Source organism: Yersinia enterocolitica subsp. enterocolitica (assembly GCF_901472495.1).
Taxonomy (GTDB): domain Bacteria; phylum Pseudomonadota; class Gammaproteobacteria; order Enterobacterales; family Enterobacteriaceae; genus Yersinia; species Yersinia enterocolitica.
On record NZ_LR590469.1, the window covers coordinates 3225033 to 4147778 of the forward strand.

The following is a 922746-nucleotide window of genomic DNA, read 5'->3' on the forward strand; positions in this document are numbered from 1 at the left end:
GGTTATTTCACTTTTCGGGGGAATTTCCCGCACATTAAAATAGAATAAAGTTTCACGGTCAGCGGCTAATTGCTCGATATCTGGCAGTGAAATAATTCTCACCAGGCTTTTCTGCCCCACATCAATTCGCTGTATGGCGGGTAAAGCAGACAAGGGGCTATCTACTTTCTGCCCAGCGGCATTTTCCAACCAGGATTGCGCCAGATAAGGCAATACCTCGCTTTTATTTTGCAAAATGACACTGGCTGACGTATCGACACTATTGAAAATAATCCGCGTTCTATCCAGAGATATTGACGCCTCACTCATCATCGTGACAAACAACAAAGCTGTTCCTACCAGAGTATTATTCCGCTGTCGGTTTGCCCGTATCAGGATAACGTTATTAAGGTTTGCCATGACTTATTCCATTCCCATTGATTGTCATACCGTGAATAACGGTTTGCCTTACTCACTATTTTCGGCCAATAAACTGTTTTAATGAGCCTATTTGGCCATTAACTCTTTAACTTACTGAACGGGCGGTGGTAAAAAATCTGGTCCCTTTTGCTCCCTATGATGGCCGGATTTGGCATTCCACTTAGCTCAAAACCCGCAGATGATGGAACTCTACCGAAACGGCGGAGGGCCGGATATGACTAATAGCGCATTACTGATAATTGATGTCCAACAATCATTCGAACATAAATCTTTTTGGCAACAACAGGAGCTCCCTGCCTTCTCTGCGGCGCTGAACCAACTCATTGCGGGCTGTAAACAGCGCGGAGTAGCACTGGTAGATGTATTCCACGTCGCGCCGGAAGGCCCGTTTTCGCTGGCTTCTGGCTATGTGAAGCCCATGTCATTGGTTTCCCATCACGCCGATGTGACAGTGCAAAAGCGAGTGCATAATGCACTAACTGATTCAGGGCTGGATCAATGGCTGAAAGAGCGTCAAATAAGCCATCTGATTATTGCCGGTATACGCACCGAACAATGCTGTGAAACCACCGCACGCGTGGCGTCAGATCTGGGTTATCAAGTCACTTTTGTCACGGAAGCCACACTAACCTTTCCAATGACCCAGCCCAACGGCATTGTTCTGAGCAGTGAGGAATTGAAATTACGCACGGAAACGGTGCTCGTCGACCGGTTTGCGACTATCCATACCGTCGCGCAAGTACTGGCAGCACTGGATTCACCACCATCAGTAGCGGCTACCCAAAAAGTCGTCAATTGGCAGCCACAGCCTTATTTTCCTCGGGCTATCACACCTGCGGGTATCAAAAATCTTAACCGCTGGCAGTTGAAGCGCTATGTAATTCGTTATGCGCAGGCGCAAGGTACCGCGCCCGATTATGTCCCTGCTTATCAACTCGTCAGCCAGTGGTTACCCCTTGCTGCTGAAACAGTGGATCGCCCCGGTGTTGGTTTTGTGATTGAACATCAGGGGAAAACATTGAATTACCTGATTGTTGGCTGGTGGGATAACGAAAACGAATTGCGGGTGAAAGTCTGGGTGCAGGAACAGGGAATTTGGCGCGCGGCGCGTGATGAATCTTTCTGTGTTTGGGATTTACAGGTAATGGCCTTTGAGCGCGATGCTTTTGTTGATACTTTGCTACAGCACACTCCGGATATTCCGGCTTATATGAATCGTTATCTGACGATAACTGTGGATTAACCATGCAACGAAATGTCTATTTTCTCTTGCTGCCCGGCGTACTGTCGCTGGATTTAACCGGCCCTGCCGAAACGTTACGGCTGGCGGGGTCATTTAACCTTTGTTATATCAGCCCATTACCCGAGGTAATGTCCTCCACCGACATGATGTTAGGCCAATTGCAGCCGCTACCTGACAGCTTACCGGAAGGTAGCTTGCTGGTAGTTCCGGGGGTGAGCGATTCACGTCACTATTTTGCGACAGAAACAGCCGCAATAGCCCGCCGATGGTTACAGCAACAGAAAGCCGCCATTACGCAGCAAAAAACGATATTGGTTTGTGTCTGTTCTGGAGCATTGCTGGCAGCGCAAGCCGGGCTATTGGATGGCTATCAATGCACAACTCATCACCATGTGCTTGAACGGTTACGCCAGCAAGCGCCGGCGGCCCAAACCAAAGAAAACCGTATTTTTGTTGAAGATTGTGGAGTGTATACCAGTGCCGGGATTACCGCCGGTATTGATCTCTCTTTACATCTGATCAGCCGTTATTGTAGCCCGCAAACTGCACTGGAGGTGGCGCGCGAAATGGTGGTGTATTTTCGCCGCTCAGGTGATGACCCGCAACTTTCACCCTGGCTACGTTACCGTAACCACCTCCACCCGGCGGTACATCGGGCACAGGACGTGATGTCAGCAGAGCCACAAGCGGAGTGGTCACTACTTCAAGTGGCGCACAAAGCACATGTCAGCAGCCGTCATTTAACCCGATTATTCCGTGAACATGTCGGGATCAGTGTGCGTGAGTATCATGAACAATTGCGGGTCGCGGTAGCTGAAGTCCGCCTGCAAGAAGGATTTAATCTGGAGAAAGCCGCACTGGCAGCCGGATTTTCCTCCGGCCGTCAGCTTCGGCGCGCACAACAGCGTGGGCACCCAGTCACTAACTGACTAATCGCCGCCGATCAAGGCGTTGCAGCCCCATCGACAATAAAGTGCTTAACGCCAGTGCTAAGGCAAAGACATAAAAGATATCCAGCACTGGATAGTCAGTAAAATCATAATGATGGGTGCGGATGAAATGAATAATCAGTGCATGGAAACCATAAATAGCCAGTGAATGTCCAGCCAGCCAACTCAAGCAGGCAATGGGCTGATTCAGGCAGTTTTTAAACCACACCAGCAGTGATACCGCCGCAACAAAGACCAAGGGGCCGCAGTACATATAGAAGGTATCGGCAAAGCTGCCATTAATTCGTGTCTGTTTCTCCGTTGAGATGGCAATAAATACCACGCTCATGATAAACAATAATGCCGCGCCCCAACTGATAGCTCGCCCTCGCGTCTCAAGCATGCCAATAGCTCGCCCCAGCAGCGCATACAACAAGTAATAGAAAGTATCGCCGTAGATATAGAGATTTATCGGCAGTAACTGAAAACCACCGATTGAATATTTACTGGTCTGCGGGTTGGCAACCACCGCCAACAGCAAAATAACGACCGCCAGATAGCGGCCTGATACCGGTTTGACGTTAATCAGTGGTGAGACCAGATAAACCACAATAATGGCGTAGAAAAACCACAAATGATAAAACACGGGTTTTTGCAGGATGTTTTTCAACGACGCCCAACCATTGATTGGGGTCAGAGTAGAAATATAGATAAGTGCTATCACGCTGTAAAACAACAGGCATAGCCCGATGCGGGTAAAATGCTTTTGCTGTGCGCTTTTTTCACCAAAAAACAGATAACCGGAGATCATAAAGAATAGGGGCACACAGGCCCGAGAAGCCGAATTCAGCAAATTGGCGATGTCCCAGTTAGCTTCCCCAACTTGCGCCCCGCTGGTGACGTAATAGGTGGTGGCATGGATCATGACCACCATAATGCAGGCAACGGCCCGCAGATTATCAATCCAGCCAATCTTATTGGTCATGCATACTCTCTATCACCGTCTTGTCTTTCGCGTACATAAAAACGCTTATCTATTTATGTCACCAATAATCAGGCTGCAAACAATAACGTAAATTTGACTGAGACCCAAAGTAAATGAACCCCATCAGGACGAAGGGTAATTGTTGCCATAAAGTTATATTGACGGCAAAATAGCCGTCCTAATGCGCTCTGACTGTAGATCCTGCCTGAGTGCTTCCAGTTTTTTATGTTTACTATTAATACTTAACCTATGCAAACTTCATTCTCACCCGCGACGCGTTTAGGTCGACGGGCGCTTTTATTTCCCTTGTGCCTGGTATTATTCGAATTTGCCGCATATATCGCCAACGATATGATTCAGCCCGGCATGCTGGCGGTTGTCGCCGATTTTAATGCCAGTATTGAGTGGGTTCCGACATCAATGACGGCCTATCTGGCTGGCGGAATGTTCCTGCAATGGTTGCTTGGGCCGTTATCAGATCGTCGTGGCCGTCGCCCAGTGATGCTGGTTGGTGTCGCATTCTTCGTGGTGACCTGTCTTGCCATATTATTGGTCACGTCGATTGAACAGTTTATCGCCATGCGCTTCCTGCAAGGGATTGGTTTGTGCTTTATCGGCGCAGTCGGTTACGCCACTATTCAGGAATCCTTTGAAGAAGCGGTCTGTATCAAAATTACCGCACTGATGGCTAATGTGGCACTAATTGCCCCGTTACTCGGGCCATTGGCGGGTGCCGCCTTGATCCATGTCGCCCCGTGGCAGTTCATGTTTGTGATATTTGCGGCGCTCGGCGCAATTTCATTTGTGGGGTTGTGGCGCGCGATGCCAGAAACCGCCTCACGCCAAGGGGAAAAGCTGTCGGTAGGAGCGATGTGGCACGATTATAAACAAGTGCTGACCAATCGCCGTTTCCTGTGCGGCTCCCTCGCATTGGGCTTCGCCAGCTTGCCTCTATTGACTTGGATTGCCCAGTCCCCAGTGATTCTGATCAGCGGTGAGCAACTCTCAACCGTGGAATATGGCATTTTGCAGGTACCCATTTTCGGCGCACTGATTATCGGCAACCTGACATTAGCGAAATTGAGCGGTAAAACCAGCGTTCCGCAACTTATCCGCTATGGTGCCGGCCCGATGATTATGGGTCTAATAATTGCCGCTGGCTCGACCCTCTATTCATCCCATGCTTATTTGTGGATGACTGCCGGGTTAAGTCTCTATGCCTTTGGTATTGGCCTGGCGAACGCCGGTTTAGTACGACTGACGCTGTTCTCCAGCGATATCAGTAAAGGGACAGTGTCAGCTGCCATGGGGATGATCAGTATGATGGTCTTCACCTTGGGGATTGAATTTGCCAAAGTGGCTTATCTGTGGGGAAACAGCGGTATTTTCAATCTGTTCAATCTCATCAGCGGCTTGCTGTGGCTGGGCTTGGTGATAATTTTTATTCGCCGCCAGCCGGAAACCCTGGCTACTGAGTAATGTTCTTTGCACTGGGGAAAACTCTCCAGTGCATTTATAACCGGAAATCAGCGTGTAACTGCGACCAATGCATGCAAAGCATCATCTTATGATCTTCATTCATCGGTAATTTCGTCAACATCTCTGGCCAGTCGCGACGAGCAATTTCAATAGCCTCTTCCAGATGTGCTTTTATAGCAGGGTAAGATACACCGATACGCTCACTCCATATTTTGAATGTTGCAAAACTCATTGAATACCAATTTTTTTCTCTCGCCATCTTCAATGCTAACTCAGACTCATTCGGTATATAGGCTTTGGTAAAAACAATATCATAAGCTGGTGAAAGTTTTGCGTGGCAACCATCAGGGTAGATGACGGTCCAATTCTTAAGATGGGCATCACCATTAGCTAACATGATATTAGCCAACAAACGGCGGGCCATCTGTTGAATGTCAGCCAATCCACCAGCATTATCATGCAAAATACTGGCAATTTGTTCGTAATTATTACCTTGGTATTTTTTGTCCGGATACCGATTAAATATTTGTGCAAAGTCCTCAGTGTGTACTCGCCCATTCCCTTTACGATCAAAACGTCGGATCAAATAAATATGCTCACCTGGAGGTAATTGAATGTCAGGCAAATGATCAATTTGCTCTCTGGGTGCCAATATAATATCAGGTATATTCACGCCAATAGCTTGTGCCAGACGCATCGCAGAATATTCATTCTCGGGTACATTTTTATGTATTGTCGATGGGACTTTTACTATCCAGCTATCGTCGCCCACATCAGTAGTTATGATGAAACGGCCATTCCTATAGTTGGATGAAAATTTAAGTTGCACACCAGCCAATGAAAATTTATCTGCAATATTTTTTGCATTTATTTGTACTGCTTCTATTTTCTCATGAGCTGAAAGCGCCCATTGCGGGATATCGCCTTTGGTCAGTGGGTGAGCTATCAACGCACCAGCCAGGTTATCACCAGCACGAGCCAACAACGGAAACTCATTATCTTCATGAATTTTTAGTTGTCCCACCATCATCTGCCGTAGCGCCCCTTCGGGTAGCAAATTAGATAATACCGGTGGTAATTTTTGTTTATTAATCTGCGTCCTACTCAGATAACCCGAATCAATTTGTTGGGTTAAGGTGAAAGTTGGTCGGTGTTTATCTGGCATAGCGATATAGTCAGGATCGAACGAGAGAGCATTCCGACCACCGGTATAATGCACCAACACACCAATGCGAACCTCTCCCAGAAATAGTGCCAGCCCTTCGACTCTTTCAACCTGTTGGGGCATTAATCAATCCTCCAAGTGTCTATATTTCTGCTGCCATGGGCTGCTATGCTCGCTGTTATCTTCAGTCTCTACCATGTTTGCCGAGTTCAATCTCTGACGCAATTCCCGAGCCTGATCGCGCGTCACAAATACCATTTCCAAATTAAAGCCATCCAGAATACGCAGCAGGGTTGAAAGATTGATATCTCCTCCTTTTTCGAACTTGGAAACCTGCTGTTGCGTCATCCCATTAACCAGACGCATATCAGATTGTTTAAGTTTCTGCTGCTGGCGGATACTTTTTATTTCTTCTGCAACATCTGTCAGTGTTCTCATGTCATCCCAATTACATTCTTTATGATGTATTTTAAGCATAACACATAATAATCGATGTATTTTATGATAAATACATGTTAACAGATGTATGTCGCGCAAAATACATCATTAAAAGTGTATTTAAGGGAAATACATCTATAGCGATGTAAAATAGACAACCGATTAATTCACAGAAGAAAACAGCCCGCTGTCGCGCAATAAATGGTCATTACCCCGACGGCGAGTGAAGCCGCTGCGGTCAAAGAATTCAAGGATTTGAATCGCCAGCTTACGGCCAATACCTAACCGGTCACGAAAATCTGCTGCGCTGGCGCTGCCTTGACTGGCATCCAATTCACGAATCAAATCAGCAAACTGCTCAATACGTTGGCTCAGATAGTAGCGGTCGGGAACAATTGCCGTGATGTAGCCCAGTTGTGCCGCTTTACGTAGCAAGCTGCGCATTTCACTTTCATCCATTGCCAATTGTGCCGCTAAATCACGAACCCACCACGGATCGTCAGAGAAATAGGGGGCAACCTGTTGCCATCGTGCTTGTTCTTGCTCGGTAAATCCCAATCCATGATCAGGCAGATGCAACCAGCCACGGGTATTTTTTAGCGCGCCTTGTGCCAGCAGATTATCAATTAAACGAAACACCAATGCTTCATCCAATGTCGGCAATGCCATGCGCCGCAACCGCGCCCGCCCTAATCCTAACTGATCACTATGCTGTTGATGGTAGAGACATAAAACATGCAATAAGGTTTGTTGAGCTTGCTGAGCATGAGGGCTAGACAGAGCAATATCACCGGCTACCACACAATCAGTACCTGCCAGCAATGCTGCCATATCATGGTTGTTAAGCTGACGCGCCCAACTGAATTTATGCAGAGAAATTGGCCCTTGTGCCAAATGCAACTCCAGCACCTCAGGATCGCTCTTCGCTTGCGCTAACGCGGTTAACCACGCCAAAAATGCCGGTTGCCGTTTCCCCCGTTTTGGCACTGCCAGATGAATAACACGCGCCCCACCCAATGTCTTTTTCGCGGCAATATCTCGCAGAATCAAACGATCATTCTCAGCCAACCACAGGGGATTATCCAGCAGTAGCTCGGCCAGTATCAATTGGGATTGATCGCCCTCCGGTTGAGGGGGGTTAAGCAATGAAAAGCGCCCGGTAATATGGCTGGCGGCATGATGCAAATGCAGCGGTTGCCAGTGCTGTATCGGTTCATCTGCATCGACGACGACCAACACTCTATCCACGGGTTCCGCTGGCTGTTGGGCCAATAGCCAGTCACCACGATTGATCTGTTGTTTGCTAATATCGCCGGAAATATTCAGGGCAATGCGCTGGCCCGCCTGCGCATGTTGGGTATCCTGGTTTTGAGCGTGTATACCTCGCACCCGTACTGGGCAATCACTGCCCGTGAGCCATAAGGTATCACCCACCGCTACTTTGCCCGCTAGCGCCGTCCCTGTGACCACTAAACCTGCGCCTTTCACACTGAAGGCGCGGTCAATAGCCAGACGAAACCGCCGCGATAGCCGGTGACTATTTTCATCTTGCTGCTGGCATTGCGCCAGATGCTCGCGCAATTCACTAATACCCAGGTCGGCCGTAGCCGCAGTGACAAACAGCGTGACTTGCTCGATTTCCCAGCCTTGGGCTAACAGCTCAGCCATCACTTGCTGGCGTACTTGCGCAATACGCTCGTCATCCACTCTATCGGATTTAGTCAGCGCCACCGTCAATGTCGGGCGGCCCGTCAGCCGCAGGATGGCCAGATGCTCGCGGGTTTGCGCCATCACGCCATCATCACAGGCCACCACCAGCAAAGCATGAGCAATACCGCCGACGCCAGCCAGCATATTGGCAAGAAATTTCTCATGTCCGGGGACATCAATAAACCCGATAATGCTGCCATCAGGTTGTGGCCAGTAGGCATAACCCAAGTCAATGGTCATGCCGCGTTGTTTTTCTTCCGGCAAGCGGTCTGCATTAACCCCGGTAATGGCTTGTAAAAGCGTGGTTTTACCGTGGTCAACATGACCCGCAGTTGCAATAATCATGGTGCCAACTCCCTGAGCAACGCCGCTTCATCCTCCAGACAGCGCAAATCCAACCATAAACGCTCATCTGCCACGCGGCCAATGATCGGTTTAGCCAAACCACGCCAGCGCGCAGTGAGTGCTTCCAGCGCACTTCCGCTGCCCTCTTTAGGGGTAAATGTTACCGCCCAACTGGGTAACCGGTCTACCGGTAATGAACCACTGCCAATCTGCGACCAGCATGACTCAACCGCCAGCGTAAACTCAGCGCCATAGCTGCTATTTAAGGCGGCCAGCACCCGCTGCGCACTCTCGGCAATATCTTGCGCCGGACGAGTTAGCAGCCGCATTGTCGGTAACAATTCGGTCAAACGATCGGGTTGCTGATAAAGGCGCAAGGTCGCATCCAGTGCAGCCAGTGTCATTTTATCGGCCCGAAGCACCCGCTTGAGCGGATGCTGCTGCAATTGATCAATCCACTGCTTTTTGCCGAGAATGATCCCTGCCTGAGGGCCACCGAGCAGCTTATCCCCTGAAAAAGTCACCAAATCGACGCCCGCTGCAATTAACTGCTGCGGCATCGGTTCCGCCGGTAAGCCGTAGCGGGTCATATCCACCAGCGAACCACTGCCCAGATCTGTTGCGGTCGGAATCGCAAATTCATGCCCTAACGCAGCCAGTTGCTGCTCCGCCACCGAGGCCGTAAAGCCCTCAATACTGTAATTGCTGGTATGCACTTTCATCAGCAAACCAGTATGTTCGCTAATGGCCTGACGGTAATCTTTTAGATGAGTGCGGTTGGTGGTACCCACCTCAACCAGCTCACAACCAGCCTGACGCATCACATCCGGGATACGAAAAGCGCCGCCAATTTCCACCAATTCACCCCGAGAAACCACCACCTGCTTCCCGGCAGCCATGACAGTCAGCATCAAAAATACCGCAGCAGCATTATTATTAACGATGCAGGCATCTTCCGCTCCAGTCAGTTCGCAGAGTAAATCGGCTACCGCGCGATCACGATGGCCACGACCTGCACCACTCAGGGAATATTCGAGGGTAACCGCGCCGCGCATGGCATCAGTTACCGCAGCAATAGCGGATTCCGCTAAAGGTGCTCGCCCTAGATTGGTGTGTAAAACGGTGCCGGAGAGGTTAAAGACGGGTTTTAATGCGGGTTGACGTTGGTTCAGTCGATGACGTAAAGCCGCAGGCCAGTCCGCACACCAATCAGCCAACGTATGGAATTGACGGATATATTCACGGGCTTCAGCCTGCATCAAACGCAGGTTTTCAGTTAACAAGGCTGCGCCATATTCATCCAGCAAAGGGGCCATTTCTGGCGCTCGCAGCAAGCTGTCTATGGCGGGTAACTGACTGTAAAGGTGATGGGGTTCTGCGCTCATAGCCACTCAAATCAGGGGTAATAAGGAAAAGTTATTCCCCGGGAAACAAAAAGGGATTAATACTGCTACGGGCAAACCCTTCGCCTTCCATCTTGGCATCAAGAATCAACGAGGCCAAATCATCTGCCACCGCTTCTACCATCGGGTCTTTTTCCTGATATAAGATTTTCAGGTAAGTGCCACAATCACCACAACTTTCCGCTTTCACGGCGGCTAATTCGGTGTCTAGCGACCAGTAGTTCAAATCACGGGTCTGCTCACAATTACTGCATTTAATCCGCACCACATGCCACTCGCTTTCACACAAGTTGCAGTGCAAATAACGTAAACCGTTTTGCGTACCGATATGTACCACACTGGAAACCGGAATACTGCCGCACACTGGGCAGAATTGGCGATGTTCACCATATTCAGCCCGCGCTTTGCCAGGAATTTGGCTCGCCATCTGCGCCCAATACAAGGATAGCGCAGCCCAGATAAATGGCGCTTTTTCGCTGCCAATCTGTGCAAACTCGCGGTTTAACAGTGCATCTGCGTACAATTCCAACTCATGTACTGATGCCTTATCCAGATTATCCAGCACCGCCACGATATGGTCGGGGGCATCATGGCGTAACTCGGCAATCAATGCTGATAACAGCTTGCGCCAGTGATCCGTGCGCGGAAAAACACTCAAATCTAGCGGCGGTTTACCACTGGCCGCAGATTGTGCCAACTCAGCCTGCATATCCAATACCAGCGGATGGTCATGCAGCGCTTTTTGCTGCGCTTGGGTAATTTTGGCAGCAAAATCCAGATAGTCAGCCAGTGGATTATCCAGCGCTAACTGCTGTAAACGTTCGGTGCGCCGGGTATACAGGCTTTTTAAATTCGCGAAAAGTAACGGCGGGATATTCCCCGCCGTTGTACCTTTTTCGCTCTGTTTACCTAATTGATCTTTAGGGACAATGCGAATACTCATCAGGGTTTCTCTTCCTGTTTGTTCTGAAGCTGCCTTTTGGCATTGACCTCGCGATACCAACGCGGATGGTGCTTTTTAGCCCATGCTGCGGGTACCCAGCCTTCTACCATCGCGGTAATGGTGCCTTTCACCCACAGGGCGGCATAAATATGCACCATAATCACGATAATCAATCCTACCGCGGCCAACGAATGCACCAACAGCGCCAGACGAATCAGTGGGATCGGGAAAGAGGGCGCAAAATAAGGCCGCCAAATTACCACGCCACTGGCCAGCAATAACACCAAGCTGATAATAGCAGCCCAGAATACGCATTTCTGACCAAAATTATAGCGCCCCGTGTCACCCACTTCCTCATTCATGGCAATTTTATGGATATTTTTAGCCCACTCCAGGTCTTCCTTGTTGATCAAGTTATGTTTCCAGTAACGGAAAAACATGATGAGGAAGGCAGCGAACATAATCACCCCAGCGAAGGGGTGAAGGATGCGCGCCAACTGCGGCGTACCAAAAATATTCATCAACCAGTTAAATGATGGGAAGAAGAACCCCAGACCACTGATGGCAGCTAATATAAAACAAAAAGCCACTATCCAGTGATTGATTCGCTCCGGCGCACTGTAGCGCTGGATACGCTTTTCTTTTCTCATTTCCGCGTCTCCCCGTCGTCTGAGTGTTCAGCGGTGGTAGGCTCAGGAGCCTTGGATGCAGTATCGGAAGGCGCGGAATCCGGTTTATCGTCTTCGTTCTCTTCTTCTTCAACCCGGTTCGGGCCGACACCCACGTAGTGGAAGATACTGGCGGCAAAGGTCGCGGCAAAGCCAATCGCGGCCAGTGGTTTCCAGATGCCTTTCCAGAAAGTGACCGTCGGGCTGATGGTCGGGTTCTCCGGCAAACCATGATAAAGCTGTGGTTTATCCGCATGATGCAGCACATACATCACGTGGGTGCCCCCAACACCCGCTGGGTCATATAACCCGGCGTTATCAAAGCCGCGCGTTTTCAGTTCGCTAACCCGGCCGGCGGCCACTTCTTTCATCGCTTCTTTGGTACCAAAGTGAATCGCTCCAGTCGGGCAGGTTTTCACACAGGCAGGTTCCTGACCTACACCGACGCGATCGACGCACAGAGTACATTTGTACACCCGATTGTCGTCTTTGTTCATGCGCGGGACATCAAACGGGCAACCAGCGATGCAGTAACCACAACCGATACAGTGCTCTGACTGGAAGTCGACAATACCATTCGCATACTGAATGATAGCGCCTTCTGACGGACAGGCTTTCAAACAGCCCGGATCAGCGCAATGCATGCAGCCATCCTTACGGATCAGCCACTCCAGCTTGCCGCTCTCTTCGTCTTCAACTTCAGAAAAACGCATTACTGTCCATGACTTGGCGGTTAAATCGGCAGGGTTATCGTACACCCCGACGTTATGGCCCACTTCATCACGAATGTCGTTCCACTCCGAACAGGCCACCTGACAGGCTTTACAGCCGATACAGGTGGTGACGTCGATAAGCTTGGCCACCTCTTGCTGGTGGTTACGATCCTGTGGCGGCGGCGTAAGGGAATTGGTGCCAGAGCGCCGGATAATGTCTTGAGTTTGCAGTGACATAGGTTCTCTCCGTTACACCTTTTCCACGTTGACCAGGAACGCCTTAAACTCTGGCGTTTGCGTATTAGCATCACCGACAAACGGTGTCAGGGTATTGGCAATAAAGCCTTTTTTCGCCACCCCTTCGTAACCCCAGTGGATCGGGATACCAATAGTGTCAACTTCCTGCCCATGAACATTCAGCGTACGAATACGTTTGGTCACCACTGCCTTGGCTTTGATGTAGCCGCGGTTGGAGCTGACTTTCACGGTATCGCCCTGCTTAATGCCCTTTTTCGCCGCCAGTTTTTCGCCAATTTCCACAAACTGTTCTGGCTGAGCGATAGCATTGAGCAGCGCATGCTTAGTCCAGTAGTGGAAATGCTCGGTCAGACGATAAGTGGTGCCGACATACGGGAACTGCTCATGAGAACCCATTGCAGCCAGGTCATCTTTAAAGACGCGCGCAGCTGGGTTGGATATCACATTCGGATGCAGTGGGTTAGTGCCCAGCGGCGTTTCGAATGGCTCATAGTGTTCCGGGAATGGCCCTTCTGCCATTTTGTCGATGGCAAACAGACGCCCCATACCTTCAGGCTGCATAATGAACGGCCCGACATCACTACCCGGCGCGGCAGCGCTGTAATCTGGAATATCGACGCCGCCCCATTTGGCACCATCCCACTCCAGTAACTGGCGTTTCGGATCCCAAGGTTTACCCTGAGGGTCAGCGGACGCACGGTTGTACAGAATGCGACGGTTAAGCGGCCATGCCCATGCCCAGCCCAGCGTATTGCCAAGACCTGATGGATCAGCATTATCGCGCCGTGCCATCTGGTTACCGGCTGGTGTCCAGCTACCGGCAAAGATCCAACAGCCACTGGCGGTAGTGCCGTCATCGCGCAGGTGAGCAAAGGTGCTGAGCTGCTCGCCCTTTTTGACCAGAACTTTGCCATCGGCATCGGTAATATCGGCCAGCGCTTTACCATTGCTTTCTTGTGCCACTTCTTCTGGCTCTGGATTGTCTGGCGTCAGATAATCCCAGGTCATATTGAGCACCTGCTCTGGCACTGCACCACCTTCGCGGCGGTACATATCACGCAGACGACTAAAGATACCGGCCAAAATAGCGCCATCGTTCAATGCTTCGCCCGGCGCATCAGCACCTTTCCAGTGCCATTGCAGCCAGCGGCTGGAGTTAACAATAGAACCGTTTTCTTCAGCAAAACAGGTGGATGGTAAACGAAATACCTCCGTTTGAATTTTCGATGGATCGACCTCGTTAAATTCACCGTGGTTTTGCCAGAAATTCGCGGTTTCAGTATTGAGCGGGTCAATAGTCACCAAGAATTTCAGTTTCGACAGTGATGCCACTACTTTGTTTTTGTTCGGGAACGATGCGACCGGGTTAAAGCCCTGGCAAATATAGCCATTCACTTTGCCCTGCGACATCATTTCGAAATACTGCAAGACGTCGTAGCCTTTATCCCACTTAGGTAACCAGTCGTAGCCCCAGCCGTTCTCTTTCTGGGCTTTATCACCGTAGAAACTTTTCATCAGGCTGATGAAGAATTTCGGGTAATTACTCCAGTAGTTAACCTGGCCCGGTAACAAGGTTTTCGGGGTGTTAGCCTTCAGGTATGTATCAATATCCGGCTGCTTTTCTGACGGCAAATTCAGGTAGCCCGGTAAGCTTTGTGACAGCAAGCCCAGGTCAGTTAAGCCCTGAATATTAGAGTGACCGCGCAAGGCGTTAATACCGCCCCCTGCCATCCCCATATTGCCCAGCAGCAACTGGATCATCGCCATAGTGCGGATGTTCTGCGCACCAACCGAGTGCTGTGTCCAGCCCAGCGCATACAGGAACGTGGCAGTTTTATTGGACGCACTGGTTTCGGCGAGATATTCGCAAACCTGCAAGAAATCTTCTTTTGGCGTACCGCAGATGTTGGAAACCACCTCTGGCGTGTAACGGCTGACGTGTTCTTTCAGCAAGTTCCACACACAGCGCGGGTCTTGTAATGTGACATCGCGTTTGGCAAAGCCGTTTTCATCCAACTGGTAATTCCAGGTGGTTTTATCGTATTTGCGGTTTTCGGCGTCATAACCACTGAATAAACCCTCATCAAAGGTATAGTCTTCCCGCACCAGCAAGCTGGCGTTGGTATAAGCTTCGACGTATTCGCGATTAATTTTGTTGTTGGTCATCAGATACAACAACACGCCGGACAGGAACGCAATATCGCTACCGGAACGGATGGGCGTGTAGAAGTCAGCCACCGATGCAGTACGGGTAAAGCGTGGGTCTATCACCAGCAACTTGGCATTGTTGTGGATTTTGGCTTCCATCGCCCAGCGGAACCCCACCGGATGCGCTTCTGCCGCATTACCGCCCATGACGATAATTAAGTCTGCGTTCTTGATGTCAACCCAGTGGTTGGTCATCGCACCGCGACCAAATGTTGGAGCAAGACTTGCTACCGTTGGTCCGTGTCAGACACGTGCTTGGTTGTCTACGGCAAGCATGCCGAGAGCGCGACTAAATTTCTGGGTCAGATAACCCGTCTCATTACTGGATGCAGAAGCACACAGCATACCGGTACTCAGCCAACGGTTGACGGTCACGCCCGCATCGTTGGTCTTAATGAAATTAGCGTCCCGGTCTTCTTTCATCAGCTTGGCAATGCGGTCAAATGCATCATTCCAAGTGATTCGCTGCCATTTGTCTGAACCTGGCGCGCGATATTCTGGGTATTTCAAGCGGCTTTCGCTGTGAATAAAATCCACCAGCCCCGCACCTTTAGGGCACAGCGCACCACGGTTGACCGGATGATCCGGGTCCCCTTCAATGTGGAAAATACTCTCTTTGGCGTTTTTAGCACCATCGCCGAGGCTATACATCAAAAGCCCGCAACCGACGGAGCAATATGTGCAGGTATTCCGCGTTTCACGGGCGCGCAGCAACTTATAATTGCGCGTTTCCGCCAGCGCCACCGACGGCGTAAAGCCAAGTGCCGCGACCGTGGTTCCTGCCATACCGCCAGCGCAGATCTTAAAGAACTGCCTTCTGCTGACCTGCATGGGTCTCTCCTTCATTCATTGTCACATTGTATGAATTTAAAATTCAGTTCGCGCTTCCCTCAACAAAACCAGAAGCGCTAAAATCGCTGACGCAATATCACCTTTATCGGTGTGGGATACATTTCTATATAAATGGAATTATACCCATACCATTCTTAATGTGAATGTTACCACATTGTGATTATGGGTTATAACTTTCAGGGCCGCATAGTGAGCCAGATCAAACCTTCAGATATTGACCTCTCCACCGAAATTTGCGGTGCCAGGCAACTTAACGTGCTACAGCGCCATCACATGGCAGAACCGCAATTGGATTGGCTGGCAGAAGAAGTGCCGGTAGCGCTGGTATACAACGGCATTTCTCATGTGGTGATGATGGCGACCCCTAAGGATTTAGAGGCTTTCGCGCTGGGGTTTTCGTTGTCAGAAGGCATTATTACCGCGCCACAAGAAATCTATGCCATTGATGTCACACCCAGCTGTAATGGCATAGAAGTTAACATTGAACTCTCCAGCCGCCGTTTTGCAGGTTTAAAAGAACGCCGCCGAGCTATGGCTGGCCGCACTGGGTGTGGAGTTTGTGGTATCGAACAACTGGACGATATTTTCCGCCCCATCGCCCCCCTGCCTTTCACTCAGACCTTTAATTTGAATCAACTCGATAATGCGCTGGCACAGCTCAAACAAGTGCAAACAGTGGGTCAACTAACCGGCTGTACCCATGCTGCCGCCTGGATTAATCCTCAAGGCGAATTATTAGGTGGCTGTGAAGATGTGGGTCGTCATGTGGCGCTGGATAAGCTGCTGGGGGTTCGAGCTAAACAGCCGTGGCAGCAAGGCGCGGTGCTGGTTTCCAGCCGCGCCAGTTATGAGATGGTGCAGAAAACGGCTATGTGTGGAGCCGAGATTTTATTTGCTGTTTCAGCTGCAACAACCTTAGCAGTTGAGGTAGCCGAGCGGTGTAATCTCACCTTGGTTGGCTTCAGTAAACCCGGCCGGGCAACGGTGTATACCCACCCAAATCGGATTCAGGAATAGAAAGACCACACAATAAGTACGGCATTGATAATCATTTTCAATATCATTTAATTAACTATAATGATCCGAATGCTTACGCGGTGCTTACTTTTTTTGTGCCGCCCTACACCTACGGAGACGATGATTATGAGTTACTCACTGCCATCCCTGCCTTATGCTTATGACGCCCTGGAACCACACTTCGATAAGCAGACGATGGAAATCCATCACACCAAACACCACCAAACCTATGTTAACAATGCAAACACGGTGTTGGAAAGCTTCCCTGAGCTGGCTAAATTCAGTGTTGAAGATCTGATCAAAGATCTGGACAAAGTCCCGGCTGAAAAACGTACCTTTATGCGTAATAACGCCGGTGGCCATGCTAACCACAGCTTGTTCTGGAAAGGCCTGAAACTGGGCACCACCTTAGCCGGTGACCTGAAAGCGGCTATTGAGCGCGACTTCGGCAGCGTTGACAGCTTCAAAGAGAAATTTGAAGCTGCTGCGGCAACACGTTTCGGTTCAGGCTGGGCCTGGCTGGTACTGAAAGACGACGGCAAACTGGCTGTTGTTTCGACTGCTAACCAAGACAGCCCGCTGATGGGTGAAGCTGTTTCTGGCGCATCAGGTTTCCCAATTGTGGGCCTGGATGTGTGGGAACACGCTTACTATCTGAAATTCCAAAACCGCCGCCCAGACTACATCAAAGCATTCTGGAACGTGGTTAACTGGGACGAAGCAGCCGCGCGCTTCGCTCAAGCTAAGTAACGAAAGCAGCTACACCCTATAGCTTCAAGTTCGAAAGATATATGCCAGCAAGGCCCTCTTGCTGGCATTTTTTATTGCTAAAGTTTAGTCAATTCTTGCCGATAGAATGTACAAGAAGGTCACTGGTACTCATGGATATTAAGTCCATGAACTATAACCCTAAATAATTCGAGTTACAGGAAGGCGGTCAACGCACATGCAACTTGAAGTATGACGGGTATTGCGTTTGGGAAAAGCACTCTTGCCAAGGCTGCCCCACATACCGCCAGTTCCCCGAAATCCTCTAATAATTAGACCTCCCCAAACTCACCTACGCTGATTGATTTGCAGCAAAAACACCGTACAACGGAGAAGAACATGGCAGCATTTAGCAAAGTTTTTGGTCACTTTGAAAACGTGAAAGTCGGTAAAAAGCTGGGGTTAAGCTTTTTCCTGATGTTGTTATTGGTTGGGATCATCGCTGGTACCACCGCATATCATTTCTCCGTCATTGAAGAACATGCTTATAAAGTCGATTTGAGCTACAAAATTAATGATGAGGCTAATCAGGCGAAATATAACCGTGCGTTATATGAACGTACCTATGACCTGCAATATATTAAAGAAAACTCTCAACATATCAATAATATAAAAAATCTATTAACTCAAAGCGAAAGCCTTGGCTGGTCGGAAAACAACCGCAAGACAATCAGTAGCATTGCCGATGTGGTAGACGAATATCTGCAACAACAGAGCAATTTTGTTAATGCGGTGGCTCATAAGGACGATGTACGCAAAAGTTGGAATATTTCTGAAACCCAGAAGAACCTCAATGAGTTACAGCAAAGTTTGCTTAATGAGGGTGCTGATACCAACACCCAGATTCTGCTGGCGGAAATGAACCAAAAGTTAATGACCGTGCGCTATAACGCGCGAGGTTTATTACTGGATCGCAACCAGGATGCAGAGTCTTCATTGATTACCTCAATCAATATTGCCAACAGCGCGGCGAATGCTTTCATGCCGGTGCTATCAGCCGATCAGCAAAAACTATTAGCTCCAGTCATTTCCAGTCTCAGTATCTATAAAGACAACGTATTAGCCTATTTACCGGCATATCAGCAAGAGCTGGAAGTGGGTAAAGTGATGGAAGAGAATGCCAATGAATTAAATAAGTTGGCGACGCATTTGTTCACTCAAGAACTGCAAGGTACTCATGATGAAATCAATAATGCGCAATTGCAGCTAGCTATAGCAGCTATTGCGGCCCTGATATTGGGTTTACTGATTTCATGGCGCATGACCCGCCAGATTACTGTGCCACTGCGCACCACATTGGCGATGGCCGAGCGCATTGCCACTGGTGATTTAACCGCAGCAACCACCTCCAATCGTACGGATGAACTGGGCCTGCTGATGAATGCCGTCGCCCGAATGAATGAAAACCTGCGTGCCATGATTGACGAAATTCGCATTGGCGTCAGCCAGGTGTCTCATGCCTCCGGCGAGATTGCCGCTGGCAATACTGATTTATCATCCCGAACAGAGCAACAAGCAGCTGCGGTAGAAGAAACTGCCGCCAGTATGGAGCAGTTGAATGCTACGGTTAAACAGAATGCTGATAATGCCCACCATGCTAATCAGCTAGCGACGGAAGCATCACAAACCGCGCAGCAAGGCGGCAAGCTGGTTAACGATGTGGTACGCACCATGAACGATATTTCCGGCAGTTCTAAACGCATTTCTGAAATCACCTCAGTGATTAACAGTATTGCTTTCCAGACTAATATTCTGGCGCTGAATGCCGCAGTTGAAGCGGCGCGCGCCGGTGAACAAGGCCGCGGTTTTGCTGTGGTCGCGAGCGAAGTACGTAATTTGGCACAACGCAGTGCACAGGCAGCAAAAGAAATTGAAGGGTTGATTGGAGAGTCGGTGTCTCAAGTCAATGCCGGTACATCGTTGGTACAAAATGCGGGTCAAACTATGGAAGATATTGTCCGCTCAGTGACCCATGTACGCGATATCATGGCTGAAATTGCCTCTGCCTCAGATGAACAAAGCCGGGGTATCACCCAGGTGAGTCAGGCTATCTCGGAAATGGACAGCACCACTCAACAGAACGCCGCATTGGTGGAAGAGTCTGCCGCTGCCGCTGATTCACTGGCAGAACAAGCTATCTTACTGGCACAAGCGGTTGCCGTGTTCCGCCTGTCCGAAGCAGAAACTGAATCTGTTCAAAGCGAAACAACCACGCCACGGGCAACCACTCCACGCCCAGCGCCAGAGACGAACCGTAGCCAACAGCAGGATAACTGGGAAACCTTCTGATTCTGCGTTAAACCATGGAGCCCTGCCGTCAGGCAGGGTATTCTGAGTCTCCCTTCTGAACGCAGACAAGGAGAGCAGATGAAATATCCACAGGTTTATATCGGTAAAATCGAGCCTTACAGCGGCAGTTCCCCAAGTGCCATTGGCAAACGTCAGGTGCAGGGCAGCATTATGCTCACATCTCTGGGTCTGGAAGGGGATGAACAAGCCGAAACTCGCTTTCACGGCGGCCCGGATCGGGCGTTATGCCACTACCCACGCGAGCATTACGCTCACTGGAGACAACAATTTCCTGAACAGGCTGAGTTTTTTTCCGCTCCGGCTTACGGCGAGAACATATCGACCCTCGGCATGACTGAACAAAATGTCTATATGGGGGATATTTACCGCTGGGGTGAAACACTCATTCAGGTGACACAACCGCGCTCACCTTGCTACAAACTCAACTTCCATTTTGCTATCGAAGATATGTCGGTGTTGATGCAGCAAACCAGCTACTGCGGTTGGTTGTATCGTGTGATTTCACCCGGCAAAGTCAGTGACGGTCATCCACTGGAGCTATTAGCGCGCACCAGTGATATCAGTGTATCGGAGGCCATTGCTATTGCCTGGCATATGCCGTTTGACGAAGAACAGTATCGCCGCTTGTTGTCAGTATCTGGATTATCCGCCAGTTGGAGCAAAACCATGCTGACCCGTATTTCGCAGGGAAAGATAGAAGATTTTAATCGGCGGTTACTGGGGACTATCTAGGGGTTGGGACTCTGAGGCTAGTCGTCATAGAGTCCGGTCTTCTATTCTCAACTTTTTGACTCTTTCAAATTCTCCAATATTATTAGTGACTAATATTGCGCCAACAGAAATAGCATGCCCTGCTATGGCGGCATCATTTCCACCAATTGATGTCCCCTGCTTTGCCAGCTCAACCTTAATATTAGTCGTGGCATTAACAGCTGCGGTATCCCACGGTAAAATAGCATCTAACCTTTTTACAGATTCATCAACTAAATAATTATGATTTGGAGATGCTTTCTTACCTATAGCGCCAAACCGCATTTCTGAGTATGTAATTGCTGAGACAACTATTTTATTCTGATGCTCAATACACTGTTGTAGTTTTATAATTAATTCTGCTGGTCGTTCCCGCATAATAAAAGAACAAATATTCGTATCAAGCATATATAATTTTTTGATCATAACTCGAAGCGCCCTTCTTCGATAACATCCTGTCTTTCGGCAAGAAAATCATCATCTGCCTTATCTTCATCCATGAATGATACCCATGTCGGGCGTATGGGTCGTAAAATAATACTATCACCGTCTCTGAGTATTTCCAGCTCGGTCAAGCCATCAAAATCCATATCTTTTGGCAAACGAATTGCTCGATTCTGCCCATTTTTGAAAATAGATACCGTTCTCATATTTTTACTCCTGATGCTCGTGTCATTAAAAACACCAGCATATGCTAAGCATATGTCAGGAGTGGCGTCAGAGCTAAAAAACAAACCGGATGGCGGCCATGCCACACACCCGGTTATTTCGAAAGTCGCAATCACAGACTGCTGACAACCCCCAACGACTCGATCTTGCAAGGTGAGGACAGGTAGAAGAGTAAAGCGTCCGCGCCACGGATGGCGCGGCTCGAGCCCCCAGGAAAGGGTTTACGGCGTCTTTACGATCTGCCTATTTTCACCGTTACGGGCACTTTGTCATTAACCGCAATCAGAACGCTTTTTTGGCGTAACCAGTCACTTCTTTCAGGCCCATCTCGCGGCCTAATGCTGTCATTGGGTGAACCACCACAATACCGCGCACTGCTTTCTTCAAAGTGCCCATATCAGCCTGTTCTTTTTTGGTGATGGCACGACTGAAGGGCAGTTTAGCCAGCTTCTGGGCTTCAGCACTCAGGTTTTTAACCCTGACTTCTTTCAAGCGCTGGATTTCGGCCGCCAGTTTCTCTTTTTCTTTCATATGCTGTGCGATTAAATCCACATTACCCTGCTGAATAACAGTTGGATCTTTGTGATTCAGCGCATCCAGCATATCGCTTAGACGTTTGATTTCTGCATGTTCTTTCATAGTATTGGCCCGTACATGCCGCTAATGGGCACGATATTTCGCTAAAGTTGGAGATAGGATAGCACTGATTGTGCATCAAGATGGATAGTGTATCAGGATGCATCTCTTTCGGCAGCAGCCTCCTGAACCGGCCGCCACTGCATTCCGGCCGGTAAACCACTCATTTCACATGCGACCGCCCCTAATCGCTCCAACGCCCCAGTATAACGGCTATTAAATGGATAACAGCAGGATAGGCGAAATGCATGACGATAGCGGCCACTAGGTGAATAAAGTGTCCCCGGCGTCAGGCAAATCTGCTCTTGCAGCAATTGATGGAACAGCGCCACGGTATCGACGCTATCAGGGAATTCAACCCAAAAAACAAATCCGCCAGCCGGCTGTGTCACTGTAGTTCCACGTGGGAAGTTGCGGGTTATCAGTTGTTGGGCTTGCTGTACTTGCTGCGCATAACGACGGCGCAAGCTACGCAGATGGTGATCATAGCCACCAGACTCAAGGAACAGTGCCAGAGTCTCCGACAACAGCATCGGCTCCGCCATCGACGATACTGCTTTTAGTTTGTGCAGTGCTTCAGCGAAACGCCCACCATCAATCCAGCCGATACGGAAATCCGGTGCCAGCGTTTTGGTAAAACTGGAGCAAAACAGCACCCAGCCGTCACGATCAAAGGCTTTAACTGCCGGAGATAACGTCGAGCCAAATTGAATTTCAGCATACAAACCATCTTCAATTAATGGCACTTGGTGATCGTTCATCAGCTGTGCCAATCGTTTTTTGGCGGCGAGCGGCATGGTATAACCCAAAGGATTCTGCACCGTCGGCATAGCAATCAGTGCATTCAGTCGCCCTTCTTCAAGCAACAACTCCAGTACATCCAATGAGATACCTTGCTGTGGATCGGTTGGAATCTCCACCGCTTTCAACCCGAGGCTTGCCAGCAATGGCATCAGATAGAAATAGGTCGGTGATTCCAGCCCGACACAATCCCCGGGTTTGGTGGCCACCCGTAGCGCCAGTTGCAGCGCCTCCATACACCCATGGGTAATGGTGATATCTGCCGGATCTGCCAACATGCCCAACGTCATGGCGCGGCGGGCAATTTGCTGGCGTAGGCGCTGGTTGCCGGGTGGCAGCGCATATTGACTGATCAACTGCGGCTGACGGCGTAACAAGGAGGCCATGATGCGGCCCAGCTTGGCGCTGGGATAGAAATCGCCAGTCTGCGGGCAAGCCAACGAGATATTGGTAAAGCGCGGATTTTGTTGTGCAGCAAACACGGTATCAATCAAATCCAGCACTTCGTCTACCGGTTTGCCCACTGTGGCCGTTGGCACCACGGCGGTTGACGGGCTACAGACATAAAAACCCGACTGCGGGCGCGCTTCAATCAGGCCACGGTCTTCCAGGGTGCGATACGCCGCCACCACGGTATTGATACTGACCTGATGGCTCTGCGCGTAACCCCGCACCGAGGGCAAGCGGCTCCCCGCCAGGAGACTGCCATTCTTAATGGCTTGCGCCAGATTGTCAGCCACTTGTAAGTAGCGAATTTCGTTCATAACAAGGGACATGGTGACAGTTCTCCACAGGATCAATGGGTACAGTTTAGTGTCATGCAAACTGTACCCATAACAATAGATAACTTCTGCTTCTGACGCCATCACGGATTGATCTTTATGCTGAATCTCTTGATAACATTAATAGGATCTCCCCCCATGTTGGACAGTGCTTTCATCAGTTACGTCACCGTGATGTCGATAACCCCAGGTCCGAATAACCTGTTGTTAGCCGCTTCTGGCGTTAATTTTGGCTTACGCCGAACTTTCCCGATGATGTTGGGGATTACCTTTGGTTGTGCACTGCAATGCGCATTAATGACCACGCTATTGGCATTTATCCTCAGTTGGGTGGGAGTTGTCCGTCTGCCTTTGGTGACATTAGGCGGTGGCTATTTACTGTGGCTCTCATGGAAGATTTTTAATTCCGGCACCCCCAATGCCAAGGATAGTAAGCAACCTATGGGCTTTATTCAGGGGGCATTATTTCAGGCCATAAATCCAAAAGCCTGGTTGATGGCAATGAATGTCGCCATCTTATTCACCCCTCGCGAAGGGGCGACGCTCAACCATACCCTGCTGATTATGACCGGCTTTGCATTGTTAAATCTGCCCTGCGTCGCTGTTTGGGCAGTGATGGGGGATCAATTGCGCCATGCGCTGCGCGTCAATTGGAAGCTGCGGTTATTTAATGGCGTGATGGGTGGCTTGATGGCAATAACAGCATTATGGCTGTTGGTCGAAGAATGGCTCAGTGTCTTTAATCATTAAACATGGCCAAGCGGCGAGAGTTTTGAAACTTGTTTTTGACTGATGCGGGAGAGTAATTCAGTAATCGATAGCACCATAGTGGAACGCACCATCTGCTGATAACGCTGGCGTTGCATGGCAATCAGCGAAGCATCGGCTTCATCTGGGCGTAAGAATGTTGGTACTGGTGGCAGCTCAGCAACACAATGCAATTCACCAAATGGCCCGAGGATTTCGTCATCGGTAAAGCGATACTCGGTGCCATCATGGTTTAGCTCTTCACGCAGCGCCATTAATAACTCAGCATCTTCATACTCATGCCGGGTGATGACGCCCAAAGCATAAACCAACTTCAATCGTACGGATAACTCACCTAACGGCCCATCCCCGACCAGTAATGGCTCTACGGCATATTTCACCGCATAGTCATCTTTACGAAAAACCTGCACCACGAGAATGTTTAACGCTTCTGCCAATAATTCGACAGCAGCCATCAAGAAACTCCGAACGGTCTTCCCCGCGTTCAGATGTTCCAGTACCCGATTCTCAAATGCCTGTGTTTTCTCAATCATCGTTTGTCACTGGGGTGGTTTCAGATTATCGGGCTAACAAAGGATAAATACCGCGTAATCCGACACGGTATTTATCCCCTAACGCAAACGCGTTTTGTTCATAACGAAACAGAATCAGTGCGCCAGCTTGTCCTGCATGGCGTTATACACACTCACCGCCTGTTCCACAACCTCGCTATCAGCTGGCAGTCCGGAAATTTGAGCAAGAGTGGCTTTCGGCCCTAACTTAGCCAGTAATTCAACCAGCTCCTGTGCTTGCGGGTCTTGCTCACTGCGGTAGCTCATCGCAGCCGCAATGCCGGTCACCAGGTTATTATGTGGCAACTGATACTCCAAAGTCCCCAATAGCGGTTTGATCAATCGATCACCGGCACTCAGTTTACGCAGTGGCTGACGACCAACACGCTCAACATCATCGTGCAGATAAGGGTTTTCAAAACGGGAGAGAATTTTTTCGATATAAGCGGCGTGTTTCTGTGGATCAAACGCATAGCGCTTAATCAGCACCGCACCACTCTCTTCCATCGCACCTTTCACTGTCTGGCGTACCGCAGGATCAAGGATGGCATCACGAATGGTTTGGTGACCGGCAAGCTGGCCCAAATAAGCGGTAATAGCGTGCCCGGTGTTCAAAGTGAAGAGTTTACGCTCCACAAAGGCCATCAGATTGTCAGTCAATTCCATACCCGCGATTTGCGGTGGCTGCCCTTTAAACTGGGTGCCATCAACAATCCACTCGCTGAATGTTTCTACTGTCACAGCCAGAATATCGGTACTGCCTGCTTCTGATGGCGGCACAATGCGGTCTACCGCAGAATCAACAAACCCAACATGTTGCTCAACCCATGCCTGCTCACTTTCTGGCAAGGCAGCAAAAACCTGCTGCTTCAACTGGCTGGTGCCACGCACCATATTCTCACAAGCAATAATATTCAGTGGGCGGGTATTACCTTGTTGATGACGGGTAACCAAACCTTGTGCCACTGTGCCTGCGATGCGGGCCAGAATTTGTGGGCCAACCGCGGTGGTGACCATATCCGCTTGTGCAATCAGTTCCACCACTTCCGGGCTACCACTGTTGACGGCGCTAACATTCTTCACTTCTTCAACACGGGCTTGCTCACCCACCACATTGACCTGATAACTCTTACGCTTATTCAGCTCATCCAATAGCGGCTGATTAACATCTGCGAAGGTCAGTTGTGCACCGGCATCAGCAAGAAGTTTACCAATGAAGCCCCGGCCAATGTTACCTGCGCCAAAATGTAATGCTTTCATATTCGTTACCTTTAACTGTGTGGCTGTGAAAGGGCCGCGTACTCCCCACGGCCCTATACTCGTCATACTTCAAGCTGCATGTGCGTTGGCTGCTCTCTCCATCCCGAATCATTGACTCAAGTCAACTCATCGGGATTTATTCGCTTGCCGCCTTCCTGCAACTCGAATTATTTAGAGTATGTTCAGTTATGACTGGGTGACTTTTTCCACTCAGTGACTTTTTACCGTCAAGCTATTTTTTTCCGCCCAATAAATCCAACACTTCTTGTACGCTGGTCGTTTTGCTTAAGCGCTCAATGACAGAGTCATCGTCCAGCGCGTTGGTCAGGCTAGTAATGACATGAATGTGCTCATTGTTACGGGCAGCAATACCAATCACCAAGCGAGCCACTTCGTCTTCTTCATCGCCAAAGCGCACACCTTCAGGGTATTGGCAGAACACCACCCCGGTCTTCAGTACACGATCTTTAGCTTCAATGGTGCCATGTGGCACGGCGATAGATTCGCCCAGATAAGTGGAAGTCAGTTTCTCACGTTCCAGCATCGCTTCAACATATTCAGGCTCAACATAGCCGCCTTTCACCAACTGCTCACCGGCAAAGCGGATAGCCTGTTCTTTGGTTGTCGCATGTTGGTTCAGGAAAACGTTCTCCGCACCCAGTTTGAATAGATTGGCCTCTGATGGCTCAAAGCTATCATCCAGTTTCTCAATCACTTTCTGGACAGTTTCTGCACTGCTGCTGGCTTCAACCAGACGAGCCGTCAGGTTGGTATACAACTGACTGTCGAGGAAGTTGGTCAACGAAATATGCTGTGCCTGCGGCGCATGACGCATGGCGCGCTCGGTCAAATCACGGTGAGTGATCACCAAATCTACATCTTCCGGCAAGTTGTTAATGGCGCAGTTGGTCACAGAGATGTGCTTCAAACCGGCATCCAATACTTTCTTACGCAATACACCGGCACCCATCGCACTGGAACCCATACCGGCATCACAAGCGACGATAATTTTACGCACTGTGCTCAAGTCGCCCGCAGCAGCGGCTGCATTGGCTGCTTGTGCGCCTTTAGATTGCGCTTTCATGTCTTGCATACGACGAGTGGCATCTTCCAGGCTGTCTTCTTCGTCGTCTTTGACTTTAGAGGTTTTCAGCAGGATGGCGGAGACCACGAAGGACACGGCAAATGCAGCAGCAACCGCGGCAATGTTGGCAAAGTAAGCACCTTTAGGTGTCATTGCCAATACCGCCAGGATAGAACCAGGAGAAGCCGGTGATACCAGACCGCCGTTCAACACAGTCAGAGTGAACACACCTGTCATGCCGCCCAGAATTACCGCCAGCAATAAGCGTGGGTTCATCAGAACGTATGGGAAATAGATTTCGTGGATACCACCGAAGAAGTGGATGATAGCCGCGCCGCCAGCAGATTGCTTGGCGTTACCTCTGCCGAAGAACATGTACGCCATCAACACCCCCATACCTGGGCCTGGGTTAGCTTCGATCAGGAAGAAGATAGACTTACCGGTTTCAGTCGCCTGTTGGATACCCAAAGGAGAGAAGATACCGTGGTTAATCGCATTATTCAGGAACAGGATTTTGGCCGGTTCGACGAAGATAGACGTTAGTGGCAGCAGGTTAAGCTGCACCATGATATGCACGCCTTTCGCCAACACTTGGGATAACACTTCTACCAATGGGCCAATTGCCATGAAGGCCAAGATAGCCAACAGCATACCGATGATACCGGCTGAGAAGTTGTTAACCAGCATCTCAAAGCCGCTTTTGATTTTACCTTCAACCCAGCGGTCAAAGTGTTTGATTGCCCAGCCACCCAGTGGGCCGACAATCATTGCACCGAGGAACATTGGCATATCCGCACCAACGATAACCCCCATAGTAGTGATGGCGCCAACCACGCCGCCGCGATCTCCACCCACCAAACGGCCACCGGTAAAACCGATCAGCAATGGCAGCAGGTAGGTGATCATCGGGCCAACCAGTTTGGCTAGTGTCTCATTCGGCAGCCAACCCGTTGGAATAAACAGTGCGGTGATAATACCCCAGGCGATAAATGCGCCGATGTTGGGCATAACCATATTACTGAGGAATCGGCCAAAATTTTGAATTCTGACCTTTGCGTCTGGTGAAAACATAAAACACCCCTATTGGTACGCGCTAACAATAAGAGCGCGATATAATTGTTTTGTTGAGGCAGTTCTGCAAAACCCGCCGGTGTTATCGAATACAAACACGCTGTATGCAAAACAAACTCTAGCATGCTCTTTTACTCACGCGTAGCTCACCTATTTTATGTGACACAAATCACACAAAAGCACCCACTACAGGGGGCAATTTAGTGATTAAGATCACACTATTTGGGTGTAATAAAGCCACGGGGGATAATTTTTAAGCTAAAAATGACCATTATAGTGATTTAAATCACATTTTTATAATGGTCATTTGTTTTGAAAATGTGATGTTAATCACAAGTTATTTTTGTTCGCGGAAGCAGGATGAGACATTCATCCACCCAATACATCGATATTGAACCACCGCCAGATAAATGTGTAATAAAACAACAGGAGGAGGGAGGCACACGATTGGAGCGGGTTTCGGTTGATATTCGATTTGTTTTCATTGCTGGCTTTGCCGCCTCAACCGAGCAGGAGGGCAAGCCGGCCCTCCTGCACCTGCGGCTTGCGCGAAATATTGCCCTACGGGTAAACCGTCTACGTCTTTCGGGCTGACGAGCCAGCGCGATTCGCTCCTGCTCAAGCGCGCTTTTCGCGGCCGTCCATGGCCGCTCACTCGGCCCTCCATCCTTGTCGGCAATATTTCTGATTGCGCTCAAGGTCAAAAGAGAAAATCAAAACCATAGTCTTTAGGTTTTGAAGTTTAAAAGCACATTTGAGCCGCCGAGTGAAGAATGTAGCAAGGGGAATCCGGCATGGACGCCGGATTTAGGCGTCACGCGGAAGGACCCGCGTAAAGCCGTCCCGCCAGCGTAATGATGAATCGAGGGCACCCACGCAGTGGGCAGGTGATTCGTGCGCAAGCGCGGGGTTCCAAGGGGGTCACGCGCTTGTGACCCCTTTGGCGGTTGAGGCTACGGAGACAAGTTAATCACTGAACTCATGTCAACCGAACCGATCACCAAATCAGCCAAAACCATCACTGCATGACACTCATTACACTCTTCTGTGCTGCCATCATCGCCGGATACTTGGCGACCAGATTAGCCATCATCGCGTTATATTGTGCCGCTTGTTGTGCAGTTTGGAATTGAACCCCACCATTATTGAAAGTGACTTGAGTCCCCTGCTGTTGCAAGAAATCCCCAACCTGGGCCAGATCCTGCACAAAGGCAGAAACCACTGGAACCGCCGGAATCAACACATTGGTCGGCTGAGTGACCACATTATCAAAGACTTTATTAAACACCACTTTCAAGTCGTCTGGCTGCTTCAATGCTGCCACAGCACTATCCGCCTGTGTTTTGGCTGTGCGAATTTGCTGCACTAACAGATTTAAAGCACCCGCTGACTGCTGCAATGCATCACGTTTATTGAGGTAATCCTGAGCGACACGAATCTCATTGATTTGTGCGATAGCGGGCGTCAGGCTGGCATCCACAGACTTACTGAGTTGCTGGGAAAAAGTGACTAAAATCGCATAATCGCTGACATAAGGGCCAAACTTCTGCTTTTGATCTTCACTCAGCGTTGGCAGTTTCATCCCACTGCGCATCACCGTGTTTTGCAAATAATCAATAAAAGCCTTACGTTGTTCTGGTTCTTTATCCCCACAGGCAGTTAATTGGAACACTACCAATAACGCCAGCAATGGCGCTAACCAACGTGAATATCGGGCCGTATTCAGTGCAAAAGTCATGTGAAACTACTCCTATGATAAGTACTTATTTTCACAACATCCTATTCTTATCACCCAACTCCAGTATTAAGAATAGCTAAGGGGAGCGATATACCCTTCTTACTTGAGGTTGCAGGGGTGTTCGCCGCTCTCACTTACCCGAATCACTTACTTGAGTAAGCTCATCGGGATTCGCTCGTTTGCAGCCTACCTGCAACACCAAATTCTTTGGGTAACTACGCTCCCCTATTGCCAAGCAAGAACAGGATTACTGCAACAGAGAAATATCAGCAACCTGCAAGAACAACTCACGCAGTTTACTCAACAATGTCAGTCGGTTAACCCGCACGGCATCATCTTCATCCATCACCATTACGCTTTCAAAGAACTCATCAACCGTTTCCCGCAGCGCCGCCAGTTCAACCAGTGCTTCCTGGTATTGACCTGCCGCAAACACCGGTTCGAGCTTATCGCGCAACACCACCAGATGTGTTGCCAGCTTCAACTCTGCCGGTTCTTTTAACACAGAAGCACGAACGTGGTCATTCAGCTTATCAGTGGATTTCGCCAAAATATTCGACACACGTTTGTTCGCTGCAGCCAGTGCCGCAGCCGCGTCCAATGTGCGGAAATAAGTTACCGCTTTTACCCGAGCATCAAAATCAGCTGGACGGGTTGGGCGGCGGGCCAATACCGCCTGAATGGTATCAACGCTATGACCTTCATCCTGATACCAGGCACGGAAGCGGCCCAGCATAAACTCAATCACTTCATCGACCACTTTGGTGTTGGTCAGCTTGCTACCATACAGGCGCACGGCCTCTTCGGTCAGCGTTTGCAGATCCAGCGGCAAATTCTTCTCAACGATAATACGCAATACACCTAGTGCAGCGCGGCGCAGAGCAAATGGGTCTTTATCGCCTTTCGGATGTTGACCGATACCGAAAATACCCGCCAAGGTGTCCATTTTATCGGCAATAGCCAATGCGCAAGCCACCGGATTTGACGGCAAATCATCACCGGCAAAACGTGGCTGATATTGCTCATTCAGCGCGACCGCAACATCTTCAGCTTCACCGTCGTGACGAGCATAGTGCATCCCCATCACACCTTGGGTATCAGTGAATTCGAATACCATATTGGTCATCAGATCGCACTTGGACAGCAAACCGGCACGAGTGGCATGATTAACATCGGCACCAATCTGGGCGGCAACCCACCCGGCCAGCGCCTGAATACGATCAGTCTTATCGCGCAGGGTGCCCAATTGCTGTTGGAACAGCACGGTTTCCAGGCGTGGCAAATTGTCTTCCAGGCGTTTTTTACGGTCAGTTTTAAAGAAGAACTCCGCATCCGCCAGACGTGGGCGCACCACTTTCTCGTTACCCGAGATAATCTGTTGAGGATCTTTCGATTCGATGTTGGCAACAAAAATGAAGTTGGGCAGCAAGTTACCCGCAGTGTCGTAAACTGGGAAATACTTCTGGTCACCCTTCATGGTGTACACCAGTGCTTCCGCTGGAACTGCCAGGAATTTCTCTTCAAATTTGGCGGTCAACACCACCGGCCATTCAACCAGCGACGCCACTTCTTCCAGCAAACTTTCACTCAGATCAGCAACACCGCCAATCTTCTGTGCGGCTAATTCTGCATCACGCTTAATGATAGCTTTGCGTAATTCATAATCAGCGATAACTTTACCGCGTTCCTGCAAGACTTGCGGGTATTGATCGGCATTATCGAGCGTAAACTCAGGTTCCCCCATAAAGCGGTGACCGCGAATAATACGATCTGAATCGATACCTAATACCGTGCCAGGAATGACTTCGGAACCTAACAGCATAGTCACGGTATGAACCGGGCGAACGAATTGGGTGTCTTTATCACCCCATCGCATCAGCTTAGGAATAGGCAGTTTGCTCAGTGCGGTATTGACCATCCCCGCCAGCAACAACTGCGCTGATTGACCTTTGACATGCGCGCGATACAGCAGCCATTCGCCTTTATCGGTAACCAAACGCTCTGCCTGATCAACAGTAATACCACAGCCGCGCGCCCAACCCTCAGCCGCTTTGCTTGGTTTACCTTCAGCATCAAATGCTTGCGCGATTGCCGGGCCACGTTTTTCGACTTCACGATCAGCCTGAGTCGCACTTAAATTAGTGACTTTTAACGCCAAACGGCGCGGTGCGGCATACCAAATAACCTCACCGTAAAGCAAGTTGGCGTTATTGAGCTCAGCCGTAAAATTGGCAGCAAAAGATTCGGCCAGAGAACGAAGAGCCTTCGGCGGCAACTCTTCCGTGCCGATTTCCACCAGGAAAGTCTGTTGAGTCATGACAGCCTCTTAGTTCTGATTCTTTTTGCACATAGGGAAGCCCAATGCCTCGCGGGAAGCATAATAAGCCTCGGCGACAGCTTTGGTCAGCGTACGAATGCGCAGAATATAACGCTGACGCTCAGTCACCGAGATGGCTTTACGGGCGTCTAGCAGGTTAAAGGTGTGGCCCGCTTTCAGAATACGTTCGTAAGCCGGCAGCGGCAGTGGGACTTCCAACGCCAGCAGTGACTGGGCCTCTTTCTCATATTGCTCGAAGCAGGAGAACAGGAAGTCCACATCGGCGTATTCAAAGTTATAGGTGGATTGCTCCACTTCATTTTGATGATAAATATCGCCGTAGGTGGTTGTACCCAGTGGGCCGTCACACCAAATCAGGTCATAAACGCTATCTACGCCCTGGATGTACATTGCCAAACGTTCCAGACCATAAGTTATTTCGCCGGTGACCGGTTTACATTCCAAACCGCCCACTTGCTGGAAGTAAGTGAACTGCGTCACTTCCATGCCGTTTAGCCACACTTCCCAGCCCAGACCCCAGGCACCCAGCGTTGGGTTCTCCCAGTTATCTTCGACAAAGCGAATGTCGTGAATCAGCGGGTCCAGACCCAGCTCTTTCAATGAACCTAAATAGAGTTCCTGAATGTTGTCTGGTGAAGGTTTGATAATGACCTGGAACTGATAATAGTGTTGCAGGCGATTGGGGTTCTCACCGTAGCGACCATCGGTCGGGCGGCGTGAAGGTTGTACATAAGCGGCAGCGATTGGCTCTGGGCCAAGTGCACGCAGGCAGGTCATTGGGTGGGAGGTACCCGCGCCGACTTCCATGTCCAGTGGTTGAACAATGGTGCAGCCTTGGCGCGCCCAATAGTCCTGTAACGTCAGGATCAGGCCCTGAAAGGTCTTGGTATCAAACTTTTGCATGTTGGATTCGCACGCGATACAAGTGGATTAAAATGGAATGGGTCAGTATACCCGTTGACCGTAAGATATACAGCCAGAATCCGGTAAGATGCAACAATCAAAGCAGATTTGTCGATAAAATGAGCCTTTAATTGGATTCCAACGAATAATTTTGCACAATTCCCCCCAAGGTAAAGAATCTGTCGATAGGTTGCTAATCAGTCAATGAACAGCGATCATTCCCCACTAAAATCGGCAATACAAAGGAAGACGAATAATGAGCCTACAACGCTGCGGTTGGGTAACAACGGATCCGCTCTATCTGGCTTATCACGATACTGAATGGGGAATTCCACGTACCGACAGCCAGGCATTATTCGAAATGCTGTGCCTCGAAGGTCAACAAGCTGGGCTTTCATGGATAACCGTGCTGAAAAAACGCGAACACTATCGCAAATGCTTTCATAACTTTGATCCGGTGCGTGTGGCGAAAATGGGGCCAGAAGAGGTTGAAAAGCTGGTGCTGGATAGCGGCATCATCCGCCATCGCGGAAAGATTCAGGCGATTATCACCAATGCGCAGGCCTATCTGGCAATGGAAGCCAACGGCGAAGACTTTTCGCATTTTATCTGGGGTTTCGTCGATGGCGAGCCAAAAGTTAACCATTGGTGGTGTTTGGCGGAATGCCCAGCAACAACCCCCATCTCAGATGCGATGTCTAAGGCACTCAAAAAAAGAGGTTTTAAGTTTATCGGTTCCACTATTTGCTATGCATTTATGCAAGCCAGTGGCCTGGTGAACGATCATCTGGCGAGCTGTTTCTGCCATCCGGATAATGCAGCGAAATGATTAGAGCGTATCAACCCGACGATCTTGATGCCGTGATGCAATTGTGGCTCACCAGCACCATTGCCGCACATCCTTTTATTGCCGAGCAGTATTGGCACGAAAGCGCCCCGTTGGTACGAAACACTTACCTGCCAGCAGCCCGCACTTGGGTCTATTTACACTCAAAAACCATCCGTGATGAGAGTCCAATTGCAGGATTTATCAGTATTCTGGCAGAACAACTGGTGGGGGCATTGTTTGTCGCCCAACCTTTTCACGGGCAGGGTATCGGTAAGGCATTGATGGAACATGTTCAGCAGCATTACCGCGCCCTGACGCTGGAGGTCTATCAGCAAAACCAGCGCGCCTGCCACTTCTACCGTAAACAGGGTTTTACCCAGATAGGGAAAGCGTATAACGCCGAGACCAAAAGCACTATTTTAACTCTGCACTGGCAACACCCATTCAACTAGTCCCTTATTTTATTCCCCCCACCATCTGACAAATTTTAATAACCGTATCGGGCGCTCAACCGCATTACTCTATTCCTGAGCCTATTTTTCTGCGGGAATAAGTGAGGGGTTTAATATGAAAGGCACATTACTAAATATCCAATTAACCTTAGTTTTATTAATAACATTCTCTCCATTAACCATTGCCGATAATATTAACAGCAGAAAAATTTATTTATATCCCGAAGATAAATATCAAATTGAAACCGGTGTAACGGATAATACTAAATATAACGGGCGCAATAGAAAAGAGCGGAGTGTCGCTGGAACGCTAGGCTGTACATTTATTCCCGCATTAGCGATTTATAATTATGTTACACATAGTCATTGCGATCAGGCAGATAAATTATGGCGTCATATATCACATTGGTTTTCCGATGATAATCAAGATAAAGTGGTTTTAATTACCAACAACGCTCCTTTGCTTAAGCCGCAATTCGTCGGTCACGAAAATAACAATAACCCAGTCAGCCCGCTCGCATTGGTATTAACCAAAATTAATATGCAATTACATCATCAGGCGTTGACATTACCGGCTACTGCGCGATTTTGTAAAACTTCGATAGAGAATATCCTCGCCGCCCGTTATCCCCGCAGTCCTGGGGAAAATTGCCCCCAGTGGGTATCTCGTATATTAGCTGATTTTACTCTGTTATTCGGTCATTCGGTGCAAAGCTGGACACCAGAGCAATTAGAACGTGTCGTCACACAAATTAATACACAATACTCTACTGGCTATGCAGGCAGTGATCTGGCCACGGAGAAGAGTCTGGTTGATGGCACCCGTGCAATTATCCAACAATTGGGATTGGCTGAAACCATCCGCCAAATCACCCGCGCATTTCAATATGCCCAATTAAATTATGCCAATTATATCGAACATAACCCCAGCGCCACTGAATCGCCCACCACAGCTCAAAGTTTACCATTAGGAGAATATTCACTTTCTCTGCAATCTTATCACTCTCCCGCCGAGCCACCCGTAGTTCGTATTCGTCAGAGTAATGAATGGGTGACCAGACCCGACTTACATTTTGAGGTGGAGATCATTGATGCCAGCACCACAGACAGATCGGGTATTATTCTCGCTCACACCGTTATGGATCAATGGTTTACGTCATATCTTTTTGCTCCGTTAGAAACGGATCAACAAGACAACCCCCTCACAGATCTTGACCGCACCACCAGTGCAGCACGTACCACCAGTACCTCACTGTTACTCGAATTGGAAAACACCACCAGTGACTATCTGTTCGTGGTGGTACGGCTTGAGGGCGAGATTGTTAGCATACTAGGCGCGACCACGGGAGTCGCTGACAATGAGTTCTATATTGATGTTTCGGTGAGCGCTCCCTGTAACGTTCTGACCCCCAATGCTGAAGGAAATATTCGCGGAGCTGGCACTGCCGCCGTGCATGAACTGGCTCGCTATCTAAAAGATAAAGGAGGAAAAACATTACGTTCGAACGTTATTTCACAGCCTTCCGCCCGAGTAAAAATGAAGATCGGTTTCAAGCATGATGAACTCTGATATTTAGCCCTTATAGTTTTATGATAAATAAGGAATTTATTATGGAAATAAAATTCAAATATAAAAAAATGATATTGATTTACTCAATGATATTATGTTCGACTGCCATTTCCAGAGAAATAGATAGTAATTGTACCAAGACATCGCAAAATTACATTGCAACCCAGCATCATGATAATTCTGAAGAAAATAAGGTTTGTTTATTTACAGAGGATAAACTCCAGGGGGAATCAATGTGTTTTTCTGCCGGAGAAAGTATTGACTTTGAAATTCAAGATGATGAGGTGGTTGAAAATGATACTATCTCATCAATCTATAATCCCAGTGGAAAGTTAGTGACTATATATAAGCATGATAATTACAATCCACCTTACTTTAATTTAATTGAGTCAATAGGTGAGAGTGATTTAGCCAGTTTTTATATGGACAATGCCATTAGCAGCGTCAAAGTCGCTGCTACCTCTGACCAGGGCTGTTATCAGCGCTGTGTTATTCGCCAAAAAATGGAATTATCTTTACCCGATATTTTCGCATCATTCTGGGATAATATAGATTACCCCAACAACCAGGTTTTATTAAGTTTCGATATTAATGGTAAAAGTGATTTTATGGCCGGGTTACCACTAGGTCCAATAATATGGGTATCTAAGAAAGAGATTTCTATTTTCGGACAGTACGGCGATCAACCCATCGTATTCTATCTCCATCCGGATACCGATCGCCTCTCGCTACTGTTTCATCTTAATGATAACAATATTGCCATAAGCTATATGGAAAGTCGCGGTACCGAACAGATTGCCTTATCGCCTTCCATTGGGCTAGGTCATTCTTCATTTAATAAACAACGGCTAGATTCACGATTGACCATTAATAACAATGCCAGCCAACCCCTGATTATTGACCAAATAGTGATAGCTGCCAGTGCTGAAGATATTCAGTCTGTACACCACAGGAGTGAACGTGATACTGCCGGAACATTAGGCTGTACCTTTATTCCTGCATTGGCGATTTATAATTATGTTACACATAGTCATTGCAATCAGGGAGATATATTATGGCATAAAATATCCCATTGGTTTTCCCCAGATAATAAAGATAAAACGGTATTGGCGGCTGGCGACTCATCGTTACTTAAACCACATTCTCACTCCTTAGAGTATAGTAGCGCTGCACTAACATTAGCCAAAATCGAAACTCAATTACATAATCAGGCACTCACACTACCGGCCACCGCGCAATTTTGTAAAACCTCGATGGATAATATTCTCGCCACCCGCTATCCCCGTGATGTGGGTGTACACTGTCAGCAATGGGTCTCCAGAGTATTAGCCAACTTTACTGAGTTATTCGGTGATTCATTGCGCGACTGGACGCTGGATGTTCTGCGCAAGGTATTAATACAAATTTATGAGAATGATACGACTGGTTTTGCAACTAGCGATCCGGCAGCAGAAAGCCGCCTGGTGAATGAGGTTCAGTCAGTTATTCGTCAACTAGGTATAGATGAAACTATCAGCCAAATATCTCAGGCTTTTGATTATGCCAGATTAAATTACGCGCGTTATTTGGCGCACAATCCTGCCCCCACGCAATCCCCTCTGGGCGCTCAACGTTTGCCATTAGGCACATATTCACTCTCTTTGGCCTCTTATCATTATCCCACAGATAGGCCTGCCGCACGCGTGCTGCAAGATGGGGAATGGGTCACCCGACCCGATTTGTATTTTGATATCGATATTCTTGATACCACCATCCCGACCCGGCCAGATATCGATGCCGCCTTTATGGATGATGCCTTAGCGGCGGCGGGCGCATGGTTAGACATTTACAACGCTTCCCCAGTCAATTATCACATCACTAACGAACCCTGGTCAGAACATGACCGCACTATCGAGGCGGGTCGGGTAAACAGTTACTTCCTATATAGCGAATTACTTGATGCCGAGAATGACTATGTGTACGCAGCGGTTCGGCTAGAAGGAGATATTGTCAGTATTCTGGCAGCCAGAAGAGATGAGTCGTTTGAAAATAGTCACGATAATTACTATATCGAATTTTTTGTGACTGACCCAAACCATGTGCTTCTCCCAGAAGGTGAAGGCAGTATTCGCGGCGCAGGAAGTGCCGCACTACACGGACTGGCGCATTATCTACAACAGCATGGGGTGAGCGTTTTACGTCTTCGCGCGCCCAGTCAACCCGCGGCACGCGTCACCACCAAACTCGGCTTCCAGCATGATGAGTTTTGATAGTTGAGTAGCTGTAAGTGCTTTTTCTGTCGGAAAACGCAGCACTCACTATCACAAAGCAACACTATGAGAGTTTTCTCAATGGTATTCCCCCCTCTTTTACCGGATAACGTTGGCAGCTAAATACCCGCAACAATATAAATGCCGGTAAATGATTTTTTAATCCGCTATTGGGCGACATTATCTATTTTTCGCCGAAATAGAGTGCCATTTAAGGGAAATTCAATGAAAAAACGCATTCTGGCTACGGTAGCCGCCGTGTCTGTCGCGCTAACACTTTCCGCTTGTACCACCAATCCCTATACCGGCGAATCACAAGCCGGAAAATCCGGTTACGGTGCAGGAATTGGGGCCGCATTAGGGGCAGGGATCGGCATGTTGTCCTCCTCCAAACATGACCGTGGTAAAGGTGCATTGATTGGTGCCGCAGCCGGTGCAGCCTTAGGTGGTGGTGCAGGTTATTACATGGATGTGCAGGAAGCCAAACTGCGTGAGAAAATGAGCGGCACAGGTGTTAGCGTGACCCGCCAGGGTGACAACATCGTATTGAATATGCCCAATAACGTGACATTCGATACTGACAGCAGCAACCTGAAACCGGCCGGAGCCAATACCTTAACCGGCGTGGCTATGGTATTGAAGGAGTATGATAAAACCGCCGTCAATGTGACCGGTTATACCGATAGCACTGGGGCCAGAGCACATAACATGACGCTTTCGCAGCAGCGCGCCGACAGTGTAGGCAGTGCGCTGATCGTGCAGGGTGTGGCGGCAAACCGTATCCGCACCAGCGGTGCAGGGCCGGATAATCCGGTGGCAAGCAACAGCACCGCCGCCGGTAAGGCGCAGAACCGCCGGGTTGAAATCACCTTAAGCCCACTGTAATTGTTACTATTTCCCTGCGGATGATGCCTCGCGCTTTATCCGCACTTTTCTTATGGTCGCGATCCGGTCATCATAATTATTCCAGCCTGATACGATAAGTGCAGCGGCGGGAGCCGGATAAAATATGTTCAATCCGCTCAACCGGCACTCCCAGAGCTTGCTGAAATACTGATAATTCTGCCCGACAAAATCCCTGACAGCTGGTGGCGGCAGCACAAATCGGGCAATGATTTTCAATCAGTAATATTGAGCCATCGGCCTGAGTCTGGCATTCCGCCATATACCCTTCCTGAGAGCGAATAGCCACCAGCCGCTTCACCCGTTCATCAATACTCTGAGCGCCTTCCATCGCCTGACAATACAGCTCGCGCGTTTCCTGCTCACGAGTATCTATCAGTAAATTAAGCGCTTCTTCGCCTAATTTTGTGCGCACCATATGCAATAATTGAACCGTTAGCTCGCTGTGAGCATCAGGGAAACGGGCATTCCCAGCTTCAGTAAGTTGCCAAAGCTGGATTGGCCGCCCGACGCCTTTTGCCTGCGCCACCGCCACTACCAGCCCATCATTAGCCAATTTTACAAATTGTTGGCGCGCTGCTTCCCCAGTGGTGCCAAGAATATTACCCGCATCCGTGGCCTGCATGGGGCCGCGTGTCTTGAGCAGCAACAGTAGACGTTCAGCAACAGACTGCGGTTGACTGGTCGAATAATCAATATTCATCTCTTTTCCAGTATCATTGATGCATTTTTTATTTTGATAGTTGCCAGCATAACATTTTACAAGCATATGCTTGACTTATTATGAGTAACAAGATTACTTTATTCCAAGAATTTACTTGTTTAACTTTAACGTAACAACTCGCCCAACTCAATAACCAGATTTCTGGCAGGATGAATAACGTGATAATAAATGATGCAAGCCGATGGAGTGATTTGTTCTCCGGCAAAAATGCGGCTTTTGCTATAGCTCTGTCGGGTGGTGTGGTACTACATGCCATCAATATCTATATCGCCACCACTATTTTACCGTCGGTGGTGCTGGAGATTAATGGCCTGAATTTATACGCCTGGAATACCACTCTGTTTGTCACCGCGTCGATCCTCGGTTCCGCATTATCTGCCCGTTTACTCAGTGGTTATGGTGCACGCAGCGCCTATTTGTTGGCCTCACTGACCTTTATGCTGGGCAGTGCTTTATGCGCCATGGCACCGAATATGCCGCTGATGCTGGTTGGCAGAACCGTGCAGGGTTTGGGGGGCGGTTTTCTGTTTGCACTCTCTTATGCCATGATTAATCTGGTTTTTCCGCAATCATTATGGCCAAGGGCCATGGCGCTAATTTCAGGAATGTGGGGCGTGGCAACACTGATTGGCCCAGCAATTGGCGGGATATTTGCAGAAATGAACGCCTGGCGCTTTGCCTTCTGGACGTTACTGCCGGTGACACTGATTTATGCTATTTTTACCTGGCGCATTCTGCCAAAAGGAAAATCCAGCAGCGCAGTCAGCTCGGCATTACCGGTCACCCAACTGGTGCTATTAACCGCAATTGTTTTGACCATTTCCGCCAGCAGTATTGCCAGCAATGGCCTGACGAATCTGGTGGGTATCGTGTTAGCTGTATTGCTGCTGGTGCTGCTATTGCACATAGAATCCCGAGCCACCTCGCGTTTACTGCCCAAAGGAGCGCTGCGCCTTAACTCACCCCTGGCCGCACTCTATATCACCATCTCTTTACTGGCGATCGGCATTACTTGTGAGATTTTTGTCCCTTACTTCCTACAAACCATACACGGACAGTCGCCACTGATTTCTGGCTATATCGCCGCCACTATGGCTGCGGGCTGGACAATTTCTGAGGTCATGAGCGCTGGCTGGAAAAAGTCAGGTATTCGTTGGGCGATTATTAGCGGCCCAATTATTGTGCTGATGGGAATCATTGCGCTCGCCATCCTGATGCCAGTAAGTTCACTGGGCAGTTGGCAGCAGATGGCCCCCATCGCCATTGCGCTTACATTAGTGGGTTTCGGTATCGGCTTTGGCTGGCCACACTTGCTGACCCGCATTCTGCAAGTGGCAGCGGAAGAAGATAAAGATATCGCCGGTGCCTCGATTACCACGGTACAAATGTTTGCCACCGCGGTCGGGGCGGCAATAGCCGGAATGGTAGCTAACCTTTCTGGCCTTAATTCCCCCGGCGGGATCGCGGGCGCTGAAAACACCGCTCACTGGCTATTTACTCTGTATACTATTGCCCCAGCACTGGCGATCATTACTGCACTACGTTGCGCAGCCATTCGCTCCCAGCCCCAGCCGGTTAACAGCGTTACCAGCCACGAAATTTTATAAAATCAGATGTGCCAGCCTGCTCAGACGGGTTGGCCTTTTCATTAGTCGTAACATTATGAGCCTGATTAGCGCTTGATCCCGCACCGGTAGTTGCTGTTATTCTGGCTTTAATTCTTAATTCTATTTACCCAAAGTCATTGAGATTGTAGGTAGGCGGCAAGTGAGCAAATCCCGATGAGCTGACACAAGTCAGTGATTCGGGTGAGTGAGTGAAGCCAACACCCCTGCGGCCTCAAGTACGAAGGGTAAATGATTGGAGGTTGTGATGAAGCCATCTATCGTGCTGTACAAAAGTATTCCTGCCGATCTGCATCAGCGTTTAGAGCAACACTTTACCGTAAACAGTTTTGAGGGTTTATCTTCGGATAATCAGCCCGAGCTATTATCTGCGCTGCAACAAGCTGAAGGGCTTATCGGTTCTGGCGGTAAAATTGATCAGGTGTTCTTGGAACGCGCACCGAAGCTGCGAGCGGCTTCAACCATTTCTGTTGGTTATGACAATTTTGATGTCGATGCGCTGAGCCAGCGTGGAATAGCCTTAATGCACACCCCTACCGTTCTGACCGAAACCGTGGCAGATACTATGATGGCATTGGTGCTATCCAGTGCGCGGCGGGTGGTAGAACTGGCTGAGCGCGTGAAAGCCGGAGAATGGCAAGACAGCATCGGTGATGATTGGTTTGGTGTCGATGTTCACCATAAAACCATCGGCATTCTCGGCATGGGCCGAATTGGTATGGCACTGGCTCAACGAGCACACTTTGGTTTCAGCATGCCGGTGCTATACACCAGCCGCCGCCCACATGAAGCAGCGGAAAAGCGCTTTGGTGCCCGCCGCTGCTCACTCGATACCTTGCTGGCTGAGGTTGATTTCCTCTGCATCACTTTGCCGATGACCGAACAGACTTACCATATGATTGGCCGTGAGCAACTGGCTAAAATGAAATCCAGCGCCATTCTGATCAATGCGGGTCGTGGGCCGGTGGTGGATGAGCAGGCACTGATTGCTGCGCTGCAAGATGGCACTATTCATGCTGCTGGGCTGGATGTTTTTGCACAAGAGCCACTACCAGTGGAGTCGCCACTACTCAAATTACCGAATGTGGTTGCTGTGCCACATATTGGTTCCGCCACCCATGAAACCCGCTACAACATGGCGGCCTGCGCGGTAGATAACCTGATTGCGGCACTGACAGGCACCGTCACAGAAAACTGCGTCAACCCGCAGGTATTGCAGCAAGCATAATTTATTCCACTGGCCTGTTAGCAGGCCAAATCCCCCTCATCCGCTGCCCTCCTCCCTATAAAAACTGCTCAGGGATGAGGCTATTTCTTCGCCGTCTGGCACTCTGATATTCATAAAACTTTATACGTTTACCCAAGGAAGACGCGTTATGAAACACCTCACGCTCCCTTTGCTACTGGTTTTGTCGCCAGCAGCCATGGCGAACTGGTCACTTCAGCATTTCCCGGCGTTTACTGAACAAGATAGCGGCGTCTTCCTGAGCAGTGGTGCGCTCACCAAAGGTGAGTATCTCCTTAAATTTTATCAAGATAAGCAATGCTGGCAGCCAGCCGGGCCGGTAAAGCTGAATCAGACTTTTTCGCTGCAACCCTGCCAGAATCAGGCTGATATCCAGTGGAAGCTATTCCGCGATGGCCAGTATCAGGTGCGTATTGATACCCGTAGCGGCACGCCAACACTCACCTTGAGTATCAAAGAACCGGTGGCGGAAACCGTCAAAGTCGTGACTCACAGTTGTCAGCGCTGGGATGGAAAGCCGGTGACGATTGATGTCAGTAAGACCTTCGCTGAAGGCGAAATGGTGCGGGATTTCTATTCTGGCCAAACGACGAAAGTTTCCCTCGGTAAAATCACTCTGCAACCCACTCCCGAGAGCGGGGGTTTACTGTTATTAGAATCAGCCCAAACCCAGCAAGCTGCGCCTTTTAGTTGGCAAAATGCCACGGTTTATTTTGCTCTGACAGATCGTTTTAAAAACGGCAACCCAGACAATGACCACAGCTATGGCCGCCACAGCGATGGCATGCAGGAAATCGGTACTTTCCACGGTGGTGACCTGGCTGGCCTAACCGAAAAACTTGATTATCTGCAACAACTTGGGGTCAATGCGTTATGGATAACTTCTCCACTGGAGCAAATTCACGGCTGGGTCGGGGGCGGTACCAAAGGTGACTTCCCGCATTACGCCTATCATGGTTATTACGGCCTGGATTGGTCTCGTCTGGATGCCAACATGGGCACCGAACAGGATTTGCATCAACTGGTTGAGCAAGCCCATAAGCGCGGTATCCGCATTCTATTTGATGTAGTCATGAATCATGTGGGATATGCCACTCTGGCAGATATGCAGAGCTACCAGTTCGGCGCGCTGTATTTGCAAGGCGATCAGCTGGAAAAAACACTGGGTAAAAACTGGACAGACTGGACGCCGGGTAAGGGGCAAACCTGGCATAGTTTTAATGATTACATCAACTTTAGTGATAAAGCCGCATGGGATAATTGGTGGGGTAAGAAATGGATCCGCACCGATATTGGTGATTATGATTCCCCCGGCTATGACGATCTGACCATGTCGCTGGCTTTCCTGCCGGACATCAAAACCGAATCTACCCAACCCAGCGGTTTGCCGGTGTTTTATCGCCATAAACCCGATACCGCAGCACGAGAAATTGCCGGAGCCACACCGCGTGATTACCTTACTTATTGGCTGAGCCAATGGGTTCGCGATTATGGTATTGACGGCTTTCGTGTTGATACCGCCAAGCATGTCGAGAAGCCCGCCTGGCAACAACTTAAGCAGCAAAGCGCAGCTGCTTTGGCCGAGTGGAAAGCGGCTCACCCCGATCAAGCACTGGACGACTTGCCATTCTGGATGACCGGAGAAGCTTGGGGCCACGGGGTGATGAAAAGTGATTATTACCAAAACGGCTTCGATGCCATGATTAACTTTGATTTTCAGGATCAAGCCAAACAAGCACTGGCCTGTTTCTCGTCCATTGACGGCACTTATCAGCAAATGGCGGATAAACTGCAAGGTTTCAATGTGTTGAGCTACATTTCATCCCATGATACACGGCTGTTTTTTAAAAATGACGCACAACAATCCTTGGTGAAACAGCAACGTGCGGGTGATCTACTGCTGCTGGCTCCGGGGGCAGTGCAAATCTTCTATGGCGATGAAAGTGGACGAGAGTTCGGCCCTACCGGGTCAGATCCATTACAAGGAACCCGCTCGGATATGAACTGGAATGAACTGAGCGGAGAAAAAGGCGCGCTGTTGGCGCACTGGCAAAAAGTCAGTCAGTTCCGCGCCCGTCACCAAGCGATTGGTGCAGGCGTGCAGCAGTCGCAACAAACCGCTGATTACTATGCTTTTAGTCGCCAACACCAGGGCGATAAAGTATTGGTCGTTTGGGTTGGAGACAAAAAAGAGTAAACCAGTTTATTATTTTGTAATAACACATCCTGCCGATATTTTCGCGCGGCAGGAAGAATTCTTTCCGCATTGCGTCCGCTTTTATCTGCGAGTATGGTAGCTGTTCACTTACGGATAACAATAAATTTTCATTTATGAAGTTTTCACTTTTCGGCGACAAATTCACCCGCTACGCGGGTATCACCAGACTGATGGACGACCTCAATGACGGCCTGAGAACTCCGGGTTCTATCATGCTTGGCGGGGGTAATCCGGCTCATATTCCCGAGATGGATGCTTATTTCCAACAACTTTGTCAGGAAATGCTGGAGCGCGGGCAATTGACCGAGGCGTTGTGCAATTATGACGGGCCACAAGGGAAAGACCTGCTGCTAAAAGCACTGGCAAAAATGCTGCGCGATGAGTTGGGTTGGCAAATTGAGCCACAGAACATTGCACTAACAAATGGCAGTCAAAGCGCGTTTTTCTACTTATTTAATTTATTCGCTGGCCGCTATGCCGATGGCAACCGTCGGCGGGTACTATTCCCGCTGGCACCGGAGTATCTCGGTTATGCCGATGCGGGCCTCGACGAAGATTTGTTTGTCTCTGCCAAACCCAATATTGAGCTATTGCCAGCAGGGCAATTCAAATATCACGTCGATTTTGAACACCTCAATATTACCGATGATATAGGCCTGATTTGCGTCTCACGGCCCACCAACCCGACTGGCAATGTGATTACTGACGAAGAGTTGATTCGCCTCGATGCTATTGCCCAGCAACGTGGTATTCCGTTATTGATTGATAATGCTTATGGCGTGCCCTTCCCTGGCATTATCTTTACTGACGCCACACCGCTGTGGAACCCGAATATCATTCTGTGCATGAGCTTGTCGAAACTAGGCTTACCCGGTTCACGCTGTGGGATAGTGATTGCAGATGAGAAAGTCATTTCAGCCATCACTAACATGAATGGCATTATCAGTTTGTCACCGGGGAGTTTGGGGCCAGCAATTGCCGCCGAAATGATTGAGCGTGGTGATCTGTTACGTTTATCCAACGAGGTCATCCGGCCATTCTATTTTGAACGGGTGCAGCAAACTATTGCTATCCTGCGCAAATACTTACCGCCTGAACGCTGCCTGATCCACAAGCCGGAAGGGGCAATATTCCTCTGGCTGTGGTTCAAAGATTTGCCGATCAGCACCGAGCTATTGTATCAACGCCTGAAAAAACGCGGTGTATTGATGGTACCTGGCCATTACTTCTTCCCCGGTCTGGAATATGACTGGCCACATACTCATCAGTGCATGCGGATGAATTATGTTCCGGCACCGGAAGATATCGAAAAGGGTGTGGCGATTCTGGCCGAAGAAATTGAGCTGGCGTATCAGGAAGCGCAGTAATTTACTAACGAAATAAAAGCATATCCAAAGTCATTGGAGTTGCAGGTAAGCAGCCAGCAAACACATCCCGATGAGCTTACTCAAGTAAGTGATTCGGGTGAGTGCGTGCAGCTAACACCCCTGCAACTTCAAGGACGAAGGGTAACTATAGTGTCCAGAACAGCACGGCAAGTATCTGCGGCGACATAATGCGTAAGAACATCGCCAACGGGTAAACCGTTGCATAAGACAGTGCCGCCGCACCGCTGGTGGGGTGCAAACCATTGGCGAAGGCCAATGCCGGTGGATCAGTCATTGAACCGGCTAACATGCCGCACAGCGTCAGATAGTTCATCTTAGCCAGCATGCGCGCCAGAATGCCCACGGTCAGTAGCGGTATCCCGGTGATCATCGCCCCATAGCCAATCCACGCCAGCCCATCACCATTAACCAGCGTATTGATGAAATCACCGCCAGACTTTAGCCCAACCACCGACAAGAACAACACGATCCCCAGTTCACGCAAGGCCAGGTTGGCACTCGGCGGCATAAACCAATATAGCTTGCCGATGCTGCCAATACGCCCAAGGATAAGTGCGACCACTAGCGGGCCACCCGCCAACCCCAAACGCAGCGCTGCCGGAAACCCCGGAATAAACAGTGGGATTGACCCTAACAACACCCCCAGACCGACGCCAATAAAGACAGGAAGCATTTGAACTTGCTGTAGTTTTTGTTGCGCGTTACCCACAACAGCAGAAACGGCCTCAATAGATTCCGGACGCCCTACCAGATTAAGAATGTCACCAAATTGCAGGCTGGCATTGTTACTGGCGACTAACTCAATCCCGGCACGGTTTAATCGAGTGATTGCTACGTCATATTTCTGTTTCAGGTTTAAGTCGCGAATTTTCTTACCCAAAACAGCCTCATTGGTCACCACTACACGAGCGGTTTGCAACACCGTACTGGCCGTAGACAAGGTGACATCAACCTCTTCCCCGACCACCAGTCGCACTTTCTCCAAAGCCTCGCGCTGCCCGACCAAATGCAGATAGTCACCTAACTCAATGACGGTGCCTGACAACGGAACCATCAACAAATCACCGCGCTTCAAGCGGGAACAGACCACCTCATCGCTGTTCAGTAATGGCACATCCTGCATTGATAGACCATGCAGATTGGGATTTCGTACCGCGACGTTCATGGTTTGCAGCAATTCACGGTTCTGCCCATGGCTGCTATCAAACTCTTTAGCTTCACGATCAACGTTGATTTTAAAGAATAAACGGATCAGCCACATCACCAACAAAATACCGCAAATACCGAATGGATAGGCCATGGCATAACCCATCCCCATTTGGCTGACCAATTGGGGTGGCGAGCCTAAATCAGTGAGGATTTGTTGTGCTGCCCCAAGAGCCGGGGTGTTAGTAACCGCACCTGAAAATACGCCCAGAATAATGGGCAGTGGCACCGCAAACAATTTATGGATAATAGCGGTCACTAGCCCGCCGACAATCACCATCAGAATGGCAAAGCAGTTAAGCCGCAACCCCGAGACCCGCAGTGAGGAGAAGAACCCCGGCCCTACCTGAATACCAATGGTATAAACAAACAGAATCAGGCCAAATTCCTGAATGAAATGCAGCATGTCTCCATTGAGAACCAGTTCGTAAGTTTGTGCAAAATGGCCCACGATAATGCCGCCAAATAGCACCCCGCCGATACCTAACCCCACACCATAGACTTTCCAATTACCGATCCATAACCCCAATACGGCGACCAGCGCCAACATACTGACGGTAAGGGCGATAGCACTCATAAATCACTTCCTTGCCTAAGTTTAAAAACCGGTCGGCCATTCGAATTATCATGAATGTCATACATGGCCTTAAATTCTTATAGTTAGTAGGGATTCTGTCAGAAGGGGGAATGATTGACTGTGGGATGCACCACAAAATGCACCGGAGAGTAGGGAATCTCTCCGGTGCAAAAACAAACATGGAAAAGTTTAATACTAAAAGGACAAAACAAGGAGAGGGGTATTCGTTACCGGCACCTCAGGCAGAGGTGCCGGTCATCATAATTACTGCTGTTCTGATTGCTCGGTTGCAACCGGATTATCTAATACCTGATGCTCTTGAGGAGCGGCACTGCCAATGCTAATTCGCTGTGGTTGCAGTGCTTCTGGTACCTGGCGCAACAGATCAATGTGCAGCAGGCCATTTTCAAATTGAGCATTATCAACATTCAGATGCTCTGCCAAAGTAAAGGTCAATGAGAACTCTTTACGCACCAAGCCTTGATGCAGGTATTCAACCTGTTTTTCAGCCGGTGTTGGCTTACCGCGCACAGTCAAACGCGGGCCTTCTACTTCAATATCCAGTTCGCTCTGTTTAAAACCGGCCAATGCCAGTGAGATGCGATAGTGGTTATCGTCAGTTTTCTCAATATTATATGGAGGGAACCCCTGAGAATCCTGACCACCCTGCATTGAACTGGCTAATTTATCAAAACCAATCCACTGACGAAGTAAAGGTGACAAATCATAATTACGCATATATATAACTCCTTCTTTGAAGCGAGATAATAGAAAGCCGATCAGTCCCCGATTACGGCAGACTTGGCTCAGTTATGAATAATGTGAATTAGTCACATTATTGAAAAACTATTTACTAAATCTATTATTTAATTTCAATACGACGTGGTTTTAAACTTTCTGGTACTAAACGCTCCAGATCGATATACAACAAACCATTGACTAAATTGGCACCTTTAATTTTAATGTGCTCAGCCAACTGGAATTTACGTTCAAAGTTGCGCTCAGCGATACCTTGATATAAATAAGTTCGTTGTGCTGGCTCACTGGCATGAGAACCACGAACAATCAACAGGTTATCCTGAGTGACAATTTCCAGTTCCTGTTCTGCAAAGCCTGCTACCGCGATCGCGATGCGATAGTTATTTTCATCGACCAATTCGACGTTATAAGGAGGATAGCCACCATTACTTTGATTCTGACCGGACTCTAATAGATTAAATAACCGGTCGAAACCGATAGCTGAACGATACAGTGGTGCAAGCTCGGAATTACGCATAAAAACTGCCTCCTAAATATATTAGCAAGGATGTTGTCATATTTTGTATTAAGCCTTCCACTCTGGACAGACTGTTGGTCTGAATACCCTGTCGGCGTATTCTCTCTGACCTGATAATAAAATGAGGTCGGCAATCTTCTTTTCAAGAGCAAAATCAAAAAAAATTTCACAAGAAAAATCTTAATAAGAAGTTTATTAATTTCATTATTCGATAAATACGCTGCTATAACTTACACTTAGATAAATGTACGTCACAAGACTGAATCTTTCACCATAGGAACTGTCTGTAAGGTGGTGTAAAAATCATGTCAAAACTTAGTATGGATAGCGGGTTGAAGGTTGTCACCTGTAACTCCCCGGTATAATGAGAGCTGAAAAGAACAATGAAAAATACAGTTATCCCTTTTGTTACCGGCTGTTCGCTGCTTTTGTCCGGCGGCTGTTCCAGTATTATGACGCACACTAGCAGCAGTCAGGGTTATTACTCCGGCACTGAAGCTAATGTGGCGATGCTCAAAGATGATAATACCGGTTGGGCGTTGCGCCCCTTGCTCGCGGTGGATTTGCCACTCTCAGCGGTGATGGACACTTTACTGTTGCCGTATGATTACTTACGTTCCGACAGCGAAGATAAAATGGCCAGCTCCCCTCGCGAGCGCATCCGCCAGTCAGAAGCGCAGAACCAGTCAGCAGCCCACCCCGCAGACACACCAGTACCATGAGTTAGTCTACTTTGACGGTAAAGATTTGTGCTAAGCCGTCGATTTCCCGCATAAAGGCCACTTTAGTGCCATCGGGCGAAAACACCACTGCATCCGCCATTGGTGCAATAGCACTCCGCGCGGTCAATCGCCGCAATTGACCGGTTGTACTATTACACTGCATCACACTGTTATCACATACAAATACCAGGCTGTGTCCTTGTGGGTGCCAACTGAATGCCGACTGAATCCCCCCCTCCGTGAATGTCAGTTGCCGTGGTTCACCACCATTGGGTGAAACCAACCACAACTGCACCACACCCTCATCATCTTTCATTAAACAAGCAATGGCACTGCCGTCGGGTGAGGTTCGCAGCCAATGCCGCGGGCTGGTCGCCAGTCCTGGGAAACGCCGCTCAGCCGTAAAGGTTAACCGCCGTTGCCTGACGCCTGCAGGTGGGGCTGGCATGGTGGTTTGAGTTCCCTCTAATGGCTCTTCGCCAGCACGAGCATAATCCCGCTCATGCTCTGGTAAATCAGCAATAAAGATTTCCGGAATTTTTTCGCCCTGCGCCGAAAGCGTATCGCCAATAAATGCCAATGCCCAGCGCTGGCGAGTACCGTCCATTTTCAGATAACCCTGCGAGCCAATCCAACCCTCTTCATAAGCGCGGCTTATTTGGTCACTACCCGCCAAGGGCGTAGGGGTAGTTCGAGTCACTAACACACAGAAATGGCTACCATCATATTCACGCGGATGTTGCTTGGGCGGATTAACACCATGCAAAGGCAAGGCCACTGCCACGTTACGGCAATCCAGAGCGGGGTCTTGTTCGTGCAGCACATGGTCGTTATAGGTAAAACTCAGGCGACTGCCGTCAGGGCTAAAAACATGCACATGGCTGCCTCCGCGCAACGCGCCGGGAGTAAAGGGCGGCGTAATATCCATGGCATCCAATGTGACCGCCAGTTCTCTGTCCGGCTCAGTGACAATCACCCCTCGCCGGTGATGGAAATCATAATGCCAGTGACTATCTGGGTGTTCCGGGCCATGAATAAACACATAGCGCGCGGGCATATCAGGGCTAACGGTCACCACGCCAACATGAGCACCATGTTGAGAACGATAAATGACCTCGATATCACCAGTGATGCAATTAACCCGCTCAATGGTTAACCCACTAAACGTACTGCCATTAGGCCGCACATCATATGCCAGCCATTGGCTATCGGGCGTCCAAACATTGATGTTGGTGAGCTGATGACCTCTGGGTTCAAAGGTGAGTTGCTGTTCCTGCAAGGCCATATAGACTCCGGTCGTGCTGATGCTAACAATAATTCATTACACTGAATTATATCACCCTCACTTCCTATTACTGTAAAGCCGCCGTGAACATTATCGCTTGTTCTAAAAACAGCTAACGTAAAATAAATTTATCAAACTGATAGATTCAGATTTCATGCAAAAATGATAACTCTGAATAGTACGGCCTTTGCTGAGTGTGTTATAGATACTAAATTGCTGTACTCATTTACTGTAACTTACTAATTAGTCTTAAAAGACTCACTAAGGGGAATAGTTGTGTCTGCTTTTCATAACTGGTTATCTGAAAAATCATCGGGCGACTGGTATATCTACATTAAACGCCTTTCCGGTAATGATACGGGGGCAACAGGTGGACATCAGGCCGGCGTCTATATCCCGACGGAAGTGATTGAGAAGCAGTTCTCTCCTATTCTACGAACTGATGTGAGAAACCCTGACATTCTTTTGCCTGCCAGAATAAGTTCTCATGGAAATCTTGAGAGTGTAGTCCGGGCTATTTATTACAATAACCGTCATTTTGATGGTACACGTAATGAAAAGCGTATTACTCGTTGGGGTAAAGGTAGTCCGCTGTTAAATAAAGAAAATACTGGCGCACTAACTGTTTTCGCTTTTCATAGTCAACCCGATAGCATCTGCGATTTTATTGATGTATGGCTATGCAATTCCCTGGCAGAGGAAGAACTGCTGGAATCCATGACGGGTGAGATCATCCCTGGCTTCTCAGTTTGTGGCCCATCTAATCAGGTTCTTGGCGGTTTTGCTGTAACAGGTGGTGATTGGAAGTCTGGCAATTATCCTATTCCAGAAGAATGGTCTGTTTCATTCCCATCAGGTGTTGAGATTATTAGTTATCTCCCTGAAGTATTTCAGTTTAAAAGCCAAACTCCTGATGAACTATTACTCGAAAAACGTAATGCAGAATATTCTCTATTTCGTCGCATAGAGGAATTACATGTTTTGGATCGGGTGAAAGCAGGATTTTCTTCAGTAGATGATTTTATAAACTTAGCTAATTCAGTAAGTAATCGGCGTAAATCGCGAGCAGGAAGATCTCTGGAACTACATCTGGAGCATACGTTCGTCGAAAATAATCTTACTAATTTTGCTACTCAGTGTATTACTGAAGGCAATAAAAAACCTGACTTTTTATTTCCCTCTTCTGAGGCTTACAATGATATGGAATATCCTTCAGATAAATTGAGAATGCTTGCAGTAAAAACCACCTGTAAAGATCGCTGGCGCCAGGCTCTGAGTGAAGCTAACCGAATTGACAAAATTCATCTTTTTACTCTTCAGGAAGGTGTATCTGTTAATCAGTTCCAAGAAATGAAAGATGCTGGCGTTAAATTAGTGGTTCCTAAGCCTCTTCACAAAAAATATCCAGAACCTATTCGTGATGAGTTAATTTCTCTTGATGGCTTCATTCGGGAAATCAAGGGGATATATAATAATTAATTAAATTATATGACCGAATTTTTGTTGTTTACAACCTGTATTCGGTCAGCCAAATATCATTTGGCTAATGCCTTGTGTATCAATTTGAGCATTTCCTTCACTGCTACAAATCCACTCTTCCACTCTCGCTGAAATATCATTATCCGTTAGCTTGTATTTACCCTGTAATGCACACTCCCAGGTTACTAAAATTTTCCAGCCATCTCCGGAGAGATGTTTTATAACGTCATTATCTCTTTTTACATTCCCTTGTATTTTTTTAAGCCAAAAGTCAGTGCGTGTAGCTGGAGTCTTAAATAAATGACAGTTATGTTTATGCCAAAAACAGCCATGAACAAAAATTATCGCCCGATAATCATCGATAACAAAATCGGGCTTCCCTGGGAGTTCACTGACCTGAACTCTGTAAGAAAGCCCTAACAGGTCAAGTACTTTGGCTAATTTAACCTCTATGGCCGTGTCTTTTGTTCGGATCGCCCTCATATTTTTACTGCGGGTTTCCGAAGAATGAACATCAGCCATAATGATTAAGCTGCCTTATCTTTTTGTACTTTTACTGCTTTTGCTATAAATGGCTCGAGTAACTGAGCGACGGCAGCAAAAACAGGAACGACTACGGAGTTACCAAATTGCCGGTAAGCTTGTGTATCCGATACAGGAATACGGAATGATTCCTTACCCGGAGTTTCAAACCCCATCAGGCGAGCACACTCTTTTGGAGTAAGTCGACGAGGGCGATTTTCCTGATTATTTTTATCATCAAAATCCGTTTCTCCTAAAGCTTTATCCCAACCTCGATCAATTAAAATCTCAGAGCCATCTTTGTGATAACGGGCTGATAATGTTCTGGCCACGCTCTCACTGTTTGTTGGGTCAACCAGCCCAAACCCAAAACCGTTACCTTTCGCCTGATGCTTTTTGGCGTAATTATATAAATATTTCCACAAGTGCGGAGTCAGTATGTATTTATCATCAACCACAGGCTCAAGTAATTCGCCAAAAGTCAGACGTTTTTCAGGGAAATACTTATGGATATCTTTTAATGTAAAACCTTTATCGATATTAAGATCTCTACGAAAACCAACTAAAACAATACGTTCTCTATGTTGGGGCAGGAAATTTTTTCCATCTACAATCTTAGGATCTTGTGATCCGACTGCATTTGCATCAGCGATGGAATAACCCAGTTCATCGAGCGTATTCATAATAACGCGAAAGGTTTTCCCTTTATCGTGGCTTTTTAGATTCTTAACATTTTCAAGCAAAAAAATAGCTGGTTTCTTTGAGGCAATAATTCGGGCGACATCAAAAAATAATGTTCCCTGGGCTTCACACTCAAAACCATGAGCACGGCCCAAAGAATTTTTCTTTGAAACTCCAGCTAATGAAAATGGCTGGCAAGGAAAACCAGCAAGCAAAACATCATGATCAGGAATCTGCTTATCTATATTCTTATAAGCTTCTTCATCTGATATTTCCGTATTTTCACTTAATGTTATTTCACGTATATCAGAATTGAATCGATGCTCTACTGGGTCGCAATACCAATTGGCTTTATATGTCCGTACCGCATAGGGGTTCCATTCGCTGGTAAAAACACACTGCCCGCCAATGGCCTCAAAACCTTTTCGAATGCCGCCAATCCCCGCAAAGAGATCAATAAAACGAAATTGATAGTTAGGGTGGTTTTTCGGCGGGGAAGGTAACATTTCCTGTAGCATGTTAATTTCGGCCTCAGTTAGAGGCTTTTGTATGGATTTTCCGTTATACCAGCGATTAAGGGCTTCACGAGTCCATTCACACTTACTGACTTTTCTCAGAATTTCAGCAACAGCTTTTTGATCGTAAATTTCCAGCACACGTCGAACAAGTTCTTTGTCTTGTTGTAATCGTTGTTGTTCTTTATGTTGTGTTTGTTCAGCAATTTGATTCGCGATTATATCTAGCGCTTCCATCTTAGAATTACTCACTCTGGGAATTTTCAATGTAAGAATATCACTCATTTTACCCAGACGAAAGGATTGCTGTATAAAAAAACAGTATTTATACTATAAATATATCTTACTAACACCCCCAAAAAACTATTTTTTTAGAAAAAAAAGTCTAATATGGATTTTTTATTCCAAACAAAAGTTTCCTATGCTTAGCCGATATCAGCCCATTGCCGCTGCGATAGCCACACTTTTTTCTCCCTATGCGGAAGTGGCTCTCCACGATTTAGCTAACCAAAAGCTAGTTTATATTGCGAATAACTATTCACAGCGGGAATTAGGGGAAGACTCCAACCTCAGTGATCTGCAATTTGATCAGCACTCGCAGGTGATTGGCCCTTACCAAAAGCGCAACTGGGATGGTCGCCAACTGCGATCCATCAGCACCGTGCTACGAGATGACAATGGCCAAGCTGTCGGGCTGCTGTGTATCAATCTGGACATTACTGTTTTTGAAACTGCCAAAGCGGCACTGGATATCTTCCTCTCTGGTCATCAATTGCAACCGCAACCTGCTGTATTATTTCAGGATGACTGGCAGGAGCGCATTAATACCTACATCCACCACTGGCTGCAACAACAGCAACTCACCCTGGCGACACTGAACAGTATTAATCGCCGACAGTTAATTGAAGCGCTTTATCAGCAGGGAGCATTCAGCGGCAAAAATGCGGCCGGTTATGTGGCTAAAATACTTAATATTGGACGTGCCACTGTTTACAACCATCTGAAAAATATAAAAAACTGATAAATTTCACAGGAACCGATATGAACACCTTATTCAATGCTATCAAAGAGGCCCACCAGGCATTACGCCCACAGGTAAGGGTGACACCACTGGAATATAGCCCATTGCTGTCCCAACACAGTGGCTGCGAAATCTATCTCAAATGTGAGCATCTACAGCACACCGGTTCCTTTAAATTTCGCGGAGCCAGTAACAAACTGCGTTTATTAACTGACGAGCAATGCCAACGTGGCGTTATCACCGCATCTACCGGCAATCACGGACAAGCCATGGCGCTGGCGGGGAAATTGGCAGGAGTAAAGGCCACCATTTATGCGCCAGAACAAGCCGCGGCCATCAAATTAGAAGCCATTCGCGCGCTGGGCGGAGAAGTTGAGCTGATACCAGGGGATGCATTAAATGCAGAACTGGCCGCGGATAGTGCCGCACAGCAGCAGAGTAAAATCTATATCTCCCCTTATAACGATAGGCAGATTATTGCCGGGCAAGGAACTTGTGGTATGGAGATGGTTGAACAACAGCCAGATCTGGATGCGGTATTTGTGGCGGTTGGTGGCGGTGGATTGATTTCTGGTATTGCCACTGTGCTGAAAAAACTCTCTGATAAAACTCAGATTATTGGGTGTTGGCCAGCCAACGCCACCAGTATGTATACCAGCCTCGAAAACGGAAAAATTCAAGAGGTAGCGGAGCAAGAGACTCTGTCTGATGGCACCGCTGGAGGCGTAGAACCAGGAGCAATAACCTTTGCACTTTGCCAGCAATTAATTGACCAGAAAGTGCTGGTGAGTGAACAGGAAATCAAAGATGCCATGCGTTTGATTGCCCATACTGACCGCTGGATGATTGAAGGTGCCGCCGGTGTAGCTCTGGCGGCAGCACTAAAACAGGCACCACTTTGGCAAGGTAGGAAAGTGGCCGTAGTGCTGTGCGGAAAGAATATTGTGCTGAAAAAATACCTGGGAGCAGTCAGCGAATGATTATTCTGAATAAGCAGCAGATTCTCGACAAGTTCGATGCTGATGCCGTCACCTTGCTACTCAAAGCAGGGTTTATTGCGTTTAGCCAACAACAAGTACAAATGCCACCGGTACAGCATTTACTGTTTGAACAAGCTGAGGGCGACTGTTGTATTAAAAGTGGCTATTTGCAGGGCGATAGCCAATTTGTAGTGAAGGTCTCAAGCGGTTTTTATCATAACCCGGCGCAAGGACTGGCCAGTAATCAGGGACTAATGATGGCGTTTTCTGCCCAGACCGGTGAGCCTCAGGCGCTATTGCTTGATGAGGGCTGGTTAACTGCGCTGCGCACCGCATTGGCCGGGCGTATTGTGGCCGAGCTGTGTGCACCACAGCATATCCGCGCTATCGGTATCGTCGGTACGGGAATGCAAGCACGGTTGCACCTGATGTACCTGAAAAGTGTCATTTCGTGTCGTCAGCTATGGGTTTGGGGCCGCAGTGAAACTGCATTAGAAGAATACCGCCAATATGCTGAAGAGGAGGGTTTTGAGGTTAATACCACCTTGGATGCTGCGGAGTTAGGCCGTCACTGCCAGTTTATTGTCACCACAACCCCTGGCAGGGAGGCTATTTTGCATGCTGTTGATATCCAGCCCGGTACACACATTACCGCCGTCGGAGCTGATGGTGCAGGTAAACACGAACTGACACCGGAGCTGGTGGCAAAAGCTGATAAAATTTTGGTAGATTCATGGGCGCAATGTACTGAATTTGGTGAAATTTCATCCGCATTTCAACAGCGGTTATTAGCGCATCACACCTTAACCGAGATGGGTACAGTTTTAGCTCAGGGTGTACCTTTCAGAGACAATGATCAGCAGATTACCTTAGCGGATTTAACCGGATTAGGGATTCAGGATGTGCAGATTGTGAAGGGAATTTTGATGGGGTAAATAGGGCTTTTTTGAATTGGCTGTTGACGTCAAAAACACATTTGAGCAGCCGAGTGAAGAATGGAGCCAGGGGGGTTACGCGCTTGTAACCCCTTTAGCGGTTGAGGCATCGGAAGTAAGCTGAGTGTCGCTCTCATATAAACCGAATCAATCAAAACTCAGAGCACATACTTCTCAATAGCCATTGCCACACCGTCTTCACTATTGGTGCCCGTTACAAACTGCGCTATCTCTTTCAGTTCAGGGATGGCATTGCCCATCGCAACACCGACACCGGCGTAATTAACCATCGCGATATCATTACCCTGATCGCCCAGAGCCATAATATTTTCCTGTGGGATATCTAAATGGTCAGCCAGCATTTTCACCCCAGTCCCCTTATCAACCCGTTTACTCAAAATTTCCAGGTAAAACGGGGCGCTTTTCATGATGGTAAAGCGCTCAAAAGCTTCCGCTGGTATCATCGCTAAGGCGCGATCCAGTTTTTCTGGCTCATCAATCATCATCACTTTCGGGAAGCGCAAGGTGGGATCCATCTCTTCTACCGCACGGTATTTCAATGGAATACCGGTCAGCATCACTTCATGCAGAGTGTATTTGCTGATGTCTTTATTAGCGGTATATAAAGTATCAAAATCAAAAGCCTGGAAACTGACCCCCATTTCTCGCGATAAAGCTTCGAAATAAAGATAATCCTCGAAACTGAGGGTTTCTTGCAAAATACACTCCCCCGTAGCCGCTTTTTGTACTAATGCGCCGTTATTACTGATGCAATAGTCGCCACTGTTTTCCATGTTCAGTTCGCGTAAATAACGCTGGACCCCGATATAAGGCCGCCCCGTGGCCAATACCACGCAGACCCCTTTCGCCCGGGCAGCATCAATAGCCTGCTTTACTCGTGGGGTAATTTCATGCTGCGTATTCAGCAACGTGCCGTCCATATCGATAGCGATTAATTCAATAGCCATAGGTCCTCACATTTATATATCGAATGGCTAATGCTAACGCGATTCAGCGCTCAAATGCTAGTAAGTCCGTGTACTGCACAAATGCCATCAGCCATGATGAGACAAAAAAAGCCCAGCAACAGTTTCCTGCTCTGGGCTTTTCTATCTGTTCAATAAGTTATCTGATCAATTAGATATCAATGTTAGCTGCACGCAACGCATTCTCTTCGATAAAGGCGCGGCGAGGTTCAACCGCGTCCCCCATCAGAGTGGTAAACAACTGATCTGCCGCAATCGCATCTTTCACCATCACCCGCAACATACGGCGGCTGGTTGGATCCATAGTGGTTTCCCACAGTTGCTCTGGGTTCATTTCACCCAGACCTTTATAGCGCTGGATTGCCAGACCACGACGCGACTCTTTAACCAACCAGTCAAGTGCATCTTCGAAGCTTGAAACCGGCACACGGCGCTCGCCACGTTCAACAAAAGCACCTTCTTCGATTAAGCCGCGTAACTTGTCGCCCAACAGACAGATCTTGCGATATTCACCACCGTGGATGAAATCGAAGTCCAGATCATAATCGGTATCAACCCCGTGGGTACGAATACGCAATACCGGCTCAAACAGCTGACGCTCACGGTTTTCGCGCACCACTGAACTGTAGCTGCTGCCATGCTGTTCTTTCTCATTTAGCATGACCACCAGCGAATCAATCCATTGCGTTACCGCCTCTTTATCGCTCAAATCCTCTTCTTGCAAGGTTGGTTGATAAATCAGGTTATTCAGTAAAGCACGCGGATAACGACGTTCCATACGAGCGATAGTCTTCTGGACGCTATAGTGCTCGGCAACCAGTTTCTCCAGATGTTCGCCTACCAGTGGTGGTGCATCAGCATTGATATGCAGAGCCGCGCCATCCAGTGCCAGAGTCATCTGATACTGCTCCATCGCGTCATCATCTTTGATGTATTGCTCTTGTTTACCTTTTTTCACTTTATACAGTGGCGGCTGAGCGATAAACACATGACCACGTTCAATAATTTCCGGCATCTGGCGGTAGAAGAAGGTCAACAATAACGTACGGATGTGAGAACCATCCACGTCGGCATCGGTCATGATAATGATATTGTGATAACGCAATTTGTCCGGGTTATATTCATCCCGTCCAATACCACAACCCAACGCGGTGATCAGTGTTGCCACTTCCTGCGAAGAAAGCATTTTGTCAAAACGCGCTTTCTCGACGTTCAGAATTTTACCTTTCAGCGGCAAAATAGCCTGATTTTTACGGTTACGGCCTTGTTTCGCAGAGCCGCCCGCTGAGTCCCCTTCCACTAAGTAGAGTTCGGACAATGCTGGGTCACGTTCCTGACAGTCAGCCAGTTTGCCTGGTAAGCCAGCCAAATCCAGTGCACCTTTACGGCGTGTCATTTCACGAGCTTTACGCGCAGCTTCACGAGCACGGGCCGCGTCAATAATTTTGCCAACCACGATTTTGGCGTCGGTTGGGTTTTCCAGCAAATACTCAACCAGCTTCTCGTTCATCAGCGTTTCGACCGCAGTTTTTACCTCAGAAGAAACCAGTTTATCTTTGGTCTGTGAGGAGAATTTAGGGTCTGGCACTTTCACGGAAACCACAGCAATCAAGCCTTCACGGGCATCATCACCGGTTGCACTGATTTTCGCTTTTTTACTGTAACCTTCTTTATCCATGTAGCTATTCAGGGTACGAGTCATCGCCGTACGGAACCCGACTAAGTGAGTCCCCCCATCGCGCTGTGGAATGTTGTTGGTGAAACAGTAAATATTTTCCTGGAAACCATCGTTCCACTGCAATGCCACTTCCACACCGATATCATCTTTCATGGTGGAGAAATAGAACACTTTCGGGTGGATCGGGTTTTTGTTTTTGTTCAGATACTCAACAAACGCTTTGATACCGCCTTCGTAATGGAAGTGGTCTTCTTTGTCGTTACGTTTGTCTTTCAGCTTGATTGAAACCCCAGAGTTCAGGAACGACAGCTCACGCAGACGTTTTGCCAGGATTTCATATTGGAATTCGGTATTATTGGTGAACGTCTGGAAGCTCGGCCAGAAACGCACGGTTGTCCCGGTTTGATCGGTTTCGCCCACCACTTTCAATGGTGCCTGCGGCACACCCATCTTGTAAGTCTGCTCGTGAACTTTACCTTCACGGCGAATCACCAGCTCCAGTTTTTCAGACAGGGCGTTAACAACGGATACACCTACGCCGTGCAAACCACCGGAAACTTTGTACGAGTTATCGTCAAACTTACCGCCAGCATGCAACACGGTCATGATGACCTCAGCTGCCGATACCCCTTCCTCGTCATGCATACCGGTTGGGATACCACGGCCATCATCCTGTACAGAAACAGAGTTATCCGAGTGGATGGTGACGATAATTTCTTTACAGTGGCCAGCGAGGGCTTCGTCGATAGCGTTGTCCACAACCTCGAATACCATGTGGTGCAGACCGGTACCGTCATCAGTATCACCGATATACATGCCCGGACGCTTACGAACCGCATCCAGCCCTTTTAATACCTTGATACTTGAGGAGTCATAAGTATTCGACATCAACGTTTCTCGCTCATTTTTAATCCTGTGGTTGAACCTCTATTTTGCCATGTTCCACGCGGAACATCTTGCCCTTTTCACCTACCATGTCAGCCACTTGTTCAGCACTTACTGCACTGACAAAAACCTGTGCCTGGGTAGCTTTTAAACACTCGGCCAATAAACGACGACGGCCGGTGTCTAATTCGGAAGCAAAATCGTCAAGCAGATACAGGCAACGCCGCCCGCTCTGTCGGGTGAGAAACTCACCCTGCGCTAACCGCAGTGCGCACATCAGCAATTTTAGCTGACCACGCGATAGCAAATCTTCTACCGGCGTACCATCGGCCCGAATGAGAAAATCCGCTTTATGTGGCCCGACGGCGGTATAAGTTAGCGCTCTGTCACGCTCAAACTGGCGTTCCAGCAACTCACCATAGTCACTCTCTTTATCCCAACCGCGCTGGAAAGAGAAACTCAGGGCGAACTCTGGCAGGAACAGGGCGCATGTGGCTGAAATATCTGCCGCAATTGCGTCACTGTATGCCGCCCGCCACTCACTAATGCGCTCAGCCAGCGGGATAATTTCCTGATCCCAGGCCCGGATTTGCGTATAGCGACTCACCTGGCGCAGCGCGGCGTTGCGCTGCTTAAGTAATCTTTTCAGATTGCTCCAGGCCATAAAAAAACCGGGTTCATTATGAAAGCAACCCCAGTCTAAAAAGGCACGCCGAAATTTTGGCCCGCCATTCAATAAGGTAAACCCTTCAGGGGTAATCAGTTGCATCGGCAGAAGTTGTGCCAATTCAGCCACTTTATGACCATCAGTGCCATCAATGCGCACTTTGGTATCACCTTGCCGGCTTTTACTCAGCCCTACGGATGATTCACGCTCATTCGCATCAACCCGACCATGCAACACAAATTCGGCACATTCGTGACGAATCACGCGGCCTGCCTGTAAACTGCGAAACGCGCGGCCATGACCCAAGGTATAAATCGCCTCCAACACACTGGTTTTACCGCTGCCGTTGGGGCCAACTAAAAAATTAAACCCCGACGCCAGTGCCAAGTCTGCCGATTCGATATTGCGAAAATCTTTAATTAACAACCGTGTCAGAGCCATGCTGCAAATGTCTTCATTATTGAACATCAAACCATCAAGGGCGTAATTGTCGCAGACAGATTGGGTGCGGACAGCGCACAACCACCGGAGCGTACTTAATGTACGTGAGGATGGTGAGCACTGCCCAATCCCAAGCTGGCAAGTAAGATAGCCCGCTATAGTTCAAAGACGCATTGGCATGACAACATAGGCCGCAGCCTGACTAGCACCGTCTTCAATTTGCACGCTGGAGACCGAGTCGGTAAGTAATAGGCTCACATCTTCACACTTGAGCGCATTCAGCACATCAAGCACATAGCTGACGTTGAAACCGATCTCCATTTCCGCCCCATCGTAGCTAACATCGAGGATCTCTTCCGCTTCTTCCTGTTCCGGATTGTTAGCGGTGATCTTAAGCTGATTTTGACTCACATAGAGCCGAACGCCACGAAACTTCTCGTTGGACAAAATAGCTGCACGAGCAAAGGCTTGTTTCAGCAAATCACAGCTTGCTTTCAGTGTCTTATCCGGATTTTTTGGCAATACGCGACGATAGTCTGGGAAGCGCCCATCAACCAGCTTAGAGGTAAAAATAAAATCACCCACATGCGCACGGATATTGTTGCTACCAATTTGCAGGCGCAACGGCGTATCACCACCATCCAGTAATCTGACCAACTCCATCACGCCTTTACGCGGTACGATCACCGAATGTGACGGTAATGTCTGGCCAATTGGCATAGCGCAAACAGCCAGACGGTGACCATCAGTTGCGACGGTGCGCAGCTCTTCGCCTTCAGTCTCAAACAGCATACCGTTCAAGTAATAGCGCACGTCCTGATGAGCCATTGAGAACTGAGTAGACTCAATCAGACGCTTCAATGTGGCTTGCGGTAAGGTGAATTCGACTTCACTTTGCCAATCATCCAAATTTGGGAAGTCTGCCGCTGGCAAGGTAGATAGCGAGAAACGACTGCGGCCAGAACGCACCAACAGGCGGTCACCATCTAGTGCGACGGTAATTTCTGCGCCTTCCGGCAAACCACGCCAGATATCAAAAAACTTCCGAGCTGGTACAGTGGTCGCACCCTGCTCATGGGGATGAGACAGCGCCACGCGCGCAACCATCTCCATTTCCAGATCGGTACCGGTCAGCAGCAACGAGCCTTCCGTGACTTGTAGCAACAAGTTACCCAATATTGGCAACGTAGGACGTCCACCCAGCGGGCTACTGACCTGTTGCAGCGGTTTTAGCAGATGCTCACGTTCAATGATAAATTTCATAGCGCTAGGAGGATAATGTTCTGATTAAGTTAGAGAAATCTTCTTTGATGTCGTGACTCTCTTCACGCAATTGTTCAATCTTGCGGCAAGCATGCAACACCGTGGTATGGTCGCGGCCACCAAACGCATCGCCGATTTCAGGCAGGCTGTGGTTGGTTAGCTCTTTAGCCAATGCCATCGCCATTTGGCGTGGGCGTGCTACCGAACGGGAACGCCGTTTGGAGAGCAGGTCTGCGACCTTAATTTTATAATATTCTGCGACAGTCTTTTGAATATTATCGATAGTAACCAGCTTTTCCTGCAATGCCAGTAAGTCACGCAGAGCTTCACGAACAAAATCAATGGTGATGGCCCGCCCGGTAAAATTGGCATTGGCGATCACACGATTCAATGCCCCTTCCAGCTCACGCACGTTGGAACGCAGACGCTTGGCAATAAAGAACGCGACCTCACCCGGCAAGCGGATATCATTTTCATCCGCTTTCTTCATCAAAATCGCCACGCGGGTTTCCAGTTCTGGCGGCTCAATCGCCACCGTCAGGCCCCAGCCAAACCGCGATTTCAAACGATCTTCGACCCCATTGATCTCTTTTGGATAGCGATCTGAGGTCAGAATGATTTGCTGATTACCTTCCAGCAAAGCATTAAAGGTGTGGAAAAACTCTTCCTGGGAACGCTCTTTATTGGCAAAGAACTGGATATCATCGATTAATAATGCATCAACCGAGCGATAATAGCGTTTAAACTCTTCTATCGCGTTGTTCTGCAAAGCTTTAACCATATCTTGCACAAAACGTTCAGAATGCATGTAAACCACTTTGGCATTGGCTTTACGGGCCATGATGCCATTTCCCACAGCATGTAACAGGTGAGTTTTACCTAAACCTGTACCGCCATAAAGGAATAACGGGTTATACGCACCACCCGGATTATCCGCAACCTGACGTGCAGCCGCACGAGCCAATTGGTTCGATTTACCTTCAACGAAGTTATCAAATGTGTGCTTAGGGTTCACATTCGAACGGTAAGACAGTTCAGGTTGAGCAGGCGAGCTATCCCAGCTCGGGCGCACAGGTGCACTACGGGTAACCGGAGCAACAGGCGCACTAACGCTGGCTGTAACTGGATGACTGTGTGCTCTTACCGCAGGTTTACTCCCCACTTCAAAACGCAGTAAGGGAACCTCACTGCCACAGAAATCATTAAGTAAGCCATTGATATTGTTTAAGTACTTATCACGGACCCAGTCCAGTACAAAACGATTAGGTGCGTAAAGCGCCAGAGTATTGTCACTCAGTTCCGCCTGTAAGGGGCGTATCCACATACTAAATTCTGTGGCAGGTAACTCATCCTGCAATCGGGCAAGACACTGCTGCCAAAGCGAAAGTGACACGGCGGACTCCACTCGAACAAGATCAATAAAAGAAAGAAATCAGGATTTTTTGTAACTCATCGTTTTTGACACACGCCAATATGGCCTGTAGCAAGCCAAAGTGACATGCGAACCGTTTTTCGGTTGTTTTTACGACTAACATCCCCCCACGATCTCGGAGTAGTGATCCCAGAGTAGTGGATGTGATCGGAATGGCGGATCATAGCGCAAAAGGAGCAATAGATCCTCCCCTTCCTCACAGATTAGATCCTTTTTATCCACAGGCCATAACTTCTGCTGGGAGTGTAACCTGGCGCACAGCTTTTCGTGCCCCTCAACAGCCACGATCCGCAAGGATTTCGGAATATAATGGTATCACCTTCCCCATTTCCAATCACAGATCCTCATTAATATGCAAAGGATCTCACGGCGATCCTTGCGATTTATCAGGGAGTCCGTATAATCCTCAGCCCTACGTGTGATGCCTGTTCTCTTGATGACCTTGGTCAAAAAGAAACCAGCGGTGAACACGGACAGGCTCTTGGTAAACTCCCGATACAGAAAACTTCTGTGCGGGCGGGCGCAATGTCAATTGACTCAGGACTGTACAATTATTACAATCCCGCTTCTTTATATGTTGCGATTGAGGCGTCGGTGTCTTCACTCCGAGCAGCCAAACGCGTTTACTGAATCAGTAATTATTTTAAGTTTAGGTAGAAATCGCTATGAAACGCACTTTCCAACCGTCCGTATTGAAGCGCAACCGTAGCCACGGTTTCCGTGCTCGTATGGCCACCAAAAATGGTCGTCAAGTTCTGGCTCGCCGTCGTGCGAAAAGCCGTTCTCGTCTGACTGTTTCTAAGTAATAAAAGCTAACCATCTAAGTGGTTAAGCTAGCATTTCCTAGGGAGTTACGTTTGTTAACTCCCAGTCATTTCACTTTCGTCTTCCAGCAGCCACAACGGGCTGGCACGCCGCAAATCACCATCCTCGGCCGCCTGAACGAGCTGGGGCATCCCCGCATCGGTCTTACCGTCGCCAAAAAACATGTCAAACGTGCTCATGAACGTAATCGGATCAAGCGATTAGCTCGCGAAAGCTTCCGATTACATCAGCATACGTTACCGTCTATGGATTTTGTCGTTTTGGTGAAAAAGGGTGTGGCTGACCTCGATAACCGTGCGTTGACGGAAGCTTTGGAAAAATTATGGCGTCGCCACTGTCGCCAGGCTCCCGCATCCTGATCGGGCTAATCAGGGGCTATCAGCTCGTGATTAGTCCGCTGTTGGGGCCGCGTTGTCGTTTCCATCCGACATGTTCTCATTACGGAATTGAGGCATTGAGCCGGTTTGGTATGATAAAAGGCAGTTGGTTAACACTGAAACGCGTATTAAAATGCCACCCTTTGAACCCAGGTGGCGATGATCCCGTGCCGCCGAAACCCGACGATAACAGAGAACACTAACGATGGATTCGCAACGCAATCTTCTACTCATCGCTCTGCTGTTCGTGTCTTTCATGATCTGGCAAGCCTGGCAAGTGGACAACAATCCACAACCAGCCGCTCAGACCACGCAACAGACTGCGAATACTGCTACCGGTGATAAAGCAAGCCAGGCCGTGCCAGGCAGTGGTCAGGGTCAACTGATTACTGTAAAAACTGATGTGCTGTCTCTGACCATTAATACCCGTGGCGGTGACATCGAGCAGGCTAACCTGCTGGCTTACCCGGATGCTCTGGGTTCAGATAAAACTTTCGAATTACTGGAAACCACCCCTGCGTTCATTTATCAGGCGCAAAGTGGCCTGACAGGTAAAAGCGGTCCGGATAATCCAGCTAACGGCGAGCGCCCACTGTTTGAAGTTCCTCAAACCAGCTTTGTATTAGCTGATGGCCAGGACGAACTGCGTATTCCATTGACCTTCACCGGCAAAGATGGCTCCGTTTTCACCAAGACATTTGTGCTGAAACGTAATGACTACGCCATCGGTGTGGATTATCACGTTAAAAATGCCTCTGCTGCCCCGCTGGAGCTGACGCTGTTTGGTCAGTTAAAGCAAAGCATCAACTTGCCTAAACACCGTGATACCGGCAGCAATAACTTTGCGCTGCATACTTATCGTGGTGCGGCTTACTCTTCTGATGAAACTAAATATAAAAAATATAGCTTTAGTGATATCGAAGATAAGAGCCTGGACATCACCACCAAAGGCGGCTGGGTTGCGATGTTGCAGCAATATTTTGCAACCGCGTGGATCCCAGCAGCTAACGAAACCAACACCTTCTATTCCGCTGACTTGGGTAACGGTTTGGCTGCCATCGGCTTTAAAGGTGCACCGGTCGTTATTCAGCCAGGTGAGCAGAAACAACTGGGTGCCACCTTGTGGGTTGGCCCAGAAATTCAGGACAAAATGGCCGCTATCGCGCCACATCTTGACCTGACTGTTGACTATGGTTGGTTATGGTTTATCTCTCAGCCACTGTTCAAACTGTTGAAATTCATTCACAGCTTTGTCGGTAACTGGGGCTTCTCCATCATCGTTATTACCTTTATCGTGCGTGGTATCATGTATCCGCTGACTAAAGCGCAATACACCTCGATGGCGAAAATGCGTTTGCTACAGCCTAAACTGGCTGCCATGCGTGAGCGTATCGGCGACGATAAGCAGCGTATGAGTCAGGAAATGATGGCGTTGTACAAAGCTGAGAAGGTTAACCCGCTGGGTGGCTGCTTACCGCTGGTCATTCAGATGCCAATCTTCCTGGCGTTGTACTACATGTTGATGAGTTCCGTTGAATTGCGTCATGCGCCATTCATCTTGTGGATTCATGACTTGTCAGCGCAAGACCCGTACTACATTCTGCCAATTCTGATGGGTATCACCATGTACTTCATTCAGAAGATGTCACCGACCACCGTGACTGACCCGATGCAGCAGAAAATCATGACCTTCATGCCTGTTATCTTCACAGTGTTCTTCCTGTGGTTCCCGGCCGGTCTGGTTCTGTACTATATCGTCAGTAACCTGGTGACCATCCTGCAACAGCAGTTGATCTATCGTGGTCTGGAAAAACGTGGTTTACACAGCCGCGATAAGAAAAAACAGTCTTAACATGATAGATACCCCAAGTCATTGGAGTAACAGCTAGATACCCAAGCCACTGGCATACGTCAGTGACTTGGGAGAGCAGCTAACAACGCTGTAACTTCAAATACGAAGGGTATATGAGGCGGTCATAATTATATGACCGCCTTATTCTTTTAAAGAGAGGCATAACCATGAGCACCACTGATACTATCGTGGCACAAGCAACACCTCCAGGCCGTGGTGGCGTTGGTATTTTACGTGTTTCAGGTCGTGCTGCCGCCACGGTTGCGCAAGCAGTTTTGGGGAAATTACCCAAGCCACGCTATGCCGATTACCTACCGTTTAAAGATGTCGATGGCAGCACCTTGGACCAAGGTATCGCACTCTACTTTCCTGGCCCAAATTCCTTCACTGGCGAAGATGTACTGGAACTGCAAGGTCATGGTGGCCCCGTTATACTGGATTTGCTGTTAAAACGCATTCTGGCCCTGCCAGGGCTGCGCATTGCCCGTCCGGGTGAATTCTCTGAACGCGCATTCTTAAACGACAAGCTGGATCTGGCACAAGCAGAAGCTATTGCTGATCTCATTGACGCCAGCTCAGAGCAAGCAGCACGCTCGGCAGTGAATTCATTACAGGGCGCATTTTCAGTCCGTATCCATCAATTGGTGGAAGCACTTACTCACTTGCGAATCTACGTCGAAGCTGCGATTGACTTCCCAGATGAAGAAATTGATTTCCTGTCTGATGGCAAGATTGAAGGTCAATTGAATGGGGTGATGGCAGATTTGGAACAAGTGCGCACTGAAGCCCGACAAGGCAGTTTGCTGCGCGAAGGGATGAAAGTGGTCATTGCCGGCCGACCGAATGCTGGAAAATCAAGTTTACTCAATGCGTTAGCGGGCCGTGAAGCCGCAATTGTCACCGATATTGCCGGCACCACTCGTGATGTATTGCGAGAACATATTCATATCGATGGGATGCCATTGCATATAATTGATACAGCAGGCCTACGGGAAGCCAGTGACGAAGTTGAGCGCATTGGTATCGAACGTGCGTGGCATGAGATTGAACAAGCTGATCGGGTGCTATTTATGGTTGATGGCACCACCACCGACGCCACTGAACCGGCAGCTATCTGGCCAGAGTTTATGGCGCGCTTGCCTGCTACACTGCCGATCACCGTGGTACGTAATAAAGCTGACATTACAGGTGAAACCTTAGGTTTGACCGAAGTAAATGGTCACTCACTAATTCGCTTGTCGGCCCGAACCGGTGAAGGCATTGACCTGCTGCGTAACCATCTCAAACAGAGTATGGGCTTTACCAGCAATACCGAAGGCGGTTTCCTGGCCCGCCGCCGTCATTTGCAAGCGCTGGAAACAGCCGCACAACATCTGGCACAAGGTCACGAACAGTTAGTAAGCGCTTACGCTGGTGAGTTGCTGGCGGAAGAATTACGTTTAGCACAACAGTCATTGAGCGAAATTACCGGTGAATTTAGCTCTGATGACTTACTGGGGCGGATTTTCTCCAGTTTCTGTATTGGAAAATGAGTGTGATGCCATAGAGGCATTTTGATAAGCTTGCTCTATGAGTCTGAACCGTCCATCAATCTGAACACGGCTCAAACACTTAACTATATCTATAAACCTGAGGTTTCCATGATTATAAAACCACGTGTACGCGGCTTTATCTGTGTGACTGCTCATCCGGCGGGCTGCGAAGCTAACGTCAAAAAGCAAATCGACTATGTCACCGCAGAAGGCCCAATCGCTAACGGCCCAAAAAGAGTATTAGTGATTGGTGCGTCAACTGGGTACGGGCTGGCTGCCCGCATTACAGCAGCATTTGGTTGTGGTGCCGATACACTGGGTGTGTTCTTTGAGCGTCCGGGTGAAGAAGGCAAACCAGGCACCTCTGGTTGGTACAACAGCGCCGCATTCCATAAATTTGCCGAGCAAAAAGGCCTGTACGCGAAAAGTATCAATGGCGATGCTTTCTCCGATGAAATTAAACGTCTGACGATTGAAGCTATCAAGCAAGATTTGGGTCAGGTTGATCAAGTCATCTACAGCCTGGCTTCACCGCGCCGTACTCACCCGAAAACTGGCGAAGTGTTTAACTCCACACTGAAGCCAATTGGGCATGAAGTTAAGTTCCGTGGCCTTGATACCGATAAAGAAGTTATCAAAGAAGCGGTGCTGCAACCAGCGACTCAAGAAGAGATCGACAATACTGTCGCAGTAATGGGTGGCGAAGATTGGCAGATGTGGATTGATGCACTGCTGGAAGCTGGCGTGTTGGCCGAAGGCGCACAAACCACTGCGTTCACCTATCTGGGCGAAAAAATCACCCATGATATCTATTGGAATGGCTCTATTGGCGCGGCCAAGAAGGACTTGGATCAAAAAGTTCTGGCGATCCGCGATAGCTTGTCTGCTCATGGCGGCGGCGATGCGCGTGTTTCAGTATTGAAAGCGGTGGTCACTCAAGCCAGCTCTGCAATTCCAATGATGCCACTGTATCTGTCACTGTTATTCAAAGTGATGAAAGAGAAAGGCACTCACGAGGGTTGTATCGAGCAGGTTTATTCACTGTATAAAGATAGCCTGTGTGGCAGCGCGCCACATATGGACCAGGAAGGTCGTCTGCGTGCAGATTACAAAGAACTGGATCCTGAAGTTCAAAACCAGGTACAGCAGTTGTGGGATCAGGTGACCAACGACAATATTTACCAATTGACCGATTTCACCGGCTATAAAACCGAGTTCTTAAATCTGTTCGGTTTCGCCATCGACGGTGTGGATTATGAAGCCGATGTTAACCCTGCGGTGAAGATCCCTAATTTGATTCAGGGCTAAACTCAGGTTTATATCGCAACAACCCACTGTGTATGATGCAGTGGGTTGTTAATCTACTGATCGCCCCCCTCTCGTTATTCCATCTGGATATACCATCTCCATATCCTATATATAGATAATGGATAAGCTAAGTCTATATTCTTCGTTTACGGAGAACCCAATAGCCTGCAACCTTGTGAATAAATTCCTCTTTAGAGTCTGAATTAATATTTATTCCACAGGGAAATGAAAATGAAAATGCGTTCGCTGGCAATAGTCTTATCTGGTTTAATTATCTTAACCTCACTGAATGCCCATAGTGAGGAGAGTAAAGTGATTAAATTAGGATTTAACCCAGGCCCCTATAAAGAGCAATTCGAGAAAGGCGTAGCACCTTATCTCATAAAGAAAGGCTACAGCGTAGAATATAAAGACTTCAATGATGGGATTCAGGTCAATAACGCCGTCAGTACCGGTGAAATTGATGGCAACATCATGCAGCACCCCATTTATCTGCAAGCGATAAATAACCGGTTACGAATTGATAATACAGGTATTGTACAAGTCCCCACGCCCCCGATGGGCCTCTATTCTAATAAGAATAATAAAGAAGATAAACCCAAAGATGGTGCATGGATTTCAGTCCCAAATCAGCCCTCAAACGAATACCGGGCAGCGCTGTTACTGCAATCTATTGGCTGGATAAAACTGAAAGAAAAAATTGATCCGGCCACCTTCTCGCAAAAAGATATTGCAGAAAACCCTTATCATTTAGTCATCAAAGAAATGGATAACGCTCAACAAGTCAGAGCATTACCTGATGTCGATTACGGTGCTATCCAAGGCAATTTTGCGGTTTCTAATGGAATAAAACTGACTTCTGCCCTGCAACTTGAAAAACCTACCACTCAGTTTGTTAATGTGGTGACCGTTGCCGGTAAAAATAAAGATGCCGAGTTTGCCAAAGATATTATTGCGGGATATCACTCCCCTGAATTCAAGAAATATATTTTGGAAAACGAGAAGTACACAGGTTATATGCTGCCTGATTATCTAAACTAATGGAATAACAGATGATTGAGCTTCAGCATATTTCCAAGACCTTTGAACGTAAGGGTATAAAACTACAAGCACTTAATGATGTTAATTTAACCGTCGAGAATGGCGATATATTTGGCATCATCGGCTACAGCGGTGCAGGGAAAAGTACCTTATTACGCATGGTCAATTCACTGGAAAGCCCAACGGCCGGCAATGTGATTATTGATGGTAAAAACCTGCATGATTTCAGCCAAAAGCAACTCCGGTTATTGAAAAAAAATATTGGCATGATATTCCAGAACTTTAATTTACTGGAATCAAAGACTGTTTTTAAAAATGTCGCGATGCCACTTATTTTATTAGGGAAAAACAAAAAATTCATTCAAGAACGTGTTGCGGAACTGCTGGACTTCGTCGGGTTGGGGGATAAAAGTCACAGTTTTCCGAATGAGTTATCCGGTGGGCAGAAGCAGCGGGTCGGTATTGCCCGTGCTCTGGCCACGAATCCCTCAATATTGCTGTGTGATGAAGCGACATCGTCACTCGACCCGCAAACCACTGCTCAGATTTTGTTGTTACTGAAGAAAATTAATCAGCAGTACAATATTACGGTTTTACTGATTACTCATGAAATGTCGGTTATTCAAAAGATCTGTAATAAAGTGGCGGTCATGGAAAACGGTCAAATTATTGAACAAGGTTCAGTATTGACGGTGTTTGGTCATCCAACTCATCCTACAACCATTAACTTTGTTCGTACCGTCATCAAAGATAGCTTACCAGAAAGCGTGAAAAAGCTATTGAATAATAGCCATACCGGTCGTCAATTCCGTTTGGCATTTGTCGGAGCGATAGCCACCCAACCGGTAATCAACCAGCTAATTAGAAAATACGATATTGGCGTCAATATTCTGTTTGCCAATATGTCAGAAATACAAGACACCACATTGGGCCATATGGTGCTGTTATTAACTGGCGAGAATCACACCATTGATAGCGCTGTTAATTATCTGGCAGGAACAGGAATTGATATACAGGAAATAAATTGATGATCGAAACCGCAATTACGTTAGACCAATTCGTCCAGGCGCTACACGACACCTTGGTTATGGTTAGTATTTCATTGGTGATCGGTTCCCTTATTGGTATTCCTTTAGGCATTTTGCTGGTAGTGACCCGGCCGGGCGGATTAATTAAGAATCGCATTTTTTATAATATTCTTAATCCCATTATCAATATCATCCGATCACTGCCTTTTATTATTTTGATGGTGGCGATTATCCCGCTCACCCGTCTTATTGTGAATACCACCATAGGAACACCGGGGGCGATTGTACCGCTGATTATTTTTATCGCGCCCTATATTGGCCGCTTGGTAGAAAACTCACTGCTGGATGTCAATCCCGGTATTTTGGAAGCGGCGAAATCGATGGGAGCCACCCCATTACAAGCCATTTGGTATTTTTTACTGCCCGAAGCACTCTCATCTTTAATATTGGCGCTGACTACGGCCACTATTGGTTTGATTGGTGCGACTGCGATGGCAGGTACCGTAGGCGGTGGTGGAATTGGTGATTTAGCCATTACTTATGGTTATCAGCGCTTTGATACTTTCGTCACTGTGACCACAGCCATTGTATTGATTATCACCGTGCAGTTAATCCAATCACTGGGAAATTTATTTGCCAGTAAAATTCGCCGTGAGTCATAGATAAAAAAACTGAGGTTAATGATAAACCGTGTGTGAAGGAGCGACTGCTCCCAGGGGCGCTCCGGTCGCTTACGCGACTACGACCCCAACGGAACATTTCCCCTTCAATCGACTTAGCCAGCAGCCTTAACCCCTTCTGATATTCAAAAGGGATTAAGTTTTTTGGCATAACAGCAATATATACCCTAAATAATTCGAGTTGCAGGAAGGCGGCAAGCGAGATAATCCCGATGAGCTTACATAAGTAAGTGATTCGGGTTATTGAGCGTAGCCAACACACATGCAGCTTGAAGCATGACGGGTATAGAATTAAACCTTAAAGCCGCTAATCACACTTTCCAACTGCAAGGTTTGATCCTGCATAGCTTGAGCTGCCGCCGCCACTTGTTCCACCAACGCCGCATTTTGCTGCGTTGAGTTATCTAACTGATTAATCGCCAGATTAACCTGCTCGATACCCAAACTTTGCTCCTGGCTTGATGACATAATTTCATTCATTAATGCCGCCACATTGGAAACCCCACTCATCAGGTCATCCATCGTGGTACCTGCATCTGCCACCAAACCCGTGCCTATCGCAATATCAGCCACTGAGTCTTCAATCAGCTTTTTAATTTCGCGAGCAGAAGTCGCTGAGCGCTGTGCTAAATTACGCACTTCAGAAGCAACGACCGCAAAACCACGCCCTTGCTCACCCGCTCTTGCTGCTTCTACCGCCGCATTCAATGCCAGGATATTGGTTTGGAAGGCGATGCTATCAATCACACTGATAATATCGACGATTTTCTTCGACGAATGATTGATTGACCCCATAGTATCCACCACTTTCTTCACTACCGTGCTACCTTTCACCGCCACAGTGGAAGCATCCATCGCCAACTGGTTAGCATGGCTGGCATTATCCGCATTCTGTTTAACGGTACTGGTCAGTTCATCCATTGAAGCAGCGGTTTCTTCAATCGAACTGGCTTGATCTTCAGTGCGAGCGGATAAATCCAGATTGCCGCTGGCAATTTGGCGCGATGCCGACGCGATAGCTAAGCTACTTTCACCGACCTGACGCATCATTTGCTGCAAATAGTCGATAAAATCGTTGAAACTCTGGTTAATAGCGTTGAATTCCGGGCTACTGCTTTGTGGCAAGCGCTGGGTTAAATCAGCCCCTCCCGCAGATAATGCGGTAATATTCTCTTTCAAAGCCGCCAGACGTTTCATAAAGACGCGAATAGAGAACACCAGGAACAACAGTAATATCAACATAATGGGGATCTGCACTAACCCCAAATGCAGCAAGATACTGTGGCTCTGTTTGACCAATAAGCTAGTTGGCAGGTCAGTGACCAAATACCACGGGCTATTGGCGATCGGGCGGATAAACAGGGTATGAGAGGTTCCATCGACATCAAATTCACTTTCCAGTGATTTCTGGTCTTTCATCTGTGCCAACAGCCGCTGTGTTTCTGCCGCCATTGGTGAGCTGGCAGCAAAGTCGGACAGATTTTTTAATTCTGCTTTGCCATCGGCCAAGGCGCTGCTGCCCACAATTTTGCCATCAGCTTCAACAATCAGAATGGTGCCATTGACCTTCTGTTCCATCTCCTTAACCAAGCGGTTAAAGAAACCTAAAGTGACATCAATGGTAGAAACACCATAAGCCTCGTCGCCTTTATAAATCGCCATGGCGCAGTTGGTTCTCGGCTGCGGGCTGGCATCATCTTGATAAGCTTTAGCCCAGGCACAGAAGCCTTTCGGGGCATTTAAGCCATCTTTGTACCACGGTTGTTCAAAATAATTTTGTGACTCTGGCGAATTCCAGTGGGTATTCACCGTTAATTTATTTTCCCCATTACGGGCAAAGAAAGTGCTGAATTTAATCACCCCTTGCTCGCGTTTATTGGGTAATGGCCAAATCCCACCACCAAAGACATTGCTGTCACCATATTGATCTACTAACCCCGGTAATAATGAGTCAATGGTATTACTGTCCATTATGGCAACAGCCTGGGTAATACTGCGGGCTTGTGCTTCCACTTTGTTCATTTGTGCGGTGATTGCAGTCGCGATTTGGTCAACGCTATTACTAACAATGGTACTTTCAGATTGTTTGAGTTGTGGTGTCACAAAAAGCTGAATAACCACCACGGTGATTATCAGCAAGAAAATGAAAAACGCACTAACGAGTAAGGTGAATCGGGCTTGAGTGGTTTTTAGCATTATCGTGTCGCTCAATGTAAGAGAGCTGGATAGCTCCAGATCTATTAACGGCATTCCACTCATAGACTTGATAACAGTAAGAAACGATTTTTCCGTTTTTATCCTGCGATCACAATTTCAGTGCAATAAATCCACAACTGGGACTCATTTAAGTGAAATTTAAAGAGATAACAGGATAGATAGTCATTGTTTTATCGCATAAGTTTGCCCTACTCTGGGGATAGAACAGCACCATTTATTCACTTATCGGGAGCATGCCATGTCACAACAATCCCTTAAAATCGTTACCCTATTGGGTAGCTTGCGTAGTGGTTCCTACAATGCCATGGTGGCGCGTGCGCTGCCTAAATTAGCGCCAACTGGTGTGATTATTGAAGCTCTGCCATCTATTCGTGATATCCCGCTTTATGATGCTGATATCCAGCAGGAAGAGGGGTTCCCGTCGACGATTGAGGCCATTGCTGAGCAGATTCGTCAGGCCGATGGGGTCATTATCGTGACACCGGAATATAACTATTCGGTCCCCGGCGGGTTGAAGAATGCCATCGACTGGTTATCCCGTTTACCCAATCAGCCACTCGCCAACAAACCGGTGACCATTCAGACCAGCTCTATGGGGCCGATTGGTGGAGCGCGTTGCCAGTATCACCTGCGTCAGATTTTGGTTTTCCTTGAAGCGATGGTGATGAATAAACCTGAATTTATGGGCGGCGTGATTCAAAGCAAAATAGATGAACAAACTAAAGAACTGACGGATCAAGGAACGCTGGATTTTCTGGCCAAACAGCTTGCAGCCTTTGCCACTTACATTGAGCGCGTTCGGGTGAAATAACTCTCGAAGGTTACAAAACCCCCATGACATGCGGTATTGGGGGTTTCCTCTGTATCGCGCCCCATGTTATCAATAGCCACCTTCTCTTTTGTGGATGCGACCCACTCATGGCCTTTAAAATCACTGTCTGGTTTATCCTGACCCTGATGTCCACTCTCTGGCTGGGCTGGTACGGGCTAAATACACAGCAAGCTGAGCGCGAGGCTGATTTTCGTACTATTCATCGCGAATTGAGCCAACAGTTGGCGCAGCAGCAGGCAATTTTATTTTTGGCGTTGGAACCGAGCCAACTGGTGCAATTACAGCGCCATTTCCCACAACTGGTAGCGATAAACCAAACACCAGCAGATCAATCGAAACCCGGTCAACTCACCTTGCACCTTCAGGATGGAGATTATCGTTTAGCCAACTCCTACAGCGGCAGTGGTTTGCAGGTTAATGCCCAGAAGTTGCTGCAAGTGGTAGGTTTACCGCCTCATTTTGACAGTCTGGTATTGCGCTATCAGCAGCATCAACTCGCGATTTTGGGCCATTCAGCGCCTGAAAGTTTCTGGCAGTGGCAAAAACCGGTGGGTGAAGGGGCGCAATCTTTTACTTTAATCGGTCATGCCACCCCGGTTTGGCGTGATTTACCCTGGTTCACCGCCCTACTGCTTTCGCTGATAATAGCCGCCGCCTTGTACAGTTGGCACCGCTGGCAACTATTGGCTCAACACCGTTTACATGCCGAGCAGCGCGCCAAGTTTGCCGATCAAGCCAGACTCAATGCCATGGGGGAAATTGCAACCGGCATCGCCCATGAATTAAACCAGCCGCTCACCGCAACATTGACCTATAACCAGACCGCGCTACGGCTGTTACCGCCGCAGGATGAACAAGTTGCCCCACTGCTGGTGGCCTCTGTTGAGCAAATCAAACGCATTGCCGCTTTATTAGATCGGCTGCGAACCTTACTCAGTCGTGGGCAGATAAATTTACAACCGGTTGTCGTGGCTGATATCTGGCGGCGAGTGAATGTGTTGTTGAGTCAGGAAATAACCGCAGCGAATGTCAAAATCATAAATATTATTCCGGCAAATCTATCTACACTGCAAAGTGACCCTTTATGGCTGGAGCAGGTTTTTCATAATTTGCTCAGTAATGCCCTTCAAGCATTACAACACACATCAAACCCAGCCATCACTTTCACCATAAATATTAAGTTTAAACAATGGGTTATTCAGATTGAAGATAATGGACCAGGGCTTAATCATCAGCAATTAGATAACTTATTCAGCCCCTTCTATACTACCCGAGAGAGCGGGTTGGGCTTAGGGCTGACTCTTTGTGAAACCTTGGTACAACGAATGGGAGGCGACATAAAAGCGGGAAATAATGAACATAGGGGCGCTTGCTTTACCCTCACTTTTCCTCTAATTGCTGGGAGTACGCATGACAAAACACATTTATCTGATTGATGACGATGAGGGTGTTCGCGCGGCGTTGAGCGCATTACTCACCACTATGGGCTGGGAGGTTAAAGCATTCCGTAACGGTCAGATATTCCTCGATACCTTTGCCATTACTCAGCCAAGTTGTGTACTGCTCGATATTCGTATGCCGGGTAAAAGTGGCATGACGATATTAGAAGCTATCCAAGAGCGTAATAGCGCCCTGCCGGTCATCATTATGACGGGGCATGGTAATGTTGAATTATGCCGCCGGGCCTTTAAAGGTGGTGCACTGGAGTTTTTGACCAAACCTATTGATGCCGATGTCCTGATCGAAACCGTCAGTATGGCGCTGGAGCAGCATGAACAATCGCTGACAGCCCATAAGCAGCGGGAGAGCTATCAACAGCTATTCAACCAACTCTCTGCTCGCGAGCGGGAAGTTGCTGCCCTGATTATTCAAGGGGAAACCAGCAAACAGATTGCCCATACATTGTCACTGTCTCCACGAACGGTTGAGGCTCACCGCGCGAATATCTTTGCCAAGCTAGAGGTCAACTCGCTGGCCTCACTGATTCATCACTATCACTTATCCGCCCAATAATCCCCAAAGCAATTGGCGTTGCAGGTAGGCAGCCAGTGAACTCATCCCGATGAGCTTACATAAGTAAGTGATTCGGATGCGCGAACGCAGCTAACACCCCTGCGGCGTCAAGTGCGCCAATAATCCCCAAAGCAATTGGCGTTGCAGATAGGCAGCCAGTAAGCTCATCCCGATGAGCTTACATAAGTAAGTGATTCGGGTGCGCGAACGCAGCTAACACCCCTGCGGCGTCAAGTGCGCAGGGGATAGGTAGAAGTACCTAGTAAAACGGGTAGTTAGCCGAATGTTTTTTCACCACTTTTCGCCGTAGCATAGCGTTACTGTGAGGAATTCACTTCGCTAACAATAAGGATTTTATATGATCAAGCCTCTTGCCCTGACCTCCGCCTTATTCATCGGCCTGATAACTCAAGCTTCTGCTGCGGGTCTGAATACTGAACGCAATATCTCTTTGGCTCTGGCTACCGATGTGGCAAGCCGTACCCTTGCCGTTTGCCAGGCTGATGGCTATAACGTTGCGGTCACCGTGGTGGATCGCGCTGGCATCATCAAAACTGTGCTGCGTGCTGATAATGCTGGCCCACATACCGTAAAAGCCAGTGAGCAAAAAGCCTTTACTGCGCTGTCGACCAAAACCCCAAGTGGCACAGTTATGGAAAACAGTCAGAAAACGCCCGCGGCCAATAACCTGAAAGATATTCCCGGCTTCTTACTCTTAGGTGGCGGTGTGCCGGTGAAAGCAGGAGATGAAGTGGTCGGTGCGATAGGTGTTGCTGGCGCGCCCGGCGGGCATCTGGATGCACAATGTGCCACAAAAGCACTGGAGCAAATCAGCGCTCAGTTGAAGTAATACGATATTCAATAAAACGGCCCACTTTCAATACTGAGAGCGGGCCGTTTCGCTATTTGCTATTAATGATCAACAGAATTTGCGATTAGTGATCAACAAACGCAATTTTCAGCACAAACAGTAGCGCAACCACCACCACGCATGGGCTGATCTCACGCCAGCGACCAGTACCGAGTTTCATCAGGCAGTAAGAGATAAAGCCCAGCGCGATCCCTTCAGTAATCGAGAAACTGAACGGCATCATCACTGCGGTAACAAACGCCGGAACAGCTTCGGTCAGGTCATCCCATTTCACACGGGATAGGCTGGAGGTCATCAGCACGCCAACATAAATCAACGCACCCGCGGCGGCATAGGCTGGCACCATTCCCGCCAGTGGAGAAACAAACATCACCAGCAGGAATAAAATCCCCACTACCACCGCAGTTAAGCCGGTACGGCCACCGACAGAAACACCAGAAGAGCTTTCGATATAAGCCGTCACTGATGACGTACCAATAAACGCGCCGGCAACAGAGCTAATGCTGTCCACATACAGCGCTTGTTTCATGCGCGGGAACTTGCCTTTATGATCGGTTAAACCGGCTTTATCCGTCACACCAATCAATGTACCGGATGAATCGAACAGGTTAACCAGCATGAAGGAGAAAATGATTCCGGCCATACTAATATTCAGCGCACCGGCTAAATCGACCTGCCCAACCACTGAGGTCACACTTGGCGGCATGGAGAAGATGCCAGAGTAATGGACATCACCCAGCGCCCAGCCGATTAATGTCGTCACAACAATCGATACCAGGACTGCGGCATGGATATTGCGAGATGCCAGAACTGCGATAATAAAGAAGCCCAGCGCCCCCAACAACACACTGTGAGAGGTTAGATTTCCCACCGCGACTAACGTGTCTGGATTTGCCACCACGATGCCCGCATTTTTCAGCCCCATCATCGCAATAAACAGGCCGATACCGCTGGTGATCCCCACCCGCAGGCTTAGCGGAATGTTAGCAATCATCCAATATCGGATACGGAAAATGGTCAGCAAAAGGAAACCGATTGCGCCCCAGAAAATAGCTCCCATGCCGACTTGCCATGAAATACCCATCGCGCCAACCACCACAAAAGCGAAGAAAGCATTAAGCCCCATCGCCGGTGCCAGAGCGACCGGTAAGTTAGCCAATAGGCCCATAAAGATGCTACCAAAGGCGGCAATCAGGCAGGTCGTCACGAATACGGCCTGCACATCCATACCCGCAACCCCTAAAATCTGTGGGTTAACGAACACGATATAGACCATAGTCAGGAAGGTCGTGATACCCGCAATTAACTCAGTACGTGCGGTAGTCCCATGTTGCTTCAGTTTAAAAACACGTTCGAGCAGCCCCTGCTCAGTATCAAGGTTTGGTTTACTCATTCGAGGAGTTCCACAGAAAGGGAGTGATAGTTAGGGATATCCTATAACAAAAAAACTGTTGTTTAGAGCGAGATCACACTCTATTTGGCTATTTTTTATCAGCCTTGTTGCGCAACAGATGATTAAACATTAGCCATTTCTCATTCAACTTATTGAATTTTATTCATTTGATATGAGTAATATCGATGCCGGAGTAATTAACTATCGCATTCTGGGGCAGGATAGTTAAAGTAGGATAAAGAGGGTTGGTATGATTAAAGGGAGAAATAAGTGAGTAATATTGAATGCGTTATGTTCGATTGCGACGGAACGTTGGTCGACAGTGAAGTCCTGTGTTGTCGGGCCTATGTCGTGATGTTTGCCCATTATGATATTCACCTGTCACTGGAAGAAGTGATTAAGCGTTTTAAAGGCGTAAAACTCAATGAGATTGTCGCGCGTGTGAGTCAAGAAAACGGCCTGGATGAACCCATAGAAAAGCTGGAAAAACTCTACCGTGCCGAAGTTGCCCGCTTATTTGATGCCGAGTTACAACCCATCGCTGGTGCAAAAGCCCTGTTAGAGCAAATCACGTTGCCGGTTTGCGTGGTGTCCAATGGGCCGGTGAGTAAAATGCAGCACTCTCTTGGGCTGACCGGATTACTGCCGTTTTTTGAAGACAAACTTTATAGCGGCTATGACATCCAGCGTTGGAAGCCCGATCCGACACTGATTTATCATGCAGCAGAAAAGATGCATGTCGCGGCTGAGCGCTGCATATTAGTTGAAGACTCAGCAGCCGGTACCCACGCCGGAATAGCCGCAGGGATACCGGTGTATTATTACTGCGCCGACCCGCATAACCAGCCGATTCACCACCCATTAGTCACTATGTTTGATGATATGCAGCAACTGCCTGATTTATGGCGTGAAAGAGGCTGGCAGATTACCAGCCATTAACTTGCTGGCAATACCGGCTTATTTTGCCACCAGCGCCATGACCGTTTAATGGCGCTTTGCTTGTTAATAGCATGTTGTGGGCTAAAACAGCGGTTAAGTGCATTTGCCAGCAAATCTAAGGTCAAACATAAAACGAAATAGACCAATGCCACGAACAGGAACACTTCCATCGGGTAAACCATGCTGCGGTTATTAACCTGAGTGGCCAAAAATGTCAGTTCATTTACCCCGACGATATAAGCTAGCGAGGTGTCCTTAATCAACGAAATCCATTGATTAATAAAGGATGGCACCATCATACGCAAAGCTTGTGGCAAGATCACAAACCACAAAACCTGCCAGCGATTAAAACCTAACGATAACCCTGCCTGCCACTGCCCAGCCCCAATTGCCACGATCCCGGCTTTCACCGCATGAGCCAGATAAGCCGATGCAATCAATGCCAGCGCGCACACCACCGTGGTAATTTCCGGTATATCCACACCAAACACCATTGGCAGCAGAAAATACGTCCAAAAAATCAACATAATCACCGGAATTGCGCGGAAAAACCCTAGAACTGCGGCCAATACTGCGGCCCAAACACCGCGGGACATCGCCAACGCCACGCCCAGCGCCGTGCCTAAAACTGCCGAAGCCACTCCAGCTAGCAGGCTGATCAACAAGGTTAGTGCAGCTCCGCCTAGTGGGCCATCAGGAAAAGTGCCCCACAACAGATAAGTCCAGTTATCAGCAATAATGGTAAAATCCATCTCAGTGCCCCTTAGCGAGGGTTCGCTGCTGACGCCACATACCCCAGGCCTCAATCAACGCAATAATCGCGATATACAACACCGTCGCAATACCGAAAGCCTGGAATGTTCGCAATGTTTCTGTTTCAACCTGGCGAGAGGCATAAGAAAGCTCAGCCACCCCAATAGCCATTGCTAACGACGAGTTTTTAATAATATTCATATATTGGCCAAGTAACGGTGGCATCGCTATCTTCAACGCCTGCGGCAACACCACATGGCGCATGGCCTGCCATCCTGTCAACCCCAGTGCATGGGCAGCATACTTTTGCCCCTTCGCAACCCCGCTTATCCCCGAGCGCAACTCTTCAGCAATAAATGCCGTGGAATAGCAGGTCAACCCGATAAAACCAGCCAAAAATTCGAAAGAAGGCCAGCCGAGGGTTAACCCGAAAAACGTGATTTCATGAGGTGTATTAAGCCAAGGTATCCAGGATGCGGGTAGAAACTGACTGGCAGCGAAGTACCAAAAGAACAACTGGATCAACAGTGGTGTGTTGCGAAATAGGGTGCTGTAACCAATGGAAAACCATTGCAGCCCTTTGAGTTCACTGTCTCTGGCGGCGGCCAGCAAAAAGCCCAACAACGTCGAAGCTACCACCGTGCAGGCTGAAATCCACAACGTCAGCAGAAAACCGTGCCACAACCAGCCAAGATATTGCGGAGCCAGTAACCAATCAGTGAGGTGATGTAGATTCATAGGACTTTAGACCTATTTCTGTTTGACGCCTCAATAGAGTATTTTTTGAGGTACACAATAAAATCCATTTTTTACTCTTACATACCTGTGAGTCATAACTTTATAGCCAAAGTCATTGGCGTTGCAGGTAGGCTGCCAGCAAACAAATCCCGATGAGCTGACTCCAGACAGTGATTAGGGTGAGTACGCGCAGCTAACCCCCCTGCAACTTCAAGGACGAAGATATATTAGGCTTTAGGCTGTTGATCCAATGGTGCAAATTTGAAATCGCCACGAGGTTGAGCGGCTTTGATTTCTGGCCCGAACCAGCGATCATAAATTTTTGCTGCTTCGCCATCTTTTTCCAGTTTAACCAGAGTCTCGTTCACTTCAGCGGTTAAACGATCTTCGCCTTTAGGAATACCAATACCTTGATATTCTTTGGTAATACTGAATGGTGAGATTTCAAAATCTGCTTTTTGTGCTTCAGGAAGGTTACCCAGTAGCCCGACTAATTTGGCATCATCCTGAGTGATAGCTTGAACATTACCATTGCGCAAAGCAGTAAATGCCACAGGAGTATCATCGTAGGAAATGACTTTCGCGGTTGGATAACGGTCACGTAAGGTTATTTCCTGTACCGTGCCTTTATCCGCACCGATACGTAATTTGCCGATATCTTCTGGTGTTTTCAGCACACCTTTATGAGCAATAAATTTCTGGCCAGTGGCAAAATACGGCAAGCTGAAGTTCACTTCCTTGGCACGGTCATCAGTAATGGTGAAGTTGGCAGCAATCAAATCCACTTTCTTAGATGTTAGTAATGGAATGCGGTTTGCCGGGTTGGTTGCCCGCAATTCAACTTTTACCCCTAAATCTTTCGCAATAGCATTTGCCACATCCACATCATATCCCACCAGTTTTTTGGTCTGCGGATCGATATAACCGAATGGTGGGTTACTATCAAAAACAGCAATCCGTACCACGCCAGCTTGCTTGATATCATCCAGTTTATCTGCATGAGCCGCACCAGAAAGTGTGGTCAGGCTCGCTAACAACGTTAGTGCCAGAACGCTTTTTTTTGTGGATAGAGATTGCTGCATTGAAAGCTCCTAAGATGATTAAGATGTTGCGCTGTGTGTAAGCTATCAATTCGGCGTTAGGTCAGGAAATAATATAAAACGATATATTTATAACCAAACAATCTCAGTGAATAAGTTTGCTTATATTGATAAAAATAGTGAAATCTTTGGGAGAAAAAAACAAGGCAGCCCCCAAGACGTCAAAATTGTCTTTATCTAATTAAAAATTATGAAGATTAATTCAGTAAAATCCCGAGAATGTAGGCTAATGACGCGCATTTTCCTGCCTATTTTGGTCAATTTGCGTCATCATCATATGTTGCTTAATTGTAATCATTCAGAATTATTTACTATTCCATTGAGTGATAGGCGTTAACGCTTCTGCTTTGATCTCTTCGGTTTTTGGCTTTTCTTGACTCACAATTTCAGCGGGCTTAACTTTTCTGGCAAGGCCAACCGACTCTTCCGTAATAATAAAGATGCCATAACAGGGGTCTGACGCTCAGTGGAACGAAAACTCACCTAAGGGGCTGTTCGCTGGGCCTAAATATGCAGCAGTAATCCATGATGAAATGGTCCTCTAACTGACGGAATTTAACTACAATCGTTTTCTGATATACATAAAAATATCGGTATGTTCTCATATATCTTATGATATAGGGGCATATAAAATTAATATCTTTAGCCTTTTCTATTCTACACCAGTTGCAAAGTTTTCTTCTTATATCAGTTAAAAAATCAACCATTCTGCGAAAGAATTCGTTAGTCTTATATTATTTTAAACAGGATTAGTTAAAATGAATTTTATAAAAAGCGGTTTTTCATCACTCAGCAATATTTTGGGTATGAGTTGTAGATCATACGCGGTTTCAAAGGGGCATGCAGCGAGTAAATTTGCTGGAAATATATTATCGACTAAAAGTTCGCCTATAGAATTACTTACTTACAGATGTGCTGATTTATCAAAAGAGCATTTTATTACACAGAATATTTTGTCAATCTTCGATATTAGTGAAAATTTTGTTGCTATAAGAGTTCAGGGAGATAAATTTACAGATTTAAAAAACAAAACAATACAGGGTCATAAGAATACTGTGGCAAAAGTAAGAGATTGGTATAATCCATATCAAAATAATTTCGGTATTTCTATGGGAAAACTTAAACCATCATCCGATATAGCAAAAAAAGAGTGTAGAAATGCCATAAATGTAATGCTGATGGAAAAGAATGACTTTAAAAATAAAATACTAAATCACGATAATTTACAGAGCCAATATGGAGGTGATGGAAACAAAAGCTTGGTAGTTGCATCATTAAAAGATTTTCTTGATATAGGTGCTAAGGTTTATCCAGATGAATCAAGTGCATTAAGATTAGGTCAGCCGTTTATCATAACTTTTCCGGAAACGACAAAAATCAATGTTGATATTTATCCAGTGAGCAACAAATAGATGAGAAATATAAGCGAGAAGATAACAAAATTAAATTAATCTATTAGGATAATAAATTGAAGGCCAATGTAAAGGAGGGAGGACTGATTAAAATAGCCCCCAACCAAGTACAAGACTTAACTTGGTTGAGGAAAGTCGTTATTTTTCAGTCTTACTGGAAAGCAGTTTTTCTAAATCGTCGCCGCCCAAGTGACGGAAATCCTGGCCTTTAACAAAGTAGAAGATAAATTCGCAAATATTCTGGCAGCGGTCGCCAATACGTTCAATCGAACGGGCGCAAAATAATGCTGTTAGCACACTTGGGATAGTTCGCGGATCTTCCATCATATAAGTCATCAGTTGGCGCACAATGCCTTCATATTCCTGATCGACTTTCTTATCTTCGCGATAGATTCGGATAGCTTCATCCAAATCCATACGGGCAAAGGCATCCAAGACATCATGCAGCATCTGCACAGTATGCCGGCCTAAAGACTCCAAACTGACTAACAAAGGCTGGTGCTGATGCGAGAATTTTTCCAGCGCAGTGCGGCAGATTTTATCCGCCACATCACCGATGCGTTCCAGCTCAGAAATAGTCTTGATAATAGCCATCACCAAGCGTAAATCACTCGCCGTCGGTTGACGTTTGGCAATGATGCGCACACAGGCTTCATCAATAGCCACTTCCATCATATTGACCTTTTTATCACCCTCGATGACGCGCTGCGCCAACTCACCGTCCTGATTGTGCATGGCGGTGATCGCGTCAGATAATTGTTGCTCCACCAGCCCGCCCATGGTCAAAACCTGGGTGCGGATATGTTCAAGTTCTGCATTGAACTGGCCGGAAATATGTTTATTAAGATTCAAGTTATCCATAATACTTCCCGTACATGTAAGTAGGCGAAATTGATGTATACCCTAAATAATTCGAGTTGCAGAAAGGCGGCAATTGGGCAAATCCCCAGGAGCTTACTCAAGTAAGTGACTGGGGTGAACGAAAGCAGCCAACGCACATGCAGCTTGAAGTATGACGGGGATAGGCCGATCAGCCATAGCGACCAGTAATATAATCTTCCGTCTGTTTCTGCTGTGGTGCGGTAAACAGGGTATCGGTATCACTGAATTCAATTAACTCACCCAGATACATAAATGCTGTGTGATCTGAACAGCGAGCGGCCTGCTGCATGTTGTGCGTCACAATCACCACGGTATAGTCCGACTTCAACTCACTAATCAGCTCTTCAATTCGACCGGTAGAAATAGGGTCAAGTGCTGAACAAGGCTCATCAAGCAACAACACATCTGGACGAATGGCGATACCTCGGGCAATACATAAACGCTGCTGCTGCCCACCCGACAAGCTATAACCGCTCTGGTGTAGCTTATCCTTGGTTTCATTCCACAAAGCCGCTTTGGTCAATGCCCATTGCACGCGTTCATCCATATCAGCGCGAGACAAGTTCTCAAACAGTTTCACACCAAAGGCAATGTTATCGTAAATCGACATGGGGAATGGCGTTGGCTTTTGGAAAACCATACCCACTTTGGCCCGCAACAACGCGATATCTTGTTTATCGGTCAGGATATTTTGCCCATCCAGCAAAATATCACCTTCAGCACGCTGATCCGGATACAACTGATACATTTTATTGAATGTACGCAGCAGAGTAGACTTACCACAGCCTGATGGGCCAATGAATGCTGTGACCTGGTTTTTGGCAATATCCAGCGAAATATTCTTCAGCGCATGGAATTTACCGTAGTAGAAGTTCAGATCGCGAACCTGAATTTTGCTGTTGTTGATGTCAGTAGCCATACTCATCAAGACTTCTCTCTTTTAGCCAATGCCGCCGTAGCCGCATTTTGGAATTTATTGGCAATATCGTTATTTTCTTTGCTAATTAATGGCATTTTCTCAGCCGATTAATATTTTTTCTTAGCAAAAATAACGCGAGCCAGAATATTCAGTAACAGTACACATAGCGTGATTAACAGCACCCCAGCCCATGCCAGCTGCTGCCATTCGGCAAACGGGCTCATGGCAAACTTAAAGATAGTGACCGGCAAGTTCGCAATAGGCCGCGTCAGATCGGTGCTCCAGAATTGGTTGGAGAGCGACGTGAACAGCAAAGGTGCCGTTTCACCGGCAATACGTGCGACTGCCAGCAAGATCCCAGTCAAAATACCTGATATTGAGGCTTTCAACGTAATGGCCGATATCATGCGCCATTTTGGCGTTCCTAATGCGTAGGCCGCTTCGCGCAGGCTATCAGGCACCAGTTTCAACATATTTTCAGTGGTACGGATAACAATAGGTATCTGTAACAGCGCCAGTGCAATCACCCCAGCCCAGCCCGAGAAATGCTCCATCTTGGCAACCACAATGGTGTAAACAAACAAGCCGACCACGATAGAAGGAGCGGATAGCAAAATGTCATTAATAAAGCGGGTAATTTCTGCCAGCCAGGATTTACGGCCATATTCCGCCAGATAAATTCCCGCCATGATGCCCAATGGGGTGCCGATGACGGTCGCCCACAGAATTAATAATCCACTCCCGGCAATGGCGTTAGCCAAACCACCGCCAGCGGTATTAGGTGGTGGTGTCATCTCGGTAAACAGCGCCAAAGACATGCCGTCGATACCTTTGGTGACGGTAGAAAATAAAATCCACACTAACCAGAACAAGCCAAACGCCATAGTTGCCATTGAAAGTATCAAGGCAATCCGATTCTTTTGACGACGCCAGGCCTGCTTTTTACGGCGGGTTTCCATCAGCGTCGCATCACTTTGCATATTCATCGTCGTCATCTTAGCGCCCCTCTTTCTTAGCCAGACGCAAAATCATTAGCTTAGATAAAGCCAGTACGATAAAGGTAATAACGAATAAGATTAGACCCAGTTCCATCAACGCCGCGGTATGTAAACCAGATTCAGCTTCAGCAAATTCATTTGCCAACGCAGAGGTAATGCTGTTGCCCGGCATAAACAGCGAGAAGCTGTCGAGCTGATAGGTATTACCGATAATAAAGGTCACGGCCATGGTTTCACCCAACGCACGACCCAGGCCCAACATCACACCGCCGATAACGCCATTTTTAGTATAAGGCAGCACAATGCGCCAAATTACTTCCCATGTTGTACAGCCAATGCCATAGGCCGACTCTTTCATCATCACCGGGGTTTGTTCGAACACATCGCGCATAACCGCGGCAATGTAAGGAATAATCATGATAGCCAGGATGACACCGGCGGCCAGAATACCAATACCGAATGCTGGGCCAGAAAACAATACGCCAACAATGGGGATGCCGGACATCACGTTGCCGACGGGCTCTTGGAAGTAGCGGGCAAACAGCGGAGCGAAAACGAAAAGACCCCACATGCCGTAAACAATACTTGGAATAGCAGCCAGCAATTCAATCGCCACACCCAGCGGGCGTTTTAGCCAGTTCGGCGCGAGTTCAGTGAGAAACAGGGCAATACCGAAACTAACCGGAACCGCAATGAGCAAAGCGATAACCGAGGTAACAACCGTACCGTAAATTGGCACTAATGCACCAAACTGTTCAGCTGGAGCATCCCACTCTTTAGTCCACAGGAAAGCCCAACCAAATTTCTCAATACTTGGCCAGGAAGCAATAATCAGTGAAACGATAATGCCGCCCAACAGAAATAGCGTAATCAGCGCAGCCAGTTTAACCAGCGCACTGAAAATGATGTCACCATATTGGCTCGGTGCTTTGATTGTCGGCTTATTCGCAGCCATAGACTCTCTTCTCATCCTACCCCTAATACTTCAAGCTGCAGGGGTATTGGCTGCTTTCGCTCACCCCAGTCACTTACTTAAGTAAGCTCCTGGGGATTATCTCTATTGCCGCCTACCTGCAACTCGAATTATTTAGGATATATATTGTGAATCAATATTTCATAAACCGCTTGTTGCCAGTAAATCAGAAGATTGGCTTACCGCTGCTGTCTTTAATCTGAGTTTTCCAGGCAGCACGGACTTGCTCGACAACTTCAGCTGGCAATGTTGCATAATCCAGCTCGTTGGCTTGTTTAGCACCGTGGGTGTAACCCCAGTCAAAGAACTTCAATACTTCAGCGCCGTTAGCGGCATTTTTTTGCTCTTTATGTACCAAGATGAAAGTTGTTGATGTAATTGGCCATACATCATCACCTTTTTGATTGGTTAAATCTTGAGCGAATGTTTTGCTCCAGTCTACACCTTTTGCCGCAGAGCTAAAGCTGTGCTCAGTCGGACTAACCGGTTTGCCATCAGCAGAAACCAGTTTGGTGTAAGCCAGGTTATTCTGTTTGGCGTAAGCATATTCTACATAGCCAATGGAGCCAGGTAAGCGCTGTACAAAGGCGGCGATACCGTCATTACCTTTGCCACCCAAACCGGTCGGCCAGTTAACAGTCGAACCAGCACCTACTTTTTCTTTCCATTCCGCATTCACTTTAGCCAGGTAGCTGGTGAATACAAATGAGGTACCGGAACCGTCAGCGCGGCGCACCACAGCGATATTTTGATCTGGCAATTTAACGCCTGGGTTCAACTTAGTGATAGCCGGGTCATTCCACTTTTTCACATTACCCAGATAGATATCACCCAGTGTTTTACCGTCTAATGTCAGTTCACCGGATTTAATGCCAGGGATATTCACGGCCAACACCACACCGCCAATCACTGTCGGGAATTGGAACAAACCTTCAGCAGCCAGTTTGTCGTCTGCTAATGGCGCATCAGAAGCACCGAAATCTACAGTATTAGCAATGATTTGTTTCACGCCGCCTGAAGAACCGATCCCCTGATAGTTAACTTTGTTACCTGTTTCTTTCTGATAAGAATCTGCCCACTTGGCATACACCGGCGCGGGGAATGTCGCACCTGCACCTGTCAGGCTAGCAGCAGCGAACGCGGACACAGTGGTCATAGATAAAGTCGCTGCCACAATGCTGGCTACGGTGGTACGCATCAGTTTCATAATCCCTCCTAATGGGATATTAGAATTTAACTCTAAAAGTTTTCATCAGATTAAGTATGGTGCAGGAGAGAAAATAGGACAGTTTAATGACAGAAAAATGTACGAAATATGACAGTTATATGACAATCAAAAAAAGCAGAGGCATTCTGAGTCGAGAAAGATAGGACGAGACACTCTCTGTCGAATCACAACTTCCGGTATGGCTCACTCAGAGGCGATTCATCGTAAAGCTTAAAAATATTGGCAGCAGAAATACTGTTTATGAAAGAAATTTGCAGATACTTGAAATATCTTTAGAGAGACTACGCAGATCTATACTTAAACATGGAATGAAATTTAATATGAAAATATCTGAAGTTTTAATAAAATACACCGTCCCAAAAATAGTTCAATCTGTAAAAGAACAAGGGAAGTTCACCAAGAAAAGTGCTACCGAGTTAAGTGCAGTTCTTAAATCACTGGGCAGTTCAACTCTAAAATTTTCGTGCAATGATGATAAGAAGTATTTACAAAAAGAATTGATCAGTATAAAAAAAACACTATGGTTACAGGATTCGAACTCTTACATATCAAAACAAGTGCCACTAGATGACTTACATTACAAAATATTAAATTCATTATTAATAGAAATTTAAAACAAACAGAGTAATTAATAAAAATAATTATAAAAATCATTAAATAAATAGCCTGCCATTATTAATGGTAGGCTATTTATTATATATCAATACAGATTAAATCTGATTAGCATCAAAATCAGCTATTCAACTGTGACCGATTTTGCCAAGTTACGTGGCTGATCCACATCGGTACCTTTGATAAGCGCGACATGGTAAGACAGCAACTGTAGCGGCACGGTGTAGAAGATAGGGGCAATAATCTCTTCCACATGCGGTAACTGAATGATTTTCATGCCTTCGCTATCAGTGAAACCTGCATCTTGATCAGCGAATACATACAGTAAACCGCCGCGCGCGCGCACTTCTTCAATGTTAGATTTCAATTTTTCCAACAATTCGTTATTTGGCGCGACCACGATGACCGGCATGTCAGCATCAATCAATGCCAATGGGCCGTGCTTCAATTCACCCGCAGCATAAGCTTCAGCATGAATATAAGAGATCTCTTTCAGTTTCAGCGCACCTTCCATCGCAATCGGGTATTGATCACCACGACCAAGGAACAATGCATTGTGCTTATCAGAGAAACCTTCAGCCAGCGCTTCAATGGTTTTATCCAGAGACAGCATCTGCTCGATGCGGGCAGGCAGCGCCTGTAACGCATGAACAATATCGTGCTCCAGACTGGCATCAGCACCTTTTAACTTGCCGATACGCCCCACCAGCATTAATAACACGGTCAGCTGAGTGGTAAAGGCTTTGGTTGAGGCCACGCCAATCTCGGTTCCAGCTTTGGTCATCAAGGCCAAATCTGATTCACGAACCAGCGAGGAACCGGCGACGTTACAAATTGCCAGCGAACCTAAGTATCCTAACTCTTTGGATAAACGCAGAGCAGCCAGCGTATCCGCAGTTTCACCCGATTGTGACAAGGTGATCAGCAAGCTATTAGGGCGCACAGCAGATTTGCGGTAGCGGAATTCAGAGGCGATTTCTACGTCACAAGGCACACCGGCTAATGACTCAAACCAATAGCGTGAAACCATACCTGAGTTGTAAGAAGTACCACAGGCTATGATTTGGATATGTTGCACATCCGCCAGTAGAGCATCGGCTTTCGGGCCAAGCTCTGATAAATCAATCGCCCCGTGATTTAAACGGCCTTCCAGCGTATTTTTAATCGCCATCGGCTGTTCATAAATCTCTTTTTGCATGTAATGGCGGTAAACACCTTTATCACCGGCATCATATTGCACCTGAGATTCGATTTCAGGGCGCTCAATAGCGTTACCCTGCTTATCAAAAATGGCGATGCTACGGCGAGTCACTTCAACCACATCCCCTTCTTCCAGGAAGATAAAGCGACGGGTTACCGGCAACAGGGCCAGCTGGTCGGAGGCGATAAAGTTTTCACCTACACCACAGCCAATCACCAGCGGGCTACCAGAACGGGCGGCGACCAAGCGACTTGGGTCACGGCTATCCATCACCACAGTGCCGTACGCACCACGCAATTGCGGGATCACACGTTTGACCACTTCCAGCAAAGAACCGCCCTGCTGTAGCTCCCAGTGCACCAGGTGAGCAATAACTTCAGTGTCAGTTTCAGAACTGAAACGGTAGCCACGGCTAATCAGCAATTCACGTAACGGTTCGTGATTTTCGATAATACCGTTGTGAACCACGGAGATATAGTCAGAAACATGAGGGTGCGCATTGGCCTCTGATGGCTCACCATGAGTAGCCCAACGGGTATGTGCAATCCCGGTTCCACCATGTAAAGCCTGATTTTCGGCCGCATCAGACAGTGCCTGAACTTTACCCACACGACGTAAACGAGTCAGATTACCTGCAGCATCCACTACAGCTAAACCTGCTGAGTCATAGCCACGGTATTCAAGACGACGTAAACCTTCGATCAGAATCTCAGCGATATCACGTTGCGCTACTGCGCCAACAATTCCACACATCTGTTTTATTCCTATGTAAGGTTCTTTTAGAACCTTGTCGATGTCAGTGACCTGAATTTCCGGATTTTCCGGGTTCCCCGAGCCTATAGAGTTGGGGATTATTATGTTTTGTTCTGTACTCTCAGCAAAAATATACATGCCAAAAACACAGGGCAAAACATCCCTTCAATGCAGAATAACGAACGCTGAAGGGGCTGTTTTATATATTATTTTTTCTTAATTGGGCGTTGCCAACCCTGCACATGGACTTGCTTAACACGGCTAAGCACTAACTCGTTTTCGGCGATATCACGGGTGACCGTTGTCCCTGCGGCAATCGTCGCGCCGTTTGCAACAGTGACGGGAGCCACCAGTTGAGTATCGGATCCGACAAAGACATCATCGCCAATAATAGTTTTAAACTTATTAGCTCCATCATAGTTGCAAGTTATAGTTCCTGCGCCAACATTTACGCCAGAGCCAATTTCAGCATCGCCTAAATAGGAGAGATGACCAGCTTTAGAGCCTTTACCCAAGCGGGCTTTCTTGATCTCAACAAAGTTACCGACATGTGCGCCTTCAGCTAATTCCGCACCAGGCCGCAGGCGGGCGAATGGCCCAACAGTACAACCAGCATCCAAACGAGAATCTTCTAATACACTGTATGGGCTGATTTCGGAATCATCACCAATCACACAGTTTTTGAGAACACACCCAGTTCCAATACGAACTCGATCACCTAAAGTCACATGGCCTTCGATGATGACATTGGTATCAATAGTGATGTCACGGCCATGTGTTAATTCTCCGCGCAAATCAAAGCGCGCTGGGTCTAGCAACATCACCCCAGCCAGTAAAAGCTTCTCAGCTTGCTCTGACTGATAAACGCGTTCAAGAGCGGCTAATTGCAGCCGGTTGTTGACACCTTCAACCTCACTCAGACGAGCGGGATGCACCGTAGCTATCTTCTTACCATCAGCATGGGCCAGCGCAATAATATCGGTGATATAAAACTCACCTTGAGCATTATTGTTATTCAGTAGTGATAACCAACGCTTTAAATCACGACCATTGGCAACCAAAATCCCGGTATTTATTTCATTAATCTCACGCTGCGTGTCGCTGGCATCTTTATGCTCAACAATCCCGACTACATCGCCATTCTCACGCACAATACGGCCATAACCACTAGGGTTATCCAGCTTCACCGTTAACAAGCCAATACCACCTTGTGGCTTCGCCGCTAACAAGCGCTGGAGAGTATCAACTGAGATTAACGGCACATCGCCGTACAGCATCAGGACATCTTCATCATCAGCAAAATGTGGTGCAGCTTGTTGCATCGCATGACCGGTACCCAACTGCTCAGCTTGCAACACCCAGTTCAATGCCGGGTCAGTGAGTGTTTTTTGCAGCAACTCGCCGCCATGCCCATAAACCAGATGAACCTGCTGAGCACCCAACTTCATGGCAGCATCAATAACATGCTGAACCATCGGCTTGCCTGCCAGTGGGTGTAACACCTTAGGAAGGTCGGAATACATACGTGTCCCCTTACCTGCGGCAAGGATGACTACACTCATTGAGCTGTTAGACATAAGCAACCTGATAACTCCAAATTAATAGACGGAAGTAAACCTGTTTAGCGAAATAATTACTACATATTTCTCAGCGAAAAACGTACTCAACCCGCATGGTTAAAGGGTTGTAGCGATAGAGCGGGTAATAAAAAAATGCAGATAAAAGTGTCTGCGATCGACGACGTTTTATGACCTTTTTTTATTAAAACAGCCCCATCAGCGCAGGTCATTAGCTACTTATTTTACGACAAGAAACAAGAGTTTTCAGAAAGAAACGCTTTTAGTTTAGCTGAGGCTTAATTAAATAGCAGAAAGTCGGAAGAAGGTGATTAACGAATGCATATTATTGCGTATGAAGGTAAAAAAAATGCCAATCAGCTTTACTGACTGGCATTCTATCGTTCTTTATATTCTTCGTATTTGAAGTTGCGGCGGTTTTAGCAACCTTCGCTGGCAACCGACATCCTCAATTACTTTAAATATATAATAATTTTACAAATTAGTGGGTTACTAAAAACCCACCACTGTAAAATTACATCGCTTTCCTGGTCAGCTCGATTACACGTAGTTTTGCAATCGCCTTCGCCAATTCAGCGGATGCCTGTGCATAGTCGACATCGCCGTGGGAGTTATTGATATGTTCTTCTGCTTTGCGTTTAGACTCCAACGCCTTAGCTTCATCCAGATCAGTTCCACGAATAGCAGTGTCAGCCAATACGATCACCACACTCGGTTGCACCTCAAGGATGCCGCCAGAAAGATAAATAAACTCTTCCTCACCGAACTGCTTAACGATACGTATCATGCCAGGCTTAATGGCAGTGAGCAGTGGGGCGTGACCAGGGAAAATCCCTAACTCACCTTCACTACCCGTCACCTGAATTTTTTGTACCACGCCAGAGAACATTTTCTTCTCAGCGCTCACAACATCCAGATGGTAAGTCATTGCAGCCATGTCACCCTCCAGTCAACAGCGTTACAGTTTCTTGGCTTTTTCCACTGCTTCTTCAATGGTGCCAACCATGTAGAACGCCTGCTCCGGCAGGTGGTCATAGTCGCCGTTCATGATGCCTTTGAAACCACGAATGGTATCTTTCAGCGATACGAACTTGCCCGGTGAACCGGTAAAGACTTCTGCCACGAAGAACGGTTGAGACAGGAAGCGTTGGATTTTACGCGCACGGGATACCACCAGTTTGTCATCTTCTGACAACTCGTCCATACCCAAGATTGCGATAATATCTTTCAGTTCCTGGTAACGTTGCAGAATTGACTGCACGCCACGCGCTACATCGTAATGCTCCTGACCAACAACCAACGGATCAAGCTGACGGCTGGTGGAGTCAAGCGGGTCAACCGCTGGGTAAATACCCAGAGAGGCGATTTGGCGGCTCAGAACGACGGTTGCATCCAAGTGAGCAAAGGTGGTTGCTGGAGATGGGTCAGTCAAGTCATCCGCTGGCACGTAAACGGCCTGAACAGAGGTGATTGAACCCGTCTTGGTGGAAGTAATACGTTCCTGCAACACACCCATCTCTTCTGCCAGCGTTGGCTGGTAACCTACGGCAGATGGCATACGACCCAGCAGTGCGGAAACTTCCGTACCGGCTAAGGTATAGCGATAGATGTTATCGATGAACAGCAATACGTCACGACCTTCATCACGGAATTTCTCCGCCATGGTCAAGCCGGTCAGTGCAACGCGCAGACGGTTACCTGGTGGCTCATTCATTTGGCCATAAACCAAGGATACTTTGTCCAGAACGTTGGAGTCAGTCATCTCGTGGTAGAAGTCGTTACCCTCACGAGTACGCTCACCCACGCCAGCAAATACGGAATAACCTGAGTGCTCAATCGCAATGTTACGAATAAGCTCCATCATGTTTACCGTTTTACCTACACCCGCACCACCGAACAGACCGACTTTACCGCCCTTAGCGAACGGACAAATCAAGTCCATTACCTTGATACCGGTTTCTAACAAGTCTTGCGAGCTGGCAAGATCTTCGTAAGAAGGCGCTTCACGATGGATTGCCCAACGCTCTTCTTCGCCGATAGGACCTTTCATGTCGATTGGGTCACCCAATACGTTCATGATACGGCCCAGAGTTGACTTGCCCACAGGCACTTCAATTGGGTGTTCCAGGTTGATGACTTTCAACCCACGGCTCAGACCATCGGAAGAGCCCATTGCGATACAACGAACAACACCACCGCCCAGCTGTTGCTGAACTTCCAGCACCAGCTTCTCAGCTGCGCCTTCAACCTCAAGGGCGTTGTACACTTTTGGTACAGCGTCTTGGGGGAATTCGACGTCCACTACGGCGCCGATTACCTGGATAATCTTTCCAGTAGCCATCTTGAATCCTCTACGTAATACGTTTACCCGTCATATTCCAAATTGCTGGGGCGTTGGCTGCCTTCTCTCACCCGAATTGCTTACTTGAGTAAGCGCCTGGGGATTTGCTCAGTTGCCGCCTTCCCGCAATCTGAACTATTTAGGGTAATAACCTGGTTAAACCGCGGAGGCTCCCCCGACGATCTCGGTGAGTTCCTGAGTGATGCTGGCCTGACGAGCCTTGTTGTAAACCAACTGCAGCTCTTTGATCAGACTACCGCCGTTATCGGTGGCGGCTTTCATCGCTACCATTCGCGCGGCCTGTTCGCTGGCCAGGTTTTCAACGACGCCCTGATAAACTTGCGATTCCACATAGCGACGCAGGAGGGTATCCAGCAGTGCTTTAGGATCAGGTTCATACAGGTAATCCCAGGATTTCTTCTTCAGCTCACCGTCTTCCGCTGGCGGAAGTGGTAACAGCTGCATAATCCGTGGTTCCTGAGACATCGTATTGATAAACTTGTTATTAACGATATACAGTTTATCCAAACGACCTTCATCATAGGCCTGCAGCATGACTTTCACTGGCCCGATAAGTTCTGACAGAGAAGGGTTATCTCCCATGCCAGTCACTTGAGCAACAATTTTGCCGCCCACGGAGCCAAAGAAAGACGCTGCTTTTGATCCGATCAGCGCTAAATCGCATTCAACGCCTTTTTCAGACCAACCTTTCATCTCAGCCAACAGTTTTTTGAACAAGTTAATGTTCAAACCACCACACAAGCCACGGTCTGTAGAAACCACCAGATACCCAACGCGCTTAACATCACGCTCTTCCAGGTATGGATGTTTGTATTCCAGATTACCTAGCGCAAGGTGACCAATCACACTACGCATTGTTTCTGCATAAGGACGGCTGGCCGCCATGCGTTCCTGCGATTTACGCATTTTGGAGGCGGCGACCATCTCCATGGCTTTGGTGATCTTTTGCGTGTTTTGCACGCTGGCGATCTTGGAACGTATCTCTTTTGCGCCGGCCATTTCTGCTTCTCCTCATTGCCAGACGGCCTGCTTTCCTAATGAAAAGCAGGGCCGTATAGCGTTACCAGGACTGGGTTGCCTTAAATGTATCAAGGATGCCTTTCAGCTTGGCCTCGATCTCATCGTTATACGCGCCAGTTTGGTTGATTTGTTGCAGAAGCTCGGCATGCTCACGGTCAGCAAACGCCAACAGCGCAGCTTCAAAGCTACCTACCTTCGCCAACTCGATATCACCCAGATAACCACGTTCAGCTGCGAACAGAACCAGAGACTGCTGCGCAACTGACATCGGTGCGTATTGTTTCTGTTTCAGAAGCTCGGTCACTTTCTGACCGTGGCTCAGCTGTTTACGTGTTGCATCATCCAAATCGGATGCGAACTGGGAGAACGCGGCAAGTTCACGATACTGTGCCAGAGCGGTACGGATACCACCGGACAGTTTTTTCATGATCTTGGTCTGCGCTGCACCACCCACACGGGATACGGAGATACCTGGGTTAACCGCAGGACGAATACCGGCGTTAAACAGGCTGGATTCCAGGAAGATCTGACCATCAGTAATAGAAATTACGTTGGTCGGAACGAACGCGGAAACGTCCCCTGCTTGGGTTTCAATGATTGGCAATGCGGTCAAAGAACCGGTTTTACCTTTCACTTCACCCTTGGTAAAGGCTTCAACGTAATCGGCGTTAACACGCGCAGCACGCTCCAGCAAACGGGAGTGGAGGTAGAATACATCGCCAGGATAAGCTTCACGACCTGGTGGACGACGGAGCAGCAAGGAGATTTGACGATATGCAACAGCCTGTTTAGACAGGTCATCATAAATAATCAGCGCATCTTCACCGCGGTCGCGGAAATATTCACCCATGGCACAACCGGAGTAAGGTGCCAGGTATTGCAATGCTGCTGATTCTGATGCGGTAGCCACCACCACAATGGTGTTAGCCAACGCGCCATGCTCTTCCAGTTTACGCACTACGTTTGCAACAGTAGAGGCTTTCTGGCCGATAGCAACATACACACATTTAATGCCTGAATCGCGCTGGTTGATGATCGCATCAATCGCCAGAGCAGTTTTACCTGTCTGACGGTCACCGATTATCAATTCACGCTGACCACGACCGATTGGAATCATGGCATCGACTGACTTATAGCCAGTCTGAACAGGTTCATCAACGGATTGACGTTCGATAACGCCAGGTGCGATAGCTTCAACAGCTGAGAAGCCGTCGTTTTCTACCGGACCTTTACCATCAACAGGTTCACCCAGAGTGTTGACGACACGACCTAATAGGCCACGACCGACAGGAACTTCCAGGATACGGCCAGTACATTTAACCTTCATGCCTTCAGCAAGATCGGCGTACGGACCCATAACTACAGCACCTACGGAGTCGCGCTCCAGGTTCAGTGCGATTGCGTAACGGTTGCCAGGCAGTGCGATCATCTCGCCTTGCATAACATCGGCCAGACCGTGTACACGAATGATCCCGTCACTAACGGAAACAATAGTACCTTCATTGTGAGCTTCGCTCACCACATTGAACTGAGCAATGCGCTGCTTGATCAGTTCGCTGATTTCGGTGGAATTCAGTTGCATATGCTCCAGTCCCCTTAAGACTGCAAGACGTCCGCCAGGCGTTCTAGACGACCGCGAACGCTGCCATCTATCACCATATCGCCTGCACGTATTACTACGCCGGCCATTACGGACTTATCGATTTTGCAATTCAGCTTAACTTTGCGTGATAGACGTTTTTCCATCGCAGCGGCAATTTTAGCCAGCTGTTCGTCGTTCAATGGGCTCGCAGAGCTCACTTCAACGTCGACGGTCGACTCCAGCGAGGCACGCAGTTGAATAAACTGCAGTAATACCTCAGGAAGAACCAGTAAACGGCCATTCTCCGCCATAACTCGAATGAAGTTCTGTGCGGGTTCATCGAGCTGATCACCACAGACTGCAATAAACGTCTTAGACATTGTTTCTGGCGCTACAGCACCGGAAAGCAATTCAGCGATCTGTTCATTGCGCGTCACTTGGGCAGTAAACGCCAGCATATCTTGCCAACGATCAACCGCCTGGTGCTCAACAGCAAAGTCAAAAGCTGCTTTGGCGTAGGGGCGAGCTACAGTTACAAATTCAGACATCAGCCCCTCCCTCCTTACAGTTCAGCGACCAGTTTATCAACGATGTCGCTGTTAGCAGCTTCATCCACGGAACGTTCGATGATCTTCTCGGCGCCAGCTATAGCCAACATCGCGACTTGCTTACGCAACTCTTCACGAGCACGCTTACGTTCGGCGTCGATCTCTGCCTGCGCTTGCGCCACGATTTTGTTACGTTCCTGTTCAGCTTCTGCTTTAGCTTCATCAAGGATCTGAGCTTTGCGTTTACTTGCCTGCTCAATAATCACCTGTGCTTCTGCTTTGGCCTTCTTCAGTTGGTCGGTCGCATTGGCTTGCGCTAAGTCCAAATCTTTTTTGGCACGCTCTGCAGAAGAGAGACCGTCAGCAATTTCTTTTTGACGCTTCTCGATGGCAGCCATAATCGGCGGCCATATATACTTCATGCAAAACAGGACAAACAGGACAAACGCGATGGCCTGGCCGAGGATTGTTGCGTTAAGATTCACAGCACAATGCCTCTTTAAAAGTTAATAGTTTGGTGTAGTTCACAGTAGAGAAAACTCTACTTACGCGACAGCAAACATCACGTACAGACCCAGACCAACAGCGATCATAGGGATGGCGTCAACCAGGCCCATGACGATAAAGAACTGTGTACGCAGCAGAGGAATCAGGTCAGGCTGACGTGCAGCGCCTTCCAAAAATTTACCACCCAGGATGCCGATACCGATCGCAGCACCGATTGCCGCTAACCCCATCATTATAGCGGCAGCCATGTACAGCAGATCCATATTCAGGTTTTCCATGACAGTCTCCAATTATTTCAGTTAAACGCAGTAGTGTTATACACTTCATACTTCAAGCTACATGTGCGTTGGCTTCCTTCGTTCACCCCAGTCACTTAACTTATGTAAGCTCCTCGGGATTCGCTCAGTTGCCGCCTTCCTGCAACTCGAATTATTTAGGGTATATTAAGAAAATCAGTGCTCTTCGGACGCCATCGACAGATAGACAATCGTCAGAACCATGAAGATAAAGGCTTGTAACGTGATAATCAGTATGTGGAAAATAGCCCAAGGTAAACTGAGCATCCACTGTGACCACCACGGCAACAGGCCAGCAATCAGGATGAAGATCAACTCACCCGCATACATGTTGCCGAACAGTCGCAGACCAAGTGAAACCGGTTTGGACAGCAGGCTGACACCTTCCAGAATTAAGTTAACTGGAATGAATATCGGGTGATTGAACGGCTGCATCGTTAATTCTTTTACGAAGCCGCCTACACCTTTCATTTTAATGCTATAGAACAGGATCAGGATGAAGACACCCAATGCCATGGACAAGGTAATACTCACGTCTGCGGTAGGTACCACACGCAGCGCAGGTAACCCAAAGACATGTTCACCAATGTAAGGCAGTAAATCGATTGGTAGTAAGTCCATCATGTTCATCAATAAAACCCAAACAAACACCGTCAGGGCTAATGGTGCGATGACTTTACTTTTGCCGTGGTACATATCCCGTACGCTGTTATCGACAAAACCGATAATTAACTCAACAGCCGTCTGCAATTTGCCAGGCACACCACTGGTGGCACCTGCCGCAACTTTGCGGAAAACAAACAGAAAAGCTAACCCCAGCACGACAGAGAAGAACAAAGAGTCAATGTTCAACGTCCAGAACGTCGCAGGGCCAGGTGAGTGGGGATTGACCAACTCAAAGGTACGCAGGTCCAACTGAAGGTTATTCAGATGGTGACCTATGTAGTCCCTTGGAGTAGAGATTTCTCCTGATGCAGACATGATGCCTCTTACCCTTTTTGTAGTTAAATACGGTGACCGTTAAATACGATAACTGTTAAGTACGGTAGCCGCTTATCACGGCCGGTGCCAATATCTGCACAATCAGCACCGCTAAATAGGTTAAACCGAGTGGCGTAAACGCTGCTTTAAACAGCCCTAATGCCACAATCAGCAAAATTATCGTCATGATAACTTTTAACCCTTCGCCAATGGCAAATGACCACGCAACACGACCCGGAGCAGCTGTTTTTGCCTGATGGCGGCAAGCAAACAACATAAATATGGCACTGGGTAACCAGGCTGCCAACCCTCCTGCCAAAGCAGAAGCACTCCATTCCAGGCTTCTAAAACCAAAAACAGCACTGAGAACAACAAAAGTCATTAACTGCAACAACAGTAACTTTCGTGCAATTTTCCCACTATAAAGGGATACAGACATGACGTTTGTTCTCTCCGAACCACACTAAAGGCATATTAAGTGAGGTATAGAACTGCCTTTTACCCCATTGAGTCAAGCAGCAAAAAACGAGCAAATTATACGGGCCACTCAAACGAATTCAATCGATAAGTAACGAAAAGGTGAACAATTATTCAATTTTTTTACTTTCTGGCTCTTTTCAGCAGATTGCTCTCGGAATATAGGCCAAATTCAATTGTCTGACGATTCCAATTATTATCAATAAAGCGTGCAACTGATCACAAAACTTAAAACAAAACGATTTATAGCCCATAACAGCCTGCTTTGTCTTTAACGAAAAGAGCCATTAAAAACTTTTATAAATCATAATGTTAAATTTAAACCATTATCAAACAACTTATCTACTTAGATAAAACTTACCGTTGACATTTCAGATAATAATCCAGCAACACTTCGGACACATAAGAAGAATGATATCTTCGATAAAATAATGACCAGGGTGACTATTTGATCATCTTCAATATGATTATGTCGTTCATTACTGCTGATATTGTAAACAAGGCGTGAAATATAATCTTTCCGAACTATAGTCAGCGGATAAATAATAGCCAATATTAAAAGTGCTACCGCAGACAATTCACCTTACTTACTCTAAGGATTTATTACATTTTTTTGATAAATAACAAAGTTAGTTTGACTTAAGAATAACCAAATGACGTTCACCGTCCAACTCTGGTACCCGCAGTCGAACAACCGACTCAACAACTATCCCTTCAGGCAATGTTGCTAATTCATCATCCGGCCTTACCCCTTTAAGCGCATAAAAGCGCCCTTCAGGCTTAGCGGGCAAATGATGACACCAGGACAGCATATCTTGTAAGGATGCAAATGCACGGCTTATTACACCATCAAATGGCGGTTTTGCGGCAAAGTCCTCAACACGGCTTTGTACCGGTTCGATATTGCTTAACCCTAACTCATGCTGTACCTGACGTAAAAAGCGAACACGCTTACCCAAGCTATCAAGCAAAACGAAGTGTGCATCGGGCCGCACGATGGCTAACGGTATCCCTGGAAGCCCAGGCCCAGTGCCGACATCAATAAAACGGCTGCCTTGCAAGTGTGGGTTAACGACAATGCTATCCAGTATATGCCGCACCAGCATTTGCATTGGGTCACGCACTGAAGTCAGATTATAAGCTTTGTTCCACTTATCAAGCAGTTCCACATAGCCTATCAATTGGTGTTTTTGCTGATCGGGTAACTCAATACCTGCTGCACTCAGCAGGGAATCTAATTTTTTTAACACAACAGTATCCTCTGACTGAAAAAACTCTGTCAGCGTGTAATAAGCCAATATGTGGAATGATAATCTAGCTTAGCAGTGGTTTGAATAGTGAGTTGTGGCCTGAATTACCGGGCTGCTTATTCTTGCAACCCGGCAAATGTTTGATGGTTACGCGCTACGGCGCAACAAACCTTGTTTTTTCAGCCAAACCAACAAGATGGAAATTGCCGCAGGTGTAATGCCTGAAATACGTGAAGCTTGCCCGATCGAGTTAGGTTTATGACCATTCAATTTAGCAATAACTTCATTCGACAAACCAGACACTTGGCGATAATCGAGATCAGCGGGCAATAAGGTATTCTCATTCCGTAACTGTTTTTCGATCTCTTCCTGCTGACGGGCAATATACCCTTCATATTTAACCTGAATCTCAACCTGATCTGCTGCTTGGGGATCAGTTAATGCCGGGCCAAATGAAGGCAACGTTGTTAACAAACGATAGTCGATTTCAGGGCGACGCAGTAATTCTTCCCCATTGGCTTCTTTTGACAATGGAGCTTTCAGCACCGCATTGATTTCAGCTACGTTCTCAGAATGAGGATGAACCCAGATATCACGCAGGCGTTGGCGTTCTTTTTCAATTTGCTCAATTTTTTGGCTAAAGTGAGCCCAGCGAGCATCATCGACCAACCCTAACTTACGGCCCATTTCAGTCAAACGCAGATCCGCGTTGTCTTCACGCAGCATCAAACGATATTCCGCTCGTGACGTAAACATACGGTACGGCTCTTTGGTGCCGAGGGTGCTTAAATCGTCCACCAGCACGCCAAGGTAAGCTTCATCGCGGCGAGGTGACCATCCATCTTCATCGTTGGCGAAACGGCCAGCATTGAGGCCTGCAAGCAGCCCTTGAGCCGCAGCTTCTTCATAGCCAGTAGTGCCATTGATTTGCCCGGCAAAGAACAAACCCTGGATATATTTACTTTCCAGAGTCGGTTTCAAATCACGAGGATCAAAGAAATCATATTCAATGGCATAACCAGGACGAACGATGCGTGCATTTTCCAGCCCTTTCATCGAGCGGACTATCTGCATCTGAACATCAAAAGGCAAGCTGGTAGAAATACCGTTTGGGTAGATCTCATTACTGGTCAGACCTTCAGGTTCAAGGAAGATCTGATGTGAATTACGATCAGCAAAGCGCATGACTTTGTCTTCGATCGACGGGCAATAGCGTGGCCCGATCCCCTCAATGATCCCCGCATACATCGGGCTGCGATCCAGGTTATTACGGATCACTTCGTGGGTTTTTTCATTGGTGTAGGTGATATGACACGCCATTTGTTCTGGATGCTGGCTAGCATTCCCCAGGAATGAGAATACCGGAATGGGGGTATCGCCCAGTTGTGGGGCCAATTGGCTAAAATCGATAGTGCGTGCATCAATACGCGGTGGCGTACCGGTTTTAAGGCGATTAACCCGTAGCGGTAATTCACGCAGGCGTTGTGACAACGAGATGGATGGCGGATCACCTGCACGGCCGCCGCTGTAGTTCTCAAGGCCAATATGAATTTTGCCATCGAGGAAAGTGCCGACGGTTAAAACCACAGCCTTAGCGCGGAATTTTAACCCCATTTTGGTCACAGCACCGACCACACGATCGTTTTCAACAATCAGATCTTCTACCGGCTGTTGGAAAATCATCAAGTTAGGTTGGTTTTCCAATGCGGTACGAACAGCCTGGCGATACAGAACACGGTCGGCTTGGGCTCGAGTTGCTCTTACCGCTGGCCCTTTGCTGGCGTTTAGTATCCTAAACTGAATACCGGCCTGGTCAGTTGCCATTGCCATTAACCCGCCCAGAGCATCGATCTCTTTTACCAAATGCCCCTTACCAATACCGCCAATCGCTGGGTTACAAGACATTTGTCCCAACGTGTCGATATTGTGCGTCAGCAATAAGGTCTGACGTCCCATGCGTGCCGCTGCCATTGCAGCTTCCGTGCCGGCATGACCACCACCAATGATGATGACGTCAAATTGATCTGGATAAAACATGGTACTGCACCTCGCCGTTATGCGAATTTCTGTGTTTGCCCTGGGGTGGGGGATTCTACTCAAGTTTAGACGATCGACCAAGCAGCTTAGGATCGCTCTTAATTAAAAGAAGATCTTTTTATTTAAAGATCTCTTTATTAGATCTCTTATTAGGATCATGACCTTCTGTGGATAAGTGATTATTCACATTTAAGATCATGTGATTAAGGAGGATCGTTTGCTGTGAATGATCGGTGATCCTATTGCGTATAAGCTGGGATCTAAATGGCATGTTATGCACAGGCACTTTAAGTCACTAAGGTTGTTATGTGGATATGTACTGCTTATACCCTGCTTTCAAGCTTACTTATCCACATTCGTTCGCGTGATCTTTAAGCAAATTAGAGTAAATTAATCCAGTTTTTAACCCAAATCTCTGCCGGATCCTCAGGAATTTCATGTTTGATGACGTCAATTTCTAAAATATCACCCACACGAATGGCTCCCTGGATGATCAGTTGCTGATCCAATTTTCTGACCGCACCACAGAAAGTGTCATATTCTGAACTGCCCAAACCAACAGCACCAAAGCGAACCTGTGAGAGATCCGGTTTCTGCTGCTCGATTTGTTCTAATAAGGGTTGAAGATTGTCTGGCAGATCACCTGCACCATGAGTGGAAGTGATAATTAGCCACATACCATCCAGGGTCAGCTCGTCTAATTCCGGACCATGCAGAGTTTCTGTCGTGAAACCCGCCTCTTCTAATTTCTCAGCTAAATGTTCAGCAACGTATTCAGCACTGCCAAGCGTACTGCCACTGATCAAGGTAATGTCAGCCATAAAGAACCCAACCGAAGTAATGAACCAGTATTGTACGCTGTGAATCAGCTGGGATCTACCTGTGGATAATGTGGGTATAGTTATTTAGTGCTCAGGGCACGATGGTACGCATGATGGGGTTTTGCAGGGAAATAAGAGTCTCGGTTGACTGGATCTCATCAATAGTTTGGATCTTGTTGATAAGTACCTGTTGCAGTGCATCTATCGATTTACACATGACCTTAATAAAGATGCTGTAATGGCCAGTGGTGTAATAGGCCTCGACAACTTCTTCTAAACTTTCCAGTTTTTTTAATGCAGAAGGGTAATCTTTGGCACTTTTCAAAATGATGCCGATGAAGCAACACACGTCATAACCCAGCTGTTTTGGATTAACGTGAACACAAGCTGCGGTGATAATCCCTGCCTGACGCATTTTTTCAACTCGGACATGAATTGTTCCTGGGCTAACACCAAAATTTTTAGCTAATTCTGCATAAGGCGTGCGCGCATTTTCCATTAATGCGTTCAGGATGCCACGATCGAGATTATCGATTTGATAAATTTCACTCATATTAACCCCCTTTTTTTATCGATTATTTAATTATAGATACATAAAAATGAATGATTAAAAGTGAAAAGGCAATATTGTTTGCTGGATATTGAATTTAACCCTCATTATGTTGCTTAATCGATGACAAGCCAAACGGCACAACAGACAATTTGCATAATCGACAGCAACGAATTGAGAAAACGACAATGAAAAAGCAATTTATCCAAAAACAACAACAGATCAGTTTTGTAAAATCCTTCTTTTCCCGTCAATTAGAGCAGCAATTGGGCCTAATTGAGGTGCAGGCACCTATCCTGAGCCGTGTGGGTGACGGTACCCAAGATAACCTGTCTGGTTCAGAGAAAGCCGTTCAGGTAAAAGTAAAAAGCTTGCCAGACGCAACTTTTGAAGTTGTTCATTCATTAGCTAAATGGAAGCGTAAAACCTTAGGTCGCTTTGATTTTGGTGCTGACCAAGGAATTTATACCCATATGAAAGCATTGCGTCCTGATGAAGATCGCTTGAGCGCCATTCATTCCGTGTATGTCGATCAGTGGGATTGGGAGCGCGTCATGGGTGATGGCGAGCGCAACCTGGCTTACCTGAAATCTACTGTTAACAAAATCTACGCGGCTATTAAAGAAACTGAAGCAGCGATCAGTGCAGAATTTGATATAAAACCTTTCTTGCCAGAACAGATTCATTTTATCCACAGTGAAAGCCTGCGCGCTAAATTCCCTGATCTGGATGCGAAAGGTCGCGAACGCGCCATTGCTAAAGAGCTGGGTGCTGTTTTCTTGATTGGGATTGGCGGTAAATTGGCTGACGGTAAATCTCATGATGTTCGTGCCCCGGATTATGATGACTGGACCTCTCCGAGTGCAGAAGGTTTTGCTGGGCTAAACGGTGACATTATTGTCTGGAACCCCGTGCTGGAAGATGCTTTTGAAATTTCATCCATGGGCATTCGCGTCGATGCTGAAGCACTGAAACGCCAATTAGCTCTAACATCAGATGAAGATCGTCTGAAACTGGAATGGCATCAATCGCTGCTGAAAGGTGAAATGCCGCAGACTATTGGTGGCGGTATCGGTCAGTCTCGTTTAGTGATGTTATTGTTGCAACAACAACATATTGGTCAGGTCCAATGTGGGGTGTGGGGGCCAGAAATCAGCGAGAAAGTTGAAGGTCTATTGTAATAACATCCGCCAGAATTTCTCTTTATTATTTCAACCCGCTATGGCTCATGCAGCGATAGCGGGTTTTAACGTCATAAACGTAAGTGGGTTCTTTAATCTATGCTGTAGGTGGCATAATAATAGAATATTCACCTTATAAGGTTAGCTGACGTTATGGCCCGGTTTCATCCACTTAGACATTACTCACATGCTCGTCCAAGATTATTATTATCCGTTGGTGCGGGAATAATCGCTTACTTTCTGTTGCCATCACATTTCACTGTATTACTGCGTGTGATGGTGAGTTGGAATATTTTCGCGTGGCTCTATTTGTTGTTTTTATGGCTGCAATTATTGCGCAATGATCCGAAAAAAATCAGATTAATAGCTCGTGTGCAGGATGAAAGTGCCAGTATGGTGCTAAGTATTGTTAGTATGGCGTGTTTGGCGAGTATTCTGGTTATTCTGTTTGAGTTAAGCACGGCGAATCAGTTATCGGGTTCGGCCAAAGCATTCCATTTAGTCCTCACTGGAATGACATTATTGGTCTCGTGGTTACTATTGCCAACCGCTTTTACTATGCATTATGCCCATTTATTTTATTTATCCCGCGATGAGTCAGACGCTGTTCTCCCGTTAATTTTCCCTAAAGAGGTTACTGAGCCTACTTATTGGGATTTTCTTTATTTTTCATTCACTATTGGTGTCGCTTCCCAAACCGCTGATGTCTCGACTGGCACGTCAGATATCCGTCGTGTGGTGCTATTGCAGTCAGTATTATCCTTTATTTTCAATATGACGATCTTGGGATTATCAATTAACGTCGGGGCAGGGTTACTGAACTAGAATAGTTTCTTAGCGCTTCCAGCGGCGCATTAAACGGCTTTTTAACCCGGTATCAAAGCGCCAGATATGATCGAAAATCCGCATGATACCGGGCTTGCCATAGGCCGACATTGCCACGGCATGGAACCGGTGTTGATGGGCTTGCTGCTGGATTTTAATTTTTCTGATCAGCTCTTCAGGTAAGCGCTGGGCAATGAAATCTGAAATAATCACTGCATCGGCATCATACCAATCTCGCTCTTCCATTTTGCTCAGAGTGCTGGATAAGCAGGCCGCCAGATCGGTGCCGCCACGAAAATGTTGGCTGAGAAAGCGTATCGCCTGCTCAATACCACTGGCTGATGATAGCTCGTAGTGAATGATTTCAGTGGCGAACAGCATGATGTAACAGCGGCGATTATCCTCCAGCGCAATACGTAGCAGGGCTAGACAGAAAGCTTTGGCACACTGCTCGTTGAAGCCACCCATCGAACCCGATGTATCGACACAGACAATAAAGGGGCCGCGGGGTTGTTCGTCATGACTTTTAAGGCTGATAGGGCGCTGTAAGGTTTTTTCCTGCCAATTATCACCTTGTAAGCGATAGGTGAGTAAACGTCGCTCCAGTAAGCGGCGATAAAACTCAAACTCTAACTCACTCATTCCTAACATGACCAACTCGGTCGGCAATAATCGTAGAATATCATTGCTCTGGTGAATGCCACTGACCTCTTCTGGCACGGTATCAGGTTGGCGAACCATCACGGTATAAGGCTCAAAGCGGGCATCAGGGGTAGGTTGCGCTTTGGCGGATCGACTGCGCCCCAATTGCTCTGCAAGTTGCTGTAATTCCGGCTGCTGTTGCAGAAAATCGCCATATTGCAGCAATAACTGATAATCACCACGCTGTAAATGCCCTTGGCTCATATCCCAAAGCCGCCCTGCCGCCCCATCATTGGTTGCAAGAATAGGTTCCAAAGCACCACTGAGCGCAAGCCGCTGTTGTAACTCAGCTAAAAGTTGCTCTCGCTCTTGTTCCAGTAGTTGATGATGGATGGTGATGGTTTGTAAGGTTAGGCTGACACGCCAGCGCTGTAAAAAGAGAGTTTGAAAGCTATCACCGGTTTGGGGATTTCTCTCTAAATCAGCGGTATGCAGCAATGTTTTAGCTTGTGTGGCGAAAGGGGAATGCCATTGTTGCAGTTGCACCATAATCTGCGGGAGATGGGCATAAAATAGCGGGCTATCTTCCAATTGACTCTGTTGGTATAAAGCAAACTCGTTTGCCAGACCAGCGGGAACTTTTGCCTCCCGAATTCGCTGTTGTAAGTTTTGCTTCCAGCCGGGGATATCCTTCATTAATGCCCGTTTAATGCGCGGAAATTTTTCAAAGAATATGGCTAACTGCGGTGAGGCCAGTAGCCCCACCACCATCTCTTCGATAAGCTCACTTTCACTTATCGATAGCAGCAAATCCAGTGTCGCCAGGCTGAGCATAGATCAATGACCGCGTAGTTTTTGTTGTAGCTGTTTCACTTGCTCAGCCACATTCAATAAGCTGGCTTCTATTTTTGCTAACCAAGAGGACGGCGTAAACAAGCAAGGTTGATGTTGACTGAATAGCCGCCGTTGCTCTGCCAGGCTATTTTCCAATTCCGCCAACTCCACCAGCAGCTCGGGGGGCACACTGGCAGTGGAAGCTCCGGGTTGCGACAATATTGATGATTGGCGACTGACATCCAGCACCGTGATATGCAGTTGATCATCAACTTCAGCATCAATAGATTGGGCATAACCGACACCATTTAATTTGGCACGTAAAACCCCACCTTTATTTAACCATTGAACCAGCATATCTTTCTCTATTTGCAGATGATTGACCTGAATGTCATGCAAGCTGAGTGGTTTTTGCAAAAATAGTGTCAGGGTGCTATCAGTAAGATGGTCTGGCAGAGAATATTGCGGTTTACGGCTGAACATACCGCTTTGTTTGGTCACCGTCAGTGCTTGATGGTCACTTTGCTGCTGTTGGTGCTTCAACCATTGAGCATGTATATGCTGGAGCTTCATTAATAGGCTTTGTTGCTGATACCCCTGTTCAGTTAGCAACTGTTCAAGCTGTTGCTGTAGCAATTTAAGTGAACTTAAATCATGCCATAAGCAATCTTTCAGCAAAATTAAGTCTATTGGCGTTATTTCATCTCGCCCGCTGAAGAAGGCGCTAGCTTGCAGTAAACGCAGAGCCTTTTTCCATCGCCGGTCAGAGACATACGGCGCTTGCTCTTGTGCGCTGAGCTGCTGACGTAGCTGAAAAATAAGCTCAAAACAGTTATCCGGTAGGGCTATTTTGTCTATTAAGGGCTGCCACTGATAAAACTCTTCATCGCTGATACTGAGATTTTCAGCTACCGGATTATGATTTTCATTTTGTCGGCTGAGAAGCAATGAGCGGAAATTCTGCTTTTCTTGCACGCGATCCAGCCATAGGCGGATCAGCATTCGGTCATAAAGCGCTTCCAGGCTGCTATCTGCATCGGGTAATTCGTTAGAGGCCGTCACTAACAAGCGCATCGGGATACTGTCTTCTCTATCACCATTACGAAAGCGTCGTTCATTAATAGCGGTCAGCAAAGTATTTAGAATGGCTGGGCCTGCTTTCCAAATTTCATCCAGAAATACGATTTCAGCTTCGGGTAAATAACCTCCAGTCATGCGCTGATAGCGCCCCTCTTCTTTCAGAGCTTGAATAGATAGTGGGCCAAATACTTCTTCCGGTGTCGAAAAACGGGTCATCAGATATTCAAATGCCCGGGCATTTCTAAAAGCAAATTTTAGGCGTCGAGCAATCAGACTTTTAGCAATCCCCGGTGGGCCGAGCAGGAATACGCTTTCGCCACTTAGTGCGGCCAGTAAACACAAGCGGATAGCTTCCTGTCTTTCATACAGACCACTTTCAAGGGCACTGCTCAAACGGGAGATTCTTTCTGCTAATTGTGATGATTGCGCCATAATTGCTCTATATGTTCCGTTAGTTGATTAATTTTTACCTGATCAGGGGGAATAGATCCTCTTTTTCTTAGCGGTATAGCATTTTTTTCTTAATAGGATAGCTCATTGATTAGTAATATTTTTATATCATCACCTATTTGTAGTCGATCTATTTTCGTACTTTTTGTTGTTTGATTTAAGAGTAGGCAATCTATTGAAATGGTGCATACTGTGCGCCTTTTGGCAGGCGTATAAGAATACATAACAGGCAGTAGCGATGACTAAGTGCACGCATCGGCTTATGGATGTTCTAGCAAAAAGAAATCAATTATGAGCACAGAACATAAAAAACAATCTTTATCGGCGGTAACCCTGGCTGCAATAGGGGTCGTTTATGGTGATATTGGTACCAGCCCACTCTATACCCTGAGAGAGTGTTTTTCTGGTCATTATGGTTTTGATGTCCGTCCTGATGTGGTATTTGGTTTTTTATCACTGATCTTCTGGATGTTAATTCTGATTGTCTCGGTTAAATATCTGACCTATGTCATGCGCGCGGATAACGCCGGTGAAGGGGGGATTTTAACGTTAATGTCTTTGGCTGGGCGTAATACCTCTTCCAGAGCCACTTCAATTTTGGTTATTCTCGGCTTAATTGGCGGTAGCTTCTTTTATGGCGAGGTGGTTATCACGCCAGCCATATCCGTTATGTCGGCTATCGAAGGGCTGGAAATTGCCGCACCTGCACTTGATCCTTATATTGTCCCCTGCTCGATTGCTGTTTTAACCCTGCTGTTTGTTATTCAAAAACACGGTACCGGTAGCGTGGGTAAATTATTTGCCCCGGTGATGCTGGTTTGGTTCCTGACACTGGCGCTGCTGGGGTTGCGCAGCATTATCGCGAACCCAGAAGTATTGGCTGCACTGAATCCTAAATGGGCAATCAGCTTCTTTACTGAATATAAGTCTGTTTCTTTCTTTGCCCTTGGTGCGGTGGTATTGGCAATTACCGGGGTGGAGGCTTTATATGCGGACATGGGGCACTTTGGTAAATTTCCTATTCGATTGGCGTGGTTTACTGTGGTCTTACCGTCATTGGTGCTGAATTATTTTGGCCAGGGCGCGTTATTATTGAAAAACCCAGAAGCTATCAAAAACCCCTTCTTCCTACTCGCCCCTGACTGGGCATTGATTCCACTGTTAATACTGGCAACGTTGGCGACGGTAATTGCCTCACAGGCTGTCATCTCCGGTGTATTCTCCCTGACCCGGCAAGCCGTCCGTTTAGGCTATTTGCCGCCGATGCGTATTATTCATACCTCGGAAATGGAGTCAGGCCAGATATATATCCCGGTGATTAACTGGACACTGTATCTGGCGGTGGTATTGGTGATTGTCGGCTTCGAACGTTCCAGTAATTTGGCAGCGGCTTATGGTATCGCGGTGACGGGCACGATGGTTATTACCAGTGTTCTGTTCTGCACCGTGGCACTGAAAAACTGGCACTGGAATCGCTTCTTTGTCTACTTCTTGCTGGTGGCATTATTGGTTATTGATGTGCCGATGTTCTCTGCTAACGCATTGAAATTGTTCTCCGGTGGTTGGTTACCACTGTCATTGGGCCTGGTGATGTTTATCATTATGACCACTTGGAAGAGTGAGCGTTTCAGCTTGCTGCGCCGTATGCACGAACACGGTAACTCACTGGAGGCGATGATTGCCTCATTGGAGAAATCGCCTCCGGTACGTGTTCCTGGCACGGCGGTGTATATGTCTCGGGCGATGAATGTCATCCCGTTTGCATTACTGCATAACCTTAAACATAACAAAGTGTTACATGATCGGGTTGTTCTACTGACACTGCGAACTGAAGATGCGCCTTATGTCCATAATGTTAATCGAGTGACTATCGAGCAGCTCTCTCCGACATTCTGGCGGGTTGTGGCGAGTTACGGTTGGCGCGAAACTCCGAATGTGGAAGAGATTTTCCATCGCTGCGGTTTGGAGGGGTTACCTTGCCAGATGATGGAGACCTCATTCTTTATGTCCCACGAGTCACTTATCTTGACCAAACGGCCGTGGTATCTGTTTTTGCGCGGCAAACTGTTTATTGCCCTTAGTCGTAATGCGCTGCGTGCCGCCGATCAGTTTGAAATCCCACCGAATAGGGTGATTGAGCTGGGGACGCAGGTAGAGATTTAACTTAGAAGGCCGTTAGACATAACGGCCTTTTTCACATTCATCATTCCCATTTTTCATTTGTTCGGCGAAACGTTTCGATGGCGATCACAATTTCACCCAATTGGGTTTGCCTTCTGCTGCCATTTTTCTAAACTCAGTATCAGCGAAACGTTTCGCTGTTGGGGTAGAAAATGAAAAAAGGTGCATTACTAAATTCTGATATTTCCGCTGTTATCTCTCGCTTGGGCCATACCGATCAGATTGTGATAGGTGATGCGGGGCTGCCAATACCGGCAACCACCACGCGTATCGATTTGGCACTGACTCAAGGCGTCCCTGGATTCCTTCAGGTTTTTGAGGTGGTAACACAAGAAATGCAGGTTGAGAGTGCTTACCTTGCGCAGGAGATTGTTAAAAATAACCCGCAACTCCATGAAACGTTACTCGCACAACTATCACAACTTGAGCAACACCAGGGAAACCAAATTGCTTTGCACTATATCAGCCATGAGGCTTTTAAAGAGCAGACCAAACAAAGCCGGGCAGTGATTCGTAGCGGGGAATGTTCCCCCTTTGCTAACATTATTCTCTGCTCCGGCGTAACTTTCTGAGGCGTTTATGCAACCTTTGCTGCAACTGAAAGGGATTGATAAAGCCTTTCCCGGCGTCAAAGCACTCTCAGGTGCTGCGCTAAGTGTCTATCCTGGTCGGGTGATGGCACTGGTAGGCGAAAATGGGGCCGGAAAATCGACCATGATGAAAGTGCTGACCGGCATCTACAATAAGGATGCCGGCAGCCAGCATTTTTTGGGTAAAGAAGTGGTGTTTAATGGCCCGAAAGAGTCGCAGGAAGCGGGTATCGGCATTATTCATCAGGAACTTAACCTGATTCCACAGTTAACCATCGTAGAAAATATCTTTTTAGGGCGCGAGTTTGTTAATCATTTTGGCGGCATTGATTGGAAAAAAATGTATGCCGAAGCTGATTTACTGTTGGCGCGCCTTAATATCAGCTACAGCAGCCATCGGCTGGTGGGCGAGCTTTCTATTGGTGATCAGCAAATGGTGGAAATCGCCAAAGTGCTGAGCTTTGAATCCAAAGTCATCATTATGGATGAGCCTACCGATGCCCTGACTGACACCGAAACAGCCTCTTTATTTAATGTCATTAAAGAGCTGAAAGCGGAAGGTCGCGGCATTGTTTATATTTCCCACCGCCTTAAAGAAATCTTTGAGATTTGCGATGACGTCACGGTATTCCGTGATGGGCAGTTTATCGCCGAAAAACCGGTTAATACACTAACTGAAAACGCTCTGATTGAAATGATGGTTGGCCGTAAATTGGAAGAGCAATACCCGCGTCTGAATTTACCGCGCGGCGAAAAACGTTTACAGGTCAAACAGCTATGCGGCCCTGGGGTCGAGAATGTCAATTTTACTCTCTACAGTGGCGAGATCTTGGGAGTGGCTGGCCTGATGGGCGCTGGCCGCACTGAGCTGATGAAAATCATCTATGGTGCGCTGCCGCGTAAATCGGGCTTTGTGATGTTGGATGGCCGTGAAGTCGTGACTCATTCACCGCAGGACGGTTTAGCCAATGGCATTGTTTATATTTCTGAAGACCGTAAACGGGATGGTTTAGTACTCGGAATGTCAGTTAAAGAGAATATGTCTTTGACTGCATTGCGTTATTTCAGCCGTTCAGGCGGTTCGCTCAAACATGCTGATGAACAGCAGGCGGTAGCGGATTTCATTCGTCTATTTAATATCAAAACGCCTTCCATGGAACAGCCGATTGGTTTGCTGTCCGGTGGGAATCAGCAAAAAGTGGCTATCGCCCGCGGTCTAATGACTCGGCCGAAAGTTTTGATCCTTGATGAACCGACTCGCGGTGTCGACGTCGGGGCCAAAAAAGAGATCTACCAGTTAATCAATCAATTCAAACAAGAAGGGCTGAGCATCATATTGGTCTCCTCGGAAATGCCGGAAGTGTTGGGCATGAGTGACCGCATCATTGTGATGCATGAAGGTCAGCTAAGCGGCGAGTTCTCTATTGAACAGGCTACCCAGGAAGTGTTGATGGCTGCTGCCGTCGGCAAGCGCGATTTATTGGAAAAATAATTTATTTAGACTCTCAATAATTCGAGTTGCAGGAAGCCAACGCACATGCAGCTTGCAATATGATGAGTAGAGCAGGAGTCATCAGATATGAGTTCCCAGACTATCAATACAAAGCGCTGGTTCAGTAAAGAATGGTTATTAGAACAAAAATCACTGATTGCGCTGCTGGTGCTGATTGCTGTGGTTTCGTCACTAAGCCCGAACTTCTTTACCCTGAATAACATGTTTAACATTCTCCAGCAGACTTCCGTCAACGCCATTATGGCCGTCGGGATGACACTGGTTATCCTAACTTCAGGGATTGACCTGTCAGTGGGGTCATTACTGGCGCTGACTGGCGCTGTTGCGGCCTCCATTGTCGGGTTGGAAGTTAATGCGCTGGTTGCCGTGGGTGCCGCGCTGGCGCTGGGGGCGTTTGTCGGCGGTATCACTGGGGTGATTGTGGCTAAAGGCAAAGTGCAGGCCTTTATTGCTACCCTGGTCATGATGCTGTTACTGCGTGGTGTCACCATGGTTTACACCAATGGTAGCCCGATAAACACCGGTTTTACTGATGTGGCAGATACCTTTGGCTGGTTCGGTATTGGTCGCCCATTGGGGATCCCAACGCCTATCTGGCTGATGGCAATTGTTTTTATTGCGGCATGGTACATGCTGCATCACACGCGTCTGGGTCGTTATATTTATGCGCTGGGGGGGCAATGAGTCCGCAACACGCCTCTCTGGTATCAGCGTTGATAAAGTTAAAATTATTGTTTATTCACTCTGTGGGTTGTTAGCGGCATTGGCAGGGATTATCGAAGTTGCCCGCTTATCATCAGCACAACCTACTGCCGGTACCGGTTATGAACTGGATGCAATCGCAGCCGTAGTTCTGGGGGGTACCAGTCTTGCTGGGGGTAAAGGGCGGATCGTTGGCACCCTGATCGGCGCATTAATCCTCGGATTTTTAAATAACGGTTTGAATTTATTGGGTGTCTCCTCTTACTACCAAATGATCGTCAAAGCAGTGGTTATCCTGCTGGCGGTATTGGTAGACAATAAAAGCAGCAAATAACCTCTCTCCCTACAGGAATTGCGACCATGAAAATGAAGAAACTGGCTACTTTGATCTCTGTTGTTGCATTGAGCGCTACCGTCAGTGCTAACGCGCTGGCAAAAGACACCATTGCGTTGGTTGTTTCCACGCTGAATAACCCGTTCTTTGTTTCAATGAAAGACGGCGCACAAAAAGAAGCGGATAAACTGGGCTACAACCTGGTGATTTTGGATTCCCAAAACAACCCAGCTAAAGAATTAGCCAACGTGCAGGATTTAACTGTGCGTGGCACTAAATTGCTATTGATCAACCCAACTGATTCCGATGCCGTGGGCAACGCGGTTAAAATGGCCAATCAGGCCAACATTCCGGTCATTACTCTCGACCGTCTGGCTAATGCAGGCACGGTGGTGAGCCACGTAGCCTCTGACAACCGTTTCGGTGGCAAAATGGCCGGTGATTACATTGCTAAGAAAGTCGGTAGTGATGCCAAAGTCATTCAGTTGGAAGGGATTGCTGGTGCGTCTGCTGCTCGTGAGCGCGGCGAAGGCTTCAAACAATCAATGGAAAAAAACAAATTTCAGTTGTTGGCTAGTCAACCAGCAGATTTTGATCGGACTAAAGGTTTGAACGTTATGCAGAACTTGCTGACAGCTCATCCAGATGTTCAAGCTGTGTTTGCTCAGAATGACGAAATGGCACTGGGTGCTTTACGCGCCTTGCAGACTGCGGGCAAAACTGATGTGTTAGTGGTTGGTTTTGATGGTACTGACGATGGTATTAAAGCTGTCGAAAGTGGCAAAATGGGCGCAACTATTGCTCAACGCCCAGACCAGATTGGTGTCATTGGTGTACAAACTGCGGATAAGGTATTGAAAGGCGAGAAAGTCCAGGCCGTTATCCCAGTAGATCTGAAGTTAGTGACTAAATAATATCCTCATTCAATCAGTAGTTGTCATTCAATAAACCCAAGGTAATTGGAGTTGCAGGTAGGCAGCAAGTGAATGAATCACGATGAGCTGATTCAAATCAGTGATTCGGGTGAGTGAACGTAGCTAACACCCCTGCAACTTCAATGACAAAGGAATAAATACGATGGAAACAGGTAAACTGGTGGTCTTGGGCAGCATCAATGCCGACCATATTCTGAATATTGAGCAGTTTCCGCGTCCAGGTGAAACGGTGATCGGGAAGCAGTATAAAGTTGCTTTCGGTGGCAAAGGTGCTAATCAGGCCGTTGCTGCTGGCCGTAGTGGGGCGAATATCGCGTTTATTGCCTGTGTGGGTGAAGATGATATTGGTGACCGGGTACGTCTGCAATTAGCCAGTGACAATATTGATACCGCACCTATTGAGGCGGTAGCAGGCACCACCACAGGGGTAGCGCTGATTTTTGTTAATGGTGAAGGCGAGAACGTCATTGGTATTCATGCTGGGGCAAACTCGGCTGTAACACCGGAGTATCTTGGCCGTTATCAACAGCAAGTTATTGATGCCGATGCATTATTGATGCAACTGGAATCTCCACTTGAGACGGTTATCGCCGCCGCTAAATTGGCAAAACAGCATCAAACTCAGGTTATCCTGAATCCGGCCCCTGCACGCGAACTACCAGATGAGCTGTTATCGCTGGTGGATATGATTACTCCAAATGAAACAGAAGCTGAGCGCTTAACGGGCATTCATATTGAGCAGGATGATGACGCAGCGAAAGCCGCGCAAATTTTGCATGATAAAGGTATCGCCACTGTGATTATTACGTTGGGCAGCCGTGGAGTGTGGCTTAGCGAGCAAGGTCAGGGCAAATTAGTCGCTGGCTTTAAAGTTAATGCAGTAGATACCATTGCCGCCGGTGATACATTCAATGGCGCATTATTGACTGCATTACTGGAAGGGCAGGCAATGGGTTCAGCCGTCCGTTTTGCTCATGCTGCGGCTGCGATTGCAGTGACTCGCCCTGGCGCACAACCTTCCATTCCTTGGCGGGCCGAGATCGATAGTTTCTTACAAGATCGGGTATAACTTTGGCCACCATGAAAGATGTCGCTCGCTTAGCGGGCGTATCAACCTCTACTGTCTCACATGTTATTAATAAAAATCGTTTTGTTAGCGATCCTATTCGCGACAAAGTGCTGGCTGCCATCAAGCAACTTAACTATGCCCCATCTGCGTTAGCGCGTAGTTTAAAACTCAATGAAACCCGGACTATCGGCATGTTAGTCACTGCCAGTAGCAACCCGTTTTACGCTGAAGTGGTTCGTGGTGTGGAGCGTAGTTGCTATGAGCGCGGCTACAGTTTGATTTTGTGTAATACCGAGGGTGATATCGATCGCATGAGTCGTAGTATTGAAACTCTAATGCAAAAGCGCGTCGATGGTTTGCTACTGATGTGTACCGAAAGTCATCGCCCGTCGCAGGATATTCTGCGCTGCTACCCTTCTCTACCGATCATTATGATGGATTGGGCACCCTTTGAAGGAGTGAATGATGTCATTCAGGATAACTCTTTATTAGGTGGGGAAATGGCAACTTCGTACCTGATTGCCAGAGGATATACTCGTATCGCCTGTATTGCAGGCCCACAAGATAAAACACCGGCTAAAGAACGTTTGCAAGGATTCCGCCAAGCAATGGATCGCGCGGGTCTACCGGTGCTCCCTGATTATGAAGTGGCCAGTGATTTTGAATTTGGGGGCGGCTTGGTTGCCATGAAGCAGCTACTGGCATTGCCGCAACCCCCTGAAGCGGTCTTTACCAGTAATGATGCGATGGCGGTTGGGGTTTATCAGGCCTTACATCAGGCTGGGTTATCGATTCCGCAGGACATGGCGGTCATTGGTTATGATGATATCGAAATTGCACAATATATGACGCCACCGTTGACGACCATTCATCAGCCCAAAGATTCCCTCGGTGAGTTGGCTATTGATACTCTTATTCATCGGCTAAATAGCCCGGAAGCGGAACCACAAGTTCTGATTCTCACTCCCGAGCTAATCGAGCGCGGATCGGTCGCTACTCGTTAAACTTCACTCTCTGCGGGCTGCGTAACCTTTTTCACATTACGGCCCTGAATCAAGTTATCGCCATCTCTAGGTTTGAGTAATAAGAACACCATCGATGACAGCAATGTCACGGCACCCATCGTAATAAAGGTGTAGTGGAAGTGGTCAATATTATTTCCAAACGACAACCCATCGTAAAACCGCAAAACTACGGCACTGATGGCAACGCCAAAGCTAATCGCCAGTTGCTGGGTCACTGCTAAAACACTGTTACCTGAGCTGGCATTGTTATCGGTTAAATCAGCCAGAGTAATGGTGTTCATTGCCGTAAATTGTGTCGACATCGCCATACCCAATATAAACAGTGGCAATATCATCAACCAAGGTGACATGCCCGGCGATTGAAAAGCAAACAAGGCAATCAGTACACCGATAATAGCCGTAATGCCCACCAACACCGTGCGGTAACCCAGTGAACGTAAAACTTGAGTTACCGCTGATTTTGCCATCATCGAACCAATGGCGGTGGGGGCCATCATACAACCGGCAATAATAGCGGAATAACCAAACCCGACTTGCAACATGAGTGGCATCAGGAAAGGAACGCAGCCAGTGCCTAAACGTGAAGCTACATTACCCGCAATGCCGACGGAAAAGGTTCGGGTTTTAAACAGCGGCAAACCAATTAGCGGATTAGGATGGCCTTTGGCGTGGAATATATAGAAGAGCAGCATTAATAAACCGCCCAACAGCACAGCGGCTGGCAAGTAGCTGGCAATATCTGGGCGACCCATTATTTCCAGGCTCACGGATATCATAACCAAGCTGCTACCGAATAACAGAAAACCGATAATATCAAAGGCGCGTTTCGGCATAGTGAAGTCGGGCATATATTTACGGGCATAAAAGATACCCAGTAAGCCGATGGGAATATTAAGGATAAAAATCCAGTGCCATGTGGCGTAGGTGACCAATAACCCCCCTAATAATGGTCCCATGACAGGGCCGATTAATCCGGGGATGGTGACGAAATTTAATACTGGCAATAACTCACTGCGCGGATAAGCCCGGATAAGTGCTAGCCTGGCGACGGGCATCATCATGGCACCACCCACCCCTTGAATAACTCGGGATGCCACCAAAAATGGTAGAGAACCGGAAAGCGCGCACAGTAATGACCCCAGCGTAAATAATGAAACAGCCAAAATGAAAATGCGCCGAGTGCCGAAACGATCGGCCAACCAACCACTCACCGGAATCAACATTGCCACCGTGAGGGTATAGCTGATAATAGCTGACTGCATAGTTAGAGGTGAGCGATTAAGGCTTTCAGCAATTGAAGGGAGTGCCGTATTCAGTATGGTGGCATCCAAAGCCTGCATAAAGAAAGCCATGGCGGCTATCCAAGGGAGACCCGCCATGCTGCGCGCAGATTTTATCATTGTCCGTCCTGATTATATTGGGTGGGCGTGAGTACCCTCTCTGTCTATATATAGATATAAAGAACATCTGACCGTTAGTCTTTCTCTTTTAATAACACCTGACAAGCTACCAATGCACCTTGGCTATCGCCAGCCAGAATAGTATCGACAATATTTTGATGGTGTTGCAGCTTAATCACCTCATCGCCGGTAATAGAACGAAAGTAACTGTGATAAACCGAACTGAACAAATTAGCGAAAGACGTTAAAAATGGATTACCACTGGCTTCATAGATCAATTGATGAAATTGGGCATCCACTTGAATCCATCGTTCGCGATTAAAATGGGCATGCAGCTCGCACATTTCTGTCATTAACGATGTTAACAGGGCTTTTTGTTTTCCGCTGACATTGATAGCCGCCAGAGAACAGGCTTGAGGCTCGAGTGACCTCCTTAATATAAGGAAGTGTTGCATCACTTGATCGAAGTTCTCTCTGGTCATCCACCAGGTCAGCAACTCTTGGTCAAGGAAGTTCCAATTGGTTTGTGGCATCACTCGGGTGCCGATACGCGGACGCGGTAATAACATGCCTTTTGCGGCGAGCATCTTTACCGCTTCACGTACTGCGGTACGGCTGACACCAAATTGCTCCCCCAACTCTATCTCGCCAGGCAATATACTGCCGGCTTCATATTCCCCCGCAAGAATGCGCTGGCCAATTTTTTCGGCCAACAGATACGAAAGATTGCGCTGGGCGGCCTGCTGTTGGGTATTTAGTTGCATGGTGTTTTGTCCTATCTATCTTCTTATACTTCTATTTTACTCTACTGTTTAACTTGGGTAGTTAATGTTTAGCTTAATAATTGTTTAAATTCTGGCCTTTTACCCCATTTTTGCTGAAAAAAAACACGGTTGAAAATTTTTTTGAAATTAGGGGTTGCAGGCTGTCAGGAACTCCCTATAATGCGCCTCCACTGACTGGGAACAACGAAACAGACTTCGCCGGGTCAGGAAGAGAAATGATTGAGTTTGACTTCGAAAGAAACCAAATAAACTCTTGACTCTTCAGCGGGAAAGCGTATTATCTGCCTCCCGCGTTACCGTAAGATTCGCCGCAAGGCAAACGGGTAACGAACGCTCTTTAACAATTTATCAGACAATCTGTGTGGGCACTCGCAAGACGATATCGAAGCCTGTTTCGACAGGCAGAAGCAATATCAAAGTCTTGAAGAGTGACCAAAGCAGTACACATTTGAACTTCGGTTCGAATGCATATTTGCAGAAAGTAATCTTTGAGCATCGCTATGTTAATTCATAGCAAATCAAACAAATCTTAAATTGAAGAGTTTGATCATGGCTCAGATTGAACGCTGGCGGCAGGCCTAACACATGCAAGTCGAGCGGCAGCGGGAAGTAGTTTACTACTTTGCCGGCGAGCGGCGGACGGGTGAGTAATGTCTGGGAAACTGCCTGATGGAGGGGGATAACTACTGGAAACGGTAGCTAATACCGCATAACGTCTTCGGACCAAAGTGGGGGACCTTAGGGCCTCACGCCATCGGATGTGCCCAGATGGGATTAGCTAGTAGGTGGGGTAATGGCTCACCTAGGCGACGATCCCTAGCTGGTCTGAGAGGATGACCAGCCACACTGGAACTGAGACACGGTCCAGACTCCTACGGGAGGCAGCAGTGGGGAATATTGCACAATGGGCGCAAGCCTGATGCAGCCATGCCGCGTGTGTGAAGAAGGCCTTCGGGTTGTAAAGCACTTTCAGCGAGGAGGAAGGCCAATAACTTAATACGTTGTTGGATTGACGTTACTCGCAGAAGAAGCACCGGCTAACTCCGTGCCAGCAGCCGCGGTAATACGGAGGGTGCAAGCGTTAATCGGAATTACTGGGCGTAAAGCGCACGCAGGCGGTTTGTTAAGTCAGATGTGAAATCCCCGCGCTTAACGTGGGAACTGCATTTGAAACTGGCAAGCTAGAGTCTTGTAGAGGGGGGTAGAATTCCAGGTGTAGCGGTGAAATGCGTAGAGATCTGGAGGAATACCGGTGGCGAAGGCGGCCCCCTGGACAAAGACTGACGCTCAGGTGCGAAAGCGTGGGGAGCAAACAGGATTAGATACCCTGGTAGTCCACGCTGTAAACGATGTCGACTTGGAGGTTGTGCCCTTGAGGCGTGGCTTCCGGAGCTAACGCGTTAAGTCGACCGCCTGGGGAGTACGGCCGCAAGGTTAAAACTCAAATGAATTGACGGGGGCCCGCACAAGCGGTGGAGCATGTGGTTTAATTCGATGCAACGCGAAGAACCTTACCTACTCTTGACATCCACAGAACTTAGCAGAGATGCTTCGGTGCCTTCGGGAACTGTGAGACAGGTGCTGCATGGCTGTCGTCAGCTCGTGTTGTGAAATGTTGGGTTAAGTCCCGCAACGAGCGCAACCCTTATCCTTTGTTGCCAGCACGTAATGGTGGGAACTCAAAGGAGACTGCCGGTGATAAACCGGAGGAAGGTGGGGATGACGTCAAGTCATCATGGCCCTTACGAGTAGGGCTACACACGTGCTACAATGGCAGATACAAAGTGAAGCGAACTCGCGAGAGCAAGCGGACCACATAAAGTCTGTCGTAGTCCGGATTGGAGTCTGCAACTCGACTCCATGAAGTCGGAATCGCTAGTAATCGTAGATCAGAATGCTACGGTGAATACGTTCCCGGGCCTTGTACACACCGCCCGTCACACCATGGGAGTGGGTTGCAAAAGAAGTAGGTAGCTTAACCTTCGGGAGGGCGCTTACCACTTTGTGATTCATGACTGGGGTGAAGTCGTAACAAGGTAACCGTAGGGGAACCTGCGGTTGGATCACCTCCTTACCTCAGATACGCATTGCGTAGTGTCCACACAGATTGTCTGATGAATGTAAACGAGCAAGAGCACCTGTTGATGAGGGTGATGATTGTGTTGTAAGGCCTCGGTATCGAGTTTTTACTGCATCAGTCGTTCGAATGTGTCACCACATTCTCACCTTTACACAAAAATACTGAATCCATGATTCAGTAGAAATTTTTGTGTCCCCATCGTCTAGAGGCCTAGGACACTGCCCTTTCACGGCTGTAACAGGGGTTCGAATCCCCTTGGGGACGCCACTCCGATAATGAGTGAAAGACATTATCAACCGGTTCTTTATGAACTCAAAAGTATCTTAAAGATGACTTTAACAAGTCGTGTTTAAGATATTGCTCTTTAACAATCTGGAACAAGCTGAAAATTGAAACAATACAGCTGAAACTTATCTCTCCGTAGAAGTACTGAGATAAGGATTAACCTGTATTAGAGTCTCTCAAATAATTGCAATGCCAATGTGTTTATCATTGTTGCAGTGTGAGCGAGAAGATACTCAGCAAGGCGTACAGCGCACAGCAACCGGAGTGAACGCTACGTTCATGAGGATTGCGCGCACTGCACAACGACGCAGAGTGTGTTCGCAGCCACACCAATAAAGAAGAAACATCTTTGGGTTGTGAGGTTAAGCGACTAAGCGTACACGGTGGATGCCTAGGCAGTCAGAGGCGATGAAGGGCGTGCTAATCTGCGAAAAGCGTCGGTAAGGTGATATGAACCGTTATAACCGACGATACCCGAATGGGGAAACCCAGTGCAATTCGTTGCACTATTGCATGGTGAATACATAGCCATGCAAGGCGAACCGGGGGAACTGAAACATCTAAGTACCCCGAGGAAAAGAAATCAACCGAGATTCCCCCAGTAGCGGCGAGCGAACGGGGAGGAGCCCAGAACCTGAATCAGCATATGTGTTAGTGGAAGCGTCTGGAAAGTCGCACGGTACAGGGTGATAGTCCCGTACACAAAAATGCATACGTTGTGAGTTCGATGAGTAGGGCGGGACACGTGACATCCTGTCTGAATATGGGGGGACCATCCTCCAAGGCTAAATACTCCTGACTGACCGATAGTGAACCAGTACCGTGAGGGAAAGGCGAAAAGAACCCCGGCGAGGGGAGTGAAATAGAACCTGAAACCGTGTACGTACAAGCAGTGGGAGCACCTTCGTGGTGTGACTGCGTACCTTTTGTATAATGGGTCAGCGACTTATATTTTGTAGCAAGGTTAACCGAATAGGGGAGCCGTAGGGAAACCGAGTCTTAACTGGGCGAATAGTTGCAAGGTATAGACCCGAAACCCGGTGATCTAGCCATGGGCAGGTTGAAGGTTGGGTAACACTAACTGGAGGACCGAACCGACTAATGTTGAAAAATTAGCGGATGACTTGTGGCTGGGGGTGAAAGGCCAATCAAACCGGGAGATAGCTGGTTCTCCCCGAAAGCTATTTAGGTAGCGCCTCGTGAACTCATCTTCGGGGGTAGAGCACTGTTTCGGCTAGGGGGTCATCCCGACTTACCAAACCGATGCAAACTCCGAATACCGAAGAATGTTATCACGGGAGACACACGGCGGGTGCTAACGTCCGTCGTGAAGAGGGAAACAACCCAGACCGCCAGCTAAGGTCCCAAAGTCATGGTTAAGTGGGAAACGATGTGGGAAGGCACAGACAGCCAGGATGTTGGCTTAGAAGCAGCCATCATTTAAAGAAAGCGTAATAGCTCACTGGTCGAGTCGGCCTGCGCGGAAGATGTAACGGGGCTAAACCATGCACCGAAGCTGCGGCAGCGAACGTATCACCCAAGACAATTCACGGCAGTGGATAATGATTGACGGAGCGCAGCGACGTCAATGCGTCCAATAAAGTCGAGTTGGCTTAGGGATACGTTCGTTGGGTAGGGGAGCGTTCTGTAAGCCGTTGAAGGTGACCTGTGAGGGTTGCTGGAGGTATCAGAAGTGCGAATGCTGACATAAGTAACGATAATGCGGGTGAAAAACCCGCACGCCGGAAGACCAAGGGTTCCTGTCCAACGTTAATCGGGGCAGGGTGAGTCGACCCCTAAGGCGAGGCTGAAAAGCGTAGTCGATGGGAAACAGGTTAATATTCCTGTACTTGGTGTTACTGCGAAGGGGGGACGGAGAAGGCTAGGCTAGCCGGGCGACGGTTGTCCCGGTTTAAGCATGTAGGCGGAGTGACTTGGTAAATCCGGTTGCTTATCAACGCTGAGGTGTGATGACGAGCCACTACGGTGGTGAAGTAGTTGATGCCAAGCTTCCAGGAAAAGCCTCTAAGCATCAGGTAACATTAAATCGTACCCCAAACCGACACAGGTGGTCAGGTAGAGAATACTCAGGCGCTTGAGAGAACTCGGGTGAAGGAACTAGGCAAAATGGTGCCGTAACTTCGGGAGAAGGCACGCTGGCATTAGGTAAAGGGACTTGCTCCCGGCGCCGAAGCCAGTCGCAGATACCAGCTGGCTGCAACTGTTTAATAAAAACACAGCACTGTGCAAACACGAAAGTGGACGTATACGGTGTGACGCCTGCCCGGTGCTGGAAGGTTAATTGATGGGGTCAGCCGCAAGGCGAAGCTCTTGATCGAAGCCCCAGTAAACGGCGGCCGTAACTATAACGGTCCTAAGGTAGCGAAATTCCTTGTCGGGTAAGTTCCGACCTGCACGAATGGCGTAATGATGGCCAGGCTGTCTCCACCCGAGACTCAGTGAAATTGAACTCGCTGTGAAGATGCAGTGTACCCGCGGCAAGACGGAAAGACCCCGTGAACCTTTACTATAGCTTGACACTGAACATTGAGCCTTGATGTGTAGGATAGGTGGGAGGCATTGAAGTGTGGACGCCAGTCTGCATGGAGCCAACCTTGAAATACCACCCTTTAATGTTTGATGTTCTAACTCGGCCCCATAATCTGGGGTGAGGACAGTGTCTGGTGGGTAGTTTGACTGGGGCGGTCTCCTCCCAAAGAGTAACGGAGGAGCACGAAGGTTAGCTAATCACGGTCGGACATCGTGAGGTTAGTGCAAAGGCATAAGCTAGCTTGACTGCGAGAGTGACGGCTCGAGCAGGTACGAAAGTAGGTCTTAGTGATCCGGTGGTTCTGAATGGAAGGGCCATCGCTCAACGGATAAAAGGTACTCCGGGGATAACAGGCTGATACCGCCCAAGAGTTCATATCGACGGCGGTGTTTGGCACCTCGATGTCGGCTCATCACATCCTGGGGCTGAAGTAGGTCCCAAGGGTATGGCTGTTCGCCATTTAAAGTGGTACGCGAGCTGGGTTTAGAACGTCGTGAGACAGTTCGGTCCCTATCTGCCGTGGGCGTTGGAAGATTGAGAGGGGCTGCTCCTAGTACGAGAGGACCGGAGTGGACGAATCACTGGTGTTCGGGTTGTCATGCCAATGGCATTGCCCGGTAGCTAAATTCGGAAGAGATAACCGCTGAAAGCATCTAAGCGGGAAACTTGCCTCGAGATGAGTCTTCCCTGGGGCTTTAAGCCCCCTGAAGGAACGTTAAAGACTATGACGTTGATAGGCTGGGTGTGTAAGTGCAGCGATGCATTGAGCTAACCAGTACTAATGATCCGTGAGGCTTAACCTTACAACACCAAAGGTGTTTTGAATTTGAGAGATAGATATTTTCAGCGAAGTTCCGAGATTGGATTGGCTGGCTGCGTGATTAATACATGTAGCGGGTTAATTGAAACAGAATTTGCCTGGCGGCCATAGCGCGGTGGACCCACCTGAACCCATGCCGAACTCAGAAGTGAAACGCCGTAGCGCCGATGGTAGTGTGGGGTCTCCCCATGCGAGAGTAGGACACTGCCAGGCATCAAATCAAGCCGAGACCCCATGCCAAAAGCGTGGGGTTTTTGCTATGTGGGAAATAAAAAAACCAAAGAAAGAGCCTTCTGCTGAGCAGAGGGCTGAGGTTAATGACAAAGTGCCCGTAACGGTGAAAACAGGCAGATCGTAAAGACGCCGTAAAATCGTCCCTGATGGCTCGACCCGCGGCATCCTTGGCGCGGACGCTTTACTCTTCTACCTGCCTTCACCTTGCAAGATTGGGTTGTCGAGGTTTGTTAGCAGTCTGAGGCTAACCTGGCGGGCGGCCTTTTTTGTTTTATGGCTGTGATGGGTTGATTTGAAGCCAGCTACAAATGAAATCTGCAATTTGTTCAGGTTGATTAATATCTAATTGCTCCACAGCGGTCTCTATCAGTTCATCACTTGCCAAAGCAATAACATATTCATCAATCAAATCTGTGTAAGGCTTTCCTACCGCTTCTCGATAGAGGGCAATTTTATTGATTGGCTCATGTTTAAAACCTTCAACTAATATTAGATCGATAGTTGCAGCATCCAACCTGCTGGCAAGATAGTGTAGATCCAATGGTTTTTGTTCTGGTGTTTCTGTCATTAATGCCCAACGGCAATCACTAGCAACCAAGGTCTGATACGCACCGGCCTTACGCAGCTCATAACTATCCTTACCTGGCGTATCAATTTCCATATTGTGATGTGTATGTTTAATCAGACCTACCCGGATTTGCCGCTGTTGTAATAAAGGAATTAGGCTTTTGAGTAATGTTGTTTTACCTGTACCACTGTATGCAGCAATCCCTAACAGTGGTGGTGTTTTGCGACTCATAATTCTCCTCTTTTACTTTGTTCCCATAAGTCACAGTCAGCGGGAGTATTTAGGTTGCTGAATTGATCCTTTTGTCCACGGAATATTATGGGCTGAGCATTAACACTATCCATAAATATCATTAGCTTGCGATCACTTTTTGCTAAATATTCTGCAAGCAGTGATTTCAAGCTAACATGCATTAGCGCTAATGTTGGGTGTGCTCGCTCGCCATCGTGAACATAAGCTGCCAGTGCTTGCTGCTTTCCTTGCCAAAGTTGAGATACTAAATTACTTGGAAGCGCTGGAACGTCGCAAGGGGCAAACACAACCCATTCAGTAGGTGAATAGCTCAACCCTGCATGCATACCCGCCAATGGCCCGACAAAGCCAGTAATGATATCGCTAACGACGGGTACTCCACTAGCTTGATACAACTCTTGATTACGATTAGCATTAATAAGGAGATCGTTAACCTGAGGTTTTAATCTATCTATGACATATTGAAACAATGGTTTATCGTGAAGAAGAGTCAGTCCTTTATCATTACCTCCCATTCGGGAAGAACGGCCTCCCGCAAGAATAACGCCTGTAATATTGGGCTGCATTTCTATCACTCCGTTGCATTCAATTGACAGACGAATTGTATCTTTAAATAGCAGGATTGGTCAGGATTTACTTTTATTGACAATAGGCTCTCTTTCCCTGTGTGAATATCCCTGCTACTTTGTCAGCATATTTTTAAATAGGACAAATTTGCTATGAAATGCCATCGTGTTAATGAACTGATAGAGCTTTTACATCCAGCCTGGCAGCAAGAACCCGATTTAAATTTGGTGCAGTTTTTACAAAAGCTGTCAGAAGAAGCTGGTTTTGAAGGTGAATTTGCGGAGCTTACGGACGATATTCTTATTTATCATCTGAAAATGCGTGGTTCAGCATCAACAGAAGTGATTCCTGGCCTGAAAAAAGATTATGAAGAAGACTTTAAAACTGCCATATTGCGTGCCCGTGGCATCATTAAAGATTAGCTATACTCCTGTCTGCGTAGATAGGGGGCTTTGATGATACTATCTCTTATTCTCAGCGAGCCGCTGTCACTTACATAGACTGAATGTTGTTATGAACAGCTCTGCTTTTAATTTTCAGACATTGTCTCCTGACCTGATTATGGATGCTCTCGAAGGTGTGGGGTTGCGGGTAGATTCAGGATTAACTGCGCTCAATAGTTATGAAAACCGTGTTTATCAGTTTATGGACGAAGATCGTAAGCGATACGTGGTGAAATTCTACCGCCCTGAGCGCTGGAGCAGCGAGCAAATCCTGGAAGAACATCAGTTCTCGCTTGATTTGGCAGAGTCTGAAATCCCGGTGATAGCCCCATTGCAGCTCGATGGACGTACCTTGCATACTCATGGTGGCTTTTTCTTTACTGTTTTTCCGAGCGTTGGTGGGCGTCAGTATGAAATCGATAATCTTGATCAATTAGAGTGGGTTGGGCGCTATCTAGGCCGAATTCACCAGGTGGGCAGTGATGCTTTGTTTGTCGCTCGCTCAACGATAGGGATTGAGGAGTATCTGACAGAACCACGCCAATTGCTGGCCAGCAGCGAATTGGTACCAGCAAAACAGCGAGACAAATTTCTGGCAGCAACTGATCTGTTGATTAGCACCATCAAGCAGTATTGGCATACAGATTGGCAACCATTGCGGTTACATGGTGACTGCCACCCAGGCAATATTTTGTGGCGCGATGGGCCGATGTTTGTCGATTTGGATGATGCTCGAAATGGCCCGGCGGTTCAGGATCTTTGGATGTTGTTACATGGCGAGCGCCGTGAGCAACTGATCCAGTTAGATATCTTGTTAGAAGCTTATGGCGAGTTTGCTGATTTTGATCAGCGAGAACTTGCACTCATTGAACCGTTACGCGCGATGCGGATGGTTTATTACCTTGCATGGGTCGCCAGACGTTGGCAGGACCCGGCATTTCCTAAAAGTTTTCCGTGGATGGCGGAGTCTGATTTTTGGTTACAGCAGACTGCATCATTTACAGAACAGGTTAAGCTGTTGCAGGCACCCCCTTTGCAGCTGATGCCAATGTACTGAAATTAAATTAACGTACTAAAGCTAAGATAATGGAGATTCTTATAGTATGAAAAATGTATGGTTAGCACTCGTTGGCATGGTGATGGCATTCAGTGCATCGGCTGCACAATTTACTGATGGTACCCAGTACCAAACGTTAAACAAACCGGTAACCGGTGAGCCCCAAGTTTTAGAGTTTTTCTCTTTCTATTGCCCGCACTGCTACCAGTTTGAAGAGGTTTACCATGTTCCTCAAGCGGTAAAGAAAGCACTGCCGGAAGGGACTAAAATGACTCGCTACCATGTTGAGTTCCTTGGCCCATTGGGCAAGCAACTAACTCAAGCATGGGCTGTTGCTATGGCATTGGGCGTTGAAGAGAAAATCACTCCATTGATGTTTGAAGGTGTACAGAAAACACAAACGGTACAAACCCCTGATGATATCCGTAATGTATTTATCAAAGCAGGAGTGAGTGGTGAAGAATTTGATGCAGCATTAAACAGTTTTGTCGTTAAATCTCTGGTTGTTCAGCAGCAAAAAGCAGCTGAAGACTTAGAACTACGTGGTGTACCAGCCATGTTTGTTAATGGCAAATATATGATTAAAAACGATGGCATGGATACCAGCTCAATGGATACCTATGTTAAACAGTATGCAGATGTCGTTAAGTTCCTGCTGACTCAGAAATAATAGTATAAAAAGAGGGGCTGGATTTTATTAGCCCCTCTTTCAGTTATCTAATATCTACACACGTCAAATCTGTTTCTATCCCACTATAAAAACATCATGTTATCTAATGTGATAACCACCCTACTGAGTGCCGATATTTATTAATCTTAATGTTGTTTTTGATTGGTTTATCTATTCCGGTGATAGGTTATCGCCAATATTTAAGGTACAAAAAGATAAAAATAAGTTTGCGTGAAGGAATAAAAAGTCTGTGCCAATAAATTTACGATAAGTAAAATTAACGGACCTTGTGATGGTAACTGAATAAGTAATATCCACAATTCAGATAACGAAATAATGACAATAGAATAAGAAAGTAAGAACTATAACTATATGATTATTAAGACATAAAATATTACTCTATAAAAAAAGAGCCAGAAGATATAATCTGCTCATGTTTTTACTCACAAAGTTATCCACAAGCTGGATCTTTAAGATCACAATGTAAAAATGCTCTCTTCCGCACAACAATGGACGCTAAAATTCGTCTCTTGACGCCAGCTATGGCATTCTTAGCGTCAGACCTTGATGAATAAAGATGAAGAAACTCTATGGCCCAGATTGCAGAAAACCCATTAATCCTCGTAGACGGTTCCTCTTACCTCTATCGTGCTTACCATGCTTTTCCGCCGCTAACCAACAGCAAGGGCGAGCCAACGGGCGCGATGTATGGCGTGTTGAACATGTTGCGCAGTCTGTTGCTGCAATACCGACCAAGCCATGTCGCCGTAGTTTTTGATGCCAAAGGTAAAACATTTCGTGACGAGCTTTTCGCGGAATATAAGTCTCACCGCCCACCCATGCCCGATGATTTGCGGGCTCAAATTGAGCCTCTTCACCAAATGGTTAAGGCTATGGGGCTACCTTTATTGGTTGTTTCCGGTGTTGAGGCTGACGATGTTATTGGTACTTTGGCACAAGAGGCTGAAAAAGCAGGTCATGCCGTATTAATTAGTACCGGTGATAAAGATATGGCGCAATTAGTTACGCCAAATATCACTCTTATTAATACAATGAATAACGCTATTTTAGGGCCACAGGAAGTGTGCGAAAAATATGGCGTTCCCCCTGAACTGATTATTGATTTTCTCGCTCTGATGGGTGACTCATCCGATAATATTCCGGGAGTTCCAGGTGTTGGTGAGAAAACGGCACAGGCTTTATTGCAAGGTCTGGGTGGGCTGGACTCACTATTTAATCATTTGGATAAGATACCCACACTGACATTCCGTGGTGCAAAAACGATGTCTGCCAAGTTAGAGCAGAATAAAGATGTTGCTTATCTCTCTTATAAATTAGCCACGATTAAAACGGATGTTGAACTGGATATAACGTGTGATGAGTTGAATGTCTCAGCGCCGGATGATGAGCAATTACATCAATTATTCAGTCGTTATGAGTTTAAGCGCTGGCTTGCGGATGTAGAGGCTGGCAAATGGCTGGATGGTAAAAAAGATAGGCCAACAGCGCAGGCAAGCAATAAAGCTTTTGTAGCACCAGAGTCTGCACCTGTGGCTGAAGTGACCGCCGTGCTCTCACAAGAAAATTATCAGACTATCTTGGATGAAAAATCTTTAAGCGACTGGATTGAGCGGCTTAAAAAGGCAGAGGTTTTTGCTTTTGATACTGAAACTGACGGCCTTGATACCCTCAGCAGTAATTTAATTGGCCTCTCTTTTGCAGTGGCGCCGGGTGAAGCAGCTTACCTGCCATTAGCACATGATTATTTGGATGCTCCTGCTCAGCTTGATAGGGATTGGGTTCTGGCCCAGCTTAAACCCTTGCTGGAAGATGATAAGGCACTGAAAGTTGGTCAGAATCTTAAGTTTGACCAAAGCATGCTGGCACGTTATGGCATTGATCTGCGTGGTATTGCTTTTGATACCATGTTGGAATCTTATGTTTTAGACAGTGTTGCCGGCAGACATGATATGGATAGCCTGGCGGAGCGCTATCTCAACCATAAGACCATTACTTTCGAAGAGATCGCCGGTAAAGGTAAAAATCAACTTACCTTCAACCAAATTGCGTTAGAGCAAGCCGGGCCTTATGCGGCAGAAGATGCAGACGTTACCCTACAGTTACACTTGGTGTTGTGGCCGAAGTTACAGCAAAGTGAGGGACTCAAACGGGTATTCCAAGAAATTGAGATGCCGTTACTGCCAATTTTGTCCCGTATCGAGCGGACTGGTGTATTGATTGACCAGAATATATTGGCGGCGCACTCCAAAGAACTGACTATTCGTCTTGATGAGCTGGAAAAACAAGCGCACGAATTGGCTGAAGAGCCTTTTAATCTCGCCTCGCCAAAGCAGTTACAGGTTATTTTGTATGAAAAACAAAAACTGCCTATTTTGAAGAAAACCCCTGGCGGCGCGGCTTCAACTAACGAAGAGGTGCTGGCCGAGTTGGCGCTGGATTACCCTCTGCCGAAGGTTATTCTTGAGTATCGGGGCTTAGCGAAGCTGAAAAGTACCTATACCGATAAACTGCCGTTGATGATTAACCCGGTTTCTGGGCGAGTTCATACCTCTTATCATCAGGCTGTAACTGCCACTGGGCGTTTATCTTCCCGTGATCCTAACTTGCAAAACATTCCGGTGCGAAATGAAGAGGGGCGTCGTATACGTCAGGCCTTTATTGCGCCAGAAGGCTACCGCATCATGGCGGCTGACTACTCCCAGATTGAGCTGCGTATCATGGCTCATTTGTCGCAGGATAAAGGGTTATTGGCAGCATTTGCTGCTGGCAAGGATATCCACCGCGCGACTGCGGCTGAAGTCTTTGGCTTATCACTGGAAAAAGTCACAAACGAGCAACGCCGCAGTGCGAAAGCCATCAACTTTGGTTTGATTTATGGCATGAGTGCATTTGGTTTGGCGCGGCAGCTGAATATTCCTCGTGGGGAAGCTCAGCGCTATATGGATCTCTATTTTGAGCGCTATCCTGGTGTGTTGGAATATATGGAGCGCACCCGCAAACAAGCCGCCGAACAAGGTTATGTCACGACTCTGGATGGCCGTCGCCTCTATTTACCTGATATTCACTCACGTAATGCTACTCGTCGCAAAGCCGCAGAACGTGAAGCTATCAATGCGCCGATGCAAGGGACTGCTGCTGATATTATTAAGCGTGCAATGATTGCAGTGGATGCCTGGTTACAGCAACAACCTGAGCCTTTGGTGCGGGTCATCATGCAAGTACACGATGAATTAGTATTTGAAGTGCATGAAAGTGTACTGGAAAGCGCCGAACAGAAGATCCGCGAACTGATGGAACAAAGCATGCAACTGGCTGTGCCATTAAAAGTTGATGTCGGTGTGGGTTATAACTGGGATCAAGCTCATTAGTTGTATGGGTAAGTGGTGATAAATAAAGCACTTTATGTAATTAAGCTACATTTTGGTGCGATAATGCGGGGATGATGTGCGCTGAATCGTGACAATTTGTGTAACTATACAACAAAAAATTCTTTTGCCCTGCGAAAAAATGATGTAGAGTTACAGACGTAGGGTACAGAGGTAAGATGTTCTATCTTTCAGACCTTTTACTTCACGTAATCGGATTTGGCTGTATATTAGCCGCCCCAGTCATTTATTGACTGGGGCGTTTTTTATTGGGCCTTTGTCAGAAAATAGGCCAGAAAATGGGCGAAATATTGACTGATAGAAAAGCGTCGTTGGGGGGATTTATCACAAAAAACTGGAGCGAAGGTTTTCGTGCCGAGCGATATGACGGCCACTTCTGAAGTAACAGCCCTTGCGGGCTGCACATGGCAACAGGTTATTTGCCTTCTTCGTCGTCATACTCGTCAATCATGACTTCCGGCGGGATTTCGCTGAACCAGGTATCCAGCTTTTCACGCAACTTATCGACACCAATCTTTTTCAATGATGAGAAAGCTTCAACCTGAATATCACCCATAAATGGAATGATAGCTTCTCGTACCATGTTTAGTTGGGCTTTGCGAGCGCCAGATGCCAGCTTATCTGCTTTGGTCAGTAGTAGCATAACCGGGGTACCAACGGCGACTGCCCAGGTAATCATCTGCTGGTCCAAATCTTTCAGTGGATGACGAATATCCATCAACACAACCAACCCTTTCAGGCAGTTACGTTTCTGTAAATACTCTCCTAATGCGCGTTGCCACTTGAGTTTCATCTCTTCCGGAACTTCGGCATAGCCATAGCCTGGCAAGTCAACCAGACGCACACCCTCAACCACTTCAAATAAGTTAATTAGCTGAGTACGGCCCGGTGTTTTACTGGTTCTGGCCAAACTTTTCTGACCCGTTAATGTATTGAGAGCACTCGATTTACCTGCATTTGAGCGGCCAGCAAATGCCACTTCAATACCTTCATCACGTGGCAGATGGCGAATATCCGGAGCACTGATGACGAAGTGAGTCATGTGATAGTTAAAATTTCTGATAGTCAAAATTTGTTGTCTCCGTGAGAGATAGCTTACATGCAGCGATTATAACTGCATCGGGCCGAAAAAAGGGGGTTTATCTTTTGTCCTCTTTCTACCTGAAGTTGTAGAGGGGGCGCGGCGCACTCTCTATCTGTTTTTTTTCGTGAAATTGCAATTTTTGTGAGTTGGCGGTCATTGTCGGAAAAACTAATCGCTTATCATTGAATGATTGTTAAGAAAAACTTTATTAATAATAGGCTACACTTATCAGCGGTTAATTTGTTTTTATGATTATTTTTTTGAATAAAAACAAATGACTATTTTTGTGATTCATGGTTTTTTAACAGTGCGGGATGTACTGGCAAGGAGCGTAATCACTTAGGAAGAGTGGGGTATGCTTAAGGAATGTAATGGATATACTGTGAGCCAGGGATGATACAGGGAGCTTATATAAAAGGATGTTTATGGACACAGGCCGGAGTGCTGGGTGAGTCACCTTCAGGGTTGGGGGGATGGCAAGGATGGCGAATTGCAGTAGGGAGAAACCGGGACGTTATATCAGTGTAGGGAATGCACAGTAAGGATATCCTTCCGCAGAAGGTGCGAAAAAAGGCGACAGGTTAATCTGCCGCCTTTTTTCTTTCTCTTCTTTCTGCTAGATTCCGGCCCAATCCTATACTCAATAAATTTCAAGATGCAGGAAAGCGGCAAGTAAGAGCATCTGCAACTTGGAAGATGACGGGTATATACTCAATCCGATCCCATACTCATTTAAGAGCACAGGTTATGAAGCAACCAAATAAAGCACCACGCGCTGACCGTGCGGCCCCGAAAGGCACCGCAACGCCAAAGCGTCATAAAAAAACCCGTGTAGAGCTTGATATTGAAGCCCGCGAGCGCAAACGTCAGAAGAGACACAGTGGCAATCGCTCAGGGGCGAGAACCAATGTTGAGGGTAGCAATAAAACGGGGTCAACTCAGGCTCAAGAGAAAGATCCGCGTATTGGCAGCAAAGTGCCTGTACCTCTGGTGGTCGAGAGCAAGGCAAAAGCGAAGCCAACCACTAAGCCAGTGGCCAAAGTTGAAGCTAAGCCACGCCTGACGCCGGAAGAAGAGCTAACCAAGCTGGAAAACGATGAGCGTCTGGATGCATTGCTGGACAGACTCGATAACGATGAAGTATTGAGTAAAGAAGACCAGGCTTACGTTGATCTGACGTTAGACCGTATCGATGCACTAATGGAGCAATTAGGCATTGAGCTGGGTGACGACGAAGATGACGAAGAGCGCGAAGAAAAGCCGGAAGATATCTTAAAATTACTGAAGAGTGGTAATCCAAAAGATACATTTTAAGGCATGAAGTGGGTGATCCCGATAATAGCCCTACTACTTACATGTTATCTATTGTGGTTATTGGGTAAACTATGGCGGCTGTCGCAACGAAGAAAGCAGTTGCGCAGCGCTTCTGTGGCCAGACAACGAAAACATCTACCCCCTAACCGGCCCGGTAAGCGAAAATATCGGAAGGAATGAACATGTCTGAAAACGCTGTAGTTTGGGATCTGTCCCTGATTCAAAAATATAATTATTCAGGGCCGCGCTATACTTCTTACCCCACAGCCCTTGAGTTTAGTGAAGAGTACGATGAATCTGCTTTTCAGCAAGCAGTGAAACGTTATCCACAGCGGCCTTTATCGCTGTATGTGCATATCCCGTTTTGTCATAAGCTTTGCTACTTCTGTGGCTGTAATAAGCTGGTGACACGCCAACAGCATAAAGCTGATGAATACCTGGCGGTTTTGGAAAAAGAGATCCGCCAGCGGGCTGCGTTATTTGCCGGTCGCCAGGTCAGCCAGATGCATTGGGGCGGCGGCACGCCAACTTATCTAAATAAAACACAAATTACTCATTTGATGAATCTGTTGCGTGAAAACTTTGATTTTCTACCCGGCGCAGAGCAGTCAATTGAAGTTGATCCGCGTGAAATTGAGCTGGATGTGCTCGATCATCTGCGTGCTGAAGGGTTTAATCGCCTGAGCATGGGGGTGCAGGATTTCAATAAAGAGGTTCAACGGCTGGTTAACCGTGAGCAAGATGAAGATTTTATCTTTGCACTGATTGCCCGCGCTAAGGCGCTGGGATTTAACTCAACCAATATTGATTTGATTTATGGTTTGCCAAAACAGACGCCAGAAAGTTTTGCTTTTACCCTCAAGCGGGTAGCAGAACTCAATCCTGATCGCTTGAGCGTATTTAATTACGCCCATTTGCCGAGTCTGTTTGCCGCACAGCGTAAAATTAAATATGCGGATTTGCCAACTGCCGAGCAGCGACTGGATATTTTGCAACATACCATCAGTTTCTTAACGGAATCTGGCTATCAGTTCATTGGTATGGATCATTTTGCCCGACCAGACGATGAGCTAGCGATTGCCCAGCGTGAAGGTAAATTACATCGTAATTTCCAGGGCTATACCACCCAAGGTGAGAGCGATTTACTTGGTTTGGGGGTTTCTGCCATCAGCATGTTAGGTGACAGTTACGCGCAAAATGAAAAAGATTTGAAGACTTACTATGCCGTTGTCGAACAGCGTGGCAATGCCTTATGGCGTGGCCTGACCATGACTGAAGATGATTGTTTGCGCCGCGACGTGATTAAGACACTGATTTGTAACTTCCAAATCAGTTATCAGCCGATTGAACAGCATTATGGTATTCGTTTCGCTGATTATTTTGCTGAAGATTTTGAGTTGCTCACCCCCTTTGAACACGATGGGCTGGTGGAGCGAGATGATAAGAGTATCCGTGTAACTCCGCGCGGGCGTTTACTCATTCGTAATATTTGTATGTGTTTCGATATCTATTTACGTAAACAGGCGCGCAAGCAGCAGTTCTCCCGCGTGATCTGATAAAGAGGTTGCTCATAAACCTATTTTGTCACACTGAGACTTGCGGGGTGACTGCACCGATGGGCGCTCCGGTCGCTTACGCGACTACGACCCATTCGGCACATTTCCCCGCTTATCAACTTTGTCAGCGGTCTCTTTCAAACAAAATTTATTCCATTCCCAATTCTTTCAACTTACGCGTTAACGTATTTCGGCCCCAGCCTAACAGGCGTGCCGCTTCCTGTTTGTGTCCTTGGGTGTGACGTAATGCGGTGGTTAACAGCGTGCGCTCCATTTCTGGTTGCGCTTCTGACAGTAAGTCCTGATGACCAGACCGTAATGCCCGATCTGCCCATTGCGCCAGTAATGTTGACCAATTATCCGGCATCCGTTGGCCGGAAGCATCTGGTGTGTTGGTTTCAAACAGCTCAGAAGGTAAGTCCTGAACCAGTACTTCTTGCCCGGCAGCCATCACCGTCAACCAACGGCAGGTATTTTCCAGTTGGCGTACGTTTCCTGGCCAAGGCAGGCGAGTCAGTGCAACTTCTGTTTCAGGGTGCAGGTTTTTGGCTTCGACACCCAACTCTTTCGCGGCTACTTGCAAGAAGTAGCGAGCCAGACGCGGAATATCTTCACGGCGCTCACGCAGCGGCGGTAAATGTACGCGAATTACATTCAGACGATGGAATAAATCCTCACGGAATTTCCCCTCCTGAACCCGAAGCTCTAGATTTTGGTGGGTCGCGGCAATGATGCGCACATCCACCTTGACTGGCGCATAACCGCCAACCCGATAGAACTGGCCATCAGCCAAAACACGCAATAGGCGAGTTTGCACATCCAGCGGCATATCACCGATTTCATCTAAAAATAGTGTGCCGCCATCGGCTTGTTCAAAACGGCCCTGGCGCACTTGATTAGCACCGGTAAAGGCCCCTTTTTCGTGACCGAACAGCTCGGACTCAATTAAGTCTTTCGGAATCGCCGCCATATTCAGCGCGATGAACGGCGCTTTAGCCCGCGGGCTATGGCGATGCAATGCATGGGCTACCAACTCTTTACCCGTACCCGATTCGCCGTTAATCAGCACACTAATCGAGGAGCGAGACAAGCGCCCAATGATGCGAAAAACATCCTGCATCGCAGGTGCTTCGCCGATGATATCAGCCGTCGGGCCACTGGCCGGTTGGGTGCGAGCGGGTTGTTGTTGCTCTTGATAATGGCTGATAGCCCGCTCAACCAGCGCGACCGCTTCATCAATATCAAAGGGTTTGGGCAGATAATCAAATGCCCCTTGTTGGTAAGCGCTAACTGCTGCGTCTAAATCAGAATGTGCCGTCATTATGATGACCGGAAGCATCGGGTGGCGCTGCTTAATTTGTTTTAGCAGTGCTAATCCATCCATACCGGGCATACGAATATCGGATAACAACACATCCGGGGTTTGCGTGGCAAGAGCATCCAACACCTGGTTACCGGTATCGAAGGTTGCACAGTTCAGGCCCGCTCCAGTCAGTGCACGTTCAAGCACCCAGCGGATGGAGCTATCGTCATCGACGATCCAGACTATCCCTCGTTGCATAGAAACCTCACTGGCGAATAGGCAGGTAAACCGAGAATTCGGTATGTCCCGGCCAACTGTTAAATTCAATTTTACCCGAATGCTGATCGATAAGACTGCGGGCAATCGACAAGCCAAGGCCTGTCCCTCCCTCACGGCCACTGACCATCGGATAGAACAGGGTATCTTGTAATTGCGTTGGTACACCTGGCCCATCATCTTCAATATCAATTCGCGCGGCCAAGCGGTAGCGCACACCATGCAGCGTTATCTGAAATGCGGTACGGGTACGAAGTGTTATCGTGCCGCCAGCTTCACCTAAAGCTTGTAATGCATTGCGGGTGATATTGAGCAGCACTTGTTCAATTTGGTCGGGGTCGTGCGCCAGCTCAGGCAAACTGGGGTCATAATCACGGATTAACGTCACGTTATCCGGTTTTTCCAGTGATACGAGTTGGCAAACCCGTTCAGCAACCTGATGGATGCTTTGTGTTACATGTTGACCAGGCCGCTGTGGGCCTAATAGGCGGTCAACCAAATTACGTAAGCGGTCAGCTTGTTCAATGATGACTTTGGTATATTCCAGCAATGCCGGATCGGGCAGTGCTTTTGACAGTAATTGTGCTGCACCCCGTAAGCCGCCCAATGGGTTCTTAATCTCATGAGCCAACCCACGCACCAAATCTCGAGCGGCGATTTGTTGAGCATGCTGTAGTTGTTCTTGGCTTAGCCGACGTTGGTTATCCATCGGTGCCATTTCCAGCAATATGAAACCTTCCGCCAATGATTGTGCGGTGAGCGATAAAATATGCGCCCGGCCATCAACGACCAGTGTGACTTCGTTATCGGTAAAACTTTGTCCAGACGCCAGACTTTCCCTCATTAGCTCCATATTCAGAGAAAAATAGCCTAATAATTCGGGGAGTGGTGTACCAAAAAGTTTACGAGAGCTTTGCGCCAGAAGTTGCTGGGCCGCGGGATTGGCATAATGAATAGCCAGAGAATCATCTAATAGCAGAATGCTATTAATGAGAGAATTGAGGATCTGCCCAGCATCGGGCAGCGTGCCTGTTGCCATTACGCAGACTCCTGCACATTTTTGGTGCATTAATCCTAGCGGTTCAGTCGCAACTGAGCCAGAGGAATGATGACGAAAACGAAAAGTGGAGAAAAAAGCCCATTATGAAATGGGCTAAAAGTTTCCACGGCAACAAAAAAACTAAAACTTAAACGCTGTAATACAATTCGAACTCAACTGGGTGCGGAGTCATACGAACGCGGTCCATCTCTTCTTTACGCAGTTCGATATAAGCATCGATAGCGTCGTCAGTGAATACGCCACCACGGGTCAGGAACTCGCGGTCTTCGTTCAGTGCAGCCATTGCTTCGTCCAGTGAACCTGCAACTTTTGGAATTTCAGCTTCTTCTTCCGGTGGCAAGTCATACAGGTTTTTGTCCATCGCATCACCAGGGTGAATCTTATTGATGATGCCATCAAGGCCAGCCATCAGCAGAGCTGCGAAGCACAGGTATGGGTTAGCTGCTGGGTCTGGGAAGCGTGCTTCAATACGACGTGCTTTCGGGCTGGCAACCACAGGGATACGGATAGAAGCTGAACGGTTACGGGCAGAATATGCCAACATTACCGGTGCTTCGTAGCCTGGAACCAAACGCTTATAGGAGTTAGTCGTTGGGTTAGCTAAGGCGTTAATGGCTTTTGCGTGCTTGATGATACCGCCGATATAGAACAGCGCCATTTCAGACAGGCCAGCGTATTTGTCACCAGCGAACAAGTTAGTACCGTTCTTGGACAAAGACATATGGCAGTGCATACCTGAACCGTTATCACCGAACATAGGTTTTGGCATGAAAGTCGCAGTTTTACCGAATGCGTGTGCCACGTTGTGCACCACATATTTGTAAATCTGAATTTCGTCAGCTTTTTTGGTCATGGTATTGAAGCGAGTTGCCACTTCGTTCTGACCCGCTGTTGCAACTTCATGGTGGTGCGCTTCAACTACCAGGCCCATTTCTTCCATGGTCAAACACATGGTAGAACGCAGGTCCTGTGAAGAATCGACCGGAGGAACCGGGAAGTAACCCCCTTTGACTGCTGGGCGATGGCCTTTGTTGCCGCCTTCGTATTTGGTGCTGGAGTTCCATGCGCCTTCGATATCATCGATAGCAACGTGGGAACCGCGGATGGAGCTACCAAAACGAACGTCGTCGAACAGGAAGAATTCTGGCTCTGGCCCAAACAATACGGTATCAGCGATGCCAGAAGATTTTAGGAATTCTTCTGCGCGTTTAGAGATAGAGCGCGGATCGCGGTCATAACCTTGCAAGGTACCTGGCTCAAGGATGTCACAACGGATAATCAGTGTGGAGTCTTCGAAGAACGGATCCATAACAGCGGTGCTGGCGTCTGGCATCAGTACCATGTCGGATTCGTTAATGCCTTTCCAGCCACCAATCGAGGAGCCATCAAACATTTTGCCTTCTTCGAAGAAGTCAGCGTTGACCTGATGAGCAGGAATAGTGATGTGCTGTTCTTTCCCTTTAGTATCGGTGAAGCGCAAATCAACAAATTTCACTTCGTGCTCATTCAGCATCGTCAAAACATGTTCAGCGGACATACTTATATCTCCTGGATTTGTCATAGTCGTCGTGGAACGATTACCGTTTTATCCCCTTCGAACTTGAAGTTGCAGGGTTGTTAGCTGCGTTCACTCACCCAAATCACTTACCTAAGTAAGCTCATTGGGATTCATTCATTTGCTGCCTACCTGCAACACCAATTTCTTTGGGTATATATAGTGTTCAGTTATTCATGCTAAACTGCGTCATAAAATCTATTGCGAAATCTATGCCAACTTTCCAAACCCCCCATTTATGCCATATCATAGGGGTCTGCTGATAGTCAGTATGCACCAGGATAGTTATATTGCACTATTTTGGTGCTTCATTTGCGCTATTGGGCACTGTATTGGTGCAATAAGAGGCCGAGAGGCTATTTTTGCACCGTGAAAGGGATCACAAACACACCGCCGTTAGGTTGTTTATAAGAGAATTTTGTGATCTTGTTTAGTCCCTCGCCTAATACGTGTACAATAGCGCGCTATTTCTAAATGCCTGAGGCAAAAAAGCTGTGATCGAGAATCTGCGTAACATCGCCATTATTGCGCACGTTGACCATGGGAAAACCACCCTGGTTGATAAGTTGCTACAACAATCTGGTACGTTCGGTGAACGTGCTGAAGCAACTGAACGTGTAATGGACTCCAACGATTTGGAGAAAGAGCGTGGGATAACCATCCTCGCTAAAAACACTGCCATTAAGTGGAAAGACTACCGCATCAACATCGTGGATACCCCAGGACACGCCGATTTCGGCGGTGAAGTTGAGCGTGTAATGTCTATGGTTGACTCTGTGCTGCTGGTTGTCGACGCAATGGATGGCCCGATGCCGCAGACCCGTTTCGTGACCAAAAAAGCTTTCGCTAACGGTCTGAAACCAATCGTGGTAATCAATAAAGTTGACCGTCCTGGCGCGCGTCCTGACTGGGTTGTGGATCAGGTGTTCGACCTGTTTGTCAACCTGGATGCCACCGACGAGCAACTGGACTTCCCTATCATTTATGCATCTGCATTGATGGGTATCGCGGGTAATGACCACAATGATATGGCGGCAGACATGACACCGCTGTATCAAGCTATTGTTGACCATGTGTCTCCGCCACAAGTTGAGCCTGATGCACCGTTCCAGATGCAGATTTCTCAGCTGGATTACAACAACTATGTTGGTGTTATCGGCATCGGTCGTATCAAACGCGGTAAAGTTAAGCCTAACCAGCAAGTTACTATCGTTGATAGCGAAGGCAAAACCCGTAACGGTAAAGTCGGTAAAGTTCTGACTCACATGGGTCTGGAACGTATCGAAGCTACCGAGGCTGAAGCTGGCGATATCGTTGCTATCACCGGTCTGGGCGAGTTGAACATCTCTGATACCATTTGTGATGTTAATGCTGTTGAAGCTTTGCCAGCACTGTCAGTTGATGAGCCAACCGTAAGCATGTATTTCTGCGTTAACACCTCTCCGTTCTGTGGTAAAGAAGGCAAGTACGTGACTTCACGTCAGATCCTTGAGCGCCTGAACAAAGAGCTGATTCATAACGTGGCACTGCGTGTTGAAGAAACCGAAGATGCTGATGCATTCCGCGTATCTGGCCGTGGCGAACTGCACCTGTCTGTTCTGATCGAAAACATGCGTCGTGAAGGTTTCGAGCTGGCGGTTTCCCGTCCTAAAGTTATCGTCCGTGAAATTGATGGCCGCAAGCAAGAGCCATTTGAAAACGTGACCTTGGACATCGAAGAACAGCACCAGGGTTCAGTCATGCAAGCCATGGGTGAGCGTAAAGCTGACCTGAAAAACATGGATCCAGACGGTAAAGGCCGTGTGCGTCTCGACTACTTGATCCCTGCTCGTGGTCTGATCGGTTTCCGTACTGAGTTCATGACCATGACTTCTGGTACAGGCCTGCTGTACTCCACATTCAGTCACTATGATGATGTGCGTCCAGGCGAGATCGGCCAGCGTCAAAACGGTGTACTGATCTCTAATGGTCAGGGTAAAGCTGTTGCGTTCGCATTGTTCAAACTGCAAGACCGCGGCAAGCTGTTCATCGGTCATGGTACAGAAGTGTATGAAGGCCAAATCATCGGTATTCACTCACGTTCTAATGACCTGACGGTAAACTGCCTGACCGGTAAGCAACTGACCAACATGCGTGCATCGGGTACTGACGAAGCAACCACTCTGGTTCCTTTCCTGAAGAAAACTCTGGAACAGGCTCTGGAATTCATCGATGACGATGAATTGGTTGAAGTGACCCCGCAATCGATCCGTATCCGTAAGCGTCACTTGACGGAAAACGATCGTAAGCGTGCAGGTCGTGGTCCTAAAGAAGATTAATTCTTCTTGGTTCTGCTGATACTTAGGGCGCGAAAAGCGCCCTGAGTTCTATCCTCCGCACCCTTGAAGCTGCAACTGTGTTAGCTTCGCTCACTAACCCGAATCACTTACCGTCGTGCGCTCATCGGGATAAGTTCACTTGCTGCCTTGTTGCAACTCCAAGGTTTTTCTATTTTTTTGCCATTGTTATAAAAATATTATTTTTCCTGACTGACCCCTCCTTTTTCTCCCTCACTCTGTTCAGTTTTCTTTTTTCCCGTTACAGTAAAACTCACCATCTAATTGGGAGAGCGCCATGCTGTATATCTTTGATCTAGGGAATGTGATTGTTGATATCGACTTCAAACGCGTATTGGGTGTCTGGAGTAAATTAAGCAGTGTTCCGTTGGCGACACTGAGTGAGCGCTTTACGATGGGCGAGGTCTTCCAGCAGCATGAGCGCGGTGAAATCAGCGATGAGGATTTTGCCCGTCAGCTGAGTGACGAAATGGGGCTATCGTTGAGTTTCGAACAGTTTGCCGAAGGTTGGCAGGCGGTATTTGTGGCTTTACGCCCTGAAGTCATCTCGATCATGCAAAAGTTGCGGGCCGAAGGGCACCGAGTGGTGGTGCTATCTAATACTAACCGCCTACATTGCAATTATTGGCCACAGCATTATCCCGAAGTTGCTGCTGCTGCCGATCATATGTATCTGTCGCAAGATTTGGGAATGCGCAAACCTGAAGCCAGAATCTATCAGCATGTGCTGAGTGCAGAGAACATTCCGGCAGAACAAGCTGTGTTCTTTGATGATGTTGAGGCGAATATTGTTGCTGCCAGAATCGAGGGCATTACTGGTATCCACGTCACCGACCGAAAGGTTATTCCAGCTTATTTTTCCTGATAAGTTCTTGCTCCAGGCGTTAATGGGTTAGCCTTAAACATCACGCTAGCCCATAACCTAGCCTAAGCATCGGTATTGATTGAGAGATAAACATGGCGAGTTTTCTGCGTTTTCGCTTATCTGCATCTTTAAAACCCTACATTACGTTCGGGCGAATGCTTTACACCCGAATAGATAAAGACGGTTTAACCATGCTGGCTGGGCATCTGGCGTATGTGTCATTACTTTCTCTCGTGCCATTGGTCACGGTGATTTTTGCTCTGTTCGCTGCTTTTCCGATGTTTGCTGACATCAGTATAAAATTAAAAGCCTTCATATTTACCAATTTTATGCCTGCAACTGGCGATATCATCCAAAACTATCTTGAGCAATTTGTTGCCAACTCAAACCGTATGACCGTGGTGGGCACCTGCGGTTTGATTGTGACAGCGCTGTTGCTAATTTATTCCGTCGACAGTGTGCTCAACATTATCTGGCGCAGCAAGGTTCACCGGTCACTGGTGTTTTCATTTGCCGTTTATTGGATGGTACTGACATTAGGGCCAATTCTCGTCGGGGCCAGTATGGTGATCAGCTCGTATCTACTGTCATTGCAATGGCTGGCAAATGCCCGGGTAGACAGCATGATCGATGAAACATTGCGGCTATTTCCATTGCTGATTTCCTGGGTTTCATTTTGGTTATTGTACAGTGTGGTGCCAACCGTGAGGGTGCCCGCTCGGGATGCGCTTATCGGCGCACTGGTTGCTGCATTATTTTTCGAGCTTGGTAAGAAAGGATTCACGATGTACATCACACTGTTTCCATCTTATCAGCTGATTTACGGGGTACTGGCCGTTATCCCCATTTTATTTCTTTGGGTTTATTGGAGTTGGTGCATTGTGTTGTTGGGAGCAGAGATTACGGTCACCTTGGGTGAGTATCGCGCACAACGCCATCAGGCCATTACAGAGAAGAGCCCGAGTCAAAGTCAGGAGATTTAAGGCATTATGATTGCGTTGATTCAACGGGCGCTTAGCGCCAATGTGGTGGTTGATGGGGAAGTGGTGGGCGAGATAGGGCCTGGGTTACTGATATTACTCGGTGTTGAACAGCAGGATACCGAGCAAAAAGCACAGCGCTTATGTGAAAAGGTGCTGGGTTACCGGATTTTTGGTGATGAGAACGACAAAATGAACCTGAATGTTAAGCAGGCTGGGGGTAGTGTGCTGGTGGTTTCACAATTTACACTGGTTGCCGATACCCAAAAGGGCATGAGACCTAGTTTTTCTCGTGGAGCATCCCCAGCAGAAGCTGACAGGCTTTATCAGTATTTTGTTGCCCAGTGTCGTGAGCATGGTGTAAAAACGGAAACGGGATTATTTGCAGCGGATATGAAAGTTAGCCTGGTAAACGACGGCCCAGTGACGTTCTGGTTACAAATTTAGATACGGGATTTCACCCAAGATTGAGGGTTATATACCCGCCATACTTCAAGCTGCATCTGCGTTGGCTGCTCTCATTCACCCCCTGAATAAGCTTATCGGGATTAATGAGCTTCGTCCCTGAGGCTCACCCTGCGGGCTAGCATAAGTGCTGTTCAAATCGGTTCCCGACTGATTTGTTACTCAACTGCCGCCGTCTCGCAACTCGAATTATTTAAGGTATAGATTTTATTGATAATTTTAACGAGAGAATGCTCCTATGTATCACTTGCGTGTACCCACAACAGAACAAGAACTTAAAGATTATTATCAATTTCGTTGGGAAATGTTACGCAAGCCGCTACATCAACCGATAGGTTCTGAAAAAGATGCTTATGATGCAATGGCCCATCACCAAATGGTGGTGGATGAGCAGGGTAAACCTGTCGCTATTGGCCGCTTATATATTAATGCCGATAACGAGGCCGCGATTCGCTTTCTGGCGGTAGACCCATCAGTGAGATCAAAGGGGTTAGGGACGTTAGTTGCAATGACATTAGAGTCAGTCGCGCGTCAGGAAGGGGTAAAGAGGGTAGTGTGTAGCGCCCGTGAAGATGCGGTTGATTTCTTTTCTAAGCTGGGTTTTGTCAGTCAGGGGGAAATAACCGCGCCGCAAACTACGCCTGTTCGTCATTTCTTAATGATTAAGCCGGTCGTGACCATGGATGATATTTTGCATCGTCCGGATTGGTGCGGTCAGTTGCAGCAAGCCTGGTATGACCATATCCCCCTTAGCGAAAAAATGGGGGTGCGCATCAGCCAATATACTGGCCAGCGTTTTGTCACGACCATGCCGGAAGCCGGTAATCAGAATCCTCATCACACCTTATTTGCTGGCAGTCTTTTCTCATTGGCGACCCTGACGGGCTGGGGCTTGATTTGGCTATTACTGCGCGAACGCCATTTAGGCGGCACTATTATTCTTGCTGATGCCCATATTCGCTATAGTGCACCTGTTACTGGGCGGCCAAGAGCAGTTGCAGAGTTAAGTTCGCTCAGTGGCGATTTGGATAGATTGGCTCGTGGTCGTCGTGCCAGAGTACAACTGGATGTAAATTTATTCGGTAATGAAGAGGCTGGTGCTGTATTTTCAGGAACCTATATGGTTTTACCCGTCGATGCTGAGGGTGATGGGGTTAACTAATTTTTATTATGCCCGTTCATTAATAACTAATGAGCGGGTAGTTTGGTGAGTCATATATTCCTTTCTTTAGTTAATATAAAGACGATGATATATGTATTCTATATTCCCTAAGATTTCAGGTTTATTTCTTAAATTCTTTCCCAATATATTCTGTAGTAGATCGAGTAAATAATACACTAGACTACATGAGGGAATAGTTATTTAATCACTCACCACCACTGTTAACATTTAGAATGTTAACAAGTAATGTATTGTCTCATATTAATATTGGTATTTAATTTTCAGATTATACAATTGAATGATATTTGTAACCTTATAAATTAAGGAGAATTTAAATGAATAAAGATTGGCATAGACAAGAAATATTAGCTGCTATACGTAAAAGGAAAGGCTCACTTTCAGCATTATCAAGAGACAGTGGTCTATCCTCAGGAACACTGGCTAATGCATTAACTCGGCCATGGCCAAAAGGTGAAATGATTATCGCCGAAGCGATCGGTATTACACCACAAGAAATATGGCCAAGTAGGTTTATTGATTATCGAGGATGTAGCATTATTAGAAGAATAAGGAAAAATTAAATAGGAGGTATAATGGAAGCGTCACTATTCAATTCACTTAAAATGCTAATAAAATTCTGGGAATGCAGTTCCGAACCTTGGGGAGTAAAAGACAACCAATCAAGATATGTTTATGCAAATAATAGGTTACATAAGTTATTTACTTTACCTGATAAATTTAGTATGGAAGGACGAACAGATGGTGAGCTTCCTACTCCTATATCAGAATTCGAACTTGAATTTCAGGAGCATGACTGTAAAGTTAAACTACTACAAGACCGTGTAACTTCGGTTGAAATACATGCGTGGAATGGGCATTCATATTACCAACCTTATTTTTTTGATAAATATCCACTTATAGATGAGCATGGAGTATCTCAAGGTATCATTTCTCATAGTAGACCAGTAGAAGATGTAGTATTAACACATCTAAATAAGATAAAAGTACCAATATCACTTATTTTGACCCCGCCATCTGACTTGTTTTCAAAAAGAGAGTGGGAGGTGTTATTTTATATTTTACACTCATTCTCAAGCATGGAAATTGCGACAAAACTTCATCTGTCATCAATAACGGTCGATAACATCATACAGAAAATATATAAGAAGATAGGTATTTCCGGCAGACAACAGTTGGTGGATTATTGCTATGAAAATAAAATTAATAATTATGTTCCGCAGAGCTTTTTTGAATACTCAGGTTCTTTTCCGTTGGTATAAGGATAAATTAAATGTAACAGGAGAATGTCATGGATAAACCCCTAAAGAACCAATTGGAAATATTGATAAGGTTTTGGGAGCGTAGTTCAGAGCCTTGGGGGGCAAGAGATAATCAATCAAGATTTATTTATTCAAATGATCGACATCATAAATTATTGGGGTTATCAGATAAATACAATTTGGAAGGGCGATTAGATAGTGAATTACCTTCACCAACAGCCGCGTTTCAAATGGAGTTTCAGGCTCATGACCGTAAGGTAGAGTTATCGCAGGAGCGGATAACTTCAGTTGAAATACATGAGTGGGATGGACTTTCATATTTAAAGCCGAATTTCTGTGATAAATATCCGTTAATAGATGAAAGTGGGGTGTCTCAGGGCATTATTTTCCATGTAAGACCGGTGGAGGATATCATTCTGTCTCGCTTAACTAAAATAAAAGCACCTACGTCATTGACATTCACTCCGCCATCAAAATTATTCACAAAAAGAGAGTGGGAAGTCTTGTTTTATATTTCACACTCATATTCAAGTAAAGATATTGCCAAAAAACTTCACTTATCACCCAGGACAGTCAGCAATATTACTCAGTGTGTCTACAGAAAAGCAGGCGTCTCTAACAAGCGGCAGATAGTCGATTATTGCTATGAAAATAAAATTAATAACTATGTTCCGCAAAGCTTCTTTGAGTACTCAGGATCTTTCCCGTTAATATAAGGATAATTTAATGTAATAGGAGAATGTCATGGATAAACCCCTAAAGAACCAACTGGAAATACTAATAAGGTTTTGGGAGCACAGTTCAGAACCTTGGCAAATAAAGGATAGTCAATCAAGGTATATTTATGCAAACCCTAGATCTCATAAATTATTATCCTTACCGGCTAAGTATAATATGGAAGGGCGATTAGATGGCGAGCTTCCTTCACCAATATCTGAATTTCAAGCGGAATTTCAGCGACAGGACAGGCAGGTAGAATTATTACAAGACCGTATTACTTCGGCTGAAATACATATAGTTGATGGGAAATCCTATTTAACACCTTTTTTCTGTGATAAATACCCACTAATAGATGAAAACGGTATATCTCAGGGAGTTATTTGTCATGCCAGGCCAGTTCATAATTTAATGTTAACTCGTTTAAATAAAATAAAAGCACCTACGTCATTGACATTCACTCCGCCATCAAAATTATTCACAAAAAGAGAGTGGGAAGTTTTGTTTTATATTTTACACTCATATTCAAGTAAAGATATTGCCAAAAAACTTCACTTATCATCCAGGACAGTCAGCAATATTATTCAGAGTGTCTACAGAAAAGTCGGTGTTTCAAACAAGCGACAGATAGTGGATTATTGCTATGAAAATAAAATTAATAATTATGTTCCACAGAGCTTCTTTGAGTACTCAGGATCTTTCCCGTTAATATAAGGATAATTTAATGTAATAGGAGAATGTCATGGATAAACCCCTAAAGAACCAACTAGAAATATTGATAAGGTTTTGGGAACGTAGTTCAGAGCCTTGGGCGATAAAAGATAATCAATCAAAATTTATTTATGCAAACAGGAGAGTTTATAAATTATTTAATTTACCTAATAAATATACCCTTGAAGGGCGGTTGGATGGTGAAATCCCAACACCATCTGCGGATTTTCAGGATGAGTTTCAGCAGCAGGATCGTCAGGTGGAATTATCTCAGGATCGAGTGACATCCGTTGATATACAGCTATATGATGGGTTCTCATATTTCACTCCTTATTTTAGCGATAAATATCCATTAATAGATGAAAATGGCGTATCTCAGGGTGTTATTTGTCATGCCAGGCCAGTGCAAGATATAATGTTAACTCATTTAAATAAGATAAAAGTACCAACGTCACTCATTTTCACCCCACCATCAAAATTATTTACAAAAAGAGAGTGGGAAGTTCTATTTTATATTTTACACTCATATTCAAGTAAAGATCTTGCCGAAAAACTTCACTTATCACCCAGGACAGTCAGCAATATTACTCAGAGTGTCTACAGAAAAGCCGGCGTCTCTAACAAGCGGCAGATAGTGGATTATTGCTATGAAAATAAAATTAATAATTATGTTCCTCAGAGCTTCTTCGAATACTCAGGTTCTTTTCCATTAATGTAAGGATAATTCAAAATCGACAGGAGGATATCATGGACGAAACTCTAAAGAACCAACTGGAAATACTAATAAGGTTTTGGGAGCGCAGTTCAGAACCTTGGGGGGCAAGAGATAATCAGTCAAGATTTATTTATGCAAATCCCAGTTATCATAAATTACTTGCCTTACCTGATAAATACAGCCTTGAAGGGAGATTTGATGGAGAAGTTCCTTCACCAACCTCGGAGTTTCAAGATGCTTGGCAAGAGCATGACCGCAAAGTAGAGTTGTTACAGGATCGTATTACCAATATTGAAATACATGCGTGGAGTGGACGTAATTATTTCCAACCCTATTTCAGTGAGAAATATCCATTAATAGATAATAATGGTGTCTCTCAAGGTGTTATTTTTCATGGTAAACCAGTGAATGAAATAATGTTAACGCATTTAAATAAGATAAAAGTACCAACGTCACTCATTTTCACCCCACCATCAAAATTATTTACAAAAAGAGAGTGGGAAGTCTTGTTTTATATTTTACACTCATATTCAAGTAAAGATATTGCCAAAAAGCTTCACTTATCACCCAGGACAGTCAGTAATATTATTCAGAGTGTCTACAGAAAAGCCGGCGTCTCCAGTAAGCGACAGATAGTGGATTATTGCTATGAAAATAAAATTAATAATTATGTTCCTCAGAGCTTCTTCGAATACTCGAAATCTTTCCCCCTTATGTAGAAGTCTCTTTACGCCGATTACGTTATATTTCACGTGATCGGCGGTTTGTGTTCAGAGTCATTGCTGACAAAGCTTGGCAGCACTGTTTATGTTCGCTTACTGCCCCGCTACGCCATGCACCTCGCCGTTTTGCATCGTTTGATTAACTTGCTGCCCGTGGCTGTCAGTGGCTTGTAGAGAGCCATTAATGGTGGGTTTCAATGGCTTATCTGCTGTTAGGTTACCTGATATCCGTAATTTCAGATTACCAAGCCCTTGTAACGGTAAAGCTGGCCAGCCCCAGTTTTGTAAGATATTAAGATCGACAGATCGGCCAGTCAGCGCAAGGGATAACGCTCTGCCTGGTGTTTGATCAATAGTAGCGGTGGCTTCCAGTAACCCCTCTTTGGTGAACGTACTCAAATCACTCACCGTAATCTGCTGTTCATTGGCGCTCAGAGCCAATGATGGGCGACGGACATCATTTTTATTAAAAGTCGCATTCCCAGCATTTAGCATCAATGAGCCGGACCACACTCCCCATTGGTGATTTTTAGCCAGCAGCAAATTAGTCCCCGCAGCATCCAGCGACGTAATTTGGAACGGGAAGTCCGGGCTGATATCAATCAATAAGTTACGGTTAGCATTCAACTTACTGACATAGACCTCAGACAACCAATTTGGCAGCGTTTGTTGCCATTGCTGCTTCCAGTCTGTGGGTAGGGTATAAACCAGTGCCACCAGTGTTAGCTCATCGAGTTGTAGGCGGTGGTTATCACGCAGCCAGTTACCTTGAGCTCTTAACAGACCATCCTGCCAACGAGTGGAGAACTGATTGATTGCCACCCCAGCCGGTGACAATGTAAATGTCGCGATTGGGTCAATCAGATGAATATTACCTTTAATAATGTCTCCAGCATTAAGGGATAATTCGCCTTCGTCACTTTGCCAGTCGCCTTGCTTAAACGTGATATTTTTCAGCGTGAGATCTAAATCATTAAATGCCCAGTTTTTCCCTTCAACACGGGCATCAATTAAATCAAATCGTTTTAGCGTGATAGGAGGGAGCTGTAAAAATGTATTCCAGACATCTTCTAATGTCGCGGGAGTTTGTAGACGGATATTACTCAAGCGCAGGCGGTCGACCAGCCAACTTCCGTCAGCCGATTGACTGGCATTTCCAGTCAGTTCCCCTTGCGCAATATCAGCCCCAAAATTACTCAAAGTCAGGGCGTTTTTCTGTATAGAGCCTTGTAGATAAAGTTTTTCGGCTGTGATGCCATTAATAGTCAAAGAGCCGGCACTAAACTGAAATTGAGCATTTTCACCCAGGCTATTACCGGGCAGTGGCTGCCAAGGGATCAATCCACCAGTGACTTGCTGACCTGTCACTTTCCACTGACCTGCCTTATTTTGCGGTTCAATAGTGGTATTCAGCGCCATATTGGTCAGCCTCAAAGTATCAGCCTGCAACGGTAGCGGTGAGGTGCTGTTATTGAGTGTTAAGCTTCCATTTTGCAAATTAAGGCTGCGAAAATGACGAGGCTCAGTCAGTTGCCGCCAACTCAGACCCAATACGGCCTGCTGGGCAATAAGAAACGCGGGTTGCTTGGCCCGGCCTAGCGTGACATCAGTAAAGCTGACTTGCCCAGGTTGGGACCATGAGTGATCTATTTTCCCCAGAGAGAGGCGATATTCGCTGTTATCACTCACCCAGCGGCTTAGCCAACCGGCAGCCCAGCTGGTCTGAAGCAGCACATAGCACAGCACTATCGACAGCACTAGTAGCAGTAATAACGTTAGCAGCACTTTCCCGAGAAATTTCATTCGGTATTTCCACGCCTGTCTGTATACGGAACTCTGTTTATGCCGCAAATTGTCCATTAGCTCAATAGACAATCAGTTATCGAAGCATAAAAAAATGGCCGGTGTCATTTACGGCCGGCCATTTCAACGACGTGTTAACGCAAAGATTATTTTTCTTGTGGGAAGATGAGGTTAAGTACGATGGCAGTAATACCACCGGCAGCAATCCCGGAAGAAAGCAGGGTTTTGATCCAATCTGGTGCAAATTGCAGAATCAGTGGTTGCTGCGCCACGCCCATCCCAACCGCTAGTGACAATGCCATAATCATAATCGCGCGACGATTAAGGGTTTCGCGTGACACGATACGCACACCGGAAGCGGCAATTGTTCCGAACATCACGAGAGTGGCACCCCCCAGCACCGGCTCTGGGATATGTTGTACGAACCCAGCGACGGCTGGGAACAAGCCCAGTACAATCAGCATCAGTGCGACAACAAAACCGACATAGCGGCTGGCAACACCGGTTAATTGGATAACCCCATTATTTTGGCCGAAGCAGGAGTTAGGGAAGGTATTGAACACGGCTGATAGCATGGAGTTCAAACCATTCGCCAAAACACCACCTTTTAAGCGCTTCATATACAGCGGGCCATGAACGGGTTGCTCTGATACATCCGAGGTCGCCGTGATATCCCCGATAGTCTCAAGTGAGGTCACCATGAAGATAAGCATTAATGGCACCAGCAGGTTCCAGTCAAAAGATAAGCCATAGTATAGCGGCGTCGGGATGGTGATCAGTGCGGTGTCAACGACAGGGCGGCTTTCGGGCAGCATACCCAGCGTCCACGCTAACAGATAGCCCACAGCCATGGCGATAACCAGTGAGGCGACACGCAGATACGGGTTGCGCTGGCGGTTTAATAAGATAATGACCACGAGTACTGCGCCCGCCAACATGAGGTTTTTAGGTGAACCAAATGTATGGTCGCTCATCGCACCATAACCGCCACCAATAGATGTCAGCCCAACCTGAATCAATGACAGGCCGATAATCATCACCACAATACCGGATACCAGTGGAGTGATAATGCGCCGCGCCAGATGCAGGAAACGGGATAATATAATTTCAGTACAAGATGCGACCATCAAGGTACCGAACAGGGCTGCCATCATGGTCGGGATATCCGCTCCGCCATTTTTCAGTGCCAAACCGCCCATAATCAGTGGAGAAACAAAGTTAAAACTGGTGCCCTGAATGGATAACAGGCCAGAACCAACCGGCCCCCAGGTTTTAATTTGTAGCAGTGATGCCAGACCAGAGGCAAACAGTGACATGCTGATAATTCGTTGAGTATCTTCCGCTGGTAGCCCTAGCGCCTGACAAATCAGTAAGCCAGGAGTTATCACTGCAACAAACATAGCCAATAAATGTTGGCATGCAGCAAACAGAGTTTGAGCGAGTGGGGGGCGGTCTTCTAAACGATAAATTAATTCGCTAGGGCGAGTGGTTGCCTGCTGTGGTGTATTAAGTTCGGCGGATTGCGTAGACATGGAGTGGCATTCCCGGATCGGCAAAGAGGGCATTTTAATGATCCGCTTCACAAAAGCAATCGGTTGCGCTGCATTTTTTTAAATATTTATGCCCATGCTTGTTCATGTTTTTCTATTACTAAACTTGTAATTAGTGGCATTTTTTTTTCTAATCCACCCTCTTACTGCTTTGGCGTTTATTAAGGAACTGTCTAACGTCATATTTTTATTCGATATTTCAATCGCATGGAGTACCAAGATGTTTCATCTCGATACCTATGGCACGCTAGTCGCGGCCTGTTTGGTTTTATTGTTAGGCCGAAAACTTGTACAAACTGTCCCTTTTCTAAAAAAATATACCATTCCTGAACCGGTTGCAGGTGGTCTGCTGGTGGCTTTTATGATGCTGCTGATGCAAAAGACCCTCGGTTGGGAAATCAGTTTTGATATGTCGTTGAAAGATCCTTTGATGCTGGCATTCTTTGCAACAATCGGCTTGAATGCCAACCTGGCCAGTTTACGTGCTGGCGGCAAGGCCTTGAGTGTGTTTGTCTTTGTGGTCGTCGGCCTGCTACTGATGCAGAACGCGATTGGTATTGCTCTCGCGAAACTGATGGGGTTAGACCCGCTAATGGGTTTATTAGCCGGTTCAATTACATTATCAGGTGGGCACGGCACGGGGGCGGCGTGGAGTAAAGTGTTTGTTGAGCGCTATGGCTTTGAAAATGCAACCGAAGTGGCTATGGCCTGCGCAACATTTGGTCTGGTACTGGGTGGGTTGATTGGCGGCCCGGTAGCTCGCTATTTGGTAAAACACTCTTCCACACCGGATGGCACCCCAGAGGATAGCGAAATCCCTTCTGCTTTTGAAAAGCCCTCTGCTGGCCGTATGATCACCTCATTGGTATTGACCGAAACTATCGCCATGATCGCGATTTGCCTCATGGTTGGCCAAGTGATCTCTGCCGGGTTGCAGGGCACGATGTTTGAATTACCGACTTTTGTTTGTGTGTTATTCGTTGGGGTTATTCTCAGTAACACGCTGTCGGCAATCGGCTTCTATAAAGTGTTTGATCGCGCAGTCTCGGTGCTGGGTAATGTCAGTTTGTCTCTATTCCTGGCAATGGCTTTGATGAGTCTAAAGTTGTGGGAGCTGGCGTCATTGGCATTGCCGATGTTGGTGATTCTGTCGGTACAGGCATTGGCGATGGCACTGTACGCTATCTTCGTTACTTACCGGTTGATGGGCAAAAACTATGATGCGGCAGTGTTAGCTGCGGGGCATTGTGGTTTTGGTTTAGGCGCGACACCGACGGCTATTGCCAATATGCAGGCCATCACTGACCGTTTCGGCCCATCGCATTTAGCCTTCCTGGTGGTGCCAATGGTTGGTGCGTTCTTTATTGATATCGTCAATGTGATCGTGATTAAGCTATATCTGTTGCTGCCAATCTTCCCAGCAGTTGTGGGATAATTCTGTTGTAAGATCATTCTGTTGTAAGATAATAGTTTTAAGGGGCGGTTTTATCCGCCCCTTATTCATCAAGCATTTGTATAACGCGTGCGCTCTGGTAGCCAGCGTTCTATCAATGCCTGCGCATGTTCGGGATATTGTTGATGTAGGTGGCGAGCTACCCGTTGCACTTCTGGGATCATTGCTTGGTCACGCAGTAAATCAGCCACTTTAAACTCGGCACTGCCGGTCTGACGTGTGCCTAAGAGCTCGCCGGGGCCACGTATTTCCAAATCCCGCTGAGCAATAACAAAACCGTCATTACTGTCGCGCAACACTTGCAAACGCATCTGAGCCGTTTTACTCAGCGGCGTTTTATACAGCAGAACACAGTGTGAAGCGACAGCACCACGGCCAACACGGCCACGTAACTGATGTAATTGCGCTAATCCTAATCGCTCTGGGTTATCGATAATCATCAAACTGGCATTTGGAACATCAACCCCAACTTCAATGACTGTGGTGGCAACCAGTAACTGCAATTCACCTTGCTTAAAGGCTAACATAACAGCCTGTTTTTCTGGCCCTTTCATCCGTCCATGAACCAAACCGACTTTAATCTCCGGCAAGGCGATTTTCAGCTCTTCGCAGGTGACTTCAGCAGCCTGAGCTTCTAACAGTTCAGATTCTTCAATTAAGGTACAAACCCAATAAGCTTGCCGCCCCTCTTCTAAACAGGCATTTTTGACCCGTTGAATAACATCACTGCGGCGGGTATCCGGAATTGCCACTGTCGTGACCGGAGTTCTACCCGGTGGCAGTTCATCGATTACTGAGGTATCAAGATCAGCATAGGCAGTCATGGCCAATGTTCGGGGAATGGGTGTTGCGGTCATAATCAACTGGTGCGGATGGAAGCCTTGCTCCTCGCCCTTTTCCCATAATGCGAGCCGCTGATGAACACCAAAACGATGCTGCTCATCAATAATAACGAGAGCTAATCCAGAGAATTGTACTTGTTCCTGAAACATGGCGTGAGTCCCCACGACCATAGAGACTTGGCCACTAGCGACCGCTTCTTGTTGTGCCAGGCGCGCCTTGCCTTTTTGTTTCCCAGCCAACCAGCCAACTTCCAAGCCTAAAGGCTCCAGCCACTGGCGGAAAGTATTCGCATGCTGTTCAGCCAGTAATTCAGTCGGCGCCATCAATGCAACCTGCTTACCGTGCGCAATAGCGCGCAGTGCAGCCAGTGCGGCAACCAGTGTTTTGCCAGAACCCACATCCCCTTGAATCAGCCGCATCATGGGGTAGCTATGCGTCATATCTTGTTCGATTTCCGCCACGACCCGCTGCTGGGCATGGGTTGGCGTGAAGGGCAATGCCGCAAGAAAACGTCGTTTAAGTTGTTCTTCGGGTAACAGTGGTAGCGCCCGATAGCTCTGCGCTCCCGCTCTGACTGCCAGCATACTGAGGTTATGGGCTAGCAATTCTTCCATTATTAGGCGCCGCTGTGCGGGATGTTTGCCCTGCTCTAAATCAGCTAGTTGAATATCTGCTGGTGGACGATGCAAAATATGAATAGCTTCTGGCAAGCTGATCAGTGAGCGGCTTAATTCAATCGGTAGCAATTCGGCAATAACACTGGAGTCCAGCATCGCCAGTGCTTGATCAATCAGTTTACGCAATGTTGCCTGACGAATACCTTCCGTGGTGGGGTAAACGGGGGTCAATGACTCCTGCAATTCAACACCAATATTTTCGCCATGCACCCGATATTCTGGATGAATGATTTCTGGGCCGGTATTACCCCGTTTAGCTTCACCATAGGCAATCACATGCTTGCCTGGAGATAAGCTATTTTTCATCGCGGCATTGAAGTTGAAAAAGCGCAGGGTAAGCACACCGCTACCATCGCTGATTTGGCAGGTCATCATACGGCGGCGGCCAAAACTGATATCTGAACGGAGAACTTCACCTTCAACAGTGACCGACAGTCCGGGCAACAGATCGCCAATTCGGTATAACCTGGTGCGATCCTCATAACGTAACGGAAGGTGAAGCAACAGATCTTGAATGGTTTCCAGCCCCATCTTCGCCAGCTTTCCAGCCTGACTGGCACCAACACCGGAAAGTGTACTCAGGGGTACGGCATCCAGTAGGCGACCTTTCATCTAAGACTCCGTGGATTGCATGGCAGACCACCATTGCGCATCGGCAATAACCTGACCCTGCTCATCAATATAAGGCTGAGGAAGCCCTTTACGTTTAGCCACTTGTGCCAGCACTGGGTAGCCACCTTCAAATAATAGCCGCTGTTGCTCATCTTCTGACAAAACACTCTGAGTTCGCTGATACATACCGGCATTCTGTCGTTGGCGCTGCGCTTCATATAAAATTAGCGCTGAAGCGACTGATACATTCAGTGATTGCACCATCCCGATCATCGGAATAATGATGTCTTTATCTGCCATGGCCAAGGCTTCTTTAGATATACCGGTTTTTTCCTGCCCCATTAAAATACAGGTTGGGCGGGTATAATCAATTTCACGGAAATCTACTGCTTTATCAGACAGATGAGTCGCGAGTATTTGCATGCCCTGCGACTTCAGATGAGTAATGGCATCGGTAATATGAGAGTGTGTTTTTACCTGAACCCAACTGTTGCTACCGGCAGCCGAAGAGAGCCGAGTGTACATTGCAGGGGTAGGCCAAATCGCATGAATCTGATGAATACCGACGGCATCAGCAGTGCGAATAATCGCGGATACATTATGAGGTTTATGTACTTCTTCCAGGCAAACCGTTAAGTCCGGCTGCCTGGTCGCAAGCATTTCACAAATCCGCGCATAGCGTTGAGGATTCATAGGCGTTAATTACGGTTACGGCTGACTTTGACCACATCTGGCATGATACGAATTTTACGCATAATGTTAGCCAGATGGACTCGGTCACGAGTAGTCAGGCGAATAAAGGCGCTGTATACCCGGCCATCTTTCTCTTCAGTATTCAGGCTTTGAATATTAGATTCCGCCGCATTAATCGCTGCGGTCAGATTTGCCAGGGCACCTTGCTGGTTGAACATATCGACTTTTATTTCAGCAATAAACTCTTGCTCAGTCTCTTGGTCCCATTCAACCGCCATAAACTTCTCAGGCTCTTTCTGGTAGCCACGGATATTACGGCAGGATTCATGATGGATAACCAAGCCTTTACCCGGACTGATATGGGCGATAATGGGGTCACCAGGAATCGGACGGCAGCACTTGGCAAAAGTAATAAGGACACCATCGGCACCTTTAATTGCCAGATTACGTGTGCCAGAAGTTGCCAGTGTGGATGGGTCACCCAGCAGGTTTTTAGCCACCACCACACTCATTGCATTACCCAAGCCAATTTCCGCCAGCAAATCATCCAGCGTCGCCAGCTTCATGCGATCTAGCTCATGTTTGATATTTTCTTCAGGAATATCAGACAGTTTTCGACCATTCCCTAAAGCATGATTCAGTAATCGGCGGCCAAGACTTACCGACTCATCACGTTTCAGGTTTTTCAGCAATTGACGAATTTTGGCGCGTGCTTTAGAGCTGACAACAAAATTCAGCCAAGCGGCATTAGGTCTTGCACCTGGAGCGGTAATTATCTCAACAGTCTGACCACTGCTCAGTGGCTGAGAAAGTGGATAGGGCTGGCGGTCAACACGCGCGCCGACACAGGCATGACCAATATCGGTATGCACGGCATAAGCAAAATCAACAGGCGTTGCACCGGCAGGGAGTTCAACAATGCGCCCTTCCGGAGTGAAAACGTAAATCTCATCGGGGAACAAATCAGATTTTACACTTTCAATAAATTCAAATGAGCTGCCCGCGCTTTGCTGTAACTCCAGCAAACTTTGCATCCAGCGCTGAGCGCGGATCTGTGCGGTGGTGCCAGACTCACCTTGCTCTTTATAAGCCCAGTGTGCAGCAACCCCCATTTCGGCCATTTGATCCATATCTTCAGTACGGATCTGTACCTCAACCGGAACCCCATGAGGGCCGATTAATGAGGTATGTAACGATTGATAGCCGTTAGCCTTAGGGATAGCGATATAGTCTTTCACTCTACCGGGCCGTGGTTTGTACAGGCTATGAGCCTGACCTAACACGCGGTAGCAAGTATCAACTTCTTTGACGATAACCCGAAAAGCATAGATATCCATGATGGAGTGAAAGCGCTGCTCTTTCAGATTCATCTTGCAATAGATGGAATAGAGATGCTTTTCTCGACCACTGACACGGCAAGGTATCCCCGCCTCCGTCAGACGCCCTTCAATCTCCGCCAGAATTTTTTGAATCATCTCTTTGCGGTTACCACGAGCAGCTTTCACCACTTCTTTAATCACGCGGTAGCGATTGGGGTAGAGCGCTTCAAAACCCAGCTCTTCCAGCTCGGTTTTTAAATGATGAATACCCAGCCGGTGGGCCAACGGGCTATATATTTCAAGGGTTTCGCGGGCAATACGACGACGCTTATCCGGGCGTAAGGAGCCCAGAGTTCGCATATTATGGGTGCGGTCAGCCAGCTTGATCAAAATGACGCGGATATCCTGCACCATCGCCATGATCATTTTGCGGAAGTTTTCCGCCTGGGCTTCTTTCTTGTCACGGAAGTTCAGTTTATCAAGTTTAGAGACACCCTCGACCAGCTCGGCTACGCTTTTCCCAAACAACTGCTCCATATCTTGATATGTGGCAGGAGTATCTTCAATGACGTCATGTAACAGCGCCGCCATTAAGGTTTCGTAATCGAGCCGCATCTCCGCGAGAATACAGGCCACAGCAACCGGGTGAGTGATATAAGGCTCACCACTGGAGCGTGTCTGACCCTCGTGAGCATCACGCGCGACAAGATATGCCTGTTTGAGGCGCTTAATCTGCTCCTCTGGCAGGTAACGTTGAATCAGCAGATTCAGGCTTTCAAACAGGTACAAGGCAGACTCGCTGTCTAATTAACGACGACCTTCAGCAATAGCGGTTACCGCTTGGATCTCTGCGGCTTCCTGCTCTTGCTGTTCTTGGCGTTCACGCACATCGAGAATCTGATTAGTAATCAGGCCTTCTTCGATTTCACGCAACGCAATCACAGTAACTTTATCGTTTTCTTCTGGAACCAGTGCGTCTTTACCGCCGGACTGGATTTGACGTGCCCGACGAGCAGCGACCAACACCAGGTCAAAACGGTTACCAATTTTCTCTACAGCGTCTTGAACAGTTACGCGTGCCATAATTCTGCTACTCCACAGGTGACGAAATGACTGGGCATGATACTGAAACTCTGTTCAGTCTGCCAATAATTTGGTGATTAAAGCGTCATGCCGCTGTTTCTGGCGGCCTAAGCGCAGTCGTTCAGCGCGAATAATGGTTTTCAGATCAGACAATGCCAGATTGAAGTCATCATTCACGATTAAATAATCATATTCTGCATAATGGGTCATTTCCGCGACAGCTTGCGCCATTCGCTTTGCAATAACCTCTTCACTATCCTGCCCACGGCCGCGTAAACGGCGATCCAATTCTTCTTTGGATGGGGGCAAAATAAAGATACTGCGCGCGGTCGGCATTTTTGCGCGAATTTGCTGCGCGCCTTGCCAGTCGATATCTAAAAACACATCAACACCGGTTGCGAGAACCTGCTCAATTGCCAGACGTGAGGTGCCATAGTAATTCTCAAATACTTTGGCATGCTCAAGAAAAGCATCGTCATCAATCATCTGGCAAAACTCTTCTTTGGAAACAAAGAAGTAATGCTCGCCGTGATTCTCCCCAGGACGTTTAGCACGCGTGGTATGAGAAATAGAAACCTGCGTGTCGTACAAAGGTTGTGTTTTTAACAAAGCCTGAATCAGGCTTGATTTCCCTGCCCCACTGGGTGCGGAAACTATGTATAGCGTACCTTGAACCATGATGACGTTTCAGTTGATTAGGTTGATATGTAGAAAGCAGAAGTGTGAATCTCCGCACAGTATACACGGCTGCTACGCGTCATGCAGCGTTACAACGCATTTCACCTGAATGTTTCGCTCATAAACAGCACGTTTTTATGATTTTGCGGGAAGCATTGCGTAATTTCGGCTTGTTTCAGCAAGTGAAAAAGTATTCTTCGATCACTCCCGCATCTGAGTTTTTTCGCCTTCGACGGATGCGCCATTTTAGGTTTTACTGCCACTCATCAAAGGGAGGTACTGATGAATGTGCACAAAATGAAAATACTAAGCCTACTGATGGTTAGTTTTATAAGTTGGCAAGCCAGAGCAGAATCTGTCTGCCCTGAATGGTCAGAAGAAAGAATGTCGGGAGAGATGCATCTCCTGGAGAAGCAGCTAGATCAGTGGAATATAGCTTATCACCAGCAGGGTATTAGCCCGATTGCAGATGATATTTACGATCAGTTGCAGGATAAATTGCATAGGTGGCGTTTATGTCTTGGGTTACCTGATAAAACGGATAACAGACCCATACCGGGTAATGGAAAGATGCTTCATCCTGTTGCCCACACCGGCTTAAAAAAACTTAAAAATGAAGCTGCACTCATTAGTTGGATGAGAGGGCGAAAAAACCTTTGGGTGCAACCCAAAATAGATGGAGTTGCAGTCACATTGGTATATCAGGCGGGGAAATTAACCCAAGTTTTGAGCCGAGGAAATGGTTTGAAAGGCCAAAATTGGGCGGATAAAGCACCATTTATCTCTGCTATTCCTCAATATATTGCCAGCGCTCCCCCCTTATTAACTCTGCAAGGGGAAGTATTTCTGCAAATGGAGGGCCATCAACAAGCGCAATCAGGAGGCGCTAATGCCAGAGCATCTGTTGCAGGGGCTCTGATGCGTAAGTCTGTATCCCCATTATTAGCTAAACTGGGTATTTTTATCTGGGCATGGCCGGATGGGCCAAAAAGTATGGTGGAAAAGAGCCGATTGTTACAAGAAATGGGCTTTCCTCTAACCGCACACTACAGCGAACCCGTCATCTCCAGTAGTGATGTTGCCCAGTGGCGGGATCGCTGGTTTAAAATGCCGCTACCTTTTGTGACTGATGGGGTAGTTATCCGTCAAGAAAATGTGCCCGCGGGGCGCTATTGGCAGGCAACACCAGGAAATTGGTCTGTGGCGTGGAAATATCCGCCTCCCCAGCAAATAACTGAAATCAAAGATATCCATTTTACAGTGGGGCGCACTGGCAAAATCACAGCTATTTTACAGGTTGTACCGGTAAAAATTGATGATAAATGGATTCGTCGAGTGAATATTGGATCGATTGCCCGTTGGAAGCAGTGGGATATCGTACCTGGAGATCAAGTTACTATCTCATTAGCTGGGCAGGGTATTCCACGTTTGGATAAGGTTATCTGGCGCGTGAGTCAGCGGCAGGAGATCGTGCCGCCAGACGCAGATAAATTCCATCAGTTAACTTGCTTTCGCCGTTTACCTTTTGAGTGCGAGCCTCAGTTCTTATCTCGCTTAGCATGGCTTAGTGGTACAAACGGGTTAGATATGCAGAGTGTGGGAAATGGGCTTTGGCGCGAACTTATCCATCATGGGTTTATCAATGGCCTACTCGATTGGTTATCACTGTCTGTAGAGCAAATTGCGGCGGTTCCAGGTATTGGGCAAGGCAGGGCAGAAAAGATTTATCAGCAATTTCAACGTGCCAGACAACAGCCGTTTTCTCAATGGTTACAGGCTTTGGGATTCCCACAAGGAATACCTCTTGATACTTCATGGCACTCTTTACGGCAACGGAGTATTGCCGAATGGCGTTTAATGCCGGGCATTGGGCAGGTTAGAGCAAAACAGATTAATCATTTTTTGCATCACCCAGAGGTACAGATGATGGCTGACTTCTTATCACAGCAGGGAATTGCGGGATTCAGCCCCGAAGAATAGTTATCTTCGGGGTTGGGTTAATGTTCAGAATGCTCATACTTGAATACTGGTAAGCCAAGCCGAAATCTCAGTGCCAGCAATCGAGCACTCAAGCCAGTGACTAACGTAATAACAACAACCCAGTTATGAGATAGTGGCGTGTATTGTAGGGCGATATAGATCCACGCGGCAGCAAATGAGATACCGGCATAAATTTCTTTCTGAAATACCAGAGGGATACAATTACAGAACATATCGCGCAGGACACCGCCAAAGACACCGGTAATTACAGCAGCTATGGCTGCAATGATAGTACTGTGCCCCATATCGAGAGCAATTTGTGCGCCAATAATAGAAAAAACGATCAGCCCGATAGCATCAAGTACTAAAAATAGATGACGCAAGTGCTTCATTAATGGTGCCATCCATGTTGTGACAATAGCAGCAACAGCGACAATCACGATATATTCAGGATGCTTAACCCATCCAAGCGGATAGTGACCCAGTAGCATATCTCTGACTGAACCGCCACCAATAGCAGTTGCCGATGCAATGATGATGACGCCAAACATATCCATCTGACGGCGACCAGCAGCCAGTGCACCGGTCATGGCTTCAGCGGTGATACCGATAATATAAAGAACACTGAGTAGCATATTGAATGTAATTTCTTAAGGGCGACAAAGGCGGCAGAGTAGCCATTAATCAAAGTTATCACGACTGAGATTTTCTAAACCATAAATTTCGGATTATTTAATCTAATCAAAATATTTATCACCCACTTAAAATACCTCAATAAAAAAACAATAATAGGATTACAAACCATTAATAAATCTAGGGTAAAAATCAATTATTGAGATGAGGTTAGCAAGTATTTGATGATAATCCTACCTGATTGCAGAGTGACTCATCCAATGGTAGCTTTTATCTCTATTTCATCTTTTATTTCAGTGGGATTCTTCATGAGTCAGTGTATTCAATCGTTCCAATATCGTGCGGTGCTCTTGGCTGGCATCGCAGCGGTTGGAGTATTACTCAGCGGTTGCGTTGATAGAACGGGTCAGGCAAACACAGCAACGATTAAAGCTTCCCCTTCCACCTGTATTAAAGGTGAGCCGATGACACAAACGACGCTCTATTTTGGTTTGAACCGGCCTCATGGCCCGGTTATTTCAGCCACTGAATGGCAGTCTTTTGTTGATAATGATGTGACCAGCCGTTTTAAAGATGGCCTGACAGTTATTGATGCTAAAGGGCAATGGTTAGGCAATGATGGCACTGTAGCTAAAGAAAACAGTAAGGCATTGGTACTTATCCATAAAGCTGACAAAGAAACTGCTATTGAAACCTTACGCGCCCGCTATAAACAACAGTTTGCGCAAGAATCGGTTATGCGGGTTGATGCTGCTGTTTGTGTTGATTTCTAGCGGCGAGTATTGGATTAGAATTTTTGGCCTTTTATCTCCTGATTAGAGGTAAAAGGCCGGTGATATTATTGATTTTATTCAGTCAGAGTGAGCTTTTACAAAACAAGCCCGGCAATGGTTGCAGAAAGTAAACTAACTAAAGTTGAACCATACACTAGCTTTAATCCAAATCGTGAAACCACATTACCCTGCTGTTCATTCAGACCTTTAATAGCTCCCGCGACAATCCCAATAGAAGCAAAGTTAGCAAAAGAGACTAAAAATACAGAAAGAATACCCAAACCTCGTGGAGATATTTCGGCAGCCACTTTTTTCAGCTCAATCATGGCAACGAACTCATTTGCTACCAGTTTGGTCGCCATAATACTTCCTGCATGCAACGCATCTTGAGTTGGTATGCCAATTAATAGCGCCAGTGGATAAAATAGATATCCCAGCACTCCTTGGAAACTGATATGGAATAAGGTGCTAAATAAAGCATTAATCGCTGAAATAATGGCAATAAACCCGATTAACATTGCGGCTATTATCATCGCGATTTTAAATCCCGCCAGAATATATTCCCCAAGCATTTCAAAAAAGCTTTGGTCTTCATGCAGGTTATTTAGTTTTAACTCAGGTTCCTCTGTTACGGGGTAAGGATTAATAATTGAAAGTACAATAAAAGTACTAAACATATTCAGTATGAGTGCTGTTACAACAAATTTTGGTTCTAGCATGGTCATATAAGCACTAACAATTGACATAGAGACTGTCGACATTGCTGTGGCTGCCATGGTGTACATTCTGCGTGGCGATATATCGGCGATAATGCCTTTATAGGCAATGAAATTCTCTGATTGCCCCAGAATCAACGTACTCACAGCATTGAATGACTCTAGTTTACCCATGCCATTTACTTTGGATAGCAGGGTGCCTATCACCCGTATGATGAGGGGTAATATACGAAAATGCTGCAAAATACCAATCAATGCTGATACGAAAATAATTGGGCAAAGAACGTTGAGGAATATAAATGCCAGGCCTTGCTCATTCATCCCGCCAAAAACAAAACTGGTGCCGATTGAAGCAAATTTCATCAAAGATTCGAATAATCCAGCAAAATACTTTATTGCACCTAACCCACTTTCCGAGTGTAAAAAGAAATAAGCCAGAGCAATCTCTATAATCAGTAGCTGAAAAATATAACGAAGTTTGATGTTTTTCCGATCATGGCTAGCCAGTAAAGCCAAAACTGCTATAGCAATCAATGCCAAAAGAAAATGCAGAATCTGCAACATAAGAAATCCGTCAGGGATGAAATTCAGTCAGCATTTTATCCATATCAGAAGATTTTTTTCATCTGAAATTCAATCCTCTTAAGAATATATATTCTACCGATTCTTTAATCGTGCGCTAAAGATGCCAGTTGTTTAAATTTTCACTGTTTTACTCATCATTTATCCATTGGGTGACTCACTATTTATCTGCCAGCTTAATTGCCGTCATTAAGGAAAATTTAGCGCTTCCTCAAGGAGGATTAGGCGATAGGGCTACTTGTGTTTAACTCACTCATTGGATGGAATATGAATATGATTAATCTGCCTAGCTGCCGTTCATTTACCGAAGCCGGCCATTTATCTCAAATATCTGCTTATTACGAAGAAGGTCGCAATACTTTATGGATGTTACTTCGTGCCCATCCACGGCCTTGTTTTAACCTGGAGTTAATTGAAAATATTATGACATTGGCTCAGGCTGCTAAGGAGTCAAAATTACCGATAGATTTTTGGGTAACAGGCTCAGTCGTACCCAATATGTTTAATGTGGGGGGCGATCTAAACTTTTTCGCCCAAATGATTAAGAATCGTAAGCGCGAAGCGCTAATGGCATATGCTCGTGCTTGTGTCGATTGTGTTCACGCCGCTTCTCGCGGATTTGATACCGGTGCTATCTCTATTGCGATGATTGAAGGCAGCGCATTAGGTGGGGGATTTGAGGCGGCATTGGCTCATCATTTTGTGTTGGCACAGACAACCGCTAGGATGGGTTTTCCGGAGATTGCATTTAATTTATTTCCTGGCATGGGGGGGTATTCACTAGTCGCCAGAAAGGCAGGTATGAGGGTGGCAGAACAACTGATTTGGACCGGGGAATCTCACGCGGCTGAGTGGTATGAGAGCCGAGGGTTAGTTGATAAGCTATTTCAGCCTGGGGATGCTTATATTGCGACACGCACATTTATAGACACTATCAGGCCTAAGCTAAATGGTATGAGGGCGATGGTTCGAGTCCGGCAGCGCGTTTTACAATTAACACGATCTGAATTAATGGACATTACAGAAGACTGGGTTGACTCTGCATTTTCTATTGAGCCGAAAGATATCGCCTATATTGAAAGGCTGGTTATGCTGCAAGATAGGCATACTTCGGGGATGCCAAAAGCGATATAGTTTTATATCTAATTAGTTTTTACATCTAATCCAGTAAAAGGTGAGGGTGTTGTGTTACCAGCCAATGCTCCAATTTATCTGCGGGCATTGGTTTGGCGTAAAGGAATCCCTGTTTCTCATCAACGCCAATAGAATCCAGGAATTCCTCTTCCTCTTTCGTTTCCACTCCTTCGGCAATGACTTGCATTTTTAGTGCCTCGGCGACAACAATAATGGCTCTTACCAAAGATTGTGAAATAGGATTAGTGTCTATATGGCGAACAAAACTTTGATCCAGTTTAATGGCATCTATAGGGATGCGCGCTAACTGGGAGAGTGAAGAATAACCAGTACCAAAATCATCTAAGTGAACTTGAGCACCTAAGTGGCGTAGCTGCTTCATTATATTGATAGCGGCATCTTCATTATCAATTAAGCAACTTTCAGTTAATTCAACATCGACCAAGCTAAACTCCAACTCACAGGCTTCAAGAGACTCAATAAAACTGGTGACGATAGCTTCATCAATTAATTGTCGGGCAGAAACATTGACTGCAATTCGTAGGTTAATTCCACGTTTTTTCCAATCCACAGCCTGTTGCATAGACGTTTGTAGTACCCATTTACCCAAGGGCCTGATAAGCCCAGACTCTTCCGCATATGAGATAAACTCCTGAGGAGCAATTAAACCTCGTTCAGGCGATAGCCATCTGACGAGAGCTTCGACACCGAGCACTTTTCCCGTTTTGGTGGATATTTTGGGTTGGTAAAAGATTTGTAATTGATGTTGTTCTATAGCTTTGCGTAAATTGGTATCGAGCCAAACATACTCGGATACTTTTTTATTCATTTGTTGCGAGAAGATGGAATAGGTTTGTTTCCCATGTTCCTTCGCGGTATACATGGCTGTATCCGCACTGCGGATAATATTTTCTAGCGTATCACCATGCTCTGGGCATAGTGCAATGCCAATTGAACAGCCGGTATATACCTCTATCAATCCAATTCGGAATGGCAATTTCATGCGATTGAGAATTCGCTGTGTGGTTGTTTCCAGCAAATCCAAGGTGGCGTTTTCGACCAGAACAATAAACTCATCCCCCCCTAATCGGGCAAGCATTTCGTTGTCACCCAAGCAACTTAAAATTGCCAGCGAGACATCTTTCAGTAATCGATCACCAAACATATGACCATAGTGGTCATTTACTTTTTTGAAGTTATCGAGATCGAGATAAATAATACCCACTGAGCTGTCACCGCGGGTTTGGATTGCGCTGTTAATGCGCTCATGAATGGCATGACGGTTAGGCAAACCGGTAATCATATCGGTATTAGCCAAAATCCTAAGGCGCTCTTGGGCGCGTCGTTCTTTGGTAATGTCAGTACCGGAACAGATAAGATAGCGTTCGTTTTTTCCGCTACCACTGTGAACAAATTTATTGCGGAATAAGAAGAGACGCTTCCCTTTGACGGTATTAACCCAACGTTCCGCTTCATAAGATGCACCGCGCTGAAAAAACCCCTCAATATTCTTCCGTGATGAGGCTCCTTCCTTGGCGGTCATAAATAAGTCGTAAACATTTTTGCCAATAACATCCTGCTCTTTCTTACCGGTATATTCCTCGCTAAGGTGGTTAAATCGCTGCACGCAGCCATCTTTATCGAGAATCACAATCACTGAGTTGGCTTCAGAAACAACCTGTTCTGCAAAAGAAAGGCCCATAACCAAATCACGAGCGACAGATTCAGTATCGGCATAGGCTGAGGCTGTCCCCCCCCCACTCTTTGTCATTAATTTTTCGGCCAACAAGATGTAAATGAAGGGGGTGACCATAAATCTCAATTTCAATATCTAAACTGGCGGTAATACCGGTTAAGCTCCGGATTTTCATTGTTTGAACAGAATTAAGAGGTATCGCAATATTTGCTATCTCTTTAATTGCCGACAGCTCTAAAGCCTGGCTATCAAAGGCAAGCCGCCAAAATGGGCGATGAGTACCAAAGTAGGTATTGAGGATCGACGTGTCTTGGTCTTGGAACATATGCGATCCTCTAAAAGTGTATATGTGTCTTTTACTTACCTTAGTCAGAAATTAAGAAGGCGCTATTTCTGGACTTCCCAGTAATGATAATCATCCTGACCTGTAGAGCATGACTCTACCCAGAGTGCCCACCTAATAAAGTATATGTGTAATTTATTCATACCAGATCGTAGATAGTAGCGATAATCATAGTAAATGCTCTTCCTACTTTCAGGTTGTGATGAAAGTTAAGCATGAAAAAAATAAAAGACACGATTTTTTATATTGTTATGCTCATTTAGGCTAAATCCTAAAATGAGAAAGGAAAGATGTGAAACACTTTACTGAGGTGTTTAATGAGGGATAAGTATATTTTTAAGCAAGTTGATGATGAGCATACGCCAGTGGCAGCAATCTGCATGTTTCATTTGAACTATGGTCACTATCAGCTCAAACCAATTCGGGAATTTATGCCGCCACCAATAATGACGGCAATCCTGGGGGAGTTCCTTGTTTTTTATCTTACTTAAACCGGACTGTTATTTAAAAATTAAGTACCATTCCAACCCCCACCTCTTCTATATCAACCGCACCGGCTAGTGCTATTTTGGCTTTTAAGTCAGTACAGTGGCAGGGATAGAGTGCTTGTGCATTAAGTTGCTTAAAATAGTCGGATGTTCTGGTGAGGGTAGATGTTTCTGCATTTAATAGATGAAACCCGCCAATAACAGCCCGAATGCGTTTATCGCCAGTGACTTTAATTGCATAATCAATAATATTGCAGATTCCAGAGTGAGAGCAGCCGGTAATAATCACGATCCCCTCAGGGCTGGTATAAACTATTGCACTGTCATCTATGACAAAATCGTCAACTTCATGACCGCAACAATTGATAGTTTTTCCAATAGGATGCAGCCCTTCAAAATCATTACTGCGTACTATCTCACCTAAAAAGAGCAAATTATCAGTAAGATAATAAACACCAGTCTGATTAATCCGTTCGAAAAATGAAGGGTAACTATCGGCCGGTAAGTTAGCACCTATTGATTTATCTTCATGGTATTTTGGTACAAAAGCATTGGGGTGAGCCACTAGCTTTATTTTCTTCACGCTAGGGTAGTTGGTCCGGTCAAGATATTGAGCGAGGTGGATTAAACCCCAGCTATGATCATTATGACCATGAGAGATAATTACACTATCGATATCGCTGATATCAATACCCAGAATTGCCGCATTACGTAGAAAAACGTCAGAGTAACCTGTATCAAAAAGGTATGTTTTCCCATCAATTTTAAGGTGATAACAGACACCTGGCTCGGCTGTCAGATATTTATCTATTAGAGTATTGTTATCAACCAGCACAGTTAACTGCATGTGTTTTCCCTTTTTTTCTCATATTATTCCGATCTCCCATGGCTGATACTGTGTGAAGTGGCAAGCAGCATATCGAGGTCTGATGTTGGCACCAGCGCCTTGGGTATTGCGCTGATAATATTGCCTCTGAAATTGTTGAAAGTAATCGGCAATTGATTCTATTTGCTCAACATACTTCAGATGACGAGGAAAAAACAACGAATGCCCCATATTGTTTAAAATCAGGCGCGGGCTTGCTTAACTTTTCAATTAGCCTTTTACCTGAAATGTGGCTTTGTAAAAACCGGCCACACAGAACTGGATGGCGAAGGGAGGGCTTTTCCGCTGCTTCACTTAGCGCAGGCAGAATAATAAAAACCCGAACTTCTCCGGGTTTTAGCAAAACGGGTAAATATAAGCAGTTACTCGATATTCTGAATCTGCTTTTAAAAATTAGTGTAATCTATTGATTTTTATTTTTTTGTTTGTTTAATCTTCTTGATTGGTACACATTTTGGTACGTAAAATTTTTATAAAAAAAACAGAGAGTTTTTAGACCCTCTGTTTTTTATAAGTTTAGTAAGGCGAATCAAGCTAGTTGCTGCTTCACACTTTTAGCAGCCTTATGCTCATGTACTGGGGGAGATGTGACAGCTTGCCCAGTAGTGGTATCACTTAACCCAGATTTTTTCCAAGTTGGCCATGTATTGACCTGTTCGCTTGCCTCTTTGAGGTAAGCAAGAAATTCTTCTTTATTGGTCATTTTGTAATTTCTCCGCCAGTTTAGCTACGATGTCTGCCGACACGGACTCTCGCTCAATATAAGATGATGGTAGCATTTGCATTCTAAGTTTGCCAGATCTCCTATCCCATTCTACGACTTTTCCATCATTATCTTTTCTTTTAATTTTATAACCAATTCCTAAACTTATTGAGAATAAATTGAAGAAACAGCGCGGGCCTACACCAACAAATGGCTCAAAAATCACACGTTCACTAATATGATTTTTATCTGGTGTTGATATTGAGTCTGGATGGAAATCAAAAGCTTTACTTTTAGGGTAAGGTTCGATATAGACTACTCTTTTTATACCACTTGCTACGATATGTTTGGCACAGTTATGACATGGGAATGTAGTGCAATATAAAATACCATCATATGTACTTATATTACTTCGCGCACATGCGAGAATTGCTTCCATTTCAGCATGTACTACTCTACCATATTCCGTAATATATTTTATTTTACTTTCAGATAAGTGTTTTTTTAATTCATCCCTGTATTCAGATTCGACATTTTTTAAAATATCTTCTATTATAATGTTTTTTTCTTTTACATTTGAATCAACTCCGACTTTATAATCTCTACCATCTTCACTATCTGTTATTTCACCATCTATATATTCTGGCCAGTATAGTCCTCCCCCAAATTTTGGGACGTCATTAGCACCCGTAGAAATAATATTTTTATCTTTAGTTAATACTGCCCCAACTTGTCTTGATAAGTCTCCTGATCTTAATGATGCTGAAAATGCCATAAACATAGAATATTCGTCGAAAGTTGGGGTAACGTATGGATTACCAAATATTAGATCAAGAATCCTCCATAAGTCATTGTTAATTCTATCTATGCTTCCAGTATGATTTATAAAAAAATCCGATAACTCATATGTATCTCTAGTATGTTGTCCCCAAGGATCTTCTTCTTCTGAGTCTCGTTCAATTAGAGTTTTTGCATTTTCTTCATTGATAAATTTATTTTTTTGTAAAAAGTCTAAACGTCTCTTTTCATCTGCGTAAACACCGATGAGATAAAAGCCATTAGTGTAAATTCTCCGTAATGTATTGACTTCATCTGGGTGTTTTAATGAGTTAATTATATATGCTTTTTTCGGTGATGGAATTGGACTACCATCTGCTTTTTCTCGCTTTTGATTTATTCTTGCAGCAGCAGCAAGAGATAAAATTGAATTGTCCTCACTAATTCTTCTTAAATTATTTCCTTCTGTCATGAACTTACTTATTTTTTCATAGTTATCCTGAATAGCAGGAATATCTCTAAACATAGAAATTATATCTGTAGATATTCTTATTTCTTCTGTTTTATAACCAAATGCGGTTAATCTTTCCTTAATGGAATTTTTAATTATTTCTAAATCAGTCCCAACTGCTCCAACTAATCCAATAACTAATTCCGAATCTGAATCACTAGGATGTTCATTGTTTTTTATTTTTGTTAATGTATTTATTTTCATGCTGATAATTCCCGCCAGAATAAAAATTGAATTTTAATTGTTATTGATAACCTGATTTAATTTCTTATAAAGCTCACCGCTTAAATCTTTAAATCCTTGATCGTTAGCTAAATATACTAATGCTCGATGATGACCAAGATCTGATGGTATGTCACTTATTGACTGAGTGATGGGAACAACAATTTTACCCAAAGTATGAGCAATACCAGTTTCATACATTACGTTTGGATTTCTACCTGTGTAATCTACAATGATTACCTTTGAACAATATATTAAGTCAAATATATCTTGTATGAATGTTGAGTTATCCCATATGTCATCTGCACGATAACACTCTATTTTCATATAGTCTGTTACTTTTTTTATCGCGGCATAAGTACCCGAGAACGATGAATTAAATGGCATCATCACGGACACTAATCGTGGATTTAACAGTTTGTTAGGAATTTTAAAAACAGAGGGCTTAAATGTAACTAATCTTTCAGTAGGAATTTCCTGATGATCAGTAGAAATAAACTCGCCATGTATTTGACATACACGTACTAAACCAGTAGGTAATTCAGCTATAGATAACCCATAACTATTTAAACATTTCTTTACTGATTCAACAGCTTGAGGTTTATCAATATTACCATTAGACAAAAAATGATCTGGATGGAGTAAATACTCTATTACTTTTATAATCTCTTTCGAGGGTAGTCCGTCAGAAATTGGTTTTTTCTGATTTAACTCTTTAAGAACATCATTTACCCAATGTCTACGAGTGGAGCCATTATGAACATATTCTAAGTCAATATCGATAAAGAATTTTGTTAAGTATGAGGAGCTACGATATGGGAAAAAAGAAAAAGGATCATCACCACAAATCATTTCTGATAGCTTAGTTAATCCTGCTGTACCAATCATGACGACTCCTAACATTAATAAAGAGTAACATTTTGCAATTCATCCTAACGATTCCTGCGGTGTTCCTGCAAGTACTGTATAGATTAATGATAGTTTTTGTGATTAAACGTACTCAATTATTATCTAATGCTTCTCCACCCTCTGCGCGCAATGCTATCCCCGCCACGCCTGCGCGCTTTACAGGTCGCTTTTCATGCAGTTGCATGCAGACCCTCAAACCGCGCCAGTACTGGGGCTGCAGAGGGGTTTAAGGGAGACATTTTGCATGCAGATCCATGCACTCTAGGCATGCACACCCCTTTTTAGTCTCGCCAGCCAGAAATAAAGCTTCAAACGGTGAACACCATCACTAAATTGCAGACAAAAAAAGCCCCGCACGAGGGCGGGGAAAGGTTGCCATGATTCTGTTATCCGTGTCTGAATGCATCGCCATATCGTCCTAGGGTATGGCGTTTTACCGTTGGGGGGATCACTACCGGGGCGGGGATTTCCTGCGCCGGTGGCCGGGTAATAATTTTGTCGAGGCTTTCAACTGTCTTAAAGGTGCAGGAACAATCAAGGTTCTGGCACTGGTAATAAACTTCTTTGGTCTGTTCCGACAAATAGCGGCTGGAACGAGTATGAGAAGCGTGTCTGCATACCGGGCAACGCATCATAATTATTGCTCCCCGGCTGGGTTCAGTTTTTCGCGTTTTTCTTTTACTTTATTGAATAATCGCGCACGTTTTATCGGACTATTGTTTAAGTCAGAGTCCACGTAACCCGGTTGTGGTTGTTGTAGTGTGAGTTCGGCTAATATCGATTCTTTCTCCATATCAAACGAATAAAGCCCCGCTAATGAAAGAAGAGTCGCTGTCAGTGTACCCAGTGCCTTCGCCGGTGATGAGTCCGTGTAGAGTTCGTTCGCAGTTACCACTATTTTCGCTGCCCGGATGAGTTCGGGTGACAGGGTTTTCATCGCAGCAGACATTTCCAGCCTCGCATACTCCATCAACGCTACTTTATGTGTGTCTTTATAGGGTCTTGCAGAAGCACATAATTGTAGTGACGTGTAATCTTTATCCAACTCCAGCTCTTCAATCAGATGCCCGAACTCTTGTGCCAGCTCCCGCTGTGAAATCCGGCGGATATGTTCGGTTTGAAGCTCATCCGTCATTTCACCGCGCAGACTGCGAAACAATTTGCGCCAACTGCCGTCAGCCTGTTGGCTCTGGTTTTCGGCGTCGCGCTGCTTTTGCTGACTGCGGGCAATGGACGCAATAATGTCTTCGTAGGTTGCTTCATTCTTCAGGTGTTCGGCTTTTGCTGCTTTATAGCTGTTCAGTGCCGGGGTAATCGGATGTTCTGCTGTCTGGCTCATGGTTGTGCTCCGTTCTCATCGGGATGTCGCCATTGTGCAAATCCACACACAACAGCTCAACCGATGCCCGTTGTCCCAGCGCTGACACAACAACACGCCGTTGTGCCATTCATCGATTACGACACAATAGCGACTCTGATTAACAGGAGAACACCATGATTAATGTGACCGTTGGAGAGAAGTTTTTCACACTGGAACGCCATGAAGCACAATTCCTTTCGGACGCGCTACTGTCAGCCCTGAGTAACCCCACTGATAAGGCAATACAGGGATTCAGTCAGCGGGCCGGAACCTTGCAGGTGACCACTTCACCAGAAGAAGCAAACTTTACGGGAAATAAGCAACATTTCAGCCAACAGGCTCCGGCCATACGCACCCACACCTTGACGGATTGCTAACTGACCGGCCAGCCAGAAAGAAGCGCTGAACTGACCTGAATGAAAAAACGTTGTATCCCTTTTGGGGTGTAACAGGTGTAACGGGTGTTACAGTATTGATATGTCTGAATTTTTCTAAAGTCATCAGGTGTAACACCCGGTGTAACGTGGTGTAACACCGCTGTTATCGTGCCGGTTTGTTACACCTGTTACACCGACAAAAGAAAAAGGTGTAACAGGCTTTTCTCAATGAAATCAGCGTTGTTACACCTGTTACCCTTGTTACACCTTAAAGATAAGACTCACGTAAAGGATTAGCCCACCACCTCGCTGTTAAAGACGTATATCCGTTTGGGATTCATCTCTGGCAGGCGGACGGTGGTTTGTGTCTTCCCGTCTTTCGATACCAGCAGATACCCCGCCGTGACACACAGTTGCGCGACTTTCTTGGCATCAAACCCCTTGCACACCTCTTTCCAGCCCGACGGCAACACATAGAACGTAGTGACGGCCTCACGGGTGTTATTGCCCTTGTCTACCTTACGAAAACCCACCATGTTCGAGGGCCGGTTGCGCTCGTCATGCCAGTCCGCAAAGCGGCTGTACTGATTGGCGGTGAAGAAACTGCGTATTTGCTCGAGGGCGGCGGCGTCTTCCTGATTGGCACTGTGACCGCGTTCCCCTATCCATGCCTGCAAACACACACGGGTGGCCCGCAAGGCTTCCCCCTCCGGCCAGCCGGTCAGGCCGCAACGAGTCGCCATCTCGCCCGCCATCGCAATCAGGGCGAAACGGTTAATGGCCCGGCCCACCTGATTCCCGGCCTCTACAGGCATCAGCTCACGGGTGTAGGTTTTCAGCAGGGCTTTCGCCTGAGTGGTCATGCCGTTCAGGTCTTCGGTCAGCGCCTTGAGCCATGCTCGGAACGGCGTACCGTAGAAACTGGCTGTTGCCCCCTCAAAATGTTCGGCCAGCTCTTTACCACTGCCAAAGCCGTGTAACGCCTCAAAGACGCCAAACTTGCCTGAGTCACTGGGGATTTGGATCATCCGTACTTCCATCCCGGCAAAGGTGCGCTCACCGGCGCGGGCAGCATGTTCGGTCAGTGACAGTTCGCCGGTGGAGAAGAACAACATACGCCACTGTTTGCGGGCGCGCAGTTCGCCGTCAGTCCCGGCCCGGCCTTTGCCCTGTCCGTTTGCCAGCATATAAGCAATATTGCCCGCTTCACGGCCATCCACCTCGCGTATTTCATCGAGCATCATGGCGGCATCGTTGCGACGGCTGGCGGTACCCTCCAGTGCGTTACCTGTTGAGCGCCATGTGTGCCAGTAATCCGGCCCGCCACACACGGAAGTGGCCGCTTTCATGGTGGTGGTCTTGCCGTCTGTGGATTCGCCTTTCAGGTGATAACCGCCGCCGTCCATTCCCACCAGACGCAACAGCGGAGCCGCAAACGCCAGACTGACCGCAAAGGCCACGCGGGAATTACCGATACAGTAGCGCCCGATATGCTCGCGCCACTCATCAAGGCTGCCCGCTACCCGAAAATCCCGCCCCTGTACGCTGGCCGTCTGCAATATTACCCCGTCGGCCCCCTCACCAATCACCTCGTCCTGCAACACATACACCCCGCCATGCCAGCCGGTTTTGTTCACACAGGTGACTTTGCGCTCTGGCTTACACAGAGAAATATATTCCATCAGCCGGGCGCGGGCCTCGCCGGTGGTGCTGATATACGACAGACCGTTGACCAGCAGCACCCGCCGCAGCTCTTCGCCGCTGCCACTTAACATTTCCATCGGCATCGCCCATTTACGGCAAATCCCATAAGTGTCTTCCCATTCCAGCAGGCGGCCAAAGTTACCGCCGTCCGCATCGCAGGTAATGGCCGACACCTTGAGCGGGTTACAGATTTTGATATTGCGGATTTCCGTATCGCCGTCTGATTTCTGCACCTGCTTATCGAACCACAAATATTCCTGTGTTAGCCGAAAGCCTTGTGGCAATTTGGCCTTGTCTTTCCCCAGTTGCACCAGCTCTTCCCGGAACGCTTCTCTGGCCCGTTCGGTGCCGTTATCCCGCTGATAGTCATTCCAGTCGGCTTTAAAGCGGGTCGGGGGAAGCGTCACCCAGCCGTCCACGGCTTTCGCTGCTTTCTCCGCCCACACTTTGCCGGTGTTGACCTTGCCATCATCAAAATCATTGTCTCCGGCCAGAATAATGCGCGCTTCTGGCCACTTCGCCCGGATAACCAACGCCACGTTCAGCAGGTTACTGGCCGCAATACCCGCCATCACCACGCCGTCAGTGAGTTGCGCTACGGTCAGGGCGGTGGCATAGCCCTCGGTGATAATGACCTGTGGCGGGCTATCCAGCTCGGATTCAAGGGCAATAAATGCCCCTTTGAGCACTGTACCCGGCAACAGGCGCTTGTCCCCCAAGGGGGAAACCAGTTGCGCGCCGGTCACGGTGCCACTGATATCGGTCAGGGGCAGCACCAGTGAGCCGGGCGGGAAATCAATCCCGCCGCTTTTCTTCAATTGCGTTGTCAGGCGGTGAGGATGTTCTAACAACCCTTTACCGGTCAGATAGTCACTGTCACCCCGCACACAGCCTGCCAGTAGGGCCGCGACAGTCTCGGCTACCGGTTGTGTGGGTTTGGCCGCTTCTTTTCTGGCGGGCAGCTGTTGGCTTTGGGGTAATTGCAGCGCCTGTGCCACCTCATGGGCCGCTTTACCGGCCGTCAACCCGTTGACCAGCTTGACCAAATCCAGCCCGTCACCGGCCCCGCACTGGTTACAAATCCATGTCCCACGCCCGTCCCGATCATCAAAACGAAAACGGTCTGAACCGCCACAGTGCGGACAAGCGCCGTGTTGACCATGGGCCGGAACAGTAATACCCAGCAAGGGCAGGACAACCGGCCAGCGCGTATGGGCGGCGGCGGTAATATCCGATACAAAATTCTGTGCCATCATGTCCCCCTCAGTGCAGTGTGACCGGCATGTTCGCCGTTTTGATGTACGCCCGGCACAGCTCATCCATCATGGTTTCCCCCAACAGCGTCAGGCGGGGGGCCACATTCAGAATGTCCGGTAACACCATGTCTTCCAGCATGCAGCAGGCGGCTTCCATCCCGCTCTCAGGGCCGTGGCGTGTCATAAAATAGACTTCCACGTTTTCGGCTATCACCATTTGCAGCTCATCAATATTCATAGTGAGCGCGACGCCGTAAGACACACAGGCATCCAGATAGGCTTGCGCCACGGCGCGACGATACAGAGCGGTACGTACTTCGAGGGGAATACAGGAGGTATTATTCAGGTTCATGATTGCACCCCAGCAGACAGTAATGCACAGCTTTGAGTGACGGCTATCAGGTCTTCACACAGATAATCGACCATAGCGGAGACTTCTTTCACCGGTAACATGCCGGGAAAGGCGGACGAGTCAAAATGGTTCGCCAGTAAGGCGGCTAATAATGCGCTGGCATTTTTGGCGCGGGTTAATTTAAAGAAATCATCTTCCGGTATTCCGTAGGCCAGATGATTATTCAAAACCTGATTTTCAGATAAAGGGCAGCCCTGAGCAGCGTTATGCTCATATTGTTGCATTGTCATAATAGAGTCCGTTTTAGAAAGTGAGAATTCGTTACCGCTATTTATGCCGGTTAGAGAAAGTGTGAATAATGTTCCTCGCTCTTTTCCGCTGGACGGCGTTCTGAATACAGTCTTTTCGGGTAAATATATTTAACGGACTTATGCAGCAATAATCCTTTACTGATATTGAGTGTTGTTATCGGGTCACGTTCTGGCGCATCAGCTATTTTGCTGTACACCTTGGCGAACCACGTTAACGGCATGGAAGAATATCGTGTAGTGAGGTCATAATTAAAAATGACTTCATAACGGAATTCAGGGTTTTGGCGCTGGGTCTGCTCGGAGGCCAGTTTCAGGTTCACGATACGCACCGTCCAGCCCTCTTTGTGGCGATAACGTTCGCCGTACTCAGGGAGTTCAGACATGGGAGCCTGCTCTTACCGGCAAACGGCCAGCAAACAGTAAGATATAGTCACCGGCTAACTGGCGGCGGGCGGTAGTCTCATTACAGGCGGTGATCCGCAGCATGAGCGGGCGTATTTTCCGTTGTGTGCGGTTGATTGCCGCAAAGATGTAGGTACACTTTGATGTAGCCATGGCGTTGCTCTCTGTTTCGTTAATGGTTAAGCCTCAATTGGTACTGCGAATACTGATTGAGGCTGCTTTTTTTTTAGGGGACATCATGGTAAGGTGGCCACCTAACGAGTTAACAGTAATCCAATAGGTGGCCACTTGTCAACAGTTACAACGAGAGATAGAAGCCCTAAAGGGGGCGGTCAATCTCCACAGTTCAAAATGCGAATTACGCCTGAGCTTAAAGAACAATTAGAAGCTGAGGCAGGTAAAGATAATGTTAGTCTCGCCAATTGGATAAAAGATCTCGCAAGGCAAGAATTAAAGCGGCGAGGCATCGAACCAAAAGGCTAAATATTATTATTTAGATTTTATTTGTATATTATATTGGCGATCTACTTGGTCGCCTTTATTACATTATTAATGATGTTGTTGTGATTCAATCCATTCCCAAATTTCATCTACTTTCCATGCCGTAATTCTAGTTGATATCTTTACTGGTTTAGGGAATGTACCTGCTGATACCCGTCTCCATAATGTTGCAGGGGAAAACGGTAAGCAGGGCATCAATGCCTTTTGCCGGACAAACCCTGCTGCGGGTAAAGAGCCATGTGTTGTATTTTCATGTCTCATCAGTCTTGTAACTCCTTGATGGGTAAGCGATGAGATGAGATTACCTGACACAATCTTAGTTTTCCATCAAGAATGGAATTCCATTAAATTGATACATTTTCCATTGAAATGTTCACAATTCCATTAAAAAAGCAAAAGTGGGTTGTTTTTTAATTTATTGAAATATATGAATTAATTATTTTTAGTACGAATTAGTGAGGTGGGATACAAGTGAATATTAGTGAATGGCAACTGATGGCAACTGATGGCAACTGATGGCAATTAAAGGCAACTTTATGATGGATTTTTATGTATCAGCCAAACCTTACTAGATGTTTAGCTGATACATAACTAGTTATATATGGCATTTAAGGCCGATTTAAGTTTTGCTCGAAGAGAGGATGCTCGTAGGCCATTGGTTGAGATATCATTTTCTTGAATATACAGATCAATCATTTCTTTGATATGTTCAACGCAAATAACATCTCCTTTCTTAATCCATTTTGCATTGTTTTGCTCATATTTTTCTTTGGCTAATAAAGTTAATGTTATCCCAAGTAATTTATTTACATTAAATAGCTCCTCATCTTTTTTATATGCACCTCTGTTATTTTTTATTATTTGGAGGCCGAGTTTTTCCGCTTCACCACCAATAAAAGAAAGTAACTTATTGTTTTTATTTGTTATTGCAATATTTTGCACAGCCATACTGCATCTTTCAATTATAGCCTCAGGGGTTTCATCGGCATCAAGACAATTATATCCAATTGAGAAAATAAGATCTGATGAAATCTTTTCACTGTCATCTACGGGGTGCGGAGAAGCTATATAATCAGTATATTTTGTTATTCTCTCGATATTATTAGCTTTGAATACTTCCTCTAAGGTTCTTTTAAGTCTCATTTTTATATGAGAAATAACTTCTAGTTTTTCTGTATCTATATCTCTTTTTAATAAGGTCGGAGATAGCCCAACCAAGCACTTAGCTATTTCATCGATAGTGATTGAGGGGAGAGTTGCAACCCTTTCAAACTCATTCATTTTTTGGAAGCTTTTCATTTGCTATCTCGTTCCTTCGATTCTAATTTCACTAGTTTATCTGCCCATAAAGTTAAGGCTTTTCTACGTTCGTCCAAATACTGATGTCTATTATAAATCCCTTCCACCCCTTTAATTCTATGATTTAAACATCTTTCTGCAACGATAGGATCAACGCCTAAAGATGCCAGATGAGTCCGGGCTGTTCGTCGGAAGTCATGAACAGTAAAATTCTCTACACCCTGCATCTGTGTTTTTACTTTGGCTAAGGCTACAGGCAACGTGCTCTCTGCTATGTGGGGAATCATGCGGTTTTGCATTTTTCGGGCAGGCAGAACCCACTCACTACTAAATGACATGTCTTTAAGCTGTTGGAACCATGTTATGGCCACTGGAGGGAGTGGAATATCGATAGCGTCGCCGTTCTTGGTGCCAGTTAGGTGCCATATGGCATTTTCTAAATCAATATCTTCCCACCTAGCTGCACATAGCTCCATCTTCCGGCAGCAGAGTAATAAGAGTAATTTCATTGTTAGCTCATTTTGGATACTGAAACCCTTTGCTAGCCTCATTGCAGCAAATAGCTGCTCTAGCTCACCAGTATCTAAATAGCGCTCTCTGGCCTTTTCCTGCCCGCCAGCATCGGATATATCAAAGGCAGTTGTGGGGTTCACTTCAAGGATGTGGCGCTTAATACCATAGTTAAATATTCGTCGCGTCCAGCGTAGTACATCGTTGGCCACTGTTGGTGCACCTCTGGCGAGGATGTTTTGCAGCATATCGTCAATATGGCGGGGTTTTACTTCATCGGCTTTTAAGTGGCCAATGTTCGGATTAATGTCTTTATCAATCCGACGGCGGAGGATATCAGGGTGTTTCCATCGGCCTAATATCTGGCGTTCAAAGTATTCCGTAGCTAAATGAGAAACCAATAACGCATTCTTATCAGATTCGATCTTTGCTAGTGCGTCAGCCTTACGCTCTTTCTTTTCTCCGGCCACGTCGTAACCTAAAGAAACACGAGCCGACAGTAACTTAATTGTTTCACGCACTTTGGCCAGTGATAGCTCGGCATAAGAACCGACCCACATAGCTCGTGCTTTACCTGCGAAACGGTAGCGGAAGCGCCATTTAGGTGAGGCGAAACTCTCTCGGTAGCAAAGATATAATCCATTGCCGTCTGAACGGCCCTCAAAGCGTTCTCCTGCCTTTAACCATGCTTTGATTTGTAAATCTGTTAACTTTCCCATGTATCCACACTGAGCCTTTCCTGTGTACCAAATACAGATGTACCAAAGAGTGAAATGGTACATGTCTTGGTACATGGATTTAGTGAAATTTCATGGAATGATATGTGATGTGCTGAGATAAAGAAAGCCCGTAAGTTACGGGCTTTAAAGGCATTTTGCGACGTGCTGAAATGCGGTGAGAAGTTACTCGATATTCTGAATCTGTTCGCGCATTTGCTCAATAAGCACTTTCAGCTCAATGGCTGAGTTGGTCACTTCGGCGTTGATCGATTTTGATGCCAGCGTATTCGATTCGCGGTTAAATTCCTGCATCATAAAATCAAGGCGACGACCGACGGCTTCTTTCTTCTTCAGAATATTGTGCGTTTCTTTGACGTGTGCTTCCAGACGGTCCAGTTCTTCAGCCACGTCTACACGCTGCGCCATTAGCACTAACTCCTGCTCCAGGCGGGTATTTTCCAACTGAACTTGCGCTTCTTCCAGCTTGTTCAGCAGGCGCTCACGCTGCCACTGCAAGATGTTTGGCATATGCGCACGAACTTTAACAATTTCTGCACTAACACCATCAAGACGCTGTTCGATCAGTGCCTTCAGTGCCGCACCTTCGGTTTCGCGAGAAATGATAAAATCATCTAGCACAATATCAAGTGCCTGCATTAGCTCGGTGCTGATGGCATCCAAGTCTTGTTCTTCGGCGGCCATAACTCCCGGCCAGCGCAAAATATCTACTGGATTGATTTCACCTTCATCACTTTGCATTTTGACCCAGTTACCGGCTTCTACTAATTGTTTTGCCAGTTTTTCATTAAGGATCAAAGAGCTCTGTGCGTTGGCATCCAGCTCAAAACGCAGGTTGCACTCAATTTTGCCGCGAGTTAAGCGGCCACGGATGCGTTCACGAATAACCGGTTCCAGACTGCGGAACTGTTCTGGCAAACGAATGTAAGTTTCTAAGTAGCGTTGGTTAACGGAACGCAGCTCCCAGGCTGCGCTGCCCCATTCGCCTTTAATATCACGCCGGGCGTAGGCGGTCATGCTGCGGATCATTGTTGCGTACCCGTTTTAAAGAAAAGATGCGGGGATTATAGCCTCCAGGGCGCAGGCAGGATAGGCATTACATCACTAAGGCCGTATAATGCGCGACCAATATCGATTTAAAGCCGGAGAAAGCCCATGCGTCCAGCAGACCGAGCAGCACAACAAGTCCGCCCATTGACCCTGACCCGTAATTACACGAAACACGCTGAAGGTTCAGTGTTGGTTGAGTTTGGCGATACCAAAGTATTGTGCACCGCCACGGTTGAAGAGGGTGTTCCGCGCTTTCTGAAAGGCCAAGGCCAGGGCTGGATAACCGCTGAATATGGTATGTTACCGCGCTCGACCCACAGCCGTAATGCGCGCGAAGCCGCAAAAGGCAAACAAGGCGGCCGTACTTTAGAAATTCAACGTCTGATTGCTCGCTCTTTGCGTGCGGCAGTAGATTTGAAGAAGTTAGGTGAATTCACCATCACTTTAGACTGCGATGTCTTGCAGGCGGATGGCGGCACTCGTACTGCCTCAATCAGTGGTGCTTGTGTAGCTTTAGCCGACGCGCTGAATAAGCTGGTGGCCAGTGGTAAATTGAAAGCAAACCCAATGAAAGGGCTGGTTGCGGCAGTTTCTGTTGGTATCGTTAAAGGCGAAGCCCTGTGCGATTTGGAATACGTAGAGGATTCTGCGGCAGAAACAGATATGAACGTGGTGATGATGGAAGATGGCCGAATGATTGAGGTGCAAGGCACCGCAGAAGGTGAACCGTTTAGCCATGAAGAGTTATTGACGTTGTTGGCTCTGGCTCGGGGAGGGATAGAAACTATCTTCCAAGCGCAGAAAGCGGCGTTGGAACAATAATTGATTTAGGCGACTCGGTAGTCGCCTTTTTTTTACCCGCTAACCAAGAAGTTATGCACAGATAGAAGTAGTGCATCAGGTTTGCGGTGTACCAAATTAATAAACACAGTGATTAACGAAAGCGGTCACAATCTGGAGAGGAGAAGTACCAATGAAAGCCTATCAGCGCGAGTTTATCGAGTTTGCGCTTAACAAGCAGGTGTTGAAGTTTGGCGAATTTACCCTGAAGTCTGGGCGGATTAGCCCCTATTTCTTTAATGCAGGATTGTTTAATACCGGGCTTGATCTGGCAAAACTCGGGCGTTTTTATGCTGCGGCATTAATGGATTGTGGCGTAGAGTTCGATCTCTTATTTGGGCCAGCATATAAAGGCATTCCTATTGCGACGACCACTGCTGTAGCGCTGGCTGAGCACCATAATCGTGATCTGCCTTATTGCTTCAACCGCAAAGAAGCAAAAGATCACGGTGAAGGCGGCAGCCTGGTAGGAAGCCCGTTAGAAGGCCGAGTTATGCTGGTGGATGATGTGATAACCGCTGGTACTGCCATTCGTGAATCAATGGAGATTATCAATGCGCAGGGCGCGACTCTGGCTGGTGTGATGATTTCATTAGACCGTCAGGAACGTGGCCGTGGTGAGATTTCAGCGATTCAGGAAGTTGAACGTGATTATCACTGCAAAGTGATTGCGATTGTTACGTTGAGTGATGTGATCAGTTATCTGGAAGAGAAACCAGAAATGGCCGATCATTTGGCAGCAGTACGCCACTACCGCGAACAGTACGGCGTTTAAGATTTCCTAAATCAAGAATACCCAAAAGGGCCATTTGGCCCTTTTTATATAATTCAAAAACTCAACTTAAATTGAGTTTATTGGAGCTGAGTCACAATTAGAGGCCAGCGAGCATCAAATTCTTGCGTCGGCCGGTAGCGAAATTCCGAACGAACAAAACGTGAGAGCATCCCTTCACAAAACGCCAGTAGCTGTGTTGCCAGCAGGGCTTCATCATGGATAAAACCTTGCCCATCGCGCAGTTTTTTCTCACGCAATACTTGGCGTAGCTGTACTTCAATTCGCTCAAACAACTGGTTAATACGCCCTTGCAAGCGGTCTTGCTCGAACATCAATGCATGCCCGGTCATAATGCGAGTCAGCCCTGGATTACGTTCTGCAAACCCCAATACCAGTAGCAGGATCAGCCGGAGGCGATTAAACGTCTCTTTTTCATCTTGCAGAATCAAATTGATGCGGGACATCAGACTGTCTTCAATAAACTCGATCAGGCTATCAAACATCCGCGTTTTACTGGGGAAATGACGATAAAGCGCTGCTTCCGAAACCCCCACATTCGCGGCGAGTTTAGCAGTAGTAATGCGTTGGCTACCGTCGCTGGATTCCAGCATTTGCGCTAAAGCCTGCAAAATTTCCTCGCGCCTGTTCCTTTTCGTATTTTCTTTTTCTGCCATGTCCGAGTAGACCCTTGCTAAAAATGACTTAATAACAAAAACCTAAATACCGGCCGCACTAAGGCTAGGCCCCGGCGGCTTATGTGATAGCTTTTTTACGGTATTGAGGTCTAGGGTAGGTTATTGGCGTCCAGAATGACCAAAACCACCGGTACCACGTTCACTAAGATCAAAATCTTCAACCAGATTGAATTCTGCTTGTATAACAGGAACAAATACCATTTGTGCGATGCGCTCGCCGGGTTCGATAGTGAAAGGCTGTTGACCACGGTTCCAGACAGACACCATCAACTGACCTTGATAATCAGAATCAATCAGCCCGACCAGATTACCTAATACCACACCGTGTTTATGCCCTAGCCCTGAACGCGGCAAAATAACAGCAGCCAGTGAGCTATCGCCGATATGTATTGCCAAGCCTGTCGGTAACAATGTTGTTTGCCCTGGAAGTAAATCCACGGCTTCACTTAGACAGGCACGTAAATCCAGGCCGGCTGAGCCTTCTGTTGCATAAGTTGGTAAGGGAAATTCATTGCCAACACGTGGGTCCAGAATTTTAATGTCGATTTTTTTCATCATAACGGCTGACAATCTCGTCTATTAAATGCTGACTGAGGAGGTGCTTATCGCTGAGCGGTAAACGTTTCTCGCCAGTCGGCCAAAAAAGGTGCAAGGCATTAGTATCACTGTTAAAACCATGCTCTGCGAGCGATACATCATTAGCGCAAATAAGGTCCAGATTCTTCCGCGCTAGCTTTTGTCGCGCGTATTCTTCCACATTCTGGGTTTCGGCAGCAAATCCAACAACAAATGGACGTTTTTTAGTCATCGAAGCGACTCCAGCGACAATGTCTGGATTTTTCACCAACTTAAGGGTGATTTCATCGCCCTGTTTTTTTATTTTCTCGTCAGAAACCTGCTCAGCGCGGTAATCCGCTACCGCAGCACAAGAAATAAAAATATTCTGCTGGGCTGCTAAGTTCTGAACTGTTTGCTGCATTTCTAGCGCACTGACAACATCAATACGATTCACTCCCGCTGGAGTAGGGAGCATCACTGGCCCGGCAACCAGAGTAACTTTTGCCCCTCTGGCAGCGGCTGCTTGAGCGATGGCGAAGCCCATCTTGCCCGAACTTTGATTGCTGATAAAGCGCACTGGATCAAGAGCCTCACGCGTCGGCCCTGCGGTAATCATGACACTTAAATGTTGCAAGTCTTGTTTTACTGAAAAATGATCATGCGCCAGCGCGACAATATCCAGTGGGTCTAGCATTCTACCTGGGCCAACATCACCACAAGCCTGACTGCCGCTGTCTGGCCCCCATAACAGCATGCCACGACTGGCGAGCGTCTGTAGGTTTGCTTGAGTCGCTGCTGCACGATACATCTGCTGATTCATGGCGGGCACGGCTGCAATAGGAGCCGCAGTTGCCAGGCAAACGGTGGTCAGCAAATCATTTGCCATACCAGTGGCTACTCTGGCCAGTAAATCAGCGGTAGCCGGAGCCATGATGACTAAATCAGCCCATTTACCTAGTTCAATATGACCCATTGCCGCTTCTGCCGCAGGGTCGAGTAAATCATCAGAGACGGGGTAGCCCGAGACTGCTTGCAGCGTGAGCGGCGTAATGAACGCTTTTGCCGCGTGAGTCATCACCACGCGTACCTCTGCGCCTCTGTCGCGCAAGCGGCGTACCAGCTCAGGAGATTTATACGCGGCGATACCCCCGCTAATCCCGAGCACAATCTTTTTACCAGAAAGATGTTTGCCGGAGAGTCCCGTCATCATGATTGTCCGAATGAAAGCCGTAAGAGGCGATATTTTAGCATAACCATTGAGTAGATTAGCTATCAGGACGTTCTCTGATGCCATCAATCGTCAATTTTGCGAGACGTTACGCATGTGGCTCACGGCGACTTAGTCGAGTGAAAAGTCTTATGGCATGCTGCCCACGCGGTTTAGGGATAACGGGGGCAAGGAATGGAAGAGTGGTATGGGCAGGTTGCCCCAAGGGAAAAATTACTTAAATATGGTGCTGCAGTACTGACGGATGCCGAGTTGCTCGCTATTTTTCTGCGTACAGGGATTCCGGGAATGCATGTCATGCAGATGGCTGAGTATTTGATTGAAGAGTTTGGTTCACTTTATGGGCTGATATCTGCGGATTATCAGGCGTTATGTGCCCAAAAAGGGATTGGTGTTTCGAAATATAGCCAGATTCAGGCCATTGCAGAACTGGCTGGCCGCTGTTTTTCATCCCACTTGATGCAGGAAAGTGTCCTGCAAAATCCCGAGATAACCCAAAAATTTCTACAAAATATTCTTTCCCATCGCGAGCGAGAGATTTTTTTAGTGATGTTTTTGGATAACCAGCATCGTGTTATTCGCCATGAGGAGATGTTTACTGGTACCATCAGTAGCGTTGAGATTCATCCGAGGGAAATTGTGCGTGAAGCGCTTAAGGTTAATGCCGCCGCGCTGATTCTAGCGCATAATCACCCTTCGGGTAAGGCTGAACCGAGCCAAGCCGACCGTTTGATGACTACGCAGGTGATAAAAGCCTGTTCATTATTAGATATTCGTGTGCTCGATCATTTAGTGGTTGGCCGGGGTGAATGTGTCTCATTTGCTGAACGGGGATGGCTTTAGAGCAATAATAATTGATCCTTTCTGGATCTTTAGCTGTTCGGGACTTGAGCACTTACGCTTCAGAGCGTATACTACGCCACCTTTGAGAATCTTGGGTTTGGCGTGAAGAGCCTATCTCAGCAGGTTTATAGCCTGGTGACAGGGGTTTCTGACCTGATGACAGTGAGTCTTCTCAGTGAATTTGCTGAGATGGGCTCTAAAGCCTGACGAGGCGGCCAAATCCTATACGAAGCTCGAGCTGATTTGATTTTTGGAGAATAGACATGTCCCGAGTCTGCCAAGTTACTGGCAAGCGCCCGGTGAGCGGTAACAACCGTTCCCACGCAATGAACGCGACCAAACGCCGTTTTCTGCCGAACCTTCACTCTCACCGTTTTTGGGTTGAGGGCGAGAAGCGCTTTGTAACTCTGCGTGTATCTGCTAAAGGTATGCGTGTTATTGATAAGAAGGGTATCGAAACGGTCTTGGCCGAAATTCGCGCCCGCGGTGAGAAGTATTAAGGAACTGAATCATGGCTAAAGGTGTTCGCGAGAAGATCAAGCTAGTTTCTTCTGCTGGTACTGGTCACTTCTATACCACTACGAAGAACAAGCGTACTAAGCCGGAAAAATTGGAACTGAAGAAATTCGATCCAGTTGTCCGTCAACACGTGATCTATAAAGAAGCCAAAATTAAATAATTTTAATTTTGGTGGATTAAGAAAACCCGGCCTCGGCCGGGTTTTTTATTATATAAAGTCCAGTGAGATACGTTTAGGGAGGTTACATGCCTGAATTACCAGAAGTTGAAACCAGCCGACGCGGGATCGAGCCTTATCTTGTCGGCCAAACCATCCTTTACGCCGTGGTTAGAAATGCCCGTTTACGCTGGCCGGTTTCTGATGAAATCCTCGCACTGAGTGATCAGCCGGTGTTAAGTGTTCAACGTAGAGCGAAATATTTGCTGATAGAACTGAAGACTGGCTGGATTATCGTGCATCTGGGGATGTCTGGTAGCCTGCGCATTTTGCCAGAAGAAACCGAAGCAGAAAAACACGATCACGTCGATTTGGTTATCAGTAATGGCAAAATACTGCGTTATACCGATCCGCGCCGCTTTGGTGCCTGGTTATGGGCAAAAGACCTTGAAACCAGCAATGTATTAGCCCATTTAGGGCCAGAACCCTTGAGTGATGAATTTACCGCTGAATATCTGTTTGAAAAATCACGCAATAAACGCACTGTGGTCAAGCAGTGGCTAATGGATAACAAAGTAGTGGTCGGGGTTGGCAACATCTATGCCAGTGAATCGCTATTCACGGCGGGTATTCTGCCGGAACGTGCCGCCGGGTCATTAACCGAAACCGAGATAACGCAGTTGGTGGCAACAATCAAAGCCGTGTTATTGCACTCTATTGAGCAGGGTGGCACCACATTGCGCGATTTTTTACAGTCAGATGGCAAACCGGGTTATTTCGCGCAAGAATTACAGGTATACGGGCGGGCAGGAGAGTTATGTCGACGTTGCGGCAATGTGATTGAAATTGCAAAGCATGGGCAGCGCAGCACCTTTTTTTGCCGCCACTGCCAGCATTAATTATACCCTTCGTACTTGAAGCCGCAGGGTTGTGGGCTACGTTCGCTTACCGCTAGCCTGTAACTCCAATGGCTTCGGCGATATAGGGTATTGCGTAAATAGGGAATCAGGCCAGTTTTGTCATCAGTGCTTTGGTGACCGGTGCAGGAAGGAACGGTGTGATATCGCCACCATGGCGTGCCACTTCCTTCACCAACGAGGAAGAGATAAACGACCATTTCTCTGATGGCATCAGGAAGACACTTTCCAGTTTTGGCATCAGGTGACGGTTCATATTTGCCAGTTGCCATTCATACTCGAAATCAGAGACCGAGCGCAAACCGCGTACTAAAATATTCGCATTATGTTTTTTGGCAAACTCAGCCATCAGCTCACTAAATCCCAGAACTTCCACATTCTTCAGTGGTGCCGTGACTTGCTTTGCCAATATGACCCGCTCGGCCAGAGTAAACATCGGTTTCTTGCTGGAGCTATCTGCAATTGCCAGAATCACATGGCTAAACATTTCTGAGGCGCGGGTGACCAAGTCCAAATGCCCATTGGTAATAGGATCAAATGTTCCCGGATAGATGGCTTTAGTGATCATGAATTCTCACTTTTCTGATATTGATGGCTCAGTGCCCACAGAGCCGCATATTTATTAAAGGTATATTGCGCGTTGACTACCGCTAGCAATAGCCCTTGTTTACCATCGAGGAAGCCGGCACGTAATAGCCATGTCTTACAGAATGCCCCGAGAGTATGGCTGATAATCGCAAAATAACGGCAACTTTTACCTTGTTGATGACGCTGATTCGCCCAAGCCTGAGCATAGTTGAGTTGTTTTCGTTGAAAGGCAAAAAAGTCACGACAGGTCAGATGCAGCAAATCACCCGCGAGTAGGATAACTTTTGCAGAACCGCTATCAAGTGATTCATGGACTAAATCATCGTTGTAACGGTATTGCTCACGTGGATATAGCCGAGTGACTCTATCGGGATACCAGCCGCTATGGCGCATAAAACGGCCTAAAAACAGGTTCCGCCTGGCGCAGCTATAAACTGCACCTTCTTCTGGTGCCAATAACACGGTTTCGATCGCACTTTTAAGCTCTGGCGTTACGCGTTCATCAGCATCCAGCATCAAAATATAATCGCCAGTGGCATATTGCTGGGCTAATTGCCGCTGCTTACCGTAACCGGGCCATTCTGTGTTGCTGTAAACTTTCGCGCCATATTGTTCGGCCAGTGCGACGGTTTCATCTTCACTTCCTGAATCCAATACCACTATTTCATCAGCCCAGGTGACTGACGCCAAACAATCCGCCAGCAGTGAGGCTTCATTTTTAACAATCATCACCACCGACAGGCGTTTTTTGGCACTCATTTAGTGGCTCCGTTGCGGTAGATAAGGCTCCAGCAAGTGCAATAATCGTTGCAGCGCACCCTGGTTTTCATGCAATACATCAACCGCATGGCGACCATAGTAGAGGCGACAATCTTCATCTGTGAGTAGCTGGGTGATTTCTTTCACCAGCGACAGGGTATCGGTTACCGTAATCAACCCTTCAGCTTGTTCCAGCTTGGCACAGATATCTTTAAAGTTAAACGTATGTGGCCCCATCAATACCGGGATAGCATGTGCTGCCGCTTCCAGTGGATTATGTCCACCGCGCTCAACCAGGCTGCCGCCAACAAAAGCTAAATCAGCAATGCCGTATAGCAGCATCAGCTCGCCCATAGTATCGCCGATCACCACTTGTGTGCTGCTTGAAGGCACTTCGCCTTTGCTGCGTAATGTATAACTCAGCCCTGCTTTTTGTGTTAATTCAATCGCTTTCGGGAAGCGTTCTGGGTGGCGTGGCACTAGAATAAGCAGTAATGTCGGGAACTGCTGTAATAATTGGCGATGGGCTTCCAGCAAGATAGTTTCTTCGCCGTCGTGGGTACTGGTCGCTATCCAAACCGGCCGATGTGGTGCCCACTGGCGGCGTAATGTGACGGCTCTGGCGGCTAATTCAGGTGTTACAGAAATATCGAACTTCAGGCTACCGGTCACCGTCAGTTGTGAACGCCTTAGACCCAACTCAATGAAACGGTCGCCATCTTCTTGATTCTGTGCAGCAATCAGCGTGATCCGTTGCAGCATATTACGGATAAAACTACCGATTTTTTTATAGCCAGCAGCGGAGCGGGCAGAAAGGCGCGCATTGGCAATCACTAAAGGTATTTTGCGACGGTGCAGGGCATTAATAAGATTTGGCCACAACTCAGTTTCCATGATGATGACCAGCTTGGGATTCACCTGATCAAGAAAGCGGTTCACGGAGCCAGGAAGGTCGTAGGGCAGATAAACGTGGTGAACATCTTTGCCAAAAGCGGACTGAACACGCTCAGAACCGGTGGGCGTCATGGTGGTCACGGTAATGGGCAATGATGGATAGCGATGGCGTAATGCTCTGACTAATGGGATAGCAGCCAGTGTTTCACCAACTGAAACTGAATGCAGCATGATACCGCCAGCAACAACTTTACCGGCACAAAAACCATAACGTTCCCCCCAGCGCTTGCGATAAGCGGGGGCTTTACGGCTACGTAACAGCAATCGCAGCCAAATTAGAGGTTGAATAAGGTAGAGTAGTACCTGATATAAACGCAGCAACATTCTATCAATTTCATTTATATGGATTATTAAGAATAATACCATATTTGAACAAGAAAGGCTCTTTTCCACTGGGGCTGGCCGATAATCAGAGCAGGCTCAGGATATTCATAAAAAAGAATATAAAATTTCAACAAATGGCGGGAATAAAATTGATTTTTCTTGTTTAAAGGTGAGAATAATTTTCATTATCCATATAAGCCAATAATTATGCAGCTGTAGATATCTTCAGCTTATTCAATGGTGATATTTTTAGCTGGTAATCATTTGTTATTTAGCGGTTTATCTCGTACTCATGAAATTTAAGTTTTATCGGAATTGTATTGAGTAATTAATTAAACATGTAGAGAAAGCCATGAGGTGTTATTAGTAAAAAGTGAGTTAATAGACTCGTTTAATAACTAACATAACAGATTAGCAATACTTAACTATTTGAATGTCGAGACCAATCGGCTTCGATAATTATCGAAGCCGATTGTTATTACACAGTAAATGTTTACTAACGGATCTTTTGGGCAGTCATAGCCCGGCTAGAAATAATAATTGCTTATGAAATCAACGTTTCCAATCGCGCCATTATGGTTTCAGTGGTAATGGTATCCATGCTTTTTTGCTCGGAAATCACCGCAATCTGATTTTTCCCATAGCCGCCAATCAAACCAGGGTCCGTTGGGCCGAACAGGGTAATGTTGGGGCGATCCAGTGCAGCGGTTAGATGGCTAAGACCGGTATCAACGGAAACCACCGCTTTTGCACCTGCCAGAACCTCTGCCACCTGCTGGAGACTGAGCTTAGGCAATACCTCGACATGAGGGAAATGCTCCGCCAGCCGCAAAGCGCGCTGATACTCATGCTCCGCACCCCAAGGTAATTTAATTTTTAAACCCGTCGGCGCAACCAGCTCAATCAGTTTCCGCCAATGGCTCTCAGGCCAATGTTTACTGTCACGAGTGGTGGCATGCAGGAAGACCAGATACTGGCCAGCATCGTTGGGCAACTCGTTTAAAAAGCGCTGCGCAATAGCATAATCGCCGACACTTTCTGGTTTGTCATAGCCAAGGCTTTTAGCAAACAGTTGGCGTATGCGCTCAACGGCATGTTGTTTAGTATCAATCTCATGGCGGCAGTTATAAAACCAACTGGCAAAGGGTTCGCGGGCACTTTTGCAATCTGGGCCATGTCGAACCCCTTTGGCGATGCGGGTGATCAGTGCGGCACTCTTAATCAACCCCTGAGCATCAATCACCACATCATAACTGCGCTGCTGTACAACACGTTTAAAATCACAGCGCTCTTGCCGGGTATCACTACCAAACCAATTTTTACGCCAACGGCGGATAGCCACCGGAATCACTTTATCTACCGCAGGATGCCAACCGGGGATTTGGCTGAAACCCTCTTCTACCACCCAATCAAAGCGAATGCCGGGAATGGCATTCATGGCATCAGTCAGCGCGGGTAATGTATGTAAAACATCGCCCATTGATGAGGTTTTAACGATCAATACATGCATTAATCGCCCTCTTTCACAGAGCTAGTTTGTGCTGAGAGTTGCTTCTCAAGGGCAGCCATTACCTGTTCTGGTTGGATATCAATCAAACTCTGATGATAACCCTGTGCGCTGTCGCCTTTACGCACTTTGTGATAGCCGGTAATCAGGCGAATAACCGTGGCTTTGTCAGACAGCGGTGGCGTGAAGTCCGGGCTGCTTGGGCCATATAAAGCCACTAATGGCTTATTTAACGCCGCTGCCACATGCATCAAACCTGAGTCATTACTGACCACTGCGTTACAGGCAGCAATCATTACCACGGCTTGATCCAATGATGTTTGGCCTGCGAAGTTGAGGCAATACTCGCGAGCGCTTTCATCCAGCGCCTGACGGATTTCTTCACCGGCTTCATTATCTTTGGCTGAGCCTAACAAGATGACTTGGTAGCCAGTATCAATCAGTTTCTGGGCCAACGCAGCATAGTGATAATGTGGCCAGCGTTTTGCCGGGCCGAACTCTGCTCCAGGGCAGAAACCAATAATTGGGCGGTTATTTGTCAGGTTGAATGACGCAGTAATTTCTGCAATTTCTTCATCCTGAACCTGCAATTGTGGCCATAGCAAAGGCTGAGGTAAATCGTCGGCTGAGTGAATGCGTTCTTTATCATAGGCCAATGCGACATAGCGCTGAACCATCATCGGAAACGCTTGTTTATCCAGAATGCGCATGTCATTGAGCAAGAAGTAGCGCATCTCGCCACGCCAGCCAGTGCGCTGTTTAATCCCTGAAAAATAAGGTATCAAGGCAGATTTAAACGAGTTTGGTAACACGTAAGCGCGATCATAGCCTGTTTCACGCAAGGCCAACCCTAAGCGGCGACGCTCCTCAAAAGCAAAAACCCCATGACCTAACGGCATCGGGACGGCATGGCGAACTTCCGGCATTCTGGCCAAAAGCGGACGGCACCACGCGGGTGCCATCACATCAATATCTGCTGCCGGATATTCGGCCTTCAGGGTGCGGTAAAGACTTTGCGACATCATCATATCGCCAACCCAAGAAGGGCCGATTACCAGTATTTTCATACCGTTTATCAATTCCTTGCAGCAAGTTATTTAGACTGAGCGATTGAGCCAGGTCAGGTATTCTTTGACGCCTTCGGCGACGGTTTTGAACGGCTTGTCGTAACCGGCAGCACGCAAATTAGTGAGATCAGCTTGCGTGTATGCCTGATAACGGCCTTTCAGTTTTTCAGGGAATTCAATGTATTCCACTGGCCCGCTTTGGTGGAAATCCACCACTGCATCAGCAACCGCCTGGAAGGATTCCGCACGACCTGTACCACAGTTGAAAATACCGGATACACCGTTTTGCCAGAACCACAGATTCACGTCAGCAACATCGCCAACATAAATGAAGTCGCGTTTGAAGTTTTCACTGCCGGAGAACAATTTGGGGCTTTCGCCTGCATTGATCTGGTTGTTCAGATGGAAAGCCACGCTCGCCATGCTGCCTTTATGGCCTTCGCGTGGGCCATAAACGTTGAAATAACGGAACCCACAAATCTGTGAATCAGCTTGTGGCAGAATTTCGCGCACATATTGATCGAACAGGAATTTGGAGTAGCCATAAACATTAAGGGGTTGCTCGTACTGACGGTCTTCAATGAAATTATCAGTACGCCCGCCGTAGGTGGCGGCGGAGGAGGCATATAGGAATGGGATTCCGCGATCGAGACAGAAATGCAGGATATCTTTAGAATACTGATAGTTGTTATCCATCATGTACTTGCCATCCCACTCGGTGGTGGAAGAACAGGCACCTTCGTGGAAAATCGCGTCGATATCACCCATATCATCACCAGCAACAATGCTGGCAACAAAATCTTCTTTATCCATGTAATCAGCGATATCCAGATCAACCAGATTGACGAATTTGGTGCCGTCTTTCAGGTTATCCACAACCAGAATATCTTTATAGCCGATATTATTCAGTGCCTTAACGATGTTGCTGCCAATGAAACCGGCGCCGCCAGTGACGATAATCATCAGGTTCACCCTTGCTAATCTTCTTGGTCGGGCACAATGCCCCACACTCTATTTGCCGTTATCATAACATTTCATAGGATAGCGCACAGCCGGAAGGGGCTAATCTCTCTGTTTCTATGCGGCTTTCGGAATGTTCACCGTGATATGTGCTGCATTTTTTATAATATAAGACAAGGTTTCTCGTCAGTTCACCCTTCAGGCAGTAAAATGTACGGTGAAACTGCCCATTCTGGAGATAACCGCATGTCCCTGCCTTTTGATAGAAACGCCTTTTATCAGCAATTAGAACAACAACTCAAAACGACCCGTGCTGAAGGGCTGTATAAAAATGAGCGGATCATCACTTCCGCTCAGCAAGCAGACATTGCTGTGGCGGATGGTCGCCATGTCATTAATTTCTGTGCCAACAACTATTTAGGTTTGGCAAACCACCCTCGTCTGATCGCGGCGGCCAAAAAAGGCATGGATACTCATGGCTTTGGTATGGCCTCGGTGCGGTTTATTTGTGGTACTCAAGATACCCATAAAGAGCTGGAACAGAAGCTGGCCAGTTTCTTGGGAATGGAAGACGCCATCCTTTATTCATCTTGTTTTGATGCTAACGGCGGTTTGTTTGAAACCCTGCTGGGGCCAGAGGATGCCATTATTTCTGATGCGCTGAATCATGCTTCAATCATTGATGGAGTGCGGCTATGTAAAGCCAAGCGTTATCGCTATGCTAATAATGATATGAGCGAATTGAAAGCACAGCTGGAACAAGCCAAAGCAGACGGCGCGCGCCATATTATGATTGCTACTGACGGCGTGTTTTCTATGGATGGTGTGATTGCCAACCTGAAAGGTGTTTGTGACCTGGCTGATGAGTATCAGGCATTAGTGATGGTCGATGACTCCCATGCCGTTGGTTTTGTTGGTGCCAATGGCCGTGGTACTCATGAATACTGCGAAGTGATGGATCGCGTTGATATTATTACTGGTACCTTGGGTAAAGCGCTGGGTGGGGCATCAGGTGGTTATACTGCCGGCCGCAAAGAAGTGGTTGAGTGGTTGCGCCAGCGTTCACGACCGTATTTGTTCTCAAACTCATTAGCACCAGCAATAGTAGCGGCTTCTATTGAAGTGTTATCACTATTGGAAGACGGTGCTGAACTGCGCGATCGCTTATGGTCAAATGCGCGCTTATTCCGCGAGAAAATGAGTGCCGCCGGTTTCACCTTAGCCGGTGCCGATCACGCCATTATTCCCGTCATGCTCGGTGATGCGACACTGGCGCAAGAATTTGCCAATGCATTGCTGAAAGAAGGCATTTACGTTACAGGCTTCTTCTATCCGGTGGTGCCGAAAGGTCAGGCGCGGATCCGTACCCAGATGTCGGCAGACCATACGCCAGAGCAGGTTGAGCGGGCTGTTGAAGCCTTCATCCGTATTGGCAAACAGCTTAACGTTATTGCGTAAGGAATACTCATGAAAGCATCATCTATGAAAGCGCTGGCCAAACTGAAGGCAGAAGAAGGTATTTGGATGACTAACGTGCCGCAGCCGGAGCTGGGCCACAACGACATCATGATCAAAATTCGCAAAACTGCTATTTGTGGCACTGATGTGCATATTTATAACTGGGATGAATGGTCACAAAAAACTATTCCTGTTCCGATGGTCGTCGGCCACGAATATGTCGGTGAAGTTGTGGCTATTGGTCAGGAAGTTAAAGGTTTTAATATTGGTGACCGGGTGTCTGGCGAAGGTCATATTACCTGTGGGCATTGCCGTAACTGTCGCGGTGGTCGTACCCATCTCTGCCGCAATACCGTGGGTGTCGGTGTGAATCGTCCGGGTTCTTTTGCAGAATATCTGGTGATCCCGGCCTTTAATGCCTTCAAAATTCCTGACAATATTTCTGATGAACTCGCTGCCATTTTTGATCCCTTCGGTAATGCGGTTCACACCGCGTTATCCTTTGATTCAGTTGGGGAAGACGTGCTTGTTTCCGGCGCAGGCCCGATTGGTATCATGGCTGCAGCGGTGTGTAAGCATGTCGGCGCTCGCCATGTTGTTATCACTGATGTGAATGAGTACCGTCTGGATCTGGCGCGGAAAATGGGTGTGACTCGCGCGGTTAACGTCAACAAAGAAAATCTGAATGATGTGATGGCAGAACTGGGGATGACTGAAGGGTTTGATGTCGGTTTGGAAATGTCCGGTGCGCCGCCAGCATTCCGTGCATTGCTTAATTCAATGAATCACGGTGGCCGTATTGCGATGTTGGGGATACCGCCATCTGATATGTCTATCGACTGGAATCAGGTGATTTTCAAGGGGCTGTTTATCAAAGGGATTTATGGCCGCGAGATGTTTGAAACCTGGTACAAAATGGCAGCATTGATTCAATCTGGTTTGGATTTAACCCCGATTATCACCCATCGTTTCTCCATCGATGAATTCCAGCAAGGCTTTGATGCCATGCGTTCGGGTAAGTCAGGTAAGGTCATATTAAACTGGGATTAAAATACCCTTCGGCCTTGAAGTTGCTGGGGTGTTGGCTGCACACACTCACCCGAATCACTTACTTGTGTAAGCTCATCGGGATGAGTTTGCTGGCCGCCTACCTGCAACTCCAATGACTTTGGGTATTGCGTTTTCGGCCTTGAAGTTGCTGGGGTGTTGGCTGCACACACTCACCCGAATCACTTACTTGTGTAAGCTCATCGGGATGAGTTTGCTGGCCGCCTACCTGCAACTCCAATGACTTTGGGTATTGCCTTTTCTCCCTTGAAGTTGCAAGGATGAAAGCGAGGCAGTCAGGTGATGACTGCCTCATTTTTACGGATTTTCAGCTTTAGGTTTCTCGATTGTCGATTTCTCAACCGGAGTCACGGGTACCGCTGGCGGGAAATATTGCTGCCAATGTTTTTGCACAAATGTCACTGCCGGGCTTTGCATCAAGCTCTCACCTAAAATAATAAACATCTTATCGGCGTAGATTTTCTCTGGAGCATAGCTAGCTTTCGCGTTGCATTGTTTGATAGCTTTCAGGCGCTGGCCTTTGGCCGGGTCACGTGGTTTTGATTTGCCCGGAGAAACAGTGCCGCTGCCACTATTATTATGTTCAGTAATATTGTGTACCGGTTCATTCAGCAGAGCACTTGCTTTGACCAATACAATATCCGCAGGTAATTGGGGCAACATTTGTTGCAGCACTTTAATGGTGGCCGGATGCGGGTGTCCAATCGCAATAGCCGAGCCATTACGGCGCGCCAGTTCTACTGCACGGTTAAATTGTTGGCGGATCGCGGCTTCATTTTGTGAGTCATCCAAAAAGACTTTGCGCTTAATCACTTTGACGCCAGTGCCTTCTGCAGCACGGCTGGCTTGGCTATTGCCTATGGTCACACTGTCGAGGAAATAGAGTTGATAGTGCTCCAGTACCTGCATGACTTTCTGCATACCCGGTAAGCTGGAGGTCATGGCGCTGCCCATGTGGTTATTCATGCCGGTAGCGTAAGGGACGTTATTAACCGCCTGGCGAATGATGCGCTGGATCTCTTCGCTACTCATTGATGGCTGTAATGTATCGCGCTCCAGCTGTTGCTTGCTCAGCGGTGCCATCGGCAGGTGGATCAGGATTTCTCGCCCTTGATTATGGGCTTTGATAGCCATCTCTTTGGCGTAGGGGGCGTTAGGTAATATAGCCACCGAAATAGGCAGTGGCATCTGTAACACCTTGTTTTCGTTCTGCGGACGATAACCAAAGTCATCAATAACAATGGACAGTTTACCCGCCAGAGAGGTGTTAGCGATGAGTAGGGTGCTTACGATGATTAACCGGTGTGTATTGAAATAGCGCAATAGGTGTTCCCTAATGTTGTTCTCTATCTTCCTAACCAAGGTTGGGGGTTAACAGCTTGCCCCTGACGGCGAATTTCGAAATAGAGTGATGGCTCACCCTGACCGCCACTGGTGCCAACCAGTGCTATCGGCTGGCCTGCTTTCACCTGAGCGCCAACATTGACCAGCGCGCTTTGGTTATAGCCATATAAACTCATATCACCTTTGCCGTGCTCAACCACCACGATCAGGCCATAACCCTGCAACCAGTCTGCCAGTAGCACCCGGCCATCCGCAATCGCTTTGACTTCGCTTCCTTCCGGCGCGGAAATAACCATACCTTTCCAGCGGAGTTCACCTTGCAAGGCTTCGCCGAAGCGATGGGTTACGTTACCCCGAACAGGCCAGATGGCTTGACCGCCTGGACGCCCCAAGCCACCCGTTCGCGCCATTAATGAGCGCTCACTTTCACTAGGTTTGTAGCTGGAACCGGTTTTCTTGGCTTGTTGTTCTTTGGCTTTAACTTGTTCGCGCACACGGGCCGCTTCTTTCGCTTCCCGCTCTGCACGGGCTTTGGCTTCACGTTCGGCTTTGGCGATTTGATCGCGCAAACGTGATTCGTTCAGTTTTAGCTCCGCCAGACCTTGTTGATCTTTTTCCAGCGAGACTTCCAACGAAGTGAGGGTTTTCTTGCGTGCAGTTCGAGCTTCTTCCAGCTTTTGTTGCTGAGCTTTCTGCTCATCCAATAAAACTTTTTGCTGGTTTTTCTTTTGCTCCAGCGTTTTTTTCTCAGCAGATAAATCGGTGCGGGTTTGTTTCAACTCCTCAATGGATTTTTGTCGAGCTTCATTGAGATAACTGAAATAGGCCAAAATACGCTCACTGCGCTGGCTCTCTTCACCACTTAAAATGAGTTGTAAACCGCTGTGCTGGCCTTGCTTAAAGGCTGCATCAAGTTGTTTTGACAGCAAGTTTTGCTGCTGGGATTGCTGCGTTTGTAGTTTACCAATTGAGGCGGTTAGGCTGGAAATATCTTTGTCTAGTTCAGTCAGGGTACCTTGGGTTTCACGCAAGCTACGACTGGCTTGAGCAATGGTATTTTCCTGTTGTTTCAACTGATCGAGCAAGGCACTGCGTTGCTGTTTTTGTTGCTGGACACTTTTTTCTTTCTCAGCAATATCTTGCTGAAGTGTTTTCAATTGAGTTTTGTTATCTGTCGTCTTTGCAACTGGAGCATCAGCAGCATGGCTGGATAATGGCAACAACAATACGCCAGCGCAAAAAACGCTGGCGTACAGTGCTGACCACGGACGACGCATCAACTTATTCGGTAATGCAGACAAGTGCCCTGTATTGCCGGTGATGGTGTCTTCCGTAACCATTGATATTGCAAATGACGCCTTTTCCTTCATAACGAAGGATTATTCCACGATGAACAGCGGCTTACCAGTCATCTCTTGCGGGATTTCCATTTCCATCAGTGACAGCATGGTGGGTGCGATATCAGAAAGTTTGCCACCTTCGACTGCTTTCACTTCTTTATTGCCGACATAAATCAGCGGAACAGGTAGGCTGGTATGGGCGGTGTGAGCCTGGCCGGTCGCCGGGTCACGCATCTGCTCAGCGTTGCCGTGGTCGGCGGTGATCAGCAATTGACCATCCACTGCTTGCACGGCAGCAACCACTTGTTCAATGCAATTATCCAGAGTTTCTACTGCTTTTACTGCGGCATCATAATCACCGGTATGGCCGACCATATCACCATTCGGGTAGTTACAAATGATCACATCATATTTACCGCTGGCGATGGCCCCGACCAATTTCTCAGTCAGTTCTGCTGAACTCATTTCTGGTTGCAGGTCATAGGTTGCCACTTTCGGTGAGTTAATCAGAATGCGATCTTCACCTTTAAATGGCTCTTCAACGCCGCCATTATAGAAGAAAGTGACGTGAGCATATTTTTCGGTTTCAGAAATGCGCAACTGTGTTTTGTCATGCTTCATCAGCCACTCACCAAAGGTATTCTCCAGTGAAGCTGGTGGATAGGCACAGGCAACTTTAATATCAGCTGCATACTCGGTCAGCATGATAAAATCGCCGAAGTTAACCACTTTATCGCGTTTGAAGCCGTCAAAGTCGGCATTCACAAAGGTACGGGTGATTTGGCGGGCACGGTCAGCACGGAAGTTCATGAATATCAACGCATCACCATCGTTCATGGCCGCGTCGGGTTCGCCTGCGGCCTGAATAACGGTTGGTTTGACGAATTCATCATTTTCATTACGTGCATAAGCGGCTTGCAGGCCGACAACCGCGTTATCTGCGGTGAACTCGCCTTTTGCCTGAGTCAGCAAGTCGTAGGCCAGCTGCACACGATCCCAGCGGTTATCGCGATCCATGGCATAGTAGCGGCCAATGATAGAGGCAATGCGGCCTTTACCCAGCGCAGCAAATTTTTCAGTGAATCGTTTCAGTGAAGGCTCAGCACTACGCGGCGGGGTGTCACGTCCATCGAGGAATGCATGTAGGTAAATTGCTGTCGCACCACGTTTGGCCGCCAGTTCAACCATCGCCAAAATGTGGTCTTCATGACTATGTACACCACCGGCAGATAATAGGCCCATGATATGGACAGCTTTGCCTGCTTTAACTGCTTTATCAACGGCGGCAGTCAGGGTTGGATTAGTGAAAAAATCACCATCTTTGATTTCTTTGTCGAGGCGGGTCAAATCCTGGTAAACAATACGACCCGCGCCCAGATTGACGTGACCCACTTCAGAGTTACCCATTTGCCCATCCGGTAAACCAACATCCAGACCTGAAGCGGCAATCAAGGTATGAGGCTGTTGCTGCCATAAACGGTCCATAACTGGAGTTTTAGCATTCAGAATGGCATTATCCTGCTGTTCTTCGCGGTGGCCATAGCCGTCCAGAATCGTCAGAACCAGCGGTTTTTTAGTGCTCGACATTGCATAACCTCTTTCTTATTAGAAAGGCGGTAATTTACTACAAAACAGGTTAAAAATAGCCCAAAGAGATCAACATTGGTGTGGGGTTTTGCGTAAAAATCATCAAAGGGACAACAAAACTTCCCGAGATTGCTCGCAGTTTCTGCAATAGCACTTGCATATTGGCTGTATTTGCCGCAACGCGCAGGTATACTCTGTGACCTTGAATATTATCCCCTAACTAACGGGAGTTTTTACCCCCATGTTGCAAGAAATTATGCAATTCATTAGCCAGCATCCGGTGTTGAGCTTGGCTTGGGTGGCGTTGTTCGTCGCCGTCATTTTCACCAGCTTTAAAACGACGCTGTCAAAAGTCAAAGAGATTACTCGTGGTGAAGCGACGCGCCTGATTAATAAAGAAGATGCGGTGGTGGTTGATATCCGCACTCGTGATGATTACCGCAAGGGTCATATCGCCAGCTCAATTAATTTGCTGCCAAGTGATATTAAAAACGGCAATCTGGCTGAGTTGGAAAAGCACAAAGCGCAGCCTGTCATTGTAGTTTGCGCCACAGGGGCAACCTCCCGTGCTTCTGCTGAGTTGCTGAACAAAGCTGGTTTTGAGCGGGTGTTTACCTTGAAAGAAGGTATCTCCGGCTGGAGTGGCGAGAATCTGCCACTGGCGCGCGGCAAGTAATATTTGTATTCGCTATATCAATAGATTGTAACTTTAACTGAGGTGTACCATGGCGAAAATTGAGATTTATACCAAAGCAACTTGCCCATTCTGTCATCGTGCTAAGGCGCTACTGAACAGTAAAGGTGCCGCTTTTCATGAAATCGCAATTGATAACGACCCAGCCAAACGTGAAGAGATGATTGCTCGTAGCGGGCGGACGACGGTACCTCAGGTATTTATTGATAGGCAGCATATCGGCGGCTGTGATGATTTACACGCCCTGGATGCGCGCGGCGGGCTTGACCCGCTGCTTTAACTCGTCAGTGGGTCCCATTAATTTAATGGAAAGAGCTCACGGCGAAAGTGCTGTTTAATTAAGGACGTCTAACTTTAGGGTATCTATACACATGTCAGAACAAAACAACACCGAGATGGCTTTCCAGATCCAACGTATCTACACCAAAGATATCTCCTTCGAAGCACCAAATGCTCCGCAGGTTTTCCAGCAGGATTGGCAGCCAGAAGTTAAACTTGATCTTGATACTGCTTCCAGTCAGCTGGCTGAAGATGTGTATGAAGTGGTACTGCGTGTGACTGTAACGGCCTCTTTGGGCGAAGAAACGGCATTCCTGTGTGAAGTGCAGCAGGGCGGCATCTTCTCCATCGCAGGTATCGACGGTACCCAACTGGCTCATTGCTTAGGTGCATACTGCCCGAACATTTTGTTCCCGTATGCGCGCGAATGCATCACCAGCCTGGTTTCTCGCGGTACTTTCCCACAGCTGAATCTGGCACCGGTTAACTTTGATGCCCTGTTCATGAACTATCTGCAACAGCAGGCTGAAGGCGAAGGTGCTGAACAACGTCAGGATGCCTGATGAACACCACCCATGCTTCAATGACTGTCATCGGTGCCGGATCTTACGGCACCGCACTAGCCATTACGCTGGCGCGTAATGGCCATCAAGTTGTGTTATGGGGTCACGACCCTAAACATATTCAAACCCTGCAACAAGACCGTTGTAACCAGGCGTTCCTGCCCGATGTCCCTTTCCCCGACACCTTGTTATTGGAAACTGACTTAGCTCGTGCGCTGGCAGCCAGTCGCGATGTGCTGGTGGTAGTACCCAGCCATGTCTTTGGGGCGGTATTGAACCAGCTCAAACCACACTTACGCCCAGATGCGCGTATTGTTTGGGCAACCAAAGGGCTTGAGGCAGAAACCGGCCGTTTGCTAGCGGATGTCGCGCGGGAAGTGCTGGGAGAGAGCATCCCGCTGGCTGTGGTTTCTGGGCCGACCTTTGCCAAAGAGCTGGCCGCCGGTTTACCTACTGCAATTGCACTGGCATCGACTGATGTGCAGTTTAGTGAAGACCTGCAACAGCGGTTGCACTGTGGCAAAAGTTTCCGCGTTTACAGCAATCCTGACTTTATCGGGGTGCAACTTGGTGGCGCGGTTAAAAACGTGATTGCGATTGGTGCCGGGATGTCCGATGGTATTGGTTTTGGCGCAAATGCGCGAACCGCATTGATAACCCGTGGTTTGGCAGAAATGACGCGTCTTGGTTCTGCATTAGGTGCTGACCCCTCCACCTTTATGGGCATGGCAGGGCTAGGTGATTTGGTGCTAACCTGCACAGATAACCAATCCCGTAACCGTCGGTTTGGCATCATGCTTGGTCAGGGGTTAGGTGTACAAGAGGCGCAGGATAAAATTGGTCAAGTGGTTGAAGGTTACCGCAATACCAAGGAAGTTCTGGCGCTGGCTCAGCGTAATGGCGTAGAGATGCCAATCACTGAACAAATTTATCAGGTGCTGTACAGCCACAAAAATGCGCGTGAAGCGGCACTGACCTTATTGGGTCGGACCAAAAAAGATGAGAAAAGCGGCATTTAGTTGTTCAGCTGAAATAAAATAATAAAGATATAGCCACAATCCTTGGCGTTGCCGCTTCAAGGTACAAGGGCGTTAGTCGCTTCGGTCGTTCCCCGAAGTGGCTTGTTTATGGGCAGGAGTATGCAATGTCGTCAGAAGAGTTAGAGCTGGTTTGGAGTAGCATTAAATCAGAAGCGAGAGCACTGGCCGAGTGTGAACCCATGCTGGCAAGTTTTTTTCATGCGACATTATTGAAGCATGAGAATTTAGGCAGCGCATTGAGTTATATTCTGGCGAATAAACTAGCAAACCCTATCATGCCTGCTATTGCCATCCGAGAAGTGGTTGAAGATGCCTATCGTGCTGATGCGCAAATGATTGTGTCTGCTGCCCGCGATATTTTGGCGGTGCGGTTGCGCGACCCGGCGGTTGATAAATATTCCACGCCATTGCTATATCTGAAAGGTTTCCATGCTTTACAGGCCTACCGTATCGGCCATTGGTTGTGGGCGCAGGATCGTAAAGCACTGGCAATTTACCTACAAAATCAAGTTTCTGTCGCTTTTGGTGTGGATATCCACCCTGCGGCAACCATTGGTTGCGGCATCATGCTGGATCACGCGACTGGCATTGTGATTGGTGAGACCGCCGTGGTCGAGAATGATGTTTCTATTCTGCAATCCGTCACTTTGGGTGGTACCGGTAAAACCAGTGGTGACCGTCATCCGAAGATCCGTGAAGGTGTGATGATTGGCGCGGGTGCAAAAATTTTGGGAAATATCGAAGTCGGACGTGGTGCCAAAATTGGTGCGGGGTCAGTGGTATTGCAGGCTGTACCTCCCCATACGACAGCCGCCGGTGTGCCCGCTCGCATTGTCGGTAAACCAGAGAGTGATAAACCCTCGTTGGATATGGATCAGCACTTCAATGGGATGAGCCATGGATTTGAGTACGGCGACGGCGCATCTAATCATATCCTTCGTCCTTGACGGCGCAGCGGTGTTAGCCGCGCTCACAAACCCGAGTCACTGACTTGAGTCAGCTCATCGGGATTTGCTCGCTTGCTGCCTTACTGCGACGCCAATGACTTTGGATATATCCTTCGTCCTTGAAGCTGTAGCGGTGTTAGCCGCGCTCACAAACCCGAATCACTGACTTATAATTGACCTTGCATTAATAAGCTCATCGGGATGAGTTCGCTTGCCGTCTTGCTGCGACGCCAATGACTTTGGGGATACACCTTTTTATTGAGTTGCCAGCCGACCGTCGACATATTTTGGTCAAAAAAACTATTCTTTCAGTAACGCCCCCGGATAACCTAATTGCCGCCAGGCTTCGTACACCACAACAGATACGGCATTTGACAAGTTCATGCTGCGGCTGGCGGCAAGCATTGGAATTCTGATTTTTTGTTGGGCGGGTAATGCATCCAGAACATTGGAGGGTAAGCCGCGGGTTTCTGGGCCAAACAGCAGATAATCATTCACCTGATAATTCACCGCGCTGTGGGCCGGTGTTCCTTTGGTCGTCAGGGCAAATAAGCGAGCCGGATTTGTGCCAGCAGATTGTGCGCCGTCGAGGTTTTCACTGTCTAAAAAGGCTTGATAGTCATGGTGGTGCTTAATATTAGCAAACTCATGATAATCAAGACCCGCGCGGCGTAAGCGTTTGTCATCCCAGGTGAAACCTAAAGGTTTAATCAGATGGAGCTGGCAGCCAGTATTCGCACATAACCGGATAATATTGCCGGTATTCGGCGGGATTTCGGGTTCAAATAAAACGATATTAAGCATATGTCCCCCAATAATGAGGGGCGTAGGGTACCAGAAACCCCCTCCCTGTGCAGCGGTTGCCTATTCTTGATGGAAGCCGTAAAACAAAAATTTGAAAGCAAGGAGCGGAGTGTGCCAGCCGTGGTGTTTTTATAAGCTGATCACCATAGTCAGTATCAATGGGGTATTTATCATGACATCAGTTAGGGGAATTATAGACAATGCACCAGACCCTCGTTGGGTTGCCATTGTTAACCGTGATAAAACCGCCGATGGTCGGTTTGTTTATGCGGTGAAAACCACCGGTGTATATTGTCGGCCTTCATGCTCGTCCCGTCAGGCTAAAGTAGAAAATATTGAATTCTATGCTGATAATGATGCGGCAGAGCTTGCCGGTTATCGGCCATGTAAACGTTGCCGACCTACTCAGTTATCCCAAGCGCAGCAGCACGCAGAGAAAATCAGCCAGGCATGTCGATTAATTGAGCAAGCCGAAACCCCCTTTACACTTGATGCATTGGCGGCTGAATTGAATCTCAGTACTTTTCATTTCCACCGGTTATTTAAATCCATTACCGGGCTAACTCCCAAAGCGTATGCCTCCGCGACCCGCAGTGCGCGTATTCGTCAACAATTGGTGGAAAAGGGTTCGGTGACGGAGGCAATTTTTGAAGCTGGGTATAACTCTAATGGTCGTTTTTACGAGCAATCTAATCAGTTATTGGGTATGACGCCGACCCGCTACCGCCAGGGTGGCCGCGATACTGCGCTGCGTTTTGCTGTTGGGGAAAGCTCTATCGGCGCAATCCTGATGGCACAAAGTGAACTGGGGATATGCGCTATTTTGTTAGGTGACGACCCGGCCCTGTTGGTGAAGCAATTGCAGGATAAGTTTCCTCAGGCGGAGTTGATCGGTGGGGATGCTGAGTTTGAGCAATGGTTCGCGCAGGTGGTGGGGTTGGTCGAGGCTCCGCAGCTTGGGCTGGATTTGCCACTGGATATTCGTGGCACGGCATTCCAACAGCGGGTTTGGCAAGCGTTGCGAGAAATACCGGCCGGAGATACTGCCAGCTATGCTGATATCGCCGCTAAAATTGGCGCACCGAAAGCGGTACGAGCGGTGGCGGGTGCTTGTGCTGCTAACATGTTAGCTGTTGCTATTCCTTGTCACCGAGTCATTCGTCAGGATGGGGCGTTGTCCGGTTATCGCTGGGGGATTGAGCGCAAGAAGCGGTTACTGGAAAAAGAGCAGCAGGAAGTGGGAACCAGGGATCAGCCCGATCCGGCATGATCGGCTTGTCGAGATGATACCTTGCGCACTTGGCATTGCAGCTAACAAGCCAGGTGCGCAAGAAGCGTATTAAACTTTAAGTGGATGCAGCGGTAGCCAGATTATCAGACGTAGCCCACCTAATGGGCTGTCTTCGGCTCGCACCCAACCGCGATGCTGATTAACCGCTGTTTCCACAATAGCCAATCCCAAACCTGTCCCGCCAGACTCACGATCTCGCGCTTCATCAGTGCGGTAGAATGGTCGGAATATCTGTTCACGGTCTTCTGGGCTGACACCAGGCCCATCATCATCGACAGTGATGGTTATCCCTTGGTTATCCGAACTGAACGCCACGGCAATGTGATGGTGGGAGTAACGCAGCGCATTACGCACGATATTCTCTAGCGCGCTGTCAAGGGCCGCAGGATTGCCAAATAAGGTCCAAGGCCCCGGTGGGGCAGTCACTTCCAGTGTTTTGCCCATTTGGTCAGCTTCAAACTGCGCGTTTTCCAGCACCTCAGACCAAAGTTCATTGGCCTTAATCGGTTCGCGATGTAACTCGTTTTTATGCTGACTACGGGATAACACCAGTAAATCATTGATCATGCTATCTAGCCGTTGCGCTTCCATTTCGATGCGCTCCAGTTCCTTACCTTCACCATGACGGCGGCGCATCAGCGCAGTCGCCAATTGCAGGCGGGTTAGTGGAGTACGCAATTCATGGGAGATATCAGAAATCAGCCGTTGCTGGGCCACAACCATCCTGTCGAGTGCACTGATCATCTGGTTAAAACTGGCACCGGTGGCCAAAAACTCTTGTGGCCCGGACTCCAGCTCTGGGTGCTGTTTCAGGTTACCTCGTGCTACATCATCAGCGGCATTTTTCAACTTACGCGCCGGTTTTGCCAGACTCCATGCTAGCCATAATAGCAGCGGTGCACTGATGAGCATGGTGGCAATCAATAACAACAGCGGCCGATCAAACATCAAATTAATAAAATCTGATTGTGGGCTGCTGGCAGGACGCAGCAGATAGAGTTGATAGTTATCCTCTCCATCGCGAATAGAGAATGGCCCGACCATCTCAACGCGACCATATTTTTTCTTTTTCGGCTGATCTGAGTTATCTGACTGCCCGATAAAGTTACGCACCATTTGCATTTCGTGACGCTGAGCCCCGATGACACGGCCCTCGGTGGTCACTAATACTAAATGTTGACCCGGTGGCGCCCACTTTTCGATGGCGCGATAAAGCCTGCGCCACCACATGAGATCGTTGGCCGGGTCGCTGGCCAGTTCGGCCTCAATGTGTTGCTCCAGCATCGTTCCCTGACGCTGTTCGCTATCGAGCAAGGTGGTCATTTGACGCGAATCGAGCTTTGGTACCATCAACACCAGCATTAATACCAGCGCTAAGGTAAACCAGAAAATCGCAAAAATTCGCGCTGTTAAACTATTAATCATGTTTCAGAGACCATCAGATACCCGCGCCCGCGCAGGGTTTTAAACCAAGGTAGCCCGTCTTTACGATCCGGTAACTTACGGCGCAGGTTTGAAATATGCATATCAATAGCACGGTCAAAAGGTGTCAATCGTTTACCCAGCACTTCCTGGCTGAGATGTTCGCGTGAGACCACTTGGCCGAGGTGCTGAGCCAACAGGTAGAGTAAGGTAAATTCAGTCCCGGTCAGTTCCAAAGACTGCCCTTCAAAGCTGGCTTCTTGACGGCCCGGATTCAATTGCAGGCAATCAACTTCCAGGGTTGGCGCGCCTTGGTCGACATTTTGCTGCTGCTCACTCCAGTTAGAGCGGCGCAAGATAGCCCGAATGCGTGCCACCAGTTCACGGTCATTAAACGGTTTTGCGAGATAATCATCCGCCCCCAGTTCCAGACCCAGAACCCGATCCAAATCACTGCCACGAGCCGTCAGCATAATCACTGGTGTTTGGTGGTGTTGACGTAACTCTTTCAAGGTTTCGATACCGTTTTTGCGTGGCATCATAATATCAAGTAATAACAAGTCGATAGAACTGTCCAGCAGGTTTAATGCTTGTTCACCATCGTGAGCAACAACAACATTGAAACCTTCCATTTCCAATAATTCTTTCAACAGCGACGTCAGTTCACGATCATCATCAACTAATAGGATTTTATGCATGATTGTTTCTCCTCTTGACGCAAAATACGTTATCAATTGCCGGTATTCCATGACTTTACTTAGCTTTACATGCCCTGACTCCAGTTTTACATGCACTGACGCTAGTTTGCAGCCGGGCCGGTAGACTGCTCCTCATTGAATCGCAGAGCAGTAAATCGCTTAGCAGATAAAACCCAGGAGTTAAATGATGCGCAAAGTAACTAAAGTAGCAACGTTAATCATGGCGTCAATGCTAGTTATCGGCTCTCAAGCCGCCTTCGCCGCTGATAAGACCGGGGCCACTGATGGCTGGTGCCACGGTGACGGTGCGATGATGAACAAGAAAGATGGTCGTGGTCACCATAACATGTTTGATGGCCTCAATCTGACCGAACAGCAGCGCCAGCAAATGCGCGACCTAATGCGCCAGTCTCGCCAAGACCAACCTCGAGTTGATCTCGCCGACCGTGAAGCAATGCACAAGCTGATTACCGCAGACAAATTCGACGAAGCTGCTGTAAGAGCGCAGGCCGAGAAAATGTCTAAAGACCAGATAGACCGTCAGGTCGAAATGGCCAAGGTGCGTAACCAAATGTTTAACTTGCTCACACCAGAGCAAAAAGCTGCTCTGAACCAAAAGCACCAGCAGCGCATTGAGAAAATGCAGCAGGTGCCAGCAGCACAACCCTCTTCTGCCCAGAAGTAAGTAGTACCCAGTAATACCCTGTTTTCCTTGCCATAGACACCATCCCTGTCTTTCGCCCTCCATGATGGAGGGCTTTTTTTTGTCTCAATTCCGTTATACTAATAACCCTTGGATATTATTCGGAATGAGTTATGGATCCGCAATATGCGCGCCTGGTTAAAGCTGCTGCGCTCAGTGCCACTGTGCTGGCATCAATCTTACTGATAATTAAAATTTTTGCTTGGTGGCATACCGGATCAGTGAGTTTGTTGGCCGCGTTAGTTGACTCTCTGGTGGATCTGGCCGCTTCTTTGACCAACCTTTTTGTGGTGCGCTACTCGCTGCAACCTGCTGATGAAGAACACACTTTTGGTCATGGTAAGGCCGAATCATTGGCCGCGCTGGCGCAAAGTATGTTTATTTCCGGTTCGGCATTATTCCTGTTCCTGACTGGTTTTCAGCATCTGGCCTCACCGGAGCCATTGCAAGATCCGGGTCTTGGTATCTGGGTCACATTAATTGCATTATTCAGTACATTGATATTAGTTACTTTTCAGCGCTGGGTGGTACGAAAAACGCAAAGCCAGGCCATTCGAGCTGATATGTTGCACTATCAATCTGACGTCATGATGAATGGTGCTATTCTTATTGCATTGGCATTGAGTTGGTATGGGTTTCATCGGGCGGATGCGTTGTTTGCATTGGGGATTGGGGTTTATATTCTCTATAGCGCATTGCGTATGGGTTATGAGGCGGTGCAAGCCTTGCTGGATCGCGCATTACCCGATGATGAACGGCAGGAAATTATCAATATTGTGACGTCATGGCCGGGTGTGATTGGTGCTCATGACCTGCGTACTCGTCAGTCGGGGCCGACACGTTTTATCCAGCTCCATCTCGAAATGGAAGATATGTTGCCGTTGATGGAAGCACATATTCTGGCAGATCAAGTGGAACGGGCATTATTACATCGGTTCCCAGGAGCCGATATCCTTATCCATCAAGATCCCACTGCTGTGGTGCCAAAAGAACGTCATGCGCATTGGGAGTTATAATTTATTCATCAGTTATTACTACATTAACTATTGCTACATTAACTACAGGTAAACTGTGGTTACATAATGGTTCAGTCATGAAGAAAATACCGCCAAATGGCATGACTTGAATCAATTCAGCTTGGTGTTTTTGCTATAATATTCGATATTAAGCTCATCAAGCTGATTTTCTGTACTGTTCACCTGTGCAAGACATAATCGGCAAATAAAGAATTTTAAAAAATCGCATCTACAAGTTCAGAGGTAGTCATGGTCAAGAAAATCGGTGTACTAACAAGCGGCGGTGATGCGCCAGGTATGAACGCAGCCATTCGTGGGGTTGTTCGTGCAGCTTTGTCAGCAGGATTGGAAGTTTACGGTATTGAAGATGGCTATCTTGGCTTGTTTGAGAATCGCATGAGGAAGCTGGACCGCTATAGCGTGTCTGACATGATTAACCGCGGTGGTACCTTCCTCGGTTCAGCGCGTTTCCCAGAGTTCCGTGATCCGGAAAAACGTAAAGTCGCCCTACAGAATATGAAAGAGCGTGGCATTGATGGCTTGGTGGTTATCGGTGGTGACGGCTCTTATGCTGGTGCCGATTTGCTGACCAAAGAAGGTGGTATTCACTGTGTCGGCTTGCCGGGCACCATTGATAACGATGTGGCAGGTACTGACTACACCATCGGTTTCTTCACCGCACTGGAAACAGTGGTAGAAGCTATTGACCGCCTACGTGATACCTCTTCTTCGCATCAGCGTATTTCTATCGTTGAAGTGATGGGCCGTTATTGTGGCGATTTGACACTGGCGGCGGCGATTGCTGGGGGCTGCGAGTTTATCGCGATCCCTGAAGTTGAATTCAAACGTGAAGATTTGGTTAAAGAGATCAAAGCGGGCATCGCCAAAGGTAAAAAGCACGCGATTGTCGCCATCACTGAAAAACTGGACAATATTGACGAGCTGGCTAAATACATCGAGGATGAAACCCGCCGTGAAACGCGTGGTACTGTATTAGGCCACATTCAACGCGGCGGTGCGCCAGTCGCTTATGATCGTATTTTGGCTTCTCGTATGGGTGCCTATGCCGTCGATTTGCTAGTGAATAAAATAAGTCCGCCTCTTAACTTCTCATCGGGTGGCTTCTGTGTCGGTATCCAAAATGAGAAGATGGTGCATGAATTAATCTCCGTTTGTATCGCGCCAGAAAATAAGAAAAGTAAATTTAAAGAAGATTGGTACGACACGGCGAAAAAACTGTTCTAAAACAGTTAATAGCCCGAAAACAAAGCCTCCGCTCGCGGGGGCTTTTTGCATTTAACCGCTGGTATATTTCATATTGATATAATCAAAACTTTTTTATTCTTTAATTGACCGGAAAGTTTCTGGCACGCTCAGTATTAGGCCAACCAATTTGGTTGATAACAATATTTCTGGGAGCGGGTCAATGCGTAAATGGGGTGTAGGTCTTTCATTATTGCTGCTGGCATCAGGTGCTATGGCAAAAGATATTCAATTGCTGAATGTGTCATATGATCCGACACGTGAGTTTTATCAAGAATATAACCAGGCATTTAGTAAACATTGGCAAGAGCAAACTGGTGACAAAGTGACTGTGCGCCAATCACATGGCGGTTCCGGTAAGCAGGCGACCTCGGTGATTAATGGTATTGAAGCAGATGTTGTGACTTTGGCGTTGGCTTATGACGTCGATGCTATTGCTGAGCGTGGTCGTATTGATAAAAACTGGATTAAGCGCTTGCCAGATAACTCTGCACCTTACACTTCAACTATCGTCTTCTTGGTACGGAAAGGGAATCCAAAACAGATTCATGATTGGTCAGATTTAGTAAAACCGGGTACCTCGGTCATTACGCCAAATCCGAAAACCTCTGGCGGTGCACGCTGGAACTATCTGGCAGCATGGGCTTATGCGTTAGAGCACAACAATAACGATCAGGCCAAGGCGCAAGAGTTTGTCAAACAGCTGTATAAGAATGTGGAAGTGTTGGATTCTGGTGCGCGTGGCGCAACCAATACCTTTGTCGAGCGTGGCATTGGTGATGTATTAATTGCCTGGGAAAATGAAGCCCTGCTGGCGGTGAATGAAGTAGGTAAAGACCAGTTTGATATCATCACACCAAGTATCTCTATTTTGGCTGAACCGACGGTTTCGGTGGTGGATAAAGTAGTTGATAAACGCGGCACCCGCGAAGTGGCAGATGCTTATTTAAAATACCTGTATTCACCGGAAGGTCAGACTATCGCCGCGAAGAATTACTATCGCCCACGAGATCCAGCTGTAGCGGCTAAGTTTGCCAAGGAATTCCCACAACTGAAGCTGATTACCATCGATGATGTGTTCGGTGGTTGGACCAAAGCCCAGCAGGTGCATTTCGCGACCGGCGGCGTGTTTGATGAAATCAGTAAGCGATAAAATAAGTAAACAATGAAATAAGAAAAAATAACATAATGATTTGATAGCAGTAGTAGACTCAGCGCCCGTAAGTTAATGCTTACGGGCGCTTTGTTTTATTAACCATACTAAGATTCTGATTATTTTTATAAATATCTTCTTTCTTACACATCAAAACTTTCCGATTCGCCACGCAGTGAAAAATGCGTTATTGAATTATTTGGTCTAATAAATGTGGCAAATTATGCCGAGAAAATTATTGACATTCATGGCGTTTCAAGTGCGAACTTGATAGATAATCCAGGTTTGGACTCACCAAGTCCGTCATTGAGCGGATTAGCGAGGAGTGGCAGTATTGAATCACTGCACAGTAACTCGTCTATATGTGAACCTATATGGCATTGCCATATCAAAGGGGGATGTTAAAGGAAATATGGACAGGCTTATTTATGAAAATAAATCGGTTACTGAGTTGATGACTAAGCTACAAGGCTATCTAGTCAGATACGCCAGAAAGCTCAGATAAGTAAATTCTTTGGTTCGGTAGGAACAGATGGAATTGATGTATATGAGAAAAATTTTAAACATGCAGATAATAAAAAAGCCGGAGCATCATCTGCGCCAGCTTAATCAGTAGCTTAAAACCTAAATTAGGCTTTTTTAGCTGCTGCGGCTGCTTTCACGATAACCGCGAAAGCATCCGCTTTCAGTGATGCACCACCCACCAGCGCGCCATCGATATCAGGCTGGGTGAACAGTTCTGCTGCGTTCTTATCGTTAACAGACCCGCCGTACTGGATGATAACTTGTGCGGCAATGGCGGCGTCTTGTTTGGCGATATGGTCACGGATAAATTTGTGAACCGCTTGAGCCTGCGCAGGAGTTGCTGATTTGCCAGTACCGATAGCCCAGATTGGTTCATAAGCGATAACCGCGCCTTCGAATGCTTTAGCACCCAAGGTGTTCAGCACTGCGTCTAATTGCTTAGCGCAAACAGCTTCAGTTTGGCCGGCTTCGTTTTCTGCTTCGGTTTCACCGATGCACAATACCGGCGTCAGGCCGACTTCTTTCAGTACGCCGAATTTCTTCGCGATAAATTCATCACTTTCTTTGTGATAAGTGCGGCGTTCAGAGTGACCGATGATGATGTATTGAGCACCGATATCTTTCAGCATTTCAGCAGAGGTTTCACCGGTAAATGCACCAGACAGATTCACATCAACGTTCTGTGCGCCCAGCGCGATACGGCTGCCCGATAATTCATGCTTAGCTTGATTCAGATAGATAGCTGGTGGGGCAATAGCCACGCCACAACCTTCAACAGTGCTCAGTTCTTTACGCAGGTTAGCGATAAGCTCGTTAACCATGTGAGTGCTACCGTTCAGTTTCCAGTTACCCATAACTAATGGATGACGCATGTTTCTTCCTCCAACAAGGGGACACGAGGGTCAATAATAATGACTGCCCGACAGGCAGTTTACCTGTCCAACAGTATAGAGATGATTAGCGGCAATGGCTTTGCTTTTCGTCATTAATTGCGGCGAGATTATGCTTCAGATAGTGACAGCTTAATCGGTTCAACAGCGAAGGTAAGCCCTTTTTCGCCATTATCTGCCACCACATAGCGAATTGCGCCGACAGGATGGGCGAAGAAAGGTGATCCTTTGCCCTGGGTCAGCAGTTGTTGCACATTACTGATACTTTGTTCGAGTGTGAGCGTGGGTTCAAACTGACGCATCAGTGCTGCCATATAATTTACCGCGACCAGCCGGGCGGCTTTTTCTTCACTGCCTTTGATCGGCAAATAAGTAATTTGTATGGTTTTTATCTTACCTGTACCTCTCTCCAGCGCTGTGGAAGCATAGAGGTTTTCATTAATCTTGCTGGCTGCCCGGGTCAGCGGGGGCGCATCATCTTTTACCGTGATGGCGTGAAACTCACTGATTGGCAGGGTTGGGTTGGCGTGATTATACCGCTCACGGAATTTCACCAGAGTTAAATCAAAGGTTGGTGCGCCAGAAAGTAGGTAAGGTGCCGTTGGTTGAGTCTCTTCAGCCTGCTGATAACTGCCAGCATCGGGGTCGGCATGAGCGCGGCTAACCGTTGCTATTAGCAGCAGTATTGTCAGCATTGCGGTTATTTCTTTTCTCATGGCTACGCCGTTGTTAAGAGTGTGTGGAGGGAATTAAAACGGTAATTGGTGGTGATTGTCAAAATTCACTGCAAAGATTATAGGTTAGTTGCGGCGTTGAGTTACTCTATTGTGCATATCAACTTTAGGTTATACCCGTCATACTTCAAGCTGCATGTGCGTTGGCTACGCTCAATAACCCGAAGCACTTACTTATGTAAGCTCATCGGGATTATCTCCTTTACTGCCTTCCTGCAACTCGAATTATTTTGGTTATATATCAGTTAAATGGATCAGGTTATTGATGACAATTCAGCAGTGGTGTTTCTCGTTGAAAGGCCGTATCGGGCGGCGTGATTTTTGGATCTGGATTGGGCTGTGGCTATTGGCAATGCTGATTATTTTCACATTGGCAGGGCAGAATTGGCTGTCAACTCAAACCGCCGCTTTTGCTATCGTATTTTTACTGTGGCCCACGGCGGCAGTAGTGGTTAAGCGACTACATGACCGTAATAAAGCTGGTTGGTGGGCATTATTGGTGGTACTCGCATGGATGCTGATGGCCGGCAACTGGCAGATGCTTGCGCCGATCTGGCAATGGGGGGTCGGGCGATTTATTCCCACACTTATTATGGTCATGATGCTTATCGACTGTGGCGCATTTCTTGGAACTGAGGGGGAAAACCGCTTTGGCCCAGAGGCAGTACCGGTGAAGTTTTTGGCTGAAAAATCACAGTAGTGAATCAGATTTAATAAAGTCTGAGGGCGCGATGCGCCCTGTGGTTAATGACAAAGTGCCCGTAACGGTGAAAACAGGCAGATCGTAAAGACGCCATAAACCCCTCCCTGGGGGCTCGACCCGCGCCGTCCATGGCGCGGACGCTTTACTCTTCTACCTGTCTTCACCTTGCAAGATTGAGTCGTCGAGGTTTGTCAGCAGTCTGAGGGCGCGATGCGCCCTTGAATATAAGGTACTGAGTCTTACCAGTATTGTTCGCTGGTCATATGCCCCGGTTTACGGCGTAAATGTTTACGCATCCCGCGTTGCTCTTTCAGCATTTGCTGAGTATCACGTACCATTTGCGGGTTACCGCACAGCATGACGTGGCTATCTTCCGCATCAATTTTCAAGCCGACCGCCGCTTCCAGTGAGCCATTTTCAATCAGTGCGGGGACTCTACCGGTCAATGACCCTGGGGATTGTTCACGGCTGACAACCGTCTGGATACGCAGTTTGCCGTTATAGCGCTGCTCGAGCTGTTGCATTAGCGGCAGATAACTGAGGTCACGGGCAAAGCGAGCTGCATGAACCAGCACCAGATTTTTAAAGCGCTCCAAATCGCGCCCTTCCTGCAAGATAGACAGATATGGGCCAATGGCCGTGCCGGTTGCCAGCATCCATAACGTGTCGCAATCCGGAATTTCTTCCAACACAAAGAAGCCCGCAGCTTGCTTGGTCACCATTACTTCGCCACCCACCGCCAGTTGGTCAAGTCGTGGGCTGAGTTTCCCCTCTGGCACGGTGACCAGATAGAACTCCAGATTATTGTCACTTGGTGCATTGACATAGGAATAGGCCCGCTGTACCCGCTCACCGTCAATATCTAAAGCCAGCTTGGCAAATTGACCGGCAGTAAAGGGATCAATTGGCGCATTGACCCGAATACTGAACAACGTGTCCGTCCAGTGTTCAATGTGAGTAATTTTGCCGCTAACCCATTCAGCCATAATTCTGATTCCCTTTATTCAAATACTTATCGAAAGTAGTACCTAAAGCGCAGGCGATATTTTAGGTCATTTGGTTGAAAAGTATTATCGATTACGTGTGACACCCTTCGCTCTTGCTGTAGTCACGAAATATGGACAGTTAACTTTACGGCCATGGTGTTTTTATCTGCCAGTTGGCTATTTGGCAATATGTCGTTCTGGCTCGCTAAAAAATCTGAATTTGTTAGCTTATGCGCCAATAGTGAGGTGTGTCGCAAAATATGGCTTTCGCTGCCAGGTATAAGTGACACGAAGTCCGGCTAACAATTAGTTAAGATTATGAGAAAAATAGAAAATTTCCACCTGCTGGTAATGTTGATTCTGTTAGTTGCAGTCGGTCAAATGGCACAAACCATTTACGTTCCTGTTGTCGCGGATATCGCCCGCGATCTCTCGGTGCGCCCCGGCACTGTGCAGCGCGTGATGGCGGCCTATTTATTAACCTATGGCTTCTCGCAACTGATTTACGGCCCACTATCTGACCGGGTTGGGCGTCGGCCGGTCATATTGGCGGGCATGATGATATTTATGCTGGGCGCATTAGGTGCCTGGCTGGCAAATAGTCTGTCCTTGTTGGTCGCAGCCAGTGCTTTGCAAGGCATGGGGACAGGGGTTGCAGGCGTGATGGCACGAACCATGCCGCGAGATTTATATGCTGGCACCGCACTGCGTTACGCGAACAGTATGCTGAACATGGGTATTTTAGTTAGCCCGCTCATGGCTCCGGTCATCGGTGGGGTGCTGGCAAGCCTGTTTGGCTGGCGTGCATGCTATGCTTTCCTGCTTTTCTTATGTGGTGGCGTGGCATTTTGCATGTTCCGTTGGTTGCCAGAAACTCGCCCGCAGCAGACGGAGAAGCGGCGCATGCTGGCCAGCTTCCGCTTATTGTTATCAGACCGCGCCTTTAGCTGTTATTTGGTAATGCTGATTGGAGCATTGGCGGGAATTGCAGTGTTTGAGGCCAGCGCCGGTGTGTTGATGGGCGGTGTGCTGGGGTTGAGTGGGGTGACGGTCAGTATCTTATTTATCCTGCCCATTCCTGCCGCGTTCTTTGGTGCATGGTATGCCGGTCGTGATGGTAAAACCTTCCATAACCTGATGTGGCATTCAGTGATCAGTTGTCTGCTGGCGGGCTTGATGATGTGGATACCTGGCTGGTTTGGCGTTATGAATATTTGGACGCTGGTGATCCCGGCGGCGCTGTTCTTCTTTGGTGCTGGGATGTTATTCCCGCTTGCCACGACAGGGGCGATGGAGCCATTCCCTTATCTGGCCGGTGCGGCGGGGGCTTTGGTCGGCGGGTTACAGAATGTCGGGTCAGGTCTGGTGACTTGGTTGTCAGCCATGCTGCCACAAACCGGGCAATTTAGCTTGGGGTTGCTGATGTTTGCTATGGCAGTGTTGATTTTGCTGTGCTGGTGGCCGTTATCTCACCGGATGCAACCGCAAGAACATCGGGTTTAACCGACTGAAGATATAGAACTAAAGCGGGTGCGATTTAAATATTGCACCCGTTTTTACGTATTGCTAATAATATTCGTGAGCCAAATTACAGCAAGAATTCATGCAGTGCCGGGTCTTTGCGATCAAGGAAATGGGTGGAACGGATACGGCGGATAGTGCGGGATTTACCGCGAATCAGCAGTGTCTCGGTGGTTGCCATGTTCCCTTTGCGATAAATGCCTTCCAGCAGGTCACCTTTGGTAATGCCGGTGGCAGAGAAAATCACATTATCATTACGGGCCATATCACCCAGTAACAGCACTTTACCTGCCTCAATACCCATTGATTTGCAGCGCACCAGTTCTTCTTCACCAATGCGACGGTTGTCTTCGTTATCACCTTTTACTTGATGACGAGGTAGCAAGCGGCCTTGCATATCACCGTCCAGGGCGCGGATGACCGCAGCAGAAATCACGCCTTCTGGTGCCCCGCCGATGCAGTACATCACATCCACTTCACTTTCTGGCATGCAGGTTAGAATCGAAGCCGCAACATCGCCATCGGGGATAGCGAACACTTTGACACCCAGTTGCTGCATTTCGGCGATGATGCCGTCATGGCGCGGTTTAGCGAGCGTAATAACCGTTAAATCAATCAGTGGTTTATTCAGCTTGATAGCCACATTGCGTAAGTTGAGTTCCAGTGGCAGATTAAGGTCGATAGCGCCTTTCGCTCCGGGGCCAACCACCAGCTTTTCCATATACATATCCGGCGCATGTAAAAATGTGCCTTTATCTCCCACCGCCAGCACCGCCAGTGCATTAGCCTGACCCATTGCAGTCATACGGGTGCCTTCAATGGGGTCTACCGCGATATCAACTGCATCGCCTTGGCCTGTACCGACATTTTCGCCGATATACAGCATTGGAGCTTCATCGATTTCACCTTCGCCGATAACAATCTGCCCATCAATATTGACCTGATTGAGCATAATACGCATGGCTTTTACAGCAGCACCGTCGGCAGCATTTTTATCGCCCCGACCCAGCCATTTATAACCTGCCAGCGCGGCAGCTTCGGTGACACGGGAAAACTCGATGGCTAATTCACGTTTCATCATTAACCTGTTAATTGAGGTGGTATAGAAGAATGGAAGCCGGAATTCTACCACCTTTGTGACGTGAAGCCGCAAGCGTGACTTTTGATGTGGTGTTTTTTTTCACCATAAAAACGCCCCATCGGGGGAGTGATGGGGCGTCGATTGCATAAAACATTTTTAGCTTAAAGCCGGCGGACCGTTACTCTTCGTGCTCTTCCCATGCTTGGGCGCGGGCCACCGCTTTCTTCCAGCCTTTGTAACGGAAATCACGCTCAGTGGTTTCTATTCCTGGGCGGAACTCACGCTCAATGGTGGCTTTACTTTTCACTTCGTCCAAATCATTCCAGAAGCCGGTTGCCAAACCTGCCAGGAATGCGGCACCCAGTGCTGTGCTCTCACGTACCTCTGGGCGCTCAACGCGGGTGCCCAGAATGTCGGCCTGGAACTGCATCAGGAAGTTGTTGGCAACTGCACCACCATCAACACGTAGCGATTTCAGGCGTTCACCAGAATCTGCTTGCATGGCATCCAGTACATCACGAGTCTGATAAGCAATAGATTCGAGTGTTGCACGGATAATATGGTTGCTGTTAACACCACGGGTCAGGCCAAAGATTGCACCACGCGCATACGGGTCCCAATAAGGAGCACCGAGGCCAGTGAAGGCCGGCACCACATACACGCCGTTGCTGTCTTTCACTTTGGTGGCGAAGTATTCAGAGTCATCGGCATCACTGATAAGCTTCAGCTCATCACGCAACCATTGGATGGATGCACCGCCAATAAACACCGCACCTTCCAGTGCATAGTTAACTTCACCGCGAGGGCCGCAGGCGATGGTGGTCAGCAGGCCATGATTGGATTGCACTGCTTCTGTGCCAGTGTTCATTAGCAGGAAGCAGCCGGTACCGTAGGTGTTTTTTGCCATTCCCGGTTGGACACAAAGCTGGCCGAACAGCGCGGCTTGCTGGTCACCGGCAATCCCGGCGATAGGAATACGAGTCCCGCCTTTACCACCAATGTTGGTCTGGCCGTAAACTTCTGAGGATGGGCGAACTTCAGGTAGCATTGAGCGCGGGATATTCAGCGCTTTCAGCATACGTTCATCCCACTCTTTGGTGCGGATATTAAACATCATGGTACGTGATGCGTTGGTGTAATCCGTTACGTGTACGCGGCCTTGCGTCATATTCCACACTAGCCAGGTGTCAACAGTACCAAACAGCAACTCGCCGCGCTCAGCACGGTCACGCGCGCCTTCTACGTTATCAAGGATCCATTTCACCTTGGTGCCAGAGAAGTAAGGGTCGACGACCAGCCCGGTGTTGTGGCGGATGTACTCTTCCAGCCCTTCTTTTTTCAGTTTTTCGCAGATATCGGCAGTACGGCGGCATTGCCACACGATGGCGTTATACACCGGCTTACCTGTTGTTTTGTCCCAAACAATGGTGGTTTCACGTTGGTTGGTGATACCGATGCCAGCAATTTCATCAGAACTGATACCGGCTTTGGCTAGCACTTCAACCAATGTTGAGCTTTGGGTAGCCCAGATTTCCATTGGGTCATGCTCAACCCATCCTGCTTTTGGGTAGATTTGCTCAAATTCGCGCTGAGAGATACTCACGATATTGGCATCGTGATCCAACACCACTGCTCTGGAACTGGTGGTTCCTTGGTCAAGCGCGACAATGTATTTCTTTTGAGTAGTATTTTCAGTTGTCATAATTAGCCTACTTTTAAGTTGCCGTTTATACCCACAATTTCAATTACGGTGGGTATATTCTTCCAGTATCTATTATTTACGCTTTGCGTTCTGTGGTCGTAACCGTGGTTTCTTCATCGTCAGCGACACAGACATCGCATGGCAAATGGCGACCAATCAGGGCGCGATAGCCAAATGCACCTACCAATGCGCCAACAATAGGCCCAAAGATGGGTACCAGGAAGTAAGGAATGTCACGCCCGCCAGTGAAGGCAACCTCGCCCCAGCCAGCAAAATAAGCAAATAGCTTTGGACCAAAGTCACGTGCTGGGTTTAAGGCGAACCCAGTCAATGGCCCCATTGAGCCGCCGATAACGGCAATCAAAATGCCAATCAGCAGGGGCGCCAATGGGCCGCGCGGAATACCGTTGCCATCATCAGTCAGCGCCAGGATCAGACACATCAAAATTGCGGTAATAACAGTTTCAACCAGGAATGCCTGGAAAACAGAAATGTGCGGATTGGGATAAGTAGAAAAAATACCGGCCAGATTCAGACTCTCAACACTGCCGCGTGCTATCTGATGAGTCTGTTCAAAATCGATAAACAGGTTGTAGTAAAGGCCGAACACTAAGGCTGCGGCACAAAATGCACCGGCAACTTGTGCCACAATGTAAGGGAGAACTTTACGGCGATCGAAGCAGGCAAATAACCACAATGCAATGGTGACTGCCGGATTAAGATGAGCGCCTGAAATGGCTGCGGTTAAATAGATGGCCATGGCAACACCCAGGCCCCAAATGATACTAATTTCCCACTGCCCAAAACTGGCCCCAGCCAACTTTAATGCAGCGACACAGCCCACACCAAAAAAGATGAGTAGAGCAGTACCGAGAAACTCCGCGATACATTGGCCCTTCAAGGTCGAACTAGCGGTTTGGCTCATAGTAGATGTCCTAGAGACAGAGATTTATAGGGTATTTCTTATTTTTACCCTTCGAATAATAAAAGGGGTGATGTAAATTTATCGTTAACGAGCACAAACGAGAAATAGCGAAATCAAAATGTGTGTGGTGCGTCATAAAAATGAGCGATTTCGCGTTATTCACGGCTATTAAGGGACTTTGAAAGTGTGATCAGACCAGTACTTTTCTCATCAGTTGTTAAGGGCATGTATCACTTTACAGGATTGGTCATAGAGGTTTTTCAGTTTTTACTGATGGTTCTTGACATGAAATTGCAACAGAGTGTGGTTTGTACCGGCATGGCGCTAGACAGGGGGGGGATTGGCTACATACAATCGCTTTATAAGGGAGGCGCTTTACAAGACCATCGTTTTTATCAAGTGGCGTCACCTGGGCGATGGGACGTCTAAAATAGAGTGCTTGTTGCACTCGTTTGATGGATATATAGCGCGATAAATAAGTATTCACAGCAGTTTCATTTGTCGATGGTTGCTTCAGTTTATGCGGCAACTGAAGTTAAAAATGGCGACTGCGATCAAGATATGTACGCCTTGCGACTCATAAGGGGACCGAAGAATGTCATTTGAAGTATTTGAGAAATTGGAAGTTAAAGTTCAGCAGGCGATTGATACCATCACTTTGTTACAGATGGAAATTGAAGAGCTGAAAGAGAAAAATAACACCCTGTCCCAAGAAGTTCAGGAAGCGGCTGGTGGCCGTGAAGCGTTAGTGCGCGAAAATGAGCAACTGAAACAAGAACAGCATGTGTGGCAGGATCGTCTGCGGGCACTGTTGGGAAAGATGGAAGAAGTCTAAGTGCCAGTTGGCTTAAAGCATCACCAACGCGTTGTTGAAAGCCGCTAGCCACAGAGCCACTTTGAGTTTGAAGTGCAAATAGGGCGATATCAACATCGCCCTATTTAATAATTATCATATGTAAATCAGCTAGATACTATTCAATATCCAAAGGTTCTTCTGACAAGATGATCCCGGTGTTGTCTGCATACAAGTGGTCACCGGAGAAGAATGTCACCCCACCAAAATTAACGCGGATATCGCTTTCACCAATACCCTCATCTGCAGCACCGACTGGAATTGCGGCCATCGCCTGGATACCAATATCCAATTCGGCCAGTTCATCAACCTGACGAACAGCGCCGTAAACAACAATTCCTTCCCACTCGTTTTTCAATGCTAAATCAGCAAGTTCAGCATTGATTAATGCACGGCGCACTGAGCCACCGCCATCGACAACTAACACACGGCCAAGACCATTTTCTTCGAGTAGGTCAAACAACAAGCCGTTATCTTCGAAACATTTTACAGTGGTTATCTTGCCACCAAATGAAGTACGTCCGCCAAAATTGGAGAACAGTGGTTCTACCACATTTACCTCTTCATGATAGATATCACAGAGATCGGAAGTATCATATTTCATAGGATTAACGTCTGGTTGCGGCTGGGATGCTAAGTATATCCCTTTCTGACAGCTGTTGGCAAAATCATCAATTGTTAAATTTCTCCGGGCTGATTTTATCGACCACAACCCAGAGAAAAAAGAGGCGGGGTTAACTTAGCACCAGACCAATAGCAAACAGGATATTGGTCAGTAGCGCGGCTTTGACCATATGTTCGAGCATTGGGCGCATGCCAGCGGCGGTTGGCTCACGCAGTACAAACAGCGCGTGTCTGGCTAGCAAGGGAATGGCCAGCACAAAGATCCAACCCGCCCAGCTATGCAGATAAAGAATGTTGAATAATGTCAGGCAGAAAATAGCCGCTAAAATCAGCAGGGCATGGTAATAACGTGCAACAACCGGGCCTAAACGCACTGCCAATGTGTTTTTGCCATTTGCTTTGTCATTTTCGATATCGCGCAAATTATTAATATTCAAAACGGCTGTTGCCAATAAACCACAGGCGGTAGCCGGTAGCATGACGATACTGTCAAAGTGGCCAGCCTGAAGATAGTAAGTTCCGGCGACACTCAGCCAGCCGAAGAATACTAATACCGAGATATCACCTAACCCCATATAGCCATAGGGTTTGCTACCCACGGTGTAGGTAATTGCAGCCACAATCGCCATCAGCCCGAGCAGTAAAAAGCCTAAAACGTCGCTGGGTTTTTCACAAGCCACGGCAATGAGTGCGATACCTGAGATAACGGTCAGACTCACAGTGATGATTAGCGCGACTTTCATCTGGTGGCGTGTAATTATCCCTTTTTGCATACCGCGCAATGGCCCGATACGTTCTTCGGTATCACTGCCCTTGATGGCATCGCCATAATCATTGGCGAGATTGGACAAAATTTGCAGCAGGCCGGCGGTTAATAGGGCGAGTAATGCGACTGCTGGCTTGAAACTATCGAGCCAGACAGCCAGCGCTGAACCGGTAACGATAGAGGCAAAGGCCAGTGGCAATGTTCTTGGCCGCAGGCTTTCCAGCCAAGCCTGGGTCTGGCTGGTGCTGGTTAAGCGGGTATTAGTTGATTGGCTCATGTTCTGCTTCATTGTATAGGAGTCTGGTCCGCCCATATCGGCGAGTTAAAAACTTCAAAACGATCATACGATAAAAATAAGAGTGGGAGGCAGCGCCTCCCACTCTTAATTGGCAAACCATTTTATCCAGCAAAGGCTTATAAAGCGAATTATAGGATAAAACGACTCAGATCTTCATCTGCAACCAACTCATCCAGGTGCTTACCGACATATGCCGCATCAATAGTTATGGATTGACCATTGCTCTCGCTGGCGTCATAAGAGATATCCTCCATTAGACGTTCCAGCACAGTATGCAAACGGCGTGCACCGATGTTCTCGGTACGCTCGTTAACCTGCCATGCCGCTTCAGCGATTTTGCGGATACCTTCACGGGTAAACTCGACAGTCACCCCTTCAGTTGCCATCAGCGCTTTATACTGCTCAGTTAGCGAAGCACTCGGTTCGGTCAGAATGCGCTCAAAATCATCTGTTGTCAGGGCCTGCAATTCTACCCGAATTGGCAAACGACCTTGCAATTCAGGGATAAGGTCTGACGGACTGGAGACCTGGAATGCGCCGGAGGCAATAAACAGGATATGGTCAGTTTTCACCATGCCGTGTTTGGTTGATACGGTGCAACCTTCTACCAATGGCAGCAAGTCACGCTGTACCCCTTCGCGAGACACATCTGGGCCTGACGTCTGGCCGCGTTTACAGATTTTATCGATTTCGTCGATAAATACGATCCCGTGCTGCTCGACCGCATCAATCGCCTGCTGTTTCAGCTCCTCTGGATTAACCAGTTTCGCCGCTTCTTCTTCAATTAGCAGTTTAAATGCTTCTTTGATTTTGATTTTGCGCGGCTTTTGTTTCTGCCCCGCAATATTCTGGAACATGGATTGTAACTGGTTAGTCATCTCTTCCATGCCAGGAGGAGCCATGATTTCGACACCGACCGGTGCAGCCGCGAGATCGATTTCAATCTCTTTGTCATCCAACTGACCTTCACGCAGTTTCTTGCGAAAAGCTTGACGCGTCGGGGATGGCTCTTGGGTTTCTTCCGGCTGGCCCCAGTTATTCTTGGCTGGCGGGATTAACACATCCAGAATACGTTCTTCGGCCAGCTCTTCTGCCCGGTAACGCATTTTTTCAATGGATTGATGACGAACCATTTTTACTGCTGCATCGGTCAGATCGCGGATAATAGAATCCACTTCTTTACCAACATAGCCAACTTCGGTGAATTTGGTCGCTTCTACTTTGATGAACGGTGCATTGGCCAGTTTTGCCAGACGGCGGGCAATTTCAGTTTTACCCACACCGGTTGGGCCGATCATCAGAATGTTTTTAGGGGTAACTTCGTGGCGCAGCTCTTCGTTAAGCTGCATCCGACGCCAGCGGTTACGCAGGGCAATAGCTACTGCACGTTTAGCTTTATCCTGGCCGATAATGTAGCTATCAAGTTCGCTGACGATTTCGCGTGGGGTCATTTCAGACATGTCACTCTATCCTTACGCTCTGTATGTTAATAACGCCTGGTATGTTAATAATACTTAGTACGTTAATTCTTCAATGGTTTGGAAGCGGTTGGTATAGATACAAATATCCCCCGCAATGCTCAGAGATTTCTCAACGATATCTCGTGCACCCAATTCGGTATTTTCTAGCAGCGCGCGCGCAGCAGACTGGGCATAAGGCCCGCCTGAGCCGATAGCAATCAGGTCATCTTCTGGCTGAACCACATCGCCGTTACCGGTGATGATGAGTGATGCAGTTTCGTCCGCGACAGCCAACAATGCCTCAAGTTTGCGTAACATGCGATCGGTGCGCCAATCTTTGGCTAACTCAACGGCAGCTTTAGTCAGGTGGCCTTGGTGCATCTCAAGTTTGCGCTCAAATAGCTCAAACAGGGTAAAGGCATCAGCGGTACCGCCAGCAAAACCAGCAATGACTTTATTGTTATACAGGCGGCGTACTTTTTTAGCGTTGCCCTTCATTACGGTATTGCCCAGAGTGACCTGGCCATCACCACCGATAACGACATGACCATTACGGCGTACACTTACAATTGTTGTCACGAGCGGACCCTCGTTGCAGACTGAATGAGTCCCCATACTGAATTCAGAAAAACAGTATGGGGTATATTGAGATTATAAATGGGGGAGGATTATGACTTTTCAACCCCCAACAGCGAGGGGAATGCATCCTGATTGACCTGCGCCTTTCAAACGCTGTAAGGCTTTATCGGCAGCAGCCTTGGTGCTGTAAGGGCCGAGTACCACGCGATTCCAGCCACCGCCTGCGGTAATGCGGCTTTCGATCCCTTCGAATGCCAATTGCGCGCGAATAGATTCAGCCTGATCAACGGCTTTGAATGAGCCACATTGCACCATCCAGCGTTGTGCTTTTTCTTTCTCTTTTTCCGGTTTCGGCGGTGTTGCTGCCTGTGTTACCGGCGCAGTAGGTTGCTGCGTACGCGGCGGTGTCGTGACCTGCGGCTGCACTTGTACCTGTGGAGCCGGTATTGGCTGCGTCGTCGTCTGACGTGGCTGCGTTAAGGGCTGCTGCTGCATATTGGTGACCGGTGGTTTGATGGTCACTGCTGAGCGTGGCACCGGCATCCCTTGATTATACGGCACTTCTGAAAGCTGCGTCGGTTGCTGGCGCATATCTGCCTGCATCTGCTCAAGCAATTGGCGCTGCTCATTGGTCAGCTGTGTCTGGGAATTAACTTCACCACCAGCAGACGGTTCTGTTGGTGTTGGCACGCCAATCTGGCGATTTTCCAACTCCTTAATATAACGCCAACGCTCTTCCGGTTTCGGCGGCAAGCCATTGCCGGTACGCGGGTCATGACTAGGTAGTAACGGAAGCTCACCCGGTTTGTTGTGGGTGATAAAATAAAGTCCACCAACAAATACCACTAATAGCGCGACGGCCAGTGCCATCACGGTTTTGGATACTGCTGGAGCACTGCGTTTTTTTCGGCTGGTGCTTTTGCGCCGCGCTCCTGAGCGCCCTCGGCTTACATAATCTCTTTGTGCCACTATCGTTTCGCTGCGTCGTGATGATGGAATAAGTCCGTCATGTTACTGAACCCCTGAATATTTGCCTAGCGTTTAGGCGCAGCAGTACTTTCCCTGACGATCAATTCGGTGTCTAACAGGCGGGAGCCACTTTGTACTGAATGCCCTTGTAACTGCTCAAGTAATAGTAACATGGCTTGCTGACCAATTTGATAACGCGGTTGTGCCACGGTGGTCAAGGGGGGGAAGCAATACTGTGACAGTTTCAGGTCGTCGAAGCCGACCACCGAGATATCCTGCGGGACGTGCAGCCCCATTCTCTTGGCCTGCCACATCGCCCCTATCGCCATGACATCATTGTGACAAAATATTGCTGTAGGGGGGTGAGGTAGCCCCATTAGAGTGGCAAAGGTTTCGGCCCCAGCTTCATAACTAAAATCACCGCGAATAATATAGTCACTGTCGACCGCAATACCATTACGGCGGAGCGCCTGGATATAACCCTGTAGCCGGTATTGGCATAAGGGGAAATGCTCCGGCCCGGCAACACAGGCAATGCGCTTGTGGCCTAATTCATGCAGATAATTAACGGCTTCATAGGCGGCGGTCAGGTTATCGATATGTACGGTGGGTAGTTCCAGTTCTGGCGCAAACTCATTTGCCATCACCATCGGCGGTAAATTGCGTTGTTCTTCCTTGCTGGCATCAAACGGCAGGTTGGAGCCTAGCAGCAACATACCATCAATTTGTTTGGTGATGATCAGGTTAACGAAAGTCCGCTCTTGCTGGGTTTGTTGTGCACAATCACCAATTAAGATCAGATAGCCTTGTTGGGCTGCGGCATGTTCAATGCCCTGGATGATGTCAGCAAAAAAGGGGTCGCTGATATCTGGCACGATAACCAGAATAGTGCGCGACTCGTTACGTTTAATATTGCGGGATAAAGCGTGAGGAGAGTAACCGACAGCCAGAACAGCTTGCTCCACTTTTTGCCGAGTCACGGTTGAAACCTTTTCAGGGTTCATCAATGCGCGCGATACCGTCGCAGTTGAAACACCTGCCATTTCGGCAACGTCTTTCATGGTGGCCATGGTGAATTCTTTCTTATGTTCCAACGCCTTTCTCCTTACTCTGGCTCCGAGCCAGCACTCATGCTTAATGCAGGCTTTCCGTCATTCTATACAGATAGTGAGGGCAATTTGTTACCTAATTTGCATTAAAAGTGTGACGGAAGTGGGGTTTTTCGCACTGGCTCGCATAAAGCGGGGTAAACGATTGCTTTATGATGTTACCTGTATCGCCAAAATCATGGGCGAGACAGGTAACATCATGGTGACAGCAACGAAAAAGAGAGCGTTAGCTGTCTATGGGATCAACGTCTAATGTCCACTTAACTTTCCGCGCTTGCGGCAAAGTATTGATCAGCGGCTGAGATGTTTTAATCAGTCGTTGCAGTAATTGCCGCGAGGGGTGCTGTAACAATAATTGCCAGCGAAAGCGCCCACCTCGTTTCGCCTGTAATGCCGGAACCGGCCCCATAATCCATAATGCATCATCTTTCAGCGGGCTGGCTTCCAGTAAATTACGTAATTGTTGCAAAAACAGTGCCGATTGCTGGTTATCGTGGTCTTCGCTGCGCACGATGATATGGCTGGTATAAGGCGGTAAAAATACACTTTTGCGCTCGGCCAGTGCTTGTTTGGCAAAGGCATCGTAGCCCTGTTGCAGTAGGATTTGCAGCAATGGATGCTCAGGGTGATGGGTTTGTAAGATGACCTCGCCTTGTTTACCCGCACGGCCAGCACGGCCTGATACTTGGGTGTAGAGCTGCGCAAAGCGCTCCGCCGAACGGAAATCTGCCGAGAATAATGCACCGTCGACATCCAGCAATGCCACCAGAGTCACATCGGGGAAGTGATGGCCTTTCGCCAGCATTTGGGTGCCAATCAATATCCGCGCCCCTCCTTGATGCACATCAGCCAGATGTTGTTCCAGCGAGCCTTTGCGGCTGGTGGTATCACGGTCAATTCGGGTGATCGGCGTGTCTGGGAACAGAGGAGCCAGCTCATTTTCCAACTGTTCGGTACCGACGCCGACTGACACCAAATGAGTTGAACCACATTTAGGGCATTGCTGTGGCACTGGGCGCTGGCTGTCGCAGTGGTGGCAGCGCAATTGGCGGTAATTCTGATGCAGGGTGTAGTAGTGGTCACAGCGCTGACATTCCGCTATCCAGCCACACTCATGGCACAGCAGTGCTGGTGCATAACCCCGGCGGTTGAGGAACAGAATCACCTGATTATCGGCCTGCAAATGGGCCTTCATACGTTTTAGCAGCGGTTGAGACAGGCCGACTTTGAGCGGCAATCCTTTGAGATCTAACAAGTGCTGCACTGCCGGTTTGGCATTACCTGCTCGTTTCGATAGCGTTAACTGGCGATATTTACCCATTTGCACATTATGTAAGGTTTCCAACGCGGGGGTTGCCGTCCCCATCACGATGGGAATACCTTCTTCGCGCGCACGGAATACCGCTAAATCGCGGGCATGGTAACGCCAGCCTTCTTGCTGTTTATAGGAGCTATCATGCTCTTCATCAATAATGATGACGCCGAGACGGGAGAATGGCGTGAACAGCGCGGAGCGAGTCCCTATTACAATGGCGGCTTCGCCGTTACGCGCTCGTAGCCAGACGGATAAGCGCTCGCTGTCGTTTAAACCGGAATGGAGCACTTCAACTGGCGCATTGAAGCGCTCGCGAAAACGGGAGATAGTTTGCGGTGTTAGGCCAATTTCAGGCACCAAAACCAGCGCCTGACGGCCCTGCGCCAGAATATTTTCCAGCACACTGAGATAAACTTCGGTTTTACCCGAGCCGGTCACCCCGGCCAGCAACCAGGCGGCAAACTGAGTATCTTCACTGCGAATCGCCCCGACGGCGGTGGCTTGCTCGGTATTGAGCCGCAAACGTTCGCCCAACACGGAAAAACCGTCGCGCCAGTCAGTGGTCGCCACTTCTTGTGCTCGCAGGTCAATCAACCCTTTGCTACGCAATGCTTGCAGCGCACTTTCTGTTAATGCCATTTCATTAACTTGATGGCGATAAATCGGCTTTTGTAATAACGCCGCAAGGGCTTGTTGTTGCTTCGGTGCGCGTTTTAAGCTTTCTGGCGGCGTGGCGCGGCCCTGTTCGGTGGCAAACCATTGCCACAAGGGGGCGGATTGCGCAGGCTTCCCCTGGCGCAATAAAATGGGCAACGCGTGGAACAGTACTTCGCCTATCGGGTAATGATAGTACTCGGTTGCCCAACAAAGAATGCGCCACAGGCTGGGTGGGAATAAGCTGTCACCGTCCAACACCGCATCAATAGCTTTGAGTTGTTCAAGGGGAAATGTACTGGTCTCGCTGATACCCACTACAATTCCAATGGCATTACGTTTACCAAATGGCACACTGACGCGAGCACCCACTACCGGGCAGGCCGTGGCACTGTCAAGGCGGTAGTCAAAGGTACGGGCCAGCGGAACGGGTAACGCCACTTGAACAACGGACATGTGTTTTCATCCTGATAACTAAAATTGGTCTAAATAAGTACAATTGGCCTATACCCTAAATAATTCGAGTTGCAGGAAGGCGGCAAGCGAGAAAAGCCCGATGAGCTTACATGAGTAAGTGATTCGGGTTATTGAGCACAGCCAACGCACATGCAACTTGAAGTATGACGGGTATAAATAAAGATTGAACAGTTTACACCGCATGCTACACAATGTGCGGATTCGATTGCGCGGCTTGGTCAAATTCTGTATTATTCGCCGCCTTTGATATAATTTGATATCAAATTCTGTTAACAACCGTTGTTTGTTTTATCAGCGCTTGTTATTTTCTAATCGTGTGGTGTCTGGCGGAACAGGGCTGGATAGCGACACGGCCTAATATAGAGGTTTCCATGAAACAAGGTATCCACCCTAAATACGACTTAGTTACTGCTTCTTGCTCTTGCGGTAACGTTATCAAGATCAACTCTACTGTTGGTCATGACCTGAATCTGGACGTGTGCGGCGAATGCCACCCGTTCTACACTGGCAAGCAGCGTGATGTTGCGACCGGTGGCCGTGTTGACCGCTTTAACAAGCGTTTCAGCGTGCCGGGTACTACCAAAGCGTAATTGCCCGTCAGACGAAAAAAAGGCCTCCAGGGGCCTTTTTTCATTTCTACTCTCAGGTTCAGATTGAACCGGATGGTAGTAGCAGGAAATCAATATTCCCAGGTATCGGGATCAACACCCAATTCACGCATTAAAATCTTCGCGGCTTCCGGGATTTCATCACTGCGTTCTTTGCGCAGATCTTCGTCATTCGGTAGCGGCTGACCGGTAAATGCATGCAAAAAAGCCTCACACAACAACTCACTGTTGGTGGCATGGCGCAGGTTGTTCACCTGACGGCGAGTCCGTTCATCGGTGAGGATTTTTAACACCTTCAGCGGAATGGATACCGTAATTTTTTTGACCTGCTCGCTTTTCTTACCGTGTTCAGCGTAAGGGCTGACATACTCGCCGTTCCACTCAGCCATGGGACACCTTAAATTTGTCGGAAAAATACAAAGTTCTGAAAACCGGCCAATTATGCCCGATCTTCGCTGTTCTCACTAAATAAATGTCGATTTTACTAGACTAATGTCACTGAAATAACCTTTTTTGCTATTTATTGATAGCTATTACCTTTCTATGCCATCTTTGTGGTTAAACAAATTCATGGTTAAACAAGGCACCACTGAAACCTGACTGACATCATAAGGATATCTAAAACCTCTATAATTTTAGCGGTTATTATCCCATTGCTCAATCTATACGCAAAGAAGTTTAGATGTCCAGATGTATTGACGTCCGTAATTTGTGCGTCTACTCTGGCGTAACATTTTCTCGATATCCGGTTGGTGGAAATCCATATGACGCGTAAACAGGCAACCATAGCAGTGCGTAGCGGGTTGAACGATGACGAGCAATACGGCTGCGTTGTCCCCCCGATTCACCTCTCCAGTACCTATAATTTTATCGATTTTAATCAGCCACGCGCCCATGACTATTCTCGTCGCGGTAACCCGACGCGTGATGTGGTGCAGCGGGCATTGGCTGAGCTGGAAGGGGGCGCAGGTGCGGTAATGACCAGCAGTGGGATGTCGGCGATTCATTTGGTCTGCACCACCTTCCTTAAACCCGGCGATCTGCTGGTTGCTCCGCATGACTGTTACGGCGGGAGTTATCGTCTGTTCGATAGCTTAAGCAAACGCGGTGCCTATCGGGTTCTGTTTGTTGACCAGGGCGATGACGTGGCATTGAGTCAGGCATTGGCTGAAAAACCCAAGCTGGTTTTGATTGAAACCCCGAGTAACCCGCTGTTGCGAGTGGTGGATATTGCCGCTATCTGCAAAGCCGCTCATGCCGTCGGCGCATTAACGGTTTGTGATAACACCTTCCTTAGCCCGGCGCTACAGCAGCCGCTTGCTTTGGGGGCGGATCTGGTGGTGCATTCCTGTACCAAATATCTGAACGGTCATTCTGATGTGGTGGCGGGTGCGGTCATTGCTAAAGATCCTGAGTTGGCTGTCGAGCTGGCATGGTGGGCAAATAATATCGGCGTGACCGGTGCGGCATTTGACAGCTACTTGTTATTACGTGGGTTACGCACGCTGTCACCGCGTATGGCTCAACAGCAGCGAAACGCAGATGAAATTGTCCGCTATTTAGAGCAACAGCCTTTAGTGAAAAAGCTGTATCATCCTTCTCTGCCACAACATCCCGGCCACGAAATTGCTCGCCGTCAGCAGTCAGGTTTTGGTGCGATGCTCAGTTTTGAGCTTGATGGTGATGAGCAGGTATTGCGTCGTTTCCTCTCTGCCCTTGAATTATTTACCCTGGCAGAGTCTTTGGGGGGCGTTGAAAGCCTGATTTCCCATGCTGCGACCATGACCCATGCCGGTATGGCGCCAGAAGCGCGCACTGCCGCCGGTATTACTGATAGTTTATTGCGAATTTCCGTGGGTATCGAAGACAGCGAAGATTTGATTGCCGATTTGGACAATGCTTTCCAGTTGGCGAGACCGAGGTAAGTATGAATGCAACAGCGGTAGCAGCGGCGGTGACCGGCCGTCAACTGCATAAATTTGGTGGTAGTAGTCTTGCGGATGTGAAGTGTTACCTGCGGGTGGCCAATATTATGGCTAACTACAGTCATCCCGGCGACCTTATGGTGGTGTCTGCGGCGGGTAGCACCACAAATCAGCTGATTAGCTGGTTGAAACTTAGTCAAACTGATCGTCTTTCTGCCCATCAGGTGCAGCAAAACCTGCGCCGTTACCAACATGACCTGATTAGCGGTTTATTGTCGCCAGAAATGGCTGAACCGCTGATTAGTGAGTTTATTCATGATTTGGAACGCCTGGCTGGTCTGTTGGATAACAAAGTCGACGATGCTACCTATGCCGAAGTGGTTGGTCATGGTGAGATTTGGTCGGCCCGCTTGATGTCTGCGGTATTGAACAAACTCGATATGGCTGCCGACTGGCTTGATGCTCGCAGTTTCCTGCGTGCTGAACGTGCGGCACAGCCACAAATCGACGAAGGCCGTTCATATCCGTTGTTGCAGCAATTAATGGCACAACACCCACATCAACGTCTGGTGGTGACGGGGTTTATTTCGCGCAATAACGCCGGTGAAACAGTGTTATTGGGGCGTAACGGCAGTGACTACTCAGCCACTCAGGTTGGGGCGCTGGCAGGGGTCGAACGTGTCACCATCTGGAGTGATGTGGCGGGGGTATACAGTGCTGACCCGCGCAAAGTGAAAGATGCCTGTTTGTTACCTTTGCTGCGGCTGGATGAAGCCAGTGAACTGGCTCGGTTGGCAGCTCCGGTGCTGCACACCCGCACATTGCAGCCGGTTTCGGGCAGTGATATCGATTTACAACTGCGCTGTAGCTATCAGCCAGAACAAGGCTCAACCCGCATTGAGCGGGTGCTGGCTTCCGGATCGGGTGCCAAAATTGTCACTAGCCACGATGATGTCTGTTTGATCGAATTACAGATTGCCGGCCACCATGATTTCTCACTGGCACAGAAAGAGATCGATTTACTGCTCAAACGCGCGCAAATCAAGCCGCTGGCGACCGGTATTCACCCTGATCGCAATCTATTGCAACTTTGCTATACCTCAGAAGTGGTCAACAGCGCATTAAGAGTGCTGGAAGATGCTACGTTGCCGGGGAAATTATCGCTGCGCGAGGGGTTGGCTCTGGTCGCTTTGGTCGGAGCTGGGGTCAGCAAGAACCCATTGCACAGCCACCGTTTCTACCAACAACTGAAAGATCAACCGGTTGAGTTTATTTGGCAGGCGGAAGACGGCATCAGTATGGTTGCGGTGCTGCGTCTCGGGCCGACTGAGCACTTGATTCAGGGCTTACACCAATCACTGTTCCGTGCCGAGAAGCGCATCGGTTTGATGCTGTTTGGTAAAGGCAATATTGGTGCTCGCTGGTTGGAGCTATTTGCCCGTGAGCAGAAGAATATCTCAGCTCGCAGTGGTTTTGAGTTCGTGCTAGCCGGTGTGGTAGATAGCCGCCGTAGTTTGTTGAGTTATGATGGGCTGGACGCTAGCCGGACGCTGGCATTTTACGATGATGAAGCTAAAGAGCAGGATGAAGAATCCTTGTTCTTGTGGATGCGCGCGCACCCATTTGATGATTTGGTGGTGTTGGATGTGACCGCCAGTGAGTCACTTGCCGAGCAGTATCTGGATTTCGCCAGCTATGGTTTCCACGTTATCAGCGCCAATAAATTAGCCGGAGCCTCCAGCAGCAATAATTACCGCCAAATCCGTGATGCTTTTGCCAAAACTGGCCGCCACTGGTTGTATAACGCCACGGTGGGCGCGGGGTTACCGGTCAACCATACCGTGCGTGATTTGCGCGATAGCGGCGACAGTATTCTGGCGATCAGCGGTATTTTCTCTGGCACTCTGTCCTGGCTATTCCTGCAATTTGATGGCACCGTGCCCTTTACCGAGCTGGTGGATCAAGCCTGGCAACAGGGCTTGACCGAACCCGATCCGCGTGTCGATCTCTCCGGGCAAGACGTGATGCGCAAGCTGGTGATTCTGGCGCGTGAAGCCGGTTACGATATTGAACCAAATCAGGTACGGGTAGAATCGCTAGTGCCTGCGGGTGCCGATGTTGGTTCCGTAGATCAATTTTTTGAGAATGGCGAAGCATTGAATCAGCAAATGATTCAGCGCTTAGAAGCCGCCAATGAAATGGGTCTGGTGCTCCGTTACGTCGCGCGTTTTGATGCCAATGGTAAGGCGCGAGTCGGGGTTGAAGCGGTACGTGCTGACCATCCACTGGCCTCTTTGCTGCCATGCGATAACGTTTTTGCCATCGAGAGCCGTTGGTATCGCGATAATCCACTGGTCATCCGTGGCCCTGGAGCCGGGCGTGATGTCACTGCGGGAGCCATTCAGTCTGATTTAAACCGCTTAGCCCAGTTATTGTAACGTTAGCAACTGTAACGTGATATTAATTTGAGATAAACAGATGCCCGAGGTGATTAATCGGGCATCTGCTGTACTTATTACTTGAACAATAACATATCTGCCAGATGGGTTTTAGGTGCTGTATCCGCATATCTGGCTGGGTCGGTTAGTAATAGTTTTACGGATTCATGGTGCTTTAATTCTATATTCTTCTTCAGCCACGGGGTAAAGTATTTTTTGTTACTTTTATTCATTATACCTGTGTTGTTATATTCTTTTTGGGTTTCAATTAATTTATCTGTAAGTTTATTTTTTTCCTGTCTGTCGCTGCATTGGTCTATTTTATTCTTTATTCTATTAATAATTCTAACTCCCATGATATCAACTTTTGCATTCTCGATAGAAGACTTAAGCGCGTTATCTTTAGTTGTTGCAGTGATCATTGTCATAAGAAAAGCATATTCATCAGCAATTTGAAGGTCGTAAGTTATATCTTTTTGTTTTAAGGTTTTTTTCCCCGGATTTCCAGGGTTACTCTCATAAATATGGTTAACTAAACCCTGAGTTATATATTTAGGTGTATATATAACCTCCTTGCCATATATCTTAAATACTGGATCGGATATTTTTGTTATTTTTGTTATTTTATGTGCTTTAATTCTATCATCAACATCAATAAAGTTAACTTGTTTACCATCATAAGCCATATTCGCCGGTTTTATATCTCTTAGATAACCTTGTCTTTTATGCAGTTCCTTTAAGTCATTTACTGCAATTTCAAAAACGCTCTGTGGGAGAGGGGCGTTATTATTTAGATGATCAATTAAACAGATCCCTGCATTGTGTGAAATCATTAGATCCGGGGCGACAACTAGTCCGGTTTTAATGCTATTTAGACCTTCCAGGTCATGGAAATTATTTTTCGTGCTAAATTTTTCTTTTCCAGTAGATAATAAAGCGACGAAATTATCATCTTTACTAACAACATACTTTGAGGTTCCCTGTTCATTTTTATGATGAGCATAGGGGATATTGGGATTATAAACTGGGGGGAAGTTCTTACTGATATAATAATCTCTCCCAATAGTATCCTTTTTGTCTTTAGGATAAACTATTTTTGTAAAGATATTGTCTTGCAAAATTATTGCTTTTTCTTTAAGTATTTTCTGTAATTCTTTTGCTACAGTTTCACTGTTATCTATTTCAACCGTTTTTAGCCGCAGCATTTTTTTATTAATAACTGATGTTAGTTTCCCCTGAATGCGGCCATTTGATTGTATGAATAGCTTCTCTCCATTTTTATGGTCATGTGTAAAGTCGTATAAGTCACTCAGTCTTTTCCCTTTATTCATACAGATATACTGTATTTTCTTTAAAAACCCCATCTGGAGTGCTGTTTTCTTATCCGAAGCATTATTGATTTTGTCTATTCTGGAGTGAGATAAACGCAATGAAGTATTATTGAATTTAACGACTACTGTATTATTCAAAATAATTTCCTTTAATTTAAATGGTATGGTTTTTTTGCCAGAAAACAGTAACATATCAGATAAGTAGACCTTATCTTTTAATTCGGCATGTCTATCAGGGGCGGATAATAATAAATCTACCTTGGATTTGTGCTCAGGTTTGACATGTTTGTTAATCCATGTTGTGAGTTCATCTCTATTTTCCCCGCGCTGCTACTGCCATCAGTACTAATATCGCTATCGACAGAGTTTATAATATTATCTCTGAGTACTTTTGATGTGGTTGTTGTGGCTATGATTGTTAGCAATAATGCATATTCATCAGCAGACTTTAGATAGTTCACAATATTCTCGTTATTTGAAAGTCTAAAACCATTATTATAGATTTTATCTTTTAAATTATTAGTGATATATGCTGATGTGAATGTTTTTGGCGCACCATGAAGTGTGAATTTTACTTTAGGATCTTTCCCGCGAGCATTGTCTGATACTCTGTCATCAACATCAATGAAATTAATGTTTTTGTCATCATAAGCCGTATTTTCTGCTGCATTTCTGTTTGTATCTTCACTATTATTATTCAGTATAATCGGTTTGATATTATATTTTCCACAAATTTTAATTATTCCTTCAGATAAACGGAATCGAGTGTCTGGCACTTTATTTTTTTGATAGATTACCGGTGAGGAGGTTGCAAGACTATTATAGAAATTAATACGCTCTTTAATATTCATGATTACTCCCTTTAAATATATCCAATAATTTATAGTGGTATTCCAGCATTACATATAGGCAGTATTCGTGAATATAAAAAAACGAGTATAGAGTGAGCAATTAGCCTCAATAAAGGAGCTGTTCAAGCACCGCAGTGAAATGATTATGGTTGTAACATTATGATAAATAAGGAACTGTTTTAAAAAGAGCGATACATGAATTTTCCGCACATTGAGTGTGAAGATTAATCATCGCTCTAAACTTATTTAAAAGTTGACTCTTTAGTCAACTTCGGTCATTTTCTATTTAGACGTCTAAACGTATAGACGCTTATAAAATGACAGATAACATAAGTCGTCAAAATGATGACAATAGGCAATGGGGTAACAGGGTATGAGTTTTTTCCACGCAAACCAGCGGGAAGCGCTGAATCAAAGTTTGGCTGAGCTGCAAGGCCAGATTAATGTTTCTTTTGAGTTTTTCCCGCCACGTACCAGCGAGATGGAAGATACCCTGTGGAGCTCGATTGACCGCCTGAGCACTCTGAAACCAAAATTTGTCTCAGTGACTTATGGTGCTAACTCCGGTGAGCGCGATCGTACTCACAGCATCATCAAAGGGATTAAAGAGCGCACCGGCCTGGAAGCGGCTCCACATCTGACCTGTGTTGATGCTTCTCCTACTCAGTTACGTGAAATAGCCACTGATTACTGGAATAGCGGTATTCGCCATATCGTGGCGCTGCGCGGTGATTTACCACCCGATAGCGGCAAGCCAGAAATGTATGCTTCTGATTTGGTTGGTCTATTGAAAGATATCGGTGATTTTGATATCTCGGTGGCCGCTTATCCAGAAGTGCATCCAGAAGCCAAAAGCGCGCAAGCTGACCTGATTAACCTGAAACGCAAGATTGATGCCGGTGCTAATCGCGCTATCACGCAATTTTTCTTTGATGTGGAAAGTTACCTGCGTTTTCGTGACCGCTGTGTCGCCACCGGTATTGATGTTGAAATAGTGCCCGGTATCTTGCCGGTATCTAACTTTAAGCAACTCCAGCGCTTTGCCACCATGACCAATGTGCGAGTACCTAATTGGATGACCACTATATTTGAAGGGCTGGATAACGACCCTGAGACGCGCAAAATGGTCGGTGCATCAGTAGCGATGGATATGGTGAAGATTCTTAGCCGCGAAGGGGTAAAAGACTTCCATTTCTATACCCTGAATCGCGCAGAATTAAGTTATGCGATTTGCCATACCCTGGGGGTCAGGCCGTAATTAAAATTATTAACGTAGTTAGCAGTTTTATAAATCTTGCCGTTAGCCTTTAACTTAATGATTAGACTCTGTTTTACCTCCCCTTGAAGGCCCGTAACAGACGGGCCGCTATCTACAAAGTAATGATGAAGATAGTGGCTTGTGCCTGGCTTTTCTATACAAAGACTTCCTCTCTGTCGTTATTAAAAAATCTTAAATTCATAGAGTGAGTTAATCGCTTTATTAAAGTTTTGTTTGAATCTGCCTCTTATAATCGCGGTAACTAGAAAATTATTTATAGCTGCCCACTTATTGCTGGCAGCTCTTAACAGGAACTTTATCGATGAGTAGGATAAGTCAAAGCAGTAGCCCGGTCGCTACAGCTAAGCCGGCAGGAAAAAACACGTTACATCAAGAGAAAAATATGTTAAGCGCTAACATACAGGAAGTCAAAAATGTGTTAACTGATGTCAAGATGAAAATTAAGGCGGATACTAACGATTTAAATAAAAATAAAGCCTTATTGACAAGCCTAAAGGGTATTGCAAGCAAACATGGTAATGATGCTAACATCCGCTTGAAAAACGATCATTTTAAGCTTGGGCAGGGAAGCAATTTTCTGAAAAACTTGATAAATGGTGGCCGTTATAAACTTGAGCAACAAGCAGCAGCTAGCAAATTGGCCGTAAAGGGAAGCGAGGTTTCTGCTCGCACTGGTATTTCAACACTTACGCAACAAATCCAGACTATTCAGGATAGTCTGGATTTCTCGAAGAAGGAGCTAAAAAATAATCAAACTGAATATGCTGGTTTGAATTCTGAGCTGAAAGGTGTCGATCAACAAATAGAAACTTTTAATAAAGCAAAAATTGCGGCGGACAAAGCGGATAACAACAATAAAGCGCTCCGTAATAATTTTTCTATGATTTATCAAAGTAATGCAGGTTGCAAAGCCATTAATGCCGAAGCTCGCCATCAGTTTGGTAACGCGAACCAGTCTGCAAAACTCAACGGTAACCAAGTAATAGCAGAGTATGTAAAAACACACGGTGATAATGTCTTCAGTGGGGGCAATGCACCGGTCAAATCGGCCATACAGTCCCATTGCTCTGACTTATCCACGCTGGTCAAGGACGTTGCTAAGGCTTGGTATAGCCCAACTGACACCACGACTACATCGCACCGTGGGCAGGGGATGACTCAAGATGGGATTAATAAGTTAATCACTCAATTCAATAATGATAGGGCTGGATCTGTATATAAATTGGGACAGTTCTTCTCCACTTCAAAAGAGGTGAATGTTGCTAAGGCTTTCGCTGACCGAACCGGGGATAGCGTCAAGATCATGTTCGAAGTTAAAGGTAACAGTGGTAGGGGAATTGTAGTATCAGGCGGATTGAAGTTTGAAAATAACGAACGCGAAGTACTGTATTCTCCATTAGCCAAATTTGCTGTCACTGATATTAAGGGGAGCAACGCCAAAGGCTATACCATTAAGCTCAACGAAGTTGAGCAAGATACTAAGGCTAAGTTGTTGCCGTACTGATTTCTTATCACATGTTTTTATTATAAAAAAACGGGCGCCTGGCCCGTTTTGTCTTTTATTCACGATAATTCTACTGGCAACTAACCGGTATTACGCATCCCTGCCGCCACCCCAGCAATAGTCACCATCAACGCCTGCTCAACACGGGCATCGGCGGCATTTTCTTGCTGGCGCGAGCGGTGTAACAGCTCGGCTTGCAACACGTTTAGTGGGTCGGTATAGACGTTACGCAGTGCAATCGACTCGGCAATCCACGGCAAATCAGCCATCAAGTGGTCGTCGTTGGCAATAGCCAGCACCACTTTAATATCGGCTTCCAGTTGGTCGCGTAATTGCTGGCCCAATGGCCACAATGATTTATCCACCAGACGCTGGTCATAATATTCGGCTAGCCACAAATCGGCTTTGGCAAACACCATTTCCAGCATACCAATGCGGGTTGAGAAGAACGGCCAGTCACGACACATGGTGGCTAATACTTCTTTCTTACCGGCATCGATGGCTTTCTGTAATCCGGCACCGGCACCCAGCCAGGCCGGTAACATCAGGCGGTTTTGTGTCCAGGCAAAGATCCACGGAATAGCACGCAGGCTTTCCACCCCGCCATTCGGGCGGCGTTTGGCTGGGCGCGAACCCAATGGCAGCTTGCCCAATTCCAGTTCCGGGGTGGCGGCGCGGAAGTAAGGAACGAACTGTGGATTTTCACGAACATAGCCGCGATACATCTCACAAGAGGCATCAGACAGAATATCCATCACCTCATTCCACTCTTTCTTCGGTTCCGGCGGCGGTAACAAATTGGCTTCCAGCACCGCACTGGCATACAGGGCCAGACTGCTGATGGTGACTTCTGGCAGACCAAACTTAAAGCGAATCATCTCGCCTTGTTCAGTCACGCGTAAGCCACCTTTCAGGCTGCCCGGAGGCTGAGAAAGCAACGCCGCATGGGCAGGCGCGCCACCACGACCAATAGAACCGCCACGGCCATGGAACAGTGTCAGAGAGATACCGGCTTTCTCGCAGGTTTTAATTAGCGCATCTTGCGCCCGATATTGCGCCCAGGACGCGGCCATTACACCGGCATCTTTCGCTGAGTCAGAATAGCCAATCATCACCATCTGCTTGCCTTGGATCAGGCCACGATACCAGTCGATATTCAGTAACTGGGTCATCACGTCGTCCGCATTGTTCAGGTCATCGAGTGTTTCGAACAATGGCGCGACGGGCAGAGTGAATGGGCAGCCGGCTTCTTTCAGCAGTAAATGCACCGCCAGCACATCCGATGGCACTTTCGCCATGGAAATCACATAAGCGGCGATAGAACCTTGCGGCGCTTCGGCAATCACCCGGCAGGTTTCTAACACTTCCTGGGTGTCGGCACTGGGTTCCCATTTCAGCGGAACAAGTGGGCGCTTGGAGTTCAGTTCGCGGATCAGAAAGGCTTGTTTGTCCGCTTCAGACCAGCTTTCATAATCACCGAGGCCCAGATAGCGGGTCAGTTCAGCAATAGCGTCGGTATGACGGGTGCTTTCCTGACGCACATCGATACGCACCAATGGCACACCAAAACAGCGCACGCGGCGTAAGGTATCGAGTAACTGGCCGTTGGCGATGATTTCCATGCCACAAGCTTTCAGGGATTGATAACAAGCGTATAGCGGATCCCATAGTTGGTCATTGCTGACCAGCAAATCTGTTGGTGGCAATACGCGCTCGCCCTTCAGACGTGCTTCCAGATAAGCCTGAGTATTGGTCAACTGGGTACGCACGCGTTTCATCAGTTCACGATAAGGTTCGAGCACCTCTTCGCCGCCCGCCAATTCACGCAGTTCCGGCGTACATTCCGACATGGAAAGCTCTGACACCAATACTTGAATGTCGCGCAGGAATAAATCAGTGGCTTTCCAGCGGCTTAGTAATAGCACATGGCGGGTAATTTCAGCGGTGACATTCGGATTACCGTCACGGTCGCCCCCCATCCATGAAGTGAAGCGAATCGGCACCGCTTCTACCGGCAAGCGATAATCGAGGGAGTTTTGCAACTGCTCGTTAAATTCACGCAGGAAAGCGGGCACACCTTCCCATAAGCTGTTTTCAACCACAGCAAAGCCCCATTTGGCTTCATCAACAGGGGAAGGGCGGATTTTACGAATTTCGTCGGTATGCCATGATTGTGCGACTAATTGCCGCAAACGACGCATGATCTTGTTGCGTTCGTAATCGGCTAAATCATTGTGATCCAACTGGCTCAGGCAGGTATTCACTTCAACCAGTTTATGAATCAAGGTGCGGCGGGTAATTTCCGTTGGGTGAGCCGTTAGCACCAGCTCAATGGATAGCTCATCAACCGCGCTGCGCATGTCTTGCTCACTCAGCTTTTTGTCTTTTAAGCGGGTGAACAGTTGGGCCAGTGCTTCGGGGTTACTCGCGGCTTCACCATGCGGCGAAATGCTGTGATATTGCTCTGCCGTATTCGTCAGATTGAGGAATTGGCTAAAAGCACGGGCAACCGGCAGCAGTTCGTCGTTGGATAAATTTTGCAGTGTCGTCAGTAGCTCCTGACGGCTCGCTTCATTACCGGCACGCGAAGATTTAGATAATTTACGGATGGTTTCTACTTTTTCAAGGATGTGTTCACCAAGTGCTTCCTTGATGGTGTCCCCGAGTAGCGTACCGAGCATACTGACGTTACTTCGCATTGCGGAATATTGTTCGTTCATATGACCCCTGACCCATATCCCCTTCGCCCTTGACGCCGCAGGGTTGTTAGCGACGCTCACTCACTCGAATCACTGACCAGTGTCAGCTCATCGAGATTTGTTCACTTGCTGCCTACCTGCAACGCCAATGACTTTGGGTATAAACTTTTATGGTTTCTTTTTGTAAATTAGTTTCATCCAAAAGGCTAAGATGGACAAATCCACTCGCCACGTTCAATTCCATACCCCAATTGACACTATTTTTAGCAAAAAAACATCATTTTTAGGGATATTGCTGAAATTTAATTACCAAGGCCAGATTATCAGTCTGGCTTATCGGCAATATTGATCCGCCTACCCCATAGTGGTTATTTCTGCTGGCAGAAATTATCGACTAATTGACCAATTAGCTCACGTGTGGGTTCGATAAAGGCCATGTCGATAAATTCATCCGGCTGATGGGCTTGATTGATGGAGCCTGGCCCCAGCACCAATGTCGGGCAAATTTGCTGAATAAACGGGGCTTCGGTGCAGTAGTTCACCACTGCGGTGCGCTCACCCAATAATTCCTCGATAACCCCGACCATATGATGATCTGTCGGACATTCATAGCCCGGAATCGGTGGATGCAGTTGGTCAATACTCAAGCGGCCCGGCCAGCGGGCACTGACGGGGGCCAGCGCTTCAGTCATCAATTCATCCAGATCACTTAATGTCAGCCCCGGTAACGGGCGGATATCCATATGTAATTCACAGCAAGCACAGATACGGTTCGCTGCATCACCGCCATTAATATGGCCGAAATTCATTGTTGGATAAGGGATGGCAAATGCCGGGTTGTTATAACGCTCTTGCAAAGTGGTACGCAGCTTCATTAGCTCGGTGATAGATTCATGCATCAAATCAATAGCATTAACACCACGCGCCGGATCACTGGAATGGCCGGACTGACCGGTAATACGAATCGCATTGGAAATATGGCCTTTGTGCGCGCGCACCGGTTGCAGTGATGTTGGCTCACCGATAATGGCAAAGTCAGGGCGTAATTGGGTGGAAGCGGCAAAATAGCGTGCGCCCGCCATGGTGGTCTCTTCATCGGCGGTTGCGAGGATATACAGTGGTTTACTTAATGTGCTGGCATCGATATCACGCACCGCATCAAGAATAAAGGCAAAGAAGCCTTTCATGTCGGCAGTACCCAGACCATACAATTTATTGTCATGCTCGGTCAGAGTGAAAGGGTCGCGCGTCCAGCGGCCTTCATCGTAAGGTACGGTATCGGTATGACCTGCCAAGAGTAGCCCGCCGCTGCCCTCTCCGCTGCTTTTTTTGCCAACAGAGTTTTCACCAATAGAGGCAAGCAGATTAAATTTGTGGCGTGTATCCGGTACCGGCTGGATTTCGACGCGAAAACCCAGATCAGCAAACCATCCGGCCAACAAGTTGATTAACGCCTCATTGCTTTGATCGAGAGCGCTATCGGTTGCGCTGATTGATGGCGTGGCGATTAACGCCCGATACAGCTCAATAAATGGAGGTAATTTCATCTTCACTGTTGACAGCCTTTGGTTAGGATAGTATCAATATTCATGCATTAATTATGAATAAAAATACATTAAGCTTGAGTGTAAGGGAACTGAAAAAACCCTTAAATTGACGAAAATGTCAATGCTCAATCACGTGGGGAAACAGTAAAACCTTGCTGAGAACCCAAATGTCAGTTTTGACTACTTATGTTGTTATACCCACTAAATTTATATCCAATGTCATTGGAGTTGTAAGTAGGCAGCAAGCGGGCGCATCCCGATGAGCTGACACAGGTCAGTGATTCGAGTGAGTGAGCGTCGCTAACAACCCTACAGCTTCAAGTACAAAGGGTAAGGTAAACTGAACCCATGTTGAATACACTAATTGTTGGTGCCAGTGGTTATGCCGGAGCAGAACTTACGGCTTACCTGAATCGTCACCCACATATGAACATAACCGCTTTAGCGGTTTCAGCGCAAAGTGCAGATGCAGGAAAATTGCTTTCTGATCTGCATCCGCAACTAAAAGGCATTATTGATCTTCCGCTGCAACCCTTGCTGGATGTAGCTCAGGCGGCAAAAGGGGTGGATGTTGTTTTCCTCGCCACTGCCCATGAAGTCAGCCATGATTTAGCGCCACAATTCCTGGCGGCGGGTTGTGTAGTCTTTGATCTTTCCGGTGCATACCGGGTTCAGAATGCCGAGTTTTACCGCCAATATTACGGTTTTGAGCATCAACATGCCGATTGGCTGGATAAAGCGGTCTATGGGTTAGCTGAATGGCAGGCGGAAAAAATTAAGCAGGCCCAATTGATCGCGGTGCCTGGCTGTTATCCCACCGCATCCCAACTGGCGCTTAAGCCGTTGGTCGATGGCGGCTTACTCAATGAGGCGCAGTGGCCCGTGATTAACGCCGTCAGCGGTGTTAGTGGCGCGGGGCGCAAAGCCAGTATTGGCAACAGTTTCTGTGAAGTGAGTTTGCAACCCTATGGTTTGTTTAATCATCGTCATCAGCCGGAAATTGTCGCCCACCTTGGTACTCCAGTGATTTTTACCCCGCACTTGGGGAATTTCGCCCGCGGTATTTTGGCAACCATTACCTGCCGCCTGAAAGTGGGGGTGACGGCGCAAGATATCGCTGAGGCATACCATAATGCTTATCAATATAAGCCGCTGATTCGGCTCTATAAGCAAGGCGTACCGGCGCTAAAAGCGGTAGTGGGTCTACCTTTCTGTGATATCGGTTTCTCGGTGCAGGGTGAACATTTAATTATTGTCGCGACAGAAGATAACCTGCTGAAAGGCGCGGCGGCCCAGGCGGTGCAATGCATGAATATACGTTTTGGCTTTGCGGAAACCCAAGCTCTGTTGTGAGCAATAAAACGCTAAGCAGCAGAGGTTGTAACCGAGTCGGAACTGACATTTTTTCTAATTATATTGAGGCGAAACATGATAAATCCGTTGGTCATTAAATTAGGTGGCGTATTGCTCGACAGCGAAGAAGCGCTGGAACGCCTGTTTACGGCATTGGTGACCTATCGTGAGAAGCATGAGCGCCCGCTGGTGATCATGCACGGTGGTGGTTGTCTGGTTGATGATCTGATGAAAAAACTCGCGTTGCCGGTGGTGAAGAAAAACGGCCTGCGTGTGACGCCAGCCGATCAAATTGACATTATTACCGGGGCATTAGCGGGTACCGCCAACAAAACATTGCTGGCCTGGGCGGTTAAACATGACATTAATGCGGTTGGCTTATGCTTGGGTGATGGTAATACCGTGTCGGTCACCCCGCTGGATGCGGCACTTGGTCATGTGGGCAAAGCCGAAGCTGGCTCACCGGCTTTAGTACAAACCTTACTGGCCGCAAATTACATGCCTATCATCAGCTCTATTGGTATTACTAAAGATGGCAGTCTGATGAACGTAAATGCCGATCAGGCAGCGACGGCTTTGGCCGCGACATTGGGAGCCGATTTAATTTTGCTGTCGGATGTCAGTGGGATTTTAGATGGCAAAGGCCAGCGCATTGCTGAAATGACGGCACAAAAAGCCGAACAACTGATTGCGCAGGGCATCATCACTGACGGCATGGTGGTTAAAGTGAATGCGGCGCTGGATGCGGCCCGTTCATTGGGCCGTCCGGTGGATATCGCCAGTTGGCGTCATGCAGACCAGTTACCGGCGCTGTTTAACGGTGTGCCAATTGGCACGCGTATTCTGGCCTAAATATCCTTCTTATTTGCAGTTGCAGTGGTGTTAGCGGCTCTTACTCACCCGAATCACTGACTTGAGTCAGCTCAACGGGATTAATGAGCCTCATCCTTGAGGCTCACCCTGCGGGCTAGCATAAATGCTGTTCAAATCGGTTCTCGACCAATTTGTCACGCGTTTGCTGCCTTGCTGCCACTCCAACTACTTTGGGTATATTATGAGTTTTTATTCTGAAACTAGGGAAGAAAGATTATGGCATTGTGGGGCGGACGGTTCAGTCAGGCGGCAGATCAGCGTTTTAAGCAATTTAACGATTCCCTGCGGTTTGATTACCGACTGGCAGAGCAGGATATTATAGGTTCTGTTGCCTGGTCGAAAGCACTGGTCACGGTCGGCGTTTTAACGACGGCCGAACAGCAACAACTTGAGCAGGCGCTCTCTGTTTTATTAGAGGAAGTGCAGGCCGATCCACAAGCTATTTTAGCCAGTGATGCAGAAGATATTCACAGCTGGGTTGAAACCAAACTGATTGATAAAGTCGGTGATTTAGGCAAAAAACTGCATACCGGGCGCAGCCGTAACGATCAGGTGGCAACTGACCTAAAGTTGTGGTGCAAATTTCAGATAACCGAACTAAAAACCGCCGTACAGCAATTGCAACAAGCGCTGGTTATCACCGCCGAGGCCAATCAGGATGCCGTGATGCCGGGTTATACCCATTTGCAGCGTGCTCAACCAGTGACCTTTGCACACTGGTGTCTGGCCTATGCTGAAATGCTGGCTCGTGATGAAAGCCGCCTGCAAGATACCTTGAAACGCCTGGATGTCAGCCCGTTAGGCAGTGGCGCTTTAGCTGGAACTGCCTACGCTATTGATCGCGAACAACTGGCGGGTTGGTTAGGTTTTGCTTCGGCTACTCGTAATAGTCTGGACAGTGTTTCTGACCGTGACCATGTGTTGGAATTACTGTCTGATGCCAGTATTGGTATGGTGCATTTGTCCCGTTTTGCTGAAGATCTGATTTTTTTCAACAGTGGCGAAGCTGCTTTCGTTGATTTATCGGATCGTGTTACGTCTGGCTCTTCCTTGATGCCGCAAAAGAAAAATCCAGATGCGCTGGAATTAATCCGTGGGAAATGTGGCCGGGTACAGGGCGCATTGACTGGAATGATGATGACGCTCAAAGGCCTGCCTCTGGCTTATAACAAAGACATGCAAGAAGACAAAGAAGGCCTGTTTGATGCGCTCGATACCTGGCTTGACTGCTTGCATATGGCGGCGCTGGTATTGGATGGTATTCAGGTGAAACGCCCCCGTTGCAAAGAAGCGGCTGAGCAAGGTTATGCCAATGCGACTGAGTTAGCTGATTATCTGGTCGCCAAAGGTGTGCCATTCCGTGAGGCACACCATATTGTTGGTGAAGCGGTGGTTGAGGCTATTCGTCAGGGGAAAGCATTAGAGGCTTTATCACTAAGTGACTTGCAAAAATTCAGTGCAGTCATTGGCGATGATGTTTATCCGATTCTGGCATTGCAATCTTGTTTAGATAAGCGTGTTGCTAAAGGCGGTGTTTCACCCCAGCAAGTCGCATCGGCCATTGCCGAGGCTAAAGTGCGTTTATTTTAATTCGCAGAGTATTGGTTAATGTTGCGGCGGGCCACAATTAATGTGGCCCGTTTTGCGTTATAAATACTTAAATATATTTTATTCGTTACTGGTTTTATTTATAAAACTTTAATCCGCGTAACAGCTATCGCTATTTATCCATTATTTATTTCTTCTATTAAATCAATGCCATCAGTAACCTGTTATTTTATTCTTAATAGACTGTTGAGTTTATAACCACAAATGATTATGATAATCATTATCAAATAATGGCGATATAGTAAAACCTCTACTAGCATTAAAAAAATAAATGAATATTACTTAGGTGAAATAACACTAGATCTTACTGAATAATATTATTGAATCCTCTAATAAAGTAACTGCTTTATTTTTAAATTTAATGCCCCATTTATTTGATGACGTAACTTATTTACTTCATGGAAAATAACATAATTTCTATTACCGGATACTTTAGATTATTTGGCGGTAATCCTATGGCAACGTTTTATTGTGAAAGCCATTAAGGTGAACGGCTAATAATTAATAGATTTATTATTTTTATACTAATAAGGATGAAATCTCATAAATGGATAATATAGTTAGAGTTCGCAGAACAACAATAAATAAAATCACATTTGGTCTATTTCTGGCATTAACAACACAAGGTTATTCGCAGAGAGTAAATGCTGAAACCGCCGTCGAATCTTCTCATGAACATGATCTGGTATTAGATGAGCTCAAAGTGGAGGGAACCAGTAACGCCCATGAGGGGGACTGGGTTTATGATGAACTCCATTCTGTTAGTGAAATATCCCGCGAACAGCTCGATAGTCGACCAGCCCGCCATGCAGCGGATATATTGGAACAAACCTCCGGTGTCTATTCCAGCGTTAGCCAACAAGACCCTGCACTTTCAGTGAATATCCGTGGCATGCAGGATTATGGCCGCGTCAATATGAATATTGACGGTATGCGGCAAAACTTTATGAAAAGCGGCCATGGGCAACGCAATGGCGTGATGTATATCGATCCGGAAATACTGAATAATGTGGTGATTGAAAAGGGAGTCACCAGCGGTATTGGCGGAGCGGGGGTAATAGGCGGTATTGCAACGTTCAATACAATTAATGCCAGCAACTTTCTTGAACCGGGGAAAGAAATTGGTGGCCAAATCCGCGTTCTCACCGGTGATAATGGCACAAATTTTATTGGCAGTGCCGCGCTGGCACTGGGTAATGAATATGGCGATATATTAATCGCCGCCAGCGAGCGCAATTTAAGCGATTATTGGCCGGGCAATAAAGGGAATATGGGGGACATTCGATTCGGCACCGCCGCAGAGAGATTTAATTATGATCTTAAGAATAATAAAGTTGAATATACCCGATATAAAATGCGTTCCCAACTGACCAAATTGGGTTGGAATTTACCTGCCAATCAGCGCCTGATGCTAAGTTATTTACAAACACAAATTAATAGCCCTAATGCCAGCATGTTAACTCAGATTGTCGATAAGGCAGATCCCTACCGTATAATAAAGATGGGATGGAAAAATAGCAGTGTCAGCGATGTGCTGAATCGCAATATTGGGCTGGATTATAGTCTCAAGCCCGAGCATATCGCCTGGCTAGATGTCGCGGTAAAGGTTTATTACGTTGATACTGATGATGAAACTAATACTCTCTGTTCTGATGCTATTTATTGTAAGAAGTTTTGGACGCAAACCCGCCTGACCACCCGTGGTTTACAACTGCAAAATACCAGCTTCTTTACCTACGCCGATTATCATCAATTCCATATTAACTATGGCCTGGAATGGTTTAGTGACCGCTCCAGAGGTAACTCAACGCACGAAACGATACTTGGTCTCACCCCGCCAGGCAAGCGCACTATTACCAGCACTTTTGCTCAGTTGAATTACGATTATGATAATTGGCTGCGGCTGGAAGGGGGGGTGCGTTATGATCAATTTCGCTTACAGGGCAATACTTGGATGCACAGCAAAAATTTCCGCGGAAACTATACCCGTGAGAATCCCTGCAATCAAAAGACACATGAGCAATATATTATTAATGAAGGAAGACGGTGCTCATTCAACTGGCCGTCGAAAATGACTTGGGAGGTCGATCGCCGTGAACAACAACTGTCACCCACATTAGCCATCGGCATCAAGCCCGGTGTGCAGTGGCTGGAATTTTTTGGCAATTACGGTAAATCCTGGCGGCCACCGGCGATTACTGAGGTGCTGGCCACCGGCAGCGCCCATGGCCATAGTTGGACTTTGCCCAACCCTATTTTGGCGGCAGAGCACTCCAAGGCTTGGGAAGCTGGCATGAATATCCAGCACAGCAATCTGTTTATTGCAGAAGACCGCCTGGTCGCCAAGCTGGCCTACTTTGATACCCGTGTCACTGATTATATCAATCTTGAACTGTCCAAGACTAAACCGCTGCATGGCAGCGGGGATTTTACCAATGCTACTTATATTAATAATTTACTGGCCACCCATTTTCGTGGCCTGGAATATCAATTAAGTTATGATGCAGGGGTATTTTATACCAACTTAAATTATACCAGAATGATTGGAGTTAATACTATTTGCTCGAAAAGAGCCTGGTTAGGTGGTGTAAATGGAATAGCAAGTAATAAAAACTATGAAATATATTCTATTGATAGAGATGATATAAATAATATAGTTGATTGCTTTGCGGCAAATAATTTATTTAGCTCCTCTGCCTATTTACCGGGTGATCGCGGCAGCTTAACTTTAGGTGGAAGGATTTTTGATAAAAAGCTGGATCTCGGCACTGTTATTCGTTATAACAAAGGACGCCAAGATAAATCAGTTCTTAATAATAAAGGCCACGTCAATACTGCGTATGTTGCGGATTGGCCCAAATATACCATATTTGATCTTTATGCTAGTTATAAGATGACTAATAATTTAACTTTGCGCAGCTCAATAGAAAATATAACTAATCGCGCTTATCTTATTAGTTATGGTGATTCACTTTCTTTCGCGCCAAATCGTGGTAGAACTATTCAGGGTGGTTTTGAATATAAATTCTAATAATTAGATTTAAATATCTTAATAGAATAAAGTAAGTTTTAAATATTCAGGTGAAATTATAGCTTCATCTGTAGTCGCGTGACTCAATGATGAGTCATATTATTGTTGTTAACAATAAGGAAATTTATTATGACAGTAACGATAAAATATCAAGGTCAATTCAGTAATGACACTCTAACCTCTTATACTAAACAGTGGGCTACAACCCATGGTGATATAAAAGATACTGAGGCAGAAGGATATTCCAAGGATTTTGGTCAATTTGCTGGCGGTGGGTGGTTTGATGGAACCCAATACTCCATTGGCAGTTCTCACAGTGGTTCTAGTACAGGGATGATAATTGAGGGGGATTTGACCTACAATTTTGCTCAGCATACTTTACACGGTAAAGTTGACAGTCTGGAATTGGGTAAGAACTTGAGTATTAATTCCAATGGCATTGGTAAACAGCTTGACCAACTGCAATTGAAAATGTCCGATTTAGATATTACTGGTGAGTTTGATCCTGGCAAAACAATGGCAGAGAACCACCAAGGGGATATGCATAAATCCATATATGGCCTTATGAGAGGTAATGCCGATCCGCTGTTGGAAGTCCTCACCGCTAAAGGCATTGATGTGAATACCCCACTGAAAGATATGGCTATCGCCAGCCAATTCGAAGCTATGGTATCAGATATGCCAATGATTGATACCGTTGGTGTCGTTGAAAGTAGTGATATGTTATTAGCTGCTTAAGTAAAACTTCCGGAAAAGGATTTTCTGGTCGGATCTAGCTGTTGTGCAATAAATGTTAGTGTACTTGTAATAAGTGTAAGTGCGCCACCGCCGTACTTTGCTATATTTGGCGCGGCGGTGGTTCATATTTTAGAAAAGGATATTAATATGACAATAACAATTAAGTACCATGAAAAAATAGCCAATGAAACTATCACGTCATACAGCCAACAGTGGGCCACTAATTTTGGTAATATGCTATGGACGATGGGGGTTGATTATACTCTTAACGCTTCTGGTTACCCAATTCCACCTGCTGATAGCATAAAATATGTTGCTGCAAGCACCCATCACAATCAGTCAGAGAGTAATGCCGCGATAGTGATCGCACTTAAAAAAGTTGCAGGGATAGAGAATGACCAATCCATAACGGATCTCCGCGTCAGTTTGGAATTCGGCGAAGCTTTGGTTCCCATTGCTAATGACGGTACTAGTAAACATCCACACCAGCTTCTTTTGCAGCAAGTACAATTAGATATTAGTGGGTTAGATATTCGGGCCGATGTTGAAAGTTCAATGCCTACCTTGGATTACGCCTTATGGCAGGATATTTACTATCAAGGAGGTCAAAACCTTGGAATATACAATTTATTGAAAGGCAACGCGAACCCACTACTAGATATTCTGAAAGCTCAGGGCATTGACGTAAATACACCTGTCAAAGATATGACAATTGCCAGTCAGTTTGAAGTTCCTACTGACGAACTACTAATTGAAACTGTGGGCATAACCGATGGAGGCAATACATTATTAGCTGCTTAACCTCTTCCCTGACCAAATGCTAAGCTAAATATTCGTCATAAATTAAAAGGATATTATTATGACAATCACTATTAAATATCACAGTCAATTTGCCGAGTACTCCGTTTCTTCTTATATTCACCAATGGACTACAGCTTATGGTGATTTAATTCAAACACCAACTTCTTTTAAAACTTACGGTACCTTATCCAATCGTATTGACGCTAATAATAATGAAAGCGTTCAGGCTGAGTTTCAAAGTTTTTACGAGAGCAATGTAGCCATGATTGTTGGGGGGAGTAGACTTGAGCAAGAACAAGGAAGTACCTCTTTCATTATGAAAAAACAGATACAAACATTAGAGTTTGGTGAGTCACTCATATCTAATGCAGATAATACGGGTAAACAACTTCAGCAACTACAACTGAAACTAGATGGTTTAAATATTGAAGATGACTTTTATCCTTCACTGTGTTCAATATCCCAGGCATTGGATGCTGAACTCGGTAAGCCTTACCAGGGTGGAATAGATCACGGTACGTATAATTTGTTGAGAGGTAAAGCTGCCCCTATGCTGGAAATCCTCAAAGCTCAAGGTATTAACGTAGACTCCCCACTTAAAGATATAGCTATCGCCAGCCAGTTTGGCGTTGTTGGTGATACGCCCATTATTGATACAGTGGGGGCCGCTGATAACAGTGGAATATTGTTAGCAGCTTAAATGACTCGCTAACCCAATACGTCGCTATATAATATTAGTCATAGTTAAAAGGATATTATTATGACGGTAACTATCATATTTAATGGAAATATAAAAGATGAAACTATTTACTCATATACCCATAAATGGATAGCTGACTTTAATATACCAACTGTAGATGGTTATAATTTCACCGAATTTCATAGTATTAAAGATACTATCAGCCGGCAGTACGAACAGTTCTCGGTAACGAATACTTCTGGGGATAAAGCGACTATAATCATGAGCGGAGAGATAAGTTTTAAAATGTGTCACAGGACTATCCACGGAAAGGTAGAAAGTCTGGAATTAGGAAAAGAGGGTGTTATTCAGAATGAGAAGAATAATATTATACTTGAAAAACATCTGGTAGAACCGCAACTGATATTTAATGGGTTAAGTATCATTGGTGACTATGATAATTTAAAGATAACCGGAGAAAACCAGAGAAATGATGTGCATCAGATGGGGTTTAATTTAAAAGCAGGCAATGCAGATGTACTCTTGGAGATCCTAATATCCCAAGGTATTGACGTAAACACACCACTTAAAGATATGCCTATTGCCAGCCAGTTTGAAGTTGTTGCCAATATGCCAATTATTGAAGTAGTAGGTGAAGCTAATGGGAGTGGCATATTATTAGCCGCTTAATAAAGGCAGGGGAACAATGATTTTCTGTCTGAGTATATAATACTACCATCTATATTTTATCATGTTATTTATGATGTGTTTGTTGATGGTAGTTCATGTTGCTATTATTCTGAAAATAAATTCTTCATGAAATCAATTACAGGGTTTTTACGACAAATCGTATTTTCAGTATGGAAATGGATGTCATGGAATCAAGTCAAAATGCCAGCGCTTCATTAGTATCACCAACCCTTATTTCAACTTTGGGCCGTCATAAAAAGATCCTTTGGGGCATAGGCTTATTCACCGCAGTAATTAATTTACTGATGTTGGCTCCAGCAATTTATATGCTGCAAGTTTATGATCGTGTTCTGGCTTCAGCAAATACCATGACGTTATTAATGCTAACGGTTCTCGTGCTAGCCATATTTGCATTTATTGGTTTATTAGAATGGGTTCGCAGTGCGATTGTTATCCGCTTGGGGACACGTATTGATATGCAATTGAATCAGCAGGTTTTTAATGCGGCGTTTGCTTCAAACCTTAATGGTCAAAAAGTGCAAGCTGCACAGGCGTTAAACGATCTGACAACTTTGCGCCAGTTTGCCACTGGTAATGCTCTATTTGCCTTTTTTGATGCGCCGTGGTTCCCGTTCTATTTGCTGGTTATTTTTATCCTTCATCCTTGGCTCGGGGCATTGGCAGCTCTGGGGGCGGTTTTTCTGATTTTCCTTGCCTGGCTCAATCATTGGATATGCCGAAAACCATTGAAAGAGGCCTCACACATCACCTCACAAGCCACTCAGCAGGCGAATGCGAATTTGCGTAATGCAGATGCCATTCAAGCCATGGGAATGCTAAAAGCTTTGCGTGATCGTTGGCTGAAACAGCACTCGCATTTTCTCTATCAGCAAAATATTGCCAGCGATAAAAGCAGCCGCGTGACGGCGTTATCTAAATCCAGCCGTCAGGCATTGCAATCAATGATGTTGGGGCTGGGCGCATTGTTGGTTATAGATGGTGCTATTACTGCGGGTGTGATGATTGCTGGATCTATCTTGGTTGGTCGGGTATTAGGGCCAATAGATCAATTGATCGCGGTTTGGAAACAGTGGAGTCACACGCGCCTGGCTTACCAACGCCTCTCTTCTCTGTTAGCTCAGCACTCTCAGCCCACTACCGGCATGGTTTTACCGCCACCTAAAGGCAAATTGAGTGTGACACAACTGACCGTTTGCAAACCGGGAACACATATTCCGGTATTGCAATCCATTAACTTTGAACTGCAACCTGGAGATGTTCTGGGAGTGTTGGGGCCGTCAGGCAGTGGTAAATCTACGCTGGCGAAGCTGCTGGTTGCGAGTCAGCCCGCATTCAGTGGTTCGGTTCGCCTCGACAGCGCAGACCTTGCTCGGTGGGATAAAAGCCATTTAGGGGAATTTATCGGTTATCTTCCGCAAGATATTCAGCTATTTCGCGGTTCGATTGCTGAAAATATTGCGCGTTTTGGCTTAATTGATCATGCAAAAGTTATCGCAGCGGCACAACTGGCCGATGTGCATGACCTCATTCTACATCTGCCACAAGGCTATGACACATCATTGGGGGATGAGGGGGAGGGGCTATCTGGTGGTCAGCGCCAGCGAATTGCATTGGCGCGAGCTATGTATGGTGTGCCACGGCTTATCGTGCTTGATGAACCTAATGCCAGTTTGGATAAAGTTGGCGAGCAAGCCTTATTAGCCAGTATCAGTCAGTTAAAACAGCAAGGTTGCACCATTGTGATGGTCACCCATAAACCCGAACTATTATCGGGCAGCGATTATTTGTTGTTCTTGCAGAATGGGCAAATAGAGCTGTTTGACCGCACTCAAACCATATTACAAGACGGTCAGGGTAAAAATAAGGCGACAACTGGGCGTAATAGTTGGGGAAGCGGTATGTCATATGGTGTTGCCCCTATTCGCACTGCATCACAAAAATCATAAAGACCACGGACGGAGATAAATCATGTCATCGGATTCAAATTGTTCGCCACCCCAGCAGCAAAATCAAACATCGCAAAAACCACCACCACTACAAACCAATAGCGGGAGATATCTTGGCCTTGGCGCATTATTGGTTTGCGGTGGTTTTATCGGTTCTTTGTTGTGGGCGGGGCTGGCTCCTTTGGATAAAGGTATTGCGGTGATGGGGCATATTGTTGTGGCAGAAAATCGTAAGTTGGTTCAACCGCTGCAAGGGGGACGTATCCAACAATTGCATGTTGCTGAGGGCGATGACGTCACGCAAGGGCAATTACTTATCACTCTGGACGATACTGCGCTACTTAGCCATCGCGATAATTTACAAAATCAGTATTTGAGTGCACTCGCTCAGGAGTCTCGTCTCACGGCAGAGCAACATGAATTACCGACAATTACCTTTCCTCCCGCATTGCTTCAGCATCCCGCACAAGCTTTAGTTGAGCGTAATACTGTGTTGCAGCAGCAGCTATTTCTCCATCGTCGTCAGGCACAACTGAGCGACATTGCCCGGCTATCAGCACAAATTACCCGTCACGAGAGCCGGCTAGATGGATTACAAGTGGCCCGCGGCCATAACCAGCGCCAATTTGACTTATTCCAGCGGCAATTGCAGGGAGTACAGTTATTGGCAAAAAATGGTCACGTTGCTCAAAGTCAGTTGTTAGAGATGGAGCGTCAGGCGATTTCATTGCGCGCAAATATAGAAAAGAATACCAGTGAGATTTTGGAGCTTCATAAGCAAATTGGCGAAACAGAGCAACATATCTTACAACGGCGCGAGCAGTATAAAAGTGAGAATCGTGAGCAACTGGCTAAAGCGCAACAAAGTACTCAAGAGTTGGAGCAGCGCTTGGGGATTGCAGAATATGAATTAGATAATACGCGAATTTACGCACCAGTCAGTGGCACGGTTATCGCCCTTACTCAACACACGGTTGGTGGTGTGGTCAGTACCGGGCAAACATTGATGGAACTGGTTCCTAATGGGCAGCCACTCTTAGCTGAGGCTCAGCTTCCGGTGTCATTAATTGATAAGGTAATGGTTGGGCTACCAGTAGACCTGAACTTCTCTGCTTTTAATCAAAGCAGCACCCCGCGGTTACAAGGTTCGGTATTACACGTTGGTGCCGATCGTATACAAAACTCACATACTTTAGAGCCTTACTATCCTTTAACTGTTGCCATTGATATCACACAAACCGAGCTGGAAATTCGGCCCGGTATGTCAGTCGACATTTTTATCCGAACAGGGGAAAGGTCGCTACTTAATTATCTGTTTAAACCGCTAACTGATCGCCTGCATGTTGCCTTTGCTGAAGAATAATTAATTGTAAGTAACCCATTAAAAATAAAGGAATATAGTGATTTAATTTATGAGGATACGGCAGAGTAGCGGTAGTGTGATTTTCTTTTGGGTAAGTGCCTTATTAACCAGCGGTGTTCATATTTATCTGATCTGGCTATTGAGCAATACCCCTATCCCCCCGGCATACACAGAGGTCTCTCCTGTGGCAATTATGCTCGCGGTGTCGACGGAGCCGGAGTTTACCCAACATATGGAGCAAGATTCGGTAGTTGGTATCACTCAAAATATCAACGAACCGGTGACGGAGCTGTCGGAACATCAGCCAGAAGAAGTGAGTCATATCCTGACCGCACCTGAGCATTCAAATGCTGCGTTGATTGTCGAAAGAGAAGTAAATGAGCCGCCAAAAGAGCTAAACAAAGCAAAACGACCACAACAGAAAGTGATGACACCACGTCAGCCCATTAATGAACGAACACCGGAAAACCACAGCAACCCCTCAACTCCAGCAGTAGTAACCAGTACCCCTTTATCGGGGGAGAGTCATCGGGTCGCGGCTGCGGCGAACAGTCATTCGTTGCATAATCAACAAAGTAAAATGAATTGGAAAAGCCGATTACAAGGGCATCTGGCAGGGTTTAAACGTTATCCACCCCATGCCCGAAAACAGCGCCAGCAAGGAACTGTGATTATCCGTTTTGTGGTTAATAAAGAGGGGGATGTGTTATCTACTAAACTTGTTAAGAGCAGTGGAGTTATTGCATTAGATCAAGAAGCATTGGCAGTGGTTAAACGTGCTCAACCATTGCCCCAGCCACCCGTCGGGTTATTATCGAATGAGCAGGTTTCATTGACTATGCCAGTTGATTTTGATCTAAAAAATATAAGACGGTGAATTGCGGGGGGTTATTTGACATCGCTTCGCGAAATAAAGGATAAAAAACCGGGCATAACGCCCTGAGGGATCCCCACAAAATCACCATTAATAAACTAGCACCATATTTCGGTAGACTCTGGCAAGGTGATTAAGTGCACTATTCAGTGCTATTCGTCGCAATATTAGCGGAGAGTGTCTTAAGACATTCTCTGCTAACGTCAGATAAGATATGACCCGCCTCGACTTCACACTGTTAGCCTGATACCTCACATGTAATCCTTTATTTTCAAAATGATACCCCATTAACCACATCACAATTGTACTTAACGTTACTAACAGGCTCAGGACCTGCATTCGCTCCGTTGTTCTGCTGCGGCTTGCACGCAAACCAAATCCAAAGCGCTCACTTTTTTCATCACGGAAATTTTGCTCTATTTGCATTCTTCTGCTGTATATTTTCATGACTTCACGGGGCCTGAAGTCGTCGCTACTGGTAAACAGTAGCCAGGGTGTTTTGGCTGATGAGCGGCCGTCACGCTCTTGTTTGTAGCGTTTTATCCTGCCACAGGAACGTCTGTTTTTTCTACCTTTAGGGGCTTTCTTATAAAGATAAAAATGGCCTTCGCAGCGGGCATATTGAGTACGTGACAACGTACCCGGCCCCAAATATTCGGGCTGGCTTCTGGCCTGAAGTTCCTGTGGTTTGTACCAGATATCACCCTCCCGATGCAGTCGAAGTCGTGTATATCCCCTTATTCTTCCGACAAAATCCCAGCCTAATGATTTTATATGTTTGAACCAGGCATTTTGGAAACCTGCATCGGTAACAATAATAACTCTGGCATCGGGATTAACGGCTCGGGCAAGTGCATTTAAAAATGTTTTATGAATTTGTTCGCTCTGCTGTTCAGCCGACGGAACAATCTGACTTAACAAAGGAATGGAGCGGCCATCACAAATTAAACTGGCCCGGAGAATGTGGTATTCATGCGAGTGATATCCACTCCAGTCAACAGCAACCACGCACAGAGATAATTTCCGGGTCAGCATAGCTATAATATTATTGAAAATCAGTGGAATATCACGATGAAGAGACTCATTTCCCAGCAAACGGTCCACGCGTTTAATTTTGTTTTTAACCTGAGCCTGACCCGGTAAGAAACGGCCGATACTGGTTAGAGTGAGTGAAGCTCCATTGATTAAAGCAACAGTGGCATCCATCAGGGCGCTTTGCCGGTATTTATGAAATGGTGCTAAGGCATTCTGGAAAAAATTTTGGCATACTTTACGAACAAGCATAGCGGTGATCTCATTGAATTGGTGGAGCAATCAGTAGATCACATCACGCTATGCCTGTCTTGTTTTCTGGGGATTCTTCAGGGCATAACGCCCGGTTTAAACAGTTGGAAAAGGTTATTCACCTGGGCAGCGCAGGCAACGTTCGGCCTCGTCAGTACCCAGTTTCAATTTAGACTGCAAATCACGCAATGCTGTACGCAAACCTTCTTCAATCACGGGGTGATAGAACGGCATATCCAGCATCTGGTTGATGGTCATTTGCTGTTGATGTGCCCAAGCCAATAGATGGGCAATATGCTCGGCACTTGGCCCCATCATCTCGGCACCCAGGAAACGACCTGTTCCCTGTTCGCCATAAACCCGCAAGATACCTTTGTTTTTCAGCATGACCCGTGAGCGGCCTTGATTCTCAAAAGAGACTTCGCCGATTTCAAAGCAACCGCATGCACTGAATTTTTGCGATAATTCGCGGAACGTAGAACCTACCATCGCGATTTGTGGGTCAGAGAACACCACGGAGATTGGGCTACGGCGCAAACCCGGAATCACTTCAGGGAACCCACCGGCGTTTACTCCCGCGATACGAGCCTGATCACTGGCTTCATGCAGTAAGGGTAATTGGTTGCTGGCATCACCGGCAATAAAGATATGCGGCACGCTAGTCTGCATTGTCAGCCGGTCAGCTGGCGGAACACCACGATCGTCAAGCACCAGTGAGGTATTTTCCAAACTGAGTTTATCGACATTCGGCCGGCGACCTGTGGCAGCTAAAACATAATCCACCATGATTTCTTGTGGTAAACCGGCGTCATCCAGATAGCGGATAAAGACTTTATCCCCTTCGCGCTGCATCACTTCAACTTTCACATCTGGGTTGAGATAGAACTCTTCACCCAAGGTTTTTGCTGCGTAATTGCGCACAATACTGTCTGTCAGCGGGCCGACACCACCACCCACGCCGAACATTTTGACTTGAACACCAAGTCGATGCAGTGCCTGGCCAAGTTCCAGCCCAATAACGCCGGGGCCGAAAACAGCGACTGATTCGGGTAAATCGTCCCAGTTGAATACGTCGTCGTTGACGATAAGCCGATCACCCAGCTCATTCCAGGCGGCAGGCCAGCTTGGGCGAGAACCAGTGGCAATGACAATGCGCTGCGCAACAATACGAGTGTGATCATCAACTTGTAGTGTATTGTCATCAATAAAACGGGCATAGCCCTGAATTTTGTCATTAGCCGGAATGTTATCGACACCTTCCAGTACAAAACCCACAAAGCGGTCGCGCTCGCGTTTTACGCGATCCATAACTTCGCGGCCATTAATCAGAATGTCACCTTGTGGGTGAATACCAAAACCGGGAGCTTTTTCAATCTGATGCACAGCTTCAGCCGCCGCAATCAGCAGTTTGGATGGCATGCAACCGACGCGGGCACAGGTGGTACCGTATTTGCCACCTTCAATCATTACTACATTGGGGGTCGCCAGTTTGGCTGCGCGATAAGCGCCAAGCCCGGCAGTGCCGCCGCCAATCACGGCGACATCAACGTTTAAGGTTTTCATGTCTGCTCCATAACAGGAAAAAAGGGTAGGCCGAAGCCTACCAAGCATACCCTTCGTATTTGAAGTCGCAGGGTTGTTAGCTACGTTTCCGCATCCGAATCACTTACTTGAGTAAGCTCATCGGGATGAGTTCACTTGCTGCCTACCTGCAACTCCAATGACTTTGGGTATTAACTATATCTTCATTCTATTAATATTATTAAGCAGATAAGTAATTTTCTAAATCATCACTACCACCAATGTGGCGGCCACCGATAAACACTTGTGGCACTGTCCCACGGCCAGTAACAGCGCGCAGACTGACGGTGGTGGCATCTTTACCCAGTACGATTTCTTCATACTGAATACCGCGATCTTGCAGCATCTGTTTGGCTTTGGCGCAGAATGGGCAGCCCGGTTTGGTAAAGACAGAAACCGATTCTTGCACTTTAAAATCAGGGGCCAGATACTTCAGCATGGTGTCAGCGTCAGACACTTCAAACGGGTCGCCTGGTTTGTTTGGCTCGACAAACATTTTCTCAACCACGCCGTTACGTACCAGCATGGAATAACGCCATGAACGCGGCCCGAAGCCCAGATCCGCTTTCTCAACCAGCATATTCATACCTTTGGTGAATTCGCCGTTACCATCAGGAATGAAAGTGATATTTTCTGCATGTTGATCGGCTTTCCAGGCATTCATCACGAAAGTATCATTGACCGACACACACAGAATGCTATCAACACCGTGCTGTTTAAACACACCAGCCAGTTCGTTATAACGCGGCAGATGGCTGGAAGAACAAGTCGGGGTAAAGGCACCCGGTAGTGAAAATACGATGACGGTTTTATTGTTAAATAACTCATCGGTAGTTACATCAACCCACTGGTCGCCCTGACGGGTATGGAAAGTGACTTGTGGGACTTTTTTACCTTCTTGGCTAGTAAACATCTGTAACTCCTTAATTAGAAAATAAAATATTTAAATTTTTCTAGGTATCTCTTCGTTGGGACACATTATTCATTTTATCACTTGATAGTTCTAATCACTGGTTGCTATCTTATCTATCGTTAATGGCTATCATAAAGCGGAGCACCGATGAATATTCGTGATTTAGAATACCTAGTGGCGCTGGCTGAGTTCAGGCATTTCCGGCGCGCAGCCGACTCTTGTCATGTCAGTCAACCCACATTAAGTGGCCAGATTCGTAAACTGGAAGATGAACTGGGCGTGATGTTGTTAGAGCGCACCAGTCGTAAGGTGCTGTTTACACAGGCAGGGTTATTGCTGGTGGAACAAGCCAGAACAGTATTGCGAGAAGTGAAAGTGCTCAAAGAGATGGCCAGTTTGCAGGGTGAGAGTATGTCTGGCCCACTGCATATTGGGCTTATTCCTACTGTTGGGCCGTATCTGTTGCCGCAAATCATTCCAATGTTGCATCAAACATTCCCAAAACTGGAAATGTATCTGCACGAAGCGCAAACCCAAAACCTTCTGGCGCAGTTGGATAGCGGTAAACTCGATTGTGCCATTCTGGCTCTGGTTAAAGAGACCGAAGCTTTTATTGAAGTTCCGCTCTTTGATGAGCCGATGCAATTGGCGATTTATGCTGATCACCCGTGGGCGGATCGTGACAAAGTGCAGATGCATGAGCTGGCGGGTGAGAAATTACTGATGCTGGAAGATGGTCACTGTTTGCGTGATCAGGCGATGGGTTTTTGCTTCCAGGCGGGCGCTGATGAAGACACACATTTCCGCGCTACCAGCTTGGAAACTCTGCGTAATATGGTTGCAGCAGGTAGTGGAATTACACTATTGCCATCACTGGCGGTACCGAATGAAAGAAAGCGTGATGGTGTTTGTTATCTGGAATGCTACAAGCCAGTACCAAAGCGCACCATTGCGTTAGTGTATCGCCCCGGCTCCCCATTGCGTGGCCGCTATGAGCAACTTGCCGAGGCAATACGTGAACACATGCAACCGCGCATGAATTCAGATGTTATCAACCAAAAACTAGAACAGGCGGTTTAATCCATTGAGTGCTGCCACTCGGTAGGCTTCTGCCATAGTTGGATAGTTGAAGGTAGTATTAACGAAGTATTCGATAGTATTGCCTTCTCCTTTTTGCTCCATGATGGCCTGCCCGATGTGGATAATTTCAGCCGCACGTTCACCAAAGCAATGAATACCGAGGATCTGCTTGGTTTCCCGATGGAACAGAATTTTTAAACTGCCGGTATCCATGCCAACGATTTGCGCCCGTGCGAGATGTTTAAATTGCGCGCGACCCACCTCGTAAGGGACTTTCATCGCCGTCAAATCTTGTTCTGTTTTACCCACCGAACTGATTTCCGGAATAGTATAAATTCCGGTTGGAATATCTTCGATCAGGTGAGTATTCGCTTCGCCTTTGATCATCGCTTGTGCTGCAATTCGCCCTTGGTCATAAGCCGCAGAGGCCAGACTTGGGTAGCCAATCACATCCCCAACCGCATACACATGGGAAAGCGCGGTCTGATACATGCTGTTGACCTTCAACAAGCCACGGCTATCCGCTTCCAGCCCAATCTTTTCCAGGCCTAAGCCACTGGTATTACCGGTGCGTCCATTGGCATACAGCAAACAATCCGCTTTGACCTTTTTGCCTGATTTCAGATGGACAATAACTCCGTCAACGGTGCCCTCAATCTGCTCAAATTCTTCGTTATGGCGGATAACCACGCCGTTATTCCAGAAGTGATAAGAGAGGGCATCTGACATTTCCTGATCGAGGAATGCTAGCAGACGGTCGCGGGTATTGATTAAATCAACTTTGACACTCAAGCCACGGAAAATTGAAGCGTATTCACAGCCAATAACCCCGGCGCCATAGATAATGACGTGTTGGGGCTCATGGCTGAGTTGTAAAATGGTATCGCTGTCGTAAATGCGTTCGTGGGTAAAATCAACATTTGCTGGGCGATAGGGGCGTGAACCAGTCGCAATCACGATGTTATCGGCTCGCAGTGTATCGTTAGTACCATCGGCATAACGCACGTTTATGGTATTGGCATCAATAAAACTGGCATCACCGGAGAACATTTGGCAGTGATTGCGATCATAAAAGCCTTGGCGCATGCGGGTCTGCTGGTTAATAACACGGTCAGCATGGTTTAAAATATCAGAGAAAGAGGAACTGATGGTTCGGGCATTGTCGCTGTAAAGTGGGTTTTGGTTGAACTCGATAATACGGCTAACGGCGTGGCGCAAAGCTTTGGAAGGGATGGTGCCCCAATGGGTGCAACCCCCGCCCACATTATTATACCGCTCAATCACGGCAACGCGGGCACCTTGCTTGACCAACCCCATAGCGGCACCTTCACCGCCAGGACCCGAGCCAATAACAATGGCATCAAAATGGAAGTGCTGTTGCATGTAGGAGAGACCTATTATTATACAAAATTACAACGCTACATTAACATCATCCTAAGTATAACCCAATAAACAATGGGTAAATCACCGTGATGTGTGCTGTAAAGCGGCAATTCCGTATGGTGATGATACGTTTGTATAACGGTTGTTACTATAAAGTTTGGTATATTGCTGACTATATGTCTTAGATTGAGAAATTGGATATCCCTTGGGTACGATTATGGGCGTCAGAGCACAACAAAAAGAGCGGACTCGTCGTTCCCTTATCGAAGCGGCGTTCAGCCAACTGAGTGCTGAGCGGAGTTTTGCCAGCCTGAGTTTGCGGGAGGTCTCCCGTGAGGCGGGCATTGCACCGACTTCTTTTTATCGGCATTTCCGTGATGTAGATGAACTTGGGCTGACAATGGTCGACGAAAGCGGCCTGATGTTGCGCCAACTTATGCGGCAAGCTCGTCAACGGATTGCCAAGGGCGGCAGTGTTATCCGCACCTCAGTATCTACATTTATGGAATTTATCGGTAATAACCCTAATGCATTCCGCTTATTGTTGCGGGAGCGGTCTGGGACGTCCGCGGCCTTCCGTGCGGCGGTTGCGCGTGAAATTCAGCATTTTATTGCCGAGCTGGCCGATTATCTTGAGCTGGAAAATCATATGCCGCGCAGTTTCACCGAAGCACAAGCTGAGGCCATGGTCACAATTGTCTTCAGTGCGGGTGCAGAAGTCCTGGACGTAGATGCTGAACAGCGGCGACAGTTAGAAGAACGACTGGTTTTACAACTGCGGATGATCTCCAAGGGTGCTTATTATTGGTATCGGCGCGAGCAGGAAAAGCTCGCTGTGTCCCGCGCTTAATAAGGTAAGGAAAACAATGGAACAATCTTGCTCTAAAAAACAATCTTCCTCGGAAAAACAATCTTGCTCTCAACAACAAGTTTATTCTGAAAAACAACCTCACCGTGAAACCGGCACCCTGCTGCTGGCTTTGATTACGGGTTTGGCAATAAACGGTTCATTTAACGCGTTATTCAGCAGATTTGTTCCTTTTTCAGTCTTTCCTCTGCTGACATTAATCCTGGCGGTTTATTGTTTGCATCAGCGCTATCTCAATTTTGCCATGCCACAAGGCCTGCCAGTACTGGCTGGTGCGTGTTTCTTACTTGGCATTTTATTGTATAGCGCGATTGTGCGGGTTGAGCATCCGGCGATTGGTTCTAACTTTGTTCCTTCGATTTTGAGTGTGGTGTTGGTGTTCTGGATCTTATTCAAACTGAAAGCACGTAAATCAGCGCAGACAGACATCAATGCTGATACCGACACAGATATAGATAACCAGCAGCCGCAATAGCTTTTCTGTTCATTTATTGCACCAATAGAAAGGGCAACACCGCGTTGCCCTTTTTTTGTCTCGATTCCTGCTGTTTGTCAGTCTCGTTTTTCCAGTAAAACTCCACATTCCATATGATGGGTGTAAGGGAACTGATCAAATAGCGCTAATCGGCTGATTTTATGTGTGTATTGCAATTGCTCAAGGTTGGCACACAGGGTTTCTGGATTACAGGAGATATAAAGGATGCGTGGGTAGGCCTGTACCAATTTGACGGTTTCATCATCCAACCCACTGCGCGGTGGATCGACAAAAATGGTCTCGCAGTTGTAACTAGTTAAATCAATACCCTTCAGGCGGTTAAACTCACGTACACCTTGCATGGCCTGGGTAAACTCCTCCGCTGACATCCGGATAATTTGGACATTATCGATATGATTGGCCGCGATGTTGTATTGCGCCGCCGCGACTGACGGTTTGGCAATTTCAGTTGCCAATACCCGATCAAAATTACGCGCCAACGCCAGTGAGAAATTACCGTTGCCGCAGTACAGCTCTAATAAATCGCCGCTGGCATGTTGGGTGACATCAATCGCCCATTCCAACATATGAATATTCACCGCCGCATTAGGTTGGGTGAAACTATTCTCAACCTGACGATAGATCATGTCGCGCCCGGCGACTGGCAACACTTCGTCGATATAGTCGTGATCCAGCATGATTTTGGTTTTTGACGCTCGACCAATCAGTTGCAGGTCAAAGCCTTGCTCGCGCAATTGATCTCGCAGTTCCCGCGCTTTTTGCTGCCACTCTTCATCTAATGGACGGTGATACAACAAAGTGGCGAGCAGCTTGCCACTTAGGGTAGATAAGTAATCAATCTGGAACAGCTTGCGCCGCAAAATCGGCTCGGCTCTGATGGCCGTCATCAGTGCGCTCATCAAACGATTAATTAACAGACTGGCCACAGGGAATTGCTCAACCCGAATTCGCAGCTTGGTCTGTTGGTCAAACATGATGTGGTACAGGTCATCTTCATCATGCCAAACGCGGAACTCGGCTCTCATGCGGTAATGTTCTGCTGGAGAACGGAATATTTCCGCAGCGGGCGCCTGAAACGGCGACATCATCGCCTGAAGACGGGCAGATTTTTCCGCCAATTGGTGCTCGTAGCCGTCAGTCGGCAGGATGTCAGGAGTCATGTTTCTTCTCGTCTGGACATAATAAAAGAGGAGTATTGCTGCGGATTGTAGGGAAAGTGGCTCTGATGTCCAGTTTTGTTGTATTTATTCCTTGTAACAATAATGGAAGTCTAGACATCTATTTTACTTGATCGTAGCATTGCGGTCCGGCCTCAAGTTGTTACTTAAACACCTAAGAGTTAAAAGGGAATCCGGTGTAAATCCGGAGCTGACGCGCAGCGGTAAGGGGAAGTCACGGCGATAGGTTTCAACCAGACACTGTCCGTAAGGATGGGAAGTCATCGCCCGCTCTGTTTTATTCATAGTCAGATAACAGAGATCCCAAGCCCGAAAACCTGCCGGTATACGTCGCAATATTCGTGGTCGTCGCGTACTACCGGCCATGGCTCTGCGGCATCCGCTATTTGAGTTTGGATGCTTTCTTAATGACCACTAAAAATACAATCACAATAAAAAAATATACGCTGCTCACGGCTCTCTCTGTGACAGCATTCTCTGGATGGGCGCAAGGCAACATCGCAACCGGTAATAAAGATGAAATGGTAGTTACCGCCAGCCGTTTCAAACAACCCGTTTCGACCGTATTGGCTCCTGCCGATGTGGTCACGCGCGATGATATCGACCGCTGGCAGGCGAAAAGTCTTAATGAAGTGATGCGCCGCTTTCCCGGGGTTGATATTGCACAATTCGGCGGAGTAGGTCAGGGCTCTTCTATGTATATCCGTGGCACCGAAGCCCGCCATGTCCTGATATTGATTGATGGCATTCCCCTCGCACGTACCGGTATTGTTAACAGCGTTAACCTCGATCAAATCCCTATTTCCTTAGTGCAGCGGGTTGAATATATCCGTGGGCCGCGCTCTGCTGTTTATGGTTCTGGTGCGATTGGTGGCGTCATTAACGTGATTACGCAGACAGACCAGGAAGGCGCGCAAATTAATGCTGGGATCGGCTCTAAAGGCTATCAGCAATATGATGGCAGTGTTCGCCAGCGCTTTGGCGATACCTTGGCCACGTTAGCGGGCGGCTATCAAACCAGCAACGGATATAACATCAAACCTGACTCACCGAACCCAATCGATAACGACCGCGATGGTTTCCGCAATAAAAACTTCTGGGCAGGGTTGGAGCATCAATTCAGCCAAGAGATATCTGGTTTTATCAGAGGTTATGGTTATACCAACAATTCTGATTACGATATTGGCAGTTTGTCGTCCCCGGCTTATAGCGGCGATGAAGAGCGGCTCTATAACCACACTTATGATGCGGGGCTACGTTATGCTTCGGGTGCCTACTCTTCACAATTAATCGGCAGCTATCAGAAATATAAAGACTACAACTTTAGTAGCCAATATGGCCGCTATGGTGTGGCTACCACGCTGGATAATATGGATCAGCGCAATGTGCAATGGGGCAATACTTATAGCTTTGAAAGTGGAACATTGAGCGCGGGCCTTGACTGGCAGCAACAGCGTTTGACCTCATCTAGTCAGACCATCTCTGATACTTATAAGCGGGATAACACCGGTTTATACCTTAGCGGACAGCAGAAAATCGGCAATGTGACATTAGAAGCTTCTGGCCGTGGCGATAAGGATGAGCAATTTGGCTGGCATGAAACATGGCAAACCGCGGCGGGCTGGGAGTTCGTTCCTGACTATCGCGTGACCCTCTCTTATGGCACTGGCTTCCTGGCCCCGTCTCTGGGGCAGCAATATGGTTCGCAGCGCTTTGACATCATATCCAACAGTGACCTTAAACCGGAAGAATCCCGCCAATGGGAAGCCGGTTTAGAAGGGGTGACCGGGCCACTTGACTGGCGTTTGTCTGCTTATCACAACAAAATTGAAAACCTGATTGATTACTCTTTTGATAATTCAATATTCAAAGGGCATTACTACAATGTCAATTCCGCGACCATAAAAGGTGTGGAATGGACGGGTAATCTCACTACCGGCATATTTACACACGGAGTCACGCTGCAATACATTGACCCGCGTAATGATCTGAATAATGAGGTATTAGCTCGCCGTTCTAAACAACAGGCGAAGTATCAGTTAGATTGGACGATGTTTAACCTTGATATTGATATCTCTTATCAGTATTACGGTAAACGTTATGACAATAGCACCTCAGCTTATAGCTCGACTCAGCGTGAATTGTCGAGTTACAGCACAGTAGACGTTTCAGCGGGCTATCCGGTTACTTCTCATCTAACAGTTCGTGGTAGAATTGCCAACCTGTTTGATAAAGAATACGAAACGGCTTATGGCTATAAAACCGCTGGACGAGAGTATTACCTCACGGGAAGCTATAACTTCTAAGGCTGATACTGCTCCTCGCCCGACAGCGCTGATTTTTGACTCAGGTGTTGGCGGGCTGTCTGTCTATCAGGAGATTCGGCAATTGCTGCCGGATCTCCACTATATATATGCTTTCGACAACGTCGCGTTCCCTTATGGGGAGAAGTCCGGCGAATTTATTGTTGAGCGCGTATTGGAAATTGTCACCGCAGTACAACAGCGCCACCCGCTAGCTATCGTGGTTATCGCCTGTAACACGGCCAGTACGGTCTCCCTTCCTGCTTTACGTGAACGTTTTACCTTCCCGGTTGTGGGGGTGGTTCCGGCCATCAAACCTGCGGTACGGCTCACACGTAATGGTGTTGTCGGCCTGTTGGCCACTCGTGGCACAGTTCATGCTTCTTATACCCAGGATTTGATCGAGCGCTTTGCGACAGACTGCAAAATTGAGTTACTGGGATCATCTGAGCTGGTGGAGTTGGCGGAAACCAAGTTACATGGTGGTGTTGTTCCGAAGGAAGCATTAAAGAAAATCCTTCATCCGTGGCTCGCCATGCGTGAACCGCCAGATACCATCGTTTTAGGTTGCACCCATTTTCCTCTATTAACTGAAGAGTTAGCGCAAGTGTTGCCAGAAGGCACCCGCATGGTCGATTCCGGCGCTGCAATTGCTCGCCGTACTGCCTGGCTTATCTCTTCTCAAGAAAATGTGATTTCTTCCGATGAAGAAAACATCGCGTATTGCATGGCACTGAATGCGGATACTGACGCTTTATTGCCCGTTTTGCAGGGTTATGGCTTTCCATCGCTGGAAAAACTGCCAATTTAACGGCGTTTTGACTAAAGAATCAGCGGTTGAGATTTTTTTTGAAATTAGGGGTTGCAGGCTGTCAGGAACTCCCTATAATGCGCCTCCACTGACCGGGAACAACGAAACAGACTTCGCCGGGTCAGGAAGAGAAATGATTGAGTTTGACTTCGAAAGAAACCAAATAAACTCTTGACTCTTCAGCGGGAAAGCGTATTATCTGCCTCCCGCGTTACCGTAAGATTCGCCGCAAGGCAAACGGGTAACGAACGCTCTTTAACAATTTATCAGACAATCTGTGTGGGCACTCGCAAGACGATATCGAAGCCTGTTTCGGCAGGCAGAAGCAATATCAAAGTCTTGAAGAGTGACCAAAGCAGTACACATTTGAACTTCGGTTCGAATGCATATTTGCAGAAAGTAATCTTTGAGCATCGCTATGTTAACTCATAGCAAATCAAACAAATCTTAAATTGAAGAGTTTGATCATGGCTCAGATTGAACGCTGGCGGCAGGCCTAACACATGCAAGTCGAGCGGCAGCGGGAAGTAGTTTACTACTTTGCCGGCGAGCGGCGGACGGGTGAGTAATGTCTGGGAAACTGCCTGATGGAGGGGGATAACTACTGGAAACGGTAGCTAATACCGCATAACGTCTTCGGACCAAAGTGGGGGACCTTAGGGCCTCACGCCATCGGATGTGCCCAGATGGGATTAGCTAGTAGGTGGGGTAATGGCTCACCTAGGCGACGATCCCTAGCTGGTCTGAGAGGATGACCAGCCACACTGGAACTGAGACACGGTCCAGACTCCTACGGGAGGCAGCAGTGGGGAATATTGCACAATGGGCGCAAGCCTGATGCAGCCATGCCGCGTGTGTGAAGAAGGCCTTCGGGTTGTAAAGCACTTTCAGCGAGGAGGAAGGCCAATAACTTAATACGTTGTTGGATTGACGTTACTCGCAGAAGAAGCACCGGCTAACTCCGTGCCAGCAGCCGCGGTAATACGGAGGGTGCAAGCGTTAATCGGAATTACTGGGCGTAAAGCGCACGCAGGCGGTTTGTTAAGTCAGATGTGAAATCCCCGCGCTTAACGTGGGAACTGCATTTGAAACTGGCAAGCTAGAGTCTTGTAGAGGGGGGTAGAATTCCAGGTGTAGCGGTGAAATGCGTAGAGATCTGGAGGAATACCGGTGGCGAAGGCGGCCCCCTGGACAAAGACTGACGCTCAGGTGCGAAAGCGTGGGGAGCAAACAGGATTAGATACCCTGGTAGTCCACGCTGTAAACGATGTCGACTTGGAGGTTGTGCCCTTGAGGCGTGGCTTCCGGAGCTAACGCGTTAAGTCGACCGCCTGGGGAGTACGGCCGCAAGGTTAAAACTCAAATGAATTGACGGGGGCCCGCACAAGCGGTGGAGCATGTGGTTTAATTCGATGCAACGCGAAGAACCTTACCTACTCTTGACATCCACGGAATTTAGCAGAGATGCTTTAGTGCCTTCGGGAACCGTGAGACAGGTGCTGCATGGCTGTCGTCAGCTCGTGTTGTGAAATGTTGGGTTAAGTCCCGCAACGAGCGCAACCCTTATCCTTTGTTGCCAGCACGTAATGGTGGGAACTCAAAGGAGACTGCCGGTGATAAACCGGAGGAAGGTGGGGATGACGTCAAGTCATCATGGCCCTTACGAGTAGGGCTACACACGTGCTACAATGGCAGATACAAAGTGAAGCGAACTCGCGAGAGCAAGCGGACCACATAAAGTCTGTCGTAGTCCGGATTGGAGTCTGCAACTCGACTCCATGAAGTCGGAATCGCTAGTAATCGTAGATCAGAATGCTACGGTGAATACGTTCCCGGGCCTTGTACACACCGCCCGTCACACCATGGGAGTGGGTTGCAAAAGAAGTAGGTAGCTTAACCTTCGGGAGGGCGCTTACCACTTTGTGATTCATGACTGGGGTGAAGTCGTAACAAGGTAACCGTAGGGGAACCTGCGGTTGGATCACCTCCTTACCTCAGATACGCATTGCGTAGTGTCCACACAGATTGTCTGATAGAAAGTAACGAGCAAATAAGGCCGGGCTGAGAGATTAGTCGGGCTTTAGTACCTTGTTGGGTCTGTAGCTCAGGTGGTTAGAGCGCACCCCTGATAAGGGTGAGGTCGGTGGTTCAAGTCCACTCAGACCCACCAACTCATCCTCATACTGTGTGACAGACACACTCGTTTATACCCATAAACGTCGCGTGACTGCGCCTGGTCTGAGAATGAGTTATGCCGATAAGGTATTTTGCTTTTTATATGGGGCTATAGCTCAGCTGGGAGAGCGCCTGCCTTGCACGCAGGAGGTCAGCGGTTCGATCCCGCTTAGCTCCACCATATAAAGAAACTATTTCAAAATGTACTGCGGTCGCAAGACACAGTGTGTTGTGAAATATTGCTCTTTAACAATCTGGAACAAGCTGAAAATTGAAACAATACAGCTGAAACTTATCTCTCCGTAGAAGTACTGAGATAAGGATTAACCTGTATTAGAGTCTCTCAAATAATTGCAATGCCAATGTGTTTGTCATTGTTGCAGTGTGAGCGAGAAGATACTCAGCAAGGCGTACAGCGCACAGCAACCGGAGTGAACGCTACGTTCATGAGGATTGCGCGCACTGCACAACGACGCAGAGTGTGTTCGTAGCCACACCAATAAAGAAGAAACATCTTTGGGTTGTGAGGTTAAGCGACTAAGCGTACACGGTGGATGCCTAGGCAGTCAGAGGCGATGAAGGGCGTGCTAATCTGCGAAAAGCGTCGGTAAGGTGATATGAACCGTTATAACCGACGATACCCGAATGGGGAAACCCAGTGCAATTCGTTGCACTATTGCATGGTGAATACATAGCCATGCAAGGCGAACCGGGGGAACTGAAACATCTAAGTACCCCGAGGAAAAGAAATCAACCGAGATTCCCCCAGTAGCGGCGAGCGAACGGGGAGGAGCCCAGAACCTGAATCAGCATATGTGTTAGTGGAAGCGTCTGGAAAGTCGCACGGTACAGGGTGATAGTCCCGTACACAAAAATGCATACGTTGTGAGTTCGATGAGTAGGGCGGGACACGTGACATCCTGTCTGAATATGGGGGGACCATCCTCCAAGGCTAAATACTCCTGACTGACCGATAGTGAACCAGTACCGTGAGGGAAAGGCGAAAAGAACCCCGGCGAGGGGAGTGAAATAGAACCTGAAACCGTGTACGTACAAGCAGTGGGAGCACCTTCGTGGTGTGACTGCGTACCTTTTGTATAATGGGTCAGCGACTTATATTTTGTAGCAAGGTTAACCGAATAGGGGAGCCGTAGGGAAACCGAGTCTTAACTGGGCGAATAGTTGCAAGGTATAGACCCGAAACCCGGTGATCTAGCCATGGGCAGGTTGAAGGTTGGGTAACACTAACTGGAGGACCGAACCGACTAATGTTGAAAAATTAGCGGATGACTTGTGGCTGGGGGTGAAAGGCCAATCAAACCGGGAGATAGCTGGTTCTCCCCGAAAGCTATTTAGGTAGCGCCTCGTGAACTCATCTTCGGGGGTAGAGCACTGTTTCGGCTAGGGGGTCATCCCGACTTACCAAACCGATGCAAACTCCGAATACCGAAGAATGTTATCACGGGAGACACACGGCGGGTGCTAACGTCCGTCGTGAAGAGGGAAACAACCCAGACCGCCAGCTAAGGTCCCAAAGTCATGGTTAAGTGGGAAACGATGTGGGAAGGCACAGACAGCCAGGATGTTGGCTTAGAAGCAGCCATCATTTAAAGAAAGCGTAATAGCTCACTGGTCGAGTCGGCCTGCGCGGAAGATGTAACGGGGCTAAACCATGCACCGAAGCTGCGGCAGCGAACGTATCACCCAAGACAATTCACGGCAGTGGATAATGATTGACGGAGCGCAGCGACGTCAATGCGTCCAATAAAGTCGAGTTGGCTTAGGGATACGTTCGTTGGGTAGGGGAGCGTTCTGTAAGCCGTTGAAGGTGACCTGTGAGGGTTGCTGGAGGTATCAGAAGTGCGAATGCTGACATAAGTAACGATAATGCGGGTGAAAAACCCGCACGCCGGAAGACCAAGGGTTCCTGTCCAACGTTAATCGGGGCAGGGTGAGTCGACCCCTAAGGCGAGGCTGAAAAGCGTAGTCGATGGGAAACAGGTTAATATTCCTGTACTTGGTGTTACTGCGAAGGGGGGACGGAGAAGGCTAGGCTAGCCGGGCGACGGTTGTCCCGGTTTAAGCATGTAGGCGGAGTGACTTGGTAAATCCGGTTGCTTATCAACGCTGAGGTGTGATGACGAGCCACTACGGTGGTGAAGTAGTTGATGCCAAGCTTCCAGGAAAAGCCTCTAAGCATCAGGTAACATTAAATCGTACCCCAAACCGACACAGGTGGTCAGGTAGAGAATACTCAGGCGCTTGAGAGAACTCGGGTGAAGGAACTAGGCAAAATGGTGCCGTAACTTCGGGAGAAGGCACGCTGGCATTAGGTAAAGGGACTTGCTCCCGGCGCCGAAGCCAGTCGCAGATACCAGCTGGCTGCAACTGTTTAATAAAAACACAGCACTGTGCAAACACGAAAGTGGACGTATACGGTGTGACGCCTGCCCGGTGCTGGAAGGTTAATTGATGGGGTCAGCCGCAAGGCGAAGCTCTTGATCGAAGCCCCAGTAAACGGCGGCCGTAACTATAACGGTCCTAAGGTAGCGAAATTCCTTGTCGGGTAAGTTCCGACCTGCACGAATGGCGTAATGATGGCCAGGCTGTCTCCACCCGAGACTCAGTGAAATTGAACTCGCTGTGAAGATGCAGTGTACCCGCGGCAAGACGGAAAGACCCCGTGAACCTTTACTATAGCTTGACACTGAACATTGAGCCTTGATGTGTAGGATAGGTGGGAGGCATCGAAGTGTGGACGCCAGTCTGCATGGAGCCAACCTTGAAATACCACCCTTTAATGTTTGATGTTCTAACTCGGCCCCATAATCTGGGGTGAGGACAGTGTCTGGTGGGTAGTTTGACTGGGGCGGTCTCCTCCCAAAGAGTAACGGAGGAGCACGAAGGTTAGCTAATCACGGTCGGACATCGTGAGGTTAGTGCAAAGGCATAAGCTAGCTTGACTGCGAGAGTGACGGCTCGAGCAGGTACGAAAGTAGGTCTTAGTGATCCGGTGGTTCTGAATGGAAGGGCCATCGCTCAACGGATAAAAGGTACTCCGGGGATAACAGGCTGATACCGCCCAAGAGTTCATATCGACGGCGGTGTTTGGCACCTCGATGTCGGCTCATCACATCCTGGGGCTGAAGTAGGTCCCAAGGGTATGGCTGTTCGCCATTTAAAGTGGTACGCGAGCTGGGTTTAGAACGTCGTGAGACAGTTCGGTCCCTATCTGCCGTGGGCGTTGGAAGATTGAGAGGGGCTGCTCCTAGTACGAGAGGACCGGAGTGGACGAATCACTGGTGTTCGGGTTGTCATGCCAATGGCATTGCCCGGTAGCTAAATTCGGAAGAGATAACCGCTGAAAGCATCTAAGCGGGAAACTTGCCTCGAGATGAGTCTTCCCTGGGGCTTTAAGCCCCCTGAAGGAACGTTAAAGACTATGACGTTGATAGGCTGGGTGTGTAAGTGCAGCGATGCATTGAGCTAACCAGTACTAATGATCCGTGAGGCTTAACCTTACAACACCAAAGGTGTTTTGTATTTGAGAGATAGATATTGATTTTCAGCGAATGTTCCGAGATTGGGCTGGCTGGCTGTGTGAAAGATTGCATAGCGGGTTAGTTTAGACAGAATTTGCCTGGCGGCCATAGCGCGGTGGACCCACCTGAATCCATGCCGAACTCAGAAGTGAAACGCCGTAGCGCCGATGGTAGTGTGGGGTCTCCCCATGCGAGAGTAGGACACTGCCAGGCATCAAACACGAGTTATCAGAATGACATCTGGTAACTGACAAAATCGCGATGAGCGGTTTTGCACAGCGAGGAGCGCTGGTCCTGTAAAGGATGGGTATCAGGAAGATACACGTAAAAGAATCGGTGGAGCGGTAGTTCAGTTGGTTAGAATACCTGCCTGTCACGCAGGGGGTCGCGGGTTCGAGCCCCGTCCGTTCCGCCACTTATTTAAATTATGCCTGCTTATTTTAGCAGGCATAATGTTAAGCGTTATTTAGGGGCGTAGCTCAGTTGGTAGAGCACCGGTCTCCAAAACCGGGTGTCGCGAGTTCGAGTCTCTCCGCCCCTGCCATATAAATAACCCTTCGCGAAAGCGAGGGGTTTTTTTATGTCGAAATAATCGTTTAGTTCGATTTTCATACATATTATCTAACTCTTTTTGCGTATTATCCCCCGTTTTAGCTAACATCTATTTGAATTTCACATCAGAAATCTCCATTTATCCTGCCAACTCACAAATCCCCATTACTTCACTAACCACTCTTATTAGTCATTTTTTTCATTAAAATCCTGCTGCCCTATAGAAAGGTAACGTTCCCAATCCATGCCTATTCAGCTGAATTTATGTACAAAATGATTGTTATTCTATGGTGTGACGCTGCTCATTATTACTTTCACAAAATGTACTAAAACTAATTAACATTTTATCTATCAGGAAGCTCACCTTAGAAAACATCATGTATCTTGAGAACAACATTATCTGCAAATTGGCCGAAATTCAGCGCAATCAATGTTCTGAATGATTATATGAACTGTTCTTTAGAATAGTAATGAGTCAGCGGCTCGACGATGGCAAGTGAGGAGATAAATATGTACAGGCGTTTACTGTTAGCAGCTGCTGTGACAGCAGCAATGTGTAGTGCAGTCCAGGCAGCTCCGTTAGTCGTGGGGTTTTCTCAAATAGGTTCCGAGTCCGGTTGGCGTTCTGCGGAGACTAAGGTTTCTAAACAAGAAGCGGAGAAACGCGGAATAACATTAAAAATCGCGGATGCCCAGCAAAAACAAGAAAACCAAATCAAAGCGGTCAGATCATTTATTGCTCAGGGTGTTGATGCCATTTTTATTGCTCCTGTGGTGGCAACCGGTTGGACGCCAGTGTTACAGGAAGCAAAAGAAGCCAAAATCCCCGTATTCCTGCTTGATCGTATGATTGAGGTGAATGACCCCTCTTTATATACAGCGGCAGTGGCTTCGGACAGTGTATATGAAGGTAAGGTTGCAGGTGAATGGTTGTTGAAAGATGTGGCAGGCAAACCCTGTAATGTGGTTGAACTCCAAGGCACTGTCGGTTCCAGTGTGGCCATTAACCGCAAAAAAGGTTTTGCTGATGGAATTGCTTCTGCACCGAATGTGAAAATAATTCGATCTCAATCAGGGGATTTCACACGCAGTAAAGGCAAAGAGGTTATGGAAAGCTTTATCAAAGCAGAGCAAAACGGCAAAAATATCTGCGCCGTTTATGCACATAACGATGATATGGCAATTGGTGCCATTCAAGCTATTAAAGAAGCGGGCTTGAAGCCTGGCTCCGAAATCAAAATTGTTTCTATCGATGGTGTTCCAGATATCTTCAAAGCAATGAGCAGTGGTGAAGCGAATGCCACCGTTGAATTAACACCGAATATGGCCGGCCCAGCTTTTGATGCATTAATTGCATTGAAGAAAGATGGCACTCAACCACCTAAGTTTATACAGACCGAATCACGTTTATTACAGCCCGATACGGCTAAACAGGAATATGAATCCAAGAAGAGCCTGGGTTATTGATTTAAAAGGCGGGATTTGTCCCGCCTGCTTTCGTCACCTGTATTTGGGCAATATCTGAGTCGTTTTTGAACATGGGTACATCTGATGGAAACACTGCTAGAAGTCCGTGGCTTGTCAGTTGAATTTCCTGGTGTTAAGGCATTGGATTCTGTTGATTTCTCTTTGCAGCGTGGTGAAGTTGTGGCTTTGCTGGGCGAGAATGGCGCAGGAAAATCGACGTTAATTAAAGCATTAACCGGGGTCTATAAACGGGCCGCCGGCGAAGTCTATTTAGATAGTGTAGCCATTTGTCCTATTGATACAGCAGATGCCCAAAAAATGGGTATTGGTACAGTTTATCAAGAGGTCAATTTACTCCCCAATATCTCTATTGCAGCAAATCTATTTATTGGCCGTGAACCATTGCGTTGGGGATTAATTGATCATCGCGCGATGAATCAGCAAGCAACAAAATTACTGAAAGGCTATGGTCTGGAGCTGGATGTTCAGCGGCCTTTGGCTGATTTCTCTATTGCAATACAACAGATTGTTGCGATTGCTCGGGCAGTTGATCTATCCGCTAAGGTATTGATTCTGGATGAGCCGACGGCAAGTTTGGATGCTAAAGAAGTCAGTATGTTATTGGATATTTTGCGACAGTTGCGTGATCAGGGTATTGGTATGGTTTTCGTGACTCACTTCCTCGATCAAGTTTATCGGATCAGTGACCGTATTACTGTTTTGCGTAATGGCAAGCTCGTCGGCACAAAAAACACTACAGAACTTCCTCGCATTGAATTGGTTCAGATGATGTTAGGCCATAGCTTTGATGAACAATTATTAAAACGTGGTGAACATAATATTGCGGTAAGCAACCCATTAGTTGAATTCAAAAACTATAGTCGGCGAGGTGTCGTGGAGAACTTCGATTTATCTGTTTCTCCGGGGGAAATTGTCGGTCTGGCCGGGCTATTAGGCTCGGGTCGCACGGAAACTGCACAGTTAATTTTCGGTGTCACCACACCTGATACTGGCGAAGCCAAAATTCAGGGCAAGCCGGTTAAGATTAGAACGCCACGAAAAGCGTCGAGATATGGTTTTGGTTATTGCCCAGAAGATCGTAAAACTGACGGCATTGTGGGGGCCGCGACGGTACGAGAAAACATTATTTTGGCCCTACAGGCCCAGCGCGGGTGGTTGAGGCCAATTTCCATACGTGAACAAACCCAAATTGCAGAGGATTTTATCCAGCAATTAGGTATCCGCACTCCAGGCCCTGAGCAGCAAATTCAATATCTCTCTGGTGGAAACCAGCAAAAAGTATTATTAGCCCGCTGGTTGGCCACAAAACCTCGCTTTTTGATTTTAGATGAACCGACCCGAGGCATTGATGTGGGAGCGCATGCAGAGATTATTCGCTTAATTGAAAAGCTGTGCAATGAGGGGCTGGCGCTATTAATTATCTCTTCCGAATTAGAGGAATTGGCTGGTTACGCCGATCGCGTCATTGTTTTGCGAGATCGTCGTCATATTGCACAACTTGGTCACGATGAGATTTCTGTTCCTGCCATCATGCAGGCGATCGCGGTGCAATAAGGAGTTACCTCATGGGAAACAGGAGCCTATCTATGCCGCAAAGGCCGCGCAAAGTTAAATGGGTCTTGCCAAAAGGTGCCACGCAGTTTGGTGCTCTGATAGTCATTTTATTGATTGATAGTTTGGTAGCTCCACACTTTTTCTCAATTCATATCCAGGATGGACGGCTGTTTGGCAGTGTGATTGATATCTTAAACCGAGGTGCGCCCGTTGCGTTATTGGCACTGGGAATGACGTTAGTGATCGCAACCGGAGGCATCGATTTATCAGTTGGAGCGGTGATGGCCATTGCCGGTGCTACCGCAGCGACACTTACCAGTGCTGGTCACCCTTTCTTCACTGTGTTGGTTGCCGCACTCGCCGTCGGGGCGTTGTGTGGATTATGGAATGGGTTTTTAGTCGCGGTGTTGCAGATTCAACCGATTGTTGCCACCTTGATGTTAATGGTTGCAGGGCGAGGTATAGCTCAATTAATCACCGAAGGCCAGATTGTCACATTTGATAGCGGTGGGTTGGCAGAGTTAGGCAGCAGCACCTTGATGTATATGCCAATGTCTGTGGTTATCGCATTTAGTATGCTGATTATTGTGTGGCTATTGACGCGCAAAACGGCACTGGGGTTGTTTATTGAGTCTGTTGGTATCAACCTGCGTTCAGCACGTAATGCAGGGGTAAGTACCCGTTTGGTGCTGATTTCGGTATATGTCATTTGTGGTGTCTGTGCGGCAGTTGCAGGCATTATCGTGACCGCCGATATCCGTGGCGCAGATGCCAATAATGCCGGTTTATGGTTGGAGTTGGATGCTATTTTGGCGGTGGTCATTGGCGGTGCATCCTTGATGGGCGGGCGTTTTAACCTTTTGCTTTCTGTGATTGGCGCTTTGATTATTCAGGGTATGAATACTGGAATTTTGCTTTCTGGCTACCAACCGGAATTCAATCTGGTTCTTAAAGCCATTGTGGTGTTAGCCGTATTGGTGGTGCAGTCACCGATGATCTCATTGAGCCATATCTTCCGGAGGCGAAAATAATGTTAAAGCGTAATATTCCTTTGCTGATTACTATCGCCGTTTTTATTCTGGGATATGCCTTTTGTCTCAGTCAATTTCCCAGTTTTTCTTCCACCCGAGTTTGGTGTGACTTACTGACTGATAATGCTTTTTTAGGCATTGTTGCTGTGGGCATGACCTTTGTTATTTTATCCGGCGGCATTGATTTATCTGTCGGTTCAGTTATTGCATTTACTGGTGTGCTATTGGCAAAACTAATCGGCACTTATGGCATTCACCCAATGTATGCTTTCGCCATTGTTTTAGTGATGGGGGCGATGTTTGGAGCGTTCATGGGTTGGATTATTGATTCCCTGAAACTCCCCGCATTTATCATCACTCTTGCTGGGATGTTTTTTGTCCGAGGCATGAGCTTTATTGTGTCTGAAGAGTCAATTCCCATTGATCACCCGATCTATAGCACGTTGGCAAATTATGCCTGGAAAGTTCCCGGTGGTGGACGATTTACACTGCTTGCCTTGATTATGCTATTGGTTGTGGCGTTTGGTATTTTGCTGGCCCATCGTACCCGCTTTGGTCATAACGTTTACGCCATTGGGGGTAACAGTGTTTCAGCGGCTCTGATGGGGGTTCCGGTCAGACAAACGACGATAAAAATATACATGCTATCGAGCACTCTGGCTGCTCTGTCAGGGATTGTGTTCTCCCTCTACACCTCCGCAGGTTATGCATTGGCGGCCAGTGGTGTTGAGTTGGATGCGATTGCTGCTGTCGTGATTGGTGGCACACTGCTCACCGGCGGCATTGGTACGGTTTTCGGCACTTTGTTCGGTGTCCTGATTCAAGGTCTGATACAGAGTTACATCACTTTTGATGGTACGCTCAGTTCATGGTGGACCAAGATTGTCATCGGAATTCTGTTATTTAGCTTTATTGCCATTCAGAAGGCGATGAGTGCTTTTTATTTGAATCGTCGTGCTCGCCCTCAGTCGCCCCCGCTTAATCCCGTATAGCGCTTTGGGCTGCGTTATTCATAGGTGTTTTTAATAACTGTCGAATTAATGTTTGCTGGTCACTGTTTTGCAACCAAACGGCATACAGTGGCCGCACGATAGGCGGTATATCGGCATTGACGACCAATTCGGGATATTCCTTTTGCCAATGTTCTGGCAGGAAAGCACAACCACCGGTGGTGTCCAACAGCTGCCGGGTTAAATGGGCTGACGTCGTGGTCAGCACCGGCATCTGCTCGCTATTGAGTAAACGGCTTTCTTGCTGATGAAAATCCGCCCCCCATTCAAGTTTGATATAGGGTGCTTCATTTGCATTTTTATGCTCAGTTCCATCGTCAGTTTTTTCCGGTAATTCAAAGGGAATTGAGGAGAACAAACGCAATGAAAAATGCCCTAACAGTAGGCTGGCCAACTCATCCATTTTAGGGGGTTCGGTCGTTATCAATAAATCCAGTTGCCGTTCGTGCAACTGTTTTACCAATGATTGGCGCAGTGCAATACGTGCTTCAAGGCGTAATGTTTCCCGTTGCTTATAGAGTTGTTGCAACCACGGGGTGAGGTAAGCCTCCCAAAGTGACGCGGTTGCACCAATAGATAATTCAGTGTGTTGCAGCGAGTGTGCCACCTCTTTTTTGGCCAATTGCCAGGTACTCATCAGTGTTTCGGCATAAGGTAGTAGCCGCTCGCCTGCCGGGGTCAGACGAATATTATTGCGATGGCGAGTGAATAAATTTGCACCTAATTGATTTTCCAACTGGCGGATACGAAAACTCACCGCCGACTGCGTTAAGTACAAAGATTCAGCTGCGCGACCAAAGTGACGAGTTCTACTGACCTCCAAAAAGGTTTTCAGTAATTCGGTATCCACACCCATCTCCAATTTTTTTTGTCGTTAAGATTTAAATGTTTTGTTTTACACGATGTCAAGCCTATCTAATACTCCGCGCCATAAACAGCACGACCATGAGAGAATTAGGAGCGTGTCAGATGGCGGATAGCTTCATCACGACCAATCGTTTTTTTGATAATAAACATTATCCTCGCGGGTTCTCGCGTCACGGCGATTTCACCATTAAAGAGGCGCAATTACTAGAGCGCCACGGTTATGCTTTTAACGAACTTGATCTCGGGAAACGCGAGCCTGTAACGGAAGAAGAACAGCTGTTTGTTGCTGTTTGCCGCGGCGAGCGTGAGCCGGTCAGCGTCGAAGAAAAAGTCTGGTCCAAATATGTGACCCGGACTCGTCGTCCTAAACGTTTCCATACGCTGTCTGGCGGTAAGCCACAGATGGACGCAGTGGAAGATTACACCGATAGCGACGACTAGTACCCTGTTCTTCGAGCCGCAGAGAGCTGGAATCACTGGCTTGCGGCTTCAATGATATTGGGTATAAGCATCGTGGTAAAAAAGGGGACTTTGGTTCTCTTTTTTACATTAGGCTTTTGTGCAACTGCGAAAGCAACCGGTCCATACAACGATAGCTCAGCGCTTCTGAAAGATGATTTTTTTGAATATTATCTTCCAGTGCCAGATCTGCAATGGTCCGTGCCACTTTCAAAATATGGTGCCAGGTGCGCACTGATAGCCCGAGTTTCAGTAGAACTTGTTCGAGAAAAACCGCATCCTCTGGTACTAAATAGCAATATTCAGCTATCTCTTGGCTATTAAGCTGCTTGTTTGTCTTCCCCGCCCTATCTAATTGTTTTTTCCTGGCTTGTAACACCCGTTGCCTGACAGTTTTGCTATTTTCTCCCTGATGTTTTTGTGTTCCCAGCATACCTGCGGGGAGTAATGGCACTTCTATCGATAAGTCAAAACGGTCCAAAAACGGGCCAGACAACTTTGCCAGATAGCGCAAAACTTGCTGTGGTGGTGCCCGGTTATGGATGCCTTGATAATGGCCGCTGGGGCTAGGATTCATCGCGGCAATCAACTGCACTTTGGCAGGGAAACAGACTTTGGCGGCCGCTCGGGAAATGATAATTTCCCCCGATTCCAATGGTTCACGCAATGAATCCAGTACCCGACGCTCAAACTCCGGCAGTTCATCCAGAAAAAGAACACCATTGTGTGCCAGTGATATTTCACCGGGGCGAGGAATGGAACCTCCGCCAATGAGAGCGGCCATTGATGCACTGTGATGTGGTGCGCGAAAAGCCCGACAGCGCCATTGGGCAGGTAATTCATTACTGTGTGACAAGCCATTAATGGCGGCAGCCTCAAGTGCTTCTTGATCGGTCAATGGTGGTAGTAAGCCGGTTAACCGATTTGCCAGCATGGTTTTCCCCGTACCCGGCGGCCCAAGTAGTAGCAGGTTATGTCCACCGGCCGCGGCTATCTCTAAAGCCCGTTTGGCTTGTGATTGGCCGATGATATCTTGTAGGTCGAGGCTGTTGTCCCAATCTTGAGTTGCTTCAAGGCGTTGGCCTTGCGCGAGCGTATTTTCGCCTTGTAAAAAACTGCATACTGCTAACAAATGATCGGCAACCCTGCTGTTGCCTTGTGCAATTAACCCAATCTCAAGACTGTTCTCTGACGGTAAGATTAACTGTCGCTGGGCCTGACTGCTGGCGAGTGCGGCCGGAATTGCGCCGCTAATGCGCCTTAGCGCCCCTGACAAGGCGAGTTCACCCAAGAACTCATAGTGCGCTAATTTATCCGCAGGAATCTGTTCTGACGCAGCCAATATCGCCAAAGCGATAGGGAGATCGTAGCGACCCCCTTCTTTGGGTAAATCAGCCGGAGCCAGGCTGACGGTGATCCGTTTGGCTGGAAAGGTGAAGCCGCTGTTGATTAATGCGCTGCGGACTCTGTCTCGGGCCTCTTTTACTGTGGTTTCCGGTAATCCAACCAAAACTAATCCTGGTAACCCATTGCTGATATGAACTTCAACCGTGACTGAAGGGGCCTGAATACCTAATGTGGCGCGGGTATAAATCGTTGCCAATGACATAGTGCTTTCCTTCGCCGTAATGTGTGCCTGGTGTTGGGGTCGCGATAGAGTGCCCGAGGATTTTTTTCAATGCCGAAGAAAAGTATTGATTTGCGAAAGTGCACGCGAGGTTTCATTGCAACGGAAGTATCAAAACCAAAAATTGCGGTACAGTGCGCAGAAAAAAGACCAAAGTGTCGATGTGGGTTTTACTGATTGATAAATAATATATTTATTGTGTTTTGTATTCGCGATCACAAAATAATAATTTAAATAAATATTGTCAGGCAACCAATAACTGTGATAACTCTGTAGGCATTCGTTCGACACTAGACAGATGAACAACCTAATTATGAAAGCGATTTTCCAAGTGATTAACCTAGTCCTAATTAGCGTGGTGGTGATTATTATCCCACCGTGCGGGGCTGCACTTGGACGAAGAAAGGCATAAAAATCAAGCCTTAATCTCAAGAGAACCCCCGCACCGAAAGGTCCGGGGGTTTTTTATTGGTCGGTTAAAAGACGCGAGGAACATAAAATGCACAACAGAATAAAATCCTGTGCCTTCCGCAAATGGTCGGGGAAATAACTATGAATGGTGCTCAGTGGGTGGTTCAAGCGTTGCGTGCGCAGGGTGTTGATACGGTATTCGGCTATCCGGGTGGGGCGATTATGCCCGTCTATGATGCTTTGTATGATGGTGGTGTCGAGCATCTGCTCTGCCGCCATGAGCAGGGCGCTGCCATTGCCGCAATTGGTTATGCGCGTGCAACCGGTAAAGTCGGGGTGTGTATCGCCACTTCCGGCCCCGGAGCCACTAATCTGATCACCGGTTTGGCTGATGCTTTGCTTGACTCAGTACCGGTTATCGCCATCACCGGTCAGGTTGGGTACGCGTTAATCGGCACCGATGCTTTTCAGGAAATTGATGTCTTGGGCCTCTCTTTGGCCTGTACCAAACACAGTTTTCTGGTCGAATCATTAGATGCGCTGCCGGCCATCATGGCTGAAGCCTTTGCTATCGCTACCAGCGGTCGCCCAGGGCCGGTGTTAATCGATATTCCAAAAGATATTCAGTTGGCTGTCGGGGAATTGACCCCGCATTTGATGCCAGTCGAAGAACACCTGATTGATTCCGCCGCTGAATTACAACAAGCTTTAGACATGCTGGCGACGGCTAAAAAACCAATGCTGTATGTCGGCGGTGGAGTGGGTATGGCACAGGCAGTTCCGGCTTTACGCGAATTTATCGACGTGACCGGTATTCCTGCGGTGGCTACCCTGAAAGGTTTGGGCGCACCGGATACTAATCACCCGTGTTATCTGGGAATGTTGGGAATGCACGGCACTAAAGCGGCAAACTTTGCGGTGCAGGATTGTGATTTATTGATAGCGGTTGGCGCGCGGTTTGATGACCGTGTCACCGGCAAGCTGAATACATTCGCCGCAAAAGCAAAAGTTATCCATATGGATATCGACCCGGCTGAATTGGGTAAATTGCGTCAGGCACATGTCGCGTTGCAAGGGGATTTGAAAGTGTTGCTGCCTGCCTTGCAGCAACCGCTGAATATTCAGCCGTGGCGTGATGAGGTTATAGCCTTAAAACAACAGCATAGCTGGCGTTATGACCACCCCGGTCAGGCGATTTATGCCCCATTATTGCTTAAGCAGATCTCTGATCGCAAAGCGCCACAGACGGTAGTCACCACCGACGTGGGGCAGCACCAGATGTGGACGGCGCAGCATATGAACTTTACCCGCCCGGAGAATTTCATCACCTCGAGTGGTTTGGGCACCATGGGCTTTGGCGTACCCGCTGCTGTTGGCGCACAAATGGCCCGCCCAGATGATATGGTTATCTGTGTCTCTGGTGACGGCTCGTTTATGATGAATGTTCAGGAGTTGGGCACGATAAAACGAAAACAGTTGCCGCTGAAAATCGTGCTGTTGGATAACCAGCGATTGGGTATGGTTCGACAGTGGCAGCAACTGTTTTTTGATGGGCGTTATAGTGAAACCAATCTTTCTGATAACCCCGATTTCATCACACTGGCCAGTGCTTTCAATATCCCCGGCCAACGTATCACCCGTAAAGACCAAGTCGACGCCGCTCTGGATGCGTTATTTAACAGCGAAGGCCCTTATCTGCTCCAGGTTTCCATCGACGAACTCGAAAACGTTTGGCCGTTAGTGCCGCCAGGCGCAGGTAATGAAACCATGCTGGAGAAAGTCTCATGATACAACATCAAATCTCTATCCAAGCCCGCTTCCGCCCTGAGATGTTAGAGCGTGTATTGCGGGTTGTGCGGCACCGCGGCTTTCAGGTTTGTGCTATGAATATGTCACCAATGATTAATGCTGAGAATATTAATATTGAATTGACCGTTGCCAGCGGGCGACCTGTCGATTTACTATCTTCACAGCTGAGTAAGCTTATGGATGTCGCCTGCGTCGAGATCCTACAACCTAATACATTACAGATACGCGCCTGATGCGCCACAAGGAAAGAAAAGAATGACGAAGAAAGCTGATTTTATTTGGTTTAACGGTGAAATGGTTCCGTGGGCAGAGGCGAAAGTTCATGTGATGTCTCACGCGTTACACTACGGCACGTCAGTCTTCGAAGGTGTCCGTTGCTACAACTCCCATAAAGGGCCGGTTGTTTTCCGTCACCGCGAACACATGCAGCGCCTGCATGACTCAGCCAAAATTTACCGCATGCCAGTTTCTCAGTCTGTTGACGAGCTGATGGAAGCATGCCGCGCAACGCTGCGCAAAAACAATCTGACCAGTGCCTATATTCGCCCGCTAGTGTTTATCGGTGATGTCGGCATGGGTGTGAACCCGCCAGATGGCTATAAAACTGACGTGATTATTGCTGCTTTCCCTTGGGGTGCTTATCTGGGTGCCGAAGCGCTGGAGCAGGGTATTGATGCGATGGTTTCTTCATGGAACCGTGTGGCACCAAACACTATTCCAACTGCGGCTAAAGCCGGTGGTAATTACCTCTCTTCCTTGCTGGTGGGCAGTGAAGCGCGTCGTCACGGTTATCAGGAAGGGATTGCACTGGATATCCATGGTTTCCTGTCTGAAGGGGCGGGTGAGAACCTGTTCGAAGTGAAAGATGGCATTCTGTTTACGCCACCGTTTACCTCTTCTGCTTTGCCGGGCATTACCCGTGATGCAATTATCAAACTGGCGAAAGATATGGGGTTAGAAGTGCGTGAGCAAGTGCTGTCGCGTGAATCTCTCTATCTGGCGGATGAAGTGTTTATGTCCGGTACTGCGGCAGAAATTACCCCAGTGCGCAGCGTGGATGGTATTCAGGTGGGTATTGGTAAACGTGGGCCAATTACTGGCAAAATTCAACAAGCGTTCTTTGGCCTGTTCACCGGCGAAACCGAGGACAAATGGGGCTGGTTGGACCCAATCAATCAATAATAAATAAAAACTGACAGACAGGATCAGCAGGTGGTTCGTTCGCCACCTGCAACAGGTTATATCTGCAACAATAAATTGATTTGCAATACAAAAATCTGGAGTGAAGAGACAATGCCTAAGTACCGTTCCCATACCACCACTCATGGCCGCAATATGGCTGGCGCCCGCGCATTGTGGCGCGCAACCGGTATGACCGATGATGACTTCGGCAAACCGATTATTGCAGTAGTTAACTCATTTACCCAGTTTGTACCGGGCCACGTTCATTTGCGCGACTTAGGAAAGCTGGTAGCGGAGCAAATTGAAGCGTCTGGCGGTGTGGCTAAAGAGTTCAACACTATTGCGGTGGATGATGGGATCGCGATGGGCCACGGCGGCATGCTCTATTCACTGCCTTCACGTGAATTGATTGCCGACTCCGTTGAATACATGGTTAACGCCCACTGTGCGGATGCCATGGTATGTATCTCTAACTGCGACAAAATTACCCCAGGGATGCTGATGGCGTCTCTGCGCCTGAATATTCCGGTAATCTTTGTTTCCGGCGGCCCGATGGAAGCCGGTAAAACCAAATTATCCGATAAAATTATCAAGCTGGATCTGGTCGATGCCATGATTCAGGGGGCAAACCCGAATGTCAGCGATGCCGACAGCGAGCAGATTGAGCGCTCCGCTTGCCCAACCTGCGGTTCCTGTTCCGGGATGTTTACCGCCAACTCGATGAACTGCCTGAATGAGGCTCTGGGACTGGCGTTGCCGGGTAATGGTTCATTGCTGGCAACCCATGCTGATCGTAAGCAACTGTTCCTCGATGCGGGCAAGCACATTGTTGAACTGACTAAACGCTATTACGAACAAGATGATATCAGCGCCTTGCCGCGTAGCATTGCCAACAAAGCGGCATTTGAAAATGCCATGACGCTGGATATCGCCATGGGCGGTTCCACCAATACCGTGTTGCATTTACTGGCGGCAGCGCAGGAAGGGGATATTGATTTCGATATCAGCGATATCGACCGCCTGTCCCGTAAAGTGCCGCATTTGTGCAAAGTGGCTCCGAGTACGCAGAAATACCATATGGAAGATGTGCACCGTGCCGGTGGTGTGGTGGGGATTTTGGGTGAGTTGGATCGCGCTGGCTTGCTGAATCGCGAAGTGAAAAACGTGTTGGGTCTGAACTTGCCACAAACGCTGGAAGCCTATGATGTGATGCTGACCAAAGACGAAGGGGTCAAGCAGATGTACTCCGCAGGCCCGGCTGGCATCCGTACCACGAAAGCCTTCTCACAGGATTGCCGCTTCCCCTCATTGGATACCGACCGCCAAGAAGGTTGTATTCGTACTCGCGAACATGCTTATAGCCAAGACGGTGGTTTGGCGGTGTTGTATGGCAATCTTTCAGAGAATGGTTCAATCGTCAAAACCGCAGGTGTGGATAAAGACAGCTTAACCTTCCGTGGCCCAGCCAAAGTCTATGAGAGTCAGGATGATGCTGTTGCCGCTATTTTGGGGGGCAAAGTGGTTGCGGGTGATGTGGTGGTTATCCGTTACGAAGGGCCGAAAGGTGGGCCAGGGATGCAGGAAATGCTGTATCCAACCACTTACCTGAAATCGATGGGATTAGGCAAAAGCTGTGCGTTGTTAACCGATGGCCGTTTCTCGGGCGGGACTTCAGGTTTATCCATCGGTCATGCTTCGCCGGAAGCCGCCAGCGGTGGGTTGATTGCTTTGGTGCAAGACGGCGACATCATTGATATTGATATTCCCAACCGCGCTATGAAGCTGGACGTCAGTGATGCTGAACTGGCTGCACGCCGTGAAGCAGAATTAGCGCGCGGTGATGCGGCATGGACACCGAAAGCACGCGAACGTCAGGTTTCTTATGCGCTACGTGCTTATGCCTTACTGGCAACCAGTGCTGATAAAGGTGCTGTGCGCGACAAAAGTAAGCTGGGAGGCTAATACTCATGGCGGTATCACAACCCTTATCAACTGCCCCCGATGGGGCAGAATATCTGCGGGCGATATTGCGCGCACCGGTGTATGAGGTGGCGCAAGTCACCCCGTTACAAGTGATGGAAAAAATCTCTTCACGCTTGGATAACACCATTTTGGTTAAGCGCGAAGACCGGCAGCCGGTGCACAGCTTTAAACTGCGCGGCGCTTACGCGATGTTGGCTGGCCTGACTGCAGAACAGAAAGCCTGTGGTGTGATAACCGCTTCTGCCGGTAACCATGCGCAGGGGGTAGCGCTTTCGGCTAACAAGCTCGGTATTAAAGCGCTGATTGTCATGCCGGTCGCCACTGCTGACATCAAAGTGGATGCGGTGCGTGGTTTTGGCGGAGAGGTGCTGTTGTTTGGTGCTAATTTCGATGAAGCCAAAGGCAAGGCGATTGAACTGTCGCAGTTGCAGGGTTACACCTTTGTGCCGCCGTTTGACCATCCGGCAGTGATTGCCGGGCAAGGGACGCTGGCGATGGAACTTCTTCAGCAAGACGCACATCTTGACCGGGTGTTTGTTCCGGTTGGTGGCGGTGGGCTGGTGGCCGGTGTTGCCGTGCTTATCAAGCAACTGATGCCGCAGATTAAAGTGATTGGCGTTGAAGCAGAAGACTCAGCCTGTTTGCGTGCCGCGCTGGATGCAGGCAAGCCGGTCGATCTGGCTCGTGTCGGGCTGTTTGCTGAAGGTGTCGCGGTTAAGCGTATTGGTGATGAGCCATTCCGCCTGTGCCAGGAGTATCTGGACGAAGTGATCTCCGTCGACAGTGATGCTATTTGTGCGGCAGTAAAAGATTTATTTGAAGATGTGCGCGCCATTGCTGAGCCATCTGGTGCTTTGGCGCTGGCGGGGCTGAAAAAGTACGTACAGCAACATAATATTCAAGGCGAACGTCTGGCCCATGTGCTTTCGGGCGCTAACGTCAACTTCCATGGTTTGCGTTATGTATCAGAGCGCTGTGAACTTGGCGAGCAGCGCGAAGCCTTGCTGGCGGTGACCATCCCAGAGCAAAAAGGCAGTTTCCTGCGTTTTTGTGAGTTGCTGGGGGGGCGTTCCGTCACTGAATTTAACTACCGATATGCTGATGCCGATAACGCCTGTATTTTCGTCGGGGTGCGACTGACCCGTGGTTATGCTGAGCGGGCTGAGATCCTGGCTGAATTGCAGGGTAAAGGTTATCAGGTGGTGGATTTATCTGATGATGAAATGGCCAAGCTGCATGTGCGTTATATGGTCGGCGGGCGTCCTTCCAAGCCACTGCGCGAGCGGCTGTTCAGTTTTGAATTCCCAGAATCACCGGGTGCATTACTGAAATTCCTGCATACCTTAGGCACGCACTGGAATATCTCTCTGTTCCACTATCGTAGCCACGGCACTGATTTTGGTCGGGTGCTGGCGGGGTTTGAGTTATCGGACTCTGAACCCCAATTTGAACAGCATCTAACGGCGCTGGGCTATGATTGTCATGATGAAACCAATAACCCGGCATTTAAGTTCTTTCTGGCGGGCTGAATCTTAGCCAGTAACTACTTATTCTTATTCGTACTAATAAAAAAACCAGAGCCAATAATCTCTGGGTTTTTTATTGGCATTTACTGTCTTTTATCTCCTTATCTATCTTTGCTAATAAGTATTAGAAATGAAACTCGGTGTTATTGCGGCGTAATATAATTATCGACATTGATTAATTAGAGTTAATGATGTCATTACTGATATTAAGCTATTGGATAACTTTATTTCTTGAGTTATCTAATTTGATAATAACATATTGGAGTTTATATATGAGTGAATTAATAACATTAAATTTTAAATCGACATCAACTTATCTTGATTGGAATGCTACATCGATAGGGGCACGTTATCAATATCATGCTGATGGTACGCGATTTAATGGGGGGGTAAGTTATTCAGTTCAGAAGATAAATCAGGCAATAGAAGGAGATTCAAACTATTATAGACGATTTGACCAAATGCAAGCAACAATTGACCAGGGTTCGGTTTCTAAAGAGGGAGGTGCGGGTAATGAAATTTATTTCATTGAAAATAAAGCAAATAACAGTGCAGCAGTGAGTTATTTTAAATATGGTCTAGACAATAAACTAAACGAAAGTCAGAGTTTTAATTATCAAAGTAATATATTAACTTCCCGAACCAAAATAATGCCCAATTCCATTGGGCAAATAACTAAATCTCAAAAATTTAACATTCATGATAAATTAGTCGAGAGTAATGTTTTTAGTTATAAAAAAGATAGAATAGGTAATGATTTAATTATTATTCAAAAGGAAAAGTATAGTGGTAATGAAGTCGTAAGCACAACGCATAAAGAGCTTTATGATTCTTCTGGTAAAATAATAAAAATTGATGTGTACGACAAAAATGATAAACAGCTTGAGAGAAATGAGTTCAGCTATTTCAATAATGGTAATAAGTGTCGGACTGTAAAATCTACTTTCAATATTAGCGGGAATTTAAATCATCAAGAGAAAATTATTTATAATAAAAATGGTGATTTGCGTGCGATGGTTCAGTCAAATTACGATAATGGTCAGTCTTTAAAGGATAGTAAATCAACCTATTATATCAATGGAGAGGTTGATCGAGTCGTAGAAGTTGAGTATTCAGCCGACGGCAAAGTTATTGTTGGGCGTATTGAAAAAGCATACAATATAACTAATGCTATATTAATTAAAGAAACAGAGTCGTCTTACTCGATGGATGGAAAAATAATTATCGGTAGGATTAATAAAGAATACAGTGCACTTGATGGGCGATTAGAGAAAATAACCAGATCAAATCGTTCAGATAGTGGGCAGTTAAAGCGCGAAGTTGAGAGTTATTTAGATATTAATGGACAAGAGAGCAAACGCATTAGCCAGTATTATTCAAATGGTGTAACTAAATGTTTTGAAAGAAGTTTCTCTGCTGGCAAGATGACGGGTAAGGTTTACATGGAATTTGATAATAATGGCAATGCTATCAATATAAAAAGGCTTAATCCTGAAGGGAAAATGGTTGATGTGCCTATCAATGCATCCCTTGACACCTTCTTTAAGGGCGTCACTCAACTGGCAGATGCGATAAATAGTTTCCCAACCCGAGAACAAGCTCCTGCTGCTGTGGATACGATTATTGGTAGTCACGCGAATCTGAGGAATCTTGTTCCTGTGATGAATTATGCTTCCCGACAGTAAACTATAGCAGCCCCCAAAATGCTTCAATCAACGGCTCATTGAGCCGTTTTTTCTGCACGCAAACCCCTAATTCAAATGGCTCGACCAGTGAAACATCATCCAATAGAGAAATACGGTTGCGTACCGGTTCCGGGCTGTTATCTACCACCACCGATGGAATAAGTGCCACACCACAGCCTAGAGCCACCATCGACACAATGGCTTCATGGCCGGAAACCGTAGCATAAATCAATGGGTTAGTGATGCGTTGGCGGCGGAACCACAAATCAATACGTTTTCGCGACGGGCCGTGTTCCGGCAAAATAAACGGAATTGTGGCCCAATCCGGCTGATCAACCGATACCTGCGACCGCACGGCACATGGCAGCGCTGGGGCAATTAACACCAACGGGATTTCACCAATTTGGGTAAAAGCCACGCTGGTTGGCAACACTTCAGGGCGACCGGCAATCCCCAGATCTGCTTCATTTGATTGCACTTTATCTACTGCATCGGCGGCATCCCCGGTGGTGAGTTTAATTTCAACCAGTGGGTGGCGTGCACGAAAGCGGTCGAGAATTGGCGGCAAATGGCTGTAGGCGGCGGTCACCGAACAAAATAGCCGTAGCTCACCACTCAGAGATGGCCCGTGCTGGCCTAATGCATGGCGTAATTGTTGATATTGCAGCAATGTTTGCTGAGCGAAGGCTTTCAATTGAGTGCCGGCATCCGTCAACTGTACTGTGCGATTATCGCGTAAAAACAGCGGTTGGCCGATGGTCTCTTCCAGACGCTGGATTTGGCGCGATAGGGTGGATGGGCTGACATGCATCGCTTTGGCGCTGCGCCCAAAATGGCGGCTTTCAGCTAAATGCAGAAATAATTTCAGGTCGCGTAAATCCATCACAGATAGCCTCTGGGGTGAGAAGATGCAGTGTATTGTTCGAAAAGTAGCCCACATTGCAGAATCTGCAATGTCACATTGTTAATATATCAATTTCAGCAATGAGTTTCCTGTCATATAGTGAGTTCAAGACAATCCCCGACACAGACAGGGGATGTGAAAAAACAGTATCAGCACACAAACACCACATTCGTTTGCAGTCACTAAAAAAATAGCTGCACCCACAAAACAGAACCCGAACGGAGCAATAACATGGCTAACTATTTCAACACGTTGAACCTGCGTCAGCAGTTGGCGCAATTAGGTAAGTGTCGCTTTATGGCACGAGATGAATTCGCCGATGAAGCAGGCTACCTGAAAGGTAAAAAAGTGGTGATTGTCGGCTGTGGCGCACAAGGCCTGAACCAGGGTTTGAACATGCGCGATTCCGGTCTGGATGTTGCTTACGCCCTGCGTAAAGAAGCGATTGCAGAAAAGCGTGCTTCATGGCGTAAAGCGACCGAAAATGGTTTCAAAGTAGGCACTTACGAAGAACTGATCCCACAGGCAGATTTGGTGGTTAACCTGACGCCAGACAAGCAGCACTCCGCAGTGGTTCAGGCGGTTCAGCCACTGATGAAAGATGGCGCGGCACTGGGTTATTCCCACGGTTTCAATATCGTAGAAGTGGGTGAACAAGTGCGTAAAGACATCACCGTGGTGATGGTTGCGCCAAAATGCCCCGGTACAGAAGTCCGTGAAGAGTACAAACGTGGTTTTGGTGTGCCGACATTGATTGCAGTTCACCCGGAAAACGACCCTAAAGGCGAAGGCATGGCGATTGCTAAGGCTTGGGCGGCGGCCACCGGCGGTCACCGTGCTGGTGTGTTGGAATCCTCATTTGTTGCTGAAGTTAAATCAGACCTGATGGGCGAACAAACTATCCTGTGCGGTATGTTGCAGGCCGGTTCACTGTTGTGCTTCGACAAACTGGTTTCTGAAGGCACTGACGCAGCTTATGCTGAAAAACTGATTCAATTCGGTTGGGAAACTATCACCGAAGCGCTGAAACAAGGCGGGATTACGCTGATGATGGACCGTTTGTCCAATCCGGCTAAACTGCGTGCTTATGCACTGTCTGAGCAACTGAAAGAGATCATGGCCCCACTGTTCCAGAAACATATGGATGATATTATCTCTGGTGAATTCTCCAGCGGGATGATGGCTGATTGGGCCAATGACGATAAGAAATTGCTGAACTGGCGTGAAGAGACCGGCAAAACTGCATTTGAGAACGCGCCACAGTTTGAAGGCAAAATCTCTGAGCAAGAATATTTCGACCACGGCGTGTTGATGATTGCCATGGTGAAAGCCGGTGTTGAGTTGGCATTCGAAACTATGGTTGATTCTGGCATTATCGAAGAGTCGGCTTATTACGAATCTCTGCATGAATTGCCACTGATTGCCAACACCATCGCACGTAAACGTTTATATGAAATGAACGTGGTTATCTCTGATACCGCAGAATATGGTAACTATCTATTCGCCAATGCAGCAGTGCCATTGCTGAAAGGTAAGTTTATGGATTCTCTGCAAGCGGGCGATTTAGGCAAAAGTGTTGCCGGAACTGCGGTAGACAATGCCCAGCTGCGCGATGTAAACGAAGCTATTCGTAATCATCCAATCGAAGCTGTAGGCCATAAGCTGCGTGGCTATATGACCGATATGAAACGTATCGCAGTTGCCGGTTAATAACCGACGGTAGTGTGTTATTTGATATTAAGCCTCCCAGTGACGGGGTAATGCCGATCAGTTAAGGATCGGTTGACCGATCCAGTGGTTGTGTAAGAATCCGGAAATGTTCTTCGTTTCCGGATTTTTTTATGCACATCGGACAGGCTCTTGATCTCGTTTCCCGCTACGACTCACTGCGTAACCCACTGACCACACTGGGAGATTACCTCGACCCCCAGCTCATCTCCCGTTGTCTTGCCGAATCCGGCACGGTGACTCTGCGCAAGCGCCGCCTGCCGCTGGAAATGATGGTCTGGTGCATTGTCGGGATGGCGCTCGAGCGTAAAGAACCTCTTCATCAAATCGTTAACCGGCTGGATATCATGCTGCCGGGCGACCGCCCCTTCGTGGCCCCCAGCGCCGTTATCCAGGCACGGCAAAGGCTGGGAAGCGAGGCTGTTCGCCGGGTATTCTCACAAACGGCGCAGCTGTGGCATGGCTCCGTCACCCATCCTCACTGGTGCGGTCTGACGTTGCTGGCCGTGGATGGCGTGGTCTGGCGAACAGACAATGCAACTGAGCAGGCTGACGCTGCGGAGTAAAAAGCCGGAGCTTGTTGAGCAGGAGCTATGGGGAGTACTGCTGGGCTATAATCTGGTTCGTTATCAGATGATTAAGATGACGGGAGCGCTGAAAGGATACTGGCCGAATCAGCTGAGCTTCTCAGAATCGTGCGGGATGGTGATACGGATGCTGATGACGCTGCAGGGAGCTTCACCAAGTCGTATCCCGGAACTGATGCGGGATATGGAGAGCATGGCGCAGATGGTGAAGTTACCGATAAGAAGAGAAAGAGCCTTCCCGAGGGTGGTGAAGGAAAGGCCGTATAAATATGGAAAAGCCAGGAACAAAAATGCCAGTCAGTTGCTTAACTGACTGGCATTACCCAGTAAGGGGGGCTTTTTTATTTCAGATTAACTGCATTTCTGTCAGGGGAGTATTTCGTAAATTAATACTATCACGGCCCGATAAAACTCTTGTAAGGTGTTAATCGTGGTTAAACACCTCACCAACAATGTCTGCTTTTTGATTTTCTAAATCACAAAATTATTTCGTTGATAATAAATAGGCCTCGCTAGTTAGTGAGGCCTTTTTGTTTTATGAAATTACTCTGGCTGATGTTAATTACATCATGAGAAGGATTTTAAATATAAAAAGGAGAAAAGCGATGAGTGATATTCAAACTATTCTGGCCCGATGGGGTGTTTGGGCTAGAGAGCATTCCCTTCTTGATTATCCGCATATTGCCAATGGATTTAAAGGCTTGATGGCAGGAGGTAAGGTAGCAGCTTCCTGTTGTGATAATGACGGGTTAGCGCTTGATAATATTATTGGTAATTTACAACGAGCTTCAAGAGAGAAAGAGCTGGAGCTTATTGTGCGCCATTATGTTTATGGTCAGTCAAAGTCTTCAATTGCCCGGTTAAAAAAATATAACGAGCGTGAAATTAGGCGTCAATTACAAATTGCTGAGAGTTTTCTTGAAGGATGCATAACGCAATCTGATATTTCATTGGAAATGTGTAAAGAGTGATTGTGATAACAGATAAATATCTGGAGGTATAAGCGGTCAATATATTCGTCAAAAATACGTATTCATTATGGAAATTAAAAACAAATAAATAAGGAAATAAGATATGGGAGAAGGACACAGTAATACCACCGGCCACGGTGCTCGTGGTCCAACCGGTGGAGTTAAAGGGGGGCCGGCAGGGCCCGGTGGACCAAGCTCTAGCCGTGGTCAAGGATGGGGGACGTCACAAACGTCCTATGGTGCTATCCATCACTACAGCCCAAGTCAATTCGGCCATGGCAGTCAACGAGGTGGGAGGCGTGGTGGCGATCGTAGTAGTAAGGCAACTCCTGCGAATCTGGCGCAAAACCCGGAACTACAAACCTATATGGTTGTGGGAGGGATGCCAGCCGTTATCACCTTAATTGATGGGAATTGGGGGGTGACTTTAAGCCGTCTTCCAGCAGTGGCGGCGTTTATCGAAGGTCATTTAGCCCGAGTGGGATCGTGGGTCATGCGCACCAGCCCGGTTGGTGTAGCAGTTATGGGCATGATACCGTCAAGAATAGCGTCTGACCCGCCTATAGGGCAGTTCTTTACCACTTCGACACTTCCCGCCAACAGAGTTACGGATACACCGAAAGAAACATTAAAAGCAGTGGCCGATGCTGCGGTCAATATTCGGATCGGTGATGTGACGGAAGAGGGAGTGCAGAAAGCGGTGCTGATTAAAGCACCAATAGCCATACAACGAGTACCTGTCATTAAGGCGGTTACGACGACAAGGCCAGATGTCGTAACCGCGGCCATTCCGGGTATCACACCGATACATATCAGTGTAGTTGATACGATGCCTATTAATATCCCTGCGCCAATACAGCCAGCAGCAAGACCCGTAGTGACGCCGATTGAGAATGCGGCTCCCAAAGAATTTAGCCTTCCTGTTGGCCGTCATAGTCGCGATGCCATTATCGTTTTCCCCGACAGCACGGGTATTGAACCGCTGTATCTCTCTGTCATTCGAATAACTAATGCTGATGAGCTGATGCAGGAAGCGCGCAATACCTATGAAATAGCGCGTAATGAACGGGAAGCGGCTGAAAGGGCGATGACACAGTCGTTTAGCTCTGCGCTAGATGAGTTAAAGCTGAAAAAAACACTGAAGGATAAGCAAGTTACAGAAATAGCCGCACATATCATACTGCTTGAAAGCCATATTCCTTTATTGAAACAGGAAGAGGCTAATATATGGCAACAATATAACGCTTTTGGAGGGCGTGATAATAAATGGGCATTTAAATACCGCTATGAACGGCGTGACTTAAGGGCACTGGCTCTTGTGAAACAAGAGGAGGTCAATGCGATAAATTATCGGCTCGTAGAGCTAAGAGCCAAATATGAAACACTGTTAGTACTGCAACAATCTGTTAATGCTGAACTTGGAATAGCAAGAATTGCAGAACAGCAACGTATTGAGAATACACGGTTGGCCGCAGAAGCCGCAGAACGGCAACAGCGGGTTGAAAACGCACCGCGGGCAATAGAGGCCGCCTTTGCGGCAGAGCGACAGCGCATTGAAGAAAGATGGTTGGCAGTAGAAGCAGAAGCGGCTATTCGTAACAATACCTTTTCCTTATCTGTCTATCCGCCCGGGAGCGTACATTCTCCCAGTTTTGCTGTAGGCGGTGCGGGTGCTATCACATTAAGTCCTCAAGTTGTTAATCATTTAGGAGCCTCATTACGGCGAGTATCGGAGCGATTTCACGGCATAGACACCAGCTCGCTAGCTGATCCAATGGCGGTCATTATTGGTGCAGGCTTCTATCCAGATAATGATAGGGAAAGTACAAATAAGCCGCCATTAGCCGGCAGTTTCTCTCTCAGTGATATAGGATTAGTCCCTTCAACCCCATTGCCGCGACAAGGTGAAATAGAGTTGCCGGTCAGAATTCTGATGGAGGAAAAGAATGATTGGACCAGTATTTATGCGGTAAAAACCCACGCTGCAAACGTTGCTGCTAAGGTGAAGGTCGGGCAAGCATAGTTTGATCGGTCAAATGGTATTTATACCTTTACTACCGATAGCCAGCCGCCACGCACCTTTACCTTTACTCCGGCGTATCCACCCGGCATGGATATCAGTTCTGTGTCGCCACAACCGGGCAGTGCGCCGGTTTTCCCGCAGCATACCGGAACCGACATTAGGTTCCTGGCGACGAAGCGAACACTGACTTTCCTTGCGCATGAGGAGGTGAGCTTCCACGATTACATCATCTGGTTCCCGGCAGAGTCGGGGCTGGAGCCGGTGTATGTTTATTTTAATAAACCAAGGAAAGGTGTGGTAGATGCAGGGCATGATTATCACCCAGCACCTAAAATCGAGGATATTACAGGTTTTCTAAATTTGAATAAGAGTAAGCGAAAGACTCCTAAACAAGGTGGTTCTGGAAAAAGAGAACGCTGGATTGATCAGAAAGGCCGTAAAATATATGAGTGGGATTCGCAGCATGGTGAGTTGGAGGGTTATAGAGCTAGCGATGGCCAGCACTTAGGTGCTTTCAATTATAAAACAGGCGTCCAGCTAAAACCTGCGGACCCTAATCGTGATATCAAAAAATATTTATGAGGTGCATTATGGGGCTAAAACTGCATTTAGACTGGTTTGATAAAAAAACTGAGTTATGTAAGGGCGAAGAGTATTCAGCAGATCTTCAATCTGATGGTTCAGTTATTGAACAATTAGGTTTGCAGATTGAAAATAATATTAATAATGGAGGGTTTGATATTGAAGAATATTGGATACCTATACTTCAGAAGTATTTCTCTCATCAAATTAATACTTCAGAATATGACTATCAAATTTCATTTGATTATCGAGATGAATGGTAATCTCAGGATAAAATAGTTCATTACATTATCAGCAATAACATAAGCCGCCTTTCTGGTGGCTTATGTTCATTTATTGATTAAATATTAATAACCTCGCAATTATCTCATTTGGTTTTCATATATGGATTTTGTTGCGAGGTTGCTAAAGCATCTTAAAATTTCTGAGTAATTTAAGCTCATAAATCAAGATATACTGAAAATGGAGAAGTATAAATGGAAAATAAAAACCTATCTGATTATACAGAACAGGAATTCTTAATTTTTTTGAAAGATATTTATTATGATACATATCCATCCGAGGCTGAACATGATGAGGCTATTCTTAGATTTGAAGAGTTGGCAGAGCATCCAGATGGTTCTGATTTGATTTATTACCCTAATGATGATCGGGAAGATAGCCCTGAGGGTATTTTAGCTGAGATAAAAAGATGGCGAGCCGAAAATGGTAAGCCGGGGTTTAAGAAATAAATTATATCGCGAGTAATCATATAGACCGTCTCTCTGGGCGGTCTATACCCCGTCATACTTCAAGTTGCATGTGCGTTGGCTGCACTTGTTACTCGGCCCGTCCATGGGCCTCGCCTCTGCGAGGCCGCTGCAAGCAGCGTTCAAATCGGTTCCTGACCGATTTGTCACCCGAATCACTTACTCATGTAAGCTCATCGGGATTATGAGCCTCATCAGAGGCTCACCCTGCGGGCCAGCGCTTGCCGCCTTCCTGTAACTCGAATTATTTAGTGTATATATTGATAAGTTTTTTATTTCAGCTCACGACTAAAAGGTTTACGGTTACCTAAATCATCAATTAAGACAAAATTGACCGTTTTACTGTCTGCTGTTGGGGCTCGATTGAGGGGAAAGTCGAGCTTGGAAAAAGGGGCGACCATATCTGGTAATCCTTCGGCCAATCCCAATGTTAAAGAAGCGAGTGATGCATAATAAGGGGTTGGATTATCAACCCTAACCGAGGCGGTATTACCGTTACGTTCTAAGACAAAAGTTAATGCCTTGCTGACGGTATCCGCCGGTGCGGGCAAGTTTTTTGGGCGATAAAAGACTTTGTATTGCATGCGCAAAGCCAGTGTAACGGAAGACTCATCATCAACTTTAGTTGTGGCTTTAGGCGGGATTTCGTAAACATTGAGCCAAAATGCAGATTCTCTATCCAGCGGCAATTTACTGGCACCAGATAAAATCAAACGCAAGCTGCGTTGAGCTTGTGGTTGTAATCGAAACAATGGTGGCAACACTAATACTGGGGAAATTGCTTTCTCCGGTGTTGCCATTAAATCGCCATCATCCACCCACACCTGCACTGCCACCGGGTAGTCATTACTATTGACCAGTTGCAGTGACTCTTCCGTGCTACCTTCACTGAAGATAATCCGCGTTTTTTCTGCCACGACACTTGCCATCGCCGGTACACTACAGGCCATGAGAAGTGATAACAGCAAGCCATTGAAACTGCGTTTGAAACGCATATTATTGGACACGGATAACCACTTGCGCATGTGCATTCACTGCTCCTGCCGTCACAGTTTGTCCGCTGATTTTGCTTAACTCAGCCCGAAAATTCTCAGTGTAACTATTACCGCCACTCACCGTGCCGGTTATTGTTTGCGCGCCCTGGAAGATGCCATACCAGCCACCGTTATTACCGGTTTGAGTCACATTTTTTGAGAGTAGGTACATCGGATTATTATTACGGTAGATACGGATCCCCACACCATTCGCCATTCCGGCGGCACCATAATTATCTGATACCAAATGGCTAATGCCGCCGCTACCATTCATTAAACCCAAAGCCTGCGCTTTAGCGGCGTTTGCCGCTGGCACTAAAAAGCCCATCGCCACCGCACCGGCATTGACGCCGGAGGTAATACCGGTCTGGCACTGGAAATCCACACTGAACTCAGCCGAGCTGCTACTGCCACTGTTCAGTTCTGCCACAGAAATTCTGGGTAATATCACCGTTGGGGTAAAATTAGTTACCGCGCAAATGGTGGTGCGGCGGAAAGTTACGTAATTGTATAGCCCGATAGAAGCAGGCCAGGTCGAATACCAACCGGGCCAGTTTGATACCGAGTCGGTTCCTTCAACAGGGCCGCTAATGCCCGGCCCTTTAAAGGCGATATAAGCATTGGGCTGAGTATAGGCATAGGTATAAGATGCTGCGTTGTTAGTACCCGCGCGGACATAATCAATACGAAATAGCTCGGTATACAGATTACTGAAATTCTTAGCTTTGACCAAAATACGGCCAGTGCTGTCAGTATCCAATCCGGTTAAACGGCGTCCTTTCCATAAGCGTGAGTAATACTCGCCGGTGGATAGATTTGTAAGTCTGATAACCACATTGCGGACATAAGTCGCAAAGCCGGAGGGAACATTGCCAGCAATCGCGCCATCTTCATTTTTACCACCATAGTCATTATCCCCGTTAGTGGCATACATCTCAAAGAGTTGGTCAACATCAGCTGCGGCACAGCGGAATAGCACCCGCTCAGGATCATAGCCGGTATTCAGGGCAAAAGTGGTGAAGTCAGATGTCGCTGCGGCTAATAATGTTCCGTCAGGTTGGAAGTTAGCTGCGGTGCTGAGATCGATAACACCCGGTAAGCCGAGTGATCCATTATTATTATCCAGCGAGCCAGACCACGCGCTGGCCGTACCATCACCAGCACCCAGCTGACTTTGCGCGGTAATTCGGGTACAAGCTGACCATGCTGAGGTACTAAATAACCCTATCAGCAGCATAGTTCCCGCCACAATATATGGGCGACGGCAATGAACAGGCATTGTTGGCCGTGAGACTTCACAAGATATTAACTGCTCTGTTGGTCTTAACATTATTTTTCTCATAATGGTTAACGGCGGCAACTGCCTGTTAAATGGATAATATCTTGCTCAGTATCTTGGCTAGCAAAATCATAAGGTAATTCACATTGCTCGTTGCTGTTTTCACCCCAGCGTACATAAAGCGAACCTTTATTCTCTTTTACTCGAGCATAGATCTGATTCCCCTGACCCACCATACCGACCAGTTCATCTTTATTGTTATAGACATCTGAACCCAGTGGTAATCCTTCGCCGTCAGCGGTTTGGGTTTGAATTAATACCGCATAGCCAGTCAATGTTTCGAATTTCACTCTCACGGCGGCCCCAGCATAAGGGACAACGCGGCCCTGATTTTCTTTCAACTCGGTATTACGATTAATGCCTTTGGTGTCTAAACCGACTGTATTGTAATTATAAGGTGTTAATGAAGGCACCAGCGCAAAGCCATTCTTATCAATCCTGGCACCTTGTGCATTTCGTACTGTCGCACCCTGAGCGCCATCGGCTTCAATTAAACCGAAAGTGTCGCCTAAATAAGGCCCCAGTGTGACACCTTTACTGTGTATTACAGCGGCTCCGCGCGCACCAGCCCCATATTGGGTATAGTTATTACCACGAGAATAACTGCCATTGACGGTCGCATTAGGGAATTGCTTTTGCACATTCGCGCCCCAATTATTCGAACTACCGCTGACATTACTGTCGTCATAACCCGCATTGACTGAATAATTTAAAGTATTACGTTCACCGGCGGTGCCGGATAATGACGTTTGATAGTTGTTACCACTTTTCGGATTACGATTGGCAGACATAGATAAATATTGGTTTCCACTCCCAATATTAAGTGGAATAGATACAGTTAATGACGCGATATTTTCGGTATTACCGTAGCGCGTTGTTGTCATCGTTTCGTCCGTATCATCGGCATCCCAACCAAACTGGGTTGAGGTATAAATTGTGCGCTGGCGGCTCAGTGCCACGTTATAGCTAATATCTTTATAACTATTTGAATAGTTTAGCTGTAACTGTGTATCTCGCTGTGTATCATTATAATAATCACTGGTCGATGCTGAGGCTGAAAGTTGCCCATAGCCAGCCAGAGTTTGGTTTATTGTGGTGGTAAATTGGCTACGCTGTTTATACGTAGATGAATCCCAGGTTCCGCCATTCTTTTGCACTGAACGCACACCAAATACATCATTTAAATCACGATACCCTTTGGTTGAATAGCGATATCCAGCCAGTGAGAATGAGGTGCCGGTTTCATTAAATGTTTGGCTATAGGTCGCCTGCATCCGCCAACCATCTTGAGTTTGATTATCTTCAACTTTGGCATGGGAATAGGTGGTATTAAGGCCAAATGCGCCGACCGACGTCCCTATTACTCCCCCCACAAGTAATGCCGTATAGTCTTGCGCTAAACGAATACCACTGTTGGCAGTTAACTGATTGGTAAGACCGCGCTCATAGGTAAAATCAGTGAAATAGCTGTCAATATTGGTGAAATCACGTGATTCCCCAACCACCGCATTATAACGGCTCACACCTGGACGCATTGAATCCGGTACGGCACTGAAAGGCACAGTAAAAGTCGAACGGCTACCATTAGCTTCTATAACTTCAACATTAAGATCGCCCTGACTGGTGGTGCTGTATAAATCGTTAATAACAAATGGGCCGGGGGCGACGTTAGTTTCATAGATTTCACGCCCGTTCTGGCTAATAATCACTCGCGCGTTGCTGGTGGCAACACCACGCACTTCAGGCGCAAAACCACGCATTGATTCTGGCCACATACGTTGGTCTGTCGCCATTTTTACACCGCGAAATGACATGGTGCCGAATAAGGTACTGTCGGTGAAGGTTTCACCCAGCGTTAATTCACTGTCTAATTGTGAAATAGGACGCTGCACATAAGTGCGGATATTATTCCATTGTGTATCGCTGCTATTATTGTTGCTGGAATAACTCAGGTTTGATTGCTGGCGTAATTGCCATAATCCTAAGTTAAGACCACTTTTTAGGCCAACGAAACCGTAATCAGAAGTGCTGTTTTGCTGAGTTTGTGTATCACTACGATAAAAGTTTGCACTGTAGTTAACGAAGGCGAGCTTTTCACCTTCTTCCCATTCGCTGCGTTCAATATAACCGCGAGGGCGTTGTTGCAATAATGCCTGGGGAATAGAAAGCTCCAGGCGCAGTTTGGCCTGATCAAAATGAAAAGACGCGCCTTTTACTCGCTCCGCCAACGGGATACATTTCTCGGTGGCTGAGGGAGTGGTCGCCGCAGGTTCTGAAGGTATTGACTCTCCCTCAGCAGCATTAGGCTCTTTAGGTGTGGTATCACTTTTATTGGCCAGTTCAATGCCAGCCGCAGTTAAGAACTCATCACTCAGGCAGGGGAAAACCTCCGGTGAATCGGCATTCTTAATAAATTGAATTGTGGTGCGTTTGTATAATTTGTTATTAATCAGAACATCTACAGCGTCAAAATTTCCCGGTGTAACAGAATCCTCTTTATTGAGTTGATTCAAGCCGGACGCAAATTTTGTGCCTAAAAAGAGTGATTCATCAAATTCCAGATTTTGTGATTCTTCCTGAGCTAAAACAGTATCGACAGGTAAAACTAAAGTCATACACAGTGTTAAAGCTTTCTTACGGCCAGAGAACTTTTTTTTCAGAACGACTTGTGAAAGCCCCATAAATATTCCTTAGCCGGAAAGCTACTACTGAATTTTATAGCTACCGGTATCTTGCCCGCCGAAATCATTAACTAACAGGAAATTAACAATAGCATTTGAAGGTACAGATGAATTTGGGATAACCCACTGAGCTTGAGACATTGGTGGGATCATCTCAGATTTCATTTTGAGTTTTTTACCTCCCCCAACGACTTCACCACTGGCAATGGTGGCATAGAACCCTGTTGGGTTTTTGCCCGTAACAACAACATCCTTACCTTGTTGGCGTACATTAAATGTCAGAGCGCTGGAGACTTGATCAACTCGGCCAGCAATATTTTCAGGCCGATAAAACACTTTAATCCGGTTACGCATCAACACTAACATTTTATTATTCTTTTCTGCCTTATTAACGGGGGGAACCTGTAAAAAATTAAGGTAGAACACAGATTCTCTATCCGTTGGCAAACCACTACCGGTATATTTCAGCCTTAATGTTTGGCCCGCATTCGCTTCAATACGGAAGAAAGGGGGAGTGACAATAAAGGGTGCTTTACCTGTCTCCGGTGTTGATTGGGTATCGCCACTATCTAACCAGACCTGGACAGCATTAGGAAAATTATCATTATTTGTTAATTGGATACTATGCTCTTTTTCACCTGCCGAATATATAATACGGCTGCCGCTCATCACTACGCTGGCATTGGCAAAAGATATACCCATAAGAATTAATAAAGTAACAAGCAGGAAACGGTAGCTATTTATATTAAGCATAATGGGGATATCCTCTGAAGGAAACTGGTTGAATAGTTAAACTTCTGGTACTTGAAGTTGTAGGAGGTGCTATATATTCGCTACCTGCCCACAACTCCAATTACTTAGAGTATATCCTATCCTACGATACTGATATTACAGGTAGGAAACTGCATATTGTACAGAGGCGATCACAGAACCAGGGCCCGCTTGACCAGTTGCGAAATACTGAACCGCAAAATCATGCTCTGCTGATGTATCGCCAGCTTTTAAAACGATGCCATCTTGTCCCACACTACTATTCAGATCGATACCTGTTGTTGTGGTTGCATCTTTCAGTAATTGCAGATCAACATTTGATGCTGTGCCGGTATTCTTTAAGTTGCCAGCAGTTGTTACCTGGTTGCCCACGAAAACAGTTTTTATATCAATGTCAGCAGCACCGGTTGCGCAACCTGATACACCCAGAGTAAAGGTTGTTTTACCGGCGGTTTTACCTGAAGCATCTAAATCGCCACTTGATACGGTTGGCAATAATACCATTGGGTTAGCGTCAAGGCCGTTGACGGTAACAGAACAAGTTTGAGCTGTGACTTCGCCTTGGAAGGTAATTGTATTATTGCTTGCTGCCATTGCTACAGTTGTAGATGCTGCGAATAACGCCATAGCCAAAGTAATCTTATTCATTTGAAACTCCAATATAGTAATTAGAAATAGCTGAAGTGCTCGTTGCATTCAAATGCGAATGAGTATTCAACTTATTAAGTAAGATGTGGGTTAATGACTATATGTACGAGTGTTATTCGGTTATACTCGCCAGCTATCCACATGTTATTTCATTAAAGTAATTGAGTAGTCATTATTTCGGCTACGTCCGTTACTTGATGATGAGATAATATAGAAAGCAGGTTTAGCTGCACATAGGACAAACAAACCAATGTTTGTGGGAAAAATCCTACTAACTCTCTATTTTAAGTAAATACAGCATAACCAACTGTATTTAAATGTTTTTTATTTTATATAAAAACAAGTTAATGAGATCTTTCTTGTTGTTTTTATTGAAAAGTCAATTTTCAATCCTGTTGGGGTACATTTTAATAGGACTGGTTAATAGAGTGTGATGTGTTATTTGTAAAGTTAAGTAGGTATATTGTATAGATATAATTGATGGCAGGCTGAGTGCTAATAATATTCATGTTGTTCTTCCAATAATAATTATTTTTAAGACACTTTATATTAATGATAAATAGAAGAAAGGCGGAAGAGGCTACTTGCGCCGCCGGTGAGGTGGCGCATGACGAACTTAATTGCGATATAACACTTTAATAATGTGGTAACCGAATTGAGTTTTTACCGGACCATAAGGTTGCAGTAATTCGCAGCTGAATACGGCTTTATCGAATGCCGGAACCATATCCCCTTTATTGAACTCACCCAGATCGCCGCCATTACGTTTTGACGGGCAGTTAGAGAATTTTTTCGCTAACTCTTGGAAATTTGCGCCGTTATTCAACTGCGCCAGAATATCGTTTGCCTGCTTTTCATCATCAACCAGAATGTGCAGTGCAGAAGCTTTGTTTGCCATAGTAACAATCACCACCAATTTATTGGGTAGGGTTATTTGAACGAAGATTATCTTCAAGGGAGCCTTGAAGCGCGCCAGTGTAACGTATTTTAGTCGTGATGGGGCCACGCTGGTCAGCTTTTACAAATCAAAAGATGCCAGCTGGTTTTTTGTCATCAGCCGCTTTCTGCTACAATCCGGTTCCCCCGTCTACCTACTGAGCTTTCGAGTGTTATGCGATTAAATCCCAGCCAACAACAAGCCGTCGAATTTGTCACCGGACCCTGCCTGGTGTTGGCCGGTGCGGGATCGGGCAAAACCCGAGTCATCACGAATAAGATTGCGCATCTGATCCGCCAATGTGGCTATCAGCCAAAACATATTGCTGCGGTAACCTTTACCAATAAAGCTGCGCGTGAAATGAAAGAACGTGTGGCCCAGACGTTGGGGCGCAAAGAAGCTCGGGGTTTGATGATCGCGACGTTCCATACTCTGGGGCTGGAAATCATCAAAAAAGAGTACAAAGCGCTAGGAATGAAATCCAATTTCTCCCTGTTTGATGCGCAAGACCAACTGGGTCTGTTGAAAGACCTGACCCATAAGTGGTTGGAAGACGATAAAACTTTACTGCAACAGTTGATATCCCAGATCTCAAACTGGAAAAATGATCTTCTCGATCCTGCCGCCGCCGCGGCGTTGGCTCGATCCGAACGCGATAAGTTGTTCGTCCATTGCTATGGCTTATATGACGCACATTTAAAAGCGTGCAATGTATTGGATTTCGATGATCTCATTTCATTGCCCACCTTATTGCTGCAAAAGGATCTGGAAGTGCGCGAACGTTGGCAAAACCGGCTGCGTTACCTATTAGTGGATGAATACCAGGACACCAATACCAGTCAGTACCAAATGGTTAAATTGCTGGTGGGCAGCCGGGCGCGTTTTACCGTGGTGGGCGATGACGATCAATCCATCTATTCATGGCGTGGTGCGCGACCACAGAATTTAGTCTTGTTGAATGAAGATTTCCCACAGTTGCAAGTGATCAAGCTGGAACAAAACTACCGCTCCTCGGGCCGTATTTTGAAAGCGGCCAATATCTTGATTGCCAATAATCCGCATGTTTTTGAAAAAAAACTCTTTTCTGAGTTGGAGTATGGCGATGAGCTAAAAGTGATTACCGCCAATAATGAAGATCATGAAGCTGAAAGGGTGGTCGGTGAGCTTATCGCCCACCATTTTGTGAAAAAAACGCAATACAGCGACTATGCCATTCTGTATCGCGGCAATCACCAGTCACGGCTGTTTGAAAAGCTGTTGATGCAAAACCGTATTCCTTATCGTATCTCCGGCGGGGATTCGTTTTTCTCACGTCCGGAGATCAAAGACTTACTGGCTTATTTGCGAGTATTGACCAATCAGGATGATGACAGCGCATTCTTACGTATCGTGAATACCCCAAAGCGCGAGATAGGTTCTGCGACGATTCAAAAATTGGGTGAATGGGCTAATGTGCGTAATAAAAGTCTGTTTCGTGCCAGTTTTGATTTAGGGCTGGGCGAGCATCTGAAGGGGCGCGGTCTGGAGTCATTACAGCGTTTCACTCATTGGATGGAAGGCATTATTCGCTTAGTGGAACGTGAGCCGATAGCAGCAGTGCGGGATTTGATTCACGGCATCGATTATGAAAGCTGGCTGTTCGAAACCTCTCCCAGCCCGAAAGCGGCTGAAATGCGGATGAAGAACGTCAATTTATTATTTAGCTGGATGACCGAAATGTTGGAAGGGTCAGAGCTGAATGAGCCGATGACACTGACTCAGGTTGTCACACGTTTTACCCTGCGCGATATGATGGAGCGCGGGGAAAGTGATGAAGAGCTGGATCAGGTACAACTGATGACACTACATGCTTCAAAGGGGTTGGAATTCCCGTATGTGTTTTTGGTTGGTATGGAAGAAGGTTTGTTGCCACACCAAAGCAGTATTGATGAAGACAATGTAGATGAAGAGCGGCGACTGGCCTATGTGGGCATCACCCGCGCTCAACGCGAACTGTTTTTCACCTTATGCAAAGAGCGGCGGCAGTATGGTGAGCTGATTCGGCCAGAACCCAGCCGTTTCCTGATGGAACTCCCGCAGGATGATTTGAAATGGGAAAATGAGCGCAAAGCCGTTAGCCCGGAAGAGCGGATGCAAAAAGGCCAGAGTCATCTCGCCAATATTCGAGCGCAATTAGCGAATGCTAAAAAGCCGCAGTGAATACTCAAAACTAATAGTGGGCAGGTGATAACAGAACCTGCCCATCTGTTATTGATTAAGGCGCGACAGGTTTACCATCAACCTTGACATTTTTCACCTCGCTGAAGTGCCATGGCGTATCGCCCCGCAATTCAGTGAAAGTGACTTTATTAAATTCACTGTCACGTAGGTCACTGATTGCTGTCGGCGTGACATTATTAAGTTGCACATTGTTCACGTGAACCAGACGGTGCCAGGCCTTGTTCGCTGTATCCCCTTTGATTTCAATAGACGGATTTTTGCCAGTGGAATTATCTACCGTCACATTTTTTAATGTGAAATCATAGAATTGGGCAGGGATCTTGGCTGGAGGGTAATCAATGTTGGCATTGCTATCAGCATAATCCAATGTCATCACCATCACTTGCTTCGCCAGATCACGCATTGCATTATTGCGGAAAGTGACATTACGCGCGCCACCACCGATGGTGCTGGTGCTCTTAGCTCGCAGACCGATATCAGTCAGGTACATCACATTATTTTCGGCCAGGATATCTTCAATCCACGCCCCTGTGTGGCTACCAGTGACTATCGCGCCGTGCCCCATTCGGAAATAGTTATTAAATAACCATGCACCTTTCATGGGCTCTTGTTCCTGGGCCTTTTCTCCTGTACCTGCCGCAAAGTTGATGCAGTCATCGCCGGTATCAAAGAAGTTATTAAACACCATGACATTCTGGCTGTTACCGAACTCGATACCATCGCCGTTATTCGCATCATATGTTTGGTGAATCAATCCGTTGGCAACCACATTGTGGTTTTCCAGATTCATAATGCCGTGGAAGGCAGGGTTACGTACCGTAAAGCCCGCCAGATACACATTTTCTACCCCGCGTAATGTCATAAGGCTGGAGCGGCGCTGGCCATAGGCATTTTTCAAATCCATACCATCGGAAACAGCCTTTTCAACCTGATTTTTAGCCAGAATGCCGTCTTCATGCACTTTGCTATTCTTGCTCGCAACATATTGCGGCAGTGATCGGCCTAATTCATCAGTAATTTCAGCAGTTTTTGCGCGCAGCCAACCATTGCCATCAATTACTCCGGAGCCGGTAATACGAATATTGCGGAATGTGCCCGGCTTGCTGTTATTAGGATCGATGGCATTGATCAGCGATGCTGGGCGCTCAATGGTGGAATAAGGATACAAACGGTAGCCCGCAGGGTAATCATCTGGATTTTCTGAACCCAATAATATGGCACCGGCCTGTAGGTTAAGGGTCATGTCACTTTTCAGCCAAAGCGCACCGCTTTTGTAAGTGCCCGCAGGGATTTCGACACGGCAGCCGGGCTTACAGCTATCAATTGCTTGCTGTATGGCTTTGGTATTCAATGTTTTTCCGTCATCGATGGCACCAAAGTCACGCACATTCACAATCTGCGGCTTGGCGCTGGTTTTGGCTGTAATGGGCTTGCTGGCTACAGATAAAGAACCATCGGCGTATTGTGCTTTCACCGTAAATTGATAGCTGGTTTCGGGTTTTAGGCCTATCACCGTAAAGTTTTGCATCACAATTTTATGTTGGAAATTATCTTTATCATTGGCATAGAAATGATCGATATAAGGCTTGGCCGGTGAGAATTTATCATTATTATCGCTGGCCTTACCTAACAATTTCCCCGCTGAGAAAATCTGATAATCAACTATTTTTCGGGTATCTTCCGGCGCTTTCCATACCAGAACAATACTGCTCTCATCATAGGCGAGAGTGGGAACTTGTAGCTGCTGAGGAGCATCGAGACTACTTGATTTTGCTGCCATTGCCATCGGAGTACCCACCATCAGACTGGCCATGATCACCAGCATGCCTGTAGTTCGTGGGCGTTGAAGCTGTGCTTGCATTGTTATCCCTTTCCAATAAAGAAACAGTGTTTTATAAAAATACATACAATGTTTCTTTTTTAAACTGAGGGTGATCACAATCTGATAGTTTTATGGGGATTTACAGCAAGAATATAAGCGAGGGGAAGGCGACCGAGGCCGCCAACAACAAAGAATTTAGTCAAATTCTTCAGACTGCTGACAAACCTCGACGACTCAATCTTGCAAGGTGAAGACAGGTAGAAGAGTAAAGCGTCCGCGCCACGGACGGCGCGGCTCGAGCCCCCAGGGAGGGGTTTACGGCGTCTTTACGATCTGCCTGTTTTCACCACTACAGGCACTTTGTCATTAACCTCAAGAAGTTAGTTAAATTCTTCTAATAGTAGTGGCCACTGAACATAACTCTGCCAATGACTTTCTTGCTCTAATGCCTCTGCGCGGTAAGGATGTTGCTGCAACCAGCCATGAGGCAATAGCACATAAAGTGTTTCACCATTGGCCCGTAGACGGACGGCTGGCAGAGTGTCATCGCGGCGACGGCTGGAGAATATAATGGCCAGACGCAATAAACGGCATAGGTGCTGAGCCATATCTACTGGCAATGCATTCTGTTGATTCAACAGCGAGAGATCGAGAGTATCACTCTGATTTTGCAATAAAGCTGCAAGTAAGAGCTTTTGAGCGGGGGTAAAACCGGGAAGATCCAGATTGCGTATCAGGTAAGCGGCATGTTGCGGAGCACGTTTAAAATCGATGCTTAGGCCAATTTCGTGAATCAAGCAGGCATTTTGCAATAACTCGCGACATCGGCTGTCGAGACGCCACTCTTTTTCTACCTGAAGCAAAAAGTTATCAGCCAATTTACTGACGCGCTTGGCTTGCTCAGTATCCAGTAAGTAGCGGCGCTGTATATTTCGTACCGTTCGGCTACGAATATCCTGTTCAACCGGCAAATGAAGCATGCCATAGACCAGCCCTTCACGTAGCGCACCGCCTGCCAGCGTCATACTTTCAATCGCCAGCTCCTGGAATATGGCAATCAGGATAGACAGGCCGCTAGGGAAGACCAGTGCTCGTTCCAGTGTTAAACCGGGGATTTCCAGCTCTTCCAACTTGCCGCATTGAATCGCTCGCTGTTTGAGCTGCTGCAATTTTGCCAGCGTGATCAGTTCGTCCATACCCTGAGCGACCATAATCTCTTGCAGCGCCTGAACTGTACCCGAGGCACCGACACAGATTTGCCAGCCATGTTCACGAAAACGTTGCGCGACAGGTTTTAGCATTTCACGGGCAGCCGATTCCGCGCGATCAAAATTGTCTTTTGCCAGATTGCGGTCACTAAAGTAACGCTCCAGCCAGGTGACACAACCCATTGGTAAACTAACCAGAATATTTGCCTGAGCGCCATTGCCAGTCACCAGCTCTGTGCTGCCACCACCAATATCGACGACTAAACGCTGCTCTGGCCCACCGGTAGTATGTGCAACGCCGTGATAAATCAGACGTGCTTCTTCTTCACCACTGATGACCTGAATCGGGCAACCGAGGATTTCGGTCGCAGTTTGCAGGAATTCTTCAGCATTTGAAGCCAGACGCAGGGTTGCAGTTGCCACCACGCGGATCTGATCCAAAGGAATGTCCTGCAAACGCTCAGAAAAAAGCTTTAGACATTGCCAACCGCGTTCCATCGCTTCTTGCGATAGGTGGTTTTGGGTATCCAGACCCGCAGCCAGGCGGACTTTCCGCTTGATCCGGGCCAGCGTTTGGATACTGCCAGCCACCTCACGTACTACCAACATATGAAAACTGTTGGAGCCAAGATCGATGGCAGCATAAAGTGAGGTGGAACTTAGCATCATTTATCAGCTCGGTCGCTTACGGTTATTCCGTGGTGCACCACTGCGACGTGGGGCAGAGTTACGACGTGGGCCATTCCCGGTGCGGGTACGGGCCAGACGTTTTGGCGCCGGCAAATCAGTTAATAGTGCATCGCTATTATATTTACTCACCGGAATGCTATGACCGGTATAGGTCTCGATAGCCGGTAAGTTTAATGCGTATTCTTCACAGGCCAGGCTGATGGAATGACCACTTTCGCCAGCACGACCGGTACGGCCAATGCGGTGAACATAGTCTTCACAATCATCAGGCAGGTCATAGTTAAAGACGTGGGTTACCAGTGGAATATGCAAACCACGAGCAGCAACATCAGTTGCAACCAGGATATCCAAATCACCTTTGGTGAAATCTTCTAAAATCCGCAGGCGTTTTTTCTGTGCGACATCACCGGTCAATAGACCGACACGATGACCATCGGCAGCCAGGTGGCCCCAGATTTCTTCACAACGATGTTTGGTATTGGCAAAAATAATGCAGCGATCTGGCCACTCTTCTTCAATCAACGTCTGAAGCAGACGCATTTTTTCTTCATTTGAAGGGTAGAACAGCTCTTCCTGAATGCGGTGGCCGGTTTTTTGTAACGGTTCCACTTCAACATATTCGGCGTTGTTCATTTGTTCGAAAGCCAATTCACGTACGCGGTACGAAAGTGTGGCAGAGAACAGCATGTTTAAACGCTTATCAACGGAAGGCATACGGCGGAACAGCCAGCGGATATCTTTAATAAAGCCTAAATCGTACATCCGATCAGCTTCATCCAATACCACAACCTGAATCGCACCGAGATTAATATAATTTTGTTTTGCGTAATCGATTAAACGGCCAGTAGTCCCGATAAGAATATCTACGCCACTTTCCAGCACTTTAAGCTGTTTGTCGTAGCCGTCACCACCATAAGCCAAACCTAATTTCAGGCCGGTTACCTGGGAAAGTGACTCTGCATCGGAGTGAATTTGCACAGCTAATTCACGCGTTGGTGCCATAATCAATGCGCGCGGTTGATTAGTCTGACGACCCTCTTCTGCGGGGTGAGAAAGCAAATAATGGAAAGTAGACGCTAAGAATGCCAGCGTCTTGCCGGTTCCTGTTTGCGCCTGACCCGCTACATCACGCCCAGAGAGGGTGAGTGGCAATGCTAACGCCTGGATCGGCGTGCAATACTGAAACCCTTTGTTTTCAAGGGCTTCAATAACTAGCGGGTGCAGGGCGAAGTCGGAAAACTTCTGTTCGGTCAAGTGTGTTTTGCTCATAGTGTGGTAGAATATCAGCTAACTATTGCTTTACGAAAGCGTATCCGGTGAAATAAAGTCATCCTATTGTTGGTTAATGCTACACCAACGAGGTAGACACAATCCTTTGGAGTAGAACATGAGCGATAAAATTATTCACCTGAGTGACGACAGCTTCGACACTGACGTGCTGAAAGCCAGCGGCCTGGTTCTGGTCGATTTCTGGGCTGAATGGTGTGGTCCGTGCAAGATGATTGCTCCGATTTTGGATGAAATTGCTGAAGAGTATGAAGGCAGACTTACCATCACTAAATTGAATATTGATGACAACCAGGGCACGGCACCCAAATATGGTATCCGTGGCATCCCTACGCTGTTGTTATTCCGTGATGGTGAAGTTGTGGCAACCAAGGTTGGTGCCTTGTCTAAGGGTCAGCTTAAAGAATTCTTGGATGCGAATCTGTAAGCGGCGCGTTTGCCGTCACAATACCCAACGTCATTGAAGTTGCAGCAAGGCAGCAAACGCGTGACAAATTGGTCGGGAACCGATTTGAACAGCATTTATGCTAGCCCGCAGGGTGAGCCTCAAGGATGAGGCTCATTAATCCCGGTGAGCTGACTCAGGTCAGTGATTCGGGTGAGTAAGAGTCGCTAACACCGCTGTGGCTTCAAGGCCGTAGGGTATGTTTAGCGGCAGTTGTGATTTCTCACACTGACCGCTAGACGCCTGCAAAGAAGCGTGTTAAGTTTACTCCACTGCATATAGAACATTCCTGTGTATTGAGACCGGGTTTGTAGCATCTAGCTTAATTCTTTAGTACCTAATAAATAGTCTGTAGCATCTAAATAGTTTGAATCTAAAGCTTTACTCTATGTCGAAATAATTTGTGTTGAGAATATGTATGAACTCAATCGGTTTTTGACAGTCTAGTGTTTTACTAAATCAGTCTAAGGCACCTTCAATCTTTACACCGTTGTGTCGCGCAACCTCGCGTAAGTCATTGCTTGCGTAGTTTGGCCAAGGCCGGTGATTGAATGTCCCATTAAACAGGCACGGATGACGCTGCCATACCATTCACGACCATAGTTCGAGACATACCCCGAGTTTAAGAACCCACCATTATGAATCTTACCGAATTAAAGAACACGCCGGTTTCTGATCTGATAACACTTGGCGAAAATATGGGGCTGGAAAACCTGGCCCGGATGCGTAAACAAGATATTATTTTCTCTATCCTTAAGCAGCACGCGAAAAGTGGAGAAGATATCTTCGGTGACGGTGTGTTGGAGATATTGCAGGATGGATTTGGTTTCCTCCGTTCTGCAGACAGCTCCTACCTCGCCGGTCCCGACGACATCTACGTATCCCCAAGCCAAATTCGCCGTTTCAACCTCCGTACTGGTGACACCGTCGCCGGTAAGATTCGTCCACCTAAAGAAGGTGAGCGTTACTTTGCCTTGTTGAAAGTTAACGAAGTTAACTATGACAAACCGGAAAATGCCCGTAACAAAATCCTGTTCGAAAACTTAACCCCATTACATGCCAACTCTCGTCTGCGCATGGAACGTGGTAACGGTTCGACTGAAGATTTAACTGCTCGCGTCCTTGATTTGGCATCGCCAATCGGTCGTGGTCAGCGTGGGCTGATTGTTGCTCCGCCAAAAGCGGGTAAAACCATGCTGTTGCAGAATATTGCGACCAGCATTGCTTACAATCACCCTGATTGCGTATTGATGGTACTGCTGATTGACGAGCGCCCGGAAGAAGTGACCGAGATGCAACGTCTGGTTAAAGGTGAAGTTATTGCTTCCACTTTCGACGAGCCAGCATCTCGCCACGTTCAAGTTGCTGAAATGGTTATCGAGAAAGCTAAGCGTCTGGTTGAGCATAAAAAAGACGTTATCATCTTACTGGATTCCATTACCCGTTTGGCCCGCGCATACAACACCGTGGTACCTGCTTCAGGTAAAGTGCTGACCGGTGGTGTGGATGCTAACGCCTTGCATCGTCCAAAACGCTTCTTTGGTGCCGCACGTAATGTTGAAGAGGGCGGTAGCCTGACTATCATTGCCACCGCGTTGGTTGATACCGGTTCTAAAATGGATGAAGTTATCTATGAAGAATTTAAAGGTACCGGCAACATGGAACTGCACTTGTCGCGCAAAATTGCAGAGAAGCGTGTGTTCCCAGCCATTGATTTCAACCGCTCTGGTACACGTAAAGAAGAGCTGCTGACAACCACAGAAGAGTTGCAAAAAATGTGGATCTTACGTCGTATCCTTCATCCAATGGGTGAAATCGATGCAATGGAGTTCCTCATCAGCAAATTGGCAACAGCGAAAACTAACGATCAGTTCTTCGATAACATGAGACGTTCGTAGTTTTAGCAAGATCAATCAAAACGCCACGCTCAGTCGTGGCGTTTTTTGCTTTTGGAATATACGATAGTCGGGTTTGTTATCCATTAAGTTGATATAAATCTCTAACCTATGCCTTTTTGGGTATATATTCTCATTACCAATAAGAAAATAGCGAAAATAGAGTTGGGAATAACGAACAAGACTGTCATCATATTCAGAAATAACTGAAAGCGTGGGGAAGGTATAGTTTATGCCATGTCACATGCTAAGCTGTTGTATCTTTTTGCAGAGAGCGGTTAAACGTGAATTTACTCACCATGAGTACCGAAATATTCGTTATATTCATGTTTTCTTTGGCATTTTTATTTGTTGCTCGCAAAGTTGCCAAGAAAATTGGATTAGTTGATAAACCTAATTATCGCAAACGTCATCAAGGGTTGATCCCATTAGTGGGCGGAATATCCGTGTTTGCGGGTATTTGTTTTACCTTTCTGATTACCAACCAGCATATTCCCCATTTTCGTTTATACCTCGGTTGCGCTGGTTTATTGGTGTTCGTTGGTGCTTTAGATGATCGTTTCGATATCAGTGTGAAAATCCGAGCCTTTGTACAAGCATTAGTCGGTATTGCCATGATGGCGGTCGCCGGGCTTTATTTGCGCAGCTTGGGGCACGCTTTTGGCCCGTGGGAAATGATATTAGGGCCGTTTGGTTATGTCGTCACATTATTCGCAGTATGGGCGGCGATAAATGCTTTCAATATGGTGGATGGCATTGATGGCTTACTGGGGGGGTTATCTTGTGTCTCTTTCGGTGCCATGGGGATTTTGCTCTACCAAAGTGGACAAATGGCATTAGCACTGTGGTGTTTTGCGATGATTGCCGCCATCTTGCCTTATATCTTGCTAAACCTCGGGTTATTAGGCCGCCGCTATAAAGTTTTTATGGGTGACGCGGGCAGTACGCTAATCGGTTTCACCGCAATTTGGATACTGCTACAAACCACCCAAGGCAACGCTCATCCGATTAACCCGGTTACCGCGTTGTGGATTATTGCCATTCCTTTGATGGATATGATCGCCATCATGTACCGGCGTTTACGTAAAGGGATGAGCCCTTTCTCACCTGACCGCCAGCACATCCATCATTTGATCATGCGTGCCGGTTTTACATCACGCCAAGCTTTTGTTCTGATCACTCTGGCTGCGGCTTTGTTAGCTGCAGTGGGTGTTATCGGCGAACGACTGACATTTGTACCCGAATGGGTTATGTTGGCACTATTCTTGCTTGCATTTATATTGTATGGCTATTGCATTAAACGAGCATGGCGAGTGGCACGTTTTATCAAGCGTACCAAGCGTCGGATGCGCCGTGCATCGCAAAATAAGCATGAATCTTAACCAGAGGCTTTTAGGCAGTGATGAAACCAGAATCTATGTCGACTGATAAAACAGGGTCTACCCATAATGAGCCTTCTGTGGATAACGAGTTAGATATCCGCAGCCTGTGCCGTACTCTTTGGCGCGGTAAAGTGTGGATTATCGGTATGGCAATTCTTTTTGCTGCTATTGCGCTGGGTGTTTCCTATCTGGTGAAGCAACAGTGGAGTGCTACAGCTATTACAGACCGGCCAACCGTCAATAACTTGGGTGGCTATTATTCCCAGCAGCAATTCTTGCGTAACCTGGATAATCGAATCAATAGCGCTGCAAGCAGTGAGCAGCCCAGTATTTCCGACGAAGCTTATGGTGAGTTCATCACTCAATTAGCTGCTTACGATACCCGTCGTGATTTTTGGCTACAAACCGATTACTACAAACAGCGGGTAGAAGGTGATGCTAAGGCTGATGCCGCATTACTCGACGAGCTGGTGAATAATATTGTTTTCACGCCGCGTGATGATAAAAAAATGCTGAATGACAGCATCAAATTGACGGCAGAAACGGCCTCTGATTCAAATAAATTACTGCGCAGTTACATTGATTTTGCTAGTCAACGTGCGGCTAGTCATTTGAATGATGAGATTGAAGGTGCCTGGGCTGCCAGAACTCAATCAATGAAAGCGCAGGTCAAGCGGCAGGAAGCGGTAGCTAAAGCCGTATTCGACCGTGAAGTTACAGCCGTGACTCAAGCATTGAAAGTGGCTAGCCAGCAGGGGATTAACCGTAATCAAACGGACACTCCAGCTGAGCAATTGCCTGACTCAAAAATGTTTATGTTGGGTAAGCCGATGCTTGAAGCCCGTTTAGAAACATTACAGGCTACCGGCCCAAGTTTTGATATTGATTACGATCAGAACCGCGCCATGCTGGCAACTTTGAACGTCGGCCCGACACTAGATAAAACATTCCAAACTTACCGCTACTTACGTACGCCAGAAGACCCCGTTACCCGTGATAGCCCACGTCGTGTATTCCTGCTGATTATGTGGGGTGCTATTGGAGCATTGGTGGGTGCCGGTGTGGTGTTGGTTCGTCGCACCAGTCGCACTGAGTAGTAGACTTAAAGTAATGGGCGCATTGTGCGTCCAACTTGCAGGCATTGTCTGCGGCTAACTGACCTTAAAGAGATTCACTGTGAAAGTGTTAACTGTTTTTGGCACCCGGCCTGAAGCCATTAAAATGGCTCCTCTGGTGCATGCCTTGGCTCAGGATGAAGCCTTTGAATCAAGAGTCTGCGTCACTGCCCAACATCGTGAGATGTTGGATCAGGTATTGCGTTTATTTGAGATTCAACCGGATTATGATTTGAATATCATGAAGCCGGGACAGGGATTAACGGAAATAACCTGTCGTATTCTGGAAGGGCTAAAGCCTGTGCTGGCTGAGTTTAAGCCGGACGTTATCCTGGTACATGGTGATACCACCACGACGTTATCGACCAGTCTTGCTGCATTCTATCATCGCATCCCTGTCGGCCATGTCGAGGCGGGTTTGCGCACTGGGAACCTCTATTCTCCGTGGCCAGAAGAAGCCAACCGTCAACTGACTGGGCATCTGGCCATGTATCACTTTGCACCTACGGAAAATTCGCGACAAAATCTGTTACGTGAAATGGTGCCGGACAACCGCATCTTTGTGACCGGTAATACCGTGATTGATGCGCTGTTCTGGGTGCGGGATCGGGTGATGAATAATCCGCAGTTACGTGCCAGTCTGGCGGAGCGCTATCCCTTCATCGATACCAATAAGAAGATGATTCTGGTCACCGGCCATCGCCGTGAGAGTTTTGGTGGTGGTTTTGAGCGGATTTGCAGCGCATTAGCTGAAATTGCACTTAAACATCCTGAGGTGCAAGTGGTTTATCCGGTGCATCTCAACCCGAATGTCAGCGAGCCGGTCAACCGTATTTTGAAAGGGATTGATAATATCATCCTGATCGATCCGCAAGATTATCTGCCGTTTGTTTATCTCATGAACCATGCTTATCTGATCCTGACGGACTCCGGCGGTATTCAGGAGGAAGCGCCTTCATTAGGTAAACCGGTACTGGTGATGCGTGATACCACCGAGCGCCCGGAAGCCGTCGATTCCGGTACGGTTTTGTTGGTTGGCACTAATATTAATAAAATTGTCGATGCAGTGACCCGTTTGCTGACTGATGAAACTGCCTATCATCAAATGACACGGGCGCATAATCCTTACGGTGACGGGCATGCCTGTCAACGCATCCTTGAAGCTTTAAAGAATCATCAGGTGACGCTATGAGTTTTGAAACTATTTCTGTTATCGGTCTTGGGTATATTGGCCTGCCAACTGCTGCTGCTTTTGCGTCGCGCAAGAAGAAAGTGATTGGTGTGGACGTCAACGCCCATGCAGTTGAAACCATTAATCGCGGTGCTATCCATATCGTGGAGCCGGATTTAGATAAAGTGGTGAAGATTGCTGTCGAAGGCGGTTACCTGCGAGCCGTAACCAAACCACTGGCAGCTGATGCGTTTCTTATTGCCGTACCGACACCGTTTAAAGGCGATCATGAACCGGATATGGTTTATGTCGAATCAGCCGCTAAATCTATCGCTCCGGTGCTGAAAAAAGGTGACTTAGTTATTCTTGAATCCACCTCTCCGGTCGGCGCGACTGAGCAAATGGCACAATGGCTGGCTGAAGCTCGCCCTGATTTAAGCTTCCCACAGAATGTCGGTGAAGAGGCTGATATTAACATTGCTTATTGCCCTGAGCGCGTATTGCCAGGTCAGGTGATGGTAGAACTGATTCAAAATGACCGCGTTATTGGCGGTATGACACCGAAGTGTTCTGCCCGCGCTAGTGAATTGTACAAAATCTTCCTGGAAGGCGAATGTGTGGTGACTAATTCCCGCACCGCAGAAATGTGCAAGCTGACCGAGAATAGCTTCCGTGACGTTAACATTGCCTTTGCCAACGAGCTGTCGCTGATTTGTGATGAGCAGGGAATCAATGTATGGGAGCTGATTCGCCTGGCTAACCGTCATCCACGCGTTAATATCTTGCAGCCTGGCCCTGGTGTCGGCGGCCACTGTATCGCAGTTGACCCTTGGTTTATCGTTTCGCAAAATCCACAACTGGCCCGCCTGATTCACACCGCTCGTTTGGTGAATGATGGTAAACCGCTGTGGGTTGTTGATCGTGTTAAAGCGGCAGTTGCTGATTGTTTGGCAGCCACTGATAAACGTGCTTCTGAAGTGAAAATTGCCTGTTTCGGCCTGGCATTTAAGCCCAATATCGATGACCTGCGTGAAAGCCCGGCGGTTGAAATCGCCCATCTGATCGCACAATGGCACACCGGTGAAACGCTGGTAGTTGAGCCGAATGTTGAGCAATTACCGAAATCGCTGGTGGGCCACGTAACCTTGAAAGACACCGCAACTGCCTTGCAGCAAGCGGATGTGCTGGTGATGCTGGTAGACCACAGCCAATTCAAAGCAATCAAACCTGAAGATGTGAAGCAATCCTGGATTGTTGACACTAAAGGAGTATGGCGTTGAGACGTATTCTGGTCACCGGCGGAGCCGGTTTTATCGGCTCCGCAGTGGTAAGACATATTATCGATGGCACCTCAGATAGCGTGGTGGTGGTGGATAAACTCACCTATGCTGGCAATTTGGAGTCATTGGCGGTTGTCGCTCACAGTGAGCGCTACGCTTTTGAACAGGTTGATATCTGCGATCGTGCTGAGTTGGATCGTGTTTTTGCGCAATATCAGCCAGATGTAGTAATGCATCTGGCAGCAGAAAGTCATGTTGACCGCTCTATAGATGGCCCAGCGGCTTTTATCGAGACCAATGTCTTAGGCACTTACCAGATGTTAGAGGCGGCGCGTCATTACTGGCAACCGCTGGATGCTGAGAAAAAATTGGCGTTTCGCTTCCATCATATCTCAACTGATGAAGTGTATGGCGACCTGCACGGAACCGATGATTTATTCACCGAAACAACACCTTATGCGCCAAGTAGCCCATATTCAGCATCCAAGGCATCCAGCGACCATTTAGTTCGTGCCTGGTTGCGGACCTACGGTTTACCGACTTTGGTGACCAATTGTTCTAATAACTACGGCCCGTATCATTTCCCTGAGAAATTGATCCCGCTGGTTATTTTGAATGCGCTGGCGGGCAAACCGCTGCCAGTCTATGGCAATGGTGCGCAGGTTCGCGATTGGCTATTTGTTGAAGATCACGCCCGCGCCTTGTACCAAGTGGTTACCGAAGGTGTGGTGGGCGAAACCTACAATATTGGCGGCCATAACGAGCGCAAGAATATTGAAGTGGTGGAAACCATCTGCGCGTTATTGGATGAATTAGTTCCGGAAAAACCGGCAGGCATTGCTCACTACCGTGACTTGATTACCTTTGTCAAAGACCGGCCAGGCCATGATATGCGTTATGCCATTGATGCCAGCAAAATTGAGCGAGAGCTGGGCTGGCGGCCACAGGAAACCTTCGAAAGTGGCATCCGCAAGACTGTATTATGGTATTTGAATAATAAATCTTGGTGGCAGCGTGTTCAGGATGGTTCTTACGCCGGTGAGCGTTTGGGCTCGGGTGATTGACGATAGGTTCGAAGTTTATTAATCATTGGGATGGCATCATTCAATATTTTGCATGATGTTTTCAAGACATTGTATGTCTTAGGAGATCGAATGAAAGGCATAATTCTGGCAGGTGGCTCCGGTACGAGGCTGCACCCCATCACCCGTGGCGTCTCTAAGCAACTGCTTCCCGTGTATGATAAACCGATGATTTACTATCCGCTGTCAGTGCTGATGCTGGCCGGAATCCGTGACATTCTGATTATCTCTACTCCTGAAGATTTGCCGTCTTTCCAGCGCTTGCTGGGCAATGGTGATGAGTTTGGTATCAATCTGAGCTATGCCGCACAACCAAGCCCAGATGGGCTGGCACAAGCATTTATTATCGGTGAAGAATTTATCGGCAATGAACCTTGCTGCTTGGTGTTGGGCGATAATATCTACTTTGGTCAAGGCTTTAGCCCAAAATTGAAAACCGTCGCAGCGCGTGAGCATGGTGCGACTGTCTTCGGCTATCAAGTCATGGACCCTGAGCGTTTTGGCGTAGTGGAGTTTGATGACGATTTCCGTGCGCTATCTATCGAAGAAAAACCGACTCAGCCAAAGTCTAATTGGGCAGTCACAGGTCTTTATTTTTATGATAACCAAGTGGTTGATTTTGCTAAAAAAGTAAAACCATCTTCCCGTGGTGAGCTGGAAATAACCAGCATCAATCAGATGTATTTGGATCGCGGTGAACTGACGGTTGAATTATTGGGCCGCGGTTTTGCCTGGCTGGATACCGGCACCCATGACAGCTTGATTGAAGCCAGTACTTTTGTGCAAACCGTTGAAAAACGGCAAGGTTTCAAAATTGCCTGCTTGGAGGAAATCTCCTGGCGCAATGGCTGGTTAGACGACGACGGTGTAAGACGCGCGGCCACGGCTTTAGCGAAAACCGGTTATGGCAAATATCTGTTGGACTTGCTCCATGCCCGTCCACGCCAGTATTGAGTCGCTGGACTGGGAAAGTGAATTTTTCCAGCGCCAAAGTGCAAAACTTAACTTCTCCGACTCAGCCCCGCAACTTAACCCGGCTGAGTTGGATGCTTTTACCCTGACCCAAGCCAAAGTACCTACCCATCGCCTTGACCTCATTGACTCCCTCGGCCAGCTTGGTTTCAAGTTAGTTGAAGGTGAAGTTGATCTGGTGCTGTTAGTTGAGGAAAAAGATAGGGTTGGCACGGAAAATGCTTCATCTGCGATAGATACTGGAACTTATCAACAGCGGCTGGCAACAACCGCCGATATCCCGCTATTGCGCAGTGTTGCAGCCCAAGCTTTTGCATTGAGCCGTTTTCGCGCTCCTTGGTATGACCCACAGGATAGCGGGCGATTTTATGCATTATGGGCTGAAAAGGCCGTACTTGGCACTTTTGACCATCAATGTTTGTTGGTGATGGATACATTTGGTCAGCCTGCGGGTTTTGTGACATTACGCGATTTGCAAGATGGCAGTGCGCGTATTGGCCTGTTAGCGGTATTTCCAGATGCGCAGGGTAAAGGTATAGGTTCATTATTAATGTCGGCGGCAAAGCAGTGGTGCCAGAGCCATGGGTTACACCGGTTACGGGTAGCCACACAAATGAGTAATGTTGCTGCTTTACGTCTTTATATTCGCAGTGGTGCCTCGATTGAGAGCACCGCGTATTGGTTATGCAGGGGATGAAATGATTCCATTTAACGCTCCACCGGTAGTCGGCACTGAACTGGGCTATATGCAGGCAGCAATCACCAGCGGCAAATTATGTGGTGATGGTGGCTTTACCCGTCGCTGCCAGCAGTGGATGGAGAAACGCTTTGATTGCCCGAAAGTCTTGCTAACGCCTTCTTGTACCGCCTCACTGGAAATGGCTGCGTTGCTGCTGGATATCAAACCCGGCGATGAAGTTATCATGCCAAGTTTCACTTTCGTGTCTACCGCCAATGCCTTTGTGCTGCGCGGCGCGAAGATGGTGTTTGTCGATATTCGTCCAGATACCATGAATATCGATGAAACTAAGATTGAAGCCGCCATCACCGACAAAACCAAGGTTATCGTGCCGGTTCATTATGCAGGCGTAGCTTGTGAGATGGACACCATCATGGCACTGGCAAAAAAACATAATTTATTTGTGGTAGAAGATGCCGCACAGGGCGTGATGTCGACTTACAAAGGCAAAGCTCTGGGCACAATCGGCCATATTGGTTGCTTTAGCTTCCATGAAACCAAAAACTACACCGCGGGTGGTGAAGGTGGTGCGACGCTTATCAATGACCCGTCACTGATTGATCGTGCAGAAATTATCCGCGAGAAAGGCACTAACCGCAGCCAGTTCTTCCGTGGTCAGGTCGACAAATATACCTGGCGTGATATTGGTTCCAGCTATTTGATGTCTGACTTACAAGCCGCCTATCTATGGGGTCAGTTGGAAGCAGCAGATCAAATCAACCAACGTCGTCTGGCACTGTGGCACACTTACTATGATGCTTTCAAACCATTAGCTGATGCCGGGCGCATTGATTTGCCGGTTATTCCTGGCAATCTGGCACAAAATGCGCACATGTTTTATATCAAACTGCGTGATATCGAAGATCGCTCTAAATTTATCAGCTTCCTAAAAGAAGCTGAGATCATGGCGGTCTTCCACTACATTCCATTGCATGCCTGCCCGGCAGGTGAAGAGTTTGGTCGTATGGACGGTGAAGACCGCTTCACCACCAAAGAAAGTGAACGCCTGGTGCGCTTGCCTATCTTCTATAACCTGACTGATGTGAATCAGAGCACGGTCATTAATACTGTTCTGAGTTTCTTCGCCTGATATGTCTCTGGCAAAAGCATCGATTTGGACTGCTGGCTCTACGCTGATTAAGATCGGCGTAGGGTTGTTAGTGGTTAAACTGCTGGCGGTGACCTTTGGCCCTAGCGGTGTTGGGCAGGCGGGTAACTTCCGCCAGCTAATTACGGTATTAGGCGTGTTGTCTGGCGCGGGTATCTTTAACGGCATTACTAAATATGTTGCTGAATACCATCAGCAACCTGAACGTTTGCGAGCCGTGCTGGGGACTTCATCGGCGATTGTGCTGGGTTTCTCAACCCTGCTGGCACTGATCTTCCTGCTGGCGGCCAAGCCGGTCAGCATCGCATTATTTGGCCATGCTGATTATCAGAATGTGGTGCGGGCGGTGGCGTTTATCCAAATGGGGATTGCTTACGCCAATCTGTTCCTGGCTATTCTCAAAGGTTATCGCGATGCGATGGGGAATGCGCTGGCGGTGATTGGTGGCAGCCTGATTGGTGTGGTTGCGTACTATATTTGTTTCCGCATAGGGGGTTATCCCGGCGCGCTGGTGGGTCTGGCATTAGTTCCTGCGCTGGTGGTTATCCCTGCGGCAGCGATGTTAATTCGGCGCAAAACTATTCCGTTAAGCTATCTTAAACTAAGCTGGGACAAAGCATTAGCGAGCCATTTGGGTAAATTTACCATCATGGCGTTGATTACCTCAGTGACCTTACCGGTTGCATATGTGATGATGCGTAACTTGCTGGCTGACCGCTATGGTTGGGATGCTGTCGGGATTTGGCAAGGGGTAAGCAGTATTTCAGATGCTTATCTACAATTTATCACAGCGTCATTTACGGTTTATTTACTGCCGACACTCTCAAGGCTCAAAGCCAAAGCAGATATTTCGCGTGAAATTCTGCGTTCCCTGAAGTTTGTGTTACCGGCAGTCGCGACCGCCAGTTTGATAGTCTGGTTATTACGGGATTTTGCTATCTGGCTGCTCTTTTCTCACCAATTTACGGCAATGCGCGACTTGTTCGCCTGGCAGTTGGTCGGTGATGTATTGAAGGTCGGTTCTTACGTATTTGGCTACCTGGTGATTGCCAAAGCTTCTTTACGCTTTTACATTTTGACGGAAGTCAGCCAGTTCTTACTGTTGACCGGGTTTGCCCATTGGTTAATCCCAATGAATGGCTCTTTGGGCGCGGCACAGGCTTATATGGCGACTTATATCGTCTATTTTGCGCTCTGTAGCTGCGTGTTCCTTATGTATCGTAGACATTCATCACCGTAAACACTCTTTACAGTAGAAAAAAATGACAACCCTGATTCATGTACTGGGATCTGACATCCCGCACCATAATCTGACTGTATTGCGCTTCTTTAATGATGTGCTGACCACTCGTGTGCCCGCCGAGCAGGCTCGGCATTTTATGGTGGCGGCAAAAGAGACGGCCCCTTTCTCATCATTCCCGCAATTGGATATTGAGACGCACAGCAACAAGAAAACTCTGGCTGAGGCGGTGATTGCCCGCGCGCAAGCTTCCCGCGATACGCGCTTTTTCTGGCATGGGCAGTTTAATGCCACTTTGTGGCTGGCATTGCTGAGTGGAAAAATCAAACCGCGCCAGGTTTATTGGCATATTTGGGGCGCGGATCTGTATGAAGATGCCAAAAGCTTGAAATTCCGTCTATTTTACCTGTTGCGCCGCATTGCACAGGGGCGGGTAGGGCATGTTTTTGCGACGCGCGGTGATTTAATTTATTTCCAACAGCGTCACCCGCGTGTGCCAGCGTCACTGCTCTATTTCCCGACCCGCATGGACCCGGCGTTAACCGGTATTAACATTGATAAACCCCTGGCGGGGCCAATGACCATTCTGGTGGGGAATTCGGGTGATAGCACTAACCGCCATATTGAGGCGCTGAAGGCCATTCATCAGCAATTTGGCCCTGATGCCCGGGTTATTCTGCCAATGGGGTATCCGGCTAATAATGAGCTGTATATTGAGCAGGTTAGGCAGGCGGGTCTGGCACTGTTTGCGGCGGATAATCTGCGCATTTTGACCGAGCAGATCCCATTTGATGATTATCTGAATATCCTGCGTGAATGTGATTTAGGCTATTTTATTTTTAATCGCCAGCAAGGTATTGGCACTCTGTGTTTGCTAACCCAGTTTGGCGTGCCTTTTGTGTTGAGCCGCAAAAATCCATTCTGGCAAGATTTGGCTGAGCAGCACATACCGGTGCTTTTCTATGGCGATTCATTGGATGAGCCGCTGATTCGCGAGGCGCAGCGCCAGTTAGCGGGGCTGGATAAGCACGCGATCGCCTTCTTTAATCCTAATTATATTGAAGGTTGGCAACAGGCGCTGGCGCTTGCCGCAGGAGAACATCCATGACGCTGGGGCAATTTGGCGGTCTTTTCAGCGTCTATCTGCTAGCCGTTATTTTTATCCTGACATTGACGTATCAGGAGTTTCGGCGGGTGCGCTTTAACTTCAACGTCCTGTTTTCAATGCTCTATTTGCTGACATTCTATTTTGGCTTCCCGCTGACGTGTATGTTGGTATTCCAGTTTGGTGTGGCGGTAGTGCCAGTTGAGTATTTATTGTATGCCATGCTGTCCGCTACGGCATTTTATGGCATTTACTATGTGAGCTATAAAACACGCCTGCACAAGCCGCGCAGCCAGCCACGGGCACCGATATTCACCATGAATCGGGTAGAAACCAACCTCACCTGGATACTGCTGGCACTGGTGGCGATTGGCACGGTCGGCATCTTCTTTATGCAGAATGGTTTCCTGCTATTTAAGCTAGATTCTTACAGTAAAATCTTCTCCAGCGATGTCTCCGGTGTGGCATTGAAGCGCTTTTTCTACTTCTTTATCCCGGCGATGTTGGTGGTTTATTTCCTCAAGCAGGATATGCGCGCCTGGTTTTTCTTCCTGGTAAGCACCGTGGCATTTGGCATCCTGACCTATGTGATTGTCGGCGGCACCCGCGCGAATATCATTATTGCATTCTCATTATTCCTGTTTATCGGTATTGTTCGCGGCTGGATAACGCTGTGGATGCTGGCAGCGGCTGGCGTCTTTGGCATTGTCGGCATGTTCTGGTTGGCCCTGAAGCGCTACGGTTTAGATGTGAACGGCGCAGAGGCGTTTTATACTTTCCTTTATCTGACGCGCGATACTTTCTCGCCGTGGGAAAATCTTGGGTTGTTACTCCAGAATTACGACAAAATAGATTTTCAAGGATTGGCACCGATTATCCGTGATTTTTATGTGTTTATTCCGAGTTCCCTGTGGCCAGCGCGCCCTGATTTGGTGTTGAATACCGCCAATTACTTTACCTGGGATGTGCTCGATAACCACTCAGGGCTGGCAATCTCCCCAACGTTGATAGGCTCCTTGGTGGTGATGGGGGGGGTGCTGTTTATCCCGCTGGGTGCCATTGTGGTGGGATTAATCATTAAATGGTTCGACTGGTTGTATGAACAAGGTAAGGCCGAGAAGAATCGCTACAAAGCCGCCATTCTGCAAAGCTTCTGTTTTGGCGCGGTGTTTAACATCATCGTGTTAGCGCGGGAAGGGTTAGATTCCTTTGTCTCACGAGTGGTATTTTTCTGTGTGATTTTTGGTGCCTGTTTGATACTGGCGAAATTGTTGTATTGGTTGTTCGATACGGCGGGTTTAATCAAGCAACGGGTGCAGCACCATATTGGTAAGCCGAAGCCGTTATCCGTACCGCACGAGAGCAGCCAACTGTAAGGATTATGATGGAACAGAATACTGAGATTCCAAAATCTATTGATATTCCCAAATATAGTGTCCGTGGCTTCGACATCTGGGGTTTTCGAGACATGGAGCAGACGCTGGATCATTTGCTGAGCAGTGGCCCGGTGAAAACGGGCACGTTGGTAGCAATGAATGCAGAGAAACTGCTAAAAGCGGAAGATGATGCGGCATTACGTCAGTTGATCACTGAGGCTGAGTATCTTTACGCTGATGGTATCAGTATGGTGCGCGCTATCCGCCGTAAATATCCACAGGCGAAATTGTCACGAGTGGCAGGGGCTGACTTGTGGGAAGCACTGATGCAGCGCGCGGGTCAGCAAGGGATACCGGTGTTTTTAGTCGGTGGCAAACCTGACGTGTTGGCAGAAACTGAAGCTAAATTACGGGCGCAATGGAATGTGAATCTGGTCGGGAGTCAGGACGGCTATTTCACACCAGAACAACGCGAAGCGCTGTTTGCACGGATTGCTGCCAGTGGCGCGGCAATTGTCACTGTTGCCATGGGGTCGCCTAAACAGGAAATGTTTATGCGTGATTGTCGTAAAGTCTACCCTGACGCGCTCTATATGGGGGTTGGCGGGACTTACGACGTCTTTACCGGCCATGTTAAACGTGCGCCTAAGATATGGCAGAACATGGGGTTGGAGTGGCTCTATCGCCTTCTGGCTCAACCCAGCCGTATTCGCCGCCAATTCAAATTGCTGAAATTTGTTGGTTATTATTATAGCGGTCGCTTGTAATAACCTTCCTAGGATCGGGGTCGATAAGGCCCTGATGCTATGAAACCTTTCCTATCCATTCCCCTGATTAATATCCCCCTCTCTTAATTCCATTTTGGAATCAATTTAATAATATTTATTCCATAAAGTTTTAGTTTCTTGTTTGCTTATCTGACTCAGATACGGAACGATACCGGCCGGTTACGGTTCTGTGGTGAGCGCCGCGTTTTTCTATGGGCCGTTTTCCTATTCTTTAATCTGTATTAATAATTAAGCTAAATATTTCATTTGGTCGTTAATCTTATATTGAATAACAACAACCGGGACATCCGGAGCAGACACACCAGTCGGTTTATAGAGGATATATGGCAGACAACGAAGAGAAAAAAGGATTACACCGTGGGCTGGAAGCCCGGCATATCGAACTGATAGCGTTGGGTGGTACCATTGGTGTTGGGTTATTTATGGGCTCCGCCAGTACATTAAAATGGGCGGGGCCGTCGGTATTACTGGCTTATATCATTGCTGGTTTGTTTGTATTTTTCATTATGCGATCCATGGGTGAAATGCTCTATCTGGAGCCAGTTGCAGGCTCTTTTGCCGTTTATGCACATAAGTATCTTAGCCCCTATTTTGGCTACCTGACGGCTTGGGGTTATTGGTTTATGTGGATAGCGGTGGGGATATCTGAAATTACCGCGATTGGTGTATATGTCCAGTTTTGGTTCCCGGAAATCCCCCAATGGTTACCGGCTATTGCTGGGGTGGCGATAGTCGCACTCGCTAATCTCGCGGCGGTCAGGTTGTATGGCGAGCTGGAGTTTTGGTTTGCGATGATCAAAGTGACCACCATCATTGTGATGATTTTGGTGGGGTTAGGCGTTATTTTCTTCGGTTTTGGTAATCATGGCCAACCTATCGGATTTGATAACCTGACGGCCCACGGCGGTTTCTTTGCCGGGGGGTGGAAAGGCTTCATGTTTGCGTTGTGTATTGTGGTGGCGTCTTATCAGGGGGTCGAATTAGTCGGAATCACGGCTGGCGAAGCCAGAAATCCTCAGGTCACACTAAAACGTGCCATCAATAACATCCTCTGGCGCATCCTGATTTTCTATGTCGGGGCGATTTTCGTGATAGTTACTATTTTCCCGTGGGACGGTATTGGTACTGGAGGCAGCCCGTTTGTACTCACCTTTGCCAAGATAGGAATAGTTTCAGCCGCAGGGATTATCAACTTTGTGGTGCTCACGGCGGCACTGTCGGGGTGTAATAGTGGCATGTATAGCGGCGGGCGTATGCTATATGCCTTGGCGAAGAATCGCCAGTTACCTGCTTGCCTGACCAAACTGTCTGCCAGCGGTGTCCCGGTCTATTGTATTGCGGTCACTATTTTATGTCTGATGGTGGGTTCTAGCCTCAATTACATTATTCCCAATCCACAGCAGGTGTTTGTGTATGTTTACAGCGCCAGCGTGCTACCGGGTATGGTGCCATGGTTCGTGGTGTTAGTGAGCCAACTGCGTTTTCGTCAGGTACACCAAGAGGCATTGAAGCAACATCCGTTTAAGTCCATCATGTTCCCCTATGTGAACTATCTCACTATCGCCTTTCTGATTTGTGTATTGGTCGGTATGGGGATTAACCCAGATACCCAGCTATCTTTGCTGGTCGGAGTGATTTTCCTCGGATTGGTGACGCTATGCTATTTTGCTTTGGGAATGCATAAAAAGGCGTCAGTCGACCCATCTCTTGTGGTTTCAGGTCCAGAGGGGCTAAAGCGGCCATAAAACCAGCGAATAAGGCGGAGTGAGGGCTATCAATGGCTGACTTTTGCGGCAGAGTGTGCAAAGCGTAAGCAAACACACCATTTCTTCTAAAAAAGCACTAGACAGCCAAGTATTAAAACCGTAGTATCCTCACCCGCAACGGCGCTAAGCGCCCGTAGCTCAGCTGGATAGAGCGCTGCCCTCCGGAGGCAGAGGTCTCAGGTTCGAATCCTGTCGGGCGCACCATTAATTTTGTGTGCAAGAGCTGCGGTGGTAAGATTGCCGCGTACGACGAAGTCGAAGTAAGCTGTAAGTAGTAGGAAGTTATGGTGGCTATAGCTCAGTTGGTAGAGCCCTGGATTGTGATTCCAGTTGTCGTGGGTTCGAGCCCCATTAGCCACCCCAAATTTTGTGGAACATGCGATGGTGGCGGAATTGGTAGACGCGCTAGCTTCAGGTGTTAGTGTCCTTACGGACGTGAGGGTTCAAGTCCCTCCCTTCGCACCACACAAAACATGTAGATTTTATTAAGATTTACATGGACATAGGTCGAAAGGCCATGTAGAGTGAGCAGTACGAAATCGGCGAGTAGCGCAGCTTGGTAGCGCAACTGGTTTGGGACCAGTGGGTCGGAGGTTCGAATCCTCTCTCGCCGACCAATTTCAGAAGAAACCCCGCAATGCGGGGTTTTTTTTCGTCTGTACTTTGTCTCCGACTTGCTCGTATCAAATCGATTTCCATATTATTCCTCCTCCTGTTTTTCATTCTGCTATCCATCGTTGTATCCGTTCTACTTGCATAAAAAACCGCTGTTGGCGCTCTTTGATCAAATTTGCCTGATGGTAGGAGCCGATCTTCTTTTTATTAGATGAAGTGCAGGGTGTTGGTTTTTTGCGACAAAAGTCGAATGCTTTGTCTCTAAATGGAGACGTATAAAAGCATGATAAATATAAAGAAAAAAATTGATAGCTTATACCGTCGTTTTGTAGCGACAGATCACGTTGGTAGGATTAAACCCAGGATAGTGGAAGTGAGATTTTGTACTATGAGTTAGCAAGAAAATAAAATTATTAATTATCAGTTAATTATAAGTTTATTTAAGGATGGGTGAGTAAATAATTGGCCTGTTGTAAAACTTGGCATGCTAACTGCATTATCTCCTGTGTAGATGCTCATCCCACTTATTATGATAGCCTGGTTTTTATAGCCAATTTAGCTTCATAAACCCAGGGATGACGCAGAGCCGATTTTAGGGTGCCTATTGTCCATGTAAACGATGTTGAATATCTTCATCACATACCGGGCATAACGTTGAGTGAGGCACCGACATTGTTGTCTGTAGACCTGAAAATTTCAGACGCTTGCCCTTATCGGCAAGCGTTTTTTTTTTGCATACCCTTCGTACTTGAGGCTACAGGGGTGTTAGCTGTACGCACTTATCCGAATCAGGGGTAAAGAAAAGGCTCCCAAAGGAGCCTTTAGATGACGAATAAAGCTGAACCAAGGGGAAACGTGCCGTAGGGGCCACTTTTAGTTTCAAACACAAGTACGTAAGTCGCCGGAGCGCCCCTGGGTGCGGTCGGCCCTTGGCTCACAGATTGATTTGCGTACCATCAAAGTGACTCGCCATTCTGCCGCAGTGTGAGCAATAACCCCTCGCGGCGAGCCTGAGCGGCATCCTCAGGGCGGTGTAACTTATCCAGAGCATCAGCCAGCCATGCATAATCATAGCCGTCTGGGCGCTGTGCAAGTGCGGCTTTAAAGGCCTCACTGGCTTTCTCCCATTCGCCGTGTTTCAGCATCAACTGACCCAAAGTGCTATTGAGCAACGGTGTGGCTCCGTGCTGTTTGATGTGCTGGCGTAATGATTTCTCTATTGGCTCTGGGTTGCCCGACTTCAAGCGCGGGATCAACAACACCAGCCGTTCATCATACTGACGTTTCAGACCATCCAAAATGATCTGCTGGGCCACATCACTATCATCACATTCAATCAGATGCTCCGCCAAGGCTACTTGCAGTGGGATCTCATTGCGTACTTTGCGGCTTTGATCTTTCCACCAACGTTTCAGGCCATCACTTCCTTCTTCGGCCATACACTGATTCATCATGCCAATATAAGCTTGCTGTTCCAGCGCGGCGATTTCCTCGGCGATATGTACCTGCACTTTGCTCATTGCGGGTAAAATTTCCAGTAATGAACTGTAAGCACCGGAACGGAGGTAAGCCTGCTCAGCCAGACGCAGCACCTCCGGATGGCGTGGTGCTTGATCCAGGAGCCGATCAACACCATGACGTGCGGCATGAACATGCCCTTGTGCGAGTTGAATCCGTACCCGGGTAATATCGACCGGTAATTGGTCGGTGTCAGCCACTTCAGCCGCCCGTTCCAGATACTGATTGGTACGGAATTCATCACCGCGTTGTTGAGCGGCTTCTGCTGCCAGTAGGTAGTTCACCATTGGTTGTTCGGCGTGATCGGCATTGCGAGTCAATAACTTCTCAACTTGCTTGAAATCACCTTCTGCCAATTTGATAAGTGCCGCTTTGGTTTGCTTACGGGCGCGGGTGCGTTTACGGCCGAGGAACCAGCCACGGGTACGTGCACCAGTGCGGAAAATACGGCGCAATATCCATTCCACTATCAGGAACGCCACCAACACTAAGACCAACATAATGACTAAACCGGTCACACTGGTTTCGACGTTATAGTTGTCAGTTTGGATCAATACATAACCCTGATGACCGGCCAGCATGGGGCCAAGGACGATCCCGGCGGTCAGAATGAGGAATAACAGTAACACTCGCAGCATACTTATTCCCCCTGAGCGGCAACTGGCGCTTGTGCCAGTAAGTTACGAACCCGGGTTTGCATCAATTTTTCCAGCATCGGCTGGCTCTTCAATTGATCAGGCACGTCCATTGAAATTGACTGCTGACTCAGGCTCTCCAATTCATCCAGAAACGCCTTGGTATTCGGGTCATTCACATCAAAATAGGCGCGAACCCAGGTAGAAATCGTCTCTAGCGACTGTTTATACACTTCATCCTGATGGCGAGGCACGGCCTGAGCGGCGACCAGCAAGCGGGAACGGATATTTTCACGTAAATAAACGTCCTGATTGGGTGCTAACAGTGGCTCAGCGCTGCTATCGCGGCGGCGAATAGTAATAAAGTCAGACATAAAGCTATGCCAGCTTTTGGTCAGATTCTGACGCCACTCGGCTAATGAACTGGACAGCTCATCGCTATTGGCATCCATCGGGGAATCATCAATATTGTTATCGGCGAGACGCAGGTTATCGACCTGATTCGACAATTGATTCAATTTGAGAATAATACCGTCGAAATCGACTTGCGTGACTGCCGAAAGGGTACTGATATCTTCGGTTAAGGCCCGACGCACGTCGATAAGGCTTGGGTCATTCATATCGGCCAGACTGGCATCGGCACTTTTCAGTAATGTGGCGGCAGTGGTGACATCCTGATCACTCCAGAGTTTACGCCCTGCCATTTTCACCAGAAAATCAGCTTGTGCCAGTAACCAGGTTTTGGCATCACTTCCTGAAATAGTCGCGACTTTTTCTTGTAACTCGTTTAGTTGGCGCGTCAGCGAGGTTTGTTGGCGGTCAGCCGCCTCCAGCGCTTTGCCTTGTTGTTGCAACAATGACTCAAGCTGCTGTTTTTCCTGCAACTGACTCTGCTTTAATTCGGCTAACTGTTCTTGCAGCGCAATATTTGCCGCTTCTTGTAACTGAGCCTGCTGGTGTCCGTGATAATAAAGCCCGGCACCTAGCGCGATGGCCAGTGCAATAGCAATGGCGCCCAGAATTGGCCCGGATTTTTTCTCCCGGCGGATTTCTGGTTCTGGCTGTTGGTGCCTCTCAGCCGCGGTGGTTGTCTCTTCCACTGGTGCGGATGGGGTATTTTGTTCCGTCATATTGGGCATCCCATAGTCAGGTTTCAGGTTTATTAAAAATCTTGTAGTGCGCGGATCAGCGCATCATTATCAGCATTCTCTGCGACCCGGATATTGCTCCAGCCCATTTGGGCTGCTAAGGCCGCCAAACGATCGCTCACGACCACTAGCCGGCAGTGGAGCAACCAGGAAGAACGATAATAATCAGGAACTAAAGTATAGATCTGTTGTAGCATTTCGCCGCTGGTAACGACCAGAATATCGACTCCGGAACGCTGCCAGTGCGCACCTTGTTCACTGCCATCATAAAAAATAGGACTGCGTTGATAACACTCGCAAAAAGTCACCGTTGCACCCCGCTCCCTCAGGCTTTCACCAAGCAGCTCTCGCCCGCCATTACCGCGCAATAACAGTGCCTTCTTACCTGTCAGTTGTTGCAGGTCGGGCAATGATAATAGCATCTCGCTGGTTTCTCCCGTTGGGGGGAAGGTGATGTGCAAGCGGCTGGCAGTATGTAATGCTAATGCAGTGTTACGACCAATAGCATAATAAGATAACTGTGCAGGCCATGACAGGTTATTTCTTTTTAACAGAGAGTTAGCGTAGCGAACTGCGTTTTGTGATAAAGCAAAAACCAAATCACCCGCCTGCATATCTTGCAGTAATGCAGGCAGTTTGGGCAGGTCATCGCCGGGTGAGAAATCAATCAAGGGTGCATGCCAGGCAACCCGGCCCAGCGCACGCAGGCGGCTGACTAACTGCTCCCCGGCAGGGGATGGACGGGTGACCAGAATCGTCATAGCGGTGGATTATCCTGATAAACCTCAGCCAGTATCTCTCTGGCACCCCGTGATAGCAGCTCATCGGCCAGTTCAACACCCATTTGCTCTGCATTTTCAGCCGGCCCTCGGCGTTCACCGCGAATAATTTCACTGCCATCAGGGGCACCGACCAATGCGCGAAGCCACAGTGTATCACCGTCCAATTCGGCATAACTGCCGATAGGCACCTGGCAACCTCCTTCAAGGCGGGTATTCATGGCGCGTTCAGCGCACACGCGCAATTCAGTCTCGCGATGATTCAATGGTGCTAGTAATTGACGGGTAAAATTATCATCGAGACGGCATTCAATACCGACAGCACCTTGACCGACCGCAGGCAATGACTCCTCAGCAGGCATGGCATAACGAATTCGCGTTTCCAGCCCGAGGCGCTTGAGGCCAGCAACGGCTAAAATAATGGCGTGGTATTCACCTTTATCTAACTTGGCAAGACGCGTGCCGACGTTACCGCGCAGGTCACGGATAATCAGATCAGGGCGGCGCTCACGCAATTGACACTGACGGCGCAAGCTTGATGTGCCCACAATGCTGCCAGCGGGCAACTCATCCAAATGAGCATAATTTATTGATACGAAAGCATCGCGAGGGTCATCACGCTCACAAATGGTGACCAGACCCAATCCTTCAGGGAAGGCAATCGGGACATCTTTCATTGAATGAACGGCAATATCTGCTCGTCCTTCCAATAGCGCTAGCTCTAATTCTTTAACAAACAAACCTTTACCACCAACCTTTGCCAGTGGCGTGTCCAGAATGATGTCCCCACGGGTCACCATTGGCACCAATTCGACTTGCAGGCCTGGGTGATTGGCTTGCAGTAAATGTTGAACATAATGTGCTTGCCATAAGGCGAGCGGGCTTTGTCGCGTGGCAATTCGAATAATTTTGTCTAACATTGCTTGTTACCGTTTTTATATTTTACGGCCCATCCTACCATTGACCGATGAAGGCTGTCAGTGTGGTCGCTACGGCCTTAACGGTTTTTTGCCTGATACTGGACTATTACTGACCATGACTTTGGCAAGAGATAGGCATTATAATTGTAGGGATAGCTTTACTTTCTTTACGGTCAATCGGCAAGGTGTTAGATTGATCACGTTTCCAGCAATAATTCGTTAACTGTTATTCAAACAATATGTCTTCAAACAAAATGTTTTTTGGTCAGTTCAACAAAAACCATATTTTCGCTGAAAGTCAAAAAAAGCCATAAGCGAATCTGGAACACGGTTTTTTTTCTAAGCACCGGAACAATTCTAAGCACCGGAGCAATTTTAAACACCGGAACAATCAGGCGAGACGTCTTGTACCTCTACATCGAGACACTAAAACAGCGACTGGATGCGATCAACCAATTACGAGTCGATCGCGCCTTGGCGGCCATGGGGCCAGCCCTCCAAAAGGTCTACAGTCTGCTACCGACCCTATTACATTGTCATCATCCACTGATGCCGGGCTACCTTGATGGTAACGTTCCCCATGGCATCTGTCTTTTCACGCCCAATGAAACGCAACAGGATTATCTCTCTGAGGTTGAAGCCAAATGGGGCCAACCTTTGCAGCAGAGTGTGGGCGGTGAACTGCCGATTACCGGCGTCTACTCAATGGGAAGTACTTCATCTATTGGTCAGTGCCATACGTCCGATCTGGATATCTGGGTGTGTCACCAAGCCTGGCTTGATGCTGAAGAGCGCAACCGCCTGCAAAAGAAATGTAGTCTGCTGGAAAAATGGGCTGCATCAATGGGTGTTGAAGTCAGTTTCTTCCTGATAGATGAAAACCGTTTCCGCCATAACGCCAGTGGTAGTCTGGGGGGCGAGGATTGCGGCTCTACCCAACATATTTTATTGCTGGATGAATTTTACCGCAGTGCGGTTCGTCTGGCTGGGAAACGTATTCTGTGGAATATGGTCCCGGTTGAAGAAGAAAATAATTATGATGATTACGTGCTGTCGCTGTATGCGCAGGGCGTATTAACTCCGAATGAATGGCTGGATCTGGGCGGTTTGAGCACCCTGTCAGCGGAAGAGTATTTCGGGGCCAGTTTGTGGCAATTGTACAAGAGTATCGATTCGCCTTATAAAGCGGTGCTGAAAACGGTTCTGCTTGAAGCCTATTCTTGGGAATACCCTAATTCCCAACTGTTGGCGATGGAAATCAAGCAGCGTCTGCATGCCGGTGAAATTGTGGCATTTGGCCTTGATGCTTACTGCATGATGCTTGATCGCGTCACCCGCTACCTGACCCAAATTAATGACACCACCCGTTTGAACCTGGTGCGTCGTTGTTTCTATCTGAAAGTGTGTGAGAAATTATCCCGAACCCCTGCAAGTGTGGGCTGGCGTCGTGAAATTCTCAGCCAATTGGTCAGTGAATGGGGCTGGAGTGACGAGAGTCTGGCGGTGTTGGATAACCGCGCGAACTGGAAGATTGAACGGGTGCGTGAAGCACATAACGAGCTGTTAGATGCCATGATGCAAAGCTATCGTAATTTGATTCGCTTTGCGCGGCGCAACAACTTGAGTGTTAGCGCCAGCCCGCAGGATATCGGCGTTCTGACCCGCAAACTGTATGCGGCATTTGAAGCCCTACCGGGTAAAGTGACTCTGGTCAACCCACAAATTTCACCGGATCTTTCCGAAGAACACCTGACCTTTATTCATGTGCCAGCGGGCCGTGCTAACCGTCCGGGCTGGTATCTGTATAACCAAGCGCCGTCGATGGAGACGATTGTCAGCCATCAGCCGCTGGAATATAACCGTTATCTGAATAAATTGGTGTCATGGGCCTATTTCAACGGCTTATTAACCAGCAAAACGCACCTGCATATTAAAAGTGCCAATCTGTGCGATACCGTCAAACTGCAAGAGTTGGTGACAGATATCTCTCACCACTTCCCATTGCGTCTGCCAGCGCCGACACCTAAAGCGCTGTATAGCCCGTGCGAGATTCGCCATTTAGCGATTATCGTCAATCTGGAACATGACCCAACTGCGGCTTTCCGTAATCAAGTGGTGCATTTTGATTTCCGCAAACTGGATGTTTTCAGTTTTGGCGAGCAGCAGCAGTGCCTGGTTGGTAGTATCGATTTGTTGTATCGCAATTCATGGAATGAAGTGCGGACGCTGCATTTCAGCGGTGAACAGGCGGTATTGGAAGCGTTGAAAACAATTTTAGGCAAAATGCATCAGGATGCGGCTCCGCCAGAATCCGTGGATGTGTTCTGCTATAGCCAACACTTACGTGGCTTGATTCGTACCCGTATCCAGCAATTGGTTTCTGAATGTATTGAACTGCGCTTGTCCAGTACTCGCCAGGAACCGGGCCGTTTCAAAGCGGTGCGAGTTGCCGGTCAAACATGGGGCTTGTTCTTTGAGCGCCTGAGTGTCTCGGTGCAGAAATTGGAAAATGCCGTCGAATTCTATGGTGCGATATCCAATAACAAGTTGCATGGGTTATCGATTCAGGTCGAAACCGATCAAATTCATCTGCCGCCAGTTGTGGACGGTTTTGCCAGCGAAGGGATTATTCAGTTCTTCTTCGAAGGCACCGCAGATGAGAAAGGATTTAATATTTATATCCTGGATGAGACCAACCGCGTTGAGGTTTATCATCATTGCGAAGGCAGCAAAGAGGAGTTAGTGCGGGATGTTAGCCGTTTCTATTCATCTTCCCACGACCGCTTTACTTACGGCTCCAGCTTTATCAACTTCAACTTGCCGCAGTTCTACCAAATTGTGCAGTTAGATGGTCGAACTCAGGTGATTCCTTTCCGTAGCAATGCGTTGTCTCATCTGCATATTGCGGATAAAGAAACCTCCGCGCCGGCGCAGCAGTTTCAGCTACATTGATTTCCCCTGTGTCCTTGACGCCGCAGGGGTGTTAGCTGCGCGCGCTTACCCGAATCACTGACTTGAGTCAGCTCATCGGGATGCGTTTACTGGCTGCCTACCTGCAACTCCAATGACTTTGGGTAAACTAAATCTCGAGGCCTTGACGCCGCAGGAGTTAGCTTGAGCGACTAGCTAAAACTCACGACTTCGCCAGCTTGCGCGGTCGCTGCTTCGGATAGCTTGGTAAAGAACTCTTCGCCGTTGCGCGAGCAATACCAGTGCCCTTCGCGGTAATCAAAATGATAACCGCCCGCTTTAGTTGCCAACCATACCTGATGTAATGGCTCCTGGCGGTTGATAACAATCTTGCTGCCATTCTCAAAAGTCAGGGTCATCACCCCGCCATTGGTTTCATAATCGATATCGCTATCGCCACTAAAACCATCCAGTGTTTCTTCAATGCAAAGCATCAATTGATCGGCTAACTGATGAAACTCGCTGTCGTTCATATTCAATTCCTATTGCTTTTCATGATCCACCTGCGATTATAGAGGCCTTGGACGCGTGAATCACAGGCAATAACACATTTACCGGCGTCAAAACAATTTACAGGCGTTAAAAAATGAAAAAGAAACTATGTTGGTCACTGACTGCGATGATGGTGTTCGCGTTGAGCGGTTGTGGTCTGAAAGGCCCGTTATATTTCCCACCGTCAGATAAACCCAAGGTCGAAACGACCAAACAAGACAGCGGTCAGGTCGATAAAAATCAGCAGGGTTTACCGGGCGATTCAAAACCGACCCAAAGTATCGCTGGGCCACAGTGACAATCCTTTACGCCGCCAGATTGAGTCAGTACCGAATGTAGCCAGTACCGAAAATTTAGCCGGTCAATAAAAGTCAGCGGAGTATGAAATGCAGTTCTCCAAAATGCACGGTCTTGGCAACGACTTTATGGTTGTCGATGCAGTTACCCAAAATGTTTACTTTTCGCCGGAGTTGATCCGCCGATTAGCAGACCGGCACACTGGCGTGGGCTTTGATCAAATGTTGGTGGTTGAGCCACCTTATGATCCTGAGCTGGATTTTCACTACCGTATTTTTAATGCCGATGGCAGCGAAGTCTCTCAGTGTGGCAATGGCGCGCGCTGTTTTGCCCGTTTTGTCCGACTGAAAGGGCTGACCAATAAACGCGATATCAGTGTCAGCACTCAAACCGGTCGTATGATATTGAGTGTGACTGAAGACGAACTGGTGTGCGTCAATATGGGCGAACCCAATTTCGAACCGCAGAGTGTTCCTTTCCGTGCGGCTAAAGCTGAAAAAACCTACATTTTACGTGCCGCCGAGCACACCGTGTTATGTGGTGTCGTTTCGATGGGCAATCCTCATTGTGTGATGCAGGTTGATGATGTTTCGGTTGCCAATGTTGCCTTGCTAGGCCCAGTATTAGAAAGCCATGAGCGCTTTCCCGAACGGGCTAATATCGGCTTTATGCAGGTTGTGAGCCGTGAACATATCCGCTTGCGGGTGTATGAGCGTGGAGCCGGTGAAACTCAGGCTTGTGGTAGCGGGGCTTGTGCGGCCGTGGCGGTTGGTATTCAGCAAGAATTGTTGGGTGAAGAGGTGCATGTTGAATTGCCGGGTGGCAGTTTGCATATCAGTTGGAAAGGGCCGGGTCACCCGCTGTATATGACCGGGCCAGCCACCCATGTGTATGACGGATTTATTCATTTATAGTATACCCGTCATACTTCAAGCTGCATGTGTGTTGGCCGCCTTCGTTCACCCCAGTCACTTACTTATGTAAGCTCCTGGGGACTCGCTCAGTTGCCGCCTTCATGCAACTCGAATTATTTAGGGTATAAATGTTCATTACGATGGGTGTTAAATGAAAAGTTCTGAGGAGCAGGCGCTAGCGGGTATCGAGTTAGACGACGATGCCGTTATGCAGTATTTATTGCAAAATCCCGACTTCTTTATCCGCAATGCTCGTTTGGTTGAACAGATGCATATTCCCCATCCGGTTAGAGGCACAGTCTCGCTGGTGGAGTGGCAACTGGGGCGTCAGCGTAACCAGATAGGTCAGTTGGAAGAAGAGATTACGTTACTGATGGAGCAGGCGGGTCTGAATGAAGTGTTATTCAACCGGTTACTGCAACTGCAAGGTAATCTTGCCGCCGCCAGTAGCTTGCAAGATATGCTCAATCGTTTGCAGCGCTGGGCCAGAGATTTTGGGCTGGCTGGTGCAAATGTCAGATTGTTTACTGACCGTTGGCAAATCGGTGCGCCATCTGACTTCACCCATTTGGGTCTGTCTCGCCATGCTTTTGAGCCAATGCGCATTCAGCGGCTGGGGAATGCTCGCCATTATCTTGGCAGCCTGAATGGGCCGGAGCTGCTGCTATTATTGCCGCAAGCTAAGCAAGTCGGGTCTGTGGCATTGTCGTTGCTGGGCAAAGAGGGTGATCTGGGGGTTATCGTTTTCAGCAGTCGTGATATCCAGCATTATCAGCAAGGCATGGGCACTGTGATGCTGAATCAATTATCCATGTTATTGCCGAGCCTGCTGGAGCGCTGGATAGAGCCAGTATGACTGATTTCAGTACTTCACTTGCCCCGCAGGTAGAGGCTTTTCTGCGTTACCTCAAAGTTGAGCGCCAACTTAGCCCGCTAACTATCACCAGCTATCGACGTCAGTTGCAAGCGCTGATGGAAATGGGCGAACAGATGGGGTTGGCACACTGGCAAACACTGGATGCCGCGCAAGTGCGCTCGTTGGTTTCGCGTAGTAAACGCGCCGGTTTGCACTCATCCAGCCTGGCTTTGCGACTCTCGGCTTTGCGCAGTTTCCTCAACTGGCTGGTCAGTCAGGGCGTACTGCAAGCCAACCCGGCTAAAGGGGTCAGTACCCCGCGTTCTGGCCGTCATCTGCCGAAAAATATTGATGTCGATGAGGTCGATAAACTGCTGGATATCGACCTGAATGACCCACTGGCAGTGCGTGACCGGGCGATGCTGGAAGTCATGTATGGCGCGGGCTTGCGCTTATCTGAACTGGTCGGAATGAACTGCAAACATGTCGATCTGGCGAGTGGTGAAGTGTGGGTGATGGGTAAGGGTAGCAAAGAGCGCAAAGTCCCTATCGGCAAGACGGCAGTTAAGTGGCTGGAGCATTGGCTGGAACTGCGTGAATTGTTTGAACCGCAGGATGACGCCATCTTTTTAGCCAATACCGGGAAGCGGATTTCAGCGCGAAATGTGCAAAAACGCTTTGCCGAATGGGGGGTCAAGCAAGGGGTCAGTAGCCATATTCACCCGCATAAACTACGCCACTCTTTCGCCACCCACATGCTGGAATCCAGTGGCGACCTGCGTGCCGTGCAGGAGTTACTCGGCCACGCCAATCTGACCACCACACAAATTTATACTCATCTAGACTTTCAACATCTGGCAACAGTGTATGATGCTGCTCATCCACGGGCCAAACGAGGCAAATCCTGATGCATTTTTATCGTCCACTTGAACGTATTTCCGCCATTACCTTCGATTTGGATGACACCTTGTATGACAATCGGCCGGTGATATCCCGTACAGAACAAGAGTCTGTGGCATTTTTACAGCAGTACCACCCCAATTTGGCGCAGTTACAAGCCGCAGATTTACACCGCTTTCGCCGTGAATTACTGGAGCAAGACCCGGACATTTACCACGATGTCACTCAGTGGCGCTGGCATGCTATTGAGCTGGGGTTGATGCGTCATGGTTTGAGTAAGTCAGAAGCGCAATGTGGGGCTGATGCTGCTATGGAAAACTTTGCCCTATGGCGTAGCCGTATTTATGTGCCGCCGGCGACACACGATACCTTAAGCGCGCTGGCTGAGCATTATCCGCTGGTGGCTATCACCAATGGCAATGCGGACCCTAAAGCCTGTGGTCTGGATAATTATTTTCAGTTTGTCTTGCGCTCCGGCCCGCATGGCCGCGCCAAACCCTTCCGCGATATGTACCATAAAGCGGCTAATCATCTGGATATTCCGCTGAAAAACATCTTACATGTCGGTGATGACCTGACCACCGATGTGGCTGGCTCACTGCGTTGTGGTATGCAAGCATGCTGGATTAACGACCGCCAACAGAGCCTGATGACGGCCAGTGACAGCCGGTTATTGCCACATATTGAGATATCGCAGTTGGCTTCCCTGACAGCATTGCTATAATCCTCTGCAATAACTCTGTATAAATTCACAGTGAAATGATGTTAAAATCGCCGGATAACTGGCGATTTGGCTATTTTCCCTTACCCGATAAACGGTGCCTATGGACGTTTCTGATCTGTTCGACAGCCTGAATGAAAAACAACGTGAAGCCGTGGCCGCGCCACGCTGCAACCTGTTGGTACTGGCCGGTGCGGGCAGTGGCAAAACACGGGTGCTGGTTCATCGTATTGCCTGGCTGTTGTCGGTAGAAAATGCTTCCCCGTATTCGATTATCGCGGTGACCTTTACCAATAAAGCGGCAGCCGAAATGCGCCACCGTATTGAGCATTTGATTGGCACCAGTCAGGGCGGCATGTGGATTGGTACTTTCCACGGGTTGGCGCACCGGTTGTTGCGTGCTCACCATATGGATGCCAATCTGCCGCAAGATTTCCAAATCCTCGACAGTGACGACCAACTACGGTTATTGAAACGCTTGGTTAAAGCCTTGAATTTAGATGAAAAACAATGGCCTCCACGTCAGGCAATGTGGTACATCAACGGCAAAAAAGACGAAGGTCTACGTCCGCAGCATATTGAGAGCTACGGTAACCCGGTTGAAGCCACTTGGTTGCGTATTTATCAGGCCTATCAGGAAGCCTGTGACCGCGCGGGCCTGGTGGATTTTGCCGAGCTATTATTGCGTGCGCATGAGCTGTGGCTAAATAAGCCGCACATTCTGAATCACTATCGCGAGCGCTTTACCAACATTCTGGTGGATGAGTTCCAGGATACCAACAACATTCAATATGCCTGGATTCGCCTGCTGGCGGGGGATCGCTCCAATGTGATGATTGTCGGTGACGATGACCAGTCAATTTATGGTTGGCGCGGGGCGCAGGTGGAGAATATCCAGCGCTTCCTGAAAGATTTTCCCGGCGCTGAAACCATCCGATTGGAGCAGAATTATCGTTCGACCAGCAATATTCTGACGGCGGCAAACACCCTGATTGCTAATAATGATGGCCGCATGGGTAAGAACTTGTGGACTGATGGGGGGCAAGGCGAGCCTATCTCGCTCTATTGTGCCTTTAACGAGTTGGATGAAGCCCGGTTTGTGGTGAATCGCATTAAAGCCTGGCAAGACAACGGCGGTGCGCTGAATGATTGCGCCATCTTGTATCGTAGTAATGCCCAATCGCGTGTTTTGGAAGAGGCCTTGTTACAAACGGCGATGCCGTACCGTATTTATGGTGGTCAGCGCTTCTTCGAACGTCAGGAAATCAAAGACGCACTGGCTTATCTACGTCTGATTTCCAATCGTAACGATGATGCTGCTTTTGAGCGGGTGGTGAATACGCCGACTCGTGGGATTGGTGATCGCACATTAGATGTGATTCGCCAAACCGCGCGTGACCGTCAGTTAACCTTGTGGCAGTCAACCCGTGCCATGTTGCAGGAAAAAGTGCTGGCAGGCCGTGCGGCTTCTGCGCTGCAACGTTTTGTCGAACTGGTGGATTCACTGGCGCATGAAACAGCGGATATGCCGCTGCATGTCCAAACTGATCGAGTCATTCGCGATTCTGGCTTGTGGTCGATGTATGAGCAGGAAAAGGGCGAAAAAGGTCAGGCGCGTGTTGAAAACCTTGAAGAACTGGTCAATGCGACCCGCCAATACAGCTATCAGGATGAAGATCAGGATCTGATGCCACTACAGGCATTTCTTTCTCATGCGGCGCTGGAAGCCGGTGAGGGGCAAGCAGATGCCTATCAGGATGCAGTGCAACTGATGACTATCCATTCAGCAAAAGGGTTGGAGTTCCCGCAGGTATTTATCGTGGGTATGGAAGAGGGCATGTTCCCCAGTCAGATGTCACTGGATGAAGGTGGGCGTCTGGAAGAAGAACGGCGGCTGGCCTATGTTGGGGTCACGCGCGCGATGCAGAAACTGACACTCTGTTATGCCGAGAGCCGCCGTTTGTACGGCAAAGAAGTGAATCATCGGCCATCACGTTTTATCGGCGAATTGCCGCAAGAGTGCGTCGAAGAAGTGCGGCTACGCGCGACGGTCTCTCGCCCAGTAAGCCACCGTAGAATGGGGACGCCAATGAACGAAAATGACAGCGGTTTCTCACTGGGCCAGCGGGTGCGACATCCTAAGTTTGGTGAAGGCACTATCGTCAATTTGGAAGGCAGCGGTGAGCACAGTCGCTTGCAAGTAGCCTTCCCCGGTGAAGGGATTAAGTGGTTGGTGGCGGCTTATGCCAGACTAGAAGCCGTCTAAATTTACCCTGCGGCCTTGACGCCGCAGCGGCGTTAGCGGCACTCACTTACCCGAATCACTGACTAATGTCAGCTCATCGGGACGCGTTCATTTGCTGCCTTGCTGCAACGCCAATGACTTTGGGTAAATTCTGCGGCCTTGACGCCGCAGCGGCGTTAGCGGCACTCACTTACCCGAATCACTGACTAATGTCAGCTCATCGGGACGCGTTCATTTGCTGCCTTGCTGCAACGCCAATGACTTTGGGTAAATTCTGCGGCCTTGACGCCGCAGCGGCGTTAGCGGCATTCACTTACCCGAATCACTTATTCATGCGGCTCTCATCCTGAGCCGCCTGCTTTGCATCGGTTTCCGCTTGTAGCAGAATGGCTTTGCCCATCCACTGAGTAACATCCTGAATTCCGGCGTCATCCAAATGCCAAATATCTTTCAGCACCATAAACACTTCTGACCCATAAATTAACGAGAAAGCATGGATCACTCGTTGCAGTGCTTCTGGCGTTAACTTTCCTTCCAATGGCTCGACTGCCAGTTTTAACAACCGTTTACGGTTACCACGAATCAACTTTTCTTAATTATTTGGATTACTACGGTTGTCGGCCCATTGTTGTAACGATAAATGCAACGCAGCTCGCAGCACACCTTCGTGTTGCAACATCCGCGGATAAGCAAAAGACAATAATTCAGCAATTCGCTGACCGGCATCAGGTTGAGTCGGTTGCCACGCCAATATCGGCCCGAGGCTCTCATCAACCATGGCAGAAACCAAGGCACTTTGTGTTGGGAAATAGCGGTAAGCCGTGGCACGGGAAAGCTGGGCAGCGTTCGCCACTTCGGTTATTGATGGAAACGCGCCTTGTTCATACATCGACATCGCTGTATCGATAAGTAACCGCCGGGTTCTGGCCCTGATGGTGGTTAGTGATGGAGAGGCCTGTTCTGGTTTATCTTGATGGCTCACGGTCACTCCATAGTCTTGAGATCGTATTTGCGCCCACTATAACAAACCGCTCGCACAAATCGCCATGAATGCCCTTCACATTCAGATTGTTTTTGAGACGACAGTCTCACATTTAACCAATGCCCTTTGCGATAATGATACGGCAGTCTCAATATGATTCTATCTTAACCAACGCGCTTCATTTTTTGTGACATTCCGCATTCACAGAAGGATGTTCAGATGCCCCGTCATATTTTCATCGCGACTACGACAGATACCAAAGGCGACGAGCTGGCCTATGTCAGTGAATTGATTAAAGCAACCGGCCTGAAGACAGTCACGGTTGATTTGTCGACCAAAGAGGCTCGGCGCGCAGGTGGCGCTGATATCACGGCTGAAACGGTGGCAAGCCACCATCCCGATGGGCGTCAGGCGGTGTTCTGTGGTGATAGGGGGCGGGCGATAAGTGCGATGGCGGTAGCTTTTGAACGTTTTATTGCCAGCCGTGATGATGTGGCTGCACTGTTAGGTTTGGGAGGCTCCGGTGGTACGGCGCTGATAACACCCGCTATGCAAAGCTTACCTATCGGTATTCCTAAACTGATGGTGTCAACTATGGCTTCTGGTGATGTTTCCGGTTACATCGGTGCCAGTGATATTGCCATGATGTATTCAGTGACGGATATTGCCGGGCTTAATCGTATTTCCCGCCGGGTACTGAGTAATGCGGCTCATCAAATTGCTGGTGCGGTTTATTTTGCCAAAGAAGTATTTGCCCAAGCAGAGTTAGCCACCGATGACAAACCTGCGCTGGGTTTGACCATGTTTGGTGTGACGACCCCGTGTATTCAGGCTGTCAGTGCGGCGTTATCGGCAGAATATGATTGCCTGGTGTTCCACGCGACCGGCAGTGGCGGCAAAGCTATGGAAAAATTAGCGGAAAGTGGCTTGCTGGCAGGGGCGCTGGATCTGACCACTACCGAAGTCTGCGATCTATTATTTGATGGTGTCTTAGCCTGCGGGCCAGAGAGGTTCGATGCCATTGCTCACAGCCAAATCCCTTATGTTGGCTCTTGTGGTGCATTAGATATGGTCAATTTCGGTAGCCCTGCCACCATTCCGGTGAAATACGCTGACCGCTTATTCTATGAGCACAACGCGCAAGTCACGCTGATGCGTACCACCAAGCAAGAGAACATTGAGATGGCGCGCTGGATTGGCGAGAAGCTCAATCGCTGTGAAGGGGAAGTGCGTTTCTTGATTCCACAGGGCGGTTTCTCTGCGCTGGATGCTCCAGGCCAGCCCTTCTGGGACGAAAAAGCATTGCAAGCCTTTATCCATACGCTGCAAGAAACCGTGATTCAAACTGACAAACGCCGTCTGGTGCATTATCCGTTCAATATTAATGATCCACAGTTTGCCCAGGCAGCGGTCGAAAACTTTAAAGAAATAGCAAAAACCCCATCCCATTAGGGGCATAAAAATATCTGGAGAAGCATATGCCAAAATTTCAACGCCAGGCCATATTAGCTAAATTTCGGGAAATGATTGCCCGCCGTGAGCCGATTATCGGTGGCGGTTCGGGTACGGGTCTATCGGCCAAATGTGAAGAGGCGGGCGGTATCGATCTCATCGTTATCTATAACTCGGGCCGCTATCGCATGGCCGGTCGTGGTTCGCTGGCCGGTCTGTTGGCCTACGGCAATGCCAATGAAATTGTGGTTGATATGGCAAAAGAAGTGCTGCCAGTGGTCAAACATACACCGGTGCTGGCGGGGGTGAATGGCACAGATCCATTCTGTCAGTTTGACCAGTTCCTGGATCAACTGAAAGCATTGGGCTTTTCTGGCGTGCAGAACTTCCCAACAGTTGGGTTAATCGACGGGAACTTCCGCGCCAACCTTGAAGAAACCGGCATGGGTTATGGTTTGGAAGTAGACATGATCCGTCTTGCTCATGAGAAAGATTTACTCACCACACCTTATGTTTTCAGTGCCGAAGATGCTGTCGCCATGACTCAAGCGGGGGCTGATATTATTGTCCCTCATATGGGGCTGACCACCGGCGGTAATATTGGCGCTGACACTGCATTGAAGCTGGCGGATTGCGTTCCTCTGATTAATAAATGGGCCGCTGCCGCAAAAGCAGTACGCGAAGATGTGATTGTGTTGTGTCACGGTGGGCCGATTTCTACCCCACAAGATGCACAATACATCATGGATAATTGCCCGCAATGCGATGGTTTCTACGGTGCCAGCTCAATGGAAAGGCTGCCGACAGAAATTGCGCTAACGGACACGACTAAGCAGTTTAAAAATATAAAGCGTTGATTATTCTTGCCAATACCAAGGGAAAGCCTGTTTGTAAATTTTGCTGAGTCATCGGCTTAATCAGCATTCAGGATACACAAAACCGAAGTCGAAGCTGGCTTCGGTTTTTTACTTTTTACCGCTATTAACTCCGAGTGTTCTTGCCCGGTTTTGCTATTGGTGAGTTTATCGCCAGAAACTGAAATTTGTGCTCACCAATTAACATCTTTTAACCGGTTGACAGACTTTTTCTTCTCGGCGTAACATGCGCGCACTATTCTTGATGAGGACATTCGCCTTGGACACACCCAGTAGATACTGGCTCAATAACCTGTTCATATGGTGCAACTTCTAAGGCTATCCTCTTATTTGCTGATAGCCTTCGTGGTTGTCAGCGGCCCCGCTAAACCGTCGCTGTGAGTCAGATCTCCTAACGGTCTGAAACAAACGGTATTTCAATACTCACCTGTTTCTGTGCTTCAATGCGTTTTCCCTATCCATCACCGCAAGGGAGTTTTGGCACATGCTGAGCGCATTTAAATTAAGTAACAATCGCTTATCCCGTTTGGAGCTGGATGAATCAGATGACCTGACAACCTCACTTTGGGTCGATTTAGTCGAGCCAGAAGAGGGGGAGCGGGAACGCGTCCAGAATGAGTTAGGGCAAAGCCTGGCGACCCGGCCAGAATTGGACGACATCGAGGCTTCCGCACGATTCTTTGAAGATGAGGATGGCCTGCATATCCACTCCTTCTTCTATTATGAAGATGCTGAAGACCACGCAGGTAACTCAACGGTGGCATTCACTATTCGGGATGGTCGCCTGTATACCCTGCGCGAACGTGAATTACCGGCATTTCGTTTATATCGCATGCGCGCACGTAATCAGACACTGGTTGATGGTAATGCCTATGAGTTGCTGCTGGACTTGTTTGAAACCAAAATCGAACAGCTGGCAGATGAAATTGAGAATATTTACAGCGACTTAGAAGCCTTGAGCCGCGTTATCATGGAAGGCCAGCAGGGCGATGAATATGATGCTGCGCTCTCCACATTGGCGGAGCAGGAAGATATCGGCTGGAAAGTACGGTTATGTCTGATGGATACCCAGCGGGCGCTGAATTTCCTGGTGCGTAAAGCGCGTTTGCCAAGTGGCCAACTGGAACAAGCTCGTGAGGTGCTGCGCGATATCGAATCCCTACTACCGCACAATGAATCCTTGTTCCAGAAAGTTAACTTCCTGATGCAAGCAGCGATGGGTTTTATCAACATCGAACAGAACCGTATCATCAAGATCTTCTCGGTGGTCTCGGTTGTCTTCCTACCGCCTACGTTGGTCGCATCCAGCTACGGGATGAACTTTGAGTTTATGCCGGAGCTACGTTGGTCATTTGGTTATCCGGCGGCGATTGGTTTAATGATTATTGCCGGGTTAGCGCCATATCTTTATTTCAAACGCAAGAACTGGCTCTAACCTTCATACCCGTCATACTTCAAGCTGCATGTGCGTTGGCTGCTTTCGCGCACCCCAGTCACTTACTTGAGTAAGCTCCTGGGGATTTACTCAATTGCCGCCTTCCTGCAACTCGAATTATTTAGGGTATGGGTGAATAAAAAAGCCCGGTAACTCATGTTATCGAGCTTTTTTAGCATTTGAACTGTTAGCCGCGCAACTTGCGTTGGGTATAGAGCGCATCCAGTGTGAACAACAACAGTGCTGCCCAGATAAAGACGAAAGTGACCATCTTATCGTTGCCGATAGTCTCACCATAGAAAGTGACCGCCAGAATAAACATCAGCGTTGGCCCCAGATACTGGAAGAAGCCCAGCGTCGACAGCCGTAAACGTGTGGCAGCAGCGGTGAAGAACAGCAGTGGGATAGTAGTAATCACCCCTGCGGCGGCTAATAGAACATTCAGCGACCAGGCATTGGCACCCATGTGGCTGGTTGGGCTATCGGCAATAAAGAACAGATAAACTGCCGCGATCGGTAATAGCCACATTGTTTCAACCAACATGCCGGTTTGGGCATCAATCCCCAGCTTTTTGCGGATCAATCCGTATAACGCAAAGGTAATCGCTAGCCCCAAGCCAATCACCGGCAGTGAACCGAACTGCCACAGCTGAATTAATACCCCGCCGAACGCCAGTGCCACCGCCACCCATTGCATGCGGCGAAAACGTTCGCCGAGAAATAGCATGCCAAATAACACGTTAACCAACGGGTTAATAAAGTAGCCCAGACTGGCTTCCAGCATGTGGTTGTGGTTGACTGCCCAAATAAATAATAACCAGTTACTGGCAATTAACACCGCAGTTACCGCCAGTAATAGCAGGCGCTTGCGGTTTTTAATGGCGCTGCGGACCTGTGGCCAATTACGGCTAACAGTCAGCAAGATCAGCATAAAGAAAAATGACCAGATAATCCGATGAGTCAAAATTTCATCAGCCGGCACCTGTTGGATGAGCTTGAAATAAGCAGGGGCGATACCCCAAATAAAATAGGCAGCCAGAGCAAAGAAAATGCCCTGACGGGTTCGTTGTTTATCCATGGTGTGGCTCAGAACAAGAAAGGAGATGCGGTGAGTGTACTTAACTTCACGTTATTATTCATCACCGCAATAGGCCGCATCAGCCAACCAGATAGGTCGCAGTCGCGCTGGCGATATGCATTTGGTTTTCATTATGCAACTCAACTCTGGCAACAGATACCTTGTTACCACTGCGTAAAATGCAGCTGCTGGCAATAAAATGCTCGCCGCGGCCAGGGCGCAAATAGTCGACACGCAGGTCGATGGTTCCCATTTTGGCCAGCTTCATTTGCAGTTGTTCCTGAATCAGCGGTTCATGGCGAACCAAGCTGTTCCCAACACACACCAGACCCGCCGCAACATCCAGCACCGCAGCAATAACACCACCGTGTAAAATCCGCTGCGCAATATTACCGACCAGTTTGTCATTATTATCAAAAGTAATTTCGGCGAAATCTTGCTCGAAGCGAGTTAATTTTAATCCTAATTCGCGGTTAAATGGCATGTGGTAGACAAAGATTTCACCGATGAGGTTGCGGGCACTCTCCAGAGTTAAAGGTGTTACAGGCATTGGTTTTCTCTTAAAAGATAATTTTTCATGTTATTAGTTTGTTTATTTTATGCTCCTATTTTGTTGTTTTCCAGTCGTTAAATCATAAATATAAACAACACTAATCTCAGATAACATTTGTGTGTAGAATGAGCTGTTTTCATTACAAATAGAAATAATTCGTAAGGTGATGGGGGAATGATGGGTAGATTTTGGCAGATTTTAATCGCTTTATTACTGGTGCCGACTTTGGTGCATGCAGAAGAAGCAACGGTTGAGAAGATTCATGACGCACCGACAGTGCGTGGCAGTATTATTGCGGCAATGTTGCAAGATCACGATAATCCGTTCTTGCTTTATCCGTATGAAACCAACTACTTACTCTATACTTATACCAGCGATATCAATAAAGATGCGATAAGCTCTTATGATTGGGCGCAGAATGCCAATAAGGATGAAGTTAAATTCCAATTGAGCTTGGGCTTCCCTATCTGGCGCGGTATTGCCGGTGATAACTCGCTGCTGGGTGCTTCATATACTCAACGCTCCTGGTGGCAAGCATCGAACAAAGATGAATCCTCACCCTTCCGTGAAACCAACTACGAACCACAACTGTTCCTGGCCTGGGCTACCGATTATGAGCTGGCTGGCTGGACATTCCGCGAAGTAGAATTTGGTTATAATCACCAGTCTAACGGTAAAGCTGATCCTACCTCACGTAGCTGGGATCGCGTTTATACCCGCCTGATGGCGCAACGCGGCAACTTGGAAATCGACCTAAAGCCTTGGTATCGTCTCCCTGAAAGCGACAGCAAAGATGACAACCCGGATATCAATAAATACATGGGCTATTATCGGTTGAAAGTGGGCTATGCCTTGGGTGAAAGTGTGTTCAGTCTGGATGGCCGTTATAACTGGAATACCGGTTATGGTGGTGCTGAAATGGGCTGGAGCTACCCAATCACCAAGCATGTTCGTTTCTATACCCAAGTGTTCAGTGGTTATGGTGAGTCAATGATTGACTATAACTTTAGGCAAACACGGGTGGGTGTGGGTATCATGTTGAATGATGTCCTTTAACGTCATCCGGCGTTAGAAAAGTTTCAGACACAGGCCGGTTAACCGGCCTGTGCAGATCTCATAGTTGGGGAATAGTGTGTCAACCGCAGCAGTGATAAATAGGGAGTTACTGGCAGAGCAGGTATTGCGAGATACTTTCGGCTACCAGCAATTCCGGCCCGGACAACAAGAAATTATCAACGCCACTCTATCAGGGCAAGATTGTCTGGTAGTGATGCCAACGGGCGGCGGTAAATCCTTGTGTTATCAGATCCCGGCACTGGTGACGGATGGCTTAACGCTGGTGGTCTCCCCCTTAATTTCTTTGATGAAAGATCAGGTTGACCAACTGCTGGCCTATGGCGTGGGCGCGGGGTGCCTAAATTCATCACAAACACGCGAGCAGCAATTGGCGGTGATGGACGGCTGCCGCAGCGGTCAGATTAAGCTGCTATACATCGCGCCTGAACGGCTGGTGATGGAGAGCTTTCTTGATCAACTGCACCAGTGGCGTCCTGCGCTGTTGGCGGTGGATGAAGCACATTGTATCTCTCAATGGGGTCATGATTTTCGCCCGGAATACCGTGCCCTTGGTCAGTTAAAGCAGCGTTTCCCTAATTTACCGGTGATAGCACTGACCGCGACGGCTGATGAAGCCACGCGCGGCGATATCGTGCGGTTACTCAATCTGGATCAGCCATTAATTCAGGTCAGCAGCTTTGATCGCCCGAATATTCGTTACACCCTGGTTGAGAAGTTCAAACCGCTTGATCAACTGTGGCGTTTTGTTCAAGACCAGCGTGGCAAAAGTGGCATTATTTACTGCAATAGCCGGGCTAAGGTAGAAGACACCACCGCGCGCCTACAAAGCCGTGGCTTAAGTGTGGCGGCTTACCATGCCGGGCTGGACAATGAGCGCCGCGCACAGGTGCAGGAAGCTTTTCAGCGCGATGATTTGCAAGTGGTGGTCGCCACCGTGGCTTTCGGTATGGGGATTAACAAACCTAACGTTCGTTTTGTGGTGCATTTTGATATCCCGCGTACTATCGAATCTTACTATCAGGAAACTGGCCGTGCCGGCCGTGATGGTTTGCCCGCCGAGGCGATGTTGCTGTATGACCCAGCTGATATGGCGTGGTTGCGCCGTTGTCTGGAAGAGAAACCGGCTGGTGCGCAACAAGATATTGAGCGGCATAAACTTAATGCGATGGGGGCTTTTGCTGAAGCGCAAACCTGTCGCCGATTAGTCTTGCTGAACTATTTTGGTGAAGGCAAACAGCAGTCATGCGGTAACTGTGATATCTGCCTCGATCCACCCAAACGCTACGATGGGCTGGCCGATGCGCAAAAAGCGCTGTCATGTGTGTATCGCGTCGGGCAGCGGTTTGGTTTGGGGTATATCGTCGAGGTGCTGCGCGGGGCCAATAACCAGCGTATTCGTGAATTTGGCCATGACAAACTGTCAGTTTACGGCATTGGTCGTGAACAGAGTCATGAGCATTGGGTCAGTGTTCTACGCCAACTGATTCATCTCGGATTATTGAGTCAGAATATTGCCATGTTCTCCGCCTTGCAGTTGACCGAGGCTGCACGCCCGGTATTACGAGCTGAATTGCCACTACAACTGGCCGTACCGCGAATCCAGAGTTTGAAAGTGCGTAGCAGCGCGAATCAAAAATCCTATGGCGGCAATTACGATCGCAAATTGTTCGCCAAATTGCGTAAATTACGCAAATCTATCGCCGACGAAGGTAATATTCCGCCTTATGTGGTGTTTAACGATGCCACCTTGCTGGAGATGGCGGAGCAGATGCCAATTACTGCCAGTGAACTGTTGAGTGTCAATGGCGTCGGGCAACGTAAGCTGGAGCGCTTTGGCGCGCCGTTTATGGCGATGATCCGCGACCATGTTGATAACATTCATGTTGATAACAACGTTGATGATTAATACGCCGCTTATTTGTTAAAGACTTATTTATTAAAGACTTATTTATTAAAGAGAAATGCCTCATGCTAATGCTATTTTTGACTGTCGCGCTGGTGCACTTGGTTGCTTTGATGAGCCCAGGGCCTGATTTCTTTTTTGTGTCGCAAACAGCGGCCAGCCGCTCACGCCGCGAAGCGATGATGGGAGTGACCGGTATTTCTTTGGGGATCGTTGTCTGGGCTGGCGTCGCTCTGATGGGGCTAAATCTTATCTTGCATAAAATGGCGTGGTTGCATCAGATTATTATGGTCGGTGGTGGGTTATACCTGTGCTGGATGGGTTGGCAATTGCTGAAATCAGCCCGTTCCAAACGAGACACTTCAGAAGCTGAAGTGCAAGTTGCACTTCCTGCGCGTGGCCGGACTTTCTTGCGTGGCTTTCTAACTAATTTATCGAACCCCAAAGCGGTTATCTATTTCGGCAGCGTATTTTCATTGTTTGTTGGTGATAATGTGACTGCTGGCGCGCGCTGGGGGTTATTTGTGCTGATTGTGGCGGAAACTTTTGTCTGGTTTAGCATTGTGGCCTGTGTCTTTGCTTTGCCGGTGATGCGCCGTGGTTATCAACGATTATCCAAATGGATTGATGGGCTGGCTGGGGTACTCTTCGCTGGTTTTGGTATCCATCTGATATTGTCTCGCTAGCGAGTTCCCCAACCGGTGAGTTGCCCGGTCGGGGGTATACCAGTGTGTTTTATACTTTGCGCGCGGTGGCCAATAATGCGCCTACCAGCATGAATAAGCCGCCAAATATCCGATTCAATAATTTCATTTGCTGTGGTGATTTAATCCAGCCAGCAATTCGTGTGGCAAGAGTCGCGTAACCCATCATCACGATAATATCGACTATCACACTGGTGCTGCCGAGAATCAGATATTGCGCCACCTGCGGTTGATGCGGCAGAACAAATTGTGGGAACAATGCGGCCAGGAAAACAATGCTTTTCGGGTTGGTCAGATTAACAAACACCGCGCGTTTAAACAGTTTTCGCCGTGGCATACTGTTGGCCAATGCGTGCAGATCCAGCGCACCGGCCGCGCGCCATTGTTGAATACCAAGCCAGATTAAATAAGCGGCCCCGAGCCATTTTAATAGTTCAAATGCCAGTAGCGATTGTGAAATCAGTGCACCCAGGCCGACACCGACCAGTACAATGTGCACGGCCAGCCCTAATTGTAATCCGCAAATGGAGGCAATCACTCCGCGCGTACCGTGGCTGATGGCGGTGCTCATAGTATTAATAGCACCCGAACCGGGGGACAAACTGAGGATAAGTGTGGTCAGCAGATAAGTTAACCACCAGTCTAAGGTCATCGGCAAAGTTCCCTGAATGTGTAAATTTATGCCACAATACTCCATTGCTAATAGTTGTGCTATGGCTCACAGAATACCGAGTAATTCAGGCCAGAAGCTGCAATCAGCTCCGTTTTATAACACCATGATTTACAACGTCATGATTTACAACGTCATGATTTATAAGCTCATGATTTACAACTCACGTTATATCGAGCCACGCGATGCCGTTAGATAATCATATGAATAACTGGTTGACCCGCGAAGAGCAGTTTGCTGCTTTTGTTAACGGCCCATTGTTAGATTTCTGGCAGCAGCGGGATGAAGATGAGTTTATGGGGGTCGATAATATCCCCATTCGCTATGTTCGTTTTTGTTCACCGCAACATACCCGCGTGGTGGTGGTAGTGCCAGGCCGCATTGAAAGTTACGTTAAATATCCCGAAGTGGCTTATGATCTATTCCAGCAAGGCTATGATGTTATTGTGTTGGATCATCGTGGGCAGGGCCGATCCGGGCGAATACTTGATGATCGTAACCGCGGGCATGTGATCAAATTTGATGATTACATTGAAGATTTTGCGCAGCTGGTGCAGCGTGAGATAACCGGAAGCCATTATCAGCAGCGTTTTGCATTGGCCCACTCTATGGGGGGGGCGATACTGACCCGTTATCTGGCGCGAGAACCGACAGTGTTTAATGCTGTAGCGCTCTGCGCACCCATGTTTGGCATCCATTTGCCGATGCCGGGCTGGCTGGCTCATCGGATTGTCGATTGGACTGAGAAACATCAAAAGCTGCGGGATTACTATGCAATAGGCACCGGGCAGTGGCGGCCATTGCCCTATGTGGTCAATATGCTGACTCACAGCCGCGAGCGCTATCGCCGCTACTTGCGCCAATATGCTGACAGCCCAGAAATCCGCGTCGGCGGGCCAACCTATCATTGGGTTCGTGAAAGCCTGCTGGTGGGGGAGCAAATTATTGCTCAAGCAGACAAAATTACCACACCGGTTCTGTTACTACAGGCCAGTGAGGATCGGGTAGTACATAACCCGGCCCATAATGCATTTACTCAGGCAATGACTCTGGCGGGGCACCCTTGCGAAGGGGAGCAGCCGAAGTTAATTAAAGGCGCACGCCATGAGATCCTGTTCGAACGGGACACCCTGCGTGCCGAGGCGCTAAGCGCCATATTGCGCTTTTTTGCGCAACATCACTCTTCTTTACAACATAAAAAACCAGTCGGCCCTCAAGACTCCGACACCACCAGAGGTTAGAACATACCGCTATGTATCATGTTGTTGCTTCCGATTTAGATGGCACCCTGCTGTCACCTGACCACATACTGACGCCTTATACCAAAGAGACACTTAAGTTGCTGACGCAGCGTGATGTGCACTTTGTGTTTGCGACCGGCCGCCACCATATTGATGTGGCGCAAATCCGCGACAATCTGGAGATCAGTGCCTTTATGATAACCTCCAATGGCGCGCGCGTGCACAACACGGCTGGAGAGCTGATTTTCAGCCATAACCTCGATGCGGATATCGCCCGTGACTTGTACAATATCGAACACCACAATCCAGATATTCTGACCAACGTTTATTTGAATGACGAATGGTACATGAACCGCGAAAGCCCGGCGCAGGAAGAGTTCTTCCGCGAGTCGGTGTTCAAATATCAAGTGTTCGAACCGGCTTTACTGCCGACCGACGGGGTATGTAAGGTCTACTTTACCTGCGACGATCACGATAAGTTATTGATTTTGGAAGAGGCCATCAACGCGCGTTGGGGCGATCGGGTAAATGTCAGCTTCTCTTTCCCAACCTGTCTGGAAGTCATGGGCGGTGGTGTTTCCAAAGGCCACGCACTTGAGCAAGTCGCTAAAATCATTGGTTATTCATTGAAAGAATGTATCGCATTTGGCGATGGCATGAATGATTTGGAAATGCTCTCTATGTCGGGCAAGGGCTGCATTATGCGCGATGCTCATCAGCGCCTAAAAGATATGTTGCCGAATCTGGAAGTGATTGGTTCTAATGCTGATGACGCTGTGCCGCATTATTTGCGCAAGATGTTCTTAGGCTCTGATAAATAACGGGAAGTTATTGGCAAAGGGCTGATAGCTCAGTGAGTGAAGGGGTTACCGCACCCAGGGGCACTCCGGTGGCTTACACCACTACGACCCCAACGGCACGATTCCCCTTCATTTAACTTTGTAATCAGTCTGAGGGGGGACGATAACCCTTACCGTCCCCCCTTTTTGATTTCAGTTTTTAACTTCTGATTTTTAACTTCTGATTTTTAACTGACTGTAGCTAACTTACTGGTGCTGCCCCTGTTTTTGCAGGAATTGCACACCTTTATCTGGGAAATCGGTAAATACCCCGTCAACCCCAGCCTGATTGTAGATAATATCAAACAGCTGGTTCACGTCAGTGGCGTATTTAGGCAACTTGTCAGCACGGATGGTGAAAGGGTGAACCATCATATTGTTGGCATGTGCTTCTTTCACCATATTGGTCAGCTTGATGTTATTTGGCGTAGAAGTTTCAACCACCAGCATATGATAGTCAGGGCCGATACCGTCGGCATATTGCGCGACTTGCTTCATTGCTCCCGGCTTGAACATCCAGTCATAACTGTAATTAACCCACTTGCCATCAGGTTTCTGTTCGTAGGTCTCATTCCAGTCAGTATAAGCCACCAGTTGAACCAGTTTCAGGTTCATGCCCATCTTCGGTTCCAGCTCATTCTTGATACGTTTTAATTCATTGGCATCAAAGCATTGCAGATAGACTTTATCGGCTTTGGTGGTGTAACCATACTGTTTCAACACTTCCAACACCTTGGTGGAAATGTCTTTCCCTTCCTGTTTATGGAACCACGGCGCTTTGATTTCAGGATAGATGCCGATGTTCTTGCCGGTCGAATGATTCAGCCCCTGAACAAATTCAATCTCTTCCTGGAAGGTGTGCACACGGAAGTCAGCTTTGCCCATCGGGAAGCGGCCCGGATAGCTCTGTACTTTTTTACCCTCTTTATCAATATCAAAGCCTTCGGTAAATTTTAGTGACTTGATTTCCGGTAAAGTGAAGTCAATAGCGTAATAGCGGCCATCTTTACGTGCCCGATCAGGGAAGCGCTCAGCAACATCGGTCACGCGATCCAGATAATGGTCATGCAGAACCACCAACTCATTATCTTTAGTCATCACCAAGTCTTGTTCAAGATAATCAGCGCCTTGTGCATACGCCATGGCTTTGGCTGGCAGTGAGTGCTCAGGCAAATAGCCACTGGCTCCACGATGCGCGATAACCACTTTATCGGCTGATTTATCTTTGGCTACGGGGTCTGCCGCATGTGCCATGCTGGCGACTGAAGATGCCAGAATCATACTTGCTACCAGGGTTTTGATATGGGTTTTCATTGATATTGCTCCATTTATCAATTTCAGGGTATGAAAAAGGCTGTGTCGCTATTAATCCATAGATAACGGCACAGCCTGTAAGCTACTTAATCATTAGGATACAAATTTATTGATCCTATTTTTTATCCATCTCGGCCTGTCTTGCCAGTTCTTCGTGATGTTTTTTCTCGCTGAACATCACCACAATCAATAACAGAACCGCCAGGATACTACCGCCAATCATGACCATAAAGCCGCCGTCCCAACCGAAGTAGTCAACGGTGTAACCGACGATGGCACTGGCCGCGACCGAACCGCCCAGATAGCCGAACAAACCGGTGAAGCCTGCTGCGGTACCCGCTGCTTTTTTCGGTGCTAATTCAAGGGCATGTAAGCCAATTAACATCACCGGGCCGTAAATCAGGAAGCCGATGGTGATCATACAGGCCATATCGATGCCAGGATTACCCACTGGGTTTAGCCAGTAAACGATGGTTGCAATAGTCACCAGAGTCATAAAGAACACGCCGGTAGCACCACGGTTACCTTTAAACACTTTGTCAGACATCCAACCACACAGCAGCGTCCCTGGAATACCAGCGTATTCATACAGGAAATAAGCCCATGAGGATTTATCCAGCGCGAAGTGTTTTACTTCTTTCAGGTAGGTTGGTGACCAATCGAGGATGCCGTAACGCAGCAAATAAACAAAAACGTTAGCAATCGCGATATACCATAACAGCTTGTTTGGCAAAATGTATTGCATGAAGATTTGCTTCGCCGTCAGTTCTTCTTCTGCTTTATCGCTGTAGTCGTCCGGATAATCGTTTTTGTATTCTTCAATCGGAGGTAAGCCCACAGATTGTGGGGTGTCACGCATTAAACCAAAGACAATCAATGCCACCAAAATGGCACCGAACGCTGGCATATAGAGCGCGGCTTTCCAGTCGTTAAACCATGCCATACCTAGCAAGAACAGCAATGGCGGCAAGCCACCACCCACGTTATGGGCGCAGTTCCAGACAGAAACGATACTGCCGCGTTCTTTCTTCGACCACCAGTGCACCATGGTACGGCCACATGGCGGCCACCCCATACCCTGGAACCAGCCGCATAAGAACAACAGCACGAACATGACGGCGATACTGGATGTTGCCCAAGGCACAAAGCCCATAAACAGCATCACGGCTGCGGCGAGAATCAAACCGGCAGAGAGGAACACCCGTGGGTTAGACCGGTCAGAAACCGAACCCATGATGAATTTTGAGAAGCCGTAAGCAATAGAAATACCGGATAGCGCGAAGCCCAGATCCCCACGAGAGAACCCTTGTTCGATCAAATACGGCATGGCCAGAGTAAAGTTTTTACGCACCAAGTAGTAGGCTGCGTAACCGAAAAATATGCCCATGAAGATTTGCCAGCGTAAGCGGCGGTAAGTGGGGTCAACCTGGTCTGCGGGAAGCCGTGCCACATGTGGCGCGGGCTTAAAAATACTCAACATAAGTGCCTCCAATGGCTTTTTTGTAGTTTTTGACTCCGGTGTAGCCTGGTATCTACCCGTTTGTTAAGGGCTGCCGGTAGTTAAACGACTTACGTACTATCGTTTATACCCGTCATACTTCAAGCTGCATATGTGTTGGCTGCCTTCGTTCACCCCAGTCACTTACTTATGTAAGCTCCTCGAGACTCGCTCAGTTGCCGCCTTCATGTAGCTCGAATTATTTAGTGTATATGTTCCATAACGAGCGCCATGCTAGATAAATTCGCCAAACTTATCTGTGAGTAATGGCGCATTTGTTACAGTTATATGAAAGCGGTGGTAATTTTGAGCGATTGGTTAACATTTTGAAACTGGTAATGACAAATTACCTGTGACTTTGATCACAATCATGGTTTTTAAACACCATCTTGCTTTCGTTTTTCGTTCGTTTTTGTTCCTTATCAAACAATACCCATAAAGACTGTGGCTCAATAGACTCATAATTAGCCGCCAGGCGGCTGTCTGATAATGTGGGGTCTTTCATGACGAACAGTTCTCCTTACACAGAAACGGATGTCATCATCATTGGTGGTGGTGCGACCGGTGCCGGGATTGCCCGAGACTGCGCCCGACGGGGTTTGGCTTGTACGCTCTTGGAGCGGCACGATATTGCCACCGGCGCTACCGGCCGCAATCATGGCTTATTACACAGTGGCGCGCGTTATGCTGTGACTGATGGTGAGTCCGCGCGTGAATGTATTGAAGAAAACCGGATTCTCAAACGCATTGCCCGCCATTGTATTGAGCAAACCGATGGCCTGTTTATCACCTTGCCGGAAGACTCGCTGGAATATCAGCAGCAATTTATCGCGCGCTGTCAGGAAGCGGGGATCGAGGCTGAAGCCATTGATCCCAAACAAGCATTACGGCTCGAACCTGCCGCTAACCCCACGCTGATTGCGGCCGTGCGGGTACCTGATGGCACTGTTGACCCCTTCCGCTTAACTGCCGCCAATATGTTGGATGCCCGTGAGCACGGGGCTAATGTACTGACTTATCACGAAGTTATCGGCTTACTGCGCCACGGTGACCGGGTCAGTGGCGTGCGCGTTTTCGATCATAAAAATCAGCGACAATATGATATTCATGCGCAAATCGTCGTGAATGCGGCGGGGATCTGGGGGCAGCACATTGCCGAATACGCCGATCTTCGTATTCGCATGTTCCCCGCCAAAGGCGCACTGTTGATCCTGGGTCATCGGATCAACAACATGGTGATCAACCGCTGCCGTAAACCCGCAGATGCCGACATTCTGGTGCCGGGCGATACCATTTCACTGATTGGCACCACCTCCACTCATATTGAATACGATCAGATAGACAATATGGTTGTAACGGCACAAGAGGTGGATACCTTAATTCGCGAAGGCTCCAAGCTGTCGCCGCAACTGGCGCAAACGCGCATTTTGCGTGCTTATGCCGGGGTTCGACCGCTGGTTGCCAGTGATGATGATCCTTCAGGGCGTAATGTGAGTCGCGGCATTGTATTGCTCGATCACGCCAGCCGCGATGGGCTGGAAGGCTTTATCACCATCACCGGTGGCAAGTTGATGACCTACCGGCTGATGGCAGAATGGGCGACAGATAAAGTGTGTGAAAAGTTGGGCGTGACAGCGGCTTGCACCACGGCTCAAGAGCCACTGCCTGGTTCACAGCAATCAGCGGAGCAAACGCTCAGCAAAGTGATTTCTTTACCTGCCAGTATCCGTGGCTCGGCGGTTTATCGTCATGGTGACCGTGCGACACAGTTATTGGCAGGAAACCGTCTGGACAACAGTTTGGTGTGTGAATGTGAAGCGGTGACTGCTGGCGAAGTGCGCTATGCCATTGAATCATTGTCGGTTAATAACCTGCTGGATTTACGTCGTCGCACCCGGGTTGGCATGGGAACTTGTCAGGGTGAGCTTTGTGCTTGCCGCGCTGCGGGTTTACTCAGTCGCTTTAAAGTGACCACACCGCAGCAATCTCGTGAACAGCTTAGGCAGTTTTTGAATGAGCGCTGGAAAGGTGTGCGCCCGATAGCATGGGGTGACGCCTTGCGGGAAAGCGAGTTTACCCATTGGGTTTATCAAGGGCTTTGTGGCTTGGATGACAGCCCGAACACAGCCAATGTTCAGGAGAAACCAGATGAAATTTGATGTGATTATCATCGGTGGTGGATTAGCTGGGCTGGTGTGCGGTATCCGCCTCGCCGAACAAGGTAAATATTGCGCGATTGTCAGCGCCGGTCAAAATGCATTGCATTTCTCCTCTGGCTCTTTGGATCTATTGGCGAAATTACCTAATGGGCAGGCGGTCAGCCAGCCACTCTCAGCACTTGAAACGCTGGCGGAGTTAGCGCCGGAGCACCCTTACAGCAAGATGGGGCAAACAGGTCAGGTGGGTGAGTTGGCCCAACAAGCCGAGTCTCTGCTAAGCCGCTGCGGCCTGAGTCTGGTTGGCAGTGCGGCCAAAAATCACTTACGTCTGACACCGCTAGGCAACTGTCGACCTACATGGCTCAGCCCAGCGGATATTCCGGTTGCGCCATTAGAAGGCCCGTTACCCTGGCAAAAAGTGGCGGTGATTGGTATTGAAGGATTCCTCGATTTTCAGCCGCAGATGGTCGCCAGTGCCTTGCAGGAACAGGGTGTTGAAGTCACATCGGATTATCTGCATTTACCGGCGCTGGACCGTTTACGCGATAACCCTAGCGAATTTCGCGCGGTGAATATTGCGCGTGTATTGGACTTACCCGAAAACTTGCAACCGCTGGCCGATGAGCTGGCGCGTCTATCATCAACGGCGGAAATGATTCTACTGCCTGCCTGTATCGGTCTTGATGAGTCAGCCCCCTTAGAGGCACTACGCGCGGCGGTAGGTAAACCGATTCAATTGTTGCCCACACTACCGCCGTCATTACTCGGCATGCGCCTACATCAAGCTTTGCGCCACCGTTTCCAACAATTAGGCGGTATTGTCATGCCGGGGGATGCGGTATTGCGTGCTGAACTGGTGGGGAACCGAATTACCGGGCTGTATAGCCGTAATCATGGTGATATTCCACTGCGTGCGGCTCAGATGGTGCTGGCGAGTGGCAGTTTTTTCAGTAATGGGCTGGTAGCAACCTTTGAGCACGTCTACGAGCCAATACTGGATCTGGATATTTTATCGCTACCCAACCGCGCAGATTGGAGCAACAGCAATATGTTTGCGCCGCAACCTTATCTGCAATTTGGCGTCAACACCGATAACCGGCTACGGGCGCTGCGTGGGGGAGTAGCACTGGATAACCTGCATGTTATTGGCGCGGTGCTCGGAGGATATGATCCGCTGCAACAGGGCTGTGGCGCAGGCGTTTCTCTCACCAGTGCCTTGTTTGTGGCAGAGCAGATTGTCAGCGCTATGGAGGTGACATTATGACGTGGTTACCACAGCACGAAGACACTCAGGATACACATTTGGCACGGGATAAGAGTTTTGAAAGTTGTATCAAATGCACGGTATGCACCACTTATTGCCCGGTAGCGAAAGTTAACCCACTTTATCCGGGGCCAAAACAAGCTGGCCCTGATGGTGAGCGGCTGCGCCTAAAAGATCCGGCATTATATGATGACGCACTGAAGTATTGTACTAACTGTAAACGTTGCGAAGTGGCCTGCCCGTCAGATGTCAAAATTGGCGACATCATCCAACGCGCGAAAGCCAGTTACAGCAGTAATAAGCCTAAGCTGCGCGATGCTATCCTCAGTCACACCGATATCATGGGGACTCTATCAACGCCATTTGCTCCGGTCATCAATGCGGTCACGGGTTTAAAGCCGGTGCGGGTCTTGCTAGATAAAGCGCTGAAAATTGACCATCGACGTGAGTTACCAAAATACTCGTTTGGCACATTCCGCCGCTGGTATCGCAAACAAGCTGAGAAACAGCAGCAATATGCCGAGCAGGTGGCGTTTTTCCATGGTTGTTTTGTTAACTACAACCATCCGCAATTGGGCAAAGATTTAGTCAGTGTATTCAATGCGATGAATATCGGCGTTCAATTACTTAAACGCGAGAAATGCTGCGGTGTACCGCTGATTGCAAATGGATTTATCGAACAGGCGAAAAAACAGGCGCGGGTGAATCTGGAGTCACTGACTGATGCTGTGATTGATCGGGATATTCCGGTGGTCGCCACCTCATCAAGCTGTACTTTTACGTTGCGCGATGAATATCCACACTTGCTAGATGTCGATACCGCACCAGTGCGCGACAGAGTGGAATTGGCGACTCGCTACCTTTACCGATTATTGGATCAAGGGCGCGAATTACCGTTAAAACCGTTGCTCTCAAACCAAAATAAACCGCTGCGCATTGCCTATCACACACCTTGCCATATGGAAAAAATGGGCTGGACGGCTTATACCTTGGCGTTATTACAGCGCATTCCGGGTATTGAGCTGGTGGTATTGGACTCCCAATGTTGCGGGATTGCCGGAACATATGGTTTTAAATCAGAGAACTACGCGACATCACAAGGGATTGGCGCATCGTTATTCCAACAAATCGAAGAAAGCGGTGTTGATTTGGTGATTACCGACTGCGAAACCTGTAAATGGCAGATAGAAATGTCGACCAGCAAGAAGTGCGAGCATCCGATTACTTTATTGGCACAAGCACTAAATCCCCTTTGTCCTTGAAGCCACAGGGGTGTTAGCTGCGCGCACTCACCCGAATCACTGACTGGTGTCAGCTCATCGGGATTTGTTTGCTGGCTGCCTACCTGTGGTTTCAATGACCTTGTGGATTTTCTTTTGTCCTTGAAGGGGTTACCAATAACCTCCTTCAAGGAATTCTATTTCAGCTTCAAGGTGCTGATAATGGATTCAGCTTCTGTTTGTGCTTGCTGCTGATTGTCGGCTGGCAGAGTAATTTGTATTGTCATCAAATGGTTATCAACTTGACCCATCAACACGGATGAATAGGCTTTCTGACCACCGCTGGTAATAATACTATCCAATTGCTGGAAAGGATGCCCATCGACCTTAATCGCTTTATTTGTCACGACCTGTAGATTGGCATCGCGGGCACGCTGCTGCTCGGCCAGGCGGTCAGTCAACACATTCAAAGCTTCATTGGTATCATCACCTAAAATCACGATAACCGCTTTATCGCCAGTTTTGTTGGCATAAACGTGCATGTTGTTAGCCTGACTACCCATTTTCCCGCTTTGGTCAGATAAATCTGCTGGCAAACTAAATGCGACTTTACCTTCCAACAAGCTGACTGGCTGGCCCACATTGTTATCGCTGCCGCTATCGCAGGCACTTAATCCTACAACCAGTAGGCCAACAGCAAGAAACTTGGTTATTTTATGCATGGGAATCCCTTATCAATGATGAATAGCATTATCGCACCTTATTCAGACGCTAAAAGCAATCTATTGTTCAGCGGTGTTCGCCTGCATTAGCGTTTGCTGCTCGGTCTTCCGGGCAAAGTATTTCAGCAATACATTGAGCATCATACCATAAGCAGGCAAGAAAAATAGCATGCAAATCAGTAGCTTAAAGCTATAATCTACCAAGGCGATTTCCACCCAGTTTGCCGCCATAAAAGGATCAGAACTGCGATAGAAAGCAATAAAGAAGAACGCCATGGTGTCGCTGATATTGCCAAAGAACATGGCGGCGGTTGGGGCAACCCACCATGCACTGCGCTGACGAAGGCGGTTAAATACTTGAACATCAAGAATTTGACCCAGCACATAGGCCATAAAGCTGGCAGCGGCGATGCGCGCAACAAACAGATTAAAGCTGCTCAATGCCGGGAACCCTTGCCAGCTTCCCTGATAGAACAGGGCTGAAATCAGATACGAAATAAGTAAAGCAGGCACCATGACGGACAGAATAATCCGGCGCGCCAAGGGAGCACCAAAAATCCGCACGGTCAGGTCGGTAGCTAAAAAGATAAACGGAAAGGTAAAAGCCCCCCACGTAGTGTGAAAACCGAAGATAGATATCGGTAATTGCACCAGATAGTTGCTGGAGGTGATGATGACAATATGGAATAGCGACAGCCATACCAAAGCGGTCATCCGCTGTTGGGCAGTAAACGAAAACATAAATGTGACCTTTTTGGTTATTGGGGTGAGGGAACCCAAACATAATGTGCCGCAATTTCTGCGACGCGCGGCATAATACGCGTTTGCGCAACGAATGCAATGGTTAATTTTAGCGCAAACGATGGCCTTTTCACGAAAGCGATTGTGCCACTTGCACCTAAAAACCGGCGGAGTAAACTATCTCGCTTCGTAAGCCTGCTTACATTTTTGCTATTAGCCTGTTGACTGACACACAAGAGAACCGCAATGACCGATATTTTTGCCAATCCGGATAAAACACTCGATGCCCTGGGTTTGCGCTGCCCCGAGCCAGTGATGATGGTGCGTAAAACCGTCCGGCATATGGAGGACGGTCAAACTCTGCTTATTATTGCTGACGATCCCGCCACAACCCGTGACATTCCCGGTTTTTGCCGCTTTATGGACCATCAGTTGCTGGCACAAGATACCGGGCAGACGCCTTACCGCTATCTGGTCAAAAAAGGGGCAAAAGCGGAGTAGAAAACCGCTTTGCCCTTGTCGTCAAATATCCCGCTTGCGCAATAACCTCAGCGCGTTTGCTGTCACCAAGGCGGTTGCGCCAGAGTCGGCTAATACGGCTAGCCATAAACCGGTCAAACCCAGCAATGTGGTCACCAGGAAAATACCTTTTAGCCCTAATGCGATAGTAATATTTTGGCGAATATTGGCGTTGGCAGCTCGTGATAACAAAATGATTTCCGCCAGCCCGGTCAGTCGATTATGAGTCAATGCCGCATCGGCTGTTTCCAAGGCCACATCAGTGCCGCTGCCCATCGCAATGCCGATGCTAGCCGCTTTCATGGCGGGAGCATCATTAATGCCATCGCCAACCATCATTGTCGGGTGTGTTGCATTCAGTGTCATAACTGCCCGCACTTTATCAGCCGGTAACAACCCTGCGCGGTAATCAATTCCCAGTTCACCGGCAATGGCCGCCGCTGCACGAGGGTTATCACCCGTTAACATCACACCTTGAATCCCCAGCTTTTTCAGGGCATCAATGGCTTGTTTGGCATCGGTATGTAAAGTGTCTCGCAGCGCCACGACACCAATAAATTTCTCATTTTCCAGCACGGCGACAGCTGTTTTGCCACTACTTTCCAGCTCATCGAACTGCGCGAGCCATTCGGCGGTTAATAACTCTGGCGATATTTTACTGGGTGCGCTGACTCGAACTACTAACCCGTTAACTCTGCCTTCAACGCCAATGCCAGCCAGCGCACGCCGTTCTTCGGCGAGTGGCAGCATCGGGGTATTTTGCTGCGCTCGCTGCATGATCGCGACAGCCAGAGGATGGTGTGAACCTGCTTCGACCGCTGCGGCCAGTGACAACAGGCGAGTTTCACTCACACCAGAGATGGGCAGGATATCAGTGACTTGTGGCTTACCTTCAGTCAGCGTGCCGGTTTTATCAAATGCGACAGTTTGAATGCGGCCAAGCTGCTCAAGCGCCGCACCACCTTTAATCAATGCTCCGCGCCGCGTTGCCGCAGCCAGTGCCGAGGTGATGGCTGCCGGAGTGGAAATAACTAATGCGCATGGGCAGCCAATCAGCAGTAGTGTCAGGCCACGATAAATCCAGGTATCCCAAGGCTCGGCGAAAGCCAAAGGCGGAACCAGCATCACCAGTGCCGAGAGAAGCATAATGGCGGGTGTATAAATGCGACTGAAACGGTCAATAAAACGCTCAATAGGCGCTCGACGTTCTTCTGCTAATTCAATGAGTTGTAGAATACGGTCAATGGCGTTATTACCCGGTTCAGAGATAACGCGCATTTCGGTAGCACGGTCGACCGATAAACTCCCAGCCGCGACTTTTTCACCTTGCACGCGTTCAACAGGAACAGATTCGCCAGTGAGAGCACTTTCATCGAAACTGGCGAATGGAGTCATTAATTCAGCATCAGCGGGCAAGCGACCCCCTGGTGAGACTTCAATGATATCGCCAGGGCGCAAGCTGGCAACGGAAACCTGTCGCCGTTCACCCTCTTTGAGTAGTAAGGCTTCTTCAGGAACTAACGCCATTAGTGCTGTCACGCCACGGCGTGCGCGGTTTGCTGCATAGGATTCGAGTAACTCGCCGACCATAAACAGCAGCAATACCATTGCCGCTTCAGCGGTTGCGCCAATAAACATCGCGCCAATAGCCGCGACGCTCATCAAGGTTTCAATCGCAAATGGTGTGCCGGAGCGAATAAGTTTCCAGGCTTTAGTGACAATCGGAATCAACCCGACAATTGTAGTCACGGTAAAGGCTAATTCGCTCAGCTCTATACTGAATAAAGAGATTCCCCAACTGAGGAGCATCAGCGTGGTTAATAATGCAATTGGTAGATATTCGCGAAAACGTGACTCTGACTCAGTGTTTTTGCCCGCGCCAGGGGATTGAGTATCGATCAGACTGAACCCTGCCTGTATGACGGCCTGCTGAACTTGGAGACGAATGTCTGAACGGGCATCGACGACCAGTTTTTCTGTAGCAAACAGAACTTTTACATTTTCAATTCCGACCAGGTTACTGACTGCATTTTCAATTTTACGTGCGCAGCTTGGGCAATCCATCCCTTTCACTTGCCAACTAAAATGCTGGCTACCCGCGGGTGTTGCGTTAGCTAGCCTGTCGCTTTCCTCATCGCCGTCATCGGTATGGCTGCTCTGACTACAGCATCCCCCCTCCTGGTGTGAATGCTCACTCACTGAATTCGAGCTGTCATGACTTATATTGGCAGCGGGCTGGCTGCTGCAACCTGTTTGTTTTTTCGCATGATCATGACCACAGCCACAGTGACTTTGTGTCTCTGTTGAGTGTCGATGTTCGGAATGTGAATGCATGGTACCTCCTGGACAGAATGTAAAAGGTATACAGGATTTTGCCGGTATGGTTGCACTCTACACCTTGGAGTCAACTCCAGAGTCAAGAGGGTAAATGAGAATAATTACTAAGCGGGGTTGATGCCAAGATAAGGGTATAACGAAAAGGAACGCATGCTGCGTTTGATATTCAGGCTCCATCCTTGGAACCCTATGGTTGCATTACTATTGCAAAAGATAACTTGGCAAAATAGCATTTCGAAAAAGAGAAATTAAAAAATTATGTTGTACAGTAATAGGTTAGTTACAAGTATAGCGACCTGACAATTAGAAAGTGCCCGACAAAATAGCATCCAGCGACGATGGCATCTGAAGCCCGGAAAGAAAAACGATAGCGGTTTAGCAGCCAGATGGTGTGGGATACCAACAATAGCACCGTCCCGGTCAGCAATGAGAAGCTCATGTCTGTGCTACGCGCAAAGTATTGTTCGCCTGCCATCCATACCATAAGCAATGTCATTCCGACGAAAGCAACCACAGGCCAGCGCATTTCATCCAGCCGAGTCCAGATTGTGGCTAACAGCAATGCACCCACAATAATGAGTACCAAGGGAAGCGGCCAGAATAGGGTGAATGTCATCTGGCTGGCAAAACTGATGGTATACAGTAAATGAGAGAGGAAGAATGCACCCAGAGCATAAAGTAAGCGCTCACTGGGTAGCAGCAATAAGGCGTCAGCAACCAGTGTTGCCAATAGGCCTAAAACAATCAGATAGCCCGCAGGGCCAAGAATAGGTGCTTGCCATGCAAGTAACAGCAACAGTAACAGAGTGACGGGTTTGAATACCCAGCGTTGCCAGCGTGGGCCTCGGTAAGTTGCATCAACAAACAACCAACCAGAAAAGAATACAGCAAGGAATGGCCAGCTCATTATTTATCCTTTTTTCTATACAGGTTTCAGTGAAAATACCTGTGTTGTAATGATAATCCGCAATGCCAACAACTCTGATAATACATTAATTAAGTGTAAGGGATGGAACACAAGAGTGATAGCAACACTACAGTGAATTGCATGATTTGTGCCACTTAATGCGTAGTAGTGCGCATAATCAGGTTTAGTGGAGAGGTCGGCCAGTTGAAGTCTTGGTCTTGTCCGGCCCACATGTTATGTTAACGCCGATTTCCGTTCGCTAAATCAAGGGATAGAGGCAATAGCACATGGCCAATGAACAGTTGCTTTATCGCATTCAGTTTATAAATAACGGCAAGAATTATCAGCTCTATGTCCGAGAAGTCGGCCCAAGTGCTTTGTTTGGGTTTATTGAAATTGCTGATTTTGTCTTTGATAGTCAATCGACCTTGCTGGTTGACCCCTCCACAGAAAAATTGAAGACAGAATTTTCCGGTGTTAACCGTAGCTATATCCCCCTTCATTCAGTGATTCGCATTGACGCAGTAACTGAAAAGGGCAGCGCCCGAATCTCCGAACTGGGCAGTAACGTGATGAGCTTCCCTTATCTGCCGGGTAATAAACCTTAAATCCCTCTTCAGAGTGAGATTTAGTGGGTAAGATTATGATGAATAAACCTCCATTATTATTTATTGCCGTGGTGGTATTGATTGTGGTGCTGGCAACACGTCAGTACTGGCAGAAGAAACGGCAAGATGCGGAAAATGACCGCTCACCTGTACGTAGTTTACAAGTTGAAGTTATCGATAAACGTGAGGTTTTAGCCCCCAATCGTCGTTCACGGCAGCGTGAAGAGATTGTGGCAGAAGAAAAACGCTATGAAGTTTATTTTCAACCGTTGCTGAGCGGGGTGGAAGTAAAAAAGAGCAATGAAATCAAAATAGTACTTCCACAGCAGGAATATAATCGTATCGAGCAAGGCGCAAAGGGCACTCTACGCCTTCAAGGGACTCGCTATATTAGCTTTGCCCCAAATTCAGTCGCTAAATAACCTGTCGCCGTAACAGAAATATATGTAGCGACAGTGGGTATTATTTTTTAGGTAGTGGCGGTTGTTTCTTTTGCCAGGCCAACAGCTCGAAAACCCCGAATACAAAAATTTTAAATTGTTGTAATCCACTGATTGGCTGGTCTTTGGGCTGCGTGGATTTAAGTAATATCAGTTGTAATCCATGCATCAAGACCATGAAGATCATAGCGACATCAATAAAATATCTCAAAGGCTTAGGGAACGGCTGGAATAGATTCAGTAGTAGGAAAAACCATACCCCTAACATCAATAACCGGCCGATATTAATCCACATGATGTTGCTCCTGTTCTTCAACTGATACCCGGTCTTGGGGAACATCTTTGTTACGAATATAGAGGCGGTAGGCAACCTGCCCGGCAATTTTCTCTCGATGTAACTGCCAACTGGCAGGGACATCTGCGGCGGCACTTTCGGCCTCTGCTTCAACATAAATCCAGGCATCAGCTGTCAACCAGTTGAATTGCTCTAATAAATTGACTGTTTCCGCCAGCAAACCTTTACGAAAAGGGGGATCAAGGAAAACCAGATCAAAAGGCTGCCCTGGCTGGGCTAACCATTGTAAAGAGTTGGTATTGACCACTTGGCCATTGTCGGCACTCAATAACGCCAGGTTATTGCTCAATTGCTTAGCGACATGTCTGTCAGCTTCTAACAGAACGGTAAAGCCGGCATAGCGGGATAGTGCCTCCAGCCCTAAGGCACCGCTGCCCGCAAAGCAATCCAGGCATCGGGCACCTTGAATCATGGGGGCGAGCCAGTTGAATAGGGTTTCTCTGACACGGTCGGTGGTAGGGCGTAGCCCAGGGCTAACCGGCACCGGTAATTTGCGCCCACGCCATTTACCGCCGATGATGCGGATTTGGCCTGCCGACTGTTGTGGCGCTTGTTTTGCCGTTGTTATAGATCGCTCGGTAGTAGATCGCTTTGCTAAAGGTCGCTTTGCCATAGATTGCTTTGCTTGAAAATTGGCCAGTATTGCAGCACTGAATATAAAAGTTAACCCTCATTCTACCTATGTGTGCAGTGTGGGGGAAACGTTAAACCTTTGTTGATTGAATTCACAATAGAAAGCAGCATCGTGTGCGTGTTGCTGTTCAGGGGAAAGTGATAGACTTGCGAACTATTATCTTATTTATGCAAACCCAAAGTAATTAGAGTCCAAAAATGGCAAAAGAAAAAAAACGTGGATTTTTTTCCTGGCTGGGCTTAGGCCGTCAGAATGAAGAACACACCGCAGAGCCATTGGCTACTGAGAAAGAAGAGACGGCTGAGCAAGTTGTTGAAAATCCAGCTATTGAAGAGCAGGTTCTCAGCGAAAAACAGGCTGAAATAGCGCCCGATAACACCTCTGTCGAGGCAGAAGCACGCGAGTCTGTGGCTGAGCATTCTACACTGGCGCCAGGTGAATGGGATAGCACCGCGATCAGTGAAGTCGCGGCTGAAACCTTGCCGGAAGTCGGGGCGGAACCGGCTGCGCAATCAGTTGAAGAGCCTATAAATTTCGCTGAAGATCCGCAGTATTTACAGCATCATTTCTCACAAAATCACGATGATAAAGACAAGGTTGACTCATGGGATGAAGGCACCGTCAGTGCGCCAGAATTACCGTTGACGGAACACCATGTCGTTATTGATACACCAGCACCGCAAGCTATTGTGGAAGAGTCTCAGGCTGAGGTTATTGAAGAACCGGTTGTTCTTGAAGAAGAAATTGAAGCTGAAGAGGAAGTCGTAGCGGTTGTGGCTCAAGAACAAGAGCGGCCAACCAAAGAAGGCTTTTTTGCCCGTTTAAAACGCAGCTTAATCAAAACCAAGCAGAATCTTGGCTCCGGTTTTATGGGGTTGTTCAGCGGTAAGAAAATCGACGACGATCTGTTTGAAGAACTGGAAGAACAGCTCCTGATCGCCGACGTTGGCGTCGAAACAACCCGTAAAATTATTACCTCTCTGACAGAACATGCCAGCCGTAAGCAACTAAAAGATGCTGAAGCTCTGTATGGCAAGCTCAAAGAGGAAATGTCTGAAATTTTGTCCAAAGTAGATAAGCCATTGGATGTCAGTGGTAAAAATCCGTTTGTCATCTTAATGGTTGGCGTCAATGGGGTGGGTAAAACAACCACCATCGGTAAGTTGGCACGCCAATTCCAAGCTGAAGGGAAATCCGTCATGCTGGCTGCGGGTGATACTTTCCGTGCAGCGGCAGTAGAGCAGCTACAAGTCTGGGGTGATCGCAACAAGATTGCTGTCGTCGCACAGCATACTGGTGCAGACTCAGCGTCAGTTATTTTCGATGCTATTCAGGCTGCTAAAGCGCGTGGTATCGACGTGTTGTTGGCTGATACTGCCGGGCGTTTGCAAAATAAAGCCCATTTGATGGAAGAGCTGAAGAAGATTGTCCGAGTGATGAAAAAGCTGGACGGCGATGCCCCTCATGAGGTTATGCTGACGTTGGATGCCAGTACCGGACAAAATGCGGTTAGTCAGGCAAAACTGTTTAATGAAGCAGTAGGTCTGACCGGAATCACTCTGACTAAACTTGATGGTACCGCTAAGGGCGGGGTGATTTTTGCCATCGCAGATCAGTTCGGTATCCCAATCCGTTATATCGGTGTTGGGGAAGGTATAGAGGATTTACGGCCATTTAAGGCTGACGATTTTATTGAGGCTCTTTTTGCCCGAGAGGATTAATACGGATGATTCGCTTTGAACAGGTCAGTAAAGCTTATCTGGGCGGACGACAGGCGCTGCAAGGGGTAGATTTTCATCTGCGTCCGGCGGAAATGGCGTTTTTGACCGGCCATTCCGGTGCAGGGAAAAGTACTCTGCTGAAACTGATTTGTGGCATTGAGCGCCCCAGTGCCGGCCATATCTGGTTTGGTGGTCATGACATCAGCCGCCTGAAAAACCGCGAAGTGCCTTTTTTGCGCCGCCAGATCGGGATGATCTTCCAAGATCACCATTTGCTGTTGGACAGAACGGTATATGACAATGTCGCTATGCCATTGATTATTGCTGGTGCCAGTACCGAAGATATTCGCCGCAGGGTGTCAGCTGCGCTGGATAAAGTCGGGTTATTGGATAAAGCAAAGAATTTCCCAATTCAGCTTTCTGGTGGTGAGCAACAGCGTGTCGGTATTGCTCGCGCGGTGGTAAACAAGCCGGCGGTATTACTGGCAGATGAACCGACTGGTAACCTGGATGATGCATTATCAGAAGGTATTTTGCGTTTGTTTGAAGAATTTAACCGTGTGGGCGTTACTGTATTAATGGCAACCCACGACACGTCGTTAATTGCCCGGCGTCGCTACCCGATTCTGACATTAAGTCAGGGGCGGATGTCAGGAGCGCATCATGGCGAATAATAGTGCTGCGCAGAAAGCAAAAACCAAGGCACTGAAAGGCGGCTGGCGCGAGCAGTGGCGCTATTCGTGGGTCAATGCTATTGCCGATATGATGCGCCAACCATTGGCGACATTGTTAACCGTGATGGTGATTGCCATCTCACTGACCTTGCCAAGCGTGTGTTATATCGTGTGGAAAAACGTCAGTCAGGCGGCGGATCAATGGTATCCAACCCCGCAATTGACGGTCTATCTGGATAAAGCGCTGGATGATAACGCGGCTGAAAATGTCGTGACTACGCTGAAAACAGAAGCCGGAGTGGAGAAAGTTAATTATCTGTCGCGGGAAGAAGCGATGGGTGAGTTCCGCAACTGGTCTGGTTTTGGCGGTGCTCTGGATATGTTGGAAGAAAACCCGTTGCCCGCCGTGGCCATCATCACGCCTAAGCTGGATTTCCAAAGCTCTGGTACCCTCGATACTCTGCGCGACCGGGTGAGTAAGGTTGAAGGGGTAGCGGAAGTTCGTATGGATGACAGCTGGTTTGCTCGTTTAGCGGCATTAACCGGCTTGGTTGGACAAGTTGCGGCCATGATTGGTGTATTGATGGTGGTTGCCGTATTCCTGGTTATTGGTAACAGTGTACGTCTGAGTATCTTTAGCCGCCGTGATACAATCAATGTCATGAAGCTGATCGGTGCAACCGATGGGTTTATTCTGCGGCCATTCCTGAATGGTGGCGCGATGCTGGGCTTTGGTGGTGCGGTGTTATCACTGATTCTCTCAGAAGCGCTGGTATGGAAGCTAGGCTCCGTTGTGACGCAGGTAGCAACGGTGTTTGGCACCAGCTTTACCCTACATGGTTTGAGCTGGGATGAATGCCTGTTGTTGGTATTAATCTCGGCGATGATCGGCTGGATCGCCGCCTGGCTGGCAACGGTTCAACATTTACGCCGATTTACACCGCAGTAAAAAATGTTTGTTATACTCTTTCCCTGCGGTGTTCATTTGAGGCAGGGAAAGAGGTATTGTGGGCCGCTTAATCCCATTGAATCTGCCTGAAACGCACAACAGGTGATCTGCTAAGATCAGCGGTAGAAAATGTGATCCAGTTTGAACTTTTATGGCAATAATCGGTCGAACAACACAGTGAAATGATAAGGTGCCCAGCGCTTGAATCTGCTTAAGCAGATGCTAAAATATCGGCGTTGAGAGAAATCTGCACTATTTAATATGCCCAATAGACTTCAAGTAGCAGGAAGGCGGCAAGTAAGAAAATCACGATGAATTTACATCAGTAAGTGATTCGGGTGAACGCAAGCAGCCAACAAACCTGCGGTTTGAAATATGACGGGTATAAACATGCAATGAGAGGGTTTCGAATGACCAAAGAAATGCAAACTTTAGCCTTAGTACCCCAAGGTAGTCTGGAAGCCTATATTCGGGCTGCCAATGCCTATCCAATGCTGACAGCAGAGGAAGAGCGGGAACTGGCTGAACGGCTGCATTACCAGGGCGATCTGGAGGCGGCTAAACAGCTAATCCTGTCTCACCTGCGCTTTGTTGCTCATGTTGCCCGTAACTATTCCGGTTATGGTTTGCCACAGGCTGACCTTATTCAGGAAGGTAATATTGGCTTGATGAAAGCAGTTCGCCGTTTTAACCCTGAAGTTGGGGTGCGTCTGGTGTCCTTCGCGGTACACTGGATCAAAGCAGAAATTCATGAATATGTTCTGCGTAACTGGCGGATTGTTAAAGTTGCGACCACTAAAGCTCAGCGTAAATTGTTCTTTAACCTGCGGAAAACTAAGCAGCGTCTGGGCTGGTTCAATCAGGATGAAGTCGAGCTGGTTGCCAAAGAACTGGGTGTGACCAGTAAAGATGTTCGCGAGATGGAGTCACGCATGTCTGCGCAAGACATGACTTTTGATCCAACTCCAGATGATGAAGTACGTGATGGTCAATCTATGGCTCCTGTCCTGTATTTGCAGGATAAAACCTCAGACTTTGCCGATGGCATCGAAGAGGATAACTGGGATAACCATGCGGCAGACAAATTGACATATGCCTTGGAAGGGCTGGACGAGCGGAGTCAGCATATTATCCGTGCTCGTTGGCTGGACGATGACAACAAGTCAACGCTGCAGGAGCTGGCTGATCAGTACGGCGTATCTGCTGAGCGTGTTCGTCAGCTTGAAAAGAATGCGATGAAAAAATTACGTATGGCGATTGAAGCCTAATACAGCGAGATAACGCTGTGTGATCCGAAGAAAGGGCGATACTCATATCGCCCTTTTGCTTTTTTGATGTTTACTGCCAAAAAGCCTACCAAAACCTACCGTTGCCAGCCTTGTTTATTGCGGCTAAAACCACAGGCCAGCATAAAGCTACCCATTGCTTCGTAGTTTGCGGCTACCACTTGCTTATCACTCAGATACCACTGTTGAATGGTGGGTAACTGCCGCAACGTTTCTTCAATAAGATAAAGCCCTACCCCACGCCGGCGCGTCACTTCCCTGACATATAAATCCTCAAGCTCGGCCTGTTGGCCATCCACCATGACTTTCACTGCGCCGAGTAAACGCTCATTGAATCGCGCTGCAAAGAGTGGTTTGCCGTCATTAATCCATTGCAGCCAAGTGGTTTGTTGCTGTTCGGGCCAAATTTTAGCTAAATCGATAAGATCCTGATGAGTAAGGTTTGTTAAACGTTCAATAGTCAGTTTCATCGTCAATAGACCACAAAGAAGCAAGGGTTATAGGGCTGTGGTTTATTGTACTAGATCACAGGTCAGAGCGTTGTGTAAGTTTTTCTGTACGTTCATGGGGGAAAATGTTTTTTCGTTACTGCATTTTCCGAGTTTTAACAGAGTAAACGATCACATAACCAGCACAACTCACTAGCATTTGCGCAAAACCCATTCAATTTAATCCTAATTTTATGCTGTTTACACCGCTTGTTTCTGCTTGTCTCAGTTGATTTGCAGCATAAAAATCCTGTTTAATGGCATGAAAAATAAAGTCTTATTAGAAAAAAGCATCACTTTTGAGACTAAATCATTATTACTTATGAATAAAACGTTACGGCGCTATAAAACGTTAAGACCAACACAACAAGCACGTTCACAACGACAGATGGGGAATTCGCGGATGAAATTAACAAAAGGTAAAGTGTTGCTGGCGGGGTGTATAGCAATGGCGATGAGCCATTCTGTGCTGGCGAAAGACATTAAAGTTGCCATTGTTGGCGCGATGTCCGGCCCGGTTGCCCAATATGGTGACATGGAATTTACCGGTGCACGTCAGGCTATTGCTGATATCAATGCCAAAGGCGGAATTAAAGGCGATAAACTGGTCGGCGTGGAATACGATGATGCCTGCGACCCGAAACAAGCCGTAGCTGTTGCTAACAAAGTAATTAACGATGGTATTCGTTACGTTATCGGCCACCTGTGCTCCTCTTCAACTCAGCCTGCTTCAGATATTTATGAAGATGAAGGCGTGATTATGATCACCCCTGCTGCGACCAATGCTGATCTAACCACTCGTGGTTACAAAATGATTATGCGAACCACTGGTCTGGACTCGGATCAAGGCCCAACTGCGGCTAAATATATTCTTGAAACCATCAAACCAAAACGCATTGCTGTGGTACATGATAAGCAGCAATACGGTGAAGGTTTGGCGCGCTCGGTGCGTGATAGTTTGAAAAAACAAGGCACAGAACCTGTGTTGTTTGAAGGTGTAACCGCAGGTGATAAAGATTTCTCTACCTTGGTGGCTCGTCTCAAGAAAGAGAACGTCGATTTTGTTTATTTCGGCGGTTACTACCCAGAGATGGGGCAAATCCTACGTCAGGCTAAGCAGGCTGGCTTGACAGCACGCTTTATGGGCCCAGAGGGCGTTGGTAACTCCTCACTGTCTAATATCGCTGGTGATGCTTCTGAAGGCATGCTGGTGACTTTGCCAAAACGTTATGATCAGGTTCCTGCTAACCAACCTATCGTTGATGCGCTGAAAGCGAAGAAACTGGACCCAACTGGCCCGTTCGTTTGGACAACCTATGCCGCACTGCAATCGCTGACCACCGCGATGGAACGTAGTGGCAGTCAGGAACCTGCTGATTTGGTCAAAGATCTGAAAACTGGTAAGCCGGTGGAAACAGTGATGGGGCCATTGAGCTGGGATGAAAAAGGCGATCTGAAAGGGTTTGAATTCGGTATTTTTGAATGGCATGCGGATGGGTCATCAACCGCAGTCAAATAATATTAGAATCAATAAGTTATAGGGTTGTTGTTGCAGCAATTCGGCCCCTTTTACCAACTGCATCCCCCCACGTTCCGGGGGGATTTTTCCTTACTGCACACAGTAGATTAGGTGTAGTTGGCTAGGGCAGCCAGGCAAGTGAATCAAAGGGTTAGGGTATGTCAGAGCAGTTTCTTTATTTCCTGCAACAGATGTTCAACGGAGTGACGTTGGGCAGCACTTATGCGCTGATCGCCATCGGTTACACCATGGTGTACGGCATTATCGGCATGATCAACTTCGCTCACGGCGAAGTGTATATGATCAGCAGCTATGTCTCCTTTATCGTGATCGCCGCATTGATGATGGTGGGGATTGATGCCAGTTGGTTATTGATAGGCTCTGCTTTTCTCGTCTCAATTGTCATTGCCAGTACTTATGGTTGGAGTATTGAGCGAGTTGCGTATAAACCGGTTCGCAGCTCTAAACGCTTGATCGCGCTGATCTCGGCGATCGGGATGTCTATCTTTCTGCAAAACTACGTTAGCCTTAACCAAGGTTCGCGGGATCTGGCGTTACCAAGTTTGGTGACCGGCCAGTGGACACTAGCAGAAACGAATGGCTTTGCCGCAACCATTAGCACCATGCAGTTGACCATTTGGATAGTGACCTTCCTGGCAATGTTGGCGCTGACACTCTTTATCCGTTATTCCCGTATGGGGCGCGCTTGCCGTGCCTGTGCTGAAGATTTAAAAATGGCCAGTTTGCTGGGCATTAATACTGACCGTGTTATCTCGCTGACTTTCGTAATCGGTGCGCTGATGGCCGCTGTCGCTGGGGTCTTGTTGGGGCAGTTTTATGGTGTCATTAACCCATACATTGGCTTTATGGCCGGCATGAAAGCGTTCACCGCCGCTGTACTTGGTGGTATCGGCAGCATTCCGGGCGCGATGATCGGTGGCTTGATTCTGGGGATCGCGGAAGCATTAACTTCTGCTTATCTCAGCACAGAATACAAAGATGCAGTTTCATTCGCACTGTTGATTGTTGTGCTATTAGTGATGCCTACCGGGATTTTAGGCCGTCCGGAGGTTGAAAAAGTATGAAACAACTCAATTTCCTTAACGCCATTATTTCCAGTTTTGTTTTGCTCGTCCTCGCCTCGTTTGTGATGGGATTGCAGTTGCAATTAGACGGCACCAAACTCATTGTACAAGGAGCCTCAGAAGTGCGCTGGTTGTGGATTGGCGCGGCGTGTATTGTGGTGTTTTTCTTCCAATTGGTGCGCCCACTCATCCAGCAAGGGATTAAAAAAGTCTCTGGCCCGGCATGGGTTTTGCCCAGCTTTGACGGCACTACCCCGCGCCAGAAGTTATTAGCAGCTGCGATTATTATCGCCGCAATAGCCTGGCCATTCTTGGTCTCCCGAGGTTCCGTGGATATCGCGACTCTGACACTGATTTACGTCATGTTGGGCTTGGGATTAAACGTCGTGGTTGGGCTATCAGGCCTGTTGGTACTGGGTTACGGTGGTTTTTATGCTATTGGCGCTTATACCTATGCGCTGCTAAATCACTATTACGGTCTGGGTTTCTGGGAGAGTTTACCTCTGGCGGGGATTGTCGCAGCACTGTCGGGCTTCCTGTTGGGCTTCCCGGTTTTACGTCTGCGCGGGGACTATTTAGCCATTGTGACACTCGGTTTCGGTGAGATTGTGCGTATTTTGCTGCTCAACAATACGGAGATTACCGGCGGGCCGAATGGGATTAGCCAAATTCCTAAACCGACACTGTTTGGTTTGGAATTCAGCCGCACCGCAAAAGACGGGGGCTGGGACACTTTCCATAATTTCTTTGGCCTGACTTATGATCCAAGTGACCGCATCATCTTCCTGTATATGGTGGCACTGCTGCTGGTGATCCTGACCCTGTTTGTGATTAACCGATTGCTGCGTATGCCGCTGGGACGGGCTTGGGAAGCACTGCGCGAAGATGAAATCGCCTGTCGCTCCTTGGGTTTAAGCCCAACTAAAATCAAATTGACTGCGTTTACCATCAGTGCTGCTTTTGCTGGCTTTGCCGGCACATTGTTTGCAGCTCGACAAGGTTTTGTCAGCCCAGAGTCCTTCACTTTCGTGGAATCGGCGTTTGTATTAGCGATTGTGGTATTAGGTGGGATGGGGTCGCAGTTCGCTGTTATCTTAGCGGCGGTATTGCTGGTGGTGTCACGCGAATTAATGCGTGATCTCAATGCGTACAGTATGTTGCTATTGGGTGCATTGATGGTATTGATGATGATTTGGCGTCCACAGGGCTTATTACCGATGAAAAGGCCGCAGTTGAAGCTGAAAGTTGCTGATATCAAAGCTAAACAGGGGGAACAAGCATGAGTACGCAACCTTTGTTAGCGGTCGAAGGGCTGTCGATGCGCTTTGGTGGGTTATTGGCGGTGAATAATGTCGGCCTGAATCTCAATCAAGGGGAGATTGTCTCGCTGATTGGCCCCAATGGCGCGGGTAAAACCACAATCTTTAACTGCCTGACCGGTTTCTATCGCCCGACGGGCGGCACAATTAAATTACGTGATCGCCATATCGAAGGGCTTCCTGGGCAAGTTATTGCGCGTATGGGGGTGATTCGTACTTTCCAGCATGTGCGTTTGTTCCGCGAGATGACGGTGGTAGAGAACCTACTGGTGGCACAGCATCAGCATCTTAAAAGTGGTGTGTTTGCCGGTTTGCTGAAAACGCCGGGCTTTCGGCGGGCAGAGGCTGATGCATTGGAACGAGCGGCAACCTGGCTAGAGCGGGTCGGATTATTGGAACTGGCCAACCGTCAGGCGGGGAATCTGGCTTACGGTCAGCAACGGCGTTTGGAAATTGCTCGCTGTATGGTGACTCGCCCTGAGCTATTGATGCTGGATGAACCGGCTGCTGGCCTGAACCCGAAAGAAACTGATGAACTGAATCAGTTGATTATGGAATTGCGCGACCAACACCAAGTCTCGGTCTTGTTAATTGAGCATGATATGAAGCTGGTGATGGGGATTTCTGATCGTATTTATGTGGTGAATCAGGGAACGCCGTTGGCACAAGGCTCACCAATAGAAATTCGTAATAATCCAGATGTGATCCGAGCCTATTTGGGTGAATAACTTATTATCAGGCCAATAAAAAACGGGCGAGGCATTAACCTAACATGTTGTCATTTAATCAAGTTTCAGCCCATTACGGCAAAATTCAGGCATTGCATCAGGTTAGTTTGCACATCCAACAAGGTGAAATTGTCACATTGATTGGTGCTAATGGTGCGGGTAAAACAACTCTGTTGGGCACATTGTGTGGCGAACCGCGAGCCACCGAAGGTAGTATTATTTTCGGCGAGCAGGATATTACCAGCTGGCAGACGGCACGCATCATGCGCGAGGCAATTGCCATTGTGCCGGAAGGGCGCAGGGTATTTTCCCGCATGACGGTGGAAGAGAACCTGGCGATGGGCGGATTTTTTGCCGATCGCCAGCAATATCAGCAACGTATCGAGCGGGTTTACGATTTATTCCCACGGCTGTTTGAACGCCGGGCCCAGCGCGCTGGCACTATGTCTGGTGGTGAACAGCAAATGTTGGCGATTGGGCGTGCTTTAATGAGCCAACCTAAACTTTTGCTGTTGGATGAACCGTCTCTCGGATTGGCTCCGATTATTATTCTGCAAATATTTGATACTATTCAACAATTAAGGGAAGAGGGGATGACCATCTTCCTGGTTGAGCAGAACGCGAATCAGGCACTGAAGTTGGCCGACCGAGGTTATGTGCTGGAAAATGGCCGTATTGTACTGGAGGATACGGGAGCTGCATTACTGGCAAATGAAGCCGTGCGATCGGCTTATTTAGGTGGTTAGGTATTCAACTCTTTCAACTTATTATTTTCTAAGGCCCAACTCTGGGCCTTATTAATTTCTTTATGCTAAAGGTGTGATAGTAAAATTTAGCGTATCACTATAACTGCCTTTATCAGTGGTATTGGTGCTGAAAAGCTTTATTTTTGGTGTCCAGCACATTTTTTCTGCATCTTTTTTTAAGTAATTAATATAATTATCTTCTGGTAAGAAAAAAGCATAATTAATTCCTTCAGTCATTAATATTACCTGGTAATTAATGATCTTATCTTTATCTTTTAATTGGAAATGATTACGATCCGCAGATAATCCATTCAGGTTGTTAGCTTGAATTCTATGTAAAACAGGTCTTACCCCCATCGATTGATAATGAATACAAAAACGATTGTTTTCTGCATTCTCTAATGAGGCATCTAAACCAGCACCATTAGCTGTGTTATCGAGTAATAAGTCTAAGTCGAGAGGCTTTAATTGCCATCTTGCAGAGGATAAACGAAATTTAGGATCTATTTTGACGGCTTCTGGTGCTACTCCTGCCTGAGGATCAAAAATTTCGCATTGTTTTCCTGTTGAACCAAAAGAGAGACCTTTAGATGAAAGCAAAGAGTATTGTTGTTCTCCTCTATTGAGCACACCACCTACTGTTGCCCCGATTCTGATATTTTTAAGTGTATTAGCAGCAATCGTGAATGACACATCATAGTGTGTATGACTAAATGTACCTGGACTGCTATCAAACTTTATCTCTTTAATGTTATTACTCGCATGGCTAGAATTAGCGCCATCGAGAAAAATATTACTAATATTCCTAATGTTAATACTATGATTTTCTTCACCATTATAGTTATAAAAATAAAGTGAAAGTATGGCGTGGTGTGGGATTAATTTAATGGATTCATCATCGGGAATTTTAATTAACTGCTTCCACTGTTCAATATGTGGGTTTACATCAGAAAATAGATCGTTAACCAAATGGGCACGAAAAGAAACCGCTATGCTACTGTCTTCTAATACTGTCACTGAGCAATTAGAATAGTTTTTGATATAGGGATAAAAAGAGGGATTGGCCATCGCTATGGGTTGCATTATGAACAACATGAGAATTAATAGTAACTTTTTGCTTTTAATATTCATTTGATAGTCTCTCCATGACTCATCAGATATTTATCTCAACTGTTTTTTTCAACTAATTATCTCAGCTATTTGTTTCAAACAATAATGTTAGCTGACCATAATATTTACCGGTTATATCCAGCCCACTGGGGGCTTGTGCGGAGATCTGCAATAGATAATCTGTAGTGCTCTGACTCGATGTGCTTTTTGCTACGGTAAAAGTCTGTGGATTATCAGACAGTAACTTTAGGCTGGCATGATCCGTACCCCAGCTTATATTAGCAGGGGAGAACTCCTTAACTGGAGAGTAGACACCCCCTGAGCGGCGGGTGAGTACCAGCGGTTTTTTCACCGAAATACGATATCCTTCCAGCCTGCGCAGTTTTACTGTTATTGGCACTTCGGCCTGATAAAGCGAAGGATTCTCTGGGGTACTTGTTAGTGTGATGCTGTGGTACCAGCCGCCTTGTGGCTTTTCGATCTCGATTCTGGGTTGCGCAGTCACTTCTAGCGTAACGTCAATATCCCCCAGAGGAATGGTATCTGCTCTGGCCTGTAAGGGGAGTAACAGTAATATCAGTGCAATTTTTAGTGTATTCATAGCGTTCCTTATTTTTTGCCAGCAGGGCAGCGCAAGTTGAAAGTCTCACTCTCGACCATTCCCCTTACATCGCGGACAGCCAGTTGCCGTTGCTTACCGGGATAAAGATTAAAATCATCAATAACTCGGCCCTGAGCTTCTAATTGATACCATTGCAAGCGAGTATTGCCGGTATTGTGTAATTTCACTGATCCGTTAATACAGTGGTGTGTCCATTGGTGTTGCTGTGAGGCAGGCAAGTGCCTGATCAAACCCATATAGCTGAGTTGCACTCCCAATACGGCACCATTCCCGCTGACACTGCGGTTATTCACCGGTGTAACCGCTAATCGATAAACTTGCTCTTTATCCGGCGAACTCAGTGCGTTAAGCAATATCTTCCCACTCTGTTGCGGCCCCAAAGTCATTTTGGCCGGGGCAGCAAACAGTGCGGGTTGTACTTGTTCGCTGACTGGGGTCAGTGACTCCTGCTCAGGTAATTCACCAGGGTTATTAAGCTGATACAGTTGCACTGTGATGTATTCAGTTTCAGTACCATGATTGGTGACTGTAACCACTGCACTTTTCTGCTGCACTTCCAGCACATGTGGCTGGATATCTATTGCGGCAAAAGTACCAACAGGCAGGAAACTAGCCACAACGAATAGAAAAGGTTTCATTATCTACCTCACCCATAAGTTGTTGGGCTGATAAGGTGACAGGTGTGCCGGGATACAGATTAAGACTGTCGGTCAGCGCGGAGTTATCAGCTGATTTTAATTGCTTAAATTTGCTATGGATGGTGCCAGTGGAGGTCAGCATGAGGTTTCCCCCAGACAGGCATTGATGCTGCCAATGACGAATTTGTTCTGCGTGAGGCGGCAGATGATGAACTAACACGCCGTAACCAATACTGACTGTCATCGGGGCGTGTATTTTGCTTTTATCTTCACTGTTCCCAATCGCTTTGATATCGACTATCGGGTTGATATATAGGCGATAAAGTGTTTCTTGAGCGGGTGCCTTCAAAGGCAATAGCTTAATGTCGCGTTTTTGCTTCGGCCCTAAGGTAATGCGGTTGGGATTAAAAATCATTTCAGGTTGAGTGATATCACTGATCAATGTCTTTTGTTCTGGGTTGATTCCAGGGTTATCAACGCGCTGTAATGTAATATCCAGATAAAGTGGTTTATCACCGCTGTTATAAACCTGCACAGTGCGATGTTGATCCAAAGCTTCTACCGTGGTGCGGGCCGGGATTGCCACTAACTGAGCATAAGTTGTGGCAATAGGGGCTGCCAATAAAGCAATTGTGGATAATAAGTAAACGTATTTCATAACCATTCCTGTCGAAATTAATTCAAGTGGCAAAGATAAATGTGATCGCGTTGCTGGCGCATATCGCAGCGGTAGCGGGCCGAAGTGCTTTGAACCGTGATGTTTTTTAGTATCACGTCAGATTGAATAGAGAACAGGCCATTAGGATGAACCGTGTCGCCAGTCTCATCAATCACTCCACTAACCGGTTGCCCCTGGGGGCCTTTGAGAAAACCGTGGTAAAGCAGATTTAAGGTGATATTGGCCTGACTTGAAAACACCTGTCCCGGATGAGCGCGCGTAATATTGACTGGCAATTGAATATTCATCTCCACATCACTGTGGTTACTGTGGGTGCGAACAAAGAAACGATCCTGATAGCGTGGAATGGGAATGGCATAGACACCGCTGCCACTGATCGGTTGACCTTCTGCAGTGAAGCTATAGGGAGTGCCTGCCAGATCCGGTGTTTCTATCAGTAATGCAGTTCCACTGTAGCTGCTGCGACCTAATGCAATCCCTTGTGGGCTGATAGCCAACATGCCGTTATAGCTGATACCGCCATTGGCTATCTTGTTGTCTACCCCTGCTCGTGCCGATACATCACCGCGGCTGCCACTGCGATGAGCAAAGCTGCCGACACTATTGCTTTTCCCGCTGGTGCTGCCATCAATACCGAAAGTGCTGGTGCCGTAGTTATCACTAAACTCTTTTTGATAGCTGGCACTGGTCGTTAGCTGTTGTCGGGCATAAGCACTGTTGATGCTGGCGCTGTTTTTGAGGAAAGACAGAGTGGTATTAAGAAATACGCCGTAATTATTTTGGCTGTTCCATTGCCCACCTTTTTGTACTCCGAGCGACAGAGCCATGCCATATTGCGGTCGCCGCCAGTCCCAACGACTTTGAATGCGGTGTTGGCGATTATTTTTATATTGATTAAATTGATAACTAAGCTGAGTTGGCCCAAAACGGCGGCTATAAGAAGCTGAGGTACTACCAGCATTAGGTGCGTATATCGACACATCAGGCGTTTGGTAGCGGGCAAGCGAGGCATATCCCAGACCAGAATTCCCACCGGTTAAACGCAAATATCCCCCACTGCGTTTTTCACCCGACATCAGCCCCAAAGTGGGGGTAATATTCAGATCATAAATGCCCAGTGGGTGTGAGGCATTCCCTTCGGCGGTCCAGTGGCTGGCGGTGTCTTTAAGTAGTGTGATATTGGTTTGCAGGCTTTTCAGGTTCATGCTGCGGCCAAATTGCATCAGATGAGGGGCGTTATTACTACGCACTGCACCTTTGCCCAAGGTCAGGAACCAGCCATTATTAGTCTGAGTACCTATATTGCTGATAGTTTGGCTTTCCTGATTAATGACTTTTCCGGTGCGATCCACTAAACGAATCTCAACGGTGTAATAGCCGCCGGGGAGTTGGCTGTAATCAATTTCGTTACGGCCTAGTTGGGCTGGAATACGGCGGATGAGTTGGTTATCACGGTAAATTTCAAAATCGCCATCACTGGTGGCGTACAGCACCAAGCTCCCTGCCGAGGGTTTATCAATGGCTAAATAGCTCTGACTGCCTAGTGTTACGAATTGGTCTAAGGCCGGATTGACCAGGGTATGAATACTGCCTGCGCTATTATCCAGATTGTTTTGCCGGCCAGCGCGCAAATAGTGCGCCTGAAAATTCTTTTGCAGATACCAACTGCCAACGCCTATTTGGGTCTGTTGCTGGTATCCTGATTGATGGGCGTATGAGTTATTGTTCTTTATCCGCGCAGCATTATAAAACCAATGGGCAAAGGCAAAAGATTGATAGGGTAGCCCAAGGTAGCCTTGCCCACGAGCAGAAACAGCCCGATACTGTTCTGTAGCCAACCGCAGATCAAAAGATTGGTTATGTACTAATCCCCAAGTGGTGACCGGCATGAGATAACGGTTATTGTTATTAGTCATTGTGACCACATGATTAACTTTATCTACGGTAATTCGATGGTTCGATAAGATATAGTCGCAGCCATTTTGGCACTGTAAATAAGGTATTTGCGGTAAGATACTCGCTAATAAAGTAATGGATGATTCATCAATATGATTATCACGATATTGTTGTTGATCAAAGCTTAATTGTTGTTTTTCTTCTGAGAAGAACAGCGGGCTGGGCAGGGTCTTCCCGTTTAATATACCTAGTAATTGCAGTGTATTATGTTCCTCGGCAGCAGAAAAACCCGCCGGAACTAAGTGCTCAATAGTAATATCTTCGGAACCAACTGAGTTAAATGAAGTGAGTAATAGAGCAACTAAAACAGCCTTGTCAATTATTGACGGGGTTTTCATAGGATTCCATTCCATTTTATTTTATTTCTTACTGCATATATATGGCAGCATGCTTTTTCGATAAATAAACCTTTATATTAATGGTGTTAGTAACATTAATTTAATACGAGTATTTAGTTGAAAATAGCATGCAGCCAAGAGTTCACCCCTGACTGCATGTATTATCTATAAGGAAATTATAATGTTTTACTTAATTAAATTTAAGCTTCAGCTTCAATGGAGAGTTTAAGGACACCGGTATATATTTCTCCATCAACAGCATCTATGGGTTGTTTAGCTGAGATGTTTAAACTCCCCGAAAAATCAGTATTAGTCAGGTCAAAAACTTCGGCAGCACTGCCATTTTTCAATTCTTTACCCTCTATATTTACTTTGTAATCAGTAAATGTCTTGTTGTTGCTATTCAGCATGGCGAATGCTTCTCTCAGAGAGACTTTTATTTTAGTCCCACCTAGAGAAGTGAACTTAATCTGTTCAGTATGAGTAAAGTGACCATCATTCTTCACAGGGTCGTATGTCATCTTGATGGCGTCAAGCGCTCGGCCACTATTCTTGGTCAGTTTTATTGCAGAAACAATTTTTGCTTCAATCGCAATATCTTTTTCTACAGGGGCAGCATTAGCACTGCTGCTAGCCAATATAGCGATAGTAACAATTGAAAGTAGTGTCTTTTTCATTGTAAATATCCGATAGTCCATTATGTGTTATATGAGATCCCTATCCATAAATGGATAAGGAGTTAATAATACGAGTGGCTTATATGTGTATATAGCAATGATAACGAGGGCGTTAAATAGTTACGTTAATACACCATCAGTAAGCCGGAAAGAACACTAACATTTTAAATGGCATTATTTCAAGCAAGAGTTAGTCCTATTTTTTTTGGTTTCAATTATTTTATTATTCAATATGATAAATAATCTATGATTATACTTAATGAATGTTATTAATGATTGGTTGATATTTAAGTTAAATTAACTTTGCGATTATTTTTATGATAAGTTTGTTTTTTAAGGAAATAAATAGTCATTATTGACTAATAAGAGTTATTTAAAAGATTAACCTGTCTGACACCTATTTGACCCGCTATTTTCATTGTTTTGTCACTTTTCTGTCATGTGGAAGTTATATTTCTGTCATGAAAAGGTGTCATGTTTGCTTCCGAACAAAAACTGATTTATTTCGCTCATCCGCAAAATTCATTGAGATGGGCCATACGGATTTATTCAGGGGCCAGATATGTTTAACAATGCTATTCGTAAAACGTCGATTTGTGTTGCGCTGACTTTGGCATTCAGTGCCAATGCGATGGCGGTAACTGAAATTCCTTTCTGGCACTCGATGGAAGGGGAGTTAGGCGTAGAAGTTAACTCGTTAGCTGATCGCTTTAACCAGTCGCATAGCGATTATAAAATTGTGCCGGTCTATAAAGGCAACTACGAACAAAGTCTGGCGGCGGGCATTGCTGCTTTCCGTTCAGGGAAAGCGCCTGCTATTTTGCAGGTTTATGAAGTTGGCACCGCCACCATGATGGCGAGTAAGGCGATTAAGCCGGTATTCCAGGTATTTAAAGACGCCAATATTAATTTTGATGAATCCGTTTTCGTCCCGACGGTTGCGGGTTATTACACTGATGCGAAAACGGGCCACTTATTATCTCAGCCATTTAACAGCTCTACGCCGGTGTTGTATTACAACAAAGATGCCTTCAAAAAAGCGGGTTTGAATCCAGATCAACCGCCTAAAACCTGGCAAGAATTGGCCGAAGATACCGCTAAATTACGTGCCGCAGGATCAAGTTGTGGTTATGCCAGCGGCTGGCAGGGGTGGATTCAAATTGAAAACTTCAGTGCCTGGCATGGTCAGCCAATTGCCAGCCGTAATAATGGTTTTGATGGCACCGATGCGGTATTGGAATTCAATAAGCCTTTGCAAGTTAAACATATTCAATTGCTGTCTGATATGAACAAGAAAGGTGATTTCACCTATTTTGGTCGTAAAGATGAATCGACTGCCAAGTTCTATAACGGTGATTGCGCTATTACCACTGCCTCTTCCGGATCACTTGCGGATATTCGCCATTACGCCAAATTTAATTACGGTGTGGGCATGATGCCTTACGATGCTGATGCCAAGGATGCCCCACAAAACGCCATTATTGGTGGGGCCAGCCTGTGGGTGATGGATGGGAAAGACAAAGATACTTATAAGGGCGTAGCTGAATTCCTACAATTCCTGACCCAGTCGGAAATTGCTGCTGAATGGCATCAGAAAACCGGCTACTTGCCTATCACCACCGCTGCGTATGAGCTGACCAAGCAACAGGGCTTCTATGACAAGAATCCAGGTGCTGATGTCGCCACTCGCCAAATGCTGAACAAACCGCCATTGCCATATACCAAAGGCTTGCGTCTGGGCAATATGCCACAGATTCGCACGGTGGTAGATGAAGAGCTGGAAGGTGTTTGGACGGGCAAGAAAACACCACAGCAAGCATTAGATACCGCTGTGTCTCGAGGTGATGTGTTGCTGCGTCGTTTCGAGCAAACCAACAAATAAGGTTATTTGCCAGTTTGGGTGAGCAGCTTTAGCACTCAAACTGGCGATATTCATCAGGCCAATAACTCTGTGTAGCAACTAGCACCCTGTTCGATAAATGGTTAACTTTATGTCATCTTCCCGTCCCGGTTTTTCCTGTAGTTGGTTACCTTACCTGCTGGTATTACCGCAACTGGCTATTACTGCTGTTTTCTTCCTGTGGCCTGCCGGTGAAGCGCTGTGGTATTCGGTACAAATGCTCGACCCATTCGGCCTCTCCAGCGAATTTGTTGGGCTGAGTAACTTTATTGCGCTGTTTCACGATGAATATTATTTAGCTTCATTTTACACCACACTGATTTTCAGCTCGCTGGTGGCGGGGATCGGCTTGGTGGTGTCGCTATTTCTGGCGGCGATGGTGGATTACGTGTTGCGCGGCAGCCGTATTTATCAAACTTTAATGATTTTACCTTATGCCGTAGCCCCTGCCGTGGCGGCAGTGTTGTGGATCTTTTTGTTCAATCCCGGTCTGGGGTTGATCACTCATTTTTTGGCCTCACTCGGCTACAACTGGAATCACGCCCAAAATAGTGGGCAGGCGATGTTTCTGGTGGTATTGGCGTCGGTGTGGAAGCAAATCAGTTATAACTTCTTATTTTTCCTTGCTGCGCTGCAATCTATCCCGCGTTCATTAGTTGAAGCCGCAGCCATTGACGGAGCCGGGCCAGTGCGCCGCTTCTTCAATTTGGTGTTGCCGTTGATTTCGCCGGTGAGCTTCTTCCTACTGGTGGTGAATCTGGTCTATGCCTTCTTCGATACTTTCCCGGTAATTGATGCCGCAACAGGCGGTGGCCCGATGCAGGCGACCACCACCCTGATTTATAAAATTTACCGCGAAGGTTTTGCCGGGTTGGATTTATCCAGTTCAGCGGCTCAGTCAGTTGTGCTGATGTTGCTGGTGATTGGTTTGACGGTTATCCAGTTCCGCTTTGTTGAGCGTAAGGTGCGTTACCAATGATTGAGAATCGCCGTGGGCTGGATATCTTTTGCCACGTCATGCTGATTATCGGCGTGCTGTTGATTCTGTTCCCGCTGTATGTGGCTTTTGTCGCGGCATCTCTGGATGACACCCAAGTGTTCCAGGTGCCAATGACGCTGATTCCTGGCCCGCATTTATGGCAGAACATCAGCCATATTTGGCATGCTGGTGTGGGCAATAATAGCGCACCTTTTGGCTTGATGCTGTTTAATAGCTTTGTGATGGCATTTGCGATTACCGTCGGCAAAATCACGGTATCGATGCTGTCTGCCTATGCCATCGTCTATTTCCGCTTCCCGCTACGTAACCTGTTCTTCTGGCTAATTTTCCTCACCCTAATGCTGCCGGTTGAAGTGCGAATTTTCCCGACGATTCAGGTGATTGCCAACCTGAATATGCTAGATAGCTATACCGGTCTGACTCTGCCGCTGATGGCATCCGCTACTGCCACTTTCTTATTCCGCCAGTTCTTTATGACCTTGCCAGATGAGCTATTGGAAGCGGCGCGCATTGATGGGGCGGGCGCTATGCGCTTTTTCTGGGATATCGTTTTGCCGCTATCGAAAACCAATTTGGCAGCGCTGTTTGTTATCACTTTTATCTATGGTTGGAACCAATATCTCTGGCCAATCCTGATTACCAGCGATGCTTCTATGGGTACGGCGGTAGCGGGAATCAGAAGCATGATTTCCAGCTCAGGCGCTCCAACCCAGTGGAATCAGGTGATGGCAGCAATGATTTTGACTTTAATTCCACCGGTCGCGGTGGTCCTTCTGATGCAGCGTTGGTTTGTACGCGGTCTGGTAGACAGTGAGAAGTAATCTGATATGGCATGTTTAAAGCTTCAAGCAGTAACCAAATCTTATGACGGCGTGACGCCAGTGATAAAGCAGATTGATTTAGATGTCACTGATGGTGAATTCATCGTGATGGTCGGCCCGTCCGGTTGCGGTAAATCGACACTGCTGCGTATGGTCGCAGGGCTGGAACGCACCACCAGCGGAGATATCTATATCGATAATCTGCGGGTGACGGATATGGAACCCAAAGATCGTGGCATCGCCATGGTATTTCAGAACTATGCGCTATATCCCCATATGAGCGTGTTTGACAATATGGCTTATGGCTTGAAAATCCGTGGTTTTGGCAAAGAGCAGATTCGCCAACGCGTGGATGAAGCCGCTCGTATTTTGGAACTAGAACCACTGCTCAAACGCAAACCGCGCGAGCTATCTGGCGGCCAGCGGCAGCGGGTGGCAATGGGGCGGGCCATTGTGCGTGAACCGGCGGTTTTCTTGTTTGATGAGCCTCTTTCTAATCTCGATGCCAAGTTACGAGTGCAGATGCGCCTTGAGCTGCAACAGTTACATCGCCGGTTAAAAACCACCAGTTTGTATGTCACTCATGATCAGGTTGAAGCCATGACATTGGCCCAGCGGGTGATTGTGATGAACAAAGGCGTGGCGGAGCAAATTGGCACGCCAAGTGAAGTGTATCAACGACCTGCGACTCTATTTGTTGCCAGCTTTATCGGCTCACCGGCGATGAACCTGTTAGCCGGCACCGTCAGCCCGGATGGGCGAGCCTTTATTTTGGCGGATGGAATGACTTTGCCGCTGGAAGTGCCGCGACCACAATGGGCAGATCGGCGCTTGACCCTGGGTATCCGTCCGGAGCATATTCAGCAAAGGGTATCTCAGCAAAAAACCTCAGCGCAGGGGGTGCCTATGACGTTATTAACGCTCGAATTGTTGGGGGCGGATAATTTGGCGCATGGACAGTGGGGTGGGCAGAGTGTTATTGCCCGTTTATCCCATGAAGAAATGCCCACGGCGGGTAGTGTGTTGTATTTGTATCTACCACCTGCGGCGCTGCACTTTTTTGATTCAGAAAGCGGATTACGGATGGAATCATGAGTAAAAACTGGCCTTATCCAACTATTGTTGCTCATCGCGGTGGCGGTTCATTAGCGCCAGAAAATACTCTGGCGGCGATTGATGTCGGCGCGCGTCACGGCCACAAGATGATTGAGTTTGATGCCAAGTTATCGCAAGACGGCCAGATATTTCTACTGCATGACGACACTCTGGATCGCACCAGCAATGGCTGGGGTGTGGCCGGGGAATTGCCCTGGGAAAAGCTGATTCAGCTGGATGCCGGTGATTGGTATAGCACTGCATTTCGTGGTGAACGCCTGCCATTGCTCTCTGAGGTGGCGGCCCGTTGTGCCCAGTATGGTATGGCGGCAAATATTGAAATTAAACCGACCACCGGGACTGAAACCCCGACCGGCCGGGCCATTGCTTTGGCTGCTCGCTTATTATGGCAAGGTCAGGCGATTCCACCGTTATTATCCTCTTTTTCGTATGAGGCATTAGTGGCAGCGCAGCAGGCAGCACCTGAGTTGCCGCGCGGCTTATTGCTGGATAAATGGGATGATAATTGGCAGGCGATGACTCGCGAGTTGGATTGCGTTTCTTTGCATATCAACCACAAACAACTGACAGCCGAGCGGGTGACGTTACTCAAAGCCGCTGGGCTGCGTATTATGGTTTATACCGTCAACCAACCGGCGCGGGCGCAGGAATTGTTAAATTGGGGCGTTGACTGTGTCTGTACTGACCGTATAGATTTGATATATCCTCGCCCTTGAAGCTACAGGGGCGTTAGCTGTGCTCACTAACCCAAATCACATACTTGAGTATGCTCATTGGGATTAGCTCGTTTGCTGCCTACCTGTAACTCCAATGACTTTGATATAAACAGAACAGGAAACAGAGCGGTCGGCCATTCTTACATTTACGGGCTGACCTGGCCCGGCTTGACAGGAAGTGAATCATGCCCGCCTTTGTTATTTCGCTTTGGCACCAGATTGTTTTGTCTTCACCGCTGTTTGTTCTACTCGCACTGGGCTACGGTTTGGTTCGATTTGGTCAATGGCCATCTACCATCACCGATGGCTTGACCCGTTTTGTCTTCTCCCTCGCGTTACCTGCCATGCTGTTTCGTATGATGTGCGATTTCTCTGAGCGCCCGGCGGTAGATGCCCGCTTGTTGATTGCCTTTTTTGGCAGCTGTCTGGTGGTCTTTGTTATCGGGCGAATCATCGCCAGCCGGGTATTTCATCTGGATGGTGTATCCGGCTCGGTATTTGCCCTCGGGGGGATTTTTTCCAATAATGTGATGCTGGGGCTACCCATTGCCACCATTATGCTGGGGGAAAAATCTATTCCCGCAGTGGCGTTGGTATTGGTGTTTAACGGATTGATCTTGTGGACATTAGTCACTATCTCGGTGGAGTGGGCGCGCAATGGCTCACCAACGTTGGCTGGGTTTGCGAAAACCGCCCGCAGTGTACTGACTAATCCACTGATTATCGGAATTATATCCGGTACTTTATTTAGCCTGACCGGTTTGCAATTGCCGCAATTTATCGACCAACCGGTCACTATGCTGGGGCAGGTGGCTCCGCCGCTGTCATTGATTGTGCTGGGCATGGGGTTGGCGGAATACCGCGTGAGTGAGGGCTGGCAAATCAGCAGTGCTATCTGCTTTCTGAAACTGATAGTGCAGCCGATGGTGATATGGGCGCTGGCGTGGGCAATGAATTTACCCGCGCTAGAAACACAGGTGGTGGTATTGCTCGGGTCAATGGCAACGGGTGTAAATGTCTATCTGATGTCGCGCCAATTTAATGTGCTGACCGGCCCCGCCGCCGCGAGTTTAGTGATGTCCACGGTGCTCGCGGCGGTGACGACCCCACTGATTCTGACCATTATTGGTGTCGGGATGTCTTAACAGCAGAAAATGAGTTTTCTCCAACTAATGGTATTCCTGATAGTGGATATCATTCGTTTGGTTTATTATTGCTCAAATGTAAACCTACTTTGCTAATGATTAGTGTCCAACATCCGTTACAATTGCGCTTTATCACCTCAAAGAGCCAATTATTGTGTTGTTACTGATTATTACCACTATCTTGTGGGCGTTCTCTTTTAGCCTGATTGGCGAATATTTGGCCGGTCAGGTGGACAGCTGGTTCTCTGTGCTAATGCGCGTCGGGCTGGCGGCGCTGGTCTTTCTGCCTTTCCTGCGTTGGCGCAATATCAATTGGCGGGTGATTGTGCTGTATATGACGGTGGGCGCAATCCAACTGGGTATCATGTACTTGTTCAGCTTCCGCGCGTATCTCTATTTGACGGTACCGGAGTTTCTGCTGTTCACCGTGATGACGCCGCTGTATGTCACGTTAATCTATGATTTGCTACGCCGTCAGCGGCTGCGGTGGGGCTATGCCCTCAGCGCTTTGTTGGCTGTGGCTGGGGCGGCAATCATCCGTTATGACCATCTCAGTGAACATTTTTGGTGGGGATTGGTTCTGGTTCAGGCGGCAAACATCTGTTTTGCCATCGGGCAGGTGGGCTACAAACGGTTGATGGAAGTCCATCCTATCCCGCAGCATGTGGCCTTTTCATGGTTCTATGTTGGTGCTTTGATTGTCGCTGTCATTGCCTGGTTTGCTTTCGGCAATCCACAAAAACTGCCCACCACGCCGTTGCAGTGGGGGGTGCTGGTTTGGCTGGGTGTCGGGGCTTCGGCCTTGGGCTACTTCATGTGGAACTATGGTGCGACACAAGTTGATGCCGGCACTCTGGGTATCATGAATAACGTGCATGTTCCGGCTGGGTTACTGGTGAATCTGGCCATTTGGCAAGAAAAACCCCATTGGCCCAGCTTTATCATTGGGGCAATGGTGATAATGGCCTCGCTATGGGTACACCGGCGTTGGGTCGCTCCGCATTCTTTACAAACGGCAGACTCTCGCAAGCGTGTTGCCGGGCCGAACGAATAAAAGCTTCAGTGACCGGTTGGCGCTGTTCTCCATCTCGGACGGCAGCGTATAACCGGCTCCACAAACCATTTCCCAGTGTTTTAGTCACCACCAGTCCCTGACGTTCGAAGCTCTCTACCACCCAGTGTGGCAGGGCGGCGATCCCCATTCGTGCTGAGACCATTTGAATCAGCAGTAAGGTGTTATCAACATTTTTCAATGCGGGATTGATCCCCGCCGGTTGCAGAAAATGCCGCCAGATATCCAACCGTTGGCGCTGCACTGGGTAAATCATCAACACTTCTTGTGCCAAATCTTCCGGCTCGATGCGAGCTTTATTGGCTAATGGATGGTCAGGTGCCAATACCAAACGCACCTCAAAATCGAACATCGGCGAATAGTGCAGCCCACTGCGCGGCAAAATATCCGATGTCAGCACCAGATCCAACTCCCCTTGCTGCAAGGCTGGTTGTGGATCGAAAGTCACGCCTGATTTGAAGTCCATCGCTACTTGCGGCCAGCTTTTGTGGAAATTATCCAGCGCGGGTGTCAGCCATTGAATACAGCTATGGCATTCGATGGCGATACGCAGCGCAGTTTGGTGTGGTTCGTTGCAGGTTTGCAGCGCTTGCTTGATTTGCGGCAGCACTTGTTCCGCCAACTGCAACAGGATCTCACCTTGCGTTGTGAAACGTAACGGCTGGCTTTTACGCACAAACAGACGAAAACCCAGGCGCTGTTCCAGATCACTGAATTGATGGGACAACGCCGATTGAGTCTGATGAAGTTGTGTTGCTGCTGCAGCCAGTGAGCCGGTATTACGCAGAGCTTGCAGGGTGCGTAAGTGTTTCAGTTCGATCATGAGAGTCCTTCACAGTGACAGTGAGCAAATTGCGCTTGTGATTAATACAGTACCTGCTGATCATGGATGTGTAAACATCTGGATGGCTAAATGGGAAATAAGACGATGACAATTTTAAATCACACACTGGGTTTTCCGCGTGTAGGTCTGAAACGTGAACTGAAAAAAGCACAAGAAAGTTACTGGGCAGGCAACTCCACGCAAGAAGAATTGCTCAATGTGGGTCGTGAATTGCGCGCCCGCCATTGGCAACAGCAACAGCAAGCTGGCGTTGATTTAGTGCCCGTCGGTGATTTCGCATGGTATGACCATGTCCTGACAACCAGTTTGCTGTTGGGTAACGTCCCAGAGCGCCATCAGAATGCCGATGGTTCGATTGATTTGGATACGCTCTTCCGTATTGGCCGTGGCCGTGCACCAACCGGTACACCGGCAGCTGCGGCAGAAATGACCAAATGGTTTAATACCAATTATCACTACATGGTGCCAGAGTTCCAACAAGGCCAGCAGTTCAAACTAGGCTGGACTCAGCTGTTGGATGAAGTGGATGAAGCATTAGCATTAGGTCACAAAATCAAGCCGGTACTACTTGGCCCGGTAACGTATCTGTGGTTGGGTAAAGTGAAAGGTGAGCAGTTTGATCGCTTGTCATTATTGAAAGACATTCTGCCGGTTTACCAGCAAGTGTTGGGCGAATTGGCAAAACGCGGCATCGAGTGGGTGCAAATTGACGAACCGGCATTGGTGCTGGAGTTGCCACCAGAGTGGCTGGATGCTTACCAACCGGCTTATCAGGCGCTGCAAGGTCAGGTTAAATTGTTGCTGACCACCTATTTCGACAGTATCGGTCATAACCTCGACACCATCCGCGCTCTGCCAGTACAAGGCCTGCATGTTGATGTGGTTGCCGGTCAGGATGATATTGCTAAGCTGAATGCAAAATTGCCGCAAGAGTGGTTGCTATCACTGGGCGTTATCAATGGTCGTAACGTATGGCGTGCCGATCTGAGTCACTGGTTTGAGCGCTTGCAACCGCTGGTGAATAGCCGCCCGCTGTGGCTGGGGAGTTCTTGTTCCTTATTGCATAGCCCAATTGATTTAAGTGAAGAAACGCGTCTTGATGCCGAAGTGAAGAGCTGGTTTGCTTTCGCCCTGCAAAAATGTGCCGAACTGGCGCTGTTGACCCAAGCATTGAATGCACCAAGTGAAGCCAAACTGGCTGAATTAGCGGCTTATAGTGCACCAATCCGTGCTCGTCGTGCTTCCAGCCGTGTACATAATCCACAAGTAGAACAGCGTTTGGCGGCGATCACCGCGCAAGATATTGAACGCCAACAACCTTACGAAGCACGTGCAGCTGCCCAACGTAAGCGCTTTAACTTGCCGGCCTGGCCGACCACGACTATCGGCTCATTCCCACAAACGACCGAGATCCGTGGCTTGCGTTTGGACTTCAAGCAAGGCCGCCTGGATGGTAAAAACTACCGCACTGGTATTAGCGAACACATCAAACAAGCTATTGCTGAACAGGAACGTTTGGGGCTGGATGTGTTGGTTCATGGTGAAGCTGAACGTAATGACATGGTGGAATATTTCGGCGAGCATCTGGACGGTTTTGTCTTTACACAAAATGGTTGGGTACAGAGCTACGGTTCACGTTGCGTTAAGCCACCAGTGATTATTGGTGATATCAGCCGCCCTGAAGCCATCACCGTTGAATGGGCGAAATATGCTCAATCACTGACCGATAAACCGGTAAAAGGCATGTTGACTGGGCCGGTGACTATTCTGTGTTGGTCATTCCCACGCGAAGATGTCAGCCGCGAAACCATCGCGAAGCAAATTGCGTTGGCACTGCGTGATGAAGTGGAAGATCTGGAAAAAGCCGGTATCGGTATCATCCAGATTGATGAACCAGCGCTGCGTGAAGGCCTGCCTCTGCGCCGTGCTGACTGGCAAGCTTATTTACAGTGGGCGGTTGATGCTTTTAAATTGAATGCTGCGGTTGCGCAAAACGATACTCAGATTCACACCCATATGTGTTATTGCGAATTCAATGACATCATGGATTCCATTGCTGCGCTGGATGCTGACGTGATTACCATCGAAACCTCCCGCTCAGATATGGAACTGTTGGAATCATTTGAAGATTTCGCGTATCCGAATGAAATTGGTCCCGGTGTTTATGATATTCACTCGCCGAATGTGCCAAGTGTGGAATGGATTGAAGCTTTACTGCGTAAAGCGGCCCAGCGTATCCCGGCGGAACGTCTGTGGGTTAACCCAGACTGTGGCCTGAAAACCCGTGGTTGGCCGGAAACCCGCCAGGCTCTGGCAAACATGGTGCTGGCGGCACAGCGTCTGCGTGAAGAACAAGTCTGATTAATAACGGTTTACTCTGTGTTGTGAAACTTTGGGCGCATATTTTGCGCCCTTTTTTTATGGCTGTTATTTATCATCTTCGTTAATAGGATTAGCTGCGACTCCGTGCTGCACAAACCAATCAAGCATGCGCTGCCAGCCATCCAGTGCCGATTCTTCGTGGTAGCTTGGGCGGTAATCAGCGTTAAAGGCATGCCCTGCATCTGGATAAACAATGATTTCGGCATCAGCATTTGCTGCTCGCAATGCCTGACGCATGGTATCGATATGCTCTTGCGTGATACTACCGTCTTTACCGCCATACAGCCCCAGCACTGGGGCGCAGAGATCGACGGCAACATCAACCGGATATCTTGGTAACAGTAAAGTTTTTTCTCCTACCAGTTTGCCATACCAGGCCACTGCGGCTTTTAATTGTGGATTATGGGCGGCATATAGCCATGCAATACGCCCACCCCAGCAAAAACCAGTAATGGCTAATTTGCTGGTGTCGCCACCGTGGCGCGATGCCCAGTGGGCAGTATGATCAAGATCCACCATGACCTGTCGATCGGGTACCTTACTAACCAAATTTTTAACTAACGCATTGATATCATCATATTCTTTGGCATCACCTTGGCGGAAAAACAGCTCAGGAGCAATGGCCAGATAACCCTGCTTTGCCAATCTGCGGCAGATATCTTGAATGTGCTCATGCACACCAAAAATTTCCTGCACAACAATCACCACAGGATATGGCCCCGAGTGTTGGGCCGGTCTGGCAATATAAGCTGGCAACTCATCGCCTTGAGATGGGATGGTAGTTTCTGTGCAGTGAATACCCTGTTGATCGGTATGGCGGATCGTCGAGGCCAGAGGATCTACTGCGGGTGTGAATCCGCTTGTCGCCTGCCTGAGAGTCATAGATTGATCAGTTTTCATGGTGGTCTCCTTATGAAATGAGGAAAGTATGACTCGGTAAAATCTTATTGGGTTGAGCTATCCATCGCCCTTGGTATTTACTGTTGACGACTTTAACTATAGGTAATCTTTGGGATTAATGAGATGAGGTTTACAGTAATTAAGTATTTTATTGCGGCATGAGTACGGTAGATAAGTCAGTTGCTGATAAGAAGATATTCATCCAACATTGCTCAATGAGTCCTACTATTGATATTCATATATAAATCATTACTGTGGTGGGTGGTGTTTGTATAAATTTCAGGCTAGATAGTCTTAATGTGTGATTTAAATCACATTTTTAATGTATTTGTATTTATCATTTCTTTTGTCAAAGTGATTGTCGTCACGAAATTATGTGATGATTTTGAGTAAAGTATTCCTTTGTACCTCCCTATATCCCTAAATAATTCGAGTTGCAGGAAGGCGGCAAGTGAACGACAACTCGGTGAAAACCGATTTGAACAGCATTTATGCTAGCCCGTAGGGTGAGCCTCTTTGAGGCTCATTAATCCTGATGATTTTACATAAGTAACTGATTACTGTGGTTAATAATAGCCAACGCATATGCAACTTGAATTATGACGGACATAACATCTCTCATGAAAGAGGAGTCTCACACATGGCTAAATCCGACGTTTTTCACTTGGGCCTGACTAAAAATGATTTGCAAGGGGCGACTCTGGCGATCGTTCCGGGTGATCCACAGCGTGTTGAGAAAATCGCTAAATTGATGGATAACCCAGTGCATTTGGCTTCACATCGTGAATTTACTTCGTGGCGTGCCGAACTTGATGGCAAGGCTGTGATTGTCTGCTCAACCGGTATTGGTGGCCCATCAACTTCTATTGCGGTTGAAGAGTTGGCACAACTTGGTGTGCGGACGTTCCTACGTATTGGTACTACAGGTGCTATTCAGCCACATATTAATGTTGGTGATGTATTGGTCACCACCGCAGCGGTACGTTTAGACGGTGCCAGCTTGCACTTTGCACCAATGGAATTCCCGGCGGTGGCTGATTTTGATTGCACCACGGCATTAGTTAACGCGGCTAAATCAGTCGGTGCGACGACTCATATTGGCGTTACCGCGTCTTCAGATACTTTCTATCCAGGGCAGGAACGTTACGATACTTACTCTGGACGTGTTGTTCGCCGCTTTAAAGGTTCTATGGAAGAATGGCAATCTATGGGCGTGATGAATTATGAAATGGAATCTGCCACTCTGCTGACAATGTGTGCTAGCCAAGGCTTGCGTGCCGGTATGGTCGCAGGTGTGATTGTTAACCGCACCCAGCAAGAGATCCCGAACGAAGAAACCATGAAAACGACTGAAAGCCACGCAGTAAAAATCGTCGTTGAGGCGGCTCGTCACCTGCTGTAATACAAACGGCTTATGGGTAAACCCGCAATAAGCGAATCAATGAATACCAAATGAGCGGGTCAGTTTACTGGCCCGTGAGGTTAATGACAAAGTGCCCGTGTCGGTGAAAACAGGCAGATCGTAAAGACGCCGTAAACCCCTCCCTGGGGGCTCGAGCCGCGCCGTCCCTGGCGCGGACGCTTTACTCTTCTACCTGCCTTCACCTTGCAAGATAGAGTTATCGAGGTTTGTCAGCAGTCTGAACGGGTCAGTTTACTGGCCCGTTCTTTTTTTCGGCTGATTATCTGTTAATGTCATAGTTCTTATAATGGACAGTAAAATAAGAGGAAAACATGACGACATCTGCTCTATCTCATCCTTCCCTATTGCCACTGGATGGTGGTATTAACTTCCGTGATCTCGGTGGTAACGTCGTTGCAGATGGCCGGCGTATTAAGCGCGGGTTATTGTTTCGTTCAGGATCACTTGACCGTTTGAGCACCAAAGATTGTGTTGTTCTTAGCAGCGGCTCTGTCGCTCAAATCCTTGATTACCGCGATGCGGATGAAGTTCAGGCTAAGCCCGATATTGTGTGGCAAGGTGCCAGTTATCACAATATTCCAGCCAACCCACTCAGCAGTGAAGTTAACGCTAATCTGGAAAAACTGACTAACGAGACGTTAGCAACATTTGATGCCAGAGCTTTCATGTTAGAGCTGTACCGTCGCCTGCCATTTAATAATCAAGCTTATAAACAGTTAGTCAGTTTGCTACAAAATAGTGCCTCACCAGAGCATGCCGCTGCTGGCGTGGTACAGCATTGTGCAGTCGGGAAAGACCGTACTGGAGTGGGTTCGGCTTTGGTGTTGTTTGCTTTAGGTGCTGATGAATCGACGGTATTGGAAGATTACCTGTTGACTGAAACAACACTGGCACCTTTCCGTGAACACATGCTGGCGGAATTGGCACTAAAACTAAATTCTCAGGCGCTAGGGCAGTTTGCATTTGTGTTGTCGGCTCGAGAAGAGTTTATTCAAACCGCACTGCGATGTATTCAAGAGCGTTACGGGAGCCGCGAGCAATGGCTACAGCAGGAATTTGGTCTTGGCAGCATTGAGCGCGAAAAGTTGCAGTCATATTTCCTGGAGTAATCGTTTACCAATAGATTGATCTTCTTATTCCTCCTGTATTGAGCCACCACTAAGTGGCTGAAGTTAATGACAAAGTACCCGTAACGGTGAAAACAAGCAGTTCGTAAAGACGCCGTAGACCCTTCCCTGGGGGCTCGAGACGCGCCGCCCCTGGCGCGGATGCTTTACTCTTCTACCTGCCTTCGCCTTGCAAGATCGAGTTATCGAAGTTTGTCAGCAGTCTGCGCCACTAAGTGGCTCTTTTTAACCGCTTAATGATGCAAACTACCGCTTAACCAGTTCGCTGATATTTCTCTTGGGGAGCAGGCGTATGTTAACGCCTGACAAATTCCCTGGAGAGAATGCTCATGCAACATGCGATTACCTTTGTTATCGCCTCCGCGTGTGTCCTTGTGATCTGCTACCGTTTATACGGTATCTTTTTTGTTCGTAAGGTTCTGCGCGTCGATGACAGTGAAGTAACACCTTCCCACACCTTTGAAGATGGCAAAGATTACGTTCCAACTAAAAAATGGGTGAACTTTGGTAGCCACTTTGCAGCCATTGCTGCAGCTGGCCCTTTAGTTGGTCCTGTATTGGCGGCCCAGTATGGTTATTTACCCGGCTTCCTGTGGTTATTGATTGGTTGTGTTATCGGCGGTGCCGTTCACGATACCGTTGTGCTGTTCGCTTCGATGAAACATCAGGGTAAATCTCTATCTGAAGTGGCTAAATCAGAACTCGGGCCAGTCGCGGGCTGGTGTACCGGTCTGGCAATGCTATTTATCATTACTATTACTATGGCTGGGTTATCAATGGTTGTAGTACATGCGCTGGAACGTAACCCTTGGGGTACTTTCGCGGTGTTCATGACGATCCCTATCGCGATTTGTGTTGGCTTATGGGAACGCATGACCGGCAGCATGAAAGGGGCTTCTTATGTTGGTATCGCCGCCATTATGGTGTGCGTGTTCGTCGGCCCTTATATTGAACATACATGGCTTGGCGAATGGCTCATGCTGAAAGCAGATACCGTCAGTATCATTCTTCCAATGTATGCTTTCTTCGCTACGGCTCTACCTGTCTGGATGTTATTGACCCCTCGTGGTTATCTCTCCAGCTTTATGAAAATCGGCGTATTCGGTGCACTGATTGTTGGCGTTGTATTTATTAACCCTGAAATTCAATTCCCAGCAGTAACACAGTTTATCCACGGCGGTGGCCCTGTTCTGGCTGGCCCAGTTTGGCCATTTATCTCTATTACCATTGCCTGTGGCGCTATTTCTGGTTTCCACGCCTTTATTGGTTCAGGTACTACACCAAAACAAATCGATAAATGGAGTGACATTTTACCCGTTGGTTTTGGTGCGATGCTGGCCGAGTGTATGGTCGGGGTAATGGCCTTGATCGCTGCAACATCTTTACATCCTGCTGACTACTTCGCGATTAACTCTTCAGCCGAAGCCTGGAGTGTACTGGGCATGGAAGTGGTTAACCTACCAAAACTGAGTCAGGAAATTGGCTTAGATTTGTATGGCCGTACCGGCGGCGCTGTCACCTTAGCGGTGGGTATGACGGATATCTTCATTCGTGTACCGTGGTTCAGTAGTCTGGCTGCTTATTTCTTCCAGTTTGTTGTGATGTTTGAAGCTGTATTCATTCTGACAGCTGTTGACTCAGGTACCCGTGTTGCTCGCTACCTGCTGCAAGATTTCTTAGGCGATATCTGGGCTCCACTAAAACGTACTGATTGGTTACCGGGCACATTAGCATGCAGTGTTATTGCTTGTGCGCTGTGGGGTTACCTCCTTAATTCCGGTGATATCAACTCAGTCTGGGCGCTGTTTGGTGTATCAAATCAGCTAATGGCTTCTGTTGGTTTGATTATCGGTGCCACTATTATTCTGCGTCTGGCAACCAAACGGATTTACATGCTGACTTGTGTGATTCCATTGGCTTACCTCTTTGTCACCGTAAACTATGCTGGTTACTGGATGATCACCCACGTGTACTTCAATTCAGCAGCGAAAGGTTACAACCTGTTTAATGGCATCATCTCTATCATCATGATGACATTGGGTGTCATTATCCTGATATCTGCACTGAAAAAATGGCGTGAGCTGTGGATTCGTAGATCAGCTGAGATGGCTGGCAATAAGGTGGTTACTGCCAACGCCTGATATCCTAAATCGATAGCTTTAGTCCTGATAAACGGTCGGAATCTCCCGGCCGTTTATTTTTTGTTAAGTAAAAATGTCGACACATTGAGTATGCTAATGGCTACTGTATTGATAACAGGAAAATGCCTGTGACCTTAAATGATGTCATTACTATAGTTATTGATTTTGTTCGTGAGCATGAAACATGGGCAATGCCTATCGTGTTTATTCTCGCTTTTGGTGAGTCGCTAGCCTTTCTTTCCTTACTGCTACCCGCCACGGTTATCTTGCTTGGACTAGGCGCATTAATCGGTGAAAGTGGGATTTCCTTCTGGCCGATTTGGGCCGCGGCTGTAGCAGGGGCTTTTTTTGGCGACTGGCTCTCCTATTGGATTGGCGATCATTATAAAGATCGCGTCGGCACACTGTGGCCTCTTTCCCGCAACCCTCAACTACTCGTCCGCGGCCATGCTTTCTTTGAGCGCTGGGGGTTCTTTGGTGCTTTTATTGGCCGCTTCTTTGGCCCACTGCGCGCAGTTGTCCCGTTAGTCGCCGGAATATGTGCTATGCCAAAATTCTATTTCCAGTTGGCTAATATCACATCTGCCATCATTTGGGCATTCGGTATTCTTGCTCCTGGTGCTTTTGGTATTCAGTGGCTATCTCACTGGATAGATTAACTTTGCATGAGCTCTGAGGCTGCTCCATATTTTGTGGCTGACAGTTTTAACCCATTTCTTTGTCGTAAAGTAAGCGGTTTTTTATCTGCTTATTATTTATGCGCACAGCTTCGCAAGATGGGATGTAACGGAAAAACACTCTGGACATCCATACAGTATCCCCTTACCTTGACTGACATTAGGTTAATGGGGAGATAACCGTGGATATCAGTTTATTTTATGGGCTGGGAGGCTGCCTCCTTGGTGGGCTTATAGGCTGGCTGATTGCCAGTTTGTCTCAGCAGCGCAATAAAGCACAGCAGGATATTGAGCGGCGGTTACTGGAGCAGTCATTGCAACAGTCTCAGCAAAACACTCTAGAATTGCAGGCCCTTTTGCAACGCAATGAACAGCAATTGCGACAAAGTGAATTAGAGCAGCGTAATTTGCACAGCCAACTCGCGGCAAATGCTGAAAAACTGCAACAATTAGCTCATTGGCGCAATGAGTGTGAGCAGCTCAATCAAGAACTACGGGCGCAACGAGAAGTCAATAGCGCGCAAGAAGCTGAACTACGCGAAGTGACTATTCGTTTGGAAGAAACACGGCTGACTGCAGAAGAGAAGCAACGCCTGCTTCTTAATAGTGAGCAACGACTAACCACTCAGTTCGAAAATCTGGCAAATCGCATCTTTGAACAAACTGGCCGTCGGGCAGATGAACAAAATAAGCAAAGCTTGGATCGCTTGCTGTTACCTCTACGGGAACAGCTAGATGGTTTCCGAAGACAGGTACAGGATAGCTTTGGGCAAGAGGCTCGTGAACGCCATACTTTAACCCATGAAATCCGTAGCTTACAGCAGCTCAATGCTCAAATGGCGCGGGAAGCTCTAAACCTGACCAAGGCCCTCAAAGGGGATAATAAAACCCAGGGAAACTGGGGTGAAGTCGTTTTAGCTAAGGTACTTGAAGCTTCGGGGTTACGCGAGGGTTATGAATATCAAACCCAGGTTAGTGTAAAGATTGATACTAATAGCCGTATGCAGCCAGATGTCATTGTGCGCTTGCCGCAGGGGAAAGATGTTGTTATTGACGCTAAAATGTCACTGATAGCCTATGAGCGCTATTTTAACAGTGAAGATGATATTGAGCGCGAAGCGGCATTAAGCGAGCATTTATCGTCACTACGCGCGCATATCAGGATGCTGGGTCGCAAGGATTATCAGCAACTTCCTGGTTTACGTTCGCTTGATTATGTATTGATGTTTATTCCCGTTGAACCTGCATTTTTGGTGGCTATCGACCGTCAGCCTGAATTGATCAGTGAAGCGCTACAGCACAATATTATGTTGGTTAGTCCGACAACATTGCTGGTGGCTTTACGAACTATTACCAATTTATGGCGCTACGAGCATCAAAGCCAAAATGCGCAACGTATTGCGGAGAGAGCCGCCAAACTCTATGACAAATTACGTTTATTTGTTGATGATATGGAGTCGTTGGGGCAAAGCCTCGATAAAGCACAGTTAAGTTATCGTCAGGCAATGAACAAACTGTCGCAAGGCCGTGGTAACCTGATAGGGCAAGTTGAAGGTTTTCGTACTCTGGGGGTCGAGGTAAAACGGCCTATTAGTCCAACACTGGCAGAGAAAGCCAGCCTGGAAGATCAACCTGAGGACGATTTAGCGCTATCCGATGATGCAGAATCCGAGATAAGTGATTCTGCACCGCTGAAGTATCAGGGTTAGTTGCATGTTCCTCTTCTGTATGATGTTGAGAAAGCTGCGATTAAGCAGTTGCCTTAATACCAGGTGAGGTGGGGCTTTCATCGGAGTTCTGGTACACTTCCTCGAAAGATTGACTGAAAAGCAGGCACAGAAAATGGTAGATCAGGAGAAGGAAACCACTCATTTTGGTTTTCGCACCGTAGCCAAAGAACAAAAAGAAGGCATGGTGGCAGAAGTTTTTCATTCCGTAGCCGCTAAATACGATCTGATGAATGACCTGATGTCGTTCGGTGTTCACCGTATTTGGAAGCGTTTTACTATTGACTGTAGCGGTGTTCGGCGCGGTCAACGGGTATTGGATCTGGCAGGTGGTACCGGCGATTTAACCGCTAAGTTCTCTCGTCTGGTGGGTGAACAGGGTGAGGTCGTTCTGGCTGATATCAACGAGTCAATGTTGCGTATGGGCCGTGAAAAGCTACGCGATAAAGGTATTGTCGGTAATGTCAGCTATGTTCAGGCGAATGCTGAAGCGTTACCTTTTCCTGATAATTACTTTGATTGCATTACCATTTCATTCGGCTTGAGAAACGTAACTGAAAAAGAAAAGGCACTGCGATCGATGTTTCGGGTATTAAAGCCTGGTGGTCGCTTACTGGTTCTTGAGTTCTCTAAGCCACTTCTGGAACCTTTGAGTAAAGCCTATGATGCTTACTCCTTCCATATTTTGCCTAAGATTGGTGAACTTGTGGCGCAGGACTCTGAAAGCTACCGTTATTTGGCTGAGTCTATTCGGATGCACCCTGACCAAGAAACACTGAAGAGCATGATGATGGATGCTGGGTTTGAAAACGTAACCTATTCCAATTTAACCGGTGGCATTGTTGCGTTACATCGGGGCTTCAAGTTCTAACAGGAATCTGGTTATGCCGCTAAAATCACTGATATTTAAATCCTTGTCACTGAAACCAACTTTGCTGTCGCCACTAATCACTGCTGCTATAGAAACATCACTAAATAGTGTGTTATTTCGTGATAAAAGTTTGAAAGCTGCACGTTTACGCTTAGCGGGAAAAGTGCTGAGTATCGAGTTGCGTGAGGTGAGCTTTCCTCTGCTATTAGTATTTAGCGAGCGGCAGGTTGATGTTTTAAGTCAATGGGATGGTGATGCGGATTGCACAGTGACAACGAACGTTGCTGTGCTGGCAAAGTTGCGGGATCGTCAACAGCTTTCACCTTTGATGCGTAGTGGTGAATTGATTGTCGAAGGTGATATCCAAGTCGTTCAGCAACTTATCACCTTACTTGATCTTGCTGAATGGGAACCAGCTGAATGGCTGGCTCCCTATATTGGTGATATTGCAGCGGAAACTATTGGGCAGGTCATCCATAAAAGTAACCGTTTTCTCAGTAAGCAGTTTCAACAGCAACAGCATTATGTTGCTGAAGCAATAACTGAAGAATGGAAAATAGCGCCAGCGCCGCTGGAGGTGGTGTGGTTTAACGAAGAGGTTGATGCTACCGCTCGTGCAACCGAGGCTTTGACTGCCAGATTGGCAACCATGGAGACAAAACAATGACGCCAGGAGAACTTCGGCGCCTGTATCTTATCATTCGGGTTTTCTTGAGCTACGGGCTGGATGAGTTAATCCCGAATATACGTTTGACGTTGCCATTACGTGTTGGTCGTCATCTATTTTTCTGGTTGCCTAATCGTCATAAAGATAAACCGCTGGGTGAGCGTTTGCGCCTTGCCTTGCAGGAGCTAGGGCCAGTTTGGATCAAGTTTGGCCAAATGATGTCCACACGGCGTGACCTCTTTCCGCCAGCAATTGCAGATCAACTTGCGTTGTTACAGGATAGAGTTGCTCCATTTGATGGTGCGCTAGCACGCAAGCACATTGAAATCGCGATGGGAGGGCCATTAGAAACATGGTTTGACGATTTTGAACAAGAAGCTTTAGCCTCCGCTTCTATCGCGCAAGTACATACGGCACGTTTAAAAGAGAACGGCCAGGAAGTTGTACTCAAAGTTATTCGTCCTGATATTTTGCCAATTATTAAAGCTGATGTGCGGTTGATGTACCGTCTGGCTGGCTGGGTACCCAAACTTTTACCTGATGGTCGTAGATTACGTCCACGGGAAGTTGTACGCGAATATGAAAAAACACTGCTTGATGAGCTAAATTTGCTGCGGGAAGCAGCTAATGCTATTCAACTGCGTCGTAATTTTGAAGACAGTCCAATGCTCTATATTCCCGAAGTCTATTCTGATTATTGCCGGGAAAGTGTATTGGTCATGGAGCGAATTTATGGCATTCCGGTATCTGATATTGCAGCTTTGGAAGATCAAGGTACCAATATGAAGTTGCTGGCTGAGCGCGGGGTTCAAGTCTTTTTCACTCAGGTTTTCCGTGACAGTTTTTTCCATGCAGATATGCATCCTGGGAATATCTTTGTCAGTTATGAGCATCCTCATGACCCGCTTTATATAGGTATTGATTGCGGTATCGTCGGCTCACTAAATAAAGCAGATAAGCGCTATCTTGCTGAAAACTTTATTGCTTTCTTTAATCGGGATTATCGGCGGGTTGCAGAGCTGCATGTTGACTCTGGCTGGGTTCCTCGTGATACCAATGTTGAAGATTTTGAATTCGCTATCCGTACCGTCTGCGAACCAATTTTTGAAAAACCATTAGCCGAAATATCCTTTGGCCATGTGTTATTGAACCTCTTTAATACCGCACGCCGTTTTAATATGGAAGTACAACCACAGTTGGTTTTACTGCAAAAAACCTTGTTGTATGTCGAAGGCTTAGGGCGTCAACTTTATCCTCAGCTTGACCTTTGGACGACTGCGAAGCCTTTCCTGGAAAGCTGGTTACGAGATCAAGTTGGGTTGCCTGCGGTTATTCGTGCATTGAAAGAAAAAGCACCATTTTGGGCTGAAAAATTTCCTGAGCTGCCAGAGCTTGTGTATGACAGTTTGCAACAGCATAAGCTATTACAGCAAAGTGTGGATAAACTCACAACTCAAATGCAAGGCCAGCAACAACGTCAGGGCCAATCACGGTATTTGTTTGGTGTTGGCGCTACACTATTAGTCAGTGGTAACATTTTATTCTTGGCCAATGCGGTAGAAATCTCAATTGGATTCATTGTCGCTGGAGTATTGGCTTGGTTTATTGGTTGGCGGCGAACCAGTTAATGATTTATCGCTGAAAGTATCTGTGGATAGTCTATTGGGCGGTTTATGAGTTATGTAAAAGTTATTCAATAAGTCGCTTATTTGTTTAAGAAGCTATGCGCTAGTTCAAAATGCGGTAAGTTAGATAGGTATTCACAGAGGTTATATGACGTATAATGCGGCCCTCTGTGGAATAACCCTTGTATATAGAGGTGAATGTAATGGGTGGTATAAGTATTTGGCAGTTATTAATCATTGCCGTGATTGTTGTTCTGCTATTTGGTACTAACAAACTGCGGACATTAGGGTCAGATCTGGGCGCATCCATCAAAGGTTTTAAAAAGGCGATGGGTGATGAGCCACAAACTCCGCCAACTGACGCTAATAAAACCAGTAACGATGCTGACTTTGCCAAATCGATTACTGAAAAACAGCAGCCAGTTGCTAAAGCTGAAGAGTCTAAGAGTCACGACAAAGAGCAGGGATAAGCTGTGTTCGACATCGGGTTTAGTGAACTGCTGCTGGTTCTTGTGATAGGCCTGGTCGTACTCGGGCCAGAACGGCTACCGGTTGCTGTTAGAACTGTTGCGGGTTGGATTCGTACATTGCGCTCACTTGCGGCCACTGTGCAAAACGAATTAGCGCAAGAGCTTAAGATTCAAGAGTTGCAAGACAGCCTGAAAAAAGCAGAAGAAGCCGGTTTGCAGAACCTGACACCAGAGCTGAAAGCCTCAATGGATGAACTCAAAGAGGCCGCTGAGGCACTGAAACGTTCATATCATTTCGACATTGGTTCGGAAGCACCTCACACGATCCATAATCCGCTCGTTACCGAACCGGAAGCTATTCATGATGGTGTTACGCCCGCCGAGTCTGCAACGAAGGCTCAAGCATCACCTCAAGCACCGGTTACTGACGTTGATAAAACTGTCACCCCGACAGCGGTTGAAACCGCCTCTAATAACAATGAGAAACCCATTGTTCAGGTTGAGACATTTTCTGCGTCTATCTCTTCTGTAGATAGAGAGCCGGTTCTTGTTACGAACACACCCGTAACTAAGGTACAAACGGCTACAGTGGACACCCATAGCACAGATTCACACGGTGCTGACCAACCTCGAACTCACCAACCTGGCGGCGATCGGTAAACATGGCTGTTGATGATACCCAACCCCTTATTACTCATTTAATAGAACTGCGTAAGCGGCTATTGAATTGCATCATCACTATTTTAGTGGTTTTTTTCGTATTGGTTTTTTTTGCCAATGATATCTACCACCTGGTTTCAGCACCGTTGATCAAACAACTGCCTGTTGGTTCCAGTATGATCGCAACAGATGTCGCATCACCGTTCTTTACCCCGATTAAATTGACCATGATGGTCTCGGTGTTTGTTTCAGCGCCGATGATCCTCTATCAGGTTTGGGCATTTATAGCCCCTGCGCTGTATAAACATGAGCGCCGCTTGATGGTCCCGCTGCTGATATCTAGTAGCTTCTTATTTTATCTGGGAATGGCATTTGCCTACTTTGTTGTTTTCCCGTTAGCTTTTGGTTTTTTTGCCAAAACAGCGCCTGAAAGTGTGCTTATCGCAACGGATATCACTAAATACCTTGATTTTGTTATGGCACTTTTTATGGCTTTTGGTATTTCTTTCGAAGTACCGATTGCGATAATTCTTCTGTGCTGGGCTGGGGTGACAACGCCTGAAGCATTGAAGAAAAAACGCCCTTATGTGTTTGTTGGTGCTTTTGTTGTGGGGATGCTTCTCACCCCACCAGATGTGTTATCACAAACATTATTAGCGATTCCGATGTATCTGTTATTTGAAGTGGGTGTATTCTTTGCTCGCTTCTACACAGGCAAACAACGGCGTTCAGATGTTGAGGAAGAGGATGAAGAAGTCGATAATCATCCTAAAGAGTCTTAAATTTCTACTTTGATATTTTAGCCGCCCTCTGGGCGGCTTCTGTTTTGGGACACTTATGTTTGATATCGGTGTGAACTTAACCAGCTCACAATTTACAAAAGACTGTCCTCAAGTCGTGGCTCGGGCAAAAGAGGCTGGTGTTGCCGGTATGCTGATTACCGGTACAAATGCTGAAGAGAGTCAGGCAGCCCTTGAGCTTGCAATAGCTTATCCGGACTATTGCTGGTCAACCGCAGGTGTTCATCCCCATCATGCGAGCAGTTGGCAAATAGATGTGGAACAGCAAATCAGGGCATTGGCAGCCCATGTCAGTGTGGTTGCCATTGGTGAATGTGGCCTGGATTTTAATCGCAATTTCTCTACTCCAGTTGAGCAAGAAGTTGCCTTTACAGCACAGTTAGCCTTGGCTGCTGAACTTTCTTTGCCGGTATTCCTGCATTGCCGAGAGGCACATGATCGTTTCATCACTCTACTTTCACCCTGGCTAGATAAAATCCCCGCAGCTGTTGTGCATTGTTTTACCGGTACTGCTGATGAATTGGATTCCTGTCTGGCATTGGGCTTATCTATCGGTATCACCGGTTGGGTTTGCGATGAACGCCGTGGCCTTGCGCTGAGGGCGTTATTGCCGCGTATTCCTGCCCAACAATTGCTGTTAGAAACTGATGCCCCATATTTATTGCCGCGGGATATACATCCTAAACCTGCATCTCGCCGCAATGAACCCTGCTTTCTGCCTCATATCGTCCAGCAGGTTGCTGTCTGGCGACAAGAAGACCCTCAATGGCTGGGACAGAAAACTGATGAAAACGCCCGCCGGATTTTCCGGTTGGTTTGAGTTAGGAGAACAATATGAGCTATGCATTTCCGGGCACCTTCCCTGGTCGCCGTATGCGCCGTGTGCGCCGTCATGATTTCAGTCGTCGACTGGTCGCTGAAAATCAGCTGACAGTTAATGATTTGATCTATCCGGTGTTTGTTATGGAAGGAAACAACCATCAGCAAGCCGTTTCGTCTATGCCGGGTGTCTCGCGTATGACGATTGATTTGTTGGTGAAAGAAGCTGAGGCTATTGCCAAGCTTGGCGTCCCGGTCATATCGTTATTCCCGGTCATTGAACCAGGTATGAAGTCACTACACGCGGAAGAAGCTTATAACCCGAATGGCCTGGTACAACGTACTGTACGTGCATTAAAAGACGCTGTACCAGAGTTAGGTATTCTTACGGATGTTGCCCTCGACCCATACACAACCCATGGGCAAGACGGTGTGATTGATGCTGATGGTTATGTCATTAACGATATCACCAAAGAAATTTTAGTGCGTCAGGCCTTATCACATGCAGACGCTGGCGCAGAGATTGTTGCCCCGAGCGATATGATGGATGGCCGCATTGGTGCTATTCGCGATAAGTTAGAACTTCAAGGGCTGGTACATACACAAATCATGGCTTATTCAGCCAAGTATGCCTCTTGTTATTATGGCCCATTCCGCGATGCAATTGGCTCCAGTAGCAATTTGAAAGGTGGCAATAAAAAAACCTATCAAATGGACCCGGCCAATAGCGATGAAGCGTTGCAAGAAATCGCTCAGGACTTGCAGGAAGGGGCGGATATGGTGATGGTTAAACCGGGTATGCCATATTTGGATGTGGTGCGCCGGGTGAAAGATACCTTTGGGGTTCCGACCTTTGCCTATCAGGTTTCTGGTGAATATGCGATGCATATGGCTGCAATACAAAATGGCTGGCTGCAAGAGAAACCGACGGTAATGGAGTCACTATTGTGCTTTAAACGCGCGGGTGCGGATGGGGTATTAACCTATTTTGCTAAGCAAGTCGCACAATGGCTGCATGACGATCAGATGCAGCGTTAACCGTTTGGTTATCAAGAAGATTGGTTATCAATAATAAGTACTAAGGTAGGCACTGAAATACCTACCTTGGCACTGTGAGTTAAGTATCTTATTGTTTTTCGAATTGACGATTATCCAGGCTTTGTAATACTGGGCTATTGAGCATATTCAGTAATAGCATTGAGCGTGCCTCGCCATCTGGTTCGGTATAAATTGCCTGTAACCCAGCAAAAACCCCCTCTTTAATAATCACGGTATCACCAGGCGTAGGTATCTCTGGCGCAATGATTTTATCCGTTGTATGAGATTGCATTTCGCTAATAACCGTTGCCGGAATGACCGCAGGTTGTACACCAAACCTGACAAAGTGGCTTACACCTCGGGTGGCACTTATCGTTGTGGTATGAATATGTTCCGGATCAAACTCCACAAATAGATAATTCGGGAATAATGCTTCCGTGGTTTCAATTCGTTTTCCGCGCATTATCTTTTCGATAGTGACGATCGGTGTCCAGCAATTCACTTCTTGCCGCTCTAAGTGTTCTTTAGCGCGCAAAAGCTGACCACGTTTACAATATAATAAATGCCAATGTTTCATAATTTCATATGCCTTTAGGTACTACTTGGCAGCATAGCAAAAGTGGGGATACATATACAGTGAGCAAAAAAAAACGTCATTTGATATATATATTTGTTATGTAAAGAGTTAGCTATATTTTATATCGACAACATTCTATCGGTGCTGGTAAATGTTAATGCCAAATAGCAGCATGCTATTTTTTCGAGTTGGCCTGCATTCATTTTTAACAAAAAGACAGCAACTGCTATAAAGACAGCCTATAATGGCGCATTACCTAGCCGCCGAAATGATCAGCATGAAATACCGTGACTTACGTGACTTCCTCTCGTTGCTGGAACAGAGGGGCGAACTTAAACGAATTAGCCAGCCTATTGATCCCTATCTGGAAATGACAGAAATAGCCGATCGTACTTTGCGAGCTGGCGGGCCTGCATTGCTTTTTGAGAATCCGAAGGGCTATAACATGCCCGTACTGTGTAACCTGTTTGGTACGGCTAAGCGGGTTGCGATGGGGATGGGGCAAGAAGATGTCAGTGCATTGCGAGATGTCGGCAAGCTATTGGCTTTCCTGAAAGAACCTGATCCGCCGAAAGGTTTTCGTGACCTGTTCGATAAGCTGCCTAAATTTAAGCAGGTATTGAATATGCCGACGAAATGCTTGAGCTCCGCCCCGTGCCAAGAGCAAGTGTGGGAAGGGGAGGATGTCGATCTGAGCCGAATCCCTGTTATGCACTGTTGGCCTGAAGATGCTGCCCCATTAGTCTCTTGGGGGCTAACGGTGACTCGCGGGCCGCATAAAGAGCGGCAGAATCTGGGCATTTATCGCCAGCAAGTGTTGGGTAAAAACAAGTTAATTATGCGCTGGCTTTCCCACCGAGGTGGCGCTTTAGACTATCAAGAATGGTGCGAAGCGCATCCTGGTGAACGTTTCCCGGTTGCCGTCGCGTTGGGTGCTGATCCTGCGACTATTTTGGCTGCGGTAACGCCCGTGCCAGATACTTTATCTGAATATGCTTTTGCCGGCTTATTGCGTGGGCATAAAACCGAAGTCGTAAAGTGTCTTTCCAACTCACTTGAAGTTCCTGCAAGTGCAGAAATTGTATTGGAAGGATATATTGAGCAGGGTGAGATGGCACCGGAAGGCCCTTATGGTGACCATACCGGTTATTATAACGAGATTGATAGCTTCCCTGTCTTTACCGTCACACATATTACCCAACGCAAAGACGCGATTTATCATTCAACCTATACTGGTCGTCCACCCGATGAACCGGCGGTAATGGGCGTTGCGCTGAACGAAGTATTTGTTCCTATTTTGCAAAAGCAATTCCCAGAGATTGTTGATTTTTATCTGCCGCCAGAAGGCTGTTCATACCGTTTGGCTGTGGTGACCATCAAGAAACAGTATGCTGGTCATGCTAAACGCGTGATGATGGGTGTTTGGTCGTTTTTACGCCAGTTTATGTATACGAAATTTGTTATTGTTTGTGACGATGATATTAACGCCCGTGATTGGAATGATGTTATTTGGGCGATTACGACCCGAATGGACCCGTCGCGCGATACGGTGTTAATTGAAAATACACCAATAGATTATTTGGATTTCGCCTCACCGGTTTCCGGTTTGGGATCGAAAATGGGGCTGGATGCCACCAACAAATGGCCAGCTGAGACTCCGCGTGAATGGGGGCGTCCAATTAAAATGGATGAAGAAGTCCGCGCCCGCGTTGATGCTATTTGGGACGAGCTCGCCATTTTCAGTGACAAAGAGACGAAACGCTAACCGGCGTCCATTTTGTCCTTAGTTTTGCATTTGATGACCCGACAGAGGGAAGGCATGACAACTTTAAGCTGTAAAGTAACCTCCGTAGAGGCCATTACCGATACGGTGTACCGGGTGCAATTGGTACCTGCATCTGCATTTTCTTTCCGTGCTGGGCAGTATTTGATGGTTGTGATGGATGAGCGCGATAAGCGTCCATTCTCTATGGCATCCACGCCACTGCAAAAAGACTCCATTGAGCTGCATATCGGGGCTTCGGAGCTGAATTTATACGCCATGGCGGTAATGGACCGAATTCTGCAAGAGAAAACGTTGGATGTGGACATTCCTCACGGTGAGGCATGGTTCCGCGAGGGCAGTCATCGTCCACTGATACTGATTGCAGGCGGTACCGGTTTTTCCTATGCGCGTTCAATTTTGTTGGCGGCGTTAGCAGAACAACCTGATCGTGAAGTTTCTATCTATTGGGGTGGGCGCGAAGCTGTGCATTTATATGACCTCAGCGAATTAGAAGCGCTGTCGATTCAGTATCCGCAGTTGAAAGTTATCCCTGTAGTTGAGCAACCAGAAGAAGGCTGGCGTGGTCGAACCGGAACTGTGCTAAGTGCCGTATTGCAAGATTATGGTTCTCTTGCTGAGCAGGATATTTATATTGCAGGTCGTTTTGAAATGGCAAAGATTGCTCGTGAGCGTTTTTGTGCCGAGCGTGGTGCACTGGAAGCGCATATCTATGGTGATGCTTTCGCTTTTATCTAAGTAAAACGGCAGATAAAAAAGCCCGCCCCTGACAGGCGGGAAAACGGCAACTAAACTCTGGTTATCAGGGCCTGTATTCAGGCCCTAAATGTTTTTGGGTTATACGCGCTCAAAGATGGTAGCAATGCCTTGGCCTAAGCCGATACACATGGTTGCCAGACCGAATTGCACGTCACGTCGCTCCATCAGATTGAGTAACGTGGTAGAAATACGCGCTCCTGAGCAGCCCAATGGATGACCGAGTGCAATGGCTCCCCCATTCAGGTTTACCTTATCATCTATGCTCTCCAACAAACCCAAGCCTTTCAGGCAAGCCAGTGACTGAGCAGCAAACGCCTCATTTAATTCAAATAACCCAATATCTTCGAGCTTAAGCCCTGCACGTTTTAGTGCCAGTTGGCTGGCGGGTACTGGGCCATATCCCATAATTGATGGGTCGCAGCCGACGACAGCCATTGAGCGAATACGGGCGCGTGGTGTTAAACCTAATGATTTTGCTCGGGATTCGCTCATGATAAGCATGGCAGAGGCACCATCGGAAAGTGCTGATGATGTCCCTGCGGTTACTGTGCCATTCACCGGGTCAAAGGCTGGACGCAAAGCTGCTAGCCCAGCCAGATTGGTCTCTGGGCGAATAACTTCATCGAAATCAAAGCGTTTTAATATGCCATCAGCATCATGCCCATTGGTGGCGACAATCTCTTTAGCAAAATGGCCCGCCTGAGTAGCAGCATAAGCGCGCTGATGGGAGCGTACCGCAAACTCATCTTGTGACTGGCGACTGATATTGTGGATTTTTGCCAGCATTTCAGCTGTTAACCCCATCATACCGGCTGCTTTAGCTACCGTGCGGCCCATGCCTGGATGGAAGTCCACGCCATGATTCATCGGCACGTGGCCCATATGTTCTACGCCACCAATCAAACTGACTTGTGCATCACCCACCATGATAGCCCGAGCTCCATCATGCAAAGCTTGCATCGAGGACCCACACAAGCGGTTAACTGTTACCGCCGGGACACTATGGGGAATTTCTGCCAGCAAAGACGCATTGCGGGCGATGTTAAAACCCTGCTCTAGCGTTTGTTGCACACAGCCCCAATAGATGTCGTCGATTTCGGCGGAATTCAGCTCAGGGTTGCGGCTCAGCACTTCACGCATTAAGTGCGCGGAGAGGTCTTCTGCCCGAACCTGTCGGAATGCACCGCCTTTGGAGCGGCCCATCGGTGTACGGACGGCATCAATAATGACTACATTTTCCATGTTTTCAGACCTCATGCCGGTTGACTGATAGAAACATCAAGCAGCGCTGCTGCCACAGGATAATAGCTTTCGTTATGTTCGGCTTTGGCTCTCAATCCCGGCGGGACTTGATACAACGGCCCAAGATGGGTGTAGCGTTGAGCCATTTCGACATAATTTGCACTGCCGATGGTATCAAGGTAACGGAAGACGCCGCCGTGGAATGGAGGGAATCCAAGGCCATATACCAACGCCATATCACCTTCAGCCGGGCTGGCAATAATGCCTTCTTCCAGACATCGCACCACCTCATTGATCATCGGGATCATGGTACGGGCGATAATATCGTCATCGCTAAATTTCTGAAGCGGCTGGCTGACTTGCGCCAGTAACGCGTCTACTTGTTCATCATTCTCTTTACGCGGTTTGCCTTTGGTATCTTGGGTATAGCGGTAGAAGCCTTGGCCATTCTTTTGACCAAACCGTTGGTTATCAAACATCACGTCAACCGCATCGCGATAATCTTTATTCATGCGCTCAGGGAAACCAACGGCCATCACGGCCTGTGCATGGTGCGCGGTATCAATGCCCACCACATCTAATAGATAAGCAGGGCCCATTGGCCAGCCAAATTGCTTTTCCATCACTTTATCAATTTGGCGGAAGTCCGCACCGTCTCGGACTAACATGCCGAATCCAGCCAGATACGGGAATAAAACACGGTTAACAAAGAAGCCTGGGCAATCATTGACTACAATCGGGGTTTTACCCATTTGCGTGGCGTATGCCACAACTGCAGCGATAGTCTTATCTGAAGTTTTGGTGCCACGAATAATTTCAACCAACGGCATCCGGTGTACTGGATTGAAGAAATGCATGCCACAGAAGTTTTCTGGGCGTTTCAGGGATTTGGCGAGCTGATCAATCGGAATTGTAGAAGTGTTAGAAGCCAGAACAGTTTCTTCGCCGATAAGCGTTTCAACCTCTGCCAGAACCGCCGCTTTGACTTTTGGATTTTCTACCACCGCTTCCACGATGACTTGGGCGCGTTCAATGCCGACATAATCTAATGTTGGTTGGATGGTTGCTAAGATATTTGCCATTTTCAGGCCATCTATCTTGCCGCGCTCCAACTGCTTATTCAGCAACTTGGCCGCTTCATTCATCCCTAATGTGAGGGATTTGTCATTAATATCTTTCATAATGACCGGCACACCTTTCAGTGCCGACTGATAGGCAATCCCACCGCCCATAATCCCTGCACCCAGCACTGCGGCCTGTTTGGGGGCGCTGACACCTTTGGACAGCTTTTTAGCCTGACCTTTAACATATTGGTCATTCAAGAAAATACCGACTAATGCACGCGCTTCATTGGAACCAGCTAAGGGAACAAAACTATTGGTTTCCAGTATCAATGCTTCAGCGCGGCCAAATTTTGCAGCGGCCTCAATAGTTTTGACGGCAGTCAAGGGCGCCGGATAGTGTTTACCGGCGACTTGCATGACCATGCCTTTGGCAATGGTAAAGCACATCGCGGCTTCGGTCGGATTGAGCTTCAGTGGCCCTAATTTCGGACGACGTGCAGCTTGCCAGTCGAGTTTTCCGTCAATCGCTTGTTTCAACATACTTAACGCGGCATCGACCAACTTTTCGGGGGCGACAACGGCGTCAACCAGCCCAACTTTTAAGGCATCTTTGGCAATAATGTCTTTGCCAGCCGCAATAATTTCCAGCGCACTGTCTGCGCCTAATAACCGTGGCAAACGAACTGAACCGCCGAAGCCCGGCATGATACCGAGTTTGGTTTCCGGTAGACCGATACGTGCTTCTGGCGAGGCCACGCGAAAATCAGTGGCTAAGATACATTCACACCCGCCACCCAGCGCATACCCATTGATTGCTGCAATGGTTGGCACCGGTAAGTCTTCCAAACGATTGAAAATATCGTTGGCGAAAACCAACCATTGATGCAACTTTTCTGGCGGCTCGTTAAACAGGGATAGAAACTCGGTGATATCGGCACCGACAATAAAGGCTGCTTTGGCTGAGCGTAATAGCAACCCTTTGAGCTCACTTTGTTTTTCTAACACAACCAAGGCTTCGCCCAGATTGGCTACAGTTTGGGTATCCAGCTTATTAACTGAACCTGGTGCATCAAACACCAACTCGGCAATGCCGTTTTCCAGCCAGTGAAGCTGTAGTGTTTCGCTTTGGTAGAGCATATCTATCTCCTGAATAAGCGCATGTGATCTGGTATGACCAGATATTCAGGAAGTGTGGATATTTTGTTAATGAATTGCAAATAAGAGATTGATTTTTTGCAGTGAAGATCACAGTCAATCAGGTGGGATAATTGATTTTTATCATATTTATTCACGACGGTTTTGCGCTTAAGGTAGCGTAATTAACTCGCAAATAAGAGGTCGTCGAAACATGACTTTGGCGACTATGATAAGATGAAAAAATTAAGTTCTAATAGCGAAGGGTACTGTGATGGAAACGCTGGCTTCTTTATATAACGAACATTTGTCCACCTTGCAACAACGCACCCGCGATGTGTTAGAGCGCCATCAGTTGGATGCTTTATTGATTCATTCCGGTGAGTTACAACGTATTTTCCTTGATGACCGCGACTATCCTTTTAAGGTTAATGCTCAATTCAAAGCTTGGGTACCGGTGACGCAAGTTCCAAACTGCTGGTTATGGGTTGATGGCGTTAATACGCCGAAGTTATGGTTTTACTCCCCGGTAGATTATTGGCACTGTGTTGAGCCGCTACCGGATAGCTTCTGGACCAAGGCCATTGATATCCAACCATTGGTAAACGCTAATGATATTGCACAACTGTTACCGGTACAGCGCGAGCGAGTTGCGTACATTGGCTATGCTCAGCAACGCGCCCAGGCGCTGGGTTTCAGTGCAGAAAACATTAACCCTAAACCGGTGTTGGATTACCTTCATTTCTACCGCTCTTATAAAACAGATTATGAGCTGGCCTGCATGCGTGAAGCGCAAAAAACGGCAGTTGCTGGGCATAACGCAGCTCATGAAGCATTCCTGTCCGGTATGAGCGAGTTTGATATCAATCTGGCCTATCTGATGGCTACAGGTCAGCGTGATACTGATGTTCCATACGATAATATTGTTGCGCTGAATGAACATTCGGCGGTATTGCATTACACCACCTTGCAGCATCAGCCTCCGGCAGAGATTCGTAGTTTCCTGATTGATGCGGGCGCGGAATACAACGGCTATGCTGCTGATTTGACCCGCACTTATGTAGCAGGCAGTAAAAATACAGCAGACAGTAAAAACGATTTTGCCGCATTGATCAAAGACCTTAATAATGAACAGCTTGAGTTGATTAAAACCCTTAAGTGTGGCGTGAACTATACCGAATACAATGTTCAGATGCATCAGCGTATTGCGAAGTTACTGCGCACTCATAACTTGGTGACGGGTATCAGTGAAGAGGCGATGGTTGAACAAGGCATTACTTGTCCATTCCTACCGCACGGGTTGGGTCACCCACTAGGCTTGCAAGTGCATGATACTGCTGGGTTTATGCAGGATGATAAAGGGGCGCATCTCAGCGCACCATCCAAATATCCTTACTTACGTTGTACCCGTATTCTGCAACCGCGCATGGTGCTGACTATCGAACCGGGCCTCTACTTTATTGAATCACTCTTGGCACCTTGGCGCTCAGGAGAGTTCAGTCAGCATTTCAATTGGGATCTTATTGAAACACTGAAGCCTTATGGTGGCATTCGTATAGAAGACAATATCGTTATTCATGAAAATCGGGTTGAGAACATGACTCGTGACCTGAAGCTGGCCTGATGCAGCCTTATTTAATCCCTGCGGCTCCGGTGACTATCAGCGAAGAGATTAAAAAAAGTCGATTCATCACCTTACTGGCTCCTACCTGTGGGGTGAATGAAGCGAAAGATTTTATTCAGCAGGTAAAGCAACAACACCCAACAGCCCGGCATCATTGCTGGGCTTTTGTTGCCGGGACACCCACAGATTCACAGCAATTAGGTTTTTCCGATGATGGCGAGCCTTCAGGCACAGCGGGTAAACCGATTCTGGCTCAATTGATGGGCTGTGGGATAGGTGAAATTACGGCGGTGGTTGTGCGTTATTATGGCGGTATCAAGCTGGGTACTGGCGGGTTAGTCAGAGCTTATGGCAGTGGTGTTCAGCAAGCGTTAAAACAGATTGAAGTAAAATATAAAGTCCCGCAGGTAGAATATACTTTGCAGTGTGACTATGCGCAGCTCGCGATGGTCGAAACACTATTACAGCAGGTTGAAGGCCAGATTTTACAGAGTGAATATGCACAACTCGTGACTCTTCATCTCTCTTTGCCAGCAACTCAAGCCAGTCAGGTCGGGGATAAATTGCGGGATCTCAGTCGTGGTACGTTGCAATTGACGCCCATTTCGCAATAATCCCCATCCAAGTGAATTGCTAAGGAACGTGCCGGAATGCATTTTCGTGCCATAACCCGTATTGTTGGCCTGCTAGTCATCTTATTCTCCGGGACAATGTTTATTCCCGGTCTAGTGGCCTTGATCTATCGTGATGGTGCCGGCCGTGCCTTCAGCGAAACCTTCTTTGTTGCTTTGTCGATAGGCCTGTTGCTGTGGCTACCGAACCGCAAGCAGAAGCATGAGTTGAAACCGCGCGAGGGGTTTCTGATTGTAGTGCTGTTCTGGACGGTGCTGGGCAGTGTCGGAGCATTACCTTTCTTATTCTCTGAGCGCCCGAACCTTTCGCTAACTGATGCATTTTTTGAATCCTTCTCTGGGCTGACCACCACCGGAGCCACCACGCTGGTGGGGTTAGATTCACTGCCTAAGGCCATTTTATTCTATCGGCAAATGCTGCAATGGCTGGGCGGCATGGGGATCATCGTCTTGGCAGTGGCCATTTTGCCTATTTTGGGTGTCGGGGGAATGCAGCTCTACCGGGCTGAAATGCCAGGGCCATTGAAAGACAATAAAATGCGCCCCCGAATCGCCGAAACTGCAAAAACACTGTGGCTTATCTATGTCTTGCTGACCATTGCCTGTGCGCTTTCTTTATGGGCCGCGGGGATGTCGGTGTTTGATGCTATCTCTCACAGCTTCTCGACTATCGCGATAGGCGGCTTTTCTACCCATGACGCCAGTATCGGTTATTTCAACAGCCCAACGATTAACACCATCATTGGTATTTTCTTGCTGATTTCGGGCTGTAACTTTGGCCTGCATTTCGCTGTACTCAGTGGCCGCAGTTTGAAAGTTTATTGGCGTGATCCCGAATTCCGTATGTTTATCTTTGTACAATTGACGCTAGTTATCGTTTGTACCTTGGTGCTCTGGCAGCACAGCGTATATAAGTCGGGGCTGGAAACCTTAAATCAGGCATTTTTCCAAGTGGTCTCAATGGCGACCACGGCGGGCTTCACAACGGATAGTATTTCTAAGTGGCCGTTGTTCCTGCCGATACTTTTATTATGCTCCGCGTTTATCGGGGGGTGTGCTGGGTCAACCGGTGGTGGTTTGAAAGTTATCCGTATCCTGTTGCTCTATCTACAAGGCTCGCGTGAATTAAAACGTTTGGTTCATCCGAATGCGGTTTACACCATCAAGCTGGGGCGGCGAGCATTACCGGAACGAATACTGGAAGCGGTCTGGGGGTTCTTCTCCGCATATGCTTTGGTTTTCATTATCAGCATGTTGGCCATCATCGCGACAGGAGTCGATGAGTTTTCTGCTTTTGCGGCAGTGACTGCAACTTTGAATAACCTTGGGCCAGGCTTAGGTGTTGTCGCTGATAACTTCACTTCTATGAATCCTGCTGCTAAATGGATATTAGTGATAACAATGTTATTTGGCCGGTTGGAAGTTTTCACTTTGCTGGTTCTCTTCACCCCAACATTCTGGCGTGAGTAATTCTGCATAAGGAACATTGCTATGAAAGTATTGATACTTTACTCCAGCCGAGACGGCCAAACGCAAACCATCGCCTCTTATATAGCTAAGGAGTTATCAACCGCAGCTACGTGCGAAATACGGGACTTGGCCGAGGTGGGGCAAATAGATCTGAGCCAGTATCAACAAGTGATGATTGGTGCTTCTGTTCGTTATGGGCATTTCAGTCCGGTGTTGAGTAAATTCGTCAATAAACACGTCGAGCAACTTAATCAGATGCCGAGTGCGTTCTTTGCCGTCAATTTGACTGCGCGCAAACCAGAGAAGCGTTCACCACAAACTAATGCCTATGTGCGCAAGTTCTTACTTAGCACACCTTGGCAGCCAACATTGTGCGCCGTATTTGCTGGAGCGCTACGTTATCCACGCTATCGATGGATAGATAGGGTCATGATTCAACTTATTATGCGCATGACGGGGGGAGAAACGGATACCAGTAAAGAAGTTGAGTATACCGATTGGCAACAGGTTAGCGGTTTTGCTCAGGATTTCTCGGTGCTACAGTACGAAAAGTAACAATAATGGTGGTTATGACCGCAAATTGTTGAAATAAAACACGGTTGAAAAGTTTTTTGAAATTAGGGGTTGCAGGCTGTCAGGAACTCCCTATAATGCGCCTCCACTGACCGGGAACAACGAAACAGACTTCGCCGGGTCAGGAAGAGAAATGATTGAGTTTGACTTCGAAAGAAACCAAATAAACTCTTGACTCTTCAGCGGGAAAGCGTATTATCTGCCTCCCGCGTTACCGTAAGATTCGCCGCAAGGCAAACGGGTAACGAACGCTCTTTAACAATTTATCAGACAATCTGTGTGGGCACTCGCAAGACGATATCGAAGCCTGTTTCGGCAGGCAGAAGCAATATCAAAGTCTTGAAGAGTGACCAAAGCAGTACACATTTGAACTTCGGTTCGAATGCATATTTGCAGAAAGTAATCTTTGAGCATCGCTATGTTAACTCATAGCAAATCAAACAAATCTTAAATTGAAGAGTTTGATCATGGCTCAGATTGAACGCTGGCGGCAGGCCTAACACATGCAAGTCGAGCGGCAGCGGGAAGTAGTTTACTACTTTGCCGGCGAGCGGCGGACGGGTGAGTAATGTCTGGGAAACTGCCTGATGGAGGGGGATAACTACTGGAAACGGTAGCTAATACCGCATAACGTCTTCGGACCAAAGTGGGGGACCTTAGGGCCTCACGCCATCGGATGTGCCCAGATGGGATTAGCTAGTAGGTGGGGTAATGGCTCACCTAGGCGACGATCCCTAGCTGGTCTGAGAGGATGACCAGCCACACTGGAACTGAGACACGGTCCAGACTCCTACGGGAGGCAGCAGTGGGGAATATTGCACAATGGGCGCAAGCCTGATGCAGCCATGCCGCGTGTGTGAAGAAGGCCTTCGGGTTGTAAAGCACTTTCAGCGAGGAGGAAGGCCAATAACTTAATACGTTGTTGGATTGACGTTACTCGCAGAAGAAGCACCGGCTAACTCCGTGCCAGCAGCCGCGGTAATACGGAGGGTGCAAGCGTTAATCGGAATTACTGGGCGTAAAGCGCACGCAGGCGGTTTGTTAAGTCAGATGTGAAATCCCCGCGCTTAACGTGGGAACTGCATTTGAAACTGGCAAGCTAGAGTCTTGTAGAGGGGGGTAGAATTCCAGGTGTAGCGGTGAAATGCGTAGAGATCTGGAGGAATACCGGTGGCGAAGGCGGCCCCCTGGACAAAGACTGACGCTCAGGTGCGAAAGCGTGGGGAGCAAACAGGATTAGATACCCTGGTAGTCCACGCTGTAAACGATGTCGACTTGGAGGTTGTGCCCTTGAGGCGTGGCTTCCGGAGCTAACGCGTTAAGTCGACCGCCTGGGGAGTACGGCCGCAAGGTTAAAACTCAAATGAATTGACGGGGGCCCGCACAAGCGGTGGAGCATGTGGTTTAATTCGATGCAACGCGAAGAACCTTACCTACTCTTGACATCCACGGAATTTAGCAGAGATGCTTTAGTGCCTTCGGGAACCGTGAGACAGGTGCTGCATGGCTGTCGTCAGCTCGTGTTGTGAAATGTTGGGTTAAGTCCCGCAACGAGCGCAACCCTTATCCTTTGTTGCCAGCACGTAATGGTGGGAACTCAAAGGAGACTGCCGGTGATAAACCGGAGGAAGGTGGGGATGACGTCAAGTCATCATGGCCCTTACGAGTAGGGCTACACACGTGCTACAATGGCAGATACAAAGTGAAGCGAACTCGCGAGAGCAAGCGGACCACATAAAGTCTGTCGTAGTCCGGATTGGAGTCTGCAACTCGACTCCATGAAGTCGGAATCGCTAGTAATCGTAGATCAGAATGCTACGGTGAATACGTTCCCGGGCCTTGTACACACCGCCCGTCACACCATGGGAGTGGGTTGCAAAAGAAGTAGGTAGCTTAACCTTCGGGAGGGCGCTTACCACTTTGTGATTCATGACTGGGGTGAAGTCGTAACAAGGTAACCGTAGGGGAACCTGCGGTTGGATCACCTCCTTACCTCAGATACGCATTGCGTAGTGTCCACACAGATTGTCTGATGAATGTAAACGAGCAAGAGCACCTGTTGATGAGGGTGATGATTGTGTTGTAAGGCCTCGGTATCGAGTTTTTACTGCATCAGTCGTTCGAATGTGTCACCACATTCTCACCTTTACACAAAAATACTGAATCCATGATTCAGTAGAAATTTTTGTGTCCCCATCGTCTAGAGGCCTAGGACACTGCCCTTTCACGGCTGTAACAGGGGTTCGAATCCCCTTGGGGACGCCACTCCGATAATGAGTGAAAGACATTATCAACCGGTTCTTTATGAACTCAAAAGTATCTTAAAGATGACTTTAACAAGTCGTGTTTAAGATATTGCTCTTTAACAATCTGGAACAAGCTGAAAATTGAAACAATACAGCTGAAACTTATCTCTCCGTAGAAGTACTGAGATAAGGATTAACCTGTATTAGAGTCTCTCAAATAATTGCAATGCCAATGTGTTTATCATTGTTGCAGTGTGAGCGAGAAGATACTCAGCAAGGCGTACAGCGCACAGCAACCGGAGTGAACGCTACGTTCATGAGGATTGCGCGCACTGCACAACGACGCAGAGTGTGTTCGCAGCCACACCAATAAAGAAGAAACATCTTTGGGTTGTGAGGTTAAGCGACTAAGCGTACACGGTGGATGCCTAGGCAGTCAGAGGCGATGAAGGGCGTGCTAATCTGCGAAAAGCGTCGGTAAGGTGATATGAACCGTTATAACCGACGATACCCGAATGGGGAAACCCAGTGCAATTCGTTGCACTATTGCATGGTGAATACATAGCCATGCAAGGCGAACCGGGGGAACTGAAACATCTAAGTACCCCGAGGAAAAGAAATCAACCGAGATTCCCCCAGTAGCGGCGAGCGAACGGGGAGGAGCCCAGAACCTGAATCAGCATATGTGTTAGTGGAAGCGTCTGGAAAGTCGCACGGTACAGGGTGATAGTCCCGTACACAAAAATGCATACGTTGTGAGTTCGATGAGTAGGGCGGGACACGTGACATCCTGTCTGAATATGGGGGGACCATCCTCCAAGGCTAAATACTCCTGACTGACCGATAGTGAACCAGTACCGTGAGGGAAAGGCGAAAAGAACCCCGGCGAGGGGAGTGAAATAGAACCTGAAACCGTGTACGTACAAGCAGTGGGAGCACCTTCGTGGTGTGACTGCGTACCTTTTGTATAATGGGTCAGCGACTTATATTTTGTAGCAAGGTTAACCGAATAGGGGAGCCGTAGGGAAACCGAGTCTTAACTGGGCGAATAGTTGCAAGGTATAGACCCGAAACCCGGTGATCTAGCCATGGGCAGGTTGAAGGTTGGGTAACACTAACTGGAGGACCGAACCGACTAATGTTGAAAAATTAGCGGATGACTTGTGGCTGGGGGTGAAAGGCCAATCAAACCGGGAGATAGCTGGTTCTCCCCGAAAGCTATTTAGGTAGCGCCTCGTGAACTCATCTTCGGGGGTAGAGCACTGTTTCGGCTAGGGGGTCATCCCGACTTACCAAACCGATGCAAACTCCGAATACCGAAGAATGTTATCACGGGAGACACACGGCGGGTGCTAACGTCCGTCGTGAAGAGGGAAACAACCCAGACCGCCAGCTAAGGTCCCAAAGTCATGGTTAAGTGGGAAACGATGTGGGAAGGCACAGACAGCCAGGATGTTGGCTTAGAAGCAGCCATCATTTAAAGAAAGCGTAATAGCTCACTGGTCGAGTCGGCCTGCGCGGAAGATGTAACGGGGCTAAACCATGCACCGAAGCTGCGGCAGCGAACGTATCACCCAAGACAATTCACGGCAGTGGATAATGATTGACGGAGCGCAGCGACGTCAATGCGTCCAATAAAGTCGAGTTGGCTTAGGGATACGTTCGTTGGGTAGGGGAGCGTTCTGTAAGCCGTTGAAGGTGACCTGTGAGGGTTGCTGGAGGTATCAGAAGTGCGAATGCTGACATAAGTAACGATAATGCGGGTGAAAAACCCGCACGCCGGAAGACCAAGGGTTCCTGTCCAACGTTAATCGGGGCAGGGTGAGTCGACCCCTAAGGCGAGGCTGAAAAGCGTAGTCGATGGGAAACAGGTTAATATTCCTGTACTTGGTGTTACTGCGAAGGGGGGACGGAGAAGGCTAGGCTAGCCGGGCGACGGTTGTCCCGGTTTAAGCATGTAGGCGGAGTGACTTGGTAAATCCGGTTGCTTATCAACGCTGAGGTGTGATGACGAGTCACTACGGTGATGAAGTAGTTGATGCCAAGCTTCCAGGAAAAGCCTCTAAGCATCAGGTAACATTAAATCGTACCCCAAACCGACACAGGTGGTCAGGTAGAGAATACTCAGGCGCTTGAGAGAACTCGGGTGAAGGAACTAGGCAAAATGGTGCCGTAACTTCGGGAGAAGGCACGCTGGCATTAGGTAAAGGGACTTGCTCCCGGCGCCGAAGCCAGTCGCAGATACCAGCTGGCTGCAACTGTTTAATAAAAACACAGCACTGTGCAAACACGAAAGTGGACGTATACGGTGTGACGCCTGCCCGGTGCTGGAAGGTTAATTGATGGGGTCAGCCGCAAGGCGAAGCTCTTGATCGAAGCCCCAGTAAACGGCGGCCGTAACTATAACGGTCCTAAGGTAGCGAAATTCCTTGTCGGGTAAGTTCCGACCTGCACGAATGGCGTAATGATGGCCAGGCTGTCTCCACCCGAGACTCAGTGAAATTGAACTCGCTGTGAAGATGCAGTGTACCCGCGGCAAGACGGAAAGACCCCGTGAACCTTTACTATAGCTTGACACTGAACATTGAGCCTTGATGTGTAGGATAGGTGGGAGGCATTGAAGTGTGGACGCCAGTCTGCATGGAGCCAACCTTGAAATACCACCCTTTAATGTTTGATGTTCTAACTCGGCCCCATAATCTGGGGTGAGGACAGTGTCTGGTGGGTAGTTTGACTGGGGCGGTCTCCTCCCAAAGAGTAACGGAGGAGCACGAAGGTTAGCTAATCACGGTCGGACATCGTGAGGTTAGTGCAAAGGCATAAGCTAGCTTGACTGCGAGAGTGACGGCTCGAGCAGGTACGAAAGTAGGTCTTAGTGATCCGGTGGTTCTGAATGGAAGGGCCATCGCTCAACGGATAAAAGGTACTCCGGGGATAACAGGCTGATACCGCCCAAGAGTTCATATCGACGGCGGTGTTTGGCACCTCGATGTCGGCTCATCACATCCTGGGGCTGAAGTAGGTCCCAAGGGTATGGCTGTTCGCCATTTAAAGTGGTACGCGAGCTGGGTTTAGAACGTCGTGAGACAGTTCGGTCCCTATCTGCCGTGGGCGTTGGAAGATTGAGAGGGGCTGCTCCTAGTACGAGAGGACCGGAGTGGACGAATCACTGGTGTTCGGGTTGTCATGCCAATGGCATTGCCCGGTAGCTAAATTCGGAAGAGATAACCGCTGAAAGCATCTAAGCGGGAAACTTGCCTCGAGATGAGTCTTCCCTGGGGCTTTAAGCCCCCTGAAGGAACGTTAAAGACTATGACGTTGATAGGCTGGGTGTGTAAGTGCAGCGATGCATTGAGCTAACCAGTACTAATGATCCGTGAGGCTTAACCTTACAACACCAAAGGTGTTTTGTATTTGAGAGATAGATATTGATTTTCAGCGAATGTTCCGAGATTGGGCTGGCTGGCTGTGTGAAAGATTGCATAGCGGGTTAGTTTAGACAGAATTTGCCTGGCGGCCATAGCGCGGTGGACCCACCTGAACCCATGCCGAACTCAGAAGTGAAACGCCGTAGCGCCGATGGTAGTGTGGGGTCTCCCCATGCGAGAGTAGGACACTGCCAGGCATCAAATCAAGCCGAGACCCCATGCCAAAAGCGTGGGGTTTTTGCTATGTGGGAAATAAAAAAACCAAAGAAAGAGCCCTCTGCTGAGCAGAGGGCTTTTTTTGTTCGTTGTGCACAGAAAACCTCCAGCTAGGCTGGAGGTTCCGTAAAGCTTTCAGCTTTGAGCCAGTTATAAAAACCCCTTTTGATTTGTTAAAACACCTTGCGGTCTGGCAACTGCAATGGTCAAACAAGAAATCAAAAGGGGGTCCCAATGGGGGACGAAAAGAGCTTAGCGCACACCCGATGGAACTGTAAATATCACATAGTTTTCGCGCCTAAATACCGAAGACAGGTTTTCTACGGCGAGAAACGCCGGGCAGTGGGGAGTATCCTAAGAAAGCTGTGTGAATGGAAAAATGTGCACATTCTGGAAGCGGAGTGCTGTGCAGATCACATCCATATGCTTGTGGAAATCCCGCCGAAGATGAGCGTATCAAGCTTCATGGGGTATCTGAAGGGCAAAAGTAGCCTGATGTTGTATGAGCAATTTGGAGATTTGAAATTCAAATACAGGAACAGAGAGTTTTGGTGCAGAGGGTATTATGTGGATACGGTGGGTAAAAATACCTCGAAGATCCGGGACTACATAAAGCACCAACTGGAGCAGGATAAACTGGGGGAATAACTATCAATTCCGTACCCCGGTAGCCCGTTTACGGGCAGTAAGTAACGAATTTGGATGCAAATGTCAGATTGCTGTGCGCCTGTTAGGGCGCGGCTGGTAACAAAGCCTTACAGGCGCATATGAAAAACCTCCGGCTATGCCGGAGGATATTTATTATGTACTCACTTAAAACAAAATACAATATGAGTATTATGATCGGTTAGACTAGCGCCAGAACCAGTTAGAATGAGCACCTAATGTAATGTCGAATCAACGTACCCCGCTAAAGCATCTCAACACATTTGCACTATCAGCCTACGCGAGCAATGTAATCAGTGCCAACTCTACACAAGAATTGATTGATGCATGGCATGAGTCTGTCTCGAAGCATCAACCTGTACTCTTGCTTGGGGAAGGCAGCAACGTGCTGTTTATTGAGAATTACTCAGGGACAGTATTACTTAATCGTATTAAAGGTATTACTTTTACTGAAGATGATACAGCCTGGCATCTGCATGTAGGCGCAGGAGAGAATTGGCACCAGTTGGTATGCTACTCGTTGCAAAACAATATGCCGGGTTTAGAGAACTTAGCCTTAATTCCAGGCTGCGTTGGCTCTGCGCCAATTCAAAATATTGGTGCATATGGTGTTGAGCTGCAAAAAGTATGTGAATACGTTGATTTACTTGATCTGGAGAAAGGCACGGTTCGACGCCTTTCTGCTGAAGACTGTCAATTTGGTTATCGCGACAGCATATTTAAACATCACTACGGTCATGGGTTTGCCATCATAGCTGTAGGTATTCGATTAATAAAATCTTGGGTACCAACACTAGGTTACGGCGATTTAACGCGTATGGACCCATTGACCGTGACTGCAATAGATATTTTCAACTCAGTCTGTGCGATGCGTCGAAGTAAGTTGCCGGATCCGACAGTGACTGGCAACGCAGGTAGCTTCTTTAAAAATCCGGTTGTGGATGCCGCTGTGGCTGAAGATATCGTGAAGCTTTATCCCAATGCGCCTCACTACCCACAGCCCGATGGAACAGTAAAGTTGGCTGCAGGCTGGCTTATTGATCAATGTGCGCTCAAAGGATACCAGATTGGCGGAGCAGCAGTACATCAGCAGCAAGCTTTGGTACTGATTAATCTTGCAGAGGCTACTGGGCAGGATGTGTTGGGGCTAGCCAGCCATATCCGTCAGCAGGTCGCAAAGAAGTTTGCCATTTGGTTGGAGCCAGAGGTGCGCTTTATCGCAAGTAATGGCGAAGTTAATGCTGTGGAGCGTTTGTCGTGAAAGATATAAAAGTCCCCTTGCGATTAATCGGCATACTTGCCGACGGTGCTTTTCACTCAGGTGAGCAATTAGGTGAAATGTTAGGTATGAGCCGTGCTGCAATTAATAAGCATATGCACACTATCAGAGAATGGGGACTAGATGTTTTCACTGTGCCTGGCAAAGGTTATAGCTTACCGGCACCTATCCAATTACTTGACGAACAAACTATACTAAGTTATTTGCCCGCAGGCCAGGTAGCTGTATTGCCAGTAGTTGATTCGACGAATCAATATCTGTTAGATCGCATCACCGAACTTAAATCCGGTGATGCTTGTGTTGCCGAATATCAGCAAGCTGGTCGGGGCAGACGTGGCCGCCAATGGGTATCTCCTTTTGGTGCTAATCTTTATTTATCAATGTTCTGGCGATTGGAACAAGGTCCTGCGGCTGCAATGGGACTAAGTTTAGTGGTGGGTATTGTCATGGCAGAGGTACTGCACAAATTGGGTGCAGAGCACGTCCGCGTCAAGTGGCCGAATGATTTATATCTAAACGATAAGAAACTGGCTGGAATATTAGTGGAACTCACTGGTAAAACGGGTGATGCAGCACAGTTGGTTATTGGTGCCGGTATTAATCTGACCATGCGTGAATCAACGACTAATGTTATTAGCCAGGATTGGATTAATTTACAAGAAGCTGGCGTTAATATTGATCGTAATAAACTGACAGCTGAATTGTTATCCGAGTTACGATTGGCAGTAGTTAAATTTGAAAATGAGGGACTACCTGCCTTTATTTCACGCTGGCGAGAAATGGATAATTACCTTGATCGTCCAGTGAAGCTGATTATCGGAAACCAAGAGATATTTGGTATTGCTCGCGGGATTGATCAGCAAGGTGCATTATTATTAGAGCAGGACGGGAATATAAAACCGTATATTGGTGGTGAAATATCCCTTCGCGGAGTTTAATTGAGATATTAAGCGGGTAGTTATTCTACCCGCAATTTATTATTTTCTTAAACGCACGCTTTCAACCGCATGATTGGCACTTTTAGTCATTATCAGGCTGGCTCGTTCACGCGTAGGTAAAATATTTTGCTTTAAATTCAGCCCATTAATCTCTTTCCATAACTGGGTCGCAATCTTTACTGCTTCTGTTTCTGGCAGCTTTGCATAGTTATGGAAATAAGAATCAGGATTAGAAAACGCGCCCTGGCGAAACTTAAGGAACCGGTTGATATACCAACTTTGGAGTAAATCTTCTGGCGCATCAACATATATAGAGAAGTCTACAAAGTCAGAGACAAATACATGGTGCGGGTCATGAGGGTAATCCATGCCACTTTGCAGAACATTTAAGCCCTCTAATATAAGAATATCCGGTTGTTTGATAATCTTATTACCATCAGGGACAATATCATATATTAAATGGGAGTACACTGGTGCGGTGACATGGTCAGCACCTGATTTAACCTCAGAGACAAATTTCACTAAACTGTGCATATCATAGGATTGTGGGAATCCTTTTTTCTTCATCAACCCGCGCTCGTTCAGCACTTTATTCGGATAAAGAAAACCATCTGTAGTAATCAGCTCGACACTACGATGCTCTGGCCAGCGGCTTAGCAGCGCCTGTAGTAAACGAGCGGTTGTACTTTTTCCTACCGCGACACTGCCCGCAATACCAATAACATAGGGAATACGTTGGCCATCAGTTCCAAGAAATTGCTCCAGAACCGCCTGGCGACGCAAATTAGAACTGATATAAAAATTAAGTAGTCGTGAGAGCGGTAGATATATCTGTGCCACTTCATCTAATGAAAGATCTTCGTTAATCCCTTTGAGTTTAACGATTTCTTCTTCTGTTAGCGTCAATGGTACTGAGTCGCGCAAAGCAGCCCACTGAGTACGATCGAACTGTAGATAAGGCGTCGCTAAAGACTGATCTCTTTTTGTCATAAGCCAAATTCTGCCTGTTAACGCAGGTTGGGAAAGGCGCTGGACGCCAACTCCAGATAAGAAACAAGCTGCATATTATAGGCAGCTTGCTTTTTGGCGTAGACATTTTTGTATTTAGTGAGTGATTTCTTTGATATGTGTTGCTATTCCGATCAATTAAGAAGGACTATGCCAGGCTTCTGCTCTGTGATTGATGGGATTTATTATTAGCTAGCTATCGATGTATGTATCTGATTCACAGAGAATAAGCGCTTAAAGTAAATCGCGGTTGGATGATAGTAACCATCTGGAGTGCAGGCATAATCAGGGATCTCGCCCATACATCGATATCCTTGCGTGCGATAAAAAGACTCAGCGGGGGAGCCCCAGCTTCAGTATCCAAGTATAACAATCCTCGACGAAGTTGAACCGCAGTATTTTCCATCTCAATAACCAATTTATGCCCAACCCCAGCACGGCGGCTACGGCTGTGAACTAATAATTTTTGTACTTCAGCTCGGTTTAAACCATTGGGTTTTTGGCATAAATCTAATTGAATGGTACCCACGACCCCGGTTTCATCACGTGCTATCCATAATAGTAATGTCCCTTTCGTGATGGCGGGGTGAAGACTATGGTAGTAGTTCTCAGCCTCATCTTGTGAGAGATCTCGGGTGCCATAGCCGATTGACGCACCATGAGAGACAGCATCAATCAGTAAATGTGCCAATTCACTTCGATATATCGGTAATGTCGCCGCATTCAGTAAAACTATCTTCATAATAAAGCCCCTGCCTGATAGCTGGTTTGCGCATATATTGGTATTTAAGCAATAAGTAGGCCAAATAGGAAACAGTGATATTATGGGCGTTGGGCCATATTTTCTTGCTATCTCTGCCCCAAAATTGACGTATTTCCTCATTTTTGGGGCAAAGGACTAAACTTATTTTAGCTTCGAACGAGGGAAGTTTGTTTGGCTATGGAATATGGATAGGTTTTTGGGGGATGATTTTCATTCATAGATTTGGGTAATATAACCAAATTACTGAGCGCGATTTAAGCTAACCTTGGTCAATAATACACCTTGCGTTTAAAAAGTGGCTGTTTTGTGAGCGAAAGGGCATGTTATGCAATTTTTTTGTTGCATCATAGGCTCACTCTACCTAGAATGCGCTGCACTTGATGCCGGCATAGCTCAGTTGGTAGAGCAACTGACTTGTAATCAGTAGGTCCCGAGTTCGACTCTTGGTGCCGGCACCATTCAAGTATTAAAAATTAGGTGGGGTTCCCGAGCGGCCAAAGGGAGCAGACTGTAAATCTGCCGTCATCGACTTCGAAGGTTCGAATCCTTCCCCCACCACCATATTTACCCTTGAGTCTCAAGCCGATTCAGATATTAGGAATCTAAATGAGCCACTTGAGGGGAAGGTGAAAACCTTCGACGAAGGTTCGAGCCGAGCGTAGTGAGTCAACGACGCGCAGCGGCGGCCCGAAGGGTGAGGAATGAAGTGACGAATAATCCTTCCCCCACCACCATATTTACCCTTGAGTCTCAGGCGATTCAGAAGACCGAACCCCTATACACACTCAAGGCGAGAGTTACTCTCGATGAAGAGTGAAGTGGCCAAGCCCTTCCTTTCAAGTTTCTGCAGATTAAGTCAGGTAGCCGAGTTCTAAGATGCGGGCATCGTATAATGGCTATTACCTCAGCCTTCCAAGCTGATGATGTGGGTTCGATTCCCACTGCCCGCTCCAAGATGCGCTGATATGGCTCAGTTGGTAGAGCGCACCCTTGGTAAGGGTGAGGTCGGCAGTTCGAATCTGCCTATCAGCACCACTCCTCATTCTCTCGTCCCCTGATTTTCTTTCTGCGTAATGGATTCAACAAGCATGCGCTTGGTTGATGTGGTGAAACCACCGATTCCGTGTCTTAGAGGGACAATCGATGTCTAAAGAAAAGTTTGAACGTACAAAACCGCACGTTAATGTGGGTACTATCGGCCACGTTGACCATGGTAAAACTACCCTAACTGCTGCAATCACCACCGTTCTGGCTAAAACCTACGGCGGAAATGCTCGTGCATTCGACCAAATTGACAACGCTCCTGAAGAGAAGGCGCGTGGTATCACCATCAACACGTCTCATGTTGAATATGACACCCCGTCACGTCACTATGCGCACGTTGACTGCCCAGGGCACGCCGACTACGTTAAAAACATGATCACCGGTGCTGCTCAGATGGACGGCGCTATCCTGGTTGTTGCTGCAACTGATGGCCCAATGCCACAGACTCGTGAGCACATCCTGTTGGGTCGTCAGGTTGGTGTTCCTTACATCATCGTATTCATGAACAAATGTGACATGGTTGACGATGAAGAGCTGCTAGAACTGGTAGAAATGGAAGTGCGCGATCTTCTGTCTACCTACGATTTCCCAGGCGATGATACGCCAGTTGTTCGTGGTTCCGCGCTGAAAGCATTGGAAGGCGAACCTGAGTGGGAAGCAAAAATTATCGAACTGGCTGGCTACCTGGATTCTTACATCCCAGAACCAGAGCGTGCTATCGATAAGCCGTTCCTGCTGCCAATCGAAGACGTATTCTCTATCTCTGGTCGTGGTACTGTTGTAACGGGTCGTGTAGAGCGCGGTATCGTTAAAGTTGGTGAAGAAGTCGAAATTGTTGGCCTGAAAGATACCGTTAAATCTACTTGTACTGGCGTTGAAATGTTCCGCAAACTGCTGGATGAAGGCCGTGCAGGTGAGAACGTTGGTGTTCTGCTGCGTGGTATCAAGCGTGAAGATATCGAACGTGGTCAAGTTCTTGCTAAACCAGGTTCGATTAAACCACACACCAAATTTGAATCAGAAGTTTATATTCTGAGCAAAGATGAAGGTGGTCGCCATACTCCGTTCTTCAAAGGCTACCGTCCTCAGTTCTACTTCCGTACAACTGATGTAACCGGTACTATTGAACTGCCAGAAGGCGTTGAGATGGTGATGCCAGGTGATAACATTCAAATGATTGTTAACCTGATTGCTCCTATCGCAATGGATGACGGCTTGCGCTTTGCAATTCGTGAAGGCGGTCGTACTGTAGGTGCTGGCGTTGTTGCTAAAGTCATTGAATAAGATTTGACGCGACATGCGATAAAAGGGCATCATTTGATGCCCTTTTTCTACGTTGTCATACTAGAACCTATCTCATCAGTGGTTTTTTCATCATAATTACTGGTGAGATGGGCTCTGGAAGTACGGCGGATAGTGCTGAGTGGTGCTGATTAGAGAGAGTCTAGAGCATCCTTCGGCTTGGTTTGCTTTGCGGTGCGAAGCAAAGTTGTTTGTTCTGAATCATAGTGACAGGTTGGTTTATGAGTGCGAATACCGAGGCTCCAGGGAGCGGACGCGGCCTGGAAACGGCTAAATGGCTAATCGTTGCTGTACTGTTAGTTGCAGCTATAGTTGGTAATTATTATTACCGTGATTTCAGCCTGCCGCTGCGCGCGTTGGCAGTTGTAGTAATTATCGCTGTTGCCGGTGCTGTTGCATTGATGACGGCAAAAGGCAAAGCCACTGTAGCGTTTGCTCGTGAAGCACGCACGGAAGTGCGTAAAGTGATTTGGCCTACCCGTCAGGAAACTCTGCACACAACGTTAATCGTTGCTGCGGTAACTGCTGTAATGTCACTGATTCTATGGGGGCTGGATGGTATTCTGGTCCGCCTGGTATCATTTATTACTGGCCTGAGGTTCTAAGATGTCTGAAGCACCAAAAAAGCGTTGGTACGTCGTTCAGGCGTTTTCCGGTTTTGAAGGCCGCGTAGCACAATCGCTGCGTGAGCATATCAAGTTACATGACATGGAAGAGCTGTTTGGCGAAGTCATGGTTCCAACGGAAGAAGTCGTCGAGATTCGTGGCGGTCAACGTCGTAAGAGTGAGCGTAAATTCTTCCCAGGCTATGTACTGGTTCAGATGGTGATGAATGACGCCAGCTGGCACTTAGTGCGTAGCGTGCCTCGTGTAATGGGCTTTATCGGTGGTACATCCGATCGTCCGGCACCAATCAGTGATAAAGAAGTTGATGCGATTATGAATCGTCTTCAACAAGTGGGTGATAAACCACGTCCTAAAACACTGTTTGAGCCAGGTGAGTTGGTTCGTGTTAGCGATGGTCCGTTTGCAGACTTCAACGGTGTTGTTGAAGAAGTGGACTACGAAAAGAGCCGCTTGAAAGTGTCTGTTTCCATTTTTGGCCGTGCAACTCCGGTTGAACTGGATTTCAGTCAGGTAGAAAAAGGCTGATTCATTTTTCGCCATTGGTTGAAATTTGAGTCTTGTCTTAGGCGTGAGATTACAATATAATTTCGCGCCTTTTGTTTTTAGATGTCTTGCTTTTTGTCATCCGTGACAACTTATTTCATAGTAAATAATAGCGAGACAAAACACGGGGAGCCTCGAACGCGAGGCGATATTACCCAAATCGAGGAAATCGTAAATGGCTAAGAAAGTACAAGCCTATGTCAAGCTGCAAGTTGCAGCTGGTATGGCGAACCCAAGTCCACCAGTTGGCCCAGCATTGGGTCAGCAGGGTGTTAACATCATGGAATTCTGTAAAGCGTTCAATGCTAAGACTGAAAGCATTGAAAAAGGCCTGCCAATCCCTGTTGTTATTACAGTTTATTCTGACCGCTCTTTCACTTTCGTTACTAAAACCCCGCCAGCAGCAGTTCTGCTGAAAAAAGCGGCAGGTATTAAGTCTGGTTCCGGCAAGCCGAACAAAGACAAAGTAGGGACTGTGACCAGTGCTCAGGTCCGTGAAATCGCAGAAACCAAAGCTGCGGATATGACTGGTGCTTCAATTGACGACATGATGCGTTCAATTGAAGGTACTGCTCGTTCCATGGGCCTGGTAGTGGAGGGTTAATAAATGGCTAAGCTGACCAAGCGCATGCGCGTGATCCGTGACAAAGTTGATGTTACTAAGCAATATGATATCAACGAAGCTGTTGCCCTGCTGAAAGAGCTGGCTACTGCTAAATTCGTAGAAAGCGTGGACGTTGCCGTTAACCTCGGTATCGACGCACGTAAATCTGACCAGAACGTTCGTGGTGCAACTGTGTTGCCACACGGTACTGGCCGTTCAGTCCGCGTTGCTGTTTTCGCTCAGGGTGCAAACGCTGAAGCTGCGAAAGAAGCAGGCGCTGAATTGGTAGGTATGGAAGATCTGGCTGATCAAATCAAGAAAGGCGAAATGAACTTCGACGTTGTTATTGCTTCCCCTGATGCAATGCGCGTTGTCGGTCAATTGGGCCAAATCTTGGGTCCACGCGGCCTGATGCCAAACCCTAAAGTGGGTACTGTTACTCCTAACGTTGCTGAAGCAGTTAAGAATGCTAAAGCAGGTCAGGTTCGTTATCGCAACGATAAAAACGGTATTATCCACACTACCATTGGTAAAGTTGATTTCGACTCAGAGAAGTTGAAAGAAAACTTAGAATCTCTGGTTGTTGCGCTGAAGCGTGCTAAACCTGCTACAGCGAAAGGCGTTTATATCAAGAAAATCAGCCTGTCCACCACCATGGGCGCCGGCGTTGCTATTGATCAAAGCGGCCTGTCAGCAGTAGTGAACTAATCACTAATTGCTTTTATCGCTTTACGTGGGCGTAAGGTTTGTCTAGAATCTTACGCCCATGCTTCTGTTGATGGCTTATTTGTTAATCACAAATGTCCGATCTGCAGAGAAACAGAATTTTTCGGTTGGAGCTTGGCCTTATCCAAGCCTCCGTCCAAGACCGCAGGTGTGTTGTAAAACACTTAATTTCCTGCGTAGACGGTGACAGAACCTGAAGCATTTTTTTATTTTTTTGTTTATCAAGAATAAAAAAGAATGGTCTTTGCTGGATTCTGCTCACCGTGTTTCAACGCCCGTTCATTACAATTTAGTAATGTTTTGGGTGACGTGAGTTCCGGGGAATTAATCCCCGGTTAATCCAGGAGCAAGAACTAATGGCACTAAATCTTCAAGGCAAACAAGCGATTGTTGCTGAAGTTAAAGAAGTAGCCAAAGGTGCGCTGTCTGCGGTTGTTGCGGATTCCCGTGGCGTTACCGTTGATAAAATGACTGAACTGCGTAAAGCAGGTCGTGAAGCTGGCGTTCACATGCAAGTTGTTCGTAACACCTTGCTGTCACGCGCAGTTGAAGGGACTCCGTTTGAGTGCCTGAAAGACACGTTTGTTGGTCCAACCTTGATTGCATTCTCTTCAGAACACCCGGGCGCAGCTGCTCGTTTGTTCAAAGCTTTTGCTAAAGATAATGCGAAATTTGAGGTTAAAGCAGCAGCCTTTGAAGGCGAGTTAATCCCTGCGGCTCAGATCGACCGCCTGGCAACTCTGCCAACCTACGAAGAAGCAATCGCACGTCTGATGGGAACCATGAAAGAAGCCGCTGCTGGCAAATTGGTTCGTACTCTGGCTGCGCTGCGTGACCAGAAAGAAGCTGAAGCGGCTTAATTGCCCTCACTTTTTTAGTCATTGCTTTTTAACGTATAAACTATTTCTGTATTTTAGGAACAATTGTTATGTCAACTATCACTAAAGACCAAATTCTGGAAGGCGTTGCAGCTCTGTCTGTAATGGAAATCGTTGAACTGATCTCTGCTATGGAAGAGAAATTCGGCGTTTCAGCTGCTGCTGTTGCTGCAGGTCCTGCTGCTGCTGCTGAAGCTGTAGAAGAACAAACTGAATTCAACGTTGTTCTGGCTTCATTCGGCGACAACAAAGTTGCAGTTATCAAAGCTGTTCGCGGCGCAACTGGCTTGGGCTTGAAAGAAGCTAAAGACCTGGTTGAATCTGCACCTGCAGTTCTGAAAGAAGGCGTGAACAAAGACGAAGCTGAGTCTCTGAAAAAATCTCTGGAAGAAGCTGGTGCTTCTGTTGAGATCAAGTAAGTTAAGCTTTGAGTTCGCAGCCTGACTTATAGGCTGATGGCTGGTGACTTTTTAGTCATCAGCCTTTTTGCGCTGTAGGGCGTTAGTCGCATTTCACACTGTTTAGCGGCTAACTAACCCCTAATATTCCTTTCTATTGACGACTTAATATACTGCGTTCTCAGCTACGACCCACTCGGGTAGCTCGGTAGTTAAAGTAACGCGATGAAATGGTTTAAGAGTGATAGAAAAGAGTATTCCGAGGAGTGTTTCGACTTCTCGTTCTAAATAATAGTGTTGCACGACCTGTCCTGGTTTCAGGGCAGACAGAGTGGGTCGACTTTTCAGCGAGCTGAGGAACCCTATGGTTTACTCCTATACCGAGAAAAAACGTATTCGTAAGGATTTTGGTAAACGTCCACAAGTTTTGGACATACCTTATCTCCTTTCTATCCAACTTGACTCGTTCCAGAAATTTATCGAGCAAGATCCTGAAGGGCAGTACGGTCTGGAAGCAGCATTCCGTTCTGTTTTTCCAATCCAGAGCTACAGCGGCAATTCGGAGCTGCAATACGTTAGCTACCGTCTTGGTGAGCCAGTATTTGACGTCAAAGAGTGCCAGATCCGTGGTGTGACTTATTCCGCACCGCTGCGCGTAAAACTGCGCCTGGTCATCTATGAGCGCGAAGCCCCGGAAGGTACGGTCAAAGACATCAAAGAACAAGAAGTCTACATGGGTGAAATTCCACTCATGACCGAAAACGGTACCTTTGTCATTAATGGTACTGAGAGGGTTATCGTATCTCAGCTGCATCGTAGTCCTGGCGTATTCTTTGACAGCGATAAGGGTAAAACCCATTCATCGGGTAAAGTGTTGTATAACGCACGTATCATCCCTTACCGCGGTTCATGGTTAGATTTCGAGTTTGACCCGAAAGACAACCTGTTTGTCCGTATTGACCGTCGTCGTAAGTTGCCGGCAACCATCATTCTGCGTGCATTGAATTTCACCACTGCACAGATCCTTGATCTGTTCTTTGAAAAAGTGGTCTTTGAGATTCGTGACAACAAGCTGCAGATGGAATTGGTTCCTGAGCGCCTGCGCGGTGAAACGGCATCCTTTGATATTGAAGCGAATGGCAAAGTTTACGTCGAGAAAGCGCGCCGTATTACTGCTCGTCATATTCGCCAGCTTGAAAAAGACGGCATTGATCGCATCGAAGTTCCGGTTGAATACATTGCCGGTAAAGTGGTCGCTAAAGACTACATCGATGAGAACACTGGTGAGCTTATCTGTGCAGCCAACATGGAGCTGTCACTGGATTTGCTGGCTAAACTGAGCCAGGCAGGTCACAAGCAAATCGAAACATTGTTCACCAACGACCTGGATCACGGTGCTTATATCTCCGAGACCCTGCGTGTTGACCCAACCAGCGATCGTCTGAGCGCTTTGGTTGAGATTTACCGCATGATGCGTCCTGGTGAGCCACCAACACGTGAAGCAGCTGAAAACCTGTTTGAGAACCTGTTCTTCTCTGAAGACCGCTATGATTTGTCAGCGGTTGGCCGGATGAAGTTCAACCGTTCACTGCTACGCGACGAGATCGAAGGTTCCGGTATCCTGAGCAAAGAAGACATCACTGAAGTGATGAAGAAACTCATCGATATCCGTAACGGTAAAGGCGAAGTGGATGATATCGACCACTTAGGCAACCGTCGTATTCGTTCCGTTGGTGAAATGGCTGAAAACCAGTTCCGTGTTGGTCTGGTTCGTGTTGAGCGTGCAGTTAAAGAGCGTTTGTCTCTGGGCGACCTCGACACACTGATGCCTCAGGATATGATCAACGCCAAACCGATTTCGGCTGCGGTGAAAGAGTTCTTTGGTTCCAGCCAGTTGTCACAATTTATGGACCAGAACAACCCGTTGTCTGAGATTACGCATAAACGCCGTATCTCTGCATTGGGCCCGGGCGGTTTGACCCGTGAACGTGCTGGCTTTGAAGTTCGAGACGTACACCCGACTCACTACGGTCGCGTATGTCCAATCGAAACGCCAGAAGGTCCAAACATCGGTCTGATCAACTCCTTGTCCGTGTACGCACAGACCAACGAGTATGGTTTCCTGGAAACCCCTTATCGTCGCGTGCGCGATGGTGTGGTGACCGATGAAATTAACTATCTGTCTGCTATTGAAGAAGGCAACTTCGTTATCGCTCAGGCGAACTCCAACCTGGACGAAGACGGTCGCTTCATTGAAGACTTAGTCACTTGTCGTAGCAAAGGCGAATCAAGCCTGTTTAGCCGCGATCAAGTTGACTACATGGACGTTTCCACTCAACAGGTGGTGTCCGTTGGTGCTTCTCTGATTCCATTCCTGGAACACGATGACGCCAACCGCGCCTTGATGGGTGCGAACATGCAACGTCAGGCAGTTCCTACTCTGCGTGCTGATAAGCCGTTGGTGGGTACTGGTATGGAACGTGCGGTAGCGGTTGACTCAGGGGTAACCTCTGTAGCCAAACGTGGCGGTACCGTTCAGTACGTAGATGCATCCCGTATCGTGATTAAAGTTAACGAAGACGAGATGTATCCGGGCGAAGCAGGTATTGATATTTATAACCTGACCAAATACACCCGTTCTAACCAGAACACCTGTATCAACCAGATGCCGTGTGTGAATCTGGGTGAGCCAATCGAGCGCGGTGACGTGCTGGCAGATGGCCCATCTACAGACTTGGGCGAACTGGCATTGGGTCAGAACATGCGTGTAGCGTTCATGCCTTGGAACGGTTACAACTTCGAAGACTCCATCTTGGTCTCCGAGCGCGTGGTGCAAGAAGATCGCTTCACAACTATCCACATTCAGGAACTGGCATGTGTGTCTCGTGACACCAAGCTGGGGCCAGAAGAGATCACTGCTGACATCCCGAACGTGGGTGAAGCTGCACTCTCCAAACTGGATGAATCCGGTATCGTGTATATCGGTGCTGAAGTGACTGGCGGCGACATTCTGGTTGGTAAGGTAACACCTAAAGGTGAAACCCAACTGACCCCAGAAGAGAAGCTGTTACGTGCGATCTTCGGTGAGAAAGCGTCTGATGTTAAAGACTCTTCTCTGCGTGTTCCAAACGGTGTTTCCGGTACGGTTATCGATGTACAAGTCTTTACTCGCGACGGCGTAGAAAAAGACAAACGTGCATTGGAAATCGAAGAGATGCAACTGAAGCAGGCTAAGAAAGACCTGACTGAAGAGTTGCAGATCCTGGAAGCGGGCCTGTTTGCACGTATCCATGCAGTACTGGTTTCTGGTGGCATCGAAGCTGACAAGCTGAGTAAATTACCACGTGACCGCTGGCTGGAACTTGGCCTGACTGACGAAGACAAGCAAAACCAGCTGGAACAGTTGGCAGAGCAGTACGACGAAATGAAATCCGAATTCGAGAAGAAGATGGATGCCAAGCGTCGTAAGATCACCCAAGGTGATGATTTAGCACCAGGTGTGCTGAAGATAGTCAAAGTGTATCTGGCTGTTAAACGTCAGATTCAACCGGGTGACAAGATGGCCGGTCGTCACGGTAACAAAGGTGTTATCTCTAAGATTAACCCGATCGAAGATATGCCTTACGATGAAAACGGTACGCCGGTAGACATCGTTCTGAACCCGCTGGGCGTACCATCGCGTATGAACATCGGTCAGATTTTGGAAACCCACTTAGGGATGGCAGCGAAAGGCATCGGCGAGAAAATCAACGCCATGCTGAAAAAGCAGGAAGAAGTTGCCAAACTACGTGAGTTCATCCAGAAAGCCTACGATCTGGGCGATAGTGTTTGTCAGAAAGTTGATCTGAGCACCTTCACCGATGACGAAGTACTGCGTCTGGCTGAGAACCTGAAAAAAGGTATGCCAATCGCAACACCAGTCTTCGATGGTGCGACAGAGAAAGAAATCAAGGAACTGTTACAGCTGGGTGGCTTGCCAACTTCTGGTCAGATTACTCTGTTTGACGGCCGTACCGGCGAGCAATTCGAACGTCAGGTTACTGTCGGCTACATGTACATGCTGAAACTGAACCACTTGGTTGATGACAAGATGCATGCGCGTTCTACCGGTTCTTACAGCCTGGTTACTCAGCAGCCGCTGGGTGGTAAGGCTCAGTTCGGTGGTCAGCGCTTCGGTGAGATGGAAGTGTGGGCGTTGGAAGCTTATGGCGCCGCGTACACATTGCAGGAAATGCTTACCGTCAAGTCCGACGATGTAAACGGCCGTACCAAGATGTACAAAAACATCGTGGATGGCGATCACCGTATGGAACCAGGCATGCCGGAGTCCTTCAACGTATTGTTGAAAGAAATCCGCTCGCTGGGCATCAATATCGAGCTGGAAGAAGAGTAATTCTTCGCCAGACGGCAAGCTCTCATAGCCGGGAGCTTGCTGGTGGTTCGCACTGGTCACAGGGGCGCTCAAACTTAGGTTTTTACATGCTTAGGTTTGAGCGCCTATCAGGTCTAACTCCGACAGGAGCCAATCCGTGAAAGACTTATTAAAGTTTCTGAAAGCGCAAACTAAGACCGAAGAGTTTGATGCGATCAAAATTGCTCTGGCCTCGCCAGACATGATCCGTTCCTGGTCATTCGGTGAAGTTAAAAAGCCGGAAACCATTAACTACCGTACGTTCAAACCAGAACGTGACGGCCTTTTCTGCGCCCGTATCTTTGGCCCAGTAAAAGATTACGAATGCCTGTGCGGTAAGTACAAGCGTTTGAAACACCGCGGTGTTATTTGTGAGAAATGCGGCGTTGAAGTGACTCAAACCAAAGTACGCCGTGAGCGTATGGGTCACATCGAACTGGCTTCTCCGACTGCGCACATCTGGTTCCTGAAATCGTTGCCATCCCGCATCGGTTTGCTGCTGGATATGCCATTACGTGACATCGAACGTGTACTGTACTTCGAATCCTATGTGGTTATTGAAGGCGGTATGACCAACCTGGAACGTCGTCAGATCCTGACTGAAGAGCAGTATCTGGACGCGTTGGAAGAGTTTGGTGATGAGTTCGACGCGAAGATGGGCGCCGAAGCTATTCAGGCCTTGTTGAAAAACATGGATCTGGAAGCAGAGTGCGAGATCCTGCGCGAAGAATTGAACGAAACAAATTCTGAAACCAAGCGTAAGAAGCTGACCAAGCGTATCAAGCTGCTGGAAGCGTTCGTACAGTCTGGCAACAAGCCAGAGTGGATGATCCTGACTGTGCTGCCTGTGCTGCCGCCAGATCTGCGTCCATTGGTTCCGTTGGATGGCGGTCGTTTTGCGACTTCTGATCTGAACGATTTGTATCGTCGCGTGATCAACCGTAACAACCGTCTGAAACGCCTGCTGGACTTGGCTGCTCCGGACATCATCGTGCGCAATGAAAAGCGTATGCTGCAAGAAGCAGTAGATGCATTGCTGGATAACGGCCGTCGTGGTCGTGCGATTACCGGCTCTAACAAGCGTCCGTTGAAGTCACTGGCTGACATGATCAAAGGTAAGCAAGGTCGTTTCCGTCAGAACTTGCTGGGTAAACGTGTTGACTACTCAGGCCGTTCGGTTATTACCGTTGGCCCATACCTGCGTCTGCATCAGTGCGGTCTGCCGAAGAAAATGGCTCTTGAGCTGTTCAAACCGTTCATCTACGGCAAGCTGGAATTGCGTGGTCTTGCTACCACCATTAAAGCCGCCAAGAAGATGGTTGAGCGTGAAGAAGCGGTTGTTTGGGATATCCTGGATGAAGTTATCCGCGAACACCCAGTGCTGCTGAACCGTGCACCAACCCTTCACCGTTTGGGTATCCAGGCGTTTGAACCGGTTCTGATCGAAGGTAAAGCAATCCAGTTGCACCCACTGGTTTGTGCGGCATATAACGCCGACTTCGACGGTGACCAAATGGCTGTTCACGTACCGCTGACACTGGAAGCTCAGTTAGAAGCACGTGCGTTGATGATGTCTACTAACAACATCCTGTCACCAGCGAACGGCGAGCCAATCATCGTTCCTTCTCAGGACGTTGTATTGGGTCTGTATTACATGACCCGTGACTGTGTTAACGCCAAAGGCGAAGGCATGGTACTGACTGGCCCGAAAGAAGCTGAGCGTATTTATCGCGCCGGCCTGGCATCTCTGCATGCGCGGGTAAAAGTCCGTATTACCGAAGAAATTCGTAATACCGAAGGCGAAAGCACTTCGCGTACCAGCATTATCGATACGACTGTAGGCCGTGCTATTTTGTGGATGATCGTCCCGAAAGGCCTGCCTTACTCTATCGTTAACCAGCCGCTGGGCAAAAAAGCTATCTCCAAGATGCTGAACACTTGTTACCGCATCCTGGGCTTGAAGCCAACGGTTATCTTTGCTGACCAGATCATGTACACCGGTTTTGCTTACGCAGCACGCTCAGGCGCCTCTGTAGGTATCGATGACATGGTTATCCCAGAAGCGAAAGCAGGGATCATCGAAGAAGCTGAAACTGAAGTTGCCGAGATCCAGGAACAGTTCCAATCCGGTCTGGTAACAGCAGGCGAACGTTATAACAAAGTGATCGATATCTGGGCCGCGGCTAACGAACGTGTTGCTAAGGCGATGATGGATAACTTGTCTGTAGAAGATGTTGTCAACCGTGACGGCGTTGTTGAACAGCAAGTGTCATTCAACAGCATCTTTATGATGGCCGACTCCGGTGCGCGTGGTTCTGCGGCACAGATTCGTCAGCTGGCAGGGATGCGTGGTCTGATGGCTAAGCCAGATGGCTCGATCATTGAAACGCCAATCACCGCGAACTTCCGTGAAGGTTTGAACGTACTTCAGTACTTCATCTCAACCCACGGTGCGCGTAAAGGTTTGGCGGATACCGCATTGAAAACTGCGAACTCTGGTTATCTGACCCGTCGTTTAGTTGACGTGGCACAGGATCTGGTCGTAACCGAAGACGATTGTGGTACCCATAACGGTATCGTGATGACCCCGGTTATCGAAGGTGGTGATGTTAAAGAACCACTGCGCGATCGCGTTCTGGGTCGTGTGACCGCTGAAGAAGTTATCAAGCCGGGTACGGCTGATATTCTGGTTCCACGTAACACCCTGTTGGACGAAAAATGGTGTGATCTGTTAGAAGAAAACTCCGTCGACAGCGTTAAAGTTCGTTCAGTAGTAAGCTGTGAAACTGACTTTGGTGTGTGTGCAAACTGCTATGGTCGCGACCTGGCACGTGGTCACATCATCAACAAAGGTGAAGCGGTTGGTGTTATTGCAGCACAGTCCATCGGTGAGCCGGGTACCCAGCTTACGATGCGTACGTTCCACATCGGTGGTGCGGCATCTCGTGCGGCAGCAGAGTCCAGCATTCAGGTTAAGAACAAAGGCAGCTTGAAACTGAGCAACGTCAAGTTCGTTACCAATGCAGCGGGCAAGCTGGTTATTACTTCTCGTAATACCGAGCTGAAACTGATCGACGAATTCGGCCGTACTAAAGAAAGCTACAAAGTGCCTTACGGTGCTGTAATGGCTAAAGGCGATGGCGCAGAAGTCCAAGGCGGCGAAACCGTTGCTAACTGGGATCCGCACATCATGCCAGTTGTGACCGAAGTGAGCGGTTTCATCCGCTTCGCGGACATGATTGACGGCCAGACCATTACACGCCAGACCGACGAACTGACTGGTTTGTCTTCTCTGGTGGTATTGGACAGCGCAGAGCGTACCGGTAGCGGTAAAGACCTGCGTCCGGCACTGAAAATCGTTGATGCCAAAGGCGACGACGTATTGATCCCAGGTACTGATATGCCTGCTCAATACTTCCTGCCAGGTAAAGCGATTGTACAGCTGGAAGACGGTATTCAGATCGGTGCGGGTGATACCCTGGCGCGTATTCCTCAGGAATCAAGCGGTACCAAGGATATTACCGGTGGTCTGCCACGTGTTGCTGACTTGTTCGAAGCACGTCGTCCGAAAGAGCCTGCAATCCTGGCTGAAATCAGCGGGATCATCTCGTTCGGTAAAGAGACCAAAGGCAAGCGCCGTCTGGTTATCTCACCGTTGGATGGTAGCGATGCATACGAAGAGATGATTCCGAAATGGCGTCAGCTCAACGTGTTCGAAGGTGAAATTGTAGAACGCGGTGACGTGGTTTCCGATGGCCCAGAATCTCCACACGACATTCTGCGTCTGCGTGGCGTTCACGCGGTAACTCGTTACATCACCAACGAAGTGCAGGAAGTTTACCGTCTGCAAGGCGTTAAGATTAACGATAAACACATCGAAGTTATCGTTCGTCAGATGCTGCGTAAAGGCACCATCGTTGATGCAGGTAGCACCGACTTCCTGGAAGGCGAGCAGGCAGAAATGTCTCGCGTTAAAATCGCTAACCGTAAGCTGGCAGCTGAAGGCAAAATTGAGGCTACGTTCACACGTGACCTGCTGGGTATCACCAAGGCATCCCTGGCGACCGAGTCCTTCATCTCTGCGGCTTCGTTCCAGGAAACCACGCGCGTTCTTACTGAAGCGGCAGTTGCCGGTAAACGTGATGAACTGCGTGGCCTGAAAGAAAACGTCATCGTGGGCCGTCTGATCCCAGCCGGTACCGGTTACGCTTATCATCAGGATCGTATGCGCCGTAAAGCACAGGGTGAAGCACCAGTAGTTCCGCAAGTGAGCGCGGACGAAGCGACTGCTAACCTGGCTGAATTGCTCAACGCTGGTTTTGGTAACAGCAAAGACTAATCTCTTTGTTCGTCACCAACGTAAAAACCGCTCCTTTCGGGGTAATGCCAGTCAGTTAAGCAACTGACTGGCATTTTTGTTCCTGGCTTTTCCATATTTATACGGCCTTTCCTTCACCACCCTCGGGAAGGCTCTTTCTCTTCTTATCGGTAACTTCACCATCTGCGCCATGCTCTCCATATCCCGCATCAGTTCCGGGATGCGACCTGGTGAAGCTCCCTGTAGCGTCATCCGCATCACCATCCCGCACGATTCTGAGAAGCTCAGCTGATTCGGCCAGTATCCTTTCAGCGCTCCCGCCATCTTAATCATCTGATAACGCACCAGATTATAGGCCAGCAGCACTCCCCATAGCTCCTGCTCAACAAGCTCCGGCTTTTTACTCCGCAGCGTCAGTCTGCTCAGTTGCATTGTCTGCTTGATTTCCCGGTGTCCGGCATAAGTCTGGCGCGGGAAGGCGGTATCGTTCTCTGGCGTATCTGGTGTTCGCCAGACCACGCCATCCACGGCCAGCAACGTCAGACCGCACCAGTGAGGATGGGTGACGGAGCCATGCCACAGCTGCGCCGTTTGTGAGAATACCCGGCGAACAGCCTCGCTTCCCAGCCTTTGCCGTGCCTGGATAACGGCGCTGGGGGCCACGAAGGGGCGATCGCCCGGCAGCATGATATCCAGCCGGTTAACGATTTGATGAAGAGGTTCTTTACGCTCGAGTGCCATCCCGACAATGCACCAGACCATCATTTCCAGCGGCAGGCGGCGCTTGCGCAGAGTCACCGTGCCGGATTCGGCAAGACAACGGGAGATGAGCTGGGGGTCGAGGTAATCTCCCAGTGTGGTCAGTGGGTTACGCAGTGAGTCGTAGCGGGAAACGAGATCAAGAGCCTGTCCGATGTGCATAAAAAAATCCGGAAACGAAGAACATTTCCGGATTCTTACACAACCACTGGATCGGTCAACCGATCCTTAACTGATCGGCATTACTCCTTTCGGGGCGGTTTTTTTTGCTTATTTTTCAGAAAGAAAGCACGAAGTTTATTGGGATATGCGCCCAAAATGACGATCCCAATCCTTCCATACGGGTTGTAGCCCTGCCAGCGTTAGTGCCTGAGCCACCTGCTCAGGCGTTCGATTATCATGGGGGGCAAATTGCTCTAGCTCTGGATGGTTATCGGCATATCCGCCCGGCTGCGTTTTCGACCCCGCACTGACATTATTTATCGCCAGCGGAATCACGTTATCGCGGAAGAACGGTGATTCACGAGTCGAGAGTGATAGTTCCACATCCGGTGCAAACAGGCGGAAAGCACAAATCAGTTGCAGCAATTGTGGTTCGCTCATCAGAGAAGCGGGCGCAATTCCCCCGGCACACGGGCGTAAACGTGGGAATGAAATTGAGTAGCGACTCTGCCAATAAGTTTGTTGCAGGTAAAACAGATGCTCCGCCAGCATGTAGCAGTCGGTGCGCCAACTGCTCGACAAGCCAATCAACGCACCTAATCCGATCTTATCGATCCCCGCTCGTCCCAGGCGATCAGGCGTTGCCAGCCGCCAGTGAAAATCTTGCTTATGCCCGCGCAAATGATGTTGCTGATAAGTCGCCGGATGATAGGTTTCCTGATAAACCATCACACCGTCTAATCCCAACGTTTTTAACTCCGCATACTCCTCTTGTGCCAATGGTTGAACTTCCATCATTAGCGAGCTGAATTGATTGCTGATAGTTGGAAAATGACGCCGGAAATAATCCATTCCCACTTTTGCCTGATGCTCACCGGTGACCAGCAGTAAGTGTTCGAAGCCCAGTGCTTTGATGGCTTCACACTCACGGATGATTTCAGTTTCATCCAATGTTTTGCGCTTGATGCGATTGCTCATCGAAAAACCGCAGTAAGTACAATCATTGGCGCACAGATTGGAAAGATAAAGCGGCACATAAAAACTGACGGTATTGCCAAAACGCTGGCGCGTCAGCTGTTGGGCTTTCTGCGCCATTGGCTCCAGATAAGCCAGTGCCGCGGGCGAAATCAACGCCATTAAATCGTCGCGATTCGGTTTGACGGCATTAATGGCCCGCTCAACATCAGCGGCGGTTTTACTGTTGATGCGCAGAGAAATATCATCCCAATTCAATTGCTGCCAGCGCTGGCTGAACCCTTCAGACATGATTTTCTTCCTCAAGCTGGCTAAGAAAACCGGTCAGTGGGCTGGTGGCTATTGCCCTATCAAATTGTCGGTTGCCCAGCCCTGCCTGACACGCCAATTCGCCAGACTCTACCGCTAAGCGAAATGCATGAGCCATTTTTACCGGTGAGCGAGCAACAGCAATCGCGGTATTGACCAGCACGGCATCAGCGCCTAGTTCTATAGCTTCAAGTGCATGGCTTGGCGCACCAATACCGGCATCAACCACCACGGGCACTTTGGCCTGCGCGATAATAATTTGCAGAAAGTCGCGGGTACGTAAGCCCAAATTTGAGCCAATCGGTGCACCCAATGGCATAACGGCAGCGCAACCTGCTTCTTCCAGCCGCTTGCACAATACTGGGTCTGCGCCGCAGTAAGGAAGAACCACAAATCCCTCTTTCACCAGAATTTCGGCGGCTTTCAGAGTTTCTATTGGATCGGGCAGCAAATACTTCACATCCGGATGAATTTCCAGTTTTACCCAATGGGTACCCAGTGCTTCGCGCGCCAGACGGGCAGCAAACACAGCTTCTTGAGCCGTTTTAGCGCCAGAGGTATTCGGCAGTAAGCGCACGCCTAGCTGGCGCAACGGCGCAAGAATGGCATCGTTCCCTGCCCGCAAATCAACCCGTTTCATCGCCATAGTAATCAGTTGTGACCCTGAGGCGCGTAGTGCTTCCAGCATCAATTCAGCCGTGGCAAATTTGCCCGTACCGGTAAATAAACGTGAGGTAAAAGTGGTATCGGCGATCTTCAGCATGTCAGCCCCCGGCAATCGCTTGGAATAGCAAAATGTTATCACCCGCGTGTAACTGGCATTTTTCCCAGTCAGGGCGAGGGACGATGACCTGATTGACCGCCAGCGCTGTTCCCGGCTGATGGCGGTTCAGTTGTTGGAGCAATTTTTCAACGGTTATGGTGCATTCCACCTCAAGTGGCTGATCATTAAGCACAATGTTTATATGATTACTCTTCACTGTGAGCCTCCACAGGCAGGGCAATGCTCCGCTCGCGTCAGTTGCAAGGTGCTCCAGCTTTGCTGCTTGCCATCGAATAAGCGCAATTTCCCACTCAGTGCCGACGGCAGCCCAGCCAATATCTTGATGGCTTCCAGTGCTTGCAAGGTACCAATGACGCCGACCACCGGCCCCAATACGCCAGCAGTACGACAATTACGCTGCGGCAATTCCTTATCGGGATAGAGGCAGGCGTAGCAGCCTTGAGAATAAGGCGGTTCAATCACCAGCAGTTGCCCGCTGAATCCCACGGCACTGCCGCTGATTAAGGGCTTTTGTGCGGTGATACAGGCTGCATTTACCTGATGGCGGGTTGTCATGTTGTCACTGCAATCGAGCACCAAATCAGCGTTTGCCACCGCATCAGCCAGTGCCGCATCTGTCAGCCGTATATCGAAGCTGACAATCTCAACCAGCGGATTAAGATTTTGCAAATGACGCTGGGCTAACCGCACTTTAGTTTGGTTACTGGCAGAGGTCTGGTTGATATCGGTGGTACGATACAGGATTTGGCGCTGTAAATTGCTCAGATCCAATTGGTCATCGTCAGCCAGTAATAATTTGCCGATACCAGCGGCCGCCAAATAGAGCGCAGCAGGTGAACCAAGGCCGCCCAGACCGATAATCAGCACACAGGCACTTTTCAGTTTCAACTGGCCCTCTGGGCCAATATCTTCCAGCAACAACTGGCGGCTGTAGCGCAAGAATTCACTGTCACTCAGCTCATGCTTGTTTATCATCGCTCAGCTCCTTGCCCTCAATCAGACGTAGTAATTGTGCCGTGGCTTGCTGCCAATCCTCAGCTTGAGTAATGGCGCTAACGACAGCCACACTGCCCACGCCGGCAGCCAATACGGCGGGGACTCGCTCAATACTGATGCCACCGATAGCGACGGTGGGGTAGTCCGGTGTGTTTTCCACCATCTGTTTGAGCACCGCCAGCCCTTGAGGGGATGACGGCATTTGCTTGGTTTGTGTGGGGAAGATATGACCCATTGCGATGTAAGAAGGCCGCACCGCTTTAGCTATCGCCAGTTCGCGCTCATCGTGAGTAGATACCCCGAGCCGCAATCCGGCTTGTTGTATGGCGGCCAAATCAGTGGTCTCCAAATCTTCCTGCCCCAGATGCACCCCGTAAGCGCCATGCTTAATCGCCAGTCGCCAGTAATCATTAATAAATAAGCGTGCTTGATAGCGTTTGCCCAATGCAATTGTGGCAGCAATATCCTGTTCTACCTGAGCATCATCTAAATCCTTGATACGTAATTGGATAGTGGTTACCCCTGCCGCCAGCAGGCGTTCTATCCACAGCACAGAATCGACGACCGGATACAAGCCAAGGCGCTGTTCAGTCGTCGGAAAACCCTTCTGGGCCGAGAAGATAGGTGTATCAGATGGTTTCATTATCAGCCTCCGCTTTCAGATTCACCGGGCTGAGATACAACTCACTGCCACGAGAGCGGAACTCGGCTGACATCTGATCCATACCCGATTGCAGTACTTCAATGGGTTGAGCTGCGGCCTGTTCTTGCTTGGCTGCATAATCTCTCACTTCTTGCGAAATCTTCATCGAACAGAACTTCGGCCCACACATAGAACAAAAGTGAGCGACTTTGCCAGATTCTTGCGGCAGGGTTTCGTCGTGATAGGCCCGTGCTGTTTCAGGATCAAGCGCCAGATTGAACTGATCTTCCCAGCGGAATTCAAAGCGAGCTTTTGACATGGCGTTATCGCGGATCTGCGCGCCGGGGTGGCCTTTGGCCAAATCAGCGGCATGAGCGGCGATTTTATAAGTAATAAGCCCTTGTTTTACATCTTCTTTATTAGGTAAGCCAAGGTGCTCTTTCGGTGTGACATAGCACAACATGGCGCAGCCAAACCAGCCAATCATCGCCGCCCCGATACCGGAGGTGAAATGGTCATAGCCGGGGGCAATATCCGTGGTCAACGGGCCTAAGGTATAAAATGGCGCTTCGTGGCAATGCTCCAACTCTTCGGTCATATTGCGGCGAATCATCTGCATTGGCACATGCCCAGGGCCTTCTATCATCACCTGCACATCATATTCCCAGGTAATTTTGGTCAATTCTCCCAAGGTATGCAGTTCGGCAAATTGGGCTTCATCATTGGCATCCTGTATAGAACCAGGGCGCAAACCATCACCAAGTGATAATGAAACATCATAGGCGGCACAAATTTGGCAAATTTCGCGGAAATGCTGGTACAGGAAGTTTTCCTGATGATGAGAAAGGCACCATTTCGCCATAATCGACCCGCCACGAGAGACAATACCGGTCAGCCGTTTGGCGGTCATCGGTACATAGCGTAGCAGTACGCCAGCATGAATGGTGAAGTAATCGACACCTTGTTCAGCCTGCTCTAGCAAGGTGTCGCGGAACATTTCCCAGGTGAGGTTTTCTGCCACCCCATTCACTTTTTCCAGCGCTTGATAGATGGGGACCGTGCCAATAGGAATCGGGCTATTACGCAGTATCCATTCACGGGTTTCATGAATATAGCGGCCAGTGGACAAGTCCATCACGGTGTCAGCACCCCAGCGGGTAGACCACACCAATTTTTCCACTTCTTCCTCAATGGAAGAGGACACAGCAGAGTTACCGATATTGGCGTTCACTTTCACTAAAAAGTTACGACCAATAATCATTGGTTCAGATTCGGGGTGGTTAATATTTGCTGGAATGATGGCTCGCCCCGCAGCGACTTCCTGTCGGACAAATTCTGCGGTGATATTATCGGGCAGATGTGCACCAAATGATTGGCCCGGATGCTGCTGGCGCAAAACTTCGCCGCGAATACGTTCACGCCCCATATTTTCTCGCAGTGCAATGAACTCCATTTCTGGGGTGATGATCCCTTGGCGAGCGTAATGTAATTGAGTAACACATTTGCCTTTGACGGCTTTCTTCGGGCGAGGAAGGTGCTCAAAACGCAAATGATCCAAACCTTCATCAGCCAAACGTTGTTGGGTAAAACCAGAGCTAACGGAAGTCAGTGCCGCGGTATCCTGACGATCGGCTATCCAGCTATCGCGCAATTTGGGCAAACCAGCATGGACATCCAGTTTCGCGCTGGGATCGCCATAAGGGCCGGAGGTGTCATACACCGGAATGGCTTCGTTATCTTCATAGTGAGGTGAGTCTTTGCCGCCGCCGATCAATGTTGGGCTGAGTTGGATCTCGCGCAGTGGCACTTGAATATCGGGTCGTGAGCCTTGCAGGTAAATACGTTGTGAGTTGGGGAAAGTGACACCTTGCAAGGTATCAATAAACTGTTGAGCTTCCTCACGTTGCGCTTTACGTGGGCGGGATGGATTCTTAGTGGTGATATTATTAGACATAGCAATTCCTACCAATGTGGTTATAGATCCAATGTGGTTTATCGGGAAAATTGCTTGTCTGGAGCTTGGCGGGAGTAACGATGTTGGCCAGTGACCGGCTGCCACCTGTAAGGGGAATGCCGGGCCTGTAGCGATAAATTACTCTTGTTCCCTTCGCGGGTATTAACCCGATCAGGTTCCGCGGATCCCGAATTAACGGTCTCAGCCTGCGTTTGCTTTCGTAAGAAAACAGGTGCTAGGCACTCCGACAAGAATCTTCAGTATATACCCTTCTTACTTGAAATTGCAGCGGTGTTAGCTACGTTCATTCACCCGAATCACTTACCTGTGTAAGCTCATCGGAATTCATTCACTTGCTGCCTACCTGCAATCTCAATTACTTTGGGTATTGAGGTTGAATTAAAACTACAAGCCCGTGCTGATCAGTGGGCTATTTTACCTGCCCTGCTTGAATAACTGGCTTGGCGGCTTGCCATGACTCGGCAGCCCATTGAATAAGTTGATCTTCCAGCCGAAAACGAGCATCAAGCGCTTCACCGATATCGGATAAAGCTTGTTGAAACTCGGTACAGCTATCGTCATCGATCTCAATGTTTGTATAACGATCATGGAATGCCATGATAGTTTGAGTGTTATTTTTTAAAGCGGGATAAACTTTGGTCGTCAGAGCCATTTTCGGGCTGGACGCACCTTCTACCTGTTTGATAATTCGATCGTAGATATGGAAGTGCCCGGAGGAGAGATAATCCACCAGATTGTGGCAAAAGTTCTCCAGCGCTTTTTCATTAAGCGGGGTATGCTTTCCTTTTTGTGGCTTAATACCGATCACTGTGCAATACGAGACTAAAAGTTCTTTACGTGCATGAAGCCATTGATCAATTAATTCATTACTGCCGCCAACGCGTTGAGTCAGGCTTTCTAGTCGGTTAAGCATGAGATCGACTCCGTGAAGTAATAATGGGTTACAAAAATGTAACAAGCCGGATTCTAGATTGCCAGTGAAGTCGAGGTTGTGCAACAACGATATGGAACTACAACTTACAGGTAAAGAAAGTGGCTGGTGGATTGTCAGCCATGAAAACAAATTATGGTTACCAAAAGGGGAGTTACCACAAGGTAACGCGGCCAATTGGTCATTACAGGGCGCGACCGCCAGGCAGATTGGTGAATGGCAAGGGCAGGCGGTTTGGCTGATTCGCCAGATGATGTCTACGGATATGGGGTCAGTGCGGCAATTACTGGATGTCGATCGCGGTTTGTTCCAATTGGCGGGCCGTGGCGTGCAATTAGCTGAGTTTTACCGCTCTCACCGCTATTGTGGCTATTGTGGGCATCAAATGCATGCCAGCCGTACTGAGTGGGCTTGTCTGTGCAATCACTGCCGTGAACGTTATTACCCACAAATTGCCCCGTGCGTGATTGTTGCCATCCGTCGCGGTGATGAGATTTTATTGGCACAACATGTTCGCCATCGTGGTGGTATTAACACGGTGTTAGCCGGGTTTGTCGAAGTGGGGGAGACGTTGGAACAGGCGGTGTCCCGCGAAGTACTGGAAGAAAGTAATATCCACATTAAAAACCTGCGCTACGTGACATCGCAGCCGTGGCCATTCCCGCATTCATTGATGATGGCCTTTATGGCGGAGTATGACAGCGGTGAGCTGCGACATGACCCTAAAGAGCTGCTGAATGCCGGTTGGTATCGCTATGATCAATTACCATTGTTGCCACCACCAGGCACCGTGGCACGTCGCTTGATTGAAGATACCGTCGTATTATGCCGCGAAGAGCAGTTCGACGACGGAGAATAGCTAAAAACCGCTTTTAGCTGCCGCAGGAAAGTATTATCTGGCATGCTACAATGCGTGCGGATAATCAAGGGAGCTTTATCATGAATGAGTTGAAAAACGATCGCTATCTGCGTGCTTTGCTACGCCAGCCGGTAGATGTCACTCCGGTGTGGATGATGCGCCAGGCTGGTCGCTATTTGCCAGAGTATAAAGCCACCCGCGCTATTGCCGGAGATTTTATGTCGCTGTGCAAAAATGCTGAATTGGCCTGTGAAGTGACGATGCAACCATTGCGTCGTTATCCGCTGGATGCGGCGATTCTGTTTTCCGACATTCTGACCATTCCTGATGCTATGGGGTTGGGGTTGTACTTTGAAACCGGCGAAGGCCCGCGTTTTCAATCTCCGATTACCTGCCGGGCTGATGTTGAAAAACTGCCCATTCCCGATCCAGAACAGGAATTGGGCTATGTTATGAACGCGGTGAGAACCATTCGCCGTGAGCTGGCCGGTGCGGTGCCATTAATTGGCTTTTCCGGCAGCCCGTGGACATTGGCGACTTATATGGTTGAAGGTGGCAGTAGTAAGGCCTTCACCAAACTGAAGAAAATGATGTATGCCGAGCCGCAGACTTTGCATTTGTTGCTGGATAAATTGGCTGACAGTGTCATTTTGTATCTCAATGCTCAAATCAAAGCTGGCGCGCAATCTGTGATGGTCTTTGATACCTGGGGTGGGGTACTGACCGGGCGTGATTATGCAGAATTCTCCTTGAATTATATGCATAAAATCGTCGATGGCCTGATTCGCGAAAATGACGGGCGTCGAGTGCCAGTAACCTTATTTACTAAAGGTGGTGGGCAATGGCTGGAAGCGATGGCCGCGACCGGTTGTGATGCTTTGGGGCTGGATTGGACTACCGACATTGCCGATGCGCGCCGCCGGGTAGGTGACAAAGTTGCTCTACAAGGCAATATGGACCCTTCAATTCTTTATGCGCCTGCTGCGCGTATCGAGGAAGAAGTCAGTACAATTCTGGCCGGTTTTGGTCAGGGTGAAGGGCATGTATTTAATCTGGGCCACGGTATCCATCAGGATGTCCCACCAGAACATGCGGGTGCTTTTGTGAAGGCAGTCCATGCATTATCAAAACCTTATCACCAAAAGTAATCAATCTATAGACAGGGTGGCAGATGGTAGACACCAAAGCGTTACGGGCAGAACAGCTGCAACGCGCATCTGAAATTAGCCTTCAAGATGATATCGCAAGTGAGTCAGTGCGCTTTATCGCGGGAGCAGATGTTGGTTTTGAGCAGCAGGGGGAAGTGACCCGTGCTGCTATTGCCGTTTTACGTTACCCCTCGCTCGAATTGGTGGAATATCAGGTTGCCCGCGTGGCAACTTCACTGCCGTATATCCCCGGTTTACTCTCTTTCCGTGAATATCCTGCATTATTAGCCGCTTGGGCGCAGATACAACAACGGCCTCAACTGGTTTTTGTTGATGGGCAGGGGATAGCGCACCCTCGTCGTTTAGGGGTTGCCAGCCATTTTGGCTTACTGGTAGATGTCCCGACCATTGGTGTTGCCAAAAGTCGTTTATGCGGGAATTTTGAGCCATTGGGCGACGATAACGGCGCATTGCAGCCTTTGGTTGATGCCGATGAGCAGTTAGGTTGGGTATGGCGCAGCAAAAGCCGTTGTAATCCCTTGTTTATTTCACCGGGCCACCGGGTGAGTGTTGGCAGTGCGTTAGAATGGGTTCGCCATTGTATGGCGGGGTATCGGTTGCCGGAGCCGACCCGTTGGGCAGATGCGATTGCTTCAAACCGTCCGCAATTTCAGCGGTGGGTGCGGAAAAATCCTGATTTGCTTGGCAACCATAGGGATATGATTTAATTTCGGGTACACTGCCGCGCAGATAATGAATAACGAGAACTCATCATGATACGTAATCCGATTCATCTACGTCTCGAAAAGCTGGAAAGTTGGCAACATCTGACTTTCATGGCTTGCTTGTGCGAGCGGATGTATCCCAACTATCAGCAATTTTGCCTGGAAACCGAGTTTGGTGATCCGGCCGTTTACCGACGTATTCTGGATCTTATCTGGGAAACTTTGGTGGTAAAAGACGCTAAGGTTAATTTTGATAGCCAATTAGAGAAGCTGGAAGAGGCAATTCCTTCTGCTGATGACTATGCTATTTACGGTGTTTACCCTGCCATCGATGCCTGTATTGCTTTAAGTGAAGCTATTCATTCACGTTTGAGTGGCGAAACTTTAGAGCATGCTATCGCCATCAGCGAAACGTCAATCCGTACCGTTGCGATGTTGGAAATGACATTGGCTGGCAAAGAAATGACCGATGAAGAGCTGAAAATCTTGCCCGCGATTGAAGAAGAATGGGATATCCAATGGGAGATTTTCCGCCTGTTAGCCGACTGCGAAGAGCGCGACTTGGATCTGATTAAAGGGTTACGTTCTGACCTACGGGAAGCGGCTGTTAGCAACATTGGCATAAATTTAACGCAATAAGGCAAGAAAACGTGATTTAACGCCTGATTTGTCACGTCTTAAGGCTTCACATCTGCCCCCTGTCTGTTCTACATTTGGGGGGCGAAAAAAAGTGGCTATCGGTGCGTGTATGCAGGAGAGTGCTGTCAATCGGCATATCCGTCGCACTCGATGCTTTGCAAACGATAAACACACTGTAAGGATAACTTATGAATAAGACTCAACTGATTGACGTAATCGCGGACAAAGCGGACCTTTCTAAAGCTCAAGCAAAAGCGGCTTTGGAATCCACACTGGCTGCAATTACCGAATCTCTGAAAGAGGGTGATGCAGTACAATTGGTTGGTTTTGGTACCTTCAAAGTAAACCATCGTAATGAGCGCACTGGCCGCAACCCACAAACCGGTAAAGAAATCAAAATTGCTGCAGCTAATGTGCCAGCGTTTGTTTCTGGTAAGGCATTGAAAGACGCTGTTAAATCTTAATAGTGTGTCAGTGAAAATAATAAACGGGGGGGTGGCAAAGCCCCTTTTGTTTATGCAGCGGGTGCTGATGACCCTCGGTCTAGCCTTTGGTCTCAGCGCCTGTAGCAGTCAGTCCGGCTCCCCTCAATTCAGTGCCAGCGGTTATATCGCCGACAGCGGTGTAGTGCGTTTATGGCGTCAGGATAATGCACAACAGCAACCACAAGTGCTGATGAGCGTTTACAGCCCCTACTCCGGGGGGAACACTCGCGTGACTTTTTACGAATATCAACATGGCGTATTGCGGGAAATCCGGCGTAATGACTTGGGTGATGATCCACAAAGTGTCGAGTTACGTTTTGATGAGCAAGGGCAGGTCAGTTTTATGCAACGCCAACTAGCAACACGGCGTGAGCAACTCTCGGTTGATAATATTGCCGTTTATCAATTGGAGGCTAAGCGGATTCTGGAACTGAGCAGCGCACTGCGCGCCGGTAACGTTCAGTTAATTCAGGGGCGCTGGCAAGATGGCATCGTGACAACCTGTGCTGGGAAAACGTTGCGCCTGAGTCTTGATGATAATTCGCAAGCATGGTTGAGTAAACGGGGCGCAAATAGCGCAGAACCATTGGGTGTCGCGTGGCTTGATTCATCGGAAGGACAGCAATTGCTATTGGTTGCTAATCAGGACTTCTGCCGCTGGGAGCCGAAGGCCGGTAGTCTATAAGGCCGAAAGAAGTAGGGCACAGCAAACTGTGCCCACAGAATACAGTGGTAGCGTTATTTACCGCGAGCCTCTATTCTTCACAAACCACAATTCTTCACGAACCACTATTTTCACGGGTAATCGCTCGATAGCCAATGTCTTTGCGGCAGAATGCACCTTCCCACTGAATCTTCTCAGCGAGCTTATAAGCATGTTGCTGTGCCTGTGCAACTGTTGCCCCGAGTGCCGTCACACACAACACGCGCCCACCGCTGGTCACCACATTATTATTGCTGTCTAGCTTGGTTCCAGCATGGAACACTTTGCCATCAGCCACTTCCTGTTGTGGTAGCCCATGAATGATATCACCCTGACGGTAATCAGCTGGATAGCCGCCTGCGGCCAGAACCACACCCAGTGACGGGCGTTCATCCCAGTCAGACGTTTTCTCGTTCAACTTGCCTTGTGCGCCAGCTAAACACAACTCAACCAAATCTGAACGCATACGCAACATGATTGGTTGAGTTTCCGGGTCGCCAAAGCGGCAGTTGAATTCGATAACCTTTGGTTGCCCATCGGCGGAGATCATCAAACCTGCATAAAGAAAACCGCTGTAAACATTACCTTCAGCTGCCATACCGCGCACGGTGGGCCAGATAACTTGATCCATGACTCGCTGATGGACTTCGTCCGTGACGACAGGTGCCGGAGAATAAGCGCCCATGCCGCCGGTATTCGGGCCAGTATCACCATCACCAACGCGCTTATGATCCTGGCTGGTGGCCATCGGTAACACGTTTTCACCATCAACCATCACAATAAAGCTGGCTTCTTCACCATCGAGGAATTCTTCCACCACGATGCGATGGCCGGCATCACCAAACGCATTGCCAGCGAGCATGTCATGTACTGCGGTTTCTGCCTCTTCCAGCGTCATTGCCACAATCACGCCTTTACCGGCAGCCAGTCCATCAGCTTTAATCACGATTGGCGCACCAATTTTGCGCACATAAGCTAAAGCAGGCTCGACCTCGGTGAAATTCTGGTAAAACGCGGTTGGAATATTATGGCGGGCCAGGAAATCTTTGGTGAAAGCTTTAGAACCTTCCAATTGGGCTGCGGCTTGCGTTGGGCCAAAGATAGTCAGGCCCGCCGCGCGGAAGGCGTCAACCACACCGATGACGAGTGGTGCTTCTGGGCCGACGATAGTCAGGCCAATATCGTGGCTTTGCGCAAATGCCAGTAAACCGGCAATGTCGGTGGCGGCGATATCGACATTTTCTAGCGTGGGTTCCAGGGCCGTGCCAGCATTACCCGGCGCAACATAAATTTTATCGGCTAAAGGTGACTGTGCTGCTTTCCAGCCTAGCGCATGCTCGCGCCCGCCATTGCCAATAATCAAAATATTCATCTGATGACTCCGTTAAGCGGGTTAATTAATGGCGGAAATGGCGCATGTCGGTAAAGATCATGGCGATACCATGTTCATCAGCCGCAGCAATGACTTCATCGTCACGAATAGAACCACCCGGTTGGATGACACAGGTGATCCCGACGGCTGCAGCTGCATCAATACCGTCGCGGAATGGGAAGAAAGCATCAGAAGCCATGGCAGACCCTGCCACTTCTAAACCTTCATCTGCCGCTTTGATACCGGCTATCTTGGCCGAGTACACACGACTCATCTGGCCTGCACCTATGCCGATAGTCATATTGTCGCGCGCATAAACAATGGCATTAGATTTAACGAACTTGGCGACTTTCCAGCAGAACAGCGCATCACGCAGCTCTTGTTCGGTCGGCTGGCGTTGAGACACCACACGCAAATCCGCCTCAGTCACCATACCCAAATCGCGGTCTTGTACTAACAAACCACCATTAACACGTTTGAAATCCAGGCCAGCAGAACGTTCTTGCCACTGACCGCAAGTCAGAACACGCACATTCTGTTTGGCGGCTAACAGCGCCAAAGCTTCAGTACTGACTGATGGGGCAATAATCACTTCAACAAATTGACGGCTGATAATGGCGCTGGCGGTTTCGGCATCCAACTCGCGGTTAAAGGCGATAATGCCGCCGAAAGCTGATGTTGGGTCAGTTTTATAGGCTTTGTCATAGGCGGCCAGCAGAGAGTCAGCAATCGCCACGCCACATGGGTTGGCATGTTTAACTATGACACAAGCTGGTTCGCTAAACTCTTTCACACATTCAAGTGCAGCATCGGTATCAGCAATATTGTTATAAGAGAGGGCTTTGCCTTGTAATTGCAGTGCGGTAGCCACTGATGCTTCTTTCACATCTTCTTCTATATAGAAGGCGGCTTGCTGGTGGCTGTTCTCACCGTAACGCATATCCTGTTTCTTTATATAGTTAAGATTCAGGGTGCGAGGGAAGCGGCCAGATGGTTGCTCTGTGTCACCATGATAAGCTGGCACCAATGCGCCGAAGTAGTTGGCAATCATGCTGTCGTAAGCGGCGGTGTGTTCGAAAGCTTTGATCGCTAGGTTGAAACGGGTTGGGTACGTCAATGAACCGTCATTCTCGTCCAGCTCGGCAATAATTGCTGGGTAGTCGCTGCTCTTAACGACAATGGCGACATCTTTATGATTCTTGGCCGCAGAGCGCACCATGGTTGGGCCACCGATGTCGATATTCTCAACGGCGTCTTCCAATGAACAATCCGGGCGGGCCACGGTTTGGGCAAAGGGATATAAATTCACGACTACAATATCAATTGGCTGAATATCATGTTGAGCCATGATTCCATCATCCTGGCCGCGACGGCCTAAAATGCCGCCATGTACTTTGGGATGCAAAGTCTTAACGCGTCCGTCCATCATTTCTGGGAAGCCGGTGTAGTCAGACACTTCGGTGACAGGCAGGCCTGCATCAGCCAGCAGACGGGCAGTCCCGCCAGTGGAAAGTAACTCGATACCACGTTGTGAAAGTGCAGTGGCGAATTCGATGATGCCGGCTTTGTCAGACACACTGAGCAGAGCACGGCGGATTGGGCGGCGTTGTTGCATGGTTTTATCCCTTGGCTTTGGAGTCGCAGTTGTTCTTCGCAATCAATCAATAGAGCGTTACGTGAATCTCTTCTATCTATATAAAGAGAAAAACAGATTCAGATAACATCCCAATAGCGAGAAATGCCAGCCAGTGGCAACTTTCATGTGAGACCGACCTCTCTACAGCATCAAAATACGTTTTATCGCGGGCGGTATTGACCCATTTTATAAAAACCACTTCATGTCATCGATATTTTGCCCGCGAGGTCACTCTTTTTCGACGCGGGGAATTGTAGCGAAAACGATTGCGTGATGCTCGTCAATTTTGAGAAGAGTTTCAATCTGTGGATAAGTTTGTGCACAACAGGGTATAAGGCGGGGTTTTGCTGTGGAATGCAGCAAACAGTCATTTTTATTGAAATTAGCGGTTGCGGGCGGCTGAGAACTCCCTATAATGCGCATCCATCGAGACGGCACACAACGAATCAAGTAGTTAAGTGACCGGCAAAGAGAACAGAGAAATTCAACGAAATTAAATGTTGACTCTGAATGAGGAAAGCGTAATATGCGCACCTCGCGTTACCAACCAAGTGTTGCTAACGCACTGCTCTTTAACAATTTATCAGACAATCTGTGTGGGCACTCGCAAGACGATATCGAAGCCTGTTTCGACAGGCAGAAGCAATATCAAAGTCTTGAAGAGTGACCAAAGCAGTACACATTTGAACTTCGGTTCGAATGCATATTTGCAGAAAGTAATCTTTGAGCATCGCTATGTTAATTCATAGCAAATCAAACAAATCTTAAATTGAAGAGTTTGATCATGGCTCAGATTGAACGCTGGCGGCAGGCCTAACACATGCAAGTCGAGCGGCAGCGGGAAGTAGTTTACTACTTTGCCGGCGAGCGGCGGACGGGTGAGTAATGTCTGGGAAACTGCCTGATGGAGGGGGATAACTACTGGAAACGGTAGCTAATACCGCATAACGTCTTCGGACCAAAGTGGGGGACCTTAGGGCCTCACGCCATCGGATGTGCCCAGATGGGATTAGCTAGTAGGTGGGGTAATGGCTCACCTAGGCGACGATCCCTAGCTGGTCTGAGAGGATGACCAGCCACACTGGAACTGAGACACGGTCCAGACTCCTACGGGAGGCAGCAGTGGGGAATATTGCACAATGGGCGCAAGCCTGATGCAGCCATGCCGCGTGTGTGAAGAAGGCCTTCGGGTTGTAAAGCACTTTCAGCGAGGAGGAAGGCCAATAACTTAATACGTTGTTGGATTGACGTTACTCGCAGAAGAAGCACCGGCTAACTCCGTGCCAGCAGCCGCGGTAATACGGAGGGTGCAAGCGTTAATCGGAATTACTGGGCGTAAAGCGCACGCAGGCGGTTTGTTAAGTCAGATGTGAAATCCCCGCGCTTAACGTGGGAACTGCATTTGAAACTGGCAAGCTAGAGTCTTGTAGAGGGGGGTAGAATTCCAGGTGTAGCGGTGAAATGCGTAGAGATCTGGAGGAATACCGGTGGCGAAGGCGGCCCCCTGGACAAAGACTGACGCTCAGGTGCGAAAGCGTGGGGAGCAAACAGGATTAGATACCCTGGTAGTCCACGCTGTAAACGATGTCGACTTGGAGGTTGTGCCCTTGAGGCGTGGCTTCCGGAGCTAACGCGTTAAGTCGACCGCCTGGGGAGTACGGCCGCAAGGTTAAAACTCAAATGAATTGACGGGGGCCCGCACAAGCGGTGGAGCATGTGGTTTAATTCGATGCAACGCGAAGAACCTTACCTACTCTTGACATCCACGGAATTTAGCAGAGATGCTTTAGTGCCTTCGGGAACCGTGAGACAGGTGCTGCATGGCTGTCGTCAGCTCGTGTTGTGAAATGTTGGGTTAAGTCCCGCAACGAGCGCAACCCTTATCCTTTGTTGCCAGCACGTAATGGTGGGAACTCAAAGGAGACTGCCGGTGATAAACCGGAGGAAGGTGGGGATGACGTCAAGTCATCATGGCCCTTACGAGTAGGGCTACACACGTGCTACAATGGCAGATACAAAGTGAAGCGAACTCGCGAGAGCAAGCGGACCACATAAAGTCTGTCGTAGTCCGGATTGGAGTCTGCAACTCGACTCCATGAAGTCGGAATCGCTAGTAATCGTAGATCAGAATGCTACGGTGAATACGTTCCCGGGCCTTGTACACACCGCCCGTCACACCATGGGAGTGGGTTGCAAAAGAAGTAGGTAGCTTAACCTTCGGGAGGGCGCTTACCACTTTGTGATTCATGACTGGGGTGAAGTCGTAACAAGGTAACCGTAGGGGAACCTGCGGTTGGATCACCTCCTTACCTCAGATACGCATTGCGCAGTGTCCACACAGATTGTCTGATGAATGTAAACGAGCAAGAGCACCTGTTGATGAGGGTGATGATTGTGTTGTAAGGCCTCGGCATTGAGTTTTTACTGCATCAGTCGTTCGAATGTGTCACCACATTCTCACCTTTACACAAAAATACTGAATCCATGATTCAGTAGAAATTTTTGTGTCCCCATCGTCTAGAGGCCTAGGACACTGCCCTTTCACGGCTGTAACAGGGGTTCGAATCCCCTTGGGGACGCCACTCCGATAATGTGTGAAAGACATTATCAACCGGTTCTTTATGAACTCAAAAGTATCTTAAAGATGACTTTAACAAGTCGTGTTTAAGATATTGCTCTTTAACAATCTGGAACAAGCTGAAAATTGAAACAATACAGCTGAAACTTATCTCTCCGTAGAAGTACTGAGATAAGGATTAACCTGTATTAGAGTCTCTCAAATAATCGCAATGCCAATGTGTTTATCATTGTTGCAGTGTGAGCGAGAAGATACTCAGCAAGGCGTACAGCGCACAGCAACCGGAGTGAACGCTACGTTCATGAGGATTGCGCGCACTGCACAACGACGCAGAGTGTGTTCGTAGCCACACCAATAAAGAAGAAACATCTTTGGGTTGTGAGGTTAAGCGACTAAGCGTACACGGTGGATGCCTAGGCAGTCAGAGGCGATGAAGGGCGTGCTAATCTGCGAAAAGCGTCGGTAAGGTGATATGAACCGTTATAACCGACGATACCCGAATGGGGAAACCCAGTGCAATTCGTTGCACTATTGCATGGTGAATACATAGCCATGCAAGGCGAACCGGGGGAACTGAAACATCTAAGTACCCCGAGGAAAAGAAATCAACCGAGATTCCCCCAGTAGCGGCGAGCGAACGGGGAGGAGCCCAGAACCTGAATCAGCATATGTGTTAGTGGAAGCGTCTGGAAAGTCGCACGGTACAGGGTGATAGTCCCGTACACAAAAATGCATACGTTGTGAGTTCGATGAGTAGGGCGGGACACGTGACATCCTGTCTGAATATGGGGGGACCATCCTCCAAGGCTAAATACTCCTGACTGACCGATAGTGAACCAGTACCGTGAGGGAAAGGCGAAAAGAACCCCGGCGAGGGGAGTGAAATAGAACCTGAAACCGTGTACGTACAAGCAGTGGGAGCACCTTCGTGGTGTGACTGCGTACCTTTTGTATAATGGGTCAGCGACTTATATTTTGTAGCAAGGTTAACCGAATAGGGGAGCCGTAGGGAAACCGAGTCTTAACTGGGCGAATAGTTGCAAGGTATAGACCCGAAACCCGGTGATCTAGCCATGGGCAGGTTGAAGGTTGGGTAACACTAACTGGAGGACCGAACCGACTAATGTTGAAAAATTAGCGGATGACTTGTGGCTGGGGGTGAAAGGCCAATCAAACCGGGAGATAGCTGGTTCTCCCCGAAAGCTATTTAGGTAGCGCCTCGTGAACTCATCTTCGGGGGTAGAGCACTGTTTCGGCTAGGGGGTCATCCCGACTTACCAAACCGATGCAAACTCCGAATACCGAAGAATGTTATCACGGGAGACACACGGCGGGTGCTAACGTCCGTCGTGAAGAGGGAAACAACCCAGACCGCCAGCTAAGGTCCCAAAGTCATGGTTAAGTGGGAAACGATGTGGGAAGGCACAGACAGCCAGGATGTTGGCTTAGAAGCAGCCATCATTTAAAGAAAGCGTAATAGCTCACTGGTCGAGTCGGCCTGCGCGGAAGATGTAACGGGGCTAAACCATGCACCGAAGCTGCGGCAGCGAACGTATCACCCAAGACAATTCACGGCAGTGGATAATGATTGACGGAGCGCAGCGACGTCAATGCGTCCAATAAAGTCGAGTTGGCTTAGGGATACGTTCGTTGGGTAGGGGAGCGTTCTGTAAGCCGTTGAAGGTGACCTGTGAGGGTTGCTGGAGGTATCAGAAGTGCGAATGCTGACATAAGTAACGATAATGCGGGTGAAAAACCCGCACGCCGGAAGACCAAGGGTTCCTGTCCAACGTTAATCGGGGCAGGGTGAGTCGACCCCTAAGGCGAGGCTGAAAAGCGTAGTCGATGGGAAACAGGTTAATATTCCTGTACTTGGTGTTACTGCGAAGGGGGGACGGAGAAGGCTAGGCTAGCCGGGCGACGGTTGTCCCGGTTTAAGCATGTAGGCGGAGCGACTTGGTAAATCCGGTTGCTTATCAACGCTGAGGTGTGATGACGAGCCACTACGGTGGTGAAGTAGTTGATGCCAAGCTTCCAGGAAAAGCCTCTAAGCATCAGGTAACATTAAATCGTACCCCAAACCGACACAGGTGGTCAGGTAGAGAATACTCAGGCGCTTGAGAGAACTCGGGTGAAGGAACTAGGCAAAATGGTGCCGTAACTTCGGGAGAAGGCACGCTGGCATTAGGTAAAGGGACTTGCTCCCGGCGCCGAAGCCAGTCGCAGATACCAGCTGGCTGCAACTGTTTAATAAAAACACAGCACTGTGCAAACACGAAAGTGGACGTATACGGTGTGACGCCTGCCCGGTGCTGGAAGGTTAATTGATGGGGTCAGCCTTACGGCGAAGCTCTTGATCGAAGCCCCAGTAAACGGCGGCCGTAACTATAACGGTCCTAAGGTAGCGAAATTCCTTGTCGGGTAAGTTCCGACCTGCACGAATGGCGTAATGATGGCCAGGCTGTCTCCACCCGAGACTCAGTGAAATTGAACTCGCTGTGAAGATGCAGTGTACCCGCGGCAAGACGGAAAGACCCCGTGAACCTTTACTATAGCTTGACACTGAACATTGAGCCTTGATGTGTAGGATAGGTGGGAGGCATCGAAGTGTGGACGCCAGTCTGCATGGAGCCAACCTTGAAATACCACCCTTTAATGTTTGATGTTCTAACTCGGCCCCATAATCTGGGGTGAGGACAGTGTCTGGTGGGTAGTTTGACTGGGGCGGTCTCCTCCCAAAGAGTAACGGAGGAGCACGAAGGTTAGCTAATCACGGTCGGACATCGTGAGGTTAGTGCAAAGGCATAAGCTAGCTTGACTGCGAGAGTGACGGCTCGAGCAGGTACGAAAGTAGGTCTTAGTGATCCGGTGGTTCTGAATGGAAGGGCCATCGCTCAACGGATAAAAGGTACTCCGGGGATAACAGGCTGATACCGCCCAAGAGTTCATATCGACGGCGGTGTTTGGCACCTCGATGTCGGCTCATCACATCCTGGGGCTGAAGTAGGTCCCAAGGGTATGGCTGTTCGCCATTTAAAGTGGTACGCGAGCTGGGTTTAGAACGTCGTGAGACAGTTCGGTCCCTATCTGCCGTGGGCGTTGGAAGATTGAGAGGGGCTGCTCCTAGTACGAGAGGACCGGAGTGGACGAATCACTGGTGTTCGGGTTGTCATGCCAATGGCATTGCCCGGTAGCTAAATTCGGAAGAGATAACCGCTGAAAGCATCTAAGCGGGAAACTTGCCTCGAGATGAGTCTTCCCTGGGGCTTTAAGCCCCCTGAAGGAACGTTAAAGACTATGACGTTGATAGGCTGGGTGTGTAAGTGCAGCGATGCATTGAGCTAACCAGTACTAATGATCCGTGAGGCTTAACCTTACAACACCAAAGGTGTTTTGAATTTGAGAGATAGATATTTTCAGCGAAGTTCCGAGATTGGGCTGGCTGGCTGTGTGAATGATTGCATAGCGGGTTAGTTTAGACAGAATTTGCCTGGCGGCCATAGCGCGGTGGACCCACCTGAACCCATGCCGAACTCAGAAGTGAAACGCCGTAGCGCCGATGGTAGTGTGGGGTCTCCCCATGCGAGAGTAGGACACTGCCAGGCATCAAATCAAGCCGAGACCCCATGCCAAAAGCGTGGGGTTTTTGCTATGTGGGAAATATAAAAAACGATAGAAATAGTTTTTTTGCGTGGATTTTTGTGCGTAAAAAGCCAAATAAAAGAGAAGGTTACCCTCCCGGTGGGTGGCCTTTTTTGTTTTATTGACCCGTCCTAAATAGCGTTGACACATTTAACTCGTACACTGAGGAAAATGTGATGAACCAATATGTTAAACGCACGCAACGCGATTACCCTCTATCCTTTAAATTGGCTGTTGTCGAACAGGTCGAAAAAGGTGAAATGACTTACCGACAGGCGCAAGACCGCTACGGTATTCAAGGCCGTTCTACCGTCCTGAAGTGGCTACGCAAGTTCGGTCAACTCGACTGGCTTTCTCCCTCTCCTGCAAGAATGTACGGATTCCAGATACTGCGTTGCTCGCGGTTACTGGTGATGCCTAAACGTGCCTATCATAAAACGACAAACAGCCATCATCGCTTTTACCGTCACCCTAACTTATTGAAGTCAGGAGCAAATCAGGTTATTGCCAGCCGCCCGGAACAGGTATGGGTCGCGGATATCACTTACCTTCCCCTGCGGACAGGAACGGCGTATGTCAGTTTGGTGACCGATGCCTGGTCGAGAAAAATCGTGGGATATCATGTGCATGAAAGTCTGCACACCCGCCATGTAGCCGCTGCGCTCAAAATGGCGCTGGTGAGCAGGCGCACAGCATCTGCGCTGATACATCACTCAGACCGGGGTATCCAGTACTGTTCAACAGAATATCAGGCGTTACATCAACGTCACGGTGTCATCTGTTCGATGACGGATGGATATGATTGTTATCAGAATGCGCTGGCGGAGCGGGTCAATGGGATATTAAAACTGGAATATCTGCTGGTTAAGCCGGAAGATATTGGCCAGGCAAGAAAGATGGTCAGGGAGTCAGTGGAAATCTACAACACGCGGCGACCGCATCTGTCGTTAAAATACAAAACGCCCGATGAAGTTCATCAGGCGTTTTAAGGCTGAAAAGTGTCAACCTATATCAGGACTAGTCACTGAAATTTGGATATGACTTAACAATATATGAATCACACATATACAGGTATGCGGTCATTGCATATATCTAAGCTGACAAGAATACTTGGATGCCAAGACAATATTCCTACTGTCTTAATCTTTCTGCCATTTTTATAACCACGACCACAGAAATAAAGCCTCATTCCCTTAGAATCATTGACTCTAAAATTGAAACTATGTTTTGATTATTGAGGTCATAAATGAATGCTGGTCTCCTTGTATATACCGCAATTACTGCAATATTGGCGACGACTCTTACCTGTACAGCGGTTCAGGCAAGCCCAGTGACATACCAAAAAGCAGCCATTACTGAAAGCAACCTACCGGTATTTTATCCACAGCTAAAAAAGCAAATGACTTATCAAAGCTCATGGTTAGCAGGCAAATATACTGATTTTGCTTTGTGGAAGAGTGATACCAGGAAAATTCTTCGACAGGCACTACTCACTCCTGACTCAACAATTGCTTTCTCCGCAGAAAAGATCGATCAACAAGAACGTGGTAGCTATATTGCTGAAAAGATAGTGTTTAATATCACAGATGAAAGCCGAGTGCAGGGGTTACTATTGACGCCAAAGAGCAAAGGGCCTCATCCGGCGATTGTTTTATTGCATGATCATGGCTCCAAGTTTGATATCGGCAAAGAGAAAATGATTCGTCCTTGGGGGGATAGCGTGCAGCTTGCCTCAGCACAAGCATGGTCAGATAAATTCTTCAGCGGTAAGTTCATTGGCGATGAATTGGCAAAACGAGGCTATGTGGTGCTATCCATCGATGCTATTGGTTGGGGCGATAGAGGCCCTATCAGCTATGAGCAGCAACAAGCTGTAGCCAGCAACTTCTTTAATCTTGGGCGATCATTAGCAGGAACAATGGCTTATGAAGATATGCGAACTGTTGATTTTCTGGCGACATTGCCATCAGTTGATCCGCAGCGTATTGGCATTGTAGGTTTTTCTATGGGTGCTTATCGCGCTTGGCAACTAGCTGCATTGTCCGATAAAGTGGCTGCAACTGCTGCTATATCTTGGTTTGGCAACTACCAAGGCCTGATGACACCAGGGAATAACGTACTTCGCGGACAATCTGCGTTCTATATGCTGCATCCTGGCATTGCCAATAAATTAGATTTTCCAGACATTGCCAGTTTAGCCGCACCAAAGCCGATGCTACTTTTTAACGGCGGAAAAGATAAGTTATTCCCATCGGATGCTGTGCAAGAGGCATATAACAAAGTACATGCCATTTGGCGTTCACAGAATGCGGAGTCAAGGTTGGTCACTCGCAATTGGCCAGCATTGGGGCATGTATTTTATCAAGAACAGCAAGATGTGGTGTTCCCGTGGTTAGATCGCTGGCTCAAACCATAAAAAAAGGCCCCGCAGGGCCTTGTGTGAAATCAACCGAATTAGTGAGAGCTGCTCTGAGATGCACCCAAGCCAGTTTGTGAACGTACAAACTGGGCTTTAAAGCGCAGCCGTTCTTGCTGGCCCTCTTCTGAGTTATCGGTAATGGAGAAGAACCAGATCCCGACGAATGCTACTATCATTGAGAATAGTGCAGGGTATTCATAGGGATAAATTGGTTTTGCATGTCCCAGGATAGTTACCCAGATTGTTGGGCCTAAAATCATCAGGATGACCGCAGTTAGTAATCCTAACCAGCCTCCAATCATTGCTCCGCGAGTCGTCAGCTTTTCCCAATACATAGAAATGAAAATAATAGGGAAGTTACAACTGGCGGCAATGGAGAATGCCAGACCAACCATGAAGGCAATGTTTTGTTTTTCAAACAAAATACCCAAGCCGATTGCGACAAACCCTAAAACCACGACGGTGATTTTCGATACTTTCAATTCATCTCGCTCATTTGCTTTGCCCTTCTTGATGACACTGGCGTAAAGGTCATGAGAAACCGCAGAGGCACCCGCTAATGTCAGGCCCGCGACCACCGCAAGAATAGTTGCAAAGGCAACTGCTGAGATAAAGCCCAAGAAGAAACTTCCGCCTACAGCATCAGCCAGATGAACTGCCGCCATATTATTGCCGCCCAGCAATGCGCCGGCCGCATCTTTAAAGGCTGGATTTGGGCCGACTAACAGGATCGCGCCAAAACCAATAATAAAGGTCAATATGTAGAAGTAACCGATAAAGCCTGTTGCATAAAACACGCTTTTACGTGCTTCTTTGGCATCACTTACAGTAAAGAAGCGCATCAGAATATGTGGCAAGCCAGCGGTACCAAACATCAATGCCAGACCAAGAGACAAGGCGGATATAGGGTCGGATACCAACCCCCCAGGGCTCATGATTGACAGCCCTTTAGGATGAACTTTAACCGCTTCGCTGAACAGTGTATTGAAGTTGAAGTTAACCGACTTCATCACCATGAGGGCCATAAAGGATGCGCCAGCCAGCAGTAATACGGCTTTGATTATCTGTACCCATGTTGTGGCCAACATGCCACCAAACAGGACGTACATCACCATCAAGATACCGACCAATACTACGGCAACGTGGTAGTTTAAACCGAACAGCAGCTCAATTAATTTACCGGCCCCGACCATTTGTGCAATCAGGTATAAAGCCACTACAACTAGCGAGCCACAGGCAGATAAGGTACGGATAGGTCTTTGTTTCAGCCGGTAAGATGCCACATCGGCAAAAGTATAGCGGCCCAGGTTGCGCAGACGTTCAGCGATTAAAAATAGAATGATTGGCCAGCCGATTAAAAAGCCAATGGAATAAATCAGACCATCGTAACCGGAGGTATAAACCAATGCAGAAGTACCGAGGAATGAGGCCGCAGACATAAAGTCACCGGCAATCGCCAAACCATTCTGGAAACCGGTTATACGCCCACCCGCAGTGTAATAATCGCCACGTGAACGGGTTCGTTTAGATGCCCAGTAGGTGATATATAGTGTTGCGCCGACAAACAGCACAAACATCACAATTGCTTCAATATTAAGTGGTTGACGATGGACTTCACCGGTAATTGCCTCTGCTTGTGACAGAGCAGGCAGAGCCAATAAGGAAAGTACGGACCAATGGCGAGTCTTCATTGCTTCACCTCACGAAGAATTTCTGCCGTCAGACGGTCAAACTCGCCATTAGCACGAATAACGTAAATACCTGTCAGAACAAAAGAAATAACAATCAAACCCACACCAACGGGAATGCCGCGAGTAATGGTCGCACCTGCGTATAGCGGGGTGCCGAGCCATTGTGGTTCGAAAGCAATAAGGAAAATGAAACCGACATACAGCGCCAAGGTAATCAGCGACAGTAGCCAGGTAAAGTGACTGCGCTTTTGCACCAACTCTTTGAAACGCGGGTTATTTTCAATCTCTTGATAAATGTTGTCATTCATCAGAGTCTCTCCTTTGAGGCATTAAATAAGGTGCCGCCCGAAGGCGGCATAATTTACGATGGCGCTTGCATTGATTGTTTTTCTTCCAGCAACTTGTCGACGACACCCGGATCGGCGAGCGTTGAGGTATCCCCTAAGTTACTGGTATCACCTGCGGCGATTTTGCGTAGGATCCGGCGCATGATTTTGCCCGAACGTGTTTTTGGTAATGAATCGGTCCAGTGCAAGATATCGGGTGTGGCGATTGGGCCAATCTCTTTACGTACCCAATTGCGCACCTCGGTATATAGCTCAGGTGTTGGTTCTTCACCATGATTCAGGGTGATGTAGGCATAGATAGCCTGACCTTTAATGTTATGCGGAACCCCAACGACAGCGGCTTCGGCAATTTTTGGGTGTGAAACTAGTGCTGATTCAATTTCAGCGGTACCCAAACGATGACCTGATACGTTCAGCACATCATCGACCCGGCCAGTTATCCAGTAGTAGCCATCTTCGTCACGGCGTGCGCCATCGCCACTGAAATACATCCCTTTGAAAGTAGAGAAATAAGTCTGTTCAAAACGCTCATGATCGCCAAACAGGGTGCGGGCCTGACCCGGCCATGAGTCGGTGATGACCAGATTACCTTCGGCGGCACCTTCTTGCGGATTACCCAAGTTATCTACCAGCGCCGGTTGAACGCCAAAGAATGGACGAGTCGCGGAACCGGCTTTCAACTCGGTAGCGCCCGGAAGTGGGGTTATCATGAAACCGCCGGTTTCAGTTTGCCACCAGGTATCAACTATCGGGCATTTACTATTACCGATTTTGTTGTAATACCATTCCCATGCCTCTGGGTTAATCGGCTCCCCAACCGACCCCATGATACGCAACGAAGTACGTTTAGTGCCTTCGATGGCTTTGTCACCTTCGGCCATTAAGGCGCGAATGGCAGTGGGTGCGGTATACAGAATATTGACCTGATGTTTATCAATCACCTGACCCAAGCGGTTGACGCCTGGATAGTTTGGAACACCTTCAAACATCAAGGTAATGGCACCGCAAGCCAGTGGGCCATACAGTAAATAGCTGTGGCCAGTCACCCAACCCACATCAGCAGTACACCAGTAGATATCGCCAGGGTGGTAATCAAAAACGTATTTAAAAGTCAGTGCGGCATAAACCAAATAACCGCCGGTGGTATGTAATACCCCTTTCGGTTTACCGGTAGAGCCGGAGGTATAAAGGATAAACAGTGGATCTTCCGCATTCATTTCTTCCGGTGGGCAGTCGACCGAGGCATCTTTAATCAGGTCATGCCACCACACGTCTCGCCCATCTTTCCAATAACTGGCATTGCCGGTTCGTTGGAATACAACAACATTTTTGATACTGGTAATGGCAGGGTTTTTCAGCGCTTCATCGACATTTTTTTTCAGTGGAATTGCGCGACCAGCACGGATGCCTTCATCGGCAGTAATCACCAGTTTTGAGTTAGAGTCGATAATTCGGCCAGCGACTGCATCAGGTGAGAATCCACCAAAAATCACCGAATGAACCGCACCAATACGGGCGCAGGCCAACATCGCAACGGCAGCTTCTGGCACCATTGGCATATAGATAGCAACAACATCACCTTTCTTAATGCCCAGTTTTTTCAGCACATTGGCAAACTGGCATACATCATGATGAAGTTGTTTGTATGTAACGGTTTTAGACTGATTAGGATCATCGCCTTCCCAGATAATCGCAGTTTGATCACCGCGTTCTGCCAGATGGCGATCCAGACAGTTCGCTGCAAGGTTCAATGTACCATCTTCAAACCAGCGAATACTGACATGGCCGGGATCGAAAGAGGTATTCTTCACCGTTTTATACGGTTTAATCCAATCAATAATCTTGCCATGCTCACCCCAGAATTCATCTGGGTTTTGCACCGACTGTTGATAGTATTGATGATATTGTTCTGGGTTTATCAGGGCATGCTCTGCAATTGCAGTTGGAATAGGGTGCTTATGTATTTGGCTCATCATCATTCTCCTTGAGATTGTTAATAATATGTCAATCAAAAGTTAATTATAGTGTGAGGAGATGTTTTGTTTCTTTTTTGGGCGACAGATCACGCATAAAAGATGCTGATTTAGAGACTTACTTAATGCGCTGAGTGGTGAATCGATATCTTAATGATAGAAGAGCTGCCATCTGACCATGTTATAAAGGAAAGAAAATGTGGGCATCAGCTCATTTTTCGTGCGAAAAGAGGATATCTATAGACCGGCAAAAACGAAGAATATTAACGCTACGTGATTAACACTCTTTGGTATTAATTGTTAACCTAAAAAAGTAATATTCATTTACTACTGAAGAGGAATTATTATTTTAATATCTTACTGTAATTAAAAATCTGTATATATTCTAAGATGAAATATGCATTGGAAAATAAAAAACGAACAGAATAAATATGCATTTTAATGTTTTTATTTTTTTACTTTAATTGAGAATTTTCTCAAAAAAAATCGACTTTGATTGCGGAATATCCAAAATAAGCGGAGAATAACCATAAATTCATTTAACAAAATACAAACAAAATAATTCACAAAAGAAAACATAATTATGGATTATGCAATAATTTAATTTCGCTCATTTTTTCTACTGACGGGTCGGGTTACTATTTGTCATTGATGTGTTTTACTTTTTTAATAACAAATATTTACTGATAATTAGTGATTACTCTGGCTGATTTCAAGCTCCGGTGTGATGTAGGCTTAGTGTAAACAAGGCTTGCAGAGGAGTGCCTAGAAATGATACTGATTTATAACGTGGACGGCTGGCGGGAGGCTGGACCATAAGTTTTATCAACTATAGCCCCGTACTTAATGATTAAGTATTCTATTTAAGATGCTTGGTAACTTGCATTTTATGGGATGCTTTGAGGAATTTTTAGGGTATGAAAAGTGTAAAAATAAGTCTGGCCTGGCAAATACTCATTGCACTGGTATTAGGTATTTTGGTTGGTGCAGTTTTGCATAACCAAATTGAATCTAGAGAATGGTTAGTTAATAATATTTTAAGCCCGGCGGGCGATATCTTTATCCGCTTAATTAAAATGATTGTGGTGCCGATCGTTATTTCAACCTTGATCGTAGGTATTGCCGGTGTTGGTGATGCGAAGAAGCTTGGGCGAATTGGTTTGAAAACCATCATTTATTTCGAAGTTATCACCACTGTTGCCATTATTGTCGGGATCACTTTGGCGAATGTGTTCCAGCCAGGGCACGGCATTGATATGTCAGCGTTGACCGTGGTTGATATCTCTCAGTACGAAAAAACTACCGAACAAGTACAAAGTGGTAGCCACAGCCTGGTAAGCACTATCTTGTCGCTGATCCCTGCCAACGTCTTTGCCTCTATGGCAAAAGGCGATATGTTGCCAATTATTTTCTTCTCAGTGTTGTTTGGTTTAGGGCTGTCTTCATTGCCAAAAGAAACCAAAGAACCACTGTTGAATGTGTTTAAAGCAGTATCTGAAAGCATGTTCAAAGTTACACACATGATTATGCGTTATGCGCCGATCGGGGTGTTTGGCCTGATCTCGGTAACGGTCGCCAATTTTGGTTTTGCATCACTAATCCCACTCGCCAAATTGGTTGTTCTGGTTTACGCCGCTATTATCTTCTTTGCTTTAGTCATACTGGGTACCGTGGCGAGATTATGTAAGTTGCGTATTTGGACATTGATTCGAATTCTAAAAGATGAGCTGATTCTGGCCTATTCTACGGCCAGTTCTGAAACTGTATTACCGCGAATTATCGAAAAAATGGAAGCTTATGGTGCGCCAAAAGCGATTACCAGTTTTGTCGTACCAACCGGCTATTCATTTAATCTGGATGGCTCCACATTATACCAAAGTATTGCAGCGATATTTATTGCCCAACTTTATGGCATTGAGCTATCAATCGGGCAAGAGATTATTCTGGTGCTGACTTTGATGGTGACTTCGAAAGGTATCGCCGGTGTTCCGGGTGTCTCTTTTGTTGTCTTGCTGGCAACATTAGGCAGTGTCGGTATTCCACTGGAAGGCTTGGCCTTTATTGCCGGCGTTGATCGTATTCTGGATATGGCGCGTACTGCACTGAATGTGGTAGGGAATGCATTAGCCGTATTGGTTATTGCCAAGTGGGAACATCAGTTTGATCATAAGAAAGCTAAGGCTTATGAGAAAACATTGTTTGCACCGAAGCAAACACCGGTTCAAAACTAATACCTGTTCAAAACAAGCCATCATATTTTCTATTATCAGTTAAAACCCCCTGTTGGAGAGAGACCGACAGGGGGTTTTATTATTACTTAATGACCAAACATAAGCATGGCGATAATTTACTGTCATTATTCATTTAAGCCTAAGCGGTATGACCAATGAATCAGTTCTGCAACTTTATGCACATCCAGTTTTTTCATCATATTAAGGCGATGAGTTTCAACGGTTTTCTGACTGATAGAAAGCTGACTCGCAATCATACGATTACAAGAACCTTCGGTGATCAGCTTTAATATTTGCCGCTCGCGTGGCGTTAAAATGGTTTGATTTGTCTCGCAATCTTGGGTCAATTGGCTTAATAAAGCGCTATTGAGCGCGGGATCAATATAGCGCTTACCCGCCGCCACAGTTTGAATAGCCGCCATCAAAATTTGTTGTGGGCTTTTCTTCAGAACATACCCTAGCGCACCATTATTTAGTGTTCGACTGGCGTAGTGCTCTTCATGACGAGCAGTCAATGCTAAGATCTTCATGCCTGGCCAGCGGCGCCGAAGTTGAATAATGACATCAAGGCCATCCATACCGGGTAGCCCTAAATCTATTATGACAATGTCTGGCTCGGTTTGGCGGCATAAGTTATACACATCCAACCCATTCTCCGCTTCACCGACAATCTGATAGCGCGGATAAGCTGCAAGCATATTTTTGATGCCATTAATAATCAGCTCATGATCGTCCACAATTAATAATTTTGTATTCATAAAGTTATTCTTTACCTGATGATTTAAATGGCCTCATGGGTGCCCCTTGGCCGAAATGGCCAATGGATTATCTCGTCGTGGCGAGTGATGATGATCTTTCCATAAAGTCACCTGACTGTTTTTTTAGTACGCCACAGTCAAAACTTGATATCAAGAATTATGCTGATTTCGTTACTACTCGTTATAGATTCATTTAACTCCAAAAAATTAACGGACAATTAAAGTGAATCATCAAATAATTAAATTATTTTGACGGGGCCGGGGAGATTTCAGAGGATACCCCATGTTAGCCAAGGGAATATAAATTACAGTTTTATGAAACTTAAGGTTTATACCGGATATCACCTTGCCATATGATTTGTCATTCTTGGATCATAATAATGATGATCGAAGGAATATTATGAAATCAATACAATTTATTCTATTTCGACAAGAGGAAATATTACGTAGTGACGACGTATGTTATACCGTACCTGCTGGTAATCTAGTGATTACTGATGAGCAAGCGAGAGTATCTTCTTTTTCACAAAATACTTTTACTTCGATATTGTGTCATCCTATAGACCTTTTACCCCTCTATAAAAATTTAGCCAGTAATATGGCACAACCGAATAAATCTCGTCTGCCACAAAACGTATATGAGCGCTGTAAAATTTTACCGGCTAACAACGATATTATCTGTGCTGCTGAGAAATTAGTTGATATTGATCGAACTTTGTCGCTGCGATTTCTTTATCTGTATTGTTTGGGGTTGGACTATGTTTATTTTTCCAGATTATTAGAATCAATTGTAGGGACCAATAATAAATTACTGGAGTTTTTTGAGAAGAATCGCCTCAATCCCTGGACCGTTTCGCGTTATGCCAGTGAATTAGGAATTTCGACACGTAAATTGAATTTTTTGTTTTATGAAAAATTTGGAATGTCTGCAAAACAATGGCTACTGGAGCAACGTTTGAAAAAAGGTTGTGAGCTGCTGTTATCCACGCGACTCCGTGTGGCGGATATTGCCATGGAATGTGGTTTTAGTAATCACGCCCATTTCTCAGATAGTTTCCGACGTCGTTTTCAGCAGTGCCCGTCACGCATGAGAACACTTATGGAGTAGGAGAATTTCATGGATATCAATACTGGATTAACTTTTGCATAACATCTAATTTTCAATACATCATCCCTTCATTAAAGAGATAATTGGCTTATTATACGTAGATCTATTTTCTCGCTACGGCATATGAGTCTGCTCTTGTCGGCGACAATACGTATTTTGGAGGTGTCAGTGTGAGCTGGCCGATGTTTAAATCTCAGTATTTGGTGCGCGGCTGGCAATGGGGTGTAATCTGGCGGCTTTCTTTACCGGCATTCCACAGTTTTCACTGCATGCCTGGTTCTTCGCGCTCGCGACGGCAGCTGGTTCCTATTTCGGTGCCAAATTCACGCTATTGCCGCTGTTTCGCATTCCGGTGAAATTGCAAAAAGTGACAACAGCTGCGCCATTAACCCAGCACCCAGCCAGGGCTGCGCGACGTTTTCGTCTCGGCATGGTGGTGTTTGTTCTGGCGCTGGGTTGGTCATTGATTGAGTTGTTCCGCCACCCAAAACTGGGTATCGCCATGCTATGTGGAATTGGGTTTGGGCTTCTGATTGAGCGGGCGCAAATTTGCTTTACTTCTGCCTTCCGTGACCTGTGGATAACCGGGCGCACGCACATGGCGAAAGCGATTATTCTGGGGATGGCGGTCAGTGCTATTGGGATTTTCAGTTATGTACAACTGGGTGTCGCACCGAAGATTCTATGGGCCGGGCCGAATGCGGTGATTGGCGGTTTATTATTTGGTTTTGGTATCGTGCTGGCTGGTGGTTGTGAAACGGGCTGGATGTATCGCGCAGTAGAGGGGCAGATTCACTATTGGTGGGTGGGGCTGGGTAATATTATTGGTGCCACTATTCTGGCGTATTATTGGGATGACTTTGCACCGGAATTGGCGACCAATTATGACAAAGTCAACCTATTGGAAACGTTCGGCCCAATTGGCGGGTTACTAGTGACTTACCTGATGCTGGCTATCGCTTTTGCTGCCATGTTGTGGTGGGAAAAGCGCTTCTTCCGCCAACAAAAAGCCACTGTATCCACTTTGATTAAGGAGCCATCATGAGTCATTCTTCGTCAGTTGATAGTTTAGCCATTGATAGTTCAGCAGCACCTACGGCTATCGTGCCGGATTACCGTTTGGATATGGTGGGCGAACCCTGCCCATACCCAGCAGTCGCCACACTCGAAGCGATGCCACAACTGAAACCAGGCGAAATCCTGGAAGTGATCAGTGACTGCCCGCAATCCATTAATAATATTCCGTTAGATGCCCGAAATTATGGCTATACGGTATTGGATATTCAGCAAGATGGCCCGACTATCCGCTATCTGATTCAGCGCTGAAATGGGTAATCGATAAGACTGTTAAAGGCGGGTTTAATCCGCCACAGACTGCTGACAAACCTCGATAACTCGATCTTGCAAGGTGAAGGCCGGTAGAAGAGTAAAGCGTCCGCGCCATGGACGGCGCGGCTCGAGCCCCCAGGGAGGGGTTTACGGCGTCTTTACGATCTGCCTGTTTTCACCGTTACGGGTACTTTGTCATTAACCTCAGGCGGGTTTAACCCGCCAGTAAGGCTTTAATCGGTTTCAAATCTGGTTTAGTTACCATCATTAACATGAATATTGGCTTTAACCTTTCACGTTATAAGCAATCGGCGCTATCAACTCAATCACCCCGTTGCGCAGTAGTTCGGCGGGGGGAATGGGTAACGGTTGGGCACGAGAAATCAGAATCATTGCTTCACGATCCAGCATTTTAGCGCCAGAGCTGGCGAACAACTCTGCAGTTAATACTTTTCCTTTATGATCAACAACAAAGCGTACGTGGCTGATCCCTTCCAGGCGATAACGCAAGGCTTCTCGTGGATAGCGTTTATAGCGCGATAGATGGGCCAGAACATCACTCTGCCATGAGGCTTTCCCACTGATTGCGGCTGAAGCATCGCTGGCAAAAGTCGCAGTGTTTTTATGACTCTCACCCGGTAATGGCGCGCTGGTGGTTGGGGCCGCCTTCTCTGCGACGACTGGCAGCGGAGTGGCTGTCCGTGGTTTAGTCGGTTCTATTTTTTTCTTCTGTACCACTTTCTCCGGTCGAATAGCATGGGTGCCTTTAGCGGAGTGGGTTAATTTTGGTAACTCTTCCAGCCGTTTTTCGGGGGGAGCATCATCCGGTGCTGCCATGCTTTGCTGTAGCCCTTGGGGGATTTCACGAGGGACCGATTTGGCTTGTTGATACAGAGTCAGTTCAATCATTACCGCCGGGGGTAACACGCCCTGGGGGGCCATTTTATTTATCCAGCCGAGCATAAACGCAGCGGCAAGCAAGTGTAACCCGACCCCCAATAGCAAGCTGATACTCCAGCGTGTCCTGGGCCGTCCGAGAGGTAAGTCCACTCTAAAGTCATGGTTATTTTTTATTATCGACATAACTGTGCTGCCTTCCTGCAACTCGAATTATTTATGATGTATTTATTTGATTAGTAATATTTTTATTATTTTTTACCGCCAAATAACGCTTTTCTGCCAAAGGAAATAAGTGACGGATTATACAAAACAATAAAGATATTGATAGTTATTGTGATTATCATTTGCATTTGATCGGGTTTTTCGCTTATAACCGCCAGCCTTAGAAGAGTGAAACCCTATGGTATTCACCCTCGTTTAATTCGCTGTTTTATTGCTTATTTCACCAGCCTTTTCTACCAGCAAAGTGGGCCACTGGGTAAATGTACCTGATGCCGCAAGGTTGCCGCGTAACTGCCCGTTCGCCTGCCTGAGGCCGTATTGTCTAACGGATGCATTCATGGATAAACCGCCATCAAATAAAGTGAGTCTGGCCTATCAGAACACTTATGGTCAGTTGGTCAGCTTCTTTCGCAAACGGCTGGATAATGCCAGCGATGCCACGGATCTGTCGCACGATGTCTTTACGCTGTGGCTAAAGCGGGCGAAACAGACACCTGTCGAGCATTCGCGGGCATTTCTTTTCAAGATTGCTCATCGGGTATTGATTGATCATTGGCGGGCTGCGGGCAAGCAGCGTATGGCGCTGGCACAAAGCCATGAAGATGACGACGCCGAGCAAGAAATGGCACCGTCCGGGGCTGATCCGCAACATGTGTTGGAGCAGCAGCAGCGGTTGAGTCGATTGGAACAGGCGCTAAATAGCCTTAGCCCCCGCCGTCGTGAGGCTTTTCTGATGCATCGTTTCGACGGTTTATCCCAAATTGAAGTGGCGGAGAGAATGGGAATTTCTGTCAGTATGGTCGAAAAACATATCGCGGGCGCATTGCTGCATTGTAAGCGCCACGTTGCTGAACAAGGGAGTAAGCAACATGATGAATGAGAGCCGTTCTCTGAGCGCTGAGATTGATGAGCAAGCGGCGTTATGGTTCAGCCGCAGCCAGGCTCGACGCTTAACCACCCAAGAACAACAGCAACTGGATACCTGGTTGCAATGCTCCCCCTCCCATGCGCAGGCCTATCGTCAGATGCAGCAGATTTGGGGTGATTGCGCATTAATTCCCCGACCGGCCAGTGCGCCACAGCCAGAAAAATCAACTCGCGGTTGGCGGCCCTTGCGTAGTTGTGCCGCTGGGATATTTTTCCTGTTTGCATTGCTACTGCCGATGAGCCAACTGCCCTCGTTGCTGACCAATGATATGAGTCTGCAAACCACGGATTACAGTCGTGAAATCGTGTTATCAGATGGTACCCGGGTGCATGTTAATCGCCATTCGCAGGTTCGTGTTCATTATGCAAAAGATAATCGTCAACTCTGGTTGGATCAGGGGGAAATTTACCTGCAAGTGGCCGCCAATAAAGCCCGGCCATTTATTGTTTACGCCGGTGAGAGCGAGGTGAAAGTGGTCGGAACCGCATTCGATGTGCGCTACGACTTAGGCGAGGTCGCGGTGGTGGTCAAAGAGGGGATTGTCGCCATGACCGGCAGGCCGAATATGGCGGCAGTCATGCTGCATGCCGGTGACCGTGTGCAGTTGTTACCAGCGCAGAAGCGCTTGTTGCTGAGCAAAATTGCGGTGGCTGAAATTGGTCAATGGCGCAGCGGGCAATTGCTATTCCGTAATCGCCCTTTGGGGGAACTGATCACTGAATTGCGGCGCTACCGGCCGGGTAAGATTGAATTGACCGATACCAGTTTGGCGCAATTACCGGTATCCGGTTCACTGGATTTAAATCATCCAGATGAGTTCCTCGACTCATTACCGTTGCTGCTGGCGGTGAATGTGGTGCATGACGAGCAAGGTAACGTAATGATTTTTAGAAATTTAAATAAAAAGTAAAAAATAGTTAATTTTATAGGTGAGGATAATTCTCATTATCACGTCTTCCTTGATGCTGGTGCTTATTGGCATGGCATTGACATTTCTTAGGGAAGAAATAGCGTGATGATAAACAATAAAAAGAAAGTTTCTGGGGTGCCAGTGCTCACTGCTTTAGCGCTGGCAACGCTATTAACGACACAGGGCGTTATGGCAGCGGATGTCTCGTTCAATCTGACCGCACAACCGCTGGCGAATGCCATCACTCAGGTAGCTCAACAGGGTCAATTACACGTCATTTTCGATGAGTCCGATGTCCGTAACTTGCGCGCTCCGGCTCTCAGCGGCAACTACAGCGCGCAAGGTGCATTACAGCAATTGCTGGCGGGTAGCGGGTTGGAACTGGTTGCCAGTGGTAAGGGATATGTCGTCCGCCCCATGCTGGTATCTGGGGCTGCGGCTGGCAGCATGGTGTTACCAACTACCTCGGTGATGGGCGAGGCCGGTGGGCGTGCAGCTGTAGACAACGTGATGTCGGCTCCGCAAGTGGTGACCTCGGAAGAGATCCGCCAACGCCCTACCGGCAACGGCAATATCACCGAATTACTGCGCACCAATCCGGCAGTGCAATTCTCCAATAGCGACAACACCAGCCTGACGCAGGGCGAAATCAAACCCGGAGCCATTTCCATTCATGGTTCGTCGAGCTATCAGAATGCTTACAATCTGGATGGTGTCAGCTTTAACAACGATATCGATCCGGCCAGCGATGGTAACGGCGAAACCATCACCCGTATTGATAGTAGTGATCAGGGCATGTATATCGATAGCCGTCTGATCGACAGTGTGACAGTATTCGACAATAACATTCCGGTGGAGTTTGGTGGCTTTACCGGCGGTACTTTGGATGTCTCTAGTCGCCGTTGGCGTGGCGAGAACAGCGCCCATGCTTTTTACCGGGAAACTCGTTCGTCGTGGAACAAGGTTTTCACTGATCCGGATATGGAGTTCGACAGTTCAAAAAACGACACTAGCCGCCCGGCGCGTTATCAACCGAAATACAATAAACAAAGCTTTGGTGGCTGGTTTGAAGCTGGCATTACCGACAATATGGGTATTGTATTTTCTGCCTCGCAGCGTCTCTCTGATATTCCAACCTACACTACCGGTGGCAGCGGCCTGCAATTAAGCCCGAATAACGAGTTGGAAGTCGTCTCGGTGACTCCGGGCTATCGCAGCCAAAAGCGGGTTTCTGATAACTATTTTGCCAAGCTTTCCTGGGATGCCAATGAGCGCACCAGTGCCCACCTATCGGCCAATTACTCAGCTTATACCAGCACACTTTTCTCCAGCAGTGTCATTAACTCTGGCTATGACAATGACCATAACGGATTGAGCACCACGCTCCAGTTGGAGCACCGTTTTGATATTGCCAATCTCGATTTTACCGCCGGTTATCAGCAACTAAAAGATGAACGCATCAATGACGTAAAAGACTTTTTCACTTTAGAAGACTACATGACCGATTGGCGTAATCCGCAGTTTTATAACAATGGCGGGCAGGGTGATTTGACTACTCGCCAGAACAGCGCCAGCGCCAAAGGGGTACTGCGTTTTAATGAATTTAATGCCTTAGGCCTGCAACACTCGCCTAATCTTGGCTTCGAACTGAACAAAACGACCGCCCGATATATCCGTGATCGCGACTATTACCGCTACAAATTCAGTGCCGCGGCGGATGATATCGCCTCTCTCACCGAAGCCAGTTATATCACCCGCTTCCGCGCCGGTAACTATGAGGCTGGTTACACCAACTACGCGCTGTTTTTGGATGACAGCATGCAGTATAGCCGCTTGACCGTACGCCCAGGTGTACGTTTGGATCGCGATGATTTTGTTCAGAAAACCAATATCGCTCCGCGCCTAAGCAGCAGTCTTGATCTATTTGGTACCGGTGACACCGTACTGATCGCCGGGGCCAACCGCTACTATGGCCGCTCGATGCTGACTTACGCTTTATACGAAGCGCAGAACGCGGGTATGGAGCATTGCTACTACTTCTGTTCACTGGACCCATCCGAGAATGATTGGGATGGCGTGAAAGATTTCGAAGGTATCGACAGCTTAAAGACACCGTATAACGATGAGCTGAGTTTTGCGCTCCAGCAACAGGTGATGCAGAGCACATGGCGCTTACAGTATGTGCATCGTGAGGGTTACGATGAAGTGCGTAGCCGCACCAAATACCGTAATCCAAACAGTGCATCTCAAGCCCGCATTCGGACTTTTGATAACGGTGGCCGTAGCAGTAACGACCAGGTATCACTCTCGGTCAGCAACAGCAAACCTTGGGAACTGGCCGCCACAACTCATGCTTTTACCGGCTCACTCACCTGGCAGCAAAGTAAAAGCAATACGCCGAAAGATCAGGGCTATGCCTTCTTTGATCCGAACACCAAGCTGGATTCAGACAAAGTGTGGTACGACGGCAAAGTGATTAATGCCTCAGATTTGCCATCGACCAATTTCAACTCGCCGTGGCGGCTCAATCTGGAGCTAACCAGTGAGTGGCAAGAATACTCCCTTACCTTCTATAACCTGTGGCAATGGCGCAGTTCGCGCGATCAAGCGGTGCGTTACCAGAATGAGTATTACACCGATACCAGTACCGGCACTCAGATGCTGAAATACGAAAAAACTCATTTTGCCAGTAACTTCCGCTGGGACACCAAAGTGACCTGGCAGCCCGCATTTGCTTATGGGGCAGGCATCTCGATCGAGGTGAATAACCTACTCAATAAACGCAATGTTTCCGACACCTTTGTGTATGGCGATCGGGTGCTGCACTCCTATGATCCGGGCCGCCAATTCTGGCTGCAAGTGAGCTACGACCTGTAATCACACTTTTATTGAAAACCATCGGGTTGCTTAGGCGGCCCGATACTTTTTGTTCTGAATCTTCAGAACTCATGCTGGCAGTTTGTTGATGAAAGCCATTGGCCTTATTTATGAAAAAGAACAAATTATGAAAACACTGAAACAATTCTATTACCTCGCCAGACCGTTCTGGGGCATCCGCTCAGCACTGCTGGCCTGGTTGTTACTGCTGGTGGTATTGGCGCTCAGCCTTTCTTCTGTTTGGTTTAATGTGCAACTGAACCAATGGAATGGCAATTTTTACAACGCGTTACAGCAACTGAACAGCCAGGCGCTGTACCAGTTATTGCAGCATTTCATCCTGTTGGTCAGCGCATTGATTTTGGTGGTGGTTTTTGCTGACTACCTTAAGCAGCGATTGATTATGCGCTGGCGTATCGGCATGACCGAACATATTCTGGCGCGCTGGTTGTCGCATAAAGGCCAACATTATGCGTTAAAAATCAATGCGCTGGTGCCGGATAACCCCGACCAACGTATTGCCGAAGATGTCCGGTTGCTGATTGAATCCAGCCTACGGTTGCTCATTACTTTCCTGCATTCACTGCTCACTCTGATTTCGTTCGCTACTATTTTGTGGCAACTCTCTGGCAGTATTAGCTTCTCGCTGGCACAACACAGTTTCACCCTACCGGGCTATATGTTCTGGGTGTGTATTCTGTACACCGTGCTAGGCATTGGCTTGACCCATTGGATTGGGTATCCGCTGCGCCAGCTTAATATGGATCGCCAACGGCGTGAGGCGGATTACCGCAGTGGCTTGATTGCTCGCCGTGAAGCCAGTGACGCCATTGCTGGGCAGCGCGGTGAATACCATGAGCGTGCAGCATTATTACAACGTTTCCGTGCAGTAGCCGATAACTGGTATCAGCTGATTCGCTATGAAAAAAACCTCTCATTCTTCACGGTGGGCTATCAACAACTGAGTGCGCTGGCACCCATTTTCTTTGCACTACCCAAGTTTTTGGCCGGTGAGTTATTACTGGGCGGGTTGATGCAAATCCGCCAGTCTTTTGCACAAGTTGCAGGGGCGTTGGGTTGGTTTATTTTCTCTTACCGTGAGATTGCCGCCTGGCAGGCCACGGTCACCCGCTTGTATAACTTTGTGGTGTTACTGGATGCTGAGCCGGTTAGCCCGGTTGAAAGTGCGCCAGACGGCGGCTTGCCACTGCGCGCTGCACTGGATCTCTATACTGCCGATGGCGCGATGTTATTGAGCAATATTACTCTTAATGCCTCTGCGGGCAGCCTGACCTTGATCCAAGGGCGATCGGGGATCGGCAAATCTACCTTACTACGCACTTTAAGTGGCCATTGGCCTCATTATCAGGGCCGCATTCAGCGCAGTGACAGTGTGAGCTGGTTGCCTCAGCGCCTCTATCTGCCCCATGAGCGACTGGATGACTTACTGGCTTATCCGGCACAACGCGAAGATTTCACTGAAGCGCAATTGCAGCAAGTGTTGGTGCAAGTTGGATTGCCGCAACTGAATTATCAGTTAGCGCTGTCAACTGATTGGCAACAGCGTCTGTCCGGTGGCGAACAGCAACGGCTGATGTTCGCCCGCTTGTTACTGAATAAGCCTCGGCTGATTTTGCTGGATGAAACTACCGCTGCGCTGGATGCCGCTAGTGCTCGTCACTTATTACAGTTGCTTAGACAGCAGTTACCGAACAGCGCGGTACTGCTGGTCAGCCATCAAACCTTCCTGGCTGATATTGCCGACCACCAATACCACCTCGACGATTCATCCGATGTTATTCAAGGAGTTGCCACACCATGTTTAACCAACTAGTGCGAACATTATTCGTTTGCCTGTTTGTGGGTTGTGTTCTGCCGGTTTCAGCGCAAGAGCAAACACTGCCGGTGCGTGCTGATCTTCAGCATTTCACTCTCGGTAATGGTATGCAGGTTTACCTGTTGCCGCGTGATCAACCCGGTGTAGAACTGCGCCTGTTGGTGAACAGTGGTTCATTGCAAGAGAGTGAGCAACAGCGCGGGCTGGCCCACTTTGTTGAGCATATGGCGTTCAAAGGCACTCGTCACTTCCCCGGCACCAGCAGTTTTAAATCGCTCGAGAAACAAGGGATTACACTGGGTAGCCATGTCAATGCTGTGACCAGCTTGAATGCCACCACGTATAAGCTGTCTCTGCCAAATGCCGATGAAAAACAACTGACGTTGGGGCTGAGAATTTTATCGGACTGGGCGCAGGGCATCAGCTTTGAACCCGTCGTCTTTGATAAAGAACGGCAGGTGATCGTCGAAGAGTGGCGCTTGCGCCAAGGTGTGGGGTTCCGTATCAATCAGGCTTTGGAGCAGCTACGTTACCACGGTAGCCGCTATGCAGAACGTGATCCTATTGGGTTGCTGGCTGTGGTGCGACAAGCTCCTGTCAGCGAAGCTGTTAATTATTATCAGCAATGGTATCAGCCTCAGCGCATGGCATTGGTGGTAGTTGGCCAATTTAAAGTGAAGGATTTACGCAAACAGATCAATGAGTTATTCGCGATTCCTGTGCCAGAGAAGTTGGCGAAGGATGATGCCAGTTGGTCGAAATTTGCCCAGCAACCAGGGTTGATGCTTAGCACGGTATTTGATGCTGAGCAGGGGACGCGCATTATTCAGCTAGCACTACAACGTGATCTCGCGGCCCCGCTAAACAGTGACAATGGGCAGTGGCGTGATCTGCTTGATACCTTGTGGCTGACTATTTTTAATCAGCGGCTGTCTTTGCTGGTGGATAACGACCTATTATCGGTGGCGAGCATCAACCAACAAGGTGCCCTGCTGGATAAGCGTCGTATTCAACATTTGATGATTGCCCGCCCGCAAGGTAGTGACTATAACGGCACATTGCGCCAGCTATTCACTGAGTTGCAGCGAATGGCAACTGTGCCAGTTAGTGAGGCGGAGCTGAATGCGGCCCGTCAACAAATCCTTATCAAGCTGAGCCAGCAGGCAGCTTCCGAGAGCCGCTATCAGCATGGGTATCTGGCGGATAATCTCACCACCGCCATTGAATTTGAACTGCCAATGCTAAACAAACAGCAGCAATTTGCGATGACCAAAACCTGGCTTGAGGCCATCGGCCCACAGCATGTTCAGGCGCAAGTGGCTGAATTATTACAGGAAGGATCTGCCCGGCTGGCACTGATTGGCCCGGATAGTGATAAGTCACTGGTGGACAACCAGCAATTGGCGACGATGTGGAACAGTATTCGCCAAAGTGCTCCAGGGCCGTTTACCCTGAAACCGAAGCCGGTTACCTTGACTGTCACCCCGCCGCCTGCCGGTAAGATTGTGCAGCGCCAGGTTTTGCCTATCCCCGATACCCAACTCTGGACATTGAGTAATGGTATTCGGGTGATTGTGAAAGCCAATAACCGTTTAAAAGATGATGTGCAACTCTCGCTACGGATACCGGGCGGGCGCTCGTTGGAGGATGATAGTCGTGTCGGCGAAGTGAATTGGGCGATGCGATTACCGGAAGTTAGTGGCTACAGCCAATACAACCCACGCCAGTTAGCCCAATTAGGTAAACAAACCGAAGTGGCTATCGCTCCTTATGATGAGATGCTATTCCACGGCCTGCGCGGTTCGGCCCCGGCAGACAAACTCGAGCCATTACTGCAATTGCTGTACTTGAAAATCAGCGCGCCGCAGTTTTCCGCAGAAAAATTAGCGCAACAGAAACAATCAGTTGGGTTGGGATTGGAGAAGCAGCCCGTTGAGCGCCGCTTCCTCGACAGCATTACACAAGCGGGTTATCAACATGGCGATCGGTTGCTGGTAACCGCAACAGGGCCGTGGCGTAACTTCACCGTGGCGGGCCTTGAACAACGCCATCGGCAACTCTTTTCTGCCACGCAAGATATGACCGTGACCCTCAGTGGTGCGTTAGATGAGAAGCGCTTACAGCCACTGGTGGAAAAATGGCTGGGCAGCTTGCCGCGCAGCGAACAGCGTTTGCATTGGCGCGATTTAGCAATAAAGCCGCTGAACCAGGCGATGAGCCTCGATTATCCGCTCGCCAGTAGCCCGAAAACGATGGTCAGTATGCAGTTCTCAGCCGATGCTAATTGGTCGCAGCCGAACCTACTGGCACTACAATTATTGGATAAAATCGTCACATTGCGGTTGCGTTATGATATGCGCGAGCAAGCCAGCGGTATTTATACGTTAGGTTTCTCACAACTGTTGGCAAAACTGCCACAGCCTTATTATCTGGCACGGCTTAACTTTACCTCAGCCCCTGAGCGCTCACAGGAAATGGCGCAAATGGCGCAGAAGGTTTTACAGCAAATAGCCACGGCGGGTGTCACGCAATCAGAGTTGGATAAAGCGAAAAAAGCCTGGTGGATCGAGCAAGATGCCAGCCGTAGCAGTGCCAGTTATTGGACTGATGCACTGGCACAAGTTGCCAGCGACGATGGCAACTTTGCTTTATTGGCTCAAGAAGAGCAGCAGGTGAAAGCGGTCACACTTGAGCAGGTCAATGTCTTAGCTGCCCAATGGTTAGGGCGCAATCCAAAAGTGTTTAGCCTGAGTCCGGCGAAAATGTAATTTTATGGATGTGGCGTCACTTTTCGCATCTCAATAAGTTTATTTAAAGCCACACTGTACAGGTTATTATCTGTGTGGTTTTTCTCGCTTATCATGGGTTGTAAAATTCGGAATGAATGAGGCTTATTTCCATGAGAACAATTAGTTATAGTGAAGTACGCCAGAATTTGTCAACAACGATGGTGCAAACGGTTGAGGATCGAGCCCCCATCCTCATCACCCGTTAAAATGGGACTTCTTGTGTTCTTATGTCACTTGAAGAATATGAATCATTGGAAGAAACTGCTTATTTATTGCGCTCACTAGCAAACGCGAAGCACTTGATGGACTCAATTGAAGAGTTGAGAGCAGGAAAAGGAATTCAAAGGGAACTTGAAGCGTGAAAATTATATTTTCCAGTTGTTCTTGGGAGGATTATCTTTATTGGCAACAAACGGATAAGAAAATCCTCAAACGCATTAATGGGTTAGTAAAAATATTCAAAGAACGCCATTTGAGGTAAAGGGCAAACCAGAACCCCTTAAACATAATCTGGCAGGGTTCTGGTCACGGAGGATGACAGAAGAGCACAGACTTGTTTATGAGGTTTCCGGTGATAATTTATTAATTGCTACTTGTCGTTACCATTATTGACCACATAATTATCTACCCCACAGTTAATTCGCTGTAGGCAGGGTTCTGAGAGGTACTGCCATTTCCAGAGAGACTCCTGCGGCCCGCAGTCGCTTTAATATGCTGAATAACAACTCACTTTTGGTGTTACTGACCATACGTGGACTCGGTACCAAACCGGTGACACTGAGCACAATACCATCCGGGCTTAACTGACTAAATTTCACTGATGGAGCCGGAGTATCGAGTATCGATTCGTGCTCTTCGTAAGCTGCTATCAGCAACTCTTGCGCCAGTTCAACATCTAAATCCAGCGGGAATGTCAGGGCAATGGTCACTACCCCTTGCGCATTAGCCATCGTGGCGTTACGCACATTCTGTGAAATCAATTGGGAGTTTGGCACGATAACCGTCGAACGGTCGCTGAGTTGAATTTCTGTGGCGCGAACATTAATACGCCGAATATCGCCCTCAACGCCACTAATACTGATTAAATCGCCCACTTTCACCGGGCGCTCGGTGAGCAAAATAATGCCGGAAATAAAGTTCTTCACAATCTCCTGCAAACCGAAACCAATACCCACTGATAATGCACTGACAATCCAGGCTAATTTATTCCACTGAATGCCGAGTACCGATAAAGTCAGCAGAATCACCAACACATAACCGATATTACTGAACAGAGTGACCGCCGAGGTTTTTATCCCCGTATCCATCTGGGTTTTGGGCAGAAACTCATTACTTAACCAACGTCGCGCGACATTCAGCGCATATAGCCCGATGAGCAGGCAAAGTGCGGCATTAAATAAATTCGTCGGGACGATATTTAATTTTTCCAGCCCTTCCCCACCTAATAGTTCCACGGTTTTTTGTAACAGCGAAACCGGTGTCGTCGAGCCAAAGGAGCCATTAAATAGTGCGATAATAGCCAATAATATCAGTGTCACTTTGCTGGTGGCTGATAATAGTGTTGCGACTTGGGCCAGATGACGATCATCAATATTTAGCGTCTGTTTAATCGCTTTGCCAGCACTGCTGGTGGGTGAAAATAGACTTTCCGCCAAATCAACACAGAGATGGGTCAGTAAATATAAGCAGGAGAGTACCAGGCAAACCCACACCAATTTGTAACTTAAGAATTTCGCCAGTGCGATATATCCCACTAACAAAGAAAGTAATATCGCTATTGCCGTAATGCCAATAGCCAGATGAATCAATCCGGCTAAGGTGGAATAAGCTTCTGGCTTTTCGCCATTAACCACCAAATTACGGCGTATTCGGTTAGCGCGTAGTGGAATAATGGCGGCGGTCAGTGCCACTAATAGGGCCGATATCCCATTGCCAAAAATGGTTCCTGATACGCTGATATTGATCATATTGTTCATCTGATCAATAGCACCAAAAATCATGATGCAACTGGCTAATAGAGGAGGGAACAGTTTGAGGGAGGCGGCGACTTCATCGGCAATAGCGGGCAAACGCCATGAGGGGCGCTGGTTGGATAAGAATGCTCGCCCGAGGCCTGCCACTAACGCAGAGAAAAACATCAGTTGAATAAAAGCCAGCGCAAAGTCCATCACCACCTGCGAGACATCCGACGTGCGAGTGAATGCCTGGATGATACATTGCGCTATGGTGACCGTGATCAGCACGGTGTACAAGGTGGTCGCTGAGGCCATAAAACTGCGGCGCAATGGGCCTTGAGGTAGGCACTTGGTGCAAAACCAGCCCGTCAATTTGTCGAGGAATTTAAAGCCCAATGCACCGATCAACAGTGCCAGCAGCAGGTATATTGCCGTGCCGGTACGCCATTCGGGCTGCCAGGCAGCATTCCAGGTATCGGTTAGCTCTTGTATAAAATCCTTCAGTCGCTTGTCATCATCGGTATTGGGATTGACAATCGGTGCCCAAAATTTAGCCCCCAAAATACTGCCGGAATTTAAGGCAATTTGTGATTTCAGTGCCGTTCGCCGCAAGGCGATAATCTGTGTTTCCAGGTTTTCCGCATTCGCCTTGATAGACAGGGCCTGATCATGCTGGCCTTCTAATTGTATTTTACGAGTGTTTAGCGCTCGGCGTTGTTGGGCCACTATCGGTGTTTCTGTAAGTGTGCCAGCGGCAGGCGGCGGGCCTAAAACATCTAATTGTGTTTGTAGTTGTTCCCGCTTGGGCTTCAATTCTGCCAGAAGAATATCAACATCCTTCACTAGCGCTATTGCTGTTTCATTCAACGCGTTTAGCTGATTATCTGATGTACTAACAGAGACATTTTGTTTTAGCTTATCTAGCTGTTTTTGTAAGCTAATTAATTGTACAGATACTGCCGGTTTCGCCGGTTCTTCATCGTTTTCAGTGGTTGTCTCTGATGTTGTCGCCGCCAAGACCGAACCTGTAGTTGACATCACGGTGAGTGATGCACAAATCAGTGTGAATAACAGACAGAATAGAGGGTAATGTCGAAGTGAAACAACGTGCTCGTTCTTTTTCATAAAACCTGTCAGCCCGAATGTGAATACCACAATTAACCCATTAATTTGTGTAGGTATGCTTGCCTGATACTTATTGTGGCACACCCTGCGAGTTACTGAATAATCTTACTCTGATAATCACTTTCCTAAATTAAATATTAAAGATAATAATTATCATTGTAATTACTACTCTCATTTAATAAATTGTGCCCTGAACTTATGGACCCACGATATGTGGCGCACAGGCAAGGGTATTTGCCGGGCGAAAATAGCAATGGATGCTAATTGATAACCATCTATTTTATATGCTCATTCTCTGGGGAAGATAACTATGTTCTCGGCTTTTATAATAAAGCGCTCCGCTATTTTATGTTCACTGGCTATGTTTATACCCTTAGCCTCTATTGCTGACGATACGATAGAAGTGACGGCTAAAGCAGGCCATGAAGCCGATTTACCCACCTCTGGTTACACCGCAACCACCACTAAAGGGGCCACCAAAACTGATCAGCCGCTCATCCTGACGGCACAATCCGTATCAGTGGTTACCCGCCAGCAGATGGACGATCAAAACGTTGCAACAGTTAATCAGGCGCTGAATTACACGCCGGGTGTCTTCACTGGTTTTTCCGGTGGTGCAACCCGTTATGACACTGTCGCCTTGCGCGGTTTCCACGGCGGTGATGTGAACAATACCTTCCTTGATGGGCTGCGCTTACTCAGTGATGGTGGCAGTTATAATGTGCTGCAAGTGGACCCGTGGTTCCTTGAGCGTATTGATGTTATCAAAGGCCCATCTTCTGCGTTATATGGCCAGAGCATCCCTGGTGGCGTAGTAATGATGACTTCCAAGCGCCCACAGTTTACTTCTGAAGGTCATTTCCGCCTGACGGCCGGTAATAACAATACGCAAGTTGCGGCATTTGATTATACCGACGCGATATCTGAACATTGGGCGTTCCGTCTGACCGGGATAACCCGTAACAGCGACACCATGTATGACCATCAGCGCGAAGAGCGCTATGCGATTGCTCCGTCATTATTGTGGCAACCCGATGAAAATACCTCGTTGTTACTGCGCGCTAATTTGCAAAAAGACCCTTCCGGCGGTTACCACAGTGCGGTACCGGCTGATGGCAGCATTTATGGGCAAAAGTTGAGTCGCGGCTTCTTTGATGGCGAAAGTAACCACAATGTCTTTAAGCGCTGGCAACAAATCTATAGCTATGAATTTTCACATAAGTTTGATGATGTTTGGTCTTTCCGCCAAAACGCCAGCTATACCCATTCCAATACTCAGTTAGAGCAAGTTTACCAAGGGGGTTGGAATAGCGACCGTACTCTGATGAATCGCTATTATTCTGGCGAAGACTCCTCGCTTAATGCGTTTGCGGTGGATAACCAACTGGAAGCGGATTTCGCTACCGCCGCGGTTAAACATAAAGTATTACTGGGCGTTGATTTCCAGAAGTTCCGCAACAATCTGCGCAGTGACAGTGCCTACGCCACGCCGTTAAATCCCTATACCGGTGTTTCAGGTGGTTCGACACTGTATAGCGATTATCTGCTGACCACTCCCGGCATTAATACATCCTATTTAAGCCGCCGCTATGAACAGAGTGGCGTTTATCTGCAAGACGAAATGACACTGGATAATTGGCACCTGAATCTGTCCGGTCGTTATGATCGGATGAAAACGGAAAATATTAATAACACTGCCAATAGCACCGATGAACGTACAGATAACCACGCCAGTGGGCGTGCGTCACTGTTGTACAGTTTTGATAGCGGTATTTCGCCATACGTCAGTTACAGCCAGGCTATTACGCCAAGTTTATTCCCGGATGCACAGCAAAAACTGCTGAAACCGATGACCAGTGAGCAGTATGAAGTGGGGATCAAATATCAGCCGCCGGGCAGCACTTCGCTCTATTCCGCCGCCTTATATGACCTGACTCAAAATGATGTGGCAAACCGTGCAGTACCGGCGACTTATTATGTGCCGGCAGGTAAGGTCAATTCACAAGGGCTGGAATTGGAAGCCAGAAGTCAGATTAGTGACCGGCTGAGTGTGATTGCCGGTTATACCTATAATCGCGTGAAATTCAAAGATGCAATTGATGGCAATGATGGTAATACACCGGTATTAGCACCGTCCAATATGGCATCGCTGTGGGCGCAATATGAGGCGGGTTACGGCATCAATGTGGGGGCGGGTATTCGTTACATTGGCAAGCAGTGGGCAGATGATGCCAATACCTTGCGTGTACCCTCTTATACCTTGGGTGATGCCTCTGTTCGTGCTGATTTAGGGACATGGGCTGCATCGTTGAAAGGCGCGTTTGTTCAATTGAATGTGAATAATATCGCAGACAAAAAATATGTCGCCGCTTGCTATAGCACCTCGTATTGCTACTGGGGCGCAGAGCGCTCAGTACAAGCAACAGTGGGCTACGATTTCTAACCGGTTCCCTATATTCTTCAATAGCCCGCAATCTCTGCGGGCTATTTATCACATTATTTCTTCTCAGCGCCAAAACGGGCGGCTGTAATCTCGCTTAATATCCTCTCGGCTCAGGCCAATATCTTTTAGCTGATCTGAATTCAATCTTGCCATGATATTGGCTGCTTTACGCCGCTCATTCCATTGATACGAATATCTGTATGCTTTTCGCCATAATTGAATAAAAATATTTTGGCGATTTTTTGCAGCTCGAACAGTTGACGAGCAGCATTCATCTATTTGATCTTCAATTATATTATTCATCATCGACTCCCCGTCAGTAGGTGAGCCATTAGCATGAAACTTTGGCGCAAAACATTACAGATGCAAATTAGGACTATTATTTCCATACAGATATGCGATATATCAACTGAATGGTGCAATTCTATGCCATCTGTACTGCTTCTTACTCATTTATCAGGTGATACCAATGACTCGTTACCAACAACTGGCCGATATTCTTAGTCAGCGAATTAAAGCAGGGCTTTATGCCGCCGGTGAGCGGCTCCCCTCGGTCAGACTTTTGAGTAGCGAGCATGGGGTGAGTATTAGCACTGTACAGCAGGCATATCGGCAGCTAGAAGAATGCTTGCTGATTGAGGCGCGGGCGAAGTCGGGTTATTTCGTGCGTTGCAGTTCAAATTTGCCCTCCTTACCCGCCACATGCACCCATGCACAGCGGCCGGTCGAGATTTCGCAGTGGGAAAATACGCTGGCATTTTTACAAAAAAGTGATCAGGAAGATGTTATCCATCTGGGGGCTGGCTCACCAGATCTTTCTGGCCCTGGGCTTAAAATCCTCAGTCGTTTATTGAGCCGGGTGAGTCTTCATCAGAGTGAAGAAGTGCTGGAATACGACAATATTTACGGCTCGCCGGTATTACGTGAACAAATCGCCCGCCTGATGCTCGACAGTGGTAATCATCAATCAGCTGAAAATATTATTATTACTTCCGGATGCCACGGTGCGCTGGCTATTGCATTAGGTGCCGTTTGCCAGTCCGGTGATATTGTGGCGGTGGATTCCCCCAGTTTTCATGGCGCGATGCAAACCCTAAAAGGGATGGGCATGAAGGTGATTGAGATCCCAACCGATCCGGTGGTGGGGATCAGTCTGGAAGCCTTGGAAATGGCTTTGGATCAATGGCCGATCAAAGCTGTGCAACTGACGCCGACCTGCAATAATCCTCTGGGCTACAATATGCCGGATGAGCGCAAAAAGGCATTATTGACCCTCGCCCAGCGTTACGACATCGCCATTATTGAAGATGATGTGTATGGCGCACTGGCTTATCAATATCCGCGCCCACCGACTATTGCCTCATTTGATGATGATGGGCGGGTATTGTTGTGCAGCTCTTTCTCAAAAACGGTGGCACCGGGCTTACGTATTGGTTGGATTTCTCCGGGGCGCTATTTGGATAAAGCGTTACACATGAAATACATCTCTGCCGGACGGGTTGCGTCATTGCCACAGTTGGCGATGGCTGAATTTATCAAGCAGGGCCATTACATGCAGCATTTACGTCGGATGCGCCGCCAATACCAACGTAATCGCGACATTATGACCGGTTGGGTGATGAAGTATTTCCCGCCGAATACGTGTTTGAGTCGGCCACAAGGCAGCTTTATGTTATGGGTCGAATTGCCGCATGGTTTTGATAGCTTGCGCCTAAATCGCTGTTTGTTGCCATTAGGTGTACAGGTGGCGGCCGGATTTATCAGCTCTGCTTCAGGTAAATATCGTAATTGTTTGCGGTTGAGTTACAGCAAACCGATGACGGCTGAAATTGAACGCGCCGTGCAAAAAGTGGGTAAGACAATTTACGAATTGCTGGAAGAGGGTGGGCTGTCGATAGGGACAGAAAAACCAAACCAACCTGGGGTTGGTGAGGTTAATGACAAAGTACCCGTAACGGTGAAAACAGGCAGATCGTAAAGACGCCGTAAACCCCTCCCTGGGGGCTCGAGCCGCGCCGTCCGTGGCGCGGACGCTTTACTCTTCTACCTGTCTTCACCTTACAATATCGAGTCGTCGAGGTTTGTCAGCAGTCTGACCAACCTGAGGTTGGTTTGGCTTGAGATTATTGGCGCAGATAAATTTGCGGCAGGGCGCTTTCAGGGTGACGCGAAATGCCCAAATCAGCCTGATACCAGCGGGTCAGTGTTTCGGCATTGAGCACTTCCTCTGGTGTACCACAGGCCACCAGTTCGCCCTGTGCTAACAGCAAAATACGATCGGCATAGAGTGCGGCCAGATTCAAATCATGCAGCACACAGCACACCGCCAGGGGTTCCTCAAGGGTGAGCTGGCGTAATAAGCGCAGGGTATGCTGTTGATGATACAAATCCAATGCGGAAGTTGGTTCGTCAAGGAACAACCAGCGCGGGGTCGGTTCCGGTTGCCACAGTTGCGCTAACACACGGGCGAGTTGAACCCGCTGTTGCTCGCCTCCGGACAGTGCGCGGTAATCCCGCTGCGCCAGTGCCAGACAGTCGGTTTGCGCCATCACTTCTTGTAACGCCTGACGATTTTGCGCCGCCCCATAAGGGGCTCGGCCCATCTGAATCACTTCGCTAACACTGAATGGAAAGGCCAAATCGCTGTATTGGCGCATCACCGCTCGGGTTCGGGCTAATGCTTGGGGCTGCCAGCTATTGAGGTTCTTACCGAGCAACTGGCAGTGACCTTCAGATGGTGCGAGATAGCCGGTTAATAAACGTAGCAGAGTGGATTTCCCCGCACCGTTTGGCCCGATAATCGCTACCATTTCGCCGCTGGCAATTTGTAGCGAAACGTTATTAATCAGCTTTTGCCCCTGTACATGGTAGGAAAGCTGATTCGCTTCTAATAGCGCCGTATCAACCACTGCCGTATCAACCACTGCGTTGCTCCCGCTGACGTAAAATCAGCCACAGAAAATAAGGGCCACCCAGTAGGCTGGTGATTAGCCCGACCGGCATTTCTGCCGGTGCGACCAGAGTTCGAGCTAGTGTATCGGCGGTCAGTAACAGGCAAGCTCCACCCAGCGCAGCGCCGGGTAGTAACCAGCGATGGTCAGCCCCGATCCGAATCCGGATAAGATGCGGTACCACTAACCCGATAAAACCAATAACGCCACTGACAGCGACGGCGGCACCAATCAAAATAGCGCTGAGTAACAGCAAGCGCAGTTTGGCTTGCTTTACATTGACGCCGAGGTAGTGCGCTTCTTCATCTCCTAGCTGCAACAGGTTCAACTGACGTGCTTGTAGCAAACCGAGCACGCACGCAGGCAGAATCAATGATGCCGCCACCATGAGTGTCGACCACTGCGCCTGACCTAAACTGCCCATGCTCCACAGGGAGAACTGACGTAATTGCTGATCATCACTGATATAAGTCAGCACGCCGACTGCCGCACCACATAGCGCATTGATCGCAATGCCGGCCAGCAGCAAACGGGATAAGTTGCCATGCCCCCAGCGGCTGAGGGTGAAAATAATGGCAGAAATGGCCAGGCTGCCAATAAAGGCACCGACCATATGACTGTAAAGCGCCAGCAGTGGTGGCAAACTGAATGGCATCACAATAATCAGCCCGACACACAGGGCTGCGCCACTGCTGATCCCCAACAGACCGGGGTCTGCCAGTGGGTTGCGGAATAACCCCTGCATGATCGCGCCGGAAACTGCCAGCGCGCAGCCGACCACTACCGCCAACAGCACGCGGGGCAGGCGGATATTTAGCCAAATATGCCACATGGCATCATCTAATGATGCATGCCACAAGGTACGAAACGAGAGCGTCAATGCACCCATATTGGCCGAACCGAGTGCCAGGATGATCAGGATCATCAGCAGGATACTCAGCATGAGTCGCGGGTGAATACGGCAATTCATTGCGCTTGTTCCATACCTTTGCGCAGTTGCGATAGCACTTGCGGTGTTTCCAAGCCAAAGCCGAGTAGCGCCATATCATCAACCACTAACAGGCGTTTATTTTTGCCCGCCGGGGTCAATGCCATCCCCGGTAATTTCCAGATACCTTCACTGCCACCCAGCGCTCTCACACCGTCACTGGTGATCAGTAATAAATCCGGCGCACTGGCAATCACCCCTTCCTGTGATAACGGACGATAGCGGCTAAAACCTTGCATCGCATTGCTACCACCGGCGGCGCGGATCATGGCGTCCGCTGCGGTATTTTGACCGGCAGCCATCGGGGTTAAGCCGCCATGACTCATGACAAACAGCACCTTAACCGGCAGTGGTGTGTTGTTCACTGCGGCTAAACGTTGCTGATAGTCTTTGATAAGTGCTTGCCCTTTTTCCTGCTGATGCAGTGCGCTGGCAACAGCATTTATTTTCACTGCCACACTTTCAGGTGTGGTTTGACCCGGTACAGTGACAACATTCACACCACTGTCCGCGACTTGTTTGAGTACCAGTGAAGGTTGCGCCAGCTCACTGACCAGCAGCATGGTCGGCTTCATTGCCAAAATTCCTTCGGCATTAAGCATGCGCATGTAACCAACATCAGGCAGCTTTTGCACTGCCTGAGGCTGTAGACTGGTACTGTCACGAGCCACAATCTCACCACCCGCACCCAGTGCGTAGGCGATTTCTGTGACATCACCGCCAATGGTGACGATACGTTCTGCGGCGAAAGAGTTCAGCGGCAGAAGACAGGCGCTCAGCGACAGAATGAAAGGGAGTGACAGTAACCTTAGTCTCATGCGGCGATATCCTTATTATTGAGGCGAGCAATTTGCTCACGCCATTGCGTTTGTTCTGGCTGGCCTTCGGTGCGCTGACCGTAAAGTTGTGCAATTTGGGTGCCATCAGCAGCAAACAGTTCCAAACTGGTCACGAAACCGTCTTTTGTTGGCTTGCGGGTAATCCAGCTTTCAGCAATCGTTGTTTCAATCAGATGCAGCGTGAAGCGCTGGTTGAAAACATTAATCCAATCTTGATGTGGTGTAACCTTTTCAATCATGCCGGTGAATATTTGTACACAGCCACGGTTACCCACAAAAATCATGATTTCATTCTGTTCTTGCTGAGCAATGTTCAGCAACTGGGTCAGAGAACTGTTATCAACCTGATAAGCCAGATCATTACCCACGGCACGGAAGGCTTGCTGACGGGTCAAATTATTGCGTTTGAGCAACTGGAAGAACTGATGCACGTCAGTCATAGCACGCCATTCAGCATCGACAGCTTCATCGGTGGCTGTCGGTTCAGTGACTTCAGGTGCGCTCAGTGGCTCTAGCTGCAACTCTGGATTTTCTGTGGTGATAAACTGCGCCAGTAGCGCTTCCCAGGCTGGCATGTCAGTTTGTTCAGTGACATACACTTTATGCAGAGCATCGCCTTGATGGTCGAAAAACTGGATGCTATGGCGTACACCGTGGCGAGTTTCTTCTGTCAGCGTGAATGCGCTGGCCCACTGGTTGAGGAACAGGCGTAAATCTAAATTGCGTGGATTGAGGATCAAACCAGCATGGCCATTCAGATGTTGATTTTCGTAACGGCCCATTTGCTCATGTACGGCATAGGTGTTGCGGGTGATAGCTTTGACCTCACCGACAGCTTCCAATGCGGCCAGTAGTGCGCGGGCATCACCTTTCAGACGTTTGGCATCATGACTAACGCGGCTATGGGTCAGTTCCGCTTCTGAAATCCCCATCAGCGTGGCCAAATCGCGCGCATATTTGCCCGGATTATCTGCTTTAGCTTGTAGATACTGCTCGTATATTGATTTGCTCATAATAACTTCCTCGTTCTATTGATTTTTTATATGCAGGTGACAGGTGGAAATCATAATCCGGTAATTCGCTGATTGAATTACCGGAAGTGTTATTTCAGACTAACTTTTGTATTCAGTTACCACTGATAGCTCACGAAGAACTTCGCGTTACGACCATCCTGTGGCACGCCTTGTGGCGCGTAATACTCTTTATCGAATGCGTTACCCAACACCACGGTGGTGGTCATACCTTTAAATTGCTCTTGGCCTTTATAGCTGACGTAGAAGTCATTGACGCCATAACCGGCTTGCGGTGTGCCTGAGCTGGAGACTCGGCTAGAGCGGTCAGCAAATGTTCCGATCCAACCCACAGCAAAGCCGGAGTTAGCAACGGGTACATCCAGGGTACTGGTAACGGTATCCGGGTTAATGGTATCGAGCCATTCATTGGTATTTTGGTTTTTACCACGGGTGCGGTTATAGGCCAGACCCAAGTTAAACCACTGAGTCTGGTAAGTCATAGTGGCATCCCAACCCCAGATTTTTGCCCGATCAATATTGGTGGAATAGGTCGAGCAGTTTTTGCAGTACAAGCCACCAGGCCCGAAGCCGAAGTCCATGGTAACGCCGGTGGAGATATAGTCTTTGGCGTTGGTATCAAAGTAGCTGGCTTTGAATTGCAGGTCATCCTCAGCCATCATCAGGTCGTTAAAGCGCAGGCCAAAACCGTACTCTTGAGTTTCGTTGGTTTCCGGTTTCAGATTCGGGTTGGGTACCCAATAGTTGGTCAGGGTGTTACCCATGATGTTCATCGAAAAGTGTTTCGAATCGTTGTACATCTCGCCCATGGTCGGAGCGCGGAAAGCCTGAGCATAGGAACCAAATAGCATCAGCCAGTCTGTCGGTGTCACACTGATGGCACCACGAGATGACCATTTATCGGCATCCACATCGGCATAGCCTTCGCTGCTGCCGCGATAGTTGTCATAACGGGTTCCAGCCAAAATAGAAACTGGCAGGTCGCGTAAGGTGATTTCATCTTGCAGCCAGCCAGAACCAAAGCGGATATCTGCCTGCGGGAAACTTTCTGTTGCGCCGCTCGGTGTTTGTTCCTGTTTATAGGCTTCTGTACCGTAAGTCAGTAAATGTGATGCAAAACTGTCGGTGAACAGACGAGTGCGGTTTTCCAGTTTGCCACCTTTGGTGGTTTGCTTGCGTCCCTCTTCTGGTGTGCCTTGTGGTCGCGCATTGATTTCCACTTCGGAGTAGTAAACTTGCGCGGTGGCATTCAACCATTCTTGATCAAGTGGCTTAATGTTGTATTTAAGCTGTGCATCACGTTGGATAGTCGAGCGGTCGGTCATAAGATTGGTGCTGGATGCCGCGCTGGTTTGCGGATTTTTTGGCTCCAGTGCGCTGTTGTTGTAATAGCGCAGATTGGCACTTAACGACTGAATCTGGTCAATACGCCAGGTGCCTTTTGCCAGCACATTGCTGATGGTTTCGTCATTTGGTGCGTTAAAACCGTCGCTTTGGCGAATATTGCCGATATCACGAGTGCCAAAAGAGAGAATGCCATCGACATCATCGGTGCGGCCAAAAGCACTGGCACCCAAGCCGAAGCTGTGATCACCGGTCGCCGCAGCGCTGTAAACCCGATAGCCGCTATTTTGGCCCGGTAATAAGAGATCGGCGGCATCAACGGTTTCATAAGAAATAACCCCCCCCAAGGCACCGCTACCATACAGCAACGCTGATGGGCCGCGGACGATTTCAACACGCTTAACCAGCGCCGGATCGAGGAAGGTAGAGTTCAGGTGGCCGGTGTCAGTGCCTTGGCGAATACCATCAACCAAAGTCAGCACACCTTGTTTGCCGTAGCCACGCAGTGTCACGTCCTGCCCGTTAACGCGCCCACTGCCAGTAACGGTCAGGCCTGGAATATTGCGCAGCATATCGGTGGCAGAGGTGGCGGTTTCGCTGGTCGGTGTATCGGCTTCAACCACTGTCACCATCATCGGCGCTTCAAAACTGCTGCGCTCATTACCGGTCGCAGTCACTACCATGGTATCGGCAATGCGTTTTTTGCTGTTGGTTTGAGTGGACGAGGTATCAGCTGCTTGAACAGCAAGTGACAAAGTGCAAGCGATTGCCAAACTGAGTGGGGACCAACGGAAACGGTCGGAAGTGGAACGCGGCATGTCGGCAATTCTCCATATTTTCTATGCAAAAAAATCATATGCAAAACAAATAAATAGGTTGCTGGCTGCCTTGATTCTAAAATCTGGGTGGCTGGCGATGTATCCTTTTCCCCTGCCACAGCGGTGCTAGCGGGAACCGCTACCTTGCTGTCACGACATTGGCATTGGGCTATTATTTAGTCAGTATCAGTTTCCCTGCTTTGGTCTGGCGCAGCTGATAGCATTCGCCCTGATGGATGATAAAAGCGACACCATGCTCTCCCAGCAATTGCTCGCTGGAGACAGACAGGGGCTTGTTGCCCGCAGGCGGTTTGGCCGCAGGTTCGTCATTCATTGTGGGTGCTTTGTTCAACTGTTTATCCATATTGCAAACAAGGTAATGATAACCGCTATCAATATGATAAGCATTATCAATCATGGTTCGGTGTTACATCAAGACATATTTATTGTTAATTTATTTTTACTTCGCGAACTAATCCGGGATCGACGAGTGCATAAATCTGATGATAGGTTGCGGGATCTTCGACCATCTGACTCAGGTGAATGGCAACATCTTCCCGAGTAACCAGGCCATGAGCCTCTGTTTGCAGACGGATGGCTTTCCCCGTCGCGGATTGATCCAGCAAACCACCGGGTCGAATTAGGGTATAAGTCAGGTTGCTGGTTTGTAACCAGCTCTCAGCCAGTGACTTCTCGCGCACCGCCTGACCAAAAGCGGCGCGAGCGGCGGGGGAAAGTGTCGGCCAACTATCTCCGCAACCAATGGATGTCACCAAAAGCATACGTTTCAGGCCTAGCTTCTCGGCGGTATCAATGATCAATCGGTTGCCTTGATAATCCGCAGTACGGCTACCTAATGTCGAAATGATGGCCGCGTCCGGGCCTGCGAGTTGGCAGGCTTGATACACACTGCCTGGATCACAAGCATCCCCGCACACTACAGTTAGCCCCTTGCTGCGTAACTCTTCTGCTTGCTGCGGATTACGTATCAGTAATGTGACAGAGCGCGGGTTCTGGGCCGCGTTAGCATGTTGGTTTGCCAGCGCAAGCAGATGTGCACCAACACCATGACCTGCACCGAATATCAACCAGGGTTTCATGGTGTTTCCTTAATTTTTTTATCGAAAATAGACGATTCTTGAGCAAGCTGTTGAGCCAGTTGGTGGAAGGCGGCAAGGCCGTCAGTAAGTAACTGACGGTGTTCATCACGGCCAACATAGACTTTCAGCATCACATCACCTTGCTGATTAAAAAACTGAACCGATGCGGTCGCCATGCCCATAAACGGGCGTTCCAGTAGGGCAATGGCCTGGCAGTTTTGTGCTCTGATATGGCCGCTAAGACCTTGTTTCTCACGAAGGTTGAAATAGCCGTGGCGATGAAAACCACTCGGCAGTGGGCCTTTGTGCTCCAAAATAATATCGGCGGTATGTACCAGAGTGGTGACATCTCCCCACTCCGTCATGCTGTCCCAGACGCGATCAAAATGCTCGGCGCTGACTAATACGCGCTTTGGTAATTCACGTACCACATCAAGCGGGCTGACCTGATAATCCTGAGCAATTTGTTCCAGTGTGCCATCGGGTTGAGTGGCAAGAAATTCGGCCAAAGAGGGTTTGTTTTGGAGAGTGGGAGCATTCATGAATGACTTTCCGTGGTAATAAGTGAAGGAATAATATTTTGCAGAGCCTGCATGATGTTACTGGCCCAAAAACGCCCACTGTCGGTGAGCCGCAAGCAGAAACTGTCATCTTTTAGCAGGTGACTCTGATGCCACTGCGCGATCAATGGCATTAACGGGTAGGGATCTGTGATTAACTCGCTCAAATCTAAACGACCGACTTCGATACCGCTTTGCAATTTAGCTCGCCACGGATGTTCGCCGCTGGCTTGCGTCATCATCATCAATGGTTTTTGCCCGCTGTCGATTAATCGGTAGTAGTTATCCAGACTACGGTGCTGCATGTAGGCGTGCCCTTGTAAAGAGCCTCCCGCACCGCTACCCAATGCAAGACAATCCGCTCCTTGTTTAATCAATAAGTTATAAAGATTTCGCTCACGAGTGGTGCGCGCCCAATGGCTATTACTTAACTGATGCCAACCGGCTTGGGCGAGGTTCTCAGCGCCGCTACAGTAAAAATCACACTGCTGCGCCAGTGTCGGCAGTTCTATCCGGTTATTTTCTACTGATTTGGCCAGTGGTGTGGTTGGCAACAGATTAAGGGCATATAGGTCAACACCATCTAGTGGCAGTTGGCGCACGATAGCCAAATCTTCCTGCCAGGTTTCTGGTGTTTGATGGGGCAAGCCGAACATTAAATCGCAAACTACGGCGGCACGATCGCGGGAAGCCAGATTAGTCAGAAAATGAATCGCCTCATCACGACTGGCCTTACGCCCCATGCGCTGACGAATGCGGGTATTAAAGGTTTGTATCCCGACCGAGAAACGGTTAGCACCCGCTTCCAGACAAGCATCAATCCGCTCATCATCAAAATTGAAAATTCGCCCTTCAACGGTTATTTCACAGTCAGGAGCTAGCGGTAAACTTTTACGCAACTGGCTGATAATACTGTGTAACTGTTGTGCTGAAAGCGCACTGGGCGTGCCACCACCGAAGTAAATGGCATGAATTGGCCCTCCTTGTAGCAGTGGGCTGCTGGCCTCCATGCTCAATTCGCGTAGCAGGTAGTCGGTGTAGCGCGCGGTACTGTCGGTTTGCAATGGATTTTGATAGAAACCGCAGAAAGTACAATGAGTAGCACAAAACGGAATATGTAAATAAAGCAATCGCTTATTAGGCGGTAGCGCCTTTTGTAGCAGTGCCTGCCAGCTATCCTGGAGTGACTCGGCTGGCAATGGGCGACTATCCCGCCAGGGCATTGTGGCCCAGCGTTTTGGGAAAGGTAGCGGCCCCTGACGGGCGTGATATGGCATCAAATCAATATTCATAACAGGCTCTATTGCATTCTGAATGATAAATTAAATGATAATCATACGCATTCGATCAATGAGTAAAGCCAAATATATTGATCCAAATCATCAAATATAAGCGAAATATACTCACATTCGTTGGGGTGTAGGAAAGAAGCCGGGGTGAGGCGTTTTTATGTTGGAAATTAACGGAGTTATCGCCGTTGGTGGGTAAATATACTGACAAATCCAGAGGCAATAATTGACGCCGTTAACTGGGCTTTGCGATGGAAACTGAAAAGGAGTGGCAAGTGGAGGGAATTTATAAATAGAGGACTTGAGTAGAAGAATAAGAATTTAGCATTTTATTCTGCATCATCAGCTGTAAATAGCATGTTAACTTAGTGTATCCACCTTTCTGGCGGGTTCCCACAATTTTACCCAATAATTCATCGGGCTATCGTTTTTGTCATCTTTCGTATTTTAACATTAGTAAAACTAATCCGAAAAAAGGAATGTCGACCCCATTGCATTTTTTGAAATAAACAGCTGATCGTATGATCACTTGCGTGGTTTTTTGCTGTGATTGTCACATTAATCCAGTTTTTTGTACCGTAGCATCCTGCCGCATGAATACATTATTCTTAAAAATATTACTCTGCAAGGCTATTAAAAATGAAAATTTACAGCAACTTACCGATAACAATAAATGATGTGATTGAAGCACAGAAAAGATTGCAAGGGCATATCTACAAAACCGGGTTGGCGAGATCAAATTATCTGAGTGAGCGCTGTCATGGCGAGATTTATCTCAAGTTTGAGAATATGCAACGTACGGGGTCATTCAAGATCCGCGGGGCGTTTAATAAGCTCAGTTCACTCAGCGAAGAACAAAGAAAACAGGGCGTCGTGGCCTGCTCGGCGGGTAACCATGCGCAAGGTGTCTCTCTGTCTTGTGCCATGCTGGGGATTAATAGCAAGGTGGTCATGCCAAATTGCGCACCTAAATCAAAAATTGCGGCGACCAGTGAATACTCTGCTGAGGTGGTGCTCCATGGTGAGAACTTCAATGACACTATTGCTAAAGCCAGCGAAATTATTGAAATGGAAAACCGTATTTTTATCCACCCATTTGATGATGAAAAAGTTATTGCCGGGCAGGGGACAATAGGGCTGGAAATACTCGAAGATCTTTATGATGTCGATAATGTGATTGTCCCCATTGGTGGTGGCGGATTAATTTCTGGTATTGCACTGGCGATTAAATCTATTAATCCAACCATTAATATCATTGGTGTGCAGTCAGAAAATGTTCATGGCATGGCGGCATCTTATTATAGCGGCAGTATTACCAATCACCGTAAAGCCAGCACGCTAGCTGATGGTTGTGATGTCGCTCGCCCCGGCACTTTACCTTTCGAAATAGTTAAAGCATTGGTTACTGATATTGTATTGGTCAGTGAAGATGAAATTAGAAAAAGTATGGTTGATCTTATTCAACGTAATAAGATTATTACTGAGGGTGCAGGAGCATTAGCATCCGCAGCATTATTAAGCGGAAAATTAAAATATTATATTACAGGTAAAAAAACCGTCAGCATTATATCAGGCGGGAATATAGATTTATCGCGCGTATCACAAATAACGGGACTAGGCAGTATTTCGTAAAATATATTAATAAGGAATTTATTAATGCATATCGATAATGCTATTACAACCACAATAGAAACAAAAACGTGGCGCAAATCTGACACAACTTGGACTTTGGGATTATTTGGTACAGCTATAGGGGCCGGAGTTTTATTCTTTCCTATCCGCGCGGGTTTTGGCGGGTTAATTCCTATTTTAATTATGTTGGTGTTGGCTTATCCCATCGCCTTTCTCTGCCACCGCGCACTTGCTCGCTTATGTCTATCTGGTAGCAATTGCTCGGGCAATATCACTGAAACTGTCGAAGAACATTTTGGCAAAACCGGTGGTGTGGTCATTACCTTCTTGTATTTCTTTGCCATTTGTCCGCTGCTGTGGATTTATGGTGTGACTATCACCAATACCTTTATGACTTTCTGGGAAAATCAACTCCAGTTAGCGCCATTAAACCGGGGTGTGGTAGCACTAGCGCTATTGCTACTAATGGCCGTGGTCATTTACTTCGGTAAAGACCTGATGGTTAAGGTAATGAGTTTCCTGGTCTTCCCGTTTATTGCTTGCCTGGTACTTATCTCACTCTCATTAATTCCTTACTGGAATGCCTCGGTTATTGAGCAAGTAGATTTGAGTCAGATTTCGTTGCTAGGGCATGACGGCATACTGGTGACAGTATGGTTGGGGATTTCTATTATGGTGTTCTCCTTCAACTTCTCACCGATTGTTTCTTCTTTCGTGGTATCGAAACGTGAAGAATATGAACCGGAATTTGGTCGTGAATATACGGAGAAGAAATGCTCTCAGATTATCAGTAGGGCCAGCATATTAATGGTGGCAGTGGTGATGTTCTTCGCCTTTAGCTGCCTATTTACCCTTTCACCACAAAATATGGCGGAAGCCAAGGCACAAAATATTCCAGTATTGTCTTATCTGGCCAACCATTTCTCTTCGATGGCCGGTAGCCGGTCGACTTTTTCAATCACTCTGGAATACGCCGCTTCGCTAATAGCTCTCGTCGCTATTTTTAAATCTTTCTTCGGACACTATCTCGGTACGTTGGAAGGTCTTAATGGTTTAGTAATTAAGTTCGGTTATAAAGGTGATAAAACAAAAATATCCAGTGGGAAGCTTAATCTGATCAGCATGTTCTTTATTATGGGATCCACCTGGTTAGTAGCTTATATCAACCCTAATATACTTGATTTAATTGAAGCTATGGGCGCACCTATTATTGCTTCGCTACTGTGCCTGTTGCCAATGTACGCTATTCATAAATTACCTTCTCTGGCACGTTTCAGAGGCCGGCCAGAAAACTATTTTGTCACTATCGTCGGTCTGCTGACCATCTTCAACATCGTCTACAAATTATTGTAAGTACGGCGCTAAAAGCCCGTGTTTACCCAATGAAACACGGGCGGAGTAATCACATGACATTAAATCCTACAGTTTTGGTTATTAACTGTGGTTCATCATCCATTAAGTTTTCAGTGCTGACAGCCGACAATTGCGAAGCGGTAATCTCTGGGATTGCCGATGGTATCGGCACTGAAAAGCCTTTTTTGCGGATTGATAGAGTCACACAATTTCAATTGGCTAAATGGAATTATTCTGACGCATTGGCTGCTATTGCCGATGAATTAGATAAACGTGGTTTGAGTAAATCAATTTCACTTATTGGCCACCGTATTGCTCATGGTGGCGAAATATTCAGTGAGTCGGTATTGATTGATGACCGGGTGGTCGAGGAAATCAAAAAAGTTTCGCCGCTGGCCCCGCTGCATAACTACGCCAATTTACACGGCGTTGGGGCTGCACGTCAGTTATTCCCTGGCATCAAGCAAGTGGCGGTATTTGATACCGGCTTTCATCAAACCTTAAAACCAGAGGCTTATCTCTACGCACTGCCTTACCGCTATTTTTGCGAACAAGGGGTACGGCGCTATGGATTTCATGGCACCTCTTACCGTTATGTGGTTGGGGAAGCGGCGAGTTTTCTCGGAGTTGACGGCAGCGATTGCGGCTTGATTATCGCTCATCTGGGGAATGGGGCGTCTCTCTGTGCCGTTCAGGATGGTAAAAGTGTTGATACATCAATGGGCATGACACCACTGGAGGGGTTGATTATGGGAACTCGCAGTGGTGACGTCGACTATGGTGCATTGGCCTACCTAGCGCGCCAAACCGGTCAAAGCCTGGAAGACCTGGACCATATGGTGAATAAAGAGTCCGGGTTGCTGGGGATCTCCGGTCTATCCGCAGATATGCGCGTGCTGGAAAATGCCTATCACGAGGGGCATGAAGGTGCGCGTCTGGCGATAAATACTTTTGTACACCGGTTGGCGCGGCACATCGGCGGGCACGCGAGTTCGCTACGCCGATTCGATGCTCTGATTTTTACTGGGGGGATCGGCGAAAACTCATCATTGATACGGCAGTTAACACTAGAGCATCTGGCTGTTTTTGGTATTGATATTGATCACGCCAAAAATAAGCGGTTGCAGCATGGAACATCCCAGATCATCACCACCGCACGTTCACGAGTTACCGCCGCAGTGATACCCACTAATGAAGAAAAAATGATTGCGCTTGATGCTATTCGTCTTGGCTATGCACAACAGGGCACGGTGGTTCTTGAGGCTGTTATTTAACGGCCTGATCCATCAAGTGATCCCTTTATCTTGTTTATTGGAGTTTGTTCATGAAGATTGATGTAGATATCAGTAATAAGAAATATGCAGATGCCTGGCTGGGATTTAGCGGAAACGACTGGCGCGACGAAATTAATGTTAGGGATTTTATCCAGAAAAATTATCAGCCATATGAAGGTAATGAGTCATTTTTATCTGAGGCAACGCCTGCTACTCAAAAACTATGGGAACAGGTTATGGAGGGTATCCGTCAGGAGAATGCCACCCATGCCCCGGTAGATTTTGATGATGATATTGCCACCACTATTACGGCGCATGATGCGGGTTATATCGAGCAAGGCTTGGAGAAAATCGTTGGGCTACAGACCGATAAGCCGCTGAAACGCGCGTTGCATCCTTTCGGTGGTATCAATATGGTGCAAAGTGCCTTTGACGCCTATGGCCGCGAGATGAACGATGACTTCAAATACATCTTCACAGATTTACGAAAAACCCATAATCAGGGTGTGTTTGATGTTTATTCTCCCGAGATGCTGAAATGCCGTAAATCTGGCATTTTAACTGGTTTGCCTGATGGCTACGGGCGCGGGCGTATTATCGGTGATTACCGACGTATTGCTCTTTACGGTATTGACTATCTGGTGCGTGAACGTGAGTTGCAGTTCGCTGATTTACAGCCGCAGCTTGAGCAGGGCATTGAGTTGGAAAGCGTCATCCGCCTGCGTGAAGAGCTGGCCGAGCATCGCCACGCGTTATTGCAGATTAAAACGATGGCTGCGCGTTATGGTTTTGATATTTCTAGCCCAGCCCAAAATGCCCGCGAAGCGATTCAGTGGCTCTATTTTGGTTATCTGGCGGCGGTAAAATCGCAAAATGGTGGCGCGATGTCATTAGGTCGAACCGCGACTTTCCTTGATATTTATATCGAACGCGATTTGGCGAGTGGGTTGCTGAATGAGCAGGCGGCTCAGGAGCTTGTCGATCACTTTATCATGAAGATCCGTATGGTGCGTTTCCTACGGACTCCTGAGTTTGATTCATTGTTCTCCGGTGACCCGATTTGGGCAACCGAAGTACTCGGCGGAATGGGGTTGGATGGTCGTACTTTGGTTACCAAAAATACGTTCCGTTATCTTCATACATTGGACACTATGGGCCCGGCACCGGAGCCTAACTTGACCATTTTATGGTCGGAGGCTCTGCCGGCGGCATTTAAGAGCTACGCGGCCAATGTTTCTATCCAGACATCTTCGTTGCAGTACGAGAATGATGACCTGATGCGCCCTGACTTTAATAGTGATGATTATGCTATTGCCTGTTGTGTCAGCCCAATGGTGCTGGGTAAGCAGATGCAATTCTTTGGCGCACGCGCCAATCTGGCCAAAACGTTGTTGTATTGCATCAATGGTGGCGTGGACGAAAAACTCAAAATCCAGGTTGGCCCGAAATGCGCGCCAATGACTGATGAGGTGCTGGATTATGAGCGGGTAATGGTCAGCCTTGATGTATTTATGGACTGGTTGGCGGTGCAATACATCAGTGCCCTGAACCTGATTCATTACATGCACGATAAATACAGTTACGAAGCTTCGCTGATGGCACTACACGATCGCGATGTTTATCGTACTATGGCGTGTGGTATTGCCGGGCTTTCGGTGGCGGCGGATTCACTCTCGGCGATTAAGTACGCCAAGGTTAAACCTATCCGTGATACTGACGGGCTAGCCATTGATTTTGCGATTGAAGGCGAATATCCGCAGTATGGTAACAACGATGAGCGTGTCGACGCGATTGCTTGTGATCTGGTTGAGCGCTTTATGAAGAAAATCAGCAAGCTGCCGACTTATCGTCATGCGGTACCGACCCAGTCAATTCTGACCATCACTTCTAACGTGGTGTATGGCCAGAAGACCGGTAATACGCCGGATGGACGACGCAGCGGTATGCCGTTTGCGCCTGGGGCCAACCCGATGCATGGTCGTGATCGCAAAGGGGCGATAGCCTCACTTACCTCGGTCAGTAAGCTGCCGTTCAAATATGCTAAAGACGGGATTTCGTACACCTTCTCGATTGTCCCTGCGGCATTGGGCAAGGACTCAGCTGTACGTAATAATAATCTCGTTGGCTTGTTGGATGGCTATTTTCACCATGATGCGGCTATGGAAGGTGGGCAGCATCTCAATATTAATGTGATGAACCGCGACATGTTGCTGGATGCTATCGCTCATCCAGAGAACTATCCGAACCTCACCATCCGCGTTTCTGGCTACGCAGTTCGCTTTAATGCCCTAACATCCGAGCAGCAGCAGGATGTTATCTCTCGTACCTTCACTAACGCATTGTAATCTCACCACAGCCCTCCTTGATAAAGGGGGGGCTTGTGTCGCTATTCGGGAACATCCAAACGGCAGAAAGCAAAAAACCAGCTATTAAGCTGGTTTGAGGTTAATGACAAAGTGCCCATAACGGTGAAAACAGGCAGATCGTAAAGACGCCGTAAACCCCTCCCTGGCGCGGACGCTTTACTTTTCTGCCTGCCTTCACCTTGCAAGATCGAGTTATCGAGGTTTGTCAGCAGTCTGAAGAACACCGACCAGTCCGGTGTTCTTCTTTTAAATATGTAGGGGTCAGTTTGGATATCGAAAATTATTGTACGTTAAGGTGATTTTTGTACCTCTGGCTGTGGCGAAACAGATGCTCTTTCAGGTAACCGTGATCCAGATGCCATCGAAGAATAACCTGTCCCCCTATCAGTCACTGACACGGGTAATGAGACTAATAGAAGGCCCAAATGTCAGCAGAGGTTGCAGGTCTGACATGACTTCAGCAACATGCGGGTTTTCCGCATGGCTGGTTACTGCTTCCTGGTTGACCCATCCGTCAATAATATAAAATGTGTCCGGTTCATCGATTTTTTGATAGAGATCGTAATACAGGCAACCTGTTTCTAGGCGTGCTGGTTCAACAAATTTCAGAACCAGCTCTTTAACGCGCTCACGATTCTCAGGTTCACATCGCAGTTCACATATGATGTGGCGTTCTTCCGATTTTATTTTCTGCATCGTCATCTCCTCAGTTCTTACCGGCATAAACACGTGTCATCCCGCCATCAACAATCAGGTCAATGCCACGTATGTACGTGCTCGAGTCTGATACCAGAAAAATCAGCGCATCAGCGATATCTTCTACGGTGCCCACGCGCCCGGCCGGAATTTCTGCAGAAACTCGCTCCACATATGAGGCAATATCGTTGTCACTCATTTTCTGTTCGTTGCTGTAACCTTCGGTCGGGATTACACCGGGGCTTATGGTATTGATCCGGATATCTCGCCCTTTTAAATCCGTGGTCCAGCTGCGTGCCAGTGAACGTACTGCCGCTTTGGTCGCTGCATAAACAGCAAATCCAGGTAACCCCATATCTGCAGTAATCGACGCATTTAGCACTACGGAAGAACCGTCACGAAGCACGTCCAGCATGCTCTGCATAGTGAGTACAACACCTTTAATATTAATGCTCAGTTCGCTGTCAATCTGATCTTCGGTCAGTTCTTCGAGTGGCGTAGCATGGCCACCGCCCGCGTTAGCGAACAAAATATCGAGATGCCCCTGCTCGGCTTTAATGGTTGCCGCCGCACGCAGCATGTCTTCTTTACTTGAGACATCCGCACATATAGCTCTTGCGGAGGTGCCCAGTTTGTTTACTGCCTCGTCCAGCACGTTCTGCCGGCGGCCGGTGATATAGACTGTTGCGCCGTGTTCAACCAGTCGTTTCGCCGCACCGAAACCCAGTCCGGTTGTTCCGCCGGTGACCAGTGCGATACGGCCTTTAAGAGATTGAGTCGTCATGATGATGTCCTCTGAGAATGAATGCGGGAGGATACCGGCGACACACGTCGCCGGTTAATGAAGCAAGGCTTAGCGGTTGATGGACTTCATCATTGCAGCGTTATAGCGCTCGCCCTGGACGGGAACTTTTGCCAGCACATCTGCAATTTCCTGCAGATCGGCAGTAGTCAGTTCAACAGCAGCCCCGCCCACATTTTCTTCGAGACGGTGGAGTTTTGTTGTGCCGGGGATCGGTGCAATCCATGGTTTTTGTGCCAGCAACCAGGCTAAAGCAATCTGTGCAGGGGTTGCTTGTTTACGTTCAGCGACTTTACCGATCAGTGCGACCAGGTTGTGGTTGGCCTGACGGGCTTCGTCAGCAAAACGCGGCAGATTATTTCGGACATCACCGTCGGCAAAGGTGGTTGCACCATCAATTTTTCCTGTCAGGAAGCCTTTACCCAGCGGGCTGAAAGGTATGAAACCGATGCCCAGCTCTTCGAGCGTCGGGATAATGACGTCTTCAGGTTCACGGGTGAACATAGAGTATTCACTCTGCAGTGCAGAAAGAGGCTGAACGGCATGAGCGTCACGGATAGCTTTTACACCCGCCTCACACATCCCAAAATATTTTACCTTTCCTTCCTGAATAAGGTCACGTACGGCACCGGCGACATCTTCCATTGGCACGTTTGGATCCACACGATGCTGGTAAAAGAGATCGATGTAATCCGTTTTCAGGCGCTTAAGGGACTGTTCAACAACAGTGCGGATACGCTCAGGACGGCTGTCGAGGCCCGCCGCTGCATTACCGTCCTTAAAACCGAATTTTGTCGCGATAACGATCTGGTCACGGAAAGGCGCTACGGCTTCGCCAACCATTTCTTCATTGACCTGGCCGTAGGCTTCTGCGGTATCGAACAGTGTTACACCGCGTTCATAAGCCGCACGGATAAGTTTGATCGCTTCAGCTTTATCGGTGGCAGGACCGTAACCGAAAGTCAACCCCATACAACCCAGACCAAGTGCCGATACTTCCAGACCACTGTTACCTAATTGTCGCTTTTGCATGATGAGTCTCCTGTTTGTGGATTTGAACACCTCACAAGCACGGCTTGATTAGGTGGGATGTGTCTACTTTAGATAATGAACCGGCATTACAGAAGTGGCATACTCAGATAACTAACATGAGGTAAATTCATAATGGACCATACGGACTTTAATCATCTTGCTGTTTTCATCACGGTAGCACGTGAAAAAAGCTTCACCCGAGCCGCAGCACATCTGGGCGTTTCACAATCGGCGATCAGTCATAGTATTCGTGGTCTGGAGGAAAGACTGGGCATCCGTTTACTTACTCGGACAACGCGAGGTGCTGTGCCAACCGAGGCGGGAGAACGGCTTCTTGCGAATCTAACGCCTTACTACGACGGGATCGAAACTGAGCTTGCCACTTTAGGAGAGCTGCGCGAGAAACCGGGCGGCACGATACGCATCAGTTCCCATGACCATCCGGCTACCACAATACTGTGGCCAAAACTTTCAAAGCTGCTGAAGGAATATCCTGATATCACGCTTGAAATTAACGTGGATTACGGATTAATCGATATTGTGGCGGGCCGTTTCGATGCGGGAGTTCGTATCGGGGATCAGATTGCCAAAGATATGATTGCCATGCGTATTTCTCCTGATTTTCGCATGATAGTTGTTGGCTCTCCTGACTATTTCTCCCGACATCCTAAGCCAGAAACGCCACATGATCTGACCTCACACAACTGCGCCAATTTGCGGCTTTCCACACACGGAGGCCTGTTCGCCTGGGAGTTCGAGAAAGGCGGTCAGGAAGTAAAAGTTCAGGTTCCCGGTCAGATGATTTTTAATACTTCACCACAGTTGTTAACAGCGGCACTCGAAGGGTATGGACTGGCTTACGCACCGGAAGATGTGGTGCAAAGATATATAAAGGAAGGAAGGCTGATGCCGGTGCTTGAGGAGTGGTCCCCCCTGTTACCTGGTTACCATCTGTACTATCCGAGTAGAAGGCAGGCCCTTCCCGCCTTCACGTTAATTTTGAATGCACTGAGGTATGTGAATTAACCCTGAATCACGTTCTGGGTGGCATTTCAGCAGGAATATACCTCAAGCCCTTATGCAAAGCCGAATATTCTCCCGCTGAGCATGGTTGCACACGAGAGACCTACCGCTGAATTTGTTATGTCCGTTAGTTGCACTCAGCGGACTTTACTTAGCTTCAGGGTGTACCCTTATGCGATAACCATTTTGTTAAAAATACTGCATCGAATAATTTATGAGGGAAATTATATGGCAAGGAGGCAGATTCTTTCTCTGTCGGCTTTGCCCCGGGTAAAAAAATCCCACCCTCTGATGCGCTGCTGAAGCATATCGCCAGCAGGCTAAAACTCACCGGGGATCTCTGGCAAGCTTACCTTTCCGGCAGGGATACGGCCCGGCGCGAGCATTTAACCGAACTGTACCGCTATCTTGGCGTAAAGGCGTTCACCGGAAAAACACAACAGGACTGTATTACACACCTGCTGTCGATGGCGACACGCACCGATAAAGGTATTCTCCTGGCCGAAGAGTTACTAATCTATCTCCGGCAGAACAACGTGATAATCCCCGCGATTGATGTCGTGGAGCGTACCTGTGCTGAGGCCATGGCTGGCACCTACACGCGGCGGGTCAATGTTGGTGGTGAGATAACAACTTATCCTAGGGCGGTGAGTGTGTATTCAGGTGTTCAAGGCTTTGTGGTTAAGAAATTTGTAACGGAAGGACAAATAATCAAAAAAGATGATCCTATTTACCAAACTGATATTAGTAAGAGTACTCGTAGTGGTGTTGTGAGTGATAATCAGCGCGAAAACATTAAAAATCAACTTGAGCGTGTGAGTAGCATTATTTCTCGAATTGAAAACAGTAAAAAAACGACTATAGATTCGCTGGGAAAACAAAAAATACAGTATGCTGCCGCCTTTAAGCGCTCTTCTGATTTTATCCATAAAGCAGAACAAGGAGTAAAGTTAATGAAAGATAATATGGATAATTACAGTGCTTATCAAGAAAAAGGTTTAATAAGTAAAGATCAATTAACTAACCAGGTTTCTCTGTATTATCAACAGCAAAATAATTTATTAAACCTAAGTGGTCAAAATGAACAAAATTCTTTGCAACTAATTACTCTGGAGAGTGAAATTCAAACACAATCGGCGGAATTTGATAACCGAATTAATCAAATGGAGCTCCAGCGCTACGCCTTACAACGCGAACTAATCAATACAGATGCAGGAGGAGAGATCATTGTTCGCGCGTTGTCGGATGGCCAAATTGATTCGATGAGTGTTACGGTAGGTCAAATGATAAATGTTGGTGATAGTTTACTTCAAATAATTCCTACATTGATAAAAAATCATTATCTGGTTATTTGGGTTCCCAATGATTCTATTCCATATATATCAGCAGAAGATAAAGTCAATATCCGCTATGAAGCATTCCCGTCAGAAAAATTTGGTCAATTTTCAGGAACTATCAAAATCATATCTAAAACACCCGCATCTCCACAGGAAATGATGACTTATCAGGGGGCCACAAAAAGCATACAAGCTGCATCTACCCCTTATTACAAGGTTATTGATCGCCACTGAAATGATGAAATCACCGGATCGTAATCAGAAAGTGGTTCAGACCCTGCCAGGGCATTCAAGTATTGCGGTCACACTGGAATATGTTGAGGGCGATATAGATAGCCTCAGACTGGCGTTGGAAGAGACTTTTGAGAGAAAAGAGGTTTTTTTTAAAAATCGGCATAACAGAAAGAAAAAATTACCGCTTTCCTTAACAGAATATTGGCAGGTGCGCTGAAAAACTGTCAATATCCTCCGCCTTAAGACACAATAAAACCGAAGTTTGTCATCGACATTCTCCGGTTTATTATTCCCCTATGTTCAACCAAGGTGTAGCAGTTACAGCCTACTTGCACGATGATGATTCGGGTACTTTGTCATGCCTGTTAAAAATCTTAGTTCTTAACAAACAGGTTATGAATATGGTGCCCGGACTCGGAATCGAACCAAGGACACGGGGATTTTCAATCCCCTGCTCTACCGACTGAGCTATCCGGGCAACGGGGCGCATTAAACCGTATTGGGCGCTGATCGTCAACGAATTTATCGCGTAAAACCCCTAAAATCATATTGATCGCTTTCTTTTCAGGCAAAAATGGGAAAAACTCTGTAAATTGCCCTGAAATTTTACCTGATGCAGCCTTAACTTAGCGCACCGTTTTTTCGGCATTGAGCAACTTCCAATATATCTTCTGCCAGGCGTTTGGCGACTTCAACATCTTGCAATTGGCGCTTAACTAACAGCTTACTCAGGCAACCTTCCAAAATGAGTTCCATCTGCTGTGCGACCATACCTGCATCGTCAGCATCCATCTCGTGCAACAATTCCTGAGTATAATTTAGCGAGGCTTGTTTTTGCTGTTCTGCCAACTGGTGAATAGGGTGGTCGTCATTAGGATAGAAACTGCATGCCGCAATAAACAGGCAACCGGGATAGCGCTGGTTTTGTACTTGTTCACTGAGTGTTTGGTGGCGCGCCAGTAGTTTTTGTTTCGGCGATAATGTTTCATCTAGCTGCAATTGACGCCGCCAGGTGTCGATCTGTTGACCGTGATAGCGCAGGCAATCATATAGTAACGCCTCGCGATCAGGCCAAAATCGGGTCAGATCACTGACCTCGGCAGAGACTTCTTCTGCCAGCATCTCCAGAGTGGTATTTGCCAGCCCTTTCTGTTCTAACAGATTGAGCGCGCTGCTTAAAACTTGTTCGCGTTGCACATTGCTCTCCTCTAACTGATTACTGGCAAGTATGGTCTTCCACTGCTTATCGCACAAATAAATGTATTGGCACTTTCTGCCAGTGACCCCTGTACCTTATCACTACTTCCGCTCGATTTTTCTAACTCTTTATTGCTTAGTTTCCTGCTAAAGCTATAACGGCAAGGTGACAGCATAGTTTTTGCTATCCCGTAGTCTGTGAAGCAGGGCGCATTTTCTAGTGCAGCAGCTTGCCACCGGGTTACAGGGCTATACTAATAAACATCCCGCTGTCTTGAGTGGTATGGATAGCTTATGAGATTGAATCATTTATGAAAATAGTCATTGCTCCAGACTCTTATAAAGAAAGTTTATCCGCGCTGGAAGTTGCCGTACAAATTGAAGCGGGCTTTCGTACTCAATTTCCTGATGCAGAATATATCAAGTTGCCGGTTGCCGATGGTGGCGAGGGCACGGTAGAAGCGATGGTTGCAGCCACGGCGGGCAGGATTATGCAGGTTAATGTCACTGGCCCGTTGGGGGAAGAAATTAATGCTTTTTACGGAATATCCGGTGATGAAAAGTGTGCATTCATTGAAATGGCCGCTGCCAGTGGACTTGAGCTTGTTCCACCTCCCTTGCGTAATCCATTGAAAACCACCTCTTACGGTACTGGCGAATTGATTGGTAAGGCGCTTAATCAGGGCGTGAAACATATCATTATTGGTATCGGAGGTAGCGCGACCAATGATGGTGGCGCAGGGATGGTGCAGGCGCTGGGAGTCAAACTGCTGGATAAGCATGGGAAGCAGCTTGGTTTTGGCGGCGGTAAGCTGGCTGAGCTGGATCGGATTGATATTTCAGAGCTTGACCCACGTATCAAGTCGTGCCGAATCGAGGTGGCTTGTGATGTCACCAATCCACTCACCGGCAGTGCAGGGGCTTCTGTTGTTTTTGGTCGGCAGAAAGGCGCGACTCCTGCGATGATTGCCCAACTGGATGAGGGGTTGCGGCATTACGCTGATGTGATTAAGCGCCATCTGGGGATCGATGTTGATCAAGTTGAGGGCGCGGGGGCTGCTGGGGGGTTAGGTGCGGCGTTGTTGGCTTTTTGCGGCGCGACCCTAAGCCCAGGTATTGATATTGTGACGGATGCTCTGGGTTTAGATGCTTTAGTGCGAGATGCGACTTTTGTGATTACCGGCGAAGGGAGGATGGATAGCCAAACCATTCACGGCAAAGTGCCTGTTGGTGTAGCCAGAGTGGCTAAGCGTTATAACAAACCGGTGATTGGGATTGCCGGTAGCCTGACCGACGATGTCGATGTGGTGTATGAACACGGGCTGGATGCCGTTTTCAGTGTCATTGATACTATCTGCACTCTGGATCAGGCGTTGGATAATGCCGCAGACAATGTGTTTAGGGCGGCGCGCAACATTGCTGCCACATTGGCAATAGGTATGACGGTGGGGAAAGCTGAAAATACGAGTGGATGAGCCGGACTATATGCTCATCCACCGTCGGGATATCAATCAGTTAACGATTAGCGCGGGAGGTTCTGTAGATGCTGCAAGAATCCACTCGCATTCATAAAACCGGTCACTCTGGCTGCGGGAATTTCATTCCCTGGCGCATCGAAAAACAGGATGGTCGGTAAACCCAGCACATTCAACTCTTTCAACAGCGCGGCATGTTCTGCACTGTTCGCTGTCACATCGGCTTGAAGTAACACAGTATCGGCTAGCTGGCGCTGAACCTGTTCATCACTGAAGGTGTATTTCTCAAACTCTTTACAAGCGACACACCAGTCAGCGTACAAATCCAACATCACCGGCTTACCCTTCGCTTGCGCTAACGCCGCTTGTAACTGGGGTAAATCGGCCACTTGTTTAAATGCTAAATGTTTAATTTCACTCTGTTGTGTGGGGCTGCCGAACGCCCAGTCTTGTAGCGGACGGGCGGCAATTAGCAAAGCTGCCAGTAATAACAACTGGAAGGCTCGAGCCCAGCCGGAGTGAGCTTTTAGGCTTAATATAAATGCCCAGCCGAAGAAGGCGATGGCCAGCAAACTCCATAAACGTAAGCCCCAGACATCCCCTAAAACCCGTTCCAGTAAAAACACGGGTAGCGCCAGAATGACAAAGCCGAATGCCTCTTTGACGTACTGCATCCACGGGCCACTGCGCGGGAGCAGTTTGTTGCCAAACAGCGTGACAATCACCAGCGGGATACCCATCCCTAAGGCATATAAATAGAGTGTTCCGCCGCCGGCCAACATATTACCGCTTTGGGCAATATACAGCAGAATGGCGCTGAGCGGCGCGGTGGTGCACGGCGAACAAATAAGGCCCGCCAGTGCGCCCATAGTAAAAACACCGGCCAGCGAACCGCCCCGCTGGCTACTGCTCCACTGTACCAATCGGGTTTGCAGTGACGAGGGCAATTGCAGCGAATAAAGGCCAAACATCGAGAGCGCCAGCAATACGAACAGCGCCGATAGCCCAATCAACACATAAGGGTGTTGTAGCGCGGCCTGAAATTGTAAACCCGCCGCCGCAACCACCAGACCGAGTAGGGTGTAAGTCAGCGCCATCCCTTGCACATACACTATCGCCAACAACAATATTCGCCGCTGGCTGTGAGGTTTTTCACGCCCGAGAATAATGGCTGAAATCAGCGGATACATCGGCAAGACACAAGGCGTAAAGGCGATGCCAATACCGATGAGCAACGCCCACAAAGGGGAGAATGGTAGCTCAGCGGGTGCCGGAGTTGCGGGGGCGGCGATTGGCGGCGCGGTGACTGCGGATGAACCGGCAGTAATGGCGGAGAGTGGAACCACCCGTGTTTCTGGCGGATAGCAGAAGCCAGCTTCGGCACAGCCCTGATAAGTCACACTGACACTGGCCCGCTCACCGGCTTGTGTAATAGGGATTTTCAGGGTTAGCTGTTGCTTGAATATCGCCACTTCACCATAGAATTCATCACGATGAGCAATGCCTTCCGGCAAGGTAAATGCCCCAAAAGTGGCATTATTCGGCACGATTTTGATTTGCTGGCGATACAAATAATAGTCTGGATGAATCTGCCAACTCAGAGCGAGTTGGTCACCTTGTTGGCGAAAATCAAAAGCAAACGCTTGATCAACCGGAATAAACCGGCTTTGGCTACTTTTTGGGCCAAAAGATGAGTTGTCACCAAATAGCGAAGCCTGTGCGCCGTGCGGCGCGAGTAAAATGCTGCACAGCAGCAGAATCAGAGTAATGAAGCGTTGAGCCATGACAGGTAATCTTTATCTCCGTCCCGTACCGGTAGCACCAGTAATTCCGGTGTTTGGTAGGGGTGATGTTGTTTGATATAGCTGAGAAGTGCCTGCTGATGACGGGTATTGCTCTTGAACAGAAGCTGGACTTCATACTCTTGCTGGAGTTTACCTTCCCAGGAGTAAATCGAGGTCGCACCGGGTAACAAGGTGGCGCAAGCAGCCAGTTTTTCACCCAGAACCTGCGCGGCTAAATCCTGCGCACTGGCTTCATCAGGGGCAGTGCACAATACCACAATTGCATCACAAATATTCTCATCACAATTATTCGTATCACAATCAGACATCTTAACCTCGTAGGTCGCGCGGCTTATATGACGAAGTGGGTACTATAACGCGAGTGGCTGTGGGTCAGAAGATGATTTGTGTAACCGTGGGAGAGATTTGGCGTAAATCGCCAATGAGAGTGGGGCGCAAATGGATTGCGCCCCATAAAGCAGATTACAGAACCAGACCGCCCATCACGAAGCCGAAGCACACGGCCAGTGCAACCCCGATGGTGCCCGGGATAAAGAACGGATGGTTAAACACGAAGCGACCAATACGCGTGGTGCCGGTGTCATCCATTTGAACTGCGGCTACCAGTGTTGGGTAGGTTGGCAGAATGAACAGACCAGAAACCGCGGCGAAAGAAGCAATTGCCGCCAGTGGTGAAACGTTCAGTGCCATTGCCATTGGCATCAATGCCTTGGCAGTTGCAGCCTGAGAGTAAAGCAGTGCTGAACAGAAGAAGAAGATAACAGCCAGCAGCCATGAGTGAGCTTGAATCAAGCTACCCGCAGTTTCTTTAATCCAGTCCAGGTTGTGTTGTACAAAGGTATCACCCAACCAGGCTACACCGAGGATACAAATACAAGCACTCATACCGGCTTTGAAGGTGCTGGAGTTCAGGATTGAATCGGTATCAACCGAACATACCATCGTCGTGATGGTCGCCACACTCAGCATGATAATCAGGATAGCGTTAGTGGTATTCATCAATGGTGTTGCCACCAGACCGACACTTGGGCTGTTGATGATGGCATACGCCACAACACACAATACACCTGCCAGGAACAGCAATACGGAGGTTTTAGCGCGTGGTTTAATCACTTTGACGGTGTCACCACGCAGTGTGACCAAACCTTCTTCCAAACGCTTGATGTAAATAGGGTCATCAGACAGTTTGGAGTTAAAGCACCAGGAAACGATCAGAGACATCACAAATACCGCAAGCAGGGTGGATGGGATGACTATCATCAGTAAATGTAAGTAGCTGACACCATGACCTTCCATGACGGAAGACATGTAAACCACCGCCGCTGAAATCGGTGAGGCAGTAATGGCGATTTGCGCGGAAACCACAGCGGTAGACAGAGGGCGGCAAGGTTTGATGCCTTGCTCTTTCGCTACTTCTGCAATCACCGGCAAGGCTGACAGAGAAATGTTACCAGTCCCGGCAAAGATGGTCAGAAAATATGTGACTAGCGGAGCAAGGATAGTGATGTGTTTTGGATTCTTACGCAGTAATTTTTCAGTTTGCTGCACCAGATAATCCATGCCGCCTGCCACCTGCATTGCAGAGATGGCGGCAATAACGGCCATGATAATTGAAATAACATCGAATGGAATGCTACCGGGTTTGACACCAATGATCGCCAATACCAGAACCCCAATACCACCCGCAAAACCTATACCGATACCGCCTAACCTGGCCCCTAAAAAAATGGCCAGCAGAACGATGACTAATTCTACGGCTATCATAGTGTTTACTCCTTGATCCAAATGAAAAATTAAAGTTAAAAAGTTGTGTTTGCCCGAAAGTAAAAAGGCACGCTGTCCAGAGGATCATGCGTGCCTTATAGGGCTACCGGATGATTATTTTATTGTTCATTTTCATCGGTATAACGTTTCGCTTTATACGCTGGATGCATCAGGTTCTCAACAGAGAAAATGTCGTCCAGCTCAGCCTCAGTTAATAAGCCGCGTTCCAGAACCACTTCCCGCACATTTTTACCGGTTTCCGCACAAATCTTGCCCACGATGTCACCATTATGGTGACCAATGAATGGGTTCAGATAGGTAACGATACCGATTGAGTTAAAGACGTAGCGCTCGCAGACTTCTTTGTTGGCAGTGATGCCATTGATGCATTTTTCCAACAGGTTGTAACACGCATTTGTCAGGATGTGGATGGACTCAAACATTGCCTGCCCAATCACTGGCTCCATGACGTTCAACTGAAGCTGACCTGCTTCGGCCGCCATAGTAATGCAAGTGTCGTTACCAATCACCTTAAAACAAACCTGGTTAACAACTTCAGGAATAACCGGATTCACTTTGGCTGGCATGATAGAAGAGCCGGCCTGCAATTCTGGCAAGTTGATTTCATTTAGACCGGTGCGTGGGCCAGAGGAGAGCAGACGCAAGTCATTACAGATTTTTGACATCTTAACGGCCAGACGTTTCAGTGCGCCGTGCACCATGACGTAAGCACCACAGTCAGAGGTCGCTTCAATCAAGTCTTCTGCCGGTACACATGGCAGGCCGCTGATTTCAGACAGTTTTTGTATTGCTAACTGTGAGTAACCTTCAGGCGTGTTTAGCGCAGTACCGATAGCCGTTGCACCGAGGTTAACCTCCAGCAGCAACTCTGCGGTACGTTGCAGGTTTTTGGTTTCTTCTTTTAATAACACCGCAAAGGCTTTGAATTCTTGCCCCAGTGTCATTGGTACCGCATCCTGCAATTGGGTACGGCCCATTTTCAGGATTTTCTCGAATTCTTTGGATTTTCTTTCGAAGCCTTCTTTTAACTGATTGATGGCGTCAATAAGCTTCATGATGGAAGCATACACCGCAATGCGGAACCCAGTTGGGTAGGCATCGTTGGTGGATTGGCATTTGTTCAGATGGTCATTAGGGTTTAGGTATTGATACTCGCCCTTCTGGTGACCCATCAGTTCCAGACCGATATTGGCCAAAACTTCGTTGGTATTCATGTTTAAAGAGGTACCGGCCCCGCCCTGGAACACGTCAACCGGGAACTGATCCATACATTTCCCTTTATCCAGGACTTCATCACATGCCTGAATAATGACGTCAGCAATTTTGCGAGGAATGGTATGTAACTCTTTGTTCGCCATTGCTGCTGCTTTCTTTACCATGACCATGCCGCGTACAAACTCTGGCACATCACTGATCTTGCTGTTACTGATATAGAAGTTTTCAATCGCACGCAGGGTATGAACACCGTAGTAAGCCTCTGCGGGGACTTCTCGTGTACCTAACAGGTCTTCTTCAATACGAATGTTATTTGACATGAGAACCTTCTCTAATGTGCTGTCTTGTTTTGTATTTGTTAACTAAATTATGCCGCCGTGGGCAATATGATGCCGCCATGAACCTTAAGTGCGGAAAGATTAACCATTCATCTTATTGCTGACAGGATCATATGCTGCTTAATGATAAAAAGCCTTGAACTAGGATCACTATATGGTCGGAATTAATTGAGATGATCTGATATCTGTGATTTCTCTCACAGTTGCACGAATAAGTAATAAAAGTATCCGCCTAACTTGAAAAGCGATGCAACCACCACCATTTTATGAGGGTCGACCCTCGTTGAAGGAGGGGCTGACGCTGAAATTCGCTAATAAAGGAAAAAACAGCGTTAACGCCAGCCGGGTCAAGGTTTTCATGGTATCTGTCAGGCAGGTTTATCCTGATGAGAGGTACTGAATGATTGGAATAAGGAGAATGCGGTGCGTTGGTTACCGTTAGCGCTGATATTTTTATTGGCATATATAGAAATATCGATATTTATCAAAGTTGCCGCTGTATTGGGTGTGCTGGTTACTCTCTTGCTGGTGATCTTCAGTTCTTGCGTGGGGATATCTCTGGTGCGTAACCAAGGGATAAAAACCTTTATGCAGATGCAGCAAAAACTGGCTGCGGGTGAAAGTCCTGCGGCTGAAATGGTGAAAAGTGTATCGCTGGTATTGGCGGGCTTCTTACTGCTGATCCCTGGCTTCTTTACCGACTTCCTCGGTTTGCTGCTGCTTTTGCCTCCGATTCAAAAATCATTGACGTTAAAATTGATGCCACATCTGAATATTTATCGTGGCGGTTTTAGTGCTGGCGGTTTTAATCACAATAATTCTGGCCCTATGGGCGGCGGAAATACCTTTGACGGCGAGTTTCAGCGCAAAACCGATGATCACTTCATCGTAGAGCATCGTCCAGATGAGGATGATAAATCGACAGATAGTCGCTTTAAAGATGATAAGTAAATCGCTTTTTTTCTAATTGATTGTTTATTAATTATAAATTCATAAAGCAAATCATAATGCTTTCTTGAATGGGGCAACGCAGATGAGCAAAAATGAGCCACCTGCGGGCAAGAAAAAACTGAATTTTTTTTTGCTCTCTCCCTTGAAGGGATGTGAAGTCGCCCCCATTAAGATAGCCACGGTATCGGTTGTGAAGGTAGACCGATATTAATCCTAAATCTGATACGGACCTTCTCAATAGGAGAGCTATCAATGAAAATTCGTCCATTGCATGACCGCGTTATCGTCAAGCGCAAAGAAGTTGAATCCAAATCTGCTGGCGGCATCGTTTTAACTGGCACTGCGGCGGGTAAATCTACCCGTGGTGAAGTTCTGGCCGTCGGCAATGGTCGCATCCTGGATAACGGTGAAATCAAGCCGCTGGATGTGAAAGTTGGCGACATTGTTATTTTCAACGATGGTTACGGCGTGAAGTCAGAAAAGATCGACCATGAAGAAGTGTTGATCATGTCCGAAAGCGACATTCTGGCAATTGTTGAAGCGTAATTTACATATACGCTCTCTAATCTTCTGAACTGAACGAGTTAAGGGAAATCATACCAATGGCAGCTAAAGACGTAAAATTCGGTAACGACGCACGCATCAAAATGCTACGCGGCGTAAACATTCTTGCTGATGCAGTAAAAGTGACCCTGGGCCCGAAAGGCCGTAACGTAGTTCTGGACAAGTCTTTCGGCTCTCCAACTATCACCAAAGATGGTGTTTCAGTTGCGCGTGAGATCGAACTGGAAGATAAGTTCGAGAACATGGGTGCACAGATGGTTAAAGAAGTTGCCTCTAAAGCGAACGACGCTGCGGGTGACGGTACCACTACTGCAACTGTATTAGCTCAATCCATTATCACTGAAGGCCTGAAAGCAGTTGCGGCCGGCATGAACCCAATGGATCTGAAACGCGGTATCGACAAAGCCGTTATCGCTGCGGTTGAAGAGCTGAAAAAACTGTCTGTACCATGCTCTGATTCTAAAGCAATTGCTCAGGTAGGGACCATCTCTGCAAACTCAGACTCAACTGTAGGTGAGCTGATTGCACAAGCGATGGAAAAAGTCGGTAAAGAAGGCGTTATCACCGTTGAAGAAGGTTCAGGCCTGCAAGACGAGCTGGACGTTGTTGAAGGTATGCAGTTCGACCGCGGCTACCTGTCTCCTTACTTCATCAATAAACCAGAAACCGGTTCTATTGAACTTGAAAGCCCATTCATCCTGCTGGCTGACAAGAAAATCTCTAACATCCGCGAAATGCTGCCAGTTCTGGAAGCCGTAGCGAAAGCGGGTAAACCACTGCTGATCATTGCAGAAGATGTTGAAGGCGAAGCTCTGGCAACTCTGGTGGTTAACACCATGCGCGGTATTGTTAAAGTTGCCGCTGTTAAAGCACCTGGTTTCGGCGACCGTCGTAAAGCCATGCTGCAAGATATCGCTACCCTGACTGCGGGTACCGTTATTTCTGAAGAGATCGGCCTGGAACTGGAAAAAACCACTCTGGAAGATTTGGGTCAGGCGAAACGTGTTGTTATCAATAAAGACACCACTATCATCATTGATGGCGTAGGCGACGAAGCTGCGATTCAGGGCCGTGTTGCTCAGATCCGTCAGCAAATTGAAGATGCGACTTCTGACTACGACAAAGAAAAACTGCAAGAGCGTGTCGCTAAACTGGCTGGCGGCGTTGCCGTTATCAAAGTTGGTGCCGCAACTGAAGTTGAAATGAAAGAGAAAAAAGCGCGCGTTGAAGATGCTCTGCACGCAACTCGTGCTGCGGTAGAAGAAGGCGTGGTTGCTGGTGGTGGTGTTGCTCTGATTCGTGCGGCATCTGCTATCACAGCGGCTGGCTTGAAAGGCGACAACGAAGACCAGAACGTCGGTATTAAAGTTGCTCTGCGCGCGATGGAATCTCCACTGCGTCAGATCGTGGTTAACGCCGGTGAAGAAGCTTCTGTTATCGCGAACAACGTTAAAGCGGGTTCAGGTAGCTACGGTTACAACGCTTACAGCGAAGAATATGGCGACATGATCGCGATGGGTATCTTGGATCCAACTAAAGTGACTCGTTCTGCTCTGCAGTACGCAGCCTCTATTGCTGGCCTGATGATCACCACCGAGTGCATGATCACTGACCTGCCACGTGATGACAAAGGTGCTGATATGGGCGCTGGCGGCATGGGTGGTATGGGCGGTATGGGCGGCATGATGTAATGCTCCCAACCCTATAGCTTCATTGATTGCTGATTAAGCTATAAACCTAAAGCGAGCGGGGTAACCTGCTCGCTTTTTTATGGAAATAAAAACCGGCTACACATCCACTCCTGTCATAACCTTGCCTCGTTCGTGCTTTATACTCAGTTTTTTCTGATTCAAATTTCATAACTAAACGCGCTAAAAGCGCTTTTATTTCATTCAGTGTGATGATTGCAGGACTTTTATTATCTTCGTTGCTGATTTAATGTGTAAACTGTTCATTATTAGCCATCAGTCTCGACATCGGGTACCTGGATAATTTCGGCAACGGATGCCTAAGCGGCAGCGGTGCTTTCTGGTAATCTTTAGCGTGATTCTCAACTTTGAATGGGGAAAAAAATGCGGATTAAAGTGTTACTTGGTCTTTCAGCAGCGCTGTTGCTGGCAGGCTGTAGCTCCACTAACCAATTGAGTTCGGCGGGCGAGCAAGTGAAGTTCTCCGATACCAAACCGGGTAGTGAATGTCAGTTAGTTGGGCAGGTGACAGGTACTCAGAGCAATTGGATCTCAAGTGGTGAAAGTAGCTCTATGCGTGGTGCAGCAAATGACCTACGCAATAAAGCAGCGGCAATGGGTGGCAATGTTATCTATGGCGCAACCAGCCCAAGTGAAACCTTCCTATCAAGCTTTGCTCCACTAGATAGCAAAATGGTCGGCGAAGTTTATAAGTGTCCTTGATATCTGAAGGACGCACAGGGGATGCCATCGCGTCCCCTGATTCTTCCGTGGGTTGGCGAGAGTATTCTTACTGTAATTCATCCTGCATCAACCGGAGGTCCAGCGGCGTTTTACTAGGCTGCCCCCCGATTTCTCGTGCCAGACGTGGTACCAAATAACCCGATACGCGGCTGAGTAACCCTTTCATTAACTGCCGGGCTTCATCATCATCGACCATAAAATGAGCCGCACCTTGTACTTTATCCAGCACATGGATGTAGTAGGGCAGTATACCCGCATCAAACAAGGCATTACTTAATGCCGCCAAGACCTCGTCATCATCATTGACCCCACGTAGCAACACGCTCTGATTCAGTAGCGTCACACCCGCTCGCTTGAGCTGTGCCATACTGTCTCGTAATGACGCGTCAATTTCATTGGCGTGGTTGATATGTGTCACCATCAGCACCTGTAATCGCGAATCACTCAGGCGCTGACATAGCTCTGCGGTAATACGTGCGGGGATAACAACCGGCAAGCGAGTATGGATACGCAACCGTTTGATGTGGGATATATTTTCAATCTCATCCAATAACCAACTGAGTTCACTGTCTTTTGCCATTAACGGATCGCCGCCCGAAAAAATGATTTCGTCCAGTTCAGGATGTTGGCGAACATAGTCCAGCGCCTGACGCCAATTAGCTTTGTTGCCTTGGTTATCCTGATAAGGGAAATGACGGCGGAAACAATAGCGGCAATTAACGGCACAGCCGCCCTTGACCAGCAATAGCGCGCGGTTGCGGTATTTGTGCAATAAGCCGGGGACAACACTGCGCTGCTCATCAAGCGGGTCGTTGGTAAAACCGGGAGCGGCGATAAACTCTTCCCGCGCGGTGAGCACTTGAAGCAGTAAAGGGTCTGATGGGTTTCCCGGTTGCATACGCGCAACGAATGCTCGGGGCACTCTTAAGGGGAATAAACGACGCGCAGCAGTACCTTGTTGCAGGTTAGGATGTTCATTTAACTGCAGAATTCTTAGCAATTCGTCCGGATCAGTAATTACATCGGCGAGTTGTTGCAACCAATCTTCTCTAATTGGCATGTTTCGGGTTACAATACTTGCCATTTTTTAGGCTTACTACCAGTTTCTTGAGGACCATCATGGCCAGTTATTATAGCAACGATTTTCGTCCCGGTCTTAAAATCATGTTCGAGGGCGAGCCTTATGCAGTTGAGTCCAGCGAGTTCGTAAAACCAGGCAAAGGCCAGGCTTTTGCTCGTGTTAAGATGCGCCGTCTGCTGACTGGCGGGCGCGTTGAAAAGACCTTCAAATCAACCGATTCTCTGGAAGGCGCTGACGTTAACGATCTGAACCTGACTTACCTGTACAACGACGGTGAGTTCTGGCACTTCATGAATAACGAGACTTACGAACAACTGCAAGCCGATGCTAAAGCCATTGGCGACAATGCTAAGTGGTTGATTGACCAAGCTGAATGTATTGTAACTCTGTGGAATGGTCAGCCTATTTCTGTGACCCCACCAAACTTTATTGAACTGGAAATTGTTGACACTGACCCAGGCCTGAAAGGCGATACTGCCGGTACCGGTGGTAAGCCAGCAACGCTGAGTACTGGTGCAGTGGTCAAAGTGCCACTATTCGTACAGGTTGGCGAAGTCATCAAAGTTGATACTCGCTCTGGCGAATACGTTTCTCGCGTTAAGTAAGCCAGCACTGCAAAGCGGTGTGAAAGTTGCGCTGAGAATGAAAGAAAACCGCTTAATCGGCGGTTTTCTGCTATCTGGGGTTAGCTATCCATTACAGTAATTTAAGTCAGAAAAAGTGCAATGCTATTTTTTTGACTATCCTTATAGGGCGTATAGATAATTTCATACCATAAGGATCTTCTATAATGTTAAAGAAAAGCATTGCCATTATTTTCTCATTGATAGTTATCTCTTCATTGAGCGCCTGCAATACCACCAAAGGTGTGGGTAAAGATGTTCAAAGCGCAGGTAGTGCTATTGAACGCAGTGCTGAATAGACTGCAAGTTGCATTTTTATCGGCGGCAATTGTCGCCGGCTTTATTTTTGATTGAGCATAATATTGAAGCTTATTATTTAGAGTGATAACGTATCACCCTTACCTATCGGCTGCCTGGGACGACCCGGCACGCATCTGTTTTTTTCGGGGACGACCCCGCCTGAGCGAGGTGGTTACCATGGCTTGGATTATTCTGGTTATTGCAGGTTTGTTAGAAGTGATTTGGGCTATCGGCCTGAAATATTCCCATGGTTTTACGCGTCTGACACCCAGTATTGTCACTCTGGTCGCCATGGCAGCCAGTGTCTTTTTATTGGCCTATGCCATGAAAACACTCCCAGCAGGCACGGCCTATGCGGTCTGGACCGGTATTGGTGCAGTGGGAACAGCGATTCTAGGCATTGTGCTCCTAGGGGAATCGGCCAGCTTGGCGCGTGTATTTAGTCTGGGGCTTATTTTAGCCGGAATTATCGGGCTGAAGCTGACCTCATAAATTATAGGGGAGGGAGCTCCCCTTGTTTAACCCATATTAACTCCTCCACCGGGAAACCATAATGCTTCGCGACAGATACCAAACGATCGCGGGTTTGGTTATCAATTGTCGGCGTGCGGGATAATATCCACAGATATTCCCGGTTAGGGCCAGCAATCAAAGCATGTTGATATTCATCATCTAAATCAATGACATTATAGCCGCCATAAAATGGGCCAAAGAAAGAGACTTTCAGTGCGGCTTGTTGCGGAGAACCAATAAAATAGGCTTTGCCGATACTCTCCTGCCATTGCTGTTTCTTCGTGTTATAACCCCGATTAATAACTTTTACACCGCCATCATCACGGGGTGAGTAATTAGCCGTGACATAATCTAATCCGCGCTCAAAGGAATGGTTCAGTCGGGCAATTTCATACCAGGTGCCGAGATAGCGGGGTAGTTGGAAGTTATCGACGATTTTCACGTCTTTTGGCGGCGTGACACCACAAGCGACAGAAAGCAACGTTGCTGTTATTACGGATAATTTTGACCACAGACGCATTGACGTACCTTAGTTTTCTGATAATTACGCTATGGTTGAGAATAGCTATCAGTTATCAATGGCGCAAATGGATGAATCTGAGTTATTGGCTGAGTGCTGAAAAAGAAACGGCCCGCTAAAGAGCAGGCCGCAGATCAGGCATGAATAATTACAGTGTTAGGACACCGATAATAGCGACCACACTCAGAATGGCAGCCAGGCCATAGAATACCCATTTCCCGGCGGGGACGTGGATATTCAAATCATGCATGGCGTGGTGGATGCGGTGTAAACCACACCACAGTGGCAGAATAATCATCAGCAGCAGGAATACCCGGCCAATGAAACTCTGACAAAATGCCAGCACGCGCTCATAGCTTAATGCTTCTCCTGGGAAGGCTCCCAGTGGCAGCAAAATGGCAACCAACAGAATAACCGCAGGTGCAATAATGGCACTCCACATGCCACCGGCACCGAACAGACCCCAGAAGATAGGTTCATCGGAGCGCTTAGGGACTTGATTCATCTTGTTCTCCTCCGGGTTAGAGTAAGGCAACGGCCAGAATAATCGCGGTAGCCACGATAGTCACAACCCACAGCGCCTTGATAACTGGCTCTGGACCCATTTTTTCGTCTTTAACAATAATATTGGCGGCTTTTGGTGCCAGTTCAAACCAGGTTTTGGTATGTAACACCGCGGCCAATAACGTAATGATATTGATCAGTAGCACCAGCGGATTTTGCAGGAATCCAACAAAGCCTTCCCACCCTGCGGGGCCACTTTTCAGTGCGAACACTCCGTAAATCAACAGAATACTGAACCAGACTGTGGGTACGGAAGTGCCTTCACGCAACATATAAAAGCGATAAAAACCGAGCTGTTGCCACCAGTTCGGGGCCATGGTACGGACGTAAGCTTTACGTTTAGTAGTCATTACTGTTTCCCCTCCCTTATTGTGGTTTCAGCATGGCGATCATGAAGTCTTTGGCACTCTCAACCTTGCCTTGCTGGATGGCAGCCGCAGGGTCAACGTGCTTAGGACAAACTTCAGAACAGTAGCCAACAAAGGTACAACTCCAGACACCATTTTTGCCGTTAAGCTGTGGCATACGCTCTTTCTTACCGTGGTCACGGTTATCCAGATTGTAACGGTGAGCCAGAGTGATGGCTGCTGGGCCAATAAACTCAGGATTCAGACCAAACTGCGGGCAGGCGGCATAGCACAGGCCACAGTTAATACAGCCAGAGAACTGGTGGTATTTCGCCATCTGCGCCGGAGTCTGCTTATTCGGGCCGTCTTTGGGCTTGCGATCATTGCCAATGATATAAGGTTTGATGGCTTCCAGACTCTCAATAAAGTGAGTCATATCAACCACTAAGTCGCGCTCGATTGGGAAGTTACCCAGCGCCTCAACCTTCATCCCACCGGTATATTCGCGCAGGAAAGTTTTACAGGCGAGTTTTGGCACTTTATTGACCATCATGCCGCACGAGCCACAAATAGCCATCCGGCAAGACCAACGATAAGACAGATCTGGTGCCAGGTTATCTTTGATATACCCCAACGCATCCAGCAGAGAAGTCTGCTCATCGTAAGGCACTTCAAAGGTTTCGAAGTGAGGTTCGCTATCACGTTCCGGGTTATAGCGCATGACTTCCATTTTCAGGAGTTTCATATCAGTCATTCGCCTGCTCCTTATCCTTTAAATCTTTCGCATCTTTGGCGTCTTTTGCATCTTGGGCGGTAGCTTCACCACCATAAACGCGTTTTGCCGGGGCCAGCTTGGTAATTTTTACGTCGCTGTATTCAAGGCGTGGTGCGCCGCCAGGGGTATGGAAGGCCAGCGTGTGTTTGAGGAAGTTCACATCATCACGTTCGGTGCAGCCTTCATCCAGACGTTGGTGCGCCCCGCGGGATTCTCTACGATTCAGTGCAGAGTGGGCCATACATTCGGCCACATCTAAACCATAACCTAGCTCAATGGTATAGAGCAGGTCGGTATTGAAAACACTGGAGTTATCGGTGATTTTCACGCGTTTGAAGCGCTCTTTCAGCTCAGCCAGTTTATCCACGGTCTTCTGCATCAGTTCCGGTGTGCGGTAAATGCCACAACCTTCTTCCATTGATAAGCCCATTTCATCGCGGATTTTAGACCAGTTTTCAGTCCCTTCCTGTTTCATCAGGTTGCTCAGGCGAGTTTCCACATCACGGGCCTGTGCATCCAGCGCACTACCATTGGCGGGGGTGCTTTCCATGGCGCGCAAAGCGGCTTGTTCGCCAGCAAGACGGCCAAAGACCACCAGTTCTGCCAGTGAGTTGGAGCCCAGACGGTTTGCGCCGTGCAGACCAACAGAAGAACATTCACCGACCGCGAACAGCCCTTTGATTCGGGTTTCACACTGTTGGTTGGTTTCAATGCCGCCCATGGTGTAATGCGCGGTTGGGCGCACTGGAATTGGCTCTTTCACCGGGTCGACACCGACATACGCTTTGGCCAATTCACAAATAAATGGCAGGCGTTCAAGTAGTTTTTTCTCGCCCAAGTGGCGCAAGTCCAGATAAACCACATCACCGCGAGGGGTGGCGATAGTGCGGCCAGCGCGCCATTCATGCCAGAAAGCTTGTGATACTTTATCGCGCGGGCCTAATTCCATGTATTTGTTCTTTGGCTCGCCGAGCGGGGTTTCTGGCCCCATGCCGTAATCCTGCAAATAACGGTAGCCATCTTTGTTGACCAGAATACCGCCCTCACCACGACAACCTTCGGTCATCAAGATGCCTGAACCCGGTAATCCGGTAGGGTGATATTGCACAAATTCCATGTCACGTAGTGGCACGCCGTGGTGGAAGGCCATTCCCATCCCATCACCGGTAACAATACCGCCGTTGGTGTTATAACGATAAACCCGACCTGCGCCGCCAGTGGCCATGACCACAGCATTGGCACGGATTTGTACCCGAGTGCCTTCCATCATATTCATGGCAACAACACCACGAGCCTGACCATCATCGACCAGAATGTCTAGCACAAAGTGCTCATCAAATCGTTGAATTTGTGGGTATTTTAAAGAGGTCTGGAACAGGGTGTGTAGCATGTGGAAGCCGGTTTTATCTGCTGCAAACCAAGTCCGTTCAATTTTCATTCCGCCGAAACGGCGGACGTTAACAGAACCATCTGGCTTACGGCTCCATGGGCAGCCCCAAATTTCCAACTGTGCCATTTCTTCCGGGCAGCTATGGACAAAGTGGTCCACAACATCTTGTTCGCATAACCAGTCGCCACCGGCTACGGTATCGTGGAAATGGTAGTCAAAGGTATCGTGGTCCTGTGTGACAGCAGCTGATCCCCCTTCGGCAGCCACAGTATGGCTACGCATTGGGTATACTTTCGAGATCAGAGCAATCTTCAGCTGAGGGTTGGCTTCCGCTGCGGCTATTGCTGCACGTAAACCAGCTCCCCCGGCCCCGATAATGGCAAGATCGGCGTTAAAGGTTTGCACTGCGCTTCTCCATTGTTCAAGTGAAATACCCGCCATACTTCAAGCTACATGTGCGTTGACTGCTTTCCAGCAACTTAAATCATTTTGGGTATATATAATTAAAATCTATATATTCTTTAAAATTATTATCCAGCTAACTGATTGGTAAGCGACCAGAATGATGGTATTAAGAATAGCTATTTCTTACTTTTTACATGGGAATAATTATACCCAATGCTAAGTGGTAGAAATTTGATGTGATCGATTGTTTTGTTTTATTTGAACTACCTCAAGGGCATTACTAGCAAAAACGTGATCCCAGACAGGATATGCTGGGCAAAAGTCTTTTTCACCGAGTGAAATGCTGAATTCGAGGGGGAAATCTGGCAGATGAGTGACAGATTTGTCTGAGTGAGTAGATGCGAGTAGACTGCACCCCCTGTTTGATTTCGGAGTTAACAACCATGAGCGAAACGGCAAGCTGGCAGCCGAGTGCACCCATCGCCAATTTGTTGAAGCGCGCAGCAATAATGGCAGAGATCCGGCGCTTTTTTGCCGATCGTGGCGTATTAGAAGTTGAAACGCCCACCATGAGCCAAGCGACAGTGACGGACATCCATTTAGTCCCATTCCAAACCCGGTTTGTTGGCCCGGGCGCTGCCGATGGTTTGACGCTGTACATGATGACCAGTCCGGAATATCACATGAAGCGCCTGTTGGCGGCGGGTAGCGGCTCTATCTATCAATTGGGGCGCAGTTTCCGCAATGAAGAAGCTGGCCGTCATCACAATCCTGAATTCACTATGCTGGAATGGTATCGCCCGCATTATGATATGTATCGTTTGATGGATGAGGTGGAGGATCTGCTGCAACAAATTCTGGATTGCGATAGCTCAGAAAGGCTTTCTTATCAGCAGGCATTCTTGCGTCATTTGGATATTGACCCTCTGTCGGCGGATAAAGCGCAATTGCGCGAAGCCGCGGCAAAACTGGATTTAAGCAATATTGCCGATACAGAAGAAGATCGCGATACCTTGCTGCAATTGCTGTTCACCGTTGGGGTTGAACCCCATATTGGCCGTGATAAACCGGCTTTTGTGTATCACTTCCCGGCGTCGCAAGCTTCCCTTGCGGTGATCAGCACAGAAGATCACCGCGTGGCAGAACGCTTTGAGGTTTACTTTAAAGGTATTGAGCTGGCGAATGGTTTCCATGAGCTGACTGACGGCGATGAGCAACTGAAACGTTTTGAGCAAGATAATCGCAGCCGCGAAAAACGGGGTTTGCCACAACATCCCATCGACATGAATCTGATTGATGCCCTAAAGCACGGTTTGCCGGATTGTTCTGGCGTGGCATTAGGGGTTGATCGTCTGGTGATGTTAGCGTTGGGTGCGGAAAAGCTGAGTGATGTTATTGCATTCCCAGTAGGGCGTGCTTAATAACCCCTCGCCCTTGGCGCCGCAGCGGTGTTAAAAGAAATGCCCTGACCCTTCACAGAACAGGGCATTTTTGTGTCTTACTCACTGATTTATCTTACAAACTGCCCGGTGTGCGGCTACGATTCGAAGAAACCACACGCCCACGTCCCAGTGTTTCTAAACGGGCCTGGAAAGGTGGGAACGGCAGGGTAATACCGTGCTCGCGGTAACCGGCCAGAATCAGCTGGTGGATCTCATGGCGCAGTGGCATACGGTGGCCCATTTCAGCGGCATAGATACGCAGCTCGAAAATCTGGATCCCTTGCTGGAGATCGACCAAATAGACCTCCGGTGGCGGGTTATCTAATACCAACGTACAGCGACGTGCGGCGGTCAGTAATACCTCCGTCACTTCCTCACTGCTGGTTTCGGCTGGAGCCGGTACCGTTAGCACTACACGGGTAATGGAATCCGACAGTGACCAGTTAATAAATTGCTCAGTGATAAAGGCCTTATTCGGCACGATAATTTCTTTGCGGTCCCAGTCAGAGATAGTCGTCGCACGGGTATTAATTTTGGTTACGCTACCGGTGAGATCACGGATGGTCACGGTATCGCCGATACGGATCGGTTTCTCAAACAAGATGATCAAGCCAGAGACAAAGTTAGCGAAAATCTCCTGCAAACCAAAGCCTAACCCCAAACCCAGTGCGGCAACCAGCCATTGGAATTTCGCCCATTCAATCCCTAACATTGAGAAGCCGAGTAAGCTCCCGAACAGGATCAACAGATACTTGGTGATAGTCGAAATGGCATAGCCTGTTCCCGGCGTGAGATCCAAATGCTGTAACAGAGCCAGTTCCAGCAGCGCAGGGAGGTTCCGCACCAGTTGGGTGGTCACAATCATCACCAAAATGGCGATCAATAATGATCCCATGGTGATCGCCTGTACCGACTCAATACCATTGATCGTCGATGACACATCCCACAGCCGAATGTTTTCCAGGAAACCAAAAGCCGAGTGAATCTCAGACCACAGTACGATCACTGAAACCAACGCGATCATGGTCAGAATGGATCGCACCAGCCGCAGAGACTGGGCGCTGATCACGTCCAGATCAATTACCGGTTCTTCTACATCAATGGAACCTTCGGTGCTGTTATTGTGCGGCGTATCATCCTCGCCACGGGCGCGTTGCGCCAGAATATCGGCACGTCGCTGCTTGGCACGATCAAAGGCAATACGGCGGCGCTGAATCAGCATCCAGCGGCGAATAATATGGTAAACCACCAACAAGAAGAACCAGATAGCAACCGAGGTCTCCAGACGTGCCAACAGTGCCTGTGATGTGGTGAGATAACCCAGCGCAGACGCTAATGCGGCAATCAATGGCGCGGATAGTAGCAGCCCCCACAGCGCCACATTAACGATATTCTCGCCAGAACCTTTCTTATCCAGATAGAGCGGAATCCCGGCTCGCTTCAAGCTGTTGGTGACCAAACTCAAGGCGATACACAGCAAAATAAAGCATAACCGGCCCAGTGTACCGGCGAATTCGCGGTCGTTATAATTCTCGAAGGTAATCAGTGCCATCATCAGCGGGATAATTAACCACACTGACATACGATAGAAACGCATTGCCCGCCCGACTTGGGTCGGTGACCAGCGGAAATGGGTAATAAACAGACCATGCGGGTGGGCAAATGAAGCACTTATCATAAATACCCACAGCACCGGTACGGTCGCGGTGACGGCATTCCCAATGGCAATTGCCATCGGATACGACCAGGCATTTTGCAATCCATAACCGACCGCTGCCCATAAAACCGGTAGCGGCAGTGCCATCAAAATCGACCAGAACACAGTACGTAGCGTCAGGGAGAAATGGTCTTGTGTCACTTTGCCTACACGGCTGCTGGCGCGTTCAAGGAAGGCATGATAGTGGCGGCGAGAGCTGATACTGAAACCAACAAACAGTAGCGCACCAATAATTGGTAGCAATGTCTCCTGATTAGTCATCATCATCACGAAGGCCCCACTCAACTGTGCCAGCGTATCCAGCGACAATAAGCGGGTAAGATCATGAGCGACATTCACTGGATAGGAGAGTGAAATCGGGCTGACATCTGCGACCCAAAACAGGTAACGGTGGGTGGCCTCACGCACTTCACTTAAGGCATCTACCAGCTGGCTGTTAGCCACTTTCAGCTTGGTCAATTCAAGAATCTGGGTGTCATAGCCGGAGAGCAGAGAGTTCAATAATTCACGCTGAGTACGCCACTGGGCGTCCAGAATCCGCTGCTGTTCGGTGGTGAGTGGCGTGCCATCATCTTGAGTTAATTTGACATTTTGCTGCTGTAACTTCTCGAGCATGTCCTCATATTGCAGGCGCTGTACCCGTAACTGGGCCATATCGCGGTCCAATTGCTGAGATTTTGGTACATCCGGTAACCGGGAAACCTGCGCGCGGAGTGCTTCACCTAATGCGGTTGAAACCCCTAGCCACTGGGCCTGCTCACGAATGGTGCTGAGTGCCTGTCGGACTTGCTGAGTCTGTGAGACAGCCTGACGTTGCTGCGAGGAAATAAGATCGATGCGCTGCGCTTGCTGATTCAGTGCTTGAGACAACTCACGGTTTATCTGTAATTGCTGAGTAATCGACGCCGGTAAATCGCCACCTTGCTCAGCCAGTAGCTCTGTTCGCTCAAGTGCTTGTTCTGCGGCCTGTTGGCGCTGATTATTCAGGGTATTACGCAATGCCTGAAGCTGGGTATCGACCCGCTCCTGACGCTTTTTGTAGAGTTCGGCCCGTAGCCGTGATAATTCCTGGCGATTATTGGCGGAAAGCTGGGAAAGCTCCAGCTCATTGACTTTCGCTTTGCGCGCTACGGCCTCAGCTTGTAATAGCGCCAACTGAGCCTGTGTGGCTGGCGTGGTTGGGCCGTTTTGCGCCTGCAAACGCGAGCTGATTTCTGTCAGAATTCGTCGCGCTTCTGATTGCTGTTGTGGCAGTTGATTGAGTGACTCACTGATTTCGCGGGCGCGATCTTGTTCTTGCTGTGACAGACGGCTCAGCTCTAACAACTGACTGCTGATTTGCAGCACCTGCTGTTCCAGCTCGGATGTGGACATATTGTTAGGCACCGGCAGGGGTTTATCCCCTTCCTGTGCTAACTGTTGGCGTAGCTCGCGGGTTAGCTTGGGAAAGTCATCAATGGCTTTTTGATACTGCTGAGAGCGGATATCAGATTCTTTCGCATCCGCCAGCCAACTAAGAGCCCCTTGCAGCGCCTGAACAATTTCTGCCTGATTTGCCATCCCTTTATTGGCTTCAGCCTGTTTCAACTCTTGCCTGAGCTGTTCTTCATTCGGCTGAGTTGCCGCATGCAGCGGCAGGGATAACAACATGATAAACGACAGTAGCAGGCCAAAAGGCAGTAATTTGCTTAAAGGCCAGGAAATCATTGGACGCAAGTAAAGGCTCCTTAACATCAATTATGTCTTAAGCCGAAGGCTAGCACGGCGGAGTAACAGGGACGGCTTCGGCAAGGACTTCACCCATACGGGTCACCGAACCGCTGTTTAACTGTGGCGCTAAATACACTTTGCCTTCAGCAAACAGGTTAATCACCGTAGAGCCTAATTTAAAGCGGCCCATTTCTTGCCCTTTCTCCAGTGTTATCGCACCTTCAGCCCCTGCTTGTGGGTAGGTCCAGCGGCGGATAACACCTTCGCGTGGTGGCGTAATGGTGCCAGCCCAGACGGTTTCTATGCTGCCAACGATAGTAGCACCCACTAAAATTTGGGCCATCGGGCCAAAGGTGGTATCAAAGATACAAATGACGCGCTCATTACGGGCGAACAGGTTGGGAACATTCGCTGCGGTCAATGGATTGACCGAGAATAAATCACCCGGAACATAAATCATTTCACGCAACACACCATCACACGGCATATGCACCCGGTGATAGTCGCGGGGTGCCAGATAGGTCGTGACAAACTGACCATTCTGGAACTCGGCAGCGAGCATATAGTTACCTGCCAGCAAAGCTTCCACACTGTAGTCGTGGCCTTTTGCTTGCAAGATTTGCCCATCATGAATAGTACCTAACTGACTGATAGCACCATCAGCAGGTTGAGCTAATAGATTTTCCTCAGCAACAACTGGGCGCGCACCGGCACGTAGCGGGCGCACAAAGAATTCGTTAAATGTGCGATAAGCAGAAAATTCAGGATCTTGTGCTTCTTGCATATTGACTTTGTAGTAGCGGGCAAACGCCTTGATAACCAGTTGTGTCAACCAGCCTGCTTGCTTATCCGCACCCCAACCAGCCAAGCGGGTCAGGCCTTGTTTTGGGAGTAAATATTGTAATCTGATCTTGATACTGTCCAGCACGTAGACCTCTTGGGTTTGCTATGAGCTATAAAAATTAGGGGGCGCATTGTATCTATGCGCCACGATATAAGTCATTAAGTATAGAATTTGAAAACCGTTATAAAGACATCACTTTTCGTCGCTATCTGATGTCTTGCGAGGTTTTGCCTGTTCCATACTTTCCAGAATCCGATGGTAATTATCAAAGCGCTCTTCGGCAATTTTGCCTTGCTCTACCGCCTCACGCAGCGCACAACCGGGATCGTTGGTGTGGCTACAATCGCGGAATTTACAATGGCCAAGATAATCACGGAATTCGACAAATCCTTGGGTGATTTGTTCTGGAGCCAGATGCCAGAGGCCGAATTCACGAACGCCCGGTGAATCAATCACATCACCACCATGCTGGAAATGATACAACCGAGCAGCGGTGGTGGTGTGTTGGCCCAAACCTGAGTTATCCGAAACGGTATTCACCAGAATTTCGTTATCCGTTGGCGGTAACAGCGCATTGAGTAGGCTGGATTTACCGACACCAGATTGACCGGCAAAGATACTTATCCGCCCAGCCAACGCTTGTTCAAAGGCTTCCATCCCTTCACGAGTCTGGCTGGAAACTTCCAATACGTTGTAGCCAATATGGCGATAGATATCCATCATGCCGTCAACGAATTTGCGGCCATCGGCATCCAGTAAATCGATTTTATTCAGTACGATTAACGGCTCGACATCCAATGTTTCACAGGCCACCAGATAGCGGTCGATAATATTGAGAGAAAGTTCGGGTAAGATCGCCGAAACGATAACGATCTGATCAATATTCGCCGCGATCGGTTTCACGCCGTCATAGAGATCAGGGCGCGTCAGAACCGATGTTCGCTCATGAACGGCTTCGACGATACCTTTAACCCGAACGCCTTCCTGCGCTTGCAGGCCGGGACGCCAGACTACGCGGTCACCGGTAACCAGTGACTTGATGGTGCGACGGATATTACAACGGTGCTGAACACCATCGGCGGCTTCGACATCAGCATGCTGACCGAAACGACTAATTACGATACCTTCTTGCGCATCGCCAAGCTGAGAGTCATCTAACTCAGGTTTTCTATCTGTGCGTAGCCGGCGCTGATGGTTGGCCTGCACACGGCGTTGTTGACCTTTGGACAGTTTATTCTTGCTCACTGCGCCTCACTTGAATCTGCATTTATACTCTTCATACTTGAAGCCTCAGAATGGTTAGCTGCGACCCCACTTACGTTGAGTATGTCGCTGGTTGCGACCAAAAAGGCTATGATACACATTATTTTATCAATAAACCGTTTGTTCGGTAGTCTCCCCAGCTAACAGGCAGGAAATATCATGGCAGAAAATCAAAATAATCTGATCTGGATCGATCTGGAAATGACCGGTCTTGATCCTGAAAGGGATCGGATCATCGAGATCGCTACGCTGGTCACCGATGCTAATTTGAATATCCTGGCAGAAGGCCCGGTGTTGGCTGTCCATCAATCTGATGAGCAGCTTGGGCTAATGGATGAGTGGAATGTGCGCACTCATACTGGCAGTGGTTTAGTCGAGCGGGTCAAAGCCAGCCCGTTTAATGATCATGATGCTGAATTGCAAACCATTGAGTTTCTAAAGCAGTGGGTTCCGGCAGGCACTTCGCCTATCTGTGGTAACAGTGTGGGCCAAGATCGCCGCTTCTTGTTCCGCTATATGCCAGAGTTGGAAGCATACTTCCATTACCGCTATCTGGATGTCAGTACCTTGAAAGAGCTAGCGCGCCGCTGGAAACCCGAGATTTTGGCCGGTTTTAAAAAGCAAAATACTCATCAGGCACTGGATGATATTCGCGAGTCCGTGGCTGAGCTTGCCTACTACCGCGAACATTTTATTCAATCTTAATTCCCTTCGCCCTTGAAACAGCAGGGGTGTTCGCTGCACTCACTCACCCGAATCACTTACTTATGTAAGCTCATCGGGGTGCGTTTGCTGGCTGTCTACCTGCTGCTCCAATGACTTTGGGTATATACTTTGTCAGGTGCTGGTAAAAACAGCATATTGTTGTTTTAATCGGCACTTAAACCAAAAAATGATTTTTTTGCTTTCAGGGGCTTGCGACAAAACGGATTTCTCGTATAATGCGCACCCCGTACCGATGAAGAATTTGCAAGCAAGCGCAAACAGATTTAGTAGCGGAAATTATGACCCAGAGCGGGAATAGCTCAGTTGGTAGAGCACGACCTTGCCAAGGTCGGGGTCGCGAGTTCGAGTCTCGTTTCCCGCTCCAATTTCTTGAGTAGTAAAGAGATTGGTCACAGTAATAGAAATGAATAATATAAAAGTGATGCGTTTTTTCGTTAATAACGCATGACGGCGACGCGGGAATAGCTCAGTTGGTAGAGCACGACCTTGCCAAGGTCGGGGTCGCGAGTTCGAGTCTCGTTTCCCGCTCCAAATTTTTTATTTCAAAAACTGATTTCAAATAACTGGTTTTAGATAGTCAAATGTTGCCTGAACGGCATCTCAATGCGGGAATAGCTCAGTTGGTAGAGCACGACCTTGCCAAGGTCGGGGTCGCGAGTTCGAGTCTCGTTTCCCGCTCCAAATTTTTTCATTCAATTCTGTCTTAATTATCCACAGCCCAGTCACGCGCTGCACCTCGTTTAACATACATTGTATTAACTTCTTCAACAGAGTTATCCACAGATTCTGCTGTTTTTGTATTCAGTTCATAATTTAACCACTTTAATTTCCTGTTTTATAATCGTCTGATTTAGTTGCATATATTTTTATATAAAAACGTTATGCCGATCACTTGTGCTTTTTTTTGCACTTGATTGACAAGGTGTTTTTATTTTTATGCACAGGAAAACTCTGAGTTTATTCATTATGAAAATAGTTGAAAAAACTCTGCTTAATGTCATGCAACATTAGGCAAAAGCAGCATCAGGCATCGCGTGGCAGGCCTTTTTCAATCGCTCTCACCAGCCGTTTTTTCTGCGGCGATTGAACATCCCCAATCAGTGTAGACCGTCTTTTCAATTGTTGTGAGATGGCCCATTCAATATGTTCATCTAACATGGGGTCAATGCCGCGACGCGCTTCCAATGCCAAGACAATATTATCGAGATAGGGCGCATTGCCTAATGCGACCGAGATATTGCGCAACCAACGCAGATGCCCAATTCGGCGGATGGCAGAGCCTTCGGTGACCCGCAAAAATTTCTCTTCATTCCAGGCGAATAAATCCAATAGCTGTGGCGTATGCAATACAGCTCGCGGGCTGAAATCTTCTTCATCGGTTAATTGTGAGAAGCGGTTCCACGGGCAGATTAGCTGGCAATCGTCACAACCATAAATACGATTACCCATTAGCGGGCGAAATTCTTCCGGTATTGCGCCTTCCAGTTCAATCGTCAGATAAGAGATGCAGCGGCGCGCATCAACCGTATAAGGCGCGACAATAGCCCCGGTCGGGCAGGTGGTGATGCAAGCAACACAGCGCCCACATTGTTCTTCTTGAGGTTTATCGACTGGCAACGCCAGGTCAATAAGCAACTCACCGAGGAAGAACCAAGAGCCAGCTTCACGATTCAAAATCAGTGAGTGCTTACCAACCCAGCCGATACCCGCTTTCGCCGCCAGCGAGCGCTCCATTATCGGAGCAGAATCAACAAACGGGCGGAAATTGATATCGTTACCCGTCTGCTCCAGACAATAGTTCTGAATCATATCGCCCAATTTTTTTAGGCGTTGGCGCAATAATTTGTGATAGTCCCGACCTAATGCATAACGGCTGACATATCCCAGTTCTGAATTTTTTAAGGTACTGGCAAAGGCGGCCTTGGCCGGCAAATAATTCATTCGCACGCTGATCACCCGCAAAGTGCCAGGCAATAATTCATGGGGGCGTGCGCGCAGCATACCGTGGCGGGCCATCCAGGCCATTTCGCCATGATATTGTTTATCAAGCCAGGCCTGTAAGCGCGGTTCTTCTGCTGACAAATCAGTATCGCAGATACCGACTTGCTGGAAACCTAGCGATTGCCCCCATTGCTTGATATGTTGGGCTAATTGATTCAGATCGAGGGGGTGTGCCATGACGGACCATAGTAAGAAACAAATCGGAGCCAGTTTACCACACTCTGTTTTTTCTGCGGACTGGGTGCGCCAGAATGAGGCGATTGGCGCGGCACACTTCTCTCTGACCTTATTTGATCTGATGGTGAGAGCTGGAGATGCCGCCTTCAAACTGGCGCGCAAGCAATATCCCGCTGCGCGTCACTGGTTGATTTTGTGCGGTCATGGAAATAACGGTGGCGATGGTTACATCGTTGCCAGTCGGGCATTGGCGGCGGGTTTGAATGTTACTCTTATTGCTTGCCCTGGTAATCGGCCTTTACCCGTAGAAGCCCATCAGGCGCAATCTCAGTGGCTGGCCGCTGGCGGTGTAATTAATCAACCTGATATACCCTGGCCACAACATATCGATTTAATTATTGATGGTTTGTTGGGTATTGGCCTTCGAGCCGCACCACAGGGGGTTTATGCTACGCTGATTGACACAGCAAACCGCCATCGTGCAGCAAAAATTGCTCTGGATATTCCGTCTGGGCTGAGTGCTGATAGCGGTGCAGCTCCAGGCTCAGTTATTCGCGCCGATCACACCCTGACTTTTGTCACCCTAAAGCCCGGTTTGTTGACCGGACAGGCGCGTGATTGGGTGGGGCATTTGCACTGTAATGATCTGGGGTTAACAGCATGGTTAGCCGCTCAACCAATCCAAATCGAACGCATGACAGCCGATAATTTACCGCAATGGTTGAAACCGCGTCGCCCTTGCGCCCACAAAGGCGAGCATGGGCGTTTATTGCTGGTGGGGGGCGATAAAGGATTCGGTGGCGCTATTCGCATGGCAGGAGAAGCCGCTTTGCGCAGTGGTGCCGGGCTAGTGCGAGTACTTACTCACATTGAACATGTGGCACCTATTCTGGCCGCTCGTCCTGAGTTGATGGTGCAGGAATTAACCGATGAAACCCTTGTGCAAGGTATGAGTTGGGCTGATGTATTGGTGGTCGGGCCGGGGTTAGGGCAGTCGGATTGGGGCAGGAATGCTCTGAATCTATTGCAACAAAGTGATAAACCAGCATTATGGGACGCAGATGCACTCAACTTGCTGGCATTAAATCCGCTGAAGCGTCAGAATCGGGTGTTGACCCCCCATCCGGGTGAAGCTGCCCGCCTGCTCGGTTGCCGCGTCGTTGATATTGAGAGTGACCGCTTACTTTCTGCCCGTAGCATCGTTAAACAATATGGCGGGGTGGTGGTATTGAAAGGGGCTGGTACGCTTATTGCCAGTGAACAGGGCGAGATGGCGATTGCTGATGTCGGTAATGCGGGGATGGCCTCCGGCGGTATGGGGGATATTCTGTCCGGCATTATTGGGAGTTTGATAGCACAAAAGCTGGTGCTGTATGATGCTGCCTGTGCAGGTTGTGTTGTGCATGGCGTTGCTGCAGACACACTGGTTGAAGTTCAAGGCACCCGGGGTTTACTGGCCACAGATTTGCTGTCAGTTATTCCGAAGTACGTTAATCCTGAGTTAGCAAAATAGATATCACAGAATGAAAGAACTCGTTTTACCTCTGCCCGATGAGGCAGCGACTGTTGCATTAGGAGGCGCTTTGGCTCATGCCTTCGAGGGTGCCAGCGTTATTTATCTATTCGGTGACTTAGGTGCCGGAAAAACCACTTTTAGCCGCGGCTTCCTTCAGGCCCTTGGCCATGTAGGGCATGTTAAAAGCCCCACTTACACCTTGGTTGAACCCTATGCTTTGACCCCAAGGCCGGTTTACCATTTTGACCTGTATCGTCTGGCTGACCCCGAGGAGCTGGAGTTTATGGGTATTCGTGATTATTTCGATAAGCAGGCAATTTGTCTGGTGGAGTGGCCGCAGCTTGGCGCTGGGTTCTTGCCTCAGGCTGATGTCGAGCTGCATCTGGCTTATCAGGCCGCAGGGCGAGAGGCTCGTCTGGTGGCTATTTCTGATGTGGGTGCTGATGTGCTGCGCCGTTTAGCTGCTGTGCAAGGATAATTTGATAATGACGCATAGCTTGACGCTACTAAATTGTTTGACGCAAATAAATGGCTTAACGCAAAAAACGCGCTGGAGACGATCATTTACCGCTGTCATGTTGGTTATTGTGGGGTTGTTCACCCTAACTTCGGCATTTGCCGCGAAGCTAACTGATATTAAAGTGAATAACGGCCCGACAGAAAGTCGGGTAACGCTCAGTTTTGATGGGCAGCCAGTTTATGCTTTCTTCTCTTTAAACTCACCCGAGCGGGTGGTGCTTGATGTTCGTCAAAGTGGCAATCTTTCCGGATTACCGCTGGAGTTCAGTGGTCAGAATCTGCTGAAAAGAATTCGCTCCAGCACCCCGAAAGATGCGCAAAGTACCCGTTTGGTACTGGAACTGACACAAAAAGTTAAAACGCGCGCCGTGACTCAGCAGTCAGGTAACAATTACACCGTCGTGATGACTATGTCTGCGGCAGCCAGTGCCCCTGTTCGGCAAACGCAACCGACTTTAAGCCAAAATCAAAATAATGTAAGCCAGAACAATGTGCCACTGAATCAAACTAATACGCCCAGCCCCAATGCTGGCCGTTTAACATCGCAGGCGTCGAGCACCAATACCGCCTCACGGGTGACCAGCGTAAATACCAATTCGGTGGCTAAAAATCCGTTTAACAACAAACCAACTGTGGTGGTGAGCAGCGAAAGCGTCACGACGAATACTTCGCGTCCGATTAAAACGTCCAGTGCGGCGAACAGCTCCCGTGTAGTGGTCGCTATTGATGCTGGTCACGGTGGTCAGGATCCCGGGGCTATTGGGCAAAATGGTCTGAAAGAGAAAAATGTGACTATTGCCATCGCCCGTCGCCTTGAAGCACTGCTTAACAGCGACCCGATGTTTAAACCGGTGTTGACCCGTAATGGTGACTATTTCATTTCGGTCATGGGCCGTTCCGATGTGGCGCGTAAGCAGGGTGCTAACGTGTTGGTATCTGTTCATGCTGATGCGGCACCTAACCGCAGCGCAACTGGGGCGTCGGTTTGGGTATTGTCGAATCGCCGCGCCAACAGTGAAATGGGTAACTGGCTGGAGCAGCATGAGAAGCAATCTGAACTACTCGGCGGCGCGGGTGACGTGCTGGCCAATACCGCCTCTGACCCTTATTTGAGTCAGGCAGTACTTGATCTGCAATTTGGTCACTCACAGCGGGTGGGCTATGACGTTGCCACCAAAGTGCTCAATGAGCTGCAAAGAGTGGGTGATATTCATAAACGTCGGCCGGAACACGCCAGTCTTGGGGTGTTACGTTCACCGGATATTCCGTCATTGTTAGTGGAAACCGGTTTTATCAGTAACAGTACGGAGGAGCGGCTGCTTGGCAGTAGCGCGTATCAGGAGAAAATTGCTCAAGCCATTTATAAAGGTTTGCGCAGTTATTTCCTCGCGCATCCGCTACAAGCCGACCCAAAGGTCGAAAACCGCCCGCTCATTGAAACGGCGGCGGTTGATTCTTCTTCACAACGTTCAGGTGTTAATCAGCCAGATCCGATTGTCAGCAATGCGCAAAGTGGCAGGGTATCTACTACCAAGCCGGCAGCGGCGGGTGCCGTTACGAAAAATAGAAGCCAAATTCATAAAGTACAACGTGGCGAAACTTTATCCGGTATTGCCAGTCAGTACGGCGTTAGCATGGCGGTGTTGCGGCAAAATGACACACTGAAAAATGATGTGGTCTGGGTGGGGCAGCGTTTGAAAGTCCCTGCGTCGGGTGCAACAGTCGCGGCCGCCGCGCCAAAAGCAGTGGCTAAAGCGAAACCGAGCAAAAGTCAGCCGCTTAAGCATCAGGTAAAACGCGGTGATACGCTATCGGCCATTGCCGCCAGATATGGTGTGTCGATGAGTGAGATTGAGCGGGCGAATAAGATAAAGTCAGGTAATGTCCAACTTGGGCAAACCCTGACTATTCCACAGTCATAAGCGAAAGGAACTGCGATGCCAATTCAGATTCTGCCACCACAGCTTGCTAACCAGATTGCCGCCGGTGAAGTGGTCGAGCGGCCTGCGTCGGTGGTGAAAGAGTTGGTGGAAAATAGTCTGGATGCGGGTGCCAGCCGGATTGATATTGATATCGAACGTGGTGGCGCGAAACTGATTCGTATCCGTGATAATGGCTGCGGCATTGGTAAAGATGATTTGGCATTAGCACTGGCGCGCCATGCGACCAGTAAAATTAGTTAGCTGGAAGATTTGGAAGCCATCCTCAGTATGGGGTTTCGTGGCGAGGCATTAGCCAGTATTAGTTCAGTCTCGCGTCTGATTTTGACCTCGCGCACGGCTGAACAAAATGAAGCCTGGCAGGCTTATGCCGAAGGGCGTGATATGGCCGTGACCATCAAACCTGCGGCTCATCCGGTTGGCAGTACTCTGGAAGTGTTGGATCTGTTTTATAACACGCCCGCTCGCCGCAAATTTATGCGCACTGAGAAAACCGAGTTTGGTCATATTGATGAAGTGGTGCGGCGCATTGCACTGGCGCGCTTTGATGTAGCGATCAATCTCAGCCATAACGGTAAGTTAATGCGCCAATATCGCGCTGCCCCTGATCCTTCCCAGCATGAACGCCGGTTGGCGAGTATCTGTGGCCCGGCATTTTTGCAGCATGCACTGGCGATTTCTTGGCAGCACGGTGATTTGACCATTCGCGGTTGGGTCGCTGATCCCGCCGCCAGCCGCACACTGAGTGAAATGCAATATTGCTACGTCAATAACCGCATGATGCGCGACCGGCTAATCAATCATGCGATCCGCCAGGCTTATCAAGATTTACTTAAAGACGACCAGCAGCCCGCCTATGTATTGTATCTGGATATTGACCCACATCAGGTCGATGTGAATGTGCATCCGGCTAAGCATGAAGTGCGTTTCCATCAGGCGCGGCTGGTGCATGACTTTATTTATCAAGCGGTCACCACGGTATTACAGCAAACGGCGACCCCGCTGCTGAACATCAATGAAGATGGCGAAGAAATTGAGGCTCCGCGCTGGCAACCAGAAAATCGCGTGGCGGCAGGGGCTAATAAATATGCACAACCGGAGCCGGCGAACACCGTGCCAGTTGTACGAACGTCGTCTCCTGAGCGAACCGCTACCACAGAGCGCTCAATAGCCCGCGAACGAACCCCAACTTATCACGCGGGCGAACCTTACCAAAAACAGCAAGGTGAGTTATATCGCCAACTGGTGCAGCCAGCCGCAGTGAATAAACCGGCGGCAGTCAGTCAACCTTCGGTTGCGTCAGCTCCAGTAGCGCGTCAGATATCGACTGATGAGCCACTGCATGGCGATAATTACAGTTTTGGCCGGGTACTCACAGTATTTCCGCCTTGCTATGCTCTTATTGAATATAAGCAGGGCATAGCATTACTTGAACTAACGGTTGCCGAGCGTTGGTTAAAACAAGCTCAATTGAATCCGCCTGCGGAAGGGCTACGTCCTCAACCATTACTGATTCCATTAAAGCTGACATTAGATAAAAATGAGGCTACTGCCTGCCAGCGCCATCAGAAGTTGTTAGCGACCATGGGGATAGAATTGGCCGTTGAGCACACAAGAGCGACTTTACGTGCAGTATCTTTACCATTACGCCAACAAAATTTACAAAAACTGATACCGGAACTGTTAGGCTATCTGTCGCAACATGAAGAGATATCGCCCGATGCTCTCGCCACATGGATTTCTCGCCATCTAGGCAGCGAACATGAGGTATGGAATGTGTCTCAAGCGATACAGTTATTGACGGATGTTGAACGTCTTTGCCCGCAGTTGGTGAAATCACCGCCAGCAGGGCTATTACAACCTATTGATATAAAGGCCGCATTGGCAACCCTGACACATGAATGATATTGAAAATCTAGACCAGCCACCGGCAATCTTTATTATGGGGCCAACTGCCTCGGGTAAAACAGCGCTCTCCATTGCACTGAGACAGCGGCTACCTGTCGAGCTTGTTAGCGTCGACTCAGCCCTAATTTATCGCGGCATGGATATTGGCACGGCGAAACCCAGTGCCGAGGAACAGGCATTAGCACCACATCGGTTAATTGATATTCGCGATCCAGCAGAATCATACTCTGCCGCCGATTTCCGTAAAGATGCATTAAAAGAGATGGCCGACATTACCGCAGCTGGGCGTATTCCGCTGCTGGTGGGTGGCACGATGTTGTACTTTAAAGCGCTGTTGGATGGATTATCTCCATTGCCGTCAGCGGACCCGCAAGTGCGCCAGCGTATTGAACAGCAGGCAGCGGAACTGGGTTGGGAGGCTTTACATCAGCAATTGGCTGAGATCGATCCCGTTGCTGCGGCTCGAATTCATCCTAATGATCCCCAACGGCTCTCCAGAGCACTGGAAGTTTTTTTTATTTCAGGTAAAACTCTAACAGAACTGACTAAAATTTCAGGTGAAACCTTACCGTATCAGGTTCACCAATTTGCGATTGCGCCTGTTAGCCGGGAACTGTTGCACCAGCGGATTGAATTACGTTTTCATCAGATGTTGGATGCAGGGTTTGAAACAGAGGCTAGGGCGCTTTTTGACCGTGGTGATTTGCATACGGATATGCCAGCCATTCGTTGTGTGGGATACCGGCAGATGTGGTCTTATCTGTCCGGTGAGATTGATTACGACGAAATGGTTTACCGCGGAATCTGTGCGACACGTCAACTGGCAAAGCGCCAAATGACCTGGTTGCGGGGCTGGGGTTCAGTCCAGTGGCTCGACAGTGATAAGCCGGGAGAGGCTTTAGACTCTGTAATACAGGTTGTTAGTGCATAGGTTGAATGATTGTGTACAATTGATTAGCACTCAACGCGCGGATTTTTTTTACGCAGTTTATTTTCGAGCCGATAGGTTCTTAGTTAATAACAACAAGCAAATAAGGAAAATATAGAATGGCTAAGGGGCAATCTTTGCAAGATCCGTTCCTGAACGCATTGCGTCGTGAACGGGTTCCGGTTTCTATTTATTTAGTGAATGGCATTAAACTGCAGGGCCAAGTTGAGTCTTTTGATCAGTTTGTCATTCTGTTAAAAAACACAGTCAGCCAGATGGTTTATAAGCACGCCATCTCTACTGTAGTGCCTTCTCGCCCGGTTTCGCATCACAGCAATAATCCGAGTGGTAGCACTAATAATTATCATGGTAGTAATCCATCTGCGCCGCAACAGCCGCAGCAGGATAGCGATGACGCTGAATAAAGCGCATTGCTGGTCAACCATGACGGGGAACATAAGCAACGGATTCAGGCTTATGTTCTCCGCACTAGCGGTTTTGATCCGTTTGAGAGGTTGCTCGTTTGTTTGACCGTTATGAAGGCGGTGAGCAGGCCGTACTGGTTCATATCTATTTCTCGCAAGACAAAAACTCAGAGGATCTGCGTGAGTTCGAAGCGCTGGTATCTTCTGCGGGCGTAGAAGCTTTGCAAATTGTGACCGGTAGTCGCAAAGCACCGCACCCTAAGTTTTTTGTAGGCGAGGGAAAGGCAGTAGAAATTGCTGACGCAGTAAAAGCCAGTGGTGCGTCTGTTGTCCTGTTTGATCATGCCCTTTCCGCAGCGCAAGAGCGAAATCTTGAACGTTTGTGTGAGTGCCGGGTTATTGATCGGACTGGCCTGATTTTAGATATTTTTGCCCAACGGGCCCGTACCCATGAAGGTAAATTACAGGTCGAATTAGCGCAATTGCGCCATATTGCGACTCGTTTGGTACGCGGCTGGACGCACCTTGAGCGTCAGAAAGGGGGGATTGGCCTAAGAGGGCCAGGTGAAACCCAGTTGGAGACCGACCGTCGTTTGCTACGTGACCGTATCAGCTTGATTTTAAGCCGTTTGGAGCGCGTGGCAAAGCAGCGTGAGCAAGGGCGGCGCGCACGTACTCGCGCAGATATCCCGACAGTGTCTTTGGTGGGGTATACCAACGCCGGTAAATCTAGCCTGTTTAACAAAATTACGGCAGCTGATGTCTATGCGGCTGACCAACTATTTGCCACGTTGGATCCCACTTTACGCCGCATTAATGTAGCTGATGTGGGCGATACAGTGTTGGCGGATACGGTAGGCTTTATCCGGCATTTGCCGCACGATCTGGTTGCTGCTTTTAAAGCAACATTACAAGAAACGCGGCAAGCCTCATTACTGCTACACATTATTGATGCAGCTGATCCTCGGGTGGCCGAGAATATGGCCGCAGTCGATTCTGTATTGGCAGAAATAGAAGCGGATGAAATCCCTACATTATTAGTAATGAATAAAATTGATTTGTTGGATGATTTCGTCCCGCGAATTGATCGCAACGAAGAAAATCTGCCAGTCAGAGTTTGGCTTTCAGCCCAAACCGGCGCAGGTATCCCGTTGCTCTTTCAAGCGTTAACGGAGCGTCTTTCAGGTGAGATCGCACACTTTGAACTGCGTTTGCCGCCTCAGGCAGGCCGTTTACGTAGCCGTTTTTACCAGCTTCAGGCAATTGAAAAAGAGTGGATAGACGAGGACGGGAACGTCGGTATGGTGGTAAGAATGCCTATCGTTGATTGGCGTCGTCTCTGTAAACAAGAGCAGGAGTTGGTCAGTTATATTATTAGTGAACCAAGCTCGGTTAATTAATGAGTAACTTGACCTTTCTTGTGAGATTAAGAGCCAGCTTCTTTGGCATGTGCTCTTGGCCTGAAGAAAACCAATCATAGAAGAATGGAGCTAAAACATGGCGTGGAATCAGCCCGGTAATAACGGACAGGACCGCGATCCGTGGGGGAGCAGCAATAATAATGGCGGCAACTCTGGCGGAAATAACAATAATAAAGGTGGTCGTGACCAAGGGCCGCCGGATCTGGATGATATCTTCCGGAAACTGAGCAAAAAACTGAGTAGCCTCACGGGTAAAGGTGGCGGCAACGGTAATGGCGGCAATGATAACAATGGTGCGTCAAAAGGCCCTGGTTTCAGTGGTCGTATCGTTGGTATCGCTGTAGTTGCGGTTGTGGTTATCTGGGCGGCAAGTGGTTTCTATACAATTAAAGAAGCTGAGCGTGGTGTTGTGACTCGCTTGGGTAAATTAAGCCATATTGTACAGCCTGGTTTGAACTGGAAACCGACCTTTATCGATGAAGTAACCCCGGTTAACGTCGAATCTGTACGTGAATTGGCGGCATCTGGTGTCATGTTGACCTCTGATGAAAACGTCGTTCGCATCGAAATGAACGTGCAGTACCGTGTGACTGACCCGGCCGCTTACCTGTTTAGCGTGACTAATCCGGATGACAGTCTGCGTCAGGCTACTGATAGCGCAGTACGTGGTGTTATTGGTAAATACACCATGGACAAAATCCTCACCGAAGGCCGTACTATCGTTCGTAGCGATACTCAGCGTGTACTGGAAGAAACTATTCGTCCATACAACATGGGTATCACTCTGCTGGACGTTAACTTCCAGGCAGCACGTCCGCCGGAAGAAGTTAAAGCGGCATTTGATGATGCGATTGCTGCTCGTGAAAACGAACAACAGTATATTCGTGAAGCAGAAGCTTACACCAACGAAGTCCAGCCTCGTGCCAATGGTCAGGCACAGCGTCTGTTAGAAGATGCCCGTGCTTATGCCGCACGTAAAGTGTTGGAAGCGCAGGGTGAAGTTGCCGGTTTTGCGAAGTTGTTGCCTGAGTATAAGGCTGCACCGGAAATTACCCGTGAACGTCTGTACATCGAAACCATGGAGAAAGTCCTCGGTCATACCCGCAAAGTGCTGGCTAATGACAAAGGTAACAGTCTGATGGTGCTGCCGCTGGATCAGCTGATGCGTGGCCAAGGTGCAGATAAAGCAGATGGCAGTAAAGACACAAGTCTGATTCGTTTGAATCCGCCTTCCTCTGCTAATAGCAGCCAAGAGTCTGGTGCCAGCAACACAGGTACCAGTTCAAACAGTGGCTCTATCATGGATCAGCGCCGGGCGAATGCTCAGCGTGATACTTCCACTCGCGTAGGGAGAGAATAACCAATGCGTAAGTCTTTTTTACTTATCGTCGTTGTGGTGTTAGTCGCACTCTACGCTTCGCTGTTTGTGGTACAAGAAGGCCAACGCGGGATCGTACTGCGCTTTGGCAAGGTATTACGTGATAGTGATAACAAGCCTCTGGTGTACGCACCTGGCCTGCACTTCAAGATACCGTTTATCGAAACAGTGAAGACGTTGGATGCCCGTATTCAAACCATGGACAACCAGGCCGACCGTTTCGTGACCAACGAGAAGAAAGACCTGATTGTTGACTCCTATTTGAAATGGCGTATCAGCGATTTCAGCCGTTACTATCTGGCCACCGGTGGTGGTGATGTTTCTCAGGCTGAAGTGCTGTTGAAACGTAAATTCAGTGACCGTTTGCGTTCTGAGATTGGTCGCCTGAATGTGCGAGACATCGTTACCGACTCACGTGGTCGTCTGACGTCTGATGTTCGTGATGCACTGAACACCGGTAGTGTGGGTGATGAGGCTGTTACCACCGAAGCTGATGATGCCATTGCCTCTGCGGCAGCGCGTGTTGAACAGGAAACCCGTGGCAAACAGCCAGCGGTTAACCCGAACAGCATGGCAGCGCTGGGGATTGAGGTTGTTGATGTGCGAATCAAGCAAATCAACTTACCGGCTGAAGTCTCTGACGCTATCTTCCAACGTATGCGTGCTGAACGTGAAGCGGTAGCCCGTCGTCACCGTTCACAAGGTCAGGAAGAAGCCGAGAAGTTGCGTGCAACAGCTGACTATGAAGTGACTCGTACCTTGGCAGAAGCAGAACGTCAGGCGCGTATTACTCGTGGTGGCGGTGATGCCGAAGCGGCTCGTCTGTTTGCTGATGCATTCAGTAAAGACCCTGACTTCTATGCATTCATTCGTAGCTTGCGTGCGTATGAAAACAGCTTCAGCAGCGGCAATGATGTGATGGTTCTGAGCCCGGATAGCGATTTCTTCCGCTATATGAAATCGCCGGATAACTCTAGCAAACGTCCATAACGATTGCTGTGACAGGCCGTTTTTGACCGTAGTTTTTGACTGTAATTTTTGACTGTAATAACAAGGCCCGTTCACGCGGGCCTTTTCTATTTGGGGCAGCCCTTTCCATCTGATTGAGACAGAAAATGAATTCAACCATTTTATTAGCATTGGGTTTGGTTTTGGTGCTGGAAGGGCTTGGCCCGATGCTGTATCCCAAAGCCTGGCGCAAAATGATTCTGGCAATGGCCCAATTACCGGATGCCACTTTACGTCGTTTTGGTGGAGGATTAGTGGTTGCGGGCGTCGTTATCTACTACATGTTGCGTAGCCGCATGGGTGGCTAAATGTAAGCACAAAAATTGTTCAGTTATGTGTTAAAAAGTACTGAAAGCAGCCGAGTGAGATGTTAGAATCCTTTTTTAAGCAACCTGGTGATTTTTGAGATGGGTAAGAACGTCGTCGTACTGGGCACCCAATGGGGTGACGAAGGTAAGGGCAAGGTCGTTGACCTGCTGACTGAACGGGCTAAATATGTTGTGCGCTATCAAGGTGGTCACAACGCTGGCCACACTTTGGTTATCAACGGTGAGAAAACCGTTCTTCATTTAATTCCCTCAGGTATTCTGCGTGAAAACGTAACCAGCATCATCGGCAACGGTGTTGTACTGGCACCTGACGCCTTAATGAAAGAGATGACAGACCTTGAAGCGCGCGGTGTGCCTGTACGTGAGCGACTGTTACTCTCCGAAGCATGCCCATTAATCCTGCCATATCATGTGGCTCTGGATAATGCGCGTGAAAAAGCACGTGGTGCAAAAGCAATCGGTACTACCGGTCGTGGTATCGGCCCTGCCTATGAAGATAAAGTTGCCCGCCGCGGTCTGCGCGTAGGTGATTTGTTCAACAAAGAAACCTTCGCAATCAAACTGAAAGAAATTGTGGATTACCACAACTTCCAGTTGGTGCACTACTACAAAGAAGAAGCGGTTGACTATCAAAAAGTGCTGGATGAAGTATTGGCTATTGCCGATATTCTGACTGCAATGGTAGTTGATGTTTCCGAATTGCTGGACAGTGCGCGTAAGCGTGGTGATTTCATGATGTTTGAAGGCGCTCAAGGCACCTTGCTGGACATCGACCACGGTACTTATCCGTATGTGACTTCATCTAACACCACAGCGGGTGGCGTTGCGACAGGCTCTGGCCTGGGCCCACGTTATGTTGATTACGTGCTGGGTATCGTGAAAGCCTATTCCACCCGTGTTGGTGCAGGCCCATTCCCGACTGAACTGAACGATGAAACAGGTGAGTTCCTGCGTAAGCAAGGTAACGAATATGGCGCGACCACTGGCCGTAGCCGTCGTACCGGTTGGTTGGATATCGTTGCAGTACGTCGTGCTGTGCAGATCAACTCCTTGTCTGGCTTCTGCATGACCAAACTGGACGTGCTGGATGGTCTGAAAGAAGTGAAACTGTGTGTTGGCTACCGCATGCCAGATGGCCGCGAAGTTGATACCACTCCACTGGCTGCTGAAGGCTGGGAAGGTATTGAGCCAATCTACGAAACCATGCCAGGCTGGTCAGAAGTGACCTTTGGCGTAAAAGAACACAGCAAGTTGCCACAGGCAGCGCTGAACTACATCAAGCGTGTAGAAGAGCTGACAGGTGTTCCGGTTGATATCATCTCTACCGGCCCGGATCGGGAAGAAACCATGATCCTGCGCGACCCATTTGATGCATGATTCATTAGCAAATAGCTAAATAATCAGAATTCAGATGCTAATGAACCGGGCTTATGTCCGGTTCATTGTTTCAGATTCTCCTGAAAGTTATCTCCGGTCAGCCATTTTTACATCAAAAAACCCGCCCTTTATCTAAATGATTAGTCGCAAGCTTTGTGGCTGGTTTATCATTCAAGCTATAAGTTTCTAAATAGCACTTAGAATCGCACTTATTAACCTATCCAAAACGTGTCATCTTAGATGGGTTTAAGCCGGGTAAACTGATACTCAGGGGTATACGTGCAGTTAACAAGTTTTACTGATTATGGTTTGCGGGCGCTTACTTATATGGCCTCGCTGCCTGAAGGCCAAATGACCAGCATTTCTCAGGTGACCGAGGTCTATGGCGTGTCTCGCAATCATATGGTTAAAATAATCAATCAGTTGAGTCGTGTCGGGTTGGTAACCGCTGTACGGGGGAAGAATGGCGGCATACGGTTAGGTAAACCGGCTGACCAAATTCGAATTGGTGACGTTGTGCGCCAGTTAGAACCACTTTCTCTGGTCAATTGCAGTAGTGATTTTTGCCATATAACCCCCGCTTGCCGCTTGAAACAAGTGCTTAATCAGGCGGTACAAAGTTTCCTTAACGAGCTGGATAATTATACTTTAGCCGATATGGTTCAAGATAATACCCCGCTCTACAAGCTATTATTTGTTGAGTAGATTTTTGCTTAATCAAAGATATATATACCCAAAGAACTTGGAGTTGCAGGTAGGCAGCCAGTAAACGAATCCCGATGAGCTTACACTGGTAAGTGATTCGGGTGAGAGCGCGCAGTTAACACTCCTGCGGCTTCAAGTACGTAGGGTATAAGGCTGCTGCTGACAACGGAGGAACCGCAATGTCACAAGATCCATTCTTGGAGCGAGAAGCAGAAAAATATGAGTCACCAATCCCTAGCCGGGAGTTCATTTTGGCTCATCTCGCGAAACGCGAAACACCTGCCAGCCGTGAAGAACTGGCAAATGAACTTAATTTATCGGGTGAAGAACAGCTAGAGGCGTTGCGTCGCCGCCTGCGCGCGATGGAGCGTGATGGGCAATTGGTCTTTACCCGTCGTCAGTGCTACGCCTTACCGGAGCGGCTGGACTTATTGCGCGGGACTGTTATTGGTCATCGTGATGGCTTTGGTTTCTTACGGGTTGAAGGCAGTAAAGACGACCTGTACCTCTCAGCCGAGCAAATGAAAACCGCGATTCATGGCGATGTGGTATTGGCTCAACCTGTTGGCGCTGACCGCAAAGGTCGTCGTGAAGCACGTATCGTGCGCGTGTTAGTACCGAAAACCAGCCAGATTGTCGGGCGCTATTTTACTGATGCGGGTACGGGTTTTGTGGTGCCGGATGATGGCCGCTTGAGTTTTGATATTCTGATCCCACCAGATGCCATTAATGGCGCGCGGATGGGGTATATGGTGGTGGTTGAGTTGACCCAGCGCCCGACCCGCCGTACAAAAGCTGTGGGTAAGATTGTTGAAGTGCTCGGTGAGAACATGGGTACCAGCATGGCGGTGGATATCGCGCTGCGCACTCATGAAATCCCACATACCTGGCCGCCACAAGTTGAAAAACAAGTTGCTGACCTGAAAGAGCAAGTGCCGGAAGAAGCGAAAAAAGGGCGAGTGGATTTACGCAGCCTGCCCTTAGTGACTATTGATGGTGAAGATGCCCGCGATTTCGATGATGCGGTTTACTGCGAGAAAAAACGCGGTGGCGGCTGGCGCTTGTGGGTGGCGATTGCTGATGTCAGTTATTATGTGCGCCCGCGCACTGCACTGGATGATGAAGCTCGCAGCCGTGGTAACTCGGTTTACTTCCCGTCACAAGTTGTCCCGATGCTGCCAGAAGTGCTGTCAAACGGCCTTTGCTCCCTGAATCCGCAGGTAGACCGCCTGTGTATGGTGTGTGAGATGACCATCTCCGCACAGGGTAAGCTGTCGTCGTATAAGTTCTACGAAGCGGTGATGAGCTCGCACGCGCGTCTGACCTACACCAAAGTATGGCGAATCATTGATGGTGAAGAATCACTGCGCGAGCAATATAAGCCGCTGGTGCCGCATCTGTTAGAACTGCATACCATGTACAAGGCGCTGGATCAGGCTCGTGCTGAGCGTGGTGGTATTGCATTCGAAACCGAAGAAGCCAAGTTTATCTTTAACGCTGAACGGCGTATCGAGCGTATTGAGTCGACGGTGCGTAATGACGCGCATAAGTTGATTGAAGAGTGCATGATTTTGGCGAACATTGCTGCGGCGCGTTTTGTGGAAAAACACAACGAACCGGCGCTGTTCCGGGTGCATGACCGCCCAAGTGATGACCATATCTCCGCCCTGCGCAGTGTGCTGGGTGAGTTGGGTCTGACACTTGGTGGTGGTTTGAAACCAGAGCCAAAAGATTATGCGGTGCTGATGGATGAAGTGGCGGATCGTCCGGATCATGAAATGCTGCAAACCATGTTGCTGCGTTCGATGAAACAGGCGATTTACGATCCAGAAAACCGGGGTCACTTTGGTTTGGCGTTGGCGTCTTATGGTCACTTTACCTCACCCATTCGCCGTTACCCCGATTTGGCCATGCACCGGGCTATCAAGTACCAGCTTGCCAAAGAGCACGGCAATGTGAAAGAGCGCTGGACACCAACCGGCGGCTGGCACAGTGAGTACGAAGATATGCTGCAATTGGGTGAACATTGCTCAATGACTGAACGCCGTGCTGATGAAGCGACTCGTAATGTCGCAGATTGGCTGAAGTGTGATTTTATGCAGGATCAGGTGGGGAAAGTCTTCACCGGGATTATTGCTAGCGTCACCGGCTTTGGTTTCTTCGTCCGTCTGGATGATTTGTTTATTGATGGTTTGGTACATGTCTCCAGTTTGGATAATGACTACTATCGTTACGATAACATTGGTCAGCGTTTGATCGGTGAATCCTCAGGTCAGGTTTACCGGTTGGGTGATACCGTGGAAATCCGGGTTGAGGCGGTACACATGGATGAGCGCAAAATTGATTTTGCTCTGGTCTCCAGTACTCGTAAACCGCGTGGTGAAGGCAAAACAGCGCGTGATAAAGCCAAGAAAGCCGATGGTCAGCGCACGATGCGCGATACCTCCACTGGCCGTGGCGGTCGTGGTAGTTCATCAAGTTCATCACGTCGTGATAGCGCGCCAGCAGGAAGTGGGCAGAAACGCCCTCGTCGTGCTAAAAAACCGGCAAACTTTGAGCCAGATAGTGCTTTTCGCCCGGCAGATGCCGCCGCTAAGGTAGATGACAAAGCGTTGGCCGAGAAAAAGGCCAAAGCTAAAGCGAAAAGAGCATCCGCCAAGACCAAGAAAATTGCTGCTGCCACCAAGGCCAAGCGCGCGAAGAAAAAAACCAGCAGTGACCAATAATGGCCTGTTGATTGTCGGGCGGCCTTGGTCGCCCGCATTCATTTATATTTAATCATTTATAAAAGAGCATCATGAGCGAAATTATTTACGGCATTCACTCCGTCAAAGCCTTGTTAGACAATGATCCACAACGCTTTTTGGAAGTTTTTATTCTGAAAGGTCGTGACGATCGTCGCCTACAGCCCTTGATTGCCGAACTGGAAGCTGCCGGTTTGGTGATTCAGGTTGCCAGCCGCCAGTGGCTGGATTCACAGGTTGAAGGGGGTGTCCATCAGGGTATCGTGGCGCGAGTCCGTGAAGGGCGTCAGTATCAGGAAAATGACTTGCCAGCATTGCTGGAAAGTGTAGAAACCCCCTTCCTGTTGGTGCTTGATGGCGTTACTGATCCCCATAATCTGGGCGCATGTTTGCGCAGTGCCGATGCTGCGGGGGTCCATGCGGTTATCGTGCCGCGGGATCGCTCGGCGCAGCTGAATGCCATCGCCAAGAAAGTCGCCAGTGGTGCTGCTGAAAACGTACCATTGATTAAAGTCACTAATCTGGCGCGCACGCTGCGAGTGTTACAGGAGCACAATGTCTGGATTGTCGGGACTGCCGGTGAAGCAGACCATACATTGTATCAAAGCAAAATGACTGGCCCGATGGCATTAGTGATGGGCGCTGAGGGCGAAGGTATGCGCCGTTTGACCCGCGAACACTGTGATGAATTGATCAGCATTCCGATGGCAGGGAGTGTTTCTTCACTCAATGTGTCGGTTGCTACCGGGGTGTGTTTGTTTGAAGCGGTACGTCAGCGAGCGCTTAAAGTTTAATATTGAAGTTAATGACAAAGCTACTGATAACTCAGTGAGTGAAGGGTTTATCGCACCTAGGGGCACTTCGACGGCTTACGCCGTTACGACCCCAACGGCACGATTCCCCTTCAGTTGGTTTTGTCAGCAGTCTGAAGCCAACATTTCCGGATGTTGGCTTTTTGTTTTTATTTTTCACACAGGGAATTTCGCATCACTATCAGCGATATAGAGTGGATTAATCGCTGTTTGTGATGTGTCTGTCAGCAAAAAGCCCCGCCTGCACCATACTTAACCCTGATTTATGAATGCCGATTTCGCAATGAGTACCGAAATGGAGGAAGGTATGGAGTGGCAGACTCATTTGGTTTTCAACCAGCCAGAGCCGTTATCTAACAGTAATTTATATCTGTCGGATATGGCCTTGCGGGAAGCTGTGATGCGGGAACATGCTGGCTGGGATGGAGAGGATCTTTCTCGGATTGGACTTCAACTTGGCTCACAGGAGTCACTTGAATTAGGGCGGCTGGCAAACGCCAATCCGCCAGAATTATTGCGCTATGATGCAGCTGGTCAGAGATTGGATCAGGTGCGATTCCATCCTGCCTGGTATGTGTTAATGCAAGAGTTGGTTAATCACCGAGTGCATAATTTACCTTGGCAGGAAGATGCGCGGATAGGCTCTTTTGTCGCACGTGCTGCACGTTTTATCCTGCATGCTCAGGTAGAAGCGGGGACATTATGCCCAATAACCATGACCTTTGGTGCCATTCCGCTGCTGCAACAAACACTCCCACCGCTATTCCAAAGCTGGATACCAGCACTACTTTCAGATCGCTATGACTCGCATCAAATCGTCGGTAGCCAGAAACGTGGTTTATTGATTGGCATGGGTATGACCGAAAAACAGGGCGGTTCCGATGTGTTAAGTAACTCCACCAGAGCAGAGCCGCTGCAATTTCGCGGCAATGGTGAGGCTTATCGTCTGGTCGGGCACAAATGGTTTTTCTCGGTACCACAAAGTGACGCGCACTTGGTGTTGGCCCAAGCCGAAGGGGGGCTATCTTGTTTTTTCCTGCCTAAAATATTGCCAGACGGCACCTATAACGCCATTCGCTTAGAGCGCTTGAAAGAGAAGCTCGGTAATCGTTCCAATGCCAGCAGTGAAGTTGAATTTGATAATGCGACCGCGTGGTTATTGGGCGATGAAGGTGACGGCATTCGCCAAATTCTGAAAATGGGTGGATATACTCGTTTTGATTGTGCGCTCGGTAGTCATGGCCTGATGAGAAGAGCCTTCTCCATCGCGCTGTACCATGCCTGGCAGCGACAAGCCTTTGGCAAAGCACTCGTTGACCAGCCTTTGATGCGGCAAGTCTTAAGCCGTATGGCATTGCGTTTAGAAGGGCATACTGCGTTATTGATGCGTCTGGCCAGTGCATGGGGAAAAACCGGCGAGGTTCATGAGCAGGTATTCAGTAGGCTGCTGACGCCTGCGGCAAAATATCGTGTCTGTGGGCTGGGCAGCGGGTTTGTCGCCGAGGCGATGGAAGTTCTTGGCGGGATTGGTTATTGCGAACAAAGTGAGCTGCCGCGGATTTACCGTGAAATGCCGGTCAACAGCATTTGGGAAGGCTCCGGCAATATTATGTGCCTTGATGTGCTGCGAACCTTCCGCAAACTCCCTTCTGCGATAGAAATGCTTCAGCAAGAGTTTTATTCGGTGCGAGGGCAAAATCGATTGTTTGACCGGGCATGGCGACAATTGCAACAGCGGCTGAAAAATCCCAAGGAAGAGCAAGGGCGGGCGATAACGCAGCAACTGTTTGACTTGTGTTGTGCATCTCAATTGCTGCGGTTTGCCTCGCCGCCATTGGCCGATGCCTGGTGTCGCATGACGCTAGATCACCGGGATCAATACATGGTGCCTGAAGCGGTTTGCGCGCTGCTGCTCAGTCGCGGCAGCGGCATGAAATAAGCTCGAAATCATTTATACAGCTAGTTATTTATACAACAGCGCGTTGGCATACCAAATACCTGGATAAATACTGTCAGACATCATGATAATCAGATAGTAGGGCGCACCACTGGCATTGGCCCTACGTTTAATTTCAGCTTCAATATCCATCGGGCTGCCAAATACTTGAGCTGAAACGGTGCCCACTTTCTGTAAATTCAGGCTTTGTGCGCGGGTGATTTCCTGGGCATAGGGCTGAGCCACAGGTGGTGGAACCGGAGTCACGTGAAAAGCACTGCAAGCCGAGAGTCCCAAAGTGATCAGTAAGACCACCATTACACGTTTTAAATTCATTTTTGCCTCTTTGTCAGCTGTGATATCACTGCTAAGCCCATTATTTCTCAAGTGTAACGCTGCAACCTCAAGTATGAGGGAATATCTTGGAAGAAATTGATTTAAGACTTTATATCTTCATTTTGGCACACTGCATCTCTCTGTTATAAGCCTGTTCGCTGCCTGATAAATAAAGGATTCTCACCATGATTGAGATGTCGCTGGAAAACATTAATGGGATAGAGGTCATTCATGCGGCCCCTGCGGGTCAGCGCCAGCAGCCGTTACCGACCATTTTCTTTTATCATGGCTACACCTCGTCAAAAGAAGTCTATTCCTATTTTGCCTATGCTTTCGCCCAAGCGGGTTTTCGCACTATAGCGCCGGATGCAGATAGGCATGGTGCGCGTTTTGACGGCAATGAAACTCAGCGGCTGTCTCATTTCTGGGAGATCCTCAAATCGAATATTGATGAACTACCTGGGCTTAAGCAGCATTATCAACAGGCTGGATTGATTGACGGTGATCGAATGGGTGTTGCGGGCGCATCACTGGGTGGCATGACCGCGTTAGGCGCGTTTGCTCGCTATCCGTGGGTCAGTGTCGCCGCCGATTTTATGGGGTCGGGTTATTTTACGTCGCTGGCGCATGCGTTGTTTCCCCCTTTGGATGCAGGACGGGAGCTTAGCCCGGCGCAGTTGGAACGTCGTCTGGCACCACTGGCAGATTATGATCTTTCCCATCAGTTGGAAAAAATTGCTGAGCGGCCTTTGTTGGTTTGGCATGGCGAAGCGGATGATGTGGTGCCAGCGGCGGAGAGTGCGCGCTTGGTTCAGGCGCTGCGTGTCAGCAGGCGTGATAACCACCTGACCTATCTTACAGAGGCGGGAATTGGTCATAAAATTACGCCAACAGCATTGAACGCAGGAACACGCTTTTTTAGCAAATATCTATAAAAAACCCCCGACAAGCGGGGGAATGGGAATGAGTATTGTCTTTTTTATAGGTGTTTCTCTGGTGTTGTATTTATCTATTGAATCTTAGCGATAGAGAACGGCATTAACGTGCATGGAACTGTTGTCGCCGGGTTCATGCATAGCAATTATCTGATAAGAGGTAGCACCGCGTTCATCAGCTAATTTACTGATTTGTGCAGTGGCATCATCAGGAGAAATGACATTGTGACCCAGTGACAGAGCACCGATACTGACGCGCTGTTGCTGCATAGCTTGTTGAGCGGTTATTTCTGTGGCGGCAAACGTGCTGGTTGATAATACCAAGCCGAGTGCGGCTGCGATGGCAACTGTATGTTTCATAGGTGACTCCAATATCTTATACCCATCATATTTCGAGCCGCAGGCGTGTTTGCTGCCGTCCTGCTACACGAATTATGTAGGGTATGTTTATATATTTTGAATAACTTTCAGTTAGCTGCGCCGCTTGTATCCCCGTCATCTTTCAACCTGTAGGTGTGTTGGCTGCTCTCGTTCACCCGAATCACTTACTTGAGTAAGCTCATCGGGGTTCTCTTGCTTGCCGCCTTCCTACATATTGAAATCTATTGGGGATGTGCGGTGGATGTAAATAATTCTAGTCGCTTTTGTTAATTTAAAAATAGGTGGCAATTGATTCACTTGGTCAAAAAAAGTGAATGATATTTATGTTGAGCTAATGATTTGATTGAAATATTTAGTAGACTAATGGATCTACATCCATTGGTTATTTAATGAACAAAAAGTGCGGTTTTAGTTGAGTAATGGTTAGAACAAGAATAAATCCCCGGCAGTCCTTGAGTTTCAAACCGTCCGCAAGTATAGTTACGCGTCATTTTTCAGCCGCACACAAACACGTTCCTTGCCTCCATGGGCCGCGGTTGACCCTATCAGGAGGCTGAATAATCCGTAAGGAGCAATAATCGATGCGTCATTACGAAATCGTTTTTATGGTCCATCCTGACCAAAGCGAACAGGTTCCGGGCATGATCGAGCGCTATAGTGCAACTATCACTAATGCTGCTGGTACGATCCACCGTCTGGAAGACTGGGGCCGCCGTCAACTGGCTTATCCGATCAACAAACTGCATAAAGCTCACTACGTTCTGCTGAACGTTGAAGCGCCGCAGGAAGCGATCGATGAGCTGGAAACAAACTTCCGCTTCAACGACGCCGTTATCCGTAGCATGGTTATGCGCGTTAAGCACGCGGTAACTGAAGCATCACCAATGGTTAAAGCGAAAGACGAACGCCGTGAGCGTCACGACTTCGCGTCAGAAGCCAATGATGATTCTGAAGCTGGGGATTCTGAAGAGTAATTGCCGTGGTGACCACTAATCGTCTGGTACTTTCTGGCACTGTGTGCAAGACACCGGTTCGAAAAGTAAGTCCTTCTGGAATTCCGCATTGTCAATTTGTGCTTGAGCACCGATCAACACAGCAGGAAGCCGGATTTAGCCGACAAACATGGTGCAGAATGCCCATCATCGTCAGCGGGCAAAAGTCACAAGCATTAACTCACAGTATAACGGTCGGCAGTCAGTTAACCGTTGAAGGCTTCATTAGCTGCCATCAAGGCCGCAATGGGCTAAACAAATTGGTTCTGCATGCCGAGCAGATTGAATTTATAGATTCTGGAGACTAGCCAAATGGCACGTTATTTCCGTCGTCGCAAGTTCTGCCGTTTTACCGCGGAAGGCGTTGTAGAGATTGATTATAAAGATATCGCTACGCTGAAAAACTATATCACTGAAAGTGGTAAAATTGTCCCGAGCCGTATTACCGGTACTCGCGCAAAATACCAGCGTCAGCTCGCCCGTTGTATCAAGCGCGCACGCTACCTGTCTTTGTTGCCGTACACTGATCGTCATCAGTAATCGGCCACTGTCCATTAACGACTTTGAGAGGATAAGGTAATGCAAGTTATTCTGCTTGATAAAGTAGCAAACCTGGGCAGCCTGGGTGACCAAGTGAACGTTAAAGCGGGCTACGCTCGTAACTTCCTGGTTCCACAGGGTAAAGCTGTTCCGGCAACTAAGAAAAACGTTGAGTTCTTTGAAGCACGCCGTGCAGAATTGGAAGCCAAATTGGCTGGCGTTCTGGCTGCTGCTGAAGCTCGCGCAACCAAAATTAACGAACTGGTCAGCGTCACCATCGCTTCTAAAGCAGGTGATGAAGGCAAACTGTTCGGCTCTATCGGTACTCGCGACATCGCTGATGCAGTTACTGCAGCTGGCGTTGAAGTAGCCAAGAGCGAAGTTCGTCTGCCGAATGGCGTTCTGCGTACCACTGGTGATCATGAAGTTCACTTCCAGGTACACAGCGACGTGTTCGCTAAACTGAACGTGATCGTGGTTCCAGAAGCGTAAGTTACGCTGCTGTAAACCTGTTAAAACGCCAGCCTCGTGCTGGCGTTTTGCTTTTTGGTCAAGGGACAAAAGGCCTTAGGGTGCCGCTGGCAACATAATATCAAATGCACACAGTTCAGGTGCCACCCCCGAACAGCTATAAATCTCAAGAAAAGTAGTCTGCTGATACCGCCAATGTGGTTTTCCACTGATAGATGCTCGCCAGGTTTGGTTATCAAAGTACATATCAATTAATTTACCTTCGGCTTGCAAGTTATAGGTACATTTTTGGAACCGTCCCTGATCAATAATATTATCTTCCCCACCATCACTATTGAGAATCAGAAGGGCTTCATGGAAACTCTTAATCGCGCTGTCCTGGGGAATTTCTCCTTGCACGGTACCAATCCACTCATCGACACCGGCAGTGGTTGCGGTATAGACTCCATTGTTGTGCTTGATAGTATCAATGGCTGGGCAATGCTGTGTTGCAAATGCGCTAAAGGGCATTAATAGCAACGCAAAAGGTAATTTATATTTCATCATCATCCCCTCTATTTATAAATACAGCCGTCTGCTAGTGGATGGCGTAAACCATCCAAAACAACTTAATTCGAGGGGCGTTCGGATGACAATATCAAAGAAAATAAGGCGTTAGATAGAAGGGGCTAGGTTGGCTACCATTAACGCACGCGACGATAGCTGCCATCGCTTTGGCGGGTAAACAGCACTTCGGTACTATTGGTGGTTTCAATAGCTAAAGCGGCGACCACGCCTTGTGCGTCCAGCATAATTTTGACTTCCTGGCCGGCTTTAAGGTTACTGAGCGGTTTATCATTACCTTCGGCTTGCGCCATGGCAAAAACTTCATTTACCGGCAAATTATTATCGCGAAATAACTGTGCCAGCGTTTTCCCTGCTTGAATTTGATAACTCTGCCAATTTCCTTGTAACGGGGGAGTCGCCTCAGGTGTAAGCGGAGGCGCCACCGTTGGAGGTGGCGGAGCATCAAGATTACCCTGTAATTGGGCCTGTAGTGGCACGTCTGTGGACGGTGCACTCACCGGGAATGCGCTATTGGTGTTATCACGGGAAACTGGCCACAACAGTGCCAGCAGCAATACTGTGGTTGCGATAATGACCCAGCGACGGTGAAAGTGAGGTAATGGCTCCATCCATGCAAAACTGTCCGGCAAGTGCCAGATTTTCAGCAGTAGTTTTTTAATCCCTTTTTCCTGTGCGGCGGTAGCGACAGTTTCAGGGGACACATTATTTTCAGTAGAGGTGATATCCTCAGCAGGAGAAATGTGTTCAGACGCACTGACTTCAGACATCAGATTGTGATCATCAACATTTTTAGCATCTGGCATTATTCTCTGCCTGATACTCAGCCAGGTGTGCAGCAGTGGCTGATAAACCCGAGTGCTTTTCCTTCTCCTGGGCGCGATTCTGCCCATGGTGACCTCTCTTCGGCTACGTAAAACTACATAAATAATAAAATGCTACTTTACCCATAGGCTTCTAAGTATAACCCTTCTTGCTTGAAGTTGGGTTAAGCCACTATCTGACTAATGGCAAAAAACAGAATATTATGATACCTAAACGGGGTATTCCCTATTAGCCTGCTGCCATTGTTTCTTTTTCTACGACAAAAGTCATCATTCGCGAAGCAAGATTTTACCGCGCTCCCCTGCTGCTGTTATGCTGGCGGCTTCGACATGATTAGCGACTAAAGGAAAATCCATGACAACCCCTTCTTTTGATAGCGTTGAAGCGCAAGCAAGCTACGGAATTGGTTTACAAATCGGGCAACAATTGCAAGAGTCCGGGCTGGAAGGTTTACTGCCAGAAACACTGTTGGCAGGTTTGCGTGACGCGATGGAAGGGAATGCACCGACCGTTCCTGTTGATGTTATACATCGCGCGCTACAGGAAGTGCATGAAAAAGCTGATAAAGTGCGTATTGAGCGCCAACAGGCTTTGGTAGAGGAAGGGAAAACATTCCTGGAAGAGAATGCCAAGCGTGATGACGTCACCACCACTGAATCTGGCTTACAATTCTCTGTATTACAGGCGGGTGATGGCCCAATCCCATCCCGTCAAGACCGTGTACGGGTGCACTATACTGGCCGTCTGGTGGATGGCACTGTATTTGATAGCTCAGTTGAACGTGGCCAACCTGCAGAATTCCCAGTTAGCGGTGTTATTCCGGGCTGGATTGAAGCTCTGTCCATGATGCCAGTTGGCTCTAAGTGGAAGTTGTACATCCCGCACAATCTGGCTTATGGCGAGCGTGGTGCTGGTGCGACGATCCCACCATTCAGCGCATTAATGTTTGAAGTGGAACTGTTGGAAATTTTATAATTTCCACGCGCAGCGATATGAGAAAGGGCGACGTGATGTCGCCCTTTTGCATTTTAATACTTCAATTCAGATTATTACTTCTGTAAATCTATTTTGTATACGGCGAAACCGATCTCGTCAGTACCCATTGCTTTCATTGGGTATTGCGCTTTTTGCTTAATAAATTCAGCGGCTTTGGTACTTGGTGAGGTTTCAAAACGAATATCCAGCGGCTGCTGACTATTCAGCGTCGCCAGACGCCAGTTGTTATCCGCTTGTGGGGTCACCTGCCCATGCTTTTTAGTTTCTGCACTGATATAAGCTGACAGAACCGCTCGGTTTTCATCTGGAGAGGCGAACGCAATATGACTATCACCGGTGCCAGCAAATTTACCGCTATAGGCGCGGTAGTTATTGGTGGCAATCAGGAATGTGGCTTGCGGATCAATAGGTTTACCATTAAACGTCAGGTTTTTGATGCGCTCAGCTTTGTCATTAATCAGCGCGCATTCGCCGTCATAGCGAGCAGGCTGGCTGACATCAATTTCATAGTTAACCCCATCGATAACATCGAAATTATAAGTACGGAAACTATCCCAGTTAATCAGTGATTGCGGTTTACTGCTATTCACATCAATTTGATTAAATTGTGCGGCGGAGCACTCCAGCCACTGCTTAACATCCGCGCCACTGGCTTTCACTACCACCAATGTGTTCGGGTAAAGATAGAGGTCGGCGGCGTTGCGGAAAGTCAGTTCGCCTTTTTCCACTTCGACAAAACTAGCAGGGTCATTTTTGCGGCCGCCGGCTTTAAATGGCGCAGCGGCGGAAAGTACCGGTAAATCGGCCAAGTCAGGATCGCCCTGAATAAAGTGCTCGGTATAGGCGCGCTGGGCATTATTGACAATTTGTACTGTCGGATCGTCTTGGATCAGCGACAGATAGCTATACATATTATCCGATGCTGTGCCGATCGGCTGGCTGACAAAATCACGGGTGCCTTGGTGATCGGCGGCTAACACTTTCATCAAGTTTGCATTTTCGGCGGCCAGCGATTTTTGTGTCGCTTTATCAAAGATAGGGCGGGCTTCGGCCTTGGCTTGAGTTACCTGCCATTGACCTTGGTCATTATTCAACACAAAATCAACCACTCCAAGGTGGTCACCCCACTGGCCTGGCATCACAGCTGGAATACCGTTTAATGTTCCCTGAGCGATATCTGCCCCTTTGATAGTGGCAAAGTCTTTACTCGGGAAAACGGCGTGGGCATGGCCAAACATAATGGCATCAATTCCTGGCACCTGGCTGAGGTAGTAAACCGAGTTTTCCGCCATAGTTTTGTAAGGGTCACTGGAGAGGCCGGAGTGGGGGATGGCGACCACTAAGTTGGCACCTTGCTTACGCATTTCCGGTACCCATTTTTTAGCAGTTTCGGTGATGTCATCGACGGTAACTTTGCCGGTAAGGTTGGCTTTATCCCATATCATGACTTGCGGAGGCACAAAACCAATGTAGCCAATACGCAGGTTATGGTTTTTACCGTCGCGATCCTTTACTGGGGTATCAACAATTAAATAAGGCTGAAACAGTGGCTTACCGGTTTTGACATCAATGACATTGGCATTCACATAGGGGAATTTAGCCCCCGCCAGTGATTTTTTTAGATAATCCAGACCATAATTAAATTCATGATTGCCGATGTTGCCCACGGCATAATCCAGTGTGTTCATTGCCTTATAAACAGGGTGAATTTCACCGGCCTTTAGCCCTTTGGCGGCCATATAATCGCCCAGTGGGCTGCCCTGAATCAGGTCGCCATTATCTACCAGCACACTGTTAGTGGCTTGTTGGCGAGCCGCTTCAATCAGACTTGCCGTACGAACCAGACCGAATTTCTCCGTAGGTTTGTCTTTGTAATAATCGAAATCCATCATATTGCTGTGCAGGTCGGTGGTTTCCAGTACTCGCAAATCAACAGTTGCGGCCTGCGCGGTTGAGGTTGTGAGAGCAATCAGGCTGGCAAGAAGGGATAACGTCAGCGGACGCTTAAACATGGCTTTCTCCATCGTGGCTTTTCCATTAAGAAAACAATTCGACCTGTATCGCAAAAGAATATGTAAATTTAATATACTCGTCATACTTCAAGCTGCATGTGCGTTGGCTGCCATCACTCACCCAAGTCATTGAGTTATCTCAACTCCTTGGGTTCATTTCGTTACCGCCTTCCCGCAACTCGAATTATTTAGGGTATAGGTCGTCATAACAAAGTGTGAAGTTTGGCAGAAAATGGTTTTGGATAACGCCAAGATGCTCACAGTTGCAGTAGGCAAATTTCCCTTATTTTATTGAGGGTTATCAGACAAAGGTGGCTATTTGGACGGAAAATAATTAGTCTGCCAAAGGGATGCTCGGCTTGGTAATGATTAATTTTTATTTTCGCTTTGCGTTCTAAAATGAATATAGAGCGAGTTCTTACTGGAACCCTTATTGATTTAAGCACCACTATCAATATTCGACATGACTCATAAAACCAAGGGGTGGATGATGTTAGAGCAAATTTGCCAGTTGGCCCGCGAGGCAGGCGTGGCGATTATGGCGGTCTATCAGGGGGAGAAGCCCCTTGATGTGGCCCATAAAAAAGATGATTCGCCCGTTACGGCGGCGGATCTTGCCGCCCATCAAATTATCAAAGCCGGGTTGGCGGCATTGACCCCTGACATTCCTCTGTTATCTGAAGAGGATCCACCGACTTGGGCAGTGCGCCAGCACTGGCAGCGCTATTGGTTGGTTGACCCACTGGATGGCACCAAAGAATTTTTGAGTCGCAATGGCGAATTCACCGTCAATATCGCTCTGATTGACCAAGGGGTACCAGTGCTGGGGGTAGTTTATGCTCCGGCGAGCGAAGTGATGTATAGCGCGGAAAACGGCCAGGCATGGAAAGAAGAGTGTGGTCGGCGTATGCAGATTGAGGTGCGTGATGCCATTCCGCCGCTGGTGGTTGTCAGCCGCTCTCACAGTGATGCTGAGTTGGAAGATTATTTGGCGCAATTGGGCGAACATCAGACGGTAGCGGTTGGTTCATCACTCAAGTTTTGTTTGGTCGCTGAAGGAAAAGCGCAACTATATCCTCGCTTTGGGCCGACCAATGTGTGGGACACCGCCGCTGGGCATGCAGTCGCCATAGCTGCCGGGGCACAAGTTCACGATTGGCAGGGTAAACCACTTTCTTATATCCCACGTGAATCTTTCCTGAACCCCGGCTTTAGAGTGTCTTTGTTCTAGTTTTACTGTTTCACAAGCTGGTGCAGTTGGTCGATGACCTGCTGCACTTCTTCTGCGGTCAGCGCACCGTCTTTGACAAACTTAACGTTTCCTTGTTGGTCCAGTACCACGATAGCCGACCCTTTCTCCGCTAAACCCCAGGCCTTTTTGACACTCCCATTGCTGTCGACCACAAACTGCGACCAGGGAAATTCCCGCTTATTGCTTTCAATGCTATTACGCACAAACATCGCGGTACCGATGATGGCGTCATCGGTATTAACGATTGTCGTCGTTTGGTAATGTTCGTGTGGCAAATTGGCGTGTTTAATAGCTTCCACCAACGGCGCATTCAGTTCTTTTGCTGATGTGCGGCCAGCAATATGCTGGACAACTCGCACTTTGCCGGGCAATTGCGAGCTATTCCAGTTTTTATAGCTAAACTGATCAGTAGCCTTATCGTAGTTTAATTCGCCTTTATCGCTGACACCTACTGGCGGAACCCGCTGGTCAAGTTGGATGGTGAGCGCGCTAGCCATAAAGGGGGTTAACAGCAGCGACAGTATAAGCAGGCTATTTTTTATCATGGGGTGTCCTTTAGGATCTTATGAATGGTGACTTAGTCCTGACAGCAGACAAGTTTCCCAATAATAGGTGCAGATCAGAGGTCTGTCCTGTTTGTCTAAAATAATTATTTCTAACACTGACTAGATGGTTATTCTGTCTTAAGCTCTCATTTTCTCTCACTCACACTGTAATATTATGTAAAGTCAGCATCAATGACTGGTTTTGCGGGAACTTAACTCCATACTCTAGGTCTATTACTCTGCAATTATCTTACGCTACCTGTGATCTTGGTCGCTAAGGCGCCAGAGGGTACGTACTAGTGCTATGGGAGGAAAGTAAAACAATGAGGATCTTCCAACGTTACAATCCGGCAAAAATCGCGATGTATGTCAAAACGCTATTTCGCGGTCGGTTGTATATCAAGGATATGGGGGCTTTTGAGTTTGATAAGGGCAAAATTTTAATCCCGAAAGTTAGGGATAAACGCCATTTTGAGGTGATGTCGGAAGTTAACCGGCAAGTGATGCGTTTGCAAACAGATACCCTTCTTTCTTGAAGTCACAGCGTTGTTAGCGGCACTCACTCACCCGAATCACTCACTTGAGTAAGCTCATCGGGGTTTATTCGCTTGCTGCCTAGCTGTAACTCCAATAACTTTGGGTATGATATCAGTCCGAACTGAATTAATTGCGGCTCCTAAATAGGAGCCGCTAATGTTTCAATCATCACAAAAATATCAGCGGTTATGCGTCACTGCTTTCATGCGGTGCTTTTGGCAATATTGGCGCTGGCTGATCACTGAGTTTGGTCACCAGTAACTGATCGATTTTATAGCTATCGATGTCCACTACTTCAAACTTATAACCGGCATATTTGACGAAATCAGTACGCTTTGGAATTTTGCGTAACATATACATCATAAAGCCGCCGATAGTTTCATAATTGCCCGATTGTGGGAATTCGTCGATATGCAGCACGCGCATGACGTCTTCAATTGGCGTACCGCCCTCAATCAGCCATGAGCTTTCATCACGGGCGACAATCTGTTCTTCCTGCCCTTGGCCGACCAAATCGCCCATCAAGGTAGTCATTACGTCATTCAACGTAATTATCCCAACGACCAAAGCATATTCGTTGAGGATAACCGCAAAGTCTTCACCGGCAGTTTTAAAGCTTTCCAGCGCTTCAGAAAGTGTCAGGGTATCTGGCACAATCAAGGCCGAGCGAATTTGCACCCCACTGCTCAGCACCAGGCTCTGGTTGCCCAACACTCGGTTGAGCAAATCTTTGGAGTCAACATACCCCACCACTTGATCGATATGACCATCGCAGACCAGGAATTTTGAATGCGGGTGGGTCGAAATCTTCTCTTTGATGCTGTCTTCGCTTTCCCGTAGATCAAAATAAATCACACTTTCGCGTGAAGTCATGGAAGAAGGGACGGTGCGGGATTCCAGTTCAAAAACGTTTTCAATCAGCTCGTGTTCTTGCTTGCGTAGCACCCCTGCCAATGCACCCGCTTCCACAACCGCGTAGATATCATCCGAGGTAATGTCATCATTGCGAACCATTGGTAGCTTGAATAGGCGGAAGATCAGGTTCGCCATCCCATTGAAGAACCAAACTAATGGGCGACAAATCATTATGCAGAAGCGCATCGGGTTGACGATCCGCACAGCAACTGCTTCAGGTGAAATCATACCGATGCGCTTCGGGGTTAAATCTGCAAACAGAATAAATAAGCTGGTTACCAGGACAAATGAGCAAATGAAACTGACTTGATCGGCAAGCTCAGGCGACATAAAACGTTCAAATACCACCTTGAAAGAGGGCGAGAATGCCGCATCACCGACAATACCACCGAGGATGGCGACGGCATTCAGCCCAATCTGAACCACGGTGAAGAAAATCCCCGGAGTTTCTTGTAATTTAAGTACTCGTAAGGCGTTGATATCGCCTTCATCTGCCAGAAGTTTTAATTTAATTTTTCGCGATGCTGCGAGTGAAATCTCTGATAACGAGAAGAAGGCACTCACTGCGATTAAAAATAGAATCAGTAAAATACTGTTTAACATAATCTGTCCGTGTCGTACCGACGATAGCGCCGGCGATCGTAAGGAAGGGCCATACTGTTATTTCGGTTAATTCAATTAGTTTCTAGATAACGGCAGAAAGTCGTTATCGGGCTGAGTAAACAGCCCGAAGTAGTATAACCCGTCTTACTTTAAGTTGCAGCGGTGTTAGTTACGTTCACTTACCCGAATCACTTACTTGAGTAAGCTCATCGTGATGCGTTCGCTTGCTGCCTACCTGCAACTCCAAGTCATTAGGGTTAGCAGCAGCGATGAGAGCGCCGCCAGCCTTACAAATTAGGAGGCATACAAACGCCGATACCGCCCAGGCCGCAATATCCCTGTGGATTTTTGTATAGATATTGCTGGTGGTCATCTTCGGCGTAGTAAAACGGCAGGGCAGCGGCAATCTCACTAGTGATAGCTCGGCTGTCACCTGCTTTTGTCATGGCTTGTTGGAACAGAGCCTGACTCTCTTGCGCTTGCGTTTCCTGCTCGGGGGTCAACACGTAAATAGCTGAACGATATTGCGTTCCGACATCTCCACCTTGACGCATTCCCTGAGCGGGATCGTGGTTTTCCCAGAAAATCTGCAATAGTTGCTTATAACTAATGATGGCAGGATCAAACACAACTCGAACCACTTCTGCGTGCGCGGTGCGGCCACTACACACTTCATGGTAGGTTGGATTTGGTGTGTATCCACCACTGTAACCCGCGGCGGTGCTATATACGCCCGGTTGTTGCCAAAACAGGCGCTCAACACCCCAGAAGCAGCCCATGGCGAAGATAGCAACTTCCATACCCTCGGGGACATGTGTCATGGAGTGTCCATTCACCACATGGAGAGTTGCGACCGGCATCGGTGTCAGTCGGCCCGGCAAAGCATTAGCCGCATCAATGACGGCAGTTTTATCAAAATTTTGCACCACAATAGACTCCGATGTTGACAGTGAATCCTAAGTTTACAGTAAATTGCTAACAAGATGTTTACAGTGAATGGCGATAGACAGTTGTATCTGATGGCGAGTTTGCACACAATAAGAGCCATTCCGCATAAATGTAGCGGCTTAAGGTAGAGTTTTAGGGGTTATAGGCTTTAATCGGTCTTTGTACGCGGGATAATATACTCGTCATACTTCAAGCTGCATGTGCGTTGGCTACGTTCAATCACCCGAATCACTTACAAAACAGTAAGCTCATCGGGTTTCTCTCGCTTGCCGCCTTCCTGCAACTCGAATTATTTAGAGTATAGTGTGTTTGATTGGGCTTTTTCACACACATGCCCGCAAGATCGTTTTTTACAGGAAAGTAGACCTAATCAGGAGTACGCGTGCCACGATACCCTATTCTGTGTTTTTTATGTGTATTGCTCGCCACACCTATCGCCTATGCCGCTAATGTGCGGTTGCAGGTTGAGGGGCTTAGCGGGGATTTAGAAAGAAACGTCAGGGCGCGTTTATCAACAATAAGTACTGATGAAGTCACGGCTGATGGGCGATTTCGTTCCAGGGTGGATGAAGCCATCCGTCAGGGGCTACGTGCTTTGGGTTATTACGACCCCACCATTACTTTCGATTTACAACAACGCCCTGCACCTGCTCGTTCGGTGTTAATCGCCAAAGTGGTTCCCGGAGAGCCGGTTTTGATTGCTGGTGTGGATATCGTGCTGCAAGGTGGCGCGAAAACCGATCCCGACTATCTGGCACTGGTGCGCCGCGATACCCCAAAAATTGGCTCGGTTCTTAATCATGGCGACTTTGATAATTTCAAAAGTTCACTGACTGGCCTGGCTTTACGCCGCGGTTATTTTGATGCCAATATGATCAAAAGTCAGTTGGGTGTTGCTGCTGAACTGCGCGAAGCATTCTGGGATATCGATTTCGACAGCGGCGAGCGCTATCGCTTCGGTAAAGTCATTTTCCAGGGCTCACAAATCCGTGAGGACTATCTGCAAAATCTGGTGCCATTTCATGAGGGTGAGCTGTACACCTCTGATGAGTTGGCCGAGTTGAACCGCCGCCTGTCCGCTACCAACTGGTTTAACTCTGTGGTGGTTTCGCCAGATTTTCATGATGCGAAAAAAACCAAAATATTGCCGCTTGATGCTGTTGTGACCCCTCGAACAGAGAATACTGTTGAGCTGGGGGGGCGGTTATGCCACGGATGTCGGCCCGCGCCTGACGGCGAGTTGGCGTAAACCTTGGGTGAACTCCTACGGGCACAGCCTGACGACGAGTACCACACTCTCGGCTCCTGAGCAGACGCTGGATTTCAGCTATCGCATCCCGCTGTTAAAAAATCCACTCGAACAGTATTACCTGTTACAGGGCGGGTTTAAACGCACTGATCTTAATGACACCAAATCAGATACTACGACACTCAACGTTGCTCGTTTCTGGGATTTATCCAGCGGTTGGCAGCGTGCGATCAACCTGCGCTGGAGTCTGGATCACTTTACTCAGGGTAGTGTGACCGACACCACCATGCTGTTGTATCCGGGGGTGAGCATTAACCGCACTCGCCAGCGTGGGGGAGCCATGCCGGTCTGGGGTGATAGCCAACGCTATTCCATTGATTGGTCGGATACCACCTGGGGATCTGATGTTGATTTCGGTATCTTCCAGGCGCAAAACGTGTGGATACGCACTCTGGGTGAGAAAAACCGCTTTGTGGCGCGTGGCAATTTGGGGTGGATTGAAACCAATGATTTTGACCGTGTACCGCCGTCATTGCGCTTCTTCGCCGGTGGGGACCGCAGTATTCGAGGCTATAAATTCCGTGATATTTCTCCGCGTGACAGCGAAGGTAAGTTAACTGGTGCTTCTAAATTAGCTACCGGTTCTTTCGAATACCAATATAACGTCACTGGCCGTTGGTGGGGGGCGGTGTTCGTCGATACCGGTGAAGCGGTAAATGATATTCGCAAAAGTGATTTAAAAACTGGCGCTGGGTTTGGCGTGCGTTGGGCTTCCCCGGTCGGCCCGATTAAACTGGATATCGCGAAGCCTATTGGTGATAACGAAGCACATGGCGTGCAATTTTACATCGGTTTGGGGCCTGAACTATGACTCGCATAAAAGAACCGACGCAAATAGAGGAACAGATGCCGGTAAAAAAACCGCTGCCGGTAAAGAAACTGAGGTGGGTAAAGCGACTCAGTATCGCATTTTTGCTCATTATTCTGTTGTTGGTGGGAACTCTGGCGGGCTTACTTGGTACCACCAGTGGTTTGCATTTTGTTATCAACAGTGCCGCGCGTTGGGTGCCTGGCCTGGATATAGCCAGTGTCAGCGGTGGCTGGCGAGATCTGACACTCAAAGGCATCCAATACCAAATGCCGGGCGTTACCGTGAAAGCGGGGCAGTTTCATCTGTCATTGCAGCTATCATGTCTGAAACGCAGTGAGCTGTGTGTTAATGCGCTGACAGCACAAGATGTGGATGTGGTAGTCGATACCAAAGCTATGGAACCTACCGCCCCCGCACCTGCCAGCACTGAACCTATGGCTGAATTGAGTACTCCGTATCCCATCACCCTACGTTTACTATCGCTGAATAATGTCAAAGTGACTATTGATGACACGGCGATTTCACTAAATGAATTCCGCACTGGCGCGCATTGGCAGCAGCGTGCATTGAACTTGATGCCGACTAAAATCAGTGGGTTATTGATTGCATTACCGAAAACAGTGCCCGCTATCGTCCCTGATGCGGCGAAGCCCGCAGTGGAAACCGCTATCGCCGTCAAAGAAGCGGTTGAGCAACAGGCTGCGGCCCCCGCGCCAGCCGAAACCCCTCTGGGTGAAACCTTAAAAGAGCTATTTGCCAAGCCACTATTACCCGATTTGCCAGATTTCCGGTTGCCGCTGGATTTACAGATTAAAGAGATTTCAGGGCAGCAGCTTCGGCTAACCGGTGACACCGATGTGCTTATCACCAGTCTGTTACTGCAAGCCAGCACTCAAGATAACCGCATCACACTGGATACACTGGATATCAAATCGCCACGGGGTGGGCTGTCTGCCCGTGGTGAGGCGACGCTAGCAGATACGTGGCCGCTGAGTATCACCGTCAACAGTGCGTTGAACATTGCGCCACTGAAGGGCGAAAAAGTGAAACTGACTGTGGGGGGCGGGTTACGCGAACAACTCAACGTCGCGCTTAATTTGTCCGGCCCGGTGAGCGCGCAATTGGAAGCTGAAACCGCGTTAGCACAGGCGGGGTTGCCCATGGCACTGACCCTGCAAAGTAAGCAACTACGCTGGCCACTGAGCGGCGAACCTCAATTTCAACTCGATAATCTCAGAATGCGGCTTAATGGGCAGGCGACAGATTACGCACTCTCAATCCGCTCGGACTTTAAAGGTACTGACTTGCCGCCCGCTATCTTCACATTGGACGGCAAAGGGAATGTTGAGCAATTCAATCTGACGCGTTTGCGCCTGGCAGCGCTGCAAGGTAATACCGATCTGACCGGTGTGGTGGATTGGAGTAAGGCGATCAGTTGGAACTCGGTATTAACTCTGTCAGGGATTAATACCGCCAAACAGTGGCCGGAGTGGCCGGCAAAACTGGATGGCAAGATTGTGACTCGCGGCAGTATTCATGGCGGCAGTTGGCAATTACAAGTGCCGGAGCTGACGTTGGACGGCAATGTGAAACAGAATCGCGTTACTGCTCGCGGTTCATTGACCGGTAATGCAGCAGGGCAGTGGCATATTCCGGGTATCAATCTGGCATTAGGCCGTAATAAGCTGGATGTCAAAGGTGACCTAAATGACAACTGGCTGCTTGATGCCAATGTCGATGCACCGCAGCTTGATGGCGCGTTGCCGGGATTGGGCGGCATTGTTAAAGGCACACTGAAATTACGCGGTAACCTTAAAGCGCCACAACTGTTGGCAGATCTCACCGCGAGCCGCCTGCAATGGCAAGAATTGACCATTAATCGGATCAAGATTGATGGTGATGTTCGCTCGACAGATCAAATTCAAGGCCAACTGGCCATTAGGGTTGAGCAGCTCAAGCAAGCCGATCTGGTGGTAAGCCTCCTAACGTTAGATGCCCGTGGCAGTGAAAAACAGCATCAGTTGCGCCTGAATATGCAGGGGGAGCCAGTTTCTGGCCAATTGGCGCTGGAGGGAAGCTTTGACCGGCAGCAAGAGCGCTGGCGCGGGACTCTCAATAACACGCGCTTTGATACGCCGGTAGGTGAATGGCGTTTAAGTCGAGCCATCGCATTGGATTACCAAAACACACTTGAGCGGGTCACCATCGGGCCACATTGCTGGCTTAATCCGAATGCGGAACTTTGTGTGCCGCGTGCGATTGAAGCAGGCCCGAGTGGGCAGGCGAGTGTGGTACTTAATCGCTTTGATTTAGCGATGATAAAACCGTTCCTTGGCCCGGATACCACTATGAGTGGTGTGTTTACAGGTCGGGCCGATGTGAGTTGGAAAGCTGGTGGTAGCTTGCCAGATGTGCGGGTATCACTCAGTGGCAATGGCGTCAAAGTTCAACAAATGGTACAGGGTAATCCTCTGCCGATCGCCTTTGAAACACTGAATTTAAATGGTGGTTTGGCTAATGGGCAGGTACGGGCCGACTGGTTGATTAAACTGGTGAATAATGGCCAATTCTCTGGACAGGTGCAGGTGGCTGACCCTGAGGGGCGGCGTAATCTATCCGGTAACATTGCTATCAGTAATTTCTCGTTGGCAATGATCAATCCTATCCTGAGTGATGGTGAAAAAGCCTCTGGCTTATTAAATGCCAATCTCCGTTTAGGCGGCAATGCGAAAAGCCCGTTAGTCTTTGGCCGGCTGGCGCTGGACAATGTGGATGTTGATGGGAGTTGGATGCCGTTTGATATCACCGAAGGGCGTCTGGTGATGAATTTCGACGGTATGACCTCGACGCTAGAGGGGCTAATTCGCACCTCGCAGGGGCAACTTAATCTATCCGGCGATGCCGACTGGCGTGATATCAATGCCTGGCGGGCCAGAATTGCGGCGAAAGGCAATAAATTACGGGTCACAGTCCCGCCAATGGTGCGGATTGATGTTTCTCCGGACATTGTTTTTGAAGCCACGCCGCAACTGTTTAGTCTTAATGGCTCGGTGGACATCCCGTGGGCGCGTATTACGGTGCAAGAAGTGCCGGAAAGCGCCGTCGGTGTCTCGCCGGATGAAGTGATGCTCAATAATGATTTGCAGCCTATTTCACCGCGCACAGCTGGTATCCCAATTAACAGCAACTTGGTTATTCATGTTGGTAATGATGTTCGCCTGAATGCATTTGGCCTGAAAGCGCGCCTACAGGGCGATTTGAAAATGATACAGGACCAGCGCGGCTTGGGCCTGAATGGGCAGATTAATATCCCATCCGGTAGTTTCCGCGCTTATGGTCAGGACTTGATTGTTAACAAAGGGGTATTGTTGTTCTCTGGGCCACCGGATCAACCGCTGCTTAATATTGAGGCAATCCGTAACCCTGATGCCACCGCCGATGGCGTGACTGCTGGTGTGCGTGTGACAGGTATGGCTGATTCACCACGGCTGGAAATATTCTCAGATCCGGCGATGTCGCAGCAAGAAGCGCTATCTTACTTGTTACGTGGGCAAGGGTTGGGCAATTCAGGAGCAGACAGCGGGCTGATGACTTCAATGTTGGTCGGCATGGGGGTTGCGCAAAGTGGTAAGCTTGTGGGTAAAATCGGCGAGGCATTTGGCGTCAGCAATCTGGCACTGGATACTCAAGGGGTTGGTGATAGCTCACAAGTGGTGGTGAGCGGCTATGTCACCAAAGATCTGCAAGTAAAATACGGTGTGGGTATATTTGATTCGCTGGCTACGTTAACATTACGTTATCGGTTGATGCCCAGGTTGTATCTGGAAGCGGTGTCTGGTATTGATCAGGCATTAGATGTGCTTTATCAGTTTGAGTTCTAACAATGCGAATTATTGTCTACGGTAGTTTACGGCGCAAGCAAGGTAACAGTCACTGGATGACGGACGCCCAATTGTTGGGCGAACATGACCTGGAAGGCTTTGATATGTACAACTTAGGTCATTATCCGGCAGTGGTTCCCGGAGATGGCACCGTGCATTGTGAAGTTTATCGGATTAACTCATCTATTATGAATGAGTTAGATGAACTGAAAAGTAATACCAAGGATTATCGGCGTGAATTGATCCAGACGCCTTACGGCAGTGCCTGGATATACCTTTACCGTTTACCGGTTGAAGGATTACCACGGATTTACAGTGGTGATTGGCTTAAGCGCCATGAAGAAAATGATAAGCCGCAACGCTAGATAAGCAAAAAAAACACCGCACAATGGCGGTGTTTGAGGTTAATGACAAAATACCCGTAACGGTGAAAACAGGCAGATCGTAAAGACGCCGTAAACCCCTCCCTGGGGGCTCGAGCCGCGCCGTCCCTGGCGCGGACGCTTTACTCTTCTACCTGCCTTCACCTTGCAACATCGAGTTATCGAGGTTTGTCAGCAGTCTGAAACACCGCACAATGGCGGTGTTTTTGCTATGTATTTTCTGTTATATAAAATAGAAAACTACTTTTTAGCGCGTTCGAAAGAGGACAGGATTTCGGCTTTAGCGGCAGCGGCATCTTCCCAACCGTCCACTTTCACCCACTTGCCCGTTTCCAGATCTTTGTAATGCTCAAAGAAATGTTTGATTTGAGCTTTCAGCAGCTCTGGCAAGTCTTGCACGTCTTTAACGTGGTCATATTCTTTGGTCAGTTTGCTGTGCGGAACCGCAACCAGCTTGGCATCTTCGCCTGCTTCGTCAGTCATTTTCAACACGCCAACTGGGCGGCAACGAATAACTGAGCCTGGCTGCAACGGATATGGCGTTGGTACCAGCACATCAACCGGGTCCCCATCTAATGACAAGGTATTGTTGATGTAACCGTAGTTGCACGGATAAAACATCGCAGTAGACATGAAGCGGTCTACAAACAGAGATCCAGTCTCTTTATCGATTTCGTATTTGATCGGATCCGCGTTCGCCGGGATTTCGATCACAACATAGATATCTTCTGGCAGGTCTTTACCTGCGGGTACTTGGTTCAAGCTCATGTCGGTTTCCTTTTATCAAACCAGAAATGGAGTGCTGGCTATTATAGCCAAGTCTTATCTGAATTCCTGTCCTTTTCACTGCTTGATGATGGTGATATTGCCTGAAACAAGGCCATTCCAGGGAGATAAAATACCGTCATTATCTAATTGCATCTATTTTAAGCTGTTTTTCCGGTGGTGGTTCAAGACGACTCTCTTAGCGCCGATAACTTAAGCAAATAATAAGACAGTCCACTGTACTGCTAACACTTTGTAATCTTAACCATTTGCACATAACCGGAAAAAACCGATGTTAAAAAAGATTACCATTAAGAATGGGCTTATTGCCCAGTTAAGCCTTATGTCATTGATTTTATTAATCGTCAGCGTAATTGGCATTAATTCAATCCAGGAAAGCTCACGCGCATTACAGGCCATCAATCAAATCCAAGGGGAGGAGCTGGGATCATTATCAAATAGCTTTACTGCTACATTAAGCGCCAGAACTGAGGCGGCATTGGCCATTCATCAATTAGAGATAGGCTTGATTGATGAGTCTTTGCAAACTGCAAAGCAGGCCGAAGAGTCACTGGCATTATCGCAAAGGGAGATGGCACGATTTGTCAGCGCAGTATCTGAGCGGGGAGAGGGGCAGGAACTGGCGACTAATATCCAAAAAAGTTATAAAAATTATGTTGATAAGGGCGTTATACCTATGCTGACGGCCATCAAGGCCGGTTACGCTGATGAGTATTACGAGGTGCTGGAAAAGAGCATTACCGATATCAGCAAAGCATTTAATAATGATGTCGCGACCTTTCGCAGTTATGCGTTGAATGCTGGTCATTTACAAATTGATAAAGCCAATAGTGCCGCCAAAATTAAATTAGCCATCATTGTGGCTGCGGGCATAATCACCTTAATTTCTGCGGTATTGGCGTGGTTTGCGCTTAAATACATCATTTTGCAGCCATTGGAGCAATCAATTCATCAGTTGGAATATATAGCTGATGGCGATTTAACTCACAATATCAACAGTGAGGGCAATACGGAGTTGGCCCGGCTGGCAAAAGCGCTGCAAACCATGCAGCAATCGCTGGTGGCGTCTGTCAGTAATGTGCGCGATGTCGGTGGTCAAATTGGTATTGGATCGCGAGAATTAGCCGCAGGTAATAACCATTTGGCGGAACGAACTGAAGAATCGGCATCTTCATTAGAACAGACTGCGGCCAGTATGGAGCAGTTGACCTCGACGGTGAAAATGAATGCTGAAAACTCGGATCAAGCCAATCGTCTGGCGATGAGTGTGTCGGATATCGCCAGTAAAGGCAGTAAAGTCGTCAGCCATGTTGTTGATAAAATGCAGGCGATTACCACCAGTTCACGCCGTATCTCCGATATTATTGCTGTGATTGACGGTATTGCGTTTCAGACCAACATCTTAGCGCTTAATGCGGCAGTTGAAGCCGCCAGAGCCGGAGAGCAAGGCCGTGGTTTCGCGGTGGTGGCGGGCGAGGTTCGCAATCTGGCTCAGCGCAGCGCACAATCAGCAAAAGAAATTAAAGACTTGATTGTTGAATCGCAAAATCGAGTGCGGGAAGGGGCGGATATGGCTGAATCCGCAGGGAAAACCATGCATGAGATTGCCGATGAAGTGAACCGAGTCACTGCATTGATGCGCGAAATCTCAGCTGCTTCTTATGAGCAAAGTAGCGGAATTGAGCAAGTGAATGTCGCGATAGCTCAGATGGATCAGGTGGCGCAGCAGAATGCCACATTGGTGGAGCAAGCGGCTGCGGCAACGCGTTCATTAGAGGAACAAGCCGATGCACTGTCAGCCAGTATGGCAGTATTTAAATTACAAGGTGATGAGCTGGCGGTCGTCGCATAAAAAAACAGCGGCTTAGTGGGCCGCTGTTGAGGTTAATGACAAAGTGCCCGTAACGGTGAAAACAGGCAGATCGTAAAGACGCCGTAAACCCCTCCCTGGCGCGGACGCTTTACTCTTCTACCTGCCTTCACCTTGCAAGATCGAGTCATTGGGTTTGTCAGCAGTCTGAAACAGCGGCTTAGTGGCCGCTGTTTTCTAATGTTAGCGATAGTTACTTAGCTTCTTCATCCGGGAATTTGGCGATAAAGCTTTCCGCATCTTCAACCATGGATTTAGTGCCCACGAAGAAAGGTGCGCGCTGGTGCAGTTTCTCCGGCACGATATCCAGAATGCGATTAACCCCATCAGTGGCTTTCCCACCGGCTTGTTCTGCCAGGAATGCCATTGGATTGCACTCATACAGCAAACGCAATTTACCTTGCGGATGGCTGGCGGTACTTGGGTAAATATAAATCCCACCTTTCAACAGGTTACGATGGAAGTCGGCAACCAGTGAGCCAATATAGCGTGAAGTGTATGGGCGCTGAGTGGCTTCATCTTGCTCTTGGCAATATTTGATGTATTTCTTCACACCCAATGGGAATTTAATGTAGTTCCCTTCGTTGATGGAATACATGCAACCGGTTGCGGGATAACGCACTTTTTCGCCGGATAAACAGAAAACGCCCAGCGATGGATCATAAGTGAAGGTATGGACGCCATAACCGGTGGTATACACCAACATGGTTGACGAGCCGTACACCACATAGCCTGCCGCAACTTGCTTAGTGCCCGGTTGCAGGAAGTCTGCTTCAGTAATCGGTGTGCCAAATGGGGTGATGCGACGATAGATGGAGAAAATAGTACCGACGGACACATTCACGTCAATATTTGAAGAACCATCCAGCGGATCCATCAGAACCACATATTTGGCATTTTCTGCGCGGCCACCATCAAAGATAACAATGTCATCTTCTTCTTCTGAGGCGATACCGGCCACTTCGCCACGCGCTTTTAGGGCTGCTTTCAACTTTTCATTGGCAAACAGATCGAGTTTCATCTGGTCTTCGCCTTGAATATTTGAAACACCGCTCGCACCTAAAATATCAACCAGACCTGCTTTGTTGATGTCGCGATGAATGATTTTTGCGCCGAGTTTGATTGCTGAAAGTAATGCAGTTAATTCGCCGGTGGCGTGAGAGAAGTCTAACTGTTTCTCAACGATGAATTCGCCTAACGTTTTCATGACACAATCCCTGAATCTACGGTTAAATATCGATTTATTAACGAACAACTCACTTAATGGCAGCAGTGTAGCCCAAAGGTAAGAATTATTCATAGGCAATTCCATTTCTTCTCTTTGATTCTGAGCGGTAGAATGGTGGCAAACTCGAAGCTATTAATACGGAAAATTTATGCGCATTCACATATTAGGTATCTGCGGCACTTTCATGGGCGGCTTGGCTATGCTCGCCCGTTCATTAGGTCATGAAGTGACGGGATCGGATGCTAACGTGTATCCGCCGATGAGCACACAGTTGGAGAACCAAGGGATCGACTTGATCCAGGGATATGACCCAGCTCAGCTGAAACCAACACCGGATCTCGTTATTATCGGCAATGCCATGACCCGTGGTAATCCTTGCGTTGAAGCGGTATTGGAACAAGGTATCCCGTATGTGTCTGGCCCACAATGGCTGCATGACCATGTGTTGCCGGAGCGCTGGGTATTGGCAATCGCCGGTACACACGGCAAGACCACCACTGCTGGGATGGTAGCCTGGATTCTGGAAGCTTGCGGTTATGAGCCTGGTTTTGTCATTGGTGGTGTGCCTGGTAATTTCGATGTTTCAGCTCGTTTAGGCAATAGCCCATTCTTTGTCATCGAAGCTGATGAATATGATTGCGCCTTCTTTGATAAGCGTTCCAAATTTGTTCATTACAGCCCAAGAACTTTGGTGATGAATAACCTTGAGTTTGATCATGCTGATATCTTTGATGATCTTAATGCGATCCAGAAGCAATTTCATCATCTGGTGCGCCTGGTGCCACCAGGAACAGGCAGAATCATTATTCCGGGTAATGACAACCATCTCAAACAAGTAATGGCGATGGGCTGCTGGAGTGAACAAGAACTGGTGGGGGAAACGGGCCGTTGGTTTGCACGTAAAGTCGCAGTAGATGCCAGTGTCTTTGAAGTGTTCCTCGACAATAAATTGGTGGGCGAGGTCAGTTGGTCATTGGTGGGTGAGCATAATATGCATAATGGCTTAATGGCTATTGCTGCTGCTCGGCATGTAGGCGTACTACCGGCTGCAGCTTGTCGGGCGCTGGGGGATTTTATTAATGCCCGTCGCCGGTTGGAATTACGCGGTGAAGCCCATGGTGTCACGGTTTATGATGATTTTGCCCATCATCCTACAGCAATTCTTGCGACACTGGCGGCGCTGCGCAGTAAAGTCGGCGGAACAGCACGAATTCTGGCGGTACTGGAGCCGCGTTCTAACACCATGAAGTTGGGGATGTGTAGAAACGAATTGGCACCGTCATTAGGCCGTGCAGATGAAGTATTCTTGTTCCAGCCGCAGCATATTCCATGGCAAGTGGTCGAAGTTGCCGAAGCCTGTATTCAGCCAGCGTATTGGAGTGCTGATATTGATACGTTAGTTGATATGGTTGTCAAAACAGCCCAACCAGGGGATCACATTCTGGTGATGAGTAATGGCGGCTTTGGCGGTATTCATGACAAATTATTGAGTGCTTTGAGTCAAAAAGCAGAGTATGAGGCACAGTCTCAGGAGTAAGCAGGATAAAAAAAGCCCCCGCATAGCGGGGGTAAAAGGGTTCGTCGGATAGACGACGAGGGATTATTCTGTTGCGGTAGTGATCTAATACATCTGTTAAATCAATATCATTTCCAATGAGTATTCTATTCAATAGTCAGAAAATTCATCTTTGTGTTAATTTTCAACCTATTGAATAAACCATCGAAATATTAAAAACCTAAAATAGAAAGTATGCCCCTTATTACGGGGCATTTACTTTTATTTCTTAAACTTACTTGTAGATCTCAGCAGTGGCATGCCAATTGTTCTCTTCACGAGCTTCAATCACTTTGTAAGCTTTAGCGCCCATTGCATCGGCTTTCTCAGACAGTGCCTGGCGAATATCAGAAGGTGCACCATTCAGGCCACTGACGGTAATAGTCCCCATCGGCTGTAAGTTAGCGGCTTGATTTTCACTGATTGAATCAGCTGCAAAAACACCAAATGACAATGCAGATAGAATGCTCATGGTTGCGATAGTAGTTTTAACTTTCATATTATTACCTCTATTTATTCTTTTATCACTTCACAGGAAGTGTGATTTACGTCACGAAAATGAGTATACAGCTAGTAACTGAGAATATTAATAGCCAGCTAATAATATTTGTCGTCACTTTCTCGTAAGTTATTACTTTTTAATAACCAAAAGGAATAAAAACTGATTAAAAAACAGCAGTTTTAAGAAAAAATAGTGTTTTTTCAATGCGATAAGTGTTTTTGACTAAAAGTGCGAAAGAGTATGGTGACTTTGACCATAAATGGAATAAAAACAGGGGTATTGAGTGATTTTAAATAGATAAGGCAGTCTGATGCCCTGTTTGTTGCGAGATATTTAGGACTAATAAGGGGGAGATGTGTACCAAATGAGAAAATGCGGCATATAAGGCCGCATCTATAAATTCGTGGAGAATTAAAGCTCTTGTTCAAACAAGCGGAGGATGGCCTCGTGTAACTGTTCGACAGTGAAACCTCTGGCTGGCGTGGTAAAAATGGTATCGTCACCCGCAATACTGCCTAGAATACCTTCCGCTTTACCTAATGAGTCCAGTAGGCGCGCGATCAATTGGGCCGCACCTGGGCTGGTGTTAATCACCACCACTGAATCGTTATAATCGACATCCAATACCAGGTTCTTTAGTGGGCTGCTGGTTGTCGGAACGCCTAATTCAGCCGGTAAACAATAAACCATCTCCATTTTTGCATTACGCGTTCTGACCGCACCAAATTTGGTCAACATGCGCGAAACTTTGGACTGATTAATATTTTCAAAGCCTTCTTCCTGCAAGGCCAAAACGATTTCACCTTGAGAACTGAATTTCTCTTCTTTCAATAACGCTTTAAACGCCTTGATAAGATCTTCTTGTTTGGCGGGGTTACGCATTTTTTATGCCCTGAACAGTCAATAGTGAATAGGATTATTATGCATATAAATGAATTTTTATTCAACATGACTATGGAGTATTGGTGATAAAAGCCCTGATATCAAGGTGTGCTGAAATTTTAACACTACCCGCCTGTTACGATTATGCTAAATCAGCTTTTTTTAACATTAGTGCTGAGTAGCTAAAATGTTATTAAAATGATGTTGTTTTGATGTAAAGGAAGGGTGTAATGTAACCGCCGATTAACCTGTCATGAATACTGCGAGGAATTTTAGAATAATGTGCGCTATATCATTAATGAATAAGCGATTTACTCTAAAATAGACAAACCTTATGCGCCTTTTTGATGCGTGATATCTCAATCTGACTGTTAATAGATTGTGTTTAAAATCGCAATAAATTAAGGTTCGTAAATAGATGAATTCACGGCAAATTTAAATTAAATATAATAAGGAGTATAGGATGAAAGTTGCAGTTCTCGGTGCCGCTGGTGGTATCGGCCAGGCCCTCGCTCTTCTACTCAAGACCCAGCTTCCTTCAGGTTCAGACCTCTCATTATATGACATCGCGCCAGTGACTCCTGGTGTTGCGGTTGATCTGAGCCACATCCCAACTGCTGTTAATATTAAAGGTTTCAGCGGTGAAGATGCTACCCCGGCCCTGAAAGGGGCAGATATTGTTCTGATCTCTGCGGGTGTCGCACGTAAACCTGGCATGGATCGCTCAGATCTGTTCAATGTGAACGCGGGTATTGTTCGTAATCTGGTTGAGCAAATCGCGCGTACTTGCCCGAAAGCTTTAATTGGTATCATTACTAACCCAGTTAATACAACCGTTGCTATTGCGGCAGAAGTGCTGAAAAAAGCCGGTGTTTACGATAAAAACAAATTATTCGGTATTACTACTCTCGATACCATCCGTTCAAATACCTTTGTTGCAGAGCTGAAAGGTAAGCAACCTCAGGATATCGAAGTACCAGTTATTGGCGGCCATTCAGGTGTGACCATTCTTCCATTGCTTTCACAAATTCCAGGTATCAGCTTCACAGAACAAGAAGTTATTGATCTGACTAAGCGTATCCAGAATGCAGGCACTGAAGTTGTCGAAGCAAAAGCCGGTGGCGGGTCAGCGACTCTGTCTATGGGGCAAGCTGCTGCACGCTTTGGTCTTTCTTTGGTTCGTGCTTTGCAAGGCGAAAGCAATGTTGTGGAATGTTCTTACGTTGAAGGTGATGGCAAGTATGCCCGCTTCTTTGCTCAGCCAATTCTATTGGGTAAAGATGGCGTAGCGGAACGGAAAGATATCGGCAAACTGAGTGCTTTTGAACAACAAGCACTGGAAAATATGCTAGATGTTCTGCATAAAGATATTGAGTTAGGCGAGCAGTTCGTCAAATAAATCAGTGTAGTAGGGGCTATATAATAGCCCCTTGAATGACACCATCAACCGCCGATGCATTTTATTGGCGGTTTTTTTATTCTTCGGTTATAGGCTGTCTTATTCTCACTTTTCGGTCGAGAAGTGCACCGGTTTTTGAATCAAAATAGCGTGTTGGCCAAATTTCAGAAGGATGAATTTCCAGACATTCTGCAATCAACCATTCCCCCTTAGGCCAAGGCCGAGTTAGCGCATTAGCAAGTGTGGATGAGCTTAAACCTGCTTTTCGAGAGACTGCTGCCAGAGTGGTGTCTTTTTTACGTAGTGCCGCAATGATGTCGGCTGGGTGCCAATCAGATTTCCTTAAAATCATCTTTAATCCTTTTTTTTTCTAAGCCGCTGGCGTGTTAGTGATATAAATAACGGTACATTGTTAATCATACGGTGAACAGAAAGTAATTATTTAGAAGTATTCTAACATTTATTTTCTGAAAGATTTTAAATGTTTTCTAAATATTCCTTTTTTGTGTCGTAACGCATATTAGGAAGCAACACCATGAAAAAAGAGTGGTTTGCCGCTAAGGAATTGGCCGGTCTTGATGGGCTACCGTCATCACCACAAGGAGTTAACCTCATGGCTAAACGTGAGGGATGGGAACAGCGCCGCCGCCGTGGTGTTCAAGGCAAGGCTGTCGAGTACCATATTGAAAGTTTACCTCCCACTATACTGAATTCATTACAGTTAAGGGAGGATCCTGCTCAATATACGACAACACGACAGGACCCGCTGGTTCTCTGGGTTGAAGCGTATTATCATTTTACTGAGGCTGAACGTGAGCAAGTCATTACGTTTATTTTTCGTGAGGGCGCTAAAAGCTTGATAGAGCGGTTGGCGACAGATTAGTGCAGGGGTTGTTGCCAATGGATAACTCCGGCAATGATACCGGAGTTTCCATATGATTTCTTAAAACGAACGTTGTACGGCAATATGCGCCAAACCTTCTAAAGCCAGGCGATAATCGCTTTCAGGGAGAACCTGCAAAGCAGCAATGGCTTTGTCTGCCTCTTCTTCAGCACGCTGGCGGGTGTAATCGAGTGAGCCACACTGCTGCATTGCAACTAATACGGGTTCGAGTAAATGGCGGCCATTACCTTCTTCAATGGCTTGCCGAATCATTGCGGCTTGCTCTGGCGTTCCATTGTGCATTGCATGCAGTAAAGGGAGGGTTGGTTTGCCTTCGTTCAGGTCATCACCGGTATTTTTACCCAAAGTGGTGCCATCTGAACTGTAATCCAGCAGGTCATCGATAAGCTGAAAAGCTGTGCCAAGATAGCGGCCATAATTCTGTAAGGCGAGTTCCTGCTCTTCAGTCGCATCGGATAAGACCGCCGCCGACTGCGATGCTGCTTCGAACAAGCGGGCTGTCTTGCTGTAGATGACCTGCATATAGTTTTCTTCAGTGATGTCAGGATTATTGCAGTTCATTAACTGCAAAACTTCACCTTCCGCAATCACGTTGGTTGCGTCCGACATCAATGTAAGAACACGCAGCGATTCAAGGCTGGTCATCATCTGGAATGAGCGGGTATAGATATAGTCACCCACCAATACACTGGCAGCATTACCAAAGGCGGCATTGGCTGTCGCCTTACCACGGCGCATATCTGATTCATCGACGACATCATCATGCAGCAGAGTTGCTGTATGGATAAATTCAATCAATGCCGCGACCGTAATATGTTTAGTGCCTTGATAGCCAAGCGCTCGAGCCACCAAAACCGCGATCATGGGACGGATACGTTTCCCACCGCCACTGATTATGTAATGGCCCAATTGATTGATGAGAACAACATCAGAGTTCAATTGATCGAGAATGGTTGTGTTTACAGCCGCCATATCTGGCGCGGTTAAGTCGATAATCTTTTCTAGGTTCATTGTTATATTCAGCTGTTTTTCTCTTTAACTGCGACGAGATTACCGCCCACATTATTACATGACGTTCCCTGAGACTATGATTGTACTTGAAAAATCCATCAAATAAACGAGATGTAAGAAACTGTGCTTTTTTTCTTCTCTTGGGCTGATTATATACTTGTCATTCACTACATTTTTGCGTAGAATTCGCGCCCTATTGTGAATATTTATAGTGCGCTCTGGACTACAAAAGTGGAGTGTGCGGAAAGCGGAGTTTTATATGTACGCGGTTTTCCAAAGTGGTGGTAAACAACACCGAGTAAGCGAAGGTCAAACCATTCGCCTGGAAAAGCTGGACATCGCAACTGGTGAAGCTGTTGAGTTTGACCAAGTTCTGATGATTGCTAACGGTGAAGAAATCAATATCGGCGCTCCTTTAGTTGTCGGTGGCGTGGTTAAGGCTGAAGTCGTTGCTCACGGTCGTGGCGAGAAGATTAAGATTGTTAAATTCCGTCGTCGTAAGCATTACCGTAAGCAGCAAGGTCATCGTCAGTGGTTCACTGATGTTAAAATCACCGGTATCAGCGCTTAAGATTTAGGAGAGCGGATAAATGGCACATAAAAAGGCTGGTGGCTCGACTCGTAACGGTCGTGACTCCGAAAGTAAACGTCTTGGCGTAAAACGTTTTGGCGGCGAAGCAGTTTTGGCAGGTAGCATCATCGTTCGTCAGCGTGGCACTAAGTTCCATGCAGGCATCGACGTAGGTTGCGGCAAAGACCACACTCTGTTTGCTTTGAAAGACGGTAAAGTCAAGTTCGAAGTTAAAGGCCCGAAAAACCGTAAATTTATCAGCATCGAAGCTGAATAAGTTTTTCGCGTCCTGTAAATAGATGTAAGCCCTGCAATTTCGTTGCGGGGCTTTTTACATTTCTGGGTTAACCCCCCCTGGTAAAAAATGGATACGAAGCAGCAGGCTGGTTTAGGTATTTTTTTGGCACTAACCACTGCCGTATTCTGGGGTGCCTTGCCGATTGCAATGAAGCAAGTACTCGAGGTCATGGAGCCTTATACCATTGTTTGGTATCGCTTTATGATGGCGGCTATCGGCTTGGGGATTATTCTGGCTTCGCGTCGTCAGTTGCCTTCTCTTAAACTTTTTCGCCAACGTCGCTGGCTAGTATTACTGATAGTTGCGACTTGTGGCTTGCTGGGGAATTTCATCTTCTTCAGCTCATCATTACAATATCTCAGCCCGACCACATCTCAGGTTATCGGGCAACTCTCGCCGGTCGGGATGATGGTTGCCAGTGTGCTGATTTTAAAAGAGCGGATGCGCATCACCCAGGTTATCGGTGCGGTCATGCTGATTTGTGGGCTGCTGTTATTTTTTAATACTAGTCTGCATGAACTCTTTACTCGCATGACTGATTATACCCTTGGCGTGGCATTGGGGGTTTGTGCAGCGGTTGTCTGGGTCAGCTATGGTGTTGCCCAGAAGGTGCTATTAAGGCGTATGGCATCGCAACAAATCCTATTATTGTTGTACACTTTATGTGCAATCGCATTATTCCCATTAGCAAAGCCCGCCGTTATTTTTCAGCTAAATGGGTGGCAGTTTGCCTGTTTACTGTTCTGTGGGGTTAATACCCTGGTTGGTTATGGTGCTTTGGCTGAAGCCATGGCGCGCTGGCAGGCCGCGCAGGTAAGTGCACTCGTCACATTGACGCCGCTGTTTACCTTGTTCTTTTCAATCTTATTGGCGCTGGCCTGGCCAGATATGTTCGCCGCACCATCTCTCAACTTTGTGGGATACGCAGGCGCATTCGTGGTAGTGGCAGGTGCAATGTTTTCCGCAATTGGGCACCGTTGGTGGCCACGTCGGACAGAAATAAATCGGGTTGCTGCGCAGAAATAGCAGCTCGGTGAATGATTTACGGAGAAAGTAAATGAAGTTTGTAGATGAAGCTACAATTTTGGTTGTAGCCGGTGACGGTGGTAACGGTTGTGTCAGTTTCCGTCGCGAGAAATATATTCCTAATGGTGGTCCTGACGGTGGTGATGGTGGTGATGGCGGCGATATTTATCTGCTGGCTGATGAAAACCTCAACACACTGATTGATTACCGCTTTGTGAAGTCTTTCCGTGCTGAGCGCGGTGAGAATGGGCAGAGCCGTGACTGTACCGGTAAACGCGGTAAAGACATCACCATTAAAGTCCCTGTTGGTACTCGTGTACTGGATCAAGGTACCGGTGAGATTGTTGGCGATATGACTCGCCACGGTCAGCGCCTAATGGTGGCAAAAGGCGGTTTCCACGGATTGGGTAATACCCGTTTCAAATCCTCAGTAAACCGCGCTCCTCGTCAGAAAACTATGGGGACGGAAGGCGAAACTCGTGAGTTAATGCTGGAACTGCTGTTACTGGCTGATGTGGGTATGTTGGGTTTACCTAATGCCGGTAAATCAACCTTTATTCGCGCCGTTTCTGCTGCTAAACCAAAAGTTGCTGATTATCCATTTACCACGCTGATCCCAAGTCTGGGTGTGGTTCGTATGGATCACGAGCAGAGCTTTGTGGTGGCTGATATCCCTGGTCTGATTGAAGGTGCTTCTGACGGTGCTGGTTTAGGTATTCGTTTCCTCAAACATTTGGAACGTTGCCGCGTACTATTGCATTTAGTGGATTTGGCTCCGATCGATGAATCTGATCCGGTAGAAAACGCCAAAATCATTATTAATGAGCTGCAACAATACAGCGAAAACCTTGCACAGAAGCCACGCTGGCTTGTTTTCAACAAGATTGACCTGGTAGGGCCGGAAGAAGCTGAAGTACGCGCTAAGGCCATCGTAGAAGCTCTGGGATGGGAAGGTAAGTATTATATGATCTCAGCAGCGAATCGCGATAACGTGAACGCCTTATGCTGGGATGTAATGAATTTCCTGAACTCACAACCTAAAGCGATGGCTATTGCTGAAAGCGCGCCAGAAAAAGTTGAATTCATGTGGGACGATTATCATCGTGAACAACTGGCTGAAGTGGAAGCTGAAGCAGAATCAGAAGACGACGATGATTGGGATGAAGAAGACGATGACGGCGTAGAGTTCATCTACGAACGTTAAGTTTCCCAGTAGTTGCACGTCAGTGAAGTAGGATGTGAACAAGGGCTGCCATTCGTGGTGGCCCTTTTGTTTGCAAGAGGAGCGCTGGTATTAATAAACTCGTTTAGCTGTGTGTGGTCGCCGGTATCCAGCATTGTGCTTTTAGTCCTGAACGGTCAGCACGATTTTCCAGCGTTAGCCTGCCTTGGTGCAGTTGGGCAATTCGGATCACAATATTCAGCCCCAAGCCGCTGCCGCCGTAGCGTTGGTCCATGCGACGAAATGCCTGCGTCAGTTCACCTGCTTGTTCCTGCTTTATTCCTGGCCCTTCATCCATGACTTGCAACAGAGTCCCCTGTGCTTCAGAAGACAGTTTGACTGAAATTTGACTGCCGACCGGGCTGTAGCGATGGGCATTTTCAACCAGATTACGCAGCATTAAACGCAGCAATGTGGCATCGCCCTGAGTTTGAGCATCAGAGGGGTGTTCCCAACGTAGGCTTTGCTGACGCTGAGCACACATTTCTTCCAGCTCTTCTTTCAGTGGCTGTACCACGTTCTCTATCCAATCCAATGTCTGATAAAGGCCACTGGCAAAATTCTGACCTGCCCGCGATAGCATCAATAGTTGTTCAATGGTATGCATCAATAAATCAATTCGGCTGATAAGTGACTTACTTTCAGTAATACCTTGCTGTTCCATTAATTCAAGATGCAGCCGGATACCGGCAAGGGGGGTACGTAGTTCGTGTGCCGCATCGGCGGTAAACAGGCGCTCTTGCGCAATGGTATTGGAGAGTCGGGATAGCAATTGATTAAGGGTAGAAGTCACAGAGACAATTTCTTGCATGTCACTATTGACGACGACAGGGGTCAGGTTATCTGCGGAGCGCTCAGCCAATTTCTGCTGTAATTGATCGAGCGGTCGAATTATCCAACTGATGGCCCAGAAAGAAAGCAGCAGGGTAATCGTCATCATAATGAGTGACGGAGCCAGCAGTGAGGCTATGGCCTCAGCTATTTCGGTATCAACCCGCTCATTACGCACTTTGGCACTTAGCGTTTCATCGACCAAAAAGCTGATTTGTTCTTGGCTTTCATGCCACAACCAAAATGCACTGATTAACTGGGTAATCAGCAATATTAACGCTAACATTAAAATGAGACGACGCCGCATACTGACCATCATGGTGCTTCCAGCCGATAGCCAATACCCCGCACTGTTCGGATGCGATCTTTGCCTAATTTACGTCGCAGATTGTGGATATGTACTTCCAACGTATTGGAGCCAAGATCGTCATTCCAGGTATACAGATCTTGTTGCAACAGCTCACGATTGACGGTTTGACCCGCTCGCATGATTAAACGCGACAAAATCGCAAATTCTTTCGGTGTGACTTCCAGCGCCTGACCCTGCAAACACACTTGCTGTGTTGATAGGTTGAGGCTCAGGTCATCTTGCTGTATCAGATTGTCACTTTGCCCTTGATAGCGGCGGATAAGTGCTCGTACACGGGCCAATAATTCTGCCAGAGCGAAAGGTTTTATCAGATAATCGTCAGCACCGGCATCCAGCCCATCAACTCTATCCTCAAGGGCATCACGAGCAGTGAGGATCAGCACTGGTAGTGTGATGTGCTGGCGTCGCCATTGACGCAGCAATACTGTGCCATCTTGATCCGGTAAGCCGAGATCGAGAATAACCATACTGTACTGACTGGAGAGTAACAAACTATGCGCTTGTGCCGCGGTGCCAGCACAGTCGCAGGCATAGCCCCCGCTGGTCAGCGCCATAGCGATCCCTCGTTGCAGTAGTTCATCATCTTCGACAATCAGTAGTTTCATCGTTTTTAATTGTTCTGATAAATATCTTTATACAGTCGGCTTTCGAAACGCACCAATGGCGCACGGCGATTTTTTTGATCTTCAGGTGGCACAGCGTAGCCTGACAAGAATTGCACAAAAGCCATGCGTTGCCCACTGGCGGTAGTAATAAATCCGGCCAAATTGTAAACGCCTTGTAATGCGCCTGTTTTAGCTGAAACTTTGCCGTCAACACCCGCTTCGTGCAACCCACCACGATAGCGTAATGTGCCGTCGTAGCCTGATAATGGCAGCATTGAGATAAAGTTAAGTTCTTGATCATGCTGAGCTATATACTGTAAGGCCTGCATCATGGTTGCCGGTGATATCAGGTTATGGCGTGATAAGCCCGACCCATCCACCACAATACTGTTCCCCAGATCCACACCTGCTTTTTGTCGCAACACCTGGCGTACCGCATCAGCACCGGCGCGCCACGTTCCCGGCACGCCAAAACGCTGATGGCCAATGGTTCTAAATACGGTGTCAGCAATCATGTTGTCAGATTTTTTCAACATGATTTTCAGCAAGTCATGTAACGGCGCTGATTGAGCTTGAGCTAACACGGTTCCAGCGGCATTGGGTGTCGTCTGGCGGCGTAAACTGCCATCAATTTGGATGTCAGCTTTTTTCAATTCATCTTTCAAAATAGCACCGGCATAGCTGGCCCCATTTTGTACTGCAAAGGCCAAGGGCAGCGGTTCACTACGCTGTGTCAGGCAGCCGGTCAGGGTGAATCGGTTTAATTCACCAGGCACCACATCTAATTCGCAATATTGCGCATCAGGCGAGCCTTTGGCTAAGGTGCGAACTTCACTAAACATCTGCACTGGGTAATAAGATGCGACTCGGATAAATGCCATGTCACCTGGATTCGGTGCGCTATAAAGAGAGACAGAAAAACAGTTACGATCGACAATCGCGGCCGCAGGCGGCGCACTAAAGCACTGTGTCATGTCGTTCCACGGCCAACCTGGAGCTTTGTCATGGCTGGCAAACACCGACGTATCAATAATCAAATCACCGGCGATTTGTTTCACGCCCGATTTTCTTAATGTCGCCACCATATTACGCAATTGCTGGCGTGTTAAAGTGGGGTCGCCATCAAAACGTGCTATCAAATTGCCACGTAAAATCCCATCACTAATCGTGCCGTGGCTTTCCAATGTGGTATTGAAGCGAAAATCTGGCCCAAGCTGCAATAATGCCGCCAGCGCAGTCAGGACTTTTTGCGTACTGGCAGGCAATGCCATCTGCTGAGCGTGATAGTCTATTGCTGGGGTAGTAGCCCCGATTTTTTGTACGACTAACGCAAGATTTGCCCCATCAGGCAGATATTGTGTGTAATTCTCGACCTGAGCCGCATTGGCATTAGATATGCTGATATTGATCGCAATAGCACAGGCCAATCCACTGACAATTCGTGAAAAATGCATAATTTCGGTATAACTGCTGAATAACGTGTTGCCATACTACGGTGCAACGAGGGCGAAAGTAAACGATGACCCTAAAGGAACTCTACGTTAAAATGCATATCAAAATGCAAAATTGATCCTGACTTGGGGTTTTGGCTCCGGGGTGATTTTTTTTGTTTATCGCCTGGAGGCGGGTAGGGTGTCTGTCTAACCGCATTTTCATTCGAAAACGTTAGGATGACGGTTTTTTGAACAGGATAGATTTAGAGGTATTTAAAAGATGAAACAGATTCCGATGACGGTAAATGGCGCAGAGAAACTGCGCGAAGAGCTGGATTATTTAAAAGGCGTTCGTCGCCCTAAAATTATTGCTGATATCGCCACTGCCCGTGAACATGGCGATTTAAAAGAAAATGCAGAATATCATGCAGCCCGTGAGCAGCAAGGGTTCTGTGAAGGTCGTATTCAAGAAATAGAAGCGAAGCTTTCTAATGCGCAGGTGATTGATATCACTAAAATGCCAAATAATGGCCGCGTTATTTTTGGTGCCACTGTACGTGTATTAAATGTGGTTTCTGAAGAAGAGCAGCAATACCGGATTGTGGGTGATGACGAGGCTGATTTTAAACAAAATCTTATTTCAGTTAACTCACCTATTGCTCGTGGCCTGATTGGTAAAGAAGTCGATGACGTGGTTGTTATTCGTACTCCAGGTGGCGAAGTAGAATATGAAATTCTTACCGTAGATTATGTGTAATACTTGTTCATCTGAATAGTAACTACACATTGTTTATAAAAAATGAAGTTGTAAAGAAAAGTAAAAGGCCGCTTGCGGCCTTTTATCAGAACAAAGTGCATGGCACCTTTTCTCTAAAACAAGCGTCATTAACGCGGTAAAATAATCTTGCGCTCTTTTGCCGGGCGATAGAGCACTAAAATATTACCGATGATTTGGACGTTAACGGCACCGGTCTCACGCACGATGGCATCAGCAATTAGAGCTTTGGTTTCACGCTCTTCTGCAGTGATCTTCACCTTGATAAGTTCATGATGTTCCAGCGTTTGTTCGATTTCAGCCAGCACCCCTTCGGTTAACCCGTTGTTGCCCAGCATCACTACTGGCTTTAACGGATGGGCCAGGCTTTTCAGGTGTTGTTTTTGTTTGTTATTCAGATTCATCGTCTTTTTTGCTTAAGTTGGGATTGAAAACGGTTCATTCTACCGCCATCTCATGTGTATCACCAAATCGGTCTACGCCGAGGGGGAGTTTACGCGAGCTAAGCAAGAGATGCGCGGGCTCTTAAATAAGATAGTTGGAAAAAGAGATGTCTAATAAAAAGCGTTCGGCTAGCTCCAGTCGCTGGTTACAAGAACACTTTAGCGATAAATATGTCATTCAGGCACAGAAAAAGGGGCTACGCTCCCGCGCCTGGTTTAAACTTGATGAAATACAACAGAGCGATAAGCTTTTTAAACCGGGTATGACTGTGGTCGATTTAGGCGCAGCACCTGGTGGTTGGTCCCAATATGTTGTAACCCAGATCGGTGGTAAAGGGCGGGTCATCGCATGTGATCTTCTACCAATGGATCCTATCGTTGGTGTCGATTTCCTTCAGGGCGATTTTCGTGATGAACTGGTTCTGAAAGCTTTACTTGAACGTGTTGGGGATAAAAAGGTTCAGGTGGTCATGTGTGATATGGCCCCGAATATGAGTGGTACTCCGGCAGTCGATATTCCTAAATCAATGTATCTGGTTGAATTAGCTTTAGATATGTGTCGTGATGTACTTGCACCAGGCGGAAGTTTTCTGGTGAAGGTGTTCCAGGGAGATGGCTTTGATGAATACCTACGGGAAATTCGCTCCCTGTTTACGAAAGTTAAGATTCGTAAGCCAGACGCTTCTCGTGCGCGATCGCGTGAAGTGTACATTGTAGCGACAGGGCGGAAACTGTAGTACCCTAACGCTGTTTGTTAACACAGTTGTAATATGAGGTTAATCCCTTGAGTGACATGGCGAAAAACCTAATTCTCTGGTTAGTTATTGCAGTCGTACTGATGTCTGTATTCCAGAGCTTTGGACCCAGCGAATCGAATGGCCGTAGAGTGGATTACTCTACTTTCATGTCCGACGTAACCCAAGATCAGGTTCGTGAAGCACGTATCAATGGACGTGAAATTAACGTTAGTAAGAAAGATAACAGCAAATATACGACTTTCATTCCGGTCAACGATCCAAAGCTGTTAGATACCTTATTGACTAAAAATGTGAAAGTTGTTGGTGAGCCACCGGAAGAGCCGAGCTTGCTGGCCTCTATCTTTATTTCTTGGTTCCCAATGCTGTTGCTGATTGGGGTCTGGATCTTCTTTATGCGTCAAATGCAGGGCGGCGGCGGCAAAGGGGCAATGTCCTTTGGCAAGAGCAAAGCCCGAATGCTGACAGAAGATCAGATAAAAACTTCTTTTGCTGATGTGGCGGGTTGCGACGAAGCAAAAGAGGAAGTCAGTGAATTGGTTGAATACTTACGTGAGCCAAGCCGTTTCCAGAAACTGGGCGGTAAAATTCCGAAAGGCGTATTGATGGTCGGCCCTCCGGGGACAGGTAAAACCTTGCTGGCGAAAGCCATTGCAGGCGAAGCTAAAGTACCATTCTTCACCATTTCGGGTTCTGACTTCGTAGAAATGTTCGTTGGTGTGGGTGCATCCCGTGTCCGTGACATGTTTGAACAGGCTAAAAAAGCCGCGCCTTGTATCATCTTTATTGATGAAATTGATGCGGTAGGCCGTCAGCGTGGTGCAGGTTTGGGTGGCGGTCATGACGAACGTGAACAGACACTGAACCAAATGCTGGTTGAGATGGATGGCTTTGAAGGTAATGAAGGCATCATCGTCATCGCGGCAACTAACCGTCCAGACGTTCTTGACCCAGCGTTACTGCGTCCGGGCCGTTTTGACCGTCAGGTTGTGGTTGGTTTACCGGATGTACGTGGACGTGAGCAGATTCTTAAAGTTCACATGCGCCGCGTACCACTGGATATTGACATCGATGCTTCTGTTATCGCTCGTGGTACACCAGGTTTCTCTGGTGCTGACCTGGCGAACCTGGTCAACGAAGCCGCACTGTTTGCCGCTCGCGGTAACAAGCGCGTCGTTTCCATGGTTGAGTTCGAGAAAGCGAAAGATAAAATTATGATGGGTGCGGAACGTCGCTCCATGGTAATGACAGAAGCGCAGAAAGAATCAACGGCATATCATGAAGCAGGGCATGCGATCATTGGTCGCTTGGTGCCTGAACATGACCCAGTACATAAAGTGACCATTATTCCTCGTGGTCGTGCATTGGGTGTGACATTCTTCCTGCCGGAAGGTGATGCAATCAGCGCCAGCCGTCAGAAACTGGAAAGCCAGATCTCGACTTTGTATGGTGGTCGTCTTGCTGAAGAGATCATTTATGGCCCGGAAAAAGTGTCTACCGGTGCTTCGAATGATATCAAAGTGGCAACGTCTATTGCGCGTAACATGGTGACTCAGTGGGGCTTCTCCGAGAAACTGGGGCCGTTGCTGTATGCTGAAGAAGAAGGCGAAGTATTCCTGGGCCGTTCAGTGGCGAAAGCCAAGCATATGTCCGATGAAACCGCGCGTATTATCGATCAGGAAGTTAAATTACTTATTGAGCGTAACTACCAGCGTGCGCGTAAATTGCTGTTAGAAAACATGGATGTTCTTCATTCCATGAAAGATGCGCTGATGAAGTATGAAACTATTGATGCACCGCAGATTGATGACTTGATGAATCGCAAAGAAGTTCGCCCGCCAGCGGGTTGGGATGATGCGAACAAGACTAAATCGACGGACAACGATAGTACGCCAAAGGCACCAACGCCTGTTGATGAGCCGCATACACCAACGCCAGGCAATACCATGTCAGAACAGTTAGGCGATAAATAAGTCTACTGTTGGCATCTAAAAGCGTAGTGATTAATATAAACCTCGGGCTTGCTCGGGGTTTTTCTTTTTTTTAAGGCGCAATAATATGTATTTAACGGCCAGAGATCGGGTTTTGGATCTCACTCGCCCACAAGTTATGGGTATTTTGAATGTTACACCTGACTCATTTTCAGATGGTGGGCATCACAATAATCTTGATAAAGCACTACAACATGCCGAACTGATGTTGTCCGCAGGTGCTACGCTGATTGATATTGGTGGTGAATCCACCCATCCGGGGGCGGCACACGTCAGTGAACAAGAAGAGCTTGATCGGGTCGTGCCGGTAGTAGAAGCGCTGGCGCAGCGTTTTGATGCCTGGTTATCTGTCGATACATCCAAAGCGGCGGTCATCACCGAGTCGGCGGGTGCTGGCGCTCATCTAATCAATGATATTCGTTCATTGCAGGAACCCGGAGCGCTTGAAGCTGCGGCTAAAACCGGGTTGCCGGTGTGCCTGATGCATATGCAAGGGCAACCACAAAACATGCAGCAGTCTCCTTATTACGATGACTTAATGGCCGATGTTAATCAGTTTTTTAAGCATCATATTGATCGTTGTGTTGCGGTCGGCATCGCAAAAAGTAAATTGTTACTCGACCCAGGCTTCGGTTTCGGTAAAAATCTAGCGCATAATTATCAGCTACTGGCTCGTCTGGCCGAACTTCACCATTTTGAGTTGCCATTATTGGTAGGGATGTCACGGAAATCAATGGTCGGTCAGCTACTGAATGTCCCGCTACAACAAAGGGTTATCGGTAGTGTGGCTTGTGCTGTGATTGCCGCCATGCAAGGTGCACAAATTGTCAGGGTGCACGATGTCAAAGAAACTGTCGAGGCGATGCGAGTCGTCGAGGCAACACTTTCAGCGAAGGGATGAATAAAAATTATGAGCGACCGTAAATACTTTGGTACAGATGGCATTCGCGGCAAAGTGGGTGACAGTCCGATTACGCCAGATTTTGTATTAAAGCTCGGCTGGGCCGCCGGAAAGGTTCTGGCTCGACATGGTTCTCGTAAAATTATTATTGGTAAAGATACGCGCATTTCTGGCTACATGCTGGAGTCCGCACTTGAAGCTGGCTTGGCTGCTGCTGGGCTATCTGCCTCATTTACCGGCCCTATGCCGACGCCTGCGGTTGCTTACCTGACGCGAACTTTCCGTGCAGAAGCCGGTATCGTTATTTCTGCCTCTCATAATCCTTTCTATGATAATGGCATCAAGTTCTTCTCAATTGATGGCACTAAATTGCCTGATGATGTGGAGGAAGCCATTGAAGCCGAGATGGAAAAACCACTCACTTGCGTAGAGTCTGCGGAACTGGGTAAAGCTAACCGCATTGTGGATGCTGCGGGCCGCTACATTGAATTTTGTAAAGGGACATTCCCGAGCGAGCTCAGTTTGAATGAGCTGAAAATTGTGGTCGATTGCGCCAATGGGGCAACTTATCACATTGCGCCAAGTGTATTACGTGAGCTAGGGGCAACCGTGATTACCATTGGCTGTGAGCCAGATGGTATGAACATTAACGAAAAATGCGGTGCTACAGATGTTCGTTTGCTGCAAGAGCGTGTGCTTGCAGAGAAGGCAGATGTTGGTCTGGCCTTTGATGGTGATGGTGACCGGCTGATGATGGTCGATCATTTGGGTAACAAGGTTGATGGTGACCAAATCCTCTACATTATTGCCCGTGAAGGTTTGCGCCAGGGTCAACTGAAAGGCGGTGCTGTCGGCACTTTGATGAGTAATATGGGGCTGCAATTAGCCTTGAAAGAGCTGGGCATCCCATTTGTTCGCGCCAAAGTAGGTGACCGCTACGTGTTGGAAGCTATGCAGGAAAAAGGCTGGCGTATTGGAGCTGAGAACTCCGGTCATGTGATCCTGTTGGATAAAACCACCACCGGTGACGGTATCGTCGCTGGCCTGCAAGTGCTGACAGCAATGGTGCGTAACCATATGATCTTACATGATTTGTGCAGCGGTATGAAATTGCTACCACAAATCCTGGTGAATGTGCGTTTCTCCGGCGATCATAATCCACTGAAATCAGAGAACGTCGAAGAAGTTACCCGCCAGGTTGAAAAAGAACTGGGTGATCGTGGTCGTGTCCTGTTACGTAAATCAGGTACTGAGCCATTAATCCGAGTGATGGTTGAGGGCGACGACGCAGAATCAGTGATTGCAGAAATGGCCAATCGGATTGCTGATGCAGTGAAAGCCGCAGGTTAATGACTTTTTTGATGAGGGAGAGGTTGCTCTCCCCTGGAAATTGCACTGAAGTTGAATAACTTGGCGTTTTTTTCTGCAAATGAACCCATGTAATGAAATTGCCCTTGCGTGTATTAGACGCTTTGGTTAGTATTCACACCCGCTTAAGTGGGTGAATAAGTCCCCGCTTGATGGGTGAGAAGCATTTGGCATGCGGTGAACCCGCAAGGATACAGGTACAACTATGTACGAAGCTCTTCTGGTTATTTTCTTGCTGATTTCGATTGGGCTAGTTGCTCTGATCATGTTACAGCAAGGCAAAGGCGCGGATATGGGAGCCTCATTCGGAGCAGGTGCTTCTGCAACTCTGTTCGGTTCGAATGGTTCCGGTAACTTTATGACCCGTATGACGGCTGTATTGGCGGCGCTGTTTTTCGTCATTAGCTTGATTTTGGGTAATATGAGCACCAACCAGGGCAATAAAGGCAGCGAGTGGGAAAATCTGGGTCAGCCAGCAAAAGCTGAGCAGACTACAGCACCAGTAGCGCCGACTAAGCCGAGTAGTGATATCCCGCAGTAATGTTTCAAAAGTAGTGAGTAGTAAGAACGAAAAAGAAAGTTTTAAAGTGGTTGTGAAAACTTAAACAGTAAAAACAACCATTTGAATCAGTGCCGGGGTGGTGGAATTGGTAGACACGCTACCTTGAGGTGGTAGTGCCCGATTGGGCTTACGGGTTCAAGTCCCGTCCTCGGTACCAAATCAGACAGATAACTTGCTTTTTTGTCGTTATCAACGTAATATTTGCCACGTTTTCGGACGCGGGGTGGAGCAGCCTGGTAGCTCGTCGGGCTCATAACCCGAAGGTCGTCGGTTCAAATCCGGCCCCCGCAACCACTTTCCTAAAGTGTTTTTTTTCAAATGTTGTATTCGGTAGACCTCAGATACTTTCGATTTCAATTTGAAAAAAATACTTGTCAGAAAGTTGTACCGAAGCCGCTTTGCGGCAAACAGGGTCCAGTTGCATAAAGCCCCGAATTTCGGGGTTTTTTGTTATTTGACAGCAGAATCACTGGGCTATTAGGCCCTTTTTTTATGTCTTGGGGGTGGGCTTGTCCACATTAGAACAAAAGTTAACAGAGATAATTTCAGCACCGGTTGAGGCCTTAGGCTATGAATTAGTCGGCATTGAGTTCATCCGGGGGCGCCAATCGACGCTACGAATCTATATTGATAGTGACGACGGAATCACTGTTGATGCTTGTGCTGATGTCAGCCACCAGGTCAGCGCTGTCTTGGATGTAGAAGATCCCATTACGGTCGCTTACAACTTAGAAGTTTCCTCTCCGGGCCTTGAACGCCCAATGTTCACTGCTGAGCACTATACTCGTTACCTTGGTGAAGAGGTCACTCTGGTTTTGCGTATGGCAATGCAGAACCGCCGTAAATGGCAGGGCATTATCAAAGCCGTTGATGGTGAAATGATCACGGTTACTGTGGATGGAAAAGATGAAGTGTTCGCGCTGAGCAACATCCAGAAAGCGAACCTGGTACCCCACTTTTAAAGTTTGGATGAGGCAACTAGGATGAACAAAGAGATTCTGGCTGTTGTAGAAGCAGTTTCCAATGAGAAATCCCTTCCGCGCGAGAAGATTTTTGAGGCGTTGGAAACCGCTCTAGCGACAGCGACCAAGAAAAAATACGAACAAGAAATTGAAGTTCGCGTCAGCATTGACCGTAAAACCGGTGATTTCGACACCTTCCGTCGTTGGGTTGCCGTTGACGAAGTCACGATGCCAACCCGCGAAATTACGTTAGAAGCGGCTCAATACGAAGATCCTTCGCTCCAGTTGGGCGATTATGTAGAAGATCAGATTGAATCTGTCACTTTTGACCGCATTACAACCCAAACAGCCAAGCAAGTTATCGTACAAAAAGTACGTGAAGCTGAGCGTGCTATGGTTGTTGAACAATTCCGCCAGTATTTAGGTGAGATTGTGACCGGTACGGTTAAGAAAGTTAACCGCGACAGTATTGCACTGGATCTGGGTAATAATGCCGAAGCGGTTATTAACCGTGAAGACATGTTACCGCGTGAAAACTTCCGTCCAGGCGACCGTATCCGTGGTGTTTTGTACGATGTCCGTCCAGAAGCACGCGGTGCTCAGCTGTTTGTCAGCCGTTCACGTCCTGAAATGCTGATCGAGTTGTTCCGCATTGAAGTGCCAGAAATCGGCGAAGAATTGATCGAAATTAAAGCTGCGGCCCGTGATCCTGGCTCGCGTGCTAAAATTGCGGTCAAAACCAACGACAAACGTATCGATCCAGTCGGTGCCTGTGTTGGTATGCGTGGTGCCCGTGTTCAAGCTGTATCCAGCGAACTTGGCGGCGAGCGCATTGATATTGTATTGTGGGATGATAATCCAGCCCAGTTTGTTATTAATGCCATGGCGCCAGCTGATGTTGCGTCAATTGTGGTTGATGAAGACAAACACACGATGGATGTTGCCGTTGAAGCCAGTAACCTGGCGCAGGCAATTGGCCGTAATGGTCAGAACGTACGTTTAGCCGCACAGCTGAGTGGCTGGGAACTGAACGTAATGACGGCGGACGATCTTCAGGCGAAGCATCAGGCCGAGGCTCATGCCGCTATTGATACCTTCACCAAATATCTTGATATCGATGAGGACTTTGCCACCGTTTTGGTAGAGGAAGGTTTCTCTTCTCTGGAAGAGTTGGCTTACGTGCCAATGAAAGAGCTTCTGGAAATCGATGGTCTTGACGAAGATACGGTTGAAGCGCTGCGTGACCGCGCCAAAGCTGCATTGACCACGCTGGCCCTGGCACAAGAAGAAAGTCTTGGCGACCAAAAACCCGCTGATGACCTGCTGAACCTGGCCGGTCTGGAACGTAGCATGGCATTTAAATTGGCTGCGCGCGGTGTGTGTACGCTGGAAGATCTTGCCGAGCAGGGTATCGACGATCTGGCAGATATTGAAGGGCTTAGCGATGAGCAAGCCGGCGAGCTGATTATGGCCGCACGTAATATCTGTTGGTTTGGCGATAACGCGTAATAAACTGTAGCAGGAAGGAACAGCATGACAGATGTAACCGTAAAATCGCTGGCAGATGAAATTCAGACTCCAGTTGATCGCCTGGTACAGCAATTTGCTGATGCAGGGATCAAGAAGTCTGAAGTAGACTCAGTTACCCAGCAAGAAAAAGAAACATTGCTGGCACACTTAAACCGTGAACACGGTAGTGCGCCTAATAAACTCACGCTGCAACGCAAAACGCGTAGCACCTTGAATATTCCGAGCACCGGCGGAAAAAGTAAATCGGTGCAAATCGAGGTCCGCAAGAAACGCACTTATGTAAATACGCCGGAAGCTGAACAAGCGAAAGCGGAAGAGCAGGCACAGCGTGAAGCGGAAGAGCAGGCACAACGTGAAGCGGAAGCAGCAGCGCAGAAAATCGCTGAAGAAAAAGCTAAACGTGCGGCCGAAGAACAAGCCAAACGTGAGGCCGCTGAAAAAGCTAAGCGCCAAGCAGCGGAAAAAGAAAAAGTGACGAATCAACAAACCGACGAAAAAACCAAGCCAGCTCAGACTGATAAAGCACGCCGTGAAGCTGAAGCTGCCGAGCTAAAACGCTCAGTAGAAGAAGAAACACGCCGTAAGGTCGAGGAAGACGCTAAACGCGTTGCTGAGGAAGCCCGTAAAATGGCAGCCGAAAACGAAGGTAAATGGCCAGAACCTGTGGCTGAGCAGACTGAATCTGCCGATTACCATGTAACTACCTCACAACATGCGCGCGCCGCGGAAGATGAAAACGACGCCAAAGTTGAAGGTGATCGCCGCAGCCGCACCCGTGGTGGTAAAGCGACTAAACAGAAGAAAGGCAATAAACTCTCTGAGTCTAAAGCTGATCGCGAAGAGGCACGTGCTGTTGGCCGTAAAGGTAAACGTAAACCAAGCACATTGCAGCAGAGCTTCAACAAACCTGTCGTTGCCGTTAACCGTGATGTAGTGATCGGTGAAACTGTGACTGTTGCTGAACTGGCCAACAAAATGGCAGTTAAAGGCTCTCAGGTCATCAAAGCGATGATGAAACTGGGTGCAATGGCAACGATCAACCAGGTTATCGATCAGGAAACAGCACAGCTGGTTGCTGAAGAGATGGGCCATAAAGTTATCCTGCGTCGTGAAAACGAGCTGGAAGAAGCGCTGATGAGCGACCGTGATACTGGCGCTGAAGCCGCAGCCGAGCACCGCGCTCCGGTTGTGACCATCATGGGCCACGTTGACCACGGTAAAACTTCTCTGCTGGATTACATCCGCTCCACGAAAGTGGCGTCAGGTGAAGCCGGTGGTATTACTCAGCACATCGGTGCTTATCACGTTGAAACTGAAAACGGCATGATCACCTTCCTGGATACTCCAGGACACGCCGCATTTACTTCAATGCGTGCCCGTGGTGCTCAAGCGACTGATATCGTGGTGCTGGTTGTTGCAGCCGACGATGGCGTGATGCCGCAGACTATCGAAGCTATTCAGCATGCCAAAGCGGCGAACGTGCCGGTTGTGGTTGCAGTGAACAAAATCGATAAACCAGCTGCAGATCCAAATCGTGTTAAAACCGAATTGATTCAACACGGTATTATATCCGAAGATTTTGGCGGCGATGTTCCATTCATCGAGGTATCTGCGAAAGTGGGTACCGGTATCGATGATTTGCTGCAAGCAATTCTGCTGCAAGCTGAAGTCATGGAACTGAAAGCGGTTCGTACTGGCATGGCAAGCGGTGTTGTTATCGAATCCTTCTTGGATAAAGGCCGTGGCCCTGTAGCTACCGTGCTGGTTCAACAAGGTACGTTGAACAAAGGTGATATCGTACTGTGTGGCTTTGAGTATGGCCGTGTGCGTGCGATGCGTGATGAGTTAGGCCGTGATATCACGTCTGCTGGTCCGTCGATCCCAGTTGAGATCCTGGGCCTGTCCAGTGTTCCTGCAGCCGGTGACGAAGTTACTGTTGTTCGTGACGAGAAAAAAGCCCGCGAAGTTGCACTGTATCGTCAGGGCAAATTCCGTGAAGTTAAGCTGGCTCGTCAGCAGAAATCTAAGCTGGAAAACATGTTTGCTAACATGACCGAAGGTGAAGTTTCTGAACTGAACATCGTAATCAAATCTGACGTACAGGGTTCTTGTGAAGCTATCTGTGATTCACTGGAAAAACTGTCTACCGATGAAGTGAAAGTACGCATTGTTGGCTCAGGCGTTGGTGGTATCACTGAAACTGATGCAACATTGGCAGCTGCTTCTGGCGCAATCATCCTTGGCTTCAACGTCCGTGCTGATGCTTCAGCGCGTCGTGTGGTTGAAACCGAAGGCCTGGATCTGCGTTACTACTCAGTTATTTATAGCCTGATTGACGAAGTTAAGCAGGCAATGAGTGGTATGTTGGCACCTGAGTACAAACAGCAGATTATCGGTTTGGCTGAAGTTCGTGACGTATTTAAATCACCGAAATTTGGCGCGATTGCTGGTTGTATGGTGACTGAAGGTGTGATTAAGCGTAATAATCCAATCCGTGTTCTGCGCGACAACGTGGTTATCTATGAAGGCGAGCTGGAATCTCTGCGCCGCTTCAAAGATGACGTTAACGAAGTCCGTAATGGTATGGAATGTGGTATCGGCGTTAAGAACTACAATGACGTCCGTACTGGCGATGTGATCGAAGTCTTCGAAATTATCGAAATTAAACGTACCATCGCTTAACCACCTCTGATTTGCTTATATCCATTTGGGGGGCCTTGGCCCCCCAAATTGTCTGGAGAATCCCAAATGGCAAAAGAATTCAGCCGTTCTCAGCGTGTTTCACAGGAAATGCAGAAAGAGATCGCACTCATCTTACAGCGCGAAATCAAAGACCCTCGTGTTGGCATGGCAACTGTGTCAGGCATCGAGCTGTCTCGTGATTTGGCTTACGCTAAAGTTTTTGTGACCTTCCTGAATGTGTTAACTGACAATGCTGATCCGGATACAGTAAAGAATGGCATTAAAGCGCTGCAAGATGCTTCCGGTTATATCCGCACTCTGCTGGGTAAAGCGATGCGTTTGCGTATCGTGCCAGAACTGACCTTCGCTTATGATAACTCTCTAATTGAAGGGATGCGGATGTCTAACTTGGTGACTAATGTCATCAAAAATGATGTAGAACGTCAGGTTAATCCAGGAAGCGACGAGGAGAAGTAATGGGGCGTCCACGTCGTCGCGGCCGTGACATTAACGGCGTTCTGTTATTGGATAAGCCGCTGGGCCTCTCCTCTAATGATGTTTTGCAGAAAGTAAAACGTCTCTTTAGCGCAAATCGCGCAGGCCATACCGGTGCACTCGATCCATTGGCGACCGGCATGTTACCTATCTGTTTGGGTGAAGCGACCAAGTTTTCCCAATTTTTGCTCGATTCAGATAAGCGCTATCGAGTGGTTGCCCGTTTAGGTCAACGCACGGATACCTCAGATGCCGAAGGCGCATTAATCAGCGAGCGTGAAGTTAATGTCACGCAGGCACAGATGGATGCCGCGTTGGACAGTTTCCGTGGTAGCAGCCAGCAGGTGCCATCCATGTATTCTGCGCTGAAGCATCAAGGCAAACCGCTGTATGAATATGCCCGCCAAGGGATTGAAGTTGAGCGTGAAGCGCGCAGTATTACTGTGTACGAACTGCTGTTTATCCGCTGGGAAGGTAATGACCTGGAACTGGAAATCCACTGTTCCAAAGGCACCTATATTCGTACCATTATTGATGATTTAGGTGAATTACTGGGTTGCGGCGCACATGTGAGTTATCTGCGTCGGTTGCAAGTTGCGACTTATCCAAGTGACCGCATGGTGACATTGGAACAGTTGACTGCAATCGTTGAAACAGCGCAAGCAGAAGAGCGCTCGCCAAATGCTGAACTGGATGCGTTGCTATTACCGATGGATAGTGCGGTATTAAACTTCCCAGAAGTCAATCTGTTACCTGCTGTTGCGGCCTATGTGAAACAAGGGCAACCAGTACATGTAGCGGGAGCTCCTGGTGAAGGAATGGTCCGTATCACTGAAGGTGAAGAGCGTAATTTCATTGGTATTGGCACGATTGCTGAAGATGGCCGCGTTGCTCCGAAACGCTTGGTTGTAGAACATGTGGATGGTGCAAACCCTGTTGTAGCAGGTGTAGCGGCAGGAAACACACCGTAGGCCAGAAGGCCTTCCTTGCGATCCCGCAGTTCAAAGAGTAGAATAGTGCGGCTTACATATTGGGTTGCTGAATTAGAGATCGGCGCCTGTCTTAATTTATCTATATATATTTGGAGTTGTATCATGTCTCTAAGTGTTGAAGCGAAAGCTAAAATTGTTGCTGACTTCGGTCGCGATGCCAATGACACCGGTTCAAGCGAAGTTCAGGTTGCTCTGTTGACTGCTCAAATTAACCATTTGCAAGGTCACTTCTCCGAGCACAAAAAAGATCACCACAGTCGTCGTGGTCTGCTGCGTATGGTATCCACGCGTCGTAAGCTGCTGGACTACCTGAAGCGTAAAGATGTAGCGAGTTATGTTTCCCTGATCGAACGTCTGGGTCTGCGTCGCTAAGTCTGCGAGTTTCGGGAGAAAGGGGCCAAATTGGCCCCTTTTTTCTAAGAAGCAATGATAAAATACGTTAGTATATTGTTGTTGTTCTATATTTTTAAAACATAGGATCTTCCGGTGCAGAGGTTCGCGCGGCTAATGAGAGACTTTAACTCATGGGAGTTAAGGGTTGTCATTAGTCGCGAGGATGCAGTGTGAAGGTATGAGTAACAGGTGGATGAGATCGTCAATACGATCCGGCACCGCATAGTATAAGGATACTATTTTGCTGACTCCGATTATTCGTAAATTCCAGTACGGCCAACATACCGTTACTATTGAAACTGGCATGATGGCTCGCCAGGCGACTGCTGCCGTTATGGTCAGCATGGATGACACCGCAGTATTCGTTACTGTTGTTGGCCAAAAGAAAGCTAAACCAGGCCAGAGTTTCTTCCCTCTGACTGTTAACTATCAGGAGCGTACCTACGCTGCTGGTCGTATCCCAGGCAGCTTCTTCCGTCGTGAAGGCCGCCCAAGTGAAGGCGAAACACTGACTTCACGTCTGATTGACCGCCCGATTCGTCCACTGTTCCCAGACAGCTTCCTGAATGAAGTTCAGGTTATTGCGACTGTTGTTTCTGTTAACCCACAAATTAACCCAGACATCGTGGCACTGATTGGTGCATCAGCTGCGCTGAGCCTGTCAGGTATTCCATTCAATGGCCCAATCGGTGCTGCTCGTGTTGGTTTTATCAATGACCAGTATGTGCTGAACCCAACCACCGATGAGCTGAAAGAAAGCCGTCTGGACTTGGTTGTTGCCGGTACTGCGGGTGCAGTATTGATGGTTGAATCAGAAGCAGACATCTTGTCTGAAGATCAAATGTTGGGCGCGGTTGTCTTTGGCCACGAACAACAGCAAGTTGTGATTGAAAATATCAACGCTCTGGTTGCTGAAGCGGGCAAACCAAAGTGGGATTGGCATGCTGAGCCAGTAAACGAAGCGCTGCATGCGCGCGTTGCTGAGCTGGCTGCTGCACGTCTGGGCGATGCTTATCGCATTACCGAGAAACAAGAGCGTTATACTCAAGTTGATGCTATCAAAGCTGATGTGACTGAAGCACTGTTAGCGCAAGATGATACATTAGATGCTGCGGAAATTCAGGACATCCTGGGTAGCGTTGAGAAAGACGTAGTTCGTAGCCGTGTACTGCGTGGCGAACCGCGTATTGATGGTCGCGAAAAAGACATGATCCGTGGGCTGGATGTGCGTACTGGCGTGTTGCCACGTACCCACGGTTCTGCGTTGTTCACCCGTGGTGAAACTCAGGCGCTGGTTACAGCAACACTGGGTACTGCACGTGACGCACAAAATATTGATGAGCTGATGGGTGAGCGTACTGACTCATTCCTGCTACACTATAATTTCCCTCCATATTCTGTTGGTGAAACAGGCATGGTTGGTTCACCGAAACGTCGTGAGATTGGCCATGGTCGTCTGGCGAAACGTGGTGTGTTGGCAGTGATGCCAAGCCCGAGCGAGTTCCCTTACACTGTGCGTGTGGTTTCTGAAATCACCGAGTCTAACGGTTCTTCCTCAATGGCTTCTGTTTGTGGTGCTTCTCTGGCCCTGATGGACGCAGGTGTGCCGATTAAAGCCGCTGTTGCTGGTATCGCAATGGGTCTGGTTAAAGAAGATGAAAACTTTGTTGTTCTGTCTGACATTCTGGGTGACGAAGATCACTTGGGCGACATGGACTTTAAAGTAGCCGGTAGCCGTGACGGTATCACCGCACTGCAGATGGACATTAAAATTGAAGGTATTACCCGCGAAATCATGCAGGTAGCTCTGAACCAGGCTAAGGGTGCGCGTCTGCACATTCTGGGTGTTATGGAACAGGCTATCAGCACACCGCGCGGCGATATCTCTGAGTTTGCTCCACGTATCTACACCATGAAAATCAATCCTGAGAAAATCAAGGATGTGATCGGTAAAGGCGGTTCTGTGATTCGTGCGCTGACTGATGAAACTGGCACCACCATTGAAATCGAAGATGATGGCACCATTAAGATTGCAGCAACTGACGGCGACAAAGCGAAACATGCTATCCGTCGTATCGAAGAGATTACTGCTGAAATCGAAGTGAACCGTATCTATGCGGGTAAAGTTACTCGTATCGTTGATTTCGGTGCATTTGTTGCCATCGGCGGCGGTAAAGAAGGCTTGGTACATATTTCTCAAATCGCTGACAAGCGTGTTGATAAAGTGACTGATTACCTGCAGATGGGTCAGGAAGTACCGGTTAAAGTTATCGAAGTTGATCGCCAAGGTCGTATCCGCCTGAGCATGAAAGAAGCGACTACTCCTGATGCAGAAGCATCGGCACCAGAAGCAGCAGAGTAATTAGTATTCCACAGCTCCTTACTCATGAGTGAGGAGCTGTGTTATCTCGAGGGCAGGATGCTCTTGTGTTAAACAAATGGATGAAAGGATATTTATCCAATGTTTGTCTTCGGGAGTAGGAAATGAAGCCTTTCTTGCGCTGGTGTTACGTTGTGACAGCACTCATGCTGGCAGGATGCAGCAACCATGATTGGCGTAAAGACGAGGTATTGGCAATCCCGTTGCAACCTACGTTGCAGCAGGAAGTGATTCTGGCGCGCATGGAACAAATCCTTGCAAGTCGGGCACTTACGGATGATGAGCGCGCACAGCTTTTATATGAGCGCGGAGTGCTGTATGATAGCCTCGGGCTACGGGCACTAGCGCGAAATGATTTTTCGCAAGCGTTAGCTATTCGTCCTGATATGCCAGAAGTTTTTAACTATCTGGGCATTTATTTAACGCAGGCAGGCAATTTTGATGCTGCCTATGAAGCGTTTGATTCTGTACTAGAGCTTGATCCAACTTACAATTACGCGCGTTTAAACCGGGGTATCGCTCTGTATTATGGCGGTCGACTCCCGTTGGCGCAGGATGATCTGCAGGCGTTTTATCAAGACGATCCAAATGATCCCTTCCGTTCGTTGTGGCTGTATCTAGTGGAAAGAGAAATCGATCCCAAGACAGCGGCAGTAGCGTTACAACAGCGCTATGAAAAATCGGACAGAGGGCAATGGGGATGGAATATTGTCGAATTCTACCTGGGCACGATCAGCGAAAAAACGCTGATGGAAAGGCTTAAGGCAGATGCAACGGATAACACTTCGCTCGCTGAGCATCTCAGTGAAACTGACTTCTATTTAGGTAAACATTACCTAAGTCTGGGGGACAAGGACACCGCTTCGGCGCTGTTCAAACTGACGGTAGCTAACAACGTTCATAACTTTGTTGAGCACCGCTATGCATTGTTGGAATTGGCGCTTTTGGGCCAAGAACAAGACGACCTATCGGAATCGGACCAGCAATAGCTGACGAACAACTATTAGCCTGACTACCTTGGTTTTTGCCAACGTTAATCACCCTAACAGGTGATGGCCTTTTTGTTCGTTTTATAATCTAATTTGAGCCGGTTCACACTTTTCAATGAAAATGACTGAAAATTTTCTCGACGAGTTATGTAGACTGGCCGCCATTATTAATGAGGCACGTGTACATGACTACTGAGCTTGAAACCTCTTTTGCTGATCTGGGGCTGTCCGCTCCAATTCTTTCTGCTCTGACTGATCTTGGTTATGAAAAACCATCTCCTATCCAGTTGGAGTGTATTCCACACCTGTTGAACGGCCGTGATGTTCTCGGCATGGCGCAAACCGGTAGTGGCAAAACAGCCGCATTTGGTCTGCCGCTGTTACACAACATTGATCCAAGCCTGAAAGCACCGCAAGTGTTAGTACTGGCTCCAACTCGTGAGTTGGCTATTCAAGTTGCTGAAGCATTATCTAGCTTCTCTAAACATATGAACGGCGTTAACGTGGTTGCCCTGTATGGTGGCCAGCGTTATGACGTTCAATTACGCGCTTTGCGTCAGGGGCCACAAGTTGTTGTTGGTACCCCAGGTCGTCTGTTAGACCATCTGAAACGCGGTACCCTTAACCTGTCCAACCTGAGTGGTTTAGTGTTGGATGAAGCAGATGAAATGCTGCGCATGGGCTTTATCGAAGACGTGGAAAATATTCTGGCGCAGATCCCGGCTGAACATCAGACCGCGCTGTTCTCTGCCACTATGCCAGAAGCGATTCGTCGTATTACCCGTCGCTTTATGAAAGAGCCACAGGAAGTTCGCATTCAGTCTAGCATGACTACCCGTCCTGATATCAGCCAGAGCTATTGGGTTGTAGACGGTGTTCGTAAAAACGATGCATTGGTTCGTTTCTTGGAAGCTGAAGATTTTGACGCTGCTATCATTTTCGTTCGTACCAAAAACGCGACGCTGGAAGTGGCTGAAGCTTTGGAACGTAGCGGTTATAACAGCGCTGCATTAAATGGTGACATGAACCAGGCTGCACGTGAGCAGACTCTTGAACGCCTGAAAAATGGTCGTTTAGATATTCTGATTGCAACTGATGTTGCGGCTCGTGGTTTGGACGTTGAGCGCATCAGCTTGGTAGTAAACTATGATATCCCTATGGATTCAGAGTCTTATGTCCATCGTATCGGTCGTACCGGTCGTGCTGGTCGTGCTGGTCGTGCATTACTGTTCGTTGATAGACGTGAACGTCGTCTGTTGCAGAACATTGAACGTACTATGAAGATGACTATTCCACCAGTGCAATTGCCAAATGCAGAATTACTGGGCGAACGTCGCTTAGCCAAATTTGCGGCTAAAGTTGGCCAACAGCTGGAAAGCAGTGATTTGGATATGTACCGTGCGTTGTTGGCTAAGCTGCAACCAGAAGAAGAGTTTGATATTGAAACTCTGGCTGCTGCACTGCTGAAAATGGCACAGGGCGAACGTCCTCTGATTCTGCCTCCAGAAGCACCACGTCGTCCACAGCGTGAATTCAATACTCGCGATGACCGTGGTAGCGATCGCGGTCGTGACCGTAATGATAGCCGTCGCGAACCTCGTTCTGACAGCCGTGACGGTGGCGAACGTCCAGCACGTCGCGAACGTCGTGATGTTGGTGAGATGGAACTGTACCGCATTGAAGTTGGCCGTGATGATGGTGTTGAAGTTCGTCATATCGTTGGCGCTATCGCTAACGAAGGTGATATCAGCAGCCGTTACATCGGTAACATCAAGCTGTTTGCTTCACATTCAACTATTGAACTGCCGAAAGGCATGCCGGGCGAAATGTTATCTCACTTCACTCGCACCCGTATCCTGAACAAGCCGCTGAACATGCAGTTGTTGGGTGATGCACAGCCGCATGAGCGCCGTGAGCGCCCTGCAGGTGGTAACGGTGGTGAGCGTCGTGGCGGTGGTGCTGGCCGTTCATTCGGTGGCGAACGTCGTGACGGTGCCGCTGGTGCTCCTCCTCGCCGTTCATTCGGTAGTGACCGTGCTCCAGCCGGTACTGGCGAACAGCGTCGTGGCAATCGTGATGGTCAGCGTCCAGCTGCACCACGTCGTGATGATGCAGCAGCGCCTGCTGCACCTGCTCGTCGTCGTTTCGGTGATGCATAAGTATTAGTCATCTTTGATGATTAAACATAAAAACCAGCCTTCGGGCTGGTTTTTTTATGCTTATCAAACGGGCTTATTTTGCCTAATAACAAAAAATATTTGGAACAGATTTACCTAATGAAGATTGGAAATAATCTATTACTTTCAATTCTTAATCAAAATAGAAATAAAAATAATTCAGCTTATATTTTTTTATTGTAATCGGATATTTGAGTTGCATATTATTTAGCATCATAATTAATTCACAATTGATAGCTCATTTACATATGTTTTCTTTTAAATTAAGAAAGATTACATGCCATTGTGATAGATTTGCGTTGAAACAAAAACAAAAAATTATTTATCATAAGGATCTAAATATGAAAGCTTATATGCTGGTTATACCTCTTTTTTCTTTTGTTCTTACTGCATGCTCAACGCCTGTAACCTCGCTAAATAATGAAGATCTTTGCGCTAAATTAGCCGAAGGCGAATACTTTAAAAATAATTGGATTTGGGACCCGGCATTTAAAGAATACCAAGATAGGAAAACAAAAGGCACTATTTCAGTAGAGCAATGCGAGACAATAAAGGCGCAGAATATCGCGAGTTTTGCGAAAAAAGATGCTGAAGCAGAGGTTGAGTCAGACTAGCCCAGCCGGCATAGGTAAAGAGTCGATCCCTGAAAGGAATTGCTGTTTCCTTGGCACAGTAATGCGTTGTTATCACATACAAAAATTGCCTCAAACGAGTATCTGGCGATAAAACATCGCGCGAGTTATTGGTTTTATTATGATTCACTTCAGCCATCTATTTTATTTTTCTTAAGAAAATGGAGCAAAGCGAAAAGGGTAGGAAACTCAAAATAGAGTTTATTGGATTAGAGCGTGTTTATTTTACGCCTCTGATGGCATTTATATTATTACCTATTTTTATCTAACAAATTCAATACACTTTTTAGCTGAATGAAATAGTTCAATGATGAGTTTGTGATGACTTTATGGTTAAACATAAAACCAGCCCTAGAGCTGGTTTTATTATATCTCTAATTCATTGATATAAATAGATTAGAGATGCTCGCCAGGTTGCAAGTCTTGTTGCAGGCTGGCAACTATCTCAAATGAATATAATCTCGCCTGGTGATCAAAGATCTGGCCATTCACCATTAACTCATCAGCCTGAGTTTCACGCAATAACGACTGAAGCCCGTGTCGGACTTTACTCTTATCACCAATAATGGACAGACGCAGTGCTTGATCAATACCAAACTGTTCGGCTGGCGAGCAGATTTTCTCCATATCTTCGACTGGCGGAGGAAGCTGCCCCGGTGTGCCACGGCGCAAATTGACAAACTGCTGCTGCATTGAGGTAAACAAGAAACGGGCATCACGCTCGCTGTCTGCGGCGACGACATTCACACACACAATCGCATAAGGTTGCGGCCATTGAGCGGAGGGTTTGAAGTTTTCGCGATACAATTTAAGCGCCTGGAATAGCATGTCCGGCGCAAAATGCGAGGCGAAAGCGAAAGGTAGCCCCATAGCTGCTGCCAGTTGTGCACTATACAGGCTGGAACCCAGCAGCCACAGAGGAACATGCAAACCTTGACCGGGAACCGCTTGGACTGCTTGCCCAGGTTGCACCTCGGCAAAGTAGTTTTGCAGTTCGCGCACGTCAGACGGGAAGTTATCTACCTCACCGGAGAGGTGTCGGCGTAGTGCCATCATGGTGCGCTGATCAGTGCCAGGTGCCCGGCCCAGACCGAGGTCGATACGGCCAGGATACAGCGAGGCGAGGGTACCAAACTGCTCAGCTATCACTAATGGCGAATGGTTTGGCAGCATAACACCACCTGAACCGACGCGGATGGTGCTGGTGCCACCGGCAATATAGCCAATTAGCACAGAGGTCGCAGCACTGGCAATGCCGGTCATATTATGATGTTCAGCCAGCCAGTAGCGGTGGTATCCCCACTTTTCAGCATGTTGAGCCAAGTCCAGCGAGGCGTGAAATGCATCTTGTGGCGTGTTGCCCTGAGCTATCGGTGATAAATCGAGAACAGAAAGCGGTACAGTTTTTTTGTCAGTCATAGAATCGTCCATCTTAACCTTATGTCGAGTCGCTTGAAGGGCGAACGCACTAATCCTCTTTGTCCTTGACGTTGCAGGGGCGCTAGCTGCGCGCACTTACCCAAATCACTTACTTGAGTAAGCTCATCGGGATGCGTGCCTACCTGCACCACCAATGACGTTGAGGATCTAACTAATTTGCTCACAGAAATGCGAGGCTATTACCCTTAGCAGCATAATCTAAATAACAGTTGCTGACGGGGTAATAAATGCGGCGATTAAAGGGCTAGCAAACCTATGAGGATTTACCCTGCTGTTAGTGGTGCGGGTTTATATATTGTATTGCCGGTGAAATGGGGTAAACCTTACCTCACGTTGGGTTGAAATATTTTTTTTCGCAATCCTTACATAACACTGAAAAAAGCAAACAGTCGATATCCGTACAATTGCGAATGATTATTCTCATCACAATTTACGGTACAAATTTATGCGCAGTAAGATTATTTTGGCGTGTTTGGTGTTCACGCTGGTCGCTTGCGATCAAAGCTCTTCACCTTCAGCTACGCCCTCACTCAAAGAGGTGGGGGTGGTGACCTTAAAAACCGAACCAGTGACATTGAGCAGCGATTTATCGGGCCGAACTGTTGCGGTGATGGCGTCTGAAGTCAGGCCGCAAGTCGATGGGATAATCAAGAAGCGCTTATTCACTGAAGGGGCTGAGGTCAGTGCTGGTCAAGTGTTGTATCAAATAGACCCAGCCAGTTATCAGGCGGCTTATGACACAGCAAAAGCCGCGCTGCAAAATGTTCAGGTCAGCGTAAAATCCGCCAGGCTGAAAGCCCAGCGTTATGCCGCATTAGCCAAAGAGAATGGTGTATCACAGCAAGATGCTGATGATGCCCAAACCAGCTATCAACAAGCATTGGCCAATGTGGCTGAAAAAACAGCCGCGCTGGAAACCGCACGTATCAATTTGGCCTATACCCAAGTGCGGGCACCCATTTCAGGTCGTATCGGTATCTCCTCTGTGACGCCCGGGGCGCTGGTGACGGCTAACCAAACCACGGCATTAGCAACCATTCGTAACCTCGACCCCATTTATGTCGATTTAACCCAATCCAGTGCGCAATTACTTGCTTTACGCAAACAGCGGCAGGCCGGTAATGAAACTGTGGTGAATGCCCCTGTTCAACTGACGTTGGAAGATGGCTCAGTTTATGCTCACGAGGGTTCACTGCAACTGGTTGAAGTGGCCGTGGATGAAGCAACTGGCGCGGTGACTCTGCGGGCTGAATTTCCTAACCCAGAACATCAATTATTACCGGGTATGTTTGTGCGCGCCTCGGTTCGTAACAGTGTGAATAACGCTGCGATTTTAGCGCCTCAGCAAGGTATCACCCATGATGCGAAAGGACATGCTACCGCGCTGGTCGTCAATCAACAGCAGCAAGTTGAGCGGCGTGAAGTGGTCACCGAGCGTGCCATTGATAACTACTGGCTGATTAACAGCGGGTTGGTTGCGGGTGATCGCCTGATTATTGAGGGAACGGAAAAAGTCAGTGTCGGTGATGAAGTTAGACCGGTAGAGGTGAGCACCAGGCTGCCTGTTGTGGTTGAATCTGTCACGCCATCAACCGGGGAGAAATAATCGATGTTTGCTCGTTTCTTTATCCATCGTCCGGTTTTTGCCTGGGTCATTGCCATTGTTATTATGTTGGGTGGGGCGGTTGCGATGCAAACCTTGCCGATAGCCCAATATCCCGATGTGGCACCGCCATCCGTTTCTATTAAAGCTACTTACACCGGAGCTTCGGCTGAAACACTCGAAAACAGTGTGACACAGGTGATTGAGCAAGAACTGACGGGGTTGGATGGTTTGCTCTATTTCTCTTCCTCCAGTAGCTCTGATGGTAAGGCTAATATCGTCGCGACCTTTAAACAGGGAACCAATGCCGATACTGCGCAGGTACAGGTACAAAATAAGGTGCAGCAGGCGCTAACTCGCTTGCCAACCGAGGTGCAGTCGCAAGGGGTCACAGTGACCAAATCGCAGACAAACTTCTTGTTGATCATGGCGCTGTATGATGAAAAGGACAAACACACCGGGACGGATATTGCCGACTATATGGTCAGCAACTTGCAAGACCCACTGGCTCGTCTCGAAGGGGTGGGTAGTGTGCAAGTGTTTGGTTCGCAATATGCGATGCGGATTTGGTTAAATCCAACCAAATTGGCGGCTTACAGCCTGATGCCCAGTGATATTCAAACTGCCATTGAAGCACAGAATACACAGGTTTCTGCCGGTAAAATCGGAGCATTACCGAGTGGCAAAGAACAGCAATTGACCGCCACGGTCATGGCGCAATCCCGCCTGAAAACCCCGGAGCAATTTAACAATATTATTGTTAAAAGTGACAGCACCGGCGCGGTGGTCCGGCTGAGTGATGTGGCTCGTGTTGAGCTGGGTAATGAAGACTACAGCGTGACCACTCGTCTAAATGGTCATCCGGCCGCGGGGATCGCGGTGATGTTAGCGCCGGGTGCCAATGCGTTAGCGACCGCCGAGAGAGTCAAGGCTAAAGCAGCCGAGTTCGAGTTGAGCCTACCTGACGGCTACAAAATTGCCTATCCCAAAGACAGCACTGATTTTATTAAAGTGTCGGTCGAGGAAGTGGTCAAAACGCTGATCGAAGCCATCCTGCTGGTGGTTATCGTGATGTACGTTTTCCTGCAAAATATCCGCGCTACCTTAATTCCCGCGATTGCGGTTCCCGTCGTATTGCTGGGAACATTTGGCGTACTGGCTATATTTGGCTATTCAATCAATACGTTGACACTTTTTGGTATGGTGCTGTCTATCGGTTTATTGGTGGACGATGCCATTGTCGTGGTGGAAAACGTCGAGCGGGTGATGCGGGAAGATAATCTCCCACCTCGTGAAGCCACTGAGAAATCAATGGGTGAAATCTCCAGTGCATTGGTTGGGATTGCACTGGTGCTCTCGGCGGTGTTCTTGCCGATGGCTTTCTTTGGTGGTGCGACTGGGGTGATTTATCGCCAGTTTTCCATCACGATTGTATCAGCGATGGCATTGTCGGTACTGGTGGCATTGACCCTCACACCAGCACTGTGCGCCGCATTCCTTAAACCCAATCATAAGCCGCTATCAAACACGGGGTTCTTCGGCTGGTTCAACCGTCATTATGACCGGATGCAGACGCGTTATGAAAGCATGGTCGGGAATGTTATCCATCGATCTTTACGCTATTTATTGATTTACGCCGTGCTGATTGTGGTGATGGGCATACTGTTTATTCGCTTGCCGACTGGCTTTTTACCCACTGAAGATCAAGGTGATGTCATGGTGCAATATACCCTGCCTGCCGGGGCAACCAGTGGGCGCACTATGGAAGTCAGTAAAGCGGTAGAAAACTATTTCCTGACCCAAGAAAAGGACAATACCAAAGCGGTCTTTACTATCTCTGGTTTTGGGTTCAGTGGCAGCGGACAAAATGCCGGTATGGCGTTTATTGCATTGAAAAACTGGAGTGAACGACCGGGCAGTGAAAACACCGCAACAGCCATTGCTGACCGCGCGATGAAGGCGCTATCGGTTATTCGTGACGCCCAAATTTTCAGTATGACACCGCCCGCGGTAGATGGATTGGGTCAGTCGAATGGCTTTACTTTTGAGCTACAGGCCGCTGGCGATACCAGCCGTGAGCAGTTACTCACTTTGCGCGATCAACTGATTAGCAACGCCAGTAAAGATCCTATTTTGACCTCCGTTCGCGCCAATACCTTACAACAAATGCCGCAACTACAGGTGGATATTGATAACGATAAAGCCGCAGCATTAGGTTTATCAATAAGTGATGTCAACGCCACACTGAGTGCTGCTTGGGGGGGAACCTATATCAATGATTTTATTGATCGTGGGCGGGTGAAAAAAGTATATATGCAGGGTGATGTAGATTCCCGTTCTAAACCAGAGGATATCAACCAATGGTTCGTGCGTGGCAGCAGCGATGCCATGACATCATTTTCTGCTTTTGCGACCACACGTTGGATCTATGGCCCGGAAACTCTTTCGCGCTATAACGGGCAGGCGTCTTATGAAATTCAGGGGCAGGCAGCTTCCGGCAGTAGCTCAGGTACAGCAATGGATCGCATGGAGAAATTGGCAGCCGAATTACCCGGTACCAGTTATTCATGGAGCGGATTGTCTTATCAGGAACGTTTAGCCAGTGGGCAAGCATTGTCACTGTATGCCATTTCAATCTTGGTAGTATTTCTGTGTTTGGCAGCCCTGTATGAGAGTTGGTCGGTGCCTTTCTCGGTCATGATGGTTATCCCGTTAGGGATAATTGGGGCAGTAGCCGCAGCGACATTGCGTGGTCTGGAGAATGATATCTACTTCCAGGTGGCCTTGCTGACGACCCTTGGGCTGGCATCGAAAAACGCCATTTTGATTGTTGAATTTGCTGAGGCCGCCTATTTACGTGGTGAGCCATTGGTAGCGGCGGCTTTGCAGGGCGCTGCGACGCGTTTACGGCCTATCCTGATGACTTCACTGGCGTTTGTTGCTGGGGTCATGCCTCTGGCAATTTCTACCGGTGCTGGAGCCAACAGCCGTATTTCAATCGGTAGCGGTATTATTGGCGGTACCTTAACGGCGACCGCGCTGGCCGTCTTTTTCGTCCCTCTATTCTTTGTATTGATTCGTCGCGTGTTCAGCGGCAAGTCAAAAAAAACCACTGAACATAAAGGAGTCTGAAATGTTCAGTCGCATACTGACATTATTGTTACCCGTGCTTCTGGCAGGATGTATTTCTCTCGATCCAGACTATCAACGTCCGGCAGCACCGGTTCCGGCAACGCTACCTTATTCAGCCGCCAGTAGCGGCACGGCGGCAGATATTCCGTGGCAGGAAACCGTGACTGAACCTAAGTTGCGTCAGGTTATTACCTTGGCATTAGGGAGTAACCGCGATTTGCGTCAGGCTATTGCCGATATCGAAGCTGCTCGTGCGCAATATGGGGTGCAACGTGCCGCGCAGATGCCAACGGTCAATGCCGGAGTAGAGGGTAGCCGCGGGCGCTCATTATCCGATACATCCGACGGCAACAACAATACGGCGATCAGTCAGAGTTATGGTGCTGAGATCAGTGTCAGTGCCTTCGAACTGGATTTATTCGGCAAAAAACGCAGTTTGTCTCGTGCTGAGTTTGAAACTTATCTGGCAACAGAAGAGGCCGCGAAAACCACGCGTATTACCTTGATTGCTGATACGGCAACCGCCTGGGTGACCTTAGCGGCTGACCAGAATCAATTATTGTTGGCCGAAGAAACGCTAAACAGTGCGGCACAGTCGCTCAAGTTAGCACAACTGCGGCAGAAAAATGGCGTAGCGTCACGTATTGACGTGGCCGCGATGGAAACCTTGTATCAATCAGCACGGGCCGATGTTGCGCAATACAAAACGACAGTCGCACAGGATAAAAATGCGTTGGATTTACTGGTGGGGCAGCCGGTACCTACGAATTTATTACCAGCAGCGGCAGCTACCTTGCCGCAGGTTATCAAAGCGGTACCTGTTGGGCTTTCCTCTGATGTGTTGTTGAACCGGCCTGATGTCTTGGCAGCTGAGCATAAATTGAAATCGGCTAATGCCAATATCGGGGCGGCTCGGGCGGCGTTTTTCCCCAGCGTGACCTTGACTGCCAGTGGCGGCGTGGGTAGCTCGGCACTGGCAACATTGCTCCGTGAGGGGGCAGGAATTTGGTTATTTGCCCCGGCTATTACCTTACCGATATTTGATGGCGGGGCGAATCAGGCAGCACTGGATTATTCACAAGCACAGAAAAACGGTTATATCGCTGCCTATGAGAAAGCCATTCAGACAGCGTTTAAGGAAGTTGCTGATGCTCTGGCGCGTAAAACCACCATTCAGGAGCAGTTGGCGGCCCAGCAAGCTTATGTGGCGGCAGCACAGGAAAGTTTTGAATTGGCACAGAAACGCTATAAACAAGGAATAGATACTTATTTGAATATGCTGGATGCTCAGCGCACGTTGTATTCGGCACAAGCCAGTTTGATCACTGTGCAACAAACACAAGCTAATAATATGATTACATTATATAAAGTTCTGGGCGGCGGGATATCTGACGCCAGCAAAGACTAGTCTCTCCTTCTGCGGGTGCATAACGTACCCGCATCTTTATCTTTAGCATTTCGCCAATTTAGCACTCCTGGCTGATTGTTCCAGTCAATTATTCTGATTTATTGACTGATAAATCAATTATAAAACATTTAATACTGTTTCAAGTGCTATTGGCTCTGAAAGATGTGACCATATCGACAAATATCACATTAACCTTTCTATTTGAGTGGTTAATTTTCATTGATGATCGTCACAGATTTACTGTTGAAAAAACATTGTTACGCAGTGCATATATACTAGTAAGTTACATATAATCTTTATTTATCAAGTGATTAATGAGTTACCTGTTCTTTTGTGAAATAATATACTGCTAATTGATCATGCTAGTAGATTAAAATTCAGAATAAGACTCTTTTTGTAGAAAAATTTTCCATTCACGATGAATTAATTAGGCTAAGTGAAAAAAACATTCTCTATTCCTCGGCGTAATATAGCCAAAAAATAAGAACACCTGCCCTCGGCTATTTTCCCAAATGAGTTAAATAGCGGATAACTCGCTCTGTACATATTCATAACAATAAAACCTACTAACCAGAGATTAAGGCGAGACCGATTATGGAAACGGCAAAAAAAAATGAGAGTGTCATTTTAATTGATTCTCCGGCAGCCAAAAATGCCAATATGACTGAGAGGGAATGGCAGGAAGCTATTAAGTTTGATAGCACGGATTTTGGCTGGGTAATAATGAGTATTGGGATGGCTATCGGTGCCGGGATTGTATTTTTACCAGTGCAGGTTGGGTTGATGGGGTTATGGGTTTTTTTGCTTTCATCTATTATTGGCTATCCTGCTATGTATCTCTTCCAACGATTATTTATTAATACATTGGCAGAATCACCAGAATGTAAAGATTACCCGAGTGTTATCAGTGGATATTTAGGGAAAAACTGGGGGATCGTGTTAGGTGCGCTCTATTTTATTATGCTAGTCATCTGGATGTTTGTTTATTCCACCGCCATCACCAATGACAGCGCTTCCTATTTACAAACATTCGGTGTCACCGAAGGGCTATTATCCGATAATCCTTTTTATGGTTTAGTGCTAATTTGCGTGCTGGTGGCAATCTCCTCACGAGGTGAAAAACTGCTGTTCAAACTGTCGAGCTTTATGGTGATTACCAAGTTATTGGTGGTGGCTGCATTGGGTATTTCGATGGTAGGGATGTGGCACTTGTACAACGTTGGTATGCTGCCACCCGTGGGTTTACTGATAAAAAATGCAATAATTACACTGCCGTTTACTCTGACGTCTATCTTGTTTATTCAAACACTCAGCCCAATGGTTATCTCATATCGAGCCAAGGAAAAATCACTGGAAGTGGCTCGTCATAAAGCCCTGCGGGCGATGAATATTGCTTTTGGTATTTTATTTTGCACGGTGTTCTTCTATGCGGTTTCCTTTACGCTGGCAATGGGACACGATGAAGCGGTTAAAGCTTATGAGCAAAATATTTCAGCGCTGGCCATCGCCGCTAAATTCTTCCCCGGCGGATGGGCAACTGTAGTCAGTGTTATTTTAAATATCTTTGCAGTAATGACGGCATTTTTTGGTGTTTATTTAGGTTTCCGCGAAGCGACACAAGGTATTGTGCTTAATATATTACGTCGCATCATGCCACCTGAAAATATTAATGAGCGCTGGGTGCAAAATGGAATCATGGTCTTTGCTGTATTACTGGCATGGGGCGCGATTATATTAAATGCACCCGTCTTGAGCTTTACTTCTATCTGTAGCCCTATATTCGGTATGGTGGGGTGTTTGATTCCTGCATATTTAGTTTATAAAGTGCCGGCGCTGCATAAATACAAAGGCCTGTCTTTGACCGTCATTATTATTACCGGCGTTTTACTGTGTATTTCCCCATTCCTGGCATTCTCTTGAAATAACGGCATCTGACATTACCTGCTGTAAATGTTTGAAGGTATTTATTATGAGTAACACAACTGATTCTGCTTTATGGACGGCGTTTATCCATGTTATTCAACGGGATGTGCAACCCGCTGTAGGGTGTACTGAACCGATCGCCTTGGCGTTGGCATCAGCCATTGCTGCATCATATTTGCCCGCGAAAGCTGAGCGTATTGAGGCGCGGGTTTCACCAAATCTGATGAAAAATGGTATGGGTGTGACAGTGCCGGGCACCGGCATGGTGGGATTACCTATCGCCGCCGCAGTCGGGGCATTAGGCGGTGATCCTGACGGCGGGCTGGAGGTGTTGAAAAACCTCAGTTCGCAACAGGTGGTAGAGGCGAAAGCCATGCTGGATCGGGGGGATGTACGAGTCGATATGCAGGCGGGGGATGAAATCCTGTTTGCCGAAGCCACGCTATATCACGGAGATCAATGGGCTTGTGTCACTATTGCTGGTGGCCACACTCAAGTGGTGAGAATTGTCATTAATGGCAATGTTCTGTTTGAACTGGCACCAGAGTCCCCGTCAGAACAGGTGGCATGCCATGCTCATGATTGCTTGAAGCAGGCGACGGCTCGCCAAGTTTATCAATTTGCCACTCAAGTGCCATTTGAGCAGATTGCCTTTATTTTACAGGCCGCCAAATTGAATGGGGCACTGTCGCAAGAAGGGCTAACAGGCAACTATGGTTTGCACATTGGTGCTTCACTGATGCGTCAGCGCGGGCGGGGGTTGCTGGTTAAGGATTTGCTGTCGGATATCATGATTCGCTCGGCGGCGGCATCTGATGCACGCATGGGCGGAGCGCTGCTGCCCGCGATGAGTAATTCCGGCTCCGGTAATCAGGGGATTGCCGCTACCATGCCAGTAGTGGTGGTGGCAGAACACGTAGGAGCCAGTGAGGAAGAGCTGGCTCGGGCGCTTATTCTTTCCCATTTGATGGCGATTTATATTCACAACCAGTTACCCACTTTGTCTGCATTATGTGCCGCCACCACCGCCGCAATGGGGGCTGCAGCAGGGATGGCGTGGCTGCTGGAGCCGCGTTATGAACCGGTAGCATTGGCCATTGGCAGTATGATTGGTGATATCAGCGGGATTATCTGTGATGGTGCGGCCAACAGTTGCGCGATGAAAGTTTCCACCAGTGTTAGTGCGGCGTATAAGGCGGTGTTGATGGCATTAGACAGCAGCGGGGTTACTGGCAATGAGGGGATCGTCGCGGATGATGTCGATCAGTCAATCGCTAATCTGTGTGCGCTGGCCTGTGGTGCGATGCGGCAAACAGACAGTCAGATTATCGAGATTATGGCGCACAAGTGTCACTGTGATTAGGCATTGATAAGTATGAAGGGCAGGGAGGGCAATGCTGCTCTCCCTGTTATTTATTATTGGTTTATGACACTAATTCTAATCCTGCCAGCCGTCGCCAGTAGCCATTACAATCGGCTTTATCGGCCAGTGTCAGTGGGTTTAATCCCAACTCATTGGCGCGAAACTGATCAATGACATCCAGCGTTTCCATGCCTTGCGGCGAAAGGCGAACAATATCCACCAAACCTTGCATGGAAATCAGATCGTTACCAAGGTTATAGCAATAGCCACTTTGGGTCTGAATCCCATTAAGGATAAACACCTGTTGGTCTTCCTGTGACAACACCTTTCGACCTTGTGGGTACTTAATGCAGCAGGTTTCACATTCATCTTTGGCCCGGTCTTCTGAACGCGCGGTAAAACAGCGGGCAGAATAAGCCAGTGGCAGGTGACCGTAGCTCAAGACTTCAACTTCAAATTTATCGCGAAATCCCAGTTCTTCGCACTGTTGCAGCACATTCGCCAGCCAATCGCGCGAAAGCTCAACTGGCATACACCAGCGCATCATGCCCTGACGATGCAAAATGCGCAGAGTATAGGCGTTATAGCAATTGAGGGCATGACCGGCGACAAAGGGTAAACCGCGATCGGCCGCCATATTCACTGCACCTAAGTCATTGGCTTCTAACAAGAACTCGCCGTTTTCGACATAGCGCTTTAATTCATTTAATTCTGATGGTGCTTGCAGCAGGGCCAGTGTGGAAATCACCACCTGTTTGCCACTGGCGGCAACATCTTTGGCGAGTGCTAACCAATCACCCACTTTCATTTCGCGGCGTTTGGTACAAACATTCTCACCAAGATAAATAATATCGGCACTGCTGCTGGCCGCGGCCTGATAAAAAGTTTCAATATCGGTTTTCGGCCAGTAATAGAGTACTGCGCCTAAGGCGTACTTCATATTTCCTCCGGCTACTGCCACTTGCGATGATAAGCGCCCAGGGTGGTTTGGGTGCCTTCGGACATTGCGCCCAATTGTTCCATCCATTCTTCTTTGGCGGAAAATTGCGCAGGATTGGCCAGATAGCGGTCAATTGCCTGCCGCCACACTTTCGCCACCTGGCTGACATAAGCCGGGCTGCGCTGACGCCCTTCAATTTTCACCGAGGCAATATTGGCGGCAAATAATTCCGGTAGCAGTTCAAGAGTATTGAGGCTAGTCGGCTCTTCCAGTGCATGATAGCGCTGCCCATCCACCAAATAGCGCCCTTTGCACAAGGTCGGATAGCCGGCATTTTCGTTATCTTCATAACGGTCGATCAGCACTTCATTGAGGCGAGACTCCATCCCTTGCGGGGTTTGCTGCCAGCGCACAAAGCGCGCCGGAGAGCAGGCACCGACGGTATTGGGTGATTCACCGGTCAAATAGGATGAAAGATAACACCGCCCTTCAGCCATAATGCACAAGCTGCCAAAGGCAAAAACTTCCAATGGAACCGGGCTGGTGCGGGACAATTGTTTTACCTGATGCATGGATAGCACCCGCGGTAAAACAACTCGTGCGACATCAAAATGGCGTTGATAGAAGCGGATAGCTTCATCATTGGTCGCCGAGGCTTGTACCGACACATGGCGCTCAACTTGTGGGTAGCGTTCGGCGGCATATTCCAACATCGCCAAATCCGCCAGAATCAGGGCATCAGCCCCAAGCTGTGCCGCCATATCAACGGCCCGTTGCCAGCGGGAATAGCCGGCAGGGTGAGCAAACGTATTAATGGCGATATGCAATTTCCGTTTGCGGCTGTGAACGTAATTGACGGCTTCCTGTAATTTTTTATCGGTGAAATTCAGTCCGGCAAAATGGCGGGCGTTAGTATCATCTTTCAAGCCGATATAAACCGCGTCAGCACCATTATCGATTGCGGCCTTTAATGCGGGTAAATTACCGGCAGGACAAAGCAGCTCCATAGAATTTTCCCTATCCGAAGATGATATTAGAGTTTAGCGAATGGCGATTTTAGTTAACCCGCCGTGAACTGACCTTGATTTAGGGCAGTTTCTTTCGCATTGGTGCCATTCTTCTGATATTTAGCAAAGATCTGATGCAAAATTTATTGATATAACAGGCTTCCACATTCTGCCAATGTGGCAAAATAGAACTTTATTTTATACAGATTAATACCCAAAGTAATTGGAGTTGCAGGTAGGCGGCAAAAGAACTCATCCCAATGAGCTATTTACTGTAAGGTCAACGACCAGTAAGTGATTTGGGTGAGTGAATGTAGCCAACACCCCTGTGGCTTCAAGTACAAAGGGTATATCACCAAAAAGGAGTCAGCCTGTGTTGGGAGAACTACGAGCACGCCTTGTACGCCAAGGGCCAGCGCTGCTGCGGGGGCCGTTAAAATTGACGCCATTTGCTTTGCAACGCCAGGTGTTGGAGCAAGTGTTGGGCTGGCAATTCCGTCAGGCGCTGCTGGACGGAGATCTGGAGTTTCTGGAGTCTCGCTGGTTAAAAATTGAAGTGCGTGACCTCGCATTGCAATGGTTTATGACCGTGGAAAACGGTAGGCTGGTGGTGAGCCAACAGGCTGAGGCGGATGTTAGCTTCAGCGGTGATGCCAACGATCTGATTTTGATCGCTGCCCGTAAAGAAGATCCGGATACGCTATTTTTCCAGCGCCGGCTGCGAATTGAAGGGGATACCGAATTGGGCCTGTATGTGAAAAATCTGATGGATGCCATTGAATTGGAATCTATGCCGACGCTACTGCGAGTCGGTCTGCAACAACTGGCGGAATTTATTGAAGCGGGTCAGCAAGAGGGTGCGGCGAGTACTTCCCGTACATTAGCATCGTGCTGATCCGAGTTGAAATTCCAGTGGATGCTCCGGGGATCGACGCCTTATTACGCAAGGCATTCAAGGGCGATGATGAAGCAGGATTAGTGCAACAATTGCGCGAAGATGGCTTACTGACGCTGGGCATTGTGGCAACCGATGATGAAGGCGGTGTAGTTGGTTATGCAGCATTCAGCCCGGTGGATGTGGGCGGCGAAGACCGTCAATGGGTTGCACTGGCCCCGCTGGCAGTGGAAGAAAGTCTGCGTCGTCAAGGATTGGCTGAGAAGCTGGTCTATGAAGGCCTCGATTCTCTCAATGAGTTCGGCTATGCCGCAGTGGTGGTATTAGGCGATCCCGCCTATTATCAGCGTTTTGGCTTTGTGCCAGCGGCCCGTCATCAATTAACCTGCCGTTGGCCTGATACTGAAGAAGCCTTTCAGGTGTATGCGTTGGCAGAAGATGCACTGACAGATGCTGATGGCGAAGTGGTGTTTTCTGCGCCGTTTAATCGGTTCTAACGTCTAGCAACGATACCAATGAAGAGGGCTGGTTCATCACCAGCTTTTCTTTTTGTTGCTTACTGAGCTGCTTGACTCGATATTCCAGCTTCAACGCCGTTGAGCGATCCCCTGCTTCACAATGAAATACCAGCGCTAACTCTCCTTTGCCCCGCAGCGCTTTTGCGCCTTTTCCAGCTTGATGTTGCGTCAGTCTCCTGGCCACATCAGTGGTAATGCCGGTATACAGCATGCCACTGGTGGTGCGCAGCAGATAGAGATGCCAAAGGCTGTCCGACATAATCTTATTCCAGTCCGGGGGTAGCGGTTCGGAACATTATTACCGGAATTTCCCATTGCATCCTGACTTTTTTATCTGCTGGCACCTGATCAGTTTAAATTGGTTCTATTTGGCTCAATATGAACCATTCGATTATTTATTTAGTCTTTGCTGCAAATTCAAAGCGTGGTGAAACCAAACCGTACAGTGTCCAACCGAGGAAGGTGACAATCGCCCCCCAAGTCATGGCTTCCTGGCCTGAACTATAAAGCGCATAGAAGCTATACATCGCACCGATAAAGGCAATGATATTGGCTTTGCGCGCTTTTGCAGGTGGAACATTGGCGGTTTTCTGAATAATCACCAACGCTGCCATCGACAGAATATAAGGGATGATATTGGTTACAACTGCCAGATTGACCAGCACATTGAATTGTTTATTCAATGATGGGCTAATGGTCATTAGTGACAAGACACTCTGGATGACAACAATAGTCAGCATCCCTTTGATTGGCGCATCAGCTTTACTGACTTTAGAGAAGATTTTCGGGAAGAAACCTTCATCGGCAGAGGATTTAAATACCTGAGCGATGGTGAACTGCCAGCCGAGCAATGAACCCACACAAGACATAATCATCAATGCCATGATGATTTTACCCACAGCTGGGGTAAACATATAAGCGAATGCCAGGCCAAATGGCGCTGTTGAGTTCGCCAAGTCCATATTAGGGACAATACCGGCGATGACGTTGGTCGAAATAATATAGATAACCGCTGCACCTAAAGTCCCGCCCAATACGGCAATCGGGACGTTACGTTCAGGGTTTTCTACGGCGTCGGTATTGGCACAGGCAGATTCCAGCCCGAGGAAAGCCCATAATGTCATCGAAATGGAGGAACCGATAGCTTCAAAAGTAGGTACGCCATGTGGGTTCCATGCCGCCGCGTAAGCGGAGCCGCTAAACCAGAACCAACCAATAATTGAAATCCCCACTACCGGAATAATCACCCCCCAGATAGTGACACTACTGATCTGCCCGGTAATTCGTGCGCCGCCGAAGTTAGCCACCGTTGCCAACCACAGTACGCCGATAGTCGCGATACAAATACCCAGTGGCGTTAAGGTGGCCCCCAGTAATTCAGTTCCGTACCCGACCGCCGATATGGCAATAGCGATATTGGCAATCAATAGAGATGCACCATAGGTATAGTTGGCCATGAAGTTGCCGGATTTACCGAAAGCGTATTCTGCATAACCGCCCATCCCACCCGATTTACGGCTGAACATCCCGCACTGGGCAAATGCATAAGCCAGCGCCATGGAACCGACGGCGGTGACTAACCATGAAACGATAGAAATCGTCCCAACTTCGGCGAGTTTGGTTGGCAGCATAATTATGCCTGATCCCATCATATTGACGGCAGTCAGAATAGTTAACTGTACTACTCCCATCTTATTATTTGTTTTACTCATTTTTATTATCTCTTTTTAAATTTCAGAGACTGCGGGAATAATTAACTCCCGCAGGTTTGAGTTATTGGTGTTGTATAATAGAAGTCTTCTTTTTTACTTGTTTTTCATCATATAGCCGTATGCGCGGTTCCATCCGTCTTCATCGACTTGTAAATAAACACCTTGTAATTCAGGCGCAAAGCCTGGCAATAAATTAATACTTTCTTCAAGTGCCAGGAAATAACGTTGAGCAGCACCACCCCAAACTTCACCAGGGACAACACACAATACTCCCGGTGGGTAAGGAAGTGCGCCTTCAGCGGCAATTCGGCCTTCTGCTTTACACAGTGGAACTAATTCAGCATGTCCACGAACGAATTCAATATTGGCATCCTGAGGATTCATCATGACTTTAGGGAAATATTGTTTGCGGAACATTTCTTTTTGCAGCTGTTTAACATCGTAGCTGACATAAAGGTCATGCATTTCCTGACATAATTTACCGATGGTATAACCTTTATAACGAGTTTCGTTATTACGATAAACTGTTGGTAATACATCACTCAGCAATGCATCTTCTTCAATGAAACGTTCAAAGCGAGCAATTTGCGCCACCAGATGTTGCATTTTCGCTAAGTCTTCAGCTGGCGTTAATAAGAACAGAATGGAGTTCAGATCGCATTTTTCTGGCACGATGCCATTTTCACGCAGGAAGTTAGCCAGAATAGTAGCCGGAATACCTGAGGCGGTATATTCACCGGTATTAGTATCAATGCCTGGTGTGGTTAATAACAATTTACACGGGTCGACAAAGTATTGTGATGCTTCATAACCTTCAAAAGCATGCCATTTTTCACCGGGAATGAAATTAAAGAAGCGTAAATCTTGAGCCATAGCCTCGGTGTCATATTCTTGCCAAGGTTTACCATCAACCTCTACCGGCACAAAAGGTTTAATCATATTACAGGTATTTAAGATCATTTTACGGGCTTCAATACCGGTCTTCACACAATCTAACCACATGCGCTGACCACTTTTCCCTTCATGCATTTTCGCATTAACATCTAATGCTGCGAATAATGGATAGAATGGGCTGGTGGAAGCGTGCAACATAAAGGCATTATTAAAACGTTTATGATTACAATAACGATCCTGGCCTTTAATGTGTTTATCTTTCTTATGAATTTGTGAGGTTTGCGAGAAACCGGCTTGTTGTTTATGTACTGATTGCGTAACGATAATACCTGGATCGTTTTCATTCAGTTCAAGTAATAATGGTGAGCAATCTTTCATCATAGGAATAAACTGCTCATAACCGACCCAAGCTGAGTCGAACAGAATATAGTCGCAAAGATGGCCGATTTTATCCACAACCTGACGAGCGTTATAAATAGTGCCGTCATAAGTGCCTAATTGGATAATCGCCAGGCGGAATGGGCGTGCTTCGTTGGCACGTTCCGGGGCTACGCTACGGATTTGTTCACGCAGGTATTTCTCTTCAAAACAATGAGCATCAATACCACCGATAAAGCCAAACGGGTTACGGGCAGTTTCCAGATAAACCGGTGTAGCTCCTGCTTGAATCAGTGCGCCGTGGTGGTTGGATTTATGGTTATTACGGTCAAACAGTACCAGATCACCACGGGCTAATAGGGCATTGGTGGCGACTTTGTTAGAAGCTGATGTCCCGTTCAGTACGAAATAGGTTTTATCGGCGTTAAATACTTTTGCAGCATGTTTTTGCGCATCACAAGGTGCGCCTTCATGAATAAGCAAATCGCCTAATTTGACGTCAGCATTACACATATCAGAACGGAAAATAGTTTCACCGTAGAAGTCAAAGAATTGACGTCCAGCCGGATGTTTACGGAAGAACTGACCACCTTGGTGTCCCGGACAGGCAAAAGTAGAATTCCCCATTTCAACATATTTTTTTAATGTACTGAAGAACGGAGGTAGCAACTCTTTTTCATATTTTTCAGCTGCGGATTCCAGTTGTTTACCGTAAAAATCAGTATTGTCACCGCACAGTTCAAATACCCCATTTAAAGACGGTAATACATCGGTATTCAGTTCTTCTTCACAACAAACAGCCGCAAAAATCGGAATATCCAGACCTAATGAATGAATGCTTTCAATGACACCATTATTAATGTCTTGAACAGAGAGTACCACAGCAGCTACATCAGTAAAGTCGGTGTGTAAAACATCTACAACTTCGCGCTGTGATTCAAAACAAGGCATGGCAGATGTACTCGCCGCGATATTTAATTTTTTCATTTATTTTTCTCTCTTATTTTATTTAGGGTATATGAACCCGTCCAACATTTTTGCAAGTTGGATTTAGTCGTTTAATAAATTTTGTGTATAGCAGCCCGTATCAATGAATTAAAACTCATTAATAAGTAAGTCTGCTTTTCTGCGCAACACGTTGCCTTTATACCATTCCTTGTCTTTACATAAAAAAGACAGAATTTAAGGCGCAGTGATCCTCATGTCATTTAGCATTAATGACAAAGGTGACATCTAATTTTTACAGGATAGCTATGTTTCTGCTGAAAGACTTAAACACCAAGCCAATAGAAATTGAGTTGTAATTAGCAACAATCTATTAGGCGTTGAAATATTACTGCGTGTTAGTCTTTTCGGAGAAAGCAGACAATAGTTAACATAACGAAAAGATATCAAGAGATTTTCGTTGTTGTTAAAAATTGTGCATAGACAATGACTATCCAATAAAAAGCGGATGTCATCGCAGGAGGGATATTATCTATAATGGTAATAAGAAAAATTAAAATAACTACGGTGCGCCGGCATCATCAAATGCGTTGTCCGCCTTATATGCGCCATTTTCTTGTTGTTATTTTCCATTTGTGTAAGGTCTCTGTTTTTTTTAAACAAATTTCCGGTTTTAAACAAGGATGTCGTTTTAAACAAGATTTTCTAAAAACGAACTGATGACGGCTATTTTAGTCATAACACTTATTCATTCTGTGACGAATGTCATGTTTTTGTCCGATTTCTAAATGCCTTTTGACTAAAAAATGAATAAATAGCTAATTTTATTCACTTTAAACGTTATATATTCAAAACTGTACTGGGTATTATGCAAAACAGTAAGGTTATATTTAACACGGCAGATACATTGTCAGAGCTATTATTATGCGATATTAGCAATGAGAGCGGGTTCTTAATTGAAATTGTATTTTATTTGTTAAGCCAAAATTATTTGTTACATCCAAATTTATACGGAAATATTGCATATAAATTCAAATTAAGCATATGCAGTAAATGTTAGCTAAATCACGTTATCAGGCTGTTGCTCGTCTAAATCCCTATAATAAGGAAGGTTATGCTTGTCATCTTATTGTCGTTAGAGATAAATGTGGCAACACAGGGGCAAAAGCTGCCCCTGTGAGGAGGAATTTAACTGAATAACGGTAGGTCACTGGCGGTAAAGGGAATTTTTACCTGTATAACCTGCTGTTGACGAGTCAATTTGATGAATAATGTCTTGCCATCATTGTCTACCTGAACATCCAATAACGGGTCTTGGTTATTCATATCAAACACGCAGGTGACTAGTGATTCGGGTTGGTGAGCACGCAAAATCAGATAACTGATATCACGCACTGACGGATTGGCTGGTGCCAACCCTTGAAACAGAGTGGCATCCGCGGCGAGCCACAGTGTTAGCGGGCCAGCGGCTGTTTGATAGCGGCACTGAATCACGCCATTCAGTGGTTGGGCCGTAACTTGATGTAAATATTGCATTGGCCCACTAGCGCAGAAGGTCGTACTTTCACCTACCGATTCAATGACCGACCCGTCGATATGCAGTGTCCAGTCCCACTGTTGTTGATGTGGATTGACGATACTACTGATATCGATAATCGCATCTTCTAACCATAAAATACGGCGGCGAAATTTGACATCACGGTAAGCCTCGCTATCCCATTGGACTCGGGTATGACTGTCCAGCATGGGGGCTTTTTGGCTCCAATCGACCTCGGTATCTAACCAACTAAAGTTTGCGGATTGATACCAGTGATGAATAACTGGCACAGCGGGCGGCTGATTTTTCTGATTAATACTGAGCGTATTGTGGGTGGCACTATTTTTGTAGTAACCATAATGCAGTTGCGCGCCATAACCGGTAGTGCCTAAATCCGGTAGAACCTCTTGCCCTTGCTCAAACAGAATGAGATTCAGCCGATCATAATGGTCATGTTCACCCCCGTATGGACTGTGTTTTACCAGCAAAGCGCGGCCAGATTGCGGTTGGCGAAGAATGGTCAATCCACAATCTGGTGCATGCAGCGTATCTGTTGGAATGACATCAATCATTGGTGGTGGCAATTCTTCAACGCCGTACAGCAGCGCATCCAAATTCAAACGCGGTTCCTGGCGATAAATATGGTGCAGGGCGGCGGCATATTCATCATTACCATAGGTTTTAAAGGCAAACTCATACAAATGGGCATGATTAAGCTGCTCCTGACCTGCAGTGCAATCATTGATGCGAGGGAATGTGCCATCGGGCATCAGTAATTTTAAAGGGAAACTGAGCATATCGCGGTAATAAGGTAACGCCAGCAGACTGTAACGGCTCCCGGCGGCCAGTTTTTCAAATGACCAGAAGCCTTGCAATGCATAAAAGTGATAATGCACTGAGCCTTCAAACCAGAACCCTTCATTGAACAACCCATGCTCTAGCTGATAACGCAGGCCATACTCAGCATTGACGGCAAACTCAACATAGAGTTCCTCTGCGAGGATCAGGCCGATCACCGCGATAGCGCTGCTAATTTTCACTTCATGGTTATGCAACTGACGGGTGCGGTGCTGCATCAGGAACTCAGCGCCCTCGCGCAATAAGCGCCCAGCGATACAGTCGCGTTGTTCCTGACTGAGCGCCTCGGCAATAAAATCATAACCCAATGCAAAATCGAGCAGACAATTGGCCTCACACAAGGTTTGTGCATTGGCTTTGCCCGGCCCGTTGTAAGGGATACCGCCGTGCACTTCATAGTCGGGATAGTAGCGGGCATAATCTATCAAAATATCCCGCACCTTTTCGAAGTAGCGTATTTCGCCAGTGAGTTGCCACAGCAAACCGAGCTGGTTGCAGGCTTTGGCATTTAAGCCGTTAAGCGCTCGCCACCAGGCACCATCATAGGGTTCTCCGTTAAACAAATGAGAGTCTATCGGGCAACGGTGTTGCGTCGGTGAATAGCGATCCCACACTAACTTCACACCGTGATCGGGGCAATAATAGTAATGATTCCAGGTGGCGATACCGGTGGCAGGGACTAGTGTGTCTGAGCCCAAAACCACCTGATTATCTTCAATCAGCGTGGCAATAATCTCGGACTGCTGCACGCTATTTCCCTGTTGTTGCATAACGCGCTGGCGGATTTTAGCCATCTGCCTGTCCGTAAACTGCTTCATATCTGATGTGTCCTCGCGGTACTTATTTTTTGGCGATTAGGGGCTGTGTTATCGGGTAGAGCAATATTTCAACGGCATCCGGGTATTTGGCCATTAGGTATTGTGCTTTTTGTTGGAAATCAGGGTCAGCTGGGTAGGCACGGGCGGCGGTTATCATATTAACCAGTGCTTTTTTATCCTGCGCTCCGTCCAAATCTTTGTACGGCCAAACTTGGTCGCTGTTGATAAAGCCCGCCACATATTGATAGCCTTTTTTCAAACTGTGTTCATCAAGGCTAAAGTTCCAGATATCTTTATTGGCAACCTCTCCCAGTCGACCCAACTTGTTGTAGGCTTCCAGATGGAAATTGCTGTAATGCCATGGGCGGGTACGCTCCAGTTCAGCATTCTGACGGCCCTGGATATCAAAATGTGATGGAATTCGGCGTAGTTGAGTGATTTCCAGGCGCTTTTGCGCTGCGGCTTTTTGGTCACTGAATAGCGCAAAAGAGGCGGCCTGCATATCAAAATAGGTGCCGTGGTTATTGTGCCAATTATCCTCTTCGAAACCATTCTGGCTGGTGGTCATCCATTGGTAAAAATCTTTGTACCAAAGTTTGATGGCTTGATAGTCGGCCTCAGTGAGCACATTGGCGGGCCTTATCAATTCAACCGCATCTATCACGTCTACCAGTGCCCGGCTATCGATCAGACCAATACCTCGGCCTTCATTGATTCCTGGAATAGCTTGAGCATATTGGAGATTTGGGTTCATTCGGGTGTTGGGATTGACGAACCAGTTGACCAATTGTTCGCGTGCTTTGTCGGCATACTCCGGTTTGCCGGTAAAGCTATAAGCCAGTGCCAGATAATAGACATCTTCACTGAAGTTGTTCATGCGTTTTTTATCTGTCGCATCACTGTTGGCAGCAGGATTTGTTTCGCCATCTTTGCGCAAATAAGGCATACCGTCTTTCTTGCTTGGGTCTGGCCACCAATAAGGTGGGAAGCTGTAATAGTCGTGCTTGTCGCCACTGGCGGCTAGCAGGCTTTTATCCATGACAGAATAGAGCGGTTTTTTTAGCGCCTTATCAGCCTTAGTTATCAGATTTTTATAGGATTTTTCATATAGTGGGTTGTTCTGCTTAATTTGTTCAATGCTGTAGTTAATATCATCCATTTTTAATAATAATGGCTGGCTTTGCGCAGCGTAAATAAATGGCGAGGATCCCAGAAGAATAGCCATTAATAGATTTTTTTCAGCCAACATTTTCATCATCACTTTCCTTATTTTTTATGATTTACAGGATTGAAAATAAAATATTTTGGTTAATGTAATTAATTAATTCATTTTTAATGAATAGATTTTTTCACCTAATAAAAACAAGGTTATTAACTGTGTTAGTGTTACTTCAATAAAAAGAACACTGTTCCATTTCAGATGGATTTGAATTTTAGGGTAAAGTTTCTGGACTTTTGTGATCCAGATCCATCTTATAAATTATCTGTGAATAAATGATTTAAATTGTGATTGGTATCAAATTAAATCTCTATTTTAGACGTTTTTTAGGCAATTTAAATAATCTCGTGATTTTTTTAATTTTTAAAATGAAGATTTTATATTTTTGTTTTTAAGGGTTAATTTAATTAACTATCTATTTTGTGTCATTTTTCAAGTGTGATCTTAAGCAGAAAATTCAAAATGGAATTAAGTTTTGTTTTTTGTGGTGTAGTTTTTTGTTTTCCTCTGAGTTCTAATGTTGTCGAGTGTTTCGTGATTTTGTTCTGTTATTTAAATTCTGGGTAAATTCATAAAAATTAGATTTCAACGAGGACGCTGAGATGAAGACAAAAATGATAATGTCAAAAGTAAAAATAAAATCTTTGCTGTTGTTAACTTATTTAGCCGTAGGGATTCCGTCTCTCCACGCAGCAGAAACATTGCAGGTATGGATACGTGCCAGTAATGATTCCAAAAATATTTATAAGACAGAAGCCGAAACTTTTGAGAAGAAAACCGGCATCAAAATCGAATATTTCAATGCCACTACCGATTTTGAACAGCGCCTGGCACGAGCCGCAGCAGGAAACGCGCTGCCAGACTTGATTTTCAATGATGCGGCGGCTATCGGGCAGTTTGTCCAATTGGGGATTGTTGAGCCAATTGAACCGAAAAATATCATTGGCGGGGCAGATATCATAGATACCGCTTGGGAGAGTGCCCAGTATATTGATGGCAAATATTACGGCGTACCCACCTCAGCACAAACCTTTGCTTTGTTTATCCGTAAAGATTGGCGCGAAAAACTGGGATTAGAGCGACCCAAAAGCTGGGAAGATATCAGTACGCTGGCTAAAGCCTTTACCTTCAATGATCCCGATGGTAATGGTAAAAATGACACTTACGGCTTTATTTTGCCCGCCTCTACCACCCGTGGTTACGCCAGCTGGTTTATCAGTTCCTATCTGTGGCAAGCCGGAGGGGATTTCATTCGCCCAGCCGGTGAGGGCAAATTTAAAGGCTCACTGGAAGAACCCGCAGCGGTTGAAACTCTGAGTTTCATACGCGGCATGGTATGCGACAAAACAGTACAGCCGGGGGCAATTAACGCCACCACCGCAGATGCCATTCCTTCCTTCCGCTCCGGCCAAAGTGGCATGTTCGTCACCGGCCCATACCATATTGCTCTATTTGATAAAGACCCCGGCAAAGATACTTTTGAAGTGATCCCGCCGCCACAAGGGCCCAAAGGGCAGGCAACACTGGCTGAAGGTACCACGGTATTTATGATGAAAAGCAGCCAGAAAAAAGCAGCCGCTCAGAAATTCATAGAATTCATGATTTCACCGGAAGGGCAACAAATCGGTATGGGAATGGGCAGCAATAATATGCCAGTAGTGCGCTTATCCATTAATAAACTGGTTGATACTAAAGCGGTTTATAACGATCCGCGTTGGGCAATGTTTGCTGATTTGTACGCCGAGCATGGCCGCTATATTCCGCAAGTCCCTAACTGGACGCCGATTCGCCAGGTGACTGCTGAAGGTTTCAACCGCATCTTAGCCAACTGTGAAGGTGATATCCCTGCTGAATTAAAAGTAGTGAATCAGAAAGTGAATGATGAGTTGGCTAAACAGAATGTCTTAGGGCAGTGAGTAAATCATGATAACGCTAACCCCCCGACTAAAACGTAATCTGGTTCCGTGGCTGTTCCTGGCCCCGGCACTGGTCATCTTCACCTGGTTTAAATTCATCCCGATGCTGCAAGGGCTGGTGATGAGTTTTTACAAGGTTAACTTTAACCAGCCAAATGAGTGGGTCGGGTTTGACAACTTTTCCCGCGCGATGGGTGATGAAGCACTGCATTCTGCGGTTTTCAACACCCTGTTATATGTGGTGGTCACCATGGTGGTGGCCGCTTTTATCGCCTTCTTTTTAGCCATGCTATTGGAAGGCCCGGCACGGCATTTGCGTTTTATCCGTACCGCTATCTTCTTGCCCGCAGTGACCAGTGCGGCGATCGTCGCCGAAATGTGGCGAATTCTGTTTAACCCGACCAGTAATGGGGTGGTGAACCACATTTTGTCGTGGTTCAGCATTGAAGCGCAGGGTTTTCTGGCAGATACCGACCAGGCGCTGTGGACCGTGATGTTGTTGCATATCTGGAAAGCCGTGCCTTACAACATGGTTATCTTTATTGCCGGTCTGGTGGGGATTAGCCGTGATTTGTATGACGCCTCGAATGTGGACGGCGCTAACTGGTGGAACCGCCTGCGTTACGTCACTTTGCCCGGCATGATCCCCGCACTTTCTGTGGTGCTGATGCTGTCATTCATCCGTGGTTTCCGAGTATTTGCTGAAGTCTATGCCACCACAGGCGGTGGCCCGTCTAACGCGACAGAAATGATCATGACGCATATCTACAAGCTGGGTTTCGAACAGTTTGATTATGGGTATGCATCAGCGGTGTCCTTCCTGTTATTCGCTTTCACTGTGGTGCTGACCATATGTCATCTCACCTTGAAAAAGCGCATCGCCCGTTACTAACCGAGCCGGAGACTGGTAATGAAAAGTAAAAGTTGGAACAGTATCGGCCGCTGGATAATTTATGGCCTGTTGCTGGTGGTATTTGTCGGCCCGTACTGGGGTATTATCGCCACCGCATTCAGCGGCGCGCCGGTCAAACCTGGTGAGTTGTTGGCCTGGCCCAATCAGTTCTCGTGGGATAACTTTATCTTCGCCTGGATGGATATTGGCGTCTGGCAATACCTGTTGAACTCCATCGTCGTGGTGTTCTTCGGCACTGTGTTACAGGTATCGGTCAGTGCGCTAGCTGCCTATGCGCTGGCGCGTAAAAAGTTTGTCGGCGTCTCGCTGACCAGCCTGGTTATTCTGTCGACCATGATGCTGCCGGAAGAAGTGATCGCCATTCCGCTGTATATGATAATCAACTGGCGACTGCCGCTTATCGATGCTTCGCTATACAACAGCTATCTGGGCATGATCTTGCCGGTGGTGGGCTGGGCTTTCTCTATCTTCGTGTTGACCGAGTTTATGGCGGCTATCCCGAAAGAGCTGGAAGAAGCAGCGCGTATTGATGGTGCCAGCGAATGGCAAATCTTCTTCCACGTCATCCTGCCGCTGGTCAAACCGGCATTGGGCACGGTGGTGACCTTCGGCTTTATCATGATTTGGGACCAATACCTGTTGCCACTGATTGTGGTGAATCAGGACAGTTTGAACACTATTCCGGTGATCCTCGGCACATTACGTACTGACGAAACCATCACACCAAACATCTTTATTGCCATCACTCTGTTGGCGATGTTGCCAAGCATCATCGTGTATCTGGGTCTGCAAAAACATTTCAATCGCGGGATCATGTCTGGCGCGGTTAAAGGCTAGGGAGAAACAAAATGGGATCGGTTGTACTTAAAAATGTCTGTAAATCTTACGGTGACACCCATGTGATCCGCGATGTATCGCTGGAGATCCCTGATGGTGAGTTTTGTGTGTTGGTTGGCCCAAGTGGCTGCGGAAAGTCTACCTTACTGCGCATGATTGCTGGGTTGGAGGAGATCTCTGGCGGCACGGTGGGCATCAATGATAGAGATGTCACTGATGTTGAACCCAAGATGCGCGACATTGCTATGGTGTTCCAAAGTTATGCTCTTTATCCGCAGATGACGGTGCGCGAGAACATGGGTTTTGCATTGAAAATGGCCAAAATGTCCAAAGCCGATATCAATCAAAAAGTGGAGTCCACCGCCGAGTTACTGGGTTTACAAGCATTGTTGGAGCGGCTACCGAAAGATTTGTCCGGTGGTCAGCGCCAGCGGGTTGCTATGGGGCGCGCCATCGTGCGTAACCCACAAGTGTTCTTGTTCGACGAGCCTTTGTCGAACCTGGATGCCAAATTGCGAACTCAGGTGCGTGGCGAGATCCGTGAATTGCATCAGCGGCTAAAAACCACGTCAGTGTATGTCACTCATGATCAGATTGAAGCTATGACAATGGGGCAGATGATCGTGGTATTGCGCGACGGCCGTATTGAACAAGTGGGTTCACCACTGGATCTTTATGATCGCCCTGCCAATCTGTTTGTGGCCGGTTTTATTGGATCGCCGGAGATCAATCAACTGAAAGGCACTGTAGTACTCAACACTGGAAAGACTACAGAACAAGGCGATGAATTCCTGCTGCGGCTGGAAGATGGCTCTTTGCTGACATTGCCTGCCGGTTTGCAAGTGACGGATGGGCAAAATGTGGTGTATGCCATTCGCCCGGAACAGGTCAATGTGGTGGATGAAAGCCACAGTGCCAGTGCACTGAAAGCGACCATTACCGCGATTGAAAATACCGGCTCGGATATGCAGCTATTTTGTAGCACCGGCGGGGGGCGCTTTACCTCGGTCTTCAAACAGCGTCTGGCAGTGAATGCAGGGGAGACGGTGTATTTACAACCCAAGCTCGCCGGTATCCACATTTTTGATGCCGCCACTGGTGTGCGGGTTACCTGTCAGGCCGCATAAAGGAAGCAATGCCCATGACGCCAATAAAAACGTCTGCGACACCGATGAAACTGTACACGTTAGATGTGGATTGCCTGATCAAGGCGAAAGCGGTATTGCAGCAGCCATTTTCACCATTACAACCGGCCTTGCGCCGGTTATTAAGTGAAGCAGATGCATTGCGCGATCAACCGCCGGAAAGTGTGACACACAAAACGCTACTTCCCGTCAGTGGTGACATTCACGATTATTACAGTTTTGGCACTTACTGGTGGCCGAATCCGCGTAAGCCCAATGGATTGCCCTATGTGCGCCGCGATGGGCATACCAATCCACAGAGCCAGAATGACGATACCGATACTCAGCGCATTGAGCGGATGTGTGACCGCTGCCTAACTCTCGGGCTGGCATACTATTTTACCGGTAATAGCCGCTATGCTCAGGTGGCGGCAGAACAGATCCGTTGCTGGTTTTTGGATGCCAAAACCCGCATGAACCCGCACCTGAATTATGGCCAAGCTATCCCCGGCATTGTCTCTGGCCGTGGCACGGGGTTAATTGATACCCGATTGATGTGGATGGTGATTGATACCATCGGGTTGATATTACCCGCCAAGTTGCTGGATACCGAGGACACTGCGGTGTTGCAGCAGTGGTTCCGCGATTTTAATCACTGGATGTTCCACAGCGAAGTGGGTCATTCAGAGTATGTCTGGCACAACAACCACGGCACTTGGTATGACGTCCAGCGCGCAGCCAATGCGATGTTCTATGGTGATCGCGGATTGGTTTCCACCATTATCCGCCAGGGAATTACCCAGCGACTGGCGGCACAAATAGCGCAAGACGGTAAGCAGTGGATGGAACTGGAGCGCACCGTGCCTTTCCATTACTCCCTATTCAATATGGAGGCGCATTTGCTGCTGTGCCGTTATGGCGAACATGTTGAAATTGACCGCTGGGAGTGGGTACAGGATGGGCGCAATGTGCAGCAAGGGATTGATTATTTGCTGCCATTTATTGCTGAACCTGAATTATGGCCTTACCGCGATTTGCGAGGAATCGACTATGACAGTGCATTGCGGCTGTTATTACAGGCGGCGCGCGGTTATCCAAAAGAGGCGCAACGCTATCAGGCGGTACTCGCGACTCTTCCGGCTGACACCCTGACATCACGCGACCGTCTGATGTGGCAAAGTTAGTCGGGTCAAGGTTAATCAAGCTAAAGTTGATGTACACTCAAGGCTGTTTTTCAGCTGGAAAGTGATGTGAACAATGAGTGATGTGAATAACCCTGATGACCTGATCGCCATTACCCGCTTCCTGCGCCAGCAACATGTCCTGACGCTGTGTGCTGGCAGCGGTATGGATATGTGGTGTGCCAACTGTTTTTATGTTTTTGATGAAGCGAAAATGGCGCTTTATCTGATGACAGAAAAGCACACCCGTCACGGCGAGCTGATGCAGATAAACCCGCAGGTGGTCGGCACAATTGCTACCCAGCCACGCACGGTAGCATTGATAAAAGGCATTCAATATCGCGGTGAAATAACCGAATTAAAGGATGACGCAGAACACATCGCCCGTCAGCACTATTGCCGCCGTTTCCCGGTAGCTAAAGTCGTATCCGCCCCCCTCTGGCAGCTCAATTTGCTGGAAATCAAGATGACCAATAATACCCTTGGTTTTGGCAAGAAATTGTACTGGTCTCGTCTTGAGTCTCAGTGATCTACTGTTTTTTGCCATGCGTTTCGCCTGTAGGGAGTTTGTCGTTAAAAATACTTAGAATATTTATATTGTCAGTTGATTTACACAATACAAACGTAGATAGATCTCTATCAATTAGCAACTCAATTATTAATATATATAATTATTTGTTAACATAATATTTACTGTGAATGGTATTAATATCAGATTTTCTGCAAATTAAAGTAGCCTAAGATTAATAAGATATGAAATTTGTCACATAACACGATTTTATATAGTGTTGTAAATCAATCAGATACTCATTTATTTGTAAGGTATGTAATTAATTTCATATTTAAGTGATATATATCACATTTTGTTAATAAACAAAAAAAGCAGTAACACTTCTTATGATTCACATCTATAAATATTAGGTGGGCATAAAACCCCCATATTTATTGTCCCACAAAATATATATTTCAATATAGTAATATCTTACGACTTGATTAAATATCGAGTTCAACTCTATTCTATTTAAGGTAACTATCATGAATTCAGAACCTAAAAAAGGCTCGGCCAAAGCAACATTCGATTCTAAAGAAAGTGCTGATTTAGTTAAAAATAAAATGGTGACATGCACAACACGCTTTAAATTTTATTTACCAAAAGTTAATGGTGACTCAATAGAGTTCGGATTTGGTATTGAAAGTGATTGTGTTAATGCTGCTGATGATTTTAAAACGTTATTTAACTCATGGCTTAACAAAAAATCGTTAGCAACATCATCGAGTGAGTCTTGTAAACAAGTTGATATTCTCTCATGTGCAGTAGTCAAGAATCCCTTAGAGTACTCGATGAGCCAATTACAAGGAGATTTATACACGATATATATCGTCAGTGAGTCTGCTAATACAGAAACATTTTGGTTATTCCTTGATAAACCCGATAAATTAGCTGTCGGCTCTACTATATATGCAAACTCAGCTGCCAATCTAACAATAGCTTCCGGCTCATCCCCAGAAGCGACCTTTGGTATTCCTATTCAGTATAAGCTCGGGGCGAAATCGTCAAATAATGCTGTTGGGCTAAACGTGAAGGTTGCAACTTCGCAATTAAAGGATGTAAATATCCAGGATGTTTGGAAAGCAACCTTTTATGATGGGCCTGAACATCAAGCCCCAGACCTTGATAAAGCGGATGGTGTGGCAAATAAAGATGAGATAAATTATACGGATAACTCATTTGATCCTGATAGAGTTATTCAAAATTCATGGTATCCAAGTCAAACATTTGGCATACTGACTGAAAATGGATTTGTAGGTATGACTTGGGAAGCTCGGCCTGCTAAAACAGTCGCAATTGCGCCAAAATTAACATTCTTTGTAACGACGGGTGAATATTCAAGTAATCAACTGGCCGATTATTCTACGGTATCAAATAGTGCTCAAATCGTTAATCTATCTGATTTCTCAGGATTTGCAGCAACGGTTACTTATACCAAAGACGGAAAGTGGAGTATTAAAAAGGGGAGGCCATAATTGAATTTAAAACTCCAATGCACGAGTAAAATATAGTGAGCAAATATTTTATTTTCTATTATGGTTTTCTATAATGGGTCATGATAAATTTCACTATATCTATAATGAATATTAGAAAGCCTCATGTCATCATGAGGCTTTGATTTATTAAATTAAATATTAACAGAATGATTTATAGCCAGCGTGTTTATTAATGGGATTTTTTTTGTTTGTCATTTTTAAAATGTACGAATAAATTTAATATATTCTGCAAAGGTTTATTATTATCTATCATGTTAAAAGGTAGGGGGAATTTATATATCTATGGTCACTATCAACATCTTATAGACTTTGTCTTTTCCTAACTGTCTGTCGCAATTAAAAAACTTATTTACCAGTATTCCACATAACACAGCGCGCATACCGCTATGACTGTAAGATATATGTGGTGATTACACTGATATGGCTGACTGCCGCTTGCCGCGCTGCATTAGGTTTGTTACTTAATGACCGTTATCAGGCCATATATAGGGGGATGTTGTTGACGGCCCCATTGAATACTTGTCGACCCAACGGCTTACCTCCCAGCGATCACCTTCCTGTTATGTGAATTATTTAGGGTATTGTGTTTCTGGTATGTATTATTCATATCAATTGATTTGATGATTATCTCCATGTTGGGGTGGCGCTAGTGTTTTTATCAGGAGGTCAGATGGCGAAGGTATTATTACTGGGGGCAAGTGGTCTGGTGGGGGGCGAGTTACTGCGCTTGCTGCGTTTGGATGCCCGCGTAACCTCTATTATTGCGCCAACCCGCAAGCCGTTGCCAGCCATGAATAAACTGATTAATCCGCAAGGCGAGAATATCGGCGAGTTACTAAAAACTCTGGATGAGCCGGTGGATTTGGTGTTTTGCTGCTTGGGTACGACTCGCCAGCAAGCGGGCAGTCAGGCGGCATTTCGTCAGGTGGATTATCGGCTAGTGTTGGCTGCGGGTGAAACCGGTTTGCGGCTTGGCGCGCGGCATTTCCTGCTAGTAAGCGCGATGGGCGCTAACCCGAACTCGTGGCTATTCTATAACCGCACCAAAGGCGAGGCAGAGCGAGATTTACAAACTCAGGGCTGGCCACAACTCACTTTCGCCCGACCTTCCATGCTGGCCGGTCAACGTACTAAACCGCGCTTGATGGAAAGTCTTAGCGCGCCGTTGTTTGCCTTATTACCTGATAAATGGCGCTTAATTAAAGCCAAAGATGTGGCACAAGCGCTGCTTGATCAGGCTTTTGCTCCTCCACATGCAGGTGTGACAATTCTGTCATCCGCACAGATGCAGCAGCATTAATCATAATAAGCTAATTATCTGATTATCCTGCGCGATGGTGACGCCGTCGGGCAGTGTGTTGTCGAGCGCCCAGCTATCCAACTGATGGCTGATGTGGGTCAGCAATGTGGCTGCCGGTTTTAGTAACTCACTGATAGCGAGGGCCATTGTCACATCATTATGATTACGTGGCGGCGGACGGTGTGGGGAAAGATGATGTGGCGGATGGCTGCAATCTTGTACCAATAAATCAATATTCTTACTGGCTAAAAATAGCGCGCTATCGGCGGGCAAACCAATGGTGTCGGTGAGATAGGCGATAGTTCGGTTAGGGCTTTGCAGCAGGTAGCCGAAGGTGATTTTTGAGTGATTGAGGGGCACTGGCGTAACCCGTAAATCGCCAAATTGAATCGGGTGAAATGCGCTGAGTGGCGGCTGAAAAGCCAATATTCCCGGATGCTTATACAGATCGTCACAGCCATCAGGATCTGGCGGCCCGTACACCGGGATCGCATTTCCACACCCCCAACGTAACGGAAATAACCCCTGAACGTGATCCATGTGGTAATGTGTAAGCAAAAAACGCTGAATTTGCCCTCCAGCAAACAGTTGCTCCAGTGCTGGTAACCCGGCATCAATCAAGGTCGTTTCCCCCTGATAACGCAACATTGCACTGCAAGATTGACGGCGCAGCGCGGGTTGTAATCTGGCTTTGGTACAAATCACACACTGACAACCAAACACCGGCACCTGTTGGGCGCATCCGGTTCCTAACAATGTTAGTTCCATTTTTGATTCCCCTCCTGCTGTGTTGTGGGGGGCGTTGCCAGCAATTGCTGTAATTGCCCCAGCGTGTGGTGCAATTCGCCATCATTACAAAGTAGCTGGCAGTTAACCGGCAGTTGCTGTTGATAATGTTGCGCCCGTTGTAAACGCGCCTTGATTTGCTCACTGTCTTCACGCCCACGTTGCAGTAAGCGCTGAGCCAAAATTGCCGGCGAAACGGTCAGACACAGTGGCAGTAATTGGTGGTGATAGCGCTGCTGGGCTTGGGGTAAATAGGCTCGGGAGCCATTGACCACCACATCCAACCCGTGTTGTAGCCAGATATCAATCTCAATTCCTACCCCATAATGATGCTGATGTGCCTGCCAAAACAGCGCAAACAGCCCCTGTTTGGCGCGCAATAAAAACTCCTGTTCACTCAATGCGATATGATTTTCAGCCCCCGCATTGGCTTCGCGGGTAATATAACGATGCGCTACCATAACGTTGGTGGGCATGGCCACTCGTAGCGCGGACAGCAGGCAATCCTTGCCGGCACCGGAAGCACCCATCAGATAGATTAAGCGCGCCATCAGAATACCTGTATTCCCTGCCGCCAGACGTTTTGTACATACACATGCTGATTGTGCGAACCCTCATGGGTGCGCGCCAATATCAAATCAGCTCGCTTACCTTCGGCAATCACGCCGCGATCCGCTAGCCCTAAAGCTCTGGCCGGGTTACGTGTCACCAGATTGACCGCTTGCGCTAAGGTGAAGCTGTTGCTCTCGTCATGCGCGATACGGAATGCGGCATCCAGCAGGCTGGCGGGGTAATAATCGGAAGATAAGATATCCAACACGCCCAGTGATGCCAGTTGGTGCGCGGCGACATTGCCTGAATGGGAGCCGCCGCGCACAATATTGGGTGCGCCCATCAATACCTGTAACCCATGCTGATGTGAGGCTCTGGCCGCCACTTCGGTGGTGGGGAATTCAGCAATGACGCTACCCAATGCCTGTGATTCCGCCACATGTTCAGCAGTGGCATCATCATGGCTGGCCAGAGCAATTCCCCGCTGACGACAATGAGCGGCAATGGCCTGTCGATTCTGCCCCGACCAGCGGGCGGATAGGCTGATTTGCTCTTCTTCAAACTCTGCCATTTGCTGATCGTTAAGGTGATATTTCCCCTGATAATATTCACGGTACTTGGCGCGTGAAGCGAACTGGCGCTGGCCCGGTGAGTGATCCATCAGAGATACCAATGAAAGCTCTGGCTGCATCATCAGTTCTTCAAACAGTGGCAAGGTGCTGTCATGGGGTAATTCACAGCGCAAATGAATTCGATGCTCGGCTCGATTCAATCCTGACCGCTGGCTCTCGACCACGGCGTTAATCATTTTTTGCAGATTATCCAGCCGATGGCCGCCATCCCGCACATCACCAACAGCCACGGCATCCAACACGGTAGTTATCCCGCAGGCAACCATTAGCGCATCGTGGCTACTCATTGCCGAATGTGCTGGCCAATCCACATTGGGGCGTGGGGTGAAAAACTTGTCGAGATTATCGGTATGCAGCTCGATCAACCCCGGCAACAACCAGCTATTTTGTCCATCAATTGCTGCTGAAAGTTGCGTCGGACGATCACGATAACTGCGGATCACCCCTTGGTGGATTTCCAGTGATCCGCTGACCACCTGATCCTCAAGAATAAGATTGACGTTGTTGAAGATCATGATGGGATCTCTGTGCTGACGTGAGAGGGGGGCGGTGTCATGGTCAGTAAGCGGTCACTGACATGATTGCGTACTTTTTCATCGTGGAAAATACCGACAATTGCGGCTCCGCGCTGCTTGGCTTCATCAATCAGGCTGACCACTGCGGCGCTGTTGGTGCTATCGAGTGAAGCCGTCGGCTCATCCAGCAGCAAAATGGGATAATCGACAATAAACCCTCGCGCGATATTAACCCGCTGTTGTTCGCCGCCGGAGAAGGTAGAGGGGGCCAGATCCCACAAGCGCGGTGGCACATTAAGTCGCGTCAACAGATCCTGCGCCCGCTGTTGGCAGATTTGCCGATCAACGCCCAATTCCAGCAGGGGTTGCATCACCACATTTAATGCACTGATTCGTGGGATCACCCGCAAGAATTGACTGACCCAGCCCACCGTATGACGGCGCACCGCCATAATTTGCCGGGCTTGCGCGCTCACCATATCCAGCCATTCTCCCTGATGTTTCACCCAGATATGGCCGCTGTCGGGTAAGTAATTGGCATATAAAGAGCGCAGAAGAGTGGATTTTCCGCTGCCGGAATGGCCGTGCAGCACCACACACTCACCACTGCCAACTTCCAATGAAGTTTGATGCAGCACCGGCAGGCGAATACCGTGCTGGTGGTGTAACACAAAGGTTTTACTGAGATTTTCAACTTTTAGTTGTAGCATAGGCAGCTGTAGGGCGTTCATAGTCAGTTCTCACTCAGTTTTGTAATACCGATGAAACCAGTAGCTGGGTATAAGGATGGTGCGGATCATCCAGAACCCGGTCAGTCAGGCCACTTTCGATAACTTGCCCCTCTTTCATCACCAGCAGACGGTTAGCCAATAAGCGGGCAACCCCCAAGTCATGGGTGACAATCACCACCGCCAATTGCATTTCCACCACCAGATTGCGCAGTAAATCCAGCAACCGTGCTTGCACTGACACATCCAGGCCACCAGTCGGTTCGTCCATAAATACCAGCTTCGGATGTGTCACCAGATTGCGGGCAATTTGCAGTCGCTGCTGCATGCCACCGGAGAAGGTGGTGGGCAGGTCATCAAGACGGGATAAGGGGATCTCGACATCTTCCAGCCAGCGGCCTGCTTGTTGGCGTATCTCGCCATAATGGCGCTGGCCAATAGCCATCAGTCGCTCGCCGATATTGCCGCCCGCCGAGACTTGTGGCCGCAGCCCATCGAGTGGGTGCTGATGTACCACGCCCCATTCGGTGCGCAGTAAACGGCGGCGTTGGCTTTCTGCCATCTGATATAAATCAAGTGCTTGCTGTGCCGCAGGGCGGTAAATAATTTGCCCCTGTTGCGGTGCCAGGCGCGCTGAAATGGATTTCAGCAAGGTCGTTTTACCCGAACCCGATTCACCAACAATCCCTAACACTTCACCGGGATACAGCTGGAAAGAGACATCACTGAACCCCTTACCCGGCGCATACAAATGGGTAAGATTCTCCACCGACAACAGCGGGTGAACAGCAGAGGGTTTTGACATAATCTGTTCAACGATCATTGAATATTCACCTCTTGTGTGGCGGCCTGAGCCAGTTGTTGCTGGCAAAAATCAGTATCCGAACAAACAAACATCCGGCTGCCCTTATCGTCCATCACCACCTCATCGAGATAACTGTGGCGTGAGCCGCACAAAGCACAGGGTTCATTCCATTGCTGCACGCTAAAGGGGTGATCGTCGAAGTCCAGACTTTCCACTTTGGTAAAAGGTGGCAGGGCATACAGGCGTTTTTCACGACCGGCGCCAAACAGTTGCAGCGCGGGCATCATGTGCATTTTGGGATTATCAAATTTCGGAATTGGCGACGGATCCATCACATAGCGATCATTCACTTTTACCGGATAGGCGTAGGTGGTCGCGATATGGCCGTAGCGAGCGATATCTTCATATAGCTTGACTTGCATTACGCCGTATTCCTCCAGCGCATGCATTTTGCGCGTCTCGGTTTCACGCGGTTCAATAAAGCGCAGCGGCTCTGGGATCGGTACCTGATAGATAAGGATCTGATCCTCCGTCAGCGGCGTTTCTGGAATACGGTGGCGGGTCTGGATCAAGGTGGCGTTAGTGGTTTTTTCGGTAGTCGCCACTCCGCTGACCCGCTGGAAGAAGCGGCGGATCGACACCGCATTAGTGGTGTCATCGGCTCCCTGGTCGATCACTTTCAGCACATCGTAACGGCCAATCAGGCAGGCGGTTAACTGAATGCCACCGGTGCCCCAACCATAAGGCATCGGCATCTCACGCCCGCCGAATGGCACCTGATAACCGGGGATGGCCACGGCTTTCAGTAATGCACGGCGCAATGTTCTTTTGGTTTGCTCGTCCAGATAACCCAGATTGTAACCGGTGAGAACTTCAGTCATGGCGCGGCTCCTGTTGTTCTGCGGCTGCGGATGAATACTCACGGCGCAGGCGCTTGAGTAACTCCAGCTCCGCTTGAAAATCAACGTAATGGGGCAGTTTGAGATGAGAAACAAAACCGGCGGCTTCGACATTGTCGGCGTGGGATAACACAAACTCTTCATCTTGCGCCGGGCTGGCGACATTTTCGTCGTATTCCCGGCTTTGCAAGGCGCGATCCATCAAGGCCATCGACATGGCTTTGCGCTCACCACGACCAAATACCAAACCGTAACCACGAGTGAAATGTGGCGGTTCTGCAGCCGGACTGACAAAACCATTCACCATTTCGCATTCGGTGAGTAAGATCTCACCGATATCAATGGTAAATCCCAGTTCTTCCGGCTCAATTGCAATGGTCAGCTCGCCGGTGCGGATCTCGGCGGCGAATGGATGAGTTCGACCATAACCGCGCTGGGTGGAATAGCCCAGCGCCAGCAGGAAACCTTCATCACCGCGCACCAGCTGTTGCAGCCGAGCTGAGCGATTACACGGATAAACCGGCGGGTTGCGGGTGATATCTTCCGGCGGGGTGCCGTCATCCTGCTCAACTTTAGCTAATTGCTCTTGTTCCAATAAATCAAACACATGAGCGCAATTATTTTGCGATACAGCTTCTGGCGATATGTCTCTGCGATTGAGTGCGTGCGGCGCTTCACCTGCGGCCAGCAGGGTGAAATCCAGTAGCCGATGGGTGTAATCATAGGTGGGGCCGAGCACTTGCCCGCCGGGCAAATCTTTGTAAATGGCGGAGATGCGCCGCTCCAGCCGCATATTGCCAGTTGCCAGCGGTTGGCTGACGGCCAGACGCGGCAAGGTGGTGCGGTAGGCGCGCAGTAGGAAAATCGCTTCGACCAGATCACCGCTGGCTTGCTTGATGGCCAATGCAGCCAGTTCGCGATCATAGATACCGCCCTCAGTCATCACCCGATCTACCGCCAGACCTAGCTGTTGCTCAATCTGTTCGCAATCGATAGCCGGGATCTGTGTATCACCACGGCGCTGGTGTTCGAGTAATTGATGGGCTGCCGCAATGGCTTTTTCGCCCCCTTTGACTGCAACGTACATCAGCACACCTCCACATGGGTGGTTCGTGGGATAGCCATTAGGTTCTCGCCGCAGGTCAACAGAAAATCGAGGCCAGCAGGGAAAGCAGTAGGGCGGTTAAGCAGATAATTCAGCACGGCAGAGGGCAATTGCGGAGCCACTGTGCGGTGGTGCTCAATTCCCGGCCCGCGTAGGCGCAGAGGTACACCAAGGTGCAGACTTGTGGCCTGAAGAATAATGGTGGTGGAGTGCTCTGGCGAAAGTTCACTACCGGCCGGGCAACCAATCAAAACTTCTTCTTTTATCTCATTGTCAAATAAAGAAAAAAGTGAATTTTTGATGCTGGTTGTCAGCGGCGCTCCGCAATGAAAACGTATATTCTGTTGCACGGCATCATTGTTGAATGGTTCATCCAGGTAGAGCGGCGTTTCCTGATCAACCAGGGTCAGCAGGATGCTGGTGGTGGCGGGATTTAATGGCTGCCAGCCGCTGCTATGGGGCAGTGAAACGACAACTCCCGGTTCGCTTAATGCCTTGAGAATACGGCGAAAAGCGTGCTGAGCATCATCAACCGGCTGGTCAAAATGGTTTAATAGGCTCATTAGTCTTCTCCTCGCACCAGGGTGAAGAAATCCACTTTACTGGTGGCGATAGCGCGGGCGCGCAATTCCCGCCGCTCCTGCTGTATGGCCGCTAGAGGATGAATAACAGTTTTCAGCAGCAATTCACTCAGACCGGCTGGTTTTTCGTTAAGGGTGGAAAGCTGCAACAACGCATCTAATAGCGCGCAGAGTTCTGCATGAGGTTTATTGCGCCCGGCAATGTAGCTGTAACCATAGATATCTGTGCTGTGGTTGAGTTTGATTACCGCGCGGGTGAGGGTCATATCGCCCAGAATAAAGCGGCGGCCAGTGCCGCCCATTCGCGCCTGTAATTGGCTCAAACCAATCTCTGGCGCACGGATCACCTGATATTGCGGTGCCAGATTCAAGGATTGCCAATGTGCAAGCAATTGCGCCGGTTGGCTGTGGGCCAGCACCGACATCCAGCCCTGTCGGGTGTTAGAGATACTTTCCATTTAGTGCTCCATGGTCAGTTCAATCATGTCAGCGCGCGTCAGGCTGACGGAGTACTCCGCCACCTGCTGGCTATCAACACGGATATTCAAGGTGCGCACACAGAGCAGTGGCGCATGGGTGGCAATCTCAAGTAAACGGCTCTCTTTGGCCTGAGCACGGCGTGCGCTAATGCGCGTCTGGCTACGGCTTAAAGGCTGTTGCAGATGTTGGCTGATAAATTGATGTAATGAACCGGAGTTAAACTGCTGCAACGCGGGCCACCAACTCAACTCCGGCAGGTAGTGATCGATAACGCAGACCGGTACACCATTGACTCGCCGTAAGGTGCGTAAATGAATCACTGTCGTCCCTTCATCCAATGACAGCGCTTTGGCAACATGCTCTATGCACGGGCGTAAGACGGCGAGTAAGCGCTCACTGGTGGGGTCACTACCCTGATCTAATAAGTTTTGGCTAAAGCGCGCATTGGCATGTAGCGGGTAGTCATAAGGGCGCATTAACACCAGAATGCCGATACCTTGCCGACGTTGCAGCCAGCCGCGCTTGACCAATTCATCGACGGCCCGACGCAGGGTATGGCGATTGACCTGATAACGTTCGGCTAACTGCTGTTCGGACGGTAGATAATCCCCGCAGCGATAAGCGCCGCGCAGTTCCTGCTCTAACTGGGCCGCAATTTGTTGATAGCGGGTGGGATAACTGGTCGGTGGTCTAGATAAGTGCATGGCAGATATACCCTCGGTGTGCATCATCACTTCTGACGGCCATCCACAATGAAACACAAGGAGCAGTACTGATGAGCAGGTGGCGGATTGTCATGGTGATAACCAGTAAGTTTTCTCACCCGCTATGCTGGCGGTTTTTAATGACAGTAGGGTTAAGCTGTGATGGCGGAACGATGAAATCTTGCGGTTGTTGGCAGGTTTTTTTATGGGCTAAAAAGTGGTGTTTATACGAAAAAGTTTTATCGCATTATCAATCTGATACATATCACCACGATAAATTTTCAATTTAAACAAAAAATAAACATTGCCTTAACTTGAGGGAAACATAAGTGTCTCTTATAGTTAATTTACGCCGCCGTGGCGTTCTCTCTGGGGGGTTTTGCTATGTGCCCTAAAAATATCAGCCGTCTGAGCAAAATAAGTTTGGCAATATTACTGGCTTGCTCACTCGCGGCATGTAGTGGAAGTGGCGGAGGTTCTCACAATTCTGCGAAGAATAATGCGGGTCAGACAACTGGCGGAACAGGTTCAGGTGGTGGTGGTGATACTGGCTCTGGAGGTGGCACCGGCGGAGGAACGGATGGTGGTACGACTACAAATAATTCTGCGGTTGGCAATGTGGTCAGTGGTGTTGGCACTGCCGTCGATGGGGTAGGTAATACTGTCAGCGGTGTTGTTAGCCAAACCCCTGTGGGTAGCTTGCCAATCGTTGGTGGTGGTTTGGTTACCGTCGTTGATAGCGCGGGTAATGCTGTCAGTGACGTCGGGACTGGATTACAGAATGGCGTAGGCCAATTAGGAAATAATCCTAATGCATTGGGCACTACGGCTGCCGGTGTACCGAAGGCCGTGGCTGATGTTGGTACCGGAGTTTCAGGATTAGGTGGAACAGTTTCAGGTATTGCTGCCAACACGCCATTGGGCGGTGTTACCGGTACCGCAGGTGGGTTAGTTGATAAAACCGGTGGTGCAGTCACTTCTATCGGTAACGGATTGGCGCAAGACCTGCAAACCGGAACGACGAGTAAGCTAACCACCGCCGCAACCGGGATAGTGACGCCAGTTGTGGGTCAGGTACAAGATATTACTCAGACCGTTGGTTCGACCACCGGTATTGGTGCGCCAGTGAATAATTTACTGACCGCTGTCGGCGGTACTATTGTGACAACGGGCACTCAAGTGGGTAGTAGTACGCCAACGTTAGCGGGGGTTGGACAGGTACTGCAAGGCAGCGGGCAAGCCGTTGAGAAGGCGGGTGGCTTAGTTACTCCGCCAACATCAACAGGTGGTTCGAATGGCTTGCTGGCAGGTGTCACGAATACATTGACACCAACCTCTGGTGGCAGCAACAGCGGTTTGTTGGCCGAGGTGAACAATACTGTCGGTGGTGTTACCGGTGGATTAACTGCTGGCGTCTCAGCTAATGCCAATGCCAGTGGTGGTTTAGCTGGCGGGATAGGCGGAATATTAAAACCAAAAACCAATTAAATATATACACCCTGGATAATTCGAGTTGCAGGAAGGCGGCAATTGAGTGAATCCCGATGAGTTGACGTCAGTCAATGATTCGGGTGAGCGAGAGCAGCCAACGCACACGCAGCTTGAAGTATGACGGGTATAACGACACTTGCTCTCCCTTATTCATGGGGAGAGCATCGTTATTATAAAAATAGAATAGATTATTAAAATTATAATTTAATGTGCGCATAAGGAAATATTCTATGAATAATAGAGTGTGGCTATTATTTTTATTTGGTGCAGGAAATGTATGGCAGTTCAGCGCGTTCGCTAATACCATTCCTATGTTAATTGACCAGAATAACCCTTCCAAAATATCGCGTGATATTGCACGGCCACAAACACCCCGTACTGTGGTTCCACCGATTTCAACTCCAGTGCCAGAACCCAGTTCTAAACTAACACTGGATACTTTAATTGATGTGAAACATATCCAATTTATCGGTGGTACCCAATATGATATTAATATACTCAGTGAGCCATTTACGCCTTATATTGGTAAAAAAGTATCATTAAAGACTCTGCTTTTAGCAACGCAGTCTATTACAAAAATGTATCAGCAAGATGGCTATATTCTCTCTTATGCTTATTTGCCGACTGATAATTTTGCCAATGGCACATTAAAAATAGGTTTGGTTGAAGGCTATATTGCTAATACCCGTATTCAAAGTGACAACGCCGCGATAGGGCGCTGGCTGACCAAGTTGTCTCAGCACATTATGGCCGAGAAGCCGCTGACACAGCAGACCTTTGAACGCTACAGCATTTTGATGAGCCGGACGCCGGATACTAAAGTGATCGCCACGGCTAAAAACCCGGATAATATTTATGGCGCAACATTATTAGATATTAAAGCCGATCATCCACGTAATTGGAATGTCAGTACCGCATTGGATAGCCGCAAAGGTGTTTACAGCGGGGTACTCAATGCAACGTTAAGTGGCTTTACACCTTATGCAGAGCAATTGGGTGTCGCGACATTATTACCGTTAGACAGCAAAAATCGTGACCAATATTTAGGTGTAAACTATCAACAATATTTAGGTAGTAATGGCTTATTACTGCAAACTCGTGGCAGTTATTATAAACAAGAGCCGAAAGATTATACCGATGTTCTGACACTATTCCCCGATAACATCACATTATCTAGCCGTACTCAGCAGACACAATATACTGGTGGCGTGGTGTTAAGTTATCCATTGGAATTAACCCGTAAACGTCAATGGACAGTGAGCGGGGGCGTAGATTATCTGGAGAAAAGCTATAATCTAAAAAGCCGGGCCAGATTTAATAACTTTAATAATACATTATTCGATTTAGAAGAACAGAACCAACGGATGCGTTACCCAGCGGCGGAGTTGGCGCTGACGGGGTATCAGGAATATACCCAATCTTATTGGAGCACCCGTGCCAGCGTGCGCAAAGGAATAAACGGCGCATTGGCCTCCAGTTCAGTTCCTTGGGGAGACTTAGGTTTTACCCGCTGGAAACTCACCGGAGATGGTGCGTATTTAATGGCCGAAAAATGGCGACTGAGTGCCTCGGCGGAAGGTGATTGGTCTGACAATGATTTACCAGAAGCAGAGCATGTGACTTTTGGTGGGTTACGGTTTGGCCGAGGTTATCCAGATGGTGAGGCGGCGGGGGATTATGGTTATGGCGGACAGGTAGAAATGCGCTATATACATAATCGGGAAAATGGCAATTGGCTAAAAACCATTCAACCTTATGCGGTGCTGGATACGGCACACACTTGGTATAACTCACCGATATTTCGCGCACAAAAACTGGCTTCCTACGCGGTTGGGGTGACCTTTGGTGATAACAAACACTATTCCTTATCACTGGAAGGGGCGAGGCCGATTGGCGACCTGCCCAGTGATAGTACGCGTCGTGATTGGCGGTTTAACGCGACCTTAACCTATAATTTTGCCAATTAATTTAAGGCTATCTTTCTTGCCATTGTAAGATTGGGCAGTGCTTGCATCCCCACGTACTACGTGTACGCTCCGGTTGCCGTGCGCTGTCCGCACTTAGACTGACGGCGACGATTACGCCTTCCAGGCTGAGATAGATCTATCTTATTAACGCAGATGATGGATAACTTGATTACCGCTGCCGCGCCAAATAAGCGATGGGTCTTTTAGGTCTTGCACGAATTTGCCATCGACTAGCACATTGATTAAATCCACCACTTGTTGTTGGTCGGCGGTCAGTTCAGCCAGGGTGTAGCCGGTCCAGACCCAAATATCCTTACCGTCGCACTCCTGGCGTACGCGTTTGACCAGTTGCAGAATGGCGGACAAATTTTGTGGATGCAACGGATCACCGCCGGAGAGGGATAACCCTTGTCGGCGGATACGGGAGTCGTTCAGATCCGCTATGATTTTATCTTCCATTTCTTGGGTAAATGGCTTACCCGAATTCAGTCGCCAGGTGCTTTTGTTATAACAACCCACACATTCGTGTACGCAGCCAGAGACGAACAGCGTACAGCGAGTGCCAGGGCCGTTGATAACATCGACCGGGTAATATTGATGATAGTTAATGATTACTTGTCCAATATGTTCCCCTTCGTACTTGAAGCTGTAGGGGGTTCGCTGCGTTCACAAACCCGAATCACTTACTGATGTAAGCTCATCGGGATTAATGAGCCTCATCCTTGAGGCTCACCCTACGGGCTAGCATAAATGTTGTTCAAATCGGTTCCCGACCGATTTGTTATTCGCTTGCTGCCTGCCTGCAACTCCAATTCCTTTGGGGACGATTAATATTATTGGGGTAATTTCAATATTGAAAATCAGCCCAGTTGTCCGTTTGCCAAATGCTTAACGCGGCGCTTCACTTCTTCTTGTTTGCCGGCGTTAAATGGCCGTGCATCCGGGCTACCCAAATAGCCACAGACCCGACGGGTAACTGACACTTTTGATGGCTCATGATTACCACATTTAGGGCAGGTGAAGCCCTTGCTGGTACAGGAGAATTCGCCGGTAAAACCGCACTCGTAGCATTCATCAATTGGTGTGTTGGTGCCGTAATATGGCACCCGGCTGTAGCTGTAATCCCAGACATCTTCCAGCGCTCTGAGGTTATGCTGCAAGTTAGGGTATTCGCCGTAACAGATGAAACCGCCGTTAGCCAATGGAGGATAAGGTGCTTCGAAGTCCAGTTTGTCGTACGGGTTAACTTTCTTTTCAACATCCAGATGGAAGCTGTTGGTGTAATAGCCTTTATCGGTGACACCTTCTACCACGCCAAATTCTGCGGTATCCAGGCGGCAGAAGCGGTCACACAGGTTTTCGCTTGGCGTGCTGTACAGGCTAAAGGCGTAGCCAGTTTCTTCTTTCCAGCTATCCGTTGCTTGTCTCATGCGCTCGACGATAGCCACGCCTTTTGCACGTAACTTTTCGTCGTCAAAGACATGGGATTGATTACCAAACAGAGCATTAACCGTTTCATGAATACCAATAAAGCCCAGAGAGATAGATGCACGGCCATTTTTAAAGATTTCTGAAATATTATCATCCGCTTGCAAGCGCACACCACAAGCCCCTTCCATATACAGGATAGGTGCCACGCGGGCTTTGATCCCTTCGAGTCGGGCAATACGGGTCATTAAGGCTTTCTTGGCTAGCAACAGTCGCTCATCCAGCAACCGCCAGAATTTCTCTTCATCGCCCTGGGCTTCCAATGCAATACGTGGCAGGTTAAGGCTGATAACCCCCAGATTGTTACGGCCATCGTGAATTTGCTCGCCATCTTCTTCATACACCCCCAAGAAGCTGCGGCAGCCCATCGGCGTTTTAAAGGAACCGGTGACTTTAACCACTTGATCGTAATTGAGAATATCTGGATACATGCGCTTGGTGGCACACTCCAGCGCTAACTGTTTGATATCGTAGTTGGCATCGCCAAATTTATGGTTAAGGCCATCGCGGATAGCAAACACCAGTTTCGGGAACACCGCGGTTTTACGGTTTTTGCCCAAACCAGCAATGCGATTACGCAGAATCGCCTGCTGAATCATGCGCGATTGCCAACTGGTACCCAGCCCAAAGCCGAAGGTGACAAACGGCGTTTGACCATTGGCGGTGTGCAGGGTGTTGACTTCATATTCCAATGATTGGAAGGCGTCGTAACACTCTTTTTCGGTGCGCGACATAGCATAACCAGCGGCATCGGGGATCTGCCACTCTTCGGCTACCGCTTTATGTTTGTTAAAGCTTTCTGTGACAAATGGCGCGAGGACTTCATCAATACGGTTGATGGTTGTGCCGCCATAAATATGGCTGGCGACCTGCGCAATAATCTGTGCGGTCACGGCAGTGGCGGTAGAAATGGATTTTGGCGGCTCAATTTCCGCGTTACCCATTTTAAAACCTTGAGTCAGCATGCCATCGAGGTCAATCAACATGCAGTTGAACATCGGGAAGAATGGCGCGTAATCCAGATCGTGATAATGAATTTCACCACGTTCATGCGCCAAGACCACGTCTCGTGGCAAAATATGTTGTTTGGCGTAGTGTTTCGCGACAATACCGGCCAGCAGATCACGCTGTGTCGGGATGACTTTGCTGTCTTTATTCGCATTTTCGTTCAGCAGCGCTTGGTTACTTTGCTCTACCAAACCGCGGATTTCCTGATTCAGGCGACCACGCAGTTCACGCGAGATATCCCGGTCATGGCGATACTCGATATAGGCTCGGGCGAGCTGCTTGTATTGACCGGCCATCAGTTGGTTTTCTACCGCGGTTTGGATGTCGCGAATATCAACTTTCGGCTGGTTCTCCATCGTCTGAGCGACCACACGAGCAACAGTTGCACAATAATCTGCGTCTACCACGCCAACCGCCAGCGCTGCGCGCTCGACCGCTTCCTTGATTCGTACCTCATCAAAAGGTACCTGACAACCGTCCCGTTTAATCACTACTGTTTTCACAATGTCGCTCCTGTATCCTGCCGCGTAGGATTAGCCCCAAAACCATCTTATCCACAAGGCAAACCGCAGCACATCAGGGCTGCGAGGGGGTGTGGATGGTTTTGTGGATAACTACTACATATAGGTATCGTAATTACTATAGACACTATATATGGGTAATGGCAGAAGTGACAGTCAACATAATTGACCTAGAACAAGGAAATCAGCTTTAGGTTTATTCCCTGTTCAGTGCATCACAAAATGGACATTTTTATGCCACTTTTTTTGCACAAAATAGTATGAGTTAGCGCTTCATTGGGCGGAAATGTTCCAGTAAAAAATCGACCCAAACGCGCACTCGCGGGGGTAAATCGGCAGAGGCATAATAGAGCCATAATGGAACTGGCGCAGGCCAGTGATGGGCTAGCACTGGCACCAAACTGCCGTCTGCAAAATGGGGTTCAGCATGCCACTGTGCAATATAGGTTATTCCCATATCGGCCAACGCCGCATTCATTAATACTTCGGGTTGTGAAATGACCAAACGGCCCGATAACTCGAAAGATTGCACCTCATTATTGTGTTGCAGCAGCCATTTGACTATTCGTCCAGTTGATGGATTGCGGTGTAGTAAACACTGATGTTGATAGAGATGTTGCGGATTGCTGGGGGTGCCATAGCGCGCCAGATAAGCGGGGCTGGCCGCCAACACCATTTGCATTGGATAAAACTGGCGTGCAATCAAGCGACTATCGGGATCAATGTGAGTGCCGATCCCCACATCAAATCCTTCACCGACCAAATTCACCACTCTGGCCTCCAGTGAAAGATCCAAATCAATCTGCGGATAACGCGCCATAAATTTTGGAATAAGTGGCATCAATAGTTGGCGACCAAAACCGGGGATCAGACTGACTCGAACCGTGCCGCTGGGATGTTGCTCATCGTTACGTACGGTGTCCAGAGTGTGTGATAGCGCCTGCCAGAGCGGCGCAACCCGCGCTAATAAAGCCTTACCTTCATCAGTTAGCACCACACTATGGGTATTGCGTTGGAACAGACGCAGCGCCAGTTTTTCTTCTAATACGCGCACATTTTTACTGATAGCGGCAGGAGTTACCCCTAATTGACGGGCGGCGACAGAAAAATTCTCATTTTGGGCGGCGCTTAGGAAGGCGGGCAATAAGCGATGAATATCGGAAGGCAGCGACATTGGTTGATACCTTAGGTTGAAATTAATGTGACTGATTGCAGCCTACACCGGCAGCGCTGAAAATGAAAAGATAGTGTCATTAAATCTGTTGGAGAATCTGTTATGCCACGTATTTTAGTGTTGACGGCCCACCGTAAGCCGGATGAATCCCGTATCAACCATCGGTTAATAGAGGCCATTCGCCCACTACCGAATGTGGCCGTGCATGAGCTGATTCGTGAGTATCCGGATTTTCAAATTGATGTGGCGCGAGAGCAGGAGTTACTGCAATCACATGATGTGATTGTGATGATGTTTCCATTTTACTGGTACAGCTCACCGGCTATTTTAAGTGAATGGCAGGATGCGGTATTAACTTACGGCTTTGCTTATGGTAGTCGTGGGGACAAATTGCGTGGTAAGCCATTGCAATTGGTGGTGTCGACCGGCGGCAATGAACAAGCCTACAGCCCACAGGGCTATAATCGTTACCCAGCGCTGGATTTGTTATTGCCCTTCCACGCTATGGCCAATATGACGGGTATGGATTTCCTTCCGCCGTATTTAGTGCAAGGGGCCAATGCGATGGAGGAGGAGACTTTGGAGCGCTATGTTCAAGGTGTGGTGGGAATGATGAAGGGTTTTTAGTTGATATGATTGTACGTGTACAAATTTAGTATAAATTTGATATTTAACTGCGCGGGTGATAGCTTGCTTAGAGTATGAAAGATCATTGAAGGAGCAACCTATATGGCAACGACTATGTCCCAAAAAGCAGCGCGAGAAGGGCTAGGCTCTCCCGAACTTTTTGACGGCGGCGTTTTCGTCACAAAAAATGGTGTCGCTGAGCTGTTTGTCCAACCCGCAGCGGAAAGGGAGGCGGAGATTAGGGAACGTCATCTTGAGCGCCAATCAAATGCGCTGCTGAAGCTGGTTATGTTGGCTAAACAGGATATTAAAAACCAGCAAGGGATGTCACCGGAAGAAACGCTAAGGAAGCTGCGCGCCGCGCGTAAGTAATAATATTGAGGTTAGGAATGCCCCAAATAATTATATCACCCGCAGCAGAATGGACTCTTCAGGATATCGAATCTTTTAAAAGCGCTACGATGGGGCCAGTTAAGGCTGGGGAGTTCGTTGATAATTTATTGATATCATCAATAACAGCGATCAGTGAAGATCCGATCCGCTATCGTTTTAACTCAATGTTATCAGATAGCGGTGTGCAATTGCGTGAGCGGCTGGATCCCGACAGTGAGTACCGCGTCATCTATGACTATGCTGGGCAAACTGTGGAAATACTGGCTTTTGTCAGTATGAAACAAGATTTGGAACGGGTTCTCTACCGCTACCTCATGTTTCGATAGCACTCAGTACTCGGTTGTGCCGGGTACTGAACGGCCTTTGTTGTCCTATAAAGTGCTACCCCATAAAATGTTCCGCTAATTCAAGATCCCGCCGCGTAAACTCTCTCACAATCTTCCCACTCTCCATCATGGCTGCGCGCTCGGACATATGTGCCACCACATCACTGTCATGGCTGACCAACAAATAGGTCATACCATGTTCGCGTTTCAGGTGATTGAGTAGATTGAGGATTTCCGCTTGCACTGACATATCTAATGCTGAGGTCGGCTCATCCAGTAGCAACAATTTGGGCCGCAATAACAGGGCGCGGGCGATAGCAATGCGCTGGCGCTGACCACCGGAGAATTGATGAGGGTAGCGCTGTGCCGCCGCAGCCGGTAAGCCCACTTGTTTTAAAGCTTGGTCAATACGTTGTTGGATGTTTTGCTCACCGTGAATCTTTAGCGGCTCACCCAGTGTGCGCTGAATATTATGCTGTGGATGCAGTGATGCATAAGGGTCTTGGAATACCATCTGCACATCTTTACGCAATTGACCGATGAAACGTTGCCCCGGTTGCAATGGTTGGCCCAGCAAGGTTATCTCGCCTTGCCACTCCCGCTGTAAACCGGCCAAAGTACGTAATACGGTAGATTTACCGCAGCCAGATGCTCCAATCAGGCTGAATGTTTCACCTGCTTCAACCGCAAAACTGACCGACTCAACTGCCGTTTTTAGCTGATTCTTTTGGGCAAAACTGACTCGTAGATTTTTGACTTCAATCAGTGCCACGGGAAGCTCCAGAGAAATCAGCGCTGCGATCTAATACCGGCAGATCCGTGCCATAGGTACTGGCATTCGGGCGGCAAGCCCATAAGGTATGGGTATAAGGATGAGTCGAATGGGGCAGGTCAGCCGCCGCGCCTTGATCCACCAGTTTCCCCTGATACATCACCAACACGCGATGGCAATGCTCGGCGACTAACGGCAGATCGTGGCTGATCAACAACAAACTCATATTGCGCTGCTCAGTCTGTTCGACAATCAACTCCAGTATTTGATTACGCAATTTGGCGTCCAATGCGGAGGTGGGCTCATCGGCAATTAATACCCGTGGGTTATTCACTAAAGCGATAGCTAACATGGTCCGTTGGCCCATACCGCCAGAAAGTTGGCCGGGATAACTGTGCCAGGCACTTTCATTGAGCCCGACCGAGGCTAGCGCATTCAATACCCGCTCGCGGGCATCCGCGCGGGAAAGCGTATTATGTAGCAGCAGGGATTCTTCAATTTGTTTCCCCACGGTGCGTACCGGATTCAGCGCATAGCGCGGATCTTGCAGCACCATAGCAATTTCGCTGCCACGTAATGCGCCCCATTGTTTCGGTTTCAACTGCAATAGGTCGTGTTCGATAACCTGACCTGAATTGCCCTGTTGATCGGTGTTATCAGCATAATAACTGAGTTTTTTAGCACTAACTTTGCCCGGAGCACGAACTAATCCCATCAATGCTCTGGCGGTAATGGATTTGCCGGAGCCGGACTCACCCACCAGTGCCACTCGCTCGCGACCGAGGTGGAATGAGATATTATCCACCACCCGCTGTTGCTGGAAATCGACAGATAAATTGTCGACCGCGAAAATTTTATCAGTCATGGTGAGGGTCCAAAATATCGCGCAGGCCATCGCCTAACAGATTAAATGCCATGCTGCTCAGTAAGATAGCAAAGCCCGGAATGGCGGCAATCCACCAGTGGTCAAAGATAACCTGCATCCCGTCGGCCACCATGGAACCCCATTCTGACATTGGCGGGCGTGCCCCTAACCCGAGGAAGCCAAGACCTGCCGCAGCCAGGATAATACCTGCTAAATCCAATGCCAGCCGTACCACCGCTGAAGGAAGGCACATAGGGAGAATATGACCCCATAGTAACCGCAACCCTTTGATTCCCATCATTTCAGCGGCCGCCAGATAATCACTTTTACGCAATAATTGAATCTCGGCTCTGGCCTGACGGGCATAGGCCGGCCAAGTGGTCAGGGCCAATGCCAGCGCGCCGTTAATTAATCCGGGGCCAAGCATGGCAACAAAAGCAAACGCCAGAATCAGCCGTGGCATTGACATCACCACATCAGTGACGCGCATCAGAACGCGCTCCAACCAACCGCCGTAATAACCGGAAAGCACCCCGACCAGCAAGCCGAGCGGCAAGGTTATGACGGTAACCAGCAGCACCAACCCTAAGGTGGGGCGCGTGCCATAAATCAGGCGCGACAGCATATCGCGGCCATAACTGTCGGTTCCCAACCAGTGCCCTGCACCCGGAGGCTGCAAGCGGTCAGCCGCGTTTTGCCAGTTGGGATCAAACGGGGCCAGCCACGGAGCGAAAATCGCGATTATCACCAGTAAGGTGAGAATAAATAGCCCGATGCTGGTGGCGGGGGAACGTTTTAGCGCATGGAAGAATTTTGTTATTGGCATATCAGCGCGTTCTCGGGTCCAGCAAGCGGACCAGCAGATCCGTCACATTGTTAATCAAAATAAAGCACATACCAAGCAGCAGTGTTCCGCCCATAATGGCGGTGGTATCGCCGGCAAACAGCGCGCTGGTCAGATAGCGGCCAATACCCGGCCAGGCAAAAACGGTCTCGGTGAGCACCGCGCCTTCCAACATGCTGGTATAGGCCAGCGCAATCACTGTCAGTAAGGTGCCACGGATATTCGGCAGCACATGCGTCAGTAAAATCCGCATCTCACCCGCACCTTTGGCCCTTGCCAGCGTGATGTACTCTTTATTCAGTTCACTCAGGCAAGCTGAACGTGTCAGGCGAGTAATGCTGGCAAGCGCGTAATAAGACAGCAGGGAAACCGGTAAGATCAAATGAGCCAGAGCATTACTAAAGGCACCAGCATCACCTGAACGCCAGGTATCGATCAGGGCAAAACCGGTTTTCGCTTCCACGGTATATTGATAAATATCATCAAGACGGCCGGGGCCGGGGCTCCATTGCAGGCGTGCATAAAATAGCAATAGCATCAGCAGGCCAAGCCAGAAGATAGGAACCGAATTCCCCAGCAATGTGATAAAGCGGATAGTGGCATCCAGTTTGCTACCCGCCCAGCGCGCGCACAATAAGCCGAGGATAATGCCCAGTGCTGCGCCAATTACTAGCGATAATGTTGCCAGTTCCAATGAGGCAGGGAAAACGGTCAGCAGATCTTGTAATACCGGCTGACCGCTGGCGCTGGCAACACCCAGATCCCCATGAGCCAGCCGCTCCAGATAATGCCAGAACTGAACCGGTAAAGGTTTATCCAACCCAAGTTGTTGTTTAACTTGCTGATAAGTGGCCTCACTGGCGTGGTCGCCCACGATTTGCAGCACCCTGTCCACCGGCGACAGCGCCGACAGGAAAAAGGTGATAACCAGTAGACCGAATAAGGTCAGGGCCAGGGTGAATAATCCCTGTAAGAACCCCCAAAGACGACGCCGGGATAGGGTTCCCGGCGTATTATTTAGTGCGACAGACATCAACTAGCAACTCACTATTTCACAAATAAATTTATCAACCAGCTATGCCCAAGAACTTGGCGTTACAGGTAGGCGGCAAGTGAACGAGTCCCGATGAGCTTACACTGGTAAGTGATTCGGGTGAGTTCGCGCAGCTAACAACCCTGCAACTTCAAGTACGCAGGGAATAGGCTATTTGCTGACACGGTCATAATAGACCATATCTGCATTCAGACCTTGTTGATAGCCTTTTACATTATCTCGTAGCACAACTTGTGCTTTGGCTTGATCAATAAAGATATAAGGCGAGTTCTTTTGCAGATCTTCCTGTAACTGAGTGTAGAGCGCGCTGCGCTTGGCCGGATCAGCCTCGGCGACTGCCGCCAATGTTTGTTTATTCAGCTCAGGAATAACCCAGCCGTTTAAACCGGCAACAGTACTGCTCTTGCCGTCATTATAGGCAAAGGCGCTGGCATTTGAGTGTGCATCGAAGTAGTCCGGGATCCACAGACGGATTGCTGACTGATGCTGTTTGGCACGTACGCGGCCATACACCTGACTACCCGCAGCTGGCAATAACACCAATTTCACGCCACCTTGGGCAAAGCTGGCTTGCAGCGACTGGGCAATGGTAATGAATGGCGGTTTGTTCTCCACATCCAGAGTCAGCGTGGCATCTTTAATACCGGCTTTAGTCAGAATTTCTTTGGCTTTAGCAGGATCAAAGGTGAAAGGATTGCTTTCCAGCGCACCCGGTAAACCCACTGGCAGGAAGCTTTGATGTACAAAATACTGGCCTTTCAGCAAATCTTTGGTAATTCCCTGATAATCAACCAAATAGCGGGCGGCCTGCCAGAATTCAGGTTTGCTCAACAGCGGATTGGCCTGATTGGCCGTATTAAAGACCAGATAGTTTTGTTCGGCAGACGGGATTTCGACAACTTTAATCCCTGGTTGGGTTTTCAGCGCCGCAGTTTGGTCTGGCCCTAATTCACGCGCGATATCAGCATCACCTTGCTGGATCAGCAGGCGACGAGCACTTGGATCGGGAACGTTTTTAATAATAATATTTTTAATCAGTGGCTTATCACCAGGTGATGTCGGATTGGCATCCAGTACAATGGCCTGATGCGGTTGATAAACACGCATTTTGAATGGGCCGCTACCGGCTGAATGCATTTTCAACCAGGCATTACCATAGTCATCATCTTTCACATTAGCGCTCACCGCTTTTTTATCAACAATTGAGGCAATGGGGGTTGATAAAATATTCAGCGCAACTGCGGGGCTGACATCTGCACTCCAGCTCAGTAGCACGGTGTTGTTATCAATTTTCTTCAAATGCTGATCGATATTACTCGCATCCCAGCCCAAGACATTCAGGATAAAGGCCGGTGAACGGTTCATTTTGACTGCGCGATTAAAGGAATAAATCACGTCATCAGCTTGCACCGGATTGCCGGAGGCAAATACCGCCTGCGGACGTAATTTTACCGTAAGGGTTTTTGCCGCAGCATCGCCTTGCCAGCTTTGTGCAAGAACGGGTTCTATTTTTGCCGGATTATCACGATCGGCTTGCACCAGCCGCTGATAAAGACTTGGGACGGTCTGAATACTGGATAGCTCATTACTTTCAGCCGGATCAAGGCTAACGATATCATCCAGGGATTGCACCACAACCAGAGTATCTGGTGGCGTTGCTGCCAGTGCACTGCCAGATAGTGCAGTCAAAACCAACAGTGACAGAATTTTAGCTTTCATTGAGACTCCCTGAAATGGGCTACAACCACGAATATTTTTCGCGTTAATAGCCAGTATAGATAGTTAACATCGCTAGGAAATTATTGTTTTTTCGACTATTTCATCGCAGTTTCTCACGATAGTGGCTTTCCTGTCTGTGGTCAAAGTCTCAACAGTTATTTGTTATAACAATTAGTGATAAAGAAATATTACAAAAAAGTAATGATTATTAACTCGCCCAGCAGCACTACAATCTTTATTCCAGATAAATAAATGTTAGAGACTTCCCACTAAAGATAGAATGAAATGGTTATAATGAAACATCATTTCATTTTACTTATGTGAAGGGAAAACTATGATCACCGGAAACATCCATCATTTGGAATTATTGCCTTATCTGCCTGCGCAATTAAAAGAAGCTATTGAATATGTGAAAAGTCACATCACAGCAGAAACGCCATTGGGTAAACATGATATTGATGGCAATAACCTGTTCGTATTGATTTCCAATGACAGCACTGACTATCTGGAAAACCGCCGCGCGGAATATCACGCTAAATATCTGGATATTCAGATAGTCCTGGCGGGTGTTGAGGGGATGACTTTCAGTAACTTACCTGCTGGCAAACCCGATACCGACTGGTTAGCAGACAAAGATATTGCGTTCTTACCAGCAGGAGTTGATGAGAAGCAGTTTGTAATGCAAGCCGGTGATTTCGTGGTGTTCTACCCAGGAGAAGTGCATAAACCATTATGTGCAGTGGGCGAACCGGCGCGGGTACGGAAAGCCGTAGTTAAGTTGGCGGTAAAATAAGCTATTTTACTTGCCAGCTTGAGCTTCGGGCAGTGCTCGCCGCCGTCACATACTCCGTGTATGCTCCGTTGGCTGCGCGCTGTCCGCACTCAATCTGCCTGCGCCAATAACGCTTATTGATTAGGTGTGAAAATAATTAAAAGCAGACACATCAGATGGTCGGCCTTTGTTTTTTATGCTGTTCCCAATGTCGCAACCATCACAGCTTTGATGGTGTGCAGGCGGTTTTCGGCCTGATCAAATACAATGCTGTGAGCCGATTCAAATACTTCGTCGGTCACTTCCATGCCGCCCGGTAAGTCATAAAGTTCCGCCATTTGTTTGCCGACGGTAGTTTGATCATCGTGGAATGCTGGCAAGCAATGAAGGAATTTAACCTGTGGGTTGCCGGTCAGTTTCACCACATCCATATTGACCTGATAGGGCTTGAGCAATGCAACCCGCTCCTGCCAGACTTCTTTCGGTTCGCCCATCGAAACCCATACATCGGTATACAAGAAATCAGCCCCTTTTACGCCTTCGGCAATATCCTCGGTCAAGGTGATTTTACCGCCGGTCTTTTTGGCCTGCACCTGACAAGCGGCGACTAATTCGGCCTCCGGCCAGCAGGCTTTTGGCGCGACCAGGCGTAAATCCATCCCGACCAGAGCGGCCGCTTCTAACAGGGTATTACCCATGTTGTTACGTGCATCACCAAGATAGGCAAATTTCATTTCACTCAATGGCTTACCCGGCAAGTGCTCCTGCATAGTCAGTAAGTCGGCCAGTAACTGGGTTGGATGGAATTCATTGGTCAGGCCATTCCATACCGGCACGCCGGCAAATTCAGCCAATGTTTCAACCACCTTTTGGCCGTAACCACGATATTGAATACCGTCATACATCCGGCCTAATACTCTGGCGGTATCTTTAATTGATTCTTTATGCCCTATTTGACTTCCGCCTGGGCCGAGATAAGTCACCCGCGCACCTTGATCATATGCGGCAACTTCGAAAGAGCATCGAGTACGGGTCGAGTCTTTTTCGAAGATGAGCGCGATATTCTTACCTATCAATTTTTGTTTCTCACCGCCGGATTTCTTGGCTTGCTTCAGGTAAGCGGCCAACTCTAGCAGGGCTGTAATCTCGGCGGGTGTAAAGTCCAGTAACCTTAGAAAGTGACGTTTATAGAACTGACTCATGGTGTTCATCTTTTGCATCCTGAATAGTCCAATTGAATTTAAATTCAATTTATACGTATAAATATTCAATTACAACCCCAATCAATAAATCTTTCTCGTTTGTAGTGGAGGCAACGGCGTGGGTGTGGGAAAATAGCGCCATACTAAGCCCATTGACTGAGGATAAAGGCATGGCAAACCGCGAAATGCTAGACGAACAACGTGACGAGACCCGCCTGATCATCGAAGAACTGCTGGAAGATGGCAGCGATCCGGATGCGCTGTACACCATTGAACACCACCTTTCAGCCGAGAAGTTCGAAGTGCTGGAAAAAGCGGCCGTAGAAGCATTCAAACTGGGTTATGAAGTAACAGATGCTGAAGAGCTGGAAGTCGAAGATGGCTCAGTGGTGATGTGCTGTGATGTGATCAGCGAAGTTGCGCTGAATGCTGAAATTATTGATGCGCAGGTTGAACAGCTGATTGCACTAGCTGAAACCTGTGGCGTGAATTATGACGGTTGGGGCACTTACTATGAAGATCCTAACGCAGAAGATGATGAAGACGGCGAGTTCGACGACGAAGAGTTAGTGGATGAAGATGACGACGGTAAGCGTCACTAATTCCCCTTTGTCCTTGACGCCGCAGGGTTGTTAGCTACGTTCGCTCACCCGAATCACTGACTGTCCGTTGACCTTAACATAAATAGACTCATCGGGATTTGCTCGTTTGCTGCCTTGCTATAGCGCCAATGACTTTGGGTAATCGCCTTGGTGCTTGACGCTATAGCGGTGTTAGCGGCATTTGCCAGTTAATAATATCAGGGCGCTTGATGCGCCCTTAGACTGCAGGCAAAGTCAGATGAAGGGAAAACGTGCCGTTGGGGTCGTAGTCGCGGAAGCGACCGGAGCGCCCCGAGGTGCGGTCAACCCTTCACTCACAGTACTATAAAAGTGCTGTCAATAATCTCAGGGCGCAATGCACCCTGACTTATTACAATGTTTTCAGCATAGTTACTTCGCAATCCACATGACCGGTATTTCCCATTGGGCCATTGATATGCTCAAAACCCAATCTTTCATATAAGCCTACCGCACTGGTCAAACTGGCCGTGGTTTCCAGATAGCAACGGTTGAAGCCCTGTTGACGGGCAAATTCCAGCGCTTGTAACGCCAACTGCTTAGCCAACCCTTTGCCGCGCAATATCGGCAGGAAATACATTTTCTGCAATTCACACAGAGACGCTTCACCACCCGACAAAGGTGCCACGCCACCGCCGCCCGCAATATTTCCGTCGACTTCAATCACCCAGTAAGCGCTACGTGGCTGGCTGTACAGCTCATATAAGTGATCTAAATTGGGATCAGACACGGTATAGCCTTTATCGGCAGTCAGGCCGAATTCAGCCGAAACGTCCCGAATGACACTAGCGATAGCGAGGTTGTCTGCTACGGTGATGGGGCGTACCAGCAGGCGGATAGGTGTGGCTGTGGTCATACTCTTTAAACCTAAAGGTAATAACTTAGTAATAATCTGTAATACCATCTATACCCGTCATACTTCAAGCTGTATGTGCGTTGGCTGCTCTCAATAACCTGAGTCACTTACTACAATAAGTTCATCGGGACTATCTCGCTTGCCGCCTTCCTGCAACTCGAATTATTTAGGGTATGGCGCTGAATTAATACAATGATAAAAAAACAGCGGCTACCTAAATAGTCCGCTGTTTCTATTTTGCTGTTGAATCTCAGGTTAATTACAGTGCGGCGATAGTCGCTTGTTGCTCAATTAACTTCTGTTTGGCTTCAGCGCAGGCTGCCATTCTTTCGCGCTCTTTGGCAACCACGGCTTCTGGCGCGCGCGCCACAAAACCTTCATTACTCAACTTGCCTTCGATACGCTCAATTTCAGCTTCCAGCTTAGCCACTTCTTTTGCCAGCCTTTCCAGTTCGGTGGCTTTATCAATCAGGCCAGCCATTGGGATCAGCACTTCCGCACCTTCAACCAATTTGGTCACCGATACCGGGCCTTTATCACCTTCAGGTAACAGGGTGAGAGAGGACAACCGCGCCAGCGACTGGATGAAACTCTGGTTTTCCAGCACACGGCGTTGGGCTTCAGCACTGGCACCACGCAGCATCACTTCCAGCGGCTTACCCGGCGCGATGTTCATTTCTGCGCGGATATTCCGCACTGCGATGATGGTCTGTTTGATCCATTCCAAATCACTTAGCGCTTTCTCATCAACCTGACTGGCGTCATATTCCGGGAAAGGCTGCAACATAATGGTGTCCGCAGTAATACCTTTTAGGGTTTTGACTCGCTGCCAGATGGTCTCTGTGATGTAAGGAATGATTGGGTGTGCCAAACGCAGCAGGGCTTCCAGAACTTCAATCAGAGTATGACGAGTTCCACGCAGTTCAGCTTCAGAACCGCTGTTCATCACCGGTTTGGCCAGTTCCAGATACCAGTCACAGAACTGGTTCCAGGTAAACTCATACAGAATATTAGCGGCCAAATCGAAGCGGTAAGTGTCCATCGCTTCGCGGTAGGCTTTAATGGTCTGATTGAATTCAGCCAGAATCCAGCGGTCAGCCAGTGACAGTACCATTTCGCCGCCATTCTGCCCGCAATCCTGTCCTTCGGTGTTCATTAGCACGAAACGGCTGGCGTTCCACAGCTTGTTACAGAAGTTGCGATAACCTTCCAGGCGCTTCATGTCCCAGTTGATATCACGGCCGGTGGAGGCCAATGCCGCCAGTGTAAAGCGCAGAGCATCTGTACCGTGCGGCTCAATACCGTTCGGGAACTGCTTCTCGGTGCGCTTACGGATTTTCTCCGCCAGCTGCGGCTGCATCATGTTGCCAGTACGTTTTTCCAGCAATTCTTCCAGCGAGATACCATCAACCATATCCAGTGGGTCAATGACGTTGCCTTTCGACTTGGACATTTTCTGCCCTTCGTCATCACGGATAAGACCGGTCATGTAGACGGTTTTAAATGGCACTTGCGGCTTACCATTTTCATCTTTCATAAAGTGCATGGTCAGCATGATCATGCGGGCAATCCAGAAGAAAATAATATCAAAGCCACTGACCACAACACTGGTCGGGTGGAAGGTTTTCAGTGCTTCGGTTTGCTCAGGCCAGCCCAGAGTGGAGAAAGTCCACAGGCCAGAGGAGAACCAGGTATCCAGCACGTCTTCGTCTTGACGCAATGCCACGTCTGCGCCCAGGTTGTTTTCGCGGCGCACTTCAGCCTCATCACGGCCCACATACACTTTACCTTGCTCGTCATACCAGGCTGGAATGCGGTGGCCCCACCACAACTGACGGGAGATACACCAGTCTTGGATATCGCGCATCCACGAGTAATACATATTTTCGTACTGCTTCGGTACGAATTGGATCTCGCCATTTTCGACAGCTTCGATTGCCACTTTAGCCAGCGGAGCGGTGCGAACATACCATTGGTCAGTCAGCATTGGCTCGATAACCACGCCGCCACGGTCGCCATAAGGCACAGTCAGGTCGTGGGCTTTGACTTCTTCCAGCAGGCCAAGTTTATCGAATTCAGCCACTACAGCTTTACGGGCAGCAAAACGCTCCAAACCTTGGAACTGTTGTGGAATTGCACCGCTGCACGCATCAGTCGCTTCGCCATTGGTATCAAATACTTCCGCTTCGCTACGGATATCACCATCGAAAGTCAGAATGTTGATCATCGGCAGGGCGTGGCGTTTACCGACTTCATAGTCATTAAAATCGTGCGCTGGCGTGATTTTTACACAACCGGTGCCTTTTTCCATGTCGGCATGCTCGTCACCGAGGATCGGAATACGGCGACCCACCAGCGGTAGGATAACTTCTTTGCCGATCAAGTCTTTATAACGCGGATCTTCCGGGTTGACTGCAACACCAGTATCACCCAACACGGTTTCTGGACGCGTGGTGGCGACCACCAGATAGTCTTTGCCATCCGCAGTTTTAGCACCATCGGCCAGCGGATAACGCAGATGCCACATGGAGCCTTTCGATTCGCGGTTTTCGACTTCCAGATCAGAGATAGCAGTGCGCAGTTTTGGATCCCAGTTCACCAGGCGCTTGCCACGGTAAATTAAGTCTTCTTTGTGCAGGCGGACAAACACTTCTTTAACCGCATTGGAGAGGCCATCGTCCATGGTGAAACGCTCACGTTCCCAATCCACGGAGTTACCCAGACGGCGCATTTGGCGAGTAATGGTGCCGCCAGATTCGCCTTTCCATTGCCAGATTTTATCGATAAATGCGTCACGGCCGTAATCGTGGCGAGTTTTGCCTTCTTCTGCGGCGATCTTGCGCTCAACCACCATTTGGGTCGCGATACCTGCATGGTCAGTCCCGGCTTGCCACAAGGTATTTTTGCCCTGCATACGTTGATAACGAATCAAGGTATCCATGATGGTTTGTTGGAACGCATGGCCCATGTGCAGGCTACCGGTGACGTTCGGCGGCGGGATCATGATGCAGTAGCTTTCTTTACTGGTATCGCCGTTCGGCTTGAAATAACCCTGTTTTTCCCAGTGTTCATACAGCGGCTGTTCGATTTCTTGCGGGCTGTATGTTTTATCGAGGGACGGCTCAGTTTTGTCGATATTAGAAGGTGTGTTTTCCATTTTCTTTTTTAGTTCAATTAGTTGGCGGCGTTGCCGTGGTCAAGTGGAAGCCGACGCTGCGATAAGACTTATATCGGTCGCGCGCCAACTGTTTCAAATTTTCTTCGTAAGGAACGAAGTCTACCACTTCATGGAAAGCGGTGGCAAAACCTGCGAACTCTGGTAGCAGGCTGATAAGCAGGTCGCGGGGGGAATTTCCACGTCGTTCCGGCCAAGCCAGTTCGACTGGTGCGCCATACTTTGGCCCTTCACCCGCCAAATTATGGGGAACAAATTGCTCAGGTGCCCGTTGCCATAGCGCTTCATCCAGCCGCTGGGCCTGTTCCTGACTTTCACAGGCGATCAGTACCCGTTTGCCTGCCCGCCAACGCTCGGCCGCAATTTCGCAGGCCAACGCCTCATGAGCGCGCAGCTCACCAGCGGGCGTGTCGTGTTCGAGCAAATAAAACGTGGCGTTTTTCATAGGTTCTCTACACCCTTGGTACTTGAAGCCGCAGGTTTGTTAGCTGCTCTCACCCACCCGAATCACTTACTTGAATAAGCTCATCGGGATGAGTTCGTTTGCTGCTTACCTGCAACTCCAATGACTTTGGGTGTATATCAAATGGAATACATCAAACGATTAATCGTCGCCGTTTAACCCTGCGCGGTTAAGCAAGAACTGGGATAACAACGCGACTGGACGGCCAGTTGCGCCTTTGTTCTTACCTGAACGCCATGCCGTGCCCGCGATATCCAAATGTGCCCAGCTGTATTTGCGAGTAAAGCGTGACAGGAAGCAACCGGCGGTAATTGCACCGCCCGCACGGCCACCAATATTTGCCATGTCGGCAAAATTGGAATCCAGTTGCTCGTAGAACTCATCACCCAGTGGCAAACGCCATGCACGGTCACCCGCTTGCTCGGATGCCCCAATCAGCTCGTGAGCCAATGGATTGTGATTCGACATCAAACCGGTGATGTGATGGCCTAATGCCACAACACACGCCCCTGTTAGGGTCGCGATATCAATCACCACTTCTGGCTCGAAACGCTCAACATAGGTCAATGCATCGCACAGCACCAGACGGCCTTCAGCATCAGTATTGAGCACTTCAACTGTCTGACCAGACATGGTAGTGAGGATATCGCCTGGGCGATAAGCGCGGCCACCTGGCATATTTTCACAGCCAGCCAATACACCAATCACATTCAATGGCAATTGCAGCTCGGCCACTACACGCATTACGCCATAGACAGTTGCAGCGCCACACATGTCGTATTTCATCTCATCCATGCCTTCGGCTGGCTTGATGGAAATACCGCCAGAATCGAAGGTCAACCCTTTGCCCACCAGCACAATTGGCTTAGCGTCCGGGTTTGGATTACCCTTATATTCTATCACCGACATTAATGATTCATTCTGTGAACCATGGCCTACAGCAAGATAGGAGTGCATTCCCAGCTCTTTCATTTGCTGCTCACCAATCACGCGAGTGATGATATTGGTGCTGAATGCATCGGCTAACTGGCGTGCTTGCGAAGCCAGATAGGCGGCATTACAAATATTTGGCGGCATATTGCCCAAGTCTTTCGCCGCTTTAATACCGGATGCTACCGCCAGACCATGCTGAATTGCGCGCTCACCGCTGGTCAATTCGCGGCGTGTGGGCACATTGAATACCATCTTGCGTAATGGGCGACGCGGCTCGGTTTTATTACTTTTAAGCTGATCGAAGGTATAAAGTGTCTCTTTCGCTGTTTCTACTGCCTGGCGCACTTTCCAGTAAGTATTGCGGCCTTTAACATGCAGCTCGGTCAGGAAACAAACGGCTTCCATTGATCCGGTGTCATTAAGGGTATTGATGGTCTTCTGGATCACTTGCTTGTACTGGCGCTCATCAAGCTCACGCTCTTTGCCACAGCCAATTAACAAGATGCGCTCGGAGAGAATATTCGGCACATGGTGCAGTAATAGCGTCTGCCCGACTTTGCCTTCAAGTTCACCACGGCGCAATAAAGCGCTGATGTAGCCATCACTAATTTTGTCGAGTTGTTCGGCAATGGGAGATAGACGACGAGGTTCGAAAACGCCGACTACAATACAGGCACTACGCTGTTTTTCCGGGCTGCCGCTCTTTACACTGAACTCCATGCACTCTCCTGAATCTTAAAGACAAAGGCGGGAGCTACCGCTAGAATGTAGCGCTCCGCAACGATCTCTCTCCGTTGTGTTAACGACGTGTGTTAACCTTAACGGCATAAGTTGTTTTGTTTTGGCGACTATAAGCATGTTCCTATAGGACACCTAAACGCTAGATGCTGTAATACTATTTTAGCTGTGAAGGTTGCCATATGATGAGAATAAATGGCGGATTAACGATGAAACTATCGATTTTCCTGCAAAAAGACAAGTTTTCACAGGCGTATTAGCGTGATCATCATTAGATATCTGGTACGGGAAACACTTAAGAGCCAAATTGCGATTCTGTTCATCCTGCTATTAATCTTCTTTAGTCAGAAGTTAGTACGGATATTAGGCGCTGCGGTCGATGGTGAAATCCCGACAAACCTGGTTTTATCCCTTTTAGGGCTCGGTGTGCCGGAAATGGCACAACTTATCCTGCCGTTAAGCTTATTCCTTGGCTTATTAATGACGCTAGGTAAATTGTACACGGAGAGTGAAATCACCGTGATGCATGCCTGCGGCATGGGCAAGAAATCCTTGATTATGGCTGCATTGATCCTGGCGCTGGTCACTTCTGCGCTGGCGGCGGTCAACACTATTTGGCTTGGCCCTTGGTCTTCTAAACATCAAGACGAAGTGCTGAACGACGCCAGAGCCAACCCTAGTCTGGCCGCTTTGGCTGGTGGGCAGTTTAAATCCTCAACTGATGGCAATTCAGCCTTATTTATCGGTAATGTGACGGGCAAAGAGTTTAACCGTGTATTTCTGGCACAATTGCGGCCAAACGGTAATCAGCGCCCCTCCGTAGTTGTAGCTGATAGTGGCTACATGACCGAACGGCCTGATGGTTCGCAAGTGGTTATCTTAAATAAAGGTACCCGCTATGAAGGCACCGCATTGTTGCGCGACTTCCGTATTACTGATTTTGTCGATTATCAGGCCATTATTGGTCATCAGGAAGTCCAACAAAATAATAATGCGGCTGACCAAATGACCATGAAACAGCTGTGGCGTTCGCATCAGCCCGATGCCCGCGCCGAGTTTCATTGGCGTCTGACGCTGATTGTGTCGGTTATCGTCATGGCGCTGCTGGTGGTGCCCCTCAGTGTGGTTAACCCGCGCCAGGGCCGTGTACTGAGTATGTTGCCCGCTATGTTACTGTATTTAATCTTCTTCCTGTTACAAAGCTCCCTGCGTTCTAATGCAAGTAGTGGCAAGCTGGACCCCTCGATCTGGATGTGGGCTGTAAATGGTGCTTATCTGGCTCTTGCGGTGATATTGAACCTGTGGGATGGCCTGCCGGCTCGTAAGTTACGTGCTCGATTGAGAGGTGCTGCCTGATGTTTGGTGTATTAGACCGTTATATCGGACGGACTATCCTCAATACCATCCTGATGACGCTATTCATGCTGGTATCGTTGTCCGGCATTATCAAGTTTGTCGATCAGTTACGTAAAGTCGGGCAGGGCGATTACTCAGCAGCATCTGCTGGCATGTACACCTTGCTCAGCATTCCTAAAGATATCGAGATCTTCTTCCCGATGGCAGCGCTGCTGGGTGCATTGCTGGGGCTGGGTACATTGGCTACACGCAGTGAACTGGTGGTAATGCAGGCTTCGGGCTTTACCCGCATGCAAATTGCCGCCTCGGTGATGAAAACAGCTATTCCACTTGTATTGCTGACCATGGCCATCGGTGAATGGGTTGCGCCGCAAGGCGAGCAGATGGCGCGTAACTTCCGTGCGCAGCAAATGTATGGCGGTTCGTTGTTGTCAACGCAATCTGGGTTATGGGCAAAAGACGGCTCTGACTTTATTTATATCCAGCGTGTGTCGGGTGATAAAGAACTGACCGGGGTGAATATTTATCATTTTGATCAACAAGATCGCTTGCTCTCTGTTCGCTATGCAGCCACCGCAACTTTTGAAGACAACCTATGGCGTTTATCGCAGGTTGATGAGTCTGATTTAAGCAATCCAAATAAGGTGACTGGCTCGCAGACACTAACCGGTGAATGGAAGACCAACCTGACGCCAGAGAAGTTGGGGGTGGTTGCCATGAACCCAGATTCGCTCTCTATTAGCGGGTTGCACGATTACAGCAAATATCTGCGGCAAAGCGGGCAGGAGTCGAGTCGGTATGAATTGAATATGTGGGGCAAGATATTTGCGCCATTCTCCGTTGCCGTAATGATGTTGATGGCGTTGTCATTCATTTTTGGCCCATTACGCAGTGTACCAATGGGGGTTCGGGTAGTTACCGGTATCTTCTTTGGTTTTGTTTTCTACGTGTTGGATCAGATTTTTGGCCCGCTTAGCTTGGTTTACAGCATTCCACCAGTCATCGGCGCGCTGTTACCGAGTATACTTTTCCTCCTAATCAGTGTTTATTTGCTGCTAAAACGGCGTTGATGGCGGTTTTTTCAACACTTAGACTAAACTTGGTGGGATAACAGTTGCATGCGGACTTCGGGTAGGTATAATTCACCTCGTTCTCCGCATACTACTTCAGTGCCGAAGTGGCGAAATCGGTAGACGCAGTTGATTCAAAATCAACCGCCGCGAGGCATGCCGGTTCGATTCCGGCCTTCGGCACCATTAGTATGAAAATCAAGTCACCGCAAGGTGGCTTTTTTTTTGCCTATCGTCCAGTAAAGTCCATTTTCCTCCGCAAAAGTCTTTATAAAACAGCATGTAACATTCTGGTGGTTTTTGCCATTTATCCATTCTAGTATTTTTACGTCCATTGGCTGCCATCATCACTGGGGGTCAGAAAGGGGGTCTGCTCGGTTCGGAAAATTTGTGACCCCCAAATATGTAGCAGATACAGACGGTATAAGCCTTTGTGAAGATATTAGCAGGGTTGGCTGTAGCATCGGGGAGTTATCTCTTTACAAAGGACATTTTTGGGGTGTCCTTGGTGCAGAGATAATTCGGTACTATCGCTTTCTGTAATATCATTGATTTATATAATAATTTGTAAAAAAACCAGTTTAAACGCTGTCCTCATCATCCGTTGACAGCCATAACACTCCAATAGCATAGTGAGCGCCTTCTGGGTTCTATAAGGATGTGACCCCCAATGGCGCTGACTGATGCCGCAATTTGAAATGCCAAACCTCGCGATAAAGCTTATAAACTCACTGATTCTCAAGAACTCTACCTACAGATACAACCCCGTGGTACTAAGCTCTGGTACCTTAAATTCCGCATTGATGGAAAGGAAAGCCGTATTGCTTTTGGTGGTTATCCTGCTGTCAGCTTAGGGCAGGCTCGAGTTGAGCGTGATAAAGCGAAAGCGCTGATCGCGCAAGGGATCAGCCCGGCAAATAAACGTGAACAAGAAAAAGACATTATACAAAATACGCATACCTTTGAATTGGTTGCCCGCGACTGGCATGCCAGCAACAAGAAATGGTCTGCACAGCATTCCGAGCGCGTTCTGCGCTACTTCGAGATGTATTTATTTCCTGCTATTGGTAAGCGAAATATCGATGAGCTAAAAATCCGTGATCTACTTGCTCCCTTAAGAGTGGTGGAGCAGACGGGAAAATTAGATGTGGCCGCACGGTTGCAACAACGAATTACCTGCGTGATGCGCTACGCGGTACAGAATGGTTTAATCGAATACAACCCGGCACAAGACCTCGCAGGTGCTTTGGTTACCCGTAAGGCAACTCACCGTGCGGCGCTCCCGCTAGACCGTCTCCCTGAGCTTTTACTGCGTATGGATTACTACTGTGGCAGGCCATTGACTCGCATGGCGGTAAGGCTTTGTCTGCTGGTATTTATTCGTTCAAGTGAACTGCGGTTTGCCAGATGGGATGAAATCGATTTGGAAAGAGCCTTATGGACACTACCGGCAGAGAGGGAAGTTATCAATAAGGTCAGGTATTCGCACCGAGGCTCGAAAATGAAAACCTCTCATCTGGTGCCATTATCCGGGCAAGCTATTGCCATTCTTGAGCAAATTAAGGTATTGATCCAAGATGATAATCTGGTATTTCCAGGTGACCACCATCCCAACCGTCCTATGAGTGAAAATACCATTAATAATGCATTACGCCGTATGGGATACGATACCAAAACAGAAATTTGCGGTCATGGATTCAGAACAATGGCCTGTAGTGCTTTGGTTGAATCAGGTATGTGGTCGCGTGATGCGGTAGAACGGCAGATAAGCCATCAGGAACGTAACAATGTTCGTGCGGCCTATATCCACAAAGCCGAACATATGGATGAAAGAAGGCTGATGGTGCAATGGTGGGCGGATTATTTGGATAGGTGCCGCGAAGGGTATGTGGTGCCTTATCATTTCAGCGGAAAGGGCTCTCCGGAATGAGCATCTATTAAGGTTTATCAAGTTTTATAAGCTTGGCGTGCATAATTCACCCTTATTTGTGAATATGGGGGGCTTATAAAATTGAATGGGAAAAGTACAACGCAGCATCTTATAGATGCTGCGACAGGTAACCACTAGAGTTTTATGTCTTCTGGTGAGTGATGCTTTAGCCAGTCCGCAAGCGCTTCATTCATTCTGGTTTGCCACTTTGGGCCAGAAGCTTTGAATTTTTCAACGACATCAGAGCGCATGCGTATATGTATATCGATTTTAGGATCTGCCTTTGTTGGGCGTCCCATTTTTTTCTTTTTCTTCAGCTCACTAAAAGAAACTAGCTTGATGTTTGGATCTTCAAGTAGCTTCGCGTCAGGATCGGTAGCAACGGCTTTTCTGATCTCCTTGTCTTCCTCTGGGGTTGGAAGAATAGTACCAGGCTTAAGAGTTGGCATATCTTTGCACCTCATGGTTAGTGGCTCTTCGCAGGCTGATAATACGACAAACATCATCATTTATCTCTGTGAAAACAACAGCATAAATTTTATCACCAAGATACGTTAGACCATATGACAGCCCGAAATATCTTTCTTCTCCATAGACGATATCAATATCTTCTTCTACGACCATTGTATCCCAGTCTAAATCTTTGGCATCTGACAGAAAGACCTTATGTTTTCTTTTATTACTAGCGTCTTTAACTGGATCAAATACTATGTCCATATATTTATTGTATCCACAAAAAGTAATTAGTCAAAAATAAATCGTGAGCAGCAGAGGCTGTAATGTTTAAGTTGATGAAAATAAAGGTGGGAAAACGTATATAAAAATTACAGGGTTACTAAATTTCATTCTTAAAATCTATATAGCTAGCTCTAGACTAGCCCTTTCGCCCCAACCGTTAATGAGTTGAGTCATAACTCGCCATACTGAGTTGTAGAATTATTTTATCCTACTGCTAAAAAATATAAATAGCGGTTTAGCTAATTTTTTCTAAGGTATATTATCTTGCAAGATATTTATTACAGTGATGATTTCACTGTTAGGACTATTATATTAAAAAACTTACATGCATTTAACTTCTGGTTAAATTATCAGTTTATTATAATTGTTCTTGTGGAATGTATTGAGTAGCGGAATTTTACCGAGTTATTATAATACCTTGGGTTCTTATAAACTGTGGGTAACTAATTTGTTCGGCTCACACTGTTATTAACCATTAGTTGGCTGGTCAAGGTAAAGCCAAGAGCCAAAACATCGTTATGTACCTTTGATAAAACCAGCACCAAGCCAAAATCCTTCCCCCACATTTCCACCACTTAACTGACTCCCACTAATGTTCGTGCGGCCTATATCCACAAAGCCGAACATATGGATGAAAGAAGGCTGATGGTGCAATGGTGGGTGGATTATTTGGATGGGTGCCGCGATGGGTATGTGGTGCCGTATCATTTCAGCGGAGAGGATTCTCTGGAATGATAATATATTAATGTTTATAAAGGCGTTACAGGTGTGGTGTTCACTATTATGTTTAACACACGGATATCGCCCGAGTAATAAGTATGAACAATATTGGGTGTAGCCTCATCTATTGCACTACATTTGTAATGCGCTATACTGCATTACAAATGTCATTACAGGAGATTTTTAAAATGAGTACTATCCAAATTCGTGTGGATGATGAACTGAAGAAAAGTGCATATCAGGCGTTTGAAAAACTGAATCTTTCGCCTTCTGATGCACTACGTCTGTTCCTACGTTATGTTGCAGAGAACGAAAAGCTGCCATTTTCAGAAGTATCCGTCATGGTCAGTAATCAAGATGAGGATGCTGATATCTTGGCTGTTGTCCGTGAACGTTTGAAAAATCCTGCCAAGCGTATCAGGGTAAATATTGATGACCTTTAATATCGACTTTGACGAACGGGCATTAAAAGAATGGCACAAACTAGATAAAGCTATCCGAGAGCAATTTAAAAAGAAACTAAGAAAATTACAGGAAAATCCCTATATTGAGTCAGCACGTTTGCACGGTGATCTGGCTGGCTGTTTCAAAATAAAATTACGCGCATCTGGCTTTCGGTTGATTTACCAAGTTATCGATGAGGAGATTGTGATTTGGATCGTTGCTGTTGGTAAACTGGAAGATGAATAAGCTTATGATATTGCCAAGAAGCGAATCCAATAGGGGACTTATTGAGATGCTTTTATGTAGCGTTATAACGGCTATGGGTAACCCATTAATATCGATTAAATAAACAAGTAGATAATTATCTATGTAGCATTTGAATTGCTCTTGGAAACATATTTTTCAGTAAGTCTTTTCGATAATCCTTCCCCCACTTGGTTCCCACTTTATCCCCCAGTTAATTTCTTGCTGTATTGCTTAATGAATTGGGGCAGATATTCTCCCCGTCAATATGAATCAACCCATCAATTTCCAGCTTGTCGAGCCAGCGGGTAAATTTCTTCGCAACATCAAAACCCATACCGCGCATATCATCTCTCACCAGCGATTTTGTACAGGCTTCGCCACTGGCAGTACGGGAGCCGATAGATTGCCACAGCGCGATATGATTGGCCGTCAGGCGCTGAATACCTGCCAGTTCGGCCTCGTAGGGTGAGCCTTCATCGCTGACTGCACGCCCTTTATCACATAGCACCAATGAGTTAACTTCTTCGCCATCATTATCGATATACAGATTGAGCGGCGAGAGGCCAATCACCCGCTCAGCAAAACCGGATCAAAATGTATTGCCCTATCTGATATCACCAGGCCGTTCGAAATACGACTCGCTGACCAAAGCGCAAAAGATGAAGCATCACCATATTTACCTGCAACCGCATGAGAATGGAGTGTTTGTACTGGTAAGCGATGCTCAGCCTACAAATCCTACTATTGCACGGCCTAACCTCGTAGAAAATCTGCTGATATGGGATGCCCGGGGTAAAGCCGTAGATGTATTTAACCATCCGTTAACTGGCGCTTACCTCAATAGCTTCACCCTGGATATGCTCAGGAGTGGCGAAAGCAGTAAGAGTTCGATTTTTGCTAAGCTTGCTCGTTTGATGGTGGAGAACTAACACGGCAGTTGAATATTAAGTAGCAAATTTAATGGATTGGAAGAGAGATGAGCGGCTCCCCCTATGGCAAGTGACTCTTGCTCTGCGGGTGGAGCCGTAAATTATGGATAGATTTCCCCGATGAGGCCCTGGTGAGGCGATATCAGCATTTGCAGCCAGAGCTGGAAGAACACTAATACCATTTCAAATGGTATTAGTATTTTTTAGCTCCGTCACAATAACTATAAACACTTAACCGGATGGCGGGAACGGGTGAAAACCACTCTTGTAACACTTTAAGGAAAATGATATTACAAGCAGTTGTGATCGATTAATTTAGTTGTAATTTAAATTATTAAAATAGGAAGGCATGTTCCGAAAATGAAGATAAACGTGACAGACAAACCAAACCCACAGGACGAAGAGTATGTTATTGATGGCCTATGGGCTCACAATGACAAAACTCAAAAGGTAGACATTCATCCGCTGTTCTTAACTGTGACCGATGATGATGGGAAAATTGTTGCAGGGTTAGTTGCCAGAACTTGGTGGGGCGGGCTTGAAATCCAATATCTTTGGGTGAGTGACGACTATCGTAAAAGTGGCTATGGCCGCCAGTTAATGGAAAAAGCGGAAGAAGAAGCCTTGAAGCGTGGATGTCACATGGCTTATGTCGATACTTTCGATTTTCAGGCCAAAGGCTTTTATGAAAAATTAGGCTATCGTGTATATGGCAATTTAGGTGGGTATGCTAAAAAGCATACGCGACACTATTTGGCAAAAGAAATTTAACCCATTCTTCATCGGCGAGGTCGCCATGGATTTGCCCGATAAAAATAATGAAACTTATTTCAAGGGCCTTATTGCCATGATGGAGCACTTAAGTGAGCCATGGGGCATTAAAGATCTGAATTCCCGCCATATCTATATGAATAAGGCTGCCTTTCTCTACACCAATACACCCTTGAGTTTTGAGGTTGAGGGGAAGATGGACCATGAATTTCCCGGAAATTGGACTGAATTTGCGCCCGACCTGATAGAGCATGACAAGCGGACAGAAGAAACGCAGGATCGGGTGACGGTGATAGAAACCCATTATTGGTATGGGAAAAATACACTGACTCCGTATATTAGCGAGAAACTGCCTGTTTATAACGACAGAAAAGAAGTTATTGGTGTGATGTGGAATGCTAAACCATTTAATACATTATCCCCATTAAAATATATCAACCAACAAAAACCCAGTATTCTGACAACTGAAATTAATAACAGTATGTTCACTCGTGCTGAACTTGACGTTATATTTTTAATGCTGCAAAGACTTTCCGTTAAAGAAATTGCGAAGATATATAATATCAGCACTAAAACGATAGAAAATAGAATATATACAATTTATCAAAAATCTGATGTCCACACGCTGCAACAGTTTGAGGAGTTTTGCAAATTTGCGCATTTGGATAATTACATTCCGGATCGCCTGGTGGCAAAAGGAATCCAGTTTATCTGAACAACAAGCTATCTGAACAACAAGGTACAGCTCATCGTGATCAAAATTGAAGATTATCCATTAAGCCGGGTGCCACAGGATAAGAGAGTTTCTTTTTTAAGTGTTGCTATTGTTCATATGGGCATGTTGACCGCACTGGATCAATTTATGCTCGGTGCCGTACTCGGTAATTCCATGACACTGGCTGATGCGTTTACCGCGATTCTTATCGGTAGCATAATATTTGGTGTGGTGACATACGGCCTTGGGCTGGCAGGGATGCGTGAAGGGATTTCTGGCAGTTTGCTGGCCCGCTGGTGTGGTTTTGGCCGCTTGGGATCTGTATTGATTGGGATTGTAGTGGCGGTCAGTTTGTTGGGTTGGTTTGGTATCCAAAATGCTATTTTTGCCAAATCACTTGATTTTGCTCTGGGCCATAAATTGGGATTTGGATTAGCTGCGGCTTTATCGGGCAGCCTGCTAACTATCTTGGTTGCCTTTGGTTTTAAAGCATTACGTATTGCGGCTCGAATTGCGGTACCGATGTTTATATTACTGGTGGCCTATATTTCTATTAGTACATTATCTGGCCATAATCTGAATGAAATTATCCAGTTGATTCCACCGGGCGAGTCTCTGTCTATCAGCGCGGGTATTACTATCGTAGTTGGCGGCGCTATTGTGGCCAGCCTGATGACACCTGATCTAACGCGCTACTCTAAAAATGGCAAACATGTCCTTGGTGTGACGATTTTCACTATCGTTGCAGGCGAGTTTGTGGTCAATGGGTTGGCTATATTGATTGCTAAAACCCTTGGGACGGCGGATGTCGTGACGATAATGTCTCAAGCCGCGGGGGGCGCGGGTTTGCTGGTCGTAGTGTTCTCCACCTTAAGGGTCAATGACCTTAATTTGTACTCTTCTTCACTCGGTATTGTTAATGCGGTCGAGGGGCTAACGGGTAAAAAACTCAAATATATATCAACCACATTGGTCATTGGTGTGTTGGGTACCACACTGTCAGTATTGGGAATTCTCGACCGGTTTGTTGATTTCCTGACTGTACTTGGCGTGGTATTCCCACCGATTATTGGCATCATGCTGGTGGATTATTATGTGCTGCGTTCCCATCGTAAAATTTTAGATAAAACTCGGCAGGAAGGGACGTTACCTAATGAAAAGCAAACACCTGTCATTGGCTGGGTGGCGATTATAGCCAGTATTATCGGCAGTATTGTTGGGCTGGTAACCGAGTGGGGGATCCCGACGATCAACTCACTGGTCGTTGCGAGCTTTATCTATTGGGCGTTCAAAGTGGTTGTTAGTCGTAATCAACAGTCAATTGAATCGGAAGAAACGGTTTAATATTTTTGCGAACAATATAAACACTCCCCCGAAGTGTGGGGGGGGGTTTATTGATAATCAATTAATAATATCATGCTCTCAGCTTTCAATAGTGCTGTTTGATAGAAATGCACTGGTTTGCCAAAGATTGGGAAGATTACTTATGGAACAAGATATTGATCCCAAAGCTATCTATCTTGATGCTTACAATACCCCTGGTAGCAGGGTCTCGAAAAGAAAAAGAGCGCTTTTGGGTTTGGATGAACATCATTATCAAAATATAATAGAAATTGCTGAACGCAGTATAGATGAGCGTTATTCTAGTCTTTACATTAGCGCTTTGAAAATAATTATCCGACATAAACCTGGTGATGCCCGTACTATCTTATTTAGTGCAATTTGTCATTCCTCTATTTTCATAGCCAAAGCCGCAGTGAGGATATTTTTCCGACAAAAGATATATCTAACCTTCGCTGAGTTGCAAATTTGCCTGAAAAAATCGCCTTCAATAGCGCATGTTTCGTTATATTACTCTTTAGCGCGTAAAATTAATGAATGGGGTTATATTTATACTAGATAATTCGGATGCGGATAATAGCCAATTAACGCAAGAACATATTTATAATTGGATAAATCACTTCAACCACTCATGGATTTAACCTAATACAAAACAGAAAGCGCCCCTCCTTGTAACAGATCAATAAAGGTGATATTAGGATAGAGAGAGTTGGATGGTACTAATCTAACTACAATTCTAATCATTAACTCCGTAGGGGATTCTATACTATATACATTTAAAATAAATAATATGACAGTACTATAGTTTAAATATATAAACAAAATCCGCACATTAACAATATGGCTATATGAAATAAGAATTAATACGTTATAAAATATAATTTGATCTGTTAGTGTGGAATATAATATTCAATTATTAATAAGCCAAATGCCTTGGCAGATATTTACGTTGTGAGCGTTAATCGTTATACGATTATTCTATTAGTGGTTAAAGGGATTTAATTTATCTGAATAACAAAGGGACATTTCATCATGATCAAAACAGAAGACTATCCGTTAAGCCGAGTACCGCAGGATAAAAAAGTGTCATTTTTCAGTGTTGCTATCGTTTATATGGGGGCACTGACTTCGCTGGATCAATTTATGCTTGGTGCTGTACTGGGTAATTCCATGACGTTAACCGATGCTTTCACCGCGCTTTTCGTCGCCAGCCTAATATTTTGTGTGGTGACCTATGGCCTCGGGATTGCAGGCATGCGTGAAGGGATTTCCGGCAGTCTGTTGGCGCGTTGGTGTGGTTTTGGGCGCTTGGGAGCCGCGCTGGTTGGGCTAGTCGTCGCAGTCAGTCTACTCGGCTGGTTTGGTATACAGAATGCTATTTTCGCTAAATCGCTGGATTTTGCTTTAGGCCATAAACTGGGCTTTAACCTGGCTGCAATTTTATCCGGCGGCCTGCTGACGATATTGGTCGCCTTTGGTTTCAAGGCACTGCGCATAGCCGCGAGAGTGTCTGTGCCGATATTTATTTTACTGGTGGCTTATATCTCCTTTAAAATTTTAACTGGGAATAATGTGCCTGATATCAATCAGTTGACAGCAGTAGGTGATACGCTGTCGACCGGTGAGGGTATCACTATCGTGATGGGAGGAGCCATCATGGCGAGCTTAGTTACCCCTGACCTGACGCGTTATTCCAAAAATGATAAGCATGTGCTGGGTGTGATATTTATTGGCATTATCGTTGGGAAATGTACGGTCAACGGCTTGGCTATTCTGATTGCTAAGACACTGGGTACGGCAGATGTTGTTAGCATTATGTCTCAAGCTGTGGGGATCACCGGCCTGTTGGTAGTCGTGTTCTCTACCTTGAAGGTCAATGACCTCAACCTGTACTGTTCATCACTGGGTATTGTTAATGCAGTCGAAGGGCTCACCGGTAAGAAACTGAAATATCTCTCAACTACGTTGGTTATTGGTGGGCTGGGAACCACGCTTTCCGTGCTGGGTATTCTCGATAGATTTGTTGATTTCCTGACTGTGCTGGGAGTCGTGCTTCCACCGATTATCGGCATCATGTTGACGGACTATTATGTATTGCGCTCCCATCGTAAAATTCTTGATATGAGTCGGCTGGAAGGAAAACTGCCTGATGAAACCCAAACCCCAGTTATTGGTTGGCTTGCGATTATTTCCAGTATTGTCGGTAGTATTGTTGGAGTGGTGACTGAGTGGGGCATCCCTACCATCAATTCATTGCTTGCTGCTAGTTTGATATATTGGCTGTTCAAAGTAGCCGTCAATCGTAATCAAAAACTAGTAGGATCGGAAAAAGCGATTTAATAACTTTATTAATATTATAAATACTCCCCCTGGGGGAGTGTTATCAATCCCCATTTATCATGCTTCATTTATACACTTTTTCCCGCATACCTGGCATAGTTAACCTAATCAATAAGGCGACTCACTCATTCTGGATGGCGATGCATGGCAGCAGCAAATCACTGGACACGCGATCAACTGTTAGTTGCCTTTACCTTGTATAGTCAAATTCCCTTTGGCAAATTACACTCCAGGAATCCTGATATTATTCATTACGCCGCATTAATTGGCCGAACGCCGTCGGCGCTGGCAATGAAATTAGTTAATTTCGCCAGTCTGGATCCCTTTATTATTGACTCCGGTCGCAAAGGTCTTAGTGGCTCGTCAAATGCAGATCGTGCCTTATGGCTGGAAATGAATGAGAATGCTGAAGCTTTTGAACAGCAATGTCAGCAGGCGATGAGTGAGTTAGAAAAGCCGGCTACCAAGCTCTTTGATAGTGGTATGAAAGATTTCAGTGGTAAAGAAAGGACTACTATTATTAAGGCGCGGGTGGGCCAGCAGCTATTTCGTAAAAACGTATTGCATGTTTATGAGAATCGTTGCTGTATTACCGGCTTAGAAGAACCCATATTATTAGTTGCCAGCCATATTCGCCCTTGGAGTCATGGTGCAGAGCACCGGCTTAATCCAAGTAATGGCCTATGCTTGTCGAATTTACATGACCGAGCTTTTGATCAGGGATTAATAACCTTTAATGAACATCTGGAAATGGTGTTATCTCCCCAGATCAAAAAACTTAAAAGCAGTATCAGTGAAGAGAATTTCGTTAAGTATGAAGGGCGAAAACTGCGGTTACCGGTACAGTTTTTTCCTGATGAGGGGCAGATTGCCTATCACCGTCAGAATATTTTCTTAAGCGGCAAATAAACACCGATTAAAATATCACCCTTTATCCAATCCAAACTTTACCATTTTGATCAACCCGGCAGCGCACGTCATCATCGATTGGCACGTTGTATGGGCTGTTCACCTGAAGCCGAAAGTGCATTTCTTTCATATTGATAGCTTTCTCGAACTTGACCCTGGTCTGTGGCTTCAATGTGGTGTAGTCAGGGTAAGCTGATAGTTTCCAAACTTCGAGATAGCACATGTCTGCCACTTGTTTGTCACTGGGAAAGGTGTTGGCGTCAGCTTTAAAAATTAAAGCGTTCAATAGTATGGCGCATCCTATTGCGAACTTTGTATTCATCATTCACTCTCCAATTAATTCTCATAATACTGACTATATGTCGAGTTTGCGCCAAATTGCACCAATAGGTAGTCCAGAAAAGCGCGCATCTTCGCAGGGATATGCAGGCGTTGCGGGTAGATAGCATAGATAGAATACTTGGGTAACAGATAGTTAGATCGAATAGGATCAACACAAAGTGCACTGTTAGTCATTAGTGGTCAGATGCTGGCCTGGGTTATTATTGACCAGTTAACATAACATAATGGTTCACTGATTATGCAACTGAGCGGGGTGATACTGATTATTAGCGGTGTATGGCTATGGCGTAGATATTGTCAGGATTGCCGACATCACGGAACAAGGTGATCAATTCCTGCTGGCGTGCTTCAAACGCATCGGAAACATACTTTAGGAAAATTAATCCCAGCACCACATGCTTATAGTTAGCGGCATCCATATTGGAGCGCAGTTTGTCTGCGGCCTTCCAAAATTTGTTATCCAGCTCATTTAAGAAAAGCTGTTCGGTGTTGTTCATGAAAATCCTCAGAAAAGGTCTACTACCGACAATGCAGCATGCACTGTCGCAGAATCAATTTTTAGAATGTGTATCGCAAAATAATACCTGTAAGTGATGCGATCACAAACGATATGGCGCAAAGAAATGACAAGATATTCGAGAAAGGGACTTTATATGTCGATGACATCTGCAACATTCGCCAAGGATCCTGATAAATAGTGAGTTTCTAGGGGCGAACCGCAGAATGCCATAAGAGCTGTGAGGCATAGGAATAGTGGTTTATGTGATAAATAAGCGGCCTATTCATCCCAAGGGTTTACATTCCAATCAAGTCAGGTGACAAATCACTCATGCAGTATATAATGGATATAACCGATATATCCATTTGCGCGACGAGGTGAGTGATGCCGAGTAGAGTGAACACCGTGCGGCGTAAAGAATTTCCTTATGAAATTAAGACCCTGAGTGGGAACGAGCTGCATAACTTCAATACGCATGCTGATTCTGAGTATTTGGTCATTGATTTGGGAAATATTAAAGGCCGTCGATCAGACTTTAATAAAACAATAGAGGTGGCGATGAGTGCGGCAATGAACGCAGTGCTGGCCTCTATGCCTGAACTTGCCCCGGTAGCGAAAAAGAGTAAAGCGGCAAGCCTCCCACCGGTGGTTAAGTCGGTTAACGAGGCTGTTGATGGGGCAGGTAAGCAGGCCCGCGCAGCGCGTAACGCTCAGCGCCGTGAGCAGCTTAATGCCAGGATACTTGCAGATTCTGTATGGCTAACAGCGCGTGAATTGTCAGAAAAAGCGAGTTTCAAAAATACCAATCCCAGCGCAGGGCCGAACCGCTGGAAGTCTGCTGGCCGGATTTTTGCACTTCAGCTTAATGGAAAAGACAAATACCCTGAATACGCATTAGATGAAGGGTTCCGCCCTATCCCAGTGGTTAAACAAGTGATATCCCTGTTAGGTGAAAAGAAAACCCCTTGGGGATTGGCTATCTGGTTTGGCTCTGAAAACAGTTGGTTAGGTGGGAAAAAGCCAAAAGATGTGCTGGCAACTATGCCAAAGCAAGTTTTGCTAGCAGCACAGGCTGAAGCAGAGGGAGGGGCTCATGGCTGATTCAGACGACAAGGATAATGTTGTCAGAAAAGTACCTGTACCCAAGGCCGATTTACAAGTGAACTTCACCACCTGGATTGCTGGGAAGCTTATCTACCGGATACATTCGGCGGAGTTTACCGCTACTCAGTTCAATCCAGGCAAAGGAAATGCACGATTTAGTCCGATGGATAATGGTGTATCCACTCTATACGGTGGAGTGAGTACCGGTGTTGCGGTAATGGAAACTATCTTTCATGACCTCCCCCCCGATTCTGCCGGTGCGCCATATGATTTAGGCAAGTTAGAGGGATTGGTACATTCCGCAGTGAAACCCAGTGAAGATCTGCATCTTGTTGATCTCAATCCAAAGACATTACGAAAAATGGGCGTGAAAAGGGCCGATATTTTGGATTCATCGGCGGATCAATATGTGTTCACCCGTGAATACTCTGTAGCAATACATCAGGCTTATCCTGCAGCACAGGGCATGCAATGGTCTTCTAAACAGCATGGTGACACTGCTTTAATGCTTTTTGGCGACAGGGTAAGGTCAGAGCAATTTGGGGTTGATATTGAATCTGAAAGGGTGCTTGAGTCAGAAACGGTGATGGACGTGATAGAACAAGAGGCTGATCAACTTGGTGTGGTACTTATTGAGCCACAGGGTGGTAACGAGCCAGGTAAAATATAACACGTCAGCTCCTTTTGTTGGCCTCAAAAATCCCAATGCTTAAAAGACACAAAATCCTCAAGGGGGCAAAATAGGGGTCAGCTCGGTTCGGAAAATTTGTGCCCCCCAAATATGCGCCAGATATAGGTGGTAGGGTCAATTTGGTGATGAGTTTTCAATTGTTTTTTGGGAGTGTTAGAAATTCTGTGTCATTCCAGTAAAATACTGACAAAAAGGAATGACACATGTCCCAACTCTTCGATTTCGACAAAGCCCTGAAAGCACTTCAGTCCGGTCAGGCATTAACCGGCAAAGATGGCATCTTAACGCCATTAATCAAATAGTTAACTGAAGCGGCGTTGGCCGCTGAACTTGACTCGTATCTGGCGCAGGATATTTTGAGCCTCAACTTGTGAAGAAGCATCAGACCACGCTTTCTGATGAGATAGAGCGCAAGATCATCTGCATGTTCGCACTGGGTATGAGCTACAAAGATATCAGCCAGGAAATCGAGGATTTATACGCTTTCAGTGTATCCAGCGCCACGATCAGCGCAGTCACCGGTAAGGTTATTCCTGAGTTAAAACAATGGCAACAGCGTCCGCTGGAGGCGGTATACCCCTTCGTCTGGCTGGATGCTATCCATTATAAAATCCGCGAAAACGGGCGCTACTCGATAAAATACGTTGCCTCAAAGCATCATAAAGCGTTTATGGCGGATCTGAAGCCGGTGTCTCGGGCGGTATCAAAAGAAGCGGCAGAAACGGCGCTGGATGAGCTGGAGGATAAATTGGGCCAGCAATAGCCGGTTGTGCTCCAGTCATGGCGGCGAAAATGGGAAAACCTGTCACATTACTTCCGGTATCCGGCGACGATCCATAAAGTGATTTACACGACAAATGCCATAGAATCCGTCCACCAGCAGTGCAGAAAGCTGACGAAGACCAAAGGTGCATTCCCTAATGAAAACAGCCTGTTGAAACTTCTTTATCTGGGGTTAATGAACGCGCAGGAAAAATGGACAATGCCGATCCAGAGCTGGAATTTGACATTGTCCCAGCTGGCGATTTATTTTGAAGGTCGCTTGGATAACGTGATGACGTTGTAGTGATTTTTTAACGTGACACAGAATGATGAACGCTCTCGCATCAACAGGTAAAAATACCCATCCTAATCTTCAGCAAAAAATTAAATCTTAATTATCCCTGCTGGCTATTATATCTGTGCAATAAAGAGCGCAGCCCTAAGCTGCGCTCAGACGGCTGACAAACCCCAACGACTCGATCTTGCAAGGTGAGGACAGGTAGAAGAGTAAAGCGTCCGCGCCAAGGACGGCGCGGGTCGAGCCATCAGGGACGATTTTACGGCGTCTTTACGATCTGCCTGTTTTCACCGCTGCGGGCACTTTGTCATTAACCTCAGCGCAGCCCTAAGCTGCGCTTAACCATTTTTCATTGCTATTATTTCAACAAGAATGACTGGCCTTGTTTCAGCACTAAATCACAGGCTTTGGTTTTAATCTTTTCTGTAATTTGTTCGCTACCTAGGTCGTTCAGATTCAGGCTTTTCCCTTCACCGGTTTTCAGCAATCCACCAAGGCCTTCCTGGTAGTCTTGGCTCTTGGCATTTTCAGTGCTGGTGATCCCCAGCTTGCTCATTAATTGATCTTTAATCGCCGTGGTTCCATTGGCAGAGAGCACATTGTTTTGAACACAATACTGCAAAATACCGGCCGCATTAGTCATGGTGCTGGCGCTCAGGGCTTGATCGCCGCCATTGAGTAAACCGGTCAATGATGACAGTGAAGATGAACTGTCACCTGATTTACTGTATTGATCTGCTGCGCTTTTTACTGAGTCTAATAAGCTATTTGCACTAGCAGTACCGGCCAGCAATGTGCTGGAGAAAGCGCAAGCCAGCATCAGGCGATGAGTTGTATTCATAGAAACTCCTGTTTTACGGTGGGTATCACGGCACTGGGGCGTCATACCGGAATCATTATCTTCGGCGCTAAGAATAACTTAATGCATTCATTTTTATGATAGGCGCTATCTGATATCAACCCCCTCAATCATCTTGAACTTTAAATTTACCTTGTTGCTCGAACCAGCCAAATTGCTGTGCGGCATAAGCTGACATTTTGCTGCCACTGTGCCCCACATCCGACAAAATCGTAAATTGCCAGTCAAACGGCCTTTTATTGTGCCTGGCTTGTTGTTCCGCAGCCATAAAATAGGCTCTAGCGCGCTGTAAACGACTATTTCCCTGAGCAAGGGCTTGAGGAGAACGTCGCAGCAATGGGGGATGAGGATTATGATCTTTGCCGCCAACGGCGATAAGCACTGGTAAGGCAAAATAGTGGGCTAATTGTTGCTGGCTGACCGCTATCGGGGCGCTTTCTACCCAGTCATCACGGTATTTATCGGCATCGCAGTTCAATCCCGTCAGCACAAATACGATTGGCGTACGGGCATTCGCCTCCGGCGGCTGATAACTGAAAACTTCAATTTTTTTAGTAGATTGCGGCACAGTAAAATTAAAACTTCCACTATCAGTAGGTAGCACAGCGGCATCGGTTGCCGGACAATTGAAGAGCAGGGTACTCAACAGCATTAAGATATTTTTCATGCAGAATATCCGCCAGGATGATTAAAAAATCATAGCGCAAATTGGGTGTCATATTCAGCGGGGGAAAAGAAAGGGCAGCGAGGGGGAACAACTGCCCATATCGGTTAAGGCATCAGACCAATAAAGGTCGTTTTCTTGCGCGGGCCGGTCATCAAACCCTCAAGCTCTTCAACACATCGGAGATAATGAGGTGTTTTCTTATGCGCCGCGACTGCGGCTTCATCAACATAGGCTTCATAGATATAAAAGCGTGTTGGGATCGATTCATCCTGCAAAACATCAAAGCGTAAATTCCCCGGTTCCAGGAGTGATCCCTGATGATTAGCGCGGAAAACCTCAACAAATTGCTCAACTTTGTCTTCTTTTACATTAATTTCGACGAGGGTGACATGCATACCGTTCTCCTTATCACAGAAGGTCTCCTTGTCATAGCGGGTCAGTCAACGGTCAGGTGACTTAGCCTTTTTCATGTAAAAACAGCTTATACGCCGTTTCTGCATTCTCATTTTTATGCACCACGGCATGAACCGCTTTCAACATGGCAATCGGGGCTTCTGATTGGAAGATATTGCGCCCCATATCCACCCCGGATGCGCCTTGATCAATTGCTTGATAACACATTTCCAGCGCATCCCTTTCAGGGAGTTTTTTACCGCCAGCAATCACGATAGGTACCGGGCAACCGGCAGCAATACGTTCAAAACCACTGTCGACATAATAGGTTTTGATCACTTGAGCGCCCATTTCCGCCGCGATACGGGTCGCCAGTGAGAAGTAACGCTGGTCGCGCGCCATATCTTTACCTACGCCAGTCACCGCCATAGTTGGCATACCGTAGCGAATACCCTGATCGACCAACTGGATGATATTCTTAATGGATTGATGCTCGTGTTCGGTACCGATATAGACTTGGGCCGCGACGGCGCAGGAGTTGAGCCGCAGGGCATCTTCCATCGCGACCGCCACCGCCTCGTTGGATAAATCAGTCAGAATTGAGTTTGCCCCAGAGGCGCGCAGTACCACCGGGCGATTGGCTGCGGCGGGCACGATGCTACGCAAAATACCACGGGTACACATTAAGACATCGGCATATTCAAACAGCGGGGCGATATTGATATCAATTCGCTCCAAACCGGTGGTCGGCCCCTGAAAATAGCCGTGGTCAAATGCCAGCATCACCGTGCGGTTGGTTTTCGGATTAAAAATCCGCGCCAGACGCGATTGCATCCCCCAATCCAGCGAACCGCAGCCTTTAAGTGTAAATGCAGGATTCTGCTGTGGTACGCCAATACCGAAATCTTTACCGTCTTTGATATCGTCTAAATCAGCCATCTGTCATAACTCCCTTAGGTCTGTACCAGCCCGCCAGTGAGACGGGCCGCCGAGATTAGAAATCGTATTTATCGATGTTTTCTTTGGTGAAGATAACCCGCTGTGGCAGTAACACAATGCCGCTGCCTTTAGCTTCATGGTCATAGCCCTGAACACTGTTTGGTGCGACTTCGACCACGCCTATGTTCGGGATATCAATTTTATCGCCGACATTCAGGTCGCCTTTTTTCAGCATTTCATTGGCGACATAGACTGAGATCTTGCCTTGATTAACCACATCCCACAGGCCGAACTCTTTGACCGTGCCGCGCTCAACATAGGGGCGCATCACATTCGGGGTGCTGAAACCGACGATAGCCACATTGTCGCGTTTGAGGTTTTCCGCTGCCTGTGCCGCAGCGGGCAGGGCGTTGGCATCTGGGGCAATAATCGCATCAAGATCGCTATAAGCTTTCAGGATACCTTCAGCGGTTTGCAGTGATTTAGTGGCGTCGTTATAGCCAAATTGAGTGGTGACAATTTCCCAGCCGGGGTGCTCTTGCTGGATTTTTTTCTTCGCTTCATTCACCCATTGGTTCTGGTCGGTCACCGTCGGGCTGGAATAGAAGAACGCCACTTTGGCTTTGTCTTTTTTCACCTGATTTGCTGCCATATCGACCAGCATTGATCCCAATTGATTCGGGGTTCCCTGGTTGATATACACCGAGCGGCATTCGGGTTTGGTGTCAGAGTCCCACGTCAGGATTTTGACCCCTCGCTGCATCGCACGTTTCAGTGCCGGGCACAGGCCATCAGGCGAAACCGCAGAGACTACAATGGCGTTATAGCCTTGATTGACGAAGTTATTGATTAACTGCACCTGGCCGGAAACACTTGGCTCGGTTGGGCCATCATAGGTGACATCCACACCCAGCTCTTTACCGGCATCGACGGCACCTTTGCCGCCACTGGTGAAGAAGCCAACCCCGACCAATTTGGGGATAAATGCAATGCGTTCCGCCGCTTGCACGGCATTTATAGCGCTAAAAGTGATACAGGCAAATCCGAGGGCACAAACCAGCGCCAGTTTTTTTAATCTTGGTGTTTTCATGGCTATCTCCGATAGGGGATCGAGGTGTTGGCAATTTTTTATAAAAAAGAGCAGGTTAAACCACAGTATTTCTGCGACGTTGCAGCCATTCATAAATCAAATGCCGGTGCAGGCTGATGGAACGCCCGACCACCACCAGAATCAGTAGGGCACCAGACAGCGCACTGGATATCTGGTTGGGTGTGCCAATCATTTGCAGGCCTTGTTGCAAGTAACCCACCAGTAGAACTGCCAGAGCCGTGCCGAGGATGGAGCCGGAGCCACCATAGATATTGGCCCCGCCCAACACCACGGCGGTGATAGCAGGCATCAGGAATGATGCCCCTAAGTCAGATCGCGCCGAGCCAAAGTAAGAAACCAACAGGACAGCGGCAATGGCGGAGGCCATGCCGGTCAAGGCATACAACAGGCATAAGGTGCGGGCGACGGGCAGGGCGCTGTATCGTGCCACTCGGCTGTTTTGCCCGATAAGAAAGACGTTACGGCCACTATGGGTGCGGTGCATCAACAACCAGAACAGCAACACGCAGACCATAAAGATCACCAGCGGCACCGGTAGGCCGAGGAGGGTTTGGTTGGCAAAATCGGTAAAAGCGGTGGGGAAGCCACCAATCCCTTCATAACCGGTTGCGCCGGAAATGCCGGATAACAACAGCGCACTGCCGCCAAACAGGTACATGGTGCCGAGGGTGATGACCAGCGGGTTGACGCCGGTATACAGAATTAGCCCGGCATTAATCAGCCCACACAGTGCGCCAACCAGTAGGGTCAGCGGGATGGCGATGCTCATGGGTACGCCCGCCTGAAACATCACGCCAAGGAATATTGAGCACAACCCAATGGTGGAGCCAAATGAGATATCGATACCACCACTGACAATCACCATCGTTAGTGGCAGAGCGACGATACCGATGCAGATAAAATCACTGGTGCTGAACAGCAGCACATTGATATCCCACATACGCGAATTGGATAAACCGAATAGCCCGATTTCCAGCACTAACAAGGCGGCCAATGCCAGCTCCCATCCATAACGTCGGTAAATATTCATCGCGCCGCCTCCTTCTTAGTGAATGATTTACTGCTCGGTGCTTTGTTATTGTTCGATTTTACTTTCTTATCCGGCGCAACCGGGCGGGTAGTAAAGCGGGCATATTTCTGTTGGCGAATATTGCGCTCGACGGCGCAACGCAGGCGGCCATCGAACACCAGTACACCCAGTAACACCAAACCGGCGATAAAATCATTCCACCATGCCGGTAGGCGCAGCAGCACCAGCACGCTGTCGATTTGTGTCAGTAAATAAGCCCCGAGGATCGCGCCGATAATGGTGCCGGTGCCGCCGAGCAAGCTGATTCCGCCGAGCACACAAGCGGCAATGGCTTTCATTTCCAGGCCGCTGCCGGTCTGATTGGGGATAAAACCAATTTGTGAGGCAAAGACTATCCCGGCCAGAGCTGCCATCACGCCATTCATGGAGAAAGCAAAAATACGAATGCTATCAGTGCGAATTCCCAATTGGCGTGCGCCCTGCAAGTTATCACCGGTGGCATAGAAGCTGCGGCCAAAGGCGGTTTTGCCCAGCAGCAAGGCCATGGCGACAATCAGCAACATAATCAGCCAGCCAATGGGCGAGATAGAAAACAGAATTGGCGTTGATAAATTTTTCAGATCCGCTGGTAACCCTTCGATCCATTTGCCACCGGTCAGCAGCAGCATCAAGCCGCGATACAACCCCAGCGTACCGAGTGTGGCGACAATTGCCGGAATGCGCAGCCAGGTCACCAGAATGCCATTAAAGAAGCCCGCCCCCATGCCAACCAATAGTGCAAACAGGCAGGACAGCGCCAGCCCGAAACCGGCATTGAGCGCCATGCCGACCGTTACCGCACATAAGCCGGTGATCGAACCAACAGAGACGTCAATATTGCGGGTTAGCATCACCATAGTGGCCCCGATCGCCAACAGGATCAGGATCTGCGCACTGCTAAAGATCATGGTGAAAGTTTGCAAATTGAAGTAATTACGGTCGATCACGCCGAGCAGGGCAAATAAGGCGAGGATCGCCAGCAGAGCTGTACCTTCGCGATTGTTTTGAATAAATTGATAGCTTTGAATAAATTTCAACATGATGCGCCCTCATTTTCAGCACGCTGATGGGCGTCGGTATGATGTTCACCAAAAGCTGTCTGTTCACCAAAAGCCAGGTGCATAATGGTGTCGACATTCATGGCACTGCCCTCCAGCGCACCACTGATTTCCCCCTGATGCATAACCAATACGCGATCCGCCATTTGCACCACTTCTTCCAGATCAGATGAGATAAAAATGATCGCCACATGCTGAGCCGCGATGCTACGGATCAGTTGATAAATATCGCTGCGGGCAGATACATCTACGCCACGGGTCGGTTCATCAATAATCAGTAATAGCGGGTTAGCCTCCAGACATTTGGCAATCAGTAGCTTTTGTTGATTACCACCGGATAAGGTGCGAACCGGCTGTTCAAGGTGACTAAATTTGATGTTTAACGCGCGGCGATAGCGCTCTAAAATGGCGGCTTCCTGTGCCGGATGAGTCCATATCCCCTGGTTACCTTGAGTGAGAGAACAGACATTCCAGCTCAATGGGGCGTCGAGATAGAGGCCGGATGCCTGCCGGTCTTCTGGCAGATAAACCAGGCCGGTAGCCAGCCGATTGACGGTTTTCATCGCGGTGATGTCGCACTCTTCCAACATGACTTTCCCCCCGCTGACGGGCCGCAAACCATAGAGCGTTTCGGCTAATTCTGTTCTGCCAGCGCCAACCACTCCCGCCAGGCCAAGAATTTCACCGGCGCGTACCTCAAAAGAGATATGAGCAAAACCTTCGCCACTCAGGTCGCACACTTGTATCACCGGTTGATTGGATTGCGCTCGTGCTTGAGAGCGGCGGTTACCGGGCAGCTCTAACCATAACTTCTGGGTATCCGATAACTCACTGTTTTTGGCTTGTGGGGTAATTGCCTGAATAATGGTGTCAGTTGAGAAGTCGTTAGTGGCACCACTCAGCGCAATGCCGCCATCGCGCATCACACTGACCCAATCGGCTAGTTGGCGAATTTCAGGGAGTTTGTGGGAGATAAACACCACCCCAACCCCTTGTTGTAATAACATTTTTATTTGGCTGAATAAGCGATTGCTTTCCGCTGGTGTTAGCGAGGCGGTGGGTTCATCAAGAATCAAAATTCGCGAGTCACGCATTAGGCCGCGCATGATCTCGACTAATTGTTGGTCAGCAACATCCAGCGAACCGGCATTGACTGCCAAATCCAAGTGGCAGCCTAAACTTTGCAGCAGCTGTGCCATTTTCTTTTTGTCTGCTTGATGCTTTGGCAGGCGGAACAGAATATTTTCCTGAACCGACAAATTAGCAAATAGCATTGGCTCCTGCGGCACCAGATAAATACCTAGCTGGTGGGCCTTGGCAGGAGTGAGGTTAAGGCAGGGTTGCCCATCTATTTCAATAGTGCCGCTGTCGGGGGGAAGCACTCCGGCAATGATCTTCATCAGCGTTGATTTACCCGCCCCGTTGCCTCCCAATAGCGCGTGGACCTGACCCGGTTGCAGAGTAAAGTCGATACTTTTCAATACCACTACGCCGGAAAACTGTTTGCTGATGCCGCGCACTTGAAGCAGCGGTGGCGGTGAGGCTTTAGTGTGCGGCATTATCGTCCCCGTAATGAACAAAAATAATTTAAAATTAAAAGTGTTCAAAAAAGATAGCTGTATAATCCCATTAGTGGCGTAATCAAGATCACAATTCTGTGAATAAAAAAATTTAAATTAAAATATGTTCAAATATGGGGTTTAAGCTGTTAGCGTAGTTATCAATTAGAATTTATACCCGTCATCTTTCAAGTTGCCGGTGTGTTGGCTGCGCTCAATCGCCCGAATCACTTACTTATGTAAGCTCATCGGGACTTTCTCGTTTGCCGCCTTCCTGCATCTTGAAATCTATTGGGTATAGCATTTATCAGACCGTGGATTTCTGATCGATGATGAATCAATGAAGAATGGAAAAGCGGCAATAGGGATCGCGGCTAATGATGAAAGAAAAACCAATGTTGTCCAACGATGAATACAAATATCCGGGTAATAGCATGAGTGAAGAGGAACTGCTCGCTCGCATTGCGTGGTTTTATTATCACGATGGCTTAACACAAGGGGATATTGGCGAACTGCTAGGGCTGACCAGATTGAAGGTCTCCAGATTGCTGGAGAAAGGCCGTCAGTCTGGGGTTATCCGGGTACAGATTAATTCGCGCTATGAGGGTTGTCTGGAACTGGAAAATGCGCTGCAACAGCATTTCGGTCTGAAGCATATCCGCATTTTACCTTCTTTAGCTGACCTGAGTATCAGCAGCCGGTTGGGTATTGGCGCAGCACATCTATTGATGGCATTGATACAACCGCAGCAGCTATTGGCGGTTGGTTTTGGTGAAACCACTATGTGCGCTTTGCAGCATTTAAGTGGCTTTATTGCCTCGCAGCAGGTGCGCTTGGTGACTCTTTCCGGTGGTGTAGGTTCTTATATGACTGGGATTGGACAGCTTGATGCGGCCTGTCAGGTCAGCATTATTCCTGCGCCGTTGCGTGCTTCCAGTGCCAAGGTCGCTGAAACATTCCGCCAGGAAAACAGTGTGCGCGATGTGATGCTGGCAGCGTGTGCGGCTGATGTTGCGGTGGTGGGGATTGGTTCGGTCAATCAACAAAAAGAAGCCACAATTTTGCGCTCTGGCTATATCAGCGAAGGTGAACAGCTGATGTTTAGCCGCAAAGGCGCGGTCGGCGATATCCTCGGTTACTTTATGCAGGCTGATGGTGCGCTCGCCGCAGATATGCAGATTCATCAGGAATTAATCGGTATTTCACTGACAGATTTGAAAAACATTCCTACGGTGATTGGTGTGGCGGGCGGGGTGGAGAAATCTGAAGCCATTGTAGCTGCGCTAAAAGGCAAGTATGTGAATGCTTTGGTAACTGATGAGTTGACTGCAAGATCAATCATCAAACTGATTTAATTGGCTATTTTACTAGCCAGCTTAGGCTTGCGCAGTGCTCACCTCATCTGGCTGCGACAATTACGCCAATAGTCAGATTGCTGACAAAGTCGATTGAAGGGGAAATGTTCCGTTGGGGTCGTAGTCGCGTAAGCGACCGAAGTGCCCCTAGGGACAGTCGCTCCTTCACGCACCTGGCTTGATACTGGGTTTGCCATTAACCTCCGATAGTTTTTATTTTTTCGAGAAAAAAGCAGTAGAGGACAGATTTATTCATCAATTTATATAAAAAGAGGATAGCGTAATGAGTCAATTCTCTACGACCACATCGGGTGATTATCTGATGGCTTTGGATGCAGGCACCGGCAGTGTCCGGGCGGTAATATTTGATCTTAATGGCAATCAGATAGCAGCCGGACAGGCTGAATGGCTACATTTGCCAGTACCTGATGTCCCTGGGTCGATGGAGTTTGATTTAACCACCAACTGGAAGCTGACCTGTCAATGCATCCGTCAGGCGTTGCATCAGGCCAACTTGCCCGCCAGTGCTATCCGTGCGGTTGCAGCCTGCTCAATGCGCGAAGGGATTGTGCTTTATGACCGCAGCGGTAAACCTATTTGGGCTTGTGCCAATGTGGATGCCCGAGCCAGCCGTGAAGTCAGTGAATTGAAAGAGTTGCACCATAATGGCTTTGAGCTTGAAGTCTATCAGTGCTCCGGTCAGACACTGGCTTTAAGTGCGATGCCTCGATTATTGTGGCTGGCGCATTACCGCCCTGATATTTATCGTCAGGCCGGGACATTAACCATGATAAGCGACTGGCTGGCGAATATGCTCAGTGGCGAGCTGGCGGTCGATCCCTCCAATGCGGGCACTACCGGAATGCTGGATTTAGTCACGCGCAACTGGCAGCCGAACTTGTTGGAAATGGCTGGGCTACGCGCTGATATTTTATCGCCAGTCAAAGAAACCGGTACTTTGCTCGGGCATGTCACAGCAGAGGCCGCACAAGAGTGTGGCTTGTTGGCTGGAACGCCAGTAGTGATGGGCGGCGGTGACGTACAACTCGGTTGCTTAGGGTTAGGAGTGGTACAACCGGGGCAGACAGCGGTGTTGGGGGGCACTTTCTGGCAGCAGGTGGTTAACCTACCCAAACCGATCACTGATCCCAATATGAATACACGCATTAACCCTCACGTCATTCCCGGCATGGTACAAGCAGAATCCATCAGCTTCTTTACCGGCCTGACCATGCGCTGGTTCCGTGATGCATTCTGTGCCGAAGAGAAATTACTCGCCCAGCGGTTAGGGATTGATACTTATAGTTTGCTGGAAGATATGGCGGCGCGGGTGCCAGCCGGGGCTTACGGGGTGATGCCCATTTTCTCTGATGTTATGCGCTTTAAATCCTGGTATCACGCCGCACCTTCCTTTATTAACCTGTCGCTCGACCCTGAAAAATGCAACAAAGCCACTTTATTCCGTGCCTTGGAAGAGAACGCAGCAATCGTTTCGGCCTGTAATTTGGCACAAATTGCGGAATTCTCCGGTGTCAAAGCCTCGTCAGTGGTATTTGCCGGCGGCGGTGCAAAAGGCAAACTATGGAGTCAGATTCTGGCGGATGTGACTGGTATTCCGGTGCGTGTACCGGTAGTAAAAGAGGCCACCGCTTTAGGTTGTGCGATTGCAGCAGGTGTCGGTGTCGGGCTATATGAAGCGCTCGATAAAACCGGAGAGCGGCTGGTGCGCTGGGAGCGAGAATACCAGCCCAATATTGAACATAAAGCACTATATCAAGCGGCCAAAACCAACTGGCAAGCAGTGTATACCGATCAGTTGACGTTAGTAGACAGTGGGTTGACGACGTCTCTATGGAAAGCCCCCGGCCTCTAAAATTGGCTATCTCACTGGTCAGCTTGAGCTTCGGGGCAGTGCTAGCCGCCGTCACGTACTGCGTGTACGCTCCGTTGGCTGCGCGCTGTCCGCACTGCCGATGACGTCAATTGGTTATATTGTTTGATAAGGGCAAACCGCCCAAATGTGAAACGGCGGGGAAACGTGCCGTTGGGGTCGTAGCGACGTAAGTCGCCGGAGCGCCCCAGGGTGCGGTCAACTCGTCGCTCTCGGTGTATAATCAAATAAAGAATTGCTATGCAGTAAACGGCTGATATAGCATTACAGCCCCTCTTTCGTTGCCGATGATGGCGCATCCTATGATGAATACATCAAATAAGACAGAATCACCTGCCGGGCAACTTTCTGCTCCTGCTCGCGTCAGTGCCGTTAATTTACCGGCCATACTGCGAGAGAAAGAGAATGTTAAACGCATTTTGGTCATTAAATTACGCCATTTCGGTGATGTTCTCCTCACCACGCCTTTACTCAACACGTTAAAAGCCAACTATCCACAGGCCAAAATCGATGTGCTGCTGTATGGTGGAACGCAAGATATGCTGCGGGAGAACAAAACGGTTAATCATGCATTTATTGTCGACCGCGGCCTAAAACATGCGGGCTTAACGGCCCAAATCAGCGGCGAAAAAACGTTGTTTAATGCATTGAAAGAGCACCATTATGATCTGATCCTCAATTTATCTGATCAATGGCGAGCCGCCGCTTATTGCCGTTTATTAAAACCGGGTTTCAGCATCGGTTTCCATTACCCAAAACGCGATACCTGGTTATGGCGCTACTGCCACTCCACCTTAGTCGATATCCCCAATGCTGCCGAACGGCACACGGTTCTCAATAATTTGGACATCCTCGCGCCGTTACAACTGACGAATATCAGCACTGACGTCAGCATGGCCTATGGCCCACATGATATTGAGCGAGTAAAACAACTGTGCCAGCAACGTAATATTGCGGATTACATCCTGATTCAACCTTCTGCGCGCTGGAAGTTTAAAACCTGGGCCAGTGAATCATTCAGTCAACTGATAAACCACCTTACCGAACAAGGCGAAACAGTGCTGTTAACCGGCGGTAAAGACAACGCAGAACTGGACTATATCGCTGACATTATTGCTGGTTGCGCGCAGCCCGAAAAAGTTATTAATTTATCCGGCCTTTTGGCACTGCCGGAATTGGCCGTTTTGATAGATAACGCTAAGTTATTTATTGGCGTAGATTCCGTGGCAATGCATATGGCGGCTGCATTACAAACCCCCGCAGTGGTGCTCTTTGGCCCCAGTAATCTTAATCAATGGCACCCATGGCAGGCTCCGCACACCCTATTATGGGCGGGTCATTACCGCACGTTGCCACATCCTAACGAGATAGATACTGACACTACGGATCGCTATTTGAACGCTATCCCGGTAGATGATGTCATAGATGCCGTTGACGCCTGGCGTATTCAAAGCCAGTAGTACGCTAATAATGGACTGGTGACGGCCAATTTTGAGTCTTCCAACCAGCTTAAGCTGAGAGAATTATGATAACTCCATCGACTTCCTTGCCGGGCACATCCCCGGCTAACCCGCGTGGTGAAATGCTAAACAGTATTGCGGCATTGCTGTTAGGCATTGCTTTACCAACCTCCAATCCACTTATCAATATATCGCTGGTTTTAATTCTTATCAGCTTGATCATTAATCGTAAGTCTCTGCCATTAAAACCCTTGCTGACCAACCCATTAGTCTATTTGCCCGCCGCCATGTTTGCACTGTTAGCGCTGTCATTATTGTTCCATCACAACAGCTACGGTCCGGAGATGGTGAGTAAAGATAAGAAATTTCTTTATGTCTTGCCGCTGGCACTGTTCTTTATTAATCAGCCGCAGCGGGTGAAACTATTTTGCCTGGGCTTCTTACTCGCCAATGCGGTGGCGTTGCTTGGGACGCTGGTTGTAGGGGTGTTACATATTCCAATTGGTCAGGTGGATCCGACAAACCCAACCATCTTTAAACTGCAAATTACCCAAAACTTCTTTATGGCATTGGCGGCCATGCTATGGCTGATGCTCGCTGTCAAAAGTCAGGGCTGGAAACGCTGGGGCTACGGCTTGCTGGTGGTAGCAGCCTGTTACAGCATCCTATTCTTGGTATTGGGTCGCACTGGGTATGTTGCGCTGGTTGTTGGGTTAGGCGTATGGCTGTTCTTCTCGCTAGGCAGTCGCCAACGCTGGCTCCTGGTGCTGCTGGGAGCAATTGCATTTGCGGCACTGCTGCTGATTCCCAATAAAGCGACTCAGCGGATCACTCAAGGTGTGGATGAGATTAAAGTCTGCATGGCGGCCTCTGCGGATAACGTCAATGATGCATGCTCAACGTCAATGGGGCAGCGCTCTGCCTTTGCCATCGAGGCGGTTCGATTAATAAAGGAAGCGCCTATTCTGGGCCACGGTGCTGGCGGTTTTTATTATGAGAACCCGGAAATCAACTACAAGATAAACAACCCACATAATCAATATCTGTTGGAAACTATCCAATCCGGTGTTGTTGGTTTGATTATCTTTCTGGCATGGATTGTCTGTTGTTACCGTGTTATTTGGCAACAAACACCCGCATTACGTAATGTCTTGCTGGCCGTATTGACCAGCTATATGGCATGTAACTTCTTTAATTCATTCTTGCTGGACTCTTCTGAAGGCCATCTATTTATGATTTTTGTCGCCATTCTGGCAGGGTATTCTGTGACAGGTACTCAGCCACGTTTGGAGCAGGGGAAGACAACATAGTGGTCACTTTGAGTGAACATCAGCGATAACTGATTAAGTCAACGGCCCCCCAACGGAGGTAATGCCGATCAGTTAAGGATCGGTTGACCGATCCAGTGGTTGTGTAAGAATCCGGAAATGTTCTTCGTTTCCGGATTTTTTTATGCACATCGGACAGGCTCTTGATCTCGTTTCCCGCTACGACTCACTGCGTAACCCACTGACCACACTGGGAGATTACCTCGACCCCCAGCTCATCTCCCGTTGTCTTGCCGAATCCGGCACGGTGACTCTGCGCAAGCGCCGCCTGCCGCTGGAAATGATGGTCTGGTGCATTGTCGGGATGGCACTCGAGCGTAAAGAACCTCTTCATCAAATCGTTAACCGGCTGGATATCATGCTGCCGGGCGATCGCCTCTTCGTGGCCCCCAGCGCCGTTATCCAGGCACGGCAAAGGCTGGGAAGCGAGGCTGTTCGCCGGGTATTCTCACAAACGGCGCAGCTGTGGCATGGCTCCGTCACCCATCCTCACTGGTGCGGTCTGACGTTGCTGGCCGTGGATGGCGTGGTCTGGCGAACACCAGATACGCCAGAGAACGATACCGCCTTCCCGCGCCAGACTTATGCCGGACAACCGGGCCTTTACCCACAGGTGAAAATGGTCTGCCAGATGGAACTGACCAGCCACCTGTTAACAGCGGCGGCCTTCGGTACGATGAAAGAAAGCGAATACACGCTGGCTGAGCAACTGATAGACCAGACTGCTGATAACACACTGACGTTGATGGATAAAGGCTACTACTCACTGGGGCTTCTGAATGCCTGGAGCCAGGCCGGCGAGCACCGCCACTGGATGATCCCGCTGAAGAAAGGCGCACAGTATGAAGAGATACGGAAACTGGGAAAAGGCGATCATCTGGTGAAGTTGAAAACCAGCCCACAGGCCCGGAAAAAGTGGCCCGAGCTGGGGGCTGAAATGACAGCCCGCCTGCTGACCATCACCCGAAAAGGGAAGGTGTACCACCTGCTGACATCCATGACAGATACGATGCGTTATCCCGGGGGAGAGATGGCGGATCTGTACGGTCATCGCTGGGAAATTGAGCTGGGTTACTGGGAAATCAAGCAGACAATGCAACTGAGCAGACTGACGCTGCGGAGTAAAAAGCCGGAGCTTGTTGAGTAGGAGCTATGGGGAGTGCTGCTGGCCTATAATCTGGTGCGTTATCAGATGATTAAGATGGCGGGAGCGCTGAAAGGATACTGGACGAATCAGCTGAGCTTCTCAGAATCGTGCGGGATGGTGATGCGGATGCTGATGACGCTACAGGGAGCTTCACCAGGTCGCATCCCGGAACTGATGCGGGATATGGAGAGCATGGCGCAGATGGTGAAGTTACCGATAAGAAGAGAAAGAGCCTTCCCGAGGGTGGTGAAGGAAAGGCCGTATAAATATGGAAAAGCCAGGAACAAAAATGCCAGTCAGTTGCTTAACTGACTGGCATTACCCCCCAACGGAGGCCGTTTTTCTTAGTGCTACCGTCGTTATCCTAGATTAGGTAATGATAATAGAGACTTTGGAATTAAAGATATTCTTTAATAAAACCGCAAAGATGTTTATTCAAATAGAGGAGTATTTAATGAAATGTGAGTTTTAAAAACGTAATTAACCAGTTTTATTTACGTCATCTTATATAGAAAGGGAATAATGAGCTTTTGTGTGGGTAAATTCCTACATTATTATCATCGATATACTCTTTCTCTTTGTCAGATATTTCAATATGAAACATCAATCTTTCTAATGTCACTATTAAGAAGTCTCGCTATTTTCTTTTTTTAAATTAATTAGTTATTGCAGTGTTTTATCTTGTTTTTATTGTTTTATTTAAAATAAAACGCCAGATATTGCTTGCTGTGTGGCGTTAGATCCCTATAGTTTCCGTTAGTGTAAATGTAAAAATTCAAAACTAACCTTTTATTAATAATTGTTAATGTAATCTAAATGAATCCTAAATGAAATCTAAATAATGATTATCCTATTGCCAGTTTTATTGATTTTTTTGATAGGAATGACTACCGCGGTGGCTATAAGAAAGGTATATCACTTTATTTTATAAAAACTAAAATACCCGCTATAAAGCTGGCAGTTTTGGTGGCGGGAGATCTGTAATTTAAAAGGCTGTGATAACCTTTGAAATGAAAAGGTAGAGAAAATTTTTCTAAGAAATGGCCTATTTTTTCACATGAGGGATGTTATTTTAATTGGTTGAATTTAAAGGTTTTTTTAATTTAATTTTCAATGGGTAATCATTAAGTCTAGACCATTAAATTATTGAGTGCAACATGGTATGAATTCTATTCTTTCTCGCGTAATTGAACCAGTGCATCTACTGGAATCATCTTAAATGACTCATATAAAGAAAACAGATTTCTATGCTAATGGAGTGGCTTTTATTTAGTGAATTAAACTGGAGAGTTTTCCGCTGAATATGAAAAATGATGATTTAGATCACTATTGGAAAATTCTGATGTATGTAATAATTTTTGCAACAATTTACATATTGTAAGATTTGGTCTACTTTCCGGACATTATGCAATAGTTTTAAAGGAAGCTATGATAACTATGTATTTATATCGCTAAGTGGGTCCAAGTGAATCTGTTTGTGGGGTATACCCGTCATACTTCAAGTTGCATGTGCGTTGGCTGCGCTTAATCACCCGAATCACTTACTCATGTAAGCTCATCGGGATTCTCTCGCTTGCCGCCTTCCTGTAACTCGAATTATTTAGGGTATAGGCAGAATTTACATTTAACTTAATTTATCCAACGTCATTGAGAACATCATGGCCAATTCATCTACGAATAAATTATCTTTACCGGCCCTAACTTCTTTAGTGGTCGGCTCAATGATCGGTGCCGGTATATTCTCATTACCCGCAACGTTCGGCAGGGCAACGGGTGGTTTTGGTGCACTCATTGCCTGGTGTATTGCTGGTGGTGGGATGTTAATGCTGGCTTTTGTTTTTCAAACATTAGCTCAGCGTAAACCTAATCTGGATTCCGGTGTATTCATATACGCAAAAGAGGGATTTGGTGATTATCTTGGTTTTGCATCTGCATTAGGTTTTTGGGCCGGTACTTGTATTGGTAACGTTTCTTACTTTGTCCTGATCAAATCAACATTAGGGGCGTTCTTCCCTATCTTTGGTGACGGTAATACCATTCCAGCAGTATTAGTGGCCTCCGTTATTCTATGGGGATTCCATATCCTGATATTGCGGGGTGTTAAAGAGGCTGCGGCGATTAATACCATTGCCACCTTCGCAAAAATAATTCCCATCTTCATCTTTGTCATCGTACTGATTTTTGCCTTTAAAGGTGATGTGTTCGCACTGAACTTCTGGGGTACGCCAGATGTAGTTAAGAGTGTCGATTTATCCCACCTGAATGACTACGGCTATGTTGGCCATGCGGCAGCTGTCATGCCGGTGGTGGTTGAGCCTGAGTCTTTATTCTCTCAAGTTCGTAGCACCATGTTGGTGACAGTATTTGTGTTCTTAGGGATTGAAGGCGCGAGTGTGTATTCGCGTTACGCCAAAGAACGTAGCCATGTCGGTATTGCCACGGTTCTGGGCTTTATTGGTGTGCTGTGCTTGTTGGTGCTGATAACCATGTTGTCTTACGGTGTACTGCTACGCCCTGATCTTGCTGCATTACGTCAGCCATCGATGGCCGGGGTTCTGGAAGCCATAGTCGGGCGCTGGGGAGCCATCTTTATCAGCGTGGGTTTGATTATCTCAGTATTGGGTGCGTATTTATCCTGGTCACTGTTGGCAGCCGAAGTGCTGTTCTCGGCGGCGAAGAGTAAAAGCATGCCAAAAATATTTGGTACCGAAAACAGTAATGCAGTGCCTTCAGCGGCGGTATGGCTGACCAATATCTTTATTCAAGTGTTCTTAATTCTGACACTGTTTACTGATTATGCTTTCCAACTGGCCTTGGAGTTAACCAGCTCATTAACCCTGATCCCTTATCTGTTGGTGGGCGCTTACGGACTAAAACTGGCCTGGACGGGTGAAACTTACGAAACCAATGCACGTGGTCACAGAAAAGATCTCATCTTTGCCCTTATTGCCACTTTCTATTCCGCACTGATGATTTATGCCGGTGGTCTGAAATACTTGCTGCTGTCGGCCATCATTTATGGTCCAGGTACGATTTTGTATCTGATTGCCAAACGTGAACAGCATCAGAAAGCGTTTAATACCTACGAAAGAATCCTGTTTATCGTTCTTATTGTGGCTGCGGTTGCTGCGATTTATAGCATTGCCACCGGAATCATCACCATATAATTTATTGGAGTTCTTATGTCAGATAAAGCTAAGAAAACTCACACCAAACCCAAATTTGGTGTTCACTCTGAAGTCGGACAGTTGCACAAAGTTATGGTCTGCGCACCAGGGCGTGCCCATAACCGCCTGACCCCCAGTAATTGTGATGAATTATTATTTGATGATGTTCTGTGGGTTGAAAGAGCCAAACGCGACCATTTTGATTTTATGACCAAAATGCGTGAACGTGGTGTTGATGTGGTGGAAATGCATAATCTGCTGGCCGAAACCGTGGCTCTTCCTGCGGCCAAAAAGTGGATTCTGGATCAACAAATTGTACCAAATGAAGTATCACTGGGTATTTTGCAAGAAACCCGCAATTATCTGGAAAGCCTGGAGCCGCGCTTGTTAGCTGAAGTGCTGATTGGCGGTTTATCTACCACTGAACTCCATAAAGATGGCAAATGCGACAAAGAAGAGTTGAAGCTGATCCGCGAGGCGGTTGGCATCACGGAATATCTGCTGCCGCCGCTGCCCAATACCCTTTACACCCGCGACACCACTTGCTGGATTTATGGCGGTGTAACTCTAAATCCGCTGTATTGGCCAGCACGTCATGAAGAAACCATTCTGACCACGGCTATCTATAAATTCCATCCGGATTTTGGCGACGCCAATGTGAAGGTGTGGTGGGGCGACCCAACGCAGCATCACGGCAGTGCGACATTAGAAGGTGGTGATGTGATGCCAATTGGCAACAAAACCGTGCTCATCGGTATGAGTGAGCGCACCTCTCATCAGGCGATCACTCAGTTGGCTCAGTCACTGTTTAAAAACAGTGAAGGGCAAGTTGAACGCGTGATGATAGCCGCTATGCCAAAATTGCGTGCTGCCATGCATCTGGATACCGTGTTCACTTTCTGCGACCGCGATGTAGTTACCCTTTATCCGGCGATTGTTAATCAGATTCAAACCTTCTCATTGCGACCAGATAATGGCCCGACTGGCATTAAATTAAGCCGCGACAAAGGCACATTTGTTGAAGCGATAGCCGGTGCATTGAACCTGAAAAAACTGCGGGTGGTTGAGACTGAAGGTAATGATTACGACACCGAGCGCCAACAGTGGGACAGCGGCAATAACATGGTTGCGCTTTCACCAGGGGTGGTGCTGGCTTACGACCGTAATACCAAAACCAACACTCAACTACGTAAAGAAGGGGTGGAAGTGATTGAGATTGTCGGCAGTGAGTTAGGTCGCGGACGTGGCGGCGGTCATTGTATGACTTGTCCAATCATCCGGGATGCCGTTGATTACTAATTCCCGTCGGCCTTGAAGCCACAGGGTTGTTAGCTGCGCGCACTTACCCGAATCACTTACTTGCGTAAGCTCATCGGGATGCGTTTGCTGGCTGCCTACCTGTGGCTCCAATGACTTTGGGAACCCCCGTCGGCCTTGAAGCCACAGGGTTGTTAGCTGCCGCCTGACTACAACTCGAATTATTTAGGGATAGCGCGGTTGCTCTTAAAAAAATAGCTGATAGTGAGTAGCAGAGTAGCGCTATTTCGCTATTGGCTATTTGTCCGTTAACTTATCTTTATTTTTCACGCAAATAACACTACCCATTTCAGTGCTAATTGTGCTGATCTACTTTTAGGGATATTTACAGGGGGATTATTAATCACACTTTTAAAAAACTGGTGCGTCATATGCCACAGAAAAATGGCGCAGAAAACAGATACAACAGTGTGAATAACTAATCTGCAATAACTTTGAAAATCTGACTCAACGAGATCTTATAGTGAAGATAAAAACAGTCGTTACCTTGCTATTAACGTTTCTTCTCGCTGCTTGCGACAGAACTCCCCCAGAAGTCGTGGAAAGTGTTCGTCCGGTAAAAATATTTATCGTGGAAGACAGTGGACAAAATGGGACGCGTTATTTCCCTGCGCGGCTACAAGCGGGTGATGAAACTCAACTCTCCTTTAAACGTAGCGGGCAACTACAACAACTGCTGGTTCGTGAAGGTGAGCAGGTGAAAAAAGGTCAGGTAATTGCCAAGTTGAATGATACTGATCTGACTCTGCGCGTTAGGGATCGTCAGTCCACCTTCAACCTGGCACGAGATCAGTTTAATCGTTTCAATACCTTGCAAGGTCAAAGGGCTGTCTCACGCGCTGAGTTAGATGTTCGCCGCGCCGAGATGGAATCTGCTCGTGCAGCATTGGAAATTGCACAAAAAGAACTCAGTGATGCCACGATTACCGCCCCGTTCGATGGCATTATCGCCAATGTTAATGCGCGAAACCATCAGGTCATGGCCCCAGGCCAGCCGGTGGCAACTCTAAGCGCATTGGATACGCTGGATGTCGTTTTCAGTGTGCCAGAACGCCTGTTTACCACCCTCGATATTAGCAACCGCAACTACAAGCCAACGGTATTACTTAATCATCTGCCGGGGCGCGAATTTGTTGCTGAATATAAAGAACATACTACCTCAACAACCTCAGCTTCCCAGACTTTCCAAGTGACACTCACCATGAAGCGCCCACCCGATATGCCATTGCTTTCTGGTATCAGTGGCCGGGTCAGAATCAACTCTGGCAATTTGTCTGGTACTGACCACCCGACTATTGTGATCCCCGTCGAAGCGGTATTTAACCCTGACAGTGCCCAGTTGAATGATGCGCGTGTTTGGGTCATCAAAAATGATGATGGCCAGATGCACGTTGAAGAACGCAAAGTGCAAGTGGGTCAGTTGACAGCGAACGGCATTCAAATCACTTCTGGATTGGCAGATGGTGAGCAAATTGTCGCAGCTGGCACCGGTGAGCTTCGCCCTAATCAAGTTGTTCGGGCTTGGGTACGTGAGCGGGGTCTCTAATGAAGCTGCTTGATAATTATATCAATAATAGTACCCGTATCTGGTTAACGATTCTGTTGCTGGGTGTTGGGGGTATTATTGCCTATCTCAATATAGGCAGGCTGGAAGACCCGGCTTTTACCATCAAAACGGCAGTAGTTGTCACCCGCTATGATGGCGCGTCGGCACAACAGGTTGAAGAAGAAGTCACATTACCGCTGGAGAATGCCATTCAGGAACTCTCTTATGTCGATGATGTTACCTCCATTTCCAGTGCGGGCTTATCGCAAATTACTATCAATATTCGTGCGCAATATGGGGCGAATGAATTACCGCAAATCTGGGATGAATTGCGGCGTAAGATAAATGATAACAGTGTGCGGTTGCCACCGGGTGCCAGTGCGCCGATGGTCAACGACGACTTCGGCGATGTGTATGGTTTCTTCTTCTCACTCACCGGTGATGGCTACAGTAATCAGGATTTACGCAACTTTGCCGAGCAATTACGGCGTGAGTTGGTACTGGTACCGGGGGTCGGTAAAGTGGGGATTGTCGGTATCTTGCCTGAAGAAGTTCAGGTGGAGATTTCTCGTGCCCAGATGACCGCCGCAGGTATTACGCCACAACAGTTATCCGACTTACTTGCTCGTCAGAATGTGGTGTCCGATGCTGGCCAATTACAGGTGGGTAGTGAGTCGATTCGTTTGCATCCAACCGGTGAATTCCAGAGTGTGCAAGAGCTGGGGAACTTACTGGTAAGCCAACCCGGTAGCCCAAAAAGTGTCTATTTACGTGACATCGCGACCGTGACACAAGGTTTTGGTCATTCACCGACCAATATTTACCGTGCTAATGGTAAGCCTGCATTGGCGCTAGGGATCTCATTCGCCCCGAATGTTAATGTAGTGAATGTGGGTAATGCCATTAAAGCTCGACTGGCGCAGTTGGAAGGCGAGCGCCCGTCAGGCATGCATATCAATGTGTTTTATGACCAGTCCCATGAAGTTGAGGGGGCGGTCAACGGCTTTATCCTTAACTTCCTGCTGGCACTGCTCATTGTTGTTGTCACGCTACTTATCTTTATGGGGGTACGCAGCGGTGTGGTGATTGCCATCTCGCTGGCACTGAACGTACTTGGCACCTTGCTCATTATGTGGCTGTTTAATATCGAGCTACAGCGAGTGTCGCTAGGGGCGCTAATTATCGCGCTAAGTATGTTGGTAGATAACGCCATTGTAGTGGTGGAGGGGATTGTGGTGGGCCGCCAGCGCGGCGAAAGTCTCTCTACGGCGATCGGCAATGTTGTGAAGCGCTCAATGATGCCGCTGCTAGGCGCGACAGTGATTGCCATTTTGGCCTTTGCCCCGATTGGCCTGTCCAACGATGCAACCGGTGAATATTGTAAATCGCTATTCCAAGTGTTGTTAATCTCGTTGATGTTGAGCTGGATTACCGCACTGACGTTGACACCGGTGTTTTCTAAGTGGGCATTCCAGAATCAAAAACCGGCGAAGGTGGATGAGGATAAACCGGCTAAGCAACCTTATGATGGCTGGTTGTTCCGCTATTATCGGGTGGTGCTGAATAAATTACTGCAATACCGTGCGGTCACTTTGGTCCTGCTGGCGGCAATGTTGGTCGCATCGGTCGTGGGCTTTGGCAATGTTCGTCAGAGCTTCTTCCCGCCGTCTAACACACCTATCTTCTTTGTTGATATTTGGCTGCCGTATGGCACAGATATTAGTTATACCGAAGGAGTGGCAGATAAGGTCGAGCAGTACATCAAGCAGCAAAAAGGGGTGGCTGACACCATGGCGACAATCGGTCAGGGCGCGATGCGCTTTATGCTGACTTATAACGCCCAGCGTCATTATCCTAACTATGCGCAGGTGATGGTTCGAACCGAGCAGCTAGACCAAATACCGGGTTTGATTGATGAAATTGAAGCCTACATGCATGACGAATACCCGCAAGTTGATGCGCAGATAAAACGCATCATGTTCGGGCCGTCAAACAACAGCTCGATTGAAGCCCGCTTTATTGGCCCTGATCCCGAGGTGCTGCGCTCTCTGGCCGCTCAGGCGGAAAAAGCGATCATTGCCGATCCGATGGCCGATGGTGCAAGGCATGACTGGCAAGATCGTAGCAAAATGATCCGACCTCAATTCTCTGATTATCTGGGCCGCGAGCTGGGTGTGGATAAACGCGAGGTTGATGGTACCTTGCGCATGAGTTTTGGTGGCTTGCCGGTTGGCTTATACCGCGATGGGACGCGCCTGATGCCGATTGTGTTGCGCACCCCGGATTCCGAGCGGCTCAATGCTGAACGACTCAATGATGTGATGGTCTGGAGTCAGGCACGCCAGGCCTTTATCCCGATCGATAACGTCGTGACCAGTTTTGAGACCGAGTGGGAAGATCCACTTATCATGCGGCTGGATCGCAAACGGACATTGACGGTGCAAACTGATCCAACTCAGCAAGGGGGCGAAACCTCGGCTGAGTTATTACAGCGCATCAAGCCAGGGGTTGAGTCTATTCAATTGCCGCGTGGCTATGAACTTGAATGGGGCGGTGACTACGAAAGTACCAAAGAAGCACAACGGGGTATTTTCATCAGTTTGCCGATAGCATTCCTGATTATGTTTGTGGTGACTGTCTTGATGTTTAGCTCGGTGCGTAACGCGCTGGCTATCTGGCTGACGGTGCCATTAGCACTGATTGGTGTGACCGTGGGCTTCTTGCTCACCGGTATTCCATTTGGTTTTATGGCCTTACTGGGGCTATTGAGTCTGAGTGGGATGTTGATACGTAACGGCATTGTGCTGGTGGAAGAAATTGGCCTCCAGCGGCAGGAAAAACCACTGCGTGATGCCATTATTGATGCTTCCACTGCGCGTTTGCGCCCTATCATGTTAACCGCATTTACCACGGTTTTGGGGCTAGCCCCGCTGCTTAGCGATGCTTTCTTCCAGAGTATGGCGGTGGTGATTATGTTTGGTCTGGGCTTTGCAACTGTACTGACCCTACTGGTGTTGCCAGTGATATATAGCTGTATGAATCCGGAACCAAAAGAGAAAGCGCATGATGAGCCAGTTAGTGAATAACTGAGAGTCTCGTGTCTGAAATAACTTAAACAGCTCCATTCTTGGGGTAATGCCGATCAGTTAAGGATCGGTTGACCGATCCAGTGGTTGTGTAAGAATCCGGAAATGTTCTTCGTTTCCGGATTTTTTTATGCACATCGGACAGGCTCTTGATCTCGTTTCCCGCTACGACTCACTGCGTAACCCACTGACCACACTGGGAGATTACCTCGACCCCCAGCTCATCTCCCGTTGTCTTGCCGAATCCGGCACGGTGACTCTGCGCAAGCGCCGCCTGCCGCTGGAAATGATGGTCTGGTGCATTGTCGGGATGGCACTCGAGCGTAAAGAACCTCTTCATCAAATCGTTAACCGGCTGGATATCATGCTGCCGGGCGATCGCCCCTTCGTGGCCCCCAGCGCCGTTATCCAGGCACGGCAAAGGCTGGGAAGCGAGGCTGTTCGCCGGGTATTCTCACAAACGGCGCAGCTGTGGCATGGCTCCGTCACCCATCCTCACTGGTGCGGTCTGACGTTGCTGGCCGTGGATGGCGTGGTCTGGCGAACACCAGATACGCCAGAGAACGATACCGCCTTCCCGCGCCAGACTTATGCCGGACAACCGGGCCTTTACCCACAGGTGAAAATGGTCTGCCAGATGGAACTGACCAGCCACCTGTTAACAGCGGCGGCCTTCGGTACGATGAAAGAAAGCGAATACACGCTGGCTGAGCAACTGATAGACCAGACTGCTGATAACACACTGACGTTGATGGATAAAGGCTACTACTCACTGGGGCTTCTGAATGCCTGGAGCCAGGCCGGCGAGCACCGCCACTGGATGATCCCGCTGAAGAAAGGCGCACAGTATGAAGAGATACGGAAACTGGGAAAAGGCGATCATCTGGTGAAGTTGAAAACCAGCCCACAGGCCCGGAAAAAGTGGCCCGAGCTGGGGGCTGAAATGACAGCCCGCCTGCTGACCATCACCCGAAAAGGGAAGGTGTACCACCTGCTGACATCCATGACAGATACGATGCGTTATCCCGGGGGAGAGATGGCGGATCTGTACGGTCATCGTTGGGAAATTGAGCTGGGTTACCGGGAAATCAAGCAGACAATGCAACTGAGCAGACTGACGCTGCGGAGTAAAAAGCCGGAGCTTGTTGAGCAGGAGCTATGGGGAGTGCTGCTGGCCTATAATCTGGTGCGTTATCAGATGATTAAGATGGCGGGAGCGCTGAAAGGATACTGGCCGAATCAGCTGAGCTTCTCAGAATCGTGCGGGATGGTGATGCGGATGCTGATGACGCTACAGGGAGCTTCACCAGGTCGCATCCCGGAACTGATGCGGGATATGGAGAGCATGGCGCAGATGGTGAAGTTACCGATAAGAAGAGAAAGAGCCTTCCCGAGGGTGGTGAAGGAAAGGCCGTATAAATATGGAAAAGCCAGGAACAAAAATGCCAGTCAGTTGCTTAACTGACTGGCATTACTCCATTCTTGGGGCTGTTTTTTTGTCTTATACCAAACGATATTGATTCATCTTGATGCTCATAAAGCATTCTGTGCACTACCTCTCTTCCTGCCCCTGACCTTTCACTCATTCGTTTCACTATGAAACATCATTAAACTAACACTGTTTCATTTTGGAACGTTTTAACTGTCGATTCTCAGCCTGTTTTTTGCGCTTATAGTGGTTCCAGTTTCATCAAATTGACCCTAAAAAAAGATTCATTCTTACACTATCTGTTACGCTACAGGAGCAAGATATGCTGAAAGTCATTCAATCTCCGTCTAAATATATTCAAGGTGCCAATGCACTACAATCCATTGGCGAATTTGCTAAGTTACTGGCTAATAACTACTTTATTATTGCTGATGATTTTGTGATGAAGCTAACGGCGGATGCTGTTGGTACCAGCCTGCAAGGCAGTGAGCTGGAAAATCATTTTAGCCGCTTTAACGGTGAATGTTCCCGCCACGAAATTGAGCGCCTAACGGTTGAGCTGAAAAAACATCACTGCAATGGTGTGATTGGTATTGGTGGCGGGAAAACCCTCGATACAGCTAAAGCGATTGCTCATTATCAACATATCCCGGTGATTGTCGTCCCCACCATTGCTTCTACCGATGCGCCAACCAGTGCTCTGTCAGTGATTTATACCGAACAGGGTGAGTTCGCCGAATATCTGATTTATCCAAAAAACCCAGACATCGTCCTGATGGACACCGCGATTATTGCCAAAGCGCCGGTACGCTTGCTTATCTCCGGTATGGGCGACGCGCTTTCTACTTACTTTGAAGCTCAGGCCTGTTTTGATGCCAAGGCCATCAGCATGGCGGGCGGCGCATCGACATTAGCCGCCGTCACTCTGGCTCGTTTGTGTTACGAAACCCTGTTGGCAGAGGGCTACAAAGCCAAACTGGCTGTCGAAGCTGGGGTTGTTACCGAAGCCGTGGAGCGCATCATTGAAGCCAATACTTATCTGAGTGGTATTGGTTTTGAAAGTAGTGGCCTGGCGGCAGCTCACGCCATTCATAACGGTTTCACTGTATTGGAAGAGTGTCATCACCTGTACCACGGTGAAAAAGTCGCTTTCGGCACCCTGACACAGCTGGTGTTGCAGAATAGCAGTATGGAAGAGATCGAAACTGTACTCTCATTCTGCCAACAATTAGGTTTACCAATCACATTGGCCGAAATGGGTGTTTCACAGGATATCGAACGCAAAATTCGCGCGGTAGCCGAGGCCAGCTGTGCTGAGGGTGAAACTATTCACAATATGCCGTTTGCCGTCACTGCAGACAGTGTTTATGCCGCTATTATTGTGGCTGACCGTTTAGGCCAGGCTTTCCTCAATTAAGTGGTTCGACAGACAAGTTAACTGACTGAGTATGCCGGTGTCCCTCATCATCGGCTGCTCTCTTTCCCAGGCATTCCCGTTCGCGGAGCATAAAATGAAAAAATTAATTAACAGCGTTGAGAGTGTATTGCAGGAACAAATTAAGGGGTTGGTGGAGGCCCATCCTGAGCTGGTATTGCATCAGGAGCCAGTTTTTGTCACCCGCAGAGATGCGCCAGTGAAAGGAAAAGTCGCACTGATGTCTGGTGGTGGCAGTGGCCATGAGCCAATGCATTGTGGGTTTATCGGTGCAGGCATGTTGGATGGGGCCTGCCCCGGTGAGATTTTTACCTCACCCACCCCAGACCAAATGTATGAATGCGGTCAAGCCATAGATGGTGGCGAAGGCGTGCTGATGCTGATTAAAAACTACACTGGCGACATTCTTAATTTTGAAACGGCGGCTGAACTGTTGCATGCCGAGGGCATCGCGGTGGGGACATTGGTGATTGACGATGATGTAGCTGTGAAAGACAGCTTGTATACCGCTGGGCGGCGGGGTGTCGCTAACACCGTTATTATTGAAAAGTTACTTGGTGCGGCTGCGGTTCGTGGTGATTCATTGGATGAATGCGTAGCACTCGGCCAAAAAATCAACAATCAAGGGCATTCTATTGGTATCGCGCTTGGGGCTTGTACTGTGCCAGCCGCGGGTAAACCGTCCTTTACCTTGGCTGAAAACGAGATGGAATTTGGCGTAGGGATCCACGGTGAGCCCGGCATTGAACGGCGGCCATTTACCTCGTTGAATGATACGGTGGATGCGATGTTCGATACCTTGATTGAACACGGTCACTATAAGCGCAAACTGCGTCATTGGGACAGACAAGCTGGCGACTGGTGCGAAACAGAACAAAGTAAGCAGCCACTGGCGAAAGGTGATCGAGTCATTGCTTTGGTCAATAACTTGGGGGCGACACCTCTGTCAGAATTGTATGGTGTCTGGCATCGTCTGGCCGCTTGTTGTGCTGAATTCGGTTTGACCGTCGAGCGCAAACTGATCGGCTCTTATTGCACCTCACTGGATATGCAGGGTATGTCCATCACACTGTTGAAAGTTGATGATGAGCTGTTGTCGCTGTGGGATGCGCCGGTCAATACCCCTGCGCTGGTTAAAAAATAATGCATCAGGAGAAAGCTATGGGACTTACCAAACAACAAATTGTCAGTTGGTTACAGCTCTGCGCTGAGGTGTTCAGTGAACAGCGGGATTTCCTGACACAGTTGGATACCGAAATCGGCGACGGCGACCACGGCCTGAATATGAATCGCGGCTTTAATAAAGTGGTCGAAAAACTGCCCTCTTTTGCCGATAAAGACATAGGTTTTATCCTGAAAAATACCGGCATGACCCTGCTTTCAAGTGTTGGTGGTGCCAGTGGCCCCTTATTCGGAACCTTCTTTATTCGTGCCGCACAAAGTACCAATGCCAAACAGAGCCTGGATCTGTCAGCAGTCTGTCAGATGTTTAAAGATGGTGTCGAAGGGGTGGTGATGCGCGGTAAGGCTGAGCCAGGCGATAAAACCATGTGTGATGTTTGGTGGGCTGTTGTGGCGCAGCTTGAACAGGCAAACCAGCAGGGCGTGCCACTGGTAGATGCTTTGCAGCAAAGTGTCGAACGCGCACAGCTTGCATTGGCGGGAACTATCACCATGCAGGCCCGCAAAGGCCGCGCCAGTTATCTTGGCGAGCGCAGCATTGGCCATCAAGACCCTGGGGCGACATCGGCGATGTTGATGATGCAGGCTCTATGGCAGGTTGCCAGCCACTAATATGGCCAACCGAGAAGGTAATCAGGAGGAAAGATGGTCAATCTCGTTGTAGTTTCTCATAGCGCGCTGCTGGCTCAGGGTGTGGCCGAACTGGCACAGCAAATGACACAAGGGGGTTGCCAGTTAGCGGTGGCCGCCGGTGTAGACGACGTGGATCATCCTATTGGCACGGATGCCATCAAAGTGATGGAAGCCATTGAATCGGTTTACTCCCCCTCGGGCGTATTGGTGTTGATGGATTTAGGCAGCGCATTACTCAGTGCTGAAACAGCACTGGAGTTATTAGACCCAGAGATGGCAAGCAATGTGCAGCTCTGCGCAGCTCCACTGGTCGAAGGGACTCTGGCCGCGGTGGTGGCAGCTTCATCCGGTGCTTCACTGGCCGAGGTACGTGCTGAAGCTATGGGGGCATTGGTGGCAAAAGCGGCTCAGTTAGGTGAGGGCATTGCACCCGATGCTAACAGTGCGGTAGTGGCTAAGGCTGCCCCCGATGCACAAAGTGTCAGTTGGGTTGTCCGCAATCCTAACGGATTACATGTCCGGCCAGCGGCCAAATTGGTCGAAGTATTAGCGCCATTTACCGCAGATTTATTGCTGGAAAAAAATGGCCAATGCGTTAATCCGCGTAGCCTGAATCAGCTCGCTATTTTGCAAGTACGTAAGGGAGATACCATTCGTCTGCTAGCCAGTGGTGAGCAAGCCGGTGAGGCGCTGGATGCTTTTATGCAACTGGCCCATCAGCATTTTGGCGAGTCCGTTAGCACTATCAGTGATAGTGGATTCACTGGCGTAATGGTTCCTCGTGGGGCCATCACTGCGCCAGTGCTCCAGTGGTTACCTGCTATGCCGGTGTTCTTAGCGCAAACCATTAATGTCGGGAGCGTTGCTAACGAACAATTGCGTTTGCATCAGGCCTTAGCACACACCGTGGCGGATTTGCAGCAGTTGGCGCAGCAGGCAGAACAGCAAATTAGTGTTCAGGCGGCAGCTATCTTCAATGCCCATGCCATGCTGATTGATGATGAAGAATTATATGCGTCGATGGATAAGCGGATAGAACAGCAGTTGGTGTGCGCAGAATCGGCATTACAGGATGAGTTGATGAGCATGGTGGCAGCCTATCAGGCGCTGGCGGATGATTATCTGCGTGTCCGCGAACTGGATATTCGCGATATTCTTAATCGTGTTTTGGGCCATTTGACCGGGTTGCCGCCAGTTCCCTTTTCAGTCGACCGTGAAATATTACTGTTAGCGGAGGAGCTATTCCCTTCACAAATGATTGGGTTAAATCACCAACATGTAAAAGGTATTTGTTTAAGTCGTGGGCATATCCTCTCTCACAGCGCGATTTTGGCAACAGAATTGGATATTCCGATGTTAGTCGGGGCTGTTGGTTGCCTTGACGCCAGCCGTAATGGTCAAAATGCCCTATTGGATACCGCGACTGGAGTACTCAAACTCCAGTAAGCGGCGTAAGTCTTCAACACACATAATCTCCTTGAAATAGCAGTCTCAATCCAGGGCTGCTATTTGAGGAATTAAGTGACTCAGTGGCGTTAGAATTTGTTTTCTCCAGTGATAGCGCTCTTCTATTAATGTGGCGCTTGCCAGCCTGATGTTCGCTATTTCACGTTCTGTTAATTGGCAAACGTGGTGTATCACTTCCGCTAAATCTATGGCATCCCCCGGAATATGCAGGAACCCATTAATACCGTGCTCAACTTGTTCTCGCAGGCCACCTGAGTCGGCGACAACTAATATCGCCCCCTGCTTTCTGGCTAACCAGCGCGACTCCATAGGAATTAATCCATTCGGCTCATTTTCGGCAGACAGAACACACACCCGCGTATTACGCCACTGAATCAGGCAGGCCATCAGTTCGCGATCAAATGAATTTATAACTGAAGCGTGTATATCAAGCTGGCTGGCTAATACTGATAACTCCGGTAACACCGGATCACTGACGATAACGGCATGAATATCATCACCCAGATAACTGGCTGCTGTCAGTAACAAATCATAGCGTTTATAATGCACACCTCTTCCAAGCGTAATAGCCAGTGGATTTTCGAGTGATATTCCGTGAGCAGATAGCGTGTCGCAAATCTCTTGCTCACTGCGTATCCGAAACCATGGATCGTTAATATTTACCCCTGCGGGAACCGGTACCATGGTTTGGGGATCAGCACCATATTGTGAAACTAAGTGCTCGGACAGAAAATTGCTGATAGTACCCAGCTTGATATTAGGATCAATCTTCGCCCATTGAACAGGCAATGATTCAGCCATAAGTCTGTCAGGATTAGGTAATGGCATTTCATGATTGAATGCTGTGCCATGAGAAACATAGATAACCTTTAAATTTTCTCCTTCAATAGCAGTATGTAAGCTGACAATTAACGGGGTAAACGAAAATGGTAACTCATGGCAAAATGCCAAGGTAATATCGTAATTCTCACTAATATCAATAATCTTTGCGGCGGCGGCGGCAGAGGATATTTTCCAGTTTTGTAAGTTACCGAGAAAAGCATCACCGTAAGGCCATAAACACCCTGTTTCATTACCCAATGTCATGTTTGGTACCGTTGAGAATGATCCTCCTAGCTCATGAATTTCTTTTATATAATGAGTGTGGCAATCAATATCAAAAAATGTATTGCATTTATTGTATGCAATCTCAATAAAATGTGGCTCCAGGCAAATATTATGGGTGGACAAAAAGGCTATCACCTCAGGTAGTGCCTGAATTTGTCCTCTGATATAAGAGCCGACACCCCCAACGAATATTTGGATTCCTTCTGTAGATAAATGAATAATACCTATTCTTAGATTGTTTTTTTTATGAATGGGAAATATGTTTTCTTGCATATAAAACCTCGCAATTTTAACGAGAAATGTTATTGATTACTTTGTTTCTTCGATACCTTATAATTATTGATAAACAAAACATCCAATCCGCAACTCAAAAATAAATCAATTGCATCTTTGGGTGTTTCTACTATTGGCATACCTTTGGTATTGAGTGAAGTATTTAGCAATAGTGGTATTTTAGTCTGCTCAAAAAAAGAAGTTATCAATTTATGGAATTTTCTATTGATATCCTTTTTAACAGTTTGAACGCGAGCACTTCCATCAACATGTACGATAGAAGGGAGATCAGTTCGGTATTGTTCTTTGACATAGGCAATAAATAACATGTAGTCACTATCATGATCTAAGTGGAAATACTCTTGCACTTCTTCATGTAAAATCGCGGGTGCAAAAGGTCGGAAATCTTCCCGAAACTTCACATTGGCATTAATGTGATCTTTCATCTGCGCGCTGCGGGGATCGGCAAGAATGCTTCTGTTTCCCAACGCACGTGGCCCGAATTCAGACTCCCCTTGAAACCATGCAATGACCTGACCAGATGCAATAGAGTCGGCTGCCATGGCTTCAATATTTTCGCAGTAAGTGTATTCAATCTTGTCATTATGTTTTTCAAGCTCAGTTATTACGCTAATATCATTATAATTCTTACCAAAAAACGGCGAACCAGTATGTTTGACTCGCTCTTTTTTAAGGACTTCCAGCCAACCATAATAGCAGCACCCGATAGAAAGCCCATTGTCACCCGCTGCAGGTTGAATATATAAGTTATCGAAATTACACCCATTAATGAGCTTTTCATTCGCCGTGGCATTTAACGCAACCCCTCCGGCATAAGCGAAGTTTTTCATAGGATGAAGTTGGTAGTAATGGTTAAACAGGTAGAATAAAGCCTCTTCAAGTTTGCTTTGTGCCCAATAGGCCAGATCTGCATAATATTGGAAGTTATTTTTAAAGTGTGCTGGATCAGTATTTAGTAATGGGTCGATATTTATCCACCAGTCATTACGTAATATTACTTTTCCTGAATTTAAAAAGAACGGTTGCCAATTGATAACATTTTCTCTGCCATAGGGAGCCAGGCCCATTAATTTACCGGCACAGTCAAGTTCACCAAAAATATATAAGGCAATCCCCTCGTAAAATTCACCGATAGAATTTTCTATTTCCCAAGTTGATACGGGATAAATTTTTCTATCCTTCCGATTAACCCAGCGGGAAAAGTCTTTAAAGATGGGTAGCATTCTGCCATTTTGATAAACGTAGTAACTGCATGTTTCCCAATAACGGTAACGATTATTATAATGAATATTATCAGTGGCGGAGACATTACCATTAATATCATTACAGCTATCTACGCTACCACCATGCCCATCAATAACCACAACCCCCATATCATCAAAAGGAGATGTGCCTATTGCACTATAAGCATGAGCCAAGTGATGTGAAAGTGTCACGACAGGCACCATAGGAGGCAAAATTCTATTTTTGCGATATTCTAATTGTTCACTAAATATTGGGTTATGAGAATTTTGCTCTACGATTAATGTCAGATCATTATATTCAATACCCGCAGCGTCTAAACAGTATTGAATAGTAGCATTATCATTAAAACCATCATGTTTTATTCTTGATATTCTTTCCTTTTCTATTGCAAATATAATCTCTCCGTCTTTCATTAAGCAGGTGGAACCATCATGAGATAGGGCAGTGCCAAGAATATAAATAGGTTTATGCATAATTAATATCCTTATTAATTTACAATGGAGTCAGTTAAGTATATAAGCGAGACGGCGAGATAGTGCGAGTGTTGTTAATGACGGGTTGGCCGCACCGGGGCGCGGAAATGTGCTAGGGCCGATAGCAAATAGATTATTAATTTGATTAAACTCATGATTGTCCTTTAATATTTCTCCTAAGGGTAATGTACTGCCTTCATGGTTTTCTGTACCAAGAGGACTAATCCATGTTATTGGAACATTGTAATTGACTTTCCTTAATGGTGATCTCATTTGATTGTGGACATCTCCCATGGTACGGGCATGGATAATAAATCCTGATTGAAAATCTAAAGGTTCAAATGGGATTTTTGCATGGTCGCAAATTTCACGCCAGAAAATATCTAATTCATACTTTTCTTGTTTAATCAGTGCGTCATCTGCATCGCCCAAATCACACGAAATGGATAATGGCATGGTTTCACCATTCGTGGCGATGCTGATATTTGCATGAATAGAAGGAATTTGTTCACCCATCGTCCATGCTTCTAATTCAATACCAAGATCTGATTTGTTGATAGTAAAAAATAAATTAAATCGCTCACCCCTTAAGCTCGGGCTGAAAAATAGGGTGTGGGGATGGTTATCAATTAACTTCTTGAGTTTATCTGGAACTTTATCGTGCTCAATGGTGACATTAAATCCTTGAACAATATGATCAACAAGGCCCGTTAGTTTTTTCTCTATCAAAACCCCCGAATCATAAAGTGCTTGAGTGGCTAAACGTGAGTTTTCAATTGTCCCTAAAGCAAGTACACATTTATCTGCCAATACATGATGTATCTCATTAGATACCCTATTTTTTAATTTTGCACCGATGCATTTCCCATTTGCAATAATAAGCGCAACAGCTTCATATCCGGAAATAATGAGAGGGGGCGTATTGAGTGTATTATCTTGTTTCCAATAGGATAGGGGGGAATAGGCTTCCCAACGTTCATCCTCTCCTAGTGTTCGGGTGACTTGGGGGGCGACTTTGAATTCAAAATCAGCAAATTTGAAGCGATAGTCTGCATCATAGCTTTTTTCTGCCCAAGCTAATATTTCAGATTGTACCTGTGTATAAAGGGATGGGCCATCTAACCACTTCTCGGTGAGGTCACTGGTAATTTTTTCTGGCCAATATTTAAGAATTTCGGCCTCAATTGGCAAAATAACACCATGCCAATAAAGTGATCTCCCTCCCACTCTGCGCCGCAAGCATGTTCCTTTTGAATAATGCGGCTCACTTAAAGATTGCCACGAGCGGTAAGCATATTTATCTGATTCCTCATTCTTCCAAAATTCATCAGCTCGCTGGAAATCTTCCCCTGCATTGATATGGTTACAATCATCAGCTGGCCCTGCTTCTATAATGACAGTATTTTCTACTGCTCTATTATTTAAATGTTTTGCTAACTCTAAACCAGACATTCCTCCACCTAATATTAAAATATTAATTTTATCAGGAATTTCTGTGTGATTTTTAGATGTTGCTATCTTCGCAATATTCATGATGTACCCTCTCAAATGTGATGTTTATTTATAAACCAATGGTTTTACGTTGCAATCCTGTGGTTCACTTCTTAATAGAGATATAAAATCTTGCCATGGATCTATAGGAAATTTTGATTGAATAAGAAGCTTATTACTGATTAACTGCATTTTTATTCCTATCTCGCCTGCGGCATGCATGCACATCCATTCAAATAGTTGTTGCGCAGCATCTCTGGGAAAGCTTGGATCAACTTTTATATGATGGTATTCAGAACCATAGAATTCAGTAAAAGCAGAGTATTCTGTTACGGCACATGGGATAGTATAAATCGCAGCTAGCGCTGGTCCTAAACCGACGCTTTCAACATTTTTTACATTCGGCGTAAACAAAACAGCACCTGATAAAGTATGGCAAATGGTGAGCAAGTCAATTTCGTCCAAACACCATTTATTATATTTATTTCTATAAGTTTGAAGCGGCACCTCATCCAAAAAAATTATGTGATCATTAAGATTTAATATATTCACCTGTTCTTTTAAATAACCTGCATACTCAGGGTCTTCATTCATACTTCCGAATATAAGTAACTTGGGGAGAGATAAACCTTTTTCTTTATAAATAGAAAACAATGAATTAAAAATATCAATTGATATTTCAAGGCCTTTCACTCTAAATACCCGGACAGGTGCGATAAGAATAGTCGAACACGCGGAGATATTATGCTGCTTTAAAAATTCACTATGAATATTATTAAAACTAGATTCATCTATAGAAGGCAATATATTCGGGATAAATTTTGCCACCAGTTCTGTTGGGTAATACCTACATTCATCTGCCAGAGATTCAGATGCGACTATCCATTTAGTATAGGTATTGTGTTGTGGTATTGGGGTTAAGATATTGGGAGTTTTCGGATATAACCTTTCTGCATTTTCATAAATTGCATAGCTGCCAAAAAGATCATGATCCCAGAAGATAACACCACCGTAATTTTTTTTTGCCCAATATTTCTTTGCAGCATGATGGATAGCCAACGTAACAGGTACGGCATCAGATAGTGTCATGTTTAAACAGAAAAGCCAGTCAATGTCATTATCCTCAAGCCAATTCATAAAATATTTTTTATATTGTTCCGATATTAAAGATACATCTTTCTGGATATTTATTATTTCTTCATGTGTTAACTGGTCATATTTGGCTATTTTACTTCTTATATTAGTAAAGTCATTACCATAGTCTTCATTACACATTGAATACTGATGAATAGAACTCACTTTCATCCAGGTAGGATAGTGTGACTCTGGGTTCCCATGAGGAAAGAAATTAACCTTATCTGGCCGCCATGAAAATCCTAGATCTGCGGGTATTTCATAAGTGATCATATTATTTTTTATTGCCATTTCAGCAACATTTCTAAATATGGTTAATAGACCACTGGTTGGGAGACCATCTCCTGATATAATCGCCCACTTCATTTTCTTCATTATTTATCTCCTGACATTAACTGTTTAATTGAATTGACTTTACTGATAAAATTTTAATTAAAGAGAAAATTAATATGCAACAAATTAATATGGCAATAAAAGCCGTTCTCAGTGAAGTAAAATCTGCTAATATGCCGATTAATGGTGGTGATATGAGCAAACCAATTCTTGACATCCATGTTGCAAAAGTAATTCCACTGGTTGCATTTATATTAGGTAACTGGCCAATAAAGGATATCGTTAGTGGGAATATCACGGATATGCCTAACCCAATGAAAGAGAAGCCTAATATTGTAAAAGTAACGGAGTGAACGGATATTATTAATATGATTCCTATCATAGATAATGCTACTCCATATTTTAATGTTGTGAATCCTCCAAATTTATTTGTGTAGTAGTCACCAAATATACGACCAATAACCATGCATATTTGGCAGAAGAGATAAGGCAAGCCAGAAGTTGCTAATGAAACATCGTAAATATCCTTCATATATATTGCACCCCAGATACTGGCTGTTTCTTCTATGCTACATGTAAAGATAAGTACAGTTAAGGCTATAATATAAACTTGAGTCTCTAATAATCCTATCTTGTTTTTATGTTTATCAGGTAAGTGAAAATTAATTTCCGTATTAACTTTTTGAAATAATAGAATGTAAATAACTAGTGCTATTAAATTAATAGTGAGTAATGTAAGGTTGAATTTCTCCATTGAAAATCCGAGGCCAATCGCCATGACAGCTACCAGTCCGCCCCATATTGTGCCGATACTGCCTATACCATGAAGCCGATTAATCAAACTAAACCCATATGACTTTTGTATATTAAGGGCTTGTACATTAATACAAGTATCCCCCCATGAATCAAAAACACCGAACAGAAAAAGTAATAATGTTATTTCATACCACGAAGACGAAAAAGCAACTATTGATATAGTAATAATTAAAAATAAGAATGTTATATTTGTCGCCCAATATAATCCAATGAAATTTATAAACTTTTTTGAAAACAACCCGAATATTATCGATCCCGCAGGAATAGCTGATATCATTATTCCAACCATATAATTACTGAGATTGAACCTATCTTTTAAATCTGGAATCCACGGAACTAAACTGGCGTAGGCGATACCATGAATAAAAAATAGTGTCGATAATATGATGCTTTGTTTTTTTGTGTTTTTTATTGTCATTATATTTATTTTACATGAGTTAATTTCTACGATATATAATTAAAATCAAATCCGAGTATATTTCTATATCCAGTTTTTATTGATGGTTCCTTTAATTTTATAGGTGTAACTTGATGCCAAATGGACGAGTTTTTATCTATGTGAAATAAACCCTCACCGCGCTCTAATGTGTGTGATTTAATGAGTTCATCCTTTTCAAGGCAATAGAGTTTGCTGATGCCTCCTTCAATATTATATTTATCAATAACTAATGCAGATACAATATAGTCACTCCCATCTTGATGTAGACCTTCTGGCGAATTTGAGACCTGAGGTGTAGAGCCATCTATAATTAAAGATATTTGATGGCAAGTGACGCCTATTTTTTTGAGTTTCCTTTTAGGTTCGCATTGACACAACATTTCGATGAACTCTTTAATAAGTATCTTCAAAATAGCAGAATTGGCAATGACTCGATCCATCGGGGGAAAACGACGAATTAATTGTCTTAAATCTAACTGATGGTCGGCGCTTTGGGTAAAGTTGGTTAATGTAGGGATTTCAATAGGATTAATATTCCATTTATTATCAATGTATTCGGCAATAAATTGACTTACCCCTCTTTTTCTAAAAGGTTTATAGGAATAAAATATTTTTTTATCAGGCACAGATAATGTGGATATCAGGGATTGAATACCCTTAGGTACCAAACAATCATCAAGATAGCATTGTGCCTCCTGTAAAATTAATTTTCTATTCGCGAAACGTTTGCTGATAAGAAATCTTAATTGAGAAAACTTTATATCATTAGTGTCCCATGCTAATCTTTTAAATGATAGTTCATTTTTAATTAATTGTATATTCAAACCAAATTCATTTATATTGAATTGAATTACTTTATATTTAATAGACATAGATTACCTATTCCTAAAATTATTATTGATACGTTATATTTATGTGAGTAAATGATATGAAATAATATATACTAATTATGGCGCTTTATAATAATGTGCTTGGTTTGATTTTTTACTTCTCTATTTTTATATCTCAAAGATCTCTCTTCGGCAAGCTTTCATAAATAGGTGGAAGAATACATGTTTTTCAAATTATGTATTAATGATAAGTTTTTATGGATGGTTTTATAGTGCCATATTAGATAATTAACATTTACAGATAACAGAATCGCTTTATTTATTTTTGTTATTGATATCATCCTTAACATCTCGATATCAGCTAAAGGAGATTAATACTTTCCTTATGATGTCAATATAATGTCAAAAACGTGATCCGTGTAAATGGAATGTCGTTTCATTTTGTGTAGTATCTTTTTAATGCCGAATGACACTTTCCATCATTAATAGTCACTCAACGTTACTTTGGTGAGTATGAATTACTGAGGATCTCGAAATGCCGATTAATTTATTGGGTAAAACGCTATGGTTAGGATTAATATCATTTGCTGTATTGGGGACGGTGAATGCAGCGCAGTATAATGCAGTTGTTTCTACCACTCCTCAGGGAGACGAGTTTTCCTCGATTAATGCTGCATTGAAATCAGCTCCGAAGGATGACACTCCTTTTATTATTTTCCTGAAAAATGGAGTTTATACTGAAAGGCTCGAGGTGGCCCGTAGTCATGTCACCCTCAAAGGAGAGAACCGCGATGGCACGGTGATCGGTGCCAATACTGCGGCGGGGATGCTCAATCCACAAGGCGAAAAATGGGGAACTTCCGGCAGTAGTACTGTGCTGGTTAATGCTCCGAACTTTACAGCCGAAAATCTGACTATTCGTAATGATTTTGATTTTCCAGCCAATAAAAAGAAAGCGGATACTGACCCAACAAAACTAAAAGATACTCAAGCGGTGGCACTGTTATTAGCCGAAAATAGTGATAAAGCGCGTTTCAAGGCAGTGAAACTTGAAGGTTACCAGGATACGCTTTATAGCAAAACCGGCAGCCGGAGTTATTTCTCCGACTGTGAAATTAGTGGTCATGTTGATTTTATTTTTGGCTCAGGAATCACGGTATTTGATAATTGTAATATCGTGGCGCGTGATCGAAGTGATATTGAGCCGCCTTATGGCTATATCACGGCCCCGAGTACATTAACGACCTCGCCTTATGGTTTGATATTTATTAACAGCCGATTGACCAAAGAGCCAGGTGTTCCCGCTAATAGTTTTGCTTTAGGGCGTCCATGGCACCCGACAACCACTTTTGCGGATGGCCGTTATGCCGATCCGGCAGCAATTGGTCAGTCGGTATTTATCAATACGACGATGGATGATCATATTTACGGTTGGGATAAAATGTCTGGCAAAGATAAACAAGGCGAGAAAATTTGGTTCTATCCGCAAGATTCACGTTTCTTTGAGGCGAATAGTCAGGGGCCGGGTGCAGCAATTAACGAGGGACGCCGCCAGTTATCTGCGGAGCAACTTAAAGCCTTCACATTACCTATGATTTTCCCTGATTGGGCCGTGCATTGAAACTAAAATGGCAGGGACTCGCCACCCTTGAATTGGTGGATATCCAGCCGATGGAGTTTCACTTTTCGCCATAATGTGGTGCGGCCGATCCCCAATAAGGTCGCCATTTCATTCAGTTGCCCCTGGCAGACCAATGCGGCACGAATAATGGCCTGCCTTTCTAATTCTTGTAGTGATAAGACTGGCTGAGGTTGTGGCATATCCGGTTCTAATAGCAATCTTTCACCTAGCAGGTGCTCCGGCAAATCATTGAGATTGATACGGTTGTTGCGACAGGCCATCGCGGCCCGCTCAACCACACTTTTTAGTTCCTGATCATTACCCGGCCAAGGGTATTGGCATAACTGGCGAATGACACTTTCGTCTGGCTGATATTGGCAGTGAAAATGTTGCCCAAGGCTGGTCAGCGTATGCTGAACCAGTAGTGGAATATCTTGCTGGCGTTGGCGCAGCGGCGGGATATGCAGCTCAAAAGATTGCAAGGTATAGAATAGTTGACGACGAAAACGGCCTTGTTTTACTAACAAGGGCAGGTCTGCACCGGTAGCGGTAATGATCCGTACATCCACTGGTATCACTCGATTAGAGTTTACCCGCATCACCATGCCGGTTTTGACAATTTGCAGCAACGCGGATTGCATTTCTGGCGACAAGTATTCGACTTGCTCCAAATATAAGGTGCCGCCGTTGGCTAATTCAAATTTGCTGGGCTGCCCAGATTCACCTTCACTGGCATCACTACCGAGGAATTCCCGTGCCATAAGATTTTGCGGTAATGCCTGACAATTCAATACTATATAGGGGCCAGCAGCTCGATTGCTGGCATTATGAATGGCCTGCCCCAATTGTTGCTTACCCACACCTTCTTCCCCGTGCAGTAAAATGGGGTGTCTACCTTTAGCCGCTTGTTTGCCATAACGAATTAAGCGGCGCATTTCCAGTGATGCCACTGGCATATCGTCAAAGGTATAACTGGCTCGCCCTAATTGGTTGTTAACCATTTGCCGAAGTAATTCTTGTGGATGCAGAAGTGCAATAAATCCACAACGATCGCCATCTGGGATAGGTTTGAGAGTCAATAAAGCAGGAATGAATTGTTGCTGATTTTCAAAAGTGACTTCCACATGGCTGAGGGGGATACGCTGCAAAATAGCATGGGTTAGCACCGCGGGTAGGGTGAGCAAATCAGTGACTGGTTTACCGAGGCTGTTGGTTTCATTGAGCTGCAAGATGGCTGCTGCCCGGCGGTTAAGGTACAACAAACAACCACGTTGGTCCCAGGCCATTACGCCATCTTCAACGCCATCCAGCAGGGCGTTGAGTTCGTTCAGATGTCGGTTGGTTTCGGCCAATAAAGTATCGGCATGAAGGTAATTGCCAATTTCTCGGGCAATCGCCAGTGTCAGCGGCAAGTCACTGGCGGCATTATCAGCCAGTAAACTTCCCAGAACAATTACGGCCCGTTGGCGGCCACTGTTGTCATACACTGGCGTGGCGCAGAAGTGCCAAGGATGTAGGGCCTGCTTGAAGTGTTGCTGGCCGCTGACCTGTATTGGATGCCCTTCGGCTATTGCCAGAGCAGGGGCATTGGTGCCGATTAATCCTTCAGCCCAATAGCTGCCACAATCAATACCTAACGCTTTTAACTGACTCATGGTCTGCGGATGACCGCATTGCCACAGGGTACAGCCGCTTTCATCAAGAATTAGTAGAACGCAGTGGCGCGATTCCATGTATTCATAGGCATCCTCCAGTGCGGCCTGGCCTAACACCAATAAATCGTTTTTTCGCTGACAAATTGACTGGAAAGTTGCCCCTGCTGCGCGATGTGGTGCACGCCATTGCTGGGCTTGCATCAGTTTTTGGCAGCGCTGCCACGAACCGATTAGCGCCGGAGTGGCAACTGGCTCAGTGTTGCTCATTGAGTGCCTTGGAACCCGGGTGTCGCCAATGGATTTGGCCCGGCAGAATCAGCTGATTTTGCGCCAAAGGTGTTTCGGCGATCAGGGCGGTGATCATCTCAAAGCTATGGCGTGCCAACCCTTGGCAATCCTGTGCAATGGTATCTATTTTTAAGGGCAAGCAATCAAACAGGTAATGGTCATCAAAGCTACAAAGATGAATATCACTGTCCATTAATTGATGCTGATTGAGATAGCGCAATACCCCTTCCAACAGGCCACAGGCGGCGGTAAATACGGCTTTGGGCGGGCGGCCTAATTGCGCGCAAAGCTGGGCAATCATTTCATAACCGGAGCTGGGCAAGTAATGGCCATTTAGGATCCATTCGGGGCGGCATTCGACCCCAGCTTGTTGTAGCCCTTGCTGGAAACCCGCCAGGCGGTCACGCGTCGGCGAGATCCGTGGCTGACCGCCGAGAAAGTAAAATTCATCTGGATGTTGGTGAGCCACATTTTCAACCAATGCACAAGTAGAGGCGATGGAGTCGGTAATTACCAGCGGTAATGCTGACTCACCAATCAATCTGTCCATCTGCACCACTGGCAGGCGAGCATTAATTTTTTGATATTCGCCATCATTGAGCTGGCTGGAAGCGACAATCAGGCCATCAACCTGGCGCTGTACCAAACTGTTTACCGCCATCATTTCCTGGCCGGGATTCTCGTCGGTACAGGCAATAAGCAACTGTAAGCCTGCCTCACGACATAACATCTCCAGCTCTCGCGAAATAAGCGCAAAGCCGTGGTTGGTCATCTCTGGCACCACCAACCCTATGGTGTGACTGCGGGTTGAGCGCAGCGAACGGGCGTGGAAACTGGGCTGATAGTTATGTTCGCTGGCCAGCGCAATAATACGATCCCGCGTTTCATCTGAAACACGATATTCCTTACTACGTCCATTGAGCACCAGACTGGTGGTCGATTTCGACACACCAGCCAGTTTAGCAATATCGTTGATGGTAATACGTTTATTGTTTTTCACAGATTAATGTTGTTCGCCGAGTGAATCTGTCGCCTTGAAAGAGAGTTCATTCTAACATGGGCGAAGACAACAGCCAGTGTTGCACTCGCAGTTCAGCACTTCCCGTAAAAATGGCTTGTGGCGGTACTGGTGGGAAGTAACTCGACGTCATCACCGCTTGTCCCTGATTGATAAAAATCTCTATGCTGCAACGATCACAAAGTAACTGTAATTGTTGCAGTTGACCGCGCCAGTAACGGAATTCCCGCAATCCGGTGCGCAGATTATTACGGCTTAAAATCAAGCATGCACCATCCCATTCCAACAGCAATGTATTGCCCAATTCGAGGGTAAAAGGCGCACTGACGTCGATTATCATTTCGGCGCTACCGATCGCAAGAGCAGGGGCTTCTTGGGCACGGCCTTGCCACTGCGTATGTTCACACCGCAGCGCGGCTAACTCACGGGCCGGTTGCTGAATCAGTTTGTCGCCATTAAGACTCAACTCGCGTGGGCAAGTCATGGTGTGGATCCAGCCATATTCCACTGTTGGTTGATAAAATTCATCTTCATCTGGAATGCCCATCCAGCCGAATAATAAGCGACGACCATCTGCGGCTAGCGTGGTTTGCGGCGCATAGAACTCAAAGCCAGCGTCCAACTCGTGGAATGCCTGATGATTGAAGGTGGTGTTGGCATAATCTAATTTGCCCAGTAAATAGCCGGCCTGAAAGGTATTACGATAGCGTTCAGCTTCGGCTGGTATACCCTGTGGGCAGAAAATCAAAACGTCTTTATCTGCCAGGGTAAACAGGTCGGGGCATTCCCACATATAGCCAAAAGGCCCCAGCCCCCCCAGACCAGAGCCAGCTATCTCACCGAGGTTATGCCATTCGCGTAAATCACCAGAGCGCAGCAGTAGCACCTTGCCTTGTAGTTGTTGGTCCTGAGCGCCTAACACCATGTACCACTGGCCGTCGTGCTGCCAGACTTTCGGGTCACGCACATGTCCGGTATAGCCAGCGGGCAATGGGAGCACTGGCCCTAACTTGTCGAACTCGCCCCGTTCATTTTCCTGTGCCAGACATTGGAATGCGGTACGGGAGCCATCGGGGTATTTCACATTTCCGGTGTAAATCAAGGTGATAAGGTCATCAGCAATCACCGCCGAACCGGAGTAACAACCATCACTTTCATAGGCTTCGCTTGGCACCAATGCCACTGGTTGATGTTCCCAATGCACTAAGTCAGTGCTGCGCCAGTGGCCCCAATATTTACTGCCGTGGCGGCAATCCAGCGGATTCCATTGATAAAACAGATGATAATAGCCAGCATGATAAATAAACCCATTGGGATCATTCAGCAACCCGACACAGGGAGCTAAGTGCCAGCCCGGCCGGTGTGGGTCTTGTAATGCGCGGCCCTGACCGCGCATCACTGCCAGCGTAAGATGTTTAAGCAAACTGGCTTCTTGCATTATTCGCTGTCCGTTTTGTATTTAAGTAGCAAGGAAATAATAAACGCAGCACCAAAGGCAATCACTAAACCAATCAGATAGTTAACAATCGAATTGCCTTGCACGATGGCGATGCCGGGGAGGCCGGTCAAGCCCACTGCGGTCATATTGACATGATTGGCCACCACCCACGCTCCGCCGAGTGCTCCGCCCGCCAGTGCTGCCAGGAAGGGTTTGATAAAGCGCAGGTTAATCCCGAAAATGGCGGCTTCAGTTATCCCCAGCATGGCGGAAAATGCCGAGGGGATCACAATGGCTTTAATTTTAGCATCGCGGGTTTTAAAGTAGACCGCCAGACAAGCCCCACCTTGCGCCACATTCGCCATCGACCAGATAGGCAGCAGGAAGTTAACGCCAATATTGGGATTACCCAATAAACCTGCTTCGATTGCATGGAAACTATGGTGAATACCGGTTATCACGATAACGGAATATAGCCCACCAAATAACAATCCAGCCAGCCAACCGGCATGGGTAATCAGGGTACTGAGTACCAGTGAAATACCATCACCCAGCACGCGCCCGGCAGGGCCAATAAACAGCAGTGCAACAAATCCGGTAATAATGACGGTTAAAAATGGCGTGAGAATCAAATCCAGCGCATCTGGGATAATCTTGTGCAGGCGCTTTTCTAATATACTCATAAACCATACGGCTAGCAGAACGGGGAATACTGTGCCCTGATAGCCAATCATCGCCACCTCCATCCCGAAGAAGTTCATGGTATGGAAACCGCCAGCCACTCCCCAGGCATTGGTCAGTGCCGGATGGGTCAGAATACCGCCCAGCGTGGCCCCCAGATAAGGGTTACCGCCAAACTCTTTGGCTGCGGTAAAACCAATCAAAATCGGCAAAATTATAAAAGCGGCGGAGCTGAACATATCCAGCATGATAAATAGCGCGCTGTTGGCATCGGCCCAGCCATAGGTTTTCACCATGCCGAGCAAACCCATTAACAAACCGGAGGCCACAATCGCTGGAATGATTGGCACAAAAATATTTGAGAGCAGTCGGGCAATGCGCTGGAATGGATTTAGCTTACGGGCAGCCGCATCGGCCGCTTCTGATTTAGTGGATTCGCTAATTCCCGCCACTTTAATAAATTCGGCGTAAACTTTATTCACCAGCCCGGTGCCGAAAATAATCTGCAATTGCCCTGCATTACTAAAACAGCCTTTAACGCCCTCGACTTTCTCTACCGCTGATTTTTGTACCAGCGAGTCATCAGCCAATACTAAACGCAAGCGTGTCGCGCAGTGCGCTGCGCTGACAATATTGTCTTTACCGCCGAGCAATGGGAGTAGAGCCTTTGCGGTCTCATTAATATTCATTATATCCCTCGCATATAAATTAGGTTACCCGCCGTGGCAGCCAATCCCTGCCGACGGCGGGGAATGATCAGAACCAGGTTTCCATCTGGATACCAAAGTTCCATTGACCGCCGGCGGCAAAATCATTTTTACCGAAGGCATCATCTTTGGCGTAATTATCCAGATCTTGACTCCAATCCATGTAGGTCGCGAAGACGCGTATTTCTGGGCGGCTGAAGAAGTTGCTGATATCGCCCGCTTTAAAGGTCGGGGCAAAGGTCAGTTTATAGAAACCGCCGCTGACTTTGTGATAATCCTTATACCCTTGCGGGTCGAGATTCATATATTGATAACTGCCTTCATATGCCAGAGCAAAGTTTTCGGTGATTTCCTGAATCAAGCGGGCGTTGAAGGTTACCCACTTATAACTATCGCCCTCGACATATCGGTCTTTACTTTGCTGTGCCAATATTGCGGGTGCCAGGCTCCAGTTTTTGCTCAGCGCGGTGGTGCCGTAAGAAGCCAGACGCCAGGTATCTGCGCCGCTGGTCAAGTTGCCATCGGAGCCAATAGATTTCACTTCAGCACCCAGGCCGTGGCCATATAACAAGGCTGTTTTAGATGTCCCCTCACGTAGCCCATAGAAACTGTCACCGTGATAGGCCACCATGCTGTGAATACCTTTATCTGCGGCGTTGGTATTCACGGTTTCACCGCTATTTTGGCGTGCCTCGTTGTCTTTGGCGCGCAGGCCACTCAGCATCCACTGGAATGAGCCATTATTATGGGTGGAGACATAGTTATTGGTGGTGAAAATATAGCTTTGAATATCGCTGTTAACATTCTCTATTTCGCCGTAATTACGGCCATATAGGGAGAAGTTACTCTTCAGGTTATCAGTCCATTTGATGTCATAAATACCGCCACCGGTACCGGCCAGGAATACCACGTCGGAATCCAGCCAATGAATATCAAAGTTATCGCGATCAAAGCGCTTACCGGCCCACAGGGTACTGTCTTTGAAAATACCATTGAAGCTGGGCAGGGTACCCAATTCGACGAAAGCCTGACGCACATTTAGGTCACTGCTGTCAGCTGTCCAGTCGTTATAACTACGTTGACCATCAGCCAGCATCACTTTGTAGCGAGTGGTCGCGCCATTATCCAGCTTCTGTTTTTTCTCCAAATTCACTTCAACATAGGTATCGGGTTCATTACCTAAACGGCCAATTGCCCCACCGGTACTGCCTGCCGGAGAAACATAAGGGCCACCTTGAGTGCCGGTACCGGAGGCGTTCATTAACAAACCGGAGCGTGCATAACCGTGGAACTCAAAACCATTGTCGCTTTGTGTTTTGCTTTCTAATTTCTCAGTGCGTTTGGCAACTTGAACGGTTTTTTCTTCTGCCTGAAGGGTACGAGCTTCGAGTTTTTGTGCTTGTTTTTCTGCAATTTCGGCGCGGGTTTCTGCATTTTTTGCCCGTTGTTCTGCTTGCTGCAATCGCTGCTCTAAAGCATTAAGGCGGGCTTCGATATCCACATTTGATGAGGCTGCTGAGGTGGAAGTCGCTGCACAAGAAAGAATAAGTCCTATTGATACAGCAAGATAGCTTGGTTTTATCATCATTTTATATCACTCGGTATGTGATTGATTGTATTTATGCTAAACAGCTAAACCGGTTTTTCATGGCTAACATACGGGCGATCAACTGGAATTAGCAAAATATTTTGCTAACCCGATTCAGCTATTGTGATCTGCACTGCAAATTGAGTGGTGTAGTGAGGTAAGTCGTGCTATGAAGGGGATGAATCAGTCAGCGTGAAGCCGTTAAGCGCATTGCCGTGAGCTGAGTGTTTAGCAAGGGTGGATGAGCAAGAGAGGAAACCGGATGCCAACGCAGGGCATCCGACAGGCGGGGCCGCGGTTAGTGGCTGTGTTGCAGAAAATGCGCCAATTCCTGCGCATTTGGTAGGGCGGTCATTGCCCCTTTGGCGCTGGTAGCCAGGGCACCGCAAGCTTGCGCTTGATCGATAGCCGCACTTAAATCCTGGCTTTGGTGCCAGTTGGGTTGTTGCGACAATGCTGTCAGCAACCCGGCAACAAATGCATCTCCGGCCCCGGTGGTGTCTATCGGGGTGATTTTCCGGCTGGCATATTTTTGCAACTTTCTACGGTTATGCACCCAAACCCCCTCTGCACCCAATGTCACCAGCAATAATTTACAGGAATAGTCCGCCATAACCTGCTCCATAGCTGTCGCGATATCCTGCTGCGGGCAGATAAAATCCAGTTCTTCCCGTGACAGTTTTACCACATCGGCTAACTGCAATGCTTGTCGCAGGCAGGGGAGTAACTCTGGCGGTTGACGCCAAATATCAGCACGAATATTGGGATCAAAACTAACCCAGCCTCCATCGGCTTTGATGCGGCGCATAGCCTCAAATGCGGTGCTGCGGCTGGGTTCCTGACTCAATGCAATGGAACACAGATGGAGCCATTGGTTAGGTTTAAATTCTGGTAAATCAGAAAGTTGCAGAAATAAATCAGCACTTGGCATTACCATGAATGTAAATGTGCGTTCGCCATGCTGATCCAAATCCACAACAACAGTTGAGGTTCGATGCTCTGCATCCAGCGTCATGGCACGAGTATCGACATTTTCCTGCTGTAAAACCTGCTGCATAAAACGGCCAAAGCTGTCTTGCCCAACCCGCCCAATAAATGCACTTTTACCTCCCAATCTGGCAATACCTACCGCGACATTAGCAGGTGCACCACCTGGACATTTAAGGTAACTATTTGAATCTTCAGGGACAAGGTCGATAACAGCATCGCCTAAAACCCAAACGGTATTCTCCATGATAAACCCCTACTCTCTTCAATTCTATTTGCTGCTAAAAGTAGAAGAATCGGTTTAGCAAAGCAATAAAATAATCCACAATCCGATAAAAACAGCGAATGGTACGATGAAAAAAGAATTTATCGATACGCCGCAGACAATGATTCAATTTCTCAAAAGATATGGATTATCATTAGCGTTCAATTTTTCCTAAAGGACATTTCATGCCCGGTCGCATTGTCAGCAGGTTTTTATCATTGGTCGCTATGTGTTTAGCAATAACGGCATCATTTTCTGTTTTAGCACAGCCGATTGTGGTGACAGATGTTGCTGGCCGGCAGGTGACATTAGCTCAACCTGCGTCACGAGTGATATTAGCGGATGCCAGGGCATTGATGGCATTGAACATTCTTCATCCACAAACACCGCTAAAAGGTATTATCGCCTGGGATAACTCACTGAAAGTGAAAGCGGCCGATCTGGTGGAGGCTTATGCTAAAAAATTCCCAGAAGTGAATAAGATCCCAATGTTTGATAACCCCTATGTCACTGATTTTAGTGTCGAACGGGCGGTATCAATGCAGCCAGACTTAATTATCTTTGATACTGGATTGCTGGCAAAACTCAAAGCCAGTGGTGTATTGGCGCAGTTGGATAAATCGGGCATTCCGGTACTGTTTATTGATTTCCGCCAGCAGCCGTTGACCAATACGGTTCCCAGTATGCAACTGCTCGGCAAAGTGTTTGGCGAAGAAAAAAATGCTCAAGATTTCATACAGTTCTATCAGCAACGACTTGATCTGGTTCGTCAACGAGTCGCCACTCTTAAACCTGAACAGCGCCCAAGTGTTTTTATTGAGCGCCACGCGGGTATGACGGGTGATGAATGTTGTTCGACTTTTGGTAAAGGCAGTTTTGGGCAATTCATTGCCGAGGCTGGTGGGAATAACATCGGCAGCCAACTGTTCCCGGAAATGGGCGGTGAGATTAACGTCGAGCAGCTCATTAGCAGCAACCCTGACTTTTATTTAATGACCGGTGCTGACTGGAGTCGAGGCCATAAGGGCTCAGTAGCCGTTCCTCTAGGCTATAACACTGATACCGCAACGGCACAGGCAAAGTTGACCCATCTAATGGGGCGAACTGGCATCAGTATATTGAAATCCGTGCAGGATAAGAAAGTGATGGCGGTTTATCACCAGTTTTATGATAGTCCGCTTAATGTGGTCGCTGTAGAAGCTATCGCCAAATTCCTTCATCCAGAATTATTTGCCGATTTGGATCCACAGGCGGATTTGGAAATGATTCATCAAAAGTATACTGCTATAGATTATAGCGGCGTGTTTTGGGGCACTGCCCTGCGCCCTTGACGCCGCAGCGTTGTTAGCGGCACTCACTCACCCGAATCACTTACTTATGTAAGCTCATCGGGATTTGTTCGTTTGCTGCTTGGCTGCAACGCCAATAGCTTTGGGCAGCCAAACAGCTGGCGCCCTTGACGCCGCAGCGTTGTAATGCTCGTTATTACATTAACTTACTTATTTTAAATGGTTTTCTATATATCAGATTGCTGATATCCCCATGTTTTACATGGGGGCTGGCTACTGATAACGTCAAATAAAGGGGAATCGTGCCGTAGGGGGCGTAGCAGCGTGAGCTGCTGGAGTGCCCCTGTGCGGTAACATCTTCACTCACAAAGCTATTAATATATTTGCCACCAATTTTTTATATCTTCATTTTGTATCGATTAATGAAAATTAATCTGTCTGTTTGCGGCAAAATTGATTTACTTGGGAAATGTAATCATTAAGATTAGCGTTTCTAAAAAATTACAATCAGACACAATTCCTTTCGCAATAGGCCCAAAATGTTAACGTTTTCCCGTTTGTCTCTGTTGGCCGCCTCCGTCGCGCTGGCATTACCCGCTTTTGCCGCAGAGAAATCCTCTCCGCCAGTGACTGATAACTCTGCCGAAACTAACACGAATAAAAGTGACACACTCTCAGTGGTCGGTAACTGGCTTGATAATACGGATAACAGCACGGTTGTGTTGAATCACCCCGGTGCACGCACTATCGTTACCCAGCAACGTATTCACGAAAAGGGTGCTCAGACAGTGGGGGATTCACTACGTGGTATTCCTGGTGTTCAAGTGCGTGAAAGTAATGGCACGGGCGGCAGTGATATTTCGCTCAATGTGGGGGTTCGCGGCTTAACCTCTCGCTTATCTCCGCGCTCAACTATCTTGATGGACGGTATCCCGCTAGCAGTAGCACCTTATGGACAGCCACAGCTATCAATGGCTCCACTTTCTATTGGTAACCTGCAATCTATCGATGTGATTCGTGGTGGCGGAGCAGTACGCTATGGGCCGCAAAACGTAGGCGGAATCATCAATTTTAATACCAAGGCTATTCCGGAAGACTTCAGTGGTGCCGTTAGCGCACAGACGCAAGGTGCTAGTCATGGCGGTTTAAAAACCTTGAGCAGCGCATCATTAGGCGGTACGGCTGATAATGGTTTTGGCGCGGCATTGCTCTATTCAGGTCTGCATGGTCAAGGGTATCGTGACAATAACGACAATACTGATATCGATGATTTTATGCTGAAAACCCGTTATCAGTTCACCGAACATGACGAATTGCAGGCCAATTTTCATTATTATGAAGCACATGCTGGCATGCCGGGTGGGTTAACCAGTGCACAATATGCCCAGAATCCTTTCCAGTCGACCCGCCCTTATGACCAGTTTGATGGGCGTCGCCGTGATATGTCATTCAAATATATCCACCAGGAAGATGATCGCCAGTTTGAGTTGCTGACATATTTCACCAAAAGTTTCCGTGGCAGCAATATTGAATCTGAAGGGAGCGGTGCTAACCTCGGTCAGAGACGCATGGTGGCTTACCCGCGTAATTACACCACTTATGCCATTGAACCCAGCTATTCGCAGTTGTTTAGAATGGGCAGTAGCTCCCATGAGGTTACTGTTGGTTACCGCTATCTGAATGAAACCATGGATGAGAAAGCCTATCGCTCCCCTTGGTATAACCCTGCGACAGTGACTTCAATGCCCGCCACACCACAGTATTATCAGCACACATCAGGCGGAACCGAAGCGCATGCCGTCTATATCGATGATGCTATCAATGTGTCTGACTGGACCATCACACCCGGGCTGCGTTATGAGAATATCCGCACCAATGTAGATGATTCTTTTGCCAATACTCGACGTGAACAGCACTACAGTGAGCCGCTACCTTCACTTAATGTGATGTATCATATGTCCGATGAATGGAAGCTGTTTGCCAATGCCAACACTTCCTTTGGCAGCATGCAATATTTCCAGCTCAGCAAAGGTGGTAATGGTAATGCACCGGCACCGGGCTTGACAGCTGAAAAAGCACATAGCTATGAAATCGGTACTCGTTTTGATGACACGGTAATGACCGGTGAATTGACCCTGTTCTATATTGATTTCGATAATCAGCTGCAATACATCAGTAATGATATTGGCTGGACAAATCTGGGAGCGACAACTCATAAAGGTGTGGAGTTGGCATTCAGTTATGATTTAAGTGAATTCAATTCAGCACTGAATGGGGTAAGTGTTTACTCCAGCTACACCTATACCAAAGCAACCACCAAAAGTGGTGATTTCGCCGGTAAGGACTTACCGTTCTATTCACGTCAGGTTTATACCGTGGGTACCCGTTATGAAACCGGTAATTGGGTCTGGAACTTGGATAGTTATGCACAATCTCAGCAACAGTCACCGGGTTCTGGCCCGCAGTATATGACGACGGAGAGTGCCGATGGCCAGTTTGGTACTATTCCGGGCTACATGGTTTGGAATACCCGCGCTGAATATAATTTCGGACCAGCCTGGTCAAATCTAACATTGGGCGCAGGGGTAAAAAACCTGTTTGATCAACGCTATTTCACGCGTTCCAATGATAACAACGCAGGTAAGTATGTCGGTGAACCACGAACCTTCTTTGTGCAGGGGTCAGTTGCCTTCTAAATTAGCCGTTTAAGATAAGCTCGGTAAGTGAGTCATTTGCCGGGCTTAGGTAGTTTTTGCTCACTCCGTTTTGTACTCATTTCCATTGAATTACCTATGTTGAATATCAATGATAATCATTATTTATATTGTCTCATGTGAATAATACTCTCAGATTGACTTCAGCAGCAAGGTAACTTGCCTTGGCTGATAAGCAGGCATTTAGACGAAAATAATAGAGTAAGTTATCATTCAAAAAACTAATTTTTTCTTAACCAGAGAATTAGAGCGATTATCTAAAATAGATGTTTTATACCAACAGGTGAGCCAGTGATTTATTTTTGTATATGCAATAACATGGTTTAATAATAGTATAAAGGTAAAATGTAATACCGCAGTATTAAGCTCAACCATTTATGAGAGAATAAATGATTGAGCTTAATGGTTAGTCATTTTATCAGGGTGAAGATTCAATCTTTGATAATTTATCTTCGGCAAACGCAACTTTATTCCGCCCGTCTTTTTTAGCACGATAAAGTGCTTCATCCGCAGCTTTGAGTGAAGAGGCCAAGTCATAGGGTTGTAAGGGGGAAATCCCGGCACTTAGCGTGACAGTCGTTGATACCTTATGATTGAAAACATGTGGAATATCAAGCCCTAACACGCGCTGCCGGACACGTTCTGCTAACTGACTTGCATACTCTTCACTGACATGTGTCAGCAACACTAAAAACTCTTCGCCGCCGTAGCGCACCACGATATCCCGTGAGCGCACAGCATCACGAATTGCGGCCGCAACGCGCACTAAGGCTTGGTCTCCCATAGTATGACCATAGTTATCGTTATAGGCTTTAAAATGGTCGATATCGAGCAGCAGCACATAATGGTTGCCAGGAGACTGCGCTAATAATGTCTCAAGTTTATTCTCCAACCCACGGCGATTATATAAACTGGTTAGTGGGTCTATCATGCTTAAATCACTGAACTTTTCCCTTTCATTATAAAGACGTGCAACAAGTTTGCGGGTGAAGTCGTCACTGCGACGCAGCATCAAATGATGTAAAGAGAAACCAATCAGGGGCAACATAATCGTAAATATGATGCGGAAAATATTTTGAAAATCGTCCAAAAAAATAACAGTGAGTGCTGCGGGGGCAGTATGCAAACAAAAGGCAAGAAAGTTATCAGACAGAGCAATTGTGCTGATAAAGAAAATGGTGAACAAGCTGAGTAATAAGTAATTGTTTTCATTTGTGCCCAGGTATTCATATTTAAGAATAATTTGCCAGGCCCAGAGAATCCCCATGATAATTGAAAATAAATTCAATTTATCTACATAATTCTTCGAAATAAAAATAAAATACGCCGCAACACTGAGACTGATAACCATGATCATGACGAGCGGTAATGTCACTGCTGGCACTTCGGGGGAAGGTAATATCATACTGAAAATAGCGGACGCTGCATTAAGAAATAGAAAAAGCAGTAAAGAGAGCCGATGCTTACTTTTCAGAAGCTGATCGTAGGAGTGGCTATTCATATTCAATTCACTCTGCATAATGGCGCGCTGTCAGTAGAAAAATAAACAATATCCTCATGAAGCCCTTTTATTTAGGCATCACGATAAATAGTTCTTTAAAGTAATTATTTTTGTTTGAAGCGTTTTAACATGGCTTTAGGAATTTTCTTAATCAAAATTACCATTTTTGTTTCAGCCTGTCATCATGATGTCGATCAACTAATCAATTTACTCATCTAAATCTGATATATCGATGGTATCAATGGCTCTGGGCCAGCCAAATCGCCCGCTTTCTCACTGCAACTTCATGATGCAGATTTTTATATAGTGGTATATGATATTGGTTATCATTATCATCTGAGTGAGCCGTCACTATGATTACAGCCAGATTTTCAGCTTACCGTTTATGGGGGATAAGTGGTTTATTGAGCCGTGGGATGTCCAGTGGCTGGGGGATGTTGCTGCCTTTTACTTTGCTACCGGTGTTGGGGTGGGCTGATATCACTGTGGGCCAGTTGCGAGTATTGATTGTGGTCGCGATGCTGGCGACGGTAAGTATGTTATATCATGCACGGTTGCGGCACTTTCTGTTACTACCATCTTGTCTGGCACTTTTGGCGGGTATGGTCGCAGTATTGATGCACTATTGATTTTACGTGATGGTACCGGTATGCATTAATACAATTGAGTTATAACAGAGGGGAGATATTGATATTAGAAATCATCGTGGTGCGAAGGGAGGGACTTGAACCCTCACGTCCGTAAGAACACTAACACCTGAAGCTAGCGCGTCTACCAATTCCGCCACCATCGCCCAAATGATTTCTTACTATCTACTATCTTGAAGTGAGTAAAACTTCGGATTTATATCACCAGCTTGGTGCGAAGGGAGGGACTTGAACCCTCACGTCCGTAAGAACACTAACACCTGAAGCTAGCGCGTCTACCAATTCCGCCACCATCGCATGTGCTGTGCAATATAAATCTGTACTACGGAGGCGAATTCTAGAGATTTTCGCGGTCAGGTCAATAGTTATTTCCCCTAAGCGGGACGTTTGCTGTAAAAAGCATCATATGTTGATCAATTGATTTAATTACTGAAGTTTTCTTTATTTTATGTTCTGTTCCCTGGCTCATCTGATTCGGGTGGGTAATGGGCGAATAGTTCAATTAGCCAATCAATGAGCACTCTCACTCTGGGTGCTAAAAAACGGCCCGGAGGGTACATAATAAATAGCGGCATCACTGGCGGCGGTATGTGAGAGAGCACCTCAATCAATTCGCCTTGTGCTAATTGGCCCTGAATTCCGGCGGTAGGCACCTGAATCAATCCCAAACCCGCCATACCAGCAGCAATATAAGCATCTGCACCACTGACACTCAAAATACTGGGTAAAACCCGATTTTCAATTTTTCCCTGGCAAACAAATTCCAACGGGTAATCGCGATGGTTTAACTGGGAGAAATAGCCTACGGATTGATGGCCTGCCAAGTCATCCAACGACATTGGAATACCGTATTTTTCCAAGTAAGCCGGCGATGCGCAGGTGATTTGTGGTTGCTGACCAATATTTCGTGCGGCTAATTGCTCGTCGTGTGGTAACCAGGCTCGTAACACACAATCAACGCCTTCACGTAACAGGTCGATGGTGCTGTCATTCGCGCCGAGAATCAATGTGATATGAGGGTAGCGCTGATAGAAGTCACGCAAGGCGGGGATGACCACATTGCGTGCCAGTGAATGTGGCATATCAATGCGTACCTTTCCTTCCGGTTGCAACCGCTGGTGGCTAAACAGCGAATCGGCCTCTTCAAATGCCGACAATAATTGCAGGCAACGGTGATAATACAGTGTGCCTTCGGCGGTGATATTCACTTGTCGGGTGGTGCGCACCAATAAGCGCACACCTAACCGTTGTTCTAATCGCTTTAAAGTGTGGCTGACCGTGGCCCGAGGTAATTGTAGTTTTTCGGCCGCGCGGCTGAAACTGCCCAACTCAACAATACGGACGAATATTTGCATAGCTTGTATCTGGTCCATAATCGTGTCCGCCCATTGTTGGTGTTTTTTGAATAGTGATGAGTAATTTGCATTATTTATCTTTCCTCGTGAAACAACCACACTTTCTTCCGACATCACTAATCGGGAGTATCGCAATGCAACAACGTCAATTAGGTTCGAATGGCCCGCAGGTTTCTGCATTAGGCCTTGGCTGCATGGGAATGAGTGATTTCTACTCCACTAATCAGGACGTTAACGAGTCTATTGCGACTCTACATCGGGCGTTGGAGTTAGGCGTCACGCTGCTGGATACCGCGGATATGTATGGCCCATTTACCAATGAAGAGTTAGTAGGGCGGGCGATTAAGGGCAAACGTGATCAGGTCTTTTTAGCGACTAAGTTCGGTATTGTGCGTGACCCCACTGATCCCAGGGTACGCGGTGTGAGCAGCCGTCCTGATTATATCCGCCAGTCGGTTGATGGCAGCCTTAAGCGCTTGGGTGTTGATGTCATTGATCTTTATTACCAGCATCGAGGTGATCCGAGTGTGCCGGTGGAAGATGTCATCGGGACTTTGGCTGATTTGGTCACCGCCGGTAAAATTCGCTATATCGGCTTGAGTGAAGTATCGGCAGCAACATTAGAAAAAGCCCATCAGGTGCACCCGATTACTGCGGTGCAGAGTGAATACTCACTGTGGACGCGAGATGTGGAAACTTCCGTCCTGACAACCTGCCAACGATTAGGTGTCGGGTTTGTGGCCTATAGCCCATTAGGACGCGGTTTCTTGACCGGGGCGATACGCAGCCCGAATGACCTGGCTGCTGATGATTTTCGCCGTAATAATCCACGTTTTCAGGGCGATAACTTTGCCCTGAATCTGGCGCTGGCCGATACAGTAACAAAAATGGCGCAGAATAAAGGGGTTAAACCTTCCCAATTAGCTTTAGCTTGGGTGCTGGCGCAGGGGGAATATATTGTGCCAATCCCAGGAACTAAGCGTCGTACTTATTTGGAAGAGAATCTGGCGGCATTAGATGTGGTGCTTAGCGCGCAGGAGTTGGCTACGCTGGATGCGGTATTCCCATTCCATGCCGCAGCAGGTGAACGCTACGGCGCGGAAGGGATGGTTTATCTTAACGCTTAATATTAGTGACTGATAATATTAACGTTTTTTCTTAGGATCCCGTGGCGGACGCCCGACAGTTGCCTGATAGACCTTAAAACGGCCATTCTGCGCCAGCACTTCATGGCTGCCAAAGGCGGCATCCAGCAGCGCAGGATAAGGTAGGAAGGAGTTCGCCACGATACGCAATTTGCCACCCACATGTAGGTGCGCAGTAGCACCTCGGATCAGCATTTCAGCCGCAGTTAGACTGGTTTGAATCCCATCATGGAACGGTGGGTTAGAAATAATCATCTCGAAGCGGCCTTTAATGTCAGAGTAGACATTGCTGGCAATCACTTGCGCCTCGATATTATTTGCCGCCAATGTTGCCCGGCTGGCTTCAATTGCCGCGGCGCTCACATCACTCAAGGTCCATTTGATTTTTGGCGATTGTTGCGCCAAAACACAGGCCAGTACACCAGCGCCACAACCGACATCCAGCACACTGCCTTTAAACGGCTCACTGAAAGTGGAGAGCAACAGATGGCTACCAGAATCCAGCGCATCGCGGCTGAATACACCTGGCAGGGTTTTTACGATCACATCACCCACCTGATAGCTTTCCCACCAGGCATTGGCATCAAATTCCGGCTGTTTATCCAGGCGACCGTGATAGAGGCCGCAACGGCGGGCGCTATCAATTTTGGTTAATTGCGCAAACCCTGACAGCATTTCTTCTGCACTGCGCACACCACTGCGATTCTCACCCACCACAAAAACATCACAACCGACGGGCAGCAAAGACAGCAGATTGGCCAGTTGGAACTGGGCTTCTTGTTTGCTTTTTGGCCAGTAATAAACCAGCGTATCGCAGGCGGCGACGGTTTCAGGTGTTGCCACAAGACCGAATTGAACATTCTCGTCCAGCGTATTGCTCAGTAATTGCCAGTGGTGATATTGATTGGTGTGAACCCGTATCCCGGCTGCATCAAATTGCGCTGGCAGCGCATCTTGTAAATCACCGGCAAACAACACGTGGCGGGCTATAAATTCATCACTATGGCGCAGTATCACTTCACTGGCTGGGGTTAATGCAGACATCAGTCTTTGGCTCCTTAAGAATATGATCGGGGATTATAGAGGTTTGTTGGCGCATGTTCGATGGGTTTGCTAGCATAGCGTCGAAATACGGGTCGCTTTGACAGGAAAGGGCATGGCATCAAGACGAGACTTACTGTTACAACAGCTGGGTATTACGCAGTGGACATTGCGCCGCCCGGCCGTTTTGCAAGGTGAAATTGCCATACGTTTACCCGACGATACCCGCCTGTTAATTGTCGCAGACCCGCTTCCTGAGCAGGATGACCCGTTGTTGTGTGATGTGTTGCGCTGCCTTGGGCTAAATCCGCATCAGGCCTATGCGCTGACGCCGGATCAGGTGGCAATGTTACCCGAAGAGACACAGTGCAACAGTTGGCGATTGGGCATCAGTGAACCGCTTGCGGTTGCGGGTGCGCAGTTATACAGCCCGGCCCTGACCGGACTTTATCAAGACGCGAGCGCTAAGCGCGCACTTTGGCAGCAGATTTGTCATCATGAAGCAGATTTCTATCCTGACGCCAGCCGATCTGGCCACAGCGTACCAAATTGAACAAGCCAGCCATGCTTTCCCGTGGACGGAAAAAACCTTAGCCAGCAATCAAGGCGAGCGCTACCTCAATTTCAAGCTGAATATTGGGGAACAAATGGCCGGTTTTGCCATTACCCAAATTGTATTGGATGAAGCGACGTTATTTAATATTGCTATTGATCCACAGTATCAGCGCCAAGGGTGTGGCCGTTTACTGCTTGAGCATGTCATTACAGAATTGGAAAAACGCCAGAACGTCACGCTTTGGCTGGAAGTTCGCGCCTCAAATGCGCGTGCAATCGCGTTGTACGAAAGCCTGGGGTTCAACGAAGTTTCTGTGCGGCGCAATTACTACCCGAGTGCGGATGGGCGTGAGGATGCCATTATGATGGCATTACCGATGGGGTAGTACCTTTTTGCCGATTATCTGTCTCGAATAACGACAGTTTGTCTTGAAAAAATTGTCTATCCCGCATAAATCAGGGAAAATACCGCGCTATAACCACTTATACCCAAAAGTGATAGGAATCGCTGCTGATAACGCGGTTTTTCAAGTAAAAGGGTATAGCGCCATAATCAATGCCTTGCTTTGCTTGGGCCTTGCATCAATCGGATGTGAGGCCCAGAGCAGGGCGGCCTAAAAGTAGAAATTTCAAATTATGTCTCCAAGTGAATACGCACTGGAAGTCGCGAAAAGACGTACTTTCGCGATAATTTCCCACCCCGATGCCGGTAAAACCACCATTACCGAAAAAGTGTTGCTGTTCGGGAACGCCATTCAGACCGCCGGTACAGTAAAAGGCCGTGGCTCAAGCCACCATGCCAAATCTGACTGGATGGAAATGGAAAAGCAACGCGGTATCTCCATCACTACTTCGGTGATGCAGTTTCCCTATGGTGGTTGCCTGGTTAACTTGCTCGATACCCCTGGGCATGAAGACTTCTCCGAAGATACTTACCGAACACTGACCGCCGTTGACTGCTGTTTGATGGTGATTGATGCGGCGAAAGGGGTCGAAGATCGCACCCGTAAGCTGATGGAAGTGACCCGTCTGCGTGATACGCCGATCCTGACCTTTATGAACAAATTGGACCGCGATATTCGTGATCCGATGGAAGTGCTGGATGAGGTGGAACGTGAGCTGAAAATTGCTTGTTCACCCATTACCTGGCCGATTGGCTGCGGTAAGTTGTTTAAAGGGGTTTACCACCTTTATAAGGATGAAACTTACCTGTATCAGACCGGTAAAGGTCACACCATTCAGGAAGTGCGTATTGTTAAAGGGCTGAACAACCCGGATCTGGATGTTGCTGTAGGGGAAGATCTGGCTAAACAGTTCCGCCAAGAGTTGGAACTGGTTCAGGGAGCATCGCATGAGTTCGATCATGATGCTTTCTTGTCGGGTGATTTAACCCCGGTATTCTTTGGTACCGCGCTGGGGAACTTTGGTGTCGACCATATGCTGGATGGTTTGGTTGAGTGGGCGCCTGCGCCAATGCCACGTCAAACCGACACTCGCGAAGTGGTGGCAGCTGAAGAGAAATTCACCGGTTTTGTCTTTAAGATTCAGGCCAATATGGACCCGAAACACCGTGACCGTGTCGCTTTCTTGCGAGTGGTTTCTGGTCGTTTTGAAAAAGGCATGAAACTGCGTCAGGTGCGTACCAAAAAAGATGTGGTGATTTCAGATGCACTGACCTTTATGGCCGGTGACCGTTCCCACCTCGAAGAAGCCTATGCCGGGGATATTATCGGTCTGCACAACCACGGGACTATTCAGATTGGTGATACCTTCACTCAAGGTGAAGATATGAAGTTCACCGGTATTCCGAACTTTGCACCTGAATTGTTCCGCCGTATTCGCCTGCGTGACCCATTGAAACAGAAACAGTTGCTCAAAGGCTTGGTTCAGTTGTCAGAAGAGGGCGCAGTGCAAGTATTCCGGCCACTGACCAACAACGATCTGATTGTTGGGGCTGTCGGTGTTCTACAGTTTGAAGTGGTATCTTCACGGCTGAAAAGCGAATACAACGTCGAAGCGGTGTATGAATCCGTTAACGTCTCAACTGCGCGTTGGGTTGAATGTGACGATGTGAAGAAATTCGAAGAGTTTAAACGCAAGAATGAGGTTAACCTGGCACTGGATGGTGGTGATAATTTGAGCTATATCGCCCCTACGATGGTCAATCTCAATATTACACAAGAGCGTTACCCGGAAGTGCGTTTCCGTAAAACTCGCGAACATTAATCAAGCCGCAAGCCGCATTCTATCGGGGCACTCAGTGCTCCGATTCATTAATTTTCCTCATTATTTTCTCTCTAAGATTACTCCTACTTAATGATAATATTCCGAATTTAGTCCTATTCCGACTGTTATTCTTCTGAAATGCTCTATCTTTATAGATACCAGCGGGATTGACCGGCATCAACTTTGGCTTAGTTAACCTGCAATAATCGTAAAGTATTCATCAAATGCCCACCCATATAAGGTGGCGTAAGGATCCGAAAGCTGGGGTGTGACTCCTGTTCTGGATTCAAAACAAAAAAGGAAGAAATCGATGACAAACACAAAATTTGCCCGTTCAATGATGGCTGTTGTTTTAGGTACCGCACTGGTGAGTGGCAGCGTATTTGCTGAAGAGACTATGCTCAATAAAGCCGACAACGTGGTAGACAGCACCGGTGCGAAGCTCGATAGCTCCATGAAGAAAGTTGATAATTATATGGGTGATAGCGCTGCAACGGCTAAAGTAAAAAGCGCGTTGTTAGAAGAGAAAACCCTTAAAAGCACTGATATCTCAGTCGAAACCAACCATGGTGTTGTCACACTGACTGGTTTTGTGACGTCTCAGGCCGAAGCCGAAACTGCGGTTGATATTGCCAAAAATGTTGAAGGCGTAAAATCTGTTAGCGACAAACTGCATGTAAAAGACCAGAAATCACAATCAGTTAGTGAATACGCTGGTGATGCGGCAACCACCAGTTCAATTAAAGCCAAATTACTGGCTGATGACATCGTACCGTCACGTAAGATTAAAGTAGAAACCACTGATGGCGTGGTGCAGTTATCCGGTAATGTTGAAAATAAAGCTCAGGCCGAACGTGCCGAAAGTATTGCTAAAGCCGTTAATGGCGTAAAAAGCGTTAAAAACGACCTCAGTATCAAGCCTTAATTATTATACGGCTGATGGGTATTTCGTGGGGCCACAATATAACCTGCGAAATACCCTTTAATAAGTCTGTCAGCCAAATAATTCATCCAATATATCCAAAATAATACGACTTCTGTCAGATACGCTACTGTTAAATAGACAGAAGAGTTAAAGAGTGATTTTTGAACGCGAGTTTACATACCCTAAATCATTCGAGTTGCAGGAAGGCGGCAAGCGAGTGAGTCCCGATGAGCTTACATTGGTAAGTGATTCGGGTGATAGAGTGCAGCTAACACACCTGTAGCTTGAAGTATGAAGGGTATAAAGTCATTTTTTTAAACGGGAAGGAGAAGCTTATGTTTCGCTGGGGCATTATATTTCTGGTTATTGCGTTAATCGCAGCGGCATTAGGTTTTGGTGGGCTAGCCGGTACGGCAGCCTGGGCTGCTAAAGTTGTTTTCGTTGTCGGTATTATTCTATTCCTCATCAGTTTGTTTACAGGACGTAAGCGCCTTTAGTTAGGTGTAAGGGTTACAGCAAAGGTAAGAAGGGGTATCCTCATCACCTGCTGTAACGGAATTAAGGATGGATGGTGGGATACAGAATACCTATCACGCTCGGTAATATTGAGCCACTCGCCTATAAACCATACCAACCCGGTAAAATGGCGTTGGTTTGCGAGGGCGGCGGGCAGCGGGGAATTTTTACAGCCGGTGTGCTGGATGAATTCCAGCGCGCCCGCTTTAACCCTTTTGATCTGATGATCGGCACCTCTGCGGGCGCGCAAAATCTCTCTGCTTTTATCTGCGGCCAACCCGGCTACGCGCGGCGCGTGATTACCCGTTATACCACTACAGCTAACTTCTTTAATCCACTGCGTTTTGTGCGTGGCGGTCATCTGATTGATCTCGATTGGCTGGTGGATATCACCTCACAACAATTGCCATTGGCAATGGATCAAGCCGAACAGCATCTACGCGAGGGCCGTGAGTTTCTCATGTGTGCTTGCCGCAGTGATGATTTCGAACCTACCTATATCTCTCCGACGAAAGAAAGCTGGTTACCGGCGATTAAGGCTTCCAGTGCTATTCCGGGCCTATATCGGCAAGGAGTTGATTTAGATGGGGTAAGTTATCTTGATGGCGGTATTAGTGATGCTATTCCGGTTGAAGAAGCTTATCGCCGTGGGGCCGATACGATTGTCGTTATCCGCACTGTACCTTCGCAGGCTTATTACACGCCGCAATGGATGAAGCGAATGGAGCATTGGCTGAGTGAGAGTAGCTTGCAGCAACTGGTGCGAATTATGCAGCAGCATGAGCAGAGTTATCATCGTATTCAGCAATTTATTGAAAAACCGCCGGGTGACTTGCGCATTTTCGAGATTTTCCCGCCTAAGCCGCTGGCCAGTAATGCTTTGGGGAGTCGAATCCCTGCGTTGAATCGGGACTATCATTTAGGGCGTCGCTGTGGCCGCTATTTTCTGGCAACCGTAGGGCACTGGCTACTACCGCGAGATCAGCAAGATCAGTCTGAGATCAACAGTGGAAAAACGTCGATCCCCCTTTCCCGCCGAATGATCCAGCCGCAAGATATTAACCAGCCAGATGATATGGCTGACTTGATTGACAATGATGATTCTTCATTTGCTATCACTCAATCACCGGAGATTACCGCGCCTGCAAATGCTACAAAAGCCTCGGATCATCATCTTCCACCTCAGATGACGGTAGCAGACAGCGGGTTGATTATTCCGACAGTGACTCGGAGCAAGAAAAAGCCATTACAAGCGGAGATTATTTTGCCGTCAGATGTGGCGAAAACCAAGGGTGATACCGCGTAATGGCAGTGATTAGCGGGCAAATGCCCTATTTTATCGATACACATTGTCACTTTGATTTTCCCCCTTTCCGTGGTGCGGAAGTGGCCAGCTTATTGAGTGCTGGGCAAGCGAATGTTAGACAAATTATTGTGCCTGCCGTCAGTGCGGATTATTTCCCGCGTATTCTCGATTTGGCAGCGAATTATCCGCCATTATTTGCCGCACTGGGCATGCATCCGCTTTATATTGCGCAGCATCAAGACGCCGCTTTAGCCACCCTGGCCTCAGCACTGGCGATTAAAACAGAAAAATTGGTGGCGGTGGGGGAGATTGGCCTGGATCTCTATATGGATGAGCCGCAGTTACCCCGGCAATTGGCACTCTTGAACGCCCAGTTAAAATTGGCCAAACAGTATGATCTTCCAGTAATTTTGCATTCGCGTCGTTCGCACGATCAGCTGGCTTCAGCATTGCGTAAAGCTGCCTTGCCACGTACGGGAGTGGTTCACGGCTTTGCGGGTAGTTTAGCTCAGGCACAGGCATTCATTCGCTTGGGTTATTATATTGGGGTGGGCGGAACCATCACTTATGAGCGGGCGCAGAAAACCCGTAATGTCATGGCGGCATTACCGTTATCTGCATTATTACTGGAGACAGACGCGCCGGATATGCCACTAGCTGGTTTTCAAGGTCAACCCAATCGACCAGAGCGAGCGGCTAATGTATTCGCTGCATTGTGTGAGTTACGTCAAGAAGCACCACTCGATATTGCTACTCAGCTTTTGCTCAATAGCCAGCGTTTATTTCATTTACCTTCAGCCGATCAATCCACACTTTAGGTTTTGACGCTCCCATACAAACCACGCTAATAGTTAGCAAAATACGCGTTCTTACCATTTTGATGTGATATCCGTCACGTTAATAGCTTTGCGGTTACTTTTAGTTGTGTTTATTTGTGACAGAGATTGTTTGATCACCAGATCATGCCGGTATAATCCACCAACATTATTTTAATACAAATTATTAACAGGATTATCGGCATGCTCATGAGTTTGGTCGGAATGGCAGTACTGATATTAATAGCCGTACTTCTTTCAAGTAATTTTAGGGCGATTAATATTCGCACTGTAGTTGGGGCATTTATTATTCAGGTCGGCATTGGCGCGCTGGTTTTATATGTACCGGTAGGGCGTCGTATTCTGGGTGGCATGTCTGAAGGCGTCGCGAATGTTATTGCTTACGGCAATGACGGGATTTCATTTATGTTTGGCGGTTTGGTTTCCGACAAAATGTTTGAAGTTTTTGGCGGTGGCGGTTTTGTATTTGCCTTGCGAGTCTTGCCCGTCATTGTATTCTTCTCCTCATTAATCGCCGTTTTATATTATATCGGCGTTATGCAATTGGTGATTAAAGTCTTGGGTGGTGGATTACAAAAACTATTGGGGACTTCGCGTACTGAATCTCTTTCTGCCACAGCCAATATTTTTGTCGGCCAGACTGAAGCCCCATTAGTGGTGCGCCCCTATATTGCCACCATGACCCAATCCGAATTATTTGCGGTAATGTGCGGTGGTTTGGCTTCGGTCGCCGGTTCTGTATTAGCCGGTTATGCGCAAATGGGTGTGCCGTTGGAATATCTGATTGCCGCCTCCTTTATGGCTGCACCTGGTGGGTTATTGTTTGCCAAACTGATGGTGCCAGAGACCGAAAAAACCCGTGATAATGTTGATGCGGCCACACTGATTGCTGAAGATGACCGACCGGCTAACATCATTGATGCTGCGGCGTCTGGCGCGGCGTCGGGTCTACAATTGGCACTGAATGTCGGGGCGATGCTACTGGCCTTTATTGCATTGATTGCATTGCTAAATGGTATTCTGGGCGGCATCGGCGGCTGGTTCGACTATCCGCAACTTTCGATGGAATTGATTTTGGGCTGGGTATTCTCACCAATTGCATATCTGATCGGTATTCCGTGGAGCGAGGCGATGGTGGCAGGTTCCTTTATCGGCCAGAAGATCATTGTGAATGAATTCGTGGCATTTATGAATTTCGGTCAGTATCTACAGGCCGAAGAGCTGGTGCGCTCTGCCGGTTTGCAGGTGCTTTCTGAACATTCTAAAGCCATTATTTCCTTCGCGCTGTGTGGTTTTGCCAACTTATCCTCTGTCGCCATCTTGTTGGGTGGATTAGGTAGCATGGCCCCTAACCGCCGCCACGATATCGCGCGCTTTGGTTTAAAGGCGGTGGCGGCAGGTACTTTATCGAACTTGATGAGTGCCACCATCGCCGGCTTTTTCCTGGCATTATAATTTTGCCCATGGGCCATCTTGATGAGATGGCCCATAATCCTGCGTATTTTCCGCCCATAAGCTATCCTTGATGCGAGTGGGCGTTTACTGGCTGAAAGCTATAAATCAGGTTATTTTGTGACTCTAATCACATATAATATCGGCGCGTTACAAGTTACTATTGATTAATGTGAATTTGAACACATCTCATGTGCTGATAACGTGTTCAAATAGAGCTATAAGTTAGTGCGGTGAGATGGATCTCAATTGCCACCCAGATGGGGCTATCTTCAAGGAACCAAGTCCGCTCGCCAACGTATTGAGCTTAGAACCATTCGGCTCATAAATAAATGCTCAGCTTTGGCAAGGTGCTGGGGCTGAAATAGTGTTGGAGAGTTTTATGACCGATTTAACCGCCTGCGCGAATCTCAATGATTATGCCAAACGCGCGCTGAGTTTAATGGATTTAACCACCCTGAATGACGACGATACCGACGATAAGGTTATTGCTCTGTGTCATCAGGCTAAAAGCCCTGCCGGTAATACCGCGGCAATCTGTATTTATCCTCGCTTTATTCCTATTGCGCGTAAAACATTACGTGAGCAGGGAACGTCTGAAATCCGCATAGCAACGGTCACCAATTTCCCTCACGGCAATGATGATATTGCCATCGCGCTGGCTGAAACCCGTGCGGCGATTGCCTATGGTGCTGATGAAGTGGATGTGGTTTTCCCCTATCGCGCCTTAATGGCCGGTAACGATAAAGTCGGTTTTGAATTGGTGAAACAGTGCAAAGAAGCCTGTGCTGACGCCAATGTATTGCTGAAAGTTATCATCGAAACCGGTGAGTTGAAGCAGGAACATTTGATTCGTCAGGCCTCCGAGATTGCTATCAATGCTGGGGCTGATTTCATCAAAACCTCCACCGGTAAAGTGCCAGTTAATGCCACGTTGGAAAGTGCTGGCATCATGATGCGTACCATTCGTGACTTGGGTGTGGCGAAAACAGTTGGTTTTAAACCTGCGGGTGGTGTGCGCACCGCGGAAGACGCGGCACAATTCCTACAGTTGGCGGATCAATTGATGGGTGAAGGCTGGGCTGATGCTCGCCACTTCCGTTTCGGTGCTTCCAGTCTGTTAGGTAGCTTGTTGACGACATTGGGTCATCAGAGCAACAGCAAAACTACCGGCTACTAATCATTATCTCAGTCATTGAACTGAGCAGATGCACTGCGGGCTATTTTGTCCGCTGTGCTGCTTTTATTTCATAAGCAGGGGGATACCTTGTTTCTCGCACAAGAAATTATCCGTAAAAAACGTGACGGCCAGGCACTGAGCGAAGAAGAGATTCGTTTCTTTATTAATGGCATTCGCGATAACGTGGTTTCCGAAGGGCAAATTGCTGCTCTGGCGATGACCATTTATTTCCATGATATGAGCATGCCAGAACGTGTGGCGCTCACTATGGCAATGCGTGATTCTGGCACTGTGCTGAACTGGAAGAGCCTAAACCTTAATGGCCCGATGGTGGACAAGCACTCCACCGGCGGCGTGGGTGATGTGACTTCCTTGATGCTCGGCCCAATGGTAGCGGCCTGCGGCGGCTATGTACCGATGATCTCGGGTCGTGGCTTGGGTCATACCGGCGGAACATTGGACAAACTGGAAGCGATTCCTGGTTTTGATATTTTCCCCGACGACAGCGCCTTTCGCAAAATCATTCAGGATGTCGGCGTCGCCATCATCGGGCAAACCAGCTCACTGGCACCGGCGGATAAGCGCTTTTATGCCACTCGCGATATCACTGCCACGGTGGATTCCATCCCACTGATTACCGCTTCTATTTTGGCTAAAAAACTGGCTGAAGGGTTGGATGCGCTGGTGATGGATGTCAAAGTGGGGTCGGGTGCATTTATGCCGACTTATCAGTTATCTGAGGACTTGGCCCAGGCCATTGTCAGTGTTGCTAATGGTGCGGGGTGCAAAACCACCGCGCTGCTGACCGACATGAATCAGGTATTGGCGTCCAGTGCCGGTAATGCGGTTGAAGTGCGCGAAGCGGTGCGCTTCCTGACTGGCGAATATCGTAACCCGCGTCTGCTGGAAGTCACCATGGCGCTATGTGTCGAGATGCTGCTATCCGGCGGCTTGGCGCAAAATGATGCCGATGCTCGTGCTAAGCTGCAAGCAGTATTGGATAACGGCAAAGCGGCGGAAATCTTCGGTCGCATGGTCGCTGCGCAAAAAGGCCCGAGCGATTTTGTCGAACGCTATGACAGTTACTTGCCAGCCGCCATGTTAAGCAAGCCCGTATTTGCTGAACGGTCAGGAATTATCACTGCTATGGATACCCGAGCATTAGGTATGGCCGTAGTTTCCCTTGGCGGTGGTCGCCGTCGGGCAACTGATCCTATTGACTACAGTGTGGGCCTGACCGAGATGGCCCGCTTGGGAGCCAGTGTTGATGGTCAACAGCCATTAGCGGTGATTCATGCCAACAATGAAGATGACTGGCAGCAGGCAGCAGATGCAGTACGTGCGGCAATCACATTAGGCCAAAAAGCACCGGAAGAAACCCCGGTGGTTTATCGCCGTATTACTGAATAAACACCATACTTTAAAGGTGCCGCACAGTGTGTGAACCTATGCAGGAGAAAATGATGAAACGTACATTTATTATGGTATTAGACTCATTTGGTATCGGCGCTAGCGCTGATGCTAACAAGTTTGGCGACGAAGGGGCTGACACTCTGGGCCACATCGCCGAGGCCTGCGCCCGTGGTGAAGCCGATATTGGCCGTAGTGGCCCATTGACACTGCCTAACCTGAGCCGCTTAGGGCTAGGTAAAGCCGCCGAAGAATCTACCGGTAAATTCCCGGTAGGGCTGGATAAGAATGCAGACATCATTGGTGCTTATGGGTATGCCAGTGAGTTATCTTCCGGTAAAGACACCCCATCGGGTCACTGGGAAATTGCCGGTGTACCGGTGTTATTCGACTGGGGCTATTTCAGTGATGTGGAGAATAGTTTCCCACAGGAATTGCTGGATAAACTGGTCAAACGCGCTAATTTGCCGGGCTATTTGGGTAATTGCCACTCTTCAGGCACCGTGATTCTTGATCAACTCGGTGAAGAGCACATGAAAACCGGGAAACCGATTTTCTACACCTCTGCGGACTCGGTGTTCCAGATTGCCTGTCATGAAGAGACTTTTGGGCTGGATCGCCTGTATGAACTGTGCGAAATCGCGCGCGAAGAGCTGACTGAAGGCGGTTACAATATTGGCCGTGTGATTGCGCGCCCATTCATTGGTGATAAGCCAGGTAACTTCCAGCGCACCGGTAACCGCCACGATTTGGCAGTTGAACCGCCAGCACCGACCATGCTGAAAAAACTGGTGGATGAAAAGGGCGGCGAAGTGGTTTCTATTGGTAAAATTGCCGATATCTATGCCCATGTCGGCATCACGCAGAAAGTGAAGGCGACCGGTCTGGATGCCCTGTTTGATGCCACCATCGAAGAGATGAAAAAAGCCGGTGACAACACCATCGTTTTCACTAACTTTGTTGATTTTGACTCTTCTTATGGTCATCGTCGCGATGTTGCCGGTTATGCCGCTGCGCTGGAATTGTTTGACCGTCGCTTGCCAGAACTGATGGCGCTAGTGAAAGAAGATGACATTCTGATCCTGACGGCTGACCACGGTTGCGACCCAACCTGGCCGGGCACCGATCATACCCGTGAGCATATTCCTGTCTTGGTCTATGGGCCGAAAGTGAAACCAGGTTCACTGGGCCACCGTGAGACATTTGCTGATATTGGGCAGACAGTTGCCAAGTATTTTGACCTTTCCCCAATGGATTACGGGAAGAATATGCTGTAAGTCATTCAGCTAAGCTGAGCGTGCCATTTTGAACTTGGGCAGTGCTCGCCCTCCTCACGTACTGCGTGTACGCTCCGGGGGCTGTGCGCTGGCCGTGTCCAAACTGTCTGTGCTCATCTACGCTGGTGATGGCTGATTTTCTCTGAACTGTGCAAAGTAGCTCAAACCTAAAGACAGTTTGGTAATATAAATTTTAATTCTCTGATTTTTAAGGAAAGTGATTATGGCAACGCCACATATTAATGCAGAAATGGGTGATTTTGCTGACGTCGTACTGATGCCAGGGGATCCGCTGCGTGCGAAGCATATCGCAGAAACCTTCCTGAAAGATGTGAAGCAAGTGAATGATGTGCGTGGCATGTTGGGTTTCACTGGCACCTATAAAGGGCGCAAAATTTCAGTGATGGGTCATGGTATGGGGATCCCTTCTTGCTCCATTTACGCGAAAGAGCTGATCACTGATTTTGGCGTGAAGAAAATCATCCGCGTGGGTTCCTGCGGTGCGGTGCGTGAAGACGTTAAGCTGCGCGATGTGGTTATCGGCATGGGCGCTTGTACTGATTCTAAAGTGAACCGCCTGCGCTTTAAAGACCACGACTATGCGGCGATTGCTGATTTCGATATGACTCGCAATGCAGTTGATGCGGCAAAAGCGAAAGGTCTGAATGTTCGTGTGGGCAACTTATTCTCTGCAGATCTATTCTATACGCCAGATCCGCAAATGTTTGATGTCATGAAAAAATACGGCATCCTGGGCGTGGAAATGGAAGCGGCAGGTATCTATGGTGTTGCTGCTGAATTTGGCGCGAAAGCCCTGACTATCTGTACTGTATCTGATCATATAGTTTCCGGTGAACAAACCACCGCCGCTGAGCGCCAGACCACTTTCAACGATATGATTGAGATTGCGTTGGAATCTGTGTTGCTGGGTGATAAAGAGTCATATTAACGATATCTTACAGAGCCGTACCACGGTGTGGCGGCTCTGTTCTCAATTGTATTTTTATCCTCATCTATCTATTCATTAATTTGCTTATCTCTGGTATCTAGCCTTTACATATCATAATATTATCGCTATAAATCCATTCATATTTTTATTCATTATTCTATTCACGGAGCTATTCAAGTGTCCTTTCTGGAAATGTTATTACGACAAGGCCCGACGACAGCAAGCTCCCTGGCACAAGCTTTGGCAACCAGCCAGCCCACGATTTCTCGTCAATTAACCCGGTTGAAAGAGCGGGTACTAAAGTTAGGGAAAGGAAAGTCTACCCGTTATGCTTTACTTCGCTTGGTTGCAGGTGTGAGTGAATTCCCGCTTTACAGAATCGATCTTGACGGAAATGCCAGCCATTTTGCCAATTTATATCCTATATATCCGGCCGAAATGTGTTGTGTACATCAAGTAGATGACGATACATGGCAGTTATTTGATAGCCTCCCTTGGTACTTGGCTGATATGAGACCGCAGGGGTTTATTGGTCGGATTTGGGGAAAGTCTGCCGCTGAGTTATTACAACTTGATAAGGATATTCGTGGATGGAATGAAGATCATATTTTGCTTGCCTTATCCCGTATGGCGGATGACGTAAATGGCAACATTCTTATAGGGCAGGGAAGCTATCAACAATGGCTGGATAAACCTGATGCGGTTCCGATTCAACCGTCAGATAAGCCACGGCGGTATAACGAATTATCCCTAATGGCGCTCGCTGGGGAAATGGTGGGTTCATCGGCAGGTGGAGAGCAACCTAAATTTACCTGTTATGCCGGATATGAGGGCAAGCTCCCATCATATGTTATCGTCAAGTTTACCGCTGTACAGGATAACCCTAACGCACAACGCTGGGCGGATTTACTCATTGCTGAGTCTTTGGCGCTGAATACATTAAGAGGTGCGGGTTATTCGGCAGCCTTCAATCATGTTGTGCAAAATGAGGATAGACAGACTTTTCTGGAAATTGAACGTTTTGACCGACATGGTCAGCGGGGCCGCATTGGTATGGTGTCTTTAGAGGCCGTGAATGCTGAATTTGTCGGAATGCCTGTTGCCAGTTGGCCAAAAGTTTGTCGTGAACTGACGGCAAAAGGGTTACTGAGCATAGCTGAACTTGAACAAGTTCGCTTGATCTGGGCTTTCGGAGTATTGATTGCGAATACCGATATGCATCATGGAAATCTATCATTCTTGCACCCCGAAAATCGGCCTTTATCACTTTCCCCTATTTATGACATGTTGCCAATGGCTTTTGCTCCGTCTGGTATGGGAAATATGCGGCAAACTGCACCCGATATAACATTATCGGTTGATGTGAGCCGTGAGCATTGGGTACGGGCACAACAACTGGCGGGGCAATTCTGGCAGAATGTGAGCAGTCACCCTAATATTAGTGTCGAATTTAAAGCTATAGCCTGTCAGATGAGAGAGAAAATAGCTTCCTTAACTCCCATTATTGAACGTATGGCATAATTCCCTGTCTCCTTGATATCGCAACACTATTTATCATCAGGTTTCTTGTCTGATTCTGCCGTTTCCTCTTCACTCTCATCTTCTTTGACTGGCTTATTGGCGGTCAGTAGATAAGGTGATTGCTGCCAGCGGCTCCGGCGACCTTGCAGTAAGGTTCGAGCCAGAATAATACCGACGGCCAGTGCTACCAGTATCATTAGCCGCAGTAAATTAGTGGTATTATCCACTTGCTTGGATTCTGTGGCGAGTACGTGGGTATCGAGTGTCATGCGCAGAAACCCGGTTGGCCCGCTCTTACCGGGGATCAATTCAACAATCTGGTGATTGAAATAACTGCCAGGGCGTTTACCATCCAAAGCCAGTCTATCTCGCACTTTAACGTTCTCTCCGGCATTGGCAACTAACGTACCGTCAATCTGATATACACTGGCATCCAATATGCGGCTGGATTGCGTCAATTGCTGAATAATTGCATCGACTTTTTGGCTATCAATATCATCATCACCGGTATCCATAATGGGTGACAGGCTGAAGGTGACTTGTTTCGCCAAGGTTTTCGCCAGCTCTTCAACTTGTTCCGAGCGGGCAAGTTGATGACTGAGGCTGAAATAGGATGCACCTTGCATAAGCAAAACTAACAATGCCAGGCAAATCAACACAATGGCGGTGCGGTGCAAACGGAATTTTAATTTAGCCTTGGCCATGCATGTTCCTTGCCGTATTTGATGACTTTATACCCGTCATACTTCAAGCTGCATGTGCGTTGGCCACGCTCAATAACCCGAATCACTTACTTATGTAAGCTTATCGGGATTATCTCGTTTGCCGCCTTCCCGCAACTCGAATTATTTAGGGTATATGTTGCCAGAAGCCAGGGCGATAGGATAGCTTGATGCGTCCTTTTGTCTGCCTTTACCCCGTTTTCTACAGGAGTCATTCATGTCTAATAGTCTGACCTATTGCGATCTTCCCGCGGAGATCTATCAATGGCCGGGTCTCCCACTTTCACTCAGTGGCGATGAAGTTATGCCGCTGGATTATCGGGCTGGTCATACAGGTTGGCTGTTGTACGGCAGAAAACTGGATAAAAAGCGTATTACTGATTTTCAACGCCAGCTGGGCGCGGCAATGGTAATTGTCTCCGCCTGGTGTGTGGAAGATTATCAAGTTATCCGTCTGGCGGGCAGCTTGACCCCGCGCATTAAAACGCTGGCCGATGAAAGCGGGCTGGACGTGGCTCCGTTAGGGGCCATCCCACATCTGCGTACGCCGGGCTTGTTAGTGATGGACATGGATTCCACGGCTATCCAAATTGAATGTATTGATGAGATTGCTAAGTTGGCGGGTGTCGGTGAAGAGGTGGCGGCAGTCACTGAGCGCGCCATGCAAGGCGAGTTGGATTTCTCCGCCAGTTTGCGCCAGCGCGTGGCAACCCTAAAAGGGGCCGATGCCAATATCCTCAAACAAGTGCGTGATGAATTGCCATTGATGCCAGGGCTGACCAGTTTAGTGCGCAAACTTCAAGCGCTGGACTGGCATGTGGCAATTGCTTCCGGCGGTTTTACCTATTACGCCGAATATCTGCGCGACAAATTGCGGCTGGTTGAAGTGGCCGCCAATGAGCTGGAAATCAAAGACGGCAAACTGACTGGCAAAGTGCTGGGGCCGATTGTCGATGCACAATACAAGGCTGATACGCTGCTCAAACTGGCTGAAAAACTGAATATCCCAGTGGCACAAACTGTGGCAATCGGCGATGGTGCCAATGACCTGAAAATGATGCAGGCAGCCGGACTGGGTTTGGCTTTCCACGCCAAACCTAAAGTTTATGCCAAAGCAAAAGTGGCTATCCGCCACGGCGATTTGCTGAGTGTGCTGTGTATCCTCAGCGGTAGTTTAAAACATGAAAGTGCTCAGTAACTGTGGGTTATTTGATTGAGGTGAAAGGTGGCTAAAGCACCAAAACGAGCATTTGTCTGTAATGAATGTGGGGCTGATTACCCGCGCTGGCAGGGGCAATGCAGCGCCTGTAATGCCTGGAATACCATTACCGAGATTCGGCTAGCGGCCGCGACATCATCAACCCGTAATGAACGTTTTGGCGGTTATGCCGGTGATGCTGGTGTCAGTCGGGTTCAGAAATTATCCGACATCAGTTTGGACGAATTACCGCGCTTTTCAACCGGCTTCCTTGAATTTGATCGGGTGCTGGGCGGCGGTGTGGTGCCGGGCAGTGCCATTCTTATCGGCGGCAACCCTGGTGCGGGGAAAAGCACCCTGCTGTTGCAAACGCTTTGTAAATTGTCCGAAAACATGAAAACCCTGTATGTCACTGGCGAAGAGTCACTGCAACAGGTCGCGATGCGCGCGCATCGTTTGGGATTACCTACCGCGGGCCTGAACATGCTGTCTGAAACCAGTATTGAGCAGATTTGCCTGATTGCCGAACAAGAACAGCCTCGGCTGATGGTGATTGACTCAATTCAGGTGATGCACATGGCGGATATCCAATCGTCGCCGGGCAGTGTGGCGCAAGTGCGTGAAACTGCCGCTTATCTCACCCGTTTTGCCAAAACCCGTGGCGTTGCTATCGTGATGGTGGGGCATGTGACCAAAGATGGTTCGCTGGCGGGGCCGAAAGTATTGGAACACTGCATCGACTGCTCGGTGATGCTCGATGGCGACGGCGACTCACGTTTTCGTACTTTGCGTAGTCACAAAAACCGCTTTGGGGCTGTCAATGAGTTGGGCGTGTTTGCCATGACCGAACAGGGTCTGCGCGAGGTCAGTAACCCGTCAGCGATTTTCCTGAGCCGCGGTGATGAAGTGACGGCGGGCAGTTCAGTGATGGTGGTATGGGAAGGGACGCGTCCATTACTGGTTGAGATTCAGGCGCTGGTGGATCACTCGATGATGTCGAATCCGCGTCGGGTAGCTGTCGGGCTGGAGCAAAATCGGTTGGCAATTTTGCTGGCCGTGTTGCACCGTCACGGTGGTTTGCAGATGTCAGATCAGGACGTGTTCGTCAATGTGGTCGGTGGGGTGAAAGTGACGGAAACCAGTGCTGATCTGGCCTTGCTGATGTCGTTGGTTTCCAGTTTGCGTGACCGCCCACTGCCGCAGGATTTAGTGGTGTTTGGTGAGGTGGGGCTAGCGGGTGAAATTCGCCCGGTGCCCAGTGGTCAGGAACGTATCTCCGAGGCGGCCAAGCACGGGTTTAAACGCGCTATCGTGCCTTATGCCAATATGCCAAAGAAACCCTTGCCTAATATGCAGGTTTTCGGGGTCAAAAAACTGGCCGATGCACTGGCGGTGTTGGAAGATTTGTAGCACCTCATTTAGTCGTGTTCATCGCGCAGCATACTGTGTTATTTTTGTTTAGTGCGCTAAACAAGGAGGCGGTATGCTGCAGTTCGACTATCTCAAAACAGCGATTAAGCAAAAAGGCTGTACCTTACAGCAAGTGGCAGATGCCAGTGGCATGACCAAAGGTTATTTAAGCCAGTTACTCAATGATAAAATCAAAAGTCCCAGTGCACAAAAGCTAGAAGCCTTGCACCGCTACCTCGAGCTGGAGTTTCCGCGCCGTGAGAAAAAAGTCGGCGTGGTGTTTGGTAAATTTTACCCACTGCATACCGGCCATATCTATCTCATTCAACGTGCTTGTAGTCAGGTCGACGAACTGCACATTATCCTTTGTTACGATGAGCCGCGCGATTTGGCGCTGTTTGAGAACAGTTCAATGTCACAGCAGCCGACCGTCAGCGACCGCTTGCGCTGGTTACTACAAACCTTTAAGTATCAGAAAAACATTCATATTCATTCATTTGATGAAAATGGTATTGAACCCTATCCACATGGCTGGGATGTCTGGAGCCGTGGGGTCAAAAAGTTCATGAATGAGAAGGGGATAGTACCGAATTTCATCTACTCCAGTGAAAGCCAGGATGCGCCACATTATCGCGAACAATTTGGTATCGAAACCATCTTGATCGACCCTGAACGCTCCTTTATGAATATCAGTGGCCGCCAGATCCGCCGCGATCCTTTCCGCTACTGGGATTATATTCCGACCGAAGTGAAACCGTTTTTTGTTCGTACCGTGGCGATACTGGGTGGCGAATCAAGTGGAAAATCCACGTTGGTCAATAAGTTAGCCAATATTTTCAACACCACCAGTGCGTGGGAATATGGCCGCGACTATGTTTTCTCCCACTTGGGCGGCGATGAGATGGCGCTGCAATATTCCGATTATGACAAGATTGCATTGGGGCAAGCGCAATACGTTGATTTTTCGGTTAAATATGCTAATAAAGTCGCTTTTATCGATACCGACTTTGTCACCACGCAGGCATTTTGTAAAAAATATGAAGGGCGCGAGCATCCATTTGTTCAGGCGCTGATTGATGAATATCGCTTTGATCTGGTTATTTTGCTGGAAAATAACACGCCGTGGGTGGCTGATGGTTTGCGCAGTCTGGGCAGTGATCGTGACCGCAAATCGTTCCAAAATTTACTGGAACAGATGTTGCGCAGCAACAATATTGAATACGTCCACGTTGAGTCGGCAGACTACGACGAGCGCTTCTTGCGCTGTGTCGAACTGGTGCAACAGCTATTAGCCGCCGATTTGCAAAGATTGGCCCGCCCTTCATTGTTGAGTGAAGCGCGGGAAGGGCAACTTTAGTAGGTGATAACAATTTTACCCTGCATATGCCCGCCTGCGACTTGCTCGTGGGCAGCTTTCAGGTTTTCTACTGTCAGGCCATGCAGCGTTTCGCTCAGGGTACCTTGCAGTTTGCCCTCATCAACTAACTGGCTCACCTGTTTTAAAATCTCCCCTTGCTGGGCGATGTCCGGTGTAGAGAACATGCTGCGGGTGAACATAAACTCCCAATGCAGGGCGGCGCTTTTCAGTTTCAGCTGATTCTGATCCAGTGGTTTTTCGTTTTCCACAATGGTGCAGATTTGCCCCAGCGGGGCGATCAGCTCGCTAATCGCAGACCAGTGACCATCGGTGTCATTCAAGCAAAGAATATAATCAACTTTATCGATACCTTCTTTTGCTAACTGCGCTTTCAGGTCACGGTAATCCACAGTCAGATCGGCACCGCGTTCAATACACCAGGCGGCTGATTCTGGACGCGACGCCGTCGCAATCACTTTAACTGGGCTGCGCAAGGCGGCTAGCGGGATAGCCAAAGAACCCACACCACCGGCACCGCCAATAATGAGCAAAGTTTGATCCGCGCTAGCCTGCTGAATTTTCAGGTGTTCGAATAACGCTTCCCACGCAGTGATGGCGGTTAATGGCAGCGCTGCGGCTTGCGCCCAGTTAAATGAGCGCGGTTTATGGGCGGCAATGTGGGCATCGACCAATTGCTGAGTAGCGTTGCTGCCAGGACGAGTGATATCGCCGGCATACCACACTTCATCACCGGCACGGAAACCAGTCACTTTCTCACCAACATTGACCACCACACCGGCGGCATCCCAGCCCAGAATGCGCGGTTGTTGCAAGCCATTCTTTTTCAGACCGCCATGTACCTTGGTATCCACCGGATTGATAGATACAGCTTTGACCTCGACCAGCAAATCAAATGGGCCGGGTGCGAGAGAATCCAGGGCGATTTCAATAAAATCAGCGGGTTGTTGCGGATTTACAGCTATAGCTTTAATTGACATGGTGATGTTCCTGCTCCTGTTTAGCTTATTCACTGAGTCTAGACCTATCTGAGGAGAGTGATAAGATGGACAATCACTAACGCAGTGTTCGCCTGAGATAAACAATCATGTTTAAGCAAATAATTATGTTTAAGCAAATAATCATGTTTAAGCCTCTCAATTATGTTTAAACAACTACAGGATATGGCGCTGTTCGCCCGAGTGGCAGAATGCGGTAGCTTTACCCGCGCTGCTGCAATGGTGGGTTTGCCTAAATCAAGCGTCAGTCAGCGGATCAGTCAGTTAGAGCAAAGTTTGGGGATCCGCTTACTCACCAGAACCACTCGTCAACTGAACCTGACTTTCGCTGGTGAGCGCTATCTGGTGCATTGCCAGGAGATGCTGCAAGCTGCCGAGCGTGCGGACTTGGCACTGCAACGCCTAAAGGATAACCCTAGCGGTCGTCTGCGCATTTCGACACCCGCAGGTCTGGGTGCGACTTTGTTGACACGGCTGGCGACAGATTTTCAGCGGCAATATCCCGATGTTCTGCTGGAGGTTTTGGTGTCGGATAGCATGGTGGATTTGGTCGAGGATGGCTTTGATGTGGCGCTGCGCACTGGCAAGCCGCAGGATTCCTCGCTGATTGGCCGACGATTAGGATATGCGCCGCGCTATCTACTGGCATCGCCTGCGTATTTGGCACAGCATCCGCCATTGCTTCACCCACGTCAGCTCGATACCCACCGCTGTATTGCTCATCGTGCCTGGCAAGCCCTGATTTTACGTCATGAAGACGAGTTTTTTCGCTGGCAGGTTCCTGCGCTGCATGTTACCGATAATCTGTTGTATGCCCGTGAATGTGCGCTCAATGGTGGGGGGATTACGTTATTGCCTGCGTTTTTAAGTCGCGAAGTGGTAGCAAACCGGCAGTTGATTGAAGTTTTGCCGCAGTGGCAGGCCGAGGGTAATGAACTGTATTTGGTCTATCCGAGCCGCAAGCTGAATTCTCCGGCACTCAGTTGCTTTATTGATGTGGTGATGGGGCATCCGGTATTTGAGGATTATATGCTGGGGCTGGAAATACCAAGGTGAGCCGAATATACTGTTTATTTGGCTCATAAAATGAGCCGAATTTGAGGTTAATAGGCTCATTCTTAACTCTGGAGATAACCATGGGTGAAAACCTCTGGATATGGCAGCAACAACAGTGGCCCCATTTTTACTGGAATGATGCTCTTATTCAGCCTCAGCTACGCAATACCCGGTTTAAGCTTGGGCAACTTCTTGGTGAAAGTAAGGGAAATACCTCTGACGAAAGCGCCTCAAAAACGCTGAATACATTACTGGCGAATATCATTGCCTCATCAAAAATAGAAAATGAACAACTCAATATCAGATCAGTGCGCTCATCTCTGGCAAAACGGCTCGGGGTTACCTTAGAAGATAGTTACCCGACATCTGATCGTTCTGATGGTTTGGCTGCCCTCATGTTTGATGCCATTAATGGATGCGATGCAGATTTAACTCTTGAACGATTGTATCAATGGCATGAATGGCTTTTCCCTCATGACCGATGGGCGTTGACGCCTATTAAGGCGGGTCAACTGCGGGGAGAACAGCGAATGCAAGTTATCTCTGGTCGCATAGGCAAGGAAACAGTCCACTTCGAAGCACCGCCTCGAGAGGCATTGTTTACTGAACTTGAGCAGTTTATTGATTGGTTTAATTTATCCCGTACTGATACTGCTGTTGACCCTCTTTTACGGGCAGCAATTGTACACTTTTGGTTTGTCACGCTACATCCATTTGAAGACGGTAATGGTCGTATTACTCGAGCGCTGACAGATATGGCATTGTCGCAGGCAGATAACCAAAGTATTTATCTTTACGCTATGTCGGTCGCTATTCTTGAAAATCGAGACCAGTATTACGCCATCTTGGAGAAGAGCCAGCGGGGGAGTTTGGATCTAACATCATGGTTATTATGGTTTATCGCCACATTAGAGCAAAGTTTGGATCAAGCATCTGACGATGTCCGTTCTACATTGGCTAAGTCCCACTTCTGGTTAAAACATAATGATAGTGGGCTAAGGGCTGAGCAGATAAAAGTGCTTAACCGATTGTTAGATGGCGGTGAAAACGGTTTTGCTCTTGGGATCAGTGCTTCTCAATATCAGAAAGTAGCAAAGGTTAGTAAAGCGACGGCTACCCGCCATTTGTCCGAGTTATTAGCGCGTGGATGCATTGCAAAAATGCCAGGGGAAGGGCGAAGTACCCGATATCAGATAAAGTACCCGGATTAAAAAGGCCTGCAATCGCAGGCCCTTAGTCGAGATAAAGTTTAAAAACGACTTTTTATTAACTACTTAGTCATTTTCTTATACTTGATACGGTGTGGTTCCAGTGCTTCGGCACCCAAAGTGCGTTTTTTCCACTCTTCGTATTCAGTAAAGTTACCTTCGAAGAACGCCACTTTACCTTCATCTTGATAATCGATGATGTGGGTAGCAATTCGGTCAAGGAACCAACGGTCATGGGAAATAACCATGGCACAACCTGGGAATTCCAGTAAGGCGTTTTCCAGTGCGCGCAGGGTTTCGATGTCCAGATCGTTGGTCGGTTCATCGAGCAGCAACATGTTGCCGCCAACCTGTAGCAATTTGGCCAGATGGATACGGCCGCGCTCACCACCAGACAGCTCACCCACTCGTTTGCCCTGATCAATCCCTTTAAAGTTAAAGCGGCCAACATAGGCACGGCTTGGAATTTCAAAGTTACCGATCTTCATGATGTCTTGGCCGCCGGAGACTTCTTCCCACACGGTTTTACTGTCATCCATGTTGTCGCGGAACTGATCAACCGAGGCCAACAGTACGGTATCACCGAGTGAAATGGTGCCGGAATCGGGTTGTTCCTGACCTGATAACATGCGGAACAGGGTCGATTTACCCGCGCCGTTCGGCCCGATGATCCCGACTATCGCGCCTTTTGGCAGCGCAAAGGTCAAGTCGTCAATCAGTACACGATCGCCGTAAGATTTGCTCAGATGCTCAACTTCCAGCACTTTGTCACCTAAGCGTGGGCCAGGTGGGATGAACAACTCGCTGGTTTCATTACGTTTTTGATATTCAACGCTGTTAAGCTCTTCAAAGCGAGCCAGACGAGCTTTACCTTTTGCCTGACGGCCTTTCGGATTCTGACGAACCCACTCCAGCTCTTTCTCAATAGATTTACGACGTGCGGCTTCAGAAGAGGCTTCCAGCGCCAGACGGGCATCTTTTTGCTCCAGCCATGAGGAGTAGTTACCTTCCCATGGAATACCCTCACCACGGTCAAGTTCCAGAATCCAACCCGCAACGTTATCAAGGAAGTAACGGTCATGGGTGATGGCGACCACTGTGCCTTCGTAATCATGCAGGAAGCGCTCCAGCCAAGCCACGGATTCGGCATCCAGGTGGTTGGTCGGTTCATCCAGCAGCAACATGTCTGGTTTTTCCAACAGCAGGCGGCAGATAGCAACGCGGCGGCGTTCACCACCGGACAGGTTGGCAATTTTTGCATCCCAAGGCGGCAGACGCAGAGCATCAGCAGCACGTTCTAACTGGTTATCCAGATTATGTCCGTCATGGGATTGGATAATGGCTTCCAGCTCACCTTGCTCTTTCGCCAATTTATCGAAATCAGCTTCAGGATCGGCATAGAGTGCATAAACTTCATCCAAACGGGTCAGAGCGCGTTTAACTTCGCCGACGGCTTCTTCAACCGACTCACGCACTGTTTGTTCAAGATTCAGTTTTGGTTCCTGTGGTAGGTAACCGATTTTGATGCCAGGTTGTGGACGAGCTTCGCCTTCAATATCGGTATCAATGCCCGCCATAATGCGCAGCAGGGTAGATTTACCGGAGCCGTTAAGACCCAGCACACCAATTTTTGCCCCAGGGAAGAAACTCAGGGAGATGTTTTTCAGAATATGTCGTTTCGGCGGAACTACTTTACCGACACGATGCATAGAATAGACGTATTGAGCCACGTTGCCTCAGCCTCTCTAGATCAGTTTTTATTAGGATATCTGGTGCGGAGTGTAGCCCGTTTTACTATACCCGTCATCTTTCAAGTCACAGGTGTGTTGGCTGCACTCAATCACCCGAATCACTTACTGATGTAAGCTCATCGGGATTCTCTCACTTGCCGCCTTCCTGTGGCCTGAAATCTATAGGGTATAGGCGGATGTCATCTTTCAAGTCACAGGTGTGTTGGCTGCACTCGTTACTCGGCCCGTCCATGGGCCTCGCCTCTGCGAGGCCGCTGCCAGCAGCGTTCAAATCTGCTCCCGACAGATTTGTCACCCGAATCACTTACTGATGTAAGCTCATCGGGATGACCTCTTTTAAGGCTACGGCGCGGTGACGATTATTGCCACACGGCGGTTTTCCGCCCGACCTTTGGCTGTGCGGTTATCCGCCACCGGCTCTAGCTTGCCACGGCCACGAACCTCAATATTGGTGCGCGGAATACCGATTGCGGCCAGTGTATCTGCTACAGCAGAAGCTCGTTGGAATGATAATTGCTGATTGTAGCCATCCTCACCTATGGCATCGGTATGTCCATCAACCCGCATATGGTTAATCCCGACATTGTGTAAAGCACGACCAATGTTTTGAACGGTCTGCACGCCCGATGCGTTTAATTTCCTGACGTCACTGTCGAATAACACTTTATTCGCTAGCCCAAACACCCAGCCATTATCGGTTAATTTAAACCCTTGCTCTTGTAACGCCGCAATTTGTTCAGGGGTCAGCCCTTGGTGTGGTTTGGCCTGACAGCCGACTAATACCAATAAACAAAGAGCAAAAAAGCTAATCCACAGAGGATTTTTCTGACGATTATTGTTTAAACCCAGCATGTCACCTACCCTAAATTTTTGTGTGTGTACTTTCTGGATACTTATTTTCTGAATAAATATAGTCCGACTGATAAGCAGTGCATTGTTCACATGGCCGGAAACCTTTTTTTGCCTGATACATCGCCTCATCAGCCCGTTGTAATAATTCATCCGGCGTTTGGGCATGATCAGGATAAATAGCAACCCCAATACTGAGTGAAGAGATAATTTCACTCCCATCAGGCAGCGTTATGGGCTGTGTCATACTTTTTATAATATTGTTGGCAATGATGAGTACATCATCAGTGTTATAAATTGGTGCCAATAAGATAGCGAACTCATCACCGCCCAGGCGAGCGACTAAATCACTTTCACGTAATAAGGCGCGCAGGCGGTCAGCAATAGTTGTGAGCACCGCATCGCCCGCAGCATGGCCATAGTTATCATTGATTTCTTTAAAGCGATCGCCATCAAGGAATAAAACCGCAACGTGTTCGTTGGTTTTACAATCACTGAGTGTTCGACTTAAACGGCCTTCAAAATAAGCGCGGTTTGCTAAACCCGTCAGGCTGTCGTGGGCCGCGCGGTGTGCCAGAGAATCATTTTCCTGAGTGAGGTGTTTTTGCCATACTTCAAGTTCCTCCAGCAAGCCATTGAAGTCATGACTTAACTCATTCAGCTCGGCAATTTGTGCTGATGGAACTCGTTGACCAAAGCTGCGATTGCGGCTGACATTATGCGCGACTTCGGTAATACGATTCAGTGAGCCGATGATGCCAAATAGCATCCGGCGGGACAAAAATATCGCCACCAGGGTGCTAAGAATAAGGCAGACAAAGAGGCCCGCTAACCCCTGCAACAGGAAACGCAGCAGGCTGCCACCATGGCCAACAATCACTATTCTGCCGATTTCATTACCAGAGTGAACAATAGGGAGTACCACCGGTTCAGGCAGCGCCCAGCGGGCGACACTTTGCTCCATCTGATGCATGGGGCCGTCGTCAGGCAATGTCCATTGGGCAACCACCCGGCCATTGACATCCATAATCTTCGCTTCGGCGACTTCTTCATTAGTGGCAATCATCGACAGCGCTTCATTCGCCACTACCGTATCGCCGAAAACAACAGCAGCTTCAGTGGTATAACTGATTGAACGGGCAATCAAATGCAGGTTGTGCTCAGCGTAAACCCGCAAGGCAAACAAGGCGACTACTGTCAGGAAAATACCGGCTGTCGCCACAGATACCAGCGCCACAATTAAATGTATTCTGCCCAGAACTCGGCCAAGCGTTGGCAGTTTTGGTAGATTAGTTTGATTCTTTATCTGCTCAGCAGATTTATTTTTTATAGAACTCATAATGCGTCAGCCTTTTTACGGGCAAGTTGCAACACATTGGGATGAACTCGTATCCCGGCGCGTGCTAATGCATCCATATTGACTTTGAAAGAGGCTTGCTTATCTTCCAGTAACAGACAAAACGCACTGCCCACAGTACATTCGTCATAATCTTCGCTGATGGTCAGAACCGGCAGCCCAGTGAGTTGAGTCGCCAGTTCCTGACGCTGTTGTTCCCCCAAACGGCCGAGATAAACCACATCACAGTTGTTTGCCAGCGCCGAATCGGGTAGGGAATAACGCTGGGTTTTTATTGGATGTGCAGTTTGCATTAATGCTGGATTAAATAGCTCTTCTGCATAGTTTGTCGGGGCAATAACACACAAACGAATGACTGGCGGCGGGGTTGGCCAGCGCGAATAACTGATAATGCCCAGCACCATTTTTGTCGCAGAGTCGCTACGTTCATGAATAAGTTCTTCACTTAAGTTATTGGCTGCCATTGAGGGCAGTGAGGCGAATAAAATGGAGAGAAGTAATAATGTGAAGGCACAAATCCGCCGCCAGATACGCGGTGGCGTAAATAGCTTAGGCTGATAATGATATTTCTCATCATTGACGCCGTTAATTGCGCAAGGTGTAGTATTCATTTTTGCGCTTCCCGTTGGCGACATGGCTCACATGTTAATGGCGGTATCGAATAATAAATCTCCGCTAATCTATTATAAGAATTAATTGGCGTATTAACAGTCATGGTATCGGCAATGTGAGATTTATCTTAAATTCTCTTTATGATGGATAAAAAAACCCGGCAGAGTCGCCGGGCTTGAAGGGGGACTGATTGATATCAGACTCAATTCGATGCGCGTTTGAAGCGCCCGATGACCCATTTCTCGACTTCGACAATCAAGAAGATGGCGATAGAAACCAACAGTGTGATACCCCAGTAATAAGCCGGTAATGGCTCGGTACCGAAAGCGGTATTCATAAATGGCAGATAGATAATGGCTAGCTGCAACAGAATCAGCACACCAGAAACCAACCACAACCCCTTATTAACAAAGACTTCTTTGTTCAGCGGGAATCTGTCCATCACACGGCAGTTAAACATGTAAATCCATTGTGCAGTTACCAGCGTTTGCATCAACACGGTACGGATGAATTCAGTGCTGTAGCCGCGCGGTTCCATGTAGGCTTCCAGGGCAAAGGCGCTGCACGCTATCAAGGTACCGACAAATGCGATACGCCAAATAGCATGACCATCTAACACGTGTTTTGATGGATCGCGCGGGTTGCGGCGCATGATGCCTCTTTCTGCTGGCTCAAATGCTAAACCGAATGAAAGCGTGGTGGAGGTTGCCATGTTTATCCACAGGATTTGTAATGGCGTCAGTGGAATAACTGCACCCACCAGGATAGCAAAGATGATTAACAATCCTTGTGCCAGGTTGGTCGGCAAGACAAACAGAATGGTTTTCTTCAGGTTATCGTAGACACGGCGGCCTTCTTCAACCGCGTGAGCAATAGTGGCGAAGTTATCATCTGACAGCACCATATCGGCGGCTTCTTTTGTCACCTCGGTGCCTTTGATGCCCATGGCGATCCCCACATCGGCCTGTTTCAGTGCCGGTGCATCGTTGACCCCATCGCCGGTCATCCCCACGATTTCGCCTTTCTCTTGCAGCGCTTTCACCAGACGCAGTTTGTGCTCAGGGCTGGTACGGGCAAAAATATCATAACGAACAGCGGCTTCAGCCAGTTCTTTATCATCCATATGCTCTAACTGGCCGCCGGTAATGGAGTCTTTGCCATTACCTATACCCAGCATGGCACCAATCGCCATCGCGGTTTCCTGATGGTCGCCGGTTATCATTTTCACACGAATCCCTGCCTGTTGGCAGGTGGCAATGGCGTCGATAGCTTCAGGGCGAGGTGGGTCCATCATGCCGGCGATGCCGACGAAGATCATACCTTGCTGGATATCGCTGTGCCCTAACTCGCTGACCGTCTGTTCCGTTGGACGATAGGCCGCCGCTAACATGCGCAGGCCCTGCTTGGTGTAGCGCGTCATCTCGGCATCCCAGTAATCACGGCGGAAGGGAATGACGCCCTTATCCGTCAGTTCTTGCTGGCAGAAAGTAAACAGTACATCTGGCGCGCCGGTCAGGAAGATACAGCTTTCGGACTCAACCTGATGGCTGGTGGCCATATATTTATAGGCAGAATCGAAAGGAATTTTTCCGTGTTGACTCACCTGACCCAACTCAATACCTGATTTGGCTGCTAAGACTTTCAATGCGCCTTCGGTTGGGCCGCCGACAATAGTCCAATGGCCTTGGTCGTTCTTTTGAATCTGGCTGTCATTACATAAATTCACCGCAGTGATAAATGTTTTTAACGGCCCTTCCAGCACGGCTTGCTGCTCGCTGCCTTCCGGATAAATGTTACCTACCGGCTCATAGCTTTCACCGGTGACCCGGTAGCAATTATCGGCCAAAATCACCGCTTTGACGGTCATTTCGTTCATCGTCAAGGTGCCGGTTTTATCGGAACAGACAACGGTCATGGCACCCAGAGTTTCTACCGTTGGCAGCTTGCGAATAATCGCGCGGTTACGCGCCATTGCTTGCACACCCAAGGACAGAATAATCGAAATAATCGCCGGTAACCCTTCAGGCACCGAGGCTACTGCCAAGCTTATTAGGGCTAACAACAGCTCATTGACCGGCAGGTCGCGCAGAATAAAGGCGAAGACGAACAAGCATGCCATCATCACCAGAATCAGGATGAAAATCGCTTTACCCAGGCGGTCCATCTGTTGCAGCAGGGGGGTACGAGTGGCTTCAACCGCTGACATCATCTGGTTGATGTGACCCAGTTCGGTATCCCCGCCACTGGCAATCACTACGCCTTTCGCGGTACCGGCACTGATAGTAGTGCCGGAGAACAGCAGATTTTTACGATCACCAATCACTGATTCGTTTTCAATGACTTCAATTTGCTTCTCAACCACGGTGGATTCACCGGTCAGGATAGCTTCTTCAATTTGCAGGTTGTGGGCTTCGAGTAACCTTAAATCGGCTGGGATCTTATCCCCCGGTTTCAATGTGACGATATCACCTGGTACTAAATCTTGTGCATCAATGGTTTTTGCATTGCCATCACGAATGACTACCGCTTTACTGGAGAGCATGTTTTGAATGCTTTTCAGTGACTTCTCGGCTTTATTTTCCTGAACATAACCAATTAATGCGTTAATGACGGCGACACAAAGAATGATAATGGTATCGACAGAGTGGCCCATAAGGCCTTTGACTAACGCAGCAGCTAATAAAATGTAAATCAGGACGTCATTAAAATGAGCGAGAAATTGTAGCAGGGGGTGCTTACTTTTTTTGGCCGGTAGCGCGTTAGGGCCGTATTGTTTAAGGCGTTCTTCAGCTTCTTGTTGGCTTAACCCTTCTTCGCGGCTATTGAGCTGCTGCAAAGATTCTTCCACGGTAAGTTGATACCAGGCCTGGCCTTCTGGTGGCGAGGCGGGTTTGGGATTTGATGAGTTTTGCATTGAAAGAACCTTCTTAAAAATTAAAAATTGAAAATCTGAAATCTATCCGTTTTTCATCTCATTACCGTCGAGGCTAACGGCGCAGGGCAGTGAATACTCTTTCATGAAAAGATCCTGCTCCTTAATTATTTGATTTTTATTAAAAGACAAAAAAATTATTCTGAATGATATGTTTACAACAATTATGTTTACAACAACATAGTTATATTAAGCAAGGATAGTAGGTTTTTATCAAAATAGTGTCTTGATCTGAGATAATAAAGTCGAAATATTTAGTCGTAATTATTGGCTAATCCATTGAATATTCAGCTTCTTGCACCATCATCCGAGCAGATTAATTATCCATGTCTATTTGTACGTGTAATCGCTGGCTATTAGATGAAACTCTTGGTTAGTATATCCTGCTACCGGAACTAATTATGACTATGCTAATCAGAAGTTGCGGTAAGTGAAATGTAGTAGCCAACAACCAGTGAGGAAACAGTAAGTATGGACAAGTGGCGATATCTGGCGATTGGCGTGTGTCTGGTGACGACTTCAGGGGTGGCATTCGCTGACTCCATTGATGCCCAACGGCAACGCTATCAGCAAGTTAAGCTGGCCTGGGACAGTAATCAGATGAATACCGTGGCACAATTGATGCCGACGTTACGCGATTATCCGCTGTATCCGTATCTGGAATACCGCCAGTTAACTCAAGATTTAAGCCAAGTGAGTGCGGCGCAAGTAACCGATTTCTTGAGTCGGAACCCCACGTTGCCGCCTGCTCGTTCGCTGTCATCCCGTTTTGTAAACGAACTGGCGCGTCGTGAAGATTGGCGTGGCTTATTGGCATTCAGTCCGCAAGCGCCTAAACCGGTGGCAGCCCGCTGTAATTATTACTACGCCAAATGGGCCACTGGCGAACAGCAAGTTGCCTGGGATGGTGCCAGTGAAATTTGGCTCAACGGCCAGGCGCTTCCGGGTAGTTGCGATAAATTATTCAGTGTCTGGCAACAAGCCGGGCATCAAACTCCACTGGCAACACTGGCCCGCATGAAGCTTGCTCTTAAAGAGGGCAATGCCAGTTTGGTGAATTATTTACTCAAACAACTGCCAGCGGATTACCAAACTATGGGAACGGCATTGGCGAAACTGCAAAGTGATCCTGCCAGTGTTGAAAGCTTTGCTCGTACCGTCGGGCCGACTGACTTCACCCGTTCTGCCACCACAATTGCGTTTACCCGACTGGCGCGCCAGGACGTAGAAAATGCACGCGCGATGATCCCAACATTGGCGCGGCTGCAAAAAATGAGTGACAGCGAGAAGTTGGAGCTGGAAGAAGCGGTCGCTTGGCGTTTGATGGGCACTGATGCGACTTATGACCAAGCTAAATGGCGCGATCAAGTCACTTTGCGCAGCCATTCCACCCCGTTGCTGGAGCGCCGTATCCGCATGTCGTTGGGTACGGGCGATCGCCAAGGTTTAGCTGCATGGATGGCCCGTTTGCCGGCCGATGCACAAAGTAAAGATGAGTGGCGCTACTGGCGTGCTTCATTGTTGTTAGAGCAAGGTAAGAAGGCCGAGGGCGAAGCCATCCTGCGCAGTCTGATGCAGGAGCGAGGCTTCTATCCGATGGTCGCCGCCCAAAAACTGGGTGTTCCTTACCCGATTAATGTTGAGGTTGCGACCAAACCTGATGCCTCACTAGCGCAACGGCCCGAAATTGCTCGGGTGCGCGAATTGATGTATTGGAATATGGATAATCTGGCACGTAACGAGTGGAGCTATTTGGTTGCCAGCCGCAGCAAACCTGAGCAGGAAGCATTGGCGCGCTATGCATTTAATCAGCAGTGGGCCGATTTGAGTGTTCAGGCAACCATTGTTGCCAAGCTATGGGACCATTTGGAAGAGCGCTTCCCTCTGGCCTGGCCAAAAGAATTCCGTCAGGCGACGGAAGGCAAGGGGATAACGCCAAGTTATGCCATGGCGATAGCTCGTCAGGAAAGTGCCTGGAACCCGAAAGCGCAATCGCCGGTGGGAGCCACAGGCCTGATGCAGGTGATGCCACGGACTGCGGAGCACACAGTTAAACTGAATAATATTCCCGGTTATGTGAACAGCAGCCAGTTGCTTGATCCTGTCACTAACATTGAGATTGGTACCAGCTATCTGGAAGAGGTCTATCAACAATTTGGTCGCAACCGGATCCTTTCCAGTGCGGCCTATAACGCAGGCCCATCGCGGGTCAATACCTGGCTGGGAAATAGCGGCGGGCAGGTGGATGCCGTAGCATTTATCGAAAGTATCCCGTTCTCTGAAACGCGAGGTTATGTGAAAAACGTATTGGCTTATGATGCGTTCTATCGTCACTTTATGAATCGCCCAGCTAAGGTGCTGAGTGATGCCGAGTGGCAGCGGCGTTACTGATCCCCTTTGTACTTGAAGCCGCAGGGGTGTTAGCTACGCGCACTTACCCGAATCACTTACTGGAGTAAGCTCATCGGGATGCGTTTGCTTGCTGCCTACTTGCGACTCCAATGACTTCGGGGATCCTTTTGTCTCTGAAGCCGCAGGGGTGTTAGCTACGCGCACTTACCCGAATCACTTACTGGAGTAAGCTCATCGGGATGTGTTTGCTTGCTGCCTACTTGCGACTCCAATTACTTCGGGGATCCTTTTGTCTTTGAAGCCGCAGGGGTGTTAGCGGCGCTTGCCGCAACGGCAAGTTCTTTGGCTATATCTGAGGTTATGATAAGCTGTTGTACTAGTTAAATAGTATGGCGGCTTTCCCTATCATGACAAAACTACGATTGACTGATCCGAATCTGTCGACTGAGGATAATCAGCACTGGCTGACTTTTGTTGCGCTGTTGCAAGACGCCATTGCGCAAGACCTCCATTTACCGCTACTGCAATTGATGCTGACACCGGATGAGCGTACGGCGCTGGGGACCAGAGTGCGTATTATTGAGGAGTTAATGCGCGGGGAATTAAGTCAGCGGGAACTCAAGAATCAGTTGGGCGCAGGGATTGCGACTATCACGCGCGGCTCCAATAGCTTGAAAGCCGCGCCGCCGGAACTGAAAAGCTGGCTTGAAGCCCAGTTGCTGACCAACAAGCCGTCCTGAACTTATTCCAACTATACCGGGCGCTGGTAAATCTCATTATGGAAGGGAACCAGTGCCAGCAGTAGCGCCTGGTGGTAAACACTGGTGCGGGTCAGTTTGCCGTCGGTAAAAATGCCGATGGCTCCACCTTTGTGTTTCACATTCGATATACCGGTTAAATCTGCCATTTCGTCGCCCAGCTCACGGCCTTGGCGAATCCCTTGCAATATAATATCGGGTAGCATCAAACTGGCAGAGCGGGATTCTCCTCGCCACTGCAAGTGTTCAATTACCATCCATGCAAAGGTCATATTATCTTCAATACCGGCTTCAACCCCGACCCAAAAATCTGCCTCAGGGCGCATCTGACGTGCATTGCTAACTCGTTGTCTGGCACCTGTGCGTGTCTCAGTGCTGCCTATCGGTTGCAGAGGAACGCCACTGTCGACATTGATACCTTCAATGCGATACTGACCGGGGCCATAAACATCATCGAAAGCGAGGCTAATAGCCTTAATCTTTGCAGGGTTGGTAGTTGCGGCAACAACATGGTACATAGTAAATCTCAATAATTCTTAAATGTTTATTTCACGCAGTATAACGGAAAAATGACATGCTACAGGTATTTCTCGTGCGCCACGGCGAAACCGTATGGAACGCATCGCGCCAGATTCAGGGCCAATCGGACAGCCCGCTGACCGCTGTTGGTGAACGTCAGGCACACTTGGTTGCGCAACGAGTTCGCAGCCAGGGCATCACGCATATTATTACCAGTGACCTTGGGCGTACGCAGCAGACGGCAAAAATTATCGCCGATGCTTGTGGGCTAAAAGTGGTGACAGATCCGCGCCTGCGTGAACTGAATATGGGCGTACTGGAAACGCGCCCGATTGAGAGCTTGACGCCAGAAGAAGAGCAATGGCGCAAACAGATGATCAATGGCACTGAAGGTGGCCGAATTCCTGAAGGGGAGTCGATGGCAGAACTAGGGCGGCGAATGCGTGCGGCACTGGATAGCTGTTTGGAGCTTCCTGCTGGTAGCAAACCGTTATTAGTAAGTCATGGTATGGCGCTGGGGTGCTTGTTGAGCACACTGCTGGGCTTGCCCCCCCACGCGGAGCGGCGCCTGCGTTTGCGTAACTGTTCGCTATCACGGGTTGATTATCAGGAAAGCCCGTGGCTGGCTTCTGGTTGGGTGATTGAAAGTGCTGGCGATACCGCTCACCTGGATATGCCAGCACTGGATGAACTACAGCGTTAACGCCGGATAGGAATGAGATATTCGCACTTCAGCGAGGCCGGAGGCCCCTCTTTCGGCCTTCCCTGAGGGAAGAATCTTTCGATGTCGTATCCACATCGGCGGGTTAGCGCTAACTGTGGTAAACAGGTGCCATACAGTGTCAGAATGAAGTCCTGCAAACCATCTGGTGGCCCGTCATAGCTAAACTGCACATACTCACCACCTTGTAAGATAACCGGTTGCCCTTCCTGCACATTACCCGGCACATGTTGTGGTTCGATGGCTGTGGTGTAGAAAATCTCTTGCTCATCATCTTTCTCCTGATTAGGTCGGGAGTGATGTAAGCCATAAAGCACAGGGGGCAAATGGTCTGCGTCCCCCAGATACTGCTGCCAGAAGTGCACTCGCAATTCAGAATGATGAGTCATTATTTGCTCAAGCGTACAAGAGTAGCTCTGTGTCAGCCCCACCAAATGCTGCTCTGGTAAGGTAATAAATTCAGGCTGAGGCAGTGTATAGTCACCTAACCGAATCGGCGGACATATACCTGCTGAATGCCAATCTTCTGCTCGACGGTATAAGGCTGGTGTTTGCGCAAATTGTTTCTTAAATGCGCGGGTAAAAGTTTGTTGCGAATCAAAGCGATATTGCAATGCAATATCCAGAATAGGGCGGCTGGTTAATCGTAATGCGACAGCGGCTTTTGATAACCTTCTGGCGCGGATATAGGCACCGATGGCATTCCCGGTGACATCCTTGAACATTCGCTGCAAATGCCATTTTGAATAGCCTGCTTTGGCAGCGACATTGTCCAATGCTAAAGGCTGGTCTAAATGACTTTCTAGCCAGCTAAGCAAATCACGAATGATACTGGCTTGATCCATAGATCTTCCTCGTAAAGCGGCCTAAATTTAGGGTATTAGTGATATGAGATAATAGCTCTGGCGCATAGTAGCAACTTTTTATGCTCCCGACTGCTTAAGAATTTACTGGCATTGTGTGCTAAAAATGTAGCTGAGATTGATAAAATGACTTTTTCACCAATATTTTATTATTGGTTAAAATATTTAACGTTGGATAAGGTTATTCAACGGTATGGAGTAAGTGTATGAAAAAAAATTGGATATTCCTTGGTTGCATACTTTCTTTCGGGGCAATAACGGCTCATGCGGAAGAAATTGGCTCTGTTGATACGGTATTTAAACTCTTGGGGCCTGACCATAAAATTGTGGTTGAAGCCTTCGATGATCCTGATGTTAAAAATGTAACTTGTTATATCAGTCGGGCAAAAACCGGTGGTATCAAAGGGGGATTAGGGTTGGCGGAGGATACTTCAGATGCGGCTATTTCCTGCCAACAAGTGGGGCCAATTGAGTTAAGTGACAAAATTAAGAATAGAAAATCCGATGGGACCGTGGTTTTTCAGAAGCGAACTTCATTGGTATTTAAAAAGCTACAGGTAGTGCGTTTCTACGATCCGAAACGTAATACCTTAATCTACCTGACTTATTCAGATAGAGTTGTCGACGGTTCGCCGAAAAACGCGATAAGCGCAGTGCCAATTATGCCGTGGCAATAAAGGTGTTTGGCTGGATATGAAGTGTGAATAAAAAAGCCAGCATTTGAATGCTGGCTTTTTCGTAGACGAGTCAGAGAGTTACTCTTCCAGGTCACCACAGAAACGATAACCTTCACCGTGGATAGTGGCGATGATTTCTGGGGTGTCCGGCGTCGATTCGAAATGCTTACGAATACGGCGGATGGTCACGTCAACAGTACGGTCATGTGGCTTCAGCTCACGACCGGTCATTTTCTTCAGTAATTCGCCACGGGATTGGATTTTGCCCGGGTTTTCACAGAAGTGCAGCATGGCGCGGAACTCACTACGTGGCAGCTTATAATGCTCGCCCGCAGGGCTTATCAATGAGCGGCTATTGATATCCAGTTCCCAGCCATTAAATTTATAGCTTTCCACTAAGCGGCGCTCTTCGCCTACGCTACCCAAATTCATGGTACGTGACAGCAAATTGCGCGCCCGAATGGTTAATTCGCGCGGATTGAAAGGTTTGGTGATGTAATCATCAGCGCCAATTTCCAGGCCGAGGATCTTATCAACTTCGTTGTCACGGCCGGTCAGGAACATTAGGGCAACACTTGCTTGTTCACGAAGTTCCCGTGCCAGCAACAGGCCATTTTTGCCCGGCAGATTGATGTCCATGATAACTAAGTTGATATCATTCTCAGACAGAATGTGGTGCATTTCTGCGCCATCATTAGCCTCATGAACAACATAGCCTTCCGCCTCGAAAATGCTCTTCAGGGTGTTACGAGTAACTATCTCGTCTTCTACGATCAGAATGTGCGGGGTCTGCATGTTTGCTACCTAAAATTGCCAACAAAATAGAAATAGGAAGTACAGAAGTCTTTGTTATATTAGGATTTTTATTGACTAGTTACTCGTCATCCCGTTCATCACATGACTAAAGTACGTAAACGCGTTCTTGATGCACTTTCCATCAACGTCAACAACATCACTAGCTTGGTCGGGGTGTTACTCCCTACAGCCCCAAAGGTGACAAAAGCGGCGCATATCCTAACCCTATTAACAGCAATATAACAGTGTGAGCCGAATTTACCACCCAACAAAACTACGCTTTGTTGACATATATCAAATTCAATTGTAGCACGTTAACACTTTTGTGAAAAAGACTTACAAGAATACCAGCTTAAGCGATAGTTGGTTAAATTATGTTACCGATTCAGTGTTATTAATATTAAAAATTGAGCATTCGAGGTAAACCAAAAATGATTTCGCTAATCTGTTGATTTTTATTGTTTAAAATCAATATTATTTTGTCATTATGGCAATTGACCTACTTTTCTTATTAGTGCTCTGTTTCGCCTAAAAGCATTAGAAGAATTATCATCAATGTTAGTTAAATGTAAAGTGAAGTGACAAAGTTTTCATTTTTGTTGCCTTATAAATCATTTGAGCGAAAAAACAACCTCTAAAAGATAGCTTTATTCTTTAATCAAGTGCATCACTGCCACCAGGTATGCTCTTATCATTTAAAGATCGTATCTATCGCTTATGGCCCTATTTCTTCTTATTAAGTGAAAAAAAACACAAAGTATATCGTAGTGACAAAAGCTTTCATTTCAGTTTTATTATCTGGATTCAAGAAGGTTATTTTATTTATTTCGCCTAAAAAAGCTCGTCAGATAAGACAATGGCTCAGCAGTAAGAGGTTCATTTCGTCAGGGTGGCGACTGAAAAAATTTGACTTGAGGGGACGTTTGCTTTAACCAATAGAGGTAGAGCCACATTATTTATGAGACAGACAGACGACATGCAATACATCAGCCTGAACACAACAATTATTACCACCACCGAAACCACAGGTTACGGGGCGGGCTGACGCGTACAGGAAACAACAGAAAAAAGCCCGCACCTAAACAGTGCGGGCTTTTTTTTTTCAATCAAATCTTTGCAAAAAAGTTTGCGATAAAAAAGCGCGAAAGCGGGAGAGAATCAGAAATGCGAGTGCTGAAATTTGGCGGGACATCAGTAGCAAATGCAGAACGCTTTATGCGTGTTGCCGATATCATTGAGAGTAATGCGCGTCAGGGACAAGTGGCTACGGTATTATCCGCTCCCGCTAAAATTACCAACCATCTGGTGGCGATGATCGACAAAATGGTGGCTGGGCAAGATATCTCGCCGAACATCAGTGATGCGGAACGGATTTTTTCCGAGCTATTGCGTGGCTTGGCTGATGCGCAACCGGGCTTTGAATATGAACGTTTAAAAGCGCTGGTGGCCCATGAGTTTGCGCAACTCAAACACGTCCTGCACGGTATTTCGTTGCTCGGTCAATGCCCGGATAGTATTAATGCCGCCATCATCTGTCGCGGCGAGAAATTGTCCATTGCCATTATGGAAGCATTGTTCCAGGCGAAAGGTTATAAAGTCAGCGTGATTAATCCGGTCGAGAAATTGTTGGCGCAGGGCCATTATCTCGAATCCACCGTCGATATCACTGAATCTACCCGCCGCATCGGCTCCAGCAGCATTCCTACTGACCATATCATCCTGATGGCTGGTTTCACTGCCGGTAATGACAAAGGGGAGTTGGTGGTACTGGGGCGCAATGGATCAGACTATTCAGCTGCGGTGTTGGCCGCGTGTTTACGCGCTGATTGTTGTGAGATCTGGACTGACGTGGACGGGGTTTATACCTGTGACCCACGCGTTGTACCTGATGCTCGATTATTGAAATCGATGTCATATCAGGAAGCGATGGAGCTGTCTTATTTTGGCGCTTCGGTTCTCCACCCCCGCACTATCGCTCCTATCGCCCAGTTCCAAATTCCTTGCCTGATTAAAAATACCTCTAACCCACAAGCCCCCGGTACCTTGATTGGTGGTGAAAGTAGTGATGATGGTTTCCCAGTGAAAGGCATCACCAATCTGAATAACATGGCGATGATTAACGTATCTGGCCCAGGTATGAAAGGCATGGTCGGTATGGCTGCCCGCGTCTTTGCGGTGATGTCGCGCAGCGGTATCTCAGTAGTACTTATTACTCAATCTTCTTCTGAGTACAGCATCAGCTTCTGTGTGCCGCAAGGTGAGTTAATCCGTGCTCGCCAAGCATTGGAAGAAGAGTTCTATCTGGAGCTGAAAGATGGTCTGTTAGAGCCATTGGATGTGATGGAACATCTGGCGATTATCTCAGTGGTTGGCGATGGTATGCGTACTTTACGTGGCATCTCGGCTCGCTTCTTCTCAGCACTGGCCCGTGCCAACATCAATATCATTGCGATTGCGCAAGGTTCGTCCGAGCGTTCCATCTCCGTGGTGGTTAGCAATGATGCCGTCACCACCGGTGTGCGAGTTTGTCACCAGATGTTGTTCAATACCGATCAAGTTATTGAAGTATTTGTGATAGGCGTAGGTGGTGTCGGCGGGGCATTAATCGAGCAAATCTATCGTCAACAACCTTGGTTGAAACAGCGCCATATCGATTTACGCGTTTGCGGCATCGCCAATTCCAAAGCCATGTTAACCAATGTGCACGGTATTTCGCTGGATAACTGGCGTCATGAACTGGCCGAAGTGCAAGAGCCTTTTAACATAAGTCGCTTAATTCGTCTGGTGAAAGAGTATCACTTGCTCAATCCGGTAATTGTCGACTGTACATCCAGTCAGGCTGTTGCGGATCAATATGCAGATTTTCTGGCAGATGGCTTCCATGTTGTGACACCAAACAAGAAAGCCAATACCTCATCGATGAATTACTACCGTCAGATGCGCGCGGCGGCAGCGAAGTCATGCCGTAAATTCTTGTATGACACCAACGTCGGTGCAGGCCTGCCGGTTATCGAAAACTTACAGAATTTGCTCAATGCGGGCGATGAACTGATGCGTTTTTCTGGCATTCTGTCAGGCTCACTCTCTTTCATCTTCGGTAAGCTTGATGAAGGGATGACCTTGTCAGAGGCCACATTGCAGGCGAAGGCGCTGGGTTATACTGAGCCAGATCCACGCGATGATCTTTCCGGCATGGATGTCGCCCGGAAATTGTTGATCCTGGCCCGTGAAGCAGGGTACAAACTTGAATTGGCTGATATCGAAGTTGAGTCTGTTCTACCAGCAAGTTTCGATGCAAGCGGTGATGTAGACAGCTTCCTCGCTCGCCTGCCATCACTGGATGCCGAGTTTACCCCTCTGGTGGCAAATGCCGCAGAACAGGGCAAAGTGCTGCGTTATGTCGGGGTGATTGAAGAGGGGCGTTGTATCGTTCGGATGGATGCGGTCGATGGTAACGATCCGCTGTATAAAGTAAAAAATGGTGAGAATGCGTTGGCCTTCTATACCCACTATTATCAGCCGATCCCGTTGGTGCTTCGCGGGTATGGTGCGGGTAATGATGTGACTGCTGCTGGGGTGTTCGCTGATCTTTTACGCACATTATCATGGAAGTTGGGAGTTTAAATATGGTTAAGATCTATGCTCCGGCATCGATTGGCAATGTCAGCGTTGGCTTCGATGTGCTGGGTGCTGCGGTTTCACCAGTAGACGGCACTTTGCTGGGCGATTGTGTCAGTGTGACCGCATCGGACAGTTTTAGTCTGCGCAACGAAGGCCGCTTTGTCAGCAAATTACCTGATGATCCAAAAGAAAATATCGTTTATCAATGCTGGGAGCGTTTTTGTCAGGAAATGGGCAAAGAGATCCCGGTAGCACTGGTGCTGGAAAAGAACATGCCGATTGGCTCAGGGCTGGGCTCCAGTGCCTGTTCTGTTGTTGCTGGCTTGATGGCAATGAACGAATTCTGCGGTAAACCGCTGGATAAAGTTACGCTGTTGGGCATGATGGGCGAGCTGGAAGGGCGAGTTTCTGGCAGTGTACATTTTGATAATGTTGCGCCTTGCTATTTAGGCGGGATGCAATTGATCCTCGAGCAACCCGGCTATATCAGTCAAGATGTACCCGGTTTTGACGACTGGCTGTGGGTGATGGCTTATCCAGGGATTAAAGTCTCTACCGCTGAGGCGCGGGCTATTTTACCCGCACAGTATCGCCGTCAGGATTGCATCGCTCATGGGCGTAATTTGGCTGGATTTATTCATGCCTGCCACACTCAGCAGCCGAGCCTGGCCGCTAAAATGATGAAAGATGTCATTGCCGAGCCTTACCGCACTCAATTATTGCCGGGCTTTGCTGCGGCCAGACAAGCCGCGCAGGATATTGGCGCGCTGGCCTGTGGTATTTCCGGTTCTGGCCCCACGCTGTTTGCCGTCTGCAATGATAGCGAGACCGCACAGCGCATGGCGAGCTGGCTACAAAATCATTACCTGCAAAACGACGAAGGTTTTGTTCATATTTGCCGTCTGGATACCGCAGGCGCACGACTACTGGGATAACGCATGAAACTGTATAACCTTAAAGATCACAACGAACAGGTCAGCTTCGCGCAAGCGATCAAACAGGGTCTGGGCAAGCAGCAAGGGTTGTTCTTCCCGCTGGAGTTGCCAGAGTTTGAACTGACAGAAATTGATAAACTGCTGGATCTGGATTTTGTCACTCGCAGCAGCCGTATTCTTTCTGCTTTTATTGGTAATGAAATCGCACCAGAGGTGTTAACCAAACGCGTTCAGGCGGCGTTTGAGTTTCCGGCTCCAGTCGCTCAGGTTGAGAATGATATCGCCGCACTGGAGTTGTTCCACGGCCCGACATTGGCCTTTAAGGACTTCGGCGCACGTTTTATGGCACAAATGCTGGCCGAAGTGGCTGGCGACCAGCCAGTGACTATCTTAACCGCAACCTCTGGTGATACTGGGGCGGCGGTCGCTCATGCTTTCTATGGCTTGAAAAATGTTCGCGTGGTTATCCTCTATCCACGCGGCAAAATCAGCCCGCTGCAAGAGAAGCTGTTCTGTACGTTAGGTGGCAATATCCACACGGTGGCTATTGAGGGCGATTTTGATGCTTGTCAGGCGCTGGTCAAACAAGCCTTTGATGATGAGGAGTTAAAGCAGGCGCTGAGCCTTAACTCTGCTAACTCCATTAATATCAGCCGCTTGCTGGCTCAGATTTGCTATTACTTCGAAGCTGTAGCCCAGTTACCGCAAGAAGCACGTAACCAATTGGTTATCTCAGTGCCAAGTGGCAACTTCGGTGATTTGACCGCCGGTTTGCTGGCAAAATCGTTAGGTTTGCCGGTAAAACGCTTTATCGCTGCCACTAATGCCAACGACACCGTGCCGCGCTTCCTGGTTAACGGCCAGTGGCAGCCGAAGCCGACGGTGGCGACGTTATCGAATGCTATGGATGTCAGCCAGCCGAATAACTGGCCGCGTGTTGAGGAGCTTTATCGTCGTAAAATCTGGCAGTTGAAAGAATTGGGCCACGGCGCAGTCAGTGATGATGTCACTAAAGACACCATGCGCGAATTGGCGGAGTTAGGGTATATCTCAGAGCCTCATGCTGCTATTGCCTATCGTGTGTTGCGCGATCAATTGCAGGACGGGGAATTCGGGGTATTTATCGCGACAGCGCATCCGGCGAAATTCAAAGAAAGTGTAGAAGAGATTCTGGCGCAGGAATTGCCGCTGCCAAAACCACTGGCAGTGCGGGCACAATTACCGCTGCTATCTCATGATTTGCCAGCAGACTTTGCGCAATTGCGGGCTTTCTTGATGGCTTTGCCAAAGTAATTACCCGTCTTACTTGGTGTTGCAGCGTTGTTAGCCGCTCTCACTCACCCGAATCACTTACTTGAGTAAGCTCATCGGGATGTGCTCGTTTGCTGCCTGGCTGCAACACCAATTACTTAGGGTAATGCTTTTTCTACTTGACGTTGTTAAAACTGTTCAGCGCGCTTAAATACCAGTTCATTTTTCGCCGACAGTCCGGCATCAAACTGATAGCCTTCCAGATTGAAATCAACCAGTTGCTCTGGTTTGGTGAGTTTATTCTGAATAATAAATCGGCTCATCAAGCCACGGGCTTTCTTGGCATAGAAACTGATGATTTTGTATTTGCCATTTTTCTCATCCAAAAAGACCGGTTTAATCAGTGAGCCTGCCAGCTTAGCCGGTTTAACAGCTTTAAAATATTCATCAGAGGCGAGATTTATCAGCACGTTATCACCTTGCTGCTCCAGCGCCTGATTCAGTTTCTCTGTTATCTGGTCGCCCCAGAAGGAATAGAGATCTTTGCCACCTGGGTTAGCCAGTTTGATCCCCATCTCCAGACGATATGGTTGCATCAAATCTAGCGGGCGCAATACGCCGTAGAGTCCGGAAAGCATACGTAAATGCTGTTGGGCAAAGTCAAAGTCAGCAGCGCTGAAATCCTGCGCCTGCATGCCGGTATAAACATCGCCTTTAAAAGCCAGAATCGCCTGACGCGCATTGTCGGGTGTGAAATCAGGCTGCCATTCGCTGAAACGAGCGGCGTTCAAACCGGCCAGTTTGTCGCTAATTCCCATTAGACTGCTGATTTGCGCAGGTGTCAGTTCACGGCAGATCTCGATAAGCTGTTGTGATTTATCCAACATCTCTGGCTGAGTAAACTTTTTGGTTGCTAGCGGACTTTGATAATCAAGGGTTTTAGCCGGGGAAATGACAATAAGCATAACGACATCCTAATGAGCTAAATAAGACACTGTAGCAAAAAGCGCCAGCCAGCGAAAAGAAGATTGGGCGATTGCTAGGATAGATAGATCGCGTTGTCAGAGATGATATAGTTTAGCTAAATCGTCTCAGCACGATAAGAATGGATGAAATTGCTATTAACCTGCCGGTTTCTGGCTGTTTTAAAAGGCGAAAACGGTTGCGAACCGAATACTGCCTGTTTGCGCTTTTTTTAATCAGTTTAACTGCCTTGCACCAAGGCTTACGCATGTTATTATCAAGACAAGGCAGGCGTCGAAATAGCTAATATTGCGAAACTGCTAACATTCCGAATGAGATGAAGCGCCATTTCGACCGAGATAAAAGTTGCGACATGCCAAAAGTTCATGCACAAACGATGAGAAACGACAACATGACCGATAAACTTACTTCCCTACGTCAAATCACCACTGTAGTAGCAGATACTGGGGATATCGCGGCAATGAAGCTGTATCAGCCGCAAGATGCAACCACGAACCCATCACTGATTCTGAATGCTGCCCAAATTCCTGAATACCGCAAGCTGATCGACGAAGCCATTGCCTGGGCTCGCGAACAAAGCAGTGATCATGCTCAGCAAATCGTTGATGCAACTGACAAACTGGCCGTCAATATCGGTTTGGAAATTCTGAAACTGATCCCCGGCCGCATTTCTACTGAAGTTGATGCTCGCCTGTCCTACGACACCGTTGCTAGCGTGGCAAAAGCGAAACGTTTGATCAAACTGTACAACGAAGCCGGTATCAGCAATGACCGTATTCTGATCAAACTGGCTTCTACCTGGCAGGGTATTCGTGCTGCGGAACAGCTGGAAAAAGAAGGTATCAACTGTAACCTGACTCTGCTGTTCTCCTTCGCTCAGGCACGTGCTTGTGCTGAGGCGGGTGTGTTCCTGATTTCACCGTTTGTTGGCCGTATTCTTGACTGGTACAAAGCCAATGGTGATAAGAAAGAGTTCGCACCACACGAAGATCCAGGTGTGGTTTCCGTGACCGAGATTTACCAGTATTACAAAAAACACGGTTATAAAACTGTGGTTATGGGCGCAAGCTTCCGTAATCTGGGTGAGATCATCGAACTGGCTGGCTGTGACCGCCTGACTATTGCTCCATCTCTGTTAAAAGAGTTGGCAGAAAGTGAAGGCCCAGTTGAGCGTAAACTGGCTTATACCGGTGAAGTTCAAGCTAAACCAACGCCACTGACTGAAGCTGAATTCTACTGGCAGCACAATCAGGACCCGATGGCGATTGATAAACTGGCTGATGGCATTCGCAAGTTTGCTATCGACCAGGGCAAACTTGAGAAAATGATCTCAGACCTGCTGTAATTTGACTGGCGGTAATTGATTCTCCGCAGTTATTTGACGAAAGGTGGCGCAAGCTGCCTTTTTTATTGCCTGTTATCTGGGGCTGAGGGCAGTTCCAATAACATGGGGTATGCTATTATTCGCCACAGATAAAGGGCTTTTCGTCGAGGTAGTCATATGAATATATTACGTATAGGTTTAGTTTCCGTTTCTGATCGCGCATCGAGCGGGGTATATCAGGATAAAGGCATTCCAGCTCTGGAAGAGTGGTTAGCAAGTGCCCTAACGACCCCTTTTGCTATAGAAACCCGCCTTATCCCCGATGAACAAACCTTGATTGAACAAACCCTGTGTGAGTTAGTCGACGAGATGGGCTGCCATTTAGTGCTGACCACCGGTGGAACCGGCCCGGCAAGACGCGATGTCACCCCTGACGCCACATTGGCAATCGCAGATCGGCAAATGCCTGGTTTTGGTGAGCAAATGCGTCAAATCAGCCTCCATTTCGTCCCTACCGCGATATTATCCCGTCAGGTTGGCGTTATCCGTAAGCAGGCATTGATCATCAACTTACCGGGGCAACCTAAATCGATCAAAGAAACCCTGGAAGGGGTGAAAGATGCAGAATCGAAGGTGCTGGTTGCGGGGATTTTTGCCAGTGTGCCTTATTGCATTCAACTACTGGATGGGCCATATATAGAGACCAATGCTGAAGTGGTAGCGGCTTTCCGTCCTAAGAGTGCAGTTATCGATATAAACAACTAAATTAAAACTTTTTACAACATAAGACACCATTATGGCAGTGTCGGGAATTTTGTACGGTATAGTCATATTTACTTTACAAAAGGCTGAAAATATTTTTCTTCCCCTACTCTGGTTTATTACGGTGTCATATGCCCCAAGAACACAATTCATCTCAAGTCGACTTATCGCAACCTCATGTTGCCCAACAACATAATCATAACCGTCGGCTGAATAAGCAAGATTATAAAACCCTCACTCTGGCGGCTTTAGGCGGAGCGCTTGAGTTTTATGACTTCATTATTTTCGTTTTCTTTGCTGCGGTTATTGGTGATCTTTTCTTCCCGGTTGATATGCCAGAGTGGCTGCGTCAGGTGCAGACATTCGGTATTTTTGCAGCGGGTTATTTGGCTCGCCCGCTCGGCGGCATTATCATGGCGCATTTTGGTGATCTGGTTGGCCGTAAGAAGATGTTTACTCTAAGTATTTTGTTAATGGCATTACCAACATTGGCGATAGGTATGCTGCCGACTTATGCCTCGATTGGTATTGCAGCGCCATTACTATTACTGTTAATGCGTGTATTACAAGGTGCGGCGATTGGCGGCGAAGTGCCCGGCGCATGGGTCTTTGTAGCAGAACATGTACCACGTCGGCGCATTGGCATTGCTTGCGGAACACTCACTGCTGGCTTGACGGCGGGGATCTTACTGGGGTCACTGGTGGCCACCGCGATGAACACCACCTTAAGCCCTCAGGCCATTTTAGATGGCGGCTGGCGTGTACCATTCTTCCTCGGCGGGATTTTCGGCTTGTTCGCCATGTACTTACGCCGTTGGTTGCAAGAAACCCCAATCTTTAAAGAGATGCAGGCACGTAAAACTCTGGCTGATGAATTACCACTGAAATCTGTCGTGGTGAATCATAAGAAAGAAATAGTGGTTTCGATGCTACTGACCTGGTTACTGTCTGCCGGTATTGTGGTCGTTATTCTTATGACACCGACTTATTTACAGAAGCAGTTCGGTGTCTTGCCCGCTCTGGCATTGCAGGCCAATAGCTTGGCGATTGTCGCGTTGGTATTTGGCTGTGTGATTGCTGGCCTTATTATTGACCGCTTCGGTGCCAGTAAAACCTTTATTGTTGGCAGCCTGATGTTGGCGGTGTCGACATGGTCGTTTTATCACACCAATTTGACCGACCCGAGTCAGTTATTTACCCATTATATGTTGGCAGGATTCTGTGTCGGTATTGTTGGCGCGGTGCCTTATGTGATGGTGCGTGCATTCCCGGCAGAGGTGCGCTTTACTGGCATTTCTTTCTCCTACAATGTGGCATATGCCATTTTTGGTGGGTTGACACCGATTGTGGTGACGTTATTGATGAAAGTGACGCCTATGGCTCCCGCGTATTACATGCTGTTGTTATCGCTGGTGGGATTCCTGTTAGGAATTTATCTACGCAATGATATTAATAGCGAAGTGAAAGCGCATCTGCCAAAGAAAGCCCTGGCTGAGTAAAGTAGCATCAAGTAGATATCATTACAAAATAGCCCATAAAACCTGGGCTATTTTTGTCTAATATAATTTAAAATTCACCCTTAAAATTAAAGCCGACCTTCTGCTTGACCCGAGCCGAGGGTTGAGAAATAACTTCAGAGTATAATGTACGGGCACCTTGTTGCTGCAAATATCGGCTCAGTTCTCTGACTGCCGCCGTGCCAGCCCCTCTCACCGTTCCTTCGCGATCGGGAAATAAAACATAGTCTGGTAGGGTTGCGGATGCGACCAATTCAACTTCATTGTGGCTATTAAAACGATCGGCAAGTACGATCGCGATAACTCTCCCTTGAAATTTAACAATTACATATATTTCACCGGGGCGATGAAGAATGAGTCGCCGTTTGATAATACCCGTCACAATATTTCCAGCATGAAGTAGTTTAGTGAGGGCGTTATTGATTTCAACTGGATCGGCATCCGCACTGGCACCTTGAGCGGGGTAGCCTTGCTCATATTGCTGCTCCCAGAGAGCAACGGTTTCCCTTAGCTTTTTCCGCATAGCGTGGGCATTGCTAACTTCTACATCGGAAAGTTTTTCCTCTTCCTCAGGTGTGGGGGTTGGGAGTATTTCGATTTCAAATTCCAATTCAGTTTGCTCAACAAGTTCACCGTGCGAAATGATTATTGGGGGAGTTTGCCTATAGATGAAAGTCTCTAATAGCAATTCATAAATACCTAAGGGTAACAACTCTACCTGTGCGGGTGATTCATCAGTTAAGGAAAAATTACTATAAGTTACATAACTAAGTTGAGCATAATCTAGCGCGGTTTTAATATCGCCAAAAGCATTGTTGGTTGTTTTATCTGTTATTTTTTCTGTTATAGCATGGATAAATCTATTTTCTACTGCCTGATTTTCGACGGCAACGCCAGTACTTCCTGTTCTGATGATTGAATCTATTATTCGGCCAAAAAATGCCGAATTCCAAGTTTCTAAGCTATTGCCAAACAATAAAGTAAAATCAGTCATAATGTCCAATGTCCACTCAATGCAGCGGGGTCTTATTTGACGTGCTGGACGAGCGTTAAGTAAAGAGTGGATCGATACCATGCAGGTTTTGGCGGCCGCCGGGAGACTTAGAGATTGCCTATATTGACTGTAATCCATATAAGCCAATGTCATGTAGTTATCTACCTTTTCAGGCATTGTTAACTCTTCTTCTTGGAGAGAGGCGGGGAGCAGTGGGGAACTGTTTCCGGCAATATGTAAAGTTTTCCCTTTGGTATTACTGTTAAAAAAGTCATTTGCACTGAATATGATGCTATCTAATTGTTGGCATTTACCTTGTATAATATAATTATAAATATTTAAAAAAGGAGTGAAAGCACAAAGTATTTTACTGGTTTGTACTAAATCTCTTTTTTCCCAATCCTTATCTCCGGTATCAGCGGTAAGTATAGTTTTTGCGATAACTAAGGGTTTATGTTTATTGTAGTTAGTTATGATTATCTCTGGTGCCACATTGAGGTGACTATCCCAATCAAAGAAAATGATGGGAGATGTATTTACTAATCTATTTTTCAATGTTTGAAGATATTGCACTTGTACAATATCTTCATCTATCTGTATAATAAAAGACAAGTTATCGCTGCGTTGATAACGTTCAAAATAAATTCCATCATTCATTTTTACATTGGTGAAGCTAACTCTACTATTATTAATATTAATGTTAGCGCCATTAAATAATACGATTTCATAATTATCGTCTACCCCTAACTCAATAGTATTAAAAACTAATAAAATCTGTTTGTTTTTCAATCTTGCGTCGTTCCAGTATTTGTCAAATACATCAGCGAGTTTTATTGTATGGTTATTTATAATGACACATTGTTGATCACAGTTAAGGCCTTCTTTTTTTGATACTTTAATACTGGTAATCATACGACTCATTCCCAGTGCTTTTAAACTATTATTCGTAATATTCTCTTGTAACTCGAAAAAAGGGGGAATGTAATTATCATTCTTATAAATTGTTGCTGTCATTTCTGGAGGGACGGTGATGGATTGAATACTATCATTATTAATAGGTGTCAAGTTACTATCTGACTTGACAGCGGTTGCGCTATCTTGATACAGATCTATTTTTTGATTTGGTGCTAAACAAATACTATCGCCTTTGAATTTATCTTCAGTATAAAAACAGATTTTATTTTCATCTGAATAGATTGGTTTCGATATCGTCAATATAATGATGGTTAATGTTATTATGACTGTTTTCATAGGCTAACCCTTAACTTTATTAATTTTAATGTTCTGAGTTATCGATGTAATTTACATTTTATATGATGTATTTTTTCTTGGCTTTATCTATTTTCATCATTCTATTTTATTATTTTATAATGTTAATTTTAAGCACATAATTAATTTTATTTTAGAAGTGAAAAATAAACATAAAAAAGCCCCCTGAACATGAATATTCAGAGGGCCGTTAAATGTAATTTTTCGCAGTGAACTGTAATTAAACTACAGGTTGTACGCGTAAAGTCGAGCTTGGTTCACCAATTGGCAATACGGTGCGGCCATATTGTTCGTTCAATACTTCCGCCATTGCCAGGTAAATGGCGCTGGCGCCGCAGATGATACCTTCGAAACCGGCGAACACCAGCAGCGAATGGTTACCGGTGAAGTTACCGACGGCCAGCAGCGCAAACAGTAGCGTCAGGCTACCGAACACAAACTGCAAAGCACGGTTAGCGGGCAAGGTTCCGAAGAACATAAACAGTGTAAAAATACCCCACAAGCCTAGATAAACGCCGAGGAATTGTGCATCTGTTGCTTCAGCCAGCCCCATTTTAGGTAACATCAGCAAACCGACCAAGCTCAGCCAAAATGCGCCATAGGAGGTAAACGCAGTGGCAGCAAAGGTATTACCCTTCTTATATTCCAGCATACCTGCCAGAATTTGTGCCAGACCGCCATAAAAAATCCCCATACTCAAAATAACAGAGGTTAGGGGGAAGAAGCCTGCGTTGTGCAGGTTAAGCAAGACGGTGGTCATCCCAAAACCCATCAGGCCTAATGGGCCAGGATTCGCCAACTTGGTGGTGTTCATAAGTCCTCTGCAATAACAGATTGCTAAAAATAATGGATAAATATCCGAATAAGTATAAAGCGCCTGAATGACTAAAAAGTCGTCTATTCCCTCAGTGCGCGCGGCATCATAATGATCTGCGCGGTTGGAAACAATGATCTCGAGGGTGATAAAAAGTAATTTTTTTTCATCTCCCCCCTTGATGCTGCGTTTCATGGCCCCATCTTATTCCCAACCGCAGGGACTAATCACGAATCAGCGGAGGCATACATCAGTAGAATGCTGGGTATGAAAACATTGATTATGAAAATACGGGCAGTTGAAATTAAACAATCCGCCCACATATAGATTAGTAACTTGACCGAATATGACTTTTTAGTGGAGGCGTTTTAGATGGGTAAAATTATTGGTATCGACTTGGGTACTACCAACTCTTGTGTAGCAATTATGGATGGTACTAAAGCACGCGTGCTGGAAAACAGCGAAGGTGATCGCACCACGCCTTCTATCATCGCTTATACCCAAGATGGTGAAACTCTGGTTGGTCAACCGGCTAAACGTCAGGCTGTCACTAACCCACAAAATACACTGTTTGCCATCAAGCGTTTGATTGGTCGTCGTTTCCAGGACGAAGAAGCGCAGCGTGATAAAGACATCATGCCGTACAAAATTATCGCAGCAGATAATGGTGACGCTTGGTTAGAAGTTAAAGGCCAAAAGATTGCACCACCGCAGATCTCTGCTGAAGTGCTGAAGAAAATGAAGAAAACGGCTGAAGATTATCTGGGCGAACCAGTAACTGAAGCGGTTATCACTGTACCGGCATACTTCAACGATGCTCAGCGTCAGGCAACAAAAGATGCTGGCCGTATCGCAGGTCTGGAAGTAAAACGTATCATCAACGAACCAACAGCTGCTGCATTGGCTTACGGTCTGGATAAAGAAGTCGGTAACCGTACTATCGCGGTTTATGACCTCGGTGGTGGTACTTTCGATATCTCAATTATCGAAATCGACGAAGTTGATGGCGAAAAAACCTTTGAAGTTCTGGCAACCAACGGTGATACCCACCTGGGTGGTGAAGACTTCGATAGCCGCCTGATCAACTATCTGGTTGAAGAATTCAAGAAAGACCAGGGTATGGATCTGCGTACCGATCCTCTGGCCATGCAACGTCTGAAAGAAGCAGCTGAAAAAGCGAAAATTGAGTTGTCTTCTGCTCAGCAGACCGACGTTAACCTGCCGTACATCACGGCGGATGGCAGCGGTCCAAAACACATGAACATCAAAGTGACCCGCGCTAAGTTGGAGTCACTGGTAGAAGATTTGGTCAACCGTTCTATTGAACCGTTGAAAGTGGCTTTACAAGATGCTGGCCTGTCTGTTTCCGATATTCAGGACGTTATCCTGGTAGGTGGTCAGACTCGTATGCCAATGGTTCAGAAGAAAGTTGCTGATTTCTTCGGTAAAGAACCACGTAAAGACGTTAACCCAGATGAAGCTGTAGCAATTGGTGCGGCAGTACAGGGTGGTGTTCTGTCTGGTGAAGTGAAAGACGTTCTGTTGTTGGACGTTACCCCACTGTCACTGGGTATTGAAACCATGGGTGGTGTGATGACTCCGCTTATCACTAAAAACACCACTATCCCAACCAAGCACAGCCAGGTGTTCTCTACTGCGGAAGATAACCAGTCTGCGGTAACTATCCATGTGCTTCAGGGTGAACGTAAACGTGCTCAGGATAACAAGTCTCTGGGTCAGTTCAATCTGGACGGTATCCAGCCGGCACCTCGCGGCATGGCGCAAATCGAAGTGACCTTCGATATTGACGCCGACGGTATTTTGCATGTGTCTGCTAAAGACAAAAATACCGGTCGTGAGCAGAAGATTACCATCAAGGCATCTTCTGGTTTGAACGAGGAAGAGATCCAGAAAATGGTTCGCGATGCTGAAGCTAACGCTGAAGCAGACCGTAAGTTTGAAGAACTTGTTCAGACCCGTAACCAAGCTGACCACCTGATTCACGGTACTCGTAAACAGCTGGAAGAAGCCGGTGACAAGCTGCCAGCAGAAGACAAAACTGCTATCGAAGATGCAGTGAAAGCACTCGAAGCGGCGCTGAAAAGCGAAGATAAAGCTGAAATCGAAGCCAAAACTCAGGCTCTGGTACAAGTTTCTGGCAAATTGCTGGAAATGGCTCAGCAGCAGCAAGCAGCCGCAGGCGGTGATGCTGGTGATACCAGTGCTAAGAAAGAAGACGACGTGGTAGACGCCGAATTCGAAGAAGTGAAAGATAAAAAATAATTGCCCTTAAGCGGGCACAGCAGTGGTAGGCCTTACTGTTGCTGGAAACCAGCACGGGCGTCGAGGAAACTCTACGCCCGTGCACGCATGTTAAGGGTAGGAAAAAAGAGAATGGCGAAGAGAGATTATTACGAGGTTTTAGGCGTTAAAAAGGACGCCGATGAACGTGAGATCAAAAAGGCCTATAAACGCCTGGCGGTAAAGTATCACCCGGACCGTAATCAGGACGAGAACGATACCGGCGAAAATTTCAAAGAAGTTAAGGAAGCCTACGAAATTCTGACTGACCCACAAAAGCGTGCAGCCTACGATCAGTATGGTCATGCCGCCTTTGAACAAGGTGGTATGGGCGGCGGCGGTTTTGGCGGTGGCGGTGCTGATTTTACTGACATTTTTGGTGATGTTTTCGGTGATATCTTTGGTGGTGGCCGTCGTCAGCGAGCTTCCCGTGGTTCAGATCTGCGCTATAACATGGATCTGACACTGGAAGAAGCGGTACGCGGTGTGACTAAAGAAATCCGCATCCCAACGCTAAATGAATGTGATGTTTGCCATGGTAGCGGTGCTAAACCGGGCAGTTCTCCGGTGACGTGTTCGACTTGCCGTGGTGCAGGTCAGGTACATATGCGCCAGGGGTTCTTCACTGTGCAGCAGGCGTGTCCTACTTGTCATGGCAGCGGTCAAATCATTAAAGATCCATGCAACAAATGTCATGGACATGGTCGCGTTGAGAAGTCAAAAACGCTGTCGGTTAAAATTCCAGCAGGCGTTGATACCGGTGACCGTATTCGTTTAAGCGGTGAAGGTGAAGCTGGCGAGCATGGCGCACCAGCAGGTGATTTGTACGTTCAGGTGCAAGTCAAAGCACATCCAATCTTCGAACGTGAAGGCAATAACCTGTATTGTGAAGTGCCGATTAACTTCGCTATGGCAGCCTTGGGCGGCGAGATTGAAGTCCCGACGTTGGATGGTCGCGTTAAGCTGAAAGTGCCAGCGGAAACACAAACCGGCAAACTGTTCCGGATGCGCGGTAAAGGGGTTAAATCAGTACGTGGTGGTAGCCAAGGTGACTTGCTCTGCCGCGTTGTGGTAGAAACACCAGTGCATCTGAGTGAAAAACAGAAGCAATTGCTGCGTGAACTGGAAGAAAGTTTTGTTGGCGCCGCGGGCGAGAAAAACAGTCCTCGCTCTAAAAGCTTCTTAGACGGCGTTAAGAAATTCTTTGATGACTTGACCCGTTAATTATTAGCTAACTGGCTAATAAAAAAGAAAAATAAAAATCCTCGATGAAGTTCGGGGATTTTTTCATCTGAGTCCTATCAAGTGATGTGATTTAAATCACTAATTGCTCGGTTTATTCGAGTATTTACTGCAATAAAAACGACTTTTTTCGAGTTGATGATTATCCTAAAATCTATGAATTAATTTGTTGAGCATAAGCTCACTGTCCGATGCAAGGGAGCAATTCATTGTGACAAACATGATTCGTCAATTTTTACGCCAAGAGGCTGCGGGTGGCCTGATTTTGATTTTTGCTGCTGTCGTGGCTTTATTTATGGCCAACAGCCCACTGCAAGGGTTTTATCAGTCATTTCTTGATGTACCGGTATCAGTAAAAATAGCCTCACTGGATATCAGTAAACCGCTATTGCTATGGATCAATGATGGCCTAATGGCGATATTCTTCCTGGTCGTTGGCTTGGAAGTTAAGCGTGAATTGATGGAAGGTTCACTGGCTGGGCGTGATAAAGCTATTTTCCCAGCAATTGCTGCCTTAGGCGGTATGTTGGCTCCGGCCTTGATTTATTTACTGTTTAATGGGGCTGATGAAGTTACCCGCCAAGGGTGGGCAATTCCGGCTGCAACTGACATTGCTTTTGCACTGGGTGTCATGGCATTACTGGGGAACCGGGTTCCAACCAGCCTGAAAGTTTTTTTACTGGCACTGGCCATCATTGATGACTTGGGTGTCATCATTATTATTGCGTTGTTCTATACCCACGAAGTCTCACTACAAGCCTTGGGAATGGCAGCTGCGGCTATTGCGCTTTTGGGTTATATGAACTGGCGTGGAGTGGGGAAAACATCGGCTTACTTGTTAGTTGGATTGGTACTGTGGGTCTGCATCCTAAAATCCGGAGTACACGCGACCTTAGCCGGTGTGATTGTTGGTTTTATGATACCGCTGCACACTCAAGATAAGCGTTCACCATCGGAATCACTGGAACATGGCTTGCACCCGTGGGTGGCCTATTTGATTCTGCCGTTATTTGCATTTGCCAATGCGGGCGTTTCATTACAAGGCGTTTCAATCTCAGGATTAACATCGTTACTGCCTCTGGGGATTGCGAGTGGGTTATTTATTGGTAAGCCACTGGGGATTTTCCTCTTTAGTTGGCTCGCCGTTAAGCTAGGAGTTGCTAAGCTGCCTGATGCAATCAATTTTAAGCAGATTTTTGCTGTATCAGTGTTATGCGGTATCGGCTTTACTATGTCGATATTTATCGCTTCACTGGCATTTGATGGCGCTGATATTGCTCTAACAACCTATTCCAAATTGGGCATATTACTGGGGTCTACTACTGCAGCAGTTGTAGGTTATAGCTTGTTGCGCTTGGCTTTGCCGGCGAAGAGAAATATAACGCATTGATCAATATTTGAATGCCAGTGCCTTTACGAATGGCACTGGCATTCTACCTGATAGATTTCCAGGCTTACCGTTTGTGAAGTCTCAGAACAGGGAACGTTTAGTCGTGCATGGGGCTAGCTGGCTCACCGATATGTTAAGGGGATAACAACATGCGAATGTCGCACATCAATTTCAATCATCTTTATTATTTTTGGCAAGTTTGTAAGGAAGGCTCTGTCGTCGGGGCGGCTGAGGCTTTATTTCTAACGCCACAAACGATTACCGGGCAAATTAAAGCATTAGAGGAGCGTCTGGGCGGGAAATTATTTAAACGCCAGGGACGTGGGCTGGTGCCATCAGAATTGGGGCAATTGGTCTTTCGCTATGCTGATAAGATGTTCATGCTCAGCCATGAAATGCTAGATATCGTTAACTATCGCAAAGAATCCAACTTGTTATTTGATGTCGGCGTAGCTGATGCATTATCCAAGCGCTTAGTTAGCCAGGTATTGGAAACTGCCGTGGTGGATCATGAAAAAATTCATTTACGCTGTTTTGAATCTACTCATGAAATGCTATTGGAACAGTTAAGTCAGCATAAGCTGGATATGATTCTGTCTGACTGCCCAGTTGATTCCAGCCAGCAAGAAGGGTTGTTTTCAGTAAAACTCGGCGAGTGCAGTGTCAGTTTTTACTGTCGCCAGCCAATTCCTGACTTGCCTTTCCCCGCTTGTTTGCAACAAAAACGTTTGTTGGTCCCTGGGCGTCGCTCAATGTTGGGGCGTAAATTATTAAATTGGATTAACAGCAAAGGGTTACAAGTGGAAATCTTGGGGGAATTTGATGATGCGGCGTTAATGAAAGCGTTTGCTATCTATAACAACGCTATTTTTGTTGCTCCAACACTGTACGCAGCAGATACCTATGGCAAAGATGATGAAATTGTCGAGATTGGTCGTTTAGACAATGTACAGGAAGAGTATTACGTTATTTTCGCCGAGCGAATGATTCAACATCCAGCAGTGCAGCGGGTATGTAACAAAGATTTTTCCGTACTTTTTAGCGGTTAGGCTGATTGGCTCAAGTTGCAAATTGCACAGCTACCCTTTATTCGTAGCCAAGATAAGTTTTGCGATTTGATGAGTCAGCCAAATTTTAGATATAAAAAAACCGGCCTAGGCCGGTCTTTTTACGAAGCAGCCAACGTAATGCATTACTGCATTGCGTTGATTTGCGCTACCAAGTTTGACTTATGGCGCGCTGCTTTGTTTTTGTGGATCAGACCTTTACTGGACTGACGATCCACGATTGGTTGCATCTCATTAAATGCTTTTTGCGCTGTGTCTTTATCGCCAGCTGCGATTGCCGCATACACCTTCTTAATGAAGGTACGCACCATTGAGCGACGGCTAGCGTTATGCTTGCGGCGTTTCTCAGACTGTACGGCGCGTTTCTTAGCTGATTTGATATTAGCCAAGGTCCAACTCCCAAATATATTCTATTGAGGACAATTCAAAGGCCAAGGAATATGCCTTTTTAGCCTTCGTTTGTCAATGGATTTGTGCAAATAAGCGCCGTTTGTACGGGCGGCACTTGCTACGTTGTGATGGAGCGGGATTTTACCAGCTTCGCGCTGTGGAATACAGTCTTTCGAAAGAAAATTCCACAGTTCACTGCCTTGAAGGGATTCGACGGTGGTTCTTGTAAAGATCTCGGCCTGCTTCTGTATTCAACGGCGTGCGTATTCTACAGGATAAAGTCAGTAAAAGGGATTTTACCTGCGTAATTTTCGCAAAATGGTATGACTTTCGGTTAAAGGTACCAATCGCGGGTTAACCTTAACCGCTGTACAAGGTATAATCCGGCGATTTCCACTGTTTTGAGCCAGCTATGGAGCTAATTCGCGGTATACATAATATCCGGGCACGCCACCATGGTTGCGTGCTAACTATCGGTAACTTTGATGGTGTCCATCGCGGACATCAAGCCTTATTGGAGCAGTTAAAGCGCGAAGGTCAGCGTTTGAGGTTGCCCGTTATGGTGATGATATTTGAACCGCAACCACTGGAATTGTTTGCAGCGGATAAAGCACCAGCTCGATTGACGCGTTTACGCGATAAAGCCAGATATTTGGCGAAAGCCGGTGTTGACTATCTATTGTGCGTTAAATTTGATCCGCGTTTTGCAGCTAATACTGCGCAAGCTTTTGTTGCCCAGTTGCTGGTAGAGAAGTTGGGTGTTAAGTTTTTAACTGTTGGTGATGATTTCCGCTTCGGCGCAGGGCGTCAGGGGGATTTTCAACTGTTACAACAAGCGGGTGCTGAATTTGGTTTTGATGTTATCAGCACAGATAGCTTTTGTGATGGTGGATTGCGTATTAGCAGCACGGCGATTCGTCAGGCGCTTTATGACGACGATTTGGTGCTGGCTGAGACACTGCTTGGTCACCCATACAGTATTTCCGGCCGAGTGGTTCACGGTGACGAACTGGGGCGGACGATAGGTTTCCCCACGGCGAATTTGCCGTTAAAACGTTTAGTTGCTCCTGTAAAAGGAGTGTATGCGGTTGAGGTCTATGGTTTGGGTTCAAAGCCATTACCCGGTGTTGCCAATATTGGCACTCGGCCTACCGTTGCTGGTATTCGCCAGCAGCTAGAGGTTCATCTGCTTGATGTAACTATGGATCTTTATGGGCGCCATATTGATGTGGTGCTCTGCGCAAAACTGCGCAACGAACAGCGTTTTGCTTCGCTCGATGCGTTGAAGCAGCAAATCGCCCATGATGTGGTGACGGCCCGAACATTTTTCGGGCTAAAGACACCGGTTTAATATTTCTAGCCGAAACGGAACCGAGAATCTAATGAGTGACTACAAGAATACCCTGAATTTGCCTGAAACAGGGTTCCCGATGCGCGGCGATCTGGCTAAGCGTGAACCTGACATGCTGAAACGTTGGTATGAGCAGGATCTGTACGGGATTATTCGTACAGCCAAAAAGGGTAAAAAGACCTTTATTTTGCACGACGGCCCTCCTTATGCGAACGGCAACATTCACATTGGTCACTCTGTTAACAAAATTCTCAAAGATATTATTGTTAAAGCGAAAGGGATGTCCGGCTACGACTCACCTTATATTCCAGGTTGGGACTGCCACGGCCTGCCGATCGAGTTAAAAGTTGAACAATTAATTGGGAAACCGGGCGAAAAAGTCAGTGCCGCGGAGTTCCGTGCTGCTTGCCGTAAATACGCAGCTGAGCAAGTTGAAGGCCAGAAGAAAGATTTCATCCGCTTGGGTGTGTTGGGCGATTGGGACCATCCTTACCTAACGATGGATTTCAAAACTGAAGCCAATATCATTCGTGCGTTAAGCAAAATCATTGATAACGGTCACTTGCACAAAGGCGCGAAGCCAGTGCACTGGTGTACTGATTGCGGTTCGTCACTGGCTGAAGCTGAAGTTGAATATTACGACAAAACCTCGCCTTCCATTGATGTGCGTTTTAACGCGGTCGATGTGGCTACAGTGAGCGCTAAATTCGGTGCAGCAAATGCTAATGGCCCGATCTCTCTGGTTATTTGGACCACCACGCCGTGGACCTTACCTGCGAACCGTGCAATCTCACTGAATGCTGAATACAACTATCAGTTGGTGCAGGTTGAGGGCGAATGCCTGATTCTGGCAGAAGATCTGGTTGAGAGCGTCATGAAGCGCGCTGGCATTGCTGAGTGGACGGTATTGGGTAGCTGCAAAGGTTCTGATCTGGAACTGCTGCGCTTCAATCACCCGTTTATGGGCTTCGATGTTCCAGCAATCTTGGGCGACCATGTCACACTGGATGCCGGTACTGGCGCAGTTCATACCGCACCAGGCCACGGCCCGGATGACTTTGTTATCGGCCAAAAATATGGTTTGGAAGTGGCTAACCCGGTTGGCCCGAATGGCTGCTATTTGGCGGGGACTTATCCAACACTGGATGGCCTGTTTGTTTTTAAAGCCAATGATGTGATTGTTGAGTTGCTGCGCGAAAAAGGTGCATTGCTGAAAGTTGAAAAACTGGTTCACAGCTATCCATGTTGCTGGCGTCATAAAACACCGATCATCTTCCGTGCTACTCCGCAATGGTTCATCAGCATGGATCAAAAAGGTCTGCGTAAGCAGTCGCTGGAAGAGATCAAAGGTGTGCAGTGGATCCCTGATTGGGGTCAGGCGCGTATCGAAACTATGGTAGCAAACCGCCCAGATTGGTGTATCTCGCGCCAGCGTACTTGGGGCGTACCAATGTCTCTGTTTGTGCATAAAGAGACTGAAGCGCTTCATCCACGTAGCACTGAGTTGATGGAAGAAGTTGCTAAGCGTGTAGAGCAAGACGGCATTCAAGCCTGGTGGGATCTGGATCCGGCCGAGATTCTGGGTGCTGATGTAGCTGATTACGTTAAAGTTCCAGACACTCTGGACGTATGGTTTGACTCCGGTTCAACCCACTCTTCTGTAGTCGATGCTCGCCCAGAGTTTGGTGGTCATAGCCCAGATATGTATCTGGAAGGTTCTGATCAACACCGCGGCTGGTTTATGTCCTCACTGATGATTGCGACCGCGATGAAGGGTAAAGCGCCTTATCGTCAGGTACTGACTCATGGTTTCACCGTGGATGGTCAGGGGCGTAAAATGTCCAAATCCATCGGTAATACTATCAGCCCGCAAGATGTGATGAATAAATTGGGTGGCGACATCCTGCGCCTGTGGGTGGCATCCACCGATTACACCGGCGAAATTGCTGTTTCTGATGAAATTCTGAAACGCTCTGCTGACTCTTATCGCCGTATCCGCAACACCGCGCGCTTCTTGTTGGCTAACCTGAATGGATTTGATCCGGCGTTGCATCAGGTGAAACCAGAAGAGATGGTAGTAGTAGACCGCTGGGCTGTAGGCCGTGCGCAAGCTGCGCAAGCCGAGATTATGGAAGCGTACGAAAACTACGACTTCCACTTGGTAGTGCAGCGCCTGATGCAGTTCTGCTCGGTTGAAATGGGATCGTTCTACCTCGATATCATTAAAGACCGCCAGTACACTGCGAAAGGCGATAGCGTTGCGCGTCGTAGCTGTCAGACAGCACTGTTCCATATTGCCGAAGCTTTGGTTCGCTGGATGGCTCCTATCATGTCCTTTACCGCAGACGAAATCTGGAACGAAATGCCGGGTGAGCGTCCACAATATGTCTTCACTGAAGAGTGGTATGACGGTCTGTTCGGGTTGGCGGGTGATGAAAGTATGAACGATACTTTCTGGGCTGAGCTGTTAAAAGTGCGTGGCGAAGTCAACAAAGTGCTGGAGCAAGCGCGTAGTGATAAACGTATCGGCGGTTCGTTAGAAGCTGCTGTGACACTGTTTGCCACACCGGAGCTGGCTGCACGCCTGAATAGCTTGCAAGATGAGCTGCGTTTTGTGTTGCTGACGTCAGCGGCCAAAGTCGCAGATTATGCCGATGCCGGTGATGATGCGCTGCAAAGCGAGCTGATCTCTGGGCTGAAAATTACCTTTAATAAAGCTGATGGTGAGAAGTGTCCACGTTGCTGGCATTACACTCAAGACATCGGTTTGGTAGCGGAACATGCTGAACTGTGCGGCCGCTGTGTCACTAACGTTGCCGGCGACGGTGAAGAGCGTAAGTACGCCTAATGAGTAAACCTATTTGTTCGACCGGATTGCGCTGGTTATGGCTGGCTGTGCTGGTGGTGATTGTCGATCTCAGTAGCAAACAGTGGGTTATGACCCACTTTGCGCTGTATGAGTCGATGCCACTGATTCCTTTTTTCAACCTGACCTACGCGCAGAACTTTGGCGCAGCATTTAGCTTCCTCGCGGATAAAAGTGGCTGGCAGCGTTGGTTCTTTGCCGGGATAGCTATCGGTATTTCAGTTCTATTAATGGTGCTGATGTATCGTTCTACTGCCAAGCAGCGCCTGCTCAACTGTGCTTATGCTCTGATTATCGGTGGGGCATTAGGTAATTTATTTGATCGCATGGTGCATGGCGCGGTGATCGACTTTATTGATTTCCACGTCAATAACTGGCATTTCCCGACATTTAACATCGCCGATACAGCAATTTGTATCGGTGCTGCATTGGTTATATTTGAAGGCTTTATCAGCCCAGCTGAAAAAACGGCGATGAATAAAGGTGAGTGATATGTCAGAGCGGGTACAAGACCATTTTATACAAGACAAGAGTGCTGTATTGGTGCATTTCACTCTGAAACTGGAAGATGGTTCAACGGCAGAATCAACTCATATTCACGGTAAACCCGCGCTATTTCGCTTAGGCGATAACAGCCTTTCCGATGCGCTGGAGCAGCAGTTGATCGGCTTGAAAGTGGGTGACAAACACGCTTTCAGCTTACCACCTGAAGATGCATTCGGTTTAGAAAGTCCTGATTTGATTCAGTACTTTACGCAGCGTGATTTTGCGCAAACCGGTGTACCGGATACGGGTACGATTATGCTGTTTACCACTCGTGATGGCAGTGAAATGCCGGGCGTGGTGCGGGAAGTAGCAGAAGAGTCGATTACTGTTGATTTTAATCACCCGTTGGCAGGGCATATCGTCAGCTTTGACATTGAAGTGCTGGAGATAGACCCCCAACAGGAGGCAATGCATGCAGATATTGCTGGCTAATCCACGCGGCTTTTGTGCCGGAGTTGATCGGGCTATCAGTATTGTTGAACGCGCGATCGAGATGTATGGCGCGCCAATCTATGTACGCCATGAAGTGGTACATAACCGCTATGTGGTTGATAGCCTGCGTGAGCGCGGGGCTATTTTTATCGAGGATATCGCTGAGGTGCCAGATGGTTCCATTTTGATTTTCTCGGCCCATGGTGTGTCACAAGCGGTGCGAGCCGAAGCCCGTGCCCGTGAATTGACGATGCTGTTTGACGCAACTTGTCCCTTGGTCACTAAAGTCCATATGGAAGTTGCGCGCGCTAGCCGCAAAGGGAAAGAAGCTATCCTGATTGGTCATGCTGGCCATCCGGAAGTTGAAGGCACCATGGGGCAATACAACAACCCGAAAGGGGGAATGTATTTGGTCGAGTCGCCTGATGATGTTTGGAAACTGAATGTTAAAGATGAGAATAACCTCTGCTTTATGACTCAGACCACGTTGTCAGTTGACGATACCTCTGCGGTTATCGATGCTTTACACCGGCGTTTCCCGAAGATTGTCGGCCCACGTAAAGATGATATCTGCTACGCCACAACTAACCGCCAAGAAGCGGTGCGGAATTTGGCGAATGATGCCGACGTGGTGCTGGTGGTTGGCTCGAAAAACTCATCTAACTCAAACCGGTTAGCTGAACTCGCACAACGCATGGGTAAACCCGCTTATCTGATTGATTCGGCAGCTGATATCCAAGAGTCATGGTTACAGAATGCGAAATGCATTGGCGTGACCGCAGGAGCCTCTGCACCCGATATTCTGGTACAGCAAGTGATTGCCCGTTTACAAGCGCTTGGTGCGGGTGGGTCGGTTGAGCTTCGTGGCCGCGAAGAAAGTATTGTATTCGAAGTCCCAAAAGAGTTACGTGTTGAGGTTAAGCAGATCGACTGATCTCTGGCATGTATTCATAACGTTATCAAGCAGCCCTGAGTGGCTGCTTTTTTATGGATGTATTTCGCCATAGCTGCATGAATATGCGAAATAACCGTATTATGCCAGATGAACCGTTATTGTACTGACTCCGTTTGGATTGCACATTGAGCTGCCCATACATGCTCACGGCGAGAGGGTTAGCAAATGTTATGCAAGGAATTAAGTGGTTTCACTGATAAAAGCAGCCGTATATCATTTTTTTCTAATACAGATTAAATAGGCTGGCAGAGTCGATGACGGGCGGCTAATCTGAACCCTTGTCAGGGTAGATGACACAATATTGGGAGAACTCATGACTAATTCAACAATTCGCATCGCCGTTGTCGGTGCAGGCGGCCGTATGGGTCGGCAGCTTATTCAGGCAATCACGCAGACTAAAGGTGTGGTGCTGGGTGCCGCAGTAGAGCGCGCGGGGTCCACTCTGGTGGGAAGTGATGCGGGTGAACTGGCCGGAACAGGTTTGCTAAATATCGCCGTAAGTGATGATTTATCTAAAGTAACTGATCATTTTGATGTGTTGATCGACTTTACTCGACCAGAGGGCACTCTGGAACATTTAGCTATTTGCCGCGCACATCATAAGGCAATGGTGATTGGAACCACCGGTTTTGATGATGCCGGTAAAGCCGCCATCAGCGCCGCATCAGCAGAGATTGGTATTGTGTTCGCCGCAAACTTCAGTGTTGGGGTCAATGTGGTACTTAAGTTGCTTGAAAAAGCCGCCAAAGTGATGGGCGATTACACTGATATCGAAATTATTGAAGCGCATCACCGCTATAAAGTTGATGCGCCGTCAGGGACCGCATTAGCGATGGGCGAGGCTATTGCTGAATCTTTAGGGCGGTCACTGAAAGATTGCGCAGTTTATACCCGCGAAGGCCATACCGGAGAACGCAAACCAGGCACTATTGGTTTTGCGACAGTGCGTGCTGGCGATATTGTCGGGGAGCACACCGCCATGTTTGCCGACATTGGCGAACGGGTTGAAATCACCCATAAAGCCACTAGCCGCATGACTTTTGCCAATGGTGCCGTTAAATCTGCTATATGGCTTTCTAATCATGATAATGGCTTGTTTGATATGCGAGATGTACTGAGTTTGAATGAACTTTAAAGGTGTAAAGCACAACCCGTGATGTGGTTGTTTTTATCATAATCATATGATAACAGGGCAATATTTTATTGTCCTTTTTTGTTTGTTTATATAATCAGATGTCTTATTCATTTTTTTATACGTAATGTCGTTTTTGTTGTGTTTTATCTCGTTTTTTTATCTTTTAGTGTCCTCATTATCTATTAGTACTCATTTTCATCACTTCAGAACGATTTTTTTCAGTCACATACTCTCGCAACCGTTTACTATGCTAAGTTAGCATGTGTTTTTGCCGCTATAATCGTCTCATTTTAATGAGAACGGTAAAAAACAGAGAAAAAATGGCACTTTGGCTAGACAAGAGCGTCACTCATCATTAAAATGCGCCCAATTTGCCAAAAATTAGCTTTGAGGGCGGTTTTTGCATTGATTTAGGTCGCTAGATATGAATTAATATGCAAATAATGTGACTGTTTATTCCTTGGAGGGTGTTTTGATTAAGTCAGCGCTATTGGTTCTCGAAGACGGAACCCAATTTCACGGTCGGGCCATCGGGGCAGAAGGTACGGCAGTGGGGGAAGTGGTCTTCAATACGTCGATGACCGGTTATCAAGAAATCCTTACTGATCCTTCCTACTCCCGCCAGATCGTCACTCTTACTTATCCTCATATCGGCAATGTCGGCACCAATGCCTCCGATGAAGAATCCTCCGCAGTACACGCCCAAGGTCTGGTTATTCGCGACCTGCCATTGATTGCCAGCAATTACCGTAATGAAGAAGGCTTATCTGAGTATCTCAAGCGCCACAATATTGTAGCGATTGCAGATATTGATACCCGTAAGCTGACACGGTTGCTGCGTGAGAAGGGCGCGCAAAACGGCTGTATTATTGTGGGTGACTTATCAGATGCTGCGCTGGCGCTGGAAAAAGCCAAAGCATTCCCAGGCTTGAAAGGGATGGATCTGGCCAAAGAGGTGACTACCAAAGAAGTGTATCAATGGCTGCAAGGCAGTTGGACTCTGGAAGGCGACTTACCGGCGGCGAAACAACCTGAAGATCTGCCATTCCATGTTGTGGCGTACGACTACGGTGTAAAACGCAATATTCTGCGCATGCTAGTTGACCGTGGTTGCCGCCTGACCATTGTTCCGGCGCAGACCCCGGCTGAAGACGTCCTGAAGTTAAATCCGGATGGCATTTTCTTATCCAACGGCCCAGGTGACCCTGAGCCATGCGATTATGCTATCGCGGCGATTAAACGCTTCCTGGAAACTGATATTCCGGTATTTGGTATCTGTTTAGGCCATCAACTGCTGGCTCTGGCTAGCGGTGCGAAAACTGTAAAAATGAAATTTGGTCATCATGGCGGCAACCACCCAGTGAAAGATTTGGATGCCAATTGTGTGATGATCACTGCGCAGAACCACGGTTTCGCCGTTGATGAAACCACATTGCCGTCCAACCTACGCACTACTCACGTTTCTTTATTCGATGGTTCCCTGCAAGGGATTCACCGTACCGATAAAGCAGCTTTCAGCTTCCAGGGTCACCCTGAAGCCAGCCCTGGGCCGCACGATGCCGCTCCGCTGTTTGATCACTTTATCGAGCTGATTGAAGCTTATCGCGCGACAGCCGCTAGCCATACTAATAAATAATCAGGAGCGCCAAACCATGCCAAAACGTACAGATATAAAAAGCATCCTGATTCTGGGCGCAGGCCCAATCGTTATCGGCCAGGCTTGTGAGTTTGACTACTCCGGTGCCCAGGCTTGTAAAGCGCTGCGTGAAGAGGGTTACCGCGTTATCTTGGTAAACTCTAACCCCGCCACAATTATGACTGACCCGGAAATGGCTGATGCAACTTATATCGAGCCGATTCACTGGGAAGTGGTGCGCAAAATCATTGAAAAAGAGCGCCCAGACGCAGTATTGCCAACTATGGGCGGCCAAACCGCACTGAACTGCGCACTAGAATTGGAGCGTCAAGGAGTGCTGGCTGAATTCGGTGTCACCATGATTGGTGCAACCGCTGATGCTATCGATAAAGCTGAAGACCGCCGTCGCTTTGATATCGCGATGAAAAAAATTGGTCTGGATACCGCTCGTTCAGGTATCGCGCACAATATGGAAGAAGCCCTCGCCGTTGCGGCTGATGTAGGTTTCCCGTGCATTATCCGCCCATCCTTTACCATGGGGGGCACCGGTGGCGGTATCGCGTATAACCGCGAAGAGTTTGAAGAAATCTGCGAGCGCGGCCTGGATTTATCGCCAACCAAAGAGTTGCTGATTGACGAGTCACTGATTGGTTGGAAAGAGTATGAGATGGAAGTTGTTCGCGATAAAAACGACAACTGCATCATTGTCTGCTCTATTGAGAACTTCGATGCCATGGGGATTCATACCGGCGACTCCATCACTGTGGCACCGGCGCAGACCCTGACTGACAAAGAATATCAAATCATGCGTAATGCCTCGATGGCAGTGCTGCGTGAAATCGGCGTGGAGACTGGCGGCTCCAACGTGCAGTTCTCGGTTAATCCGAAAAATGGTCGTTTGATCGTCATTGAAATGAACCCACGTGTATCTCGCTCTTCCGCTTTGGCATCTAAAGCCACTGGCTTTCCGATTGCCAAAATTGCGGCCAAGCTGGCAGTGGGTTACACGCTTGATGAATTGATGAATGACATCACTGGTGGCCGCACTCCGGCTTCCTTCGAGCCATCTATCGACTATGTTGTCACTAAAATTCCTCGCTTTAACTTCGAAAAATTCGCCGGTAGCAATGACCGCCTGACAACCCAGATGAAATCTGTGGGTGAAGTGATGGCCATTGGTCGTACTCAGCAGGAATCATTGCAAAAAGCACTGCGCGGTTTGGAAGTGGGTGCGACCGGTTTTGACCCTAAAGTCAGCCTTGATGATCCAGAAGCCCTGACTAAAATTCGCCGTGAATTGAAAGAAGCAGGTTCTGACCGAATTTGGTATATCGCCGATGCATTCCGCGCCGGTATGTCTGTTGATGGTGTCTTTAACCTGACCAACGTCGACCGCTGGTTCCTGGTTCAGATTGAAGAGCTGGTACGTCTGGAAGAGAACGTAGCAGAACTCGGTATCAATGGCTTGACCGCAGAGTTCATGCGTCACTTGAAACGCAAAGGTTTTGCCGATGCCCGCCTGGCGAAGTTGGTTGGTGCGGCTGAAAGCGAAGTGCGCAAGTTGCGTTACAAGTATGGTTTGCACCCGGTTTATAAACGTGTAGATACCTGTGCGGCAGAGTTCTCAACCGACACCGCCTACATGTACTCGACTTACGAGGAAGAGTGCGAATCCAATCCAACCAGCGAACGCCCGAAAATTATGGTGCTGGGTGGTGGCCCGAACCGTATCGGTCAAGGGATTGAATTCGACTATTGCTGTGTACACGCGTCATTGGCACTGCGTGAAGACGGTTATGAAACCATCATGGTGAACTGTAACCCTGAAACGGTTTCTACAGACTACGACACCTCTGACCGCCTCTATTTTGAATCGGTGACATTAGAAGACGTGCTGGAAATCGTCCGCATCGAGAAACCGCAAGGTGTTATCGTGCAATACGGCGGTCAAACGCCATTGAAATTAGCGCGTGAATTGGAAGCTGCCGGTGTGCCGATTATCGGTACCAGCCCTGATGCGATTGACCGCGCCGAAGACCGCGAGCGTTTCCAGCAGGCAGTAAACCGTCTGGGCTTGAAACAACCAGCTAACGCTACGGTAGCGACTATCGAGCAAGCAGTTGAAAAAGCAGCAGGTTTGGGTTATCCGCTGGTGGTTCGCCCATCTTATGTGTTGGGCGGCCGCGCAATGGAAATCGTTTATGACGAAGTTGACCTGCGCCGTTACTTCCAAAATGCGGTCAGTGTGTCAAATGATGCGCCAGTATTGCTCGACCGCTTCCTTGATGATGCGGTAGAAGTGGATGTAGATGCCATTTGCGATGGTGAGCGCGTGTTAATTGGCGGCATTATGGAGCACATTGAGCAAGCAGGGGTTCATTCCGGTGACTCAGCATGTTCATTGCCGGCTTACACCCTGAGCAAGGAAATTCAGGATGTGATGCGCCAGCAAGTGGAAAAATTGGCCTTTGAACTTTGTGTCCGCGGCTTGATGAATGTGCAGTTTGCGGTAAAAAATAACGAAGTTTACCTGATTGAAGTCAACCCACGAGCAGCTCGTACTGTGCCATTCGTTTCTAAAGCGACCGGCATACCGCTGGCAAAAATTGCCGCGCGCGTGATGGTAGGGCAGACACTGGCACAGCAAGGTGTTCTGGAAGAGATTATTCCGCCTTATTATTCGGTAAAAGAAGTGGTGTTGCCATTCAACAAATTCCCTGGTGTTGATCCGATTTTAGGGCCAGAAATGCGCTCTACCGGTGAAGTGATGGGGGTTGGCCGTACCTTTGCCGAAGCTTTCTCTAAAGCTATGCTGGGCAGTCAGTCTGGTATGAAAAAGAGCGGCCGTGCACTGTTATCCGTGCGCGAGGGTGATAAGCATCGGGTTGTTGATTTAGCGGCTAAGTTGCTGAAACAGGGCTTTGAACTGGATGCCACTCACGGTACCGCGGTGGTGTTGGGCGAGGCTGGAATAAATCCACGTCTGGTCAACAAAGTGCATGAAGGTCGTCCACACATTCAGGACCGAATCAAGAATGGTGAATACACTTATATCGTGAATACCACAGCCGGGCGTCAGGCGATTGAAGATTCTAAACTGATCCGTCGCAGTGCTCTGCAATATAAGGTGCATTACGATACCACCTTGAACGGCGGCTTTGCCACGGCGATGGCATTGAATGCTGACCCAACCGAGCAAGTGATTTCAGTACAAGAAATGCATGCCAAGATTAAGAAGATGAAAGGTTAATCTTCGGCATAAATAGCAGGGCGATGGAGACATCGCCCTTTTTTATGCTCACTATTTAGTGAACTGCGGCTTTTAACCACAAGAACAGTATTATTCATAAACAATAATATTGTTCATAAACAACATTGATCTTCACCAATGTTAGCTCTCACTGAATTGTAGATAGTAGGTTCTGGGGCAGTTCAATGCTGATGCTGCTAGCTTAGCGCCACTTTAATACCCAGGCCGATTAACAGGCCGCCCAGCAATTTATCGACAACTTTTTGTGCTTTTGCCAAACCACGGCGGACTGGCGCACTTTGAATCAGAATCACCAGCAAAGGCCACCAAATAACGGCCAGTACCCAGATGATTGAGGCGTACCACAGTTTTTCACCCACGCCGGAGTTAATCTGTAATATTTGTGTGAAAACGGCGAGGAAGAAGAGAGTTGCTTTGGGATTCAATAGATTGCAAAGGTATCCCTGCAAGAAGGCGGCTTTCAGTGTGATGGGGGATTGTGTCGCGTTATCGATGCTGAACTTACTTTCTCCGCGCGATAGCAGTGCCTGGATACCAATCCAGATCAAGTAGCAGGCTCCGGCATATTTCAGAAAATTGAACAGCCATGGGGTGGTAGTGATAACTACCGCCAGGCCAGCCACACAATAAGACATATGTGTAGCGACACCCAAAATTACGCCGAGCGCTGTCATCATTGCTGCGGGGCGGCGATAGCGGGCAGCGTTTTTAATCACTAAAAAGAAATCGGGGCCGGGGGAGATCATCCCCAATGTAGCAATAGTCGCGACGAATAAAGAAGTTTCTAGCATAAGGATTACCGCGTGAGAGTGGGGCATTTTGACGATAATAGCGCTACCGAGAGTTCCCTGCATTATTCTTATTTGCCCAAGGGGCTAAGTTGTCTGTCGGATAGCATTGAGCATTTATTTTTTACTCTTTTGATGGACTGTGATGCACGAATATGAGCCTGGATAATGTGATAAGTGGTGAGATACCAAATCAGAAGCAGCGGGAAATTACACGGTTGTGTATCAAGTGCGCACTGTTGCTGCTGCAACACGGTGCAGAAAGTATGCTGGTTGAGCAATTATCCGCGCGCCTTGGTATCGCCTTGGGGATGGACAGTGTTGAAAGTTCTATCTCAGCCAATGCCGTCGTATTAACCACCATTAGCGAGGGGAATTGCCTAACTTCCACGCGCAAGAATACTGACCGTGGTATCAATATGCATGTTGTGACAGAGGTGCAGCATATTGTGATCATGGCGGAGCACCATTTGTTGGATGTAAAAGATGTAGAAAAACGCCTTGAAAATATTAAACCGCTACGTTACCCGCGCTGGCTGGTAGTGGTGATGGTCGCCTTATCATGTGGTTGTTTTAGCAAGCTAAATGGTGGCGGTTGGGATGCGTTTTCCATCACTTTTTTAGCCAGTGGGCTGGCGATGTTTGTGCGGCAAAGTTTAACGGCCCGGCATATGAATCCGCTAATTAACTTCTGTATCACGGCTTTTGTCGCGACATCGGTCTCCGGGCTATTAATGCGTTTACCATTTTTCCAACAGGCATCGAGTGTGGCAATGGCGGCTAGCGTGTTGCTGTTAGTGCCCGGATTCCCGTTGATCAATGCGGTCGCCGATATGTTCAAGGGCCACGTTAATACGGGGCTGGCTCGCTGGGCAATGGCCAGTTTACTCACGTTATCAACCTGTATTGGGGTGATATTTGCGATGGCGACGTGGGGACTGCGGGGGTGGTGATGAGTTTACTCTGGGCATTATTGCAAGATATGGTATTGGCGGCTATTCCAGCGCTGGGTTTCGCGATGGTATTTAATGTGCCGGTGCGGGCATTACGTTATTGCGCATTACTGGGCGCACTGGGGCACGGTTCGCGCATGTTGATGATCCATTTTGGTATGGATATTGAACCGGCTTCATTATTAGCTTCAATTATGATCGGAATGATTGGGATCAATTGGTCGCGCTGGTTGTTGGCCCATCCCAAAGTCTTTACGGTTGCTGCTGTTATTCCTATGTTTCCGGGGATTTCCGCCTATACCGCGATGATATCGGTCGTTGAGATCTCTCACTTGGGTTATAGCGAAGTTTTGATGTCCACTATGGTAACCAATTTCTTAAAGGCGTCATTTATTGTTGGTTCGTTATCGATTGGTTTATCCTTGCCAGGATTATGGTTATATCGCAAACGTCCTGGTGTATAAGGTTTTTTTCTGTCTCTGTTTTTGTCGTGGGCTAAGAGCAGTCTTATATGTGTAATTAGCCTGCTTATCGCTATCGACGCTGGATTAGGCTTTACGTATAGTGTGAGCAATTTTTCGGTACTGGCTCTCGTAGCCTACAGGGTTTAACAATGATTATCAGCCTGATTGCTGCATTGGCAGCGGATCGCGTTATTGGTATGGAAAACGCCATGCCATGGCACTTACCAGCCGATTTAGCCTGGTTCAAACGTAACACGCTAAATAAACCGGTCATTATGGGCCGCAAGACATTCGAATCTATTGGTCGCCCTCTGCCGGGGCGGTTGAATATTGTTATCAGTAGCCAACCGGGAACGGATGATCGGGTAACGTGGGCAACCTCTATTGACGACGCACTCGCTTTGGCAGGCGATGCGGAAGAAGTGATGGTGATGGGTGGCGGCCGTGTCTATAAGCAATTCTTAGACCGCGCTAACCGTATGTATCTTACTCACATTGATGCTGAAGTTGGGGGCGATACCCATTTTCCAGATTATGAGCCAGATGAGTGGGAAAGTATCTTTAGTGAATTCCATGATGCAGACGAGGCTAATTCACACAGCTATTGTTTCGAGATCCTTGAACGTCGCTAATTGCAGGCTAATGACGAAGTCGAATGAAGGGGAATCGTGCCGTTGGGGTCGTAGTCGCGTAAGCGACCGAAGCGCCCCTAGGTGCGGTAACCCCTTCACTCATTAAACTATCAGCGGCTTTGTCATTAACCTAAAATTATTTATATCTTACAAGTAACTAGAGGGATCTTTTGCTGCTGCGGCTATTTCGTCAGCATTGGTTATTTCAGCTTCAACTTTGAAAGCGGGTTGTGTGAAATAACGTTTATCTTCCCAACGAAGCAGGGTTAAATTGCCTCCCCAGCAACAGCCAGTATCCAGCCCATAAATTCCTTCTGGTACACCTTTCCCTTCCAGTGATGCCCAGTGGCCAAAGATAATCGAATACTCAGGGCTGACCAGCCGTGGTAGCTCAAACCAAGGTTTAAGCGGGGCAGGGGCATTTTCTGGTGTGTCCTTACAGATCATGTCCAGTTGCCCATTTGGGAAGCAAAAACGCATACGGGTCAATGCATTAGTGCTAAAACGTAAGCGTGCTAACCCCGTCAACTCGGGTGACCAGTTATTGGGCATATCACCGTACATTGCGTCCAGAAAGAGTGGATAGCTGTCACTGCTCAGGACAGATTCTACTTCACGGGCACACATCTGGGCCGTTTCGATATCCCACTGAGGGGTGATACCGGCGTGAGCCATAATTAATTTTAGTTCGTCATCAACCTGCAAAACCGGTTGGCGGCGTAACCAATTAATCAATTCGTCAGCATCAGGGGCTTCAAGCAGTGGTGTGATGCGATCTTTAGGTTTGTTACGGCTAATGCCAGCGTAAACTGCCAATAAGTGCAGGTCATGGTTACCCAGAACCATACGAACGGCTGGCCCTAATGAACGGACATAACGTAATACATCCAGTGAAGCAGGGCCGCGGGCAACTAAATCGCCGGTCAACCACAAGGTATCGTGTTGCGGATCAAAGTCCACTTGCGCTAATAGCGCAAGCAACTCGTCAAGGCAGCCGTGAACATCGCCAATAAGATAAGTAGACATAGTTGAGGTCAGGATTAATGGATTAGTGTTGGGATCGCTAAGCGGAACACCGGAATCACAGTACGGAACGCCTGACCAAGGTGATCAACCATCTCATAATGCCCTTCCATGGTACCCAGCGGCGTTTCTAGCACGGCCCCGCTGGTGTATTGGAACTCGTTACCTGGCAGGATCAACGGCTGTTCACCGATAACTCCTTCGCCTTGAACTTCTGTCTGTCGGCCATTGCTATTAGTAATTAACCAATAGCGGCCCATGAGTTGCACATTTGAACGGCCCAGATTACGAATCGTCACGGTATAGGCAAAGACGAAACGTTCCTCGTCTGGTATCGACTGGGTTTCCACATAGATACTTTGCACCTGTACACAAACGCGGGGCTGTTCAATCATAATATGCTCCTGCTTATTCTTGCGGTGTCGATTGAGCTGAAAGCCAGTTAGCCAGCTTACAGTATTGCGCTACCGAAATATTCTCTGCCCGTAGTATCGGGTCAATACCTAATTCGATTAGCTGCTCTGGGGTGAATAGATCACCCAAGCTGTTACGCACGGTTTTTCGGCGTTGGTTGAAAGCTTGTGTCGTAATGCGGCTAAGCATACGCACATCACCGACCGGATTCGGTGTGTTCACATGCGGGATTAGACGCACTACAGCTGAATCCACTTTTGGGGCTGGAGTAAAGGCAGTTGGCGGCACTTCCAACACAGGGATGACGTTGCAGTAATATTGCGCCATGACTGTCAAACGACCATAAGCTTTACTGTTAGGCCCGGCAACCAAGCGATTAACCACCTCTTTTTGCAACATGAAATGCATGTCACGAATAGCAGAAGTATAGCTGAAAAGATGGAACATCAGCGGGGTAGAGATGTTGTATGGTAGGTTACCAAATACCCGTAATGGCTGCCCAGCAAGCTCGGCCAATTCAGAAAAATTGATTTTCATCGCATCTTCTTGATGGATAGTGAGCTTGTCTTTCAGTTGAGGATGGCTGGCCAGACGAGCGGCTAAGTCGCGGTCCAACTCAATGACCGTCATATGATCCATGCGAGCGGCTACGGGTTCAGTTAATGCACCTAAACCGGGGCCAATCTCAACTACCGCTTCACCTGGAACCGGATGGATAGCGGAGACAATACTATCGATGACAAACTGATCGTTTAAAAAGTTTTGTCCAAAGCGTTTGCGGGCAAAATGCCCTTGGTGGACTCTATTATTCATTGCTGTTATTTATCATTTTAATGGCTAAATTTAATGCCGTAATGAAACTACCAACATCGGCAGTACCGGTTGCGGCGAGTTCTAATGCGGTACCGTGATCCACAGAAGTGCGGATAAAAGGCAACCCGAGCGTAATATTAACTGCCCGGCCAAACCCTTGATACTTCAAGACTGGCAGCCCTTGGTCGTGATACATCGCAAGGACGGCATCTGCATGTTGCAGATATTTTGGCTGAAATAGTGTGTCTGCTGGTAACGGGCCGATAAGGTTTATCCCTTGCTGACGCAGTGTAGCCAGTGCGGGGATAATCGTCTCGATTTCTTCATGGCCCATATGACCCCCTTCGCCCGCATGAGGATTAAGTCCACACACATAAATCTGTGGTTGGCTAATACCAAATTTGGTTTTCAGGTCATTATCAAGAATGGAAATCACTTCATGCAGACTGGTTTGTGTTATTGCCCCAGGCACTGCCAGTAAAGGCAAGTGAGTGGTTGCCAGCGCTACACGCAGCTCTTCTGTAGCTAACATCATCACCACCCGTGAGCAGTGGCTGCGGTCAGCGAAGAATTCGGTGTGCCCGATAAAAGGGATACCTGCATCATTGATAATGCTTTTTTGTACCGGGCCAGTGACCAATGCGGCAAACTCGCCACTGATGGCACCATCACAGGCTTTAGCTAGTGTTTCCACTACATAGTGGCTGTTTTTGACATCAAGCTGGCCTGGTATCACCTCAGCCGCTATTTTCACCGGCAAAATAGTCAGAGTGCCAGCAAGTTGTGCCAATGCGGGTTTATCTTGCTGATATTCACGTAGCTGCAATGGCAGGTTAAGTTGACTGGCACGAGTAAGCAGCAAGGCTGGATCAGCACACACCACTAGTTCAACAGGCCAATCCTGCTGCGCCAGGGCGATGACTAAATCTGGCCCAACCCCGGCAGGTTCGCCGGGGGTGATAACAATACGATTATTGTGGTTTTGCATCACTACCATCAAGAATTTTCACATAAGCTGCGGCACGTTGCTCTTGCATCCAGGTTTGAGCTTCTTCTGCAAACTTACGGCTAAAGAGCATACGGTACGCCCGATCTTTCTGTGCTGCATCAGTTTTATCTACCTGACGGGTATCAACAACCTGAATTAAATGCCAGCCGAAAGAGGAATGAACTGGTGCGCTGATTTCGCCTTTTTGCAGCTTCATCAGTGCATCACGGAATGCAGGATCATAAATGTCTGGCGAAGCCCAACCCAAATCACCGCCCTGCATGGCAGAACCCGGATCTTGGGAGATCTCTTTAGCAATCGTAGCAAAGTTGGCTTTGCCGCTCTTAATATCCGCAGCCGCAGCCGTTAATTTAGCACGAGCCTGATCATCGGTCATGACCGGCGAGGGTTTCAGCAAGATGTGGCGCGCGTGAACTTCGGTAACTGAAATAGTCTTATCAGCGCCCCGAATATCATTCACTTTCAGAATGTGGAAACCAACACCGGAACGGATTGGGCCAACAACATCACCTTTGCTCGCTGATTGCAGCCTTTCAGCAAACAGAGAAGGTAATTCCTGTAATTTACCCCAACCCATCTGGCCGCCTTTCAGCGCCTGAGAGTCGGCAGAGTTGGCGATAGCCAATTTACCAAAGTCAGCTCCGCCTTTAATGTCTGATACCAATTTTTTCGCCAAATCTTCTGCCTGATCAACTTGTTGTTGAGACGGATTTTCTGGTAATGGGATCAGTATGTGGCTCAGATTCAGTTCGGCATCACCGCTGGTTTGGTTGCCAATTTGTTTGGCCAACGACTCAACTTCTTGCGGCAGGATAGTAATACGGCGGCGCACTTCATTGTTACGCACTTCTGACGTTAGCATTTCTTTGCGGATTTGCTCACGATAGGTATCGTAATTCAGACCATCTGCGGCTAAGCGGCTACGCATCTGAGCAGGTGTCATACGGTTTTGCGCAGCAATATCAGCGATGGCTTTATCCAGCGCTTCGTCACTGATAGTAATTCCCATCTTCTTGGCCATCTGCAATTGGATATTATCCATGATCAGGCGCTCAAGAATTTGATGACGTAGTGTCGCATCATCCGGAACTTGTTGCCCAGCTTGCTGTGCATTCAGTTTCACTGATTGTAACAGACCGTCGACATCACTTTGCAGAACAACGCCGTTATCAACCACAGCGGCAACTTTATCAACTTCTTGTGGTGCTGCGAACGCGGTATTGGCACAGACAACCAATCCGAGAATAAGCGTTCTCCAGTTCTTCATACCTTTTCCATTTATGTAATCCGCTTTTGCGGGTTAAAATTCACTGTATTCAGTGTGTTACACAGTATCAGAATGCACTTTGATAAGGCAGTATACCTGAGCCAAGCATTTGCGCAGTACCCAGGCTATGGTCGCTGCTCAGACCACGTAATTCGATGTTAAAGCTGACTTTGTTGTCATACTTACTGGTTTCATTTTGGTTGTTCCAACCAGTGATTTTCCGTTCATAACCTAAGTTAATTGCCCAACAACAAGTATTATATTGTACGCCAACCAATTGACTGGCAGGCTGATTGGCTTTGGTATCGTAGTAATACGCACCAACCAATGCCCAGCGGTCTGCAATCGGCCAACTGGCGGTGGTACCAATCTGAGAAATACCCTGTTGGTAACCTGGGCTTTTCACGTTTGGCACTGCCGCTTGAATATATTCAGGGCTGGCATAGCGATAATTCAATTGAATCATCCGCTCGGCGTCTTTCCTATACTCCATTACTGCATTGCCGAGGGTCAAACTCCCCAAGCGGGTATCATACTGCGCCCCGCCTTTCAGGCCCAGTTGATCGTTAATACGCCAGAATGTATCCCCAGCCCAAACCAGGCTACCAGTATCATCACTGTTATCAATGGTTTCACTATTACCCGTCCGCGAACGGCTAAAGTAATAGATTTGACCCACTGAAACGTTAAAACGTTCAACCAGCTCATCATCATAAATGCGAGAAGTTAAACCGGTCGACACTTGATTGGCTGAAGCTATACGATCCAGACCACTATAAGTACGGTCACGGAACAGACCTGAGTAGTCCGACTGCATCAACGTGGTATCGTAAATATAGATATCATCCTGATTCCGATACGGAACGTAGAGATATTGTACGCGTGGTTCGAGAGTTTGAGTAAAGCCCTCACTCCAATCCATTGGCCGGTCAAAGACCACCTTGCCATCCACTTTAAATTGCGGTATCACCCGGTTAACCGAATCTTTTAGGTTTGGAACCGTCGCATCCTGACCATTTTGGTTTTTGTAATTACTGGCAAAACCGTTTGGAATATCTTGTTGGTAATGTGTTGCCAGTAATTTAGCTTCGGTATTTAAGCTACCCCATCCGTTGGACAAAGGCAGGTTAATTGATGGTTCGATATGGAAACGATCAGCTTTCGGGTTTTCCGGATTAACACTGGTGAACTTGGCGGCCTGACCATAAACATGCAGATCAAACGGACCAATATCATTTTTATAGTAGTTCATGTCCAGCTGTGGCTGAGCACGGTAAGCATTATTGTTACCGCCGGTCGTAAACACCTGGAACTGTTTAGACGCCAGAGTGGCGTCCCAGTTCTGGTTAGCATAACCGATACTGAAGATTTGTGTGGCATAGCCGTCAGTGGTTGAGCCGTACTGCGATGTTAAGTCGGTAAAGTAATCGGGATCACTGACACGGGTGTAGTTGACATTGAAACGCCAAACTTTATCCATCACACCAGAGTGGCCCCAGTAGTACAACCAGCGAGTGGGGTCTTTTTCTGTACCATCAGTGCCGTGATATAAGCGGTCACTCGGCAGCCAATCCAATGCCATGGTACCGGAACCGGGAGCCAACAAATAACGGAACTCATTTTGCCACTGTAAACCACGCCGCTCCATGTAATGAGGGGTAATGGTGGCATCGAAGTTTGGCGCAATGTTCCAGTAATATGGCAGCATGAATTCCAAGCCGTTATTACTGGTATATTTCGCATTAGGGATCAGGAAACCAGATCGGCGTTTATCACCCACCGGTAATTGCATATACGGGCTGTAGAACACCGGTACTTTGCCGATTTTAAAGCGGGCATTCCAGATCTCTGCGACTTGTTCTTCGCGGTCATGAATAACCTCTGAACCGACCACACTCCAGCTATTATCACCCGGCAGACAAGAGGTGAATGTCCCATTTTCTAAAATGGTATAGCGGTTCTGACCACGTAATTTCATTAAATCTGCATCACCACGGCCTTGACGACCGACCATCTGATATTTGCCTTTATCCATATCAGTGTCTTTGGTATTCAAGTTTGACCAGCCTTTCGGGCCTTTAAGCTTGATTTGCGGATCGTCGTAGTTAACGTCGCCAGTGGCTGTTACGGTACGAACCGGGATAGCTTCGCCGGGTTTTTGTACCTGTGTCAGTTCCACCTGATTGGCCGTTAACGTGCTATTACCTTGCTGGACAATAACATTGCCGGTAAACAGGGCGTTGTCCGGGTAATTGGCTTCGGTTTTATCCGCATTTATACGAACCGGTAGCTGATTCGGATCGCCTGTGACCAAAGGTTGGTCGTAGGTAGGTACGCCAAGCATGCATTGCTCGGCAAGGTCAGCCAGAGTGTGCTGGCTATATAGTGCCGTCCATATCAATGTGGCCAGCAGTGTTGGGAATCTTTTTTTCATACGCGGTTTTGGTGTTCCGTCATCGGGGGGCATCATGCCGGCAAACGGTCTGAGACTATATTACTCATCACAGTTGCGCTAGTGTTAAATCCGGCCGTTTACACGTCTCGCTGTTAGGCGCTGAGCTGAATGCCGAGTATGATAATGCAAATTTTGACTGACGGCATGATGAATTGAGGAGTATATGCAGTATTGGGGAAAACTGCTCGGTCTAATACTGGGATTTCTGTCCGGTGGAGTCTGGGGTGCGATACTTGGGTTGCTTGTTGGCCATATGGTCGACAGGGCGCGTAGCACAAAGCGCCGCGGCTTCTTTGCCGATCAACAAACACGACAATTAATTTTTTTCCGCACCACTTTTCAGGTCATGGGACATTTAACCAAGGCTAAAGGTCGGGTAACGGAGGTTGATATTCAACTCGCCAGCCAATTGATGGATAGAATGCAATTGCATGGCGAAGCTCGAACCGCGGCACAGCAAGCATTTCGTGAGGGGAAAGAGAGTGGTTTCCCATTACGTGAGCGGTTGCAGGAATTACGCGGAGTTTGCTTTGGGCGTTTTGATTTAATTCGGATGTTTCTGGAAATCCAGTTGCAGGCCGCATTTGCTGATGGCTCATTGCATCCTAATGAACGGCAAGTGTTGTATGTCATTGCTGAAGAGTTAGGGATCTCCCGCGGTCAGTTCGATCAGTTCCTGAGCATGATCGAGGGCGGGCGTCAGTTTGGCGGTGGTGCCTGGCATGGTCAGCAGGGAGGATACTCTCAAGGTGGCTACCAGCAAACATCAAATGGCCCGACATTAGAGGATGCCTGCAAGGTGCTGGGGGTAAGTAGTACTGATGATAGTGTCACCATCAAACGTGCTTACCGTAAACTCATGGGGGAACATCATCCAGATAAGTTGGTGGCGAAGGGGTTGCCGCCTGAAATGATGGAGATGGCGAAGCAAAAAGCCCAAGAGATCCAGGCCGCGTATGATTTGATCAAGCGCGAAAAGGGATTCAAGTAAGAGTTCTTGTGTCAGGAACGCTAAAGCCAGATCGGAGTCACTGTTCCGATCTGGTTTGATCCTGAATCGATTTGCTACGGAAGAATCAAAATTCTGGCTCGCATTTAAAATGCATCACTGTCCCAAACTCTGGATGAGTAATACATAATTCTTGCGCATGCAACTGTAACCGGGATGCCATTACTTTAGCCTCGGGATGGGCATAGAAGCCATCACCAAGAATAGGGTGACCTATCGCCAGCATATGTACCCGTAACTGATGTGAGCGGCCGGTGATGGGGGATAACTTAACTCGCGTACTGCCGTCAGCATCCCGTGATAGCACCTGATACTGAGTTTGCGAGGATTTACCGGTTTCATAACACACTTTCTGCTTTGGCCGATTCGGCCAGTCGCAAATTAAAGGCAAATCGATCAACCCTTCATCTTGCGCCAGATGGCCCCATACCCGCGCCACATAAGACTTTTTCGGCTCGCGTTCACGAAATTGCCGCTTTAACTCACGCTCAGCCGCTTTAGTCAGCGCCACCACAATCACGCCACTGGTCGCCATATCTAATCGGTGCACAGACTCCGCGCTCGGGAAATCGGCCTGAATGCGGGTCATCACGCTATCTTTATTCTCTGGCGCGCGGCCCGGAACGGACAGCAAACCACTGGCTTTATTGACCACCATGATGTGCTCATCCTGATACAGGATTTGTAGCCAAGGATCGCGTGGGGGATTATAGGGTTCCATTAGTGCTCCTGAAACGGGTTGACGAATAGCGAACTGAAAGGAAACCGGGCACTGAGTCCCGGTTTTTAGCCTTAAAATTACTGGTGTGTCACCACCACCAGACGAATGGCATCCAAACGCCAACCCGCCTGATTGAGGTTTTCCAGCACCATTTTACGGTTATGTTCCAGAGTCTCTATTTCGTCATCCCGAATATTGGGGTTAACCGCTTTCAGGGCTTCCAAACGTGCCAGCTCGGCACTCAATTTATCGTCCGCTTCATGCTTGGCTGCTTCAATCAGCAAACGCGCCTGTTCTTCAACTAGTGCTTCTGCTTGTTGCAACATTGCGTGAACTTCTTGCTGAACCGCGTTGACCAGTTTGCTGGAGGTATGGCGATTGACGGCATTCAACTGACGATTGAAGCTTTCAAATTCTACTTGTGCTGCCAGGTTGGTGCCGTTCTTATCCATCAGCATCCGTACGGGTGTTGGGGGTAAGAAGCGGGTCAATTGCAAGTGTTTCGGTGCTTGTGCTTCGACCACATAGACCAATTCAGCGAGCAGAGTGCCGACCGGCAATGCTTTGTTTTTCAACAGAGAAACCGCACAGCTTCCGGTGTCTCCGGAGAGGATCAGATCCAAACCGTTACGGATGATCGGGTGTTCCCAACTGACAAACTGAGCATCTTCGCGCGATAATGCCTGTTCGCGATCAAATGTCACCGTGCAACCATCCTGTGGTAATCCTGGGAAATCTGGCACCAGCATATGGTCAGATGGCGTCAGCACAATCAAATTGTCGCTGCGATCTTCCTGGTTGATCCCGACAATATCGAACAGGTTGAGCGCAAAACTGACTAAATTAACGTCATTGTCTTGGTCCGCAATGATTTCTGCCAGTTCTTGCCCATGTTCGCCGCCGTTGGAGTGCATCTCCAGCAAGCGGTCACGGCCCTGTTCCAATTGCAGTTTCAGCCCTTCATGCTGCTGGCGGCAGGTGTGGATAAATTCATCCAGCCCTTCCTGCTCACTTGGCGTTGCCAGGTAAGTAATCAATTCTTGATAACCGCTGTCATAAATAGTGCGGCCCGTCGGGCAGGTGTGCTCGAAAGCATCCAAACCTTCGTGATACCAGCGTACCAGCACCGCCTGCGCGGTATTTTCCAGATACGGCACCATTATTTGGATTTCACGGTTTTGGCCGATCCTATCCAGACGACCAATACGTTGCTCAAGCAAGTCCGGATTAAAAGGTAAATCGAACATCACCAGTTGGCAGGCAAACTGGAAGTTACGCCCTTCAGAGCCGATTTCTGAACACAATAATACCTGTGCGCCGTCTTCTTCGGAGGCAAAGTAGGCCGCCGCGCGGTCACGTTCAATCAGTGATAAACCTTCATGGAATACTGCGGCACGGATAGCTTCGCGCTCGCGCAGCACTTGTTCAAGCTGCAATGCGGTGGCGGCTTGTGCACAAATAACCAGCACTTTCTCATTGCGGTTAGCAATCAGGTAGTTAAGCAGCCATTCAACCCGTGGGTCAAAGTTCCACCAAGTGGCGTTTTCGCCTTCGAATTCTTGGTAGATTTGCTCTGGATAAAGCATGTCTTTGGCCCGTGCTTCGAGGCTTTTCTTGGCACCCATAATGCCTGACACTTTAATTGCCGTTTGGTATTGAGTTGGCAGTGGCAGCTTAATCTGATGCAAGACACGGTGTGGGAAGCCTTTCACCCCATTACGGGTGTTACGGAACAAGATACGGCTGGTGCCATGTCTGTCCATCAGCATGGTCACCAGTTCTTGGCGTGCCGCTTCGCTATCTTCAGTTTGGCTGTTTGCCGCTTTCAGCAGTGGCTCGATATCCTGCTCGTTAATCAGCTCACCGAGCAGATTCAGCTTATCGTCAGTTAAGCGCTCACCACCCAGCAGCAATGTGACAGCATCGGCAATTGGGCGGTATTTTTGCTGCTCATTAATAAATTCTTCGTAATCGTGGAAGCGGTCAGGATCAAGCAGACGCAAACGAGCAAAGTGGCTCTGCTGGCCCAGTTGCTCTGGTGTTGCGGTCAGCAGCAAGACGCCGGGAATATGCTCGGCCAGTTGTTCAATAACTTGATATTCGCGGCTCGGTGCTTCTTCACTCCAGGCCAGATGATGTGCTTCATCCACCACCAGCAGATCCCAGGACGCATCGGCTAATTGCTCCAGACGCTGTTTATTACGGCGCACAAAGTCCAGCGAGCAAATGACCATTTGTTCAGTTTCAAACGGATTGGTGCTGTCGAGCAGGGCTTCAGAATAGCGGCTGTCATCAAACAATGAGAAGCGCAGATTGAAGCGGCGCAGCATTTCCACCAGCCACTGGTGTTGCAAGCTTTCCGGCACCACTATCAGGATACGTTCAGCACGGCCTGACAGCAGTTGCTGATGGATAATCATCCCCGCTTCGATAGTTTTACCCAACCCTACTTCATCGGCCAGCAAGACTCGTGGCGCATGGCGTTGACCCACTTCATAGGCGATATGTAATTGGTGTGGGATCAAGCTGGCACGGATGCCGCGCAAACCACTCCAGGGCAGGCGGAACTGCTCACTTTGGTATTTACGGGCGCGAAAACGCAGGGCAAACCGATCCATGCGATCGATCTGACCGGCAAATAATCTGTCTTGCGGTTTGCTAAAAGTCAGTTTGCTATCGAGCAAAACTTCACGCATGGAAACGCCGGTTTCCTCGGTATCCAGGCGAGTACCAATGTAGGTAATCAGCCCGTTCTCCTCAGACACTTCTTCCACTTTCAGCTGCCAGCCTTCGTGGTGAGTGATGGTATCGCCCGGATTAAACATGACACGGGTAATGGGAGAATCATTTCTAGCGTAAAGGCGGTTTTCACCGGTTGCGGGAAACAGTAAGGTGACCATGCGTACGTCAATGGCAACGACAGTACCCAATCCAAGTTCGCTTTCTGTATCGCTGATCCAGCGTTGACCAAGTGTAAAAGGCATAAATTATCGGCTCGATTTTTTGTTGGACTGTTATGAATAGAAAAGTCTGGTAAATATGATTGATGCGAATTTTGGCAAGGGCGCTATGGTAATGGAAGCAGAGCGCTGCGTCACCTGTAAAACGGCTCAATTGCGATTAAAATAACCCCATCTGACCGGTTATCAGTGTTGTGAAGTCATCATGCATGAAGGGAAGTATAGCGTCTGCCACAGGCTGTAGCTGACGTGTCAGGTAGTGATCGTAATCGATGGGGGATTGCCGGGTTTCCAGTGGTTCGGGGCCAGCAGTGGTCATGACATAGCTTATCCAGCCGCCATTTTGATATTGCAATGGCCGCCCAAGCTTGCGGTTAAACTCATCCGCCAGACGGGCAGCTCTGGCATGAGGTGGGACATTGCGCTGGTAGTCATCCAGCCGGCGGCGCAGGCGTTTACGGTAAATTAGTTGTTCGTCTAGTTCGCCATTGAGGGTGCGGGCGACATAATCCCGTACATAGTCCTGATAAGGTTGCTGCTGAAAGATCTTTAGATACAGTTCGCGCTGGAATTGCTGGGCCAGAGGTGTCCAATCCGTGCGTACCGTCTCCAACCCCTTATAGATCATCTGGTCACCCGCAGGGGTTGAAATCAACCCGGCATAGCGCTTTTTACTGCCTTGTTCTGCACCTCGGATGGTGGGCATCAAAAAACGTCGATAGTGGGTTTCAAATTCCAATTCAAGAGCACAGGGCAGATCAAAGGTTTCACGGATATGGGTTTGCCACCATTGATTCACATACTGCACCAGCTCTTGGCCGATACTGGCGGCCTGTTCTTCACTGTGGGCGTTTTTCAGCCAAACAAAGGTTGAGTCGGTATCGCCATAAATGACCTGATAGCCCCGTGCTTCAATTAATTCGCGGGTTTTTCGCATAATTTCGTGGCCGCGCATCGTAATTGACGAAGCCAATCTGGGGTCGAAAAAACGGCATCCGCTGGAACCCAGAACACCATAAAAGGCATTCATGATTATCTTTAGGGCTTGGGATAATGGCTTGTTTTGCTGACGTTTTGCCGCTTCCCGACCTTGCCAGATCTGGTTAACAATTGCTGGCAGGCAGTGCTTTTCGCGCGAGAACCAAGCCCCGCGGAAACCGGGCACAGCATGTTGCTCATCAGGCTGGGACATTCCCACTACCAATCCCACCGGATCAATTAAGAAAGTGCGGATAATCGAGGGATATAAGCTTTTGTAGTCGAGTACCAGTACCGAGTCATACAATCCTGGCTGAGAATCCATCACAAAGCCGCCGGGGCTGTGCTCTTCCGGCAACTCGCCTAAATTGGGCGCAACATAGCCGATACGGTGCATGCGTGGCATATAAAGGTGGGTGAAGGCTGCGACTGAGCCGCCACTGCGATCCGCGGCCAACCCGGTGACCGTTGCTCGCTCAAGTAAGAAGCTGAGTAATTCGGTTTTGGCAAAAATCCGCGTCACCAGTTCACAATCTTTCAAGTTATAGCGCGCCAGAGCCGGTTTATCATGGGCAAAGCGCTGATTGATTTCGTCCATCCGCTGATAGGGGCTATCACTGGCTTTACCTTCGCCCAATAAGGTTTGCGACACCGATTCCAGGCTGAACGACGGGAAATTCCAGGTGGCGGATTTCAATGCTTCAATGCCATCAATGATTAACCGACCCGCGGCCGAAGCAAAAAAGTGCCCCTGCTTAAAACCGTGCTCCCGCCACTCCAGCAAGTTACCGCCACGGCCAAAGCGCAGTGGGATTTGATAGCGGTCGGCGTGCTTTTGTAACACGCGCAAGTCAAATTGCACCAGATTCCAGCCGATAATGGCATCGGGATCGTGCAGTTCCAGCCATTGGTTGAGTTTTTCCAATAATAGCGGGCGGCTGGCGACATATTCCAGATTGAAATCCAGCGCCGTTTCATCGGCCTGATTGCCATTGGGCGGCCCCAACATGTATACCTGCCGCTGGCCGCAGCCTTCCAAACCAATACAATAAAGCTCGCCGTGTTCGCTGGTTTCGATATCCAGCGACACCAGCTTTAGTGTCGGGCGATAGTCATCGGCAGGCTTCATTTGGGTATTGAGCAGTGGGCCATTGCCATTATCTTCGCCGCTAAACCAGACCGGCGCGGTAATAAAACGCTCCATGAGAAAGCGCTCAGGCGGACGAATATCACCTTCGTAGACATTCACTCCGCTTTCTTTGAGCAGTTTTTCCAGGCGGATTAATTGACGATGCTGATTGCAATATAGCCCCAGCACCGGACGTTGATGGAAATCGGTCAGTTCAAGCGGGCGCAGTTGCCAGCGGCGCTCATCACGCAGCACGGTTTCAGCCCGTTGCCGCTGTTCGGCCGGGATAAACGCTACCGAGGGTTGAGGCGGCAGCCTGACTTGCTGCGGGCCTTCATCGGTAGCTAACCAGAATTCAACTTCGGTGCCTGCCTGCGTGTCGCGCCAGTGGCGGGTGAGCAGGAAGCCCTGACGGTGTTGCGCCACAATGCTAACCTTTATAGGTAATGTACAGGCTATTTTATTTGTCATTTTGAACTTGGGCAGTGCTCGATATCCTCACGTACTACGTGTACGCTCCGGTTTCTCCGCGCTGTCCGCATCCAAACTGACTGCAACAATAACGCCTGAGAGTTTATGCTATCTTAGTATGGTTATTTATACAGTGTTTGTCTATTTTAATGATGATTTCCATTCGCTCCATGTATACCCAAAGTCATTGGAGTTGCAGGTAGGCAGCAAGTGGTCTCATCCCGATGAGTCTATTCATTTTAAGGTCAACGGCCAGTAAGTGATTTGGGTGAGTAAGCGCAGCTAACAACCCTGCGGCTTCAAGGACGAAGGGGAAATTTGTTGATTGACTCATTTCACGACACGCCGGACAATCCTTGCCCCTGAGCCTTGGGTGTTAACCAACGGACAAATCTATGGAAGCCTATTTATTACATTTACTGACGCAATCTCTGGCTTTCACGCTATTTGTCGTCATGTTAGTCACTTTTTTAGAATCGTTGGCGCTGGTGGGTATGTTACTGCCCGGCACGGTCATGATGACCAGTGTCGGCGCATTGATTGGTAGTGGCGAAGTGGGTTTTTATACCGCCTGGGCTGCCGCGACGGTAGGGTGCTTGATGGGGGATTGGCTCTCATACTTTATTGGTCGCCGCTTCAAAGAGCCGTTGCACCGCTGGTCTTTTCTGAAAAAACATAAATCGCTATTGGCGAAAACTGAGCATGCATTGCATAACCATAGTATGGCTACAGTGCTACTGGGACGTTTTATTGGCCCGACACGGCCTATTGTCCCGATGGTCGCGGGGATGCTAAATCTACCGCCGGTAAAATTTGCCTTACCGAATGTGATTGGTTGCCTGACCTGGCCACCGCTCTATTTCTTCCCCGGCATACTCGCGGGCGTGGCGATTGATATCCCGCCGAATGCCAACAGTTATCTATTTAAGTGGCTCTTGTTTATCGTTGTGATGCTGATTTGGCTGGCGTGCTGGTTGTCATGGCGCTGGTGGCGTTTTGGTAAACGCAGCCCGGATCGCCTGAGCAAATGGCTGCCTTTGGCCCGTTTGCGCTGGGTGACGGTGCTTTCTATTATCGTGGCCATCGCCAGCTTTATCTGGTTGCATATGCAGCCCATTATGCCGATTTATCGTCATTTGTTGTGGAAGGTTCTCACAGGGCAGTAATGCCCAGCACACTGGCTTCGGGGGCGGTGCCGTTAACCAGTGCTTGAGTGGGGCCGTCGTAATAAATGCGGCCATCGACCACCAATAAAGTGCGCTCGGCAATGCGGGCGGCGTCATCCAAATTGTGTGACACCATCAGTAATGTGAGATTGCGGTTAGTACACACCTGACTGACCAATTGCAGCATTTCATTGCGCAGTGCCGGGTCTAATGCGGAAAACGGCTCGTCCAGCAACAGGATAGGTTGGCTACGCACTAAGCAACGTGCCAGCGCCGCCCGCTGGCGTTGACCGCCAGAAAGCTGTGCCGGTAACCGGTCGAGGCACGCTTCTAATCCGACTTGTTGCGCTATTAGGCCGAGCAGCAACCTTTGTTCATGATTGAGCTTTAGCCCCGGATGCAATCCCAATCCAATATTCTGTTCGACAGTTAAATGCGCGAACAGATTATTTTCCTGAAACAACATCGATACCGGTCTTTGAGCGGGTGGGGTGATGGTATGGTCTTGATTATTCAGCAGCATTCGGCCACTGGCTGGCGCTAAAAAGCCCGCAATCAAACTCAGCAGAGTGCTTTTACCGGCGCCACTTGGGCCAAGAATAGCCACCCGCTCACCCGGTTGAATGCGCAAATCAAAGCGCATCGGTAAGTGGTCGTACAGATAGGTGATTTTCTCAAGCTTTAGCATGGCGGCTCGGCAGTTTTTCAATAAGTGTAAACAGCAGGAAACACAGTAATAGCAGCAACAGGGCAGTCACTGCACCATCATTGCTGCGATAAGACCCTATTTGCTGATAAAGATAAAATGGCAAGGTACGGAAGTGCTCGTTACCAAACAGCGCCACCACACCAAAATCCCCAAGAGAAAGTACCGTGGCGAAGGCCAGCGCCTGAGCCAGAGGGCGTTTCAGTGCACTGAGTTCAATATGGCGCAAACGGTGCCAGCCGCGAATATCCAGTGATAAACACAGCGGTGTATAGCGCTCGGCAAGATCCCGCATCGGGTTATCCAGCACTTTTAAAGCATAGGGCACCGCCATCAGCGCATTGGTTAAAATCACCAGTGCATAAGGGGATTGCGGCAAGCCCAACGTATCATTGAGTAATAAGAAAAAGCCGGTCGCCAGCACGATACCCGGCATCGCCAGAATGACCATGCCACTGACGTCTATGGCTTGTCCGTAAGCCGCGTGGTGGCGCAGCTTCAGTTCACGACTGCTCCATAACAGCATCATGGTTAGAGTGACGCACAATAACCCTGCGCCAATGGCGATGGTCAGTGAGGTAAAGAAGGCGTGCCACAGTGCCGGTTGCTGGAGCACGGTTAATATCGTTTTATTGCTGCCATCAATCACGACAGCCAGTAATGGCGGCACCATCAATAGTAATGCCGCGCCGATTAACAGGGTATCGCTGATGCGTGACCAGGCACTGTCCTGCTGACTGCGCCAGATTTGCCCATGAGTATTGCCCACCGCCAATACTGAGCTTAGCCGTTGGCTCATGACCACCAATCCCAGGCAACATCCCAGCTGAATCAGTGCCAATAATGCAGCACGCCCCAAATCGTAGTCATAGCTAAGTGCTTGGTAAATAGCCAGTTCGATAGTGGTGGCTTGCGGCCCGCCCCCAAGAGAGAGCACAGTGGCGAAGCTGGCAAAACACAGCATAAAAATCAGTGCGGCAGTGGGGAGGATCTGGCGGCGTAGGTAGGGCCACTCAACCCAGCGAAAATGTTGCCAGCCATTCATGCCCAGTTGTGCGGCTAACTGGCGCTGTTCAACGGCAATGCTTTCCAATGACTGCAATAGCAAACGGGTCGCCAGCGGCATATTAAAGAAAATATGCGCCAGCAAGATTCCCTGTAGACCATAAGGCGAGAAGCGGTAATCCATCCCCAACCAGCCAAATAGCGCCGCCAACCAACCTTGGCGACCATAAACGGTCAGAATACCAAAAATGGCAACCAGCACCGGCAGCACCAGTGTCATGGCGCATAAGCGCAACAGCAGTTGGCGGCCGGGAAAGCGACGGCGGTATAAGGCGCGCGCTAAAAAAATCGCCGGAATAACTGACAGTAATGCGGAGAGAAACGCCTGCCAGAAAGTGAAGCGAATTACATGCCACAGATAGCTGTCATGCCAGATGCTGTGCCAATCCGTGTCAGGGGCGTGCCGCCAGATAGCCGTGAACGCCAGCAAAGCGACACCGACTATCAGCAAAGCGGCCAGTAGCCCCGGCCATAACCACGCGGGGATCAGCGGCTGACGGCGGATTGCCATGCCTGAATCCATTTGCCACGATTATCAGCCACGTCTTTAGCATCAAATTGTAATGCTTTTTGTGGCACGGTCAGGGTGTCAAATCCGGCCGGTAAATCCATTTTGATCACTGGATACATCCAGTTGCCGGTCGGTATATGATTCTGGAATGCAGGTGTGACCATAAATTGCATAAAGCGCTGCGCCAGTTCTGGCTGTTTGCTGGATGCCACTACACCGGCGACTTCCACTTGCAGATAGTGGCCTTCGCTAAAATCGGCGGCGGCATAGTTACTTTTCTTTTCTTCAATCAGATGATAAGCCGGAGAGGTGGTGTAACTCAGCACTAAATCCCCTTCACTTTTAAGGAACAAGCCGTAGGCTTCGCTCCAGCCTTTGGTCACCGTGACGGTTTTCTTCGCCAGTTGCTGCCATGCTTGCGGGGCTTTATCACCATACACTTTTTGCATCCACAACATTAAGCCAAGACCCGGAGTGCTGGTGCGTGGGTCTTGATAAATGACCTTCCACGGCTCTTTACTGTCGACTAATTCTTGCAGGCTCTTAGGAGGATTTTTTAATTTGTTTTTGTCATACACAAAAGCAAAATAGCCATAGTCGTACGGGACGAAGGTGTTATTCTGCCATTTTTTCGGCAGGGTCAATTTGCTGGTATCTACCTGACTTGGCACGAATAACCCGGTTTGTTCCGCCGCTTGTACTAAATTGTTATCCAAACCTAAAATGACATCGGCCTGACTGTTTTTACCTTCCATGCGCAAGCGGTTTAGCAGTGAAACGCCATCTTCCAGCGCGACAAATTTAAGTTGGCAATCGCACTCGGCTTCAAAGGCTTTTTTAATGGCAGGCCCTGGCCCCCAATCGGCAGCAAAGGAGTCATAGGTATACACTGTCAATGTGGGTTTATCAGCAGCCACAGTGGCCGCAGACAGTAACAATAAGCAGGGAATAAGGCGTTTAAACACTTTGCACTCCTTAAGGATAAAGGTGGCAAAGGTATCTGAGGCGGTAGCTAACATCGGTATCTATAGGAAGTACAGGTGTTATCTTTCTCAAATCCCTCCGCCGGTGTTAACCGGATCAGGTTCGACGGGTTTGCTCTCAGCTAACTTGCCGTCTTCTGCAATTTAGCACCCCGTTGAGACGCCGCTATTGTAGAGATTAATTTGAATAGGGGAAAGGGTATTGTTGCTCGATAAGATATTTGTGAGTCAGGAAATGCAGTCAATAATTATCCAATATTAAATACCCATAGGATATTAATAAATCAGATTAACGCTCGGGGTGTATTCTTAAAATAGCGAGATAAACTCACGCAAAGGCTGAAATAGACCTCTATGAGTAGACGGCCCAGTGATACCGATTGGAAGATAAGATATTCTATCTTTTTTGTGAGTTTAATTATGGATGATACGTTATGGATATTTACTTAAATAGAAGAGAAAGGGATAATAATTACTTTCTTGCATTGGCTCACTCAGCTGCCAACGACTTAATGAAAACAGCCAAAATTGTTTCCTCCCGCCATATTAAAGATTTCTTCCTTAAGGCGCGATTTGAAAGTGAAGTAAAACAACTGTCAGATGGCAACCTAAACATTATTCGTAATGCCAAAACTGATTCAGAGTGTCGTGCTGCAATCAGTAATATCCAAGAGGAGTGTGCCAATATAGAAAGGCAAGGTACTATGCTTTCGCTGGATAGAGCAAAAGTCTATATGACGATTAATATGGAAAAATATAATAATGAAATTGGTTATACCATAAATGCCATTGGTGTTGTCACTAGTGGTCTCCAGATGAGCACAGGTTTTGGGCTTATAATTAAATCTGGCTTTATTCTGGGAAAATTAGCAGGGGCACATTTAGCCGTAAGTGGTGCCAGTACAGCGGCTGAAAATTTTCTCCGCTTGTTGGGTGACGATGAGTACACTGGTGTGATGGAAAAAGGGTACAGAGCGACCGCTAAGTTTATGGGATTTGAGCCAAAAGTAGGCTCGATGGCTTATCATGCTGTGGATATGGCATCATCACTGTATGGTGTGGTTGCCCTAAGTTTAAAGCCTGATGTTTTGCGATTGTTTAGATATATTCCTAGCGACTATTATAGAAATATCACCAAAATGAGTCAGGGCGCTTTAATGCTAAAATTTGCTAGTGCAGGAAATAAAATACGTATTATCTCAGATATAAATCATCGTGAAGATGCAAACCATTTTTAATGAAGTCTAAGGGGAACTACTCCCCTTTATTCTTATTTTTTAAGAATCTGTATGCTTTAAAAGACAATTTCATTGGGTTAATCAAGTTTATACAAAAAAAGGAAAATATCGCAATGACCAGATAAACGGATACTTCAATTAAAACTGGTTTGGTGACGATGAGTGGATATAGTAGTAAGACTAACAAAATGCAAAAGCAGCTTGGAATAAAGCTCTTCTTTAAATCAAGGATGAGTGATTCCAATGTCTCACCTCCAGCATCATTAACATGCTCATGGGTTAGAACTTTCTTTAACCTATTGACTTCTTTTTGTGTAAAACCATGCGCTAATAGTTTTTTTTCCATTTCGATATCTGTTTCTGTCACCGCGCTATCTCCTTATTTTGCGTCAGTTGGCATTATATCGTTAAGGAGATGGTGCCGTCCAATGTATTGATTGAATCTGTTATTATCAACATCCCCGCAGAGTATTATTCTCCGCAGGGAAAGTGAATAGAGTTTTAAGTCTCAGGCGGTGTAAACCAGGCCGATTTGAAATCAAACCAGCCGAGGGTATTCATACGTACACCGCGCATACTGTGTTGCCCGTATAATTCTAGCCAGTGATGGAACAAGGGATGGAATTGATTTTGGCTAACCAGTCGTTGGCTCCAATCCGCCATCTGTAAGGTATTATTGCGCCATAATTCAACGTCTTGGTGTAACTCTTCATCCAGACAATATTGCAGTAGCGGCAGCTCATATAAAGTGGCAAACAGAGAAAACTCCAGTGGCAGGTAGAAGTTAGCGCTGCCAAGCCACATGTCGCTCTGGGCATCCCCTTGATACCACTGTGTGTAGTCCACCACGTGTATTTTTAAATTAACACCTTGATCTGCTAACAATTTTGTTAGTGTCTGACTGATGGCATCAAACTCTGAATGGTGACTGTAGAAGGTGAGAGTCAGTTCGGTTAAACCTTCTGGTTTCGTTTCCAATACTCTGAGTCGGTTGTGATGCCAGCGCGGCAACATGCCGTAGGCCGGTGACCAATAGCGCTGATAAAAAGGGTCTGCGTGGCTGAGCAGAGCGACGGGAGTAATCAGCTCACAAAGCCAGCGACAAATATCAGGATTGCGGGTCAGGGGAGAGCGCTGGTCAAACAGTAAAAAATAGCAGCCTTCTTCCAGCCGACTTTCCAGTTCATTTTTGCTGGTATCGTCGGCCTGCAATTGTACGCCGGAATAAACCAATTCTTCAGACAGCTCTGGCAGAACCCATATATTGACCTCGTCAATCAGTGCGCGGAAACCGAAATAGTTATCAAAAGCCTGAATTTTCAATTGGCTCTGGTGATTACGAATCACAGAATAAGGGCCAGTCCCGATAGGATGCCGACGGAAGTCGGGTTGATTTTCCCACTCTTGGGGCAAGATCATGGCGTGTACACTGCCCAGCAACCACGGCAGCCAGTTATCTGGAGCGCTAAGATGCACATCAATGACATACGGCGTGGGTGAACGCACCGCCGTGATATGTGAAAACAGTGGTTGCGGGATTAATCGGGTCAGACTGGTAATCACATCATTCATTTCCAGCTCACGGCCGTGGTGAAAATGAATGGCTGGGCGCAAATAAAAGCGCCAATGCAATGGGCTTATGGCTTGCCAGTGATGAGATAAGTCTGGTTCTAGTTCCCCATTTTCCTCATTTATCCGTGTCAGGCCATTAAAAATCTGCCGTACCATATGGGTTTCTGAGCGGCGTAGCGCTGTGCCGGGCAGTAGGTTCTGTAATGGGCGGTAATAGAGCACGCGTAGAATATGTTTACCTTGCCGAAAGCTGCGCCCTAACTGGGATAGCAGCATTTGGCGTACCGCTTTTTTATCCCCGACCAACTGCACCAACTGATCAATACCCTCTTGTTCCAGTAACTCTTCGGCCCGTTGTTGTTGTAAGGCTAAACCGGAATAGAGGAAGGTCAATTGTGAGCGCTTACCTCGGCCCGCTTCCGCCTGCCAGCTAAGCCACCCCTCTTGTTGCATGCTGCCCAGCAAAGAACGTACGTGGCGACGCGAACAGCACAGCACTTCAGCCAGCTCCTGCAAGGTGGTTTCTGTTGGTAAACCGCTAAAACGTTGCCAGAGGCGAATGAACTGTTGTTGCAGGCGAGCGGTAGACATAAAAGAGGAACTCCTCGACAAATTTCATCAATTTTTCTTTCCCTATATTACGCAGATACTGGTTGCCAATGAAAGTAGCTTAACGCGGCAATGTCGGTGCAATCACCACCAAGGGAGGAATAAGATGATTTTCAACTTACAACGTTATTCCACTCATGACGGCCCCGGTATTCGCAGTGTGGTGTTCCTTAAAGGTTGCTCGTTGAGTTGCCGCTGGTGCCAAAACCCAGAAAGTCGCTCACGTCAGCCAGAGGTATTATTTGACTCGCGCCTGTGTTTATCAGGTTGTGATTTGTGTCAGCAAACTTGCCCACAAGCAATCCAACGTATTGATAATAAAATTGTTATTCATCGCCAGCAATTAGCAGAAAACGATATTCAGGTGCTGAAGGTTCGCTGCCCGAGCGGTGCCCTGACGGTGTGCGGCAGCCCGATTGATATCGATGCCACTATGGAGACACTGTTACGCGACTTACCATTTTATCGGCGCAGTGGCGGCGGGGTGACATTATCTGGCGGTGAACCTTTTATGCAGCCGGAAGTGGCGGCTGAATTATTGCAGCGCTGTCACCAGCAAGGAATCCATACCGCGGTTGAATCTTGTTTGCATACCCCGTGGCGCTATATTGCCCCCGCTTTGCCGTGGCTTGATTTGATGCTGGCGGATTTGAAACATACCGATGAACAACGCTTTCAACAGTGGACGGGCGGCTCGGCTAAGCGGGTAATGGATAACTTCCGTAAATTAGCAGCGGCAGGCACCAATATCACCGTAAGGGTGCCCTTAATCCCAGATTTCAACGCTGACCTCCGCTCGCTACAAGGCATTGTCGATTTTGCTGCGGATGAGATTGGAGTGAAAGAGATTCACTTTTTGCCTTATCACACGCTGGGCATCAACAAATACTCACTGCTGGGTGAAGAATATCTGGCAGCCAAGACACCTTTAGATTCTCCTGACCTGCTGGCCTTTGCGGAAAATTATGCCCGTGACAAGGGTCTTACCGCAATTTTAAGAGGATGACGCAATGACCACTCTCGATTTGGTAACCTTAAGCGAACGGACAAAACAGCATAAAAACGCGCTGATTCATATTGTAAAACCGCCAGTCTGTACTGAGCGGGCTGTGCACTATACCGAGGTTTATCAACAGCATCAGGATAAACCGCTGTCTGTTCGGCGGGCGCTGGCGCTGGCTCATCATCTACAGCAACGCACCATCTGGATTAAGAATGATGAGCTAATCATTGGTAATCAGGCCAGTCAACTGCGCGCCGCGCCGATTTTTCCAGAATACACGGTGAGCTGGATTGAGAGTGAAATTGACGAGCTGGCCGATCGCCCTGGGGCCGGTTTCTCCGTCAGTGAAGAAGACAAAGCGGTATTACACCAGTTGTGCCCGTGGTGGCGCGGTCAAACGGTGCAAGACCGCTGCTACGGCATGTTTACCGATGAGCAAAAAGCCTTGCTGGCGACCGGCATTATAAAAGCCGAGGGCAATATGACCTCTGGCGATGCGCATTTGGCGGTTAACTTCCCGTTATTGCTGGAAAAAGGGCTGGATGGCCTGCGCAGTAAAGTGACCAGCCGTCGTTCTCGGCTGCAACTGACGGACTGGAGTGACCTGCATAAAGAACAATTCCTGAAAGCCATTGATATTTCGCTGGCGGCTCTGAGCGAACATATTGAGCGCTACGCTGCGGTGGCACGGCAAATGGCGCAGGAGGAAACGCGTGACTGGCGGCGCGTCGAGCTACAAAAAATCGCCGAAAACTGTGAATTAATTGCCCACCAGCCACCGCAAACTTTCTGGCAAGCCCTGCAATTGTGCTACTTCATTCAGCTGATTTTGCAAATTGAATCCAATGGTCATTCGGTTTCGTTTGGTCGTCTGGATCAATATTTGTATCCGTGGTATCGCCGCGATGTCGAATTGGAAAACACCCTCAGCCGCGAACAAGCGATTGAAATGCTGCATAGCTGCTGGTTGAAATTGCTGGAGGTGAATAAAATCCGCTCCGGCTCGCACTCCAAAGCTTCAGCGGGCAGCCCACTTTATCAAAACGTCACTATTGGCGGGCAAAAGCTGGTACAGGGCAAATCTATTGATGCGGTGAATCCACTTTCCTACGCGGTGTTGGAATCCTGTGGGCGCTTGCGTTCAACCCAGCCCAACCTCAGTGTGCGCTATCACGCCGGTATCAGTGATGATTTCCTCGATGCCTGCGTGCAAGTTATTCGCTGTGGTTTTGGTATGCCAGCATTTAACAACGACGAAATTGTTATACCCGAATTTATCAAACTGGGTGTCGAGCCACAGGATGCCTATGATTACGCAGCAATTGGTTGTATTGAAACGGCGGTTGGCGGTAAGTGGGGTTACCGCTGCACCGGCATGAGTTTCATTAACTTTGCCAGAGTGATGTTGGCGGCGCTGGAGCAGGGCCGTGATGCCACCTCCGGGCAGGTATTCTTGCCGCAAGAGCAAGGTTTGTCGAAGGGCAACTTTAGCGATTTCTCTCAAGTGATGGCGCAATGGGATGCGCAGATTCGTTACTACACCCGCAAATCTATCGAGATAGAGTGTGTAGTGGATACGGTATTGGAAGAGAACGCCCACGATATTGTCTGTTCTGCGCTGGTGGATGATTGCATTGAGCGTGGCAAAAGTATCAAGCAAGGCGGGGCGCGCTATGACTGGGTTTCTGGTTTGCAAGTCGGGATTGCCAACTTGGGTAACAGCCTGGCGGCGGTGAGAAAATTGGTATTTGAACAACAACTTATCAGCCAACAGCAACTGGCTACAGCATTAGCCAATGATTTTGCCGGTTTGAATGGCGAGCAACTGCGTCAGCACTTGATAAATTCAGCGCCGAAATATGGCAATGACGTTGATGACGTCGACCACCTGTTAGTGCGGGCTTATCAGACTTACATTGATGAACTGAAGCAATATCACAATACACGTTTTGGTCGCGGCCCGATTGGCGGCACCTATTATGCGGGAACCTCGTCTATCTCTGCCAACGTGCCCTTTGGCGCAGCGACCATGGCGACACCGGATGGCCGTAAAGCGCACAGCCCACTGGCGGAAGGGGCTAGTCCGGCTTCTGGCACCGACCATCTGGGGCCAACGGCGGTGTTTAACTCGCTATCGAAATTACCGACCGCCTCCATTCTGGGCGGGGTATTACTCAATCAAAAACTGAATCCGTCCACATTGGATAATCCGCGTGACCGTGAAAAGTTAATGATGATGCTGCGCACCTTCTTTGAGGAGTATCTGGGCTGGCATGTGCAATACAACATTGTGTCGCGTGAGACATTGCTTGAGGCCAAACAGCACCCGGATCGCTACCGTGATTTAGTGGTCAGGGTGGCGGGTTACTCGGCATTCTTCACCGCGCTGTCGCCGGATGCGCAGGATGATATTATCGCCCGCACTGAACATACTTTGTAAGCTAGCCTTGCTTTACTGAGCACCAAAAATTTCTGAGTAATGGTGAGTTTCACCAGCCAGTGGTTTATGCCACTGGCTTTTTTTATCCTTGACGTGTAGCTACGCTGTGGCTACGATAAGGATAACTTAATGGAGGTAATTATGACTGATACTGTGGTTCGAGCTAGAGTCTCTCCTGCATCTAAAGCTGCTGCGATGGCTAACGCAAAAGCGCTTGGCCTTGATTTGTCTACCGTAATCCGCATGGTAGTTAATCGCCTTGCTGTTAATGCAGAACTGCCCATAGATTTACTTCAACCTAATCAGGAAACCTTACAAGCTATCCGTGATCTAGAAAATGGGGTGGAAGTTTGTCGTGTTGATACAGTTAATGCGCTAAAACGTGATCTTGGTTGGTAAACATGCTTGAGATTGTTTATCAAAGTCGCTTTAAAAAAGATGCAAAACGGTATACAAACAATAAAAAAGCACAGAAAGTTATTTTAGAAATTATTTCGTTGTTGCAAACGGGCGAAAAACTCCCGTCAAAATACAAAGAACATCCCTTGATAGGCAACTACATTGGCTATCTTGAGTGCCATGGCATGCCAGATTTACTCTTAATTTATCAACGTACCGATGCTAGCCTGAAGTTATACCGCGTGGGAAGCCATTCCGATTTATTTTAATTCCATACATTTCGAATAATAGTAATATGCTCTATCAAAAATCTCGTTTTATTACCTGTCATTTATTCTAACAATTGCTATTTCTGGCGCTGGAGCCTGGAATGAAATCTGCTTTAACCTTTTCCCGTCGTATCAACCCGGTTTTTCTTGCGTTCTTTGTGGTGGCTTTTCTCTCTGGTATTGCAGGCGCTTTGCAGGCTCCCACCTTAAGTCTATTTTTAAGCACCGAAGTGAAAGTGCGCCCGCTGTGGGTTGGGCTATTTTATACCGTCAATGCTATCGCGGGGATCACCGTCAGCTTTGTATTGGCCAAGCGATCGGATGCTCGGGGTGATCGCCGCAAGCTGATTATGGTTTGCTATCTGATGGCGGTGGGGAACTGCCTGCTGTTTGCTTTTAATCGCGATTATCTTACCTTGATCACCGCCGGTGTACTGTTGGCCTCGGTGGCTAACACTGCCATGCCACAGATTTTCGCTCTGGCGCGTGAATATGCCGATAGCTCAGCCCGTGAAGTGGTGATGTTTAGCTCAATTATGCGTGCGCAGCTTTCATTAGCGTGGGTTATCGGACCGCCATTATCATTTATGCTGGCGCTGAATTATGGCTTTACTCTGATGTTCAGCATTGCTGCGGGTATCTTTGTGCTGAGTGCGCTGGTGGTGTGGTTTATTTTGCCGTCGGTGCAGCGAGCCGAGCCGGTGGTGGATGCGCCTGCGGTTGCGCAGGGTAGCCTGTTTGCCGATAAAGATGTCCTGCTGCTGTTTATTGCCTCAATGTTGATGTGGACATGCAACACCATGTACATCATTGATATGCCGTTATATATCACTGCTAATCTGGGGCTGCCGGAGCGGCTGGCCGGCTTATTGATGGGAACGGCGGCTGGGCTGGAAATTCCTATTATGCTGCTGGCGGGTTATTCGGTCAGGCGTTTTGGTAAGCGTAAAATTATGCTGTTCGCCGTGCTGGCTGGTGTGCTGTTTTATACTGGGCTGGTGTTATTTAAATTTAAAACAGCATTGATGTTATTGCAGATTTTTAATGCCATTTTCATCGGTATTGTTGCCGGAATTGGGATGCTTTATTTTCAGGATTTAATGCCGGGCAGAGCGGGAGCTGCCACCACACTGTTTACCAACAGTATTTCAACTGGGGTGATTCTGGCGGGGGTGTTGCAAGGAGTATTAACTGAAACCTGGGGTCATAATTCGGTGTATGTCATGGCGATGATTCTCGCCATTCTATCGCTTATTATTTGTGCGCGAGTGAGGGAAGCTTAGCGCCCCGTAGGGCGCTGTGATTGGTGAACAACCTATTTTGCAACATCGGGACTGGCGGGGCGACTGCACCGATGGGCACTCCGGCGACTTACGTCGCTACGACCCATTCGGTACATTTCCCCGCTTATTAACTCAGTCAGGGCGCTGTGTAGCGTTTTAGTAAACGGGCAGCAAGTTCAGACTCGACAGGATATGGGCGATGGCATTAATCGCCCCGAATAGTAAAATCAATACAATCATCGGGGTACCGCCCCAGACGCGATACAGCGGGCTACCAAAGCGTTTGCGTGAAGCCCGTGCCAGCAGCGCAGGAACAATGGCAGCCCAGACGGTAGCGGCTAGTCCGGCATAACCGATGGCGTAAATGAAACCATCGGGATAAATCAACCCACCCAATATTGGCGGCAGGAAGGTGATGGCAGCTGTTTTTGCCCGACCCAAACGACTGTCGTTAAATTTAAATAAATCAGCTAGATAATCGAATAAGCCCAAAGTGACGCCCAGAAATGAACTGGCGACGGCGAAGTTTGAGAATACTGTCAGCAGTAGATCCATTGACGAACTTTTTAATATCCCGCCCAGCGCACTGACCAGCACATCAATATTACCCCCCTGACTGGCTATTTCGCGAAATTGTGGTCGTGGAATATTCCCCATAGTGCCGACCAACCAGATGATATATAGCGCCAGCGCCAGCAAGGTGCCAAATAACAAGCAGTTGCGGATACGGTGTGGGTTTTTACCGTAATACTTCATCAAACTGGGGACATTACCGTGATAACCGAATGACGCCAGACAAAATGGCAGTGTCATCAATAGATAGGGCAGGTAGCTTGGGTTGGCGTCACTCAGATTAAACAATTTCACCGGTTCGACATGGCCTAACAACCCGCCGAATGTCATAAAGAAAGTGAGTATCTTGGCACCCAGCACGATAGTGGTCATTCGGCTCACCGCGGTGGTACTGAGCCAAACAATAAAAGCGACGAATAAAGCAAAGAACAGGCCGCCCAGTCGGGCTGGGAAGTCTATTCCCATTCCGCGTAGCGTATGCTGAATAACCGAGCCACTGGCAGAGATATAGGCGTAGGTCAGAATATAGAGAACAAAGGCGACGGTCAGGCCATTTATCACATTCCAGCCGTTGCCCAGTAAGTCTTTGGTGATGGTGTCAAAACTGGCACCGGTATGATAGTTGAGGTTGGCTTCGAGGATCATTAATCCTGAGTGAAGCATGCAAAACCAGGTAAAAACCAGAACCGCAATAGACCAATAAAACCAGATCCCTGACATGACAACGGGTAGTGAAAACATCCCTGCGCCGACGATAGTGCCTGCAATAATCATGGCACCGCCGAGGAGGGAAGGATTTTTAATTTTTGCTGCTGTGACCTGATCTTCTAGTGTAGTTTGGGCCATAGTAGGGTGTCCTCGTGTGGTTTTACCACTTATAGAGGTAGCGATTTTGTAGCTGTTTTCCCCCTGCCAGAGCAGCAGGGGGCGTGGTCTTGGTATGGCGGTTGCCGCTTATTCGATAGGTTTTAATCGGGCAACAAAGTGGCGCAGAACAGGGGGTTCGTAGGTGAAGGTTAAGCCTTTGATTTCTTCGGCACGTGATTTGAGTGAAATCAGGGCGTCGGCAATGTAATCCATATGGTCATTGGTATAGACTCGGCGCGGGATGGTCAGGCGCAGCAGTTCCAATGGCGATGGTTTTTGTTTACCGGTTTGTGGATCGCGGCCTAGCAGCAAGGATCCAATTTCCACACTGCGAATACCTGCTTCCAGATACAACGCATTATTCAGGGCCTGTGCCGGGAATTGTTCGGCTGGAATATGCGGCAGCAGGATTTTGGCATCGACAAACACCGCATGACCGCCGGTAGGATATTGAATCGGAATACCGCCAGCACGCAGCCGTTCGCCAAGATACTCTACCTGCCCAATACGGTATGTCAGGAAGTCTTCATTCATCCCTTCTTCCAGCCCAATGGCCAGCGCTTCCATGTCGCGACCGGCCAACCCACCATAAGTGACAAAACCTTCCATTGGCACGCAACGGATACGAACGTCGTTGAATAGGTCTTCATCGGTACGGAAACAGCATAAGCCGCCAATATTTACCATCGGGTCTTTTTTGGCTGACATGGTGAGCATATCGCCATATTGATACATTTCCAGAATGATCTCTTTGATCGATTTATCGCTATAACCCGGCTCGCGTTGTTTGATAAACCAGGCATTTTCACAAAAACGGGCGGAGTCAATCACCACCGGAATATTATGCTGTTGAGCTATGCGATACACTTCGCGCATATTGCTCATTGAAATGGGCTGCCCACCGGAACTGTTACAGGTGACGGTGGTAATAATTGACACCACGTTGTCAGCGCCATATTCGGCAATTGTTGCTTTCAGTTGGTCTAAATCGAAATCACCTTTCCAGTCATAATAAGCCACAGTATCAAAGGCTTTCGGGGTGACAACGTTGATAGCTTTAGCACCATTCATCTCAACGTGAGCGGCGGTGGTATCAAAATGGAAGTTAGAAATAAAGACCGGGTTCTTGGCGCCACCGGCTTTTTGTTTTTTCGCAATCAGGCAAGGGAACAGGATTTGTTCAGCGCCACGGCCCTGATGTGTTGGGATAGTAAATGGGTAGCCAATCAGTTTTTTAACCTGATCACACAGGTGATAATAGTTACGTGAACCGGCGTAGGCCTCATCACCCATCATTAAGCCAGCCCACTGACGGTCACTCATCGCCCCGGTGCCGGAGTCAGTCAGTAAATCAATATAAACATCCTCACTTGGTAATAAGAATGGATTATAGCCCGCTTCAATCAGTGCTTTCTCACGATCTTCCCGATTGGTCATCCGAATATTTTCAACCATTTTAATACGGAAGGGTTCAGGGATGCGTTTCATGGCTTATTACTCCAAATACCCTTTGTACTTGAAGCCGCAGGGGCGTTAGCTGCGCGCACGTACCCGAATCACTTACTTGTAGTTGACCTACTCGAATAAGCTCATCGGGATTTGTTTGCTTGCAGCCTACCTGCAACTCCAATTACTTTGGGTATATATATTAATATTAAAAATGCAGTCATGTAGTAACGAACGAAAATAACTATTCGTATTACCTATGACGGCAACAAAATAAAGAAATGAGTTTTTTCAGCCTAAGCTGAATAAGCAATGGGGGAATTAACGCGGGAAATCGTTGGCAAGGCGGTAATCAATATTAAACCAGGCTCGGCTGTCGCCGGAGATGCGTGCTTGGTAACGCAATGCAATGCGTGTCATAAGGCGCCCTCTAGGTGTGGATAGTGAGTAACAGCATAGCGTTGTTTAAAAAATAAAAAGTGATATTCAGCACAAATTACAATCAATTAAAACTATATTAGAGTCATTAATATTTATGTAATCTAATGGGTTACGGTGCTGTTATATAACAGTCTGATTGATATGGGGTTTGGGTTTTACTGTCAATGGCAAGTGAAGGTGAATGATTTTTTTTGATTAGGATTTTTATCGATTTTAATTGTTGGGTCAGGGGCATCCTGACACCAACAATAGACTCACAAAATGAACTAAAAATAATTAACGTAGGAATTCTGGCTGTTGTTTTTCGTAGGCCGAAATATTACTTTCATGCTGGAGTGTCAGGCCAATACTGTCTAAACCGTTAATCATGCAATGACGACGGAAACTATCAATTTCGAAAGAATAACTTTTTCCACCGGCATTCACCGTTTGGTGTTCTAAATCGACAATAAACTCGATACCTTCATTCTCTTTAACCAGCTGGAATAAAGTATCAATATCACCTTCACTTAATGTTACCGGTAATAATTGGTTATTAAATGAATTGCCGTAAAAAATATCAGCAAAACTCGGAGCAATAACCACTTTAAAACCGAAATCTGTCAGTGCCCAAGGTGCATGTTCACGTGATGAACCGCAGCCGAAGTTTTCGCGTGCTAACAAAATGGTCGCCCCCTGATAGCGCGGTTGGTTCAGCACAAATTCAGGGTTAGGCACTTTGCCTGCATCGTCCAGAAAGCGCCAGTCATTAAACAGGTGCTGACCAAAACCAGTGCGCGTCACTTTTTGCAAAAACTGTTTCGGGATAATCGCGTCGGTATCGACATTCGCCGCATCCAACGGAGCGACCAGACCCGTATGTTGAGTAAAACCAGTGTGTTGAGTAAAACCAGTGTGTTGAGTAAATTTTGTCATGGTGGTATCTCCGGTTAGTGGGTGGCAGCAGATAAGTCGCGGACATCAGCAAAGTGACCACTGACCGCAGCTGCGGCTGCCATTGCCGGGCTAACCAAATGGGTGCGACCCCCACGGCCCTGACGCCCTTCAAAGTTACGGTTGCTGGTGGATGCACAGCGCTCGCCGGGTTCCAGGCGGTCGTTATTCATCGCCAAACACATGGAGCAGCCGGGTAAACGCCACTCAAAACCGGCTTCGATAAAGATTTTATCCAAACCTTCCGCTTCGGCTTGTGCTTTCACCGGGCCGGAGCCGGGCACCACAATCGCCTGCACACCGCTGGCCACTTTACGCCCTTGCGCCACTGCGGCTGCGGCACGTAAATCTTCAATACGCGAGTTAGTGCAAGAACCGATAAAGACTTTATCAATCGCGACTTCGGTCAATTTGATTCCGGGGCGTAAATCCATATAAGCCAAGGCTTTTTCGGCTGAAGCGCGCTCAACAGGATCACTAAAAGACTCTGGTGCCGGGATGATTTGATTAACCGCAATCACCTGGCCCGGATTGGTGCCCCAGGTAACTTGTGGCGCGATATCAGCGGCATCTAAGGTCACCACAGTATCAAATTTAGCGTCAGCATCAGATTTCAAGGTGCGCCAGTAGGCTACGCCTTGTTCCCATTGCTCACCTGTTGGGGCGAATTGACGGCCTTTCAGATAGTTAAAAGTGGTGTCGTCCGGTGCGACTAAACCGGCTTTGGCACCCATTTCAATTGCCATATTGCACAATGTCATGCGGCCTTCCATGCTCAGAGCTTCAATCGCGCTGCCACAGAATTCCACTACATGACCAGTACCACCGGCGCTGCCGGTTTTGCCGATAATTGCTAACACGATATCTTTGGCGGTAATGCCTGGGCCCACCTCACCATTGACTTCGATTTTCATGGTTTTGGCCCGACCTTGCTTCAGCGTCTGGGTGGCCAACACATGTTCAACTTCTGAGGTACCGATACCAAATGCTAATGAGCCAAATGCACCGTGGGTCGCGGTATGGGAATCACCACAAACAATCGTCATTCCCGGCAATGTCATTCCTTGCTCTGGGCCAATAACATGGACAATGCCTTGGAATGGGTGATTCAAGTCATACAAAGACACGCCGAATTCAGCACAGTTCTTGATAAGTTCCTGCATCTGAATGCGGGCCATTTCACCACTGGCATTGATATCTTTGGTTTGTGTCGAAACGTTGTGATCCATGGTGGCAAAGGTTTTACCTGGCTGACGCACCGGGCGGCCCATGGCGCGCAAGCCATCAAAGGCCTGCGGCGATGTCACTTCATGCACTAAGTGGCGATCGATATACAACAGCGGGGTTTCATTCGGCGCTTCGTAAACAATATGCGCATCATACAATTTCTGATATAACGTCTTGTTTTGATATAAGGTTTTACCCATTTTATACCCCCTCCGCCACGAATTTAGCGATGATATCGCCCATTTCGTTGGTGCCGATTGCTGTGCCATCACCGGCCAAATCAGCGGTGCGATAACCTTGTTCCAAAGCACGATTGATGGCATTTTCGATAGCCGCCGCCGCATCGTCTTTACCTAAACTAAAGCGCAATAACAGGGCTAAAGACAGAATTTGCGCGATAGGGTTGGCAATGTTTTTGCCCGCGATATCCGGTGCGGAACCGCCCGCAGGTTCATATAAACCAAAGCCTTGTTCGTTCAGACTGGCAGAGGGCAGCATGCCCATAGAGCCGGTAATCATGGCGCACTCATCTGACAAAATGTCGCCAAACAAGTTAGAGCACAGCAAGACGTCAAACTGGGATGGATCTTTAATTAACTGCATGGTGGCGTTATCAATATACATATGGGATAACGCAACATCTGGATAGTCCGCCGCAATAGCGGTAACGACTTCACGCCACAGAATGGAACTCTGCAACACATTGGCTTTATCAATAGAAGTAACTTTGCCGCCGCGTTTGCGAGCGGACTCAAAAGCAATGCGAGCAATACGTTCAATTTCAAAGCGATGGTAAACTTCGGTATCAAATGCACGTTCGTGCATCCCCTGGCCTTCACGACCTTTGGGTTGACCGAAATAGATCCCGCCGGTTAATTCGCGCACACATAGAATATCGAAACCTTTCGCTGCGATATCACTGCGCAATGGGCAGAAATCTTCTAATCCTTGATACAGACGCGCAGGGCGCAAGTTACTGAATAATTTAAAGTGTTTGCGTAATGGCAACAGCGCACCGCGCTCCGGTTGTTCCGCCGGTGGTAAATGTTCCCATTTCGGGCCGCCCACTGAGCCGAATAAAATGGCGTCGGCTTGTTCGCATCCACTCACTGTTGCTGGTGGTAACGGACTGCCATGACGGTCGATAGCTGCGCCACCGACATCATAAGCGCTGGTTGAAATCTTGATGCTGAAACGCTGGCGCACGGCATCCAATACTTTATTTGCCTGAGCCATTACTTCAGGGCCAATACCGTCTCCGGGCAAAACGGCAATATGATAAGTCTTAGTCATGTTCACACCATTTCCTGATTATTTTGTTGCAGACGCTGCTTCTCGATTTCTACCTGATGAGCGCGCCAGATGTTATTTAATACGTGAACCAACGCCTTAGCAGATGACTCGACAATATCTGTAGCCAGCCCCACACCGTGGAAGCGACGGCCTTTATGGTCAACCACGATATCAACCTGACCTAATGCGTCTTTACCCTGACCATTGGCAGACAGTTGATATTTCACCAGCTCAATGGGGTAATCGGTAATGCGGTTGATGGCTTGATACACCGCGTCAACCGGGCCATTACCTGTGGCGGCTTCTGATTTGATTTCTTCACCACATACCAATTTCACTGATGCGGTCGCCATCACACTCGAACCAGACTGCACACTGAAATAGTCCAAACGGTAATGCTCTGGCTCTTCCTGCTGTTTATTGATGAATGCCAGGGCTTCCAAATCGTAATCAAAAACTTGGCCTTTCTTATCCGCCAGCTTCAGGAACGCGTCATACAAGGAATCCAAATTGTAATCTTTATCCTGATAACCCATTTCTTCCATCCGGTGCTTCACTGCGGCACGGCCCGAGCGGGAAGTCAGGTTTAACTGCACTTCTTTCAAGCCGATGGATTGTGGGGTCATGATTTCGTAGTTTTCGCGATTTTTCAGCACGCCATCCTGATGAATACCGGAGGAATGAGCGAATGCATTGCTACCGACAATAGCTTTGTTTGCAGGTATTGGCATATTGCATAATTTACTGACCAATTGGCTGGTACGGTAAATTTCTTGATGATTAATATTGGTATGTACGCCCAACATGTTTTCGCGCACTTTAATGGCCATGATAACTTCTTCCAGTGAACAGTTACCTGCGCGTTCACCCAAACCATTAATAGTGCCTTCGACCTGACGTGCCCCGGCTTGCACCGCAGTAATGGAGTTGGCAACCGACATACCCAAATCGTCATGGCAATGGACAGAGATAATGGCTTTATCAATATTCGGTACACGCTGATACAAGTCAGTGATGATGCCACCGAATTGATATGGTGTGGTGTAGCCGACGGTATCAGGAATATTGATGGTAGTAGCACCGGCATTGATTGCGGCTTCTACGATACGGCACAAGTTGTCAATTGGAGTACGGCCTGCGTCTTCGCAAGAGAATTCTACGTCATCGGTATAGTTGCGGGCGCGTTTCACTGAATGTACCGCCATCGCCAACACATCATCAAACGAGCGCTTTAACTTGGATTCAATATGTAAGGTAGAGGTCGCCAAAAACACGTGGATACGGAAGGCCTCGGCAATACGCAAAGCTTCTGCGGCAACATCTATATCTTTATCTACACAGCGGGCCAAGGCACACACCCGGCTATTTTTCACTTGCTGCGCGATGGTGCGAACGGATTCAAAATCGCCAGGTGAGGAAACCGGGAAACCGACTTCCATGACATCAACACCCATTCTTTCCAGTGCTAACGCGATTTGCAGCTTCTCTTTTACACTCAAGCTGGCTTGCAATGCTTGTTCACCGTCGCGCAATGTTGTATCGAAAATAATGACTTGTTGGCTCATGGGTTATTCCTTGTCGTGTTTACTTTTGCGCTTAGCGGGTAAAAAAAAAACCCGCGCATTTGCGCGGGCTTGTTAATCTTGATGACTGAATCAGTTCTGATTTCCGTCCACCAACATACCGCGCAAGAGAGATGCGTTAAGTAGTAGGCCTAGTAGACGGGTTGAGTAGAACATGATTTTTCAGTTTCTCATTAGTTAAAATATTGCGTTGCATAAATTGATACGTGAATTCTATGGTTGTGTCAACATTTGTTTAAAATGGCGTGTTCAACTGGTTACGGGGATTCTAAATTCCTTATAACGGCATATAAAACCTAAAAGTTAAATTTTTAAGTTTTATCATCTAAAAATACAAGTGATATTTTTTACTTTGTTTGGTATAACGTTAAAATTATGGATTATTGTTCTCTTTACGATTTTATGAACAGATCGGCTATTTACTCTCAGACTATGGACTGTTAAAAACCGCGTTAGGGAATAGGGGCGCAGAGAAGTGTTAAACGTAATAAGTTAATAATCAAATAATCCAACAGCAGGGGATCTTATTTTTTATTTATATAGGTAAGGGTTTTATATGTATTATATTTTATCTTATCACCTGGATTGGTTCATGCTTCTTATATTTTATGGCTATTTATATTAATTATAACTAGATTAAGGTCTAAACCCCTCGCTATTATTGTTTTTTTAAGATCAATTAAGGATTAATAAGTTATAAGTGGAGAATTTATTATTCATTAATGTCATAGTTGTTAATGTTCTCATTTTGTGATGTGAACATGTCAAGGTTATATTTTAATGCTGACAAGATGTTGTCTTGTTATTGATAATGTAGATTAGTTCTATTCACCATGCAAAATATTTTGCATATGTTTATTGTTTATATGTATGCCTATGGATATTTACTGATTACCAAATGCATTAGGTGTGATTTATATTTTCGCACTTATACAAGGATGAGACTCGATTCTACCTCGTCGAGGTATTAAAGAGAATATTGGTATCATTAATGATAAGTGTTCAAAGATATTTTTGAAAAAGAGACAAATATCTATGAGGTTATTTATTAATCATGCCATCTGCATAAAGCTTAGTGGAGTTAAGCATGTTTGAACACAACTTAGTAATTGACAGTCAAGTCACTAAAAAGGAAGGTAACGATGTTCATTTACGCAGTGTTGACCTTAATCTATTAACTGTTTTCGATGCTGTGATGCAAATGCATAATGTCACACGCGCAGCACAGTCACTGGGAATGTCCCAGCCTGCGGTAAGTAATGCTGTTGCTCGTCTTAAAGTGATGTTTAATGATGAATTGTTCGTGCGTTATGGTCGAGGTATTCAGCCAACGGCCAGAGCGCGGCAGCTTTTTGGCCCTGTTAGGCAAGCATTGCAATTAGTACAAAATGAGTTGCCAGGTGCGGGGTTTGAAGCTAAAAACAGTGGGAGAGTATTTAATCTATCTATTTGTAGCCCTCTGGATATCAGGTTGATAGCACCGATTATACAACGAGTTAATCAATTAGCACCTAATGTTCAGCTCATTGTTAGATCTTATCTTAATGAGAACATTGAGCATCAATTACGTTATCAAGAAACAGAGTTTGTGATAGGTTATACCAAATTCGAACGTTCAGATTTTCATCATGTCTCATTATCCAATGATGAATTAGTTTTAGCGGTATCTAAAAATCATCCACGTATTGATAATTCAATTACGCAAGAACAACTCCTTTCTGAATCACATGCGATTGTCTCATTGGATAAAGTGGGTTCTTTCAGCCAACTTTATTATGAATCAGCTATTAGCACCAAAAATATTGCTTATGAAAGTACTGATATGAACAGTGTGCTGAATATCGTATCTCAAACTAGCTTTGTCGCCATTGCTCCTCGCTGGTTGGTTCAAACATACAGTGAAGCGCTTAATCTGAAACTGATTTCCTTACCTTGGGAAGAAACATGTCGCCCATGTTACCTCACCTGGCATGAATCAACGGATAGAGATAAAGGACATCAGTGGATGAAAGAATTACTCAGCCAGCTTAATATTCCTTCTTAATTATTATCATTAAGTCCTGCTGCTGAAGTTGTCTTATTCTCAGTGGCAGGCAAGGGCAGCAGTTACCTTTAACATCATTATTTCTGGTGTTTAATTATGATCCAATCCAGCCAAATGCTTTTATCCACTTTAATTCCCTCTCTATTACTCTGACTGCTGTATTTTTCGTCAAAATCCATTTCAGCTCACACTTCTGTGCCGAATTTTATTTGCCATAGCCTATAGAGTGAGTAGACTGCGCGAAAAAAAGTGAACGCATGTAAGTTGAAAGCTAACAGGCAAAAAGTGGCGGTACACTTTAACGAATGATTTCCCAGCGAGCTGCGATGTTTATGACCCAAATATTAGATCAATACCACCTTGTGCGCCGTTTGCGCCAACAAATAAGCCAGAGAACCGACAAAGTCGCCTTTCGTGAATGGTCGCCAGAAGGGGAAAATCAGCTGACCTGGCGGCAGATTGATACTCACGTAACGCGGATCTCTGCGGCTTTGTTGTCCTTGGGGGCTGCCATCCAAGAGCGTATTGGGATTTTTGCTAATAACAGCATGGCCTGGTCATTGGCGGATTTAGCTATTTTACAGATTCGTGGCGTGAGTGTGCCGTTGTATGCCACCAATACAACGGCTCAAGCGGCTTATGTCGTGAATGATGCTGATGTGCGTATTTTGTTTGTCGGTGGACAAGCACAATTTGACGTTGCGATCACACTCAAGCCGCTGTGTCCGCAGCTTAGCCATATTGTTGTATTAGACCCTGGTGTTGATTTACGTGGTTGCGAATATGCTCAACATTTGGCTGATTTTGAACAACAGCCAGATGCCGTACAACAGCATCTATTAACCGCGCGTATAGAAGGTTGCGATTTAAGTGACTTATTCACCTTGATCTATACCTCAGGTACCACGGGGGAACCGAAAGGTGTGATGCTGGAGTACCGAAATATGGCGGCTCAGCTCTACTTACATGACCAACGTTTGACCCTGACATCTGACGATACTTCTCTTAGCTTCTTGCCGTTGTCCCATGTGTTTGAGCGGGCCTGGAGTTTTTATGTCATGCATACTGGCGCGCAAAATGTGTATATCAGTGACACTAATTGGGTACGCGCAGCGATGCAGACAGTAAAACCGACAGTCATGTGTGCGGTTCCCCGTTTCTACGAGAAAGTGTTCAGCGCCATTAATGATAAAGTTGCTCTGGCGAAATGGCATCGCCGGATGTTATTCCGCTGGGCGGTAGGGTGTGGCGAGCGCAAATTCCAAAATTTGCAAAGTGGGCAAACCTCATCGTGGCTCTCTGAGCAGATGTATAAGCTGGCCGATCGTTTAGTATTGAGTAAATTGCGCGGTGTTCTGGGTGGGAAAGTTCGCTTTTTACCGGCGGCAGGTGCTCGACTGGATGATAATATCATTCTGTTTTTCCAGGCAATTGGTATCAATATCAAATACGGCTATGGCATGACAGAGACCTGCGCTACTGTTTCTTGTTGGGAAGAAACAGATTTCCGTTTTGGCTCTATCGGTAAGCCATTGCCGGGGATCGAGGTGCGTCTGGGCGCTGAAAATGAAATTCAGGTGCGCGGTCCGATTGTGATGCGCGGCTATTTCAATAAACCCCAAGAGACGGCGGAGTCTTTTACGGAAGATGGATGGCTCAAAACAGGTGATGCCGGCGCATTAGATCCACAGGGGAATTTATTCATCACTGAACGGCTGAAAGATTTGATGAAAACCTCCGGCGGGAAATATATTGCGCCGCAGATGATTGAAGGCACCTTGGGTCAGGATCGATTTATCGAGCAGATTGCTATTATTGCCGATACCCGCAAATTTGTTTCTGCGCTGATTGTTCCATGTTTCGAGTCACTGGAAGAATATGCTCATTCGATAAACCTGAAATACCATGACAGACTAGAACTGTTGCGCCATAGCCATATTGTCAGTTTGTTTGAGCAACGACTGAAAGATATGCAAAAAGAGCTGGCAAAGTTTGAACAAGTTAAGCGTTTTACTCTGTTGCCGCAGGCCTTCACGATGGAGACCGGTGAATTGACTCCGACCATGAAATTACGGCGTAAAATCATTCTCCAGCGTTATCAGAATGAAATTGACTCCATGTACCGCGACTGACCCAGCATCATTTTCACGGTAACGGCCGATATCTGTCTGATGATAGCGGCCGTTGCTGACTTTCTGACCAAGCGTCTCTCTTCTCCTCTCTCTTTGCGCGCAGTGACTATTTTGCTGTACCTGATGTGCAAAAATTCTCAGCCTGATTTAGTTCTTTGATTAATGAGTAAGTCGGCGTGAAAAACAAGTTTGTTAGAGCTAAGGCAGTGTTTTATTTTTCTGATGAAGAAAAATCCAGTTTGTGACCAACACAATTGCCTTTAAACAGATAATTGCTGTTTGCCTGCCAGAAATTCTGACGTTATGTTAATAAGTTAGTTATGTTAATAAACATTAGAACTATAACAAACAAAGATAGGAATACAGGGCGTTGTGCCTTTCCTAGCGGATTTCGTGGAAATGATTTCCCGTTATCCAATGAGCAAACTAAGCCTGGAGGCAAAACCCATGGAGATGTTGTCAGGAGCCGAGATGGTGGTCCGATCGTTAATCGATCAGGGCGTTAAGCATGTATTCGGTTATCCCGGCGGGGCCGTACTTGATATCTACGATGCCCTGCACACGGTCGGAGGCATTGATCACGTGCTGGTGCGCCACGAACAAGGTGCGGTTCATATGGCCGATGGTTATGCACGTGCCACAGGTGAGGTAGGGGTGGTGCTAGTCACATCTGGCCCCGGTGCGACCAATGCCATAACCGGCATTGCAACGGCGTATATGGATTCAGTGCCAATGGTGGTGCTTTCTGGCCAGGTACCTAGCTCATTGATTGGCTTTGATGCTTTCCAGGAATGTGACATGGTGGGGATCTCCCGGCCCGTCGTCAAACACAGCTTCCTGGTTAAACGTACTGAAGATATTCCAACCGTATTGAAAAAAGCGTTTTATCTGGCATCGACAGGCCGCCCTGGCCCGGTAGTTATTGATCTACCAAAAGATATCGTCGGCCCAGCGGTGAAAATGCCTTATGCCTACCCTGAACAAGTCAGTTTGCGCTCTTATAATCCGACGGTGCAAGGCCATCGCGGGCAGATTAAACGCGCACTGCAAACTATTTTAGCGGCTAAAAGACCTATCATGTATGTCGGCGGCGGGGCCATTAACTCAGCTTGCCATGAAGAGTTACTGACTTTGGCTGAAAAGCTTAATTTGCCGGTCACCAGCTCCCTGATGGGATTAGGTAGTTTCCCTGGGACACATCGCCAAAGTGTCGGTATGTTGGGGATGCACGGGACGTTTGAGGCCAACATGGCGATGCACAATACGGATCTGATTTTTGCCGTTGGCGTGCGCTTTGATGACCGCACCACCAATAATCTGGCGAAATATTGCCCGAATGCTGCTGTGGTACACATTGATATTGACCCGACGTCCATATCAAAAACCGTGGAAGCTGATATTCCGATTGTTGGCGATGCCAAACAAGTTCTGACACAAATGCTGGACTTGTTGCCGCAAATTGATTGCGCACAAGATTTTGATAGTTTGCGTGATTGGTGGCAATCCATTGAACAATGGCGTGCCCGTGATTGCCTGAGTTACGCCAAAGACAGTGGAAAAATCAAGCCGCAGGCGGTGATCGAAACATTACACCGCCTGACCAAAGGTGATGCCTATGTCACCTCTGATGTCGGCCAGCACCAAATGTTTGCCGCACTGTACTATCCCTTTGATAAACCACGCCATTGGATCAACTCAGGTGGCCTGGGTACCATGGGCTTTGGTCTGCCAGCGGCCCTGGGGGTGAAACTGGCTCTACCGGATGAAACTGTGGTATGTGTCACCGGTGATGGCAGTATCCAAATGAATATTCAGGAATTATCTACCGCTCTGCAATACAACTTGCCGGTATTGGTCTTGAACCTGAACAACCGCTATCTTGGCATGGTGAAGCAGTGGCAGGATATGATCTATTCTGGCCGACATTCACAGTCTTACATGGATTCTCTACCTGATTTCGTCAAATTGGCCGAAGCATATGGTCATATTGGTGTTTCTATCCGCACTCCTGATGAGTTGGAAAGTAAACTGGCTGATGCTTTGACACAATTATTCGAGACCAATCGCCTGGTATTTGTGGATGTAACTGTCGATGAAACAGAACATGTTTACCCGATGCAGATTCGCGGCGGTGGCATGGACGAAATGTGGCTTAGTAAAACGGAGAGGACATAATTATGCGCCGCCGGATTTTATCAGTTTTGCTGGAAAACGAATCAGGTGCCTTATCAAGAGTGGTGGGCCTATTTTCTCAGCGCGGTTATAACATTGAAAGTTTGACGGTTGCACCGACCGATGATCCTACATTGTCGAGAATGACTATCCAAACCGTAGGTGATGCCAAGGTTCTGGAGCAGATTGAAAAACAACTGCATAAATTAGTCGATGTATTGCGTGTTAGCGAGCTGGTTTCCGGTTCACATGTTGAGCGCGAAATCATGCTGGTGAAATTGCAAGCCAGCGGTTACGGGCGTGAAGAAGTGAAGCGTTGTGCTGAAATCTTCCGAGGGCAGATTGTGGATGTTACCGCGACTCTCTATACCGTGCAGCTTGCTGGTACCAGCGACAAATTGGACGCATTTTTAAATGCGGTGCGGGAAGTGGCAGAAATTGTTGAAGTTGCTCGCTCCGGTATTGTTGGTGTGTCACGCGGTGACAAGATTATGCGTTAATGAAACTTATTAACACTGAATAATCTCCAATAATCAGGCTCAGCCAGTAGGCTGGGCTTTTTTTTCTTATTTTTTAACCGGAGTAGCGTTATGTGGCGGTTAAAGCGGTTGCTCAATAGTGAGTTCTGCTGTTAGATCATATCCATGATTAAACTATGTCTATATACCCGTCATACTTCAAGCTGCATGTGCGTTGGCTGCACTCAATCACCCGAACCACTTACTCGTGTAAGCTCATCGGGATTTTCTCGCTTGCCGCCTTCCTGCAACTCGAATTATTTAGCGTATAGATATCTTAGTCTAAGCTACAACTTCACTCTACAGGGTATATAAGGGGTCTATGTGAAACTGGATGAAATCGCGCGCCTTGCAGGTGTTTCGCGCACTACGGCCAGTTATGTCATTAATGGCAAAGCGAAACAGTACCGGGTCAGCGATAAAACAGTCGACAAAGTTATGGCGGTTGTCAGGGAACATAACTATCACCCAAATGCTGTTGCAGCAGGGTTGCGCGCGGGCAGAACGCGTTCAATTGGTTTGGTTATCCCGGATCTGGAGAATACCAGCTATACCCGTATCGCGAATTATTTGGAACGTCAGGCTCGCCAGCGGGGTTATCAGCTCCTGATCGCGTGTTCTGAGGACCAGCCTGATAATGAAATGCGCTGCATCGAGCACTTGTTACAGCGCCAGGTTGACGCCATTATCGTTTCTACAGCTCTGCCACCTGAGCACCCTTTTTACCAGCGCTGGGCAAATGATCCATTACCGATAATCGCGCTCGATCGTGCGCTAGATCGGGAGCACTTCATTAGTGTTGTCGGTGCGGATCAAGAAGATGCGCAGATGTTGGCACAAGAACTGCGCTCTTTCCCGGCAGAATCCGTCTTGTATCTGGGCGCGTTGCCAGAATTGTCGGTCAGTTTCCTGCGAGAGATGGGGTTCCGTGAGGCGTGGAAAGACGATCCGCGTAAGGTCGATTACCTGTATGCCAACAGTTACGAGCGCGAAGCTGCGGGTACGCTGTTTGCGCAGTGGCTCAAGACCCATCCTATGCCGCAAGCGCTGTTTACCACCTCATTCCAGCTATTGCAGGGCGTTATGGATGTCACTTTAAAACAAAGTGGGCGTCTACCCAGCAATCTGGCTATTGCCACTTTTGGCGATAATGAGCTGTTGGATTTCCTCGAATGCCCAGTATTGGCAGTAGCACAACGTCACCGCGATGTCGCTGAACGTGTGCTGGAGTTAGTATTAGCCAGTCTGGATGAACCACATAAGCCAAAACCTGGGTTAACTCGCATTCGCCGCAATTTGTTCCGCCGCGGTAGCTTAAGTCGCAAATAATCTACGCTTTAGCAAATCAGGGCTCGTTGGAGGCCCTGATTGCAAGTCACAACAATCAAATATACCCTGCGACGCGAAACAGCTTGCGGCAATACTCCAAAAAATAGCCATAAGCCACACCCATAGCCATTGAAACCAAGGCGTTACTCGCGACTGCCGTGGTTATCTGTTCTAAATCCGCACCAACAGACCACAGAATTAAGGCATAGACTGGCGACTGGAAGCTGACATAAGCCAGTAAGTCGGCAAGGTTCCTCGCCCACATATGTTCACCTGCATGGCGACGTGCAAAACGGATGAACGCATCACGATACACGCCGTAGGGCCAGGCAATCAGAATGTTGACGGGAATTGAGACCAGCCGGGAAGAGAGCGACTGCTGAAATGTCATTCCAGAGATCACTATTTCAATTATCATGCCGATGACAAAACAATACACCACAAGTGCAAAAGTATCGGCTGCGGCACTACGCAGACGGGACCTAGTTGAAAACATTGTCATTAACTCCCTAATTGGGGGAAAAATCTGTCGAAACCTCCATTACTGAAATTAATGGCAGGTTTTATGTATTGCTCATTATTTAAATTGCAGGTGATTGTATTGTTATTTTGCTTTTTGTGTAGTTTACAGTGCTGCTGTTGGTAATATAACTAGCTTAAAATTTTTATTTTTAACATTTGTCTGATTTTTATACTTCGTACTGCGAGGAATTGGGCTTTTCGTGGTTTTTTAAATGGCGTCACATGTGTTTTATGTTTAAAAACATATGGTTAATCATTATGGTGGTGGGCGGAGAAACACTGCGTGTCAGGCGGAAATTTAAAATAAACGAAAGAAAGAACATTAATTTACAGTCTTTTCCTAATTTAAGATTTATCTGTCTGAAGGTATTCATATTTCATCAATACCTAAAAATAGGCGCTAATAATTTATTTCAAAATAGATTAATCCTTATCGGTTAATTGAAGTAAAATGTCTGCCGGGTAACACTTGTTGTTATCAAGGGTATTATTGTATTACCGTCGATTTTGCTGCTGACTGCACTGCTTTTTCTTAGGAAACGCCAGCCGCCGCGGGTTTTGTACTCAAAGTGTGTCATTTCAAGTCGTACGATTTTTATACTAAAAATGAGACATTCCTTGCAGAAGGAAATAATGCGTCAATTAATTGACAATTTATTATTTATTTTAGTTACCGGAATTACTGGCGGAAAAATAGCCCGTTTATCATGACGTTAATTTCTATTCCAACCGCGAAAATAGCCCCTTATACGAGATATATCTCAAAAACGGCCCATAAATATTGTCAAAGCGCATCCGCTCTGGCTTGACAAGGTTTTCATACCATCCGTAAACTCTTTAATGTGGGAATTTGTGGGATAAAGTGGCGAATTGGGTCATGAAGGGGTAACTCAGTCATGTTTCGTGGGGCAACGATGGTTAACCTCGACAGCAAAGGGCGGCTTGCCGTACCTACCCGTTACCGGGATTTGCTGAATGAGGAATCGCAAGGCCAGATGGTCTGTACCATAGACCTTCACCAACCATGTCTGTTGCTTTATACACTCCCTGCATGGGAAGTCATTGAACAAAAATTATCCCGGCTGTCGAGCATGAACCCAGCTGAACGTCGCGTTCAGCGTTTGTTGTTAGGTCATGCCAGTGAATGTCAGATGGACGGCGCTGGGCGCTTACTGATTGCAGGAACATTGCGTCAGCACGCCGGGCTGAATAAAGAAGTGATGCTGGTTGGACAGTTCAACAAGTTTGAACTGTGGGATGAACAGACCTGGTATCAACAAGTCAAGGATGACATCGACGCAGAACAGTCCACTCAGGAACCTCTATCTGAGCGGCTACAGGACTTATCGCTATAAGCATGGTAGATAACAATCACATTGTAGATAACAACTACAAGCACACCAGCGTATTGCTGGATGAGGCGGTTAACGGCCTGAACATCCGTAATAACGGCATCTATATTGACGGAACTTTTGGCCGTGGTGGCCACTCGCGTCTGATTTTGTCCCAACTTGGGCCAGAAGGGCGCCTGATAGCAATAGATCGTGACCCACAAGCGATTGAAGCAGCGAAATCCATTACAGACCCACGTTTTTCTATCGTACACGGCCCATTTTCTGATTTAGCGCATTATGTGCGGGAATTGGATTTAGTCGGCCGTATTAACGGTGTATTGCTGGATCTGGGCGTCTCCTCTCCCCAATTAGATGATCCTGAGCGCGGTTTTTCCTTCATGCGCGATGGGCCATTGGATATGCGCATGGACCCAACTCGTGGCATATCGGCAGCCGAGTGGTTAATGAAAGCCAGTGCTGACGATATCGCTTGGGTGCTGAAAACCTTCGGTGAAGAGCGTTTTGCCAAACGTTTAGCCAAGGCCATTGTTGAGCGTAACCTCACTCAACCGATGACACGCACCAAAGAACTGGCGGATTTGATTGCCAATGCCAGCCCATTCCGCGAAAAACATAAACATCCTGCGACGCGCAGCTTCCAGGCTATCCGCATCTATATCAACAGCGAATTGGAAGAGATAGAGCGCGCGCTTGACGGTGCTCTTGAAGTTTTGGCACCAGAAGGTCGTTTATCTGTTATTAGCTTCCACTCCCTTGAAGACCGTATTGTGAAAAACTTTATCCGTCATCATAGCCGCGGCCCACAGGTTCCGGCAGGTTTGCCATTGACGGAAGCACAGTTACGCAGCATGGGTGGTCGCACCTTGAAATCTGTCGGCAAAATGATGCCGCCAGATGCTGAAGTGGCCGAGAACCCACGGGCGCGTAGCTCGGTATTACGTTTTGCCGAGAGGATTAAAGAGTGATAGGTAACGAACGCCACGGTTTAGTTGGAGTCATCGGCGGGGATTTACTCCGCAATGCGAAGATCCCGTTAATTCTACTGATTGCGGTGTTGGTGTCTGCCATTTTTGTTGTGACCACCGCCCATCGTACGCGCTTGCTGACCGCAGAGCGCGAACAGTTGGTACTGGAACGGGATGCGCTGGATATTGAATGGCGCAACTTGATTCTGGAAGAAAATGCCTTGGGTGATCACAGCCGTGTTGAAAGTATCGCAACCGATAAGCTAAGAATGCAACATGTTGATCCATCACAAGAAAATATTGTGGTTCAGCAATAGGTTTTTCCAATAAATAAAGGAATTTGTCGCCACCATGACTCTGAGTAGCCAAGGTAACGCATGAAAGCAGCGCGCCCCGGGAAGTTAAAGCGCCAGGAAGAACAAGCCAGCTTTATAAGCTGGCGTTTTGCGTTGCTGTGCGGCTGTATTTTGCTGGCATTGGTCGGCTTGATGTTGCGTACTGCTTATCTGCAAGTGATTAACCCCGATAAGCTGGTGCGCGAGGGCGATATGCGCTCATTGCGGGTACAGGAAGTCCCTACTGCGCGTGGCATGATAAGTGACCGCTCAGGCCGACCACTGGCGGTCAGTGTGCCTGTTAACGCTGTTTGGGCCGATCCCAAAGAGTTAACTGAACGCGGTGGCATTACTCTCGATACCCGCTGGAAAGCCCTGTCTGATGCTTTGGAAATCCCATTAGATCAACTGGCGACGCGCATTAACGCTAACCCGAAAGGGCGCTTTGTTTATCTGGCTCGCCAGGTCAATCCGGCAATTGGCGACTACATCCATAAGCTGAAATTACCCGGAATCTATTTGCGTCAAGAATCCCGCCGTTACTATCCGGCTGGGCAAGTGATGGCACATATCATCGGTGTAACTAACATCGATAGCCAAGGTATTGAAGGTGTAGAAAAAAGCTTTGACCGCTGGCTTACCGGGCAGCCGGGCGAACGCACTGTACGTAAAGACCGTTATGGCCGCGTTATCGAGGATATTTCCTCCGTGGACAGTCAAGCGGCACACAATCTGGTGTTGAGTGTTGATGAGCGCTTGCAGGCGTTGGTATACCGCGAGCTGAACAATGCCGTGGCATTCAACAAAGCAGAGTCGGGGACCGCAGTGCTGGTGGATGTGAATACCGGCGAAGTGTTGGCGATGGCGAACAGCCCATCCTATAACCCGAATAACCTCACCGGTACGCCTAAAGATGCGATGCGTAACCGGGCAATTACCGATATTTTTGAACCCGGCTCGACAGTAAAGCCAATGGTAGTGATGACGGCATTGCAGCACGGCGTTGTGAAAGAGAATAGCGTGCTGAATACCTTGCCGTACTTTGTTAACGGCCACCAGATTAAAGACGTGGCCCGTTATGCAGAGCTATCCGTGACCGGGATCTTGCAGAAGTCGAGTAACGTCGGTGTTTCTAAACTGGCGTTAGCGATGCCATCCTCAGCTTTAGTAGAAACTTACTCAAAGTTTGGGTTTGGGAAAGCGACCAATTTGGGGTTGGTCGGAGAAAGCAGTGGCTTATATCCTAAAAAACAACGGTGGTCTGACATAGAGAGGGCCACCTTCTCTTTCGGCTACGGGCTAATGGTAACACCGTTACAGCTAGCGCGAGTCTATGCAACCATCGGCAGCATGGGGATTTATCGCCCGCTGTCGATTACTAAAGTTGACCCGCCAGTGGCCGGTGAACGCGTCTTCCCTGAACCGCTGGTGCGTACCGTGGTTCATATGATGGAAAGCGTGGCATTACCTGGCGGCGGGGGCACCAAAGCGGCAATCAAAGGCTACCGAATTGCCATTAAAACCGGTACCGCCAAGAAAGTCGGCCCAGATGGCAAATATATGGACCGATATCTCGCTTACACCGCCGGCGTCGCGCCTGCGAGTAACCCTAGATTTGCTCTGGTTGTGGTCATCAATGACCCGCAGGCGGGGAAATATTACGGTGGTGCGGTTTCTGCACCGGTGTTCGGTGCCATCATGGGCGGTGTACTGCGCACCATGAACATTGAGCCAGATGCATTACCCACTGGTGATAAAAGCGAATTAGTGACTAATACAAAAGAGGGTTCAGGTGGCAGATCGTAATTTGCGCGACTTACTCGCTCCTTGGGGGCTAGACGTCCCGGAGCGTGCGCTACGGGAAATGACATTAGACAGCCGTGTTGCCGCTGCCGGGGATTTATTTGTCGCTATTGTCGGCCACCAGACGGACGGGCGTCGCTATATCCCGCAAGCCATCGCTCAAGGTGTGGCGGCCGTGGTTGCTGAAGCTGATGGTGTGGCTCCGGATGCCAGTATGGTCGAGATGCATGGTGTTCCTGTTATATATCTGCGTAATTTGAATCAGCACTTATCCAAGCTGGCGGGACAATTTTACCATCAGCCGGGTGCCGCATTACGTTTGGTCGGTGTGACGGGAACCAATGGTAAAACCACCACCACTCAATTGCTGGCGCAATGGGCTCAAATGTTGGGCGAAACCAGCGCAGTGATGGGGACGGTTGGCAATGGTCTGTTAGGCCAGGTTATCCCGACTGAAAACACCACCGGCTCAGCGGTTGATATCCAGCATTTGCTACGCAATCTGGTTGACCAAGGGGCGACTTTTGCCGCGATGGAAGTCTCCTCCCATGGTTTGATTCAGAACCGCGTAGCCGCATTGCCGTTTGCTGCCGCAGTGTTCACTAACTTAAGCCGTGATCATCTGGATTATCACGGCAATATGGCCAGTTACGAAGCAGCAAAATGGCTGTTGTTCTCCACCCATCAGTCCGAACACAAAATCATTAATGCTGATGACGAAGTCGGTCGCCGCTGGTTAGAGCAGTTGCCGCAAGCTGTCGCCGTTAGTATGGAAAATAATATTCCTGTGGGTTGGAATGGCCCGTGGCTATCTGCCACTCAGGTTCACTATCACGATAATGGTGCCAGTATCGCGTTTGATTCAAGCTGGGGCGAAGGCCAGTTAGAAAGCCGCCTGATGGGGGCATTCAACGTCAGTAACTTGCTGGTGGCACTGGCAACACTGCTTTCACTGGGTTACCCACTAACACAATTATTAGCTGCCGCACCTCATCTACAACCGGTGTGTGGGCGGATGGAAGTATTTAATGCACTGGGTAAACCGACGGTAGTGGTGGATTATGCTCACACACCGGATGCATTGGAAAAAGCACTGGCGGCGGCGCGTTTACATTGTAAAGGCCAACTGTGGTGTGTGTTTGGTTGCGGTGGTGATCGTGACAAAGGTAAGCGCCCACTTATGGGCGGTATCGCGGAACAACTGGCGGATCGGGTGGTTGTCACTGATGATAATCCACGTAGTGAAGAGCCGCAGGCTATTGTCGCCGATATCCTCAGTGGCTTGTTGGATGCTGGGCATGCATTGGCAATTCATGGCCGCGCCGAAGCGGTGACCAGCGCCATTATGCAAGCTAAAGCCGATGATGTGGTGTTGATTGCCGGCAAAGGACATGAAGATTATCAATTGGTCGGTAATCGCCGCCTGGATTACTCTGACCGAGTCACCGTCGCGCGTTTGTTGGGGGTGGTGGCATGATTAAGGTCTCGCTGCATTTTCTGTCCACACTGCTGAACGCTGAATATATTGGTCGCGATAGCGCCGATATTACCGAAGTGACCATTGATACCCGTAAGGTCACTCCTGGGTGTTTATTCGTGGCGCTGAAAGGCGAGCGTTTTGATGGACATGACTTTGCAGAAGATGCTGTTGCCGCTGGCGCTGGTGCTTTGCTGGTAAGTAAACACTTACTGGTGGCGGCACCACAATTAGTGGTTAAAGACACCCGCCTGGCATTGGGGCAATTGGCTGCATGGGTGCGCCAGCAAGTACCTGCCCGGGTGGTAGCCTTGACCGGTTCCTCCGGTAAAACCTCAGTAAAAGAAATGGTTGCGGCAATTTTGCGCCAATGTGGCAAGGTGCTTTATACCGCCGGTAACTTTAATAATGATATCGGCGTACCGCTGACCTTGCTGCGTCTGACGCCCGAGTATGATTTTGCTGTCATTGAGCTAGGTGCAAACCATATCGGTGAAATTGCCTACACCACGGACTTAAGCCGCCCTGAAAGTGCTTTGGTTAACAATTTAGCTGCCGCACATTTGGAAGGTTTTGGCTCACTGGCTGGTGTGGCTCAAGCCAAAGGCGAGATTTTCGCCGGTTTACCCGCGAATGGCACAGCGATTATTAATGCTGATAGCAATGACTGGCCGCACTGGCAGGAAACGTTGCATAACAAGCGCGTATGGCGTTTTGCGCCTCTCGGCGCAGAAGATATCGATTTCTTTGCCAGTGACGTGCGTATTACACCACAAGTCACTCATTTCACTCTGCATTCTCCCTTCGGCACGGTGGGTATCGAATTGCCGCTGCCGGGGCGACATAACATTGCCAATGCATTAGCCGCCGCGGCGTTAGCCATGTCGGTCGGCGCTAGTTTAGCTGCCGTTCGTGAGGGGCTGACGCAATTACAGGCCGTACCAGGTCGCTTATTCCCGATTGAACTTGCTGCTGGCAAGTTGCTGCTCGATGACAGCTACAACGCCAATGTCGGCTCCATGACCGCCGCCGCGCAAGTACTGGCTGAAATGCCGGGCTACCGAGTGATGGTGGTGGGTGATATGGGCGAGTTGGGTGAAACCGCAGTCGATTGTCACCGTCAGGTGGGTGAAGCCGCGCAACAGGCGGGCATCGATAAAGTCCTTAGCGTAGGTACATTAAGCCAGACACTTAGCGATGCAAGCGGGTGCGGCGAACATTTTCAGGATAAGAACACTTTGGCAGCCCGTGTCAGTGAATTGCTGCTCGAACATCCGGTTATCACCGTTTTAATTAAAGGTTCACGTAGCGCCGCCATGGAAAATGTCGTGCGTGCGTTACAGGAGAAGGCATCATGTTAGTTTGGTTGGCTGAATACTTAGTAAAATTTTACTCGGGTTTTAACGTCTTTTCCTATTTGACGTTCCGCGCCATTGTCAGTCTGTTGACGGCATTAATTATCTCGTTGTGGATGGGGCCGCATCTGATCGCCTATTTGCAGAAATTACAGATTGGTCAAGTCGTCCGTAATGACGGGCCAGAGTCACATTTCAGTAAACGCGGTACGCCGACGATGGGCGGCCTGATGATTTTGTTCTCCATCACTATTTCGGTTCTGATGTGGGCTTACCCATCTAACCCATATGTGTGGTGTGTGCTGTTTATTCTTATTGGTTATGGGATTGTCGGTTTTATCGATGATTACCGCAAAGTGGTACGCAAAGACACCAAAGGCCTGATTGCTCGCTGGAAATACTTTTGGCAGTCGATCATTGCACTGGCTGCCGCTTTTGCGATGTACAGCATCGGCAAAGATACCCCAGCCACTGAGCTGGTGGTGCCTTTCTTCAAGGACATCATGCCGCAGCTTGGTTTGCTCTATATCCTGCTGGCTTACTTCGTCATTGTGGGCACCAGCAACGCGGTTAATTTGACCGATGGGTTGGATGGTTTGGCGATTATGCCAACGGTATTTGTTGCGGGCGGTTTCGCACTGGTGGCCTGGGCGACCGGTAACGTGAACTTTGCTGCATACCTGCATATTCCTTATCTGCGCCACGCTGGCGAGCTGGTGATTGTTTGCACCGCGATTGTCGGGGCTGGGCTGGGCTTTTTATGGTTCAACACCTACCCGGCACAAGTGTTTATGGGGGATGTTGGCTCTTTGGCATTGGGCGGGGCGCTGGGTACCATCGCGGTATTGCTGCGCCAAGAGTTTTTATTAGTGATTATGGGCGGGGTGTTCGTGGTTGAAACACTGTCGGTCATCTTGCAAGTCGGTTCCTTTAAGTTACGTGGGCAGCGCATTTTCCGTATGGCCCCGATTCATCATCATTACGAACTTAAAGGCTGGCCAGAACCGCGGGTGATCGTGCGCTTCTGGATTATTTCGCTGATGCTGGTGCTGATTGGCCTGGCGACGCTGAAGGTGCGGTAATTATGGTTGATTATCAGGGTAAGAAAGTCGTCATTATCGGGCTGGGGCTAACCGGCCTTTCCTGCGTTGATTTCTTCATTGCGCGTGGCGTAACGCCGCGTGTGATGGATACCCGTATCAATCCACCGGGCCTGGATAAATTACCCGAAAATGTCGAGCGTCATGTTGGTGACTTGAATCAGCAGTGGTTATTGGATGCTGATTTGATTGTTGCCAGCCCCGGTATTGCGTTGGCACATCCTGCTTTGAGTGAAGCCGCGGAAGCAGGTGTTGAGATTGTCGGCGATATCGAGCTGTTCTGTCGTGAAAATCAGGCACCGGTGGTAGCGATTACCGGCTCTAACGGTAAAAGTACCGTAACCACTCTGGTCGGCGAGATGGCGAAAGCGGCTGGCTGGCAGGTTGGCGTAGGGGGAAATATTGGTGTTCCTGCTCTTAACTTACTGAAACAGTTGACCTTGCAAAAACACGAAAATCAATTGGTGGTGTTGGAATTATCCAGCTTCCAGTTGGAAACCACCTCAAGCTTGCATGCCAGTGCGGCCACCATACTGAACGTGACGGAAGATCATACTGACCGTTATCCGTTCGGTTTGCAGCAATATCGCGCAGCTAAGCTGCGGGTATATGAAAACGCTAAAGTTTGTGTCGTGAATGCCGATGACGCGCTCACTATGCCGGTGCGTGGCGCTGATAACCGCTGTATCAGCTTTGGCGTGGATGTCGGTGACTACCATCTGAATAAGCAGCAGGGAGAAATCTGGCTGCGGGTTCGGGGTGAAAAAGTCTTGAATACCCGCGAAATGAAATTGACCGGTCGCCATAACTATACCAATGCGCTAGCCGCACTGGCATTGGCTGATGCCGTAGGGATTCCGCGCTCATCAAGTTTGAAAGCGCTGACCACGTTCACTGGTTTGCCGCACCGTTTCCAATTGGTGTTTGAACACAACGGCGTGCGTTGGATTAACGACTCCAAAGCCACCAACGTGGGCAGCACAGAAGCGGCTCTGGATGGTTTACCGCTTGATGGCACTTTGCATTTGTTACTGGGCGGCGACGGGAAATCGGCAGATTTCTCCGGGTTGACCCGTTTTTTGCAAGGCGACCATATCAAGATTTACTGTTTTGGGCGTGATGGTGAGCAACTGGCTGAGCTGCGTCCGGAAGTGTCGCAACTGACTGAAACGATGGAACAAGCCATGGTGCTGCTGGCTAAATCACTGGCACCGGGCGATATGGTGTTATTGTCACCCGCTTGCGCCAGCTTGGATCAGTTCCGCAGCTTCGAACAACGTGGTGATGAGTTTGCTCGTCTGGCAGAGGAGTTGGGCTGATGCGTATGCCGGGGCTGGGGCTGTTTAATACCGTAAAACATTTTGTGATGGGGTCGCGCGAAAGCGACACCACCAGCATGGTGCTTTACGACAGAACCTTGCTGTGGCTGACCTTTGGTTTGGCAATTATTGGTTTTGTGATGGTGACATCGGCATCGATGCCAATTGGTCAGCGTCTGGCAGGTGACCCTTTCCTGTTTGCCAAGCGTGATGCGCTGTATTTGGCACTGGCATTCGGTTTGTCGCTGGTGACTTTACGTATTCCAATGGATGTCTGGCAGCGCTATAGCAATATTATGTTGCTGATTTCAATTGTGATGTTGCTGGTAGTGCTGGTTGTGGGTAGCTCGGTCAACGGGGCATCCCGCTGGATCTCTCTCGGGCCGTTGCGTATTCAGCCGGCTGAGCTATCTAAGTTATCGCTGTTTTGCTACCTGGCCAGCTATCTGGTACGCAAGGTGGAAGAGGTTCGCAGTAACTTTTGGGGTTTTTGTAAGCCCATGGGCGTAATGGTTATTTTGGCCGTATTACTACTCGCGCAACCCGATTTAGGTACCGTGGTAGTACTGTTTATCACTACGCTGGCGATGTTGTTTCTGGCTGGTGCCAAAATGTGGCAGTTTTTAGCCATTATCGGTTCTGGCGTGTTTGCCGTTTGCCTGCTAATTGTTGCTGAACCTTATCGTATGCGTCGAGTGACATCATTCTGGAACCCGTGGGCGGATCCCTTCGGCAGTGGTTACCAGTTGACCCAATCGCTGATGGCTTTTGGTCGCGGTGAATTCTGGGGGCAGGGCTTAGGGAATTCAGTGCAGAAACTGGAGTATTTACCGGAAGCACATACTGACTTTATTTTCTCTATTTTAGGCGAGGAACTCGGGTATTTCGGTGTGGTTCTTGCATTGTTAATGGTATTCTTCGTCGCTTTTCGTGCTATGTCCATTGGGCGTCGCGCTTTAGAGATAGATCAGCGATTTTCTGGCTTTTTGGCCTGTTCGATTGGTGTCTGGTTTAGCTTCCAGGCGCTGGTTAACGTTGGGGCTGCTGCTGGAATGTTGCCAACCAAAGGTTTGACACTGCCGCTGATAAGTTACGGTGGTTCGAGCCTGATTATTATGTCAACAGCCATAGTGCTGTTGTTACGCATTGATTTTGAAACACGTCTGGCAAAAGCCCAGGCGTTTGTAAGGAGTGCCCGATGAGTGGCAAGACCAAGCGTTTAATGGTGATGGCGGGTGGCACTGGGGGGCATGTCTTCCCCGGTTTGGCCGTAGCTCATCATCTGATGGCGCAAGGCTGGCAGGTGCGTTGGTTAGGCACCGCCGACAGAATGGAAGCGTCATTGGTGCCCAAGAACGGTATTGAAATTGATTTTATTGAGATTTCTGGTTTGCGCGGTAAGGGCTTGATGGCCCAACTGACCGCACCGGTACGTATTTATCGCGCGGTGCGTCAGGCGAAGAAAATCATGCGTGATTACCAGCCGGATGTGGTGCTGGGGATGGGCGGTTATGTTTCCGGTCCCGGTGGTTTGGCGGCATGGTTGTGCGGTATCCCGGTAGTATTACATGAGCAGAACGGGATTGCGGGTTTGACTAACCGCTGGCTGGCCAGAATCGCGAAAAAAGTTTTACAGGCCTTCCCCGGCGCATTCCCAAATGCAGATGTTGTTGGTAATCCGGTTCGTACCGATGTTCTTGCGCTGCCATTGCCGGCGCAACGTTTGGTAGGCCGTGAAGGGCCGATTCGTGTATTGGTTATCGGTGGTAGCCAAGGTGCGCGGGTGCTAAATCAGACGATGCCGCAGGTTGCAGCAACATTGGGTGAACAGATAACTATTTGGCATCAGGTGGGTAAAGACGCATTACCCGATGTGCTGCAAGCCTACCAGCAAGCAGGGCAGGGTGATAAGCATCAGGTAGTTGAGTTTATTGATGACATGGCTGCGGCTTATGCCTGGGCTGATGTGGTGGTTTGCCGTTCCGGTGCGTTGACGGTCAGCGAAGTTGCCGCAGCAGGGTTACCGGCGATTTTTGTGCCGTTCCAACATAAAGACCGGCAGCAATATTGGAATGCATTGCCGCTGGAAAAAGCCGGTGCCGCCAAAATTATTGAACAGCCACAATTTACAGCACAAGCGGTGAGTAACCTGTTAGCCGAGTGGGATCGTCCCACCTTATTAGCGATGGCCGAGCAAGCAAGACTGGTGGCTATTCCTGACGCGACTGAGCGAGTGGCCGCCGAAGTGGTCGCTGCCAGTAAGTGATACAGAAAAGATAGTTATCGCTCGCACTTATGCGGGCTATGAATATGTAACAGACAAAAAAGTGAAGAAAAACGTGAATACACAACAACTGGCGAAACTACGTACTATCGTGCCCGAGATGCGTCGCGTCCGGCACATTCACTTTGTTGGCATCGGTGGTGCCGGCATGGGTGGTATCGCTGAAGTGTTGGCAAACGAAGGTTATCAGATTAGCGGTTCAGATTTGGCACCCAATCCGGTCACTCAGCATTTGACTTCATTAGGCGCACAGATTTATTTCCATCACCGTCCAGAGAATGTGCTGGATGCCAGTGTGGTGGTGGTTTCAACAGCAATTTCTGCGGATAACCCGGAGATTGTTGCAGCTCGCGAGGCGCGTATTCCGGTAATTCGTCGTGCTGAGATGCTGGCTGAATTGATGCGTTTCCGTCATGGGATTGCGGTTGCTGGTACGCACGGCAAAACGACCACCACAGCGATGGTTTCCAGCATTTATGCCGAAGCAGGTTTGGATCCAACATTTGTGAATGGCGGTTTGGTGAAAGCGGCGGGCACTCATGCCCGGTTAGGTTCCAGCCGTTATTTGATAGCCGAAGCTGATGAGAGTGATGCGTCATTCCTGCATTTGCAGCCGATGGTGGCGATTGTCACCAACATCGAAGCCGACCATATGGATACTTATCAGGGCGACTTTGAAAATTTAAAACAGACATTTATTAACTTTTTGCACAACTTGCCATTCTATGGCCGTGCAGTGATGTGTATCGACGATCCAGTGGTGCGTGAGTTGTTACCACGGGTAGGTCGCCATATCACCACCTACGGTTTCAGCGATGACGCCGATGTACAGATCGCCAGCTACCGGCAAGAAGGCCCACAGGGGCACTTCACACTGAAACGACTGGATAAGCCGCTGATGACAGTGACCTTGAATGCACCGGGCCGTCATAACGCGCTAAATGCGGCTGCGGCAGTGGCTGTCGCGACCGAAGAAGGTATTGAAGACAATGACATCCTGCGTGCGCTGGCAGGGTTCCAAGGGACTGGCCGCCGCTTTGATTTTCTTGGTAACTTCCCGCTGGCACCGGTCAACGGAAAAGAAGGTAGTGCAATGCTGGTGGATGACTATGGTCATCACCCGACAGAAGTGGATGCCACGATTAAAGCTGCACGTGCTGGCTGGCCGGATAAACGTATTGTGATGGTATTCCAGCCGCACCGTTATACCCGAACACGCGATTTGTATGACGACTTTGCTAATGTTCTGTCGCAAGTTGATGTTTTACTTATGTTAGATGTGTACGCCGCCGGAGAACCGCCAATCCCTGGCGCGGATAGCCGCTCGTTGTGCCGTACCATCCGTAATCGTGGCAAATTGGACCCTATTTTGGTGTCAGACAGTGATACGGTGCCCGAGGTGTTAGCGCAAGTGCTGAATGGCGATGACCTTATTCTGGTTCAGGGCGCAGGCAACATTGGTAAGATTGCCCGTAAATTGGCTGAGCTTAAATTGCAGCCACAGACAAAAGACGAGGAACATCATGGCTGAGAAAGTTGCGGTACTGCTGGGTGGGGCCTCTGCTGAACGTGAAGTGTCATTGTTATCAGGCGAGGCGGTATTAGCGGGCTTGAGAGAGGCTGGTATCGATGCTCATGGTATTGATACTAAAGACTTCCCGGTGACACAGCTTAAAGAGCAAGGCTTTGATAAGGTCTTTATCGCTTTGCATGGGCGTGGTGGTGAAGACGGCACGCTGCAAGGGGTGTTGGAGTTTCTGCAATTGCCTTATACCGGCAGTGGTGTGATGGCTTCAGCGCTGACAATGGACAAATTACGCACCAAATTGGTATGGCAAGCTTCAGGTTTGCCAATTTCACCGTATATCGCGTTGAATCGTCAACAGTTTGAAACACTTTCGTCAGAGGAATTGGCGGCGTGTGTCGCTAAGCTTGGCCTGCCATTAATCGTTAAGCCAAGTCATGAAGGCTCTAGCGTAGGAATGAGCAAGGTTGATCAGGCGAATCAATTGCATTCTGCTCTGGTTGAAGCTTTCCGTCACGACACTGATGTGCTGATTGAGAAATGGTTGAGTGGGCCAGAGTTTACCGTCGCGATCCTTGGTAATGATGTTTTACCGTCAATTCGCATTCAGGCTCCCGGTGTGTTTTATGATTATGAAGCTAAATATCTGTCTGATGAGACCCAGTACTTTTGCCCAAGTGGCTTGAGTGCTGAGTTAGAACAACAGTTGGCTGCATTGTCATTACAGGCCTATCAGGCATTGGGTTGCAGCGGCTGGGGCCGAGTTGACGTTATGCAAGATAGCGATGGCCGTTTCTACCTGCTTGAAGTGAATACTTCACCGGGTATGACCAGCCACAGTTTAGTGCCGATGGCTGCCCGCCAACATGGGTTGAGTTTTTCCCAGTTGGTGGTCCGAATTCTGACGTTGGCTGACTAATATGTCGCAAGCTGCCCTAAATGCGCGTGAACGTGCGGCTGAAAACAGCGCAGCCCGGCGCAGTAACGGAGGCCAATTAGCTGGGCTGATTTTCCTGCTGATGGTGCTGGGTACCATCCTCTGGGGGGGCTGGGTGGTAGTAGGTTGGATGAAAGATGCCAGCCGATTGCCACTGTCTAAACTGGTGGTGACCGGTGAGCGCCATTACACCACCAATGACGATATTCGCCAGGCGATTCTGTCATTGGGCGCACCGGGTACCTTTATGACGCAGGATGTCAATATCATCCAGCAGCAGATTGAACGGTTACCTTGGATTCAGCAGGCCAGTGTGCGCAAACAGTGGCCGGATGAGCTGAAGATCCATCTGGTGGAGTATGTGCCTTTTGCCCGCTGGAATGATTTGCATATGGTGGATGAGCAAGGGCGGTCATTCAGTGTGCCGTCTGAACGAGTCGGCAAACAGAAATTGCCATTACTGTATGGCCCGGAGGGTAGTGAACAGGATGTTCTGGAAGGCTACCGGGCAATAAATAAAGTGTTAGCGGCCAATAAGTATCAGCTAAAAATGGTGGCGATGAGTGCCAGACATTCTTGGCAGTTGGCCTTAGATAATGATGTTCGGCTGGAGCTGGGACGGGATGACCGGATGGGGCGTTTGCAACGTTTCATCGAGTTGTATCCGATGTTGCAACAGCAGCCAGATAAACGGGTCAGTTATGTTGATTTGCGATATGAAACAGGGGCTGCAATAGGTTGGGCTCCGGTATTTATCGGCAGTCAGGGTGGTGAGCCACCAGTAAATGGCCAGCAGAACAGTAATCCGCAACAGAATCAGGCACAGGCAAAACAACAATGATCAAGTCGACGGACAGAAAACTGGTAGTAGGTCTTGAGATCGGAACGGCAAAGGTCTCCGCATTGGTAGGGGAAGTTCTGCCCGATGGCATGGTCAATATTATTGGGGTTGGCAGTTGCCCATCCCGTGGCATGGATAAGGGTGGGGTTAACGACCTTGAATCGGTAGTGAAATGCGTTCAACGCGCTATCGATCAGGCAGAGTTAATGGCGGATTGCCAAATTTCATCTGTCTATCTGGCATTATCGGGCAAACATATCAGTTGTCAGAATGAAATAGGGATGGTTCCTATTTCAGAAGAGGAAGTAACTCAGGAAGATGTAGAGAACGTAGTGCATACCGCGAAGTCGGTACGTGTGCGTGATGAACATCGTATCCTGCACGTTATTCCGCAGGAATATGCCATCGATTACCAAGAAGGCATCAAAAATCCGGTGGGCCTTTCTGGCGTGCGGATGCAGGCTAAAGTGCACCTGATTACGTGCCATAACGATATGGCGAAGAATATTGTTAAAGCGGTGGAGCGTTGTGGTCTGAAAGTGGACCAACTGATTTTCGCCGGTTTAGCGGCAAGTTATGCAGTATTGACCGAAGATGAGCGTGAGCTGGGTGTCTGTGTGGTCGACATCGGCGGCGGTACCATGGATATGGCGGTTTATACCGGTGGGGCGTTGCGCCACACCAAAGTTATCCCTTACGCCGGGAACGTGGTGACTAGCGATATTGCGTATGCCTTCGGAACACCGCCTACCGATGCGGAAGCGATTAAAGTTCGACACGGCTGTGCGCTCGGGTCGATAGTCAGCAAGGACGAAAGTGTAGAAGTGCCAAGTGTTGGCGGACGCCCTCCCCGTAGTCTGCAAAGACAGACGCTCGCTGAGGTTATAGAACCACGCTACACCGAACTGCTGAATTTGGTTAATGACGAGATTTTACAATTGCAGGAGCAATTACGTCAGCAAGGCGTGAAGCATCATCTGGCAGCCGGTATCGTGCTGACAGGCGGAGCGGCACAAATTGATGGTTTGGCTGAATGTGCTCAACGGGTATTTCATGCCCAGGTTCGCATCGGCCAACCGCTCAATATCACCGGGCTGACGGATTATGCACAGGAACCTTATTACTCCACTGCTGTTGGGTTGTTGCACTATGGTAAAGAATCTCATCTCAGTGGTGAGTCAGAAGTAGAAAAACGTGCCTCAGTGGGCAATTGGTTTAAACGCATCAATAGCTGGCTGAGAAAAGAGTTTTAATGTTTCAACAAAGAGATCATGCTGAACATATTTTTTGATCTCGAAGCGACAGGCACAAAACGGAGAGAAACTATGTTTGAACCTATGGAACTAACCAATGACGCGGTGATTAAAGTCATCGGCGTCGGTGGTGGCGGTGGTAATGCCGTCGAACACATGGTGCGCGAGCGCATCGAAGGTGTTGAATTCTTCGCCGTTAATACAGACGCTCAGGCGCTACGTAAGACGGCTGTTGGCCAAACCATCCAGATTGGTAGCGGTATTACCAAAGGTCTGGGTGCTGGCGCGAACCCGGAAGTGGGTCGCAATTCAGCAGAAGAAGACCGTGAAGCTCTGCGTGCAGCTCTTGAAGGCGCAGACATGGTCTTTATCGCCGCAGGCATGGGCGGTGGTACTGGTACCGGTGCGGCTCCTGTTGTTGCTGAAGTGGCAAAAGAACTGGGTATTCTGACAGTTGCCGTGGTTACCAAGCCTTTCAATTTCGAAGGCAAGAAACGCATGGCATTTGCTGAGCAGGGTATTGCTGAACTGTCCAAACATGTGGACTCACTGATCACTATCCCGAACGACAAACTATTGAAAGTTCTGGGTCGTGGCATCTCGTTACTGGATGCATTCGGTGCAGCTAACGACGTATTAAAAGGCGCTGTTCAGGGTATCGCCGAGTTGATTACCCGCCCAGGCTTGATGAACGTCGACTTTGCTGACGTGCGCACTGTAATGTCCGAAATGGGTTATGCCATGATGGGCTCAGGTGTGGCTTGCGGTGAAGATCGTGCTGAAGAAGCAGCAGAAATGGCGATTTCCAGCCCGTTGCTGGAAGATATCGACCTGTCTGGCGCTCGCGGCGTGTTGGTCAACATCACTGCTGGTTTCGATTTGCGTTTGGATGAATTCGAAACTGTGGGTAACACCATTCGTGCATTTGCATCCGACAATGCGACCGTCGTTATCGGTACATCGTTAGACCCGGAAATGAACGACGAACTGCGCGTAACTGTGGTTGCAACCGGTATCGGCATGGATAAACGCCCTGAAATCACGCTGGTTACTAACAAGCAGACACAGCCTGTTATGGATCACCGTTACCAGCAGCATGGCATGTCACCTTTACCTCAGGAAGTTAAGCCTGCGGCTAAAGTGGTCAATGACCCCACTGCTCAAACCAATAAAGAGCCCGATTATTTGGATATTCCGGCATTTTTGCGTAAGCAAGCCGACTAATTTCCGAAAATATTGGAATCTCCGCTCTTTGTGCTAAACTGTCCCGCCGATCTTGTTATAAGCTTGGTCGGTAGGATGGATAACATTGCGAGATAAAACGATGATCAAACAAAGGACTTTAAAACGTATTGTTCAGGCGACTGGCGTCGGTTTGCACACCGGTAAGAAAGTCACACTGACAATGCGACCCGCGCCGGCTAACACCGGGGTCATCTATCGTCGCACTGACTTGAATCCACCGGTTGATTTTCCGGCAGATGCAAAATCCGTGCGTGATACCATGCTCTGTACTTGCCTGGTCAATGAGCATGACGTGCGTATTTCTACTGTTGAGCATCTCAACGCTGCTCTGGCAGGGTTAGGGATTGATAACATTATTATTGAAGTTAACGCTCCCGAAGTACCGATAATGGATGGTAGTGCCAGTCCATTCGTGTACTTGCTGCTGGATGCGGGTATCGAAGAGTTAAACTCTGCGAAGAAATTCCTGCGTCTGAAAGAGACTGTGCGGGTTGAAGACGGTGATAAATGGGCTGAATTGTCTCCATTCAATGGATTCCGTTTAGATTTTACCATTGATTTTAATCACCCGGCGATTGACTCCAGTACGCAGCGCTACCGTTTAGATTTCTCGGCCGATTCATTCGTCCGTCAAATCAGCCGTGCGCGTACTTTTGGTTTCATGCGTGATATCGAATACTTACAGTCCCGCGGTTTGTGCCTGGGCGGTAGTTTCGATTGTGCCATCGTGGTAGATGATTACCGCGTATTAAACGAAGATGGCCTGCGCTTCGAAGATGAATTTGTTCGTCACAAAATGCTGGACGCCATTGGCGACCTGTTTATGTGTGGCCACAATATTATTGGCGCGTTTACTGCGTACAAATCAGGTCATGCCTTGAACAACAAGCTATTGCAGGCTGTTTTAGCTAAGCAAGAAGCTTGGGAATTTGTGACGTTCCAAGACGAAGCCGAAATGCCATTGGCATTCAAAGCTCCGTCTACAGTATTAGCTTACTAAATTTATTTATACCCAAAGTAATTGAAGTTGCAGGTAGGCAGCAATCGAATGACAAATTGGTTCCCGACCAATTTGAACAGCATTTATGCTAGCCCGTAGGGTGAGCCTCAAAGATGAGGCTCATTCATCCCGCTGAGCTGACTGAAATCAGTAATTCGGGTGAATAAGAGCAGCTAACAACCCTGCAAATTTAAGTAAGAAGGGTAAATTTATTTATCACTTTTGGTTGTGCTGGCACTCTCTCCGGCCAGCGCAGCCAATCGTTCCAATATCGTCCTCAGTTTTTCAGGGCTACGGCTCGCTAATCCTCTTAATTCCTTAGCGCTTTCCAAACTTAACTGACGTAATGGCGGCGATTTCTCAGTATTTCCTGACGATTTCTCGGCATTTTGTGTCATGTTATGACCGCTGGCCATTAACGACGGATTAATCCTGATGTCGATTGAAGACAATGATGGTAGAATTTGCGCTCGTAGTGCAGAGAGTAAAGCAGGTTGTTCATAACGCAAGCGCATTAACCAGCTGGCGTTCGCGGTTTCTAGCACTAAAACACTCTGGCGATAGTTAGCAACACGGCACCACGGCTGCAATTGTGAAGGGAGCAATCCTTTTACCGCACGGTTAAGTTTTAACAGTGCAGTAGCGCGTTGTTGTACGTTATGCAGCGGTCCGTTTTCTGCTGCAATTGCATCATCGAACAGAACATCTAATAATTGTGGGCGGCTTTCACGCATTGACAAGGCTCCGGCGGATTTTAAACTCGTGATCGGTATTCTAAATCGTTGGCGACAATTTGGCAGACGTTATTTCTGGCCGCATCTCCTGTTGGGGATGGTCGCGGCGAGTCTTGGCGTGCCATCAAACCTGTCTGGCGTTCCTGATCAAGCTGCAATACCGAACACATCATCAAGCCAAAGCCGTCAGAATTACGGTGCGACAAACTTTAGTAGTTTGGCATTGCTGCATGATATGCATCGTCGCCCTTCATTCAGCGTAGACTATTGGCAACAGCATGCACTGCGCACGGTTATTCGTCATCTTTCATTTGCACTGGCACCTCAAGTGGCTTATGCCCGGGTGCAAGAAGTGGCAGAGGCAGAACAAGTACAACCATCACAAATTCAGCAGCTTGCATTGTTGAATACGCTGAATGCGTTACTGACCCATGAGTTCAAACCACCCACTATTATTCGCTATACCGAGCAGATTAAACGGCCTGTTCTTTCGTTGCATAAACCGGGACTTTGGCTTGCACAAGTGCAAGGAATCCGTGCCGGGCCTGCCAATTTCATCTAATTATTCTCTTGGCTTCCCCCAATTTTATACAACTTTTGGCCACCGGTTTGGTGGTTTTGTAAGAGACATTAAGAATCATGCTAATTAAATTATTAACCAAAGTTTTTGGTAGTCGTAACGATCGTACACTGCGCCGTATGCGCAAGGTGGTTGATCTTATCAACCGTATGGAACCTGAAGTCGAAAAGCTGACAAATGAGGAATTACGTGCCAAAACTGACGAATTCCGTGAGCGTCTGGCGAACGGTGCCGTACTGGAAACATTGATCCCTGAGGCTTTTGCTGTCGTGCGCGAGGCCAGTAAACGCGTGTTTGGCATGCGTCACTTCGATGTGCAGCTGCTTGGCGGTATGGTACTGAACGAACGCTGCATCGCAGAAATGCGTACAGGTGAAGGTAAAACGCTGACTGCAACTCTGCCAGCTTACCTGAATGCGTTGAGCGGCCGTGGTGTCCACGTGGTTACCGTCAACGACTATTTGGCTCAACGTGACGCCGAAAATAACCGTCCATTGTTTGAGTTCCTGGGCCTGAGTGTGGGTATCAACTTACCTAATATGCCAGCTCCAGCTAAGCGTGCTGCTTATGCTGCGGATATCACCTATGGTACTAACAACGAATTCGGCTTTGACTACCTGCGCGATAACATGGCGTTCAGCCCAGAAGAACGTGTACAGCGCAAACTGCATTACGCGTTGGTCGATGAGGTTGACTCCATCTTGATCGATGAAGCACGTACTCCGCTGATTATCTCCGGCCCGGCCGAAGATAGTTCAGAGATGTATATTCGGGTTAACAAGCTGATTCCAAAACTGATTCGTCAGGAAAAAGAAGACTCCGATACTTTCCAGGGCGAAGGTCACTTCTCTGTGGATGAGAAATCACGTCAGGTGCATTTGACCGAACGCGGTTTGATCAAAATTGAGGAAATGCTGGTAGAAGCGGGCATCATGGAAGAGGGGGAGTCTCTGTATTCTCCAGCTAACATCATGTTGATGCACCACGTAACGGCAGCTCTGCGTGCTCATGTATTGTTCACCCGTGATGTTGACTACATTGTGAAAGACGGTGAAGTTATCATTGTTGACGAACATACTGGGCGTACCATGCAAGGTCGTCGTTGGTCAGATGGCTTGCATCAAGCGGTTGAAGCAAAAGAAGGCGTAGAAATTCAGAACGAAAACCAGACGCTGGCTTCAATCACTTTCCAGAATTACTTCCGCCTCTATGAAAAACTGGCCGGTATGACCGGTACAGCAGATACCGAAGCATTCGAATTTAGCTCCATTTACAAGTTGGATACCATTGTTGTTCCAACCAACCGCCCAATGATCCGTAAGGACCTGGCTGATTTGGTCTACATGACCGAACAGGAAAAAATTGGTGCGATTATCGAAGATATCCGTGAGCGTACTGCTAACGGCCAGCCGGTATTGGTGGGGACTATTTCGATTGAGAAATCAGAAGTGGTATCTGCTGAATTAACGAAAGCCGGTATTGAACACAAAGTTCTGAACGCCAAGTTCCACGCCATGGAAGCTGAAATTGTTTCCCAAGCGGGCCAACCGGGCGCGGTAACTATCGCGACCAACATGGCGGGTCGTGGTACCGATATCGTATTGGGTGGCAGCTGGCAGAGTGAAATTGCCTTACTGGAAAACCCAACAGAAGACCAAATTGCAGCCATTAAAGCCGCGTGGCAGATTCGCCATGATGCAGTGCTGGCCTCCGGTGGTTTGCACATTATTGGTACTGAGCGCCATGAATCTCGCCGTATCGATAATCAGCTGCGTGGTCGTGCGGGCCGTCAGGGTGATGCTGGTTCTTCCCGCTTCTACCTGTCAATGGAAGATGCCTTGATGCGTATTTTTGCCTCTGACCGTGTGTCTGGCATGATGCGTAAGTTAGGTATGAAACCAGGTGAAGCTATTGAACACCCGTGGGTGACTAAAGCTATCGCCAACGCGCAACGTAAAGTTGAAAGCCGTAACTTCGATATTCGTAAGCAATTACTGGAATATGATGATGTAGCCAGCGACCAACGCCGGGCTATCTACAGCCAGCGTAATGAGCTGTTGGATGTGGCTGATGTGAGTGAAACCATCAACAGTATCCGTGAAGATGTATTCAAAACGGTTATTGATAGCTACATTCCAACCCAGTCTCTGGAAGAAATGTGGGATGTCGAAGGCTTGGAACAGCGTTTGAAAAATGATTTCGACCTGGACATGCCAATTGCCCAATGGCTGGAAGATGAACCACAACTGCACGAAGAAACTTTACGTGAACGCATTCTGCAACTGGCGATTGCTGATTATCAGCGTAAAGAAGAAGTGGTTGGTTTTGACATGATGCGTAACTTCGAAAAAGGTGTGATGTTACAAACACTTGATTCGTTGTGGAAAGAGCATTTGGCGGCAATGGATTACCTGCGTCAGGGCATCCATCTCCGTGGCTACGCACAAAAAGATCCTAAACAAGAATACAAACGTGAATCTTTCGCGATGTTTGCTGCAATGTTGGAATCACTGAAATATGAAGTGATCAGCGTTCTAAGCAAAGTACAGGTGCGGATGCCGGAAGAAGTAGAGGCATTGGAAGTACAACGTCGCGAAGAAGCTGAGCGTTTGGCTAAACAGCAACAACTTAGCCACGAATCTGATAACAGCGCACTGATGTCACAGGAAGAAGCCAATGTGGCTGCCAGCCTTGAGCGCAAAGTCGGGCGTAATGATCCGTGCCCATGTGGTTCAGGTAAGAAATACAAGCAGTGCCACGGCCGCCTACAGTAATATTTTAGGCATAAGTTGATGCATTGATAACGAGGGCGGCTTAAACACCGCCCTTTATTTTGCTTATCTTTTTAGTACGAGTGAACTGGAAGAGTGCTCAAGCCAACATTGATGCTCTGACAGGAGAAAATAATTGAAACACTTACAAATTGCAGTTGGGATTATCCGTAATTCCCAGCAAGAAATTTTTATTACCCAGCGCGCTGCTGATTCTCATATGGCTGGATTTTGGGAATTTCCCGGCGGCAAAATTGAGCAGGGTGAAACACCAGAAGTTGCATTAAAACGTGAGCTATTGGAAGAAACAGGAATTGCGGTGAAAGAGGCGGTTTTGCTTAAAGTGTTAGAGCACACATTTACCGATCGCATCGTAACATTAAGTTTTTATATGGTTGAAGCATGGGATGGTGAGCCCTTTGGTCGCGAAGGCCAGCCGATGCGCTGGGTGAAACAATCTGACTTGTTGGCTGAAGAGTTCCCACCCGCCAATGCAGCCATTATTGAATTACTTACAGCATAGGCCGATGGGGCATTAAGATAAGTTAGATGGAGCAAAATATCCGTTTGCTCCATTTGGCCAGGCTGCGACTGCTAGTGTTGAAGAGGGTCTTCCTCGCTCCATTCATCACTGTCAGATAGCTCACCATTACTGGAAATGCGTTTTTCTTCGTCGGCCCACTCACCTAAATCAATCAGCTGGCAACGCTTGCAGCAGAATGGGCGATAAGGGCTTTGTTCACCCCAGATAACAATCTTGCCGCAGGTCGGACAGTTGACCTCGATGACTTCGGTTTCCATGTTTTCTCCTAAAATCTATCCAATGCCAGCGACTAATTACAAACTCAGCAGCAGGCTAATTCAAACGATAAACGTGCTGGCACGGTACCATTTTCACTATCGAGTGGTAAGAAGCGAATTGCATATCTGGTTTTATGACCGGAAATCTGTGGATACAACTGCGGGTCTAGCGGCAGGCGTAATCTCAGTAAATCAGCCCCTTCGGCATTGTCCTGGAAGAAACCATTTAAGCTGATTTGTGCCCGCAGAGGGCCGGATTGGCGAATTAAATTTAAAATAATAGTTAGCGACTGATTGAGCGGGGTCAGGCTTGTGAGCAACTTATCGATGTGCTGATTGCGTTGTTCCTGAGGCTGATGCAGCCAGGTGTGCAAAGTGGGTAAGTCGAAACTACAGCAGCCACCTGGGATACTCAGGCGCTGGCGAACAACGCTGATTAAGCGATCTTCTTTTAGCGACTGCCCGATGCGCGGTGCTGACATCAATACTGAAGCCCGGCTTTTTAACTGACTACGCAAGGAATCCACCAGCGACATATCAACACCGGGCATATCTGCCCATAGTTGTAACTTCTGTTGTTGGCGCTCTAATTCTTTAAGCAAATCAGTACGAACTTCACCGCGCTCCAGAACATCAATTAAATCAGATGCTGTGCGGAAAAACGTTAATGCACTGGCAATATTATCTAACGTACGCTGGCTTTCTAATTGTTGTAGTAAAAACTCCATTCTTAGCCAGGTACGCATTTTTTCATTGAGCGGGTGTTCAAAAAGTATTGTTGAGGTGAGGTCACTCATCTATGTAGATCCTGTTGGGCCGCAGCTGCCAATTTTAAATACTGCTGGTGTAATAAAGTAACTTGCGGGGCGATAACTATGGGATCGCCGCTATTGTCAATAATGTCATCAGCACAGGCTAGCCGCTGTTGCCGCGAAACCTGTGAAGCTAAAATATCTTCTGCCTGTTGGCGGGTAATACCATCTCTCGCCATTGTTCGAGCGAGTTGTATTTCAGGTGCCACATCTACCACTAACACACGATTAGCACGGCGATGTAAACCATTTTCAACCAACAAGGGGACAACCCAAAGTACATAGGGCTCATCAATATTGGCGAGCTGGCTCTGGGTTTCCTGTTGGATCAGTGGATGCAACAATGAATTTAACCACGCTTTTTCCTGCGGCTCACTGAAAATTTTCTCGCGTAATGCTGCACGATTCAATGTGCCATCTGTGTGCAAGATATTTTCCCCATAGCGGGAGGCGATTTCCATTAATGCCCGCGTGCCGGGCTCAACCACCTGACGAGCAATAATATCAGCATCAACCAGAGGGACACCGAGATTGGCGAATGCATTTGCGACTGTGCTTTTACCACTGCCAATTCCACCAGTGAGAGCCACAATATAGGTCATTGCCTAGCCTTGCATACAGTTAGTGAGTGGCCGAATTGTATCTGAAAGCAGGTGCCAAGGCATAGCAAGGTGTGCATTCTGTTTGCGCTACGTGGAAAAATAAGTGAAGTGAGTACGAGGATAACTGCGGGATTGAGACTCTTCAGGTAATTTGTGGGATTGTAGCGCAAATAAAGGTGGATTCGCAGTCTTGCCGTAGAATTATTCATGCGTATGATAGCTTCACTGGGATGGCGTGATTTACGCCCGATCACATTTTGCGATCTATCGCCAATAACCAGGAATAATTAGCCATGCGTATTGAAGAAGGTTTGAAACTAGGCTTTAAAGATGTGTTAATCCGCCCTAAACGTTCAACACTGAAAAGTCGCTCTGAAGTCGAATTGGAACGCCAGTTTACCTTCAAACATTCAGGTTGGAATTGGTCTGGTGTACCTATCATCGCTGCTAATATGGATACTGTTGGCACCTTCCGCATGGCAGAAGTTCTAGCCTCATTCGATGTTTTGACCGCAGTTCACAAACACTACACTGTTGAGCAGTGGGGCGAATTTGTGAAACGAGTTCCTGAATCAGTCTTACGTCATGTCATGGTCTCTACCGGGACATCTTCTGCTGATTTCGACAAGATGAAACAAATTTTGGCGTTATCACCTGCCTTGAAATTTATCTGTATTGATGTGGCTAACGGTTATTCCGAGCATTTTGTTTCCTTCTTACAAAAAGCTCGCGAAGCATGCCCAGATAAAGTTATTTGTGCGGGCAATGTGGTGACTGGTGAGATGGTAGAAGAACTTATTCTGTCGGGCGCTGATATTGTTAAAGTTGGGATTGGCCCAGGTTCGGTTTGCACCACTCGCGTGAAAACAGACGTTGGTTATCCGCAGTTGTCGGCGGTTATTGAGTGCGCTGATGCAGCACACGGTTTGGGCGGACAGATTGTTAGTGATGGCGGTTGTTCCGTGCCGGGTGATGTTGCGAAAGCTTTCGGTGGTGGTGCTGACTTTGTCATGTTGGGCGGCATGCTAGCTGGGCATGATGAGTGCGAAGGCCGAGTTGTTGAAGAGAATGGCGAGAAGTTTATGCTGTTCTACGGTATGAGTTCAGAGTCAGCCATGAAACGCCATGTTGGTGGTGTTGCTGAGTACCGCGCGGCGGAAGGTAAGACGGTTAAATTGCCATTACGTGGATCCGTTGATAACACCGTTCGCGACATTATGGGCGGTTTGCGTTCCGCTTGTACCTATGTGGGTGCATCACATTTAAAAGAACTGACTAAACGCACCACTTTTATTCGCGTAGCAGAGCAAGAAAACCGTGTGTTTGGCAGTAACTGATATTGGGTTTTCGAGAGTAAGTTGTACTCTGATAAAGTTAGCAATCACGAGCCTGTGATTGAGATGAAAAGAGGCGTTGAACTACGCCTGAGGTTAATGACAAAGTGCCCGTAACGGTGAAAACAGGCAGATCGTAAAGACGCCGTAAACCCCTCCCTGGGGACTCGACCCGCGCCATCCCTGGCGCGGACGCTTTACTCTTCTACCTGTCCTCACCTTGCAAGATCGAGTCGTTGGGGTTTGTCAGCAGTCTGAGGAGTTGAACTACGCCTCTTTTCAATAAAATCCCACCGGATAGCCCTCCTCTAATAACATTATTTACCCGATAACATCCCCTAGCTGGAATATCGGTAAATACATCGCGATTACCAGTACCCCAACAATACTGCCAATAATTAACATCAAAAGTGGCTCCAGCATTTGCGTGAGATTGTCGGCCAAATCCTGTGTTTGCTGTTGCTGCCAACCTGCCAGTTTCTCTAGTAGCACATCCAGAGCACCAGACTCCTCGCCCACACGAACCATTTGTTGGCATAATGGGGGGAATAGAGGGTGCTGGGTGATGGCGATATGCAGTGGAATCCCTTGCTTGATTTGTTTTTGAATACTCCTCAATGCTTGCTGATAAGTGTCATTATTGATGGAACGGAGTGCCGCATCTAATCCGGAGGTTAGGGGTAACCCTGCGTGCTGAGTGATAGCCAGAGTTTGAAAAATTTGACTAAGGCAACTGCCACGAATCAATGCTGATACTAATGGAATACGTAATAGAAGTTTCTGTTCCCATTGTTGGCAGTGAGTCTGATGTCGCCGTAGATATATATAACTAATACAAAATAAGGTTAATAATGCGATTAAGTATGGCCCATATGCAGTAAGAAATGCGGACATAAATAGAAGTGTGGCAGTTAGCACGGGTAATGGTGTATCGAACGATTGGTATATTTGTGCAAATTCGGGCAGAACCAAAACCAACATGACAGTACTGACAACCAGCGCAACAATACAGACAAATACTGGATATTTAAGTGCTTTAATGACTTTTTTTTGCAGTTTTTGTTGCCGTTCCTGGTGTAGGACCAATTGTACGCAGCATTGCTCAAGATTACCCGTCAACTCCCCCATTGCAATCACGGGGGGATATAATTGAGGGAAAGTATGAGGGTAATGGGCCATTGCCTCTGATAATGACTGCCCCTGTGATACTTGCTGACTTATTTCCTGTAATAAGCACTGCCAGGGTAAGGCATCTATTTCTTGTGCCAGCAATTGCAAACAATTCACTAAAGGTAGGCCCGCTTGTAATAATGTTGCTAATTGGCGAGTGATGGCAATCAGACGTTCACCGCGCCAATAGCTAATCGATAATCTTTTTCCACCCTTAACACCCAGTGGTTGTAGCCCATTATGGCGCATATATTCATAGACAGTATTTCTCTCCGTCGTCAGTAATGCTCCTGTCTGTAATTGCCCCGCAGTATTAATTGCTCTCCAATAAAATAAGCGCTGATAGCTCACGGTATTGCCTCAACTTGTATTTGCAGCCCCACAACACGATTAATTTCTCTGAGAGTGGTTATACCGTTTTCGACCAATGCCAGACCCGCCGAAAGTAATGTGACTTGTTTTTGTTCTTGCGCAATCCTGGTGAGTTCTGCTGGGCTGACATTATTAAGTAAAGCTTGTTGGATTGGCGGGGTGACATTTAACATTTCGTAAATTCCCGTTCGACCATAATATCCGGCACAGCAATGTTCACAACCAACGGCAAGATAATGTTGCAGTGGACTTGCCCATATATCTGGTGGTGTCAGGAAAGGGACTGATGACGCCTGACGACAATGCAGGCACAATTTTCGGACTAATCGTTGGGCGATAACTAATATTAGGCTGGAAGCAATTAAGTGACGCTCTACGCCCATGTGTGTCAGGCGTATCAGTGTTTCAGCTGTGGAGTTGGTATGCAAGGTTGAGAGAACCAGATGCCCCGTTAGTGCTGCTTTAACTGCTATTTCTGCGGTTTCATTATCACGAATCTCACCGAGCATAATGACATCAGGATCCTGACGCAGCATGGCACGCAATACATTAGAAAAATCCAGCCCAATTTTACTGTTGGTCTGTGTTTGATTTATACCGTCAACCTGGATCTCAATAGGATCTTCAACGCTACAGATGTTTATTTGTCCCTGATTGAGCTGCTCCAGGCTGCAATAGAGAGTTACTGTCTTACCACTTCCTGTTGGCCCAGTAACCAGAACCAACCCCTGAGGCGCTGATAGCGCTTGAGTTAATTGCTGGTGGGCCACTGTTGTAAGTCCCAGTTTTTCCAGAGTAGGCTGCTGCTTCATATTGAGAATTCGCAGCACGACTTTTTCACCATATTGCACGGGGAGGGTCGCTATTCTCATTGAGTAGCGAATACCGTCTAATATCAGTGCTAACTGACCATCTTGCGCTAACCGTTTTTCCGCAATATTCAGTTTAGACATAACCTTCAGGCAACTGCTAATACGACGAGATAGCTCAACTGTAGGCGATGGGGATTCATGTAATACGCCATCAATTCTTAGACGAATGCGGTAGTGATATTGATAAGGTTCAAAATGGATATCTGATGCACGTTTCTGAATCGCCAACCTGAGTGTCTGCGTTATAAATTGAATAACAGGTGTATCGTTTTCATTATCAAGTAATGTGTCATCAGCCCCCTTTATAGGTACGTTAGTTTCTAAGTGCTGTTGCGTTGATGGGCTCAAATTGAGTGATTGCTCAATTCTGGCCTCCGGCCAGTATTCCACCTTGATTTTACGGCCACACGCAAAACGCAGTGCAGTTAGCAACGCCTCATTGACTGGGTGAGACGAAGCTATGGTCAGGCTCTGGCCATCAAGTTTTAAGGCTATTGATCTATAACGGCGGCAAATGGTGTGTAATTCATCATTTATTGTCTCGTGTGGACATTCCATGAGTTCGGTCATTTGATTAGACCTTATCATTGAAACGGAATACGGTCTTACAGTTTTCAGCAATGCTGTTATTTGTTGCGGTACATGTTCTTGCCCAGACTATATTTCCACTATTATTTAGGGTGGGTGACATAGCCAAAGTTAGATTGGCAAGTGTTTGCTGGCCAGTAAATGTAATGACGCCTTTATCTATAGTGGTTGCGCTGACATAGCGCGATGATTCTCCCGCCGGTATACCGTGACTCCCTCCATTACAGCTATCAAGGCTGGCATGTTCCAGTGCGCAAAGTTCCACCGCCATTTTGTAGGGAACCATAGCTTGCAACATGTCGGTGAGGGCTGCTTTTTGGATGTAGCGTTGATAAGACGGAATACCTATACCACTGAGAACCGCAATGATGGCGATCGCAACCATCAATTCAATTAATGTAAAACCGCGTTGATTAGTCATTTGACACTCTCCATGTGTGTGAGAAAACGTGGGCAGAGTGCACTTTTTGAATGAATGTTAACAAGAGGGGATTGAGGGTTTTGCGAAGCGTGCTGTCGGATATTTAGCTTGTTGCAACTGAATCACAGATAATTTCGGCGGTGCTCGCAAAACAGAATAAGGGCCTGCTATTACGAGCCATCCGCCGAAAATAATTTGGTAGGATTATTTAAAACGCATGGAAAGGTCCAAGGCAGTAATATGTTTGGTCAGCGCCCCGACTGAAATGAAATCAATACCTGTTTCAGCATAGCTGCGTAGGGTTTCCAGTGTGACATTGCCGGAAACCTCCAGTTGCGCGCTGCTCTGAGTTTTGGCAAGTTCATCGCGCATGTTTACCGCTTCACGCATCATTGGAATAGTGAAGTTATCTAACATGATGATGTCAGCACCTGCTTCCAGGGCTTGTTGTAGTTCATCAAGGGATTCAACTTCAACCTCGATAGGAACATCGGCATGTATCCAAAATGCTTTGGCAACGGCCTCTTTAATTGAACCAGCTGCGATAATATGATTTTCCTTAATAAGGAAAGCATCAGATAAGCCAAGCCGATGGTTATTACCACCCCCGCAGAGGACGGCATATTTCAAGGCAGTACGCAGCCCAGGCACTGTTTTTCGGGTATCAAGCAATTGGGTCTTCAAGCCAGCGAGTGCGGCCACATAGCGGCTTACTTCAGTTGCTACGCCCGATAAAGTTTGCAGGAAGTTTAGTGCGGTGCGTTCACCTGTCAGCAAAATGCGGGCGGGGCCAGTCAGATGGCAAAGAACCTGATCAGCAACCAGTTTGTCGCCATCGTTAACTTCCCATGTGACCGACACTTGGGCACCAAGTTGAATAAACACTTCATTCAACCAGCGTTCACCACAAAAAACACCCGCTTCACGGGTAATGATGGTTGCCTCTGCCTGCTTACTTGCTGGCAGTAATTGCGCGGTGAGGTCGCGGTCGGCGTTGACTTCGCCACCCAGGTCTTCACTCAAGGCTTGAGCAACAGTTGAAGGGATATCGCGTTGAATTCGTTCCAATAGCTCGGCGCGGCGGCTGTCGGCATTATAGCTGCGGGTCGGCATAGAAAACTCCGAAATGGCGGATAGATAGTTGTCCAAACATGCTACTCTGTTGCTGGCAGAAGTGCCATAAAAGAGCCGGTTGCAGTGTACTATTTAGGTTAGGGGGCTTAGGTAAACTATGCAGTTAGAAAATAACTGGCAGTTAGATAATGGCTGGATTTATGGGGTCAAACGGGTCGTTTCCCCTCATTGCGACCAGCGGCCAGAAGGTGAAGCTCCTTCTCTGCTGGTGATTCATAATATTAGTTTGCCTCCTGGTGAGTTTGGCGGCCCGTATATAGATCAACTGTTTACTGGCACCCTTAATCCTGATGAACATCCTTATTTTGCCGATATTGTTCATCTGCGGGTGTCAGCTCATTGCCTTATCCGCCGGGATGGTGAAATTATTCAATATGTTCCATTTGATAAACGTGCCTGGCATGCTGGAGTATCTGTTTTTGCCGGACGTGAGCGGTGTAACGATTTTTCCATTGGGATCGAGTTGGAAGGGACGGATGTGTTACCGTTTACCGCCGCACAATATCGTAGCCTGTCTGAGGTAAGTGCTCTGTTATTTGCCCATTATCCGATAACCGCAGAGCAGGTTGTAGGCCACAGCGATATTGCGCCGGGGCGCAAGACTGACCCAGGCCCTGCTTTTGACTGGGCGTTGTATCAACAGAGTTTAGCGAAGTCATCTTTACCATCGTAATACGGAAGTCATGCAGTATTAACCAGAGGTTCATGGTCGAGCACGAATTAGATTGTCACCTCGTCTGATAGAGTCGTTTATGCATGCCGGGAGGCGTATGCCCTGTTTGTGGGCGGGTTAAGTACAAAGGGAGAGTAAGAGCTAATGACACTGTTTACGCTGTTGCTGGTGCTAGCATGGGAGCGCTTGTTTAAACTGGGCGAACATTGGCAACTAGATCATCGCCTTGAAGTGGTATTTACGCGTTTACGCCACTTTTCGTTGGTACAAACAATTTTACTGACCGCTGTGTGGATGGTGCTGGTAGGGCTGGTTTTGCGGCTAGTGCAAAACATCATGTTTGGTTTACCCCTTTTGCTTATCTGGATACTAATTTGCCTGCTGTGTATTGGTGCGGGTGGAATACGTAAACATTACCGCGCCTATTTGAAAGCTGCACGTCAAAATGATGCTCATGCTACGGATAAAATGGCTGAGGAGTTGGCACTTATTCATGGCTTACCGATGGATAGTGGTGAAAAAGCTCGGCTGGAATCTCTGCAAAATGCATTGTTATGGATAAACTTCCGTTACTATTTAGCGCCGATCTTCTGGTTCGTCGTTTGTGTTAGCTATGGCCCCGTGGCATTAGCAGGGTATGCGATGTTACGTGGGTATCAAACTTGGTTGGCGCGTCATCATACTCCTTTACAGCGCTCACAATCTGGCATTGATCGCATTTTGCATTGGCTTGACTGGATACCGGTGCGGTTAGTCGGGGTTGCCTATGCATTATTGGGGCATGGGGAAAGAGCCTTACCCGCTTGGTTTGCTTCATTGGGTGACTTTCGTTCCTCGCAGTACCAAGTGTTGACTCAATTAGCACAGTATTCTTTGGCACGAGAGCCTCATTTAGATCCGGTGCAGACACCCAGATCGGCGGTGTCTTTAGCGCGAAAAGTCACGGTGGCCGTCATTGTGGTTGTTGCTTTACTGACTATTTATGGTGCGTTAGTTTAGTTAATAATGCGTTGGTTTAATGAGTGGGGCTGGATAATTATTTATCAGCCCTTTTTTAAGATAACTTCCTGTTAGGAATTATCTCCACTTTATCTTACCAATAAAAAACCAATTCATATTTGTTTTTTATTGTTATAAATCAATTGGTTAATTTTGATTTATTGTGTTTTTCTGTGAAGCTTATCTGATATCTAGTTTGGCTGAGTTATATTTTTTCTTTTTGGAAAATCTCTGAATTAAAATAAAATCCCATTATTTCTATCATTTATTATTAGTCCGATTAAATTCCGAGTTATTCCTTTTTATCATTTCATTCTTCGCTTTATTATCCGCCTGATCAATTTCTATTGGCTTATTTCTTCATGCATTACTCAACTTATTGTCATCTGTGTTTATGTTTCAAACCCCTTTGAATTAATGCGAGTCGATTATGCCGGTAACAAATCAGGAATTTTATAATGGGTTCAATTTTTAAAGGCATAGAACGTTACTTGTGTGCTGGCTTCATGAAGAAAGCCATTGCCTACACGCAAATAATTTTACAAATATTATTGGGTACGCTTCCACTGTATTCGATGAGTTTTAGCACTCAGGCGAACAGTGATATCACGAAGAAAACAGTGCTTTTTAAGCAACTCCATACGCTCACCCCAACTGACACTCTGGAGTCAGTTGCAGCAAGCTATGGCTTATCTGTTGATGAGCTTTGGGCGTTAAATATCAATTTATATAACAATCGCAGTGCGTTTGACGCAGTCAAATACGGTGCGGTGGTTTATGTTCCTAATCAGGAAGAAGAGCAACGGGCCACCCAGCAAGCCTCTTTGGTTGCTTCTCATTTGTCCCAGGTAGGGAATTCGTTGAGCAGCGAGAACCGTGTCGATGCATTCTCTCGTTTAGCCAAGGGGATGTTGTTATCGTCTACGGCGAAAACGGTCGAGGAATGGTTAGGCCATATTGGTCAGGCCCAAGTTAAATTACAGACTGATGATAAGAATGATTTCAGTGGCTCAGAAATAGATTTATTTATCCCTCTCTATGATCAACCTGATAAGTTAGCCTTCAGCCAGTTTGGTTTTCGTCGTATTGACCAACGCAATATTATGAATATTGGGTTGGGGCAACGCCATTATGTGTCTGACTGGATGTTCGGTTATAACATTTTCTTTG

General features: G+C 47.7%; 768 protein-coding genes, 24 tRNA genes, 12 rRNA genes, 1 other RNA gene, 21 pseudogenes, 3 riboswitches and 1 other annotated feature (2 of these 830 running past the window's edge). Of the genes and pseudogenes, 481 read left to right on the plus strand and 345 right to left on the minus strand.

What is annotated here, in order from left to right; genetic code table 11:
- Nucleotides 1-399, minus strand: the 5' portion of a protein-coding gene (locus tag FGL26_RS15365) for a fimbrial biogenesis chaperone (RefSeq protein ID WP_005175015.1). The gene continues 369 nt to the left of window position 1, outside the view; only the first 399 of its 768 coding nucleotides appear in the window; the start codon lies at nucleotides 397-399; its stop codon lies off the left edge, out of view.
- Nucleotides 400-634: 235 nt separating this feature from the next.
- Between FGL26_RS15365 and FGL26_RS15370 the strand changes: the two genes are divergently transcribed.
- A complete protein-coding gene (locus FGL26_RS15370) occupies nucleotides 635-1663 on the plus strand; it encodes an isochorismatase family protein (RefSeq protein WP_005175017.1) in 1029 nt (342 codons plus the stop codon).
- Nucleotides 1664-1665: 2 nt separating this feature from the next.
- A complete protein-coding gene (locus FGL26_RS15375; RefSeq protein ID WP_138060250.1) occupies nucleotides 1666-2592 on the plus strand; it encodes a GlxA family transcriptional regulator in 927 nt (308 codons plus the stop codon).
- Here the strand turns inward: FGL26_RS15375 and FGL26_RS15380 are convergent.
- Entirely contained in the window at nucleotides 2585-3577 is a 993-nt protein-coding gene (locus FGL26_RS15380; RefSeq protein ID WP_005175021.1) for an acyltransferase, read from the minus strand. The two genes, FGL26_RS15375 and FGL26_RS15380, sit on opposite strands and share 8 nt — an antisense overlap.
- Before the next feature lie 249 nt (nucleotides 3578-3826).
- Here FGL26_RS15380 and FGL26_RS15385 point away from each other — a divergent pair, with 249 nt between their 5' ends.
- A complete protein-coding gene (locus FGL26_RS15385) occupies nucleotides 3827-5056 on the plus strand; it encodes an MFS transporter (protein WP_005175023.1) in 1230 nt (409 codons plus the stop codon).
- 34 nt (nucleotides 5057-5090) lie between these two features.
- On the opposite strand, the gene FGL26_RS15390 is transcribed toward FGL26_RS15385, so the two are convergent.
- The 8 genes from FGL26_RS15390 to fdnG all read right to left on the minus strand — a co-directional run bounded on the left by FGL26_RS15390 (nucleotide 5091) and on the right by fdnG (nucleotide 15738).
- On the minus strand, nucleotides 5091-6344 hold the full coding sequence (locus FGL26_RS15390; RefSeq protein WP_005175025.1) for a type II toxin-antitoxin system HipA family toxin: 1254 nt from the start codon (nucleotides 6342-6344) through the stop codon (nucleotides 5091-5093).
- 3 nt (nucleotides 6345-6347) lie between these two features.
- On the minus strand, nucleotides 6348-6659 hold the full coding sequence (locus tag FGL26_RS15395) for a helix-turn-helix domain-containing protein (protein ID WP_005175027.1): 312 nt from the start codon (nucleotides 6657-6659) through the stop codon (nucleotides 6348-6350).
- A 162-nt stretch (nucleotides 6660-6821) separates the two neighbouring features.
- Nucleotides 6822-8714, minus strand: coding sequence for a selenocysteine-specific translation elongation factor (selB, locus tag FGL26_RS15400; RefSeq protein ID WP_005175030.1), 1893 nt, complete (start codon nucleotides 8712-8714; stop codon nucleotides 6822-6824).
- A complete protein-coding gene (gene selA, locus FGL26_RS15405; protein WP_005175032.1) occupies nucleotides 8711-10099 on the minus strand; it encodes an L-seryl-tRNA(Sec) selenium transferase in 1389 nt (462 codons plus the stop codon). Before selA ends, selB begins: the two co-directional genes overlap by 4 nt.
- A gap of 31 nt (nucleotides 10100-10130) precedes the next feature.
- Entirely contained in the window at nucleotides 10131-11060 is a 930-nt protein-coding gene (fdhE, locus tag FGL26_RS15410; RefSeq protein ID WP_005161934.1) for a formate dehydrogenase accessory protein FdhE, read from the minus strand.
- A complete protein-coding gene (gene fdoI / locus FGL26_RS15415; RefSeq protein WP_005161937.1) occupies nucleotides 11060-11710 on the minus strand; it encodes a formate dehydrogenase cytochrome b556 subunit in 651 nt (216 codons plus the stop codon). Before fdoI ends, fdhE begins: the two co-directional genes overlap by 1 nt.
- A complete protein-coding gene (gene fdxH, locus FGL26_RS15420) occupies nucleotides 11707-12678 on the minus strand; it encodes a formate dehydrogenase subunit beta (RefSeq protein WP_005175035.1) in 972 nt (323 codons plus the stop codon). Before fdxH ends, fdoI begins: the two co-directional genes overlap by 4 nt.
- A 12-nt stretch (nucleotides 12679-12690) precedes the next feature.
- Nucleotides 12691-15738, minus strand: coding sequence for a formate dehydrogenase-N subunit alpha (gene fdnG / locus FGL26_RS15425; protein ID WP_102990199.1), 3048 nt, complete (start codon nucleotides 15736-15738; stop codon nucleotides 12691-12693).
- 183 nt (nucleotides 15739-15921) lie between these two features.
- On the opposite strand from fdnG, the gene fdhD reads away from it, so the two are divergent.
- From fdhD to yiiM, 4 genes are all read left to right on the plus strand, one after another.
- Nucleotides 15922-16776, plus strand: a complete 855-nt coding sequence (gene fdhD / locus FGL26_RS15430) for a formate dehydrogenase accessory sulfurtransferase FdhD (protein WP_032908854.1) — start codon at nucleotides 15922-15924, stop codon at nucleotides 16774-16776.
- Nucleotides 16777-16902: 126 nt separating this feature from the next.
- A complete protein-coding gene (gene sodA / locus FGL26_RS15435; protein WP_032908852.1) occupies nucleotides 16903-17526 on the plus strand; it encodes a superoxide dismutase [Mn] in 624 nt (207 codons plus the stop codon).
- A gap of 357 nt (nucleotides 17527-17883) precedes the next feature.
- Nucleotides 17884-19833: a methyl-accepting chemotaxis protein gene (locus FGL26_RS15440; protein ID WP_005175054.1), complete on the plus strand. Its 1950-nt coding sequence runs from the start codon at nucleotides 17884-17886 to the stop codon at nucleotides 19831-19833.
- Between the two features lie 78 nt (nucleotides 19834-19911).
- On the plus strand, nucleotides 19912-20586 hold the full coding sequence (yiiM, locus tag FGL26_RS15445) for a 6-hydroxyaminopurine reductase (RefSeq protein WP_005175061.1): 675 nt from the start codon (nucleotides 19912-19914) through the stop codon (nucleotides 20584-20586).
- A 24-nt stretch (nucleotides 20587-20610) separates the two neighbouring features.
- On the opposite strand, the gene FGL26_RS15450 is transcribed toward yiiM, so the two are convergent.
- From FGL26_RS15450 to FGL26_RS15465, 4 genes are all read right to left on the minus strand, one after another.
- On the minus strand, nucleotides 20611-21030 hold the full coding sequence (locus FGL26_RS15450; RefSeq protein WP_005175063.1) for a type II toxin-antitoxin system VapC family toxin: 420 nt from the start codon (nucleotides 21028-21030) through the stop codon (nucleotides 20611-20613).
- Nucleotides 21027-21254, minus strand: a complete 228-nt coding sequence (vapB, locus tag FGL26_RS15455; RefSeq protein WP_005175070.1) for a type II toxin-antitoxin system VapB family antitoxin — start codon at nucleotides 21252-21254, stop codon at nucleotides 21027-21029. Before vapB ends, FGL26_RS15450 begins: the two co-directional genes overlap by 4 nt.
- Before the next feature lie 301 nt (nucleotides 21255-21555).
- Nucleotides 21556-21912: a YibL family ribosome-associated protein gene (locus FGL26_RS15460; protein WP_005161962.1), complete on the minus strand. Its 357-nt coding sequence runs from the start codon at nucleotides 21910-21912 to the stop codon at nucleotides 21556-21558.
- Between the two features lie 92 nt (nucleotides 21913-22004).
- Nucleotides 22005-23486, minus strand: coding sequence for an aminotransferase-like domain-containing protein (locus FGL26_RS15465; protein ID WP_032903210.1), 1482 nt, complete (start codon nucleotides 23484-23486; stop codon nucleotides 22005-22007).
- A gap of 144 nt (nucleotides 23487-23630) precedes the next feature.
- Between FGL26_RS15465 and FGL26_RS15470 the strand changes: the two genes are divergently transcribed.
- Nucleotides 23631-24242 carry a LysE family translocator gene (locus tag FGL26_RS15470; protein WP_005175072.1) on the plus strand — a complete coding sequence of 204 codons (612 nt, stop codon included), beginning with the start codon at nucleotides 23631-23633 and terminating at the stop codon, nucleotides 24240-24242.
- Here FGL26_RS15470 and FGL26_RS15475 read toward each other — a convergent pair.
- From FGL26_RS15475 to glyQ, 6 genes are all read right to left on the minus strand, one after another.
- On the minus strand, nucleotides 24239-24793 hold the full coding sequence (locus FGL26_RS15475) for an MltR family transcriptional regulator (RefSeq protein ID WP_005161972.1): 555 nt from the start codon (nucleotides 24791-24793) through the stop codon (nucleotides 24239-24241). The genes FGL26_RS15470 and FGL26_RS15475 overlap by 4 nt on opposite strands.
- A 114-nt stretch (nucleotides 24794-24907) precedes the next feature.
- Complete coding sequence (locus tag FGL26_RS15480) at nucleotides 24908-26071, minus strand: mannitol-1-phosphate 5-dehydrogenase (RefSeq protein WP_005175073.1); 1164 nt, start codon at nucleotides 26069-26071, stop codon at nucleotides 24908-24910.
- A 232-nt stretch (nucleotides 26072-26303) separates the two neighbouring features.
- The gene (locus FGL26_RS15485; protein ID WP_005175076.1) at nucleotides 26304-28226 is read right to left on the minus strand and encodes a PTS mannitol transporter subunit IICBA; all 1923 of its coding nucleotides are present in this window, start codon (nucleotides 28224-28226) and stop codon (nucleotides 26304-26306) included.
- Nucleotides 28227-29244: 1018 nt separating this feature from the next.
- Nucleotides 29245-29964, minus strand: coding sequence for a DUF3053 domain-containing protein (locus tag FGL26_RS15495; protein WP_005175086.1), 720 nt, complete (start codon nucleotides 29962-29964; stop codon nucleotides 29245-29247).
- Between the two features lie 247 nt (nucleotides 29965-30211).
- Nucleotides 30212-32281, minus strand: coding sequence for a glycine--tRNA ligase subunit beta (gene glyS, locus FGL26_RS15500; protein WP_032908850.1), 2070 nt, complete (start codon nucleotides 32279-32281; stop codon nucleotides 30212-30214).
- Between the two features lie 9 nt (nucleotides 32282-32290).
- Nucleotides 32291-33205, minus strand: coding sequence for a glycine--tRNA ligase subunit alpha (glyQ, locus tag FGL26_RS15505; RefSeq protein WP_005175094.1), 915 nt, complete (start codon nucleotides 33203-33205; stop codon nucleotides 32291-32293).
- Between the two features lie 256 nt (nucleotides 33206-33461).
- On the opposite strand from glyQ, the gene FGL26_RS15510 reads away from it, so the two are divergent.
- The 5 genes from FGL26_RS15510 (at nucleotide 33462) to FGL26_RS15530 (ending at nucleotide 39190) form a co-directional block, all read left to right on the plus strand.
- Nucleotides 33462-34034 (plus strand): DNA-3-methyladenine glycosylase I, encoded by a 573-nt coding sequence (locus FGL26_RS15510; protein ID WP_005175096.1) that lies wholly within the window; start codon nucleotides 33462-33464, stop codon nucleotides 34032-34034.
- Entirely contained in the window at nucleotides 34031-34486 is a 456-nt protein-coding gene (locus tag FGL26_RS15515) for an N-acetyltransferase (RefSeq protein WP_005175099.1), read from the plus strand. The genes FGL26_RS15510 and FGL26_RS15515 overlap by 4 nt, the downstream gene beginning before the upstream one ends.
- 115 nt (nucleotides 34487-34601) lie before the next feature.
- Complete coding sequence (locus FGL26_RS15520) at nucleotides 34602-36056, plus strand: hypothetical protein (protein ID WP_005175101.1); 1455 nt, start codon at nucleotides 34602-34604, stop codon at nucleotides 36054-36056.
- 86 nt (nucleotides 36057-36142) lie between these two features.
- Nucleotides 36143-38305 carry a peptidase inhibitor family I36 protein gene (locus FGL26_RS15525; RefSeq protein WP_100219666.1) on the plus strand — a complete coding sequence of 721 codons (2163 nt, stop codon included), beginning with the start codon at nucleotides 36143-36145 and terminating at the stop codon, nucleotides 38303-38305.
- A 225-nt stretch (nucleotides 38306-38530) separates the two neighbouring features.
- Nucleotides 38531-39190, plus strand: coding sequence for an OmpA family lipoprotein (locus FGL26_RS15530; protein ID WP_005175106.1), 660 nt, complete (start codon nucleotides 38531-38533; stop codon nucleotides 39188-39190).
- A gap of 76 nt (nucleotides 39191-39266) precedes the next feature.
- Here the strand turns inward: FGL26_RS15530 and FGL26_RS15535 are convergent, their stop codons facing one another.
- Entirely contained in the window at nucleotides 39267-39911 is a 645-nt protein-coding gene (locus FGL26_RS15535; RefSeq protein ID WP_005175108.1) for a helix-turn-helix transcriptional regulator, read from the minus strand.
- A gap of 185 nt (nucleotides 39912-40096) precedes the next feature.
- Here FGL26_RS15535 and FGL26_RS15540 point away from each other — a divergent pair, with 185 nt between their 5' ends.
- The 4 genes from FGL26_RS15540 to FGL26_RS15555 all read left to right on the plus strand — a co-directional run bounded on the left by FGL26_RS15540 (nucleotide 40097) and on the right by FGL26_RS15555 (nucleotide 46388).
- A complete protein-coding gene (locus FGL26_RS15540) occupies nucleotides 40097-41539 on the plus strand; it encodes an MFS transporter (protein WP_032903220.1) in 1443 nt (480 codons plus the stop codon).
- 265 nt (nucleotides 41540-41804) lie between these two features.
- A complete protein-coding gene (gene ghrB / locus FGL26_RS15545) occupies nucleotides 41805-42785 on the plus strand; it encodes a glyoxylate/hydroxypyruvate reductase GhrB (protein WP_005175112.1) in 981 nt (326 codons plus the stop codon).
- Nucleotides 42786-42933: 148 nt separating this feature from the next.
- Nucleotides 42934-45000, plus strand: a complete 2067-nt coding sequence (locus FGL26_RS15550) for an alpha-amylase (protein ID WP_005175113.1) — start codon at nucleotides 42934-42936, stop codon at nucleotides 44998-45000.
- Nucleotides 45001-45134: 134 nt separating this feature from the next.
- On the plus strand, nucleotides 45135-46388 hold the full coding sequence (locus FGL26_RS15555) for a valine--pyruvate transaminase (RefSeq protein WP_005175114.1): 1254 nt from the start codon (nucleotides 45135-45137) through the stop codon (nucleotides 46386-46388).
- 145 nt (nucleotides 46389-46533) lie between these two features.
- Here the strand turns inward: FGL26_RS15555 and FGL26_RS15560 are convergent, their stop codons facing one another.
- From FGL26_RS15560 to ibpA, 3 genes are all read right to left on the minus strand, one after another.
- The gene (locus FGL26_RS15560; RefSeq protein ID WP_005175115.1) at nucleotides 46534-48192 is read right to left on the minus strand and encodes a putative transporter; all 1659 of its coding nucleotides are present in this window, start codon (nucleotides 48190-48192) and stop codon (nucleotides 46534-46536) included.
- 264 nt (nucleotides 48193-48456) lie between these two features.
- Nucleotides 48457-48930 carry a small heat shock chaperone IbpB gene (gene ibpB, locus FGL26_RS15565; RefSeq protein WP_005161076.1) on the minus strand — a complete coding sequence of 158 codons (474 nt, stop codon included), beginning with the start codon at nucleotides 48928-48930 and terminating at the stop codon, nucleotides 48457-48459.
- 124 nt (nucleotides 48931-49054) lie between these two features.
- A complete protein-coding gene (gene ibpA / locus FGL26_RS15570) occupies nucleotides 49055-49468 on the minus strand; it encodes a small heat shock chaperone IbpA (RefSeq protein ID WP_005175116.1) in 414 nt (137 codons plus the stop codon).
- Nucleotides 49469-49851: 383 nt separating this feature from the next.
- On the opposite strand from ibpA, the gene FGL26_RS15575 reads away from it, so the two are divergent.
- Nucleotides 49852-50190, plus strand: a complete 339-nt coding sequence (locus FGL26_RS15575; RefSeq protein WP_005175118.1) for a YceK/YidQ family lipoprotein — start codon at nucleotides 49852-49854, stop codon at nucleotides 50188-50190.
- 1 nt (nucleotide 50191) lies between these two features.
- Here FGL26_RS15575 and FGL26_RS15580 read toward each other — a convergent pair whose 3' ends face one another.
- On the minus strand, nucleotides 50192-51475 hold the full coding sequence (locus tag FGL26_RS15580; protein WP_005175120.1) for a YidR family protein: 1284 nt from the start codon (nucleotides 51473-51475) through the stop codon (nucleotides 50192-50194).
- A 276-nt stretch (nucleotides 51476-51751) separates the two neighbouring features.
- Here FGL26_RS15580 and FGL26_RS15585 point away from each other — a divergent pair, with 276 nt between their 5' ends.
- Entirely contained in the window at nucleotides 51752-52954 is a 1203-nt protein-coding gene (locus FGL26_RS15585; protein ID WP_005175122.1) for a type II restriction endonuclease, read from the plus strand.
- A 45-nt stretch (nucleotides 52955-52999) separates the two neighbouring features.
- Here FGL26_RS15585 and FGL26_RS15590 read toward each other — a convergent pair whose 3' ends face one another.
- Together FGL26_RS15590 and FGL26_RS15595 are read right to left on the minus strand one after the other, a co-directional pair.
- On the minus strand, nucleotides 53000-53476 hold the full coding sequence (locus FGL26_RS15590) for a very short patch repair endonuclease (RefSeq protein WP_005175124.1): 477 nt from the start codon (nucleotides 53474-53476) through the stop codon (nucleotides 53000-53002).
- 5 nt (nucleotides 53477-53481) lie between these two features.
- Nucleotides 53482-54909: a DNA cytosine methyltransferase gene (locus tag FGL26_RS15595; RefSeq protein WP_005175126.1), complete on the minus strand. Its 1428-nt coding sequence runs from the start codon at nucleotides 54907-54909 to the stop codon at nucleotides 53482-53484.
- Between the two features lie 184 nt (nucleotides 54910-55093).
- Here FGL26_RS15595 and FGL26_RS15600 point away from each other — a divergent pair, with 184 nt between their 5' ends.
- The 3 genes from FGL26_RS15600 to FGL26_RS15610 are packed head-to-tail and all read left to right on the plus strand — an operon-like array spanning nucleotide 55094 to nucleotide 57608.
- Nucleotides 55094-55693: a helix-turn-helix transcriptional regulator gene (locus tag FGL26_RS15600; RefSeq protein ID WP_005175127.1), complete on the plus strand. Its 600-nt coding sequence runs from the start codon at nucleotides 55094-55096 to the stop codon at nucleotides 55691-55693.
- Nucleotides 55694-55713: 20 nt separating this feature from the next.
- Nucleotides 55714-56673, plus strand: coding sequence for a threonine/serine dehydratase (locus tag FGL26_RS15605; RefSeq protein ID WP_005175128.1), 960 nt, complete (start codon nucleotides 55714-55716; stop codon nucleotides 56671-56673).
- Nucleotides 56670-57608: an ornithine cyclodeaminase family protein gene (locus FGL26_RS15610; protein ID WP_005175129.1), complete on the plus strand. Its 939-nt coding sequence runs from the start codon at nucleotides 56670-56672 to the stop codon at nucleotides 57606-57608. Before FGL26_RS15605 ends, FGL26_RS15610 begins: the two co-directional genes overlap by 4 nt.
- Before the next feature lie 158 nt (nucleotides 57609-57766).
- Here FGL26_RS15610 and yidA read toward each other — a convergent pair whose 3' ends face one another.
- From yidA to dnaA, 5 genes are all read right to left on the minus strand, one after another.
- Complete coding sequence (gene yidA / locus FGL26_RS15615; protein ID WP_005175130.1) at nucleotides 57767-58576, minus strand: sugar-phosphatase; 810 nt, start codon at nucleotides 58574-58576, stop codon at nucleotides 57767-57769.
- Between the two features lie 169 nt (nucleotides 58577-58745).
- Complete coding sequence (gyrB, locus tag FGL26_RS15620) at nucleotides 58746-61160, minus strand: DNA topoisomerase (ATP-hydrolyzing) subunit B (protein ID WP_005175131.1); 2415 nt, start codon at nucleotides 61158-61160, stop codon at nucleotides 58746-58748.
- Nucleotides 61161-61179: 19 nt separating this feature from the next.
- A complete protein-coding gene (recF, locus tag FGL26_RS15625; RefSeq protein ID WP_005175132.1) occupies nucleotides 61180-62265 on the minus strand; it encodes a DNA replication/repair protein RecF in 1086 nt (361 codons plus the stop codon).
- Nucleotides 62266-62427: 162 nt separating this feature from the next.
- Nucleotides 62428-63528 (minus strand): DNA polymerase III subunit beta, encoded by a 1101-nt coding sequence (dnaN, locus tag FGL26_RS15630; RefSeq protein ID WP_005161099.1) that lies wholly within the window; start codon nucleotides 63526-63528, stop codon nucleotides 62428-62430.
- Between the two features lie 4 nt (nucleotides 63529-63532).
- Complete coding sequence (dnaA, locus tag FGL26_RS15635) at nucleotides 63533-64921, minus strand: chromosomal replication initiator protein DnaA (RefSeq protein WP_005161100.1); 1389 nt, start codon at nucleotides 64919-64921, stop codon at nucleotides 63533-63535.
- Between the two features lie 704 nt (nucleotides 64922-65625).
- Between dnaA and rpmH the strand changes: the two genes are divergently transcribed.
- The 9 genes from rpmH (at nucleotide 65626) to FGL26_RS15685 (ending at nucleotide 73585) form a co-directional block, all read left to right on the plus strand.
- Nucleotides 65626-65766 (plus strand): 50S ribosomal protein L34, encoded by a 141-nt coding sequence (gene rpmH, locus FGL26_RS15645; protein WP_002220736.1) that lies wholly within the window; start codon nucleotides 65626-65628, stop codon nucleotides 65764-65766.
- A gap of 18 nt (nucleotides 65767-65784) precedes the next feature.
- Entirely contained in the window at nucleotides 65785-66144 is a 360-nt protein-coding gene (rnpA, locus tag FGL26_RS15650; protein ID WP_005161101.1) for a ribonuclease P protein component, read from the plus strand.
- A complete protein-coding gene (gene yidD, locus FGL26_RS15655) occupies nucleotides 66108-66365 on the plus strand; it encodes a membrane protein insertion efficiency factor YidD (protein WP_005161103.1) in 258 nt (85 codons plus the stop codon). The genes rnpA and yidD overlap by 37 nt, the downstream gene beginning before the upstream one ends.
- Nucleotides 66366-66367: 2 nt before the next feature.
- Complete coding sequence (gene yidC / locus FGL26_RS15660; RefSeq protein ID WP_005161105.1) at nucleotides 66368-68014, plus strand: membrane protein insertase YidC; 1647 nt, start codon at nucleotides 66368-66370, stop codon at nucleotides 68012-68014.
- Between the two features lie 167 nt (nucleotides 68015-68181).
- Nucleotides 68182-69546, plus strand: a complete 1365-nt coding sequence (gene mnmE / locus FGL26_RS15665) for a tRNA uridine-5-carboxymethylaminomethyl(34) synthesis GTPase MnmE (protein WP_005175133.1) — start codon at nucleotides 68182-68184, stop codon at nucleotides 69544-69546.
- Between the two features lie 108 nt (nucleotides 69547-69654).
- Entirely contained in the window at nucleotides 69655-70854 is a 1200-nt protein-coding gene (fabV, locus tag FGL26_RS15670; protein ID WP_005161110.1) for an enoyl-ACP reductase FabV, read from the plus strand.
- A gap of 231 nt (nucleotides 70855-71085) precedes the next feature.
- Entirely contained in the window at nucleotides 71086-71895 is an 810-nt protein-coding gene (locus FGL26_RS15675) for a MetQ/NlpA family ABC transporter substrate-binding protein (RefSeq protein WP_005175134.1), read from the plus strand.
- 11 nt (nucleotides 71896-71906) lie between these two features.
- Nucleotides 71907-72923, plus strand: a complete 1017-nt coding sequence (locus tag FGL26_RS15680; protein WP_032912845.1) for a methionine ABC transporter ATP-binding protein — start codon at nucleotides 71907-71909, stop codon at nucleotides 72921-72923.
- Nucleotides 72923-73585 (plus strand): methionine ABC transporter permease, encoded by a 663-nt coding sequence (locus tag FGL26_RS15685; RefSeq protein ID WP_005175140.1) that lies wholly within the window; start codon nucleotides 72923-72925, stop codon nucleotides 73583-73585. Before FGL26_RS15680 ends, FGL26_RS15685 begins: the two co-directional genes overlap by 1 nt.
- A gap of 309 nt (nucleotides 73586-73894) precedes the next feature.
- On the opposite strand, the gene FGL26_RS15690 is transcribed toward FGL26_RS15685, so the two are convergent.
- Entirely contained in the window at nucleotides 73895-75799 is a 1905-nt protein-coding gene (locus tag FGL26_RS15690; RefSeq protein ID WP_005175141.1) for a methyl-accepting chemotaxis protein, read from the minus strand.
- Between the two features lie 259 nt (nucleotides 75800-76058).
- Between FGL26_RS15690 and FGL26_RS15695 the strand changes: the two genes are divergently transcribed.
- The 4 genes from FGL26_RS15695 (at nucleotide 76059) to FGL26_RS15710 (ending at nucleotide 79515) form a co-directional block, all read left to right on the plus strand.
- Nucleotides 76059-76631 carry an NADPH-dependent FMN reductase gene (locus FGL26_RS15695; protein ID WP_005175142.1) on the plus strand — a complete coding sequence of 191 codons (573 nt, stop codon included), beginning with the start codon at nucleotides 76059-76061 and terminating at the stop codon, nucleotides 76629-76631.
- A gap of 107 nt (nucleotides 76632-76738) precedes the next feature.
- Nucleotides 76739-78088 (plus strand): sensor histidine kinase, encoded by a 1350-nt coding sequence (locus FGL26_RS15700; protein ID WP_032912842.1) that lies wholly within the window; start codon nucleotides 76739-76741, stop codon nucleotides 78086-78088.
- Nucleotides 78063-78665: a response regulator transcription factor gene (locus FGL26_RS15705; RefSeq protein WP_005175144.1), complete on the plus strand. Its 603-nt coding sequence runs from the start codon at nucleotides 78063-78065 to the stop codon at nucleotides 78663-78665. Before FGL26_RS15700 ends, FGL26_RS15705 begins: the two co-directional genes overlap by 26 nt.
- A 358-nt stretch (nucleotides 78666-79023) precedes the next feature.
- Nucleotides 79024-79515, plus strand: coding sequence for a GlcG/HbpS family heme-binding protein (locus tag FGL26_RS15710; RefSeq protein WP_005175145.1), 492 nt, complete (start codon nucleotides 79024-79026; stop codon nucleotides 79513-79515).
- Nucleotides 79516-79600: 85 nt separating this feature from the next.
- Here FGL26_RS15710 and FGL26_RS15715 read toward each other — a convergent pair whose 3' ends face one another.
- Nucleotides 79601-80929: an NCS2 family permease gene (locus tag FGL26_RS15715; RefSeq protein ID WP_005161126.1), complete on the minus strand. Its 1329-nt coding sequence runs from the start codon at nucleotides 80927-80929 to the stop codon at nucleotides 79601-79603.
- 270 nt (nucleotides 80930-81199) lie between these two features.
- Between FGL26_RS15715 and yieH the strand changes: the two genes are divergently transcribed.
- The gene (gene yieH / locus FGL26_RS15720) at nucleotides 81200-81868 is read left to right on the plus strand and encodes a 6-phosphogluconate phosphatase (protein ID WP_005175148.1); all 669 of its coding nucleotides are present in this window, start codon (nucleotides 81200-81202) and stop codon (nucleotides 81866-81868) included.
- Here yieH and FGL26_RS15725 read toward each other — a convergent pair.
- The 3 genes from FGL26_RS15725 to FGL26_RS15735 all read right to left on the minus strand — a co-directional run bounded on the left by FGL26_RS15725 (nucleotide 81865) and on the right by FGL26_RS15735 (nucleotide 84441).
- Nucleotides 81865-82620, minus strand: a complete 756-nt coding sequence (locus FGL26_RS15725; protein ID WP_005175150.1) for an amino acid ABC transporter permease — start codon at nucleotides 82618-82620, stop codon at nucleotides 81865-81867. The two genes, yieH and FGL26_RS15725, sit on opposite strands and share 4 nt — an antisense overlap.
- 1 nt (nucleotide 82621) lies before the next feature.
- The gene (locus FGL26_RS15730) at nucleotides 82622-83359 is read right to left on the minus strand and encodes an amino acid ABC transporter permease (RefSeq protein ID WP_005175152.1); all 738 of its coding nucleotides are present in this window, start codon (nucleotides 83357-83359) and stop codon (nucleotides 82622-82624) included.
- Nucleotides 83360-83586: 227 nt separating this feature from the next.
- The gene (locus tag FGL26_RS15735) at nucleotides 83587-84441 is read right to left on the minus strand and encodes an ABC transporter substrate-binding protein (RefSeq protein WP_138060251.1); all 855 of its coding nucleotides are present in this window, start codon (nucleotides 84439-84441) and stop codon (nucleotides 83587-83589) included.
- A 776-nt stretch (nucleotides 84442-85217) separates the two neighbouring features.
- On the opposite strand from FGL26_RS15735, the gene FGL26_RS15740 reads away from it, so the two are divergent.
- Nucleotides 85218-85871 (plus strand): EspJ family T3SS effector ADP-ribosyltransferase, encoded by a 654-nt coding sequence (locus FGL26_RS15740; protein WP_005175156.1) that lies wholly within the window; start codon nucleotides 85218-85220, stop codon nucleotides 85869-85871.
- Between the two features lie 138 nt (nucleotides 85872-86009).
- On the opposite strand, the gene phoU is transcribed toward FGL26_RS15740, so the two are convergent.
- The 5 genes from phoU to pstS form a co-directional block, all read right to left on the minus strand.
- Nucleotides 86010-86732 carry a phosphate signaling complex protein PhoU gene (gene phoU / locus FGL26_RS15745; RefSeq protein ID WP_005175157.1) on the minus strand — a complete coding sequence of 241 codons (723 nt, stop codon included), beginning with the start codon at nucleotides 86730-86732 and terminating at the stop codon, nucleotides 86010-86012.
- 169 nt (nucleotides 86733-86901) lie between these two features.
- Nucleotides 86902-87678 carry a phosphate ABC transporter ATP-binding protein PstB gene (gene pstB, locus FGL26_RS15750; protein ID WP_004713904.1) on the minus strand — a complete coding sequence of 259 codons (777 nt, stop codon included), beginning with the start codon at nucleotides 87676-87678 and terminating at the stop codon, nucleotides 86902-86904.
- A 101-nt stretch (nucleotides 87679-87779) separates the two neighbouring features.
- Complete coding sequence (gene pstA / locus FGL26_RS15755; protein WP_005175158.1) at nucleotides 87780-88667, minus strand: phosphate ABC transporter permease PstA; 888 nt, start codon at nucleotides 88665-88667, stop codon at nucleotides 87780-87782.
- A 1-nt stretch (nucleotide 88668) separates the two neighbouring features.
- A complete protein-coding gene (pstC, locus tag FGL26_RS15760) occupies nucleotides 88669-89625 on the minus strand; it encodes a phosphate ABC transporter permease PstC (RefSeq protein WP_005175159.1) in 957 nt (318 codons plus the stop codon).
- A 184-nt stretch (nucleotides 89626-89809) separates the two neighbouring features.
- Complete coding sequence (gene pstS / locus FGL26_RS15765; RefSeq protein ID WP_005175162.1) at nucleotides 89810-90850, minus strand: phosphate ABC transporter substrate-binding protein PstS; 1041 nt, start codon at nucleotides 90848-90850, stop codon at nucleotides 89810-89812.
- A gap of 341 nt (nucleotides 90851-91191) precedes the next feature.
- Here pstS and FGL26_RS15770 point away from each other — a divergent pair, with 341 nt between their 5' ends.
- Nucleotides 91192-91485, plus strand: a complete 294-nt coding sequence (locus FGL26_RS15770; protein WP_005175164.1) for a hypothetical protein — start codon at nucleotides 91192-91194, stop codon at nucleotides 91483-91485.
- A gap of 122 nt (nucleotides 91486-91607) precedes the next feature.
- Here the strand turns inward: FGL26_RS15770 and glmS are convergent, their stop codons facing one another.
- The 15 genes from glmS to asnC all read right to left on the minus strand — a co-directional run bounded on the left by glmS (nucleotide 91608) and on the right by asnC (nucleotide 107448).
- Nucleotides 91608-93437 carry a glutamine--fructose-6-phosphate transaminase (isomerizing) gene (glmS, locus tag FGL26_RS15775; RefSeq protein WP_005175166.1) on the minus strand — a complete coding sequence of 610 codons (1830 nt, stop codon included), beginning with the start codon at nucleotides 93435-93437 and terminating at the stop codon, nucleotides 91608-91610.
- Between the two features lie 206 nt (nucleotides 93438-93643).
- Entirely contained in the window at nucleotides 93644-95014 is a 1371-nt protein-coding gene (glmU, locus tag FGL26_RS15780; protein WP_138060252.1) for a bifunctional UDP-N-acetylglucosamine diphosphorylase/glucosamine-1-phosphate N-acetyltransferase GlmU, read from the minus strand.
- 514 nt (nucleotides 95015-95528) lie between these two features.
- A complete protein-coding gene (locus tag FGL26_RS15785) occupies nucleotides 95529-95951 on the minus strand; it encodes a F0F1 ATP synthase subunit epsilon (RefSeq protein ID WP_005175169.1) in 423 nt (140 codons plus the stop codon).
- Between the two features lie 21 nt (nucleotides 95952-95972).
- On the minus strand, nucleotides 95973-97355 hold the full coding sequence (gene atpD, locus FGL26_RS15790; RefSeq protein ID WP_005161168.1) for a F0F1 ATP synthase subunit beta: 1383 nt from the start codon (nucleotides 97353-97355) through the stop codon (nucleotides 95973-95975).
- 156 nt (nucleotides 97356-97511) lie between these two features.
- Nucleotides 97512-98375: a F0F1 ATP synthase subunit gamma gene (atpG, locus tag FGL26_RS15795; RefSeq protein ID WP_011817476.1), complete on the minus strand. Its 864-nt coding sequence runs from the start codon at nucleotides 98373-98375 to the stop codon at nucleotides 97512-97514.
- 61 nt (nucleotides 98376-98436) lie between these two features.
- Complete coding sequence (gene atpA / locus FGL26_RS15800; RefSeq protein WP_005161175.1) at nucleotides 98437-99978, minus strand: F0F1 ATP synthase subunit alpha; 1542 nt, start codon at nucleotides 99976-99978, stop codon at nucleotides 98437-98439.
- Between the two features lie 14 nt (nucleotides 99979-99992).
- Nucleotides 99993-100526, minus strand: coding sequence for a F0F1 ATP synthase subunit delta (gene atpH, locus FGL26_RS15805; protein ID WP_005175171.1), 534 nt, complete (start codon nucleotides 100524-100526; stop codon nucleotides 99993-99995).
- Between the two features lie 14 nt (nucleotides 100527-100540).
- On the minus strand, nucleotides 100541-101011 hold the full coding sequence (gene atpF, locus FGL26_RS15810) for a F0F1 ATP synthase subunit B (protein ID WP_004393038.1): 471 nt from the start codon (nucleotides 101009-101011) through the stop codon (nucleotides 100541-100543).
- Nucleotides 101012-101071: 60 nt separating this feature from the next.
- On the minus strand, nucleotides 101072-101311 hold the full coding sequence (atpE, locus tag FGL26_RS15815) for a F0F1 ATP synthase subunit C (RefSeq protein ID WP_004393045.1): 240 nt from the start codon (nucleotides 101309-101311) through the stop codon (nucleotides 101072-101074).
- Nucleotides 101312-101485: 174 nt separating this feature from the next.
- Nucleotides 101486-102310, minus strand: coding sequence for a F0F1 ATP synthase subunit A (gene atpB, locus FGL26_RS15820; protein WP_005161179.1), 825 nt, complete (start codon nucleotides 102308-102310; stop codon nucleotides 101486-101488).
- Nucleotides 102311-102365: 55 nt separating this feature from the next.
- Entirely contained in the window at nucleotides 102366-102749 is a 384-nt protein-coding gene (gene atpI, locus FGL26_RS15825) for a F0F1 ATP synthase subunit I (RefSeq protein WP_005161181.1), read from the minus strand.
- Between the two features lie 667 nt (nucleotides 102750-103416).
- Nucleotides 103417-104037, minus strand: a complete 621-nt coding sequence (gene rsmG, locus FGL26_RS15830; RefSeq protein WP_005161183.1) for a 16S rRNA (guanine(527)-N(7))-methyltransferase RsmG — start codon at nucleotides 104035-104037, stop codon at nucleotides 103417-103419.
- A 147-nt stretch (nucleotides 104038-104184) separates the two neighbouring features.
- The gene (gene mnmG, locus FGL26_RS15835; RefSeq protein ID WP_005175172.1) at nucleotides 104185-106074 is read right to left on the minus strand and encodes a tRNA uridine-5-carboxymethylaminomethyl(34) synthesis enzyme MnmG; all 1890 of its coding nucleotides are present in this window, start codon (nucleotides 106072-106074) and stop codon (nucleotides 104185-104187) included.
- 380 nt (nucleotides 106075-106454) lie between these two features.
- Nucleotides 106455-106895 (minus strand): FMN-binding protein MioC, encoded by a 441-nt coding sequence (gene mioC, locus FGL26_RS15840; RefSeq protein WP_005175173.1) that lies wholly within the window; start codon nucleotides 106893-106895, stop codon nucleotides 106455-106457.
- 91 nt (nucleotides 106896-106986) lie between these two features.
- On the minus strand, nucleotides 106987-107448 hold the full coding sequence (gene asnC, locus FGL26_RS15845) for a transcriptional regulator AsnC (RefSeq protein WP_005161192.1): 462 nt from the start codon (nucleotides 107446-107448) through the stop codon (nucleotides 106987-106989).
- 185 nt (nucleotides 107449-107633) lie between these two features.
- On the opposite strand from asnC, the gene asnA reads away from it, so the two are divergent.
- Both asnA and FGL26_RS15855 read left to right on the plus strand, forming a co-directional pair.
- Nucleotides 107634-108626: an aspartate--ammonia ligase gene (gene asnA, locus FGL26_RS15850; RefSeq protein WP_005175174.1), complete on the plus strand. Its 993-nt coding sequence runs from the start codon at nucleotides 107634-107636 to the stop codon at nucleotides 108624-108626.
- Between the two features lie 153 nt (nucleotides 108627-108779).
- Nucleotides 108780-109451 (plus strand): DUF1345 domain-containing protein, encoded by a 672-nt coding sequence (locus FGL26_RS15855; protein WP_005175175.1) that lies wholly within the window; start codon nucleotides 108780-108782, stop codon nucleotides 109449-109451.
- A 9-nt stretch (nucleotides 109452-109460) separates the two neighbouring features.
- Here FGL26_RS15855 and viaA read toward each other — a convergent pair whose 3' ends face one another.
- Entirely contained in the window at nucleotides 109461-110927 is a 1467-nt protein-coding gene (gene viaA / locus FGL26_RS15860; RefSeq protein ID WP_005175180.1) for an ATPase RavA stimulator ViaA, read from the minus strand.
- A 3-nt stretch (nucleotides 110928-110930) separates the two neighbouring features.
- A complete protein-coding gene (ravA, locus tag FGL26_RS15865) occupies nucleotides 110931-112439 on the minus strand; it encodes an ATPase RavA (RefSeq protein WP_005175181.1) in 1509 nt (502 codons plus the stop codon).
- Between the two features lie 309 nt (nucleotides 112440-112748).
- Between ravA and kup the strand changes: the two genes are divergently transcribed.
- The 7 genes and pseudogenes from kup to rbsR all read left to right on the plus strand — a co-directional run bounded on the left by kup (nucleotide 112749) and on the right by rbsR (nucleotide 120785).
- Nucleotides 112749-114620, plus strand: coding sequence for a low affinity potassium transporter Kup (gene kup, locus FGL26_RS15870; RefSeq protein WP_005175182.1), 1872 nt, complete (start codon nucleotides 112749-112751; stop codon nucleotides 114618-114620).
- 170 nt (nucleotides 114621-114790) lie between these two features.
- Nucleotides 114791-115210: a D-ribose pyranase gene (gene rbsD, locus FGL26_RS15875; RefSeq protein ID WP_005161210.1), complete on the plus strand. Its 420-nt coding sequence runs from the start codon at nucleotides 114791-114793 to the stop codon at nucleotides 115208-115210.
- A 7-nt stretch (nucleotides 115211-115217) separates the two neighbouring features.
- Nucleotides 115218-116720, plus strand: coding sequence for a ribose ABC transporter ATP-binding protein RbsA (gene rbsA, locus FGL26_RS15880; protein ID WP_138060253.1), 1503 nt, complete (start codon nucleotides 115218-115220; stop codon nucleotides 116718-116720).
- 87 nt (nucleotides 116721-116807) lie between these two features.
- Nucleotides 116808-117777: pseudogene (gene rbsC / locus FGL26_RS15885) on the plus strand (ribose ABC transporter permease).
- Nucleotides 117778-117803: 26 nt separating this feature from the next.
- Nucleotides 117804-118691: a ribose ABC transporter substrate-binding protein RbsB gene (gene rbsB, locus FGL26_RS15890; protein WP_005175185.1), complete on the plus strand. Its 888-nt coding sequence runs from the start codon at nucleotides 117804-117806 to the stop codon at nucleotides 118689-118691.
- Nucleotides 118692-118854: 163 nt separating this feature from the next.
- Nucleotides 118855-119781 carry a ribokinase gene (rbsK, locus tag FGL26_RS15895; protein ID WP_005175186.1) on the plus strand — a complete coding sequence of 309 codons (927 nt, stop codon included), beginning with the start codon at nucleotides 118855-118857 and terminating at the stop codon, nucleotides 119779-119781.
- A gap of 2 nt (nucleotides 119782-119783) precedes the next feature.
- A complete protein-coding gene (gene rbsR, locus FGL26_RS15900; protein ID WP_005175187.1) occupies nucleotides 119784-120785 on the plus strand; it encodes a ribose operon transcriptional repressor RbsR in 1002 nt (333 codons plus the stop codon).
- On the opposite strand, the gene mdtD is transcribed toward rbsR, so the two are convergent.
- Together mdtD and FGL26_RS15910 are read right to left on the minus strand one after the other, a co-directional pair.
- Entirely contained in the window at nucleotides 120782-122206 is a 1425-nt protein-coding gene (gene mdtD / locus FGL26_RS15905; protein WP_005175188.1) for a multidrug transporter subunit MdtD, read from the minus strand. The genes rbsR and mdtD overlap by 4 nt on opposite strands.
- A 74-nt stretch (nucleotides 122207-122280) precedes the next feature.
- Complete coding sequence (locus FGL26_RS15910; RefSeq protein ID WP_005175190.1) at nucleotides 122281-122970, minus strand: FadR/GntR family transcriptional regulator; 690 nt, start codon at nucleotides 122968-122970, stop codon at nucleotides 122281-122283.
- A 552-nt stretch (nucleotides 122971-123522) separates the two neighbouring features.
- Here FGL26_RS15910 and FGL26_RS15920 point away from each other — a divergent pair.
- The 4 genes from FGL26_RS15920 to rrf (FGL26_RS15935) all read left to right on the plus strand — a co-directional run bounded on the left by FGL26_RS15920 (nucleotide 123523) and on the right by rrf (FGL26_RS15935) (nucleotide 128940).
- Nucleotides 123523-125065, plus strand: a 16S ribosomal RNA gene (locus FGL26_RS15920).
- A gap of 197 nt (nucleotides 125066-125262) precedes the next feature.
- Nucleotides 125263-125338: transfer RNA gene (locus FGL26_RS15925), tRNA-Glu, on the plus strand.
- Nucleotides 125339-125716: 378 nt separating this feature from the next.
- Nucleotides 125717-128710, plus strand: a 23S ribosomal RNA gene (locus FGL26_RS15930).
- Between the two features lie 114 nt (nucleotides 128711-128824).
- A 5S ribosomal RNA gene (rrf, locus tag FGL26_RS15935) occupies nucleotides 128825-128940 on the plus strand.
- Together the 16S, 23S and 5S rRNA genes with 1 tRNA gene alongside form the textbook arrangement of a ribosomal RNA operon.
- Nucleotides 128941-129232: 292 nt before the next feature.
- Here the strand turns inward: rrf (FGL26_RS15935) and mobB are convergent.
- Both mobB and mobA read right to left on the minus strand, forming a co-directional pair.
- Entirely contained in the window at nucleotides 129233-129760 is a 528-nt protein-coding gene (mobB, locus tag FGL26_RS15940) for a molybdopterin-guanine dinucleotide biosynthesis protein MobB (protein WP_005175770.1), read from the minus strand.
- Nucleotides 129757-130347: a molybdenum cofactor guanylyltransferase MobA gene (gene mobA, locus FGL26_RS15945; protein ID WP_005175768.1), complete on the minus strand. Its 591-nt coding sequence runs from the start codon at nucleotides 130345-130347 to the stop codon at nucleotides 129757-129759. Before mobA ends, mobB begins: the two co-directional genes overlap by 4 nt.
- Before the next feature lie 153 nt (nucleotides 130348-130500).
- On the opposite strand from mobA, the gene FGL26_RS15950 reads away from it, so the two are divergent.
- The 5 genes and pseudogenes from FGL26_RS15950 to spfP form a co-directional block, all read left to right on the plus strand.
- A complete protein-coding gene (locus FGL26_RS15950; RefSeq protein ID WP_005175764.1) occupies nucleotides 130501-130770 on the plus strand; it encodes a YihD family protein in 270 nt (89 codons plus the stop codon).
- A gap of 91 nt (nucleotides 130771-130861) precedes the next feature.
- Nucleotides 130862-131848, plus strand: a complete 987-nt coding sequence (locus FGL26_RS15955; protein ID WP_005175762.1) for a serine/threonine protein kinase — start codon at nucleotides 130862-130864, stop codon at nucleotides 131846-131848.
- A gap of 46 nt (nucleotides 131849-131894) precedes the next feature.
- Nucleotides 131895-132518 (plus strand): thiol:disulfide interchange protein DsbA, encoded by a 624-nt coding sequence (gene dsbA / locus FGL26_RS15960; RefSeq protein ID WP_005175761.1) that lies wholly within the window; start codon nucleotides 131895-131897, stop codon nucleotides 132516-132518.
- Nucleotides 132519-133108: 590 nt separating this feature from the next.
- Nucleotides 133109-135907 carry a DNA polymerase I gene (gene polA / locus FGL26_RS15965; protein ID WP_005175760.1) on the plus strand — a complete coding sequence of 933 codons (2799 nt, stop codon included), beginning with the start codon at nucleotides 133109-133111 and terminating at the stop codon, nucleotides 135905-135907.
- A 176-nt stretch (nucleotides 135908-136083) separates the two neighbouring features.
- A pseudogene (gene spfP, locus FGL26_RS22020) lies at nucleotides 136084-136128 on the plus strand (small protein SpfP); the annotation flags it as partial.
- 212 nt (nucleotides 136129-136340) lie between these two features.
- On the opposite strand, the gene yihA reads toward spfP, so the two are convergent.
- Nucleotides 136341-136994, minus strand: a complete 654-nt coding sequence (gene yihA, locus FGL26_RS15970; protein ID WP_005175759.1) for a ribosome biogenesis GTP-binding protein YihA/YsxC — start codon at nucleotides 136992-136994, stop codon at nucleotides 136341-136343.
- 762 nt (nucleotides 136995-137756) lie between these two features.
- Between yihA and yihI the strand changes: the two genes are divergently transcribed.
- A complete protein-coding gene (gene yihI, locus FGL26_RS15975) occupies nucleotides 137757-138323 on the plus strand; it encodes a Der GTPase-activating protein YihI (RefSeq protein WP_005175758.1) in 567 nt (188 codons plus the stop codon).
- Between the two features lie 182 nt (nucleotides 138324-138505).
- A complete protein-coding gene (gene hemN / locus FGL26_RS15985) occupies nucleotides 138506-139879 on the plus strand; it encodes an oxygen-independent coproporphyrinogen III oxidase (RefSeq protein ID WP_005175757.1) in 1374 nt (457 codons plus the stop codon).
- Nucleotides 139880-140027: 148 nt separating this feature from the next.
- On the opposite strand, the gene glnG is transcribed toward hemN, so the two are convergent.
- From glnG to glnA, 3 genes are all read right to left on the minus strand, one after another.
- Nucleotides 140028-141440 (minus strand): nitrogen regulation protein NR(I), encoded by a 1413-nt coding sequence (gene glnG / locus FGL26_RS15995; RefSeq protein WP_005175753.1) that lies wholly within the window; start codon nucleotides 141438-141440, stop codon nucleotides 140028-140030.
- 7 nt (nucleotides 141441-141447) lie between these two features.
- The gene (gene glnL / locus FGL26_RS16000; RefSeq protein ID WP_005175750.1) at nucleotides 141448-142497 is read right to left on the minus strand and encodes a nitrogen regulation protein NR(II); all 1050 of its coding nucleotides are present in this window, start codon (nucleotides 142495-142497) and stop codon (nucleotides 141448-141450) included.
- A gap of 148 nt (nucleotides 142498-142645) precedes the next feature.
- On the minus strand, nucleotides 142646-144055 hold the full coding sequence (glnA, locus tag FGL26_RS16005; protein ID WP_004392048.1) for a glutamate--ammonia ligase: 1410 nt from the start codon (nucleotides 144053-144055) through the stop codon (nucleotides 142646-142648).
- A 512-nt stretch (nucleotides 144056-144567) separates the two neighbouring features.
- On the opposite strand from glnA, the gene typA reads away from it, so the two are divergent.
- The 11 genes from typA to FGL26_RS16060 all read left to right on the plus strand — a co-directional run bounded on the left by typA (nucleotide 144568) and on the right by FGL26_RS16060 (nucleotide 154023).
- Nucleotides 144568-146391 carry a ribosome-dependent GTPase TypA gene (gene typA, locus FGL26_RS16010; protein WP_005175744.1) on the plus strand — a complete coding sequence of 608 codons (1824 nt, stop codon included), beginning with the start codon at nucleotides 144568-144570 and terminating at the stop codon, nucleotides 146389-146391.
- 295 nt (nucleotides 146392-146686) lie between these two features.
- Complete coding sequence (gene yihX / locus FGL26_RS16015) at nucleotides 146687-147274, plus strand: glucose-1-phosphatase (protein ID WP_005175743.1); 588 nt, start codon at nucleotides 146687-146689, stop codon at nucleotides 147272-147274.
- Nucleotides 147275-147366: 92 nt separating this feature from the next.
- Entirely contained in the window at nucleotides 147367-148257 is an 891-nt protein-coding gene (locus FGL26_RS16020) for a virulence factor BrkB family protein (protein WP_005175742.1), read from the plus strand.
- Nucleotides 148258-148263: 6 nt separating this feature from the next.
- Nucleotides 148264-148701, plus strand: a complete 438-nt coding sequence (gene dtd / locus FGL26_RS16025) for a D-aminoacyl-tRNA deacylase (protein ID WP_005175741.1) — start codon at nucleotides 148264-148266, stop codon at nucleotides 148699-148701.
- A 256-nt stretch (nucleotides 148702-148957) separates the two neighbouring features.
- A complete protein-coding gene (gene fabY, locus FGL26_RS16030; RefSeq protein ID WP_005165039.1) occupies nucleotides 148958-149881 on the plus strand; it encodes a fatty acid biosynthesis protein FabY in 924 nt (307 codons plus the stop codon).
- A 335-nt stretch (nucleotides 149882-150216) separates the two neighbouring features.
- The gene (locus tag FGL26_RS16035) at nucleotides 150217-150462 is read left to right on the plus strand and encodes a helix-turn-helix domain-containing protein (protein WP_005165037.1); all 246 of its coding nucleotides are present in this window, start codon (nucleotides 150217-150219) and stop codon (nucleotides 150460-150462) included.
- Nucleotides 150463-150474: 12 nt separating this feature from the next.
- Nucleotides 150475-151161 carry a helix-turn-helix transcriptional regulator gene (locus FGL26_RS16040; protein ID WP_005175738.1) on the plus strand — a complete coding sequence of 229 codons (687 nt, stop codon included), beginning with the start codon at nucleotides 150475-150477 and terminating at the stop codon, nucleotides 151159-151161.
- A gap of 29 nt (nucleotides 151162-151190) precedes the next feature.
- Nucleotides 151191-151877, plus strand: a complete 687-nt coding sequence (locus tag FGL26_RS16045) for a helix-turn-helix transcriptional regulator (RefSeq protein WP_032908824.1) — start codon at nucleotides 151191-151193, stop codon at nucleotides 151875-151877.
- A 28-nt stretch (nucleotides 151878-151905) separates the two neighbouring features.
- Entirely contained in the window at nucleotides 151906-152592 is a 687-nt protein-coding gene (locus FGL26_RS16050) for a helix-turn-helix transcriptional regulator (RefSeq protein WP_032912839.1), read from the plus strand.
- A 28-nt stretch (nucleotides 152593-152620) separates the two neighbouring features.
- Entirely contained in the window at nucleotides 152621-153307 is a 687-nt protein-coding gene (locus tag FGL26_RS16055) for a helix-turn-helix transcriptional regulator (protein WP_005175778.1), read from the plus strand.
- A gap of 29 nt (nucleotides 153308-153336) precedes the next feature.
- The gene (locus FGL26_RS16060; protein ID WP_032908821.1) at nucleotides 153337-154023 is read left to right on the plus strand and encodes a helix-turn-helix transcriptional regulator; all 687 of its coding nucleotides are present in this window, start codon (nucleotides 153337-153339) and stop codon (nucleotides 154021-154023) included.
- A gap of 96 nt (nucleotides 154024-154119) precedes the next feature.
- Here the strand turns inward: FGL26_RS16060 and FGL26_RS16065 are convergent, their stop codons facing one another.
- Together FGL26_RS16065 and FGL26_RS16070 are read right to left on the minus strand one after the other, a co-directional pair.
- Nucleotides 154120-155829 carry an AsmA family protein gene (locus FGL26_RS16065; RefSeq protein ID WP_005176029.1) on the minus strand — a complete coding sequence of 570 codons (1710 nt, stop codon included), beginning with the start codon at nucleotides 155827-155829 and terminating at the stop codon, nucleotides 154120-154122.
- A gap of 146 nt (nucleotides 155830-155975) precedes the next feature.
- Entirely contained in the window at nucleotides 155976-157361 is a 1386-nt protein-coding gene (locus tag FGL26_RS16070) for a uracil-xanthine permease family protein (protein ID WP_005176025.1), read from the minus strand.
- A 238-nt stretch (nucleotides 157362-157599) separates the two neighbouring features.
- On the opposite strand from FGL26_RS16070, the gene gltS reads away from it, so the two are divergent.
- The gene (gene gltS, locus FGL26_RS16075; RefSeq protein WP_005176022.1) at nucleotides 157600-158814 is read left to right on the plus strand and encodes a sodium/glutamate symporter; all 1215 of its coding nucleotides are present in this window, start codon (nucleotides 157600-157602) and stop codon (nucleotides 158812-158814) included.
- A gap of 68 nt (nucleotides 158815-158882) precedes the next feature.
- Here gltS and recG read toward each other — a convergent pair whose 3' ends face one another.
- Genes recG through gmk form a run of 5 tightly spaced genes read right to left on the minus strand, consistent with a single transcriptional unit; the run spans nucleotide 158883 to nucleotide 164737 of the window.
- Nucleotides 158883-160964 carry an ATP-dependent DNA helicase RecG gene (gene recG / locus FGL26_RS16080; RefSeq protein ID WP_005176019.1) on the minus strand — a complete coding sequence of 694 codons (2082 nt, stop codon included), beginning with the start codon at nucleotides 160962-160964 and terminating at the stop codon, nucleotides 158883-158885.
- Entirely contained in the window at nucleotides 160965-161657 is a 693-nt protein-coding gene (gene trmH / locus FGL26_RS16085; protein WP_005165889.1) for a tRNA (guanosine(18)-2'-O)-methyltransferase TrmH, read from the minus strand. It abuts the gene before it with no gap.
- A 5-nt stretch (nucleotides 161658-161662) separates the two neighbouring features.
- Nucleotides 161663-163765 (minus strand): bifunctional GTP diphosphokinase/guanosine-3',5'-bis pyrophosphate 3'-pyrophosphohydrolase, encoded by a 2103-nt coding sequence (spoT, locus tag FGL26_RS16090; protein ID WP_005176016.1) that lies wholly within the window; start codon nucleotides 163763-163765, stop codon nucleotides 161663-161665.
- An 18-nt stretch (nucleotides 163766-163783) separates the two neighbouring features.
- Nucleotides 163784-164059, minus strand: a complete 276-nt coding sequence (gene rpoZ, locus FGL26_RS16095) for a DNA-directed RNA polymerase subunit omega (RefSeq protein ID WP_004392061.1) — start codon at nucleotides 164057-164059, stop codon at nucleotides 163784-163786.
- 54 nt (nucleotides 164060-164113) lie between these two features.
- The gene (gene gmk, locus FGL26_RS16100) at nucleotides 164114-164737 is read right to left on the minus strand and encodes a guanylate kinase (protein ID WP_004704191.1); all 624 of its coding nucleotides are present in this window, start codon (nucleotides 164735-164737) and stop codon (nucleotides 164114-164116) included.
- A 282-nt stretch (nucleotides 164738-165019) separates the two neighbouring features.
- On the opposite strand from gmk, the gene ligB reads away from it, so the two are divergent.
- Complete coding sequence (gene ligB, locus FGL26_RS16105; RefSeq protein WP_005176013.1) at nucleotides 165020-166717, plus strand: NAD-dependent DNA ligase LigB; 1698 nt, start codon at nucleotides 165020-165022, stop codon at nucleotides 166715-166717.
- Between the two features lie 17 nt (nucleotides 166718-166734).
- Here ligB and FGL26_RS16110 read toward each other — a convergent pair whose 3' ends face one another.
- The gene (locus tag FGL26_RS16110) at nucleotides 166735-167352 is read right to left on the minus strand and encodes a trimeric intracellular cation channel family protein (RefSeq protein ID WP_005176012.1); all 618 of its coding nucleotides are present in this window, start codon (nucleotides 167350-167352) and stop codon (nucleotides 166735-166737) included.
- 306 nt (nucleotides 167353-167658) lie between these two features.
- Here FGL26_RS16110 and FGL26_RS16115 point away from each other — a divergent pair, with 306 nt between their 5' ends.
- Entirely contained in the window at nucleotides 167659-168123 is a 465-nt protein-coding gene (locus FGL26_RS16115) for a DUF3574 domain-containing protein (RefSeq protein ID WP_032908819.1), read from the plus strand.
- Between the two features lie 95 nt (nucleotides 168124-168218).
- On the opposite strand, the gene FGL26_RS16120 is transcribed toward FGL26_RS16115, so the two are convergent.
- Entirely contained in the window at nucleotides 168219-169403 is a 1185-nt protein-coding gene (locus tag FGL26_RS16120; protein ID WP_005176010.1) for a NupC/NupG family nucleoside CNT transporter, read from the minus strand.
- A gap of 285 nt (nucleotides 169404-169688) precedes the next feature.
- Between FGL26_RS16120 and FGL26_RS16125 the strand changes: the two genes are divergently transcribed.
- The gene (locus FGL26_RS16125; protein ID WP_005165875.1) at nucleotides 169689-170555 is read left to right on the plus strand and encodes a crotonase/enoyl-CoA hydratase family protein; all 867 of its coding nucleotides are present in this window, start codon (nucleotides 169689-169691) and stop codon (nucleotides 170553-170555) included.
- A 25-nt stretch (nucleotides 170556-170580) separates the two neighbouring features.
- On the opposite strand, the pseudogene pdeR reads toward FGL26_RS16125, so the two are convergent.
- The 7 genes and pseudogenes from pdeR to FGL26_RS16160 form a co-directional block, all read right to left on the minus strand.
- Nucleotides 170581-172576 (minus strand): annotated as a pseudogene (gene pdeR / locus FGL26_RS16130) (cyclic di-GMP phosphodiesterase).
- Between the two features lie 522 nt (nucleotides 172577-173098).
- Nucleotides 173099-173929 (minus strand): MBL fold metallo-hydrolase, encoded by an 831-nt coding sequence (locus tag FGL26_RS16135; protein WP_005176008.1) that lies wholly within the window; start codon nucleotides 173927-173929, stop codon nucleotides 173099-173101.
- A gap of 568 nt (nucleotides 173930-174497) precedes the next feature.
- Entirely contained in the window at nucleotides 174498-174671 is a 174-nt protein-coding gene (locus tag FGL26_RS21500) for a hypothetical protein (protein WP_154231226.1), read from the minus strand.
- The gene (locus FGL26_RS16145; RefSeq protein ID WP_005176007.1) at nucleotides 174661-176163 is read right to left on the minus strand and encodes an anti-phage dCTP deaminase; all 1503 of its coding nucleotides are present in this window, start codon (nucleotides 176161-176163) and stop codon (nucleotides 174661-174663) included. Before FGL26_RS16145 ends, FGL26_RS21500 begins: the two co-directional genes overlap by 11 nt.
- A gap of 33 nt (nucleotides 176164-176196) precedes the next feature.
- Nucleotides 176197-177069 (minus strand): hypothetical protein, encoded by an 873-nt coding sequence (locus tag FGL26_RS16150; protein WP_005176001.1) that lies wholly within the window; start codon nucleotides 177067-177069, stop codon nucleotides 176197-176199.
- A gap of 407 nt (nucleotides 177070-177476) precedes the next feature.
- Nucleotides 177477-177725, minus strand: a complete 249-nt coding sequence (locus FGL26_RS16155) for an ogr/Delta-like zinc finger family protein (RefSeq protein ID WP_005175997.1) — start codon at nucleotides 177723-177725, stop codon at nucleotides 177477-177479.
- A 2-nt stretch (nucleotides 177726-177727) separates the two neighbouring features.
- Nucleotides 177728-178429, minus strand: a complete 702-nt coding sequence (locus FGL26_RS16160; RefSeq protein ID WP_005175994.1) for a hypothetical protein — start codon at nucleotides 178427-178429, stop codon at nucleotides 177728-177730.
- A gap of 155 nt (nucleotides 178430-178584) precedes the next feature.
- Between FGL26_RS16160 and FGL26_RS16165 the strand changes: the two genes are divergently transcribed.
- Nucleotides 178585-178827 (plus strand): hypothetical protein, encoded by a 243-nt coding sequence (locus tag FGL26_RS16165; protein ID WP_005175991.1) that lies wholly within the window; start codon nucleotides 178585-178587, stop codon nucleotides 178825-178827.
- A 293-nt stretch (nucleotides 178828-179120) separates the two neighbouring features.
- On the opposite strand, the gene FGL26_RS16170 is transcribed toward FGL26_RS16165, so the two are convergent.
- Genes FGL26_RS16170 through FGL26_RS16190 form a run of 5 tightly spaced genes read right to left on the minus strand, consistent with a single transcriptional unit; the run spans nucleotide 179121 to nucleotide 183005 of the window.
- Nucleotides 179121-181784, minus strand: a complete 2664-nt coding sequence (locus FGL26_RS16170) for a TOPRIM and DUF927 domain-containing protein (RefSeq protein WP_005175987.1) — start codon at nucleotides 181782-181784, stop codon at nucleotides 179121-179123.
- Nucleotides 181785-181794: 10 nt separating this feature from the next.
- A complete protein-coding gene (locus FGL26_RS16175) occupies nucleotides 181795-182139 on the minus strand; it encodes a DUF5375 family protein (RefSeq protein ID WP_005175984.1) in 345 nt (114 codons plus the stop codon).
- Entirely contained in the window at nucleotides 182136-182429 is a 294-nt protein-coding gene (locus FGL26_RS16180; RefSeq protein WP_005175983.1) for a hypothetical protein, read from the minus strand. The genes FGL26_RS16175 and FGL26_RS16180 overlap by 4 nt, the downstream gene beginning before the upstream one ends.
- Nucleotides 182430-182479: 50 nt before the next feature.
- The gene (locus FGL26_RS16185) at nucleotides 182480-182833 is read right to left on the minus strand and encodes a hypothetical protein (RefSeq protein ID WP_005175980.1); all 354 of its coding nucleotides are present in this window, start codon (nucleotides 182831-182833) and stop codon (nucleotides 182480-182482) included.
- Nucleotides 182826-183005 (minus strand): host cell division inhibitor Icd-like protein, encoded by a 180-nt coding sequence (locus tag FGL26_RS16190; protein ID WP_005175978.1) that lies wholly within the window; start codon nucleotides 183003-183005, stop codon nucleotides 182826-182828. Before FGL26_RS16190 ends, FGL26_RS16185 begins: the two co-directional genes overlap by 8 nt.
- A 135-nt stretch (nucleotides 183006-183140) precedes the next feature.
- Between FGL26_RS16190 and FGL26_RS16195 the strand changes: the two genes are divergently transcribed.
- Nucleotides 183141-183335, plus strand: coding sequence for a toxin-antitoxin system HicB family antitoxin (locus tag FGL26_RS16195; protein ID WP_025380023.1), 195 nt, complete (start codon nucleotides 183141-183143; stop codon nucleotides 183333-183335).
- Nucleotides 183336-183401: 66 nt separating this feature from the next.
- Here the strand turns inward: FGL26_RS16195 and FGL26_RS16200 are convergent, their stop codons facing one another.
- The 4 genes from FGL26_RS16200 to FGL26_RS16215 form a co-directional block, all read right to left on the minus strand.
- Nucleotides 183402-183614, minus strand: a complete 213-nt coding sequence (locus tag FGL26_RS16200; protein ID WP_050879328.1) for a helix-turn-helix transcriptional regulator — start codon at nucleotides 183612-183614, stop codon at nucleotides 183402-183404.
- A gap of 330 nt (nucleotides 183615-183944) precedes the next feature.
- Nucleotides 183945-184652 (minus strand): hypothetical protein, encoded by a 708-nt coding sequence (locus tag FGL26_RS16205; protein ID WP_005175966.1) that lies wholly within the window; start codon nucleotides 184650-184652, stop codon nucleotides 183945-183947.
- Nucleotides 184649-185881: a tyrosine-type recombinase/integrase gene (locus FGL26_RS16210; RefSeq protein ID WP_005175964.1), complete on the minus strand. Its 1233-nt coding sequence runs from the start codon at nucleotides 185879-185881 to the stop codon at nucleotides 184649-184651. The genes FGL26_RS16205 and FGL26_RS16210 overlap by 4 nt, the downstream gene beginning before the upstream one ends.
- A 183-nt stretch (nucleotides 185882-186064) precedes the next feature.
- The gene (locus FGL26_RS16215) at nucleotides 186065-186928 is read right to left on the minus strand and encodes a YicC/YloC family endoribonuclease (RefSeq protein ID WP_005175963.1); all 864 of its coding nucleotides are present in this window, start codon (nucleotides 186926-186928) and stop codon (nucleotides 186065-186067) included.
- A 126-nt stretch (nucleotides 186929-187054) separates the two neighbouring features.
- On the opposite strand from FGL26_RS16215, the gene rph reads away from it, so the two are divergent.
- Nucleotides 187055-187771, plus strand: a complete 717-nt coding sequence (gene rph / locus FGL26_RS16220; protein ID WP_005175960.1) for a ribonuclease PH — start codon at nucleotides 187055-187057, stop codon at nucleotides 187769-187771.
- Nucleotides 187772-187922: 151 nt separating this feature from the next.
- A complete protein-coding gene (pyrE, locus tag FGL26_RS16225) occupies nucleotides 187923-188564 on the plus strand; it encodes an orotate phosphoribosyltransferase (RefSeq protein ID WP_005175957.1) in 642 nt (213 codons plus the stop codon).
- Nucleotides 188565-188641: 77 nt separating this feature from the next.
- Here the strand turns inward: pyrE and slmA are convergent, their stop codons facing one another.
- The 3 genes from slmA to coaBC form a co-directional block, all read right to left on the minus strand.
- Nucleotides 188642-189238: a nucleoid occlusion factor SlmA gene (slmA, locus tag FGL26_RS16230; RefSeq protein WP_005175956.1), complete on the minus strand. Its 597-nt coding sequence runs from the start codon at nucleotides 189236-189238 to the stop codon at nucleotides 188642-188644.
- A 120-nt stretch (nucleotides 189239-189358) separates the two neighbouring features.
- On the minus strand, nucleotides 189359-189817 hold the full coding sequence (gene dut / locus FGL26_RS16235; RefSeq protein WP_032903327.1) for a dUTP diphosphatase: 459 nt from the start codon (nucleotides 189815-189817) through the stop codon (nucleotides 189359-189361).
- Complete coding sequence (gene coaBC / locus FGL26_RS16240; protein WP_032903325.1) at nucleotides 189795-191027, minus strand: bifunctional phosphopantothenoylcysteine decarboxylase/phosphopantothenate--cysteine ligase CoaBC; 1233 nt, start codon at nucleotides 191025-191027, stop codon at nucleotides 189795-189797. Before coaBC ends, dut begins: the two co-directional genes overlap by 23 nt.
- 192 nt (nucleotides 191028-191219) lie before the next feature.
- Between coaBC and radC the strand changes: the two genes are divergently transcribed.
- The 4 genes from radC (at nucleotide 191220) to mutM (ending at nucleotide 193463) form a co-directional block, all read left to right on the plus strand.
- On the plus strand, nucleotides 191220-191888 hold the full coding sequence (radC, locus tag FGL26_RS16245; protein WP_005175951.1) for a RadC family protein: 669 nt from the start codon (nucleotides 191220-191222) through the stop codon (nucleotides 191886-191888).
- A gap of 263 nt (nucleotides 191889-192151) precedes the next feature.
- Nucleotides 192152-192388 carry a 50S ribosomal protein L28 gene (gene rpmB / locus FGL26_RS16255; protein ID WP_005164747.1) on the plus strand — a complete coding sequence of 79 codons (237 nt, stop codon included), beginning with the start codon at nucleotides 192152-192154 and terminating at the stop codon, nucleotides 192386-192388.
- Between the two features lie 11 nt (nucleotides 192389-192399).
- Nucleotides 192400-192567, plus strand: a complete 168-nt coding sequence (rpmG, locus tag FGL26_RS16260; protein ID WP_004392084.1) for a 50S ribosomal protein L33 — start codon at nucleotides 192400-192402, stop codon at nucleotides 192565-192567.
- A gap of 86 nt (nucleotides 192568-192653) precedes the next feature.
- Nucleotides 192654-193463: a bifunctional DNA-formamidopyrimidine glycosylase/DNA-(apurinic or apyrimidinic site) lyase gene (mutM, locus tag FGL26_RS16265; RefSeq protein WP_005175950.1), complete on the plus strand. Its 810-nt coding sequence runs from the start codon at nucleotides 192654-192656 to the stop codon at nucleotides 193461-193463.
- Nucleotides 193464-193569: 106 nt separating this feature from the next.
- Here mutM and coaD read toward each other — a convergent pair whose 3' ends face one another.
- The 6 genes from coaD to rfaD all read right to left on the minus strand — a co-directional run bounded on the left by coaD (nucleotide 193570) and on the right by rfaD (nucleotide 199643).
- Nucleotides 193570-194049 (minus strand): pantetheine-phosphate adenylyltransferase, encoded by a 480-nt coding sequence (gene coaD, locus FGL26_RS16270; RefSeq protein WP_005175949.1) that lies wholly within the window; start codon nucleotides 194047-194049, stop codon nucleotides 193570-193572.
- Nucleotides 194046-194828: a glycosyltransferase family 2 protein gene (locus tag FGL26_RS16275; RefSeq protein ID WP_005175942.1), complete on the minus strand. Its 783-nt coding sequence runs from the start codon at nucleotides 194826-194828 to the stop codon at nucleotides 194046-194048. The genes coaD and FGL26_RS16275 overlap by 4 nt, the downstream gene beginning before the upstream one ends.
- Complete coding sequence (waaA, locus tag FGL26_RS16280) at nucleotides 194829-196106, minus strand: lipid IV(A) 3-deoxy-D-manno-octulosonic acid transferase (protein ID WP_005175941.1); 1278 nt, start codon at nucleotides 196104-196106, stop codon at nucleotides 194829-194831.
- A 544-nt stretch (nucleotides 196107-196650) separates the two neighbouring features.
- Entirely contained in the window at nucleotides 196651-197616 is a 966-nt protein-coding gene (gene rfaC, locus FGL26_RS16285; protein WP_005175940.1) for a lipopolysaccharide heptosyltransferase RfaC, read from the minus strand.
- Nucleotides 197616-198680 carry an ADP-heptose--LPS heptosyltransferase RfaF gene (gene rfaF / locus FGL26_RS16290; protein ID WP_005175938.1) on the minus strand — a complete coding sequence of 355 codons (1065 nt, stop codon included), beginning with the start codon at nucleotides 198678-198680 and terminating at the stop codon, nucleotides 197616-197618. Before rfaF ends, rfaC begins: the two co-directional genes overlap by 1 nt.
- A 30-nt stretch (nucleotides 198681-198710) precedes the next feature.
- Nucleotides 198711-199643, minus strand: a complete 933-nt coding sequence (gene rfaD / locus FGL26_RS16295; RefSeq protein WP_005175935.1) for an ADP-glyceromanno-heptose 6-epimerase — start codon at nucleotides 199641-199643, stop codon at nucleotides 198711-198713.
- A 207-nt stretch (nucleotides 199644-199850) separates the two neighbouring features.
- On the opposite strand from rfaD, the gene kbl reads away from it, so the two are divergent.
- Together kbl and tdh are read left to right on the plus strand one after the other, a co-directional pair.
- Entirely contained in the window at nucleotides 199851-201098 is a 1248-nt protein-coding gene (gene kbl / locus FGL26_RS16300; RefSeq protein ID WP_371836860.1) for a glycine C-acetyltransferase, read from the plus strand.
- A gap of 24 nt (nucleotides 201099-201122) precedes the next feature.
- Nucleotides 201123-202148 carry an L-threonine 3-dehydrogenase gene (tdh, locus tag FGL26_RS16305; RefSeq protein WP_138060277.1) on the plus strand — a complete coding sequence of 342 codons (1026 nt, stop codon included), beginning with the start codon at nucleotides 201123-201125 and terminating at the stop codon, nucleotides 202146-202148.
- A 315-nt stretch (nucleotides 202149-202463) separates the two neighbouring features.
- On the opposite strand, the gene FGL26_RS16315 is transcribed toward tdh, so the two are convergent.
- The 3 genes from FGL26_RS16315 to gpmM are packed head-to-tail and all read right to left on the minus strand — an operon-like array spanning nucleotide 202464 to nucleotide 206437.
- Complete coding sequence (locus FGL26_RS16315; RefSeq protein WP_005175924.1) at nucleotides 202464-203489, minus strand: divergent polysaccharide deacetylase family protein; 1026 nt, start codon at nucleotides 203487-203489, stop codon at nucleotides 202464-202466.
- A gap of 23 nt (nucleotides 203490-203512) precedes the next feature.
- A complete protein-coding gene (gene envC, locus FGL26_RS16320; RefSeq protein WP_371836861.1) occupies nucleotides 203513-204850 on the minus strand; it encodes a murein hydrolase activator EnvC in 1338 nt (445 codons plus the stop codon).
- Between the two features lie 39 nt (nucleotides 204851-204889).
- The gene (gene gpmM, locus FGL26_RS16325) at nucleotides 204890-206437 is read right to left on the minus strand and encodes a 2,3-bisphosphoglycerate-independent phosphoglycerate mutase (protein ID WP_005175917.1); all 1548 of its coding nucleotides are present in this window, start codon (nucleotides 206435-206437) and stop codon (nucleotides 204890-204892) included.
- 241 nt (nucleotides 206438-206678) lie between these two features.
- Between gpmM and FGL26_RS16330 the strand changes: the two genes are divergently transcribed.
- The 5 genes from FGL26_RS16330 to cysE all read left to right on the plus strand — a co-directional run bounded on the left by FGL26_RS16330 (nucleotide 206679) and on the right by cysE (nucleotide 209960).
- The gene (locus tag FGL26_RS16330; RefSeq protein WP_032903323.1) at nucleotides 206679-207113 is read left to right on the plus strand and encodes a rhodanese-like domain-containing protein; all 435 of its coding nucleotides are present in this window, start codon (nucleotides 206679-206681) and stop codon (nucleotides 207111-207113) included.
- A 49-nt stretch (nucleotides 207114-207162) separates the two neighbouring features.
- On the plus strand, nucleotides 207163-207411 hold the full coding sequence (gene grxC, locus FGL26_RS16335) for a glutaredoxin 3 (protein WP_005175912.1): 249 nt from the start codon (nucleotides 207163-207165) through the stop codon (nucleotides 207409-207411).
- Between the two features lie 91 nt (nucleotides 207412-207502).
- Nucleotides 207503-207973: a protein-export chaperone SecB gene (secB, locus tag FGL26_RS16340; protein WP_005164715.1), complete on the plus strand. Its 471-nt coding sequence runs from the start codon at nucleotides 207503-207505 to the stop codon at nucleotides 207971-207973.
- On the plus strand, nucleotides 207973-208992 hold the full coding sequence (gene gpsA / locus FGL26_RS16345; RefSeq protein ID WP_005175910.1) for an NAD(P)H-dependent glycerol-3-phosphate dehydrogenase: 1020 nt from the start codon (nucleotides 207973-207975) through the stop codon (nucleotides 208990-208992). Before secB ends, gpsA begins: the two co-directional genes overlap by 1 nt.
- Nucleotides 208993-209117: 125 nt before the next feature.
- Nucleotides 209118-209960 (plus strand): serine O-acetyltransferase, encoded by an 843-nt coding sequence (gene cysE / locus FGL26_RS16350; protein WP_032912834.1) that lies wholly within the window; start codon nucleotides 209118-209120, stop codon nucleotides 209958-209960.
- Between the two features lie 300 nt (nucleotides 209961-210260).
- Here cysE and trmL read toward each other — a convergent pair whose 3' ends face one another.
- A complete protein-coding gene (gene trmL, locus FGL26_RS16355) occupies nucleotides 210261-210764 on the minus strand; it encodes a tRNA (uridine(34)/cytosine(34)/5-carboxymethylaminomethyluridine(34)-2'-O)-methyltransferase TrmL (protein ID WP_005164710.1) in 504 nt (167 codons plus the stop codon).
- A 193-nt stretch (nucleotides 210765-210957) separates the two neighbouring features.
- Between trmL and ada the strand changes: the two genes are divergently transcribed.
- On the plus strand, nucleotides 210958-212034 hold the full coding sequence (ada, locus tag FGL26_RS16360; protein ID WP_100219673.1) for a bifunctional DNA-binding transcriptional regulator/O6-methylguanine-DNA methyltransferase Ada: 1077 nt from the start codon (nucleotides 210958-210960) through the stop codon (nucleotides 212032-212034).
- A gap of 69 nt (nucleotides 212035-212103) precedes the next feature.
- On the opposite strand, the gene cpxA is transcribed toward ada, so the two are convergent.
- Nucleotides 212104-213480 (minus strand): envelope stress sensor histidine kinase CpxA, encoded by a 1377-nt coding sequence (gene cpxA, locus FGL26_RS16365; RefSeq protein ID WP_005175902.1) that lies wholly within the window; start codon nucleotides 213478-213480, stop codon nucleotides 212104-212106.
- Nucleotides 213477-214175, minus strand: coding sequence for an envelope stress response regulator transcription factor CpxR (cpxR, locus tag FGL26_RS16370; RefSeq protein ID WP_005164706.1), 699 nt, complete (start codon nucleotides 214173-214175; stop codon nucleotides 213477-213479). Before cpxR ends, cpxA begins: the two co-directional genes overlap by 4 nt.
- 187 nt (nucleotides 214176-214362) lie before the next feature.
- On the opposite strand from cpxR, the gene cpxP reads away from it, so the two are divergent.
- The 4 genes from cpxP to FGL26_RS16390 all read left to right on the plus strand — a co-directional run bounded on the left by cpxP (nucleotide 214363) and on the right by FGL26_RS16390 (nucleotide 218310).
- Nucleotides 214363-214860 (plus strand): cell-envelope stress modulator CpxP, encoded by a 498-nt coding sequence (gene cpxP / locus FGL26_RS16375; protein WP_005175898.1) that lies wholly within the window; start codon nucleotides 214363-214365, stop codon nucleotides 214858-214860.
- A 131-nt stretch (nucleotides 214861-214991) separates the two neighbouring features.
- Nucleotides 214992-215894, plus strand: coding sequence for a CDF family cation-efflux transporter FieF (gene fieF, locus FGL26_RS16380; RefSeq protein WP_005175896.1), 903 nt, complete (start codon nucleotides 214992-214994; stop codon nucleotides 215892-215894).
- Between the two features lie 249 nt (nucleotides 215895-216143).
- A complete protein-coding gene (pfkA, locus tag FGL26_RS16385) occupies nucleotides 216144-217139 on the plus strand; it encodes a 6-phosphofructokinase (protein WP_005175893.1) in 996 nt (331 codons plus the stop codon).
- Nucleotides 217140-217320: 181 nt separating this feature from the next.
- A complete protein-coding gene (locus tag FGL26_RS16390) occupies nucleotides 217321-218310 on the plus strand; it encodes a sulfate ABC transporter substrate-binding protein (RefSeq protein WP_005175892.1) in 990 nt (329 codons plus the stop codon).
- Nucleotides 218311-218939: 629 nt separating this feature from the next.
- Here FGL26_RS16390 and tpiA read toward each other — a convergent pair.
- Complete coding sequence (tpiA, locus tag FGL26_RS16395; RefSeq protein WP_005175887.1) at nucleotides 218940-219707, minus strand: triose-phosphate isomerase; 768 nt, start codon at nucleotides 219705-219707, stop codon at nucleotides 218940-218942.
- Nucleotides 219708-219835: 128 nt separating this feature from the next.
- Entirely contained in the window at nucleotides 219836-220441 is a 606-nt protein-coding gene (locus FGL26_RS16400) for a DUF1454 family protein (protein WP_032903321.1), read from the minus strand.
- A 283-nt stretch (nucleotides 220442-220724) separates the two neighbouring features.
- On the opposite strand from FGL26_RS16400, the gene FGL26_RS16405 reads away from it, so the two are divergent.
- Nucleotides 220725-221159, plus strand: a complete 435-nt coding sequence (locus FGL26_RS16405) for a DUF805 domain-containing protein (protein WP_005175880.1) — start codon at nucleotides 220725-220727, stop codon at nucleotides 221157-221159.
- A 242-nt stretch (nucleotides 221160-221401) separates the two neighbouring features.
- Here the strand turns inward: FGL26_RS16405 and fpr are convergent, their stop codons facing one another.
- Nucleotides 221402-222148 (minus strand): ferredoxin--NADP(+) reductase, encoded by a 747-nt coding sequence (fpr, locus tag FGL26_RS16410; RefSeq protein ID WP_005175876.1) that lies wholly within the window; start codon nucleotides 222146-222148, stop codon nucleotides 221402-221404.
- A 318-nt stretch (nucleotides 222149-222466) separates the two neighbouring features.
- Here fpr and emrD point away from each other — a divergent pair, with 318 nt between their 5' ends.
- Complete coding sequence (gene emrD, locus FGL26_RS16415) at nucleotides 222467-223651, plus strand: multidrug efflux MFS transporter EmrD (RefSeq protein ID WP_005175874.1); 1185 nt, start codon at nucleotides 222467-222469, stop codon at nucleotides 223649-223651.
- A gap of 85 nt (nucleotides 223652-223736) precedes the next feature.
- Here emrD and glpX read toward each other — a convergent pair whose 3' ends face one another.
- The 3 genes from glpX to FGL26_RS16430 form a co-directional block, all read right to left on the minus strand.
- Nucleotides 223737-224747 (minus strand): class II fructose-bisphosphatase, encoded by a 1011-nt coding sequence (gene glpX, locus FGL26_RS16420; RefSeq protein ID WP_005175871.1) that lies wholly within the window; start codon nucleotides 224745-224747, stop codon nucleotides 223737-223739.
- Between the two features lie 181 nt (nucleotides 224748-224928).
- Nucleotides 224929-226452, minus strand: coding sequence for a glycerol kinase GlpK (glpK, locus tag FGL26_RS16425; protein ID WP_005175870.1), 1524 nt, complete (start codon nucleotides 226450-226452; stop codon nucleotides 224929-224931).
- A gap of 76 nt (nucleotides 226453-226528) precedes the next feature.
- Nucleotides 226529-227377 (minus strand): MIP/aquaporin family protein, encoded by an 849-nt coding sequence (locus FGL26_RS16430; protein WP_005175868.1) that lies wholly within the window; start codon nucleotides 227375-227377, stop codon nucleotides 226529-226531.
- A gap of 285 nt (nucleotides 227378-227662) precedes the next feature.
- Between FGL26_RS16430 and FGL26_RS21705 the strand changes: the two genes are divergently transcribed.
- Both FGL26_RS21705 and zapB read left to right on the plus strand, forming a co-directional pair.
- Nucleotides 227663-227806: a hypothetical protein gene (locus tag FGL26_RS21705; RefSeq protein ID WP_241999473.1), complete on the plus strand. Its 144-nt coding sequence runs from the start codon at nucleotides 227663-227665 to the stop codon at nucleotides 227804-227806.
- Between the two features lie 166 nt (nucleotides 227807-227972).
- Complete coding sequence (gene zapB / locus FGL26_RS16440) at nucleotides 227973-228212, plus strand: septal ring assembly protein ZapB (protein WP_004392238.1); 240 nt, start codon at nucleotides 227973-227975, stop codon at nucleotides 228210-228212.
- 136 nt (nucleotides 228213-228348) lie between these two features.
- On the opposite strand, the gene rraA is transcribed toward zapB, so the two are convergent.
- The 7 genes from rraA to priA form a co-directional block, all read right to left on the minus strand.
- Entirely contained in the window at nucleotides 228349-228834 is a 486-nt protein-coding gene (gene rraA, locus FGL26_RS16445) for a ribonuclease E activity regulator RraA (protein ID WP_004714419.1), read from the minus strand.
- 130 nt (nucleotides 228835-228964) lie between these two features.
- Entirely contained in the window at nucleotides 228965-229897 is a 933-nt protein-coding gene (locus FGL26_RS16450) for a 1,4-dihydroxy-2-naphthoate polyprenyltransferase (RefSeq protein WP_005175857.1), read from the minus strand.
- Between the two features lie 149 nt (nucleotides 229898-230046).
- On the minus strand, nucleotides 230047-231378 hold the full coding sequence (gene hslU / locus FGL26_RS16455) for an ATP-dependent protease ATPase subunit HslU (RefSeq protein WP_005175854.1): 1332 nt from the start codon (nucleotides 231376-231378) through the stop codon (nucleotides 230047-230049).
- 54 nt (nucleotides 231379-231432) lie between these two features.
- Nucleotides 231433-231957 carry an ATP-dependent protease subunit HslV gene (hslV, locus tag FGL26_RS16460; RefSeq protein ID WP_004714422.1) on the minus strand — a complete coding sequence of 175 codons (525 nt, stop codon included), beginning with the start codon at nucleotides 231955-231957 and terminating at the stop codon, nucleotides 231433-231435.
- 99 nt (nucleotides 231958-232056) lie between these two features.
- Nucleotides 232057-232926, minus strand: a complete 870-nt coding sequence (ftsN, locus tag FGL26_RS16465) for a cell division protein FtsN (RefSeq protein WP_005175851.1) — start codon at nucleotides 232924-232926, stop codon at nucleotides 232057-232059.
- Nucleotides 232927-232991: 65 nt separating this feature from the next.
- On the minus strand, nucleotides 232992-234020 hold the full coding sequence (gene cytR, locus FGL26_RS16470; RefSeq protein ID WP_005175850.1) for a DNA-binding transcriptional regulator CytR: 1029 nt from the start codon (nucleotides 234018-234020) through the stop codon (nucleotides 232992-232994).
- Nucleotides 234021-234261: 241 nt separating this feature from the next.
- Nucleotides 234262-236460: a primosomal protein N' gene (gene priA, locus FGL26_RS16475; protein ID WP_005175847.1), complete on the minus strand. Its 2199-nt coding sequence runs from the start codon at nucleotides 236458-236460 to the stop codon at nucleotides 234262-234264.
- 392 nt (nucleotides 236461-236852) lie between these two features.
- On the opposite strand from priA, the gene rpmE reads away from it, so the two are divergent.
- Entirely contained in the window at nucleotides 236853-237071 is a 219-nt protein-coding gene (gene rpmE / locus FGL26_RS16480) for a 50S ribosomal protein L31 (RefSeq protein ID WP_005175844.1), read from the plus strand.
- Between the two features lie 89 nt (nucleotides 237072-237160).
- On the opposite strand, the gene metJ is transcribed toward rpmE, so the two are convergent.
- Entirely contained in the window at nucleotides 237161-237478 is a 318-nt protein-coding gene (gene metJ, locus FGL26_RS16485; RefSeq protein WP_004392248.1) for a met regulon transcriptional regulator MetJ, read from the minus strand.
- A gap of 375 nt (nucleotides 237479-237853) precedes the next feature.
- Between metJ and metB the strand changes: the two genes are divergently transcribed.
- Together metB and FGL26_RS16495 are read left to right on the plus strand one after the other, a co-directional pair.
- Nucleotides 237854-239014 (plus strand): cystathionine gamma-synthase, encoded by a 1161-nt coding sequence (metB, locus tag FGL26_RS16490; protein WP_005175839.1) that lies wholly within the window; start codon nucleotides 237854-237856, stop codon nucleotides 239012-239014.
- A gap of 2 nt (nucleotides 239015-239016) precedes the next feature.
- Complete coding sequence (locus FGL26_RS16495) at nucleotides 239017-241452, plus strand: bifunctional aspartate kinase/homoserine dehydrogenase II (protein ID WP_005175836.1); 2436 nt, start codon at nucleotides 239017-239019, stop codon at nucleotides 241450-241452.
- A 77-nt stretch (nucleotides 241453-241529) separates the two neighbouring features.
- On the opposite strand, the gene FGL26_RS16500 is transcribed toward FGL26_RS16495, so the two are convergent.
- Together FGL26_RS16500 and FGL26_RS21505 are read right to left on the minus strand one after the other, a co-directional pair.
- Nucleotides 241530-242975 carry a BUD32 family EKC/KEOPS complex subunit gene (locus tag FGL26_RS16500; RefSeq protein ID WP_005175834.1) on the minus strand — a complete coding sequence of 482 codons (1446 nt, stop codon included), beginning with the start codon at nucleotides 242973-242975 and terminating at the stop codon, nucleotides 241530-241532.
- Between the two features lie 62 nt (nucleotides 242976-243037).
- A complete protein-coding gene (locus tag FGL26_RS21505; RefSeq protein ID WP_005175831.1) occupies nucleotides 243038-243634 on the minus strand; it encodes a hypothetical protein in 597 nt (198 codons plus the stop codon).
- A 373-nt stretch (nucleotides 243635-244007) separates the two neighbouring features.
- Between FGL26_RS21505 and metF the strand changes: the two genes are divergently transcribed.
- Both metF and FGL26_RS16510 read left to right on the plus strand, forming a co-directional pair.
- Complete coding sequence (gene metF, locus FGL26_RS16505; RefSeq protein ID WP_005175827.1) at nucleotides 244008-244892, plus strand: methylenetetrahydrofolate reductase; 885 nt, start codon at nucleotides 244008-244010, stop codon at nucleotides 244890-244892.
- Nucleotides 244893-245214: 322 nt separating this feature from the next.
- Entirely contained in the window at nucleotides 245215-246417 is a 1203-nt protein-coding gene (locus tag FGL26_RS16510) for an ADP-ribosyltransferase domain-containing protein (RefSeq protein ID WP_005175826.1), read from the plus strand.
- Nucleotides 246418-246497: 80 nt separating this feature from the next.
- On the opposite strand, the gene ppc is transcribed toward FGL26_RS16510, so the two are convergent.
- Both ppc and argE read right to left on the minus strand, forming a co-directional pair.
- Nucleotides 246498-249137: a phosphoenolpyruvate carboxylase gene (gene ppc, locus FGL26_RS16515; RefSeq protein WP_005175825.1), complete on the minus strand. Its 2640-nt coding sequence runs from the start codon at nucleotides 249135-249137 to the stop codon at nucleotides 246498-246500.
- A gap of 347 nt (nucleotides 249138-249484) precedes the next feature.
- Nucleotides 249485-250663: an acetylornithine deacetylase gene (argE, locus tag FGL26_RS16520; protein ID WP_032903319.1), complete on the minus strand. Its 1179-nt coding sequence runs from the start codon at nucleotides 250661-250663 to the stop codon at nucleotides 249485-249487.
- Between the two features lie 348 nt (nucleotides 250664-251011).
- Here argE and argC point away from each other — a divergent pair, with 348 nt between their 5' ends.
- From argC to FGL26_RS16575, 11 genes are all read left to right on the plus strand, one after another.
- Complete coding sequence (gene argC, locus FGL26_RS16525; RefSeq protein WP_005175819.1) at nucleotides 251012-252016, plus strand: N-acetyl-gamma-glutamyl-phosphate reductase; 1005 nt, start codon at nucleotides 251012-251014, stop codon at nucleotides 252014-252016.
- A 75-nt stretch (nucleotides 252017-252091) separates the two neighbouring features.
- The gene (argB, locus tag FGL26_RS16530) at nucleotides 252092-252868 is read left to right on the plus strand and encodes an acetylglutamate kinase (protein WP_005163846.1); all 777 of its coding nucleotides are present in this window, start codon (nucleotides 252092-252094) and stop codon (nucleotides 252866-252868) included.
- 237 nt (nucleotides 252869-253105) lie between these two features.
- Nucleotides 253106-254479, plus strand: a complete 1374-nt coding sequence (gene argH / locus FGL26_RS16535; RefSeq protein WP_005175816.1) for an argininosuccinate lyase — start codon at nucleotides 253106-253108, stop codon at nucleotides 254477-254479.
- Nucleotides 254480-255044: 565 nt separating this feature from the next.
- On the plus strand, nucleotides 255045-257528 hold the full coding sequence (locus FGL26_RS16540) for a TonB-dependent hemoglobin/transferrin/lactoferrin family receptor (protein WP_005175812.1): 2484 nt from the start codon (nucleotides 255045-255047) through the stop codon (nucleotides 257526-257528).
- Between the two features lie 129 nt (nucleotides 257529-257657).
- Nucleotides 257658-258266, plus strand: coding sequence for a heme acquisition protein HasA (locus FGL26_RS16545; protein WP_005175809.1), 609 nt, complete (start codon nucleotides 257658-257660; stop codon nucleotides 258264-258266).
- 147 nt (nucleotides 258267-258413) lie between these two features.
- Nucleotides 258414-259067 (plus strand): heme acquisition protein HasA, encoded by a 654-nt coding sequence (locus tag FGL26_RS16550; protein ID WP_005175804.1) that lies wholly within the window; start codon nucleotides 258414-258416, stop codon nucleotides 259065-259067.
- Between the two features lie 58 nt (nucleotides 259068-259125).
- Nucleotides 259126-259767 (plus strand): heme acquisition protein HasA, encoded by a 642-nt coding sequence (locus FGL26_RS16555; protein ID WP_005175803.1) that lies wholly within the window; start codon nucleotides 259126-259128, stop codon nucleotides 259765-259767.
- A gap of 60 nt (nucleotides 259768-259827) precedes the next feature.
- Nucleotides 259828-260436, plus strand: a complete 609-nt coding sequence (locus FGL26_RS16560) for a heme acquisition protein HasA (protein WP_005175802.1) — start codon at nucleotides 259828-259830, stop codon at nucleotides 260434-260436.
- A 185-nt stretch (nucleotides 260437-260621) separates the two neighbouring features.
- The gene (locus FGL26_RS16565; protein ID WP_032908794.1) at nucleotides 260622-262403 is read left to right on the plus strand and encodes a type I secretion system permease/ATPase; all 1782 of its coding nucleotides are present in this window, start codon (nucleotides 260622-260624) and stop codon (nucleotides 262401-262403) included.
- A 22-nt stretch (nucleotides 262404-262425) separates the two neighbouring features.
- Entirely contained in the window at nucleotides 262426-263766 is a 1341-nt protein-coding gene (locus tag FGL26_RS16570; protein WP_005175799.1) for an HlyD family type I secretion periplasmic adaptor subunit, read from the plus strand.
- Nucleotides 263767-263815: 49 nt separating this feature from the next.
- Nucleotides 263816-264643 (plus strand): energy transducer TonB family protein, encoded by an 828-nt coding sequence (locus FGL26_RS16575; RefSeq protein ID WP_165442613.1) that lies wholly within the window; start codon nucleotides 263816-263818, stop codon nucleotides 264641-264643.
- Between the two features lie 87 nt (nucleotides 264644-264730).
- Here FGL26_RS16575 and FGL26_RS16580 read toward each other — a convergent pair whose 3' ends face one another.
- From FGL26_RS16580 to FGL26_RS16590, 3 genes are all read right to left on the minus strand, one after another.
- Nucleotides 264731-265924, minus strand: coding sequence for an IS4 family transposase (locus FGL26_RS16580; protein ID WP_032908371.1), 1194 nt, complete (start codon nucleotides 265922-265924; stop codon nucleotides 264731-264733).
- A gap of 114 nt (nucleotides 265925-266038) precedes the next feature.
- Nucleotides 266039-267487, minus strand: coding sequence for a dihydrolipoyl dehydrogenase (locus tag FGL26_RS16585; protein WP_005176064.1), 1449 nt, complete (start codon nucleotides 267485-267487; stop codon nucleotides 266039-266041).
- A 199-nt stretch (nucleotides 267488-267686) separates the two neighbouring features.
- Nucleotides 267687-268418: a glutathione peroxidase gene (locus FGL26_RS16590; RefSeq protein WP_005176062.1), complete on the minus strand. Its 732-nt coding sequence runs from the start codon at nucleotides 268416-268418 to the stop codon at nucleotides 267687-267689.
- 147 nt (nucleotides 268419-268565) lie between these two features.
- On the opposite strand from FGL26_RS16590, the gene oxyR reads away from it, so the two are divergent.
- Nucleotides 268566-269498, plus strand: coding sequence for a DNA-binding transcriptional regulator OxyR (oxyR, locus tag FGL26_RS16595; protein ID WP_005176059.1), 933 nt, complete (start codon nucleotides 268566-268568; stop codon nucleotides 269496-269498).
- Here oxyR and sthA read toward each other — a convergent pair.
- On the minus strand, nucleotides 269481-270881 hold the full coding sequence (sthA, locus tag FGL26_RS16600) for a Si-specific NAD(P)(+) transhydrogenase (RefSeq protein WP_005176056.1): 1401 nt from the start codon (nucleotides 270879-270881) through the stop codon (nucleotides 269481-269483). The two genes, oxyR and sthA, sit on opposite strands and share 18 nt — an antisense overlap.
- Nucleotides 270882-271098: 217 nt before the next feature.
- Between sthA and fabR the strand changes: the two genes are divergently transcribed.
- Nucleotides 271099-271731: an HTH-type transcriptional repressor FabR gene (fabR, locus tag FGL26_RS16605; protein ID WP_005163800.1), complete on the plus strand. Its 633-nt coding sequence runs from the start codon at nucleotides 271099-271101 to the stop codon at nucleotides 271729-271731.
- A 16-nt stretch (nucleotides 271732-271747) separates the two neighbouring features.
- Nucleotides 271748-272224 carry a YijD family membrane protein gene (locus FGL26_RS16610; RefSeq protein WP_005176053.1) on the plus strand — a complete coding sequence of 159 codons (477 nt, stop codon included), beginning with the start codon at nucleotides 271748-271750 and terminating at the stop codon, nucleotides 272222-272224.
- 77 nt (nucleotides 272225-272301) lie between these two features.
- Here FGL26_RS16610 and trmA read toward each other — a convergent pair whose 3' ends face one another.
- Complete coding sequence (gene trmA, locus FGL26_RS16615; protein ID WP_005176050.1) at nucleotides 272302-273405, minus strand: tRNA (uridine(54)-C5)-methyltransferase TrmA; 1104 nt, start codon at nucleotides 273403-273405, stop codon at nucleotides 272302-272304.
- 130 nt (nucleotides 273406-273535) lie between these two features.
- A riboswitch (cobalamin riboswitch) is annotated at nucleotides 273536-273762 on the plus strand.
- A 68-nt stretch (nucleotides 273763-273830) separates the two neighbouring features.
- On the opposite strand from trmA, the gene btuB reads away from it, so the two are divergent.
- The 13 genes from btuB (at nucleotide 273831) to yjfF (ending at nucleotide 287871) form a co-directional block, all read left to right on the plus strand.
- On the plus strand, nucleotides 273831-275729 hold the full coding sequence (btuB, locus tag FGL26_RS16620) for a TonB-dependent vitamin B12 receptor BtuB (protein ID WP_005176047.1): 1899 nt from the start codon (nucleotides 273831-273833) through the stop codon (nucleotides 275727-275729).
- Complete coding sequence (gene murI / locus FGL26_RS16625) at nucleotides 275674-276537, plus strand: glutamate racemase (protein ID WP_005176045.1); 864 nt, start codon at nucleotides 275674-275676, stop codon at nucleotides 276535-276537. Before btuB ends, murI begins: the two co-directional genes overlap by 56 nt.
- A 449-nt stretch (nucleotides 276538-276986) precedes the next feature.
- A 16S ribosomal RNA gene (locus tag FGL26_RS16635) occupies nucleotides 276987-278529 on the plus strand.
- 101 nt (nucleotides 278530-278630) lie between these two features.
- Nucleotides 278631-278707: transfer RNA gene (locus FGL26_RS16640), tRNA-Ile, on the plus strand.
- Between the two features lie 110 nt (nucleotides 278708-278817).
- Nucleotides 278818-278893 (plus strand) — tRNA-Ala (locus FGL26_RS16645).
- Between the two features lie 346 nt (nucleotides 278894-279239).
- Nucleotides 279240-282233, plus strand: a 23S ribosomal RNA gene (locus FGL26_RS16650).
- Nucleotides 282234-282351: 118 nt separating this feature from the next.
- A 5S ribosomal RNA gene (gene rrf / locus FGL26_RS16655) occupies nucleotides 282352-282467 on the plus strand.
- Between the two features lie 125 nt (nucleotides 282468-282592).
- A tRNA-Asp gene (locus tag FGL26_RS16660) sits at nucleotides 282593-282669 on the plus strand.
- Between the two features lie 53 nt (nucleotides 282670-282722).
- Nucleotides 282723-282798 (plus strand) — tRNA-Trp (locus FGL26_RS16665).
- Nucleotides 282799-283316: 518 nt separating this feature from the next.
- Entirely contained in the window at nucleotides 283317-284273 is a 957-nt protein-coding gene (gene ytfQ / locus FGL26_RS16670) for a galactofuranose ABC transporter, galactofuranose-binding protein YtfQ (RefSeq protein WP_005162730.1), read from the plus strand.
- A gap of 84 nt (nucleotides 284274-284357) precedes the next feature.
- Nucleotides 284358-285848 carry a galactofuranose ABC transporter, ATP-binding protein YtfR gene (gene ytfR / locus FGL26_RS16675; protein ID WP_005176102.1) on the plus strand — a complete coding sequence of 497 codons (1491 nt, stop codon included), beginning with the start codon at nucleotides 284358-284360 and terminating at the stop codon, nucleotides 285846-285848.
- Nucleotides 285849-285859: 11 nt separating this feature from the next.
- Nucleotides 285860-286879: a galactofuranose ABC transporter, ATP-binding protein YtfT gene (gene ytfT, locus FGL26_RS16680; protein ID WP_005162726.1), complete on the plus strand. Its 1020-nt coding sequence runs from the start codon at nucleotides 285860-285862 to the stop codon at nucleotides 286877-286879.
- Entirely contained in the window at nucleotides 286879-287871 is a 993-nt protein-coding gene (gene yjfF / locus FGL26_RS16685; protein ID WP_005176099.1) for a galactofuranose ABC transporter, permease protein YjfF, read from the plus strand. Before ytfT ends, yjfF begins: the two co-directional genes overlap by 1 nt.
- On the opposite strand, the gene hdfR is transcribed toward yjfF, so the two are convergent.
- Nucleotides 287858-288739 (minus strand): HTH-type transcriptional regulator HdfR, encoded by an 882-nt coding sequence (gene hdfR / locus FGL26_RS16690; protein ID WP_005176097.1) that lies wholly within the window; start codon nucleotides 288737-288739, stop codon nucleotides 287858-287860. The two genes, yjfF and hdfR, sit on opposite strands and share 14 nt — an antisense overlap.
- Nucleotides 288740-288858: 119 nt before the next feature.
- On the opposite strand from hdfR, the gene FGL26_RS16695 reads away from it, so the two are divergent.
- Nucleotides 288859-289197, plus strand: coding sequence for a MaoP family protein (locus FGL26_RS16695; RefSeq protein ID WP_005176095.1), 339 nt, complete (start codon nucleotides 288859-288861; stop codon nucleotides 289195-289197).
- 103 nt (nucleotides 289198-289300) lie between these two features.
- Here the strand turns inward: FGL26_RS16695 and FGL26_RS16700 are convergent, their stop codons facing one another.
- On the minus strand, nucleotides 289301-290824 hold the full coding sequence (locus FGL26_RS16700) for a YifB family Mg chelatase-like AAA ATPase (protein ID WP_005176093.1): 1524 nt from the start codon (nucleotides 290822-290824) through the stop codon (nucleotides 289301-289303).
- A gap of 331 nt (nucleotides 290825-291155) precedes the next feature.
- Here FGL26_RS16700 and ilvL point away from each other — a divergent pair, with 331 nt between their 5' ends.
- The 7 genes from ilvL (at nucleotide 291156) to FGL26_RS16735 (ending at nucleotide 299438) form a co-directional block, all read left to right on the plus strand.
- Entirely contained in the window at nucleotides 291156-291254 is a 99-nt protein-coding gene (ilvL, locus tag FGL26_RS16705; protein ID WP_071530659.1) for an ilv operon leader peptide, read from the plus strand.
- Between the two features lie 140 nt (nucleotides 291255-291394).
- On the plus strand, nucleotides 291395-293041 hold the full coding sequence (gene ilvG, locus FGL26_RS16710; RefSeq protein WP_005176091.1) for an acetolactate synthase 2 catalytic subunit: 1647 nt from the start codon (nucleotides 291395-291397) through the stop codon (nucleotides 293039-293041).
- The gene (ilvM, locus tag FGL26_RS16715; RefSeq protein WP_005176090.1) at nucleotides 293038-293295 is read left to right on the plus strand and encodes an acetolactate synthase 2 small subunit; all 258 of its coding nucleotides are present in this window, start codon (nucleotides 293038-293040) and stop codon (nucleotides 293293-293295) included. The genes ilvG and ilvM overlap by 4 nt, the downstream gene beginning before the upstream one ends.
- A 22-nt stretch (nucleotides 293296-293317) precedes the next feature.
- Nucleotides 293318-294244 (plus strand): branched-chain amino acid transaminase, encoded by a 927-nt coding sequence (locus FGL26_RS16720; protein WP_005176088.1) that lies wholly within the window; start codon nucleotides 293318-293320, stop codon nucleotides 294242-294244.
- 111 nt (nucleotides 294245-294355) lie between these two features.
- On the plus strand, nucleotides 294356-296206 hold the full coding sequence (gene ilvD, locus FGL26_RS16725) for a dihydroxy-acid dehydratase (RefSeq protein ID WP_005176087.1): 1851 nt from the start codon (nucleotides 294356-294358) through the stop codon (nucleotides 296204-296206).
- A gap of 5 nt (nucleotides 296207-296211) precedes the next feature.
- The gene (ilvA, locus tag FGL26_RS16730; RefSeq protein ID WP_005176085.1) at nucleotides 296212-297756 is read left to right on the plus strand and encodes a threonine ammonia-lyase, biosynthetic; all 1545 of its coding nucleotides are present in this window, start codon (nucleotides 296212-296214) and stop codon (nucleotides 297754-297756) included.
- Nucleotides 297757-298025: 269 nt separating this feature from the next.
- Nucleotides 298026-299438: a hypothetical protein gene (locus FGL26_RS16735; protein WP_005176083.1), complete on the plus strand. Its 1413-nt coding sequence runs from the start codon at nucleotides 298026-298028 to the stop codon at nucleotides 299436-299438.
- Nucleotide 299439: 1 nt separating this feature from the next.
- On the opposite strand, the gene ilvY is transcribed toward FGL26_RS16735, so the two are convergent.
- Nucleotides 299440-300321, minus strand: coding sequence for an HTH-type transcriptional activator IlvY (gene ilvY, locus FGL26_RS16740; RefSeq protein ID WP_005176081.1), 882 nt, complete (start codon nucleotides 300319-300321; stop codon nucleotides 299440-299442).
- A gap of 252 nt (nucleotides 300322-300573) precedes the next feature.
- On the opposite strand from ilvY, the gene ilvC reads away from it, so the two are divergent.
- The 6 genes and pseudogenes from ilvC to FGL26_RS16775 all read left to right on the plus strand — a co-directional run bounded on the left by ilvC (nucleotide 300574) and on the right by FGL26_RS16775 (nucleotide 306964).
- A complete protein-coding gene (ilvC, locus tag FGL26_RS16745; protein WP_005176079.1) occupies nucleotides 300574-302052 on the plus strand; it encodes a ketol-acid reductoisomerase in 1479 nt (492 codons plus the stop codon).
- Nucleotides 302053-302183: 131 nt separating this feature from the next.
- Nucleotides 302184-302970, plus strand: a pseudogene (locus tag FGL26_RS16750) (transposase domain-containing protein).
- A gap of 292 nt (nucleotides 302971-303262) precedes the next feature.
- Nucleotides 303263-303628: an antiterminator Q family protein gene (locus tag FGL26_RS16755; protein ID WP_005176248.1), complete on the plus strand. Its 366-nt coding sequence runs from the start codon at nucleotides 303263-303265 to the stop codon at nucleotides 303626-303628.
- Nucleotides 303629-303731: 103 nt separating this feature from the next.
- Nucleotides 303732-306233: pseudogene (locus FGL26_RS16760) on the plus strand (S-type pyocin domain-containing protein).
- 8 nt (nucleotides 306234-306241) lie between these two features.
- On the plus strand, nucleotides 306242-306496 hold the full coding sequence (locus tag FGL26_RS16770; RefSeq protein WP_005176239.1) for a colicin E3-like toxin immunity protein: 255 nt from the start codon (nucleotides 306242-306244) through the stop codon (nucleotides 306494-306496).
- A gap of 213 nt (nucleotides 306497-306709) precedes the next feature.
- Nucleotides 306710-306964 (plus strand): bacteriocin immunity protein, encoded by a 255-nt coding sequence (locus FGL26_RS16775; protein ID WP_005176237.1) that lies wholly within the window; start codon nucleotides 306710-306712, stop codon nucleotides 306962-306964.
- 290 nt (nucleotides 306965-307254) lie between these two features.
- On the opposite strand, the gene FGL26_RS16780 is transcribed toward FGL26_RS16775, so the two are convergent.
- From FGL26_RS16780 to ppiC, 6 genes are all read right to left on the minus strand, one after another.
- Nucleotides 307255-308013 carry a fimbrial biogenesis chaperone gene (locus FGL26_RS16780; RefSeq protein WP_005176236.1) on the minus strand — a complete coding sequence of 253 codons (759 nt, stop codon included), beginning with the start codon at nucleotides 308011-308013 and terminating at the stop codon, nucleotides 307255-307257.
- On the minus strand, nucleotides 307979-309295 hold the full coding sequence (gene stbD, locus FGL26_RS16785; protein ID WP_174531807.1) for a fimbrial usher protein StbD: 1317 nt from the start codon (nucleotides 309293-309295) through the stop codon (nucleotides 307979-307981). Before stbD ends, FGL26_RS16780 begins: the two co-directional genes overlap by 35 nt.
- A 68-nt stretch (nucleotides 309296-309363) precedes the next feature.
- Entirely contained in the window at nucleotides 309364-312036 is a 2673-nt protein-coding gene (locus FGL26_RS16790) for a fimbria/pilus outer membrane usher protein (protein WP_005176234.1), read from the minus strand.
- Between the two features lie 24 nt (nucleotides 312037-312060).
- On the minus strand, nucleotides 312061-312789 hold the full coding sequence (locus FGL26_RS16795; protein WP_005176233.1) for a fimbrial biogenesis chaperone: 729 nt from the start codon (nucleotides 312787-312789) through the stop codon (nucleotides 312061-312063).
- Nucleotides 312790-312924: 135 nt separating this feature from the next.
- Nucleotides 312925-313455 carry a fimbrial protein gene (locus FGL26_RS16800; RefSeq protein ID WP_005176232.1) on the minus strand — a complete coding sequence of 177 codons (531 nt, stop codon included), beginning with the start codon at nucleotides 313453-313455 and terminating at the stop codon, nucleotides 312925-312927.
- 616 nt (nucleotides 313456-314071) lie between these two features.
- Nucleotides 314072-314353 (minus strand): peptidylprolyl isomerase PpiC, encoded by a 282-nt coding sequence (gene ppiC / locus FGL26_RS16805; RefSeq protein WP_004704164.1) that lies wholly within the window; start codon nucleotides 314351-314353, stop codon nucleotides 314072-314074.
- A gap of 213 nt (nucleotides 314354-314566) precedes the next feature.
- Here ppiC and rep point away from each other — a divergent pair, with 213 nt between their 5' ends.
- Nucleotides 314567-316591, plus strand: a complete 2025-nt coding sequence (rep, locus tag FGL26_RS16810; protein WP_005176228.1) for a DNA helicase Rep — start codon at nucleotides 314567-314569, stop codon at nucleotides 316589-316591.
- Between the two features lie 55 nt (nucleotides 316592-316646).
- On the opposite strand, the gene FGL26_RS16815 is transcribed toward rep, so the two are convergent.
- From FGL26_RS16815 to rhlB, 3 genes are all read right to left on the minus strand, one after another.
- Entirely contained in the window at nucleotides 316647-318473 is a 1827-nt protein-coding gene (locus tag FGL26_RS16815; RefSeq protein ID WP_005176225.1) for a glycosyl hydrolase family 28 protein, read from the minus strand.
- A 341-nt stretch (nucleotides 318474-318814) separates the two neighbouring features.
- Complete coding sequence (gene ppx / locus FGL26_RS16820; protein ID WP_005176224.1) at nucleotides 318815-320308, minus strand: exopolyphosphatase; 1494 nt, start codon at nucleotides 320306-320308, stop codon at nucleotides 318815-318817.
- A 6-nt stretch (nucleotides 320309-320314) separates the two neighbouring features.
- Nucleotides 320315-321601 (minus strand): ATP-dependent RNA helicase RhlB, encoded by a 1287-nt coding sequence (gene rhlB, locus FGL26_RS16825; protein ID WP_005162628.1) that lies wholly within the window; start codon nucleotides 321599-321601, stop codon nucleotides 320315-320317.
- A 118-nt stretch (nucleotides 321602-321719) separates the two neighbouring features.
- Between rhlB and trxA the strand changes: the two genes are divergently transcribed.
- The 19 genes from trxA to FGL26_RS16920 all read left to right on the plus strand — a co-directional run bounded on the left by trxA (nucleotide 321720) and on the right by FGL26_RS16920 (nucleotide 339700).
- On the plus strand, nucleotides 321720-322046 hold the full coding sequence (trxA, locus tag FGL26_RS16830) for a thioredoxin TrxA (RefSeq protein WP_005162627.1): 327 nt from the start codon (nucleotides 321720-321722) through the stop codon (nucleotides 322044-322046).
- A 656-nt stretch (nucleotides 322047-322702) separates the two neighbouring features.
- Nucleotides 322703-323962, plus strand: coding sequence for a transcription termination factor Rho (gene rho / locus FGL26_RS16835; protein ID WP_004704159.1), 1260 nt, complete (start codon nucleotides 322703-322705; stop codon nucleotides 323960-323962).
- Nucleotides 323963-324243: 281 nt separating this feature from the next.
- Complete coding sequence (gene wecA, locus FGL26_RS16840; protein ID WP_005176219.1) at nucleotides 324244-325341, plus strand: UDP-N-acetylglucosamine--undecaprenyl-phosphate N-acetylglucosaminephosphotransferase; 1098 nt, start codon at nucleotides 324244-324246, stop codon at nucleotides 325339-325341.
- Between the two features lie 20 nt (nucleotides 325342-325361).
- Nucleotides 325362-326438 (plus strand): ECA polysaccharide chain length modulation protein, encoded by a 1077-nt coding sequence (gene wzzE / locus FGL26_RS16845; protein WP_032903351.1) that lies wholly within the window; start codon nucleotides 325362-325364, stop codon nucleotides 326436-326438.
- Between the two features lie 79 nt (nucleotides 326439-326517).
- Nucleotides 326518-327648: a non-hydrolyzing UDP-N-acetylglucosamine 2-epimerase gene (gene wecB / locus FGL26_RS16850; protein WP_005176215.1), complete on the plus strand. Its 1131-nt coding sequence runs from the start codon at nucleotides 326518-326520 to the stop codon at nucleotides 327646-327648.
- Nucleotides 327645-328907, plus strand: a complete 1263-nt coding sequence (gene wecC / locus FGL26_RS16855) for a UDP-N-acetyl-D-mannosamine dehydrogenase (RefSeq protein ID WP_005176212.1) — start codon at nucleotides 327645-327647, stop codon at nucleotides 328905-328907. The genes wecB and wecC overlap by 4 nt, the downstream gene beginning before the upstream one ends.
- On the plus strand, nucleotides 328898-329971 hold the full coding sequence (rffG, locus tag FGL26_RS16860; protein ID WP_197733732.1) for a dTDP-glucose 4,6-dehydratase: 1074 nt from the start codon (nucleotides 328898-328900) through the stop codon (nucleotides 329969-329971). Before wecC ends, rffG begins: the two co-directional genes overlap by 10 nt.
- A gap of 90 nt (nucleotides 329972-330061) precedes the next feature.
- Nucleotides 330062-330943 (plus strand): glucose-1-phosphate thymidylyltransferase RfbA, encoded by an 882-nt coding sequence (gene rfbA / locus FGL26_RS16865; protein WP_005176207.1) that lies wholly within the window; start codon nucleotides 330062-330064, stop codon nucleotides 330941-330943.
- Nucleotides 330921-331658 (plus strand): dTDP-4-amino-4,6-dideoxy-D-galactose acyltransferase, encoded by a 738-nt coding sequence (gene rffC / locus FGL26_RS16870; RefSeq protein ID WP_005176204.1) that lies wholly within the window; start codon nucleotides 330921-330923, stop codon nucleotides 331656-331658. Before rfbA ends, rffC begins: the two co-directional genes overlap by 23 nt.
- Before the next feature lies 1 nt (nucleotide 331659).
- Nucleotides 331660-332790 carry a dTDP-4-amino-4,6-dideoxygalactose transaminase gene (gene rffA, locus FGL26_RS16875; protein WP_005176203.1) on the plus strand — a complete coding sequence of 377 codons (1131 nt, stop codon included), beginning with the start codon at nucleotides 331660-331662 and terminating at the stop codon, nucleotides 332788-332790.
- 1 nt (nucleotide 332791) lies between these two features.
- A complete protein-coding gene (gene wzxE / locus FGL26_RS16880) occupies nucleotides 332792-334048 on the plus strand; it encodes a lipid III flippase WzxE (RefSeq protein ID WP_005176202.1) in 1257 nt (418 codons plus the stop codon).
- A gap of 22 nt (nucleotides 334049-334070) precedes the next feature.
- Complete coding sequence (locus FGL26_RS16885) at nucleotides 334071-335156, plus strand: TDP-N-acetylfucosamine:lipid II N-acetylfucosaminyltransferase (protein WP_005176201.1); 1086 nt, start codon at nucleotides 334071-334073, stop codon at nucleotides 335154-335156.
- A complete protein-coding gene (wzyE, locus tag FGL26_RS16890; protein WP_005176200.1) occupies nucleotides 335153-336529 on the plus strand; it encodes an ECA oligosaccharide polymerase in 1377 nt (458 codons plus the stop codon). The genes FGL26_RS16885 and wzyE overlap by 4 nt, the downstream gene beginning before the upstream one ends.
- Nucleotides 336530-336537: 8 nt before the next feature.
- Nucleotides 336538-337296, plus strand: a complete 759-nt coding sequence (wecG, locus tag FGL26_RS16895) for a lipopolysaccharide N-acetylmannosaminouronosyltransferase (RefSeq protein WP_005176198.1) — start codon at nucleotides 336538-336540, stop codon at nucleotides 337294-337296.
- Nucleotides 337297-337640: 344 nt separating this feature from the next.
- On the plus strand, nucleotides 337641-339062 hold the full coding sequence (thrP, locus tag FGL26_RS16900; RefSeq protein ID WP_005176196.1) for a bifunctional threonine/serine APC transporter ThrP: 1422 nt from the start codon (nucleotides 337641-337643) through the stop codon (nucleotides 339060-339062).
- 148 nt (nucleotides 339063-339210) lie between these two features.
- A tRNA-Arg gene (locus FGL26_RS16905) sits at nucleotides 339211-339287 on the plus strand.
- A gap of 83 nt (nucleotides 339288-339370) precedes the next feature.
- A tRNA-His gene (locus FGL26_RS16910) sits at nucleotides 339371-339446 on the plus strand.
- A 15-nt stretch (nucleotides 339447-339461) separates the two neighbouring features.
- A tRNA-Leu gene (locus FGL26_RS16915) sits at nucleotides 339462-339548 on the plus strand.
- A gap of 75 nt (nucleotides 339549-339623) precedes the next feature.
- A tRNA-Pro gene (locus FGL26_RS16920) sits at nucleotides 339624-339700 on the plus strand.
- Nucleotides 339701-340654: 954 nt separating this feature from the next.
- On the opposite strand, the gene hemY is transcribed toward FGL26_RS16920, so the two are convergent.
- From hemY to hemC, 4 genes are read right to left on the minus strand one after another with little or no spacing between them, the layout of a single operon-like run.
- Entirely contained in the window at nucleotides 340655-341854 is a 1200-nt protein-coding gene (hemY, locus tag FGL26_RS16925; RefSeq protein WP_005176189.1) for a protoheme IX biogenesis protein HemY, read from the minus strand.
- Nucleotides 341855-341856: 2 nt separating this feature from the next.
- Complete coding sequence (hemX, locus tag FGL26_RS16930; protein ID WP_005176188.1) at nucleotides 341857-342981, minus strand: uroporphyrinogen-III C-methyltransferase; 1125 nt, start codon at nucleotides 342979-342981, stop codon at nucleotides 341857-341859.
- Nucleotides 342982-343013: 32 nt separating this feature from the next.
- Nucleotides 343014-343760 carry a uroporphyrinogen-III synthase gene (gene hemD / locus FGL26_RS16935; protein WP_005176184.1) on the minus strand — a complete coding sequence of 249 codons (747 nt, stop codon included), beginning with the start codon at nucleotides 343758-343760 and terminating at the stop codon, nucleotides 343014-343016.
- Complete coding sequence (hemC, locus tag FGL26_RS16940) at nucleotides 343757-344698, minus strand: hydroxymethylbilane synthase (protein WP_005166104.1); 942 nt, start codon at nucleotides 344696-344698, stop codon at nucleotides 343757-343759. The genes hemD and hemC overlap by 4 nt, the downstream gene beginning before the upstream one ends.
- 405 nt (nucleotides 344699-345103) lie before the next feature.
- Between hemC and FGL26_RS16945 the strand changes: the two genes are divergently transcribed.
- Nucleotides 345104-347650, plus strand: coding sequence for a class I adenylate cyclase (locus FGL26_RS16945; RefSeq protein ID WP_138060254.1), 2547 nt, complete (start codon nucleotides 345104-345106; stop codon nucleotides 347648-347650).
- Nucleotides 347651-347820: 170 nt separating this feature from the next.
- On the opposite strand, the gene cyaY is transcribed toward FGL26_RS16945, so the two are convergent.
- Complete coding sequence (gene cyaY / locus FGL26_RS16950) at nucleotides 347821-348141, minus strand: iron donor protein CyaY (RefSeq protein WP_005176178.1); 321 nt, start codon at nucleotides 348139-348141, stop codon at nucleotides 347821-347823.
- A gap of 113 nt (nucleotides 348142-348254) precedes the next feature.
- Between cyaY and lptM the strand changes: the two genes are divergently transcribed.
- The 6 genes from lptM (at nucleotide 348255) to uvrD (ending at nucleotide 354114) form a co-directional block, all read left to right on the plus strand.
- Nucleotides 348255-348458, plus strand: coding sequence for an LPS translocon maturation chaperone LptM (gene lptM / locus FGL26_RS16955; RefSeq protein ID WP_005176174.1), 204 nt, complete (start codon nucleotides 348255-348257; stop codon nucleotides 348456-348458).
- A gap of 88 nt (nucleotides 348459-348546) precedes the next feature.
- Complete coding sequence (gene dapF, locus FGL26_RS16960) at nucleotides 348547-349371, plus strand: diaminopimelate epimerase (RefSeq protein WP_005176172.1); 825 nt, start codon at nucleotides 348547-348549, stop codon at nucleotides 349369-349371.
- A gap of 151 nt (nucleotides 349372-349522) precedes the next feature.
- Entirely contained in the window at nucleotides 349523-350227 is a 705-nt protein-coding gene (locus tag FGL26_RS16965; RefSeq protein ID WP_005176169.1) for a DUF484 domain-containing protein, read from the plus strand.
- Complete coding sequence (gene xerC / locus FGL26_RS16970) at nucleotides 350224-351135, plus strand: tyrosine recombinase XerC (protein ID WP_005176166.1); 912 nt, start codon at nucleotides 350224-350226, stop codon at nucleotides 351133-351135. Before FGL26_RS16965 ends, xerC begins: the two co-directional genes overlap by 4 nt.
- A complete protein-coding gene (yigB, locus tag FGL26_RS16975; protein ID WP_005176162.1) occupies nucleotides 351135-351851 on the plus strand; it encodes a 5-amino-6-(5-phospho-D-ribitylamino)uracil phosphatase YigB in 717 nt (238 codons plus the stop codon). The genes xerC and yigB overlap by 1 nt, the downstream gene beginning before the upstream one ends.
- A gap of 100 nt (nucleotides 351852-351951) precedes the next feature.
- Nucleotides 351952-354114, plus strand: coding sequence for a DNA helicase II (gene uvrD, locus FGL26_RS16980; protein WP_138060255.1), 2163 nt, complete (start codon nucleotides 351952-351954; stop codon nucleotides 354112-354114).
- Nucleotides 354115-354415: 301 nt separating this feature from the next.
- Here uvrD and FGL26_RS16985 read toward each other — a convergent pair.
- Nucleotides 354416-355075, minus strand: a pseudogene (locus tag FGL26_RS16985) (TetR/AcrR family transcriptional regulator).
- 219 nt (nucleotides 355076-355294) lie between these two features.
- Here FGL26_RS16985 and FGL26_RS16990 point away from each other — a divergent pair.
- From FGL26_RS16990 to corA, 3 genes are all read left to right on the plus strand, one after another.
- Nucleotides 355295-356527, plus strand: a complete 1233-nt coding sequence (locus FGL26_RS16990) for a Tm-1-like ATP-binding domain-containing protein (RefSeq protein WP_005176149.1) — start codon at nucleotides 355295-355297, stop codon at nucleotides 356525-356527.
- Nucleotides 356528-356553: 26 nt separating this feature from the next.
- Nucleotides 356554-357384, plus strand: coding sequence for a phosphoenolpyruvate hydrolase family protein (locus FGL26_RS16995; RefSeq protein ID WP_005176147.1), 831 nt, complete (start codon nucleotides 356554-356556; stop codon nucleotides 357382-357384).
- A gap of 502 nt (nucleotides 357385-357886) precedes the next feature.
- A complete protein-coding gene (gene corA, locus FGL26_RS17000) occupies nucleotides 357887-358837 on the plus strand; it encodes a magnesium/cobalt transporter CorA (protein WP_005166238.1) in 951 nt (316 codons plus the stop codon).
- Nucleotides 358838-359024: 187 nt separating this feature from the next.
- Here the strand turns inward: corA and rarD are convergent, their stop codons facing one another.
- Complete coding sequence (gene rarD, locus FGL26_RS17005; RefSeq protein WP_005176139.1) at nucleotides 359025-359915, minus strand: EamA family transporter RarD; 891 nt, start codon at nucleotides 359913-359915, stop codon at nucleotides 359025-359027.
- Between the two features lie 79 nt (nucleotides 359916-359994).
- Complete coding sequence (locus FGL26_RS17010) at nucleotides 359995-360465, minus strand: thioesterase family protein (RefSeq protein ID WP_005176136.1); 471 nt, start codon at nucleotides 360463-360465, stop codon at nucleotides 359995-359997.
- Between the two features lie 180 nt (nucleotides 360466-360645).
- Between FGL26_RS17010 and pldA the strand changes: the two genes are divergently transcribed.
- The 3 genes from pldA to rhtC all read left to right on the plus strand — a co-directional run bounded on the left by pldA (nucleotide 360646) and on the right by rhtC (nucleotide 364134).
- Nucleotides 360646-361524 (plus strand): phospholipase A, encoded by an 879-nt coding sequence (gene pldA / locus FGL26_RS17015; RefSeq protein ID WP_005176135.1) that lies wholly within the window; start codon nucleotides 360646-360648, stop codon nucleotides 361522-361524.
- A gap of 76 nt (nucleotides 361525-361600) precedes the next feature.
- Nucleotides 361601-363451 carry an ATP-dependent DNA helicase RecQ gene (recQ, locus tag FGL26_RS17020; RefSeq protein ID WP_005166232.1) on the plus strand — a complete coding sequence of 617 codons (1851 nt, stop codon included), beginning with the start codon at nucleotides 361601-361603 and terminating at the stop codon, nucleotides 363449-363451.
- A gap of 62 nt (nucleotides 363452-363513) precedes the next feature.
- Nucleotides 363514-364134, plus strand: a complete 621-nt coding sequence (gene rhtC / locus FGL26_RS17025; protein WP_005176129.1) for a threonine export protein RhtC — start codon at nucleotides 363514-363516, stop codon at nucleotides 364132-364134.
- A 49-nt stretch (nucleotides 364135-364183) separates the two neighbouring features.
- On the opposite strand, the gene rhtB is transcribed toward rhtC, so the two are convergent.
- Nucleotides 364184-364804: a homoserine/homoserine lactone efflux protein gene (gene rhtB / locus FGL26_RS17030; RefSeq protein ID WP_005176125.1), complete on the minus strand. Its 621-nt coding sequence runs from the start codon at nucleotides 364802-364804 to the stop codon at nucleotides 364184-364186.
- A gap of 203 nt (nucleotides 364805-365007) precedes the next feature.
- On the opposite strand from rhtB, the gene pldB reads away from it, so the two are divergent.
- Both pldB and yigL read left to right on the plus strand, forming a co-directional pair.
- Nucleotides 365008-366063: a lysophospholipase L2 gene (gene pldB, locus FGL26_RS17035; RefSeq protein WP_005176123.1), complete on the plus strand. Its 1056-nt coding sequence runs from the start codon at nucleotides 365008-365010 to the stop codon at nucleotides 366061-366063.
- Nucleotides 366064-366074: 11 nt separating this feature from the next.
- Nucleotides 366075-366884, plus strand: coding sequence for a sugar/pyridoxal phosphate phosphatase YigL (gene yigL / locus FGL26_RS17040; protein WP_005176120.1), 810 nt, complete (start codon nucleotides 366075-366077; stop codon nucleotides 366882-366884).
- A gap of 225 nt (nucleotides 366885-367109) precedes the next feature.
- Here the strand turns inward: yigL and glpQ are convergent, their stop codons facing one another.
- The 3 genes from glpQ to FGL26_RS21520 all read right to left on the minus strand — a co-directional run bounded on the left by glpQ (nucleotide 367110) and on the right by FGL26_RS21520 (nucleotide 370219).
- Nucleotides 367110-368216, minus strand: a complete 1107-nt coding sequence (glpQ, locus tag FGL26_RS17045) for a glycerophosphodiester phosphodiesterase (RefSeq protein ID WP_005176116.1) — start codon at nucleotides 368214-368216, stop codon at nucleotides 367110-367112.
- Nucleotides 368217-368331: 115 nt separating this feature from the next.
- Complete coding sequence (gene glpT, locus FGL26_RS17050; RefSeq protein ID WP_005176114.1) at nucleotides 368332-369696, minus strand: glycerol-3-phosphate transporter; 1365 nt, start codon at nucleotides 369694-369696, stop codon at nucleotides 368332-368334.
- Between the two features lie 364 nt (nucleotides 369697-370060).
- The gene (locus FGL26_RS21520; RefSeq protein ID WP_005176112.1) at nucleotides 370061-370219 is read right to left on the minus strand and encodes a hypothetical protein; all 159 of its coding nucleotides are present in this window, start codon (nucleotides 370217-370219) and stop codon (nucleotides 370061-370063) included.
- Between FGL26_RS21520 and glpA the strand changes: the two genes are divergently transcribed.
- From glpA to glpC, 3 genes are read left to right on the plus strand one after another with little or no spacing between them, the layout of a single operon-like run.
- Nucleotides 370218-371873 (plus strand): anaerobic glycerol-3-phosphate dehydrogenase subunit A, encoded by a 1656-nt coding sequence (glpA, locus tag FGL26_RS17055; protein WP_011815350.1) that lies wholly within the window; start codon nucleotides 370218-370220, stop codon nucleotides 371871-371873. The two genes, FGL26_RS21520 and glpA, sit on opposite strands and share 2 nt — an antisense overlap.
- Nucleotides 371863-373137: a glycerol-3-phosphate dehydrogenase subunit GlpB gene (gene glpB / locus FGL26_RS17060; protein ID WP_005176408.1), complete on the plus strand. Its 1275-nt coding sequence runs from the start codon at nucleotides 371863-371865 to the stop codon at nucleotides 373135-373137. The genes glpA and glpB overlap by 11 nt, the downstream gene beginning before the upstream one ends.
- Complete coding sequence (gene glpC / locus FGL26_RS17065) at nucleotides 373134-374399, plus strand: anaerobic glycerol-3-phosphate dehydrogenase subunit GlpC (RefSeq protein ID WP_005176405.1); 1266 nt, start codon at nucleotides 373134-373136, stop codon at nucleotides 374397-374399. The genes glpB and glpC overlap by 4 nt, the downstream gene beginning before the upstream one ends.
- 155 nt (nucleotides 374400-374554) lie before the next feature.
- On the opposite strand, the gene FGL26_RS17070 is transcribed toward glpC, so the two are convergent.
- The gene (locus FGL26_RS17070; protein ID WP_005176402.1) at nucleotides 374555-375079 is read right to left on the minus strand and encodes a DcrB family lipoprotein; all 525 of its coding nucleotides are present in this window, start codon (nucleotides 375077-375079) and stop codon (nucleotides 374555-374557) included.
- A gap of 60 nt (nucleotides 375080-375139) precedes the next feature.
- Entirely contained in the window at nucleotides 375140-375820 is a 681-nt protein-coding gene (locus tag FGL26_RS17075; RefSeq protein WP_005176399.1) for a 7-cyano-7-deazaguanine/7-aminomethyl-7-deazaguanine transporter, read from the minus strand.
- Between the two features lie 246 nt (nucleotides 375821-376066).
- On the opposite strand from FGL26_RS17075, the gene tusA reads away from it, so the two are divergent.
- Nucleotides 376067-376321 (plus strand): sulfurtransferase TusA, encoded by a 255-nt coding sequence (gene tusA, locus FGL26_RS17080; RefSeq protein ID WP_005176396.1) that lies wholly within the window; start codon nucleotides 376067-376069, stop codon nucleotides 376319-376321.
- Nucleotides 376322-376342: 21 nt separating this feature from the next.
- On the opposite strand, the gene FGL26_RS17085 is transcribed toward tusA, so the two are convergent.
- Both FGL26_RS17085 and FGL26_RS17090 read right to left on the minus strand, forming a co-directional pair.
- Entirely contained in the window at nucleotides 376343-378673 is a 2331-nt protein-coding gene (locus FGL26_RS17085; RefSeq protein WP_005176378.1) for a zinc/cadmium/mercury/lead-transporting ATPase, read from the minus strand.
- 283 nt (nucleotides 378674-378956) lie between these two features.
- Nucleotides 378957-379583 (minus strand): lysoplasmalogenase, encoded by a 627-nt coding sequence (locus FGL26_RS17090; RefSeq protein ID WP_005176373.1) that lies wholly within the window; start codon nucleotides 379581-379583, stop codon nucleotides 378957-378959.
- A 287-nt stretch (nucleotides 379584-379870) separates the two neighbouring features.
- Here FGL26_RS17090 and FGL26_RS17095 point away from each other — a divergent pair, with 287 nt between their 5' ends.
- Together FGL26_RS17095 and FGL26_RS17100 are read left to right on the plus strand one after the other, a co-directional pair.
- Entirely contained in the window at nucleotides 379871-380191 is a 321-nt protein-coding gene (locus tag FGL26_RS17095) for a DUF1820 family protein (RefSeq protein WP_005163956.1), read from the plus strand.
- Between the two features lie 38 nt (nucleotides 380192-380229).
- Nucleotides 380230-380613 (plus strand): DUF2500 domain-containing protein, encoded by a 384-nt coding sequence (locus tag FGL26_RS17100; protein ID WP_005176369.1) that lies wholly within the window; start codon nucleotides 380230-380232, stop codon nucleotides 380611-380613.
- Nucleotides 380614-380653: 40 nt separating this feature from the next.
- On the opposite strand, the gene FGL26_RS17105 is transcribed toward FGL26_RS17100, so the two are convergent.
- Both FGL26_RS17105 and rsmD read right to left on the minus strand, forming a co-directional pair.
- Nucleotides 380654-380926, minus strand: coding sequence for a DUF1145 family protein (locus FGL26_RS17105; RefSeq protein ID WP_005163952.1), 273 nt, complete (start codon nucleotides 380924-380926; stop codon nucleotides 380654-380656).
- Complete coding sequence (gene rsmD, locus FGL26_RS17110; RefSeq protein WP_005176368.1) at nucleotides 380916-381599, minus strand: 16S rRNA (guanine(966)-N(2))-methyltransferase; 684 nt, start codon at nucleotides 381597-381599, stop codon at nucleotides 380916-380918. The genes FGL26_RS17105 and rsmD overlap by 11 nt, the downstream gene beginning before the upstream one ends.
- A 218-nt stretch (nucleotides 381600-381817) precedes the next feature.
- On the opposite strand from rsmD, the gene ftsY reads away from it, so the two are divergent.
- From ftsY to rpoH, 4 genes are all read left to right on the plus strand, one after another.
- On the plus strand, nucleotides 381818-383341 hold the full coding sequence (gene ftsY, locus FGL26_RS17115) for a signal recognition particle-docking protein FtsY (RefSeq protein ID WP_005176365.1): 1524 nt from the start codon (nucleotides 381818-381820) through the stop codon (nucleotides 383339-383341).
- Nucleotides 383342-383346: 5 nt separating this feature from the next.
- The gene (gene ftsE, locus FGL26_RS17120; protein WP_004391337.1) at nucleotides 383347-384015 is read left to right on the plus strand and encodes a cell division ATP-binding protein FtsE; all 669 of its coding nucleotides are present in this window, start codon (nucleotides 383347-383349) and stop codon (nucleotides 384013-384015) included.
- Entirely contained in the window at nucleotides 384005-384964 is a 960-nt protein-coding gene (gene ftsX / locus FGL26_RS17125) for a permease-like cell division protein FtsX (RefSeq protein WP_005176360.1), read from the plus strand. The genes ftsE and ftsX overlap by 11 nt, the downstream gene beginning before the upstream one ends.
- Nucleotides 384965-385374: 410 nt before the next feature.
- On the plus strand, nucleotides 385375-386232 hold the full coding sequence (gene rpoH / locus FGL26_RS17130; RefSeq protein ID WP_005163942.1) for an RNA polymerase sigma factor RpoH: 858 nt from the start codon (nucleotides 385375-385377) through the stop codon (nucleotides 386230-386232).
- Nucleotides 386233-386327: 95 nt separating this feature from the next.
- Here rpoH and panM read toward each other — a convergent pair whose 3' ends face one another.
- On the minus strand, nucleotides 386328-386720 hold the full coding sequence (gene panM, locus FGL26_RS17135; protein ID WP_005176356.1) for an aspartate 1-decarboxylase autocleavage activator PanM: 393 nt from the start codon (nucleotides 386718-386720) through the stop codon (nucleotides 386328-386330).
- A 421-nt stretch (nucleotides 386721-387141) separates the two neighbouring features.
- Between panM and FGL26_RS17140 the strand changes: the two genes are divergently transcribed.
- From FGL26_RS17140 to livF, 5 genes are all read left to right on the plus strand, one after another.
- A complete protein-coding gene (locus tag FGL26_RS17140) occupies nucleotides 387142-388257 on the plus strand; it encodes a branched-chain amino acid ABC transporter substrate-binding protein (RefSeq protein ID WP_005163937.1) in 1116 nt (371 codons plus the stop codon).
- Between the two features lie 158 nt (nucleotides 388258-388415).
- On the plus strand, nucleotides 388416-389342 hold the full coding sequence (gene livH / locus FGL26_RS17145) for a high-affinity branched-chain amino acid ABC transporter permease LivH (RefSeq protein ID WP_005163935.1): 927 nt from the start codon (nucleotides 388416-388418) through the stop codon (nucleotides 389340-389342).
- Complete coding sequence (locus tag FGL26_RS17150; RefSeq protein ID WP_005176352.1) at nucleotides 389339-390625, plus strand: high-affinity branched-chain amino acid ABC transporter permease LivM; 1287 nt, start codon at nucleotides 389339-389341, stop codon at nucleotides 390623-390625. Before livH ends, FGL26_RS17150 begins: the two co-directional genes overlap by 4 nt.
- Nucleotides 390622-391389 (plus strand): high-affinity branched-chain amino acid ABC transporter ATP-binding protein LivG, encoded by a 768-nt coding sequence (livG, locus tag FGL26_RS17155; protein WP_005176349.1) that lies wholly within the window; start codon nucleotides 390622-390624, stop codon nucleotides 391387-391389. The genes FGL26_RS17150 and livG overlap by 4 nt, the downstream gene beginning before the upstream one ends.
- Nucleotides 391390-391433: 44 nt before the next feature.
- Complete coding sequence (gene livF / locus FGL26_RS17160) at nucleotides 391434-392135, plus strand: high-affinity branched-chain amino acid ABC transporter ATP-binding protein LivF (protein ID WP_005176347.1); 702 nt, start codon at nucleotides 391434-391436, stop codon at nucleotides 392133-392135.
- Between the two features lie 60 nt (nucleotides 392136-392195).
- Here livF and FGL26_RS17165 read toward each other — a convergent pair whose 3' ends face one another.
- The 6 genes from FGL26_RS17165 to FGL26_RS17190 form a co-directional block, all read right to left on the minus strand.
- Nucleotides 392196-393266 carry a hypothetical protein gene (locus tag FGL26_RS17165; RefSeq protein ID WP_011815357.1) on the minus strand — a complete coding sequence of 357 codons (1071 nt, stop codon included), beginning with the start codon at nucleotides 393264-393266 and terminating at the stop codon, nucleotides 392196-392198.
- Nucleotides 393267-393327: 61 nt separating this feature from the next.
- Complete coding sequence (locus FGL26_RS17170; RefSeq protein WP_005176342.1) at nucleotides 393328-393846, minus strand: hypothetical protein; 519 nt, start codon at nucleotides 393844-393846, stop codon at nucleotides 393328-393330.
- 8 nt (nucleotides 393847-393854) lie between these two features.
- Nucleotides 393855-394505 carry a fimbrial biogenesis chaperone gene (locus FGL26_RS17175; RefSeq protein ID WP_005176339.1) on the minus strand — a complete coding sequence of 217 codons (651 nt, stop codon included), beginning with the start codon at nucleotides 394503-394505 and terminating at the stop codon, nucleotides 393855-393857.
- A complete protein-coding gene (locus FGL26_RS17180) occupies nucleotides 394477-395163 on the minus strand; it encodes a hypothetical protein (protein ID WP_005176336.1) in 687 nt (228 codons plus the stop codon). Before FGL26_RS17180 ends, FGL26_RS17175 begins: the two co-directional genes overlap by 29 nt.
- 17 nt (nucleotides 395164-395180) lie before the next feature.
- Nucleotides 395181-397493: a TcfC E-set like domain-containing protein gene (locus FGL26_RS17185; protein ID WP_072075791.1), complete on the minus strand. Its 2313-nt coding sequence runs from the start codon at nucleotides 397491-397493 to the stop codon at nucleotides 395181-395183.
- 185 nt (nucleotides 397494-397678) lie between these two features.
- On the minus strand, nucleotides 397679-398155 hold the full coding sequence (locus FGL26_RS17190) for a CS1 type fimbrial major subunit (RefSeq protein ID WP_005176332.1): 477 nt from the start codon (nucleotides 398153-398155) through the stop codon (nucleotides 397679-397681).
- A gap of 562 nt (nucleotides 398156-398717) precedes the next feature.
- Between FGL26_RS17190 and ugpB the strand changes: the two genes are divergently transcribed.
- The 7 genes from ugpB to FGL26_RS17225 all read left to right on the plus strand — a co-directional run bounded on the left by ugpB (nucleotide 398718) and on the right by FGL26_RS17225 (nucleotide 405907).
- The gene (gene ugpB / locus FGL26_RS17195) at nucleotides 398718-400037 is read left to right on the plus strand and encodes a sn-glycerol-3-phosphate ABC transporter substrate-binding protein UgpB (RefSeq protein WP_005176330.1); all 1320 of its coding nucleotides are present in this window, start codon (nucleotides 398718-398720) and stop codon (nucleotides 400035-400037) included.
- A gap of 109 nt (nucleotides 400038-400146) precedes the next feature.
- Complete coding sequence (gene ugpA, locus FGL26_RS17200; protein ID WP_004703935.1) at nucleotides 400147-401034, plus strand: sn-glycerol-3-phosphate ABC transporter permease UgpA; 888 nt, start codon at nucleotides 400147-400149, stop codon at nucleotides 401032-401034.
- Nucleotides 401031-401876: a sn-glycerol-3-phosphate ABC transporter permease UgpE gene (ugpE, locus tag FGL26_RS17205; RefSeq protein WP_005176328.1), complete on the plus strand. Its 846-nt coding sequence runs from the start codon at nucleotides 401031-401033 to the stop codon at nucleotides 401874-401876. Before ugpA ends, ugpE begins: the two co-directional genes overlap by 4 nt.
- A 6-nt stretch (nucleotides 401877-401882) precedes the next feature.
- A complete protein-coding gene (locus FGL26_RS17210; RefSeq protein ID WP_005176326.1) occupies nucleotides 401883-402971 on the plus strand; it encodes a sn-glycerol-3-phosphate import ATP-binding protein UgpC in 1089 nt (362 codons plus the stop codon).
- Nucleotides 402968-403708, plus strand: a complete 741-nt coding sequence (gene ugpQ / locus FGL26_RS17215; protein WP_005176323.1) for a glycerophosphodiester phosphodiesterase — start codon at nucleotides 402968-402970, stop codon at nucleotides 403706-403708. Before FGL26_RS17210 ends, ugpQ begins: the two co-directional genes overlap by 4 nt.
- A gap of 185 nt (nucleotides 403709-403893) precedes the next feature.
- A complete protein-coding gene (locus FGL26_RS17220; RefSeq protein ID WP_005176320.1) occupies nucleotides 403894-404853 on the plus strand; it encodes an AEC family transporter in 960 nt (319 codons plus the stop codon).
- A 154-nt stretch (nucleotides 404854-405007) separates the two neighbouring features.
- Complete coding sequence (locus FGL26_RS17225) at nucleotides 405008-405907, plus strand: carboxylate/amino acid/amine transporter (protein ID WP_005176318.1); 900 nt, start codon at nucleotides 405008-405010, stop codon at nucleotides 405905-405907.
- Here FGL26_RS17225 and metR read toward each other — a convergent pair.
- A complete protein-coding gene (gene metR, locus FGL26_RS17230) occupies nucleotides 405795-406748 on the minus strand; it encodes an HTH-type transcriptional regulator MetR (protein WP_005176315.1) in 954 nt (317 codons plus the stop codon). The genes FGL26_RS17225 and metR overlap by 113 nt on opposite strands.
- 105 nt (nucleotides 406749-406853) lie before the next feature.
- Between metR and metE the strand changes: the two genes are divergently transcribed.
- A complete protein-coding gene (gene metE / locus FGL26_RS17235) occupies nucleotides 406854-409130 on the plus strand; it encodes a 5-methyltetrahydropteroyltriglutamate--homocysteine S-methyltransferase (RefSeq protein ID WP_005176312.1) in 2277 nt (758 codons plus the stop codon).
- 66 nt (nucleotides 409131-409196) lie between these two features.
- Here metE and FGL26_RS17240 read toward each other — a convergent pair whose 3' ends face one another.
- A complete protein-coding gene (locus tag FGL26_RS17240; protein WP_005176310.1) occupies nucleotides 409197-410051 on the minus strand; it encodes a dienelactone hydrolase family protein in 855 nt (284 codons plus the stop codon).
- 640 nt (nucleotides 410052-410691) lie between these two features.
- On the opposite strand from FGL26_RS17240, the gene udp reads away from it, so the two are divergent.
- From udp to hemB, 13 genes are all read left to right on the plus strand, one after another.
- Nucleotides 410692-411453 (plus strand): uridine phosphorylase, encoded by a 762-nt coding sequence (gene udp / locus FGL26_RS17245; protein WP_005163896.1) that lies wholly within the window; start codon nucleotides 410692-410694, stop codon nucleotides 411451-411453.
- Between the two features lie 332 nt (nucleotides 411454-411785).
- A complete protein-coding gene (locus FGL26_RS17250) occupies nucleotides 411786-412583 on the plus strand; it encodes a tyrosine-protein phosphatase (RefSeq protein WP_005176307.1) in 798 nt (265 codons plus the stop codon).
- Nucleotides 412584-412930: 347 nt separating this feature from the next.
- Nucleotides 412931-414742 (plus strand): carbon starvation CstA family protein, encoded by a 1812-nt coding sequence (locus FGL26_RS17255; protein WP_005165604.1) that lies wholly within the window; start codon nucleotides 412931-412933, stop codon nucleotides 414740-414742.
- 128 nt (nucleotides 414743-414870) lie between these two features.
- Nucleotides 414871-415401 carry a DedA family protein gene (locus FGL26_RS17260; protein ID WP_005176305.1) on the plus strand — a complete coding sequence of 177 codons (531 nt, stop codon included), beginning with the start codon at nucleotides 414871-414873 and terminating at the stop codon, nucleotides 415399-415401.
- 200 nt (nucleotides 415402-415601) lie between these two features.
- Nucleotides 415602-417128, plus strand: coding sequence for a DNA recombination protein RmuC (rmuC, locus tag FGL26_RS17265; RefSeq protein ID WP_005176304.1), 1527 nt, complete (start codon nucleotides 415602-415604; stop codon nucleotides 417126-417128).
- Nucleotides 417129-417261: 133 nt separating this feature from the next.
- Nucleotides 417262-418017: a bifunctional demethylmenaquinone methyltransferase/2-methoxy-6-polyprenyl-1,4-benzoquinol methylase UbiE gene (gene ubiE, locus FGL26_RS17270; RefSeq protein ID WP_005165601.1), complete on the plus strand. Its 756-nt coding sequence runs from the start codon at nucleotides 417262-417264 to the stop codon at nucleotides 418015-418017.
- Nucleotides 418018-418030: 13 nt separating this feature from the next.
- Entirely contained in the window at nucleotides 418031-418684 is a 654-nt protein-coding gene (ubiJ, locus tag FGL26_RS17275; RefSeq protein ID WP_005176303.1) for a ubiquinone biosynthesis protein UbiJ, read from the plus strand.
- Complete coding sequence (ubiB, locus tag FGL26_RS17280; RefSeq protein ID WP_005176302.1) at nucleotides 418681-420312, plus strand: ubiquinone biosynthesis regulatory protein kinase UbiB; 1632 nt, start codon at nucleotides 418681-418683, stop codon at nucleotides 420310-420312. Before ubiJ ends, ubiB begins: the two co-directional genes overlap by 4 nt.
- A 200-nt stretch (nucleotides 420313-420512) precedes the next feature.
- Nucleotides 420513-420779, plus strand: coding sequence for a Sec-independent protein translocase subunit TatA (gene tatA / locus FGL26_RS17285; protein ID WP_005165598.1), 267 nt, complete (start codon nucleotides 420513-420515; stop codon nucleotides 420777-420779).
- Between the two features lie 3 nt (nucleotides 420780-420782).
- On the plus strand, nucleotides 420783-421439 hold the full coding sequence (gene tatB / locus FGL26_RS17290; RefSeq protein WP_005176301.1) for a Sec-independent protein translocase protein TatB: 657 nt from the start codon (nucleotides 420783-420785) through the stop codon (nucleotides 421437-421439).
- Nucleotides 421440-421441: 2 nt separating this feature from the next.
- Complete coding sequence (gene tatC, locus FGL26_RS17295; RefSeq protein WP_005165593.1) at nucleotides 421442-422221, plus strand: Sec-independent protein translocase subunit TatC; 780 nt, start codon at nucleotides 421442-421444, stop codon at nucleotides 422219-422221.
- A gap of 55 nt (nucleotides 422222-422276) precedes the next feature.
- Nucleotides 422277-423059 carry a 3'-5' ssDNA/RNA exonuclease TatD gene (gene tatD / locus FGL26_RS17300; protein WP_005176300.1) on the plus strand — a complete coding sequence of 261 codons (783 nt, stop codon included), beginning with the start codon at nucleotides 422277-422279 and terminating at the stop codon, nucleotides 423057-423059.
- A gap of 14 nt (nucleotides 423060-423073) precedes the next feature.
- Nucleotides 423074-424096 (plus strand): porphobilinogen synthase, encoded by a 1023-nt coding sequence (gene hemB, locus FGL26_RS17305; protein ID WP_005176297.1) that lies wholly within the window; start codon nucleotides 423074-423076, stop codon nucleotides 424094-424096.
- A gap of 88 nt (nucleotides 424097-424184) precedes the next feature.
- On the opposite strand, the gene rfaH is transcribed toward hemB, so the two are convergent.
- On the minus strand, nucleotides 424185-424673 hold the full coding sequence (gene rfaH, locus FGL26_RS17310; protein WP_005176294.1) for a transcription/translation regulatory transformer protein RfaH: 489 nt from the start codon (nucleotides 424671-424673) through the stop codon (nucleotides 424185-424187).
- 268 nt (nucleotides 424674-424941) lie between these two features.
- Here rfaH and ubiD point away from each other — a divergent pair, with 268 nt between their 5' ends.
- On the plus strand, nucleotides 424942-426438 hold the full coding sequence (gene ubiD / locus FGL26_RS17315; RefSeq protein ID WP_005165587.1) for a 4-hydroxy-3-polyprenylbenzoate decarboxylase: 1497 nt from the start codon (nucleotides 424942-424944) through the stop codon (nucleotides 426436-426438).
- A 54-nt stretch (nucleotides 426439-426492) separates the two neighbouring features.
- Nucleotides 426493-427194, plus strand: a complete 702-nt coding sequence (gene fre / locus FGL26_RS17320) for an NAD(P)H-flavin reductase (protein ID WP_005176289.1) — start codon at nucleotides 426493-426495, stop codon at nucleotides 427192-427194.
- Nucleotides 427195-427293: 99 nt separating this feature from the next.
- On the opposite strand, the gene fadA is transcribed toward fre, so the two are convergent.
- Nucleotides 427294-428457: an acetyl-CoA C-acyltransferase FadA gene (gene fadA / locus FGL26_RS17325; RefSeq protein WP_005176285.1), complete on the minus strand. Its 1164-nt coding sequence runs from the start codon at nucleotides 428455-428457 to the stop codon at nucleotides 427294-427296.
- 11 nt (nucleotides 428458-428468) lie between these two features.
- Nucleotides 428469-430658 (minus strand): fatty acid oxidation complex subunit alpha FadB, encoded by a 2190-nt coding sequence (gene fadB, locus FGL26_RS17330; protein WP_005176280.1) that lies wholly within the window; start codon nucleotides 430656-430658, stop codon nucleotides 428469-428471.
- 271 nt (nucleotides 430659-430929) lie between these two features.
- On the opposite strand from fadB, the gene pepQ reads away from it, so the two are divergent.
- From pepQ to birA, 11 genes are all read left to right on the plus strand, one after another.
- Entirely contained in the window at nucleotides 430930-432279 is a 1350-nt protein-coding gene (pepQ, locus tag FGL26_RS17335) for a Xaa-Pro dipeptidase (protein WP_005176279.1), read from the plus strand.
- The gene (locus tag FGL26_RS17340) at nucleotides 432279-432893 is read left to right on the plus strand and encodes an IMPACT family protein (RefSeq protein WP_005176278.1); all 615 of its coding nucleotides are present in this window, start codon (nucleotides 432279-432281) and stop codon (nucleotides 432891-432893) included. The genes pepQ and FGL26_RS17340 overlap by 1 nt, the downstream gene beginning before the upstream one ends.
- Nucleotides 432894-432929: 36 nt before the next feature.
- Nucleotides 432930-434381 carry a Trk system potassium transporter TrkH gene (gene trkH, locus FGL26_RS17345; protein WP_005176271.1) on the plus strand — a complete coding sequence of 484 codons (1452 nt, stop codon included), beginning with the start codon at nucleotides 432930-432932 and terminating at the stop codon, nucleotides 434379-434381.
- Between the two features lie 21 nt (nucleotides 434382-434402).
- Nucleotides 434403-434936, plus strand: a complete 534-nt coding sequence (gene hemG / locus FGL26_RS17350; protein WP_005176268.1) for a menaquinone-dependent protoporphyrinogen IX dehydrogenase — start codon at nucleotides 434403-434405, stop codon at nucleotides 434934-434936.
- Nucleotides 434937-435403: 467 nt separating this feature from the next.
- A 16S ribosomal RNA gene (locus FGL26_RS17360) occupies nucleotides 435404-436946 on the plus strand.
- Nucleotides 436947-437143: 197 nt separating this feature from the next.
- A tRNA-Glu gene (locus FGL26_RS17365) sits at nucleotides 437144-437219 on the plus strand.
- 378 nt (nucleotides 437220-437597) lie between these two features.
- Nucleotides 437598-440591 (plus strand): 23S ribosomal RNA (locus tag FGL26_RS17370).
- 118 nt (nucleotides 440592-440709) lie between these two features.
- A 5S ribosomal RNA gene (gene rrf, locus FGL26_RS17375) occupies nucleotides 440710-440825 on the plus strand.
- 253 nt (nucleotides 440826-441078) lie between these two features.
- Nucleotides 441079-441492 carry an IS200/IS605 family transposase gene (tnpA, locus tag FGL26_RS17380; protein ID WP_005172776.1) on the plus strand — a complete coding sequence of 138 codons (414 nt, stop codon included), beginning with the start codon at nucleotides 441079-441081 and terminating at the stop codon, nucleotides 441490-441492.
- 241 nt (nucleotides 441493-441733) lie between these two features.
- Nucleotides 441734-442771 carry a UDP-N-acetylmuramate dehydrogenase gene (gene murB, locus FGL26_RS17385; RefSeq protein WP_005175719.1) on the plus strand — a complete coding sequence of 346 codons (1038 nt, stop codon included), beginning with the start codon at nucleotides 441734-441736 and terminating at the stop codon, nucleotides 442769-442771.
- The gene (birA, locus tag FGL26_RS17390) at nucleotides 442768-443727 is read left to right on the plus strand and encodes a bifunctional biotin--[acetyl-CoA-carboxylase] ligase/biotin operon repressor BirA (RefSeq protein ID WP_011815379.1); all 960 of its coding nucleotides are present in this window, start codon (nucleotides 442768-442770) and stop codon (nucleotides 443725-443727) included. The genes murB and birA overlap by 4 nt, the downstream gene beginning before the upstream one ends.
- Before the next feature lie 39 nt (nucleotides 443728-443766).
- Here the strand turns inward: birA and coaA are convergent, their stop codons facing one another.
- Entirely contained in the window at nucleotides 443767-444717 is a 951-nt protein-coding gene (coaA, locus tag FGL26_RS17395) for a type I pantothenate kinase (RefSeq protein ID WP_005165813.1), read from the minus strand.
- Between the two features lie 206 nt (nucleotides 444718-444923).
- Nucleotides 444924-445477 (minus strand): annotated as a pseudogene (locus FGL26_RS17400) (GNAT family N-acetyltransferase).
- Between the two features lie 403 nt (nucleotides 445478-445880).
- Here FGL26_RS17400 and FGL26_RS17405 point away from each other — a divergent pair.
- The 14 genes from FGL26_RS17405 to rpoC all read left to right on the plus strand — a co-directional run bounded on the left by FGL26_RS17405 (nucleotide 445881) and on the right by rpoC (nucleotide 460370).
- Nucleotides 445881-445956 (plus strand) — tRNA-Thr (locus tag FGL26_RS17405).
- A gap of 18 nt (nucleotides 445957-445974) precedes the next feature.
- Nucleotides 445975-446059, plus strand: a tRNA-Tyr gene (locus tag FGL26_RS17410).
- Between the two features lie 45 nt (nucleotides 446060-446104).
- Nucleotides 446105-446232: non-coding RNA, RtT sRNA (locus FGL26_RS17415), on the plus strand.
- A gap of 144 nt (nucleotides 446233-446376) precedes the next feature.
- Nucleotides 446377-446451: transfer RNA gene (locus FGL26_RS17420), tRNA-Gly, on the plus strand.
- A 6-nt stretch (nucleotides 446452-446457) separates the two neighbouring features.
- A tRNA-Thr gene (locus tag FGL26_RS17425) sits at nucleotides 446458-446533 on the plus strand.
- A 108-nt stretch (nucleotides 446534-446641) separates the two neighbouring features.
- The gene (tuf, locus tag FGL26_RS17430; protein ID WP_005165809.1) at nucleotides 446642-447826 is read left to right on the plus strand and encodes an elongation factor Tu; all 1185 of its coding nucleotides are present in this window, start codon (nucleotides 446642-446644) and stop codon (nucleotides 447824-447826) included.
- 239 nt (nucleotides 447827-448065) lie between these two features.
- On the plus strand, nucleotides 448066-448449 hold the full coding sequence (gene secE / locus FGL26_RS17440; protein ID WP_004704671.1) for a preprotein translocase subunit SecE: 384 nt from the start codon (nucleotides 448066-448068) through the stop codon (nucleotides 448447-448449).
- 1 nt (nucleotide 448450) lies between these two features.
- Nucleotides 448451-448996 (plus strand): transcription termination/antitermination protein NusG, encoded by a 546-nt coding sequence (nusG, locus tag FGL26_RS17445; RefSeq protein WP_002210671.1) that lies wholly within the window; start codon nucleotides 448451-448453, stop codon nucleotides 448994-448996.
- A gap of 193 nt (nucleotides 448997-449189) precedes the next feature.
- Nucleotides 449190-449618, plus strand: coding sequence for a 50S ribosomal protein L11 (gene rplK / locus FGL26_RS17450; RefSeq protein WP_004393384.1), 429 nt, complete (start codon nucleotides 449190-449192; stop codon nucleotides 449616-449618).
- Nucleotides 449619-449621: 3 nt separating this feature from the next.
- Nucleotides 449622-450326, plus strand: coding sequence for a 50S ribosomal protein L1 (rplA, locus tag FGL26_RS17455; protein ID WP_005165803.1), 705 nt, complete (start codon nucleotides 449622-449624; stop codon nucleotides 450324-450326).
- Nucleotides 450327-450700: 374 nt separating this feature from the next.
- On the plus strand, nucleotides 450701-451204 hold the full coding sequence (gene rplJ, locus FGL26_RS17460; protein ID WP_005165800.1) for a 50S ribosomal protein L10: 504 nt from the start codon (nucleotides 450701-450703) through the stop codon (nucleotides 451202-451204).
- A 68-nt stretch (nucleotides 451205-451272) separates the two neighbouring features.
- Nucleotides 451273-451641, plus strand: coding sequence for a 50S ribosomal protein L7/L12 (rplL, locus tag FGL26_RS17465; RefSeq protein WP_004876762.1), 369 nt, complete (start codon nucleotides 451273-451275; stop codon nucleotides 451639-451641).
- A gap of 343 nt (nucleotides 451642-451984) precedes the next feature.
- Nucleotides 451985-456013: a DNA-directed RNA polymerase subunit beta gene (gene rpoB / locus FGL26_RS17470; protein ID WP_005175701.1), complete on the plus strand. Its 4029-nt coding sequence runs from the start codon at nucleotides 451985-451987 to the stop codon at nucleotides 456011-456013.
- A gap of 136 nt (nucleotides 456014-456149) precedes the next feature.
- Nucleotides 456150-460370, plus strand: a complete 4221-nt coding sequence (gene rpoC / locus FGL26_RS17475; RefSeq protein ID WP_005175699.1) for a DNA-directed RNA polymerase subunit beta' — start codon at nucleotides 456150-456152, stop codon at nucleotides 460368-460370.
- A gap of 51 nt (nucleotides 460371-460421) precedes the next feature.
- Here rpoC and FGL26_RS17480 read toward each other — a convergent pair whose 3' ends face one another.
- The 8 genes from FGL26_RS17480 to rsd form a co-directional block, all read right to left on the minus strand.
- On the minus strand, nucleotides 460422-461270 hold the full coding sequence (locus FGL26_RS17480; protein ID WP_032912914.1) for a transposase domain-containing protein: 849 nt from the start codon (nucleotides 461268-461270) through the stop codon (nucleotides 460422-460424).
- 135 nt (nucleotides 461271-461405) lie between these two features.
- Complete coding sequence (gene thiH / locus FGL26_RS17485) at nucleotides 461406-462536, minus strand: 2-iminoacetate synthase ThiH (protein ID WP_005175689.1); 1131 nt, start codon at nucleotides 462534-462536, stop codon at nucleotides 461406-461408.
- A complete protein-coding gene (locus tag FGL26_RS17490; RefSeq protein ID WP_005175687.1) occupies nucleotides 462529-463317 on the minus strand; it encodes a thiazole synthase in 789 nt (262 codons plus the stop codon). Before FGL26_RS17490 ends, thiH begins: the two co-directional genes overlap by 8 nt.
- Before the next feature lies 1 nt (nucleotide 463318).
- Nucleotides 463319-463534 (minus strand): sulfur carrier protein ThiS, encoded by a 216-nt coding sequence (thiS, locus tag FGL26_RS17495; protein ID WP_005175685.1) that lies wholly within the window; start codon nucleotides 463532-463534, stop codon nucleotides 463319-463321.
- Entirely contained in the window at nucleotides 463531-464313 is a 783-nt protein-coding gene (locus FGL26_RS17500; protein WP_005175682.1) for a HesA/MoeB/ThiF family protein, read from the minus strand. The genes thiS and FGL26_RS17500 overlap by 4 nt, the downstream gene beginning before the upstream one ends.
- Entirely contained in the window at nucleotides 464297-464977 is a 681-nt protein-coding gene (gene thiE, locus FGL26_RS17505) for a thiamine phosphate synthase (RefSeq protein WP_005175680.1), read from the minus strand. Before thiE ends, FGL26_RS17500 begins: the two co-directional genes overlap by 17 nt.
- Nucleotides 464964-466931 (minus strand): phosphomethylpyrimidine synthase ThiC, encoded by a 1968-nt coding sequence (gene thiC / locus FGL26_RS17510; protein ID WP_005175678.1) that lies wholly within the window; start codon nucleotides 466929-466931, stop codon nucleotides 464964-464966. Before thiC ends, thiE begins: the two co-directional genes overlap by 14 nt.
- Nucleotides 466932-467062: 131 nt before the next feature.
- Nucleotides 467063-467188: riboswitch (TPP riboswitch) on the minus strand.
- A gap of 173 nt (nucleotides 467189-467361) precedes the next feature.
- Nucleotides 467362-467865: a sigma D regulator gene (gene rsd / locus FGL26_RS17515; protein WP_005175676.1), complete on the minus strand. Its 504-nt coding sequence runs from the start codon at nucleotides 467863-467865 to the stop codon at nucleotides 467362-467364.
- A gap of 91 nt (nucleotides 467866-467956) precedes the next feature.
- Here rsd and nudC point away from each other — a divergent pair, with 91 nt between their 5' ends.
- The 6 genes from nudC to FGL26_RS17545 all read left to right on the plus strand — a co-directional run bounded on the left by nudC (nucleotide 467957) and on the right by FGL26_RS17545 (nucleotide 472424).
- The gene (nudC, locus tag FGL26_RS17520) at nucleotides 467957-468742 is read left to right on the plus strand and encodes an NAD(+) diphosphatase (RefSeq protein ID WP_005166081.1); all 786 of its coding nucleotides are present in this window, start codon (nucleotides 467957-467959) and stop codon (nucleotides 468740-468742) included.
- Nucleotides 468743-468822: 80 nt separating this feature from the next.
- Nucleotides 468823-469890 carry a uroporphyrinogen decarboxylase gene (gene hemE / locus FGL26_RS17525; RefSeq protein ID WP_005175675.1) on the plus strand — a complete coding sequence of 356 codons (1068 nt, stop codon included), beginning with the start codon at nucleotides 468823-468825 and terminating at the stop codon, nucleotides 469888-469890.
- 23 nt (nucleotides 469891-469913) lie between these two features.
- Entirely contained in the window at nucleotides 469914-470618 is a 705-nt protein-coding gene (nfi, locus tag FGL26_RS17530; RefSeq protein WP_005175674.1) for a deoxyribonuclease V, read from the plus strand.
- 45 nt (nucleotides 470619-470663) lie between these two features.
- Complete coding sequence (locus tag FGL26_RS17535; RefSeq protein ID WP_005166074.1) at nucleotides 470664-471254, plus strand: YjaG family protein; 591 nt, start codon at nucleotides 470664-470666, stop codon at nucleotides 471252-471254.
- 188 nt (nucleotides 471255-471442) lie between these two features.
- Nucleotides 471443-471718, plus strand: coding sequence for a nucleoid-associated protein HU-alpha (gene hupA / locus FGL26_RS17540; protein ID WP_005166072.1), 276 nt, complete (start codon nucleotides 471443-471445; stop codon nucleotides 471716-471718).
- 52 nt (nucleotides 471719-471770) lie between these two features.
- The gene (locus FGL26_RS17545) at nucleotides 471771-472424 is read left to right on the plus strand and encodes a DUF1481 domain-containing protein (RefSeq protein ID WP_005175673.1); all 654 of its coding nucleotides are present in this window, start codon (nucleotides 471771-471773) and stop codon (nucleotides 472422-472424) included.
- A gap of 94 nt (nucleotides 472425-472518) precedes the next feature.
- Here the strand turns inward: FGL26_RS17545 and purD are convergent, their stop codons facing one another.
- Both purD and purH read right to left on the minus strand, forming a co-directional pair.
- Nucleotides 472519-473814: a phosphoribosylamine--glycine ligase gene (gene purD, locus FGL26_RS17550; protein ID WP_005175672.1), complete on the minus strand. Its 1296-nt coding sequence runs from the start codon at nucleotides 473812-473814 to the stop codon at nucleotides 472519-472521.
- A gap of 25 nt (nucleotides 473815-473839) precedes the next feature.
- Nucleotides 473840-475429: a bifunctional phosphoribosylaminoimidazolecarboxamide formyltransferase/IMP cyclohydrolase gene (purH, locus tag FGL26_RS17555; protein WP_005175670.1), complete on the minus strand. Its 1590-nt coding sequence runs from the start codon at nucleotides 475427-475429 to the stop codon at nucleotides 473840-473842.
- A gap of 547 nt (nucleotides 475430-475976) precedes the next feature.
- Here purH and FGL26_RS21525 point away from each other — a divergent pair.
- The 7 genes from FGL26_RS21525 (at nucleotide 475977) to FGL26_RS17595 (ending at nucleotide 484086) form a co-directional block, all read left to right on the plus strand.
- Entirely contained in the window at nucleotides 475977-476117 is a 141-nt protein-coding gene (locus tag FGL26_RS21525) for a hypothetical protein (protein ID WP_166792490.1), read from the plus strand.
- Between the two features lie 99 nt (nucleotides 476118-476216).
- Nucleotides 476217-477759, plus strand: a 16S ribosomal RNA gene (locus FGL26_RS17570).
- Between the two features lie 197 nt (nucleotides 477760-477956).
- Nucleotides 477957-478032, plus strand: a tRNA-Glu gene (locus FGL26_RS17575).
- Nucleotides 478033-478410: 378 nt separating this feature from the next.
- Nucleotides 478411-481404, plus strand: a 23S ribosomal RNA gene (locus FGL26_RS17580).
- A gap of 113 nt (nucleotides 481405-481517) precedes the next feature.
- Nucleotides 481518-481633, plus strand: a 5S ribosomal RNA gene (gene rrf / locus FGL26_RS17585).
- 213 nt (nucleotides 481634-481846) lie between these two features.
- On the plus strand, nucleotides 481847-482659 hold the full coding sequence (locus tag FGL26_RS17590) for an IS3 family transposase (RefSeq protein ID WP_032912915.1): 813 nt from the start codon (nucleotides 481847-481849) through the stop codon (nucleotides 482657-482659).
- Between the two features lie 257 nt (nucleotides 482660-482916).
- On the plus strand, nucleotides 482917-484086 hold the full coding sequence (locus tag FGL26_RS17595; RefSeq protein WP_005175653.1) for a dienelactone hydrolase family protein: 1170 nt from the start codon (nucleotides 482917-482919) through the stop codon (nucleotides 484084-484086).
- A 38-nt stretch (nucleotides 484087-484124) separates the two neighbouring features.
- Here FGL26_RS17595 and actP read toward each other — a convergent pair whose 3' ends face one another.
- The 3 genes from actP to acs are packed head-to-tail and all read right to left on the minus strand — an operon-like array spanning nucleotide 484125 to nucleotide 488100.
- Complete coding sequence (gene actP / locus FGL26_RS17600; RefSeq protein WP_138060256.1) at nucleotides 484125-485780, minus strand: cation/acetate symporter ActP; 1656 nt, start codon at nucleotides 485778-485780, stop codon at nucleotides 484125-484127.
- Nucleotides 485777-486088, minus strand: coding sequence for a DUF485 domain-containing protein (locus FGL26_RS17605; RefSeq protein WP_138060257.1), 312 nt, complete (start codon nucleotides 486086-486088; stop codon nucleotides 485777-485779). The genes actP and FGL26_RS17605 overlap by 4 nt, the downstream gene beginning before the upstream one ends.
- 53 nt (nucleotides 486089-486141) lie before the next feature.
- Entirely contained in the window at nucleotides 486142-488100 is a 1959-nt protein-coding gene (gene acs / locus FGL26_RS17610; protein WP_005175648.1) for an acetate--CoA ligase, read from the minus strand.
- A gap of 917 nt (nucleotides 488101-489017) precedes the next feature.
- On the opposite strand from acs, the gene gltP reads away from it, so the two are divergent.
- Nucleotides 489018-490331 (plus strand): glutamate/aspartate:proton symporter GltP, encoded by a 1314-nt coding sequence (gene gltP, locus FGL26_RS17615; RefSeq protein WP_005175646.1) that lies wholly within the window; start codon nucleotides 489018-489020, stop codon nucleotides 490329-490331.
- Between the two features lie 125 nt (nucleotides 490332-490456).
- Here gltP and FGL26_RS17620 read toward each other — a convergent pair whose 3' ends face one another.
- The gene (locus FGL26_RS17620; protein ID WP_005175643.1) at nucleotides 490457-491089 is read right to left on the minus strand and encodes a two component system response regulator; all 633 of its coding nucleotides are present in this window, start codon (nucleotides 491087-491089) and stop codon (nucleotides 490457-490459) included.
- A 400-nt stretch (nucleotides 491090-491489) separates the two neighbouring features.
- Between FGL26_RS17620 and FGL26_RS17625 the strand changes: the two genes are divergently transcribed.
- The 3 genes and pseudogenes from FGL26_RS17625 to yedF all read left to right on the plus strand — a co-directional run bounded on the left by FGL26_RS17625 (nucleotide 491490) and on the right by yedF (nucleotide 493523).
- Nucleotides 491490-492197 carry a helix-turn-helix domain-containing protein gene (locus FGL26_RS17625; protein ID WP_032903298.1) on the plus strand — a complete coding sequence of 236 codons (708 nt, stop codon included), beginning with the start codon at nucleotides 491490-491492 and terminating at the stop codon, nucleotides 492195-492197.
- A 190-nt stretch (nucleotides 492198-492387) separates the two neighbouring features.
- Nucleotides 492388-493242: pseudogene (gene yedE, locus FGL26_RS17630) on the plus strand (selenium metabolism membrane protein YedE/FdhT); the annotation flags it as partial.
- Nucleotides 493239-493523 (plus strand): sulfurtransferase-like selenium metabolism protein YedF, encoded by a 285-nt coding sequence (yedF, locus tag FGL26_RS17635; RefSeq protein WP_005156598.1) that lies wholly within the window; start codon nucleotides 493239-493241, stop codon nucleotides 493521-493523. The pseudogene yedE and the gene yedF, both read left to right, overlap by 4 nt.
- 288 nt (nucleotides 493524-493811) lie before the next feature.
- Here the strand turns inward: yedF and FGL26_RS17640 are convergent, their stop codons facing one another.
- Nucleotides 493812-494531 carry an energy transducer TonB gene (locus FGL26_RS17640; protein ID WP_005175629.1) on the minus strand — a complete coding sequence of 240 codons (720 nt, stop codon included), beginning with the start codon at nucleotides 494529-494531 and terminating at the stop codon, nucleotides 493812-493814.
- Between the two features lie 454 nt (nucleotides 494532-494985).
- Here FGL26_RS17640 and FGL26_RS17645 point away from each other — a divergent pair, with 454 nt between their 5' ends.
- The 7 genes and pseudogenes from FGL26_RS17645 to FGL26_RS17675 all read left to right on the plus strand — a co-directional run bounded on the left by FGL26_RS17645 (nucleotide 494986) and on the right by FGL26_RS17675 (nucleotide 504601).
- A complete protein-coding gene (locus FGL26_RS17645; RefSeq protein WP_005156585.1) occupies nucleotides 494986-495528 on the plus strand; it encodes an RNA polymerase sigma factor in 543 nt (180 codons plus the stop codon).
- Entirely contained in the window at nucleotides 495518-496486 is a 969-nt protein-coding gene (locus FGL26_RS17650; protein ID WP_005175626.1) for a FecR family protein, read from the plus strand. The genes FGL26_RS17645 and FGL26_RS17650 overlap by 11 nt, the downstream gene beginning before the upstream one ends.
- Nucleotides 496487-496591: 105 nt before the next feature.
- The gene (locus FGL26_RS17655) at nucleotides 496592-499363 is read left to right on the plus strand and encodes a TonB-dependent receptor (protein ID WP_005175625.1); all 2772 of its coding nucleotides are present in this window, start codon (nucleotides 496592-496594) and stop codon (nucleotides 499361-499363) included.
- Nucleotides 499364-499490: 127 nt separating this feature from the next.
- Nucleotides 499491-501197, plus strand: a complete 1707-nt coding sequence (locus FGL26_RS17660) for an ABC transporter ATP-binding protein/permease (protein WP_032903292.1) — start codon at nucleotides 499491-499493, stop codon at nucleotides 501195-501197.
- A complete protein-coding gene (locus FGL26_RS17665) occupies nucleotides 501182-503968 on the plus strand; it encodes a M16 family metallopeptidase (RefSeq protein WP_005175621.1) in 2787 nt (928 codons plus the stop codon). Before FGL26_RS17660 ends, FGL26_RS17665 begins: the two co-directional genes overlap by 16 nt.
- A 131-nt stretch (nucleotides 503969-504099) precedes the next feature.
- Nucleotides 504100-504351, plus strand: a pseudogene (yefM, locus tag FGL26_RS17670) (YoeB-YefM toxin-antitoxin system antitoxin YefM).
- Nucleotides 504348-504601: pseudogene (locus tag FGL26_RS17675) on the plus strand (Txe/YoeB family addiction module toxin). Before yefM ends, FGL26_RS17675 begins: the two co-directional pseudogenes overlap by 4 nt.
- A 23-nt stretch (nucleotides 504602-504624) precedes the next feature.
- Here the strand turns inward: FGL26_RS17675 and FGL26_RS17680 are convergent.
- Nucleotides 504625-506961 (minus strand): DUF3772 domain-containing protein, encoded by a 2337-nt coding sequence (locus FGL26_RS17680; protein ID WP_170219577.1) that lies wholly within the window; start codon nucleotides 506959-506961, stop codon nucleotides 504625-504627.
- A 418-nt stretch (nucleotides 506962-507379) separates the two neighbouring features.
- Between FGL26_RS17680 and FGL26_RS17685 the strand changes: the two genes are divergently transcribed.
- A complete protein-coding gene (locus tag FGL26_RS17685) occupies nucleotides 507380-509512 on the plus strand; it encodes a TonB-dependent siderophore receptor (protein WP_005175615.1) in 2133 nt (710 codons plus the stop codon).
- A gap of 63 nt (nucleotides 509513-509575) precedes the next feature.
- On the opposite strand, the gene FGL26_RS17690 is transcribed toward FGL26_RS17685, so the two are convergent.
- Nucleotides 509576-509815 (minus strand): DUF1127 domain-containing protein, encoded by a 240-nt coding sequence (locus FGL26_RS17690; RefSeq protein WP_005175613.1) that lies wholly within the window; start codon nucleotides 509813-509815, stop codon nucleotides 509576-509578.
- 166 nt (nucleotides 509816-509981) lie between these two features.
- Between FGL26_RS17690 and FGL26_RS17695 the strand changes: the two genes are divergently transcribed.
- Nucleotides 509982-511490, plus strand: a complete 1509-nt coding sequence (locus FGL26_RS17695) for an aminotransferase-like domain-containing protein (protein WP_011815404.1) — start codon at nucleotides 509982-509984, stop codon at nucleotides 511488-511490.
- Between the two features lie 145 nt (nucleotides 511491-511635).
- On the opposite strand, the gene FGL26_RS17700 is transcribed toward FGL26_RS17695, so the two are convergent.
- The 9 genes from FGL26_RS17700 to hutW form a co-directional block, all read right to left on the minus strand.
- Nucleotides 511636-512436 (minus strand): heme ABC transporter ATP-binding protein, encoded by an 801-nt coding sequence (locus FGL26_RS17700; protein ID WP_011815405.1) that lies wholly within the window; start codon nucleotides 512434-512436, stop codon nucleotides 511636-511638.
- Entirely contained in the window at nucleotides 512429-513433 is a 1005-nt protein-coding gene (locus tag FGL26_RS17705) for a FecCD family ABC transporter permease (RefSeq protein ID WP_032912917.1), read from the minus strand. Before FGL26_RS17705 ends, FGL26_RS17700 begins: the two co-directional genes overlap by 8 nt.
- A complete protein-coding gene (locus FGL26_RS17710) occupies nucleotides 513430-514269 on the minus strand; it encodes a heme/hemin ABC transporter substrate-binding protein (RefSeq protein ID WP_005156544.1) in 840 nt (279 codons plus the stop codon). Before FGL26_RS17710 ends, FGL26_RS17705 begins: the two co-directional genes overlap by 4 nt.
- Nucleotides 514266-515303 carry a hemin-degrading factor gene (locus tag FGL26_RS17715; protein ID WP_005175605.1) on the minus strand — a complete coding sequence of 346 codons (1038 nt, stop codon included), beginning with the start codon at nucleotides 515301-515303 and terminating at the stop codon, nucleotides 514266-514268. Before FGL26_RS17715 ends, FGL26_RS17710 begins: the two co-directional genes overlap by 4 nt.
- Nucleotides 515304-515419: 116 nt before the next feature.
- Nucleotides 515420-517483, minus strand: coding sequence for a TonB-dependent hemoglobin/transferrin/lactoferrin family receptor (locus tag FGL26_RS17720; RefSeq protein ID WP_032912918.1), 2064 nt, complete (start codon nucleotides 517481-517483; stop codon nucleotides 515420-515422).
- A 172-nt stretch (nucleotides 517484-517655) separates the two neighbouring features.
- On the minus strand, nucleotides 517656-517847 hold the full coding sequence (gene hemP, locus FGL26_RS17725; RefSeq protein ID WP_005175601.1) for a hemin uptake protein HemP: 192 nt from the start codon (nucleotides 517845-517847) through the stop codon (nucleotides 517656-517658).
- A gap of 85 nt (nucleotides 517848-517932) precedes the next feature.
- Nucleotides 517933-518583: an SDR family oxidoreductase gene (locus FGL26_RS17730; protein WP_005175599.1), complete on the minus strand. Its 651-nt coding sequence runs from the start codon at nucleotides 518581-518583 to the stop codon at nucleotides 517933-517935.
- The gene (hutX, locus tag FGL26_RS17735) at nucleotides 518580-519125 is read right to left on the minus strand and encodes a heme utilization cystosolic carrier protein HutX (protein WP_011815408.1); all 546 of its coding nucleotides are present in this window, start codon (nucleotides 519123-519125) and stop codon (nucleotides 518580-518582) included. Before hutX ends, FGL26_RS17730 begins: the two co-directional genes overlap by 4 nt.
- Complete coding sequence (gene hutW / locus FGL26_RS17740; RefSeq protein WP_005175593.1) at nucleotides 519122-520435, minus strand: heme anaerobic degradation radical SAM methyltransferase ChuW/HutW; 1314 nt, start codon at nucleotides 520433-520435, stop codon at nucleotides 519122-519124. The genes hutX and hutW overlap by 4 nt, the downstream gene beginning before the upstream one ends.
- Before the next feature lie 636 nt (nucleotides 520436-521071).
- Here hutW and tdcB point away from each other — a divergent pair.
- Genes tdcB through pflB form a run of 4 tightly spaced genes read left to right on the plus strand, consistent with a single transcriptional unit; the run spans nucleotide 521072 to nucleotide 527036 of the window.
- Nucleotides 521072-522064 carry a bifunctional threonine ammonia-lyase/L-serine ammonia-lyase TdcB gene (gene tdcB, locus FGL26_RS17745; protein ID WP_005175591.1) on the plus strand — a complete coding sequence of 331 codons (993 nt, stop codon included), beginning with the start codon at nucleotides 521072-521074 and terminating at the stop codon, nucleotides 522062-522064.
- Nucleotides 522065-522088: 24 nt separating this feature from the next.
- The gene (tdcC, locus tag FGL26_RS17750; RefSeq protein ID WP_005175589.1) at nucleotides 522089-523417 is read left to right on the plus strand and encodes a threonine/serine transporter TdcC; all 1329 of its coding nucleotides are present in this window, start codon (nucleotides 522089-522091) and stop codon (nucleotides 523415-523417) included.
- A 53-nt stretch (nucleotides 523418-523470) separates the two neighbouring features.
- Nucleotides 523471-524691, plus strand: coding sequence for a propionate kinase (gene tdcD / locus FGL26_RS17755; RefSeq protein WP_005175588.1), 1221 nt, complete (start codon nucleotides 523471-523473; stop codon nucleotides 524689-524691).
- A 50-nt stretch (nucleotides 524692-524741) separates the two neighbouring features.
- Complete coding sequence (gene pflB, locus FGL26_RS17760; RefSeq protein WP_032912919.1) at nucleotides 524742-527036, plus strand: formate C-acetyltransferase; 2295 nt, start codon at nucleotides 524742-524744, stop codon at nucleotides 527034-527036.
- An 87-nt stretch (nucleotides 527037-527123) separates the two neighbouring features.
- On the opposite strand, the pseudogene FGL26_RS21975 reads toward pflB, so the two are convergent.
- The 4 genes and pseudogenes from FGL26_RS21975 to FGL26_RS17775 form a co-directional block, all read right to left on the minus strand.
- Nucleotides 527124-527192, minus strand: a pseudogene (locus FGL26_RS21975) (gluconate 5-dehydrogenase); the annotation flags it as partial.
- A 249-nt stretch (nucleotides 527193-527441) separates the two neighbouring features.
- Entirely contained in the window at nucleotides 527442-527753 is a 312-nt protein-coding gene (locus FGL26_RS17765) for a putative quinol monooxygenase (protein WP_005175583.1), read from the minus strand.
- Nucleotides 527754-527763: 10 nt separating this feature from the next.
- Entirely contained in the window at nucleotides 527764-528537 is a 774-nt protein-coding gene (locus FGL26_RS17770) for an SDR family NAD(P)-dependent oxidoreductase (RefSeq protein WP_005175582.1), read from the minus strand.
- 69 nt (nucleotides 528538-528606) lie between these two features.
- Entirely contained in the window at nucleotides 528607-529587 is a 981-nt protein-coding gene (locus tag FGL26_RS17775; RefSeq protein ID WP_005175580.1) for an aldo/keto reductase, read from the minus strand.
- Nucleotides 529588-529719: 132 nt separating this feature from the next.
- Between FGL26_RS17775 and FGL26_RS17780 the strand changes: the two genes are divergently transcribed.
- The 3 genes and pseudogenes from FGL26_RS17780 to FGL26_RS17790 form a co-directional block, all read left to right on the plus strand.
- Complete coding sequence (locus FGL26_RS17780) at nucleotides 529720-530613, plus strand: LysR family transcriptional regulator (protein ID WP_005175579.1); 894 nt, start codon at nucleotides 529720-529722, stop codon at nucleotides 530611-530613.
- Nucleotides 530614-530861: 248 nt separating this feature from the next.
- Nucleotides 530862-531203: pseudogene (locus FGL26_RS21555) on the plus strand (DUF4158 domain-containing protein); the annotation flags it as partial.
- A gap of 982 nt (nucleotides 531204-532185) precedes the next feature.
- Nucleotides 532186-532329: pseudogene (locus FGL26_RS17790) on the plus strand (integrase); the annotation flags it as partial.
- Nucleotides 532330-532583: 254 nt separating this feature from the next.
- Here FGL26_RS17790 and FGL26_RS17795 read toward each other — a convergent pair.
- Both FGL26_RS17795 and FGL26_RS17800 read right to left on the minus strand, forming a co-directional pair.
- A tRNA-Phe gene (locus tag FGL26_RS17795) sits at nucleotides 532584-532659 on the minus strand.
- Between the two features lie 143 nt (nucleotides 532660-532802).
- A complete protein-coding gene (locus FGL26_RS17800; RefSeq protein WP_138060259.1) occupies nucleotides 532803-533378 on the minus strand; it encodes a transcriptional regulator in 576 nt (191 codons plus the stop codon).
- 311 nt (nucleotides 533379-533689) lie between these two features.
- On the opposite strand from FGL26_RS17800, the gene FGL26_RS17805 reads away from it, so the two are divergent.
- On the plus strand, nucleotides 533690-534853 hold the full coding sequence (locus tag FGL26_RS17805; protein ID WP_005175573.1) for a glycerate kinase: 1164 nt from the start codon (nucleotides 533690-533692) through the stop codon (nucleotides 534851-534853).
- Nucleotides 534854-534900: 47 nt separating this feature from the next.
- On the opposite strand, the gene FGL26_RS17810 is transcribed toward FGL26_RS17805, so the two are convergent.
- From FGL26_RS17810 to aspA, 4 genes are all read right to left on the minus strand, one after another.
- Nucleotides 534901-536637, minus strand: coding sequence for a protein-disulfide reductase DsbD (locus FGL26_RS17810; protein WP_005175572.1), 1737 nt, complete (start codon nucleotides 536635-536637; stop codon nucleotides 534901-534903).
- Nucleotides 536613-536966, minus strand: a complete 354-nt coding sequence (gene cutA / locus FGL26_RS17815) for a divalent cation tolerance protein CutA (protein WP_005175571.1) — start codon at nucleotides 536964-536966, stop codon at nucleotides 536613-536615. Before cutA ends, FGL26_RS17810 begins: the two co-directional genes overlap by 25 nt.
- A gap of 154 nt (nucleotides 536967-537120) precedes the next feature.
- Nucleotides 537121-538422 carry an anaerobic C4-dicarboxylate transporter gene (locus tag FGL26_RS17820; protein WP_005175570.1) on the minus strand — a complete coding sequence of 434 codons (1302 nt, stop codon included), beginning with the start codon at nucleotides 538420-538422 and terminating at the stop codon, nucleotides 537121-537123.
- 119 nt (nucleotides 538423-538541) lie between these two features.
- Nucleotides 538542-539978, minus strand: coding sequence for an aspartate ammonia-lyase (gene aspA, locus FGL26_RS17825; protein ID WP_005175569.1), 1437 nt, complete (start codon nucleotides 539976-539978; stop codon nucleotides 538542-538544).
- 441 nt (nucleotides 539979-540419) lie between these two features.
- Between aspA and FGL26_RS17830 the strand changes: the two genes are divergently transcribed.
- The 4 genes from FGL26_RS17830 (at nucleotide 540420) to FGL26_RS17850 (ending at nucleotide 543922) form a co-directional block, all read left to right on the plus strand.
- On the plus strand, nucleotides 540420-540947 hold the full coding sequence (locus FGL26_RS17830) for an FxsA family protein (protein ID WP_005175568.1): 528 nt from the start codon (nucleotides 540420-540422) through the stop codon (nucleotides 540945-540947).
- A 252-nt stretch (nucleotides 540948-541199) separates the two neighbouring features.
- Nucleotides 541200-541493 carry a co-chaperone GroES gene (locus FGL26_RS17835; RefSeq protein ID WP_004391824.1) on the plus strand — a complete coding sequence of 98 codons (294 nt, stop codon included), beginning with the start codon at nucleotides 541200-541202 and terminating at the stop codon, nucleotides 541491-541493.
- A 56-nt stretch (nucleotides 541494-541549) separates the two neighbouring features.
- Nucleotides 541550-543202, plus strand: coding sequence for a chaperonin GroEL (groL, locus tag FGL26_RS17840; RefSeq protein ID WP_005175567.1), 1653 nt, complete (start codon nucleotides 541550-541552; stop codon nucleotides 543200-543202).
- A gap of 381 nt (nucleotides 543203-543583) precedes the next feature.
- The gene (locus FGL26_RS17850) at nucleotides 543584-543922 is read left to right on the plus strand and encodes a DUF4156 domain-containing protein (protein ID WP_005175566.1); all 339 of its coding nucleotides are present in this window, start codon (nucleotides 543584-543586) and stop codon (nucleotides 543920-543922) included.
- A 67-nt stretch (nucleotides 543923-543989) separates the two neighbouring features.
- On the opposite strand, the gene epmB is transcribed toward FGL26_RS17850, so the two are convergent.
- Nucleotides 543990-545027, minus strand: coding sequence for an EF-P beta-lysylation protein EpmB (gene epmB, locus FGL26_RS17855; protein ID WP_005175565.1), 1038 nt, complete (start codon nucleotides 545025-545027; stop codon nucleotides 543990-543992).
- 35 nt (nucleotides 545028-545062) lie between these two features.
- Here epmB and efp point away from each other — a divergent pair, with 35 nt between their 5' ends.
- The 3 genes from efp (at nucleotide 545063) to sugE (ending at nucleotide 546439) form a co-directional block, all read left to right on the plus strand.
- Complete coding sequence (gene efp / locus FGL26_RS17860) at nucleotides 545063-545629, plus strand: elongation factor P (RefSeq protein WP_005156473.1); 567 nt, start codon at nucleotides 545063-545065, stop codon at nucleotides 545627-545629.
- Between the two features lie 185 nt (nucleotides 545630-545814).
- Entirely contained in the window at nucleotides 545815-545946 is a 132-nt protein-coding gene (locus tag FGL26_RS17865; RefSeq protein ID WP_005175563.1) for an entericidin A/B family lipoprotein, read from the plus strand.
- A 178-nt stretch (nucleotides 545947-546124) separates the two neighbouring features.
- Nucleotides 546125-546439, plus strand: coding sequence for a quaternary ammonium compound efflux SMR transporter SugE (gene sugE, locus FGL26_RS17870; RefSeq protein WP_138060260.1), 315 nt, complete (start codon nucleotides 546125-546127; stop codon nucleotides 546437-546439).
- Nucleotide 546440: 1 nt separating this feature from the next.
- Here the strand turns inward: sugE and blc are convergent, their stop codons facing one another.
- The 5 genes from blc to frdA all read right to left on the minus strand — a co-directional run bounded on the left by blc (nucleotide 546441) and on the right by frdA (nucleotide 550461).
- On the minus strand, nucleotides 546441-546980 hold the full coding sequence (gene blc, locus FGL26_RS17875) for an outer membrane lipoprotein Blc (protein ID WP_005175561.1): 540 nt from the start codon (nucleotides 546978-546980) through the stop codon (nucleotides 546441-546443).
- Nucleotides 546981-547128: 148 nt separating this feature from the next.
- On the minus strand, nucleotides 547129-547485 hold the full coding sequence (frdD, locus tag FGL26_RS17880) for a fumarate reductase subunit FrdD (RefSeq protein WP_005175559.1): 357 nt from the start codon (nucleotides 547483-547485) through the stop codon (nucleotides 547129-547131).
- A 16-nt stretch (nucleotides 547486-547501) separates the two neighbouring features.
- Entirely contained in the window at nucleotides 547502-547894 is a 393-nt protein-coding gene (gene frdC, locus FGL26_RS17885; RefSeq protein WP_005175556.1) for a fumarate reductase subunit FrdC, read from the minus strand.
- A gap of 16 nt (nucleotides 547895-547910) precedes the next feature.
- Nucleotides 547911-548645 carry a succinate dehydrogenase/fumarate reductase iron-sulfur subunit gene (locus tag FGL26_RS17890; RefSeq protein WP_005175554.1) on the minus strand — a complete coding sequence of 245 codons (735 nt, stop codon included), beginning with the start codon at nucleotides 548643-548645 and terminating at the stop codon, nucleotides 547911-547913.
- Nucleotides 548638-550461, minus strand: coding sequence for a fumarate reductase (quinol) flavoprotein subunit (frdA, locus tag FGL26_RS17895; RefSeq protein ID WP_011815417.1), 1824 nt, complete (start codon nucleotides 550459-550461; stop codon nucleotides 548638-548640). The genes FGL26_RS17890 and frdA overlap by 8 nt, the downstream gene beginning before the upstream one ends.
- Nucleotides 550462-550904: 443 nt before the next feature.
- Between frdA and epmA the strand changes: the two genes are divergently transcribed.
- Nucleotides 550905-551882 (plus strand): elongation factor P--(R)-beta-lysine ligase, encoded by a 978-nt coding sequence (epmA, locus tag FGL26_RS17900; RefSeq protein ID WP_005175550.1) that lies wholly within the window; start codon nucleotides 550905-550907, stop codon nucleotides 551880-551882.
- Between the two features lie 94 nt (nucleotides 551883-551976).
- On the opposite strand, the gene mscM is transcribed toward epmA, so the two are convergent.
- The 3 genes from mscM to rsgA form a co-directional block, all read right to left on the minus strand.
- Nucleotides 551977-555336, minus strand: a complete 3360-nt coding sequence (gene mscM / locus FGL26_RS17905; RefSeq protein ID WP_032903282.1) for a miniconductance mechanosensitive channel MscM — start codon at nucleotides 555334-555336, stop codon at nucleotides 551977-551979.
- Between the two features lie 40 nt (nucleotides 555337-555376).
- On the minus strand, nucleotides 555377-556258 hold the full coding sequence (asd, locus tag FGL26_RS17910) for an archaetidylserine decarboxylase (RefSeq protein ID WP_005175537.1): 882 nt from the start codon (nucleotides 556256-556258) through the stop codon (nucleotides 555377-555379).
- A 108-nt stretch (nucleotides 556259-556366) separates the two neighbouring features.
- On the minus strand, nucleotides 556367-557419 hold the full coding sequence (rsgA, locus tag FGL26_RS17915; RefSeq protein WP_005175535.1) for a small ribosomal subunit biogenesis GTPase RsgA: 1053 nt from the start codon (nucleotides 557417-557419) through the stop codon (nucleotides 556367-556369).
- Nucleotides 557420-557596: 177 nt separating this feature from the next.
- Here rsgA and orn point away from each other — a divergent pair, with 177 nt between their 5' ends.
- The 4 genes from orn (at nucleotide 557597) to FGL26_RS17935 (ending at nucleotide 558844) form a co-directional block, all read left to right on the plus strand.
- Complete coding sequence (orn, locus tag FGL26_RS17920) at nucleotides 557597-558142, plus strand: oligoribonuclease (RefSeq protein WP_005175530.1); 546 nt, start codon at nucleotides 557597-557599, stop codon at nucleotides 558140-558142.
- 309 nt (nucleotides 558143-558451) lie between these two features.
- Nucleotides 558452-558527 (plus strand) — tRNA-Gly (locus FGL26_RS17925).
- A 91-nt stretch (nucleotides 558528-558618) separates the two neighbouring features.
- Nucleotides 558619-558694, plus strand: a tRNA-Gly gene (locus tag FGL26_RS17930).
- Between the two features lie 74 nt (nucleotides 558695-558768).
- A tRNA-Gly gene (locus tag FGL26_RS17935) sits at nucleotides 558769-558844 on the plus strand.
- Between the two features lie 342 nt (nucleotides 558845-559186).
- Here the strand turns inward: FGL26_RS17935 and queG are convergent.
- On the minus strand, nucleotides 559187-560341 hold the full coding sequence (gene queG, locus FGL26_RS17940) for a tRNA epoxyqueuosine(34) reductase QueG (RefSeq protein WP_005175527.1): 1155 nt from the start codon (nucleotides 560339-560341) through the stop codon (nucleotides 559187-559189).
- On the opposite strand from queG, the gene nnr reads away from it, so the two are divergent.
- The 16 genes from nnr to FGL26_RS18020 all read left to right on the plus strand — a co-directional run bounded on the left by nnr (nucleotide 560340) and on the right by FGL26_RS18020 (nucleotide 579290).
- The gene (nnr, locus tag FGL26_RS17945) at nucleotides 560340-561854 is read left to right on the plus strand and encodes a bifunctional ADP-dependent NAD(P)H-hydrate dehydratase/NAD(P)H-hydrate epimerase (RefSeq protein WP_005175523.1); all 1515 of its coding nucleotides are present in this window, start codon (nucleotides 560340-560342) and stop codon (nucleotides 561852-561854) included. The genes queG and nnr overlap by 2 nt on opposite strands.
- A gap of 10 nt (nucleotides 561855-561864) precedes the next feature.
- Nucleotides 561865-562335, plus strand: a complete 471-nt coding sequence (gene tsaE / locus FGL26_RS17950; protein WP_005175520.1) for a tRNA (adenosine(37)-N6)-threonylcarbamoyltransferase complex ATPase subunit type 1 TsaE — start codon at nucleotides 561865-561867, stop codon at nucleotides 562333-562335.
- Nucleotides 562336-562432: 97 nt separating this feature from the next.
- Entirely contained in the window at nucleotides 562433-564298 is a 1866-nt protein-coding gene (gene amiB / locus FGL26_RS17955; RefSeq protein WP_005175516.1) for an N-acetylmuramoyl-L-alanine amidase AmiB, read from the plus strand.
- A 15-nt stretch (nucleotides 564299-564313) separates the two neighbouring features.
- Complete coding sequence (locus FGL26_RS22025) at nucleotides 564314-564559, plus strand: ATP-binding protein (protein WP_371836844.1); 246 nt, start codon at nucleotides 564314-564316, stop codon at nucleotides 564557-564559.
- A 27-nt stretch (nucleotides 564560-564586) separates the two neighbouring features.
- Complete coding sequence (gene mutL / locus FGL26_RS17960) at nucleotides 564587-566221, plus strand: DNA mismatch repair endonuclease MutL (RefSeq protein WP_371836843.1); 1635 nt, start codon at nucleotides 564587-564589, stop codon at nucleotides 566219-566221.
- Nucleotides 566214-567155 (plus strand): tRNA (adenosine(37)-N6)-dimethylallyltransferase MiaA, encoded by a 942-nt coding sequence (gene miaA, locus FGL26_RS17965; protein WP_005175510.1) that lies wholly within the window; start codon nucleotides 566214-566216, stop codon nucleotides 567153-567155. Before mutL ends, miaA begins: the two co-directional genes overlap by 8 nt.
- A gap of 116 nt (nucleotides 567156-567271) precedes the next feature.
- Nucleotides 567272-567577 (plus strand): RNA chaperone Hfq, encoded by a 306-nt coding sequence (gene hfq / locus FGL26_RS17970; protein WP_004392473.1) that lies wholly within the window; start codon nucleotides 567272-567274, stop codon nucleotides 567575-567577.
- Nucleotides 567578-567675: 98 nt separating this feature from the next.
- Nucleotides 567676-568977 (plus strand): ribosome rescue GTPase HflX, encoded by a 1302-nt coding sequence (hflX, locus tag FGL26_RS17975; RefSeq protein WP_005156429.1) that lies wholly within the window; start codon nucleotides 567676-567678, stop codon nucleotides 568975-568977.
- A gap of 97 nt (nucleotides 568978-569074) precedes the next feature.
- The gene (hflK, locus tag FGL26_RS17980) at nucleotides 569075-570358 is read left to right on the plus strand and encodes an FtsH protease activity modulator HflK (protein ID WP_005175505.1); all 1284 of its coding nucleotides are present in this window, start codon (nucleotides 569075-569077) and stop codon (nucleotides 570356-570358) included.
- A 3-nt stretch (nucleotides 570359-570361) separates the two neighbouring features.
- A complete protein-coding gene (gene hflC / locus FGL26_RS17985) occupies nucleotides 570362-571366 on the plus strand; it encodes a protease modulator HflC (RefSeq protein WP_005156425.1) in 1005 nt (334 codons plus the stop codon).
- Nucleotides 571367-571491: 125 nt separating this feature from the next.
- On the plus strand, nucleotides 571492-571692 hold the full coding sequence (locus FGL26_RS17990; RefSeq protein WP_005175502.1) for a DUF2065 family protein: 201 nt from the start codon (nucleotides 571492-571494) through the stop codon (nucleotides 571690-571692).
- Between the two features lie 99 nt (nucleotides 571693-571791).
- Entirely contained in the window at nucleotides 571792-573090 is a 1299-nt protein-coding gene (locus tag FGL26_RS17995; protein ID WP_005175500.1) for an adenylosuccinate synthase, read from the plus strand.
- 279 nt (nucleotides 573091-573369) lie between these two features.
- Nucleotides 573370-573795, plus strand: coding sequence for a nitric oxide-sensing transcriptional repressor NsrR (gene nsrR, locus FGL26_RS18000; protein ID WP_005175497.1), 426 nt, complete (start codon nucleotides 573370-573372; stop codon nucleotides 573793-573795).
- Nucleotides 573796-573974: 179 nt separating this feature from the next.
- Complete coding sequence (gene rnr, locus FGL26_RS18005) at nucleotides 573975-576521, plus strand: ribonuclease R (protein WP_005175494.1); 2547 nt, start codon at nucleotides 573975-573977, stop codon at nucleotides 576519-576521.
- Between the two features lie 71 nt (nucleotides 576522-576592).
- Entirely contained in the window at nucleotides 576593-577333 is a 741-nt protein-coding gene (gene rlmB, locus FGL26_RS18010) for a 23S rRNA (guanosine(2251)-2'-O)-methyltransferase RlmB (protein WP_032908742.1), read from the plus strand.
- A gap of 313 nt (nucleotides 577334-577646) precedes the next feature.
- A complete protein-coding gene (locus FGL26_RS18020) occupies nucleotides 577647-579290 on the plus strand; it encodes an isovaleryl-CoA dehydrogenase (protein ID WP_032903286.1) in 1644 nt (547 codons plus the stop codon).
- Nucleotides 579291-579314: 24 nt separating this feature from the next.
- On the opposite strand, the gene bsmA is transcribed toward FGL26_RS18020, so the two are convergent.
- Entirely contained in the window at nucleotides 579315-579623 is a 309-nt protein-coding gene (gene bsmA / locus FGL26_RS18025; RefSeq protein ID WP_005175485.1) for a biofilm peroxide resistance protein BsmA, read from the minus strand.
- Nucleotides 579624-579808: 185 nt separating this feature from the next.
- Between bsmA and yjfP the strand changes: the two genes are divergently transcribed.
- Nucleotides 579809-580558, plus strand: coding sequence for an esterase (yjfP, locus tag FGL26_RS18030; RefSeq protein WP_005175483.1), 750 nt, complete (start codon nucleotides 579809-579811; stop codon nucleotides 580556-580558).
- Nucleotides 580559-580642: 84 nt separating this feature from the next.
- On the opposite strand, the gene FGL26_RS18035 is transcribed toward yjfP, so the two are convergent.
- Nucleotides 580643-580918 carry a YdgH/BhsA/McbA family protein gene (locus FGL26_RS18035; RefSeq protein ID WP_005175480.1) on the minus strand — a complete coding sequence of 92 codons (276 nt, stop codon included), beginning with the start codon at nucleotides 580916-580918 and terminating at the stop codon, nucleotides 580643-580645.
- A gap of 602 nt (nucleotides 580919-581520) precedes the next feature.
- Here FGL26_RS18035 and rpsF point away from each other — a divergent pair.
- The 4 genes from rpsF to rplI are packed head-to-tail and all read left to right on the plus strand — an operon-like array spanning nucleotide 581521 to nucleotide 582963.
- Complete coding sequence (rpsF, locus tag FGL26_RS18045; RefSeq protein ID WP_002210153.1) at nucleotides 581521-581913, plus strand: 30S ribosomal protein S6; 393 nt, start codon at nucleotides 581521-581523, stop codon at nucleotides 581911-581913.
- Between the two features lie 5 nt (nucleotides 581914-581918).
- Nucleotides 581919-582239, plus strand: coding sequence for a primosomal replication protein N (gene priB, locus FGL26_RS18050; RefSeq protein ID WP_020282467.1), 321 nt, complete (start codon nucleotides 581919-581921; stop codon nucleotides 582237-582239).
- A 4-nt stretch (nucleotides 582240-582243) separates the two neighbouring features.
- Nucleotides 582244-582471 carry a 30S ribosomal protein S18 gene (gene rpsR / locus FGL26_RS18055; protein WP_002210155.1) on the plus strand — a complete coding sequence of 76 codons (228 nt, stop codon included), beginning with the start codon at nucleotides 582244-582246 and terminating at the stop codon, nucleotides 582469-582471.
- 39 nt (nucleotides 582472-582510) lie between these two features.
- Nucleotides 582511-582963: a 50S ribosomal protein L9 gene (gene rplI / locus FGL26_RS18060; protein ID WP_005175476.1), complete on the plus strand. Its 453-nt coding sequence runs from the start codon at nucleotides 582511-582513 to the stop codon at nucleotides 582961-582963.
- Between the two features lie 75 nt (nucleotides 582964-583038).
- Here the strand turns inward: rplI and FGL26_RS18065 are convergent, their stop codons facing one another.
- Entirely contained in the window at nucleotides 583039-583488 is a 450-nt protein-coding gene (locus tag FGL26_RS18065; protein WP_072075733.1) for a DUF3757 domain-containing protein, read from the minus strand.
- Between the two features lie 137 nt (nucleotides 583489-583625).
- Nucleotides 583626-584399 carry a LysM-like peptidoglycan-binding domain-containing protein gene (locus FGL26_RS18070; protein ID WP_005175470.1) on the minus strand — a complete coding sequence of 258 codons (774 nt, stop codon included), beginning with the start codon at nucleotides 584397-584399 and terminating at the stop codon, nucleotides 583626-583628.
- A gap of 286 nt (nucleotides 584400-584685) precedes the next feature.
- Here FGL26_RS18070 and bamJ point away from each other — a divergent pair, with 286 nt between their 5' ends.
- Nucleotides 584686-585306 carry a BamJ family beta-barrel-assembly machinery protein gene (gene bamJ / locus FGL26_RS18075; protein ID WP_005175467.1) on the plus strand — a complete coding sequence of 207 codons (621 nt, stop codon included), beginning with the start codon at nucleotides 584686-584688 and terminating at the stop codon, nucleotides 585304-585306.
- A 74-nt stretch (nucleotides 585307-585380) separates the two neighbouring features.
- On the opposite strand, the gene FGL26_RS18080 is transcribed toward bamJ, so the two are convergent.
- Entirely contained in the window at nucleotides 585381-587351 is a 1971-nt protein-coding gene (locus FGL26_RS18080) for a bifunctional 2',3'-cyclic-nucleotide 2'-phosphodiesterase/3'-nucleotidase (RefSeq protein WP_032912922.1), read from the minus strand.
- A 478-nt stretch (nucleotides 587352-587829) separates the two neighbouring features.
- Between FGL26_RS18080 and cysQ the strand changes: the two genes are divergently transcribed.
- Nucleotides 587830-588570: a 3'(2'),5'-bisphosphate nucleotidase CysQ gene (gene cysQ, locus FGL26_RS18085; protein WP_005175462.1), complete on the plus strand. Its 741-nt coding sequence runs from the start codon at nucleotides 587830-587832 to the stop codon at nucleotides 588568-588570.
- Nucleotides 588571-588572: 2 nt separating this feature from the next.
- Here cysQ and FGL26_RS18090 read toward each other — a convergent pair whose 3' ends face one another.
- Nucleotides 588573-589136, minus strand: a complete 564-nt coding sequence (locus FGL26_RS18090; protein WP_032908738.1) for a YtfJ family protein — start codon at nucleotides 589134-589136, stop codon at nucleotides 588573-588575.
- A 323-nt stretch (nucleotides 589137-589459) separates the two neighbouring features.
- On the opposite strand from FGL26_RS18090, the gene FGL26_RS18095 reads away from it, so the two are divergent.
- On the plus strand, nucleotides 589460-589672 hold the full coding sequence (locus FGL26_RS18095; protein ID WP_005175427.1) for a DUF1107 domain-containing protein: 213 nt from the start codon (nucleotides 589460-589462) through the stop codon (nucleotides 589670-589672).
- A gap of 187 nt (nucleotides 589673-589859) precedes the next feature.
- Here FGL26_RS18095 and paeA read toward each other — a convergent pair whose 3' ends face one another.
- Both paeA and msrA read right to left on the minus strand, forming a co-directional pair.
- The gene (paeA, locus tag FGL26_RS18100) at nucleotides 589860-591191 is read right to left on the minus strand and encodes a polyamine export protein PaeA (RefSeq protein WP_005175426.1); all 1332 of its coding nucleotides are present in this window, start codon (nucleotides 591189-591191) and stop codon (nucleotides 589860-589862) included.
- Nucleotides 591192-591478: 287 nt separating this feature from the next.
- Nucleotides 591479-592117 carry a peptide-methionine (S)-S-oxide reductase MsrA gene (gene msrA / locus FGL26_RS18105; RefSeq protein ID WP_005175425.1) on the minus strand — a complete coding sequence of 213 codons (639 nt, stop codon included), beginning with the start codon at nucleotides 592115-592117 and terminating at the stop codon, nucleotides 591479-591481.
- A gap of 404 nt (nucleotides 592118-592521) precedes the next feature.
- On the opposite strand from msrA, the pseudogene tamA reads away from it, so the two are divergent.
- The 3 genes and pseudogenes from tamA to FGL26_RS18120 all read left to right on the plus strand — a co-directional run bounded on the left by tamA (nucleotide 592522) and on the right by FGL26_RS18120 (nucleotide 598505).
- A pseudogene (gene tamA, locus FGL26_RS18110) lies at nucleotides 592522-594259 on the plus strand (autotransporter assembly complex protein TamA).
- Nucleotides 594260-594327: 68 nt separating this feature from the next.
- Nucleotides 594328-598140: an autotransporter assembly complex protein TamB gene (tamB, locus tag FGL26_RS18115; protein ID WP_086017227.1), complete on the plus strand. Its 3813-nt coding sequence runs from the start codon at nucleotides 594328-594330 to the stop codon at nucleotides 598138-598140.
- A 2-nt stretch (nucleotides 598141-598142) separates the two neighbouring features.
- Nucleotides 598143-598505, plus strand: coding sequence for a gamma-glutamylcyclotransferase family protein (locus FGL26_RS18120; protein WP_005156325.1), 363 nt, complete (start codon nucleotides 598143-598145; stop codon nucleotides 598503-598505).
- A gap of 258 nt (nucleotides 598506-598763) precedes the next feature.
- Here FGL26_RS18120 and ppa read toward each other — a convergent pair whose 3' ends face one another.
- Entirely contained in the window at nucleotides 598764-599291 is a 528-nt protein-coding gene (gene ppa / locus FGL26_RS18125; RefSeq protein ID WP_002210169.1) for an inorganic diphosphatase, read from the minus strand.
- Between the two features lie 289 nt (nucleotides 599292-599580).
- Here ppa and FGL26_RS18130 point away from each other — a divergent pair, with 289 nt between their 5' ends.
- The gene (locus FGL26_RS18130; RefSeq protein WP_005175422.1) at nucleotides 599581-601161 is read left to right on the plus strand and encodes a methyl-accepting chemotaxis protein; all 1581 of its coding nucleotides are present in this window, start codon (nucleotides 599581-599583) and stop codon (nucleotides 601159-601161) included.
- Between the two features lie 211 nt (nucleotides 601162-601372).
- Here FGL26_RS18130 and fbp read toward each other — a convergent pair whose 3' ends face one another.
- A complete protein-coding gene (gene fbp, locus FGL26_RS18135) occupies nucleotides 601373-602386 on the minus strand; it encodes a class 1 fructose-bisphosphatase (protein ID WP_005175420.1) in 1014 nt (337 codons plus the stop codon).
- 169 nt (nucleotides 602387-602555) lie between these two features.
- Here fbp and mpl point away from each other — a divergent pair, with 169 nt between their 5' ends.
- On the plus strand, nucleotides 602556-603944 hold the full coding sequence (mpl, locus tag FGL26_RS18140) for a UDP-N-acetylmuramate:L-alanyl-gamma-D-glutamyl-meso-diaminopimelate ligase (protein WP_005175418.1): 1389 nt from the start codon (nucleotides 602556-602558) through the stop codon (nucleotides 603942-603944).
- A 253-nt stretch (nucleotides 603945-604197) separates the two neighbouring features.
- Here the strand turns inward: mpl and yhcN are convergent, their stop codons facing one another.
- Both yhcN and argR read right to left on the minus strand, forming a co-directional pair.
- The gene (gene yhcN / locus FGL26_RS18145) at nucleotides 604198-604461 is read right to left on the minus strand and encodes a peroxide/acid stress response protein YhcN (protein WP_005175416.1); all 264 of its coding nucleotides are present in this window, start codon (nucleotides 604459-604461) and stop codon (nucleotides 604198-604200) included.
- Nucleotides 604462-604875: 414 nt separating this feature from the next.
- On the minus strand, nucleotides 604876-605346 hold the full coding sequence (gene argR, locus FGL26_RS18150) for a transcriptional regulator ArgR (protein ID WP_004389210.1): 471 nt from the start codon (nucleotides 605344-605346) through the stop codon (nucleotides 604876-604878).
- Nucleotides 605347-605809: 463 nt separating this feature from the next.
- Here argR and mdh point away from each other — a divergent pair, with 463 nt between their 5' ends.
- The gene (gene mdh, locus FGL26_RS18155) at nucleotides 605810-606745 is read left to right on the plus strand and encodes a malate dehydrogenase (protein WP_005156310.1); all 936 of its coding nucleotides are present in this window, start codon (nucleotides 605810-605812) and stop codon (nucleotides 606743-606745) included.
- 76 nt (nucleotides 606746-606821) lie between these two features.
- Here the strand turns inward: mdh and FGL26_RS18160 are convergent, their stop codons facing one another.
- Nucleotides 606822-607097 (minus strand): helix-turn-helix domain-containing protein, encoded by a 276-nt coding sequence (locus FGL26_RS18160; protein ID WP_005175413.1) that lies wholly within the window; start codon nucleotides 607095-607097, stop codon nucleotides 606822-606824.
- A 183-nt stretch (nucleotides 607098-607280) separates the two neighbouring features.
- On the opposite strand from FGL26_RS18160, the gene FGL26_RS18165 reads away from it, so the two are divergent.
- A complete protein-coding gene (locus FGL26_RS18165) occupies nucleotides 607281-607628 on the plus strand; it encodes a DNA-binding protein (RefSeq protein ID WP_005175411.1) in 348 nt (115 codons plus the stop codon).
- A 60-nt stretch (nucleotides 607629-607688) separates the two neighbouring features.
- Here FGL26_RS18165 and ispB read toward each other — a convergent pair whose 3' ends face one another.
- Nucleotides 607689-608660: an octaprenyl diphosphate synthase gene (gene ispB, locus FGL26_RS18170; protein WP_005175409.1), complete on the minus strand. Its 972-nt coding sequence runs from the start codon at nucleotides 608658-608660 to the stop codon at nucleotides 607689-607691.
- Nucleotides 608661-608919: 259 nt separating this feature from the next.
- Between ispB and rplU the strand changes: the two genes are divergently transcribed.
- The 4 genes from rplU (at nucleotide 608920) to cgtA (ending at nucleotide 611759) form a co-directional block, all read left to right on the plus strand.
- Nucleotides 608920-609231, plus strand: coding sequence for a 50S ribosomal protein L21 (rplU, locus tag FGL26_RS18175; RefSeq protein WP_004699896.1), 312 nt, complete (start codon nucleotides 608920-608922; stop codon nucleotides 609229-609231).
- Between the two features lie 19 nt (nucleotides 609232-609250).
- The gene (gene rpmA, locus FGL26_RS18180; RefSeq protein WP_004699897.1) at nucleotides 609251-609508 is read left to right on the plus strand and encodes a 50S ribosomal protein L27; all 258 of its coding nucleotides are present in this window, start codon (nucleotides 609251-609253) and stop codon (nucleotides 609506-609508) included.
- Nucleotides 609509-609595: 87 nt separating this feature from the next.
- Nucleotides 609596-610555 (plus strand): DMT family transporter, encoded by a 960-nt coding sequence (locus FGL26_RS18185; protein WP_005175407.1) that lies wholly within the window; start codon nucleotides 609596-609598, stop codon nucleotides 610553-610555.
- Nucleotides 610556-610586: 31 nt separating this feature from the next.
- Nucleotides 610587-611759 carry an Obg family GTPase CgtA gene (gene cgtA / locus FGL26_RS18190; RefSeq protein WP_005156290.1) on the plus strand — a complete coding sequence of 391 codons (1173 nt, stop codon included), beginning with the start codon at nucleotides 610587-610589 and terminating at the stop codon, nucleotides 611757-611759.
- Nucleotides 611760-611862: 103 nt separating this feature from the next.
- Here the strand turns inward: cgtA and pmrB are convergent, their stop codons facing one another.
- From pmrB to dacB, 3 genes are read right to left on the minus strand one after another with little or no spacing between them, the layout of a single operon-like run.
- A complete protein-coding gene (gene pmrB, locus FGL26_RS18195) occupies nucleotides 611863-612924 on the minus strand; it encodes a two-component system sensor histidine kinase PmrB (protein WP_005175405.1) in 1062 nt (353 codons plus the stop codon).
- Nucleotides 612924-613583 carry a two-component system response regulator PmrA gene (gene pmrA, locus FGL26_RS18200; RefSeq protein ID WP_005175404.1) on the minus strand — a complete coding sequence of 220 codons (660 nt, stop codon included), beginning with the start codon at nucleotides 613581-613583 and terminating at the stop codon, nucleotides 612924-612926. The genes pmrB and pmrA overlap by 1 nt, the downstream gene beginning before the upstream one ends.
- A gap of 5 nt (nucleotides 613584-613588) precedes the next feature.
- Complete coding sequence (dacB, locus tag FGL26_RS18205) at nucleotides 613589-615037, minus strand: serine-type D-Ala-D-Ala carboxypeptidase (RefSeq protein WP_005175403.1); 1449 nt, start codon at nucleotides 615035-615037, stop codon at nucleotides 613589-613591.
- A gap of 259 nt (nucleotides 615038-615296) precedes the next feature.
- Here dacB and greA point away from each other — a divergent pair, with 259 nt between their 5' ends.
- Nucleotides 615297-615773, plus strand: coding sequence for a transcription elongation factor GreA (gene greA / locus FGL26_RS18210; RefSeq protein ID WP_005156286.1), 477 nt, complete (start codon nucleotides 615297-615299; stop codon nucleotides 615771-615773).
- A 128-nt stretch (nucleotides 615774-615901) separates the two neighbouring features.
- On the opposite strand, the gene yhbY is transcribed toward greA, so the two are convergent.
- Nucleotides 615902-616195: a ribosome assembly RNA-binding protein YhbY gene (gene yhbY, locus FGL26_RS18215; RefSeq protein WP_004389225.1), complete on the minus strand. Its 294-nt coding sequence runs from the start codon at nucleotides 616193-616195 to the stop codon at nucleotides 615902-615904.
- Nucleotides 616196-616341: 146 nt separating this feature from the next.
- Between yhbY and rlmE the strand changes: the two genes are divergently transcribed.
- From rlmE to FGL26_RS18305, 18 genes are all read left to right on the plus strand, one after another.
- Nucleotides 616342-616971 (plus strand): 23S rRNA (uridine(2552)-2'-O)-methyltransferase RlmE, encoded by a 630-nt coding sequence (rlmE, locus tag FGL26_RS18220; RefSeq protein WP_005175402.1) that lies wholly within the window; start codon nucleotides 616342-616344, stop codon nucleotides 616969-616971.
- A 56-nt stretch (nucleotides 616972-617027) separates the two neighbouring features.
- Nucleotides 617028-618962 (plus strand): ATP-dependent zinc metalloprotease FtsH, encoded by a 1935-nt coding sequence (ftsH, locus tag FGL26_RS18225; RefSeq protein ID WP_005156284.1) that lies wholly within the window; start codon nucleotides 617028-617030, stop codon nucleotides 618960-618962.
- Between the two features lie 85 nt (nucleotides 618963-619047).
- Complete coding sequence (folP, locus tag FGL26_RS18230; RefSeq protein WP_138060261.1) at nucleotides 619048-619881, plus strand: dihydropteroate synthase; 834 nt, start codon at nucleotides 619048-619050, stop codon at nucleotides 619879-619881.
- A gap of 9 nt (nucleotides 619882-619890) precedes the next feature.
- Entirely contained in the window at nucleotides 619891-621231 is a 1341-nt protein-coding gene (glmM, locus tag FGL26_RS18235) for a phosphoglucosamine mutase (RefSeq protein ID WP_032912925.1), read from the plus strand.
- A gap of 223 nt (nucleotides 621232-621454) precedes the next feature.
- A complete protein-coding gene (gene secG / locus FGL26_RS18240; RefSeq protein ID WP_004389230.1) occupies nucleotides 621455-621790 on the plus strand; it encodes a preprotein translocase subunit SecG in 336 nt (111 codons plus the stop codon).
- Nucleotides 621791-621881: 91 nt separating this feature from the next.
- A tRNA-Leu gene (locus FGL26_RS18245) sits at nucleotides 621882-621968 on the plus strand.
- Between the two features lie 60 nt (nucleotides 621969-622028).
- Nucleotides 622029-622105: transfer RNA gene (locus FGL26_RS18250), tRNA-Met, on the plus strand.
- Between the two features lie 215 nt (nucleotides 622106-622320).
- The gene (rimP, locus tag FGL26_RS18255) at nucleotides 622321-622773 is read left to right on the plus strand and encodes a ribosome maturation factor RimP (RefSeq protein ID WP_005156279.1); all 453 of its coding nucleotides are present in this window, start codon (nucleotides 622321-622323) and stop codon (nucleotides 622771-622773) included.
- A gap of 21 nt (nucleotides 622774-622794) precedes the next feature.
- Nucleotides 622795-624282 (plus strand): transcription termination factor NusA, encoded by a 1488-nt coding sequence (nusA, locus tag FGL26_RS18260; protein ID WP_005156278.1) that lies wholly within the window; start codon nucleotides 622795-622797, stop codon nucleotides 624280-624282.
- 24 nt (nucleotides 624283-624306) lie between these two features.
- On the plus strand, nucleotides 624307-626985 hold the full coding sequence (gene infB / locus FGL26_RS18265; protein ID WP_005175395.1) for a translation initiation factor IF-2: 2679 nt from the start codon (nucleotides 624307-624309) through the stop codon (nucleotides 626983-626985).
- A 66-nt stretch (nucleotides 626986-627051) separates the two neighbouring features.
- The gene (gene rbfA / locus FGL26_RS18270) at nucleotides 627052-627462 is read left to right on the plus strand and encodes a 30S ribosome-binding factor RbfA (RefSeq protein WP_005175393.1); all 411 of its coding nucleotides are present in this window, start codon (nucleotides 627052-627054) and stop codon (nucleotides 627460-627462) included.
- Nucleotides 627462-628451, plus strand: coding sequence for a tRNA pseudouridine(55) synthase TruB (gene truB, locus FGL26_RS18275; protein WP_005175391.1), 990 nt, complete (start codon nucleotides 627462-627464; stop codon nucleotides 628449-628451). The genes rbfA and truB overlap by 1 nt, the downstream gene beginning before the upstream one ends.
- A gap of 123 nt (nucleotides 628452-628574) precedes the next feature.
- The gene (gene rpsO, locus FGL26_RS18280; RefSeq protein ID WP_005156269.1) at nucleotides 628575-628844 is read left to right on the plus strand and encodes a 30S ribosomal protein S15; all 270 of its coding nucleotides are present in this window, start codon (nucleotides 628575-628577) and stop codon (nucleotides 628842-628844) included.
- Between the two features lie 262 nt (nucleotides 628845-629106).
- Nucleotides 629107-631227 (plus strand): polyribonucleotide nucleotidyltransferase, encoded by a 2121-nt coding sequence (gene pnp / locus FGL26_RS18285; protein WP_005175389.1) that lies wholly within the window; start codon nucleotides 629107-629109, stop codon nucleotides 631225-631227.
- Between the two features lie 122 nt (nucleotides 631228-631349).
- Nucleotides 631350-632234, plus strand: coding sequence for a lipoprotein NlpI (gene nlpI, locus FGL26_RS18290; protein ID WP_005156264.1), 885 nt, complete (start codon nucleotides 631350-631352; stop codon nucleotides 632232-632234).
- Nucleotides 632235-632355: 121 nt separating this feature from the next.
- The gene (gene yrbN / locus FGL26_RS21980; RefSeq protein ID WP_223499600.1) at nucleotides 632356-632430 is read left to right on the plus strand and encodes a protein YrbN; all 75 of its coding nucleotides are present in this window, start codon (nucleotides 632356-632358) and stop codon (nucleotides 632428-632430) included.
- Nucleotides 632420-634393, plus strand: a complete 1974-nt coding sequence (locus tag FGL26_RS18300) for a DEAD/DEAH family ATP-dependent RNA helicase (RefSeq protein WP_032908733.1) — start codon at nucleotides 632420-632422, stop codon at nucleotides 634391-634393. Before yrbN ends, FGL26_RS18300 begins: the two co-directional genes overlap by 11 nt.
- Nucleotides 634394-634752: 359 nt before the next feature.
- Nucleotides 634753-635025, plus strand: coding sequence for a lipoprotein (locus tag FGL26_RS18305; protein WP_005175372.1), 273 nt, complete (start codon nucleotides 634753-634755; stop codon nucleotides 635023-635025).
- A gap of 414 nt (nucleotides 635026-635439) precedes the next feature.
- On the opposite strand, the gene FGL26_RS18310 is transcribed toward FGL26_RS18305, so the two are convergent.
- Nucleotides 635440-636462 carry a luciferase-like monooxygenase gene (locus FGL26_RS18310; RefSeq protein ID WP_032903261.1) on the minus strand — a complete coding sequence of 341 codons (1023 nt, stop codon included), beginning with the start codon at nucleotides 636460-636462 and terminating at the stop codon, nucleotides 635440-635442.
- 466 nt (nucleotides 636463-636928) lie between these two features.
- Between FGL26_RS18310 and FGL26_RS18315 the strand changes: the two genes are divergently transcribed.
- The 5 genes from FGL26_RS18315 (at nucleotide 636929) to FGL26_RS18335 (ending at nucleotide 645912) form a co-directional block, all read left to right on the plus strand.
- Entirely contained in the window at nucleotides 636929-638089 is a 1161-nt protein-coding gene (locus FGL26_RS18315; protein WP_005175367.1) for an efflux RND transporter periplasmic adaptor subunit, read from the plus strand.
- 3 nt (nucleotides 638090-638092) lie between these two features.
- Nucleotides 638093-641218 (plus strand): efflux RND transporter permease subunit, encoded by a 3126-nt coding sequence (locus FGL26_RS18320; RefSeq protein ID WP_005175365.1) that lies wholly within the window; start codon nucleotides 638093-638095, stop codon nucleotides 641216-641218.
- 1 nt (nucleotide 641219) lies between these two features.
- Nucleotides 641220-642626, plus strand: coding sequence for an efflux transporter outer membrane subunit (locus tag FGL26_RS18325; RefSeq protein ID WP_138060262.1), 1407 nt, complete (start codon nucleotides 641220-641222; stop codon nucleotides 642624-642626).
- A gap of 594 nt (nucleotides 642627-643220) precedes the next feature.
- Nucleotides 643221-644546 carry an SLC5/6 family protein gene (locus tag FGL26_RS18330; RefSeq protein WP_005175361.1) on the plus strand — a complete coding sequence of 442 codons (1326 nt, stop codon included), beginning with the start codon at nucleotides 643221-643223 and terminating at the stop codon, nucleotides 644544-644546.
- Between the two features lie 49 nt (nucleotides 644547-644595).
- On the plus strand, nucleotides 644596-645912 hold the full coding sequence (locus FGL26_RS18335; protein ID WP_005175359.1) for an L-cysteine desulfidase family protein: 1317 nt from the start codon (nucleotides 644596-644598) through the stop codon (nucleotides 645910-645912).
- 61 nt (nucleotides 645913-645973) lie between these two features.
- On the opposite strand, the gene FGL26_RS18340 is transcribed toward FGL26_RS18335, so the two are convergent.
- On the minus strand, nucleotides 645974-646852 hold the full coding sequence (locus tag FGL26_RS18340; protein ID WP_005175357.1) for a U32 family peptidase: 879 nt from the start codon (nucleotides 646850-646852) through the stop codon (nucleotides 645974-645976).
- Between the two features lie 11 nt (nucleotides 646853-646863).
- On the minus strand, nucleotides 646864-647859 hold the full coding sequence (ubiU, locus tag FGL26_RS18345) for a ubiquinone anaerobic biosynthesis protein UbiU (RefSeq protein ID WP_005175355.1): 996 nt from the start codon (nucleotides 647857-647859) through the stop codon (nucleotides 646864-646866).
- 373 nt (nucleotides 647860-648232) lie between these two features.
- On the opposite strand from ubiU, the gene ubiT reads away from it, so the two are divergent.
- The gene (ubiT, locus tag FGL26_RS18350) at nucleotides 648233-648754 is read left to right on the plus strand and encodes a ubiquinone anaerobic biosynthesis accessory factor UbiT (RefSeq protein WP_011815454.1); all 522 of its coding nucleotides are present in this window, start codon (nucleotides 648233-648235) and stop codon (nucleotides 648752-648754) included.
- Entirely contained in the window at nucleotides 648748-649251 is a 504-nt protein-coding gene (locus tag FGL26_RS18355; RefSeq protein ID WP_005175351.1) for a GNAT family N-acetyltransferase, read from the plus strand. Before ubiT ends, FGL26_RS18355 begins: the two co-directional genes overlap by 7 nt.
- On the opposite strand, the gene FGL26_RS18360 is transcribed toward FGL26_RS18355, so the two are convergent.
- The 6 genes from FGL26_RS18360 to FGL26_RS18385 all read right to left on the minus strand — a co-directional run bounded on the left by FGL26_RS18360 (nucleotide 649238) and on the right by FGL26_RS18385 (nucleotide 657669).
- Nucleotides 649238-649531, minus strand: coding sequence for a GIY-YIG nuclease family protein (locus FGL26_RS18360; protein ID WP_005156248.1), 294 nt, complete (start codon nucleotides 649529-649531; stop codon nucleotides 649238-649240). The genes FGL26_RS18355 and FGL26_RS18360 overlap by 14 nt on opposite strands.
- Nucleotides 649532-649667: 136 nt before the next feature.
- A complete protein-coding gene (potE, locus tag FGL26_RS18365) occupies nucleotides 649668-650984 on the minus strand; it encodes a putrescine-ornithine antiporter (protein ID WP_005175349.1) in 1317 nt (438 codons plus the stop codon).
- A 93-nt stretch (nucleotides 650985-651077) separates the two neighbouring features.
- Nucleotides 651078-653243: an ornithine decarboxylase SpeF gene (speF, locus tag FGL26_RS18370; RefSeq protein ID WP_005175347.1), complete on the minus strand. Its 2166-nt coding sequence runs from the start codon at nucleotides 653241-653243 to the stop codon at nucleotides 651078-651080.
- 486 nt (nucleotides 653244-653729) lie between these two features.
- Nucleotides 653730-653834: a leader peptide SpeFL gene (speFL, locus tag FGL26_RS21875; RefSeq protein WP_105877053.1), complete on the minus strand. Its 105-nt coding sequence runs from the start codon at nucleotides 653832-653834 to the stop codon at nucleotides 653730-653732.
- A gap of 555 nt (nucleotides 653835-654389) precedes the next feature.
- The gene (locus tag FGL26_RS18380) at nucleotides 654390-656414 is read right to left on the minus strand and encodes a heparinase II/III domain-containing protein (RefSeq protein WP_005175345.1); all 2025 of its coding nucleotides are present in this window, start codon (nucleotides 656412-656414) and stop codon (nucleotides 654390-654392) included.
- 22 nt (nucleotides 656415-656436) lie between these two features.
- Nucleotides 656437-657669, minus strand: a complete 1233-nt coding sequence (locus FGL26_RS18385; RefSeq protein WP_138060279.1) for an alginate lyase family protein — start codon at nucleotides 657667-657669, stop codon at nucleotides 656437-656439.
- 566 nt (nucleotides 657670-658235) lie between these two features.
- Between FGL26_RS18385 and FGL26_RS18390 the strand changes: the two genes are divergently transcribed.
- From FGL26_RS18390 to FGL26_RS18425, 8 genes are all read left to right on the plus strand, one after another.
- Complete coding sequence (locus tag FGL26_RS18390) at nucleotides 658236-659549, plus strand: ABC transporter substrate-binding protein (protein ID WP_005175341.1); 1314 nt, start codon at nucleotides 658236-658238, stop codon at nucleotides 659547-659549.
- 7 nt (nucleotides 659550-659556) lie between these two features.
- Nucleotides 659557-660441, plus strand: coding sequence for a carbohydrate ABC transporter permease (locus FGL26_RS18395; RefSeq protein WP_005156239.1), 885 nt, complete (start codon nucleotides 659557-659559; stop codon nucleotides 660439-660441).
- A gap of 18 nt (nucleotides 660442-660459) precedes the next feature.
- Nucleotides 660460-661299: a carbohydrate ABC transporter permease gene (locus FGL26_RS18400; protein ID WP_005156238.1), complete on the plus strand. Its 840-nt coding sequence runs from the start codon at nucleotides 660460-660462 to the stop codon at nucleotides 661297-661299.
- A gap of 11 nt (nucleotides 661300-661310) precedes the next feature.
- The gene (locus FGL26_RS18405) at nucleotides 661311-662426 is read left to right on the plus strand and encodes an ABC transporter ATP-binding protein (RefSeq protein ID WP_005156237.1); all 1116 of its coding nucleotides are present in this window, start codon (nucleotides 661311-661313) and stop codon (nucleotides 662424-662426) included.
- A 14-nt stretch (nucleotides 662427-662440) separates the two neighbouring features.
- Complete coding sequence (locus FGL26_RS18410; protein ID WP_005175339.1) at nucleotides 662441-663607, plus strand: alginate lyase family protein; 1167 nt, start codon at nucleotides 662441-662443, stop codon at nucleotides 663605-663607.
- A 73-nt stretch (nucleotides 663608-663680) separates the two neighbouring features.
- The gene (locus FGL26_RS18415; RefSeq protein ID WP_032903258.1) at nucleotides 663681-664133 is read left to right on the plus strand and encodes a YhbP family protein; all 453 of its coding nucleotides are present in this window, start codon (nucleotides 663681-663683) and stop codon (nucleotides 664131-664133) included.
- A gap of 506 nt (nucleotides 664134-664639) precedes the next feature.
- Nucleotides 664640-665629 carry a hypothetical protein gene (locus FGL26_RS18420; RefSeq protein WP_005175334.1) on the plus strand — a complete coding sequence of 330 codons (990 nt, stop codon included), beginning with the start codon at nucleotides 664640-664642 and terminating at the stop codon, nucleotides 665627-665629.
- A gap of 691 nt (nucleotides 665630-666320) precedes the next feature.
- On the plus strand, nucleotides 666321-666950 hold the full coding sequence (locus FGL26_RS18425) for a Rossmann-fold NAD(P)-binding domain-containing protein (RefSeq protein ID WP_005175332.1): 630 nt from the start codon (nucleotides 666321-666323) through the stop codon (nucleotides 666948-666950).
- Here FGL26_RS18425 and phnP read toward each other — a convergent pair whose 3' ends face one another.
- The 10 genes from phnP to phnF are packed head-to-tail and all read right to left on the minus strand — an operon-like array spanning nucleotide 666951 to nucleotide 674737.
- Nucleotides 666951-667718: a phosphonate metabolism protein PhnP gene (phnP, locus tag FGL26_RS18430; RefSeq protein ID WP_005175330.1), complete on the minus strand. Its 768-nt coding sequence runs from the start codon at nucleotides 667716-667718 to the stop codon at nucleotides 666951-666953.
- Entirely contained in the window at nucleotides 667709-668287 is a 579-nt protein-coding gene (gene phnN / locus FGL26_RS18435) for a ribose 1,5-bisphosphokinase (RefSeq protein WP_005175328.1), read from the minus strand. Before phnN ends, phnP begins: the two co-directional genes overlap by 10 nt.
- On the minus strand, nucleotides 668287-669435 hold the full coding sequence (gene phnM, locus FGL26_RS18440) for an alpha-D-ribose 1-methylphosphonate 5-triphosphate diphosphatase (protein WP_005175326.1): 1149 nt from the start codon (nucleotides 669433-669435) through the stop codon (nucleotides 668287-668289). The genes phnN and phnM overlap by 1 nt, the downstream gene beginning before the upstream one ends.
- The gene (gene phnL / locus FGL26_RS18445; protein WP_005175324.1) at nucleotides 669432-670166 is read right to left on the minus strand and encodes a phosphonate C-P lyase system protein PhnL; all 735 of its coding nucleotides are present in this window, start codon (nucleotides 670164-670166) and stop codon (nucleotides 669432-669434) included. The genes phnM and phnL overlap by 4 nt, the downstream gene beginning before the upstream one ends.
- Before the next feature lie 13 nt (nucleotides 670167-670179).
- Nucleotides 670180-670986 carry a phosphonate C-P lyase system protein PhnK gene (gene phnK, locus FGL26_RS18450; RefSeq protein WP_005175322.1) on the minus strand — a complete coding sequence of 269 codons (807 nt, stop codon included), beginning with the start codon at nucleotides 670984-670986 and terminating at the stop codon, nucleotides 670180-670182.
- Complete coding sequence (locus tag FGL26_RS18455) at nucleotides 670983-671849, minus strand: alpha-D-ribose 1-methylphosphonate 5-phosphate C-P-lyase PhnJ (protein ID WP_005175320.1); 867 nt, start codon at nucleotides 671847-671849, stop codon at nucleotides 670983-670985. The genes phnK and FGL26_RS18455 overlap by 4 nt, the downstream gene beginning before the upstream one ends.
- On the minus strand, nucleotides 671842-672954 hold the full coding sequence (locus FGL26_RS18460) for a carbon-phosphorus lyase complex subunit (RefSeq protein WP_005175318.1): 1113 nt from the start codon (nucleotides 672952-672954) through the stop codon (nucleotides 671842-671844). Before FGL26_RS18460 ends, FGL26_RS18455 begins: the two co-directional genes overlap by 8 nt.
- Entirely contained in the window at nucleotides 672954-673535 is a 582-nt protein-coding gene (gene phnH / locus FGL26_RS18465) for a phosphonate C-P lyase system protein PhnH (RefSeq protein WP_032908723.1), read from the minus strand. Before phnH ends, FGL26_RS18460 begins: the two co-directional genes overlap by 1 nt.
- Nucleotides 673535-674011, minus strand: coding sequence for a phosphonate C-P lyase system protein PhnG (gene phnG, locus FGL26_RS18470; protein ID WP_005175312.1), 477 nt, complete (start codon nucleotides 674009-674011; stop codon nucleotides 673535-673537). The genes phnH and phnG overlap by 1 nt, the downstream gene beginning before the upstream one ends.
- Nucleotides 674012-674737, minus strand: a complete 726-nt coding sequence (gene phnF / locus FGL26_RS18475) for a phosphonate metabolism transcriptional regulator PhnF (protein ID WP_005175310.1) — start codon at nucleotides 674735-674737, stop codon at nucleotides 674012-674014.
- 384 nt (nucleotides 674738-675121) lie between these two features.
- Between phnF and FGL26_RS18485 the strand changes: the two genes are divergently transcribed.
- Both FGL26_RS18485 and FGL26_RS18490 read left to right on the plus strand, forming a co-directional pair.
- Nucleotides 675122-676225: a collagen-like triple helix repeat-containing protein gene (locus FGL26_RS18485; protein WP_005175309.1), complete on the plus strand. Its 1104-nt coding sequence runs from the start codon at nucleotides 675122-675124 to the stop codon at nucleotides 676223-676225.
- A gap of 233 nt (nucleotides 676226-676458) precedes the next feature.
- The gene (locus FGL26_RS18490; protein ID WP_005175308.1) at nucleotides 676459-678195 is read left to right on the plus strand and encodes a ShlB/FhaC/HecB family hemolysin secretion/activation protein; all 1737 of its coding nucleotides are present in this window, start codon (nucleotides 676459-676461) and stop codon (nucleotides 678193-678195) included.
- Nucleotides 678196-678339: 144 nt separating this feature from the next.
- Here the strand turns inward: FGL26_RS18490 and nrdG are convergent, their stop codons facing one another.
- The 3 genes from nrdG to FGL26_RS18505 form a co-directional block, all read right to left on the minus strand.
- Nucleotides 678340-678804 carry an anaerobic ribonucleoside-triphosphate reductase-activating protein gene (gene nrdG, locus FGL26_RS18495; RefSeq protein WP_032903255.1) on the minus strand — a complete coding sequence of 155 codons (465 nt, stop codon included), beginning with the start codon at nucleotides 678802-678804 and terminating at the stop codon, nucleotides 678340-678342.
- 251 nt (nucleotides 678805-679055) lie between these two features.
- Nucleotides 679056-681194: an anaerobic ribonucleoside-triphosphate reductase gene (gene nrdD, locus FGL26_RS18500; protein ID WP_005175306.1), complete on the minus strand. Its 2139-nt coding sequence runs from the start codon at nucleotides 681192-681194 to the stop codon at nucleotides 679056-679058.
- Between the two features lie 283 nt (nucleotides 681195-681477).
- A complete protein-coding gene (locus FGL26_RS18505) occupies nucleotides 681478-682386 on the minus strand; it encodes a LysR family transcriptional regulator (protein ID WP_005175305.1) in 909 nt (302 codons plus the stop codon).
- Nucleotides 682387-682488: 102 nt separating this feature from the next.
- On the opposite strand from FGL26_RS18505, the gene FGL26_RS18510 reads away from it, so the two are divergent.
- The 3 genes from FGL26_RS18510 (at nucleotide 682489) to FGL26_RS18520 (ending at nucleotide 683732) form a co-directional block, all read left to right on the plus strand.
- The gene (locus tag FGL26_RS18510; protein WP_005175304.1) at nucleotides 682489-683013 is read left to right on the plus strand and encodes an NAD(P)H-dependent oxidoreductase; all 525 of its coding nucleotides are present in this window, start codon (nucleotides 682489-682491) and stop codon (nucleotides 683011-683013) included.
- Between the two features lie 102 nt (nucleotides 683014-683115).
- Nucleotides 683116-683385: a hypothetical protein gene (locus tag FGL26_RS18515; RefSeq protein ID WP_005175303.1), complete on the plus strand. Its 270-nt coding sequence runs from the start codon at nucleotides 683116-683118 to the stop codon at nucleotides 683383-683385.
- Nucleotides 683386-683402: 17 nt separating this feature from the next.
- Entirely contained in the window at nucleotides 683403-683732 is a 330-nt protein-coding gene (locus FGL26_RS18520; protein ID WP_005175301.1) for a type II toxin-antitoxin system RelE/ParE family toxin, read from the plus strand.
- Between the two features lie 55 nt (nucleotides 683733-683787).
- Here the strand turns inward: FGL26_RS18520 and FGL26_RS18525 are convergent, their stop codons facing one another.
- The 5 genes from FGL26_RS18525 to FGL26_RS18545 form a co-directional block, all read right to left on the minus strand.
- Entirely contained in the window at nucleotides 683788-684504 is a 717-nt protein-coding gene (locus tag FGL26_RS18525; RefSeq protein WP_005175299.1) for an ABC transporter ATP-binding protein, read from the minus strand.
- Complete coding sequence (locus tag FGL26_RS18530; RefSeq protein ID WP_005175297.1) at nucleotides 684491-685369, minus strand: ABC transporter ATP-binding protein; 879 nt, start codon at nucleotides 685367-685369, stop codon at nucleotides 684491-684493. The genes FGL26_RS18525 and FGL26_RS18530 overlap by 14 nt, the downstream gene beginning before the upstream one ends.
- Nucleotides 685362-686195, minus strand: coding sequence for an ABC transporter permease (locus FGL26_RS18535; protein WP_005175294.1), 834 nt, complete (start codon nucleotides 686193-686195; stop codon nucleotides 685362-685364). The genes FGL26_RS18530 and FGL26_RS18535 overlap by 8 nt, the downstream gene beginning before the upstream one ends.
- A 1-nt stretch (nucleotide 686196) precedes the next feature.
- The gene (locus FGL26_RS18540) at nucleotides 686197-687246 is read right to left on the minus strand and encodes an ABC transporter permease (protein ID WP_005175293.1); all 1050 of its coding nucleotides are present in this window, start codon (nucleotides 687244-687246) and stop codon (nucleotides 686197-686199) included.
- Nucleotides 687247-687417: 171 nt separating this feature from the next.
- The gene (locus tag FGL26_RS18545) at nucleotides 687418-688986 is read right to left on the minus strand and encodes an ABC transporter substrate-binding protein (protein ID WP_005175291.1); all 1569 of its coding nucleotides are present in this window, start codon (nucleotides 688984-688986) and stop codon (nucleotides 687418-687420) included.
- A gap of 334 nt (nucleotides 688987-689320) precedes the next feature.
- Here FGL26_RS18545 and FGL26_RS18550 point away from each other — a divergent pair, with 334 nt between their 5' ends.
- The gene (locus tag FGL26_RS18550; protein ID WP_005175289.1) at nucleotides 689321-689779 is read left to right on the plus strand and encodes a NanQ anomerase/TabA/YiaL family protein; all 459 of its coding nucleotides are present in this window, start codon (nucleotides 689321-689323) and stop codon (nucleotides 689777-689779) included.
- A 173-nt stretch (nucleotides 689780-689952) separates the two neighbouring features.
- On the opposite strand, the gene argF is transcribed toward FGL26_RS18550, so the two are convergent.
- Nucleotides 689953-690960 (minus strand): ornithine carbamoyltransferase, encoded by a 1008-nt coding sequence (argF, locus tag FGL26_RS18555; protein WP_005175288.1) that lies wholly within the window; start codon nucleotides 690958-690960, stop codon nucleotides 689953-689955.
- A 170-nt stretch (nucleotides 690961-691130) separates the two neighbouring features.
- Between argF and rraB the strand changes: the two genes are divergently transcribed.
- The gene (gene rraB / locus FGL26_RS18560; RefSeq protein ID WP_005175286.1) at nucleotides 691131-691562 is read left to right on the plus strand and encodes a ribonuclease E inhibitor RraB; all 432 of its coding nucleotides are present in this window, start codon (nucleotides 691131-691133) and stop codon (nucleotides 691560-691562) included.
- Nucleotides 691563-691932: 370 nt separating this feature from the next.
- On the opposite strand, the gene FGL26_RS18565 is transcribed toward rraB, so the two are convergent.
- From FGL26_RS18565 to pepA, 4 genes are all read right to left on the minus strand, one after another.
- The gene (locus FGL26_RS18565; protein WP_005175284.1) at nucleotides 691933-692436 is read right to left on the minus strand and encodes a GNAT family N-acetyltransferase; all 504 of its coding nucleotides are present in this window, start codon (nucleotides 692434-692436) and stop codon (nucleotides 691933-691935) included.
- 259 nt (nucleotides 692437-692695) lie between these two features.
- Complete coding sequence (locus tag FGL26_RS18570; RefSeq protein ID WP_005175282.1) at nucleotides 692696-695593, minus strand: valine--tRNA ligase; 2898 nt, start codon at nucleotides 695591-695593, stop codon at nucleotides 692696-692698.
- A 13-nt stretch (nucleotides 695594-695606) separates the two neighbouring features.
- Nucleotides 695607-696056, minus strand: a complete 450-nt coding sequence (locus FGL26_RS18575; protein WP_002209309.1) for a DNA polymerase III subunit chi — start codon at nucleotides 696054-696056, stop codon at nucleotides 695607-695609.
- Between the two features lie 159 nt (nucleotides 696057-696215).
- Nucleotides 696216-697727 carry a leucyl aminopeptidase gene (gene pepA / locus FGL26_RS18580; protein WP_005175279.1) on the minus strand — a complete coding sequence of 504 codons (1512 nt, stop codon included), beginning with the start codon at nucleotides 697725-697727 and terminating at the stop codon, nucleotides 696216-696218.
- Between the two features lie 279 nt (nucleotides 697728-698006).
- On the opposite strand from pepA, the gene lptF reads away from it, so the two are divergent.
- The 4 genes and pseudogenes from lptF to FGL26_RS18600 all read left to right on the plus strand — a co-directional run bounded on the left by lptF (nucleotide 698007) and on the right by FGL26_RS18600 (nucleotide 702101).
- Entirely contained in the window at nucleotides 698007-699101 is a 1095-nt protein-coding gene (gene lptF, locus FGL26_RS18585; RefSeq protein WP_005166255.1) for an LPS export ABC transporter permease LptF, read from the plus strand.
- Nucleotides 699101-700171 carry an LPS export ABC transporter permease LptG gene (gene lptG / locus FGL26_RS18590; RefSeq protein ID WP_005175277.1) on the plus strand — a complete coding sequence of 357 codons (1071 nt, stop codon included), beginning with the start codon at nucleotides 699101-699103 and terminating at the stop codon, nucleotides 700169-700171. The genes lptF and lptG overlap by 1 nt, the downstream gene beginning before the upstream one ends.
- A 101-nt stretch (nucleotides 700172-700272) precedes the next feature.
- Nucleotides 700273-700357: transfer RNA gene (locus FGL26_RS18595), tRNA-Leu, on the plus strand.
- A 484-nt stretch (nucleotides 700358-700841) separates the two neighbouring features.
- Nucleotides 700842-702101: pseudogene (locus FGL26_RS18600) on the plus strand (tyrosine-type recombinase/integrase).
- 134 nt (nucleotides 702102-702235) lie between these two features.
- Here the strand turns inward: FGL26_RS18600 and FGL26_RS18605 are convergent.
- Both FGL26_RS18605 and FGL26_RS18610 read right to left on the minus strand, forming a co-directional pair.
- Nucleotides 702236-702550, minus strand: a complete 315-nt coding sequence (locus FGL26_RS18605; RefSeq protein ID WP_005175269.1) for a BrnA antitoxin family protein — start codon at nucleotides 702548-702550, stop codon at nucleotides 702236-702238.
- Nucleotides 702537-702818, minus strand: coding sequence for a BrnT family toxin (locus FGL26_RS18610; protein ID WP_005175267.1), 282 nt, complete (start codon nucleotides 702816-702818; stop codon nucleotides 702537-702539). Before FGL26_RS18610 ends, FGL26_RS18605 begins: the two co-directional genes overlap by 14 nt.
- 615 nt (nucleotides 702819-703433) lie before the next feature.
- Between FGL26_RS18610 and FGL26_RS21720 the strand changes: the two are divergent.
- From FGL26_RS21720 to FGL26_RS18625, 3 genes and pseudogenes are all read left to right on the plus strand, one after another.
- Nucleotides 703434-703574: pseudogene (locus FGL26_RS21720) on the plus strand (tyrosine-type recombinase/integrase); the annotation flags it as partial.
- A gap of 173 nt (nucleotides 703575-703747) precedes the next feature.
- Nucleotides 703748-704002 carry a type II toxin-antitoxin system RelB/DinJ family antitoxin gene (locus tag FGL26_RS18620; RefSeq protein WP_005175264.1) on the plus strand — a complete coding sequence of 85 codons (255 nt, stop codon included), beginning with the start codon at nucleotides 703748-703750 and terminating at the stop codon, nucleotides 704000-704002.
- Complete coding sequence (locus FGL26_RS18625) at nucleotides 703992-704249, plus strand: type II toxin-antitoxin system RelE family toxin (RefSeq protein ID WP_005175262.1); 258 nt, start codon at nucleotides 703992-703994, stop codon at nucleotides 704247-704249. Before FGL26_RS18620 ends, FGL26_RS18625 begins: the two co-directional genes overlap by 11 nt.
- A 211-nt stretch (nucleotides 704250-704460) precedes the next feature.
- On the opposite strand, the pseudogene FGL26_RS18630 reads toward FGL26_RS18625, so the two are convergent.
- Nucleotides 704461-704823 (minus strand): annotated as a pseudogene (locus tag FGL26_RS18630) (helicase RepA family protein); the annotation flags it as partial.
- Between the two features lie 25 nt (nucleotides 704824-704848).
- Here FGL26_RS18630 and FGL26_RS18635 point away from each other — a divergent pair.
- The 7 genes from FGL26_RS18635 (at nucleotide 704849) to FGL26_RS18665 (ending at nucleotide 711254) form a co-directional block, all read left to right on the plus strand.
- Complete coding sequence (locus tag FGL26_RS18635) at nucleotides 704849-705178, plus strand: hypothetical protein (RefSeq protein WP_011815480.1); 330 nt, start codon at nucleotides 704849-704851, stop codon at nucleotides 705176-705178.
- Nucleotides 705179-705538: 360 nt separating this feature from the next.
- On the plus strand, nucleotides 705539-705949 hold the full coding sequence (locus tag FGL26_RS18640; protein WP_005159173.1) for a GNAT family N-acetyltransferase: 411 nt from the start codon (nucleotides 705539-705541) through the stop codon (nucleotides 705947-705949).
- Between the two features lie 25 nt (nucleotides 705950-705974).
- Nucleotides 705975-706664, plus strand: a complete 690-nt coding sequence (locus FGL26_RS18645; RefSeq protein ID WP_005175259.1) for a helix-turn-helix transcriptional regulator — start codon at nucleotides 705975-705977, stop codon at nucleotides 706662-706664.
- Nucleotides 706665-706700: 36 nt separating this feature from the next.
- The gene (locus tag FGL26_RS18650; protein WP_005175249.1) at nucleotides 706701-708008 is read left to right on the plus strand and encodes a cytosine permease; all 1308 of its coding nucleotides are present in this window, start codon (nucleotides 706701-706703) and stop codon (nucleotides 708006-708008) included.
- Nucleotides 708009-708150: 142 nt separating this feature from the next.
- A complete protein-coding gene (locus FGL26_RS18655) occupies nucleotides 708151-708567 on the plus strand; it encodes a hypothetical protein (RefSeq protein ID WP_050137180.1) in 417 nt (138 codons plus the stop codon).
- Between the two features lie 470 nt (nucleotides 708568-709037).
- The gene (locus tag FGL26_RS18660) at nucleotides 709038-710345 is read left to right on the plus strand and encodes a cytosine permease (protein ID WP_005175247.1); all 1308 of its coding nucleotides are present in this window, start codon (nucleotides 709038-709040) and stop codon (nucleotides 710343-710345) included.
- A gap of 144 nt (nucleotides 710346-710489) precedes the next feature.
- Complete coding sequence (locus tag FGL26_RS18665) at nucleotides 710490-711254, plus strand: HNH endonuclease (protein ID WP_005175245.1); 765 nt, start codon at nucleotides 710490-710492, stop codon at nucleotides 711252-711254.
- Between the two features lie 22 nt (nucleotides 711255-711276).
- Here the strand turns inward: FGL26_RS18665 and FGL26_RS18670 are convergent, their stop codons facing one another.
- Both FGL26_RS18670 and FGL26_RS18680 read right to left on the minus strand, forming a co-directional pair.
- Nucleotides 711277-711579, minus strand: a complete 303-nt coding sequence (locus FGL26_RS18670; protein ID WP_005175243.1) for a hypothetical protein — start codon at nucleotides 711577-711579, stop codon at nucleotides 711277-711279.
- A gap of 295 nt (nucleotides 711580-711874) precedes the next feature.
- Nucleotides 711875-712093: pseudogene (locus tag FGL26_RS18680) on the minus strand (type I restriction-modification system subunit M N-terminal domain-containing protein); the annotation flags it as partial.
- Nucleotides 712094-712479: 386 nt separating this feature from the next.
- On the opposite strand from FGL26_RS18680, the gene FGL26_RS18685 reads away from it, so the two are divergent.
- The 3 genes and pseudogenes from FGL26_RS18685 to FGL26_RS18695 all read left to right on the plus strand — a co-directional run bounded on the left by FGL26_RS18685 (nucleotide 712480) and on the right by FGL26_RS18695 (nucleotide 714956).
- Entirely contained in the window at nucleotides 712480-713196 is a 717-nt protein-coding gene (locus FGL26_RS18685; protein WP_005175235.1) for a hypothetical protein, read from the plus strand.
- On the plus strand, nucleotides 713189-713869 hold the full coding sequence (locus FGL26_RS18690; RefSeq protein WP_005175234.1) for an RES family NAD+ phosphorylase: 681 nt from the start codon (nucleotides 713189-713191) through the stop codon (nucleotides 713867-713869). Before FGL26_RS18685 ends, FGL26_RS18690 begins: the two co-directional genes overlap by 8 nt.
- Nucleotides 713870-714093: 224 nt before the next feature.
- Nucleotides 714094-714956: pseudogene (locus FGL26_RS18695) on the plus strand (transposase).
- 352 nt (nucleotides 714957-715308) lie between these two features.
- Here FGL26_RS18695 and FGL26_RS18700 read toward each other — a convergent pair.
- From FGL26_RS18700 to lsrA, 8 genes are all read right to left on the minus strand, one after another.
- A complete protein-coding gene (locus FGL26_RS18700; protein WP_005175227.1) occupies nucleotides 715309-715791 on the minus strand; it encodes a YjjA family protein in 483 nt (160 codons plus the stop codon).
- A 124-nt stretch (nucleotides 715792-715915) separates the two neighbouring features.
- Nucleotides 715916-716476, minus strand: a complete 561-nt coding sequence (locus FGL26_RS21560; RefSeq protein ID WP_005175222.1) for a hypothetical protein — start codon at nucleotides 716474-716476, stop codon at nucleotides 715916-715918.
- A 104-nt stretch (nucleotides 716477-716580) separates the two neighbouring features.
- Nucleotides 716581-716871, minus strand: a complete 291-nt coding sequence (lsrG, locus tag FGL26_RS18710; RefSeq protein ID WP_005175221.1) for a (4S)-4-hydroxy-5-phosphonooxypentane-2,3-dione isomerase — start codon at nucleotides 716869-716871, stop codon at nucleotides 716581-716583.
- Between the two features lie 61 nt (nucleotides 716872-716932).
- On the minus strand, nucleotides 716933-717808 hold the full coding sequence (lsrF, locus tag FGL26_RS18715) for a 3-hydroxy-5-phosphonooxypentane-2,4-dione thiolase (protein WP_005175220.1): 876 nt from the start codon (nucleotides 717806-717808) through the stop codon (nucleotides 716933-716935).
- A gap of 55 nt (nucleotides 717809-717863) precedes the next feature.
- Complete coding sequence (gene lsrB, locus FGL26_RS18720; RefSeq protein WP_005175219.1) at nucleotides 717864-718898, minus strand: autoinducer 2 ABC transporter substrate-binding protein LsrB; 1035 nt, start codon at nucleotides 718896-718898, stop codon at nucleotides 717864-717866.
- A gap of 55 nt (nucleotides 718899-718953) precedes the next feature.
- Complete coding sequence (gene lsrD, locus FGL26_RS18725) at nucleotides 718954-719949, minus strand: autoinducer 2 ABC transporter permease LsrD (protein WP_005175216.1); 996 nt, start codon at nucleotides 719947-719949, stop codon at nucleotides 718954-718956.
- The gene (lsrC, locus tag FGL26_RS18730; protein WP_005175215.1) at nucleotides 719946-721028 is read right to left on the minus strand and encodes an autoinducer 2 ABC transporter permease LsrC; all 1083 of its coding nucleotides are present in this window, start codon (nucleotides 721026-721028) and stop codon (nucleotides 719946-719948) included. The genes lsrD and lsrC overlap by 4 nt, the downstream gene beginning before the upstream one ends.
- Entirely contained in the window at nucleotides 721022-722605 is a 1584-nt protein-coding gene (gene lsrA, locus FGL26_RS18735) for an autoinducer 2 ABC transporter ATP-binding protein LsrA (RefSeq protein ID WP_005175214.1), read from the minus strand. The genes lsrC and lsrA overlap by 7 nt, the downstream gene beginning before the upstream one ends.
- 377 nt (nucleotides 722606-722982) lie before the next feature.
- Here lsrA and lsrR point away from each other — a divergent pair, with 377 nt between their 5' ends.
- The 15 genes and pseudogenes from lsrR (at nucleotide 722983) to dhaM (ending at nucleotide 745027) form a co-directional block, all read left to right on the plus strand.
- Entirely contained in the window at nucleotides 722983-723960 is a 978-nt protein-coding gene (gene lsrR, locus FGL26_RS18740) for a transcriptional regulator LsrR (protein WP_011815489.1), read from the plus strand.
- Nucleotides 723961-724243: 283 nt separating this feature from the next.
- Nucleotides 724244-725833: an autoinducer-2 kinase gene (gene lsrK, locus FGL26_RS18745; protein ID WP_005175212.1), complete on the plus strand. Its 1590-nt coding sequence runs from the start codon at nucleotides 724244-724246 to the stop codon at nucleotides 725831-725833.
- Between the two features lie 320 nt (nucleotides 725834-726153).
- The gene (rfaQ, locus tag FGL26_RS18750) at nucleotides 726154-727311 is read left to right on the plus strand and encodes a putative lipopolysaccharide heptosyltransferase III (protein ID WP_005175211.1); all 1158 of its coding nucleotides are present in this window, start codon (nucleotides 726154-726156) and stop codon (nucleotides 727309-727311) included.
- A gap of 86 nt (nucleotides 727312-727397) precedes the next feature.
- Nucleotides 727398-728621, plus strand: coding sequence for an O-antigen polysaccharide ligase WaaL-ps (gene waaL-ps / locus FGL26_RS18755; protein WP_072075740.1), 1224 nt, complete (start codon nucleotides 727398-727400; stop codon nucleotides 728619-728621).
- A 142-nt stretch (nucleotides 728622-728763) separates the two neighbouring features.
- Nucleotides 728764-730098: pseudogene (locus tag FGL26_RS18760) on the plus strand (IS4 family transposase).
- Between the two features lie 1346 nt (nucleotides 730099-731444).
- Nucleotides 731445-732953 carry an amino acid permease gene (locus FGL26_RS18765; protein WP_005175208.1) on the plus strand — a complete coding sequence of 503 codons (1509 nt, stop codon included), beginning with the start codon at nucleotides 731445-731447 and terminating at the stop codon, nucleotides 732951-732953.
- A gap of 15 nt (nucleotides 732954-732968) precedes the next feature.
- Nucleotides 732969-734252 carry an arginine deiminase gene (gene arcA / locus FGL26_RS18770; protein WP_032912570.1) on the plus strand — a complete coding sequence of 428 codons (1284 nt, stop codon included), beginning with the start codon at nucleotides 732969-732971 and terminating at the stop codon, nucleotides 734250-734252.
- A 250-nt stretch (nucleotides 734253-734502) separates the two neighbouring features.
- Nucleotides 734503-734684, plus strand: a pseudogene (locus FGL26_RS18775) (LapA family protein).
- Nucleotides 734685-734733: 49 nt separating this feature from the next.
- A complete protein-coding gene (locus tag FGL26_RS18780; protein WP_032912572.1) occupies nucleotides 734734-735816 on the plus strand; it encodes an efflux RND transporter periplasmic adaptor subunit in 1083 nt (360 codons plus the stop codon).
- Nucleotides 735816-738902, plus strand: a complete 3087-nt coding sequence (locus FGL26_RS18785; protein WP_005175202.1) for an efflux RND transporter permease subunit — start codon at nucleotides 735816-735818, stop codon at nucleotides 738900-738902. Before FGL26_RS18780 ends, FGL26_RS18785 begins: the two co-directional genes overlap by 1 nt.
- Before the next feature lie 130 nt (nucleotides 738903-739032).
- The gene (locus tag FGL26_RS18790) at nucleotides 739033-740367 is read left to right on the plus strand and encodes an IS4 family transposase (protein WP_011815285.1); all 1335 of its coding nucleotides are present in this window, start codon (nucleotides 739033-739035) and stop codon (nucleotides 740365-740367) included.
- Nucleotides 740368-740653: 286 nt separating this feature from the next.
- On the plus strand, nucleotides 740654-741748 hold the full coding sequence (locus FGL26_RS18795; RefSeq protein WP_005166846.1) for a glycerol dehydrogenase: 1095 nt from the start codon (nucleotides 740654-740656) through the stop codon (nucleotides 741746-741748).
- 94 nt (nucleotides 741749-741842) lie between these two features.
- The gene (gene dhaK / locus FGL26_RS18800; RefSeq protein ID WP_005166850.1) at nucleotides 741843-742910 is read left to right on the plus strand and encodes a dihydroxyacetone kinase subunit DhaK; all 1068 of its coding nucleotides are present in this window, start codon (nucleotides 741843-741845) and stop codon (nucleotides 742908-742910) included.
- 17 nt (nucleotides 742911-742927) lie between these two features.
- Entirely contained in the window at nucleotides 742928-743560 is a 633-nt protein-coding gene (gene dhaL / locus FGL26_RS18805; protein WP_005159131.1) for a dihydroxyacetone kinase subunit DhaL, read from the plus strand.
- 33 nt (nucleotides 743561-743593) lie between these two features.
- Complete coding sequence (dhaM, locus tag FGL26_RS18810) at nucleotides 743594-745027, plus strand: dihydroxyacetone kinase phosphoryl donor subunit DhaM (protein WP_005166854.1); 1434 nt, start codon at nucleotides 743594-743596, stop codon at nucleotides 745025-745027.
- A 45-nt stretch (nucleotides 745028-745072) separates the two neighbouring features.
- On the opposite strand, the gene FGL26_RS18815 is transcribed toward dhaM, so the two are convergent.
- Genes FGL26_RS18815 through FGL26_RS18840 form a run of 6 tightly spaced genes read right to left on the minus strand, consistent with a single transcriptional unit; the run spans nucleotide 745073 to nucleotide 753252 of the window.
- Nucleotides 745073-746428, minus strand: a complete 1356-nt coding sequence (locus FGL26_RS18815; protein ID WP_005166857.1) for a glycosyltransferase family 4 protein — start codon at nucleotides 746426-746428, stop codon at nucleotides 745073-745075.
- A gap of 29 nt (nucleotides 746429-746457) precedes the next feature.
- Nucleotides 746458-748167 (minus strand): carbamoyltransferase family protein, encoded by a 1710-nt coding sequence (locus tag FGL26_RS18820; RefSeq protein ID WP_005166859.1) that lies wholly within the window; start codon nucleotides 748165-748167, stop codon nucleotides 746458-746460.
- Nucleotides 748168-748197: 30 nt separating this feature from the next.
- Nucleotides 748198-749700, minus strand: coding sequence for a hypothetical protein (locus FGL26_RS18825; RefSeq protein ID WP_005166861.1), 1503 nt, complete (start codon nucleotides 749698-749700; stop codon nucleotides 748198-748200).
- Between the two features lie 24 nt (nucleotides 749701-749724).
- Nucleotides 749725-751167, minus strand: coding sequence for a glycosyltransferase family protein (locus FGL26_RS18830; RefSeq protein ID WP_005166863.1), 1443 nt, complete (start codon nucleotides 751165-751167; stop codon nucleotides 749725-749727).
- 16 nt (nucleotides 751168-751183) lie between these two features.
- Entirely contained in the window at nucleotides 751184-752359 is a 1176-nt protein-coding gene (locus FGL26_RS18835; RefSeq protein ID WP_005166865.1) for an MFS transporter, read from the minus strand.
- Between the two features lie 26 nt (nucleotides 752360-752385).
- Nucleotides 752386-753252, minus strand: a complete 867-nt coding sequence (locus FGL26_RS18840; protein ID WP_005166867.1) for a 2OG-Fe dioxygenase family protein — start codon at nucleotides 753250-753252, stop codon at nucleotides 752386-752388.
- Between the two features lie 493 nt (nucleotides 753253-753745).
- Here FGL26_RS18840 and FGL26_RS18845 point away from each other — a divergent pair, with 493 nt between their 5' ends.
- Nucleotides 753746-754831 (plus strand): pectinesterase family protein, encoded by a 1086-nt coding sequence (locus FGL26_RS18845; RefSeq protein ID WP_005166869.1) that lies wholly within the window; start codon nucleotides 753746-753748, stop codon nucleotides 754829-754831.
- Nucleotides 754832-754833: 2 nt separating this feature from the next.
- On the opposite strand, the gene dhaR is transcribed toward FGL26_RS18845, so the two are convergent.
- From dhaR to cscK, 6 genes are all read right to left on the minus strand, one after another.
- Nucleotides 754834-756753: a dihydroxyacetone kinase operon transcriptional regulator DhaR gene (dhaR, locus tag FGL26_RS18850; RefSeq protein ID WP_005166872.1), complete on the minus strand. Its 1920-nt coding sequence runs from the start codon at nucleotides 756751-756753 to the stop codon at nucleotides 754834-754836.
- Nucleotides 756740-757774 carry a LacI family DNA-binding transcriptional regulator gene (locus tag FGL26_RS18855; protein WP_005166875.1) on the minus strand — a complete coding sequence of 345 codons (1035 nt, stop codon included), beginning with the start codon at nucleotides 757772-757774 and terminating at the stop codon, nucleotides 756740-756742. Before FGL26_RS18855 ends, dhaR begins: the two co-directional genes overlap by 14 nt.
- Before the next feature lie 46 nt (nucleotides 757775-757820).
- Nucleotides 757821-759230, minus strand: a complete 1410-nt coding sequence (locus FGL26_RS18860) for a glycoside hydrolase family 32 protein (protein WP_005166877.1) — start codon at nucleotides 759228-759230, stop codon at nucleotides 757821-757823.
- Complete coding sequence (locus FGL26_RS18865; RefSeq protein ID WP_005166879.1) at nucleotides 759230-760600, minus strand: sucrose-specific PTS transporter subunit IIBC; 1371 nt, start codon at nucleotides 760598-760600, stop codon at nucleotides 759230-759232. The genes FGL26_RS18860 and FGL26_RS18865 overlap by 1 nt, the downstream gene beginning before the upstream one ends.
- Before the next feature lie 67 nt (nucleotides 760601-760667).
- On the minus strand, nucleotides 760668-762206 hold the full coding sequence (locus FGL26_RS18870; protein WP_011815508.1) for a carbohydrate porin: 1539 nt from the start codon (nucleotides 762204-762206) through the stop codon (nucleotides 760668-760670).
- A gap of 298 nt (nucleotides 762207-762504) precedes the next feature.
- Nucleotides 762505-763440, minus strand: a complete 936-nt coding sequence (gene cscK / locus FGL26_RS18875) for a fructokinase (protein WP_005166884.1) — start codon at nucleotides 763438-763440, stop codon at nucleotides 762505-762507.
- Nucleotides 763441-763643: 203 nt separating this feature from the next.
- On the opposite strand from cscK, the gene FGL26_RS18880 reads away from it, so the two are divergent.
- Nucleotides 763644-764789 carry an ABC transporter substrate-binding protein gene (locus FGL26_RS18880; protein ID WP_005166886.1) on the plus strand — a complete coding sequence of 382 codons (1146 nt, stop codon included), beginning with the start codon at nucleotides 763644-763646 and terminating at the stop codon, nucleotides 764787-764789.
- Nucleotides 764790-765286: 497 nt separating this feature from the next.
- Nucleotides 765287-767443 (plus strand): TonB-dependent receptor family protein, encoded by a 2157-nt coding sequence (locus tag FGL26_RS18885; protein ID WP_005166888.1) that lies wholly within the window; start codon nucleotides 765287-765289, stop codon nucleotides 767441-767443.
- A 436-nt stretch (nucleotides 767444-767879) separates the two neighbouring features.
- Here the strand turns inward: FGL26_RS18885 and FGL26_RS18890 are convergent, their stop codons facing one another.
- Nucleotides 767880-768980, minus strand: coding sequence for a GGDEF domain-containing protein (locus FGL26_RS18890; protein ID WP_005166890.1), 1101 nt, complete (start codon nucleotides 768978-768980; stop codon nucleotides 767880-767882).
- Between the two features lie 335 nt (nucleotides 768981-769315).
- Here FGL26_RS18890 and FGL26_RS18895 point away from each other — a divergent pair, with 335 nt between their 5' ends.
- On the plus strand, nucleotides 769316-769591 hold the full coding sequence (locus FGL26_RS18895) for a DUF1435 domain-containing protein (protein WP_005166892.1): 276 nt from the start codon (nucleotides 769316-769318) through the stop codon (nucleotides 769589-769591).
- Between the two features lie 77 nt (nucleotides 769592-769668).
- On the opposite strand, the gene FGL26_RS18900 is transcribed toward FGL26_RS18895, so the two are convergent.
- The 3 genes from FGL26_RS18900 to FGL26_RS18910 form a co-directional block, all read right to left on the minus strand.
- Nucleotides 769669-769755: transfer RNA gene (locus tag FGL26_RS18900), tRNA-Leu, on the minus strand.
- 64 nt (nucleotides 769756-769819) lie between these two features.
- A tRNA-Leu gene (locus tag FGL26_RS18905) sits at nucleotides 769820-769906 on the minus strand.
- Nucleotides 769907-770055: 149 nt separating this feature from the next.
- Complete coding sequence (locus tag FGL26_RS18910) at nucleotides 770056-770982, minus strand: LysR family transcriptional regulator (RefSeq protein WP_005166894.1); 927 nt, start codon at nucleotides 770980-770982, stop codon at nucleotides 770056-770058.
- A gap of 116 nt (nucleotides 770983-771098) precedes the next feature.
- Here FGL26_RS18910 and FGL26_RS18915 point away from each other — a divergent pair, with 116 nt between their 5' ends.
- Complete coding sequence (locus tag FGL26_RS18915; protein WP_011815513.1) at nucleotides 771099-772091, plus strand: aldo/keto reductase; 993 nt, start codon at nucleotides 771099-771101, stop codon at nucleotides 772089-772091.
- Between the two features lie 18 nt (nucleotides 772092-772109).
- Here the strand turns inward: FGL26_RS18915 and rsmC are convergent, their stop codons facing one another.
- Nucleotides 772110-773153 (minus strand): 16S rRNA (guanine(1207)-N(2))-methyltransferase RsmC, encoded by a 1044-nt coding sequence (gene rsmC, locus FGL26_RS18920; protein ID WP_005166899.1) that lies wholly within the window; start codon nucleotides 773151-773153, stop codon nucleotides 772110-772112.
- Between the two features lie 112 nt (nucleotides 773154-773265).
- Here rsmC and FGL26_RS18925 point away from each other — a divergent pair, with 112 nt between their 5' ends.
- The 13 genes from FGL26_RS18925 to yjjJ all read left to right on the plus strand — a co-directional run bounded on the left by FGL26_RS18925 (nucleotide 773266) and on the right by yjjJ (nucleotide 787303).
- The gene (locus tag FGL26_RS18925) at nucleotides 773266-773703 is read left to right on the plus strand and encodes a DNA polymerase III subunit psi (protein ID WP_005166902.1); all 438 of its coding nucleotides are present in this window, start codon (nucleotides 773266-773268) and stop codon (nucleotides 773701-773703) included.
- The gene (gene rimI, locus FGL26_RS18930; protein ID WP_005166903.1) at nucleotides 773648-774091 is read left to right on the plus strand and encodes a ribosomal protein S18-alanine N-acetyltransferase; all 444 of its coding nucleotides are present in this window, start codon (nucleotides 773648-773650) and stop codon (nucleotides 774089-774091) included. The genes FGL26_RS18925 and rimI overlap by 56 nt, the downstream gene beginning before the upstream one ends.
- A 250-nt stretch (nucleotides 774092-774341) precedes the next feature.
- Entirely contained in the window at nucleotides 774342-775931 is a 1590-nt protein-coding gene (gene prfC, locus FGL26_RS18935; RefSeq protein WP_005166905.1) for a peptide chain release factor 3, read from the plus strand.
- A gap of 310 nt (nucleotides 775932-776241) precedes the next feature.
- Nucleotides 776242-776856, plus strand: coding sequence for a molecular chaperone OsmY (osmY, locus tag FGL26_RS18940; RefSeq protein ID WP_005166907.1), 615 nt, complete (start codon nucleotides 776242-776244; stop codon nucleotides 776854-776856).
- 335 nt (nucleotides 776857-777191) lie between these two features.
- Entirely contained in the window at nucleotides 777192-777353 is a 162-nt protein-coding gene (locus FGL26_RS18945; RefSeq protein WP_004389381.1) for a DUF1328 domain-containing protein, read from the plus strand.
- A 71-nt stretch (nucleotides 777354-777424) separates the two neighbouring features.
- Nucleotides 777425-778678: a patatin-like phospholipase family protein gene (locus FGL26_RS18950; protein WP_005166910.1), complete on the plus strand. Its 1254-nt coding sequence runs from the start codon at nucleotides 777425-777427 to the stop codon at nucleotides 778676-778678.
- Between the two features lie 20 nt (nucleotides 778679-778698).
- The gene (locus tag FGL26_RS18955; RefSeq protein ID WP_011815517.1) at nucleotides 778699-779496 is read left to right on the plus strand and encodes a metal-dependent hydrolase; all 798 of its coding nucleotides are present in this window, start codon (nucleotides 778699-778701) and stop codon (nucleotides 779494-779496) included.
- A gap of 201 nt (nucleotides 779497-779697) precedes the next feature.
- On the plus strand, nucleotides 779698-780969 hold the full coding sequence (locus tag FGL26_RS18960) for a NupC/NupG family nucleoside CNT transporter (protein WP_005166914.1): 1272 nt from the start codon (nucleotides 779698-779700) through the stop codon (nucleotides 780967-780969).
- A gap of 379 nt (nucleotides 780970-781348) precedes the next feature.
- Nucleotides 781349-782146, plus strand: coding sequence for a deoxyribose-phosphate aldolase (gene deoC / locus FGL26_RS18965; protein WP_005166916.1), 798 nt, complete (start codon nucleotides 781349-781351; stop codon nucleotides 782144-782146).
- Between the two features lie 87 nt (nucleotides 782147-782233).
- Entirely contained in the window at nucleotides 782234-783556 is a 1323-nt protein-coding gene (gene deoA, locus FGL26_RS18970) for a thymidine phosphorylase (RefSeq protein WP_005166918.1), read from the plus strand.
- A 53-nt stretch (nucleotides 783557-783609) separates the two neighbouring features.
- Nucleotides 783610-784833 (plus strand): phosphopentomutase, encoded by a 1224-nt coding sequence (deoB, locus tag FGL26_RS18975; RefSeq protein WP_005166921.1) that lies wholly within the window; start codon nucleotides 783610-783612, stop codon nucleotides 784831-784833.
- A 223-nt stretch (nucleotides 784834-785056) separates the two neighbouring features.
- Entirely contained in the window at nucleotides 785057-785782 is a 726-nt protein-coding gene (gene deoD, locus FGL26_RS18980) for a purine-nucleoside phosphorylase (protein WP_005166923.1), read from the plus strand.
- A gap of 177 nt (nucleotides 785783-785959) precedes the next feature.
- Entirely contained in the window at nucleotides 785960-787303 is a 1344-nt protein-coding gene (gene yjjJ / locus FGL26_RS18985) for a type II toxin-antitoxin system HipA family toxin YjjJ (RefSeq protein ID WP_005166925.1), read from the plus strand.
- A gap of 26 nt (nucleotides 787304-787329) precedes the next feature.
- On the opposite strand, the gene FGL26_RS18990 is transcribed toward yjjJ, so the two are convergent.
- The gene (locus FGL26_RS18990; RefSeq protein WP_005166927.1) at nucleotides 787330-788007 is read right to left on the minus strand and encodes a YtjB family periplasmic protein; all 678 of its coding nucleotides are present in this window, start codon (nucleotides 788005-788007) and stop codon (nucleotides 787330-787332) included.
- Between the two features lie 235 nt (nucleotides 788008-788242).
- Between FGL26_RS18990 and serB the strand changes: the two genes are divergently transcribed.
- The 3 genes from serB (at nucleotide 788243) to nadR (ending at nucleotide 791990) form a co-directional block, all read left to right on the plus strand.
- Nucleotides 788243-789223 (plus strand): phosphoserine phosphatase, encoded by a 981-nt coding sequence (gene serB, locus FGL26_RS18995; RefSeq protein WP_005166929.1) that lies wholly within the window; start codon nucleotides 788243-788245, stop codon nucleotides 789221-789223.
- Nucleotides 789224-789250: 27 nt separating this feature from the next.
- Entirely contained in the window at nucleotides 789251-790633 is a 1383-nt protein-coding gene (gene radA, locus FGL26_RS19000; RefSeq protein ID WP_005166931.1) for a DNA repair protein RadA, read from the plus strand.
- A 73-nt stretch (nucleotides 790634-790706) separates the two neighbouring features.
- Complete coding sequence (gene nadR, locus FGL26_RS19005) at nucleotides 790707-791990, plus strand: multifunctional transcriptional regulator/nicotinamide-nucleotide adenylyltransferase/ribosylnicotinamide kinase NadR (protein WP_005166933.1); 1284 nt, start codon at nucleotides 790707-790709, stop codon at nucleotides 791988-791990.
- On the opposite strand, the gene FGL26_RS19010 is transcribed toward nadR, so the two are convergent.
- The gene (locus FGL26_RS19010) at nucleotides 791987-792988 is read right to left on the minus strand and encodes a zinc-binding alcohol dehydrogenase family protein (protein ID WP_005166935.1); all 1002 of its coding nucleotides are present in this window, start codon (nucleotides 792986-792988) and stop codon (nucleotides 791987-791989) included. The genes nadR and FGL26_RS19010 overlap by 4 nt on opposite strands.
- Before the next feature lie 162 nt (nucleotides 792989-793150).
- Between FGL26_RS19010 and FGL26_RS19015 the strand changes: the two genes are divergently transcribed.
- Together FGL26_RS19015 and FGL26_RS19020 are read left to right on the plus strand one after the other, a co-directional pair.
- The gene (locus FGL26_RS19015; protein WP_005166937.1) at nucleotides 793151-794062 is read left to right on the plus strand and encodes a LysR family transcriptional regulator; all 912 of its coding nucleotides are present in this window, start codon (nucleotides 793151-793153) and stop codon (nucleotides 794060-794062) included.
- 80 nt (nucleotides 794063-794142) lie between these two features.
- Entirely contained in the window at nucleotides 794143-795273 is a 1131-nt protein-coding gene (locus tag FGL26_RS19020; RefSeq protein WP_005166939.1) for a Fic family protein, read from the plus strand.
- A 59-nt stretch (nucleotides 795274-795332) separates the two neighbouring features.
- Here FGL26_RS19020 and ettA read toward each other — a convergent pair whose 3' ends face one another.
- From ettA to FGL26_RS19045, 5 genes are all read right to left on the minus strand, one after another.
- Nucleotides 795333-797000, minus strand: a complete 1668-nt coding sequence (gene ettA, locus FGL26_RS19025; protein WP_005159056.1) for an energy-dependent translational throttle protein EttA — start codon at nucleotides 796998-797000, stop codon at nucleotides 795333-795335.
- 363 nt (nucleotides 797001-797363) lie between these two features.
- Entirely contained in the window at nucleotides 797364-797873 is a 510-nt protein-coding gene (yfiB, locus tag FGL26_RS19030; RefSeq protein ID WP_005166941.1) for an outer membrane lipoprotein YfiB, read from the minus strand.
- 10 nt (nucleotides 797874-797883) lie between these two features.
- Nucleotides 797884-799209: a diguanylate cyclase DgcN/YfiN gene (gene dgcN, locus FGL26_RS19035; protein WP_005166942.1), complete on the minus strand. Its 1326-nt coding sequence runs from the start codon at nucleotides 799207-799209 to the stop codon at nucleotides 797884-797886.
- Nucleotides 799206-799838 carry a regulatory sequestration protein YfiR gene (yfiR, locus tag FGL26_RS19040; RefSeq protein WP_005166944.1) on the minus strand — a complete coding sequence of 211 codons (633 nt, stop codon included), beginning with the start codon at nucleotides 799836-799838 and terminating at the stop codon, nucleotides 799206-799208. Before yfiR ends, dgcN begins: the two co-directional genes overlap by 4 nt.
- Nucleotides 799839-800041: 203 nt before the next feature.
- On the minus strand, nucleotides 800042-802753 hold the full coding sequence (locus FGL26_RS19045; protein WP_032908691.1) for a cation-transporting P-type ATPase: 2712 nt from the start codon (nucleotides 802751-802753) through the stop codon (nucleotides 800042-800044).
- A 489-nt stretch (nucleotides 802754-803242) separates the two neighbouring features.
- Between FGL26_RS19045 and sltY the strand changes: the two genes are divergently transcribed.
- The gene (gene sltY / locus FGL26_RS19050; RefSeq protein WP_005166946.1) at nucleotides 803243-805162 is read left to right on the plus strand and encodes a murein transglycosylase; all 1920 of its coding nucleotides are present in this window, start codon (nucleotides 803243-803245) and stop codon (nucleotides 805160-805162) included.
- A gap of 368 nt (nucleotides 805163-805530) precedes the next feature.
- Nucleotides 805531-805863 carry a trp operon repressor gene (gene trpR / locus FGL26_RS19055; RefSeq protein WP_005166947.1) on the plus strand — a complete coding sequence of 111 codons (333 nt, stop codon included), beginning with the start codon at nucleotides 805531-805533 and terminating at the stop codon, nucleotides 805861-805863.
- An 11-nt stretch (nucleotides 805864-805874) separates the two neighbouring features.
- On the opposite strand, the gene yjjX is transcribed toward trpR, so the two are convergent.
- Nucleotides 805875-806399 (minus strand): inosine/xanthosine triphosphatase, encoded by a 525-nt coding sequence (gene yjjX / locus FGL26_RS19060; protein WP_005166948.1) that lies wholly within the window; start codon nucleotides 806397-806399, stop codon nucleotides 805875-805877.
- A 56-nt stretch (nucleotides 806400-806455) separates the two neighbouring features.
- On the opposite strand from yjjX, the gene gpmB reads away from it, so the two are divergent.
- On the plus strand, nucleotides 806456-807103 hold the full coding sequence (gpmB, locus tag FGL26_RS19065) for a 2,3-diphosphoglycerate-dependent phosphoglycerate mutase GpmB (protein ID WP_005166949.1): 648 nt from the start codon (nucleotides 806456-806458) through the stop codon (nucleotides 807101-807103).
- On the opposite strand, the gene robA is transcribed toward gpmB, so the two are convergent.
- Nucleotides 807100-807966 carry an MDR efflux pump AcrAB transcriptional activator RobA gene (robA, locus tag FGL26_RS19070; RefSeq protein ID WP_138060263.1) on the minus strand — a complete coding sequence of 289 codons (867 nt, stop codon included), beginning with the start codon at nucleotides 807964-807966 and terminating at the stop codon, nucleotides 807100-807102. The two genes, gpmB and robA, sit on opposite strands and share 4 nt — an antisense overlap.
- Before the next feature lie 224 nt (nucleotides 807967-808190).
- On the opposite strand from robA, the gene creA reads away from it, so the two are divergent.
- On the plus strand, nucleotides 808191-808661 hold the full coding sequence (gene creA, locus FGL26_RS19080; protein WP_005166951.1) for a protein CreA: 471 nt from the start codon (nucleotides 808191-808193) through the stop codon (nucleotides 808659-808661).
- 78 nt (nucleotides 808662-808739) lie between these two features.
- Here the strand turns inward: creA and arcA (FGL26_RS19085) are convergent, their stop codons facing one another.
- Complete coding sequence (gene arcA / locus FGL26_RS19085; protein ID WP_004706052.1) at nucleotides 808740-809456, minus strand: two-component system response regulator ArcA; 717 nt, start codon at nucleotides 809454-809456, stop codon at nucleotides 808740-808742.
- A gap of 102 nt (nucleotides 809457-809558) precedes the next feature.
- On the opposite strand from arcA (FGL26_RS19085), the gene yjjY reads away from it, so the two are divergent.
- From yjjY to thrC, 5 genes are all read left to right on the plus strand, one after another.
- A complete protein-coding gene (yjjY, locus tag FGL26_RS21725) occupies nucleotides 809559-809699 on the plus strand; it encodes a YjjY family protein (RefSeq protein ID WP_004706054.1) in 141 nt (46 codons plus the stop codon).
- Between the two features lie 733 nt (nucleotides 809700-810432).
- Nucleotides 810433-810501, plus strand: a complete 69-nt coding sequence (thrL, locus tag FGL26_RS19090; RefSeq protein ID WP_100219634.1) for a thr operon leader peptide — start codon at nucleotides 810433-810435, stop codon at nucleotides 810499-810501.
- Nucleotides 810440-810558 (plus strand) — a sequence feature (Thr leader region). Its footprint overlaps the gene before it by 62 nt.
- 62 nt (nucleotides 810559-810620) lie before the next feature.
- Entirely contained in the window at nucleotides 810621-813080 is a 2460-nt protein-coding gene (thrA, locus tag FGL26_RS19095; protein ID WP_005166952.1) for a bifunctional aspartate kinase/homoserine dehydrogenase I, read from the plus strand.
- Nucleotides 813081-813082: 2 nt separating this feature from the next.
- Nucleotides 813083-814012 carry a homoserine kinase gene (gene thrB / locus FGL26_RS19100; protein WP_005166953.1) on the plus strand — a complete coding sequence of 310 codons (930 nt, stop codon included), beginning with the start codon at nucleotides 813083-813085 and terminating at the stop codon, nucleotides 814010-814012.
- Between the two features lie 3 nt (nucleotides 814013-814015).
- Nucleotides 814016-815305: a threonine synthase gene (gene thrC, locus FGL26_RS19105; RefSeq protein WP_011815533.1), complete on the plus strand. Its 1290-nt coding sequence runs from the start codon at nucleotides 814016-814018 to the stop codon at nucleotides 815303-815305.
- Nucleotides 815306-815451: 146 nt separating this feature from the next.
- On the opposite strand, the gene yaaA is transcribed toward thrC, so the two are convergent.
- Complete coding sequence (gene yaaA, locus FGL26_RS19110) at nucleotides 815452-816228, minus strand: peroxide stress protein YaaA (protein WP_005166955.1); 777 nt, start codon at nucleotides 816226-816228, stop codon at nucleotides 815452-815454.
- A gap of 410 nt (nucleotides 816229-816638) precedes the next feature.
- Between yaaA and tal the strand changes: the two genes are divergently transcribed.
- From tal to FGL26_RS19125, 3 genes are all read left to right on the plus strand, one after another.
- Nucleotides 816639-817592, plus strand: coding sequence for a transaldolase (gene tal, locus FGL26_RS19115; protein WP_005157047.1), 954 nt, complete (start codon nucleotides 816639-816641; stop codon nucleotides 817590-817592).
- A 156-nt stretch (nucleotides 817593-817748) separates the two neighbouring features.
- Nucleotides 817749-818336: a molybdopterin adenylyltransferase gene (gene mog, locus FGL26_RS19120; protein ID WP_005166957.1), complete on the plus strand. Its 588-nt coding sequence runs from the start codon at nucleotides 817749-817751 to the stop codon at nucleotides 818334-818336.
- Between the two features lie 128 nt (nucleotides 818337-818464).
- A complete protein-coding gene (locus FGL26_RS19125; RefSeq protein WP_005166960.1) occupies nucleotides 818465-819832 on the plus strand; it encodes an MFS transporter in 1368 nt (455 codons plus the stop codon).
- 67 nt (nucleotides 819833-819899) lie between these two features.
- On the opposite strand, the gene FGL26_RS19130 is transcribed toward FGL26_RS19125, so the two are convergent.
- A complete protein-coding gene (locus tag FGL26_RS19130) occupies nucleotides 819900-822095 on the minus strand; it encodes a GNAT family N-acetyltransferase (protein ID WP_005166963.1) in 2196 nt (731 codons plus the stop codon).
- Between the two features lie 238 nt (nucleotides 822096-822333).
- The gene (gene satP / locus FGL26_RS19135) at nucleotides 822334-822927 is read right to left on the minus strand and encodes an acetate uptake transporter (protein ID WP_005166965.1); all 594 of its coding nucleotides are present in this window, start codon (nucleotides 822925-822927) and stop codon (nucleotides 822334-822336) included.
- Nucleotides 822928-823299: 372 nt separating this feature from the next.
- Between satP and dnaK the strand changes: the two genes are divergently transcribed.
- The 4 genes from dnaK to nhaR all read left to right on the plus strand — a co-directional run bounded on the left by dnaK (nucleotide 823300) and on the right by nhaR (nucleotide 828909).
- Entirely contained in the window at nucleotides 823300-825210 is a 1911-nt protein-coding gene (dnaK, locus tag FGL26_RS19140) for a molecular chaperone DnaK (RefSeq protein WP_019080558.1), read from the plus strand.
- A 111-nt stretch (nucleotides 825211-825321) separates the two neighbouring features.
- Nucleotides 825322-826452 carry a molecular chaperone DnaJ gene (dnaJ, locus tag FGL26_RS19145; RefSeq protein WP_005157034.1) on the plus strand — a complete coding sequence of 377 codons (1131 nt, stop codon included), beginning with the start codon at nucleotides 825322-825324 and terminating at the stop codon, nucleotides 826450-826452.
- Between the two features lie 229 nt (nucleotides 826453-826681).
- Nucleotides 826682-827860 carry a Na+/H+ antiporter NhaA gene (nhaA, locus tag FGL26_RS19150; protein WP_005166980.1) on the plus strand — a complete coding sequence of 393 codons (1179 nt, stop codon included), beginning with the start codon at nucleotides 826682-826684 and terminating at the stop codon, nucleotides 827858-827860.
- A 149-nt stretch (nucleotides 827861-828009) separates the two neighbouring features.
- Nucleotides 828010-828909, plus strand: a complete 900-nt coding sequence (gene nhaR, locus FGL26_RS19155; RefSeq protein WP_005157029.1) for a transcriptional activator NhaR — start codon at nucleotides 828010-828012, stop codon at nucleotides 828907-828909.
- 143 nt (nucleotides 828910-829052) lie between these two features.
- On the opposite strand, the gene rpsT is transcribed toward nhaR, so the two are convergent.
- Nucleotides 829053-829316 carry a 30S ribosomal protein S20 gene (gene rpsT, locus FGL26_RS19160; protein ID WP_005157027.1) on the minus strand — a complete coding sequence of 88 codons (264 nt, stop codon included), beginning with the start codon at nucleotides 829314-829316 and terminating at the stop codon, nucleotides 829053-829055.
- A 413-nt stretch (nucleotides 829317-829729) separates the two neighbouring features.
- On the opposite strand from rpsT, the gene ribF reads away from it, so the two are divergent.
- The 8 genes from ribF (at nucleotide 829730) to carB (ending at nucleotide 841488) form a co-directional block, all read left to right on the plus strand.
- Nucleotides 829730-830668 carry a bifunctional riboflavin kinase/FAD synthetase gene (gene ribF / locus FGL26_RS19175; RefSeq protein ID WP_005166981.1) on the plus strand — a complete coding sequence of 313 codons (939 nt, stop codon included), beginning with the start codon at nucleotides 829730-829732 and terminating at the stop codon, nucleotides 830666-830668.
- A 31-nt stretch (nucleotides 830669-830699) separates the two neighbouring features.
- Nucleotides 830700-833516: an isoleucine--tRNA ligase gene (gene ileS / locus FGL26_RS19180; protein ID WP_005166982.1), complete on the plus strand. Its 2817-nt coding sequence runs from the start codon at nucleotides 830700-830702 to the stop codon at nucleotides 833514-833516.
- The gene (gene lspA / locus FGL26_RS19185) at nucleotides 833516-834025 is read left to right on the plus strand and encodes a signal peptidase II (protein ID WP_005166983.1); all 510 of its coding nucleotides are present in this window, start codon (nucleotides 833516-833518) and stop codon (nucleotides 834023-834025) included. The genes ileS and lspA overlap by 1 nt, the downstream gene beginning before the upstream one ends.
- A 1-nt stretch (nucleotide 834026) precedes the next feature.
- Nucleotides 834027-834512: an FKBP-type peptidyl-prolyl cis-trans isomerase gene (fkpB, locus tag FGL26_RS19190; RefSeq protein WP_005166984.1), complete on the plus strand. Its 486-nt coding sequence runs from the start codon at nucleotides 834027-834029 to the stop codon at nucleotides 834510-834512.
- On the plus strand, nucleotides 834493-835446 hold the full coding sequence (gene ispH, locus FGL26_RS19195) for a 4-hydroxy-3-methylbut-2-enyl diphosphate reductase (protein WP_005166985.1): 954 nt from the start codon (nucleotides 834493-834495) through the stop codon (nucleotides 835444-835446). Before fkpB ends, ispH begins: the two co-directional genes overlap by 20 nt.
- 334 nt (nucleotides 835447-835780) lie before the next feature.
- Nucleotides 835781-836602, plus strand: coding sequence for a 4-hydroxy-tetrahydrodipicolinate reductase (dapB, locus tag FGL26_RS19200; protein WP_005166986.1), 822 nt, complete (start codon nucleotides 835781-835783; stop codon nucleotides 836600-836602).
- A 472-nt stretch (nucleotides 836603-837074) separates the two neighbouring features.
- Nucleotides 837075-838238 carry a glutamine-hydrolyzing carbamoyl-phosphate synthase small subunit gene (carA, locus tag FGL26_RS19205; protein WP_005166988.1) on the plus strand — a complete coding sequence of 388 codons (1164 nt, stop codon included), beginning with the start codon at nucleotides 837075-837077 and terminating at the stop codon, nucleotides 838236-838238.
- A 16-nt stretch (nucleotides 838239-838254) separates the two neighbouring features.
- On the plus strand, nucleotides 838255-841488 hold the full coding sequence (gene carB / locus FGL26_RS19210; protein ID WP_138060264.1) for a carbamoyl-phosphate synthase large subunit: 3234 nt from the start codon (nucleotides 838255-838257) through the stop codon (nucleotides 841486-841488).
- Between the two features lie 197 nt (nucleotides 841489-841685).
- Here carB and FGL26_RS19215 read toward each other — a convergent pair whose 3' ends face one another.
- Nucleotides 841686-842300, minus strand: a complete 615-nt coding sequence (locus tag FGL26_RS19215) for a LysE family transporter (protein ID WP_005166992.1) — start codon at nucleotides 842298-842300, stop codon at nucleotides 841686-841688.
- A 152-nt stretch (nucleotides 842301-842452) separates the two neighbouring features.
- On the opposite strand from FGL26_RS19215, the gene FGL26_RS19220 reads away from it, so the two are divergent.
- The 3 genes from FGL26_RS19220 to folA all read left to right on the plus strand — a co-directional run bounded on the left by FGL26_RS19220 (nucleotide 842453) and on the right by folA (nucleotide 844346).
- Nucleotides 842453-843250 carry a threonine/serine exporter family protein gene (locus tag FGL26_RS19220; protein WP_005166994.1) on the plus strand — a complete coding sequence of 266 codons (798 nt, stop codon included), beginning with the start codon at nucleotides 842453-842455 and terminating at the stop codon, nucleotides 843248-843250.
- Nucleotides 843250-843714: a threonine/serine exporter gene (locus FGL26_RS19225; protein ID WP_005180751.1), complete on the plus strand. Its 465-nt coding sequence runs from the start codon at nucleotides 843250-843252 to the stop codon at nucleotides 843712-843714. The genes FGL26_RS19220 and FGL26_RS19225 overlap by 1 nt, the downstream gene beginning before the upstream one ends.
- A gap of 152 nt (nucleotides 843715-843866) precedes the next feature.
- A complete protein-coding gene (gene folA, locus FGL26_RS19230; protein WP_172668252.1) occupies nucleotides 843867-844346 on the plus strand; it encodes a type 3 dihydrofolate reductase in 480 nt (159 codons plus the stop codon).
- 147 nt (nucleotides 844347-844493) lie between these two features.
- Here the strand turns inward: folA and apaH are convergent, their stop codons facing one another.
- The 6 genes from apaH to lptD all read right to left on the minus strand — a co-directional run bounded on the left by apaH (nucleotide 844494) and on the right by lptD (nucleotide 851306).
- Nucleotides 844494-845372, minus strand: a complete 879-nt coding sequence (apaH, locus tag FGL26_RS19235; RefSeq protein WP_005166999.1) for a bis(5'-nucleosyl)-tetraphosphatase (symmetrical) ApaH — start codon at nucleotides 845370-845372, stop codon at nucleotides 844494-844496.
- 14 nt (nucleotides 845373-845386) lie between these two features.
- The gene (apaG, locus tag FGL26_RS19240; protein WP_005156966.1) at nucleotides 845387-845764 is read right to left on the minus strand and encodes a Co2+/Mg2+ efflux protein ApaG; all 378 of its coding nucleotides are present in this window, start codon (nucleotides 845762-845764) and stop codon (nucleotides 845387-845389) included.
- Between the two features lie 13 nt (nucleotides 845765-845777).
- Nucleotides 845778-846596, minus strand: coding sequence for a 16S rRNA (adenine(1518)-N(6)/adenine(1519)-N(6))-dimethyltransferase RsmA (gene rsmA / locus FGL26_RS19245; protein WP_005167002.1), 819 nt, complete (start codon nucleotides 846594-846596; stop codon nucleotides 845778-845780).
- Nucleotides 846589-847584 (minus strand): 4-hydroxythreonine-4-phosphate dehydrogenase PdxA, encoded by a 996-nt coding sequence (gene pdxA / locus FGL26_RS19250; protein ID WP_005167004.1) that lies wholly within the window; start codon nucleotides 847582-847584, stop codon nucleotides 846589-846591. Before pdxA ends, rsmA begins: the two co-directional genes overlap by 8 nt.
- On the minus strand, nucleotides 847568-848872 hold the full coding sequence (gene surA, locus FGL26_RS19255; RefSeq protein ID WP_005167006.1) for a peptidylprolyl isomerase SurA: 1305 nt from the start codon (nucleotides 848870-848872) through the stop codon (nucleotides 847568-847570). Before surA ends, pdxA begins: the two co-directional genes overlap by 17 nt.
- 67 nt (nucleotides 848873-848939) lie before the next feature.
- Entirely contained in the window at nucleotides 848940-851306 is a 2367-nt protein-coding gene (lptD, locus tag FGL26_RS19260) for an LPS assembly protein LptD (RefSeq protein WP_005167008.1), read from the minus strand.
- A gap of 184 nt (nucleotides 851307-851490) precedes the next feature.
- Here lptD and djlA point away from each other — a divergent pair, with 184 nt between their 5' ends.
- Nucleotides 851491-852318 (plus strand): co-chaperone DjlA, encoded by an 828-nt coding sequence (gene djlA / locus FGL26_RS19265; protein WP_005167009.1) that lies wholly within the window; start codon nucleotides 851491-851493, stop codon nucleotides 852316-852318.
- Between the two features lie 85 nt (nucleotides 852319-852403).
- Here djlA and rluA read toward each other — a convergent pair whose 3' ends face one another.
- The 3 genes from rluA to FGL26_RS19280 form a co-directional block, all read right to left on the minus strand.
- Nucleotides 852404-853057 carry a bifunctional tRNA pseudouridine(32) synthase/23S rRNA pseudouridine(746) synthase RluA gene (rluA, locus tag FGL26_RS19270; protein ID WP_005167011.1) on the minus strand — a complete coding sequence of 218 codons (654 nt, stop codon included), beginning with the start codon at nucleotides 853055-853057 and terminating at the stop codon, nucleotides 852404-852406.
- Nucleotides 853058-853134: 77 nt separating this feature from the next.
- Nucleotides 853135-856041, minus strand: a complete 2907-nt coding sequence (gene rapA, locus FGL26_RS19275) for an RNA polymerase-associated protein RapA (RefSeq protein WP_005167013.1) — start codon at nucleotides 856039-856041, stop codon at nucleotides 853135-853137.
- A 136-nt stretch (nucleotides 856042-856177) separates the two neighbouring features.
- The gene (locus FGL26_RS19280; protein WP_005167015.1) at nucleotides 856178-858550 is read right to left on the minus strand and encodes a DNA polymerase II; all 2373 of its coding nucleotides are present in this window, start codon (nucleotides 858548-858550) and stop codon (nucleotides 856178-856180) included.
- A gap of 440 nt (nucleotides 858551-858990) precedes the next feature.
- Between FGL26_RS19280 and FGL26_RS19290 the strand changes: the two genes are divergently transcribed.
- Nucleotides 858991-859761 (plus strand): DedA family protein, encoded by a 771-nt coding sequence (locus FGL26_RS19290; protein ID WP_005156936.1) that lies wholly within the window; start codon nucleotides 858991-858993, stop codon nucleotides 859759-859761.
- Here FGL26_RS19290 and thiQ read toward each other — a convergent pair.
- The 3 genes from thiQ to thiB are packed head-to-tail and all read right to left on the minus strand — an operon-like array spanning nucleotide 859748 to nucleotide 863008.
- On the minus strand, nucleotides 859748-860449 hold the full coding sequence (thiQ, locus tag FGL26_RS19295; protein ID WP_005167018.1) for a thiamine ABC transporter ATP-binding protein ThiQ: 702 nt from the start codon (nucleotides 860447-860449) through the stop codon (nucleotides 859748-859750). The two genes, FGL26_RS19290 and thiQ, sit on opposite strands and share 14 nt — an antisense overlap.
- On the minus strand, nucleotides 860436-862043 hold the full coding sequence (gene thiP, locus FGL26_RS19300) for a thiamine/thiamine pyrophosphate ABC transporter permease ThiP (RefSeq protein ID WP_005167020.1): 1608 nt from the start codon (nucleotides 862041-862043) through the stop codon (nucleotides 860436-860438). The genes thiQ and thiP overlap by 14 nt, the downstream gene beginning before the upstream one ends.
- Complete coding sequence (thiB, locus tag FGL26_RS19305; RefSeq protein WP_005167022.1) at nucleotides 862019-863008, minus strand: thiamine ABC transporter substrate binding subunit; 990 nt, start codon at nucleotides 863006-863008, stop codon at nucleotides 862019-862021. The genes thiP and thiB overlap by 25 nt, the downstream gene beginning before the upstream one ends.
- Before the next feature lie 74 nt (nucleotides 863009-863082).
- Nucleotides 863083-863191: riboswitch (TPP riboswitch) on the minus strand.
- A 269-nt stretch (nucleotides 863192-863460) separates the two neighbouring features.
- On the opposite strand from thiB, the gene FGL26_RS19310 reads away from it, so the two are divergent.
- Nucleotides 863461-864264 (plus strand): DUF4225 domain-containing protein, encoded by an 804-nt coding sequence (locus tag FGL26_RS19310; RefSeq protein ID WP_005167024.1) that lies wholly within the window; start codon nucleotides 863461-863463, stop codon nucleotides 864262-864264.
- A gap of 16 nt (nucleotides 864265-864280) precedes the next feature.
- On the opposite strand, the gene FGL26_RS19315 is transcribed toward FGL26_RS19310, so the two are convergent.
- Nucleotides 864281-864631, minus strand: coding sequence for a hypothetical protein (locus FGL26_RS19315; RefSeq protein WP_005167026.1), 351 nt, complete (start codon nucleotides 864629-864631; stop codon nucleotides 864281-864283).
- Between the two features lie 134 nt (nucleotides 864632-864765).
- Entirely contained in the window at nucleotides 864766-866427 is a 1662-nt protein-coding gene (sgrR, locus tag FGL26_RS19320; RefSeq protein WP_005167028.1) for an HTH-type transcriptional regulator SgrR, read from the minus strand.
- A 124-nt stretch (nucleotides 866428-866551) separates the two neighbouring features.
- Between sgrR and FGL26_RS19325 the strand changes: the two genes are divergently transcribed.
- The 5 genes from FGL26_RS19325 to FGL26_RS19345 all read left to right on the plus strand — a co-directional run bounded on the left by FGL26_RS19325 (nucleotide 866552) and on the right by FGL26_RS19345 (nucleotide 871839).
- Nucleotides 866552-867451 carry a glycyl-radical enzyme activating protein gene (locus tag FGL26_RS19325; RefSeq protein ID WP_005167030.1) on the plus strand — a complete coding sequence of 300 codons (900 nt, stop codon included), beginning with the start codon at nucleotides 866552-866554 and terminating at the stop codon, nucleotides 867449-867451.
- Between the two features lie 4 nt (nucleotides 867452-867455).
- Nucleotides 867456-869888, plus strand: a complete 2433-nt coding sequence (locus FGL26_RS19330; RefSeq protein ID WP_005167032.1) for a formate C-acetyltransferase/glycerol dehydratase family glycyl radical enzyme — start codon at nucleotides 867456-867458, stop codon at nucleotides 869886-869888.
- 141 nt (nucleotides 869889-870029) lie between these two features.
- Nucleotides 870030-870287, plus strand: a complete 258-nt coding sequence (locus FGL26_RS19335; protein ID WP_032902464.1) for a type II toxin-antitoxin system RelB/DinJ family antitoxin — start codon at nucleotides 870030-870032, stop codon at nucleotides 870285-870287.
- 2 nt (nucleotides 870288-870289) lie between these two features.
- Nucleotides 870290-870556 carry a type II toxin-antitoxin system RelE/ParE family toxin gene (locus tag FGL26_RS19340; RefSeq protein ID WP_005167035.1) on the plus strand — a complete coding sequence of 89 codons (267 nt, stop codon included), beginning with the start codon at nucleotides 870290-870292 and terminating at the stop codon, nucleotides 870554-870556.
- Nucleotides 870557-870657: 101 nt separating this feature from the next.
- Nucleotides 870658-871839, plus strand: a complete 1182-nt coding sequence (locus tag FGL26_RS19345; RefSeq protein WP_005167037.1) for a sugar efflux transporter — start codon at nucleotides 870658-870660, stop codon at nucleotides 871837-871839.
- Between the two features lie 156 nt (nucleotides 871840-871995).
- On the opposite strand, the gene mtr is transcribed toward FGL26_RS19345, so the two are convergent.
- From mtr to leuA, 7 genes are all read right to left on the minus strand, one after another.
- Nucleotides 871996-873258: a tryptophan permease gene (gene mtr / locus FGL26_RS19350; protein WP_011815557.1), complete on the minus strand. Its 1263-nt coding sequence runs from the start codon at nucleotides 873256-873258 to the stop codon at nucleotides 871996-871998.
- A 108-nt stretch (nucleotides 873259-873366) separates the two neighbouring features.
- Nucleotides 873367-874767, minus strand: coding sequence for a tryptophanase (gene tnaA, locus FGL26_RS19355; protein WP_005167041.1), 1401 nt, complete (start codon nucleotides 874765-874767; stop codon nucleotides 873367-873369).
- 279 nt (nucleotides 874768-875046) lie between these two features.
- The gene (tnaC, locus tag FGL26_RS19360) at nucleotides 875047-875145 is read right to left on the minus strand and encodes a tryptophanase leader peptide (protein ID WP_005156906.1); all 99 of its coding nucleotides are present in this window, start codon (nucleotides 875143-875145) and stop codon (nucleotides 875047-875049) included.
- Between the two features lie 297 nt (nucleotides 875146-875442).
- The gene (leuD, locus tag FGL26_RS19365; protein ID WP_005167042.1) at nucleotides 875443-876081 is read right to left on the minus strand and encodes a 3-isopropylmalate dehydratase small subunit; all 639 of its coding nucleotides are present in this window, start codon (nucleotides 876079-876081) and stop codon (nucleotides 875443-875445) included.
- A 14-nt stretch (nucleotides 876082-876095) separates the two neighbouring features.
- A complete protein-coding gene (gene leuC, locus FGL26_RS19370; RefSeq protein ID WP_005167044.1) occupies nucleotides 876096-877526 on the minus strand; it encodes a 3-isopropylmalate dehydratase large subunit in 1431 nt (476 codons plus the stop codon).
- Between the two features lies 1 nt (nucleotide 877527).
- On the minus strand, nucleotides 877528-878619 hold the full coding sequence (gene leuB / locus FGL26_RS19375) for a 3-isopropylmalate dehydrogenase (RefSeq protein ID WP_005167046.1): 1092 nt from the start codon (nucleotides 878617-878619) through the stop codon (nucleotides 877528-877530).
- Between the two features lie 2 nt (nucleotides 878620-878621).
- The gene (gene leuA / locus FGL26_RS19380) at nucleotides 878622-880184 is read right to left on the minus strand and encodes a 2-isopropylmalate synthase (RefSeq protein WP_005167047.1); all 1563 of its coding nucleotides are present in this window, start codon (nucleotides 880182-880184) and stop codon (nucleotides 878622-878624) included.
- Nucleotides 880185-881289: 1105 nt separating this feature from the next.
- On the opposite strand from leuA, the gene leuO reads away from it, so the two are divergent.
- From leuO to cra, 5 genes are all read left to right on the plus strand, one after another.
- A complete protein-coding gene (leuO, locus tag FGL26_RS19390; RefSeq protein WP_005167050.1) occupies nucleotides 881290-882246 on the plus strand; it encodes a transcriptional regulator LeuO in 957 nt (318 codons plus the stop codon).
- A 332-nt stretch (nucleotides 882247-882578) separates the two neighbouring features.
- Nucleotides 882579-884378 carry an AMP-dependent synthetase/ligase gene (locus FGL26_RS19395; RefSeq protein WP_032909345.1) on the plus strand — a complete coding sequence of 600 codons (1800 nt, stop codon included), beginning with the start codon at nucleotides 882579-882581 and terminating at the stop codon, nucleotides 884376-884378.
- 447 nt (nucleotides 884379-884825) lie between these two features.
- Nucleotides 884826-886553 carry an acetolactate synthase 3 large subunit gene (gene ilvI, locus FGL26_RS19400; protein WP_005167055.1) on the plus strand — a complete coding sequence of 576 codons (1728 nt, stop codon included), beginning with the start codon at nucleotides 884826-884828 and terminating at the stop codon, nucleotides 886551-886553.
- A gap of 2 nt (nucleotides 886554-886555) precedes the next feature.
- Nucleotides 886556-887050 (plus strand): acetolactate synthase small subunit, encoded by a 495-nt coding sequence (ilvN, locus tag FGL26_RS19405; RefSeq protein ID WP_004388986.1) that lies wholly within the window; start codon nucleotides 886556-886558, stop codon nucleotides 887048-887050.
- A 342-nt stretch (nucleotides 887051-887392) separates the two neighbouring features.
- The gene (gene cra, locus FGL26_RS19410) at nucleotides 887393-888397 is read left to right on the plus strand and encodes a catabolite repressor/activator (RefSeq protein ID WP_005167058.1); all 1005 of its coding nucleotides are present in this window, start codon (nucleotides 887393-887395) and stop codon (nucleotides 888395-888397) included.
- A gap of 55 nt (nucleotides 888398-888452) precedes the next feature.
- On the opposite strand, the gene FGL26_RS19415 is transcribed toward cra, so the two are convergent.
- Nucleotides 888453-888893 (minus strand): L-alanine exporter AlaE, encoded by a 441-nt coding sequence (locus FGL26_RS19415; protein WP_005167060.1) that lies wholly within the window; start codon nucleotides 888891-888893, stop codon nucleotides 888453-888455.
- 922 nt (nucleotides 888894-889815) lie between these two features.
- Between FGL26_RS19415 and mraZ the strand changes: the two genes are divergently transcribed.
- The 16 genes from mraZ to lpxC all read left to right on the plus strand — a co-directional run bounded on the left by mraZ (nucleotide 889816) and on the right by lpxC (nucleotide 907713).
- On the plus strand, nucleotides 889816-890274 hold the full coding sequence (mraZ, locus tag FGL26_RS19420; protein ID WP_005167064.1) for a division/cell wall cluster transcriptional repressor MraZ: 459 nt from the start codon (nucleotides 889816-889818) through the stop codon (nucleotides 890272-890274).
- 2 nt (nucleotides 890275-890276) lie between these two features.
- Nucleotides 890277-891239 (plus strand): 16S rRNA (cytosine(1402)-N(4))-methyltransferase RsmH, encoded by a 963-nt coding sequence (gene rsmH / locus FGL26_RS19425; RefSeq protein WP_005167066.1) that lies wholly within the window; start codon nucleotides 890277-890279, stop codon nucleotides 891237-891239.
- Complete coding sequence (gene ftsL, locus FGL26_RS19430) at nucleotides 891236-891556, plus strand: cell division protein FtsL (RefSeq protein WP_005156880.1); 321 nt, start codon at nucleotides 891236-891238, stop codon at nucleotides 891554-891556. The genes rsmH and ftsL overlap by 4 nt, the downstream gene beginning before the upstream one ends.
- A 60-nt stretch (nucleotides 891557-891616) precedes the next feature.
- Nucleotides 891617-893380, plus strand: coding sequence for a peptidoglycan glycosyltransferase FtsI (locus FGL26_RS19435; RefSeq protein WP_005156878.1), 1764 nt, complete (start codon nucleotides 891617-891619; stop codon nucleotides 893378-893380).
- Nucleotides 893367-894854 carry a UDP-N-acetylmuramoyl-L-alanyl-D-glutamate--2,6-diaminopimelate ligase gene (gene murE, locus FGL26_RS19440; protein WP_005167067.1) on the plus strand — a complete coding sequence of 496 codons (1488 nt, stop codon included), beginning with the start codon at nucleotides 893367-893369 and terminating at the stop codon, nucleotides 894852-894854. The genes FGL26_RS19435 and murE overlap by 14 nt, the downstream gene beginning before the upstream one ends.
- Entirely contained in the window at nucleotides 894851-896215 is a 1365-nt protein-coding gene (murF, locus tag FGL26_RS19445) for a UDP-N-acetylmuramoyl-tripeptide--D-alanyl-D-alanine ligase (RefSeq protein ID WP_005167068.1), read from the plus strand. The genes murE and murF overlap by 4 nt, the downstream gene beginning before the upstream one ends.
- Entirely contained in the window at nucleotides 896209-897291 is a 1083-nt protein-coding gene (gene mraY / locus FGL26_RS19450) for a phospho-N-acetylmuramoyl-pentapeptide-transferase (protein WP_005167069.1), read from the plus strand. The genes murF and mraY overlap by 7 nt, the downstream gene beginning before the upstream one ends.
- Nucleotides 897292-897293: 2 nt before the next feature.
- Complete coding sequence (gene murD / locus FGL26_RS19455; protein ID WP_005167071.1) at nucleotides 897294-898628, plus strand: UDP-N-acetylmuramoyl-L-alanine--D-glutamate ligase; 1335 nt, start codon at nucleotides 897294-897296, stop codon at nucleotides 898626-898628.
- On the plus strand, nucleotides 898628-899830 hold the full coding sequence (gene ftsW / locus FGL26_RS19460) for a cell division protein FtsW (protein WP_005156865.1): 1203 nt from the start codon (nucleotides 898628-898630) through the stop codon (nucleotides 899828-899830). The genes murD and ftsW overlap by 1 nt, the downstream gene beginning before the upstream one ends.
- The gene (gene murG / locus FGL26_RS19465) at nucleotides 899827-900894 is read left to right on the plus strand and encodes an undecaprenyldiphospho-muramoylpentapeptide beta-N-acetylglucosaminyltransferase (RefSeq protein WP_005167073.1); all 1068 of its coding nucleotides are present in this window, start codon (nucleotides 899827-899829) and stop codon (nucleotides 900892-900894) included. The genes ftsW and murG overlap by 4 nt, the downstream gene beginning before the upstream one ends.
- A 73-nt stretch (nucleotides 900895-900967) precedes the next feature.
- Nucleotides 900968-902443 (plus strand): UDP-N-acetylmuramate--L-alanine ligase, encoded by a 1476-nt coding sequence (gene murC / locus FGL26_RS19470; RefSeq protein WP_005167075.1) that lies wholly within the window; start codon nucleotides 900968-900970, stop codon nucleotides 902441-902443.
- Nucleotides 902436-903356, plus strand: coding sequence for a D-alanine--D-alanine ligase (locus FGL26_RS19475; protein ID WP_005167078.1), 921 nt, complete (start codon nucleotides 902436-902438; stop codon nucleotides 903354-903356). The genes murC and FGL26_RS19475 overlap by 8 nt, the downstream gene beginning before the upstream one ends.
- Before the next feature lies 1 nt (nucleotide 903357).
- Complete coding sequence (gene ftsQ, locus FGL26_RS19480; RefSeq protein ID WP_005167080.1) at nucleotides 903358-904215, plus strand: cell division protein FtsQ; 858 nt, start codon at nucleotides 903358-903360, stop codon at nucleotides 904213-904215.
- Nucleotides 904212-905468, plus strand: a complete 1257-nt coding sequence (ftsA, locus tag FGL26_RS19485; RefSeq protein WP_002210431.1) for a cell division protein FtsA — start codon at nucleotides 904212-904214, stop codon at nucleotides 905466-905468. Before ftsQ ends, ftsA begins: the two co-directional genes overlap by 4 nt.
- Nucleotides 905469-905540: 72 nt before the next feature.
- Nucleotides 905541-906692, plus strand: a complete 1152-nt coding sequence (gene ftsZ, locus FGL26_RS19490; protein ID WP_004389003.1) for a cell division protein FtsZ — start codon at nucleotides 905541-905543, stop codon at nucleotides 906690-906692.
- A 100-nt stretch (nucleotides 906693-906792) separates the two neighbouring features.
- Nucleotides 906793-907713 (plus strand): UDP-3-O-acyl-N-acetylglucosamine deacetylase, encoded by a 921-nt coding sequence (gene lpxC, locus FGL26_RS19495; protein ID WP_004389005.1) that lies wholly within the window; start codon nucleotides 906793-906795, stop codon nucleotides 907711-907713.
- Nucleotides 907714-907922: 209 nt separating this feature from the next.
- Here lpxC and FGL26_RS19500 read toward each other — a convergent pair whose 3' ends face one another.
- Nucleotides 907923-908447: a DUF721 domain-containing protein gene (locus tag FGL26_RS19500; RefSeq protein ID WP_005167083.1), complete on the minus strand. Its 525-nt coding sequence runs from the start codon at nucleotides 908445-908447 to the stop codon at nucleotides 907923-907925.
- Nucleotides 908448-908475: 28 nt separating this feature from the next.
- Between FGL26_RS19500 and secM the strand changes: the two genes are divergently transcribed.
- From secM to mutT, 3 genes are all read left to right on the plus strand, one after another.
- Nucleotides 908476-909009, plus strand: coding sequence for a secA translation cis-regulator SecM (gene secM, locus FGL26_RS19505; protein WP_005156845.1), 534 nt, complete (start codon nucleotides 908476-908478; stop codon nucleotides 909007-909009).
- A 77-nt stretch (nucleotides 909010-909086) separates the two neighbouring features.
- Nucleotides 909087-911801: a preprotein translocase subunit SecA gene (secA, locus tag FGL26_RS19510; protein WP_005167086.1), complete on the plus strand. Its 2715-nt coding sequence runs from the start codon at nucleotides 909087-909089 to the stop codon at nucleotides 911799-911801.
- 133 nt (nucleotides 911802-911934) lie between these two features.
- Nucleotides 911935-912321, plus strand: a complete 387-nt coding sequence (gene mutT / locus FGL26_RS19515) for an 8-oxo-dGTP diphosphatase MutT (protein WP_005167088.1) — start codon at nucleotides 911935-911937, stop codon at nucleotides 912319-912321.
- Between the two features lie 71 nt (nucleotides 912322-912392).
- Here the strand turns inward: mutT and yacG are convergent, their stop codons facing one another.
- Genes yacG through coaE form a run of 3 tightly spaced genes read right to left on the minus strand, consistent with a single transcriptional unit; the run spans nucleotide 912393 to nucleotide 914013 of the window.
- On the minus strand, nucleotides 912393-912599 hold the full coding sequence (gene yacG, locus FGL26_RS19520) for a DNA gyrase inhibitor YacG (protein WP_005167089.1): 207 nt from the start codon (nucleotides 912597-912599) through the stop codon (nucleotides 912393-912395).
- Between the two features lie 44 nt (nucleotides 912600-912643).
- Nucleotides 912644-913396, minus strand: coding sequence for a cell division protein ZapD (zapD, locus tag FGL26_RS19525; protein ID WP_005167091.1), 753 nt, complete (start codon nucleotides 913394-913396; stop codon nucleotides 912644-912646).
- Complete coding sequence (gene coaE, locus FGL26_RS19530; RefSeq protein ID WP_005167092.1) at nucleotides 913393-914013, minus strand: dephospho-CoA kinase; 621 nt, start codon at nucleotides 914011-914013, stop codon at nucleotides 913393-913395. The genes zapD and coaE overlap by 4 nt, the downstream gene beginning before the upstream one ends.
- Nucleotides 914014-914306: 293 nt before the next feature.
- Between coaE and FGL26_RS19540 the strand changes: the two genes are divergently transcribed.
- Entirely contained in the window at nucleotides 914307-915350 is a 1044-nt protein-coding gene (locus FGL26_RS19540; RefSeq protein WP_138060265.1) for a GMP reductase, read from the plus strand.
- 318 nt (nucleotides 915351-915668) lie between these two features.
- Here FGL26_RS19540 and hofC read toward each other — a convergent pair whose 3' ends face one another.
- From hofC to nadC, 4 genes are all read right to left on the minus strand, one after another.
- A complete protein-coding gene (gene hofC, locus FGL26_RS19545) occupies nucleotides 915669-916868 on the minus strand; it encodes a protein transport protein HofC (RefSeq protein ID WP_005167094.1) in 1200 nt (399 codons plus the stop codon).
- Nucleotides 916865-918331: a type II secretion system protein GspE gene (gene gspE / locus FGL26_RS19550; protein WP_005167095.1), complete on the minus strand. Its 1467-nt coding sequence runs from the start codon at nucleotides 918329-918331 to the stop codon at nucleotides 916865-916867. Before gspE ends, hofC begins: the two co-directional genes overlap by 4 nt.
- Nucleotides 918332-918335: 4 nt before the next feature.
- The gene (gene ppdD, locus FGL26_RS19555; RefSeq protein WP_005167096.1) at nucleotides 918336-918770 is read right to left on the minus strand and encodes a prepilin peptidase-dependent pilin; all 435 of its coding nucleotides are present in this window, start codon (nucleotides 918768-918770) and stop codon (nucleotides 918336-918338) included.
- Between the two features lie 204 nt (nucleotides 918771-918974).
- Nucleotides 918975-919883 (minus strand): carboxylating nicotinate-nucleotide diphosphorylase, encoded by a 909-nt coding sequence (gene nadC / locus FGL26_RS19560; protein WP_005167097.1) that lies wholly within the window; start codon nucleotides 919881-919883, stop codon nucleotides 918975-918977.
- Nucleotides 919884-920001: 118 nt separating this feature from the next.
- On the opposite strand from nadC, the gene ampD reads away from it, so the two are divergent.
- The 3 genes from ampD to FGL26_RS19575 form a co-directional block, all read left to right on the plus strand.
- Nucleotides 920002-920577, plus strand: coding sequence for a 1,6-anhydro-N-acetylmuramyl-L-alanine amidase AmpD (gene ampD, locus FGL26_RS19565; protein ID WP_005167100.1), 576 nt, complete (start codon nucleotides 920002-920004; stop codon nucleotides 920575-920577).
- 144 nt (nucleotides 920578-920721) lie between these two features.
- Nucleotides 920722-921576: a beta-lactamase regulator AmpE gene (gene ampE / locus FGL26_RS19570; RefSeq protein WP_005167103.1), complete on the plus strand. Its 855-nt coding sequence runs from the start codon at nucleotides 920722-920724 to the stop codon at nucleotides 921574-921576.
- Nucleotides 921577-922034: 458 nt separating this feature from the next.
- Nucleotides 922035-922746: the 5' end (the start) of an inverse autotransporter beta-barrel domain-containing protein gene (locus tag FGL26_RS19575; protein ID WP_005167105.1), read on the plus strand. The gene runs 6761 nt beyond the window's last position; only the first 712 of its 7473 coding nucleotides appear in the window; the start codon lies at nucleotides 922035-922037; the stop codon falls past the right edge of the window.

Excerpts from the sequence above, each read along its gene's own strand:
- FGL26_RS16450 (WP_005175857.1), bottom strand. The coding sequence starts at position 229,897 with ATGAGCCAATCAACTAATACCCGCTTAACCAGCACCAGCCAGACCCAG.
- viaA (WP_005175180.1), bottom strand. The coding sequence starts at position 110,927 with ATGCTCAGCCTGGCGACACTGGATTTGCTGCTATCGATAAGTGAAAGT.
- FGL26_RS17140 (WP_005163937.1), top strand. The coding sequence starts at position 387,142 with ATGAAATTAACAAAAGGTAAAGTGTTGCTGGCGGGGTGTATAGCAATG.
- rpmH (WP_002220736.1), top strand. The coding sequence starts at position 65,626 with ATGAAACGCACTTTCCAACCGTCCGTATTGAAGCGCAACCGTAGCCAC.
- zapD (WP_005167091.1), bottom strand. The coding sequence starts at position 913,396 with ATGAGTGACCTCACCTCAACAATACTTTTTGAACACCCGCTCAATGAA.
- glmM (WP_032912925.1), top strand. The coding sequence starts at position 619,891 with ATGAGCGACCGTAAATACTTTGGTACAGATGGCATTCGCGGCAAAGTG.
- FGL26_RS16780 (WP_005176236.1), bottom strand. The coding sequence starts at position 308,013 with ATGCACATGCGCAAGTGGTTATCCGTGTCCAATAATATGCGTTTCAAA.
- yhbY (WP_004389225.1), bottom strand. The coding sequence starts at position 616,195 with ATGAATCTGAATAACAAACAAAAACAACACCTGAAAAGCCTGGCCCAT.
- ugpQ (WP_005176323.1), top strand. The coding sequence starts at position 402,968 with ATGAGTAAAAACTGGCCTTATCCAACTATTGTTGCTCATCGCGGTGGC.
- rbsD (WP_005161210.1), top strand. The coding sequence starts at position 114,791 with ATGAAAAAAGGTGCATTACTAAATTCTGATATTTCCGCTGTTATCTCT.
- FGL26_RS18575 (WP_002209309.1), bottom strand. The coding sequence starts at position 696,056 with ATGAAAAACGCCACGTTTTATTTGCTCGAACACGACACGCCCGCTGGT.
- phnP (WP_005175330.1), bottom strand. The coding sequence starts at position 667,718 with ATGGAACTAACATTGTTAGGAACCGGATGCGCCCAACAGGTGCCGGTG.
- ppa (WP_002210169.1), bottom strand. The coding sequence starts at position 599,291 with ATGAGCTTGAACCAAGTACCCGCAGGTAAAGACCTGCCAGAAGATATC.
- FGL26_RS17185 (WP_072075791.1), bottom strand. The coding sequence starts at position 397,493 with ATGGAATGGAATCCTATGAAAACCCCGTCAATAATTGACAAGGCTGTT.
- FGL26_RS16050 (WP_032912839.1), top strand. The coding sequence starts at position 151,906 with ATGGATAAACCCCTAAAGAACCAACTGGAAATACTAATAAGGTTTTGG.
- truB (WP_005175391.1), top strand. The coding sequence starts at position 627,462 with ATGGGGCGTCCACGTCGTCGCGGCCGTGACATTAACGGCGTTCTGTTA.
- leuC (WP_005167044.1), bottom strand. The coding sequence starts at position 877,526 with ATGGGTAAAACCTTATATCAAAACAAGACGTTATATCAGAAATTGTAT.
- rplU (WP_004699896.1), top strand. The coding sequence starts at position 608,920 with ATGTACGCGGTTTTCCAAAGTGGTGGTAAACAACACCGAGTAAGCGAA.
- surA (WP_005167006.1), bottom strand. The coding sequence starts at position 848,872 with ATGAAGAACTGGAGAACGCTTATTCTCGGATTGGTTGTCTGTGCCAAT.
- ilvA (WP_005176085.1), top strand. The coding sequence starts at position 296,212 with ATGGCGGTATCACAACCCTTATCAACTGCCCCCGATGGGGCAGAATAT.
- rsmD (WP_005176368.1), bottom strand. The coding sequence starts at position 381,599 with ATGGCAAAGCGACCTTTAGCAAAGCGATCTACTACCGAGCGATCTATA.
- FGL26_RS19435 (WP_005156878.1), top strand. The coding sequence starts at position 891,617 with ATGAAAGCAGCGCGCCCCGGGAAGTTAAAGCGCCAGGAAGAACAAGCC.
- argB (WP_005163846.1), top strand. The coding sequence starts at position 252,092 with ATGATAAATCCGTTGGTCATTAAATTAGGTGGCGTATTGCTCGACAGC.
- nudC (WP_005166081.1), top strand. The coding sequence starts at position 467,957 with ATGGAACTACAACTTACAGGTAAAGAAAGTGGCTGGTGGATTGTCAGC.
- FGL26_RS18845 (WP_005166869.1), top strand. The coding sequence starts at position 753,746 with ATGCCGATTAATTTATTGGGTAAAACGCTATGGTTAGGATTAATATCA.
- pepA (WP_005175279.1), bottom strand. The coding sequence starts at position 697,727 with ATGGAGTTCAGTGTAAAGAGCGGCAGCCCGGAAAAACAGCGTAGTGCC.
- FGL26_RS16540 (WP_005175812.1), top strand. The coding sequence starts at position 255,045 with ATGGATAATATAGTTAGAGTTCGCAGAACAACAATAAATAAAATCACA.
- hemN (WP_005175757.1), top strand. The coding sequence starts at position 138,506 with ATGTCTGAAAACGCTGTAGTTTGGGATCTGTCCCTGATTCAAAAATAT.
- mnmG (WP_005175172.1), bottom strand. The coding sequence starts at position 106,074 with ATGTTTTATCCAGATCAATTTGACGTCATCATCATTGGTGGTGGTCAT.
- rffC (WP_005176204.1), top strand. The coding sequence starts at position 330,921 with ATGCCCGTCCACGCCAGTATTGAGTCGCTGGACTGGGAAAGTGAATTT.
- FGL26_RS18925 (WP_005166902.1), top strand. The coding sequence starts at position 773,266 with ATGGCATCAAGACGAGACTTACTGTTACAACAGCTGGGTATTACGCAG.
- FGL26_RS17605 (WP_138060257.1), bottom strand. The coding sequence starts at position 486,088 with ATGAATGACAACATTTATCAAGAGATTGAAAATAACCCGCGTTTCAAA.
- ytfR (WP_005176102.1), top strand. The coding sequence starts at position 284,358 with ATGGAAACACTGCTAGAAGTCCGTGGCTTGTCAGTTGAATTTCCTGGT.
- FGL26_RS18545 (WP_005175291.1), bottom strand. The coding sequence starts at position 688,986 with ATGAAAGCTAAAATTCTGTCACTGTTGGTTTTGACTGCACTATCTGGC.
- FGL26_RS17595 (WP_005175653.1), top strand. The coding sequence starts at position 482,917 with ATGAATGCTGGTCTCCTTGTATATACCGCAATTACTGCAATATTGGCG.
- pstS (WP_005175162.1), bottom strand. The coding sequence starts at position 90,850 with ATGAAACTGATGCGTACCACCGTAGCCAGCATTGTGGCAGCGACTTTA.
- FGL26_RS16200 (WP_050879328.1), bottom strand. The coding sequence starts at position 183,614 with ATGAGACATGAAAATACAACACATGGCTCTTTACCCGCAGCAGGGTTT.
- glmU (WP_138060252.1), bottom strand. The coding sequence starts at position 95,014 with ATGTCTAACAGCTCAATGAGTGTAGTCATCCTTGCCGCAGGTAAGGGG.
- rfaD (WP_005175935.1), bottom strand. The coding sequence starts at position 199,643 with ATGATTATCGTCACTGGCGGCGCCGGTTTCATTGGCAGCAACATCGTT.
- FGL26_RS18645 (WP_005175259.1), top strand. The coding sequence starts at position 705,975 with ATGGATTTGCCCGATAAAAATAATGAAACTTATTTCAAGGGCCTTATT.
- cscK (WP_005166884.1), bottom strand. The coding sequence starts at position 763,440 with ATGGAGAATACCGTTTGGGTTTTAGGCGATGCTGTTATCGACCTTGTC.
- FGL26_RS17095 (WP_005163956.1), top strand. The coding sequence starts at position 379,871 with ATGGCCAATGAACAGTTGCTTTATCGCATTCAGTTTATAAATAACGGC.
- FGL26_RS18515 (WP_005175303.1), top strand. The coding sequence starts at position 683,116 with ATGGCAACGACTATGTCCCAAAAAGCAGCGCGAGAAGGGCTAGGCTCT.
- trpR (WP_005166947.1), top strand. The coding sequence starts at position 805,531 with ATGACAAAACTACGATTGACTGATCCGAATCTGTCGACTGAGGATAAT.
- glpC (WP_005176405.1), top strand. The coding sequence starts at position 373,134 with ATGACGTGGTTACCACAGCACGAAGACACTCAGGATACACATTTGGCA.
- FGL26_RS16965 (WP_005176169.1), top strand. The coding sequence starts at position 349,523 with ATGAAAAGTTCTGAGGAGCAGGCGCTAGCGGGTATCGAGTTAGACGAC.
- FGL26_RS17500 (WP_005175682.1), bottom strand. The coding sequence starts at position 464,313 with ATGATAAACAAGCATGAGCTGAGTGACAGTGAATTCTTGCGCTACAGC.
- FGL26_RS16400 (WP_032903321.1), bottom strand. The coding sequence starts at position 220,441 with ATGAGAAAAGAAATAACCGCAATGCTGACAATACTGCTGCTAATAGCA.
- lsrC (WP_005175215.1), bottom strand. The coding sequence starts at position 721,028 with ATGTTGAAATTTATTCAAAGCTATCAATTTATTCAAAACAATCGCGAA.
- FGL26_RS17090 (WP_005176373.1), bottom strand. The coding sequence starts at position 379,583 with ATGAGCTGGCCATTCCTTGCTGTATTCTTTTCTGGTTGGTTGTTTGTT.
- tatD (WP_005176300.1), top strand. The coding sequence starts at position 422,277 with ATGTTTGATATCGGTGTGAACTTAACCAGCTCACAATTTACAAAAGAC.
- FGL26_RS18415 (WP_032903258.1), top strand. The coding sequence starts at position 663,681 with ATGAGTGATGTGAATAACCCTGATGACCTGATCGCCATTACCCGCTTC.
- FGL26_RS16735 (WP_005176083.1), top strand. The coding sequence starts at position 298,026 with ATGAGTGAATTAATAACATTAAATTTTAAATCGACATCAACTTATCTT.
- selB (WP_005175030.1), bottom strand. The coding sequence starts at position 8,714 with ATGATTATTGCAACTGCGGGTCATGTTGACCACGGTAAAACCACGCTT.
- FGL26_RS18410 (WP_005175339.1), top strand. The coding sequence starts at position 662,441 with ATGACGCCAATAAAAACGTCTGCGACACCGATGAAACTGTACACGTTA.
- phoU (WP_005175157.1), bottom strand. The coding sequence starts at position 86,732 with ATGGATAACTTGAATCTTAATAAACATATTTCCGGCCAGTTCAATGCA.
- pfkA (WP_005175893.1), top strand. The coding sequence starts at position 216,144 with ATGGTCAAGAAAATCGGTGTACTAACAAGCGGCGGTGATGCGCCAGGT.
- phnM (WP_005175326.1), bottom strand. The coding sequence starts at position 669,435 with ATGATCTTCAACAACGTCAATCTTATTCTTGAGGATCAGGTGGTCAGC.
- coaD (WP_005175949.1), bottom strand. The coding sequence starts at position 194,049 with ATGATCACTAAAGCCATCTATCCGGGAACATTTGATCCTATTACCAAT.
- udp (WP_005163896.1), top strand. The coding sequence starts at position 410,692 with ATGGCTAAATCCGACGTTTTTCACTTGGGCCTGACTAAAAATGATTTG.
- glpT (WP_005176114.1), bottom strand. The coding sequence starts at position 369,696 with ATGTTGAGTATTTTTAAGCCCGCGCCACATGTGGCACGGCTTCCCGCA.
- rplA (WP_005165803.1), top strand. The coding sequence starts at position 449,622 with ATGGCTAAGCTGACCAAGCGCATGCGCGTGATCCGTGACAAAGTTGAT.
- dapB (WP_005166986.1), top strand. The coding sequence starts at position 835,781 with ATGACTAATTCAACAATTCGCATCGCCGTTGTCGGTGCAGGCGGCCGT.
- FGL26_RS15770 (WP_005175164.1), top strand. The coding sequence starts at position 91,192 with ATGAAAATATCTGAAGTTTTAATAAAATACACCGTCCCAAAAATAGTT.
- murI (WP_005176045.1), top strand. The coding sequence starts at position 275,674 with ATGGCTATAAAACCGCTGGACGAGAGTATTACCTCACGGGAAGCTATA.
- bamJ (WP_005175467.1), top strand. The coding sequence starts at position 584,686 with ATGACAACCCCTTCTTTTGATAGCGTTGAAGCGCAAGCAAGCTACGGA.
- FGL26_RS15715 (WP_005161126.1), bottom strand. The coding sequence starts at position 80,929 with ATGAGTAAACCAAACCTTGATACTGAGCAGGGGCTGCTCGAACGTGTT.
- waaA (WP_005175941.1), bottom strand. The coding sequence starts at position 196,106 with ATGTTGCTGCGTTTATATCAGGTACTACTCTACCTTATTCAACCTCTA.
- mtr (WP_011815557.1), bottom strand. The coding sequence starts at position 873,258 with ATGGCCCAAACTACACTAGAAGATCAGGTCACAGCAGCAAAAATTAAA.
- rpmB (WP_005164747.1), top strand. The coding sequence starts at position 192,152 with ATGTCCCGAGTCTGCCAAGTTACTGGCAAGCGCCCGGTGAGCGGTAAC.
- fadA (WP_005176285.1), bottom strand. The coding sequence starts at position 428,457 with ATGGAAAATGTAGTCATTATTGATGCCGTCCGTACACCGATGGGCCGC.
- pstC (WP_005175159.1), bottom strand. The coding sequence starts at position 89,625 with ATGGCTGCGAATAAGCCGACAATCAAAGCACCGAGCCAATATGGTGAC.
- dhaK (WP_005166850.1), top strand. The coding sequence starts at position 741,843 with ATGAAAAAATTAATTAACAGCGTTGAGAGTGTATTGCAGGAACAAATT.
- tpiA (WP_005175887.1), bottom strand. The coding sequence starts at position 219,707 with ATGCGTCATCCATTAGTTATGGGTAACTGGAAACTGAACGGTAGCACT.
- tdcC (WP_005175589.1), top strand. The coding sequence starts at position 522,089 with ATGCATATCGATAATGCTATTACAACCACAATAGAAACAAAAACGTGG.
- FGL26_RS16790 (WP_005176234.1), bottom strand. The coding sequence starts at position 312,036 with ATGGGGCTTTCACAAGTCGTTCTGAAAAAAAAGTTCTCTGGCCGTAAG.
- FGL26_RS16135 (WP_005176008.1), bottom strand. The coding sequence starts at position 173,929 with ATGCAGTTAACTGTGCTGGTTGATAACAATACTCTAATAGATAAATAT.
- FGL26_RS18880 (WP_005166886.1), top strand. The coding sequence starts at position 763,644 with ATGCCCGGTCGCATTGTCAGCAGGTTTTTATCATTGGTCGCTATGTGT.
- FGL26_RS15395 (WP_005175027.1), bottom strand. The coding sequence starts at position 6,659 with ATGAGAACACTGACAGATGTTGCAGAAGAAATAAAAAGTATCCGCCAG.
- ampD (WP_005167100.1), top strand. The coding sequence starts at position 920,002 with ATGCAGTTAGAAAATAACTGGCAGTTAGATAATGGCTGGATTTATGGG.
- potE (WP_005175349.1), bottom strand. The coding sequence starts at position 650,984 with ATGAGTAAAACAAATAATAAGATGGGAGTAGTACAGTTAACTATTCTG.
- ytfT (WP_005162726.1), top strand. The coding sequence starts at position 285,860 with ATGGGAAACAGGAGCCTATCTATGCCGCAAAGGCCGCGCAAAGTTAAA.
- FGL26_RS16990 (WP_005176149.1), top strand. The coding sequence starts at position 355,295 with ATGCCCCGTCATATTTTCATCGCGACTACGACAGATACCAAAGGCGAC.
- emrD (WP_005175874.1), top strand. The coding sequence starts at position 222,467 with ATGAGAAAAATAGAAAATTTCCACCTGCTGGTAATGTTGATTCTGTTA.
- thrA (WP_005166952.1), top strand. The coding sequence starts at position 810,621 with ATGCGAGTGCTGAAATTTGGCGGGACATCAGTAGCAAATGCAGAACGC.
- phnG (WP_005175312.1), bottom strand. The coding sequence starts at position 674,011 with ATGGAAAGTATCTCTAACACCCGACAGGGCTGGATGTCGGTGCTGGCC.
- nnr (WP_005175523.1), top strand. The coding sequence starts at position 560,340 with ATGACGGACCATAGTAAGAAACAAATCGGAGCCAGTTTACCACACTCT.
- yiiM (WP_005175061.1), top strand. The coding sequence starts at position 19,912 with ATGAAATATCCACAGGTTTATATCGGTAAAATCGAGCCTTACAGCGGC.
- rplL (WP_004876762.1), top strand. The coding sequence starts at position 451,273 with ATGTCAACTATCACTAAAGACCAAATTCTGGAAGGCGTTGCAGCTCTG.
- dhaR (WP_005166872.1), bottom strand. The coding sequence starts at position 756,753 with ATGAGCAACACTGAGCCAGTTGCCACTCCGGCGCTAATCGGTTCGTGG.
- slmA (WP_005175956.1), bottom strand. The coding sequence starts at position 189,238 with ATGGCAGAAAAAGAAAATACGAAAAGGAACAGGCGCGAGGAAATTTTG.
- FGL26_RS18315 (WP_005175367.1), top strand. The coding sequence starts at position 636,929 with ATGCGCAGTAAGATTATTTTGGCGTGTTTGGTGTTCACGCTGGTCGCT.
- FGL26_RS17685 (WP_005175615.1), top strand. The coding sequence starts at position 507,380 with ATGTTCTCGGCTTTTATAATAAAGCGCTCCGCTATTTTATGTTCACTG.
- kup (WP_005175182.1), top strand. The coding sequence starts at position 112,749 with ATGAGCACAGAACATAAAAAACAATCTTTATCGGCGGTAACCCTGGCT.
- rapA (WP_005167013.1), bottom strand. The coding sequence starts at position 856,041 with ATGCCTTTTACACTTGGTCAACGCTGGATCAGCGATACAGAAAGCGAA.
- argR (WP_004389210.1), bottom strand. The coding sequence starts at position 605,346 with ATGCGTAACCCCGCCAAACAAGAAGATCTTATCAAGGCGTTTAAAGCG.
- FGL26_RS15555 (WP_005175114.1), top strand. The coding sequence starts at position 45,135 with ATGAAGTTTTCACTTTTCGGCGACAAATTCACCCGCTACGCGGGTATC.
- FGL26_RS15460 (WP_005161962.1), bottom strand. The coding sequence starts at position 21,912 with ATGAAAGAACATGCAGAAATCAAACGTCTAAGCGATATGCTGGATGCG.
- FGL26_RS18485 (WP_005175309.1), top strand. The coding sequence starts at position 675,122 with ATGTGCCCTAAAAATATCAGCCGTCTGAGCAAAATAAGTTTGGCAATA.
- purH (WP_005175670.1), bottom strand. The coding sequence starts at position 475,429 with ATGCAACAACGCCGCCCAATCCGCCGTGCTCTGCTCAGTGTGTCTGAC.
- gltS (WP_005176022.1), top strand. The coding sequence starts at position 157,600 with ATGTTTCATCTCGATACCTATGGCACGCTAGTCGCGGCCTGTTTGGTT.
- FGL26_RS16175 (WP_005175984.1), bottom strand. The coding sequence starts at position 182,139 with ATGAACCTGAATAATACCTCCTGTATTCCCCTCGAAGTACGTACCGCT.
- ugpB (WP_005176330.1), top strand. The coding sequence starts at position 398,718 with ATGTTTAACAATGCTATTCGTAAAACGTCGATTTGTGTTGCGCTGACT.
- FGL26_RS17645 (WP_005156585.1), top strand. The coding sequence starts at position 494,986 with ATGGATAAACCGCCATCAAATAAAGTGAGTCTGGCCTATCAGAACACT.
- rpsO (WP_005156269.1), top strand. The coding sequence starts at position 628,575 with ATGTCTCTAAGTGTTGAAGCGAAAGCTAAAATTGTTGCTGACTTCGGT.
- FGL26_RS15535 (WP_005175108.1), bottom strand. The coding sequence starts at position 39,911 with ATGAATATTGATTATTCGACCAGTCAACCGCAGTCTGTTGCTGAACGT.
- FGL26_RS15580 (WP_005175120.1), bottom strand. The coding sequence starts at position 51,475 with ATGGCCTTGCAGGAACAGCAACTCACCTTTGAACCCAGAGGTCATCAG.
- FGL26_RS19220 (WP_005166994.1), top strand. The coding sequence starts at position 842,453 with ATGAGCCTGGATAATGTGATAAGTGGTGAGATACCAAATCAGAAGCAG.
- ibpB (WP_005161076.1), bottom strand. The coding sequence starts at position 48,930 with ATGCGTAATTATGATTTGTCACCTTTACTTCGTCAGTGGATTGGTTTT.
- FGL26_RS16070 (WP_005176025.1), bottom strand. The coding sequence starts at position 157,361 with ATGTCTACGCAATCCGCCGAACTTAATACACCACAGCAGGCAACCACT.
- fadB (WP_005176280.1), bottom strand. The coding sequence starts at position 430,658 with ATGCTCTACCAAAGCGAAACACTACAGCTTCACTGGCTGGAAAACGGC.
- FGL26_RS18505 (WP_005175305.1), bottom strand. The coding sequence starts at position 682,386 with ATGTCGCTGCCTTCCGATATTCATCGCTTATTGCCCGCCTTCCTAAGC.
- ugpA (WP_004703935.1), top strand. The coding sequence starts at position 400,147 with ATGTCATCTTCCCGTCCCGGTTTTTCCTGTAGTTGGTTACCTTACCTG.
- FGL26_RS19215 (WP_005166992.1), bottom strand. The coding sequence starts at position 842,300 with ATGCTAGAAACTTCTTTATTCGTCGCGACTATTGCTACATTGGGGATG.
- FGL26_RS19335 (WP_032902464.1), top strand. The coding sequence starts at position 870,030 with ATGACTGATACTGTGGTTCGAGCTAGAGTCTCTCCTGCATCTAAAGCT.
- gmk (WP_004704191.1), bottom strand. The coding sequence starts at position 164,737 with ATGGTTCAAGGTACGCTATACATAGTTTCCGCACCCAGTGGGGCAGGG.
- yjfP (WP_005175483.1), top strand. The coding sequence starts at position 579,809 with ATGATTGAGATGTCGCTGGAAAACATTAATGGGATAGAGGTCATTCAT.
- FGL26_RS15560 (WP_005175115.1), bottom strand. The coding sequence starts at position 48,192 with ATGAGTGCTATCGCCCTTACCGTCAGTATGTTGGCGCTGGTCGCCGTA.
- pdxA (WP_005167004.1), bottom strand. The coding sequence starts at position 847,584 with ATGCAAAACCACAATAATCGTATTGTTATCACCCCCGGCGAACCTGCC.
- FGL26_RS16720 (WP_005176088.1), top strand. The coding sequence starts at position 293,318 with ATGACGAAGAAAGCTGATTTTATTTGGTTTAACGGTGAAATGGTTCCG.
- dnaK (WP_019080558.1), top strand. The coding sequence starts at position 823,300 with ATGGGTAAAATTATTGGTATCGACTTGGGTACTACCAACTCTTGTGTA.
- atpA (WP_005161175.1), bottom strand. The coding sequence starts at position 99,978 with ATGCAACTGAATTCCACCGAAATCAGCGAACTGATCAAGCAGCGCATT.
- apaG (WP_005156966.1), bottom strand. The coding sequence starts at position 845,764 with ATGATTGAACAGCCCCGCGTTTGTGTACAGGTGCAAAGTATCTATGTG.
- FGL26_RS16500 (WP_005175834.1), bottom strand. The coding sequence starts at position 242,975 with ATGTTACTGTTTTCTGGCAAAAAAACCATACCATTTAAATTAAAGGAA.
- nhaR (WP_005157029.1), top strand. The coding sequence starts at position 828,010 with ATGCGAATGTCGCACATCAATTTCAATCATCTTTATTATTTTTGGCAA.
- rfaQ (WP_005175211.1), top strand. The coding sequence starts at position 726,154 with ATGATGAATACATCAAATAAGACAGAATCACCTGCCGGGCAACTTTCT.
- FGL26_RS15465 (WP_032903210.1), bottom strand. The coding sequence starts at position 23,486 with ATGTCCCTTGTTATGAACGAAATTCGCTACTTACAAGTGGCTGACAAT.
- nfi (WP_005175674.1), top strand. The coding sequence starts at position 469,914 with ATGGTAGACACCAAAGCGTTACGGGCAGAACAGCTGCAACGCGCATCT.
- thrP (WP_005176196.1), top strand. The coding sequence starts at position 337,641 with ATGGCAGACAACGAAGAGAAAAAAGGATTACACCGTGGGCTGGAAGCC.
- thiP (WP_005167020.1), bottom strand. The coding sequence starts at position 862,043 with ATGGCAATCCGCCGTCAGCCGCTGATCCCCGCGTGGTTATGGCCGGGG.
- infB (WP_005175395.1), top strand. The coding sequence starts at position 624,307 with ATGACAGATGTAACCGTAAAATCGCTGGCAGATGAAATTCAGACTCCA.
- FGL26_RS15695 (WP_005175142.1), top strand. The coding sequence starts at position 76,059 with ATGTCACAACAATCCCTTAAAATCGTTACCCTATTGGGTAGCTTGCGT.
- tatA (WP_005165598.1), top strand. The coding sequence starts at position 420,513 with ATGGGTGGTATAAGTATTTGGCAGTTATTAATCATTGCCGTGATTGTT.
- ghrB (WP_005175112.1), top strand. The coding sequence starts at position 41,805 with ATGAAGCCATCTATCGTGCTGTACAAAAGTATTCCTGCCGATCTGCAT.
- glpA (WP_011815350.1), top strand. The coding sequence starts at position 370,218 with ATGACGAACAGTTCTCCTTACACAGAAACGGATGTCATCATCATTGGT.
- trmA (WP_005176050.1), bottom strand. The coding sequence starts at position 273,405 with ATGACTCCTGACATCCTGCCGACTGACGGCTACGAGCACCAATTGGCG.
- FGL26_RS15375 (WP_138060250.1), top strand. The coding sequence starts at position 1,666 with ATGCAACGAAATGTCTATTTTCTCTTGCTGCCCGGCGTACTGTCGCTG.
- FGL26_RS18095 (WP_005175427.1), top strand. The coding sequence starts at position 589,460 with ATGAGGATCTTCCAACGTTACAATCCGGCAAAAATCGCGATGTATGTC.
- dhaM (WP_005166854.1), top strand. The coding sequence starts at position 743,594 with ATGGTCAATCTCGTTGTAGTTTCTCATAGCGCGCTGCTGGCTCAGGGT.
- FGL26_RS17535 (WP_005166074.1), top strand. The coding sequence starts at position 470,664 with ATGATACGTAATCCGATTCATCTACGTCTCGAAAAGCTGGAAAGTTGG.
- lsrA (WP_005175214.1), bottom strand. The coding sequence starts at position 722,605 with ATGCCGCACACTAAAGCCTCACCGCCACCGCTGCTTCAAGTGCGCGGC.
- ftsQ (WP_005167080.1), top strand. The coding sequence starts at position 903,358 with ATGTCGCAAGCTGCCCTAAATGCGCGTGAACGTGCGGCTGAAAACAGC.
- secE (WP_004704671.1), top strand. The coding sequence starts at position 448,066 with ATGAGTGCGAATACCGAGGCTCCAGGGAGCGGACGCGGCCTGGAAACG.
- ilvD (WP_005176087.1), top strand. The coding sequence starts at position 294,356 with ATGCCTAAGTACCGTTCCCATACCACCACTCATGGCCGCAATATGGCT.
- FGL26_RS21505 (WP_005175831.1), bottom strand. The coding sequence starts at position 243,634 with ATGAATATTAAAGAGCGTATTAATTTCTATAATAGTCTTGCAACCTCC.
- phnH (WP_032908723.1), bottom strand. The coding sequence starts at position 673,535 with ATGAGCCTATTAAACCATTTTGACCAGCCGGTTGATGATGCTCAGCAC.
- thrC (WP_011815533.1), top strand. The coding sequence starts at position 814,016 with ATGAAACTGTATAACCTTAAAGATCACAACGAACAGGTCAGCTTCGCG.
- FGL26_RS18990 (WP_005166927.1), bottom strand. The coding sequence starts at position 788,007 with ATGGCCAAGGCTAAATTAAAATTCCGTTTGCACCGCACCGCCATTGTG.
- FGL26_RS19225 (WP_005180751.1), top strand. The coding sequence starts at position 843,250 with ATGAGTTTACTCTGGGCATTATTGCAAGATATGGTATTGGCGGCTATT.
- FGL26_RS17085 (WP_005176378.1), bottom strand. The coding sequence starts at position 378,673 with ATGCATTCACATTCCGAACATCGACACTCAACAGAGACACAAAGTCAC.
- sugE (WP_138060260.1), top strand. The coding sequence starts at position 546,125 with ATGGCTTGGATTATTCTGGTTATTGCAGGTTTGTTAGAAGTGATTTGG.
- thiE (WP_005175680.1), bottom strand. The coding sequence starts at position 464,977 with ATGAAACCATCTGATACACCTATCTTCTCGGCCCAGAAGGGTTTTCCG.
- ilvM (WP_005176090.1), top strand. The coding sequence starts at position 293,038 with ATGATACAACATCAAATCTCTATCCAAGCCCGCTTCCGCCCTGAGATG.
- hslU (WP_005175854.1), bottom strand. The coding sequence starts at position 231,378 with ATGTCTGAAATGACCCCACGCGAAATCGTCAGCGAACTTGATAGCTAC.
- FGL26_RS18070 (WP_005175470.1), bottom strand. The coding sequence starts at position 584,399 with ATGGGCAGAATCGCGCCCAGGAGAAGGAAAAGCACTCGGGTTTATCAG.
- thiQ (WP_005167018.1), bottom strand. The coding sequence starts at position 860,449 with ATGCTAAAGCTTGAGAAAATCACCTATCTGTACGACCACTTACCGATG.
- rhtC (WP_005176129.1), top strand. The coding sequence starts at position 363,514 with ATGCTAATGCTATTTTTGACTGTCGCGCTGGTGCACTTGGTTGCTTTG.
- mobA (WP_005175768.1), bottom strand. The coding sequence starts at position 130,347 with ATGCAGCCCAATATTACAGGCGTTATTCTTGCGGGAGGCCGTTCTTCC.
- rbfA (WP_005175393.1), top strand. The coding sequence starts at position 627,052 with ATGGCAAAAGAATTCAGCCGTTCTCAGCGTGTTTCACAGGAAATGCAG.
- FGL26_RS19125 (WP_005166960.1), top strand. The coding sequence starts at position 818,465 with ATGCCCCAAGAACACAATTCATCTCAAGTCGACTTATCGCAACCTCAT.
- lsrD (WP_005175216.1), bottom strand. The coding sequence starts at position 719,949 with ATGAATATTTACCGACGTTATGGATGGGAGCTGGCATTGGCCGCCTTG.
- stbD (WP_174531807.1), bottom strand. The coding sequence starts at position 309,295 with ATGCCTGTTCATTGCCGTCGCCCATATATTGTGGCGGGAACTATGCTG.
- ilvY (WP_005176081.1), bottom strand. The coding sequence starts at position 300,321 with ATGGATTTACGCGACCTGAAATTATTTCTGCATTTAGCTGAAAGCCGC.
- rplI (WP_005175476.1), top strand. The coding sequence starts at position 582,511 with ATGCAAGTTATTCTGCTTGATAAAGTAGCAAACCTGGGCAGCCTGGGT.
- hemP (WP_005175601.1), bottom strand. The coding sequence starts at position 517,847 with ATGGATAAACAGTTGAACAAAGCACCCACAATGAATGACGAACCTGCG.
- pstA (WP_005175158.1), bottom strand. The coding sequence starts at position 88,667 with ATGACGACGATGAATATGCAAAGTGATGCGACGCTGATGGAAACCCGC.
- FGL26_RS15700 (WP_032912842.1), top strand. The coding sequence starts at position 76,739 with ATGGCCTTTAAAATCACTGTCTGGTTTATCCTGACCCTGATGTCCACT.
- argH (WP_005175816.1), top strand. The coding sequence starts at position 253,106 with ATGGCATTGTGGGGCGGACGGTTCAGTCAGGCGGCAGATCAGCGTTTT.
- rarD (WP_005176139.1), bottom strand. The coding sequence starts at position 359,915 with ATGGATAAACAACGAACCCGTCAGGGCATTTTCTTTGCTCTGGCTGCC.
- FGL26_RS16155 (WP_005175997.1), bottom strand. The coding sequence starts at position 177,725 with ATGATGCGTTGCCCGGTATGCAGACACGCTTCTCATACTCGTTCCAGC.
- FGL26_RS18420 (WP_005175334.1), top strand. The coding sequence starts at position 664,640 with ATGAATTCAGAACCTAAAAAAGGCTCGGCCAAAGCAACATTCGATTCT.
- FGL26_RS16210 (WP_005175964.1), bottom strand. The coding sequence starts at position 185,881 with ATGGGAAAGTTAACAGATTTACAAATCAAAGCATGGTTAAAGGCAGGA.
- ravA (WP_005175181.1), bottom strand. The coding sequence starts at position 112,439 with ATGGCGCAATCATCACAATTAGCAGAAAGAATCTCCCGTTTGAGCAGT.
- atpI (WP_005161181.1), bottom strand. The coding sequence starts at position 102,749 with ATGTCTGTATCCCTTTATAGTGGGAAAATTGCACGAAAGTTACTGTTG.
- rluA (WP_005167011.1), bottom strand. The coding sequence starts at position 853,057 with ATGGAACCCTATAATCCCCCACGCGATCCTTGGCTACAAATCCTGTAT.
- yidD (WP_005161103.1), top strand. The coding sequence starts at position 66,108 with ATGGCGTCGCCACTGTCGCCAGGCTCCCGCATCCTGATCGGGCTAATC.
- mobB (WP_005175770.1), bottom strand. The coding sequence starts at position 129,760 with ATGAGTCGCAAAACACCACCACTGTTAGGGATTGCTGCATACAGTGGT.
- metE (WP_005176312.1), top strand. The coding sequence starts at position 406,854 with ATGACAATTTTAAATCACACACTGGGTTTTCCGCGTGTAGGTCTGAAA.
- ftsZ (WP_004389003.1), top strand. The coding sequence starts at position 905,541 with ATGTTTGAACCTATGGAACTAACCAATGACGCGGTGATTAAAGTCATC.
- glyQ (WP_005175094.1), bottom strand. The coding sequence starts at position 33,205 with ATGCAAAAGTTTGATACCAAGACCTTTCAGGGCCTGATCCTGACGTTA.
- folP (WP_138060261.1), top strand. The coding sequence starts at position 619,048 with ATGTATTTAACGGCCAGAGATCGGGTTTTGGATCTCACTCGCCCACAA.
- FGL26_RS18950 (WP_005166910.1), top strand. The coding sequence starts at position 777,425 with ATGGTGGGATACAGAATACCTATCACGCTCGGTAATATTGAGCCACTC.
- FGL26_RS15510 (WP_005175096.1), top strand. The coding sequence starts at position 33,462 with ATGAGCCTACAACGCTGCGGTTGGGTAACAACGGATCCGCTCTATCTG.
- FGL26_RS17695 (WP_011815404.1), top strand. The coding sequence starts at position 509,982 with ATGACTCGTTACCAACAACTGGCCGATATTCTTAGTCAGCGAATTAAA.
- FGL26_RS15390 (WP_005175025.1), bottom strand. The coding sequence starts at position 6,344 with ATGCCCCAACAGGTTGAAAGAGTCGAAGGGCTGGCACTATTTCTGGGA.
- rpoZ (WP_004392061.1), bottom strand. The coding sequence starts at position 164,059 with ATGGCACGCGTAACTGTTCAAGACGCTGTAGAGAAAATTGGTAACCGT.
- polA (WP_005175760.1), top strand. The coding sequence starts at position 133,109 with ATGGCCCAGATTGCAGAAAACCCATTAATCCTCGTAGACGGTTCCTCT.
- rpmE (WP_005175844.1), top strand. The coding sequence starts at position 236,853 with ATGAAACAAGGTATCCACCCTAAATACGACTTAGTTACTGCTTCTTGC.
- rsmA (WP_005167002.1), bottom strand. The coding sequence starts at position 846,596 with ATGAATAATAGAGTCCACCAAGGGCATTTTGCCCGCAAACGCTTTGGA.
- mutL (WP_371836843.1), top strand. The coding sequence starts at position 564,587 with ATGGGGTTTCGTGGCGAGGCATTAGCCAGTATTAGTTCAGTCTCGCGT.
- ilvC (WP_005176079.1), top strand. The coding sequence starts at position 300,574 with ATGGCTAACTATTTCAACACGTTGAACCTGCGTCAGCAGTTGGCGCAA.
- FGL26_RS19015 (WP_005166937.1), top strand. The coding sequence starts at position 793,151 with ATGTTTAAACAACTACAGGATATGGCGCTGTTCGCCCGAGTGGCAGAA.
- FGL26_RS17710 (WP_005156544.1), bottom strand. The coding sequence starts at position 514,269 with ATGAGACTAAGGTTACTGTCACTCCCTTTCATTCTGTCGCTGAGCGCC.
- FGL26_RS21560 (WP_005175222.1), bottom strand. The coding sequence starts at position 716,476 with ATGAAAAATATCTTAATGCTGTTGAGTACCCTGCTCTTCAATTGTCCG.
- rpmG (WP_004392084.1), top strand. The coding sequence starts at position 192,400 with ATGGCTAAAGGTGTTCGCGAGAAGATCAAGCTAGTTTCTTCTGCTGGT.
- FGL26_RS18825 (WP_005166861.1), bottom strand. The coding sequence starts at position 749,700 with ATGAATATTGCGAAGATAGCAACATCTAAAAATCACACAGAAATTCCT.
- recG (WP_005176019.1), bottom strand. The coding sequence starts at position 160,964 with ATGAAAGGTCGCCTACTGGATGCCGTACCCCTGAGTACACTTTCCGGT.
- prfC (WP_005166905.1), top strand. The coding sequence starts at position 774,342 with ATGTCTCCAAGTGAATACGCACTGGAAGTCGCGAAAAGACGTACTTTC.
- FGL26_RS17150 (WP_005176352.1), top strand. The coding sequence starts at position 389,339 with ATGAAACAACTCAATTTCCTTAACGCCATTATTTCCAGTTTTGTTTTG.
- FGL26_RS18700 (WP_005175227.1), bottom strand. The coding sequence starts at position 715,791 with ATGAATACAACTCATCGCCTGATGCTGGCTTGCGCTTTCTCCAGCACA.
- cyaY (WP_005176178.1), bottom strand. The coding sequence starts at position 348,141 with ATGAACGACAGCGAGTTTCATCAGTTAGCCGATCAATTGATGCTTTGC.
- actP (WP_138060256.1), bottom strand. The coding sequence starts at position 485,780 with ATGAAGACTCGCCATTGGTCCGTACTTTCCTTATTGGCTCTGCCTGCT.
- FGL26_RS19330 (WP_005167032.1), top strand. The coding sequence starts at position 867,456 with ATGACCACTCTCGATTTGGTAACCTTAAGCGAACGGACAAAACAGCAT.
- miaA (WP_005175510.1), top strand. The coding sequence starts at position 566,214 with ATGAATGATATTGAAAATCTAGACCAGCCACCGGCAATCTTTATTATG.
- glnG (WP_005175753.1), bottom strand. The coding sequence starts at position 141,440 with ATGCAACGAGGGATAGTCTGGATCGTCGATGACGATAGCTCCATCCGC.
- FGL26_RS19540 (WP_138060265.1), top strand. The coding sequence starts at position 914,307 with ATGCGTATTGAAGAAGGTTTGAAACTAGGCTTTAAAGATGTGTTAATC.
- thrB (WP_005166953.1), top strand. The coding sequence starts at position 813,083 with ATGGTTAAGATCTATGCTCCGGCATCGATTGGCAATGTCAGCGTTGGC.
- gltP (WP_005175646.1), top strand. The coding sequence starts at position 489,018 with ATGAAAAGTGTAAAAATAAGTCTGGCCTGGCAAATACTCATTGCACTG.
- ppx (WP_005176224.1), bottom strand. The coding sequence starts at position 320,308 with ATGCTAAGTTCCACCTCACTTTATGCTGCCATCGATCTTGGCTCCAAC.
- hemE (WP_005175675.1), top strand. The coding sequence starts at position 468,823 with ATGAATGAGTTGAAAAACGATCGCTATCTGCGTGCTTTGCTACGCCAG.
- yidC (WP_005161105.1), top strand. The coding sequence starts at position 66,368 with ATGGATTCGCAACGCAATCTTCTACTCATCGCTCTGCTGTTCGTGTCT.
- FGL26_RS18340 (WP_005175357.1), bottom strand. The coding sequence starts at position 646,852 with ATGAAGTACGCCTTAGGCGCAGTACTCTATTACTGGCCGAAAACCGAT.
- FGL26_RS15485 (WP_005175076.1), bottom strand. The coding sequence starts at position 28,226 with ATGTTTTCACCAGACGCAAAGGTCAGAATTCAAAATTTTGGCCGATTC.
- FGL26_RS15605 (WP_005175128.1), top strand. The coding sequence starts at position 55,714 with ATGAACACCTTATTCAATGCTATCAAAGAGGCCCACCAGGCATTACGC.
- trxA (WP_005162627.1), top strand. The coding sequence starts at position 321,720 with ATGAGCGATAAAATTATTCACCTGAGTGACGACAGCTTCGACACTGAC.
- fdhE (WP_005161934.1), bottom strand. The coding sequence starts at position 11,060 with ATGAGTATTCGCATTGTCCCTAAAGATCAATTAGGTAAACAGAGCGAA.
- efp (WP_005156473.1), top strand. The coding sequence starts at position 545,063 with ATGGCCAGTTATTATAGCAACGATTTTCGTCCCGGTCTTAAAATCATG.
- FGL26_RS16815 (WP_005176225.1), bottom strand. The coding sequence starts at position 318,473 with ATGCAAGCACAGCTTCAACGCCCACGAACTACAGGCATGCTGGTGATC.
- FGL26_RS17720 (WP_032912918.1), bottom strand. The coding sequence starts at position 517,483 with ATGCCGCGTTCCACTTCCGACCGTTTCCGTTGGTCCCCACTCAGTTTG.
- nlpI (WP_005156264.1), top strand. The coding sequence starts at position 631,350 with ATGAAGCCTTTCTTGCGCTGGTGTTACGTTGTGACAGCACTCATGCTG.
- rsmH (WP_005167066.1), top strand. The coding sequence starts at position 890,277 with ATGGTAGATAACAATCACATTGTAGATAACAACTACAAGCACACCAGC.
- dapF (WP_005176172.1), top strand. The coding sequence starts at position 348,547 with ATGCAGTTCTCCAAAATGCACGGTCTTGGCAACGACTTTATGGTTGTC.
- dnaJ (WP_005157034.1), top strand. The coding sequence starts at position 825,322 with ATGGCGAAGAGAGATTATTACGAGGTTTTAGGCGTTAAAAAGGACGCC.
- gpsA (WP_005175910.1), top strand. The coding sequence starts at position 207,973 with ATGAACACCACCCATGCTTCAATGACTGTCATCGGTGCCGGATCTTAC.
- tdcB (WP_005175591.1), top strand. The coding sequence starts at position 521,072 with ATGAAAATTTACAGCAACTTACCGATAACAATAAATGATGTGATTGAA.
- greA (WP_005156286.1), top strand. The coding sequence starts at position 615,297 with ATGAAACAGATTCCGATGACGGTAAATGGCGCAGAGAAACTGCGCGAA.
- rffG (WP_197733732.1), top strand. The coding sequence starts at position 328,898 with ATGGCGTTGAGACGTATTCTGGTCACCGGCGGAGCCGGTTTTATCGGC.
- FGL26_RS17010 (WP_005176136.1), bottom strand. The coding sequence starts at position 360,465 with ATGCCTGTAACACCTTTAACTCTGGAGAGTGCCCGCAACCTCATCGGT.
- FGL26_RS15710 (WP_005175145.1), top strand. The coding sequence starts at position 79,024 with ATGATCAAGCCTCTTGCCCTGACCTCCGCCTTATTCATCGGCCTGATA.
- FGL26_RS16275 (WP_005175942.1), bottom strand. The coding sequence starts at position 194,828 with ATGAGTGCCAAAAAACGCCTGTCGGTGGTGATGATTGTTAAAAATGAA.
- FGL26_RS18360 (WP_005156248.1), bottom strand. The coding sequence starts at position 649,531 with ATGTCGGACAGCCTTTGGCATCTCTATCTGCTGCGCACCACCAGTGGC.
- FGL26_RS19310 (WP_005167024.1), top strand. The coding sequence starts at position 863,461 with ATGGATATTTACTTAAATAGAAGAGAAAGGGATAATAATTACTTTCTT.
- sgrR (WP_005167028.1), bottom strand. The coding sequence starts at position 866,427 with ATGTCTACCGCTCGCCTGCAACAACAGTTCATTCGCCTCTGGCAACGT.
- FGL26_RS16995 (WP_005176147.1), top strand. The coding sequence starts at position 356,554 with ATGCCAAAATTTCAACGCCAGGCCATATTAGCTAAATTTCGGGAAATG.
- FGL26_RS15440 (WP_005175054.1), top strand. The coding sequence starts at position 17,884 with ATGGCAGCATTTAGCAAAGTTTTTGGTCACTTTGAAAACGTGAAAGTC.
- FGL26_RS18065 (WP_072075733.1), bottom strand. The coding sequence starts at position 583,488 with ATGATGAAATATAAATTACCTTTTGCGTTGCTATTAATGCCCTTTAGC.
- FGL26_RS18790 (WP_011815285.1), top strand. The coding sequence starts at position 739,033 with ATGCACATCGGACAGGCTCTTGATCTCGTTTCCCGCTACGACTCACTG.
- FGL26_RS16550 (WP_005175804.1), top strand. The coding sequence starts at position 258,414 with ATGACAATAACAATTAAGTACCATGAAAAAATAGCCAATGAAACTATC.
- FGL26_RS18510 (WP_005175304.1), top strand. The coding sequence starts at position 682,489 with ATGCCACGTATTTTAGTGTTGACGGCCCACCGTAAGCCGGATGAATCC.
- tnpA (WP_005172776.1), top strand. The coding sequence starts at position 441,079 with ATGGGGGACGAAAAGAGCTTAGCGCACACCCGATGGAACTGTAAATAT.
- cgtA (WP_005156290.1), top strand. The coding sequence starts at position 610,587 with ATGAAGTTTGTAGATGAAGCTACAATTTTGGTTGTAGCCGGTGACGGT.
- FGL26_RS15525 (WP_100219666.1), top strand. The coding sequence starts at position 36,143 with ATGATATTATGTTCGACTGCCATTTCCAGAGAAATAGATAGTAATTGT.
- FGL26_RS16610 (WP_005176053.1), top strand. The coding sequence starts at position 271,748 with ATGGAACAATCTTGCTCTAAAAAACAATCTTCCTCGGAAAAACAATCT.
- grxC (WP_005175912.1), top strand. The coding sequence starts at position 207,163 with ATGGCGAAAATTGAGATTTATACCAAAGCAACTTGCCCATTCTGTCAT.
- tusA (WP_005176396.1), top strand. The coding sequence starts at position 376,067 with ATGACCGATATTTTTGCCAATCCGGATAAAACACTCGATGCCCTGGGT.
- hemD (WP_005176184.1), bottom strand. The coding sequence starts at position 343,760 with ATGACGATTCTGGTCACCCGTCCATCCCCTGCCGGGGAGCAGTTAGTC.
- lsrF (WP_005175220.1), bottom strand. The coding sequence starts at position 717,808 with ATGGCTGATTTAGACGATATCAAAGACGGTAAAGATTTCGGTATTGGC.
- metB (WP_005175839.1), top strand. The coding sequence starts at position 237,854 with ATGACGCGTAAACAGGCAACCATAGCAGTGCGTAGCGGGTTGAACGAT.
- leuO (WP_005167050.1), top strand. The coding sequence starts at position 881,290 with ATGTTTGAACACAACTTAGTAATTGACAGTCAAGTCACTAAAAAGGAA.
- cpxP (WP_005175898.1), top strand. The coding sequence starts at position 214,363 with ATGCGCAAAGTAACTAAAGTAGCAACGTTAATCATGGCGTCAATGCTA.
- epmB (WP_005175565.1), bottom strand. The coding sequence starts at position 545,027 with ATGGCAAGTATTGTAACCCGAAACATGCCAATTAGAGAAGATTGGTTG.
- recF (WP_005175132.1), bottom strand. The coding sequence starts at position 62,265 with ATGGCTCTGACACGGTTGTTAATTAAAGATTTTCGCAATATCGAATCG.
- FGL26_RS22025 (WP_371836844.1), top strand. The coding sequence starts at position 564,314 with ATGCCAATTCAGATTCTGCCACCACAGCTTGCTAACCAGATTGCCGCC.
- FGL26_RS15370 (WP_005175017.1), top strand. The coding sequence starts at position 635 with ATGACTAATAGCGCATTACTGATAATTGATGTCCAACAATCATTCGAA.
- FGL26_RS15855 (WP_005175175.1), top strand. The coding sequence starts at position 108,780 with ATGGCCCGGTTTCATCCACTTAGACATTACTCACATGCTCGTCCAAGA.
- FGL26_RS17780 (WP_005175579.1), top strand. The coding sequence starts at position 529,720 with ATGGACCATACGGACTTTAATCATCTTGCTGTTTTCATCACGGTAGCA.
- FGL26_RS18540 (WP_005175293.1), bottom strand. The coding sequence starts at position 687,246 with ATGTCTGTCGCACTAAATAATACGCCGGGAACCCTATCCCGGCGTCGT.
- FGL26_RS15575 (WP_005175118.1), top strand. The coding sequence starts at position 49,852 with ATGAAAAATACAGTTATCCCTTTTGTTACCGGCTGTTCGCTGCTTTTG.
- ilvN (WP_004388986.1), top strand. The coding sequence starts at position 886,556 with ATGCGCCGCCGGATTTTATCAGTTTTGCTGGAAAACGAATCAGGTGCC.
- rpoB (WP_005175701.1), top strand. The coding sequence starts at position 451,985 with ATGGTTTACTCCTATACCGAGAAAAAACGTATTCGTAAGGATTTTGGT.
- epmA (WP_005175550.1), top strand. The coding sequence starts at position 550,905 with ATGAGCGAAACGGCAAGCTGGCAGCCGAGTGCACCCATCGCCAATTTG.
- atpG (WP_011817476.1), bottom strand. The coding sequence starts at position 98,375 with ATGGCCGGCGCAAAAGAGATACGTTCCAAGATCGCCAGCGTGCAAAAC.
- tatC (WP_005165593.1), top strand. The coding sequence starts at position 421,442 with ATGGCTGTTGATGATACCCAACCCCTTATTACTCATTTAATAGAACTG.
- ubiE (WP_005165601.1), top strand. The coding sequence starts at position 417,262 with ATGGTAGATCAGGAGAAGGAAACCACTCATTTTGGTTTTCGCACCGTA.
- secB (WP_005164715.1), top strand. The coding sequence starts at position 207,503 with ATGTCAGAACAAAACAACACCGAGATGGCTTTCCAGATCCAACGTATC.
- FGL26_RS18690 (WP_005175234.1), top strand. The coding sequence starts at position 713,189 with ATGGCTGATTCAGACGACAAGGATAATGTTGTCAGAAAAGTACCTGTA.
- FGL26_RS18530 (WP_005175297.1), bottom strand. The coding sequence starts at position 685,369 with ATGACTGATAAAATTTTCGCGGTCGACAATTTATCTGTCGATTTCCAG.
- selA (WP_005175032.1), bottom strand. The coding sequence starts at position 10,099 with ATGAGCGCAGAACCCCATCACCTTTACAGTCAGTTACCCGCCATAGAC.
- dhaL (WP_005159131.1), top strand. The coding sequence starts at position 742,928 with ATGGGACTTACCAAACAACAAATTGTCAGTTGGTTACAGCTCTGCGCT.
- fdhD (WP_032908854.1), top strand. The coding sequence starts at position 15,922 with ATGGGTTATAACTTTCAGGGCCGCATAGTGAGCCAGATCAAACCTTCA.
- FGL26_RS19045 (WP_032908691.1), bottom strand. The coding sequence starts at position 802,753 with ATGCAAAACTCATCAAATCCCAAACCCGCCTCGCCACCAGAAGGCCAG.
- mdtD (WP_005175188.1), bottom strand. The coding sequence starts at position 122,206 with ATGATAAAATCTGCGCGCAGCATGGCGGGTCTCCCTTGGATAGCCGCC.
- FGL26_RS18300 (WP_032908733.1), top strand. The coding sequence starts at position 632,420 with ATGACTACTGAGCTTGAAACCTCTTTTGCTGATCTGGGGCTGTCCGCT.
- FGL26_RS19395 (WP_032909345.1), top strand. The coding sequence starts at position 882,579 with ATGACCCAAATATTAGATCAATACCACCTTGTGCGCCGTTTGCGCCAA.
- rnr (WP_005175494.1), top strand. The coding sequence starts at position 573,975 with ATGTCACAAGATCCATTCTTGGAGCGAGAAGCAGAAAAATATGAGTCA.
- leuB (WP_005167046.1), bottom strand. The coding sequence starts at position 878,619 with ATGACTAAGACTTATCATATTGCCGTTTTGCCCGGAGACGGTATTGGC.
- FGL26_RS17255 (WP_005165604.1), top strand. The coding sequence starts at position 412,931 with ATGCAACATGCGATTACCTTTGTTATCGCCTCCGCGTGTGTCCTTGTG.
- pmrA (WP_005175404.1), bottom strand. The coding sequence starts at position 613,583 with ATGAAACTACTGATTGTCGAAGATGATGAACTACTGCAACGAGGGATC.
- FGL26_RS15475 (WP_005161972.1), bottom strand. The coding sequence starts at position 24,793 with ATGATTGAGAAAACACAGGCATTTGAGAATCGGGTACTGGAACATCTG.
- FGL26_RS17170 (WP_005176342.1), bottom strand. The coding sequence starts at position 393,846 with ATGAATACACTAAAAATTGCACTGATATTACTGTTACTCCCCTTACAG.
- pldA (WP_005176135.1), top strand. The coding sequence starts at position 360,646 with ATGGGTAGATTTTGGCAGATTTTAATCGCTTTATTACTGGTGCCGACT.
- pflB (WP_032912919.1), top strand. The coding sequence starts at position 524,742 with ATGAAGATTGATGTAGATATCAGTAATAAGAAATATGCAGATGCCTGG.
- FGL26_RS18795 (WP_005166846.1), top strand. The coding sequence starts at position 740,654 with ATGCTGAAAGTCATTCAATCTCCGTCTAAATATATTCAAGGTGCCAAT.
- FGL26_RS16165 (WP_005175991.1), top strand. The coding sequence starts at position 178,585 with ATGATTAATGTGACCGTTGGAGAGAAGTTTTTCACACTGGAACGCCAT.
- rbsK (WP_005175186.1), top strand. The coding sequence starts at position 118,855 with ATGGAAACAGGTAAACTGGTGGTCTTGGGCAGCATCAATGCCGACCAT.
- livH (WP_005163935.1), top strand. The coding sequence starts at position 388,416 with ATGTCAGAGCAGTTTCTTTATTTCCTGCAACAGATGTTCAACGGAGTG.
- ilvI (WP_005167055.1), top strand. The coding sequence starts at position 884,826 with ATGGAGATGTTGTCAGGAGCCGAGATGGTGGTCCGATCGTTAATCGAT.
- FGL26_RS17665 (WP_005175621.1), top strand. The coding sequence starts at position 501,182 with ATGTTTAACCAACTAGTGCGAACATTATTCGTTTGCCTGTTTGTGGGT.
- FGL26_RS16495 (WP_005175836.1), top strand. The coding sequence starts at position 239,017 with ATGAATGCAACAGCGGTAGCAGCGGCGGTGACCGGCCGTCAACTGCAT.
- ubiJ (WP_005176303.1), top strand. The coding sequence starts at position 418,031 with ATGCCGCTAAAATCACTGATATTTAAATCCTTGTCACTGAAACCAACT.
- FGL26_RS18380 (WP_005175345.1), bottom strand. The coding sequence starts at position 656,414 with ATGAAGCAGTTTACGGACAGGCAGATGGCTAAAATCCGCCAGCGCGTT.
- secA (WP_005167086.1), top strand. The coding sequence starts at position 909,087 with ATGCTAATTAAATTATTAACCAAAGTTTTTGGTAGTCGTAACGATCGT.
- ppc (WP_005175825.1), bottom strand. The coding sequence starts at position 249,137 with ATGAACGAACAATATTCCGCAATGCGAAGTAACGTCAGTATGCTCGGT.
- FGL26_RS19475 (WP_005167078.1), top strand. The coding sequence starts at position 902,436 with ATGGCTGAGAAAGTTGCGGTACTGCTGGGTGGGGCCTCTGCTGAACGT.
- yjjX (WP_005166948.1), bottom strand. The coding sequence starts at position 806,399 with ATGTACCATGTTGTTGCCGCAACTACCAACCCTGCAAAGATTAAGGCT.
- sthA (WP_005176056.1), bottom strand. The coding sequence starts at position 270,881 with ATGCAACAGCACTTCCATTTTGATGCCATTGTTATTGGCTCGGGTCCT.
- hflK (WP_005175505.1), top strand. The coding sequence starts at position 569,075 with ATGGCGTGGAATCAGCCCGGTAATAACGGACAGGACCGCGATCCGTGG.
- hflC (WP_005156425.1), top strand. The coding sequence starts at position 570,362 with ATGCGTAAGTCTTTTTTACTTATCGTCGTTGTGGTGTTAGTCGCACTC.
- FGL26_RS17805 (WP_005175573.1), top strand. The coding sequence starts at position 533,690 with ATGAAAATAGTCATTGCTCCAGACTCTTATAAAGAAAGTTTATCCGCG.
- cutA (WP_005175571.1), bottom strand. The coding sequence starts at position 536,966 with ATGTCTGATTGTGATACGAATAATTGTGATGAGAATATTTGTGATGCA.
- fbp (WP_005175420.1), bottom strand. The coding sequence starts at position 602,386 with ATGAAAACGTTAGGCGAATTCATCGTTGAGAAACAGTTAGACTTCTCT.
- FGL26_RS16205 (WP_005175966.1), bottom strand. The coding sequence starts at position 184,652 with ATGAAAAGCTTCCAAAAAATGAATGAGTTTGAAAGGGTTGCAACTCTC.
- FGL26_RS15385 (WP_005175023.1), top strand. The coding sequence starts at position 3,827 with ATGCAAACTTCATTCTCACCCGCGACGCGTTTAGGTCGACGGGCGCTT.
- asnA (WP_005175174.1), top strand. The coding sequence starts at position 107,634 with ATGAAAAAGCAATTTATCCAAAAACAACAACAGATCAGTTTTGTAAAA.
- FGL26_RS15550 (WP_005175113.1), top strand. The coding sequence starts at position 42,934 with ATGAAACACCTCACGCTCCCTTTGCTACTGGTTTTGTCGCCAGCAGCC.
- rfaF (WP_005175938.1), bottom strand. The coding sequence starts at position 198,680 with ATGAAAATACTGGTAATCGGCCCTTCTTGGGTTGGCGATATGATGATG.
- thiH (WP_005175689.1), bottom strand. The coding sequence starts at position 462,536 with ATGTCTGAAGGGTTCAGCCAGCGCTGGCAGCAATTGAATTGGGATGAT.
- bsmA (WP_005175485.1), bottom strand. The coding sequence starts at position 579,623 with ATGAATTTAAAACGTGTAATGGTGGTCTTACTGATCACTTTGGGACTC.
- rho (WP_004704159.1), top strand. The coding sequence starts at position 322,703 with ATGAATCTTACCGAATTAAAGAACACGCCGGTTTCTGATCTGATAACA.
- amiB (WP_005175516.1), top strand. The coding sequence starts at position 562,433 with ATGTTGGTTATTGTGGGGTTGTTCACCCTAACTTCGGCATTTGCCGCG.
- FGL26_RS18765 (WP_005175208.1), top strand. The coding sequence starts at position 731,445 with ATGGCCAATTCATCTACGAATAAATTATCTTTACCGGCCCTAACTTCT.
- FGL26_RS15515 (WP_005175099.1), top strand. The coding sequence starts at position 34,031 with ATGATTAGAGCGTATCAACCCGACGATCTTGATGCCGTGATGCAATTG.
- rimI (WP_005166903.1), top strand. The coding sequence starts at position 773,648 with ATGAAGCAGATTTCTATCCTGACGCCAGCCGATCTGGCCACAGCGTAC.
- glnA (WP_004392048.1), bottom strand. The coding sequence starts at position 144,055 with ATGTCCGCTGAACATGTTTTGACGATGCTGAATGAGCACGAAGTGAAA.
- FGL26_RS16330 (WP_032903323.1), top strand. The coding sequence starts at position 206,679 with ATGTTGCAAGAAATTATGCAATTCATTAGCCAGCATCCGGTGTTGAGC.
- radC (WP_005175951.1), top strand. The coding sequence starts at position 191,220 with ATGGAAGAGTGGTATGGGCAGGTTGCCCCAAGGGAAAAATTACTTAAA.
- ispH (WP_005166985.1), top strand. The coding sequence starts at position 834,493 with ATGCAGATATTGCTGGCTAATCCACGCGGCTTTTGTGCCGGAGTTGAT.
- FGL26_RS18605 (WP_005175269.1), bottom strand. The coding sequence starts at position 702,550 with ATGCCAACTCTTAAGCCTGGTACTATTCTTCCAACCCCAGAGGAAGAC.
- robA (WP_138060263.1), bottom strand. The coding sequence starts at position 807,966 with ATGGATCAAGCCAGTATCATTCGTGATTTGCTTAGCTGGCTAGAAAGT.
- lsrK (WP_005175212.1), top strand. The coding sequence starts at position 724,244 with ATGAGTCAATTCTCTACGACCACATCGGGTGATTATCTGATGGCTTTG.
- FGL26_RS18915 (WP_011815513.1), top strand. The coding sequence starts at position 771,099 with ATGCAACAACGTCAATTAGGTTCGAATGGCCCGCAGGTTTCTGCATTA.
- ftsX (WP_005176360.1), top strand. The coding sequence starts at position 384,005 with ATGGCGAATAATAGTGCTGCGCAGAAAGCAAAAACCAAGGCACTGAAA.
- tnaA (WP_005167041.1), bottom strand. The coding sequence starts at position 874,767 with ATGAAACGCATCCCTGAACCCTTCCGTATTAAAATGGTTGAAAATATT.
- glyS (WP_032908850.1), bottom strand. The coding sequence starts at position 32,281 with ATGACTCAACAGACTTTCCTGGTGGAAATCGGCACGGAAGAGTTGCCG.
- cpxA (WP_005175902.1), bottom strand. The coding sequence starts at position 213,480 with ATGATTAATAGTTTAACAGCGCGAATTTTTGCGATTTTCTGGTTTACC.
- FGL26_RS18160 (WP_005175413.1), bottom strand. The coding sequence starts at position 607,097 with ATGATTTTAAGGAAATCTGATTGGCACCCAGCCGACATCATTGCGGCA.
- asnC (WP_005161192.1), bottom strand. The coding sequence starts at position 107,448 with ATGAGTGAAATTTATCAAATCGATAATCTCGATCGTGGCATCCTGAAC.
- speFL (WP_105877053.1), bottom strand. The coding sequence starts at position 653,834 with ATGGAAAATAACAACAAGAAAATGGCGCATATAAGGCGGACAACGCAT.
- FGL26_RS19500 (WP_005167083.1), bottom strand. The coding sequence starts at position 908,447 with ATGCGTGAAAGCCGCCCACAATTATTAGATGTTCTGTTCGATGATGCA.
- arcA (WP_032912570.1), top strand. The coding sequence starts at position 732,969 with ATGTCAGATAAAGCTAAGAAAACTCACACCAAACCCAAATTTGGTGTT.
- apaH (WP_005166999.1), bottom strand. The coding sequence starts at position 845,372 with ATGTCTACTTATCTTATTGGCGATGTTCACGGCTGCCTTGACGAGTTG.
- rsd (WP_005175676.1), bottom strand. The coding sequence starts at position 467,865 with ATGCTTAACCGACTAGAAAGCCTGACTCAACGCGTTGGCGGCAGTAAT.
- dut (WP_032903327.1), bottom strand. The coding sequence starts at position 189,817 with ATGATGAAAAAAATCGACATTAAAATTCTGGACCCACGTGTTGGCAAT.
- tnaC (WP_005156906.1), bottom strand. The coding sequence starts at position 875,145 with ATGACACGCATTGCATTGCGTTACCAAGCACGCATCTCCGGCGACAGC.
- FGL26_RS18960 (WP_005166914.1), top strand. The coding sequence starts at position 779,698 with ATGCTCATGAGTTTGGTCGGAATGGCAGTACTGATATTAATAGCCGTA.
- ileS (WP_005166982.1), top strand. The coding sequence starts at position 830,700 with ATGAGTGACTACAAGAATACCCTGAATTTGCCTGAAACAGGGTTCCCG.
- FGL26_RS17490 (WP_005175687.1), bottom strand. The coding sequence starts at position 463,317 with ATGCTGAAGATCGCCGATACCACTTTTACCTCACGTTTATTTACCGGT.
- FGL26_RS17590 (WP_032912915.1), top strand. The coding sequence starts at position 481,847 with ATGAACCAATATGTTAAACGCACGCAACGCGATTACCCTCTATCCTTT.
- rph (WP_005175960.1), top strand. The coding sequence starts at position 187,055 with ATGCGTCCAGCAGACCGAGCAGCACAACAAGTCCGCCCATTGACCCTG.
- mog (WP_005166957.1), top strand. The coding sequence starts at position 817,749 with ATGAATATATTACGTATAGGTTTAGTTTCCGTTTCTGATCGCGCATCG.
- FGL26_RS19130 (WP_005166963.1), bottom strand. The coding sequence starts at position 822,095 with ATGAAAACAGTCATAATAACATTAACCATCATTATATTGACGATATCG.
- hupA (WP_005166072.1), top strand. The coding sequence starts at position 471,443 with ATGAATAAGACTCAACTGATTGACGTAATCGCGGACAAAGCGGACCTT.
- FGL26_RS19020 (WP_005166939.1), top strand. The coding sequence starts at position 794,143 with ATGGGTGAAAACCTCTGGATATGGCAGCAACAACAGTGGCCCCATTTT.
- argF (WP_005175288.1), bottom strand. The coding sequence starts at position 690,960 with ATGAGTCAGTTCTATAAACGTCACTTTCTAAGGTTACTGGACTTTACA.
- uvrD (WP_138060255.1), top strand. The coding sequence starts at position 351,952 with ATGGACGTTTCTGATCTGTTCGACAGCCTGAATGAAAAACAACGTGAA.
- fdxH (WP_005175035.1), bottom strand. The coding sequence starts at position 12,678 with ATGTCACTGCAAACTCAAGACATTATCCGGCGCTCTGGCACCAATTCC.
- FGL26_RS18815 (WP_005166857.1), bottom strand. The coding sequence starts at position 746,428 with ATGCAAGAAAACATATTTCCCATTCATAAAAAAAACAATCTAAGAATA.
- ampE (WP_005167103.1), top strand. The coding sequence starts at position 920,722 with ATGACACTGTTTACGCTGTTGCTGGTGCTAGCATGGGAGCGCTTGTTT.
- murG (WP_005167073.1), top strand. The coding sequence starts at position 899,827 with ATGAGTGGCAAGACCAAGCGTTTAATGGTGATGGCGGGTGGCACTGGG.
- ubiB (WP_005176302.1), top strand. The coding sequence starts at position 418,681 with ATGACGCCAGGAGAACTTCGGCGCCTGTATCTTATCATTCGGGTTTTC.
- FGL26_RS16560 (WP_005175802.1), top strand. The coding sequence starts at position 259,828 with ATGACGGTAACTATCATATTTAATGGAAATATAAAAGATGAAACTATT.
- FGL26_RS15910 (WP_005175190.1), bottom strand. The coding sequence starts at position 122,970 with ATGCAACTAAATACCCAACAGCAGGCCGCCCAGCGCAATCTTTCGTAT.
- FGL26_RS18035 (WP_005175480.1), bottom strand. The coding sequence starts at position 580,918 with ATGAAACATACAGTTGCCATCGCAGCCGCACTCGGCTTGGTATTATCA.
- FGL26_RS16115 (WP_032908819.1), top strand. The coding sequence starts at position 167,659 with ATGAGTCAGTGTATTCAATCGTTCCAATATCGTGCGGTGCTCTTGGCT.
- FGL26_RS17730 (WP_005175599.1), bottom strand. The coding sequence starts at position 518,583 with ATGAAACCCTGGTTGATATTCGGTGCAGGTCATGGTGTTGGTGCACAT.
- cysQ (WP_005175462.1), top strand. The coding sequence starts at position 587,830 with ATGTTAGAGCAAATTTGCCAGTTGGCCCGCGAGGCAGGCGTGGCGATT.
- hemC (WP_005166104.1), bottom strand. The coding sequence starts at position 344,698 with ATGTTAGACAAAATTATTCGAATTGCCACGCGACAAAGCCCGCTCGCC.
- livG (WP_005176349.1), top strand. The coding sequence starts at position 390,622 with ATGAGTACGCAACCTTTGTTAGCGGTCGAAGGGCTGTCGATGCGCTTT.
- FGL26_RS18130 (WP_005175422.1), top strand. The coding sequence starts at position 599,581 with ATGTTAAAAAAGATTACCATTAAGAATGGGCTTATTGCCCAGTTAAGC.
- FGL26_RS18455 (WP_005175320.1), bottom strand. The coding sequence starts at position 671,849 with ATGACTGAAGTTCTCACCGGTTACAATCTGGGTTATCTGGACGAGCAA.
- yjjY (WP_004706054.1), top strand. The coding sequence starts at position 809,559 with ATGACTAAAGTACGTAAACGCGTTCTTGATGCACTTTCCATCAACGTC.
- FGL26_RS19325 (WP_005167030.1), top strand. The coding sequence starts at position 866,552 with ATGATTTTCAACTTACAACGTTATTCCACTCATGACGGCCCCGGTATT.
- ilvG (WP_005176091.1), top strand. The coding sequence starts at position 291,395 with ATGAATGGTGCTCAGTGGGTGGTTCAAGCGTTGCGTGCGCAGGGTGTT.
- deoB (WP_005166921.1), top strand. The coding sequence starts at position 783,610 with ATGAAACGTACATTTATTATGGTATTAGACTCATTTGGTATCGGCGCT.
- FGL26_RS17775 (WP_005175580.1), bottom strand. The coding sequence starts at position 529,587 with ATGCAAAAGCGACAATTAGGTAACAGTGGTCTGGAAGTATCGGCACTT.
- ytfQ (WP_005162730.1), top strand. The coding sequence starts at position 283,317 with ATGTACAGGCGTTTACTGTTAGCAGCTGCTGTGACAGCAGCAATGTGT.
- gyrB (WP_005175131.1), bottom strand. The coding sequence starts at position 61,160 with ATGTCGAATACTTATGACTCCTCAAGTATCAAGGTATTAAAAGGGCTG.
- FGL26_RS16695 (WP_005176095.1), top strand. The coding sequence starts at position 288,859 with ATGGCGGATAGCTTCATCACGACCAATCGTTTTTTTGATAATAAACAT.
- rbsB (WP_005175185.1), top strand. The coding sequence starts at position 117,804 with ATGAAAATGAAGAAACTGGCTACTTTGATCTCTGTTGTTGCATTGAGC.
- argC (WP_005175819.1), top strand. The coding sequence starts at position 251,012 with ATGTTGAATACACTAATTGTTGGTGCCAGTGGTTATGCCGGAGCAGAA.
- FGL26_RS17660 (WP_032903292.1), top strand. The coding sequence starts at position 499,491 with ATGAAAACACTGAAACAATTCTATTACCTCGCCAGACCGTTCTGGGGC.
- phnN (WP_005175328.1), bottom strand. The coding sequence starts at position 668,287 with ATGGCGCGCTTAATCTATCTGATGGGTGCTTCCGGTGCCGGCAAGGAT.
- hutW (WP_005175593.1), bottom strand. The coding sequence starts at position 520,435 with ATGAATATTGATTTGATGCCATATCACGCCCGTCAGGGGCCGCTACCT.
- FGL26_RS15685 (WP_005175140.1), top strand. The coding sequence starts at position 72,923 with ATGATCGAAACCGCAATTACGTTAGACCAATTCGTCCAGGCGCTACAC.
- frdD (WP_005175559.1), bottom strand. The coding sequence starts at position 547,485 with ATGAATCAAGTCCCTAAGCGCTCCGATGAACCTATCTTCTGGGGTCTG.
- FGL26_RS18165 (WP_005175411.1), top strand. The coding sequence starts at position 607,281 with ATGAAAAAAGAGTGGTTTGCCGCTAAGGAATTGGCCGGTCTTGATGGG.
- lsrB (WP_005175219.1), bottom strand. The coding sequence starts at position 718,898 with ATGAAAACACCAAGATTAAAAAAACTGGCGCTGGTTTGTGCCCTCGGA.
- FGL26_RS16700 (WP_005176093.1), bottom strand. The coding sequence starts at position 290,824 with ATGTCATTGGCAACGATTTATACCCGCGCCACATTAGGTATTCAGGCC.
- FGL26_RS18305 (WP_005175372.1), top strand. The coding sequence starts at position 634,753 with ATGAAAGCTTATATGCTGGTTATACCTCTTTTTTCTTTTGTTCTTACT.
- mutM (WP_005175950.1), top strand. The coding sequence starts at position 192,654 with ATGCCTGAATTACCAGAAGTTGAAACCAGCCGACGCGGGATCGAGCCT.
- FGL26_RS18570 (WP_005175282.1), bottom strand. The coding sequence starts at position 695,593 with ATGGAAAACACACCTTCTAATATCGACAAAACTGAGCCGTCCCTCGAT.
- mdh (WP_005156310.1), top strand. The coding sequence starts at position 605,810 with ATGAAAGTTGCAGTTCTCGGTGCCGCTGGTGGTATCGGCCAGGCCCTC.
- tal (WP_005157047.1), top strand. The coding sequence starts at position 816,639 with ATGACCGATAAACTTACTTCCCTACGTCAAATCACCACTGTAGTAGCA.
- leuD (WP_005167042.1), bottom strand. The coding sequence starts at position 876,081 with ATGACAAAATTTACTCAACACACTGGTTTTACTCAACACACTGGTTTT.
- FGL26_RS17715 (WP_005175605.1), bottom strand. The coding sequence starts at position 515,303 with ATGAGCAAATCAATATACGAGCAGTATCTACAAGCTAAAGCAGATAAT.
- FGL26_RS16120 (WP_005176010.1), bottom strand. The coding sequence starts at position 169,403 with ATGTTGCAGATTCTGCATTTTCTTTTGGCATTGATTGCTATAGCAGTT.
- glnL (WP_005175750.1), bottom strand. The coding sequence starts at position 142,497 with ATGGCAACAGGCACGCTGCCCGATGCTGGGCAGATCCTCAATTCTCTC.
- ftsH (WP_005156284.1), top strand. The coding sequence starts at position 617,028 with ATGGCGAAAAACCTAATTCTCTGGTTAGTTATTGCAGTCGTACTGATG.
- secG (WP_004389230.1), top strand. The coding sequence starts at position 621,455 with ATGTACGAAGCTCTTCTGGTTATTTTCTTGCTGATTTCGATTGGGCTA.
- yfiR (WP_005166944.1), bottom strand. The coding sequence starts at position 799,838 with ATGAATACTACACCTTGCGCAATTAACGGCGTCAATGATGAGAAATAT.
- rraA (WP_004714419.1), bottom strand. The coding sequence starts at position 228,834 with ATGAAATATGATACTTCCGATCTCTGTGATATCTATCATGAAGAGGTA.
- FGL26_RS15735 (WP_138060251.1), bottom strand. The coding sequence starts at position 84,441 with ATGCAGCAATCTCTATCCACAAAAAAAAGCGTTCTGGCACTAACGTTG.
- FGL26_RS17240 (WP_005176310.1), bottom strand. The coding sequence starts at position 410,051 with ATGAAAACTGATCAATCTATGACTCTCAGGCAGGCGACAAGCGGATTC.
- oxyR (WP_005176059.1), top strand. The coding sequence starts at position 268,566 with ATGAATATTCGTGATTTAGAATACCTAGTGGCGCTGGCTGAGTTCAGG.
- FGL26_RS18945 (WP_004389381.1), top strand. The coding sequence starts at position 777,192 with ATGTTTCGCTGGGGCATTATATTTCTGGTTATTGCGTTAATCGCAGCG.
- rplJ (WP_005165800.1), top strand. The coding sequence starts at position 450,701 with ATGGCACTAAATCTTCAAGGCAAACAAGCGATTGTTGCTGAAGTTAAA.
- FGL26_RS17190 (WP_005176332.1), bottom strand. The coding sequence starts at position 398,155 with ATGAAAAAGACACTACTTTCAATTGTTACTATCGCTATATTGGCTAGC.
- wecC (WP_005176212.1), top strand. The coding sequence starts at position 327,645 with ATGAGTTTTGAAACTATTTCTGTTATCGGTCTTGGGTATATTGGCCTG.
- murD (WP_005167071.1), top strand. The coding sequence starts at position 897,294 with ATGGTTGATTATCAGGGTAAGAAAGTCGTCATTATCGGGCTGGGGCTA.
- trkH (WP_005176271.1), top strand. The coding sequence starts at position 432,930 with ATGCATTTTCGTGCCATAACCCGTATTGTTGGCCTGCTAGTCATCTTA.
- ilvL (WP_071530659.1), top strand. The coding sequence starts at position 291,156 with ATGAAAGCGATTTTCCAAGTGATTAACCTAGTCCTAATTAGCGTGGTG.
- FGL26_RS15530 (WP_005175106.1), top strand. The coding sequence starts at position 38,531 with ATGAAAAAACGCATTCTGGCTACGGTAGCCGCCGTGTCTGTCGCGCTA.
- fabV (WP_005161110.1), top strand. The coding sequence starts at position 69,655 with ATGATTATAAAACCACGTGTACGCGGCTTTATCTGTGTGACTGCTCAT.
- FGL26_RS16150 (WP_005176001.1), bottom strand. The coding sequence starts at position 177,069 with ATGATTGGTACAGCAGGATTAACTAAGCTATCAGAAATGATTTGTGGT.
- FGL26_RS17765 (WP_005175583.1), bottom strand. The coding sequence starts at position 527,753 with ATGCAGAAAATAAAATCGGAAGAACGCCACATCATATGTGAACTGCGA.
- ftsA (WP_002210431.1), top strand. The coding sequence starts at position 904,212 with ATGATCAAGTCGACGGACAGAAAACTGGTAGTAGGTCTTGAGATCGGA.
- wecG (WP_005176198.1), top strand. The coding sequence starts at position 336,538 with ATGGAACAGAATACTGAGATTCCAAAATCTATTGATATTCCCAAATAT.
- yjfF (WP_005176099.1), top strand. The coding sequence starts at position 286,879 with ATGTTAAAGCGTAATATTCCTTTGCTGATTACTATCGCCGTTTTTATT.
- ibpA (WP_005175116.1), bottom strand. The coding sequence starts at position 49,468 with ATGCGTAATTCCGAGCTTGCACCACTGTATCGTTCAGCTATCGGTTTC.
- envC (WP_371836861.1), bottom strand. The coding sequence starts at position 204,850 with ATGGTTACGGAAGACACCATCACCGGCAATACAGGGCACTTGTCTGCA.
- FGL26_RS21705 (WP_241999473.1), top strand. The coding sequence starts at position 227,663 with ATGAAATTGCAACAGAGTGTGGTTTGTACCGGCATGGCGCTAGACAGG.
- FGL26_RS17705 (WP_032912917.1), bottom strand. The coding sequence starts at position 513,433 with ATGAATTGCCGTATTCACCCGCGACTCATGCTGAGTATCCTGCTGATG.
- leuA (WP_005167047.1), bottom strand. The coding sequence starts at position 880,184 with ATGAGCCAACAAGTCATTATTTTCGATACAACATTGCGCGACGGTGAA.
- atpD (WP_005161168.1), bottom strand. The coding sequence starts at position 97,355 with ATGGCTACTGGAAAGATTATCCAGGTAATCGGCGCCGTAGTGGACGTC.
- FGL26_RS17690 (WP_005175613.1), bottom strand. The coding sequence starts at position 509,815 with ATGAATAATATAATTGAAGATCAAATAGATGAATGCTGCTCGTCAACT.
- FGL26_RS15675 (WP_005175134.1), top strand. The coding sequence starts at position 71,086 with ATGAAAATGCGTTCGCTGGCAATAGTCTTATCTGGTTTAATTATCTTA.
- FGL26_RS18830 (WP_005166863.1), bottom strand. The coding sequence starts at position 751,167 with ATGAAGAAAATGAAGTGGGCGATTATATCAGGAGATGGTCTCCCAACC.
- nadC (WP_005167097.1), bottom strand. The coding sequence starts at position 919,883 with ATGCCGACCCGCAGCTATAATGCCGACAGCCGCCGCGCCGAGCTATTG.
- FGL26_RS16020 (WP_005175742.1), top strand. The coding sequence starts at position 147,367 with ATGGCGAGTTTTCTGCGTTTTCGCTTATCTGCATCTTTAAAACCCTAC.
- FGL26_RS18425 (WP_005175332.1), top strand. The coding sequence starts at position 666,321 with ATGGCGAAGGTATTATTACTGGGGGCAAGTGGTCTGGTGGGGGGCGAG.
- FGL26_RS16775 (WP_005176237.1), top strand. The coding sequence starts at position 306,710 with ATGGAAAATAAAAACCTATCTGATTATACAGAACAGGAATTCTTAATT.
- mraZ (WP_005167064.1), top strand. The coding sequence starts at position 889,816 with ATGTTTCGTGGGGCAACGATGGTTAACCTCGACAGCAAAGGGCGGCTT.
- fabR (WP_005163800.1), top strand. The coding sequence starts at position 271,099 with ATGGGCGTCAGAGCACAACAAAAAGAGCGGACTCGTCGTTCCCTTATC.
- FGL26_RS16145 (WP_005176007.1), bottom strand. The coding sequence starts at position 176,163 with ATGAAAATAAATACATTAACAAAAATAAAAAACAATGAACATCCTAGT.
- FGL26_RS17810 (WP_005175572.1), bottom strand. The coding sequence starts at position 536,637 with ATGGCTCAACGCTTCATTACTCTGATTCTGCTGCTGTGCAGCATTTTA.
- lpxC (WP_004389005.1), top strand. The coding sequence starts at position 906,793 with ATGATCAAACAAAGGACTTTAAAACGTATTGTTCAGGCGACTGGCGTC.
- lptD (WP_005167008.1), bottom strand. The coding sequence starts at position 851,306 with ATGAAAAAAAGATTCCCAACACTGCTGGCCACATTGATATGGACGGCA.
- fpr (WP_005175876.1), bottom strand. The coding sequence starts at position 222,148 with ATGGCTGAATGGGTTAGCGGCAAAATTACTCACATTGAACACTGGACG.
- FGL26_RS19010 (WP_005166935.1), bottom strand. The coding sequence starts at position 792,988 with ATGTCAATTAAAGCTATAGCTGTAAATCCGCAACAACCCGCTGATTTT.
- FGL26_RS18310 (WP_032903261.1), bottom strand. The coding sequence starts at position 636,462 with ATGACTGACAAAAAAACTGTACCGCTTTCTGTTCTCGATTTATCACCG.
- ubiD (WP_005165587.1), top strand. The coding sequence starts at position 424,942 with ATGATCAGCATGAAATACCGTGACTTACGTGACTTCCTCTCGTTGCTG.
- dgcN (WP_005166942.1), bottom strand. The coding sequence starts at position 799,209 with ATGAGTTCTATAAAAAATAAATCTGCTGAGCAGATAAAGAATCAAACT.
- dsbA (WP_005175761.1), top strand. The coding sequence starts at position 131,895 with ATGAAAAATGTATGGTTAGCACTCGTTGGCATGGTGATGGCATTCAGT.
- FGL26_RS18020 (WP_032903286.1), top strand. The coding sequence starts at position 577,647 with ATGGAGGAAGGTATGGAGTGGCAGACTCATTTGGTTTTCAACCAGCCA.
- FGL26_RS17220 (WP_005176320.1), top strand. The coding sequence starts at position 403,894 with ATGCCCGCCTTTGTTATTTCGCTTTGGCACCAGATTGTTTTGTCTTCA.
- FGL26_RS17075 (WP_005176399.1), bottom strand. The coding sequence starts at position 375,820 with ATGTTTTCGTTTACTGCCCAACAGCGGATGACCGCTTTGGTATGGCTG.
- ligB (WP_005176013.1), top strand. The coding sequence starts at position 165,020 with ATGAATGTGCACAAAATGAAAATACTAAGCCTACTGATGGTTAGTTTT.
- yhcN (WP_005175416.1), bottom strand. The coding sequence starts at position 604,461 with ATGAAAGTTAAAACTACTATCGCAACCATGAGCATTCTATCTGCATTG.
- rfaH (WP_005176294.1), bottom strand. The coding sequence starts at position 424,673 with ATGAAACATTGGCATTTATTATATTGTAAACGTGGTCAGCTTTTGCGC.
- blc (WP_005175561.1), bottom strand. The coding sequence starts at position 546,980 with ATGCGTCTGTGGTCAAAATTATCCGTAATAACAGCAACGTTGCTTTCT.
- mpl (WP_005175418.1), top strand. The coding sequence starts at position 602,556 with ATGCGCATTCACATATTAGGTATCTGCGGCACTTTCATGGGCGGCTTG.
- rffA (WP_005176203.1), top strand. The coding sequence starts at position 331,660 with ATGATTCCATTTAACGCTCCACCGGTAGTCGGCACTGAACTGGGCTAT.
- purD (WP_005175672.1), bottom strand. The coding sequence starts at position 473,814 with ATGAATATTTTGATTATTGGCAATGGCGGGCGCGAGCATGCGCTAGGC.
- livF (WP_005176347.1), top strand. The coding sequence starts at position 391,434 with ATGTTGTCATTTAATCAAGTTTCAGCCCATTACGGCAAAATTCAGGCA.
- priA (WP_005175847.1), bottom strand. The coding sequence starts at position 236,460 with ATGTCCGTTGTTCAAGTGGCGTTACCCGTTCCGCTGGCCCGTACCTTT.
- coaE (WP_005167092.1), bottom strand. The coding sequence starts at position 914,013 with ATGACCTATATTGTGGCTCTCACTGGTGGAATTGGCAGTGGTAAAAGC.
- FGL26_RS18400 (WP_005156238.1), top strand. The coding sequence starts at position 660,460 with ATGAAAAGTAAAAGTTGGAACAGTATCGGCCGCTGGATAATTTATGGC.
- sltY (WP_005166946.1), top strand. The coding sequence starts at position 803,243 with ATGGACAAGTGGCGATATCTGGCGATTGGCGTGTGTCTGGTGACGACT.
- FGL26_RS18325 (WP_138060262.1), top strand. The coding sequence starts at position 641,220 with ATGTTCAGTCGCATACTGACATTATTGTTACCCGTGCTTCTGGCAGGA.
- FGL26_RS18460 (WP_005175318.1), bottom strand. The coding sequence starts at position 672,954 with ATGTACGTTGCAGTCAAAGGGGGCGAAAAAGCCATTGCGGCAGCCCAT.
- rsmC (WP_005166899.1), bottom strand. The coding sequence starts at position 773,153 with ATGTCTGCATTAACCCCAGCCAGTGAAGTGATACTGCGCCATAGTGAT.
- FGL26_RS18660 (WP_005175247.1), top strand. The coding sequence starts at position 709,038 with ATGATCAAAACAGAAGACTATCCGTTAAGCCGAGTACCGCAGGATAAA.
- FGL26_RS17070 (WP_005176402.1), bottom strand. The coding sequence starts at position 375,079 with ATGCATAAAATAACCAAGTTTCTTGCTGTTGGCCTACTGGTTGTAGGA.
- atpH (WP_005175171.1), bottom strand. The coding sequence starts at position 100,526 with ATGTCTGAATTTGTAACTGTAGCTCGCCCCTACGCCAAAGCAGCTTTT.
- FGL26_RS16045 (WP_032908824.1), top strand. The coding sequence starts at position 151,191 with ATGGATAAACCCCTAAAGAACCAATTGGAAATATTGATAAGGTTTTGG.
- btuB (WP_005176047.1), top strand. The coding sequence starts at position 273,831 with ATGACCACTAAAAATACAATCACAATAAAAAAATATACGCTGCTCACG.
- FGL26_RS18865 (WP_005166879.1), bottom strand. The coding sequence starts at position 760,600 with ATGAATATTAATGAGACCGCAAAGGCTCTACTCCCATTGCTCGGCGGT.
- fre (WP_005176289.1), top strand. The coding sequence starts at position 426,493 with ATGACAACTTTAAGCTGTAAAGTAACCTCCGTAGAGGCCATTACCGAT.
- FGL26_RS16555 (WP_005175803.1), top strand. The coding sequence starts at position 259,126 with ATGACAATCACTATTAAATATCACAGTCAATTTGCCGAGTACTCCGTT.
- FGL26_RS16585 (WP_005176064.1), bottom strand. The coding sequence starts at position 267,487 with ATGAAAACCTTAAACGTTGATGTCGCCGTGATTGGCGGCGGCACTGCC.
- yacG (WP_005167089.1), bottom strand. The coding sequence starts at position 912,599 with ATGGAAACCGAAGTCATCGAGGTCAACTGTCCGACCTGCGGCAAGATT.
- mioC (WP_005175173.1), bottom strand. The coding sequence starts at position 106,895 with ATGGCTGACATTACCTTGATCAGTGGCAGTACGCTTGGCAGTGCTGAA.
- satP (WP_005166965.1), bottom strand. The coding sequence starts at position 822,927 with ATGAACACCACCAAGTTGGCGAATCCTGGCCCATTAGGCCTGATGGGT.
- FGL26_RS19290 (WP_005156936.1), top strand. The coding sequence starts at position 858,991 with ATGGAAGCCTATTTATTACATTTACTGACGCAATCTCTGGCTTTCACG.
- deoC (WP_005166916.1), top strand. The coding sequence starts at position 781,349 with ATGACCGATTTAACCGCCTGCGCGAATCTCAATGATTATGCCAAACGC.
- dtd (WP_005175741.1), top strand. The coding sequence starts at position 148,264 with ATGATTGCGTTGATTCAACGGGCGCTTAGCGCCAATGTGGTGGTTGAT.
- nadR (WP_005166933.1), top strand. The coding sequence starts at position 790,707 with ATGCTGCAGTTCGACTATCTCAAAACAGCGATTAAGCAAAAAGGCTGT.
- FGL26_RS18080 (WP_032912922.1), bottom strand. The coding sequence starts at position 587,351 with ATGGAGAAAGCCATGTTTAAGCGTCCGCTGACGTTATCCCTTCTTGCC.
- FGL26_RS15705 (WP_005175144.1), top strand. The coding sequence starts at position 78,063 with ATGACAAAACACATTTATCTGATTGATGACGATGAGGGTGTTCGCGCG.
- rfbA (WP_005176207.1), top strand. The coding sequence starts at position 330,062 with ATGAAAGGCATAATTCTGGCAGGTGGCTCCGGTACGAGGCTGCACCCC.
- FGL26_RS15610 (WP_005175129.1), top strand. The coding sequence starts at position 56,670 with ATGATTATTCTGAATAAGCAGCAGATTCTCGACAAGTTCGATGCTGAT.
- FGL26_RS16545 (WP_005175809.1), top strand. The coding sequence starts at position 257,658 with ATGACAGTAACGATAAAATATCAAGGTCAATTCAGTAATGACACTCTA.
- glpX (WP_005175871.1), bottom strand. The coding sequence starts at position 224,747 with ATGAAACGTGAATTAGCCATCGAGTTTTCCCGTGTCACCGAAGCTGCC.
- FGL26_RS16215 (WP_005175963.1), bottom strand. The coding sequence starts at position 186,928 with ATGATCCGCAGCATGACCGCCTACGCCCGGCGTGATATTAAAGGCGAA.
- metR (WP_005176315.1), bottom strand. The coding sequence starts at position 406,748 with ATGATCGAACTGAAACACTTACGCACCCTGCAAGCTCTGCGTAATACC.
- FGL26_RS16405 (WP_005175880.1), top strand. The coding sequence starts at position 220,725 with ATGACAATTCAGCAGTGGTGTTTCTCGTTGAAAGGCCGTATCGGGCGG.
- trmL (WP_005164710.1), bottom strand. The coding sequence starts at position 210,764 with ATGCTTAATATCGTTTTATTTGAACCCGAAATCCCGCCGAATACCGGC.
- orn (WP_005175530.1), top strand. The coding sequence starts at position 557,597 with ATGGCAGAAAATCAAAATAATCTGATCTGGATCGATCTGGAAATGACC.
- wzyE (WP_005176200.1), top strand. The coding sequence starts at position 335,153 with ATGACGCTGGGGCAATTTGGCGGTCTTTTCAGCGTCTATCTGCTAGCC.
- FGL26_RS18625 (WP_005175262.1), top strand. The coding sequence starts at position 703,992 with ATGACCTTTAATATCGACTTTGACGAACGGGCATTAAAAGAATGGCAC.
- rpsR (WP_002210155.1), top strand. The coding sequence starts at position 582,244 with ATGGCACGTTATTTCCGTCGTCGCAAGTTCTGCCGTTTTACCGCGGAA.
- FGL26_RS18320 (WP_005175365.1), top strand. The coding sequence starts at position 638,093 with ATGTTTGCTCGTTTCTTTATCCATCGTCCGGTTTTTGCCTGGGTCATT.
- paeA (WP_005175426.1), bottom strand. The coding sequence starts at position 591,191 with ATGTTAAACAGTATTTTACTGATTCTATTTTTAATCGCAGTGAGTGCC.
- FGL26_RS17850 (WP_005175566.1), top strand. The coding sequence starts at position 543,584 with ATGCGGATTAAAGTGTTACTTGGTCTTTCAGCAGCGCTGTTGCTGGCA.
- hemY (WP_005176189.1), bottom strand. The coding sequence starts at position 341,854 with ATGCTGCGAGTGTTACTGTTATTCCTCATTCTGACCGCCGGGATCGTC.
- FGL26_RS18840 (WP_005166867.1), bottom strand. The coding sequence starts at position 753,252 with ATGTCTATTAAATATAAAGTAATTCAATTCAATATAAATGAATTTGGT.
- FGL26_RS18490 (WP_005175308.1), top strand. The coding sequence starts at position 676,459 with ATGAATAATAGAGTGTGGCTATTATTTTTATTTGGTGCAGGAAATGTA.
- murB (WP_005175719.1), top strand. The coding sequence starts at position 441,734 with ATGTCGAATCAACGTACCCCGCTAAAGCATCTCAACACATTTGCACTA.
- queG (WP_005175527.1), bottom strand. The coding sequence starts at position 560,341 with ATGGCACACCCCCTCGATCTGAATCAATTAGCCCAACATATCAAGCAA.
- FGL26_RS19415 (WP_005167060.1), bottom strand. The coding sequence starts at position 888,893 with ATGTTTTCAACTAGGTCCCGTCTGCGTAGTGCCGCAGCCGATACTTTT.
- yihI (WP_005175758.1), top strand. The coding sequence starts at position 137,757 with ATGAAGCAACCAAATAAAGCACCACGCGCTGACCGTGCGGCCCCGAAA.
- carB (WP_138060264.1), top strand. The coding sequence starts at position 838,255 with ATGCCAAAACGTACAGATATAAAAAGCATCCTGATTCTGGGCGCAGGC.
- rhtB (WP_005176125.1), bottom strand. The coding sequence starts at position 364,804 with ATGACCTTAGACTGGTGGTTAACTTATCTGCTGACCACACTTATCCTC.
- FGL26_RS15470 (WP_005175072.1), top strand. The coding sequence starts at position 23,631 with ATGTTGGACAGTGCTTTCATCAGTTACGTCACCGTGATGTCGATAACC.
- FGL26_RS16770 (WP_005176239.1), top strand. The coding sequence starts at position 306,242 with ATGGGGCTAAAACTGCATTTAGACTGGTTTGATAAAAAAACTGAGTTA.
- rpsF (WP_002210153.1), top strand. The coding sequence starts at position 581,521 with ATGCGTCATTACGAAATCGTTTTTATGGTCCATCCTGACCAAAGCGAA.
- FGL26_RS15725 (WP_005175150.1), bottom strand. The coding sequence starts at position 82,620 with ATGGATTTTACCATTATTGCTGATAACTGGACTTATCTGTTGTGGGGC.
- FGL26_RS16185 (WP_005175980.1), bottom strand. The coding sequence starts at position 182,833 with ATGTCTGAACTCCCTGAGTACGGCGAACGTTATCGCCACAAAGAGGGC.
- pyrE (WP_005175957.1), top strand. The coding sequence starts at position 187,923 with ATGAAAGCCTATCAGCGCGAGTTTATCGAGTTTGCGCTTAACAAGCAG.
- hfq (WP_004392473.1), top strand. The coding sequence starts at position 567,272 with ATGGCTAAGGGGCAATCTTTGCAAGATCCGTTCCTGAACGCATTGCGT.
- FGL26_RS17865 (WP_005175563.1), top strand. The coding sequence starts at position 545,815 with ATGTTAAAGAAAAGCATTGCCATTATTTTCTCATTGATAGTTATCTCT.
- FGL26_RS16800 (WP_005176232.1), bottom strand. The coding sequence starts at position 313,455 with ATGAATAAGATTACTTTGGCTATGGCGTTATTCGCAGCATCTACAACT.
- yidA (WP_005175130.1), bottom strand. The coding sequence starts at position 58,576 with ATGGCTATTGAATTAATCGCTATCGATATGGACGGCACGTTGCTGAAT.
- phnL (WP_005175324.1), bottom strand. The coding sequence starts at position 670,166 with ATGAACGCCCTACAGCTGCCTATGCTACAACTAAAAGTTGAAAATCTC.
- hutX (WP_011815408.1), bottom strand. The coding sequence starts at position 519,125 with ATGAATGCTCCCACTCTCCAAAACAAACCCTCTTTGGCCGAATTTCTT.
- FGL26_RS15740 (WP_005175156.1), top strand. The coding sequence starts at position 85,218 with ATGAATTTTATAAAAAGCGGTTTTTCATCACTCAGCAATATTTTGGGT.
- FGL26_RS17770 (WP_005175582.1), bottom strand. The coding sequence starts at position 528,537 with ATGACGACTCAATCTCTTAAAGGCCGTATCGCACTGGTCACCGGCGGA.
- wzzE (WP_032903351.1), top strand. The coding sequence starts at position 325,362 with ATGAAACCAGAATCTATGTCGACTGATAAAACAGGGTCTACCCATAAT.
- thiC (WP_005175678.1), bottom strand. The coding sequence starts at position 466,931 with ATGTCTAATAATATCACCACTAAGAATCCATCCCGCCCACGTAAAGCG.
- corA (WP_005166238.1), top strand. The coding sequence starts at position 357,887 with ATGCTGAGCGCATTTAAATTAAGTAACAATCGCTTATCCCGTTTGGAG.
- FGL26_RS18405 (WP_005156237.1), top strand. The coding sequence starts at position 661,311 with ATGGGATCGGTTGTACTTAAAAATGTCTGTAAATCTTACGGTGACACC.
- aspA (WP_005175569.1), bottom strand. The coding sequence starts at position 539,978 with ATGTCAAATAACATTCGTATTGAAGAAGACCTGTTAGGTACACGAGAA.
- pmrB (WP_005175405.1), bottom strand. The coding sequence starts at position 612,924 with ATGGTCAGTATGCGGCGTCGTCTCATTTTAATGTTAGCGTTAATATTG.
- atpB (WP_005161179.1), bottom strand. The coding sequence starts at position 102,310 with ATGTCTGCATCAGGAGAAATCTCTACTCCAAGGGACTACATAGGTCAC.
- FGL26_RS18655 (WP_050137180.1), top strand. The coding sequence starts at position 708,151 with ATGGAACAAGATATTGATCCCAAAGCTATCTATCTTGATGCTTACAAT.
- fdoI (WP_005161937.1), bottom strand. The coding sequence starts at position 11,710 with ATGAGAAAAGAAAAGCGTATCCAGCGCTACAGTGCGCCGGAGCGAATC.
- FGL26_RS16180 (WP_005175983.1), bottom strand. The coding sequence starts at position 182,429 with ATGACAATGCAACAATATGAGCATAACGCTGCTCAGGGCTGCCCTTTA.
- FGL26_RS17100 (WP_005176369.1), top strand. The coding sequence starts at position 380,230 with ATGAATAAACCTCCATTATTATTTATTGCCGTGGTGGTATTGATTGTG.
- metF (WP_005175827.1), top strand. The coding sequence starts at position 244,008 with ATGAGTTTTTTCCACGCAAACCAGCGGGAAGCGCTGAATCAAAGTTTG.
- trmH (WP_005165889.1), bottom strand. The coding sequence starts at position 161,657 with ATGAATCCTCAACGCTATGCGCGGATTTGTGAAATGCTTGCGACCAGG.
- phnF (WP_005175310.1), bottom strand. The coding sequence starts at position 674,737 with ATGCACTTATCTAGACCACCGACCAGTTATCCCACCCGCTATCAACAA.
- rlmB (WP_032908742.1), top strand. The coding sequence starts at position 576,593 with ATGAGCGAAATTATTTACGGCATTCACTCCGTCAAAGCCTTGTTAGAC.
- phnK (WP_005175322.1), bottom strand. The coding sequence starts at position 670,986 with ATGATCGTTGAACAGATTATGTCAAAACCCTCTGCTGTTCACCCGCTG.
- coaBC (WP_032903325.1), bottom strand. The coding sequence starts at position 191,027 with ATGATGACGGGACTCTCCGGCAAACATCTTTCTGGTAAAAAGATTGTG.
- FGL26_RS17995 (WP_005175500.1), top strand. The coding sequence starts at position 571,792 with ATGGGTAAGAACGTCGTCGTACTGGGCACCCAATGGGGTGACGAAGGT.
- glpB (WP_005176408.1), top strand. The coding sequence starts at position 371,863 with ATGAAATTTGATGTGATTATCATCGGTGGTGGATTAGCTGGGCTGGTG.
- FGL26_RS15480 (WP_005175073.1), bottom strand. The coding sequence starts at position 26,071 with ATGAAAGCATTACATTTTGGCGCAGGTAACATTGGCCGGGGCTTCATT.
- tdcD (WP_005175588.1), top strand. The coding sequence starts at position 523,471 with ATGACATTAAATCCTACAGTTTTGGTTATTAACTGTGGTTCATCATCC.
- groL (WP_005175567.1), top strand. The coding sequence starts at position 541,550 with ATGGCAGCTAAAGACGTAAAATTCGGTAACGACGCACGCATCAAAATG.
- FGL26_RS18390 (WP_005175341.1), top strand. The coding sequence starts at position 658,236 with ATGAAGACAAAAATGATAATGTCAAAAGTAAAAATAAAATCTTTGCTG.
- FGL26_RS16035 (WP_005165037.1), top strand. The coding sequence starts at position 150,217 with ATGAATAAAGATTGGCATAGACAAGAAATATTAGCTGCTATACGTAAA.
- FGL26_RS18090 (WP_032908738.1), bottom strand. The coding sequence starts at position 589,136 with ATGATAAAAAATAGCCTGCTTATACTGTCGCTGCTGTTAACCCCCTTT.
- rhlB (WP_005162628.1), bottom strand. The coding sequence starts at position 321,601 with ATGAGCAAAACACACTTGACCGAACAGAAGTTTTCCGACTTCGCCCTG.
- rlmE (WP_005175402.1), top strand. The coding sequence starts at position 616,342 with ATGTCTAATAAAAAGCGTTCGGCTAGCTCCAGTCGCTGGTTACAAGAA.
- ugpE (WP_005176328.1), top strand. The coding sequence starts at position 401,031 with ATGATTGAGAATCGCCGTGGGCTGGATATCTTTTGCCACGTCATGCTG.
- FGL26_RS17620 (WP_005175643.1), bottom strand. The coding sequence starts at position 491,089 with ATGAATACAAAATTATTAATTGTGGACGATCATGAGCTGATTATTAAT.
- FGL26_RS18955 (WP_011815517.1), top strand. The coding sequence starts at position 778,699 with ATGCCCTATTTTATCGATACACATTGTCACTTTGATTTTCCCCCTTTC.
- rraB (WP_005175286.1), top strand. The coding sequence starts at position 691,131 with ATGGCAAACCGCGAAATGCTAGACGAACAACGTGACGAGACCCGCCTG.
- FGL26_RS15495 (WP_005175086.1), bottom strand. The coding sequence starts at position 29,964 with ATGACTTTTGCACTGAATACGGCCCGATATTCACGTTGGTTAGCGCCA.
- metJ (WP_004392248.1), bottom strand. The coding sequence starts at position 237,478 with ATGGCTGAGTGGAACGGCGAGTATGTCAGCCCTTACGCTGAACACGGT.
- tdh (WP_138060277.1), top strand. The coding sequence starts at position 201,123 with ATGAAAGCGCTGGCCAAACTGAAGGCAGAAGAAGGTATTTGGATGACT.
- hemG (WP_005176268.1), top strand. The coding sequence starts at position 434,403 with ATGAAAGTATTGATACTTTACTCCAGCCGAGACGGCCAAACGCAAACC.
- ftsE (WP_004391337.1), top strand. The coding sequence starts at position 383,347 with ATGATTCGCTTTGAACAGGTCAGTAAAGCTTATCTGGGCGGACGACAG.
- ubiU (WP_005175355.1), bottom strand. The coding sequence starts at position 647,859 with ATGGAGCTGCTTTGTCCTGCCGGTAATTTACCCGCATTAAAGGCCGCA.
- FGL26_RS17545 (WP_005175673.1), top strand. The coding sequence starts at position 471,771 with ATGCAGCGGGTGCTGATGACCCTCGGTCTAGCCTTTGGTCTCAGCGCC.
- FGL26_RS16055 (WP_005175778.1), top strand. The coding sequence starts at position 152,621 with ATGGATAAACCCCTAAAGAACCAACTAGAAATATTGATAAGGTTTTGG.
- FGL26_RS19340 (WP_005167035.1), top strand. The coding sequence starts at position 870,290 with ATGCTTGAGATTGTTTATCAAAGTCGCTTTAAAAAAGATGCAAAACGG.
- yaaA (WP_005166955.1), bottom strand. The coding sequence starts at position 816,228 with ATGCTTATTGTCATTTCCCCGGCTAAAACCCTTGATTATCAAAGTCCG.
- lptM (WP_005176174.1), top strand. The coding sequence starts at position 348,255 with ATGAAAAAGAAACTATGTTGGTCACTGACTGCGATGATGGTGTTCGCG.
- mnmE (WP_005175133.1), top strand. The coding sequence starts at position 68,182 with ATGAGCACCACTGATACTATCGTGGCACAAGCAACACCTCCAGGCCGT.
- FGL26_RS16160 (WP_005175994.1), bottom strand. The coding sequence starts at position 178,429 with ATGAGCCAGACAGCAGAACATCCGATTACCCCGGCACTGAACAGCTAT.
- FGL26_RS15955 (WP_005175762.1), top strand. The coding sequence starts at position 130,862 with ATGAACAGCTCTGCTTTTAATTTTCAGACATTGTCTCCTGACCTGATT.
- pldB (WP_005176123.1), top strand. The coding sequence starts at position 365,008 with ATGCCGTTAGATAATCATATGAATAACTGGTTGACCCGCGAAGAGCAG.
- FGL26_RS16390 (WP_005175892.1), top strand. The coding sequence starts at position 217,321 with ATGCGTAAATGGGGTGTAGGTCTTTCATTATTGCTGCTGGCATCAGGT.
- dnaN (WP_005161099.1), bottom strand. The coding sequence starts at position 63,528 with ATGAAATTTATCATTGAACGTGAGCATCTGCTAAAACCGCTGCAACAG.
- FGL26_RS16190 (WP_005175978.1), bottom strand. The coding sequence starts at position 183,005 with ATGGCTACATCAAAGTGTACCTACATCTTTGCGGCAATCAACCGCACA.
- FGL26_RS15380 (WP_005175021.1), bottom strand. The coding sequence starts at position 3,577 with ATGACCAATAAGATTGGCTGGATTGATAATCTGCGGGCCGTTGCCTGC.
- FGL26_RS16170 (WP_005175987.1), bottom strand. The coding sequence starts at position 181,784 with ATGGCACAGAATTTTGTATCGGATATTACCGCCGCCGCCCATACGCGC.
- FGL26_RS18860 (WP_005166877.1), bottom strand. The coding sequence starts at position 759,230 with ATGCAAGAAGCCAGTTTGCTTAAACATCTTACGCTGGCAGTGATGCGC.
- FGL26_RS16885 (WP_005176201.1), top strand. The coding sequence starts at position 334,071 with ATGACAACCCTGATTCATGTACTGGGATCTGACATCCCGCACCATAAT.
- FGL26_RS18785 (WP_005175202.1), top strand. The coding sequence starts at position 735,816 with ATGAAGCTGCTTGATAATTATATCAATAATAGTACCCGTATCTGGTTA.
- gspE (WP_005167095.1), bottom strand. The coding sequence starts at position 918,331 with ATGACCGAACTCATGGAATGTCCACACGAGACAATAAATGATGAATTA.
- glmS (WP_005175166.1), bottom strand. The coding sequence starts at position 93,437 with ATGTGTGGAATTGTTGGCGCAGTAGCGCAACGTGATATCGCTGAGATT.
- wzxE (WP_005176202.1), top strand. The coding sequence starts at position 332,792 with ATGTCTCTGGCAAAAGCATCGATTTGGACTGCTGGCTCTACGCTGATT.
- gpmM (WP_005175917.1), bottom strand. The coding sequence starts at position 206,437 with ATGTCGAGCACTAAAAAACCGCTGGTTCTGACGATTCTGGACGGCTAT.
- panM (WP_005176356.1), bottom strand. The coding sequence starts at position 386,720 with ATGAAACTGACTATTGAACGTTTAACAAACCTTACTCATCAGGATCTT.
- hemB (WP_005176297.1), top strand. The coding sequence starts at position 423,074 with ATGAGCTATGCATTTCCGGGCACCTTCCCTGGTCGCCGTATGCGCCGT.
- ppdD (WP_005167096.1), bottom strand. The coding sequence starts at position 918,770 with ATGACTAATCAACGCGGTTTTACATTAATTGAATTGATGGTTGCGATC.
- FGL26_RS16580 (WP_032908371.1), bottom strand. The coding sequence starts at position 265,924 with ATGCTTGTTCGTAAAGTATGCCAAAATTTTTTCCAGAATGCCTTAGCA.
- cysE (WP_032912834.1), top strand. The coding sequence starts at position 209,118 with ATGTCGTCAGAAGAGTTAGAGCTGGTTTGGAGTAGCATTAAATCAGAA.
- lsrR (WP_011815489.1), top strand. The coding sequence starts at position 722,983 with ATGATGAAAGAAAAACCAATGTTGTCCAACGATGAATACAAATATCCG.
- FGL26_RS18330 (WP_005175361.1), top strand. The coding sequence starts at position 643,221 with ATGGAAACGGCAAAAAAAAATGAGAGTGTCATTTTAATTGATTCTCCG.
- zapB (WP_004392238.1), top strand. The coding sequence starts at position 227,973 with ATGTCATTTGAAGTATTTGAGAAATTGGAAGTTAAAGTTCAGCAGGCG.
- FGL26_RS17175 (WP_005176339.1), bottom strand. The coding sequence starts at position 394,505 with ATGAAACCTTTTCTATTCGTTGTGGCTAGTTTCCTGCCTGTTGGTACT.
- fabY (WP_005165039.1), top strand. The coding sequence starts at position 148,958 with ATGTATCACTTGCGTGTACCCACAACAGAACAAGAACTTAAAGATTAT.
- glpK (WP_005175870.1), bottom strand. The coding sequence starts at position 226,452 with ATGACAACTGAAAATACTACTCAAAAGAAATACATTGTCGCGCTTGAC.
- ribF (WP_005166981.1), top strand. The coding sequence starts at position 829,730 with ATGGAGCTAATTCGCGGTATACATAATATCCGGGCACGCCACCATGGT.
- FGL26_RS18835 (WP_005166865.1), bottom strand. The coding sequence starts at position 752,359 with ATGACAATAAAAAACACAAAAAAACAAAGCATCATATTATCGACACTA.
- rfaC (WP_005175940.1), bottom strand. The coding sequence starts at position 197,616 with ATGCATGTATTGATCGTTAAAACCTCATCAATGGGCGATGTTTTACAT.
- yigB (WP_005176162.1), top strand. The coding sequence starts at position 351,135 with ATGCATTTTTATCGTCCACTTGAACGTATTTCCGCCATTACCTTCGAT.
- FGL26_RS18520 (WP_005175301.1), top strand. The coding sequence starts at position 683,403 with ATGCCCCAAATAATTATATCACCCGCAGCAGAATGGACTCTTCAGGAT.
- yfiB (WP_005166941.1), bottom strand. The coding sequence starts at position 797,873 with ATGCTGGGTTTAAACAATAATCGTCAGAAAAATCCTCTGTGGATTAGC.
- tuf (WP_005165809.1), top strand. The coding sequence starts at position 446,642 with ATGTCTAAAGAAAAGTTTGAACGTACAAAACCGCACGTTAATGTGGGT.
- FGL26_RS17625 (WP_032903298.1), top strand. The coding sequence starts at position 491,490 with ATGAAATCAATACAATTTATTCTATTTCGACAAGAGGAAATATTACGT.
- FGL26_RS19345 (WP_005167037.1), top strand. The coding sequence starts at position 870,658 with ATGAAATCTGCTTTAACCTTTTCCCGTCGTATCAACCCGGTTTTTCTT.
- nusG (WP_002210671.1), top strand. The coding sequence starts at position 448,451 with ATGTCTGAAGCACCAAAAAAGCGTTGGTACGTCGTTCAGGCGTTTTCC.
- ftsW (WP_005156865.1), top strand. The coding sequence starts at position 898,628 with ATGCGTATGCCGGGGCTGGGGCTGTTTAATACCGTAAAACATTTTGTG.
- rep (WP_005176228.1), top strand. The coding sequence starts at position 314,567 with ATGCGATTAAATCCCAGCCAACAACAAGCCGTCGAATTTGTCACCGGA.
- speF (WP_005175347.1), bottom strand. The coding sequence starts at position 653,243 with ATGAAAAAATTAAATATCGCGGCGAGTACATCTGCCATGCCTTGTTTT.
- FGL26_RS17105 (WP_005163952.1), bottom strand. The coding sequence starts at position 380,926 with ATGTGGATTAATATCGGCCGGTTATTGATGTTAGGGGTATGGTTTTTC.
- FGL26_RS18820 (WP_005166859.1), bottom strand. The coding sequence starts at position 748,167 with ATGCATAAACCTATTTATATTCTTGGCACTGCCCTATCTCATGATGGT.
- FGL26_RS17990 (WP_005175502.1), top strand. The coding sequence starts at position 571,492 with ATGAATTCAACCATTTTATTAGCATTGGGTTTGGTTTTGGTGCTGGAA.
- cpxR (WP_005164706.1), bottom strand. The coding sequence starts at position 214,175 with ATGCATAAAATCCTATTAGTTGATGATGATCGTGAACTGACGTCGCTG.
- FGL26_RS16755 (WP_005176248.1), top strand. The coding sequence starts at position 303,263 with ATGAGTGATATTCAAACTATTCTGGCCCGATGGGGTGTTTGGGCTAGA.
- FGL26_RS17180 (WP_005176336.1), bottom strand. The coding sequence starts at position 395,163 with ATGAAATACGTTTACTTATTATCCACAATTGCTTTATTGGCAGCCCCT.
- rplK (WP_004393384.1), top strand. The coding sequence starts at position 449,190 with ATGGCTAAGAAAGTACAAGCCTATGTCAAGCTGCAAGTTGCAGCTGGT.
- argE (WP_032903319.1), bottom strand. The coding sequence starts at position 250,663 with ATGAAATTACCTCCATTTATTGAGCTGTATCGGGCGTTAATCGCCACG.
- FGL26_RS17340 (WP_005176278.1), top strand. The coding sequence starts at position 432,279 with ATGCAGCCTTATTTAATCCCTGCGGCTCCGGTGACTATCAGCGAAGAG.
- vapB (WP_005175070.1), bottom strand. The coding sequence starts at position 21,254 with ATGAGAACGGTATCTATTTTCAAAAATGGGCAGAATCGAGCAATTCGT.
- FGL26_RS18910 (WP_005166894.1), bottom strand. The coding sequence starts at position 770,982 with ATGGACCAGATACAAGCTATGCAAATATTCGTCCGTATTGTTGAGTTG.
- rpoH (WP_005163942.1), top strand. The coding sequence starts at position 385,375 with ATGACCAAAGAAATGCAAACTTTAGCCTTAGTACCCCAAGGTAGTCTG.
- FGL26_RS16590 (WP_005176062.1), bottom strand. The coding sequence starts at position 268,418 with ATGTTTACTAGCCAAGAAGGTAAAAAAGTCCCACAAGTCACTTTCCAT.
- FGL26_RS18395 (WP_005156239.1), top strand. The coding sequence starts at position 659,557 with ATGATAACGCTAACCCCCCGACTAAAACGTAATCTGGTTCCGTGGCTG.
- FGL26_RS18185 (WP_005175407.1), top strand. The coding sequence starts at position 609,596 with ATGGATACGAAGCAGCAGGCTGGTTTAGGTATTTTTTTGGCACTAACC.
- FGL26_RS18640 (WP_005159173.1), top strand. The coding sequence starts at position 705,539 with ATGAAGATAAACGTGACAGACAAACCAAACCCACAGGACGAAGAGTAT.
- lptG (WP_005175277.1), top strand. The coding sequence starts at position 699,101 with ATGTTTGGTGTATTAGACCGTTATATCGGACGGACTATCCTCAATACC.
- FGL26_RS17655 (WP_005175625.1), top strand. The coding sequence starts at position 496,592 with ATGATAAACAATAAAAAGAAAGTTTCTGGGGTGCCAGTGCTCACTGCT.
- FGL26_RS18885 (WP_005166888.1), top strand. The coding sequence starts at position 765,287 with ATGTTAACGTTTTCCCGTTTGTCTCTGTTGGCCGCCTCCGTCGCGCTG.
- deoD (WP_005166923.1), top strand. The coding sequence starts at position 785,057 with ATGGCAACGCCACATATTAATGCAGAAATGGGTGATTTTGCTGACGTC.
- coaA (WP_005165813.1), bottom strand. The coding sequence starts at position 444,717 with ATGACAAAAAGAGATCAGTCTTTAGCGACGCCTTATCTACAGTTCGAT.
- atpE (WP_004393045.1), bottom strand. The coding sequence starts at position 101,311 with ATGGAAAACCTGAATATGGATCTGCTGTACATGGCTGCCGCTATAATG.
- FGL26_RS16565 (WP_032908794.1), top strand. The coding sequence starts at position 260,622 with ATGGAATCAAGTCAAAATGCCAGCGCTTCATTAGTATCACCAACCCTT.
- FGL26_RS17165 (WP_011815357.1), bottom strand. The coding sequence starts at position 393,266 with ATGAATATTAAAAGCAAAAAGTTACTATTAATTCTCATGTTGTTCATA.
- FGL26_RS15785 (WP_005175169.1), bottom strand. The coding sequence starts at position 95,951 with ATGGCTGCAATGACTTACCATCTGGATGTTGTGAGCGCTGAGAAGAAA.
- yihX (WP_005175743.1), top strand. The coding sequence starts at position 146,687 with ATGCTGTATATCTTTGATCTAGGGAATGTGATTGTTGATATCGACTTC.
- FGL26_RS18665 (WP_005175245.1), top strand. The coding sequence starts at position 710,490 with ATGGCAGCAGCAAATCACTGGACACGCGATCAACTGTTAGTTGCCTTT.
- FGL26_RS16795 (WP_005176233.1), bottom strand. The coding sequence starts at position 312,789 with ATGCTTAATATAAATAGCTACCGTTTCCTGCTTGTTACTTTATTAATT.
- yigL (WP_005176120.1), top strand. The coding sequence starts at position 366,075 with ATGTATCATGTTGTTGCTTCCGATTTAGATGGCACCCTGCTGTCACCT.
- FGL26_RS18685 (WP_005175235.1), top strand. The coding sequence starts at position 712,480 with ATGCCGAGTAGAGTGAACACCGTGCGGCGTAAAGAATTTCCTTATGAA.
- FGL26_RS17820 (WP_005175570.1), bottom strand. The coding sequence starts at position 538,422 with ATGATAGCCGTAGAATTAGTCATCGTTCTGCTGGCCATTTTTTTAGGG.
- ispB (WP_005175409.1), bottom strand. The coding sequence starts at position 608,660 with ATGAACCTAGAAAAGATTATCGACTTAACCGCGCCAGATATGGCGGCT.
- serB (WP_005166929.1), top strand. The coding sequence starts at position 788,243 with ATGTCTAATAGTCTGACCTATTGCGATCTTCCCGCGGAGATCTATCAA.
- FGL26_RS17650 (WP_005175626.1), top strand. The coding sequence starts at position 495,518 with ATGATGAATGAGAGCCGTTCTCTGAGCGCTGAGATTGATGAGCAAGCG.
- FGL26_RS16430 (WP_005175868.1), bottom strand. The coding sequence starts at position 227,377 with ATGAGCCAAACCGCTAGTTCGACCTTGAAGGGCCAATGTATCGCGGAG.
- FGL26_RS17835 (WP_004391824.1), top strand. The coding sequence starts at position 541,200 with ATGAAAATTCGTCCATTGCATGACCGCGTTATCGTCAAGCGCAAAGAA.
- murF (WP_005167068.1), top strand. The coding sequence starts at position 894,851 with ATGATTAAGGTCTCGCTGCATTTTCTGTCCACACTGCTGAACGCTGAA.
- FGL26_RS16110 (WP_005176012.1), bottom strand. The coding sequence starts at position 167,352 with ATGCTACTCAGTGTTCTTTATATTATCGGTATCACCGCTGAAGCCATG.
- FGL26_RS18385 (WP_138060279.1), bottom strand. The coding sequence starts at position 657,669 with ATGAAAATGTTGGCTGAAAAAAATCTATTAATGGCTATTCTTCTGGGA.
- pepQ (WP_005176279.1), top strand. The coding sequence starts at position 430,930 with ATGGAAACGCTGGCTTCTTTATATAACGAACATTTGTCCACCTTGCAA.
- FGL26_RS16510 (WP_005175826.1), top strand. The coding sequence starts at position 245,215 with ATGAGTAGGATAAGTCAAAGCAGTAGCCCGGTCGCTACAGCTAAGCCG.
- FGL26_RS16040 (WP_005175738.1), top strand. The coding sequence starts at position 150,475 with ATGGAAGCGTCACTATTCAATTCACTTAAAATGCTAATAAAATTCTGG.
- FGL26_RS17250 (WP_005176307.1), top strand. The coding sequence starts at position 411,786 with ATGACGACATCTGCTCTATCTCATCCTTCCCTATTGCCACTGGATGGT.
- fkpB (WP_005166984.1), top strand. The coding sequence starts at position 834,027 with ATGTCAGAGCGGGTACAAGACCATTTTATACAAGACAAGAGTGCTGTA.
- FGL26_RS18620 (WP_005175264.1), top strand. The coding sequence starts at position 703,748 with ATGAGTACTATCCAAATTCGTGTGGATGATGAACTGAAGAAAAGTGCA.
- FGL26_RS15680 (WP_032912845.1), top strand. The coding sequence starts at position 71,907 with ATGATTGAGCTTCAGCATATTTCCAAGACCTTTGAACGTAAGGGTATA.
- yedF (WP_005156598.1), top strand. The coding sequence starts at position 493,239 with ATGAGTCATTCTTCGTCAGTTGATAGTTTAGCCATTGATAGTTCAGCA.
- djlA (WP_005167009.1), top strand. The coding sequence starts at position 851,491 with ATGCAGTATTGGGGAAAACTGCTCGGTCTAATACTGGGATTTCTGTCC.
- FGL26_RS18565 (WP_005175284.1), bottom strand. The coding sequence starts at position 692,436 with ATGACCACAGCCACACCTATCCGCCTGCTGGTACGCCCCATCACCGTA.
- sodA (WP_032908852.1), top strand. The coding sequence starts at position 16,903 with ATGAGTTACTCACTGCCATCCCTGCCTTATGCTTATGACGCCCTGGAA.
- FGL26_RS15590 (WP_005175124.1), bottom strand. The coding sequence starts at position 53,476 with ATGGCTGATGTTCATTCTTCGGAAACCCGCAGTAAAAATATGAGGGCG.
- lsrG (WP_005175221.1), bottom strand. The coding sequence starts at position 716,871 with ATGCATGTCACCCTCGTCGAAATTAATGTAAAAGAAGACAAAGTTGAG.
- nusA (WP_005156278.1), top strand. The coding sequence starts at position 622,795 with ATGAACAAAGAGATTCTGGCTGTTGTAGAAGCAGTTTCCAATGAGAAA.
- FGL26_RS18890 (WP_005166890.1), bottom strand. The coding sequence starts at position 768,980 with ATGCAGAGTGAATTGAATATGAATAGCCACTCCTACGATCAGCTTCTG.
- FGL26_RS18120 (WP_005156325.1), top strand. The coding sequence starts at position 598,143 with ATGCGAATTATTGTCTACGGTAGTTTACGGCGCAAGCAAGGTAACAGT.
- gpmB (WP_005166949.1), top strand. The coding sequence starts at position 806,456 with ATGCTACAGGTATTTCTCGTGCGCCACGGCGAAACCGTATGGAACGCA.
- FGL26_RS18550 (WP_005175289.1), top strand. The coding sequence starts at position 689,321 with ATGATCACCGGAAACATCCATCATTTGGAATTATTGCCTTATCTGCCT.
- fieF (WP_005175896.1), top strand. The coding sequence starts at position 214,992 with ATGGATCCGCAATATGCGCGCCTGGTTAAAGCTGCTGCGCTCAGTGCC.
- FGL26_RS21525 (WP_166792490.1), top strand. The coding sequence starts at position 475,977 with ATGCGCACCTCGCGTTACCAACCAAGTGTTGCTAACGCACTGCTCTTT.
- tsaE (WP_005175520.1), top strand. The coding sequence starts at position 561,865 with ATGAAAGAACTCGTTTTACCTCTGCCCGATGAGGCAGCGACTGTTGCA.
- FGL26_RS21520 (WP_005176112.1), bottom strand. The coding sequence starts at position 370,219 with ATGAAAGACCCCACATTATCAGACAGCCGCCTGGCGGCTAATTATGAG.
- FGL26_RS17890 (WP_005175554.1), bottom strand. The coding sequence starts at position 548,645 with ATGACTGATATGAAACTCCTGAAAATGGAAGTCATGCGCTATAACCCG.
- ppiC (WP_004704164.1), bottom strand. The coding sequence starts at position 314,353 with ATGGCAAACAAAGCTTCTGCACTGCACATTCTGGTTGATGATGAAAAG.
- rbsA (WP_138060253.1), top strand. The coding sequence starts at position 115,218 with ATGCAACCTTTGCTGCAACTGAAAGGGATTGATAAAGCCTTTCCCGGC.
- kbl (WP_371836860.1), top strand. The coding sequence starts at position 199,851 with ATGTACGGTGAAACTGCCCATTCTGGAGATAACCGCATGTCCCTGCCT.
- FGL26_RS15690 (WP_005175141.1), bottom strand. The coding sequence starts at position 75,799 with ATGCTAAAAACCACTCAAGCCCGATTCACCTTACTCGTTAGTGCGTTT.
- mraY (WP_005167069.1), top strand. The coding sequence starts at position 896,209 with ATGTTAGTTTGGTTGGCTGAATACTTAGTAAAATTTTACTCGGGTTTT.
- dacB (WP_005175403.1), bottom strand. The coding sequence starts at position 615,037 with ATGCATTTTTCACGAATTGTCAGTGGATTGGCCTGTGCTATTGCGATC.
- arcA (WP_004706052.1), bottom strand. The coding sequence starts at position 809,456 with ATGCAGACCCCGCACATTCTGATCGTAGAAGACGAGATAGTTACTCGT.
- FGL26_RS16570 (WP_005175799.1), top strand. The coding sequence starts at position 262,426 with ATGTCATCGGATTCAAATTGTTCGCCACCCCAGCAGCAAAATCAAACA.
- acs (WP_005175648.1), bottom strand. The coding sequence starts at position 488,100 with ATGAGCCAAATACATAAGCACCCTATTCCAACTGCAATTGCAGAGCAT.
- FGL26_RS17210 (WP_005176326.1), top strand. The coding sequence starts at position 401,883 with ATGGCATGTTTAAAGCTTCAAGCAGTAACCAAATCTTATGACGGCGTG.
- FGL26_RS15520 (WP_005175101.1), top strand. The coding sequence starts at position 34,602 with ATGAAAGGCACATTACTAAATATCCAATTAACCTTAGTTTTATTAATA.
- osmY (WP_005166907.1), top strand. The coding sequence starts at position 776,242 with ATGACAAACACAAAATTTGCCCGTTCAATGATGGCTGTTGTTTTAGGT.
- FGL26_RS16125 (WP_005165875.1), top strand. The coding sequence starts at position 169,689 with ATGAATATGATTAATCTGCCTAGCTGCCGTTCATTTACCGAAGCCGGC.
- FGL26_RS15730 (WP_005175152.1), bottom strand. The coding sequence starts at position 83,359 with ATGAATCTACATCACCTCACTGATTGGTTACTGGCTCCGCAATATCTT.
- FGL26_RS18535 (WP_005175294.1), bottom strand. The coding sequence starts at position 686,195 with ATGCCAATAACAAAATTCTTCCATGCGCTAAAACGTTCCCCCGCCACC.
- ftsY (WP_005176365.1), top strand. The coding sequence starts at position 381,818 with ATGGCAAAAGAAAAAAAACGTGGATTTTTTTCCTGGCTGGGCTTAGGC.
- FGL26_RS15450 (WP_005175063.1), bottom strand. The coding sequence starts at position 21,030 with ATGATCAAAAAATTATATATGCTTGATACGAATATTTGTTCTTTTATT.
- FGL26_RS18870 (WP_011815508.1), bottom strand. The coding sequence starts at position 762,206 with ATGATGATAAAACCAAGCTATCTTGCTGTATCAATAGGACTTATTCTT.
- frdC (WP_005175556.1), bottom strand. The coding sequence starts at position 547,894 with ATGACTACTAAACGTAAAGCTTACGTCCGTACCATGGCCCCGAACTGG.
- FGL26_RS16065 (WP_005176029.1), bottom strand. The coding sequence starts at position 155,829 with ATGAAATTTCTCGGGAAAGTGCTGCTAACGTTATTACTGCTACTAGTG.
- FGL26_RS18335 (WP_005175359.1), top strand. The coding sequence starts at position 644,596 with ATGAGTAACACAACTGATTCTGCTTTATGGACGGCGTTTATCCATGTT.
- FGL26_RS15950 (WP_005175764.1), top strand. The coding sequence starts at position 130,501 with ATGAAATGCCATCGTGTTAATGAACTGATAGAGCTTTTACATCCAGCC.
- pstB (WP_004713904.1), bottom strand. The coding sequence starts at position 87,678 with ATGAGTATGGCTACTGACATCAACAACAGCAAAATTCAGGTTCGCGAT.
- FGL26_RS18610 (WP_005175267.1), bottom strand. The coding sequence starts at position 702,818 with ATGGACATAGTATTTGATCCAGTTAAAGACGCTAGTAATAAAAGAAAA.
- FGL26_RS21500 (WP_154231226.1), bottom strand. The coding sequence starts at position 174,671 with ATGACCAATAAAGAAGAATTTCTTGCTTACCTCAAAGAGGCAAGCGAA.
- rpmA (WP_004699897.1), top strand. The coding sequence starts at position 609,251 with ATGGCACATAAAAAGGCTGGTGGCTCGACTCGTAACGGTCGTGACTCC.
- xerC (WP_005176166.1), top strand. The coding sequence starts at position 350,224 with ATGACTGATTTCAGTACTTCACTTGCCCCGCAGGTAGAGGCTTTTCTG.
- glpQ (WP_005176116.1), bottom strand. The coding sequence starts at position 368,216 with ATGAAAACCCATATCAAAACCCTGGTAGCAAGTATGATTCTGGCATCT.
- hemX (WP_005176188.1), bottom strand. The coding sequence starts at position 342,981 with ATGACGGAACAAAATACCCCATCCGCACCAGTGGAAGAGACAACCACC.
- FGL26_RS18895 (WP_005166892.1), top strand. The coding sequence starts at position 769,316 with ATGATTACAGCCAGATTTTCAGCTTACCGTTTATGGGGGATAAGTGGT.
- FGL26_RS16575 (WP_165442613.1), top strand. The coding sequence starts at position 263,816 with ATGAGGATACGGCAGAGTAGCGGTAGTGTGATTTTCTTTTGGGTAAGT.
- FGL26_RS16060 (WP_032908821.1), top strand. The coding sequence starts at position 153,337 with ATGGACGAAACTCTAAAGAACCAACTGGAAATACTAATAAGGTTTTGG.
- creA (WP_005166951.1), top strand. The coding sequence starts at position 808,191 with ATGAAAAAAAATTGGATATTCCTTGGTTGCATACTTTCTTTCGGGGCA.
- FGL26_RS15595 (WP_005175126.1), bottom strand. The coding sequence starts at position 54,909 with ATGGAAGCGCTAGATATAATCGCGAATCAAATTGCTGAACAAACACAA.
- FGL26_RS17480 (WP_032912914.1), bottom strand. The coding sequence starts at position 461,270 with ATGCACATCGGACAGGCTCTTGATCTCGTTTCCCGCTACGACTCACTG.
- lspA (WP_005166983.1), top strand. The coding sequence starts at position 833,516 with ATGAGTAAACCTATTTGTTCGACCGGATTGCGCTGGTTATGGCTGGCT.
- FGL26_RS18670 (WP_005175243.1), bottom strand. The coding sequence starts at position 711,579 with ATGATGAATACAAAGTTCGCAATAGGATGCGCCATACTATTGAACGCT.
- FGL26_RS15600 (WP_005175127.1), top strand. The coding sequence starts at position 55,094 with ATGCTTAGCCGATATCAGCCCATTGCCGCTGCGATAGCCACACTTTTT.